This is a genomic window from Pseudomonas sp. TH32, assembly GCF_016650855.1.
Taxonomy (GTDB): Bacteria; Pseudomonadota; Gammaproteobacteria; order Pseudomonadales; family Pseudomonadaceae; genus Aquipseudomonas.
This window is the reverse complement of the sequence record NZ_JAEKFA010000002.1, coordinates 4459469-5370727: the sequence shown is the minus strand read 5'-3', so window position 1 is coordinate 5370727 and position 911259 is coordinate 4459469. Positions and strand designations below refer to the sequence as shown.

General features: G+C 61.2%; 835 protein-coding genes, 12 tRNA genes, 3 rRNA genes, 1 other RNA gene, 16 pseudogenes and 1 riboswitch (2 of these 868 only partly in view). Of the genes and pseudogenes, 488 read left to right on the top strand and 379 right to left on the bottom strand.

From position 1 onward, the window contains the following. From JFV30_RS28415 to tssA, 11 genes are all read right to left on the bottom strand, one after another. Positions 1-1979, bottom strand: partial view of an RHS repeat-associated core domain-containing protein gene (locus JFV30_RS28415; RefSeq protein WP_201125714.1) — the beginning only. Its footprint begins 2392 nt before the window's first position; the window shows 1979 of its 4371 coding nt (coding positions 1-1979); its start codon is at positions 1977-1979; its stop codon lies beyond the left edge, outside the window. A gap of 14 nt (positions 1980-1993) precedes the next feature. Beyond that, the gene (locus JFV30_RS28410; protein ID WP_010168282.1) at positions 1994-2428 is read right to left on the bottom strand and encodes a DcrB-related protein; all 435 of its coding nucleotides are present in this window, start codon (positions 2426-2428) and stop codon (positions 1994-1996) included. Positions 2429-2443: 15 nt separating this feature from the next. Further along, complete coding sequence (locus JFV30_RS28405; protein ID WP_201125713.1) at positions 2444-4390, bottom strand: type VI secretion system Vgr family protein; 1947 nt, start codon at positions 4388-4390, stop codon at positions 2444-2446. Between the two features lie 92 nt (positions 4391-4482). Then, a complete protein-coding gene (gene tssH / locus JFV30_RS28400) occupies positions 4483-7155 on the bottom strand; it encodes a type VI secretion system ATPase TssH (protein ID WP_201125712.1) in 2673 nt (890 codons plus the stop codon). Then, positions 7148-8191 (bottom strand): type VI secretion system baseplate subunit TssG, encoded by a 1044-nt coding sequence (tssG, locus tag JFV30_RS28395; protein WP_201125711.1) that lies wholly within the window; start codon positions 8189-8191, stop codon positions 7148-7150. The genes tssH and tssG overlap by 8 nt, the downstream gene beginning before the upstream one ends. Then, complete coding sequence (gene tssF / locus JFV30_RS28390; protein ID WP_010168274.1) at positions 8155-10014, bottom strand: type VI secretion system baseplate subunit TssF; 1860 nt, start codon at positions 10012-10014, stop codon at positions 8155-8157. Before tssF ends, tssG begins: the two co-directional genes overlap by 37 nt. Then, complete coding sequence (tssE, locus tag JFV30_RS28385; RefSeq protein ID WP_010168272.1) at positions 10011-10526, bottom strand: type VI secretion system baseplate subunit TssE; 516 nt, start codon at positions 10524-10526, stop codon at positions 10011-10013. The genes tssF and tssE overlap by 4 nt, the downstream gene beginning before the upstream one ends. 78 nt (positions 10527-10604) lie before the next feature. Next, positions 10605-11093 (bottom strand): Hcp family type VI secretion system effector, encoded by a 489-nt coding sequence (locus JFV30_RS28380; protein ID WP_003213345.1) that lies wholly within the window; start codon positions 11091-11093, stop codon positions 10605-10607. Positions 11094-11267: 174 nt separating this feature from the next. Further along, positions 11268-12764: a type VI secretion system contractile sheath large subunit gene (gene tssC / locus JFV30_RS28375; protein ID WP_017476732.1), complete on the bottom strand. Its 1497-nt coding sequence runs from the start codon at positions 12762-12764 to the stop codon at positions 11268-11270. Between the two features lie 2 nt (positions 12765-12766). Beyond that, positions 12767-13273: a type VI secretion system contractile sheath small subunit gene (gene tssB / locus JFV30_RS28370; protein ID WP_010168268.1), complete on the bottom strand. Its 507-nt coding sequence runs from the start codon at positions 13271-13273 to the stop codon at positions 12767-12769. A gap of 54 nt (positions 13274-13327) precedes the next feature. Beyond that, the gene (tssA, locus tag JFV30_RS28365; RefSeq protein ID WP_201125710.1) at positions 13328-14347 is read right to left on the bottom strand and encodes a type VI secretion system protein TssA; all 1020 of its coding nucleotides are present in this window, start codon (positions 14345-14347) and stop codon (positions 13328-13330) included. 404 nt (positions 14348-14751) lie between these two features. Here tssA and tagH point away from each other — a divergent pair, with 404 nt between their 5' ends. From tagH to JFV30_RS28300, 13 genes are all read left to right on the top strand, one after another. Then, complete coding sequence (gene tagH, locus JFV30_RS28360; protein WP_201125709.1) at positions 14752-16068, top strand: type VI secretion system-associated FHA domain protein TagH; 1317 nt, start codon at positions 14752-14754, stop codon at positions 16066-16068. A 62-nt stretch (positions 16069-16130) separates the two neighbouring features. After that, positions 16131-16637 carry a type VI secretion system lipoprotein TssJ gene (tssJ, locus tag JFV30_RS28355; protein WP_010168262.1) on the top strand — a complete coding sequence of 169 codons (507 nt, stop codon included), beginning with the start codon at positions 16131-16133 and terminating at the stop codon, positions 16635-16637. Between the two features lie 14 nt (positions 16638-16651). Then, positions 16652-17986, top strand: a complete 1335-nt coding sequence (tssK, locus tag JFV30_RS28350) for a type VI secretion system baseplate subunit TssK (RefSeq protein ID WP_201125708.1) — start codon at positions 16652-16654, stop codon at positions 17984-17986. A gap of 6 nt (positions 17987-17992) precedes the next feature. Continuing rightward, the gene (locus JFV30_RS28345; protein WP_010168244.1) at positions 17993-19282 is read left to right on the top strand and encodes a DotU family type VI secretion system protein; all 1290 of its coding nucleotides are present in this window, start codon (positions 17993-17995) and stop codon (positions 19280-19282) included. After that, positions 19279-22779, top strand: coding sequence for a type VI secretion system membrane subunit TssM (gene tssM, locus JFV30_RS28340; RefSeq protein ID WP_201125707.1), 3501 nt, complete (start codon positions 19279-19281; stop codon positions 22777-22779). Before JFV30_RS28345 ends, tssM begins: the two co-directional genes overlap by 4 nt. Next, entirely contained in the window at positions 22776-23429 is a 654-nt protein-coding gene (gene tagF, locus JFV30_RS28335) for a type VI secretion system-associated protein TagF (RefSeq protein WP_201125706.1), read from the top strand. The genes tssM and tagF overlap by 4 nt, the downstream gene beginning before the upstream one ends. Further along, positions 23430-24149: a PP2C family protein-serine/threonine phosphatase gene (locus JFV30_RS28330; RefSeq protein ID WP_010168239.1), complete on the top strand. Its 720-nt coding sequence runs from the start codon at positions 23430-23432 to the stop codon at positions 24147-24149. Then, positions 24146-27148, top strand: coding sequence for a serine/threonine-protein kinase (locus JFV30_RS28325; protein ID WP_201125705.1), 3003 nt, complete (start codon positions 24146-24148; stop codon positions 27146-27148). Before JFV30_RS28330 ends, JFV30_RS28325 begins: the two co-directional genes overlap by 4 nt. Further along, on the top strand, positions 27148-27852 hold the full coding sequence (locus JFV30_RS28320; RefSeq protein ID WP_201125704.1) for an ABC transporter ATP-binding protein: 705 nt from the start codon (positions 27148-27150) through the stop codon (positions 27850-27852). The genes JFV30_RS28325 and JFV30_RS28320 overlap by 1 nt, the downstream gene beginning before the upstream one ends. Continuing rightward, positions 27852-29036 (top strand): ABC transporter permease, encoded by a 1185-nt coding sequence (locus JFV30_RS28315; RefSeq protein ID WP_201125703.1) that lies wholly within the window; start codon positions 27852-27854, stop codon positions 29034-29036. Before JFV30_RS28320 ends, JFV30_RS28315 begins: the two co-directional genes overlap by 1 nt. After that, entirely contained in the window at positions 29029-30756 is a 1728-nt protein-coding gene (locus tag JFV30_RS28310; protein ID WP_201125702.1) for a formylglycine-generating enzyme family protein, read from the top strand. The genes JFV30_RS28315 and JFV30_RS28310 overlap by 8 nt, the downstream gene beginning before the upstream one ends. Before the next feature lie 84 nt (positions 30757-30840). Continuing rightward, positions 30841-31764 (top strand): type VI secretion system-associated lipoprotein TagQ, encoded by a 924-nt coding sequence (tagQ, locus tag JFV30_RS28305; protein WP_010168230.1) that lies wholly within the window; start codon positions 30841-30843, stop codon positions 31762-31764. Positions 31765-31889: 125 nt separating this feature from the next. Beyond that, complete coding sequence (locus tag JFV30_RS28300) at positions 31890-32270, top strand: hypothetical protein (RefSeq protein ID WP_010168229.1); 381 nt, start codon at positions 31890-31892, stop codon at positions 32268-32270. A gap of 30 nt (positions 32271-32300) precedes the next feature. Here JFV30_RS28300 and JFV30_RS28295 read toward each other — a convergent pair whose 3' ends face one another. The 9 genes from JFV30_RS28295 to exbB all read right to left on the bottom strand — a co-directional run bounded on the left by JFV30_RS28295 (position 32301) and on the right by exbB (position 40939). Next, positions 32301-33701, bottom strand: coding sequence for an aminoacyl-tRNA deacylase and HDOD domain-containing protein (locus JFV30_RS28295; RefSeq protein ID WP_010168226.1), 1401 nt, complete (start codon positions 33699-33701; stop codon positions 32301-32303). Between the two features lie 78 nt (positions 33702-33779). Next, a complete protein-coding gene (recG, locus tag JFV30_RS28290; RefSeq protein WP_010168224.1) occupies positions 33780-35855 on the bottom strand; it encodes an ATP-dependent DNA helicase RecG in 2076 nt (691 codons plus the stop codon). A gap of 8 nt (positions 35856-35863) precedes the next feature. Next, positions 35864-36784 (bottom strand): hydrogen peroxide-inducible genes activator, encoded by a 921-nt coding sequence (locus JFV30_RS28285; protein ID WP_003213305.1) that lies wholly within the window; start codon positions 36782-36784, stop codon positions 35864-35866. Positions 36785-36897: 113 nt separating this feature from the next. Then, complete coding sequence (locus JFV30_RS28280) at positions 36898-37428, bottom strand: iron transporter (RefSeq protein ID WP_024078112.1); 531 nt, start codon at positions 37426-37428, stop codon at positions 36898-36900. A gap of 20 nt (positions 37429-37448) precedes the next feature. After that, the gene (locus JFV30_RS28275) at positions 37449-38267 is read right to left on the bottom strand and encodes an FTR1 family iron permease (RefSeq protein ID WP_102624893.1); all 819 of its coding nucleotides are present in this window, start codon (positions 38265-38267) and stop codon (positions 37449-37451) included. A 3-nt stretch (positions 38268-38270) separates the two neighbouring features. Next, on the bottom strand, positions 38271-38606 hold the full coding sequence (locus JFV30_RS28270; RefSeq protein ID WP_201125701.1) for a cupredoxin domain-containing protein: 336 nt from the start codon (positions 38604-38606) through the stop codon (positions 38271-38273). A 168-nt stretch (positions 38607-38774) separates the two neighbouring features. Beyond that, positions 38775-39524 carry a TonB family protein gene (locus JFV30_RS28265; protein ID WP_003213297.1) on the bottom strand — a complete coding sequence of 250 codons (750 nt, stop codon included), beginning with the start codon at positions 39522-39524 and terminating at the stop codon, positions 38775-38777. Continuing rightward, positions 39521-39946, bottom strand: a complete 426-nt coding sequence (exbD, locus tag JFV30_RS28260; RefSeq protein ID WP_003213296.1) for a TonB system transport protein ExbD — start codon at positions 39944-39946, stop codon at positions 39521-39523. The genes JFV30_RS28265 and exbD overlap by 4 nt, the downstream gene beginning before the upstream one ends. Before the next feature lie 6 nt (positions 39947-39952). Beyond that, positions 39953-40939 carry a tonB-system energizer ExbB gene (gene exbB / locus JFV30_RS28255; protein WP_169386828.1) on the bottom strand — a complete coding sequence of 329 codons (987 nt, stop codon included), beginning with the start codon at positions 40937-40939 and terminating at the stop codon, positions 39953-39955. 189 nt (positions 40940-41128) lie between these two features. Between exbB and JFV30_RS28250 the strand changes: the two genes are divergently transcribed. Further along, positions 41129-41980: an SDR family oxidoreductase gene (locus JFV30_RS28250; protein ID WP_201125700.1), complete on the top strand. Its 852-nt coding sequence runs from the start codon at positions 41129-41131 to the stop codon at positions 41978-41980. Positions 41981-41985: 5 nt separating this feature from the next. On the opposite strand, the gene JFV30_RS28245 is transcribed toward JFV30_RS28250, so the two are convergent. The 7 genes from JFV30_RS28245 to JFV30_RS28215 all read right to left on the bottom strand — a co-directional run bounded on the left by JFV30_RS28245 (position 41986) and on the right by JFV30_RS28215 (position 48101). Beyond that, on the bottom strand, positions 41986-42720 hold the full coding sequence (locus tag JFV30_RS28245) for a hypothetical protein (RefSeq protein WP_201125699.1): 735 nt from the start codon (positions 42718-42720) through the stop codon (positions 41986-41988). Between the two features lie 76 nt (positions 42721-42796). After that, entirely contained in the window at positions 42797-43540 is a 744-nt protein-coding gene (locus tag JFV30_RS28240; protein ID WP_010168209.1) for a hypothetical protein, read from the bottom strand. A 63-nt stretch (positions 43541-43603) separates the two neighbouring features. Beyond that, on the bottom strand, positions 43604-43984 hold the full coding sequence (locus JFV30_RS28235; RefSeq protein WP_003213288.1) for a RidA family protein: 381 nt from the start codon (positions 43982-43984) through the stop codon (positions 43604-43606). 24 nt (positions 43985-44008) lie between these two features. Further along, complete coding sequence (gene spoT / locus JFV30_RS28230; protein ID WP_008439435.1) at positions 44009-46114, bottom strand: bifunctional GTP diphosphokinase/guanosine-3',5'-bis pyrophosphate 3'-pyrophosphohydrolase; 2106 nt, start codon at positions 46112-46114, stop codon at positions 44009-44011. A 60-nt stretch (positions 46115-46174) separates the two neighbouring features. Beyond that, the gene (rpoZ, locus tag JFV30_RS28225; protein ID WP_003176920.1) at positions 46175-46438 is read right to left on the bottom strand and encodes a DNA-directed RNA polymerase subunit omega; all 264 of its coding nucleotides are present in this window, start codon (positions 46436-46438) and stop codon (positions 46175-46177) included. Positions 46439-46605: 167 nt separating this feature from the next. Continuing rightward, positions 46606-47226, bottom strand: a complete 621-nt coding sequence (gene gmk / locus JFV30_RS28220; protein ID WP_201125698.1) for a guanylate kinase — start codon at positions 47224-47226, stop codon at positions 46606-46608. Positions 47227-47237: 11 nt separating this feature from the next. Next, complete coding sequence (locus tag JFV30_RS28215) at positions 47238-48101, bottom strand: YicC/YloC family endoribonuclease (RefSeq protein ID WP_010168202.1); 864 nt, start codon at positions 48099-48101, stop codon at positions 47238-47240. Positions 48102-48318: 217 nt separating this feature from the next. On the opposite strand from JFV30_RS28215, the gene rph reads away from it, so the two are divergent. Beyond that, the gene (gene rph / locus JFV30_RS28210; protein ID WP_003213280.1) at positions 48319-49041 is read left to right on the top strand and encodes a ribonuclease PH; all 723 of its coding nucleotides are present in this window, start codon (positions 48319-48321) and stop codon (positions 49039-49041) included. Positions 49042-49063: 22 nt separating this feature from the next. Then, positions 49064-49432 (top strand): DUF4870 domain-containing protein, encoded by a 369-nt coding sequence (locus JFV30_RS28205; RefSeq protein WP_003213278.1) that lies wholly within the window; start codon positions 49064-49066, stop codon positions 49430-49432. 58 nt (positions 49433-49490) lie between these two features. Here JFV30_RS28205 and JFV30_RS28200 read toward each other — a convergent pair whose 3' ends face one another. After that, on the bottom strand, positions 49491-50270 hold the full coding sequence (locus JFV30_RS28200; protein WP_003195493.1) for an exodeoxyribonuclease III: 780 nt from the start codon (positions 50268-50270) through the stop codon (positions 49491-49493). 82 nt (positions 50271-50352) lie between these two features. Between JFV30_RS28200 and pyrE the strand changes: the two genes are divergently transcribed. Next, the gene (gene pyrE / locus JFV30_RS28195; RefSeq protein WP_010168197.1) at positions 50353-50997 is read left to right on the top strand and encodes an orotate phosphoribosyltransferase; all 645 of its coding nucleotides are present in this window, start codon (positions 50353-50355) and stop codon (positions 50995-50997) included. A gap of 67 nt (positions 50998-51064) precedes the next feature. On the opposite strand, the gene argB is transcribed toward pyrE, so the two are convergent. The 4 genes and pseudogenes from argB to coaBC form a co-directional block, all read right to left on the bottom strand. Then, positions 51065-51970, bottom strand: a complete 906-nt coding sequence (argB, locus tag JFV30_RS28190) for an acetylglutamate kinase (RefSeq protein WP_003213275.1) — start codon at positions 51968-51970, stop codon at positions 51065-51067. Positions 51971-51991: 21 nt separating this feature from the next. After that, positions 51992-53395, bottom strand: a pseudogene (locus JFV30_RS28185) (phosphomannomutase/phosphoglucomutase); the annotation flags it as partial. A 270-nt stretch (positions 53396-53665) separates the two neighbouring features. After that, a complete protein-coding gene (gene dut / locus JFV30_RS28180; protein WP_003213270.1) occupies positions 53666-54121 on the bottom strand; it encodes a dUTP diphosphatase in 456 nt (151 codons plus the stop codon). 5 nt (positions 54122-54126) lie between these two features. Then, positions 54127-55335, bottom strand: a complete 1209-nt coding sequence (coaBC, locus tag JFV30_RS28175) for a bifunctional phosphopantothenoylcysteine decarboxylase/phosphopantothenate--cysteine ligase CoaBC (protein ID WP_010168193.1) — start codon at positions 55333-55335, stop codon at positions 54127-54129. 130 nt (positions 55336-55465) lie between these two features. Between coaBC and radC the strand changes: the two genes are divergently transcribed. After that, positions 55466-56140, top strand: a complete 675-nt coding sequence (radC, locus tag JFV30_RS28170; protein WP_169386834.1) for a RadC family protein — start codon at positions 55466-55468, stop codon at positions 56138-56140. A gap of 115 nt (positions 56141-56255) precedes the next feature. On the opposite strand, the gene JFV30_RS28165 is transcribed toward radC, so the two are convergent. Further along, positions 56256-57848 carry an ABC transporter substrate-binding protein gene (locus JFV30_RS28165; protein WP_201125696.1) on the bottom strand — a complete coding sequence of 531 codons (1593 nt, stop codon included), beginning with the start codon at positions 57846-57848 and terminating at the stop codon, positions 56256-56258. Between the two features lie 458 nt (positions 57849-58306). Here JFV30_RS28165 and rpmB point away from each other — a divergent pair, with 458 nt between their 5' ends. Together rpmB and rpmG are read left to right on the top strand one after the other, a co-directional pair. After that, positions 58307-58540, top strand: coding sequence for a 50S ribosomal protein L28 (gene rpmB / locus JFV30_RS28160; RefSeq protein WP_003213263.1), 234 nt, complete (start codon positions 58307-58309; stop codon positions 58538-58540). Positions 58541-58551: 11 nt separating this feature from the next. After that, complete coding sequence (rpmG, locus tag JFV30_RS28155) at positions 58552-58707, top strand: 50S ribosomal protein L33 (RefSeq protein WP_003176906.1); 156 nt, start codon at positions 58552-58554, stop codon at positions 58705-58707. Between the two features lie 71 nt (positions 58708-58778). Here rpmG and JFV30_RS28150 read toward each other — a convergent pair whose 3' ends face one another. Next, positions 58779-59141 (bottom strand): cupin domain-containing protein, encoded by a 363-nt coding sequence (locus JFV30_RS28150; RefSeq protein WP_003213261.1) that lies wholly within the window; start codon positions 59139-59141, stop codon positions 58779-58781. Positions 59142-59371: 230 nt separating this feature from the next. On the opposite strand from JFV30_RS28150, the gene JFV30_RS28145 reads away from it, so the two are divergent. Continuing rightward, on the top strand, positions 59372-60865 hold the full coding sequence (locus JFV30_RS28145) for an aldehyde dehydrogenase (protein WP_201125695.1): 1494 nt from the start codon (positions 59372-59374) through the stop codon (positions 60863-60865). Between the two features lie 156 nt (positions 60866-61021). Further along, positions 61022-62164 carry an MFS transporter gene (locus tag JFV30_RS28140; RefSeq protein WP_201125694.1) on the top strand — a complete coding sequence of 381 codons (1143 nt, stop codon included), beginning with the start codon at positions 61022-61024 and terminating at the stop codon, positions 62162-62164. Here the strand turns inward: JFV30_RS28140 and JFV30_RS28135 are convergent. Then, positions 62161-63723, bottom strand: coding sequence for a phospholipase D family protein (locus JFV30_RS28135; protein ID WP_201126249.1), 1563 nt, complete (start codon positions 63721-63723; stop codon positions 62161-62163). The genes JFV30_RS28140 and JFV30_RS28135 overlap by 4 nt on opposite strands. 62 nt (positions 63724-63785) lie before the next feature. After that, a complete protein-coding gene (locus JFV30_RS28130; protein WP_010168170.1) occupies positions 63786-65210 on the bottom strand; it encodes an aminotransferase-like domain-containing protein in 1425 nt (474 codons plus the stop codon). Positions 65211-65375: 165 nt separating this feature from the next. On the opposite strand from JFV30_RS28130, the gene JFV30_RS28125 reads away from it, so the two are divergent. Next, the gene (locus tag JFV30_RS28125) at positions 65376-65612 is read left to right on the top strand and encodes a DUF1127 domain-containing protein (RefSeq protein ID WP_201125693.1); all 237 of its coding nucleotides are present in this window, start codon (positions 65376-65378) and stop codon (positions 65610-65612) included. Between the two features lies 1 nt (position 65613). On the opposite strand, the gene JFV30_RS28120 is transcribed toward JFV30_RS28125, so the two are convergent. Further along, positions 65614-66906 carry an NAD(P)/FAD-dependent oxidoreductase gene (locus tag JFV30_RS28120; protein ID WP_201125692.1) on the bottom strand — a complete coding sequence of 431 codons (1293 nt, stop codon included), beginning with the start codon at positions 66904-66906 and terminating at the stop codon, positions 65614-65616. Between the two features lie 115 nt (positions 66907-67021). On the opposite strand from JFV30_RS28120, the gene JFV30_RS28115 reads away from it, so the two are divergent. Then, positions 67022-67375, top strand: a complete 354-nt coding sequence (locus tag JFV30_RS28115; RefSeq protein ID WP_177112377.1) for a YkgJ family cysteine cluster protein — start codon at positions 67022-67024, stop codon at positions 67373-67375. Between the two features lie 3 nt (positions 67376-67378). On the opposite strand, the gene JFV30_RS28110 is transcribed toward JFV30_RS28115, so the two are convergent. Further along, entirely contained in the window at positions 67379-67867 is a 489-nt protein-coding gene (locus tag JFV30_RS28110; RefSeq protein WP_003206849.1) for an Lrp/AsnC ligand binding domain-containing protein, read from the bottom strand. A 156-nt stretch (positions 67868-68023) separates the two neighbouring features. Here JFV30_RS28110 and dadA point away from each other — a divergent pair, with 156 nt between their 5' ends. From dadA to JFV30_RS28080, 6 genes are all read left to right on the top strand, one after another. Continuing rightward, the gene (gene dadA / locus JFV30_RS28105) at positions 68024-69325 is read left to right on the top strand and encodes a D-amino acid dehydrogenase (RefSeq protein ID WP_201125691.1); all 1302 of its coding nucleotides are present in this window, start codon (positions 68024-68026) and stop codon (positions 69323-69325) included. Next, the gene (locus tag JFV30_RS28100; RefSeq protein WP_003208752.1) at positions 69297-69650 is read left to right on the top strand and encodes a RidA family protein; all 354 of its coding nucleotides are present in this window, start codon (positions 69297-69299) and stop codon (positions 69648-69650) included. Before dadA ends, JFV30_RS28100 begins: the two co-directional genes overlap by 29 nt. Before the next feature lie 79 nt (positions 69651-69729). Beyond that, complete coding sequence (alr, locus tag JFV30_RS28095) at positions 69730-70806, top strand: alanine racemase (RefSeq protein ID WP_201125690.1); 1077 nt, start codon at positions 69730-69732, stop codon at positions 70804-70806. 116 nt (positions 70807-70922) lie between these two features. Then, entirely contained in the window at positions 70923-71471 is a 549-nt protein-coding gene (locus JFV30_RS28090) for a cupin domain-containing protein (RefSeq protein ID WP_003208755.1), read from the top strand. A gap of 182 nt (positions 71472-71653) precedes the next feature. Next, positions 71654-72070 carry a c-type cytochrome gene (locus JFV30_RS28085; protein ID WP_003208757.1) on the top strand — a complete coding sequence of 139 codons (417 nt, stop codon included), beginning with the start codon at positions 71654-71656 and terminating at the stop codon, positions 72068-72070. Positions 72071-72205: 135 nt separating this feature from the next. Next, on the top strand, positions 72206-74128 hold the full coding sequence (locus tag JFV30_RS28080) for an acetyl-CoA hydrolase/transferase family protein (RefSeq protein ID WP_201125689.1): 1923 nt from the start codon (positions 72206-72208) through the stop codon (positions 74126-74128). A gap of 83 nt (positions 74129-74211) precedes the next feature. Here the strand turns inward: JFV30_RS28080 and JFV30_RS28075 are convergent, their stop codons facing one another. Continuing rightward, entirely contained in the window at positions 74212-74784 is a 573-nt protein-coding gene (locus JFV30_RS28075) for a xanthine phosphoribosyltransferase (protein ID WP_008439415.1), read from the bottom strand. Positions 74785-74841: 57 nt separating this feature from the next. Then, positions 74842-76851, bottom strand: coding sequence for a DNA helicase Rep (gene rep, locus JFV30_RS28070; RefSeq protein ID WP_008439414.1), 2010 nt, complete (start codon positions 76849-76851; stop codon positions 74842-74844). A 267-nt stretch (positions 76852-77118) separates the two neighbouring features. Between rep and JFV30_RS28065 the strand changes: the two genes are divergently transcribed. Beyond that, positions 77119-78789, top strand: a complete 1671-nt coding sequence (locus JFV30_RS28065; protein WP_010168151.1) for a putative bifunctional diguanylate cyclase/phosphodiesterase — start codon at positions 77119-77121, stop codon at positions 78787-78789. Positions 78790-78852: 63 nt separating this feature from the next. Here the strand turns inward: JFV30_RS28065 and JFV30_RS28060 are convergent, their stop codons facing one another. Beyond that, positions 78853-80256: a NorM family multidrug efflux MATE transporter gene (locus JFV30_RS28060; protein WP_201125688.1), complete on the bottom strand. Its 1404-nt coding sequence runs from the start codon at positions 80254-80256 to the stop codon at positions 78853-78855. A gap of 152 nt (positions 80257-80408) precedes the next feature. Here JFV30_RS28060 and JFV30_RS28055 point away from each other — a divergent pair, with 152 nt between their 5' ends. Together JFV30_RS28055 and JFV30_RS28050 are read left to right on the top strand one after the other, a co-directional pair. Further along, the gene (locus JFV30_RS28055; protein WP_010168147.1) at positions 80409-81329 is read left to right on the top strand and encodes a LysR substrate-binding domain-containing protein; all 921 of its coding nucleotides are present in this window, start codon (positions 80409-80411) and stop codon (positions 81327-81329) included. A 178-nt stretch (positions 81330-81507) separates the two neighbouring features. After that, the gene (locus JFV30_RS28050) at positions 81508-83484 is read left to right on the top strand and encodes a methyl-accepting chemotaxis protein (protein WP_201125687.1); all 1977 of its coding nucleotides are present in this window, start codon (positions 81508-81510) and stop codon (positions 83482-83484) included. A gap of 117 nt (positions 83485-83601) precedes the next feature. On the opposite strand, the gene JFV30_RS28045 is transcribed toward JFV30_RS28050, so the two are convergent. Then, positions 83602-84525: an ABC transporter six-transmembrane domain-containing protein gene (locus JFV30_RS28045; RefSeq protein ID WP_201125686.1), complete on the bottom strand. Its 924-nt coding sequence runs from the start codon at positions 84523-84525 to the stop codon at positions 83602-83604. 114 nt (positions 84526-84639) lie between these two features. Between JFV30_RS28045 and JFV30_RS28040 the strand changes: the two genes are divergently transcribed. Beyond that, complete coding sequence (locus tag JFV30_RS28040) at positions 84640-85224, top strand: TetR/AcrR family transcriptional regulator (RefSeq protein ID WP_201125685.1); 585 nt, start codon at positions 84640-84642, stop codon at positions 85222-85224. Here JFV30_RS28040 and JFV30_RS28035 read toward each other — a convergent pair. Together JFV30_RS28035 and JFV30_RS28030 are read right to left on the bottom strand one after the other, a co-directional pair. After that, positions 85211-86707 (bottom strand): YifB family Mg chelatase-like AAA ATPase, encoded by a 1497-nt coding sequence (locus JFV30_RS28035; RefSeq protein WP_201125684.1) that lies wholly within the window; start codon positions 86705-86707, stop codon positions 85211-85213. The genes JFV30_RS28040 and JFV30_RS28035 overlap by 14 nt on opposite strands. Positions 86708-86804: 97 nt before the next feature. Next, entirely contained in the window at positions 86805-87713 is a 909-nt protein-coding gene (locus JFV30_RS28030; protein WP_010168138.1) for a LysR family transcriptional regulator, read from the bottom strand. A 234-nt stretch (positions 87714-87947) separates the two neighbouring features. Here JFV30_RS28030 and cfa point away from each other — a divergent pair, with 234 nt between their 5' ends. Continuing rightward, positions 87948-89060 (top strand): cyclopropane fatty acyl phospholipid synthase, encoded by a 1113-nt coding sequence (gene cfa / locus JFV30_RS28025; protein ID WP_081480055.1) that lies wholly within the window; start codon positions 87948-87950, stop codon positions 89058-89060. A gap of 52 nt (positions 89061-89112) precedes the next feature. On the opposite strand, the gene JFV30_RS28020 is transcribed toward cfa, so the two are convergent. Further along, entirely contained in the window at positions 89113-89373 is a 261-nt protein-coding gene (locus JFV30_RS28020) for an accessory factor UbiK family protein (RefSeq protein WP_003208783.1), read from the bottom strand. A gap of 422 nt (positions 89374-89795) precedes the next feature. Between JFV30_RS28020 and glnK the strand changes: the two genes are divergently transcribed. The 4 genes and pseudogenes from glnK (at position 89796) to sutA (ending at position 92573) form a co-directional block, all read left to right on the top strand. Further along, positions 89796-90134: a P-II family nitrogen regulator gene (glnK, locus tag JFV30_RS28015; RefSeq protein WP_002555808.1), complete on the top strand. Its 339-nt coding sequence runs from the start codon at positions 89796-89798 to the stop codon at positions 90132-90134. 34 nt (positions 90135-90168) lie between these two features. Then, positions 90169-91508: pseudogene (locus tag JFV30_RS28010) on the top strand (ammonium transporter). A 209-nt stretch (positions 91509-91717) separates the two neighbouring features. Next, positions 91718-92143, top strand: coding sequence for a secondary thiamine-phosphate synthase enzyme YjbQ (locus JFV30_RS28005; RefSeq protein WP_201125683.1), 426 nt, complete (start codon positions 91718-91720; stop codon positions 92141-92143). A gap of 103 nt (positions 92144-92246) precedes the next feature. Continuing rightward, the gene (sutA, locus tag JFV30_RS28000) at positions 92247-92573 is read left to right on the top strand and encodes a transcriptional regulator SutA (protein WP_003208791.1); all 327 of its coding nucleotides are present in this window, start codon (positions 92247-92249) and stop codon (positions 92571-92573) included. Between the two features lie 244 nt (positions 92574-92817). Here the strand turns inward: sutA and JFV30_RS27995 are convergent, their stop codons facing one another. The 6 genes from JFV30_RS27995 to lptM are packed head-to-tail and all read right to left on the bottom strand — an operon-like array spanning position 92818 to position 97398. Continuing rightward, positions 92818-93516, bottom strand: a complete 699-nt coding sequence (locus tag JFV30_RS27995; protein ID WP_201125682.1) for an HAD family hydrolase — start codon at positions 93514-93516, stop codon at positions 92818-92820. Continuing rightward, a complete protein-coding gene (gene xerC, locus JFV30_RS27990) occupies positions 93513-94412 on the bottom strand; it encodes a tyrosine recombinase XerC (RefSeq protein ID WP_010168027.1) in 900 nt (299 codons plus the stop codon). The genes JFV30_RS27995 and xerC overlap by 4 nt, the downstream gene beginning before the upstream one ends. Before the next feature lie 2 nt (positions 94413-94414). Continuing rightward, on the bottom strand, positions 94415-95131 hold the full coding sequence (locus JFV30_RS27985) for a DUF484 family protein (RefSeq protein ID WP_201125681.1): 717 nt from the start codon (positions 95129-95131) through the stop codon (positions 94415-94417). 13 nt (positions 95132-95144) lie between these two features. Then, complete coding sequence (gene dapF, locus JFV30_RS27980) at positions 95145-95975, bottom strand: diaminopimelate epimerase (protein WP_177043743.1); 831 nt, start codon at positions 95973-95975, stop codon at positions 95145-95147. 4 nt (positions 95976-95979) lie between these two features. Beyond that, on the bottom strand, positions 95980-97227 hold the full coding sequence (gene lysA, locus JFV30_RS27975; protein ID WP_201125680.1) for a diaminopimelate decarboxylase: 1248 nt from the start codon (positions 97225-97227) through the stop codon (positions 95980-95982). A 9-nt stretch (positions 97228-97236) separates the two neighbouring features. Beyond that, entirely contained in the window at positions 97237-97398 is a 162-nt protein-coding gene (gene lptM / locus JFV30_RS27970) for an LPS translocon maturation chaperone LptM (RefSeq protein ID WP_003208801.1), read from the bottom strand. Positions 97399-97637: 239 nt separating this feature from the next. Between lptM and cyaY the strand changes: the two genes are divergently transcribed. The 3 genes from cyaY (at position 97638) to rnk (ending at position 98730) form a co-directional block, all read left to right on the top strand. Beyond that, positions 97638-97970, top strand: a complete 333-nt coding sequence (gene cyaY / locus JFV30_RS27965) for an iron donor protein CyaY (protein WP_010168017.1) — start codon at positions 97638-97640, stop codon at positions 97968-97970. Positions 97971-97972: 2 nt separating this feature from the next. After that, positions 97973-98191 carry a DUF1289 domain-containing protein gene (locus JFV30_RS27960; RefSeq protein WP_010168015.1) on the top strand — a complete coding sequence of 73 codons (219 nt, stop codon included), beginning with the start codon at positions 97973-97975 and terminating at the stop codon, positions 98189-98191. 128 nt (positions 98192-98319) lie between these two features. Beyond that, on the top strand, positions 98320-98730 hold the full coding sequence (rnk, locus tag JFV30_RS27955; RefSeq protein WP_010168013.1) for a nucleoside diphosphate kinase regulator: 411 nt from the start codon (positions 98320-98322) through the stop codon (positions 98728-98730). Between the two features lie 11 nt (positions 98731-98741). On the opposite strand, the gene JFV30_RS27950 is transcribed toward rnk, so the two are convergent. The 3 genes from JFV30_RS27950 to JFV30_RS27940 all read right to left on the bottom strand — a co-directional run bounded on the left by JFV30_RS27950 (position 98742) and on the right by JFV30_RS27940 (position 102432). Then, positions 98742-101582 carry a class I adenylate cyclase gene (locus JFV30_RS27950; RefSeq protein ID WP_201125679.1) on the bottom strand — a complete coding sequence of 947 codons (2841 nt, stop codon included), beginning with the start codon at positions 101580-101582 and terminating at the stop codon, positions 98742-98744. Positions 101583-101750: 168 nt separating this feature from the next. After that, complete coding sequence (locus JFV30_RS27945; RefSeq protein ID WP_003208812.1) at positions 101751-101999, bottom strand: TIGR02647 family protein; 249 nt, start codon at positions 101997-101999, stop codon at positions 101751-101753. A 148-nt stretch (positions 102000-102147) separates the two neighbouring features. After that, complete coding sequence (locus JFV30_RS27940; protein WP_003208814.1) at positions 102148-102432, bottom strand: hypothetical protein; 285 nt, start codon at positions 102430-102432, stop codon at positions 102148-102150. A 125-nt stretch (positions 102433-102557) separates the two neighbouring features. On the opposite strand from JFV30_RS27940, the gene JFV30_RS27935 reads away from it, so the two are divergent. After that, positions 102558-103217 carry a glutathione S-transferase family protein gene (locus JFV30_RS27935; protein ID WP_201125678.1) on the top strand — a complete coding sequence of 220 codons (660 nt, stop codon included), beginning with the start codon at positions 102558-102560 and terminating at the stop codon, positions 103215-103217. Between the two features lie 145 nt (positions 103218-103362). On the opposite strand, the gene argH is transcribed toward JFV30_RS27935, so the two are convergent. After that, complete coding sequence (gene argH / locus JFV30_RS27930; RefSeq protein ID WP_201125677.1) at positions 103363-104757, bottom strand: argininosuccinate lyase; 1395 nt, start codon at positions 104755-104757, stop codon at positions 103363-103365. 564 nt (positions 104758-105321) lie between these two features. On the opposite strand from argH, the gene JFV30_RS27925 reads away from it, so the two are divergent. The 7 genes from JFV30_RS27925 (at position 105322) to JFV30_RS27900 (ending at position 111716) form a co-directional block, all read left to right on the top strand. After that, entirely contained in the window at positions 105322-106068 is a 747-nt protein-coding gene (locus JFV30_RS27925) for a LytR/AlgR family response regulator transcription factor (protein ID WP_010168003.1), read from the top strand. Between the two features lie 137 nt (positions 106069-106205). Next, positions 106206-107147 (top strand): hydroxymethylbilane synthase, encoded by a 942-nt coding sequence (hemC, locus tag JFV30_RS27920; RefSeq protein ID WP_010168001.1) that lies wholly within the window; start codon positions 106206-106208, stop codon positions 107145-107147. Next, complete coding sequence (locus JFV30_RS33325) at positions 107144-107911, top strand: uroporphyrinogen-III synthase (RefSeq protein ID WP_275963999.1); 768 nt, start codon at positions 107144-107146, stop codon at positions 107909-107911. The genes hemC and JFV30_RS33325 overlap by 4 nt, the downstream gene beginning before the upstream one ends. 18 nt (positions 107912-107929) lie before the next feature. Continuing rightward, on the top strand, positions 107930-109045 hold the full coding sequence (locus tag JFV30_RS33320) for a uroporphyrinogen-III C-methyltransferase (protein ID WP_275963998.1): 1116 nt from the start codon (positions 107930-107932) through the stop codon (positions 109043-109045). Between the two features lie 5 nt (positions 109046-109050). Next, on the top strand, positions 109051-110292 hold the full coding sequence (locus JFV30_RS27910; RefSeq protein WP_201125676.1) for a heme biosynthesis protein HemY: 1242 nt from the start codon (positions 109051-109053) through the stop codon (positions 110290-110292). Between the two features lie 237 nt (positions 110293-110529). After that, positions 110530-111051, top strand: a complete 522-nt coding sequence (locus tag JFV30_RS27905; RefSeq protein WP_201125675.1) for a disulfide bond formation protein B — start codon at positions 110530-110532, stop codon at positions 111049-111051. A 206-nt stretch (positions 111052-111257) separates the two neighbouring features. Then, positions 111258-111716: an Rsd/AlgQ family anti-sigma factor gene (locus tag JFV30_RS27900; protein WP_008439329.1), complete on the top strand. Its 459-nt coding sequence runs from the start codon at positions 111258-111260 to the stop codon at positions 111714-111716. A gap of 53 nt (positions 111717-111769) precedes the next feature. Here the strand turns inward: JFV30_RS27900 and JFV30_RS27895 are convergent, their stop codons facing one another. Further along, the gene (locus JFV30_RS27895) at positions 111770-112435 is read right to left on the bottom strand and encodes an FKBP-type peptidyl-prolyl cis-trans isomerase (protein WP_010167988.1); all 666 of its coding nucleotides are present in this window, start codon (positions 112433-112435) and stop codon (positions 111770-111772) included. Positions 112436-112627: 192 nt separating this feature from the next. On the opposite strand from JFV30_RS27895, the pseudogene JFV30_RS27890 reads away from it, so the two are divergent. Further along, positions 112628-113620: pseudogene (locus JFV30_RS27890) on the top strand (AlgP family protein); the annotation flags it as partial. A 287-nt stretch (positions 113621-113907) separates the two neighbouring features. Here JFV30_RS27890 and JFV30_RS27885 read toward each other — a convergent pair. Continuing rightward, a pseudogene (locus JFV30_RS27885) lies at positions 113908-114368 on the bottom strand (TIGR02444 family protein). Between the two features lie 50 nt (positions 114369-114418). Here JFV30_RS27885 and JFV30_RS27880 point away from each other — a divergent pair. The 3 genes from JFV30_RS27880 (at position 114419) to JFV30_RS27870 (ending at position 117690) form a co-directional block, all read left to right on the top strand. Further along, positions 114419-116329 (top strand): ATP-binding cassette domain-containing protein, encoded by a 1911-nt coding sequence (locus JFV30_RS27880; protein WP_003208841.1) that lies wholly within the window; start codon positions 114419-114421, stop codon positions 116327-116329. Further along, complete coding sequence (locus tag JFV30_RS27875; protein WP_010167981.1) at positions 116329-116892, top strand: mechanosensitive ion channel family protein; 564 nt, start codon at positions 116329-116331, stop codon at positions 116890-116892. The genes JFV30_RS27880 and JFV30_RS27875 overlap by 1 nt, the downstream gene beginning before the upstream one ends. Positions 116893-117057: 165 nt before the next feature. Then, on the top strand, positions 117058-117690 hold the full coding sequence (locus JFV30_RS27870) for a LysE family transporter (RefSeq protein WP_003208844.1): 633 nt from the start codon (positions 117058-117060) through the stop codon (positions 117688-117690). A gap of 138 nt (positions 117691-117828) precedes the next feature. Here JFV30_RS27870 and JFV30_RS27865 read toward each other — a convergent pair whose 3' ends face one another. From JFV30_RS27865 to JFV30_RS27850, 4 genes are read right to left on the bottom strand one after another with little or no spacing between them, the layout of a single operon-like run. Next, positions 117829-118572 carry a penicillin-binding protein activator LpoB gene (locus JFV30_RS27865; protein WP_201125673.1) on the bottom strand — a complete coding sequence of 248 codons (744 nt, stop codon included), beginning with the start codon at positions 118570-118572 and terminating at the stop codon, positions 117829-117831. A gap of 3 nt (positions 118573-118575) precedes the next feature. Then, on the bottom strand, positions 118576-119163 hold the full coding sequence (lpoB, locus tag JFV30_RS27860) for a penicillin-binding protein activator LpoB (RefSeq protein ID WP_010167979.1): 588 nt from the start codon (positions 119161-119163) through the stop codon (positions 118576-118578). A gap of 29 nt (positions 119164-119192) precedes the next feature. Continuing rightward, the gene (locus JFV30_RS27855; protein ID WP_003214024.1) at positions 119193-119564 is read right to left on the bottom strand and encodes a YcfL family protein; all 372 of its coding nucleotides are present in this window, start codon (positions 119562-119564) and stop codon (positions 119193-119195) included. Between the two features lie 10 nt (positions 119565-119574). After that, on the bottom strand, positions 119575-120972 hold the full coding sequence (locus JFV30_RS27850) for a COG3014 family protein (protein ID WP_201125672.1): 1398 nt from the start codon (positions 120970-120972) through the stop codon (positions 119575-119577). Positions 120973-121278: 306 nt separating this feature from the next. Here JFV30_RS27850 and JFV30_RS27845 point away from each other — a divergent pair, with 306 nt between their 5' ends. Both JFV30_RS27845 and JFV30_RS27840 read left to right on the top strand, forming a co-directional pair. Then, positions 121279-123174 (top strand): FTR1 family protein, encoded by a 1896-nt coding sequence (locus tag JFV30_RS27845; protein ID WP_201125671.1) that lies wholly within the window; start codon positions 121279-121281, stop codon positions 123172-123174. A 2-nt stretch (positions 123175-123176) separates the two neighbouring features. After that, positions 123177-123629, top strand: a complete 453-nt coding sequence (locus JFV30_RS27840; RefSeq protein ID WP_201125670.1) for a YaiI/YqxD family protein — start codon at positions 123177-123179, stop codon at positions 123627-123629. Here JFV30_RS27840 and elbB read toward each other — a convergent pair. Continuing rightward, positions 123626-124291 carry an isoprenoid biosynthesis glyoxalase ElbB gene (gene elbB, locus JFV30_RS27835; RefSeq protein WP_201125669.1) on the bottom strand — a complete coding sequence of 222 codons (666 nt, stop codon included), beginning with the start codon at positions 124289-124291 and terminating at the stop codon, positions 123626-123628. The two genes, JFV30_RS27840 and elbB, sit on opposite strands and share 4 nt — an antisense overlap. Positions 124292-124406: 115 nt before the next feature. On the opposite strand from elbB, the gene JFV30_RS27830 reads away from it, so the two are divergent. Further along, positions 124407-125642 (top strand): sterol desaturase family protein, encoded by a 1236-nt coding sequence (locus tag JFV30_RS27830; RefSeq protein WP_010167970.1) that lies wholly within the window; start codon positions 124407-124409, stop codon positions 125640-125642. Here JFV30_RS27830 and JFV30_RS27825 read toward each other — a convergent pair. Next, positions 125623-126261, bottom strand: a complete 639-nt coding sequence (locus JFV30_RS27825; protein WP_010167968.1) for a DedA family protein — start codon at positions 126259-126261, stop codon at positions 125623-125625. The genes JFV30_RS27830 and JFV30_RS27825 overlap by 20 nt on opposite strands. Before the next feature lie 229 nt (positions 126262-126490). Here JFV30_RS27825 and hemB point away from each other — a divergent pair, with 229 nt between their 5' ends. Further along, on the top strand, positions 126491-127504 hold the full coding sequence (gene hemB / locus JFV30_RS27820; RefSeq protein ID WP_010167966.1) for a porphobilinogen synthase: 1014 nt from the start codon (positions 126491-126493) through the stop codon (positions 127502-127504). Between the two features lie 18 nt (positions 127505-127522). Next, a complete protein-coding gene (gene ppk1 / locus JFV30_RS27815) occupies positions 127523-129751 on the top strand; it encodes a polyphosphate kinase 1 (protein WP_010167964.1) in 2229 nt (742 codons plus the stop codon). Positions 129752-129985: 234 nt separating this feature from the next. Here the strand turns inward: ppk1 and ppx are convergent, their stop codons facing one another. Beyond that, positions 129986-131488, bottom strand: coding sequence for an exopolyphosphatase (gene ppx / locus JFV30_RS27810; RefSeq protein ID WP_063026338.1), 1503 nt, complete (start codon positions 131486-131488; stop codon positions 129986-129988). Between the two features lie 473 nt (positions 131489-131961). Between ppx and JFV30_RS27805 the strand changes: the two genes are divergently transcribed. The 4 genes from JFV30_RS27805 to JFV30_RS27790 all read left to right on the top strand — a co-directional run bounded on the left by JFV30_RS27805 (position 131962) and on the right by JFV30_RS27790 (position 136535). Beyond that, positions 131962-132624 carry a DUF1120 domain-containing protein gene (locus JFV30_RS27805; protein ID WP_201125668.1) on the top strand — a complete coding sequence of 221 codons (663 nt, stop codon included), beginning with the start codon at positions 131962-131964 and terminating at the stop codon, positions 132622-132624. Positions 132625-132747: 123 nt separating this feature from the next. Further along, positions 132748-133464, top strand: a complete 717-nt coding sequence (locus tag JFV30_RS27800; RefSeq protein WP_201125667.1) for a fimbria/pilus chaperone family protein — start codon at positions 132748-132750, stop codon at positions 133462-133464. Between the two features lie 55 nt (positions 133465-133519). After that, the gene (locus JFV30_RS27795; protein WP_201125666.1) at positions 133520-135979 is read left to right on the top strand and encodes a fimbria/pilus outer membrane usher protein; all 2460 of its coding nucleotides are present in this window, start codon (positions 133520-133522) and stop codon (positions 135977-135979) included. Continuing rightward, positions 135945-136535, top strand: a complete 591-nt coding sequence (locus JFV30_RS27790; protein WP_201125665.1) for a hypothetical protein — start codon at positions 135945-135947, stop codon at positions 136533-136535. The genes JFV30_RS27795 and JFV30_RS27790 overlap by 35 nt, the downstream gene beginning before the upstream one ends. Before the next feature lie 4 nt (positions 136536-136539). Here JFV30_RS27790 and JFV30_RS27785 read toward each other — a convergent pair whose 3' ends face one another. The 4 genes from JFV30_RS27785 to JFV30_RS27770 are packed head-to-tail and all read right to left on the bottom strand — an operon-like array spanning position 136540 to position 139386. After that, positions 136540-137277, bottom strand: coding sequence for an amino acid ABC transporter ATP-binding protein (locus tag JFV30_RS27785; RefSeq protein ID WP_201125664.1), 738 nt, complete (start codon positions 137275-137277; stop codon positions 136540-136542). Next, on the bottom strand, positions 137264-137914 hold the full coding sequence (locus tag JFV30_RS27780; RefSeq protein WP_010167949.1) for an amino acid ABC transporter permease: 651 nt from the start codon (positions 137912-137914) through the stop codon (positions 137264-137266). The genes JFV30_RS27785 and JFV30_RS27780 overlap by 14 nt, the downstream gene beginning before the upstream one ends. Further along, positions 137911-138579 (bottom strand): amino acid ABC transporter permease, encoded by a 669-nt coding sequence (locus JFV30_RS27775; RefSeq protein WP_003213995.1) that lies wholly within the window; start codon positions 138577-138579, stop codon positions 137911-137913. The genes JFV30_RS27780 and JFV30_RS27775 overlap by 4 nt, the downstream gene beginning before the upstream one ends. A 21-nt stretch (positions 138580-138600) precedes the next feature. After that, complete coding sequence (locus JFV30_RS27770; RefSeq protein WP_076013092.1) at positions 138601-139386, bottom strand: transporter substrate-binding domain-containing protein; 786 nt, start codon at positions 139384-139386, stop codon at positions 138601-138603. Between the two features lie 254 nt (positions 139387-139640). Here JFV30_RS27770 and JFV30_RS27765 point away from each other — a divergent pair, with 254 nt between their 5' ends. The 6 genes from JFV30_RS27765 to JFV30_RS27740 all read left to right on the top strand — a co-directional run bounded on the left by JFV30_RS27765 (position 139641) and on the right by JFV30_RS27740 (position 146946). Further along, positions 139641-140336, top strand: coding sequence for a FadR/GntR family transcriptional regulator (locus JFV30_RS27765; RefSeq protein ID WP_201125663.1), 696 nt, complete (start codon positions 139641-139643; stop codon positions 140334-140336). Positions 140337-140457: 121 nt separating this feature from the next. Continuing rightward, positions 140458-140787 (top strand): thioredoxin TrxA, encoded by a 330-nt coding sequence (trxA, locus tag JFV30_RS27760; RefSeq protein ID WP_003213989.1) that lies wholly within the window; start codon positions 140458-140460, stop codon positions 140785-140787. A gap of 234 nt (positions 140788-141021) precedes the next feature. Then, complete coding sequence (gene rho / locus JFV30_RS27755; protein ID WP_008438874.1) at positions 141022-142281, top strand: transcription termination factor Rho; 1260 nt, start codon at positions 141022-141024, stop codon at positions 142279-142281. A 155-nt stretch (positions 142282-142436) separates the two neighbouring features. Then, positions 142437-144422 (top strand): acyltransferase family protein, encoded by a 1986-nt coding sequence (locus JFV30_RS27750; RefSeq protein ID WP_201125662.1) that lies wholly within the window; start codon positions 142437-142439, stop codon positions 144420-144422. An 89-nt stretch (positions 144423-144511) separates the two neighbouring features. Further along, positions 144512-145978 (top strand): 4-hydroxy-3-polyprenylbenzoate decarboxylase, encoded by a 1467-nt coding sequence (gene ubiD, locus JFV30_RS27745; protein WP_003213983.1) that lies wholly within the window; start codon positions 144512-144514, stop codon positions 145976-145978. Further along, positions 145978-146946 (top strand): CDP-6-deoxy-delta-3,4-glucoseen reductase, encoded by a 969-nt coding sequence (locus JFV30_RS27740; protein ID WP_201125661.1) that lies wholly within the window; start codon positions 145978-145980, stop codon positions 146944-146946. Before ubiD ends, JFV30_RS27740 begins: the two co-directional genes overlap by 1 nt. Positions 146947-146998: 52 nt before the next feature. Here JFV30_RS27740 and JFV30_RS27735 read toward each other — a convergent pair whose 3' ends face one another. Next, entirely contained in the window at positions 146999-147475 is a 477-nt protein-coding gene (locus tag JFV30_RS27735; protein ID WP_201125660.1) for a sn-glycerol-3-phosphate transporter, read from the bottom strand. Positions 147476-147802: 327 nt separating this feature from the next. On the opposite strand from JFV30_RS27735, the gene JFV30_RS27730 reads away from it, so the two are divergent. Both JFV30_RS27730 and JFV30_RS27725 read left to right on the top strand, forming a co-directional pair. Continuing rightward, a complete protein-coding gene (locus tag JFV30_RS27730; protein WP_010167935.1) occupies positions 147803-150196 on the top strand; it encodes a TonB-dependent receptor plug domain-containing protein in 2394 nt (797 codons plus the stop codon). A 40-nt stretch (positions 150197-150236) separates the two neighbouring features. After that, a complete protein-coding gene (locus tag JFV30_RS27725) occupies positions 150237-150890 on the top strand; it encodes a gamma-glutamylcyclotransferase (RefSeq protein ID WP_010167933.1) in 654 nt (217 codons plus the stop codon). Here JFV30_RS27725 and glpT read toward each other — a convergent pair. The 3 genes from glpT to JFV30_RS27710 all read right to left on the bottom strand — a co-directional run bounded on the left by glpT (position 150887) and on the right by JFV30_RS27710 (position 154177). After that, positions 150887-152224: a glycerol-3-phosphate transporter gene (gene glpT / locus JFV30_RS27720; RefSeq protein WP_010167932.1), complete on the bottom strand. Its 1338-nt coding sequence runs from the start codon at positions 152222-152224 to the stop codon at positions 150887-150889. The two genes, JFV30_RS27725 and glpT, sit on opposite strands and share 4 nt — an antisense overlap. 282 nt (positions 152225-152506) lie before the next feature. Then, positions 152507-153124, bottom strand: a complete 618-nt coding sequence (locus JFV30_RS27715) for a flagellar basal body-associated protein FliL (protein WP_201125659.1) — start codon at positions 153122-153124, stop codon at positions 152507-152509. A gap of 75 nt (positions 153125-153199) precedes the next feature. Next, positions 153200-154177: an NADPH:quinone oxidoreductase family protein gene (locus tag JFV30_RS27710; RefSeq protein ID WP_201125658.1), complete on the bottom strand. Its 978-nt coding sequence runs from the start codon at positions 154175-154177 to the stop codon at positions 153200-153202. 149 nt (positions 154178-154326) lie between these two features. On the opposite strand from JFV30_RS27710, the gene JFV30_RS27705 reads away from it, so the two are divergent. Beyond that, complete coding sequence (locus JFV30_RS27705) at positions 154327-154734, top strand: flagellar basal body-associated protein FliL (RefSeq protein WP_201125657.1); 408 nt, start codon at positions 154327-154329, stop codon at positions 154732-154734. Positions 154735-154893: 159 nt separating this feature from the next. Here the strand turns inward: JFV30_RS27705 and JFV30_RS27700 are convergent, their stop codons facing one another. The 4 genes from JFV30_RS27700 to JFV30_RS27685 all read right to left on the bottom strand — a co-directional run bounded on the left by JFV30_RS27700 (position 154894) and on the right by JFV30_RS27685 (position 160283). Next, a complete protein-coding gene (locus JFV30_RS27700) occupies positions 154894-156012 on the bottom strand; it encodes an ABC transporter permease (RefSeq protein WP_010167928.1) in 1119 nt (372 codons plus the stop codon). Then, a complete protein-coding gene (gene rbbA / locus JFV30_RS27695) occupies positions 156012-158732 on the bottom strand; it encodes a ribosome-associated ATPase/putative transporter RbbA (protein WP_201125656.1) in 2721 nt (906 codons plus the stop codon). The genes JFV30_RS27700 and rbbA overlap by 1 nt, the downstream gene beginning before the upstream one ends. Further along, positions 158729-159694 carry an HlyD family secretion protein gene (locus tag JFV30_RS27690; protein WP_010167926.1) on the bottom strand — a complete coding sequence of 322 codons (966 nt, stop codon included), beginning with the start codon at positions 159692-159694 and terminating at the stop codon, positions 158729-158731. Before JFV30_RS27690 ends, rbbA begins: the two co-directional genes overlap by 4 nt. Before the next feature lie 139 nt (positions 159695-159833). After that, entirely contained in the window at positions 159834-160283 is a 450-nt protein-coding gene (locus JFV30_RS27685) for an EVE domain-containing protein (RefSeq protein WP_201125655.1), read from the bottom strand. A gap of 196 nt (positions 160284-160479) precedes the next feature. Here JFV30_RS27685 and JFV30_RS27680 point away from each other — a divergent pair, with 196 nt between their 5' ends. Next, on the top strand, positions 160480-160629 hold the full coding sequence (locus JFV30_RS27680; protein WP_003213959.1) for a hypothetical protein: 150 nt from the start codon (positions 160480-160482) through the stop codon (positions 160627-160629). A gap of 7 nt (positions 160630-160636) precedes the next feature. Here the strand turns inward: JFV30_RS27680 and JFV30_RS27675 are convergent, their stop codons facing one another. The 4 genes from JFV30_RS27675 to JFV30_RS27660 all read right to left on the bottom strand — a co-directional run bounded on the left by JFV30_RS27675 (position 160637) and on the right by JFV30_RS27660 (position 162055). Next, positions 160637-161266, bottom strand: coding sequence for a 5-formyltetrahydrofolate cyclo-ligase (locus tag JFV30_RS27675; protein ID WP_201125654.1), 630 nt, complete (start codon positions 161264-161266; stop codon positions 160637-160639). A 56-nt stretch (positions 161267-161322) separates the two neighbouring features. Next, positions 161323-161501: non-coding RNA, 6S RNA (gene ssrS / locus JFV30_RS27670), on the bottom strand. Between the two features lie 30 nt (positions 161502-161531). After that, positions 161532-161849 carry a cell division protein ZapA gene (locus tag JFV30_RS27665; RefSeq protein ID WP_003213956.1) on the bottom strand — a complete coding sequence of 106 codons (318 nt, stop codon included), beginning with the start codon at positions 161847-161849 and terminating at the stop codon, positions 161532-161534. Then, positions 161846-162055, bottom strand: a complete 210-nt coding sequence (locus tag JFV30_RS27660) for a TIGR02449 family protein (protein WP_003213954.1) — start codon at positions 162053-162055, stop codon at positions 161846-161848. Before JFV30_RS27660 ends, JFV30_RS27665 begins: the two co-directional genes overlap by 4 nt. Positions 162056-162193: 138 nt before the next feature. Between JFV30_RS27660 and JFV30_RS27655 the strand changes: the two genes are divergently transcribed. From JFV30_RS27655 to gcvH, 9 genes are all read left to right on the top strand, one after another. Further along, the gene (locus JFV30_RS27655; RefSeq protein ID WP_003213952.1) at positions 162194-162751 is read left to right on the top strand and encodes a YecA/YgfB family protein; all 558 of its coding nucleotides are present in this window, start codon (positions 162194-162196) and stop codon (positions 162749-162751) included. Between the two features lie 20 nt (positions 162752-162771). Next, positions 162772-164094 (top strand): Xaa-Pro aminopeptidase, encoded by a 1323-nt coding sequence (pepP, locus tag JFV30_RS27650; protein ID WP_201125653.1) that lies wholly within the window; start codon positions 162772-162774, stop codon positions 164092-164094. Beyond that, entirely contained in the window at positions 164091-165278 is a 1188-nt protein-coding gene (gene ubiH, locus JFV30_RS27645; protein WP_201125652.1) for a 2-octaprenyl-6-methoxyphenyl hydroxylase, read from the top strand. Before pepP ends, ubiH begins: the two co-directional genes overlap by 4 nt. Further along, positions 165271-165756, top strand: coding sequence for a DUF4442 domain-containing protein (locus JFV30_RS27640; protein WP_010167898.1), 486 nt, complete (start codon positions 165271-165273; stop codon positions 165754-165756). The genes ubiH and JFV30_RS27640 overlap by 8 nt, the downstream gene beginning before the upstream one ends. 9 nt (positions 165757-165765) lie before the next feature. Then, on the top strand, positions 165766-166983 hold the full coding sequence (locus JFV30_RS27635) for a 2-octaprenyl-3-methyl-6-methoxy-1,4-benzoquinol hydroxylase (protein WP_169389273.1): 1218 nt from the start codon (positions 165766-165768) through the stop codon (positions 166981-166983). A 95-nt stretch (positions 166984-167078) separates the two neighbouring features. Next, positions 167079-168083, top strand: a complete 1005-nt coding sequence (locus JFV30_RS27630) for an extracellular solute-binding protein (protein WP_169386881.1) — start codon at positions 167079-167081, stop codon at positions 168081-168083. A gap of 178 nt (positions 168084-168261) precedes the next feature. Then, positions 168262-169878, top strand: a complete 1617-nt coding sequence (locus tag JFV30_RS27625) for an ABC transporter permease (protein WP_201125651.1) — start codon at positions 168262-168264, stop codon at positions 169876-169878. A gap of 156 nt (positions 169879-170034) precedes the next feature. Beyond that, complete coding sequence (gene gcvT, locus JFV30_RS27620) at positions 170035-171117, top strand: glycine cleavage system aminomethyltransferase GcvT (protein ID WP_010167890.1); 1083 nt, start codon at positions 170035-170037, stop codon at positions 171115-171117. Between the two features lie 51 nt (positions 171118-171168). Continuing rightward, positions 171169-171552 (top strand): glycine cleavage system protein GcvH, encoded by a 384-nt coding sequence (gcvH, locus tag JFV30_RS27615; RefSeq protein ID WP_010167888.1) that lies wholly within the window; start codon positions 171169-171171, stop codon positions 171550-171552. Between the two features lie 42 nt (positions 171553-171594). Here the strand turns inward: gcvH and JFV30_RS27610 are convergent, their stop codons facing one another. The 7 genes from JFV30_RS27610 to JFV30_RS27580 all read right to left on the bottom strand — a co-directional run bounded on the left by JFV30_RS27610 (position 171595) and on the right by JFV30_RS27580 (position 177677). Next, entirely contained in the window at positions 171595-172734 is a 1140-nt protein-coding gene (locus JFV30_RS27610; protein ID WP_010167886.1) for a DegT/DnrJ/EryC1/StrS family aminotransferase, read from the bottom strand. 160 nt (positions 172735-172894) lie between these two features. Continuing rightward, positions 172895-173566 carry an outer membrane protein gene (locus tag JFV30_RS27605; protein ID WP_201125650.1) on the bottom strand — a complete coding sequence of 224 codons (672 nt, stop codon included), beginning with the start codon at positions 173564-173566 and terminating at the stop codon, positions 172895-172897. A gap of 160 nt (positions 173567-173726) precedes the next feature. Continuing rightward, positions 173727-174044 (bottom strand): DUF2388 domain-containing protein, encoded by a 318-nt coding sequence (locus tag JFV30_RS27600; protein ID WP_010167882.1) that lies wholly within the window; start codon positions 174042-174044, stop codon positions 173727-173729. Between the two features lie 69 nt (positions 174045-174113). Beyond that, the gene (locus JFV30_RS27595; protein ID WP_010167880.1) at positions 174114-174560 is read right to left on the bottom strand and encodes an NfeD family protein; all 447 of its coding nucleotides are present in this window, start codon (positions 174558-174560) and stop codon (positions 174114-174116) included. 10 nt (positions 174561-174570) lie between these two features. Continuing rightward, on the bottom strand, positions 174571-175491 hold the full coding sequence (locus JFV30_RS27590; RefSeq protein ID WP_003213925.1) for an SPFH domain-containing protein: 921 nt from the start codon (positions 175489-175491) through the stop codon (positions 174571-174573). Positions 175492-175550: 59 nt separating this feature from the next. Next, positions 175551-177254: a GspE/PulE family protein gene (locus tag JFV30_RS27585; protein ID WP_201125649.1), complete on the bottom strand. Its 1704-nt coding sequence runs from the start codon at positions 177252-177254 to the stop codon at positions 175551-175553. Between the two features lie 84 nt (positions 177255-177338). Next, positions 177339-177677 carry a hypothetical protein gene (locus JFV30_RS27580; protein WP_201125648.1) on the bottom strand — a complete coding sequence of 113 codons (339 nt, stop codon included), beginning with the start codon at positions 177675-177677 and terminating at the stop codon, positions 177339-177341. A gap of 127 nt (positions 177678-177804) precedes the next feature. On the opposite strand from JFV30_RS27580, the gene JFV30_RS27575 reads away from it, so the two are divergent. After that, positions 177805-178275, top strand: a complete 471-nt coding sequence (locus JFV30_RS27575) for an Lrp/AsnC family transcriptional regulator (RefSeq protein WP_010167872.1) — start codon at positions 177805-177807, stop codon at positions 178273-178275. 35 nt (positions 178276-178310) lie between these two features. On the opposite strand, the gene JFV30_RS27570 is transcribed toward JFV30_RS27575, so the two are convergent. Then, positions 178311-179678: a CYTH domain-containing protein gene (locus JFV30_RS27570; RefSeq protein WP_201125647.1), complete on the bottom strand. Its 1368-nt coding sequence runs from the start codon at positions 179676-179678 to the stop codon at positions 178311-178313. Between the two features lie 158 nt (positions 179679-179836). Between JFV30_RS27570 and argE the strand changes: the two genes are divergently transcribed. The 10 genes from argE to JFV30_RS27520 all read left to right on the top strand — a co-directional run bounded on the left by argE (position 179837) and on the right by JFV30_RS27520 (position 190288). Continuing rightward, entirely contained in the window at positions 179837-180985 is a 1149-nt protein-coding gene (gene argE / locus JFV30_RS27565) for an acetylornithine deacetylase (RefSeq protein ID WP_201125646.1), read from the top strand. Positions 180986-181120: 135 nt separating this feature from the next. Further along, complete coding sequence (gene argA, locus JFV30_RS27560; protein ID WP_201125645.1) at positions 181121-182419, top strand: amino-acid N-acetyltransferase; 1299 nt, start codon at positions 181121-181123, stop codon at positions 182417-182419. A 594-nt stretch (positions 182420-183013) separates the two neighbouring features. Beyond that, on the top strand, positions 183014-184363 hold the full coding sequence (locus tag JFV30_RS27555; protein WP_201125644.1) for an OprD family porin: 1350 nt from the start codon (positions 183014-183016) through the stop codon (positions 184361-184363). Positions 184364-184642: 279 nt separating this feature from the next. Continuing rightward, on the top strand, positions 184643-185281 hold the full coding sequence (locus tag JFV30_RS27550) for a peroxiredoxin (RefSeq protein ID WP_010167863.1): 639 nt from the start codon (positions 184643-184645) through the stop codon (positions 185279-185281). Positions 185282-185598: 317 nt separating this feature from the next. Further along, positions 185599-186192 (top strand): NADPH-dependent FMN reductase, encoded by a 594-nt coding sequence (gene ssuE, locus JFV30_RS27545; protein WP_003213909.1) that lies wholly within the window; start codon positions 185599-185601, stop codon positions 186190-186192. A gap of 107 nt (positions 186193-186299) precedes the next feature. Beyond that, a complete protein-coding gene (locus tag JFV30_RS27540; RefSeq protein WP_010167860.1) occupies positions 186300-187268 on the top strand; it encodes a sulfonate ABC transporter substrate-binding protein in 969 nt (322 codons plus the stop codon). Between the two features lie 25 nt (positions 187269-187293). Then, positions 187294-188442, top strand: a complete 1149-nt coding sequence (gene ssuD / locus JFV30_RS27535; protein WP_010167857.1) for an FMNH2-dependent alkanesulfonate monooxygenase — start codon at positions 187294-187296, stop codon at positions 188440-188442. A gap of 9 nt (positions 188443-188451) precedes the next feature. Continuing rightward, positions 188452-189240 carry an aliphatic sulfonate ABC transporter permease SsuC gene (gene ssuC, locus JFV30_RS27530; RefSeq protein ID WP_010167854.1) on the top strand — a complete coding sequence of 263 codons (789 nt, stop codon included), beginning with the start codon at positions 188452-188454 and terminating at the stop codon, positions 189238-189240. Next, the gene (gene ssuB / locus JFV30_RS27525) at positions 189237-190043 is read left to right on the top strand and encodes an aliphatic sulfonates ABC transporter ATP-binding protein (RefSeq protein ID WP_010167853.1); all 807 of its coding nucleotides are present in this window, start codon (positions 189237-189239) and stop codon (positions 190041-190043) included. The genes ssuC and ssuB overlap by 4 nt, the downstream gene beginning before the upstream one ends. 29 nt (positions 190044-190072) lie before the next feature. Next, a complete protein-coding gene (locus tag JFV30_RS27520; RefSeq protein ID WP_003213899.1) occupies positions 190073-190288 on the top strand; it encodes a TOBE domain-containing protein in 216 nt (71 codons plus the stop codon). Between the two features lie 117 nt (positions 190289-190405). Here the strand turns inward: JFV30_RS27520 and JFV30_RS27515 are convergent, their stop codons facing one another. Together JFV30_RS27515 and JFV30_RS27510 are read right to left on the bottom strand one after the other, a co-directional pair. Then, positions 190406-191044: a TetR/AcrR family transcriptional regulator gene (locus JFV30_RS27515; protein ID WP_010167852.1), complete on the bottom strand. Its 639-nt coding sequence runs from the start codon at positions 191042-191044 to the stop codon at positions 190406-190408. A 252-nt stretch (positions 191045-191296) separates the two neighbouring features. Then, the gene (locus tag JFV30_RS27510; RefSeq protein ID WP_003213894.1) at positions 191297-192673 is read right to left on the bottom strand and encodes a glutamine synthetase family protein; all 1377 of its coding nucleotides are present in this window, start codon (positions 192671-192673) and stop codon (positions 191297-191299) included. A 278-nt stretch (positions 192674-192951) separates the two neighbouring features. On the opposite strand from JFV30_RS27510, the gene JFV30_RS27505 reads away from it, so the two are divergent. From JFV30_RS27505 to JFV30_RS27470, 8 genes are all read left to right on the top strand, one after another. Next, entirely contained in the window at positions 192952-193731 is a 780-nt protein-coding gene (locus JFV30_RS27505; RefSeq protein ID WP_201125643.1) for a gamma-glutamyl-gamma-aminobutyrate hydrolase family protein, read from the top strand. 39 nt (positions 193732-193770) lie between these two features. After that, positions 193771-195129 (top strand): glutamine synthetase family protein, encoded by a 1359-nt coding sequence (locus JFV30_RS27500; RefSeq protein WP_201125642.1) that lies wholly within the window; start codon positions 193771-193773, stop codon positions 195127-195129. A 58-nt stretch (positions 195130-195187) separates the two neighbouring features. Then, the gene (locus tag JFV30_RS27495; RefSeq protein ID WP_010167849.1) at positions 195188-196552 is read left to right on the top strand and encodes an aspartate aminotransferase family protein; all 1365 of its coding nucleotides are present in this window, start codon (positions 195188-195190) and stop codon (positions 196550-196552) included. Positions 196553-196759: 207 nt separating this feature from the next. Further along, the gene (locus tag JFV30_RS27490) at positions 196760-197854 is read left to right on the top strand and encodes a polyamine ABC transporter substrate-binding protein (protein WP_010167848.1); all 1095 of its coding nucleotides are present in this window, start codon (positions 196760-196762) and stop codon (positions 197852-197854) included. A 163-nt stretch (positions 197855-198017) separates the two neighbouring features. After that, positions 198018-199112, top strand: coding sequence for a polyamine ABC transporter substrate-binding protein (locus JFV30_RS27485; RefSeq protein ID WP_201125641.1), 1095 nt, complete (start codon positions 198018-198020; stop codon positions 199110-199112). Between the two features lie 68 nt (positions 199113-199180). After that, complete coding sequence (locus tag JFV30_RS27480) at positions 199181-200323, top strand: ABC transporter ATP-binding protein (protein ID WP_010167845.1); 1143 nt, start codon at positions 199181-199183, stop codon at positions 200321-200323. After that, positions 200320-201240, top strand: a complete 921-nt coding sequence (locus tag JFV30_RS27475) for an ABC transporter permease subunit (protein ID WP_003213882.1) — start codon at positions 200320-200322, stop codon at positions 201238-201240. The genes JFV30_RS27480 and JFV30_RS27475 overlap by 4 nt, the downstream gene beginning before the upstream one ends. Next, positions 201237-202124: an ABC transporter permease subunit gene (locus JFV30_RS27470; RefSeq protein ID WP_010167842.1), complete on the top strand. Its 888-nt coding sequence runs from the start codon at positions 201237-201239 to the stop codon at positions 202122-202124. Before JFV30_RS27475 ends, JFV30_RS27470 begins: the two co-directional genes overlap by 4 nt. Before the next feature lie 142 nt (positions 202125-202266). Here JFV30_RS27470 and JFV30_RS27465 read toward each other — a convergent pair whose 3' ends face one another. Beyond that, on the bottom strand, positions 202267-202908 hold the full coding sequence (locus JFV30_RS27465; RefSeq protein WP_010167840.1) for an HD domain-containing protein: 642 nt from the start codon (positions 202906-202908) through the stop codon (positions 202267-202269). 265 nt (positions 202909-203173) lie between these two features. Here JFV30_RS27465 and JFV30_RS27460 point away from each other — a divergent pair, with 265 nt between their 5' ends. Continuing rightward, positions 203174-204139, top strand: a complete 966-nt coding sequence (locus JFV30_RS27460) for a GlxA family transcriptional regulator (protein WP_010167836.1) — start codon at positions 203174-203176, stop codon at positions 204137-204139. Here JFV30_RS27460 and JFV30_RS27455 read toward each other — a convergent pair. Then, positions 204117-204470, bottom strand: a complete 354-nt coding sequence (locus JFV30_RS27455; RefSeq protein WP_010167834.1) for a carboxymuconolactone decarboxylase family protein — start codon at positions 204468-204470, stop codon at positions 204117-204119. The genes JFV30_RS27460 and JFV30_RS27455 overlap by 23 nt on opposite strands. Before the next feature lie 99 nt (positions 204471-204569). Here JFV30_RS27455 and JFV30_RS27450 point away from each other — a divergent pair, with 99 nt between their 5' ends. After that, positions 204570-205472: an AraC family transcriptional regulator gene (locus tag JFV30_RS27450; RefSeq protein ID WP_010167832.1), complete on the top strand. Its 903-nt coding sequence runs from the start codon at positions 204570-204572 to the stop codon at positions 205470-205472. A 128-nt stretch (positions 205473-205600) separates the two neighbouring features. On the opposite strand, the gene JFV30_RS27445 is transcribed toward JFV30_RS27450, so the two are convergent. Then, complete coding sequence (locus JFV30_RS27445) at positions 205601-207955, bottom strand: penicillin acylase family protein (protein ID WP_201125640.1); 2355 nt, start codon at positions 207953-207955, stop codon at positions 205601-205603. Positions 207956-207967: 12 nt separating this feature from the next. On the opposite strand from JFV30_RS27445, the gene JFV30_RS27440 reads away from it, so the two are divergent. The 3 genes from JFV30_RS27440 to JFV30_RS27430 are packed head-to-tail and all read left to right on the top strand — an operon-like array spanning position 207968 to position 210145. Continuing rightward, positions 207968-208279 (top strand): hypothetical protein, encoded by a 312-nt coding sequence (locus JFV30_RS27440; protein WP_201126273.1) that lies wholly within the window; start codon positions 207968-207970, stop codon positions 208277-208279. Continuing rightward, the gene (locus JFV30_RS27435) at positions 208182-209267 is read left to right on the top strand and encodes a GNAT family N-acetyltransferase (RefSeq protein ID WP_201125639.1); all 1086 of its coding nucleotides are present in this window, start codon (positions 208182-208184) and stop codon (positions 209265-209267) included. The genes JFV30_RS27440 and JFV30_RS27435 overlap by 98 nt, the downstream gene beginning before the upstream one ends. Next, positions 209264-210145, top strand: a complete 882-nt coding sequence (locus tag JFV30_RS27430) for an arginase family protein (protein WP_201125638.1) — start codon at positions 209264-209266, stop codon at positions 210143-210145. The genes JFV30_RS27435 and JFV30_RS27430 overlap by 4 nt, the downstream gene beginning before the upstream one ends. On the opposite strand, the gene JFV30_RS27425 is transcribed toward JFV30_RS27430, so the two are convergent. From JFV30_RS27425 to JFV30_RS27410, 4 genes are all read right to left on the bottom strand, one after another. Continuing rightward, complete coding sequence (locus JFV30_RS27425; protein ID WP_201125637.1) at positions 210135-211361, bottom strand: DegT/DnrJ/EryC1/StrS family aminotransferase; 1227 nt, start codon at positions 211359-211361, stop codon at positions 210135-210137. The two genes, JFV30_RS27430 and JFV30_RS27425, sit on opposite strands and share 11 nt — an antisense overlap. Continuing rightward, positions 211358-211771, bottom strand: coding sequence for a DMT family transporter (locus JFV30_RS27420; protein WP_201125636.1), 414 nt, complete (start codon positions 211769-211771; stop codon positions 211358-211360). Before JFV30_RS27420 ends, JFV30_RS27425 begins: the two co-directional genes overlap by 4 nt. Continuing rightward, positions 211771-212127, bottom strand: a complete 357-nt coding sequence (locus JFV30_RS27415) for an EamA family transporter (RefSeq protein ID WP_010167818.1) — start codon at positions 212125-212127, stop codon at positions 211771-211773. The genes JFV30_RS27420 and JFV30_RS27415 overlap by 1 nt, the downstream gene beginning before the upstream one ends. Positions 212128-212236: 109 nt before the next feature. Next, the gene (locus tag JFV30_RS27410) at positions 212237-212821 is read right to left on the bottom strand and encodes a DUF6436 domain-containing protein (RefSeq protein ID WP_201125635.1); all 585 of its coding nucleotides are present in this window, start codon (positions 212819-212821) and stop codon (positions 212237-212239) included. A 111-nt stretch (positions 212822-212932) separates the two neighbouring features. Between JFV30_RS27410 and JFV30_RS27405 the strand changes: the two genes are divergently transcribed. After that, a complete protein-coding gene (locus JFV30_RS27405) occupies positions 212933-213874 on the top strand; it encodes an alpha/beta hydrolase (protein ID WP_201125634.1) in 942 nt (313 codons plus the stop codon). 42 nt (positions 213875-213916) lie between these two features. Here JFV30_RS27405 and JFV30_RS27400 read toward each other — a convergent pair whose 3' ends face one another. Continuing rightward, positions 213917-214669, bottom strand: a complete 753-nt coding sequence (locus tag JFV30_RS27400; protein ID WP_201125633.1) for a DUF2059 domain-containing protein — start codon at positions 214667-214669, stop codon at positions 213917-213919. 131 nt (positions 214670-214800) lie between these two features. Between JFV30_RS27400 and JFV30_RS27395 the strand changes: the two genes are divergently transcribed. Together JFV30_RS27395 and JFV30_RS27390 are read left to right on the top strand one after the other, a co-directional pair. Further along, complete coding sequence (locus tag JFV30_RS27395) at positions 214801-215433, top strand: 2OG-Fe(II) oxygenase (RefSeq protein WP_010167814.1); 633 nt, start codon at positions 214801-214803, stop codon at positions 215431-215433. Between the two features lie 2 nt (positions 215434-215435). Then, positions 215436-215930: a DUF523 domain-containing protein gene (locus tag JFV30_RS27390; RefSeq protein WP_201126248.1), complete on the top strand. Its 495-nt coding sequence runs from the start codon at positions 215436-215438 to the stop codon at positions 215928-215930. 109 nt (positions 215931-216039) lie between these two features. Here the strand turns inward: JFV30_RS27390 and JFV30_RS27385 are convergent, their stop codons facing one another. Continuing rightward, positions 216040-216819, bottom strand: a complete 780-nt coding sequence (locus tag JFV30_RS27385) for a transporter substrate-binding domain-containing protein (RefSeq protein WP_010167812.1) — start codon at positions 216817-216819, stop codon at positions 216040-216042. 134 nt (positions 216820-216953) lie between these two features. Between JFV30_RS27385 and JFV30_RS27380 the strand changes: the two genes are divergently transcribed. Further along, a complete protein-coding gene (locus tag JFV30_RS27380; protein WP_017139512.1) occupies positions 216954-217394 on the top strand; it encodes a DUF4399 domain-containing protein in 441 nt (146 codons plus the stop codon). A 61-nt stretch (positions 217395-217455) separates the two neighbouring features. On the opposite strand, the gene serA is transcribed toward JFV30_RS27380, so the two are convergent. Continuing rightward, positions 217456-218685 carry a phosphoglycerate dehydrogenase gene (serA, locus tag JFV30_RS27375; protein ID WP_010167810.1) on the bottom strand — a complete coding sequence of 410 codons (1230 nt, stop codon included), beginning with the start codon at positions 218683-218685 and terminating at the stop codon, positions 217456-217458. Between the two features lie 205 nt (positions 218686-218890). Between serA and JFV30_RS27370 the strand changes: the two genes are divergently transcribed. The 4 genes from JFV30_RS27370 (at position 218891) to JFV30_RS27355 (ending at position 223149) form a co-directional block, all read left to right on the top strand. Beyond that, positions 218891-220285: an FAD-binding oxidoreductase gene (locus tag JFV30_RS27370; RefSeq protein WP_010167808.1), complete on the top strand. Its 1395-nt coding sequence runs from the start codon at positions 218891-218893 to the stop codon at positions 220283-220285. Positions 220286-220307: 22 nt separating this feature from the next. Further along, a complete protein-coding gene (locus tag JFV30_RS27365) occupies positions 220308-220973 on the top strand; it encodes a fumarylacetoacetate hydrolase family protein (RefSeq protein ID WP_177086781.1) in 666 nt (221 codons plus the stop codon). Between the two features lie 210 nt (positions 220974-221183). Next, positions 221184-222113: an SdiA-regulated domain-containing protein gene (locus JFV30_RS27360; RefSeq protein ID WP_010167804.1), complete on the top strand. Its 930-nt coding sequence runs from the start codon at positions 221184-221186 to the stop codon at positions 222111-222113. A 118-nt stretch (positions 222114-222231) separates the two neighbouring features. After that, positions 222232-223149, top strand: coding sequence for an SdiA-regulated domain-containing protein (locus tag JFV30_RS27355; RefSeq protein WP_201125632.1), 918 nt, complete (start codon positions 222232-222234; stop codon positions 223147-223149). On the opposite strand, the gene rpiA is transcribed toward JFV30_RS27355, so the two are convergent. Then, positions 223139-223810, bottom strand: a complete 672-nt coding sequence (rpiA, locus tag JFV30_RS27350; protein ID WP_201125631.1) for a ribose-5-phosphate isomerase RpiA — start codon at positions 223808-223810, stop codon at positions 223139-223141. The genes JFV30_RS27355 and rpiA overlap by 11 nt on opposite strands. A gap of 136 nt (positions 223811-223946) precedes the next feature. Between rpiA and ilvA the strand changes: the two genes are divergently transcribed. Both ilvA and JFV30_RS27340 read left to right on the top strand, forming a co-directional pair. Then, a complete protein-coding gene (gene ilvA / locus JFV30_RS27345) occupies positions 223947-225461 on the top strand; it encodes a threonine ammonia-lyase, biosynthetic (protein WP_201125630.1) in 1515 nt (504 codons plus the stop codon). A 40-nt stretch (positions 225462-225501) separates the two neighbouring features. Next, positions 225502-225915: a DUF2269 family protein gene (locus JFV30_RS27340; RefSeq protein WP_010167799.1), complete on the top strand. Its 414-nt coding sequence runs from the start codon at positions 225502-225504 to the stop codon at positions 225913-225915. Between the two features lie 84 nt (positions 225916-225999). Here JFV30_RS27340 and JFV30_RS27335 read toward each other — a convergent pair whose 3' ends face one another. After that, positions 226000-226656 carry a histidinol-phosphatase gene (locus JFV30_RS27335; protein WP_169386893.1) on the bottom strand — a complete coding sequence of 219 codons (657 nt, stop codon included), beginning with the start codon at positions 226654-226656 and terminating at the stop codon, positions 226000-226002. 143 nt (positions 226657-226799) lie between these two features. Between JFV30_RS27335 and JFV30_RS27330 the strand changes: the two genes are divergently transcribed. Beyond that, entirely contained in the window at positions 226800-227279 is a 480-nt protein-coding gene (locus tag JFV30_RS27330; RefSeq protein WP_003176750.1) for an RNA pyrophosphohydrolase, read from the top strand. 22 nt (positions 227280-227301) lie between these two features. Then, positions 227302-229581: a phosphoenolpyruvate--protein phosphotransferase gene (ptsP, locus tag JFV30_RS27325; RefSeq protein WP_010167790.1), complete on the top strand. Its 2280-nt coding sequence runs from the start codon at positions 227302-227304 to the stop codon at positions 229579-229581. A gap of 99 nt (positions 229582-229680) precedes the next feature. Here the strand turns inward: ptsP (JFV30_RS27325) and JFV30_RS27320 are convergent, their stop codons facing one another. Continuing rightward, entirely contained in the window at positions 229681-230427 is a 747-nt protein-coding gene (locus JFV30_RS27320; RefSeq protein WP_201125629.1) for an NRDE family protein, read from the bottom strand. 89 nt (positions 230428-230516) lie between these two features. Between JFV30_RS27320 and JFV30_RS27315 the strand changes: the two genes are divergently transcribed. The 3 genes from JFV30_RS27315 to JFV30_RS27305 all read left to right on the top strand — a co-directional run bounded on the left by JFV30_RS27315 (position 230517) and on the right by JFV30_RS27305 (position 233063). Next, positions 230517-231299, top strand: a complete 783-nt coding sequence (locus tag JFV30_RS27315) for a sulfite exporter TauE/SafE family protein (protein WP_010167787.1) — start codon at positions 230517-230519, stop codon at positions 231297-231299. 66 nt (positions 231300-231365) lie between these two features. Then, entirely contained in the window at positions 231366-232178 is an 813-nt protein-coding gene (gene lgt / locus JFV30_RS27310) for a prolipoprotein diacylglyceryl transferase (protein ID WP_010167785.1), read from the top strand. A gap of 51 nt (positions 232179-232229) precedes the next feature. Beyond that, a complete protein-coding gene (locus tag JFV30_RS27305) occupies positions 232230-233063 on the top strand; it encodes a thymidylate synthase (protein ID WP_010167783.1) in 834 nt (277 codons plus the stop codon). Between the two features lie 110 nt (positions 233064-233173). Here the strand turns inward: JFV30_RS27305 and cadR are convergent, their stop codons facing one another. Continuing rightward, a complete protein-coding gene (gene cadR / locus JFV30_RS27300) occupies positions 233174-233623 on the bottom strand; it encodes a Cd(II)/Pb(II)-responsive transcriptional regulator (RefSeq protein ID WP_201125628.1) in 450 nt (149 codons plus the stop codon). A gap of 85 nt (positions 233624-233708) precedes the next feature. Between cadR and JFV30_RS27295 the strand changes: the two genes are divergently transcribed. The 7 genes from JFV30_RS27295 to JFV30_RS27265 all read left to right on the top strand — a co-directional run bounded on the left by JFV30_RS27295 (position 233709) and on the right by JFV30_RS27265 (position 242751). After that, a complete protein-coding gene (locus JFV30_RS27295; protein WP_201125627.1) occupies positions 233709-235985 on the top strand; it encodes a heavy metal translocating P-type ATPase in 2277 nt (758 codons plus the stop codon). 16 nt (positions 235986-236001) lie between these two features. Beyond that, a complete protein-coding gene (locus JFV30_RS27290) occupies positions 236002-236865 on the top strand; it encodes a LysR family transcriptional regulator (RefSeq protein WP_010167778.1) in 864 nt (287 codons plus the stop codon). Positions 236866-237106: 241 nt separating this feature from the next. After that, positions 237107-238171 (top strand): putative 2-aminoethylphosphonate ABC transporter ATP-binding protein, encoded by a 1065-nt coding sequence (locus tag JFV30_RS27285; protein ID WP_010167776.1) that lies wholly within the window; start codon positions 237107-237109, stop codon positions 238169-238171. A 1-nt stretch (position 238172) separates the two neighbouring features. Further along, positions 238173-239897, top strand: a complete 1725-nt coding sequence (locus JFV30_RS27280) for a putative 2-aminoethylphosphonate ABC transporter permease subunit (RefSeq protein WP_201125626.1) — start codon at positions 238173-238175, stop codon at positions 239895-239897. A 23-nt stretch (positions 239898-239920) separates the two neighbouring features. Continuing rightward, positions 239921-240946 carry a putative 2-aminoethylphosphonate ABC transporter substrate-binding protein gene (locus JFV30_RS27275; RefSeq protein ID WP_010167772.1) on the top strand — a complete coding sequence of 342 codons (1026 nt, stop codon included), beginning with the start codon at positions 239921-239923 and terminating at the stop codon, positions 240944-240946. A gap of 126 nt (positions 240947-241072) precedes the next feature. Continuing rightward, entirely contained in the window at positions 241073-242197 is a 1125-nt protein-coding gene (locus tag JFV30_RS27270) for a TIGR03364 family FAD-dependent oxidoreductase (protein ID WP_201125625.1), read from the top strand. Further along, positions 242197-242751 (top strand): phosphonate degradation HD-domain oxygenase, encoded by a 555-nt coding sequence (locus JFV30_RS27265; protein ID WP_201125624.1) that lies wholly within the window; start codon positions 242197-242199, stop codon positions 242749-242751. Before JFV30_RS27270 ends, JFV30_RS27265 begins: the two co-directional genes overlap by 1 nt. On the opposite strand, the gene JFV30_RS27260 is transcribed toward JFV30_RS27265, so the two are convergent. Together JFV30_RS27260 and JFV30_RS27255 are read right to left on the bottom strand one after the other, a co-directional pair. Beyond that, the gene (locus JFV30_RS27260) at positions 242748-244121 is read right to left on the bottom strand and encodes a DUF3482 domain-containing protein (protein ID WP_201125623.1); all 1374 of its coding nucleotides are present in this window, start codon (positions 244119-244121) and stop codon (positions 242748-242750) included. The genes JFV30_RS27265 and JFV30_RS27260 overlap by 4 nt on opposite strands. Beyond that, positions 244114-245493, bottom strand: coding sequence for a DUF2868 domain-containing protein (locus JFV30_RS27255; protein WP_201125622.1), 1380 nt, complete (start codon positions 245491-245493; stop codon positions 244114-244116). The genes JFV30_RS27260 and JFV30_RS27255 overlap by 8 nt, the downstream gene beginning before the upstream one ends. A 90-nt stretch (positions 245494-245583) precedes the next feature. On the opposite strand from JFV30_RS27255, the gene JFV30_RS27250 reads away from it, so the two are divergent. Beyond that, positions 245584-246096: a dihydrofolate reductase gene (locus JFV30_RS27250; RefSeq protein WP_010167763.1), complete on the top strand. Its 513-nt coding sequence runs from the start codon at positions 245584-245586 to the stop codon at positions 246094-246096. 113 nt (positions 246097-246209) lie between these two features. Here JFV30_RS27250 and JFV30_RS27245 read toward each other — a convergent pair whose 3' ends face one another. Further along, positions 246210-247601 carry an L-cystine transporter gene (locus JFV30_RS27245; protein ID WP_010167761.1) on the bottom strand — a complete coding sequence of 464 codons (1392 nt, stop codon included), beginning with the start codon at positions 247599-247601 and terminating at the stop codon, positions 246210-246212. Positions 247602-247842: 241 nt separating this feature from the next. Between JFV30_RS27245 and JFV30_RS27240 the strand changes: the two genes are divergently transcribed. From JFV30_RS27240 to JFV30_RS27225, 4 genes are all read left to right on the top strand, one after another. After that, the gene (locus JFV30_RS27240; RefSeq protein ID WP_242487119.1) at positions 247843-248901 is read left to right on the top strand and encodes a haloacid dehalogenase-like hydrolase; all 1059 of its coding nucleotides are present in this window, start codon (positions 247843-247845) and stop codon (positions 248899-248901) included. A gap of 212 nt (positions 248902-249113) precedes the next feature. Beyond that, positions 249114-249647 (top strand): RNA polymerase sigma factor, encoded by a 534-nt coding sequence (locus JFV30_RS27235; protein WP_010167759.1) that lies wholly within the window; start codon positions 249114-249116, stop codon positions 249645-249647. Further along, positions 249644-250591 carry a FecR family protein gene (locus tag JFV30_RS27230; protein ID WP_201125621.1) on the top strand — a complete coding sequence of 316 codons (948 nt, stop codon included), beginning with the start codon at positions 249644-249646 and terminating at the stop codon, positions 250589-250591. The genes JFV30_RS27235 and JFV30_RS27230 overlap by 4 nt, the downstream gene beginning before the upstream one ends. A 132-nt stretch (positions 250592-250723) precedes the next feature. Further along, entirely contained in the window at positions 250724-253171 is a 2448-nt protein-coding gene (locus tag JFV30_RS27225; RefSeq protein WP_201125620.1) for a TonB-dependent siderophore receptor, read from the top strand. Between the two features lie 55 nt (positions 253172-253226). Here JFV30_RS27225 and ilvD read toward each other — a convergent pair whose 3' ends face one another. From ilvD to JFV30_RS27210, 3 genes are all read right to left on the bottom strand, one after another. Beyond that, complete coding sequence (ilvD, locus tag JFV30_RS27220) at positions 253227-255068, bottom strand: dihydroxy-acid dehydratase (protein WP_010167756.1); 1842 nt, start codon at positions 255066-255068, stop codon at positions 253227-253229. Positions 255069-255328: 260 nt separating this feature from the next. Then, positions 255329-256522 carry an MFS transporter gene (locus JFV30_RS27215; protein WP_201125619.1) on the bottom strand — a complete coding sequence of 398 codons (1194 nt, stop codon included), beginning with the start codon at positions 256520-256522 and terminating at the stop codon, positions 255329-255331. A 199-nt stretch (positions 256523-256721) separates the two neighbouring features. Further along, a complete protein-coding gene (locus JFV30_RS27210) occupies positions 256722-257918 on the bottom strand; it encodes a class I SAM-dependent rRNA methyltransferase (protein ID WP_010167754.1) in 1197 nt (398 codons plus the stop codon). Positions 257919-258106: 188 nt separating this feature from the next. Here JFV30_RS27210 and JFV30_RS27205 point away from each other — a divergent pair, with 188 nt between their 5' ends. Together JFV30_RS27205 and mutM are read left to right on the top strand one after the other, a co-directional pair. Then, complete coding sequence (locus JFV30_RS27205; protein WP_201126246.1) at positions 258107-258919, top strand: HDOD domain-containing protein; 813 nt, start codon at positions 258107-258109, stop codon at positions 258917-258919. Between the two features lie 21 nt (positions 258920-258940). Then, on the top strand, positions 258941-259753 hold the full coding sequence (gene mutM, locus JFV30_RS27200; protein ID WP_201125618.1) for a bifunctional DNA-formamidopyrimidine glycosylase/DNA-(apurinic or apyrimidinic site) lyase: 813 nt from the start codon (positions 258941-258943) through the stop codon (positions 259751-259753). Here mutM and JFV30_RS27195 read toward each other — a convergent pair. From JFV30_RS27195 to JFV30_RS27175, 5 genes are all read right to left on the bottom strand, one after another. Further along, entirely contained in the window at positions 259750-260001 is a 252-nt protein-coding gene (locus JFV30_RS27195) for a YfhL family 4Fe-4S dicluster ferredoxin (RefSeq protein WP_003213796.1), read from the bottom strand. The genes mutM and JFV30_RS27195 overlap by 4 nt on opposite strands. A 263-nt stretch (positions 260002-260264) precedes the next feature. Beyond that, positions 260265-260744, bottom strand: a complete 480-nt coding sequence (gene coaD / locus JFV30_RS27190; protein WP_003176711.1) for a pantetheine-phosphate adenylyltransferase — start codon at positions 260742-260744, stop codon at positions 260265-260267. Between the two features lie 114 nt (positions 260745-260858). Continuing rightward, positions 260859-262454, bottom strand: coding sequence for a GMC family oxidoreductase (locus tag JFV30_RS27185; protein ID WP_169386904.1), 1596 nt, complete (start codon positions 262452-262454; stop codon positions 260859-260861). A 33-nt stretch (positions 262455-262487) separates the two neighbouring features. Further along, a complete protein-coding gene (locus JFV30_RS27180; protein WP_010167737.1) occupies positions 262488-263033 on the bottom strand; it encodes a hypothetical protein in 546 nt (181 codons plus the stop codon). A 28-nt stretch (positions 263034-263061) separates the two neighbouring features. After that, positions 263062-264489 carry a coniferyl aldehyde dehydrogenase gene (locus JFV30_RS27175; RefSeq protein ID WP_201125617.1) on the bottom strand — a complete coding sequence of 476 codons (1428 nt, stop codon included), beginning with the start codon at positions 264487-264489 and terminating at the stop codon, positions 263062-263064. Between the two features lie 147 nt (positions 264490-264636). Between JFV30_RS27175 and JFV30_RS27170 the strand changes: the two genes are divergently transcribed. Both JFV30_RS27170 and JFV30_RS27165 read left to right on the top strand, forming a co-directional pair. After that, a complete protein-coding gene (locus JFV30_RS27170; RefSeq protein ID WP_010167733.1) occupies positions 264637-265308 on the top strand; it encodes a TetR/AcrR family transcriptional regulator in 672 nt (223 codons plus the stop codon). Positions 265309-265347: 39 nt separating this feature from the next. Further along, positions 265348-266202 carry a sulfurtransferase gene (locus tag JFV30_RS27165; RefSeq protein WP_169386907.1) on the top strand — a complete coding sequence of 285 codons (855 nt, stop codon included), beginning with the start codon at positions 265348-265350 and terminating at the stop codon, positions 266200-266202. A gap of 121 nt (positions 266203-266323) precedes the next feature. Here the strand turns inward: JFV30_RS27165 and JFV30_RS27160 are convergent, their stop codons facing one another. The 4 genes from JFV30_RS27160 to JFV30_RS27145 all read right to left on the bottom strand — a co-directional run bounded on the left by JFV30_RS27160 (position 266324) and on the right by JFV30_RS27145 (position 271059). Next, complete coding sequence (locus tag JFV30_RS27160; protein WP_201125616.1) at positions 266324-267319, bottom strand: hydrolase; 996 nt, start codon at positions 267317-267319, stop codon at positions 266324-266326. 284 nt (positions 267320-267603) lie between these two features. Next, positions 267604-268221: a 16S rRNA (guanine(966)-N(2))-methyltransferase RsmD gene (rsmD, locus tag JFV30_RS27155; RefSeq protein ID WP_201125615.1), complete on the bottom strand. Its 618-nt coding sequence runs from the start codon at positions 268219-268221 to the stop codon at positions 267604-267606. Further along, positions 268221-269711, bottom strand: coding sequence for a M16 family metallopeptidase (locus JFV30_RS27150; protein ID WP_201125614.1), 1491 nt, complete (start codon positions 269709-269711; stop codon positions 268221-268223). Before JFV30_RS27150 ends, rsmD begins: the two co-directional genes overlap by 1 nt. After that, on the bottom strand, positions 269704-271059 hold the full coding sequence (locus JFV30_RS27145) for a M16 family metallopeptidase (RefSeq protein ID WP_010167723.1): 1356 nt from the start codon (positions 271057-271059) through the stop codon (positions 269704-269706). The genes JFV30_RS27150 and JFV30_RS27145 overlap by 8 nt, the downstream gene beginning before the upstream one ends. A 232-nt stretch (positions 271060-271291) precedes the next feature. Here JFV30_RS27145 and ftsY point away from each other — a divergent pair, with 232 nt between their 5' ends. The 4 genes from ftsY (at position 271292) to rpoH (ending at position 275402) form a co-directional block, all read left to right on the top strand. Beyond that, positions 271292-272731 (top strand): signal recognition particle-docking protein FtsY, encoded by a 1440-nt coding sequence (ftsY, locus tag JFV30_RS27140; RefSeq protein WP_201125613.1) that lies wholly within the window; start codon positions 271292-271294, stop codon positions 272729-272731. Beyond that, the gene (ftsE, locus tag JFV30_RS27135) at positions 272728-273399 is read left to right on the top strand and encodes a cell division ATP-binding protein FtsE (RefSeq protein WP_003213784.1); all 672 of its coding nucleotides are present in this window, start codon (positions 272728-272730) and stop codon (positions 273397-273399) included. Before ftsY ends, ftsE begins: the two co-directional genes overlap by 4 nt. Next, positions 273396-274418, top strand: coding sequence for a permease-like cell division protein FtsX (gene ftsX / locus JFV30_RS27130; protein ID WP_010167719.1), 1023 nt, complete (start codon positions 273396-273398; stop codon positions 274416-274418). Before ftsE ends, ftsX begins: the two co-directional genes overlap by 4 nt. A 129-nt stretch (positions 274419-274547) precedes the next feature. Continuing rightward, complete coding sequence (gene rpoH / locus JFV30_RS27125) at positions 274548-275402, top strand: RNA polymerase sigma factor RpoH (protein ID WP_003176698.1); 855 nt, start codon at positions 274548-274550, stop codon at positions 275400-275402. A gap of 195 nt (positions 275403-275597) precedes the next feature. Here rpoH and mtgA read toward each other — a convergent pair whose 3' ends face one another. Next, positions 275598-276320, bottom strand: coding sequence for a monofunctional biosynthetic peptidoglycan transglycosylase (gene mtgA, locus JFV30_RS27120; protein ID WP_201125612.1), 723 nt, complete (start codon positions 276318-276320; stop codon positions 275598-275600). Between the two features lie 74 nt (positions 276321-276394). On the opposite strand from mtgA, the gene JFV30_RS27115 reads away from it, so the two are divergent. The 4 genes from JFV30_RS27115 to trmB all read left to right on the top strand — a co-directional run bounded on the left by JFV30_RS27115 (position 276395) and on the right by trmB (position 278639). Then, positions 276395-276772, top strand: coding sequence for a DUF423 domain-containing protein (locus tag JFV30_RS27115; RefSeq protein WP_169386915.1), 378 nt, complete (start codon positions 276395-276397; stop codon positions 276770-276772). A gap of 71 nt (positions 276773-276843) precedes the next feature. Further along, complete coding sequence (gene thiS, locus JFV30_RS27110) at positions 276844-277044, top strand: sulfur carrier protein ThiS (RefSeq protein WP_010167710.1); 201 nt, start codon at positions 276844-276846, stop codon at positions 277042-277044. 65 nt (positions 277045-277109) lie between these two features. Then, positions 277110-277904 (top strand): thiazole synthase, encoded by a 795-nt coding sequence (locus JFV30_RS27105; RefSeq protein ID WP_010167708.1) that lies wholly within the window; start codon positions 277110-277112, stop codon positions 277902-277904. A 9-nt stretch (positions 277905-277913) separates the two neighbouring features. Continuing rightward, positions 277914-278639 carry a tRNA (guanosine(46)-N7)-methyltransferase TrmB gene (gene trmB / locus JFV30_RS27100; RefSeq protein ID WP_201125611.1) on the top strand — a complete coding sequence of 242 codons (726 nt, stop codon included), beginning with the start codon at positions 277914-277916 and terminating at the stop codon, positions 278637-278639. A 138-nt stretch (positions 278640-278777) separates the two neighbouring features. Here the strand turns inward: trmB and JFV30_RS27095 are convergent, their stop codons facing one another. The 9 genes from JFV30_RS27095 to JFV30_RS27055 all read right to left on the bottom strand — a co-directional run bounded on the left by JFV30_RS27095 (position 278778) and on the right by JFV30_RS27055 (position 285436). Then, complete coding sequence (locus JFV30_RS27095; RefSeq protein ID WP_003213776.1) at positions 278778-279101, bottom strand: DUF3392 domain-containing protein; 324 nt, start codon at positions 279099-279101, stop codon at positions 278778-278780. Positions 279102-279120: 19 nt separating this feature from the next. Continuing rightward, on the bottom strand, positions 279121-280323 hold the full coding sequence (hemW, locus tag JFV30_RS27090) for a radical SAM family heme chaperone HemW (RefSeq protein ID WP_010167704.1): 1203 nt from the start codon (positions 280321-280323) through the stop codon (positions 279121-279123). Beyond that, complete coding sequence (gene rdgB, locus JFV30_RS27085) at positions 280320-280916, bottom strand: RdgB/HAM1 family non-canonical purine NTP pyrophosphatase (RefSeq protein ID WP_010167702.1); 597 nt, start codon at positions 280914-280916, stop codon at positions 280320-280322. Before rdgB ends, hemW begins: the two co-directional genes overlap by 4 nt. Further along, entirely contained in the window at positions 280913-281347 is a 435-nt protein-coding gene (locus JFV30_RS27080) for a DUF4426 domain-containing protein (RefSeq protein ID WP_010167700.1), read from the bottom strand. Before JFV30_RS27080 ends, rdgB begins: the two co-directional genes overlap by 4 nt. Positions 281348-281368: 21 nt before the next feature. Further along, the gene (gene metW / locus JFV30_RS27075) at positions 281369-281989 is read right to left on the bottom strand and encodes a methionine biosynthesis protein MetW (protein WP_010167698.1); all 621 of its coding nucleotides are present in this window, start codon (positions 281987-281989) and stop codon (positions 281369-281371) included. 25 nt (positions 281990-282014) lie between these two features. Next, positions 282015-283157 (bottom strand): homoserine O-succinyltransferase MetX, encoded by a 1143-nt coding sequence (gene metX / locus JFV30_RS27070; RefSeq protein ID WP_201125610.1) that lies wholly within the window; start codon positions 283155-283157, stop codon positions 282015-282017. Between the two features lie 128 nt (positions 283158-283285). Beyond that, on the bottom strand, positions 283286-283873 hold the full coding sequence (locus JFV30_RS27065; protein ID WP_003213764.1) for a YggT family protein: 588 nt from the start codon (positions 283871-283873) through the stop codon (positions 283286-283288). Positions 283874-283897: 24 nt separating this feature from the next. Further along, positions 283898-284716 (bottom strand): pyrroline-5-carboxylate reductase, encoded by an 819-nt coding sequence (gene proC / locus JFV30_RS27060; RefSeq protein ID WP_201125609.1) that lies wholly within the window; start codon positions 284714-284716, stop codon positions 283898-283900. Positions 284717-284749: 33 nt separating this feature from the next. Then, positions 284750-285436: a YggS family pyridoxal phosphate-dependent enzyme gene (locus tag JFV30_RS27055; RefSeq protein WP_010167690.1), complete on the bottom strand. Its 687-nt coding sequence runs from the start codon at positions 285434-285436 to the stop codon at positions 284750-284752. 57 nt (positions 285437-285493) lie between these two features. Here JFV30_RS27055 and JFV30_RS27050 point away from each other — a divergent pair, with 57 nt between their 5' ends. Continuing rightward, positions 285494-286528, top strand: a complete 1035-nt coding sequence (locus JFV30_RS27050; RefSeq protein WP_201125608.1) for a type IV pilus twitching motility protein PilT — start codon at positions 285494-285496, stop codon at positions 286526-286528. A gap of 173 nt (positions 286529-286701) precedes the next feature. On the opposite strand, the gene JFV30_RS27045 is transcribed toward JFV30_RS27050, so the two are convergent. Further along, a complete protein-coding gene (locus JFV30_RS27045) occupies positions 286702-287337 on the bottom strand; it encodes a C40 family peptidase (RefSeq protein ID WP_032881810.1) in 636 nt (211 codons plus the stop codon). A gap of 250 nt (positions 287338-287587) precedes the next feature. Here JFV30_RS27045 and JFV30_RS27040 point away from each other — a divergent pair, with 250 nt between their 5' ends. Beyond that, positions 287588-288016: an NINE protein gene (locus JFV30_RS27040; protein WP_010167684.1), complete on the top strand. Its 429-nt coding sequence runs from the start codon at positions 287588-287590 to the stop codon at positions 288014-288016. A gap of 143 nt (positions 288017-288159) precedes the next feature. Here JFV30_RS27040 and JFV30_RS27035 read toward each other — a convergent pair whose 3' ends face one another. From JFV30_RS27035 to gshB, 7 genes are all read right to left on the bottom strand, one after another. Continuing rightward, positions 288160-289431: a dihydroorotase gene (locus JFV30_RS27035; RefSeq protein ID WP_201125607.1), complete on the bottom strand. Its 1272-nt coding sequence runs from the start codon at positions 289429-289431 to the stop codon at positions 288160-288162. Then, on the bottom strand, positions 289428-290432 hold the full coding sequence (locus JFV30_RS27030; protein ID WP_010167680.1) for an aspartate carbamoyltransferase catalytic subunit: 1005 nt from the start codon (positions 290430-290432) through the stop codon (positions 289428-289430). Before JFV30_RS27030 ends, JFV30_RS27035 begins: the two co-directional genes overlap by 4 nt. 24 nt (positions 290433-290456) lie before the next feature. After that, positions 290457-290963, bottom strand: coding sequence for a bifunctional pyr operon transcriptional regulator/uracil phosphoribosyltransferase PyrR (gene pyrR / locus JFV30_RS27025; RefSeq protein WP_010167678.1), 507 nt, complete (start codon positions 290961-290963; stop codon positions 290457-290459). A gap of 72 nt (positions 290964-291035) precedes the next feature. After that, on the bottom strand, positions 291036-291473 hold the full coding sequence (ruvX, locus tag JFV30_RS27020) for a Holliday junction resolvase RuvX (protein ID WP_003213744.1): 438 nt from the start codon (positions 291471-291473) through the stop codon (positions 291036-291038). Then, positions 291473-292042 carry a YqgE/AlgH family protein gene (locus JFV30_RS27015; protein ID WP_010167675.1) on the bottom strand — a complete coding sequence of 190 codons (570 nt, stop codon included), beginning with the start codon at positions 292040-292042 and terminating at the stop codon, positions 291473-291475. The genes ruvX and JFV30_RS27015 overlap by 1 nt, the downstream gene beginning before the upstream one ends. 67 nt (positions 292043-292109) lie before the next feature. Next, a complete protein-coding gene (locus tag JFV30_RS27010; protein WP_010167674.1) occupies positions 292110-293009 on the bottom strand; it encodes an energy transducer TonB in 900 nt (299 codons plus the stop codon). Positions 293010-293086: 77 nt separating this feature from the next. Then, the gene (gene gshB, locus JFV30_RS27005) at positions 293087-294040 is read right to left on the bottom strand and encodes a glutathione synthase (protein WP_010167673.1); all 954 of its coding nucleotides are present in this window, start codon (positions 294038-294040) and stop codon (positions 293087-293089) included. A gap of 239 nt (positions 294041-294279) precedes the next feature. Here gshB and pilG point away from each other — a divergent pair, with 239 nt between their 5' ends. From pilG to JFV30_RS26975, 6 genes are all read left to right on the top strand, one after another. Then, positions 294280-294687 carry a twitching motility response regulator PilG gene (gene pilG / locus JFV30_RS27000; protein WP_010167670.1) on the top strand — a complete coding sequence of 136 codons (408 nt, stop codon included), beginning with the start codon at positions 294280-294282 and terminating at the stop codon, positions 294685-294687. A gap of 47 nt (positions 294688-294734) precedes the next feature. Further along, positions 294735-295100 (top strand): twitching motility response regulator PilH, encoded by a 366-nt coding sequence (pilH, locus tag JFV30_RS26995; RefSeq protein ID WP_010167668.1) that lies wholly within the window; start codon positions 294735-294737, stop codon positions 295098-295100. 12 nt (positions 295101-295112) lie between these two features. Then, complete coding sequence (locus tag JFV30_RS26990) at positions 295113-295637, top strand: chemotaxis protein CheW (RefSeq protein ID WP_201125606.1); 525 nt, start codon at positions 295113-295115, stop codon at positions 295635-295637. Beyond that, positions 295634-297685: a methyl-accepting chemotaxis protein gene (locus JFV30_RS26985; RefSeq protein ID WP_201125605.1), complete on the top strand. Its 2052-nt coding sequence runs from the start codon at positions 295634-295636 to the stop codon at positions 297683-297685. Before JFV30_RS26990 ends, JFV30_RS26985 begins: the two co-directional genes overlap by 4 nt. Before the next feature lie 219 nt (positions 297686-297904). Then, on the top strand, positions 297905-303745 hold the full coding sequence (locus JFV30_RS26980; protein ID WP_201125604.1) for an Hpt domain-containing protein: 5841 nt from the start codon (positions 297905-297907) through the stop codon (positions 303743-303745). Further along, a complete protein-coding gene (locus JFV30_RS26975; protein ID WP_003213725.1) occupies positions 303738-304193 on the top strand; it encodes a chemotaxis protein CheW in 456 nt (151 codons plus the stop codon). The genes JFV30_RS26980 and JFV30_RS26975 overlap by 8 nt, the downstream gene beginning before the upstream one ends. 122 nt (positions 304194-304315) lie before the next feature. Here JFV30_RS26975 and JFV30_RS26970 read toward each other — a convergent pair whose 3' ends face one another. After that, on the bottom strand, positions 304316-304951 hold the full coding sequence (locus JFV30_RS26970) for a LysE/ArgO family amino acid transporter (RefSeq protein WP_201125603.1): 636 nt from the start codon (positions 304949-304951) through the stop codon (positions 304316-304318). Positions 304952-305159: 208 nt separating this feature from the next. On the opposite strand from JFV30_RS26970, the gene JFV30_RS26965 reads away from it, so the two are divergent. Continuing rightward, positions 305160-305795 (top strand): NBR1-Ig-like domain-containing protein, encoded by a 636-nt coding sequence (locus JFV30_RS26965; RefSeq protein ID WP_242487118.1) that lies wholly within the window; start codon positions 305160-305162, stop codon positions 305793-305795. 19 nt (positions 305796-305814) lie between these two features. On the opposite strand, the gene JFV30_RS26960 is transcribed toward JFV30_RS26965, so the two are convergent. After that, on the bottom strand, positions 305815-306102 hold the full coding sequence (locus JFV30_RS26960) for a HigA family addiction module antitoxin (RefSeq protein ID WP_010167658.1): 288 nt from the start codon (positions 306100-306102) through the stop codon (positions 305815-305817). A 14-nt stretch (positions 306103-306116) separates the two neighbouring features. Next, positions 306117-306395, bottom strand: a complete 279-nt coding sequence (locus tag JFV30_RS26955) for a type II toxin-antitoxin system RelE/ParE family toxin (protein WP_177087144.1) — start codon at positions 306393-306395, stop codon at positions 306117-306119. A gap of 488 nt (positions 306396-306883) precedes the next feature. Between JFV30_RS26955 and JFV30_RS26950 the strand changes: the two genes are divergently transcribed. The 10 genes from JFV30_RS26950 (at position 306884) to madM (ending at position 314685) form a co-directional block, all read left to right on the top strand. Beyond that, the gene (locus JFV30_RS26950) at positions 306884-307207 is read left to right on the top strand and encodes a DUF6124 family protein (RefSeq protein ID WP_201125601.1); all 324 of its coding nucleotides are present in this window, start codon (positions 306884-306886) and stop codon (positions 307205-307207) included. Between the two features lie 312 nt (positions 307208-307519). Then, positions 307520-309190: a malonate decarboxylase subunit alpha gene (gene mdcA / locus JFV30_RS26945; protein WP_201125600.1), complete on the top strand. Its 1671-nt coding sequence runs from the start codon at positions 307520-307522 to the stop codon at positions 309188-309190. Continuing rightward, positions 309191-310039: a triphosphoribosyl-dephospho-CoA synthase gene (locus JFV30_RS26940; protein WP_201125599.1), complete on the top strand. Its 849-nt coding sequence runs from the start codon at positions 309191-309193 to the stop codon at positions 310037-310039. Beyond that, positions 310039-310338, top strand: coding sequence for a malonate decarboxylase subunit delta (locus tag JFV30_RS26935; RefSeq protein ID WP_201125598.1), 300 nt, complete (start codon positions 310039-310041; stop codon positions 310336-310338). The genes JFV30_RS26940 and JFV30_RS26935 overlap by 1 nt, the downstream gene beginning before the upstream one ends. Further along, entirely contained in the window at positions 310331-311173 is an 843-nt protein-coding gene (locus JFV30_RS26930) for a biotin-independent malonate decarboxylase subunit beta (protein ID WP_201125597.1), read from the top strand. The genes JFV30_RS26935 and JFV30_RS26930 overlap by 8 nt, the downstream gene beginning before the upstream one ends. Beyond that, a complete protein-coding gene (gene mdcE / locus JFV30_RS26925; protein WP_201125596.1) occupies positions 311170-311946 on the top strand; it encodes a biotin-independent malonate decarboxylase subunit gamma in 777 nt (258 codons plus the stop codon). The genes JFV30_RS26930 and mdcE overlap by 4 nt, the downstream gene beginning before the upstream one ends. After that, positions 311940-312536, top strand: coding sequence for a malonate decarboxylase holo-ACP synthase (locus JFV30_RS26920; RefSeq protein WP_201125595.1), 597 nt, complete (start codon positions 311940-311942; stop codon positions 312534-312536). Before mdcE ends, JFV30_RS26920 begins: the two co-directional genes overlap by 7 nt. Continuing rightward, on the top strand, positions 312533-313438 hold the full coding sequence (mdcH, locus tag JFV30_RS26915) for a malonate decarboxylase subunit epsilon (protein ID WP_201125594.1): 906 nt from the start codon (positions 312533-312535) through the stop codon (positions 313436-313438). Before JFV30_RS26920 ends, mdcH begins: the two co-directional genes overlap by 4 nt. Positions 313439-313505: 67 nt before the next feature. Beyond that, positions 313506-313919, top strand: coding sequence for a malonate transporter subunit MadL (gene madL, locus JFV30_RS26910; RefSeq protein WP_003216818.1), 414 nt, complete (start codon positions 313506-313508; stop codon positions 313917-313919). A 1-nt stretch (position 313920) separates the two neighbouring features. Continuing rightward, entirely contained in the window at positions 313921-314685 is a 765-nt protein-coding gene (gene madM / locus JFV30_RS26905; protein WP_003216820.1) for a malonate transporter subunit MadM, read from the top strand. A gap of 134 nt (positions 314686-314819) precedes the next feature. Here madM and JFV30_RS26900 read toward each other — a convergent pair whose 3' ends face one another. The 3 genes from JFV30_RS26900 to JFV30_RS26890 are packed head-to-tail and all read right to left on the bottom strand — an operon-like array spanning position 314820 to position 316880. After that, positions 314820-315734: a LysR family transcriptional regulator gene (locus tag JFV30_RS26900; protein ID WP_010167642.1), complete on the bottom strand. Its 915-nt coding sequence runs from the start codon at positions 315732-315734 to the stop codon at positions 314820-314822. A 37-nt stretch (positions 315735-315771) separates the two neighbouring features. Beyond that, positions 315772-316314 carry a chromate transporter gene (locus JFV30_RS26895; RefSeq protein WP_010167641.1) on the bottom strand — a complete coding sequence of 181 codons (543 nt, stop codon included), beginning with the start codon at positions 316312-316314 and terminating at the stop codon, positions 315772-315774. Next, positions 316314-316880: a chromate transporter gene (locus JFV30_RS26890; RefSeq protein ID WP_003216826.1), complete on the bottom strand. Its 567-nt coding sequence runs from the start codon at positions 316878-316880 to the stop codon at positions 316314-316316. The genes JFV30_RS26895 and JFV30_RS26890 overlap by 1 nt, the downstream gene beginning before the upstream one ends. 163 nt (positions 316881-317043) lie before the next feature. On the opposite strand from JFV30_RS26890, the gene trhA reads away from it, so the two are divergent. Continuing rightward, complete coding sequence (gene trhA / locus JFV30_RS26885; protein WP_008434116.1) at positions 317044-317661, top strand: PAQR family membrane homeostasis protein TrhA; 618 nt, start codon at positions 317044-317046, stop codon at positions 317659-317661. Here trhA and JFV30_RS26880 read toward each other — a convergent pair. Beyond that, entirely contained in the window at positions 317656-318558 is a 903-nt protein-coding gene (locus tag JFV30_RS26880; RefSeq protein WP_201125593.1) for a LysR family transcriptional regulator, read from the bottom strand. The two genes, trhA and JFV30_RS26880, sit on opposite strands and share 6 nt — an antisense overlap. Positions 318559-318666: 108 nt before the next feature. Here JFV30_RS26880 and JFV30_RS26875 point away from each other — a divergent pair, with 108 nt between their 5' ends. The 3 genes from JFV30_RS26875 to JFV30_RS26865 are packed head-to-tail and all read left to right on the top strand — an operon-like array spanning position 318667 to position 321198. Continuing rightward, positions 318667-319908, top strand: coding sequence for a D-amino acid dehydrogenase (locus JFV30_RS26875; protein ID WP_201125592.1), 1242 nt, complete (start codon positions 318667-318669; stop codon positions 319906-319908). Between the two features lie 10 nt (positions 319909-319918). Beyond that, positions 319919-320272, top strand: a complete 354-nt coding sequence (locus JFV30_RS26870; RefSeq protein WP_201125591.1) for a RidA family protein — start codon at positions 319919-319921, stop codon at positions 320270-320272. A gap of 47 nt (positions 320273-320319) precedes the next feature. Then, positions 320320-321198: a transporter substrate-binding domain-containing protein gene (locus JFV30_RS26865; RefSeq protein ID WP_446739881.1), complete on the top strand. Its 879-nt coding sequence runs from the start codon at positions 320320-320322 to the stop codon at positions 321196-321198. 18 nt (positions 321199-321216) lie between these two features. Here the strand turns inward: JFV30_RS26865 and JFV30_RS26860 are convergent, their stop codons facing one another. Both JFV30_RS26860 and JFV30_RS26855 read right to left on the bottom strand, forming a co-directional pair. Further along, positions 321217-321936, bottom strand: a complete 720-nt coding sequence (locus tag JFV30_RS26860; protein WP_169386937.1) for a 16S rRNA (uracil(1498)-N(3))-methyltransferase — start codon at positions 321934-321936, stop codon at positions 321217-321219. 91 nt (positions 321937-322027) lie between these two features. Continuing rightward, positions 322028-323434: an adenosylmethionine--8-amino-7-oxononanoate transaminase gene (locus JFV30_RS26855; protein ID WP_201125589.1), complete on the bottom strand. Its 1407-nt coding sequence runs from the start codon at positions 323432-323434 to the stop codon at positions 322028-322030. A 280-nt stretch (positions 323435-323714) separates the two neighbouring features. Between JFV30_RS26855 and JFV30_RS26850 the strand changes: the two genes are divergently transcribed. Next, complete coding sequence (locus tag JFV30_RS26850) at positions 323715-324266, top strand: cytochrome b (RefSeq protein ID WP_010167627.1); 552 nt, start codon at positions 323715-323717, stop codon at positions 324264-324266. A 32-nt stretch (positions 324267-324298) separates the two neighbouring features. After that, entirely contained in the window at positions 324299-324895 is a 597-nt protein-coding gene (locus tag JFV30_RS26845; RefSeq protein ID WP_201125588.1) for a YceI family protein, read from the top strand. 68 nt (positions 324896-324963) lie between these two features. Here JFV30_RS26845 and JFV30_RS26840 read toward each other — a convergent pair whose 3' ends face one another. From JFV30_RS26840 to ahcY, 5 genes are all read right to left on the bottom strand, one after another. Beyond that, positions 324964-326847, bottom strand: coding sequence for a DEAD/DEAH box helicase (locus JFV30_RS26840; protein ID WP_010167623.1), 1884 nt, complete (start codon positions 326845-326847; stop codon positions 324964-324966). Positions 326848-327069: 222 nt separating this feature from the next. Further along, positions 327070-327873 carry a substrate-binding periplasmic protein gene (locus tag JFV30_RS26835; protein ID WP_201125587.1) on the bottom strand — a complete coding sequence of 268 codons (804 nt, stop codon included), beginning with the start codon at positions 327871-327873 and terminating at the stop codon, positions 327070-327072. Between the two features lie 70 nt (positions 327874-327943). Further along, positions 327944-329026, bottom strand: a complete 1083-nt coding sequence (locus JFV30_RS26830) for a hypothetical protein (RefSeq protein ID WP_201125586.1) — start codon at positions 329024-329026, stop codon at positions 327944-327946. Between the two features lie 75 nt (positions 329027-329101). After that, on the bottom strand, positions 329102-329947 hold the full coding sequence (gene metF, locus JFV30_RS26825) for a methylenetetrahydrofolate reductase [NAD(P)H] (RefSeq protein WP_201125585.1): 846 nt from the start codon (positions 329945-329947) through the stop codon (positions 329102-329104). Positions 329948-330019: 72 nt separating this feature from the next. Beyond that, the gene (gene ahcY, locus JFV30_RS26820; protein WP_010167616.1) at positions 330020-331429 is read right to left on the bottom strand and encodes an adenosylhomocysteinase; all 1410 of its coding nucleotides are present in this window, start codon (positions 331427-331429) and stop codon (positions 330020-330022) included. 21 nt (positions 331430-331450) lie between these two features. Then, positions 331451-331556, bottom strand: a riboswitch (S-adenosyl-L-homocysteine riboswitch). Positions 331557-331754: 198 nt separating this feature from the next. On the opposite strand from ahcY, the gene JFV30_RS26815 reads away from it, so the two are divergent. From JFV30_RS26815 to JFV30_RS26805, 3 genes and pseudogenes are all read left to right on the top strand, one after another. After that, positions 331755-332159 carry an acyl-CoA thioesterase gene (locus JFV30_RS26815; RefSeq protein WP_201125584.1) on the top strand — a complete coding sequence of 135 codons (405 nt, stop codon included), beginning with the start codon at positions 331755-331757 and terminating at the stop codon, positions 332157-332159. 98 nt (positions 332160-332257) lie between these two features. Further along, positions 332258-334190, top strand: a pseudogene (locus JFV30_RS26810) (patatin-like phospholipase family protein). A 67-nt stretch (positions 334191-334257) separates the two neighbouring features. After that, positions 334258-335145 (top strand): formate/nitrite transporter family protein, encoded by an 888-nt coding sequence (locus JFV30_RS26805; RefSeq protein WP_201125583.1) that lies wholly within the window; start codon positions 334258-334260, stop codon positions 335143-335145. Here the strand turns inward: JFV30_RS26805 and JFV30_RS26800 are convergent. Then, positions 335139-336404, bottom strand: coding sequence for a cation:proton antiporter (locus JFV30_RS26800; RefSeq protein ID WP_010167608.1), 1266 nt, complete (start codon positions 336402-336404; stop codon positions 335139-335141). The two genes, JFV30_RS26805 and JFV30_RS26800, sit on opposite strands and share 7 nt — an antisense overlap. A 157-nt stretch (positions 336405-336561) precedes the next feature. After that, positions 336562-337731: an MFS transporter gene (locus JFV30_RS26795; protein WP_201125582.1), complete on the bottom strand. Its 1170-nt coding sequence runs from the start codon at positions 337729-337731 to the stop codon at positions 336562-336564. A gap of 199 nt (positions 337732-337930) precedes the next feature. Here JFV30_RS26795 and JFV30_RS26790 point away from each other — a divergent pair, with 199 nt between their 5' ends. After that, on the top strand, positions 337931-338764 hold the full coding sequence (locus tag JFV30_RS26790) for an EamA family transporter (RefSeq protein WP_010167604.1): 834 nt from the start codon (positions 337931-337933) through the stop codon (positions 338762-338764). Between the two features lie 31 nt (positions 338765-338795). After that, positions 338796-339182 carry an MAPEG family protein gene (locus tag JFV30_RS26785; protein WP_201125581.1) on the top strand — a complete coding sequence of 129 codons (387 nt, stop codon included), beginning with the start codon at positions 338796-338798 and terminating at the stop codon, positions 339180-339182. 94 nt (positions 339183-339276) lie between these two features. On the opposite strand, the gene mltA is transcribed toward JFV30_RS26785, so the two are convergent. Further along, positions 339277-340449, bottom strand: coding sequence for a murein transglycosylase A (mltA, locus tag JFV30_RS26780; protein ID WP_201125580.1), 1173 nt, complete (start codon positions 340447-340449; stop codon positions 339277-339279). A 128-nt stretch (positions 340450-340577) separates the two neighbouring features. Between mltA and JFV30_RS26775 the strand changes: the two genes are divergently transcribed. Beyond that, positions 340578-341027 carry a c-type cytochrome gene (locus JFV30_RS26775; protein ID WP_010167598.1) on the top strand — a complete coding sequence of 150 codons (450 nt, stop codon included), beginning with the start codon at positions 340578-340580 and terminating at the stop codon, positions 341025-341027. 6 nt (positions 341028-341033) lie between these two features. On the opposite strand, the gene JFV30_RS26770 is transcribed toward JFV30_RS26775, so the two are convergent. The 5 genes from JFV30_RS26770 to JFV30_RS26750 form a co-directional block, all read right to left on the bottom strand. Then, positions 341034-341429 (bottom strand): DUF1090 domain-containing protein, encoded by a 396-nt coding sequence (locus JFV30_RS26770; protein ID WP_169386944.1) that lies wholly within the window; start codon positions 341427-341429, stop codon positions 341034-341036. 81 nt (positions 341430-341510) lie between these two features. Then, on the bottom strand, positions 341511-343196 hold the full coding sequence (gene ligB, locus JFV30_RS26765; RefSeq protein WP_242487206.1) for an NAD-dependent DNA ligase LigB: 1686 nt from the start codon (positions 343194-343196) through the stop codon (positions 341511-341513). Between the two features lie 98 nt (positions 343197-343294). Further along, positions 343295-343636, bottom strand: coding sequence for a DUF1090 family protein (locus JFV30_RS26760; protein ID WP_201125579.1), 342 nt, complete (start codon positions 343634-343636; stop codon positions 343295-343297). A 223-nt stretch (positions 343637-343859) separates the two neighbouring features. Further along, positions 343860-345050, bottom strand: a complete 1191-nt coding sequence (gene metK, locus JFV30_RS26755; RefSeq protein WP_201125578.1) for a methionine adenosyltransferase — start codon at positions 345048-345050, stop codon at positions 343860-343862. A 19-nt stretch (positions 345051-345069) separates the two neighbouring features. Then, positions 345070-346065, bottom strand: a complete 996-nt coding sequence (locus JFV30_RS26750; RefSeq protein ID WP_201125577.1) for an ArsR/SmtB family transcription factor — start codon at positions 346063-346065, stop codon at positions 345070-345072. A gap of 248 nt (positions 346066-346313) precedes the next feature. Here JFV30_RS26750 and tkt point away from each other — a divergent pair, with 248 nt between their 5' ends. From tkt to fba, 6 genes are all read left to right on the top strand, one after another. Beyond that, positions 346314-348311, top strand: coding sequence for a transketolase (tkt, locus tag JFV30_RS26745; RefSeq protein WP_169386946.1), 1998 nt, complete (start codon positions 346314-346316; stop codon positions 348309-348311). Positions 348312-348448: 137 nt separating this feature from the next. After that, a complete protein-coding gene (epd, locus tag JFV30_RS26740) occupies positions 348449-349498 on the top strand; it encodes an erythrose-4-phosphate dehydrogenase (RefSeq protein ID WP_201125576.1) in 1050 nt (349 codons plus the stop codon). A gap of 19 nt (positions 349499-349517) precedes the next feature. Continuing rightward, on the top strand, positions 349518-350681 hold the full coding sequence (locus tag JFV30_RS26735) for a phosphoglycerate kinase (RefSeq protein WP_102605030.1): 1164 nt from the start codon (positions 349518-349520) through the stop codon (positions 350679-350681). Between the two features lie 29 nt (positions 350682-350710). Beyond that, entirely contained in the window at positions 350711-350938 is a 228-nt protein-coding gene (locus JFV30_RS26730; RefSeq protein ID WP_201125575.1) for a hypothetical protein, read from the top strand. A 60-nt stretch (positions 350939-350998) separates the two neighbouring features. Further along, positions 350999-351334, top strand: coding sequence for an MliC family protein (locus JFV30_RS26725; RefSeq protein ID WP_010167585.1), 336 nt, complete (start codon positions 350999-351001; stop codon positions 351332-351334). Between the two features lie 197 nt (positions 351335-351531). Then, the gene (gene fba / locus JFV30_RS26720) at positions 351532-352596 is read left to right on the top strand and encodes a class II fructose-bisphosphate aldolase (protein ID WP_003177554.1); all 1065 of its coding nucleotides are present in this window, start codon (positions 351532-351534) and stop codon (positions 352594-352596) included. A 56-nt stretch (positions 352597-352652) separates the two neighbouring features. Here the strand turns inward: fba and alr (JFV30_RS26715) are convergent, their stop codons facing one another. Continuing rightward, positions 352653-353882, bottom strand: a complete 1230-nt coding sequence (gene alr / locus JFV30_RS26715; protein ID WP_201125574.1) for an alanine racemase — start codon at positions 353880-353882, stop codon at positions 352653-352655. A gap of 141 nt (positions 353883-354023) precedes the next feature. Beyond that, the gene (locus tag JFV30_RS26710) at positions 354024-354689 is read right to left on the bottom strand and encodes a polysaccharide lyase family 7 protein (protein WP_010167573.1); all 666 of its coding nucleotides are present in this window, start codon (positions 354687-354689) and stop codon (positions 354024-354026) included. A 308-nt stretch (positions 354690-354997) separates the two neighbouring features. Between JFV30_RS26710 and JFV30_RS26705 the strand changes: the two genes are divergently transcribed. Genes JFV30_RS26705 through JFV30_RS26695 form a run of 3 tightly spaced genes read left to right on the top strand, consistent with a single transcriptional unit; the run spans position 354998 to position 357969 of the window. Beyond that, entirely contained in the window at positions 354998-357109 is a 2112-nt protein-coding gene (locus JFV30_RS26705; RefSeq protein WP_201125573.1) for a putative bifunctional diguanylate cyclase/phosphodiesterase, read from the top strand. A 43-nt stretch (positions 357110-357152) separates the two neighbouring features. Continuing rightward, complete coding sequence (locus JFV30_RS26700; protein ID WP_010167569.1) at positions 357153-357653, top strand: M48 metallopeptidase family protein; 501 nt, start codon at positions 357153-357155, stop codon at positions 357651-357653. A gap of 19 nt (positions 357654-357672) precedes the next feature. Next, the gene (locus tag JFV30_RS26695; protein WP_010167567.1) at positions 357673-357969 is read left to right on the top strand and encodes a winged helix-turn-helix domain-containing protein; all 297 of its coding nucleotides are present in this window, start codon (positions 357673-357675) and stop codon (positions 357967-357969) included. A 131-nt stretch (positions 357970-358100) separates the two neighbouring features. On the opposite strand, the gene JFV30_RS26690 is transcribed toward JFV30_RS26695, so the two are convergent. After that, positions 358101-358553: a GNAT family N-acetyltransferase gene (locus tag JFV30_RS26690; RefSeq protein WP_010167565.1), complete on the bottom strand. Its 453-nt coding sequence runs from the start codon at positions 358551-358553 to the stop codon at positions 358101-358103. 221 nt (positions 358554-358774) lie between these two features. Between JFV30_RS26690 and JFV30_RS26685 the strand changes: the two genes are divergently transcribed. Then, a complete protein-coding gene (locus JFV30_RS26685) occupies positions 358775-359512 on the top strand; it encodes a substrate-binding periplasmic protein (protein ID WP_010167563.1) in 738 nt (245 codons plus the stop codon). An 88-nt stretch (positions 359513-359600) separates the two neighbouring features. Here JFV30_RS26685 and yccS read toward each other — a convergent pair whose 3' ends face one another. Then, positions 359601-361784 (bottom strand): YccS family putative transporter, encoded by a 2184-nt coding sequence (gene yccS, locus JFV30_RS26680; RefSeq protein ID WP_010167562.1) that lies wholly within the window; start codon positions 361782-361784, stop codon positions 359601-359603. On the opposite strand from yccS, the gene JFV30_RS26675 reads away from it, so the two are divergent. Beyond that, a complete protein-coding gene (locus JFV30_RS26675; RefSeq protein WP_158000312.1) occupies positions 361783-361923 on the top strand; it encodes a hypothetical protein in 141 nt (46 codons plus the stop codon). The genes yccS and JFV30_RS26675 overlap by 2 nt on opposite strands. Before the next feature lie 17 nt (positions 361924-361940). Here the strand turns inward: JFV30_RS26675 and JFV30_RS26670 are convergent, their stop codons facing one another. The 9 genes from JFV30_RS26670 to betI form a co-directional block, all read right to left on the bottom strand. Beyond that, positions 361941-363119, bottom strand: coding sequence for an aminoacetone oxidase family FAD-binding enzyme (locus JFV30_RS26670; RefSeq protein ID WP_201125572.1), 1179 nt, complete (start codon positions 363117-363119; stop codon positions 361941-361943). Positions 363120-363282: 163 nt separating this feature from the next. Then, positions 363283-364620: an ATP-dependent RNA helicase DbpA gene (gene dbpA, locus JFV30_RS26665; RefSeq protein ID WP_242487205.1), complete on the bottom strand. Its 1338-nt coding sequence runs from the start codon at positions 364618-364620 to the stop codon at positions 363283-363285. A gap of 130 nt (positions 364621-364750) precedes the next feature. Next, the gene (gene mdtD, locus JFV30_RS26660) at positions 364751-366178 is read right to left on the bottom strand and encodes a multidrug transporter subunit MdtD (protein ID WP_003216894.1); all 1428 of its coding nucleotides are present in this window, start codon (positions 366176-366178) and stop codon (positions 364751-364753) included. Between the two features lie 38 nt (positions 366179-366216). Then, positions 366217-367107: an alpha/beta fold hydrolase gene (locus JFV30_RS26655; protein ID WP_201125570.1), complete on the bottom strand. Its 891-nt coding sequence runs from the start codon at positions 367105-367107 to the stop codon at positions 366217-366219. Positions 367108-367435: 328 nt separating this feature from the next. Continuing rightward, complete coding sequence (locus JFV30_RS26650; RefSeq protein ID WP_201125569.1) at positions 367436-368752, bottom strand: TldD/PmbA family protein; 1317 nt, start codon at positions 368750-368752, stop codon at positions 367436-367438. Then, positions 368752-370194: a TldD/PmbA family protein gene (locus JFV30_RS26645; protein ID WP_201125568.1), complete on the bottom strand. Its 1443-nt coding sequence runs from the start codon at positions 370192-370194 to the stop codon at positions 368752-368754. The genes JFV30_RS26650 and JFV30_RS26645 overlap by 1 nt, the downstream gene beginning before the upstream one ends. A gap of 215 nt (positions 370195-370409) precedes the next feature. Beyond that, complete coding sequence (gene betA, locus JFV30_RS26640) at positions 370410-372113, bottom strand: choline dehydrogenase (RefSeq protein ID WP_010167551.1); 1704 nt, start codon at positions 372111-372113, stop codon at positions 370410-370412. Positions 372114-372243: 130 nt separating this feature from the next. Beyond that, entirely contained in the window at positions 372244-373716 is a 1473-nt protein-coding gene (betB, locus tag JFV30_RS26635) for a betaine-aldehyde dehydrogenase (protein WP_201125567.1), read from the bottom strand. A gap of 109 nt (positions 373717-373825) precedes the next feature. Continuing rightward, positions 373826-374419 (bottom strand): transcriptional regulator BetI, encoded by a 594-nt coding sequence (gene betI, locus JFV30_RS26630; protein ID WP_010167549.1) that lies wholly within the window; start codon positions 374417-374419, stop codon positions 373826-373828. Positions 374420-374795: 376 nt separating this feature from the next. On the opposite strand from betI, the gene JFV30_RS26625 reads away from it, so the two are divergent. Next, positions 374796-376730 (top strand): BCCT family transporter, encoded by a 1935-nt coding sequence (locus tag JFV30_RS26625; protein ID WP_238535520.1) that lies wholly within the window; start codon positions 374796-374798, stop codon positions 376728-376730. A 156-nt stretch (positions 376731-376886) separates the two neighbouring features. Here the strand turns inward: JFV30_RS26625 and choV are convergent, their stop codons facing one another. The 3 genes from choV to JFV30_RS26610 form a co-directional block, all read right to left on the bottom strand. After that, on the bottom strand, positions 376887-378065 hold the full coding sequence (gene choV / locus JFV30_RS26620) for a choline ABC transporter ATP-binding protein (protein WP_010167547.1): 1179 nt from the start codon (positions 378063-378065) through the stop codon (positions 376887-376889). Then, positions 378062-378907 carry a choline ABC transporter permease subunit gene (choW, locus tag JFV30_RS26615; RefSeq protein WP_010167546.1) on the bottom strand — a complete coding sequence of 282 codons (846 nt, stop codon included), beginning with the start codon at positions 378905-378907 and terminating at the stop codon, positions 378062-378064. The genes choV and choW overlap by 4 nt, the downstream gene beginning before the upstream one ends. Positions 378908-378975: 68 nt before the next feature. Next, positions 378976-379923, bottom strand: a complete 948-nt coding sequence (locus JFV30_RS26610; protein WP_017476446.1) for a choline ABC transporter substrate-binding protein — start codon at positions 379921-379923, stop codon at positions 378976-378978. Between the two features lie 437 nt (positions 379924-380360). Between JFV30_RS26610 and JFV30_RS26605 the strand changes: the two genes are divergently transcribed. Together JFV30_RS26605 and gbdR are read left to right on the top strand one after the other, a co-directional pair. Continuing rightward, the gene (locus JFV30_RS26605) at positions 380361-381737 is read left to right on the top strand and encodes an L-serine ammonia-lyase (protein WP_201125566.1); all 1377 of its coding nucleotides are present in this window, start codon (positions 380361-380363) and stop codon (positions 381735-381737) included. A gap of 547 nt (positions 381738-382284) precedes the next feature. Further along, on the top strand, positions 382285-383388 hold the full coding sequence (gbdR, locus tag JFV30_RS26600; RefSeq protein ID WP_003216915.1) for a choline metabolism transcriptional regulator GbdR: 1104 nt from the start codon (positions 382285-382287) through the stop codon (positions 383386-383388). A gap of 105 nt (positions 383389-383493) precedes the next feature. Here the strand turns inward: gbdR and JFV30_RS26595 are convergent, their stop codons facing one another. The 6 genes from JFV30_RS26595 to JFV30_RS26570 all read right to left on the bottom strand — a co-directional run bounded on the left by JFV30_RS26595 (position 383494) and on the right by JFV30_RS26570 (position 388810). After that, positions 383494-383757, bottom strand: a complete 264-nt coding sequence (locus JFV30_RS26595; RefSeq protein ID WP_003216918.1) for a hypothetical protein — start codon at positions 383755-383757, stop codon at positions 383494-383496. 358 nt (positions 383758-384115) lie between these two features. After that, positions 384116-385276: a gamma-butyrobetaine dioxygenase gene (locus JFV30_RS26590; protein WP_201125565.1), complete on the bottom strand. Its 1161-nt coding sequence runs from the start codon at positions 385274-385276 to the stop codon at positions 384116-384118. 9 nt (positions 385277-385285) lie between these two features. Then, positions 385286-385762, bottom strand: a complete 477-nt coding sequence (locus JFV30_RS26585) for a thioesterase family protein (protein WP_201125564.1) — start codon at positions 385760-385762, stop codon at positions 385286-385288. Positions 385763-385880: 118 nt separating this feature from the next. Beyond that, a complete protein-coding gene (locus tag JFV30_RS26580; protein WP_017476440.1) occupies positions 385881-386846 on the bottom strand; it encodes an L-carnitine dehydrogenase in 966 nt (321 codons plus the stop codon). A 57-nt stretch (positions 386847-386903) separates the two neighbouring features. Next, complete coding sequence (locus JFV30_RS26575) at positions 386904-387791, bottom strand: 3-keto-5-aminohexanoate cleavage protein (RefSeq protein WP_201125563.1); 888 nt, start codon at positions 387789-387791, stop codon at positions 386904-386906. Between the two features lie 74 nt (positions 387792-387865). Further along, positions 387866-388810, bottom strand: a complete 945-nt coding sequence (locus tag JFV30_RS26570) for a choline ABC transporter substrate-binding protein (protein WP_201125562.1) — start codon at positions 388808-388810, stop codon at positions 387866-387868. A gap of 193 nt (positions 388811-389003) precedes the next feature. Here JFV30_RS26570 and JFV30_RS26565 point away from each other — a divergent pair, with 193 nt between their 5' ends. Next, positions 389004-389948, top strand: a complete 945-nt coding sequence (locus tag JFV30_RS26565; protein ID WP_169386959.1) for a GlxA family transcriptional regulator — start codon at positions 389004-389006, stop codon at positions 389946-389948. A 138-nt stretch (positions 389949-390086) separates the two neighbouring features. Here the strand turns inward: JFV30_RS26565 and JFV30_RS26560 are convergent, their stop codons facing one another. Next, complete coding sequence (locus tag JFV30_RS26560) at positions 390087-390503, bottom strand: DUF3010 family protein (protein ID WP_201125561.1); 417 nt, start codon at positions 390501-390503, stop codon at positions 390087-390089. Positions 390504-390541: 38 nt separating this feature from the next. Further along, positions 390542-391699 (bottom strand): MFS transporter, encoded by a 1158-nt coding sequence (locus JFV30_RS26555; RefSeq protein ID WP_201125560.1) that lies wholly within the window; start codon positions 391697-391699, stop codon positions 390542-390544. Between the two features lie 239 nt (positions 391700-391938). Between JFV30_RS26555 and JFV30_RS26550 the strand changes: the two genes are divergently transcribed. Together JFV30_RS26550 and JFV30_RS26545 are read left to right on the top strand one after the other, a co-directional pair. Further along, positions 391939-392235, top strand: coding sequence for a helix-turn-helix domain-containing protein (locus JFV30_RS26550; protein WP_201125559.1), 297 nt, complete (start codon positions 391939-391941; stop codon positions 392233-392235). Next, positions 392232-393470 carry a type II toxin-antitoxin system HipA family toxin gene (locus JFV30_RS26545; protein ID WP_201125558.1) on the top strand — a complete coding sequence of 413 codons (1239 nt, stop codon included), beginning with the start codon at positions 392232-392234 and terminating at the stop codon, positions 393468-393470. Before JFV30_RS26550 ends, JFV30_RS26545 begins: the two co-directional genes overlap by 4 nt. Before the next feature lie 3 nt (positions 393471-393473). Here JFV30_RS26545 and JFV30_RS26540 read toward each other — a convergent pair whose 3' ends face one another. Beyond that, positions 393474-393875, bottom strand: a complete 402-nt coding sequence (locus tag JFV30_RS26540) for a lysozyme inhibitor LprI family protein (RefSeq protein ID WP_010167522.1) — start codon at positions 393873-393875, stop codon at positions 393474-393476. Positions 393876-394094: 219 nt separating this feature from the next. Here JFV30_RS26540 and JFV30_RS26535 point away from each other — a divergent pair, with 219 nt between their 5' ends. The 6 genes from JFV30_RS26535 to etfB all read left to right on the top strand — a co-directional run bounded on the left by JFV30_RS26535 (position 394095) and on the right by etfB (position 401885). Beyond that, complete coding sequence (locus JFV30_RS26535) at positions 394095-395072, top strand: dipeptidase (protein WP_005792153.1); 978 nt, start codon at positions 394095-394097, stop codon at positions 395070-395072. A 79-nt stretch (positions 395073-395151) separates the two neighbouring features. Further along, positions 395152-395682 carry a DUF5943 domain-containing protein gene (locus tag JFV30_RS26530; protein WP_201125557.1) on the top strand — a complete coding sequence of 177 codons (531 nt, stop codon included), beginning with the start codon at positions 395152-395154 and terminating at the stop codon, positions 395680-395682. A 15-nt stretch (positions 395683-395697) separates the two neighbouring features. Continuing rightward, complete coding sequence (gene dgcA, locus JFV30_RS26525; RefSeq protein ID WP_201125556.1) at positions 395698-397758, top strand: dimethylglycine demethylation protein DgcA; 2061 nt, start codon at positions 395698-395700, stop codon at positions 397756-397758. A 185-nt stretch (positions 397759-397943) separates the two neighbouring features. Continuing rightward, a complete protein-coding gene (gene dgcB / locus JFV30_RS26520; RefSeq protein WP_201125555.1) occupies positions 397944-399887 on the top strand; it encodes a dimethylglycine demethylation protein DgcB in 1944 nt (647 codons plus the stop codon). Next, positions 399884-401104: an electron transfer flavoprotein subunit alpha gene (etfA, locus tag JFV30_RS26515; RefSeq protein WP_201125554.1), complete on the top strand. Its 1221-nt coding sequence runs from the start codon at positions 399884-399886 to the stop codon at positions 401102-401104. The genes dgcB and etfA overlap by 4 nt, the downstream gene beginning before the upstream one ends. A 10-nt stretch (positions 401105-401114) precedes the next feature. Continuing rightward, positions 401115-401885: an electron transfer flavoprotein subunit beta gene (gene etfB / locus JFV30_RS26510; RefSeq protein ID WP_201125553.1), complete on the top strand. Its 771-nt coding sequence runs from the start codon at positions 401115-401117 to the stop codon at positions 401883-401885. 765 nt (positions 401886-402650) lie between these two features. On the opposite strand, the gene gbcA is transcribed toward etfB, so the two are convergent. Then, on the bottom strand, positions 402651-403946 hold the full coding sequence (gbcA, locus tag JFV30_RS26505) for a glycine-betaine demethylase subunit GbcA (protein ID WP_003216945.1): 1296 nt from the start codon (positions 403944-403946) through the stop codon (positions 402651-402653). Positions 403947-404229: 283 nt separating this feature from the next. On the opposite strand from gbcA, the gene gbcB reads away from it, so the two are divergent. Continuing rightward, the gene (gbcB, locus tag JFV30_RS26500) at positions 404230-405330 is read left to right on the top strand and encodes a glycine-betaine demethylase subunit GbcB (protein ID WP_201125552.1); all 1101 of its coding nucleotides are present in this window, start codon (positions 404230-404232) and stop codon (positions 405328-405330) included. A 47-nt stretch (positions 405331-405377) separates the two neighbouring features. On the opposite strand, the gene JFV30_RS26495 is transcribed toward gbcB, so the two are convergent. Together JFV30_RS26495 and JFV30_RS26490 are read right to left on the bottom strand one after the other, a co-directional pair. Continuing rightward, positions 405378-405578: a hypothetical protein gene (locus JFV30_RS26495; RefSeq protein ID WP_201125551.1), complete on the bottom strand. Its 201-nt coding sequence runs from the start codon at positions 405576-405578 to the stop codon at positions 405378-405380. A gap of 194 nt (positions 405579-405772) precedes the next feature. Then, complete coding sequence (locus JFV30_RS26490; RefSeq protein ID WP_010167499.1) at positions 405773-406813, bottom strand: threonine aldolase family protein; 1041 nt, start codon at positions 406811-406813, stop codon at positions 405773-405775. A 90-nt stretch (positions 406814-406903) separates the two neighbouring features. Between JFV30_RS26490 and JFV30_RS26485 the strand changes: the two genes are divergently transcribed. From JFV30_RS26485 to fdhA, 8 genes are all read left to right on the top strand, one after another. Beyond that, positions 406904-407632, top strand: coding sequence for a TraX family protein (locus tag JFV30_RS26485; RefSeq protein WP_201125550.1), 729 nt, complete (start codon positions 406904-406906; stop codon positions 407630-407632). A gap of 256 nt (positions 407633-407888) precedes the next feature. Next, positions 407889-409142: a serine hydroxymethyltransferase gene (glyA, locus tag JFV30_RS26480; RefSeq protein ID WP_201125549.1), complete on the top strand. Its 1254-nt coding sequence runs from the start codon at positions 407889-407891 to the stop codon at positions 409140-409142. Between the two features lie 22 nt (positions 409143-409164). Beyond that, positions 409165-410415 (top strand): sarcosine oxidase subunit beta, encoded by a 1251-nt coding sequence (locus JFV30_RS26475; protein WP_003209185.1) that lies wholly within the window; start codon positions 409165-409167, stop codon positions 410413-410415. A 15-nt stretch (positions 410416-410430) separates the two neighbouring features. Continuing rightward, positions 410431-410733 (top strand): sarcosine oxidase subunit delta, encoded by a 303-nt coding sequence (locus JFV30_RS26470; protein WP_010167494.1) that lies wholly within the window; start codon positions 410431-410433, stop codon positions 410731-410733. Then, positions 410730-413747: a sarcosine oxidase subunit alpha gene (locus JFV30_RS26465; RefSeq protein ID WP_201125548.1), complete on the top strand. Its 3018-nt coding sequence runs from the start codon at positions 410730-410732 to the stop codon at positions 413745-413747. The genes JFV30_RS26470 and JFV30_RS26465 overlap by 4 nt, the downstream gene beginning before the upstream one ends. Positions 413748-413887: 140 nt before the next feature. Next, positions 413888-414520, top strand: coding sequence for a sarcosine oxidase subunit gamma (locus tag JFV30_RS26460; RefSeq protein ID WP_201125547.1), 633 nt, complete (start codon positions 413888-413890; stop codon positions 414518-414520). Between the two features lie 122 nt (positions 414521-414642). After that, positions 414643-415500, top strand: coding sequence for a formyltetrahydrofolate deformylase (gene purU / locus JFV30_RS26455; RefSeq protein ID WP_003209192.1), 858 nt, complete (start codon positions 414643-414645; stop codon positions 415498-415500). Between the two features lie 182 nt (positions 415501-415682). Continuing rightward, entirely contained in the window at positions 415683-416882 is a 1200-nt protein-coding gene (fdhA, locus tag JFV30_RS26450) for a formaldehyde dehydrogenase, glutathione-independent (protein WP_010167488.1), read from the top strand. 50 nt (positions 416883-416932) lie between these two features. On the opposite strand, the gene JFV30_RS26445 is transcribed toward fdhA, so the two are convergent. Further along, complete coding sequence (locus JFV30_RS26445) at positions 416933-417610, bottom strand: anti-sigma factor (RefSeq protein ID WP_201125546.1); 678 nt, start codon at positions 417608-417610, stop codon at positions 416933-416935. Further along, a complete protein-coding gene (locus JFV30_RS26440; RefSeq protein ID WP_201125545.1) occupies positions 417607-418251 on the bottom strand; it encodes an RNA polymerase sigma factor in 645 nt (214 codons plus the stop codon). Before JFV30_RS26440 ends, JFV30_RS26445 begins: the two co-directional genes overlap by 4 nt. 144 nt (positions 418252-418395) lie before the next feature. On the opposite strand from JFV30_RS26440, the gene JFV30_RS26435 reads away from it, so the two are divergent. After that, entirely contained in the window at positions 418396-418965 is a 570-nt protein-coding gene (locus tag JFV30_RS26435; protein WP_010167480.1) for a DUF2780 domain-containing protein, read from the top strand. On the opposite strand, the gene JFV30_RS26430 is transcribed toward JFV30_RS26435, so the two are convergent. Then, positions 418962-419849, bottom strand: a complete 888-nt coding sequence (locus JFV30_RS26430; RefSeq protein ID WP_201125544.1) for an acyltransferase — start codon at positions 419847-419849, stop codon at positions 418962-418964. The two genes, JFV30_RS26435 and JFV30_RS26430, sit on opposite strands and share 4 nt — an antisense overlap. Before the next feature lie 173 nt (positions 419850-420022). Here JFV30_RS26430 and rloA2 point away from each other — a divergent pair, with 173 nt between their 5' ends. Genes rloA2 through creD form a run of 4 tightly spaced genes read left to right on the top strand, consistent with a single transcriptional unit; the run spans position 420023 to position 424024 of the window. Then, the gene (gene rloA2 / locus JFV30_RS26425; RefSeq protein WP_010167475.1) at positions 420023-420523 is read left to right on the top strand and encodes a retropepsin-like aspartic peptidase RloA2; all 501 of its coding nucleotides are present in this window, start codon (positions 420023-420025) and stop codon (positions 420521-420523) included. Positions 420524-420532: 9 nt separating this feature from the next. Next, positions 420533-421201: a two-component system response regulator CreB gene (gene creB, locus JFV30_RS26420; RefSeq protein ID WP_010167473.1), complete on the top strand. Its 669-nt coding sequence runs from the start codon at positions 420533-420535 to the stop codon at positions 421199-421201. Next, positions 421201-422640 carry a two-component system sensor histidine kinase CreC gene (creC, locus tag JFV30_RS26415; protein ID WP_201125543.1) on the top strand — a complete coding sequence of 480 codons (1440 nt, stop codon included), beginning with the start codon at positions 421201-421203 and terminating at the stop codon, positions 422638-422640. The genes creB and creC overlap by 1 nt, the downstream gene beginning before the upstream one ends. Before the next feature lie 52 nt (positions 422641-422692). Further along, entirely contained in the window at positions 422693-424024 is a 1332-nt protein-coding gene (gene creD / locus JFV30_RS26410; protein WP_201125542.1) for a cell envelope integrity protein CreD, read from the top strand. A gap of 223 nt (positions 424025-424247) precedes the next feature. Here the strand turns inward: creD and JFV30_RS26405 are convergent, their stop codons facing one another. From JFV30_RS26405 to JFV30_RS26370, 8 genes are all read right to left on the bottom strand, one after another. Next, on the bottom strand, positions 424248-424877 hold the full coding sequence (locus tag JFV30_RS26405; RefSeq protein ID WP_201125541.1) for a glutathione S-transferase: 630 nt from the start codon (positions 424875-424877) through the stop codon (positions 424248-424250). A gap of 35 nt (positions 424878-424912) precedes the next feature. Further along, on the bottom strand, positions 424913-425089 hold the full coding sequence (locus tag JFV30_RS26400; RefSeq protein WP_010167463.1) for a hypothetical protein: 177 nt from the start codon (positions 425087-425089) through the stop codon (positions 424913-424915). Further along, positions 425086-426189, bottom strand: coding sequence for a PepSY-associated TM helix domain-containing protein (locus tag JFV30_RS26395; protein WP_201125540.1), 1104 nt, complete (start codon positions 426187-426189; stop codon positions 425086-425088). The genes JFV30_RS26400 and JFV30_RS26395 overlap by 4 nt, the downstream gene beginning before the upstream one ends. A gap of 62 nt (positions 426190-426251) precedes the next feature. Next, positions 426252-428660, bottom strand: a complete 2409-nt coding sequence (locus tag JFV30_RS26390; protein WP_201125539.1) for a TonB-dependent siderophore receptor — start codon at positions 428658-428660, stop codon at positions 426252-426254. Between the two features lie 86 nt (positions 428661-428746). After that, positions 428747-429724: a FecR domain-containing protein gene (locus JFV30_RS26385; protein WP_201125538.1), complete on the bottom strand. Its 978-nt coding sequence runs from the start codon at positions 429722-429724 to the stop codon at positions 428747-428749. Next, positions 429721-430239 (bottom strand): RNA polymerase sigma factor, encoded by a 519-nt coding sequence (locus JFV30_RS26380; RefSeq protein WP_010167452.1) that lies wholly within the window; start codon positions 430237-430239, stop codon positions 429721-429723. The genes JFV30_RS26385 and JFV30_RS26380 overlap by 4 nt, the downstream gene beginning before the upstream one ends. A 102-nt stretch (positions 430240-430341) precedes the next feature. After that, complete coding sequence (locus JFV30_RS26375) at positions 430342-431049, bottom strand: 3'-5' exonuclease (protein ID WP_201125537.1); 708 nt, start codon at positions 431047-431049, stop codon at positions 430342-430344. Continuing rightward, positions 431046-432968: a putative nucleotidyltransferase substrate binding domain-containing protein gene (locus JFV30_RS26370; RefSeq protein ID WP_201125536.1), complete on the bottom strand. Its 1923-nt coding sequence runs from the start codon at positions 432966-432968 to the stop codon at positions 431046-431048. Before JFV30_RS26370 ends, JFV30_RS26375 begins: the two co-directional genes overlap by 4 nt. Positions 432969-433214: 246 nt before the next feature. Between JFV30_RS26370 and JFV30_RS26365 the strand changes: the two genes are divergently transcribed. Beyond that, positions 433215-433661 (top strand): response regulator, encoded by a 447-nt coding sequence (locus tag JFV30_RS26365; protein ID WP_169386975.1) that lies wholly within the window; start codon positions 433215-433217, stop codon positions 433659-433661. Positions 433662-433724: 63 nt separating this feature from the next. Here JFV30_RS26365 and JFV30_RS26360 read toward each other — a convergent pair whose 3' ends face one another. Continuing rightward, the gene (locus JFV30_RS26360) at positions 433725-435902 is read right to left on the bottom strand and encodes a malate synthase G (protein ID WP_010167444.1); all 2178 of its coding nucleotides are present in this window, start codon (positions 435900-435902) and stop codon (positions 433725-433727) included. A 420-nt stretch (positions 435903-436322) separates the two neighbouring features. Between JFV30_RS26360 and JFV30_RS26355 the strand changes: the two genes are divergently transcribed. Then, a complete protein-coding gene (locus JFV30_RS26355) occupies positions 436323-436841 on the top strand; it encodes a glycine cleavage system protein R (RefSeq protein ID WP_201125535.1) in 519 nt (172 codons plus the stop codon). A 222-nt stretch (positions 436842-437063) separates the two neighbouring features. On the opposite strand, the gene rarD is transcribed toward JFV30_RS26355, so the two are convergent. From rarD to JFV30_RS26330, 5 genes are all read right to left on the bottom strand, one after another. Beyond that, entirely contained in the window at positions 437064-437948 is an 885-nt protein-coding gene (rarD, locus tag JFV30_RS26350; protein WP_010167440.1) for an EamA family transporter RarD, read from the bottom strand. A gap of 107 nt (positions 437949-438055) precedes the next feature. Beyond that, the gene (locus tag JFV30_RS26345; RefSeq protein WP_177043214.1) at positions 438056-439030 is read right to left on the bottom strand and encodes a serine/threonine protein kinase; all 975 of its coding nucleotides are present in this window, start codon (positions 439028-439030) and stop codon (positions 438056-438058) included. Between the two features lie 162 nt (positions 439031-439192). Continuing rightward, positions 439193-441091 (bottom strand): PhoX family protein, encoded by a 1899-nt coding sequence (locus JFV30_RS26340; protein ID WP_201125534.1) that lies wholly within the window; start codon positions 441089-441091, stop codon positions 439193-439195. 71 nt (positions 441092-441162) lie between these two features. Beyond that, on the bottom strand, positions 441163-441927 hold the full coding sequence (locus JFV30_RS26335; protein WP_201125533.1) for a TOBE domain-containing protein: 765 nt from the start codon (positions 441925-441927) through the stop codon (positions 441163-441165). 57 nt (positions 441928-441984) lie between these two features. Next, positions 441985-442722 carry a ComF family protein gene (locus JFV30_RS26330; protein ID WP_201125532.1) on the bottom strand — a complete coding sequence of 246 codons (738 nt, stop codon included), beginning with the start codon at positions 442720-442722 and terminating at the stop codon, positions 441985-441987. A 90-nt stretch (positions 442723-442812) separates the two neighbouring features. Here JFV30_RS26330 and bioB point away from each other — a divergent pair, with 90 nt between their 5' ends. The 10 genes from bioB (at position 442813) to JFV30_RS26280 (ending at position 455211) form a co-directional block, all read left to right on the top strand. Next, a complete protein-coding gene (gene bioB, locus JFV30_RS26325; protein ID WP_010167432.1) occupies positions 442813-443868 on the top strand; it encodes a biotin synthase BioB in 1056 nt (351 codons plus the stop codon). A gap of 154 nt (positions 443869-444022) precedes the next feature. After that, a complete protein-coding gene (bioF, locus tag JFV30_RS26320; RefSeq protein ID WP_201125531.1) occupies positions 444023-445201 on the top strand; it encodes an 8-amino-7-oxononanoate synthase in 1179 nt (392 codons plus the stop codon). After that, positions 445194-445925, top strand: coding sequence for an alpha/beta fold hydrolase (locus JFV30_RS26315; protein WP_003211068.1), 732 nt, complete (start codon positions 445194-445196; stop codon positions 445923-445925). The genes bioF and JFV30_RS26315 overlap by 8 nt, the downstream gene beginning before the upstream one ends. After that, positions 445918-446730: a malonyl-ACP O-methyltransferase BioC gene (gene bioC / locus JFV30_RS26310; RefSeq protein ID WP_201125530.1), complete on the top strand. Its 813-nt coding sequence runs from the start codon at positions 445918-445920 to the stop codon at positions 446728-446730. Before JFV30_RS26315 ends, bioC begins: the two co-directional genes overlap by 8 nt. Then, positions 446727-447407 carry a dethiobiotin synthase gene (gene bioD / locus JFV30_RS26305; RefSeq protein WP_201125529.1) on the top strand — a complete coding sequence of 227 codons (681 nt, stop codon included), beginning with the start codon at positions 446727-446729 and terminating at the stop codon, positions 447405-447407. Before bioC ends, bioD begins: the two co-directional genes overlap by 4 nt. 107 nt (positions 447408-447514) lie before the next feature. After that, complete coding sequence (locus tag JFV30_RS26300) at positions 447515-447796, top strand: pyrroloquinoline quinone biosynthesis protein PqqE (protein WP_169386981.1); 282 nt, start codon at positions 447515-447517, stop codon at positions 447794-447796. Positions 447797-448133: 337 nt separating this feature from the next. Further along, on the top strand, positions 448134-449939 hold the full coding sequence (locus tag JFV30_RS26295; RefSeq protein ID WP_008434376.1) for a phenylacyl-CoA dehydrogenase: 1806 nt from the start codon (positions 448134-448136) through the stop codon (positions 449937-449939). 206 nt (positions 449940-450145) lie between these two features. Continuing rightward, positions 450146-451435 (top strand): GGDEF domain-containing protein, encoded by a 1290-nt coding sequence (locus tag JFV30_RS26290; RefSeq protein ID WP_201125528.1) that lies wholly within the window; start codon positions 450146-450148, stop codon positions 451433-451435. A gap of 90 nt (positions 451436-451525) precedes the next feature. Further along, complete coding sequence (locus tag JFV30_RS26285) at positions 451526-453310, top strand: acyl-CoA dehydrogenase C-terminal domain-containing protein (RefSeq protein ID WP_010167423.1); 1785 nt, start codon at positions 451526-451528, stop codon at positions 453308-453310. A 122-nt stretch (positions 453311-453432) separates the two neighbouring features. Continuing rightward, positions 453433-455211, top strand: a complete 1779-nt coding sequence (locus tag JFV30_RS26280) for an acyl-CoA dehydrogenase C-terminal domain-containing protein (RefSeq protein WP_201125527.1) — start codon at positions 453433-453435, stop codon at positions 455209-455211. A gap of 226 nt (positions 455212-455437) precedes the next feature. Here the strand turns inward: JFV30_RS26280 and JFV30_RS26275 are convergent, their stop codons facing one another. Then, complete coding sequence (locus JFV30_RS26275; RefSeq protein ID WP_010167419.1) at positions 455438-456328, bottom strand: LysR family transcriptional regulator; 891 nt, start codon at positions 456326-456328, stop codon at positions 455438-455440. A gap of 208 nt (positions 456329-456536) precedes the next feature. Between JFV30_RS26275 and JFV30_RS26270 the strand changes: the two genes are divergently transcribed. The 4 genes from JFV30_RS26270 (at position 456537) to JFV30_RS26255 (ending at position 458979) form a co-directional block, all read left to right on the top strand. Further along, a complete protein-coding gene (locus JFV30_RS26270) occupies positions 456537-457817 on the top strand; it encodes an aspartate aminotransferase family protein (RefSeq protein ID WP_201125526.1) in 1281 nt (426 codons plus the stop codon). Between the two features lie 237 nt (positions 457818-458054). Further along, positions 458055-458420, top strand: a complete 366-nt coding sequence (locus JFV30_RS26265) for a type II toxin-antitoxin system RelE/ParE family toxin (protein ID WP_201125525.1) — start codon at positions 458055-458057, stop codon at positions 458418-458420. Next, positions 458404-458724 carry a helix-turn-helix domain-containing protein gene (locus JFV30_RS26260; protein WP_063026725.1) on the top strand — a complete coding sequence of 107 codons (321 nt, stop codon included), beginning with the start codon at positions 458404-458406 and terminating at the stop codon, positions 458722-458724. Before JFV30_RS26265 ends, JFV30_RS26260 begins: the two co-directional genes overlap by 17 nt. A 96-nt stretch (positions 458725-458820) precedes the next feature. Then, complete coding sequence (locus JFV30_RS26255) at positions 458821-458979, top strand: YqaE/Pmp3 family membrane protein (RefSeq protein WP_003211049.1); 159 nt, start codon at positions 458821-458823, stop codon at positions 458977-458979. Between the two features lie 6 nt (positions 458980-458985). On the opposite strand, the gene pqqE is transcribed toward JFV30_RS26255, so the two are convergent. From pqqE to JFV30_RS26205, 10 genes are all read right to left on the bottom strand, one after another. Beyond that, the gene (gene pqqE / locus JFV30_RS26250; protein ID WP_201126244.1) at positions 458986-460125 is read right to left on the bottom strand and encodes a pyrroloquinoline quinone biosynthesis protein PqqE; all 1140 of its coding nucleotides are present in this window, start codon (positions 460123-460125) and stop codon (positions 458986-458988) included. Further along, positions 460118-460393 (bottom strand): pyrroloquinoline quinone biosynthesis peptide chaperone PqqD, encoded by a 276-nt coding sequence (gene pqqD / locus JFV30_RS26245; RefSeq protein ID WP_177043234.1) that lies wholly within the window; start codon positions 460391-460393, stop codon positions 460118-460120. Before pqqD ends, pqqE begins: the two co-directional genes overlap by 8 nt. After that, complete coding sequence (gene pqqC / locus JFV30_RS26240) at positions 460390-461142, bottom strand: pyrroloquinoline-quinone synthase PqqC (RefSeq protein WP_010167412.1); 753 nt, start codon at positions 461140-461142, stop codon at positions 460390-460392. The genes pqqD and pqqC overlap by 4 nt, the downstream gene beginning before the upstream one ends. An 11-nt stretch (positions 461143-461153) precedes the next feature. After that, the gene (gene pqqB / locus JFV30_RS26235) at positions 461154-462065 is read right to left on the bottom strand and encodes a pyrroloquinoline quinone biosynthesis protein PqqB (protein WP_201125524.1); all 912 of its coding nucleotides are present in this window, start codon (positions 462063-462065) and stop codon (positions 461154-461156) included. Positions 462066-462142: 77 nt separating this feature from the next. Beyond that, positions 462143-462217, bottom strand: coding sequence for a pyrroloquinoline quinone precursor peptide PqqA (pqqA, locus tag JFV30_RS26230; RefSeq protein WP_003194766.1), 75 nt, complete (start codon positions 462215-462217; stop codon positions 462143-462145). Between the two features lie 168 nt (positions 462218-462385). Beyond that, positions 462386-464749: a pyrroloquinoline quinone biosynthesis protein PqqF gene (pqqF, locus tag JFV30_RS26225; protein ID WP_201125523.1), complete on the bottom strand. Its 2364-nt coding sequence runs from the start codon at positions 464747-464749 to the stop codon at positions 462386-462388. Positions 464750-464799: 50 nt separating this feature from the next. Next, on the bottom strand, positions 464800-465594 hold the full coding sequence (locus JFV30_RS26220; protein WP_201125522.1) for a carbon-nitrogen hydrolase family protein: 795 nt from the start codon (positions 465592-465594) through the stop codon (positions 464800-464802). Between the two features lie 10 nt (positions 465595-465604). Beyond that, positions 465605-467287 carry a flavin monoamine oxidase family protein gene (locus JFV30_RS26215; protein WP_201126243.1) on the bottom strand — a complete coding sequence of 561 codons (1683 nt, stop codon included), beginning with the start codon at positions 467285-467287 and terminating at the stop codon, positions 465605-465607. Positions 467288-467454: 167 nt separating this feature from the next. Next, the gene (locus JFV30_RS26210) at positions 467455-467937 is read right to left on the bottom strand and encodes an Lrp/AsnC family transcriptional regulator (protein WP_050543199.1); all 483 of its coding nucleotides are present in this window, start codon (positions 467935-467937) and stop codon (positions 467455-467457) included. Between the two features lie 56 nt (positions 467938-467993). Beyond that, a complete protein-coding gene (locus tag JFV30_RS26205; protein ID WP_201125521.1) occupies positions 467994-468905 on the bottom strand; it encodes a sugar ABC transporter substrate-binding protein in 912 nt (303 codons plus the stop codon). Positions 468906-469098: 193 nt separating this feature from the next. Between JFV30_RS26205 and JFV30_RS26200 the strand changes: the two genes are divergently transcribed. After that, positions 469099-471459, top strand: a complete 2361-nt coding sequence (locus tag JFV30_RS26200; protein WP_201125520.1) for a glucose/quinate/shikimate family membrane-bound PQQ-dependent dehydrogenase — start codon at positions 469099-469101, stop codon at positions 471457-471459. A gap of 42 nt (positions 471460-471501) precedes the next feature. On the opposite strand, the gene JFV30_RS26195 is transcribed toward JFV30_RS26200, so the two are convergent. Further along, positions 471502-472368, bottom strand: a complete 867-nt coding sequence (locus JFV30_RS26195; protein WP_201125519.1) for a LysR family transcriptional regulator — start codon at positions 472366-472368, stop codon at positions 471502-471504. A gap of 113 nt (positions 472369-472481) precedes the next feature. Here JFV30_RS26195 and JFV30_RS26190 point away from each other — a divergent pair, with 113 nt between their 5' ends. From JFV30_RS26190 to JFV30_RS26175, 4 genes and pseudogenes are all read left to right on the top strand, one after another. After that, entirely contained in the window at positions 472482-472907 is a 426-nt protein-coding gene (locus JFV30_RS26190; protein WP_201125518.1) for a VOC family protein, read from the top strand. A gap of 16 nt (positions 472908-472923) precedes the next feature. Further along, positions 472924-473088, top strand: a pseudogene (locus JFV30_RS26185) (amidase); the annotation flags it as partial. Between the two features lie 184 nt (positions 473089-473272). Beyond that, positions 473273-473455, top strand: coding sequence for a type II toxin-antitoxin system HicA family toxin (locus tag JFV30_RS26180; RefSeq protein ID WP_201125517.1), 183 nt, complete (start codon positions 473273-473275; stop codon positions 473453-473455). A 55-nt stretch (positions 473456-473510) separates the two neighbouring features. Further along, on the top strand, positions 473511-473912 hold the full coding sequence (locus tag JFV30_RS26175; protein ID WP_201125516.1) for a type II toxin-antitoxin system HicB family antitoxin: 402 nt from the start codon (positions 473511-473513) through the stop codon (positions 473910-473912). A 90-nt stretch (positions 473913-474002) separates the two neighbouring features. Here the strand turns inward: JFV30_RS26175 and JFV30_RS26170 are convergent, their stop codons facing one another. From JFV30_RS26170 to rpsU, 6 genes and pseudogenes are all read right to left on the bottom strand, one after another. Continuing rightward, positions 474003-474515, bottom strand: a complete 513-nt coding sequence (locus JFV30_RS26170) for a hypothetical protein (protein WP_201125515.1) — start codon at positions 474513-474515, stop codon at positions 474003-474005. 145 nt (positions 474516-474660) lie between these two features. Then, positions 474661-474737: transfer RNA gene (locus JFV30_RS26165), tRNA-Ile, on the bottom strand. A 15-nt stretch (positions 474738-474752) separates the two neighbouring features. Next, complete coding sequence (locus JFV30_RS26160) at positions 474753-478496, bottom strand: bifunctional diguanylate cyclase/phosphodiesterase (RefSeq protein WP_201125514.1); 3744 nt, start codon at positions 478494-478496, stop codon at positions 474753-474755. A 121-nt stretch (positions 478497-478617) separates the two neighbouring features. Next, positions 478618-480468, bottom strand: a complete 1851-nt coding sequence (gene rpoD / locus JFV30_RS26155; protein WP_010167380.1) for an RNA polymerase sigma factor RpoD — start codon at positions 480466-480468, stop codon at positions 478618-478620. A 67-nt stretch (positions 480469-480535) separates the two neighbouring features. Further along, positions 480536-482496: pseudogene (gene dnaG / locus JFV30_RS26150) on the bottom strand (DNA primase). Between the two features lie 445 nt (positions 482497-482941). After that, positions 482942-483157 (bottom strand): 30S ribosomal protein S21, encoded by a 216-nt coding sequence (gene rpsU / locus JFV30_RS26145; protein WP_002551877.1) that lies wholly within the window; start codon positions 483155-483157, stop codon positions 482942-482944. 203 nt (positions 483158-483360) lie between these two features. Between rpsU and tsaD the strand changes: the two genes are divergently transcribed. Then, complete coding sequence (gene tsaD / locus JFV30_RS26140) at positions 483361-484386, top strand: tRNA (adenosine(37)-N6)-threonylcarbamoyltransferase complex transferase subunit TsaD (protein ID WP_010167287.1); 1026 nt, start codon at positions 483361-483363, stop codon at positions 484384-484386. A 32-nt stretch (positions 484387-484418) separates the two neighbouring features. Here the strand turns inward: tsaD and plsY are convergent, their stop codons facing one another. Continuing rightward, entirely contained in the window at positions 484419-484988 is a 570-nt protein-coding gene (gene plsY / locus JFV30_RS26135; RefSeq protein WP_010167285.1) for a glycerol-3-phosphate 1-O-acyltransferase PlsY, read from the bottom strand. A 74-nt stretch (positions 484989-485062) separates the two neighbouring features. On the opposite strand from plsY, the gene folB reads away from it, so the two are divergent. Beyond that, positions 485063-485416: a dihydroneopterin aldolase gene (gene folB, locus JFV30_RS26130; protein WP_003211007.1), complete on the top strand. Its 354-nt coding sequence runs from the start codon at positions 485063-485065 to the stop codon at positions 485414-485416. Next, the gene (folK, locus tag JFV30_RS26125) at positions 485407-485925 is read left to right on the top strand and encodes a 2-amino-4-hydroxy-6-hydroxymethyldihydropteridine diphosphokinase (protein ID WP_201125513.1); all 519 of its coding nucleotides are present in this window, start codon (positions 485407-485409) and stop codon (positions 485923-485925) included. Before folB ends, folK begins: the two co-directional genes overlap by 10 nt. On the opposite strand, the gene JFV30_RS26120 is transcribed toward folK, so the two are convergent. The 11 genes from JFV30_RS26120 to JFV30_RS26070 all read right to left on the bottom strand — a co-directional run bounded on the left by JFV30_RS26120 (position 485895) and on the right by JFV30_RS26070 (position 499987). After that, positions 485895-487130, bottom strand: coding sequence for a multifunctional CCA addition/repair protein (locus tag JFV30_RS26120; protein ID WP_201125512.1), 1236 nt, complete (start codon positions 487128-487130; stop codon positions 485895-485897). The two genes, folK and JFV30_RS26120, sit on opposite strands and share 31 nt — an antisense overlap. Before the next feature lie 63 nt (positions 487131-487193). Continuing rightward, a complete protein-coding gene (locus tag JFV30_RS26115; protein WP_010167279.1) occupies positions 487194-488756 on the bottom strand; it encodes a SpoVR family protein in 1563 nt (520 codons plus the stop codon). Further along, a complete protein-coding gene (locus tag JFV30_RS26110; protein ID WP_003211000.1) occupies positions 488753-490024 on the bottom strand; it encodes a YeaH/YhbH family protein in 1272 nt (423 codons plus the stop codon). Before JFV30_RS26110 ends, JFV30_RS26115 begins: the two co-directional genes overlap by 4 nt. 126 nt (positions 490025-490150) lie before the next feature. Next, entirely contained in the window at positions 490151-492073 is a 1923-nt protein-coding gene (locus tag JFV30_RS26105) for a PrkA family serine protein kinase (protein ID WP_003210999.1), read from the bottom strand. A 284-nt stretch (positions 492074-492357) separates the two neighbouring features. Then, a complete protein-coding gene (glpE, locus tag JFV30_RS26100) occupies positions 492358-492687 on the bottom strand; it encodes a thiosulfate sulfurtransferase GlpE (protein WP_201125511.1) in 330 nt (109 codons plus the stop codon). A gap of 34 nt (positions 492688-492721) precedes the next feature. After that, entirely contained in the window at positions 492722-493573 is an 852-nt protein-coding gene (locus tag JFV30_RS26095; RefSeq protein WP_201125510.1) for a symmetrical bis(5'-nucleosyl)-tetraphosphatase, read from the bottom strand. Continuing rightward, the gene (apaG, locus tag JFV30_RS26090; protein ID WP_003210996.1) at positions 493573-493953 is read right to left on the bottom strand and encodes a Co2+/Mg2+ efflux protein ApaG; all 381 of its coding nucleotides are present in this window, start codon (positions 493951-493953) and stop codon (positions 493573-493575) included. Before apaG ends, JFV30_RS26095 begins: the two co-directional genes overlap by 1 nt. 107 nt (positions 493954-494060) lie before the next feature. Further along, entirely contained in the window at positions 494061-494873 is an 813-nt protein-coding gene (gene rsmA, locus JFV30_RS26085) for a 16S rRNA (adenine(1518)-N(6)/adenine(1519)-N(6))-dimethyltransferase RsmA (RefSeq protein ID WP_169386994.1), read from the bottom strand. Next, positions 494870-495859 carry a 4-hydroxythreonine-4-phosphate dehydrogenase PdxA gene (pdxA, locus tag JFV30_RS26080; protein ID WP_201125509.1) on the bottom strand — a complete coding sequence of 330 codons (990 nt, stop codon included), beginning with the start codon at positions 495857-495859 and terminating at the stop codon, positions 494870-494872. The genes rsmA and pdxA overlap by 4 nt, the downstream gene beginning before the upstream one ends. After that, entirely contained in the window at positions 495856-497193 is a 1338-nt protein-coding gene (locus JFV30_RS26075) for a peptidylprolyl isomerase (RefSeq protein ID WP_442962323.1), read from the bottom strand. Before JFV30_RS26075 ends, pdxA begins: the two co-directional genes overlap by 4 nt. Then, positions 497174-499987, bottom strand: a complete 2814-nt coding sequence (locus JFV30_RS26070; protein WP_201125508.1) for an LPS-assembly protein LptD — start codon at positions 499985-499987, stop codon at positions 497174-497176. The genes JFV30_RS26075 and JFV30_RS26070 overlap by 20 nt, the downstream gene beginning before the upstream one ends. 130 nt (positions 499988-500117) lie before the next feature. Between JFV30_RS26070 and JFV30_RS26065 the strand changes: the two genes are divergently transcribed. The 3 genes from JFV30_RS26065 to JFV30_RS26055 are packed head-to-tail and all read left to right on the top strand — an operon-like array spanning position 500118 to position 502577. Beyond that, complete coding sequence (locus tag JFV30_RS26065; RefSeq protein ID WP_201125507.1) at positions 500118-501137, top strand: aminoglycoside phosphotransferase family protein; 1020 nt, start codon at positions 500118-500120, stop codon at positions 501135-501137. Further along, positions 501134-501808, top strand: a complete 675-nt coding sequence (gene murU / locus JFV30_RS26060; RefSeq protein WP_010167266.1) for an N-acetylmuramate alpha-1-phosphate uridylyltransferase MurU — start codon at positions 501134-501136, stop codon at positions 501806-501808. Before JFV30_RS26065 ends, murU begins: the two co-directional genes overlap by 4 nt. A 1-nt stretch (position 501809) precedes the next feature. After that, positions 501810-502577, top strand: a complete 768-nt coding sequence (locus JFV30_RS26055) for a TerB family tellurite resistance protein (RefSeq protein WP_201125506.1) — start codon at positions 501810-501812, stop codon at positions 502575-502577. Positions 502578-502695: 118 nt separating this feature from the next. On the opposite strand, the gene JFV30_RS26050 is transcribed toward JFV30_RS26055, so the two are convergent. After that, on the bottom strand, positions 502696-503670 hold the full coding sequence (locus tag JFV30_RS26050; RefSeq protein ID WP_010167262.1) for an alpha/beta hydrolase family protein: 975 nt from the start codon (positions 503668-503670) through the stop codon (positions 502696-502698). A gap of 77 nt (positions 503671-503747) precedes the next feature. On the opposite strand from JFV30_RS26050, the gene JFV30_RS26045 reads away from it, so the two are divergent. The 10 genes from JFV30_RS26045 (at position 503748) to trpE (ending at position 515737) form a co-directional block, all read left to right on the top strand. Beyond that, a complete protein-coding gene (locus JFV30_RS26045; RefSeq protein ID WP_201125505.1) occupies positions 503748-506135 on the top strand; it encodes a PAS domain-containing sensor histidine kinase in 2388 nt (795 codons plus the stop codon). 25 nt (positions 506136-506160) lie between these two features. Next, positions 506161-506790 (top strand): response regulator, encoded by a 630-nt coding sequence (locus JFV30_RS26040; protein WP_003210977.1) that lies wholly within the window; start codon positions 506161-506163, stop codon positions 506788-506790. A 214-nt stretch (positions 506791-507004) separates the two neighbouring features. Beyond that, positions 507005-508117 (top strand): ABC transporter ATP-binding protein, encoded by a 1113-nt coding sequence (locus JFV30_RS26035; protein ID WP_010167252.1) that lies wholly within the window; start codon positions 507005-507007, stop codon positions 508115-508117. A 43-nt stretch (positions 508118-508160) separates the two neighbouring features. Then, entirely contained in the window at positions 508161-509201 is a 1041-nt protein-coding gene (locus tag JFV30_RS26030) for an ABC transporter substrate-binding protein (protein WP_201125504.1), read from the top strand. Positions 509202-509309: 108 nt separating this feature from the next. Continuing rightward, positions 509310-510542: an ABC transporter permease gene (locus JFV30_RS26025; protein ID WP_010167250.1), complete on the top strand. Its 1233-nt coding sequence runs from the start codon at positions 509310-509312 to the stop codon at positions 510540-510542. 13 nt (positions 510543-510555) lie between these two features. After that, positions 510556-511383 carry an ABC transporter permease gene (locus JFV30_RS26020; protein ID WP_201125503.1) on the top strand — a complete coding sequence of 276 codons (828 nt, stop codon included), beginning with the start codon at positions 510556-510558 and terminating at the stop codon, positions 511381-511383. Positions 511384-511464: 81 nt separating this feature from the next. Next, positions 511465-512613, top strand: coding sequence for an iron-containing alcohol dehydrogenase (locus JFV30_RS26015; RefSeq protein WP_201125502.1), 1149 nt, complete (start codon positions 511465-511467; stop codon positions 512611-512613). Between the two features lie 84 nt (positions 512614-512697). Then, the gene (gene rpe / locus JFV30_RS26010; RefSeq protein WP_201125501.1) at positions 512698-513372 is read left to right on the top strand and encodes a ribulose-phosphate 3-epimerase; all 675 of its coding nucleotides are present in this window, start codon (positions 512698-512700) and stop codon (positions 513370-513372) included. Then, on the top strand, positions 513369-514187 hold the full coding sequence (locus tag JFV30_RS26005) for a phosphoglycolate phosphatase (RefSeq protein WP_010167246.1): 819 nt from the start codon (positions 513369-513371) through the stop codon (positions 514185-514187). The genes rpe and JFV30_RS26005 overlap by 4 nt, the downstream gene beginning before the upstream one ends. Before the next feature lie 68 nt (positions 514188-514255). Further along, positions 514256-515737 carry an anthranilate synthase component I gene (trpE, locus tag JFV30_RS26000; protein WP_010167244.1) on the top strand — a complete coding sequence of 494 codons (1482 nt, stop codon included), beginning with the start codon at positions 514256-514258 and terminating at the stop codon, positions 515735-515737. 138 nt (positions 515738-515875) lie between these two features. Here the strand turns inward: trpE and estP are convergent, their stop codons facing one another. Then, entirely contained in the window at positions 515876-517798 is a 1923-nt protein-coding gene (gene estP, locus JFV30_RS25995) for an esterase EstP (RefSeq protein ID WP_201125500.1), read from the bottom strand. Positions 517799-518209: 411 nt separating this feature from the next. Between estP and JFV30_RS25990 the strand changes: the two genes are divergently transcribed. The 4 genes from JFV30_RS25990 to JFV30_RS25975 are packed head-to-tail and all read left to right on the top strand — an operon-like array spanning position 518210 to position 521393. Then, positions 518210-518803: an aminodeoxychorismate/anthranilate synthase component II gene (locus JFV30_RS25990; RefSeq protein WP_010167237.1), complete on the top strand. Its 594-nt coding sequence runs from the start codon at positions 518210-518212 to the stop codon at positions 518801-518803. A 9-nt stretch (positions 518804-518812) separates the two neighbouring features. After that, entirely contained in the window at positions 518813-519862 is a 1050-nt protein-coding gene (trpD, locus tag JFV30_RS25985; RefSeq protein WP_201125499.1) for an anthranilate phosphoribosyltransferase, read from the top strand. Then, complete coding sequence (gene trpC / locus JFV30_RS25980) at positions 519859-520695, top strand: indole-3-glycerol phosphate synthase TrpC (RefSeq protein ID WP_201125498.1); 837 nt, start codon at positions 519859-519861, stop codon at positions 520693-520695. Before trpD ends, trpC begins: the two co-directional genes overlap by 4 nt. 2 nt (positions 520696-520697) lie before the next feature. Continuing rightward, entirely contained in the window at positions 520698-521393 is a 696-nt protein-coding gene (locus JFV30_RS25975) for a lipoate--protein ligase family protein (RefSeq protein ID WP_201125497.1), read from the top strand. Here the strand turns inward: JFV30_RS25975 and crp are convergent. Beyond that, the gene (gene crp, locus JFV30_RS25970; RefSeq protein ID WP_010167230.1) at positions 521390-522034 is read right to left on the bottom strand and encodes a cAMP-activated global transcriptional regulator CRP; all 645 of its coding nucleotides are present in this window, start codon (positions 522032-522034) and stop codon (positions 521390-521392) included. The genes JFV30_RS25975 and crp overlap by 4 nt on opposite strands. A gap of 250 nt (positions 522035-522284) precedes the next feature. On the opposite strand from crp, the gene JFV30_RS25965 reads away from it, so the two are divergent. Next, positions 522285-522707: an OsmC family protein gene (locus JFV30_RS25965; RefSeq protein WP_003194686.1), complete on the top strand. Its 423-nt coding sequence runs from the start codon at positions 522285-522287 to the stop codon at positions 522705-522707. Positions 522708-522776: 69 nt separating this feature from the next. On the opposite strand, the gene coq7 is transcribed toward JFV30_RS25965, so the two are convergent. The 6 genes from coq7 to hemJ all read right to left on the bottom strand — a co-directional run bounded on the left by coq7 (position 522777) and on the right by hemJ (position 527291). Further along, positions 522777-523424, bottom strand: a complete 648-nt coding sequence (coq7, locus tag JFV30_RS25960) for a 2-polyprenyl-3-methyl-6-methoxy-1,4-benzoquinone monooxygenase (protein ID WP_010167223.1) — start codon at positions 523422-523424, stop codon at positions 522777-522779. Between the two features lie 180 nt (positions 523425-523604). Further along, positions 523605-523943 (bottom strand): histidine triad nucleotide-binding protein, encoded by a 339-nt coding sequence (locus JFV30_RS25955; protein ID WP_010167221.1) that lies wholly within the window; start codon positions 523941-523943, stop codon positions 523605-523607. Positions 523944-523989: 46 nt separating this feature from the next. After that, entirely contained in the window at positions 523990-524778 is a 789-nt protein-coding gene (locus JFV30_RS25950; RefSeq protein WP_010167219.1) for an SDR family NAD(P)-dependent oxidoreductase, read from the bottom strand. A gap of 62 nt (positions 524779-524840) precedes the next feature. Next, positions 524841-525806 carry a DUF805 domain-containing protein gene (locus JFV30_RS25945; RefSeq protein WP_201125496.1) on the bottom strand — a complete coding sequence of 322 codons (966 nt, stop codon included), beginning with the start codon at positions 525804-525806 and terminating at the stop codon, positions 524841-524843. Between the two features lie 63 nt (positions 525807-525869). Beyond that, entirely contained in the window at positions 525870-526838 is a 969-nt protein-coding gene (locus JFV30_RS25940; RefSeq protein ID WP_010167215.1) for an NAD(P)H-dependent flavin oxidoreductase, read from the bottom strand. A gap of 24 nt (positions 526839-526862) precedes the next feature. Continuing rightward, positions 526863-527291, bottom strand: a complete 429-nt coding sequence (gene hemJ / locus JFV30_RS25935; protein ID WP_169387006.1) for a protoporphyrinogen oxidase HemJ — start codon at positions 527289-527291, stop codon at positions 526863-526865. Positions 527292-527427: 136 nt separating this feature from the next. On the opposite strand from hemJ, the gene argC reads away from it, so the two are divergent. Together argC and erpA are read left to right on the top strand one after the other, a co-directional pair. Beyond that, positions 527428-528462, top strand: coding sequence for an N-acetyl-gamma-glutamyl-phosphate reductase (gene argC, locus JFV30_RS25930; RefSeq protein ID WP_201125495.1), 1035 nt, complete (start codon positions 527428-527430; stop codon positions 528460-528462). 162 nt (positions 528463-528624) lie between these two features. After that, on the top strand, positions 528625-528975 hold the full coding sequence (gene erpA / locus JFV30_RS25925; RefSeq protein WP_003176443.1) for an iron-sulfur cluster insertion protein ErpA: 351 nt from the start codon (positions 528625-528627) through the stop codon (positions 528973-528975). 66 nt (positions 528976-529041) lie between these two features. Here erpA and JFV30_RS25920 read toward each other — a convergent pair whose 3' ends face one another. Next, entirely contained in the window at positions 529042-530133 is a 1092-nt protein-coding gene (locus tag JFV30_RS25920) for an anhydro-N-acetylmuramic acid kinase (RefSeq protein WP_201125494.1), read from the bottom strand. A gap of 3 nt (positions 530134-530136) precedes the next feature. After that, complete coding sequence (locus JFV30_RS25915; RefSeq protein ID WP_010167202.1) at positions 530137-531549, bottom strand: peptidoglycan DD-metalloendopeptidase family protein; 1413 nt, start codon at positions 531547-531549, stop codon at positions 530137-530139. Between the two features lie 211 nt (positions 531550-531760). Here JFV30_RS25915 and tyrS point away from each other — a divergent pair, with 211 nt between their 5' ends. From tyrS to bfr, 55 genes are all read left to right on the top strand, one after another. Beyond that, positions 531761-532960, top strand: coding sequence for a tyrosine--tRNA ligase (tyrS, locus tag JFV30_RS25910; RefSeq protein WP_017739632.1), 1200 nt, complete (start codon positions 531761-531763; stop codon positions 532958-532960). A gap of 552 nt (positions 532961-533512) precedes the next feature. After that, positions 533513-535049: ribosomal RNA gene (locus JFV30_RS25905) — 16S ribosomal RNA — on the top strand. An 83-nt stretch (positions 535050-535132) separates the two neighbouring features. Continuing rightward, positions 535133-535209 (top strand) — tRNA-Ile (locus tag JFV30_RS25900). Positions 535210-535239: 30 nt separating this feature from the next. Further along, positions 535240-535315, top strand: a tRNA-Ala gene (locus tag JFV30_RS25895). 247 nt (positions 535316-535562) lie between these two features. Beyond that, positions 535563-538456 (top strand): 23S ribosomal RNA (locus JFV30_RS25890). Between the two features lie 156 nt (positions 538457-538612). Beyond that, positions 538613-538728, top strand: a 5S ribosomal RNA gene (gene rrf / locus JFV30_RS25885). Together the 16S, 23S and 5S rRNA genes with 2 tRNA genes alongside form the textbook arrangement of a ribosomal RNA operon. Before the next feature lie 167 nt (positions 538729-538895). After that, on the top strand, positions 538896-539855 hold the full coding sequence (gene birA, locus JFV30_RS25880; RefSeq protein ID WP_201125493.1) for a bifunctional biotin--[acetyl-CoA-carboxylase] ligase/biotin operon repressor BirA: 960 nt from the start codon (positions 538896-538898) through the stop codon (positions 539853-539855). Then, positions 539845-540594: a pantothenate kinase gene (locus JFV30_RS25875; protein WP_201125492.1), complete on the top strand. Its 750-nt coding sequence runs from the start codon at positions 539845-539847 to the stop codon at positions 540592-540594. The genes birA and JFV30_RS25875 overlap by 11 nt, the downstream gene beginning before the upstream one ends. A 7-nt stretch (positions 540595-540601) precedes the next feature. After that, positions 540602-541048: a hypothetical protein gene (locus JFV30_RS25870; RefSeq protein ID WP_201125491.1), complete on the top strand. Its 447-nt coding sequence runs from the start codon at positions 540602-540604 to the stop codon at positions 541046-541048. A 143-nt stretch (positions 541049-541191) separates the two neighbouring features. Next, positions 541192-541276 (top strand) — tRNA-Tyr (locus tag JFV30_RS25865). Between the two features lie 23 nt (positions 541277-541299). After that, positions 541300-541373 (top strand) — tRNA-Gly (locus JFV30_RS25860). 26 nt (positions 541374-541399) lie between these two features. Further along, positions 541400-541475 (top strand) — tRNA-Thr (locus tag JFV30_RS25855). Between the two features lie 163 nt (positions 541476-541638). After that, positions 541639-541714 (top strand) — tRNA-Trp (locus JFV30_RS25850). A 45-nt stretch (positions 541715-541759) separates the two neighbouring features. Then, positions 541760-542128, top strand: a complete 369-nt coding sequence (gene secE / locus JFV30_RS25845; RefSeq protein WP_010174463.1) for a preprotein translocase subunit SecE — start codon at positions 541760-541762, stop codon at positions 542126-542128. A 9-nt stretch (positions 542129-542137) separates the two neighbouring features. Next, positions 542138-542671 carry a transcription termination/antitermination protein NusG gene (gene nusG / locus JFV30_RS25840; RefSeq protein ID WP_003176436.1) on the top strand — a complete coding sequence of 178 codons (534 nt, stop codon included), beginning with the start codon at positions 542138-542140 and terminating at the stop codon, positions 542669-542671. Positions 542672-542788: 117 nt separating this feature from the next. Beyond that, positions 542789-543220 (top strand): 50S ribosomal protein L11, encoded by a 432-nt coding sequence (gene rplK, locus JFV30_RS25835; protein ID WP_003210097.1) that lies wholly within the window; start codon positions 542789-542791, stop codon positions 543218-543220. Further along, complete coding sequence (gene rplA, locus JFV30_RS25830) at positions 543220-543915, top strand: 50S ribosomal protein L1 (protein WP_003176434.1); 696 nt, start codon at positions 543220-543222, stop codon at positions 543913-543915. The genes rplK and rplA overlap by 1 nt, the downstream gene beginning before the upstream one ends. Before the next feature lie 198 nt (positions 543916-544113). Continuing rightward, positions 544114-544614, top strand: coding sequence for a 50S ribosomal protein L10 (gene rplJ / locus JFV30_RS25825; protein ID WP_010174464.1), 501 nt, complete (start codon positions 544114-544116; stop codon positions 544612-544614). Positions 544615-544692: 78 nt separating this feature from the next. Continuing rightward, positions 544693-545058 (top strand): 50S ribosomal protein L7/L12, encoded by a 366-nt coding sequence (gene rplL / locus JFV30_RS25820; RefSeq protein WP_003210093.1) that lies wholly within the window; start codon positions 544693-544695, stop codon positions 545056-545058. Positions 545059-545278: 220 nt separating this feature from the next. Continuing rightward, positions 545279-549352, top strand: coding sequence for a DNA-directed RNA polymerase subunit beta (gene rpoB / locus JFV30_RS25815; RefSeq protein WP_017476319.1), 4074 nt, complete (start codon positions 545279-545281; stop codon positions 549350-549352). A gap of 64 nt (positions 549353-549416) precedes the next feature. Then, positions 549417-553616 carry a DNA-directed RNA polymerase subunit beta' gene (gene rpoC, locus JFV30_RS25810; RefSeq protein WP_003210090.1) on the top strand — a complete coding sequence of 1400 codons (4200 nt, stop codon included), beginning with the start codon at positions 549417-549419 and terminating at the stop codon, positions 553614-553616. 216 nt (positions 553617-553832) lie between these two features. Continuing rightward, entirely contained in the window at positions 553833-554204 is a 372-nt protein-coding gene (rpsL, locus tag JFV30_RS25805) for a 30S ribosomal protein S12 (RefSeq protein WP_002555494.1), read from the top strand. A 118-nt stretch (positions 554205-554322) separates the two neighbouring features. Then, entirely contained in the window at positions 554323-554793 is a 471-nt protein-coding gene (rpsG, locus tag JFV30_RS25800) for a 30S ribosomal protein S7 (RefSeq protein WP_002555493.1), read from the top strand. A gap of 30 nt (positions 554794-554823) precedes the next feature. After that, on the top strand, positions 554824-556929 hold the full coding sequence (fusA, locus tag JFV30_RS25795) for an elongation factor G (RefSeq protein WP_010174505.1): 2106 nt from the start codon (positions 554824-554826) through the stop codon (positions 556927-556929). Positions 556930-556959: 30 nt separating this feature from the next. After that, on the top strand, positions 556960-558153 hold the full coding sequence (gene tuf / locus JFV30_RS25790; RefSeq protein WP_003210085.1) for an elongation factor Tu: 1194 nt from the start codon (positions 556960-556962) through the stop codon (positions 558151-558153). A 141-nt stretch (positions 558154-558294) separates the two neighbouring features. Beyond that, positions 558295-558606 (top strand): 30S ribosomal protein S10, encoded by a 312-nt coding sequence (gene rpsJ / locus JFV30_RS25785; protein WP_003210084.1) that lies wholly within the window; start codon positions 558295-558297, stop codon positions 558604-558606. An 81-nt stretch (positions 558607-558687) separates the two neighbouring features. Then, positions 558688-559323 carry a 50S ribosomal protein L3 gene (gene rplC, locus JFV30_RS25780; protein WP_003194649.1) on the top strand — a complete coding sequence of 212 codons (636 nt, stop codon included), beginning with the start codon at positions 558688-558690 and terminating at the stop codon, positions 559321-559323. Positions 559324-559335: 12 nt separating this feature from the next. Continuing rightward, on the top strand, positions 559336-559938 hold the full coding sequence (rplD, locus tag JFV30_RS25775) for a 50S ribosomal protein L4 (RefSeq protein ID WP_003210082.1): 603 nt from the start codon (positions 559336-559338) through the stop codon (positions 559936-559938). Next, positions 559935-560234: a 50S ribosomal protein L23 gene (rplW, locus tag JFV30_RS25770; RefSeq protein ID WP_002555488.1), complete on the top strand. Its 300-nt coding sequence runs from the start codon at positions 559935-559937 to the stop codon at positions 560232-560234. The genes rplD and rplW overlap by 4 nt, the downstream gene beginning before the upstream one ends. A gap of 14 nt (positions 560235-560248) precedes the next feature. Then, entirely contained in the window at positions 560249-561073 is an 825-nt protein-coding gene (rplB, locus tag JFV30_RS25765; protein WP_003210080.1) for a 50S ribosomal protein L2, read from the top strand. Positions 561074-561089: 16 nt separating this feature from the next. Further along, positions 561090-561365, top strand: coding sequence for a 30S ribosomal protein S19 (gene rpsS, locus JFV30_RS25760; protein WP_002555486.1), 276 nt, complete (start codon positions 561090-561092; stop codon positions 561363-561365). Positions 561366-561378: 13 nt separating this feature from the next. Further along, positions 561379-561711 (top strand): 50S ribosomal protein L22, encoded by a 333-nt coding sequence (rplV, locus tag JFV30_RS25755; protein ID WP_003210077.1) that lies wholly within the window; start codon positions 561379-561381, stop codon positions 561709-561711. Between the two features lie 13 nt (positions 561712-561724). Next, positions 561725-562411, top strand: a complete 687-nt coding sequence (rpsC, locus tag JFV30_RS25750) for a 30S ribosomal protein S3 (protein WP_003176422.1) — start codon at positions 561725-561727, stop codon at positions 562409-562411. Positions 562412-562423: 12 nt separating this feature from the next. Next, positions 562424-562837, top strand: a complete 414-nt coding sequence (gene rplP, locus JFV30_RS25745; protein WP_003210075.1) for a 50S ribosomal protein L16 — start codon at positions 562424-562426, stop codon at positions 562835-562837. Further along, positions 562837-563028, top strand: coding sequence for a 50S ribosomal protein L29 (rpmC, locus tag JFV30_RS25740; protein ID WP_002555481.1), 192 nt, complete (start codon positions 562837-562839; stop codon positions 563026-563028). The genes rplP and rpmC overlap by 1 nt, the downstream gene beginning before the upstream one ends. A 2-nt stretch (positions 563029-563030) precedes the next feature. After that, entirely contained in the window at positions 563031-563297 is a 267-nt protein-coding gene (rpsQ, locus tag JFV30_RS25735) for a 30S ribosomal protein S17 (protein WP_003176419.1), read from the top strand. 23 nt (positions 563298-563320) lie between these two features. Continuing rightward, a complete protein-coding gene (gene rplN / locus JFV30_RS25730) occupies positions 563321-563689 on the top strand; it encodes a 50S ribosomal protein L14 (RefSeq protein ID WP_002555479.1) in 369 nt (122 codons plus the stop codon). A gap of 11 nt (positions 563690-563700) precedes the next feature. Beyond that, on the top strand, positions 563701-564015 hold the full coding sequence (rplX, locus tag JFV30_RS25725) for a 50S ribosomal protein L24 (protein WP_007896770.1): 315 nt from the start codon (positions 563701-563703) through the stop codon (positions 564013-564015). 20 nt (positions 564016-564035) lie between these two features. Next, positions 564036-564575 carry a 50S ribosomal protein L5 gene (gene rplE, locus JFV30_RS25720; RefSeq protein ID WP_003210069.1) on the top strand — a complete coding sequence of 180 codons (540 nt, stop codon included), beginning with the start codon at positions 564036-564038 and terminating at the stop codon, positions 564573-564575. Between the two features lie 13 nt (positions 564576-564588). Then, a complete protein-coding gene (gene rpsN / locus JFV30_RS25715) occupies positions 564589-564894 on the top strand; it encodes a 30S ribosomal protein S14 (RefSeq protein WP_003176414.1) in 306 nt (101 codons plus the stop codon). A gap of 208 nt (positions 564895-565102) precedes the next feature. Continuing rightward, a complete protein-coding gene (gene rpsH, locus JFV30_RS25710) occupies positions 565103-565495 on the top strand; it encodes a 30S ribosomal protein S8 (RefSeq protein ID WP_003186040.1) in 393 nt (130 codons plus the stop codon). A gap of 12 nt (positions 565496-565507) precedes the next feature. Continuing rightward, on the top strand, positions 565508-566041 hold the full coding sequence (gene rplF / locus JFV30_RS25705) for a 50S ribosomal protein L6 (RefSeq protein WP_010174584.1): 534 nt from the start codon (positions 565508-565510) through the stop codon (positions 566039-566041). 10 nt (positions 566042-566051) lie between these two features. Then, positions 566052-566402, top strand: coding sequence for a 50S ribosomal protein L18 (rplR, locus tag JFV30_RS25700; RefSeq protein WP_003186037.1), 351 nt, complete (start codon positions 566052-566054; stop codon positions 566400-566402). A 3-nt stretch (positions 566403-566405) separates the two neighbouring features. Then, positions 566406-566906, top strand: a complete 501-nt coding sequence (gene rpsE, locus JFV30_RS25695; RefSeq protein WP_003186035.1) for a 30S ribosomal protein S5 — start codon at positions 566406-566408, stop codon at positions 566904-566906. A gap of 2 nt (positions 566907-566908) precedes the next feature. Continuing rightward, positions 566909-567085: a 50S ribosomal protein L30 gene (gene rpmD / locus JFV30_RS25690; RefSeq protein WP_003186033.1), complete on the top strand. Its 177-nt coding sequence runs from the start codon at positions 566909-566911 to the stop codon at positions 567083-567085. A gap of 3 nt (positions 567086-567088) precedes the next feature. Next, positions 567089-567526, top strand: coding sequence for a 50S ribosomal protein L15 (gene rplO / locus JFV30_RS25685; protein ID WP_003210066.1), 438 nt, complete (start codon positions 567089-567091; stop codon positions 567524-567526). After that, positions 567527-568855 carry a preprotein translocase subunit SecY gene (gene secY / locus JFV30_RS25680; RefSeq protein ID WP_003210064.1) on the top strand — a complete coding sequence of 443 codons (1329 nt, stop codon included), beginning with the start codon at positions 567527-567529 and terminating at the stop codon, positions 568853-568855. It begins immediately after the preceding gene. 27 nt (positions 568856-568882) lie between these two features. Next, positions 568883-568999 carry a 50S ribosomal protein L36 gene (rpmJ, locus tag JFV30_RS25675; protein ID WP_002555468.1) on the top strand — a complete coding sequence of 39 codons (117 nt, stop codon included), beginning with the start codon at positions 568883-568885 and terminating at the stop codon, positions 568997-568999. A 129-nt stretch (positions 569000-569128) separates the two neighbouring features. Further along, the gene (gene rpsM / locus JFV30_RS25670; protein WP_003210063.1) at positions 569129-569485 is read left to right on the top strand and encodes a 30S ribosomal protein S13; all 357 of its coding nucleotides are present in this window, start codon (positions 569129-569131) and stop codon (positions 569483-569485) included. 30 nt (positions 569486-569515) lie between these two features. Next, on the top strand, positions 569516-569905 hold the full coding sequence (gene rpsK, locus JFV30_RS25665) for a 30S ribosomal protein S11 (protein ID WP_002555466.1): 390 nt from the start codon (positions 569516-569518) through the stop codon (positions 569903-569905). 18 nt (positions 569906-569923) lie between these two features. Next, positions 569924-570544, top strand: coding sequence for a 30S ribosomal protein S4 (gene rpsD, locus JFV30_RS25660; protein WP_003210056.1), 621 nt, complete (start codon positions 569924-569926; stop codon positions 570542-570544). Between the two features lie 22 nt (positions 570545-570566). Beyond that, positions 570567-571568, top strand: a complete 1002-nt coding sequence (locus tag JFV30_RS25655; RefSeq protein WP_003176403.1) for a DNA-directed RNA polymerase subunit alpha — start codon at positions 570567-570569, stop codon at positions 571566-571568. A gap of 41 nt (positions 571569-571609) precedes the next feature. After that, positions 571610-571996, top strand: coding sequence for a 50S ribosomal protein L17 (gene rplQ, locus JFV30_RS25650; protein WP_003210053.1), 387 nt, complete (start codon positions 571610-571612; stop codon positions 571994-571996). A gap of 248 nt (positions 571997-572244) precedes the next feature. Then, a complete protein-coding gene (locus JFV30_RS25645) occupies positions 572245-573693 on the top strand; it encodes a catalase (RefSeq protein WP_201125490.1) in 1449 nt (482 codons plus the stop codon). A 155-nt stretch (positions 573694-573848) separates the two neighbouring features. Next, complete coding sequence (bfr, locus tag JFV30_RS25640; RefSeq protein WP_003210048.1) at positions 573849-574313, top strand: bacterioferritin; 465 nt, start codon at positions 573849-573851, stop codon at positions 574311-574313. 68 nt (positions 574314-574381) lie between these two features. On the opposite strand, the gene uvrA is transcribed toward bfr, so the two are convergent. After that, a complete protein-coding gene (gene uvrA / locus JFV30_RS25635; protein ID WP_010174605.1) occupies positions 574382-577216 on the bottom strand; it encodes an excinuclease ABC subunit UvrA in 2835 nt (944 codons plus the stop codon). Between the two features lie 178 nt (positions 577217-577394). On the opposite strand from uvrA, the gene JFV30_RS25630 reads away from it, so the two are divergent. Together JFV30_RS25630 and JFV30_RS25625 are read left to right on the top strand one after the other, a co-directional pair. Further along, positions 577395-578789 (top strand): MFS transporter, encoded by a 1395-nt coding sequence (locus JFV30_RS25630; protein ID WP_010174606.1) that lies wholly within the window; start codon positions 577395-577397, stop codon positions 578787-578789. 9 nt (positions 578790-578798) lie between these two features. Beyond that, the gene (locus JFV30_RS25625; protein WP_003210042.1) at positions 578799-579317 is read left to right on the top strand and encodes a single-stranded DNA-binding protein; all 519 of its coding nucleotides are present in this window, start codon (positions 578799-578801) and stop codon (positions 579315-579317) included. Between the two features lie 90 nt (positions 579318-579407). On the opposite strand, the gene JFV30_RS25620 is transcribed toward JFV30_RS25625, so the two are convergent. Further along, positions 579408-580316 carry a LysR family transcriptional regulator gene (locus JFV30_RS25620; protein ID WP_201125489.1) on the bottom strand — a complete coding sequence of 303 codons (909 nt, stop codon included), beginning with the start codon at positions 580314-580316 and terminating at the stop codon, positions 579408-579410. Positions 580317-580419: 103 nt separating this feature from the next. Here JFV30_RS25620 and tam point away from each other — a divergent pair, with 103 nt between their 5' ends. Continuing rightward, positions 580420-581181 carry a trans-aconitate 2-methyltransferase gene (gene tam / locus JFV30_RS25615; RefSeq protein ID WP_201125488.1) on the top strand — a complete coding sequence of 254 codons (762 nt, stop codon included), beginning with the start codon at positions 580420-580422 and terminating at the stop codon, positions 581179-581181. Here the strand turns inward: tam and JFV30_RS25610 are convergent. Then, entirely contained in the window at positions 581165-582106 is a 942-nt protein-coding gene (locus tag JFV30_RS25610) for a LysR family transcriptional regulator (protein ID WP_010174609.1), read from the bottom strand. The two genes, tam and JFV30_RS25610, sit on opposite strands and share 17 nt — an antisense overlap. A 176-nt stretch (positions 582107-582282) precedes the next feature. Here JFV30_RS25610 and JFV30_RS25605 point away from each other — a divergent pair, with 176 nt between their 5' ends. Genes JFV30_RS25605 through JFV30_RS25575 form a run of 8 tightly spaced genes read left to right on the top strand, consistent with a single transcriptional unit; the run spans position 582283 to position 591854 of the window. After that, the gene (locus JFV30_RS25605; RefSeq protein WP_242487117.1) at positions 582283-583956 is read left to right on the top strand and encodes a DUF1302 domain-containing protein; all 1674 of its coding nucleotides are present in this window, start codon (positions 582283-582285) and stop codon (positions 583954-583956) included. A 38-nt stretch (positions 583957-583994) separates the two neighbouring features. Further along, positions 583995-585344 (top strand): DUF1329 domain-containing protein, encoded by a 1350-nt coding sequence (locus JFV30_RS25600; protein ID WP_169386438.1) that lies wholly within the window; start codon positions 583995-583997, stop codon positions 585342-585344. Further along, a complete protein-coding gene (locus tag JFV30_RS25595; protein WP_201125487.1) occupies positions 585344-586399 on the top strand; it encodes a WD40/YVTN/BNR-like repeat-containing protein in 1056 nt (351 codons plus the stop codon). Before JFV30_RS25600 ends, JFV30_RS25595 begins: the two co-directional genes overlap by 1 nt. After that, positions 586396-588816 carry an efflux RND transporter permease subunit gene (locus JFV30_RS25590; RefSeq protein ID WP_201125486.1) on the top strand — a complete coding sequence of 807 codons (2421 nt, stop codon included), beginning with the start codon at positions 586396-586398 and terminating at the stop codon, positions 588814-588816. The genes JFV30_RS25595 and JFV30_RS25590 overlap by 4 nt, the downstream gene beginning before the upstream one ends. Beyond that, positions 588813-589916 carry an MFS transporter gene (locus JFV30_RS25585; RefSeq protein ID WP_242487116.1) on the top strand — a complete coding sequence of 368 codons (1104 nt, stop codon included), beginning with the start codon at positions 588813-588815 and terminating at the stop codon, positions 589914-589916. Before JFV30_RS25590 ends, JFV30_RS25585 begins: the two co-directional genes overlap by 4 nt. Continuing rightward, positions 589898-590041 carry a hypothetical protein gene (locus JFV30_RS33315; RefSeq protein ID WP_242487115.1) on the top strand — a complete coding sequence of 48 codons (144 nt, stop codon included), beginning with the start codon at positions 589898-589900 and terminating at the stop codon, positions 590039-590041. The genes JFV30_RS25585 and JFV30_RS33315 overlap by 19 nt, the downstream gene beginning before the upstream one ends. A 26-nt stretch (positions 590042-590067) precedes the next feature. Further along, the gene (locus tag JFV30_RS25580) at positions 590068-591066 is read left to right on the top strand and encodes a fumarylacetoacetate hydrolase family protein (RefSeq protein ID WP_201125485.1); all 999 of its coding nucleotides are present in this window, start codon (positions 590068-590070) and stop codon (positions 591064-591066) included. Beyond that, the gene (locus JFV30_RS25575; protein ID WP_177132414.1) at positions 591063-591854 is read left to right on the top strand and encodes a cyclase family protein; all 792 of its coding nucleotides are present in this window, start codon (positions 591063-591065) and stop codon (positions 591852-591854) included. Before JFV30_RS25580 ends, JFV30_RS25575 begins: the two co-directional genes overlap by 4 nt. A 36-nt stretch (positions 591855-591890) precedes the next feature. Here the strand turns inward: JFV30_RS25575 and JFV30_RS25570 are convergent, their stop codons facing one another. Continuing rightward, on the bottom strand, positions 591891-592445 hold the full coding sequence (locus tag JFV30_RS25570; RefSeq protein WP_201125484.1) for a cysteine hydrolase family protein: 555 nt from the start codon (positions 592443-592445) through the stop codon (positions 591891-591893). A 96-nt stretch (positions 592446-592541) separates the two neighbouring features. Between JFV30_RS25570 and JFV30_RS25565 the strand changes: the two genes are divergently transcribed. The 3 genes from JFV30_RS25565 (at position 592542) to JFV30_RS25555 (ending at position 595545) form a co-directional block, all read left to right on the top strand. After that, positions 592542-593522: a GlxA family transcriptional regulator gene (locus JFV30_RS25565; RefSeq protein WP_201125483.1), complete on the top strand. Its 981-nt coding sequence runs from the start codon at positions 592542-592544 to the stop codon at positions 593520-593522. A 171-nt stretch (positions 593523-593693) separates the two neighbouring features. After that, the gene (locus JFV30_RS25560; RefSeq protein WP_201125482.1) at positions 593694-594803 is read left to right on the top strand and encodes a DUF3182 family protein; all 1110 of its coding nucleotides are present in this window, start codon (positions 593694-593696) and stop codon (positions 594801-594803) included. After that, positions 594793-595545 carry an alpha/beta hydrolase family protein gene (locus JFV30_RS25555; protein WP_169386431.1) on the top strand — a complete coding sequence of 251 codons (753 nt, stop codon included), beginning with the start codon at positions 594793-594795 and terminating at the stop codon, positions 595543-595545. Before JFV30_RS25560 ends, JFV30_RS25555 begins: the two co-directional genes overlap by 11 nt. Here the strand turns inward: JFV30_RS25555 and JFV30_RS25550 are convergent. The 4 genes from JFV30_RS25550 to JFV30_RS25535 form a co-directional block, all read right to left on the bottom strand. Then, the gene (locus tag JFV30_RS25550; RefSeq protein WP_201125481.1) at positions 595532-596512 is read right to left on the bottom strand and encodes a lysylphosphatidylglycerol synthase domain-containing protein; all 981 of its coding nucleotides are present in this window, start codon (positions 596510-596512) and stop codon (positions 595532-595534) included. The genes JFV30_RS25555 and JFV30_RS25550 overlap by 14 nt on opposite strands. After that, positions 596490-597788: a cardiolipin synthase ClsB gene (gene clsB / locus JFV30_RS25545; protein ID WP_201125480.1), complete on the bottom strand. Its 1299-nt coding sequence runs from the start codon at positions 597786-597788 to the stop codon at positions 596490-596492. The genes JFV30_RS25550 and clsB overlap by 23 nt, the downstream gene beginning before the upstream one ends. Further along, positions 597785-598561 (bottom strand): endonuclease/exonuclease/phosphatase family protein, encoded by a 777-nt coding sequence (locus tag JFV30_RS25540; RefSeq protein WP_169386428.1) that lies wholly within the window; start codon positions 598559-598561, stop codon positions 597785-597787. Before JFV30_RS25540 ends, clsB begins: the two co-directional genes overlap by 4 nt. 213 nt (positions 598562-598774) lie before the next feature. Continuing rightward, a complete protein-coding gene (locus JFV30_RS25535; protein ID WP_201125479.1) occupies positions 598775-599977 on the bottom strand; it encodes an MFS transporter in 1203 nt (400 codons plus the stop codon). Positions 599978-600154: 177 nt separating this feature from the next. Here JFV30_RS25535 and JFV30_RS25530 point away from each other — a divergent pair, with 177 nt between their 5' ends. Beyond that, entirely contained in the window at positions 600155-602272 is a 2118-nt protein-coding gene (locus JFV30_RS25530; protein ID WP_201125478.1) for a mechanosensitive ion channel family protein, read from the top strand. 116 nt (positions 602273-602388) lie between these two features. Here the strand turns inward: JFV30_RS25530 and JFV30_RS25525 are convergent, their stop codons facing one another. Beyond that, the gene (locus JFV30_RS25525) at positions 602389-606669 is read right to left on the bottom strand and encodes a DEAD/DEAH box helicase (protein ID WP_201125477.1); all 4281 of its coding nucleotides are present in this window, start codon (positions 606667-606669) and stop codon (positions 602389-602391) included. Positions 606670-606869: 200 nt separating this feature from the next. Between JFV30_RS25525 and JFV30_RS25520 the strand changes: the two genes are divergently transcribed. Next, complete coding sequence (locus JFV30_RS25520; protein ID WP_010174642.1) at positions 606870-607754, top strand: sugar nucleotide-binding protein; 885 nt, start codon at positions 606870-606872, stop codon at positions 607752-607754. A gap of 166 nt (positions 607755-607920) precedes the next feature. Here JFV30_RS25520 and JFV30_RS25515 read toward each other — a convergent pair whose 3' ends face one another. From JFV30_RS25515 to JFV30_RS25495, 5 genes are all read right to left on the bottom strand, one after another. Next, the gene (locus tag JFV30_RS25515; RefSeq protein WP_010174644.1) at positions 607921-608619 is read right to left on the bottom strand and encodes an OmpW/AlkL family protein; all 699 of its coding nucleotides are present in this window, start codon (positions 608617-608619) and stop codon (positions 607921-607923) included. 96 nt (positions 608620-608715) lie between these two features. Next, positions 608716-609237 carry a DUF3299 domain-containing protein gene (locus JFV30_RS25510; protein ID WP_010174646.1) on the bottom strand — a complete coding sequence of 174 codons (522 nt, stop codon included), beginning with the start codon at positions 609235-609237 and terminating at the stop codon, positions 608716-608718. Positions 609238-609248: 11 nt separating this feature from the next. Further along, complete coding sequence (locus JFV30_RS25505) at positions 609249-610514, bottom strand: ABC transporter permease (RefSeq protein WP_003210004.1); 1266 nt, start codon at positions 610512-610514, stop codon at positions 609249-609251. A 1-nt stretch (position 610515) separates the two neighbouring features. Then, positions 610516-611226 carry an ABC transporter ATP-binding protein gene (locus JFV30_RS25500; protein ID WP_201125476.1) on the bottom strand — a complete coding sequence of 237 codons (711 nt, stop codon included), beginning with the start codon at positions 611224-611226 and terminating at the stop codon, positions 610516-610518. A gap of 150 nt (positions 611227-611376) precedes the next feature. Beyond that, positions 611377-611988 carry a DUF2796 domain-containing protein gene (locus JFV30_RS25495; protein ID WP_010174651.1) on the bottom strand — a complete coding sequence of 204 codons (612 nt, stop codon included), beginning with the start codon at positions 611986-611988 and terminating at the stop codon, positions 611377-611379. A gap of 135 nt (positions 611989-612123) precedes the next feature. Between JFV30_RS25495 and JFV30_RS25490 the strand changes: the two genes are divergently transcribed. After that, positions 612124-612471, top strand: a complete 348-nt coding sequence (locus tag JFV30_RS25490) for a hypothetical protein (protein WP_201125475.1) — start codon at positions 612124-612126, stop codon at positions 612469-612471. A 3-nt stretch (positions 612472-612474) separates the two neighbouring features. Here the strand turns inward: JFV30_RS25490 and trxA (JFV30_RS25485) are convergent, their stop codons facing one another. The 4 genes from trxA (JFV30_RS25485) to JFV30_RS25470 form a co-directional block, all read right to left on the bottom strand. After that, on the bottom strand, positions 612475-613347 hold the full coding sequence (gene trxA / locus JFV30_RS25485; RefSeq protein WP_010174655.1) for a thioredoxin: 873 nt from the start codon (positions 613345-613347) through the stop codon (positions 612475-612477). Between the two features lie 75 nt (positions 613348-613422). Beyond that, a complete protein-coding gene (locus JFV30_RS25480; protein ID WP_201125474.1) occupies positions 613423-614424 on the bottom strand; it encodes an Abi family protein in 1002 nt (333 codons plus the stop codon). Positions 614425-614693: 269 nt separating this feature from the next. Next, positions 614694-615347 carry a class I SAM-dependent methyltransferase gene (locus tag JFV30_RS25475; protein WP_201125473.1) on the bottom strand — a complete coding sequence of 218 codons (654 nt, stop codon included), beginning with the start codon at positions 615345-615347 and terminating at the stop codon, positions 614694-614696. Beyond that, positions 615344-615802, bottom strand: coding sequence for a YbaY family lipoprotein (locus JFV30_RS25470; RefSeq protein WP_169386420.1), 459 nt, complete (start codon positions 615800-615802; stop codon positions 615344-615346). Before JFV30_RS25470 ends, JFV30_RS25475 begins: the two co-directional genes overlap by 4 nt. 139 nt (positions 615803-615941) lie before the next feature. Between JFV30_RS25470 and nrdR the strand changes: the two genes are divergently transcribed. From nrdR to JFV30_RS25420, 10 genes and pseudogenes are all read left to right on the top strand, one after another. Next, positions 615942-616412: a transcriptional regulator NrdR gene (gene nrdR, locus JFV30_RS25465; RefSeq protein WP_010174661.1), complete on the top strand. Its 471-nt coding sequence runs from the start codon at positions 615942-615944 to the stop codon at positions 616410-616412. After that, positions 616409-617545, top strand: coding sequence for a bifunctional diaminohydroxyphosphoribosylaminopyrimidine deaminase/5-amino-6-(5-phosphoribosylamino)uracil reductase RibD (ribD, locus tag JFV30_RS25460; RefSeq protein ID WP_201125472.1), 1137 nt, complete (start codon positions 616409-616411; stop codon positions 617543-617545). The genes nrdR and ribD overlap by 4 nt, the downstream gene beginning before the upstream one ends. 34 nt (positions 617546-617579) lie before the next feature. Next, the gene (locus JFV30_RS25455) at positions 617580-618242 is read left to right on the top strand and encodes a riboflavin synthase (RefSeq protein ID WP_010174663.1); all 663 of its coding nucleotides are present in this window, start codon (positions 617580-617582) and stop codon (positions 618240-618242) included. A gap of 16 nt (positions 618243-618258) precedes the next feature. Then, on the top strand, positions 618259-619350 hold the full coding sequence (ribBA, locus tag JFV30_RS25450; RefSeq protein WP_003209987.1) for a bifunctional 3,4-dihydroxy-2-butanone-4-phosphate synthase/GTP cyclohydrolase II: 1092 nt from the start codon (positions 618259-618261) through the stop codon (positions 619348-619350). A 90-nt stretch (positions 619351-619440) separates the two neighbouring features. Further along, positions 619441-619917 (top strand): 6,7-dimethyl-8-ribityllumazine synthase, encoded by a 477-nt coding sequence (gene ribH, locus JFV30_RS25445; protein WP_003209986.1) that lies wholly within the window; start codon positions 619441-619443, stop codon positions 619915-619917. Further along, positions 619914-620414 (top strand): transcription antitermination factor NusB, encoded by a 501-nt coding sequence (nusB, locus tag JFV30_RS25440; protein ID WP_010174665.1) that lies wholly within the window; start codon positions 619914-619916, stop codon positions 620412-620414. The genes ribH and nusB overlap by 4 nt, the downstream gene beginning before the upstream one ends. An 18-nt stretch (positions 620415-620432) precedes the next feature. Continuing rightward, a complete protein-coding gene (gene thiL, locus JFV30_RS25435; protein WP_201125471.1) occupies positions 620433-621386 on the top strand; it encodes a thiamine-phosphate kinase in 954 nt (317 codons plus the stop codon). 128 nt (positions 621387-621514) lie between these two features. Next, positions 621515-622131: pseudogene (gene ribA / locus JFV30_RS25430) on the top strand (GTP cyclohydrolase II). Further along, positions 622128-622547 carry a nuclear FMR1 interacting 1 family protein gene (locus JFV30_RS25425; protein ID WP_201125470.1) on the top strand — a complete coding sequence of 140 codons (420 nt, stop codon included), beginning with the start codon at positions 622128-622130 and terminating at the stop codon, positions 622545-622547. The pseudogene ribA and the gene JFV30_RS25425 overlap by 4 nt, the downstream one beginning before the upstream one ends. Further along, complete coding sequence (locus JFV30_RS25420) at positions 622547-623344, top strand: cobalamin-binding protein (RefSeq protein WP_201125469.1); 798 nt, start codon at positions 622547-622549, stop codon at positions 623342-623344. Before JFV30_RS25425 ends, JFV30_RS25420 begins: the two co-directional genes overlap by 1 nt. A 107-nt stretch (positions 623345-623451) precedes the next feature. Here the strand turns inward: JFV30_RS25420 and JFV30_RS25415 are convergent, their stop codons facing one another. From JFV30_RS25415 to JFV30_RS25370, 10 genes are all read right to left on the bottom strand, one after another. After that, entirely contained in the window at positions 623452-625347 is a 1896-nt protein-coding gene (locus tag JFV30_RS25415; protein ID WP_201125468.1) for a TonB-dependent receptor domain-containing protein, read from the bottom strand. A 134-nt stretch (positions 625348-625481) separates the two neighbouring features. After that, a complete protein-coding gene (gene dxs / locus JFV30_RS25410) occupies positions 625482-627380 on the bottom strand; it encodes a 1-deoxy-D-xylulose-5-phosphate synthase (RefSeq protein WP_010174689.1) in 1899 nt (632 codons plus the stop codon). Positions 627381-627490: 110 nt separating this feature from the next. Next, positions 627491-628378: a (2E,6E)-farnesyl diphosphate synthase gene (gene ispA, locus JFV30_RS25405; protein ID WP_201125467.1), complete on the bottom strand. Its 888-nt coding sequence runs from the start codon at positions 628376-628378 to the stop codon at positions 627491-627493. Beyond that, on the bottom strand, positions 628375-628617 hold the full coding sequence (locus tag JFV30_RS25400) for an exodeoxyribonuclease VII small subunit (protein ID WP_010174693.1): 243 nt from the start codon (positions 628615-628617) through the stop codon (positions 628375-628377). Before JFV30_RS25400 ends, ispA begins: the two co-directional genes overlap by 4 nt. Positions 628618-628705: 88 nt before the next feature. Further along, positions 628706-629845 carry a Fic family protein gene (locus JFV30_RS25395; RefSeq protein ID WP_201126241.1) on the bottom strand — a complete coding sequence of 380 codons (1140 nt, stop codon included), beginning with the start codon at positions 629843-629845 and terminating at the stop codon, positions 628706-628708. 89 nt (positions 629846-629934) lie between these two features. Beyond that, positions 629935-630867 carry a FecR family protein gene (locus JFV30_RS25390; protein WP_201125466.1) on the bottom strand — a complete coding sequence of 311 codons (933 nt, stop codon included), beginning with the start codon at positions 630865-630867 and terminating at the stop codon, positions 629935-629937. 343 nt (positions 630868-631210) lie between these two features. Next, positions 631211-631543 (bottom strand): hypothetical protein, encoded by a 333-nt coding sequence (locus JFV30_RS25385; RefSeq protein WP_201125465.1) that lies wholly within the window; start codon positions 631541-631543, stop codon positions 631211-631213. Next, entirely contained in the window at positions 631540-636171 is a 4632-nt protein-coding gene (locus JFV30_RS25380; protein ID WP_201125464.1) for an RHS repeat-associated core domain-containing protein, read from the bottom strand. Before JFV30_RS25380 ends, JFV30_RS25385 begins: the two co-directional genes overlap by 4 nt. Positions 636172-636318: 147 nt before the next feature. Further along, the gene (locus JFV30_RS25375; protein ID WP_201125463.1) at positions 636319-636711 is read right to left on the bottom strand and encodes a MerR family transcriptional regulator; all 393 of its coding nucleotides are present in this window, start codon (positions 636709-636711) and stop codon (positions 636319-636321) included. Then, on the bottom strand, positions 636650-637294 hold the full coding sequence (locus JFV30_RS25370) for an NAD(P)H-dependent oxidoreductase (RefSeq protein WP_201125462.1): 645 nt from the start codon (positions 637292-637294) through the stop codon (positions 636650-636652). Before JFV30_RS25370 ends, JFV30_RS25375 begins: the two co-directional genes overlap by 62 nt. Positions 637295-637696: 402 nt before the next feature. Between JFV30_RS25370 and JFV30_RS25365 the strand changes: the two genes are divergently transcribed. Beyond that, positions 637697-638008, top strand: coding sequence for a DUF6124 family protein (locus JFV30_RS25365; protein WP_201125461.1), 312 nt, complete (start codon positions 637697-637699; stop codon positions 638006-638008). A 123-nt stretch (positions 638009-638131) separates the two neighbouring features. On the opposite strand, the gene fic is transcribed toward JFV30_RS25365, so the two are convergent. The 10 genes from fic to exaC all read right to left on the bottom strand — a co-directional run bounded on the left by fic (position 638132) and on the right by exaC (position 649154). Further along, a complete protein-coding gene (fic, locus tag JFV30_RS25360) occupies positions 638132-639253 on the bottom strand; it encodes a protein adenylyltransferase Fic (RefSeq protein ID WP_201125460.1) in 1122 nt (373 codons plus the stop codon). A 508-nt stretch (positions 639254-639761) separates the two neighbouring features. After that, a complete protein-coding gene (locus JFV30_RS25355; RefSeq protein ID WP_081480122.1) occupies positions 639762-640538 on the bottom strand; it encodes a LexA family transcriptional regulator in 777 nt (258 codons plus the stop codon). A 214-nt stretch (positions 640539-640752) separates the two neighbouring features. Then, positions 640753-641280 carry an inorganic diphosphatase gene (gene ppa, locus JFV30_RS25350; RefSeq protein WP_003219382.1) on the bottom strand — a complete coding sequence of 176 codons (528 nt, stop codon included), beginning with the start codon at positions 641278-641280 and terminating at the stop codon, positions 640753-640755. Between the two features lie 93 nt (positions 641281-641373). After that, a complete protein-coding gene (locus JFV30_RS25345) occupies positions 641374-642204 on the bottom strand; it encodes a M90 family metallopeptidase (RefSeq protein WP_201125459.1) in 831 nt (276 codons plus the stop codon). Between the two features lie 6 nt (positions 642205-642210). Beyond that, positions 642211-642867 carry a DedA family protein gene (locus JFV30_RS25340; protein WP_010174737.1) on the bottom strand — a complete coding sequence of 219 codons (657 nt, stop codon included), beginning with the start codon at positions 642865-642867 and terminating at the stop codon, positions 642211-642213. 240 nt (positions 642868-643107) lie between these two features. Beyond that, a complete protein-coding gene (locus JFV30_RS25335) occupies positions 643108-643566 on the bottom strand; it encodes a GNAT family N-acetyltransferase (protein WP_010174739.1) in 459 nt (152 codons plus the stop codon). A gap of 92 nt (positions 643567-643658) precedes the next feature. Then, the gene (gene eutC / locus JFV30_RS25330; RefSeq protein ID WP_201125458.1) at positions 643659-644507 is read right to left on the bottom strand and encodes an ethanolamine ammonia-lyase subunit EutC; all 849 of its coding nucleotides are present in this window, start codon (positions 644505-644507) and stop codon (positions 643659-643661) included. Beyond that, the gene (locus JFV30_RS25325; protein ID WP_010174743.1) at positions 644504-645898 is read right to left on the bottom strand and encodes an ethanolamine ammonia-lyase subunit EutB; all 1395 of its coding nucleotides are present in this window, start codon (positions 645896-645898) and stop codon (positions 644504-644506) included. Before JFV30_RS25325 ends, eutC begins: the two co-directional genes overlap by 4 nt. A 52-nt stretch (positions 645899-645950) precedes the next feature. Beyond that, on the bottom strand, positions 645951-647399 hold the full coding sequence (eat, locus tag JFV30_RS25320) for an ethanolamine permease (RefSeq protein WP_088426931.1): 1449 nt from the start codon (positions 647397-647399) through the stop codon (positions 645951-645953). A 234-nt stretch (positions 647400-647633) separates the two neighbouring features. Next, positions 647634-649154 (bottom strand): acetaldehyde dehydrogenase ExaC, encoded by a 1521-nt coding sequence (gene exaC / locus JFV30_RS25315; RefSeq protein WP_201125457.1) that lies wholly within the window; start codon positions 649152-649154, stop codon positions 647634-647636. A 288-nt stretch (positions 649155-649442) separates the two neighbouring features. Here exaC and JFV30_RS25310 point away from each other — a divergent pair, with 288 nt between their 5' ends. From JFV30_RS25310 to JFV30_RS25295, 4 genes are all read left to right on the top strand, one after another. Then, positions 649443-651347, top strand: a complete 1905-nt coding sequence (locus tag JFV30_RS25310) for a sigma-54-dependent Fis family transcriptional regulator (RefSeq protein WP_201125456.1) — start codon at positions 649443-649445, stop codon at positions 651345-651347. 61 nt (positions 651348-651408) lie between these two features. Continuing rightward, complete coding sequence (gene mpl / locus JFV30_RS25305; RefSeq protein WP_010174752.1) at positions 651409-652758, top strand: UDP-N-acetylmuramate:L-alanyl-gamma-D-glutamyl-meso-diaminopimelate ligase; 1350 nt, start codon at positions 651409-651411, stop codon at positions 652756-652758. Beyond that, entirely contained in the window at positions 652755-653384 is a 630-nt protein-coding gene (gene ubiX, locus JFV30_RS25300) for a flavin prenyltransferase UbiX (protein WP_003219402.1), read from the top strand. The genes mpl and ubiX overlap by 4 nt, the downstream gene beginning before the upstream one ends. Continuing rightward, on the top strand, positions 653377-653661 hold the full coding sequence (locus tag JFV30_RS25295) for a YceK/YidQ family lipoprotein (RefSeq protein ID WP_201125455.1): 285 nt from the start codon (positions 653377-653379) through the stop codon (positions 653659-653661). The genes ubiX and JFV30_RS25295 overlap by 8 nt, the downstream gene beginning before the upstream one ends. Positions 653662-653750: 89 nt before the next feature. Here JFV30_RS25295 and JFV30_RS25290 read toward each other — a convergent pair whose 3' ends face one another. The 3 genes from JFV30_RS25290 to JFV30_RS25280 all read right to left on the bottom strand — a co-directional run bounded on the left by JFV30_RS25290 (position 653751) and on the right by JFV30_RS25280 (position 656697). Beyond that, complete coding sequence (locus tag JFV30_RS25290) at positions 653751-654392, bottom strand: oxidoreductase (protein WP_169386383.1); 642 nt, start codon at positions 654390-654392, stop codon at positions 653751-653753. A 28-nt stretch (positions 654393-654420) separates the two neighbouring features. Further along, a complete protein-coding gene (locus JFV30_RS25285) occupies positions 654421-656139 on the bottom strand; it encodes a C13 family peptidase (protein WP_010174758.1) in 1719 nt (572 codons plus the stop codon). Positions 656140-656241: 102 nt separating this feature from the next. Next, positions 656242-656697 carry a MaoC family dehydratase gene (locus JFV30_RS25280; protein ID WP_010174760.1) on the bottom strand — a complete coding sequence of 152 codons (456 nt, stop codon included), beginning with the start codon at positions 656695-656697 and terminating at the stop codon, positions 656242-656244. Between the two features lie 171 nt (positions 656698-656868). On the opposite strand from JFV30_RS25280, the gene JFV30_RS25275 reads away from it, so the two are divergent. From JFV30_RS25275 to JFV30_RS25260, 4 genes are all read left to right on the top strand, one after another. Next, positions 656869-657231 carry a CidA/LrgA family protein gene (locus tag JFV30_RS25275; RefSeq protein WP_010174762.1) on the top strand — a complete coding sequence of 121 codons (363 nt, stop codon included), beginning with the start codon at positions 656869-656871 and terminating at the stop codon, positions 657229-657231. Then, on the top strand, positions 657228-657944 hold the full coding sequence (locus JFV30_RS25270; RefSeq protein ID WP_010174764.1) for an LrgB family protein: 717 nt from the start codon (positions 657228-657230) through the stop codon (positions 657942-657944). Before JFV30_RS25275 ends, JFV30_RS25270 begins: the two co-directional genes overlap by 4 nt. A gap of 21 nt (positions 657945-657965) precedes the next feature. Beyond that, positions 657966-658556, top strand: a complete 591-nt coding sequence (locus JFV30_RS25265) for an LON peptidase substrate-binding domain-containing protein (RefSeq protein WP_003215426.1) — start codon at positions 657966-657968, stop codon at positions 658554-658556. A 109-nt stretch (positions 658557-658665) separates the two neighbouring features. Next, positions 658666-658872, top strand: a complete 207-nt coding sequence (locus JFV30_RS25260; RefSeq protein ID WP_201125454.1) for a hypothetical protein — start codon at positions 658666-658668, stop codon at positions 658870-658872. Here JFV30_RS25260 and JFV30_RS25255 read toward each other — a convergent pair. Both JFV30_RS25255 and JFV30_RS25250 read right to left on the bottom strand, forming a co-directional pair. Continuing rightward, a complete protein-coding gene (locus JFV30_RS25255; protein WP_201125453.1) occupies positions 658869-660185 on the bottom strand; it encodes a bifunctional DedA family/phosphatase PAP2 family protein in 1317 nt (438 codons plus the stop codon). The two genes, JFV30_RS25260 and JFV30_RS25255, sit on opposite strands and share 4 nt — an antisense overlap. A 112-nt stretch (positions 660186-660297) precedes the next feature. Continuing rightward, positions 660298-660981, bottom strand: coding sequence for a DNA-3-methyladenine glycosylase (locus tag JFV30_RS25250; RefSeq protein ID WP_201125452.1), 684 nt, complete (start codon positions 660979-660981; stop codon positions 660298-660300). Positions 660982-661157: 176 nt separating this feature from the next. Between JFV30_RS25250 and JFV30_RS25245 the strand changes: the two genes are divergently transcribed. The 13 genes from JFV30_RS25245 (at position 661158) to JFV30_RS25185 (ending at position 673633) form a co-directional block, all read left to right on the top strand. Then, on the top strand, positions 661158-662423 hold the full coding sequence (locus tag JFV30_RS25245) for a glutamate-5-semialdehyde dehydrogenase (RefSeq protein ID WP_201125451.1): 1266 nt from the start codon (positions 661158-661160) through the stop codon (positions 662421-662423). Continuing rightward, positions 662423-663067 (top strand): nicotinate-nucleotide adenylyltransferase, encoded by a 645-nt coding sequence (nadD, locus tag JFV30_RS25240; RefSeq protein WP_003215431.1) that lies wholly within the window; start codon positions 662423-662425, stop codon positions 663065-663067. Before JFV30_RS25245 ends, nadD begins: the two co-directional genes overlap by 1 nt. Positions 663068-663136: 69 nt before the next feature. After that, positions 663137-663631 carry a ribosome silencing factor gene (rsfS, locus tag JFV30_RS25235; RefSeq protein ID WP_003215432.1) on the top strand — a complete coding sequence of 165 codons (495 nt, stop codon included), beginning with the start codon at positions 663137-663139 and terminating at the stop codon, positions 663629-663631. Positions 663632-663640: 9 nt separating this feature from the next. Beyond that, a complete protein-coding gene (rlmH, locus tag JFV30_RS25230; RefSeq protein WP_003185785.1) occupies positions 663641-664108 on the top strand; it encodes a 23S rRNA (pseudouridine(1915)-N(3))-methyltransferase RlmH in 468 nt (155 codons plus the stop codon). Positions 664109-664123: 15 nt separating this feature from the next. Further along, a complete protein-coding gene (mrdA, locus tag JFV30_RS25225) occupies positions 664124-666022 on the top strand; it encodes a penicillin-binding protein 2 (RefSeq protein ID WP_010174783.1) in 1899 nt (632 codons plus the stop codon). Between the two features lie 31 nt (positions 666023-666053). After that, the gene (rodA, locus tag JFV30_RS25220) at positions 666054-667157 is read left to right on the top strand and encodes a rod shape-determining protein RodA (RefSeq protein WP_050543221.1); all 1104 of its coding nucleotides are present in this window, start codon (positions 666054-666056) and stop codon (positions 667155-667157) included. Positions 667158-667174: 17 nt separating this feature from the next. Next, positions 667175-668188 (top strand): lytic murein transglycosylase B, encoded by a 1014-nt coding sequence (gene mltB / locus JFV30_RS25215; RefSeq protein ID WP_010174785.1) that lies wholly within the window; start codon positions 667175-667177, stop codon positions 668186-668188. After that, positions 668188-669186, top strand: a complete 999-nt coding sequence (locus JFV30_RS25210; RefSeq protein WP_201125450.1) for a septal ring lytic transglycosylase RlpA family protein — start codon at positions 668188-668190, stop codon at positions 669184-669186. The genes mltB and JFV30_RS25210 overlap by 1 nt, the downstream gene beginning before the upstream one ends. A gap of 186 nt (positions 669187-669372) precedes the next feature. Then, positions 669373-670530, top strand: coding sequence for a D-alanyl-D-alanine carboxypeptidase family protein (locus tag JFV30_RS25205; protein WP_010174787.1), 1158 nt, complete (start codon positions 669373-669375; stop codon positions 670528-670530). Positions 670531-670614: 84 nt separating this feature from the next. Next, positions 670615-670890, top strand: coding sequence for a DUF493 domain-containing protein (locus JFV30_RS25200; RefSeq protein ID WP_003215438.1), 276 nt, complete (start codon positions 670615-670617; stop codon positions 670888-670890). Continuing rightward, entirely contained in the window at positions 670890-671537 is a 648-nt protein-coding gene (gene lipB / locus JFV30_RS25195; RefSeq protein WP_010174788.1) for a lipoyl(octanoyl) transferase LipB, read from the top strand. The genes JFV30_RS25200 and lipB overlap by 1 nt, the downstream gene beginning before the upstream one ends. A 2-nt stretch (positions 671538-671539) precedes the next feature. After that, the gene (gene lipA / locus JFV30_RS25190) at positions 671540-672559 is read left to right on the top strand and encodes a lipoyl synthase (protein ID WP_029616063.1); all 1020 of its coding nucleotides are present in this window, start codon (positions 671540-671542) and stop codon (positions 672557-672559) included. A gap of 138 nt (positions 672560-672697) precedes the next feature. Continuing rightward, positions 672698-673633, top strand: coding sequence for a S66 peptidase family protein (locus tag JFV30_RS25185; protein ID WP_201125449.1), 936 nt, complete (start codon positions 672698-672700; stop codon positions 673631-673633). Positions 673634-673762: 129 nt separating this feature from the next. Here JFV30_RS25185 and JFV30_RS25180 read toward each other — a convergent pair whose 3' ends face one another. From JFV30_RS25180 to leuS, 5 genes are all read right to left on the bottom strand, one after another. Continuing rightward, positions 673763-675088, bottom strand: a complete 1326-nt coding sequence (locus tag JFV30_RS25180; RefSeq protein WP_029616064.1) for a lytic murein transglycosylase — start codon at positions 675086-675088, stop codon at positions 673763-673765. 61 nt (positions 675089-675149) lie between these two features. Then, complete coding sequence (gene arfA, locus JFV30_RS25175; RefSeq protein ID WP_003176285.1) at positions 675150-675314, bottom strand: alternative ribosome rescue factor ArfA; 165 nt, start codon at positions 675312-675314, stop codon at positions 675150-675152. A gap of 84 nt (positions 675315-675398) precedes the next feature. Continuing rightward, a complete protein-coding gene (gene holA, locus JFV30_RS25170) occupies positions 675399-676436 on the bottom strand; it encodes a DNA polymerase III subunit delta (protein WP_169386375.1) in 1038 nt (345 codons plus the stop codon). Between the two features lie 39 nt (positions 676437-676475). After that, the gene (locus JFV30_RS25165) at positions 676476-677081 is read right to left on the bottom strand and encodes an LPS-assembly lipoprotein LptE (RefSeq protein WP_201125448.1); all 606 of its coding nucleotides are present in this window, start codon (positions 677079-677081) and stop codon (positions 676476-676478) included. A gap of 88 nt (positions 677082-677169) precedes the next feature. Then, the gene (gene leuS / locus JFV30_RS25160; protein ID WP_201125447.1) at positions 677170-679776 is read right to left on the bottom strand and encodes a leucine--tRNA ligase; all 2607 of its coding nucleotides are present in this window, start codon (positions 679774-679776) and stop codon (positions 677170-677172) included. 261 nt (positions 679777-680037) lie between these two features. Between leuS and JFV30_RS25155 the strand changes: the two genes are divergently transcribed. Both JFV30_RS25155 and JFV30_RS25150 read left to right on the top strand, forming a co-directional pair. Continuing rightward, the gene (locus JFV30_RS25155) at positions 680038-680355 is read left to right on the top strand and encodes a hypothetical protein (RefSeq protein ID WP_010174795.1); all 318 of its coding nucleotides are present in this window, start codon (positions 680038-680040) and stop codon (positions 680353-680355) included. A 99-nt stretch (positions 680356-680454) separates the two neighbouring features. Then, a complete protein-coding gene (locus tag JFV30_RS25150) occupies positions 680455-681216 on the top strand; it encodes a YdcF family protein (RefSeq protein WP_201125446.1) in 762 nt (253 codons plus the stop codon). 16 nt (positions 681217-681232) lie between these two features. On the opposite strand, the gene lnt is transcribed toward JFV30_RS25150, so the two are convergent. The 5 genes from lnt to miaB all read right to left on the bottom strand — a co-directional run bounded on the left by lnt (position 681233) and on the right by miaB (position 686928). Next, positions 681233-682756: an apolipoprotein N-acyltransferase gene (gene lnt / locus JFV30_RS25145; protein ID WP_201126240.1), complete on the bottom strand. Its 1524-nt coding sequence runs from the start codon at positions 682754-682756 to the stop codon at positions 681233-681235. A 271-nt stretch (positions 682757-683027) separates the two neighbouring features. Continuing rightward, a complete protein-coding gene (locus JFV30_RS25140) occupies positions 683028-683867 on the bottom strand; it encodes an HlyC/CorC family transporter (protein ID WP_003215451.1) in 840 nt (279 codons plus the stop codon). A 27-nt stretch (positions 683868-683894) separates the two neighbouring features. After that, a complete protein-coding gene (gene ybeY, locus JFV30_RS25135) occupies positions 683895-684368 on the bottom strand; it encodes an rRNA maturation RNase YbeY (RefSeq protein WP_003215452.1) in 474 nt (157 codons plus the stop codon). Continuing rightward, positions 684361-685362: a PhoH family protein gene (locus JFV30_RS25130; protein ID WP_010174798.1), complete on the bottom strand. Its 1002-nt coding sequence runs from the start codon at positions 685360-685362 to the stop codon at positions 684361-684363. Before JFV30_RS25130 ends, ybeY begins: the two co-directional genes overlap by 8 nt. Positions 685363-685599: 237 nt before the next feature. Continuing rightward, entirely contained in the window at positions 685600-686928 is a 1329-nt protein-coding gene (miaB, locus tag JFV30_RS25125) for a tRNA (N6-isopentenyl adenosine(37)-C2)-methylthiotransferase MiaB (RefSeq protein WP_010174799.1), read from the bottom strand. A 133-nt stretch (positions 686929-687061) separates the two neighbouring features. On the opposite strand from miaB, the gene JFV30_RS25120 reads away from it, so the two are divergent. Further along, positions 687062-687388, top strand: coding sequence for a DUF1820 family protein (locus JFV30_RS25120; protein ID WP_003215457.1), 327 nt, complete (start codon positions 687062-687064; stop codon positions 687386-687388). Positions 687389-687427: 39 nt separating this feature from the next. Here JFV30_RS25120 and JFV30_RS25115 read toward each other — a convergent pair whose 3' ends face one another. From JFV30_RS25115 to JFV30_RS25100, 4 genes are all read right to left on the bottom strand, one after another. After that, the gene (locus JFV30_RS25115; protein ID WP_010174800.1) at positions 687428-687994 is read right to left on the bottom strand and encodes a tetratricopeptide repeat protein; all 567 of its coding nucleotides are present in this window, start codon (positions 687992-687994) and stop codon (positions 687428-687430) included. Between the two features lie 225 nt (positions 687995-688219). Next, entirely contained in the window at positions 688220-689503 is a 1284-nt protein-coding gene (gene hemL / locus JFV30_RS25110; protein ID WP_010174801.1) for a glutamate-1-semialdehyde 2,1-aminomutase, read from the bottom strand. A gap of 17 nt (positions 689504-689520) precedes the next feature. Then, positions 689521-690144, bottom strand: a complete 624-nt coding sequence (gene thiE / locus JFV30_RS25105; protein ID WP_201125445.1) for a thiamine phosphate synthase — start codon at positions 690142-690144, stop codon at positions 689521-689523. Positions 690145-690162: 18 nt separating this feature from the next. Further along, positions 690163-690960, bottom strand: a complete 798-nt coding sequence (locus JFV30_RS25100) for a hydroxymethylpyrimidine/phosphomethylpyrimidine kinase (RefSeq protein WP_010174803.1) — start codon at positions 690958-690960, stop codon at positions 690163-690165. 286 nt (positions 690961-691246) lie between these two features. Between JFV30_RS25100 and JFV30_RS25095 the strand changes: the two genes are divergently transcribed. The 4 genes from JFV30_RS25095 to JFV30_RS25080 all read left to right on the top strand — a co-directional run bounded on the left by JFV30_RS25095 (position 691247) and on the right by JFV30_RS25080 (position 697738). Continuing rightward, a complete protein-coding gene (locus JFV30_RS25095; RefSeq protein WP_201125444.1) occupies positions 691247-693625 on the top strand; it encodes a hybrid sensor histidine kinase/response regulator in 2379 nt (792 codons plus the stop codon). 91 nt (positions 693626-693716) lie between these two features. Next, complete coding sequence (locus tag JFV30_RS25090; RefSeq protein ID WP_201125443.1) at positions 693717-695369, top strand: acyl-CoA dehydrogenase family protein; 1653 nt, start codon at positions 693717-693719, stop codon at positions 695367-695369. A 156-nt stretch (positions 695370-695525) separates the two neighbouring features. Further along, a complete protein-coding gene (amn, locus tag JFV30_RS25085) occupies positions 695526-697025 on the top strand; it encodes an AMP nucleosidase (RefSeq protein ID WP_177325013.1) in 1500 nt (499 codons plus the stop codon). A gap of 71 nt (positions 697026-697096) precedes the next feature. After that, on the top strand, positions 697097-697738 hold the full coding sequence (locus tag JFV30_RS25080) for a pseudouridine synthase (protein WP_029616066.1): 642 nt from the start codon (positions 697097-697099) through the stop codon (positions 697736-697738). Here the strand turns inward: JFV30_RS25080 and JFV30_RS25075 are convergent. Both JFV30_RS25075 and JFV30_RS25070 read right to left on the bottom strand, forming a co-directional pair. After that, positions 697733-697942, bottom strand: a complete 210-nt coding sequence (locus tag JFV30_RS25075) for a DUF2788 domain-containing protein (protein ID WP_026077819.1) — start codon at positions 697940-697942, stop codon at positions 697733-697735. The two genes, JFV30_RS25080 and JFV30_RS25075, sit on opposite strands and share 6 nt — an antisense overlap. A gap of 96 nt (positions 697943-698038) precedes the next feature. After that, complete coding sequence (locus JFV30_RS25070) at positions 698039-698518, bottom strand: Lrp/AsnC family transcriptional regulator (protein ID WP_003194418.1); 480 nt, start codon at positions 698516-698518, stop codon at positions 698039-698041. A gap of 414 nt (positions 698519-698932) precedes the next feature. Here JFV30_RS25070 and JFV30_RS25065 point away from each other — a divergent pair, with 414 nt between their 5' ends. Beyond that, positions 698933-700063 (top strand): DUF6515 family protein, encoded by a 1131-nt coding sequence (locus tag JFV30_RS25065; RefSeq protein ID WP_201125442.1) that lies wholly within the window; start codon positions 698933-698935, stop codon positions 700061-700063. Here the strand turns inward: JFV30_RS25065 and JFV30_RS25060 are convergent. Next, positions 700060-700953 (bottom strand): cation diffusion facilitator family transporter, encoded by an 894-nt coding sequence (locus tag JFV30_RS25060; RefSeq protein ID WP_201125441.1) that lies wholly within the window; start codon positions 700951-700953, stop codon positions 700060-700062. The genes JFV30_RS25065 and JFV30_RS25060 overlap by 4 nt on opposite strands. Before the next feature lie 15 nt (positions 700954-700968). Beyond that, positions 700969-701388 (bottom strand): hypothetical protein, encoded by a 420-nt coding sequence (locus tag JFV30_RS25055; protein WP_003215492.1) that lies wholly within the window; start codon positions 701386-701388, stop codon positions 700969-700971. A 250-nt stretch (positions 701389-701638) separates the two neighbouring features. Between JFV30_RS25055 and hrpB the strand changes: the two genes are divergently transcribed. Further along, positions 701639-704146 (top strand): ATP-dependent helicase HrpB, encoded by a 2508-nt coding sequence (gene hrpB, locus JFV30_RS25050; protein ID WP_201125440.1) that lies wholly within the window; start codon positions 701639-701641, stop codon positions 704144-704146. 138 nt (positions 704147-704284) lie between these two features. Here hrpB and JFV30_RS25045 read toward each other — a convergent pair whose 3' ends face one another. Both JFV30_RS25045 and JFV30_RS25040 read right to left on the bottom strand, forming a co-directional pair. After that, a complete protein-coding gene (locus JFV30_RS25045) occupies positions 704285-705373 on the bottom strand; it encodes an endonuclease/exonuclease/phosphatase family protein (RefSeq protein WP_169386367.1) in 1089 nt (362 codons plus the stop codon). Positions 705374-705414: 41 nt separating this feature from the next. Then, positions 705415-706074 carry a YciC family protein gene (locus JFV30_RS25040; protein ID WP_201125439.1) on the bottom strand — a complete coding sequence of 220 codons (660 nt, stop codon included), beginning with the start codon at positions 706072-706074 and terminating at the stop codon, positions 705415-705417. 179 nt (positions 706075-706253) lie between these two features. Here JFV30_RS25040 and JFV30_RS25035 point away from each other — a divergent pair, with 179 nt between their 5' ends. The 3 genes from JFV30_RS25035 to JFV30_RS25025 all read left to right on the top strand — a co-directional run bounded on the left by JFV30_RS25035 (position 706254) and on the right by JFV30_RS25025 (position 708266). Then, positions 706254-707024, top strand: coding sequence for a DUF2076 domain-containing protein (locus tag JFV30_RS25035; protein ID WP_201125438.1), 771 nt, complete (start codon positions 706254-706256; stop codon positions 707022-707024). Positions 707025-707153: 129 nt separating this feature from the next. Next, the gene (locus JFV30_RS25030) at positions 707154-707630 is read left to right on the top strand and encodes an NYN domain-containing protein (protein ID WP_003215502.1); all 477 of its coding nucleotides are present in this window, start codon (positions 707154-707156) and stop codon (positions 707628-707630) included. Positions 707631-707654: 24 nt separating this feature from the next. Continuing rightward, positions 707655-708266 carry a 3'-5' exonuclease gene (locus tag JFV30_RS25025; protein WP_201125437.1) on the top strand — a complete coding sequence of 204 codons (612 nt, stop codon included), beginning with the start codon at positions 707655-707657 and terminating at the stop codon, positions 708264-708266. A gap of 194 nt (positions 708267-708460) precedes the next feature. Here JFV30_RS25025 and JFV30_RS25020 read toward each other — a convergent pair whose 3' ends face one another. Beyond that, entirely contained in the window at positions 708461-708754 is a 294-nt protein-coding gene (locus JFV30_RS25020; protein ID WP_010174819.1) for a DUF6124 family protein, read from the bottom strand. A 197-nt stretch (positions 708755-708951) separates the two neighbouring features. Between JFV30_RS25020 and JFV30_RS25015 the strand changes: the two genes are divergently transcribed. Next, positions 708952-709206 carry an acyl carrier protein gene (locus JFV30_RS25015; RefSeq protein ID WP_201125436.1) on the top strand — a complete coding sequence of 85 codons (255 nt, stop codon included), beginning with the start codon at positions 708952-708954 and terminating at the stop codon, positions 709204-709206. Positions 709207-709311: 105 nt separating this feature from the next. Here JFV30_RS25015 and JFV30_RS25010 read toward each other — a convergent pair whose 3' ends face one another. Continuing rightward, positions 709312-709773 (bottom strand): Lrp/AsnC family transcriptional regulator, encoded by a 462-nt coding sequence (locus JFV30_RS25010; protein ID WP_177043328.1) that lies wholly within the window; start codon positions 709771-709773, stop codon positions 709312-709314. A 160-nt stretch (positions 709774-709933) separates the two neighbouring features. Here JFV30_RS25010 and yedA point away from each other — a divergent pair. After that, positions 709934-710831, top strand: a pseudogene (gene yedA, locus JFV30_RS25005) (drug/metabolite exporter YedA). A 48-nt stretch (positions 710832-710879) separates the two neighbouring features. Further along, positions 710880-712211, top strand: coding sequence for a DEAD/DEAH box helicase (locus JFV30_RS25000; RefSeq protein WP_010174828.1), 1332 nt, complete (start codon positions 710880-710882; stop codon positions 712209-712211). A 106-nt stretch (positions 712212-712317) separates the two neighbouring features. Here JFV30_RS25000 and JFV30_RS24995 read toward each other — a convergent pair whose 3' ends face one another. Further along, entirely contained in the window at positions 712318-713553 is a 1236-nt protein-coding gene (locus JFV30_RS24995; RefSeq protein ID WP_201125435.1) for a TIGR03862 family flavoprotein, read from the bottom strand. A 172-nt stretch (positions 713554-713725) separates the two neighbouring features. Continuing rightward, positions 713726-714646, bottom strand: a complete 921-nt coding sequence (locus JFV30_RS24990; protein ID WP_201125434.1) for a histone deacetylase family protein — start codon at positions 714644-714646, stop codon at positions 713726-713728. Positions 714647-714722: 76 nt separating this feature from the next. Between JFV30_RS24990 and JFV30_RS24985 the strand changes: the two genes are divergently transcribed. From JFV30_RS24985 to JFV30_RS24975, 3 genes are read left to right on the top strand one after another with little or no spacing between them, the layout of a single operon-like run. After that, a complete protein-coding gene (locus JFV30_RS24985; RefSeq protein WP_010174838.1) occupies positions 714723-715292 on the top strand; it encodes a GNAT family N-acetyltransferase in 570 nt (189 codons plus the stop codon). 41 nt (positions 715293-715333) lie between these two features. After that, positions 715334-716203 (top strand): acyl-CoA thioesterase II, encoded by an 870-nt coding sequence (tesB, locus tag JFV30_RS24980; protein ID WP_010174840.1) that lies wholly within the window; start codon positions 715334-715336, stop codon positions 716201-716203. Beyond that, entirely contained in the window at positions 716200-716787 is a 588-nt protein-coding gene (locus tag JFV30_RS24975) for an HAD family hydrolase (RefSeq protein WP_201125433.1), read from the top strand. The genes tesB and JFV30_RS24975 overlap by 4 nt, the downstream gene beginning before the upstream one ends. A 129-nt stretch (positions 716788-716916) precedes the next feature. Here the strand turns inward: JFV30_RS24975 and JFV30_RS24970 are convergent, their stop codons facing one another. From JFV30_RS24970 to JFV30_RS24960, 3 genes are all read right to left on the bottom strand, one after another. Then, on the bottom strand, positions 716917-717897 hold the full coding sequence (locus JFV30_RS24970; protein WP_201125432.1) for an alpha/beta hydrolase: 981 nt from the start codon (positions 717895-717897) through the stop codon (positions 716917-716919). Continuing rightward, positions 717898-718788: a KPN_02809 family neutral zinc metallopeptidase gene (gene ypfJ, locus JFV30_RS24965; RefSeq protein WP_010174845.1), complete on the bottom strand. Its 891-nt coding sequence runs from the start codon at positions 718786-718788 to the stop codon at positions 717898-717900. A 234-nt stretch (positions 718789-719022) separates the two neighbouring features. Further along, positions 719023-719439, bottom strand: coding sequence for a hypothetical protein (locus JFV30_RS24960; RefSeq protein ID WP_010174846.1), 417 nt, complete (start codon positions 719437-719439; stop codon positions 719023-719025). Between the two features lie 186 nt (positions 719440-719625). Here JFV30_RS24960 and JFV30_RS24955 point away from each other — a divergent pair, with 186 nt between their 5' ends. Continuing rightward, positions 719626-720504, top strand: coding sequence for a DMT family transporter (locus JFV30_RS24955; RefSeq protein WP_003215531.1), 879 nt, complete (start codon positions 719626-719628; stop codon positions 720502-720504). Between the two features lie 5 nt (positions 720505-720509). On the opposite strand, the gene JFV30_RS24950 is transcribed toward JFV30_RS24955, so the two are convergent. Continuing rightward, positions 720510-721844, bottom strand: coding sequence for an MFS transporter (locus JFV30_RS24950; RefSeq protein ID WP_201125431.1), 1335 nt, complete (start codon positions 721842-721844; stop codon positions 720510-720512). Between the two features lie 254 nt (positions 721845-722098). On the opposite strand from JFV30_RS24950, the gene quiC reads away from it, so the two are divergent. Beyond that, the gene (gene quiC, locus JFV30_RS24945) at positions 722099-723997 is read left to right on the top strand and encodes a 3-dehydroshikimate dehydratase QuiC (protein WP_201125430.1); all 1899 of its coding nucleotides are present in this window, start codon (positions 722099-722101) and stop codon (positions 723995-723997) included. A 71-nt stretch (positions 723998-724068) separates the two neighbouring features. Next, positions 724069-724734, top strand: coding sequence for a TetR/AcrR family transcriptional regulator (locus tag JFV30_RS24940; protein ID WP_003215538.1), 666 nt, complete (start codon positions 724069-724071; stop codon positions 724732-724734). Between the two features lie 143 nt (positions 724735-724877). On the opposite strand, the gene JFV30_RS24935 is transcribed toward JFV30_RS24940, so the two are convergent. The 3 genes from JFV30_RS24935 to JFV30_RS24925 all read right to left on the bottom strand — a co-directional run bounded on the left by JFV30_RS24935 (position 724878) and on the right by JFV30_RS24925 (position 727262). Continuing rightward, positions 724878-725738: a shikimate dehydrogenase gene (locus JFV30_RS24935; protein ID WP_201125429.1), complete on the bottom strand. Its 861-nt coding sequence runs from the start codon at positions 725736-725738 to the stop codon at positions 724878-724880. After that, the gene (gene aroQ / locus JFV30_RS24930) at positions 725735-726175 is read right to left on the bottom strand and encodes a type II 3-dehydroquinate dehydratase (RefSeq protein WP_087693554.1); all 441 of its coding nucleotides are present in this window, start codon (positions 726173-726175) and stop codon (positions 725735-725737) included. Before aroQ ends, JFV30_RS24935 begins: the two co-directional genes overlap by 4 nt. A 151-nt stretch (positions 726176-726326) precedes the next feature. Continuing rightward, a complete protein-coding gene (locus JFV30_RS24925; RefSeq protein WP_201125428.1) occupies positions 726327-727262 on the bottom strand; it encodes a PD-(D/E)XK nuclease family protein in 936 nt (311 codons plus the stop codon). 194 nt (positions 727263-727456) lie between these two features. Between JFV30_RS24925 and JFV30_RS24920 the strand changes: the two genes are divergently transcribed. From JFV30_RS24920 to JFV30_RS24875, 10 genes are all read left to right on the top strand, one after another. Continuing rightward, a complete protein-coding gene (locus tag JFV30_RS24920; RefSeq protein WP_201125427.1) occupies positions 727457-728902 on the top strand; it encodes a hypothetical protein in 1446 nt (481 codons plus the stop codon). 92 nt (positions 728903-728994) lie between these two features. Next, entirely contained in the window at positions 728995-729516 is a 522-nt protein-coding gene (locus JFV30_RS24915) for an RNA polymerase sigma factor (protein ID WP_201125426.1), read from the top strand. Between the two features lie 63 nt (positions 729517-729579). Continuing rightward, positions 729580-730569 carry a FecR domain-containing protein gene (locus JFV30_RS24910; protein ID WP_201125425.1) on the top strand — a complete coding sequence of 330 codons (990 nt, stop codon included), beginning with the start codon at positions 729580-729582 and terminating at the stop codon, positions 730567-730569. Between the two features lie 134 nt (positions 730570-730703). Then, positions 730704-733454, top strand: a complete 2751-nt coding sequence (locus tag JFV30_RS24905) for a TonB-dependent receptor (protein WP_201125424.1) — start codon at positions 730704-730706, stop codon at positions 733452-733454. A 108-nt stretch (positions 733455-733562) separates the two neighbouring features. Further along, positions 733563-734183 carry a heme acquisition protein HasA gene (locus JFV30_RS24900; RefSeq protein WP_003215551.1) on the top strand — a complete coding sequence of 207 codons (621 nt, stop codon included), beginning with the start codon at positions 733563-733565 and terminating at the stop codon, positions 734181-734183. Between the two features lie 177 nt (positions 734184-734360). After that, positions 734361-736103, top strand: a complete 1743-nt coding sequence (locus JFV30_RS24895; protein ID WP_201125423.1) for a type I secretion system permease/ATPase — start codon at positions 734361-734363, stop codon at positions 736101-736103. Continuing rightward, the gene (locus JFV30_RS24890) at positions 736100-737431 is read left to right on the top strand and encodes an HlyD family type I secretion periplasmic adaptor subunit (protein ID WP_201125422.1); all 1332 of its coding nucleotides are present in this window, start codon (positions 736100-736102) and stop codon (positions 737429-737431) included. Before JFV30_RS24895 ends, JFV30_RS24890 begins: the two co-directional genes overlap by 4 nt. After that, positions 737428-738756, top strand: a complete 1329-nt coding sequence (locus JFV30_RS24885) for a TolC family outer membrane protein (RefSeq protein ID WP_201125421.1) — start codon at positions 737428-737430, stop codon at positions 738754-738756. Before JFV30_RS24890 ends, JFV30_RS24885 begins: the two co-directional genes overlap by 4 nt. Positions 738757-738890: 134 nt before the next feature. Beyond that, entirely contained in the window at positions 738891-739319 is a 429-nt protein-coding gene (locus JFV30_RS24880) for a DUF4160 domain-containing protein (protein WP_201125420.1), read from the top strand. Continuing rightward, positions 739316-739783: a DUF2442 domain-containing protein gene (locus tag JFV30_RS24875; protein ID WP_201125419.1), complete on the top strand. Its 468-nt coding sequence runs from the start codon at positions 739316-739318 to the stop codon at positions 739781-739783. The genes JFV30_RS24880 and JFV30_RS24875 overlap by 4 nt, the downstream gene beginning before the upstream one ends. A gap of 58 nt (positions 739784-739841) precedes the next feature. Here JFV30_RS24875 and trmA read toward each other — a convergent pair whose 3' ends face one another. Beyond that, on the bottom strand, positions 739842-740921 hold the full coding sequence (trmA, locus tag JFV30_RS24870; protein ID WP_010174878.1) for a tRNA (uridine(54)-C5)-methyltransferase TrmA: 1080 nt from the start codon (positions 740919-740921) through the stop codon (positions 739842-739844). Beyond that, complete coding sequence (locus tag JFV30_RS24865) at positions 740918-742213, bottom strand: NCS2 family permease (protein WP_063026981.1); 1296 nt, start codon at positions 742211-742213, stop codon at positions 740918-740920. Before JFV30_RS24865 ends, trmA begins: the two co-directional genes overlap by 4 nt. A gap of 200 nt (positions 742214-742413) precedes the next feature. Here JFV30_RS24865 and JFV30_RS24860 point away from each other — a divergent pair, with 200 nt between their 5' ends. The 4 genes from JFV30_RS24860 (at position 742414) to JFV30_RS24845 (ending at position 746657) form a co-directional block, all read left to right on the top strand. Continuing rightward, positions 742414-742860, top strand: a complete 447-nt coding sequence (locus tag JFV30_RS24860; RefSeq protein WP_201125418.1) for a DUF4879 domain-containing protein — start codon at positions 742414-742416, stop codon at positions 742858-742860. Positions 742861-742966: 106 nt separating this feature from the next. Beyond that, the gene (locus tag JFV30_RS24855; protein WP_010174884.1) at positions 742967-743491 is read left to right on the top strand and encodes a (2Fe-2S)-binding protein; all 525 of its coding nucleotides are present in this window, start codon (positions 742967-742969) and stop codon (positions 743489-743491) included. Further along, entirely contained in the window at positions 743488-744477 is a 990-nt protein-coding gene (locus tag JFV30_RS24850; protein WP_201125417.1) for an FAD binding domain-containing protein, read from the top strand. Before JFV30_RS24855 ends, JFV30_RS24850 begins: the two co-directional genes overlap by 4 nt. Next, positions 744474-746657, top strand: a complete 2184-nt coding sequence (locus tag JFV30_RS24845; protein WP_201125416.1) for a xanthine dehydrogenase family protein molybdopterin-binding subunit — start codon at positions 744474-744476, stop codon at positions 746655-746657. The genes JFV30_RS24850 and JFV30_RS24845 overlap by 4 nt, the downstream gene beginning before the upstream one ends. Here the strand turns inward: JFV30_RS24845 and JFV30_RS24840 are convergent. After that, entirely contained in the window at positions 746654-747892 is a 1239-nt protein-coding gene (locus JFV30_RS24840; protein WP_010174892.1) for an MFS transporter, read from the bottom strand. The two genes, JFV30_RS24845 and JFV30_RS24840, sit on opposite strands and share 4 nt — an antisense overlap. A 1239-nt stretch (positions 747893-749131) precedes the next feature. Here JFV30_RS24840 and JFV30_RS24835 point away from each other — a divergent pair. The 3 genes from JFV30_RS24835 to JFV30_RS24825 are packed head-to-tail and all read left to right on the top strand — an operon-like array spanning position 749132 to position 751762. Then, positions 749132-750571: a cytochrome ubiquinol oxidase subunit I gene (locus tag JFV30_RS24835; RefSeq protein WP_010174899.1), complete on the top strand. Its 1440-nt coding sequence runs from the start codon at positions 749132-749134 to the stop codon at positions 750569-750571. Positions 750572-750574: 3 nt separating this feature from the next. Further along, a complete protein-coding gene (gene cydB / locus JFV30_RS24830; RefSeq protein WP_008432810.1) occupies positions 750575-751582 on the top strand; it encodes a cytochrome d ubiquinol oxidase subunit II in 1008 nt (335 codons plus the stop codon). A 12-nt stretch (positions 751583-751594) separates the two neighbouring features. Further along, a complete protein-coding gene (locus JFV30_RS24825; protein ID WP_010174906.1) occupies positions 751595-751762 on the top strand; it encodes a DUF2474 domain-containing protein in 168 nt (55 codons plus the stop codon). 41 nt (positions 751763-751803) lie between these two features. Here JFV30_RS24825 and JFV30_RS24820 read toward each other — a convergent pair whose 3' ends face one another. Both JFV30_RS24820 and JFV30_RS24815 read right to left on the bottom strand, forming a co-directional pair. After that, entirely contained in the window at positions 751804-752928 is a 1125-nt protein-coding gene (locus tag JFV30_RS24820; RefSeq protein WP_201125415.1) for a methyltransferase, read from the bottom strand. 125 nt (positions 752929-753053) lie between these two features. Further along, positions 753054-753764: a helix-turn-helix transcriptional regulator gene (locus JFV30_RS24815; RefSeq protein ID WP_201125414.1), complete on the bottom strand. Its 711-nt coding sequence runs from the start codon at positions 753762-753764 to the stop codon at positions 753054-753056. Positions 753765-754209: 445 nt separating this feature from the next. On the opposite strand from JFV30_RS24815, the gene JFV30_RS24810 reads away from it, so the two are divergent. After that, positions 754210-754986, top strand: a complete 777-nt coding sequence (locus JFV30_RS24810; RefSeq protein ID WP_201125413.1) for a ferredoxin--NADP reductase — start codon at positions 754210-754212, stop codon at positions 754984-754986. Between the two features lie 42 nt (positions 754987-755028). On the opposite strand, the gene mscL is transcribed toward JFV30_RS24810, so the two are convergent. Beyond that, the gene (mscL, locus tag JFV30_RS24805; protein ID WP_010174913.1) at positions 755029-755445 is read right to left on the bottom strand and encodes a large-conductance mechanosensitive channel protein MscL; all 417 of its coding nucleotides are present in this window, start codon (positions 755443-755445) and stop codon (positions 755029-755031) included. A 286-nt stretch (positions 755446-755731) separates the two neighbouring features. On the opposite strand from mscL, the gene katB reads away from it, so the two are divergent. Genes katB through radA form a run of 3 tightly spaced genes read left to right on the top strand, consistent with a single transcriptional unit; the run spans position 755732 to position 759272 of the window. Then, complete coding sequence (gene katB / locus JFV30_RS24800) at positions 755732-757273, top strand: catalase KatB (RefSeq protein ID WP_201125412.1); 1542 nt, start codon at positions 755732-755734, stop codon at positions 757271-757273. A 56-nt stretch (positions 757274-757329) separates the two neighbouring features. Further along, entirely contained in the window at positions 757330-757869 is a 540-nt protein-coding gene (locus tag JFV30_RS24795) for an ankyrin repeat domain-containing protein (protein WP_201125411.1), read from the top strand. A 35-nt stretch (positions 757870-757904) separates the two neighbouring features. Continuing rightward, positions 757905-759272 (top strand): DNA repair protein RadA, encoded by a 1368-nt coding sequence (radA, locus tag JFV30_RS24790; protein WP_201125410.1) that lies wholly within the window; start codon positions 757905-757907, stop codon positions 759270-759272. A gap of 115 nt (positions 759273-759387) precedes the next feature. Here the strand turns inward: radA and JFV30_RS24785 are convergent, their stop codons facing one another. Beyond that, positions 759388-759756: a PilZ domain-containing protein gene (locus tag JFV30_RS24785; RefSeq protein ID WP_177043363.1), complete on the bottom strand. Its 369-nt coding sequence runs from the start codon at positions 759754-759756 to the stop codon at positions 759388-759390. 173 nt (positions 759757-759929) lie between these two features. Here JFV30_RS24785 and JFV30_RS24780 point away from each other — a divergent pair, with 173 nt between their 5' ends. The 3 genes from JFV30_RS24780 to yjiA all read left to right on the top strand — a co-directional run bounded on the left by JFV30_RS24780 (position 759930) and on the right by yjiA (position 763294). Beyond that, positions 759930-761996 carry a carbon starvation CstA family protein gene (locus JFV30_RS24780; RefSeq protein WP_010174921.1) on the top strand — a complete coding sequence of 689 codons (2067 nt, stop codon included), beginning with the start codon at positions 759930-759932 and terminating at the stop codon, positions 761994-761996. A gap of 15 nt (positions 761997-762011) precedes the next feature. Continuing rightward, positions 762012-762209: a YbdD/YjiX family protein gene (locus tag JFV30_RS24775; protein WP_003176208.1), complete on the top strand. Its 198-nt coding sequence runs from the start codon at positions 762012-762014 to the stop codon at positions 762207-762209. 125 nt (positions 762210-762334) lie between these two features. Then, entirely contained in the window at positions 762335-763294 is a 960-nt protein-coding gene (yjiA, locus tag JFV30_RS24770; protein WP_201125409.1) for a GTPase, read from the top strand. A 135-nt stretch (positions 763295-763429) separates the two neighbouring features. Here the strand turns inward: yjiA and glyA (JFV30_RS24765) are convergent, their stop codons facing one another. After that, the gene (gene glyA, locus JFV30_RS24765; RefSeq protein ID WP_010174925.1) at positions 763430-764683 is read right to left on the bottom strand and encodes a serine hydroxymethyltransferase; all 1254 of its coding nucleotides are present in this window, start codon (positions 764681-764683) and stop codon (positions 763430-763432) included. A gap of 150 nt (positions 764684-764833) precedes the next feature. After that, positions 764834-768685 carry a bifunctional diguanylate cyclase/phosphodiesterase gene (locus JFV30_RS24760; protein WP_169386346.1) on the bottom strand — a complete coding sequence of 1284 codons (3852 nt, stop codon included), beginning with the start codon at positions 768683-768685 and terminating at the stop codon, positions 764834-764836. Between the two features lie 285 nt (positions 768686-768970). Here JFV30_RS24760 and ettA point away from each other — a divergent pair, with 285 nt between their 5' ends. Continuing rightward, complete coding sequence (gene ettA / locus JFV30_RS24755; RefSeq protein WP_003215833.1) at positions 768971-770635, top strand: energy-dependent translational throttle protein EttA; 1665 nt, start codon at positions 768971-768973, stop codon at positions 770633-770635. A 349-nt stretch (positions 770636-770984) separates the two neighbouring features. Next, positions 770985-772322, top strand: a complete 1338-nt coding sequence (gene gdhA / locus JFV30_RS24750; RefSeq protein WP_201125408.1) for an NADP-specific glutamate dehydrogenase — start codon at positions 770985-770987, stop codon at positions 772320-772322. Here gdhA and JFV30_RS24745 read toward each other — a convergent pair. The 4 genes from JFV30_RS24745 to JFV30_RS24730 all read right to left on the bottom strand — a co-directional run bounded on the left by JFV30_RS24745 (position 772319) and on the right by JFV30_RS24730 (position 775917). Further along, positions 772319-772816, bottom strand: coding sequence for a GreA/GreB family elongation factor (locus tag JFV30_RS24745; RefSeq protein ID WP_010174931.1), 498 nt, complete (start codon positions 772814-772816; stop codon positions 772319-772321). The genes gdhA and JFV30_RS24745 overlap by 4 nt on opposite strands. Positions 772817-772886: 70 nt before the next feature. After that, on the bottom strand, positions 772887-773243 hold the full coding sequence (locus JFV30_RS24740; protein WP_169386343.1) for a hypothetical protein: 357 nt from the start codon (positions 773241-773243) through the stop codon (positions 772887-772889). A 238-nt stretch (positions 773244-773481) separates the two neighbouring features. Beyond that, a complete protein-coding gene (locus tag JFV30_RS24735) occupies positions 773482-775335 on the bottom strand; it encodes an Lnb N-terminal periplasmic domain-containing protein (protein ID WP_201125407.1) in 1854 nt (617 codons plus the stop codon). 93 nt (positions 775336-775428) lie between these two features. After that, positions 775429-775917, bottom strand: a complete 489-nt coding sequence (locus JFV30_RS24730; protein WP_010174937.1) for a DUF3015 domain-containing protein — start codon at positions 775915-775917, stop codon at positions 775429-775431. Between the two features lie 268 nt (positions 775918-776185). On the opposite strand from JFV30_RS24730, the gene JFV30_RS24725 reads away from it, so the two are divergent. Both JFV30_RS24725 and JFV30_RS24720 read left to right on the top strand, forming a co-directional pair. Next, positions 776186-778624, top strand: coding sequence for a Lon protease family protein (locus JFV30_RS24725; protein WP_010174939.1), 2439 nt, complete (start codon positions 776186-776188; stop codon positions 778622-778624). Positions 778625-778822: 198 nt separating this feature from the next. Further along, complete coding sequence (locus tag JFV30_RS24720) at positions 778823-779149, top strand: PA4575 family protein (protein WP_076014017.1); 327 nt, start codon at positions 778823-778825, stop codon at positions 779147-779149. Positions 779150-779280: 131 nt separating this feature from the next. Here JFV30_RS24720 and JFV30_RS24715 read toward each other — a convergent pair. Next, positions 779281-781115 (bottom strand): annotated as a pseudogene (locus JFV30_RS24715) (hypothetical protein). A gap of 166 nt (positions 781116-781281) precedes the next feature. On the opposite strand from JFV30_RS24715, the gene JFV30_RS24710 reads away from it, so the two are divergent. The 3 genes from JFV30_RS24710 to JFV30_RS24700 all read left to right on the top strand — a co-directional run bounded on the left by JFV30_RS24710 (position 781282) and on the right by JFV30_RS24700 (position 782892). Then, positions 781282-781770: a TIGR00645 family protein gene (locus JFV30_RS24710; RefSeq protein ID WP_010174946.1), complete on the top strand. Its 489-nt coding sequence runs from the start codon at positions 781282-781284 to the stop codon at positions 781768-781770. 78 nt (positions 781771-781848) lie between these two features. Then, entirely contained in the window at positions 781849-782160 is a 312-nt protein-coding gene (locus JFV30_RS24705) for a DUF6482 family protein (protein WP_201125406.1), read from the top strand. Between the two features lie 114 nt (positions 782161-782274). Next, positions 782275-782892, top strand: coding sequence for an FKBP-type peptidyl-prolyl cis-trans isomerase (locus tag JFV30_RS24700; RefSeq protein WP_003215854.1), 618 nt, complete (start codon positions 782275-782277; stop codon positions 782890-782892). A 54-nt stretch (positions 782893-782946) separates the two neighbouring features. Here the strand turns inward: JFV30_RS24700 and JFV30_RS24695 are convergent, their stop codons facing one another. The 3 genes from JFV30_RS24695 to JFV30_RS24685 all read right to left on the bottom strand — a co-directional run bounded on the left by JFV30_RS24695 (position 782947) and on the right by JFV30_RS24685 (position 784841). Then, a complete protein-coding gene (locus JFV30_RS24695) occupies positions 782947-783204 on the bottom strand; it encodes a PA4570 family protein (protein WP_003215856.1) in 258 nt (85 codons plus the stop codon). A 197-nt stretch (positions 783205-783401) separates the two neighbouring features. Next, positions 783402-783743 carry a zinc ribbon domain-containing protein YjdM gene (locus JFV30_RS24690; RefSeq protein WP_003215858.1) on the bottom strand — a complete coding sequence of 114 codons (342 nt, stop codon included), beginning with the start codon at positions 783741-783743 and terminating at the stop codon, positions 783402-783404. 129 nt (positions 783744-783872) lie between these two features. After that, the gene (locus JFV30_RS24685) at positions 783873-784841 is read right to left on the bottom strand and encodes a polyprenyl synthetase family protein (protein ID WP_003215860.1); all 969 of its coding nucleotides are present in this window, start codon (positions 784839-784841) and stop codon (positions 783873-783875) included. Between the two features lie 239 nt (positions 784842-785080). Between JFV30_RS24685 and rplU the strand changes: the two genes are divergently transcribed. The 5 genes from rplU to JFV30_RS24660 all read left to right on the top strand — a co-directional run bounded on the left by rplU (position 785081) and on the right by JFV30_RS24660 (position 788846). Further along, positions 785081-785395, top strand: a complete 315-nt coding sequence (gene rplU / locus JFV30_RS24680; RefSeq protein WP_003176051.1) for a 50S ribosomal protein L21 — start codon at positions 785081-785083, stop codon at positions 785393-785395. Between the two features lie 34 nt (positions 785396-785429). Further along, positions 785430-785705: a 50S ribosomal protein L27 gene (gene rpmA, locus JFV30_RS24675; protein ID WP_003215862.1), complete on the top strand. Its 276-nt coding sequence runs from the start codon at positions 785430-785432 to the stop codon at positions 785703-785705. Between the two features lie 193 nt (positions 785706-785898). Further along, positions 785899-787122: an Obg family GTPase CgtA gene (gene cgtA, locus JFV30_RS24670; RefSeq protein WP_010174956.1), complete on the top strand. Its 1224-nt coding sequence runs from the start codon at positions 785899-785901 to the stop codon at positions 787120-787122. Positions 787123-787245: 123 nt separating this feature from the next. Then, positions 787246-788364: a glutamate 5-kinase gene (proB, locus tag JFV30_RS24665; protein ID WP_010174957.1), complete on the top strand. Its 1119-nt coding sequence runs from the start codon at positions 787246-787248 to the stop codon at positions 788362-788364. A gap of 17 nt (positions 788365-788381) precedes the next feature. Beyond that, on the top strand, positions 788382-788846 hold the full coding sequence (locus JFV30_RS24660) for a CreA family protein (RefSeq protein ID WP_008432835.1): 465 nt from the start codon (positions 788382-788384) through the stop codon (positions 788844-788846). 100 nt (positions 788847-788946) lie between these two features. On the opposite strand, the gene rpsT is transcribed toward JFV30_RS24660, so the two are convergent. Then, positions 788947-789225 carry a 30S ribosomal protein S20 gene (gene rpsT / locus JFV30_RS24655; protein WP_003215870.1) on the bottom strand — a complete coding sequence of 93 codons (279 nt, stop codon included), beginning with the start codon at positions 789223-789225 and terminating at the stop codon, positions 788947-788949. A gap of 254 nt (positions 789226-789479) precedes the next feature. On the opposite strand from rpsT, the gene murJ reads away from it, so the two are divergent. The 6 genes from murJ to ispH all read left to right on the top strand — a co-directional run bounded on the left by murJ (position 789480) and on the right by ispH (position 796887). Next, positions 789480-791018, top strand: a complete 1539-nt coding sequence (murJ, locus tag JFV30_RS24650; protein ID WP_201125405.1) for a murein biosynthesis integral membrane protein MurJ — start codon at positions 789480-789482, stop codon at positions 791016-791018. A 118-nt stretch (positions 791019-791136) separates the two neighbouring features. Beyond that, complete coding sequence (gene ribF / locus JFV30_RS24645) at positions 791137-792075, top strand: bifunctional riboflavin kinase/FAD synthetase (protein WP_076014011.1); 939 nt, start codon at positions 791137-791139, stop codon at positions 792073-792075. Positions 792076-792088: 13 nt separating this feature from the next. Further along, positions 792089-794920, top strand: coding sequence for an isoleucine--tRNA ligase (gene ileS / locus JFV30_RS24640; RefSeq protein WP_010174961.1), 2832 nt, complete (start codon positions 792089-792091; stop codon positions 794918-794920). Next, entirely contained in the window at positions 794913-795422 is a 510-nt protein-coding gene (gene lspA / locus JFV30_RS24635) for a signal peptidase II (RefSeq protein WP_201125404.1), read from the top strand. Before ileS ends, lspA begins: the two co-directional genes overlap by 8 nt. Before the next feature lie 7 nt (positions 795423-795429). Next, positions 795430-795867, top strand: coding sequence for an FKBP-type peptidyl-prolyl cis-trans isomerase (fkpB, locus tag JFV30_RS24630; protein WP_003215879.1), 438 nt, complete (start codon positions 795430-795432; stop codon positions 795865-795867). 72 nt (positions 795868-795939) lie between these two features. After that, positions 795940-796887 (top strand): 4-hydroxy-3-methylbut-2-enyl diphosphate reductase, encoded by a 948-nt coding sequence (gene ispH, locus JFV30_RS24625; RefSeq protein WP_010174963.1) that lies wholly within the window; start codon positions 795940-795942, stop codon positions 796885-796887. Here ispH and JFV30_RS24620 read toward each other — a convergent pair. Continuing rightward, positions 796841-797422, bottom strand: coding sequence for a GspH/FimT family pseudopilin (locus JFV30_RS24620; protein ID WP_169386339.1), 582 nt, complete (start codon positions 797420-797422; stop codon positions 796841-796843). The two genes, ispH and JFV30_RS24620, sit on opposite strands and share 47 nt — an antisense overlap. 207 nt (positions 797423-797629) lie before the next feature. Between JFV30_RS24620 and pilV the strand changes: the two genes are divergently transcribed. The 5 genes from pilV (at position 797630) to thiO (ending at position 800943) form a co-directional block, all read left to right on the top strand. Then, complete coding sequence (gene pilV, locus JFV30_RS24615) at positions 797630-798118, top strand: type IV pilus modification protein PilV (protein ID WP_446739866.1); 489 nt, start codon at positions 797630-797632, stop codon at positions 798116-798118. Further along, positions 798115-798822 carry a PilW family protein gene (locus JFV30_RS24610; RefSeq protein ID WP_201125402.1) on the top strand — a complete coding sequence of 236 codons (708 nt, stop codon included), beginning with the start codon at positions 798115-798117 and terminating at the stop codon, positions 798820-798822. The genes pilV and JFV30_RS24610 overlap by 4 nt, the downstream gene beginning before the upstream one ends. A 7-nt stretch (positions 798823-798829) precedes the next feature. Further along, the gene (locus JFV30_RS24605) at positions 798830-799357 is read left to right on the top strand and encodes a pilus assembly PilX family protein (RefSeq protein ID WP_010174970.1); all 528 of its coding nucleotides are present in this window, start codon (positions 798830-798832) and stop codon (positions 799355-799357) included. A 12-nt stretch (positions 799358-799369) separates the two neighbouring features. Continuing rightward, on the top strand, positions 799370-799771 hold the full coding sequence (locus tag JFV30_RS24600) for a type IV pilin protein (protein ID WP_201126239.1): 402 nt from the start codon (positions 799370-799372) through the stop codon (positions 799769-799771). A 62-nt stretch (positions 799772-799833) separates the two neighbouring features. Next, entirely contained in the window at positions 799834-800943 is a 1110-nt protein-coding gene (gene thiO / locus JFV30_RS24595; protein ID WP_201125401.1) for a glycine oxidase ThiO, read from the top strand. On the opposite strand, the gene JFV30_RS24590 is transcribed toward thiO, so the two are convergent. Both JFV30_RS24590 and JFV30_RS24585 read right to left on the bottom strand, forming a co-directional pair. After that, positions 800930-801163 carry a PP0621 family protein gene (locus JFV30_RS24590; protein WP_010174976.1) on the bottom strand — a complete coding sequence of 78 codons (234 nt, stop codon included), beginning with the start codon at positions 801161-801163 and terminating at the stop codon, positions 800930-800932. The genes thiO and JFV30_RS24590 overlap by 14 nt on opposite strands. 126 nt (positions 801164-801289) lie before the next feature. Then, positions 801290-802315: an outer membrane protein assembly factor BamD gene (locus JFV30_RS24585; RefSeq protein WP_008432851.1), complete on the bottom strand. Its 1026-nt coding sequence runs from the start codon at positions 802313-802315 to the stop codon at positions 801290-801292. A 149-nt stretch (positions 802316-802464) separates the two neighbouring features. Here JFV30_RS24585 and rluD point away from each other — a divergent pair, with 149 nt between their 5' ends. The 7 genes from rluD to JFV30_RS24550 all read left to right on the top strand — a co-directional run bounded on the left by rluD (position 802465) and on the right by JFV30_RS24550 (position 807579). Continuing rightward, positions 802465-803427 carry a 23S rRNA pseudouridine(1911/1915/1917) synthase RluD gene (gene rluD, locus JFV30_RS24580; RefSeq protein WP_003215899.1) on the top strand — a complete coding sequence of 321 codons (963 nt, stop codon included), beginning with the start codon at positions 802465-802467 and terminating at the stop codon, positions 803425-803427. Continuing rightward, the gene (gene pgeF / locus JFV30_RS24575) at positions 803424-804149 is read left to right on the top strand and encodes a peptidoglycan editing factor PgeF (protein WP_201125400.1); all 726 of its coding nucleotides are present in this window, start codon (positions 803424-803426) and stop codon (positions 804147-804149) included. The genes rluD and pgeF overlap by 4 nt, the downstream gene beginning before the upstream one ends. 151 nt (positions 804150-804300) lie before the next feature. After that, complete coding sequence (clpB, locus tag JFV30_RS24570; protein WP_169386332.1) at positions 804301-806865, top strand: ATP-dependent chaperone ClpB; 2565 nt, start codon at positions 804301-804303, stop codon at positions 806863-806865. A gap of 300 nt (positions 806866-807165) precedes the next feature. Then, a tRNA-Asn gene (locus tag JFV30_RS24565) sits at positions 807166-807241 on the top strand. A 9-nt stretch (positions 807242-807250) separates the two neighbouring features. Further along, positions 807251-807327: transfer RNA gene (locus JFV30_RS24560), tRNA-Pro, on the top strand. A 5-nt stretch (positions 807328-807332) separates the two neighbouring features. Continuing rightward, positions 807333-807408 (top strand) — tRNA-Lys (locus JFV30_RS24555). 94 nt (positions 807409-807502) lie between these two features. Next, positions 807503-807579 (top strand) — tRNA-Pro (locus JFV30_RS24550). 192 nt (positions 807580-807771) lie between these two features. Here the strand turns inward: JFV30_RS24550 and JFV30_RS24545 are convergent. The 3 genes from JFV30_RS24545 to JFV30_RS24535 all read right to left on the bottom strand — a co-directional run bounded on the left by JFV30_RS24545 (position 807772) and on the right by JFV30_RS24535 (position 810023). Next, complete coding sequence (locus JFV30_RS24545) at positions 807772-809070, bottom strand: NAD(P)/FAD-dependent oxidoreductase (RefSeq protein WP_169386331.1); 1299 nt, start codon at positions 809068-809070, stop codon at positions 807772-807774. Between the two features lie 60 nt (positions 809071-809130). After that, positions 809131-809304, bottom strand: a complete 174-nt coding sequence (locus tag JFV30_RS24540; RefSeq protein WP_010174986.1) for a DUF3094 family protein — start codon at positions 809302-809304, stop codon at positions 809131-809133. A gap of 89 nt (positions 809305-809393) precedes the next feature. Further along, positions 809394-810023: a DUF1780 domain-containing protein gene (locus JFV30_RS24535; protein WP_008437312.1), complete on the bottom strand. Its 630-nt coding sequence runs from the start codon at positions 810021-810023 to the stop codon at positions 809394-809396. Between the two features lie 103 nt (positions 810024-810126). On the opposite strand from JFV30_RS24535, the gene JFV30_RS24530 reads away from it, so the two are divergent. The 3 genes from JFV30_RS24530 to JFV30_RS24520 all read left to right on the top strand — a co-directional run bounded on the left by JFV30_RS24530 (position 810127) and on the right by JFV30_RS24520 (position 811561). After that, the gene (locus JFV30_RS24530) at positions 810127-810594 is read left to right on the top strand and encodes an FAD/FMN-containing dehydrogenase (RefSeq protein ID WP_201125399.1); all 468 of its coding nucleotides are present in this window, start codon (positions 810127-810129) and stop codon (positions 810592-810594) included. Next, positions 810591-811280 (top strand): energy-coupling factor ABC transporter permease, encoded by a 690-nt coding sequence (locus JFV30_RS24525; RefSeq protein WP_010174991.1) that lies wholly within the window; start codon positions 810591-810593, stop codon positions 811278-811280. Before JFV30_RS24530 ends, JFV30_RS24525 begins: the two co-directional genes overlap by 4 nt. 65 nt (positions 811281-811345) lie before the next feature. Continuing rightward, complete coding sequence (locus JFV30_RS24520) at positions 811346-811561, top strand: hypothetical protein (protein WP_003215917.1); 216 nt, start codon at positions 811346-811348, stop codon at positions 811559-811561. Here JFV30_RS24520 and yacG read toward each other — a convergent pair. The 4 genes and pseudogenes from yacG to JFV30_RS24500 all read right to left on the bottom strand — a co-directional run bounded on the left by yacG (position 811558) and on the right by JFV30_RS24500 (position 814457). Next, complete coding sequence (gene yacG, locus JFV30_RS24515) at positions 811558-811758, bottom strand: DNA gyrase inhibitor YacG (RefSeq protein WP_010174995.1); 201 nt, start codon at positions 811756-811758, stop codon at positions 811558-811560. The two genes, JFV30_RS24520 and yacG, sit on opposite strands and share 4 nt — an antisense overlap. Continuing rightward, positions 811755-812378, bottom strand: a complete 624-nt coding sequence (coaE, locus tag JFV30_RS24510) for a dephospho-CoA kinase (RefSeq protein WP_010174998.1) — start codon at positions 812376-812378, stop codon at positions 811755-811757. The genes yacG and coaE overlap by 4 nt, the downstream gene beginning before the upstream one ends. Beyond that, positions 812375-813252: pseudogene (locus tag JFV30_RS24505) on the bottom strand (prepilin peptidase). The gene coaE and the pseudogene JFV30_RS24505 overlap by 4 nt, the downstream one beginning before the upstream one ends. Next, positions 813249-814457, bottom strand: coding sequence for a type II secretion system F family protein (locus JFV30_RS24500; RefSeq protein ID WP_201125398.1), 1209 nt, complete (start codon positions 814455-814457; stop codon positions 813249-813251). The pseudogene JFV30_RS24505 and the gene JFV30_RS24500 overlap by 4 nt, the downstream one beginning before the upstream one ends. A gap of 201 nt (positions 814458-814658) precedes the next feature. Here JFV30_RS24500 and JFV30_RS24495 point away from each other — a divergent pair, with 201 nt between their 5' ends. From JFV30_RS24495 to JFV30_RS24480, 4 genes are all read left to right on the top strand, one after another. After that, a complete protein-coding gene (locus JFV30_RS24495) occupies positions 814659-815072 on the top strand; it encodes a pilin (RefSeq protein WP_201126238.1) in 414 nt (137 codons plus the stop codon). Positions 815073-815158: 86 nt separating this feature from the next. Then, the gene (locus JFV30_RS24490; protein WP_201125397.1) at positions 815159-816568 is read left to right on the top strand and encodes an O-antigen ligase family protein; all 1410 of its coding nucleotides are present in this window, start codon (positions 815159-815161) and stop codon (positions 816566-816568) included. A gap of 39 nt (positions 816569-816607) precedes the next feature. Continuing rightward, positions 816608-816680: transfer RNA gene (locus tag JFV30_RS24485), tRNA-Thr, on the top strand. A gap of 136 nt (positions 816681-816816) precedes the next feature. Beyond that, a complete protein-coding gene (locus JFV30_RS24480) occupies positions 816817-817122 on the top strand; it encodes a DUF6388 family protein (RefSeq protein ID WP_010175007.1) in 306 nt (101 codons plus the stop codon). Between the two features lie 175 nt (positions 817123-817297). On the opposite strand, the gene nadC is transcribed toward JFV30_RS24480, so the two are convergent. Continuing rightward, entirely contained in the window at positions 817298-818146 is an 849-nt protein-coding gene (nadC, locus tag JFV30_RS24475; RefSeq protein ID WP_201125396.1) for a carboxylating nicotinate-nucleotide diphosphorylase, read from the bottom strand. 282 nt (positions 818147-818428) lie between these two features. On the opposite strand from nadC, the gene JFV30_RS24470 reads away from it, so the two are divergent. From JFV30_RS24470 to JFV30_RS24450, 6 genes and pseudogenes are all read left to right on the top strand, one after another. Continuing rightward, positions 818429-820588, top strand: a complete 2160-nt coding sequence (locus tag JFV30_RS24470; RefSeq protein WP_201125395.1) for a DUF1631 domain-containing protein — start codon at positions 818429-818431, stop codon at positions 820586-820588. 61 nt (positions 820589-820649) lie between these two features. Continuing rightward, the gene (gene ampD / locus JFV30_RS24465) at positions 820650-821213 is read left to right on the top strand and encodes a 1,6-anhydro-N-acetylmuramyl-L-alanine amidase AmpD (RefSeq protein ID WP_201125394.1); all 564 of its coding nucleotides are present in this window, start codon (positions 820650-820652) and stop codon (positions 821211-821213) included. Then, positions 821210-822046, top strand: coding sequence for a regulatory signaling modulator protein AmpE (gene ampE, locus JFV30_RS24460; RefSeq protein ID WP_010175015.1), 837 nt, complete (start codon positions 821210-821212; stop codon positions 822044-822046). The genes ampD and ampE overlap by 4 nt, the downstream gene beginning before the upstream one ends. 187 nt (positions 822047-822233) lie before the next feature. Continuing rightward, a pseudogene (locus JFV30_RS33760) lies at positions 822234-823325 on the top strand (methyl-accepting chemotaxis protein); the annotation flags it as partial. Then, a complete protein-coding gene (locus JFV30_RS33755) occupies positions 823302-824231 on the top strand; it encodes a methyl-accepting chemotaxis protein (RefSeq protein WP_446739880.1) in 930 nt (309 codons plus the stop codon). The pseudogene JFV30_RS33760 and the gene JFV30_RS33755, both read left to right, overlap by 24 nt. A gap of 120 nt (positions 824232-824351) precedes the next feature. Beyond that, positions 824352-824783: a hypothetical protein gene (locus tag JFV30_RS24450; protein ID WP_201125392.1), complete on the top strand. Its 432-nt coding sequence runs from the start codon at positions 824352-824354 to the stop codon at positions 824781-824783. Here the strand turns inward: JFV30_RS24450 and JFV30_RS24445 are convergent. After that, positions 824730-825506, bottom strand: coding sequence for a TatD family hydrolase (locus JFV30_RS24445; RefSeq protein ID WP_201125391.1), 777 nt, complete (start codon positions 825504-825506; stop codon positions 824730-824732). The two genes, JFV30_RS24450 and JFV30_RS24445, sit on opposite strands and share 54 nt — an antisense overlap. 5 nt (positions 825507-825511) lie before the next feature. Then, the gene (gene cra, locus JFV30_RS24440) at positions 825512-826507 is read right to left on the bottom strand and encodes a catabolite repressor/activator (protein WP_201125390.1); all 996 of its coding nucleotides are present in this window, start codon (positions 826505-826507) and stop codon (positions 825512-825514) included. A gap of 293 nt (positions 826508-826800) precedes the next feature. On the opposite strand from cra, the gene ptsP (JFV30_RS24435) reads away from it, so the two are divergent. The 4 genes from ptsP (JFV30_RS24435) to JFV30_RS24420 are packed head-to-tail and all read left to right on the top strand — an operon-like array spanning position 826801 to position 833898. After that, a complete protein-coding gene (gene ptsP / locus JFV30_RS24435; protein WP_201125389.1) occupies positions 826801-829659 on the top strand; it encodes a phosphoenolpyruvate--protein phosphotransferase in 2859 nt (952 codons plus the stop codon). Then, positions 829660-830580, top strand: a complete 921-nt coding sequence (pfkB, locus tag JFV30_RS24430; protein WP_201125388.1) for a 1-phosphofructokinase — start codon at positions 829660-829662, stop codon at positions 830578-830580. It abuts the gene before it with no gap. Between the two features lie 11 nt (positions 830581-830591). Further along, positions 830592-832301 (top strand): PTS fructose-like transporter subunit IIB, encoded by a 1710-nt coding sequence (locus JFV30_RS24425; protein ID WP_201125387.1) that lies wholly within the window; start codon positions 830592-830594, stop codon positions 832299-832301. A gap of 55 nt (positions 832302-832356) precedes the next feature. Beyond that, positions 832357-833898 carry an alkaline phosphatase D family protein gene (locus JFV30_RS24420; protein ID WP_201125386.1) on the top strand — a complete coding sequence of 514 codons (1542 nt, stop codon included), beginning with the start codon at positions 832357-832359 and terminating at the stop codon, positions 833896-833898. Positions 833899-833959: 61 nt separating this feature from the next. Here JFV30_RS24420 and JFV30_RS24415 read toward each other — a convergent pair. Further along, a pseudogene (locus tag JFV30_RS24415) lies at positions 833960-834238 on the bottom strand (endonuclease domain-containing protein); the annotation flags it as partial. Positions 834239-834588: 350 nt separating this feature from the next. On the opposite strand from JFV30_RS24415, the gene JFV30_RS24410 reads away from it, so the two are divergent. The 3 genes from JFV30_RS24410 to JFV30_RS24400 all read left to right on the top strand — a co-directional run bounded on the left by JFV30_RS24410 (position 834589) and on the right by JFV30_RS24400 (position 838550). Continuing rightward, on the top strand, positions 834589-835107 hold the full coding sequence (locus JFV30_RS24410; protein WP_201125385.1) for a sigma-70 family RNA polymerase sigma factor: 519 nt from the start codon (positions 834589-834591) through the stop codon (positions 835105-835107). Further along, a complete protein-coding gene (locus tag JFV30_RS24405; RefSeq protein ID WP_201125384.1) occupies positions 835104-836057 on the top strand; it encodes a FecR domain-containing protein in 954 nt (317 codons plus the stop codon). The genes JFV30_RS24410 and JFV30_RS24405 overlap by 4 nt, the downstream gene beginning before the upstream one ends. A gap of 78 nt (positions 836058-836135) precedes the next feature. After that, positions 836136-838550 carry a TonB-dependent siderophore receptor gene (locus JFV30_RS24400; protein WP_201125383.1) on the top strand — a complete coding sequence of 805 codons (2415 nt, stop codon included), beginning with the start codon at positions 836136-836138 and terminating at the stop codon, positions 838548-838550. Positions 838551-838732: 182 nt separating this feature from the next. Here the strand turns inward: JFV30_RS24400 and JFV30_RS24395 are convergent, their stop codons facing one another. Both JFV30_RS24395 and JFV30_RS24390 read right to left on the bottom strand, forming a co-directional pair. Further along, the gene (locus tag JFV30_RS24395; RefSeq protein ID WP_201126237.1) at positions 838733-841258 is read right to left on the bottom strand and encodes a PepSY domain-containing protein; all 2526 of its coding nucleotides are present in this window, start codon (positions 841256-841258) and stop codon (positions 838733-838735) included. A gap of 135 nt (positions 841259-841393) precedes the next feature. After that, positions 841394-843688 carry a TonB-dependent receptor gene (locus JFV30_RS24390; RefSeq protein ID WP_201125382.1) on the bottom strand — a complete coding sequence of 765 codons (2295 nt, stop codon included), beginning with the start codon at positions 843686-843688 and terminating at the stop codon, positions 841394-841396. A gap of 219 nt (positions 843689-843907) precedes the next feature. On the opposite strand from JFV30_RS24390, the gene JFV30_RS24385 reads away from it, so the two are divergent. Continuing rightward, positions 843908-844588, top strand: coding sequence for a Fe2+-dependent dioxygenase (locus JFV30_RS24385; protein WP_010175048.1), 681 nt, complete (start codon positions 843908-843910; stop codon positions 844586-844588). Between the two features lie 2 nt (positions 844589-844590). Beyond that, the gene (locus JFV30_RS24380; RefSeq protein WP_201125381.1) at positions 844591-845340 is read left to right on the top strand and encodes a tetratricopeptide repeat protein; all 750 of its coding nucleotides are present in this window, start codon (positions 844591-844593) and stop codon (positions 845338-845340) included. Positions 845341-845390: 50 nt separating this feature from the next. Here JFV30_RS24380 and JFV30_RS24375 read toward each other — a convergent pair whose 3' ends face one another. The 5 genes from JFV30_RS24375 to JFV30_RS24355 form a co-directional block, all read right to left on the bottom strand. Then, positions 845391-846554: a type III PLP-dependent enzyme gene (locus JFV30_RS24375; protein WP_201125380.1), complete on the bottom strand. Its 1164-nt coding sequence runs from the start codon at positions 846552-846554 to the stop codon at positions 845391-845393. A 511-nt stretch (positions 846555-847065) separates the two neighbouring features. After that, positions 847066-848223, bottom strand: coding sequence for an osmoprotectant ABC transporter ATP-binding protein OsmV (locus JFV30_RS24370; protein WP_003215971.1), 1158 nt, complete (start codon positions 848221-848223; stop codon positions 847066-847068). After that, a complete protein-coding gene (locus JFV30_RS24365; protein ID WP_010175055.1) occupies positions 848220-848873 on the bottom strand; it encodes an ABC transporter permease in 654 nt (217 codons plus the stop codon). The genes JFV30_RS24370 and JFV30_RS24365 overlap by 4 nt, the downstream gene beginning before the upstream one ends. A gap of 11 nt (positions 848874-848884) precedes the next feature. Continuing rightward, a complete protein-coding gene (locus tag JFV30_RS24360) occupies positions 848885-849778 on the bottom strand; it encodes a glycine betaine ABC transporter substrate-binding protein (protein WP_010175057.1) in 894 nt (297 codons plus the stop codon). Between the two features lie 21 nt (positions 849779-849799). Next, the gene (locus JFV30_RS24355; protein WP_233092015.1) at positions 849800-850552 is read right to left on the bottom strand and encodes an ABC transporter permease; all 753 of its coding nucleotides are present in this window, start codon (positions 850550-850552) and stop codon (positions 849800-849802) included. A gap of 295 nt (positions 850553-850847) precedes the next feature. Between JFV30_RS24355 and JFV30_RS24350 the strand changes: the two genes are divergently transcribed. Both JFV30_RS24350 and JFV30_RS24345 read left to right on the top strand, forming a co-directional pair. Then, a complete protein-coding gene (locus tag JFV30_RS24350; RefSeq protein WP_010175060.1) occupies positions 850848-852431 on the top strand; it encodes a peptide chain release factor 3 in 1584 nt (527 codons plus the stop codon). Positions 852432-852599: 168 nt separating this feature from the next. Then, complete coding sequence (locus tag JFV30_RS24345; protein ID WP_169386316.1) at positions 852600-852875, top strand: hypothetical protein; 276 nt, start codon at positions 852600-852602, stop codon at positions 852873-852875. A 113-nt stretch (positions 852876-852988) separates the two neighbouring features. On the opposite strand, the gene JFV30_RS24340 is transcribed toward JFV30_RS24345, so the two are convergent. The 11 genes from JFV30_RS24340 to JFV30_RS24290 form a co-directional block, all read right to left on the bottom strand. After that, positions 852989-853960, bottom strand: a complete 972-nt coding sequence (locus tag JFV30_RS24340; protein WP_003215987.1) for a peptide ABC transporter ATP-binding protein — start codon at positions 853958-853960, stop codon at positions 852989-852991. After that, positions 853960-854928: an ABC transporter ATP-binding protein gene (locus tag JFV30_RS24335; RefSeq protein ID WP_008437263.1), complete on the bottom strand. Its 969-nt coding sequence runs from the start codon at positions 854926-854928 to the stop codon at positions 853960-853962. Before JFV30_RS24335 ends, JFV30_RS24340 begins: the two co-directional genes overlap by 1 nt. 10 nt (positions 854929-854938) lie before the next feature. After that, positions 854939-855850 (bottom strand): ABC transporter permease subunit, encoded by a 912-nt coding sequence (locus JFV30_RS24330; protein WP_010175067.1) that lies wholly within the window; start codon positions 855848-855850, stop codon positions 854939-854941. A 10-nt stretch (positions 855851-855860) separates the two neighbouring features. Continuing rightward, entirely contained in the window at positions 855861-856871 is a 1011-nt protein-coding gene (locus JFV30_RS24325) for an ABC transporter permease subunit (RefSeq protein WP_003215992.1), read from the bottom strand. 74 nt (positions 856872-856945) lie between these two features. Further along, positions 856946-858544, bottom strand: a complete 1599-nt coding sequence (locus JFV30_RS24320) for an ABC transporter substrate-binding protein (protein WP_201125379.1) — start codon at positions 858542-858544, stop codon at positions 856946-856948. Positions 858545-858625: 81 nt separating this feature from the next. Next, positions 858626-860023 (bottom strand): OprD family outer membrane porin, encoded by a 1398-nt coding sequence (locus JFV30_RS24315; RefSeq protein WP_177043415.1) that lies wholly within the window; start codon positions 860021-860023, stop codon positions 858626-858628. A 172-nt stretch (positions 860024-860195) separates the two neighbouring features. After that, positions 860196-861740, bottom strand: a complete 1545-nt coding sequence (locus JFV30_RS24310) for an ABC transporter substrate-binding protein (RefSeq protein ID WP_446739879.1) — start codon at positions 861738-861740, stop codon at positions 860196-860198. Between the two features lie 360 nt (positions 861741-862100). Next, the gene (locus JFV30_RS24305) at positions 862101-863729 is read right to left on the bottom strand and encodes an ABC transporter substrate-binding protein (RefSeq protein WP_201125377.1); all 1629 of its coding nucleotides are present in this window, start codon (positions 863727-863729) and stop codon (positions 862101-862103) included. Between the two features lie 258 nt (positions 863730-863987). After that, the gene (locus JFV30_RS24300) at positions 863988-865589 is read right to left on the bottom strand and encodes an ABC transporter substrate-binding protein (RefSeq protein ID WP_201125376.1); all 1602 of its coding nucleotides are present in this window, start codon (positions 865587-865589) and stop codon (positions 863988-863990) included. A gap of 100 nt (positions 865590-865689) precedes the next feature. Next, positions 865690-868404: a hypothetical protein gene (locus tag JFV30_RS24295; RefSeq protein ID WP_201125375.1), complete on the bottom strand. Its 2715-nt coding sequence runs from the start codon at positions 868402-868404 to the stop codon at positions 865690-865692. Positions 868405-868907: 503 nt separating this feature from the next. Beyond that, positions 868908-869618, bottom strand: coding sequence for an SIMPL domain-containing protein (locus JFV30_RS24290; protein ID WP_010175080.1), 711 nt, complete (start codon positions 869616-869618; stop codon positions 868908-868910). A gap of 206 nt (positions 869619-869824) precedes the next feature. On the opposite strand from JFV30_RS24290, the gene JFV30_RS24285 reads away from it, so the two are divergent. The 3 genes and pseudogenes from JFV30_RS24285 (at position 869825) to JFV30_RS24275 (ending at position 873463) form a co-directional block, all read left to right on the top strand. Beyond that, positions 869825-871087 carry an ATP-binding protein gene (locus JFV30_RS24285; protein WP_201125374.1) on the top strand — a complete coding sequence of 421 codons (1263 nt, stop codon included), beginning with the start codon at positions 869825-869827 and terminating at the stop codon, positions 871085-871087. Then, on the top strand, positions 871080-871640 hold the full coding sequence (locus JFV30_RS24280) for a response regulator transcription factor (protein ID WP_003216016.1): 561 nt from the start codon (positions 871080-871082) through the stop codon (positions 871638-871640). The genes JFV30_RS24285 and JFV30_RS24280 overlap by 8 nt, the downstream gene beginning before the upstream one ends. A gap of 99 nt (positions 871641-871739) precedes the next feature. Then, a pseudogene (locus JFV30_RS24275) lies at positions 871740-873463 on the top strand (ABC transporter ATP-binding protein/permease). Between the two features lie 921 nt (positions 873464-874384). Here the strand turns inward: JFV30_RS24275 and JFV30_RS24270 are convergent. Then, positions 874385-874822, bottom strand: a complete 438-nt coding sequence (locus tag JFV30_RS24270) for a YhcB family protein (RefSeq protein ID WP_010170781.1) — start codon at positions 874820-874822, stop codon at positions 874385-874387. 147 nt (positions 874823-874969) lie between these two features. Between JFV30_RS24270 and JFV30_RS24265 the strand changes: the two genes are divergently transcribed. The 3 genes from JFV30_RS24265 to zapE all read left to right on the top strand — a co-directional run bounded on the left by JFV30_RS24265 (position 874970) and on the right by zapE (position 878144). After that, positions 874970-875599, top strand: coding sequence for an alpha/beta hydrolase (locus JFV30_RS24265; RefSeq protein ID WP_201126236.1), 630 nt, complete (start codon positions 874970-874972; stop codon positions 875597-875599). 16 nt (positions 875600-875615) lie between these two features. Continuing rightward, positions 875616-876971 carry a tryptophan--tRNA ligase gene (locus JFV30_RS24260; protein WP_201125373.1) on the top strand — a complete coding sequence of 452 codons (1356 nt, stop codon included), beginning with the start codon at positions 875616-875618 and terminating at the stop codon, positions 876969-876971. A 78-nt stretch (positions 876972-877049) separates the two neighbouring features. Next, the gene (gene zapE / locus JFV30_RS24255) at positions 877050-878144 is read left to right on the top strand and encodes a cell division protein ZapE (protein WP_003216025.1); all 1095 of its coding nucleotides are present in this window, start codon (positions 877050-877052) and stop codon (positions 878142-878144) included. A 46-nt stretch (positions 878145-878190) separates the two neighbouring features. On the opposite strand, the gene JFV30_RS24250 is transcribed toward zapE, so the two are convergent. Then, entirely contained in the window at positions 878191-879111 is a 921-nt protein-coding gene (locus JFV30_RS24250; RefSeq protein WP_172834601.1) for a GlxA family transcriptional regulator, read from the bottom strand. Positions 879112-879331: 220 nt separating this feature from the next. On the opposite strand from JFV30_RS24250, the pseudogene JFV30_RS24245 reads away from it, so the two are divergent. After that, positions 879332-880467: pseudogene (locus tag JFV30_RS24245) on the top strand (acyl-CoA dehydrogenase family protein). A gap of 156 nt (positions 880468-880623) precedes the next feature. On the opposite strand, the gene JFV30_RS24240 reads toward JFV30_RS24245, so the two are convergent. Continuing rightward, positions 880624-881664, bottom strand: coding sequence for an NADP(H)-dependent aldo-keto reductase (locus JFV30_RS24240; RefSeq protein ID WP_201125372.1), 1041 nt, complete (start codon positions 881662-881664; stop codon positions 880624-880626). A gap of 248 nt (positions 881665-881912) precedes the next feature. On the opposite strand from JFV30_RS24240, the gene rplM reads away from it, so the two are divergent. The 8 genes from rplM to JFV30_RS24200 all read left to right on the top strand — a co-directional run bounded on the left by rplM (position 881913) and on the right by JFV30_RS24200 (position 887721). Next, positions 881913-882341 carry a 50S ribosomal protein L13 gene (gene rplM, locus JFV30_RS24235; protein ID WP_003216032.1) on the top strand — a complete coding sequence of 143 codons (429 nt, stop codon included), beginning with the start codon at positions 881913-881915 and terminating at the stop codon, positions 882339-882341. Positions 882342-882355: 14 nt separating this feature from the next. Beyond that, complete coding sequence (gene rpsI, locus JFV30_RS24230; protein WP_003216038.1) at positions 882356-882748, top strand: 30S ribosomal protein S9; 393 nt, start codon at positions 882356-882358, stop codon at positions 882746-882748. Between the two features lie 266 nt (positions 882749-883014). Continuing rightward, positions 883015-883611, top strand: coding sequence for a ubiquinol-cytochrome c reductase iron-sulfur subunit (gene petA / locus JFV30_RS24225; protein ID WP_003216040.1), 597 nt, complete (start codon positions 883015-883017; stop codon positions 883609-883611). Beyond that, positions 883611-884822, top strand: a complete 1212-nt coding sequence (locus JFV30_RS24220; RefSeq protein ID WP_003216042.1) for a cytochrome b — start codon at positions 883611-883613, stop codon at positions 884820-884822. The genes petA and JFV30_RS24220 overlap by 1 nt, the downstream gene beginning before the upstream one ends. Continuing rightward, positions 884822-885601: a cytochrome c1 gene (locus JFV30_RS24215; protein ID WP_010170751.1), complete on the top strand. Its 780-nt coding sequence runs from the start codon at positions 884822-884824 to the stop codon at positions 885599-885601. Before JFV30_RS24220 ends, JFV30_RS24215 begins: the two co-directional genes overlap by 1 nt. A gap of 145 nt (positions 885602-885746) precedes the next feature. Then, positions 885747-886364: a glutathione S-transferase N-terminal domain-containing protein gene (locus tag JFV30_RS24210; protein ID WP_010170749.1), complete on the top strand. Its 618-nt coding sequence runs from the start codon at positions 885747-885749 to the stop codon at positions 886362-886364. A 17-nt stretch (positions 886365-886381) separates the two neighbouring features. Further along, entirely contained in the window at positions 886382-886801 is a 420-nt protein-coding gene (locus JFV30_RS24205; RefSeq protein ID WP_010170747.1) for a ClpXP protease specificity-enhancing factor, read from the top strand. A gap of 170 nt (positions 886802-886971) precedes the next feature. Beyond that, on the top strand, positions 886972-887721 hold the full coding sequence (locus JFV30_RS24200) for a FadR/GntR family transcriptional regulator (RefSeq protein WP_010170744.1): 750 nt from the start codon (positions 886972-886974) through the stop codon (positions 887719-887721). Positions 887722-887912: 191 nt separating this feature from the next. On the opposite strand, the gene JFV30_RS24195 is transcribed toward JFV30_RS24200, so the two are convergent. Beyond that, positions 887913-889067 (bottom strand): phospholipase, encoded by a 1155-nt coding sequence (locus JFV30_RS24195; RefSeq protein ID WP_201125371.1) that lies wholly within the window; start codon positions 889065-889067, stop codon positions 887913-887915. 235 nt (positions 889068-889302) lie between these two features. Here JFV30_RS24195 and kdgD point away from each other — a divergent pair, with 235 nt between their 5' ends. From kdgD to JFV30_RS24170, 5 genes are all read left to right on the top strand, one after another. Continuing rightward, positions 889303-890214 (top strand): 5-dehydro-4-deoxyglucarate dehydratase, encoded by a 912-nt coding sequence (gene kdgD / locus JFV30_RS24190; RefSeq protein WP_003216058.1) that lies wholly within the window; start codon positions 889303-889305, stop codon positions 890212-890214. A gap of 54 nt (positions 890215-890268) precedes the next feature. After that, positions 890269-891714, top strand: a complete 1446-nt coding sequence (locus JFV30_RS24185) for an aldehyde dehydrogenase family protein (RefSeq protein WP_003216060.1) — start codon at positions 890269-890271, stop codon at positions 891712-891714. Between the two features lie 85 nt (positions 891715-891799). After that, positions 891800-893164, top strand: a complete 1365-nt coding sequence (locus tag JFV30_RS24180; protein ID WP_010170736.1) for an MFS transporter — start codon at positions 891800-891802, stop codon at positions 893162-893164. Positions 893165-893177: 13 nt separating this feature from the next. Beyond that, entirely contained in the window at positions 893178-894731 is a 1554-nt protein-coding gene (gene garD, locus JFV30_RS24175) for a galactarate dehydratase (RefSeq protein ID WP_201125370.1), read from the top strand. Between the two features lie 189 nt (positions 894732-894920). Continuing rightward, positions 894921-895862 carry an AEC family transporter gene (locus tag JFV30_RS24170; protein WP_201125369.1) on the top strand — a complete coding sequence of 314 codons (942 nt, stop codon included), beginning with the start codon at positions 894921-894923 and terminating at the stop codon, positions 895860-895862. On the opposite strand, the gene JFV30_RS24165 is transcribed toward JFV30_RS24170, so the two are convergent. From JFV30_RS24165 to gatC, 6 genes are all read right to left on the bottom strand, one after another. Beyond that, entirely contained in the window at positions 895859-896239 is a 381-nt protein-coding gene (locus tag JFV30_RS24165; protein WP_088422719.1) for a carboxymuconolactone decarboxylase family protein, read from the bottom strand. The genes JFV30_RS24170 and JFV30_RS24165 overlap by 4 nt on opposite strands. Then, a complete protein-coding gene (locus JFV30_RS24160) occupies positions 896236-897291 on the bottom strand; it encodes a calcium/sodium antiporter (protein WP_010170727.1) in 1056 nt (351 codons plus the stop codon). Before JFV30_RS24160 ends, JFV30_RS24165 begins: the two co-directional genes overlap by 4 nt. A 50-nt stretch (positions 897292-897341) precedes the next feature. Next, entirely contained in the window at positions 897342-897713 is a 372-nt protein-coding gene (locus JFV30_RS24155) for a septal ring lytic transglycosylase RlpA family protein (RefSeq protein WP_010170725.1), read from the bottom strand. A 156-nt stretch (positions 897714-897869) separates the two neighbouring features. Then, entirely contained in the window at positions 897870-899315 is a 1446-nt protein-coding gene (gatB, locus tag JFV30_RS24150) for an Asp-tRNA(Asn)/Glu-tRNA(Gln) amidotransferase subunit GatB (RefSeq protein ID WP_010170723.1), read from the bottom strand. Positions 899316-899325: 10 nt separating this feature from the next. Further along, the gene (gene gatA, locus JFV30_RS24145) at positions 899326-900777 is read right to left on the bottom strand and encodes an Asp-tRNA(Asn)/Glu-tRNA(Gln) amidotransferase subunit GatA (RefSeq protein WP_169386306.1); all 1452 of its coding nucleotides are present in this window, start codon (positions 900775-900777) and stop codon (positions 899326-899328) included. A gap of 16 nt (positions 900778-900793) precedes the next feature. Then, positions 900794-901081, bottom strand: a complete 288-nt coding sequence (gatC, locus tag JFV30_RS24140; protein WP_003216077.1) for an Asp-tRNA(Asn)/Glu-tRNA(Gln) amidotransferase subunit GatC — start codon at positions 901079-901081, stop codon at positions 900794-900796. Positions 901082-901291: 210 nt separating this feature from the next. Between gatC and mreB the strand changes: the two genes are divergently transcribed. The 8 genes and pseudogenes from mreB to tldD form a co-directional block, all read left to right on the top strand. Next, on the top strand, positions 901292-902329 hold the full coding sequence (gene mreB, locus JFV30_RS24135) for a rod shape-determining protein MreB (protein WP_002555108.1): 1038 nt from the start codon (positions 901292-901294) through the stop codon (positions 902327-902329). 140 nt (positions 902330-902469) lie between these two features. After that, complete coding sequence (gene mreC, locus JFV30_RS24130) at positions 902470-903576, top strand: rod shape-determining protein MreC (protein WP_081480076.1); 1107 nt, start codon at positions 902470-902472, stop codon at positions 903574-903576. Then, a complete protein-coding gene (gene mreD / locus JFV30_RS24125; RefSeq protein ID WP_010170623.1) occupies positions 903576-904064 on the top strand; it encodes a rod shape-determining protein MreD in 489 nt (162 codons plus the stop codon). The genes mreC and mreD overlap by 1 nt, the downstream gene beginning before the upstream one ends. A 50-nt stretch (positions 904065-904114) precedes the next feature. Further along, entirely contained in the window at positions 904115-904711 is a 597-nt protein-coding gene (locus JFV30_RS24120; RefSeq protein ID WP_201125368.1) for a Maf family protein, read from the top strand. A 70-nt stretch (positions 904712-904781) separates the two neighbouring features. Beyond that, complete coding sequence (rng, locus tag JFV30_RS24115) at positions 904782-906239, top strand: ribonuclease G (RefSeq protein WP_003216085.1); 1458 nt, start codon at positions 904782-904784, stop codon at positions 906237-906239. 76 nt (positions 906240-906315) lie between these two features. Next, positions 906316-910128, top strand: a pseudogene (locus JFV30_RS24110) (YhdP family protein). A gap of 63 nt (positions 910129-910191) precedes the next feature. After that, the gene (locus JFV30_RS24105) at positions 910192-911037 is read left to right on the top strand and encodes a carbon-nitrogen hydrolase family protein (protein ID WP_201125367.1); all 846 of its coding nucleotides are present in this window, start codon (positions 910192-910194) and stop codon (positions 911035-911037) included. A 19-nt stretch (positions 911038-911056) separates the two neighbouring features. Then, positions 911057-911259: the beginning of a metalloprotease TldD gene (tldD, locus tag JFV30_RS24100; RefSeq protein WP_201125366.1), read on the top strand. 1240 nt of this gene lie beyond the right edge of the window; only the first 203 of its 1443 coding nucleotides appear in the window; the start codon lies at positions 911057-911059; its stop codon lies off the right edge, out of view.

Here is a 911259-nt window from a genome sequence, read left to right as displayed (position 1 = left end):
GGGTCGGTTTCCACCTGGGGCAATGCCCAATGTGCCAACCACTGTGTGCCGCTGGTTCTGGACAGTGGATCGATCACCGCGCTCAGGTTGCCGGACTCATCGTAATTGAAGCGCCACTGGCCGTTTTGTGGATCAATCGCGCCGAGCAACAGGCGATCTTCGTTCCATTCGAATTGCCAGGTATGGCCCAGGTTGTCGACGTAGCGGGTGATCTGGTACTGAGGGTTCCAATGCCGGGTGCTGACGCGCATCAGGCCGTCGGTCACCCGGGTAATGCCGGCGTCGAGATCGTAGTCGAAGATGTATTCATCGCCAGCATCTGTCCAGTGACGACTGACGCGCCATTCCGCGCCGCCTGGCCCAGGTACTTCAGCCCATTGGTAGAAGCAGCGCAAACCGCTCGGCAATTGGTGCTCGGCCATGCGCCTGCCGCTGTCGTAGGCAAAGCGTCGAAGGGTTGTGAATTGTGCGTCCAAGACCTCGGCAAGATCGCCGTTGCTGTCATAGCGGTAACTGACGAGCACATCGCTGCGCGCGTCGAAATGTTCCTGGCGCAGGTAACGCCGTTCGATGTGGCTCACGCGCCGTGGGTGTTCGGCCGAGTAGTTCAGCTCGACGTGCATCAAGTCATGGGGGTCGCGCAGGCGATGCAGCCGGCCCAGAGTGTCGTAGTCGAGAAAGATCCGCCCTTCATTGCGATCACCCAGCAGCTGCAGACGCATCCGCGCGCTGTTCAGCGGGTCGGGCTCGAACAGTCGATACAGGCCGTCGATGCTCTCGATCAATACCGCGCCGTCGGCACTGCGCCTGACCGCAAGGCCTTGGCCCGGGTCGAACGCTCCGCCGGACAACGGGATGTAGCCGATCTCCAGGCGGCGCCCTTGCTCATCGATGTAGACCAGGTTTTCGTCTGCATCTACCTCGATCGACACTTCATACGCAACGCTCCAGCCCGCACCAAAGAGGCCGTCCTGGCGTGTGTCGAGGCTGCTGTAGAAGCGCTGCCAATCTATCGGGAGCAAGCCCGGCAGCACGAAATCCAGCTCTTCATCCCCGCCCAGAATCTTGGCCCCGGTGGCACTGTGAACCGGATTGGGCGAGCCATTCATGGCGCTCTTGAGCGCCGAAGTGACCTTGCTGGTTGCGTATGAGATGGCGCCACCCACCAGCAAACCACCGACCAGGCACGGCAGCTTGGTCCAGAAGCATTTCAGGTTGCCCCGCAATGCCATCACCACGGCAATTGCCAGGCCTACGCCCGGCGTTTTTCCGCTGCGAATTTCCTGCACCACGATGGTCCCGCCGCCGATGCGCACATCCGGCGAGATCAGGCCCGGGGCTGTACCAATCTTGGCGTCGCACGTACTGCGATCGCCACTGCGCGCCGCAGGCTGGCCGTTGATGAACACCGAGCTGGAACCCTCCGCAATGAATTGCAGGGGCATCGGCGGGTGCTTGTTGCATGCCACGGTATCCAGCGGGCAAGGCTCGGTGCCGGGCGCGGGCGAGGCGACGGTCGGGCGCCACATTTGTGAGAAAAACTCCCCGGCCATGTCCAGGAAGCTGGGCGCCGGTGGCTCGCTGGGCGCGACCGGCACGGCCGTCATCTTGCCGGCGGCGCGGGCGGCCTTTTTGCCATTGATGAAGACGTCGTCCGAGCCGCTGGTGATGAAGGCGTCGATCACCGGCGGGAACACCCAGTTGGCGGCTGACTCGCACCAACTGGATATTTTCAGGTCGGCCCCTGTGAGCCCTGCGGTGATCCCAACGACCGCCCCCACTACCAAGACCAATGCAACGCCGCCTGTGGCGATGGTCGCACCGGTCGCGAGGAAAACCGCCCCTGCAACGGCCAGGCAGCCCACGGTAGTGAGTGCGGCATAGGCTGCCACTTCCAGTACACCGCCGAGAATATCGGCCATCACCGAGGTGTGCAGCAGTGCGTCGCCTTCGCGGGCAGCCCACAGGTCTTCACTCATTGCTCAGACTCGACTCAGGGCGTGGCGACGAAGTTGAGCGTGCTCTTGAGCGTCGCCCAATGTGCCGCCTCGGCAGGCCCCAGGGGCTGCGTCTTGACGTAGCTCAAGGCAATCAGGTTGCGTGTGCCGGGTATCTGCATCGCCAGCTGATATTGGTAAATATTGTCGCTGCCTTTGTTGAAACGGTTCTGAACTTCAAAGGCGTCGATGTCCTGCGCCGGTCCTACTTTGACGGCTTGGGCCGGCGAGTAACGAAGGTCCTTGACCTGCTGTTCGAGCTTTTTCAGCTGGCCTTCGAAATTGTCTTGCAAGGTCTCGCCATCGGCCAACGGGCTGCGGCTCACCACCAGCGTGGTGCCCAGCTTGGCGAACTTGAGAATGTTGATCGAGGTGTCCTGTACCTCTGCATCGGGCAGGGTGAATCGGGCTTCGTTGATCAGGTAATTCATGGTGGATAAATCTCGTTATTGACCAGCGCCGGGCTTGCCGGGGAATTTTGATTCGACGGCGGACTTGATCGTGCTTTGCACGCCCTGGGCGCCCGGCACCGTGCCCTTGTCGCTGCCCACGTTGATGTCCAGTTTGCCCTTCGTCTGGATTTTGCTGCTGCCGGTGGAAAACAGGTTGAACGAGCCACAGGTCAGGTTGATGTCTCCACCGGCCTTGAGCTCAATCACACTGTCGCCGCACACCAGGCGAAGACTGTCGCCAGCCTCGATGGTGTAGGTCGTGGCGGCACTGTCAGACTTGGCCCCGCCCACCAGCACGGTGTCGTTGTTGCGCACGACCCGCAGGCGATTGGAGCCAATGGTCACCGTCTCGTTGTGGCCGATAGTCTTATTGCGGTCATGCCCCACCGAATGGCTTTCATCCACCTCCACCACGATGTCCTGGTTACGCTCGGCATGGATGTACAGCTGCTCCAGCCCCTTCTTGTCCTCCATGCGGATTTCATTGAAGTTGGCCGGCGTACCGCCTTTGCTGGAGCGGCTTTTCATGCCGCTTTGGGTGGCGTTTTCCGGCAAGTCGTAAGGCACGGTCTGCTCGGCGTTGTACACCCTCCCGGTGATGATCGGCCGGTCCGGATCGCCTTCCAGGAAGCTCACTATCACTTCCTGGCCGATCCGTGGAATCTGCATCGAACCCCAGTTTTTCCCGGCCCAGGACTGCGACACGCGAATCCAGCACGAGCTGTTTTCGTTGGACTGGTCGTGGCGGTCCCAATAGAAATGCACCTTCACCCGGCCATATTGGTCGGTCCAGATTTCCTCGCCCTTGGGGCCCACCACCAGTGCCGTTTGCGGGCCTTTGACGATGGGCCGGTAGGTGTTGGCCAGCGGGCGAAAGCTCTGCTGCGCATCGATGCAGGTGAGGGTGCTTTCGAACTGGGCCGAGGCCGCACCCGCGCCGCTTTCGAGGCTTTCCTGGGCGATGTAGTAGCGGGCGCCGACGATCAGGTATTCGCGGTTCTGGTCGCGGCGGCTGAAGCCGGTGAGGCTGAACAGATGGCCGGAACCCAGGCCCCGTGCGTTGCCGCTGAATTCGACTTGTTCGTGCAGGGTTTGCAGGGCTTCGATGCGGGTGCGTGCGTAGTGTTCCCCGTCTTCGCTTTTGACGTAGGTGCCGGGGTAGTCGTACAGCGGGTAGTCGCCGGCGGTGTGAGGTCGCGGCATGGCCGAGCGCACGTCGATGCTCGCGCTGGGGCGCTGGAAGTCGTAGTCGTTGAGCTCAAGGGAACCGGGCTGTACTTCCTGCGCCAGGTGCCAGTTGTGCATATGGTCGCGTTCGCGCTGCTGCTCGTCCTTGGGGTAGTACGGCACCGAGGCGTAGCCGGGCACGTTGGCGTGGGCGCCGTAGGCGTCGGCCAGCACCAGCACGTGGCGGTCCTGCTCGTGGCGGAAGAAGTAGTAGATGCCTTCCTGTTCCATCAGGCGGCTGACGAAATCGAAGCTGGTCTCGCGGTACTGCACGCAGTATTCCCACTCGCGGTACGGCCGGCTCAAGGCGTCTTCGAAGTCGGAAAAACCCAGGTCGCGGAACACCTGCTTGATGATCTGCGGGATACTCAGGTTCTGGAAAATCCGGCAGTCGGACGTGCGGCTCAGCAGCCACAACCACGGGCGCAGGGTCACCTGGTAACTGGCGAACTGGCCCTGGTCGATGTTCTGGCTGCAGCGCGCGACGATACCGTGGAAGTGCCGCTCGCCACCGTCCGCCAGTTGCAGGTTCAGGCTCATCGGCTTGCCCAGCAACTGGTTGAGGTCGATGTTGGCGTCCAGCGAGGTCAGCTGCAATTCGAAGTTGAACAGCCGGCCCAACTCTTCGCCGCCGCCCATTTCATTGAGCAGCAGCACATCCGGCCCCAGTGGGCTGGTGATCTTGGCCAGGCGTGACGATTGGTTGAATAACATCGGTTAACCCGTAAATTGCGTAATGACTGTAGGAACCGGCTCCAAATGTGGGAGCAAGCCCGCTCCCACAGTTTTGATCGCATTCCGTCAGTTCAATCGTTGAAGTCGTAGTGCAATTCGTTATCCCGTGTGCTGATGCGCACGCCTGCCAGTGCCTTGCCTTCGAGCATGCGGGTGAGGAATTCGCGGCTCATGTCCGGCAGCAGGCTGTTGGTCAGGAGGGTGTCGATCATCCGCCCGCCGCTCTCCGTCTCGGTGCAGCGGGACACGATCAGGTCGACCACGTCGTCGTCGTAGTTGAAGTCGACCTTGTGGGTGTTCTCCACGCGCTTTTTGATGCGGTTGAGTTGCAGGCGGGTGATCGCTTTCAGCATCTCGTCGCTCAGTGGGTAGTACGGAATGGTCACCAGGCGGCCGAGCAGCGCCGGCGGGAAGATTTCCAGCAGCGGCTGGCGCAGGGCCTTGGCGATTTCTTCCGGCTCCGGGATGTTCGCCGGGTCCTTGCAGACCCGGGAAATCAGCTCGGTACCGGCGTTGGTGGTCAGCAGGATCAAGGTGTTCTTGAAGTCGATCACCCGGCCTTCGCCGTCTTCCATCACGCCTTTGTCGAACACCTGGAAGAAGATCTCGTGCACGTCCGGGTGGGCTTTTTCCACTTCGTCCAGCAGCACCACGCTGTAGGGTTTGCGCCGCACGGCTTCGGTCAGCACGCCGCCTTCGCCGTAGCCGATGTAACCCGGTGGCGCGCCCTTGAGGGTGGACACGGTGTGGGCTTCCTGGAACTCGCTCATGTTGATGGTGATCACGTTCTGCTCGCCGCCGTACATGGCTTCGGCCAGGGCCAGGGCGGTTTCGGTCTTGCCCACGCCGGAGGTGCCGGCGAGCATGAACACGCCAATCGGCTTGCTCGGGTTGTCGAGGCCGGCGCGGGAGGTCTGGATGCGCTTGGCGATCATCTGCAAGGCATGGTCCTGGCCGATGATGCGTTTCTTCAGGTGCTGGTCGAGGTTGAGCACCGTCTCCAGTTCGTTGCGGGCCATGCGGCCCACCGGGATGCCGGTCCAGTCGGCGACCACCGAGGCCACGGCCTGGTAATCCACGGTCGGCAGGATCAGCGGGGTTTCACCTTGCAGGGTGCTGAGACGCTGTTGCAGGTCGACCAGCTTGGCACGCAGTTCATCGCTTTCGTCGTTACCCGCATCGCTGTCCACAACACCGGCTTTTTCACGCAACGTCGCACGGGTGGCGAGCAGCTCGTCCACCAGGGTTTTCTCTTCGGCCCAGCGGGTTTCCAGGGTGGCCAGCCGCTCGCGTTCGGCGCTGAGCAGCGCTTCGCTGTTGGTCTGGCGCGCACCGATAGCGATGCCGATCGCATGCTCGCGGGCGATGATTTGCAGCTCGGTCTCCAGCGCCTCGATCCGCCGGCGGCTGTCGTCGACCTCCGCCGGCACCGCGTGCAGGCTGATGGCGACGCGGGCGCAGGCAGTGTCCAGCAGGCTGACGGATTTGTCCGGCAACTGGCGTGCCGGGATGTAGCGGTGGGACAGCTTCACCGAGGCTTCCAGGGCTTCATCGAGGATCTGCACCTGATGGTGTTTTTCCATGGTCGACGCCACGCCGCGCATCATCAGCAGCGCCTTGTCTTCCGACGGCTCGGCCACTTGCACCACCTGGAAACGGCGGGTCAGGGCCGGGTCCTTTTCGATGTGCTTCTTGTACTCGGCCCAGGTGGTGGCGGCCACGGTACGCAAGGTGCCGCGGGCCAGTGCAGGCTTGAGCAGGTTGGCCGCGTCGCCGGTGCCGGCGGCGCCACCGGCACCCACCAGGGTGTGGGCTTCGTCGATAAACAGGATGATCGGTTTCGGCGAGGCCTGGACGTCTTCGATGACCTGGCGCAGGCGCTGCTCGAACTCGCCCTTCATGCTGGCGCCGGCTTGTAGCAGGCCCACATCGAGGCTGCGCAGTTCCACATCTTTCAGTGCCGGCGGTACGTCGCCGGCGACGATGCGCAGGGCGAAACCTTCGACCACGGCGGTCTTGCCGACGCCGGCTTCACCGGTCAGGATCGGGTTGTTCTGGCGGCGGCGCATCAGGATATCCACCAGTTGGCGGATCTCTTCGTCACGCCCCACGATCGGGTCGAGCTTGCCGCTGCGGGCCTGTTCGGTCAGGTCGACGGTGAAGCGCTTGAGGGCTTCCTGCTTGCCCATGGCGCTGGGGGCCATGGCACCGCTGGCTTCGCCGGGTACCGCGCCGGCGTTGAAACCGTCGCTGGCACTCAAGGCATTTTCGGGCGAGTCGCCGACGTATTCATCGAAGCGTTCGCTCAGGGCTTCGGCCTTGATCTTGTCGAACTCCCCCGACAACCCCAGCAGCGCGTGGCGCAGGCTCGGCGTCTTGAGAATCCCCAGCACCAGGTAACCGGTGCGCACCTGGCTTTCGCCAAACATCAGGCTGCCGTAGACCCAGCCACGTTCGACGGCTTCTTCCACGTGGGACGACAGGTCGGTGATCGACGTCGAGCCACGGGGCAGGCGGTCCAGCGCTTCGGTCAGGTCGCGGGCGAGGCGTGCCGGCTCGACGTTGAACTGACGAATGATGCGGTGCAGGTCCGAGTCCTGCAGTTGCAGCAACTGGTGAAACCAGTGGGCCAGTTCCACGTACGGGTTGCCCCGCAGCTTGCAGAACACGGTGGCGGCTTCGATGGCCTTGTAGGCCACGCTGTTGAGTTTGCCGAACAGTGCGGCGCGACTGATTTCACCCATGCTCTGGATTCCTTGAGGTGTTGGCGTGTTCGGCGTAATGCCGGGCCAGGATTAGGTCGTTGGCGTCGTGCCCGGGTTGGCCGAGCCAGGTGTTGAAGCCCAGGCGGAACTGGCCATTGAGTTGCAGCGCCGGCACTTCGGGTTGTTGCAAAACCAGGTTCAGGTCCCAGTCCAGTTCATGGCCCAGGTATTCGGCGACCCATGCCACCAGCTCGTTGAACGGCTGGCTGCCGGGCAACATGCCCATGTAGTCATCGAGCTTCAGTGGGCCGAGGCGGATACGGAATTTGTGCTGGCGGTCCCACACATGGCTGCCCAGGCAAAAGTCCACGCCCAGTTGATTGGCACTCACACTCACACGGCTGCGCTCGGGCAGTTCCAGCCATTGGCCGACGTACTCTTCGATCTCCACCGGCAGGCCGAAGTACTCACCGAGAATCGCCTTGAGGCCATCGGGGTAGCGGGTTTGCGCCGACAGATGGCCGCTGTAATGCAGCTTCGCCGTGTCGGGGATCAGGCCCTGGTTGAGCAGGCTCGGTGTACCGCGACCGCTCAAGGCGGCGAGGCGCGCTGACCAGTAATCGTCGTCCGGGCGGTCATGGCTGACGGTGGGTCGCGCCTCGGCCCAGGCCCGATAAAACAGGGTCAGCAGACGGTGGTGGAACACATCCAGGAAGCGCTTGCTGGTGCTGTCGGCGTTGTTGCGCTGGCGCTCGCGCACGTACTCGGTGATGTGCAGCGGCAGCGGGCCGTTGGGGCCACCGAGGCCAAAAAAGAACTGCTCCAGCCGTGCCGGTTTGCCTTCAGCGCCGGGTTCGACCGACGCCAGTGTGGCCGGGGCAAAGGTGCAATCGGCCTGCTGCCCGAGGCGCAACGGATCATCTGCCAGGCGCAGGGAATGCCCAAGGCGCGGCAGGTCTGGCGATTCGCACTCGATACGGCGCAGCGCCTGGAAGAAGTCATATTCCCAGGGCTCCTGATGCATCGCATCCAGGGTACTCACAGGGTCGGACGGCGTCCGGGCTTGGCTTTCCATCGCATGATCTCGCCGCGTTCGGTGGTACGGATCACCGTCTCGGTAAAACTGTTGATCGACACGTAGCGTGCCAGGAACCGTTCAAACACCGCACCGAGCAGGAACACGCCGGTACCGCGGAACGCGTTTTCATCAAATTCCAGGGTGATTTCCAGGCCCCGGCCAAACACGATCGGGCCGGGCATCGGCAGGCGGCGGGTCACCGCTTTGCTGCGGACCTCGCGCAGGCCTTCGATCTGCAGTTGCAGGGCGGCGTCGTTGCTGTCGCCATACAGGCGCAGCAGCTCGCGCAGTGCGGCGGCGCCCTGGCCTTGCTCGCTCAACGACAGGTAGTTCAACGACAACTGGCTGATCAGGCGCCAGGCCTTGGCGTCATGGGCATGGCTGGCGCGCGGGCGGCTCGGCCCGGCGACGCAGCGCACCGCCAATACCGGCGCGCTGTCGGCCAAGGTGAAGTCGGTTTTGCCATTGCCCACGCTCATGAACAGCGGCAAATCGCGGTTGGTGCAGAGCGCAGTCACGCCGAGTTGGCGCAGGTCATGGCGGTATGGCGCTTGCTGGCTGTCCACCAGGCTGACGAAGGTTTCGCTGCCCACGTAGGTGGAGCGCGGCCCGTTACGGCGTTGGTCGCTCGACAACACGCGGGGTTCGCGGCGCACCGTGTAGTAAGCCTGGTCACGACCGTAGCGCGACGGATCGCGCACGGCGTAGAACGGCAAAAATGGCTGCTCTGGTCCGGTGCCGTGGCCCGTGATACCGCTCAGGGAGTGAATCTCGAAATCCATCGGCCGGGTGCGGTCGGCGATCACGTGGTGTTCGTTGACCCGCTCGGACAAGTGAATACGGTCCACCCGCTTGGGAAACAGATTGATCGCCGGCGTGCAGAACGGCACGAATTGCGCCTTGCCGACGCTGCCTTCCAGGCTCGGATCGTGACGGTCGAACAGCACAATCAGTTCCAGCTCCTGGCCGTCGCAGCGTTTTACCGCGCGGCTCAGTTCCGCGAACTCGACGAACAGAAAACGGTGGGGCAGGGCAAAGTATTCCTGAAGCAGGCGATAGCCCTGGAAGGCGCGCGGCACCACCGGCATCGCGGCATCGGCGTCGTCAAAACCCCGGGAGCGCAAGGCATCCGGCGGCAGGCGTTCCACCCAATCACCGCCGGGCTTGCGCGCGAACACCGCACAGGCATTGCCCAGCAGTTGTTCGTAGAGGCGGAACGGTTGTTCGTCGGCACCGCTAAGGTACAGCGGCAAGTTATCCAGGGCGAGGCTGTTGAACGGTAACTCGGCGCCGGTGCGCAGTGTCAGGCGCAGGCCGGCCTTGGCCTTGGGTTCACTGGCGGCCAGGCGCCCCAGCACTGCGGACGGGTTGCCGAAGTACTCGGCCTGGGCGACCTGCAACGGCCACAACGTTACCGGGTGAGCGGTGCGGTATTCGCAGCAGGTCTGGGTTTCGCGGCCCAATGCGGCGCGCAGTACCGTGTCGCGGGGCAGCGGAAAACCGCTGGCCAGGGAGCCTTCATCGGGATCGGCCTGCAACTGCACCACGGTCATCGACGGGGTCGGTGCCAGGTAGTGCGGGTAGGCGATTTCCAGCAGGTTGTGGGTGAAGGTCGGGTACTCGGCGTCGAGCTTGAGCTGTACCCGCGCCGTGAGATAAGCAAAACCTTCGAGCAAGCGTTCGACGTACGGGTCGGCGCAGTCCATGCCGGACAGGGTCAGCCGACTGGCGATCTTCGGGTATTCCTTGGCGAACTCCGCGGCGCTTTCGCGCACGTGGTGCAGTTCCTGGTTGTACAGCTCCAGCAGGCGCGGGTTCATGGGCGCCTCCGCTGGTCGGCGTTCACCACACGCACATGGCCGGACTCCAGGTCCAGGTCGGTTTGCAGCAACAGGCGCAACGGCACCGGCTGCGCCCACAGGTCGCCCTCGATCTCGAAACTCAGGGCGTTATGGTTCATTTCGCCATGGCCGACGCGTGCCTTGACCCGCAGGGTATGGCGCAGGATACGTGGCTCGAAGGTGGCGATCGCCTGTTGGATCAAGGCTTCCAGGGCGCTGACATCCACGCTGGAGACACTGTTGCCCGCCAGCGCTGGCAGCCCGTAATTGACCACCGACGTACCGGCCGGCGTGTGCAGCGTGGCATCGGCGTTGAGCAATGAAGTGGTGTTGAGCAGCCACGTCAGGTCACGCAGCACCGAGGCTTTTAATTGGCTCAGGGACAGCACGCGTTTGTCGGCGCTTTCCTTGGGATTGGTCGGGTCATCGTCGGTCAACCGGTCCAGCAGGGACGGTTGCAGGCGATCGCGGGAAGCAATTTCAGTTACCACCAAAGCAGCTCCACGGACGGGTTGCGAGAGGAACAGGGGGCTTGCAGCCGCCGCCTGGGGCGGCGGCTGCAGGGGCAATCAGCGTTTGGTGTTGGAGCGAATGTTCCAGCCGAACTTGATCGCGCCGCCGTCTTTGGTGCCGTCGGCTTTCTGTGGCTGGTAGTCCACCATCACCTGGGCAAAGTTCAGGGTGACGTTTTCGGTCAGGCGATCATCGCTGCCCGAACCGCCGGTGCTCAGGGAAGTCACCAGCACTTCTTCCAGGTTGATGATCATGTACTCGACCTGGCTTTCACCGCCGGCCTTGCGCACGGTCAGGGTGACCTTGTCGATGTGCTTGCCGCTGGCGCAGTGCATCATCAGGTTCGGCGAGGCCTTGTCGACGTACTTGGTCAGCGACAGGTCCTGGATGTTCACCTTGCCCGCGCCGCCGCCACCGCCCACATGCATGTTGCCGGACTGGGCCATGCCCCAGCTCCAGTTCAATACGTCGATTTCGTCCTTGTGGGCCTTGTCCATGGACTCGCCCTTGATGTCGCCGATCTTGATGAAAATATCAACAGCCATGTTTTCTCCCTGTGTGGTCTCAGCCACGATATTTGGTTAACCCAAGGGCGGTGCTTTTCTGTGGGAGCCGGGCTTGCCCGCGATGGCATCACTGCGGTCTGAATGACAGACCGCGTCGCCCGCATCGCGGGCAAGCCCGGCTCCCACAAAAAGCCCGATCCCGGCGGATCTTTATTACGCGCCTTTCGCCGAAGGCAGTTTCGATACCAGGCGCAGCGACACGGTCAGCCCTTCGAGCTGGTAGTGCGGGCGCAGGTAGAACCTGGAGTTGTAATACCCCGGGTTGCCTTCAACGTCTTCCACGATCACCTCGGCAGCGGCCAATGGATGCTGGGCCTTGGTGGTTTCGGTGGAGTGCGCCGGGTCGCCGTCGACGTAGTTGAGGATCCAGTCCTGCAACCAACGCTGCATCTCGTCCTTCTCTTTGAAGGAGCCGATCTTGTCGCGCACGATGCACTTCAAGTAGTGGGCGAAACGGCAGGTGGCGAACAGGTACGGCAGGCGTGCGGCCAGGTTGGCGTTGGCGGTGGCGTCCGGGTCATCGTATTCGGCCGGTTTTTGCAACGACTGGGCGCCGATGAAGGCAGCGAAGTCGGTGTTTTTCTTGTGCAGCAGCGGCATGAAGCCGTTCTTCGCCAGTTCCGCTTCACGGCGGTCGCTGATGGCGATTTCGGTCGGGCACTTCATGTCCACGCCGCCGTCATCGGTCGGGAAGGTGTGGGCTGGCAGGTTCTCGACTTCACCGCCCGACTCCACGCCACGGATGCGCGAGCACCAGCCGAAGTGTTTGAACGAACGGTTGATGTTCACCGCCATCGCGTAAGCGGCGTTGGCCCAGGTGTACTTGGAGCTGTCGGCGCCGTCGGTGTTTTCTTCGAAGGCGAAGGCTTCCACCGGGTCGGTCTTGGCGCCGTACGGCAGGCGCGCCAGGAAGCGCGGCATGGTCAGGCCGATGTAGCGCGAGTCTTCCGATTCACGCAGGGAGCGCCAGCCGGCGTATTCCGGGGTGGTGAAAATCTTGGTCAGGTCGCGCGGGTTCGACAGTTCTTGCCACGAGCCCATGCCCATGACGGTGGGCGAGGCAGCGGCAATGAACGGCGCATGCATCGCGGCGCAGACTTTCGACAGTTCGCCCAGCAGCTCCACGTCGGGAGGTGACTGGTCGAAGTAGTAATCGCCCACCAGGCAACCGTAAGGTTCGCCGCCGAACTGGCCGTATTCTTCTTCGTACATCTTCTTGAAGATCGGGCTCTGGTCCCACGCGGTGCCCTTGAATTTCTTCAGGGTCTTGTGCAGGTCCGGCTTGGAGATATTGAGCACGCGAATCTTCAGTTGCTCATCGCTCTCGGTGTTGTTCACCAGGTAATGCAGGCCACGCCAGGCGCTTTCCAGTTGCTGGAAATCCTGGTGATGGATGATCTGATTGACCTGGGCGGTGAGCTTGGCGTCGATGGCGGCGATGATCGATTCAATCGACTTGATGGCGTCGTTGGACACCAGGTCCGTCTGGGCCAGCGCCTGCTCGGCCAGGGTGCGCACGGCCGTTTCCACGGCTTCGCGGGCACGCTCGGTCTTGGGTTTGAATTCTTGCAGCAACAGCGAGGCGAACTCGCTGGTTTCTTCGGTAGCGCCCAGGTTCTGGGCGCCTTCGCGGGCGGTATTCTCGGTCATGATTACTGGTCCCCTGCCGGCTTCGGCGCGCTCGCAAGGGCCTGCAGCAATGCCGGGTCCTTGATTGCTTTCATGATGATTTCTTCAGCGCCGGTCTTGCCGTCCATGTAGGTCAGCAGGTTGGCCAGTTGCGTGCGGGCTTCGAGCAGCTTGTTCAGCGAGTCGACCTTGCGCGCCACGGCGGCGGGGCTGAAGTCGTCCATGCTTTCGAAGGTGATGTCCAGGCTCAGGTTGCCTTCGCCGGTCAGCTCGTTGGGCACGTGGAACGCGACGCGTGGCTGCATGGCCTTGAGGCGGGAGTCGAAGTTGTCGACGTCCACTTCAAGGAACTTGCGGTCGGCCACAGGCGCCAGAGGCTCGGCGGGCTTGCCGGCGAGGTCGGCCATCACGCCCATGACGAAGGGCAGCTGGACCTTTTTCTCGGCGCCGTAGAGCTCGACGTCGTACTCGATCTGCACCCGAGGCGCACGGTTGCGCGCGATGAATTTCTGAGAACTTTGCTTCGCCACGTTGCTGCTCCTGGTCGCTTGAGCGACGGTGTTGTAACTGCGCGATCCGTACGCTTACTCGCTGTCCGGCCCACGCAGATTTTCAAATTGGGACATGCCGTCCGGAATCAGGTTGCGCACGATGGCCGCAAAGTCGGCGTGCACCAGATTCTTCGCCCGGTTCAACAACACCGGCAGCGGGCTCGAAGGCTCATGCCGGGTGTAGTACGCAAGGATTTTGTCGAGGCTGCGCAGCACTTCATCGCGGCTGGCGATGTCGCCGCTGGGGCGTGCTGCAACGGGCGCGGCGGCGTATTCAACCGAGGGGGCATTGTCGTCACTGACAACCTCGGGCTCGCTGGCGGCGCCACTGTGCGGGGCGTATTGATTGAGTATCTGCACGGCCTGCTTGAGCAGTTGCTTCAAGGGGCCGAGGTCCACGCCCTGGGCGGAACCGACCTGGTCGCTGACGTGTTGTTCGATGGCTTCGCAGGCCGTACGGGCGGCGTTCAGCGCGTCGCGGGTGGCTTGCAGTTGCTCGGCGTCGCTGTCTAGGAAAGCCCCGTTGAGCTGTTCGGCACCGAGGTTTTCGCCGGGGAAAGGTTGCAGCCCGCTGGCATTCAGCGCGGCGCGCAGGCTGACGGGGCCGAAGGTGCGCGAGCGGGTGAGAATGGCTTCGCGCAGCAGGCGGATGTTCGCGTCGCTGGTCACGCCGCTGAGGGCGTTGATGCGCACGGTGGGGTCGTTGTCGTCATCGGTATCCAGGCGCGGATGCAGGTCGGCCCAGTATTCGCGCAGCAGCGCGTTGATCAGTGTGAGCGCGTCGGCAAGCCCCGCAATACCCTGGAGGGCGAGGGCGCTTTGCAACAGGAAATGGGTGATGCGCAGGTCTTTGCTGCGTTGCAGGAGGTCGAGGCTTTGCTGCTGGATGCTGCGCCATTCCGGAGGTTCGGCAGGCAGGATCGAGTCGCCCATGCTGCGCTCGGGTTGACCCTGTGCGGCACGCTCAAGATGCAAATAATCGGCGTCATATTCCAAGTCTTCGCCACAAGGCGAAGTCGCGGAAACGGCGGCGAGCAGCAGAGGCACATCCACTAAATTCGATCTCCCTATCAGCCCGTTAGATGGCGGGCAATTCATGCATTAGTTGCGCGAGGAACTTTGCATGTTTTCTTGGTCATATTAAGCGCTTTGACATCGTGCTGATTTCAAAGTGCCATCATTGGTGTTCAAGAAGTTGTGCATTTTTGGTGTAGTACTTATGCCTTGTCAAGGTAAGCTATTCGCCCTCTATGACAGATGTGCGGTGCTTAACATCTTGTGCGACTGATCAGTCGAAGCAGGTGCCGGGGCAGGATTTTTGTCATAGAGGCCGGTTAAGATCAGCAATTACGCGGGTTGAAGCAGGCTTTCAAGGTATTGGAAGGATCTGTCGTGGATCTCTCGGGAGCCGTTCTCCCTGGAGATGGCCGCGCGCGAAGTATCAGCAAGGAGGCAAGATGTCGCTGTGCTTGACTATCACTAGTTATCACAAGATTACCCCTGGCCAGTGCCCTGAAAAGTCCATGGAACAGGGAGTGATGGCTATTGGCCGCGGTTCCGAAAATGACTGGATACTGCCTGATCCCGAGCGCCTGGTTTCCACGCAACATTGCGTTATTCAATACAAAGAGGGTCGTTATTATTTAACTGATAACAGCACTAATGGTGTTGAGTTAGTGCATGCCGGTATTCGTTTGCGCCGGGGAAACAGCGAGCCATTACACGACGGCGAACTGATCCGCATCGGTGATTACGAAATCCAGGCGCGCATCGATTTCAACCTGAAAGTGACAGACAGCCCGGCGTTTGCCGGCGACTCATCCAACAGCTTCGAAGCCCTGATGGGCGCCGCCGTGAAGGCCCCGACGCCGCAACCGGTCATCGCGCCGCAGTTCCAGGGCGCCTCGTCGATGGACACCCTGCCGGACCTGTTCGACTTCCTCGCGCCCACCAGCGTCCCGCCGGCCACCGTGCACGATCACGTGCCGGCCGAACAACACGACTTCCGCCCACCGACGCCGCTGCCCGTGGCTGAGCCGCCGGCGCCCGTGGTCTCGGGCTCGGTGATTCCCGAAGACTGGGATCTGTTTGGCGATGCCCCGGCACCCAAGCCCGTTGCACCGCCGCCTCCACCGATCATCGAGCCCCCCGAGGTCGAGCAACCGCTCCCGGTGGCCGACGGCAACCCACCCGATTTACTGCAAGCCTTCCTGCGCGGCGCGGGCCTCGACCAATTGCGCCTGGACAAGGCCCAGGCTGAAGCCCAGATGGAAAGCATCGGCCGCAGCTACCGGCTGATGGTCGAAGGCCTGATTGACGTGTTGCGCGCGCGCGCCAGCCTCAAGGGCGAGTTCCGCATGCAGCAGACGGTGATTCAACCGGTGGAAAACAACCCGCTGAAATTCGCCCCGAATGCCGATGAAGCGTTACTGCTGCTGCTACGCCACAGCAACCAGGCGTTTATGGCGCCGGACTTGGCCGTGCGCGACAGTTTCGACGATCTGCGTGCTCACCAACTGGCCGTCATGGCCGGGGTCGAAGCCGCCATCAAACACCTGCTGACACGCTTCGAACCGGCGCAGCTCGAAGAGCGCATGGGCAAGCCCGGCGGGCTGTCGAGCCTCTTTAACGGTTCGCGCCAGGCCCAGTACTGGCAGCAGTTCACCGAGCTTTACAGCAATATTTCCCGCGAAGCCCAGGAAGATTTCCAGGACCTGTTCGGGCGTGAATTCAGCCGTGCCTACGAAGAGCACAGCACCCGACAGCGACGCTAAAAACACCGCCGCATCGCAACAATGGAATAACGGATAGCTAAGTACGTCATTGAGGACGCAGGATGATTCCCAGGTTTTTACTCGCAGTCGCCACCGCGCTTCTGCTGACGGCGTGTGCCAAGGATGCAGCCAAACCCGAGGCCCCCGAGGCTGAGGCAGACACGGCCGCCGTCGAGCTGCATTTTCACGCCATCTCCGGGCTCAACCCCGGTTCCAATGGCCAGGCAGCCCCGGTGCGGGTGCGGATTTTCGAGCTGAAAAATGCCGCCACCTTCAGCCGTTCTGACTACTTCGCCCTGGCCGATCGCGCCCAGTCGACCCTCGGCCTCGACCTGCTCGACCAGGACGAAGTGGTGATCCAGCCCGGCCAGCAACTGAGCGTCCAGCGCGACCTCGACCCGTCCACCCGCCAGATTGGCCTGCTGGTGGGCTATCGCGAACTGGACCGCGCCGAGTGGCGCACCGTACTCAATGTGCCTGCGCGCCAGTACACCGAATACCAGATCAGCCTCGATGTGCATGCCGTGCGTGCCGACGTCGTGGTTCCCCCATCCAGCCCTGCCCAATAAGAATCGGAGCCCCCATGTCCTGGAACAATCGCGTGGTCTGGTCGGAAGGCATGTTCATCGGAACGCAGCACTTCCAGCAGCATGACCGTTACCTGGAAAACCTGATCGATGCGCGCAGCCGCCCGCTGTCGGCCGGGGCCTGGGGCTTCTCCGAATTGCTGATCGACCAGGGCCTGCTGGCCCAGGGCAAGCTGGCGATCGTCTCGGCGCGCGGTCTGTTGCCTGATGGCACGCCGTTCAATATCCCCCAGGATGACGTGGCGCCGAGCCCGCTGAACATCGACGACAACCTGCGCGATGGCCTGGTGTACCTGGCGTTGCCCCTCAAGCGTGCCGGCGCCCGTGACACCGTCGACGAAGGCGAAGCCCTGGAAGCGGCGCGCTATGTCAGCCAGGTACGGGAAGTGCGCGACGACAATGCCCCCTTCGAAAACCGTGCCCCGGTGGCGGTCGGCGCCCGCGCCTTGCGCCTGTTGACCGCCCAGGATGGCATCAGCGATTACGCCGCCATCGGCCTGGTGCGCATCAAGGAAAAACGCGCCGACCGCGCCCTGGTGCTGGATGACAGCTACATCCCGCCGGTACTCGACGTGGCGGCCAGCAAACCACTGACCGCGTTTCGCAGCGAACTGCTGGGCCTGTTGCACCAGCGTGGCGAAGCGTTGGCCGGACGCGTGGTGGCCTCGGGCGCCGGTGGCGCTTCGGAGATTGCCGATTTCATGCTGCTGCAGCTGGTCAACCGCGCCCAGCCGCTGATCCAGCACCTGAGCCAGTTGAGCCCGCTGCACCCGGAGCGTTTTTTCAGCGAACTGGTGAGCCTGGCCGGCGAGTTCTCGACCTTCTCCACCACGGGCCGCCGCCCCCACGAATACCCGCACTACCAGCACGACGACCTGAGCCTGAGCTTCACCCCGGTGATGCAGGCCCTGCGCGAGGCGCTGTCGATGCTGATCGACAGCAAGGCCACGCCGATCCCGATTGTCGAGAAAGCCTACGGCGTACACGTGGCGATGCTGGCCGACAAAACCCTGATCGACAGCGCCAGTTTCATCCTGGTGGTGCGCGCCGACGTGCCGGGCGAAACCCTGCGCGCGCGCTTCGGCCAGCAAAGCAAAGTCGGCTCGGTGGAACACATCCGCGACCTGGTCAACCTGCAACTGCCGGGCATCGGCCTGCTGCCGCTGCCGGTGGCGCCACGGCAGATTCCGTACCACGCAGGTTCCACCTACTACGAACTGGACCGGGGCAGCGAGCACTGGCAGCAACTGAGTAATTCCGGTGGTTTTGCGTTCCACATCGCCGGCCAGTTCCCGGGGTTGAACCTGGCTTTCTGGGCCATCCGAGGGTAATCCGCGATGCATCCGAATGACGATGACCGCACCCAGTTCATGCCGCGCCCGGGTGGCCGTGCGCCGGAGCCGGTTCGTGCAGAGCCGGCGCCGCTGTCGATGCCGGCTGCGCCGATACTGACGGGCAAGGCCCAAGGCCTGAACCCGCTGGAAAGCGCCGCCGGCCCGCTGCTGTCGCTTCTGACGCGCCTGCGCAACACGATTGCCCACCCGGCGCCGTCGAGCCTGCGCGCGCAGTTACTGGCTTACCTGCGCCAGTTCGAAGAGCGTGCCGAGGCCGCCGGCGTGGCGCGCAATGACGTGCTGTTGGCGCGTTACGCGCTGTGCACTGCCCTTGATGAAGCGGTGCTGAGCACGCCGTGGGGCAGCACCAGTGACTGGGGCAAACAGAGCCTGCTGATCACCGTGCATAACGAAGCCTGGGGCGGCGAAAAGGTTTTCCAGCTGCTGGATCACTGCCTGCAAAGCCCGCGCGAACGCCTGTACCTGCTGGAGCTGTTGTACCTGTGCCTGTGCCTGGGGTTCGAAGGCCGCTACCGCGTGATGAATGACGGCCGCAGCCAGTTGGAAGCCCTGCGTGAGCGCACCGCGGCGGCGATTCGCAGTGCCCGTGGTGAGCATGAGCGCGAGCTGTCGCCCCACTGGCGTGGCGTGACCGTGGCCCGCGATCGCCTGGCGCAATTCATGCCGCCGTGGATCGCCGTGGCCATCGGCGTGGCGCTGCTGCTGGCGTTGCTGTTCGGGTTGCGGATGAAACTGGCGTCGGATGCGGAGCCGGTGTTCAAGAATATTCATGCCTTGGGCGAGATCCCGGTACAGGCCATCGACCGTCCGGTAGCCCAGCCGAAAATCATCGAGCGGCCACGCCTGGCGGGCTTCCTGGTGGAAGACATCAAGGCCGGTCGCGTCGCGGTAGAGGATGCCGTCGACCGTTCGGTGGTGACCATCCGTGGCGATGAGCTGTTCGCCTCGGCCAGCTCCAGCATCGTCGATGACTTCCAGCCGCTGATGCTGCGCATCGCCGACGCCATCCGCAAGGTCAAGGGTCAGGTGCGCGTCACCGGCCACAGCGATAACCGTCCGATTGCCACCCTGCGGTTCCCGTCCAACTGGGCGCTGTCCGAGGCGCGGGCCAAGTCGGTGCTGGAGATTCTCGCGGCCAAGACCGGCCAGCCGGAACGCTTCAGCGCCGAAGGCCGCAGCGACACCGAGCCGGTGGCGACCAACGCCACCGCTGAAGGCCGTGCGCGCAATCGCCGGGTAGAAATCACCGTATTGGCGGAGGGGGTCGAGTGAAGGCGTTTTTCAGTTTCGTGATTCGCTGGGTGATCCCGTTTCTGGGCTTGATCGCCCTGAGCCTGATCATCTGGTTTGTGGGGCCGTTGCTCGATGTGCTGGTGCCGGAAGGGCGCCGCTGGGCGCTGATCATCCTGGTGTTCGCGGTGTGGATTGCCTACCGCGTGTTCCGGATCATCCAGGCCCGCCGTCAGGCTGCTGAAGTGATGCGCAGCCTCGCCGCAGAAACCCCGCCGGACCCTGCCAGCGTCGCCACCGCCGAAGAGCTGGCGACCCTGCGCCAGCGCATGGACGAAGCCCTGGCCCTGTTGAAAAAGGCCAAGCTGGGCGGTGACGAGCGCCGCAACCTGTACGAGCTGCCGTGGTACGTGATCATCGGCCCGCCGGGTTCGGGCAAGACCACCGCGCTGGTCAATTCCGGGCTGCATTTTCCGCTGGCTGCGCAACTGGGTGCCGGTGCGGTGCGTGGCGTGGGCGGTACGCGCAATTGCGATTGGTGGTTTACCGACCAGGCCGTATTGCTCGACACCGCTGGCCGCTACACCACCCAGGACAGCAACTCCACGGTGGACAAAGCCGCCTGGCTGGGCTTCCTCGACCTGCTGAAAAAGCAGCGTTCCCGGCGCCCGATTGACGGTGCGTTTATTGCCATCAGCCTCTCGGACCTGCTGCTGGGCAGCGACGCCGAGCGCGCCGCCCATGCCGCCGCGATCCGCCTGCGTATCCAGGAGCTGTACACCCAACTGGGCGTGCGTTTCCCGATCTACCTGATGCTCACCAAGCTCGACCTGGTGCCGGGCTTCATGGAGTTCTTCGACAACCTGAGCAAGGAAGAGCGCGCCCAGGTGTGGGGCATGACGTTCGCCCTGGACGATGGCAAGAACACCGACAGCCCGCTGGCCCACCTGCAAAGCGAATTCGCCGGCCTGGAACAGCGCCTCAACGAGCGCCTGGTGGAACGCTTGCAACAGGAACGCGACCCGGCGCGGCGCGACCTGATCTACGGCTTCCCGCAGCAGTTCGGTGCGCTGAAGGATTGCCTGCAAGGTTTCCTCGAAGGTGTGTTCAAACCCAACGCCTTCGAAGAGCGCGTATTGCTGCGCGGCGTGTATTTCACCAGCGGCACCCAGGAAGGCAGCCCGATCGATCGCTTGATCGGCGCCATGGCCCAGAGCATGAACCTGGACCGCCAGCACCTGGCGCGCCAGACCGGCACCGGGCGCAGCTACTTCATCGAAAAATTGTTCACCGCCGTGGCCTTTGCCGAGCGAGGCCTGGTGGGCGTCAACCCGAAGGTGGAGCGCCGTCGCAAGTGGATTGCCCGTGGTGTGCTGGCCGCAACCGTAGCGTTGGTGCTGGTGGTGAGCACCCTGTGGTGGGTGAGTTATCGCGCCAACCAGGCCTATATCGCCCAGGTCGACCAGAAGGTCGCGCCGTTGGGCCAGACCGTACAGAACCTCAGCCCGGCACAGCGCGAAGTGCTCGCGGTATTGCCGTTGCTCAACGCCGTGAAGCACCTGGCGGGCGACTCGCCGAGCTGGTCCGAAGGTTTGGGCCTGTATCAGGGCGACATGCTCGAAGCCGAATCCGCGAGTGTCTACCGCAAGCTGTTGATCGCCGTGTTCGCGCCCCGTTTGGTGACGCGCATCGAGGAGCAACTGCACGGCGGCGGCAATTCCGATTTCCTCTACGAAGGCTTGAAGGCCTATCTGATGCTCGCGGATAACGAGCATTACGACCCGGACTTCATCAAGGCCTGGATCGCCCTGGACTGGGACCGCAACCTGCCGCGCGACCTGCCGGCGGATCAGCGCCAGGCCTTGATCGGGCACTTGCAGGCCTTGTTCGAACGGCATCCACCCAGCGCCCGTCTCGACCCGCGCTTGATCGACGACCTGCGCCGGCAACTGCAACAACTGCCGGTGGCCCAACGTGTGTACGACCGAATCAAGCGCCAGAAACTGCCCGAAGGCGTGCCGGATTTTCGCATCAATGAGGCAGCGGGCCGCGATGCGGCGCTGGTGTTCAGTCGCAAAAGCGGCAAGCCGTTGGGCGAGCCCTTGAGCGGCTTCTTCACCGCCAAGGGCTATCGCCAGGGCTTCCTGCTGACCAGCCTGAACCAGGCCGGCACCCTCGCCGAAGAGCAATGGGTACTGGGCCACGAGCAGGCCGATCAACAGAACGTGGTCAGCCTCGCCGCCGACGTGCGTCGCCTGTATTTCCAGGACTATCAGCGCCAGTGGGACGCCTTGCTGGCGGATATCGACTTTGTGCCGATCACCAGCGTGGCCCAGGCGGCCGATGTTTTACGGGTGATCTCGGGGCCGACGTCGCCGCTGAAAAAGCTGCTGGTGGCGGTCTCCAAGGAAACCGATTTGCAGGCGGAAGAGCGTCTGCTGGCGGCCAAGGGCGCGCCGGTGGAAGGCGGCGTGGACAAGCTCAAGGAGCGCCTCGGCAGCCTGTTGGGTCAGGACCAGCCGAGCGCCAATGCACCGGCCGCCAGTGAAGACCCGGTGACGGCGCACTTCGCCGAACTCAACAGCATCGTCAGCAAGAACGAAGGCGAACCCGCGGCCATCGACGGCCTGCTGGCGGACATGAACGCGCTGTATGTGCAGGTCAGCGCGATGGTCGGGGCCAGCGGCGATGCATTGCTCGGCGAAGCGAAAAACCAGGCAGCGGCGGCGGCCACGCGGGTCAGCCTGAATGCCGAACGCCAGCCACCGCTGGTACAGGGCATGGTCAAGTCGGTGGTCAACTCCACCACCAACAGCATGATGGGTGGGGTGCGCAACCAACTGAATGCGGCGTGGGTCAGCGAAGTGGTGAACGTGTATCGCCAGTCCCTGGCCGGGCGTTATCCGATGTCGCCAGGCAGTGCGCGGGACGCGACCCTGGATGACTTCGGCCAGTTCTTTGGGGTGGGCGGGGTGATGGACAACTACTTCCGCAAGTACCTGCAACCTTACGTCGACACCTCCACGCAAACCTGGCGCTGGCAGCCGGGTGCGGCGCAGAAGCTCGGCATCGCGCCGGGTGTGCTGCAAACCTTCCAGCGGGCGGCGACCATTCGCGATGCGTTTTTCCGCGCGGGTGGCACTCAGCCGATCGTGCGCTTTGAACTCAAGCCGGTGGCGATGGACGCGACCATCACTCAGTTCCTGCTGGACCTCGACGGCCAACAATTGAGCTACGACCACGGCCCGAGCCGGCCGGTCGCGATGCAATGGCCCAACCCCGGCAGCATCGGGGTGGTGCGCATTTCCATCATGCCTCCGTCGGCCAGCGGGCGCTCCGGCGTGACGCTGGACGGGCCGTGGGCGTGGTTCCGGCTGCTTGAGCAGTCCGACCTGACGGCCGGCAATTCGCCGGACCGCTTCAACCTGCGGCTGCGGGTCGATGGCGCGAGCATCTCTTATGAACTGCGGGCCAACAGCGCCTTTAACCCGTTCAAGAGTCGCGTGCTTAACGGCTTCAGCCTGCCGGAGCGGCTATGACCACGTTGGGTTTCTACGGCAAGTTGGCCAGCCGCGGCGACTTTGTCAGCCGCGCGCTGCCCCAGAGTTTTATCGGCCCTTGGGACAGTTGGCTGGCGTCCGGATTGCTCGCCAGCCAGAACCACCTTGGGGCTGGCTGGTTGAACGCTTATCTGGTCAGCCCGGTGTGGCGCTTCGTGTTGGCGCCGGGTGTGTGCGGGCCGGACGCGGCGGTGGGTGTGGTGATGCCGAGCATTGACCGGGTGGGGCGCTATTTCCCGCTGACCGTCGCTGCGCTGTTGGATCACGATACCGACCCGGCCTCCCTCGTCGCCGGCCCGGACGCCTGGTTTGAGCAGGTGGAAGAGCTGCTGCTGAGCACGCTGGATGCCGGCGCTACGTTCGAAGGGTTCAGCGAGGGCATCGACAGCCTCGGTGCGCCAGCCTGCCAGCCACGCCTGTCGGGCCGCCGTTTCGCCAGTTTGCAGCGTGTCGATGTCACTGACCCGCAAGCGCGGATGACCGCACTCGCCGAGCTGGCCTGCGAAGGCGCGAGCCTGTGGTGGGGCCGTGGTTCGCAACAGATTTCCCCCGGTTTATTGCGGTGTCAGGGCCTGCCTGCCGCCGGCGATTTTGCGCAATTTTTGCTTGGCCAAGAAGGTGTTGTGTAGATGCGGTCCACGTTCAAATCCGCCAGCAAAAGCCACGTCGGCATGGTTCGCCAAGTCAATGAAGACGCCTGCCTCGACCTGCCGGAAAACGGCCTGTGGGTGGTGGCCGACGGCATGGGCGGGCACGCGGCGGGGGACTACGTCAGCAGCCTGATCGTCGACAGCCTGCGCAGCCTTCCCGTGGGCCGTTCCCTTGAGGAATACACGGCGGCGTTGCGCAGCGACCTGTTGCGGGTCAACGGCGCGGTGCGCGAAGAAACCGCCCACCGTGGCGTGACGCTGATGGGCAGCACCGTGGTGTTGCTCGCCACCCGGGGCTTGCGCGGCGTGTGCCTGTGGGCCGGTGACAGCCGCCTGTATCGCCTGCGGGACGGTGTGCTGGAAAGCATCTCCCGCGACCACAGCTACGTGCAGGATTTGCAGGACAGCGGCCTGCTCAGCGAAGCCGATGCCCGGGTGCATCCACGGGCGAATATCGTCACCCGCGCGATTGGCGTGGAAGCGCAGCTGGCGTTGTCGTCGGTCGACCTGTTGATCGCGCCGGGCGACAGTTACCTGCTGTGCAGCGACGGCCTGAACAAGACCGTCGAAGACCACGAGATTCGCGAAGTGCTGAGCCATGACGAGCCGGATGAAATCGTCCGTAGCCTGGTGCACCTGGGGCTCAATCGCGGCGCGCCGGACAACATCACTGCCATCGTCGTGAAGGTGTCGACATGAACATCCTCATTCCCGGCTACGACATCGAAGGCGAGATTGGCGTTGGCGCCATGGCCAGCGTGTACCTGGCGACCCAGCGCTCGCTGGAGCGCAAGGTGGCGTTGAAGATCATGGCGGCGGCGCTGGCAGCCGACCCGAGCTTCTGCGAGCGCTTCCTGCGTGAAGGCAAGACCCTGGCGCGCTTGTCCCACCCGCACACCGTGACCATCCATGACATCGGCAATGTCGGTGAGCTGTACTACATGGCCATGGAATACCTGCCCAACGGCACGCTCAAGGAGCGCATTGCTGCGGGCCTGACGCCGGAGCAGGGGCTGACGTACATCCGCCAGATCGCTTCGGCGCTGGGGTATGCCCACGCCCAGGGTTTGGTACACCGCGATGTGAAACCGGCGAACATTCTGTTCCGCGCGGATGGCACGGCGGTGTTGTCGGACTTTGGTATCGCCAAGTCGCTGGATGATCGCACCCAGTTCACCCAGGCCGGGTTTGCCGTCGGCACACCGAGCTACATGAGCCCGGAACAGGCGCGGGGCCAGGAGATTGATGGCCGCGCCGACCTGTATGCGTTGGGCGTGGTGCTCTACGAAATCCTGGTGGGCAAGCTGCCGTACAACGGCACCGATGCGCTTTCCACGGCGCTGGCGCACCTGACTGAACCGCTGCCGGAATTGCCGGTGCACCACGGGCGCTATCAGGAGGTGTTGCGCAAGCTGCTGGCCAAGGACCCGGCGGACCGCTTCCCGGATGCGGCGGCGTTGTTGGCGGCACTGGACCAGTTGCCGAAAGAAACGCAGGTAGAGGCGACGTTGATTCGGCCTTTGCCGATTCCGGTCCCCGTCTCGAATGACCTGGCCGGGCTCACGCCGGTTTCCATCGAAATCCCGACCGACAAGCCGCAGCCGCAGCCGGTGCGCCAACCGGTGGTGACGCCGACGCAACACGCCGCCGTGTCCGAACAAAACCGTGGGCCGGTGTTGGCGTTGGCGGCGGTTGCCGTGGCGGTCGCGCTGGCGATTGGCGGTGCGAGTTACTGGTGGTTGAAAGATGACGCGCCAGCCGCCGCGCCGCCGGTTGTCGAGGCCGCCAAAACCGTTACGCCGCCAACCGCGCAACCTGTGGTCGCGGAGGCCGACGGCGGTCAACGCCCGCTGCTGATGGCCGGCAAGAAAACCCTGTTCCAGCGTGTATTGAGCAAGCCTGGCGCCAAGCTTTCCCACGACGCGGGCGGGGCGCCGGGCGAAGGCTTGCCGGCGTTTTCGGTGCTCTACGTGTATCAGCGCAAGGACATCGAAGGCAGCCCGTGGCTGCGTGTTGGCGCCGCCACCGACGGGCGCAGCGACGGCTGGTTGCCGGCGGCGCAAGTCAGCGACTGGAAGCAGAGCCTGGTGCTCAAGTTCACCGAGCGTTCGGGCCGGGCGCCGGTGATGTTCCTGCGCCAATCTGCGCAGGTGGAAAAGCTGCTCGCCGATCCGGCAGCCGCAAAAAACCTGCTGCTCAAGGTGCAGAAAAACAGCGAGGACAACCAGCAGGTGCTGGCGCTGGAACCGACCGCCAGCGCGGTCCCGCAGAACCAGTTCTACCTGCTGCCGATTTTTGATTCCAAAGAGAGCTTCGACGAAAACGGCCAGCCGGTGCAGTTGCTCAACGTCGCCTCCATCGACCCTGGCAGCACGCCGAACACCGTGGCCAAGGCCGTTGCGCGCGCCCCCGTGGCGGATGCCGACGCCTTCCGCACCGCCGTGGTGCTGGTGGTCGACACCACCGTCTCGATGCAGCCCTATATCGACCAGGTGCGCGACGTGGTGCACGAACTGCAAACCCGCATCGCCGAACGTGGCGAGCTGGACAGCGTGAGCTTCGGCCTCGTGGGCTTTCGCAACAGCATCAAGAAAACCCCGGGCCTGGAATACGTGGCCAAGACCCTGATCACCCTCGACCAGGGCCGCGACCCGCAACGCTTCCTCGACATGGCGCGGCAGGTGAAGGCGTCGACCGTGTCCAGTCACTCGTTCAACGAAGACGCGTTCGCGGGTGTGATGCAGGCGGTGGAAGGCATGGACTGGTCCGGCTATGGCGGGCGCCTGATCCTGCTGGTGACCGACGCCGGTGCGCTGCGCAAGAACGACCCGTTCGCGACCACCCAGATGAACGAAGCCGAAGTGCGCCAGGCGGCATTGGGCAAGCAGATCAAGATCTACGCCCTGCACCTGCGCACCGACGCCGGCAAGAAAACCCACAGCGGCGCCGAAACCCAATACCGCACCCTGACCGCCGACGCCAACCCGCAGATCGGCGATTTGTACACGCCGGTGCCTGGTGGCGATGTGCGCAAGTTCGGCGAGCGGGTCGACGAGATCGGCACTGTGTTTGCCAACCTGGTGCATCAAGTGCGCAGCAACACGCCGCAGCCGGTGCCGCTGCTCAGCGCGGCGCCGACCCTGGCAGACAAGTCCGCCGCCGTCGGTTATGCGATGCACATGGATTTCCTCGGGCGCAAAACCGCGAGCCAGGCGCCGCAACTGGTGAGTGCCTGGACCGCCGACCGCGACCTGACCAACACTGCGCTGCCGGCCTTCCAGGTGTGTGTGATGCTGACCAAGTTGCAGCTCAACGACTTGCAGCAGTCCTTGAAACTGATCGTCGACGCCGCGCGCAAAACCCAGACCTCGCCGAAGGATTTCTTCCAGGAAATCGCCAGCGCCTCGGCCTATATGAGCCGCGACCCACAGGCCTTGAAAAAAGGCGGAAACCTGGCGGACGGCGGCATCCTTGGCGAGTACCTGGAAGGCCTGCCGTACCGCAGCAAGTCGCTGAACATGACTCAGGATTTGTGGCTGTCGTTGAGCGTGGCCGAGCAGGAAGACTTTATCGACGAGCTGGATTCGAAGATCCGCCTCTACGAAACCTTTCACAACGATGTGGCCAACTGGGTCCGTTTCGGCGATGCCGAGCCGGGTGATGCGTTGTACCGCGTGCCGTTGTCGACGCTGCCGTAATGCTGAACTTGAGCGCAGTGCACAAGAGCCGGGGCGTCGGCGCCCAGCGCTACAGCCTGGTGATTCCGGGCTTGCAACTGCGTGCGGGTGAACAGTTGGCGGTGGTGGGGCCGAGTGGCTGTGGCAAGAGCACGTTGCTGGATTTGCTCGCGCTGGTGTTGGCGCCGGATCAGGCCGGGCAGTTCGACTTCAACGGTGTCGACGTCGCCGGGCTTTGGCGTGGCGATCAGCAAAGTGAGCTGGCTCGATTGCGCAGCGGGCACCTGGGCTATGTGCTGCAAACCGGTGGCCTGCTGGGTTTTCTCGATGTGCGCGGCAACATTGCGCTGTCGCGGCAACTGTTGGGCTTGAAGGATGACGGCAGCGTGGCGCGGTTGGCTGAGCAGTTGGAGATCACCGATCAGCTGGATAAGAAGCCGGCGGCTTTGTCCGTGGGCCAGCGTCAGCGGGTCAGTTGCGCGAGGGCTCTGGCCCACGGCCCGCAACTGTTGCTGGCGGATGAGCCCACTGCGGCGCTCGACCCGCTGAACGCCGAACGTGTGATGCAGGCTTTGCTGGCCCAGGCGCGGAACAACGGCGCGTGCTGCGTGATCGCCACCCATGACGAGCCCTTGGCCCGGGCCAGCGGCTTGCAGGTACGGCGCATCAGTTGCCGTCGCGACACCGACGGCGGCGTCACTGCGACCCTTGGGGAGGCGTGCTGATGCGTATCGCGCTGGTGGCTTCCCTGGCCTGGCAGGACTACCGCAACGACGCGTGGCTGTCGGTGTGTTCGGTGCTCGCGTTGGTGGCAGTGATCGCGCCGTTGCTGGTGTTGTTTGGCCTGAAATATGGACTGGTTGGCAGTTTGACCGAACGTTTGGAGAACGACCCGGCCACCCGGGAAATTATTCCGTTGGGCGGTGGTCGATTCAGCAGTGAATTTGTCGAGCAGCTGCGCCAGCGCCGCGACGTGGCGTTTGCCTTGCCGCGTACCCGGCAGATCGCGGCGACGGCGCAGTTGGGTGCAGTGACGGTGGAGATGCTGCCGACCGCCGACAACGATCCGTTGCTGGCCGGTCTGCCAATGCCCAAGGGCCTGGATCAAATCGTTTTGAGCCACACCGCCGCCGAGAAACTCGGGGCAAAGGCCGGGGATTGGCTGGAGGCGAGTTTTGGTCGCCAGGTGGCGGGTCGCGTCGAGTCGCAACGCACGCGGGTGCAGGTGCTGCAGGTGTTGCCGCTGGAAGCCTTCGCCCGGGATGGATTGTTTGCGCCCCTGGGGTTGCTGGAAGCGGCGGAAGATTATCGCGATGGCCGCGCCGTGCCGGCGTTTGGCTGGGACGGCGATGCGGTGGGTGTGAGTGAGCAGCGGGTTTACCCGGCGTTCCGTTTGTATGCGCGGCGCTTGGTGGATGTGGAGCCGCTGCGGGTGTATTTCGCCGGGCAGAACGTGTTGGTGTCGACCCAGGCCCAGACCATCGCCCAGGTGCAGTCGTTGAGCCGCAACCTGTCGATCGTGTTCTGGATCATCGCCGGGCTGGCCCTGGCGGGCGCGTTTGCCGCGATCTTTGCCGGTGCGCTGGCGGCGGTTGCACGCAAGCGCCGGGAATTGTCGGTGCTGCGGCTGCTGGGTTTTCCCACGGCTGGGCTGTTGCTGTTCGTGGTGTTGCAGGCGCTGTACAGCGCCGGGTTTGCCGCGGTGTTGAGCGGGCTTTTATACGGGCTGGCAGAGTCAGGCCTGAACCAATTATTCGTGCAGGTGCCGGGCGAGTACGCCAGTCACCTGCTGGCGCGTCATTACGGCCTGGCCCTGGTTGCTGTCCTGGGCGTCAGCGCCGTGGCGGCGGCCTGTGGCGGTTGGCGTGTGGCGCGTATCCAGGCTTCTGAAGGAATCAGAGATGTATAAGTTACTGGGCGCCGCCGTGGCGCTGACCCTGGCTTCGATGGCCTGGGCCGACGAGGGCTCTTCATCAGAAGGGCAGGACAAACTGGACAACCCCAAGCCGCTGCCGGATGACGTCAGCCTGCCACTGCCCTGCGAAGGCAACATGGTGTTCCGCTATGCCTACGTGCTGGCCCAAGGGACCCTGGACGACCGCGAGATCAGCCTCGGCTACCCGTTCAGCGAAGGCGAGGCGGGCTACCAGCAGTCGTTCATTTCCGGCTACCGCCGGGACTTTATCAACGGCCAGTTCACCCTCAAGGACCTGCCCAAGGACTGGAACAAAGTCATCGCGCCGCTGATGCCCAAGACCGACGCCAAGACCCCGCTCAAGCCGATGCTCTACTTCATCGGCAAGTACGAAGTCACCGCCCGGCAGTACGCGCAGGTCATGTCCCAGGCGCAATCCCTGGCCAGCGGCGAGCCGGCCCCGGCGTGCGACGTACCCACCGGCATGGCGGCGCGCCTGCCCAAGGTCAAGCTGTCGCGCTTTGAGGCGGAACGCTTCTCGGCGGTGTACAGCGCGTGGCTGATGAAGTACCACCGCGAGCTATTGCCGGTGAGTGGTCGTGGTGCTTCGGCTGATGACGGCGGCCTGGGTTTTGTGCGCCTGCCTACCGAGGTGGAGTGGGAGTTTGCCGCACGCGGCGGCCAGGCAGTCAGCCGTCAGGACCTGGAAGGCCGGCTGTTCCCACGACGCACCGAGGGCAGCGAAAGCGACGGCGCGCTTGCCGATTATGCGGTGTTCAACCAGGTCGCCGGTGGCACCGGCCAGGCTGCACGGTTGATGCCCATCGGCACCAAATTGCCCAACCCGATCGGCATGTTCGATGTGATCGGCAACGCGGCGGAAATGGTCCAGGAGTCGTTCCAGCTGGTGCACGCCGGGCGTCGCCAGGGCACCTACGGCGGCTTTGTGGTCAAGGGTGGCAACTACCTGGAAGGCGAGGGCACGCTGTTCACCGGCATGCGTCGCGAGTACCCCTTGTTCGCCGCTGATGGCACCGAACAAAGCAACGAGACCACCGGCTTTCGCGTGGCGATTGGTGCGTTGTCGGCACCGCGCTCGCGCTACAAGGAGCTGTTCGCCCAATGGCAGAAAGAAGGCCGACTGGCCTCGCTGACCGACGCCATCGACGACGCCCAGGACCCGACCAAGCGCCTGGACAGCATCATCGCCGCCAGTGTTGACCCGCGCCTGCAAGCCGAACTTGGACTGGTCAACGAAGAGCTCAAGCGCAACGTCTCGCTGATCGCCCAGCAGCGTGAAGAGGCGGCCGGCAACCTGATTCAGTCTGCGGCCCTGGTGGCCGAGACCATCAACAACTACAACATCCGCCTGATCAATTTGCAGAAGAGCCGCCAGCAGGCTATCGACGCGAAGGATGAGGCCAGTGCGCAGTTGTTTGCCACGGCGATCACCAATGGGCGCAGTGCGCTGGACGGCGCGGTGGCGATCTATATCGACAACCTGGCCACCGGTACGCGCTACACCGATGCGGTGATCCAGGCGCAGTTTCAACGGATCAAGGAAGAGTTGGATCGCAAGCCAGTGCTGGGCAAGAGCCTGGTGACGCGCGCGACGTTATTCGTTCGCCATGTGGGCAACTACCGCAAGCAACAGCGGGCCGACCCGGCGACGATTTTGAAGGAATTGCTCGCAGCGAGCGGTCAGCGGTCTTGACCGCTGGTTGTATGGCGAGCTTGGAAGGGACTCAGGCGGCGGTGGGCCGTGCTGGGCAAGTCAAACTTAAAAGAGAACACACCTATGCTTTTTTCCCGTAAGGCGGTTTCCAAGCGTCATCTGCTGTTGATTGCTGCCGGTTTCAGCACCGTGCTGACCGGTTGCGCAACGTCGCCGACCTCCAAGGTCGCCTCGACCACCAAGGTCGAGTACTACCCGAACTGTTATGAGCCGGTACAACACCTGCGCGCCACCGATTCGGACCTGACCAAGTCGGTCGTCACCGGTGCTGCCATCGGCGCGGCCGGTGGTGCACTGCTGGGCGCCTTGACCGGTGACTCCGACAAACGTGGCCGCAATGCCGCAATCGGCGCAGCGGGCGGCGCCCTGGCCGGCGGTGCAGCGGGTTACTACACCGAGCGCCAGAAGCAGATCACCGACGACAACCAGCGCATCGCTTCCTACGCCACTGACGTCAACAAGCGTGCCTCCGACATCGACCGCAGCACCGCATACGCCAAGGCGTCCCAGCAGTGCTACCAGAGCGCGTTCACCAAGCTGGTGGCCGACCGCAAGGCCAAGACCGTCAATGACGTCGAAGGCCGCAAGCGCCTGGCAGAAATTGTCTCCGGCCTGAAAGAGTCCAACGACCTGATCGTCGCGGTCAACGGTAAAGCCAGTGAAGACTTGAACAACTACACCCAGGCGTACGAGCAGGACCTGCAACAAGTCGGCGTACAACGTGCCGACGTGGTGACCGTGGCCACCGCTGACACCACCCCGGTGGTGACGCCCGCCAAAGGCAAGAAGCCGGTAAAAGTGGCGAAAAAGCCGGTGCTGCCAACCGTGCCGAAAGAAGCGGTAGCCACCGAGAAAACCATCCAGACCGCGCAGACCAAGCAAGCTGAAAGCAAGCAGGTCGCCAGCGCCGGTAAAGCGCAGATCGAAGGCACGTGCCGCGATCCAAACCTGGCCGACTGGGCACCGGTTCCTTGCCCTAACGTCTAAGCCAAGTTGTTGCTATAAGCGTTAAACGCCAGCCGATCTCCTGCTAAAACGGGAGATCGGTAGCGTTATTTGCACAAATCGTTAAACTGCTGCGGCCACCCAATAATTACACTGAGGCCGTGTGCATGAAATTTCGTTTTCTTCTCTGGATGCTTGGCCTGTTGATGGGCAAAGCCAGCCGCACCAACCCTGCGTTCCAGCAGCAGTTGGGTGACAAGGACCTGGCGTTCCAGTTGCAGACCCTCGACGGCAAGGTTGCCCGTCACTTCATCGTCAAAGACCAGCGCATCACCAGTCGTTCGGGTGTTCATCCCGCGCCTGCGTTTGCTATTGCCTTCAAGGATGCCGCCTACGGCTTCGCCACGATGCAGGCGAAGAACAAGCAACTGGCGTTCATGACGGGGATTCAGGACAAGTCGATCCAGATCAAGGGCAACCCGGCACTGGTGATCTGGTTCCAGGGGTTGACCAAGTATTTGAAGCCGAAGAAAAAGCCGAAGGCTTAAGACCGAGTTGAATTCATCGCAGGCGCAGATTTATCCCTGGCTGAACTGCGAAGCCAACTCCCGCAGCAACGTTTCCGCATCCAGCACTTTAGCCACCACATCCTCCGCCTTGTCCCGGGTCAGCCCCAGGCGTTCCAGCAGTTCGTCCGGGATGTCTTCATCCGGCCCGGAACCGATGCCGCGGCTGCGCAGCAAGCGCACAGCCAGGCACACCAGGTTCGGGTATTCGGCGTATTGGCCGTCGTAGGTCGGGTCGTGCTGGAAGCGCAGGGCGGTGGACAGTTCGTCCGGCATGTCCCAATAGCGCATCAACCATGCACCAATCTGCTCACGGCTGATGCCCAGCAGGTGCTGCTCGATGTAGCTGTGGCACAGGTGCGGGTTGACCTCCAGGTGCCGGCAGATCAGCGAGAAATGCGGCGGGAAGACGTGGGCCAGCAACAGGTAGCCGAAGTTGTGCAGCAGGCCGGCGAGGTACGTCAGGCCGGCTTCCGGGCGCTGGGCGCGGGGCATGGCACGGGTCAGGCCTTCGATCACGGCGGCGGTGTAGATCGACTGGTGCCAGTACGGCGTGGCCTGTTGCGGCTGGTCCTTGGGCAGGCTCAAGGTCTTGCCCAGGGCCAGGCCCAGCGCGAGGTTGATTACCAAATCAAAGCCCAGTACGCGGACGATGGCGTCTTCCACCGAGCGGATCTTGCCCGGCGAGGCGTAGTAGGGCGACGCCGCCCAGCTCACCACTTGGGCAGCCAGGGCCGGGTCGGTTTCCACCACGCCGGTGATGTCGTCGATGGTGGCGTTGGGGTCGACCCGCAGCTTGATAATTTTTTGTGCCGTGTCGGCCAGCGGTGGAATCTCGATGGTCGCTTCCAGACGCTGCTGGATGCGGCGTGCAGTGAACGCCTGCATCGCCTGGGTGATTTCCTCGCGGTCGTCGTTGGGGCGGTCGAGGTTCGGCCGGATGCTGCTCAATGGCTCGCCGAAATGCGCGGCGCTGGCCTTGGTCAGCATGCTCTTGAAGGCGTCGCTGGAAATCTCCAGCAGCAGCCCGGCCTCGCCCGAGTGAACCAGAACGGTGGGTTCACGCAGCAGGCTTTCTTCGTACAGGCACGGGGAACTGGTCAGCGGCGGCAGGCCGGGCAGCAGGCTCAGGCTGTGCTTGCCGAGCATGCGTTCGAGGCGCTCGGGGGACACGGCCGTGAGGCGCCGGCCGGTCAGTTCGGCCAGGCGATTGAGGTCCAGCAACTGGTTCTGTGGAAACAGCACCATGAGTGCACCCACGGCATCATCGAGCAGTACTGCCTGAACCTTTTGCGCCGGGTTCAGGCCAGGACGTTCGGCAACTTCCGTGTAGCTGATGGCGAGCTTTGCAAGCAGCGTCCGAATCACCGAGGGTGCGGTCGGTGGGGCTGTGGCGAGGGCAACTTCTGACATGGCCTGAATCCAATTTCCTACTGTCATTGGAGTATAACCAGCTTGATACATCTGATGGTCGACTAAGTGAGTCAGCCGTCACACTTGGCCGTATTGCTGCCCGTGTCGAAGCCAGCGGTCCAGCAGTGGGCTGACATGTTCCGGCCAGCGCTCAATCAACGCCTGGGCCGCATCGCGCACGGCAGGCAGCAGGTCGGCGTCGCGCATCAGGTCAGCCACCTTGAATTGCAGCAAGCCGGTCTGACGGGTGCCGAGCATTTCGCCTGGGCCGCGCAGTTCGAGGTCTTTTTCGGCGATCACGAAACCGTCGTTGGTTTCGCGCATGATCCCCAGGCGCTGGCGGCCGATTTGTGACAGCGGTGGGTGGTACAGCAGCACGCAATGACTGGCGGCGCTGCCCCGGCCCACGCGGCCGCGTAACTGGTGCAGTTGCGCCAGGCCCAGGCGCTCGGGGTTTTCGATGATCATCAGGCTGGCGTTCGGTACGTCGACGCCGACTTCGATCACCGTGGTTGCCACCAGCAATTGCAAATTACCGGCCTTGAACTCGGCCATCACCGCGGCCTTTTCCACCGGCTTCATGCGGCCGTGGATTAGCCCGACCTTGAGCTCGCCCAAGGCGCTGGTGAGGTCTTCGTAGGTGGTTTCGGCGGCCTGGCAGGTCAGCTCTTCCGACTCTTCAATCAGCGTGCACACCCAATACGCCTGGCGGCCTTCGGCGCAGGCGCCGCGTACCCGTTCGATCACTTCTACCCTGCGGGTGTCGGTGACCAGCACGGTGTTGACCGGCGTTCGGCCCGGTGGCAGTTCGTCGAGGATCGAGGTGTCGAGGTCGGCGTAGGCACTCATGGCCAGGGTGCGCGGGATCGGCGTGGCGGTCATGATCAACTGGTGCGGGCTCATGCGCCCGCCCACGCCTTTCTGGCGCAGGGCCAGGCGCTGTTGCACACCGAAGCGGTGCTGCTCGTCGATGATCACCAGCGCCAGGTTCTTGAATTTCACTTCGTCCTGGAACAGCGCGTGGGTGCCCACCACCATCGGGGCGCCGGCGGCGATCTGCTCCAGGGCGGCTACGCGATTCTTGCCCTTGAGCTTGCCGGCCAGCCACGCGACTTCCAGGCCCAAGGGTTCGAGCCAGCGCTTGAAGGTGATGAAGTGTTGTTCGGCGAGAATCTCGGTGGGCGCCATCAGCGCCACCTGATAGCCGGCTTCGAGGGCTTGCAGCGCGGCGAGGGCGGCGACCACGGTTTTACCCGCGCCTACGTCGCCCTGGATCAGCCGCAGCATCGGTTCTTTCTGGCTCAGGTCGTAGGCGATCTCATTGCCGACCCTTTGCTGGGCGCCGGTCGGTGCAAACCCCAGGTTGGCCAGGTATTGCGCAGGCAGGTGCTTGGCCTTGGGCATGGCCGGCGCACGCAGCGAACGCATGCTTTCGCGCAGGCGTTGCTGGGACAGTTGGTGGGTCAGCAGTTCTTCGAACGCCAGGCGATGTTGGGCCCAGTGATGACCGAGGGCCAACTCGTCGACGTCGGCGTCGGCCGGTGGGTGATGCAGGTAGCGGATCGCATCATCCAGCGGCGCCAGTTGGTAGTCGCGCGCCAACTCCTGAGGCAGCCAGTCGGGTAGGCTTTTCGGCCCGAGCATCGTCAGGGTTTGCATGCACAGCTGGCGCAGGCGCTGCTGGGTCAGGCCTTCGGTGAGCGGGTAGATCGGTGTGAGGGTGGTGTCGACCGGTGGCGGTTCGTCGCCGGTAATCGCGCGGTATTCCGGGTGGTAGATTTCCAGCCCCGAAGCGCCGGGCCGGGCTTCGCCATAGCAGCGCACGCGTGTGCCTCGCTTGAGGCCTTCCTTCTGAGCGTTGCTGAAATGGTAGAAGCGCAGGCTCAGGCCGCCGGTGCCGTCTTGCAGGCGCACGACCAAGCTGCGGCGCTTGCCCATCACCACGTCGGCGCCGCTGACGGTGCCTTCGACCACCGCGTCCTGCCCGGGGCGCAGCTGGCCGATGGGCACCACGCGGGTGCGGTCCTGATAACGCAGGGGCAGGTGGAACAATACGTCCTGGAGATTTTCCAGGCCGACCTTGGCCAATTTCTCGGCCATGGCCTCCCCGACACCCTTGAGTGCCGTCACCGACACCTGCGACAGCTCAGTCATACCGTTACTTAGCTCGCAGCAGGCGGCTTGGCCACCGAACACAGGCGGATCGAGTCGGCGAGGATTTCAATCGCTTTCGGACGCGGGAAGCTCGCGCGCCAGGCAATCGCCACGGTACGGAACGGCACCGGCGGCGTCAGTGGGCGCACGGCGATCACGCCCGGGGCGTAGTGATGGCTGTCGACCGCCGACAGCGGCAGGATCGAAATGCCCAGGCCGGAAGCGACCATATGGCGAATGGTTTCCAGGGAGCTGGATTCCACGGTGGTGTGCTTGGCGCCGTCGTTGCCCTTGGTCAGGGTCGGGCAGGCTTCCAGCACCTGGTCGCGGAAGCAGTGGCCTTCGCCCAGCAACAGCAGGCTCTTGTCGTTGAGCAGGCCCGCGTCGATGGTGTCTTTCTGGGTCCAGGGGTGGGACGCCGGCATCAGCACGTAGAACGGCTCATCGTAGAGCGGCAGGGTCAGCACGTCGGCCTCGTTGAACGGCAGGGCGATGATGATCGCGTCCAGCTCGCCGTTGCGCAGTTTGTCGCGCAGCACGTGGGTGAAGTTTTCTTCGATATACAGCGGCATCTGCGGCGCGACGCGGTGCAGTTGCGGAATCAAGTGCGGGAACAGGTACGGGCCGACGGTGTAGATGGCGCCGACTTTCAGCGGTGCGGTCAGCTGGTTCTTGCCGGCCTGGGCCAGCTCGCGAATGCTTTGGGCCTGTTCCAGGACCTTCTGGGCCTGGGCGACGATGCCTTCGCCGACGGGCGTGAGGCGCACGGCGCTTTTGCTGCGCTCGAAAATCAGCACACCGAGTTCGTCTTCAAGCTTCTTCACACCCACCGACAGCGTCGGCTGGCTGACGTGGCAACGCTCGGCCGCGTGGCCGAAGTGCTGCTCTTGGGCGAGGGTAACGATGTAGCGTAATTCTGTAAGAGTCATAGCGGGCGTCCATGAGGTTGCGGGCCAAGCATACCGGCTGCAATCGATAGACGCACGTTATCAGACAGCATGGGGTTTACGACACCTGGTAATCAGGTGTCGCGTTCATGCTTTCAGCTTTGCGGGTATTTGAAGGTGAAGGTTTTGGTGAAGGGGCCCCACCATTCCGGTACGCCGGTTTCCTTGTCCACATGGTGAAAGAAGCCTTTGATTTGCGGGCTTTCATAGCGCAGTACCACGGTGTAGGTGCCGGGGCCGTCCATTTTCACGTTGTTGGCGTAGTGGGCGCCGTCTTTGGCCACCATCGGCAGCAGCGTGCCGATTTCCTTGTAGTCGGGCGAACCTTGCTTGACCAGCGAGTAGGTGATGGTCAGGTAGGGCACCCACTCGCCATTGGACAGGCCGTACTTGTTGTCGGCGGTGGCATGCACATCCGTCTCGAGGTGCACCGAATCCTTGCTCATCACCATGCCCGGTGGCATAGGGGCCATTTCGATGCCCACCAGGTAGGAGGAGGCGATTTCCATGTCGTTGACCTGGACGGGCCCGCCAATCGGGTACTCGCGGGCTTGGGTCAGGGTGGAAGCGGCCAGGGCGCTGACAAGTACCAGTGCGGTGGCCAAGGGGTTGCGCAGGTGTTTCATGGTGGGGCTCCTTGGGACAGTTAACGGGATTGCGTCGGGCGTGAATGCAGCAAGCGGTTACCCAGCACCAGGAGCGCAAGGGTGACGGACCAAGCGACCAGTTGGACACCCAGCGGCCGGTCGGTGTAACCCACCAGCGCGGTCAGGGCGCGGCCGGTGAGGCTGGCGTCGGAGACCAGCCAGGAGGTGTCCCAGAGTTGGTAGCCCCACGCGGGGATCAGGTCGATACCGGCGAGGATCGCGGCCGCCCGGCCCGCCATGCCGGCGGCGAGCAAGGCGATCATCCAGCCGGTGATCGAAAACAGGCGCTTGAGGCTGATGGCGACCAGGCCGCGGTACATCAGCCAGGACAGCGCGGCGCCGGCGGCGATGCCAAGCACGCCACCCGCCAGCATCGACAGTGGGTCTGCCTGGCTCGACGCGGCGATGCCATAGAGGAACAGGACGATTTCCGAGCCTTCACGCAGCACCGCCACGGTGATCACCACAGCCAGCGCCCAGAGTGATTTTTCGCCGTTGAGTACCGCATTGCCGGCGCTGCGCAGTTGGGTGGCCAGTTCGCGTCCGTGGCTGGCCATCCACAGGTTGTGCCAGCCCAGCATGACCACGGCGACCACCAGAATGGCCGCGTTGAAAATCTCCTGGCCAAAGCCCTGGAGTGCCTGGGTGATTGCGCCGGTAAAGAGCGCGAGGATTCCGGCACCCAGTACGCCGGCTGCGATCCCGCCGCCGATAAACAGGCCGCGTCGTGCCAGGCCCTGGGTGGCGGCCATCACGATGCCCACCACAATCCCGGCTTCCAGCACTTCTCGAAACACGATCAACAGACAGGCCAGCATGGCTTACTCCTTGGCCGCGACGGCAGTGACCGTGCCTTTGGCCTGGTCGGGGTGGTAGTCATCGAAGAAGGTGTAGGTGCCGGGATGCAGCGGGCCCGCAAACACCGTGACGGTGTTGCCGGGGACGATGATTTTTTCGAATTTCATGTCATAGCTTTCGAACTCATCGACGCTTTCGTCGTGGCTGGTGAGTTGGATGCGAAAGCGCTCACCGGCCGGCACCTCGAAACTTGAGGGGCTGAAGGTGTGGTTTTGAATGACCAGGGTGACCAGCTGATCCGCCTGCGCAACGACGGGAAAGGCCAGCAGGACGAGAGCCAGCCGGGCAAGAGTGGGCATGCCGAATGTCCGCTAATGAGAACGATTCGCGGATGATTGGCTTTGTATTTAAATGTTACAAGTGAAGAAAGAGATAGGTCGCAGGCTGTTCAACCCTGGTTCAGGTTGCGGCAATGCGCGGGGGAGGGGGCAGCAGCCGTGGGCACCCGAGAGTGCCCACGGTGAAGGTTACCGGCGACGTTTTTCGATGTTGTAAACGAACGGCGCAACGATCTCGATGCTGCCGCCTTTCAACATGTCGGCCGGCGGCTTGGGCAGCGGCTGGGCACGACGGATCATGTCGAGGGTGGCGCGGTCCAGGTCGGCGTTGCCGGAGCGGCCCACCAGTTCATAGGACAGCACGTTGCCATCGGCATCCACCACGAAACGCAAGCGGTTCAGGCCTTCCTTGCCACGCGCCTGGGCGCCTGGCGGGTACTTCTTATACTTCTGCAGGTGGCCCAGCAGGGTACTTTCCCAGGTGGCCTTGGCCGCGATCTGCTGCGGTGAAGGGCCCGGCTGTGGCTGGGCGGATTTCTCCGTAGGCGCGTTGTTCTGCGGAGTTTCGCTCGGCGGCTCTTCGGAAGGTTTTTCCTTGGGCGGATCGGGCTTCTTCTCTACAGGCTTGGGCGGCTGTGGTTTTGGCTTGGGCTTGACCGGCTTTGGCACCTGGATCGTCGGCTTGGGTGCCTCAGCCAGTTTCGGCAATGGCAACTCTTCCACCGGCGCTGGCGGCTGTGGCGGCGTGATCACCTTCGGCGGGGCCGGAGGTGGCGGCGCCGGCATCGGTGCCAGGTCGATGACCATGGCGGCCGGTGGCAGTTGGACCATGTGTGGCGCCGACCACTGGAGCGCGATGATGATCGCGACGGCGTGGACGCCCAGCACGACGGCGAGGCTGGTGCCATAACGCGTCAGTTTGTGGCGCGTCGTGATCATTTCTTGGCTGCCGTCTCAAGTCCGACCAGGCCGACCTTGAGGTAGCCGGCTGCCCGCAGGGCATCCATCACGCTCATCAGGTCGCCGTAGTCCACGCCCTTGTCGGCCTGGAAGAAGATCGTCGTGTCTTTCTTGCCCTGGGTCTTGGCGTCGAGCACCGCGCCCAGGGTGTCGGATTTGACTTCTTCTTCGCCCAGGAACAGACGCTGGTCCGCCTTGACGCTGAGGAATATCGGTTTCTCTGGCCGCGGTGCCGGTTTCGCACTGGAAGCGGGCAGGTCGACCTTGATGTCCACAGTGGCCAGGGGTGCAGCCACCATGAAGATGATCAGCAGCACCAGCATCACGTCGATAAACGGCGTGACGTTGATTTCGTGGTTCTCGACGAGCTCGTCGTCGCCTTGATTCAAATGCAGGCCCATGGCCGATTACCCCACTTTCACCATATGCGGTTGCGAGCTGCGCTCGGAAGGCAGGTGATCGAGGTCACGGCTGACCAGCAACAGGACTTCTGCCGAAGCGTCCGACACCTGAGCCTTGTAGCCGGCGATCGAACGGGCGAAGACGTTGTAGATGACCACCGCAGGAATCGCGGCAACCAGGCCCAGTGCGGTCGCCAGCAGGGCTTCGGCGATGCCGGGCGCCACGACGGCGAGGTTGGTGGTCTGGGTTTTGGCGATGCCGATGAAGCTGTTCATGATGCCCCATACGGTACCGAACAGGCCGACGAAGGGCGCGGTGGAACCAATGGTCGCCAGCACGCCGGTGCCGTTGCTCATGTTGCGACCGCAGGCTGCAACCAGGCGCTCAAGACGGAAGCTGACGCGTTCCTTGATGCCTTCTTTTTCACGGCTGTTGGCCGACAGGCGCATTTCTTCAAGGGCGTCGTGGACCAGCAGGTTCGCCAGGGTGCCCTTCTTCGCCGCGCTTTCGCTGGCTTCTTTCAGGGTGGTGGCTTTTTTCAGGTGGACGATTTCAGTGCGCAGGCGACGCTTCGCGCCCAGCAGCTCGAAGCCCTTGGCGATCCAGATGGTCCAGGTGATGATCGAGGCGATGGCCAGGCCGATCATCACGATCTTCACGATGATGTCAGCGTTCTGGTACATGCCCCAGGGCGACAGGTCGTGGGCCATGCCCAGGCTGTTGTCTTCTTCCAGCACCACGCCGGACTCGTCAGCCGGAGCGCCTTCGGCGGCCAGGGCCGGGTCGGTGGCAGCCGGTGCAGCAGCAGGCGCCGCAGCGTTTTGCTCGTGGGCTGGCGCGGTCGCAGCAGGCTGTGTAGCCGGGGCGGTGTTATCGGCGAACGCGGCGGTCGGTGCCAGCAGAACGCTGAACAGCACTGCAGCAATCGCACGCCAGGCGCGGGATGGGCTGTGAGGCTTGGTTGGCGAAGCGGGGGATGTATTGCGTGTCATGCTGGCCGGACCTGAGAGAAAAAAATGAGTGATCGTCCTTCCAGACCGTAACGGGTCGAGGACAAATGGGCGGTTATTATTGCAAGTAATTCTTGTTAACAGAAGTAATACAGTTACTTTATTTGTCGTTTTGCTGGCCGCTGGTCATGTGCGGGGGCTAATCTTGACCTTTAAGAACGGAGTTTTGTGATGTCTGCGCCTTCTGTGGTGATTGCCGGTTGCGGCGATGTCGGTAGCCGTCTGGCCACCCAATTGCTGGCCCAGGGTTGGGAGGTTCATGGCCTGCGCCGGGATATCTCGCGCCTTCCCAAGGGTGTTATCGGGATTGCCGGCGACCTGTTCAATGAAGACTGCCCCGACACCTGGCCGGTGGGCGGGGTGGATTACCTGGTGTATTGCGCGGCGGCCACCGATCACGACGAAGCCGGCTATCGCGCAGCGTACGTGCAAGGGTTGCAGCATGTGCTGGAGTGGTTGAACGACTACGGCCAGGCGCCCAGGCATTTGCTGTTTGTATCCAGCAGCAGTGTGTACGGGCAGCAGAACGGTGAGTGGGTCGACGAAAACTCCGAGACCCAGGCGGGCGGTTATTCCGGACAAGTCATGCTGGAAGCCGAGCAAGTGGCATTGAACAGCGGCATTCCCGCCAGCGTCGTGCGCCTTACCGGCATTTATGGCCCCGGCCGCGAATGGCTGCTGAGCCAGGTGCGCCAGGGCTATCGCGTGGCGATTGACCCACCTTTATATGGCAACCGCATTCACGCGGATGACGCTGCGGGTTTGCTGGCATTTTTGCTGCAGCACGTGGAGCAGGGCGGTGTGCTGGATAAATGCTACATCGGCGTCGATGACGCTCCGGCACCGCTGGCCGACGTGGTGGGCTGGTTGCGCGAATACCTTGGCGTGACCGAATGGGCCGAAAACGCCAGCGTACGCCGGGCGGGCAGCAAACAGTGCAGTAATGCCCGGGCCAAGGCGTTGGGCTGGGTGCCACGTTATCCAAGTTATCGCGAAGGGTATGCGGCCATTCTCGAGGGTTGATGGCGTTACTGTTTTTCCAGCAGCCACTGGCGTGGGCCTGGGGTGAGCTGGGGGATTTCGTCGGGCTGGGACAGGTTGATCGCCTTGAGAATCTCGAGTCGTTTGCCGTAGCGGACGAAAATCCAGCCGCCGCCGACATCGCCCTTGCCCAGGTAGAGGGTGTCATTGCCAGCGCCCTGGGTGGCGCAATCGCCGCCCAGGCACAGCTCGTACCGGTCGTTTTGCGCCAGGCCTGACACGGTGCCATCCGCCGTGAACACTACGATGTTGCCGGTGCCTTGGCCTTCAATGATTTTCCATTGGCCGCCCATATAGGCCGAGTTCAGCGCCTGCCGGAAGGTTGTGCCCCATTTCTCTCCCGAGGGGGGCGGCGGGTCAGGGCGTATAAACACTTGCCCGGCGTAACGTTCTGTGGGGCGCTGGATCAACTGCTTGCCATCCGATCGAAGCTCGTCGGCGCCATGGCCGTTGTAGTCGACGGTCCATGCGCCCGGCGCCTTCGGCAGCAACTGACCTTCGCCCAGCTCGAACGCATTGCTGACTTGTGCCTTGCCGTTGCGGGTGTCGATGTTCCATTCCAGGTTCATGCCGTGAGCATCAAGGGCTCGCAGCAAGGGCCTGCCTTGGGCGGCTGAGTCGATGGCTGCCTGGTTGATCCACAGCCCGCTGATGTCGGGCGTTTGCGGCGGGTGAGTGCAGCCGCCCAGCAGGATCAGGCTAAGGACAAGTAATGTGCGCATGGGGGCAGTCTGCATAAGGTGGAAAGCGAGGCCGCAGACTAAAGAAAAAGGAGCCCGTGGGCTCCTTTGTTCTGTATCACTGTTTTTCCAGCAACCACTGCCGCGGTCCCGGGGTAAACGAGGGCACCTCGTCGGCCTGGGCGGTATTGATCGCCTGGAAGATTTCCAGTTGCTTGCCCTTGCGCGCAAAGATCCACGGGTTGCCCTGGCCGTTCAGTTGCAGCCAGATGCTGTCGTAGCCGCCGCTCATGGAGGCGCAGTCACCTGCCAGGCACAGCGAGTACTGATCGGCACCCGGCAGGCCGGTTACCTGGCCATTGGGCTGGAACTGCACCGTCGCGCCTTCGCCATTGCCGCTGCTGATCTTCCAGGTGCCGCCCATATAGGCGGCGTACAGGGTGCGCTCGAAGTTGGCGCCCAGCGGCGCGCCTTCGGGGGCAGGGTCCTTGGCACGGGCGAACAGTTGCTCGGGCTCGTTATCATTGGCCCCTTGCAGCAGTTGTTTGCCTTTACGCTTGAGTTCGGTGGCGGAGCCGCCGTAGAAATCGACGCTCCAGGCGCCGGATTTTTCACCCAGCAACTTGCCTTCAGCGACTTCAAAACCGTTGTAGTAGCGGGCCTGGGATGCTTTGGTGTTCACCTCCCATTCGAGGTTCGGACCATAGCTCTGCAGGGCTTCACGCAAAGGGCCACCCTTGGCTGCCGCATCGATGGCGGCCTGGTTGATCCAGGTGCCGCTTACATCCAGGTCGGCGGGATTGCTGGCGCAGCCGCCGAGCAGCAGGGCGAGCAACGAAGAGGCAACGAGCGCTTTGCGCATTACGAAATCCTTCCAAGAACCAATTCGGCGCAGCCTTCCCGAGGAAGCGCTGCGCCGGATGTTTTACTCGATGACCAGAATGGCGTCCATCTCAACCTGCGCGCCCTTTGGCAGGGCGGCAACGCCGATGGCGGCGCGGGCTGGGTACGGTTGTTCGAAGTACTTGCCCATGATCTCGTTGACCTTGGCGAAGTGGCTCAGGTCGGTGAGGAAGATGTTCAGTTTGACGATGTCCTTGAACGAACCGCCTGCGGCTTCGGCCACCGACTTCAGGTTTTCGAAGACCTGGATGGTTTGGGCTTCAAAGCCTTCAACCAGCTCCATGGTTTTTGGGTCCAGTGGAATCTGGCCGGACATGTAGACGGTATTGCCCGCCTTGATCGCCTGGGAATAAGTACCGATTGCTGCTGGTGCCTTGTCGCTGGTGATAACAGTCTTGGTCATGAATGACTCCTTGTAATGGATGGGCTAGGCGCGCATGCGGGTGATGCGGATGACCCCGGTCAGGGCGCGCAGTTTCTTGATCACGCGGGCCAGGTGCACGCGGTCGTGCACGCTGACCACCAGTTGGACCACGCTGATGCGGCCATCGCGTTCGTCCATGCTGATTTTCTCGATATTGCCGTCGGCCGCATTGACACTGCTGGCCAGCAGGGCGATCAGGCCGCGCTGGTGTTCCAGCTCGACCCGCAGCTCGACGTTGAATTCGCCGGTGACATCCTTGGCCCACGAAAGCTGGATGCATTTCTCGGGGTTGTGGCGGATTTCACTGATATTGCGGCAGTTGTCCAGGTGCACCACCATGCCCTTGCCCGCAGACAGGTGGCCGACAATCGGGTCGCCGGGGATCGGGGTGCAGCACTTGGCGTAGCTGAGCACCAAACCTTCGGTGCCGCGAATCGCCAGCGGGCCTTCGGGGCTTGGCAATTGTTCGCCTTCGCCCAGCAGGCGGCGGGCGACCACATAGGCCATGCGGTTGCCCAGGCCGATGTCTTCCAGCAAGTCTTCGATCAGTTCCTGGCGGTACTCGTGGAGCATCGCCTGCACGCGTTCGGCCGGGATCTTGTCCAGGGAGCTGTCGAAACCGTTGAGCACCTTGTTCAGCAGGCGTTCGCCCAGGCTGATGGACTCGGAACGGCGTTGCAGCTTCAGGGCGTGGCGGATGTGGGTACGGGCCTTGCCGGTGACCACAAAGTTGAGCCAGGCCGGGTTCGGGCGTGCGCCCGGTGCGCTGACGATCTCCACCGTGGAGCCGCTTTGCAGTGGTTCCGACAGCGGGGCCAGTCGACGATTGATCCTACAGGCTATGCAGCTGTTGCCCACGTCGGTGTGCACCGCGTAGGCAAAGTCGACCGCCGTGGAGCCTTTGGGCAGCTCCATGATCCGACCTTTGGGCGTGAACACGTAAACCTCGTCCGGGAACAGGTCGATCTTCACGCTTTCGATAAATTCGAGGGAGTTGCCGGCACGTTGCTGCATTTCCAGCACGCCCTTGACCCACTGGCGTGCGCGGGCATGGGTGCCTTTTGGCTGCTCGTCGCCGGTGGACTTGTACAGCCAATGGGCGGCGATGCCGTTGTTGGCCATCTCTTCCATTTCGCGGGTGCGGATCTGGATCTCGATCGGCACCCCGTGCATGCCAAACAGCGTGGTATGCAGCGACTGATAGCCGTTGGCCTTGGGAATCGCGATGTAGTCCTTGAAGCGTCCCGGCAGGGGTTTGTACAAATTATGTACAGCGCCCAGCACGCGGTAGCAGGTATCGACCTTATCGACGATGATCCGGAACGCGTACACGTCCATGATTTCGTTGAAGGCCCGACGCTTGCCGCGCATCTTCTTGTAGATGCCGTAGATGTGTTTCTGCCGGCCGCTGACTTCGCCCTCGATCTCATCGATCGCCAGGCAATGGCTCAGGGACTCTTCGATCTTGTTGACGATTTCCTTGCGATTGCCCCGGGCGCGTTTGACCGCCTGGTAGATGCGTGCGGAACGCATCGGGTGCATGGCTTTGAAACCGAGGTCTTCGAACTCGATACGAATGGCGTGCATGCCCAGCCGGTTGGCGATGGGCGCGTAGATTTCCAGGGTTTCCTTGGCAATGCGCCGGCGTTTTTCGCCGGACAGCACTTCCAGCGTGCGCATGTTGTGCAGCCGGTCGGCCAGCTTGACCAGGATCACCCGGATGTCCCGGGCCATGGCCATGGCCATCTTCTGGAAGTTTTCCGCCTGGGCTTCGGCCTTGGTTTCGAAGTTCATCTGGGTCAGTTTGCTGACCCCGTCGACCAGTTCGGCCACGGTTTCGCCAAATTGCGCACTGAGCGCTTCCTTGGCGATGCCGGTGTCTTCGATCACGTCATGCAGCATCGCAGCCATCAGGCTCTGATGGTCCATGTGCATGTCGGCAAGAATATTGGCCACCGCAAGAGGATGGGTGACATACGCCTCGCCACTGCGGCGGCGTTGGCCGTCGTGGGCTTGTTCGGCGTAGAAATACGCTCGGCGGACCAGGTTGACCTGGTCTGGGCCGAGGTAGGTCGATAAGCGATCGGCGAGGGCGTCTATGCTCGGCAAAGTATTAACTCCTGCCGTTGGCTGTGACCCCGCGCCGTGCTACGTCGACCAGGCATAGGCTTAGACGGCCTCGTTGGACTCGTCCTCGAACGCTGCAAACAGCGGTTCGTCTTCAACGATTTCGGCGTTGGCGATGAACTCGTAGCTCATCAGGCCTTCAGCGATTTCACGCAGGGCTACAACGGTAGGCTTGTCGTTTTCCCACTGGACCAGGGGCTCTTTGCCGCCAGTGGCCAGTTGACGGGCACGCTTGGTAGAGAGCATGACCAGCTCAAAGCGGTTATCCACGTGTTCTAGGCAGTCTTCAACGGTTACGCGGGCCATGGTATTCCTCGGAGCGAATGCAATATGCGCGCTGCCCGGTTGGGCGAGCGGACTGAACAGTTTAAAAAATCACCAGCGTTTAGGGAAGCGCTGATTTTTCGCAGGCCATCGCAAACGCGCTACAAGTGCCAATGTAAAGCCCTTGCAGCGGTTTTGGGAAGAGCCAATCAGCCGAGCAGTTCGGCCAATAATTTACCGAAACGCTGCTGCTGACGCTTTTGCTGGAGCTGATTGGTGCGGAAAATCGCTTTCAAATCGTCCAGGGCTTGGGCGAAATCGTCGTTGATGATCAGGTAGTCGTAGTCGACGTAGTGGCTCATTTCACTGACGGCCTCGCGCATGCGGCCTTCGATGATCTCGTCGCTGTCCTGCCCACGGTTGGTCAGGCGCTGGTGCAACGCTTCCAGCGACGGCGGCAGGATGAAGATCGAGCGGGCTTTGGGCATCAGCTGGCGCACTTGCTCGGCGCCCTGCCAGTCGATTTCCAGGATCAGGTCGTGGCCTTCGTCCAGGGTCTGCTGCAGATGGCTTTGGGAAGTGCCGTAGAGGTTGCCGAACACTTCGGCGCGCTCGAGGAAATCACCGTGCTCGATCATCTTCACGAACTCGGTGCGCTCGACGAAGTGGTAGTGCACGCCGTTCACTTCACCCGGGCGCATGGCGCGGGTGGTGTGCGACACCGAGATGCGGATCTGCTCGTCAGCGTCGGTCAGGGCTTTGACCAGGCTGCTTTTGCCCGCGCCCGATGGGGCGGAAATGATGTAGAGGGTGCCGGTGCTGTGGGTCATGTCAGGGTGCCTTACTCGATATTCTGTACTTGTTCGCGCATTTGCTCGATCAACACTTTGAGGTTGACCGCAGCCTGTGTGCTGCGCGGATCAAAGGCTTTGGAGCCCAGTGTATTGGCTTCGCGGTTGAGTTCCTGCATCAGGAAGTCCAGGCGCCGACCAGCGGCACCGGCCGACTTGAGCACGCGGCGCACTTCCAGGATGTGGGTGCTCAGGCGGTCGAGTTCTTCGGCGACGTCGCTCTTTTGGGCCAGCAGGACCATCTCTTGCTCAAGGCGCACCGGATCCAGCTCGGCCTGCATGTCGGTGAAGCGGTCCAGGACCTTCTGGCGCTGGGTGGCAAGCATCTGCGGCACCAGTTCGCGCAGGGTCACCACGTCTTCTTCGATGGACGTCAGGCGGTCGCTGATCAGGCGGGCCAGTTCGGCGCCTTCGCGCTCACGGCCGGCCTTGAGTTCCTTCAGGCCCTGGTTGAACAGCGCCAGGGCTTCGGCATTCAGGGCTTGCGGGTCGGTGGCGTCGGCCACCAGCACGCCGGGCCAGGCCAGCACTTCCAGGGGGTTGATGGCGGCAGGCTGCTTGATCAGGCCGGCGATGGTTTCGGCGGCAGCGACCAGTTGAGCGGCGCGCTCGCGATCGACCTGCAGCGGCTTGCCGGTGGTTTCCTCGGTAAAGCGCAGGGTGCATTCCAGCTTGCCGCGGGAGATACCCTGGCGCAGCGCTTCACGGACCGCGCCTTCAAGGTCGCGAAACGACTCCGGCAGGCGCAGGTGCGGCTCCAGGTAGCGGCTGTTGACCGAGCGCAATTCCCAGCTCAGGGTGCCTTGGACGCCGGCTTTTTCGACGCGGGCGAAGGCGGTCATGCTGTGCACCATGGAGGTACCTCGCGATGCAGTCCCGCAAACGGGCGGGCTGATGGGTAGATTGAAGCCGACAGGCTGCGAAGGCGCAGGATTGTAGCTCAACGGGAAGGGTGGCCCCAAACAGTGGCTTCGCTGCCCGGGTTTGTAACAGGATTTTTTAGCCGTGCCGATCAGGGCTGGCGGCTCTATAATGCTCGGCAGTTTTTCGTCCTCCGTACAGGTATCCCCTATGAAACGTCCAAGTGGTCGCGCTGCCGATCAGCTCCGCTCGATCCGCATCACCCGCAACTACACCAAACACGCCGAGGGATCTGTACTGGTCGAGTTTGGCGATACCAAGGTTATCTGCACCGTCAGCGTCGAAAATGGCGTGCCGCGTTTCCTTAAAGGCCAGGGCCAGGGTTGGTTGACCGCCGAGTACGGCATGCTGCCGCGTGCCACCGGCGAGCGTAACCAGCGTGAAGCCAGCCGTGGCAAGCAAGGCGGCCGCACCCTCGAAATCCAGCGCCTGATCGGCCGTTCCCTGCGCGCTGCGCTGGACATGTCCAAGCTGGGCGACGTGACCCTGTACGTCGACTGCGACGTGATCCAGGCCGACGGCGGCACCCGCACCGCGTCCATCACCGGCGCCATGGTTGCCCTGGTCGATGCGCTCAAGGTCATCAAGAAACGTGGCGGCCTGAAAGGCGGCGATCCGCTCAAGCAGATGATCGCTGCGGTGTCGGTTGGCATGTATCAGGGCGAGCCTGTGCTGGATCTGGACTATCTTGAAGATTCGGCTGCCGAGACCGACCTGAACGTGGTGATGACCAGCACCGGTGGTTTCATCGAAGTGCAGGGCACCGCCGAAGGCGCGCCATTCCAGCCGGCGGACCTGAACGCCATGCTGGCATTGGCCCAGAAAGGCATGACCGAGATCTTCGAACTGCAGAACGCCGCATTGGCCGACTGATTCAACCCCAAGGAGCTACGCCATGAGTGACAGTCAACTTCCACTGCCGACACCGTCCAAGGAAGTTCGCCAGTGGGCGATGCTCTGTCACTTCGCGGCGTTCTTCGGGTTGATGTTCCCGTTCGGCAGCCTGCTGGGGCCTTTGATCCTGTGGCAGGTGAAGAAGGACGCGGACCCGTTCATCGATGACCAGGGCAAGGAAGCGCTGAACTTCCAGATCACCGTGGGCATTGCCTGGGCGGTCTGCTTCCTGCTGGGCTTCATCGTGATCGGCTTCGTGTTGATGACCGTCCTGGTGATCGGCGCGGTGGTGATGACGATCATTGCGGGCATCAAGGCCAACAAAGGCGTGGCTTATCGTTATCCGTGGACGTTGCGGTTGATCAAATAACCACCGCCCACAAAAAAACCGACAGCAATGTCGGTTTTTTTGTGCCTGGAAAAAGACCTTAGATGGTCAGTGTCCAGTCGTAGTCCACGATCAGCGGCGCGTGCTGCGAGAAGCGCGGCTGGCGTGGCAGGCGTGCACTGCGCACAAAGCGGCGCAGGCCCGGGGTCAGCAGCTGGTAGTCAAAACGCCAGCCCAGGTTGAGCATCTCGGCCTGTTCGTTATCCGGCCACCAGCTGTACTGGTCGCCTTCGCGGCTGACTTCCCGCAGGGCATCGACATAGCCCATGTTGCCGACAATCTCGTCCATCCAGGCCCGTTCCGGCGCCAGGAAACCCGGAGATTGCTGGCTGTCGCGCCAGTTCTTGATATCGAGCTTCTGTTGCGCCACGTACAGCGAGCCACAGTAAATGTACTCGCGACGTTTGCGCCGCTGTTTATCCAGATAACGGGCGAAATCGTCCATTAGCTTGAACTTCTGGTTCAAGTCTTCATCGCCATTCTGCCCTGATGGAAGCAGCAAGGTCGCGATGCTGACCTTATCGAAATCGGCTTGCAGGTAGCGCCCGTAGCGGTCGGCTGTCTCGAAGCCGAGGCCGCTGATGACCGCCTTGGGTTGCAACCGCGAATACAAAGCCACGCCACCTTGGGTGGGAACTTCGGCATCACAGGCATAAAGGAAGTAGCCATCCAGTTGGAAGGCTGGGTCGTCCAGTTCAAAGGCGGAGGCGCGGGTGTCCTGCAGGCAGATGACGTCGGCATTCTGGGCTTGCAGCCAACTGAGCAAACCACGCTCGACTGCAGCCTGAATACCATTGACGTTCACACTGATGATCCGCATAAATGGCCCCAAAAATCGCGTGCGTGTATGATACACGCCGTCTACCTAATTAGCTAAATCCGTGGTATCTGAGGCTTTTTTCATGCAGGCGTATCAACGCGATTTCATTCGTTTTGCCATCGATCGCGGCGTATTGCGCTTCGGTGAGTTCACCCTGAAGTCCGGGCGCACCAGCCCTTACTTCTTCAATGCCGGCCTTTTCAACTCGGGTTCCGCCCTGGCGCAGCTGGGTCGTTTCTATGCGGCCGCCATCGTTGAAAGCGGTATTTCCTTCGACGTGCTGTTCGGCCCGGCCTACAAGGGCATTCCCCTGGCCGCCGCGACTGCCGTGGCGTTGGCTGAACATCACGGGCAGGATCTGCCATGGTGTTTCAACCGCAAGGAAGCCAAGGCCCACGGCGAAGGCGGCAGCCTCGTGGGCGCACCGCTCAAGGGCGACGTGCTGATCATCGACGACGTCATCACCGCCGGCACGGCGATTCGCGAAGTGATGCAAATCATCGCTTCCCAGGACGGCGCCAAGGCAGCCGGCGTGTTGATCGCGCTGAACCGTCAGGAGCGCGGCAACGGTGAATTGTCGGCGATCCAGGAAGTGGAACGTGATTTTGGCATTCCTGTCGTGAGCATCGTGTCCCTGAACCAGGTGCTGCAGTTCCTGGAAGATGACCCGCAGCTCAAGCAGCATCTGCCGGCGGTCAAGGCCTATCGCGAGCAGTTCGGCGTTTGATCTGAAAGCCAGGCAATAAAAGCCCCCGCTCAACCAGGTTGAGCGGGGGCTTTTTGTTTTCAGCGCTTTACGGGCGCTTGCGATTGCTGATCAGGGTACCCACACCGGTGTCGGTGAAGATTTCCAGCAGGATCGCATTCGGAACCCGGCCGTCCAGGATCAACGAACTGCCGACGCCGCCTTGTACTGCTTCCAGTGCGCAGCGGATCTTCGGCAGCATGCCGCCGTAGATGGTGCCGTCGGCGATCAGGTCGTCCACTTGCTGGGTCGTCAGGCCGGTCAATACCTTGCCTTCCTTGTCCATCAAGCCGGCGATGTTGGTGAGCAGCATCAGCTTCTCGGCCTTCAGCGCCTCGGCCACCTTGCCGGCCACCAGGTCGGCGTTGATGTTGTAGGACTCACCGTTGGCACCGACGCCGATTGGCGCAATCACCGGAATGAAATCGCCTTTCACCAGCAGGTTCAGCAGATCGGTGTTGATGCCGATCACTTCGCCCACCTGGCCGATGTCGATGATTTCCGGCTGGGTCATCTCCGGGGTCTTGCGGGTTACGGTGAGCTTCTTCGCCCGGATCAGCTCGGCGTCCTTGCCGGTCAGGCCGATGGCGCTGCCGCCGTGGCGGTTGATCAGGTTGACGATGTCTTTGTTCACCTGGCCGCCGAGGACCATCTCCACCACGTCCATGGTCTGGGCGTCGGTCACACGCATGCCGTCGATGAAGTGACTCTCGATGGACAGGCGCTTGAGCAGGTCACCGATTTGCGGGCCGCCACCGTGCACCACCACCGGGTTGATCCCGACGGCTTTCATCAACACGATGTCGCGGGCAAAGCCGGTTTTCAGCTCGTCGCTTTCCATGGCATTGCCGCCGTACTTGATCACCAGCGTCTTGCCGACGTAGCGTCGAATGTAAGGCAACGCTTCGGAAAGGACCTTGGCGGTGTTGGCGGCGGCTTCGCGTTCGAGGGTCATTCAGGGCTCCGGTACAAAAAATCAGAACGGTAATTGGAGATCAGGGGCAACACGTTTCAACTGGGCGTGGAACACGTCCTTGATGCGCTGCAACTCAGCCTCGGAATCCGCCTCGAAACGCAGCACCAGCACCGGTGTGGTGTTGGATGCGCGAACCAGGCCCCAGCCTTTGGCGTAATCGACCCGCACGCCGTCAATGGTGGTCAGGTTGGCGCCTTCGCCCCATTGCGCATCGTGCAGTGCGTCAATGATGCTGAATTTGCTCTCTTCGGTCACATGGATATTGATCTCAGGCGTAGAAATATCATCCGGGAAGGTTGCAAACAGGTCTTCCGCGGTGGATTTTTCCTTGCTGAGGATCTCCAGCAGACGGGCGGCGCTGTAAATGCCGTCGTCAAAACCGAACCAGCGTTCCTTGAAGAACACGTGGCCGCTCATTTCGCCGGCCAACAGCGCGCCGGTTTCCTTCATTTTCTTTTTGATCAACGAGTGACCGGTCTTCCACATTAGCGGGCGACCACCGTATTCCTTGATCAGCGGCGTCAGGCGGCGGGTGCATTTGACGTCGAAGATGATCTCGGCGCCCGGGTTGCGCGCCACGACGTCGCGGGCAAACAGCATCAGCAGGCGGTCAGGGAACACGATATTGCCGGTGTTGGTCACCACGCCGACGCGGTCGCCGTCGCCGTCGAACGCCAGACCCAGGTCGGCGCCGCTTTCCTTGACCTTGGCGATCAGGTCTACCAGGTTTTCAGGCTTGCCCGGGTCCGGGTGGTGGTTGGGGAAGTTGCCGTCGACCTCGCAAAACAGCGGGATCACTTCGCAATTCAGCGCTTCGATCAGTTGCGGGGCGATCACGCCGGCCGCGCCGTTGCCGCAATCCACCACCACTTTCAGGCGGCGGGCGAGTTTGACGTCGCGGGTGATCTCGTCCGAATAACGATCGAGAATTTCAACCTTGGTGATGGTGCCGGCACCGCTGGTCAGGTCGTTGGTCTTCAGGCGCGTGTGCAGGGCCTGGATCTGTTCGTTGGCGAGGGTATCGCCGGCGATGACGATCTTGAAACCGTTGTAGTCCGACGGGTTGTGGCTGCCGGTGAGCATCACGCCCGACTTGCCGGCCAGTACGTTGGCCGCGTAGTACAGCGCAGGCGTCGGCACCAGGCCCACGTCGCTGACATGGCAGCCGCTGTCGGCCAGGCCCTGAATCAGTTGCTCGACCAGCTCGGGGCCGGACAGGCGGCCGTCACGGCCCACGGAAACGTCAGGCTCGCCCTGCGCCAGGCTCTGGGAGCCAATGGCGCGGCCGATCCAGTAGGCGGTCTCGGCGGTCAGGGTCTTGGGGACCACGCCACGGATGTCATAGGCGCGGAAAATGCTGTCGGGAAATGTCGGGGCGACTCGGGCTGCATTGCTCATTGCGGGGGGAACTCCATCTGAAAAGGGCGGGGCTGGCCTCAGGGGTGCTGACCGGCAGGCTCAAACTGAAGGGTAAGACGGCGTTTTTGGCATAGAGTTCGTGGTGCAAAAGTGCCATCGGCGCCGAAGCACCGCTCTTTCGCCCGCTTAATGCCCTGATTTCACTGGGGAAATCTTGCTGATAAGTTCCGCGCATTCTTCATCCTGAAAGGCCATGCGTTGGCGTCAGGCCGGGTGAGGCACCCGGCTTGGTTCTGCTAAGTCAGTTCAGCTTAGTCAGTGGCTGCCGGAATGCCCGAAGCCACCTGCACCGCGCTGGGTTTCGTCGAACTCTTCGACCAGTTCGAAGTGCGCCTGCACCACCGGCACAAGCACCAGTTGGGCAATGCGCTCGCCGACGGCGATGTTGAACGCGGTCTGGCCACGGTTCCAGCACGACACCATCAGCTCGCCCTGGTAGTCCGAGTCGATCAGGCCGACCAGGTTGCCGAGGACGATGCCGTGTTTGTGACCCAGGCCGGAGCGCGGCAGGATCAGCGCCGCCAGGCCAGGGTCGCCCACGTAGATCGACAGGCCGGTGGGAATCAGAATGGTCTGGCCCGGCTCAAGCACGGTGTCCTGCTTGAGCATGGCGCGCAGGTCGAGGCCGGCGGAGCCCGGAGTGGCGTAGGCCGGCAGCGGGAATTCGTTGCCGATGCGTGGGTCGAGGATCTTGGCTTGCAAAGCGTGCATGGAAATTAAACCTGGTTCAGCCGTAGGGCGATAAATGAGATCAGCTGGCGGGCAATCTTGCCCTTGCTGGTCTGGGCGAAAACGGTGGCGTGCAACTCGCGGTCGATCACGCTGATGGCGTTTTCCTCGCTGTTGAAGCCGATGCTCGGGTTGGCGACATCGTTGGCGACAATCAGGTCGAGGTTTTTGTCTTTCAATTTGCGTGCGGCGTAGTCCAGCAAATGCTCGGTTTCAGCGGCGAAACCGACGCTGAACGGACGGTCCTCACGGGTGGCGATGGTGGCCAGAATGTCCGGGTTGCGGACCATTTGCAGGAGCAGGCCGTCACCGCTTGTAGGGTCTTTCTTGAGTTTCTGCGGCGCAACCACTTCGGGGCGGTAGTCCGCTACCGCTGCCGAGGCGATAAACAGGTCGCAGGGAATCGCCGCTTCACAGGCCGCCAGCATGTCGCGGGCGCTGACTACGTCGATTCGGGTGACGCGATCCGGCGTTGGCAGATGCACCGGGCCGGTGATCAGGGTTACCCGGGCGCCTGCCTCGACCGCCGCTTCAGCCAGGGCAAAGCCCATTTTTCCTGAGCTATGGTTGGTGATGTAGCGCACCGGGTCGATGTTTTCCTGGGTCGGGCCGGCGGTGATCAGCACGTGCTTGCCGGTCAGCGCCAGGTGCTGGAAGCAGTCGGCGGCGCATTGGGCGAGGTCGGTGGCTTCGAGCATGCGGCCCATGCCCACGTCGCCGCAGGCCTGGCTGCCGGAGGCCGGGCCGAACACCTTGAGGCCGCGGCTTTGCAGGAGCTGGGTGTTGGCCTGGGTGGCCGGGTCGCGCCACATGGCCTGGTTCATGGCCGGGGCGATGGCGACGGTGGCGTCGGTGGCCAGCACCAGGGTCGTCAGCAGGTCGTCGGCAATGCCTTGGGCCAGGCGGGCGATCAGGTCGGCGGTGGCCGGGGCGATCAGCACCAGGTCGGCCCACTTGGCCAGCTCGATGTGGCCCATGGCGGCTTCGGCCGCAGGGTCCAGCAAGTCGAGGTGGACCGGGTGGCCGGACAGGGCTTGCATGGTCAGCGGGGTAATGAATTCACTGCCGCCACGGGTCATGACCACGCGCACTTCGGCGCCTTGGTCCAGGAGCCTGCGAACCAGCTCTGCGCTCTTGTAGGCGGCAATGCCGCCGCCGACGCCGAGAACGATGCGTTTCCGATACAGACGCTGCATTGGCTTGCCTTTCCAGTTCAGTGATGGCGTTGCGATGCCCCCTCCCCAGGTGAAATCGCACGCAAAAAGATGGCCTAAGATACCACAGCGTCCGCCATGCAACAGCGGCGCACATGCACACGGAGGTGCCATGAGTATTCGTGATTGGCCTGCGGCCGAGCGCCCGCGGGAGAAGCTGTTGGAGCTGGGGGCGGCGAGTCTTTCCGACGCCGAATTGCTGGCGATTTTCCTGCGCACCGGGGTGGCCGGTAAAAGTGCCGTCGACCTGGCGCGGCACCTGCTGGCGCAATTTGGCAGCCTGCGGGCACTGATGGAGGCACGGCAGTTGGTGTTCAGTCAGCACCTGGGGTTGGGGCCGGCGAAGTTCGCCCAGCTCCAGGCTGTGCTGGAAATGGCCCGTCGCCATCTGGCTGAGCGCCTGCGCTGCGATTCGGTGCTGGAAAGCCCGGAGGCGGTGCGCGACTACCTGAAGGCGCTGTTACGCCATGAGCCTCACGAGATATTTGGCTGCCTGTTTCTCGACTCCAAACATCGGGTGCTGGGGTTCGAGAAGTTGTTTCAAGGCACCATCGACACCGCCACGGTCTACCCCCGGCAAGTGGTCAAGCGCGCCCTGGACTACAACGCCGCCGCCCTGATCCTGTGCCACAACCATCCTTCCGGCAGCGCCGAGCCCAGCATCGCTGATCGAAAAATGACCAGGGTGCTGCAAAAGGCTCTGGAGATGGTGGACGTGCGCGTGCTGGACCACATCATCGTGGGGGAGGGTGACCCGCTGTCGATGGCGGAATATGGGTGGATGTAGGGCCTGTAGGAGCGAGCTTGCTCGCGAAAAACCTGAGGTCACCGTTGGGCCTCGGGTTTCCCGCGTTATCGTTGACGACCTTCGCGAGCAAGCTCGCTCCTACAGGGGGCCAGGATTATGGCTTGACGCTGACTTTCGAGTAATCCTGACGCCCGAACGGGCTCACCTGGTACCCCTCGACATTCTTGCGAGTCAGGGCGAACGCGGTCGGATGCGCCAGTGGCAGCCACAGTGCCTGTTGCTGGATCTGCGCCTGGGCCTGCTGATACAGCTTGCTGCGCACGCCCTGTTCGCTGGTGGTCTTGCCGGCGCTGATCAGCTTGTCCAGCGCCGGGTCGCAGTAGCGGGCGAAGTTGGTGCCGGACTTCACTGCCGCGCAGGAGAACTGCGGCGTGAGGAAGTTATCCGGGTCGCCGTTGTCGCCGGCCCAGCCCATGAAAAGCAGGTCGTGCTCACCCGCCTTGGCGCGGCGGATCAGTTCGCCCCACTCGATCACGCGAATTTCAGCCTGGATGCCGACCTTGGCCAGGTCCGCTTGCAGCAACTGCGCGCCGAGGCTCGGGTTGGGGTTCAGCAGGCTGCCCGACGGCCGGGTCCAGATGGTCGTCTTGAAGCCGTCCTTGAGTCCGGCGCGGTCCAGTAGCTGCTTGGCCTTGGCGATGTCTTGCGGGTAGCCCGGCAAGTCCTTGGCGTAGCTCCAGGTGTTGGGCGGGTAGGGGCCGTTGGCGGCTTCGGCGGTGCCTTCAAATACGGCCTTGAGGTAGCTGGCCTTGTCGAAGGCGAGGTTGATCGCCTGGCGAACTTCCGGCTTGTCCAGCGGCGGGTGCTGGCTGTTGATGGCGACAAACGCAGTCATGAAGGCCGCGGTTTTCTCGATCTTCAGGTCAGCGTCTTTCTTGGCGGCGTCGATGTCCAGTGGCTTGGGCGACAAGGCGATCTGGCACTCGTCGCGACGTAATCTCTGCAGGCGCACGTTGGCGTCCGGGGTGATCGCGAAGATCAGGTTATCCACCGCAGGTTTGCCGGCGAAGTAGTCCGGGTTGGCCTTGTAGCGAATCGACGCGTCCTTCTGGAAGCGCCCGAAAATGAACGGTCCGGTGCCGATAGGCTGGCTGTTGAGCTTCTCGGGTGTGCCGGCCTTGAGCAGTTTGTCGGCGTATTCCGCCGGGTAGATCGAGGCAAAGCCCATGCTCAAGGCGGCGAGGAAGGTCGAATCGGCGTGGTCCAGGGTAAAACGCACGGTCAGCGGGTCGAGAGCGTCAATCTTCTTGATCAGCGTCGGCAGTTGCAGGGATTGGGCGTGTGGGAAGCCGCTCTGGGCGACCTTGTGCCACGGGTTGGCCGGGTCGAGCATGCGTTCGAAGCTGAAGCGCACGTCTTCGGCGGTCAGGCTGCGGCTTGGGGTGAAGTAGTCGGTGCGATGGAATTTAACGTCCGGGTGCAGCTTGAAGGTGTACGTCAGGCCGTCCGGCGACACTTCCCAGCTGTCCGCCAGGCTGGGGACCAGCTTGCCACTGGTGGCGTCGAAGTCCACCAGGCGGTTCATCAATACGTCTGCCGAGGCGTTGGTGGTGGTCAGCGAGTTGTATTGCACCACGTCGAAGCCTTCGGGGCTGGCTTCGGTGCAGACGCTCAAGGTGGTAGCCGCCTGGGCGTGTGCAGCAATAAAAAGAGGGGCTAGCAATAGCGGTAGGGCAGCGAGGCGCATATTCGGTTTCCTTTGCAGATCGAAGGCCCATCTGCGAGTGCAGTCTGGAAAAGTCCTACCGTAGTGGGCTGATTGACAAATGACTAGCCCATTTTTGCCTGTGCTTTTGCCTCAAATACTGTTTTGATGGCGCCTCAGGTCGTTTTGCCGGGCACTTTGCAGTGCGCGCGGGCGCTGTAAATCATTCTGTGCGACGAGCGGTTAGCTTCTATAGCGGCCCACCCTGGCAACGGTTCAGGCGTCCATGGCCTGGATTTACGCGTGGAAAAACACACGGCCTGTTGTTGCACTGGGGTCTTTCTGGTATAAAGCAGCGCTCTTTTCTAGGGGCCCGGTTCCTTCGCTAGTAGGTGTAGCCGGTAAGACCCTAAAGAAACGCGGCGCCTGGCGCCAAATGACTGAGAGATTAAGCGGCCAACCCATGCCGGGTTGGGCATGTGGTTTTAGAGGGCTGAGGCATGTCGAGAGTCTGTCAAGTTACCGGTAAGGGTCCGGTGACTGGGAATAACATTTCCCACGCAAACAACAAAACCCGTCGTCGTTTCCTGCCAAACCTGCAGCATCACCGCTTTTGGGTTGAAGAAGAGAAACGTTTTGTCCGTCTGCGCGTATCTGCCAAAGGCATGCGTGTTATCGACAAGCGTGGCATCACTGTCGTGCTGGCCGAACTGCGCCGCGACGGCAAAATCTAAGGAGCTAAATCATGCGTGAATTGATTCGAATGATCTCTAGCGCCGGTACTGGTCACTTCTACACTACCGACAAGAACAAGCGTACTACCCCGGACAAGCTCGAAAAGAAAATGTTCGACCCGCGCGTTCGCAAGCACGTGATCTACAAAGAAGGCAAAATCAAGTAATTGGTTTTCTTTCTTGTGAAAAAAAGCCCGTATCTCACGATGCGGGCTTTTTTTTGTGCCTGAAGAATTGATCAGGCCTTTTCTTCGAACACCACGTAGATCTTGCGGCAGGGTTCCAGCACTTCCCAGGTGCCACTGAAACCGGCCGGGATGACGAAACGGTCGCCGGCCCGCAAGGTCTTGGCGTTGCCGTCGGCGTCACGCAGTACAGAGACGCCCTGCACGATCTCGCAGTATTCATGCTCGGTGTAGTTGACCTTCCACTGCCCGACTTCACCTTCCCAGACTCCGGCGCTCATTTGGCCGCACGGACTGTTGTAGTGGTTGTAGACGGTTTGCTCGGGGTCGCCCTTGAGGATTTTCTCCGCGGCCGGACGGTAGCGGTCAGGTTCGGTCCTGGCCTGGCTGAAGTCGACGATATTCTGGATGTTCATGGGCGTGTCCCGTCTGGCCTGCGGTTGGAGAGCCCAAAGTCTATGTTTATTAAAATGAACATCGCAAGGGCGTTTGCTGGCGTTATGTCAAATATATTGAAACATCCATCGTCGCTGGTTTAGGGTGGCAGGTGCCTTGAGCCGAACAGCTGGCTGGCCGGGCAAGAATTCTTCGAAGGTGCCTGGGTACATCGCCCGGCCCTTGTATTCAATAAGAGGAGGACACTCGCATGACCACCCTGACCCGTGCCGACTGGGAACAACGCGCCAAGGATCTGAAGATCGAAGGCCGTGCCTACATCAATGGCGAATACACCGCCGCCGTTTCCGGCGACACGTTCGAATGCCTCAGCCCGGTCGATGGCCGCCTGCTGACAACCGTTGCCAGCTGTGACGTCGCCGACGCCCAGCGCGCTGTTGAAAACGCCCGCGCCACCTTCAATTCCGGTGCGTGGTCGCGCCTGGCACCAGCCAAGCGCAAAGCCACCATGATCCGTTTTGCCGGCTTGCTCAAGGCCAATGCCGAAGAGCTGGCCCTGCTTGAAACCCTGGACATGGGCAAGCCAATCAGCGATTCCCTGTACATCGACGTTCCCGGCGCGGCGCAAGCCCTGAGCTGGAGCGGCGAGGCCATCGACAAGATCTACGACGAAGTCGCCGCCACCCCCCACGACCAACTGGGCCTGGTGACCCGCGAGCCCGTCGGCGTTGTTGCGGCCATCGTGCCGTGGAACTTCCCGCTGATGATGGCCTGCTGGAAACTCGGGCCGGCGTTGTCCACCGGTAACTCGGTGATCCTCAAGCCGTCTGAAAAATCGCCGCTGACTGCCATCCGCATCGCTGCCCTCGCGGTTGAAGCCGGCATCCCGAAAGGCGTGTTCAACGTGCTGCCGGGTTATGGCCACACCGTGGGCAACGCCCTGGCGCTGCACATGGACGTCGACACCCTCGTGTTCACCGGTTCCACCAAGATCGCCAAGCAACTGCTGATTCGCTCCGGCGAGTCGAACATGAAGCGCGTCTGGCTGGAAGCCGGCGGCAAGAGCCCGAACATCGTGTTCGCCGATGCCCCGGACCTGCAAGCCGCCGCTGAATCCGCCGCCAGCGCCATCGCCTTCAACCAGGGCGAAGTGTGCACCGCCGGTTCGCGCCTGCTGGTAGAGCGCTCCATCAAGGATAAATTCCTGCCGCTGGTGATCGAGGCCCTCAAGGCCTGGAAGCCGGGCAACCCGCTGGACCCGGCCACCACGGTCGGCGCGCTGGTGGATACCCAGCAGATGAACACCGTGCTGTCGTACATCGAGGCCGGGCATGCCGATGGCGCCAAGCTGGTGGCCGGTGGCAAGCGCACGTTGCAGGAAAGCGGCGGCACCTATGTCGAACCGACGATTTTCGACGGCGTGACCAACGCCATGAAGATCGCCCAGGAAGAAATCTTCGGCCCGGTGCTGTCGGTGATTTCCTTCGACAGCGTGGAAGAAGCCATTGCGATCGCCAACGACACCCAATACGGCCTGGCTGCTGCGGTGTGGACGTCGAATATCTCCAAGGCACACCTCACCGCCAAGGCACTGCGTGCCGGCAGCGTGTGGGTCAACCAGTACGATGGCGGCGACATGACCGCACCGTTTGGTGGTTTCAAGCAGTCGGGTAACGGCCGCGACAAGTCGCTGCACGCGTTCGACAAGTACACCGAGCTGAAGGCGACCTGGATCAAGTTGTAAGCTTCCAGAAACACCGCTGTAAAAAATGTGGGAGCGGGCTTGCTCGCGAATGCGGTATCACAGTCGCTGATGTATTGACTGGTACACCGCATTCGCGAGCAAGTCCGCTCCCACACTGTTTTGTGTGATCTCCAAATAATCCACAGGAGCGTGGAAATGCGTTGGGCGACCTATTTCGCCGTGTTGGCGTCGGTCTTGAGCGTGGGCCTGGCACTGGGCGTGAGCATGCCGCTGGTGTCCCTGCGCCTGGAAAGCTGGGGTTACGGCAGCTTCGCCATCGGCGTAATGGCCGCCATGCCGGCCTTCGGTGTACTGCTCGGGGCCAAGGTTTCCAGCGGCCTGGCCTCGCGCCTGGGCACGGCGAACCTGATGCGCCTGTGCCTGTGGGGCGGGGCGATTTCCATCGGATTGCTGGCGGTTCTGCCCAGCTACCCGGTGTGGCTGGTGCTGCGGCTGATGATCGGGGTGATCCTGACCATCGTGTTTATCCTCGGCGAAAGCTGGATCAACCAACTGGTGATCGAGCGCTGGCGCGGCCGGCTCGTGGCGCTGTATGGCTGCAGTTATGCCTTGAGCCAACTGTCGGGCCCGTTGCTGCTGGGCGCGCTGGGTACGGATAACGACATCGGCTTCTGGGTAGGCGTTGGCCTGCTGACGTTCTCGCCGATCCTGCTGCTGGGCCGATCCGGCGCGCCGACTGCCGAGTCCTTCAGCGTGACCTTTGGCGACCTGCTGCGTTTCTGCCGGGGCTTGCCGGCGATTGCCTGGGCGGTGGCGTTATTCGCCGCATTCGAGGCGATGATTCTTACGCTGCTGCCGGTGTATTGCCTGCAGCAGGGCTTCACCGCCGAGATCGCCCTGGCGATGGTCAGCACCGTGGTGGTCGGTGACGCGTTGCTGCAACTGCCGATTGGTGCACTGGCGGACTACCTGCCGCGGCGCACGCTGTTTCTCGGCTGTGCACTGATGCTGCTGGCGACGAGTCTGGCGATCCCGCTGTTGCTGGATACGCTGATGATCTGGCCCGTATGGGTGCTGTTTGGCGCCAGTGCCGGTGGCTTGTTCACCCTGTCGCTGATCCTGATTGGCGAGCGCTACCGTGACGACGCGCTGGTGCGCGCCAATGCGCACATCGCGCAGCTGTGGGGCATTGGCTGCCTGATCGGGCCGTTGGTGGCCGGTGCTGGCAGCCAGTGGATCAGCGGGCATGCCTTGCCGCTGTTGATGGCGGCGGGGGCGTTGGGGTTGGTGGTTCTGCTGCTCCGCCAAGGTGCATTCGGCGCTGCACAGCCGGCCTAGAGCATGCGCTCCAGGCCCACGCTGGTGGCGAACCAGGCATTGAACCGGCGCCACCAACTGCCCGGTTCGCGGGTCAGGGTGTGCAGTTGGCCGTTGTCTTCAGTGACCCAGACCACCTGGCCATCCTGCAGTTTCGCCTGATAGCTCAATGGCGGCGCCATGCCTTCCAGGGCAAGGTTGCGCACGTGCTCTGCCAGCTCCGGGCTGTCTACCAGCACCCCGACTTCGGTGTTCCACAGCACCGAGCGCGGGTCGAAGTTGAAGGAGCCGATGAAGGATTTCTCCCGGTCAAAGATGATCGCCTTGCTGTGCAGGCTGGAATCCGAGCCGTGGAAGGTGCCTTTGCGGAACAGATGAGGGCCGCTGCCGCCGCCATCTCCCGGCTGCCGGCGCAATTCGTACAGCTTTACCCCGTGTTCCAGCAACGCCTTGCGATAGGGCGCATAACCGCCGTGCACCGCTGGCACGTCGGTGGCTTCCAGGGAATTGGTCAGCAGGCTCACCGAGACGCCGGCGTCCGCACGGCCGGTCAGGTACACGAGGCCAGGTTGCCCCGGTACGAAGTACGCCGAAATCATCATCAGCTCATGGCTGACCCCTTCCAGCTCCGGTGCCAGCTGGGTGGTGAGCAGCAGCCGGGGATCCGGATCGGCCTTGGCCAGCACTTTGCTCGGCGCATCCCACAGCGCCTGGTTCCAGGCCCAGATCAGCTCACGGCGCCAGATGTCCATGCGCGGTTGGGTCTTGTAGGTGCGCAGGCGGTTGTACAGGGCATGGTTTTGTTGGCGCGATTCGGCCAGGGAGTCTTCCAGGCGTACGCGGGCGCTGGCCAGGTCGCCTTTGGAGGCGCTGCTGACGAAGTCACCGATGGGTTTGCTCAGGGCACTGTTCCAGTACTGATCGAAACTGTGGCCCAGTTGCTCGGCCACCGGGCCCACGCTGAGCATGTCGATATCGGTGAAGTTGAGGTTGGGTTCGGCGTCGAAATACTCATCCCCCAGGTTGCGCCCGCCAACGATGGCCACGCTGTTGTCTGCCAGCCACAGCTTGTTGTGCATGCGCCGGTGTTGCAGCGAGAGGTCGAACAGCCGTGCCATGGCCCGCGTTACGCCGGTGCTGCGGCCCAGGTGCAGCGGGTTGAACAGGCGGATCTGGATGTGCGGGTGGGCGGCGAGGGTGGCGATGATCTGGTCCAGGCCGTCGCTGGTGGTGTCGTCCAGCAGGATGCGCACGCGCACGCCACGGTCGGCGGCCTTGAGCAGCTCATCCACGAGCATCCGCGTGCTGATGCCGTCGTGGACGATGTAGTACTGCAGGTCGAGGCTGGTCTGGGCGTTGCGGATCAGTTCGGCGCGGGCCATGAAGGCTTCGCTGCTGTTGGGCAGCAGGCGGAACCCGGAGCGGCCTTTGTAGGGCGCGGCCTGGGCCTGGATCGAGCGGCCGAATGACGACTCACTTGCCGGCAGCGCCTCGCTGGGCGTACGCGGCGAGTCGAGGGTGGCGCAGCCGCCCAGGGCCAGGATGCCCAGCAGGAAAAACGGTAATAGCCGTTGGGTCATCAATGACATGGGTTCCGAATCAGGGCGGTTGTCGGCATATGACGGCTATTTCCCGGGAAAGGTCAGTCCGCTGCTTCGGCCAGCAACTTGATGGCGGTGGCGCCGACCTTGCGCACGGCCTCTTCAATCTGCGGCGTTGGTTTGGCAGCGTAGTTCATGCGCAGGCAGTTCCTGTACTTGCCGGAGGCGGAAAAGATACTTCCCACAGCAATCTGTACACCTTCATCCACCAGCAGCCGGTTGAGCTTCAACGTGTCGAAGCCTTCCGGCAGTTCCACCCACAGCATGAAGCTGCCCTGTGGGCGGCTGGCGCGGGTGCCTGCGGGGAAATAACGGCTGACCCAATCGAGCATCAAGTCGCGATTGCGCTGGTATTGGGTACGCATCCGGCGCAAATGCGGTTCGAAATGACCGTTTTTCAGAAATTCGGCAATCGCGATCTGTGGCTGGGTCGCGGTGGCGCCGGTACTGATGTATTTCATGTGCAGCACACGTTCCAGGTAACGGCCGGGTGCAACCCAGCCGATCCGCAGGCCGGGCGCCAGGGTTTTCGAGAAAGAGCTGCACAGTACGACGCGGCCATCTTCGTCGAAGGATTTTATGGTGCGTGGACGCGGGTAGCTGTAGGCCAATTCTCCATACACATCGTCTTCGATGATTGCCACGTCGAAGCGCTGTGCCAGGGTCAGCAGTGCGCGTTTGCGCGATTCCGGCATGATGTAGCCGAGCGGGTTGTTGCAGTTGGGGGTCAGCTGGATGACCTTGATCGGCCACTGTTCCAGCGCCAGCTCCAGCGCTTCCAGGCTGATGCCGGTGAGTGGGTCGGTGGGGATTTCCAGGGCCTTCATGCCCAGGCCCTTCAGGGTTTGCATGGCGCCGTGAAAGCTTGGCGAGTCGACGGCAACGATGTCGCCCGGCTCACAAATGGCGTGGATGCTCGCGGACAGCGCTTCGTGGCAGCCGGTGGTGATCACCAGGTCCTGGGGCGTCAGTTGGCAGCCGGAGTCGAGCATCTGGCGGGCAATCTGTTCGCGCAGGTCCAGGTTGCCGTGGATGGTGTCGTAATACAGCCCCGGCATGTCCTGGCGTCGACTGATCCGCGCCAGGCTGCGCAGCAAGGGTTTCATGGTTGGCGACAATACATCCGGCATGCCCCGGCCCAACTGTATGGTGTCTTTGCGTGGCACCGCGCGGATCAGCTCCAGTACCTGGTCCCACTGGGAAATTTCCACCGGGCGCTGGGCCGGGCGGCCTATGGCGGGCAGCGCCGGCAAGTCGCGGCTCACCGGCACGAAGTAGCCGGATTTTGGCTTGGGCATCGCCAGACCGTTGTCTTCCAGCACGCGATAGGCCTGCTGCACGGTGCTCAGGCTGACCCCATGCTCCACGCTCAAGGCCCGCACTGACGGCAATCGATCGCCCGGGCGGTAGAAGCCCTGCTCGATGCGCGTGCCCAACAGTTCGGCGAGGTTGACGTATAGCGTCATGGCGAGGCTTCCCGATTACCAGTACAGATCAGCCGAAAATACAGGATTCAGCGGCAGATAGGCAGTATCTGTATGGATTTAATACCGGGCGGTTGAATCTGTCATGGTTTCGCGTGCCGGCTCATCCTGTGTACTCATGGCAATACGTAAATGAGGGGCAGGAAAATGAGCGGTCTGAGCGATGTGCGGTTGGCGTTACACAGTCAGGAACTCGAAGCTGGGCAGGAGCGGCGCATGGCGACGCGTACCACGGCCCCGGCACTCAGTGCATGGGCGTTGTTCTGGCACCGTGTGCACACGCGCAAGACCTTGCTGGAGCTGACCCCGGAGCAACTGCGTGACGTGGGCCTGAGCGCCGAGCAGGCGCGCCGGGAAGGCTTGAAACCCTTCTGGCGCGGTTGATTCAGACCAGTTCTTTTAACCGGTGCCAGAGCATTCCCAGCGCCAATAGCGGCGAGCGCAAGTGCTTGCCGCCCGGGAAGGTGATGTGCGGCACCTTGGCAAACAGATCAAATCGCCCGCTTTGCTGGCCGCTGATGGCTTCGCCCAGCAGTTTGCCTGCCAGGTGAGTGGCATTGAGACCGTGACCCGCGTAGGCCTGGGCGAAATACACATTGGGGTGGTCGGCCAGGCGGCCAATCTGCGGCAGGCGGTTGGCGCCGATGCCGATCATGCCGCCCCACTGGTAATCGATGTTCACGTCGGCCAGTTGCGGGAACACCTGCAGCATTTTCGGACGCATATAGGCGCCGATGTCCTTCGGATCCCGTCCGGAATAATGGCAGGCTCCCCCGAACAACAAGCGTCGGTCGGCTGACAGCCGGAAGTAGTCCACGGTCACCCGCTGGTCACACACCGCCATGTTTTGCGGCAGCAGCTCGGCTGCCTGGGCTTCGCTCAAGGGCTCGGTGGCGATGATGTAGCTGCCGGCGGGCAGCACCTTGCCACTCAAATGCGGGTTAAGGCCGTTCAGATAGGCGTTGCAGCCCAGTACCAGGGTCTTGGCGCGCACGTTGCCTTGGGCGGTGTGCACGTTGACCTCCGGGCCGTAGTCGATGCGCACCGCTTCGGAATGCTCGAACAATTGCACGCCCAACTGCTGTGCGGCAGCCGCCTCGCCGAGGGCCAGGTTCAGCGGGTGCAGGTGGCCGGAACCCATGTCGATCATGCCGCCCACATAGCGGTGGGAGCCGATCACGCTGGGCATTTCGCTGGCTTGCAGCAGGCGCACTTCGTGGCGATAACCGAGGCTTCGCAGTTCTTCGGCGTCGGCGGCCAGGTGTTCCAGGTCGCGAGGTTTGTTGGCCAGGTCGCAGTAGCCCCAGGTCAGGTCGCAGGCGATCTGCGAACGTTCGACCCGCTGGCGCACGATTTCCACGGCCTCCAGGCCCATCAGTTTCATCTGGCGCACGCCATCGGCGCCGATGACGTGGGTGAATTGATCCAGGCCATGACCGACGCCGCGAATCAACTGCCCGCCGTTGCGCCCGCTGGCGCCCCAGGCGATTTTGCGGGCCTCCAGCAGGACCACGCTGAAACCACGCTCGGCCAGTTCCAGGGCGGTATTCAGCCCCGAAAAGCCGCCGCCGACCACGCACACATCGGCCACGACTTCACCTGTCAGCACCGGATAATCGGGCTGCGGGAAACTGCTGGCGGCGTAGTAGGAATTGGCGTGCCGGGCGCTGGCGGTCATGGGGGGCCTCCCTGTTTGGAAAATTTGACGCAGGATACAGCGGTCAGGCGAAGCTGTCTCACCGGGGGCTTTTAGGGCAAAATCCACGTCTATTCGCCGTTTGGTCCCTGTGTCGATGAGTTGCAACAGCCAGAAAGTCAACGCGCTGCGCCGGCAGATTCCCTCGTTCGAGTGCGTCCCGGGTTGCCATGACTGCTGTGGGCCGGTGACCACCTCCACCGAGGAAATGTCGCGCCTGCCGCGCAAGACCGCTGCCGAGCAGGAAGCGGCGATGGACGAACTCAATTGCGTGCACCTGGGCCCCAACGGCTGCACGGTGTACGACGAGCGCCCGCTGATTTGCCGCCTGTTCGGCACCACGCCGACCTTGCCATGCCCCAACGGCCGCCGCCCGGTGGAGTTGATCCATCCGCGGGTGGAAAAGCAGATTCACGAGTACATGGCGAGCACGCGGCAGGTGTTGGTCTAGCGCTTAGTCCGGGATGGGCAGGTTCAAACTCTCCTTCACCTCTTCCATCACGATGTAGCTCTTGGACTCCCGTACGTGGGGCAGCTTGAGCAGGATATCGCCGAGTAACTTTCGGTACGACGCCATCTCCGAGATGCGTGCCTTCACCAGGTAGTCGAAATCCCCGGAGACCAAGTGGCACTCCAGCACGTGGGGCAGTTTCAGCACAGCGCGTCGGAATTCTTCAAAGGTGTCGCCGGACTTGTAGTCGAGGCTGATCTCGACAAACACCAGCAAACTGCCCTTCAAATGCTGCGGATTGAGCCGGGCGTTGTAGCCCATGATGATCCCTTCGCGCTCCAGGCGCCGGACCCGCTCGGTGCACGGCGTGGTCGACAGGCCAACCTTTTCCCCCAGCTCAGTAAACGAAATTCGTCCGTCTGCCTGCAGGATGCGCAGGATGTTGCGGTCGATCTTGTCCAGTTCCCGCTTGGTCTGAGTGTTGGTCCGCATAGGGGATGCTCCTCCGTGAAAAGGGTTTTTGCCGAGAATTGTCGCCAAATATAGGCAGTTATATAGTGAAATGCACTGGCGATTGCTTTTTATACTGCCCACATCTTTGTGCTGAACAACAAACGTCAGCGGTCAAGCCGTGATGAGGGAATAAAAATGCGCGTTCTGGTCTTGGGTAGCGGTGTCATTGGCGTGGCCAGTGCCTACTATTTGGCACGAGCTGGTTTTGAAGTGGTCGTGGTCGACCGTCAACCGGCTGTGGCCATGGAGACCAGTTTTGCCAACGCCGGGCAGATCTCGCCGGGCTACGCCTCGCCATGGGCCGCACCGGGTGTGCCGCTCAAGGCTATCAAGTGGCTGCTGGAGCGCCATGCGCCTCTGGCGATCAAGGCCACCGCCGACATCGACCAATACCTGTGGATGGCGCAGATGCTACGCAACTGCACCGCCAGCCGGTATGCGGTGAACAAGGAGCGCATGGTGCGCCTGTCCGAGTACAGCCGCGACTGCATCGACGAACTGCGCTCCGAGACCGGTATTGCCTACGAAGGCCGCACCCTTGGGACTACGCAACTGTTCCGCACCCAGGCCCAGTTGGATGGTGCTGCCAAGGACATCGCGGTATTGAAAGAGTCTGGCGTGCCTTACGAGCTGCTGGATCGCGCCGGCATTGCCCGCGTCGAGCCGGCCCTGGCCAGCGTTACCGATATCCTCGCCGGTGCCCTGCGCCTGCCGAATGACCAGACCGGCGACTGTCAGATGTTTACCACCCGCCTTGCCGACATGTGCAAGCAACTGGGTGTCGAATTCCGCTTTGAGCAAGATATCCAGCGCCTGGACTACGCCGGTGATCGGGTGAACGGCGTGTGGATCGACGGCAAGCTGGAAACCGCCGACCGCTACGTGCTGGCCCTCGGCAGCTACTCGCCGAAACTGCTCAAGCCGCTGGGGATCAAGGCGCCGGTGTACCCGCTCAAGGGCTACTCGATGACCGTGCCGATCACCAACCCGGCGATGGCCCCGACCTCGACCATTCTCGACGAGACCTACAAGGTCGCGATCACCCGTTTCGACAACCGCATTCGCGTCGGTGGCATGGCTGAAATAGCCGGTTTTGACCTGTCGCTGAACCCGCGTCGGCGGGAAACCCTGGAGATGATCGTCAACGACCTTTATCCTCAGGGCGGTGATTTGAGCCAGGCCAGTTTCTGGACCGGCCTGCGTCCGACCACCCCGGACGGCACACCGATTGTCGGTGCTACCCCGTTCAAAAACCTGTTCCTGAACACCGGCCACGGCACCCTCGGCTGGACCATGGCCTGTGGCTCTGGTCGTTTGCTGGCGGACCTGATGGCGAAGAAAACCCCGCAGATCAGTGCCGAAGGCCTCGATATTTCCCGTTACGGCAACCACCAGGAGTCCGCAAAACATGTCAATCCAGCGCCAGCTCACCAATGAGCGCATGAGCCAGATCGTTGTTCACAGCGGTACCGTGTATCTGGCAGGGCAAGTCGGCGACGACATGAGCGCCGGGATTGAACAGCAGACCCGTGAAACCCTCGTCAATATCGAGCGTTTGCTGGACCTGGCCGGCACCGACAAGACCAAGCTGCTGTCGGTGACCATCTACCTGAAAGACATCGACGCGGACTTCGCCGGGATGAACGCGGTATGGGACAAGTGGCTGCCAAAAGGCGTCGCGCCGGCCCGTGCCACGGTTGAAGCGAAGCTCTGTGAACCGGAAATCCTGGTTGAGCTGTCGGTTGTGGCCGCTCTGCCTTAAGCCAAACTCCTCTCCCGGCGCCTGCGTTGTCAGCGGGTGCCGGTTTTTTCTTCTCACTGCCGCCTAGAAGCCTGCCGCCATGCGTCCTGCCCGTGCCCTGATCGACCTCCAAGCCCTGCGCCATAACTACCAACTGGCCCGTGAAGTCACTGCTGGAGCGAAAGCCCTCGCCGTGATCAAGGCGGATGCCTACGGCCACGGTGCCGTGCGCGTAGCCCAGGCGCTGGAAGCCGAGGCGGACGGGTTTGCGGTGGCGTGCGTCGAAGAAGCGCTGGAACTGCGGGCCGCCGGGATTCGCGGGCCGGTGCTGTTGCTCGAAGGGTTTTTCGAGGCCGACGAACTGCCGCTGATCATCGAGCATGACTTGTGGTGCGTGGTGCATTCGCTGTGGCAGCTGGACGCGATTGAACAGGCGCAGCTCAGCAAACCGCTGACCGTCTGGCTCAAGCTCGACTCGGGCATGCACCGTGTTGGCTTGCACCCCAAGGATTATCACGACGCCTACCAGCGCCTGCTGGCCTGCGGCAAGGTCGCGAAGATCGTGCTGATGAGCCACTTCGCCCGTGCCGATGAGCTGGACAGCACCAGCAGCGAAGAGCAAGTGGCGGTGTTTGAAGCAGCGCGCCAGGGCTTGTCGGCCCAGGTCAGCCTGCGCAATTCGCCGTCGGTGCTGGGCTGGCCGAATGTGTCCAGCGACTGGGTGCGCCCGGGCATCATGCTGTACGGCGCCACGCCGTTTGGCGAAGACCAGGCCATCGCCGCGCGTTTGCAGCCGGTGATGACCCTCGAATCGAAAGTCATCTGCGTACGTGAACTGCCGGCCGGCGAGCCGGTGGGTTACGGCGCGAAATTCATCACCCCGAAACCGATGCGCGTCGGCGTGGTGGCCATGGGTTATGCCGACGGTTACCCGCGTCACGCACCCACCGGCACGCCAGTGCTGGTGGCCGGTCAGCGCAGCCAGTTGCTGGGCCGGGTGTCGATGGACATGCTGTGTATCGACTTGACGGACGTGCCACAGGCCGGGCTCGGCTCCACGGTCGAGTTGTGGGGCAAAAACATCCTCGCCAGTGACGTCGCCACCGCTGCCGACACCATCCCCTACCAGATCTTCTGCAACCTGCGCCGGGTGCCACGGCTCTATTCCGGCGCTTGAGCGGCACCCACGAATGGCAGATCCCGGGATTTAGGCCAAAGTGTTGTAAATACTGAACGCTGTCGCCATGATAACGCTCAATTACAACAACGCCTGAATCCTAGGAGGCTCCTGCATTGGACGTCGGCGAACGACTGCAATCCATCCGTAAACTGAAAGGTCTTTCCCAGCGTGAGCTTGCCAAGCGCGCGGGCGTCACCAACAGCACCATTTCGATGATCGAAAAAAACAGTGTCAGCCCCTCCATCAGCTCCTTGCGCAAGGTGCTGGGCGGCATCCCCATGTCGATGGTGGAGTTTTTTTCCGAGGAGATCCTCCAGGAAAAACCGACCCAGATCGTCTATAAAGCCAATGAGCTGATCGACATCTCCGACGGCGCCGTCACCATGAAACTGGTGGGCCGCGCGCACCCGAGCCGGGCGATTGCGTTCCTCAACGAGATCTACCCGCCAGGTGCTGATACCGGCGAAGAGATGCTCACCCATGAGGGCGAGGAAACCGGGATCCTGGTGGAAGGCCGCCTGGAACTGGTAGTGGGCCTTGAAACTTTTGTGCTCGAAGCCGGCGATAGCTACTACTTTGAAAGCACCAAGCCGCATCGTTTTCGCAATCCGTTCGAAGTGCCGGCGCGACTAATCAGCGCAGCCACACCCGCGAACTTTTAAGAAAAGAGGCGTCCTGCCTATGTCGCAGAGACGCCCGTAGCAGTATTCCGCTTTGTTGAATCTCCCCTTGGTTAATAGGGTTGTTTCGGCGGGGCGGGCTAACCGTTATACTTTCGCCGCCTGCGAAACCGTGGCCGCAGGCGTGAATAGCCACCATTGAGGGTGAACGCGTGAACCTAATTATGAAAATGCTGGCTGCACCAGCAACCGTACTGGCCCTATGGGCTGTCAGCGCTCAAGCTGCGACCAATGATGAGATTGCCAAGCGCCTGGAGCCGGTCGGCCAGGTGTGTGTCCAGGGGCAAGAGTGCAAGGGGATGGAAGTCGCCGTGGCTGCGGGCGGCGGCGGTGGCGCGAAATCGCCGGATGACGTGATCGCCAAACACTGCAACGCTTGCCACGGTACCGGCCTGTTGGGCGCACCGAAAATCGGTGACACCGCCGCCTGGAAAGACCGCGCGGATCACCAGGGCGGCCTCGACGGCCTGCTGGCCAAGGCCATCACTGGCCTGAACGCCATGCCGCCAAAAGGCACCTGCGCCGATTGCTCGGATGCCGAGCTTAAAGGTGCGATCGAGAAGATGTCGGGGCTTAAATAAACCGATCTTCGTCAAAAAAGCCGCTGACCAGCGGCTTTTTTGTGCCCGCGATCTACCTTTTGAGGCTGTTCTTTGCAGCAAAGACCCGGCAAGCTCGGTCCAACCCCAATTCATGGAATGTTCGGGAGAAGTCGGATGGTGCAGTTGTGTTCAATCGAGCAAGCGGTCGACGACGTACTGGCACGGTTGCCGGCGCATATTCACATGGGCATGCCCCTGGGCCTGGGCAAACCCAACCTGTTCGTCAATGCGCTGTACCGGCGCATCGCCAAGCTGCCGGACCGGGCGCTGACCATCTATACCGCGCTGGCTTTGGGTCGCCCGACCTTGGGCGATGGTTTGCAGAAGCGCTTTCTGGAACCCTTTATCGAGCGGGTTTTTGGTGATTATCCCGAGCTGGAGTTCCTCGCCGCCTTGCGCAAGGACAACCTGCCATCCAACATTCACGTGCAGCAGTTTTTCATGCAGCCCGGCAGTTTGCTCCACAGCCTTTCGGCCCAGCAGGATTACGTCAGCAGCAACTACAGCCACGCCGCCCGTGATATCAACGCCGCCGGCCTGAACCTTGTGGCGCAACTGGTGGCCAGCAGCGCCGAACACCCGGACCGCCTGAGCCTCAGCTGCAACCCCGACATCACCCTCGACCTGTTGCCGATGATCGCCAAGCGCCGCGAGGCCGGTGAGACCATTTTGGTGGTGGGCCAGGTCCACAGTGATTTGCCCTACATGCCCGGCGACGCCGAATTGGGCATGGACGCATTCGACTTCCTGATCGACGAGAAGGACAGCACTACGCTGTTCTCCACCCCGAATATGCCGGTGGGCTTCCAGGACCACTTTATCGGTTTGCACGCCAGCACCCTGGTGCGCGACGGCGGCACCTTGCAGATCGGCATCGGCTCCATGGGTGACGCCCTGACCGCCGCCTTGCTGGCGCGCCAGGCGGACAACGAGGCGTATCGCCTGTTGCTGACCGACCTGGATGTGTACCAATGGGCGCCGCTGATCAGCCATGAAGGCGGCGTCGCGCCCTTTGCCCGTGGCCTGTACGGTTGCAGTGAAATGTTCGTCAACGGCCTGCTGGTGCTGGCCGATGCAGGGATTGTGCGGCGCAAGGTGTACCCGGATGTCGCGACCCAGGAGCGGGCCAACGCCGGTACCCTGGACGAAGCGGCGCAGACCGACGGGATCTCGGTGCACGGTGGATTCTTCCTCGGGCCGCGCAGTTTCTACGAGCGCCTGCGTGATTTGCCACAGAGCAAGCGCCTGGAATTCAACATGACCCGCATCAGCTACATCAACGAGCTGTACGGGCAAGAAGAACTCAAGCGTTTGCAGCGTGTGGATGCGCGGTTTATCAACAGCGCGTTTACCGTGACCCTGATGGGCGCGGGCGTGGCCGACCAGTTGGAAGACGGTCGGGTGCTCAGCGGTGTTGGCGGGCAATACAACTTCGTTGCCCAGGGCCATGCGCTGGAAGGCGCGCGCTCGATCCTGATCCTGCGCAGCTGGCGCGAATCGGGTGGTGACGTCAGCTCCAATATCGTCTGGGAGTACGGCCACTGCACCATTCCCCGGCACCTGCGGGACATCGTCATCACCGAATACGGCATCGCGGATTTGCGCGGGCAGACCGATGCCAAGGTGATTGAAAGGCTGCTGAACATCACCGACTTGCGCTTCCAGGACGACTTGATCGAACAGGCGCAAAAGGCCGGGAAGTTGCCGAAGGATTTCCAGCTGGATCCGCGTTTTGCCGATAACACGCCGGAGCGTTTGCAGGGGATTCAGGCGCGGCATCCGCGGTTGTTCCCGGAGTATCCGCTGGGGAGTGATTTCACCGAGGAAGAGCGGGATTTGTTGCGGGCGTTGAACTGGCTCAAGAGCAAATTCAAGCTGACGGAGATTCTGGAGCTGGGCAAAGCGGCGCTGGATGCACCGGAACCGGAGGCGTTTCCCGAGCACCTGGTGCGGATGCGGCTGGATAAGCCGGAGGGGTTGAAGGAAGACTTGTATCAGCGATTGTTACTTGCAGGGCTTCAAGAAACCGCCCACTAACGGGTCGGCATCGGCCTTTGTGGTGAGCGGGCTTGCCCCGCGCGAGGCAAGCTCGCTCACCACAAAAAGTCGGCGAGTGCGGGTTACTCGATGAAGGTCACCACGCCACCCGCCAACGACTGCACCCGCGCCAGCGACTCAACCCGGTAACCCTGCGCATCCAGCTCCGCACGGCCGCCCTGGAACGACTTCTCGATCACGATCCCCAAGCCGGCAACGGTCGCGCCGGCCTGTTTGATGATCGAGATCAGCGCCTGGGACGCCTTACCATTGGCCAGGAAGTCATCGATGATCAGCACGCGGTCGCTGCTGGTCAGGTGGCGCGGGGAAATGGCCACGGTGCTTTCGGTTTTCTTGGTGAAGGAATACACCGTCGCCGACAGCAGGTTTTCGGTCAGGGTCAGGGACTGCTGCTTGCGCGCGAAAATCACCGGCACGCCCAGGTTCAGGCCGGTCATGATCGCCGGCGCAATGCCCGAGGCTTCGATGGTGACGATCTTGGTGATCCCCGAATCCTTGAACAACGCAGCGAATTCGTCACCGATCAGTTTCATCAGCGCCGGGTCGATCTGGTGGTTCAGAAAGGCGTCGACCTTGAGTACCTGATCGGAAAGCACGATGCCTTCTTCGCGAATTTTCTTGTGCAGTGCTTCCACGAAAGCTTCCTCTGTTGGCGCAACACGCGCCGAAAGTAGATTAAAAAGTAGTCGATTCTAGCGCTTTAACATCGCGCGTATATCCGCCAGGGCGGTGTTGCCGCGAACGGCTTTGACTTCGGTCGGTGTGTCGTCGTTGCCTTCCCACGCCAGGTCGTCCGGCGGCAGTTCGTCGAGGAACCGGCTCGGGGCACAATCGATGATCTCGCCGTACTGCTTGCGCTTGGCGGCAAAGGTAAAGGCCAGTGTCTGACGCGCGCGGGTAATGCCCACGTAGGCCAGGCGCCGTTCTTCCTCGATGGTGTCGGCTTCGATGCTGGAGCGGTGCGGGAGGATTTCCTCTTCCATGCCCATGATGAACACGTAGGGGAATTCCAGGCCCTTGGACGCGTGCAAGGTCATCATCTGCACGCCCTCGGCACCGTCTTCTTCTTCCTGCTGGCGTTCAAGCATGTCCCGCAGGACCAGCTTGCCGATGGCGTCTTCGACGGTCATCTCGCCTTCTTCGTCCTTCTCCAGGGTGTTTTTCAACGCCTCGATCAGGAACCACACGTTGCCCATGCGGTAATCGGCGGCCTTGTCGCTGGAGCTGTTGGTGCGCAGCCAGTTCTCGTAGTCGATGTCCATGACCATGCTGCGCAGGGCGCTGATCGGGTCTTCGCCGGCGCACTGCTCGCGCACCTTGTCCATGAAGCGCTTGAAGCGCGCCAGGCGATCGGTGAAACGGGTGTCCAGGTGCTCGCCCAGGCCGATTTCGTCGGTGGCGGCGTACATCGAGATCTTACGTTCGGTGGCGTAGTTGCCGAGCTTTTCCAGGGTGGTCGAACCGATTTCCCGGCGTGGGACGTTGATCACCCGCAGGAAGGCGTTGTCGTCGTCCGGGTTCACGATCAGCCGGAAGTAGGCCATCAGGTCTTTCACTTCCTGGCGTCCGAAGAAGCTGTTGCCGCCCGACAGACGATAGGGAATCTGGTGGTGCTGCAGCTTCAGCTCGATCAGCTTGGCCTGGTAGTTGCCGCGGTACAGGATCGCAAAGTCGCTGTAGGGCCGGTCGGTGCGCAGGTGCAGCGTGAGCAGTTCGACGGCCACGCGCTCGGCTTCGGCGTCTTCGTTGCGGCAGCGAATCACGCGGATCTCGTCGCCGTGGCCCATCTCGCTCCACAGTTGTTTTTCAAACTCGTGGGGGTTGTTGGAGATCAGCACGTTGGCACACCGCAGGATGCGGCTGGTGGAGCGGTAGTTCTGCTCCAGCATCACCACTTTCAGGGACGGGTAATCGTCCTTGAGCAGCATCAGGTTTTCCGGGCGGGCGCCGCGCCAGGCGTAGATCGACTGGTCATCGTCGCCGACCACGGTGAACTGGTTGCGCTTGCCGATCAGCAGCTTCACCAGCAGATATTGGCTGGCGTTGGTGTCCTGGTATTCGTCCACCAGCAGGTAGCGGACCTTGTTCTGCCACTTTTCGAGGATGTCGGCGTGTTCCTGGAACAGCTTTACCGGCAGCAGGATCAGGTCGTCGAAGTCCACCGCGTTGAACGCCTTGAGCGTGCGCTGGTAGTGGGTGTAGACGATGGCGGCAGTCTGTTCCTTGGGGTTGCGCGCGGCTTCCAGGGCTTCGGCGGGCAGGATCAGGTCGTTTTTCCACGAGCCGATCATGTTCTTGATCTCGTCGACGCCGTCGTCGCCCGCGTATTCCTTCTGCATGATGTCGGTCATCAGCGCCTTGACGTCAGTTTCGTCAAAGATCGAGAAGCCCGGCTTGTAGCCCAGACGCACATGCTCCTTTCGGATGATGTTTAGCCCCAGGTTGTGGAAGGTACACACGGTGAGGCCACGGCCTTCGCCACCCTTGAGCAGGGTGCCGACGCGCTCTTTCATTTCCCGCGCCGCCTTGTTGGTAAAGGTCATGGCGACGATGTACTGGGCACGGATGCCGCAGCTCTGGATCAGGTGCGCGATCTTGCGGGTGATCACGCTGGTCTTGCCGGAACCGGCACCGGCGAGCACCAATAGAGGGCCGCCGACGTAGTTCACGGCTTCTTGCTGCCGGGGATTGAGTCGGGACATACGAAATTCAGGAGGTCATTGATCAAAAGGGCGGGCATTTTAACAGGCTGGCAAGATTCTGCTGCCTCTGAACGACAGTGTGACGTACCACTCGATCTAAATTTGCCGGTTTTGTTACTTTGCCGCAGGATGTGCAGGGTATTTAGGACTATTGTTCGGTCTAGAGCTGCACAGTGCGCATTTGATAACCCATATCATTGGTCATTATCGGGGCGCACGTCATAATGCCCGCCGCCAACGAAATTTTGCAGAGTCTAGGGAGCTAGCTTGTCTACGCCTGTCGAACCCTTGCGTTTGCTGCTACTGGCCGATGAGCCAGCGTGGGCAGCGTTATTGCGCGAGTGCCTGGCGCCGATGGGCGATGGGGCTGTGCTGATCAGCGCACCAAACTGGGAGTCTGTGAGCAATCTGTTCGACGACGATCACAGTGCAGTGTTACTGACCACGGCCAACCTTCAGCCCGGCCCCGGTCGTTGCAGCTTGCCAACGGTACTGTTGTTGGAAGAGGAACCTCTGGTTTCGCCCCTCGGCGTCAGTGACTGGCTGATCCTGAATGCATTGGATGTCGATACATTGCGCCGTTGCCTGCGGCATGTGCGCGAGCGCGGTGTGCTGGAAAATACCCTGCAACGCCTGGCCGAGCAGGACCCGCTGACCGGCATCGCCAACCGCCAGGGTTTCCAGACCTTGCTGACCGCCCGCCTGGCGGAAAATGAAGGCCGTGGCGTCGCCCTCGGTCACCTCGACCTCGACAACTTTCGCCACGCCAACGACGCCCTCGGCCATCAGGCCGGCGACCGGCTGATCCTGCAAGTGGTCTCGCGGCTCAAGAGCCAGCTGGAGGCCGGCGATCAACTGGCGCGCCTGGGCAGCGATGAATTCGCCCTGCTGATCGACACCCGCCGTGCGCCCCAGCGCGCCGAATGGATGGCCGAGCGCATCATCGAAGCCATGGCCGAGCCGTATTGGGTGGATGGCGAAAGCCTGCTGATCGGCTGCAGCCTCGGTGTGGCCCATGCCCGCGCCAAGGCCGGCGCCGACCCGCTGATGTGGCACGCCCACATCGCCATGCAGCAAGCCAAGAGCACCCAGGGCTGCACCTTTCATATCTTCAACGAACGCATCAACCGCAACGCCCGCAGCCTCGCCGACCTCGAAAGCGAACTGCGCCGGGCGTTGCGCCGTGACGAGCTGGAACTGCATTACCAACCCCGCCTGGACCTCGACGACGGGCATATCGTCGGCCTCGAAGCGCTGGTGCGCTGGCGCCACGGTGAGCGCGGCCTGCTGCCGCCGAGCGAGTTCGTGCCGCTGGCCGAGCAAAGCGGCCTGATCGTGCCGCTGGGTTACTGGGTGATCTCCCGGGCCCTGCGCGACATGCAAGACCTGCGCGAACGCGGGATTGCGCCGTTGCACATGGCGGTCAACCTGTCGTTCCGCCAGTTCCAGGACAGCCAATTGCTCAGCACCCTCAGCCGGCTGATTGCCGAGCGTGGCGTGGAGGCCCAGTGGCTGGAGTTTGAGCTGACGGAAACCGCCGTGATGCGCCGCAGTGACCTGGTCAAGCAGACCATGGACGCCCTCGGCCGGCTGGGCGTGCGCTTTTCCCTGGATGACTTTGGCACTGGTTTTTCGTCGTTCGTGCACCTCAACAGCCTGCCGATTGCCTTGCTCAAGATCGACAAGAGCTTTGTCGGCGGCATGGAAGAGCGCGAAGAGAACCGCAAGCTGGTCCACGCCATGATCAACCTGGCCCACAACCTGAATCTGGAAGTGGTGGCCGAGGGTGTGGAAACGGCAGAACAACTGGCGTTGCTGCGGTTGTTCGGCTGCGACCAGGCCCAGGGTTACCTGATCAGCAAGCCGCTACCGTTGGCGGAACTGGTGGACTACCTGACGTTTGGTGACAGCCAGGAGTTGGTGGGCGGCGTGATCTAATGCTGTGAACCCGATCAAAAATGTGGGAGCGGGCTTGCTCCCACAGTTGACCGAGTACAGTCGTTACTCAGGCTGTGCGGCTTGAAACCCGCGGTGGGTTTCAGGCTCCTGGCGAATCATCCGCTTCATCTTCCGTTCAAACGCCCAGGTCAGGCTCACAGCCGCGCACGCCAGGCCCAAGGCCAGGCCCCACCACACGCCCGTCGGCCCCCAGCCGAGGTTAAATGCCATCAGCCACGCGGCCGGTGCGCCGATCAGCCAGTAGCAACCCAGCCCGACGAGGAACGTGGTCTTGGCATCCTTGAGCCCGCGAATGCAGCCCATGGCGATGGTCTGCACACCGTCGAACAGCTCAAACCACGCGGCCACGGCCAGCAGGCTGACGGCGAGGTTGATCACATCGCGAAAGGCCGGGTCGTTCTGGTCGAGGAACAGGCTGATCAGTTGTTGCGAGAACAGCCACAGCACTGCTGCAAAGCCCAGCATCACCAGCGCGCCAAAGCCGATACCGACCCGCCCGGCGAGCCGCGCTTCCAGCAACTGCCCGGCACCGTAATGCTGGCCGATGCGCATGGTGATTGCGTAGGACATGCCTGCCGGCACCATGAACGCCACCGACACAATCTGCAGGGCAATCTGGTGTGCAGCCAATTGCGTGCTGCCCATGGTGCCCATGCACAGCGCCGCGAAGGCAAACAGCCCGACTTCCACCGCGTAGGTGCCGCCAATCGGCAGGCCCAGGCACCACAGTTCCCGCAGGTAATGCAGGTTGGGCCGCAGCAGGCCCTTGCGCAGCGGATAAGCGTCGTAGGCGCGGTTGTATTTGATGTACCAGATCAGCGCCAGGGCCATGCAGTTGGCAACGATGGCCGTGACCAGGCCAATGCCCACCAGCCCGAGTTTCGGCAGGCCGAACATGCCTTCGATCAAGGCATGGTTGAGCAGGTAGTTGATCACCGTGCCGCCCAGGCTGATGACCATCACCGGCGTGGCCTTGCCGATGGCGCTGGTGAAGCCGCGCAACGCCATGAACGTCAGGTAGCCGGGCAGGGCGAATGGCAGGATGGTCAGGAACTGGCCGGCGGACGCGACGTTGGTTTCGGTCTGGCCGAACATCAGCAGCACTGGCTTGAGGTTCCACAGCAGCAAGCCGGCCACCAGCGCCATCAACCAGGCCAGCCACAATCCGGCCTGGGTCAGCCGGGTGGCGCCTTCAATGTCGCCCGCGCCCTGGCGGATGGCGACCAGCGTGCCCACGGCCGCGATCACGCCGATGCAGAAAATCGACACGAACGAGTAGCTCGCCGCGCCCAGGCCGCCGCCGGCCAGGGCCTCGGGACTCAGGCGGGCCATCATCAGGGTGTCGGTCAGCACCATCAGCATGTGGGCCAACTGTGAGGCAATCAACGGCCCTGACAGCCGCAGAATGGCCCAGAGTTCGGTACGCGCCGGATGCTGCATGATCATCACGCTCAAAAAGTCAGGTAAGAGTGGAAGGGTTGATTCTCGGCGCTCTCAGCGCATTGCACAAAGGGATAAATCCGATGGTTCGCATGATTAAAACTCATGCCTGAATGATTCTGGTAGGGTTTCGATATTGCGCCGTCGGAGCTTTCCCCATGTCTCGTCGTCTCCCTCCTCTTTACGCGTTACGCGCCTTTGAAGCGGCGTCCCGTTACAACTCGTTCACCCGGGCGGCGGAGGAGTTGTCGATCACCCAAAGTGCGGTGAGCCGACACATTCGTACCCTGGAGGAACATTTCGCCTGCCGCCTGTTCCAGCGCAGCGGCCGTACCTTGCAACTCACCGAGGCCGCGCGCCTGCTGCTGCCGGGCGTGCGCGAAGGCTTTGCGGCCCTGGAACGCGCCTGCCATACGTTGAACGCGGAGGACGACATCCTGCGCATGAAGGCACCGTCCACCCTGACCATGCGCTGGCTGCTGGCGCGCCTCAGTCGCTTCCGGCACTTGCAGCCGGGCAATGAAGTGCAACTGACCAGCGCCTGGATGAGCGTCGATGAGGTGGACTTCAACCAGGAGCCGTTTGATTGCGCCGTGTTGCTGAGCAATGGCCATTTCCCGCCGGACTGGGAGGCCAGCTACCTGTTTCCTGAACTGCTGATTCCGGTGGGCGCGCCGAACCTGTTGAGCGACGGGCCCTGGGATGTCACGCGGCTGGCCACTGCCGAATTGCTGCACCCGACGCCCGACCGGCGCGACTGGCGCTACTGGCTGGAGCGCATGGGGCTGTCATCCCAGGTGTCGCTCAAGGGCGGGCAGGTTTTTGACACCCTGGAGTTGGGCATGATCGCCGCCGCCCGGGGTTATGGCGTGTCCATGGGTGACTTGCTGATGGTGGCCGAAGACGTCGCCCAGGGCCGCTTGAGTTTGCCGTGGCCCACCGCCGTGGCCAGCGGGGAAAATTACTATTTGGTGTGGCCGAAAACCCGGCCCGGTGGCGAGCGTTTGCGACGGTTGGCGGACTTTCTGCAAGGCGAGGTCCAAGCGATGGAATTGCCCCGGGTGGAGCGCCTCGATTGAGCTGATTGTGCGCCTGGGAGCAATCGTTTGCGTGATACCCCTGCGAATTGCTCAAGTATTGAGCTTGCCCGCCGAAGTAGGGTTGTTGGAACCACCGTTCTACAACGTTTCCCCTATTAGAATTTTGCCGAGCAGCGCTAAGAGATCAGGATGATCCTGGCCTCGGCCAGGAGCCTTCATGTCTCAACCTCGCGCCCGGATCGCCTCCCAACTGGGTCTTGCACTCGCCGTGATACTGGCTGTCGTCATCAGCGGCAGCACGGTGTTCGCCTTGCGTTCGCTGGACTCCGCCAACCTCGACACCCGCGAGGAACACCTGGCCAGCGAGGCCCGGTTGCTGGCTGACCAACTCAATACGTTCCACAGCACCTTGCGCGAAAGTACCCAGCGTTTGAGCGGGCTGTTTGAAAAGCGCTTCAGCGCGGGCCTGAGTGTGCGTCCAGGGCAACCGGTGACGGTGGCGGGCGTACAGACCCCGGGCCTGTACCTGGGCGAGGAAGTGCTGAACAACAACTTCGCTGAAGTCGACGAGTTCAAGCAGATGTCCGGCGGCGTGGCGACCTTGTTCGTACGCAGTGGCGAGGACTTTATCCGCGTCAGCACCTCCCTGACCAAACAGGACGGCAGCCGCGCCATCGGCACGGCGCTGGATCACCAGCACCCGGCCTATCAACGCTTGCTTGGCGGGCAGGGTTACGTTGGCCGTGCGGTGTTGTTCGATCGCTCCTACATGACCCAATACAGCCCGGTGCGGGACGCCAGCGGCAAAGTGATTGCGGTGCTGTTCGTCGGTTTCGATTACACCGATGCGCAGAACGCCCAGTTCGAGAACCTCAAGCGCTTCCGCATCGGGCAGACCGGTTCCCTGGCGTTGCTGGATGAACAGAAGCACTGGCTGGTGCCGCCGGCGGGCGTGCAGGCGCTGGATCAGGCGATTCCGGTGATGCTCGATTTGGCCGCCAAACCTGGCAAGGGCCGCTTCTGGAGCGACAAGAACGAAGACTTCTACAGCGTCGCAGTGCCGTTTGAAGGCGGCCCGTGGTCGGTGGTGGCGAGCATGCCGAAAGCCGAAATTCGTGCGGTGACCTGGTCGGTGGGTATTCGCCTGGTGATCGGCAGCGTGCTGGCGATGTTGCTGGCGGTAGGCGCGGCGGTCTGGTTGCTGCGCAGCAAGTTGCAGCCATTGGGCGACCTGGTGCGTCAGGCCGAAGCCCTGGGCGCGGGCGATTTGAGTGCGCGGCTGAACGTTTCCAGCCATGACGAGATTGGCCAGTTGGCTCGCAGTTTCAACCAGATGGGCGAAGCGCTGTCGACCATGGTGTCGCACATCCGCAAGGCGGCTGAAGACGTAAACAGTCGTGCCCAGGCGTTGTCGGGGTTGTCTGGCGGTGCCTACGAAGGCATGGAGCAACAGTCCGGAGAAATCACCAGCATGGCCGGCGCGGTGGAAGAGTTCAGCGCCACCTCGCTGAACATCGCCGACAACATGGGCAACACCGAGCGCCTGGCCCAGGACAACGCCCAGCAGACCAAGATCGGCCGCACCTCGATGCAAGAGGCGTCATCGTCCCTGGAACACATCGCCACCGCGCTGAACAGCACGGCCACAGTGATCAACACCCTGGGCCAGCGCTCCCAGGAAATCGGCGGGATTGTCGGGGTGATCACCGCGATTGCCGAACAGACCAACCTGCTGGCGCTCAACGCTGCCATCGAAGCGGCGCGGGCCGGTGAGCAGGGGCGCGGGTTTGCGGTGGTCGCTGATGAAGTGCGCAACCTTGCGTCGCGCACGCGTCAGGCCACGGACGAGATTTCCGGGATGATTCAGAGCATCCAGCAGGAAACCGGCAACGCCATCAGCACCATGGAGCAAGGCAACGTGCTGATGCAGGAAGGCCTGGCGCGCAATGCTGACGTGGCATCGGCGCTGGCGCGGATCGACGAGCAAAGCCGCTCGGCCGGCCAGCAGTTTGCGGCGATCACCACCGCGACCCAGGAGCAGAGCAGCACGGCGACCCTGCTGAGCAGCAACTTGCAAAGCATTGCCCTGGCCAACAGCGAGCAGCGTGAAGTGGTGTCGAACCTGGCGATCACCGCCAAGGAACTGGAGACCCTGGCGGCGGGCTTGCGGCATGAGGTTGACCGGTTTCGTTGATTGACTGTTCGGGCCCTATCGCGGGCAAGCCCGCTCCCACAGTTGACCGTGCTGTTCTGGAGTACGCGGTCCACTGTGGGAGCCGGGCTTGCCCGCGATGACGGCCGACCCGACGCCTCAAACGTCGGATCGGTCGCCCAATCCCGGGTCCACACGCTTGCCAATGTCCTTGAGCCGCGCCAGTTGATCGACCATCCCTGGCGCTTCATCCAGGCTGCTGACAAAGGTCCACAGGTAAGTCATCACCGCATACACGTGGCCGGCCTTGACCGCCGGCGACAGCGCCAATTGGCTGATGGCGACCACAAACAGCAGCGCCGCCAGCGTGCCGATAAACAGGAACGCTGCGGCCTCGCGGTCCGACAGCCAGATGCGCAGGCGTGACAGCACCTGGTAGTGGCGCTGCAAGGTCTGCGCGCCGACCTTTTCCACCAGGCCGATTTCCTTTTCCAGGCGGTCATTCAGGCGCTCATGCAGCGCCTGATTGCGCCGGGCAAAGCGTGGCAGCAGGGTGGTGCACAGCACCAGCGCGGTCAGGCACGCCAGGCCGATCCACGGCTCAATCACCAACAACATCACTGCCGCACCGACGATCGACACCAGCGCCGTCGCGATGATCGGCACGTGCTTTTCGAAGAAGTCGACAAAGTCCCGCGCCAACACCACCCGTGCCGCCGCCCGGGAGGTGCTGTGGTTTTGCAGGCGCTGGTTGAGAATCACCGGCACCGCGAGGTCCGCGTAAATGCGGGTAAACGTGCGCGTATCCAGCGCCCGCCGCGCCGCGCCGACCACCCAGAACGCCAGCACCACGGCGGCGTAGAACAGCGCGCTGCCAGCGTCGCCGCGGATGATCGAGTCCACCGCAAACCCGGCAAACAGTGGGTAGGCCAGCAGCAATGCGTTCTCCAGCGCCACCAGCGACAAGGTGCAGAACAGCTTGCCGGGATAAGCCTTGGCGATCGCCTTGAGCGTTTGGCTGGCAGATTGTTGCCCGATCTTTTTGCTTTCTTCGATCAGGATCTGGGGTGTTACGGATGACATGGGGTGCACCGAGAGTGAGATAAACGCTATTATTGAGCGACTGCTCAAGTATCCTTGAGCGACCGCTCAAAAAGCAAGCGCCGTCGATCTGCCGGTGCCTGAAGGAAAAGCCTCATGTCGCGTATCGACCGTAAAGACCAGATCATCGCCGCCGCCCTGGAGCTGTTTCGCAGCAAGGGCTTCGCCGATGTTTCCACCCGCGACCTGGCGGAGCATGCCGGGCTGTCCCGCAGCCACGTCTATCACTACTTCAGCGACTGGAAAGACCTGCGCCGCGAAGCGTTTGTGCGATTCGCCAACGAGCAACTGGACGAGGTGCGGGCGCCACTGGACGGCCTGCCACCGCTGCAAGCCCTCGAAGGTTTCCTGCGTGACTGCCTGCCCTCCACAGCAGAGGCCGGGTGGGCGTTGTGGCTGGATGCCTGGGACGAAGCCATGCACGACGAGCCACTGGCCCAGGCTTACCTGGTGATCAACGCCCAGTGGCAAGCCATGCTCGCGCAGATCATCGAGCAAGGTGTGGCGGCCAAGGTGTTTCGCTGTGAGTCGCCCAAACGCGCGGCGCGACAGCTTTTCGCCGTGGCCATGGGATATGCCGATGACTTGATGCTCAAGCCCTCCGTTGAGTCGGCTGAAGCGGTGATGGATGAGGTGATGGAAGTGGCGGCCTTGCTCCTGGCGTTGCCTAAGAAACGCTAGCGGGCCGGTATTGCAAGGCTTCCGCCAGATGATGGCGGGCTATGGCCTCCACCTGTTCCAGGTCGGCCAGGGTACGGGCAACCTTGAGCAAGCGATGAGCCGCCCGCAGCGACAGCGTCAGCCGTTCGCACGCGCTCTCCAGCCAGCCTTCATCAGCCTTTTTCAGTTTGCAGTGCTGGCGTAGCCCCGGCAGGTCGAGAAAGGCGTTGGCGCAGCCCTGGCGCCGTTGCTGGCGCTCCCGGGCCTCGGCGACGAGCACGGACGCGCTGGCGGTGTCATCGCCGGACTGTGTGCCCGGGTTCAGCGCGGTGCTTTCCCGGGCGACGGTCACGTGCAAGTCAATCCGGTCCAGCAGCGGCCCCGAGAGTTTGTTGCGATAGCGCTGGATCTGCTCCGGCGTGCAGCGACAACGTCCGCTCGGCTCGCCCACGTAGCCGCAAGGGCAGGGGTTCATCGCCGCTACCAACTGAAAGCGCGCCGGGAAACTCACCCGGTCGCGGGCGCGGGAAATCACGATATGCCCGGATTCCAGTGGTTCACGCAGCACTTCCAAAACCTTGCGATCAAACTCCGGCAGCTCATCCAGAAACAGCACGCCGTGATGAGCCAGGGTGATTTCCCCCGGCTGCGGTTTCGAGCCTCCGCCCACCAGCGCCGGGCCGGATGCCGAATGGTGCGGCTGACGAAACGGCCGGTGCGGCCAATGGCTCAGCGGCGCCAGGCTGACCACCGACTGAATCGCCGCCACCTCCAGCGCTTCCTGTTCGCTCAAGGGCGGCAACAACCCCGGCAGACGGCTGGCGAGCAAGGTCTTGCCGGTGCCCGGCGGCCCGCTGAGCAACAGGTTGTGGGCGCCCGCCGCAGCGATCAACAGCGCACGCTTGGCCGCCAGTTGGCCCTGCACTTCACTCAGGTCGGGGTAGGGTTTGTTCAAATACATCAGGCCACTGGAAACAAAGGGCTCGATCGGCACGTGACCGTTCAGGTGCGCTACCACTTGCAGCAGATGGTCCACGGCAATCACCTTCAACCCCGAGGCAAGGCAGGCTTCCTCGGCATTGGCCCGGGGCACGATCAAGGTGCGCCCGGCCTTGCGCGCCGCCAGGGCTGCCGGCAACACACCTTTCACCGCCCGCACCTCGCCGGACAGCGCCAGCTCGCCCAGGCATTCCACGTTATGGAGGGTCAGCGTCGGCACCTGCACGCTGGCGGCGAGAATCCCCAGGGCAATCGCCAAATCAAAACGCCCGCCGTCCTTGGGCAGGTCGGCGGGCGCGAGGTTGAGGGTGATGCGGCGGGACGGGTATTGCAGCGCAGAATTGAGAATGGCGCTGCGCACGCGGTCCTTGCTTTCCTTGACCGCGGTTTCCGGCAGGCCCACCAGCGTCAGCGATGGCAAGCCGTTGGCCATGTGCACCTCGACAGTGACGGCGGGGGCTTCGACGCCAATCTGGGCGCGGCTGTGGACGATGGCGAGGGACATGCTCGATCCTTGAAATGGGTGGCCGCTTCCTGCGGTTTTTCAAGGGTAGTTCAGCGCTGGCGGAGCGCGGCGGGGAGGTTTTACAGAACGTATCGGGCTACTGGTCCGTCGGCGGCACACACAGAAACTCTTTCGCCAACGTCAGCCACGCCTGCGCCGCAAACGACAGCTTGCACTGCCGACGCCACGCCAGCATCAGCCTCCAGTTCAGGGCCGGCGACTGTATTTCCGCGATGCTGAACTGGCTGGCGTCGAGGGTTTCGCAGAACGCCCGGGGCAGCAGGGTGATGCCCACGCCCAGCCGTACCAGGGAGGCGATAAAGTCCCATTGGCTGCTGCGGCCGCTGATGCGCGGCTCAAAACCGGCCTGGGCACAGGCATCGAGTACAAACTGGTTCAGGGTGAAGGTGTCATCGTAAAAGATGAATTCGCAGGCGTGCAGCTCGCTGAGTTCCACCGAGCTGCGGCCTTGCCAGGGCGAGTCGTGGGGCGCGAGCAGGCACAGCGGTGATTCGAACAAGGGCATGGATTCGAATTCGGACCAGATATCCGCCACGCGCGGTGAGTCCAGAATGGTGCCGAACTCCAGGGTGCCTTGGCGCAGGTCCTGAATGGTGATGTTGCCGCCGCTCTCGAACAGTTTCAGTTCGATCTTCGGGTAGCGGGCGTGGTATTCCGCAAAGATCGGCGCCAGGGCGAGGTGGGTGGAAGGCGAAAGCCCCATGCGCAGGGCGCCGCGCCCGACCTGCTGCAGGTCTTGCAGCTCCACGGTCATCTCATCGTGCAGCGCGATCATTTCCTTGGCGCGCTTGAGCACAATCTCCCCGGCGTCCGTCAGGGTGAAGCGTTTGCCCATACGGTCCAGCAGTTTCAGGCCAAGGCTCGACTCCAGTTGCTGCACCATTTTGCTGACCGTTGGCTGGGTCAGGTGCAGTTTGGTGGCGGCCTTGGTGAAGCTCTGCTGGTCCACGACTTCTACAAAATAACGGAGCGCCCGGATGTCCATCTTGCATTCCAATTTTGCATGGTTTTCATAATATTAATTCATTATATCTTTAAAAATTGGCTGGATAAGATTTGTTACATCTGTTCCCAGCCAGCGTTCCCGGTGAGGCCCGAAGGGCCTTTCCAGACGCTTCCATGGCCAGATTTCTCGCAGTGTATGAATCAAAGGCAACGCTATTTCTGGAGAGCAATTGTGCTTAACAAAACGCGTCATTCTTTTTCCGGTTCTGATGAGATGTCTCAGGGAGCGCGCTTCGTTAAGGAGTTGCTGGCGCAGGCGCAGATCGAGGTCAACGGACCGTCGGCTGCGGATATGCAGCTGCACCACAGTGCCACGTTCGACCTGGCCCTGGCCAAGGGAAACCTGGGTCTTGGCGAAGATTATATGGACGGCGGCTGGGACGCCGAGGCGCTGGATGAGTTTTTCTACCGGCTCATGCGCTCCGGCGTGATTGACCAGGCCAACCCGGCCACCTTGTTGTTTCACGCGTTCAGCTCCCGATGGCTGAACCTGCAAAACAAGAAGCGCGCCTGGCAAGTCGGCGAAGCGCACTACGACCTCGGCAATGACTTTTACGCGCGCATGCTCGACTCGCGCATGACCTACACCTGCGGCTACTGGAAAGACGCCACCACCCTGGAGCAGGCGCAGTTCGCCAAGCTGGACCTGATCTGTAAAAAGCTGGGGCTCAAGCCGGGCATGCGCGTGCTGGATATCGGCTGTGGCTGGGGGAGTTTCATGAGCCATGCCGCCGAGCACTACGGTGTGGAGTGTGTCGGTGTGACCATCTCCAAGGAGCAGGCGGAGTGGGGCCGCGCCAAGTACGCCCATCTGCCGATCGAGTTTCGGCTCCAGGATTATCGGGATATCGACGAGCAATTCGACCATATCGCCAGCGTCGGCATGTTCGAGCACGTGGGTCGCAAGAATCATCGGGCGTATATGGAGGTTGCCAACCGCTGCCTGAAGGACGAGGGGCTGTTCCTGTTGCACACCATCGGCAAAAACCAACGCAACAGCACGCCGGACCCGTGGATCGACAAATACATCTTTCCAAACGGTGATTTGCCCTCGATCGGGCAGATCGGCGACGCCATGGACGGGTTATTTGTTGCCGAGGATTTGCACAACTTTGGCGCCGACTACGACAAGACGCTGATGGCCTGGTGCGAAAACTTCGAACTGGCATGGCCGGATTTCGCCGACACCTTTGGCCAGCGCTTCTACCGGATGTGGCGCTATTACCTGCTGTCGTGTGCAGGAGCGTTTCGCGCGCGGGACATCCAGCTGTGGCAGTGGGTGTTGTCGAAGAAGGGGGTTGTTGGCGGGTATCAGCGGGTGAGCTGATGGTTGCAACGGTTTAACGGGGACAGGCGAAACCTGCCCCGGTTGGGCCGGTTTATTCGGCGGCCGGCGTCAATCGCGCTTCCAGCTCCGCCACCTTGGCCTCAAGGCTTTCCAACCGCGCCCGAGTGCGCGCCAGCACCACCATCTGGCTATCAAACTCTTCCCGGCTTACCAGGTCCAGCTTGCTGAAACCGCTCTGCAGCAGCGCCTTGAACTGGCTTTCAATTTCATTGCGCGGCAGCGGTGTGTCGCTGCTGAACAGGCGGGAGGCGTGGCCGCTCAGGGCGTCGAGGAGGTCTTTGGGCGCGAGCATGGGAAATAGTCCGGAAAATCTGTTGGCCGGCAGTGTATCACGCAGCGTCTATAGTCTTTTTCGCTACCACAGGCGCACGCTTTTCGCGCATGGGGCCGGGCGGTCGCGCACCGTTTTCGTGCGTATCTTCACGGCAATGGCGCCCGGTGGGTGGCCGCAAGCGAACAAAGGACTGATTTCAGTGATTTTTACGGAGCTGGCAAGCTTTCTGCTTAGACGTTCATGACCCATGCACTGATGCAGTCGCTGTGACGATGCAGTGCGCCGACGGACCAGCGGTACATGTTTCGTCACCAGTGGTTAGCGAGCGTCGCAATGGCAAATGCCAAGGCGACGAAGCGTTACAAAGCCAGGCACTGCGCTTAGACTTGAGACGGGTTTGTTTTCCTGGGGCAAGTCCACCAATTCGGGAGAGAGTTTTCATGAAGCTAGTCACTGCCATCATCAAGCCGTTCAAGTTGGACGATGTACGCGAGTCACTGTCCGAGATCGGCGTGCAGGGCATTACCGTCACTGAGGTCAAAGGCTTCGGTCGGCAGAAGGGTCACACCGAGCTGTATCGCGGCGCGGAATACGTGGTCGATTTCCTGCCAAAGGTGAAGATTGATGTCGCCATTGACGACAAGGATCTTGACCGGGTTATCGAGGCGATAACCAAGGCCGCCAACACCGGCAAAATCGGTGACGGCAAGATCTTCGTGGTCAATCTGGAACAGGCTATTCGCATCCGTACCGGCGAAACCGATACCGACGCAATCTAAGCCGCCAAACCCCAACGCCCCAGGAGAAAACAATATGACTCTGCGTAAATTCGCAGGGCTAGGAGCCCTGTTGTCCCTCGTAATGCCGGCCCTGGCCATGGCGGCGGACCCAGCACCTGCTCCAGTCCTCAATTCCGGCGACACCGCGTGGATGCTCACGTCCACCGCGCTGGTGCTGTTCATGACCATTCCAGGCCTCGCGCTGTTCTACGGCGGCATGGTTCGTTCGAAAAATATTCTTTCCGTGATGATGCAGTGCTTCGCCATCACCGGCCTGATCACCATCCTGTGGTTCGTCTACGGCTACAGCATGGCGTTCGACACCACCGGTATGGAAGCAGGCGTCGTCAACCTCAACTCGTTTGTGGGTGGCTTGTCCAAACTGTTCCTTTCGGGTGTAACCCCGGCCAGCATCACCGGCCCGGCGGCGTTGTTCCCTGAGGCGGTGTTCGTGACCTTCCAGATGACCTTCGCGATCATCACTCCGGCGCTGATCGTCGGTGCGTTCGCCGAGCGTATGAAGTTCTCCGCGATGCTGATCTTCATGGGCGTCTGGTTCACCCTGGTCTACGCACCGATTGCCCACATGGTGTGGGGCGGTCCGGGTTCGTTGCTGGGCGACTGGGGCGTACTGGACTTCGCAGGCGGCACCGTGGTGCACATCAACGCCGGTGTGGCCGGCCTGGTAGCGTGCCTGGTACTCGGCAAGCGTAAAGGCTTCCCAACCACTCCAATGGCACCGCACAACCTCGGTTACACCCTGGTGGGCGCGGCCATGCTGTGGGTCGGCTGGTTCGGCTTCAACGCCGGTTCCGCAGCTGCGGCCAACGGCACTGCCGGCATGGCGATGCTGGTGACCCAGATCGCTACCGCTGCGGCGGCGCTGGGCTGGATGTTCGCCGAGTGGGTCACCCACGGTAAGCCAAGCGCTCTGGGCATCGCCTCGGGTGTGGTTGCGGGCCTGGTGGCAATCACTCCAGCCGCTGGCACCGTGGGCCCGATGGGCGCCCTGGTGATCGGCCTGGCTGCCGGTGTGGTGTGCTTCTTCTGCGCCACTACCCTGAAACGCAAACTGGGCTACGACGACTCCTGGACGCCTTCGGCGTGCACGGTATCGGCGGTATCCTCGGCGCGATCCTGACTGGCGTGTTCGCTGCACCGTCGATGGGTGGCTTCAACGCCGCGACCACCGATATCGCTGCACAGGTCTGGGTTCAGGCCAAAGGCGTCGGCTTCACCGTTATCTACACCGCTATCGTGACGTACATCATCCTCAAGGTGCTGGACGTGGTGATGGGCCTGCGGGTGACCGAAGAGGAAGAGGCTGTCGGCCTCGACCTGGCGCAACACAACGAACGCGGCTACAACTTGTAAGTACGCGAAAAAAAGATGCCCGGCTTGCCGGGCATTTTTTTGCCTGGGGTTTGTCTGTGGCTAAAGGTGTATGGGTTTTTTGGCGACTTTGTGATGGGATCCACACCGCACTTTTCAGTGTGCGAATGTCTTACAGGCATGTAGGCGTATTCGGCACTTTGTTTTTTCCCTGAGCGCGCTAGAATGCGCGCCGATGGGCGGAGAACTGTATGTGGCAACAGACCCTGATAACCCTGCGGGCCAAGCCCCGGGGCTTTCATCTGGTAACGGACGAGTTGCTCGCCGGCCTGCCTGAATTGAAGGCCTGTCGGGTGGGCCTGTTGCATTTGTGGCTGCAGCACACCTCGGCCTCGTTGACGGTCAACGAGAATGCCGACCCGGCGGTTCGCCGTGACTTCGAGCGTTTTTTCAATGCGCTGGTGCCGCAAGGCACGGCGGGATATGAACACAACGACGAAGGTCCGGATGATCTGCCGGCGCACTTCAAGGCCAGTCTCCTGGGCTGCCAGCTGAGTTTGCCGGTAAGGGCCGGCCGCTTGGCGATGGGAACCTGGCAAGGTGTTTATCTGGGCGAGCACCGTGATCATGGCGGTGCTCGTAGAGTCCTCGCCACCTTGCACGGTGATGGGGCATAAGCCACTGGTTAACCGGTGGATGTTGATTTTTTTCCGGCCGCCGTCGACAGGTGGCGAAGCTGGGCTATAACTAATCTGCTTTTCGCAAGTCATGAGGTAGAACATGAGCGACGATGATCTGGAAAACGACGACCTCGAAGTAGGCGACGACGACGAAACCGAAGAAGGTCTTGAGGCGGCTGCCGAAGACGTGGCTGACGACGACGGTGGCGACGATGCACCGGTCCCGGCAGCCAAGGGCAAGGCCAAGGCTGCGGTGTCGGTTGACGAACTGCCGAGCGTAGAAGCCAAGAACAAAGAGCGCGATGCGCTGGCCCGTGCGATGGAAGAGTTCCTCGCTAAAGGCGGCAAAGTGCAGGAAGTCGAGGCTAACGTAGTGGCAGATCCACCGAAGAAGCCTGATAACAAGTACGGCAGCCGGCCTATCTAAGGCCTGCTGTTAGCTTGCTGAAAAAGCCCGCCGTCGCTGCGGGCTTTTTCATGGGTGAAACAAAAGCGTTGGGGCTGATACTGAAGAGTGTGTGTGGCGAGGGAGCTTGCTCCCGTTGGGGCGCGAAGCGCCTCCTGGTTGGGTCGACGCGGTCTTTCAGAAAGGCCGTCGTGGCTGGTTCAGGGGCCGCTTCGCAGCCCAACGGGAGCAAGCTCCCTCGCCACAAAAGCCCTTCATCATCAGGTTATGCGTTCCAGCGGGCGAGGAGAGCTGGCAATTCAGTCAGGCTGCGAATCTCGGCATCCGGGCGTTTTTCGGCCTCCCAGGCCTTGCCCGCCGGGTTGAACCACACCGCCCGCAGGCCCGCCTGCTGCGCACCGGCAATGTCATCCCCGGGATGATCCCCGACGTGCACTGCCGCGCCCGGCTCTACGCCACCGCGCTGCAACGCTTCGTGGAACAATCGCGCATCCGGCTTGGCGATACCGATGTCTTCAGCCCGCAGGGCGAAGTGGAAGTAATCCGCCAGCCCCACACGCTGCACATCGGCGTTGCCGTTGGTGATCACGCCCAGCAGATAGTCGCGGCGTAACGCTTGCAACATCGGCTCGGCCTCGGGAAACACCGTGAGCTGGTGGCGCGCGTGGATGAACGCTTCAAAGCATACATCCGCCATCTGCGCCGCTTCCGGCAACGGGTATCCGGCCTCCTCGAAGGCGTGCTGCAGCACCTTGTGGCGCAACACGCTGATGCGGTATTTGAGTTCGGGATGCCGCTCCAGCACCTGCTGGCGAAGGCTGGCGAACTTCTCCAGGGGCAAGTCGCCCACCTTGGTGGCATGGGTCGCCAGCCACTCGCGCATCGACGCCTCGGCGCTGATGATGACCGGTACGTTATCCCAGAGCGTGTCGTCCAGGTCGAAGGTGATCAGCTTGATGCTCATGAGTCGCTGCCCTTAATGCGTTTGGCCCGTGGATGGGCGCTGTCGTACACCGTTGCCAGATGCTGGAAGTCCAGGTGGGTGTAGATCTGAGTGGTCTTGATGTCAGAGTGGCCCAGCAACTCCTGCACCGCGCGCAGGTCCTGGGACGACTCCAGCAAGTGGCTGGCAAAAGAGTGTCGCAGCATGTGCGGGTGCAGGTTTTGCCCCAGTTCGCGCTCGCCGGCGGCCTTGACCCGCACCTGAATGGCCCGTGGCCCGAGGCGGCGGCCTTGCTGGCTGATAAACACGGCGTCATCCGCCGGGTTGGCCAGGGCGCGCAGGGGCAGCCACAGCAGCAGGGCTTCGCGGGCCTTTCTGCCCACCGGTAACACGCGGGTCTTGCTGCCTTTGCCGAGCACCTGCACCAGGCCATCCGCCAGGTCCAGTTGATCGAGGTTAAGCCCGGTCAGCTCCGACAGGCGCAGGCCCGAGGAATAGAACAGTTCGAGGATCGCCTGGTCGCGATGGGCAAGGAAATCATCTTCCACGGCGCCGTCGAGCAATTGCAGGGCGCGATCCGTGTCGAGGGTCTTGGGCAGGCGGCGTTCGCCCTTGGGCGGCGCCAGGCCGTTGGCCGGGTCGTGGTCGCACAGGCCTTCGCGGTTCAGGTAGTGATAGAGGCCGCGCACCGCCGACAGCAGGCGCGCAAGGCTGCGGGAGGATTGGCCTTGCTGGTGCAGTCGGGCGATCAGGCTGCGCAAACCCTGGATGTCCAGGGCCTTCCAGCTGCTGATGTGATGTTTCTCGCAGAACGCCAGGACCTTGTTCAAGTCCCGTCGGTAGGCTTCCAGGGTATGCGGCGACACCTGGCGCTCGCTGCGCAGGTGAGCGCAGTAGGCGTCCAGTTGTCGTTCCATGGCTAGCGCACCGCGCGCAGGGCGGTGGTGAAGCGTGGCAGGACGCGGCCCAGCACTTCGGCGATATAGCTCAGGAACAGCGTGCCCACCGAGCTCTTGTAGTGCTGTGGATCGCGGCTGGCGATGGCCAACACGCCATGCAAGCCTTGATGACTGAGGGCGACCACGGCGGCAGAGCCGATCTGCTGGCGCTGCTCGGCGCCAAACAGGAAGTCCAGCTCGTGCTCACGCAGGGTGCCGCTGATGGTCTTGCCTTCGGACAGCAGCCCGCCAATGGCGGTCTGGGCGTCGCTGCCACTGACCCAGCGACCCACCGGCATCGGGTTGTCGCTGAACAGGATCAGGCTGACAAAGGGGACCTGGAAGTCCTGGCGCAGGCTGTCTTCGACGGCAATCACCGCTTCTTCCAGGCTGGCGGCGTCCATCAGGGTCAGGACCAGGCGGCGGGTCTTGTCGAACAGGCGGTCATTGTCGCGGGCCACGTCCATCAACTGCGAGAGCCGATGGCGCATTTCGATATTGCGCTCGCGCAGGATCTTCATCTGGCGCTCCACCAGCGACACGGTGTCGCCGCGCTGGTGGGGAATGCGCAGGGCCGGCAGCAGTTCTTCGTGTTCGACGAAGAAGTCCGGATTAGCCTCCAGATACGCCGCAACGGCTGCGGCCTCCAGACTTTCGCTTGGGGATGCTTTCGCGGGTACTTGAGGCTTATCAGTCATTAGATTTGCTCACTCATAGACGGACCTGTCCTTCGTAGACGCGGGTGGCCGGGCCGGTCATTTTCACCGGTTGGCCGGGGCCTGCCCATTCGATGGACAAACGTCCGCCGGGCAGGTCGATCAGCAGCGGCGAATCCATCCACCCCTGGCTGATCGCGGCTACGGCAGCGGCGCAAGCACCGGTGCCGCAGGCCTGGGTTTCACCGGCACCGCGTTCCCAGACGCGCAACTGCGCACGGGAACGGTCGATGACCTGCAGGAAACCCACATTAACCCGCGCCGGAAAGCGCGGGTGGTTTTCGATCTTCGGCCCCAGTTCATGAACCGGTGCGCTGTTGATGTCATCCACCCGCAGCACGGCGTGGGGGTTGCCCATGGACACGGCGGCCAGGTTGACGGTCTTGCCGTCCACGTCCACCGGGTAGCTCAGCGCCTGCTCGGTGGCCTGGAACGGAATGTCCGCCGGCACCAGCCGTGGGGCGCCCATGTTGACGCCGATCTGGCCGTCGCTGCGAATATCCAGCTCGATGATGCCGCTTTTGGTCTCGACGCGAATCTGCCGCTTGGCGGTCAGGCGCTTGTCCAGCACAAAGCGGGCGAAACAGCGGGCACCGTTGCCGCACTGTTCCACTTCGGAGCCGTCGGAGTTGAAGATCCGGTAACGGAAGTCCACTTCCGGGTTGCTCGGTGCTTCCACCAGCAGCAACTGGTCGAAGCCGACGCCGGTGTGACGGTCGCCCCACAGCTTGGCGTGCTTGGGCAGGATGTGCGCGTGCTGGCTGACCAGGTCGAGGACCATGAAGTCGTTGCCCAGCCCGTGCATCTTGGTAAAACGCAGCAGCATGGCCTTACTCCGGCAGCAGGCTTTCGCCAGCAAACAACTCGGCTACCGTCTCGCGGCGACGCACTTCAAACGCTTGATCACCGTCCACCAGCACCTCGGCGGTACGCCCGCGGGTGTTGTAGTTGGAACTCATGACAAACCCGTAGGCACCGGCCGAGTGCACGGCCAGCAGGTCGCCTTCTTCCAGGGCCAACTGACGCTCCTTGGCCAGGAAGTCGCCGGTCTCGCAGATCGGGCCGACGACGTCGTACGTGCGGCCTTCACCAGTACGTGGCTTGACGGCCGTCACGTCCATCCAGGCCTGGTACAGCGCCGGGCGGATCAGGTCGTTCATCGCCGCGTCGACGATGGCGAAATCCTTGTGCTCGGTGTGCTTGAGGTACTCGACCTGGGTCAGCAACAGGCCGGCGTTGGCGACGATGTAGCGACCCGGCTCGAACATCAGCGTCAGGTCGCGGCCTTCGGTACGCTCGCGCACGGCCTTGATGTAGTCGCTCACCAGCGGTGGCTCTTCATCGCGATAGCGCACGCCCACGCCGCCACCGAGGTCGATGTGGTGCAGGTAGATGCCGCACTCGCCGAGGCGGTCGATCAGCGCCAGCAGGCGGTCGAGGGCATCGAGGAACGGTGGCAGGCTGGTGAGTTGCGAGCCGATATGGCAGTCGACGCCCAAGACTTCCAGGTTCGGCAACTGGGCGGCGCGGATGTACACGTCCTCGGCGTCGGCAATGGCGATGCCGAACTTGTTCTCTTTGAGACCGGTGGAAATGTACGGGTGAGTGCCGGCGTCCACGTCCGGGTTGACCCGCAGGGAGATCGGCGCGCGAACGCCCATCTCGGCGGCCACCACTTGCAGGCGCTCCAGCTCGTCGGTGGATTCGACGTTGAAGCAGTGCACGCCCACTTCCAGGGCGCGGCGCATGTCTTCGCGGCTCTTGCCGACGCCGGAGAACACGATCTTGTCAGCCTTGCCGCCGGCGGCCAGTACACGCTCCAGCTCGCCCCGGGACACAATGTCGAAACCGGCGCCAAGGCGAGCCAGGACATTGAGCACGCCCAGGTTGGAGTTGGCTTTTACGGCGAAGCACACCAGGCTCGGCGTGCCTTCCAGCGCATCGGCAAAGGAGCGGTACTGCGCTTCGATGTGGGCACGGGAATACACGTAGGTCGGGGTACCAAAGCGCTCGGCAATGGCGGACAGCGCGACACCTTCCGCGAACAGCTCGCCGTCCCGGTAGTTAAAAGCGTCCATGGTGTTCCCTTAGTAAGTGTCGTGCTTGTGCGCTTTGGTCTGCGACGATTGCGCCTGTTCATTCGGGTCTTTGCTGTCATCGGGCAGGTACAGCGGGCCTTTTTGACCACAGGCACTAACGAGGCAAGCGACCGCGACGAGCGCAGCAAGGGAAGAGATCAGGCGCTTCATGGCGAAATCCTTGAATATGCATTAATTGCGCCCGAGTATACCGACGACCCACCAGATTGCCTATGCGCCGCAATACCCGTCCGGCGGGGCTTTGCCGAGTGTGTCGCGATTGCGCTTACATCAATCGAGGATAATTCACACGGCTTCGGGTAATGAAATCGGTATCCTTTGCAATCATGATGGTGCGTCCGTATTGTGCGGCGCTTGAGCGAGACCAGACACTTTTCGAGGTTCCCACAATGAGTTTGACCGAAGCCCGTTTTCACGACCTGGTGGATTCGACCCAGCAAGCGCTGGAGGATATTTTCGACGACAGCGGTCTGGATGTGGACCTGGAGAACTCGGCCGGTGTGCTGACCGTCAAGTTTGAAAATGGCACCCAGCTGATTTTCAGCCGCCAGGAGCCTCTGCGTCAGCTCTGGCTGGCGGCGCGTTCCGGTGGTTTTCACTTCGATTACGATGAAGAAGAAAATCGCTGGACCCACGACACCACCGATGAGCTGCTGAGCGAAATGCTCGCGCGCCTCACCCAGGAACAAGCCGGCGTCGAGCTGGACTTCGACGAGATCTGATCGTGACGCAGCCCGCACCCGTACGCCCGCCCAAGCCGCTGTTCAGCAATGTCAGCCCTGCGGTGCCGTCACCTTGTATCAGTTTATGTCGGCTGGATGAGCACAAAGTCTGCCTCGGTTGCTTCCGCCACGTGGAAGACATCCGTGAATGGCGCTCTGCCGATGATGCGCGGCGCCGCGTGATCGTCGCCCAGGCCGAGCAGCGCAAGGCCTGCGCCTGAGGCCGTCTTGTTTATTTATTGTGCTGTGGTAGTGTCCGGGTACACCTCAACTCATCGAGGTCCGTGAGAACCCCGCCTTTTCCTGGCGGGGTTTTGCTTTTGTGCAGAAAAAGGAGTCTGCCTGAATCATGACCGCACCTTCCATCATCCTCACCCGTCTTGACGTGCAGCGTCTTGAGCAACTGATCGACCGTGTAGGTGAGGCGTCGCCGGGCGTTGAAGCCCTGCAACACGAACTCGATCGCGCCGAAGAAGTGGTTGGCCACGATGAAGTGCCTGCAACTGTCGTGACCATGAACTCCAGCGTGCATTGCCGTGAGCAAGGCAGCGGCAAGGACTACCACCTGACCTTGGTCTACCCCAAGGACGCGAACGCCGACGAAGGCAAAATCTCGATCCTGGCGCCGGTGGGCAGCGCGTTGCTGGGCCTGCAAGTCGGTCAGCACATCGACTGGCCCGCACCAGGTGGCAAGACCCTCAAGCTTGAATTGCTCAGTGTGGAAGGTCAGCCAAAAGACGGCGGCGCGTTTTCTCTTTAAGCCGGGCCGCTTTAAACCTGGTTCAGCGCCTCATTGAGCGCCAGTTCCAGATCAGCCTTGTAGCGCAGGTACAGATTGCTCGGGCTTTGAACATCACCGAGCAGGCCGGACAGGTCCAGATCGGTGATGTAGCAGCGGTAGCGCTCGGCCTCCTGGCGCTGCCCGACGATTTCCTGGGCGACCACCGCAAACAGTTGGTCGCCAAATTCCAGCTCGGAAAACTCCCGTTGATTGCAGTACAAGGTGATGCCCACCTGGCCCGGTGCTGTCTTGCCGATAATCGCCTGCACGTCGTAGAACGGCTTGTTGGCCGGGGTTTGCGGCGCAGGGCGCGGTTCGGCCCGGCGTGCGCGGCCGCTGCCGGACGGCAATAGCTGGTAATACAGGATTTGCACCGCGCCGAGCGGCTGGTGCGGGTCCAGCGGCAGCAGCGCGTCGCGGCGATAAATGATCGATTGCAGGAAACGCTGCAAAGGCACCAACAGGCTTTGCTCGTCGTGAAACGGCAGGCGCTGTTGCCAGAGCGCGTTGAACTCATCCAGCACGTACAGCTCGGCAACCCCGTCGTTGATCCGGTAGAACACCTGCACGCAATCGGGCAGGCCCATGGGCAGCAGCAGCGCCAGGTCATGGTCTTCCAGGGCCATGCTGTCCAGGTGCAGCGGGCTGTAGCTGACCTGTTCTTCGCTGAGGTAGGCGATCAGCGCGTCCTGGGTCGCCAACGACACGTGGTTGGCTTGGCCGGGCGTCAGCTCCATCACGTGGTAGTGCTGTTGCACCTGTACCAGATAGCGGTGGTTCTCCTGGCCCAACAGCAGGTTTTGCGCGGTGTCGAAGATTTCTTCCACGCGCTGGGCAATGAATTGCGCGCGGTTGTGGCAGAAGCAGCGCACCCGCAACCGCGGCAAGTGGTCGACCGGCAATTGATTGAGGTAATCCCGCAGGCAGTCGAGCAGCGCGTGGGGGCCGTCGTAGCGGCTGACCATCACCTCGTTCCAGCTGTTGACGGTGACCTGGTCCAGGGTCAGCACCAGGTTCTCCCGCACGCCCGCGTAACTCAGGGAGTCGGTGCGCTCGGTGGTCATCAGGATGTTCAGGTCGCGGTGGTGCTTGAGCGGGTCGACGCCGACGTTGATCAGCAGCAGCACCTCCTCGGGCACCGCTGAGCGCAGCAGGCGATCTTCATCGACGCTGGCCAGGGGCAGGACGACTGTCTGTTGCAGGCTGCCCAGCAGGTTGAACAGCTCGAACTCGGTCATGTCGCTGGTGCCGGGGTGCAGAGCCAGGCGGGTGCTGCTGTCGATCACGCCGTTGCGGTGGCACCAGGTGAGCATCTCCAGCAGGTCGCGGCTGCGCTTGATCGGCGCAAAGTGCTCCCATTCCAGCGCGGTGAGGCTGCCGTTGTACAGGCCCCAATGGTGCTGGCCGGGCTCTTTGCGGTTGGGCGACTGCACCAGGGTCAGGGTGTCTTCGGCCAGGTCCGGGGCAATGCCGGGGTTGATGAACTCGACCTTGCCGGCCTTGCGCTCGAACGCGGCATAGAGCCGTCGGCCGAGCACATTGAGGTCGCGCTTGTTGATCAGGCTGACGGTCTGTTCGGTGCGCGCAAACTGAGTCAGGAAGCGGTAGCTGTAGTTCAGTTCGTTGACCAGCGCCCGGCGCTCGGAGGCCACCTGGCGGACTTTCCATTGGCTGCGGCTGTCCAGCAGAGCCAGTTGGCGCTGGTCCCAGCCCCACTCATTGGCCAGCCGTTCCAGCAGCAAACGCTGCCAGCGGTCGGTGCGTTGGCCCGCCGTGAGCTTGCGGTTGACCTTCAGGTACAGGGCGCGGCGCACCAGTTCCAGGCGTTCCGGCTCGTTGCGGGCCTTGAGGTATTCCTCGATCCGGCGGTAGACCACGATGTACGGGTCCAGCTCGTCCAGGTCCATCTGGTTGGCAAACACGGCACGCTTGAAGCGCAGGCTCAGGCATTGCACCTTCGGGTGCTCGCTGGCGTAGACCTCGGTCAGCAGGAGTTTGAGTACCGACTTGTAGGGCGATTCGATGCCTTTGAACAATTGCCACAGGCCGGCGCCGATAAATTCACCGGGCGGGATGTGGGCGAGGTGGCCCAGGTCGAGGGTTTCATCGGCGCGGATGAAGCGCTTGGAGATCAGCGCATGGGTGAACTCGGTGTAGCGGGTTTCTTCATACACCGGCACCAGCCACCAGATCGGCGTGCGCCCGGCCAGCCAGATGGCGGTGCGGTAGAACTCGTCCAGCAACAGGTAATGCTGGCTGGTGCCGCAGTCTTCGGAGCTCAGTTGAGTGTCACGCTCGCCCTGCATGAACCGCGTCGGCTCGATCAGGAAGAAGTGCGCCTCGGCGCCCATGCTCAGGGCCCAGGTTTCCAGCAATTGGCATTTTTTGCGCAGCTCGGCCAGCTCGTTTTCGCTGAGGTCGGCGGCGTGGCAGACCCACACGTCCATGTCACTTTGATCGGCCTGGGCCAGCGTACCCAGGCTGCCCATCAGGAACAGGCCGTGAATCGGGCGCGGCGGGTTGCCGTGCCGAGGCTTGTAGGAAAACGTGCGAGTCAGGCGCTGGGCCTCGGCCAGGGCTTGCGCATCGGGTTCAAAATTCGACAGGCCAGCTGGCGTACTACCCGACACATAGCCCGGCAGCAGCGGATGATTGACGTGAAAAAACAGTGGCAGCAGCGTCAATACGCTTTGCTGGCGCGGCGTCAGCCCTTCAACGGCCCGGGCCATGCGGCCTTCGTTCAGGGCCAGAAATCGCGCGCGTAACTGGGCCAGCACCTTGCGGTCGATGCCTTCGTCCAGGTCGGGGCGGATTTCGTGGGTGCGGGTCATGTCGAACTCGGTGGCTCGCAGGGCCCGACGTGGGCGGCCGTTGGGGAGTTTACAGCCAGTAGCGTAGGAGGTTTAGAGGGATTTTGTTTTTGACGCCGGAATTTTATCCCGGGCACGGGACTGCCCGCGGAATCCGTGAAAAGAGGATCCCGTGGGCGATACGAGGTGTCAGGCGGCTTCTTTAGCGGTCGTCAGAATAGTCAGCAGGCTTTGTGCGTGTTCGGCAGCATCCCGGCCGAGGCTGGTGAGGTAACCACCGTCTGGCTGGTCGATCAGGTCTTTATCAAACAGGCGCCGGGCAGCTGCAATGGCAGTGGGAGCGGCAGTCTGATGAACTTTCAGACCTTCCTGGGAGCTGCCCAGGTTGAAGAGTGCAAGGATTTCCAGTTCGGCAACCAACTCAGGGGTATACGACATAAGGACTCCAGACTTTCTAGGAATTTTTAGACGTTAGCAGCCATAAGGTGAACGCACTTTGGCGGCCTGTCCAGTCGGAACTCATGCGGCGTTGATGTAGGGCAGGATTGTGGCCAGCAAGAGTTTGCTGGCCAGCGCGGTGTCGGGCTTATTGCTTCTCGGGCGGCAGCTCGGGCAGTGCACGCAAGGCAGTTTCATACCATTCGGTATTGAAAGCGCGGTCTTCTTCGAGCAGGGCGTCGATTTCGATGGCGAGTACGTGGGCCATCATTTGCAGGATGTCTTCGCGCTCGTAGCCCACCAGGGTCAGCTTGTTGAACGTGGCTTTGGCGGCAGGCGGGTTGTCGCTTTCGATCTGGTTTTCGATCGCTTCAATCAAGGTGGTCTCGGCGAACTCTTCTTCGTCGTTGTCGATATCGGTTGGCTCGCTCATGGCAGGCTCCTGGAGGAAAGGGCGCCAGTCTACCCCCATTCACTCGGGTGATGCTGCTGGTCAGGCGCGGCATCCCGATCTATAACCACTGCTGCCAACCCCGTACACGGCCTGGAGGCTTTGTGATGCTCAAGCTTTATGGATTTTCGGTCAGTAACTACTACAACATGGTCAAACTGGCACTGCTGGAGAAAGGGCTGCCCTTCGAAGAGGTGCCGTTCTATGCAGGCCAGACCCCTGAAGCGCTGGCTGTGAGCCCGCGGGGCAAGGTGCCGGTGCTGGGTGTCGAGCAAGGGTTCATCAACGAAACCAGCGTGATCCTCGAATACCTCGAACAGACCCAGGGCGGCCGTTCGCTGCTGCCGAGCGATGCGTTCCAGCGCGCTCAGGTGCTGGCGTTGTGCAGGGAAATTGAGTTGTACATCGAGCTGCCAGCCCGGGCGTGCTTCGCCGAGGCGTTTTTCGGGATGCCGGTGCCGGAGGCGATCAAGGAAAAGTCCAGGACGGAGTTATTGCTGGGGGTCGCATCGTTGGGGCGACACGGCAAGTTCGCGCCGTATGTGGCGGGGGACAGCTTCACGATTGCGGATTTGTATTTTGTGTACAGCGTCGACCTGGCCTGCGCCGTGGCCGGGAAGCTGTTCGGGCTGGACTTGCTGGCTGAGTTGCCGAAGGCCAAGGACTTGTTGGCGCGCTTGCAGGCGCTGCCGAATGCCCAGCGGGTGGCGGCGGACAAGGAAGCGGCGATGCCGGCGTTTATGGCGATGATTGCTGCCAAGAAATAAAGACTGCTTTTGTGGCGAGGGAGCTTGCTCCCGTTGGGCAGCGAAGCGGCCCCAAAAATGGGACTGCTGCGCAATCCAACGGGAGCAAGCTCCCTCGCCACAGGTTCAGTGTTCGCCCTTATTTGCCGGGGTACTTACCTTGGGGTTAGCGGCTGGCGAGCAATGCCTGGCCGCGAGCAACGGCCGCCTTCACCTGCGCCGGTGCAGTCCCGCCGACATGGTTACGGGCATTCACCGACCCTTCCAGAGTCAGCACAGCAAACACGTCCTGTTCGATCTGGTCGCTGAACTTGCGCAGTTCTTCCAGGCTCATTTCCGCCAGGTCCTTGCCGCTGTCCACACCGTATTTCACGGCATGCCCAACGATTTCGTGGCAGTCGCGGAACGGCAGGCCACGGCGTACCAGGTAGTCCGCCAGGTCGGTGGCGGTGGAGAAACCGCGCAGGGCCGCTTCACGCATGATGGCGTGCTTGGGCTTGATCGCCGGGATCATGTCGGCAAAGGCCCGCAGCGAGTCGCGCAGGGTGTCGGCGGCGTCGAACAGCGGTTCCTTGTCTTCCTGGTTGTCCTTGTTGTAGGCCAGCGGCTGGCCTTTCATCAGGGTCAGCAGGCCCATCAGCGCGCCGAAGACACGGCCGCTTTTGCCGCGTACCAGTTCCGGCACGTCGGGGTTTTTCTTTTGCGGCATGATCGAGCTGCCGGTGCAGAAGCGGTCCGGCAGGTCGATGAACTGGAATTGCGCGCTGGTCCACAGCACCAGTTCTTCGGAGAAACGCGACAGGTGCATCATCGCGATGCTGGCCGCGGCGCAGAATTCGATGGCGAAGTCACGGTCCGAAACACCGTCCAGGGAGTTGCCGCCCACGGCGTCGAAACCCAGCAGTTGCGCAGTGTATTCGCGGTCGATCGGGTAGGTCGTGCCGGCCAGTGCAGCGCTGCCCAGGGGCATGCGGTTGGCGCGCTTGCGGCAGTCCACCAGGCGCTCGTAGTCACGGCTGAGCATTTCGAACCAGGCCAGCAGGTGGTGGCCGAAGGTCACGGGCTGCGCGGTTTGCAGGTGGGTGAAGCCGGGCATGATGGTGCCGGATTCACGCTCTGCCTGTTCCAGCAGGCCTTTTTGCAGGCGGGTGATTTCCGCCAGGATCAGGTCGATCTCGTCCCGCAGCCACAGGCGGATATCGGTGGCCACCTGGTCGTTACGGCTGCGACCGGTGTGCAGTTTCTTGCCGGTCACACCGATGCGGTCGGTGAGGCGGGCCTCGATGTTCATGTGCACGTCTTCCAGGTCGACGCGCCAGTCGAAGGTGCCGGCTTCGATCTCGCCACGGATGGTGGTCAGGCCGTCGATGATGCTGTCGCGCTCGGCGTCGGTCAGCACGCCGACCTTGGCGAGCATCGTGGCGTGGGCGATCGAGCCCATGATGTCGTGGCGGTAGAGGCGCTGGTCGAAGGTGACGGAGGCGGTGAAGCGCGCGACGAAGGCGTCGACGGGTTCACTGAAGCGGCCGCCCCAGGACTGGTTGGTCTTGTCGGTGCTCATGGATTCGCTCGTGATCTGCTGGAAAGAGGGCATGAAAGTGTGGCGCCGATAATAACAGGGTTGCCCCCGGAGGCGATGATGCCGGGGCGCGGCATTTTTATTTGTTTCCAAGATGGCTAAGTGCCTTGCCGCCGGCCTCGCGCAGGACGAGACTGGAGCCAGGACCGAACGGGGGTTTAAAACGTACGGTCCTGGGCCTGACAAAGCGTGTTTATTGAAACGATATTTGACGATTGAGCAATATCGTCTTCGCGAGCGTCTACAGTTGCACTGATAGAGCGTCGCGCTGACAGAAGGTGCACTGCACCAATGCCAGGCGATGAGGTCGAACTCCAGGCTATCCATTAGAGAGGGGGTGTTCGTATTGTGTATCAGCAAACCCTACGACGATGCCCGAAGGCAGCAGGCTTTGGGCGCGATTGAACAGGTCCGGGTAAATATTGGTGCCACTCTCGGGGCACTTTTTGCCGCTCGCGCTAGTCTTAGCGTGGATCGCCGTGACGGAAGTCACCGCACCTGTCTACGCTATCCTTGTGCGAGACTCACGCAGGAATCCAGCGCAATATGAATGTCCTGATCGTTGATGACGAACCCCAAGCCCGCGAGCGACTGAGCCGTTTGGTCAGTGAACTCGAGGGTTACAGTGTCCTTGAGCCGAACGCCACCAGTGGCGAGGAAGCCTTGGCCCTTATTGACAGCCTCAAGCCGGATGTCGTTTTGCTCGACATTCGCATGCCGGGCCTTGATGGCTTGCAGGTGGCTGCCCGCCTGAGCGAGCGAGAATCGCCGCCTTCGGTGGTGCTGTGCGCTTCCCAGGATGAGTTCTCTGCCGAGACTCTGGACGCCAGCGGTGTCAGCTTCCTGGTCAAGCCGATCAATGCCGATGCATTGCTTCGCGCCTTGAAGAAGGCCGAACGCCCCAATCGTGTCCAGCTCGCCGCCCTGACCCAGCCCGCAGCGCAAAGCGGCAACGGGCCGCGCAGCCATATCAGCGCCCGTACCCGCAAGGGCATCGAGCTGATTCCCCTGGACCAGGTGGTCTATTTCATCGCCGATCACAAGTACGTGACCTTGCGTCACGAGGCCGGTGAAGTGCTGCTCGATGAGCCGCTCAAAGCCCTGGAAGATGAATTTGGCGACCGCTTTGTGCGCATCCACCGCAACGCGCTGGTGGCCCGCGAGCGTATCGAGCGCCTGCAGCGCACGCCGCTTGGGCACTTTCAGCTGTTCCTGAAAGGCCTCAATGGCGACGCCTTGATCGTCAGCCGGCGCCATGTCGCCGGTGTGCGCAAGATGATGCAGCAGCTTTAGCCCGAGGGCTGACGCGAGCTTCACCCCCATATCCCGGTGCGACGCGGCCAGGGAGGCCCCGCACTTGCTGATTCAAATCAAAGCGCATTAGCCTGAGCTGTTATTATCTGCCGTATCTATTCAGTACGGATTGATCCATGTCCTCTCGCGAAATCCGCATCGCCACCCGTAAAAGCGCCCTGGCCTTATGGCAGGCCGAGTACGTCAAAGCACGCCTTGAGCAAGCCCATCCCGGCCTCAAGGTGTCCCTGGTGCCCATGGTCAGTCGCGGCGACAAGCTGCTTGATTCGCCACTGTCGAAAATCGGCGGCAAGGGCCTGTTCGTCAAGGAACTGGAAACCGCGCTGCTGGAGAACGAAGCCGACATCGCCGTGCATTCGATGAAAGACGTGCCCATGGACTTCCCTGAAGGCCTGGGCCTGTTTTGCATCTGCGAGCGTGAAGACCCGCGCGATGCCTTCGTTTCCAACACCTACGCCTCTCTGGACGAACTGCCGCTGGGCAGCATCGTCGGCACCTCCAGCCTGCGTCGCCAGGCACAGTTGCTGACCCGTCGTCCGGACCTGCAAATCCGCTTCCTGCGGGGCAACGTCAATACGCGCCTGGCCAAGCTGGATGCCGGTGAATATGACGCGATCATCCTCGCGGCGGCCGGCCTGATTCGCCTGGGCTTTGAAGACCGCATCACCTCGGCCATCAGCGTCGAAGACAGCTTGCCGGCTGGCGGGCAGGGCGCCGTGGGTATCGAATGTCGCACCGCCGACAGCGAAATTCATGCGCTGCTCAAGCCTCTGGACCACCACGACACCGAAATTCGCGTCACCGCCGAACGGGCCCTGAACAAGCACCTCAACGGTGGTTGCCAGGTGCCCATCGCCTGCTACGCCGTGCTTGAGGGCGAGAACCTCTGGCTGCGCGGCCTGGTGGGCGACCCGAGTGGCGGGTTGCTGCTCACTGCCGAAATTCGTGGGCCGCAAAGCGAGGCGACCAGCCTTGGCATCAAAGTCGCCGAAGAACTGCTCGAAAAAGGCGCCGGTGCCATTCTGCAAGCGGTGTACGGCGAGGCCGGTCCGCAGTGACGCAATGGCGTGTGCTGCTGACGCGGCCTGCCGAGGAGTCGGCAGCCCTGGCGGCGACGTTATCCGAGGAAGGTATTTTCAGCAGCAGCCTGCCGTTGCTGGAGATTGAGGCGCTGCCTGTCACGGCTGAACAGCAGGCGGCTTTTCGCGCGCTGGACCGCTATAGCGCAGTGATCGTGGTGAGCAAGCCGGCGGCGCGTCTGGGCTTGCAGTTGTTGGCTCAACACTGGCCACAACCACCCGCGTTGCCGTGGTTTACCGTCGGCGCTGCTACGGCGCAGGTGCTGGCCGACCACGGCCTCGATGTCAGCTATCCCGAGCAGGGCGATGACAGTGAGGCCTTGCTTGAGCTGGCCGCCTTGCGCGAGGCTGTCGCACGGCCCGGGGCGCGGGTGCTGATCCTGCGGGGCGAGGGCGGCAGAGAGCTGCTGGCTGAGCGTTTACGCGAGCAAGGTGCTAGTGTCGACTATCTGGAGTTGTATCGCCGTTTCCTGCCGGATTACGACAGTGCAACCCTGACCCAGTGCATAAACGTGGAACGCTTGAACGGCGTGGTGGTCAGCAGTGGGCAGGGTTTTTTACACCTGCAAGCCCTGGCCGGCGCAGATTGGCCCCTGGTGGCCCGGCTGCCGTTGTTCGTGCCCAGCCCGCGAGTCGCCGAGATGGCGCGTGCCGCTGGCGCGCAAGAAGTTGTGGATTGTCGTGGCGCCAGTGCCGCGGCTTTGTTAGTGGCGTTACGGAGTCATTCCGTTCCCACTCTCTAATACGCAAAGGATGGATACGTGAGCGAAACAGCCTTGCCTAAAGATGAAGCTCAGCCCGCGCTTGAAGCGCCTGTTGAGACCCCGGTCACCGCCCCGCGCCGTGGCAACGGCCTGGCTATCGTGGCCTTGTTGCTCGGTGCTGCTGGCGTTGCCGCCGGTGGGTGGGGGATCTGGCAGGTCCGCGCACTGCAGGCGAGCAGCCAGCAACAGCTGGGCCAAGTGCAAACCCTGGACGATCAATCCCAGAGCCTCAAGCAAAGCCAGCAGCAGCTGTCGGCACGCTTGGGGCAACTGCCAGGCGCTGATGAACTGGAAGAGCGCCGTCGGTTGGTGGCGCAATTGCAGGGTGATCAACAGCGCTTGAGCCAGCGCCTGGAAACCGTGTTGGGGGCCAGCCGCCAGGACTGGCGCCTGGCCGAAGCCGAGCACCTGATTCGCCTGGCCAGCCTGCGGCTTTCCGCCTTGCAGGACATCAACAGCGCTCAGGCGCTGGTCCAGGGCGCTGACGAAATCCTCCGCGAGCAGAGCGACCCGGGCTCCTATGCCGCGCGTGAGCAGTTGGCCAAGAGCCTCGCCGCCCTGCGCAATATCGAACAGCCGGACCGCACCGGGCTGTACCTGCAACTGGCCGCCTTGCGCGACCAGGTCGTGCAACTGGCGGCCATCGCTCCGGAATACCAGCTCCCGGAAGCCGCCAATGAGGGCCGTCCGACCACCGATACGGACAACCGCTGGAGCCAGTGGTGGGAGCAGATCTCGCGGTATTTCCGCATCGACTTCAACCCCGATGACAACATTCGCCCGCTCTTGGCGGGGCAGGGCCTGAACCAGGTCCGCCTGGCCCTGAGCCTGGCGCTGGAGCAGGCCCAGTGGGCAGCGCTCAATGGCGAGCCGGCAGTGTATAGCCGATCCCTGGGCGAGGCCCGCAGCGTGTTGCAGGACAACTTCAATCAAGACAACCCGCAAAGCAAAGCCATGCTGGCGCGTATTGCCGAGCTCGAGCCCAAGGCCGTCTCGGTGGTGACGCCAGACCTGGCCGCGAGCCTGGCTGCCGTGCAGGCTTACCTTGACCGTCGCCACCTGTCTGCCGAAGAAGCCAAGGCTTCCGCTGGCAAGCCGGCGACCCAGGAGTAAGGCCGATGAAGCGTTTCTACGTGATCCTGGTGCTGGCGATTGCGATCGCCCTGGCGCTGGCTGTGGGCATTTCGAAACACACCGGCTACGTGCTGATTACCTATCCCCATGTGCTGCATTACGAGTCCGGGCTGTGGTCGACGCTGGTGGCGTTGTTTGCCATCGGCCTGGCGATCTACCTGGTCAGGGCGCTGTTGGGCCTGGTGCTGACCTCGGGTGGTGTGGTCAACCCGTGGTCGCGGCGCAATCGCAGCCGTCGGGTCCAGGTCGCCATCGAGCAAGGCCAGATGGACCTCGCCGAAGGGCGCTGGGCGAGTGCCGAGCGTCACTTGCACCGTGCCGCCGAAGCCGAACGCCAGCCCTTGCTGTATTACCTCGGCGCTGCCCGCGCGGCCAACGAACAGGGGCGTTATGAAGAGGCAGACGGCCTGCTGGAGCGCGCGCTTGAGCGCCAGCCCCAGGCCGAACTGGCGGTGGCGTTGAGTCATGCGCAGTTGCAGGTGGACCGTGGCGACACCGAGGGTGCGCTGGTCACCTTGCAAGCCATGCATGAGCGTCACCCGCATAACGTCCAGGTACTGCGCCAGTTGCAGCGCCTGTATCAACAGCGCGGTGACTGGTCTTCGGTGATTCGGCTGCTGCCGGAACTGCGCAAGGACAAGGTGCTGCCACCTGCCGAGTTGGCCGACCTCGAGCGTCGCGCCTGGGGCGAGAACCTGTCGTTGGCGGCCCAGCGCGAAGAGCAGGGTGAGGCTGGCCAGCAATCCCTTGAGCGGGCGTGGCAGCAACTGACTTCGGCCCAGCGCCAGGAGCCGCAACTGGTGCTGGCTTACGCCGAACAGCTGCGTCAATTGAGCGCGGACGCCAAGGCCGAAGAAGTGCTGCGCGGTGCGCTCAAGCGCGAGTACGACAGCCACCTGATCAGGCTCTACGGATTGCTGCGTGGCAGCGACCCGGCGAAGCAGTTGAAGTTTGCCGAAGGCTGGCTCAAGGACCATCCGGGCGATGCCAGCCTGCTGCTGACCCTTGGCCGCCTGTGCCTGCAAAACAGCTTGTGGGGTAAGGCGCGGGACTATCTGGAAAGCAGCTTGCAGGTACAACGCAACCCGGAAGCCTGCGCTGAACTGGCACGCTTGCTGGCGCAGTTGGGCGACACCGAGCGCAGCAACCAGTTGTTCCAGGAAGGCCTGGGCTTGCTGGACAAGCGTTTGCTGGCGGCACCGCTGCCGGTGCCGGCGCGGGTTTGACGTAGGAATCAGCGTAAGGGTTGGCTCAGAACTGTCCTGCTGCCAACCCTTCAATATCGCCGAATAGCTGTAGTCAATACGGCTTGTAGTAAACTCCTACGCAGACGAGCGTTTAATCGCTCCACTTCTGACGGGATATCCCTACGCTCTCGCGGAATCGTCTGCTCCGGCGCGTATTGAAAGGGGTAAGGCCTTTCCTCTACCGTAACTACCTATCTCTTGCGTTGCGGATAAACAATGTCTTTGGCCCCCTCACGCTCCCTGTTCCTCCTGGCTTTTTTGGCCGGTGCGCTGACGCTGGGCGCGTCCTTTTACCTGGAATACGCCGCGCTTCTGCGTCCTTGTTTCCTGTGCCAGGTGCAACGCATTCTTGTGGCTGCCTTCACGCTGATCAATCTGGTGGCAGCGATTCACGGGCCCAGGCGGTCCGGGATCTACCTGTATTGGCTGGCGAGCATGGGCTGCGCCGTATTGGGGGCTATTACTGCTGTACGGCAGGTGCTGCTGCAGAATACGCCGCCGGAGCAGTTGCCTGCCTGTTGGCCCGGCCTCGAATACATGATCGAGAACCTGTCGCTTCGGGAGACGGTAGCGCTGATCTTCAAGGGCACCGTCGACTGCGTGGAAATCAACTGGACGCTGTTCGACTTGAGTATTCCCGAGTGGAGCCTGTTGTTCTTCGTCGCCATGTTGATCCTTGGCGTGGCGCAGTTCTCACGGTTGCTGCTGAGCCAGCGTTTTGGTCTTGCTCGGCACTGACAGGTGCCCGCTGGTTGTAGGAAGGGATTAAACACTTGTATGAACTTTCTCTCCTGCGTACCTTGATGCCATAGTCGTGCGGGCATAATCTGGCCCGCACGCGTTATTGAAACAGACTGTTCGATGCACCTTTGCCCGGTGGCCGCTTTAACCTTGAAGTGTTGCGCGGGCAGCGGGCGGCGCCCCTATAGGGAAGAGAGATCATCATGCTGGAAAGTTGTCAGAATGCTCAGGAACGCTGGGGTGGGGTGCACAAACTGATCGATGGTTGGTTGAAAGCGCGTCACGAACTGGTTCGGGCCTTTGATGCTCTCGGTGCCAAGCCCGAAGCGCTAAGCGAGAACCGCAAGCCATTGCAGGAATTCTGCGGCGTACTGGTGGACTACGTCTCTGCGGGGCACTTCGGTGTCTACGAGCAGTTGACCAAAGAGGCCGAGGCCTTCGACGATCAACGTGGCCTGGACCTGGCCGAGACGATTTACCCGCGCATCGACGTTATTACCGAGAAGCTGCTGGCCTTCAATGACCTGTGTGATGCCGGCAAGTGTGTTGCAGAAAAATTCAAAGAGTTGGGCGGTTTGCTTCATGAGCGTTTCGAGCTGGAAGATTGCCTGATCGAAGTGCTGCACAACGCTCACAAGGAAGAGTTGACGGCCAAGGCCTGACTCGCCGCAACACAAAAAAACGGTGCGCATTGCGCACCGTTTTTCGTTGGGGTTCAGGCACCCGCGCCGAGCAATTCGATCTCGAATACCAGCGGCGTATAAGGCGGGATCAACTCGCCAGCGCCGTCAGCGCCATAGGCTTGGCTGGATGGAATCACCAGGCGCCATTTCGCGCCCACCGGCATCTGTTGCAACGCGCTGCGCCAGCCGCTGATCACACTGTCCAGACGAAACCACTGCGGCTGTGTGCTCTTGTCGAAGACGGTCCCGTCGGGTAACCGCCCCACATAATTCACTTGCACGCGATCATCGGCCGCCGGCTTTTTCCCGGTGCCAGGGGCCAGTTCGGTCAGCAGGATGCCGTCTGCCAATTCGCGCACACCACTTTTGGATTTCTCGCTGGCTAAAAATTGTTGCTCGGCCGCGAGTGCCTTTTCACTTTGGGGGGCGCGATTGTCTGGTGCGTTTTGCGCTTCGTGCTGGGCAAGAATCTGTTCGATGCGTGTGTCGTCCAGGGCCAGCGGCTTGCCTTGGTAGGCCTGTTTGAGGCCGTCGATCAACGCCTCCATTTGCAGGCCCGGCATCTCCTGGCGCAGGCGTTCACCCAGGCTCGCGCCCAGGCTGTAGGCCAGGTCGTGGTCATCTTTGGACGGGGATTTCTCGCTCGCGTTGGCCACTGAAAGCGCCACGCTCAACACTAAAAAAAGGTAACGCGACATGGGCGTTCTCCAGCCGAAAGTGCGATGGATTATGCCAGTGTGAATGCTTAAAAAGTGGCGTGGTTTTTCGTTATATCGATAAGAATTTTCGTGCGGTGCAACGCAAGCCAATCGATACTGTCAACATGCCCTAGCGGCGGTAAGAGCAGAGGGCTAGTATGAGCCGCACCCACGTCAGCCAGGAGGTAAACCATGTCGGCCAAACAGAAGCCTGTAAATACCCCGTTGCATTTGCTCCAACAACTTTCGGGCAGCCTGCTCGAACATTTGGAAAGCGCTTGTTCACAAGCCTTGGCTGATGCTGAGAAGTTGCTCGCCAAGCTGGAAAAGCAACGCGGCAAAGCTCAGGAAAAACTGCACAAATCCCGTACCAAACTGCAAGGCGCAGCGACCGCTGGCAAAGCCAAGGCACAAGCCAAAGCCAAGGACGCCGTCAAAGAACTTGAGGACTTGCTCGACGCCCTCAAGGATCGTCAATCCGAAACCCGCACCTACATTTCCCAACTCAAGCGTGATGCTTCCGAGAGCCTGAAACTGGCTCAGGGCGTTGGTCGTGTGAAGGAAGCTGTCGGCAAAGTACTGAGCGCCCGTGCTCCGGCTAAAGCCGTTGCAGCCAGCGCGGCGAAAAAGCCAGCCAGCAAGGCAGTCGCCGCTAAGGCACCTGCAAAAGCTGCGACCAAGCCTGCGGTAAAAGCACCGGCTAAACCGGCTGCCAAAACTGCTGCTGCCAAGCCAGCCGCTAAAACTGCTGCTGCAAAACCGGCGGCCAAGCCAGTTGCTAAAACTGCTGCCGCGAAACCGGCTGCGAAACCGGCTGCGAAGCCAGCCGCTAAAACTGCTGCTGCCAAACCGGCAGCCAAGCCAGCTGCTAAAACTGCTGCTGCGAAACCGGCGGCCAAGCCAGCGGCTAAAACTGCTGCCGCGAAACCGGCTGCCAAGCCAGCCGCTAAAACTGCTGCTGCGAAACCGGCAGCCAAGCCAGCGGCTAAAACTGCTGCTGCGAAACCAGCTGCCAAGCCAGCGGCTAAAACGGCTGCTGCGAAACCAGCTGCCAAGCCAGCGGCTAAAACTGCTGCTGCGAAACCAGCTGCCAAGCCAGCAGCTAAACCTGCTGCTGCGAAACCAGCTGCCAAGCCGGCTGCTAAACCTGCTGCTGCAAAACCAGCCGCCAAGCCAGCGGCTAAAACCGCTGCTGCGAAACCAGCTGCCAAGCCAGCGGCTAAACCTGCCGCCGCAAAACCAGCTGCTAAGCCTGCTGCTGCCAAGCCGGCCGTCAAGCCAGCTGCTGCAAAACCAGCGGTCAAGCCAGCCGCAAAACCAGCAGCCGCCAAGCCTGCACCGGCCAAGCCAGCGACGCCAGCTGCAAAGCCTGCGACCCCGGCCGCACCTGCTGCCAGCACCGCAGCGCCAACCGCTTCGGCCAGCAGCACGCCTGCACCGGCAGCGCCAAGCGTCACCCCAACCAGCGCTTCCTAAGTGCCGGTGACTGCGGCGCGCAGCTGATGCAGCGCGTCGTGGTCAAGGTTGGCGGCTTCGGCCGCCAGTCCTTCAAGCCACGCTTGAGCTCCCCCTCGGCCCTCGGCCAACCCTGCGCCACGTCTTCCAGGCGCGATAAGAGCAGCCGCTCTGCTTCCAGTTCCAAAGCCTTGACCTGTTCCCGCAACGCTCCCAGCTCAGCGTCGTGCTGCGCCATGGCCCGCCATTGCGTGCGTACCTGCCGCAGCGGTTCAACCACCTCGGCCTGCCACGGCCCGGCTATTTGCCGCAGTGCCTGCAAACGCGACGGCTGCGGCGCCACAGCACGTTGCTCCAGCCATAGCCCGCACAACACCAGGCACACATCAGCCCCTTGCGCCTGCAAGCGCAGGCACGCGTCCTCGACGCCCGGGCGGGCGTAAGTCGAGAGGGCAAAGCTCCACAGGTCAGCGCACATATTCACACCCAAGCCAGCGGCCAACGAAGCTGGTAGACTCCGCCGCCATTATGATCCGACTTCAAAGCCTAACATTACAGCGTGGCCCGCAACGTCTTCTTGAAGACGCCGAGCTGACCCTGCACGCCGGTCACAAAGCCGGCCTGATCGGTGCCAACGGCGCCGGCAAATCCACGTTGTTCGCCTTGCTGCTGGGTGAGCTGACGCCCGACTCCGGGGATTGTCTGCTGCCCGCCGACTGGCGCATCGCCCATATGCGCCAGGAGATCGACACCCTCGACCGCATTGCGATCGACTACGTGCTCGATGGCGACCTGCGCCTGCGCCAGGTGCAACACGACCTCGCCGAGGCCGAGAAAGCCCAGGACGGCGCCGCACAGGCCCGCCTGCACTCGGAACTGGACAGCGCCGACGGCTACACCGCCGACGCCCGCGCCCGCAAGATGCTTGCCGGCCTGGGCTTTACCAACGAACAGATGGATCGCCCCGTCGCCGACTTCTCCGGCGGCTGGCGCATGCGCCTGAACCTGGCCCAGGCGCTGATGTGCCCGTCGGACCTGTTGCTGCTCGATGAGCCGACCAACCACCTGGACCTCGATGCGATCCTGTGGCTGGAAGACTTCCTGAAAAGTTACCCGGGCACCTTGCTGCTGATTTCCCACGACCGGGATTTCCTCGACGCCGTGGTGGACAACATTGCCCACGTCGACCAGAAGAAAATCACCCTGTACCGCGGCGGCTACAGCGCCTTCGAGCGCGCCCGTGCCGAACGCCTGGCCCAGCAACAGCAGGCCTACGAGAAGCAGCAGGCGCAACGCGCGCACATGGAAAGCTACATCGCCCGGTTCAAGGCCCAGGCCACCAAGGCCCGTCAGGCCCAGAGCCGCATCAAGGCCCTGGAGCGCATGGAAGAACTGTCGGCGGCCCACGTCGATTCACCGTTCGACTTTGTGTTCCGCGAGTCGGTGAAAATTTCCAGCCCATTGTTGGACCTGTCCGACGCCCGCCTGGGTTATGGCGACAAGACCATCCTTGAAAAGGTCAAGTTGCAGCTCACCCCCGGCGCGCGGATCGGCCTGCTCGGCCCCAACGGTGCGGGCAAGTCGACCCTGATCAAAAACCTCTCGGGCGAATTGCAGCCCCTGGCCGGTCGCCTGGTGCGCGGTGAGAACCTGGTGGTGGGCTACTTCGCCCAGCATCAGCTGGACTCCCTCGACGCCAAGGCCAGCCCGCTGCTGCACCTGCAACGCCTGGCGCCGACCGAACGCGAACAGACCCTGCGGGACTTCCTCGGCGGTTTCGACTTCCGTGGTGCGCGCATCGACGAGCCGGTGCTGAATTTCTCCGGTGGCGAAAAGGCCCGTCTGGCCCTGGCGTTGATCGCCTGGGACCGGCCAAACCTGTTGCTGCTCGATGAACCGACCAACCACCTGGACCTGGAAATGCGCCTCGCGCTGACCATGGCCCTGCAAGAGTTCAGCGGCGCGGTGTTGGTGGTGTCTCACGATCGGCACCTGCTCAAGAGCACGACCGATAACTTCCTGCTGGTGGCTGACGGCAAGGTCGAGGAATTCGACGGCGACCTGGAAGACTACGCCCGTTGGCTGTCGGACTACCGCTTGCGCAACGCGCCGGTCAGCAATACGCCGGTCAACCCGGACAAGACCGACAAGAAGGCCCAGCGCCAGGCTGCCGCTGCATTGCGCCAGCAACTGGCCCCGCACAAGCGCGAAGCCGACAAGCTGGAAGCCGAGTTGGGCAAGATCCACGAGAAGCTGGCGAAGATCGAAACCAGCCTTGGTGACAGCGCCGTGTACGAGCCGGCCCGCAAGGATGAATTGCGCGATTTGCTGGCCGAACAGGCCAAGCTCAAGGTGCGTGAAGCGCAGTTGGAGGAGACCTGGATGGAAGCCCTCGAACTGCTGGAGTCCTTGCAGGCGGAGCTGGAGGCGCTGTCCTGATGGAAGCGCTGCAACTGCCGCTGCCGGCACAATGGGTCGCGCCGATCTGGGTGGCCGTGCAAATTCTGCTGATCCTGCTGGCCGGCTATTTCGCCCAGCGTTTCGTCGCCAAGTGCCTGAACCGGCTGGGGGAACGTTATCCGTTCCCGCCGCAGTTGCTGATGCCCCTGCGCGGCGGCCTGCGCTGGCTGATCATGGGCAGTGCACTGATCTTTGTGCTGGAGCGCCTGGGCGTGTCCGCCACGGTGTTGTGGACGGCGTTGTCAGGGTTTGTGGCGGTGGCGGCGGTGGCGTTCTTCGCCATGTGGTCGGTGTTGTCCAACCTGCTGTGCGCCATCCTGATCTTCACCGTTGGGCCGTTTCGCCTCGGTGATGTGGTCGAGTTGGTGGACACGGTCGACAAGCCCGGCGTCAAAGGCCGGGTGGTCGCGATCAACCTGCTCTACACCACGCTGATCGAAGTCGAAGAGGCCGGCACGGGCAGCGTCATGGTGCAAGTGCCCAATAGCCTGTTCTTCCAGCGCTCGGTGCGCCGTTGGCGCGGCAGTGACGTGCTGCCTTAACCTGTGGCGAGGGAGCTTGCTCCCGGCTTTTTTTGGGGCCGCTGCGCAGCCCAGCGGGAGCAAGCTCCCTCGCCACAAAGGCGCAACCCCAAAATTTTTGTAGCCATTTCTCGGCCGGCAGCGTTAGTTTAGAAACATTCAACAAACTAAGCTCTGAGGTGGGTAATGGCACTCGACACGTGGCTGGCCTTTTTCCTGGCCAGTTGGATCATCAGTCTCTCTCCTGGCGCTGGCGCCATTGCGTCGATGTCCAGCGGCCTGCAATACGGTTTCCTGCGCGGGTACTGGAATGCCCTGGGCCTGCAACTGGGCCTGGCGATGCAAATCGCCGTGGTGGCCGGCGGCCTCGGCGCGATTCTCGCGGCATCCTCCACGGCGTTCTATGCGATCAAATGGTTCGGCGTGGCTTACCTGGTGTATCTCGCCATCAAGCAATGGCGCGCGCTGCCCACCGACCTTAGCGATGACGCGGCGATTCGCCCGATCGGCAAGCCGATGGCGATGATGTTCCGTGGGTTCCTGGTCAACGCCAGCAACCCCAAGGCGCTGGTGTTCATGCTGGCGGTGTTGCCGCAGTTCGTGAACCCGCAGGCGCCGCTGCTGAATCAATACCTGATCCTGGGCGCGACAATGATCTGCGTGGACATGATCGTGATGGCCGGCTACACCGGGCTGGCCTCGAAAGTGTTGCGCCTGTTGCGCACACCGAAGCAGCAGAAACGCATGAACCGCACGTTTGCCGGGTTGTTCGTGGGCGCGGCGGGGTTCCTGGCCAGCTTGCATCGCGCAACGGCGTAACTGACCAAACCGGATCAAACATGTGGGAGCGGGCTTGCCTGCGATAGCGTCACCCTGGTGTAACTGATACACCGAGGCGTCTGCATCGCAGGCAAGCCAGCTCCCACATTGGTTTTGCGTTGCCCGTGCGTTTGGTAATCAGCGCAAGATCTTCGGCGCTTCATCCCGTGGCAGGTTATTGCGCAATGCAGGCTGCCCAGGTGCTTCCTGATAACCACCGCCGAGTTGTTCGGCCAACTGCCGTGCCACATGCTCTCCCAACGCCTTCGACACTTCCCGCACCACACGCGGCCGGTTCAGGCTCACGCGCACGTCACGGTTGTTCACCAGCTTGGTGTCCTGGCCTTCGCCCATGGCGGTAAACGCCGAGGTGATTTCAAAGGTGCGGGTGTTGATCAGGCTGAAATCTGCCACCAGCGTCAGGCCCAGCACCACCGAATAGCTGTTGGTGTGGTCCAGCGCATTCACATCCTGGGTGAAGTCGATGTCCGACAAGGTGCCGAACAGCACGTAGTCCGCGCCCTTGAAGTTGCCGGCCTTGATCCGCTTGATCACGTCGTACACATCGCCCTTGGCGTCAGCCGTGTAAGGCGTGCCCTGCACCAGCTGGAACTGCCGGGACTTGAGGATTTCACCCTTGATGTCGCCGCTGAACTTGCGCAGTTCGGTTTGCTCGATGTAGCTGGTACGGCTTTCGTACTCGCTGTAGCTCGACCCGCCGCTGGCGTTGTAGGCGCTGGCCTGGAAGTTGTTGCTGGCCGCGACCTGGTGGATGTACTCCTCCACCCGGGCCTCGTAGGCCAGGTCGGTTACCGCGATCTTCGGTGCGGCCGAGGCGCCAAAGGCGCACAGCAGGCCGATCATGCCAATCCATGCACGCATTGCTTAGCGCTCCGTGGTCTTGCGGATTTCTTTTTCGTCCATCCATTCGGCCAGGCCACTTTCCACGTCAACCAGTTGCAGGCTGAATTTGTAGAACACGTCCTTGTAGTCCGAGCTGCGCTTGACGATGGAGCTGATGGAGCCTTCCAGGCGGTACTTGGCAGCGACCATGTTGCCGGTCTTGCTGACGGTGGACTTCTTGTACAGGCCGCTCTGGTTCTGCAACTTCAACTGGTCGACCTGGCTTTGCATGTCGGTGTTGTCGCTGGCGAAGCGGGCGGTGCCGGTCTTCATCAGTTGGGTCTTGATCGACGTGGTGATCTCGCGGGTGTCGATGTACTCGCTGGTCTTGTTCTTCACGTCATACACCTGCACCACCGGGCGGCCCTGGAGAATGCCGGACTGTGCCAGGGAGCGGGTCATGCTTTCGGCGATCATCTGCAGGTCGGTGGAACCGAACTCGTTGGTCACCAGTTCCACGGCCTTGGTGTCGCCGTAGCTGATGTTTTTACCGCCCAGTACCGGCGAGGTGTTGGCGCAGCCGCTGGCCAGAACGGCCACCACGGCGAGGAACGAGAAGCGTGCAAACATGGGGAAATCTCTTAAAAAGGGTGGACGGCTCAAGGGGTTTTGACTTCAAGACGGAAGTCCGCCGCCTGGGGCAGGTTGGCGATGGCCGGCAGGAAGGTCGCCTGGTTTGCGTAGAGGTTCAGCACCTTCCAGGTCTCTTCGTCGCCCACCGGGAAGCCGTCGGCGCCCAGCCAGGCAAAGCGGTAATACATCATTTGGTTGCTGCTGGTGATGTTGCTCAGCTGCACCTTGGCGGTCAGGAAACCGTTTTCCCGGGCGACGCGGATAGCGCCCACGGCGATGCCCTTGAACTTGCCCATCACCACGATTTTGCTCGCGGCGCTGCCGGGTTCCGGCGGTGGCGGGGTGGCGCAGCCGGCCAGCAGGATCAGCGCCAGGGCGCCGAGGATGAAATGACGCATAGCGTGCTCCTTAAGGTTGTTTGAGAGTGGCGACTGCTTGCGGCGGATGGCTCTGCACCACGTGGGCCGCAAGACCGCCGGCGAATACCTGGTTGCCGACCACGCGCAGGGTGATCACCTGATAGCGCTGGTCCGCCTTGACCGTCACCAGCGTGCCGCCCAGGGCGTTGGGCAGGCTGACCTGATGCTCGCCGTGCTTGAGGCGCAGGCGTGTCACCTGGGTCATGTCCGGCAAAGTGCGCCAGGTGCGGGTGTCGGCGCCTTCGGTGACGGCCGAGGCGATACCGAGTACCAGGCCGGCCATCGGGTTGGTCTTGTTCAGGTTGTTCTGGGTGATACCGCGAGTGACGGCGCGCACGGTGGTGCGCAGGATGATGCCCGGCATGTCATCCCGCAGGGCGCGGCGGGACATGGCGGTGGTGCTGTTGAGGGCGGTGAGGTTCTGCTGCTGGCCGTCGACACCGATCTGGGCGAAGGTCGCGGTGGAGGTGTCGGGCTTGATCACCGGGAACGACAGCGGGGTGATCACCAGGTGGCCGTCGATGGGGATCGGCAGGGGCAGGCGAATCGAGTCGCGGGCCGGTGCCAGGCCGCTTTGCACCACGATCAGCACGTCGGTCTCATTGGCGCCGACTTTGGATTTATCCAGGTCGAGCAGGGCCTGCTCCAGCAGCGGTGTGTTGGGGCGCAGTTCGGCGGCCTTGCGATAACCCGGTGCGGCCAGGTCCTTTTCGCCCAGCGCTTCGTAGACGAAACCGGCCAGGTAATGGCTGAACGCACTCTGGTAGCTGTTCTTCAGGCCCACCACTTCCGGGGCATTGAGGCTTTCCACCGGGTAGCCGCGCAGGTCCTTGAACTGGGTCGCGATGCCCTGGCGCTCGGCTTCGTTTTCGCTCTTGAGGTATTCCTTGTCCCGCAGGTCTGCAATCACCGCTTCGCGTTCGTGGGTCTTCTTGATTTCGGTGCGGGCGCCGTCGAAGTCATTCAGTGCCAGCAGGTTCAGGGCCATCTGCGTGGTGAGCATGACTTTTTCGTAGTCGTAGCCTTCGTAGCGGCGGACCTTGTCATTGACCAGGAAGGCGCCGAACTGTGCGAGGTACTTGTCGGTGTCGAACTTGACCGATTCTTCCCACTTGTAGACTTGCAGGTCGGCACTGCGCCAGGCGGTCTGACTGCCGGTCAGGTCGCCCTTGGCCCGCAGCAATTCGCCCTTTTCGAAGTAGTAGAGAAGGTCCTTGTCGTCGCCGGTGTTGTTCTTCTCAAGCAGGGTCAGCGCGCCGTCGACATTGCCGGTGGCCAACTGCTGGTTGGTGGCTTGCAGCTCGGTGTCGTAGCTGCGAAACATCGAACAACCGGACAACAACGTGACCGCCGCGAGCGCGAGCGAGGTAAAGGCGCGAGATGCCATCGAAGAGCTTCTTCCCTGAACGTAATCGGCCGAATGTGCTGGTCGGGCCGAATCACCCATGGCAGGAGCGCGTAGCGGTCCTGCCAATTCCTCATAAAAAGAGGAGCCAAAATGCCATTTCGCAATAACGAAGGCGCGGCATTATAAGCCGCATTGCTGGCAAAACAATGGCCTTTTGGGTCCATTTTCCAATGAGATGCCACTACCTCAGTGTTGGAATCCCCCATCCAAAATCACTAACGCCTTGAGTCAAAGCCCTTAAGGTTTGACAATGTGTTACTTCGTATTTCCCTTTGAGATTCATTCATGATTGCCCCCTTCCGTTTTCTCGCCTGGCTGGTGTTGCCGGCGTTGATGTCGTGCAGTTTCAACCTGCTGGCCGCAACTGCCGAGGGTGCCCCCCAGGCCCTGCATTTACTGGACTACATCGGCGCGGACTACCCGCCGACGGTGGAGGCGGGCAAGGTCATCGATGATTCGGAATACCGCGAACAGGTGGAATTTCTTGGGGTTTTGCAGGGGTTGGTGGCTGAGCTACCGGAAAAACCCGAGCGCGCCGAGCTGATAAAAGGCGTGGATGAACTGCTCGCAGCCGTGACGGCCCATCAGGATGGCGCGGCGGTTGCCCACCAGGCCCGGCAATTGGGCGCCAAACTGGCGGTGGCATATGAAGTCAGCCAGGCCCCGGCCATTACCCCCGACCCGACCCGTGGTGCGCCGCTGTATGCCCAGAACTGCTCGGTGTGCCACGGCGCCACCGGCGCGGGTGATGGCCCGGCAAGCGTCGGCATGACCCCGCCGCCCGCCAACCTGCGGGACGCGGCACGCCTCGACCGCTTGAGCCTCTACGCGATCTACAACACCCTTGGGCTGGGCGTGGAAGGCACCGACATGCCGTCTTTCGCCGATCAACTGGACGACCGCCAGCGCTGGGACCTGGCCACCTACATCGCCGGCTTCACCGCCGACCCGGCTGCCGCGAAAAGCGAAAAGTCCTTCAACCTCGCCGACCTTGCGCGCCAGACCCCCAATGAAGTGCTGGCCACCGAAGGCCCGGACGCCGTCGCCACCTTCCGTGCCCAGCGCGCCCAACCGCCACAGGTCAAGCGTGGCCCGGCACAGTTGCTCGATTACACCGCGGCCACCCTCGACAAAAGCCTCGCCGCTTTCCGCAACGGCGAGCATGAACAGGCCTATGACCTCTCGGTAGCGGCTTACCTGGAAGGTTTCGAGTTGGTTGAAAGCTCCCTCGACAACGTCGACGCCAACGTGCGCAAGGACACCGAAAAGGCCCTGATGGCCTACCGGCAGTCGTTGCAGGACGGTTTGCCGATCGAGCAGGTCCAGCAGCGCCTGGACGTGGCCAAGGGCAAGCTCACCGAATCTGCCGGGCTGCTGGGCAGCGATGGCCTGAGTTGGTCCCTGAGTTACATCTCCGGTTTGCTGATCCTGCTGCGCGAAGGCCTGGAAGCGATTCTGGTGCTGGCGGCGATCCTCGCGTTCCTGCGTAACACCGGCCAGCAATCGGCGGTGCGCAGCGTCAACGTCGGCTGGGGCCTGGCGCTGTTGGCCGGTTTGGCCACCTGGGCGTTGGCGGCGTATGTGATTGACGTCAGCGGTGCCCAGCGTGAGTTGCTGGAAGGCTGCACCGCGCTGTTTGCCAGTGTGATGGTGCTGTGGCTGGGGGTGTGGATGCACGACCGCCGTCACGCAGCGGCCTGGCAGGACTACATCAAGAGCAGCCTGGTGGGCGGTGGCGGGCGCTTCGGTTTTGCCATGCTGGCGTTCTTCTCGGTGTACCGCGAGCTGTTCGAAGTGATCCTGTTCTACGAAACCCTGTGGCTGCAGGCCGGCCCGGCCGGGCACAACGCGGTTTTGGCTGGTGGTGCCACGGCGCTGGTGCTGTTGGTGGGCCTGGCCTGGGTGATTCTGCGGGGCTCGGCGAAACTGCCGCTGGCGCTGTTCTTCGGCATCAACGCGGCGTTGCTGTGCGCGCTGTCGGTGGTGTTCGCCGGGCATGGCGTCAAGGCGTTGCAGGAAGCCGGGATCTTCGGTACCCGGCCGGTGGCGTTCTTTGACTTCGACTGGCTGGGAATCCACGCCGATGCGTATTCGTTGGGTGCCCAGGCGGTGGCCATCCTGGCGATTGTGGTGCTGTACGGCCGCAGCCGCCTGGCTGAAAAACGCCGCGTGGTGGCCTAGCCATGCGCGTGTGGATCGATGCCGACGCCTGCCCGCGGGCGGCCAAGGATCAGGTGGTGAAGTTCGCCCTCAAGCGCCAGTTTGAAGTGGTGCTGGTGGCCGGGCAGAGCCAGATCAAGCCGAGCTTCGCGTGTGTGAAGCTGATCGTGGTGCCCAGCGGCTCGGACGCGGCCGATGACTACCTGGTAGAGCACGCGGCGCCCGGCGAGTTGGTGATCTGCAGCGATGTGCCGCTGGCCGACCGCCTGGTGAAGAAGGGCGTGACGGCGCTGGACCCGCGAGGCAAGGAGTTCAGCCCGCAAAACATGAGCGAGCGGCTGGCGGTGCGTAACCTGTTCACCGACCTGCGCGAGCAGGGCCAGATGGGCGGTGGCCCGCCGCCCCATGGGGACAAGGAGAAGCAGGCGTTTGCCAACTCACTGGATCGGATTCTGACCCGGTTGATGAAGGCTTAGTCGTTCTCGTGGGTCAGCTCCAGCACCCGGTCCACCAGCTTGTTGATGCCTGACGCCACTTCGCTGATGCGTTTGCCCAGCATGTAGGCCGGGGTGCTCACCAACTTGCGCGCCTTGTCTTCAACGATGTCGTCCACCGCGCACTCCTGGTGGGTAGCGCCCATCTTGTCCATGGCGGCCGCGGTGTCGGCGTCGTTGCCGATGGTGCAGGTCACGCCCGGGCCATAGATCTTCGCTGCGAGGGCCGGCGAGATGCAGATCAGCCCGACTGGCTTGCCCGCTTCGGCAAACGCCTCAGCCAGTTCCAGCACCTGCGGGTTGACGCTGCAGCCGGCGCCTTCCACGGCAAAGTTCGACAGGTTTTTTGCCGCACCAAACCCGCCGGGCACGATCAGCGCGTCGAAATCCTCGGCGTTGGCGTCACGGATGTCCTTCACGTCGCCTCGGGCAATGCGCGCCGACTCCACGAGCACGTTGCGCGACTCGGGCATTTCCTCGCCCGTCAGGTGGTTGATCACATGCAACTGGGCAATGTTCGGTGCAAAACACTGCACCTCGGCACCGCGCTGGTCCAGGCGCAGCAGGGTGATCACGCTTTCATGAACCTCGGCCCCGTCGTACACGCCACAGCCGGAAAGGATCACTGCAATCTTTTTGCTCATGGGCATTTCTCCTGATTCATGGCGTTAAATGTCTACTCATTTGTCACTCATTGCCAATGGGATATCCAGCCGCTACACCTACTCTAGATGTAACAATAATTGACCGGACTTGCCCATGGACTTCGTCCCTTACGCGGTACCGTTTTTCATTGCCTTGATTGTGGTCGAGCTGCTGGCCGACTACCGGCGCGGCCAGCGCAACTACCGGGTGGCCGACGCCATCAACAGCCTCAGCACCGGCGTGTTGTCCACCACCACAGGGCTGCTGACCAAAGGGGTGGGCATCCTCACCTATGCCTTCGCCCTCAAGCACCTGGCGATCATCGAACTGTCGGCCCAGAGCGTCTGGACCTGGGTGTTCGCCTTCGTGTTCTACGACTTCTGCTACTACTGGCTGCATCGCATGGGCCATGAGCGCAACATCCTCTGGGCCGCCCATTCTGTGCATCACCAGAGCGAGGACTACAACCTCAGCACCGCCTTGCGCCAGACCAGCACCGGCTTCCTGCTGAGCTGGATCTTCTACCTGCCGCTGGCCGTACTCGGCGTGCCGCTGGTGGTGTTTATCAGCGTGGCTTCCCTCAACCTGCTGTATCAATTCTGGGTGCATACGCGTCATGTGCCCAAGCTCGGCTGGTACGAGTGGTTCTTCGTCACGCCATCCAATCATCGGGCCCACCACGCACAGAACGCTCTCTACATGGATCGCAACTACGGCGGGGTGTTCATTATTTGGGACCGCCTGTTCGGCTCCTTCCAGGAAGAAGACGACAACGAGCCGGTGATCTTTGGCGTGACCACGCCGTTGGCCAGCTGGAACCCGCTGTGGGCCAACCTGCAGTTTTATGCACAGCTGTGGAGTGACGCGCGGCGTACTGAAAGCGGGTGGGACAAGCTGCGTATCTGGTTCATGCGCACCGGCTGGCGCCCGGCGGATGTGGCGGCGAAGTACCCGATGGCCAAGCCGGACTTGAGCCAGTTCCGCAAATTCGAGGTGCCGCTGGATGGGCGCCAACAGATATACATCGCCCTGCAGTTTGCCGCGTACGTGGGGTTTGGCAGCTATCTGATGAATTTTGGCGAGGGCTTGCCGACCGCCGCCCTGGTGTTGGGCTGGAGTGCGATGGCGTTGGGGTTGTTCACTCTTGGCGTTGCTTTGGAGAATCGCCCGTGGGCGCTGAAGGCCGAGCTGGTGCGCCTGGCGTTGAATGTGCCATTGGTGTGGTTGGCGCCGCTGGTGGGGCTGTGGCCGGCCAGCTCTTTGGGCTGGCTGGGCCTGGTCAGTTACAGCTTGCTCAGCGGCATCGGCCTCTACTGTTGCAGAGACCGGCTTACTCGACTGGCGTCGTAGGCTTTTCGGCTTTTTCCGGTTCGCCTGCCGCCAGGCGAACCTTTTCAGCGGCGCAGGCTTCACGGGTCAGGCGGGCGTTCTTGATGCGCCGGCGTAGCCACAGGCCCAGGCCCAGCACCAGCAGTGCGCCCAGTACCCACAGCTCATACTTCTTGACGCTGCCCAGCATGCCTTCCAATACCGCGCCGAAATGGTAAGCCGCAGCCCCAAGTGCCGCGGCCCATACGGCGGCGCCGATCCCGTTGAGCAACAGGTAGCGCCCCGGCGGGTAGCCCGACAAGCCAATGGCCACCGGCATCACGGTGCGCAAACCGTAGACAAAGCGGAAGCTCAGCACCCAGATGTCCGGGTGCTTGCGGATATGTTCCAGCGCGCGATCGCCCAGCAATTGCCAGCGCGGTTTGCGTGCCAACAGCTTGCGGCCGTGCTTGCGCCCCAGGAAGTACCACAACTGGTCGCCGGCGTAGCTGCCGAAAAAGGCAACGACCACCACCAGGTTGATATCCATGTATCCACGGAACGCCAGGAAGCCTGCGAGAACCAGAATGGTTTCGCCTTCGAAGAAGGTGCCTAGGAACAGCGCAAAGTAGCCGAAGTCATGCAGAAATTGTTGAAGCATGGTCTGGGTGCTGGCGAAATGAACGCGCAGCCTACGCCTTCGTGAACATTCATGAAAGTATCGAGATGTGTCACGAAGTGAACAATTCCTACATAAACGACGAATGCGACTACAGGTCGCACGGCTGTTGCCTTACGGTGTATGAGCTAACCACAACTGTAATTCCTTCGTCATAATGGCCGCTTATAACTGTCACGCTCGCCCGTCAAGCCGGGCCCAGGAGTCTGCCGTGAGCTTTACCCCCGCCAACCGTTTGTTTCCCGCCACCCGTCTGCGTCGCAACCGTCGTGATGATTTTTCACGTCGTCTGGTGCGTGAAAACGTCCTGACGGTGAATGATCTGATCCTGCCGGTGTTTGTGCTGGACGGTGAAAATCGTCGGGAAGCGGTGGCGTCGATGCCGGGTGTGGAGCGCTTGACCATTGATTTGCTGCTCGAAGAGGCGGCGAACTGGGTCGAACTGGGGATTCCGGCGCTGGCGCTGTTCCCGGTCACGCCGTCCGGGCTCAAGTCCCTGGACGCCGCCGAAGCCTGGAACCCGGACGGTATCGCCCAGCGCGCCACCCGTGCCTTGCGTGAACGCTTTCCGGAACTGGGGGTGATCACCGACGTGGCCCTGGACCCGTTCACCACCCACGGTCAGGATGGCATTCTCGACGAAGAAGGCTATGTTCAGAACGACATCACCGTTGATGCGCTGGTCAAGCAGGCCTTGTCCCATGCGGCGGCGGGTGCCCAGGTGGTGGCGCCGTCAGACATGATGGACGGCCGTATCCAGGCGATTCGCGAAGCGCTCGAGCTGGCCGGCCACGTCAACGTACGAATCATGGCCTACTCGGCCAAATACGCCAGCGCCTACTACGGCCCGTTCCGCGATGCGGTGGGCTCGGCGCTGAACCTGGGCAAGGCCAACAAGGCCTCGTACCAGATGGACCCGGCCAACAGCCACGAAGCCCTGCACGAAGTGGCGGCAGACCTGGCCGAAGGCGCCGACATGGTCATGGTCAAGCCCGGGATGCCGTACCTCGACATCCTTTATCGGGTCAAAGAGGAATTCAAGGTGCCGACCTTTGTCTATCAGGTGAGCGGTGAATACGCCATGCACATGGCCGCGATCCAGAATGGTTGGTTGAGTGAAGGGGTGATTCTTGAATCCCTGACTGCCTTTAAACGCGCGGGTGCTGATGGCATCCTGACTTACTTCGCCGCCCGCGCCGCCCAATTGCTTAGAGAGCAACAATAGCCCTCACAGGAACACTCGATGAATACCGAAGGACTCACAGAAGTTGCCGTAAAAGACGCTCACCCGGTGGTCGAACAAGTCACCGAGACCCCGCCGGAGCTGGAGCCGGCTCCACCCGTTGCGGCAGCCGAAACGCCAGCTGCCGCGCCGGCGCCGGTGGTTGCGATTACCAACCTGGATGACAGCAGCCTGTACATCCATCGCGAGCTGTCACAACTGCAATTCAACATCCGCGTGCTGGAACAGGCACTGGATGAGTCCTACCCCTTGCTGGAACGGCTGAAGTTTTTGCTGATTTTCTCCAGCAACCTGGACGAGTTCTTCGAGATTCGCGTCGCCGGCCTTAAAAAGCAGATCACCTTCGCCCGTGAACAAGCCGGCGCCGACGGCCTGCAACCGCATCAGGCCCTGGCCCGTATCAGCGAGCTGGTGCACGGCCACGTGGACCGCCAATACGCGATCCTCAACGACATCCTGTTGCCGGAACTGGAAAAACATCAGGTCCGCTTCATCCGTCGCCGCTACTGGACCACCAAGCTCAAGACTTGGGTACGCCGCTTCTTCCGCGACGAAATCTCGCCGATCATCACCCCGATCGGCCTCGACCCGACGCACCCGTTCCCGTTGCTGGTGAACAAGAGCCTGAACTTCATCGTCGAGCTGGAAGGTATCGACGCTTTCGGTCGCGACTCGGGCCTTGCGATTATCCCGGCGCCGCGGTTGCTGCCACGGATCATCAAGGTACCGGAAGAGGTGGGGGGGCCTGGCGATAACTATGTATTCCTTTCGTCGATGATCCACGCTCACGCCGACGACCTGTTCCAGGGCATGAAGGTCAAGGGCTGCTACCAGTTCCGCCTGACCCGTAACGCCGACCTCGCGCTGGACTCCGAAGACGTCGAAGACTTGGCCCGTGCCCTGCGCGGCGAGCTGTTCTCCCGTCGCTACGGTGACGCAGTACGTCTTGAAGTGGCGGACACCTGCCCGAAACACCTGTCCGACTACTTGCTCAAGCAGTTCAACCTGAGCGAGAGCGAGCTGTATCAGGTCAACGGTCCGGTGAACCTCACGCGCCTGTTCAGCATCACCGGCCTGGACAGTCACCCGGAGCTGCAATACAAGCCGTTCACCCCGCAGATCCCGAAACTGCTGCAAAACAGCGAGAACATCTTCAGCGTGGTGAGCAAGCAGGACATTCTGCTGCTGCACCCGTTCGAGTCCTTCACCCCGGTGGTCGACCTGCTGCGCCAGGCCGCCAAGGACCCGCATGTGCTGGCCGTGCGCCAGACCCTGTACCGCTCCGGCGCCAACTCGGAAATCGTCGATGCGCTGGTGGATGCCGCGCGTAACGGCAAGGAAGTGACGGCGGTGATCGAACTGCGCGCGCGGTTCGACGAGGAATCCAACCTGCAACTGGCCAGCCGGCTGCAAGCGGCCGGCGCGGTGGTGATCTACGGCGTGGTCGGCTTCAAGACCCACGCCAAGATGATGCTGATCCTGCGCCGTGAAGCCGGTGAGATCGTGCGTTACGCCCACTTGGGGACCGGCAACTACCACGCCGGCAACGCCAAGCTCTACACCGACTACAGCCTGCTGACTTCCGATGACGCCTTGTGTGAAGACGTTGGCAAACTGTTCAGCCAGTTGATCGGCATGGGCAAGACGTTGCGCATGAAGAAGCTGCTGCACGCGCCGTTCACCCTGAAGAAGGGCATGCTCGACATGATTGCCCGCGAGACCCAGTTCGCCCTCGACGGCAAGCCGGCGCACATCATCGCCAAGTTCAACTCGCTGACCGATCCGAAGATCATCCGTGCTCTGTACAAGGCCAGCCAGTCGGGCGTACGTATCGACCTGGTGGTGCGTGGCATGTGCTGCCTGCGTCCGGGCATCGCCGGGGTTTCCCATAACATCCACGTGCGTTCGATCATCGGGCGCTTCCTGGAGCACACGCGGGTGTTCTACTTCCTCAACGGCGGCGAGGAGCAGATGTTCCTCTCCAGCGCCGACTGGATGGAGCGCAACCTCGACAAGCGTGTGGAGACGTGCTTCCCGGTGGAAGGCAAGAAGCTGATCATGCGGGTCAAGAAGGAGCTGGAGAGTTACCTCACCGACAACACCCACAGCTGGAGCCTGCAGTCGGACGGACGCTACGTGCGCAACACCCCGACCGGCAACCAGAACCCGCGCAGCGCCCAGGCGACGTTGCTGGAGAAGCTGGGCAGCCCGATTCTGACGGTGAATTGAGGCTGGATTTGACGGCATAAAAAAACGGCCCTTTCGAGGGCCGTTTTTTTTGGGGGGCGCATAGGCATCAACAGAGCAGGGGATGCTTTTGTGGTGAGGGGGCTTGTCCCCCGTTGGGCTGCGCAGCAGCCCCTGATAACGCTACATCACCCTGTCTGTCAGATTAGTTTTGCAGGTTTTGGGGCTGCTTCGCAGCCCAACGGGGGACAAGCCCCCTCGCCACAGTAGATCGTTTTAGCGAACGTTCAGCGTAAACCCAACCCGCGTTAGCCACTCCGCTTCCTGGGCGAAATCCGCCTGGGTCAGTTGGTTTTCATCCAGCCAGTTCTTCGGGAACACCACGTCGAGGCTGTCGGCATTGGCGCGCAGCACCACTTGCGGCATTTCCTGGGTACCACGGATGTGGTGGAACAGGATCGCAAAGCGCAGCAACGCGCACAGGCGAATCAGCTTGATGCCTTCGTCACCGAACTCGGCAAACTTGTCCTTCGGAATATTGCGACGGTGGCCGCGTACCAGCAGTGCGAGCATCTGCTGGTCTTCCCGGGAGAAGCCCGCCAGGTCCGAGTGTTCGATCAGGTAGGCGCCGTGCTTGTGGTAATGGTAGTGGGCGATGTCCAGCCCCACTTCATGGACCTTCGCGGCCCAGCCCAGCAGTTCACGCCAGACGCCGTCTTCCAGGTCCCAATCCGCTGCTACCTGGTCGAAGGCATGCAGCGCCTTGCGTTCAACCCGCGCCGCCTGTTCCAGGTCGACGTGGTAACGCTCCATCAGCGAGCTGAGGGTGCGTTCACGGACGTCCTCGTGGTGATGGCGGCCCAGCAGGTCGTACAGCACGCCTTCACGCAGGGCGCCGTCACAGTGGTCCATGCGTTGCAGTTCGAGGGCATCGAAAATTGCTTCGAGAATCGCCAGGCCCGCCGGGAAAATGGTGCGGCGGTCAGGCTTGATGCCGTCGAAGTCGATCTTCTCGGCATCCCCCAGCTTGAACAGCTTGCGCTTGAGCCAGGCCAGGCCTTCGGCGTTGACCTCGCCGGTGCCGTGGCCGCCGGCCTTGAGCGCCAGGCCGATGGCGCGAATGGTGCCGGACGAACCGATCGCCTCATCCCACGTCAGGCGGTGCAGGGCGTGCTCGATGCTCATGATCTCCAGCCGCGCGGCCGTGTACGCCTGGGCGTAGCGGGCCGGGGTGATCTTGCCGTCCTTGAAATAGCGTTGGGTGTAGCTCACGCAACCCATCTGCAGGCTTTCGCGCAGCAGCGGCTCAAAACGCTGGCCAATGATGAATTCGGTACTGCCACCGCCGATGTCGGCCACCAGGCGCTTGCCCGGTGTGTCGGCGAGTGTGTGGGACACGCCGAGGTAGATCAGGCGCGCTTCCTCGCGGCCGGAGATGACCTCTACGGGGTGCCCGAGAATCTCCTCGGCGCGGCGGATGAATTCGCCACGGTTGCGGGCTTCCCGCAGGGCGTTGGTGCCGACGATCCGCACGGCGCCCGGGGGCATGCCGTTGATCAGTTGGGCAAAGCGCTTCAGGCAATCGAGCCCGCGCTGCATGGATTCTTCATTGAGCTGACGCTCGTCGTCGATCCCGGCAGCCAGTTGCACTTTCTCGCCGAGCCGCTCAAGGATGCGGATTTCACCGTTCTGGGCCTTGGCCACGACCATGTGAAAGCTGTTGGAGCCCAGGTCGATGGCGGCGATCAGGGACAGATTCTTGGCTTGGGATTGCGGCATGGTTAAGGGGTCTCGGTCGATAACCTCGCCATCGTGCCACGATCAACCGCTGACGCCAACGCGAAGTGCTTGGGGAATTTTCCCATGGGCGTCTTTGAGCAAAATTTGCGGGATGTGTAGGACGATTCTTGATATGGCTGACGATTGGTCTGTAGGGCAAGAGGAATAACGGAAATTTCTAATTTTAATAGGAAAGGCGAATATCCCTACACGCGTGGGTTATTTGTTTAGGCGGATAATTAAGTCAGGACTACTGTCCGGATGACTTAAAGGGGCATTATTTTTTTACGGCTCTTACATTAGATCAGGCGTCGTCTCATTCTTTCTTTCGGCACTAACGAGAGAGACTGTCACTCGGCGATTGTGCCGTGGTGTTATTTATTTGTAGCTCGCTTATCAAGGTCGATAGTTGTTGGGCATGGAGTTGCCCGGTGAGCCAAGTGCACCTGATAACTTTCAGTGACAGGATGAACATGAAAAAACAATTTGGTTTGGCAATAGGTATTGCGTGTCTGGCAGCCAGTATGGGTGCTCAAGCAGATACAAGTGGCTCCGGGAACCTGAGGGTTATCGGCACCATTAAGCCAGCGGCCTGCACGGTAGGTCTTGGCGCCAGCGGCGGCACTGTCGATTACGATACGATCAATGCGTCGAGCATCCCGCCATCCTCTTTTCTTCCCCTGCAAGAAAAGACGCTACCCCTGACCGTCAACTGTGGAACCGCTGCGGCTCAGATGGCACTGTCCGTTACGGACTCGCAGGCAACCAGTACCGTGGCGGGTATCCTGGGAACCGGCTTCCCGGAGAGCCAGAATTTTGGCCTGGGCATGGTCGGGACCAACCGTACCGGTGGCTATTCGGTCAGGCTCTCCAGCTTGACCAGTGCTGGCACTGCGCTGTACCCGCTTAAAAGGACAAGCTCCGCCGGTGCCTGGATGTACAGCAGTGACGGCCGCGTAGACAAGCATCCTTACCAGCACTCCTGGAGCCGTAATACCAGCCCGACTCCAGCCATGGTGACTTCAGTCACCGGCACTCTTGTGGTCAGGGCCGTTATCAATCGTGGCAGTGCGTTGGATCTTAGCAAGGACATTCCGTTGAACGGACTTGCCACGTTGGTCGTCACTCGGATCTAACTATATAAACCCGGCCAGCATTAGGCAGGCGGTCATGCGCCGTGGCTTCGTGCTGGCTGTTTATATGCGTATCTGTATTTTCTGCTGATTAATGGCACTTTATTTGTTTGCGGGTAGAACTCGATGGGTCGTCTTTTAAACGCGGTTATTACCCTGTTGTGGTGTGCGAATCTTTCTTTTTTGCTGGGTGGCTATGTAATGGCGGATGGCATGGAGCCAGAAACATCCGTCGTTATTCTTTATGAAGAGAACGGTGAGGCGACGATCAACGTAAAAAATACCGACGCTGGTCCGGCGTTACTTCACTCGGTCATTCAAAACCTTCCGGAGGATCCCGAGCCACTATTGATCGTTACGCCACCTATCGCCCGTGTCGAGCCGGGTGAGACACAGCTGGTGCGGTTTATCAGCACCTTGAAGGAGCCGCTCAAGACTCAGCGTTTGAAGCGCGTCACCTTTGAAGGTATCCCGCAGGCCCGCGCCGAAGGGCGCGCGACCATCGGCATTACCATTCGACAGGATTTGCCGCTGATCCTGCACCCACAAGGTTTGCCACGCCATCAAGAGCCATGGAAGTTGCTGAAGTGGACGCTGCGGGGCAGTCGGCTGACGGTTCACAACGACAGTGCTTACGTTGTGCGGATGGGACTGGAGGTGCACCTGCTGCCGTCAAGGAGCCCGGCGATATTGCCTCGTACCTATATCCTGCCTGGCGAGGTGTTATCGACCCGCGTCGAAGAGGAGGTGGCTCGGGTCAGCGGTATCGAGATTCAACCGGCGACGGTTTACGGCTATTCGGCGACCGCCTACGAAGCCTCCGTGGTTGTCGAGGCGGGTTGATCGGGCTATGAGAAATGCTACCCATGCAAACCATTGGACCCTGTCTGCACCGCCCATGCGAGCCTCGGTTTCCCGGGCGTGTATCGGCCTGGCAACGCTGTGGAGCCTTCCCGCACACGCACTTGAGTTGGGGGAGGGCTTCGATCTCGCCGTCTTGTCGGCGAACGGAATTGACCCGAAGGTTGCCCATTACTTTCGCAGCGCGGCGCGATTCCGCGAGGGCGCTCATGTGGTGGGGTTGCAGGTCAACGGCAACTCATTGGGCTTGGTTGAGGCGCGCTTCGACTACCAGGGGCAGTTGTGTTTTACCCCGTCTCTGCTGGATAAGGCCGGGTTAAGGGTGCCGTCGGCCGTTATTCGACAGGGCATTGCTCCCGATCAGGCGTGTCATGACTTTCTCGGCGAATATCCCGCGACGATCGTCAAGCTGCGTCCTGGCAGCGATGAGGTATCGCTGGTCGTGCCCACTCCGTCAATGCGCGAGCCCGAGTGGGATGCCGGGAGTTTTTCCCAAGGCGGATCGGCAGCCTTGTTGAATTACGATGTGCAGGGGGCCGAGGAGCGCTACAGCAGTGGCTCTTCCCGCTCCGTTTCCGCCTATACCGAAGTGGGATTCAACATTGGGAACTGGATTGTTCGCAGTCGACAATTCTATGTCTCCGACAACGGCAACAGCAGCAGCGAACATGTGAATGCGTACGCCCAACGCGATTTTGCGCCCCTGAAGTCGACCTTCCAGGTCGGGCAGATTTCCAGCAACAATCCGGTGTTCGGTGGGTTACAGATGTCTGGTTTCCAGCTCTCACCCGATGGTCAGTCGCGCAGCCCGGGTGGCGGCAGCCGCGTGGTGGTTGAAGGCTTGGCCCAAAGCCCATCCCGGGTTGAGGTGCGCCAGGCTGGGGTGCTGATCCATACAACACTGGTACCGGAAGGTCCGTTCACATTGACGGGCTTGCCATTGCTCAATGGCGCCAGCGATCTTGAGGTCAGTGTCGTGGGTACCCGCGGCGGCAGGCACAGTTTCACCGTACCCGCCGCGTCCTTTGCGGGGGCGGTACCGGTAGTGCCTGGTTATTACTTCTCCCTGGGCAAAGTGCGTGGCGCAAAGCTGGATGCAGGGAATTCCCCGGTCGTGGCGATGGGAAGTGGCACTTGGGGGTTGGGGCGGGATTCTTCACTGGGGTTTGGCTTGTTGAGTACCGACGAATACCAGGCGGCGGGTGGCGTATTGAGCAGTATTTTTTTCCAGCGTCTTTCGGTTGGCGTGCGTCAGAACCTGTCCCGCGATGGCCAGGATGACGTCAGCGGGGCCCGCAGCTCCGTTTCCCTGGGAAGCCCATTGTTTGCCGGCATTGAAATGAATGTGAGCGCCACTACCCAGACGCGGGGCTATCGTGAAGTACTGGAAGCGGGGCCGTCGACGCGTCCTGACGAACTGGATGCCCGGTTCAAGAATCAATACACGTTGGGTTTGAGCTGGGCAGATCAATCCCTGGGTGGCTTCTCGGTCAGTTATTCCCGCAGTTCGCAATTTGATGGGCAATCGGCCGAACACGTATTTGCTGCATGGAATCAGCAGTTCAATGGCACTCAGGTGGCAGTGATTGCGGACTCCCGGGTGGGCGGTTCTCGACCGCGCAAGATCAAAAACACCCTTCGAGAGACGCGCGGCGATGTGTCGGACAAGGGGCTTTCGCTTCGGTTGCAGGTCACTGTGCCGTTTGGCGGGGATCGCCGTGTCACCTCGTATGCCAGTCGGCGCGGAGACAGGGTCGATCTTGGGACTGCGTTCAGTGATCGGGTCAACGACTATGTGAACTATGAAGTGGGGGTTGCCCGTGAGCAGGCGAGCCGTACACAGTCTGTTCAAGCGCGTGTGAATGCCATACCGCGTTACACCCAGATAGGGCTGGGCGTACGGCGCGATTCATTGGGCACAGGCTATACCGGCCAATTGCAAGGTGGCGTGGTGGCTCATGAGAGAGGCATGACGTTCTCGCCCTATGCGATCCAGGACACCTTTGGAATTGTCTCCGTGGGCGATGTTGGGGCAGCCAAGGTCTCGACCCCGCAGGGGCCTGTCTGGACTGATTATCGGGGGCAGGCGGTGATCGCAAGCCTGCCTGCCTACCACATCAGCAATGTTGAGGTGCAAACCCAATCCCTGCCCAGGCGCATCGACCTGAAAAACGGTACCAAGGTCGTTGCTGCCGGACGCGGCTCTTTCAACACGATCGATTTTGAGGTCGTGAAGGTTCGCCGTTTACTACTTGAGGTTCGGGACGTTCAGGGACAACCCTTGCCGCAAGGGGCCTCGGTATTCGACAGCAACAATGCATTCCTGACCAGCGTAGTGGGTGAGGGCATGGTTTTCCTGAACAGCCCGGATGAGTCGCGAGCGTTGAGTATTTCCTTGCCAGACTCAACCAACTGCCTGCTGCAACTGAACCTTGAGCCAGAATCCAATGACGACAAATTCTATGAAACAGCTTCAGCGGTCTGCCGCACCCTATGAGCCAGCGGAGCATTTTGAATGTGGACGCTTGCGTTACGGACTGTTCCTCTATCTGCTGCTTTTTGTGGTGATGTTGGCCAACGAGGCTCGGGCGGATAACTGTCGTGTGTCCTTGAGCCAACCTCGGGTTGATTACGGTGTGATTCGCCACGCCGAGCGGGGTCAGCCACATATTCCGTTGGGCACGCGCACGCTTCGCCTGAGCGTTGCCTGTGAAGCGCCGGTGTCCATGGCACTGCGTTTCACGGGTGTACCCGCTGGCGCGCAGGGGTTTCGGTTTGGGCGCCAGGGGCATTTCACCTTGAGTCTGCAATCGGCTCAGGTCGATGGAAAACCCGTTGAGCTGATGAGGCCGCGCTTGTCTGACGAGCCGGCCACCGGACGATTGCTGCCGGGCCATACGCTCGTTGCACAGGTAGCGGGGGTACCGGCGCATGGGCGCCGCTTTACCGCCTTGGTCAACGTCGAGACCTTCCTGCCCATCGCGTTACTGGCCGTAAGGGATGAAACGATATTTGAGGGGCAGGGCGGTTTTGAGTGGGCTCCCGGGGCCTGATGCGTCAGTCCGCCCGCTCCACCGAGCCGATGAAATTGGCCAGCTCGGCGGTCTGCGGGTTGGCAAACAGGATTTTCGGGTCGCCGACTTCGTGCACCTTGCCCTGGTGCATGAACACCAGCTTGTCGCCCACTTCCCGGGCAAAACGCATTTCATGGGTGACCATGATCAGCGTCATCCCATCCTTGGCCAGTTGGCGCACCACGCTGAGCACTTCGTTGACCAGTTCCGGGTCCAGGGCCGAGGTGATTTCATCGCACAGCAACACCTTGGGCGACATCGCCAGCGCCCGGGCGATGGCTACCCGCTGTTGCTGGCCGCCGGACAAGCGATCGGGGAAGGCGTCGAACTTCTCCCCCAGCCCAACCCGTTCGAGCATCTGTCGCGCCAGCTGCGCGGCCTTGGCCTTGGGTACTTTCTGCACCACCTGAGGGGCGAGCATGACGTTTTCCCCCACAGTCAGGTGCGGGAACAGGTTGAACTGCTGGAACACCATGCCGACTTTCTGCCGCAAGCTGCGCAGGTCGGCGCGGGCGGCGTCGAGGTATTCGCCGTCGACTTCGATCACCCCGTCGTTGATTGACTCCAGGCCATTGAGGGTACGCAGCAAGGTGGATTTACCCGAGCCGCTGCGGCCGATGATTGCCACCACCTGGCCTTCTTCGACACTCAGGTCGATGCCCTTGAGTACATGGTGATCGCCGTAATACTTATGCAGGGCGGAAATTCTAAGCAGAGGCATGCAGTCTCCTTTCCAGGTAGCGCGCACTGAGGGACAAGGGGTAGCAGAGCAGGAAGTAACCCAGCGCCACCAGGCCATAGACCATGAAGGGTTCGAAGGTAGCGTTGGCGAGCATGCCGCCGGTTTTGGTCAGCTCGGTAAAGCCGATGATCGAGGTCACGGCCGTGCCTTTGACCACTTGCACCGAGAAACCCACGGTCGGCGCCACGGCAATGCGCAGGGCCTGGGGCAGGATCACGTAGCGCAATTGCTCAAGCGGATTCAGGGCCAGGCTCGCGGACGCCTCCCATTGTCCGTGGGCGATGGAGTCGACGCAGCCCCGCCAGATCTCGGCCAGGTAGGCGCTGGTGAACAGGGTCAAGGCAATCGCCGCTGCCAGCCAGGGCGAAATGTCCACGCCAAGCAAGGCGATGCCGAAGAACACCAGGAACAGCTGCATCAGCAGCGGCGTGCCCTGGAACAGTTCGATGTAGGTGCGGGCGACGTTGCGCGGGAAGGCCTTGTTGCTGATACGCAGGGTCATCACCAGCAAGCCGATCACGCCGCCGCCGATAAACGCCACCAGCGACAACAGCAAGGTCCACTGCAAGCCGGTGGCCAGGTTACGCACGATGTCCCAGAAGGAAAAATCACTCATCGGGCGTTCCTCATCACATAGCGCCGGCCGATCCAGTTGAGCAATTGGCGGATCATCAATGCCATGCACAGGTAGACCAGGGTGGTCAGTGCGTAGGTTTCAAACGCACGGAAGTTGCGCGACTGGATAAAGTTGGCGGCAAAGCTCAGCTCTTCAGTGGCGATCTGCGAGCAGACCGCCGAACCGAGCATCACGATGATGATCTGGCTGCTCAGGGCCGGCCAGACCTTGCCCAACGCCGGCAGCAGCACCACGTGGCGGAACGCTTCGAAGCGCGTCATCGCCAGTGCGGCCGCCGCTTCCAGTTGCCCGCGAGGGATCGCCTGGATCCCGGCGCGGATGATCTCCGTGGAGTACGCCCCGAGGTTGATCACCATCGCCAGCACCGCCGCCTGCCATTCGGTGATTTTCAGGCCCAGGGACGGCAGGCCGAAGAAGATGAAAAACAACTGCACGAGGAACGGCGTGTTGCGGATCAACTCGACATACACCCCGAAGATCCAACTGAACGGCTGGATTTTCCACGCCCGCACCACGGCGCCGACGATTCCCAGCGCCACGCCCAGCACCGCGCCGATGGCGGTCAGCTCAAGGGTGAACAGCGCGCCGCGCAGCAACAGATCGGTATTGGCCAGAACCGGCACAAAGTCGAATTGATAGGCCATAGCTAACCCTCGTTACCGCGATCAGAGATCAGCCGGCAGCGGCTCTTTAAGCCACTGCATTGCGTTCTTTTCCAGGCTGCCGTCGGCCTTGGCCGCCACCAGGATCTGGTTGACCTTGTCCAGCAACGCCGGCTCGTTCTTGTTCACGCCTACGTATACCGGCGAGTCCTTGAGCTTCACTTTCAGTGCCGGCACGCGCTTGGGGTTGCGCTCGCTGATAGCCACCATCACCACGTTGCCGCTGGCGATCAGGTCCACTTGGCCGGCCAGGTAAGCGGCGATGGTCGAGTTGTTGTCTTCAAAGCGCTTGATCGTGGCTTCCTTAGGCGCGACGGCGGTCAGCTCGATGTCCTCGATGGCGCCACGGGTCACGCTGATGGTTTTGCCCTTGAGGTCGTCAACGGTGCTGATCGGCGCATCAGGCGGGCCGAACACGGCGAGGTAGAACGGCGCGTAGGCCTTGGAGAAGTCGATGACCTTCTCCCGCTCGGCGTTCTTGCCCAGGCTTGATATCACCAGGTCGACCTTGCCGGTGGTGAGGAACGGAATGCGGTTGGTGCTGTTGACCGGGGTCAGTTCAAGTTTGACCTTGAGCTGGTCGGCCAGCAGTTTTGCGGTGTCGATGTCCAGGCCACGGGGCTTCATGTCGGGGCCGACCGAGCCGAACGGCGGGAAATCCTGAGGCACGGCCACCTTGAGGGTGCCGCGGGCGACGATATCGTCCAGACCGTTGGCCTGGGCGGGCGCCTGGCTCAGCATCAGGCTGGCAAACAGGGCAGTGAGCAGGGCGCTGCAACGCTTGGTCATGGCAACTCTCCGAAAAGGACGAAAGGATTTTCTGAGTGTTGCCAGTGCACAGCCCATGCCAGTACTGCTCTTATTCGCGCAAAGGCCGGTAGCCGTTGAGTTCTGGCGGTCTTACTGGTCTGAACAGTTGATGCGCTTTCTGCACCCTTTTCGAGCGCCGCCAAAACCGCGCGAGCCCCTTTGGGGCGTGGCTTGCCGGGCGTCGAGAATAGCTTTACAACTAGCCGCTCAGTTGACGGGAAATTTGAGTTTTTATGAATTCCATCGCCCAAGCCGTACCGGAAGTGGCGCTACAGGCCATCCGCAAATTGATCGCCGATGAGGGCTTCGGGCCGGGCGATGCATTGCCCTCCCAGCGTGATTTGGCGCTGCAATTGGGCGTGAGCCGGGCCTCGTTGCGTGAAGCCTTGTCATCGCTCAGTGCCTTGGGCGTGGTCAGTGTGCAGCCGGGCAAAGGCGTATTCGTGCAAGCTGCCGAAGACCTCCCGGGGTTGGCCTGGCCATTTACGGCACAGGCAACGCCGCTGGATATCTTTCAGTTGCGCTACGCCCTGGAAGGCTTTGCGGCGGGGCTGGCGGCAGTGACGTTGACCACTGATGAGCTGGACGTTCTGGAAGACAATGTCGAGGGGATGCGCAAGGAATTAAAGGCCGGCGACTTTGAAGCGGCAGCGCGGCTGGACTTCGAATTCCACCGTCGCATCCTGCTGGCCAGCGGCAATCAGGCGATGGTGAGCATCCTCAGCGCCAGTGCGGAGGTGTTTCTGGAGAGCCAGAAGCTACCGTTCATCCGGCCAGAGCGGGCCATGGAGACCTGGCAGGAACACCGCAAGATCCTCCGTGCACTGGCTCGGCGCGCCAGCGGGGCGGCGCAGAAAAGCATGCAGGAACACGTACGTAACGCGGCGCTGCGTACGGGCATTGCGTTCATCACTCCCGTGACCCCTTGAGTTGGGCTATACCCAAACTCATGCACCACCATAGCAAGAGTCAATCAGCTGCGGCTTCCTGAACGCGGGAAGGGCGGCTATGATGGGCAACGTTTTTTTTGCTTACAACCCGGAGACATCCATGAGCAACGATCTTATCAAGCACGTCACCGACGCGACCTTTGAGGCCGAAGTACTGAAGGCCCAGGGCCCGGTGCTGGTTGACTACTGGGCTGAGTGGTGCGGTCCTTGCAAAATGATCGCTCCGGTCCTGGACGACATTGCTACTACTTACGAAGGCAAACTGACCATTGCCAAGCTGAACATCGACGACAACCAGGAAACCCCGGCCAAGCACGGCGTGCGTGGTATCCCGACCCTGATGCTGTTCAAGAACGGCAATGTCGAGGCCACCAAGGTCGGCGCGCTGTCGAAGTCCCAGCTGCAAGCTTTCCTCGACGCTAACATTTAAGCGTCCTCAAAAAGCCCCGCAAATAGCGGGGCTTTTTCGTGATACAGGGCTAGACGCTCCGAAACTCAGGTGGTACATTCGGCCCCGCACTGGTTTCTCCACTGCCCCCTGCAAGCCGTCGCCGACGCTCTCCTTTTCGATTAGTACGCGATCCTGTCGCCTTCTCTGCGGCGCGGCCTCATTAAGCCAAAAGCTTAATTTCCCCCCCTCCATAAATGATTACGTCATTCCTATATGAATCTGACTGAACTCAAGCAAAAGCCGATTACCGAACTGCTCGAATTGGCCGAACAGATGGGCATAGAAAATATGGCCCGTTCGCGCAAGCAGGACGTGATTTTCTCCCTGCTGAAAAAGCACGCGAAAAGCGGCGAGGAAATCTCCGGTGATGGCGTGCTGGAGATTCTCCAGGACGGCTTCGGCTTCCTCCGCTCTGCAGACGCCTCCTATCTTGCCGGCCCAGACGATATCTACGTCTCGCCGAGCCAGATCCGTCGCTTCAACTTGCGCACCGGTGACACCATCGTTGGCAAGATCCGCCCTCCAAAGGAAGGCGAGCGTTATTTCGCCCTGCTCAAGGTCGACACGATCAACTACGATCGTCCCGAGAACGCGAAAAACAAGATTCTCTTCGAGAACCTGACCCCGCTGTTCCCGACTGTGCGCATGAAGATGGAAGCCGGTAACGGTTCCACCGAAGACTTGACCGGTCGCGTTATCGACCTGTGCGCCCCGATCGGCAAAGGCCAGCGCGGCCTGATCGTCGCTCCGCCGAAAGCCGGTAAGACCATCATGCTGCAGAACATCGCAGCGAACATCGCCCGTAACAATCCTGAAGTTCACCTGATCGTATTGCTGATCGATGAGCGTCCGGAAGAAGTGACCGAAATGCAGCGCACCGTGCGCGGCGAAGTGGTTGCCTCGACGTTCGATGAACCGCCAACCCGCCACGTGCAGGTTGCCGAAATGGTGATCGAGAAGGCCAAGCGCCTGGTCGAACACAAGAAAGACGTGGTGATTCTGCTCGACTCCATCACCCGTCTGGCCCGTGCCTACAACACCGTGATCCCGAGCTCCGGCAAAGTGCTCACCGGTGGTGTCGATGCCCACGCCCTGGAGAAACCGAAACGTTTCTTCGGCGCCGCGCGGAACATCGAAGAAGGCGGCTCGCTGACCATCATCGCCACCGCGCTGGTTGAAACCGGCTCGAAGATGGATGAAGTGATCTACGAAGAGTTTAAAGGTACCGGTAACATGGAACTGCCTTTGGACCGTCGTATCGCAGAGAAGCGTGTGTTCCCGGCCATCAACATCAACCGCTCCGGCACACGCCGCGAAGAGTTGCTGACCGCCGACGACGAACTGCAGCGCATGTGGATCCTGCGCAAGCTGCTGCACCCGATGGATGAAGTTGCCGCCATCGAGTTCCTGATCGACAAGCTGAAAACCACCAAGACCAACGACGAGTTCTTCTTGTCGATGAAGCGCAAGTAACACGACCGCTTCAGGTCCAAAAGAATGGCGCCCCACGGGGCGTCATTTTTTTGTGTCAAAAAAGGGAGGTTTGGCGCAGGCGTGTGTCTGTTTAGAGACAAAAGGCGAGCGTGACTCCGCTTGCTGTCAATCTGACCGGGCTAATAACAAGATTTATGACCACTCTCGCTTATCGCAGGGACATTGACGGCCTGCGTGCCATAGCTGTTATCGCGGTTGTGCTGTTTCATTTTGGTGTACCGGGCTTTACCGGCGGTTTTGTCGGTGTGGACGTCTTTTTCGTGATCTCCGGTTATTTGATCACCTCGATCATTTGGCGGGAACGTGAGGCCGGTCGTTTCAGTTTCATCGGTTTTTGGGCCCGGCGCGCCCGGCGTATCCTGCCGGCACTGTTTGTGATGATGCTCGGCACGCTGGCGGTGGGATGGTTTCTGCTGGCGCCCAAGGATTACAGCGAGTTGGGGCGCTCGGTGCACAATCAGGTGGTGTTTATCTCCAACCTGTTTTTCATGCGCCAGGACGGCTATTTTGACGTGGCGTCCGACCTCAAGCCATTGCTGCATACCTGGTCGTTGTCGGTTGAAGAGCAGTTCTACATTGTTTTCCCGCTGCTGCTGACGTTGTTGTCGAGCCGGCTCAAACACTGGCGTACAGCGCTGTTCGTGTTGTTGCTGGTGTCTTTCGGGATGAGCACCTGGGCGGTCGCCCACGCTCCGGAAAGAGCCTTTTTCCTGCTGCAGATGCGTGCTTGGGAGCTGTTGGCGGGCGCAATGCTGGCCGTGATGCCGGTACGAGAGTACCGCGCAAGCCCGGCGTTGGCGCAGGCCGTCAGCCTTGCCGGCCTTGGCCTGATCTTGTTGGCGGTCTTTGCCTATGATCCGAGCACTCCGTTTCCTGGCGCTGCAGCGTTGTTGCCGGTGCTGGGCGTGGTGTGCCTGATCTGGGCCAACGGCCAACAGGCCACCCTGGCGGGCAAGTTGCTGGGCAGCCGTGTGTTGGTAGGGATTGGCCTGATCTCCTACTCCTGGTACCTGTGGCATTGGCCGGTGTATGTGTTCGGCAAGTACGCCAGTGTCGAAGGCCTGACTCCGTGGGAGCTCGGCGCGCTGTTTGTGTTGAGCCTGCTGTTGGGTTATGGATCCTGGCGGTTCATCGAGGCACCCTTTCGCGAGCGTCGGTTGTTGGCCGGCCGTCGGCAAATCATGGTGGCGGCGGGTATCGCGCTGCTTGGGGTGGGGTTGCTCGGCAAAGGACTGGTCTGGACGCAGGGCTTGCCTTGGCGCCTGTCGCCGGAGGCCTTGCGATTTGCCCAGGCGCGCACGTGGAGCCCGGACCTGATGGCCTGCCTGGTGGATGGGGGGAAAAATCGCCACCATGGATTTTGTCATTTCGGCCCTCAGTCGGGCCCGACACGCGCGTTGGTGTGGGGCGACAGTCATGCCACGTCCCTGGTTCCGGCGTTACAAGACGGCGCGAGCAAGTATGGTGTCGGTGTCACCCAGGCGGGTTATGCCGGTTGCCTGCCGTTTAATCGCAAAGAAAGCGTTCCAGGTTGCTTGAGCTTTAACCAGAAGGTCACCCAACTGCTGGGCCAGGAAACCTTTAGCGACGTGGTGCTGGTGGCGCGCTGGAGCCTCTACGTTTATGGGCAGCGTGATGGCGACACCGAGTTCTCGCTGCTGGACCCGAAGACCGGAACCTATGACCGTGCCTTCGCCGAGCAGCGTTTTGATGAAAGCATGCGTGCCCTTGTGCAGCAATTGCGCGCCGGCGGCCATCGGGTGTGGCTGGTCAAGGAAGTCCCCCTGCAGGAATTCAGTGCGCCCTATCGCCTCAGTCGCCTGGCGATGCTCGGCCGGCCCACCGACAAGGAGGGAATGCCCCTGGCCGACCACCTCCAGCGCCAGGCCTATATCAGCCACGTATTCGAGCAAATCGCGGCTGCTGATCCGGGGGTGAAGGTGCTGGATCCGGCGCCAAAGCTATGCAATGTGAATGATTGGTGCCGTGTGGAATTGGAGGGCCAGTCGCTGTACACCGATGACAATCACCTCTCGGCGGTCGGTTCGCGGTATGTCGAAGGGTTCCTTGAGCCGTTGTTCAAGGCCTTGCGCAATCAAAGCCAGGCGTCGGCTCGTTGAGTCGGTGTCGTCGGCAATACTGCTCAATAAGCTGCCAGCGACCGTAAGAGCAGGTAGGATGTACGCCTATTTTACGGGTGGCATGGTTAATGAAATTCAAGGATCTTCGGGATTTCGTGCAGCAACTTGAGCAGCGCGGAGAGTTGAAACGTATCCAGGTGCCGATTTCCCCGGTGCTGGAAATGACTGAGATTTGCGACCGTACCCTGCGCAACAAGGGCCCGGCGCTGCTGTTCGAAAACCCGGTGGGCTTTGATATCCCGGTACTTGGCAACCTGTTCGGCACCCCCGATCGCGTGGCGTTTGGCATGGGCGCCGAGTCCGTCAGCGAACTGCGCGAGATCGGCAAGCTGCTGGCCTTCCTCAAGGAGCCCGAGCCACCCAAGGGCCTGAAGGATGCCTGGTCCAAGCTGCCGATCTTCCGCAAGATCATTGCCATGGCCCCCAAGGTCGTGAAAGACGCGGTATGCCAGGAGGTGGTCATCGAAGGCGATGACGTCGACCTCGGCATGCTGCCCGTGCAAACCTGCTGGCCCGGCGACGTCGGCCCGCTGATCACCTGGGGCCTGACCGTCACCAAGGGCCCGAACAAGGACCGCCAGAACCTCGGTATCTACCGTCAGCAAGTGATCGGCCGCAACAAGGTCATCATGCGCTGGTTGAGCCACCGTGGCGGCGCGCTGGATTTCCGTGAGTGGTGCGAAAAGCATCCCGGCCAGCCCTTCCCGGTGTCCGTGGCCCTGGGCGCAGACCCGGCGACCATTCTCGGCGCTGTGACGCCGGTGCCCGACAGCCTGTCCGAGTACGCCTTCGCCGGCCTGTTGCGTGGTAACCGCACCGAGCTGGTGAAATGCCGTGGCAACGACCTGCAAGTGCCGGCCACCGCCGAAATCATCCTTGAAGGGGTGATTCACCCGGGCGAGATGGCCGATGAAGGCCCGTACGGCGACCACACTGGCTACTACAACGAAGTGGACAGCTTCCCGGTGTTCACCGTCGAGCGCATCACCCATCGCATCAAACCGATCTACCACAGCACCTACACCGGCCGTCCACCGGATGAGCCGGCGATCCTCGGCGTGGCGTTGAACGAAGTGTTTGTGCCGATCCTGCAAAAACAGTTTCCGGAAATCACCGACTTCTACCTGCCGCCGGAAGGCTGCTCGTACCGCATGGCCATTGTGACGATGAAGAAGTCGTACCCGGGCCACGCCAAGCGGGTAATGCTGGGTGTGTGGTCGTTTTTGCGACAGTTCATGTACACCAAGTTCGTTATTGTCACCGACGACGACATCAACGCCCGGGACTGGAACGACGTGATCTGGGCCATCACCACGCGCATGGACCCCAAGCGCGACACCGTGATGATCGATAACACGCCGATCGACTACCTCGACTTCGCCTCGCCGGTATCGGGCCTCGGCTCGAAAATGGGCCTGGATGCCACCCATAAATGGCCGGGTGAAACCACCCGCGAATGGGGCCGCGTGATCGTCAAGGACGAAGCGGTAACTGCTCGTGTCGATGCGCTCTGGAAAGAATTAGGAATAGATTGATGCGTGTAACCCTGCAGCCTTCCGGTGCGGTACTTGAGTTGACCCCCGGCGAGCGGATCCTCGAGGGCGCGCGACGCCTGGGCTACGATTGCCCTCAGGCGTGCCGCAATGGCGTGTGTCACGTGTGTGCGGCGCTGTTGGTGGAAGGCCGGGTGCAGCAAGCCGGTGAGGTGCGTGACCATGGCGAGTTCTATACCTGCATTGCCGAACCGCTGGAAGATTGCATCGTCTTGTGGGATGGCGTGCTGGCGCCGGGAGAGTTGCCGGTGCGCAAATTGTCTTGCCAATTGAGTGAATGCGTTGAAGTGGGCGGTGACGTATGGCGCGTGCGCCTGCGGGCCCCGGCGGGCAAGCCGGTGCGTTACCACGCCGGGCAATACTTGATGATCGAGCGGGAAAACGGCGAGAAGTCGGCGTTCTCCCTGGCCTCGGCGCCCCACGCCGGGCGCGAGCTGGAATTGCATGTGCTGGCCCGGGAAGACAGCGCCCGCAGCCTGCTGGAGCAGTTGCAGCGCAACCAGATGGCGCGTATCGAGCTGCCGTTTGGCGACACCCACCTGGCGGAACTGCCTGACGGGCCGCTGGTGCTGATCGCCGCCGGTACCGGCATGGCGCAGATGCACAGCCTGATCGAACACTGCCGCGCCAGCGGCTTCAAGCACCCGGTGCATCTGTATTGGGGGGTACGCCGGCCGGAAGATTTCTACGACATCGAGCACTGGGACCAGTGGCTGCAATTGCCCAACCTGTTCCTGCACAAAGTGGTCAGCGACCTGTGCGGCTGGGAAGGGCGCTGCGGGTTGTTGCATGAAGCGGTCTGCGAAGACATCAGCGACCTCAAGGCCGTGCACGTCTACGCCAGCGGTTCACCGGCAATGATCTATGGCACGCTGGATGCGTTGGTCGACGCCGGCATGGATGCGCACCAGATGCGCGCCGATGTATTTGCCTACGCGCCCCGTCCGTAACATGTGGTGAGGGAGCAAGCTCCCTCACCACAGAAGCCCATCAGCGGCCCAATCAGAACCGAACGCCTGTCGTCACCATCGCCGCATTGAACCCGAGCAACACCAACTCGGCGGCGACCGGCCCGTAGTGAGTGCCCACCGACGGGATGATCACCGGCGCTACGCCCAGCCCATTCAGTGGAATCTTGTCGCGGTACTTGCCGCGATAGCCCTGGATCACGCCGCCCGTCAGCTTCAGGTACACCGGATAATCGGTCATGTCGTAGCGCTTGCCGGCGTAGACGTAGTACGAGCGCTGGCTGAACGAGTTGCGAAACGTTGCCCCGCCATACACCAGGCCTGACGCTTCATTGCGCTCCAGGCCGATCAAATCCTGATGATTGTTGTGGTCCTTGTCCGGCGCAAAGTGCCGGGTGTAGACGCTTGTCTGGGCGTACCAGAAGCCTTTTTCGTCCTGGCTTGGTGCTTCGACCGCCAGGGCGGTGGTGGCCTGTGCCAGGAACAGCAGGCTGGAAAGTCGATATTTCATGGTGCGACCTCGATAGTCGGTGATTGGGCGGCTAAGTGGGTCGTGACAGGTGGCCATTTTGAAGGCTCAGGCCCCATAAAGGCTGAACGCGCGCTGAAGGTACCGGGCGTGCACGGCTCAATCCTGATGAGCGGACGGGCGGTGCTTATGCATTCGCTTATTCTTTAAAGGTATTTAATTTGTTACATAAATATCATTAAGCTATATGACAACGGACTACCGACTTTCTGCCAATAACCAATAAATGACCGCCACCGTCCGCCACACGGATCGATCGTACGAGCTCAGAGCATTGACGTTCTGGCCTTTGATTCCAAGGGGAGCGGTATGGGGAGCAACAAGCAGCACCTGCTGTACACGGCGATTTTGTCGGCTAATTTGCTGACCGCTGTGGGATTCAATCCAGTGGCAGCCGCCGAAACGGCCACTGCCGATGTACCCAAACTCGACACAGTCATCGTCACCGGCACCCGCGCCCAAGAGCGCACCGCCAGTGCTTCGCTGTCACCCATCGATGTGATTTCCGGCGACACCCTGCGCAGCACCGGTTCTGACGAACTGGGCGCGGTGTTGGCCCGTTTGATTCCTTCCATCAACTTCCCACGCCCAAGCCTGGTGGACGGCGCCGAACTGGTGCGCCCGGCGCAATTGCGTGGCCTGTCACCGGACCAGGTGTTGGTGCTGGTCAATGGCAAGCGCCGCCACACCAGCGCCTTCGTCAACCTCGGTGGCGCCGTGGGGCGCGGCTCGGCCCCGGCGGATCTGAATGCGATCCCGCTGGCGGCGGTGGACCATATCGAAGTGCTGCGTGACGGCGCCTCCGCCCGCTATGGCTCGGATGCGATTGCCGGGGTGATCAACGTGATCCTCAAGCATGACGACCACGGCGGCTCGATCACCAGCAAGTTCGGCGAATACAAAAAGGGTGACGGTATCCAGCGCAATCTCAGCGGCAACACCGGCGTGGCGCTGGGGGATAACGGTTTTATCAACGTCTCCGCCGAAGGTGCCGACAACGATTACACCAACCGCGCCGGCAAGGATTTCCGGCCGGGCAGCGTCGGTTCGACGACCTATGGCCAGCGCGTATTCCGCCAGGGCGAACCGGCCACCGATCAGGGCAAGCTGTTTCTCAATTCGGAATATTCCTTCAGCGACGCGGCTGAGTTCTACGCGTTTGGCGGCTACAGCAAGACCCGTGGCGAGACCGCAGCGTTCTACCGGGCCAGCAACGCGAGCAACAACATTCCTGCGCTCAACCCCAACGGTTACCTGCCGCTGATTCGCGGTGACGTGGAAGACACGTCCCTGGCGGTGGGCCTGCGCGGGTTGTTGGCCTATGACTGGCACTACGATGTGTCGGTCAACTACGGCAAGAACCAGTACCAGATCGGCACCGAAACCATTAACACCTCGCTGGGCCTGGCCACGCCGCGCAAGTTCGACAACGGGACCCTGGTCAATGACCAGAAGCAACTCAGCCTGGACCTGTCGCGGGAATTCAGCCTGGGCTGGTTGCCGTATCCGGTGTCGGTCGCGTTTGGTGGCGAGTACCTGGACCAGGGTTACCAAATCAAGGCGGGTGATCCTGCGTCCTACTACCAGACCGGCAGTTCGGGCCTGGGCGGCTTCCGTGATTCCGACGCCGGTACCAGCACGCGGCATAACTGGGCGCAGTACCTGGACCTGGAAACCAACTTCACCGAAAAACTCAGCGCCTCGGCTGCCGTGCGTCACGAGGATTACAGTGATTTTGGCTCCAACGTCAGCGGCTCGCTCTCGGCCCGTTACGACTTCACCCCGCAAGTGGCCTTGCGCGGCAGTGTTTCCAACGGCTTCCGTGCGCCATCCCTGGCACAGCAAAACTTCGCTTACACCTCGTCGCAACTGATCGGCAACACCATCCAGGAAGCCGGCACCTTCCCTGCCAACAGCCAGGTGGCGCGCCTGCTCGGCGCTGAAGACCTGAAAGCCGAGAAGTCACGCAACTACAGCCTCGGCCTGGTGCTGGAGCCGACCGACAACCTGACGGTGACCGCCGACGTCTACCGCATCGACATCAGCGACCGCATCAGCCTGTCCTCCAACCTGGACCTGAGCAAGAACCCGGCGGCGCTCGCGTATCTGCAGGCCAACGGCGTCGGCAACATCAATTACACCACCGTGCGCTACTTCACCAACGCCACCGACACCACCACCAATGGCATCGACCTGGTGGCCAACTATCGCTACCAACTGGATAACGGTGTGCGCTGGAACAGCACTGTGGGCTACAACTACAACCACACCAAGGTCACCGACGTAAAAGCCAACCCGGCGGTATTGGATAGCCTGGGGGCGAGCCTGGTGCGGGTGGACCGCCGCGAGCGCATCGGCCTGTTGGGCGACACCACGCCTCAACACAAGCTGAGCCTGGGCAACGACCTGAGTTTCGGCAATTGGGCGCTGCACAGTAATTTGGTGCGCTATGGTTCATTCACCAGCTATCAGGCAGACCCCACCAACGACCAGAGCTTCAAGGCAGCCTGGCTATTGGACCTGTCGGCCGACTACAAGCTGAAAAACTGGACCTTCACCGTCGGCGGCGACAACGTCACCGACAAGTACCCGGAAAAACTCAATGCCTACGCCAGCAGTGGTGGCAATTTGGCCTATAGCACTTTTTCGCCGTACGGTTACAGCGGCGCGTTCTATTACGGTAAAGTTGCTTACAACTGGTAACAGCTTCTCGTAACCACAAAGGAGACCTAAGCGATCCGCCATGACCGCCATTGAATCTGATCTTTTGCAATTGGCTTACCCTCCGCGGCTCGATCTGGGGCCGCAACTCACTCACGAACAGTTGATGAGTTCGATGCAGGCCACCATGGCCCGGCATAAGGGGGGACCGGTCTGGCTGTTCGCTTACGGTTCGCTGATCTGGCGACCTGAATGTTCGTCGACACAACGGATGCGGGCACGGGTCTACGGTTATCACCGGGGCTTGTACCTGTGGTCTCACGAGCATCGGGGCACGCCGGAAATACCGGGGTTGGTGTTTGGCCTGGATCGCGGTGGCTCGTGCAGCGGGTTCGCTTATCGCCTGCCGGAAGATCAACTGGAGGCCTCGCTGTATGCCCTGTGGCAGCGCGAGATGCCTTACCCCTCCTACCGGCCACACTGGCTGACCTGCCGTCTTGAAGATGGCAGCCAGGTGCAGGCATTGGGATTTGTGCTGGAGCGGCACCTGCCCAGTTATGCCGGTAACTTGCCCGACATTGTGCTGAATCACGTGTTGCAAAGCGCTTGCGGGCGTTACGGCACTACGCGCGATTATGTCGAGCAGACCGTCAACGCCCTGCGTAGCCACGCCATGCCAGACAAGAATCTGGAGGCGCGGCTCAAGCGGTGTTCCAAGGGCTGTTCCGACGATTAACGTGCGGTACTGACGCTATTGGTGTGCCACAAGGTGGGGATCAGGAACGCGATCGCCAGCAGGCACGCGCCGATCAGCAGCACAAAGCCACCGTCCCAGCCGAAATGGTCAACGGTGTAGCCCATGGCCGCACTCGCTGCCACTGAACCACCCAGGTACCCGAACAAGCCCGTAAAGCCCGCTGCGGTACCGGCGGCTTTCTTCGGTGCCAGTTCCAGCGCCTGCAGGCCGATCAGCATCACCGGGCCGTAGATCAGGAAGCCGATGGAGAACAGCGCGATCATGTCGATCATCGGGTTGCCCGGCGGGTTGAGCCAGTAAACCAGGGTCGCCACGGTCACCAGGCCCATGAACACAATGCCGGTCAGGCCACGGTTGCCACGGAAAATCTTGTCCGACATCCAGCCGCACAGCAGCGTGCCCGGAATGCCTGCCCACTCGTAGAAGAAGTACGCCCACGAGGTTTTATCCACGTCGAAGTGCTTGGCTTCCTTGAGGTACGTCGGTGCCCAGTCCAGCACGCCGTAGCGCAGCAGGTAGACGAAGACGTTGGCGAAGGCGATGTACCAGAGCATTTTGTTGCGCAGCACGTACTTGACGAAGATTTCCTTGGCGCTGAATTCGTCTTCGTGGCTGGCGTCGTAGCCTTCCGGGTAGTCGTTCTTGTATTGCTCGATAGGCGGCAGGCCCACCGATTGCGGGGTGTCACGCATGGTGATGAAGGCAAACGCCGCCACCAGCAGGGCCACGGTGGCCGGGACGTAGAACGCCGCGTGCCAGTCGTTGAACCAGGCCATGCCCAGCAGGAACAGCGGGCCGATCAAGCCACCGCCCACGTTATGCGCCACGTTCCAGACGGAAACCACGCCGCCGCGTTCCTTCTGCGACCACCAGTGCACCATGGTCCGCCCGCTTGGCGGCCACCCCATGCCCTGGGCCCAGCCGTTGATGAACAGCAAAATGAACATCATGGTCACGCTGGACGTTGCCCAGGGTGCGAAACCGAAAATGAACATCACCCCGGCGGACACCAGCAGGCCGAAGGGCAGGAAGTAGCGCGGGTTGGAGCGGTCGGACACCAGGCCCATGAGGAACTTGGACAGGCCGTAGGCAATCGCAATCGCCGACATCGCCAGGCCCAGCTGGCCACGGGTGTAACCCTCGTCAATCAGGTAGGGCATGGCCAGGGAGAAGTTTTTGCGCAGCAGGTAGTACCCGGCGTAACCGAAGAAAATACCGGCGAAGATCTGCCAGCGCAGGCGTCGATACGTGCTGTCTATTTTTTCTTCAGGCAGGGGCGCCTGATGTGCGGCAGGACGGAAGAAAGCAAACATTCAAGAGCTCCAGATTTCTTGTTTTGACTGCGGATGCGAATGTTACAGTTTCGTTACCGAAAATAGCACCGCCTCTTATCTGCGGGCATAGGAATTGAGTGCAATTGCATGTTCTTTTACGAACATGTCGCTTAGAGGCAAGTGAGGGGCGTTTTCAGGCGGGGTATCACGAACGTGTGGCGAGGGAGATTGCTCCCGCTGGACTGCGCAGCAGGCCCATCTTCTGGGGCCGCTTCGCGACGCAGCGGGAGCAAGCTCCCTCGCCACAGACAGCGATTCGGCTCAGCTGCCGTTAGCGGCTGCGATATCACCCGGAAGCAGGTGCTCCTGGACCTTCTGGCTGCGGGATTCCTCCAGTTGGCCCTGATCGTCGAAGCGCAACACGATCAGCCAGTCATACACATTTTCCGGCCATTTCTTCATGCCGGTCAGCGCCGGGCCGTCGCCGCCGAAAGCTTCGATCAGCTTGTCGATATGCCCGTGATGCCAGGCGATCAGCACGGTTTGCGCCTGGTTGGACTTGCGCAGGGACTTCACCAGTTTGCCGACTTGATCGTCTGAGTAGGGGGTTTCAAGCGGGAGCTGCAGGCGCTGGGCCAAGGGTGTCAGGGTCAGGCGAGGACGGGAGCTCTCCTTACTGTCGCTGGTGGCGATCAGCCGCTGGGGCACCACCGAGATGCCATTCAACAGCAGCGGGTCGAAATAGCTGGCATAGGCCGCCGCCCGTTGTTCGCCCTTGGGGCTCAGCAGCGGGCCCTCATCGGGTTTTTCCGCATGACGCACGATCAGCACCGTCACGTTGTTCAGCCCACGTACATCCTTGTCCTCTTTATGGGCAAGGGCTTGGGCCGACACCACCATCAATACCCCCAGGAACAGCGCGCGCAACCGTGTGACCATTATTCTTCCTGCCAATGAGTAAGTGCCTCGGCCGATCATGGACCCAGGCACCTCGTGGACAAAATGAAACAATCGTCAGCGTAGCTGCACCACGATCTTGCCGACAGCCTTGCGCTGGCCCAGGTCATTGATCGCCTGCGCGGCCTGCTCCAGCGGGTACACCTGAGACACCAGCGGCTTGAGCTTGCCCTCGGCAAACCAGCCGAACAGTTGCTGGAAGTTGGCCGCGTTGTCCTGCGGCTGGCGCTGGGCAAACGAGCCCCAGAACACCCCGACCACCGCCGCTCCCTTGAGCAGCGCCAGGTTGACCGGCAGCTCGGGAATGCGCCCGCTGGCAAAACCCACCACCAGCAGCCGGCCATTCCAGGCGATGCTGCGGACGGCCTGGTCAAACAGGTCGCCGCCTACCGGGTCGTAGATCACATCCACACCGTTGCCGCCGGTGAGGCGTTTGATCTCGTCCTTGAGGCTGGCTTCGCTGTAGTTGATCAACTCATCGGCACCGGCGGCCTTGGCCACCGCCAGCTTGTCGGCGCTGCTGGCTGCGGCGATCACCCGGGCGCCCATGGCCTTGCCGATTTCCACCGCGGCCAGGCCGACGCCGCCGGAAGCACCGAGCACCAGCAGGGTTTCCCCGGGTTGCAGGTTGGCGCGCTGCTTGAGGGCGTGCATCGAGGTGCCGTAGGTCATGCTGAAGGCGGCGGCGGTTTTGAAGTCCATGCTCGGCGGGATCGGCAGCACGTTGTAGCCCGGCACGGCGACCTGCTCGGCGAAGCTGCCCCAGCCGGTCAGCGCCATCACCCGGTCGCCGACTTTCAGGTGGCTGACCTTTTCGCCGATCTCGCTGATCACGCCCGCCGCCTCACCGCCCGGTGAAAACGGGAACGGCGGCTTGAACTGGTACTTGCCCTCGATGATCAGGGTGTCCGGGAAATTGACCCCGGCGGCATGCACGTCCAACAGGATTTCGTTCTTCTTGATCGCCGGGCTTTCGACGTCTTCCAGCACCAGGTTTTCGGCGGGGCCGAAGGCTTTGCACAGCACAGCTTTCATCGGACTATTCCTTTTGGCGTGTTGGCCGATAAGTGTAGGTGGGCAGGGCGACGGGTCAACGAGCATGCCCCGGCCTGATAAGTCGCCATAAGCTTGTGCTCAGGGCTGCTAGCGTTATGCTACTGGGCAACCGAATTGAGGAATGAACTGTGAAAGCGTGGATCCTGTTGATGCTGGCCCTGACACTGCCGACGGCAGTCCTGGCCGAAGAAGCCAAAGAAGGCGACGCGCCGAAGGTCAGCTATATCAGCCTGAGCCCGCCGTTCGTCGGCAATTACGGCCTGGATGGCACCGCGAAGCTGCGGGTATTCAAGGCGGATATCGCCCTGCGCGTGACCGGCCCCGAGGCGGCTGCTGCCGTCAAAGCCAACGATGCGTTGATTCGCAACCAGCTGGTGGCCCTGTTTACCCAGCAAACCAACGACACCATGAGCAGCGTCGACGGCAAGGAAAAACTGCGTCAGGAAGCCCTGAAGCAAACCCAGCAAGTGATGAACGACGAGACCGGCAAACCGCAGGTTGAGGATTTGTTGTTCAACAACCTGATCATCCAGTAATCCCACGCAATTGACGTCTGGTAAAAGGGCGCCCCTGTGGCGAGGGAGCTTGCTCCCGCTGGGCTGCGCAGCGGCCCCAAAATCCAGGGAGCGCTTCGCACTGGAGCGCCAGCCCGGTCCAGCGGGAGCAAGCTCCCTCGCCACGAAAGCGCATCGCTCTCAAGAGGCAAGGCTCTTCCTGAACCGCGCCAACGCCACCGCAAAAAACAGCAACCCAATCGCCGCCAGTGCCAGCAAGTCCGGCCACACCACGCTCACCCCCGCATCCCTGAACAGAATCGCCGCGCTCAGGCTCACAAAGTGCGTCGACGGCGAGCCCTGCATCACCCATTGCAACCACTGCGGCATGCTGTCCAGCGGTGTGCTGCCGCCAGACAACAACAGCATCGGGATAATCACCGGGATCGCCAGCAGGCCGAACTGCGGCGTCGAGCGGGCGAGGGTGGCGAGGAAGATACCCAGGGCGGTACTGGCAAACAGGTACAGCGCGGTGACCAGCAAAAACAAGGTCAGCGACCCGGCCAGCGGCACGCCGAGCAAACCTTTCACCACCACTTCCAGCGACAGCCAGGTGCACAGCACCACCACCAGCATGTTGCTCCAGATTTTCGCCAGCATGATTTCCAGCGCCGTCAGGGGCAGCACCAGCAAATGGTCGAGGGTGCCGTGTTCGCGTTCACGCAGCAGTGCGGTACCGGTCAGCACGATGGCGAGGATGGTGATGTTGTTGACGATCTGAATCACCGCCAAAAACCAGCCGCCTTCCAGGTTGGTATTGAACAGTGCCCGGGTGGTCAGCAGCGCCGGGGCCTTTTGGGCGGCATCAGCCTGGTTGCCATAGGTCAGCAACTCACGCTGGAAAATCCGCCCGATGTACCCGGCGCCCATGAACGCCTGGCTCATGGCCGTGGCGTCGACGTTGACCTGCACCCCCGGCTGGCGCCCGGCCAACAGGTCGGCCTGGAAATTCGCCGGCACGTTGATTACAAAGGTGTACTGGCCGCTGTCCATCACGTTGTCCAGTTGGTCATAGGGCAGCGGTACCGCTGGCTGGAACTCCGGCGGTTGCAGCGCTTCGGCCAGTTGGCGGGACAGCGCGCTGTGGTCTTCATCCACAAAGGCCACGCTGGCGTTGTGCACGCCGATCACCGAGCCGGCCGCGGGCATATAGATGGCGACGGTAAACGCGTAGAACAGGAACAGCAGCAACACGCTGTCATGGCGCAGGCTGGTCAGTTCCTTGATGCCAAGGCGCAGGATATGGGCGAACGTGTGCATCAGGCCTCCTGCTTCTTGAGCATGATCAGGCTAAGCCCGGTGAACCCCAGGAAAAACCCGAACAGCGCCAGGCACTGCGGCCATAACTGGCGCAGGTCCAGGGCCTTGGTAAAGGTGCCCACCGCAATATCGAGGAAGTACCCCGCCGGGAACAGCATGCCCATCAACGCGGCGGCGCCTTCCAGGGACGAGCGCGGTACGATCAGCCCGGAGAACTGGATGGTCGGCAGGCTGGTGATGATCATGGTGCCGAGGATCGCTGCGATCTGGGTGCGGGTGAACGCGGAAATCAACAGGCCCATGCTGGTGGTGGCCAGCACGTACAGCAGGCCGCCAAAGGCCAGGGTCACGCCGCTGCCCTTGAACGGCACGCCGAACAGCCAGCGGTTCATCGCCACCAGCAGCCCCAGGTTGATCAGGCTCACGGCCAGGTACGGCGCCTGCTTGCCCAGCAGGAATTCCAGGCGGGTGAGCGGTGTGGCGTAGAAGTTGGTGATCGAGCCCAGTTCCTTCTCCCGCACGATTCCCAGGGCCGTGAGCATCGCCGGGATAAACGCGAGGATCAGGGCCATCACGCCGGGGCCGATGGCGTTCACGCTGACCACGTCCTGGTTGTAGCGAAAGCGGGTTTCCAGTTTGGCGGCGGCTTGCGGGTTCAGCGGTGTGCTGTTCAGTTCGGCCAGTTGCTGGAGATTGGCTTGGTGCACCGCTTCTACATAGTTGCGGCTGGTTTCCGCACGGAACGGCATGCCACCGTCGAGCCAGGCGGCCACGGCGGGTTGGCGGCCAGCGTAGAGGTCACGGCCGAACCCCGGCGGAATCTCCAGCGCCAGTTTGATTTCCGAGCGTTGCAGGCGTTTGTGCAGTTCGCTGGCGTCGGTGATCGGCGGCTGTTCGGCGAAGTAGCGCGAGCTGCGGAAGGCCTCCAGGTAGGCGCGGCTTTGCGGCGTCTGGTCCTGGTCGTAGACGGCGAAAGCGAGCTTTTCCACGTCCAGGGAAATGCCGTAGCCGAAGATCACCATCATGAAAATCGCACCCAGCAGGGCGAAGGCCATGCGCACCTTGTCCCGCAGCAGTTCCTTGCCTTCGCGGCTGGCGACGGCCAACAGGCGGGCGCCGCTGAATCCGCGTTTGCTGACGGGCGGGGCCATGGGTTCGCTGACGGTTTCGGTGGAGGCGGCTGCGGCTTCAGGTGCGCCTTGGGCTTGCTCCAGGCAGGTGACAAACGCCGCCTCCAGGGTCTCACCGTGGAACTGCTGTTGCAGCGCATCCGGCGTGTCGCAGGCCAGCACCTTGCCCGCGTGCATCAGCGAGATGCGGTCGCAGCGCTGGGCCTCGTTCATGAAGTGGGTGGACAGGAAGATGGTCACGCCCTGTTCCCGGGACAGCTCGATCAGCAACCGCCAGAAATCATCCCGGGCGGCCGGGTCGACGCCCGAGGTCGGCTCATCGAGGATCAGCACTTCCGGGCGGTGCAGCACCGCCACCGCCAGGGACAAGCGCTGGCGCAGGCCCAGGGGCAACTCGCCGGAAGGCTGCTCGGCGACGTCACCCAGGTCAAAACGCTCGATCAACTCGTCGATGCGCTGGCCGCTCTCGGCTTTGGGCAGGTCGAACAACTGTGCGTGAAGCACCAGGTTCTGGCGCACGCTGAGTTCGCCATACAGCGAGAAGCTTTGCGACATGAAGCCCACGCGCTTGCGGGTGGCCAGGTCCTTGGCGTTTACCGGGTTGCCCAGTAGCGTGGCAGTGCCCTCGGTGGCCGGCATCAGGCCGGTGAGGACTTTCATGGTGGTGGTCTTGCCGCAGCCGTTGGAGCCGAGGAAACCAAAGATCTCGCCCCGGCCAATGGCAAAGCTGACCTTGTTCACCGCCGTGAAATCGCCGAAGCGCAGGGTCAGGTCGTGGGCTTCGATGGCGATGTCGGTGTTGTCCCCTTGGCGTGGCGGGATCACCAGCGGCTGGTTGTTGTGGGCGCTGTCGCCCTGGAAATGGGTGAAGGCTTCATCCAGTTTGCCGCTGGGCGTCGCTGTGGCCAGTTCGCTGCTCAGGCCGTCGGCGATCAGCTTGCCGCGGTCGAGCATCAGGCAGTGTTCGAACTGCTCGGCTTCTTCCATGTAGGCCGTGGCCACCAGCAGCGTTAGTTGTGGGCGTTCGCTGCGTACGGTTTCTACCAGTTCCCAGAAGCGTCGACGGGACAGCGGATCGACGCCGGTGGTGGGTTCGTCGAGGATCAACAAATCAGGGTCGTGGATCAATGCGCAGCACAGGCCGAGTTTCTGTTTCATGCCGCCGGAGAGTTTGCCGGCAGGGCGGTCTGCGAAGCGCGCGAGGTCGGTGGCCAGCAGCAGGTTGTGCATGCGCTGGTCGCAGTCGGCTTTCGACAGGCCAAACAGCGTGGCGAAGAACCGGATGTTTTCGCTGATGGACAGTTCGGGGTACAGGTTGCCGCCCAGGCCTTGGGGCATGAAGGCGATTCGCGGGTAAAGGCTGTTGCGGTGACGGCGGTCTTCGATGGAGCCACCGAGCACTACCAGCTCGCCTTGTTGAAGCTTTTTGACCCCGGCGATCAAGCCCAGCAGGCTCGACTTGCCGGCGCCGTCCGGGCCGATCAGCCCGCAGCGGGTGCCGGCGGGCAGGCTGAAGGCGATGTCGATCAGCGCCTGTTGCTTGCCGTAGCGATGGTTGATCCCCGTGGCGTGCAGCGCCAGGCCGTTCATTGCAGGTTGGCCGGCCAGTCCAGGTCAGCGGTGCGCACATAGCCGGCGCCGGGCATGCCCGGTTTGGCTTGTGGCACGGCGCTCGGTTGGGTCAGGCGCAGTTTGACCCGGAACACCAGCTTCTGGCGCTCGTCACGGGTTTCCACTTCCTTGGGGGTGAACTGCGATTTGGCCGCGACAAAGCTGATTTTCGCCGGCAGCGGCTGCTTCGGCAGGGCGTCGAGGAGGATGCGCGCCTCACTGCCGACGGTCAGGCGACCGGTCACCGAGGCGGGCAGGTAGAGGTTCATGTATTGGTCGTTGGGGTCGATCAGCAGCAGCACGCGGCCACCGGCGCCGAGCACTTCGCCGGGTTCGGCCAGGCGTAGCTGGATGATGCCGTCGATGGGCGCCCGCAGGCTGCTGTCTTCGATTTCGCTGGTGAGTTGCGCGACCTGGGCCTGGGCGGCGCCGATGGCGGCTTTTACCGAATTGACCTGAGCTTGGGCGGCGACCACGGCGGCGTTGCCGGTGTTTTGCCGCGCCTGCTGTTGGTCGATCAGTTGGCCGCTGGCGAAACCGCGCTTGTACAGTTCCTGGGTGCGCTTGAGTTCCTGGCTGGCCAGCAGTTGCTCGCTCTGGCGCAGTTGCACATTGGCTTCGGCGGCCGCGAAATTCTCCCTGGCCCGCAGCACTTCGGCTTCAGCCTGGGCGCGCTGGGCTTCCAGGGTGCGGGTGTCCATGCGCGCCAGCAACTGGCCCTTGAGCACCTTGTCGCCTTCGTCCACCCGCACTTCGGCCAGGCGCCCGGGGATCTTGGTGGCGATCTGCACTTCAGTCGATTCCAGCCGGCCATTGCCCATGCTCAAGCCCTCGGGCAGGCGGTCCTGGGTGGATTGCCAATAGCCGAAGCCGCCGGCAGCCAGCAGCAAGACAATCAATGGAATGGCGAAAAGATGGGAGGTGCGGTGGTTCGTCGACATGGGTGCATCCTGCGGCGTTAGCGTCCTAGTTTGACCGATCCTGCCCGAAGGCCCTTGATGCGGGTCAAATGAAGCGCCAGCCTAACCCGGTTGACGCGCAGATGCATGCGCCATGGGCGTGACCGCAGGGTTCTGCCTTTTAGCGCAGGCCGAGCACCGCGGCCCACTGCTCGGCGGTGACGGGCATCACCGAAAGGCGGCTGCCTTTTTGTACCAGGTGCAAGTCGGCGAGGGCGGTTTGCTGTTTCAGATAACCCAGCCCCAGGACCTTCGGGAACGTCTCGACGTGGGCGACATTGATTGCGCTCCACGGGTTCTTTTCGGGTGTCGCCCTGGCGTCGAAATAATGGCTGTCAGCCTCCAGTGCGGTGGGGTCCGGGTAGGCCGCCTCGACGATTTTGCCGATGCCGGCAATCCCCGGTTCCGGGCAACTGGAATGGTAGAAAAAGAAGTGGTCACCCACTGCCATCGCCCTCAGGAAGTTGCGTGCCTGATAGTTGCGAACCCCATCCCACCGGGCCTCTCCGAGCTTTTCCAGGCCGGTGATCGACAGTTCATCGGGCTCGGATTTCATCAGCCAATAGGCCATGTTTTTGCTCCTCAAAAGGCGATTGGGAAAGTTGTCCTGCAATTTTATGACAAACCGACGGTCGGTTGGCGTCAAGGTTTGCGTGTTGGTTCACGTTACCGCAGAATGCCGGGGTTTTGAGCTTGACGCAGCTGGCACGGACTACTAATGGAACGTTGCTGTCATCGTGTGCAAGATGCCTGAAGGGGGGCAATCGATGAAACGCAAACCGGATTTACTATGGATTTTGGTTATTTTGTTCGGCCTGGGCGTTGTGACCACCGGCTATGCGCAGAGCTTGTGGTCGAACAAGACTGACGCACCGATTGAACTCGCACAGCAACAGCCGCAACCGTTCAAGCGCTGACCCGTCTTTAAGGCGCTGCTGATTCCAGTAGCGTCCCTGCCCTATACCAATCCTTATCGGTGACTGTGCCCTCAAGCGGTACATCCCAGCTTGCCTGCGCCAATCGTTCGACCTTCTGACATTCATGAGCCAGGCCCAACAGCGTCGGCTTGCGCCAGGATTTGCGGCGGGCCATGTAGGCCAGGCTGCGGTCATAAAAGCCGCCGCCCATGCCCAGTCGCCCACCCACATCATCGAAGCCCACCAAAGGCAGCAGCACCAGGTCCAGCGCCCAGACCTTGCGTTGACGGCTGACATTCACCTGTGGCTCAAGGATGCGAAAACGGTTGGGGCTCAGCTTCTCGCCAGGGCGCACCCGCTGGAACACCATCTTGGTTCGCGGCCACGCGCTGAGCACCGGCAGGTACGTCGCCTTGCCCCGGCGCTGTGCAGCGCGCAGCAGCAGGCGCGGATCGATTTCGCCGTCCGTCGGCAGGTATAAGGATATGTGTTTGGCCCGGCGAAACAGCGGGTGCTGTGCCAGTTGCCGATACAGGCCAAGGGCGGCCTGGCGTTGCTCGCTGGGCGTGAGGGCGCGGCGGGCTTTGCGCAGCATGCGTCGAAGTTGCGGGCGGGAAAGCGGCGCAGGTTCGGTCATGGTTTTCGGCTCATAAAACAATGCCAGTCCTGAGACTGGCATTGGATTTGGGAATCAGGCTCCCCGACAGAACCGCTGTCGACTTAGCCCTTGAACCCGAAAGTTCAAGGTGGAAGAAACAGTAGGCTTTAAGGCTTTCCGTCTAGCGGACATGCACACCAGCCCAACGTGTAACTTCCAGGGTAGTGCGAATCGGCTCAGGGACATCGCCGACTGGCAAGCACGCCAGGGAGTGGGGCGAGTATACCCGAAACCGACGCCGCAATCAGCCCTTGGGTGGCTCTGGATCGGTAGAAAGTACCAGATCGACCCGCTCCAGCAGGTCGCGTACCTGCTCACGCGTCGAGCCGCTGGCCTGCACGTCAGGCCGTTCCTGCTTATGCAGTAAATCGTGGGTAATGTTCAGCGCGGCCATCACGGCGATGCGATCGGCGCCGATGACTTTGCCGCTGCTGCGGATTTCACGCATCTTGCCGTCCAGGTAGCGGGCAGCGCTCACCAGATTGCTGCGTTCTTCCTGTGGGCAGATGATCGAATATTCTTTGTCGAGAATCTGCACGGTGACGCTATTGCTTGAACTCATGAGTCTTGCTCCAGGGCCTTCAGGCGCGAAATCATCGATTCGACCTTACGCCGGGCGATTTCGTTTTTTTCAATGAGGTGAGCGCGTTCCTCGCGCCAGGTCTTTTCCTGAGCTAATAGGAGTCCGTTTTGGCTCTTAAGTTGCTCGACCCGGTTAATTAGCAGCTCGAGTCTGGCCATCAGCGCTTGCAGGTCGGTGTCTTCCATTGGGTTCCACTGGATTTGTCTGATGAATGGCAACTGCTGGATAAACGATCTGACGCCCTCGATAGTCTTGGTACGTCTGCCGATGCTAGGATACAGCGCTTCATTCTAGACATTGCGCCGTCTGGCGCCTAGCTCACCATGCCCATTCAGAACTCCCCGTACGATGCTTTTTCCAAACTGCTGAGCTCCAGCGGTCATCCTTGCTCGCCTGCCGAGCTGCACGGCGTGCTGCTGGGCCGCAGTTGCACCGGTGTCGGCTTTGATGCCGACAACTGGCTGGCCGACGTCGCCGAGCTGCTGGAAACCGAGCCTACCGAAAACGTGCGCAACGCCCTTATCGGCCTTCAAGAGATGGTCAAAGGCGAGCTGACCGGTGATGACGTCACCGTTGTGTTGCTGCTGCCTACCGATGACGCACCGCTCACCGAGCGCGCTGCGGCACTGGGCCAATGGTGCCAAGGTTTCCTCCACGGCTTTGGCGTGAACGCCGGCGGCCTCGACCTGAGCACCGATGCCCAGGAAGTGCTGCAAGACCTGGCCGCCATCTCCCAGGTGCAAGACGCCCTGGAAGAGTCCGAAGACGGCGAAAGCGACTACATGGAAGTCATGGAATACCTGCGCGTTGCGCCGCTGCTGCTGTTCACCGAGACCCGTAAATCGGCTGAGCCCGCTGCACCCAAGCCGTCGCTGCACTAAGAAAGGAAGCCCATCTGCCCATGATCCATATCCCCAAAGCGGAATACACCCGGCGCCGCAAGGCGCTCATGGCGCAGATGGAACCCAACAGCATCGCCATCCTGCCGGCAGCCGCGGTTGCTATCCGCAACCGTGACGTCGAGCACGTCTACCGTCAGGACAGCGACTTTCAGTACCTGAGCGGCTTCCCGGAACCGGAAGCGGTGATCGTGCTGATGCCCGGCCGCCAGCACGGCGAGTACGTGCTGTTTTGTCGCGAACGCAATGCCGAGCGCGAACTGTGGGACGGCCTGCGGGCCGGCACCGAAGGCGCGATCCGCGAGTTTGGCGCCGACGACGCGTTTCCGATCACCGATATCGACGACATCCTGCCCGGCCTGATCGAAGGTCGCGACCGGGTGTACTCGGCCATGGGCAGCAACGCCGAGTTCGACCGGCACCTGATGGAGTGGATCAACGTGATCCGCTCTAAAGCGCACCTCGGCGCCCAGCCACCGAACGAATTTGTTGCCCTGGATCATCTGCTTCACGACATGCGCCTGTATAAATCGGCGGCAGAAGTGAAGGTGATGCGCGAGGCCGCACGGATTTCCTGCGCGGCCCATGTGCGGGCGATGCAGGCCAGTCGCGCGGGTTTGTATGAGTTCAGCCTGGAAGCGGAGCTTGACTACGAGTTTCGCAAGGGCGGGGCGAAGATGCCGGCCTATGGCTCCATCGTCGCCTCCGGGCGCAACAGCTGCATCCTGCATTACCAGCAGAATGACGCGGTGCTCAGGGACGGCGACCTGGTGTTGATCGATGCCGGTTGTGAGATCGACTGCTATGCCAGCGACATCACCCGCACCTGGCCGGTGAGCGGCAAGTTCTCCGCCGAGCAGAAGGCGATTTACGAAATCGTGCTGGCTTCCCAGGAAGCCGCCTTTGCCGAAATCGCCCCGAACAAGCATTGGAACCAGGCCCATGAGGCGACGGTGCAAGTGATCACCGCCGGGCTGGTCCAGCTGGGATTGTTGCAGGGTGACGTCGACGAGTTGATCGCCAGCGAAGCCTATAAAGCCTTCTACATGCACCGCGCCGGCCACTGGCTGGGGATGGATGTGCACGATGTGGGCGAATACAAAGTGGGCGGCGAGTGGCGAGTGCTGGAAGTCGGCATGGCGCTGACCGTTGAGCCGGGGATTTACATTTCGCCCGACAACCAGAACGTGGCGAAGAAATGGCGTGGCATTGGCGTACGCATCGAGGACGACGTGGTGGTGACCAAGCAAGGCTGTGAAATTCTGACCGGTGGCGTGCCCAAGTCCGTTGCCGAGATCGAAGCATTGATGGCAAGCGCCCGATGAGCCGGGTCAACCTGGCGATTATCGGCGGCGGCCTGGTGGGAGCCAGCCTCGCCTTGGCGTTGCAGGCGGGGGCCAAGGCCCGTGGCTGGAAGATCGTGCTGATCGAGCCGTTCGCCCCCGGCGACAGTTACCAGCCGAGTTATGACGCGCGCTCTTCGGCGCTGTCCTTCGGCGCTCGGCAGATTTATCAACGGTTGGGCGTGTGGCAGGAGATTTCCCGCCGCGCCGAGCCGATCAAGCAGATTCATGTGTCGGACCGTGGCCGCTTCTCCACTGCGCGCCTGTCGGCGATGGAAGAAGGCGTGCCCGCCCTCGGCTACGTGGTGGAAAACGCCTGGCTCGGCCAATGCCTGTGGCAAGGCCTGGACAAGGAGGTGGTCAGCTGGCGCTGCCCGGCGGAAGTCACCCGCATGGAGCCGCTTGCCGATGGCTACCGCCTGACCCTGAATGACGAAACCGAGCTGGAGTGCGACCTTGCGGTGCTGGCCGATGGCGGCCGTTCCGGCCTGCGCGAACAGCTGGGTATCGGCGTTAAAAAACGCCCGTACAACCAGAGCGCGCTGATCGCCAACATCACCCCGAGCGAAGCCCACAACGGCGAGGCCTTCGAGCGTTTCACCGACGAAGGGCCGATGGCCTTGCTGCCGTTGCCGGACAACCGTTGCGCGCTGGTGTGGACCCGCATCGGCATGGACGCCCAGCGTCTGGCCGAGCTGGACGAGCGCAGCTTCCTCAGTGAGTTGCAGGGCGTGTTCGGCTACCGCCTGGGCACCCTGAAACAGGTCGGTGCACGTCACTTGTACCCGTTGACCCTCGTGGAGGCGGAAGAGCAAGTGCGCTCCCATCTGGCCGTGCTCGGCAATGCCGCCCACAGCCTGCACCCGATTGCCGGCCAGGGCTTCAACCTGTCCCTGCGCGATGCCTACGCCCTGGCCGAGGCCTTGTTGGCCGGGCCGGCAGTACCGGGCGACCTGGCGACACTGCAGGCGTACCGTGAGCGCCAGCGCATGGACCAGAAACTCACGGTTGGTTTCTCGGATCAGGTGACCCGATTGTTTGGCAGTGCCCAGCCGTTGGTGGCGCTGGGCCGCAACATGGGCTTGCTGGGCCTGGACTTGCTGCCGCCGGCCAAACGCTGGTTCGCCCGCCAGGCCATGGGCCTGGGCACCCGCCCCGATGCGTGAGTGGCTGACCCAACGCCTGGGCAAGGCGCGACTGCTGCGCTGGTTCCTGACCCTGTACCCGCCGTACCTCGGTGCCGGGGTTAGGGTGCAGCACCTCAGCGCTGATTTCCGTCACGCCAAGGTGCGCATGGGCCTGGGCTGGTACAACCGTAATTACGTGGGCACGCAGTTTGGCGGCAGCCTGTATTCGATGGTCGACCCGTTCTACATGCTGTTGCTGATGGAGAATCTGGGGCGCGACTATATTGTCTGGGACAAGGCCGCGAGCATCGATTTCATCTCGCCGGGCAAGGGCCCGGTGTATGCCGAATTCTCCATCGACGATGCCTTGCTGGACGAGATTCGCCAGCACACCGCCAGCGGCGACAAATACCTGCCGCAGCTCAAGGTGCAGATTCATGACGGCTCCGGCACCCTGGTGGCGCGGGTCGATAAAACCCTTTACGTGCGGCGCAAGCCGCAATCGAGACAGGCTTAAAGCATGGACATGCGCGCAGATGTGCTGATTGTCGGGGCCGGAATGGTCGGAAGCGCCCTGGCGCTGGCGTTGCAGGGCAGTGGCCTGCAGGTGCTGCTGCTCGATGGCAGCCCGCTGAGCGTCAAGCCATTCGACCCGCAAGCCGCGTTCGAGCCGCGGGTGAGCGCCTTGTCGGCGGCCAGCCAGCGCATCCTCGAGCGCCTTGGCGTGTGGGACGGGATCGTCGAGCGACGCGCCAGCCCGTACGGCGAGATGCAGGTGTGGGACGGCAGCGGCACCGGGCAGATCCACTTCTCGGCGGCCAGCGTGCATGCCGAGGTGCTGGGGCATATCGTCGAAAACCGTGTGGTCCAGGATGCCTTGCTCGATCGCCTGCATGACTGCGACCTCGGCCTGCTGGCCAATGCGCGCCTGGAGCAGATGCGTCGCTCCGGTGATGACTGGCTGCTGACCCTGGCCGACGGCCGCACCTTGCGCGCGCCGCTGGTGGTCGCAGCAGACGGTGCCAACTCGGCGGTGCGCCGCCTCACGGGCACCGCCACCCGAGAGTGGGATTATCTGCACAACGCCATCGTCACCAGCGTGCGCAGCAGCCAGGCGCATCAGCGCACGGCCTGGCAGCGTTTTACCGATAACGGCCCGCTGGCCTTCTTGCCGCTGGTGCGGGACGGGCAGGAGGATTGGTGTTCGATCGTCTGGTCGACCACCCCGAGTGAGTCCGAGCGTTTGATGGCGCTGGACGACGAAAGCTTCTGCCGTGAGCTGGAGCTGGCCTTCGAAGGCCGCCTGGGCACGGTGTTAAGCGCCGATCCACGGCTGTGCGTGCCGTTGCGTCAGCGTCATGCCAAGCGTTACGTGGCCGAGGGCCTGGCGTTGATTGGCGATGCGGCCCACGTCATTCATCCGCTGGCGGGGCAGGGCGTGAACCTGGGTTTCCTCGACGCGGCGGTGCTGGCCGAGGTGCTGTTGGCCGCCAACGAACGCGGCGAGCGCCTGGCGGAGGTGAAGGTGCTCAGCCGTTACGAGCGTCGGCGCATGCCGCACAACCTGGCGCTGATGGCTGCGATGGAAGGTTTTGAACGGTTGTTCCAGGCCGATCAACTGCCGTTGCGCTGGTTGCGTAATGCCGGGTTGAAGGTGGTCGAGCAGATGCCCGAGGCCAAGGCGCTGTTCGTGCGCCAGGCATTGGGTTTGACCGGGGATTTGCCGGAGCTGGCCAAGGCCTGAGGGGGCAGTGCAACATCTGGTAACGCCTCCGCCGAGCGCTACCAAATGTGAGTCCTTATCATTTGCCCTCTTTTTGCAAATGAGAGACCGCACCCATGTTGGCACCCAAGCGCCTCCTGACTGCCCTGGCACTCACCCTTATCGGCAGCACCACCGTGCAGGCGGCCGACGAAGTCGTGGTCTACTCCTCGCGTATCGACGAACTGATCAAGCCGGTGTTCGACGCCTACACCAAGAAGACCGGCGTGCAGATCAAGTTCATCACCGACAAGGAAGCGCCGCTGATGCAGCGCATCAAGGCCGAAGGTGAAAACGCCACCGCCGACCTGCTGCTCACCGTCGACGCCGGCAACCTGTGGCAAGCCGAGCAGATGGGCATCCTGCAACCGTTCACCTCCGCGGTGATCGACAAGAATATTCCCCTTCAATATCGCTCTTCGGCCCATGCCTGGACCGGCTTGAGCCTGCGCGCGCGCACCATCGCCTACTCCACTGATCGCGTGAAGCCGGGCGACCTGACCACCTACGAAGCCCTGGCCGACAAGCAGTGGGAAGGCCGCTTGTGCCTGCGTACCGCGAAGAAGGTCTACAACCAGTCGCTGACCGCCACCCTGATCGAAACCCACGGCGCGGCCAAGACCGAGGAGATCGTCAAGGGCTGGGTCAACAACCTGTCCACCGACGTGTTCTCCGATGACATCGCCGTGCTGGAGGCGATCAATGCCGGGCAGTGCGACGTCGGTATCGTCAATACCTACTACTACGGCCGCCTGCACAAGCAGAAGCCGGACCTGGCGGTGAAGCTGTTCTGGCCGAACCAGGGCGACCGTGGGGTGCACGTCAACCTGTCGGGCATCGGCCTGACCAAACATGCGCCACATCCGGAGGCCGCCAAGGCGCTGGTGGAGTGGATGACCACGCCGGAAGCGCAGAAGATCTTTGCGGACGTGAACCAGGAATTCCCGGCCAACCCGGCGGTGCCGCCGTCGGCGGAAGTCGCGACCTGGGGCAAGTTTGTGGCCGATACATTGCCGGTGGAAGTGGCGGGCAAACGTCAGGCTGAGGCCATTCGCTTGATGGATCGGGCTGGCTGGAACTAAGTAGACTCTTCAAGACACCGCAAGACAGTGTGGAAGCTGGCTTGCCTGCGATAGCATCACCACGGTGTGACTGACACACCGTGGTGCCTGCATCGCGGCGGTGCGACGGTTCGACAAGCCCGGCTCCCACACTGTGTTGTGGCGAGTTCAAGATATTATTCCCAGAGATCCGATCCTTTTGGCCCATCCCGCCCAACGCCGCTGGTACCTGCCGGTCTTCACCGTCGCCGCCCTGGTGCTGTTGCCGCTGAGCGTCCTGTTGCTGTCGTGGCAGACCATCGACCAACAGATCTGGTCCCATCTTTGGGAAACCCAGATGCCGCGCCTGTTGGGTAACACCCTGACCCTGGTGCTGGGTGTCGGTGTGGGCGTCACGCTGCTGGGCGTCAGCCTGGCGTGGCTGACCAGCCTCTGCGAATTCCCCGGTCGGCGTTGGCTGGACTGGGCCTTGATGCTGCCTTTCGCGATTCCCGCCTACGTCCTGGCCTTCGTGTTCGTCGGCCTGCTGGACTTCTCCGGCCCGGTACAAACCCTGTTGCGCGACGTGTTCGGCATGGGCTTGCGCCTGCCACGCGTGCGATCAACCAGCGGCGTGATCATCGTGCTGGTGCTGGTGTTCTACCCCTACGTTTATCTGCTGGCGCGCACGGCCTTCCTGGCCCAGGGCAAAGGCCTGATGGAAGCGGCGCGGGTATTGGGCCAGTCGCCATGGCAGGCATTCTGGCGCGTAGCGTTGCCCATGGCGCGCCCCGCCATCGGTGCGGGCGTAGCCCTGGCGCTGATGGAAACCCTGGCGGATTTCGGCGCGGTCTCGGTGTTCAACTTCGACACCTTTACCACCGCCATCTACAAGACCTGGTACGGCTTTTTCAGCCTTTCCAGTGCGGCGCAGTTGGCCAGCCTCTTGTTGCTGGTGGTGATGTTGGTGCTGTACGGCGAACGCCGTGCCCGGGGCGCCAGCCGGCCGAGCAATGAGCGGCCTCGCGGCAAGGCGCTGTACCACCTGCGCGGGGTCAAGGCGGTGGCGGCCAGCGGTTGGTGCGGCTTGGTGTTTGCCTGCGCGTTCGTGATTCCGATGCTGCAACTGGTGGCCTGGTTCTGGCAGCGCGGCCGCTTCGACCTGGACGAGCGCTACGCCGGTCTGATCGTCCATACCCTGTACCTGGGGGGGATGGCGGCCCTGATCACCGTCAGCGTGGCCCTGGTGCTGGCGTTCGCCCATCGCCTGGCACCCACGCGGGCCATCCGCTCCGGCATCAGCCTGGCCAACGTGGGTTACGCGCTGCCGGGCTCGGTGCTGGCGGTGTCGATCATGTTGGCGTTCAGCTACCTGGATCGCGAACTGGTGATCCCGGTCTCAGGCTGGCTGGGTGGCGCCGGCAAACCGCTGTTATTGGGTAGCCTGTCGGCGCTCTTGCTGGCGTATCTGGTGCGTTTCATTGCGGTGGCCTATGGGCCGCTGGAAAACAGCCTGGCGCGAATCCGTCCGTCCTTGCCCGAAGCTGCCCGCAGCCTGGGGGTCAGCGGGCCGCGACTGTTTTGCAAAGTGTATCTGCCACTCTTGCTGCCGGGCACCCTGAGTGCGGCGTTGCTGGTGTTTGTCGATGTGCTCAAGGAAATGCCGGCCACCTTGCTGATGCGCCCGTTCGGCTGGGACACGCTGGCGGTCCGGATTTTCGAGATGACCAGCGAAGGCGAGTGGGCGCGGGCTTCTCTGCCGGCCCTGACCCTGGTGTTGGTGGGCCTGTTACCGGTCATCGGGCTGATCCGACGTTCGGCGAGACAAATCGGCTAGGTGCCAGTCCTACGCCTTGAGGCTACAATGCGCGGCATTCGGTGCGGTCGATCTTCCAGATCGGGTCGCTGAACGCGGCTACAGGCCTTTTATTTCAAGGTTTGTAGCCCGAACGGCAACCGTCCGCACCTTCGCCACGCCCGGAAGGAGAAACCCATGGGACAGCGCACGCCTCTGTATGACCTGCATCTCGCCCTTGGCGCGAAAATGGTCGATTTTGGCGGTTGGGATATGCCTTTGCATTACGGCTCGCAGGTTGAGGAACACCATCAGGTGCGACGCGATTGCGGGGTGTTTGATGTATCCCATATGACCGTGATCGATATCACAGGCCCCCAGGCCAAGGAATGGCTCCAGCATTTGCTGGCCAATGATGTTGACCGATTGCACGGCTGCGGCCGTGCGTTGTACAGCGCCATGCTCAACGAGCAAGGCGGCGTGGTGGATGACATGATTGTCTACCGTACCGAGAGTGGTTACCGGCTGGTGGTCAACGCCGCTACCCGTGACCAGGACATGGCCTGGATGCAGGCCCGGCTCGGCAGCTATCAGGCCCGGCTTCACGAGCGTCCCGAGTTGGCCATGCTTGCCATTCAGGGCCCCCACGCCCGGCAGAAGATCGCTGAGCTGGTGACTCAGTCTCGCGCCACCTTGATCCACCAGCTCAAGCCCTTTGAAGGCCTGGCCGATGGCGACTGGTTTATTGCGCGCACCGGTTATACCGGTGAAGACGGCCTGGAAATTGTCCTGCCGGCCGAGCAGGCCCCGGCGTTTTTCAACGATCTGGTCGGCGCAGGCATTTCCCCCATCGGCCTCGGCGCCCGCGACACGCTGCGCCTTGAGGCCGGCATGAACCTCTACGGTCAGGATATTCACCAGGACGTATCGCCCTTGGCGGCCAACATGGCCTGGAGCATCGCCTGGGAGCCGGCCGGGCGTGATTTCATCGGCCGTGCCGCCCTGGAAGCCGAAAAAGCAGCAGGTGTGAAGTCCAAGTTGGTCGGCCTGGTGCTGGAGGAACGTGGGGTTTTACGCGCACATCAGGTGGTTCGTATCGCCAATGTTGGCGAAGGAGAGATCACCAGTGGTAGTTTCTCTCCTACGCTAAGCAAATCCATTGCCCTGGCACGTGTGCCGTCGGCGACTGCTGACCGGGCCGAGGTGGAAATCCGCGGCAAGTGGTACCCGGTTCGGGTGGTCAAGCCGACGTTCGTGCGCCATGGCAAAACATTGATTTAACTTTTCCGGCGGGCCAATGGCCGCTGACATTTTTTCTTGAGGACACAGACTATGAGCGATATCCCTGCCGACCTGCGTTTTGCCGAAAGTCACGAATGGGCCCGTCTGGAAGCTGACGGCACCGTGACCGTCGGGATCTCGGACCATGCCCAGGAAGCATTGGGGGATGTGGTGTTCGTTGAGTTGACCGAAGTCGGCAACGTGTTCAAGGCGGCTGACCAGGCCGGCGTGGTTGAATCGGTGAAGGCCGCTTCGGATATCTACTCGCCGATTGCTGGCGAAGTGATCGCGGTGAACGACGCCTTGAGCGGTGAGCCAGAGCTGTTGAACTCCGACCCTTACGGCGCCTGGATCTTCAAGCTCAAGCCAAGCAACCCGGCTGACCTGGAAAAACTGCTGGACGCTGCCGGTTACAAGGCTGCCATCGGCGAGTGATCCCGCTGCGGGAGCCGGCAACCGGCTCCCGCAAAGGTTTTGTCAGCGCTTCAACACCGCTTTTACCGCCGCTACCGAACGCTCTACGTCCGCTTTCGTCATCGCCGTGAACATCGGCAGCGACACAATCAAACGCCCCACTTTTTCCGCTACCGGGAACATGCCTTCCTTGAATCCCTGCGCCTTGTACAAGCTCAGCAGGTGGATCGGCGGGTAGTGATAGCCAATGCCGACGCCATGGGCCTGCATCTGCTCCATGAATGTGGCACGGGCCGGCAAACCGTCCTGGCGCTCCGGCAGTACCAGCTGGAACAGGTGCCAGTTGCTGTTTTCGAAATCGGCCGGTGGCAATTGCGCACCGTACTGCGCTTCAAAATCACTGCCGAAACACTCGAAATAGTGCCGCGCCAGTGCCTGGCGGTGGGCGGTGATCTTCTCGATATGGGCAAACTGACCCAGGCCGATGGCCGCTGCAATGTCGGTCATGTTGAACTTGCCGCCGAGCACGTCCACGTCCAGGCCGTCGAAGCCGGTGCGGGTAACGCCTTGCAGGCGATATTTCTCGGCCAGGCGTGCTTCTTCAGGGGTGTTCAACACCAGGCAGCCGCCTTCGGACGACGTGATGTTCTTGTTCGCCTGGAAGCTGAATGACACGAAATCGCCCGTAGAGCCAATACGTTCGCCATCCCAGCTGGAGCCCAGGGCCTGGGCAGCATCTTCGACAATGCGCAGGTTGTACTTGTTGGCCAGTGCGTAGAGCAGCGGCATGTCCACGGGAAGGCCGGCCAGATACACCGGGATGATCGCCTTGGTGCGCGGGGTGATTGCCGCTTCTACCTGGGCCAGGTCGATATTGCGGGTGACCGGGTCGATATCGGCGAACACAGGCGTGGCACCGACCTCCAGAATCACGTTGGCAGTGGCGACCCACGAGATCGGGGTGGTGATGACTTCATCCCCGGGCCCGATGCCGGCGATGCGCAAGGCGATCTCCATGGTGCAGGTGCCCGAGTTGAAGGTGCGTACCGGGCGCCCGCCAAAGTATTCCGACAGCTGCGCTTCGAACGCCTGCACTTTCGGCCCGCTGGTGATCCAGCCGGAGCGCAATACGTCGCCCACCGCCGAGATGGTGGCTTCATCAATGGTGGGCTTGGAAAACGGCAGAAAGGGCAGTTGGCTCATGGCGTTGAAGGCATCCGTTTCAGGTAGACGATGAGAAAAAAGCATATCAATGCCGGGCATGGTTGCACGGCTCGACTGAATATAGCCTGTCGTCTGTGAATGAATCGTCACCCTCTGGTCAAAAAATGCCGCCTTGGCGGCGGCATCCCTGGGGCTTGGCCTAGAAGGCTACGCGGGCCTCCAGAAACACATTTTGCTCCTTGAGCTTGCCCTTCAGCTGCTCGTCGCGGGCGTTGATACGGTTGGCGAAGGTGTTGTAGCCGGTTTCAATCCTGCCCATGTCCACGTAGCGCCAGCCGGTGCCCAGGGTCAGGGTTTCGCTGACCTTGGCGTCCAGCCCCAGGCCTACGCTGTAGGCGAAATTGTGCTGGCGGTTGCTGGCGAAGCGCCGGGTCTTGTTGGTCTGGTAACCCTCGGCGTCAATCTGGGCCAAACCCACTCCCGCTATGCCGTAGAACGACAGCCACTCGTTGATCGGGATGTTTTTATAACCATTGAGCATCAAGCGCTGGCTGTCGGCCTGCAGGCTGTTGACGTTGGCATTGAATGGCGCCCATTGGGATTTGAAGTTCGACTGGCTGGGGGTGGTGTATTCCCCTTCCAGGCGCCAGCCATCGGCAAAGGCATAACCCAAGGCGAATGATCCGGTGAAGGTTTTGCTGCTATCAGGGGCCGACACCCGATCGGTGACGCGGGGGCTGGTCAGCAGGGCGCTGGAGAGATTCTGGCGAGCACTGTTGAGCTTTGCCGACCCGTACCAGCCTTCTGCCTGGGCATGGGGGGTGGCAATCGCGGCGAGCAGAAGCGCGCAGGAGAGTTTTTGCATGGTCATCGATTCACTTGGGCTAAAGGGAATCGACAGCTTGTTGCGTGGCGTGCGGGCAGCTCGACAGGACTTTTCCTGTTCGAATGGGGAATCGCCAGCATTGACCGTAGGAAAATTGGGCAAAAAAATGCCGCTCCCAAAGAGCGGCATTTTTCAGGTGGCGGTGTTACTCGGAAGCAATGGCGTTTTTCGCCAGAATCGCGTTGGCCAGGTCCATGTCCGTGGCTTTCAGGCCAGGGTTATCGGCGCGGACCTTCTGCATCGCAGCTTCCAGGTATGGGCCACGGATGCTGCCGTCGCTGGCGACGAAGCTACCGGCGTCGTCTTGAGCGGCGACCACCATTTTGTGGTCCTTGAAGGTCAGGTACGTCGAGCCGGTGGTGGCACCCGATGAGATGACATTACGCCAGAAGCTGTCGGCCATGGCTGAACCGACAGGAAGGGAAAGCACAGCGAGGGTAGCGACAGCATATTTTAGACGCATGATGGGTGACTCCGACTGGGTTATCTGTACAGTTTGATTGTAGATAGCCCAGCCGAGTTCCATGGCTGACTAAACAGTTTCAACCTTTAGAATCACGCCGTCCTGACCGATGACACGCACGTGTGCTCCCACGGGCGCGTCCGGGCCGGCTGCGATCCATACACCATCGCCGATCTTGATCTTGCCACGGCCCTCGATAATTGCCTGATGCACCACAAAGGTGCGCCCCATCAACTCCGAACCACGCATGTTCAGCCCCGGCTGGTCGCTGACCTTGGCGCTGCTGCGCTGGCGTCGCCACCAGTACACCGCCGTGAGGATCGAGAGCACGGCGAACAGCAGCAGTTGCCACTCAAGGCCCAGGCTGGGGATCAGGAACTTGATCACGCCCACGGCGGCGGCGGCGATGCCCATCCACAACAGATAACCACCGGCACCGAACACTTCAAGGATCAACAGCACGGTGCCCAGTGCCAGCCAGTCCCAAAACGACAGGTGCTGCAGGAATTCCCACATGGCGCGTGCCTCAGGCTTTCTTGTTGTCGAAGGTTGCCTTGACGATCTCGCCGATGCCGCCGACGGCACCAATCACCTGGCTGGCTTCCAGCGGCATCAAAATCACCTTGCTGTTGTTGGCCGAGGCCAGCTTGCCCAGTGCGTCGATGTATTTCTGGGCGACAAAGTAGTTGATCGCCTGCACGTTGCCGGTGGCGATTGCTTCCGAGACCACCTGGGTGGCGCGGGCTTCGGCCTCGGCCTGACGTTCGCGGGCTTCGGACTCAAGGAACGCGGCCTGACGACCGCCTTCAGCTTCAAGAATCTGCGCCTGCTTCTTGCCTTCGGCGGTCAGGATCGCGGAGGCTCGCAGGCCTTCGGCTTCGAGAATCTGCGCACGCTTGATCCGCTCGGCCTTCATCTGGCCGGACATCGCGGCCATCAGGTCGGCTGGCGGGCTGATGTCCTTGATCTCGATCCGGGTGATCTTGATGCCCCACGGTGCGGTGGCTTCGTCGACGGTGCGCAGCAGTTTCTCGTTGATGCCGTCACGCTGGCTGAGCATCGCATCCAGCTCCATGGAGCCGAGCACGGTACGGATGTTGGTTTGCAGCAGGTTGCGGATGGCGTGTTCGAGGTTGTTCACCTCGTAGGCGGCCTGGGCCGTATTGACCACCTGGAAGAAGCACACGGCGTCGATCTGCACCGTGGCGTTGTCGGCGGTGATGACTTCCTGGGGCGGAATATCCAGCACGCTTTCCATCACGTTGATCTTGCGACCGATGCGGTCCATGACCGGGATGATGATATTCAGGCCCGGCTTGAGGGTGTTGGTGTAGCGGCCGAAGCGCTCGACCGTCCACTGGTAGCCCTGTGGGACGACCTTGAAACCCATGAAGAGGATGGCGACGGCCAAGCCTACAAATAGCAGCAGTACGGTTCCGATCTGCATAACGATTCCTTGTCTGGTGTTGGCGGTAACGCGAGGTTTGACCGATTGTAACGGGGTTGTCAGGGATAAGGACGGTTTACCGGCCCATCAATCAAAGGATTTGTTTCTGAATCCCCAGGCGTCACTCGCAGTACCTCTTCCAGCGTCGTCAGCCCTGCCATGACCTTGCGTGTACCGGCAGACCGCAAGCTGCACATTCCCTCGCCAAGGGCCGCGTGGCGCAGGGCCTGGATGTCGGCGCCCGGGGTGATCAGGGCCTTGAGGCGGTCGTTCAGCAGCATGACCTCGTAGATCCCGGCCCGCCCTCGATAACCACTTTCCCGACATTCCCCGCAACCGACGGCCTGATAGACCTGCCCGGCGGGCCGCTTGCAGTGCGGGCATAACACACGCACCAGACGCTGGGCCATCACCCCCAGCAGCGTGGCGTTGATCAGGTAATGGGGAATGCCCAGTTCCAGCAAGCGGCTGATGGCGCCGGGTGCGTCGTTGGTGTGCAGCGTCGACAGCACCAGGTGCCCGGTGAGCGCGGCCTGGATCGCCATTTCTGCGGTTTCCAGGTCGCGAATCTCGCCGATCATGATGATGTCCGGGTCCTGGCGCATCAGGGCGCGGATGCCGCTGGCGAAGGTCAGGTCGATGTTGTGCTGGACCTGCATCTGGTTGAAAGCCGGCACGACCATTTCGATCGGGTCTTCGACGGTGCACAGGTTGACCTCACGGGTCGCCAGTTGCTTGAGCGTGGTGTAGAGGGTGCTGGTCTTGCCCGACCCGGTGGGGCCGGTGACCAGGATGATGCCATTGGCCTGGCCGGTCATGGATTGCCAGCGTTGCAGGTCGTCGCTGGAGAGCCCCAGTTGCGGGAAATCCTTGTGCAGAACCTGCGGATCGAAAATCCGCATCACCAGCTTTTCGCCGAAGGCCGTAGGCAGGGTCGACAGGCGCAGTTCCACTTCGCCGCCCGCGGGGCTTTTGGTCTTTACCCGGCCGTCCTGGGGTTTGCGTTTTTCCGCCACGTTCATCCGGCCAAGGCTTTTCAGGCGGCTGACCACCGCCGTCGTCACCTGGGATGGAAATTGATAGACGTCGTGCAGCAGCCCGTCAATGCGAAACCGCACGCGGCCCTGGTCGCGCCCGGGTTCGATATGGATATCACTGGCCCGCTGGGCAAAGGCGTACTGCAGCAGCCAGTCGACGATATTGACGATGTGCGCGTCATTGGCGTCGGGCTCCTGGTCGCTGGCGCCGAGGGTAAGCAGTTGCTCGATGTTGGGGGTGCCGGATGTCTTTTGATCAACCGCGCCGCTCACCGATTTAGCCAGCCGGTAAAACTCCACGGTGCAGCGCTGAATATCCTGTGGGTTGGCGACCACCCGCCGGATGGAACGCTTCAATACCTGCGCCAGGCCGGCTTCCCAACTGTTTACATACGGCTGGGCGCTGGCGACCGTGACGCTGTGGGTATCCACCGCCACGGCGAGGATCCTGTGCCGCTGTGCAAAGGCGTAGGACATCAGCGGCACTACCGCTGCAACGTCGATTTTCAACGGGTCGATACGCAGGTAGGGCTGGCCGCAGTGGCGGGCGAGCCATTCGGTCAGGGTTTCCAGGGACGGGCCCTGGCTGGCAATGCATTCAAGGGGATGCAGCCCACTGTTCGCCGGTACGGTCAGGTCGGCGGGCACCAGGCCCTGGTCGATCAGGGCAGGCAACAGCTGATGGATTTCCAGCCAGCGATCCTGGGCATTTGGCGCAACGGACATGGTGACGTTCCTGGCTAACGGTTAGGCGTAGTCCTCAGGCTAGTCACCCTTTTCGCGTCGGCCTCCAGGGTTTATTGCAGGCTTTTACTGACCCGCCGCCTGTGCCGCCAGAGGCCGCGCGGCATCAGCCGGATGCAGCTCCAGTGAGCACACGCTGATCAGGTTACGAAGTTTTTCACCGATCACCTGGGCGCGGTGCCAGCTCAGGCCATCCATCACGATCTCGATCGCCAGCAGGTCGTCTTCGCGCTGCACGTTCACGTGGCGAGGCACCAGGAACTGCAGGGCAAAATAGTTGAGCACCCGGCACAACACATCAGGCTCTGCCTCGGCGAGGATTTGATAGTGCGCCTGGCAGTGGGCACTGCTGACGGCCCAGGCATCGACGCGTGGGGCGGGGCTGGCGGCTTCGACGACGTGCATGATGATTCTCCGGATTCGACTGCAGAAATTTTTGCATTCGGCGCGGGAGATTTCTTATCTAAAAAAGCCGATATTGGCTTATAAGAGAATCATGTAATTCCTGAAGTGATGATTAATGGGTATTTCTATGCACAGTGAGTTGGACGTGTACGACCGGCGCATTCTGGCGCTGTTGCAGGAAGACGCTTCGCTTTCCAGCGCACAGATCGCCGAACAGGTCGGCCTGTCGCAGTCGCCGTGCTGGCGGCGGATTCAGCGGCTGAAAGAGGAGGGGGTGATTCGCGGCCAGGTCACCCTGCTGGATCGCAAGAAAATCGGCCTGAACACGCAGATTTTTGCCGAGGTGAAACTCAACGCCCACGGCCGTTCCAACTTCACCGAATTCACCGAGGCGATTCGCGGCTTTCCAGAAGTGCTGGAATGTTATGTGCTGATGGGGGCGGTGGATTTTCTACTGCGGATCGTCACGTCGGACATCGAGGCGTATGAGCGGTTTTTCTTCGAAAAACTGTCGATGGTGCCGGGGATCCAGGAGGTCAACTCGATAGTGGCCTTGTCGGAGATCAAGTCCACCACGAGTTTGCCGGTGTTGCGCTAAGCGCGAGGGAGCAAGCTCCCTCGCCACCAAGGGGGTTACAGGCGCAGCAGGGTTTTCCAGGCGCGATTCTGATAAACCGCGATCGCCTGATGCATCCGCGCATCCAGCGACTCATCGGTAATCGGCTGGTTGGCCAGGTGGGCCAGCTTGTTCAGCTCGCCATACAAACGGTCCAGCTCGGCGATCTCCAGCACCTGGCGTGCATGGTGCAGCCAGGCCAGGATGCGTTCGATGCGCGGCAGTTGCTCAGCCAGGTCTTCCGGCTGTTGCTGGTAACGCGGCAGTTGCAGGGCAACGGCGTCGTCAGCCAGCAGGCGCGGCAGCCAGTTGGCGAGTTGTGCTGCGCCCTGGCGGTTGCCACGCACGTTGCGATCGGCCGCCCAGGTGCGGGCGAGCAGCCAGCGGGAGGTGGTCAGGGAGAACAGGCCCCAGCGTACGTCTTCCAGTTCTTCGGCGAACTGTTCCGGCGCGGCTTTGCGGATGTCTTCATCGTCGTCACCGGCCTGGACCAGCGGACGCCAGTCTTCCAGCAAGGCGTCCAGTGCGGCCCGCAGTTCGCTGGTGGACTGGCGTGGCGCGGCCTGGCCGAGGCTGCCGAGCAGGGCACGCAATTCGCCGAGGTTTTCCACCCAGTCTTGCAGCAGACGCCAGTGGCCATTGAAGCGGTATTGCTCGGCCAGGCGCTGGCTGCTGCCCAACAGGTGCCACATGACGGCGGCGAACGCGTCGTCCAGCGGCATCTCGGCGTGTAGCACCGGTGCCGGCAGGCTCAGGGAGTAGCTGTTGGCGTCGAACAGGCGATAGCCACGCTCGGCTTTGCTGATATCGCATGGCATCAACGCCAGGGTTGCGGCCAGCTCTGCGGCCAGTTCCAGCAGGGCGGCCGGGTCGCCTTCGCGCAGCTCCAGTTCCAGCTCGCAGATTTCTTCTTTCTGCTTGCCGGCGACCACGTGGCCCAGGTCCAGGGCGGCTTCGATCACGACCTTGGCCTTGCCACGGCCCCAGGCAATTTCGGCGCGTTCGCGGACGAAATCGGTGGTGAAGATCGGCTTGAGGGTCTTTTTGTCCAGCTCGGCCAGTTGCTCGGGCCAGCATTCGCCGTCGAGTTTCTTCACGTCGAGCTTGGCTTTGGCCAGGTCCCAGTTGTACTCATTGCGTTCCGACAGACCGGCGACGCTCTGGCCACGGGTCTTGAGGGTCTGGATCACTTCGTCGCCGTCTTTGCGCAGGCGCAGGGCAACCTTGGCCTGGGCCAGGTCGCGTTCCGGGGTGTCGAAGTACTGGTTCATCAACTCACGGCGTTCCCAGCCACTTTTGTTGCGTTTTTTCAGTAACGGGTGCTCACGCAGCGCAGCGAGGGTTTCGCGGCTGACGCGTAGCTTGATTTCGGTTTCTTTCTGCATGGCCGGAAAATCCAGGATCGGGAGCGCAGCCGGGGAAATGTGTGGCTGCCAAGGTCGTGCAGTGTACAGGACTGAGCCCGGCAACGTGCCGCAACGGTTTATTGTGCAACGCAGATAGCTCTATGATGGGGTTCGTCCGGGAAGTTGAGAGACAGCGCATGCCTTTACCGTCCATGAAAGAACAGTTCGCCGCGCTGATTGCCGCGCCTTCGGTCAGTTGTACCCAGGCCTCTCTCGACCAATCCAACCGCCCGGTCATCGATTTGCTCGCCACCTGGCTGGGGGATCTGGGTTTTGCCTGCGACATCCAGCAGGTCAGCCCCGGCAAATTCAATCTGTTGGCGAGCTTCGGCACCGGCCCTGGCGGCCTGGTGTTGGCGGGGCACAGTGATACCGTGCCGTACGACGGCGCGCTGTGGCAGACCGATCCGCTGAAGCTGACGGAAGTCGACGGCCGCTGGGTAGGACTGGGCAGTTGCGACATGAAGGGCTTTTTCGCCCTGGTGATCGAGGCGGTGCAGCCGCTGCTGGACCAATCCTTCAAGCAACCGCTGCTGATCCTCGCCACGTGCGACGAAGAGAGCTCCATGGCCGGCGCCCGTGCGCTGGCCGAGGCGGGTCGTCCTTTAGGTCGCGCGGCGGTGATCGGTGAGCCCACCGGCCTCAAGCCTATCCGTCTGCATAAAGGTGTGATGATGGAGCGCATCGATATCCTCGGGCGCAGTGGCCATTCGTCGGACCCAAGCCTGGGCCACAGCGCCCTCGAAGCCATGCACGATGCCATCGGCGAACTGCGCGGCCTGCGCCTGGCCTGGCAGCGCGAATACCGCAACCCGCAATTCAGCGTGCCGCAACCCACCCTGAACTTCGGCTGCATCCACGGGGGCGACAACCCCAACCGCATCTGCGGCCAATGCTCCCTGGAGTTCGACCTGCGGCCCTTGCCCGGCATGGATCCCCAGGTGTTGCGCGCCGCCATTCGGCAAAAGCTCGAGCCCCTGGCCGAGCGCCATCAGGTGAAGATCGACTACGCGCCACTGTTCCCGGAAGTGCCACCCTTCGAGCAGCCTGAGGATGCCGAGTTGGTGCGGGTTGCTGAACGACTTACAGGTCATCGCGCCGAAGCAGTAGCGTTCGGCACCGAAGCGCCTTATCTTCAGCGCCTTGGTTGCGAGACCCTGGTGCTCGGCCCTGGCGATATCGCCTGTGCCCACCAGCCCGGCGAGTACCTTGAAATGTCACGCTTGACGCCTACAGTGCGTCTATTGCGGGAACTGATTCAACATTACTGCCTGACACCTGCATAAATTAACCCCTGCCCATCCGTACATAGAAGGAGAGCGAGCGTGTCGCCAAGCCTGTTCCGACGATAACCAACAGCCCGCTGTGCGTTTCCATGATTCATCCTTTTTTGGCTGCTTTTTATTACAGGCCCAGGTTCTATGCCCGAATACGTCAATTGGCTTCGTCACGCTTCGCCTTACATCAATGCCCACCGCGACTGCACCTTTGTGGTCATGCTGCCGGGCGATGGTGTGGAACATCCGAACTTCGGCAACATCGTCCATGACCTGGTGCTGCTCCACAGCCTGGGCGTGCGGCTGGTGCTGGTCCACGGCTCACGCCCGCAAATCGAAACCCGCCTCGCTGCCCGCGGCCTGACCCCGGCTTACCACGAAGGCTTGCGCATCACCGATGCCGCGACCCTGGAGTGTGTGATCGATGCGGTCGGCCATCTGCGCATCGCCATCGAAGCGCGGCTGTCGATGGACATGGCCTCGTCGCCGATGCAGGGCTCGCGCCTGCGGGTGGCCAGCGGCAACCTGGTGACGGCGCGCCCGATCGGCGTGCTTGAGGGTGTCGACTATCACCACACCGGCGAAGTGCGCCGGGTCGACCGCAAGGGCATCAACCGCCTGCTGGACGAGCGCTCCATCGTGCTGCTGTCGCCGCTGGGTTACTCGCCCACTGGTGAAATCTTCAACCTCGCCTGCGAAGACGTCGCCACCCGCGCCGCCATCGACCTGGGCGCGGACAAGCTGCTGCTGTTCGGTGCCGACCTTGGCCTGATCGACGAACACGGTCGCCTGGTGCGTGAGCTGCGGCCACAACAGGTGCCCGCGCATCTGCAGCGCCTGGGCAGCAACTACCAGGCCGAACTGCTGGACGCGGCCGCCGAGGCGTGCCGTGGCGGAGTAGGGCGCAGCCATATTGTCAGTTATGCCGAAGACGGCGCCTTGTTGACCGAGCTGTTCACCCGGGACGGCGGCGGTACGCTGGTGGCCCAGGAACAGTTCGAGCTGGTGCGCGAAGCGGCGATTGAAGACGTCGGCGGTTTGCTGGATCTGATCAGTCCGCTGGAAGAGCAGGGGGTTCTGGTGCGTCGTTCCCGGGAAGTGCTGGAGCGGGAAATCGAGCAGTTCAGCGTGGTGGAACGTGAAGGCATGATCATCGCCTGTGCGGCGCTGTACCAGATTGCCGACTCGGACGCGGGCGAGCTGGCGTGCCTGGCGGTGAACCCGGAATACCGTCATGGCGGTCGTGGCGATGAACTGCTGGAGCGCATAGAGACCCGTGCCCGGGCCCAGGGTTTGAAGACGTTGTTCGTCCTCACCACGCGTACCGCCCACTGGTTCCGCGAGCGTGGTTTTGTGCCGAGTACGGTGGATCGCCTGCCCTCGGCGCGGGCGTCGCTGTACAACTATCAGCGGAATTCGAAGATTTTCGAAAAGGCGTTGTAAGCCTGAAGGGGCGAGGGGGCAATCCTCTCGCCTGTCAATTTGGCGAGTCATGCATCCGGGGTGGGTGCATCGGCCCTGAATACAGGGTTTGCCGATTTATCCACAAAACTGACATCAAACTGACATTATCGCCGGGTACGGTGAGGTGGATTGTTGGGACGGCAAAAAAGTTTCATCGGTACAGAAACTGTAACAAATTGACGGAATGATGTGCGTTTGGCCATGATGGCGTCGCATTTTTGATCGTGGGTGACGTATTGACCTTTGGGTCAGCGCGAAACGATCTAAAAAGGCGAAGAGACATGCGCTTCAGGAACACCCTTATGGAGCGGTTCCGCCTTGATGGCCCGACCGTCCCATGGAAAGCGTTATTCCTGAATCGTATGAAAAAGGATGAAACAATTCTTTTTGGGTGTATGAAAAACTCATTACCCTGCAGGGACCAAATTAACTGCGGTTAGACGAAAGTAGTAGACACACAAGGTTACGATTGACTTGTCGGTCACTATCCGGTGCTAATCGCGCATCTGTGGATCAAGGGCGTCAGACCCGAGACCTAAGAAATACAAAAATTAGAAATGAGAGGAGCGGTACATGAAGAAGTCAACATTGGCGTTGGCCGTAGCTTTGGGGGCAATCGCTCAACAAGCAGGCGCCGCAGGTTTCATCGAAGACAGCAAGGCAACACTGGGTCTGCGTAACTTTTACATCAACACTGACAACCGTGATGGCCAGCCATCCTCGGCGTCCAACACCCGTAACAAGAACGCTGAGTGGGGCCAAGGCTTCGATCTGCGTTTCATCTCGGGCTTCACCCAGGGTACTGTCCAGTTCGGCGTTGACGCCATTGGCCTGTACGGGGTACGTCTGGACTCCAGTCGCGCAGAGCACGGTAACTACAACGGTACTGCTTCCGGCGGCACCGTATTCCCAAGCGATGGCAATGAAGCCGTCAATGACTTCGCCAGCCTGGGCGTGACCGGTAAGGTCAAGATCTCCCAGACCGTGCTGAAAATCGGCACCTTGCAGCCGAACAACCCGGTCATCAAGTACAACGATGGTCGTCTGCTGCCACAAACCTTCCAGGGCGGCGAAATCGTTTCGAACGATATCAAGGACCTGACCCTGACTGCTGGTCAGATCGAGCACGCCAAGGGCCGTAACTCCAGCAACAACGAAGGCCTGTCCCTCGCCGGTGCCAACAGCTCCTACGCGAATGGCTTCGTAAATAAGTTCTACTACGCTGGTGCTGATTACAAAATCACCAAGGACCTGACTGCTTCGTACTATTACGGCGAGCTGAAGGACTTTTACGCTCAGAACTTCCTGGGTCTGGTCCACAACTGGGCTATCGGTCCTGGTGTCCTGAAAAGTGACCTGCGTTACTACCGCAGCCGCGACAACGGCGCTAACGGTGATACTTCCGCTTACTACACCAGCGGTTACTACGGCGGCACTACCGTTAAAGGCAAAGTTGACAACGACCTCTACAGCTACCTGGCTCTGTACTCGGTTAACGGTCACACCTTCGGTGGCGGCTACCAGTACACCAAGGGCGACAGTGACTTCCCTTGGCTGAACCAGGGTGACGGTTCGTCGAACAGCACCACTACCGACATGCAGATCCAGAAGTTCGCCCGTGCCGGCGAACGTACCTGGCAAGCTCGTTACGCTTACGATTTCGCCAAGGTCGGCGTGCCTGGCCTGACCGCCGGTATCGTTTACCTGCGCGGTAGCAACATCGACACCGTTGCCAGCAGAGTCGCAGTGTCCGGTCAAACCGAGTGGGAGCGCGATATCACTCTGGCCTACGTTGTCCCACAAGGCCCATTGAAAAACCTGGGTGTTGCCTGGAAAAACGCTATGTGGCGTACCGGCATTCCTGCAGTTCGCGACCAGGACGAAAACCGTCTGATCGTCAGCTACTCGATCCCGCTGTTGTAACAGTCAGAGCGTAAAACCTTGCCCGGCGCAATGCCGGGCAGGGTGCTTTACTGTTCAAGTCGGGCTCAACCCCCGCAAGCCCTTCCTGAATCCCCTCTTTGTACAGCGTCTCAAGGCCTTCTCGAACCTTGAAGAGATGGTGCGCTTCGCCCGTTCGACTTTCCAATGAATAGATTTTTAATATTCCTTTATCGTCTAGATAAATCGATATTTATTCTTTTTAAATAATTCGCAACGCAGGCACAGTGGGTTCCATAAGCACTCATCAGGAGCCACACCATGAGCCTCAGACTGGGCGACATCGCCCCCGACTTTGAACAGGATTCCAGCGCCGGCAAGATTCGCTTCCACGAGTGGCTGGGCGATAGCTGGGGTGTACTGTTTTCCCACCCGGCGGACTTCACCCCGGTGTGCACCACCGAGCTGGGCTTCACCGCCAAGCTCAAGGACGAATTCGCCAAGCGTGGCGTCAAGGCCATTGCCCTGTCGGTGGACCCGGTGGACTCGCACCACAAGTGGATCGAAGACATCAACGAAACCCAGAACACCATCGTCAACTTCCCGATCCTGGCCGACGCAGACCGCAAGGTCTCCGACCTGTATGACCTGATCCACCCGAATGCCAGTGACACCCTCACTGTGCGCTCGCTGTTCGTGATTGATCCGAACAAAAAGATTCGCCTGACCATTACCTATCCGGCCAGCACCGGCCGCAACTTCCACGAAATCCTGCGGGTGATCGACTCGCTGCAGCTGACCGACAGCCATAAAGTCGCCACCCCGGCCAACTGGCAGGACGGTGATGAAGTGGTGATCGTGCCGTCGCTCAAGGACGAGGAAGAGATCAAGAAGCGCTTTCCGAAGGGCTACCGGGCGGTGAAGCCGTATCTGCGGCTGACGCCTCAACCAAACCGCTAACACTGATACCGCCATCGCGGGCAAGCCCGGCTCCCACAGTTGATCGCATTCCCCTGTGGGAGCGGGCTTGCCCGCGATGGCGGCCTGACAGGCAACAAAGAGTTCATGCTGCAAACCGTCTCACAATGCAGGGGTTTTAAGGCCGTTTCGACGGCCTTTTTTTATGCCTGGAGTTTAGTGAGCGGCATATGCATTTAAAGAATAAACAAATGAAAAAATAAGATTTATAGATATATAAATTGGCTGATATGGTCTGTTCCATCTTGGCGCCATCGCCACATAGCGAACCGCCGACACTTTCCAAAGGAATTTCCTACATGCTGGTTGTAACACTTGGTGGTAGCCCCAGCCAACGTTCCCGGTCCGGGGTTTTGCTGGATCACACCCGCAACTGGTTGCAGCAACAAGGCGTGGAAGTGGTGAGTTATCAGATACGGGACTTCCCGGCCGAAGACTTGCTGCACGCGCGGTTCGACAGCCCGAAGATCATCGACCTGCTGCAGCAAGTGGCGAACGCCGATGGCCTGGTGATCGCCACGCCGGTGTACAAGGCTTCGTTCTCCGGCGCCCTGAAAACCATCCTCGACCTGCTGCCTGAACGCGCCCTGGCCCACAAAATCGTACTGCCGATGGCCACCGGCGGCAGCATCGCCCACATGCTGGCGGTGGACTACGCGCTGAAGCCGGTGCTGTCGGCATTGAAAGCCCAGGAATTGCTCCACGGGATTTTTGCCGAAGACAGCCAGATCGCCTACGGCGAAGGCAGCGCCCAGGCGCAACTGGTGCCGGTGCTGGAACAACGTTTGAGCGAGGCCCTGGAGACGTTCTACAGCGCTATGGCCCGCCGCCCGAAACCCCTTGACCCCAATGTGTTGAATGAACGTTTGTTGAGTGCTCGCTGGAGCATTTAAGCCTTACCCAGCTTTACCTGGATTCAACAAGTACTACTCACCTTACTCAGCCGCCAACGGCCAAGCAGGTGCAGCCAACCCCCTAATCGTATTGTGGAGAGAGCGCCATGCGCACTGTCATCTTGCGTCGTGGTCTGGTCGCACTGTTTGCTGCGGCTGTGTCCTTCGGCGCCATTGTTCAAGCTCAAGCGGCCGAGACCCTGCGAATCGGCTATCAGAAATACGGCACCCTGGTGCTGCTCAAGGCCAAGGGCTCGCTGGAGAAGCGCCTGGCCGAGCAGGGCGTCCAGGTGCAATGGACTGAGTTTCCCGGCGGCCCGCAGTTGCTGGAAGGTTTGAACGTCGGCTCCATCGACTTCGGCGTGACGGGCGAAACCCCGCCGGTGTTCGCCCAGGCCGCCGGTGCCGATCTGCTCTACGTCGCCTACGAGCCACCGGCGCCGACCAGTGAAGCGATCCTGGTGCCGAAAGATTCGCCGATCAAATCGGTGCAAGACCTCAAGGGCAAGAAAGTCGTCCTCAACAAAGGCTCCAACGTGCACTACCTGCTGGTGCGTGCCCTGGAAGATGCCGGCCTGAAATACACCGACGTGCAGACCGTCTTCCTGCCGCCTGCCGATGCCCGCGCCGCGTTCGAGCGTGGCAGTGTCGATGCCTGGGTGATCTGGGACCCTTACCAGGCGGCTGCCGAGAAACAGCTGCAAGCCCGCACCCTGCGTGACGGCACCGGCATCGCCGACAACCATCAGTTCTACCTGGCCACCAAGCCTTACGCCGAAAAACACCCTGAGGTGATCAAGGCGCTGGTGGAAGAAGTGCGCGCGGTGGGCGAGTGGTCCAAGGCCAACCCGGAGCAAGTCACCGAACAAGTTGCACCGCTGCTGGGCCTGCCGGCTGACATCACCCTGACCTCGGTGAAACGCCAGGGCTACGGCGCGCTGTTCCTGACCCCGGAAGTGGTTGCCGCGCAGCAGAAAATCGCCGACAGCTTCTACCAACTTAAATTGATCCCCAAACCCTTGAACATCAAGGACGTGATCTGGACGCCACCCGCCGCCGTTGCCAAAGCGCCGTAATCCGACTTCTTCAGGAGACAACTCCATGAGCCTCAATATTTTCTGGTTTCTGCCTACTCACGGCGACGGCCATTACCTTGGCACCGCCGAAGGCGCTCGCGCCGTAGACCACGGTTATCTGCAGCAAGTGGCCCAGGCGGCCGACCGCCTTGGCTTCGGCGGGGTGCTGATCCCTACCGGCCGCTCCTGCGAAGACTCGTGGCTGGTGGCGGCGTCGCTGATTCCGGTGACCCAACGCTTGAAATTCCTTGTCGCGCTGCGCCCCGGGATCATCTCCCCGACGGTGGCTGCGCGTCAGGCCGCGACCCTGGACCGGTTGTCCGGTGGCCGGGCGTTGTTCAACCTGGTGACCGGTGGAGACCCGGATGAATTGGCCGGCGACGGTTTGTTCCTGAGCCATGAAGAGCGTTACCAGGCGTCGGTGGAATTCACCCGCATCTGGCGTCGCGTGCTGGAAGGCGAAACCGTCGACTACGACGGCCAGCACATCAGTGTCAAAGGCGCCAAATTGCTCTACCCGCCGATCCAGCAACCGCGTCCGCCGCTGTATTTCGGTGGCTCCTCCGAAGCGGCCCAGGACCTGGCGGCCGAACAAGTGGAAATGGTGTTGACCTGGGGCGAGCCGCCGGCTGCGGTGGCGGAAAAGATCGCACAGGTTCGCGCCAAGGCCGCCAAGCTCGGGCGTACCGTGCGCTTTGGCATTCGCCTGCATGTGATCGTGCGTGAAACCAACGCCGAAGCCTGGCAGGCCGCCGACAAACTGATCTCCCATGTGGACGATGAAACCATCGCCCGCGCCCAGGCCTCGTTGTCGCGCTTTGACTCCGTGGGCCAGCAACGCATGGCCGCCTTGCACGGCGGCAGCCGCGACAACCTCGAAGTCAGCCCCAACCTGTGGGCCGGCGTCGGCCTGGTGCGTGGCGGTGCCGGCACAGCCCTGGTGGGCGATGGCCCGACCGTGGCTGCACGGGTGAAGGAATACGCTGACCTGGGCATCGACACCTTTATCTTCTCCGGTTATCCACACCTGGAAGAGTCGTATCGCGTTGCGGAGCTGCTGTTCCCGCACCTGGACATCGAACGTCCCGAGTTGCCCAAAGGCGCCGGTTACGTCAGCCCGTTCGGCGAAATGGTCGCCAACGACATCCTTCCCAAAGCTGCGTCCCAGAGCTGAGGCGCCGCCATGAACCTTGAAAAATTAAGTCATCGATTGGCGCCCTGGGCGCTGCCGATCCTGTTGCTGGCGGTATGGCAGTTGTCGGTGTCGGCCGGTTGGTTGTCGACACGTATTCTGCCGGCACCCAGCGCGGTGATCGAAGCCGGTATCAGCCTGGTCCGCAGCGGCGAAATCTGGACGCACCTGGCCATCAGTGGCTGGCGTGCGGGCCTGGGTTTTGTGATCGGCGGCAGCATCGGCCTGGCCCTGGGCTTTATCACCGGCCTGTCGACCTGGGGTGAACGCCTGCTGGACAGCTCGGTGCAGATGATCCGCAACGTGCCGCACCTGGCGCTGATCCCGTTGGTGATCCTGTGGTTCGGCATCGACGAGACGGCGAAGATATTTCTGGTCGCCCTCGGCACGTTGTTCCCGATTTACCTCAACACCTACCACGGCATCCGCAACGTCGACCCGGCGCTGGTGGAAATGGCCCGCAGTTATGGGCTGTCCGGTTTCAGCCTGTTTCGCCAAGTGATTTTGCCGGGCGCCTTGCCTTCGATTCTGGTGGGCGTGCGCTTCGCGCTGGGCTTTATGTGGCTGACGCTGATCGTTGCGGAAACCATCTCCGCCAGTTCCGGCATTGGCTACCTGGCGATGAACGCCCGGGAGTTCCTGCAAACCGACGTGGTGGTACTGGCCATTGTGCTGTACGCCGTACTCGGCAAGCTGGCAGACCTGGCGGCGCGTGGCCTGGAGCGTGTCTGGTTGCGCTGGCACCCGGCCTATCAAGTGAATAAAGGAGGTGCGGCATGACCGCTCAACAACCTCCACGCCTGCTGCGGGGCATTCCCCTGGCAGTGCGCAAGTTGCGCAAGGCCTTCGGCGCGCGGGAAGTGCTGAAGGAAATCGACCTGCACATCCCGGCCGGTCAATTCGTCGCGGTCGTGGGCCGTAGCGGCTGCGGCAAAAGTACCTTGCTGCGCCTGCTGGCGGGCCTGGACAAAGCCAGTGGCGGCGAATTGCTCGCCGGTTCCGCGCCGCTGAGCGATGCGATTGAAGACACGCGGTTGATGTTCCAGGAAGCGCGCCTGCTGCCGTGGAAAAAGATCATCGACAACGTGGGCCTGGGCCTCAAGGGCAACTGGCGCCCGCAGGCGTTGGAAGCGCTGGAAGCGGTCGGCCTGGCCGAGCGCGCCAATGAGTGGCCGGCGGCGTTGTCCGGTGGCCAGAAGCAGCGCGTGGCCCTGGCCCGCGCCTTGATCCACCAACCACGTCTGTTGCTGCTGGACGAACCGCTGGGGGCCCTGGATGCCCTGACCCGGATCGAGATGCAGCAACTGATCGAGAACCTCTGGCAGAAGCACGGCTTCACCGTGCTGCTGGTGACCCACGACGTCAGCGAAGCCGTGGCCATTGCCGACCGGGTGATTTTGATCGAAGACGGCGAAATCGGCCTCGACCTGCACGTGGAACTCCCACGTCCGCGGGTGCGTGGCTCCCACCGCCTGGCGGCGCTGGAAACCGAAGTGCTTAACCGTGTGTTGTCGCTGCCCGGCACCCCGCCGGAACCCGAACCTGTTTCACCGCTGCCTACGCAATTGCGTTGGGCTCAATAACTCACTTGTCTTACACAGGAAGAACGACCATGACTATTAAAGCCATCAACGTACGTAACCAGTTCAAAGGCACCATCAAGGAAATCGTCGAAGGCGACGTGCTGTCGGAAATCGACGTACAGACCGCGTCCGGCATCGTCACTTCCGTGATCACCACGCGCTCGGTGAAAGAGCTGGAACTGGTGATTGGCAGCGAAGTGATTGCCTTCGTTAAGTCCACCGAGGTGTCGATCGCCAAGTTGTGATTGGCGTTCTTGAAACCGCCATCGCAGGCAAGCCAGCTCCCACATTTTGATCTGTGAACGCAGTCAAATGTGGGAGCTGGCTCGCCTGCGATAAGGCCTTTGTGGGCAACACTTTAATCAGGCAGTGACCACCCGCTTGGGCAAGAACGCCGGCAGATAAAGCCCCACATACGCATCAAATACCCGCATGCCTTCCTCGGCCATGCGCGGGGTGATCTGCCCGTGCTGGTGCACCGAGCGCGCATAGACCCGGTCGCTCAGCTCCAGGGCCAGGGCAAACACGTCGACATCGGCGGGCAGGCTCGGCACTTCGAAGTGCCGGTTGAACACCTCATACATCAGGTTTCCCAACTCCAGATCGTGCTGGCGGTCGGCCTGTGTCACTTCGGTCAGCCCGTGCTGGGCCAGGATCAATTGCCGTGCGGCGGCGTCGTTGCTGTAGATGCTGAGCATGCGCTGCTCCACCACGCAGGACAGGTCGCGCCAGTGCTTGAGTGAGTCATGATCGATGGGCGCCTGAATGGCTGCGCGGAAGGCTGCATGGACGTCGGCGGTCAGCGCCTCCAGCAACGCCGGCACGCTGGCGAAGAAGTGGTACACCGATGACGGCGGAATCTGCGCCCGTTCGGCCACGCTGTAGATCGACAGGCTCGCCACGCCTTCGGCGGCCAGCAAGGTGCGGGCGGCGTCGAGGATCGCGTCGATCCGGGCCTGGCTGCGGGCGCGGGGTTTGCGAGGGGCGACGGGGCGATTCATTGAAGTCTCCTACAGGGTAGCGGGCATTGTACGCAGAGCCACTGGATGATCCATACCCTGTGGCGAGGGAGCTTGCTCCCGCTGGACTGCGCAGCAGGCCCAAGACCTGCACCTCGGTTCCGCCTGAAAGAACCCGGTGTTCTTATTGGGGCCGCTTCGCAGCCAAGCGGGAGCAAGCTCCCTCGCCACCACAGGCATAAAAAAACGCCGCAAGCCAAAAGCCTGCGGCGTTCTTTTTAACCCGCCAACCGCTTACACGGTATGCAGGTACCAGTTGTACTCAAGGTCGGAGATGGAGTGTTCGAACTCTTCCAGCTCACTTTCCTTACAGGCGACGAAGATATCGATGTATTTAGGATCGATGTACTTGGCCATCACCTCGCTGTCGTCCAACTCGCGCAGGGCATCGCGCAGGTTGTTCGGCAGGCTCTGTTCGTTCTGCTCGTAGCTGTTGCCTTCCACCGGTGCGCCAGGCTCGATCTTGTTGGTCAGGCCGTGATGCACGCCCGCCAATACCGAAGCCATCAGCAGGTAAGGGTTGGCGTCGGCGCCGGCCACACGGTGTTCGATACGTACGGCGTCGGACGAGCCGGTCGGTACGCGAATCGCCACGGTGCGGTTATCCAGGCCCCAGCACGGCGAGTTCGGCACGTAGAACTGTGCGCCGAAACGACGGTAGGAGTTGACGTTAGGGCACAGGAACGCCATTTGGGCGGGTAGGGTCTCCAGCACACCGCCGATCGCGTGACGCAATGCGGCGTTCTGCTCGGGATCCTCGCTGGCAAAGATGTTCTTGCCGTCCTTGTCCAGGATCGAAATGTGCACGTGTAAACCGTTGCCTGCCTGGCCCGGGTAAGGCTTGGCCATGAAGGTGGTGTCCATCTCATGGTCGTAGGCGATGTTCTTGATCAGGCGCTTGAGCAGTACCGCGTAGTCGCAGGCCTTGATGGGGTCGGCAACGTGGTGCAGGTTCACTTCGAACTGCGCCGGGGCACTTTCCTTGACGATGGCGTCGGCAGGGATGCCTTGCTCTTTTGCACCTTCCAGAATGTCCTGGAGGCAGTCGACGTATTCGTCGAGGTCGTCGATCAGGTAGACCTGTGTCGAGTGCGGGCGTTTGCCGGAGATCGGCGAGCGGGGCGGTTGTGGCCGGCCATTCACGTTCTCCTGGTCAATCAGGTAGAACTCCAGCTCGAATGCGGCGCAGATGGTCAGACCGAGGTCGTCAAATTTGCTTACAACTTGGCGGAGGACTTCGCGAGGATCGGCGAAGAAAGGTTCACCTTCGAGTTCGTGCATGGTCATCAGCAGTTGCGCGGTTGGGCGCTTTTGCCAGGGTTCATTGCACAGGGTGTCGGGGATTGGATAACAGATTCGGTCAGCATCACCGATGTCCAGACCCAGGCCGGTGCTTTCCACCGTTGAGCCGTTGATATCCAGGGCAAATAGAGAGGCAGGCAGGTTAATGCCCTTCTCGTAAACCTTGTGGAGGCTGGTGCGTTCGATGCGCTTGCCGCGCACCACACCATTCATATCCGCAATTAGAAGGTCTACGTACAGAACCTCAGGATGATCCTTAAGGAACGCGTTCGCTTCGTTAAGCTGAACGGCACGCGGGGGTACCGACATGATGCAACACCTTTGTTGTTAAAAATATCAATCATTGATCTCTTCGGGTTTCAGTCAACCCGAACGGCATGCCGAAGTCAAGCGAGGCCTTTTTTGCCCTAAAAAAGCGCCTTGAGGGCTTTTTTGGGGCTTTTTGGGGCAGTTTTTTGGGTTTGGTGCTCTTGGAACCAGCACGTTTGAGCGGGCCGTGTTGTATTTTTTACGGGGGTGTTGTGTAAAAAAATGAACAAGGCTAAGCTCGATTCAAACCCATAACAGCAATAATACCGGGGTGCTTCATGTCTCGCCTGCCGTTAATCGGCGTCACCGCCTGCTCCAAACAGGTCGGTCTGCATGCTTATCACATCAGTGGCGACAAATACGTCCGTGCAGTGGCCACCGCTGCCAAGGGCTTGCCATTGATCATTCCGTCCCTGGCGGACCTGCTCGACCCGGCCAATATTCTTGACGGCCTGGACGGCATTCTTTTTACCGGCTCACCTTCCAATATCGAACCCTTTCACTACGACGGTCCGGCCAGCGAGCCCGGGACTGCTCATGATTCTGCACGGGACCAAACCACCCTGCCGCTGCTGCGTGCCGCTATCGCGGCAGGCGTTCCGGTGCTGGGGATTTGCCGTGGCTTCCAGGAAATGAACGTGGCGTTTGGCGGCAGCCTGCACCAGAAGGTTCACGAAGTGCCGGGCATGATGGATCACCGCGAAGACGACACCCAGCCGCTGGACATCCAGTATGGCCCGGCGCACCCGGTGACGATCTCCCCGAATGGGGTATTGGCAAGCCTGGGCTTGCCGCCGACGATCCAGGTCAACTCGATTCATTCCCAGGGCATCGATCGCCTGGCGCCGGGTTTTCAGGTCGAGGCCACCGCCCCGGATGGCTTGATCGAAGGCTTTTCGATCCCCGCGGGCAAGGCTTTTGCTTTAGGAGTGCAATGGCACCCCGAATGGCAGGTAAGCTCTAACCCGCACTACCTCGCAATCTTCCAGGCATTTGGCAATGCCTGTCGAAAGCGGGTGATGCAACGCGACGCGGATGCTGCGTCAACTTACGCCTGACCTTTAATGGATGTCAGGAAACACAGCCCAGAGGCATTTATGAGTAACAACCTCGACCAGCTCACCGATTGGTTGAAAGACCACAAGATCACAGAAGTCGAATGCATGATTGGCGACCTCACCGGCATCACCCGGGGCAAGATCTCGCCGACCAACAAGTTCATCGCCGAAAAAGGCATGCGCCTGCCCGAAAGCGTTCTGTTGCAGACCGTGACCGGCGACTATGTCGAAGACGACATCTATTACGAATTGCTCGACCCGGCCGACATCGACATGATCTGCCGCCCGGACGAGAACGCGGTGTACCTGGTGCCCTGGGCCATCGAGCCTACCGCCCAGGTGATCCACGACACTTACGACAAGCAAGGCAACCCGATCGAGCTGTCGCCGCGCAACGTACTCAAGAAAGTCCTCAAGCTCTACGCCGACAAAGGCTGGCAGCCCATCGTGGCGCCGGAGATGGAGTTCTACCTGACCAAGCGCTGCGAAGACCCGGACTTCCCGCTGCAACCGCCGATTGGCCGTTCCGGTCGCCCGGAAACCGGTCGCCAGTCCTTCTCTATAGAAGCAGCCAACGAATTCGACCCGTTGTTCGAAGACGTCTACGACTGGTGCGAGCTGCAGGAACTGGACCTCGACACGCTGATCCACGAAGACGGCACGGCGCAGATGGAGATCAACTTCCGTCACGGCGACGCACTGTCCCTGGCCGACCAGATCCTGGTGTTCAAGCGCACCATGCGCGAAGCGGCGCTCAAGCACAACGTGGCGGCCACCTTTATGGCCAAGCCCATGACCGGCGAGCCCGGCAGCGCGATGCACCTGCACCAGAGCATCATCGACATCGCCACCGGCAAGAACGTGTTCTCCAATGAAGACGGGACTAAAAGTGAGCTGTTCCTGCACCACATCGGTGGCCTGCAGAAATTCATCCCCGAGCTGTTGCCGCTGTTCGCGCCTAACGTCAACTCGTTCCGCCGCTTCCTGCCCGACACCTCGGCGCCGGTCAACGTGGAATGGGGCGAAGAAAACCGCACCGTTGGCCTGCGGGTACCGGACGCCGGCCCACAAAACCGCCGGGTGGAAAACCGCCTGCCGGGTGCCGACGCCAACCCGTACCTGGCGATTGCCGCCAGCTTGCTGTGTGGCTACATCGGCATGGTCGAAGGCATCAGCCCAAGCGCGCCGGTGGTTGGCCGGGGTTACGAGCGCCGCAACCTGCGCCTGCCGCTGACCATCGAAGACGCCCTGGAACGCATGGAAAACAGCAAGACCATCGAGAAATACCTGGGTCAAAAATTCATCACAGGCTACGTCGCGGTCAAGCGGGCCGAGCATGAAAACTTCAAGCGCGTGATCAGTTCGTGGGAGCGGGAATTCCTGCTCTTCGCCGTCTGATGCGCCGGGCGCGCCCTTTAAACGGCGCGTCCTCACCTGAAACATCTAGGAGATTGGTATGTCCAGCAACAACCCGCAAACCCGTGAATGGCAAGCCTTGAGCAGCGATCACCACCTGGCGCCGTTCAGCGACTTCAAGCAATTGAAAGAGAAAGGCCCACGGATCATCACCAAAGCCCACGGCGTTTACCTGTGGGACAGCGAAGGCAACAAGATTCTCGACGGCATGGCCGGCCTGTGGTGCGTGGCGATCGGTTACGGTCGTGATGAACTGGCTGATGCGGCCGCCAAGCAGATGAAAGAGCTGCCTTACTACAACCTGTTCTTCCAGACCGCCCACCCGCCGGTGCTGGAACTGGCCAAAGCCATCTCCGATATCGCCCCGCAAGGCATGAACCACGTGTTCTTCACCGGTTCCGGCTCCGAAGGCAACGACACCATGCTGCGTATGGTCCGCCACTACTGGGCGATCAAAGGCCAGCCGAACAAGAAAACCATCATCAGCCGCAAGAATGGCTACCACGGCTCCACCGTGGCCGGCGCCAGCCTGGGCGGCATGACCTATATGCATGAGCAGGGCGACTTGCCGATCCCGGGCATCGTCCACATCGCCCAGCCTTACTGGTTCGGCGAAGGCGGCGACATGAGCCCGGAAGAGTTCGGCGTGTGGGCCGCGAACCAGCTGGAAGAGAAGATTCTGGAGCTGGGCGTGGACAACGTCGGTGCCTTTATTGCCGAGCCGATCCAGGGTGCCGGTGGCGTGATCGTGCCGCCAGACAGCTACTGGCCGCGCATCAAGGAAATCCTCGCCAAGTACGACATCCTGTTCGTGGCCGACGAAGTGATCTGCGGCTTTGGCCGCACCGGTGAGTGGTTCGGTAGCGACTTCTTCGGCCTCAAGCCCGACATGATGACCATCGCCAAGGGCCTGACCTCGGGCTACATCCCGATGGGCGGCCTGATCGTGCGCGACGAAGTGGTCGCGGTGCTGAACGAAGGCGGCGATTTCAACCACGGCTTCACCTATTCCGGTCACCCGGTGGCGGCAGCGGTTGCCCTGGAAAACATCCGCATCATGCGCGATGAACAAATTGTTAAGCGCGTTCATGACGAAACGGCACCCTATTTGCAAAAGCGTCTGAGGGAACTGGCTGATCACCCGTTGGTGGGTGAAGTTCGCGGTGTGGGCATGCTCGGTGCGATTGAGCTGGTTCAGGACAAGGCAACGCGCAAGCGTTACGAAGGCAAGGGCGTTGGCATGATCTGCCGCACGTTCTGCTTCGAGAATGGCCTGATCATGCGCGCCGTGGGCGACACCATGATCATTTCGCCGCCGTTGGTGATCAGCAAGGCCGAGATAGACGAGTTGGTGACCAAGGCGCGGCACTGCCTGGACCTGACTTTGGCGGCATTGCAGGGCTAAATGCTAGGCTCAGAACGCAGCGCCTGCTGGGCGCTGCTTCCGGGATGTTAGAAAAGCGGGGCATTGGTTGAAAGCCGGCCCTTGAACTTGCCAGACTGTCGCCCTGTTTTGTTGCCCTTAGACGGGCTGCGAAACACGTTGTACTTAAAGAACGAACGTGGCCCAAAAAAGAAAAAATTGGAGCATGACCGAATGAAGGCATTAGGTTTGAAGAACGCTGGCAAGACCCTCCTGGCCTTGTCCCTGATGGGGGCCATGGCAGGCGCGGCGCACGCCGACGATAAAGTGCTGCACGTTTATAACTGGTCCGACTACATCGCACCGGACACCATCGCGAACTTTGAAAAAGAGTCCGGGATCAAGGTGGTCTATGACGTGTTCGACTCCAACGAAACCCTGGAAGCCAAGTTGCTGGCAGGCAAGTCCGGTTACGACATTGTCGTGCCGTCGAACAACTTCCTCGCCAAGCAGATCAAGGCCGGTGTTTACCAGGAGCTGGACAAGTCCAAGTTGTCGAACTACGACAACCTGAACAAGTCGCTGCTTAAGGCCGTGTCCGTCAGTGACCCGGACAACAAGCACGCCTTCCCGTACATGTGGGGCTCGATCGGCATCGGCTACAACCCCGAGAAGGTCAAGGCCGCACTGGGCATCGACAAGATCGACTCGTGGGACGTTATCCTCAAGCCGGAAAACCTCGCCAAGCTCAAAGGCTGCGGTGTGAGCTTCCTCGATTCGCCAACCGAAATGCTGCCGGTAGCGCTGCATTACCTGGGCCTGCCGACCGACACCCAGAAGAAAGAAGACCTCAAGCAAGCCGAGGCCCTGTTCCTCAAGCTGCGTCCTTCGATCGGCTACTTCCACTCGTCCAAGTACATCTCCGACCTGGCCAACGGCAACATCTGCGTCGCCGTGGGTTACTCGGGTGACGTGCAACAGGCCAAGTCCCGCGCGGCTGAAGCCGGTGGCAAGGTCAAGGTTGCCTACGATATTCCAAAAGAAGGTGCCGGCAGTTTCTACGACATGGTCGCTATCCCTAAAGATGCCGAAAACGTCGACGCTGCCTACAAGTTCATGAACTACCTGCTCAAGCCGGAAGTCATGGCGGGCATTACCAACAGCGTGCGCTTCCCGAACGGTAACGAGAAAGCCACCGCATTGGTCGACAAAGACATCACCAGCGACCCAGGCATTTATCCGCCAGCGGACGTGCAAGCCAAGCTGTATGCCATTGCTGACTTGCCGGCTGCTACTCAGCGGGAAATGACCCGCAGCTGGACCAAGATCAAATCGGGCAAGTAAGCCGCTTTGATAGCTGTTTTGCTAACTGCCGCGATGCGCGCGGTGGTTAGCGAAACAATTAAATGACAGAAAGTTTTGCCGGATCGGTTTATCGAGGGTAAGTTGCGCGCCGGTTTTGTTGCCGGGCAACAACTTCGGGCCCAACTATTAAGAGGACCTCCACTTGCCAATTTCTTTATTTCGCAAAGCCATGCTGGTGGGTGCAGGTATCACGCTGGCTGCCAGCGTGCAGGCCGCGCCGACGGTGCATATTTATAACTGGTCGGACTACATTGGCCCGGACACCCTGGCCAACTTTGAAAAAGCCACCGGCATCAAGCCGGTCTACGACGTGTTCGACTCCAACGAAACCCTGGAAGGCAAGTTGCTGGCCGGGCGTACCGGGTATGACGTGGTCGTGCCGTCCAACCACTTCCTTGGCAAGCAGATCAAGGCCGGGGCGTTTCAGAAACTTGATAAGTCGCAACTGACCCACTACGCCAACCTCGACCCGGCGCTGCTCAAGCGTCTGGAAAAGAACGACCCGGGCAACCAGTACGCCGTGCCGTACCTGTGGGGCACCAACGGTATTGGTTACAACGTAGATAAAGTCAAAGAAGTGCTGGGCGTCGACAAGATTGACTCCTGGGCCGTGCTGTTCGAGCCGGAAAACATGAAGAAGCTGGCGAGCTGCGGCGTGTCGTTCATGGACTCGGCGGATGAAATGCTGCCGGCGGTGCTCAACTACATGGGCCTGAACCCCAACAGCACCAACCCTGAAGACTACAAGAAGGCCGAAGAGAAACTCCTGAAAGTGCGTCCGTACGTGACCTACTTCCATTCTTCCAAATACATCTCCGACCTGGCCAACGGCAACATCTGCGTGGCGGCAGGCTTCTCCGGTGATGTGTTCCAGGCCAAGGCCCGCGCGGCCGAGGCGGGCAAAGGCGTGAACATCGCCTACGTGATTCCCAAAGAAGGCGGCAACCTGTGGTTCGACGTGCTGGCCATCCCCAAGGATGCCACCAACGTCAAAGAGGCCCTCGCCTTCATCAACTATTTGCTGAAACCTGAGGTGATCGCTCAGGTCAGTGATTACGTCGGTTACGCCAACCCTAACCCAGGGGCGGACAAACTGATGGAGCAATCGATACGCACTGACGAAGCGGTTTACCCACCGCAGGCGGTTCTCGACCGGACTTTTGTCAACTTCGAGCTACCCCCGAAAGTGCAACGTTTGATGACCCGTAGCTGGACCAAGGTCAAGACGGGCAAGTAAGGCTCAAACTATCCAAGGCTGGCCCATTTTGGGCACGCTGCACTCTTTTTTTTCTGGGAGTTTCGTAAATGGCAGTTGCCTCCGGCGCCTATAAGAAAGCCCTCGAGGGCGACCAGTCACCTAAAAAGGTGCTGGTCAAAATCGACCGGGTCACGAAGAAGTTCGACGAGACGATTGCCGTGGACGATGTGTCCCTGGAAATCAAGAAAGGCGAGATCTTCGCCTTGCTCGGCGGATCGGGTTCGGGCAAATCCACTTTGCTGCGCATGCTCGCAGGCTTCGAGCGCCCAACGGAAGGACGCATTTACCTCGACGGTGTGGACATCACCGACATGCCGCCGTACGAGCGGCCGATCAACATGATGTTCCAGTCCTACGCCTTGTTCCCCCACATGACCGTGGCCCAGAACATCGCGTTTGGCCTGCAACAGGACAAGATCCCCAAGGCCGAGGTCGACGCCCGCGTGGCCGAGATGCTCAAGCTGGTGCAGATGAGCCAGTACGCCAAGCGCAAGCCGCACCAGCTGTCTGGCGGCCAGCGTCAGCGGGTGGCCCTGGCGCGTTCCCTGGCCAAGCGTCCGAAACTGCTGCTGCTCGATGAGCCGATGGGCGCACTGGACAAGAAGCTGCGTTCGCAGATGCAACTGGAGCTGGTGGAGATCATCGAGCGCGTGGGCGTGACCTGCGTGATGGTGACCCACGACCAGGAAGAGGCCATGACCATGGCCGAGCGCATCGCGATCATGCACCTGGGCTGGATCGCCCAGATCGGCAGCCCGATCGATATCTATGAAACGCCTACCAGCCGCCTGGTGTGCGAGTTCATCGGCAACGTCAACATCTTCGACACCCAGGTGGTGGACGACGCCGAAGGCCACGCAGTACTCAAGTGCCCGGACCTGGACCGCGACATCTACGTCGGCTACGGCATCGCCACTTCGGTGGAAGACAAGTCGGTGACCTACGCCATCCGCCCTGAAAAGCTGCTGGTGACCACCGAAATGCCGACCTGCGAACACAACTGGTCCAGCGGCAAGGTGCATGACATCGCCTACCTCGGCGGCCACTCGGTGTTCTACGTCGAATTGCCGAGCGGCAAGCTGGTGCAATCGTTCGTGGCCAACGCCGAGCGCCGTGGCCAGCGTCCTACCTGGGGTGACCAGGTGTACGTGTGGTGGGAAGACGACAGCGGCGTGGTACTTCGCTCATGAACATGAAGAAGTTCAAACGCCAGCTGCAACGAATAACGCCCGGTGGCCGGCACGTGGTCATCGGGATCCCTTTCCTCTGGTTGTTCCTGTTCTTCATGCTGCCGTTCTTCATCGTCTTGAAGATCAGCTTTGCCGAAGCCGACGTGGCGATCCCGCCGTACACCGAGATCTACACCTTCGTTGAACAGAAACTGCAGTTGGTTCTGAACCTGGCCAACTACGGGATGCTCGGCGATGACGAGTTGTACATCGCGGCATACCTGGGCTCGCTGAAGATGGCGTTTTTCAGCACCATCCTCTGCCTGTTGATCGGCTACCCGATGGCCTACGCCATTGCCAGCGCGCGCAAGGAAATCCAGACCGTGCTGGTGCTGCTGATCATGATGCCGACCTGGACCGCGATCCTGATCCGGGTGTATGCGTGGATGGGCATCCTCAGCAACAACGGTTTGCTCAACGGCTTTTTGATGTCCATCGGGCTGATCAACGAACCGCTGCAGATCCTCAACACCAACATCGCGGTGTATATCGGCGTGGTCTATTCGTACCTGCCGTTCATGATCCTGCCGCTGTACGCCAACCTGGTGAAGCACGACCAGAGCCTGCTGGAAGCCGCCTCGGACCTGGGCTCGAGCACCTTCAACAGCTTCTGGAAAATCACCGTGCCGCTGTCCAAGAACGGCATCATCGCCGGCTGCATGCTGGTGTTTATCCCGGTGGTGGGCGAGTTCGTGATCCCGGAACTGCTGGGCGGCCCGGAAACCCTGATGATCGGTAAAGTGTTGTGGCAAGAATTCTTCAACAACCGTGACTGGCCGGTGGCGTCTGCCCTGGCGGTGGTGATGCTGGCGATCCTGATCGTGCCGATCATCCTGTTCAACCGCAGCCAAGCCAAAGAGATGGAGGGCAAGATATGAAGCGCGTCAGTTTCTCAAGCTTCATGCTGGTGGCGGGGTTGCTGTTCATCTACCTGCCGATGCTGATCCTGGTGATCTACTCGTTCAACGAATCCAAACTGGTGACGGTGTGGGGCGGTTGGTCGGTGAAGTGGTACGTCGGCCTGTTGGACAACACCCAGTTGATGGGCTCGGTAGGGCGCTCGCTGGAAATTGCCTGCTACACGGCGATTGCGGCAGTGGCACTCGGTACGCTCGCGGCCTTCGTGCTGACGCGTATCAGCCAGTTCAAGGGCCGCACGCTGTTCGGCGGCCTGGTAACGGCACCGCTGGTCATGCCGGAAGTGATCACCGGTCTGTCGCTGTTGCTGCTGTTCGTGGCCATGGCGCAGATGATCGGCTGGCCCCAGGAGCGTGGCCTGGTGACCATCTGGATCGCCCACACCACGTTCTGTTCGGCGTATGTGGCAGTGGTGGTGTCGGCGCGCTTGCGTGAGCTGGACCTGTCGATTGAAGAGGCCGCCATGGATCTGGGGGCGCGGCCGTGGAAGGTGTTCTTCCTGATCACCATCCCGATGATCGCGCCGTCTTTGGCGGCGGGCGGCATGATGTCGTTCGCGCTGTCCCTGGATGACCTGGTGTTGGCGAGCTTCGTGTCGGGGCCGGGTTCGACCACGTTGCCGATGGAAGTGTTCTCGGCGGTGCGCCTGGGGGTTAAACCCGAGATCAACGCCGTGGCCAGCTTGATCCTGTTGGCGGTGTCGATCGTGACCTTCCTGGTGTGGTTCTTCAGCCGCCGTGCCGAAGAGCACCGCAAGAAAGCCATCCAGCAGGCGATTGAAGAAGCGGCTGCGGATGGTTGGGAGAAACCGGCGGACTCGCGTCGCGCCCCGGCACCGGTCTAACTGACGGAACCGGCTTAAAAAATGTGGGAGCTGGCTTGCCTGCGATGGCGGTGTATCAGTCAACAAATTAGTCGACTGTCACACCGCCATCGCAGGCAAGCCAGCTCCCACAGTAGTTTTGTGGTGTTTATAAGATTGTGTTTCAGGCCACCCAAGGCGACTTGCGAATCACCTCGACAAAGTTCATCGGCTTGAACCCAGGCTCCTGATCCACCAGTACATCAGTCTTCACGTTGCCAAACGTGGTCTGCGGACGATGGCGCAAACCATCGGCAAACGCGCAGATGATGCATTCCTTGAACCCTTCACCCCGTGGGTGCGCATGCACCACGGCTTCGCGCTGCACGCTGCTGAACGCCGCGTATTCCATCCCCAGCACGTCCATTTCCACGCCCGCAGTCACCAGCGCCACGGTCGGACGCAGATGCTTGGGCACCCCCGGCGTAGTGTGCAGGGCAATCGACAGCCATACCTGCTCGATGTCGTCATCGCTCAGCCCGTAAGGCTTGAGGAAGTCCGCCGCTGCGTTGGCGCCGTCCACTTCAAAACGTTCGTCGTCACTGCGGTGGCCTTCCACCAGGCCCAGGTCGTGGAACATGGCGCCGACGTACAGCAGCTCCGGGTTGTAGGCCAACTGCTGGCGCTCACCGCTCAGGGCGCCGAACAGAAACACCCGGCGGGAGTGGTGGTACAGCAGGTCGGATTCGATGTCGCGGATGTATTCGGTGGTGGCCTTGGCCAGGGCGCTGTCCGGGATCTTGATGCCGGCGATGGTGGTGCTCATGGTCGTTCTCCTCAAGAAAGCGCCGGGTTGGCGCCGATGAGTCCAGTCTGGTCGCGCGTCCGCGAGGGGGCTACCGCGGCGAGGGTGCGATCCCGGCCAATGTGCCGTCACATCGTGCCAAGGCCATACGCGATCAACTGTAGGAGCTGGCTTGCCTGCGATAGCATCACCTCGGTATACCTGCTACACCGAGGTGTCTGCATCGCCGGCAAGCCAGCTCCTACAAGGGTTGTGTTTATTCAGTTAGAAAAAGGTGTTCCTGCTCATGGGCAAAACCGTCGCCATCCTGATCTTCCCCGGCGTCCAGTCACTGGACGTGACCGGGCCCCTGGATGTGTTCTGCGAAGCCAACCGTTTTCTGCCGCCTGGGGAGCATTACCAGCTTGACGTGATTGGCCTGGGCCACGGCAACATGGCGTGCTCCAACGGCTTGTCGTTGCAGGCGCACCGGCATTTCAGCGAGGCCCTCGAGCCCTACGATTTGCTGTTGATGGCCGGCGGGCCGCAGTTGCCCTTCGAGGATTTCGGCCCGGCCTTCAATCAATGGCTGCGTGACGCCAGCGCCCGAGCCAAACGCTTCGGCTCCATCTGCAACGGTGCCTTCCTGCTCGCCCGCGCCGGTTTGCTGGACGGGCGCACCGTCACCACTCACTGGGGCGACGCCGCCGGTCTGGCCGGTTTGTGCCCGTCGGCCCAGGTGGAAGCCGACCGTCTCTACGTGCAGGACGGCAACCTCTACACCTCCGCCGGGGTGACGGCGGGCATCGACCTGTCGCTGTACCTGCTGGCCCAGGATCACGGCCCGGAAGTGGCCCTCAGCGTGGCCAAGCGTCTGGTGGTATTCACCCAGCGTTCGGGTGGGCAGTCGCAGTTCAGCCCGTTTCTTACGCCCCACGCCGAAGCCACCTCGGCGGTGGCATTGGTGCAGCTGTATGTATTGGCGAACCTGACGGGGGACCTGACCATCGCCGATCTGGCCAAGGCGGCGAACATGAGCGCGCGCAACTTCTCCCGGGTATTTGCCCGGGAAGCGCAGATCACCCCGGCGGAGTTCGTCGAGCGGGCGCGGGTGGACGCGGCGCGGGTGATGCTGGAAAGCACCCACGCGCCGCTCAAGACCGTGGCGTATCAATGCGGCTTTCGCGATGCCCAGCACATGCGCAGTGTGTTCAATCGCCGGCTGGGCGTGACGCCGCAACAATTCCGGCTTAACTTTGCGGCGCCGGTGTGAGCGTGTCGTAGGCTTCCAGGGCGCGCAGCGAGTAGATGTACGCCGCGCCGGCATTCAGCGAGATTGCCGTGGCCAGGGTCGCGGCCACTTCTTCGCGGGTGGCGCCGGCCTTGATCGCCGCGTCGGCATGCACGCCGATGCAACCGTCGCAGCGTGTGGTGATGGCCACGGCGATGGAAATCAGCTCACGGGTCTTGGCATCGAGGACGTTGTTTTCCTCTGCAGCTTCCCCCAGCGCCATGTAGGCTTTGACCATCTTCGGGTTGCTCTTGCCCAGTGCGCCAAAGGCTTTCTTCACGGTAGGCAGCAAGTCGGACCAGTTATTGAACATTGCGTTAACTCCTCAGCGGGTTGGGTGTGAAGCCAGTTTGCGCGGTTCAGGTTTGGCGCTTTTGTTCGATCCACTCACCTTTTTGACCGATGCTCGCAAATGAACTCCATCGACACCCTGATCGCCTTGGCCAACCTGCGGGGCAGCCTGGACCTGCGCTGCCAGTTCCAGGGCGCCTGGGCCATGGACCACGAGCCCGAGCCGCTGGGCGTGGCGCCGTATCACATTGTGCTGGCGGGCACCTGCCGCGCCGAATTGTCCGGCGGCCAGCAGGTGACGCTGGAGGAGGGCGACATCCTGTTGATGCCCGGCGGCGCGACGCACCTGGTGCGCAGTCAGGGCGCGCGGGTGAAGCCGGTGGCGCAGACCGTGATCGAGGGCGGCCTGCTGCCGATCCATCGCCTGGGGAGCGATCAGCCGGACGTGGACATGCTCTGCGGCAGCTTTCGCTACAACCGCCAGTCGTTGTTGTTCAGTGCGTTGCCGGACTACCTGGTGGTGTCCAGCCGGCAGTGGCAGGCCGATGGGCAGTTGGCGGCACTGATCGCCTTGCTGCGCAGCGAGGCGGACGGTCAGCAGTTGGGCGCGCGGTTTTTTATCGATGCGCTGTCATCGGCGTTGTTCACCCTGATTTTGCGGGCCTGGCTCACACAGCAAGCGCCGGCGGCGGGCACCTTTGCCTTGCTGGCCGACAAGCGCCTGGGCAAGGCCTGGCAGGCGATGCTGGCCGAGCCTGGCCATGAGTGGACCATCGACAGCCTGGCCAGCGCCGCGTCGATGTCCCGGGCGACGTTCATGCGGGCGTTTGTCAAAGTGGCGGGTGTGTCGCCGTGGGTGTTGTTGACGCAGTTGCGCATGGAGTTGGCGTTCAACCTGCTGCATCAATCGCGGTTGAGCCTGACGGATATTGCCGCCCAGGCGGGGTATCAGTCCCAGGCGGCGTTCAGCAAGAAATTCAAGGAAACCTACGGTGAGGCGCCGGGGCGCATGCGCGCCCGGTAGACGCAACAACACAGGTAGAAATGTGGGAGCCGGGCTTGCCCGCGATGGCATCACCTCGGTTTAACTGAGGCACCGAGGCGTCTGTATCGCAGGCAAGCCAGCTCCCACACAGTCCGTATTTCAACCACCTACCTGGCCGGCAACAGCTTCAGCGTACTGCGAGTATTCGCCGTCACTTCCTCATCATTGAAATGTGCCTGCTCATACCCGCCTTCGATGTACGTTTCCGCCTGGTCGGCGTAGTGCTTGTCGAACGGCACGCCACTCTGTCCGACCGGGTTGATGGTCAGCGCATGCGCAGCATCGGCGAAGTCGACCAGGCGCCGGGTCGATGGGCCGTAGGTCACTGGCCACGGCGCCGGGCCGATCTGGGCGGATTGGTTGTTGGGCACTTCATGGGTGCCGGGAGCGGCAAACGGGCCGACGTTGACGATCTTGTCCAACGGCTTCTGCGAGCCCAGCGGATGGCCGTGGGTCAGGGTGTGGGCCTTGCCCCATTGCCATTGCGCCGGGTCATCGCCGAAGGTCGCCTTGAGGTGTTGCAGGCTGTTGTCCCAGGCGAGCTTGACGGTGTCGGCGCGGTGGCCGTCCCACCATGGCGAGTCCGGCGACGCGGCCAGGCGCGGCAAGGCGGCGTCCACCACGCGGGTGGTGAGCAATGTCTTGAACATCGCGTCGCCCAGTTTCGGGCGGAACGCCGCATCGGTGAGGTTGAACAGGAACTGGTTGAACAGCGTGGCACTGGTGGAGTCCAGCGGGTAATCGCCTTTCCAGGTTGCCAATTGCTCCACCAGTTTCAACTGCGCCGGGTCCTTGACCACTTCACGCAGCACCGGCAGCAGCGGCGCCAGCAGCCGTGGGCCGTAGGCGGTGGTGGTGCCGAGCTGCAAGGCCTGGCTGTTGTTCACGTCCCATTTCACGCTGTTGTCGCTCAGTTGGGCGTTCAGCTGCTGGCCACGGTCAGCCAGGTTGTAATACCCGGGGATCGGCATGCCGGTAGGCGACGCCGGCTGGGCGTTGGCGGACACCACATAACCCCGTGTCGGGTTTTCTTCCTGGGGGTTGGCGCTGAACGGGTACAACCCGAGCTTGTCCGCCTGGGCGGTGCTGCCGTCGAGGATAAAGCCCGGGTTGACCCCGGCCGGGCGGATCGGCAATTGCGCCGCCGCCCACCAGCCGATATCCCCCTTGGCATTGGCCCACACGATGTTCAAGCCGGGGGCCTGGACCTTGGCGGCTGCGGCCCGGGCCTTGGCCAGCGTGTCGGCACGGTTGAGCTGGTAGAAACCTTCGAGGATCGGGTTCTCGGTATTCAGGAACGCCCACCACATGGCGATCGGCGTCTTGCCGGCATTCTCGCCGAGTACGTCATTGATGATCGGGCCGTGGGGCGAGCTGCGCAGGGTCAAGGTCACCGGGTCCTGGCCCTTGACCGCGATCTGCTGCTCGCTGCTGGTCATGTCCACCCATTTATCGTGGTACCAGACCTGGTTGGGATTGTCCGGGTTGACCTTCTCGGCGATCAGGTCGAGGTCATCGTTCTGGAACATGGTCAGGCTCCAGCCGAAATCCTTGTTGTGGCCCAGGAACGCCACCGGCACCAGCGCGTTGTGATACCCGTAAAGCTCGAAGCCCGGTGCCGACAGCTGCGCCTCGTACCACACCGACGGTACCGAGAAGCGGATGTGCGGGTCGCCCGCCAGCAACGGCTTGCCACTCTTGGTGCGGCTGCCGCTGATAGCCCAGGCGTTGCTGCCTTCGAACTGCGGCAGGCCGTTGTCGGCCAGGGCCTGCTCGCTCAATTGGGCGATGGCGCCGAGGTCTTTCCAGTCACCGGCGGCCAGGTTCAGCGCGCCCTTGGGCTGCCAGTCGAGGTCGAAGACCTTCAGGTAATCGTTGCCCAGTTGATCGCGTACGTACGTCAGCAAGGGTTCGGTGCGAAAGGCGGCGGCAAAGCTGTAGGCCAGGTAGCCGGCGACGCTGATGGTGTCTTCGGCGGTAAACGGGCGCTTGGGGATGCCCAGTACGTCGAACTCCATCGGCCTGGCGTGGCTGTCCTGATACTGGTTGACGCCGTCCAGGTAGGCTTGCAGAGCCTTCCAGGAGGCCGACTCATGGTCCATGTGCTCCACGTAGCTCAGGGCGCGTTCGCGAATGCGCAGGCTGCGGAACAGTTTGTCGGTCTCCAGCAGCTTGGGGCCCAGCACTTCGGCCAGTTCGCCACGGGACAGGCGCCGCATGATCTCCATCTGGAACAGCCGGTCCTGGGCGTGCACATAGCCGAGGGCGCGGTACAGGTCGGTCTCGTTCTCGGCGCGGATATGCGGCACGCCACGGTCGTCGTAACGCACGGTGACCGAGCCTTGCAGGTGGGCCAGCTCCACCGTGCCCTGGCGAGTCGGCTGCTTGCTGTACACGTACCAGCCGGCACCTAGCATAAGGGCGACGAGCAGGATGGCCAGCGCGGTCAGGATGCGTTTCATGGGGTGTCCCTTATGAGTGATCCGGGCAGTTTAGTGGGTTTGGCGAGCGGTGAGGAAGAAGCTGTTGGCTTCGTGTTCCCTGAACCTCACCTGCATGAAGTGGGGGTTCTGAAGTTCGACGCGGATGGGCGGGTTATTATGTTTACTCTGTTACATGAAACCAGCGGCGCCGTGATCAACCAGGCCATCCGGGCGCGCCTTTGCTATCACTTTCGGAATGCAATTTATGACAGATCCCAGCCGTGCACAGGTGCCTTATGCCTGCTGCATGGAAACGCCATCGCTGATCAGCAGCTTTTTGCGATACCCGCCGGTTGGCTTTAACGCCCAGCTGTCAGCACAGGGACTGCCGTACTTTTTCACCCGGTTTGACCTGCAAACCACCGCCGACGATGAGCTGCGTGCCCGCCTGCGCGGTTGGCCGGGGTACCGTTTGTGGCAGTCTTGGCTGCAGGTCGACAGCTGCTTTGTCGGCACCACGGTCAGCGAATATTCGCCGTTCCCGCAGGACGTGCCGCCGCAGGACATGGCGCAGTGGCTGCAACAGGCGTTGGCGCCACAACGCGCACTCACCATCGTCAAAGATGTGCCGCTGGATTCTCCGCTGCTCAGCGTCGAGGACAATCGCTACGCACAGGCGCTGATCGAGGCCTGCACCCAGCGCGGGTTCATCAGTGTCGAGGGCCAGGCGCTGGCCTATGTGCCCATCGACTTCGCCTCGGTTGACGAGTATCTGTCGCGGTTGTCCCATAGCCGCCGGCGCAATATCCGCCGCAAGTTGCGCAGCCGCGAGGCGTTGCGCATCGAGATCCTGGACACTGGCGACGCCCGGTTCAGCGATGAGCAATGGCAGCAGGAACTGTATCGGCTCTACAAGGCAGTGTACGAACAGAGCGAAATCCACTTCGATTTGCTCACGCCCGAATTCTTCATCCAGCTGCTGACCGATGCCGACAGCGGCGGGCATGTGTTCTGCTATTGGGATGGGGATGAGCTGGTGGGCTATAACCTGTGCTACCAGCAAGACGGCAAGTTGCTCGACAAGTACATCGGCCTGAATTACCCGCTGGCGCTGGAGCACAACCTGTACTTCGTCAGCTGGTTTGTGAACCTGGAGTACGCGCTGGAAAAGGGCCTGGAGTTTTATGTGGCGGGCTGGACCGACCCACAGGTCAAGTCCAGCCTCGGCGCCAGGTTCACCTTCACCCGCCATTTGGTCTGGGTGCGCAACCCGCTGTTGCGCAAGGTGTTGAACCGTTTCCGACACCATTTTGAAAGCGACATGCAGTGGCAGCAGGAGCAAACCGCATGAGTCAGGCCCGACCCGCATTGATCCTCGATTTTGATGGCGCCGTGAATAACATTCCCGGCGCCCTTACCCTGCCGCTGCAAGCCTGGCAGGAGAAGATCCGTTTCGGCTGCCGCTGGGCGCAGTTCAAGGAGCTGGAGCGCGCCCTGCACGCGCAGATGCCCAGCGACTACGGCTGTGTGTTTACCGGCAGCGGTGACTATCACCACCTCAGCCAGTTGCTGTTGAACCGCCTGCCCACCCAGCAAAAGATCCAGCTGATCATTTGCGACAACCACCCGGACAACATGCGCTATCCGTTTGGTATCCATTGTGGGTCCTGGGTTTACTGGGCCAGCCGCTTGCCGCAGGTCGAGCATGTTCACGTGCTGGGCATTGGCTCGCCGGATATTTCCCTCAAGCACGCCTGGGAGAATCACTGGTCACCGCTGGTGAAACGCAAGCTGACCTACTGGAACACCAACGTCGATACGCGTTGGTTGAACTGGATCGGCGCAGGCCGCAGCAATCGCGCCTTCAGCAATGCCGACGAGTTGATGAGCGCGTTCCTGGCCCAGCTCGACCGTTCGCTGCCGGTGTATCTCTCCATCGATAAAGACGTGCTGAGCCCGGAGGTGGTGAATACCAACTGGGACCAGGGCGAGTTTCTGGAGAAGCATTTGAATGCGCTGATCGATGCATGCCAGGGCAGCATTATTGGCGCCGACATTACCGGCGACGTGTCGGCCTACCACTACCAGAGCAAGTTCAAGCGTTGGCTGAGTGCGTCGGATGGCCAGGAAGAGTTGCCGGAGAACCAGGTGGTCATCTGGCAACAGCAGCAGAATGAGTTGAACGCGCGCTTGTTGACCCGTATCGATCAGAGCTGGGTCAGCGCTTAAGAATCCGCCGTAGATGGTCCAGCACCTGCTCAAACAGCTCATCGGTCAGCCAGTGGCTGTTGCTGATCGAGAGCGTCTGGGCGGCGAAGCTTTGCGCGCAGGGGATAGCGGCGCCTGGCTGTAACAGTGAAGTGAGTGCCGGGTAGCCCGGCAGCACGTGGATAAACAGGCGGGTGACGCCCAGGCCCGCGGTCCACAGCTGCGCCATGGCGGTATCGCGGGTTTGTGCGCTGGGCATCACCACCATCAGGAACGGCCAGGTGCCCTGCTGGCTTGGGCCGTCGGTCAACACCGACACGCCGGGCAGGCTGTTGAGCTGCGCCACGCGGCGCAAGGCGCGCAGGCGGCCTTGCTGCAAATGCTCGGGCAAACGTGCCAGCGCGGCGGCGCCGACCTTCTGGCGATAGCCGCCCAGCCGGTGCAACGGAATATCGTTGACGGAAAAATCGTCGCCCACCGCCGCCACTTCATCGCCCCGCGCCAACGCCGCCCGCAGTGGCTTGCCATACACGTACTTCAGGCCGCGCGGCTGATACGCCACGGCGTAGCCCCACAGTTCGGCGCTGCGTTGCAGCTCCCAGCGCAGGCTGAAGGGCAAGTCCTGGCGGCATTGCCGGTGCAACGCCTGGTGCAATTCCGGATTGCGGCTGAACAGCACACCGCCTTCCGCCGTGGTCAGGCCTTTGCCCAGTGCCATGCTGAAAAAGCCGATGTCACCTTTTAGCCCGACGCTTTTACCGTCATCCAGCGCACCCATGGCTTGGGCCGCGTCTTCGATCACCGCCACGCCGAACGGCGCGGCAATGCGATTGGCGGCATCCACATCCGCCACGCGCCCGGCCAGGTGAGTGACGACGATCGCCAGGGTGTTTTCGTTGCACAACTGCGCCAGCTGTTGTTCGTCGAGGTCGATGCTGCCCGGCTTTAAATCGCACGGCACTACGCGCAAAGGCGGGCAGTGATGGGCCGCCAGGGCCACCAGCGGGCAGGTATAGGCCGGCACGATCAGTTCGGTGCGCCCGGGCATGCGCAGCTGCAGCACGCGCAGCGCCATGATCAGGGCGGCGGTGCCGGAGCAGGGCAGGGCCGGCGGCGGAATATCGAGTTGGCAGGCCAGGTCGCGGGCCAGGTCGCCCGAGCGGTTGAACAAATCCTGCCAGCGCAGGGGAAGCCCCGCCGTCGGCGGGATCTCCCGTTGGCCGGCAACGCGGGTCATGACGCCAGCGTCTGCGAGGGTTCGGCCTCGACGGCCTTGCTCTCTTTGTCTTCGCTGCGCGCCAGGCACAGGATGCCCGCAATGATCAGCGCGCCACCGACGATTTTCGGCAGGGTCAACGTGTCGTTGAACAGCCAGACAGAGATCAGCGTCACGCTGATCAGCTCAAGGTGTGAGGCCGCAAACGCCGGGCCGACTGGCGCGTATTTGAGCAGGGTCATCCAGGTAAAGAACGCGCCGATGTAGCCAACAAATGCACCGTAGATCCACGGCGCGCCGAACACGCGTACCAGCCAGGCGGCGTCCATCGTCAGTGGCTCGGCATGAATCGAGGCGAATTTGAAACTGACCTGCGCCAACGTATCGAAAATGATCAGCGACAGAAAACCCAGGATATAAAACCGTTTCATTACTCAAACCCCACGACGGTCACGCCACAGGCGATCAGCAGGATGCCGATCAACCGCCACTTGCTCAGGCTTTCCTTGAACAGGAAACGGCCGGCAATCATGATCACCACAATATTGATGGAACCCAGCATCACGCCCACCGACAGCGGTACCAGCGTCAGGAAGGCCAGCCACAGCACGAATTCGAATACATAGCAGATGATGCCGAGCCAGATCCACGGGCGCTTGAGCATATGGCGCCAGTGGGCCATGCCGTCATGCTCGGCGCTGGCGGAGGCTGCGGCTTTGAACGCCAACTGGCCGGACGTATCAACGATAACGTTGAGGATCCAGAGGATGATGGTTAATTGGCTCATGTGTTCCCGTGTCGTCTGCTGGTACGGCTAGTCGCTTACGATACAGGAGCATGCCGATACAGTTGCTCGAGTTTGCCGAACGAACAGCGTCTGTTCAGCTTGCGCCCGGTCAGGGTGGAGAGGTTTCCCCGTTCCACTCGCAATAGCAGCCTACCGCCAGGGTGTGGGTCGCATTGACCTCGCGCCCGCCTTCGAGGGCTTGCAGGATGGGTTCGATAAAGCTGTTGCTCGAATTACACGTCAGCCCTTCGCTGTAGGGCCCGAAATACGCCAGTTTGCCACTGTGGTCCCAGATGCCCACGGCAGGGCTGGCAGGCAGGTGTTGAGCGCCGGGTACGGCCTTGAGGGGCTTCATTGCGCCGAGGGTGGCGGGCAGTTGGCCGTGGCTGCCGGCTTTTTGCAGGGAATAGAACTCCACGCCCTGGGGCGCGTACTGCTCGATCAGCTCGCCGAGGTGCTGCTGGTTGCCGACGTTGCACGGGCAGGCCGGGTCCCAGAAGTGCACCAGGCGGATGGGGCCGGGGCCGGCAAGCTCGGCGGGCAGGCTCAGGCTGTCACCGGAAAACACCGCCGTATGCTCACTGAACGCCCGCAGGTAGCGCCCCTGGAACCAGTCATACGCCGCCCATAACACGCCGGCGCAAATAATCACGATCAGGCTGGCGAAGAGGGTGGTGCGGTAGGGCTGTCGCATCTGGATCAATCCTCGGAGGACGCGTAGCTTGCCATGCTTGCCCTGACAGATGAATATCGCGGCTCGATATTCATCTGTTCAACGCGTTGAAGCCACAGTCTGGAAGTTCTTATGCCCGTTACGTTTGACCCTGATCATCTACGCGAAAGCTTGCAGCCCCTGGTGGACGCGCAGCCGCTTTCTGCCGAGGCTCGGGTCTACCAGCGCTTCTACGGCCTCGACCTGGCGGCCCGCAAGGTGCCGGCAACAAGCCGCCTGGGGCGCTTTGCGGTGGACGGGTTCGAGGTGGTCTGCCAGGTCTGGTGGCCGCCCGTTCCGGTGGCGACGATGTTCCTGTTCCATGGCTTCTACGACCATATGGGCCTGTACCGCAACGCTGTGGATTGGGCGCTGGACCAGGGCTTTGTGGTCATCGCCTGCGACTTGCCGGGCCATGGCCTGTCCAGCGGCGAGCGGGCCAGCATCGATGATTTTGCGGTGTACCAGGACGTGGTGCAGGCGCTGTTTGAACAGGCCAGGGCCCTGCAATTGCCGCAGCCGTGGCATCTGTTCGGGCAAAGCACCGGCGGCGCTATCGTGGTGGATCATCTGCTGAATCACGGCGCCGACAGCCCGGCCCAGGGCAAGACCTTCCTGCTGTCACCCTTGGTGCGGCCTCGCGCCTGGGGTTGGTCGCAGCTCAGTTATTACCTGCTCCGGCCATTCGTCAAAGGCATCGCCCGGCGCTTCAGCGATAACACCAACGACCCGCAGTTCAAGCCGTTCCTGGAGGCCGACCCGTTGCAGCCCCGGCAACTGCCGACCGCCTGGGTGGGCGCCCTGGCGCGCTGGATCAAGCGCATCGAAGCGGCGCCACGCAGTACGCGACGGCCGTTGATCGTGCAGGGCGAGGAAGACATGACGGTGGACTGGCAGCACAACCTGAAGGTGTTGCGTAGCAAATTCGACCAGCCGGAAGTGTTGATGCTGCCGCGCGGCAGGCATCATTTGGCGAATGAGATTCCAGAGATTCGGCAGCAATACTTCAGGTTTCTCACCGACCACCTGAAATAACGCTGTTCCCTGTGGGAGCTGGCAAGCCAGCTCCCACATCGTTTACGGTGCCAGGCTTGAAGTACTTTGCCCTACCGCCAGCCCGGCCCGAATCGCCGCCAGAGCCGCCTTGTAGTAAGCCTTGCCCTCCGGCGACTCCGCGAACGTCGCGAACTCTTCCAGCTCCGGGTCGGACAAATCCCGGTAGACGTACAGCAGCGTGTTGTTCAGGTCATTGCCAATCTGCTGCATCAGCCGCTCGCGCTGACCGTTCAACATGCCTTGGGCCTGACCGCCGCCCAACAGGCCGGGGATCATCTGGCTCAAACTGTCAGCCGCCACACCGGCGATCGCCAGGCTGACTTCAGCCCCGGCTTCCCGCGCGGGCAGGGCCTGGGCCAGGTGGCCGATGATCAGGCTGCGGGTGGCGTCGGCTTCCATATGCGGCAAGCCCTGGGCATTTTTCGCCAGTTGATCGCGACGGGTCGCCAGCAGCTCGGCGGCGACAATCTTGCGGCCAAGGGGCGACTGGAAAAAGGCCAGGGCCGGCTTCGGGTCTGCCAGGTTCTTGCGCAGCTGTGCCTCGGCCCGCTGGTCTACCGACTGGGGCGCAAAGCGTTTATTGCTGTTATCCACCAGCGCCTGATACACGGCGGGCGGCAAGCTGTTGCGGTAGCGTTGCTGGGCGGCACTGAGGGCGTCATTAAAATGCGCGCGCTGGTCTGCCCAGCCGGCGACCTTGTACAACTGGTCATGGCCGTCTGCCCAAGCGGGCAAAACGCAGAACATCAGCAGGGAAAAAAACAAACGACGCATAGGGACTCCTGTCAGTCGGCCACTATTGTCCGTGTCGGGCGTAGGATTTGTCGAGAAATCCTATCGGTCACCTGACTAAAGTGTATTCAGACGCTCGGCGGCTCTGTCGGATTCACAGGCGTATGGATACTATGCGCGCCATGCCCATACCCTCCGATCACCCGCTGCTGTTACGCATTGTCGATGACCTGGCCGCACAAGGCTGGTCGCAGCAGAATATCTTCCTGCCCGAGGCTCTGACCCTCGAACTCGCGGCTGAGTGCCATAAACGCGCCGCTGAAGGTGAATTGGCACCGGCAGCCGTCGGACGCGGGCCGTCCCAGGAGATTCGCGAGGGCATTCGGGGTGACCATATCCAGTGGCTGGAGCCGGGCGAAGTGGTGGCCTGCGACAACTACCTGGAGTTGATGGACAGCCTGCGGGTGGCGATGAACCGGGGTCTGTTCCTGGGCCTGGAAGACTTCGAAAGCCACTTCGCGATGTACCCGCCGGGGGCGTTTTACCTCAGGCATGTGGACCGCTTTCGCGACGACGACCGGCGCATGGTGTCGGCGGTGATCTACTTGAACAACGCCTGGCTGCCGGAGCACGGTGGCCAGTTGCGCATGTACCTCAAGGGCGACGTCGAATACGATGTGGTGCCCACCGGCGGTTGCCTGGTGGTGTTCCTGTCGGGGGAAATCCCCCATGAAGTCCTGCCCGCCACCCGCGAACGCCTGTCCCTCACCGGCTGGTTTCGCCGGCGGGGTAACGAGCCGTTCTGATGATGCAAAAGATTCTGGTCAGCCGCTGCCTGCTGGGGCACCGGGTACGCTACGACGGAGGGGCCAGCGGGCCTTTCGACCAATTGGCCGCGTGGCAGGCCGAAGGCCGAGTGGTTGCCGTGTGCCCGGAAGTGGCGGGTGGCTTGCCGACGCCGCGCCCGTCTGCCGAGATTCCAGGCGGGCAGGGGGTTGATGTCTGGGAGGGCCGCGCCCAGGTGCTGACGGCCCAGGGCGAAGACTTCAGCGAAGCCTTCCTCGAGGGTGCCCGCCAGGCGCTGGCGTTGGTGCAACGCCACGACATCCGTATCGCCGTGCTCAAGGCCAACAGCCCGTCCTGCGGCAACCTGCTGACCTATGACGGCACGTTTACCGGCGTGAAGGTGACCGGCGAAGGCGTGACGGCGGCGCTGCTCAAGCGCCATGGGGTGCTGGTGTTCAGTGAGCTGGAGTTGCCCGAGGCGGCCGCGGCCCTGGCAAAACTCTCAAGCCCGACATAGATCAAAATGTGGGAGCTGGCTTGCCAGCGATAGCAGTGTATCAGCCTACATTTTTGGTGCTGACCCACCGCTATCGCAGGCAAGCCAGCTCCTACACTGACCGAGTCGTTTATTCGGCCTTGGCCACCGGCTTGCTCGCATCCATCCCGAACCATTTCTCCGACAGCGCCGTCAGCCGGCCATCGGCCTTCACCCGTTGCAGGGCCTTGTCCAGGCTGGCCTTGAACGCCGGGTTACCTTTCTGGAACGGAATCGCCAGGCTCAACGTCGGGCCCACATCTGCGCCTCCTTTCACCGGTAACTCGCTGTCGCGAATCGCGTAGGGAATCAGCAACCGGTCACTGATGGCCGCGTCGATCTGTTGGTCGGCGACGTCCTTGATCGGCTGTTTGGCATCGGCATAACTGCGCAAATCAACGCCTTCGGCGGTGCGCGCCTGCTCGACAAACTGACTGCCCTGGGCCACGCCCAATGCCTTGCCCTTGAGCGCCGCAAAGCTGCCCAGCGGGCGTTGTTCCTGCTTGCGCACGATGAGCTGCGCGCTGGAGTAGCTGTAGGGCTCGCTGAAGTCGAAACGATCCGCCAGTTCAGGAGTCATAGCGATATGGTTGATTGCCACGTCGTACTTGGCGCTTTCCACGCCGGGCAGCAAGTCGGCGGCATCGACGGTGATAAAGGAGGGGCGTACGTCCATTTCCTTGGCCAGTAATTCACCCAACTCCACTTCAAAACCGGTGAGTTTGTCGCCTTCCTTGAAGTTGAATGGTGGAGTATTGGCTTCCAGGGCGATGCGCAGCTCCCCACGGTCAAACACATCGTCGATCAGTTCGGCATGGGCCAAGGGGCTCATAAGCGGCAGTAAAAGTAACAGGCCAGGCAGGAAACGCATGGTCTCTCCTAAAGAATTCGAATGAGCGAGGCGTTGTTCAAGCTCGCTTTGCTATGGTGTTGAGTGCCTTGGACAGCAATTTGTCGCGAAGTTGTCATAACCCTACAGATTTCCCGGAAAAACTGGAGAAGTGAATGAAAGCTCTTTTGTCTCGTGCAACCCTGGCCAGCCTGCTATTGGGCGCTTCGATGCTGGCAACCGCCGCCGATGGCATCCCGCGTAGCGCGCCGCCTGAAGGTGCCAAGGTGTTTATCGTGTCGCCGAAAGATGGCGCCACCGTCGACAAGACCTTCACCGTGAAATTCGGCATGGAAGGCCTGAAACTGGCACCGGCCACCAGCCAGGACCCGGGCACTGGCCACCACCACCTGCTGATCGACCAGAAAGAATTGCCTGACGCCAGCGTGCCGATCCCGGCCACCGACACCGTGATCCACTACGGCAAGGCCCAGACCGAAACCGAACTGACCCTCACCCCAGGCAAGCACACGCTGCAACTGGTCGCCGGCGACAAACTGCACATGCAGTTCAACCCGACTGTAGCCTCGAAAGTCATCACGGTTAACGTCAAGTAAGATTTGTTCAGACAAAAAAAGGGAGACCCGAGGGTCTCCCTTTTTTGTGCGCGTTTAACGATTAGAACAACACGCGGCTACGGATAGTGCCGTTGATGTGTTGCAGCTTCTCTTGCGCCAGGTCCGAGTACTCGGCGTCTACGTCGATAACCACGTAGCCGACTTTCTCGTTGGTCTGCAGGAACTGACCGGAAATGTTGATGCCGTTTTCCGCGAAGACCTTGTTGATCTCCATCATCACGCCAGGGATGTTCTGGTGGATGTGCAGCAGACGGTGCTTGCCAGGGTGAGCCGGCAGGGCCACTTCCGGGAAGTTGACCGAGGACACCGACGTACCGTTGTCGCTGTACTTGACCAGTTTCTCCGACACTTCCAGGCCGATGTTGGCTTGGGCTTCAGCGGTGGAACCGCCGATGTGCGGGGTCAGGATCACGTTGTCCAGGCCACGCAGCGGGCTTTCGAAGATGTCGTCGTTAGAGCGTGGCTCTACCGGGAACACGTCGATGGCGGCGCCGATCAGGTGCTTGTCCTTGATCGCGTCGGCCAGGGCGTCCAGCTCGACCACGGTGCCGCGTGCGGCGTTGATCAGGATCCCGCCCTTCTTGATGGCGCGGATTTCCTTCTCGCCGATCATCCACTGGGTCTCAGCGGTTTCCGGTACGTGCAGGGTCACGATGTCGGACATACCCAGCAGCTCGGTCAGGCTCGACACCTGAGTGGCGTTGCCCAGCGGCAGCTTGGTCAGGGTGTCGTAGAAGAACACCTGCATGCCCAGGCCTTCGGCCAATACCGACAGTTGAGTGCCGATCGAGCCGTAACCGACGATACCCAGCTTCTTGCCGCGGATTTCGAAGGAGTTGGCTGCGCTCTTGATCCAGCCGCCACGATGGCAGGAAGCGTTCTTCTCGGGAATGCCGCGCAACAGCAGGATCGCCTCGGCCAACACCAGTTCGGCTACGGAACGGGTGTTGGAGTACGGTGCGTTGAACACCGCGATGCCGCGCTCGCGCGCTGCGTTGAGGTCGACCTGGTTGGTGCCGATGCAGAAACAGCCGACAGCCACCAACTTCTTGGCGTGATCGAAGATCTCTTCGGTCAGCTGAGTACGGGAGCGAATGCCGATAAAGTGCGCGTCGGCGATCTTTTCCTTTAACTGGGCTTCCGGCAGAGAACTGGTGATGTACTCAATGCTGGAGTACCCAGCGGCTTTCAGAACGTCGACAGCCGATGGGTGGACGCCTTCCAGAAGAAGGAACTTGATCTTGCTCTTATCGAGAGAAGTCTTGCTCATCTGCGTAAACCTGTATCCCGGAGAAAAATGGCAGGGAATCGGACAGCGGGGAGCTGACCCGGACGGCAGGAAAGCCGTCACCGCAGAACGCCCTTGGGCACTATCCTGCGGGGGCGGTATGCTAGCATACGTGCCCCGCTAAACACCCATTCCTGCGACGTGAAGCGTTCTCAGGATGACCATGAATTGTTCGAGAGTTCTGTCGATGACCCATCCTGCCCTGATTGATGAGCTGAAGACCCTGGTTGAGCCTGGCAAGGTCCTGACCGATGCTGACTCCCTTGAGGCTTACGGCAAGGACTGGACCAAGCATTTCGCGCCGGCCCCGGTCGCCATCGTCTTCCCGAAGACCACCGAACAGGTGCAGGCCATCGTCCGTTGGGCCAATGAACACAAGGTGGCGCTGGTGCCGTCCGGTGGCCGCACCGGCCTGTCGGCCGCTGCCGTTGCAGCGAATGGCGAAGTGGTTGTGTCCTTCGACTATATGAACCAGATCCTCGACGTGAACCTCACCGACCGCACCGCCGTGTGCCAGCCGGGCGTGGTCACCAAGCAATTGCAGAACGTCGCCGAAGAAAAAGGCCTGTACTACCCGGTGGACTTCGCCTCGTCCGGTTCCAGCCAGATTGGCGGCAATATCGGCACCAATGCCGGCGGGATCAAGGTCATTCGCTACGGAATGACCCGTAACTGGGTAGCCGGCATGAAGGTCGTCACCGGCAAGGGCGATCTGCTGGAACTGAACAAAGACCTGATCAAGAACGCTACCGGCTACGACATGCGCCAGCTGTTCATCGGCGCTGAAGGCACCCTGGGCTTTGTGGTGGAAGCCACCATGCGCCTGGACCGTGCGCCGAAAAACCTCACCGCCATGGTGCTGGGCACCACCGATTTCGACTCGATCATGCCGGTGCTGCACGCCTTCCAGAGCAAGCTGGACCTGACTGCCTTCGAGTTCTTCTCCGACAAGGCCCTGGCCAAAGTCCTCGGCCGTGGCGACGTGCCGGCGCCGTTCGAGTCCGACTGCCCGTTCTACGCGCTGCTGGAGTTTGAAGCGACCACTGAAGAGGTGGCCAACCAGGCCCTGGAAACCTTCGAGCACTGCGTCGAGCAGGGCTGGGTGCTGGACGGCGTGATGAGCCAGAGCGAAACCCAACTGCACAACCTGTGGAAGCTGCGCGAGTACATCTCCGAGACCATTTCCCACTGGACCCCGTACAAGAACGACATTTCGGTAACTGTCTCGAAAGTGCCGGCATTCCTGAAGGAAATCGACGCGATCGTCGGCGAACACTACCCGGACTTCGAAATTGTCTGGTTCGGCCACATCGGTGACGGCAACCTGCACTTGAACATCCTCAAGCCGGAAAACCTGAGCAAGGACGAGTTCTTCGCCAAGTGCGCCACCGTCAACAAGTGGGTGTTCGAGACCGTGCAGAAGTACAACGGCTCGATCTCCGCCGAACACGGCGTGGGCATGACCAAGCGCGATTACCTGACCTACAGCCGTTCGCCGGTTGAAATTGAATACATGAAGGCAGTGAAAGCGGTGTTCGACCCTAACGGGATCATGAACCCGGGCAAGATTTTCGCTGTTTAACAGTCCCTGAAGGAGTCGGTCCATGAGCTACCAGCACAAGTATGTCGACGGCACCAATATTCACTTTCCCCTGGGGAAAGTGGTGTGCATCGGGCGTAACTACGCCGAACACGCCAAGGAACTGGATAACCCGGTGCCGACCGAGCCGCTGTTGTTTATCAAGCCCGGCAGCTGCGTGGTGGCGCTGGAAGGCGGTTTCGCCATCCCTGCCGAGCGCGGTTCGGTGCACTACGAAGCGGAAATCGCGGTGTTGATCGGCAAACCGTTGTCGACCAAGCCCAGCCGTGAGGAAGTGCTGGACGCCATCTCCGGTTTTGCCCCGGCCCTGGACCTGACCCTGCGGGACAAACAGGCCGAGCTGAAAGCCAAGGGCCTGCCGTGGGAAATCGCCAAGTCGTTTGATGGCGCGGCGGTGATTGCCCCGTTCGTCGTCGGTAGCACCTTTCCGGACGTGACCGACATCGGCATTCGCCTGACCATCAATGGCGAAGTGCGCCAGGACGGCAACAGCGCGATCATGCTCAACCCGATCATCCCGATGATCCAGTACATGGCCGGCTGCTTCTCGCTGCAGGCCGGGGACGTGATCCTCACCGGTACACCGGCAGGCGTGGGCCCACTGAATGTGGGGGATGAGCTGGTGCTGGAATTGCCGGGTGTGAGCCGCTTCGAAAGCAGCGTGCGCTAAACATGCCTTTGTAGGAGCCGGCTTGCCGGCGATGGCATCGACTCGGTGTACCTGTTGCACTGCAGTGATCCTATCGCCGGCAAGCCGGCTCCTACGGGTGTTATCGGTTTTTGCATTTTTTTCACACCCCATCCGGATAATCCTCAGCCTCCTGCGCGCGGACCCTCTGATCCTGTGCTATCCCCTAAAGCTGACTTTCTGGAAAGCGTAATGGCCGTGCCTCTCCCATCCGTAAAACCTACGCTGCGTTCCCGCCTCGCCATGCGCTGGTATTCCTGGTTGTTCCTGGCTGGCGCGATCATCTATGGCGTGGCCTGGGCGATGCACTGGGACGATCGCGGCTTGTTGTGGGTGGCGGAGCGCTTCGAAACCCCGACCGAGCGCCTGGAAAGCGTCTGGCTCCCGGACTATCACGCGGTGATCGACGCCAAGCTGTTACCCGGCATGGAGAAAGACGAAGCCTCGGACCTGGCCTATAACCCGCAGACCAAAACCCTGTTTTCGGTGATGGGCAAGAACCCGTTCCTGGTTGAGTTGACCCTGCAAGGCGATGTGCTGCGCAAGATGCCGCTCAACGGCTGGAACAACCCGGAAGGCGTGACCATGATGGAAAACGGCCTGATGGCCGTGGTCGATGAGCGCCAGCACAGTCTGACCATCATCAAGGTCGACCCCCAGACTCAGCAGCTGAACAAAGCCGACTTCCCGTCCTATGACCTCGGCCCGTCGAAAGACCAGAACAAAGCCTTTGAGGCGATCACCTGGGACAAGCGCAACCAACAGCTGATTCTCGGCGAAGAGCGGCCACCGGCGCTGTTCACCTGGAAAAGCGACGGCAGCCAGACGCTCACCGGCGACAAGCAAAAGCTCGCCAACAGTGAGTTGGACATGCGCAACCTCTCGGCGCTGACGGTCGACCCGCGTACCGGCCATCTGCTGGCGCTGTCGGCCGATTCCCACCTGCTGCTGGAGCTGGACGAGAAGGGCGAGCAAGTCAGCTTCATGACCTTGCTCGGCGGCTTCAATGGCTTGAAGAACACCATTCCCCGTGCCGAAGGCGTGACGATGGACGAGAACGGCACGCTGTACATCGTCAGCGAGCCGAATCTGTTCTATCGCTTCGAGAAGCAGGCACAGTAGTTCGATTACGTCAGATTTTTCTCTATCTGCGGCATACGCCAGACACCCGGGGCGTTTAAGTTTAAATTCAGGCGACCGTGATATTCATTCGCCAGTTTTCACTTTGAGCCCCGCCCTGATGCGTCGACTTGCCCGTCCCAAACCTGCTTTTTTCATTCTGATCCTGATCGCCCTGGTGGCTGTCGGCGTGGTCGCTCAGCAATTGCGCCTGTTCGAGCGTGCCTGGTTCAACTGGCAGTCGTGGCGCCATCCCGCCGGTGAGCACTCCATTGGCCTGGGGGATTATCAGGTGAGCCTGGAAGCACAGGTGATCGACGGCCTCAACGATGATGTCTCGGCCCTGACTTTTGATCCGGTGCGCAACAGCCTGTTTACCGTCACCAACAAAAACGCCGAGCTGGTCGAGCTGTCCCTGGACGGCAAAATCCTGCGGCGTATTGCGCTGGTGGGCTTTGGCGATGCCGAGGCTGTGGAGTACATCAGCGACAACACCTACGTCATCAGCGACGAGCGCCAACAGCGGCTGATCAAGGTCCACGTGGATGACGACACCCGGTTCCTCGACGCCGCCGACGCCGAGCAAATGACCCTCGGCGTGCACCTGGGCGGCAACAAGGGTTTCGAAGGCCTGGCCTATGACTCGGTGGGCAAGCGCCTGTTTGTGGCCAAGGAACGCGACCCGATGCTGATCTACGAGGTCCACGGCTTTCCCCATTTCAAACCGGAAAAAACCTACTCGGTGCACGTGATCAACAACCCCAAGCGTGATGCCGGGTTGTTTGTGCGCGACCTGTCGAGCCTGCAATACGATGAGCGCAGCGGCCATCTGCTGGCGCTGTCGGATGAGTCATTCCTGGTGCTGGAACTGGATATCGACGGTCGTCCCCTGAGCAGTCTGTCACTGCTCAAGGGGCGCCATGGCCTGAAGCAGCGCGTGCCTCAGGCCGAAGGGATTGCCATGGACAACGACGGCACGTTGTACATGGTCAGTGAGCCCAACTTGTTCTATGTGTTCAAGAAGCCGCTTACGCCTTGAGGGTTTTCACGCCTTCCGGGGTGCCCAGCAGCAATACGTCAGCCGGGCGGGCTGCGAACAAACCGTTGGTGACCACGCCGACGATGGCATTGATCGAGCGCTCCAGCGTCACCGGATCAGTGATCTGCATGTTGAACACGTCGATGATGATGTTGCCGTTGTCGGTCAGCACGCCTTCGCGGTACACCGGGTCGCCGCCCAGCTTCACCAGCTCGCGGGCCACGTGGCTGCGGGCCATAGGGATCACTTCCACGGGCAGCGGGAACGCGCCGAGTACCGGCACCAGTTTGCTGGCGTCGGCGATGCAGATGAAGGTCTTGGCCACGGCCGCGACGATCTTCTCGCGGGTCAGGGCTGCGCCGCCGCCCTTGATCAGGTTCAGGTGGGCGTCGCTTTCATCGGCGCCGTCGACGTAGAACTCCAGGTCGCTGACGGTGTTCAGCTCATACACCGGAATACCGTGGCCCTTGAGCCGTGCAGCCGTGGCTTCGGAGCTGGCGACCGCGCCGTCGAACGCGCCCTTGTGCAGGGCCAGCGCATCGATAAAGCAATTGGCGGTGGAACCGGTGCCGACACCGACGATGCTTTTATCGTCGAGTTTAGGAAGGATTAAATCGACGGCGGCCTGGGCCACTGCCTGTTTGAGTTGATCCTGGGTCATGCGGGCTCCGGAACGGGCGGGGAGTAAAGAGGGGCGCGAGTATAACCCAACAAAACCTCGGTTTTCGTGTGGTCGCCCGGCCAAACGCTGGGTTAGACTCCTTGGCCCTGCCCAACCCGCCCAGTGATGCTTTCCGATGCTTGAACAGTACGTCAAAAAGATCCTCACCTCGCGCGTTTACGACGTTGCCGTAGAAACCCCGCTGCAGACCGCCCGCCAGCTCTCCGAGCGGCTGGGCAACACGGTCTGGCTCAAGCGCGAAGACTTGCAGCCGGTGTTCTCGTTCAAGATTCGCGGCGCCTACAACAAGTTGACCCAACTGAGCGCCGAAGAGCGTGCACGCGGCGTGGTCACCGCCTCGGCGGGCAACCACGCCCAGGGCCTGGCCCTGGCGGCCAAGGTGCTGGGGGTCAAGGCCACCATCGTGATGCCCAAGACCACCCCCGAGATCAAGGTCGAAGGCGTGCGCTCCCGTGGCGGCAAAGTGGTGCTGCACGGGGATTCTTTCCCGGAAGCCCTGGCGTATTCGCTGAAGCTGGTCGACGAAAAAGGCTACGTCTACATTCACCCCTACGATGATCCGCACACCATTGCCGGGCAGGGCACCGTGGCGATGGAGATCCTGCGCCAGCACCCGGGGCCACTGGACGCGATTTTCGTCCCGGTGGGCGGCGGCGGCCTGATCGCCGGTATTGCGGCGTACGTGAAGTACCTGCGGCCCGAAATCAAGATCATCGGCGTCGAGCCGGACGACTCCAACTGCCTGCAAGCCGCCATGGCCGCGGGCGAACGCGTGGTATTGCCGACCGTGGGCATCTTCGCCGACGGCGTGGCGGTGGCGCAGATCGGCCAGCACACCTTCGACATCTGCAAGGATTACGTGGATGAAGTGATCACCGTCAGCACTGATGAAATCTGCGCGGCGATCAAGGACATCTACGACGACACCCGCTCGATCACAGAACCTGCCGGCGCCCTGGGCGTGGCGGGTATCAAGAAATACGTCGAGACCCGTGGCATCACCGGGCAAACCCTGGTGGCCATCGATTCCGGGGCCAACGTCAACTTCGACCGCCTGCGCCACGTGGCCGAGCGCGCCGAGCTGGGTGAAGGCCGCGAAGCCATCATCGCCGTGACCATCCCCGAGAAGCCGGGCAGCTTCAAGGCTTTCTGCGAAGCCGTGGGCAAGCGCCAGATCACCGAATTCAACTACCGCTACCACTCCGGCCGTGAGGCGCACATTTTTGTCGGCGTGCAGACCCACCCGGAAAACGACCCACGCAGCGCGCTGATCGCCAGCCTCACCAGCCAGGGTTTCCCGGTGCTGGACCTGACGGAAAACGAACTGGCCAAGCTGCACATCCGTCATATGGTCGGCGGCCATGCGGCGCACGTCAGCGATGAAGTGGTGTTCCGCTTCGAATTCCCGGAGCGTCCGGGGGCGCTGTTCAACTTTCTTAACAAATTGGGCGGGCGCTGGAACATCTCGATGTTCCACTATCGCAACCACGGCGCTGCCGACGGGCGTGTAGTGGCGGGCCTGCAAGTGCCGGCGGACGAGCGTCACCTGGTGCCAGCGGCGCTGGAGGCCATTGGCTACCCATACTGGGATGAAAGTGATAACCCGGCCTACCAGCTGTTCCTCGGTTGAGCGACTACGCTGACTGGGCGGCCTTCAAGGAATCGAGAACATGGAAACGCTGACCACCCTTAAAGTTATCCACATCGCGGCCACGGTGTTACTGCTGCTCAGCGGCATTGCGCTGGCGGTGCTGGCCTGGCGCAAGCGCAGCGCAGGGCCTGCCTATACCGTGCAGCGGCCGTGGGTGTTTGTGTGGCTGTTGATGGGCATTTGCGTGGTGAGCATGCCGTTCACCGGCTGGTGGCTGGTGCACTTGATCGGCTGGCCGCTGGGGCAAACGTGGATTCTGGGCTCCAGCGTGATCTACACCGTGGCGGCACTGAGCTGGTTCTGGCTGGTGGCGCGGCTTAATCGACTGCGGTTGGGCGGGGCGGGGAGTGTGAACTTTACCGTGGCGCTGGCGGTGGTCAGTTTGGTGGGGTTTGTGGCGATTGCCGGGTTGATGGGGGCCAAGCCGGTTTAAGGGCTGGTAAAACACTTGTGGTGAGCGGGCGTGCCTCGCGCGGGGCAAGCCCGCTCACCACAAAAAACCGATCAATGCAGGTTATCAGCCGCGCAGGGTGATCACCGGCCAGCCACGCTTTTCGGCTTCAGCGCGCAGATTCGGATCCGGATCCACCGCCACCGCATGCGTCACCTGCTCCAGCAGCGGCAGGTCATTCATCGAGTCGCTATAGAAGTAGCTGTCCTCCAGGTTGTACCCGGTCTCTTCCAGCCAACGATTCAAGCGCGTCACCTTGCCCTCGCGAAAGCACGGGATATCCGTACTGCGCCCGGTGTAACGGCCATCCTGCATCTCGCATTCCGTGGCAATCAGGGTTTCAACCCCCAACCGCTCGGCAATCGGTGCGGTCACAAAGCGGTTGGTCGCGGTGATGATCACCAGCTTGTCGCCCGCCGCCCGGTGCTTGGCCAGCAATTCAACCGCCTGGGGCAGCAGGATCGGCTCGATGCAGTCGCGCATGTAGTCGCGGTGCCATTCATCCAGCTGAGCCATTTCGGTGCGGCCGAGGATTTCCAGGCAGAAGTTCAGGTACTCGGCGTTATCCAGCTTGCCGGCCAGGTAATCCTGGTAGAACTCATCGTTGCGGGCCTTGTAGGCCACTGCGTCGAGAATCCCGCGTTCACAGAGGTAATCGCCCCAGGCGTGATCGCTGTCACCCCCCAAAAGCGTGTTGTCCAAGTCGAATAAAGCCAGGCGCATTGCAGTTACTCGCTGAAAAGTCTGTAAAAAGGCGTCCAGAATACGGTCTTTTCACAAGAGTGCACATAAGGTAAGCAGCCTCGTTGCCGCTGTATCAATCTTTGTGGAACAATGCGGTGACATGCGTTTGCGAGGTTGTTGCCGTGATCGACCCCGATGGTTTCCGTCCTAATGTCGGGATTATTCTTACGAATGATGCCGGACAGGTGCTATGGGCTCGCCGTATCAACCAAGATGCCTGGCAGTTTCCTCAAGGCGGAATCAACCCCGACGAAACCCCTGAAGACGCCTTGTACCGTGAGTTGAACGAAGAAGTAGGCCTGGAACGCGAAGATGTGCAAATTCTGGCCTGCACCCGAGGCTGGTTGCGCTATCGTTTGCCGCAACGTCTGGTCCGCACCCACAGCCAACCGCTGTGCATCGGCCAGAAACAGAAATGGTTTCTCCTGCGCCTGATCTCCAACGAGCAGCGGGTGCGGATGGATTTGACCGGTAAACCGGAGTTCGATGGCTGGCGCTGGGTCAGTTATTGGTATCCGTTGGGCCAGGTGGTGACATTCAAGCGCGAGGTTTATCGTCGCGCTCTTAAAGAGCTTGCCCCGCGCCTTTTAGCGCGCGACTGACGACGGAGTTCGACCCCGAGCCATGCTCAATACGCTGCGCAAGATCGTCCAGGAAGTTAACTCCGCCAAGGATCTCAAGGCGGCGTTGGGGATTATTGTGTTGCGCGTCAAGGAAGCCATGGGCAGCCAGGTCTGCTCGGTTTACCTGCTGGACCCCGAGACCAACCGTTTTGTCCTGATGGCCACCGAGGGCTTGAACAAGCGCTCCATCGGCAAGGTCAGCATGGCGCCCAATGAAGGTCTGGTGGGCCTGGTGGGGACGCGTGAAGAACCCCTGAACCTCGAAAATGCGGCCGATCACCCGCGTTATCGCTACTTTGCCGAAACCGGCGAAGAGCGTTACGCCTCGTTCCTCGGTGCGCCGATCATTCACCACCGCCGCGTTGTCGGCGTGTTGGTCATCCAGCAAAAAGAACGCCGCCAGTTCGACGAAGGTGAAGAAGCCTTCCTCGTGACCATGAGCGCGCAGCTCGCCGGGGTTATCGCCCACGCCGAGGCCACCGGTTCGATTCGCGGCCTGGGGCGCCAGGGCAAAGGCATCCAGGAAGCCAAGTTCGTCGGCGTGCCGGGTTCGCCGGGTGCTGCCGTCGGTACCGCCGTGGTCATGCTGCCGCCGGCAGACCTGGACGTGGTGCCGGACAAGACCGTCACCGACATCGACGCTGAAATCATCCTGTTCAAGACCGCCCTCGAAGGCGTGCGCAATGACATGCGCACCCTGTCGACCAAGCTGGCCACCCAGTTGCGGCCTGAAGAGCGGGCGCTGTTCGACGTGTACCTGATGATGCTCGACGACGCGTCCCTGGGCAGCGAAGTCAAGGACGTGATCAAGACCGGCCAGTGGGCCCAGGGCGCGCTGCGCCAGGTGGTCACCGATCACGTCAACCGTTTCGAATTGATGGACGACGCCTACCTGCGCGAACGCGCCTCCGACGTGAAAGACCTCGGTCGCCGTCTGCTGGCCTACCTGCAGGAAGAGCGCTCGACCACCCTGGTGTACCCCGACAACACCATCCTGATCAGTGAAGAGCTGACCGCCACCATGCTCGGCGAAGTGCCGGAAGGCAAACTGGTGGGCCTGGTCTCGGTACTGGGTTCGGGCAACTCCCACGTCGCGATCCTGGCCCGGGCCATGGGCATTCCGACGGTGATGGGCCTGGTGGACCTGCCGTATTCCAAGGTCGACGGCATCGAAATGATCGTCGACGGCTACCACGGCGAGGTCTACACCAACCCCAGCGAAGTGCTGCGCAAGCAATACGCCGAAGTGGTGGAAGAAGAGCGCCAGCTGTCCCAGGGCCTCGACGCCCTGCGGGAATTGCCGTGCGTGACCCTCGACGGCCACCGTGTACCACTGCTGGTCAACACCGGCCTGCTGGCGGACGTGGCCCGTGCGCAACAGCGTGGCGCCGAAGGGGTGGGCCTGTACCGCACCGAAGTGCCGTTCATGATCAATCAGCGTTTTCCGAGTGAGAAGGAGCAGCTGGCGATTTATCGCGAGCAACTGTCCGCCTTCCATCCGTTACCGGTGACCATGCGCAGCCTGGACATTGGCGGCGACAAGTCACTGTCGTATTTCCCGATCAAGGAAGACAACCCCTTCCTTGGCTGGCGCGGTATCCGCGTTACCCTCGACCACCCTGAAATCTTCCTCGTCCAGACCCGCGCCATGCTCAAGGCCAGCGAAGGCCTGAACAACCTGCGCATTTTGCTGCCGATGATCTCCGGCACCCACGAGCTGGAAGAAGCCCTGCACCTGATCCACCGGGCCTGGGGCGAAGTGCGCGACGAAGGCGCCGACGTGCCGATGCCGCCGATTGGCGTGATGATCGAGATTCCGGCGGCGGTGTACCAGGCTAAAGAGCTGGCGCGGCAGGTGGACTTCCTGTCGGTGGGCTCCAACGACCTGACCCAATACCTGTTGGCCGTGGACCGCAACAACCCGCGGGTGGCCGACCTGTACGACTACCTGCACCCGGCGGTGCTGCAAGCCCTGCAGAACGTGGTGCGTGACGCCCATGCCGAAGGCAAGCAAGTGAGCATCTGCGGCGAGATGGCCGGTGACCCGGCGGCGGCGGTGCTGTTGATGGCGATGGGCTTTGACAGCCTGTCGATGAACGCCACCAACTTGCCGAAGGTGAAATGGATGCTGCGCCAGATCAATCTGAGCCGGGCCAAGGAACTGCTGGCGGAGTTGATGACCATCGACAACCCGCAAGTTATTCACAGCTCGCTGCAATTGGCGCTGAAGAACCTTGGGTTGGCGCGGATGATCAATCCGGCGTCTGCAAAAACCCTCTAAACCGAGGCGCCTTCATCGCAGGCAAGCCAGCTCCCACATTTGGAATGCATTTCCCTGTGGGAGCCGGGCTTGCCCGCGATGAGGTCAGTCCAGTCACTGCTAAAGCTTCAGTTCCACCTCGCCCAGCCTGCCACCATGGGGCCCAAAACTGCGCTCCACGATATGCCGTGTCCCGTCGGCACTCACAATCAGCGCCGTACTCGCCCGCGTCCCGTAACTGGGGCTGGCAATAAACACACTCGACAGCAAGCTCTCCGTCGCCAAGCCCACGCCGGTGTCCGGCAGGTCGGCAAACGGCGCCGTCTGCGGGTCGCTCAAAATCCCCAGCAAGGCCTCAGGCTGAGGATCGTCCAGCACTTCTGCCAGCGCCGCCTTGGCCTTCAACAACTTCGGCCACGGCGTATCCAGCCCAGCATTGGATAACCCATAAACCCCAGCTTCCAGCCGCGTCGGTGCAGATTCATTGGCGTTGTAATGCCACAACGCATCCGGCGTCCCGACCAACAGGTTAAACCCGGCATATTCAATCGATCGGCCGTTAACGTCGGCCAAATAGTCGTCAATCGGCAGCGAACCACTGAGAAACCGCGCCACCAGCTCGCCCCGCGACTTGCGCGCCGGCGGCTGGTGCGGATCCCGAATATTGGTCAGCGCCGCAAAGCGCCCATCCGCCCCAACCCCCAGCCAGGTCCCGCCCGCTTCCTGGTCCCTGCCTGCGTAAACATGGGGTGCATCCAGCCACTGGGCCAACGGCAGGCTGGGCCGGGCATAAAACTCGTCACGGTTGGCCGCGACGATCAGCGGTTGGGCGTGGCCCGGCCGCCAGGCGAAAACAATCAGGCACATAAGGCGATCCCTTTGTGTTTTGCCCACTCTACCCATAGAACCCTGTGCTTTGCATCCGTTAACATGCCGGTCTGTTTTCGGGGGCTCCCATGGAATTTCTCCTGTATTTGCTGCTGGGTTCCTGTGCGGGCATGCTCGCCGGGCTGTTTGGCGTGGGCGGCGGGATCATTATTGTGCCGGTGCTGGTGTTCAGTTTCACCTTGCAGGGCTTCGATCCCTCGGTGCTGACCCATCTCGCTGTGGGCACGTCGCTGGCGTCTATTATCTTCACGTCGGTGAATGCGGTGCGCGAGCATCACCGGCGGGGTGCCGTGCGCTGGCCGATCTTTGTGTGGATGGCCGTGGGCATCCTGCTGGGCGCGGGCCTTGGTGCGCTGACCGCCGAGGCGATTTCCGGGCCGCACTTGCAGAAGATCATCGGTGTATTCGCCTTGGTGATCGCCGTGCAGATGACCCTGGAGCTCAAGCCCAAGGCCAGCCGCCAGGTACCGGGCAAGCTTGGCCTGACCCTGGCGGGCGGCGTGATTGGCTGGTCTTCGGCGATTTTCGGCACCGGCGGCGGTTCGTTGACCGTGCCGTTCCTGACCTGGCGCAGTGTGCCGATGCAGCAGGCGGTGGCCACTTCATCGGCTTGCGGCTTGCCGATTGCCCTGGCCAGTGCGTTAAGTTTCATGATTTTGGGCTGGCATGATCCGCTGCTGCCCGATCATAGTCTCGGCTTTGTGTACTTGCCGGCGCTGCTGGGCATTGCCCTGACCAGCATGGTGGCCGCCCGTTTCGGCGCGCGCCTGGCGCACCGGTTGTCGCCGCGCTTGCTCAAGCGGCTGTTCGCCGGGCTGCTGTTTTGTGTGGGGCTGAATTTTTTGCTGTAACGCAGACTTAATCGCGCACCGGCATGGTCCGATGCGCCAAGACTATTGATTTAACGAGGAGTCGCAATGCTGCCTTACCCGCAGATCAACCCGGTGGCCGTGGCCATCGGTCCGCTGCAAATCCATTGGTACGGGTTGATGTACCTGATCGGCATTGGCGGTGCCTGGTTGCTGGCTTCCCGGCGCCTGAACCGTTTCGACCCGACCTGGACCAAGGAGAAACTCTCCGACATGGTGTTCTGGATGTCGATGGGGGTGATCGTCGGCGGACGCCTGGGGTATGTGCTGTTCTACGACCTGCCAGCCTACATCGCCAACCCGACTTTGATCTTCGAGGTGTGGAAGGGCGGCATGGCGTTCCACGGCGGGTTTGTGGGCGTGATGATCGCGGCGTGGTGGTTTGGCCGGCGTAACGGCAAGTCGTTCTTCCAGCTGATGGACTTCGTCGCCCCGTTTGTGCCGATTGGCCTGGGTGCCGGGCGCATTGGTAACTTCATCAACGCCGAATTGTGGGGCAAGCCGAGCGATGTGCCGTGGGCCATGGTGTTTCCGCCGTTCAGCGATCCGGCGCAACTGCCGCGCCATCCGTCCCAGCTGTACCAGTTCGCCCTGGAGGGGGTGGCGCTGTTCCTGATCCTCTACATCTTCTCGCGCAAGCCACGCCCAACCATGGCCGTGTCGGGCATGTTCGCGTTGTTCTACGGGATCTTCCGCTTTATCGTCGAATTCGTGCGCGTGCCGGATGCGCAGCTGGGCTACCTGGCGTGGGGCTGGGTGACCATGGGTCAGATTCTCAGCCTGCCGATGATCATCGCCGGCCTGGGCCTGCTGTGGTGGGCTTACAATCGCCCGCAAGGCATCAAGAACACCGCGCTTTAAATTCGAACGCCGGGGCCCGAGGGTCCCGGCTTCAACGATACAGGTATACACATGAAGCAATATCTCGAACTACTGAACGATGTCGTGACCAATGGCCTGACCAAGGGCGATCGCACCGGCACCGGCACCAAGGCCGTGTTTGCCCGTCAGTTTCGGCATAGCTTGGCCGACGGCTTCCCGCTGCTGACCACCAAGAAGCTTCACTTCAAAAGCATCGCCAACGAATTGATCTGGATGTTGAGCGGCAACACCAACATCAAGTGGCTGAACGAAAACGGCGTGCGGATCTGGGACGAATGGGCCACCGAAGACGGCGACCTGGGCCCGGTGTACGGCGAGCAGTGGACTGCCTGGCCGACCAAGGATGGCGGCAAGATCAACCAGATCGACTACATGGTCGAGACGTTGAAGACCAACCCCAACAGCCGCCGCATCCTGTTCCACGGCTGGAACGTCGAGTACCTGCCGGACGAGACCAAAAGCCCGCAGCAAAACGCCCGCGACGGCAAGCAGGCCCTGCCGCCTTGCCACCTGCTGTACCAGGCCTTCGTGCATGACGGCCATCTGTCGATGCAGCTGTACATCCGCAGCTCCGACGTATTCCTCGGCCTGCCGTACAACACCGCTGCCCTGGCGCTGCTGACCCATATGCTGGCCCAGCAATGCGACCTGATCCCTCACGAGATCATCGTCACCACGGGCGATACCCACGCCTACAGCAACCATATGGAACAGATCCAGACCCAGCTGGCGCGCACGCCGAAGAAACTGCCGGAGCTGGTGATCAAGCGTAAACCCGAGTCGATCTACGATTACAAATTCGAAGACTTTGAAATCGTGGGCTATGACGCCGACCCAAGCATCAAGGCCGACGTAGCCATCTGATCAATGTGGGAGGGGGCTTGCTCCCAAAGCGGTGTGTCAGTCGCCGGAAATATGACTGATCTACCGCCTTCGCGAGCAAGCCCGCTCCCACATTTGTTTTGTGTACACATTCAATGGCCGTGGCTTCTGCCCACATGCGAGGGCTCAGCCTCGCTGGCCGCGACACTCCCGCTGACTTCCAGCCGCTGCAAAATCCCGCACTGATCCAGGTCCGGCCCGCCGCCACAGCGTTGGCGCAGGTCGAGCAACTGTTCCTGCAACGCCAGCAGCCCGTCGATCCGTGCCTTGACGTGGTGGATGTGCTCGTCGATCAACGCATTCACGCTTTCGCACTGGTCCCGGGGGCTGTCCCGCAAGCCCAGCAGGCTGCGAATTTCCTCAAGGGTCATGTCCAGGCTGCGGCAGTTACGGATAAACACCAGCCGCTCGGTGTGCGCCTGGGTGTACAGGCGGTAATTACCGTCACTGCGCGCAGGCGGCGGCAGCAGGCCTTCCTTCTCGTAATAACGGATGGTTTCCACCTGGCAATCCGTCAATTTTGCCAATTCGCCGATCTTCATCGCAGCAATCTCCAAAAGGGTGCTTGACCCTATAGTGGCTACAGGGTCTTTACTTGGCAACAGGCACCTTTACGGACGCGACAGAATGAGCGATTCCATCCACACCCCACACAAGCACGACCACGACCATGATCATGACCACGCGCACGATCACGGCCCGAAGCTCAAGCCTGTGCAGAAGCACGACCATGGCAGCCATGGCGATTCCTGCTGTTCCAGCAAGGCCGCGCCTGCGCTGGTGAAGTTGACCGAAGCCCCGACAGCGGGCTCGCGGCTGAGCACCTTCCGCATCGAAGCCATGGACTGCCCCACCGAGCAGACGCTGATCCAGAACAAACTGGGCAAGCTCGCCGGCGTGCAGCAGCTGGAATTCAACCTGATCAACCGCATCCTCGGCGTGACCCACGACCTGCCGACGACCGCGCCGATCATCGACGCCATCAAATCCCTGGGCATGCAGGCCGATCCCATCGAAGAAGGCGTAGCCCCGGCCGAGCCGCCTGCGAAGAAACACTGGTGGCCGCTGGCGCTGTCCGGCGTCGGTGCCTTGGGCGCCGAAGTGCTGCACTTCACCAACGCCGCCCCGACGTGGGTGATTGCCCTGGTCGCATTGATCTCGATCTTCAGCGGCGGCCTCACCACCTATAAAAAGGGCTGGATCGCCCTGAAAAACCTCAACCTGAACATCAACGCCCTGATGAGCATCGCCGTGACCGGCGCCATCCTGATCGGCCAGTGGCCAGAAGCCGCGATGGTGATGTTCCTGTTCACCGTGGCCGAACTGATCGAAGCCAAGTCCCTCGACCGCGCCCGCAACGCCATCAGCGGCTTGATGCAGATGACGCCGCAGCAGGCCACGGTGCGTCAGGCTGACGGCAGTTGGGTTGAACAGGACGTCAAAGTCATCGAGTTGGGCGCGATCGTGCGGGTTCGCCCCGGCGAGCGCATTGGCCTGGACGGTGAAGTCACCTCCGGCCAGTCCACCATCGACCAGGCGCCGATTACCGGTGAAAGCCTGCCGATTGAAAAGACCGTGGGCGACAAAGTCTTCGCGGGCACCATCAATCAGGCCGGTTCCCTGGAATACACCGTCACCGCCGCCGCCAACAACTCCACCCTGGCGCGGATTATCCACGCCGTGGAACAGGCCCAGGGCGCCCGCGCGCCAACCCAGCGTTTTGTCGACACCTTCGCCAAGGTCTACACCCCGGCGGTGTTCATCTTTGCCTTGGGCGTGGCCCTGATTCCGCCACTGTTCATGGGCGGCGTGTGGTTTGAATGGGTCTACCGCGCACTGGTATTGCTGGTGGTCGCATGCCCGTGTGCACTGGTGATTTCCACCCCGGTGACCATCGTCAGCGGCCTGGCTGCCGCGGCGCGCAAAGGCATCCTGATCAAGGGCGGCGTGTACCTGGAGGGCGGTTATAAGCTCGACTACCTGGCCCTCGACAAGACCGGCACCATCACCCACGGCAAACCGGTGCAAACCGATTACCTGGCGCTGTTCCCGAACATGGAAGACAGCGCGCCGGCTTTGGCCGCGAGCCTGGCCGGGCGTTCCGATCACCCGGTGTCCCTGGCGATCGCCAATGCGGCTGTGGATAAAAATCTCAGCGTGCACACTGTGGATAACTTCGAGGCCCTGACCGGTCGCGGCGTGAAGGGCGAGATCAATGGTGAGGTCTACTATCTGGGCAACCACCGCCTGGTGGAAGAGCTGAACCTGTGTTCGCCGGCCCTGGAGAAGAAGCTCTTCGCCCTGGAAAAACAAGGCAAGTCCGTGGTCCTGTTGCTGGACAAGTCCGGCCCGCTGGCGCTGTTCGCCGTGGCCGACACCGTGAAGGACACCAGCCGCGAAGCCATCCAGCAACTGCATGACCTGGGCATCAAGACCCTGATGCTCACCGGCGACAACACCCACACCGCCAAGGCGATTGCCGATCAGGTCGGCATCGACCAGGCCCAGGGCGACCTGTTGCCCACCGACAAGCTGCAAGCCATCGAAGCGCTCTACGCCAAGGGCCACCGGGTCGGCATGGTCGGCGACGGCATCAACGACGCCCCGGCGCTGGCCCGTTCCGAGATCGGTTTTGCCATGGCCGCCGCCGGTACCGACACCGCCATCGAGACCGCCGACGTGGCGCTGATGGACGATGACCTGCGCAAGATTCCGGCATTCATTCGGCTGTCGCGGCAAACGTCGAGTATCCTCAAGCAAAACATCGCCCTGGCCCTGGTGATCAAGGCGATCTTCCTGGCGGTGACCTTCCTCGGAATGGCCACCATGTGGATGGCGGTGTTCGCCGACATGGGCGTGAGCCTGCTGGTGGTGTTCAATGGTCTGCGCCTGTTGCGCAAATAGTCGATGAGAGGGTGGTGTGCTGAGTGCCGAGCTGAAGGCGTTTTACATGGTCGCCCGCCTGGGCAGCATTACCCAGGCGGCGAAAAAGCTCGGGCTGAGCCAGCCCACGGTGACCACCCAGATTCGTCACCTGGAAAGCCAGTACTCGGTGGAGTTGTTCTACCGCGGCGGGCGACGCCTGACGGTCAGCGACGAAGGCGCGCGGCTGTTGCCGATGGTCAAGGCGCTGTTGCAGCAGGAAGCGGATATCGAGTTTTTCCTGCGCAACAGTGGCCAGGTGCAGGGCGCGTTGAGGATTGCCGCGACGGCGCCGTATTACATCCTCGACCTGGTCAAAACCTTCCGCGAGCGGCTGCCACAGGTTGAGGTCTCGGTGGAGATCGGCAACTCCCAGCAAGTGCTGGAAGCGCTGGATGATTACCGCGTTGACGTTGCCGCCTCATCCCAGCTGCTTGAAGACCCGCGCCTGATTCGCCGGGTGCTGGGCATGGACCCGCTGGTGCTGGCGGTGCACCGCAACCATCCGCTGGCGGTGCTTGACCATGTACCGCTGACCGCGCTGGCCGGGCACACCCTGCTGATGCGCGAACCGGGCTCCACCACCCGCCGATTGACCGAAGAAATGTTGCAGGGCGCCGGTGTGAGTTACGGGCCGCTGCTGGAGATCGGCAGCCGGGAATCGATCCGTGAGGCGGTGCTGCGCAATATCGGCATCAGCATCATCGCCCGCCAGGAAGTGCCCCACGACCCGCAATTGCGGGTGCTGACCATCGAGAATGCCCCGCAGATTCCCGAGTACCTCTACTGCCTGAAAGAGCGAAAGGGCGCGCGGTTGCCGGCGGCGTTTCTGGGGTTGGCGCAGGAAATGTCACCGATCTGAAGTTTTGTGCTGGCTTTGCCATTCGCGAGCAAGCCCGCTCCCACAGTTGACCGAGTTTGACCTTTGAAATGCGATCAAATGTGGGAGCGGGCTTGCTCGCGAAAGCGGTAGCCCTGTCACCGCCCCTTTCCAGCTGTACCCAAATCCACCAATACCACTATCGCCACGTTTTGCCTTTCTGCCACATGAGGGACGCATTGCCTCCCTAGGATGACCTTCATCAGTTTGATGAGGTGCCTCCATGAACACAGCCATGACCAACCCCGGCGCGCCAATGAAGGTGCGCGGTGTGCAGAAACGCTTCGGCGCCTTTACCGCGCTGGATAACGTGTCTTTGGATGTCGCCGCCGGCGAACTGGTGTGCCTGCTGGGCCCGTCGGGCTGCGGGAAGACCACCTTGCTGCGCTGCATTGCGGGCCTGGAACGCCAGGACAGCGGCGAGTTGTACCTCGGCGAACGCGACGTTTCCTTACTGGCACCGCAGGCGCGGGACTACGGCATTCTGTTCCAGTCCTACGCGCTGTTTCCCAATCTCACTGTCGAAGCGAACATCGGCTACGGCCTCACCGGCAGTGGCCGCGATGAGGTGCGCAAGCGCGTCGGGCAGATGCTGGAACTGGTCGGCCTGGTGGGCAGCGAAAAGAAATACCCCGGCCAACTCTCCGGCGGCCAGCAACAACGTGTAGCCCTGGCCCGCGCCCTGGCACCGGCGCCGTCCTTGCTGCTGCTGGACGAACCGATGTCAGCCCTCGACGCCCGGGTGCGCGAGCATCTGTGCACCGAGCTGCGCCAACTGCAACGCCGCCTGGGCATCACCACGTTGATGGTCACCCACAACCAGGACGAAGCCATGCTGATGGCCGATCGCATCGCCGTGATGAACAACGGCAAGGTCGAGCAGTACGCCACGCCCCAGGAAATCTACGACCGCCCGGCCACACCGTTTGTGGCCGAGTTCGTCGGCCAGGGCAACTGGCTGCCGTTCAGCCGCAACAGCGCCAGCCACGCCCAGGTCGGCGGGATGAATATGCGCCTGGCGGACAACGCAGGCGTTGCCAAATCGGGTCGTCTGTTCTGCCGCCCGGAAGCCATCAGCGTCAACCCGCCGGTGCATGAAGAAAACCTGTTCCCGGCCAAGGTCCGCGAGATCACCTTCCTCGGCAACCGCTGCCGCATGAGCTTCGAACTGGACCAACTGCCCGGCCATCCGCTGCTGGCCGAACTGGCCCCGGAAGCCATGCCGCGCCTTGGCGCCCAGGACATCTGGGTCGCGCTGCCCCCGCGCAGCCTGCAGGTGTTTGCCTGAGATGGCCCGCGATATGACTCTGCCGATACCCGATAACGTGGCTCGTCAGGTTTCCCGTGCCGAGTTTGGCGACCGTATTTTTGTTGTCGGCGGCAAGCTGCTCTGGCTGTGCCTGTTGGGCGTGGCGGTACTGATGCCGCTGCTTGCGATCTTCTGGCGCGGTTTCAGCAGTGAAGCCGGGCAGGGCGGTGGCCTGGTGGCGGCGCGGGAGTTGGTCACCAGCGATAACTTCCACTGGTTGCTCGGTAATAGCCTGAAGGTTTCCGTCAGCGTGGCGGCCATCGTCGTGCCGCTGGCTTACCTGTTTGCCTACGCCCTGCAACGCACGTTGATTCCCGGCAAGGCGATCTGGCGCGGCATGTCGTTGCTGCCGTTGATGGCGCCGTCGATGCTGCCGGGGATTGCACTGGTCTACCTGTTCGGTAACCAGGGCATGCTGCGCGGCCTGCTGTCGGACAACATCTATGGCTTCTGGGGCATCGTGCTCGGTGAAGTGATCTACACCTTTCCCCATGCCTTGATGATTTTGTTGTCGGCGCTTTCCCTGGCGGATGCGCGATTGTTCGATGCGGCATCGAGCATGGGCGCCAGCCCGTCCCGGGCGTTTCGCAGCATCACCTGGCCCGCAACGCGCCAGGCAGTCTTCGCCGCGTTTTGCCTGGTGTTTACCCTGACCATCACCGACTTTGGCGTGCCTGTGGTAGTGGGCGGTGACTACCAAGTGCTGGCGCTGGAAGCCTACAAGGCGGTGGTCGGCCAGCAGCAATTTGGCCGCGGAGCCTTGATTGGTATGGTCCTGCTGCTGCCGGCGCTGTTCAGCTTCGGTGTGGACGCCTGGCTGCGCCGTCGTCATGGCGACTCCATGAGCGGCCGCGCCCAGGTGTTCCAGCCGGCGCCGTCGAAGCTGCGGGATGGCTGCTACCTGGCCATCGTCCTGCTGATCTGCGCGAGCCTGCTGCTGGTGTTCGGCATGGCGGTCTACTCATCGCTGGTGAAGTTCTGGCCCTACAACCTGTCGCTGTCGCTGGCCCACTACCAGTTCGAGGACACGGCCGGCGGCGGTTGGCTGGCCTATCGCAACAGCATCACCATGGCCCTGTGCACTGCATTGATCGGCAGCGTGCTGATCTTCACCGGTGCCTACCTGATGGAAAAAACCAAGGGCCAGAAGGGCCTGAACCTAGCATTGCGCATGCTCAGCTTCGTGCCGATGGCGGTGCCGGGGTTGGTGCTGGGCCTGGGCTACGTGTTCTTTTTCAACCTCAACGGCAACCCGCTGCATGTGTTCTACGGCACCATGACCCTGTTGGTGGTGTGCACCATTGCTCACTATTTGACCACCGCACAAATGACCGCCACCACGGCCCTGCGCCAGCTGGACGCCGAGTTCGAAGCCGCCGCGCTGTCGCTGAAGGCGCCGCTGTACCGCCATTACCTGCGCGTCACCGTGCCGATCTGCCTGCCGGCGCTGCTGGACATCGTGCGCTACCTGTTCGTGTCGGCGATGACCACCGTTTCCGCCGCGATCTTCCTCTACAGCCCCGACACCATCCTCGCCGCCGTCGCCGTGTTGAACATGGACGATGCCGGCAACGTGGGCGGTGCGGCGGCCATGTCGACCCTGATTCTGTTCACCTCGGCGGGCGTGTCCTTGCTGCTGGCGTGGGCCTCACGCGGCTTGTTGCGCCGCTCCCAGGCCTGGCGCCAGACCGCGCCCGGCCAATAACTCACCCATAAAGGAACTGCACCATGTTCAAGCCCCTGGCGTTAGCCGCTGCTGTGCTCACTGCGTTCAGCCTGAATGCCTTTGCCGCCAAGACCGAGTTGACCGTGTACACGGCCCTCGAAGCCGAGCAACTGAAGACCTACAAACAGGCCTTCGAAAAGGCTAACCCGGACATCGATATCAAATGGGTGCGCGATTCCACCGGCATCATCACCGCCAAGCTGCTGGCCGAAAAAGCCCGCCCGCAGGCTGACGTGGTGTGGGGCCTGGCGGCTTCCAGCCTGGCGATTCTCGACCAGCAGGGCATGCTGCAAAACTACGCGCCGAAGGACTTGGGCAAGATCGGCGCGAACTACCGTGACGCCGCCAATCCACCGGCCTGGGTGGGTATGGACGTGTGGGCGGCGACCATCTGCTTCAACACCGTCGAAGCCGAAAAGCAGGGCCTGAGCAAGCCGGTGAGCTGGCAAGACCTGACCAAGCCCGAGTACAAAGGCAAGATCGTGATGCCCAACCCGGCCTCGTCCGGCACCGGTTTCCTAGACGTCAGCGCCTGGTTGCAGACCTTCGGCGAGAAGCAGGGCTGGCAGTACATGGACGACCTGCACCAGAACATCGGCCAGTACGTTCACTCCGGTTCCAAGCCGTGCAAGCTGGCGGCATCGGGTGAATTCCCAATCGGCATTTCCTTCGAATACCCGGCCGTGCAGTTGAAGCGCCAGGGCGCACCGCTGGACATCATCCTGCCGAAAGAAGGCCTGGGCTGGGACATCGAAGCCACCGCCGTGATCAAAGGCACCGCCCACGCGGACGCGGCACAGAAACTCGCCGACTTCTCCGCAAGCCCGGCGGCGATGGAGTTGTACAAGGAAAACTTCGCGGTACTGGCCCAGCCGGGTATTGCCAAGCCGCAGACCGAATTGCCGGCGGATTACGAGCAGCGGTTGATCAAGAACGACTTCGCCTGGGCCTCGAAAAACCGCGACAGCATCCTGACCGAATGGCGCAAGCGCTATGACGGCAAGTCGGAAAAGGTGGCCGGCCAGTAAGCATTTCATTGGGGCTGACGGCCTCATCGCGGGCAAGCCCGGCTCCCACATTTTGGATTGTGAATACCTTCCAATGTGGGAGCGGGCTTGCTCGTGAAGGCGGTCTCAAATTCAGGACATCACTTCATGACACAACTGCTGATCATCGGCGCCGGCATCCTCGGCCTGTCCCATGCCTACGCGGCCGCCAAACGCGGCCTCAAGGTCAAGGTCTTCGAGCGTAGCGCCACGCCACTGGGCGCTTCGGTGCGCAACTTCGGCCAAGCCCTGGTCACCGGCCAGCCGCCTGGGCCGATGCTCGACCTGGCGCGGGAAAGCCACGATATCTGGGGCCAATGGGCACAACTGGCGGGTATTCAGCTCAAGCGCAACGGCTCCTACCTGTTCGCCCGCACCGAAGCCGAAGAGCACCTGCTTGAAGCCTTCTGCGCCGGGCGTGCCCAGGAGCACGGTTATCGTGTCGAGTTGCTGCAAGGCGCCGCCCTGGGCGACCTGTACGGTGGCCAGTTCAAACATCACCGCGCCGCCCTCCATGGCCTGGACGATCAACAACTGTATTCCCGCGAAGCCCTCCCGGCGCTGATCAACTACCTGAGCCGCGAACTCAACGTGGAGTTTCACTTCTCCACCCTGGTGCGCGACATCGAGCCCGGCCAGGTGCACACCACTGCCGGTTCCTTTCGCGGTGAGCAGATCATTGTCTGCTCCGGCCACGACTACCAGACGTTGCTGGCCGAGCAGATCGCTGAACTCAACCCGCAAATCTGCCGCCTGCAAATGCTGCGCGCCCGGCCACAGGTGGAGTTGAACCTGCAACACGCCCTGCTGACCGGGCTCAGTTGCGTGCACTACGGCGCCTTCGCCGACTTGCCGGAAGCCGCGCCGGTGCAGGCCGAAATCCTGCGGGACGTCCCGCACCTGCATGAAAACGGCATCCACCTGCTGATCAGCCCGACGCCTTATGGCGAGCTGATCATCGGTGATTCCCACCATTACGGCAGCGATGCTTCACCGTTCAACGCCGAACAGGTGGACAACTGGATGATCGAACTGGCCGAACACACCCTGGGCTGCAAGATCCAGGTCGTGGAGCGCTGGCAGGGCGTCTATGGTACCCGTGGGCCGGGGCCGTTTTCGTTCCTGCGGGCGGCGCCGGGGGTGAGTGCGGCGTTGATGCACACCGGTGTGGGCATGAGCGTCGGGCCGGCGATGGCCGAGCGCAATATCACAGAGCTGTGGGGGAATGCGTGATGAACGCTGAACAGGCAATCACCGAAGTCTTTGGCTTATACGAACAACATGGCACCGCCGACTACATCGGTGAACCGGTGTCGCAGATCGAGCACATGTCCCAGGCCGCGCAGTTGGCCATGGCTGAAGGCTTCGATGATGAAGTGGTGTTGGCGGCGTTCTTCCACGATATCGGGCACATCTGCGGTCAAGGTGGCGGGAACATGGGCGGTTATGGCGTGGTCAGCCATGAACGGCTGGGCGCCGACTTTCTGCGCCGGGCGGGCTTCAGCGAACGCATGGCCAAACTCGTGGAGTACCACGTGCAGGCCAAGCGTTACCTGACCTTCAGCCAGCCGGATTACTACGCGCGCCTGAGCGAAGCCAGCCGTCGCACCCTGGGTTACCAGGGCGGTGTGATGACGGCCGAAGAAGCCCAGGCGTTTGAGCAGGACCCGCTGTGCGCTGTGAGTTTGCGCATGCGTCACTGGGATGAACAGGCCAAGGAAATGCACGTGCCGCTGCTGGACCTTGAAGTGTTGAAGTCCAAGGCCCGGCAGTTGTTGGCGGCTTAAGTCTCGTCGAGGCGCTGGGCCAGGGCTTCGATCTGTTCCTGGCGCTCGGCCTGGCTCAACTTGGGGTGCGGGTTGAGGGACGACCATTGCGGATGGGCACGGGCCTTGTTCAGGGCTTCCGGTAGCTTGCCTTCGCGCCAGGTCTTGTCTTGAGGCGTGTCGACCTTGATGCTGTGGATTGCCGCATGGCCTCGCAGGTTCAGGGCCTTGAGCAGTTGCCGCTGGCGCAGGGCCAACAGGCGTAGCACTCTGTCGTCAACGGTCAGCTCGCGTTGGCCCTTGATCTTGCCCAGCAGGCGGTTGCCGTAACTGCGGGCGGTTTGCAGGGCGCCACCGGCGATGGCTCCGGCGAGGGCGGCGGCGCCGAGGGTCAGGCCGCCCACGAGCAAGTCCACGCCTGCACCGGCTGCGGCGCCGGCCGCGATGCCGCCGCCGACCCGCACGCCCAGTTGCTTGAGGGTTTCGGGGTTGAACAGGTCATCGCCCCAACGGCCGTCCAGCAGCGGCAAGTCGCTGGCGGCGGCATCTTGCGGGCGGAAGCCGAACAGCTTGAGCAAGGCTTCCACGCAACGCTGTTCGCGCTGGCGCACGGCTTTGCGCAGTTCACTGATGGCGTGTTGTTCCACGTCGGCTTCGCTGACCACGCTGCGGCGGCAGGCGGCGCAGTCGATCAGCAGTTCGGCGATCAGGCGTGCAGCGCTTTGCTGGCGAGCCTGGCGCTGGGCTTCCTGGTCGAGGATCAGCCGCTCCAGTTGCCCACGGGCGTTTTCCAGGAGCAGGGCGAGGCTTTCATACAGGCGGCGCTCGCCGTCTTCCGGTGGCGCGACGCTGTCGAAACGCACCAGTGCGTGCAGGCCGAGGCGGGCCAAGGCTTCGCGCCAGTCCGGCTCGCGGTGGTCGGCGCTGCTGACAAAATTGAGCACCGGCAGCAGCGGTTTCCCGCAACTGGCCAGCACTTGCAGCTCATCGCGGTACTTGGCCAGCACCGGTTCTCTTGCATCAATCACATACAGCCCGGCGTCGGACGCCAGCAGTTGGCGCAGCACCTTGGCTTCCTGTTCGAAACGTTGCCGGGCTTCACTGCCCTCCAGGAAGCGCGCGAGTCGTGCCGGGCCGTCGAGGCGTTCGCCGGGGCGATCCAGGCGTTCCAGGTAGTCGAGCAGGGCGATGGCGTCTTCCAGGCCGGGCGTGTCGTACAGCTCCAGCAACGCTTCGCCGTCCACCGACAGGCGTGCGCCCTCGACATGCCGGGTGGTGCTGGGCCGATGGGAGACCTCACCGAAACCCACGTCGCGTGTCAGGGTGCGCAGCAACGAGGTCTTGCCGACGTTGGTGTGGCCGACCACCGCAAGTTTCAGGGGCTTAGTCATGACCGGTCTCCAGCCACGTGAGCGGCGCGCAATCGGCGAATGGAATCTCCAGCTGTTGCAGTGCTGTGTGCCAATCACCCAGGCGTTCTGCGTCCAGGGCTTGGCCGGCCGGCGCTTGCAGCAGCCAGACCCGGGTAGCCGTGGCGCTGCGGGCCAGTTCGGCGATCAGCGCGAGGCTGCCGCGATCCGGCGAGCGGCGTGGGTCGCAGGCGATGGCCAGGCGTGCGGGCGGGAAGCGAGTGAGCTGTTCCAGCAGCTTGTTGCGGGATTCGCGGCTGTCGAGGATGCCCGCGTCCTTGACGCTGGTCGGGAGCTTCGGCGGCCACGGGCGTTGGTCATCGAGTTCGATGGCTACCAACAGGGCGCCATCGCTTTCCAGTTCACTGACGCCGCCGGTCACGTGGTGCAGCTGTTCGGGCGCCGCATCGTTGACCCCAAGCCGCTCGCTGCTGGGCATCAGCCGTTCACGCAGTTGGCTGTAACCGGGCAGGTTAAGGTCGAGGCTCAAGCCTGCGCGCCCGCGTTTCCAGCGCCACAGGCACAGCAGCGCGAGGACCAGCCGCGGCAGGATGCCGTACACCAGCAGCACGCCCACCAGCCAGGCGGCCCAGGCCTGGCGGGCGCTTTCGATATTCAGGGCGGCATCGCCGCTGGCGCGGATCATCTCGACAGTGGGCACGTTGAAGCCCAGCAAGGCGGGCAGGGCGCCGAGGGTTTGGGTGACGGCGACAAAGGTGTCGGCCTGCAGAATGGTGGTTTCCCAGACGAAGCCGTAGCGCCGGGTGGCCAGCAGCGTCAGCAGGATCACCATGGCGCTGAGCAGGGCCAGCAACCACAAACTGTTGACCAGCACACCCACGGCCCAGCGATTAAGCTTGCGCCGTTGCAGCAACAGCAGCAGGGCCGGCGCCAGTTGCGCGGCCTTGGCGTCGCGGGCAAGTTTTTCGCTGAGCCATAACCACAGGCGGCCAAGGCTGGCGCTGTGTTCACCGGCAAACAGCAGGCCCAGGGCCCAGCTCAACAGCAGGATCAGGTTCAAACCCAGCAGGCTGCCCAGGGCCCAGAACACATTCACCGGCACCAGGCCGTTGCCCAGCGCGGCAAAGGCCAGCCCGGCGCCGCTGAGAATGGCGACCACTGCCAGCAGGATCAGCGCCAGGCGCGCGCCTTGCAGCCAGCGGAGCAGGGCAGCGGTGAGGCCATCGCGCTCGGCCAGCCACAGCGCACGGTTTTGGATGCGCGTGGGCAAGTCACCGCCGGTGCTGCGGGCCAGGCGATTGGCTTCCTGGTCTTCCAGCGCGCCCGCGTGTTCCTCGCGCAGGCGCACGGTTTCGGTCAGCCAGAGTCTTTGCAGGGGGTTCAGAGCTGTCACGCGTCGTCCTGTTGAGCCAGTGAGCCTGGAGCATAACCGCTCAAACGCCGGTTGGGGTATGCCGCGCGCGGCTCTGGTATTCTCGTCGCCATGAAAAAAACTCTCCCTTTAAGCCTGATCGCAGCCCTCGGTGAAAACCGTGTGATCGGCGTCGACAACAGCATGCCCTGGCATTTGCCGGGGGATTTCAAATATTTCAAGGCCACCACCTTGGGCAAGCCGATCATCATGGGGCGCAAGACCTGGGATTCCCTGGGTCGACCGTTGCCGGGCCGGTTGAACATTGTGGTCAGCCGTCAGACCGATCTGGCGCTGGAAGGTGCGGAAGTTTTTCCGTCCCTCGATGCGGCAGTAGAGCGGGCTGAGGAATGGGCCAAGGCGCAGGGCGTGGATGAGCTGATGCTGATCGGCGGCGCGCAGTTGTATGCGCAGGGGCTTGCGCAGGCGGATCGCCTGTATTTGACGCGCGTGGCGTTGAGCCCGGAAGGCGATGCGTGGTTTCCCGAGTTTGATTTGAACCAGTGGAAGCTGGTGTCGAATGTCGAGAATGCGGCTGAGGGTGACAAGCCGGCGTACAACTTTGAGGTTTGGGAAAAAGCCTAAAAATTCATGTGGCGAGGGAGCTTGCTCCCGCTGGGCTGCGCAGCAGCCCCAAGAATCTTGGGAGCGCTTCGCACTCCAGCGGGAGCAAGCTCCCTCGCCACAAAGTTCAGCCGTTAAGCCTGCGCCAACTCCGCATGCTCATCCGCATTCAACAGCTCTTTATCCGTCTGCTGCATGATCTGGCTGGTAATCGCCCCCGCCGTCATCGAACCGTTCACGTTCAGTGCCGTACGGCCCATGTCGATCAGCGGCTCAACGGAAATCAGCAACGCCACCAGTGACACCGGCAAGCCCATCGCCGGCAGCACGATCAGCGCGGCAAACGTCGCACCGCCGCCCACACCCGCCACGCCGGCAGAACTCAAGGTCACAATCGCCACCAGCGTCGCGATCCACAGCGGATCCAGCGGGTTGATGCCCACCGTCGGCGCAACCATCACCGCCAGCATCGCCGGGTAAAGCCCTGCGCAACCGTTCTGGCCAATCGTTGCGCCAAACGAGGCGGCAAAACCGGCGATGGATTGCGGAATCCCCAAACGACGGGTCTGCGCTTCAATGCTCAGCGGGATGCTCGCGGCGCTGGAGCGGCTGGTGAAGGCAAACGTCAGCACCGGCCAGACCTTGCGGAAAAACCGCAGCGGGTTGATCCCGGCCAGGGACAGCAGCAGGCCATGCACCACAAACATCAGCCCCAGGGCCAGGTACGAGACCACGACAAAACTGCCGAGCTTGATGATGTCTTGCAGGTTGGAGCTGGCGACCACCTTGGTCATCAGCGCCAATACGCCGTACGGGGTCAGCTTCATCACCAGGCGCACCAGGCGCATTACCCAGGCTTGCAGGGTGTCGATGGCGTTGAGGACCTTCTGGCCTTTTTCCACGTCATCCTTGAGCAGTTGCAGCGCGGCAACCCCGAGGAATGCAGCAAAGATCACCACACTGATAATCGACGTCGGCTTGGCCCGGGCCAGGTCGGCGAACGGGTTCTGCGGGATGAACGACAGCAGCAGTTGCGGGATATTCAGGTCGGCAACCTTGCCCGCGTAATCACTCTGGATCACTTGCAGGCGCGCCATTTCCTGAGTGCCGGCCACCAGGCCTTCGGCGGTGAGGCCGAACAGGTTGGTCAGGCCGATACCGATCAGCGCGGCGATCGCTGTGGTGAACAGCAGCGTGCCGATGGTCAGGAAGCTGATCTTGCCCAGGGACGAGGCGTTATGCAGGCGAGCCACGGCGCTGAGGATCGAGGCGAACACCAGCGGGATCACGATCATTTGCAGCAACTGCACGTAACCGTTGCCGACCAGGTCGAACCAGCCGATCGAGGCCTTGAGTACCGGGTTGCCGGCACCGTAAATCGCGTGCAGCACCACACCGAAGATCACGCCGAGTACCAACGCAAACAACACCTTCTTGGCGAGGCTCCAGTGGGTTCGGCGGGTTTGTGCCAGGCCCAGCAACAGGGCCACGAACACCAGTAAGTTGAGAATCAGGGGCAGATTCATTGAAGCTCCGTTGAGAAGACAGCCAATCGCGTGAGCCTGCGATTGCGAACCGGCAAGCCTAACAGCTTGAAATATATTGATTTAATAACGTTATCGCATGTCGACTGTCGTTTTTGGAATAAGCGAGTGACGCCCAGGCGTATGGCGTTGGCGCGATCACGACGAAAGCGGTCGCGCTCGGGCGATAACTGTCACACAGATTTGTTAGCGTCGATGTCTTTCACTCAGGGAGAAAACGCACATGAAGCTAGCGCCGAAACTGTTTGCCGCCGCGCTGTGCCTGGGCCTTGCGAGCCAGGCCTTTGCCGCCACCGAGTTGAAACATTGGCCGGCGGCTGCCGCCAAGCAACTGGACACGATGATTGCCGCCAATGCCAACAAGGGCAACTTCGCGGTGTTCGACATGGACAACACCAGTTACCGCTACGACCTTGAAGAATCGTTGCTGCCGTACCTGGAAAACAAGGGCCTGATCACCCGCGACACCATGGACCCTTCCCTGAAGCTGATCCCGTTCAAAGACACCGCCGACCATAAGGAAAGCCTGTTCAGCTACTACTACCGCCTGTGCGAAGTCGACGACATGGTGTGCTACCCATGGGTTGCGCAGATTTTCTCCGGCTTCACCCTCAAGGAACTCAAGGGCTACGTCGACGAGATGATGGCGTCGGGCAAGCCGGTGCCGTTCACCTACTACGAAGGTGACGTGGTCAAGAACATGGAAGTGCAGCCGCCGAAAGTCTTTACCGGCCAGGCTGAACTGTTCAACAAGCTGATGGAAAACGGCATTGAGGTCTACGTGATGACCGCCGCGTCCGAGGAACTGGTACGCATGGTCGCGGCCGATCCGAAGTACGGCTACAACGTCAAACCCGAGAACGTCATCGGCGTGACCACCCTGCTGAAAGACCGCAAGACCGGCGAGCTGACCACCGCCCGCAAACAGATTGCCGCCGGCAAGTATGACGAGAAGGCCAACCTCGGCCTGGAACTGACCCCGTACCTGTGGACCCCGGCCACCTGGATGGCCGGCAAGCACGCGGCGATCCTGACCTATATCGACGAGTGGAAAAAACCGGTGATCGTCGGTGGCGACACGCCAAGCAGCGACGGCTACATGTTGTTCCATGACGTGGACGTGGCCAAGGGCGGCATTCACCTGTGGGTCAACCGCAAGGACAAATACATGACCCAGCTTAACGGCATGATGGCCAAGCACGCTGCGGCCCAGGCCAAGGAAGGGTTGCCGGTGACCGCGGATAAAAACTGGGTGATCGTCAAGCCGGACGAAATTCAGTAATACCGAGGCGTGGCCATCGCAGGCAAGCCAGCTCCCACATCGACCGAGTTCGCTCAGGCAACTCGGTCGATGTGGGAGCCGGGCTTGCCCGCGATGAGGCCATCAGCAGCACAGCAAAACCCCAGCAAAAAATAGATATCAATTGCGAACCAATCTCATCCTCTGCTAGCGTGCGCACTTCCTGAACATCCCGTTCTTCTCAAGGTAGTGCTGTGCTCTCCTGGAATTCTCAGATCGCGCGCCTGTTTGCGGAGCAGAAGAAGGCCCTCGAAGCCTTTGTCACTCGCCGCACCGGCAGCGCCCAGGTGGCCGCCGACCTGACCCAGGAATCGTTCCTGCGCCTGGCCCGGCTGGACTCCGGCGAGAAGATCGACAATCTCCCGGCGTTCCTCTTCACTATCGCCAGCAATCTGGTGCGCGACCATCAGCGCCAGGCCATCCGCCGTGAGCGCCTGGATGCCGGCGAGCCCAGTGAAGAACTGCCCTGCAGCAGCCCAGGTGCCGACGAGCAATTGGCCGCCTATCAACAGGAGCAACTGATGCAGGATGCGATCCTGGCGCTGCCCGAAGCGACTCGGCAGATCTTCCTGCTCTATCATGTCGACGAACTTTCCTACCGCGAGATTGGCGAACGTCTGTCGATCACCCCGCGCAGTGTGGAATACCAATTGCGTCGGGCCTTGATCGAATGCCGTGCCTTTATCAAGGCGCGACTGGCCTGTGATGAACAAGGACGCCGGTCATGATCGCCGCACCCACTGCCGACGAGTTGTTTGCCGAAGCGTCCGGCTGGTATTTCCGGCTCCAGGCCGACGACGTTACGGCGGCCGAAATCGAGGCGTTTTCCGCCTGGCTGGGACAGGGCGCCGCCCAGGATGATGCGTGGCAGGAAGTCCAGGCGATGCTGGGCGGCCTGCGCGAACCGGCGCGGCTGATTCGCCGGGCCGAGCAAGCCGCCTGGCGCAAGCCGGTACGGCGTTGGGCATATGCTGCCGCGATGCTTTTGGCGGTCGGCCTGACGTTGCAAAACACGCCATGGCTGGATCGCCTGCGGGCCGACTATGCCACCGGCACTGGTGAATCGCGCACGGTCGAACTGGCGGACGGCTCGCAACTGCAGCTCAACACTGACAGCGCTGTGCAGGTCCGCATGAGTGCCGGTGAGCGTCAGATTCGTCTGCTGCGAGGCGAAGGTTTTTTCAGCGTGACCAAGGATCCCTCACGGCCCTTCGTGGTGCAATCCGGCGATGGCTGGGTGAAGGTGGTGGGCACGCAATTCAGTGTTGCCCGCCGTGAGGCGCAGACTCAGGTGCAGGTCGCCCAAGGCAAGGTTCAGGTCAGTTCCGGCGTGGGTGAGCCGGTGTACCTGGAGCCGGGTCGTGCGGTGGAATATCAGGATCAACGCCTGACCGCGGTCCACCCATTCGACCCCGCCAGCGGTTTTGCCTGGCGCCAGCGGCAACTGGTGTTTCGCCAGCAGCCACTGTCTGACGTGGTTGCCGAATTGAATCGCTACTGGCCCGGCAAGACGCTGGTGCTCGGCGACGCGTTGCGTGATCGCGTGGTATCCGGCGTGTTCGAGATCGACAAGCCGGACGCCGTCATCAAGGCGCTGGAGTACACGCTTAACCTGCGCGCCGAGCATTACACCCCGTATTTATTGGTGTTGCGTGAAGGCAAGGCGTCCTAGCCGAATCTTTTTCAAAAAACTTTCAGGGTTTCTCCCCAAGCCGTCGTCCTTGATCACTGAGGCGTAAATAATAAGCACTCTCAAATAGTGCGGCGCCCGTTCACTGACTTTTTGCACCGGGGAGCACCATCCATGGCACACCGATTTGCCGCACGGCCCTTGCTGACGCTGGCCATTTCCTTGGCTTGCGGCACCGCGCCGTTGTACCTGCAGGCCGCCGAGAGCACGCAGGCCCAGACCTACCGCTTCGATATCCAGGAGCAAAGCCTGGACGGCGCGTTGGCGGCGTTTTCGGCGGTGACGCGGCTTCAGGTGTTGGTGCCCAGCGAGTTGACGCAGGGGCTGCTGTCGCCCGGGGTGAGTGGCAATCTGGGGCAACGGGATGCCCTGGGGAGGTTGCTTGCGGGGACGGGGTTGAGTGCGGCATTTATCAACGCCGATACCGTGACCCTGGAAAAGCGTGTGTCATCAGGCACAGCCCTTGAAGTGGGTGCCACCACCATCAGCGCCGAGCACCTTGGCGCTACAACCGAAGGCACCGGCTCCTACACCACCGGCGCGGTGACCCTCGGCAAGGGCGAACAGAAACTCAAGGACATCCCGCAATCGGTCAGCGTCATGACCCGCAAGCAGATGGATGACCAGAACACCACCAAGCTCTCCGAAGTGGTCAAGCGCACCCCGGGCCTGACAGCGACCAAATCTCCCGGCCCCGGCATGTTCATCTTCTCCCGAGGGTTCGAGGTAGGCACCCTGCAATACGACGGTGTGGGCATCCCGCGTAACACCTACGCGCTGGGCAGCTACCTCACTGAAAACATGGCGATCTACGACCGGGTAGAGACCCTGCGCGGCCCGGCTGCCTTGCTACAGGGCGCCAACAGCCCCGGCGGCACCATGAACCTGGTGCGCAAGCGCGGGCAGGCGGCGCCGACGGTTACCATCACCGCCAAGGCAGGCTCCTGGGATCACTACGGCACACAGGTTGACGCCGGTGGCCCGCTGAATGCCGAGGGCACCTTGCGCGGCCGGTTTGTGGCGGATTACGACACCACCAATTCCTTCGTCGACTACGCGGGCAGCTGGAACCAGACGGTCTATGCCGCCGTCGACTATGACTTCACCCCTGACACCACCGTCGGCGTGGGCATCAGCAACCAGAAAGGCCACGCCCGCCCGAATTTCATGTCGCTGCCACGCTATGCCAATGGCAGCGATATCGGCTTGCCACGCTCGACGTTTGTGGGGGCCAGCTGGAACCGCAACGTCAATAACCAGACCCAGGTGTTTGCCGATATCGAGCATCGCTTCAACGATGACTGGAAAGTGAAGGCCGCCCTCGTGGCCATGGATGAACACAACGATGCGACCTACCAGGCGACGTGGGACACCATCCCCAACCCCGGTGACATCGGCACCGTGCGTTACGTGGACTGGGTCACTGACTTCAACACCAAGAGTCGCGGTGTGGACGTGTATGTCGACGGCAAGTTCGAAGGCCTGGGTTTGCGCCAGGAGATGGTACTGGGCGCCAACTATTCCAAACTCACCACGGATGATTTCTGGGCGCGCGCGGCAACCCCGGGTGCGGACATCTTCAACATCGACCACAACCGGCCGCAGCGCGACAGGAACCAGTTGTTCCAGGCCGGGAACGCGACGAAGAGCTGGTATGACATTCGCCAGAAGGGGATCTATGGCACCTGGCGCGTCCAAGTAATGGACCCGCTGACGTTGATCCTCGGTGCGCGCACCAGTTGGTATGACTATTCCTACAAGGACGAGAGCGGTGCCAAAGGTGTGTACGGTGACCCGACCAGCAGCACCACGCAAAGCAATGGCCACGTCACGCCCTACGCCGGCCTGGTTTATGCGCTCAACGACCAATGGTCTGCCTATGCCAGCTATACCGACGCCTTTGAGCCCCAAACCAACCTGACCACTTCATTGACTGTGCTCAAGCCCATTGAGGGCCAGAACTACGAACTGGGCCTGAAGGGCGAACTGGCTGACGGCCGGCTCAATACGTCGTTCGCTATCTTTCGCTATGACCAGGAAAATCGTGCGGCTCAAGACCTGCAAGGCGGCAAAGCCTGTGGCGGCTGGTACTGCTCGCTCGCGTCCGGCAAGGTCCGCAGCCAGGGCTTTGAAGCGACCTTGAGCGGTGAAGTGTTGCCTGGCCTGCAACTGGTCTCCAGCTACACCTACAACACCACCAAATTCCTCAAGGACGACACCTACGAAGGCAAGATCTTCAGCACCTGGACCCCTAAACATCTGCTCAAGGTGTGGGGCGATTACCAGTTGCCGGGCGATTGGGAGAAAGTCAGCGTCGGCGCCGGCGTCACCGCGCAAAGCAGCACCGTCGCCTATGACCGCACGTTCAGTGTGCCGGGCAACGCGCTGTGGGATTCGCGGGTGGCCTACAAGATCAACCAGGAATTCACCGTGGCGGCGAACCTGAACAATATGTTCGACAAGAAGTACTACATCCCTGCGTACAACGCGAACTGGGGCAGCAACTACTATGGCGATCCGCGCAACGTCATGTTCACCATGACCTACACGCCGCAATTCTGATTCGAGCAGGCAAAAAAATGCCCCGCACCTGGCGGGGCATTTTTATGGGCGAGGCTTACAGGCCGTCCAGCATCGCCTTGTTACGCACAGCACCCTTGTCGGCGCTGGTGGCCAGCAGGGCGTAAGCCTTCAGCGCGGTGGTGACTTTGCGCGGACGCTTCTCCACCGGCTTCCAGCCTTTCTTGTCCTGCTCAACCCGGCGGGCCGCCAGTTCTTCATCGCTGATCAACAGGTTGATCGAACGGTTCGGAATGTCGATCAGCACTTTGTCGCCATCCTGCACCAGGCCGATGGCACCGCCCGCAGCGGCTTCCGGCGAAGCGTGGCCGATGGACAGGCCCGAAGTACCGCCCGAGAAACGGCCGTCGGTGAGCAAGGCGCAGGCTTTGCCCAGGCCTTTGGATTTCAGGTACGACGTCGGGTAGAGCATCTCTTGCATGCCCGGGCCGCCTTTCGGGCCTTCGTAGCGGATGATGACGATGTCGCCTTCTTTCACTTCGTCCGCGAGGATGCCGCGTACCGAGCTGTCCTGGCTTTCGTAGATCTTGGCGCGGCCTTCGAACACGTGGATCGACTCGTCCACGCCGGCGGTTTTCACCACGCAGCCATCGAGGGCGATGTTGCCGTACAGCACGGCCAGGCCGCCTTCCTGGGAGTAGGCGTGCTCGACGCTGCGGATGCAGCCGTTTTCACGGTCGTCGTCGAGGGTGTCCCAACGGGTCGACTGGCTGAACGCGGTCTGCGTCGGGATGCCGGCAGGGCCTGCCTTGAAGAAGGTATGCACGGCTTCGTCGTCAGTCTGGGTGATGTCCCACTTGGCGATGCCTTCGGCGATGGATTTGCTGTGCACGGTCGGCAGGTCGGTGTGCAACAGGCCGCCGCGGGCCAGAGAGCCAAGGATCGAGAAGATCCCGCCGGCGCGGTGCACGTCTTCCATGTGGTACTTCTGGATGTTCGGCGCGACTTTGCACAGTTGCGGCACGTGACGGGACAGACGGTCGATGTCCCGCAGGTCGAAGTCGATCTCGGCTTCCTGTGCGGCGGCCAGCAAGTGCAGGATGGTGTTGGTGGAACCGCCCATGGCGATGTCCAGGGTCATGGCGTTCTCGAACGCCTTGAAGTTGGCGATGTTGCGCGGCAACACCGACTCATCGTTCTCGGTGTAGTAACGCTTGCACAGCTCGACGATGGTCCGGCCGGCCTGCAGGAACAGTTGCTCGCGGTCGCTGTGGGTGGCCAGTGTCGAGCCGTTGCCCGGCAAGGCCAGCCCTAAGGCTTCTACCAGGCAGTTCATCGAGTTGGCGGTGAACATGCCGGAGCACGAACCGCAGGTCGGGCAGGCGCTGCGCTCGTATTCCGCGACCTTCTCGTCAGAAGCGCTGGAATCGGCGGCGATGACCATGGCGTCGACCAGGTCGAGGCCGTGGGAGGCGAGCTTGGTCTTGCCGGCTTCCATCGGGCCACCGGAGACGAAGATCACCGGGATGTTCAGGCGCAGGGCGGCCATCAGCATGCCGGGGGTGATCTTGTCGCAGTTGGAAATGCACACAATGGCGTCGGCGCAGTGGGCGTTGACCATGTATTCCACGGAGTCGGCGATGATCTCGCGGCTCGGCAGGGAATACAGCATGCCGTCATGGCCCATGGCGATGCCGTCGTCCACGGCGATGGTGTTGAATTCCTTGGCTACACCGCCGGCGCGTTCGATCTCGCGGGCGACCAGTTGGCCCAGGTCCTTGAGGTGGACGTGGCCGGGTACGAACTGGGTGAACGAGTTGGCAATCGCGATGATCGGCTTCTTGAAGTCGTCATCTTTCATCCCCGTGGCGCGCCACAGAGCGCGGGCGCCGGCCATGTTGCGGCCGTGGGTGGATGTTTTCGAGCGGTAATCTGGCATGGAACACTCCGGGCGGCTAATCAGGTGCTAAAGGGGAAGTGAGCTTCTATTGACGTCTGGAACACTCAGAAAATGGCCGTGTGTCCGGAAGTTGCCTCAAACGCTGCGGGATCGCCGTGCGCATTGGCCTTGAGCTCATAAACCCGCCGGGGGATGACTGGCGATGAATAGGTCCGATTCTACACCGCTGGCGGCCGGAGGGAATGGCCGCGAGCGTGTAGATAGCGCTTACGAGACGTGTGGGTGTGCAAGTTTCACGGTCAGCGACCGACTCGGGCGTTCGTCACCACACCCCAGACGCTGAACACGATGAAGCTGATGGCGATGGTCATCGGCAGGTTGCTTCCCGCTTGGGCGAGCGCGGCGCTGCTGACGGCGGCGGTGATGAACATGATGCTGTTGCCGGCCGAGGCTGCGGTGCCGGCGCTGCTGGAGAACAGCAGCATGGCCGCGGAAATCGCGGCTGGGCGGACCAGGGTCACGGCCAGGGCGCTGATCAGCATCGGGATGAGCAGGCTGATGGTGGTCATGGCCTCATAGCGGATGATCAGCGCCAGCAGCACGCCGGCGACGCCGAGCAGGACCAGGCCAATGTTGATTTGCCGCGTGAGGGAGATATGTTTTTGCAAGGCGCTCGCCGCAACGCCACCCAGCAGATAGGCGATGCCATACACCATCAGTACCACCGCGTACTGGTATTCGGACAGCTTCAACTCATCCATGAATATCAGCGGCGTCACGCTGATCAAGGCGAAGTAACAGGCGAACACCAACGCGGCGATCCACCAATAGCGGATGAAGTCCCGATTCCCGGCGATGGATTTCAGCGTGGCGATGATCGAGACGGGTGCTCTTTCAGGGCTGGCGGCCTTGGACGGCAATATCAGCCAGGCGTGGATAAACATGCCCAGCGCCATTACCGCAAACCCGTAGAAGCTGCCCTGCCAATCGAATGTGGTTTGCAGCCACGAACCCAAGAGCGGCGACAGCGCAACAAACGATCCGCTCAAGGTCATGTAATAGATACGGATGCGGGCGCGGTCCTGTTCTTCGAACAGGTCTTCCACCAGTGCATGGCCGAGTACAAAAAAGCCACAACCAATGGCCTGGACGGCGCGAAACAGCAGGAAGCTCGGGTAGCTGGTTGCGAGTGCGCAGCCGATCGAGCCGAGGGTGGAAACAACGATGCATCCCAGCAGGACTTCCTTGCGTCCGAATTTGTCTGAAAGCGGGCCGGCGATCAGTTGGGAAATCGCGAATACCAGGGTGAACAAACTGATGGATAAGGCGACCTCGGCGGTTGAAGTGTCGAACTTCACGGCCAGGGCAGGAAAGGAGGGCAGCAGGATATTGATCGGGAAAAAGCTGATCAGGGAGATGCAAGTGATGAGGACGAAGCGCGAGAACTGTTGGCGTTTTACGTCGCCATTGGGCTGGGCGTAGGACTCAGACATTGTTGTTGTTTTCCGGAGTGAAACCAGAAACCGATACTAGTCTGCGAAAAATGGAATTCAATCAAAACCGTTGCGGGAAGCTATATGGACTTGTGTGGGAGCCGGGCTTGCCCGCGATGCAAGCACCTCGGTATGTCAGATACCCTGCGGTGATGCTATCGCAGGCAAGCCAGCTCCCACATTTGGTCCGCGATGTTACTTAGCTATTCGGCAACAACCGGCAAGTAATGCTCTTGATATACCGGGTCTCGGCAATCGCCGGGTGCACCGGGTGATCCGGGCCCTGGCCGCCGCGTTCCAGCATCTGGATATTGCGGTCCAGGTGACGGGCGCTGGTCAGCAGGATGTTTTGCAGGTCATCTTCCGGCAAGTGCATGGAGCACGAAGCGCTGACCAGAATGCCGTCCTTGCTGAGCAGGCGCATGGCTTGCTCGTTCAGGCGGCGGTAGGCGCCTTCGCCGTTCTTCATGTCTTTCTTGCGCTTGATGAAGGCCGGTGGGTCGGCCACGATCACGTCGAAACGCTCTTCGCTGGCTTTCAGTTCTTTGAGGGCTTCGAACACGTCGCCTTCGATGCAGGTCATCTTCTCGGCAACACCGTTCAGTGCCGCGTTGCGCTCAACACCGTCGAGGGCGAAGGCGGAGGCGTCGACGCAGAACACTTCACTGGCGCCGAAGGCCGCGGCTTGCACGCCCCAGCCGCCGATGTAGCTGTACAGGTCGAGTACGCGCTTGCCTTTGGCATACGGGGCCAGGCGAGCGCGGTTCATGCGGTGGTCGTAGAACCAGCCGGTTTTCTGGCCCTGAATGACCGGGGCTTCGAACTTCACGCCGTTTTCTTCGAGGGCAACCCACTCCGGCACCAGGCCGAATACGGTTTCGACGTAGCGGTTGAGGCCTTCGGCATCACGGGCGGCAGAGTCGTTCTTGAACAGGATGCCGCTTGGCTTGAGCACTTGGGTCAGTGCGGCGATCACGTCTTCTTTATGGGCTTCCATGGTCGCCGAAGCGATCTGCACCACCAGGATGTCGCCGAAACGGTCGACTACCAGGCCCGGCAACAGGTCGGAATCGCCGTACACCAGACGGTAGAACGGCTTGTCGAACAGGCGGTCACGCAGGGACAGGGCCACGTTGATGCGGTGCACCAGCAGCGATTTGTCCAGCGCCAGCTTGATGTCGCGCGACAGCAGACGGGCGCAGATCAGGTTGTTCGGGCTCATGGCCACGATGCCGAGGGTCTTGCCGCCGGCGGCTTCCAGGATCGCCTGGTCGCCTGCCTGGAAGCCGTGAAGAGGTGTGGCGGCCACGTCGATTTCGTTGCTGTAGACCCACAGGTGGCCGTTGCGCAAACGACGATCGGCGTTGGCTTTGAGACGCAGGCTTGGCAGGGACATGACGTCGCTCCGGAAAAAAGAGCGGGAGTATACCGTGTTGCGTAGGAAATGACCGCGCCGCCGGATGTGCGGGGAGGTGTCGGCCAATGCTTTATAAAGGTTAGAATCGCCGCCTAGTCCAGAGTGTGCCCCCTATGTCCCAAGAGCTATCCGCCGAACAGATCCAACAGAGCCTTCAAGGCATCAGTGTGCCGCCTCAACCGCAAATCATGGTGGATTTGCAGATGGAGCAGTACATGCCCGACCCGGACCTGGAAGTGATTGCCCGGTTGATCGGTCAGGACCCGGGCCTCTCCGGCTCGCTGCTGAAAATCGTCAACTCGCCGTATTACGGGCTGAGCAACAAGATTGTCTCGATCCAGCGCGCAGTGAACCTGCTGGGCAGCCGTTCGATCGTCAACCTGATCAACGCCCAGTCGATCAAGGGCGAGATGAGCGACGACACCATCGTCACCCTCAACCGTTTCTGGGACACCGCCCAGGACGTGGCCATGACGTGCCTGGCCCTGGCCAAGCGCACCGGCAGCCAGGCCGTCGATGAAGCCTACGCATTGGGGCTGTTCCACGATTGCGGCGTGCCGTTGATGCTCAAGCGTTTCCCCAATTACATGAGCGTGCTGGAAGAGGCCTATGCCAGCGCCGGCCCTGAATGCCGCGTGGTTGATACCGAGAACCGGGTGTTCAACACCAACCATGCCGTGGTGGGTTACTACACCGCCAAATCCTGGCGCCTGCCGGAGCATGTGACCGACGCCATTGCCAATCACCACAATGCCCTGGCGATTTTCAGCGACGAGTCCAACCAGAAGCCGCAGCTGAAAAACCTGCTGGCGATCCTGAAAATGGCCGAGCACATTTGTGCGTCCTACCGCGTGCTGGGTAATCAGGTGGATGACCATGAGTGGAACGCCATCGGCCCGCTGGTGCTGGACCATATCGGCCTGTCGGACTACGACTTCGAAAGTTTGAAGTTGTCGATCCGCGAGCTGGGTGCGCACTGACCCTTTCCCCAAGAGGTACACATGCCCGAATTACCGGAAGTCGAAACCACCCGGCGCGGTATTGCGCCGCACCTCGAAGGCCAGCGGGTCAGCCGCGTGGTGGTGCGTGAGCGGCGTCTGCGCTGGCCGATCCCGGAAGACCTGGATGTACGGCTGTCCGGGCAGCGTATCGTGCTGGTGGAGCGGCGGGCCAAGTACCTGTTGATCAATGCCGAAGTCGGCACCTTGATCAGCCACTTGGGCATGTCGGGCAACCTGCGGCTGGTGGAAGCCGGCAGCCCGGCGGCCAAGCATGAACACGTGGACATCGAGCTGGAGTCGGGCCTGGCCCTGCGCTACACCGACCCGCGGCGCTTTGGCGCGATGCTCTGGAGCCTCGACCCGCTGAACCATGAGTTGCTGATTCGCCTGGGGCCGGAGCCGTTGACCGACCTGTTTGACGGCGAGCGGCTGTTCCAGCTGTCTCGCGGGCGGTCGATGGCGGTGAAGCCGTTCATCATGGACAACGCGGTGGTGGTGGGCGTGGGCAATATCTACGCGACGGAAGCGCTGTTTGCCGCCGGGATTGATCCGCGTCGGGAAGCCAAGGGCATCTCCCGTGGGCGTTACCTGAAGCTGGCGATCGAGATCAAACGCATCCTGGCCGCGGCGATCGAACGCGGCGGCACCACGCTGCGGGACTTTATCGGCGGCGACGGGCAGCCTGGATATTTCCAGCAGGAGTTGTTCGTTTATGGCCGCGGTGGCGAGGCGTGCAAGGTCTGTGGGACCGAATTACGCAGTGTGATGCTGGGGCAGCGGGCAAGTGTGTTTTGCCCGCGGTGCCAGACTTAGGCCTTCCCGGTAATCAACCGGTACTTCTCCATCAGTTGCTCTTCCGTCTCCGGATGAGCCTCGTCCAGCGGGATGCAATCCACCGGGCAGACCTGCTGGCACTGGGGTTCGTCGTAGTGGCCGACACACTGGGTGCACAGGTTGGGGTCGATCACGTAGATCTCCTCACCCTGGGAAATAGCAGCGTTCGGGCACTCGGGTTCGCAGACGTCGCAGTTGATGCAATCGTCGGTGATGATCAGGGACATGGAAACTCCTGCCAGGGCTGTCAGCCAAGGCATCTGAAAACTAATGCGCGCAATTGTGCCGCATTGGCGCCCCTGTGGCGAGGGGGCTTGTCTGTGGTGAGCGGGCTTGCCCCGCGCTGGGCGCGCAGCGGCCCCAACCCAGGCGACGGGATTTTACCTGAAGCTACGCGGCGTCTTTATTGGGGCCGCTTCGCGGCCCAGCGCGGGGCAAGCCCGCTCACCACAGACAAGCCCCCTCGCCACAATAAGCCAAAAGACCAGAATTATTTCTTGAATCGCAGGGTTAGAGCATCCGCCACAGCCGGGTGCACAAACTTGGTGATATCCCCGCCCAGCGCGGCAATTTCCCGCACCAGCGTCGAAGAAATGAACGAATAACGCTCCGACGGTGTAAGAAACAGGCTTTCTACGTCCGGCGCCAGTTGGCGGTTCATGTTGGCCAGCTGGAATTCGTATTCGAAGTCCGACACCGCCCGCAGGCCACGCAGGAACACATTGGCGTTCTGTTCCTTGGCGAAATGCGCCAGCAGCGTCGAGAAGCCGACCACTTCAACGTTGGGCAGATGCTTGGTGACCTCACGGGCCAGCTCCACACGCTGTTCCAGGGGAAACAGCGGGTTTTTCTTGGGGCTGGCAGCGACCGCGATAATCACATGGTCGAACAAGCGCGAGGCGCGTTCGACCAGATCTCCATGGCCCTTGGTGATTGGGTCGAAGGTACCTGGGTACAACACTCGGTTCATCGCGTCGTCCTGGCGGAGTCCGTTGGGGAACCGGATGGTATCGCAGCATTACCGGTGGGCCAAGTCGACTTATTCAGAAGAAAGCACTATAGACAGGACGAATACCCTATTTTTTCACGCTGTTTTCAGACGTTCGGCCAACGCTGTCGCCAGTTGCGCCGTCAATCCGTACACCGACAACTGCGGGTTTGCCCCAATGCTGGTAGGGAACAGCGAGCCATCGTGAATCGACAGATTGCGCAGTTGGTGATGACGACCCAGGCTGTCCGCCACGGCGTTTTTCGGTTCTTCACCCATGGCACAACCGCCCATCACATGGGCACTGCCGAGCCGCGTGCGGTGCAATTCCAGGTTCAAACCGTCAATCATGCTGCGGGCTTCGGCCAGGGTGTTCACGTAGCGCGCATCGCCGTGCAGCGGCATCACCGACTTGGCGCCACCGGCAAACTGAATCTCCGCCATGCTGTGAAACGCCCGGCGCAGGCCGTCCCAGGCGTAGGGCGAGACTTGATAGTCGAGCACCGGCGTGCCATCGCCGCGTAGTTCAACACTGCCGCCCGGGCTGTCGGGGTGGAAGCCGTCCCGCAACAGGGCAAGCATGGCGTGGGTCTTGGGCAACTGGCCCATGTCCAGCGCGTTCTGCGTGCCGTAGCCGCCGAGCAAGGTGCTGGCCAGGCCCGGGTGCAACGGCGGCACTTCGAGCTTGTAGGACATTTTGCCGGTGGTGCCGTCCTGCCATTGGAAGTGATCGGAGTAGATCGACTGCGGCGCCCCGTAGAACGGGTTGATCACCTCGTCGAACAGCCCGGCGGAAAAATTCACCAGGTGCAAAAAGGTGCGTTTGCCCAGGCGTGAATGGGGATCGGGCGCATCCGAGCGCATCAGCAGCGCCGGGCTGTTGATACCGCCGCCGGCCAGTACGTAGTGTTTGGCTTTGACCGTGATCTTGCGGCCGGTGGGGGCCACGCAGTACTGATCCATGGCCACGCATTCGAGGCTGGTAATGGTGTCACCGCTGAATTTCAGGCGTTCGGCGCGGGCCAGGTACAGCAACTCGCCGCCTTTCTCCAGGGTGGACGGAATGGTCGTCACCAACATCGATTGCTTGGCATTGACCGGGCAGCCCATGCCGCAATACCCCAGGTTGAAACAGCCGCGCACGTTGCGCGGGATCACGTGCCAGCTGTAGCCGAGCTTTTCGCAGCCTTTGCGGATCACGTCGTTGTTGGCATTCGGTGGCATGGCCCAGGGCGCGATGCCCAGGCGCTGTTCCATTTTTTCGAACCAGGGCGCCATCTCGGCGCTGCTGTGGCCCTTCACTGCGTACTCGCTGGCCCAGTGGGCGAGGGTCGGGTCCGGGGTGCGGAAGCTGGAGGTCCAGTTGATCAGCGTGGTACCGCCGACGGCGCGGCCCTGCAGGATGGTGATTGCGCCGTCCTTGCTCATGCGGCCGATGCCTTCCTGGTAGAGGCTGGCGTAGGCCTCGTCCTCCAGCAGCTTGAAGTCGTTGCTGGTTTTCAGCGGGCCTTCTTCGATCAACAGCACCTTGTAGCCGGCGGCGCTGAGGATCTCGGCGGTGGTGCCGCCGCCGGCGCCGCTGCCGATGATCGCGACGTCGGCTTCCAGCGTCAGGTCCTGGTCGAGGGCGGCGCCATTGTGGGTCTTCCAGCCGCGGGCCATGCCATCGCGGAATACGTCAGGTACAGGCATCAGGGTCTTCTCTTGTTTTTATCGGGATGCGAATCAGATTTTCGGTGGGCCGGGGTAACCGCAATGCGCCCAGGACTCGGGGCGGAAATACCAGGCCATGATCACCAGCTTGAGCAACGAGCCCTGGCCCATGCGCAGCAGGTTCAGGTAGCTGTTTTCCCAGCGGTGCAGGAAGGTGCGGATCTGCTCACTGCTGGCGTTTTCCCAACTTCCCCACACGCCGGTCAGCGGCCCGCGGGTGATGGCCATGCCCAACACATCGAACAGTTGCTGGGTGAGCTTGAACATCTCCGGCGACAGGTGTTGCAGGCTGAAATCGAGTTTTTTCAGGGTGTCGTCGATGCCGGCCACCACCACGTCGGCGCTGGCCACGCCTTCCAGCAGCACCGGGATCACCGCCCGCAAAAACGGCAGGTCGCTGCTGCGCAACATCGCAAAGCCGCTGGCCGGGGTGCTGCTGGAGCAGCCGCTGAGGCTGGCGCCCAGCCCGGCGGTGGCCAGGAAGGCGCTGGCGCACAGGCCGATTTTCAGTACGCCGCGCCGTGACAGCGCGGGTGATTCAGTCAGGCTAGGGTTCATTCTTATTGTTATCCCGGTGATGGGTTTGTTAGCGGACGAACAGCTTCTGGATCAGCTTCTGGATGGATTTGCCGTAAGGCGGGTAAATCAGCTTGGCCGCGTTCAGGCGCTGCTTGATCAGCACACCCTTGGCCTTGCTGAAGGTCAGGAAGCCTTCATGGCCGTGGTAGTGGCCCATGCCCGACGGGCCGATGCCGCCGAACGGCATATCGTCCTGGGCCACGTGCAGCAGGGTGTCGTTCAGGCACACGCCGCCGGAATGGGTCTCGTGCAGTACGCGATTCTGTTCGCCCTTGTTGTAGCCGAAGTAATACAGCGCCAGTGGGCGAGGACGCTCATTGATGTAGGCAAAGGCTTGGTCGAGGCCGCGATACGGAACGATCGGCAGCACCGGGCCAAAGATTTCGTCCTGCATCACGGTCATGTCGTCGCTGACATTCAGCAGCAGGCTGTGGGACATGCGCCGGTCCTGGCCCTGGTCGTACAGTGGGATCAGGGTGGCGCCCTTGTCGGTGGCGTCTTTCACGTAGCCGTTGAGCCGGGCCAGTTGTCGTTCGTTGATGATCGCGGTGTAGTCAGGGTTGTCGGCCAGGGTCGGATAAAACCCGCGAACCGCCTTGCTGTAGGCCTCGACGAAACCGTCGACCCGGTCTTCCGGCACCAGCACGTAGTCCGGTGCTACGCAGGTCTGTCCGGCATTCAGCGCCTTGCCGAAAGCGATGCGTTCGGCGGCGTCCTTGAGCGGCACGTCGGCGGAAACAATCGCCGGTGATTTGCCGCCCAGTTCCAGGGTCACTGGCGTCAGGTGTTCAGCCGCCGCGCGCATCACGTGCTTGCCGATGCTGGTGGCGCCGGTGAACAGCAGGTGGTCGAAGCGCAGTTTGGAGAACGCCATGCCCACTTCCGCCTCACCGAGCACCACGCACACCAGGTCTTCCGGGAAGATTTTCGCCAGCAGCGCCTTGAGCAACTGGCCGGTGGCGGGGGTGGATTCGCTGAGCTTGAGCATCACCCGATTACCGGCCGCCAAGGCGCCCACCAGTGGGCCGATGGCCAGGTACAACGGGTAGTTCCAGGGCACGATCACCCCGACCACCCCCAGCGGTTGATAGATGACCTTGGCGGACGCGGGCTGGAAGGCAATGCCTACAGCGCGACGGGAAGGTTTCATCCAGCCCTTGAGGTGTTTGCTGGCGTAGTGAATGCCATGCAGGCTGGGCATCAGCTCGGCGAACAGGGTTTCGTCGGCGCTGCGGTGGCTGAAGTCACTGCTGATGGCGTTGATCAGCGCCTGGCGCTCATCGCTCAGCAGGTCGCGCAAGGCCTTGAGCCATTGCTGGCGCTGGGCCGCCGGCGGCATCGGGTTGGCCGCGTAGGCCCGGCGTTGAGCGTCGAACAGGTCCTGGAGCTGATCCAGCGCCTGGGAATCTTGCAGGTAGGCAACGTTGGCAGACATGGCGAAGTTCCCGATTTTTATTGGAATGCTTCAGTTTTTAGAGTCATTGCTCTAAATTGTCAAATAACATTGCACGAACGTGCCGATTTATCCGGACAAGGATAGTCCGTAAGATGCCGCCATCACGGGTCTAGAAGTTGATTTCCCATGGCACCACGAGTCAAGACCAGCGAGCGCATTGTGCAAACCAGCCTGGAGCTGTTTAACCAGCAGGGCGAGCGCAGTGTCAGCACCAACCATATCGCTGCCCATATGGAGATTTCCCCGGGCAACCTGTACTACCACTTCCCCAACAAGCAGGCGATTATCGCGGTGCTGTTTCGCGAGTACGAAGCGTTGGTGGACAGCTTCCTGCGCCCGCCCCAGGGCCGCGCGGTGACGGTGGAAGACAAGCGCTTCTACCTGCAGGCGGTGCTCGCCGGCATGTGGCGCTACCGTTTTCTGCACCGCGACCTCGAACACCTGCTGGAAAGCGACCCGGAACTGGCCACCGGCTACCGGCGGTTTTCCCAGCGCTGCCTGATCCAGGGCGCGGCCATCTACCAGGGTTTTGTCGATGCGGGCATCCTGAACATGGACCCGGTGCAAACCGAAGCCCTGACCCTCAACGCCTGGATCATCCTCACCTCGTGGGTGCGTTTCCTGTGCACCACCAATGAAAAGTCCACCCACCTGAGCGCCGAGGCCATTAAGCGCGGTGTGTACCAGGTGCTGGTGCTGGAAGCCGGGTTTATCACGCCCAAGGCCAGGGATGCGGTGGATGCGCTGTTCAAAGAGTTTTACGTGCCGTTGAATCAGGCGCTGGAAGAAGTGAAGTAGGATGTTTCCCGAACGCTAACCTAGCCACAGGAGTCAGTCATGCCGCTTGCCCAACTGATCAGCCCCCAGCAACTGGCCGAGCGCCAGAAGGCCGGCGGGCTGGTGATCCTTGATTGCCGCTTTGCCCTGGAAGACCCGGATTACGGCCTGTGCAGCTACGCCGAAGGGCATATCGAAGGGGCGCAGTATGCGGATTTGGAGCGTCACCTCAGCGGGCCGGTCACCAAGGGCGTGACCGGTCGCCATCCGCTGCCGGCGCCGGATGCGTTTATCCAGCAACTGCGGGCATGGGGCGTTAACGCCGACAGCGATATCGTTTTATATGACGACGGCCCCGGTGCCTACGCCGCCCGCGCCTGGTGGCTGCTGGCCTGGCTGGGCAAGCGCGACGGGGTGTTCATCCTCGATGGCGGCCTGAAAGCCTGGCACGCGGCGGGCTTCCCCCTGAGCCTGGACGCGCCGGTGATCGAGCCCGGGACCTTCAGCGGCACGCCGGACAACCACTTGCTACTGGACGCCGAACACCTGCAAAAACGCCTCGGCCAGCCCGGCCTGACCCTGATCGACGCCCGCGCCCAGCCGCGCTTTCGCGGTGAAGTGGAGCCGATTGACCCGGTTGCCGGGCATATCCCGGGCGCCCAATGTGCGGCGTTCAATGAAAACCTCGGCAGCGACGGTCGTTTTCTGCCGGCCGAGCAACTCAAGCAACGCTTCGCCGCCAAGCTGCAGGACCGCTCGCCGGATGACCTGGTGGCGTACTGCGGTTCGGGCGTGACCGCCTGCCATAACCTGTTCGCCCTGTGCCTGGCGGGTTACCCGTTGGGCAAGTTGTACGCGGGGTCGTGGAGCGAGTGGATTACTGATCCAACGCGGGAAGTTGCAACCGGCGACTGAGGTCTACCTGACCCAACCCAATCAAAACTGTGGGAGCGGGCTTGCTCGCGAAGGCGGTGTGTCAGGCACTGGATAAGCTGACTGATCCGCTGCCTTCGCGAGCAAGCTCGCTCCCACAGTTTTATCGGCGTTGTGTCAGTAGCCACTCTGGGATTCGCCGCTCCAGGTAGTAAGTTGGCTGCTTCAACGTGCCATCCACAAACCCGACATGCCCGCCCTTGGCCAGCAATTCGAACTCGGTGCAATCCGACAGTTCGCTCGCCTCGGGCAGGCTGTGGGCGAACACGAACGGATCGTCCGCGGCCTGGATGATCAGGGTTGGCGTGCGAATGGTCCCCAGGTAATAGCGGCTGGAGGCGCGGCGGTAGTAGTCCTCGGCATTCAGGAAACCGTTCAGCGGCGCGGTGACCCGGCCGTCAAAGTCCCAGAATGTACGCATCTTCTCCAGCGAGCCCAGGTCGGCCAGGGCTTTCAGGCCGGCTTCGTGGCCATCCTTCAGAAACCGGCTTTGTTTGACGCGGATATAGGCCAGCATTTCGCGCATGAAATGCTTCTGGTAAACCCGTGAAAAGCCGAGACCAATGCGATCGGCGCACTGGTCCAGACGAAACGGCACCGACACTGCTGCCGCGCCTTGCAGCCCGGAGGCTTCGCCGGTTTCCCCCAAGTGCTTGAGCAGCACATTGCCGCCCAGTGAATAACCCACCGCATACAGCGGCGCCAGCGGGCGCTTGGCCCGCAAGTGAGCGATGGTTTCGGCCAGGTCCTCACTGGCGCCGGAATGGTAGCTGCGGGCGAGCAGGTTGGGCTCGCCGGAACAGCCACGCCAGTTCAGTGCGACGCTGGCCCATCCCTGAGCCGCCAGGGCTTTTTGCAGGCCGGCCACGTAAGGTGAGTTGGAGGAGCCGGTCAGACCATGCAGGACCAGCACCAACGGGGTGGTCGCGTCATGCGGCCCATGCCAGTCGAGGTCGAGAAAGTCGCCATCTGCCAGCCACAGCCGTTCGCGCTGGCGTTCGATGTGCGTGGTTTTGCGCCACAGCGGCCCCCACAACGTTTGCAGGTGCGGGTTGCCGAGGCCGAAGGCGGGGGTGAAGCGGTCGGACGTTTTTGACACGATGGTTCTCGCGGCGGGTACTTCTTTGGGCGGATACTTCTTTGAGGAGCATAGGCCTTGTGGCGAGGCGCCCTGTCTGTGGAGAGGGGGCTTGTCTGTGGCGAGGGGGCTTGTCCCCCGTTGGGCTGCGAAGCGGCCCCAATAAGCACACAGAGTTCTCTCAGACAGGGCGCTGCTGTCAGGTGCAGGGCTGCTGCGCAGCCCAACGGGGGACAAGCCCCCTCGCCACGGACAAGCCTTCACCACCAGACAAGTGCTTCACCACAGAGTAAGCCTTCAGGCGCTTATGCGGCGCCTGCCGTCGTACGTTGCCACAACGCGTAATACACCCGCCCGGATTTCTGCTCCCGGTGCAGGCGCCACGTGCCCGGCAGGCCCAGCGTTGAAGGCGCCGTTTCGCTTTCAGTGTAGATCCAGGCATCCGGCGCCAGCCACTGACGCTCTTCCAGCAGCGCACATACCGTCGGCAGCAGGTTCTGGTTAAACGGCGGATCGAGGAATACCACGTCAAACTCACGGGCTTCCTGGGTTTCCAGGTAGCGCAGGGCGTCGGCCGTCTGCACTTGCCCGGTGGTGCAACGCAGGGTGCCCAAGTGTTCCTTGAGGCTGGCCACCGCAACGTTGCTCGCATCCAGCGCCTGGCCCAATGCGGCACCACGGGACAACGACTCCAGGAACAGCGCGCCGCTGCCCGCGAACGGGTCAAGCACCTTGGCCCCGGCGATGTACGGCGCGAGCCAGTTGAACAGGGTTTCACGCACGCGGTCCGGCGTCGGGCGCAGGCCCACGACGTCGGGGAAGCTCAGTTTGCGGCTGCCCCATTCACCACCAATGATGCGCAGTTGGCCCACACCGTTATGAACGTTGTGGACAGGTTTTTTGGGACGGGATGGACGGGCCATTAATGCTCCGGAACCCCGAGCGGCTGCTCGGCGGGTTTATCAGTGGGGGGCGGTAGTGGCTTTTGCGCAATCGTCGGGCCGGCGGTCACGATGACCATCTTGTCGGCACTCAAATGTTTGTTCAAAGCAGCTTTGACCTGATCAACGGTCAGCGCCTGGGATTGTTTCATGAAATCTTCCAGGTAGCTCAGCGGCAGGTTGTAGAAACCCATGGCGCCCAGCTGCCCGACGATATCGGCGTTGCTCGCGGTGGACAGCGGGAAGCTGCCGGCCAGCTCACGCTTGGCGTCGTCGAGTTCCTTTTGTGTCGGGCCGGTCTTGAGGTAGTCGGCCAGCACGTCCTGCACCAATCGCAGCGTACCGGCGCTCATTTCGGCGCGGGTTTGCAGGTTGATCATGAACGGGCCACGCACTTGCATCGGCGAAAAGCCGGAGTATACGCCGTAGGTCAGGCCGCGTTTCTCGCGGACTTCGCTCATCAAGCGGGTACCGAAGCCACCGCCGCCGAGGATTTGGTTGCCCAGGGACAGCGCGGCGTAGTCCGGGTCGGCACGGTCGATGCCCAGTTGCGCCAGCAGCAGCGTTGTCTGCTTGGACGGGAACTCGATATGCGTCGTGCCAGCCTTTGGTTCCACCGGTTGGGCGATCTTCGCCAGCGCCGGGCCTTTAGGCAGGGACGCGGATACCTTGGCGGTCATGGCTTCGGCTTCGGCGCGGGTCAGGTCGCCGACGACAGAAATCACGGCGTTGCCGGCGGCGTAGGCCTTGGCGTGGAAGTCCTTCAACTGCGCGAGCGTCACCTTCGGCACGCTCTCGGCATTGCCTTCGCTCGGATGGGCGTAAGGGTGCTCGCCATAGAGCTGCTTGAACAGCTCGATGCTCGCCAGTTTGCCGGGGTTTTGCTTCTGGTATTCAAAGCCGGCCAGCAGCTGGTTCTTGATCCGCGCCAGGGAGTCGGCCGGGAAGGTCGGCTTGCCGATCACGTCGTCAAACAGCGACAGGGCCGCATCGCGTTTGTCGCTGGCACTCAGGCTGCGCAGGGAAACCAGCGCCATGTCGCGGTACGCGCCATTGCTGAAATCAGCGCCCAGGCCGTCGAAACCGGCGGCAATCTGGCTGACGTCCTTGCCCGGCACGCCTTCGTTGAGCATGGCGTTGGTCAACAGCGCGAGGCCCGGGGTGTTGCCATCCTGGCTGCTGCCGGCGGCAAACAGGATGCGCATGTCGAACATCGGCAACTCATGGGCTTCGACGAACAGCACCTTGGCCCCTTCGGCGGTGGTCCAGGTTTGCACGTCGAGCTTGCGGTTGGTCGGTGCCTTGTCGTCCAGTTCAGCCAAAGACTGCAGTTTGTTGGCGGACTTGGCCTGTTCCAGCGCCTGGCTGGCGACCGATTCGCTGGGGCGCAGGAAATACACCGCGCACGCGGCAGCCAGGGTGACCACGATCAGGCCGGGCAGCACCAGGCGGTTGTTTTTACGTTCACTCATGAGCGGTCTCCTCAGGCAAAACATGGGCGACGCTGAGACGTTCGCGGGTGAAGTAGGTGCGTGCAGCTTTCTGGATGTCTTCGGCGGTGACGCTCTGCAACTCGGCAAGCTCCGTGTCCATGAGTTTCCAGGACAGGCCGACCGTCTCCAGGGAGCCGATGGCGGTGGCCTGGCTGGTGATCGAGTCGCGTTGGTAAACCACGCCGGCGATGACCTGGGCGCGAATCCGCTCCAGTTCTTCAGCGCTCGGTGGCTTGGCCTTCAGTTCGTCCAGCAGGCGCCACAGGCCGGCTTCAGCCTGGGCAACGGTCTTTTTCTTTTGCAGGTTCGGTGTGGCGGTCAGGGTGAACAGGCTGTCACCGCGGGTGTAGGCGTCGTAGCTCGACGAACCGCCGGACACCAGTTCTTCACCGCGCTCCAGTTGCGTCGAAATGCGCGCGCTGTAGCCGCCGTCCAACAGGGCCGAGATCAGGCGCAGGGCGTTGACCGAGCGTTTGTCTTCAGTGGTGGCGAGGCTGGGCACGTTGAATCCGAGGATCACGCTCGGCAGTTTGGTCTGGACATGCAGGGTCAGCAGGCGTTCGCCGGGCTCGGCCAGCTCCAGGGGGATTTTCGCCGGTGGCACGTCGCGCTTGGGGATCGGGCCGAAGTAACGCTGGGCCAGGGCTTTGACTTCGTCCGGGGTCACGTCGCCGACCACCACCAGGGTGGCGTTGTTCGGCACGTACCAGGATTGGTACCAGTGGCGCAGTTCTTCCACTTTCATGCGGTCCAGGTCGGCCATCCAGCCGATGGTCGGCGTGTGGTAGCCGCTGGCCGGGTAGGCCATGGCCTTGAAGCGCTCGTAGGCCTTGGACATCGGGTTGTCGTCGGTGCGCATGCGGCGCTCTTCCTTGATCACCTCGATCTCGCGGCTGAACTCGTCGGCCGGCAGGCGCAGGCTGGCCATGCGGTCGGCTTCCAGCTCGAAGGCAACGCCCAGGCGGTCGCGGGCGAGTACCTGGTAATAGGCGGTGTAGTCATCGCTGGTGAAGGCGTTTTCCTCGGCGCCCAGGTCCCGCAGGATCAACGAGGCTTCGCCGGGGCCGACTTTGGCGCTGCCCTTGAACATCATGTGCTCCAGGGCGTGGGACAAACCGGTCTGGCCCGGGGTTTCGTAGCTCGAACCAACCTTGTACCAGACCTGGGAAACCACCACCGGGGCGCGATGGTCTTCGCGCACGACGACCTTGAGGCCGTTGTCCAGGGTGAATTCGTGGGTGGGTTGTGGGTCGGCAGCCAAAGCTGAAAGGGGCAGACAAACTGTGCTGAGCAGCAGGCCTGCGGCGCGGCGGGCTAGAGCATTCATTCGTTTTTAAACCTGTTGAGCTGCCCGCTTGGTCTTAGCGTCGGCGGGCGAGGAGGTGCTAGGATACTGATCCGACCTAGGGACGGCCACTACGGCTGTCTTGTTGAGGCCCCATTTAGGCCTTACAAAATGTTGCGCATGAACGAGCTGGCTAAAAAACAGTCTGTTACGCATCGAATTTTATTTACCGACGCGCCCCTTGGCGCGTCGCTACCTTGAGATAGCCGTCTCCATGTTTGGTTCCAACGACGACAAGAAGACCCCAGCTGCGGCTGGCGAGAAAAAAGGCCTGTTCGGATGGCTGCGCAAAAAGCCGCAGGAAACCGTCGTCGAACAGCCGCAGGTTCAAGCAGAACCGATCCCTGAATCCCTGGTAGAAGCCGAACCGGTTGCCGAAACGCCGGCCCCGGTGGTGTTGCCGATGGCCGAGCCGGTGCTGCAGCCGGTGGTTGAGCCAGAGCCAGAGCCAGAGCCAGAGCTGGAACCAGAACCTGCGCCCGAGCCTGAGCACAAACCGTGGCTGGTATTGCCGGTGGCGGAAGAACCCGTGGCATTGGTTGAAGACGAGCAAGCCGAGCACGTGACGCCGCCGATTCCGGCTGTCGTGGAGTCCGTGGCCGTCGTGGTGCAAGCGCCGCCAGTGGTTGAGGTGCCTGCACCGGCAGTTGCCGAGCCGGTTCCGGTCGTAGTCGCAGCACCCGCGGTTATCGAAGCACCTGCTGCCCCCGCCGAAACCGGCAAGACCGGCTTCTTTGCCCGCCTCAAGCAAGGCCTGAGCAAGACCAGCGCCAGCATTGGCGAAGGCATGGCCAGCCTGTTCCTCGGCAAAAAGACCATCGATGACGAGTTGCTGGAAGACATCGAGACCCGTCTGCTGACCGCCGACGTGGGTGTCGAAGCCACCGCCGTGATCATCCAGAGCCTGACCCAGAAGGTCGCGCGCAAGCAACTGACCGACGCCGATGCGCTCTACAAGTCTCTGCAGGCCGAACTGGCCAACATGCTCAAGCCGGTGGAAGCGCCGCTGGTCATCGATACGCAGAAAAAGCCGTTTGTGATCCTGGTGGTGGGTGTCAACGGCGCCGGCAAGACCACCACCATCGGCAAGCTGGCCAAGAAGCTGCAACTGGAAGGCAAGAAAGTCATGCTCGCCGCCGGTGACACCTTCCGTGCCGCCGCCGTGGAGCAACTGCAGGTCTGGGGCGAGCGCAACAAGATCCCGGTCATCGCCCAGCACACCGGCGCCGATTCGGCCTCGGTGATCTTCGATGCGGTGCAGGCCGCCAAGGCGCGCAACATTGATGTGCTGATCGCCGATACCGCCGGTCGCCTGCACACCAAAGACAACCTGATGGAAGAACTGAAGAAAGTTCGCCGTGTGATCGGCAAGCTCGACGCCGACGCGCCCCACGAGGTGTTGCTGGTGCTGGACGCCGGTACCGGCCAGAACGCCATCAGCCAGGCCAAACAATTCCACCAGACGGTCCAGCTGACCGGCCTGGCATTGACTAAGCTCGACGGCACGGCCAAGGGCGGTGTGATTTTCGCCCTGGCCAAGCAGTTCGGGTTGCCGATTCGTTACATCGGCGTCGGTGAAGGCATCGACGACCTGCGCACTTTTGAAGCCGAACCCTTTGTACAGGCACTGTTTGCCGAGCGGGAGCGTTCATGATTCGTTTCGAACAGGTCGGTAAACGCTACGCCAACGGGCATGTCGGCTTGCATGAGCTGAGTTTCCGGGTGCGTCGCGGCGAATTCTTGTTTGTGACCGGCCATTCGGGTGCCGGTAAAAGTACCTTGTTGCGCCTGCTGCTGGCCATGGAACGCCCAACCACCGGCAAACTGCTGCTGGCGGGCCAGGACCTGGCCACCATCAGCAATGCGCAGATTCCGTTTTTGCGCCGCCAGATCGGCGTGGTGTTCCAGAATCACCAGTTGCTGTTCGACCGCACGGTGTTCAACAACATCGCCTTGCCGTTGCAGATTCTCGGGCTGTCCAAGGCCGAAATCGTCAAGCGCGTGGATTCGGCGCTGGAGCGCGTTGCGCTGTCGGACAAGACCGACCTCTACCCCGGCGACCTGTCCACCGGCCAGCAACAGCGCGTCGGCATCGCCCGCGCCATCGTGCACCGCCCGGCCTTGCTGCTGGCGGACGAGCCCACCGGTAACCTCGACCCGCGCCTGGCCGCAGAAATCATGGGCGTGTTCGAAGACATCAACCGCCTGGGCACCAGCGTGCTGATCGCCAGTCACGACCTGGCACTGATCGCCCGCATGCGCCACCGCATGCTCACCCTGCAACGCGGCCGCCTGATCGGTGACGGGGAGGCCGGGGTATGAGTGCGACACGCAGCCCGAAGGTTTCCGAGCGCGTCGCGCCAAAACCGGCCGACCCGCAACCGCAGAAGAAAAAACGCGACGAAGACGACGGCCCGGACTTTGGCACCCTGGTGCACGCCTGGATCGAAAGTCACCGTGCCAGCCTGGTAGACAGCCTGCGCCGCCTGGGCAAGCAGCCGATCGGCAGCTTCTTCACCTGCCTGGTGATGGCCGTGGCCTTGAGCCTGCCGATGGGGTTGTCGTTGCTGCTGAATAACGTCGAGCGCCTGGGTGGCTCTTGGCAGCGGGCGGCGCAGATTTCCCTGTACCTGAACCTGGATGCCAGCACCAAGGACGGCGAAGCCCTGCGGGACGAGATCAAAGGCCTTCCGGGTGTGGCAGAGGCTGAGTACATCAGTCGCGATCAGGCCCTGGAAGAGTTCCAGCAACAGTCCGGCCTGGGCGAGGCACTCAAGGAGCTGCCGCAAAACCCGCTGCCGGGCGTGGTGCTGGTGACGCCGAACGAAGTCGACAAGGCGACCCTGGAAGCCCTGCGACAAAAACTCGCAGAGCTGCCCAAGGTCCAGCAGGCACAACTTGATCTAGTCTGGGTAGAGCGGCTGGCGGCGATTCTCAAGCTGGGCGACCGCTTTGTGTTCGGCCTGACGGTGTTGCTGGTGTCTGCATTACTTTTGGTGATAGGCAATACCATTCGTCTTCATATTGAAAACCGCCGCACCGAGATAGAAGTGATTAAACTCGTCGGCGGCACGGACAGCTATGTGCGTCGGCCTTTTCTGTACATGGGCGCGCTTTATGGCTTCGGTGCGGGGATTTTGTCCTGGGGCGTGCTGGCTTTTGGCCTGAACTGGCTGAACGACGCGGTGGTAGGGCTCGCCGGCTTGTACGGCAGTGATTTTGCCCTGGCCGGCGTGCCGGTAGCCGACGGTCTGTCATTGTTGCTTGGGGCAGTGCTCTTGGGGTATATCGGTGCTTGGATTGCGGTAGCACGGCATTTACGTGAGCTGGCACCGAAGTAGTTAATGTCAAGGTAATGTAGTTTCGTTTGTATTGACCGTATCAGTGGTTTAGGGAACTTGTCCTACGGTTTCCGGTCAATTTTCGCAGTGCTGAACTGCACGAGTTATGTGAGTCGGAGGTTTTTTCGTATGACCACTTCTTTGCAACCTGCTTATGCTCTGGTCCCGGGTGCGAACCTGGAGGCCTATGTGCACACGGTCAACAGCATTCCATTGCTGACGCCCGAGCAGGAGCGTGAACTGGCCGAGAGTCTCTACTATGAGCAGGATTTGGGGGCGGCTCGGCAGATGGTGCTCGCCCACCTGCGTTTTGTCGTACATATCGCCCGTAGCTATTCCGGCTACGGCCTGGCCCAGGCTGACCTGATTCAGGAAGGCAACGTTGGCCTGATGAAAGCTGTAAAGCGCTTCAACCCGGAAATGGGTGTGCGCCTGGTGTCGTTTGCTGTGCACTGGATCAAGGCGGAAATTCACGAGTTCATCCTGCGCAACTGGCGCATCGTGAAAGTCGCGACCACCAAGGCCCAGCGCAAGCTGTTCTTCAACCTGCGCAGCCAGAAGAAACGCCTGGCGTGGCTGAACAACGAAGAAGTGCATCGCGTGGCCGAAAGCCTCGGCGTTGAGCCTCGTGAAGTGCGCGAGATGGAAAGCCGCCTGACCGGCCACGACATGGCCTTCGACCCGGCCGCAGAAGCGGACGACGACAGCGCCTTCCAGTCGCCGGCCAACTACCTGGAAGACCACCGGTATGACCCGGCGCGTCAACTGGAAGACGCCGACTGGAGCGACAACTCCAATCACAACCTGCACGAAGCGCTGGAAGTGCTGGACGACCGCAGCCGTGACATCCTCTACCAACGCTGGTTGGCAGAAGAAAAAGCCACGCTGCACGACCTGGCGCAGAAGTACAACGTGTCGGCTGAGCGGATTCGTCAGCTCGAGAAGAGTGCGATGAACAAGCTGAAACTGTCGATCGCCGCCTAAACAGCTGCGAGGTGACAAAAAAATGCCCCGATCGAGAGAACGGGGCATTTTTGTTTGTGTTCGCACAACTCGAATTCAACTCAGTCCACTGTGGGAGCTGGCTTGCCTGCAATGAGGGGCTGCCAGCCAACACATCTGCAGGCCGACACACCGCTATCGCAGGCAAGCCAGCTCCTACAGTTGTTTTGTGTGGTGTCAGTCGGACCAGGGAGCTTTGCGCGAGTTGTTCAGCTCATTCAGGTAACCGTCGCCACCCAACTGACTCATCTGCTGCCGAATCCACGCGGCCCGCCGCGCGACATACGACGTTGGATGGCTGGCACTCCACACCCGTGGATTAGGCAACACCGCCGCCAGGTAGCTGGCCTGCTGGCGGGTCAGCGCCTTGGCACTCACCCCAAAATGATGCCGCGCCGCCGCTTCAGCGCCGAACACGCCTTCATCCCACTCCACGCTATTGAGGTACACCTCAAGAATTCGCTGCTTCGACCAGAAAATCTCGATCAAACCGGTAAACCAGGCTTCCAGGCCTTTGCGGAAATAGCTGCGGCCGGTCCACAGGAACAGGTTCTTCGACACTTGCTGGCTCAAGGTGCTGGCGCCGCGAATCGAACCGCCGCGCTCGTTATGCAGGAGTGCCGCCTGGATCGCGTCGAAATCAAAACCCCAATGCTGCGGGAAGCGCTGGTCTTCGCCGGCCATCACTGCCACTTTCAAATCGTCGGAGATCTGATCCCACGGCACCCACGTGCGTTGTACGTCAATCGGCTCGCCGTCGACCCAGGACTCGACCTTGCGCTCGACCATCAGCGCAGTCCCCGGTGGCGGCACGAAACGAAACAGCAGCACCAGCAACACACTGCCGATGGCAAACCACTTGAGGGCTTTGAGAAAACGCTTGAAGAGGAGACGCAGCATAGAGATGGCTTGGCCGAACCCGTTGAGCGGGCCATTATACAGACCCTGCCCACTGAGTCTGACTGGAGTTCCTCATGTTGCGTGGCTTTCTGATGCTGGCTGCCTTTTTCGGTTTCACCGGTGTCGCCCTGGGCGCGTTTGCCGCCCACGGCCTGAAAAACCGCCTGAGTGCCGAGTACCTGGCGATTTTCCACACCGGCGTGACTTACCAACTGGTGCACACCCTCGCGCTGTTCGGCGTGGCCCTGCTGGCGGCGCACATTCCGGGGCGCCTGGTGACGTGGGCGGGCGTGTCGTTTGCCGTCGGCATCCTGCTGTTCTCCGGCAGCCTGTATGTGCTGACCATGACCGGCATCAGCAAGCTTGGCATCATCACGCCGTTGGGTGGCTTGGCCTTCCTGTTGGGCTGGTTCTTCCTCGGATTGGCGGCGTGGCGTCTACAGGCTGCCTGACCAAGGGGCTTGGGCCAGCAACGTCAATCACGCTAGAATGCTGGCCCCTAAAAACGATGGCGGCCCGTGGCATGCGCATTCAGTTGAACGGCGAATCCTTTGAACTGCCCGACGGTGAAACCGTTGCGGCCCTGCTGACCCGTCTGGACCTGACCGGACGCCGCGTCGCAGTGGAGCTCAACCAGGATATCGTCCCGCGTAGCCAGCACGCCGAGACCGCGCTCACCGAAGGTGACCAGGTCGAAGTGGTCCACGCCATCGGCGGCGGCTAGCCGTCCGGCGCTCAAGGGCGCCGACCCGCATTCTGCAGAACCTCACCCCATTTCGAGGATTTCCCATGAGCATCGTTCGTAGCGACAAGCCTTTCGTCCTGGCCGGTCGGACCTTCCAGTCCCGTCTACTGGTCGGCACCGGCAAGTACCGCGACATGGAAGAAACCCGCCTGGCCATCGAAGCCTCGGGTGCCGAGATCGTCACCTTCGCCGTGCGCCGCACCAACCTCGGCCAGATCGAAGGCGAGCCGAACCTGCTCGAAGTGCTGTCGCCGGATCGCTACACCTTCTTGCCGAACACTGCCGGTTGCTATGACGCGATCGAGGCCGTGCGCACCTGCCGCCTGGCCCGTGAGCTGCTCGATGGCCACAACCTGGTAAAGCTGGAAGTACTGGCCGACCAGAAAACCCTGTTCCCCAATGTGATCGAAACCCTCAAGGCCGCCGAAACCCTGGTCAAGGAAGGCTTCGACGTGATGGTCTACACCAGTGATGACCCGATCATTGCCCGCCAACTGGCCGAAATCGGCTGCATCGCGGTGATGCCGCTGGCCGGCCTGATCGGTTCCGGTCTGGGCATCTGCAATCCGTACAACCTGCAGATCATCCTCGAAGAAGCCAGGATTCCGGTGCTGGTGGATGCGGGCGTAGGCACTGCCTCCGACGCCACCATCGCCATGGAGCTGGGGTGTGATGCGGTGCTGATGAACTCGGCCATCGCCCACGCGCAGCAACCGATCATGATGGCCGAAGCCATGAACCACGCAATTGTCGCGGGCCGCCTGGCGTACCTTGCCGGGCGCATGCCGAAAAAACTTTATGCCAGCGCCTCCTCGCCGCTGGATGGTCTGATCAAGTAAGAGCCATTGATGACTGAATCAAACGAAACGCCGAACACCCTGGAAGAAGGCGACGAGTCCAAGCACCGCCGCATCAAGAGTTTTGTGATGCGCGCCGGTCGCATGACCGAAGGCCAGCAAAAAGGCCTGGAGCAGGGCGCGCCGCTGTTCGTCCTGCCGCTGGTGGATGCCCCGGTGGATTATGACCAGGTGTTCGGCCGCTCGGCGCAACGCTCCCTGGAGATCGGCTTCGGCATGGGCCATTCCCTGCTGGAAATGGCTGCGGCTTCGCCGGAGCAGGATTTTATCGGGGTTGAAGTACACCGTCCGGGTGTCGGCGCGCTGCTTAATGGCGTGCTGACTCAGGGCCTGACCAACCTGCGGGTCTACGACTGCGACGCGATCGAAGTGCTCAACCGCTGCATCGCCGACAACAGCCTCGACCGCCTGATGCTGTTCTTCCCGGACCCATGGCACAAGAGCCGCCACCACAAGCGCCGCATCGTCCAGGCTTCCTTCGCGGAACTGGTACGCAGCAAGCTGAAAGTGGGCGGTATCCTGCACATGGCCACCGACTGGGAACCGTATGCCGAATACATGCTGGAAGTGATGAACGTCGCCCCTGGCTACCGCAACCTGGCCGAAGACGGCAAATGCGTCCCGCGTCCGGCCGAGCGGCCGATCACCAAGTTCGAACGTCGCGGCGAGCGACTCGGGCATGGGGTTTGGGATTTGAAGTTCGAGAAGCAGGACTGATTAGCTAAAAGCCCATAACGCAATCGACGGTGGGAGCTGGCTTGCCTGCGATAGCATCACCCCGGTATCACTGATACACCGAGGTGTCTGCATCGCAGGCAAGCCAGCTCCCACATTTTGTTTTGTGTTGAGTTGGAGTCAGCGGCGATCCGCCACCACCCCGATCAACACCAGCACCACCAACAACACCGGCGCCAGGCTGTAGTTGTTGAACTGGCTCAACCCGCGAACAATCCACGGCGTGGCGTAGATCAACGCAGCGCCGCTGCCGATCATGCACACCAGCGCCATCAGCGGTACGCGCAGCGCACCCGCGATGCTGCCCAAGCGCGCCTCGACCCAGCCCTTGATGTCGGCGCCAAACAGCACCAGCAGGCAGCCGACGAGCGCCAGGGAGATTTCCGACAGGTTGCTACGGCTCCAGCGGGACACGGTGGCGAGTAGATCGAGTACCAAATCCATTCGATTTCCTTAAGAGCAATCAGCTCAAAAACTTCTGCAGCAGGTCATTGAGAAAGAGTTGCCCGCGGTCGGTGGCCGCCAGGCGTGACGGTTCGACCTGCATTAAGCCACTTTGTTCGGCATCCTTGCGGGCTTCATCGAGGCTGGCCAGGTCGAGGCCGGTACGCTCTGCGTAAAGCTTCGCTTCGACACCGTCGGTGAGGCGCAGGGCGTTCATCAGGAACTCGAACGGTAACTCTTCGTTGGTCAGTTCTTTCGCGCCGGCCTGGTAATTTTTCGCCGGGTTGAGGTAGTCCTTCGGCGCCCGGGTTTTCCAGGTGCGCACGATGCGCCCGTCCGGGTGGCTGAGCTTGCCGTGGGCGCCGGCACCGATGCCGATGAAGTCGCCAAAGCTCCAGTAGTTCAGGTTATGCCGCGCCGGCCGGCCCGGTTGAGCGTAGGCCGAGACTTCGTACTGGGCGTAACCGTGTTCGGCGAGCAATGCCTGGCCGGCTTCCTGGATGTCCCACAGGGTGTCGTCTTCCGGCAGCACAGGTGGCTGATTCCAGAACACCGTGTTGGGCTCCAGGGTCAGTTGGTACCAGGATAAATGCGTGGGCTTGAGGGCGATGGCCTGGCGCAGGTCGCCCAGAGCGTCCTCCAGGGACTGATCGGGCAAGCCGTGCATCAGGTCCAGGTTGAAGTTGTCGAACCCGGCCTGGCGCGCCATGCCGGCGGCCCGCACGGCTTCGTCACCGTTGTGGATGCGGCCCAGGGCTTCGAGTTTTTCCTGCTGGAAACTCTGGATGCCAATCGACAGGCGATTGATCCCCAGCTTGCGATACGCCACGAACTTCTCTTGCTCGAAGGTTCCCGGGTTGGCTTCCAGGGTGATTTCGATGTCGCTGGCAAACGGGATACGCGCTTCCACGCCCTTGAGCAGCCGGCCCAGCGCAGCGGCGCTGAACAGGCTCGGGGTGCCGCCGCCGAAGAAGATCGAACTCAGCTCACGGCCATACACCGCGTGCAGGTCCTGGTCGAGGTCGGCCAGCAACGCGTCGACGTACTCCTCCTCCGGCAGCACCTTGCTGGCGGTGTGGGAGTTGAAGTCGCAATAAGGGCATTTGCGCACGCACCACGGGATGTGGATGTACAGCGCCAGGGGCGGCAGGTGAGGCAGGGCCGCCCGAGGGGTTTGCGCGCCACCGTGAATCAGTGGCTGCGCGGAGGTGTTCTGGGTCATTTCAGGCCCAGACGCTGGCGCAGCAAATCCATTGCGCGGGCGCGGTGGCTGATCTGGTTCTTGTCGGCCGGGCTCAGTTCGGCGCTGGAGACATTGCGCTCCGGCACCCAGAACAACGGGTCATAACCGAAACCGTGTTCACCGCTGGCCGCATGCAGGATGCGCCCGTGCCACAGGCCTTCGCAGAGAATCGGCAATGGATCATCGGCGTGACGCACCAGGGCCAGCACGCAGACGAACTGTGCGCCACGCTCGGCGTCCGGCACGTCCTTGAGGGCGTCCAGCAGCTTGGCGTTGTTGGCCGCGTCGCCTTTGCCATCGGCATAACGCGCCGAATAGATGCCTGGCGCGCCGCCGAGGAAGTCCACCGCCAGCCCCGAATCGTCGGCCAGTGCCGGCAGGCCGGAAATGCGCGCGGCATTGCGGGCCTTGAGAATGGCGTTCTCGACGAACGACAGGCCGGTCTCTTCCGGCTCTACCTGGCTGAACTCGCCAATCGAGCGCAGTTGCACCGACTGGCCGAGCATGGCCTGGAGTTCTTTGAGCTTGCCAGCGTTATGGCTGGCCAGTACGAGTTGTGTGAGGTTCATCATTCGGCCGGAAACAGTTCCTGGTTGAAACTGAAACCGTGGGCTTTGCCGCCGGTTTCAACGTTGATCGTGAAAATTCGTACTTCCTGCTGCGGCACGGAGTACTGGGCGAGGTAGTAAATCGCACCTTTCTCGGTGATTTGCTTGAAGGTCAGCATCTCACTCTTGCCGCTCAGGTCCTTGACGGTACCTGTCACCTGGGCCACCACGGGCGTGACGCCCTTGATCACCGACACATTGATCACACCCTTGTTCTTGCTGCGCACCAGTTCAACGGCCTGGGCCACGTCGGGCTGCAGGAAGCTGGAGGTGAAGGTGTTGTAGTGCACAGTGATGTCGCCGAAATCTTTCTGGCGATTGGGGTCGATAACGTCCGCCGCCATGGCGCTGACGCCCAGGCAGGCAGTGAGTAGAAAAACAGCCAGGCGACTCATGATCGTCCTCCTTGAATATGGTTAGACGGCAATCTGGTGGTCCGTCAGGCCCGGGCTGCTGACCCGGTAGATCCCGATCTCACCCAACAGGTTAGGCCATAGCTTACTCGCCCAGCCGTGACGGTGCTGTTGATCGACGGCAAGGCGGTTGATGACTTTGGCATCACGCTCGCCACACAGCGCTTCGAAGTCTTCGAAGGTGCAGAAGTGGATGTTTGGCGTGTTGTACCAGGTGTACGGCAGGAAGTCCGACACCGGCATGCGGCCCTTGGTGGCCAGGTACCAGCGGCAGCGCCAGTGACCGAAATTGGGGAAGGTGATGATGCACTGGCGGCCGACGCGCAACATTTCGTCGAGGATCCGGTCCGGGTAGTGCACGGCTTGCAGGGCCTGGGTCATGACCACGATGTCGAAACTGTTGCTGGCGAAGTTGCCCAGGCCCTTGTCCAGGTCCTGCTCGATCACGTTGATGCCCTTGGCCACGCACTGGGCGATGTTGTCCGGGTCGTTTTCCAGGCCATAGCCGGTGACTTGCTTGTTGTCGCGCAGCCAGCTCAGCAGTTCGCCATCGCCGCAGCCCAGGTCGAGCACGCGGCTGCCGGCGGGGATCCAGTCTTGGATGATTTCCAGGTCGGCTCTCATGGCGTTCTCCCAAAGCGTAAGCAATTCATATAAGCGCTATTCGGTTCATGTAGTTGCGAAAGGCCTGCAGGTAGCGTGGGATCGGGATCAGGAACGCGTCATGGCCCTGCGGTGCATCGATCTCCAGGTAGCAGACGTCTTTCTTGGCGGCCATCAGTGCATCCACCAGTTCCCGCGAGCGGGCCGGCGAGAAGCGCCAGTCGGTGGTGAACGACATCACGCAGAACTTCGATGTGGCGTTTTCGAAGGTCTTCGCCAGGTCATCGTCAAAGTTCGCCGCCGGGTCGAAGTAGTCCAGGGCCTTGGTCATCAGCAGGTAGGTGTTGGCGTCGAAACGTCCGGAAAACTCCTCGCCCTGATAACGCAGGTAGCTCTCGACCTGGAACTCGACGCTGTGGAAGTCGTAGTTGAGCTTTTCGCTCTTGAGCCCACGGCCGAATTTCTCGCCCATGGAGTCATCCGACAGGTAGGTGATGTGGCCGACCATCCGCGCGAGCATCAGCCCGCGCTTGGGGATCACGCCCGCTTCCTGGAACGAACCGCCGTGGAACTCGGGGTCGGTGAGGATCGCCTGGCGCGCCACTTCGTTGAAGGCGATGTTCTGCGCCGACAATTTTGGGGCCGAGGCGATTGCCAGGCAATGGCGCACGCGGTCCGGGTAAGTGATGGTCCATTGCAGGGCCTGCATGCCTCCCAGGCTGCCGCCGATCACGGCGGCCCATTGGGCGATGCCGAGTACGTCGGCCAGGCGGGCCTGGCTGTGCACCCAGTCTTCCACGGTCAGCACCGGGAAGTCGGCACCAAACGGCTTGCCGGTTTCCGGGTTGAGGCTGCTGGGGCCGGTGGAGCCGTTGCAGCCGCCAAGGTTGTTCAGGCTGACCACGAAGAACGTGTTGGTGTCGATGGGCTTGCCGGGGCCGATGCAGCTGTCCCACCAGCCGGGCTTGCGCTCGTCCACGCTATGGAAACCCGCAGCGTGGTGATGACCGGACAGGGCGTGGCAGATCAGCACGGCATTGCTGCCTGTGGCGTTCAGTTGGCCGTAGGTTTCATAGATCAGGTCGTAGGCGGGCAGCGAACGGCCGCAGGCCAGGGCCAGCGGTTCGCTGAAGTGCGCCACTTGGGGCACGACCAGTCCAACAGAATCGGGGGGAAAGGCAGCTGGCATCGACCCTGCTCTCGTTTAAATGAGGCGTAAGTCTAAAGACCGCTGCACCCAGCGGCAAGCAAAGGCCGGCGGCAGGTGTTTTTAGGGTTTTTTGGGGCAAGGGAGCAAGCTCCCTTGCCATCCAGCTATCAGATCAGACCGAACAGTTCTTTGGGCATGAATGCGTAGAACGCCAAACGTGGAATCACCCAGCTTTGCAGCAACTGAATCGCGATAAACGCGAAGATCGGCGAGATATCCAGGCCACCCAGGTTAGGCACCAGGCGACGGAACGGCGCCAGCACCGGCTCGGTGATCTGGGCCACCAGCTCGGCGCCAGGGCTGCGGCTGCCCGGTGCAACCCAAGACAGGATCACGCTGATGATCATCGACCAGAAAATGATCTTCAAGAACAGCGAGAAAATCCCGATCAAGGCCCACGGCAGCAACAGCAGCGTGGTGGCCTGATAGCCATTGAGCAGCAGGATCACCGCGAACAGCAGGATCTGCAGCAGCAGCGCCAATACCAGCGACGACATGTCCAGGCCGAACAGGCTCGGGATCACCCGGCGCAATGGCTTGAGCAGCGGCTGCGTGGCCTTCACCACGAATTGGCACAGCGGGTTGTAGAAGTTCGCCCGCACCAGTTGCAGGATAAAACGCATCAGCACGATCAGCAGGTACAGGCTGCCCAGGGTCTGGATGATGAAAATGGCAGCGTCATTGATTCCGAGCATGTTTGATTCCTATGTGGGGGACGACTATTTGCCCAGCTGCTCGGCCATTTCGGCCGAACGATGTGCTGCGGCACCCAGTGCTTTTTCCACCAGGGCTTCAAAGCCCCCGGCCTGGAATGATTCGATGGCAGCCTGCGTGGTGCCGCCCGGCGAGGTCACGCGACGACGCAATTCTGCGGCATCCACATCGCTGCCGACCGCCATGTTCGCGGCGCCCAGGGCGGTTTGCTCGGCCAGTTGCTCAGCGATTTCGTGGGGCAAGCCCAGCTTCACGCCGGCGGCGGTCATGGCTTCGATCAGCAGGAAGAAGTAGGCCGGGCCGCTGCCGGACACGGCGGTGACCGCATCCAGTTGCTGCTCTTGCTCCAGCCACAGCGCGATACCCACGGCGGACAACAGCTCTTGTGCCTGATCGCGCTGGGCAGCGGTCACTTCGCGGGTGGCGTACAGACCGCTCACGCCCTTGCGCAGCAGCGCCGGGGTGTTGGGCATGCAGCGCACGATCGGCTGGGTACCGAGCCAGTTATTCATGCTGGCGCAGGTGATGCCGGCGGCGATGGACACCACCAGTTGATGGGGCTTGAGGCTGGGGCGCAGGCTTTCGCACACGGCTTTCATGGCTTGTGGCTTGACCGCCAGCACCACCACATCAACGCCTTCAATCGCTTGTGCGTTGTCGGCGAAGGTTTCGATACCGTGCTCGGCGCTGACGCGGGAGCGGGTGTCGGCGCCCGGGTCGCTGGCGCGAATCTGTTGTGCTTCCAGGCCCTTGGCCCGCAGGCCGCCGATCAGGCTGGCCGCCATGTTACCGGCGCCGATAAAGGCAATACGCGTGTTGCTCATGACAGGTCCTTACTCAGATGGATGTCAGCCATTTCACGGCTGGCCGTAGTCGCGGGCACCAAACAGGGCGGTACCGATCCGCACCCAGGTGGCCCCTTGGGCGATGGCCGACTCAAGGTCATGGCTCATGCCCATGGAAAGTGTGTCGAGCGGCAGGTTCAGGCTCGCCTGCAGGTCTCGCACGGTGGCGAAGGCGGCGTCCTGCTCGGCACGGTCGTCGGTCGGCTCGGGGATCGCCATCAAACCGCGCAGCTTCAGGCGCGGCAGGGCGCTGATGGCTTCGGCCAGGGCGGGCAGGTCGGCGGGTGTACAGCCGGACTTGCTGGCTTCGCCACTGACATTGACCTGGATGCAGATATTCAGCGGTGGCAGGTCAGCCGGGCGTTGCTCGGACAGGCGTTGTGCGATTTTCAGGCGGTCCACGGAATGCACCCAGGCGAAGTTCTCGGCGATCGCACGAGTCTTGTTCGATTGAATGGGGCCGATGAAGTGCCAACTCAAGGGCAGGTCGGTTAATTCGGCCTGTTTGCCCAAGGCTTCCTGCAGATAATTCTCGCCAAAGTCCCGCATCCCGGCGGCATGGGCTTCGCGCACGGCGTGTGCCGGTTTGGTCTTGCTCACGGCCAGCAGGTGCACGCTGCTGGCGTCGCGCTGCGAGGCCTCGGCCGCTGCCCGGATCCGCTCGGAAACCAGGCTGATGTTGTCTGCTATGGTCGACATTCAAGTTGCGCCCGTGGATATGGAGTCCGCGGCATTCTACTGGAAATGGAAAGCCCTATGGATATCACTGAACTGCTGGCCGCCGGCGTGCGCCTGCGGGCCTCGGACCTGCATCTGTCGGCCGGGCTGGCGCCGATGTTGCGAGTGGATGGCGAAGTCTGGCCCCTCGATTGGCCGGTGCTCGAGCCTGCGCAAGTGGCGGATTTACTCAGCCCTTTACTCAACAATCACCAGCAAAAGGATTTCGAAACATCTCTTGAAACGGATTTTGCCTTCGAGTTGCCCGAGGTGGCGCGGTTTCGGGTGAATGTGTTCCAGCAACACCGGGGCATGGGCGCGGTGTTTCGTACCATCCCGTCGGCGGTGCAGAGCCTGGAGGGCCTGGGGTTGGGTGAGGTGTTCCGGCGCATCGCGGATTTGCCCCGCGGGCTGGTCTTGGTCACCGGGCCGACCGGTTCCGGCAAGTCTACGACCCTGGCGGCGATGATTGATTACCTCAACACCCATCGCCGCCAGCACATCCTCACCCTTGAAGACCCGATCGAGTTTATCCATCAACCGAAAAACGCCCTGATCAACCAACGGCAGGTGCATCGCGACACTCACAGTTTCTCGGCCGCCCTGCGTTCGGCATTGCGGGAAGACCCGGATGTGATTCTGGTGGGGGAGTTGCGGGACCTCGAAACTATCCGCCTGGCGCTGACAGCAGCGGAAACCGGGCATCTGGTGTTTGGCACGTTGCACACCACCTCGGCGGCAAAAACCGTGGATCGGGTGGTGGACGTATTTCCGGCCGGTGAAAAGGCCATGGTCCGCTCGATGCTCTCGGAGTCATTGCAGGCGGTGGTGTCCCAGGTGCTGGTGAAGAAAGTCGGCGGCGGGCGGGTGGCGGCTCACGAAATCATGCTGGGTACTCCGGCGATTCGGAACCTGATCCGCGAGGACAAGGTGGCGCAGATGTACTCGGCGATCCAGACCGGCGGGGCGCTGGGGATGACGACGCTGGACATGAGCTTGAAGGCGTTGGTCAGCCAAGGGCTGATCAGCCGGGAACATGCCCGGGAGAAGGCGAGGGTGCCTGGGGATGTTTGAGATCGCTTGGACGATGAACATTTAATGCAGGACTGGCTTATGTGGGAGCCGGGCTTGCCCGCGATGCAGGCACCCCGGTGTATCAGTCACACCGCAGTGATGCTATCGCAGGCAAGCCAGCTCCCACACAAGCCCGCTCACCAAAGCAAGCCCGCTCCCAAGTCAGCCGGGTATCAGCGCTGCACAATCCGCAGATTGTTCTGTTCTTTAGGCAGGACACGTTTGGCAATTACGTAGTTCTTGTCCCAGAACGGCTTCTTCAGCGTATCGATGCTCACGGACTTGCCACGACGCGGTGCGTGGATGAAACGGTCGTTGCCCAGGTAGATGGCAACGTGGTTCACCTGGCGGCTCTTCAGTTTGAAGAACAACAGGTCACCCGGTTTCAAATCCTTGCGCTCAACCTTCAGCCCGTGGCCAGCGGCCATGGCATTGGAAGTGCGCGGCAAATCCACGGCTTTTACGTCGTTAAATGCATATTTCACCAAACCACTGCAGTCGAACCCTTTACTTGGGCTGCTGCCGCCCCAACGATAAGGGGTACCGAGCACGTTAACGGCGCGGCTGAGGACGTTGCTGCTTTGTTTGGTGTTGACGGCCATCAGCCCTGGAGCTGTTTTACCGTGCGCCTTGCTCAGTTGAGTCGGGCGCTTCACGGTCAGCTTTACCGATTTGGCGGAGCTGGTGGCAGCGTGAACTTTAGGGGTGAAACCGTTAACTTCTGGAAGACGTTGCTCACGATTGGTGGCGTGGGCGGCCAGTGGCATTAATAGGCAAATGGTTAGCCATGTCTTGAAAAATGGTCGCATTAGGCGTGGCTCTTTTTGGTTTGCGCGCAACTTTATAACAGCTTTTTGTGTCGTTCTAAGGCCGTTTGTCGACTGAACCCTGGGGTCAAATTCAGGAAAACCGTGACGAATTGCCGCGATTGTCCTACACAAGTCAGGCGGTATAAGGCTTTGAGGGAAGCGAAGATACCATTTGCCGCATGTCGGGCGCCCGTAAAAAAGTCACAAAGAAACCAGAAATATTTATCTATCGAGGCAAAAGGGGTACTCCATGAACACCTATCGACAGGATGTTTCGCAACAAGACACCCACAGCAAGGTGATCGGTTACCTGCTTTGGATTTTCGGTTTTACCGGCGCTCACCGCTTTTATTACGGCAAGCCAGTGACCGGGACGATCTGGTTTTTCACCTTCGGGTTACTCGGGATTGGTTGGCTGATCGACTTGTTCCTGATTCCGGCGATGGACCGGGAAGCGGACCTGCGATTCACCGCCGGGCCCATTGAGTACAACGTGGCCTGGATCCTGTTGGCGTTCCTGGGTGTGTTCGGCTTGCACCGCATGTATCAGGGCAAATGGATCAGCGGGATCATTTACCTGCTGACGGGTGGTTTGTTCCTGATTGGCGTGCTGTACGACTTCTGGACGTTGAATACGCAGATTTCGATCCGTAATGCCGAGCGTAACGGCGGTCGTTAAGCGCTCTAAACCAATGTGGGCGCGGTCAAGTGTAGGAGCTGGCTTGCCTGCGATGCGGGCACCTCGGTGTATCTGATGTACCGAGGTGATGCTATCGCAGGCAAGCCAGCTCCCACATTTACCGTGCCCACTTTGGATCGGGTTTAAGCCTGGTAGCTGATCCGCCCATCCACCAGCGTGTACCGCACAGTCGCCGGCAGGCTATGGCCGATGAACGGGCAGTTCTCGCCCTTGGACAGCCAGTGTTCCCCGGCAATCGTGGAGCTGGCCGGATCAAACAGCACCAGGTCCGCCGCCGAACCCACCGCCAGCTTGCCCGCCGGCAGGCGCAGCGCCTCGGCAGGGCCCGCACTGAGGCGTGCCAGCAGGGTCGGCAGGTCCAGCAAGCCATCCTCCACCAGCGTCATCGCCAGCGGCAGCAACAGCTCGACACTGCTGATGCCCGGCTCTGTCGCACCGAACGGCGCCAGCTTGGCATCCCGCTCGTGAGGCTGGTGATGGCTGGAAATCGCCGAAACCACCCCGGACTTCACCGCCGCGCGCAAACCGTCACGGTCAGCGCGGGTACGCAGGGGCGGCTGCACGTGATACAGACTGGAGAAGTCGATCAGTGCCTCATCCGTCAAAATCAGCTGATACAGCGCCACGTCCGCCGTCACCGGCAAACCGCGGGCTTGCGCCTGAGCGATCAGTGCCACGCCACGAGCGCTGGTCAGCTGGCTGAAGTGCGCGCGTACGCCGCTTTGCTCCACCAGCAGCAGGTCCCGGGCCAGGGCCACGGTTTCAGCGGTTTCCGGGATGCCCGGCAGGCCGAGGAAGCTCGCCGTAGCGCCTTCGTGGGCCAGGCCGCCTTCGGCCAGGTCACGGTCCTGTGAGTGGAAAATCACCGTCAGGTCAAAGGTCGCTGCGTATTCCAGCGCGCGGCACAGGGTACGGGTGCTGCGAAAGCTCTCCAGGCCGTTGCCAAAGGCCACGCAGCCGGCGTCGCGCAAGGCGATCAGCTCGGCCAGCTGTTCGCCGTCCAGGCCTTTGCTCAGGGCGCCGATGGGGAACACTTTGCAGTTACCGGCTTCGCGGGCGCGGTCCAGGATCAGCTCGGTCACGGCCGAGGTGTCCAGCACCGGTTTGGTGTGGGGCGGGCAGCACAGGCTGGTGACGCCACCGGCCGCGGCGGCGCGGGTTTCGCTGGTGATGTTGCCCTTGCGGCTGTAACCCGGCTCGCGCAGGGCGACGTTCAGGTCTACCAGGCCGGGCGCGGCGATCAGGCCTTTGGCGTTAATGGTTTCGCTGGCGCTGAAGCCTGCGGGTGCGGCGCCGATGGCAATGATCTTGCCGGCTTCCAGGTGCAGATCGGTGACTTGATCCAGGCCGCTGGCCGGATCGATGACTCGGGCGCCGAGAATGCTGAGCTTCACTGGGCGTTCTCCTGCTCGAATTGACGTTGCGCGGTTTGCCCGCTCATGGCCATGGACAGCACGGCCATGCGGATGGCGATGCCGTAGGTCACCTGGTTGAGAATCACCGACTGCGGGCCGTCGGCCACCGCCGACTCAATCTCCACGCCACGGTTGATCGGCCCCGGGTGCATCACAATGGCGTCCGGCTTGGCGCCGGCCAGGCGTGCGGTGGTCAGGCCGAACAGGCGATAGAATTCGCCCTCGCTCGGCAGCAGGCCGCCGGCCATGCGCTCGCGTTGCAGGCGCAGCATGATCACCACGTCCACATCCTTCAGGCCCTCGGCCATGTCGGTGTAGACCTTCACGCCGTATTGCTCGATGCCGATCGGCAGCAGGGTTTTTGGCGCGATCACGCGGATGTCCGGGCAACCCAGGGCTTTCAGGGCCAGCATGTTCGAGCGTGCAACCCGCGAGTGCAGGATGTCGCCGACGATGGCCACCGAGAGGTTTTCAAAGCTGCCCTTGTGCCGACGAATCGTCAGCATGTCGAGCATGCCCTGGGTCGGGTGGGCGTGGCGGCCGTCGCCGCCGTTGATGATTGCTACGTTCGGGCACACGTGTTCGGCGATGAAGTGCGCGGCGCCGGAGTCGCCGTGGCGCACCACGAACATGTCGGCGGCCATGGCTTCCAGGTTGCGCAGGGTGTCGAGCAGGGTTTCGCCCTTGCTCGCCGACGAGGTGGACACGTTCAGTGTGATCACGTCAGCCGACAGGCGCTGGGCCGCCAGCTCAAAGGTGGTGCGGGTGCGGGTCGAGTTCTCGAAGAACACGTTGCAGATGGTCTTGCCGCGCAACAACGGGACTTTTTTCACCGCCCGGCCGCCGACTTCGAGAAACGAGTCGGCCGTGTCGAGGATTTCGGTGAGCAGTTCGCGGGGCAAGCCGTCGAGGGACAGGAAGTGTTGCAGCTGGCCCTGAGCATTGAGCTGCAGCGGGCGCTTGGCATCTAGAGGCGTCATCGCGGGGACTCTTTACAAGGCGGTTTAAAGGGCAAGGTCTTGCAGTTCGAGTTCGAGCGGCGTGGGACCGGACAATTTTACCCGCTGGTGGGCTTCGAGGGACAGTGTGGCGCCGACCACGTCCGGGCTGATCGGCAACTCGCCGGCGTCCAGGTCCAGCAGGCAGACCAGGGTCACGCTGGCCGGGCGGCCGTAGTCGAACAGTTCGTTCATGGCGGCGCGAATGGTGCGACCGCTCATCAGTACGTCATCGATCAGCACCAGGTGCTGGCCTTCAATCTCGAACGGCAGGGCCGAAGGGCGCACTTGCGGGTGCAGGCCGTTCTGGCTGAAGTCGTCGCGGTAGAAGGACACGTCCAGGGTGCCGAGGGGCGAGTTGCTGCCCAGTTCTTCCAGCAGCGCCTGGGCCACCCACACGCCACCGGTGCGAATGCCGATAAAGCGCGGTTCGCTGATGGCACGGTGTTCCAGGTGCGCCTTGAGGCGGATCGCCATCTGGCTGATCAGATCGGCGGGATTGGGCAGGCTCATGGGTGCTCCTTCTAGGCCTCGCGCAGGCAAGGTCCGGGCTCAAACGTAAGAAGACGCGGCAAGCCGCGTCAGTCAGGATTCAAATAAAGCGGTGTTTTCATCCAGCCAGCCCTGCAACAGCAAGGCCGCGGCGATGGCATCCACCGGGTTGTCGCGGTAGCTGCCTTTCTGCCCGCCACGGTCGCGGCGCTCGCCCTTGGCTTCGAACGTGGTCAGGCGTTCGTCGTGGGTATAGAAGGGCAGGTTGTAGCGGCCATTCAGGCGGCGGGCGAATTTTTCGGCCCGCAGGCACATCTCGCTCGGGGTGCCGTCCATGTTCAAGGGCAGGCCGACGACTACGGCGTCGGGCTTCCACTCCTTGATCAGGGCCTCGACCTGGTTCCAGTCGGGCACGCCGTTTTGGGCTTTCAGGGTGCACAGCTCGCGGGCCTGGCCGGTGATGACCTGGCCGACAGCGACGCCAATCTGTTTGGTGCCGTAGTCAAAACCGAGGATCAGACGCAAGGCCATCAGGCGTGCCCCGCCTGGCTGGTCAGCAGGCTGAGATTGATCCGCAGCTTGGCCGCGGCGGCTTCCAGGCGCAGTTCGCTGGGGGTATTGAACAGGATGTCGGCATCAAACGGGCAGGTCAGCCAGGCATTGCTCGCCAGCTCCGCCTCCAGTTGCCCGGCTTCCCAGCCGGCGTAACCCAGGGTGATCACACTTTGATCAGGCCCGATGCCGTCCGCAATGGCGAACAACACGTCCTGGGACGTGGACAGGGACAACCCTTCAAGGTCCACGGTCGCCTGGAATTTCGGCCCGGTGGGGTGCAGCACAAAACCCCGGTCCGTCTGCACCGGCCCGCCGATGTAGATCGGTACGTGCTGGCAGCTGGCGGGCGGGTCGATGTCCGGGCGCAGTTGCTCGAGGATATCGGCCAGGTTCAGGTCTTGCGGGCGGTTGACCACCAGCCCCATCGCACCATTGGCGGTGTGCTCGACGATGTAGGTCAAGGTCTGCGCAAAGTTCGGGTCGGCCATATGGGGCATGGCGATCAGGAATTGGTGCTTGAGGTAGGTCGGGCTGACATTTTTCATGTCCGCTAGTGTGGCGTTGGAGGGGCGAACTGACAAGCTGAGGATGCGTACGACATTGGCGCAATCCTCAATTACTGGAAAGCCGATCACCCTTGGCAAAGCGCCAGGTGCGAATGATTTCCAGGCGGTCGATGTCGTTCAAGTCCCCGGTAAACGGTGCAAAGGGCGCCGCCAGGCGCACGATGCGTTGCGCCGCCTGGTCCAGCAGCGGCTGGCCGGAAGACTCCAGCACCTGCACTTCGTACAAGGTGCCATCGCGGTTGATCGATACCAGCAGTCGCAAATTACCGTAGATCTGCTGGCGGCGGGCTTCGTCCGGGTAGTTCAGGTTGCCGATGCGCTCGACCTTCTTGCGCCACTCGTCCTTATACCAGGCGCCTTTGTCGCGCATGGTGGAGGCGGCATTCAGGCGGTAGATGCGCGGGCGCTTGGCGTACAGCTGTTGTTCGTGGGCCAGTTCGGCTTCCAGGCTGGAGATTTCACTGGAGAGTTGCGAGCTGTCAAACGTCGGGGCCGGCGTCGTCGGCGCGGGTTCGGTCTTGGCCTTTTCGCGCTGGGTCGGGGCTTTTTGCGGTTTGGGCGCCACGGTCGTGACGGCGGCCTTGGGTGCAGCCTGTTTCACCTCCGGCTTGGGCGTCGGTGGTGGCGTGACCTTATTGACCTTGTTGTCCTGGAACGGCGCCACTTCGGTGGTCTTGGGCACCGCCTTCTTGTCGAGGGTGCCGCTGCCTTGCTGGTTGTCCTGAGCGAGAAAGTCAGCCTTTTCGGGCTTCTTTTCGCTTTTGAAGGTGGCAAGGGTGATTTCCAGGGTCTTGGTGATCTGCTTGGGTTCGGCAAACGTGAAGCCCAGGCCGAGGATCAATGCCAGGTGAATCAACGCCGCCAGAAACAGGGTAAATCCGAGCCGATCAGCCGGGCGCACGCCGCTGTGGGAGAGTTCGGGGGGCAGATCGGACGGGAGCGTCATGACAAGAAAACCAACATCGCGCATTTCACAGGTGGGGCATGATAGCGCAATGTTGGTTTGTGTCCGGCTGTTCTATGTCACTTGGCTTGTAGCTTGGAGGCAATCGCCGCCATCAGCATTTCGCCGATGTTCGTGCCAAATGCATTGTCGATCTCGCGAATACAGGTCGGGCTGGTGACGTTGATTTCGGTGAGGTTCTCGCCGATAACGTCAAGTCCTACAAATAGCAGGCCTTTTTCGCGCAGGGTTGGGCCGACTTGGGCTGCAATCCAGCGATCCTTGTCTGTCAGCGGTCGGGCTTCACCCCGGCCACCGGCCGCCAGGTTGCCGCGGGTCTCGCCGGCGGCCGGAATACGCGCCAGGCAGTAAGGCACCGGCTCGCCATCGATCATCAGGATGCGCTTGTCGCCGTCCTTGATCGCCGGAATGTAGGCCTGGCCCATGATCTGCTGGGTGCCCAGCGCGGTCAGGGTTTCGAGGATCACCGACAGGTTCGGGTCGCCGGCGCGGTGGCGGAAGATCGACGTGCCGCCCATGCCGTCCAGCGGCTTGAGGATCACGTCACCGTGCTTGGCGGCGAATTCACGCAGCACGTCGGCGCGGCGGCTGACCACGGTCGGCGGTGTGCACTGTGGGAACAGCGTGGCGAACAGCTTTTCATTGCAGTCGCGCAGGCTCTGGGGCTTGTTGACGATCAGCACGCCCGCGCGCTCGGCCTGCTCCAGCAGGTAGGTGGAGTAGACGAACTCCATGTCGAATGGCGGATCCTTGCGCATCAGGATCACGTCGAGGTCGCTCAGGGGGCTGTCGATTTCGTCTTGCAGTTCGAACCACTTCTCGGGGTTGGCAAACACCTGCAGGGGGCGCATCCGTGCCCGCGCTTCACCGTCACCCTGGTAAAGGTCCGGCTGTTCCATATAGAACAGGCTCCAGCCGCGGGCCTGGGCGGCCAGCAGCATGGCCAGCGAGCTATCCTTTTTATAGGAGATGCTGGCGATAGGGTCCATGACAATGCCGACGCGAACGCTCATGGGGGATTTCCTCTAGCAAATAAGGGCGCATAAAAGTGGCGTCAGAGTGGCGCTGCGGCTGTTGTGGGTCAAGGAAAAACCACCGCGCGGGTCGGCCGATAGATTGCGTTCTGAGACTGTGCTAAAAAGGCTGCCATGGCGTATCAGCCCTTGAATTCCAAGGCTTCTGGCGCTCATCCTGTGCAACATCAGGCAGTACACACCGAAAACCTATTCGCTGTGGCGATGGTAGAGCAGATATGGAACAGCATTCCAACGCCTTGAAAGTGATGGTGATCGACGATTCGAAAACGATTCGCCGCACGGCCGAAACACTGTTGAAGAACGTAGGGTGCGACGTCATCACGGCCATCGACGGTTTCGATGCCCTGGCCAAGATTGTTGACCACCACCCGCACATTATCTTTGTCGACATCATGATGCCGCGCCTGGATGGCTATCAGACCTGCGCGCTGGTGAAGAACAACCCGGCGTTCAAGTCGACCCCGGTGATCATGCTGTCGTCCAAGGATGGTCTGTTCGACAAGGCCAAGGGGCGTATCGTCGGCTCTGATCAGTTTTTGACCAAGCCTTTCAGCAAGGAAGAACTGCTGAGCGCGATCAAGGCCTATGTGCCGGGCTTCGCCGCAGTAGAACAAGCACACTGACGGGGGCCCCACGAGGGCTTGCGTCTACTAAAGAAGTGGGGAAAACCATGGCACGTGTTCTGATCGTCGACGATTCGCCGACTGAAATGTACAAACTGACCGAAATGCTCGAAAAGCACGGTCACACTGTCCTCAAGGCCCAGAACGGCGGCGACGGCGTCGCGCTGGCCCGCCAGGAAAAGCCCGACGCGGTCCTGATGGACATCGTCATGCCCGGGCTCAATGGTTTCCAGGCCACCCGCCAGTTGACCAAGGACCCTGACACCGGGCACATCCCGGTGATCATCATCACCACCAAGGACCAGGAAACCGACAAGATCTGGGGCGAGCGCCAGGGCGCCAAGGACTACCTGACCAAGCCCGTGGACGAAGAAACCCTGATCGCCACCCTGAACAAGGTGCTGGCCGGCTGACGGCACGTTCCCATGACCGAGTCGCAAACCGCCTTCGAGCTGCTGCTGGACATCGACCGCCGCTGCCGCTTGCTGGCCGCCGACCTGCCGTCCCAGGAAACCCGGCTGCACAGCTGGAGCGGGATCGGGTTTCGCCTGGGCGAGCACTGGTACGTGGCGCCCATGGGCGAAGTCGCCGAAGTGCTGCACGAACCACGCTGCACCTTGATGCCCGGGGTCAAGCCGTGGGTCAAGGGCGTGGCTAACCTGCGCGGGCGCCTTCTGCCGGTGATGGACCTGGGCGCTTTCCTCGGCCTTGAGCGATCGGTGGCGCGCAAACAACGGCGGGTGCTGGTGGTGGAATATCAGGACGTGTTTGTCGGCCTGTTGGTGGACGAGGTGGTGGGCATGCAGCATTTCGCACAAGACGCATTGTCGACGAGCACCGTGGCCGGCGCGCCGTTTATCCAGGGCCAGTTCGACGGCGATCAGCTGTGGCAGGTCTTCAGCCCCTTCGCCCTGGCCCAGGCTCCAGATTTCATGGATGTTGCCGCATGAGTACCGTTACCCCCGCCAAACCCCTGGAAGCTTCCCGCAGCCGCTCGCAGATCATCGTGCTGTTTATCGCGCTGATCGTGTTCATCATGCTGCTGTTCGCCAACTTCGCGTACCTCAACACCCAGTCCACCTACGATAAACAGTACATCGGCCACGCCGGTGAACTGCGGGTGCTGTCCCAGCGCATCGCCAAGAACGCCACCGAGGCCGCCGCCGGCAAGGCCGCTGCGTTCAAGTTGCTGGGGGATGCGCGCAACGACTTTGCCCAGCGCTGGGGTTACCTGAAAAAAGGCGACCCGGCCACCGGCCTGCCCGCCGCACCCACCGCCGTGCGCGCAGAAATGCGCGCCGTGCAGACCGACTGGGAAGCGCTGCTGAAAAACGCCGATGCGATTCTGGCCAGTGAGCAAACCGTGCTGTCGTTGCATCAAGTGGCCGCGACCCTGGCGGAAACCGTTCCACAGTTGCAGATGGAGTCGGAAAAGGTCGTCGACATCCTCCTGCAACGCGGCGCACCGGCCAGTCAGGTGGCGTTGGCCCAGCGCCAGTCGTTGCTGGCCGAACGTATTCTGGGGGCAGTGAACACCGTGTTGGCGGGCGACGAGACCGCAGTGCAGGCCGCCGATGCCTTTGGTCGCGATGCCAACCGTTTCGGCCTGGTGCTCAACGGCATGCTCCAGGGCAACCCCGGCCTGCGCATCAGCCAGGTCGAAGACCACGACGCCCGTGCCCGATTGGCGGAAATTTCCGAGCTGTTCGAATTCGTCTCCGGCTCGGTGGACGAAATCCTCGAAACCTCGCCGCAGCTGTTCCAGGTGCGCGCCTCGGCGAGCAATATCTTCAACCTGTCGCAAACCCTGCTGGACGAGGCCTCACACCTGGCCACCGGTTTTGAAAACCTGGCCGACGGGCGCACCTTCGACACCATCGGCGGCTACGTGCTGGGCTTGCTGGCGCTGGCCTCGATCATCCTGATCGGCCTGGTGATGGTCCGCGAGACCAACCGTCAACTGCGGGAAACCGCCGAGAAGAATGAGCGCAACCAGAACGCGATCATGCGCCTGCTGGATGAAATCGAAGACCTGGCCGACGGTGACCTGACCGTCACCGCCTCGGTCACCGAAGACTTCACCGGCACCATCGCCGACTCCATCAACTATTCCGTGGACCAACTGCGCGACCTGGTGGCAACCATCAACCTCACCGCCGGCCAGGTCGCGGGCGCAGTGCAGGACACCCAGGCCACCGCCATGCACCTGGCCCAGGCTTCGGAGCATCAGGCGCAGCAGATTGCCGAGGCTTCCACGGCGATCAACCAGATGGCCCAGTCCATCGACCAGGTGTCGGCCAACGCCGCCGAATCTTCGGCCGTGGCCGAGCGCTCGGTGGAGATCGCCAACAAGGGTAACGAGGTGGTGCACAACACCATCCATGGCATGGACAACATCCGCGAACAGATCCAGGACACTGCCAAGCGCATCAAGCGCCTGGGGGAATCGTCCCAGGAGATTGGCGACATCGTCAGCCTGATCGACGACATCGCCGAGCAGACCAACATCCTCGCCCTCAATGCCGCGATCCAGGCAAGCATGGCCGGTGATGCCGGGCGTGGTTTTGCGGTGGTGGCCGATGAGGTGCAGCGGCTGGCGGAGCGTTCTTCGGCGGCGACCCGGCAGATCGAAACCCTGGTGCGGGCGATTCAGACAGACACCAACGAAGCCGTGATTTCCATGGAGCAGACCACCACCGAAGTGGTGCGCGGTGCGCGGCTGGCCCAGGACGCCGGCGTGGCGCTGGAAGAGATCGAAGGCGTGTCGAAAACCCTGGCGGCGTTGATCCAGAGTATTTCCAACGCGGCGCAGCAGCAGACGTCGTCGGCGGGGCAGATTTCGCTGACGATGAACGTGATTCAGCAGATCACCACTCAGACATCGTCGGGCTCCACGGCCACTGCCGAGAGCATCGGCAACCTGGCGAAAATGGCCAGCCAGTTGCGGCGGTCGGTATCGGGCTTCACGTTGCCGGCGGCGAAGCAGGTGGATGAGTGAAATGCTATCTGTCAGGCACCACCGAACTCCTGTGGGAGCTGGCTTGTTGTGGTGAGGGGGCTTGTCCCCCGTCGGGTTCACCACTGATTGATGGGGCTGCTTCGCAGCCCAACGCGGGGCAAGCCCGCTCACCACAACAAGCCCGCTCTCACATTTGACCTCCATTGATTCTGGAATCGGTGGTCACACAGCAACTCATGAATTCAGACGGGAGCGGTTATGGTTGATCGGCACGACTACGTGGCCCTCGAATGGGTCAAGGGCGAAATTGCCGAAACCCTGAAACAGGCCCGTTCGGCGCTGGACGCCTATGTGGAAGACGGCAGCAGCGAGGCCATCGGCCAGTGCCTGGAATGCATCCATCAGGTCCATGGCAGCCTGCTGATGGTCGAGTTCTACGGCGCGGCGCTGTTCGCTGAAGAAATGGAACAACTGGCGCTTGCCCTGCAAGGCGCGCGCGTCAGCCAGCGCGATGAAGGCATTCGCCTGTTGCAACAGGGCCTCGGCCAATTGCCGCTGTACCTCGACCGCGTGCACAGCGCCCGGCGCGATTTGCCCTTGGTGGTACTGCCGCTGCTCAACGACCTGCGCAGCGTGCGCGGCGAAAGCCTGCTCTCGGAAACCAGCCTGTTCAGCCCGCAACTGTTGGTGATCCCGCCACTGCCCGAGGAAGCGCTGGCCCAGCGCACGCCGGAGGATTTCCCCGGGTTGCTGCGCCAGTGGCGGCAGATGCTGCAACAGGCGCTGGTCGGCTTGCTGCGCGAAGACCACGGCCCCAGCAACCTGGAAGACATGGCGCGGGTATTCGCCCGCCTCGAAGCCCTGTGCCATGGTGCGCCGCTGTTACCGTTGTGGCAGGTGACCTCGGCGCTGGTGGAAGGCATGCTCATTGGCGTGGTCGCCAACAGCCCGGCGTTGCGCAGTTTGCTCAAAGCCTGCGACAAGGAACTCAAGCGCCTGCTGATCCAGGGCATCAACGGGATCAACACCCCGGCCCCGGATGAGTTGCTCAAGAGCCTGTTGTTCTACGTCGCCAAAGTCACCCGACCGACTCCACGGATGCAAAGTTTGAAAGAACGTTATGGCCTCGATGAAGCCCTGCCCGACAGCGCCGTGGTGGATGCCGAACGCGCCCGCCTGGCCGGTCCGGACCGCGACGCCATGGGCTCGGTGCTCGGCGCGCTGTGCGAGGAACTGGTGCGGGTCAAGGAACGCCTGGACCTGTTCGTGCGCAGCGACCGTCAACACGCCTCGGACCTTGAGGTCTTGCTGGCGCCCTTGCGGCAGATCGCCGACACCCTGGCCGTACTGGGTTTCGGCCAGCCGCGCAAAGTGATCATCGACCAACTGGCGGTGGTGCTCGGCCTGGCCCAGGGGCAGCGCGAGCCCAACGATGCGGTGCTGATGGACGTCGCCGGTGCATTGCTCTACGTCGAAGCCACGCTGGCCGGGATGGTCGGCACTGTCGAGCCGGAGCGCCGTGAAGAAAGTCGCCTGCCCACCACCGACCTGACGCAGATCCACCACCTGGTGATCCGCGAATCCTGCCAGTGCCTGACCCAGGCCAAAGAGCTGGTGATCGACTGCATCGAGGCCCACTGGGACCGCCAGCGCCTGGAGTCGCTGCCCGAGTTGTTGACCCAGGTACGCGGCGCGCTGGCGATGATTCCGCTGCCCCGCGCGGCGAGCCTGATGCGTGGCTGCAATGATTACGTCAACGAGCAGTTGATGGTCAGTGACGCCGCGCCTTCCGAGGCGCAGCTTGAGCATTTTGCCGATGTGCTCACCAGCCTCGAGTACTACCTGGAACGCATGCTTCAGGACCATGACGCCCCGGGCGAACGTGTGCTGGAAGTCGCCGCCGAAGGCCTCGCAGCGCTCGGCTATTTGCCGGCCGAAAAACCCTGGCGCCAGGCACTGCTCGCTCAGGACGACTCGCCTTCGGAGCAAACCCCGTTTCTCGCGGATGCGCTGGCCAGCCCCACCTCGCGCCTCAACCCGCCGGCTCTCCAGCGTCCCGGCAGCCTGCTGCCGCCGCCTGCCGGCGAAGAAGCCATCGACGATGAATTGCGGGAAGTCTTCCTCGAAGAAACCGCCGAAGTCCTCGACGTGCTGCACCGCTACGTACCTGCCGGCACCGCGAGCCTTGAAGACAAGGCCACCCTGACCGAAATGCGCCGCGCCTTCCACACTTTGAAGGGTAGCGGCCGCATGGTCCGTGCCTTGGTGTTGGCGGAGCTGGCCTGGGCGGTGGAAAACCTGCTCAATCGCGTGCTGGAACGCAGCGTCGCGCCGGGCCCGGATGTGCAAGCGGTGCTGGATGACGTGGTGGAATTGCTGCCTGAGCTGATCACCGATTTCGCCGCCGATGCCCAGCGCCAGCGCGATGACGTAGACGAGCTGGCAGCACGGGCGCATGCCTTGGCCAGCGGTGTCGAACCGTTGGCCACAGACCCGGCCGGCCTGGACCCGCAACTGCTGGAAATCTTCCGCAACGAAGCCCAGAGTCACCTCGACAGCCTCAACCATTTCCTGCAACAGGCCACCGAGCACCTGCCGCTGCAAGTCAGCGATGAACTGCAACGCGCGCTGCACACCCTCAAGGGCAGCGCCTACATGGCCGGCGTGTTGCCCATCGCCGAGCTGGCGCGCCCGCTCGACCACCTGACCCGCGAATACAAGGCCCACCGCCTGCCGTTGGACCTTGATGAAATCGAATTGCTGCTGGAGGCCGAGGCGCTGTTCCAGCGCGGTGTGCGCCAGCTGGACAGCGATCCCCATGCGCCCATCACTGGTGCGGCAGGCTTGATCGAACGCACGCAGAACCTGCTGAACAGCCAGCTTGAAGCCTTGCTGAATGCGCCCAACACCGGCCTGCGGATCAAGCGCGACCCGCAGTTGATTGCCAACTTCCTGGCCCAGGGCATGGACATCCTGCTGGACGCCGAAAGCCTGTTGCGCCGTTGGCAACAGCACCCCGGCGAGCGCCAGGAACTGAGTGCGCTGCTGGACGAACTGACCACCCTCGGCGAAGGCGCGCACCTGGCCGACCTGCACCCGATGGACGAGTTGTGCGAAGCCTTGCTCGACCTCTACGGCGCGGTGGAAGAGAGCAGCCTGGCGGTCAGCGAACGCTTCTTCCACGAGGCCGAACAGGCCCACGAAGCCCTGATCAACATGCTCGACCAACTGGCCGCCGGCCAGGAAATCAGCCCGGCCCCCGCACGGGTGCGAGCCCTGCGCGAGTTGCTGGATGAAGGCCTCGACCCGTCCGCCACCGGCCTGATCAAAAGCGATGGCAGCCGCGCCCTGAGCATCTCCGAGCTGGGCGCCGCCACGGCGAAGCTGGACCAGGGCTTTGCGGTGGATGACGAGATCGTCGAGATCTTCCTTGAGGAAGCGGTAGACATCCTCGACAGCGCCGGCCAGTCCCTCAAACGCTGGCTGCTGGACCCGGATAACGCCGCGCCGCTCTCATCCTTGCAGCGGGATTTGCACACCCTCAAGGGTGGCGCACGCATGGCCGAGATCGGCGCGGTGGGCGACCTGGCACTGGAGTTGGAAAACCTTTACGAAGGTCTGGTAGACCGTCGCTACAGCTATTCCGGCGAGCTGGGGAACGTATTGATGGCCAGTCATGAGCGACTGGCGCTGCTGCTTGAACAGCTGCAACACCAGCAACCGCTGAGCGACTCCAGTGACCTGATCAGCCACTTGCGTGAGTTGCGCCAAAGTACCGGGCAAGCGGCGCCCGTAGCGGCTGCCGAAGTCGAGACGCCGGGCACTGATCCCGAGCTGCTGGATATCTTCCTCGAAGAAGCCGCCGACATCCTCGACAGCTCCGGCGCCGCGCTGTTGCGCTGGCAGGCCGAGCCGAAAAGTCGCCAGGAAGTCGAGACCCTGCTGCGCGACCTGCACACCCTCAAGGGTGGCGCGCGCATGGTCGAGATCGGTCCGATTGGCGACCTGGCCCATGAGCTGGAATTTCTCTACGAAGGCTTGTCGGCAGGTTTGCTGGCGCCCTCGGCGGAGCTGTTTGCGTTGCTGCAAGGTTGCCACGACCGTCTGGCGCAGATGATCGATGCGGTGGCGGCCGGGCTGCCGGTGGGCTCGGTGGACTTGCTGATCGAGCGGATCAAAAGCCTGGTGCATCCGGCTGAAGTGACCGCCGCACCGGTGGCGTTGGCGGCGACCAAAACCGAAGCGGCGCCGGCCAGTGATCCGGCCGCCGACATGGTGAAAATATCCGCCGACTTGCTGGACGATCTGGTCAACCTGGCCGGTGAAACCTCGATCTTCCGTGGGCGCATCGAGCAACAGGTCAACGATGCGAGCATCGCCCTGCATGAAGTGGAAACCACCATCGAGCGCATGCGCGATCAACTGCGCCGGCTCGACACCGAAACCCAGGGCCGCATCCTCAGCCGCCAGCAGGCTGAGGCCGAACGCCTGGGCTACGAGGAATTCGACCCACTGGAAATGGACCGCCATTCCCAGCTGCAACAACTGTCCCGGGCCTTGTTCGAATCGGCCTCCGACCTGCTCGACCTCAAGGAAACCCTCGACCGTCGCAACCAGGACGCCCACAACCTGCTGCAGCAACAGGCACGCATCAACACCGAGTTGCAGGAAGGCCTGATGCGCACGCGCATGGTGCCCTTCGAACGCATGCTGCCGCGCCTTAAACGCATCGTGCGGCAAGTGGCGGGCGAGCTGGGCAAGGACGTGGAATTTATCGTCGGCAACGCCGAAGGCGAGATGGATCGCAACGTGCTGGAGCGCATGGTGGCGCCGCTGGAGCACATGCTGCGCAACGCTGTCGACCATGGCCTGGAGTCCCGCGATGCGCGTCTGCTGGCGGGCAAACCGGAAAAAGGTCGTATCACCCTGGACCTGACCCACGAAGGCGGCGACATCGTTTTCGACATGTGCGACGACGGCGCCGGCGTGCCGCTGGAAGCCGTACGGCGCAAGGCGATCAAGCGCGGCTTGCTCGACCCCAACCTGGAAATCAGCGACCGCGACGTGTTGCAGTTCATCCTGCAACCGGGGTTTTCCACTGCCGAAAAAATCACCCAGATTTCCGGGCGTGGCGTCGGCATGGACGTGGTGCATGAAGAAGTGCGCCAGCTGGGCGGTTCGATGGTCATCGATTCGACGCCGGGGGAGGGCGTGCACTTTCGCATTCGCCTGCCGTTCACCGTGTCGGTCAACCAGGCGTTGATGGTGCAATGTGCGGACGATCAATACGCGATCCCGCTGAACACCATCGAAGGCCTGGTGCGGGTCATGCCCCACGAACTGGAGGGGCACTATCAGCAGGATCCGCCGCGTTACGAATACGCCGGCCAACGCTACGAACTGTTCTACCTCGGCGACCTGCTGCACACCGTCGGCCGCCCGAACCTGCTGGGCCAGTACCAGCCGCTGCCGGTGCTGCTGGTGCAGTGCAACGAGCGGCGCGTGGCGGTGCAAGTGGACGCCATGGCCGGCACCCGCGAGATCGTGGTCAAGGGCCTGGGGCCGCAATTTGCCGGGGTGAAGGGCTTGTCGGGCGCAACCATCCTGGGCGACGGCCGCGTGGTACTGATCATCGACCTGCTGGCGCACATCCGCGCACGGCCACCAGCCTTGCCGGCCCAGGCGGCCGACGCACCGTTGATCCTCAACGACCCCCTGAAAAAGCGCCCGCTGCTGGTGCTGGTGGTGGACGACTCGGTCACCGTGCGCAAAGTCACCAGCCGCCTGCTGGAGCGCAACGGCATGAACGTGCTCACCGCCAAGGACGGCATCGACGCCATGGCCGTGCTGGAAGAACACACCCCGGACCTGATGCTGCTCGACATCGAAATGCCGCGCATGGACGGCTTCGAAGTGGCCATCCAGGTACGCGACGACCCACGGTTGATGCGCATGCCCATCATCATGATCACCTCGCGCACCGGGCAAAAACACCGCGACCGCGCTATGGCGATTGGCGTCAACGACTACCTTGGCAAGCCTTATCAAGAGTCGGTGCTGCTGGAAAGCATCGCTTACTGGAGCAAGTCCCGTGCTTGATCACCGCGCTACCCAACTCACCGGCTTGCTGCTGCCATTGGCTGACCGTCACCTGCTATTGCCCAACGTCGCCGTGGCCGAACTGATCGACTTCCAGCGCGGCGAACCGGCCAGCGACGCGCCGCCGTGGTACCTGCGGCAAGTCACCTGGCGGGATCGGCAGTTGCCGCTGATCAGCTTTGAGGCCGCGTGTGGCGAGTCGGGCGTGGTGGGGGAGCGGGCACGGATTGTGGTGTTGAACACCCTTGGAGGACGGCCGACGTTGAAGTTTATTGCGTTGGTGATCCAGGGGATTCCGCGTTCGTACAAGCTCGATAGCCAGTTGAGTTATGTGGACGTGCCGTTGTGCCCGCTGGAACTGGCGGCGGTGCAGGTGGGGGAGCATGTGGCCAGGGTGCCGGACCTGATGGGGTTGGAAGCGTTGTTGGTCGAGGCCGGATTGGCCTGACCTCCACAGTGTTAAGCCCCATGATTTCCCCCGTGGCGAGGGAGCTTGCTCCCGTTGGGCTGCGAAGCGGCCCCAAAACCGGCAACCTCTTACAACCAGACAATCAAACGGCCCTTTTTCCTTCAGAGAGGATGCAGCACCAGAAAATCAGCAATCAGCATCCCTGCCAGGTACACCATCAAAACCGCCACGCCCGCGTCCAGTAAACGCCAGACCTTTGCCGAACGAAACAACCCCGTCAGCCTTTGACATCCCAATGCCAAAACCACAAACCACACCAGCGACGCGGTCATCGCCCCGCTGGCGAAGGACGCTTGTTGGCCGACGGGCTTTGCCGCACCAATAGAGCCAATCAGCACCACGGTATCCAGCCAGGCATACGGATTGGCAAATCCAAGTATCACTGCCGTGCGCAGTAATCCTCGTTGTGAGGTGAGGTTGCCCTGAGTCTCTGGCATCGACTTGTTACGCACGCACGCCAATAACCTCTGCCCACCAAACCACAATAGATAGGCCGCTCCTGACAGCAGCAAAAAAGCTACCAAACCTGGCTGGCTGCCGAGTAATGAGCCCAAGCCCGTAACGCCAAGAGCGATGAGGATGATATCGGCGAAGACGCATACCGCCACCACGCCCCAGACGGGACCGCGACTGACACCCTGGCGAATGACCAGGGTGTCCTTCGGTCCAGGAGCGGCGAACAATCCGATGCCCAATAGCAGGCCTTCAAGAAAAAGGGCGTTGAAGTCAGGAATCATGAAGTGCTCGGAGAGGTAGGTGTGAAGGGCGTTCAACGAAGCAGGTAGGGGGCGAGTGTGCAGGGTTCAAGACACGTGGCGGCGGGCAGGTTGTCTTTTTTGGCGGACAAAGAAATGATGGTCACCTAAACGTGGGAACCGACAACTCCGTATGAATATAAAAACGCGAGATACCCTCAGGTCACTGGTTGCGCGACGTAGCCGAGAGTTGGGCAAGCCCCTGACGACGTTGGCCAAGGAGGCGGGAATCTCCAGGACCTACCTGTACGCTCTGGCGGGTGGTGCGTCCAAGGACCCGTCGGTACGTACGTTGGTCAAGCTGGCCAAGGCGTTGCAGGTTTCTCCTTTGCTGCTGTTTCGCTACTTCGCTGACCTGACAGGCGCTCCCGCCAATGCGTGCTCAATGGCTGCCACCAATCGCGCTGTAGGTATTGATGATCCGGAAGACGTTGCGGTCTTCAATGCGGATGTCACGACGCCTGATCAGACGGTGGTGTTGCCGGGAGAGGTTTTTCAGAAAACCTGGGAGATTCAGAATCTGGGCACACGGCCGTGGCGTGGGCGGCGACTGGTGCGTGTTGACGGGGAATATGTGATTGCCCGTCGCGCTGACGCACAAGGCCAACTGGAGGTGGTGATGGATACTCACCTGCGTAGCCTGCACAGCGAACTCCCTATTGCCGATACGCTGCCGGGTCAGCCGGTGCATATCAGTGTGGAGTTTGCAGCACCCAGGGAAACCTGCACGGTGGCTTCAATCTGGAGAATTGAGGATGCGCAGGGGAAACCTTGTTATGGGCCTGCGTTCATTTTGCATGTGTTGGTTAATGTCATGGCGCGTTGAGTGCCCGGTCGGATTTTTGTCAGTCAATCCGTGCAAACCGCTCGATTCTCGGTTGCTCCCGATGTTCTGCTTGCCATAGGTCATACGCACTTTGCATCGATAGCCACAACCGAGCTTTGCTGATACCTGCCCGTTCAAGCCTTACGGCAAGATCCGGGCTGATGGGCGCATGTCCGTGGAGGATTCTAGAGAATGTCTCCCTGGCGAAGCCAAGACGCCGTGCCATCTCAGTAATGGTGATGCCCAAGGCCGGGATCACGTCCTCAAGCAGGATTTCGCCAGGGTGGGGAGGGTTATGCATGTCCATATCGATGCCTTTACTCAGTGGTAGTCCAGATAATCAACCAGTTCTACCTGGTCATTGAACATCCGAAAAATAATGCGCCAGTTACCGCTGATACTGACGGACCAGTAGTCGATCAGATCGCCTTTCAATCGGTGAAACCGCCAGCCGGGCAGGTCCAGTTCATCACGGTGTTTGGCTCTATTCAGAACCAGCAACACACGACGCAAGCGTTTTGCATGGTCTGCGTTGATGCCTTTGGTAGAGCCAGTCTCAAAAAAGACCTTGAGGCCTTTATGTTTCCAGCTAACGATCATGGCGAGATTGTGATGTGATACATCACGCTGTGCAATGGCCTTGTATCGGGTTTGGGTATCAGATTCATAACGCCCAGTCGGTGACATGATTCGGACCGAAAAGGCTAGAGAGGCAGGTTCCGAGCAACAACCCGAAAAGCTCGTAGGAACAATCGGCGCGTGTTTGCCTTCGGATTTTTCCTGCAACCTCTCGCGCTGTGCATGAACTTGTCGTGCCCTGCGATCGCGCCTAGTCTTCGTCCGTCATCGCAAAAAACGGTGACACGGACGTGCAAGTCCGGTTACATATCGGCGCACCAACGCCCATAGCCATTCAACGGGCGTTTTTTATGCCTGCTGTATTTCTTATGGCGGCTGTGCGTGGGAGATCCCTTGGGGTCTGCCGGGGTCCGATATGCCCGGTCTTGCACACCTGCGCACAGCTGCCACCTTATTCGCGTGCAAGCGGACGGTGTCAGCTTCCCTACTACATATCGGAGCTGCACATCATGTTCAAACCTACCCCCAATCCGCCACACAACACCGACATCGAACACCGCAAACTCCAGGCCGCCGCCGAGCGGGCCATGGATCATTACTTTCCGACTTCTGCTTCATCCTCACTTTTTGCCGTCTCTCCCTCTCAATCCACTGAAGCCTTGCTTGCCAACGCCTCTGAAACCTTTGCCTCACTCAACGCCCTGACCTCCAACCTGGCCTTTGAATTGGAAGGCTCCCAGCGCGGCGTGGTGCTGGCCATTCAACAAATGAGTGAACTGGGGCAGTTACTGGTTGATCAGGCGTTGGAGCAGGTAAGCCCAGCGGCTATGTGACGAAGCGGGATCAGTCCCAAAAAGGGACTGATCGTTCCCATTTTGGGACTCATGTGTCCATTCTTAAGAACACAGCCGATCAAAATGTGGGAGCTGGCTTGCCTGCGATGCGGGCGACTCAGTGAGTTAGGCTCGCCGCAGCGATGCCATCGCAGGCAAGCCAGCTCCCACATTTGATCTGTGTTGGTCCCAATCCAGTGTTTGCTGGCGAACCATTACTCCAATCGTAACGATCCACCGCCCAGCTTGATTGATGCCCCTCCAATACCCTCCTAAGGTACAGCCCACGACAGCACATCCCGTGGAGCGACCATGACAACAACAACTTCCCCCGACTCGCGCTGGACGCGGCGGCGCGACGAGAAGCAGCGTCGGCTGGCGTTAGTGCGATCTTTCGCCGACGGCGCCGTGCTCCCCAGCGACCGTATCGTCGAAGCCCTGGAAGCCCTGATCCTCCCCGGCGACCGTGTGGTGCTGGAAGGCAACAACCAGAAGCAGGCGGATTTCCTCTCCCGCTCCCTGGCCAAGGCCGATCCCGCCAAGCTTCACGATCTGCATATGATCATGCCCAGCGTCGGGCGCTCCGAGCACCTGGACCTGTTTGAAAAGGGCATCGCCCGCAAGCTGGATTTTTCCTTCGCCGGCACTCAGTCCCTGCGCATCAGCCAGTTGCTGGAAGACGGCCTGCTGGAAATCGGCGCGATTCACACCTACATCGAACTCTACGCGCGGCTGGTGGTGGACCTGATTCCCAACGTGGTGCTCTCCGCCGGTTTCATGGCCGACCGCGCCGGTAATATCTACACCGGCCCCAGCACTGAAGACACGCCCGCGCTGATTGAGCCGGCGGCCTTCAGCGATGGCATTGTTATCGTCCAGGTCAACCAACTGGTGGATGACGTCACCGACCTCCCGCGCGTCGACATTCCCGCGAGCTGGGTCGACTTCGTGGTGGTCGCCGACAAGCCTTTCTACATCGAACCGCTGTTCACCCGCGACCCACGGCATATCAAGCCGGTGCATGTGTTGATGGCGATGATGGCGATCCGTGGCATCTATGAAAAACACAACGTCCAGTCCCTGAACCACGGCATCGGTTTCAACACCGCCGCCATCGAATTGATCCTGCCGACCTACGGCGAATCCCTGGGTTTGAAGGGCAAGATCTGCCGCAACTGGACCCTCAACCCCCACCCAACCCTGATCCCGGCCATCGAAAGCGGCTGGGTCGAAAGCGTGCATTGCTTCGGCACCGAACTGGGCATGGAAAACTACATCGCCGCCCGGCCGGATGTGTTCTTTACCGGCCGCGATGGCTCGCTGCGTTCCAACCGGATGTTCTGCCAACTGGCTGGCCAATACGCGGTGGACTTGTTTATCGGCGCCACTCTGCAAGTCGACGGCGACGGGCATTCCTCCACGGTCACGCGTGGCCGCCTTGCCGGTTTTGGCGGGGCGCCCAACATGGGCCACGACCCGCGCGGTCGCCGCCATGGCACCCCCGCGTGGCTCGACATGCGCCACGACGATGCCCCGGAAGCCTTGCTCGAACGCGGCAAGAAGCTGGTGGTGCAAATGGTCGAGACCTTCCAGGAAGGCGGCAAACCGACCTTCGTCGAAACCCTCGACGCGGTAGAAGTCGCACGCAAAAGCGGCATGCCCCTGGCGCCGATCATGATCTACGGCGACGACGTCACTCATCTGCTCACTGAAGAAGGCATCGCTTACCTGTACAAGGCCCGTTCCCTGGAAGAGCGCCAGGCGATGATCGCCGCCGTCGCCGGGGTGACCGCCATCGGCATGCGCCACAACCCCAAGGACACCGCGCGCATGCGCCGCGAAGGCCTGATCGCACTGCCCGAAGACCTCGGCATCCGCCGCACCGACGCCACCCGTGAGCTGCTGGCCGCCAAGAGCGTGGCCGATCTGGTGGCGTGGTCCGGTGGTTTGTACAACCCGCCCGCCAAGTTCAGGAGCTGGTAAATGCACGCACTCAAACTGCACGACCTGACACTGGCCGAACGCCTGGCCGACATGGCCGTCGACGCCTTGATTGATGAAGCCGACCTGTCGCCAAAACCGGCGCTGGTGGACCGACGCGGCAACGGCGCCCATACCGATTTGCACCTCGGCTTGATGCACGCCTCGGCACTGTCGTTGTGGCCGGCGTTCAAGGAAATGGCCGAAGCGGCTATTGAGTTTGGCGACGTCGGTTTGCCTTTGCGTGAAGCCCTTGGGCGGATCGGTCGCGAAGGCGAAGAGGCGATGCTCGTCACCACCAGCGGCGTAAACACCCATCGCGGCGCGATCTGGGCACTTGGCTTATTAGTGGCCGCCGCCGCCCTGCAACCCGAGTCCACCACCCCCGGCGCAGTGGCTTTGCGCGCGGCCCGCCTGGCGCTGCTCAACGATCGCTACGCGCCGCAACCCCTGAGCCACGGCGCCCAAGTCGCACAACGTTATGGCGCTCGCGGTGCCCGTGAAGAAGCGCAACTGGGCTTCCCCTCGGTGCTGCAACGCGGCCTGCCACAGCTGAAAAAAAGCCGCCTGCACCAACACGGCGAACAGAACGCACGCCTCGACGCCTTGCTGGCGATCATGACCGACCTGGCCGACACCTGTGTGCTTTATCGCGCCGGCCCCGAAGGCTTGCAGGCCATGCAGCAAGGTGCCCAAGCGGTGCTGGACGCCGGTGGCAGCGCAAGCCTCGCCGGCCGCCGCCAACTGCACGAGCTGGACCAGCAACTGCTGACGCTGAATGCGTCCCCCGGTGGCGCCGCCGACCTGTTGGCCGCCTGCCTGTTTATCGACCGCCTCGACGGAGCGCTGTGATGGAAACCTTATCCTTTGAATTCCCCGCCGGGCAGCCCGCCAAGAGCCGTGCGCTGGTGGGTTGCGTCGGCTCCGGCGACCTGGAAGTGCTGCTGGAACCGGGCACTGCCGGCACCCTGACGATTCAGGTGCAGACCTCGGTCAATGGTGCGCAACTGCGTTGGCAGCACCTGTTTGAACGGATCTTCCAGGAGCAGACACCGCCCGCATTGAACATCGATATCCACGACTTCGGCGCCACCCCCGGCGTGGTGCGTTTGCGCCTGGAGCAAGGCTTCGAGGAGATCGGTCATGACTGACTTGCTCAACACACACAGCTTCGTCGAGCTCGGCGCCCGGCAGCGGGCCAAGGCCTTGCTCGATGCGGGTAGCTATCGCGAATTGATCGACCCGTTCCAGCGCGTCATGTCGCCGTGGCTGAGCCGTCAGGGCGTGGTGCCTCAGGCGGATGACGGCGTGGTGATCGCCAAGGGCAGCATCGCCGGTTTGCCGGTGGTCATCGCCGCCATCGAAGGCAATTTCCAGGGCGGCAGCCTCGGTGAAGTCGGCGGCGCAAAGATGGCCGGCGCGCTGGAGTTGGCCGCTGAAGACAACCGCAAGGGCATCCCGACCCGCGCCATCCTGCTGCTGGAAACCGGCGGCGTGCGCTTGCAGGAGGCCAACCTGGGCCTGGCCGCGATTGCCGATATCCACGCGGCGATCGTCGACCTGCGCCAGTACCTGCCGGTGATCGGTGTGGTGGCGGGCAGCGTCGGTTGTTTTGGCGGCATGTCCATCGCGGCCGGCCTGTGCAGTTACCTGCTGGTGACCCGTGAGGCGCGCCTTGGCCTGAACGGCCCGCAGGTGATCGAACAGGAAGCCGGGCTTGAGGAATATGACTCCCGCGACCGGCCCTTCATCTGGAGCCTGACCGGTGGCGAGCAACGCTTTAACAGCGGCTTGGCCGACCGTTATGTGGCCGACGATGTGGCGCAGATTCAGCAGCAAGTCGCCGAACTGCTGCACCAAGGCTTGCCGGAAAAGCAGCGCAGCCGTCAGGTCGAACACTATCTGGAACGCCTGGCCGCACTGAACGCCGAACCGCAAATCGACCCGGCGACGGTTCGCGATCTGTATCAGGGAGAACGCTCATGAGAGGTTTGCAGTGGTTCAACGCATTGAGCGGCGATGCAACGCCGGTGGGCGGTTTGCCGAACTCGCTGAAGGTCGCCGACGGTGTGCTCGGTGATCAGCCGGTGCGCTTTATCGCGGTGGTCACCGACCCACAAAATCGCTTCCCTCGCGCTCGCAACGGTGAAGTCGGTTTGCTCGAAGGCTGGGGCTTGGCCAAGGCGGTGGACGAAGCGATCAACACCGGCGACAAGCGTCCGCTGATTGCGATCGTCGATGTGCCGAGCCAGGCTTATGGCCGTCGCGAAGAAGCCCTTGGCATTCACCAGGCTCTGGCCGCCGCCGCCGACAGCTATGCCCGCGCCCGCTTGGCCGGTCACCCGGTGATCGCGCTGCTGGTCGGCAAGGCGATGTCCGGCGCCTTCCTCGCCCATGGTTACCAGGCCAATCGCCTGATTGCCCTGCGCGACCCCGGCGTGATGGTGCATGCCATGGGCAAGGCCTCGGCCGCGCGGGTGACCCTGCGCAGTGTTGAAGAGCTGGAAGCCCTGGCCGCCAGCGTGCCGCCGATGGCCTATGACATCGACAGCTATGCCAGCCTCGGTTTGCTGTGGGAGACCTTGTCGGTCAGCCAGATTGAGCAGCCCACTCCTGAAGATGTCGCGCGAGTCAGCGATTGCCTGGTGCACGCGATCAAGGATGTGCAGGCGGGCGGCCGTGACCTGAGCGGTCGCCTGGGCGCCACCAATCGCGCCGCCTCCAGCCACGTGCGCCAACTGCTGCGGGAGCAATGGTGAACGCTCACGATTTGCTCTGGGGCATGACCCCGGCGCATGCGCCCGCCGATGCGCCGGCCTGGGTGCTGGAAGCGTTGGCCGCCGGGCATCCGGTGGTGGTGCGCCGTGCGATTGCGCCGCCGGGTCAGGTGGCGGTGGGGGTGCGCGGGCGTTTGCGCGAGCAGCGGTTCGCCGCCGTGATGCCGATGGCAGCCGTGCAAAGATGCGTTGTGCCTGAAGACCTGCGCGGTGTGATTTCGCCACGGGATTTACCGGCGTTGCAGGCCCTCGCTCAGTTGCGCCCGGTGCTGGCGCAGGAAAACTGGGGCGTCACCGGCAGTGCCGGTTTCGAACTGGCCAGCGGCATCGAAGCGCTGCACGCCAAGAGTGATCTGGATTTGATTTTGCGCACGCCCGAGCCGCTTGATCGCGGCGATGCAGAGGACCTGCTGGCGATACTGGACACCGCGGTGTGCGCCGTGGACCTGCAACTGCAAACGCCTTTTGGCGCGGTCGCCTTGCGTGAGTGGGCCGGCAGCTCACGTCGCGTACTGCTGAAAAATGCCAGCGGCGCGCAGTTGGTGATCGACCCTTGGCAGGCCGTGGCATGAGCAGCCTCCTGGCGTTCCCGGGGCAGGGCGCCCAGCGTCCCGGCATGCTCCAGCAACTGCCGCGCGCGGTGCTGGAAGAAGCCAGTGCAGCCTTGAACGAGGACGTTCTGACGCTTGATTCTGCCCAAGCGCTGGCCTCGACCCGCGCCGTGCAGCTGTGCTTGCTGATTGCCGGCGTGGCCAGTGCACGCTGGCTTGAACACACCCCCGATTACGTCGCCGGCCTGTCCATCGGCGCCTATCCGGCCGCCGTGATTGCCGGCTCCCTGGACTTTGCCGATGCGCTGAAACTCGTCAGCCTGCGCGGCGAATTGATGCAGCAGGCGTATCCCCACGGCTACGGCATGACCGCCCTCATCGGCCCGGACCTGTCCACCGTCGAAGCCTTGCTCGCCCAGGTCCACAGCCCGCAAACGCCTGTGTACCTGGCCAATATCAACGCTGATAACCAGACGGTCATCGCCGGCAGCGACGAAGCAATGAACGCAGTCGCCCATCTGGTTCGCGGCAACGGCGTCGCCAAACGCCTCGCCGTCAGCGTGCCGTCCCATTGCGCACTGCTGGAAAAACCCGCCGAGGCGCTGGCTCAAGCCTTCGCTGAAGTGACATTGAAACCGCCGGCCATCACTTACCTGAGCAGCACCCGCGCCCGGCCGATCCACAACACCGAACACCTGCGCGACGACCTGGCCTTCAACATGTGCCGCATCGTCGACTGGCGCGGCACCGTGCAAAGCGCCTATGAGCGTGGCGTGCGCCTGCACATCGAGCTGCCTCCCGGCGTCGTGCTCACGGGCCTCGCGCGCCGGGTGTTCGAGCAAGGCACCGTCATCGCCTTCGAAGGCGCCCGCCTGGACACCTTGCAGGCCTTGCTGCGAGAGGAGGGCCGCCGCCACCGATAAAGCACCACCCAAGGCTTTCGAAGCACAAAAACAACAATTTCGATGAAGCACTTTGAGGACAACCATCATGATTATTTACGGTGTGGCGTTGCTGGCGATCTGCATGTTGGCCGGCGTGATTCTGGGCGACATGCTCGGCGTGCTGCTGGGGGTCAAATCCAACGTGGGCGGGGTGGGGATCGCGATGATCCTGCTGATCTGCGCGCGGTTGTGGATGCACAAGCACGGCGGCATGACCAAGGAATGCGAGATGGGCGTCGGCTTCTGGGGTGCCATGTACATCCCGGTGGTGGTGGCGATGGCGGCGCAACAAAACGTAGTGACCGCACTGCACGGCGGCCCGGTGGCGGTGCTGGCGGCGATTGGTTCGGTGGTGGTGTGTGGTTGCACGATTGCCTTGATCAGCCGTACGCACAAAGGCGAACCGCTGCCCGATGAAGAGCCGTTGATCGCGGCTGCACCTGTCGCGGGAGGTCGCTGATATGTGGGAACTCATCGAGAAAGGCCTGGCCAATAACGGCTTGGTGACTGCCTTTGCGTTTGTCGGCGTGGTGATGTGGATTTCGGTGGTGCTGTCCAAGCGCCTGACGTTCGGACGCATCCACGGCTCGGCCATCGCGATTGTGATCGGGCTGGTGCTGGCCTGGGTGGGCGGCACGCTGACCGGCGGGCAGAAAGGCCTGGCGGACGTGGCGTTGTTTTCCGGGATCGGGTTGATGGGCGGCGCCATGCTGCGGGACTTTGCCATCGTGGCCACGGCGTTTGAAGTGCAGGCCACCGAGGCGCGCAAGGCCGGGTTGATTGGTGCGATTGCCTTGCTGCTGGGCACGGTGTTGCCGTTTATTGTGGGCGCGAGCATCGCCTGGGCGTTTGGTTATCGCGATGCGATCAGCATGACCACCATCGGTGCGGGCGCGGTGACTTACATCGTCGGGCCGGTGACCGGGGCGGCATTGGGTGCAAGCTCGGATGTGGTGGCGCTGTCCATTGCCACCGGCTTGATCAAGGCGATCCTGGTGATGGTCGGTACGCCCATGGCGGCCCGCTGGATGGGCCTGGACAACCCGCGCTCGGCCATGGTGTTCGGTGGCCTGGCCGGTACCGTGAGCGGCGTGACGGCAGGCCTGGCCGCAACGGATCGTCGGCTGGTGCCGTATGGCGCGTTGACCGCCACCTTCCACACCGGGCTTGGCTGCCTGCTGGGGCCGTCGGTGCTCTACTTCATCGTGCGCGGGATTGTCGGTTAGAGAGATGGCCAGGGGCTTTTCTGTGGTGAGCGGGCTTGCCCCGCGCTGGGCTGCGAAGCGGCCCCAAAAACCTGCCCGCTCACCACAGAAACCCACTCATACAGGTTTTGCATCAGTCAGAGAGTGTTGTGGTGTCAGGCTTGCCGGTTGGCATACATCCGGCACTCTGCCAACAGCGCGAGCAAGTTCGGGTCGCGCTCCTTGGCTTTCAGAAACACCACGCCAATGTGCTGCTGCAAGCGGTAGCGCGGTTGCAGGGGAATCAGCTTTACCCGGTTCTCGTACACCGCCGCGATCCGCCCCGGCAGCAGCGCATAGCCCACGCCCGAGCTGACCATGCTCAGCAGGGTGAAGATGTCGTTGACCTGCATCGCCACCTTTGGCTCGAACCCTGCCTGCTTGAACACGCGGTTGCCGTCCTGGTGAGTGGCGAAGCCTTGGGTGAGGGTGATGAAGGTAGCGTCGCGTACATCCGCCAGGTCGATTTCCTGCTCGCGGTCGAAGGGGGAGTCGGCCGGGGTGGCGAGGAAGATGTCGTCGGAAAACAGGGCGATCTGTTCGCAGTCCGGGTCGTTGGCGTGCTCGTCGAGGGAGATCAGGATCGCATCGACTTCCATGTTCTTCAGCTTGTACAGCAAGTCGAAATTGGAGCCGAGGATCAGGTCGATGTTGAGTTCGCTGCGGCGAATCTTCAGGCCCATGATCAGCTGCGGCACGGTCTTCACCGTCAACGAATACAGCGAACCCAGCTTGAAACGCTCGGCGGAGAAACCGGCGGCCTCGCGGGTCACGCGCACGCTGTCGACCACGTCCTGCACCAGCTTTTGCGCGCGCTCTTCCAGCACATAGGCGCTTTCCAGCGGTGTGAGGTTGCGCCCTTCGTGCTTGAACAGCGGGCAGCGCAGGGCGTTTTCCAGGGAGTGGATCGCCCGGTGCACGCTGACGTTGCTGGTCTGCAATTCAGCCGCCGCCCGCGCCAGGTTGCCGGTGCGCATGAACGCCAGGAAGATTTCCAGCTTCTTGAGGGTGAATTCTTCGTCGATCAGCATGGCCGTGACTCTTGTTCGAATGCCGTCGATTGTGCCCCTAAAACCAGTTCACTCCCAGCCATGCACTGCACAGGCCCAAGACCACGCCGAGGATGATCAGCCAGATCGCATTGAGCCGCGTGTAATACACCACGCCGGCGCTGGCCAGGGTCAGCACCAGGCTGGTGGCGTTGTTTTCCAGGCTGTTCATCAGGATGTAGCTGGCGGCCAGGATCAGCCCGATGGAGATCGGCAACAGGCTGCCTTTGACTCGCTGTACCCACGGGGTGTCGGTATGTTTTTCCAGCCAGCCGGCGCCGACGTAGGTCAGTACCGAGCAGGGCACCAGTTTGGCGGTCAGCGCCACCAGTGCGCCCGGCAATCCGGCGGCTTGCTGGCCGATAAATACCAGGAACATGCCATTGGGCCCCGGCAAGGCCTGGGACAGGGCGAAGAACGCGACGAACTGGGCGTCGGTGATCCAGTTCATGTCCGTGACGGTGTAGCGATGGATATCGCTCAGGGCCACGGTGTTGCCGCCAATCGCCATCAGCGACCACAGCGCGCATTGGATCATCAGGTGAAACAGCACGCTTTGCATCAGCCGGCCACCTTCTGTTTGCCCATGAAGCTCAAGGCCAACGAACTGGGAATGCAGATCAGCAAGACCATCCACAACGGCAGCACCAGCACCGCCATCAACACAAACGTCAGGACAAACGCACTGTAGTTGGCCAGGGTCCGCGGCATGGCCTTGAGCAGGCGCAAGGTGGTGCCGAGCATCAGCCCGGTGGCGATCGGCATCACCGCGCCGAAGATCTGCTGCACCACGTCATGGCTCCACCATTTGGCATAGGCGAAGCCCGCCAGCACGGTGATCAGCGAGGGGAACAGATACAACCCGACCACGGTCACAACCGCACCCGGCAAGCCGTGCAGGCGCCGGCCGTAGATGATGCCGACGTTGGCAATGTTCGGCCCGGGGAAGAATTGGCCGGTGGTCAGCAGCTCGTTGAAGCCTTGCTCACTGACCCACTGCCGGCGGTCGACCATCATCTGCCGCGCCCAGGGCATTACGCCGCCGAAGCCAAACAGGCCGACCATGGCGAAGTTGTAAAACAACTGCCACAGACTGGGATGAGGCTGGGCAGGTTCGAGGTCAGGCATGGGGATTACCGATGGGTTCGGGAGCGAGGTGCTTTTATGCGGGATGAAGCGAATCATCTATCGGCGTGTGCATTTGGGCAAATGAAGAAAGGTTGTTACCTGATATTGATCGGGTGACGTCAGAATGGGCTAGGTGATAACGGTTATTCGAGGTGAGTGACACATGTATCACGGGGAACGATTCAACGCCTGGAGCCACTTGCTCGGGGCGGTTGCGGCTTTTGTGGGCGCGGTATGGATGTTGGTGGTGGCCGGTATGGACGGCAGCCCCTGGAAGATTGTCAGCGTGGCGATCTACGGTTTCACGTTGTTGGTGCTGTACAGCGCGTCGACCGTGTACCACAGCGTGCGCGGACGCAAGAAAGCGATCATGCAGAAGGTGGATCACTTTTCGATCTACCTGCTGATTGCTGGCAGCTACACACCGTTTTGCCTGGTGACGCTGCGCGGGCCGTGGGGCTGGACGCTGTTCGGGATTGTGTGGGGGCTGGCGGTGATCGGCATCCTGCAAGAGATCAAGCCGCGCTCCGAGGCGCGGATCCTGTCGATTGTGATCTATGCCGTGATGGGCTGGATCGTGCTGGTGGCGGTCAAGCCGTTGATTGCGGCGCTCGGGCCCACGGGGTTTGCCTGGCTGGCCTCGGGCGGGGTGCTGTACACCGTGGGCATTATTTTCTTTGCCCTCGAGGACCGCCTGCGGCACTCCCACGGCATCTGGCATTTGTTCGTGATCGGCGGCAGCCTGCTGCATTTTGTGGCGATCATGGGGTATGTGTTATAGCCGGTCCAATTGCTCCTGGGCGCGGCTGCCGAAGATCTCCAGCAGGCTCGCCAGCATGTGCGGCGGCGGTTCGTCGGTGCGAGTCAGGGCGTACAGCGTGATGGGCAGCGGCGGTGCCAGTGGGCGAATGCAGGTGGTCGCCGGCGACGCGCCGAGGGCGGTGAACGGGTCGATGACAGCCAGCCCGGCGCCCGACTCGACCATGGCTCTGGCCAGTGAATAGGTCTGCACCGCGATGCTGACCCGGGGCGGCGGATCCACCGCCTCCAGGTAGCTGTCCAGCTTGGCCGACAACGGGTCGGCGCTGGACAAGCCAATCAACGGCGCGCCCGCCAAAGCCATCAATGGCAGCGGTTTGCCCAATTCGTTTTCCTTCCAGTAACCCAGTGGCGCCAGCGCCACCAAGACGCCGTGGGCCAACGCCTGGGCGCTCAGCCCCGGGTGATCGGGCGGCTGCAGGGTCAATGCCACGTCGACTTCGCGCATCAGCAGGTTTTGCACCAGCTCGCGGCTGTGAGCGCTGGACAGCTCACAGGCGATGTCCGGGTAGCGTTGGGTCCATTCGCGGATGGCCGGCGGCAGCAATGACAAGGCCAGCGCTGGTGTCGCGCCGATACGCAGGCTTTGGCCCGGCTCGCGGCGCAGGTTCTGTGCCAGGCGCCGCACGCCTTGCAGGCTCTCGGTCACCTTGTCGACCTCCCGCTCCAGCGCCAACGCTTCCGGCGTCGGTTGCAGCTTGCCGCGGATGCGCAGGAACAGCGGGAAGCCCAGCTGCAACTCGGCGTGTTGCAGCACCTTGCTCACCGCCGGCTGCGAGACGTGCAGCAACTGGGCGGCGGCGCTGATGGAGCCGGTCTGGCGGATGGCCTGGAAGATTTCGATATGACGCAAGCGCATGGGCAGTCCATAACCTTTGTTTAAGGGTGACCCATCTTTATTCATTGTCCCGCCGCTGTCACCTGCCCCTAACCTTCAACCCGGACAACACAGGGTTAAGGAACGGACATGGCTCAGCAGGTTTGCATCATCGGCGGTGGGGTTATCGGCCTGGCGAGTGCCTATGCGCTGGTGCGTGCCGGTATGCAAGTGACGGTGGTCGAGGCCCGGGAAACCCTGGGCAGCGAGACCAGTTTCGCCAACGGCGGGCAGTTGTCCTATCGCTATGTCGCGCCCCTTGCAGATAAAGGCGTGCCGCTGCAAGCCATCGGCTGGATGCTGCGCGGTGACTCGCCGCTGAAGCTGCGCCCGCGCATGGACCCGGCGCAGTGGCGCTGGATGGCTTCATTCCTGGGCGCCTGCCGGGGCTCGGTGAACCAGCGCAATGCGGCCCATCTGCTGCGCCTGGCGTCCCTGAGCCAGAACACCCTGCAACGCTGGCGTGAAGAAGACCAACTGGGCGACTTCCACTGGCGGCGCAACGGCAAGCTGGTGACCTTTCGCACCCTCGACAGCTATGAGCGCGCACTGAATAAAGTCACCGACCCGTTGCAACAGCAAGTGCTCTCGGCGGCGGACTGCGAGCGGCTGGAGCCGACCCTGGACGGCGGCCGTTTCTTTGGCGGCATCTACACGCCCAACGAAGAGGTAGGCGACTGTCATGCCTTCTGCCAACAACTGGCGGCGCGCCTTGAAGCGTCGGGGCGCTGCACATTTCTGCTGGGACGCAAGGTGACACGAATCCATCATCACGCAGGCCGTGTGCATTCGATTGAAATGGGCGACGAGGCGCTGTCTGTCGAGCACCTGGTACTGGCCGCCGGGCACCGCAGCCCCGAGCTGGCCTTGCCCGGCATGTCATTGCCGCTCTATCCCCTCAAGGGCTACAGCCTGAGCGTGCCGATTGGTGCGCAGCATCAGGCGCCGAATATCAGCATCACCGACTACGATCGCAAGATCGTCTACGCGCGCATCGGCGAGCAACTGCGGGTGGCGGCGATGGTGGATATCGTCGGCTTCGACACCCGGCTTGAACCCAAGCGCCTGGCGCTGATTAAACGCCAGGCCCTTGAGACTTTCCCGCTGGCCGGTGACTACACGCATGCGGTCGAATGGGCCGGCATGCGCCCGGCCACACCTACCGGAGTGCCGCTGATTGGTGCCAGCGCCTGCAGCAACCTGTGGCTTAACCTTGGCCACGGAGCCCTCGGGTTTACCCTGGCCTGCGGCAGCGGGCAGGTGCTGGCCGAGCTGATCGGCCAGCACACGACTTCCATTGATATGCAGGGCTTCGCGCCCCGTGCCGCTTGAGGATTTTCCGATGACCATCACCCGAATCAACAGCAACAATCGCCTGTCTGGCGCCGTGGTGTTTCAGGATCTTGTGTTCCTGTCCGGACAGGTGCCGGGGGAAGGCCGGGATGTGACGACACAGACCCAGGAGGTGCTGGCCAAGATTGACGCGTTGTTGGCCGAGGCCGGCAGCGACAAGGATCATCTGCTGAACGCAACGATCTACCTGAACAATATCGAGCAGGGTTTTGCGCCGATGAATGAAGTCTGGTCCGCCTGGTTGTCACCGGGGCAGGCACCGACGCGGACCACGTTGCAGGCGCAGTTGGCGCGACCGGATGTGCTGGTCGAGATCAGTGTCATTGCGGTACGCCGTCCATAAACAACTGGAAAAACCAACGGAGAATAACAATGCAAAAAATCCTGTTGATGAGCTTCACTTTGTTGATGGGCATTCAGGTCCATGCTTCTGAAGCCCCACTGGAAGGCACGCTAAGCAAGATCGCCAACGCCAAGACCATCACGCTCGGCTACCGCGATGCCTCGGTGCCGTTCTCCTACGTCGGTGACCACAGCGGAAAGCCCATGGGTTATTCGGTGGAGCTGGCGAACAAGATCGTCGAACGCATCCAGCAGAAAACCGGGGTGCCGAAGCTCAACGTGAAGTACAACCTGGTGACCTCCCAGACCCGGATTGCCCTGGTGCAGAACGGCACCGTTGACTTGGAATGCGGCTCCACCGGCGTGACCGCCGAGCGGCAGAAGCAGGTGGCGTTTTCCTACGGGTTTATCTACGTGAAGGGCCAGTTGCTGACCGCCAACGACAGCGGCATCAAAAGCTTCGCCGACCTTAAGGGCAAGAACGTGGTGACCACCGCTGGCACCACCAACGAGCGTTTTCTCAAGAGCTACAACGTTGATCACAAACTGAACATGTCAGTGATCAGCGCCAAGGACCATGGCGAAGCGTTCCAGATGCTGCAATCCGGCCGGGCGGCGGCGTTCTACATGGACGATGCGTTGCTCTACGGCGAGCGCGCCAAGGCCAGGGACCCGCACAAGTGGGTGGTGGTCGGGGAAGAACAGTCGCGGGAAATCTACAGCTGCATGGTGCGCAAGGACGATCCGCAGTTTCTCGCGGTGGTCAACGAAACCCTGGCCGGGCTGTATAGCTCGGGGGAGATCAACGGGATTTACCAGCGCTGGTTTGAACAGCCGATCCCGCCCAAGGGCTTGAACCTGGAATTCCCGATGACCAGTGAGTTGAAGGCGATTATTGCCAAGCCGGTGAGCGACCCGGTGGAGTAGTGGAGTGGTAAAGCGAGTTTAGAAATCGCCCCACAATTGCTGGGCCACCGACAGTGCCACGACTGGCGCTGTTTCGGTACGCAGTACCCGTGGGCCCAGGCGGGCGGAGTGAAAACCTGCGCCCTGGGCGGTCTCGACTTCGCCATCGGTCAAGCCACCCTCCGGCCCGATCAGGAAGGCCAGGCTCCCAGGCTTGGCATGGCTCACCAGCGGCTCGGCCACCGGGTGCAGCACCAGCTTCAAATCTGCCTCGACTTGCTTCAACCAATCCGCCAGCAACAGCGGTGGGTGAATTACCGGCACCCGCGAACGGCCGCACTGCTCGCACGCGCTGATCGCCACCTGGCGCCAGTGCTGCAGTCGTTTGTCGGCGCGCTCGTCCTTGAGGCGCACTTCGCAGCGGTCGCTGAAGATCGGGGTGATTTCATTCACCCCAAGCTCGGTGGCTTTCTGGATCGCCCAGTCCATCCGCTCGCCACGGGACAGGCCCTGGCCGAGGTGGATCTGCAACGGCGACTCAATCTGCCCGGCGAAGGTTTCGGTGACCTGCACCACCACGCGTTTTTTACCGACTTCCAGCAAGCTGGCGCGAAACTCCTGGCCGGAGCCGTCGAACAGTTGCACGGCGTCGCCTTCGCTCATGCGCAATACGCGGCTGATGTAGTGCGCCTGGGCTTCCGGCAACTCGTGGTCGCCAAGGCTCAGGGGGGCGTCGACAAAAAAACGGGACAGTCTCATTTCTGTTCTCGGAAGAAATACAAAACCTGTGGGAGCCGAGCTTGCTCGCGATGACGCAAGCCTTGGCACCCGGTTAATCAAGTGAACTCAATCAACCCGGATCACGAAACCCCGGGTGGAAATCCTTGGGCACCGCCACGCTGACCTTGCTGTTGGTGGCGATGTCGATCCCTTCGCTGGCCACTTCCGCCAGGAAGTCGATCTGCTCCGGAGTAATCACGTACGGCGGCAGGAAGTACACCACGCTGCCCAACGGCCGCAGCAACGCGCCGCGTTCCAGGGCATGTTCAAACACCTTGAGGCCACGGCGTTCCTGCCACGGGTAGGCGGTCTTGGTGGCTTTGTCCTGCACCATCTCGATGGCCAGCACCATACCGGTCTGGCGCACCTCAGACACGTGAGGATGGTCCACCAGGTGCGCGGTGGCGGATGCCATGCGCTGGGCCAGGGCCTTGTTGTTTTCGATGACGTTGTCTTCTTCGAAGATATCCAGGGTCGCCAGGGCCGCCGCACACGCCAGTGGGTTGCCGGTGTAGCTGTGGGAGTGCAGGAAGGCGCGCAGGGTCGGGTAGTCGTCGTAGAAGGCGTCGTACACGTCGTCGGTGGTGACCACGGCGGCGAGCGGCAGGTAGCCGCCGGTCAGGGCCTTGGACAGGCACAGGAAGTCCGGGCGGATGCCGGCCTGTTCACAGGCGAACATCGTGCCGGTGCGGCCAAAGCCCACGGCGATTTCGTCGTGGATCAGGTGCACGCCATAGCGGTCACAGGCCTCGCGCAGCAGCTTGAGGTACACCGGGTGGTACATGCGCATGCCGCCGGCGCCCTGGATCAGCGGCTCGACGATCACGGCAGCGACGGTGTCGTGGTTTTCGGCGAGGGTCTGCTCCATGGCCTGGAACATATTGCGTGAATGTTCTTCCCAGCTCATGCCTTCGGGGCGCAGGTAGCAATCCGGGCTCGGCACCTTGATGGTGTCCAGCAGCAGCGCCTTGTAGGTTTCAGTGAACAGCGGCACATCGCCCACCGACATCGCGGCGATGGTTTCGCCGTGGTAGCTGTTGGTCAGGGTGACAAAGCGCTTCTTGTTCGGCAGGCCGCGGTTGAGCCAATAGTGAAAGCTCATCTTCAGCGCGACTTCGATGCACGACGAACCGTTGTCGGCGTAGAAGCAGCGGGTGAGGCCCTCGGGGGTCATCTTCACCAGTCGCTCCGACAGCTCGATCACTGGCTGGTGGCTGAAGCCGGCGAGGATCACGTGCTCCAGCTGATCGACCTGATCCTTGATGCGCTGGTTGATGCGCGGGTTAGCGTGGCCAAACACGTTGACCCACCAGGAGCTGACGGCGTCGAGGTAGCGTTTGCCTTCGAAGTCTTCCAGCCAGATGCCTTCACCGCGCTTGATCGGGATCAGTGGCAGTTGCTGGTGGTCTTTCATCTGGGTGCAGGGATGCCAGAGCACCGCAAGGTCGCGTTGCATCCACTGATTATTCAAACCCATGTTCATTCTCCTCGAAGCGGCTCGCGGCAGGCGCGGGCGAAACAATCGCGCAAGCCTATGCAATGCCGGCCTGTGTCACAACCCATTGCAGGTTTGAAGCGTAAATTGATGGTAAACACAGGACAGTCCGTCACGTTTCTTCTGGATAGTCCTTAATCTCTTGTTAACTTACTCTGCATACGCTCTTGATCGTATTTCTCGATATTTCAAAGCGAAATTTTCCGCTTTAATTCGATAGGTAAATCGATAGTCTTGGCACAGCTCTTACGGGATTTGGGACATGCAACTACGTAATTCATCGGCCCGTTACGGCTGGGTCAGTATTGTTTTGCACTGGGGCGTGGCCCTGGTGGTGTTCGGTCTGTTCGCGTTGGGCCTGTGGATGGTCGGTCTCGACTACTACAGCACCTGGCGCAAAGACGCCCCGGACCTGCACAAGAGCATCGGCATCACGCTGTTCGCCATCATGCTCGTGCGGATCGTCTGGCGTTTGCTCAGCCCGCCGCCGCCACCGCTTGCCAGCTATAGCCGCATGACACGCCTGGGGGCTGCGTTTGGCCACGCATTCCTGTATCTCGGGTTGTTTGCCGTGATGATTGCCGGTTACCTGATTTCCACCGCAGACGGTGTCGGGATCCCGGTGTTTGGCCTGTTTGAGATTCCTGCGCTGGTTTCCGGGCTACCGGACCAGGCAGACACTGCAGGCGTGGTGCATTTGTACCTGGCCTGGGTATTGGTGGTGTTCGCCGGCCTCCATGGTGTGGCTGCGCTGAAACACCATTTCATTGATCGTGATGTGACCCTGGTTCGTATGCTGGGGCGCAAAGCCTGATGTTCAACCTCGACTCACAAGGAATAGAAAGCATGTTGAAAAAGACTCTCGCCGCTCTGGCCATTGGTTCTGCTCTGCTGACTGCCGGTCAGGCGATGGCAGCTGACTACGTTGTCGACAAGGAAGGCCAGCACGCCTTCGTGGACTTCAAGATCAGCCACTTGGGCTACAGCTTCATCACCGGTACCTTCAAGGACCTGGACGGCAAATTCAGCTTCGACGCTGCCAAGCCTGAAGACAGCAAGATTGAGTTCAACGTCCGTACCGCCAGCGTATTCACCAACCACGCCGAACGTGACAAGCACATCGCCAGCAAAGACTTCCTGGACGTTGGCAAGTTTGCCGATGCCAAGTTCGTTTCCACCAGTGTTAAAACCACTGGCAAAGACGCTGCTGGCCACGTGACTGCTGACGTCACCGGCGACCTGACCTTCCATGGCGTGACCAAGCCTATCGTGGTCAAGGCCACCTTCCTGGGTGAAGGCAAGGATCCATGGGGCGGCTACCGTGCCGGCTTTGAAGGCACCGCCACCTTCAACCGCCAGGACTTCGGCAAGCAGATGGACCTGGGCCCAGCGTCCAACACCGTTGAGCTGTATGTGACGTTTGAAGGTGTGAAAGCGAAGTAATTTTCGCCAGCCACACAAAAATGCCCCGGATCTCGCGATCCGGGGCATTTTTTATTGCGCTTTGAAAATCAGCGGTTGCGGGTCAGCAACGCCGGCTTTTCACCACGTGGACGGCCTGGCAGTTGATCCAACTGCTCAGGTGTCAGCGTGCGATCGCTTTTCGACTCTTTGTGGATGATCTTCGGTGCCGGGCCGCCGCGCGGGTTTTGCACCGCAGGCTCAGACAAACGAGGTTGATCATCACGGGCCGGGCGACGGTTGCGCGACTCTTCGCGACGGGCCTGGCCGTCACGCGGTGCGCCGTTACGCGGGCCGCTGCGCTTGGCCGGCGGGGTGCCGGTGGTGGCACCATTGCTGCTGCGCGGACCGTTCTGACGGCCTTGTGGCTGGCCGCCGGTACGCGGAGCACCTGCGCCTGCACCCTGTGCCGGGGCACCTGGACGGCGACCACGACCCTGGGCCGGCTTGGCCTGGGGCACGTAGTCAACGCGGTTACCGAAGTTGTCCACGTCATCGTCCAGGAACTCGTCCGGCGCACGGTCGGCAGCGGCACGTGGCGGCTGGCTCGGCTGGCGCTGTTCGCGGGCCGGGGTACCTTCACGGGGCTTTTGCTCACGGGCCGGGCGTTCGCCACGGCCATTGGTCGCAGCCTTGTCCTTGCCGCCCTTGTCCTTGCCCTTGTCTTTACGACCGCCACCACCGCCGCCGCCGTTCGGGCCATCGCCCTTCGGACCGCGTGGGTTGTTGCGCGGGTTACGCACGTCTGGACGTTCGCGCACTTCAGGCTTCTCAGCCTCAACGGCGCTCGAGTCGAAGCCCATCAGGTCGCCGTCGGCGATTTTCTGCTTGGTCATGCGCTCGATGCTTTTCAGCAGTTTTTCTTCGTCGGGAGCGACCAGGGAAATGGCCTCGCCCGAACGACCGGCCCGGCCAGTACGGCCGATACGGTGCACGTAGTCTTCGTCGACGTTTGGCAGCTCGAAGTTGACCACGTGTGGCAACTGGTCGATGTCCAGGCCGCGAGCGGCGATATCGGTGGCCACCAGGATGCGCACTTCACCGGCCTTGAAGTCGGCCAGGGCTTTGGTGCGGGCGTTCTGGCTCTTGTTGCCGTGGATCGCGACGGCGGTGAGGCCGTGCTTGTCCAGGTACTCGGCCAGACGGTTGGCGCCGTGCTTGGTGCGGGTGAACACCAGCACCTGTTCCCACGCGCCGGCGGTGATCAGGTGGGCCAGCAGGGAACGCTTGTGAGCGGCGGGCAGGCGGAACACGCGCTGCTCGATACGCTCGACTGTGGTGTTCGGCGGCGTGACTTCGATGCGCTCGGGGTTGTGCAACAACTTGCCCGCCAACGCGGTGATGTCGTTGGAGAACGTGGCCGAGAACAGCAGGTTCTGGCGTTTGGCCGGCAGGCGCGCGAGGACCTTTTTCACGTCATGGACAAAGCCCATGTCGAGCATGCGGTCGGCTTCGTCCAGCACGAGGATTTCCACGTGGGACAAATCGACGCTGCCTTGGCCGCACAGGTCGAGCAAACGGCCCGGGCAGGCAACCAGTACGTCGACACCGCGGGACATGGCCTGAACCTGTGGGTTCATGCCGACGCCGCCGAAGATGCAGGCGCTGACGAACTTCAAGTCGCGGGCATACAGCTTGAAGCTGTCATGCACTTGGGCGGCGAGTTCGCGGGTAGGGGTCAGGACCAGTACGCGCGGTTGGCGCGGGCCATGACGCTGGGATTTGTCCGGGTGACCGTTGGGGAACAACCGCTCCAGGATCGGAAGGGCGAAGCCGCCGGTTTTACCAGTACCTGTCTGAGCCGCAACCATCAGGTCGCGGCCTTGCAACACGGCGGGAATGGCCCGCTGTTGCACCGGAGTAGGCTCGGTATAGCCCGCTGCCTCGATGGCGCGGACTAAAGCCTCGGAGAGACCGAGGGAAGCAAAGGACATGAGTAATCCTGTTTTAGTTAGGGCTTGGCCCAGAGGGATAGTCTTGCCTGGCGTGAATGGCGTTTAGATGAACGCAATCCCGTCCGGTCCTGCTGGGGCTGGCGGGCACTCAGACGGCTCGCGCGGGCTTGAAAGCTGCGCTGTAGCGGGGTCGGGTGCCTTTTGCAAGACCGAAGCGTCCGGGCGTAAGCCTGGCGGAAAGGCCGGAGTATAACAGAGCAATCACTCTGCGCTGCTTTCCTGCTGCTCAACGGTGCTCGCGGGCAGGGCCAGCGCGCTGGTTTGAGCACTCGTGCCGGCGTATTTGGCGCTCAAGGCCGCGTAGGCCGGCTCTTGCTTGAAGCGTTTGAGTTCGGCGGCAAAGCGTTGCACCAGTAAATCCATGCCGGCACCACGGCGCACGGCCAGGAATTGTGGCTGGCTGCTGACCACTTGAGGCGCCTGGGTGATCTGGTCCTCAAGCCCGAGGGCCTTGAGCACATGCTGGCCGACCCTGCGGTCGGTAATCACCAGGTCTATCCGCCCGAGGGCCAGTTTGCCGAAGTTGGCCTCATGACTGGCGGCCGGCTCCTGCTTGAACAGGGTGGATTCGTTGAATTCGGCGCCGTAGAGGTAGCCTGGCGAGGTGCCGATGGTCAGGCCGCGCAGGTCGTCGAAGGTCTGGAACGGATGCGGGCGGTCATTGGCGTAGAACAGCACGAACTCGACCCTGGACAGTGGCTCGCTGGGGTACAGCAGCACTGCGTCGCGTTCATGGCTGTGGAAAATATCCAGTGCGCCATCGGCCTGGCCCTGGTCGAGCATCGCCAGGCAGCGTTTCCACGGCAGAAACTGCCAATCCACATCGATGCCCAGGCGCTGGAACACGATCACCGTGGTCTCGTAGTCGAGCCCGCGCATGGTGCCGTTGTCGTCATACACGTAGGGCGCCCAGGGCTCGGTGACAATACGCAGTTTCTCGCCGTGGGCGCCGAGGCTCAGGCAAGCGAAAAGAACAGCAGTCAACAACCGGAAAGTGACAGGCATGCCCTGAGATTACGACTGTATCGGACTAAAGAGAAGCTCTGGCACAGTGATCTGCGGGCGCCCGCAAGGTTTACTTGCCCGGAGATTTGATCAGGTGTTCGTAGATCGCCTCGCGCCGCTCACCCAGAATCACCCGCACCACGGGATTGGCAAACCAGTGCTCCAACAGGTGAGCATCAACCGGCCGGCCCTGGCGCTCTTCCTGATTTTGCCGGGCCTTGTCCCACCAAACCGGGCCACACGCCTGGTCGAACTCGTTTTCATGTTCATAGCAGCCGTAGAGGATTTCCCGGATGAACTGCTGTTGGTGCTTGGGCAATGCCAGGGTGATCAGCTTGTACATCATGCGTTGCAGGCGCGGCGGGCGGGGCAGGTGGGCGGAGACTTGGCGCGTGTCGTCCAGGGCCGCGACGCTGGTGGGGTTCGCCCGATGCTTGGCGATCCATGCCTTGACCTTGGCCCGGAACAACTGCTTGCGGCTCCAGTAGTGATGGATCAGGTCCGGGCATTCACGCACGTTGAGGGTGCGATAGGCGGCGATGGACAGGCAGAACTCTTCCAGGGTGTAGGCGCCCTGGGCATGGGGGAACAGTTCGTCCATCAGTTCGATCGAGCGGTCGAGGATATGCGCGTCCTGCTGCGTGAGGCCCATGACGCCGGAGTTGAGGGTCATCATGTCGTCGTCGGCCACGCCCATGTCCAGCAGGCGCTGATACAAGGCGCTGTACAGGATGCTTTCGTGGTTATCGCCGTACTTGGTGTAGAAGGCGTTGCACAGCAGGGTGCCGGGCTGCACGCGTTCAAACAGCGCGAGGGGCGAATGATGGAAAAACGTGTCGGTGTCGATCAGCAGCGCCACGTCGGATTCTTGCAATACTTGCCGCAGCACCACGTGCTTGGTGCGGAAGTGGTAGCCGTGGGGCTCGCTCCAGCGTTTGCGTGTGGCCTCATCCAGCGGGCGCACCCGTACCGGCAGCAGGCGATACGGCTCGGGGTTGTCGCTGAAGACCTGGATATCGATGCCTGTATCCGGCGCATCGCGCAGGAACGACAGGGCGCTGGCGATGCTGAATACCGCTTCCTGATGGTAAGTCTCTGCGCCGAACACGAGGTAGACCAGTTGCGGGCGGGACGTCGGGGCGGCTGTATTCATGAACTGCAGAATTCCGTGTACGTTTCGAACGACAAAGGCCCTCAATATGAGGGCCTTTGCATTTCGGAACAGACCTTAGCGTGGCAGCTTGAGGTTGTTCCAGATAGCGAGGCTTGGCTCAGCCTGGTTCAGGGTATAGAAGTGCAGCCCTGGTGCGCCACCTTGCAACAATTGTTCACACATTTCGCTGATGACCTGTTCGCCGAACGCCTGGATGCTCTGGACGTCATCGCCGTAGGCTTCCAGTTGTTTGCGAATCCAGCGTGGGATTTCAGCGCCGCAGGCGTCGGAAAAACGCGCCAGTTTGCTGTAGTTGGTGATCGGCATGATGCCCGGCACGACCGGAATGTTCACGCCCATCGCCTGCACACGTTCAACGAAGTAGAAGTAGCTCTCGGCGTTGAAGAAGTACTGGGTGATCGCACTGTTGGCGCCGGCGTTGGCCTTGCGCACGAAGTTCTGCAGATCGTCTTCGAAATTGCGGGCCTGGGGGTGCATCTCCGGATAAGCGGCCACTTCGATGTGGAAGTGATCACCGGTTTCTTCACGGATGAAGCTCACCAGGTCATTGGCGTAGCGCAGTTCGCCGCTGGCCATGCCCATGCCGGATGGCAGGTCACCGCGCAGGGCGACGATGCGCTTGATGCCGGCTTGCTTGTATTGGGTCAGCAGGCCGCGCAGGTCGGCCTTGCTGTCGCCTACGCAGGACAAATGCGGGGCAGCAGGTACTTTGGCTTCGCTTTCCAGCTGTAACACGGTGTTGATCGTGCGATCGCGGGTGGAGCCACCGGCACCGTAGGTGCAGGAGAAAAAGTCGGGGTTGTAGCTGGCCAACTGCTTGGCTGTCGCCATCAGTTTTTCATGCCCAGCATCGGTCTTGGTCGGGAAGAACTCGAAGCTGTAGCGACGGTCTTGGGACATGGTCATACCCTTGGGAACTCGAAAGCCTGTAAGGCAAGCCCGCCCCCGGGAGGGGGCGGGCAGCCAAGCCGATCAGTAGCGGTAAGCGTGCGGCTTGAACGGACCTTCAACGCCAACACCGATGTAGTCGGCCTGGGTCTTGGTCAGTTGAGTCACTACGCCGCCGAAGCCGCGGACCATTTCCAGGGCCACTTCTTCGTCGAGTTTCTTCGGCAGTACTTCCACGGTCAGGCGCTCGGCTTTCTGGGCGGGCGACAGGTCGGCGTATTTCTGGCCGAACAGGAAGATCTGGGCCAGTACCTGGTTGGCGAACGAGCCATCCATGATGCGGCTTGGGTGGCCAGTGGCGTTGCCCAGGTTTACCAGACGGCCTTCGGCCAGCAGGATCAGGTAGTCGTCGTTCTGCGGGTCGAAATCACCAGCACCGGTACGGTGAACCTTGTGTACCTGTGGCTTCACTTCTTCCCATGCCCAGTTCTTGCGCATGAAAGCGGTGTCGATTTCGTTGTCGAAGTGACCGATGTTGCACACCACGGCGCGCTTTTTCAGGGCCTTGAGCATATTCGAATCGCACACATTCACGTTACCGGTGGTGGTCACGATCAGGTCGATCTTGCCCAGCAGGGCCTTGTCGATGCTTGCTTCGGTGCCGTCATTGACGCCATCGATGAACGGCGAAACCACTTCGAAACCGTCCATGCAGGCTTGCATGGCGCAGATCGGGTCAACTTCGGAAACCTTGACGATCATGCCTTCCTGACGCAGGGACTGGGACGAACCCTTGCCCACGTCACCGTAGCCGATCACCAGGGCTTGTTTGCCCGACAGCAGGTGGTCAGTACCGCGCTTGATCGCATCGTTCAGGCTGTGACGGCAGCCGTACTTGTTGTCGTTCTTGCTCTTGGTCACCGAGTCGTTGACGTTGATGGCCGGGATTTTCAGCTCGCCCTTGGCCAGCATGTCCAGCAGGCGGTGTACGCCGGTGGTGGTTTCTTCGGTCACGCCGTGGACGCGGTCGAGGATCTGCGGGTACTTCTTGTGCAGCAGCTCGGTCAGGTCACCGCCGTCGTCGAGGATCATGTTGGCGTCCCATGGCTTGCCATCCTTGAGGATGGTTTGCTCCAGGCACCACTCGTACTCTTCTTCGGTCTCGCCTTTCCAGGCGAACACGGCGATACCGGCAGCAGCGATAGCGGCAGCGGCCTGGTCTTGAGTCGAGAAGATGTTGCAGGACGACCAACGTACTTCGGCGCCCAGGGCAACCAGGGTTTCGATCAGCACGGCAGTCTGAATGGTCATGTGGATGCAGCCGAGAATCTTCGCGCCCTTGAGCGGCTGCTCAGCGGCGTACTTGCGACGCAGGCCCATCAGGGCTGGCATTTCGGATTCGGCGATAAAGGTTTCGCGACGGCCCCAGGCAGCGAGGGACATGTCGGCGACTTTGTAGTCGGTAAAACCTGCAGGCGTGATTACAGCGCTCATGAAGAGCCTCCATTCGTAGTGTGCGAATGGGCGCCGTTGTGCGTTTAGTATCCAGCTGGCTAACCAGGCCGGACAACGCCCCATCCGAGCCTGACAGGTCGAGCCTGCTGCAGCGCCCCTCGGACAGGTGGCGGGAGAACGGTATCAATCGAAGATGACCGTTTTGAAGCGGAGGCGATTATAGCCGTCTGCGCCTGACTTCTAAAGCCTTTCTGTCGGCGGCATGAAGATCGCGCATGGGGCTGATAGGCAATGGCTCATAGAGCTTGGGCCCGGCCTCTGCCATGATGTTGCCCATCATTTCGCATCACGCTTTGGAGTGAACATGAACTTCCACACCCGCAAATGGGTAAAACCCGAAGACCTCAACCCCAACGGCACCCTGTTCGGTGGCAGCCTGCTGCGCTGGATCGACGAAGAAGCGGCCATCTACGCGATTGTCCAGTTGGGCAACCAGCGGGTGGTGACCAAGTACATCTCTGAAATCAACTTCGTCAGCGCCTCGCGCCAGGGCGACATCATCGAGCTGGGTATCACCGCCACCGAGTTTGGCCGCACCTCCATCACCCTGACCTGCGAAGTGCGTAACAAAATCACCCGCAAGAGCATCCTGACCGTGGAAAAAATGGTCTTCGTCAACTTGGGTGAAGACGGCTTGCCGGCGCCCCATGGGCGTACCGAGATCAAATATGTAAAGGATCAGTTCAAGGACGATGAGGCCGGCGAATAAGGTAATGCCGGGTTAATTGTTAACCTGATCTTTCCGGGGCGGATCTTTTCCGAACTCTCTCGTCACTCAGGGCTACATCCTGTTGAGAGGTTTCGTTGATGAATTTGCTCCCTTCCGTTTCACTGAACACCCCGGTAATCCCGAACGCCACACTCGCTGTGGATGCGCCGAAAGGCGTGGAGAAGACGCTCTTGAAGGAGGTCGGTGAGCGCAAGCTGACGCTGACCCGCAACGGTGACGGGACCGTGCAGCTGGCCCTTTCACCGCCGCCGGTCACGCAGATGGTGCTGAGTGGCGGGGGCCAAAGGCATCGCGTTCCCGGGTGTGGTTCAGGCGCTTGAAGATAAAAAGGTCTTGGCGGGAATCAACACTATTTCCGGTTCGTCCGCAGGCGCGATATCCGCTGCGCTGTTGGCTAGCGGTATGAACGCCAAGGACTTCGAGACGCTTTCGAACAGCATCAACCTTCCCGAACTGCTGAACAGCAAAGACCCCGTGACGGCGTGGTTGCAGAATGCCAGTTCCGCCATTGGCAAATTGGCTGGGCGCCTGCCCGGGCCGGCGGGCAGTATCTCGCAAATATTGTTCACCCTGCTGCCGCGCCTGCAAACCGAAGCGCAGCCCCTTGAGGACCTGATCGGCAAGGAGTCACGCGAGGCGCTGCTGGCGCAGATCGCCGAAACCCCCCGGGAAAGCCGGCCTGCGGAGGTCGTGAAAATCGCGGACAAACTGAGTGCTGGCAGCGGGCCGACGTTTGGCGATCTCGCCGTATTGAGCGTTCATATACCTTCGGTCAAGCAGCTCGGCATCACCGGCACGGGCATGTTCGACGGCCGGCCGCAACTGGTGGTATTCAACGCCAGCTTGACCCCCGACCTGGATATTGCCCGGGCAGCCCATATATCCGGTTCATTGCCAGTGTTGTTCAAGAGCCCGACGGAGCAAGGCCACGCCTTTCAGGAGAGCGGCGAGCAAACGGGGTTCCAGGATGGCGGGTTGATGGTCAATACACCGTCCGGTGGTGTGATCGACCCAACGGCCGCGCACGAACCCTTGAGCAAGCCTGAGGCACTGATTGTCATGTTCGAGTCCGAGGTCTCGCCAGCCAAGACGCGTGGCAGTTTAAAGGACAGCATTGCCGATAAAGTTACGGGCACTGCACTGACGGCGGCTGCGGAGTATCAGGCGGCCAAGCTTAAGGATCAGGTCGACCAGACCGTCGTGTTACCACTGAAAACCGAAAAGGGTGATTTTCGCGGGCTGCTCAACGGCACCGTTAACTTCACCATGACTGACGAGCAGAAAAAGCATTTGCAGGTGTTGGCCCGTAGCGCCGTGGAGACGCACATGGGGCAACGTGCAGAGGTGCGTGAGCAGCATCAGTTTCCTTCCTTGGAGGATGCGGTGCTGGCCATGGACGACACACTGTTGGCCCGCGTGGAGGCGGACTTGCAGAAGGACCCGGCCGCTCATGATGTGCTGAGGTTTCGAGGCGGCGCAAAGCAGGCATTACAAGCACTGGACGCCGCCATTGCCGACGCCAATCAGGCCAGTGACACGCTGACGCTGACACCGAAGTTGTCGTCGGCATTGCGTAATCTCGATGCGTTGGCAAGCCGCCCTGAGCAGGTCGAGTGGTTGGGGCGCCAGCTGAATGCTGCGGGTCATCCCAATTTCCAGCAACTCTTGCAAGGGCTGAGTCAGAAGCCCTCTACAGAGAAGGCGCAGCTGTCCAGGGTCATGACGAGCGCGGTGAACGAAATGAAAAAGCGCGATATCGCCGTGATCGCCGAAAACTTCACCCGGGAGGTTATCTACCCGTCCCTGTTCCGACCTGGGCAGCCGGACAGCAATGTCGCGTTATTGCGCCAGGCGGAGTATGAGCTGGCCCAGGTGACGACCCCCGCCGAGTTCAATCAGGTGTTGGACCGCCTCATTGCGAACTACGGGGCCCGCAATAAACCCTGGAGCAAACCCTTCAGTTCAACGACGATCGAAATGGCCAAGGCCTGGCGCCTGCCCATTAAGTGATTCGCCACTGAACAGCCCTGAACGCCGCGTGTCGTAGCTAAAAGCACACAACGGATTCAGGAACGCCATGGCCACTGAAAAAGACGGCAAGACCCCCAACCTGTCGCAGGAAGAGCAACACGACGTCGACAAGAACCAGCCGCCTCGTGCGGCGGTTCTGCACGAAATCATCCGCACCCAGGGCGATCAGGAGCTGGAGCGGAGCGTGGCGGCGTTGTGGTGGTCGGCGCTGGCCGCCGGCCTGACCATGGGCCTTTCATTGATGGGCATGGGCTTGCTCAACTCGCGGCTGCCGGATGGCGAAGAGTTCAAGGTGATTGCCAGTTTTGGCTACTGCGCAGGCTTTCTTGCGGTCATCCTCGCGCGCCAGCAGTTGTTTACTGAAAACACCCTGACGGCAGTGTTGCCGGTAATGAGCAAGCCCACCCTGGGCAATGCCGGCCGGCTGTTGCGCTTATGGACGGTGGTGCTGGTGGGCAACCTGTGCGGCACCTTGCTGGTGGCGTACGTGATGCTGCACCTGCCGATCTTCGACACCAAGACCGACCTGGCCTTCCTGGACATCGGGCGCAAGGTCATGGAGAACGACACCTCCCAGATGTTCGCCAAGGGCATCGTGTCCGGCTGGATGATCGCCACCATGGTCTGGATGATCCCGTCCATGGAAAGCGCCAAGCTCTGGATCATCATCCTGATCACCTACTTGATGGCGCTGGGGGATTTCACCCACATCGTGGTGGGCTCGGCGGAAGTGTCGTACCTGGTGTTTGCCGGCGAACTACCGTGGAAAGACTTCTGGCTGATCTTTGCCGGGCCGACGCTGGCGGGCAATATCATCGGCGGCAGCTTTATCTTTGCGCTGATCAGCCATGCGCAGATTCGCAGCGAAAGCAGTTTGCCGGGGAAAGCCGCTGCGGATCCAAGGCATCCGCAGCAGATCAACAAGGATCAGTGAGTGTCCGGCGTCGCGGCTGGCGCCGGCTCATCCTTGGTCACATGCTTGACCAGCTTACCGATGCTCAAGCCCTGCAACAGGATCGACGACAGCACCACGATGTAGGTGATGCTCAGCAGCAAGTCACGCTCCGGGCCCAGCGGCAAGGCCAGGGCCAATGCCACGGAAACCCCGCCGCGCAGGCCGCCCCACGTGAGGATGCGGATGGTTCCGCGGGGTACTGTGCGCCAGCGTCGCAGCAGCAGGATCGCCGGGGCCACCGTCAGCAGGCGTGACAGCAGGATCGCCACGGCCAGCAAACTGGCGGCCAGCACGTGCAGCCAGTTGAACGGCAACAGCAGAAGCTCCATGCCGATCAGCGCAAACAGCAGGGCGTTGAGCATGTCATCGAGCAGCTCCCAGAAGCCGTCGAGGTAGCGCCGGGTCATGTCGTTCATCGCCAGCTTGCGACCCAGGTTGCCGATGATCAGGCCCGCGACCACCATCGCGATCGGTGCCGAGACGTGCAGTTCGGTGGCCATCGCCGACCCGCCGATCACCAGGGCGAGGGTCAGCATCACTTCGATCTGATACTGCTCGATGCTCTTGATCATCAGGTACACGATGTAGCCGATCAGGCCGCCGAATACCACGCCGCCAATCGCTTCATGGGCGAACAGCATGGCCGTAGCACCGACGGTGGGCGTCTCGCCCAACTGCGCGATGCCCAGCAACACGGTGAACACCACCACGGCTGTGCCGTCGTTGAACAGCGATTCGCCGACGATCGTGGTTTTCAGCGGCTTGGATGCGTTGGCGGTCCGCAGCACCCCGAGCACGGCAATCGGGTCGGTGGGGGAAATCAGCGCACCGAACAGCAGGCAGTACAGAAAGCTCACGTGCCAGCCGAACAGGGCAAAGATGTAGAAGGCCAGGCTGCCGATCACCACCGTGGCGATCAATACGCCGAACGTGGCGAGCAGGCCGATGGGCCAGCGGTAGCTGCGCAAGTCGCTCAGGTTGACGTGCAGGGCGCCGGCGAACAGCAGGAACGAGAGCATCCAGTTCATCAGCAAGTCGCCGAAGTCGATCTGGCCGATCAACTGCTGGATGCGCTCTTCAAGGCCGGGGTAGCCGATAAAGCTCAAGCCTTGCAGCAGCAGGGAAAACATCAGCGCCGTCACCATTACACCGATGGTGGGCGGCAGGCCGATGAAGCGGTAGTTCACATACGTGAGCAGGGTGGTCAGGCAAATAAACGCAGCGACAAGTTCAAGCATCCGGGGTCCTTGGACAGAGGGGGGAGTGAAGATCACCTGTGGGAGCTGTCGAGCCCCGGCGAGGCTGCGATGGCATCACCTCGGTGTGCTTGCAAGACCGCAGCGCCGGTATCGCAGCCTCGCTAAAGCTCGACAGCTCCCACACGGAACACATTTATCAGTTGGGTACGTTGACCGCAGTTGTACTGCGACGTTGCAGGTAAATGAAGAAAAGTGCCGCCAGTATCGTCAGGCAGCCCAGCAGTGCACCGGTCCAGGGCAGGTCCGACAGGTCGGCACCGCTGGCCACTACCAGCCCGCCGATCCAGGCGCCGGCGGCGTTGCCCAGGTTGAAGGCGCTCTGGTTCAGGGTCGAGCCGAGGTTCGGCGCTTCGTGGGCCTGGTCGATGATCAGCAGTTGCAGGATCGGGCACAAAGCGAAGGCGAACACGCCCCACAGCAGTAGGGTAATCGCCGCCGGGATCACCGAATGGCTGGTTTGGCTGAACACCGCCAATATCAGCACCACCGCCAGGGCCATGCCCACCAGCGAGGGCAGCAGGCGGCTGTCGGCCAGGCGCCCGCCGATCATGCTGCCCGCGGTGAGGCCGACGCCGAACAGGAGCAACATCAGCGTAATGCCGTGGGGGCTGACGCCGGTGATGTCCTGCAAAATCGGCGCGATGTAGGTGAAGACGCTGAACAGGCTGATGGAGGCCAGGACGCTCATGCCCAAGGCCAGCAGCACGTTGGGTTTGGTCAGCACCCTGAACTCGCTGGCGAGGTTGGCCTTGTCCATCGCAATGTGCTTGGGCAGCCACAGCCATTGGGCCACGGCGGCAATCACGCCGATGACCGACACCGCCCAGAACGTCGAGCGCCAACCGGCGTATTGGCCCAGCGCAGTGCCCAACGGCACGCCGAGCACGTTGGCCAGGGTCAGGCCGGTGAACATCATCGCAATCGCCTGTGCCCGTTTGTTCGGCGCCACCAGGCCGGCGGCCACTACCGAGCCGATGCCGAAGAACGCACCATGGCACAGCGCGGTGACCACTCGGGCGGCCATCAGCGTCGCGTAGTTCGGCGCCAGGGCGCACAGCACATTGCCGAGGATAAACATCACGGTCATGCCCAGCAGCGTGGCCTTGCGTGGCATGTTGGCGGTGCCGATGGCCAGGATCGGTGCGCCGAACACCACGCCCAGGGCGTAGCCGGTTATCAGCAGGCCGGCGTTTGGAATGCTCACGGACAGGTCACGGGCGACGTCGGGCAGCAAGCCCATGATGACAAATTCGGTGGTGCCGATGCCAAAGGCGGCAACGGCCAGTGCAAGCAAGGCGAGCGGCATGCGAGGATCTCCTGTCGGTAATCGTGACGCTCTGATCAGGCATACGCATACCGGCGCCCGGATCGGGAAGGATCGGGCAGCAGCAAAAATTTATTGGTATAGGTCTTTGCGCAACTGAGTGCGGCGTGGTCGGCTTTAGTATAAACAGCTGATGACATATGGCGAATCAATTCTATGTTTTCTGACTGGGGAGTCACCGGTGATTGCAACGGCTCTGGTACTGGTAGCGGCGCTGTTGCATGCGACGTGGAACACCTTGATCAAATTCAGCGGCGAGCGCCTGTTGGTGATCGCGTGCATGGACAGCGTAGCGTTGCTGTTTGTCTTGCTGGCGGTGGGGTTCGTGTCGCTGCCGCCGCTGGACATCTGGCCGTGGATCATCGCCTCGGCGCTGTTTGAATTGCTCTACCGCTACCTGCTGATCCAGGCCTATCGCGTGGGTGACCTGGGGTTGGTGTACCCCTTGATGCGCGGGCTGTCGCCCCTGGTGGTGCTCGCGCTGACGCTGGTGTTTGCCGGTGAGGTGCTGAGCACCCAGCAGATCCTCGGCATTCTGCTGATTCCGTTCGGCATGTTGTGCCTGTTATGGCAGGGCGGCGGCGGTGACCGGCTGCCCTGGTCAATGCTGCCGGTGGTGGCGCTGATTGGCCTGTGCATCGGTTGCTACACCTTCCTCGACGGCCAGGCGTTGCGCCGTTGGTCGCACCCGCTGGATTACCTGGTGTGGCTGACGCTGATCAGCGCCTGGCCGTTTCCGTTACTGGCGATGGTGCGCAAGCGGGCGGCGTTCGGGTTGTTCTGGCGCACGCAGTGGCGGCTGGGGCTGAGCGTCGGGTTATGCGTGTTGTTGAGCTACGCTCTGGTGCTTTGGGCCATGCAACTGGGCTCGATTGCCGAGGCTGCCGCGCTGCGGGAAGTCAGCGTGATTCTGGTGGTGCTGTTCGGCATGCGTTACCTGAAAGAACCTTTCGGCCGCCCGCGGCTCATAGCCTGTGGGTTGGTGCTGATCGGCATGTTCGTGATGAAACTCTAACCGTCGGATAAAACTAAAAAAGGAATGGGTTATGACAGTCGCTTTCTGGTGTGTGTTGATCGCAATCTTTCTGCCGTACCTGTGCACGGGCGTGGCCAAGTTCAGCGGCGGCAAGTTCGGGCCCCGGCAGAACCACGACCCGCGTGCCTTCCTGGATACTCTGGAGGGGTTCGCCAAGCGTGCCCACAGTGCACAACTCAACAGCTTTGAAGTGACCCCGGCCTTTGCGGCGGCAGTGATCATTGCCCATTTGGCAGGCGGCGCTTCGCTGGTGACCATCAACGTACTGGCGGTACTGTTTATCACCAGCCGGTTGCTCTACATCATCTGCTACCTGGCGGACTGGGCGATGCTGCGGTCGGTGGTGTGGGCGGTGGGGATGGCGTTGATTGCGAGTTTCTTCTTCGTCTCGATCTAAAGCCTGGCACTGTTCAAATGTGGGAGCGAGCAAGTCGAATCATCGCACCGCCGCTCCCACACAAGCCCGCTTCCACATAGGTCAGTGGTGTTATTCAGGTTCCTGTCGGTGCGTCCGGCACTTTCGGCAGCGCCGCGCCTTTGGGCCACAGCATCCAGATCTGGCCCTGCTGCTTCATGTTGCCCGCCAGTTCCCCTGCGGCATCACCCGTTCCCCAGAACAGGTCGGCGCGCACTTCACCGGTAATTGCACCACCGGTGTCCTGCGCGGCCACCGGGCGGGCAATCGGTGCGCCATCCGGTCGCGTAGTCGACAGCCACAACAGGCTGCCCAGCGGAATCACCTTGCGATCCACCGCCACGCTATAACCTGCAGTCAGCGGTACGTTCAGCGAGCCACGCGGGCCTTCGTTGCTGTCGGGGCGGGCACTGAAGAATACGTAGCTGGGGTTGCTCGCCAGCAATTCGGGAATCCGCTGGGGATGAGCCTTGGCCCAGGCGCTGATGGCGCCCATGGTCACGTCTTCTTTTTTCAGCTCGCCTTGCTCCACCAGCCAGCGGCCGATGGGGCGGTACGGGTAGCCGTTCTGATCACCGTAACCGACACGCAATTGGCGGCCGTCGGCCAGTTGGATACGGCCCGAACCCTGGATCTGCAGGAATTGCAGGTCCATCGGGTTGGTCAGCCAGGCGATCGGTTTGGCGGTGGAGCCTTGCTGGTTGATGGCGCTGGCGTCGTCATAAGGTTTGAGCACCCGACCTTCCAGGCGACCGCGCAGGCGCTTGCCCTTGAGTTCCGGGTAGATGCTTTCCAGGTTGACTATGATCAGGTCATCCGGCACGCCGAACACCGGCACATGGGCGGTGGCGGTTTCGGTGAGGCTGCCGGGGTAAACCGGTTCGTAGTAGCCGGTGATCAGGCCGTTGGGGCTGTTGTCTGCCGAACGCAGGCCGTAGACATCGAGGTTGGCCTTGAGGAAATCACGAATCGCCACCGCGGTGGACGGCACGTTGGCCGACGCCGCGCACGTCGCGCCCCACACCGGGTCGGCCTTGAGCCGTTGGCAGGCACTGCGCCAGGACTCGAAGCCGGCCTGCAGGTCGCTGTCCGACACGGCTGGCAGGTTTTCCCAGGTAGCGCCGACGTAGGTCGCGATGGCGTGGGGCTTGGTTTTATCGTCCTTGCCGGTGTCGCAACCGGCCAGCAACGCGATCATTGGCAGAGCCCACGCCAGGCGGCGGCTCCAGGGTTTAAAACGGGTATTCATGCACATAATTCCTGAAGCGATTGCCCGTGCCGGTTGGCGTTCGAGCAACCCTTATTATTAATAGGGGTATTGGTCTTTGCGGGCGGGGCGAGGATACTGGCCGCCGTTTCCCGTGACCTTGAGCCATCATGACTTTTAAAAGACTGACCGTTGTATTGCTGGCTTGCCTGACACTGTCCGCCTGCGGCGGGGTTGATCCGAATTCGCCCCTGGGCCAGCGCAAGGCCATTTTCAAGCAGATGCTTAAGACCGGCGAAGACCTGGGCGGCATGTTGCGTGGGCGCATTCCGTTCGACGGCGCAAAATTTGCCGAAGGCGCGGTCAAGCTCGATACGTTGTCCCATGAACCGTGGAAACATTTCCCGAGCGTGCGTGAAGAAGACCACACCAGCGCCAAGGACGACGTGTGGCAGCAACAGGCACGCTTCCAGGAAATGGCCCGAAACCTTGAAACGGCCACCGGTGAATTGGTGATCGCAAGTCAGGTCCAGCCTTACAAGGCGAGCAATCTCGGGCCTGCGGTGCAGAAAGTCGAAGATGCCTGCACCGCGTGCCACAAACAGTTCCGCGATCACTGAGGCGTCTTACTTGTCCAGTTCGTCCAGGGCGTCCTGCAAGTCCTTGCGTGACTGGGCCAGCTTGTCCTTGCGCTTGTTGATCTTGTCGGAATCACCCTTTTTCATTGCCTTGTCGAGGTCGGCCTGACGGCGGCTGACTTCGTGCTTGGCGTCGAGCACCTTGTTTTCGCGCTCCTTTTTCAAGGAGGCGTCGGTGCAGTTGGCAGTGACTTCACTCAGGGCTTTTTCCAGGCCGGCTTGCTGCTCGCTGTTGCCGTGGGCCTTGGCTTGTTCGATCTGGGTGCTGATGGCCTGGCGCTTGGCGGCGCAGCCGGTGAGTGGCGCGGTTTCTTCGGCTGCCAGCAGCGGCGTGGCCATCAGGGTCGCGACGGTCAACAGGGCAAAAGGTGCAAGAAATTTCATAAACGCTCCAAGGGGAACAAGGTCGCAATCAGGTGGGCAGGATGAATTCTGCCAGCACCGGTTAATGCCGCCGGGCAACGGTTAAAAACCATCTATTCCGGCAGCCCGTAATGTTTCACTCAAGGCCAGCACCTGCGGGTCGCGAAAAAAGGCGCTCAGTTGCGCCGCGCGGCCCGGGCCTATGCCGTCTTCGGCCAGCCAGGCTTGAGTGTCTTTGGCGGCCAGGGTTTGCCAGCCGCCTTGTAGATTGTTGCGGGCGGTGGGCGGTACTCCCAGGGCCATCAGCCATTGTGCGAACGGTCGCTGCCGGGCGCTGCGCAAGCTGTCGAGTAAACGCGCACTGCTGCGTTCACCGAATCCATCAATGTTAGCAAGCTCTGCCTCATCCAGGGTTAACCAATCGAGCAGGTCAACGATCAGACCGGCCTGAATCAAGCTGTTCCAGGTTTCGCGGCCGATGTGTGGCAGGGCCAGCCCCTGGGCGCCACTCAGCCAGGTCAGCCGAGCGAGCAGTTGCTCTTCACAGCCGGGGGCCAGTTGCCAACAACTCAACGGGTGAAAGTCCTTGGCCTGTGGGACCTGCAACTCGACCCGCGGCTGACTGCGCAGGATGACCCGGTCAAGACGCGGGATAACCTGGCCTGCGAGGCTGATGGAAACCTGGTCGCCAGGGCGGATATCCAGTTCCTGCCAGCGTTTCAGCGAGCCAACACTGACCCGGCTGATGTTCCGGTCGTCGAGCAGTACCGGCTCCAACTCCAGGATGGAGGTGATGCGCCCGGTACGGCCAATCTTGAAGTGCACCTTGTGTACATGGGCCAGCGCCTTGACCACCGGGTACTTCCAGGCAACCGCCCAATAGGGCGCGCTGACCCGCCATCGCTCTGCCGGCGCGCGCTGGCTTTGGTGCAGCACCACGCCGTCGCTGGCGAAGGGCAGTGGGTGGCTGTACCAGTAACTGCGCCAGTGCGCGGCTTCAGTGATGTCCTTGATCGGTTGGCTGAAGCGCCCGCTGTCGGTGAAGCCCCATTGCGCAAGCTGGTACAGCGCTTCGGAAAAGTCCCCGGGGCCTTTGGGCCATGCCCACACAAACAGACCGATATTGGCGGCGTCGGCTTCGCTCAACTGCCGGCGGTTCATCAGCCCGGCTACCTTGCTGCGGGCGCCGATGCCGCCTTTGACGGCTTGCACATGATCCGTCAGTCGCCAATAGAGTTCGCCTTGCAACAGCAGGTCTATAGGCTCGGGCAGTTGCTGGACGATTCCGGGGATCCTGCGGGCGGACGCTGACCAGTCCTGGCCCAGTTGGCCATCGCCGCGACTGATGAGCCGGCTCAGTCGGCCCTTGCGATAAACCAGTGTTACGGCGACGCCATCGACCTTGGGCTGAATCCACACGTCCTGACGAGTGCTCAACCAGCTTCGAACGGCGTTATCGTCCAGCAGTTTTTCCAGTCCGGTGTGAGGCGTCGGGTGGGAGATTGTGCCGCGTGCAGTGCCCAGCGGGTTATCCGTGACTGCAGCGCCGGGGGCAAAACAACTGCGCCATTGGGCCAGGCGCTGGCGGGCCTGGTCATAGAGCTCATCGCTGATAGGTGACTGGCCCAGCCGGTGGTAACTGTCATCCCATTGGCGGACCTGCTGCGCCAGGGTGGTGATCTGTGCTTGCGCGTGATCGGTGTCCCAGTCGGGACACTCCCGTGCCCACGCCATGAGCGGCGAGAAACTGAGTAAGAAGAAAAGCAGCAGGCGCATAGGCAGCGTCATCATGAGCATCCTTGCTCTGAAAGGGCGCTCAGCCTATGCCATCCCTGCAGGCATAAAAAAGCCCCGCAATCGCGAGGCTGTTTACCCGATGTTTCTGCTTACTTGAACAGACCGCCCAAGGCTTTCACGGTGTCGTTGCTGTCGGCCTTGGCCTGCTGCTTTTGCTGGCCTGCGTCGAGCTTGTCCTGGGACTCGCCGACTTTTTTGCAACCTTTGTTGACTTGATCCAGAGCGGCCTGCATGGCTTTCACTTTCAGGGCCTCGCCATTGGCCTTGGCGGCGTCGACTTTGGCTTGCAGGTCTTTGCTCTGTTTTTCGCAGTCGCCGGAAGACACACCCAGTTGGGACGTCAGGCCGCTGAGTGCGCTCAGGTCGGCGTGCGCCGGCAGGGCAAGCAGGCTGAGCAGAAGGGCGGCAGGGGCGAGTGTGGAAATGCGCATGAAAAACCTCAATGTTCGATTGCCTGCGCGCTTATGGGGCCCGGGCAGGCGCAGTGCAATATCCAGTAAAAGGTGAAGGCCCGGGAGGGCGCGGATTCTAGTGGGCCATCATTTGGCCTGCAAGCATTGGATCCAAAAAACGTGAACATTGCCCGTAAATCATCCGGCAATAAAAAACCCTGCCGGGAGAACCCGGCAGGGTTTTGGGTACAGCGTAAAGCGATTACAGGCCGGCGGCAGTACGCAGGTCGTTGGCGCGGTCGGTCTTTTCCCAGGTGAACGTGGTGAAGGTGTCGTTGCCGACAGTCTTCTGCTCCGGGGTACGACCGAAGTGGCCGTAGGCCGCGGTTTCCTGGTACATCGGGTGCAGCAGGTCGAGCATAGTGGTGATTGCGTACGGACGCAGGTCGAAGATTTCACGCACCAGTTTGACGATCTTGTCGTCGCTGATCTTGCCGGTACCGAAGGTGTTCAGCGAGATCGACGTAGGCTGGGCCACACCGATGGCGTAGGACACCTGAATCTCGCAACGCTCGGCCAGGCCGGCCGCCACGATGTTCTTGGCCACATAACGACCGGCGTAGGCCGCGGAACGGTCAACCTTGGATGGATCCTTGCCGGAGAACGCACCACCGCCGTGACGGGCCATGCCGCCGTAGCTGTCGACGATGATCTTGCGGCCGGTCAGGCCGCAGTCGCCTACCGGGCCACCGATGATGAACTGGCCGGTCGGGTTGATGTGGAACTGGGTGTCTTTGGTCAGCAGTTCGGCAGGCAGTACGTGCTTGACGATCAGTTCCATGACGCCTTCGCGCAGATCGGCGTAGGAAACGTCCGGATTGTGCTGGGTCGACAATACCACCGCGTCGATGCCGACCACTTTGCCGCCTTCGTAGCGGCAGGTCACCTGGGACTTGGCGTCCGGGCGCAGCCATGGCAGCAGGCCGGATTTACGAGCTTCGGCCTGGCGCTTCACCAACTGGTGGGAGAAGGTGATCGGTGCTGGCATCAGCACGTCGGTTTCGTTACTGGCGTAGCCGAACATCAGGCCCTGGTCGCCGGCGCCCTGATCTTCAGGCTTGGCACGGTCGACACCCTGGTTGATGTCAGGGGACTGCTTGCCGATGATGTTCATCACGCCGCAGGTCGCACCGTCGAAGCCGACGTCGGAGCTGGTGTAGCCAATGTCGGTGATCACGTCACGAACGATCTGCTCCAGGTCGACCCAGGCAGAGGTGGTGACTTCGCCGGCGATGATCGCCACGCCCGTTTTCACCAGAGTCTCGCACGCCACTCGGGCGAACTTGTCTTCAGCAATGATGGCGTCCAGCACCGCATCAGAAATCTGGTCGGCAATTTTGTCCGGATGCCCTTCAGACACGGACTCGGAGGTGAAAAGGGAGTATTCGCTCATCTCGATGTTTTCCTGATATTTACCGATGGTGAGTGTCGCCAGCCGGCCGCTGAAAATGGCGGACCTGAATCTGGAAACCATTACGTAAACCTACATAGAGGCTTTCCCCGGGAACGAGTCCCGCAGCGGTGGCCCAGCGGGCCAAATCGTCCTGTTCAAAACCCAGCCAGAGATCACCGCAGGCCTCCCTGGCCCAACTCTGGTTGTGGCTGCATAAATCCGTAATCAGCAGACTGCCGCCGGGTTGCAGCAAATTCGCCATCTGCTTGAGGGCTTCTGCCGGGGCGGCGAAATGGTGCAGGACCATGTTCAGCACCACGCAGTCGGCCCGCAGGCGGGTGTCATTCAGGGCGTCGGCCAACTGCAGGCTGACATTCCCCAGCGCTTCGCGTTCACACAACTGGCGAGCCAGCTCGAGCATCGCAGGGCTGTTGTCCAGCGCCGTGACCTGATGAAAACGTCGCGCGAGTTCCGGCAGGAAGCCACCGTCTCCGGGGCCCACTTCAACCGCCGTGGCCTCATCACTGAAGCTCAGCTTGTCCAAAAGTGCCAGCACGCTTTCACGGTATTGCGCCAAGCCGGCGATCAAGTCTTGCTGGGCGCGAAACTTCTCGGCTACCCGTGAGAAGAAGTCCTGGCTGGCCGCTGCACGTTGCCGGTGTACCTGGCTGATGCGCGATTGAACGTCCACCGGCAGGCTCAGGTTGTCGACTTCTTCGAGCAGCGCGGCGTGCAGCTTGCCGCCCAATAGTTCGGTGTGCGGCAGGGCGCGACGGTAAAAAATCGCATTGCCTTCACGGCGGGTGGCCACCAGGTCGGCCTGGGCCAGGACCTTTAAGTGATGGCTCATACCGGACTGGCCAATGGCGAAGATCTGCGCCAGCTCCAGCACCCCGAACGAGTCGTTGGTCAGCGCACGCAATACATTCAGACGCAACGGGTCGCCGCCGGCCTTGCACAGGGCTGCCAGCTCGTCGCTGTCGTCGGGGCGAATGGAAGGTGCGCTTACGTTCATAAGGCCAGCAGTCTAGAGACGGTGGGAAAACCCCGCAAGGGCAATATCAAAAAGTTTTGATATTGGTCGATAATCGGTGGTTATAAGCAGTCGCTATAACCTATGGACGAACCGGTAAACGGTTTCTCCAGCCAATCCGCAGGAAAAACACCCTCAAGTGACTATCTGTCATTGCCCCGAGGGCCGTGGCTGAGGGAAAATGCCGATCCTTTTTTCCGTTTCTTTTATTCAACTCCAGGAGATCAGCGATGCCCAGCCGTCGTGAGCGTGCCAACGCCATTCGTGCCCTCAGCATGGATGCCGTGCAAAAAGCCAACAGCGGCCATCCCGGTGCCCCGATGGGCATGGCGGATATCGCCGAGGTACTTTGGCGTGACTACCTGAAACACAACCCGAGCAACCCGTCGTTCGCCGACCGTGACCGCTTCGTGCTGTCCAACGGCCATGGCTCGATGCTGATCTACTCGTTGCTGCACCTGACCGGTTACGACGTCACCATCGACGACCTGAAGAACTTCCGCCAAATCCACAGCCGCACTCCGGGCCACCCGGAATACGGCTACACCCCAGGCGTCGAGACCACCACCGGCCCACTGGGCCAGGGCCTGGCCAACGCCGTGGGTTTTGCCCTGGCTGAAAAAGTCCTGGGCGCGCAGTTCAACCGTCCAAACCACAACGTTGTCGACCACCACACCTACGTGTTCCTGGGTGATGGCTGCATGATGGAAGGCATTTCCCACGAAGTCGCTTCCCTGGCCGGTACCCTGGGCCTGGGCAAGCTGATCGCCTTCTACGATGACAACGGCATCTCCATCGACGGCGAAGTCGAAGGCTGGTTCACCGACGACACGCCAAAGCGTTTCGAAGCCTACAACTGGCAGGTGATCCGCAACGTCGACGGCCACGATCCTGAAGAGATCAAGACTGCCATCGACACCGCCCGCAAGAGCGAGCAGCCGACCCTGATCTGCTGCAAGACCACCATCGGCTTCGGTTCGCCGAACAAGCAAGGTAAAGAAGACTGCCACGGCGCCCCACTGGGTGACGCGGAAATCGCCCTGACCCGCGCTGCGCTGAAATGGAACCACGGCCCGTTCGAAATCCCGGCCGACATCTACGCCGAATGGGACGCCAAGGAAGCAGGCAGGGCTGCCGAAGCCGAGTGGGACCAGCGTTTCGCTGCCTACTCCGCCGAATTCCCGGAACTGGCCAACGAGCTGGTACGTCGCCTCGCCGGTGACCTGCCTGCCGACTTCTCGGAAAAAGCCTCGGCCTACATCGCCGAAGTGGCTGCCAAGGGCGAAACCATCGCCAGCCGTAAAGCCAGCCAGAACACCCTGAACGCATTCGGCCCTCTGCTGCCCGAGTTCCTCGGCGGTTCGGCTGACCTGGCCGGTTCCAACCTGACCCTGTGGAAAGGTTGCAAAGGTGTTTCGGCTGAAGACGCCAGCGGCAACTACATGTACTACGGCGTGCGCGAATTCGGCATGAGCGCCATCATGAACGGCGTCGCCCTGCACGGCGGCCTGGTGCCTTACGGCGCGACCTTCCTGATGTTCATGGAATACGCGCGCAACGCGGTACGCATGGCGTCGCTGATGAAGAAGCGTGTGATCTTCGTCTACACCCACGACTCCATCGGCCTGGGCGAAGACGGCCCGACGCACCAGCCGGTCGAGCAATTGACCAGCCTGCGTACCACGCCGAACCTGGACACCTGGCGCCCATCGGACGCGGTCGAATCGGCTGTGGCCTGGAAGCACGCGATCGAGCGTAAAGACGGCCCTTCGGCGCTGATCTTCTCCCGTCAGAACCTGCAGCACCAAACCCGCGACGCGGCGCAGATCGAAGGCATCAGCCGTGGTGGCTATGTGCTGAAAGACTGCATCGGCGAGCCGGAGCTGATCCTGATCTCCACCGGTTCCGAAGTGGGCCTGGCGGTTCAGGCGTACGACAAGCTGACCGCTGCTGGTCGCAACGTGCGTGTGGTTTCCATGCCGTGCACCAGCGTCTTCGAGGCTCAGGATGCGGACTACAAGCAATCGGTGCTGCCGTTGCAGGTCAGCGCGCGTATCGCCATCGAAGCGGCTCACGCCGACTACTGGTACAAATACGTGGGCCTGGAAGGCCGCGTGATCGGCATGACCACCTACGGTGAGTCGGCGCCAGCGCCAGCGTTGTTCGAAGAGTTCGGTTTCACCCTGGAAAATATCCTGGGTCAGGCTGAAGAGCTGCTGGAAGACTAAGTAAGTCTGCGTTGTCTGTGCTGTTGCTATCGCGGGCAAGCCCGCTCCCACATTTGATCTCGGTCTAATGTGGGAGCGGGCTTGCCCGTGATGGCGATGGAACATTCAACACTGAACGAACATTGATCGAGAACCCCATGCCTCAACCGCGTCCCTACAAAGTTGCACTCAACGGCTACGGCCGGATTGGTCGTTGCGTCTTGCGTGCTCTGGTCGAGCGAGGGGCGGCGGCCGGGTTTGAAATTGTTGCGATCAACGATCTGGCGGACATGGCCAGCATCGAATACCTGACACGCTTTGACTCCACCCACGGCCGGTTCCCCGGCGAAGTGCGGGTCGAGGACGACTGTCTGCATATTAATGGCAACTGCGTGAAGGTATTGCGCAGTGCCACCCCCGAGGGCATCGACTGGGCGGCGCTGGACGTCGACCTGGTGCTGGAATGCTCCGGTGCCTATCACACCCGTGCCGATGGCCAGCGTTTTCTCGACGCCGGTGCGCCACGGGTATTGTTCTCCCAGCCGATGGCCAGCGAGGCGGATGTCGACGCCACCATCGTCTACGGCGTGAACCAGGATTGCCTGACCGGCGCCGAACTGCTGGTGTCCAACGCCTCCTGCACCACCAACTGCGGCGTGCCGCTGTTGCGCCTGCTGGACCAGGCCATTGGCCTGGAATACGTGTCGATCACCACCATTCACTCGGCGATGAACGATCAGCCGGTGATCGATGCCTACCACCATGAAGACCTGCGTCGTACGCGTTCGGCGTTTCAGTCAGTGATTCCGGTGTCCACCGGGCTTGCGCGGGGTATCGAGCGACTGTTGCCGGAACTTGCCGGGCGAATCCAGGCCAAAGCCGTACGGGTACCGACGGTGAATGTGTCTTGCCTGGACATCACCATGCAAACCGTCAGCGACACCGACGCCGGTGAAGTCAACCGGATCCTGCGCGACGCCGCCACCAGTGGCCCGCTCAAAGGCTTGTTGGCGTACACCGAGTTGCCGCACGCCAGCTGTGATTTCAACCACGACCCGCATTCGGCCATCGTCGATGCCAGCCAGACCCGCGTTTCCGGCCCACGGCTGGTGAACATCCTGGCGTGGTTCGACAACGAATGGGGTTTTGCCAACCGTATGCTGGACGTTGCAGAACACTATCTGCAAACAGCCTCTCCACAACTTTAGCTCTCAGGAATTGCCACCCATGACCGTGTTGAAGATGACCGACCTCGATCTGCAAGGTAAGCGCGTACTGATCCGCGAAGACCTCAACGTCCCAGTCAAGGACGGTGTTGTCACCAGCGATGCGCGAATCCTGGCCTCGCTGCCGACCATCAAGCTGGCCCTGGAAAAAGGTGCGGCCGTGATGGTCTGCTCCCACCTGGGTCGCCCGACCGAAGGTGAGTTCTCGGCAGAAAACAGCCTCAAGCCTGTGGCCGAATACCTGAGCAAGGCCCTGGGCCGCGACGTGCCGCTGGTAGCCGACTACCTGAACGGCGTGGACGTGAAGGCCGGCGACATCGTGTTGTTCGAAAACGTGCGCTTCAACAAGGGCGAGAAAAAGAACAGCGACGAACTGGCCCAGCAATACGCCGCCCTGTGCGATGTGTTCGTGATGGACGCCTTCGGCACTGCTCACCGTGCCGAGGGCTCGACCCACGGCGTGGCCAAGTTCGCCAAGGTCGCCGCAGCCGGCCCGTTGCTGGCCGCTGAACTGGACGCCTTGGGCAAGGCACTGGGCGCTCCGGCCCAACCGATGGCGGCCATCGTTGCCGGCTCCAAGGTGTCCACCAAGCTCGACGTGTTGAACAGCCTGAGCCAGATCTGCAATCAACTGATCGTCGGCGGCGGCATTGCCAATACCTTCCTGGCCGCTGCTGGCCACCCGGTGGGCAAGTCGCTGTACGAGCCGGACCTGCTGGACACCGCCCGCGCCATCGCCGCCAAGGTCAGCGTACCGCTGCCGGTGGACGTGGTGGTGGCCAAGGAGTTCGCTGAAAGCGCCGAAGCCACCGTCAAGCTGATCGCTGACGTTGCCGCCGACGACATGATCCTGGATATCGGCCCGCAAACGGCAGCCAACTTCGCTGAACTGCTGAAATCGTCCCAGACCATCCTGTGGAACGGTCCGGTCGGTGTGTTCGAGTTCGATCAGTTCGGCAACGGCACCAAAGTGCTGGCCCACGCCATCGCTGAAAGCTCGGCATTCTCGATTGCCGGTGGTGGCGACACCCTGGCGGCCATCGATAAATATGGCGTTGCTGACCAGATCTCCTACATTTCTACCGGTGGTGGTGCATTCCTCGAATTCGTCGAAGGCAAGGTACTGCCGGCCGTTGAAGTGCTGGAAAGCCGGGCGAAGGGCTGAGGCACTTGCTGAGGAAAAGGAGCATTCCGATGATCAAGTCGTTGGCACTGGTGATCGCAGCGGGCCTGTTGGCCGGCTGCGGGAGCACCCCGAACGCGGAGGCCGAGCCTGAAAAGTCCGGGGCTGCGCCGCGAAAGAGTTGCTACCAGGCCGACTGGCAAGCCGAAACCATGCCGGTGATCAACAAGCGCATCGGGCCTGACGGGTTGGAGAAATACGACTCCCCGCCCAAAGGTCAGGAACAGGGTTGCCCTTGACGGGTCTGATTCAATAACCGACAGCAGCGGTGGCCGCAGGTCGCCGCTTGAGGATTGGCAATGAAAGGCGTTTTCGCCCTGGCAGCACTGGCTTTATTGGCCGGATGCACCAACCTGAACATGTTCGACAAGAAGGCAGAGCCAGTAGACAAGTGGACCACCTGGACGTGTGACAGCCAGGCGCAAGTCAACTGGCGCTTCGCCGACCAGGCCCACACCCAGGTGGATGTACGCCTGGGTGGTTCGGACCAGGTTTACCGCCTCAAGCAGGACGTGGCGGCGTCGGGCGTGCTGTACAGCGACGGCCAGTTGGCGTTTCACACAAAAGGTGAGGAAGGCCTGGTTTACTGGGTTGCCACCGATGATTTGATCGGGCGCGGCTGTAAAGCTCAATAACACGCCGTGATCACCTGTAGGAGCCGGCTTGCCGGCGATAGCGTCAGCCGCCATCGCCGGCAAGCCGGCTCCTACAGACAGGTTTAACGATTAAGCAGGGCAGGCATTGAAAGCCTGACCTTCAATAACTTGAATAGCAGCCGCCGCTACGGCAGGCTTGCACGATTAACGACCCTCGACCGGGAGAGAGACTCACAATGGCACTTATCAGCATGCGCCAGATGTTGGACCACGCAGCCGAATTCGGCTATGGCGTTCCAGCCTTCAACGTCAACAACCTTGAGCAGATGCGCGCCATCATGGAAGCCGCTGACAAGACTGACTCTCCAGTGATCGTCCAGGCTTCGGCCGGTGCGCGTAAATACGCCGGCGCCCCGTTCCTGCGTCACCTGATCCTCGCCGCGATCGAAGAATTCCCGCACATCCCGGTGTGCATGCACCAGGACCACGGCACCAGCCCTGACGTGTGCCAGCGCTCGATCCAGCTGGGCTTCAGCTCGGTGATGATGGACGGTTCCCTGGGTGAAGACGGCAAGACCCCGACCGACTACGAATACAACGTACGCGTTACCCAACAAACCGTCGCCATGGCGCACGCCTGCGGCGTTTCGGTTGAAGGCGAGCTGGGTTGCCTGGGCTCCCTGGAAACCGGCATGGCCGGTGAAGAAGACGGTATCGGCGCCGAAGGCGTACTGGATCACAGCCAAATGCTGACCGACCCGGAAGAAGCTGCCGACTTCGTCAAGAAGACCCAGGTTGATGCCCTGGCCATCGCCATCGGCACCAGCCACGGCGCCTACAAGTTCACCAAGCCGCCTACCGGCGATGTGCTGGCCATCGACCGCATCAAGGAAATCCACAAACGCATCCCCAACACCCACCTGGTGATGCACGGTTCTTCCTCGGTACCGCAAGAGTGGTTGGCGATCATCAACCAGTACGGCGGCGACATCAAAGAAACCTACGGCGTGCCGGTTGAAGAAATCGTTGAAGGCATCAAGTACGGCGTGCGCAAGGTCAACATCGACACCGACCTGCGTTTGGCGTCCACCGGTGCGATGCGTCGCCTGATGGCCACCAACCCGAGCGAATTTGACCCACGTAAATTCTTCGGCGCTACCGTGACTGCCATGCGTGACGTGTGCATCGCGCGTTACGAAGCCTTCGGTACTGCGGGCAACGCTTCGAAGATCAAGCCGATCTCCCTGGAAGCGATGTACCAGCGTTACCTGAAAGGTGAGTTGAACGCCAAGGTTAACTAAGCCCTACGCGTTAATGAAAAAGCCCGCAGCGATGCGGGCTTTTTTGTGGCCGTGATTTACCGGTCCACCAGCACCTTCGGATTCGAGTTACCCCACACCGTATACAGATCCGCCAGCAACGCACCATTGATGTCTTCAACTTCCGCCTGGCTGGTCTCCACCGCGCCCTGCTTGCCGAACAGTACCACCTCGTCGCCGCTCTTCACGGTTGGTACGTCGGTGACATCCACCATCAGGGTGTTCATCGACACCTTGCCCACCACCGGCACGCGATGGCCGTTGATCAGCACCACGCCTTTGTTGGTGAACGCCCGGCGGTAGCCGTCGGAATAGCCGACGGTGATGTTTGCCAGTTTCGAATCCCGCGCCAGGGTGTAGGTGCGGTCGTAGCCCACGGTGTTGCCCTTCGGATAGCTGTTGACCGACGCCACGTGGGATTTGAACTGCATCACCCGCTTGTATTCGGTGAACGCCGGCACGGTATCGCCAAACAGCAGGCCGCCCGGACGAACCATGTCCAGCCGCGACTCGGGCACTTCCAGGGTGGCGAAGGAGTTGGCGGCGTGCAGGGTGATCTTGCTGCGGTCGAGCTGGGCGACGTTGATCAGCCAGTTGGCCTGTTCATTGAACGCCTTGAGCCCGGTGCGCACGTCGGCGGCGTCTTCAACGGCGAAGTGGGTCATGATCGCCGTCACCTGCAGGTTCGGCACCTTGGTAATGGCTACGGCGTCGCGGCGGCCCTGGGCGGTGGTCATTTCCACGCCGTTGCGGCTCATGCCGCTGGAATTCAGGCCCAGGTGCACGACCAGCGGGCGGCCGTGGTTTTCGGCGATCAGGCTGGCGCGCACGGCGAAGTCCAGATTGCCCACCAGCTCTTCGACGTTATACGGCAACGCAGCCTCCAGCTCGCTCAGGGCGGCGGTGCGTACGCGGATCAGTTGGCCCTTGAAGCCGCTTTCACGGACCACACGGGCTTCTTCGTTGCTGGCGATGCCGACGCAGGGCACGCCCAGTTTGATCACCGACGGCATCAGCAAGCCGATGCCGTGGCCGTAGGCATCTGCCTTGAGCACGGCGCAGATTTTCGATTTGTCAGCGAGGCTGGCTTGCAGGGTGCGGATGTTGTTTTCGAAGGCGACCTTGTTGATTTCGACCCAGGCGTTGCTGTCCTGGATATTGACCTGGGCCACCCCGTCGGCCATCGAGAGGGGCGGGGCGGCGAAGGCCGGGTTTTGCAGCAGAGCCATGCCCAGGGAGAGGGCGAGCAGGGTGCGGGAAAAGGGCATTGAGCAGTCTCCATGACTTTCTTATAGGTGGTAGTGCGCGTGCGCGGCGCCATACTCGGATTGTCCTACAAGAAAGTCGAGACCCTGGGTCGCGGTTCTGTCCTAAAGCGTCGTGGGACCGGTCGCTGAAGCGAATCAGCGTCAGTCGTGGTCAATGTCCAGCTTGGCAAAGGTCACCCGGGCGCCCTCCTTGCTGTTGCCACTGTTGTCCTGCACGTAGGCGCCGGCCTTGAAGTACAGCGGTTGTTTGCCCCACGCCGCGCCAATGCGTTCGTTCCACTGCCCGCTGGCCGCGTCGACACTCAACAGGCCGGCTTTATTCAGGTGGATGACGTAGGTGAAGTTGCGGTCCAGCGGCACGTTTTCGGCAACGATGATTACCCGCCCTTCATCTTCATTGGGGCGCATGCGCACCTTGGCGACGATGTTGCCGGTCTGGGTTTTTTCCTTGTACTGGTACTCGACCTTGATCAGCGGCTTCTGGCTGTCGTAGGCGTGGATTTGGCCGATGACGACCTTGCCGGAAGACGGCACCTGGTTGACCGCCAACGTGGCCCGCAGGAAGTTGTCGGCGTCGCCATACAGCCAGTTGCGCAGGCGACCATCGGCGTAGGTTTCCCGCAGTTCGCTGCGGGGGTAAACAGCGTTCTCGGTACGTGTGCCGGTGACCGGGGTCCAGAATTGCACGCTGCTGCCTTCGGCCTGGAAGTACTGGTCCTTGAACCCGCTGAGCAGTTTCGGGGTGTCGATGGTCGAGGGCGGGGAGCCGACGGGGATGCTCAGGTTCCAGGTGGACAGATCAATCATTGAAAGCGCCTTTAACAGGGGGAGAAGGTTGCGGCTCGAGAGCTGGCGCTTTCTTTATAGGTGGCTGGAAATGGATTGTTAATGATTTTGTGGCGGTTTATTGGCGTCAGCTAAATGTCAAAAAGCCATGTTTCCCGTAAACCGGGGGCTGTAGACACAGACCGTTAGTCGGTTGTCTGGACTTTGGCTCAATGATGGCACCGTCATGGCTTCTGCTTTGGGGGATCCAGGTCTAGAGTGAGTCCTTATTGTTTATCCGGGTTTTTCGCAAAAATGACCGGAACGACTCCGACGGAAGAGAAGCAGCAATGGAATGCGCTCCAATCAAGCCCCGCGATGGTTGTTCAGTGCTTTTGGTGGTCGATGACTATCCCGAAAACCTGATCAGCATGCGTGCGCTATTGCAGCGTGACGACTGGTGTGTGGTGACGGCGGCGTCGGGGGTTGAAGCCCTGGGATTGCTGCTCGAACATGACGTCGACCTGGTGCTGCTGGACGTGATGATGCCCGGCATGGACGGGTTCGAGGTGGCCCGGCTGATGCGCGGCAGCCAGCGCACGCAAATGACCCCGATCATCTTTCTCAGCGCCCACGCCCAGTCGCCGGCGGCAATGCTGGAAGGGTACGCCAGTGGCGCCATTGACTATCTGCTCAAACCCTTCGACCCGAATATCCTCAAGCCCAAGGTCCATGCCCTGCTGGAGCATCAGCGCAACCGCCGTGCCTTGCAGCGGCTGAGCCATGACCTGGAATCGGCGCGGGCCTTCAATGCCTCGGTGCTGGACAATGCCGCCGAAGGCATTCTGGTGGTGGGCGAAGACGGGGTGATCAGCTACGCCAACCCGGCGATTTCGCGGTTGCTGAATGCGCCGGTCGCCGAGATCCAGGGCGCCGAGTTCCTCGGTTTTTTGCAGAAGCCCCATGTGCCTGGCTGGTCCGACTCTGCCTTGTATGAAGGCTACAAGCGTGGCGAAACCTGGCGCCTGCACGATGCAATCCTGCGCACCGCGCCGGGCCAGCAACTGCCGGTGGCCATGTCGTGCGCGCCGCTGCCGGCCGAACAGAGAGCCATGGTGGTCACGGTGCTGGACATGTCCGAGGTGCGCCACTTGCATCAGCAACTGGAGTTCCAGGCAGTCACTGACCCGCTGACCGGCCTGCTCAACCGGCGCGGGTTTCACCAGTCGGTGGAGAATGTGCTGTTGCGCAGTGAGCGTAACGAGCAATCGCTGGTGCTGCTGTACCTGGACCTCGACGGCTTCAAGCGGGTGAATGATTCCCTGGGGCACGACGCCGGCGACCGGGTGCTGCGCTGGGTCTCGGAGCAGCTGAAGGCGTGCCTGCGCTCCTACGACATTCTTGGCCGCATGGGCGGTGACGAATTCACCGCGTTGCTGGAGCTGGAATTTCCGGAACAGGCGGCCAAGATTGCGGAAAAACTGATCGAACGGGTGTCGATCTGTCAGCAGGTCGACGGCCTGGACGTGATGCTCGGCGTCAGTATCGGCATCGCGACCTTCCCGGACTGCGGCTCGGACCTTAACGGCCTGCTGCGCGCGGCGGACGTCGCCATGTATGAAGCCAAGCGCGCCGGGCGTCAGCAGTATCGTTATTACGATCAGGAGATGAACGGCCGGGCCCGCTCGCGCCTGATGCTCGAAGACAGCGTGCGCAGCGCCATCGAGAGTAAGGATTTCACCCTGGTGTACCAGCCGCAGGTGTCGCTGCACGACGGCCACCTGCGCGGTGTCGAGGCGTTGCTGCGCTGGCAGCATCCGAGCGTCGGCGATGTGCCGCCGGGGCTGTTCTTGCCGTTGCTGGAAGAGGCACGGCTGATCAGCCAGTTGAGCAGCTGGATCTATCAACAGGTGGCCGCCCAGCGACAGGCCTGGACAGCGGTGCTCAGCGATGAGTTGGTGCTGAGCGTGAGCTTGAGCAGCAGCCAGTTCAATATGCCGAACCTGGCCAGCCAGTTGCAGCAGGTGCTGGAGCGACATGGGCTGCAAGGCCGGCAGCTGGAGGTGGAGATCAGCGAGGAAAGCCTGATGCACAACCTGGAAGAGTCCACCAAGCAACTCAGGCTGTTGCGCGGGGCGGGTGTGCGGATTGCTCTGGATGATTTCGGCGCAGGCAACTGCTCCCTGGCGCGCCTGCGGGACCTGGAATTCGACACCCTCAAGCTCGACCCCAAGCTGGTCGCCCGCGTTCCGGGTTCATCCCGGGATGCGGCGATGGCCCGGAGCATTATCGAGCTGTGCCGGCATTTCGACCTGCTGGTGATCGCCGAGGGCGTCGAAACTCAGGAGCAAGTTGAGTGGCTCAAGGCCAACGGCTGCCAGTTCGCCCAGGGGCCGCAGGTAGCGCCGCCGTTGATCGCCGATGAAATTGCCGACTGGCACCTGCGCGCAGCGCCACGCTGAATTCGCTACACTGGCGGCCATTCAAATACCCGTTGTAGACCCCATGACCGCGCTGAAATACCTCCAGGCCTACCCCGCAGCATTGCAGGAGCAAGTGCGCCAGTTGATCGCCAAGGACCAACTGGGCGACTACCTGACCCAGCGCTATCCCGAGCGCCACGGCGTGCAGAGCGACAAAGCCCTGTACAGCTACGCCCAGGCCCTGAAGCAGGAGCACCTGCGCAACGCGCCGGCCATCGACAAAGTGTTGTTCGATAACCGCCTGGACCTGACCCACCGCGCCCTTGGCCTGCACACCACCATCTCCCGAGTGCAGGGGGGCAACCTCAAGTCGAAGAAAGAAATCCGCATCGCTTCGCTGTTCAAGGAAGCCGCGCCGGAGTTTCTGCGCATGATCGTGGTACACGAACTGGCGCACTTCAAGGAATCGGACCACAACAAGGCGTTCTACAAACTCTGTGAGTACATGCTGCCGGGCTACCATCAGGTGGAATTCGACCTGCGGGTGTACCTGACCTGGCGGGACCTGCAAGGCAAGCCATAACCTTCAAAGGCGATCGAGCATGGATGTGAGCAAGACCAAAAGCAGCTTCTACCGGCGCCTCTACGTGGCGTATCTGATCGACAGCCAACGGGCCAGCAGCGTCCCGGCGCTGACCGAGGTCACGGGCATGCCCCGGCGCACCGCCCAGGACACGATCGCGGCCTTGGCGGACCTGGACATTGTGTGTGAGTTTGAACAGGAAGACGGTGCCCGCAACCATGCCGGGCGCTATCGGATTCGTGATTGGGGCGCAATTGACCGGCGCTGGATCGAGGCGAACCTAAGCCAGATCAAGCGCGTGCTGGATTATCCCTGACCCTGTGGCGAGTGGGCTTGTCCCCCATTGGGCCGCGAAGCGGCCCCAAAAAAGCGGGAGCGCTGCGCACTCCAACGGGGGACAAGCCCCCTCACCACAGGACAAGCCCCCTCACCACAAAAGCCCAGTGCTCAGGCCCGACGCATACCAATGTGTGGAATATCATCCTCAAGGTATTCCTCACCCGCCACCACGAACCCGTACCGCCCGTAATACCCCTGCAAATGCGCCTGGGCCGACAGATAGATCGGCACCTCAGGCCAGTGTTTCTCTGCCTGCCTGAGGGCTTCATCCATCATCTGGTGGCCCAACCCGGTGCCCCGTGCGCCTGGCGCGACGATCACCCGGCCAATCACCACATCGCCGCCCTGTGATTCAGGATCAAGCAGGCGCAGGTAGGCCTGCAATTGACCGTCGTCCCAGGCCATCAGGTGATGGGTATCACCGTCCAGGTCCTGGCCATCGATGTCCTGGTATACGCATTTCTGCTCGACAACGAAGACCTCCGAACGCAGGCGCAAGACGGCGTACAGCTGTTCCTTGCCCAGGTCATTGTGGTGTTTGCAGACCCATTCGACTGTCATGGTGTTCTCTCGGCTAATTGTCTGGTCAGGATAGTAAGCGCGCGGGAGGCGAGTGTCTAAATTGCGGATTTTTTGTGAGTGAGATCAATTTGCCATCATTCTGTGCAGGCGTGGCTGCCGTCTTTGTGTAATCTGCAGTACAGGCTCATTGATGAGCTACTGTTAAACCCTCGGGTTTGCCCCTGAGGTCAGGCCATAGAACGCCCGCCAAGGACTTGAGCATGCCGCGATTTTCTCGTGCCGTTGCTTTGATCGGTTTGTTGTTGCTGGCCCAGACGGCGGCAGCAGAGCGTTTGCGCCTGGTGGCGGATGCCTGGCCGCCGTTTACCGACGCCACCCTGATCAATGGCGGGTTGGCCACCGACATCGTGACCACCGCCCTGGCCCGCGCGGGCTACGCCAGTCAGTTTGAGCAGGTACCCTGGGCCCGGGCGCTGATGGGAGTGGGTGACGGGCGTTATGATGTGCTGGTCAACGCCTGGTACGACGACGCGCGGACCCAGTTGGGGCAGTTTTCCGGTGAATACCTGCTCAATAGGGTGTTGTTTCTAAAGCGGCGTGACGATCCCATCGAGTTCCAGAACCTGCAACAACTTCACGACTATCCCATCGCAGTGGTGCGCGGGTATGCCTATTCGGCCGCGTTCGACGCCGATCCGCAGTTGCAGAAAGTCCCTGTGCATAGCTTTGCCATGGCGGTGCGCATGCTGGCGGCGCAGCGGGTGCGGCTGACGGTGGAGGATGAATTTGTCGCCCGTTACTACCTGGCCCGGGAGTCCGCCACCGTACGCAACGCGGTGGAGTTTTTGCCGGTGCCGCTGAGCGAAAACAGCCTGCACATTCTGGTGAGCCTGAAAAACCCGCAACACGAGCAGATCGTCGCCGGGTTTGATCGGGAGATCGCGAAAATGAAAGCGGATGGCAGTTATGCGCGGTTGATGAAGCAGCACGGGATGTAGTGTTTTGGAGGGCCCCATCGCGGGCAAGCCCGGCTCCCACAGGAGTACTCGGTCAACTGTGGGAGCCGGGCTTGCCCGCGATAGCGGTTTAATCCGCGCCGGTATCTTTGATCAGGTGAGCCGCCAGTGTGCGCAACGGCCCCAATTGCCGGCAGATCAACGCCAGTTGCGTCTGCACCAGCCGCTGCCCCTCGTCGATCTCATCCGGCATCTGCTCCAGGTCCACCGCCAACGCTTCTTCCGCATCACTCTGGATCGCGATCGGCTGCTTGTTGGCCAGCCCCGTGGCGATCTCGTCAATGCTCGCCGCCAGCGTCTTCCCGGCGCCGTCGATCAGGTGCTCGCGTACTTCGGCCGGCAGTTGGGTTTCACGGTGTGCACCGAGGCCCGAGAGGTAGCTGAGCAGCGTGTGGGACAGCACCAGGAACCTGAACCCCACATCCGCTTCCTTACGGAAATGCCCCGGCTCCATCAGCATGTTGGCCAGGGTGGTGGACAGCGCCGCGTCGGCGTTGTGGGCGTTGCGCCGGGCCAGGCGGTAAGCCAGGTCGTCGCTTTTGCCGGCGGCGTATTGCTGCATGATCTGGCGCAGGTAGATGCTGTTGCAGGTCAGGGTGTTGGCCAGCACCTTGTTCAGGCGTCGGCCCTGCCAGTCCGGCAGGAACAGGAACACCGCCAGCCCGGCGATCAGGCTGCCGAGCAACGTATCGAACAAGCGTGGCAGGAACAGCCCGTAGCCGTCGCCCACCTGGTTGAAGCAGAACAGCACCATCAGCGTGATCGCCGCGGTCGCCAGGGTGTAGCGGGTGGTGCGGTTGATAAAGAACACCAGGCCGGCGGCGATGGCGAACATCGACTGGATCAGCGGGTTGGGGAACAGGTCGAACAGCGCCCAGGCGATGGTCAGGCCGATGGCGGTGCCGATGATCCGCTGGCCCAACTTGCGACGGGTGGCGCCGTAGTTCGGCTGGCACACGAACAAGGTGGTGAGGATGATCCAGTAGCCCTGGGACGGGTGAATCAAGTGCACCATCCAGTAGCCGATACTCAGCGCCAGGGGCAGGCGCAGGGCGTGGCGGAACAGCAAGGAGGTCGGCGTCAGCTGTGTGCGCAGGCGTGTCCACATTTCCTTGAGGTTGCGCGGTGCACGGTCCAGCAGGCTGCTGTCGGTGGCATCCGCCAGGCTGTCGGGGTTGGCGGCATCGCCCAGCAGGCGGTCCAGGGTCGACAGGTTGGCCGCCAGGGCGCGCAGGGAGCGCAGCAGGCCGCGCCAGGCCGGGTTGCTCTGGATGCGCAGGTGTTCCAGGGAGGCATTCAGGTCGCCCAGGGCTTCGGCGAAGCTGTCGTCATAGACGAAGGGCTGGCGCATCTGGATCGATTCGGCGAGGGTCTGGCAGGCCTTGCCTTGCTGGCGCAGCAGGCGCTGGCAGCGGAACAGCACGTCGCTGTGGAAGAAGGCTTCGGCGAGGGCGTTGTAAGGGTAATGCGAGGAACTGGCCCGTTCGTGGATGTCCTGGGCCAGGAAGTACAGCTTGAGGTAGCGGCTGACCTTGGAGCCCGGGCGACCGTTGCCGACCCGGTGCAGGATGATTTCCTTGGCGGCGTTCAGCGCCGCCACTACCCGGCCATTTTGCTGCGCCAGTTCCAGGCGCCGCGCTTCCACATCCAGCTGGCGGATCGGCTCGAACAGCGACGACTTGAGCTTGAGGTAGCGCCCCAGCTCGCGAAACAACCGAGCCAGGCTCTGCTGCACCGGCTGGTTGGAAAACAGCAGCTGCCACAACACCGACAGCACGCCATACCACGCGGCACCGGCCACCAGCAGCAAGGGCTCATGCCAGAAGTCAGTGACCGCGCCGCCGCGCTGGTCCACCCCGATCATGGTGTAGACCGAGAGAATCAGGGTGGCCGACGCAATCGCCCCATAGCGCTCGCCCAGCGCACCGAGCATGGTCAGGCCGAAGCTGGAGAGCGCGAGGAAAATCGCGAAGATCCAGGGATAGGGAAACAGGAGTTCGACGGAGAGTGCGGCGGTGCTGAAGCACACCAGTGTCACGGCCAGGGCGTTGAGCCGGCCTTGCCAGTTGTCATCGGTCTCGGCCAGGGCGCTCGCGATAATTCCCAGGAACAACGGGATCAGCAGCGCCATTTCATTTTGGTACCAGCACAGCGCCATGCTGCCGGTCAGGGCGATGAATACCCGTACGCTGTAACTGAACTTGTCCAGTGCCCAAAGGCGCCGCATGGACTGCTTGAAGGAGGTCGATGACATGAAGTCTGGGGTCTTCCGGGACGATGCCGCTAAATTGAGCTATCAAGGACGCCACGGCAAGCGTGGCGATCACATCCAACAGCAAAATTTATTACAGGCATTCTCTCAAGAACACCTCAAGCCAGCTCCCACCGTTTGACCGAGTACATCCCTGAATCAGGCAAATTGAGCGGCTGCATACCCGGAAGCCCACGCCCACTGGAAGTTGAACCCACCCAGGTGACCGGTCACATCCAACACTTCCCCGATGAAGTACAAACCGGGGCTTTTCAGCGACTCCATGGTCTTGGACGAGACTTCCCGCGTGTCTACCCCACCCAGGGTGACCTCGGCGGTGCGATAGCCTTCAGTGCCCGCCGGTACCAGCTGCCAGCTCCCCAGTTTGCCGGCTATGTCGGCAATCTCGGCATGGGTGTACTGCTTCATCGGCTTGGAAACGAACCAGGTTTCGGCCAGCAGGTTGGCCATCTTCTTGGTGAAGATCTCACCCAGCAGGGTTTTCAACTCGCTGTTCGGGCGCTCCACCTGTTGCTCCTGCAGCCAGGCGTGGGCGTCGTGGTCGGGCAGCAGGTTGATTTCCACGGTGTCGCCGGGTTCCCAGTACGAGGAAATCTGCAGGATCGCCGGCCCGCTCAGGCCGCGGTGGGTAAACAGGATGTTCTCGCGAAAGCTCTGGTCGTTGCAGCTCACCAGGCAGTCCACGGAAGTACCGGACAGCTCGCCGCACAACTCCTTGAGCTGGTCGGTGATGGTGAACGGTACCAGCCCGGCGCGGGTTGGCAGCAGTTCATGGCCGAACTGCCTGGCCACCTGGTAACCAAAACCGGTGGCGCCCAGGGTCGGAATCGACAGCCCGCCGGTGGCGATCACCAGCGATTCGCAACGCAGCTCACCGAGGGTGGTTTGCAACTGATAGCCGCTGTCGACCTTGGCAATTTCCTGCACCGAGGTGTCCAGGTGCATGCTCACGCCCACCTGCATGCACTCATCCAGCAGCATCCCGAGGATGTCGCTGGACTTGTTGTCGCAAAACAGTTGGCCGAGTTTTTTCTCGTGGTACGGCACGCCGTGCTTGGCCACCAGCCCGATGAAATCCCACTGGGTGTAGCGGGCCAGGGCGGACTTGCAGAAGTGCGCGTTGTGGGACAGGAAGTTGGCCGGCTCGGTGTACATATTGGTGAAATTGCAGCGGCCACCGCCGGACATCAGGATCTTTTTGCCGGCCTTGTTCGCGTGGTCGATCAACATCACCTTGCGCCCACGCCCGGCGGCGGTCAGCGCACACATCAAGCCTGCGGCGCCGGCGCCAATGATCACAACTTCGGTCGAGCGCACAGCCATGTCCTCACAAAAATATTGATCTGAAATGCAATCAAATGTGGGAGCTGGCTTGCCTGCGATGCAGCCGACTCGGTCTGTCTGTCAGATCGAGTTGATGCTATCGCAGGCAAGCCAGCTCCCACATTGATTCGGTTCCTTCAACAGGAACGCGGTGTTTTTACAGGATGCGCACACGCAACGAACGGCCTTTGATCTTGCCGTCATTCAAGCGCTGCAGCGCCTGCTTGGCGATCCCGCGTTCCACGGCCACGAACGCCTGGAAATCAAAGATCGCGATCTTGCCGACCTGGGCCCCCGGAATCCCGGCTTCACCGGTCAATGCGCCAAGGATGTCACCCGGGCGGACCTTGTCTTTACGGCCGGCGGCAATGCACAGGGTGCTCATCACCGGCAGCAATGGGCCGCCGCTCTGAGGCTTGAGGTTTTCCAGTTGGTCCCAGTTCAGCGGCGACTTCTGCAACTGCTCGATGGCCTGGGCGCGGTGGGCTTCGGACGGTGCAACCAGGCTGATCGCGATACCGGTCTCACCGGCACGGCCGGTACGGCCCACGCGGTGAATGTGGATTTCCGAGTCGCGGGCCAGTTCGACGTTGATCACCATGTCCAGTGCATCAATGTCCAGGCCACGGGCAGCAACGTCGGTGGCGACCAGTACCGAAGTACTGCGGTTGGCGAACATCGCCAGCACCTGGTCACGGTCGCGCTGTTCCAGGTCGCCATGCAGGCCGACGGCGGAAATGCCTTTGGCGGTCAGGTGGTCGACGGTTTCCTGCACTTGCTGCTTGGTAAAGCAGAACGCTACGCAAGACGCCGGACGGAAATGCGCCAGGACCTTGGTCACCGCGTCCATGCGCTCTTCCGGGGAAATCTCGTAGAAACGCTGCTCGATCTGGTCGTCCGAGTGGAACGCTTCGGCCTTGACCTGCTGCGGCGCGCGCATGAATTTCGAGGCCAACTGCTTGATGCTCACCGGGTAGGTGGCCGAGAACAGCAGGGTCTGGCGGCGGGCCGGGGTCTTGCTGATGATGTCTTCGATGGCGTCGTAGAAGCCCATGTCGAGCATGCGGTCGGCTTCATCGAGGATCAGCGTGTTCAAGCCGTCCAGCACCAGCGAACCCTTGCGCAGGTGCTGCTGGATGCGGCCCGGGGTGCCGACGATGACGTGTGCGCCGTGCTCCAGGGAAGCGATCTGTGGGCCGAGGGACACGCCGCCGCAGAGGGTCAGCACCTTGATGTTGTCTTCGGCGCGGGCCAGGCGACGGATTTCCTTGGCAACCTGGTCAGCCAGCTCGCGGGTCGGGCACATCACCAGGGCCTGGCAGCCGAAGTAGCGCGGGTTGATCGGGTTCAGCAGGCCGATGCCGAAGGCCGCGGTCTTGCCGCTGCCGGTCTTGGCCTGGGCGATCAGGTCCAGCCCTTTGAGGATCACCGGCAAGCTTTGCGCCTGGATCTGCGTCATCTCGACATAACCCAGAGAGTCGAGGTTAGCCAGCATGGCGGCGGAGAGCGGCAAAGTATTAAAAGCGGTGGCGATGGTAGTCACGGGACTGGCTCTGCAAAACAAAATGTCGCGCAGTGTACCAGTCCCGAAGGATTTTCCCTGCAAGTTCTAGACGAGAAGCCTGTTAATGCTCGATGTCGTGCTCGCGGCTGACCACGCGTTTGCCGTCTTTTGGCGACAGTTGCAGGAAGATCGCCGCCGCCAGCATCGCCATGATGCCCACGGTAACGAACGTCAGCTGGAACGCGCCGAGCACGGTGTCGACCCCGTCGTTGCCCACTTCTGCGGTGAAACCACCCAGCAGCGCACCGGCGCAGGCCACCCCGAGGCTCAGGGACAACTGCGCCACCACCGAAAGCAAACTGTTGCCGCTGCTGGCCTGGGCGTCGTCGAGGTCGATCAGGGTCACGGTGTTCATCGCGGTGAATTGCAGCGAGTTGATCGCCCCGAGGATCGCCAGCATGCTCAGCAGCAGCGGGTAGGGCGTGTGTTCGCTGACCAGGCCCATGCTCGCCAGCATGATGCCCAGCGCCAGGGTGTTGCCGGTCAGCACCACGCGGTAGCCCAGGCGTTCGATCAGCGGCCGGGCGATGGACTTGGCAAACATCGCCGCCGCCGCCAGGGGCAGCATGCTCATCCCGGCTTCGGACGGTGAGTAACCCAGCGCCACCTGCAACAGCAGCGGCACCAGGAACGGCAACGCACCGCTGCCGAGGCGGGCGAACAGGTTGCCGAGGATGCCCACGGCGAAGGTCCGGGTCTTGAACAGCACCGGCGAGAACAGCGGGTTATCGATATGCCCGGCCCGCAGCCAATAGGCCGCCAGGCACGCGAGGCCGCCGAACAGCAGCAACATCACCCGCAGGTGCGGCAGGTGCAATTCGCCGAGGCCTTCCATGGCGATGGTGATCAGCACCATCGCCGCGCCGAACAGCAGGAAGCCCACGCCGTCGAACCGCGTACGTTCGCTGCCGCGCAGGTCGGGAATGAATTTCCACACGGCGTAGCAGCCGATGATGCCCACCGGCAGGTTGATCAGGAAGATCCAGTGCCAGGTCAGGTATTGCACCATCCAGCCGCCCATTGTCGGGCCGAGCAACGGGCCGAGCAGCCCGGGAATGGTGATGAAGCCCATGATCCGCACCAGCTCCGAACGCGGGTAGGCGCGCAGCACCACCAGCCTGCCCACCGGCAGCATCAAGGCACCGCCGAGGCCCTGAATCACCCGCGCGCCCACCAGCATGGTCAGCGTGCTGGAGAGTGCGCAAAGCAACGAACCGATGCTGAACAGCATGATCGCGCCGAAGAAAATTTTCTTGGTGCCGAAGCGGTCGGCCACCCAACCCGAGGCGGGAATCAGCAAGGCCACCGTGAGCATGTAGGCGATCACTACGCCTTGCATGCGCAAGGGGTTCTCCGCCAGGTCCCGGGCCATGGCCGGCAAGGCGGTGTTGAGAATCGTCCCATCCAGCGACTGCATGAAGAAGGCAATCGCTACCACCCAGGGTAGCCAGCGGGCGGTCTTGGCATCGAGAGGGGCGCGATTCGGCATGAGTTACCTTTTTTTGTTAGCAGCCTATGTGTTGGCGATTATGCGCTATCGGCAGCTCCTTTTCCCACTGGCGCTTCGTCTATATCTGACAACGCCACGTGCTTGCCCACCAGGAAATCGAGCAGCGCCCGGTGCACTGCCAGTGCCGCCTCGCGGGATTCCAGATCGAGCAAATGGCCGGTGTGTTCGGCGGTGGCGAAGCTGCTGCGCCCCACGTATTTTTTGAACAGTTGCGCTTCGTCTGCCGGGGTGTACTCGTCCAGGACGCCGTTGAGGAAGTGCACAGGGGTTTCGATCCGGGTCAATTGCGGCAGGTAGTTGCCGTCACCCAGCGCCAGCACCTGGTGGATATGGAAGCGCGCCTGGCGATACTCGGTGGTGGCCATGGTCGACAGGTGCCGGTGGTTATTGCGCTTGAGCCGCGGCGACAAATATTTGCCCACGGTTTCATTCAGCAGGTGGCCGACGGCGGACTTGTCATCGGCCTCGATCAGCACCCGCACCCGCTCTACGTATTCAAGCATGGCCTGGTTGAGGTTGGGCGCCAGTGCCATCACCACCGAGCTTTCAATGGACGGCGGGTTATGGGCCAGGGTCAGCAGCGTGGAAATCCCGCCCCATGAGGCGGACACCAGATGGTTGACCTGAAAGCGCTCCACCAGTGCCCGCAGGATCTGCACTTCATCGTCCTTGGTCACAAGGTCGAGGTCGGTGTTGTGCGGGCGCGAATAGCCGGAGAACGGCAAGTCGAACATCAGCACATTGAAGTGCTCGGACAGGCACTTGCTGGTGCGGGCAAACGAGCGGGTGGTGGACAGCGCGCCATTGACCAACAGCACGGTTTTTTTCTCTGGGTGGTTACCCAACTGCTCTACGTGAACGTTGTAGTGCTTGAACAGCTTCTCAATGACAAAACTTCCATGGTTCATGTCAACGCTCCAGCTTGCCCTATCCCGGGCAAGGTCGTGCATCACTTGCGTACAAGTGGGTTGAGGACGGCGGGTGTTGTTTGAGTTTTTTTACCGCGCGGACGTGGCTAGGTGCCACCAACCTTTATAACGAGGTTTCTCGCGAGCGACAACTGGCCGGACGACCAGGTGTCTGGAGTGGGGTTTTGAGGCTGAAGCGAATCTAGATGTGGAATGCAATCAAATGTGGGAGCTGGCTTGCCTGCGATAGCGCAGTGTCATTTAGCACATCTGGTACTGATACACCGTTATCGCGGGCAAGCCCGCTCCCACATGGGTTTTGCGTTGTTTACAAGGTCAGGGTCAGCCGTTTTACCAATGCGCCCGGTAATAGGTTGGACGAGGTGTTGCGCTGGCTGTACGTACTCGCCGACAGCAGCAATTCCCGATCAGCGGTCAACGCTTCCAGTTGCGAGCCCAGCAGGCTGTACACGCTGTCATCAAAACGCATGGTGCTGACCGGCGCCTTGATCTCGCCGTCTTCGACCCAGAACGTGGCGAAGCGGGTCATGCCGGTCAGGCGCGCGGCGGGCTGGTCGGAGTAGTTCAGGTACCACAGGTTGCTGATGTACAAGCCGGTGCCCAATTGCTTGAGGATATCGGCCTGGGCCAGGTTGCCGGCCGCCATCTGCAACGCGCTGGGGGACTCATCGCTGCTGGCACCGTTGGTGCTCAGGCCATACTCGGCGGCGCTGCGGGAGTTCACCAGTTGGCCTTCGGCCTTGCCGCCGCTGATCAGCTTCACGTCGCTGCGTGGATAGCCATCGCGGGAAAACGCCGAACTCAGGGAGCCGCTGACCTGTTCGTCCACCGTCACCAGCGGGCTCAAGGCTTGATCGCCGGCATACAGGCGCTGCAACGGGCTGCCCTTGCTGGCGATGGCCTGGGCGGAAAAACCGCCCCAGGTCAGCATGCTGATGATTTCTTCCATGGCCGCCGGAGCCAGGTAGGCGCGGTATTGCCCCGGTGCCAGCGGGTGCAGCGGGCGACCGAGGAACTCCAGTTGCTCGCGGGCCTGCTGGAAGCGTTGGGCGAAGGCCGCGCTGTCCCAATCGTTACCGGCGTAGCTGGCTTTCACCGCTTCACCGTTGGCGTGGAACAGGCTGAAGTCGAAGTTGAAACTGTTGGCCTGGTGCCAGCCGAAGGCGCCTGATGAACTGGCAAAGCCACGGCTGATAGGGCCGGCGGCGTAGAAGCCAACCATGTCCACGCCTTCAGCCGCCACGCTGATTGCTTCCAGCACCTGGGCCAGGTCCGGCAGTGGTCGGTCTTGCTGATCCTTGTTCTGCCAGGCGTTGTGGTTGAGCAGCAGGTACGGGTCCTGCGGCAACAGCGGCAGGGTCTCGCGCAGTTGTTGCAGGCCGTCGGCCAGGCGCTGGCGATCCAGCTCAGGCTCGCCTGCCAGGGTGATGCCGAGGTCAGCGTGGCGCCCGTCATCGATCAGCTTCAGGTTCAGGCTGGCCTGTTGCACCTGGCCGGCCTGGCGCACTTTGCCGTGGTTGAAGCGCACGAACTCGGAAGACTCGTCGGCGTAGCCGAGGTGGAATTGTTCGCTGTCGGTGATGGCCTGTTTGAGCCAGTCCACCAGGGCTTTGAAATTGTTCATCAGGCGTCTCCCCCGAATACATCCACGTTGCTGAACACACAGGCCGGCGACGCATGGCCGACGCGGATCACCTGGTTGGGTTCGCCCTTGCCGCAGTTCGGCGTGCCCAGCACCTTGAAGGTACTGGCGTCGCCAACGGCGCTTAGGTTGCGCCAGAACTGCGCGGAAATCGCCCGGTAGTTGGGGTTCTTCACCACGCCTTTGAGTTCGCCGTTTTCAATCAACTGGCCCCACTCGCAGCCGAACTGGAATTTGTTGCGCGCGTCGTCAATCGACCACGAACGGTTGGTGGACATCAGGATGCCGTTCTCGATACCGCCAATCAGTTGCGCCATGTTCTGGTCGCCGGCCTCGATGTTCAGGTTGGCCATGCGGTCGATGGGCGCGCGGTTCCAGCTGCAAGCGCGGCTGTTGGCGACGCCGCCCATGCCGGAGCGGTATTGCGACAACGCACCGCCCAATGGCTTGAGCAGCAGGCCTTCGCGGATCAGGAATTGTTTGCTGGCGCGGGTGCCGTCGTCGTCGTGCCCGTAGCTGGCGAGTTGCTCGGGAATGTCCGGGTCGAAGGTCACGTTGAGCAGGTTGGAGCCGTATTGCAGGTGGCCGAAGTCGCTGGCCTTGACGAAGCTGGTGCCGGCGTAATTGCGCTCGTCGCCGAGGATGCGGTCCAGTTCCAGCGGGTGGCCGATGGATTCGTGGATCTGCAGGATCATCTGGTCAGGCATCAGCAGCAGGTCACGCGGCCCTTGCGGCGTATTCGGTGCCAGCAACAGTTGCAGCGCCTGATCGGCAATCTGCGGTGCGGCGCCTACCAGGCCAAAGCGGCTGATCACGTCAAACCCGCCTTGCTGGCCAAAGTTGGTGCCGCCCAGGGTACGGGTCTGGCTGTCGTTGCCGTCGTAGGCCGTGACGTTGACGCCGGGGAACACAAAGCACTGGGCCTGGCGCAGCTCGGCACCGGCGCTGTTGAGGTAGATCTGTTCGACATGGGTGGTGCCCAGGCTGACTTCCCAGTTCACCAGGCGCTCGTCCTTGGGCACGGCGGCGGATTCGGCGCCCAGCAATTGGTAGCAGTCGCTCAGGGACGGGAAGGGCTGGTCGAGGTTCGGCGACAGGTAATCGGCGATGTCGCTGGACACCGGCTGGTCGCGCAGGTCGAGCAGGGCGTGGGGCTTGATCAACCGGGCTTGCTGTTCGGCTCGCTCAAGGGCGGCTTGCAGGCCGGGCAGGGAAATGTCGTGGGTGGCGGCGTAGGCTTCGACGCCGTTGAGGCGTACGGTGAGCATCGCGCCTTCGTCCTGGCTCAGGTGCGGCGGCTCGGCGACGTTCTTGCGTACCGAGAGGTACTGGCCAGACTCGCGGACATAGCGCAGGGAGAAGAATTCGGCAGTGGTGCGCAGGGCACTGAACTGCTTTTTGAGTGTGGCGTGGTGGTCGAACATGGGGCCTTCCTTGTGGGCGGCTCGGCGCGGGCAGGCAAACAGAGTAGGCCTGGGCTGGGAGCTGATCAAGGAAAGTGTAGGAGAGGGGTTTTGCAGTGTCTGGTCGGGCCTCATCGCGGGCAAGCCCGGCTCCCACATGTGACCGAGTTGTTCTGGCGAACGAGGTCAAATGTGGGAGCTGGCTTGCCTGCGATGCAGGCACCTCGGTCTATCAGTTACTGCGCAGTCGGACCCACTTCACGCATCGGCTTGCCACGCACTGGCGCATCGCCCGCTACGTAGTAATCCGCAGTGCTGCGCGGCAGTGGCTTACGGCCACGGATCTTGTCGGCGATTTTCTCGGCGATCATGATCGTCGGCGCGTTCAGGTTGCCGGTAGTGATGATCGGCATGATCGACGCATCCACCACACGCAGACCCTGCATGCCATGCACACGGCCTTCAGCGTCAACCACGGCCATCTCGTCGGTGCCCATCTTGCACGAGCAGGACGGGTGGAACGCGGTCTCGGCGTGCTCACGGATAAATTTATCCAGTTGCTCGTCGGTCTGTACGTCGATGCCCGGGCTGATTTCGCGGCCACGGTACTGGTCGAGCGCCGGCTGCTGCATGATTTCACGGGTCAGGCGGATGCCGTCGCGGAATTCCTGCCAGTCCTGCTCGGTGGCCATGTAGTTGAAGAGGATGCTCGGGTAGTCCCGCGGGTTCTTCGACTTCAGCTGGATACGGCCACGGCTCGGCGAACGCATGGAGCCCATGTGCGCCTGGAAACCGTGCTCTTTCACACCGTTGCTGCCGTTGTAGTTAATCGCTACCGGCAGGAAGTGGTACTGGATGTTCGGCCAATCGAATTCTTCACGGGTACGGATGAAACCGCCCGCTTCGAACTGGTTGCTGGCGCCGATCCCGGTACCGTTGAACAGCCACTCGGCACCGATGGCCGGCTGGTTGTACCAGAGCAACGACGGGTACAGCGAGACCGGTTGGGTGCAGGCGTATTGCAGGTACAGCTCAAGGTGGTCCTGCAGGTTTTCGCCGACGCCGGGCAGGTCGTGGACCACCGGGATGTCGAGGCTTTCCAGCAGTTTCGCCGGGCCAACGCCGGAGCGTTGCAGCAGTTGCGGCGAAGCGATTGCACCGCTGCACACCAGGACTTCCTTGCGGGCGCGGGCTTCAACGCGTTCTTCGGCAGCACCGATCAGGTAGCGAACACCGACGGCACGCTTGCCTTCGAACAGTACTTTGTCGGTCAGCGCGTGGGTGACGATGGTCAGCGTCGAGCGCTTCTTGGCCGTGTCCAGGTAACCGCGAGCGGTGCTGGCGCGACGGCCGTTCGGCGTCACGGTACGGTCCATCGGGCCGAAGCCTTCCTGCTGGTAGCCGTTCAAATCTTCGGTGCGCGGGTAACCGGCCTGTACGCCTGCTTCAACCATCGCGTGGAACAGCGGGTTGTTGCCGGCTTTTGGCGTGGTCACGCTGACCGGGCCTTCGCCACCGTGATAGTCGTTCGGGCCGATGTCGCGGGTTTCGGCTTTACGGAAATACGGCAGGCAGTCCAGGTAGGTCCAGTCTTCCAGGCCTGGCAGTTTCGACCAGTTGTCGTAGTCCATCGCGTTGCCGCGGATGTAGCACATGCCGTTGATCAGCGAGGAGCCGCCGAGGCCCTTGCCGCGACCGCATTCCATACGGCGGCCGTCCATGTGTGGCTCTGGATCGGTTTCGTAGGCCCAGTTGTAGCGACGGCCTTGCAGCGGGAACGCCAGGGCGGCTGGCATCTGGGTACGGAAATCGAAACGGTAGTCCGGGCCGCCGGCTTCCAGCAGCAGGACGGTGACGCCTTCGTCTTCGGTCAGACGGGTCGCCAGGGTGTTACCGGCGGAGCCGGCACCCACAATGATGTAGTCGTATTCTTGGGACATTAAATGCACCCTCATTTAGATATGGTCAGGTCAGGCGAGTGCTTCGCACTCGATCGCCGGCAAGCCGGCTCCTACAGGTCATGCGCAGTCCTTGTAGGAGCCCGCTTGCGGGCGATTGGCGGTATCAGCCTTAGAACACCGAGGCGTAGTCGCCCAGCTCAACCTGTACCGATTTGATGCGAGTGAAGTTGTTCAGCGAGCTGATCCCGTTCTCACGGCCCACGCCCGACTGCTTGTAGCCGCCAACCGGCATCTTCGCGTCGGACTCGCCCCAGGCGTTGATCCAGCAGATACCGGCTTCCAGCTGATGAATCACGCGGTGAGCGCGGTTCAGGTCCTTGGTCACCAGGCCAGCAGCCAGGCCGAAGTCGGTGTCGTTGGCGCGGCGGATCACTTCTTCTTCGGTGTCGTAGGTGAGGATGCTCATCACCGGGCCGAAGATTTCTTCACGGACGATGGTCATTTCGTCGGTGCAGTCGGTGAACACGGTCGGTGCAACGTAGGCACCCTTGGCGAATTCGCCGTCGGTCAGACGGTCGCCGCCGCACAGCAGGCGGGCGCCTTCTTCCTTGCCCTTGGCGATGTAGCCGAGCACGCTTTCCATGTGGGCGAAGCTGACCAGCGGGCCGAAGTTGGTGTTTTCATCTTCCGGGTTGCCGACGCGGATGCGCGCAACACGCTCGGCGATCTTGGCTTCGAACGCGCCTTTGAGGGCGGTCGGAACGAACACGCGCGTGCCGTTGGTGCAGACCTGGCCCGAGCTGTAGAAGTTGGCCATCATCGCGATGTCGGCGGCGCGATCGAGGTCGGCGTCGTCGAAAATGATCAGCGGGGATTTGCCGCCCAGTTCCATGGTGACTTCTTTGAGCGAAGAGCTCGAAGCGCTGGCCATGACTTTCTTGCCGGTGTCGGTGCCGCCGGTGAAGGAGACTTTCTCGATGCGCGGGTGCTCGGTCAGCCAGGTGCCGACTTCACGGCCGCTGCCGGTCAGGACGTTGAACACGCCATCCGGAACGCCGGCGGCGGTGTAGATTTCAGCCAGTTTCAGGGTGGTCAGCGAGGTGACTTCGCTTGGCTTGAAGATCATCGCGTTGCCCGCGGCCAGGGCCGGTGCGGATTTCCACAGGGCGATCTGGATCGGGTAGTTCCACGCACCGATACCGGCGACGACGCCCAGCGGCTCGCGACGGGTGTAGACGAACGAAGTCGTGCGCAGTGGGATCTGCTCGCCTTCGATGGCGGGCACCAGGCCTGCGTAGTATTCCAGCACGTCGGCGCCGGTGACGATGTCGACGTATTGGGTTTCGGAGTACGGCTTGCCGGTGTCCAGGGTTTCCAGGGCGGCCAGTTCGTCGTTGCGCTCACGCAGGATTTCAACGGCGCGACGCAGGATGCGCGAACGCTCCATGGCGGTCATGGCGGCCCAGATTTTCTGGCCCTTTTCGGCGCTGACCACAGCGCGCTCAACGTCTTCTTTAGTGGCGCGTTGCACGTTGGCGAGAACTTCACCGTTAGCCGGGTTGATGGCTTCGAAAGTGGCATCGCTGCCAGCGTCGGAGTAGCCGCCGTCAATGTAGAGTTTTTGCAGTTCGAAACGGGCCATAAAGTCCTCGCAAGTGCATAAGTGGTTGGCGTTAACCGCCGAAGGTGGGCCATAAGGTTCTGGCAACACCGGCCGGCAGCCGTTCAGGGGTTGAGCGTTTATGTGTGCTCTAACTCACCTGCTTGGCCAATTGGAAATCCATGTATTCGTAAGCGATCCGTTGCGCCTGCTCCGTGTCGAAAGCGTCTCCCGACAGGGCGCCGCGCAACCACAAACCGTCGATCAGGGCCGCCAGGCCTCGGGCTGCGCTGCGTGCCTCGGACAACGGCAACGCTCGGCGGAACTGGCAGCACAGGTTGGAATACAGACGGTGATCGTTTATCCGCTGCAGCCTGTGCAATGACGGGTGGTGCATGCTGGTGGCCCAGAAGGCCAGCCAGGTTTTCATAGCCGGGCCGTTGACCTGGCTGGCGTCGAAGTTGCCTTCGATGATCACCTGAAGATGAGCCCGCGGGCTGTCATCTTTCAGCGCCAGCCGGCGCTCGGTGACGTTCTCGATCAGGACGTTCATCAGGTACCGCATCGTGGCGGCGATCAGGCCATTCTTGTCCTGAAAATAGTGACTGATGATGCCATTCGAGACACCGGCCAGACGGGCGATCAGCGCAATGCTGGCATCCCCCATTCCGACCTGATCGACCGCAGTCAATGTGGCTTCGATCAACTGCTGGCGGCGTATGGGTTGCATACCGACCTTGGGCATCGTGCACCTCTCCTTAGGCCTACCAACGGGCGATAAACGTCCGTCGGCTTGTGGGCCAGTCTATTTTGTTTTGATTGAACGTTCAATCAACAAAGAATAAGATCTGCGACAAATGGTCGCTGCCTACAGGTATTTCCTACGTGTATGTGGCGCCACCTGACATCGGGAAAACCCATGAAACAGCCCGGCACAGCGGTTCGCCGTGGGTTCATGGTTTTTCGGGGTGTCTTTATACACCCGTCCGTCGACTGCCGAAAAATCGATGGCTCGGGTCATGCGTTGCCTTGTGTTTCTCTGCACTGCCCGGAGCATCTGTGCCATGAGTTCTGCCTCTCTTATAAAGACCCCGCCAGAAAAGGTGCGGGTCAACGGTTGGGTGTTCTACACCTCCACCGCGCTGATTCTGTTGTTGACCGCGATTCTGATCATCGCCCCGCAGGAAGCCGGCAGGATGCTCGGTGTGGCCCAAGCCTGGTTGTCGAAAAGCTTTGGCTGGTACTACATGGTCGTGATCGCCGCCTACCTGGTGTTTGTGGTGGGCCTGGCGTTTTCGTCCTACGGTAAATTGAAACTGGGCAGCAAGGACGACACCCCGGACTTCAGTTACGGCGCGTGGGCCGGCATGCTCTTCTCGTCGGGCATCGGCATCTCGCTGCTGTACTTCGGCGCGTCCGAGCCGCTGGACCACTACTTCAACCCGCCTGAAGGCGCGTCGGCCACCGGCGAAGCCGCGCGCCAGGCGCTGCAACTGACGTTCCTGCACTGGGGCCTGCACGGCTGGGCGATCTACGCACTGGTGGGCCTGGCCGTGGCGTACTTTGCCTACCGTCATAACCAGCCGCTGGCCTTGCGCTCGGCGCTGTACCCGCTGGTGGGCGAACGTTGGGTGAAAGGCGCGGCCGGTCACGCAGTGGACGGCTTCGGCATGTTCGTGACCCTGCTGGGCCTGGTGACGAACCTGGGGATTGGTTCGATGCAGGTGTCGTCCGGGTTGGAAAACCTGTTCGGCATGCAGCACAGCAACACCAACCTGCTGATTGTGATCATCGTGATGAGCACCGTGGCGACCATCGCTGCCGTGTCGGGTGTGGAAAACGGCATTCGCCGCCTGTCCAACCTGAACATCGTGCTGTTCAGCGGCCTGCTGATTTTCGTGCTGCTGTTTGGCCCGACCCTGCACTTGCTCAACGGCTTCGTGCAGAACATCGGCGACTACATGAACGGCATCGTGCTGAAAACCTTCGACCTGTATGTGTACGAAGGCGACGCCGACAAGACCGAGCGCTGGATGGGCCTGTGGACTCTGTTCTACTGGGCCTGGTGGATTTCCTGGGCGCCATTCGTGGGCATGTTCATCGCGCGTATTTCCCGTGGTCGCACGGTGCGTGAACTGGTGGCCGGCGTGCTGCTGATTCCGCTGGGCTTCACCCTGGCGTGGCTGTCGATCTTCGGCAACTCGGCCCTGGACCTGGTGGTCAACCATGGTGCGGTGGAGTTGGGCAAGACGGCGCTGGAACAGCCGTCCATGGCGATCTACCAACTGCTGGAGCATTACCCGGCGTCGAAGATCGTGATCGGTGTGTCGATCTTTGTGGGCTTCGTGCTGTTCCTGACCCCGGCGGATTCCGGCGCGGTGATGATGGCGAACCTTTCCTGCAAGGGCGGCAACGTTGACGAAGATGCGCCGCACTGGCTGCGGATTTTCTGGTCCGCCGTGATCACCCTGGTGACCATCGGCCTGTTGTTCGCCGGTAACTTTGAAGCCATGCAAACCATGGTGGTGCTGGCGGGCCTGCCGTTCTCGGTGGTGCTGATTTTCTTCATGTTCGGCCTGCACAAGGCGATGCGCCAGGACGTGGCCATCGAGCTGGAACAGGCGCAACTGGCCGAACGAGGCCGTCGTGGTTTCAGCGAGCGCCTGACCGCCCTGGACCTGCAACCGAGCCAGGGTACCGTGCAGCGCTTTATGGACAAGCACGTCACGCCGGCGCTGGAAGAAGCGGCGACTGCGTTGCGTGATCAGGGGCTGGAAGTGCAAACCTTGCTGGGCAAATCCAAGCGCTGCATTGGTGTGCGCATCGAGATGGAAGAGGGGAATCCGTTTGTCTACGAGGTGAGCCTGGATGCTTATTCGTCGGCACCGAACGATTTGCCCGAAGAAGAGCGCACGCGCTACTACCGCGCCGAGGTTTACCTGCACAACGGGCCTCAGGAATACGACCTGATGGGCTTCACCCAGGAGCAGATCACCCGGGACGTGCTCGATCAGTTTGAAAGCCATCGGCAGCTCCTTGGCCGTGTCTATAGCTGAGTGTTGAAAGGAGCGGTGCCTTCACTGGCGCCGCTGTTCCAGGGTTGGAATGGGGTCAAATGTGGGAGCTGGCTTGCCTGCGATTGCAGTGGTGAATTCACTGCAGCTATCGCAGGCAAGCCAGCTCCCACATTGACCCCGTTCCTTCAGGAGGATTTACCCCAGGTTTTTGCCCAAGAGAGCGTGGTAGAGCTCGCTGTCACCCAGGATCCCCACCACCTTGTTGTTGTCCTGCAGCACCAGCTTGTTCCCGGTCTGATAGCGAATCTGCAACGCTTCACGCATCCCGATATTGGAATCCACCAGCGTCGGCATCCGGCCCAAACCTTCCACCGATTGCCCTGGTGCCCAGTTCTGCAAGTTCAGCACTGCGCCGTTCTGTCGCGCGCCCTTGATGGTGTTGCCTTCTGCAAGGTCCAGCCACGAGTCGCCACCCGGGTCCAGGCTGATGGAACCGTTGACGTGGGTGCAGTTGTCTACCGTGCGCATCAGGCTGCGGCCACACAACACATTCAGCGGATTGGTGTGGGCCACGAAGGTCCGCACATAGTCGTCCGCCGGGTTCAGCACGATCTCTTCCGGCACGCTGTACTGGATGATCCGGCCGTCTTTCATGATCGCGATACGGCTGCCGAGTTTCAGCGCCTCATCCAGGTCGTGGCTCACAAATACGATGGTCTTGCTCAGCTTGCGTTGCAGTTCCAGCAACTCATCCTGCAAGCCCTGGCGGATCAGCGGGTCGAGTGCGGAGAAGGGTTCGTCCATCAGCAGGATATCGGCGTCCATCGCCAAGGCGCGGGCCAGGCCGACGCGCTGCTGCATGCCGCCGGAAAGCTCGTCGGGCTTCTTGTTGCGCCACTGCGACAGGCCCACCAGTTCCAGCTTGTCGTCCACCAGCTTGCGCCGTTCTTTTTCCGGACGACCCTGCATCTCCAGGCCGAAGCTGATGTTTTCGCGCACCGTCAGCCAGGGCATCAGGGCGAACTTCTGGAACACCATGGCGATGCGCTGGGTGCGCATCATTTTCAGCTCGGCGGGGGTGCAGGAAGCAATGTCGATCTGCCGACCTTCATGCTCCACAAACAGCTTGCCGCGGCTGACGGTGTTCAAGCCGTTGATGCAGCGCAGCAAGCTCGACTTGCCCGAGCCGGACAGGCCCATCAGCACGCAGATCTCGCCTTTCTCTACATCCAGGCTGGCGTTCTCAACGCCGACGATCTGCCCGGTCTTTTTCAGGATCTCGTTGCGCGTCATGCCCTGGTCCAGCAGCTTGAGCGCCTCGCGAGGGTCCTTGGAGAAGATCACATCGACATTTTCGAATCGGATAATGCTCATGCATCACCCCCTACTTTGGCGTCGGGTTGTTTGCAGATGCGGTCGAGCATGATGGCCAGCAATACGATCGCCAGGCCCGCTTCAAAGCCCAGGGCGATGTCGGCGGTGTTCAGCGCGTTGACCACCGGTTTGCCGAGGCCGTCGGCGCCCACCAGGGCCGCGATCACCACCATCGACAACGACAGCATGATGCATTGGGTAATGCCGGCGGCGATGCTCGGCATGGCGTGGGGCAGTTCAATCCGCGAGAGCAACTGACGGCGCGAGCAGCCAAAGGCCTTGCCGGCGTCCATCAACTCTTGCGGCACATCACGGATACCCAGGTAAGTCAGACGGATAGGCGCGGCAATCGCAAACACCACCGTGGAAATCAGCCCGGGCACCACACCCAGCCCGAAGAGGGTCAGGGTAGGGATGAGGTAGACGAAGGTCGGTACGGTCTGCATCAGATCGAGCACCGGCCGCATCAGGGTGTAGAACATCGGTTTGTGCGCGGCAACAATGCCCAGCGGCACACCGATCACCACGCAGACCAGGGTGGCGAAGAGCACTTGCGCCAGGGTCTCCATGGTTTCCTGCCAGTACCCCAGGTTCAGGATCAGCAGGAAGGAGGCGATGACAAAAACGGTCAGGCCCCATTTGCGTTGAATGAAATGAGCGAGCAGCGCAATCAGACCGATCAATGCCAGCGGATTGAACCAGGTCAGCGCGAACGTCACGCCGTGGATCATCGTTTCCAGGGTCGATGCGATTGCGTCGAAGTAGCTGGCCCCGTGTTGGGTCAACCATTCAACGAAGGCAGCGATGTACTGGCCTAGCGGGATTTTATGTTCAGTCAGCATGGTAGTGAATGTCCACATGCGAAGAGGAAAAACATCCCGGGCCAGCGTACCGGCCCGGGGTCAGCGGTTTACTTGGCGAGGTAAGCTTTGACGGCCTCCAGTCCTGGTTTGCCATCGACAGTGGTCACACCGGCCAGCCAGGTGTCGAGCACTTGCGGGTTCTTCTTCAGCCACGCCTTGGCGGCTGCGTCAGGCTTCATCTTGTCGTCCAGGACGTTACCCATCAGGGTGCTTTCCATGTTCAGGGTGAACGACAGGTTTTTCAGCAACTGACCCACGTTGCTGCATTCCTGGGTGTAGCCCTTGCGAACGTTGGTGTAGATGGTGGCCTGGCCGTAGTTGGGGCCGAATGAATCATCACCCCCGGTCAGGTACTTCATCTTGAAGCGGGTGTTCATCGGGTGCGGTTCCCAGCCGAGGAACACGATGGCCTGGTCGCGTTTGGTGGCGCGTTCCACCTGCGAGAGCATCCCGGCTTCGCTGGATTCGACCACTTTGAAGCCTGCGGTTTTCAGGCCGAAGGCGTCTTTGTCGATGAGGGTCTGGATGGTGCGGTTACCGTCGTTGCCCGGCTCGATCCCGTAGATCTTGCCGCCCAGTTCATCCTTGAATTTGACGATGTCGGCGAAGTCTTTCAGGCCCTTGTTGTACAGCGCTTCCGGTACGGCCAGGGTGTACTTGGCGTTTTCCAGGTTGGCGCGCACGGTTTCCACGGTGCCGGCATCACGGTACTGCTTGATGTCGTTTTCCATGGTCGGCATCCAGTTGCCGAGGAAGATGTCCATGTTCTTGCCGTCAGCCAGGGACTTGTAGGTCACCGGAACGGAAATCATCGTGGTGCGGGGTTTGTAGCCGAGGCCCTTGAGGACTTCGCTGGTGGTGGCGGTGGTGACGGTGATGTCGGTCCAGCCGACATCGGAGAAGTTGACGGTCTGGCATTGCGCCGGTTCTGCAGCGTGAGCCAGGACTGGCAGACTCAGCATGGCGGCCAACAACAACGACGGGGAACCTTTCATGGGGGTGGACTCCTGGTGTTTTTCTGGCGGCGATCACACCGCGCTTATAGGTGTTGCGGTTGGGCGTGCGGCACAGCTCTGCCACGCAACTGTGCAAACGAGTCGAGACTGATCATGTACCAGTGAAAATCTGACGCCTACAGGGGGCGTCGTATCCAGTACAGGGATGGTCGTATCCAGTGTCGGTGACGTCGCTTACAGATTTTTTCCACGGCAAAACTGCACTTTTTACCGATCTGCACCGCAAAAAACGGCCAAAACGTCGCCTTCCACAACAGCGGCGCTGATGAGCATGGGTACGTCGGTGTGAGACGCCGTGAGCACCAGCAAAAGCTTGATGATGGCCGCATCTCGGCGGATTGCGACATGAGCGTAGCAGCTCCGTCACCAGGCGCTTTTTCACGCCTGGCCTGTGCTCATCGAGGAGTTTCACGGCAATGGCTATCAGCGTTTTCGACCTGTTCAAGATCGGCATTGGGCCTTCGAGTTCTCACACCGTCGGCCCCATGCGCGCCGCGGCGTTGTTCGTTCAAGGACTACGCGCTCGTGATGTGTTGGAACAAGTGAGGCGCGTCGAAGTTCAGCTGTATGGCTCCTTGTCGGCCACCGGCATCGGGCATGGCAGCGATAACGCGGTGATCATGGGCCTGATGGGCGAGTGGCCGGACGCGATTGATCCGTCGCAAATCGGCATCCGCATCGAAACCCTGCGCGAGACCAACACGCTGCTGCTGGACGCACGTTTGCCGGTGCCTTTCATATGGGCGCGAGACATGCGTCTGATCGACGAGAACCTGCCCTTCCACCCCAATGCCATGACCCTGGTGGTGTTTGGTGATAACGGTGAGTTGCACCGCGACACCTACTACTCCGTAGGCGGTGGATTTGTAGTGGATGCAGCCCAGGCCGCCAGCGGTGTGGCAGACATGGACCGCACCGAGCTGCCCTATGACTTTTCCAGCGCGGTGGAGTTGCTCCAGCTGTGCAAGACCCACAACCTGCGGGTCGCTGAACTGATGTTGGCGAATGAAAAAACCTGGCGCTCGGAAGACGAGATCCGCAGCGGCCTGATGAAGCTTTGGCGCGCCATGCAGGATTGCGTGGAGCAGGGCCTCAAGCACGAAGGCATTCTTCCCGGCGGGCTCAATGTACGGCGGCGTGCCGCCAAGTTGCACCGCAGCTTGCAGGAGTTGGGCAAGCCGAATGTGATCGGCTCAACCTTGAGCGCGATGGAGTGGGTCAACCTGTTTGCCCTGGCGGTGAATGAAGAAAACGCCGCCGGCGGGCGCATGGTCACGGCTCCTACCAATGGCGCGGCGGGGATCATCCCGGCGGTGCTGCACTACTTTATGAAATTCAGCGAAGAGGTGACCGAGGCCAACGTGGTCGACTATTTCCTCGGCGCTGCGGCAGTGGGCATCCTGTGTAAAAAGAACGCGTCGATCTCGGGTGCCGAAGTCGGCTGCCAGGGTGAAGTCGGCTCGGCGTGCGCCATGGCGGCGGCGGGGCTGGCGGAGATCCTCGGGGCGACGCCGGAGCAGTTATGCAACGCGGCGGAGATTGGCCTGGAACACAACCTTGGCCTGACCTGCGACCCGGTAGGCGGGCTGGTGCAGGTGCCGTGCATCGAGCGCAATGCAATTGCCGCAGTGAAGGCGATCAACGCGGCGCAGATGGCGCTGCGGGGTGATGGCCAACACTTTATCTCGCTGGACCGGGTGATCCGCACCATGCGCGATACCGGGGCGGATATGCATGACAAGTACAAGGAAACGTCGCGGGGCGGGTTGGCGGTGAGTGCCGTCGAGTGTTGATCCGGCTTTATGTGGCGAGGGAGCTTGCTGTGGCGAGGGAGCTTGCTCCCGCTGGGTTGCGCAGCAGCCCCAAAATCTTGGGAGCGCTTCGCACTCCAGCGGGAGCAAGCTCCCTCGCCACAGAAGAACGATGCTGCTCATAAAGTGAACACCCGAACCAAAAGCGCCACCTTTTAGCGCGTCGCAATTAGATAAGTAGCTCCCGAACGATTTCCCTCCATGACCATCTGTCACCCGTGCTTGTGGTGACAGACTTTTCCCACGTCGTTTCTCTCCCTTCCCACAAGTGCTACCGATCTGCTCACACACCTTGAGCCTGCGTTCTCTCGCGTCTTTTCTGGGTCATATCCCCCACTCCATGCGCGGGCTTATATAGACACGTCATGAGGTCGTTTTCAGGAGTTATTGAATGTGCATTCAACTTTAGGCATGGCATTTGCTCTATCAATACAAAGCCTCTCGCCACAGGAGTTTCCTTAAGGTGATGAGCGCAATAACAAGAGCCTCGCCTGAGGCCATCACCCGCTTTGTGTGAGGAGATACCGCGATGACGTCGTTCAACTCAGGGGCTCAACCCCAGAACCGTGCGCCTCAATCCATCGGCTTTTTGCTGCTGGACAATTTCACGCTGATTTCCCTGGCCTCCGCAGTCGAACCGCTGCGCATGGCCAACCAACTTTCCGGCCGCGAGCTGTATCGCTGGACGACGTTGAGTGTCGACGGAAACCAGGTGTGGGCCAGCGACGGTCTGCAAATCACTCCCGATGCCTCCATGCACAAAGCCCCGGCCCTGGACACTGTGATTGTCTGCGGCGGCGTGGGTATCCAGCGCACCGTGACCCGTGAACATGTGTCGTGGCTGCAAAGCCAGGCGCGCCAGTCCCGTCGCCTCGGCGCGGTGTGCACCGGCAGTTGGGCCCTGGCTTGCGCCGGCCTGCTGGACGGTTTTGATTGCAGCGTGCACTGGGAATGCCTGGCGTCGATGCAGGAGGCTTTCCCCCGCGTGGCGATGAGCACACGCCTGTTCACCCTCGACCGCAACCGCTTCACCAGTTCGGGCGGCACCGCGCCGTTGGACATGATGCTGCACCTGATCAGCCGCGACCACGGCCGTGAATTGTCGGCGGCGATCTCCGAGATGTTTGTGTACGAGCGCATCCGCAACGAACAGGATCACCAGCGTGTGCCGCTCAAGCACATGCTCGGCACCAACCAGCCGAAACTGCAGGAAATCGTCGCGCTGATGGAGGCCAACCTGGAAGAGCCGATCGACCTCGATGAGCTGGCGGTGTACGTCGCGGTTTCCCGGCGTCAGCTGGAGCGGTTGTTCCAGAAATACCTGCACTGTTCGCCGTCGCGCTACTACCTCAAGTTGCGCTTGATTCGTGCGCGGCAGTTGCTCAAGCAAACGCCGATGTCGATCATCGAAGTGGCGTCGGTGTGCGGGTTTGTCTCCACGCCGCACTTCTCCAAGTGCTATCGCGAATACTTCGGCATTCCGCCGCGCGATGAGCGCGTGGGTTCCAACACCACGCAACAGGTTGCGATGATGCCGATTCCGCAGGCGCTGGTGTTGTCACCGTTGTCCGGGCCGTTGTCGGCGTTGAGCCAGGCGCGCAATGAGTCGACGTTTGCGAGTGTAAGGCTCTAGACCGGGTCGCCTGCATCGCAGGCAAGCCAGCTCCTACATTTGAACGAGTTATTGCTCAAAACACCGATCAATGTGGGAGCCGGGCTTGCCCGCGATAGCGGTCTGTCAGGCGCCAGAGTTCTGCCTGAACTGCACCAACGCCGGCAATAACTGCTTGTCGATCGCTTGCCTCACCGCCGGCAAAATCGTCGCGCTGCCGGTGTACATCTGCTCAACCATACCCTTGAGTGCCTTGGCCCGCGCCGCACTCAAACCGCGTACCGCGCATTCACAAGCCTGCTCGGCGGTCGCGCCGCTGGACACTTCGAAACCCAACGACCGCAGCTGGCCCAGCAGGTCATCCTGGTCAATCAAATCCGCGTGCATCATGACGTTTATCCTGGTTAGGGGAGCGGGGGTTGAGTTCGATTCTGGTAGGCCATCACCGAGTCGGCAAGGCCTGAATGCGCGAATGTCCGGGACACCTATGAACAGGTCGTTTTCGGGCCATTTATAAACGCGCGGAATGTGCACACTGGAACCCAGCAAGCAGCTTGAAGGTTTGGTCACCCTCGGGATGCACCGCTCACACAAAGCACTCTGCCCCGATCCCGTCACGGCTGGATCGGGGCTTTTTTTGGCTGGGATTTGTGGGGTTGCAACTGGCCTAATCGCAGGCAAGCCAGCTCCCACATTTGAAGGTATTCACAAATCAAAATGTGGGAGCTGGCTTGCCTGCGATGGCGGTCTACCTTTGCAACACCAATATCCGGGACAACAACTCATCCCGATCGATATAGCAGCCCTGGAAATGCCGCGCGCCGGACGCCGGATCAAACGCATTGCGCGCATGCAGGGTGCGGCGATTATCAAAGCACCACAGCTCGCCCGGATTCAGACGTTTGACCAACCGAAAACGCTCTTCCCGGGTCATCGCAATAAACCGGCGATAGGCGCGATACAGCAACGGCATCTGCGCGGCTGGCGCTTCAAACGGCCCGCGCAGAAAGTTGGCCATGCGAATCTCGGCGACCTCTCCCAAGGCATCCAGCGCGATGATCGGCGCCAGCCGGCGATAGTCGCTGTGACGGTCCTTGTTGCGAAACTCCACCGGGATCTCGCACAGCGCGCGAAAGGCTTCGGGGTCTTCATCGCGCAAGGCCCGGGCAATGGCAAAACCATCGACAAAAATACTCTCGCCACCGTCGGCGTCGTTGACCAGGCAGTGCAGGAATTGCAGCCCCGGTTGCAGCTCCCGCGTCGGCAAATCACTGTGCAGCGGCAGGTTGAATGCGGTGTAGGCGTTGCTGTCGGCATCGGCCTTGGATTGCACGTTGAACAGCACCCCGAAATTACTCTCGCGGATGAACGAAATGCGCTTGGCGATCAGCGCCAGTGAGCCGGGTTCGGTGGGCACGCCGCGCACTAGGGTCAGGCCGCTGTCTCGCAGGGCCAGCAGCCATTGCAGCAGGGCGTCCGGGTCTTCCATCAGCGCCGCGTAGTCGAATACGGGCAGCTCGAACGTGTGGTCCCACAGTCGCGATTTCGGTTTGGCCGCCCGGCGCTCCGCGCGGGATTCATCGTCATAGGCGTGCGCCCGCAACCACCCGGGATCGTATTGGCTGCGATGCCCGCCGCTCCATTCCACCGTCAGCAAACCCTGGTCGATACGCGCACTGAAGGCTGTGAGGTTTTCGTCCACATCGACGATTTCCAGCACTTGTTCACGGGTCACGCTGTAGACGCAAACAGGGCACGGGCAGTTGTCCCGCAGCCACGGGTGATGGAACGGACTGACCCGCCCATCGGCCCATCGCACACTGAGGTGATCGCCGTGCACCTGCACATCGGCCAGGTCACTGATCAGCGGGTACGTACGGAAGTCGGCAACAGCGGCGGCGGTTTGCATGGCGATTCCTTATTTTTGGGGTGGCAGTCCAATCACGCGGCCGAGCAGGGCGGGCTTCGGCAGGTCGGTTTGTTCGGCGCTGATGCTTGCAAGTTTGCCCAGCACCGCGTCACTGAATGGCGCCGAGTGCGGGCCGGCGAGGTCGACGTGGAGCAGCATTTGCTCGTTGCCGGCCAACTCCTTCTCGTCGCCCACCCGATGCAGGCTGTGATAGAGATGCAGGCGCTTGCGGTCGTGGGCGATGAGCTGGGTGTGCACCTCGACGTCGGCGCCCAGCTTCACTTCGTGCAGGTAGTTGAGGTGCAGTTCCAGGGTGAACAGCGAGTGGCCGCTGGCTTCGCGGTTTTCGCTGTCCAGGCCCAGGGTGTCCATCAGCGCATCGGTGGCGTAGCTGAAGATCAGCAGGTAGAACGCATCGCGCAGGTGGCCGTTGTAGTCGACCCACTCGGGGAGGACTTTGGTGGTGTAGGTGGTGAGTGCGGGCATGTCATGGGTTCCGGGTATGTACTCGGTCAAATGTGGGAGCTGGCTTGCCTGCGATGACGGTGCAAGATTCGCCACCGCCATCGCAGGCAAGCCAGCTCCCACAGGAAATCAACAGCCGTTATTCGGCGAAGGTCATGCCGTGTTTTTCCTTGGTGGTCTTCACCGCCTCCAGCACCGCCAGCAGGCAATCATCACGATAGCGCTCCAGCGCCGAAATGCTGTGTTTGCCCAACTGATCGCTGGTGCCGTCCACGACATCGTCGATCAACTTGTCGGTCAATTCCGGGGCCGGCAAATAGGTCCACGGCAACTGCAAGGCCGGGCCAAACTGCGCCATGAAGTGCCGCATGCCGGCATCGCCGCCTGCCAGCGTATAGGTCAGGAATGTGCCCATGAATGACCAGCGCAGACCGGCGCCAAAGCGAATCGCATCGTCGATCTCGCCAGTGGTTGCCACCCCGTCGTTGACCAGGTGCAACGCCTCACGCCACAAGGCTTCCAGCAAACGATCGGCGATAAAACCGGGCACCTCTTTGCGCACGTGCAAAGGGCGCATGCCGAGGGATTCGTACACCTTGATCGCCGCCTGAATGGCTTCGGGTGCAGTGTTTTTGCCGCCCACCACTTCCACCAGCGGCAACAGGTAAACCGGGTTGAACGGGTGACCCACCACGCAGCGTTCCGGGTGCGTGGAGCCTTCATAAAACTCACTCGGCAACAGCCCCGATGTGCTCGAACCAATCAACGCATTCGGCTTGGCTGCCGCGCTGATCTTGCTGTGCAATTCCAGCTTCAACTCCAGGCGTTCCGGGGCGCTTTCCTGGATGAAGTCGGCGTCTTTCACGCACTCTTCAATTGTGGCCACAAAGCGCAGACGGTCTTGCGATGCGCCGGGTGCCAGGCCTTGTTTTTCCAGGGCGCCCCAGGCATTGGCGACACGTTTGCGCAGGGCCGCTTCGGCGCCGGGCGCCGGGTCCCAGGCCACCACATCCAGGCCGTGGGCCAGGGCGCGGGACACCCAGCCGCTGCCGATAACACCGCTGCCCAGCGCTGCGAAAGTTTTGATTTCAGTGATAAAGCTCATGGCAAATTCCTAAAGAGTTCGGTGATTCGGTTCCTGCAGGGCGTCGTGTGGTGAGCCTTAGCCGCGTTTGGTCAGGCCCATCTTCACGCGGCCTTCGGCAGGGGTCATGACCCGTGCACCGAGGCGGCTGAGGATTTCGCTGGCGCGTTCCACCAGTTGGCCGTTGGTGGCCAGTACGCCCTTGTCCAACCACAGGTTGTCTTCCAGGCCGACCCGTACGTTGCCGCCCAGCAGCACCGCTTGCGCCGCCATTGGCATCTGCATGCGCCCAATCCCGAAGCCGGCCCACACCGCGTCAGCCGGCAGGTTGTCGACCATGGCCTTCATGGTGGTGGTGTCGGCCGGCGCGCCCCATGGGATGCCCAGGCACAGCTGGAACAGCGGGTTGTCGAGCAAGCCTTCCTTGATCATCTGCTTGGCGAACCACAGGTGACCCGTGTCGAAAATTTCCAGCTCGGCTTTAACGCCCAGCTCCTGGATACGCTTGGCGCCCGCCCGCAGCTGGGCCGGGGTGGAGACGTAAATGGTGTCGCCATCGCCGAAGTTCAGGGTGCCGCAATCGAGGGTGCAGATTTCCGGCAACAGTTCTTCCACATGGGCCAGGCGGGTCAACGGGCCGACCAGGTCGGTGTTGGGGCCGAACTCCATGGGGTGCTCGCCGCCACCGATTTCCAGGTCGCCACCCATGCCGGCGGTGAGGTTGACGATGATGTCGACGTCCGCCTCGCGGATGCGCTCCATCACTTCGCGGTACAGCGCCACGTCGCGGCTGAACTTCCCGGTTTCGGGGTCACGTACGTGGCAATGCACCACGGTGGCACCGGCCTTGGCTGCTTCCACCGCAGCGGCAGCGATTTGTTTGGGAGTGACCGGCACGTGGGGGCTTCTGGCGGTCGTGTCGCCAGCACCGGTGAGTGCGCAGGTGATGATGACGTCGTGGTTCATGAGGCAGGTTCCTTACAGGCGTGGTGATGCCGTTCGCAGCCGGGAGCGGCTGCGAAACGGTGATTCAGAAAAGGTTATTTGCTGGTCAATTGCAGGTTGGCGGCGGCCGGATTGCCGTCAAAGGTGGTCACGCCTTCCAGCCAGCGCTGCTGGTCTTGCGGGTGATCCTTGAGCCATTGCTTGGCCGATTCGAGAGCGTCCTTGTGATCCAGCAGCGGCTGCATCATTCGGCTCTCGTCGGCGGCGGTGAAGGTCAGGTTGCTCAGCAACTTGTGCACGTTGGGGCATTGCTCGGCGTAGGTCGGCGAAGTGACCGACCACACGGTGGCCATGCCTTCGTTCGGGCCCAGGGCATCATCGCTGCCGGTGAGGTAAGTCATGGCCACGTTGACGTTCATCGGGTGCGGCGCCCAGCCGAAAAACACCACGGCTTCCTTGCGGCGCACGGCGCGGTCGACGGCGGCGAGCATGCCGGCCTCGCTGGATTCCACCAGCTGGAATTTGCCGAGGCCAAATTGATTCTTGGCGATCATCGCCTTGATCTGGGTGTTGGCTCCCGAGCCCGGTTCGATGCCGTAGATCTTGCCACCCAGTTCCTTTTCAAACCTGGCGATGTCGGCGAAGGTTTTCAGGCCCTTGTCAGCCAGGTAAGTTGGCACCGCCAAGGTCGCGCGGGCGTCTTCCAGCGACGGCTTGTCGAGCACCTTGACCTGCTTGGCGTCGACAAACGGGGTGATGGTCTGGGTCATCAGCGGGTTCCAGTAGCCCAGGAACAGGTCCAGGCGCTGGTCGCGAATCCCGGCAAAGATGATTTGCTGGGAGGCGCTGGTTTGTTTGGTCTTGTAGCCGAGGCCGTCGAGCAACACTTGGGTCATGGCGCTGGTGGCGATTACGTCGGTCCAGTTCACCACGCCCATGCGCACGTTCTGGCAAGAAGCCGCATCGGCTGCCATGACGTTGGTGCTCAAAATGGCGCTGGCGCTGAGTGCGAGCACGCAGCGGCTGATCAGTCGGTTCATGGTGGTTCCCTCGGCAGGTTGTTATTGTGGGTTCCGGCGTCTTTGTGCGCCGTGCAGCCAAGTTACGCAGCTTCAGAGGCGACAAAACGCACGGCGGCGACCAGCTCTTGCACTGCAGCGACCTGCCCCCTTGAATGACCGATTGAACTGGCGTATCACAGTGACCACGCTGTCCGTCCTACGAGAGCGCTCCATGTCCCAGGATTTCTACTTTCTGCTGATGCCGGGTTTCTCCGCCATCGGTTTTATCTCCGCGATCGAACCGCTGCGGGTTGCCAATCGCTTTCGTGGCGAACTGTACCGCTGGCACGTCTTGAGCGCCGACGGCGGCGCGGTGCTGGCGAGCAACGGCATGTCGGTCAACGCCGACGCCGCGCTGGAGCCATTGAAGAAGGGCGCGACGTTGTTGGTGGTGGCCGGCTTCGAACCACTGAAGTTCGCCACGCCGGCCCTGGAACACTGGCTGCGACGCCTTGACCACGATGGGGTGACCCTGGGCGCCATCGACACCGGCGCCTGCGTGCTCGCCGAAGCGGGCCTGCTCGACGGCCACCGCCTGACCCTGCACTGGGAAGCCATCGACGCCTTCAAGGAATCTTATCCACAGCTGACGGTGACCCAGGAGCTGTTCGAGATCGATCGCCGGCGCATCACCTCGGCGGGCGGCACCGCGTCCATCGACCTGATGCTCGACCTGATCAGCCAGGCCCATGGGCCGGAGTTGGCGATCCAGGTGTCCGAACAGTTTGTGCTCGGCCGCATCCGCCCGCGCAAAGACCACCAACGCATGCAGATCGCCACGCGCTACGGCATCAACAACAAGAAGCTGGTGCAGGTGATTGGCGAGATGGAGCAGCACACCGAACCGCCGCTGAGCACACTGGCGCTGGCGGAGACGATCAAGGTGACGCGGCGGCAGTTGGAGCGGCTGTTTCGGCTGCACCTGAACGACACGCCGAGCAATTTCTACCTGGGCTTGCGGCTGGAGAAGGCGCGGCAGTTGCTGCGCCAGAGCGACATGAGTGTGCTGGAGGTGAGCATCGCCTGCGGGTTTGAGTCGCCGTCGTATTTCACCCGCAGTTACCGGGCGAGGTTTGCCAAGTGCCCGAGGGAGGATCGGCGACGGGAAGCGGTGTGAGCACCGCTCTCGAGAACAATGCAGATCAAATGTGGGAGCAGGCTTGCTCGCGAATGCGGTACATCAGGCGACGAATGCGTCGACTGATGTACCGCATTCGCGAGCAAGCCCGCTCCCACAGGGGATGTGTGGTGTGGCTTATTTCTTCACCAGTGCCGAGCATGCAGCTTTGTAAGCTTCATGCTGATACTTGTTCAGCGTCGCCGGCAAGGCAAAGTCGTGTTTCTTGCTCTGCGCGTTGATGGTTTGCGGTGACAACAGCGTCACCTCAACACCGCCCAGCAACTGAAACACACCTTCAATCTTGAACGTGGTCGGGCCACCGGCGAATTCGCCTTTCTTGCTGCGCTTCTTGATGGCGATGCGGGTGATCGCGTTTTCCCGCACAAACGCACTCACCTGAGCAGCGAAGGCCTTGACGTTGGCCGCCTCATCATCGTCTTCAAGGGCTATTTTCTTGGTGGCCAGGGCAACGTGGCTCATTGCCTGGCCGTCCAGCGAGGCGACGGCGATGATGGCTTCACTGCCTTTGATTTCGATGCCGCAGATAGTCATGGGGGCGCCTTGGAAAAGTGGAGAGGGCCCGAATGGTATCAGGCCCGAGCCGGTTGGCGCGCTCCGGCCATCAGGCTCAGGCACGCGGCCCCCAGGGCCAATGCAGTCACCAGTGCACCCACCAGCGGCGTGATTTCCAGGCTGCCCTTGGCGATCACCACACCACCCAGTGCCGCGCCCAAGGCCACGCCCAGGTGCATCGCCGAGGTGTTGATCCCCACATTGGCCTCACCCGATTCGGGTGCGGTGTGCAGCAAATAGTTCTGCACCACCGGCGAGATGGTCCAGCTCAACGCCATCCACAACGCGTACAGCGCCAGGAAACTCGCCAGCGAACCGGTGGCCCATGGCAGCAACGCCATGACTAGGGTGAACAGCGCCGGGATCAACACCAGCGCGCGCTTGAACCCCAGCCGGTCCGACAGCCAGCCGCCGCAATAACCACCGCTGATGGCCGCGATGCCGAAGAACACATAGAGATAACTCAAGGAAGCGCCATGGATGCCCATGGTCTGTTGCACATAAGGCGCCAGGTAGGCGAACAGCACAAAATGCCCGGTCAACAGCAAGATCGACACCAGTTGCGCCAACAGCAGCTTGGGAATCACCAGTTGCCTGCAGTAATCACGCAACGAGGTGGGCGGGCGGCTGGCAAACGTCGGCAGGCTCAAGCGCAACAGGGCGGCGATCACCACCGCCAGCAGTGCCAGCAGCAGGAACGGCGCACGCCAACTGAGCGACTCGCTTACGGCAATCCCCAGCGGAATCCCAAGCACCAGCGAACCGCTGATGCCCATGAACACAATGCCGATCGCCCGCCCACGCAAGCGGGCGTCCACCAGCGATGCCGAGAGGGTCGACGCCAGCACCACCACCAACGCACAACTGGCCGCGCTGATGATGCGACAGACCAGCAGCATCCAGTAATTCACCGCCAGCCCGGAGCCCAGGTTGCCCACCGCAAAGGTCAGCAACGCGGCAATCAGCAGGGAGCGCCGTTCAATGCGCGACGTCAGCGACAGCAGGGGCGCGGCGCACAGGGCAAAGGTCAGGGAAAACACCGCCGTCAGCTGCCCGGCAGCACTCAGGGTGACGCCCAGTTCCCGGGACAACAGCGGCAGAATCCCGCCCACCAGGTTTTCATCGATACCAGCGACGAAGGCGGCGAGGGCGAGGAGGTAGATGCGTGGGTTCATGGGGCGGCATTGGTAGAAATGGGCGCTGATCATGGCGGGCAATGTGATTGACTGGCAAGTCAACAAAATTGCTCGGGGCCGGACCGGAATTTAAAGATGCACAAAAATATTTAATAATAAGGGATAAAATGTTGTCCGTTATGATGATTATTTTGTGATTATAGATAATCTGTTATCCATTACAGTTTCATTATTTTTATCGTTGCTACACTTGCTCACACTCCACCGGAAGTCGAACCATGGCCCTTACTCATATCCTCTACGCCCCCGGTGAGATCGCCCTGCTGATCGCCGGCAACGCCAAAGCGCTTCGGTTGAGTAAAAACCTTTCTCGACGGGCACTGGCGACCAAATCCGGGGTGCCCGAGTCCACGATCAAGCGTTTCGAGACAACCGGTAAGGTTTCCCTGGATGCGCTGTTATTGATTGCAATGAGCCTGGGCGTCGGCGAGCAACTGGCCCAGTTGTTCAGCGCGCCAGCACCGGCCAGCCTTCAAGAACTGAAAAATCACACCAGGCTTCGAGGTCGTCAATGAAACCGGTCACTGCGCTCCACGTCATGTTGCAAGGTTCCCGGGTGGGTGAGTTGGTCGATATCCCCCGTAAAGGCCTGTATTTCTCCTATGACCCGAGCTGGCTGTTGAAGGGGTTCAATCTGGCGCCCCTGCACATGGAGTTTTCATCAAGGCCTCAGCTGGCTGCGGACACCACGCGGTTCAATGGGCTGCAGGGTGCTTTCAGCGACTCCCTGCCCGATGGTTGGGGGTTACTGCTGATGGATCGTTTCTTTCGCCGCTCAATGGCGATTGAGCGGCATGCGTTGGGACCTTTGGACCGATTGGCCTACATGGGCGACCGGAGCATGGGGGCATTGGAATACGTGCCTATGTTCGAAAAGGATCCCGATCAGGCGGCCCTGGATCTGGCCTCTCTCTACCAGGCCTCCCAGGACGTTCTGTCGGGTGAGACCTGTGAAGTGATTGAATCATTGCGTTTCGCCGGTGGTTCGCCCGGCGGTGCCCGTCCCAAGGCGGTCATCGGGCTGTCGCCTGACAAGTCCCGGGCCATTTCTTCATTTGGTGAGATGCCGAATGGATACGAACACTGGCTGATCAAATTCCGCAGCCAGGACGAGCATCGCGACAGCGGCGCGATCGAGCAGGTTTACGCAATCACGGCTCGCAGTGCCGGCGTCGAAATTTCCGCCTCGGACGTGTTAGAGGTCTCGACACCGACGGGTATTGAGCGTTTCTTTGTCACTCGCCGTTTTGACCGTGACGGCGCCATCCGCCGGCACATGCTGACAGCCGCTGCGATTCTGTACGCAGACTTCCGCATGCCCAGCCTGGATTACGGCGACCTGTTGCGCCTCACATTCGCGATTACCCAGGATGCCAGCCAGGTGCAGAAAATGGCGCGGCTGATGGTGTTCAACGCGCTTGCCCACAACCGGGACGATCACGCCAAAAACTTCTCGTTCTTTGGCTCAGCCAATGGCTGGCACATGGCGCCGGCGTACGACCTGACATTTTCCAGCACCAGTGGTCGCGGCAACGAGCACACCACGGCGTTTGCGGGCGCCGGCCACCCGACACGCAAGGTGATCATCGAAGTCTGCAAGCCATTCAGCTTTCTGGAGCCTGAGCTTTACATCGAGCAGACCCTGGACGCGTTATCGCAATGGAATCAGCACTGTGCCGACTTCGAGGTTGATAAGGTCCAGCGGGAAAAAGTGCTGCTGACGCTTAACTCGGTATGGAAAGACTTCTAACGCTTATTCCTGCCCGATCGACTCCAAAAACTCCGACCGCTCATCACTCATCCGCGCCAGGCAGTCATTCTGTTGGATCGCGTACTCCTTGCTGCCCGCCACCGCCGGGAACGTATCCACGGCGCAATCCGCGTCACGTAACTTTTCCCACTTCTGCTGGGCATCCTTCAGACGAGCGGTAATGTCCGCCAGCTGCGTCTTGTTGCTGCCATAGGTCGAACCCATGCGTTCCAGCAGCCCCTGGTAGTTATCCTTGAGCAGTTGCTCGGCGGTGGTTTTGTTGTAGGTGGCGCATTCCAGGGTTTGTTTGTCGTTCTCGATGCCATCGCAAGGCGTGTTGTCGGTGTCTTCAGCCGCGTGCACGCCGGTTGCGATGAGTGCCAAAGCCAGGAAAATCGATTTCATTGCGCCGTCTCATATCAGTTGATGAGCAAATTCTGGCTCAAGCGTAAGACAAAGAACAGATACCCGTCGGAGATGTCATGTTGGCCTTTGTCGCGGATTGACGCTTTCGGCAATTCCCTTGTCGTTTTTGCACCCGGCTCCTTCTGCCCCGGGGCATATGCTGGCCCCAAAGCGCCGGCAGACGATTCGGCGCATGAATCGCCAATAAGGGGACGCCTGATGAGCCCAGCCGAATTGCACGCCGACAGCATCGTTATCGACGGGCTGATCATTGCCAAGTGGAACCGCGACCTGTTCGAAGACATGCGCAAGGGTGGCCTCACCGCTGCCAACTGCACCGTGTCGGTATGGGAAGGGTTCCAGGCCACCATTAACAACATCGTGGCCAGCCAGACCCTGATCCGCGAGAACAGCGACCTGGTGATCCCGGTGAAAACCACCGCCGATATCCGTCGCGCCAAGGAACAGGGCAAGACCGGCATCATTTTCGGCTTCCAGAACGCCCATGCGTTTGAAGACCAGCTCGGCTACGTCGAGATCTTCAAGCAGCTCGGGGTTGGCGTGGTGCAGATGTGCTACAACACCCAGAACCTGGTGGGCACCGGCTGCTACGAGCGCGATGGTGGCCTGTCGGGCTTCGGTCGCGAGATCGTCGCCGAGATGAACCGCGTCGGCATCATGTGCGACCTGTCCCACGTGGGCTCCAAGACCTCCGAAGAAGTCATCCTCGAATCGAAAAAGCCGGTGTGCTACTCCCACTGCCTGCCGTCGGGTCTCAAAGAGCACCCGCGCAACAAGTCCGATGAAGAACTGAAGTTCATCGCCGACCACGGCGGCTTTGTCGGCGTGACCATGTTTGCGCCGTTCCTGGCCAAGGGCATCGATTCGACCATCGACGACTACGCCGAAGCCATCGAATACACCATGAACATCGTGGGCGAAGACGCCATCGGCATCGGCACCGACTTCACCCAGGGCCATGGCCAGGATTTCTTTGAAATGCTGACCCATGACAAGGGCTACGCCCGCCGCCTGACCAGCTTCGGCAAGATCATCAACCCGCTGGGCATCCGCACCGTGGGCGAGTTCCCCAACCTCACCGAGACCCTGCTCAAGCGCGGCCATCCTGAGCGCGTGGTGCGCAAGATCATGGGCGAAAACTGGGTCAACGTCCTGAAGGACGTCTGGGGCGAATAAGCCACCGCATCCTCTGAATCCTTTCCCGCTGCCGTCCGCGCAGCGGGCAATAAACCGAATTGTTTGGAGTTAAGTTTCCATGGCCAAGATCGCCCCTCAATTGCCTATCGAAGTCGACAGCGAAACCGGTGTCTGGACCTCCGACGCCCTGCCGATGCTGTACGTTCCGCGCCATTTCTTCGTCAACAACCACATGGGTATCGAAGAAGTCCTGGGGGCCGACGCCTACGCCGAAATCCTCTACAAGGCCGGCTACAAATCCGCCTGGCACTGGTGTGAAAAAGAAGCTGAATGCCACGGCCTGGAAGGCGTCGCGGTGTTCGAGCACTACATGAAGCGCCTGTCGCAACGCGGCTGGGGCCTGTTCAAGATCCAGGACATCGACCTCGACAAAGGCACCGCCAGCGTCAAGCTCGAACACTCTGCATTCGTCTACGTGTACGGCAAGGTCGGGCGCAAGGTCGACTACATGTTCACCGGCTGGTTTGCCGGCGCGATGGACCAGATTCTCGAAGCCCGCGGCAGCAAGGTCCGCACCGTTGCGGAACAAGTCTACGGCGGCTCCGAAGAGGGCCACGACGACGGCCTGTTCACCGTCAAGCCGTTGTAAGTCGAGGACCCTGCCATGGCTTTCGAAGCAATGTTTGCGCCGATCCAGATCGGCAAACTGACCATCCGCAACCGCGTGCTCAGTACCGCCCACGCCGAGGTGTATGCCACCGACGGCGGCATGACCACCGACCGCTATGTGAAGTACTACGAAGAGAAAGCCAAGGGCGGGATCGGCCTGGCGATCTGTGGCGGTTCTTCCAGTGTGGCCATCGACAGCCCCCAAGGCTGGTGGAAATCGGTGAACCTGGCGGATGACCGGATCATCCCGCACTTCCAGAACCTGGCCGATGCCATGCACAAGCATGGCGCCAAGATCATGATCCAGATTACCCACATGGGCCGTCGTTCGCGCTGGGATGGCGAGCATTGGCCCACGTTGCTGTCGCCGTCGGGCATCCGCGAGCCGGTGCACCGTGCGACCTGCAAAACCATCGAGCCGGAAGAAATCTGGCGCGTGATCGGCAACTACGCCACGGCGGCGGCGCGCGCCAAGGCCGGTGGCCTGGACGGTGTGGAACTGTCGGCGGTGCACCAGCACATGATCGACCAGTTCTGGAGCCCGCGGGTCAACAAGCGTACCGACGAATGGGGCGGCAGCTTTGAAAACCGCATGCGTTTCGGCCTTGAAGTATTGAAGGCGGTACGCAAGGAAGTCGGCCCGGATTTCTGCGTGGGCATCCGTTTGTGCGGCGATGAATTCCACCCGGACGGCTTGTCCCACGAGGACATGAAACAGATCGCCAAGTACTACGACGACACCGGCATGCTGGACTTTATCGGCGTGGTCGGCTCGGGCTGTGATACCCACAACACCCTGGCCAACGTTATCCCGAACATGAGTTATCCACCGGAGCCCTTTCTGCACTTGGCGGCCGGGATCAAGGAAGTGGTCAAGGCCCCGGTGCTGCACGCGCAGAACATCAAGGACCCGAACCAGGCGACCCGTATTCTGGAAGGCGGCTACGTGGACATGGTCGGCATGACCCGCGCCCACATCGCCGACCCGCACCTGATCGCCAAGATCAAGATGGGCCAGATCGACCAGATCAAACAGTGCGTCGGCGCCAACTACTGCATCGACCGGCAGTACCAGGGCCTGGACGTGCTGTGCATCCAGAACGCCGCCACCTCCCGTGAATACATGGGCGTGCCGCACATCATCGAGAAATCCACCGGGCCAAAACGCAAAGTCGTGGTGGTGGGTGCCGGCCCTGCCGGGATGGAAGCGGCACGGGTGGCCGCCGAACGGGGCCACGACGTGACGCTGTTCGAGAAGAAAGAATTTATCGGCGGGCAAATCACCACCGCTTCCAAGGCGCCGCAACGCGACCAGATTGCCGGGATCACCCGCTGGTTCCAGCTGGAACTGGCACGCCTGAACGTCGACCTGCGCCTGGGCGTGGCGGCGGACGCGGCGACCATCCTCGACCTGCGTCCGGACGTGGTGGTGCTGGCGGTAGGCGGTCATCCGTTCCTGGAGCAGAACGAACACTGGGGCGCGGCGGAAGGCCTGGTGGTCAGCAGCTGGGACGTGCTCGACGGCAAGGTTGCGCCGGGCAAGAACGTGCTGGTGTACGACACCATTTGCGAGTTCACCGGCATGTCGGTGGCGGACTTCCTTGCGGACAAGGGCAGCCAGGTCGAGATCGTCACCGACGACATCAAGCCGGGCGTGGCTATCGGCGGTACGTCGTTCCCGACGTACTACCGCAGCATGTACCCCAAGGAAGTGATCATGACCGGCGACATGATGCTGGAAAAGGTCTACCGCGAGGGCGACAAGCTGGTGGCGGTGCTGGAGAACGAATACACCGGGGCCAAAGAGGAACGGGTGGTCGATCAAGTGGTGGTCGAGAACGGCGTGCGTCCTGACGAAGAGATCTATTACGGGCTCAAGGAAGGCTCGCGCAACAAGGGCCAGATGGACATCGAAGCCCTGTTCGCGATCAAGCCGCAACCGTGCCTGAGCGAGCCGGGCGAGGGGTACTTGCTGTTCCGCATTGGTGACTGTGTGGCCCAGCGTAATACCCACGCCGCCATCTACGACGCCCTGCGCCTGTGCAAGGATTTCTGACCCAACACCGAACCAATGTGGAAACCGATCAATGTGGGAGCCGGCTTTTCTGTGGGAGCCGGGCTTGCCCGCGATGCAGGCGGCTCGGTTTCAAGTGAAACCGAGTTGTTGCCATCGCAGGCAAGCCAGCTCCCACATTGAGCCGGTTTCCATACAAGACCTGTGTGGTCTTTGGGAGCTTCACCATGTTGAACACCCTTCTTCCCATCCTGCTCTTTGCTGCCTTGGGCCTTGCGGTCCTCGGCGCCCTGCGCCGGGTGAACATGTGGCGCCGCGGCCGGTCCTCCAAGGTCGACTTGCTCGGCGGCCTTTTGGCCATGCCCAAACGCTACATGGTCGACTTGCACCACGTGGTCGCCCGCGACAAGTACATCGCCAACACCCACGTCGCCACCGCCCTGGGCTTTGTGCTTTCGGCACTGCTGGCGATCCTGGTGCACGGTTTCGGCCTGCATAACCGCATCCTCGGCTACGCCTTGCTGCTGGCCTCGGTATTGATGTTTGTCGGCGCCACCTTCGTCTACCTGCGTCGTCGCAACCCGCCTGCGCGCCTGTCGAAAGGCCCGTGGATGCGCCTGCCGAAAAGCCTGATGGCGTTCTCGGTGAGCTTCTTCCTGGTGACCTTGCCGGTGGCCGGGATTCTGCCTGCCGACTTCGGCGGCTGGCTGCTCGCCGCCTTGCTGAGCCTGGGCGTGCTGTGGGGCGTGTCCGAAATGTTCTTCGGCATGACCTGGGGCGGCCCGATGAAGCATGCCTTCGTGGGTGCCTTGCACCTGGCCTGGCACCGCCGCGCCGAACGCTTCGGTGGTGGCCGTTCCACCGGTTTGAAACCCCTGAACCTCGCCGATAAGACCGCGCCCCTCGGCGTGGAAAAGCCGGTGGATTTCACCTGGAACCAACTGCTCGGTTTCGACGCCTGCGTGCAGTGCGGCAAGTGCGAAGCCGCGTGCCCGGCGTTCGCCGCCGGCCAGCCGCTGAACCCGAAAAAACTGATTCAGGACATGGTCGTCGGCCTGGCCGGTGGCACCGACGCCAAGTTCGCCGGCAGCCCGTATCCAGGCAAACCGGTTGGCGAACATGCCGGTAACCCGCACCAGCCGATCGTCAACGGCCTGGTGGACGCTGAAACCCTGTGGTCGTGCACCACTTGCCGCGCTTGCGTGGAAGAGTGCCCGATGATGATCGAGCATGTGGACGCCATCGTCGACATGCGCCGCTACCTCACCCTGGAAAAAGGCGCCACCCCGAACAAGGGTGCCGAAGTCCTGGAAAACCTGATCGCCACCGACAACCCGGGTGGTTTTGCGCCGGGTGGGCGGATGAACTGGGCGGCGGACTTGAACCTGCCATTGCTCAGCGACAGGAAAACCGTCGACGTAGTGTTCTGGGTCGGCGACGGCGCCTTCGACATGCGTAACCAGCGTACCCTGCGCTCGTTCGTCAAAGTGCTGAAGGCGGCCAAGGTCGACTTTGCGGTGCTGGGCCTTGAAGAGCGCGACAGCGGCGACGTCGCCCGGCGCCTGGGGGATGAAGCCACCTTCCAGCTGCTGGCTGCGCGCAATATCCAGACCCTGGCCAAGTACAGCTTCAAGCGCATCGTCACCTGCGACCCTCATAGTTTCCATGTGCTGAAAAACGAATACGGCGCCTTTGACGGCAACTACCTCGTGCAGCACCACAGCACCTACATGGCCGAACTGATCGACGCCGGCGCCCTGAACCTGGGCCAGCACAAAGGCAGCAGCGTGACCTATCACGACCCGTGCTACCTGGGCCGCTACAACGGCGAATACGAAGCGCCGCGCCACGTGCTGCGGGCGCTGGGGATCGAGGTCAGGGAGATGCAACGTTCCGGCTTCCGCTCGCGCTGCTGCGGCGGCGGTGGCGGGGCGCCGATCACCGACATTCCCGGCAAGCAACGGATTCCCGACATGCGCATGGAAGACATCCGCGAGACCGGCGCCGAGCTGGTGGCCGTGGGGTGCCCACAGTGCACGGCAATGCTTGAAGGCGTGGTCGAGCCGCGTCCGCTGATCAAGGACATCGCCGAGTTGGTGGCCGACGCCTTGCTCGAAGACGCAGCCCCGGCCAAGACCCCGAAACGCGAACCTGCGCAGGTGCATATATGAGCGACATTATCCGCCGCGACCCACGGGCCGAATGGATCGCCCGCAACCGCCTGCACCCGCTGCACGCGGCGATGCAGCCGGTGCAACAGAGTTGGATGGGACCGAACGGTGTCATCCGCAAAAATGTGCATGGCGTCGGTTTTATCGGCCCCAACGGCATCAAGCGTATCGACCGCAGCGGCGCCCAGCAGGGTGGCGCGGCCAAGCGTTCTGCTGCAGTGGAAGTGCAGTTGCCGTTGCATCAGGTGGCGGCGCCGGCGTTCTACATCAACGTGGTGCCGGACATGGTTGGCGGCCGTCTGAGCAGCCACGACCGCGACCTGCTGGGCCTGGCCCGGCAGTTGGCCGGCAACGACGGTGCCGTGCTGGCCGTGGTGTTCGGCGAGCACAAGGAAAACGCCTTTGCCACTGCTGGTGTGGATCGGCTGCTGGTGCTGGACGGCCACGAGTTCGACGGTTATTCACCGGAGCAACGGGTGCATGGCCTGCGGGCTGTGGATAACCAGTTCAACCCGCGCCACTGGTTGCTGCCGGACAGCCGCAGCGGTGGCGGCGAACTGGGCCGGCGCTTTGCCGCCAGCCTCAAGGAACGCCCGGCCACACGGGTCTGGCAGATCAAGGGCCAGGAATGTATTGGCCGCGCAGGTGCTGGCCAGCAGGATTTGGCCCGGCCACTGCCACGAATGATCCTGGCCGCGGCGGAATGCGCCGAGCCCGTCAGTGAAACCCGTCATGAAGTGCTGGCGGTGGAGTTATCCACAAGCCTGGCGCGCAGCTTGCCGCGCATCGAAGATTTGGGCGCGGTGGCCGTGGACCCGGCGGCGATTCCCATGGCCGAAGCGGAGTTTATTTTCTCCGGCGGCAACGGGGTCAAGGACTGGGTACTGTTCCACCAGACTGCCGCCGCGTTGGGCGCAACAGAAGGCGCCTCGCGGGTGGCGGTGGACGATGGCTTTATGGCGCGTGATCGGCAGGTCGGCGCCAGCGGCACCTGGGTCACCGCACGGGTCTATGTGGCGGTGGGGATTTCCGGGGCGATCCAGCACCTGCAAGGCATTGGTGCCTGCGACAAGGTGGTGGCGATCAACCTCGACCCGGGCTGCGACATGATCAAGCGTGCCGACCTGTCGGTGATCGGCGAAAGCGCCGCGATTCTGCAAGCCTTGATCGTTGCGGTCGAGGCCTACCGCAATGGCGCCAAGCGCGATGCGGCTTAAGGAAATGGCCATGACGACGAATGTAATCAGCCTGGTGTCCATCGGCGCCCACCCGACTTCCGGCCGGCCACGCCGCGCCGAGCAAGATGCCCGTGCGGTTGAACTGGGCCTGCAACTGGCTGGGGATAACCTGCAAGTGCTGCACGCCGGCGACATTGCCGAACCGACCCTGCGCGCTTACCTGGGCATGGGTTTGCCGCAGTTGCATGTGCTTGAACAACCGGTCGGGGCGGATGCCTTGCCGGTGCTCAGTGACTATCTGCGGGACGCGGGCGCCCACGTGGTACTCACCGGCAGCCAGGCTGAAACCGGCGAGGGCTCGGGGATGTTGCCGTTCCTGCTGGCCGAGCAGTTGGGCTGGCCGCTGATTGTCGGCCTGGCCCAGGTGGAATCCATCGACGGCGGCGTGGCCCATGTACTCCAAGCGCTGCCACGTGGCCAGCGGCGGCGCTTGAAGGTGCGCTTGCCGTTCCTGGCCACGGTGGATAACGCGGCGCCCAAGCCCCGGCAAAGCGCCTACGGGCCGGCTCATCGCGGCGTGCTGGAAGCCCATGAGGTCGAGGTGTTGGAGGATGAGTTATTCACAGGCGCTGTATTGCAGCCGGCCAAACCACGGCCCAAGCGCCTCAAGGTGATCAAGGCCAAGAGTGGTGCCGACCGTATGAAAGCGGCCACGGCCAAGGCCAGCGGCGGTGGCGGGCAGGTGCTCAAGGGTGTCAGCCCGCAAGACGGTGCCCAGGCCATTCTCAAGTTGCTCATAGAAGAAGGCGTGGTTCGCTGACCTTATCCAGGGATTGTGGCTTTACCCACAATCCCTGTTAGCCCACCTGTGGATAACCTGTTCGCGGCTGTCCACACCCCATGCAAATCAAGCCCTCCAGCCCGCTGTACGAAAAACAGCCAACCTAACTGACGGTTTTTCCTTGGGTTTTTCTGTGGATAAGGAAAATGCCCGGCGCACACTTGCCCCCAAAGTCTGTTGGTGCTTCTGTGGATAAGATGTTCGCTATCCGCTGTAGGCCATGTAAAGCGTGGCTTTCAGTGGTCTGATCAAAATGTGATCAATATCGGCTTTTCGGCGGGTTCCCTCTCGAGGCCGCGATTTCACTCAGTCACAGGCGGTTTTCCACAGACAGGCCAAAGTTGCCCCCAAAGTCTGTTGGCGCTTCTGTGGATAAGGTGTTTGCGTTCCTCTGTAGCCCATACGGAACGGGGGTTTCAGGCTTTAGATCAAAAAACGATCAATGCGGGATAAAACCCGTCTCTTTGAATAAGTCACGGATTTTCTTGATTTTATTTCGATAGGAAAGCGCAGTTGCCCACAATTGCTGTGGGTGGCTTTGTGGATAAGTTGTTGGGCAATGGCTGGAAGCCAGGGCGCCATTGGTCTGTCAGGGTGTTGGATGAATTATGTACAGCCATAAATTATTGTGGGAGCCGGGCTTGCCCGCGTTGACGGAGTAACAGCCAACAGAAGGGTTGAATGTTAAATCGCTATCGCGGGCAAGCCCGGCTCCCACATTTTGATCAGCAGCGTGTCAGCTGGTTACTCATGTACGGCAACGCCTTTCAGATACGGCGCCGGTGCCGCCCCCAGGTTGCTCAGCATCCGCTCGCTGTACCAATCCACGAAGTTGACCACGCCAAACTCATAGGTCTTGGAATACGGCCCCGGCTGGTACGCCGTGGAGTTGATGCCGCGCTGGTTTTCTTCGGCCAGGCGCCGGTCCTGGTCGTTGGTGGCATCCCACACTTTGCGCATGCGCTCGACGTCGTAGTCCACGCCTTCCACGGCGTCCTTGTGCACAATCCACTTGGTGGTGACCATGGTTTCCTGGGCGCTGATCGGCCACACGGTGAACACGATGATGTGGTCGCCCATGCAGTGGTTCCACGAGTGTGGCAGGTGCAGGATGCGCATCGAGCCCAGGTCCGGGTTCTTGATGCGGCCCATCAGCTTGTTGCAGCCTTGCTTGCCGTCGAGGGTCATCGACACGGTGCCCTTGAGCAGCGGCATGCGCACGATGCGGTTACGCAGGCCGAAACTGGCGTGGGCGTAAGGGATCTTCTCGGCGTCCCACGCGGCGGCGGAGGCGGCCACGTGGTCCTTGAAGGCCTGGTCGGCCCGTGGGTCGGTGACGTCGTCCCATTCCAGCAGGGTTTTCAACAGTTCCGGGTGCGACGCGTTGCAGTGGTAGCACTCGCGGTTGTTTTCCAGCACCAGCTTCCAGTTGGCTTTTTCGAACAAGGTGGTCTGGATCGCCACCTTGGTGTTTTCCATGTCGTAGGGTTCCATGTAGTGGCTCAGGGTCGACAGGAAGTCGTCGATGGCCGGCGGGTTCTCCGACAGGCTGATGAATATATAGCCACCGGCGGTCTTCACGTTCACAGGCTTCAAGCCGTACTGCTTCATGTCGAAGTCGGCGCCCATCTCGGTGCCGGCGAACAGCAGGCGGCCGTCCAGCTCGTACGTCCACTGGTGGTAATGGCAGACCAGCTTGGCGACCTTGCCCTTGTCGCTGGTGCACAAGCGCGAACCGCGATGGCGGCACACGTTATGGAACGCATGCACCACGCCGTCGGCGCCGCGGATCACGATGATCGGGTTCTTGCCCACTTGCAGGGTGATGTAGTTGCCCTTGGCGGGGATCTCGCAGGTCATGCCGGCGATCAACCACTCTTTCTGGAAAATCTCCTGCATGTCGATATCGAACAGCCGCTCATCAGAGTAAAACGGCTGCGGCAGCGAAAAGGTGCGCTCGCGTTCTTGCAGCATTTGCGCGGTGGCCTTGCGTGCGGGTTCCAGCGGATCGCCCAAGCTTAAGGTTGCGGTGACGTCCATCGTGTGTGTCCTCATGGCCATTCTGTGTGGCCGGCGAATAGTGGCTGATCAGGTTTTGCAGCAAGGCGTAAAGAAAGCGTCGTTGTTGGGAGCGAGTGTGGGCCCGGCAAAGGCCAGAACCTTATCCATGAGCGACATGGCCCACTCTGTTCCCGACGCGCAACCCCCGTGGTATGGGGGCTGGTCGCGATAAGTATGTGAATGTCGCAGATAGGTAAATGGGTGGTTCTCGCGTTACGCAGAATCGCCACCATAAAGCCGAACTACGGCAGTGGAGAACAGCATGTCCAACAGCTTCCTGAATCCGGTAACTACCCAGACCTGGGCCAATGGTCGGCACATCGTCCGTTGCGTCAAAGTCATCCAGGAAACCTGGGACGTGCGCACTTTCTGCTTCATGGCCGACCAGCCGATCCTGTTCTTTTTCAAGCCCGGGCAGTTCGTCACCCTGGAGCTGGAAATCGAAGGCCAGCCGATCATGCGTTCCTACACCATTTCCAGCTCGCCCTCGGTGCCTTACAGCTTCTCGGTGACGATCAAGCGCGTGCCGGGCGGCAGGGTGTCCAACTGGCTGCATGACACGCTGCACGAAGGCCAGGAGCTGGCGGTGCACGGGCCGGTGGGCCTGTTCAACGCCATCGACTTCCCGAGCCCGAAAGTGCTGTACCTCAGCGGCGGTGTCGGTATCACCCCGGTGATGTCCATGGCGCGCTGGTTCTACGACACCAACGCCAACGTCGACATGACGTTTATCCACAGCGCCCGCTCGCCGAAAGACATCATCTACCACCGCGAACTGGAGCACATGGCGTCGCGGATCGATAACTTCAGCCTGCACCTGATCTGCGAGAAACATGGCCTGGGCGAGCCTTGGGCCGGTTATCGCGGCTACCTGAACCACAAGATGCTCGAACTGATGGTGCCGGACTTCCTTGAGCGGGAAGTCTTCTGCTGCGGCCCCACGCCGTACATGAACGCGGTGAAACGCCTGCTGGAAGCCTCCGGTTTCGACATGGCGCGGTATCACGAGGAGTCCTTCGGCGCCACGCCACCGGAAGCCCGTGCGGATGCGGTGGAACAAGCCGAGCAAGCGGCGGACGCACCGGAAATCGACCTGGCGGATCTGCACCAGGTGGAATTCATTGCATCGGGCAAAAGCATCCGCGTGGCACCGGGCGAGACCGTCCACGCAGCGGCGGCCAAGCTTGGCCTGCTGATTCCGAAAGCCTGCGGCATGGGGATCTGCGGGACGTGCAAGGTGATGAAACTGGGCGGGGACGTCGAGATGGACCACAACGGCGGGATCACCGAGGAAGATGAAGCCGAGGGTTACATCCTGTCGTGCTGCAGCGTGCCGAAGGGGGATGTGCGTATCGAGTTTTAACTCCGGCGATCGTTCCCACGCAGAGCGTGGGAACGATCGGTTAGAGGTTATTGGGCGTAGATATGGATGACGAAATGCTGGCCTGATGCTGTCAATTCATAGACTTTATCAGTGACCCTCAGTGTCCGCGTCTGTTCGCTGATGGTGTCACCGACTTTCACGGTTTTTCTGAACTCGTCCCAGTCGATGACTGTGGTCTGTACCGTGCCGTCGCCTTGCAGTTTGTTGTCGTAGCGATTCACTTCCATGGTGTTGCCCTCTGCTGGATTTCCGTTTCCGGCCGATGGTTCGGCAGGCGGGTGTTCCCGAAAGGTGGCAGATGTATCTGCCGTTTCCTTCCGGGTTCCAAGAGGCTAGTCAATGAAAGTGGGGTGGGTTGCTGTCAGAAATATCAAAAAACAGTCTCGGCATTCCGCCAGTATCTGTTGGCTTTATTCCTACTTCAGGCGCTCATCACTTCCCGAATATCAGCGGCCAGTTCTCTGACGCGCTCTTCCTCGGTGTCCCACGCACACATGAAGCGCGCGCCGCCTTTGCCGATGAAGGTGTAGAACCGCCAGCCCTTGGCCGTCAGCGCGGCAATGGCCGGTTCCGAGAGTTGCAGGAACACACCGTTGGCCTGCACCGGGAACATCAACTCAACCCCCGGAATGTCCGCCACCAAACTGCTGAGCAATTGCGCGCAGTGGTTGGCGTGACGGGCGTGCTTGAGCCACGCGTCGTTTTCCAGCAGGCCTACCCACGGTGCGGACAGGAAGCGCATCTTTGATGCAAGCTGCCCGGCCTGTTTGCAGCGGTAGTCGAAGTCTTCGGCCAGCTTGTGGTTGAAGAACAGGATCGCCTCGCCCACGGCCATGCCGTTCTTGGTGCCGCCAAAGCACAGCACGTCGACCCCGGCTTTCCAGGTCAGGTCGGCAGGCGAGCAGCCGAGGAATGCGCAGGCGTTGGAGAAGCGTGCGCCGTCCATGTGCAGGTTCAGCCCCAGTTCCTTGCAGGTGACGCTGATGGCGCGGATTTCTTCCGGGGTGTACACGCTGCCGACTTCGGTGGCCTGGGTCAGGGTGACCACGCGCGGTTTCGGGTAGTGGATGTCCTGGCGCTTGAGGGCGATCTCGCGGATCGACTCCGGGGTCAGCTTGCCGTTTTCGGTGCGCGCGGTGAGCAGCTTGGAGCCATTGGAGAAAAACTCCGGCGCGCCGCATTCGTCGGTTTCGACGTGGGCAGTTTCCGAGCAAATCACGCTATGGTAGCTCTGGCACAGTGAAGACAGGGCCAGGGAGTTGGCGGCGGTGCCGTTGAAGGCGAAGAACACTTCGCAGTCGGTTTCGAACAGTTTGCGGAAACCGTCGGCGGCGCGGTGGGTCCATTCATCATCGCCATAGGCACGCTGATGGCCCTGGTTGGCGAGTTCCATGGCGGCCCAGGCTTCCGGGCAGATGCCGGAATAGTTGTCGCTGGCGAATTGTTGGCTCTTGTCGGTCATGGCCCAGTCCTGTGGTCGATGTTGGTGCGCACTTTACCGAAGATTGTCGGGCGGGCGCACGCACTGTTAATGCAAAGTCAGTGGGGAATTATGCACGGTTCTGAACGCCTTCCTGTAAGCCGCGTCCGCGATGGCGCCCTGGATCTGCTCAAGTGGCTGGCACTGCTGAGTATGGTGCTGGACCACCTGCGCTATGTCGGTTTGAGCCTGGACGGGCTGTATGTGCCGGGGCGTCTGGCGTTCCCGTGGTTTTGCCTGGCGATTGCGGCAAATCTGCACCGGGTCAAGGATGCGCCCGTTACCGGCCAGTGGCGCTATCTGGGCTGGCTGCTGTTGTTCAGCGTGATCAGTGAAGTGCCGTACCGGATGTTCATTGACGACGCCGACACGCTGAACGTGCTGCCGACCCTGTTGCTGGGTTTGCTGGTTGCCCGGGGATGGCAGCAGAAGGCGGCTATTGATCGAGGATTGGCGTTGATCGCGCTGGTTGTGGCGGGGTTGTTTTCGACGCAGCTGATGTTCGGTTTCTTTGGCGTGCTGCTGCCGCTGGCGATGCTGGTGGTGTTTCGCCGGCCGTGGTATTTCAGCGTGTTACCGGGAGTGGTGTGCCTGGCGGCCAATCAATGGCAGATTCTGCTCAACAGCGGCACCCTCGTGGCCATGCTGGGATTGGCCACATGCCTGATTGCACCACTGGCCGGATTGGTCTTGTTGCGACAGGCCAGACACGTGTCTCCACCGGCCATGCGTCGCTGGGCGTATGCGCTCTATCCGGCGCATTTCCTGCTGCTGCTACTCGTGCGCAAGATCATCGCCTAACCCTTGTGGGAGCTGGCTTGCCTGCGATGCAGACGCCTCGGTGTACCCGTTGCACCGAGGGGATGCTATCGCAGGCAAGCCAGCTCCCACACAAGCCCGCTCCCACATTTGTTCTGTGTTGTTCCGGCCATGTCGTAAACGCACCTTTGCGTGGCGTCCGTAGGCATTTGGTCTATTTGCACCAGCCCTACCATCGCATCAAAGGGCGCTGCCGCGTGCACGTGCCTCAACAAGACGAAATGCTGGGAGAGACGCGATGTTCAGCAAGCAAGACCAGATCCAGGGTTATGACGATGCACTGCTGGCGGCCATGAATGCCGAGGAGCAGCGCCAGGAAGATCATATCGAGCTGATCGCGTCAGAGAACTACACCAGCAAGCGCGTCATGGAAGCCCAGGGCAGCGGCCTCACCAACAAATACGCCGAAGGGTATCCGGGCAAGCGCTACTACGGTGGCTGCGAGCACGTCGATAAGGTGGAAGCGCTGGCCATCGAGCGCGCCAAGCAACTGTTCGGCGCCGACTACGCCAACGTGCAGCCGCACTCCGGTTCGTCCGCCAACAGCGCGGTGTACCTGGCGCTGCTGAACGCCGGCGACACCATCCTCGGCATGAGCCTGGCCCACGGTGGCCACCTGACCCACGGCGCCAAAGTGTCGTCCTCGGGCAAGCTGTACAACGCGGTGCAATACGGCATCGACACCGCTACCGGCATGATCGACTACGACGAAGTCGAGCGCCTGGCCGTGGAGCATAAGCCGAAGATGGTCGTGGCCGGTTTCTCCGCTTACTCCAAGACCCTGGATTTCCCGCGCTTCCGCCAGATTGCCGACAAGGTCGGTGCGCTGTTGTTCGTCGACATGGCCCACGTCGCCGGCCTGGTTGCCGCCGGCCTGTACCCGAACCCGCTGCCCTACGCCGATGTGGTCACCACCACCACCCACAAGACCCTGCGCGGTCCACGTGGCGGCCTGATCCTGGCCCGTGCCAACGAAGAAATTGAAAAGAAACTCAACTCCGCGGTATTCCCCGGTGCCCAGGGCGGCCCGCTGATGCACGTGATCGCCGGCAAGGCGGTGTGCTTCAAGGAAGCCCAGGAACCGGGTTTCAAGGCCTATCAACAGCAAGTGATCGACAACGCCCAGGCCATGGCCGGCGTGTTTATCAAACGCGGCTACGATGTAGTGTCCGGCGGCACCGATAACCACCTGTTCCTGGTCAGCCTGATCCGTCAGGGCCTCACCGGCAAAGACGCGGACGCTGCCCTGGGCCGCGCCCACATCACCGTCAACAAGAACGCCGTGCCCAACGACCCGCAGTCGCCGTTCGTGACTTCGGGCCTGCGTATCGGCACCCCGGCGGTGACCACACGCGGCTTCAAAGTGACCCAATGCCTGGAGTTGGCCGGCTGGATCTGCGACATCCTCGACAACCTCGGCGACGCCGATGTGGAGGCCAACGTCGCCAAGCATGTGGCCGCCCTGTGCGCTGATTTCCCGGTTTATCGCTGAGCGCGGTTTTGGAGTAATGACTATGCAACGCTACTCGGGCTTCGGCCTCTTCAAGCACTCACTCAGCCACCACGAAAACTGGCAGAAGATGTGGCGCACGCCGACCCCCAAAAAGGTCTACGACGTGGTCATCGTCGGCGGCGGCGGGCATGGTCTGGCGACGGCTTACTATTTGGCCAAAGAGCACGGCATCACCAACGTGGCCGTGGTCGAGAAAGGCTGGCTGGGCGGCGGTAACACCGCGCGCAACACCACCATCGTGCGCTCCAACTACCTGTGGGACGAGTCGGCGCACCTGTACGAACACGCGATGAAACTCTGGGAAGGCTTGTCCCAGGACCTGAACTACAACGTGATGTTTTCCCAGCGTGGCGTCTACAACCTGTGCCACACCCTGCAAGACATCCGTGATTCCGAGCGTCGCGTCAGCGCCAACCGCCTCAACGGCGTGGACGGCGAACTGCTCAATGCCAAGCAAGTGGCCGACGAGATCCCGTACCTCGACTGCTCGAAGAACACCCGCTACCCGGTCATGGGCGCCACCGTGCAACGTCGCGGCGGCGTGGCCCGTCACGACGCCGTGGCCTGGGGCTTTGCCCGCGCCGCCGACGCACTGGGCGTGGACCTGATCCAGCAGACCGAAGTCATCGGTTTTCGCAAGGAAAACGGCGTGTGCATCGGCGTCGAAACCAACAAGGGCTTTATCGGCGCCAAGCGCGTCGGTGTGGTCACGGCGGGTAACTCCGGGCACATGGCGTCGCTGGCGGGCTTCCGCCTGCCGATCGAATCCCACCCGTTGCAAGCGCTGGTGTCGGAGCCGATCAAGCCGATCATCGACAGCGTAATCATGTCCAACGCCGTGCACGGCTACATCAGCCAGTCCGACAAGGGCGACCTGGTGATCGGCGCCGGTATCGACGGCTACAACGGCTACGGCCAGCGCGGCTCCTACCCGGTGATTGAACACACCATCCAGGCCATCGTCGAGATGTTCCCGGTGCTGTCCCGGGTGCGTATGAACCGCCAGTGGGGCGGGATCGTCGACACCACGCCGGATGCCTGCCCGATCATCTCCAAGACCCCGGTCCCGAACATGTTCTTCAACTGCGGTTGGGGCACCGGTGGTTTTAAAGCGACTCCAGGCTCAGGCAACGTATTTGCCGCCAGCCTTGCCAAGGGTGAAATGCACCCGTTGGCCGCTCCTTTCTCCATCGACCGTTTCCACAACGGTGCGCTGATCGACGAACACGGCGCTGCGGCCGTCGCCCACTAACAGGAGAAATTTCCTATGTTGCATATCTTCTGTCCTCACTGTGGCGAACTGCGCTCCGAAGAGGAATTCCACGCGTCCGGCCAAGCGCATATCCCGCGCCCGCTGGACCCGAATACCTGCACCGACGAGCAGTGGGGCGACTACATGTTCTTCCGCGACAACCCGCGCGGCCTGCACCACGAACTGTGGATTCACGCCGCCGGTTGCCGCCAGTATTTCAACGCGACCCGCGACACCGTGACCTACGAAATTCTTGAAACTTACAAGATCGGTGAGAAGCCACAATTTACCGCCAAGGCTTCTGGAGAGAAGGTATGAGCCAGATCAATCGCCTGTCCAACGGTGGCCGGATCGACCGCAACAAAGTCCTGAGCTTCAGCTTCAACGGCCAGAGCTACAAAGGCTTTGAAGGCGACACCCTGGCCGCTGCACTGCTGGCCAACGGCGTCGACATCATCGGCCGCAGCTTCAAGTATTCCCGCCCGCGCGGCATCTTCGCCGCCGGTGCCGAAGAGCCGAACGCGGTGCTGCAGATTGGCGCCACTGAAGCCACGCAAATTCCTAACGTGCGCGCCACGCAACAGGCGCTGTACCAGGGTTTGGTCGCCACCAGCACCAACGGCTGGCCGAGCGTGAACAACGACATGATGGGCATTCTCGGCAAGGTCGGCGGCAAGCTGATGCCGCCGGGTTTCTACTACAAAACCTTCATGTACCCGCAATCGTTCTGGATGACGTACGAGAAGTACATCCGCAAGGCTGCAGGGTTAGGCCGCTCGCCGACCGAGAACGACCCGGACACCTACGACTACATGAACCGTCACTGCGACGTGCTGATTGTGGGCGCCGGCCCTGCCGGTCTGTCGGCGGCCCTGGCCGCTGCTCGCAGCGGCGCGCGGGTGATCATCGCGGACGAGCAGGAAGAATTCGGCGGCTCCTTGCTGGACTCCCGTGAAAGCCTCGACGGCAAGCCGGCCGCCGAATGGGTTTCCAGCGTGATCGCGGAACTCAAAGCTCTGCCGGATGTGGTGCTGCTGCCTCGCGCCACCGTCAACGGCTACCACGACCATAACTTCCTGACCATTCACGAGCGCCTTACCGATCACCTCGGTGATCGTGCGCCGATCGGCCAGGTGCGTCAGCGTATCCACCGTGTGCGTGCCAAGCGTGTCGTGTTGGCCACTGGTGCGTGCGAGCGTCCGCTGGTGTACGGCAACAACGACGTGCCGGGCAACATGCTGGCCGGTGCGGTCTCGACTTACGTGCGTCGCTACGGTGTGGCACCGGGCAAGAAGCTGGTGCTGTCGACCAACAACGATCATGCCTACCGCGTTGCGCTGGACTGGTTCGACGCCGGCCTCACCGTTGTCGCCGTAGCCGATGCTCGCCACAACCCACGGGGCGCGCTGGTTGAAGAAGCCCGTGCCAAAGGCATTCGCATCCTCACCGGCAGTGCCGTGATCGAAGCTCGTGGCAGCAAGCACGTCACCGGCGCCCGCGTGGCCGCCATCGACGTCAAAGCCCATAAAGTCACCAGCCCCGGAGAATGGCTGGAGTGCGACCTGGTGGCCAGCTCCGGTGGCTACAGCCCTGTGGTTCACCTGGCCTCGCACCTGGGCGGCAAGCCGACCTGGCGTGAAGACATCCTCGGTTTCGTACCGGGCGAAGCATCGCAGAAACGCGTGTGCGTCGGTGGTATCAACGGCGTCTACGGCCTGGGCGACTCCCTGGCAGACGGTTTTGAAGGTGGCGTGCGCGCGGCCAGCGAAGCCGGTTTTGCACCGGTGGAAGGCACACTGCCCAAAGCTTTGAGCCGTCTGGAAGAGCCGACCCTGGCGCTGTTCCAGGTACCCCACGAAAAAGCCACTGCACGGGCGCCGAAGCAATTTGTCGACCTGCAAAACGACGTCACCGCCGCCGCCATCGAACTCGCCACCCGCGAAGGTTTCGAGTCGGTGGAGCACGTCAAACGCTACACCGCGCTGGGCTTCGGCACCGACCAGGGCAAGCTCGGCAACGTCAACGGCCTGGCCATCGCGGCCCGCTCGCTGAACGTGACCATCCCGCAGATGGGCACCACCATGTTCCGTCCCAACTACACGCCGGTGACCTTCGGCGCGGTAGCGGGCCGCCACTGTGGGCACATCTTCGAGCCGGTGCGCTACACCGCGCTGCACGCCTGGCACGTGAAAAACGGCGCCGAGTTTGAAGACGTCGGCCAGTGGAAACGCCCGTGGTACTTCCCGCGCAACGGTGAAGACCTGCACGCCGCGGTCAAACGCGAATGCCTGGCCGTGCGCGACAGCGTCGGCCTGCTGGATGCGTCCACCCTCGGCAAGATCGACATTCAAGGCCCGGATGCCCGCGAATTCCTCAACCGCATCTACAGTAATGCCTGGACCAAGCTCGACGTGGGCAAGGCCCGCTACGGCCTGATGTGCAAGGAAGACGGCATGGTCTTCGACGACGGCGTCACCGCTTGCCTCGCCGACAACCACTTCCTGATGACCACCACCACCGGCGGCGCGGCGCGCGTACTCCAGTGGCTGGAAATCTACCAGCAGACCGAATGGCCAGACCTCAAGGTGTACTTCACCTCGGTCACCGACCACTGGGCGACCATGACCCTGTCCGGCCCCAACAGCCGCAAACTGCTGAGCGAAGTCACCGACATCGACCTGGACAAGGACGGCTTCCCGTTCATGACCTGGAAAGAAGGTTTGGTGGGTGGCGTACCGGCGCGGGTGTTCCGGATTTCGTTTACCGGTGAGCTGTCGTACGAAGTCAACGTGCAGGCCGACTACGCCATGGGCGTGCTCGAAAAAATCGTCGAGGCCGGCAAAAAGTACAACCTGACCCCGTACGGCACCGAGACCATGCACGTGCTGCGGGCCGAGAAGGGTTTCATCATCGTCGGCCAGGACACCGACGGCTCGATGACCCCGGACGACCTGAACATGGGTTGGTGTGTAGGCCGCACCAAACCGTTCTCGTGGATCGGCTGGCGCGGGATGAATCGCGAAGATTGCGTGCGTGAAGACCGCAAGCAACTGGTGGGCTTGAAGCCGATTGACCCGAACGTGTGGCTGCCGGAAGGCGCGCAGTTGGTGTTCGACGCCAAGCAGACGATCCCGATGAAGATGGTCGGCCACGTCACCTCCAGTTATGCCCACAACTCCCTGGGTTATTCGTTTGCCATGGGCGTGGTGAAGGGCGGCTTGAAGCGCATCGGCGAGCGGGTGTTTGCCCCGCTGGCGGATGGCAGCGTGATCGAGGCGGAGATTGTGTCTTCGGTGTTCTTTGACCCGAAAGGCGAGCGTCAAAATATCTGACAGACCGAGTCGCCTGCATCGCAGGCAAGCCAGCTCCCACATTTGAAGGTGTTCGCAATTCAAAAATGTGGGAGCCGGGCTTGCCCGCGATGAGGCCGGAACAGTCACTGCAAGACCTACAGAATTCAAACAGGTGCTTTATGACAGCAGCCAATGTTTACCAACAACGCCCCACCTCCGGCGCCAAGGCCGAGTCGTCGCTGCACCATGCCGACCTCGCCAGCCTGGTGGGCAAGGGCCGCAAGAACGCCGGCGTGACCGTGTGTGAAAAGAAATTGCTGGGCCACCTGACCCTTCGTGGCGACGGCCACGACGCCGCCTTTGCCGCCGGCGTGCACAAGGCCCTGGGCATCGAGTTGCCCGGCGCGTTGCAAGTCATCGTCAAAGGTGAAACCAGCCTGCAATGGCTCGGCCCGGATGAGTGGTTGCTGGTGGTGCCGAGCGGTGAAGAATTCGCCGCCGAGCAAAGTTTGCGCGAGGCGCTGGGTGAGTTGCATATCCAGGTCGTCAACGTCAGCGGCGGCCAGCAGATCCTCGAACTCAGCGGCCCGAACGTGCGCGACGTGCTGATGAAATCCACCAGCTACGACGTGCACCCCAACAGCTTCCCGGTGGGCAAGGCAGTGGGCACGGTGTTCGCCAAGTCGCAACTGGTGATTCGCCATACCGCTGAAGACACCTGGGAGCTGGTGATCCGTCGCAGCTTCTCGGATTACTGGTGGCTGTGGTTGCAGGACGCGGCGGCTGAGTATGGCCTGGCCGTCGAAGCCTGATATGACGCTTACCCTGTAGGAGCCCGGCTTGCCGGCGATGGCGTTGGTGAGATCGTCATCGCCGGCAAGCCGGGCTCCTACAGAGGGCGCGTTGCCTGAAGTTGTTTGAGGAGTTACCCGCAATGAGCCGCGTACCCGACACATGGATTTTGACCGCCGACTGCCCCAGCGTGCTCGGCACGGTGGACGCGGTGACCCGCTATCTGTTCGAGCAGGGCTGCTACGTCACCGAACACCACTCCTTCGATGATCGGCTCTCGGGTCGGTTCTTCATCCGTGTGGAATTCCGCCAGCCCGACGGTTTTGACGAGCAAGCCTTCCGCGACGGCCTGGCCACTCGCGGCGAGGCGTTCGGCATGATCTTCGAACTGACTGCGCCGAATTACCGGCCAAAAGTGGTGATCATGGTCTCCAAGGCCGATCACTGCCTCAACGATTTGCTCTACCGCCAGCGCATCGGCCAACTGTCGATGGACGTGGTTGCCGTGGTCTCCAACCATCCCGACCTCAAGCCCCTGGCCGACTGGCACCAGATTCCCTATTACCACTTCCCCCTGGACCCCAACGACAAGCCCTCCCAGGAGCGCCAGGTGTGGCAGGTGATCGAAGAGTCGGGCGCCGAACTGGTGATCCTTGCGCGCTACATGCAAGTGCTGTCGCCGGAGCTGTGCCGCAAGCTCGACGGCAAAGCCATCAACATCCATCACTCCCTGTTGCCCGGTTTTAAAGGCGCCAAGCCCTATCACCAGGCCTACAACAAGGGCGTGAAACTGGTGGGCGCCACCGCGCATTACATCAACAACGACCTGGACGAAGGCCCGATCATCGCCCAGGGCGTGGAGGTGGTGGACCACAGTCACTACCCGGAAGATTTGATCGCCAAGGGGCGGGATATTGAGGGTCTGACCCTGGCCCGGGCCGTGGGGTATCACATTGAGCGGCGGGTGTTTTTAAACGCCAATCGTACGGTCGTTCTATAGATCGCTATCGCAGGCGAGCCAGCTCCCACATTTGAATGTGTTCACAAATCAAAATGTGGGAGGGGGCTTGCTCCCGATGAGGCCATCAGCAACAACGCAAAAACAGCATCTGTACCCGAGCACTTTAACGCGCTGCCTGCCTGGGCGACGCGGTTCCATAAAAACAACAGCGAGGTGAAAGCATGTCTGGTAATCGTGGTGTCGTGTATCTCGGCAACGGCAAGGTCGAAGTACAGAAAATCGACTATCCCAAAATGCAGGACCCCCGTGGCAGGAAGATTGAGCACGGCGTCATCCTGCGCGTGGTCTCCACCAACATCTGCGGCTCCGACCAACACATGGTGCGCGGTCGTACCACCGCCCAGACCGGCCTGGTCCTGGGTCACGAAATCACCGGCGAAGTGATCGAGAAAGGCAGCGACGTCGAGAACCTGAAAATCGGCGACCTGGTGTCCGTGCCGTTCAACGTGGCGTGCGGCCGTTGCCGCTCCTGCAAAGAGCAGCACACCGGCGTGTGCCTGACCGTCAACCCGGCCCGTGCCGGTGGCGCCTACGGCTATGTCGACATGGGCGACTGGACCGGCGGCCAGGCCGAATACGTGCTGGTGCCTTACGCCGACTTCAACCTGCTGAAACTGCCGGACCGCGACAAGGCCATGGAGAAAATCCGCGACCTGACCTGCCTCTCCGACATTCTGCCTACCGGCTACCACGGTGCGGTCACGGCGGGCGTTGGCCCGGGCAGCACGGTCTACATTGCCGGTGCCGGCCCGGTGGGCCTGGCGGCTGCCGCCTCCGCTCGCCTGCTGGGTGCTGCGGTGGTGATCATCGGTGACGTCAACCCGATCCGCCTGGCCCACGCCAAGGCCCAGGGTTTTGAAATCGCCGACCTGTCCAAGGACACCCCGCTGCACGAGCAAATCGCCGCGTTGCTGGGCGAGCCTGAGGTTGACTGCGCTGTGGATGCGGTAGGCTTCGAAGCGCGCGGCCATGGCCATGACGGCGTCAAGCACGAGGCGCCAGCCACCGTGCTCAACTCGTTGATGGGTGTGGTGCGGGTGGCCGGAAAAATCGGCATCCCGGGCCTGTACGTGACCGAAGACCCGGGTGCCGTGGACGCCGCTGCAAAAATGGGCAGCCTGAGCATTCGTTTCGGCCTGGGCTGGGCCAAATCCCACAGCTTCCACACCGGGCAAACCCCGGTGATGAAGTACAACCGTCAGCTGATGCAGGCGATCATGTGGGACCGCATCAACATTGCCGACATCGTTGGCGTGGAAGTCATCAGCCTGGATGACGCGCCGCGCGGTTATGGCGAGTTCGATGCGGGTGTGCCGAAGAAGTTTGTGATTGATCCGCACAAGTTGTTCAGCGCGGCTTAAGTCGCGGGCAAATAAAAGGGCGACCCGAGGGTCGCCCTTTTTATTGGTCGTTACAGTGACGCGAGTTGGCCCTGATACAACACCGGCCCCGTCGGTTGTCCGGTTGGCGAGCCGCCCTGAGGCTCAAGACTCACCGCCAGCGTCAACGGTGCCTTGAGCAGTGCCTGGTGTTCTTTACTCAACTGAATCCGGCCTTTACCCGACACCGGCAACAACCCCAGCGAGATCGGTTTGCCGCCCGCCGGGATTGCCCACAGCTCCAACGCGCGGGCCGGCTCCACAGCCGCCAGGGTCAGTGGTTCCACCTGCAGATGATCCGCATACGCCTGGATCTTCAGCGCCGGCTGTTGATCCGCCGCCACCAGCGTAGCGTTGTATTCCACCCCCAGATCGCGCTGGTACAACACACCCACCAACACCGCGATCACCACCCCGCACGCCGCTGCCAGCAACCGCAGGTTCATCCAGAACGGCCTCTTCGCCGGCATATGCAGCACTTGCGGTTCAATACGCGCCTTGATCCCTTCCCACACATGATCCGGCACCGGCCGCTCGGGCAACGGCCCGGTCAGGCTGGCGAGGGCGTCCTGCCAGTGGCCCAGTTCGACGCGCAGGGCTGCATCGTCCAGCAGCAGTGCTTCAAAGCGCCGCCGCGCCGTGGCGGGCATCAGCCCGATGGCGTAATCCGCTGCGAGGGCGCGGCGCAGGGCGGTGGTTTGGTAGTTCATGATTCAAGGCACCTGCGCAAACGCTCCATGCCGCGGCGAATCCAGGATTTGACCGAGCCCAGGGGAGCGGCCAACTGGTCGGCCAACTCCGAGCACGACAAGCCCTGGAAGTAAGCCACGGTGATTGATTGGCGCTGCATGCCTTCGAGGCTGTCGAGGCAGCGGTTCAGGGCGTGGGCTTCACGCTCGCTGTCGAGCAATTCATGGGCGCTGGGGCTTTCGTCGGCCATGGCGTCTTGCTGGCCGTCGCTCAAGGGTTGTTCGCGGTGTTTGCGCAACTGGTCGATGGCCAGGTTGCGGGTGATGTTGATCATCCAGGTCAGCGGCGCCGACAAGTGGGCCTCATACCGCGAGGCGTTGAACCAGATGCGCACGAAACTCTCCTGAAGCACATCTTCGGCCAGGTCCTGGCGGCCCATGAAACGCAGGGCAACACCGTGCAAGCGCGGGGAAACGCTGCGATAGAGCGTTTCGAACGCCTGGCGGTTACCCAGTGAACACTGGGCCAGCAATTGCCGTAGCTGATCGGCATCGTGGGTCGAAATGGGGCTTCTCCAGGCGCTTGCATCAGGGCGACGGGACGGCGCACGGTAAAGAGGGCAGGCTGAGGTTAGTCCAGCTTGGGCGTTCATTCCATCCATCTCCGTGCGGCTCGTGGTGGATATACGCAGCGCAGGGCGGTTCGGATGCAGTGGTTTTCTGAACTAATCTGTGAGGTGGGAACAATCCTTCGCACTGCCCAGTCAAACCCCTGCTTTTAGCGCTTACTTTCAGAGGTTGTCTTGATGAAGATTTCACGCGGTTTTGCCCTGTCCTGCCTGTTGACCGTGGCGGCCAGCCCGGTGTTTGCGGCAGGTTTCAGCCTCGGCGACGTGGCCAATGCCGTTTCGGGCGCACAGGGTGGCGACAAGGCGGCAGCGGCTGCACCGACCTCACAGACCGCCGGTCTGCTCGGCGCCCTGACCTCGCAACTGAACGTGACCCCTGAGCAGGCCGTCGGCGGCACCGGCGCGATGCTGGGCCTGGCCAAGAATAAATTGGGCGGCGGTGATTACTCGCAGTTGACCCAGAGCGTTCCGGGACTGGACAAGCTCTCCGGCAGCAACTCCCTGGGCAGCCTCGGCGCCCTGAGCGGCATGCTTGGCCAGAGCGGCGGCAGCAAGACCTCGGGCCTGGATGGCGTATTGGGTAACGTGAAGAACACCAGCGACCTGAACACTGCATTCAGCGCGCTGGGCATGGACAGTGGGATGGTGGGCCAGTTTGCGCCGGTCATCCTGAAATACCTGGGCGGCCAGGGTGCCAGCGAATCGGTACTGGGCAAGCTGGCTTCGGCCTGGGGCACGGGCGGCTAAGGTCGCTCTGCGCGCAGTTGTTCGATGCGCGCATCTTTCTCCATCCAGAGCTGGTTGACCCAGTTCTGGACGGTCTGGCGAAACGCCGGATCGTTCTCGTAATCCCCCTGCCACAACGCCGGATCCAGTTCTCGGGTGCGGATATCTACGATTACCTTCGGCACCGCGCCGCTGATCAAGTCCCAGAAACCCGGAATGTTCTCTTGTGGATAAACCACAGTGACGTCGAGCACCGCGTCCAGCTGTTCGCCCATCGCCGCCAGCACGAACGCTACACCGCCCGCCTTGGGTTTGAGCAGGCGCTCGTAGGGTGAGTCCTGTTGTTGACGCTTGGCCGGGGTGAATCGGGTGCCTTCCAGGTAATTGACCACCGTGACCGGCTGGCGCTTGAACAGCTCGCAGGCTTCCTGGGTGATCTTCAGGTCCTGGCCCGCCAGCTCCGGGTGTTTGGCCAGGAACGCCTTGGTGTAGCGCTTCATGAACGGGTAATCCAGCGCCCACCAGGCCAGGCCCAGGAACGGTACCCAGATCAGTTCCTTTTTCAGGAAGAACTTGAAGAACGGCGTGCGCCGGTTGAGGGTCTGGATCAGCGCCGGGATGTCGACCCAGGATTGGTGGTTGCTGATCACCAGATAGGAGGTGTCGCCCCGCAGGTCGCCACCGCCGCGAATGTCCCATTGGGTGGGGATGCACAGGGCGAAGATCAGCTTGTCGATCTCGGCCCAGGTTTCAGCGATCCACATGACCGCCCAGGAGGCGTAGTCGCGAAAGCGACCGGGGGCCACCAGCTTGAGCAGGGCAAACACCATCAGTGGCCCGAACAGCACCAGGGTGTTGAGCAACAGCAGGGATGTGACGAAACAGCCGGTGAGCAGGCGGCGCATAAGTAACTCTTGGAATCATTTTTGGCCTGCCATGATAAGCAGCTTGTGTCGAGAGGCCAAATCGCAGATGTGATGATGAATGTTTCACTTAAGGCCCGGTATGCTTAGGCGCCCAACTAAGCAGCGGTTTTGCGGTCTAGAATTCGCCCACTTACTTCAAGGAAACCTCCTACGTGAAATCCATCCTTGCCCTGCTAACTCTCGTGGCCTTGCCTGTCATGGCCGCCGAGCCGACCCTTTACGGTCGCTACGAATACATTCAACTGCCGGAAATCGGCGAGACCTTCAAGGCCAAGATGGACACCGGTGCGCTGACTGCCTCGCTATCGGCCCGGGACATCGAGACCTTCACCCGTGACGGCGACGACTGGGTACGCTTCCGCCTCGGCGGCAAGGAGGCCACCAACAAGGTGTACGAGCACAAGGTCTCGCGCATCAGCAAAATCAAAAGCCGCGCCGACGAAGATGACGACAAGGACGAAGCCACCGTGGCCAAGCGCCCGGTGATCGACCTGGAAATGTGCCTGGGCAACGTCAAGCGCACCGTCGAGGTCAACCTCACCGACCGCAGCAGCTTCAACTACCCGCTGCTGATTGGCGCCAAAGCCTTGCGTGAATTCGGCGCTGCGGTGAACCCTGCTCGCCGTTACACTGCGGACAAACCGGACTGCTGACGGACCACCATGCCGCATATCCTGATTGTCGAAGACGAAGCGGCCATCGCCGACACGCTGATTTTTGCCCTGCAAGGCGAGGGCTTCACCACCACCTGGCTGAGCCTCGGCCAGGCGGCGCTGGCCCATCAGCGGCAAACCCCGGCGGACCTGATCATCCTCGACATTGGCCTGCCGGACATCACCGGCTTTGAAACCTGCAAACAGCTGCGGCGCTTCAGCGAAGTGCCGGTGATGTTCCTCAGCGCCCGGGACGGCGAGATCGACCGCGTGGTGGGCCTGGAGATCGGCGCCGACGACTATGTGGTCAAGCCCTTCAGCCCACGTGAAGTGGCGGCGCGGGTACGGGCGATTCTCAAGCGTGTGGGCCCCGGTGTCGCACCGGCGATGTTCCAGGTGGACCTGGAGCGCATGCAGATCAGTTACCGCGGCCAGCCCCTGAGCCTCACGCGCCATGAATTCCGCCTGCTGCAAAGCCTGTTGGAGCAACCCGAGCGGGTCTTCAGCCGCGAACAACTGCTGGACGCCGTGGGCGTGGCTGCGGATGCCGGCTACGAGCGCAATATCGACAGCCACATCAAGAGCGTTCGCAGCAAATTGCGCACGGTGGCGCCTGACGCCGAACCCATCCAGACCCATCGCGGCCTGGGCTACAGCTACAGCCCGGGCAACAGCTGATGCGCCTGGGGATCCGGTTTTTCCTGGTGTACGCGCTGTTTATCGGCCTGACCGGTTACTTTGTGCTCAGCACCGTGATGAAGGAAATCCGCCCCGGCGTGCGCCAGTCCACCGAAGAAACCCTGGTGGACACCGCCAACCTGCTGGCGGAGATCCTGCGTGACGATGTGAAGAACGGCACCCTCGGCCAGAGCCACTGGCCCGAGCTGCTCAAGGCGTACGGCGAACGTCAGCCGGGCGCGAATATCTGGGGCCTGCCGAAAAACCAGGTCAACCACCGCATCTACGTCACCGACGCCAAGGGCATCGTGTTGCTGGACTCCACCGGCGAGGCCGTGGGCGAGGACTACTCGAAGTGGAACGACGTGTACCTGACCTTGCGCGGCGAATACGGCGCACGTTCCACCCGCAGCGAGCTGGACGACCCGGCCTCATCGGTGATGCACGTTGGCGCGCCGATCCGCGATAACGGGCAGATCATCGGCGTGGTCACCGTGGCCAAGCCCAACAGCTCGTTGCAGCCCTACGTGGATCGTACCGAAGACCGGCTGCTGTGGTACGGCGCCGGGCTGGTGGGCCTGGGCCTGCTGTTCGGCGCGCTGTTGTCGTGGTGGTTGAGTGTCGCGCTGCGCCGGCTCACGGCGTATGCCCAGGCCGTCAGCGAAGGCCGGCGTGCCGAGTTGCCGCACTATCGCGGTGGTGAGCTGGAGCAGTTGTCCACCGCCGTGGAACACATGCGCACCCAGCTGGAAGGCAAGGCGTACGTCGAGCGTTATGTGCACACCCTGACCCACGAATTGAAAAGCCCGCTGGCGGCGATTCGCGGCGCGGCGGAGCTGTTGCAGGGCGACATGTCCCGTGACCAGCAGCAGCGTTTCGTGGGCAATATCGACAGTGAAAGCGCGCGCTTGCAGCAGTTGATCGAGCGCCTGCTGAACCTGGCCCAGGTGGAGCAGCGCCAGGGCCTGGAAGACCAGGCCAGTATGTCGTTGGCGGCGCTGGTGGACGAAGTGCTCAAGGCCCAATGCGCGCGCATCGAAGGCGCCGGGTTGCAGGTCGAACAGGCGATTGCAGTGGATGTGCAGGTGTACGGCGAGCCGTTCCTGCTGCGCCAGGCACTGGGCAATCTGTTGGAAAACGCCCTGGACTTTACCCCGCCCGGTGGCGCATTGCAGTTCAGCGCCCGGGCCGTGAATGACGGCATCGAATTCACCCTGTTCAACCAGGCCGAACCGATCCCCGAATACGCCTTGCCGCGTCTCAGCGAACGCTTCTATTCCCTGCCGCGCCCGGCCAGCGGGCGCAAGAGCACGGGCCTGGGGCTGAACTTTGTCGAGGAAGTGATGAAACTGCACGGCGGGTCATTGCAAATCGGCAACGTGCCCGGCGGCGTGCAGGTCAAACTGCATCTCCACACAGTCTCCACATTCCCTTCATAAATCCCCCTTAAGCGCCGGCCAGACTCTCCCCCATCAAAACAGGGAGAGCTTCATGAACCGCAATCTGCTTTTCAAACTGGGCGCCATCGCGCTGCTGATCGTGCTGTTGTTGATTCCGTTGCTGATGATCCACGGGGTGATTACCGACCGTCAGCAGTTGCGCGACGACGTCTTGCAGGATATCGCCCGCAGTTCCAGCTACAGCCAGCGCCTCAGTGGCCCGGTGCTGGTGGTGCCGTATCGCAAGACCGTCCGGGAGTGGAAGCTCAATGAAAAGCTCAACGAACGCTACGAAGAAACCCGTGAAGTGCGCGGTCGTCTGTATTTCCTGCCGGAGCAATTTGCCCTCGACGGCCAGGTGCAAACCGAAGTGCGCGCCCGGGGCATTTACCAGGCGCGGCTGTTCCACGCTGACAGCCGTATCAGCGGGCGGTTTGTGTTGCCGGAGCAGTGGGGTATCAAGGAAAACTTTGGCGATTACCAGTTTGACCCGGCGTATCTGGCGGTGGGTATCAGCGACATTCGTGGCATCGAAAACGCGCTGAAGCTGGAGCTGGGCAGCCAGCAACTGGCGTTTTCGCCGGGCACTCAAGTGGCGTGGCTGGGGGAGGGCGTTCACGTGATGCTGCCCGAGCAGGACAGCAAGAAGCCGTCACCTTTTGATTTCGCCTTCAACCTGCGCCTGCAAGGTACCGAGCAACTGCAAGTGGTGCCGGTGGGCAAGACCAGCCAGGTCAAGCTGGCGTCGAACTGGCCGCACCCGAGCTTTATCGGCAACTTCCTGCCGACCCAGCGTGAGGTCACCGCTCAAGGCTTTACCGCCAACTGGCAGACCACGTTCTTCTCCACCAACCTGGAAGAAACGATGGGCGGTTGCACCTGGGATCAGGTGTGTGATGACTTCAACAGCCGCAGCTTCGGCGTGAGTTTTATCGACCCGGTGGACCAGTACCTCAAGAGTGACCGGGCGATCAAATATGCGCTGCTGTTTATCGCCCTGACGTTTGCCGGCTTCTTCCTGTTCGAGGTGCTCAAGAGCCTGGCGGTGCACCCGATCCAGTACGCGTTGGTGGGGGTTGCCCTGGCGTTTTTCTACCTGCTGCTGTTGTCGTTGTCGGAGCACATCGGGTTTGGCCCGGCGTACCTGATATCGGCGGCTGCCTGTGTGCTGTTGATTGGGTTTTACGTCTGCCATGTGCTGCGCAGCGTCGCCCATGGCCTGGGGTTTTCGGTGGGGTTGGCGGCGTTGTATGGCTTGTTGTACGGGTTGTTGAGTGCGGAAGATTACGCGTTGTTAATGGGCTCGTTGCTGCTGTTCGGGTTGCTGGGCACGGTGATGGTGCTGACCCGCAAGCTGGATTGGTATGGGGTGGGCAAGCGATGAGTCGGTCGTTGGGGTTGCGGGAGGATCAGCAAGAGGGCGCGCAGTTGGTGGCGAGGATCAACGCGCTATTCCCTGTTGCCCGAGAGCTGTTTGTGTCGAGGGAGCTTGCTGTGGCGAGGGAGCTTGCTCCCGCTGGAGTGCGAAGCGCTCCCAGGATTTTTGGGGCCGCTGCGCAGCCCGGCGGGAGCAAGCTCCCTCGCCACAGAAGAGCCCTTGCAGTCGGTTAGGCCGGTGGCTGGGTCTGCAGCATCGACGGCCGCTGACTCACCTCGGCATACCACGCCGCCAGCTTCGAATGGCTGGACCGCCACTGCATGTCTGGGTGGCGGAAATCCAGGTAAGCCAGCGCACAGGCCACGCTGATCGCCGCCACATCAAACGGCCCGGTCAGTTCGGTGATGGCGTCCTGTTCCAGCATGTCGAGGGCGCGGCGGATCTTGTCGCGCTGGCCTTCCAGCCATAAGTCCCAGTGTTTTTCCACCGGGCGCATGGCGGTTTCGTAACGCACCAGCACGGCAGCATCCATGATCCCGTCGGCGGTCGAGGCCAGCGTCAGGCGTCGCCAGCGGGCCGGGCCGTCTCGGGGGATCAGCGGGGTGCCGGTGTGTTGGTGGTCGAGGTAATCGAGGATCACCCGGCTGTCATGCAGCGCGTTGCCGTCGGCCAGGCGCAGCGCGGGGATCTTGCCCACCGCGTTGTCCAGGATCACATCGGCGTCGGGCGCGATCGGTGTCGGCATGCAGGCGTGCAAGGTCACGCGGTCCAGTTGGCCGGTCTCGTGCAACAGCACCCGTACCTTGCGCACAAACGGCGAGGCGGGGTTGTGGAACAACGTCATGCTGGGGATGGACATGGGCATTCCTCGGAAAAGGGCAGCGCTAATCTATCTCAACGCTTGAGCAACGCCCAGCTGCCAATTACCGCCGGAATACCTAGCCCGACCCAGCTCAACGAATCCCACAACCCGTCCCCCAGCAACGCCGCAAACAACCCGGCCGCGCTCAGCAGCCCGATGGCCAGCGGAATGCCAAACACCTTCCAGAAACTCGACTGCCGCGGCTTCATGACTTGGCCGCCTTGCGCCGTACCTGCCACAGGTACACGCCGCTGCCCAGGACGATGATGGTCAGCACGTCCAGCACCGCCCAGAGGATCTTCATCGGCATGCCGCCGTAGTCACCAAAGTGCAGCGGCTGCGACATGCCCATGGCGTCCATGTACCACGGCCGTTCGGCGATGGCGGTGACGTGCAGGTTGCTCGCGTCGATCAGCACTGGCGTCAGCAGGTGCGACGTCAGGTGGGTGCTGCCTTTCATGAACACCGCGTAGTGATGCTCGCTGGAAAAGCGCGTGCCGGGGAATGCGATAAAATCCGGCTCCATGCCGGGCGCGGCCTTGGCGGCGATTGTCAGCAGGTCGGTGGCGGGCGCGCGCAAGGTCAGTGGCGGGGCGTTCTTGTAGGGTTCGATCATCGCGCTGAGGCTGTCGGTGCGCCAGGCCGCGATGATCAGGTCGGCGCAGGCGCTGATCACGCCGGTCACGCCCACCACCAACGCCCAGGTCAGGGTGACCACGCCGATCAGGTTGTGCAGGTCGAGCCAGCGCAGGCGCGTGGATTTGTCCTGGCGCACGGTGGCGAACTTCAGCCGGCGCATGAAGGGCAGGTACAGCACCGTGCCGGAAATGATCGCCAACACAAACAGGATGCCCATGAACGCCAGCAGCAACTTGCCCGGCAGCCCGGCGAACATATCGACGTGCAGGCGCAGCAGGAACATCGTCAGCCCGCCGTTGGCCGAAGGGGTTTCCACGGCTTCACCGGTGCGAGCGTCGAGCATGAAGGTATGGGAAGAATTGGGTTCGGTGCCGGCAGTGGCGGCCATGATCGCGATCACGCCGTTCTTGTCGTCTTCGTCCCAGGCGAGGTACTGCATGGCTTCGCCGGGGCGATGGGCCTGGGCTTTGGCCACCAGTTGTTCGAGGTTCAACTGCGGGGTGTCGGCGGGCATTTGCGCCAGCTCGGGCTCGTTGCCCAGCAGGTGATCGATCTCGTGGTGGAAGATCAACGGCAGCCCGGTGAGGGCGAGCAGCAGCAGGAACACCGTACAGACGAGGCTGGTCCAGGTGTGGATGAAGGACCAGCGGCGGATGGTTTTGCTTTTCATGGGGCATCCAAATGCAAAGGGGCCACGGTGCGACCGTGACCCCTGGGTACTACTTTAGCGAGTTACCACTTGTAGTTCACAGCGGCGACTACGTTGCGCTCATCACCGTAGTAGCACCAGGCTCCGTCACACGTCGACAGGTAGTCCTTGTTGAAGATGTTTTTGGCGGTGACATCCACCGAAACACCCGCCAGCGCCGGGTTGATGCGGCTCAGGTCGTAATGTACGGCAGCGTCATACACGGTGTACGAGCCGACGTGACCATTGGCCGTATTCGCAGTGTTGCCGTAGGTGTCGCCGACGTAACGCACTCCCGCACCTACGCCGAAACCATCCAGAACACCCGAGTGCCACGTGTAGTCAGACCACAACGAAGCCTGGTTGCGCGGCACCAGCTTCATGCGGTTGCCCTTGTCGTCACCTTTGAGAATTTCAGTGTCAGTGTAGGTGTAGGAGCCGACGAGTTTCAGGTTGTCGGTGACTTCTGAAGTGGCTTCCAGCTCCAGGCCGCGCACGCTGATTTCGCCGATCTGGCTCGTGACGTTGTTCTGGGTGACGGAAACGTTCTGCTGGCGCAGGTCAAATACAGCAGCGGTCAGCAGGGTCTTGCTACCCACGGGCTGATACTTCACGCCCACTTCAGTCTGCTTGCCTTGGGTCGGTTTGAATGACTCGGTGGCACTGGCACTGGCGCCAGCCGTGGGCTGGAAGGACTCGGTATAAGAAATGTACGGGGTAATGCCCGAATCAAACACATAGCTCAGGCCAGCGTTACCGCTGAAGGCTTTGTCGCGCTGGGTGTTGGTGGCGTCATTCATGTTGAAGAACGTGGTGCCGGTGTGGATCCAGTCTTCACGACCGCCCAGGGTCAGGCGCCACTTGTCCAAGGCCATTTGGTCCTGGACGTACACGCCGGTTTGCACCGTCTTTTGGTTGTAGTCGTAGAAGGTGAACGGGGTGCCGGCAGGGCGAGGCTGGTTGTAGATCGGGCGGCTCGGGTTGATGCTCGCGGCGCTGCCTTCGATCCAGTGGTAATCGGTATTGCTGCGCTGGTGATCCAGGCCAAGTAGCAGGGTGTGGCTTAGAGCGCCGGTCTGGAAGTCGGCCTGGAAATTGTTGTCCACGGCCAGTTGCGCGATGTCTTCGTCGACCTTGTCATAGATGCGCGCCAGCATGCCGTCCGGGCCTACAGCGGTGTCGCCGTAGCTGGAGTAGGTGGTGTTGAAGGCCAGTTCGCTCTTGGTGTAGCGCAGGTTTTGCTTGAACTGCCAGACATCGTTGAAGCGATGGTCAAAGGCATAGCCGAGTGCGTAATAGGTGCGATCGTAGTAATCCTGATCAGGCTCGCCGAGGTTCTTGTGGTGGGAAATCTTGCCCGCTGGCGAAGGCAGCTTGGTGCCTTGCAAGGGCAGGAACTGGCCACTGATGCCGGTATCGTCGCGGGTGAACTGCGAGAGGAAGGTCAGGTGGGTGTCGTCGTTAATGTTCCAGGTCAGGCTCGGCGCAATGTTGTAGCGCTTGTCTTCGATGTGGTCGATGGGCGTGCCGCTGTCACGTACCACGCCGTCGACGCGGTAGAGAAACTGGCCTTCGTCGTCAATCTTGCCGGTGCTGTCGAAGCTGATCTGCTTGCGGTTGTTGCTGCCAACTTCGGCACGTACCGCGTGGCTGTCTTCGGCTTGCGGGCGACGGCTGACCATATCGAGCATGCCGCCCGGCGGGGTTTGGCCATAGACCGAGGATGCCGGGCCGCGCAGCAGGGTAATGCGGTCCAGGTTCCAGGTCTCTTGTTTCGGGTTGGCATAGGAGCCTTTTGGCAGTGGCAGACCGTCGAGGAATTGGGTCGGTTCGAAGCCGCGTACGCGCAGCCAGTCGGCCCGGGCGTCGCTGCCGTAGCTGCTGGCGATCACGCCCGGCATGTAACGCACGGCGTCATCAAGGTTCTGTACACCGCGATCTTCCATTTGGGCGCGGGTGATGACGGACATCGAACGTGGGGCTTCGACAATGGCGGTGTCGGTCTTGGTGCCCGCAGCGGTGCGCGTGGCGACATAACCATCAACCGGCCCCCACGCACTTTCCGCATTGGCCTGGCCCGTAATGCTCGTCTCCGGCAACGCCACAACCCCATCGGGAATCGCTACCAGGCTGAAGGTACCCGCACTGCTTTGCTCCAGTTGCAGGCCTGTGCCACGCAGCGCCTCGCGCAACGCGCCCTGCGCATCAAACTGGCCCTTCACCGGTGCAGACGTCTTGCCCGACGCCAACCCTGGATTCAGCGTCAGCGCCAAGCCCGCCTGGCTGGCGATCTGGTTCAGGGTAGTGGCCAGCGGTGCTGCCGGCAGGTTGTAGGCGCGCACACTGGAGGCCTGTTCGGCGGCGATCAGCTGGGTGCTGGCCAGCGGGGCGCTGAGGGCAATGGCCACGGCCAACAGGCTGGGGCGCAACAAGGTGTCTAGCGTGCGGGACATACGGCGGCTCCTGAATGGAAATATTTCTCAATTGCCTATGTGCCGAACGAGATGCAGAAAGTGATAGGGCTGAATGAAAATAATTTCTATTTGGTTGCAGGCTTGCCGGAAACCGTCACCCACCACGGCGTGTGCTGCTCGATTTGCACCGGCAAGGTCGGCAGCAACGCGTTCAGCGCCAGGTTGGTGTCGTGCAGCGGGAAGCTGCCGGTGATCCGCAGGTCGGCCACCTGTTTATCCACACCCAGGTAGCCGGTGCGGTAGCGGCTCAGCTCAGCAACCACATCGCCGAGCCGCGCGTTGTCCACCACCAGCATGCCGCGGGTCCAGGCGTCTGTGCCGGGGCTGACGGCGAGCATTGGGCCAAGGCCGTCGCGGCGCATCAGCACTTGCTGGCCTTCCTTGAAGATCTGCTCCTGAGGCAGCGCCTCGGGCTGCGCGCCAACGGCCGACTGCAACACGCTGAGGCGCGTGCCGTCTTCTTCGCGCTTGACGATAAACCGCGTGCCCAGGGCGCGCAGGCTGCCTTCGCGGGTTTCGACAAAAAACGGGCGGGCGTCGTTGTGGCCGGTTTCGACGAGGATCTCGCCTTCCTGCAACACGATCACCCGGCGTTTCTCGTCGAAGCGCACGTCGATGGCGCTGTGGGTGTTGAGGTTGATCACGGTGCCGTCGGCCAGCTTGAGGGTGCGCTGTTCGCCGGTGGCGGTGCGCTGGTCCGCCAGCCAGTAGTCGAACGGCACGTAGCGCTGGCCGGCGAACACCACCAGGCCGCATACCAGCACCACACTGGCCAGGCCGCTGCCGAGCTTGCGCACGCGGCGGCGAATACCTTCGCGCGACTGCAACAGCGCTGCACGGGCAGGGCCCGAGGCCACGCTGAAACGCTGATCGAGCATGCCCAGCTGGCGCCAGGCGCGGGCGTGTTCTTCATCGCTGGCCAGCCATTTGGCGAACTCTTCCTGTTCTACGGCGCTGCCGTCGCCCGAGTCGAGGGACAACTGCCAGGCAATGGCCGCGTCGAGCACCCGTGCCGACACCGGTTTGGAACCGACCTGGCTCACAGCGGCTCGCCATACAGGGCGATGTAGCACTGGCGAATGCCCTGGGCCAGGTATTGCCGCACACGGGGCACGGAAACCCCCAGGCGCTGGGCGATTTCGGCGTGGCCCATGCCATCGAGGCGGTTATAGAGGAAGGCCGCGCGGGCTTTGCTCGAGAGTTTGCCCAGCAGGCGGTCGATGGCCTTGAGGTCTTCGAGGATCAGTTGCTGTTCTTCCGGGGACGGGTGTTCGCTTTCCGGGATCAGCATCAGTTCGGTGAGGTAGGCCTGTTCCAGCGCTGCGCGACGGAAGTAATCGAACAACAGGCCCTTGGCGATGGCCACCAGAAACGCTCGGGGCTCGCGGGGTTCGCGCAGTTCTTCACGGCCCAGCAGGCGCATGAAGGTGTCCTGGCTCAGGTCTTCGGCACGGCTGGGGCAGGCCACGTTGCGTCGCAGCCACGCCAACAGCCAGCTGCGATGGTCGCGGTACAACGCGCCAACAAGCTCACTGTGGGGACTTTGGATTGACGACAAGGCGACACCGATCGGAAAGTTTAAACTAACGAGAATTATTCGCGATTGTGGCAGAGGCGTCGTACGGGTGCAATTGGCGTTGGTCGGGTGATGGCACTGTGTTTAAAAAGACGGGGCTTGTTTGCGACGTTTCCACTGGCCAAGGCGCTCCTGCAAGGCTTTGGGACTGTCGATCTGCTGCTGCCGGGCCCGGCTGAACAGGATCAGCATCAACTCCGCCGTGGCCAGCGCATCCGCACTCGCATGGTGACGCTCGCCCACCTGCAGCTTGAAATGCCCGATCCAGTCATCCAGCCCGGCTTCGCGGATGTTCGCGTCGGGGCACAGCAGCGGGGCGATGTCGGCCACGTCCAGGAACGGATGGTTCAAGCGATAACCCAGGCTGTCCTTGAGGGCACGGCAGAGCATGTGTTGATCAAAGGGCGCATGGAACGCCAGCAACGGGCTGTCGCCGACAAACGCCATAAAGTCCATCAGCGCTTCAGCCGGATCACTGCCCGCTGCAATGGCGCTGGGCCCCAGGCCGTGGATCAGCACGCTGGGGTTGAGCTTGGTTTCGGCCCGTTGCAGGGTGCGCTCGAACAGTTGGGAGAAGTCCACCGCGCCGTCTTCGATCACCACCGCGCCAATCGACAACACCTGGTCACGATTGAGGTTCAGGCCGCTGGTTTCCAGGTCCACCACCACCCAGCGCTGGTCTCGCAACGAACCGTCCCCCAGCGCCTGGGGTTTTGGCAGTTGCTCGACCCGCCGCTGTTGCGCTGCGTCCAGGCCCGGCTTGGCTTTGCGCAACCAGCCAAACACACTCACAGCTGGTACCGCAGGGTCAGGCTGCTTTGCAGGCGTTGGGCCTGGCGCAGGGACTCACGCAGGATGCGCCGGTCCAGGTGGTTGAGGCTGTCGGGGTCGACGCGGTTGGAGTAGGGCAAATTCTCGCGGGTTTGCAGTTGGTGCTGTTGCATGCGGGTTTGCTGGATAAAGTGATAGGCCTCTTCATAGGCCGCGCCGTCCAGGCGTTCGATGACTTCCTTGGCCACCAGTTGGCGCAAGCGCTCCAGGGTGTTGATAGCACTGATGCCATTGGCCAGGGCCAGCAGCCGGGCACCGTCGACAAAGGGCGTGAGGCCTTGCACCTTGAGGTCGAGTGTCGCCTTGTCGGCGCCTTTGCGTGTCAGCACGAAATCCCGGAAACGCCCCACCGGCGGGCGCTGGCGCAACGCGTTCTCGGCCAGCATGCGCTGGAACAAACGGTTGTCCGCCACCTGATCGAGAATGCCCTGGCGCAATTGCTCGCACCCGTGTTCATCGCCCCACACCACCCGCAAATCAAAATAGATGCTCGAACCCAGCAGGTTCTCCGGCGTTGCCTCGCGAATAAACCCGGCAAACCGCCGCGCCCATTCCGCCCGGGACAGGCACAGCTCCGGGTTGCCGGCCATGATGTTGCCCTTGCACTGGGTAAAACCGCACAGCGCCAGGCTCTGGTTGATCTGTTGCGCCAGGGGCAGCAGGCGGCCACGAATCTCGGCGGCTTCAGCGGCGTCTTTGGCTTCAAACAGAATGCCGTTGTCCTGGTCGGTATACAGCGTCTGCTCGCGGCGGCCCTCGCTGCCGAAACACAGCCAGCTGAACGGCACGCCGGGGTCGCCCTTGTCGGCCAGGGTCAGCTCGATGACGCGGCATACCGTGTGATCGTTGAGCAAGGTGATGATGTGGGTGATCTGCGTGGACGACGCACCATGGGCCAGCATGCGCTCCACCAACTGGCCGATTTCGCCACGGATCGCCACCAGGTTTTCTACCCTTGGCGCGTTGCGGATAGTCCGGGCCAGATGCACCAGGTCGACCCGTTGCAGGGAAAACAGGTCACGTTCGGACACCACGCCACACAGGCGCTGATCCTTGACCAGGCACACGTGGGCAATATGCCGTTCGGTCATGGCGATCGCGGCGTCGAAGGCACTGTGGTCCGGCGTGAGAAAGAACGGCGCCTGGGTCATGTGGCGCTCGATGCCCTGGTTGAAATCGCTGGTGCCGTCGGCCACCACCTGGCGCAGGTCCCGCAGGGTGAAAATCCCCAGGGGCGCCTTGTGCTCATCGACGATCACGATGCTGCCCACTTGCTGCTCGTGCATCTGCGTGACCGCTTCGCGCAGGGGCGTCAGCGGGCTGCAGGTCACCGGGTGGCGCATGGCCAACTCGCCCAGGCGGGTGTTCAGCGAATACTGGGTGCCGAGGGTTTCCACGGCTTTTTGCTGGACTTGCTGATTGACCTGATCCAGCAGGCTGCTCACCCCGCGCAAGGCAAAGTCGCGAAAGGCACTGGAAAGCGCGAACAGCTTGATAAAGGCCGGCTTGTTCAGTTGCAGGCAGAAGGTGTCTTCGGCGGCTTTGTGCTCGGTGCGGGTCGCCCGCTCGCCGAGCAACGCGGCCAGCGGGAAACATTCACCCGTGGTGATTTCAAAGGTGGTTTCTGTGGAATCCGGCCGCTCGCCGACCACGCGCCCCTGCTTGACGATGTAAAAGTGCTCAACCGGCCCGCCCGACGGCTTGAGAATGCTCTCGCCGGGGCCGTAGAAGCGCAATTGGCACTGCTCTACCAGAAATCCCAGGTGGGCGTTTTCCATCTGGTTGAACGGCGGGAAACGTTGCAGGAATTGCAGGGTGCCGTGGATGTTCTGCAACACAGCGGTTTTTCCCGCTTGTGTGAAAGCATCAGCTTTACTCATACCTATGACCGCAGTTTTTTTGTCGTTATCGTGCCTCATGGTCGACTCCTGCGCTGCGGGTGCCCATTGGACGTAAGTCTAGGTAGCGAATTGTCCTCAACGACTAGGGAAAAACCTTACATGAATATCGTCCAAACCCCGTAGAACGCCCACTAGGAAAACTTTCCGACGAAGTGCACATTGTTCGCCCTTCCGGCGATGTCTGAGTTCTGTGCTGGGAGATTGATCAGAACTGCCGAGAAACGTATGTCCGACCACGATATTTTGAGTGACGCCGAGCGCGAGGCCCTGAGCGCTGTTATGCAGGAGCCTGATTTACCGCCACAACGGGTTTTGATCGTGGATGACGACAAGGACTCTCGCGAACTGTTGGCGGAAATTCTTGGCCTGGACGGCATTCGCTGCATGACCGCAGACAGTGGCGAGGCGGCGTGGGACTTGTTGAGCTCCAGCAGTTCCATTGGCTTGCTGATCACCGACCTGCGCATGACCCCGAGCAACGGGCTGCAATTGATTCGCCAGGTGCGCGGGTCTACCCGGGCGGCGCTGCCGATCATCATCATGTCGGGGGACGCTGAAGCGCCGGACGTGATTGATGCCATGCATTTGAGCGTGGTGGACTTCTTGCTCAAGCCCATTGATAGCGCAAAGCTGGCGAAGATGGTGAAGCGTGAGTTGGGGATGGTGCAGTAAAACCCGGCGACCAAAAAAAAGCCCTGATCGGAAGATCAGGGCTTTTTCATTTCCAGCGCTTGATTACAGACCGTTTTTGGCCTTGAACTCCCGGCGCCGACGGTGCAACACCGGCTCGGTGTAGCCGTTTGGCTGCTTGGTCCCTTCAACTACCAACTCCACCGCCGCCTGGAACGCGATGTTGCTGTCAAAATCGGGAGCCAACGGACGGTACAGCGCGTCACCGGCGTTCTGACGGTCCACCACCGGCGCCATGCGCTTGAGGCTTTCCATCACCTGGGCTTCATTGACGATGCCGTGGCGCAGCCAGTTGGCAATGTGCTGGCTGGAGATACGCAGGGTGGCGCGGTCTTCCATCAGGCCGACGTCGTTGATGTCCGGCACTTTCGAGCAACCCACGCCCTGGTCGATCCAGCGCACCACGTAACCGAGGATGCCCTGGGCGTTGTTGTCCAGTTCGTTGCGGATTTCTTCGTCGGACCAATCGGTATTCTGGGCCAGGGGAATGGTCAGGATGTCGTCCACCGAAGCGCGTTCGCGCTTGGCCAGTTCGGCCTGGCGGGCGAATACGTCAACCTTGTGGTAATGCAGCGCGTGCAGCGCGGCCGCCGTTGGCGACGGGACCCATGCCGTGTTGGCGCCGGCCAGCGGGTGAGCAATTTTCTGCTCCAGCATGGCGGCCATCAGGTCGGGCATCGCCCACATGCCTTTACCGATTTGTGCACGGCCTTGCAGGCCGGTGCTCAAGCCGATATCGACGTTCCAGTTCTCGTAGGCGCCGATCCATTTTTCAGCCTTCATGGCAGCCTTGCGCACCATCGCGCCAGCTTCCATGGAGGTGTGGATTTCGTCGCCGGTGCGGTCGAGGAAGCCGGTGTTGATAAACACCACGCGCTCGCTGGCCGCCTTGATGCAGGCCTTGAGGTTGACCGTGGTGCGGCGCTCCTCGTCCATGATCCCGACTTTAAGCGTGTTGCGTGGCAGCTTCAGCACGTCTTCGATGCGGCCGAACAGCTCGTTGGTGAACGCGGCTTCTTCCGGGCCGTGCATTTTCGGTTTAACGATGTAGACCGAACCGGTGCGGCTGTTCTTGCGGCTGGTGTTGCCGTTGAGGCTGTGGATCGCCGACAGGCTGGTGAGCAGGCCGTCGAGAATACCTTCCGGTACTTCGTTGCCGTCTTTGTCGAGGATCGCGTCGATGGTCATCAAATGGCCAACGTTACGCACGAACAGCAGCGAACGACCGTGCAGGGTCACGTCTTTACCGTCTGCGCCGGTGTACACGCGGTCGGCATTCATGGTGCGGGTAAAGGTCTTGCCACCCTTGGCGACTTCTTCCGACAGGTCGCCTTTCATCAGGCCGAGCCAGTTGCGGTAGATCACTACCTTGTCATCGGCATCGACGGCGGCGACGGAGTCTTCGCAGTCCATGATGGTGGTGAGGGCGGCTTCCATCAGCACGTCTTTCACGCCGGCGGCGTCGGTCTGGCCGACCGGGGTGCTGGCGTCGATCTGGATTTCGAAGTGCAGGCCGTTGTGCTTCAGCAGGACTGCGGTCGGCTTGGCGGCATCGCCCTGGTAGCCGATCAACTGGGCATCACTGCGCAGGCCGCTGTTGCTGCCGCCCTTGAGGCTGACCACGAGCTTGCCGTCGACGATCTTGTAGCCGGTGGAGTCCACGTGGCTGCCGGCAGCCAGAGGCGCGGCTTCGTCGAGGAAGGCGCGGGCGAAGGCGATAACCTTGTCGCCACGCACCTTGTTGTAGCCTTTGCCCTTTTCGGCGCCGTCGGCTTCGCTGATGGCGTCGGTGCCATACAGCGCGTCATACAGTGAGCCCCAGCGCGCGTTGGAGGCGTTGAGGGCGAAACGGGCGTTCATCACCGGCACCACCAGCTGCGGGCCGGCCATGTGGGCAATTTCTTCGTCGACGTTTTGGGTCGATGCCTGGAAATCCGCGGCTTCTGGCAGCAGGTATCCGATATCTTGAAGGAAGGCTTTGTAGGCCACCGCGTCGTGGGCCTGGCCGGCGTGCGCCTGGTGCCAGGTGTCGATCCGCACTTGAAAATCGTCGCGTTTGGCGAGTAGGGCTTTGTTCTTCGGCGCCAGGTCGTGGATGACCTTGTCGGCACCGGCCCAGAACTGGTCGGCGGTAATGCCGGTACCAGGAATGGCTTCGTTGTTCACGAAGTCGAACAGGACTTTGGCGACCTGCAGGCCACCGACTTGAACGTGTTCAGTCATTGCTTGCCTCACTCTGCGGAGCTTATGCGCTTTTCAGCTTTTCAATTTACCAATGAAGCCTCTGGCCATGTAACCCGCGAATACGCCGCACCAGTACATGCCGATGAAGGCGGCTGGGCGGGCTGCGTCGCGGTGCGTGGTTGCCTTGGCAGACATCGACCTAACGTTATGTAGTGCGCGATTTGGCATACTACATGATGAGTTGCGGTTGTGAAAATTAGACTAAATACGTCGTTTAGCGACCCACTTTGGTTATACGGTCACAGTGGGGTACGGGATGTTCTCAAAAAACTATTGGATTGTTCCAGATAAATATAAAAATGGTACACGATTTGTTTTCGTGCCTACCTGAGTCCACCTTGATAGGTGCGAGGGGAACGCCTGGTTCCTACCTGATTTTCATAAGAAGAGGACGACACCATGGACCATCTCGTACTAACTGTCATCGCCCCGGACAAACCCGGCGTGGTCGAACGCATCGCCCAATGCATCGCGTCCCACGGTGGCAACTGGCTGGAAAGCCGCATGGCGCACATGGCCGGGCAGTTTGCCGGGATTTTGCGCGTGAGCGTGCCGGCGGAAAACCGTCTGGATTTGATTGGGGCGCTGGAAGACTTGTCCACTCACGGCATTCGCGTGCTGCTGGGGGAAAGCAGTTCGGCCGCTGCCAGTGAGTCGCAACCGATCGCCATGGCGCTGGTGGGCAATGACCGGCCGGGAATTGTTCGCGACATCACCGCGCTGCTCAGCAAGCAGGGCGTCAACCTGGAGCGCTTGATCACGGACGTGCGTCCGGCGCCGATGAGCAGCGACCTGTTGTTTCACGCCGAAGCCTTGCTGGCGGTGCCGTTGACGCTGCCGTTGGAGACGTTGCAGGCCGCGCTGGAAACCCTGGCGGATGACTTGATGGTGGAACTGGAGCTACGCAGCGAGGAATAGTTGCCCACAAGGTTATGCATGGAAATCTTGCATGGGCCTGTGGATAACCTGTAGAGACCCGCGTCCAGCCCACGCGGGCCGTGGCTCTTCGCCGGTTGAGCAAAAAACGAGCAGTTTCAAGGGCTTGTGCACAAACGCCGGGGACCAGGCTGTGGATAACCTTTGGGTGAATGGCTGCAAGCCACGCCGGCTATGGCTTGCAGGGGTTTGTACGTTATTTGATCAGTTTTTCCGCACGGTCAGCCAGGCGTCGAGGCTGTAGACCACCAGGCCGGCCCAGATAAAGCAGAAAGCGATCAGCGTGGCGGGCGCCAGGTGTTCGTTGAACAGCAGCACGGCTTCCAGCAGCACCAGGGTGGGCGCCACGTATTGCAGGAAGCCCAAGGCGGTGTAGGGCAAATGCCGCGCGGCGGCGTTGAAACACACCAGCGGGATCAACGTCACCGGGCCTGCGGCTACCAGCCACCAAGCTTCCGAGGTGCTCCAGAACGCCATCTGCGCGCTGTGGGCGGACGGATTGAACAGCAGCCATGCGATGGCAATCGGCACCAGCATCCAGGTTTCCACCACCAGCCCGGGCAATGCCTTGACCGGCGCCTGCTTGCGGATCAACCCGTAGAAACCAAAGGTCGCGGCCAGCACCAGCGATACCCACGGCAGGCTGCCGACTTGCCACACCTGTTGCGCCACGCCGACCGCCGCCAGGCCCACGGCTACCCATTGCAGGCGGCGCAGGCGCTCGCCCAGGATCACCATGCCCAACAGCACGTTCACCAGCGGGTTGATGTAATAACCCAGGCTGGCCTCGAGCATGCGGCCGCTGTTCACCGACCATACATACGTCAGCCAGTTACCCGCGATCAAGGTGCCGCTCAGGGCCAGGATCGCCAGGCGCTTGGGGTTGTCCCGCAGTTCACGAAGCCAGCCCGGGTGTTTCCAGACCAGCAGCAGCAAACTGCCGAACAGCGCTGACCACAGCACGCGGTTAACGATGATTTCTGCGGCGGGAACGCTGGCGATGGCTTTGAAGTAGATCGGGAACAGGCCCCAGATGACGTAGGCGCTCAGGCCCAATATGTACCCGCGACGGGGGTTGGCGGCTTGCATGCAGAATCCTTGCTTAGGCAGCTAACAAAGCCGCGATTGTAAGGATATTTGTCAGGGGATGTGTGTTGAAAGTGTAGGGCCCAAGGCTTGGGCCCAGACGGTAAGGATCAGAACAGCTTCAGCGGTTCTTCATTGAGCGCCGACAACTGCTCGCGCAACGCCAACACCTGGTCGCCCCAGTAACGCTCGCTGCCAAACCACGGGAAACTGTGGGGGAACGCCGGGTCGTCCCAGCGGCGTGCAAGCCAGGCGCTGTAGTGCATCAGGCGCAGGGCGCGCAGCGGTTCGATCAGGGCCAGTTCGCGCGGGTCGAAGTCATGGAATTCCTGGTAACCGTCCATCAATTCCGAGAGTTGCCCCAGGCATTCCTGGCGGTCGCCGGCGAGCATCATCCACAGGTCTTGTACGGCGGGGCCCATGCGGCAATCGTCGAGGTCGACGATGTGGAACATCTCGTCGCGACACATCATGTTGCCGGGGTGGCAATCGCCGTGCATGCGGATGTTCTTGTGGGGCGTGGCCTTGTAGACCTCTTCCACACGCTTGAGCAGGTCGCGGGCCACGGACTCGTAGGCCGGCAGCAGGCTTTTGGGAATGAAATTTCCTTCCAGCAGGGTGTTCAGGGAATCGTGACCAAAATTCTTCACGCCCAGGGCTTCGCGGTGTTCGAAAGGGCGGGTGGAGCCGACCGCGTGCAGACGGCCGAGCAGCTGGCCGAGGCGATACAGTTGGTCGAGGTTGCCCGGCTCCGGCGCGCGGCCACCACGGCGCGGGAACAGGGTGAAGCGGAAACCGGCGTGTTCGAACAGGCTTTCGCCGTTGTGAATCATCGGCGCCACCACGGGCACTTCGCACTCGGCCAGCTCGAAGGTGAAGCTGTGTTCTTCGAGGATGGCTTCGTTGGTCCAGCGCTGGGGCCGGTAGAACTTGGCGATCAAGGGCTCGGAGTCTTCGATGCCGACCTGATAGACGCGGTTTTCGTAGCTGTTGAGCGCGAGGATGCGGGCGTCGCTGAGGAAACCGATGCTTTCGACAGCGTCGAGCACCAGGTCAGGGGTCAGTGTTTCAAACGGGTGTGCCATGCGAACTCCTGCGCGCAGCAGGGCGCCGCGTCCGGCCGGGTATGGTAACGCACCGGGGTCGAGATAGGTGGTGACTGTTAGTCCGCCATCGCGGGCAAGCCCGGCTCCCACAGGAGTACTCGGTCAACTGTGGGAGCCGGGCTTGCCCGCGATGGCGCCTTATCAGGCGCCGACGATCCCGCCATCATCCCGACGAATCGCCATCACCGAGGACCGTGGCTTGCCATTCGGCAGGTGTTCCGGCCAGGTCGAGCCACCGGTTTCCCCTGGATGCTGAATCCCCACAAACAGGGTTTTCTGGTCTGGCGAGAAGCTGATCCCGGTCACCTCACAGGCCACCGGCCCCACCATGAACCGACGAATTTCCCCGGTCGCAGGGTCAGCGCACAGCATCTGGTTATTGCCCATCCCGGCAAAGTCGCCACCGTTGCTGTAGTCGCCATCGGTGAGGATCCACAACCGCCCGGCCTTGTCGAAGCCCAGGCCGTCCGGGCTGTTGAACATGTTCTGCGGGTTGATGTTGGCCGAGCCGCCCTTTGGCGTCCCGGCATGCACGGTCGGGTTGCCAGCCACCACAAACAAGTCCCAACTGAAATCCGGCGCGCCATGGTCGGAGGCAGAGGCCTTCCAGCGCAGGATCTGCCCGTAGACGTTTTTCTCCCGCGGGTTCGGGCCGCCCACCGGCTGCCCGTCTTCGCCGCGCTTGGCGTTGTTGGTCAGGGTGCAATACACCTGGCCGTCGGTAGGGCTGACCACGATCCATTCCGGGCGGTCCATGCGGGTGGCTTTCACCACGCTGGCGGCCAGGCGTGCGTGGATCAGCACTTCGGCCTGGCTGGCAAAGCCGGTGTTGGCGTCGATGCCGTTCTTGCCGTAGGTCAGTTCGACCCATTGGCCCTGGCCCTTGGGATGGTCGGCATTGCCGTCGCCCGCATCGAAGATCGCCACGTACAAGGTGCCGTGGTCCAGCAGGTCCTTGTTGGCCTTGGGGTTCTTGTGGTTGATCTTGTCGCGGCTGATGAACTTGTAGATGAACTCGCCGCGCTCGTCGTCGCCCATGTACACCACGGCGCGGCCGTCGCGGGTTTCAGCCAGGGCGGCGTTTTCGTGCTTGAAGCGGCCCAGGGCGGTGCGTTTGACAGGGGTGGATTGCGGGTCGAACGGGTCGATTTCTACCACCCAGCCATGACGGTTGAGTTCGTTGGGGTTCTTGGCCATGTCGAAGCGCGAGTCGTGCTGATGCCAGTTGATGTCTTTGCTGGCGGCCACCACGCCGTAGCGTTTCTGCCCGGCGTCGAAGGTTTGTTGCGGGTTGCTGCTGCCGAAGCAGTCGGTGAAGTTTTCTTCGCAGGTGAGATAAGTGCCCCATGGGGTCTTGCCGTTGGCGCAATTCTGGAAAGTGCCGAGGACTTTTTTGCCGGTCTTGTCGGCGCTGGTTTTCAGCCAGGCATGGCCCGCGGCGGGGCCGCCGAAGCGGATCGGCGAGTTGCCGTGGATGCGCCGGTTGTAGCGCGAATCCTGGACGAACTGCCAGGTGTCACCTTTACGCCGTACTTCAATCACTGACACACCTTCGCTGGCCAGCGCCTTGCGCACGTCTTCGGCCGATTGTGGCGCGCCGCCGTGGGCGTAGAGGTAACGGTAGTTGGTGTATTCGTTGTTGATCGCCATCAGCGCGCGGTTGTTGTCCCCGGGGAAGGCGAACAGGCTCATGCCGTCGTTGTTGTCGCCGAACTGCTGTTCCTGGGCCTTGGCGGTGCCGTTGCCGCTGGGGTCGAAGGCTGGCGCATTCTTGTGCAGTGGCTGGCCCCAACTGATCAGCACCGAAGCGCTGTAGCCGGGCGGCAACGTGATGGTGTCGCTGGTGGCCGCGGCGATGCTGGCGAACCCCAGCAACGGGCTGTTCGACGCGGCGTTGACCGCCAGGGCACTGCGGGTCAGCAGGTTGCCGCCGAGGAACATCGCCGCACCGCAGAGGGCGCCGGCGCCGATAAAACGCCGGCGGGTGAGGCCGACCATCTGTTCCAGGTCGGTGGCTTGGTTTTCTTCTAATAGGCTCATTTCAGGCTCCCTGCGGGTTTTTGCAGCCACCTTAGGGAGCGGTCGTGACGAAATTGTTGCAGTTTGAAGCGTTACGCGGGGGTGCCCAGCAGCACATTGCTGGGGGAGAACTGCACCTTCACCTGCAGGCCTTCGGCGGCCTTGAGCTGTACGAGCGCGTCGGGCTGGGCCAGGGCGCATAAAACCTGGCCATTGGGCAGGGTGATACGGACCTCGCTGGGGCCATCATCGGCGTCGAGAATGGCCTCGATTTTTCCTTCCAGGCAATTGTGTCCAGGTGTTGCGGACTGCTCCGCGGCCAGCACTTCAAGCCAGCCGGCCTTGATCAGGGCGACGACTTCGGTGCCGGTCTCCAGTTCCAGGTGCAAGGTGCTGTCGTGGGTGATTTGCGCATCCAGGCTCAGGCCTGCGGCCAGTTCCAGGCGAATCAGGTCGTTGCGACCGTGGCTGTGAATCGCAATGACCTTGCCGTGCAACTGGTTGCGCGCGCTGGTGCGCAGCATCAGGCGGCCCAGCAGGTTGAAGTCGCTGGCGTCTTCGGCGGAATCCAGCACCTGGGCCTGCACCACCTGCAAGCGCTGGTAGAGGCGTAATACCCGTTCACCTTCAGCCGTCAGCCTGGCGCCGCCGCCGCCCTTGCCGCCGACGCTGCGCTCCACCAAGGGCTTTTGCGCCAGGTTGTTCAACTCGTCGATGGCGTCCCACGCGGCCTTGTAGCTCAAGCCCGCGCTCTTCGCCGCGCGGGTGATGGAGCCTTGCTCGGCAATGTGTTGCAGCAGGGCAATACGCTGGGGACGGCGGACGATATGTTGGCTCAGGAGGGTTGGCAGGGACATGGGCACACGCTTTGATGGAATGGGCAGACGTTGCGGGCAGGGCGCCTCGGAGTCAAGTCATGTGCCCGGCTTGGGCGTACGCGCCAGGCAATACACATCAACCTGCCGCGCGCCGGCGTCCATCAAGAGCCGGGCGAGGCTGTTGGCAGTGGCGCCGGTGGTGAGTACGTCGTCGATCAGCGCCAGGTGCCGGCCTTTGACCTGGGCATTGTCCGCCAAGGCAAAGGCCTGGAGCAGGTTGCGCTGGCGGGTCTTGGCGTCCAGGGCCTGTTGCGCCACGGTTTCATGAGGCCGTAACAGCAGGTGCTCATCGTAAGGGATGTTCAGGTCTTTGCTCAGCCAGCGTACGAGCATCGCCGCCTGGTTGTAACCCCGTTCGCGCAGGCGTCTGCGGGCCAAGGGTACGGGCAGCAGGCAGTCGGGGCGCGCGAGGCCGGCATCGTCATACCGGTGTTGCAGGAATTGCCCCAGCAGGTGCGCAAGCAAATGGCCCAGCGGCCAGCGCGCCTGATGCTTGAAGCGGCTGATCAGGCTGTCGACGGGAAAGCTGTAGGCCCAGGGTGCAACCACCTGTTTAAACGCCGGCGGTCGCTTCAGGCATTGGCCGCACACCAGGCCCGCCATGGGTAACGGCAGTGCGCACACGTCGCACTGATCCATCAGCCAGGGCAACTCGGTTTCGCAGACGTTGCAGATGGAATGGGCGGTTTCGCTGTGCTCATCGCAGACTAAACAGGTTTGGTTGCTTTTTAACCAGATGTAAACCTTGTGTTTGTTATCGAGTTGACAGTGCATGAATCTTCCTTAAATATGCCGAGCATCCGTGTCGTGCCTGTGGGTATTACTCCCCGCAGGGCTTGCCAAAGCATAATCAAGGAATCGCCCATGAGCGCCAGCATCACTGCCAACCTGCGTCACGATTGGTCTTTAGCCGAAGTCAAAGCGCTGTTTGTCCAGCCCTTCAATGACCTGTTGTTCCAGGCGCAGACCGTGCACCGCGCGCATTTCGACGCCAACCGCGTCCAGGTTTCCACGCTGCTGTCGATCAAGACCGGTGCCTGCCCGGAAGATTGCAAATATTGTCCGCAGTCGGGCCACTACAACACGGGCCTGGAAAAAGAAAAGCTGATGGAAGTGCAGAAGGTCCTCGAAGAGGCCGCCCGCGCCAAGGCCATCGGTTCGACCCGTTTCTGCATGGGCGCCGCCTGGAAGCATCCGTCGGCCAAAGACATGCCCTACGTGCTGGAAATGGTCAAAGGCGTGAAAGCCATGGGCCTGGAAACCTGCATGACCCTCGGGCGTCTCGACCAGGACCAGACCGAAGCCCTGGCCCAGGCCGGCCTCGACTACTACAACCACAACCTCGACACCTCGCCGGAGTTCTACGGCTCGATCATCACCACCCGCACCTACAGCGAGCGCCTGCAAACCCTGGCGTACGTGCGTGAATCGGGGATGAAGATCTGCTCGGGCGGCATCCTCGGCATGGGCGAGTCGCTGGACGACCGCGCCAACCTGCTGATCCAACTGGCCAACCTGCCGGAGCATCCGGAATCGGTGCCGATCAACATGTTGGTGAAAGTCGCCGGTACCCCGCTGGAAAATGCCGACGACATCGACCCGTTCGACTTCATCCGCATGCTCGCCGTGGCGCGCATCCTGATGCCGCAGTCCCATGTGCGGCTGTCGGCCGGGCGTGAAGCGATGAACGAGCAGATGCAGGCCCTGGCGTTTTTTGCCGGCGCCAACTCGATTTTCTACGGCGATAAACTCCTGACCACCGCCAACCCGCAGGCGGACAAGGACATGCAGCTGTTCTCGCGCCTGGGCATCCTGCCGGAAGCCCGTGAAGAGCATGCCGATGAAGTGCACCAGGCGGCGATCGAGCAGGCGCTGGTGGAGCAAAAGAGCAGCGAGCAGTTCTACAACGCGGCTGTTTAAGCCATTTCTCCTGCCGACGTGCGATCCAGTGTGGGAGCTGGCTTGCCTGCGATAGCGGTCTATCAGACGCATTGATGCTGAATGTGCCGCCGTCATCGCAGCCAAGCCAGCTCCCACAGGGTTGACCGCGTTCGGTTTGCTTAATCGAGGTCTCATGTCTTTCGATCTCGCCGCGCGTCTTGCGGCCCGTCGTGCCGAACACCTGTATCGTCAACGTCCACTGCTGCAGAGCCCGCAAGGCCCTGAAGTGGTGGTCGATGGCCAGCCGTTGCTGGCGTTCTGCAACAACGATTACCTCGGCCTGGCCAATCACCCGCACGTGGTTGAAGCCTGGCGTGCGGGCGCGGCGCGCTGGGGTGTGGGCGGTGGCGCTTCGCACCTGGTGATCGGCCACAGCACGCCGCACCATGAACTGGAAGAAGCCCTGGCCGACCTCACCGGTCGCCCGCGAGCACTGCTGTTCACCACCGGTTACATGGCCAACCTCGGCGCCGTCACGGCGTTGGTGGGGCAGGGCGATACGGTGCTCGAAGACCGCCTTAACCACGCCTCGTTGCTGGATGCCGGTTTGCTCTCCGGGGCGCGCTTCAATCGATACCTGCACAACGACGCCGAAAGCCTGGCCAAGCGTCTGGAGAAAGCCACCGGCAATACGCTGGTGGTGACCGACGGCGTGTTCAGCATGGACGGCGATGTGGCCGACCTGCCGGCGCTGGCCCGTGAAGCCCGGGCCAAGGGCGCATGGCTGATGATGGATGACGCCCATGGCTTCGGGCCTTTGGGCGCCAACGGTGGCGGGATCGTCGAGCATTTCGGCCTGAGCCAGGAGGACGTGCCGGTATTGGTGGGCACCTTGGGCAAGGCCTTTGGTACTGCTGGCGCGTTTGTGGCAGGCAGTGAGGAACTGGTCGAAAGCCTGATCCAGTTTGCCCGCCCGTATATCTACACCACCAGCCAACCGCCGGCGCTGGCCTGCGCCACGCTGAAAAGCCTGGAACTGCTGCGCACCGAGCATTGGCGGCGTGAGCATCTCAACGGGCTGATCCGCCAATTCCGCCTGGGCGCCGAGCAGATCGGCCTGGAGCTGATGGACAGTTTCACGCCGATCCAGCCGATCATGATTGGCGACAGCGCCCGTGCCGTGCGCTTGTCGCAGATGTTGCGCGAGCGTGGACTGATGGTGACTGCGATCCGGCCACCGACTGTGCCCGCTGGCAGCGCGCGACTGCGGGTGACCCTGACAGCGGCCCACAGTGAGGCGCAGGTGCAGCTATTGTTAAGCGCATTGGAAGAGTGTTTCCGCTTGTTAGGCCAGGAGCCCGACCATGCGTGATCGACTGATATTGCTGCCCGGCTGGGGCCTCGGCGTTTCGCCGTTGGAGCCGTTGGCGGCGGCGTTGCAGGGGCTGGATGAACACTTGCAGGTGCAGATCGAACCGTTGCCGGACGTGGAGTCGGACGACCTTCAAGAGTGGCTCGATGAGCTGGATTCGACCTTGCCCCAAGACGTCTGGCTGGGTGGTTGGTCCCTCGGCGGCATGCTTGCTGCCGAGTTGGCCGCCCGGCGCGGTGATCATTGTTGCGGTTTGCTCACCTTTGCCAGCAACGCAAGCTTCGTGGCCTGGTCCCGCTGGGACCATGGCATGCACGAAGAGGATTTTATTGCGTTTCTTAACGGTTGCCGCCTTGATCCGGTTGCGACGTTAAAACGCTTCAGTCTGCTTTGCGCCCGGGGTTCCAGCGATCCCCGATCACTTGCTCGGCTATTGCTGGCGGGTGCCCCTAAAACCTCCGCGCAGACCTTGCTCAGTGGTCTGGAGCTGTTGGGCCGATTGGACACCCGCCAGGCGTTGGTCGACTTTCAAGGGCCGCAGTTGCATCTGTTTGCCGGGCTGGACGGGCTGGTTCCGGCTGAAGTGGCCAGTGAGTTGTTCGCCTTGTTGCCCGATGTTGAAATCGGCCTGATTGAACAGGCCGGTCACGCTTTTCTACTGGAGGACCCCCACGGTGTAGCGGGGGCTATCCAGGCTTTTTTGCATGAGTGCGGTGATGACTGATTTATCCCATCCTGCGCTGCCGGGCGGCTTGCCAGACAAGCGCCAGGTAGCGGCCTCCTTTTCTCGCGCAGCGGCCAGTTACGACAGCGTTGCCGAATTGCAACGCGCGGTGGGCAGCGAGCTGCTGCGGCGTCTGCCGGAAGGTATTTCGCCGCAACGCTGGCTGGACCTGGGCTGCGGCACGGGTTATTTCAGTCGTGTGCTGGGCCAGTCATTTCCGGACAGCCAAGGCGTGGCCCTGGACATTGCCGAAGGCATGCTCAACCACGCCAGGCCCTTGGGCGGCGCGCAGCACTTTATCGCTGGCGATGCCGAGCGCTTGCCCTTGCAGGACGCCAGCTGCGGGCTGATCTACTCCAGTTTGGCGGTGCAGTGGTGCTCGGATTTTGCAGCAGTGCTCAGCGAAGCACATCGTGTGTTGCAGCCCGGCGGTGTGCTGGCGTTTGCCAGCCTGTGCGTGGGTACGCTGGATGAGTTGCGCGAAAGCTGGCGCGCGGCGGATGGCATGGTTCATGTGAACCGCTTCCGGCCGTTCAGTGCTTATGAGCAGTTGTGCGCGGCCAGTGGCTTGCGGGTGCGTAGCCTGGAGCAGCGTCCCCACGTGCTGCATTACCCCGACGTGCGCAGCCTGACCCACGAATTGAAAGCCTTGGGTGCGCACAATCTGAACCCGGGGCGCCCCGGAGGCTTGACGGGCCGGGCGCGGATTGTTGCACTGGTGCAAGCCTACGAGCAGTTCCGCCAGGCCCAAGGCCTGCCGGCGACCTATCAAGTGGTGTACGCCGTCCTGGAGAAACCTCTATGAGTGCCGCTTACTTCATCACGGGGACCGACACCGACGTCGGCAAGACCACCGTCGCCGCCGGCCTGCTACATGCCGCGCGGCAAGCCGGCAAGAGCACCGCGGCGGGCAAGCCGGTGGCCTCGGGCTGCCAGCTGACGCCCAAGGGCCTGCGCAATTCGGATGCCCTGGCGTTGCTGGCTGAGTGTTCGTTGCCCTTGACCTATGCCGAGGTCAACCCGGTGGCGTTCGAGCCGGCCATCGCACCGCATCTGGCGGCCCGCGAAGCCGGAGTGGCGCTGACGGTTCAATCGTTGTTGAAGCCCATGCAGCATATTCTCGCCAAGCAGGCCGACTTCACCCTGATTGAGGGCGCGGGCGGTTGGCGCGTGCCCTTGGCGGATCAGGACAACCTCTCGGACCTGGCCCAGGCATTGAAGCTGCCGGTGATTCTGGTGGTGGGCGTGCGGCTGGGTTGCATCAGCCATGCGTTGCTGACCGCCGAAGCGATCGCCCGGGACGGTCTGCCACTGGCAGGCTGGGTAGCGAATATCATCGACCCCAAGACCTCTCGTCTGGAAGAAAACCTCGCGACCCTGGCCGAGCGGCTGCCTGCGCCATGCCTGGGGAGGGTGCCGAAGCTCAAGCATCCCGGCCCTGAAGCGGTGGCCGAGTACTTGCAACTGGACCTGCTTGACTAGTTTTGCCTATGGCTAAGGCATTATGCCATTAGTGTTTTTAACGGGCGTTTTGCCAGTAGGTCTGCTTCAATAACGGTTCACGATTCTCTTACAGGCAGGTTCACGCCATGGAAATCTCTGGTAGCAGTGCGTTTTACTCGGGGCTGAGCGCGATTCAGACCGGGCAGAACCGTGTCGACCAGGCCGCCGGCAAGATCGCCAGCGCCGCCACTACCCAGCCTTCGGACGCACAAAATGATCGGCTGCGTTCGGTAGACGCCAATCAGGCAACCAATTCGGCCAGCAATATGGTCGAGATGGCCCAAGGCAAGTTCCAGGTCGAGTTGGGCGCCAAAGTCGCGAAGGCTTCCGACGAAATGCTCGGCACGTTGATCGACACTTACGCATAACCCCCTCTTATCGTGCGAGCTGGCTTCTCTGTGGGAGCTGGCTTGCCTGCGATAGCGTCACCTCGATCCTCCTGATACACCGCGGCGCCTGCATCGCAGGCAAGCCAGCTCCCACCTTGATCTTCACCGCTCAATAATCTTTTTTTACCCTGAATCGTCATGCGGCATTTCGCTGCAGGCCTCGCCGTGCCTGACGTTGACCCACGTCATGACAAACGGCATTTGCGCGACGCTTGACAAGGATTGGTCGTAAACGTATGTTTCAAACAACTGTTTGACCGCAATAACACATCCACGCGGTTGTTCATCCCAGATACATCAGCAGAGGTTTATCGCTATGCCTGACTACAAGGCCCCCTTGCGTGATATTCGCTTCGTTCGTGACGAACTGCTTGGCTATGAAGCGCACTATCAGAGCCTGCCGGCTTGCCAGGACGCCACCCCGGACATGGTTGACGCCATTCTGGAAGAAGGCGCCAAGTTCTGTGAGCAGGTACTGGCACCGCTGAACCGCGTGGGTGACATCGAAGGTTGCACCTGGAGCGAGTCAGGCGTTAAGACCCCTACCGGTTTCAAAGAAGCCTACAAACAATTCGTTGAAGGCGGCTGGCCGAGCCTGGCCCACGATGTGGCGCACGGTGGCCAAGGCCTGCCGGAGTCCCTGGGCCTGGCGGTCAGCGAGATGGTCGGTGAAGCCAACTGGTCGTGGGGCATGTACCCAGGCCTGTCCCATGGCGCGATGAACACCATTTCCGAGCACGGCACCCCCGAGCAGCAAGAGGCTTACCTGACCAAACTGGTGTCGGGCGAGTGGACCGGCACCATGTGCCTGACCGAACCGCACTGCGGCACCGACCTGGGCATGCTGCGCACCAAGGCCGAACCTCAGGCTGACGGTTCCTACAAGGTTTCCGGCACCAAGATCTTCATCTCGGCCGGTGAACACGACATGGCCGACAACATCGTCCACATCGTGCTGGCCCGCCTGCCGGATGCACCGGCCGGCACCAAAGGCATTTCGCTGTTCATCGTTCCCAAGTTCGTACCGAACGCAGACGGTTCGATCGGTGAGCGCAACGCGGTGTCCTGCGGTTCCCTGGAACACAAGATGGGCATCCACGGTAACGCCACTTGCGTGATGAACTTCGACGCGGCCACCGGTTTCCTGATCGGCCCGGCGAACAAAGGCCTGAACTGCATGTTCACCTTTATGAACACCGCTCGTTTGGGTACCGCGCTGCAAGGCTTGTCCCACGCTGAAATCGGCTTCCAGGGCGGCCTGAAATATGCCCGCGACCGCCTGCAAATGCGCTCCCTGACTGGCCCGAAAGCGCCGGACAAGGCAGCCGACCCGATCATCGTGCACCCTGACGTGCGCCGCATGCTGCTGACCATGAAAGCCTTCGCCGAAGGCAACCGCGCGATGGTGTACTTCACCGCCAAGCAGGTTGACGTGGTCAAGTACGGCACCGACGACGAAGCCAAGAAACAGGCTGACGCACTGCTGGCCTTCATGACCCCGATTGCCAAGGCGTTCATGACCGAAGTCGGTTTTGAAGCCGCCAACCATGGCGTGCAAATCTATGGCGGCCACGGCTTCATCGCCGAGTGGGGCATGGAGCAGAACGTTCGCGACAGCCGCATTTCGATGCTGTACGAAGGCACCACCGGCATCCAGGCCCTGGACCTGCTGGGCCGTAAAGTGCTGATGACCCAAGGCGAAGCGCTGAAGGGCTTCACCAAGATCGTGCACAAGTTCTGCCAGGCTAACGAAGGCAACGAAGCCGTACAGGAATTCGTTGCGCCGCTGGCGGCACTGAACAAAGAGTGGGGCGAGTTGACCATGAAGGTCGGTATGGCCGCCATGAAAGACCGCGAAGAAGTCGGTGCCGCCTCGGTGGATTACCTGATGTACTCCGGCTACGCGTGCCTGGCTTACTTCTGGGCCGACATGGCCCGCCTGGCTGCCGAGAAACTGGCTGCCGGCACCACCGAAGAAGGCTTCTACACCGCCAAACTGCAGACCGCGCGCTTCTACTTCCAGCGCATCCTGCCGCGTACCCGCACCCACGTAGCAACCATGCTGTCGGGCGCCAACAACCTGATGGACATGAAAGAAGAGAACTTCGACCTGGGCTACTAAGCCTCGGCGGGTTCATTTCAAAAAGCCGCCGCTCCTTCGGGAGCGGCGGTTTTTTTTGCGCGATAAAAAACCACAGCGCAGGACTCAGGGATTGCGCCGTGCGGCCGTTAAAGTGATGGCAATGTGATACGCATCACATCGAATGTGCTTAACTGTGATCAGTGAAGGCAATGTGCCATCTTTTTTAGTGGGTCGGAGCTTTACCCTTGTCGCGCGCGTCCGCTGTACGTTTCAGTCATTTTTTACCTTCACTGCTATTACTGCTGGCGGGGCTCTCGGCTGCGTACGTGAAGGATCTCAATGTGTTCTTCACTTCACTGTTCAACGTGCTGCCGACCCTGGTGTTGCTGCTGGGCGGCTCGTACTGCGCGGTCTACCGTCGCCAGCGCGAGCTGTTCCTGATGATCACGGTGTACGTCATCTATTTCCTGCTGGACACCCAGACCGATTACTACCGTGACAATGGCCGGGTCCGGGAAGACGCGGCGGTGGTCTTCCATCTGTGCTGCCTGTTGCTGCCGCTGCTGTTCGGCATCTATGCGGTCTGGCAGGAAAAAACCCACCTGTTTCGCGACTTCGTCGCACGTTGCGCGGTGTTGTTTGCGGTTGGCAGCGTGGCGCTGGCCCTTGAACAGAGTTTCCCCCACGCCTTGCTGAACTGGCTGGCCGAGATTCGCTGGCCCGCCTTGCATGGCCGCTGGATGAGCCTGATCCAGTTGTCCTACCCGATGTTCCTGATTGGTTTTGTCACCCTGGCCGCGCAGTACTGGTACCAGCCAAGGCCGCTGCACGCCGCGCAACTGGTGGGCTTGATCGGGTTGTTCTGGATGTTGCCGCAGACCTTCATCCTGCCGTTCACGCTGAATATCATGTGCAGCCAGGTGATGCTGATGATTGCCGCCGGGGTGGCGCACGAGGCGTATCAAATGGCCTTCCGTGACGAGCTGACCGGGCTGCCGGGGCGCCGCGCACTCAATGAGCGTATGCAGCGCCTGGGGCGCAACTATGTGCTGGCCATGGGCGACGTCGATCACTTCAAACGCTTCAACGACACCCATGGCCACGACGTGGGTGACCAGGTATTGCGCCTGGTGGCCAGCAAGCTGTCGAAGGTCAACGGCGGCGGCCGCGCCTACCGGTATGGCGGTGAAGAGTTTGCGGTGGTGTTCGCCGGCAAGACCCTCGATGAATGCCTGCCGCACCTGGAAGAGATTCGCGAAATCATCGCCAACTACGACATCAAGCTGCGTAACCCGGACCGTCCCCACGACGACCAACAGGGTCGCCAGCGTCGTGCTGGCAGTGGCGCTTCCAGCGTGTCGGTGACCGTCAGCATCGGCGTGGCCGAGCGCCAGGCTGAGCAGCGTACGCCCGAACAAGTGCTCAAATCCGCCGACCAGGCGCTGTACAGCGCCAAGGGCGCCGGGCGTAATTGCGTGGTGGCCGCAGGGCAAAGCCGCCGGGGCGCGGTGCGCATGGGCGGCGCTGCCGGTTGAGTGATGGTGCTGTATTCAGCGGCCCTACAGTGATTGTCCGGCAGGCCGTGCGGCAGTAGGTTGAAGGTATCTGCTGCCGGAGACATTGCCATGCCTGACTATAAAGCTCCCCTGCGCGACATGCGCTTTCTGATCGATCACGTCTTTGATTTCCACGGCCACTATGCGGCGCTCGGGGCGAACGATGCCAGCCCGGACATGGTGGGCGCGATCCTCGAAGAAGGCGCGAAATTCTGCGAAAACGTGCTGTCGCCGTTGAACCGCTCCGGCGATGAAGAAGGCTGCCATTTCGACAACGGTGTGGTGACCACGCCGAAAGGCTTCAAGGAAGCCTTCGCCCAGTACGTGGAAGGCGGCTGGCACGGTTTGGCGGCAGACCCGGCCTACGGCGGCCAAGGCTTGCCGATGTCCCTCGGGCTGGTGCTTGCCGAGATGATCGCCTCCAGCAACACCTCCTGGGGCATGTACCCCGGCCTGACTCACGGTGCGATGTCGGCGATCCACGCCCACGGTACCGACGAACAGAAAAACACGTACCTGAGCAAACTCACCGCAGGCCAGTGGACCGGCACCATGTGTCTGACCGAAGCCCATTGCGGCACCGACCTGGGGCTGATCAAGACCCGCGCCGTGCCTCAGGCAGACGGCAGCTACGCGGTCACCGGCAGCAAGATTTTCATCTCGGCCGGCGAGCACGACATGAGTGAAAACATCATCCACCTGGTGTTGGCCAAGCTGCCGGACGCACCGGCCGGGACCAAGGGTATCTCGCTGTTTATCGTGCCCAAGTTCCACGCCGATTCGGGTGAGCGCAACGGTGTGAGCTGTGGCTCCATCGAGCACAAGATGGGCATCAAGGCTTCGGCCACCTGCGTGCTGAACTTCGATGGCGCCCGGGGGTTCCTGATTGGTGAGGCGAACAAGGGCCTCAACTGCATGTTCACCATGATGAACCATGCACGCCTGGGTACCGGGATGCAGGGCCTTTGCCTGGGTGAAGCCAGCTTCCAGGGCGCGATCAAGTACGCCAACGATCGCTTGCAGATGCGCTCGCTGACTGGCGCCAAGGCCCCGGAAAAAGCCGCCGACCCGATCATCGTCCACCCGGATGTGCGGCGCATGTTGCTTACAATGAAAGCCTTCAACGAAGGCAACCGGGCGTTGACCTATTTCACCGCACAGTTGCTCGATACCGCGCACCTGAGTGCTGACGAGGGCCAGCGCCAGGAGGCTGAAGACTTGTTGGCGTTTCTCACGCCGATCTGCAAGGCCTTCATGACCGAAACCGGGCTGGAGGTGACCAACCACGGCATGCAAGTGTTCGGCGGCCATGGCTTTATTCGTGAATGGGGCATGGAGCAGTTGGTTCGCGATTGCCGGATTGCGCCGATCTATGAAGGCACCAACGGTATCCAGGCGTTGGATTTGCTCGGGCGCAAGGTGCTCGGCAGCCAGGGCAAGCTGCTGCGGGGCTTTACCAAAGTCGTCCACAAGTTCTGTGCAGCCAATGCGGAGCATCCGCAACTCAAGGCCCATGTGGCGCAGCTCAACCAGTTGAATCAGCAGTGGGGCGAGCTGACGGTCAAGGTGGGCATGGCGGCGATGAAAAACCCCGATGAAGTCGGCGCCGCCGCTCTGGATTACTTGATGTACAGCGGCTACATCATTCTCGCCTACCTGTGGCTGCGCATGGCACTGGTGGCACAAGAGCAGTTGGACAGCAGCAGCGGTGATGCCGATTACCATCGGGGCAAACTGGCCACGTGCGAGTTCTACTTCAAGCGCCTGTTGCCACGCACGGCAGCCCATCGGGCGGCGGTGGAGGCGGGCAGTGAGTGCCTGATGAGTCTGCCGGCGGAGCTGTTTGCACTTTAGTGACCGTAAAATACTTGTTGGTCACAAGCAGACCCTATGTGTCACAAAAGTTGTTCGGTTACACTCGGGGTCTGTAAAACTGACACCACCCGAATCACTTTTAAGTTCTCACGAGGTTTGCCATGGCTGACTACAAAGCGCCGCTGCGCGATATGCGCTTCGTCCTCAACGAAGTTTTCGAGGTCGCCAAACTCTGGGCCCAACTGCCCGCGCTGGCAGAGACCGTCGACGCCGAGACCGTTGAGGCAATCCTCGAAGAAGCCGGCAAAGTCACCTCCAAGACCGTCGCCCCGCTCAGCCGCGGCGGCGACGAAGAAGGCTGCCGCTGGGAGAATGGCGCGGTCTTCACCCCGGCCGGCTTCAAGGACGCCTACACAACCTACGCCGAAGGCGGTTGGGTGGGCGTGGGCGGCGACCCAACCTACGGTGGCATGGGCATGCCCAAGGCGGTGTCGGCCCAGGTTGAAGAGATGATCAACTCCTCAGGCCTGGCCTTCGGCCTGTACCCGATGCTGACCTCCGGCGCCTGCGTGTCGATCAACACCCACGCCAGCGAAGAACTCAAAGCCACTTACCTGCCGAATATGTACTCCGGCGTGTGGGCCGGTTCCATGTGCCTGACCGAGCCGCATGCGGGCACTGACCTGGGGATTATCCGGACCAAGGCCGAGCCTCAGGCCGACGGTTCCTACAAGGTCAGCGGGACCAAGATCTTCATCACCGGTGGCGAGCACGACCTCACCGACAACATCATCCACCTGGTGCTGGCCAAGCTGCCGGACGCCCCGGCGGGCCCCAAGGGCATCTCGCTGTTCCTGGTGCCCAAGTTCATGGTGAATGCCGATGGCAGCCTGGGCGCGAGCAACCCGGTGACCTGTGGCTCCATCGAACACAAGATGGGCATCCAGGCGTCCGCGACCTGCGTGATGAACTTCGACGAAGCCGTGGGCTACCTGGTGGGCGAACCCAACCGTGGCCTGGCGGCGATGTTCACCATGATGAACTATGAGCGTCTGGGCGTTGGCATTCAGGGCCTGGCCTCCGGCGAGCGCTCTTATCAGAACGCTATCGAATATGCCCGCGACCGCCTGCAAAGCCGTTCGCCAACCGGTCCGAAGGCCAAGGACAAGGTCGCCGACCCGATCATCGTCCACCCGGACGTACGTCGCATGCTGCTGACCATGAAAGCCTCGAACGAAGGTGGCCGCGCATTCTCCACCTACGTCGCGATGCAGTTGGATACCGCCAAGTTCAGCGAAGACGCCACCGCCCGCAAACGTGCGGACGACCTGGTGGCCTTGCTGACCCCGGTGGCGAAGGCGTTCCTGACCGACCTGGGCCTGGAAACCACCGTGCACGGCCAGCAGATTTTCGGCGGCCACGGCTACATTCGCGAATGGGGCCAGGAGCAACTGGTACGCGATGTGCGCATCACCCAGATCTACGAAGGCACCAACGGCATTCAGGCCCTGGACCTGGTCGGGCGCAAGGTCGTCGGCAGCGGCGGGGCGTTCTACAAGTTGTTCGCCGACGAGATTCGCCATTTCACCGGCACGGCCGGTGCCGAACTGGCCGAGTTCACCAAACCGCTGAACGCGGCGGTGGATGACCTGGACGAACTGACCGCCTGGTTGCTGGATCGCGCCAAGTCAAACCCGAATGAAATCGGTGCGGCGTCGGTGGAGTACCTGCACGCCTTCGGCTACATGGCGTACGCCTACATGTGGGCGCTGATGGCCAAGGCGGCCTTGGGCAAAGAAGCTCAGGAAGACTTCTACGCCAGCAAACTGGGCACCGCGCGTTTCTACTTTGCCCGCTTGCTGCCGCGGATCGCGTCCCTCAGTGCTTCGGTAAAAGCCGGTAGCGAATCGCTGTTTTTGCTGGATGAAGCCCAGTTCTAAGGGCTTGGAGGGCGTGTAAGCATTCTCTTACATGACGTGCTGCTATTCGTCCTCTATCGCCATATTGGATCCACGGATAATCTACTTCACATGGACGTCGCGCAGGAAGCGCAAAGCAACAACACGGACACGTAGGATTCTGCCAGGAAGGCGGAGTGAAATGGATGTCAGGGAAACAGTCTGCAAAGCCCCGCTTCGGCGGGGTTTTCTTTTGCCTGCGAAAAAGTCAGACAGGCGCGTTCATCACGTCTTCCAGCAGCGTGCGCAACAACTCCAGCGTCGCCTGCTGACGCTGCACATCCCGGCACACCAACCCGACTTTCAACGGCACCCGTGGTTCGCTCAACGGTTTCCACAGCAACCCCTTGCTGTTGTGTTCGTCCTGGGAGCGTCCGGGCAGCACTGTCGCCAGCTTGGTGTGGGGCAGGCTGTCGAGAATCCCCACCATCGTATTCAGCTCTGCCTGCACTTGCGGGCGTCGGCCCAGGTTGGCCAGTTGGCCTTGCCATATCTGCCGCACCTGAAACTCTTCCCCGAGCAGTAACATCGGCAACTCGGCGGCCTGCTTCAAGGAGACTTTCTTGAATTCCCGCAGCGGGTGGTCGGACGGGATGACCACTTTCAGTTCATCTTCATACAACAGCACGCCGTGCAGCCCCGGCTGGCGCGGCGGCAGGTAGCTGATGCCGATATCCAGCGAGCCATTGAGCAGCCGGCGTTCGATTTCCATACCGGTCAATTCGTAGATCTGCACCACCAGGTGCGGCTGCGCCTTGCGCACCCGTTCGAGCATCTGCGGCACCAGGCTGGTGTGCACGGTTTGCAGCACGCCGATCGCCAGGGTGCGCAATGCCTGGCCCTTGAAGTTGCGCAGCGCCTCGACGGCATGCTGCATGCCGTCGAGCAGGGGCAGGGCATGGTTGTACAACGTGTGGGCGGCGAGGGTCGGCAGCAAGCGTTTGCTGCTGCGTTCGAACAGGCTCACATCGAGGTTCTGTTCGAGCTGGCGAATCTGCTGCGACAAAGCCGGCTGGGAGATCGACAGGCGCTCTGCAGCCCGCCCCACGTGGCCTTCTTCATACACCGCGACGAAATAACGCAGTTGCTTGAAATCCATAAGTAACGCTTATCGAAAAAGCTGGAAAATCGAAATGGCCGAGTGCCCCCGAGACGCCTAGTCTAGCGCCTATTCACAGGGCTTACAGGGCCGGAAAGCGCGATGAGTAGTGTTTATGTTGACGGTGTTTGCATAGGCAGGGCAAAAACCTCCACCATGGGTTGATCGGTAATACCGACCAAGGTGCGATTGCCAGCGGGGTTCATCCATGAACCTGTTCAACCTGCGTCGCCCGGTCCCCAGTCTGGATGATCTGATTCTCGACGCGAAAACCCCGACACTGCGCGACGACCTTTCCAGCGACTGCCTGATGCCCAGCGTAGTCCGGCCGCCCCACGTGTTCGTGCGCGGCCAGGGCTCCTGGCTGTGGGACAGCGAAGACCGTGCCTACCTCGACTTCAATCAGGGCGGCGGCGCCAACAGCCTGGGTCACAGCCCGCAAGTATTGACCAAGGCGTTGGCCGATCAGGCCCAGTCGCTGATTAATCCTGGTAACGGCCTGCACAACCGCGCTCAACTGAACCTCGCCGACCGCCTGTGCCATCGTACCGGCAGCGACCAGGCCTACCTGCTCAACAGCGGTGCCGAAGCCTGCGAAGCGGCGATCAAGCTGGCGCGCAAATGGGGTCAGCTCCATCGCGGCGGCGCCTATCGCATCATCACCGCCAGCAACGGTTGCCATGGCCGCAGTTTTGCCGCGATGTCGGCCTCGGCGGCCGCCAGTGAAAACCGCTTCGAGCCGCAGTTGCCGGGCTTCAGTCACGTGCCGTTCAACGACCTGCCGGCGCTGCATGCAGCGGTCGACGCGCAAACCGTGGCAATCATGCTGGAACCGATCCAGAACGATGCCGGCGTGATTCCCGCGACCGAGCATTACCTCAAGGGCGTCGAGCGCCTGTGCCGCGAACTGGGGATACTGCTGATCCTCGATGAAGTGCAAACCGGCACCGGCCGTTGCGGCACCTTACTCGCCGAACAGCACTATGGCGTCCGCGCCGACATCATCACCCTGGGCAAAGGCCTGGGTGGCGGTGTGCCATTGGCGGCGTTGCTGGCGCGGGGCAAGGCGTGTTGTTTTGAACTCGGTGAGCTGGAAGGCACCCACCACGGCAACGCGCTGATGGCATCTGCTGGCGTGGCGGTGCTCGATACGGTGCTGAACCACGGATTTCTTGAGCACCTATGCGACGTTGGTGCCTACCTGGGCGAAGGGCTGGCACGCCTGGCGCATCGTTATGGCCAGGGCGAATTGCGCGGCCAGGGCCTGCTATGGGGACTGACCCTGTCGGAAGAATCGGCAGATGCAGTGGTAAAGGCAGCGCTGAGTGAAGGTCTGATCCTGGGCGCGCCGCAACCCGACTGCCTGCGCTTCACCCCGGCGCTCACGTTGAGCAAAAGCAACGTCGACGAAATGCTCCTGCGCCTGGCCCGGGCCTTTTCCCGAGTGCGCACCGCGCAGCTGCAATGCCGCAAGGGCATTGCCGTTTAACCCCTTATTTCCTGAACCGTCTCGCGGTATACGCGGCGCCTCCAGCCTGATTCTTTTGGCTGGGGGCGTTTTTTTTGTCTCGAAATTTTTGGATTGAAAAGGGTGCTTGAGCATCATTGGGAAAAGTGGCTTTTTAGCGGACGTCGGCAAGGACTGCCGATTGGGCGTGAAGATTTTTACCATGCTCTATTTCTAATCTATACCACTGGGTGGTATGTTTTTGGGAAGGGATGCCTTATGAGGCTCAGGCTGTTCAAAACGCGGAATTTTGCTATCGCAGCCAGCAAGGCCTGGATATGTGATTCGGAATTGAGGGAAGCTTTCACCGAAATGCTTGGCGGCCAAGCCGATAATTTGGGCGGCGGTGTTTGGAAAAAGCGTTTGAATCAGAACCGACATCGTTCAATTGTCTTGGCCAAGGGTAGGCATTACTGGGTTTATCAATTGCTATTTGCCAAGCAGAACCAAAGCAATATCAGTCAAAGCGAACTGGTTTGGTTTCGGTCGCTGGCTAAGACTTATGAAGGTTTCAGCGAAGCGCAGATTCAGCAGATGCTGGATCTCAGGGAGTTTGTGGAGATACATCATGACCAAGAAATATAAAAGTGAGGCGTTTGAGTCCATTCATCAATCCGCCGAAGCGCTTTATGCCATAGGCGCCATTAATAAAACGACTCTTCGTGAGTTCGACGAGGCATGCCTTGCGGATATCCCGGCACAAATCCCGGCCGAGCAAATCAAACAACTGCGCGAGCGCAGCCACGTCAGCCAACCTGTCTTTGCCCGCTACTTGAACACCAGCGCCTCCACGGTGAAGCAATGGGAGTCAGGTGAGAAAAGGCCCAGCGGCATGGCGCTCAAGCTGTTGAGCATCGTGCAGAAGCACGGTTTGGAAATCCTGGCCTGAGGATGGCCCGTTGCCAGATCCCACTGAACCCTCACGAACGCCCAAGGTCGATTAGCTTGTACGGCTCACACGAGCCGATTTTCAGGAGCTAAACCCATGGATATCATTCGCATCATCATCGCCATTCTGCTGCCGCCACTGGGTGTGTTCCTGCAAGTGGGTTTCGCTGGCGCGTTCTGGCTGAATATTCTGCTGACCTTGTGCGGCTACATTCCGGGCATCGTGCACGCCGTGTATATCATCGCCAAACGTTAACAGGCCTCAGCCTTTCGCGATCAGCCGTGAGTTGCGCTCATTGCGAAAGGCCAGTTGCTCGATGGTCTGGGTGGCATGCTCCGCTTCCTCGCGGGCCTGGAGGATCATCCCGTGATGCTCCGATTTGCTGCACACCGGGTCGGCGTTGCTGGCATCTCCGGTCAGCATGAACGCCTGGCAGCGGCAGCCACCGAAGTCCTTTTCCTTCTCGTCGCATGAGCGGCATGGCTCGGGCATCCAATCATAGCCGCGAAAGCGGTTGAAGCCGAACGAGTCGTACCAGATGTGTTGCATGCTGTGGTCGCGAACGTTGGGAAATTGCACCGGCATCTGTCGGGCACCGTGGCACGGTAGGGCAGTGCCGTCCGGGGTCACCGTCAGAAAGATACTGCCCCAGCCATTCATGCAGGCTTTCGGGCGCTCCTCATAGTAATCCGGCGTGACAAAAATCAGCTTGCACGGGTGGTCTTCGGCTTCGAGCTTGGCGCGGTACTCGTTGGTGATGCGTTCGGCGCGCACCAGTTGTTCCTGGGTCGGCAACAGGCCGACCCGGTTGAGCTGGGCCCAGCCGTAGAACTGGCAGGTGGCAAGCTCGACAAAGTCCGCTTCCAACGCAATGCACAGCTCGATGATGCGGTCGATCTTGTCGATATTGTGCCGATGGGTGACGAAGTTCAGCACCATCGGGTAGCCATGGGCTTTCACCGCCCGGGCCATTTCCAGTTTCTGTGCGAAAGCCTTTTTTGACCCCGCCAGCAAGTTGTTCACCTGCTCGTCGCTGGCCTGGAAACTAATCTGGATATGGTCCAGCCCAGCCTTCTTGAAGTCGCTGATCTTCTGCTCGGTCAGGCCGATGCCGGAGGTGATCAGGTTGGTGTAAAAACCGAGTTTGCGCGCCTCAGCGATCAGTTCGGCGAGGTCCTGGCGCACCAGCGGCTCACCGCCGGAAAACCCCAGCTGCGCAGCGCCCATTTCCCGGGCTTCGCGAAATACCTTGATCCACTGTTCAGTGCTCAGCTCCTTGCCCTGCTCGGCGAAATCCAGCGGGTTGGAGCAATACGGGCATTGCAGCGGGCAGCGGTAGGTCAGCTCGGCCAGCAACCAGAGCGGCAGGCCGATTTCCGGCTTGGGTGGCAGGTCAGGCAAGTTCGATCCAGTGCTGAGCACGGGCAACCTCCATGAATTGCTCGATGTCTTCACCGAGTTCGGGCACACCCGGGAATTGCTGGTCCAACTCGGCGATGATCGCGCTGACGTCGCGCTCGCCATCGATCAAACCACCGATCAATGCGGCGCTGTCGTTGAGCTTGATCATGCCTTCCGGGTACAGCAGCACATGGCCTTTTTGGGCCGGTTCGTACTGGAAGCGATAGCCCTGGCGCCAGGTCGGTTTTTTGCTGCGATCGAAGCTCATAGGGTGATCCCCTTATGCCATACACGCTGATCAGTCACGCTGTGGTACGGCGGGCGTTTCAGTTCGTAAGCCATGCTCATGGCATCGAGCATGCTCCAAAGAATGTCCAGTTTGAACTGGAGAATTTCCAGCATGCGCTCCTGGCCTTCGCGGGTGGTGTAGTGCTGCAGGGTGATGGCCAGACCGTGCTCCACATCCCGGCGGGCCTGGCCCAGGCGGGTGCGGAAATACTCATAGCCAGCCGGGTCGATCCATGGGTAATGCTGTGGCCAGCTGTCGAGGCGCGACTGGTGGATCTGCGGCGCGAACAGCTCGGTCAGGGAACTGCTGGCGGCTTCCTGCCAGCTGGCGCGGCGGGCGAAGTTGACGTAGGCGTCTACCGCAAATCGTACGCCGGGCAGTACCAATTCCTGGGAGCGCAGTTGATCCGGGTCCAGGCCGACTGCCTGGCCCAGGCGCAGCCAGGCTTCGATGCCGCCGTCCTCACCGGGGGCACCGTCGTGATCCAGCAGGCGCTGGATCCACTCACGACGGATCTCCCGGTCCGGGCAGTTGGCCAGGATCGCGGCGTCCTTGAGGGGAATGTTCACCTGATAATAAAAGCGGTTGGCGACCCAGCCCTGGATCTGTTCGCGGGTGGCACGGCCTTCATACATCGCCACGTGATACGGGTGATGGATATGGTAGAAGGCGCCCTTGGCCCGCAGGGCCTGTTCGAACTCGGCGGTGGTCAGCGGTATGTCAGTCATTTGGTTCGCTCCTACAATTCAATGCTCATGCCGTCGTACGCCACTTCCACATTGCGCCGCAGCAACTCGGCTCGCTCGGGCGAGTCCTCATCCAGGATCGGGTTGGTGTTGTTGATGTGGATAAGCACCTTGCGCTGCTTGGGCAACTGCTCCAGCACTTCCAGCATGCCGCCGGGGCCGTTTTGTGCCAGGTGGCCCATCTCGCGGCCAGTGCGGGTGCCGACGCCACGGCGCTGCATTTCGTCGTCATCCCACATCGTCCCGTCCACCAGCAGGCAATCGCTGTCGGCCATGATCTCCAGCAACGGCCCGTCGACCTTGCCCAGGCCTGGGGCGTAGAACAGCTTGCCGCCGGTGCGCAGGTCTTCGACGATCAGGCCGATGTTGTCGCCCGGGTGTGGGTCGAATCGGTGAGGCGAGTAGGGCGGTGCTGCGCTGCGCAGGGGCAACGGCGTAAAGCGCAGGTTGGGGCAGGCGGGAATCGTGAAGCTGGCGTCCAGCTCGATGCGGTTCCAGGCCAGCCCGCCGTTCCAGTGGGTCAGCATGGTGAACAGCGGGAAGCCGGTGCTCAGGTCTTCATGAACCATGTCGGTGCACCACACCTGGTGCGGGCAGCCTTCGCGCAGGCTGAGCAGGCCGGTGGTGTGGTCGATCTGGCTGTCCATCAGGATGATTGCGCTGATGCCGGTGTCCCGCAGGGCGCGGCCGGGTTGCATCGGGGCGAACCCTTGAAGCTGGGCGCGAATGTCCGGCGAGGCGTTGCACAAGACCCAGTTCACGCCGTCATCGGAAATCGCGATGGACGACTGGGTGCGCGCCTCGGCCCGCAGGCTACCGTCGCGAAAACCTGCGCAGTTCACGCAGTTGCAGTTCCATTGCGGGAAACCACCGCCCGCGGCGGAACCTAGAATCTGGACAAACATGGCCGCTCCATTACACACAACTCAAAAATAAAAACGCCCCGGGCGAGCCGAGGCGTTGCATTGCGATACAAAGCCAATCAGCGGCTGGCAAAGTACATGGTGACTTCAAAGCCGATACGCAGATCAGTGTAAGCAGGTTTGGACCAAGTCATGTTCTTACTCCTACGAAGGGATGGGACGTTTACTACCAAGTAATACATATAGTCCACCTCCAAGCGGAGATGTTCAGATGTGTGCGTGTGAATGTTACGTACTTCTTTTGAAGATAGCGCTGTCCTGTGGGAAAAAGCCTTTTACCGAAGCGGCAATGATCAGCCTGATCATTGCCGGAGACCGGCGCTGCGCGGGCCATTGGCCACGCAGTGCCAGCCGCCTGCAGCCGCATTGAGTTGCTGTGCGGCGTCCATTAAATCCTTGCGGGTGCGGGTCTGGATGAAATCTTGCAACTGATTGATGTAATCCGACGGGTGGCCCGCCAAATGGGCGTGCCAGAGCAGTTCAGCGGCTTGGGCGGTGGGCAGGGCATCGAGGGCAAATTGCCGGGCCAGATTACCCGGCAGTTCGCTGCTGTTGATCAGGGCGGGCAGCTGTTTCAGGAACGTTTGCAGATGATCGAGAATTTGCGCAAGGGAGGCGCTGGGAGATTGCACCCCGAACAGCAGCCCGGTTTGCCCATTGAACTGTCGGATGCCGCTGAACACCGCGTAGCCCAGTTGCAAATCGACCCGTAGGCGCTGGTAGAACGGCGCCTGCATCAGGTGTGCAAGCAAACGCCAGCATGCTTCGTCGGCCAGGGATTGGGTCGGTGTCGGGCAGAACAGCAGCAACGCGGCGTCGGTGGAATCGGTACTTACCTCGTGCCAAAAGTGCTGGCCGCCGGATGAAGGACGTTCAGTGATGGCCGTTGCCGGTTGGCCGGGCAGTTTCCCGGCAGCAGTTTTAATGGCCTCTTCGCAGCTGGCGGGCAACCCTACTGCAAGCCCTTGCCAGCGGGCCGTTGACCATCGGTCCTGGTGAGGTGGTGGGCTGGCGGGCGTGATGCCTGCGCAACAAGAGGGTAATGCCTTGAGTAACTGCCGGATGGCCATTGCCGGTGCCGCACGGGTGGGTGCTCCAGCTTTTTCATCAAGCTGGGTCAGGCTGCGCGCCACTTCTGCCAATACCGCCGGCATGGGATCGTGGAGCCCGACCATTTTCAGTTGCCAGTGATTGCCATTGGTCTCGAAGGCAAGTTCGACGCCCGCTTGGCTAGCGTTCTCGCGCAGGCGTGGGAAAAGGTCTGTGGGTAGCTGCGAATCCAGCTGCCAGCGCAGGTAAATCGCCCCCTCGTCTGTGTCACCTGGCAACGCCTGGCTGAAGGTCAGCGCCGAAAGATCCTTTCGTCCACGGGAGCGATCCTGGGCGAACGTGCGCAAACCACGATGGGCGCTGGTTTGGCCGCGAATCAGCCCAGGGCGTTCCTCCCGGGCTGCCGGACGCAGGAACGGATTGTCAGGTGGCAGTTGCCAGGCGTGCCGGGACGGCGGCAGTTGCAGCGAGTCCAGCAGTGCCTTGAGGGACGTGGCGCTGTGCTCGGACAGGACCGGCTCGTTGTCTTGCCGGGCCAGTGCCAGGGCGCCGCTGACCTGGCGTTTGCGCGCGAGCAGCAAGGCGTACTCTTCCCGCAGCAGCGTCCAATCACTGTGTGCGAAAAAGCTTAACCAGTCGTGCAACAGTTCTTCGATCACGGTGGTTTGCCGGGCACCGAGCGTGTCCAGGGTGAACTTGATATCCAGCAGCGCCTGGCCGGCGAACTGATACAGCACCGTCGCGCTGAGGGCGCTGACCCACTGTCGCGCCTGCAACTCGGCGAGCAATCCACCCGGGGCCGAAGCGTTCAGCCACAGGCACAGGAAATCCAGCGCTTCAGGGGATGCTTCGCTCACCACCACCTGATGCCAGTGGTGCTCATCGGCGTGTTGAAAGGTCCGTTGAATGCCGGCCAGCAATGCTGGCGCGGGCTCCTGTGGCTTCAGCGGTGCAGTCTTCAACGCAGCGCCAAACTGCTTCGCCAAAGCCTCCAGCTCCGCCAGTGACTGAGGGCCCGCCAGGCTCAAGGTCATCTGCCCGGTCTGATAGAAGCCTTCATAAAAATCCCGCAACGCTTGCTGAAAATCCTCACGCTCCACCGGCAAGCTATCCCGGTTGCCCGCATGAAACGCCCGCAGCGGATGATCCGCCGCAACGCCTTGCAGCAACGCCTGTTGCTGTTGGGCCGTGGCATCTTGCGACCAGGCGATAAATTCCGCGTGCAACACTTCACGCTCACGCAACTGGTCTTCCGGGGCCAGGCGCGGATGGGCGAGCATATCCCCCAGGCGCTCCAGCGCCGCATCAAATGCCGGAACCGGCACCTCAAAGAAAAAGTCGGTAGTGCGTTCGCGAGTGCTGGCGTTGACCTGGCCACCCTGACGCTGCACGTAAGCCATCAGCCCTTCATTTGCAGGAAAACGCTCAGTACCCAGGAACAACAGATGCTCAAGGAAATGCGCCAGTCCCGGCCACGCCAAGGGCACATCGTGGCTGCCCGCTGCAACGCGCAAGGCCGCCGCGCAGCGCTTCAAACGCGGCGCATGATGCAAGGAAACCTGCAGGCCGTTGGCCAGGGTCAATTGAAGGTGATGAGGGTGGGCCGGCGCAGGCATGGGCACTTCCGAAACGTAGGAAGTGCCTATGCTAGCGCAAACCTGCCCGATCAGTGCTTGTGCAACGCACCGTAGAGCTCCGGGCGACGGTCCAGCAGGTAGCGATTGGCCGCGCGGGAGTCGACCATCAGTTGGCGATCCAGAGTGCCGACAATCAACGCTTCATCAAGGCCCGCCTGGGCAATCCGCTGGCCATCCGGTGCGGCGATGCTGCTTTGCCCGCAATACTGGATCTCGCCTTCCTGGCCGCAGTAATTGGCGTAAGCCACATAACACTGGTTTTCAAAGGCCCGCGCCCGCACGGTGACATCGGCGACGAAATCGAAGGGCACCATATTGGCCGTCGGCACCAGGATCAACTCCGCCCCGGCGAGCGCCAGGCGCCGGGTGTTCTCCGGGAATTCCAGGTCATAGCAAATCAGGAACCCCAGCTTCCAGCCGTTCAACTCCACCAGCGGAAACTCATCGTCTCCGGGGCTGAACATCGAGTGGTCGAGGTCGCCAAACAGGTGGGTCTTGCGGTAGTTGCACAGGCGCTGGCCGTTGGCGTCGATCAACTGCACGGCGTTGTAGATCTGCCCGTCAGCCCCGCGTTCCGGATAACCATAGAGAATCGCCACACCCGAGTTTTTCGCCAGCGCAGCGATGGACTGCGCAGACGGGCCGTCCTGAGCTTCCGCCAGGGCGCCGACCGCTTCTACGCCGATGTTATAGCCGGTGAGAAACATCTCCGGCAGCACCAGCAGGTCGGCGTCGGTAGCCTCTTGCGCCAGTTGATGCAGGCGCTTGAGATTGCCGGCCACGTCCAGCGGCAAAGGCGGGCATTGATACAGGGCGACACGCATGGGCAACTCCTTACTCGGGCAGTGCGATCGGCCCGATTTCATCGAACACATCGCCCGGCCCCGGGTTCTGTGGGTGAGTGCTGCCGCCGAAGTGAGTCATGATGCCCCACACCGCGTTCAGCGAGGTTTGCACCGCGCCTTCAACCCACGCAGGCGTCCAGGATACGTCGTCACCGGCAATGAAAATACCGCGTTGCTCTGCCGGCATGTCCTTCTGCATGAAGTGCGCGTACATCCGCTGGTTGTAGCGATAGTGGCCAGGCAGCGCGCCCTTGAAAGCACCGAGGAAATGCGGGTCGGCTTCCCACGACACAGTGATCGGATCGCCGATGATCCGCGCGGCAATGTCGACTTTCGGGTAAATCTTTTTCAGCGCATCGAGGGCCAGTTTTACGCGCTTTTCGATCGGCTGCGGCAGCATTTTCAGCGCATCGCTCATCCACGAGTAGGACAGGCAAATCACCCCAGGCTTGTCGTCGCCATTGTCGAACAGATAGGTGCCACGGGTCAGGCGGTCGGTCAGCGTCATGCTCATCAAATCGCGGCCGGTTTCCGGATCCTTGTCCTTCCAGAATGGCCGGTCGACCATCACGAAGGTCTTCGACGATTGCATGTAGCGGGTGCGGTCGAGGGCCATCCACATCTTTTGCGAAAACAAGGTTTCGTCGCACTCGATCTGGGTGGTCAGCAGCCAGCTCTGGCAGGTGGTCAGCACGGCGGCGTATTCACGGGTGTCGCCGTAGTTGTCGGTGACAGCGAAACGGCCGTCGGGGGCGTGGGCAATGCGCTTGACCCCGGCCCGTGGCGCGCCGTGGTGCAAGGAACTGAGGCTGGTGCCTTCGGGCCAGTGGGCACATCGCTCCGGCACATGGCGCCAGATGCCCATGGGTACCTGGGCGACGCCGCCGACCACCAGGTGCTGGTGGTCGTCGCAGTTGGTCATCACCACGCGGAAGATTTCCAGCATCGAGTTGGGGAAGTCCGAGTCCCAGCCGCCGGTGCCGAAGCCGACCTGGCCGAACACTTCGCGGTGATGGAAGGACAACTTGGCGAACGCCTTGGAGGTGGCGACGAAGTCGTAGAAGGTGCGGTCGTCCCACAACGGAACCAGCGTATTCCACAGCTCTTTCAGGCGCGGTACGTCACGGTCGCGGATGGCTTGCTGGATATCGGCGAACTGCGATCCGGCTTCCAGGGCGTCGGCCCAGGCGTCAGCCACTTCCTGGAACAGTGCAGGAAGGTCGGCGAGTTTCTGTGCGTAGTGAGTCTGGCCCTCGAGGTCGATGACCGTGCTGCCGGAAGCGGGCGTCAGCGGGTTGGGAAACGGTTTGGTCTCCAGCCCGAGTTTGTCCACGTAGTGATAAAACGCGGTGGACGACACCGGGAAGCGCATACCACCCAGCTCGGCAATGATGCCTTCGGCGCCTTCAAACGCCTGGGAACGCAGGCGGCCACCCATTTTCGAGGCTTCGTACACCACCGGTTTCAGGCCCAGCTTCATCAGCTCGTAGGCGGCCACCAAGCCGGCAATCCCGGCGCCGACGATCGCCACTTCGGCGCCATGGTTGGCCGCTGGAATGCTGCCCAGACCGGCCGGGTGCTCGATCCAGTCATCGAAGGCGAACGGGAAGTCCGGGCCAAAGATGGTGATCGGTTTTTTACCGTTGGCAGGGTGGCGATTGGGCTTGCTGATGGTGCTGGAAGGAATGCTCATGGCTGACCTTGCTGGCGACTCGGCGGGGCGCGACCCGCTGAGTATAGGAAAAGATGGCAGCCATTCTAGGGAGCGTAGCGTTCGTTAATAAGACGCAATGTGTCGTCGGATTGAATTGTTTTTAGTCAGAGTGACGAAGGTGCTGGTCAGATTGGTTGCCCGCGATCCAGTTTGTTACTGAGGATGATCGAGGTGGTGGTCTTCTCTACACCGTCGACACTGCCGATCTGGTCCAGCAGTTGATCCAACTGCTCCGGCGAATCGGTGCGCAGCCAGGCCACGTAATCGAACTCGCCGCTGACCGCACACAGTTGCTGAACCTGCGCCATGGCACTGATCCGGCGCAGCACTTCCTTGCCCGAGCGCGGTTGCACGGTAATCCCCACGTAGGCCTGTAAACCGCCATCCACCACCCGCTGGCTCAGGCGTACGCCATAGCCGGTAATCACTTGGGTTTTTTCCAGGCGCGCCAGGCGCGAGGTGACGGTGGTGCGCGCGATGCCCAGTTGCCGGGCGAGCATGGCCACGCTTTCGCGGGCGTTGATCTGCAACGCGGCGATCAACTGGCGATCGATTTCATCGAGGACGGGAGGGTGAGAGGCGGGCAAGGTGTTCTCCGGCGCGGGCATCAATGGGCAAGCATGTTACAGGCTCATTCCCCTTGATGCTCGCGGCGGCGTTTGGCTCAGTTGTGCAGGAACTGCGGGTAGTTGTCCGGGGTGACCAGCTGGGTCGGAACCCATACATCGCCTTGCAGGGCGGCGTGCTTGATCAGCATCAGCGCCGCGTCCACCGAGCCCGCACCGATCGCCACCGGGTCGCGGAATACGGTCACTGCCAGTTGGCCTTTCTTCAGCGCCTGCAAACCGTCCGGCGTGCCGTCGATGCCGCCCACCAGAATGTCCTGGCGCCCGGTCTGGCGCAGGGCCATGGCGGCGCCAATGCCCATCTCGTCATTGTTGGAGGCCACGGCATTGATGGTCTGGCCCTTGGTCAGCCATTCATTCATCAGGTCCATGCCTTTTTCCCGCTGCCAGTCGCCGGACTGTTCTTCAACGACTTTGATCTCGGGGTACTTGGCCAGCACATCCTTGACGCCACTGGTGCGTTTGCCGGTGTCGCTGTGGGCGAGGCGCCCGAGGATGATCGCCAGGTTGCCTTTGCCGCCCATCTTCTCGGCCAGGTATTCCATCTGCATCCGGCCAATCGCGCGCTCGTCGGTGCCGACGAACACGACGCCCGGCGGGAAGGTTTCAACCTCGGGGCGACTGTTCATGTACACCAGCGGGATCCCGGCGGCGTTGGCCTTTTCGGTGATTTTACGGGTGGCGGCGGTGTCGGCCGGGTTGACGATGATCGCGTCGACTTTCTGGCTGATGAAGCTTTCTACTTGGTTCAACTGGCGGACCACGTCGCTGGCGGAATCTTCCACCTGCAGCTTGACTGCATCGGGCGAGGCCTTCGCTCGGTCCTGCATGGCCTGCACCAGGTAGGAAACGTAGTTATCAAACTGTCCGACCGATACCCCAATGCGCAATTCAGCATGGGCAGCGGTGGACAGCAACAGGGCACAGGCACAGCCAAGCAGGCGCTTCATGACAGGTTCCTTTTTATTGTTTTAGTGCGACAAAGATTCTGAAACAAACATTATTGGAAATAAAATTCCACTTCAAGTAAGCCCCAGAATTTATTTTCGCCGCTGATCGAACACTTTAATTTGGGTCAGATTGTTAAAAGTAACTATTTGGTACATTATTTCCCGTTAGGTATACGGGAAGGACGTTTGCGAAATGAATAACTTTGGGGCTGCCACCGGCAGCAGATTTTTGCTGATGGGGCTGGGCCTGCTGATCGCGTTGATCGGCCTGGGTTTGGCGGGCGGTGGCGGTTACCTCGTGGCGCTGGGTGGCAGTTGGTATTTCCTGCTGATGGGCCTGGCGATGCTTGTCTCCGGCGTGCTGATCGCCAAGCGCAAGCCTCAAGGCGCGTGGCTATACGCCGTGGCCTTGGTGCTGACCGCGATCTGGGCAGTGTGGGACACGGGCCTGGAATACTGGCCTTTGGTGTCGCGGGTCCTGACCTTTGCCGTCATCGGCCTGGTGGTCGCACTGATTTATCCACAACTCGCCCGCGCCTCGGGGTCGACTCCCGGGCGTGGTGCTTATGGCGTCGCCGGGCTGCTGGGCCTTGGCGTGGTCGCCACCCTGGCGTACATGTTTGTGCCGACTCACGTGGTCAAGGCCAGCAGTGAGCCTGCGGTGACTGCGGTGACACCGGGCACCGAGCAAAAAGACTGGGCCCACTGGGGCAATACCACCGCCGGCAATCGGTTTGCCGCGCTGGACCAGATCAACAAAGGCAACATCGACAAGTTGCAGGTGGCCTGGACCTTTCACACCGGCGACATCCCTGAAAGCAACGGCGCCGGCGCCGAAGACCAGAACACCCCGCTGCAGATCGGTGACAGCGTTTACGTGTGCACCGCCTACGGCAAAGTCTTCTCCCTGGATGCCGACACCGGCGCCCAGCGCTGGAAATTCGACCCACAGGGCAGCGGTCCCAACTGGCAGCGTTGCCGGGGCCTGGGTTATTTCGACAGCAGCGCCAGCGAGCAACCGGCCAGCGCTAAAGCCTGTGTGAAACGTCTGTTTCTGCCGACCGGCGATGCCCGGTTGATTGCGATCAATGCTGAAACCGGCGCGCCCTGCGAAGACTTCGGCGACCACGGCACCATCGACCTGAAAACCGACATGGGCGAAGTGAAGGCTGGTTATTACCAGCAAACCTCGACGCCACTGGTGGCGGGCAATGTGGTGATCGTCGGCGGCCGCGTGGCAGACAACTTCTCCACCGGCGAACCGCCAGGCGTGGTGCGCGCCTTTGACGTGCACAGCGGCGAACTGGTGTGGGCCTGGGACCCGGGCAACCCGAACACCACCAAACGGCCACCTGCGGGCGAGACCTACACCCGGGGTACGCCGAACGTGTGGTCGGCCATGTCCTACGACGCGAAGCTCGGCCTGGTCTACCTGCCCACCGGTAACGCTACCCCGGACTTCTTTGCCGGTGAGCGTACTGCCTATGACGACAAGTGGAGTTCCTCCATCGTCGCCATCGACGTGAAGACCGGCCAGGTGCGCTGGCACTTCCAGACCACGCACCATGACCTGTGGGATTTCGACCTGCCGGCGCAACCGCTGCTCTACGATATTCCGGATGGAAACGGCGGCGTACAGCCGGCCCTGGCTCAAGTCACCAAGCAAGGTGAAATCTTCCTGCTCAACCGCGAAACCGGCGTGCCCATCGCCCGGGTCGAAGAGCGTCCGGTGCCTCAGGGCAATGTGCCCGGCGAGCGGTATTCGCCGACCCAGCCGTTCTCGGTGGACATGCCGTCGATTGGCAATCAGCAACTGACCGAATCCGATATGTGGGGCGCCACACCGTTTGACCAGTTGATGTGCCGCATCCAGTTCAAAGGCATGCGGCATGAGGGCGTCTATACGCCGCCTGGCCTGGACCGGGCGCTGCAATTCCCGGGTTCGCTGGGCGGTATGAACTGGGGCAGCGTGTCGGTGGACCCGAACACCAATTACATGTTCGTCAACGACATGCGCCTGGGTTTGGCCAACTACATGATCCCGCGCGACAAGATCGCAGCCGGTGCCAGCGGCATCGAGATGGGTGTGGTGCCGCAGGCCGGTACGCCGTTTGGCGCCATGCGTGAGCGCTTCCTCTCGGCAGCGGGCATTCCGTGTCAGAAACCGCCGTTCGGCACGATGTCTGCGATAGACCTGAAAACCCACAAGCTGATGTGGCAAGTGCCGGTGGGCACGGTTGAAGACACCGGGCCGCTGGGCATCCGCATGCACATGCCGATTCCGATTGGCATGCCAACCCTCGGCGCGTCGCTGGCGACCCAGTCTGGCCTGTTGTTCTTCGCCGGTACCCAGGACTTCTACCTGCGCGCGTTCGATACCGGCAACGGCAACGAAATCTGGAAGTCCCGGTTGCCTGTCGGTAGCCAATCCGGGCCGATGACCTACGTGTCGCCCAAGACGGGCACGCAGTACATCGTGCTCACCGCCGGCGGCGCGCGACAGTCGCCTGACCGCGGGGATTATGTGATTGCCTATGCGTTGCCCAAGAAATAGGGCCTGAAAAAGCCGCACGGATGTGCGGCTTTTTTTTGCGGCTTAGCTCACGTCAGCCAGCAGGCACCGGGCAAAGAGTTGCGGCACGGGAAGGTTACGTTGGCTGTAGCGGCTCAGCAGGATGATTTCCCGGTGAAAGGTCAGTTCGCCCAGCGGGATGACCCGCACCTGCGGGGATCGGTCCAGCCAGAGTCCCGCGTGGGGAACCAGTGAAACGCCCAGCCCGCATTCGACCATCTTGACGAGGGCTTCTATCTCGTCCAGCTCCAGCGCAACCTGCACGTCCAACCGCTGTTCCCGCAGAAAACGACTGACCAGCCGCCCGCCAAACGAAGCACGGTCGTAGCGCACATGGGGCTTAGCGGCGAGCAGCTGCAGCGGGTCATCACCCTTGACCGTTTGCGGCACGATCAGCACAAACGGCTCCTTGCGCAGCACCTGCACGTGCAGCTCCTTGGGCAAATCAAAGGGCGGGCGAATGATGATCGCCGAGTCCAGTTCGCCCGCGTCCACCTGGCTGAGCAGCTCCAGGGAAACCCCCGGCACCAACTTGCACTCCACCGTCGGCGCCGCGTGTCGCAGGCGCACCAGGGCTTGGGGTAGCAGGCCGGTCTGGGCGGTGGTGATGGCGCCGACTTTCAACTCGCCACGGTATTCATTGGCGTCCACCGGCACGGCCATGCGGTTAAACGTCTCGAGAATTTCCTTGGCCAGCGGCAGCGCGCGGATGCCCGCCGCATTCAGCGTGGCCTGGCGCCCGGTGCGATCGAACAACTGCACGCCAAGCACCTGCTCCAACTGGCGGATCTGCGCGCTGACCGCCGACTGCGTCAGCCCGATGTGCATGCCCGCTGCGGCGAATGTGCCATGGCGGGTGACGGCAATAAAAGTTTTCAGTTCCCGCAGCATGGGCGTCTCGATTGATCGAAATAATTTGAGCTCGATGCGAAAACTATCGTCTTTCCATCGGTTACGGCAAGGCTAGACTCGGAAGGACTTAATACCCACAGAGGTTAGACCTGATGGCACTGGCTCCTTTTCACCTGGCAATTCCGGTATTCGACCTGGCGGCTGCGCGGCAGTTTTACGGTGAGGTGTTTGGCCTGAAGGAGGGGCGGGCCAGTGATCACTGGGTCGACTTCGACTTCTTCGGCCATCAACTGGTTATTCATGAGCATCCGAAAACTGCTTCTCAAGAGGCGGCGCACACCAATGCAGTGGACGGCCACGATGTGCCGGTGCCGCATTTTGGCGTGGTGCTGAGTTGGGATGATTGGCATGCGCTGGCCGAGCGTCTGCAGGCGCGCAACACCCGGTTTGTGTTGGAGCCGCATATTCGCTTCAAGGGCCAGGTGGGTGAGCAGGCGACGTTGTTTCTGTTCGACCCTTGCGGCAATGCGCTGGAGTTCAAGGCGTTCAAGGATATTGGGCAGTTGTTTGCCAAGTGAGGGGGCGTCGATGAATCAATTCGCCCCGCAGCTCGCGCAGATCTGCCAGCCGTTTGATGCGATGTTGGGTGTTTCATGTGGGATGTTGGCGCCGGTGGGGTTGCAGGTGATTGGGGCATTTAGAGGGGATGCGCCGTTGCTAGGTACGGCGCAAGTCATTGTTGATGCGCTGGTAAGTTGAGAATCAACCGGGGCACAAAAACTGACATTAGTTCGCTGGCGAAGCGGCGATAGACGTAGTCATCATATTTTTCGCATGAGCCCGCTCAGAAATGAGCGGGCTTTTTCATTGGTGTGTCTTGTGTGTATAAAAAGTGCTGCAGGACACCTTCGGTGTGTAAGACACACACTGTGGAGCAGCTGCAATGAGACGCAGAGAGGTGATTGACTCGCTGATGGCGGATGGATGCTTTGAGGTAGCGGTGAAAGGCAGTCACCATCAATTCAAGCACCCAACCAAGCCAGGCAGGGTGACGGTACCTCATCCTAAATCAGAGATAGCCAAGGGTACTTTGCACAGCATTTTGAAATCAGCAGGCGTTAAGTGATGACCGTAGGTTATGTGGTGAATGATCCCGCTGCGGCTCATTCAAAGGAGGAAAAATGAAATTTCCAGTGGTGATACACAAAGACGCTGATTCAGATTACAGCGTGACAGTCCCGGACGTTCCAGGTTGCTTTTCGGCCGGCACTACGTTCTCGGAAGCTCTGGATAACGTCCGTGAAGCCTTGGCGCTGCATCTGGAAGGATTGGTTGCTGATGCGGAGCCGCTTCCCCAGGCGAGAGAAGTCGACTTCCACTTGGAGAATCCCGACTTTGCTGGTGGGGTGTGGGCGGTAATCGACTTTGATCTCACTCCTTACCTCGGCAAGTCTGTGAGGTTCAACGCCTCATTGCCGGAGCAGCTGTTGAATCGTATCGATGAGCGAGTGCAAAAAGACCATCGCTATGCCTCACGCTCAGGGTTCCTCGCGACGGCCGCGCTGCGCGAACTTTCCGTTTGATAACGGGCTGAGAGAAACACACAGTACAAAAAAGGCTTACGCCGCAATGCGTAAGCCTTTCTTTTATCCGAGGTGGTGTGCTCAGCGAGACTACGACCCCTTGCACACCTTCGCAGCAGCAGGATCGTTCGGGATGAACGAGTCCGGCGCGCCAGGCTTCAGCACCACGTACCCGCGTCGCCACGGTTGATCGTCCACCAGATTCCAGCGATGGCCTGTGCCGGTATTGTCTTCGGCAATCAGCACTTCACCCGGGTGCAGCGTGAACTTCTCACCGCCGCGCGTCACGAACGCCAGCGTGCCGGACAGCGTCATCACGTACTGAGGCTCCGGGTCGTTATGCCAGCTGTAGGAAGAGTGCGCCGCAGTTTGCTTGAAGTGAATAGCAGTCACGTCATTGCGCATGCTCTGGTCGATGGTGCCTTCCAGTACGTGGGAGTTGTTGTCGGCGCCCGTGCACAGCTTGAATGCCTTGATGGTGTCAGTGTTGGAGGGGGCGGCTTGTGCGCCGCTCAAGGTGGCGAGGGTGATTGCGACGGTGGCCGCGGCACGCATGCCCAGGCTGTGGATTGGGTTGTGCGGCGAACGTTTCTTCGGATGCATGGAACAAGTTTCCCTCGTGCTGGAGTGGCGTTGACTGGGAATCATGGTCTTAGCCGTAGCCGTGCGGGACAACTAACTAATGTTTCATGGCTGAACGCCTCAGGCGCCAGAAACGACAAAGCCGCGCAATGCGCGGCTTTCAAGATGGTGGGCCCAGTAGGACTCGAACCTACGACCAAGGGATTATGAGTCCCCTGCTCTAACCAACTGAGCTATAGGCCCTCAGTAGGCCGCGGATTATAGCGATGGTTTCTTCGCTGTGCCATCCGAAAAGTCCGAAACACTCATGCGAAGGAACGTCGCGGCGAAAACGTCCGGCGGCAGCGGCAGGCTGACGATGTAGCCTTGCATCTGTTCGCAGCCTTCAGCCGCCAGGAACGCTTGCTGGGCAGGCGTTTCCACGCCTTCGGCGATAATGGTGAATTGCATGCTGTGGCCCAGGGCAATGATGGCGCGCACGATGGCCGCGTCGTGTGGGTCATCGGGCAGGCCGCGGACGAAGGATTGGTCGATCTTCAGGAAGTCCAGCGGCAGGCGCTTCAGGTAGCTGAGGGACGAGTAGCCGGTGCCGAAGTCATCAATGGCCAGTTGCACGCCCAGGCCCTTGAGTTGGTGCAGCACCTCCAGTGCTTCCTCGGCCTGGCTCATGATGAAGTTTTCGGTGATTTCCAGTTGCAGGCAGCCGGGCTCGAGGTGGTTGTCCCGCAGCAGTTGTTCGATGCGTGCGAGCAGGTTGGGGTGGCGCAGTTGCGCGCCGGCGAGGTTGACGGACAGTGGGCCGAAGTCATCAAAGACCTCTCTCCAGTCGTGCATTTGCCGGCAGGCCTGTTCCAGTACCCAGTCGCCAATCTGCAGGATCATGCCGTTCTCTTCGGCCAGTGCGATGAAGTGCTCGGGCGGCACTTCGCCAAAGGTGGGGTGGAGCCAGCGAATCAGCGCTTCGGCGCCGATCAGTTGTTGGGTGTTGAGGCTCAGTTTTGGCTGGTAGTAGAGGAACAGTTCGTCGCGCTCGATCGCCCGGCGCAGTTCGTGCTCCAGCGCCACCCGTTCGTTGGCCTGGGCGGTGAGGTCCTCGGTGTAGCTTTCGACGCGGTTGCGGCCTTTGGCCTTGGAGCGGTACATGGCGGCGTCGGCGTTTTTCACCAGGGTCGCGACGTCGACGCCGTCCCGTGGGTACAGGCTGGTGCCGATGCTGGCGCTGATAAAGAACTCATGCTCGCCCGCCTGGAACGGCGGGGTGAAGCAGGCCAGCAGTTTATTGGCCAGGTGTTCGGCGTCGCTGGCTTGTTGCAGGCCGGGCAACAGGATGATGAATTCGTCGCCGCCCAGGCGCGCAACGGTGTCGACGTCACGCAGTTGGTCCTTGAGGCGCACCGCGATGTCCTTGAGCAGCAGGTCGCCAATCGGGTGGCCGAGGCTGTCGTTGATGTGTTTGAAACGGTCGAGGTCGAGGAACAGCACGGCGCCCTGGCTGCCGGTTTCCTGTTGATGGTTGAGGGCGGCCTGCAGGCGGCTTTCGAACAGGGTGCGGTTGGGCAGGCCGGTCAGCGGGTCGTGGTGGGCCTGGTAATCGAGGCGCGCCTGGGCGTGCTTGAGGCTGGAGATGTCGGCAAACACGGCGACAAAGTGGGTGATCGACTGCTCACGATTGCGCACCGCGCTGATGGTCAGCCAGCTGGGGTACAGCTCGCCGTTCTTGCGTCGGTTGGAGATCTCGCCCTGCCAGTGGCCGTTGGCTGTCAGTTGGTGCCACATGGCCGCGTAGAAGGCGCTGTCGTGCAGGCCGGAGGCAAGCAAACGCGGGGTTTGGCCGAGGGCTTCGGCTTCGCTGTAGCCGGTGATCTCGCTGAAGGCGCGGTTCACGGCGCTGATGTTTTGCCGGGTGTCAGTGATCAGTACGCCTTCAGCCGTGCTCTCGAAGACGGTGGCGGCCTGTTGCAGTTTTTCCTGCATCAGTTGGCGCTCGGTGATGTCCCGGGCGATGGTCAGCATGCAGTCCTCATCGCCGATGGGCAGTGGGCGGCTGGAGACTTCACACAAGCGAATCTCGCCGTCGTTGCGGCGGATGTGGCAGACAAAGTCGCGGACAAACCCATCCCGTTGCAGGCGCTCCAGCATCTCCTTGCGTTCGTTCAGGTCGACCCAGATGCCGAGGTCCAGGGTGGACTGGTCCAGTGACATCACGCTGTTGAAGCCGGTTATGCGGCTGAAGCCTTCGTTGACCTCAATCAGCAGGCCATCGCTTTGGCGCGACAGCAGCAGGCCATCGGGCGAGGCGTGGAAGGCCTTGGCGAACTTCTCTTCAGAGGTTTGCAGGCGCTGCTGGGTTTCTTTCAGTTGGGTGATGTCGCGCACCACCACCACCAGGGCTTCGATGGTGTCGAGTTGAAACGGTTCGGCGGAAATCAGCCCGGTGAAGGCCTGGCCGTTGCTGCGCAGGAACGGCATTTCCAGGTTGCGGATGCTGGTGGTCTGTACCCGTTGCAGCAGGCCGGGGCCTACACCTTGAATGCCCCAGATATTCAGTTCGGTGGCGGTTTTTCCCACGACTTCTTCGGCGCTCAGGCCGATCTGGTCTTCGAAGGCTTTATTGACCTCCATCAGGCAGCCGTCGGACAGCCGGGCGATCACCAGGATGTCCGGGCATTGCTGGAATACCGAGGCAAATTTCTGCTCCGAAAGCTGCAACGCTTCCTCGGTGCGCTTGGCTTCGCTGATGTCGATCATCAGGCCGCGCAGTACCGGCTCGTGGCCGTGTTCGATCAGGCTGACGATATCCCGCACCCACAGGCAGCGGCCATCGGCGGTGATCACCCGGTAGTCGACACTGTGGTCGCGGTTGGCTCGGGTTTCTGCGTAGCAATAGGACTCTGTGCGGGTCAGGTCGGCGGGGTGAATGATGTTGCGCCAGAAGCCCGGGATCAGCCAATGGGCCCGCGGATAACCCAGCAGTTCCTCGGCGTGGGGCGACACGTAGCTGTAGGTGAAATCGCTGATGCTGGCTTCCCAGGCGATCGCGGAAAGGCTCTCCACCAGGCCACGATAATGGTATTCGCTGCTGCGCAATTCCTGTTCGAGGGCGACCCGGCGGGAAATCTCCGAGCTGAGCCGGCGGTTGATCCGGATAACCACGGCCAGCACAGTGCTCAGTAACAGCACTGCGGGCAGCCCGTAGAGCAGCACGTCGGTCCAGAGTGTGCGGTGGTCGATGACATTGCCGACCCAGCGTTGCTGGATAGCCTCGGTCTCGGCCGGGCTGATGTCGGCCAGGACTTTATCGAGGATGCCTACCAGCATCTTGTCGTCCTTGGGTACGCCCATGGCCAATTGATATCGGTAGGGCGTTTCGCCACTGACGTATAAGCCTTCCAGCTTGAGCTGGCGCAGGCTCCATACGCTGGACGCCAGGTCGCCGACTACCGCATCGACCTTGTCGGTGGCCAGGGCCTGCAGCGTTGAGCTGACGTTGGGCATGGCCACCAGGTTGAGGTCCGGGTGGTGAGTGCGCAGCAGTTCGTGAGGGGCGTAGTTTTCCACCACGGCCACCTTCAGCCCATACAGGTCCTTGAGGTTGCGCGGTTGCGGGCCGCCTTCATGGGCGAGGATGACAATGGGGAAGTCGAGATAAGGCCGGGTAAACGACAGAAAGCCCTGGCGTTCCGGCGTGGACATGATGCCCGGAAGCAGGTCGAGTTGGTTGTTGCGGGCCTGCTCCAGCACCGCGCTCCAGTTCACCGGCTCAATCAGCTTCAGCCGGACCCCAAGGCGATCCTGCATCAGTCGCACGTAATCAGCGGCCAGGCCCTGGTAACGACCGTCTTCATCGCGGTATTCAAAGGGTGGCCAAGACGCATCGACGCCCAGGCGCAACTCTTGGTGGTCCGCCAACCAGACACGCTCTTCATCAGTGAGAGTCAACGCGCCAGCCGTTGCGGTCCAGGTCAGCAGCGACAGCAGTAACACGGTCGGCAATCTGGGCATAACGGTCTCGTTATGGCACGGGGAATGTTTCGAGTGTAGACGGGCATTGCGGGGGAGGTGAGGCGGGGAGAATTTAAACTGTAGAAAGCAAAAACCCCGGCCTGGGCCGGGGTTTTTGTGATCACTCGTCGAGGAAGGAGCGCAAATGCTCGCTTCTCGTCGGGTGGCGCAGCTTGCGCAGCGCCTTGGCTTCGATCTGACGAATCCGCTCACGGGTAACGTCGAACTGCTTACCAACCTCCTCAAGGGTGTGGTCGGTATTCATGTCGATGCCGAAGCGCATGCGCAGTACCTTGGCTTCACGGGCAGTGAGGCCGGACAGTACGTCGCGAGTCGCTTCTTTCAGGCTCTCAACGGTAGCCACATCGATTGGCGACTGCATGGTCGAGTCTTCGATGAAGTCACCCAGATGGGAGTCTTCGTCATCACCGATCGGGGTTTCCATGGAGATCGGCTCTTTAGCGATCTTCAATACCTTGCGGATTTTATCCTCAGGCATTTCCATGCGTTCGCCCAGCTCTTCCGGGGTCGGTTCGCGACCCATTTCCTGCAACATCTGCCGGGAAATACGGTTGAGCTTGTTGATCGTCTCGATCATGTGCACCGGAATACGGATGGTGCGGGCCTGGTCGGCGATCGAGCGAGTGATCGCCTGACGGATCCACCAGGTGGCATAAGTCGAGAACTTGTAGCCGCGACGGTATTCGAACTTGTCCACAGCCTTCATCAAGCCGATGTTGCCTTCCTGGATCAGATCGAGGAATTGCAGGCCACGGTTGGTGTACTTCTTGGCGATGGAGATCACCAGACGCAAGTTCGCTTCAACCATCTCTTTCTTCGCGCGGCGGGCCTTGGCCTCACCGATCGACATGCGACGGTTGATGTCCTTGATCTCGGCAATCGTCAGACCGGTTTCGGTCTGCAATGCAGTCAGCTTCTGCTGGCAACGAACGATGTCGGCCTGGAAACGACCAATGGCTTCAGCGTATTTGCTTTTGCCTTTGGCCAGTGCGTCGGTCCAGCTTTCGTCGACTTCGTTGCCCGGGAACTGACGCAGGAAATCGGCACGCGGCATGCGCGCATCACGGACACAGAGCTGCATGATCGCACGCTCTTGTGCACGCAGACGCTCAAGGGCGCTACGAACCCGCTCAACCAGGCCTTCGAATTGCTTCGGTACCAGTTTGATCGGCATGAAGAGTTCAGCCAGGGCCAGCAGTTCAGCAGTTGCCTGCTTGCTGCCGCGACCGTGCTTCTTCAGGGCCTTGCGGGCCAGTTCCATCTGATCGGAGACCGCGCCGAAACGCTGGGCTGCGATGATCGGATCCGGACCGCTTTCGACTTCTTCTTCGTCATCGGTGCTGGCTTCAGCTTCGTCATCATCGGTATCGTCGTCTGCTTTCGCAGCCTTGGCATCGATCGGTGGCGGAACTTCAGCCGCAGGTGGCGCAATGCCGTCGTCCGGGTCGATATAACCGCTCAGGACGTCGGACAGGCGGCCACCTTCGGTGGTGACGCGAGTGTACTCGGAGAGAATGTGGTCAACCGTGCCTGGGAAGTGCGCGATTGCGCCCATCACTTCACGGATGCCCTCTTCGATACGTTTGGCGATTTCGATTTCGCCTTCACGTGTCAGCAGCTCTACCGTACCCATTTCGCGCATATACATGCGCACAGGGTCAGTCGTGCGACCGATGTCGGTCTCGACCGCTGCCAACGCGGCGGCTGCTTCTTCAGCGGCTGCCTCGTCGGTATCGGCGTCGGCCAACATAAGGGCGTCCGCATCCGGAGCACTCTCGTGTACGGGGATCCCCATGTCATTAATCATGCGGATGATGTCTTCCACCTGCTCTGGATCTGAAATATCCTCAGGCAGGTGGTCGTTGACCTCTGCGTAAGTCAGATACTTCTGCTCACGACCAAGGGTGATCAACTCTTTGATACGAGACTGCTGTTGCGCTTTTCCGGACATAACACCCTATCCACTGAAGGTCTTGGCGGGCAAAAAACAAGCCGAGGATTATACCCGAGCTATGACCTCACACGCCAGCTGAGGTCGGGTTTGATGCGGAAACATTGCGACTTAAAAGGTCGCGCAGTTGATTTTTCTCTTCGGCGGTCAATTCACTCTGACGCGCTTTTCGAAGAAGTTGTTCCAGGTTTCGCTCGCGTTGACGAGCTACCAAGCTAGTAATGGTGTCGAAAAACTGTTGTTCAAGGTTATCGCCATCAATCAGCCATTCCTTTTCTGCCAATGCCTTCAGCAAGCGGCCCTGTTCAGTGCCGTGCCAGCGTGCAATCAGCTGGAATGAGTTTAGCTTAGGATTCTTCTGTACGGCTTCGAGCAGGGCCACCAACAGTTGTGTATTGGTGTGGTCTTCGGCCGCAAAGTGCCCCGCGTCTTCGACTTTTTGTGCCAGCTGCGGGTGGTGCAATAACGTACGCAGGGCCGCCATGGTGGGTGGCTCTACTGCTGCTGGGACGCGCGGGCCGCGCGGTTCGTCACGGTCACCGCCACGTTTACCGTTTTTGTCCCAGGGTTTCTTGTCCCATTTCTTGCCGCCGGCGCCGGGTTTCTTCGGTGTCCACTCCTGCTGGGGCGTGTAGGCCTCCTGCGGTTGGTGGAAGTCGGAATAGTCCGGCATGGCGTCGTAATCCATGCCCGGGTCGTAGGCCGGCGGTGCCTCTTGCGGTGCGCTGTGCACCAGCTGGCTGACGGCCTCGCCACTCAAACCGGTAATTTCCAGCAGGCGCTGACGCATCAGCGTCCGCAGGTTGGCCCCCGGAACCTTGTCGATCAGCGGTGCCGCGAGGGTGACCATGTGGGCCTTGCCTTCGAGGGAGCGCGGGTCGGACTCTTCGGTCAGTTGCTGGAAAAAATAATCGGCCAGCGGTTGTGCATGTTGGTTGATGCGCGCGCGGAACGCGTCGGTGCCTTCGGAGCGGACCAGGGTGTCCGGGTCTTCGCCTTCGGGCAGGAACAGGAAGCGCGCGCGCCGCCCGTCCTGCAGGCTCGACAGCGTCGATTCAAGGGCGCGCCATGCCGCATTGCGGCCAGCCTGGTCGCCGTCGAAGCAGAACAATACGTTGGGCACCACGCGAAACAGGCGCTTCAAGTGTTCTTCGCTGGTCGCGGTGCCAAGGGTGGCCACGGCGTTGCGCAAGCCTTGCTGGGCCAGGGCAATCACGTCCATATAGCCTTCAACCACGATGATTTCGTCGAGGTTGCGGTTGTTCTTGCGCGCTTCAAACAGGCCATAGAGTTCCTGGCCTTTGTGAAACACCGGGGTTTCCGGTGAGTTCAGGTATTTGGGCTTGTCGTCCCCCAGCACTCGGCCGCCGAACGCGATGATACGACCGCGACTGTCACGGATCGGGAACATCACCCGGTCGCGGAAACGGTCATAACGCTTGCCGGTCTCGGCGTTTTCCACCAGCAGGCCGGCGTCGATCATGGCCTTTTGCTGCAGGGTGTCGCTGCTCAGGTGCTTGTACAGATTGTCCCAGCCGGGCGGGGCGAAGCCGAGGCCGAAGTCGCGGGCGATTTCACCGGTCAGGCCGCGGCCCTTGAGGTAATCGACGGCGGCTTTGCGCTGCGGGTGGCTTTTCAGCGCCTGGCGGTAAAAGTCGGCGGCGGCGGTGAGCAGCGGGTACAGCGGCGAATCGGTGGGTTGTCGCGGTTTGTGCGGGCGGCCACTTTCTTCGCGGGGATTTCCATGCCGGCGGCTTTCGCCAGTTCCTCGACGGCCTGGGGAAAGTCCAGGTTGTCGTGGTCCATGATGAAGCCGAGGGCGTTGCCGCCGGCGCCGCAGCCGAAGCAGTAGTAGAACTGCTTGTCGGGGCTGACGCTGAACGACGGCGTCTTTTCCTTGTGGAACGGGCAGCAGGCGGTGTAGTTCTTGCCGGCCTTTTTCATTTGCAGGCGCGAGCTGACAACATCGACGATGTCGGTGCGGTTCAGAAGGTCGTCAATAAAGCTCTGGGGAATTAGCCCGGCCATGGCGTTCTCGTCATCACTGCGTGTAAAAGAGGGCCCGCAACGTGCTCAAGGCACGCAGGGTGTGCGGCTCGATCAACTGTCGTCTGCTTGGTCTGTCAGGAAGTGTATCTGCCGAACATTCACTGACGTTAGTTCCGATCAGTGCCCGGCGTAGAAATGTTGCCCGGGAGTCCGGTCTTGGCCATGTGGGGGCCTCGGAAGCTCAACGGTGGGCGCAGCCGACCTGTTGATCGCCTGTTAAAAAATAAGTGTGCTCGTCAGTAGCCTTGTTAGGCTCGTCAGAAGAGACGTGCACCGCTGGCAAAAGAGCCAGTCCTGACGTGTGAAGCAGTTCGTTTCAGTCGCATGTGCGGCGTCAACGGTGAAGCATCAAGCGATATCCGCAAATGCCAACAGCCCGGCTGAGGGCCGGGCTTGGCAGAAGCTTGCTACGAACGTCTGTGTATTAGTACAGACGAACGGCGCGGCGCTGCTCGCGCTGAACTTTCTTGGCGTGACGCTTAACAGCGGCTGCTGCTTTACGCTTACGCTCAGAAGTTGGCTTCTCATAAAATTCGCGGCTACGAACTTCAGCCAGAACACCGGCTTTTTCGCAGGAGCGCTTGAAACGACGCAGAGCTACGTCGAAGGGTTCGTTCTCTTTTACTTTGACGGCTGGCATCCAGAGCTACCTTCTTTCATTACCGGGAATCAACGTTCTCGTCGCAAAAAATTCGCGGCTGAGGTCGTCGGTTTTTAAGGGTTGCGGATGTTAACCCCTCATTGCCCGGAATGCAAAGCCTCTGATCGAAAACCGCTAGTCGGGAGGGGGAGCGACGACTATTATGCGCGCCTTCGAATTCAGCCTCTACAAGGCGCAAACCCATGCTAGTTCTGGGATTAGAAACCTCTTGCGACGAAACCGGTGTCGCACTTTACGACAGTGAACGCGGGCTTTTGGCCGACGCACTGTTCAGTCAGATCGACCTGCATCGTGCCTATGGTGGCGTGGTGCCGGAGCTGGCCAGCCGTGACCATGTCAAACGCATGCTGCCTTTGATTCGCCAGGTGTTGGACGAGGCGGGCTGCGTGCCGACCGAGATCGACGCCATTGCTTATACCGCAGGCCCCGGATTGGTCGGAGCCCTGCTGGTTGGGGCCTCTTGCGCCCAGGCGCTGGCCTTTGCCTGGGGTATTCCGGCCCTCGGCGTGCACCACATGGAAGGCCATTTATTGGCGCCGATGCTGGAAGAAAATCCGCCGCAGTTCCCGTTCGTCGCTTTGTTGGTCTCGGGTGGCCATACGCAGCTGGTTCAGGTGGACGGAATCGGCCAGTACACGCTTTTGGGCGAAAGCCTGGACGATGCCGCCGGTGAAGCATTCGACAAGACTGCGAAGATGATGGGCCTCAATTATCCAGGCGGCCCGGAAATCGCGCGGCTGGCGGAAAAAGGCATCCCGGGGCGCTACACCTTCCCGCGTCCGATGTGTGATCGCCCGGGCCTGATGTTCAGCTTCAGCGGCCTGAAAACCTCTGCCCTGAACACCTGGCAGCAGAGCGTCAGCGCCGGAGACGACAGTGAGCAAGCCCGTTGCGACATCTCTCTGGCGTTCCAGCAGGCCGTGGTGGAGACTTTGACCATCAAGTGCAAGCGGGCCCTGAAGCAGGCGGGTATGAAGCGCCTGGTGATCGCCGGCGGCGTCAGCGCCAACAAGGCATTGCGCAGCTCACTGGAGAAAATGCTCGGGGACATGAAGGGCGATGTGTTTTATGCCCGTCCCGAATTCTGCACCGATAACGGCGCGATGATCGCCTATGCCGGTTGCCAGCGCTTGCAGGCCGGCCAACATGAGAGCCTGGCTATCAGCGTGCAGGCGCGCTGGCCGATGGAGCAGTTGCCGCCGTTGTAATCGGCAACGTGAGCCAGGTTCGGCGGGCGTATTTAAAAATGCCGTTCGCGCCCGGCAAACAGGTCGCGTAAATTGCCCCGGTGGCGCCAGACGATCAGCAGCGTAAGCACGCTCATCGGCACCAGCGCCGCCGGCGCCTGCCAGGCCAGCAATGGCAGGGTCAGGGGCGTGGCGATCAGTGCGGCCAGCGAGCTGGTGCGGGTCAGGTAGAACGTCAGCAGCCAGGCCAGGATGGCCAGCAGCGCTGCCGGTGGGTAGATCCCCAGCAGCATGCCGGCCGCTGTCGCGACGCCCTTGCCGCCGCGAAAGCGGAAGTACAGCGGGAACAGGTGGCCGAGTACGGCGCAGACGCCAATCCAGGCTTGCTGTTGCAGCGAAAGCCCGGCCAGGTCGGCGATCAGCACCGGCAACAGGCCCTTGCAGACGTCGCCGAACAACGTCAGTACGGCGAGTTTCTTGCCGGCCAGGCGCAACATGTTGGTGGCGCCGGCATTGCCTGAGCCACTCATTCGCGGGTCGGGATTTCCCGTCAGGCGGCTGAGCAAAATGGCGAAGGACAGCGAGCCGAGCAGGTAGGCGAGAGTCGCCAGTAACCAAAACATGCTAACTATTCCGGGCGAGGACGCCCTGATTCTAACGGGGCATCGCGCCCTTGTCGTGCAGCGGAGAAGAGTGCTTGGACAGAGTGTTTATCGAAGGCCTGGAAGTCGACACCGTGATCGGGGCCTACGACTGGGAGCGCGGTATCCGGCAATGCCTGCGTCTGGACCTGAGCTTCGCCTGGGATAACCGCCCGGCGGCTGCCGGTGACGACCTGACCCTGGCCCTGGATTACGCCAGCGTGTCCGCCCGCATCCAGGCGTTTGCCGAGCAGGCACAATTCCAGCTGGTGGAAACCTTCGCCGAGCGCCTGGCCGAAGTATTGATGAGTGAATTCCAGATTCCCTGGCTGCACCTCAAACTGACCAAGCCCGGCGCCGTTCCGGCTGCCAAGGGCGTGGGCGTGGAGATCGAGCGCGGATGTCGCTAACTCAGGTTTACCTTGGCCTTGGCAGCAATATCGAGCGTGAGGCGCACTTGTGCGCAGGCCTCGACGCGCTGGCGGGCTTCCTGACGGATATTCGTTGCTCGCCGGTGTTTGAAAGTCAGCCGGTGGGCATCAAGAGCGGGCCATTCTTCAATCTGGTGGTGTCGGCCTTTACCGACCTGCCGTTGATGGAGCTGGACCGTCGACTGAAGTTCATCGAGGCCGACAATGGCCGCTACGCCCCGGACCGCAAGGGTTTGCCGCTGGACATCGACGTGCTGCTGTACGGCGAGCTGGTGGGTAACTTCGATGGCCTGATTCTGCCCCGGGCCGAAATCCTGAAGAACGCGTTTGTGCTGTGGCCGCTGTCGTTGATGGCGCCGGAGCGTGTGCATCCTGAGGCGGGCAAGTCATTTGCCGCGCTTTGGCAGGATGCACAGATCGATCAGGTATTGGCGCCGGTCGCATTCGAGTGGCGGGGTCAGTCGTTGACGCCGGATGCGCTCTTATAGGCTTTCAACGCTTTGAGGCGTTCGCGTTTCAGCGCTTCACCCAGCTCGGGGCCTTTGAAGCCTTGTTCCAGTAGCGGCGCGACCGCCACACCTCTGGCCGCCAGCGCCGCGCCACGTAAATAATCCGCCTGTGGATAACTTCTCTGCTCCAGGCCTTTGCGGCCCCGGGCGTCCATCTCGCACGCCACCACAAACTCTTCAAAACGCTGTGGCCGACGGTAAACGTCAAAGCTTTGCAGCAGCTCCAGCAACGTCGAGGGCCTCAGCTCCAGCGCGCGATGGCCATGGGTGTGATATTCGCCCACCAGCAGCGCCAGTTCCTGGCAATCCCTTGGCACCTTGAAGCGCTCGTTCACCGCCTTGATCAGCTTCAAGCCGTGATGCTCATGGGCAATGTGCTGCGGCAACTTATCCACAGGCGTGATGCCCTTGCCCAGATCGTGCAACAGGCAGGCCCAGCGCACGGTCAGCGGTTGGGCATGGAGGGCAGCCTGTTCCAGCACGCTCAGGGTGTGCACGCCGGTATCAATCTCGGGGTGATGAGCTTCGGGCTGCGGTACGCCAAACAGGGCGTCGATTTCCGGCATCAGGGTTTTCAGGGCGCCGCAATCGCGCAGTACCTGGATAAACACCTGCGGCTGATTTTCCATCAGTGCGCGGGAAATCTCCTTCCAGCTGCGTTCGGGCGTGAGGGCTTCCAGTTCGCCGGAGTCGCTGAGTTCGCGCATCAGCTCCAGGGTTTCTGGTGCGACGGCAAAGCCGAGGCTGGCGTAACGCGCAGCAAAGCGGGCAACGCGCAGGACACGGAGCGGATCTTCGGCAAATGCGGGAGAAACGTGGCGCAGAATGCGTGCTTCCAGATCTTCCTGGCCGTGATACGGATCGGTGAGGTTGCCGTTGTCATCCTCGGCCATGGCGTTGATGGTCAGGTCGCGGCGGATCAGGTCTTCTTCCAGGGTGACTTCGGGGTTGGCGTGAAACACAAACCCGCCATAACCCCGGCCGCTCTTGCGCTCCGTACGGGCGAGGGCGTACTCGTCGCCGTTTTTCGGGTCAAGGAATACGGGGAAGTCAGCGCCCACGGGCTTGTAGCCCAAGGCGAGCATTTCTTCAGTGGTAGCACCGACTACGACGCGGTCGACATCGGTAACGGGGATGCCCAGCAGGCGATCACGTACCGCACCACCGACTTTGTAGATTTGCATGAAAAAGCCTCCATTAGCGGCACAGGATAACGCCTGTGGCGCGCCAATGGAGGCTTTGCGGTTTTACAGATGCACAACGGCCAGGTCGAGGCGCCCGTAGTCGTTATCGCTGTGGTCGTTGCGGGGCGGAACATGGTGGGTTTTCATCACCTGATCGCCTTGCAGCGTTTCGAGGTGGATATCGAACCCCCACAACCGGTGCAGGTGCTTGAGGACCTCCTCAGTTGACTCTCCCAGCGGTTTGCGGTCGTGCTGCTGGTGGCGCAGGGTCAGCGAGCGATCGCCGCGTACGTCGATGCTGTAGATCTGCACGTTGGGTTCGCGGTTGCCCAGGTTGTACTGCGCCGCCAGGGTTTCGCGGATGGTGCGGTAACCCGGTTCGTCATGGATCGCCGGTACCAGCAGATCGTCCTTGAGGTCGTCATCCATGATGCTGAACAACTTGAGGTCACGAATCACCTGGGGAGACAGGTACTGCAGGATGAAGCTCTCATCCTTGAAGCTGCTCATGGCGAATTTGATGGTGGACAGCCAATCGCTGCCGGCGATGTCGGGGAACCAGCGGCGGTCTTCTTCGGTGGGGTGTTCGCACATGCGCCGGATGTCCCGGTACATGGCAAAACCCAGGGCATACGGGTTGATGCCGCTGTAGTAAGGGCTGTCGAAGCCCGGCTGGAACACCACGCTGGTGTGGGAGGTCAGGAACTCCATCATGAAGCCGTCGGTGACCAGGCCTTCGTCGTACAGGTCGTTCATCAGGGTGTAGTGCCAGAACGTGGCCCAGCCCTCGTTCATCACCTGGGTCTGGCGCTGTGGATAGAAGTACTGGGCAATCTTGCGCACGATCCGCACGATTTCCCGCTGCCAGGGCTCCAGCAACGGGGCATGTTTTTCGAGGAAATACAGGATGTTTTCCTGCGGTTCGGCGGGGAAGCGCGCATTGTCCTTGTCGCTGTTCTTGCCGGCGCGTTTGGGAATGGTGCGCCACAGGTCGTTGATCTGCTTTTGCAGGTGCTCTTCCCGGTCCTTCTGGCGCAAGCGTTCTTCTTCGGCGGAGATCGGGTAAGGGCGCTTGTAGCGGTCGACGCCGTAGTTCATCAGGGCGTGGCAGGAATCCAGCAGGTCTTCCACCGCATCGATGCCGTGGCGCTCCTCGCACTGCATGATGTACTGCTTGGCGAACACCAGGTAATCGATGATCGAGCTGGCATCGGTCCAGGTGCGAAACAGGTAGTTGCCCTTGAAAAAGCTGTTATGCCCATAGCACGCGTGGGCTACCACCAGCGCTTGCATGCAGATGGTGTTTTCTTCCATCAGGTAGGCGATGCATGGGTCGGAGTTGATGACGATTTCGTAGGCCAGGCCCATCTGGCCGCGGGTGTAGGACTTTTCAGTGCTGAGGAAGTGTTTGCCGTAGGACCAGTGGTGATAGCCCAAGGGCATGCCCACGGACGCATAGGCGTCCATCATCTGTTCGGCGGTAATCACTTCGATCTGGTTGGGGTAAGTATCCAGGGCGTAACCCGCCGCGATGCGGCTGATTTCCCGGTCATAGGCCTGGATCAGTTCGAAGGTCCATTCGGACCCCGTGGATATGGGTTGGCGCTTATGCTCTTTGGCGGTCATGTCACTAACCTGCGCTGGAAGAGTTCACGGAAGACCGGATAGATATCGCCGGCCGAGACCAATTGTTGCTGGGCGAAGGTGTCAGCGAAGGCTTCGCTGATGCGCTCGTATTCGAACCACAGCGCCTGATGCTCGCGCGGGGTGATTTCGACGTAGGTGTAGTACTGCACGAACGGCATGATCTGGTTGATCAGGATGTCGCGGCAGATCGGCGAGTCGTCGTTCCAGTTGTCGCCGTCGGAAGCCTGGGCGGCGTAGATGTTCCACTCGTTGGCCGGGTAACGCTCGGCCATGATCTCCTGCATCAGCTTCAAGGCGCTGGAAACGATGGTGCCGCCGGTTTCGCGCGAGTAGAAGAACTCCTCTTCGTCGACTTCCCGGGCGCTGGTGTGATGGCGGATGAACACCACGTCGATCTTGTCGTAGTTACGCTTGAGGAACAGGTACAGCAGGATGAAGAAGCGCTTGGCGATGTCCTTGGTCGCCTGGGTCATGGAGCCGGACACGTCCATCAGGCAGAACATTACGGCCTTCGAGCTGGGGTTGGGTTGCTTGACCAGCAGGTTGTACTTCAGGTCGAAGGTGTCGAGAAACGGCACGCGGTGAATCCGTGCGCTGAGTTTGGCGATTTCGGCCTCGATTTCCTGAATATCGCCGAAGTTGTCCGGTTCTTCGCGTTTCAGGCGTTCCAGTTCGGCTTTGGCATCCCGCAGTTTCGCCCGGCTGCTGCCAGACAGGGCGATACGTCGCGCATGGGCCGAGCGCAGGGTGCGGATGATGTTGATCCGTGACGGGTTGCCTTCGTTGCTGATGCCGGCACGTACGGTTTTGAAGGTGTCGGTACCGGTCAGGTTACGTTTGACCAGGTTGGGCAGTTCCAGGTCTTCGAACATGAACTCCAGGAACTCTTCCTGGGTGATCTGGAACACGAATTCATCCATGCCTTCGCCAGAGTTGCCGGCCTTGCCCGGGCCTTTGCCGCCCGCACCGCCTTGGGGGCGCTGGATATGTTCGCCGCTGGTGAATTCCTTGTTGCCGGGGTGCACGACAGTCTGTTTGCCGCCCCGGCCGTGGTGCAGCACCGGTTCATCGATGTCACGTCCGGGAATGCTGATCTGTTCGCCATGCTCCATGTCGGTGATGGAACGGCGGCTGACGGCCTCTTCGACGGCCTTTTTGATGTGGTCACGGTAACGCCGCAGGAAACGCTGGCGGTTTACCGTGCTCTTGTTCTTGCCATTGAGACGTCGGTCGATCACATAGCTCATGTGGGAGCCCTCCGGGCAGCTTCAAGTAACAAGCTTCAAGCGGCAAGCTGGAAGCTTAAAGACAAGCGGTCGATTGCCAGGCTGTCCGGCGTACCGGGAGCCTGGCCTTTCACGCTTGTCGCTGCCTTACTGCGATTTCCGGACTCGCAAGTACCACTCGGAGAGCAGTCGTACCTGTTTGTCGGTGTAGCCACGCTCGACCATTCGAGTGACGAAGTCGTTGTGTTTTTGCTGGTCCTCCTTGCTGGCCTTGGCGTTGAAGCTGATGACCGGCAGCAGATCCTCGGTGTTGGAGAACATTTTCTTCTCGATGACCACCCGCAGCTTCTCGTAGCTGAGCCAGGTAGGGTTCTTGCCGTTGTTGTTGGCCCGGGCGCGCAGCACGAAGTTGACGATTTCGTTGCGGAAATCCTTCGGATTGCTGATGCCGGCGGGTTTTTCGATCTTTTCCAGTTCCTCGTTGAGCGCCACGCGGTTGAGGATTTCGCCGGTTTCCGGGTCGCGGTATTCCTGGTCCTGGATCCAGAAGTCTGCGTACAGCACATAGCGGTCGAAGATGTTCTGGCCGTATTCGCTGTAGGACTCCAGGTACGCGGTCTGGATTTCCTTGCCGATGAACTCGATGTAGCGCGGTGCCAGGTATTCCTTGAGGAAGCGCAGGTAGCGCTCGCGGGTTTCAGCCTGGAACTGTTCCTGTTCGATCTGCTGTTCCAGCACGTAGAGCAGGTGCACCGGGTTGGCGGCGATTTCGTGCGGGTCGAAGTTGAAGACCTTGGACAGGATCTTGAACGCAAAGCGGGTCGACAGGCCGTTCATGCCTTCATCCACACCTGCGGTGTCGCGGTATTCCTGGATCGACTTGGCCTTCGGATCGGTGTCCTTGAGGTTTTCACCGTCATACACCCGCATCTTCGAGTAGATGTTGGAGTTTTCCGGCTCCTTGAGGCGCGACAGTACGGTGAACTGGGCAAGCATCTTCAGGGTGTCAGGCGCGCAATGGGCCTTGGCCAGGGAGCTGTTGAACAGCAGTTTGTCGTAAATCTTGATTTCATCGCTGACCCGCAGGCAGTACGGCACCTTGACGATGTAGATCCGGTCGATGAAGGCTTCGTTGTTCTTGTTGTTGCGGAAGGTGTGCCATTCCGATTCGTTGGAGTGGGCCAGCAGGATCCCGGTAAACGGAATCGCCCCCAGGCCCTCGGTGCTGTTGTAGTTACCTTCCTGGGTGGCGGTGAGCAGTGGGTGCAGCACCTTGATAGGGGCCTTGAACATCTCCACGAATTCCATCAGGCCCTGGTTGGCCCGGCACAGTGCGCCCGAGTAGCTGTACGCGTCGGCGTCGTTCTGCGGGAATTCTTCCAGTTTGCGGATATCGACTTTACCCACCAGCGCCGAGATGTCCTGGTTGTTTTCGTCACCCGGTTCGGTCTTGGCCACGGCAATCTGGTTGAGGATCGATGGATAGAGCTTCACCACCCGGAATTGGCTGATGTCGCCGCCAAACTCGGCCAGGCGCTTGGTCGCCCAGGGCGACATGATGGTGTTGAGGTAGCGTCGCGGAATGCCGAAGTCTTCTTCGAGGATCGCGCCATCTTCCGTGGCGTTGAACAGCCCCAGGGGCGACTCGAACACCGGCGAGCCCTTGATGGCGTAGAACGGCACCTTCTCGATCAGTTGTTTGAGTTTCTCGGCCAGCGACGACTTGCCGCCGCCGACGGGGCCGAGCAGGTAGAGGATCTGTTTCTTCTCTTCCAGGCCTTGGGCGGCATGGCGGAAATACGAGACGATCTGGTCAATGCATTCTTCCATGCCGTGGAAGTCTTCAAAGGCCGGGTAGCGGCGGATCACCTTGTTCGAGAAAATTCGCGACAGGCGCGAATTGGCTGCGGTGTCTACCAGCTCCGGCTCGCCGATCGCCAGTAGCAGGCGTTCAGCGGCAGACGCGTAGGCGCTGCGGTCCTTTTTGCACAGTTCGAGATACTCCTGAAGCGAGAGCTCTTCCTGGCGGGTGGACTCGAAGCGTTGTTGGAAGTGGCTAAAAATACTCATGACGTCGTCACCTCGCTCGATACGTGGAGCCGACGCCGGATCAATCAGTCGATGCTGGCAGTCATTGGTGGACACCAATGGCCGTTTTCCCCCAGAACACCCTGAAACGCTACCGATGACCCGCACGCCGGTGTACCGGCTCTCCCCTGTTTTGGATGGCCTGCGCTTAAGGATAGTTCGGAATCAGGGAGGTCAAGGCGCGATACGAAATTAGTTTGGCCGCGCCGTTCGTCAGAAACGGCGCTAGGCCAAGCATCACGCGGGATAGAGGGGTTTGAAAAAAATTATTGCGCGTCGCCTGCGGCAATTTCTGCAGGATAGGTCGCACGCCATAGCTCAAAGCCACCGTCCAGGCTGTAGACGTCGGAGAAGCCCTGGCTGACCAGATAGGCCGCCGCGCTTTGGCTGGAGTTGCCGTGGTAGCACGCCACAATCACCGGCGCGTCGAGGTCGGCGGCCCGGATGAAGTCGGCGATGTTGTGGTTGTCCAGGTGTTGGGCGCCAATGATGTGGCCGGCGATGTAGGTCGGCTGGTCGCGGATGTCGACCACCACGGCGCCTTGCTCGCGCAGGGCCTGGGCTTGTTCGGGCGGGATACGTTTGAATTCAGTCATGGCGGGCTCCTTTTGGCCTGTATGAAAGCGCGGTTCAGCGCTTTGCCGTGGCCTGCAGTTGTTCGGGGATCGGGGCGTCGCACTGGCAGCTGGAACGCTCGCCGGTGTCGATGTTCATCAGGGTCATGGCGCCGCCCCACACGCAACCGGTGTCGAGGGCGAACACGCCCGGTTCATCACATTTGCCTTCCAGGGCAGCCCAGTGGCCGAAGATGATCTTCGTGTCACGGGTCTTGCGCTCCTTGTGAGCGAACCAGGGCTTGTAGCCGGGCAGGGCGGTGTCGGCGCCTTCCTTGCTCTTGAGGTCCAGCTTGCCTTCGGCGGTGCAGAAGCGCATGCGGGTGAAGTAGTTGGTGATCACCCGCAGGCGGGCGACGCCGGTGAGTTCGTTATCCCACTTCACGGGATCGTTGCCGTACATGCCGTCCAGATAAGCCGTGTACAGGTTGTCGTCGGCCAGGGCAGCTTCGACTTCGCCTGCGCACTTCAGGGCTTTCTTCAGCGTCCACTGTGGCGGAATGCCGGCATGCACCAGTGCCATGTCGCGGCTTTCGTCGTAGTGCATGATTTTTTGCCGGCGCAACCAGTCAAGTAACTCGGCGCGGTCCGGCGCCTCGAGGATTTCCCGCAGGGTGTCGCCCTTTTTCAGGCGCTCGATGTTATTGCCGGCCGCCAGCAGGTGCAGGTCATGGTTGCCCAGCACGCACACCAGGGAATCGCGCATGCCATAAAGGAAGCGCAGGGTCTCCAGGGATTGCGGGCCACGGTTGACCAGGTCGCCCACGAGCCACAGGCGATCCCTGGCCGGGTCGAAGGCCACACGGTCGAGCAGGCATTTGAGCGGTTCCAGACAGCCTTGCAGGTCGCCGACAGCGTACGTCGCCATCAGTGCAGGGCTCCCGGCACTGCCAGGCGGAACGGGGCGATGATGGCGTCGAAGTGTTTACCGTCGTCGGCGAGCATCTGGTAGCTGCCTTGCATATTGCCGACGCGGGAGGTCATGACGGTGCCACTGCTGTAGGTGTGGCTCTTGCCGGGGGCGATCAGCGGTTGTTGGCCGACCACGCCGGCGCCGCGTACTTCCTCGACCTGGCCGTCACCGTCGGTGATGACCCAGTGGCGCGACAGCAGCTTGGCGGGCAGTTCACCGTTGTTTTGCACCGTAATGGTGTACGCGAACGCAAAACGGTTCTGCTCGGGTTGCGATTGTTCCGCCAGAAAGCGGGTGACGACGCTGACGTCGATCTGATAACGAGGATCGGACATGCAAGAGGCCTTAAAAGCAAAAGCGGGGGAACAGCGGATGCCGGTCAGTCTAGGCCAACTGATGGGCACTAGGCCAGACATGCTGTCTGGCCGTGCCCGACTCTGCTTTATTCAGCCGCTGGCGCTGGCTGAATGGCGAGCTGATCAGCCAGGCGCACGAAGGCGGCCAGGTCCAGTTGCTCGGGGCGCAGGCTGCCGTCGACGCCGGCGGCTTCGATTTCGGCGTTGCTGAGCAAGGCCTTGAGCGTATTGCGCAGAGTCTTGCGGCGTTGGTTGAACGCTTCGCGCACCACGCGCTCCAGCAATTTGTGATCTTTGGCCGGGTGCGGCAACACCGCGTGAGGCACCAGGCGCACGATGGCGGAGTCGACCTTCGGCGGCGGGTTGAATGCGCCAGGGCCAACGTTGAATAGATGCTCAACCCGGCAATGGTACTGAACCATGATCGACAGACGACCCCAGTCACCACCGCCAGGGCCCGCAGCCAGACGCTCGACCACTTCCTTTTGCAGCATGAAGTGCATGTCGCGGATGATGCCGGCGTTGTTCAGCAGGTGAAAAATCAGCGGGGTGGAGATGTTGTACGGCAGGTTGCCGACCACACGCAGGCTGTTGGGCGCGGCGTTGAGGCTGTTGAAGTCGAACTTCAGTGCATCGCCCTGATGCAGGTTGAAGTTGGGCATGCCGGCGAATTGCTGGTTGAGGATCGGGATCAGGTCCTTGTCCAGCTCAACCACGTCCAGCTGGCCGCCGCTCTTCAGCAGGCCCTGGGTAAGGGCGCCCTGGCCCGGGCCGATTTCCAGCAGGCGGTCTTCGGGCTTGGCATGAATGGAGCGCAGGATGCGATCAATCACGCCAGCGTCGTGCAGGAAATTTTGCCCGAAGCGCTTGCGCGCCCGGTGTTGGTAATGCTCGGTCATATACGGGTCTCGGCCATCTGATAGGCGGTTTCCAGGGCCACGTGCAGGCTGCCGGTATCGATCTTGCCGCTGCCCGCGAGGTCCAGGGCGGTGCCATGGTCGACGGAGGTGCGGATGATCGGCAGGCCCAGTGTCACGTTGACTGCGGCGCCGAAGCCTTTGTACTTCAGCACGGGCAGCCCCTGGTCATGGTACATCGCCAGCACTGCATCGCAGTGCTCCAGATATTTGGGGGTAAACAGAGTGTCGGCAGGCAATGGGCCGCGCAGGTCCATGCCCTCAAGGCGCAGACGCTCCAGGGTTGGTTCGATGATGTCGATTTCTTCATGGCCCAGGTGGCCACCTTCACCGGCGTGGGGGTTGAGCCCGCAGACCAGGATGCGTGGCTGGGCGATGCCGAATTTCTGCTGCAGGTCGGCGTGCAGGATGCGTGTGACACGCTCCAGGCGCTCGGGGGTAATGGTGTCGGCAATCTCGCGCAGGGGCAGGTGAGTGGTCACCAGGGCCACCCGCAGGTCGCCCGTTGCCAGCATCATCACCACTTGTTCGGTATGGGTCAGTTCGGCGAGGAATTCGGTATGGCCGGAAAAGGTGATGCCCGATTCGTTGATCACGCCCTTGTGCACGGGGGCGGTGATCATCCCGGCGAAATCCCCGTCGATGCAGCCTTGGCCGGCCCGTGTCAGGGTTTCCAGGACAAAGGCAGCATTGGTCTTGTCCAGTTGCCCGGCGACGACCTTGGCTGGCAGCGGGGTATCCCACACGTACAGGCTGTTGGCCGGCGCCGGCAGATCAGGCCAGTTGCCCGGGCCTACCGGTAGCAGATCGACAACCACACCCAACTGCGCGGCCCGCTCAAGGAGCAGGTCGCGGCTGGTAATGGCAATCAGGGGGTGTGGCTGGGGGTGCGAGGCGAGCAGCAGGCACAGGTCAGGACCAATGCCGGCCGGCTCGCCGGGTGTCAATGCGAAACGCTTGGGTTTCACTGGGCTGCCTGGTCGGTGCCTGTTTGGTCGGCACCAGGAAGCTTGTTCTCTACGTAGGCTTCGTCACGGATCTGACGCAACCAGGTCTGCAGCTCTTCATCGTACTTGCGGTTACGCAGTACGGTCAGGGCTTGTTGCTCGCGGGCCTGGGCGGTGTTGTCAGTGGCGCGACGGCCAAGGACTTCCAGCACATGCCAGCCGTATTGGGTCTTGAACGGCTTGGACAATACGCCTTGCGGAGTCTTGGCCATGACGTCCTGGAACTCTGGAACGAGTGCCTTCGGATCGATCCAGTTCAAATCGCCGCCGTTAAGCGCCGAACCCGGGTCTTCGGAATAGCTCTTGGCCAGTTCGCCGAAGTCTTCGCCCGCTTCGATGCGGTCATAGAGCTTCTGCGCCAGTTCCTTGGTTTGTGCTTCGGTACGGATCTCGCTTGGCTTGACCAGGATGTGACGAACGTGAACTTCGTCCTTCATCTGGGCTTCTTCGCCACCGCGCTTGCCGAGCAACTTGAGGATGATGAAACCGCCCGGCGTACGAGCCGGTTGGGTGATGCCACCCACTTCCATGGCGCTCAGCTCACGGTCGAACGGTGGTGGCAGTTGCGCGGCTTTACGCCAGCCCATGTCACCGCCTTCGAGGGCGTTATCGCTGCCGGACTGGGCAATGGCCATCTGGGCAAAGTCAGCACCTTGCTTGAGACGGTCATAGATAGCCTGGGTTTTCGCCGCTGCAGCATTGAGCTGTTCGGCATTGGCGCTGTCTGGCGTAGGAATCAGGATATTGGCCAGGTGCAGTTCTTCGGAAAGCTGCATTTTGCCGAGGTCAGAGGCCAGGAAGTTCTTCACTTCCTGCTCGGACACCTGAACCCGCTCGGCCACACGGCGCTGACGCACACGGCTGATGATCATTTCGCGACGAATCTGGTCACGGGCGTCCTCATAGGACAGGCCGTCATGAGCCAGGGCGGCGCGGAATTGATCAACACTCATGTTGTTGCGCTGGGCGATGGTGCCGACAGCCTGGTTCAATTCTTCATCGCTGATACGGATACCGGAACGATCGCCGATCTGCAGTTGCAGGTTTTCAACGATCAGGCGCTCAAGCACCTGTTGGTCCAGCACGCTGGTAGGGGGGACGCCGCCGCCACGCTTGGCGATGGTTTGCTGAACTTCCTTGACCCGTTGGTCCAGTTGGCTCTGCATGATCACGTCGTTATCGACGATGGCCACTACCTTGTCCAGCGGTTGAACCGCCGCGTGAGCGGCGGCAGTACCCAGGAACAGTGCGCCCAGCATCAGCGGGCGCAGACAATCAGAAAGCTTGGTCTTCACGTTCACGATAACCTTCAATGCCTTTGTCGAGGAAGCTCTCTACCTTGGCGCCGGTCAGGCCGCCGAGTCCTTTAAGGACAACTTGGAAGAAGAGCCCGTGGTCACCCTTTTCGTTCAGCGGGGCGATCTGGCTGTATTCGTCGTTGGAAACCCAGTAACGGTTGATGACGCGCAGTTTCCAGCAGCAGTTGTCGTACTCGAAACCACCGAAGGCTTCCAGGGTACGGTTGCGGGCATAGTCATACTGCCAGCGGGTGATCAGGTTCCACTGGGGAACGATCGGCCACATCATCGAGAAATCGTGTTGCTGGATTTTGTAGTAATCCTTCACGAAGTTCGGTTGACCTTCGGTGCCGTAGTCGCCACCGAACTGCCATTTGCCGGTCAGCTGGTTGTACACGACCTGGTCGTTGCGATAGCGATAGCCAACGTTGATAACCTTGTTCGGGTTGTCTTCCGGCTGGTAGTGGAACATCGCACTGCCGGAGCGTGGGCTGTGGCTTTCGGTGTCCCAGTTGTAGTCGGCAGTGGCGCGCCAGTCACGGTTGAAGCGGAACTCGTAGTCCAGGGCGATTGGCGATACATCCGACTGTGCGTCCGCACGGTCAGCGGCCAGGATGCCAGGCAGTTGAACTTCACGATTCTTGAAGTACACAGCTTGGCCAACGCTGACGCGTTGACGTTCGAAGCCGTTTTCTTCAATCCAGCGGCTGGTCACGCCGAGGGAGAGCTTGTTCTCGTCACCGATCCGGTCGGAGCCGCTGAAGCGGTTGTCACGGAACAGCGACGCGTAGCTGAACGAGTACTCGCTGGTGTCGAATACCGGGATATCGCTCTGGTCCTTGTTCGGTACATACAGGTAGTAGGCACGAGGTTCCAGGGTCTGGCGGTAGTCCTTGCCGAACCAGTTGGTATTGCGGTCGAAGTACAGGCCGCTGTCTACGCTGGCAACCGGAATTGCACGGTCTTGCGAGCTTTTGAAGGTGCCACCGGCATATTGAGTCCCGGCAGCAATAGCGGCAGCTTGTTGCGCGACAATCTGATTTTTGCCGGTGCTGTCCAGATCAAGGTCGTACTTGGTATAGACGTACTTCAACTTCGGCGTAACAAAGCCGTAGGTCCAGTTCATCGGGTAGTCGACGGCTGGCGCTACGTTCAAGCGAGTACCGTTTGCACGGGTCAGGCCAGTCACGTAAGTGTCGAGTCGAGGCGATACCAGCCCGTTCTCATCGGTGAAGTTTCCGTTCTCCAAGTCCCGATCAAAGCGCACGGCTTCGGTCTCGTAAGTGAAGTTTACTCCGCCCGGATGGTACGGCAGCGTGCCGTTGAAGGTGATCTGCGGCAAGCGGTTATAAGGCGTGATCTGGGAGATCGTGGCCAACTGATAGGCTTGCAGGTTCAACCTTGCCTGAAAGTCATCACCACGATAGGTCACGGAACCTTGCTGGTTCACGTAGTCCTGGGTCTTGATCCCTTCCTGATAGGACTTCAAGTCCTGGAAGTAGTAAGGATCGCTGATTGTGGTGTAGTCGACCTGGGTCAGTACGCGGGAATCCAGCCCACCCTTGTGCTGCCAGTTGAGCATGTAGCGGGTTTTTTCGTAGTCGGTCTGGCCTTTACGCTCGTCGTTGTCGTCGTTCAGGTACCCACCGCCGAACTGGCCTTCGCTGGACTTGGTGAGGTAGCGGAACTCGCCTTCCATCAACAGGCCGCGCTTGGTCATGTATTGCGGGTACAACGTGGCGTCGTAGTTCGGCGCCAGGTTGAAGTAGTACGGCGTAACCAGCGTGAAACCAGTCTCGCCGCCGGTGCTGAAGCTCGGCGGCAGGAAGCCGGATTGGCGACGGTTGTCGATCGGGAAATAGATGTACGGGGTGTAAAGGATCGGGATGTCCTTCACGCGCAACGTCACGTTGGTCGCGGTACCGAAACCGGTGGCCGGGTTGAGCGTGATGTTGTTGCCCTTGAGCTGCCAGGCGTTGCTGTTCGGCTCACAGGTGGTGTACGTACCGTCCTTGAGACGGATGATCGCGTTCTCGGCACGCTTGGCGTACAGCGCGTTGCCGCGGATGCGCGATTTGTGCATCACGTATTCGGCGTTGTCGACCTTGGCGGCGCCGGTGTCCAGTTGGACTTCGGCGTGGTCACCCACCAGCAGGGCGCCGTTGTCGCGCAGACGGACGTTGCCGTTCAGCTCGCCACGGTTCTCGGCCTGGTACAGGTTGGCCTCGTCGGCCTCGACCTGCATGCTGCCCTGGCGCATGACGACGTCACCGGCCAGGGAGGCAATCTGTTGTTCCTGCTCGTAACGAGAGGCCTTGGCACCGATGAAGGTCGGCGCGTCGCTCTTGTTCGTCTTGTCGTTCATGCCAGGACGAATCGGCTCGATGTACGCGCCGGAGCAATACGGGCCGGTTTCGGCCAGTTGCGCCGCGGTGAGCTTCTCGCGAGGGACCCAGTCCAGGTGGCTGTAGTCGGCGCTGCGCGAACGCAGGCCCCGGCCCTTGGCTTCGGTGACCAGTGCGGTCTGCGGCACGGCTTCGGCACCACCGGCAGACTCGCCTTGCGGCGTGCCGCTGGCGGAGCTGACGGCACTGCCGTCATGCACCGGGCGTGGTGGCAGCGGGGCTGCGGCCGTCTTAGGCGCGCAATCCCAGGCACCCGAAGCAGAGACTGAGCAGTCATACTGTTCCGCGGCGACCACGAATGAGGTGGCGAAAGGTTGCATGGCCAGCAGACTGCCGGTTACCAGCAACGGAAATTTTCTACGAAACGCGGGGGATTTCAATGCCATCTTATTAGTCCGGGCTTCCTGCGTGCCATCTGCCCGCGGTGTGGGCCGCACGCCTCTCGATGGTCTGAAAAAGATGCGTGATAATAAAGCATGACCCGCTTGACGGCTAGCGCCGTCGGAGACCCTTGTAATGCCCGACCAAGATCTACGTTTGCAACAGCTGCAAGTCTGGCTTGATGAGCAATTGCCTCGCCTTTTTACCGCTCAGGGTTGGGGTGTCGTACCCCCGGCCACGTTGACTGCGGCCAGCAGTGACGCGAGTTTCAGGCGTTACTTCCGATGGGACGGAGGCGGTCGCAGTTTCGTCGTAATGGACGCTCCACCCCCCCAGGAAAACTGCAAACCTTTCGTCGATATCGCTCATTTGCTCGAACAATCGGGAATAAATGTTCCGAAAATTTATGCGCAAGATCTGCTTCGCGGCTTTCTTTTGCTGAACGACCTGGGGAAAAAAACTTATTTAGACGTGATTGAGGCTGAAAATGCCGATCAATTGTTCGCCGATGCCATCGACGCGTTGCTGGCTTTCCAGCAATTGCCGATGGAGGCCCCGTTGCCCAGCTATGACGTTGCGCTGTTACGTCGAGAGCTGGAATTGTTTCCGGAGTGGTACGTTCGCCGTGAGTTGGGCATTGAGTTTGACGCCCGGCAACTTGCGCTGTGGCAGCGCGTGAGCGACCACCTGATCGACAGCGCCCTGGCCCAACCCAAGGTGCTGGTGCACCGCGACTATATGCCGCGCAACCTGATGATCAGCGAGCCAAACCCCGGCGTGCTGGATTTCCAGGATGCGGTCTACGGCCCGGTGACCTACGACATCACCTGCCTGTTCAAGGACGCATTCCTCAGTTGGCCCCAGGCCCGCGTGCGGGAATGGCAGCGCGGGTACTGGGAACGTGCCGGCGCGTTGGGCATCCCGGTGCAGGCGGACTTCGAGGAATTCCTGCGGGCCAGCGACCTGATGGGCGTGCAGCGTCACCTGAAGGTGATCGGGATCTTCGCGCGCATCTGCCATCGCGACGGCAAGCCACGCTACCTGGCGGACGTGCCGCGCTTCTTTGCTTATATAGAGGCGGTGCTGGCGGACCGGCCAGAACTGGGCGAACTGGGTGAGTTGCTGGCGAGCCTGCGCGTCGAGGCGGTCTTATGAAGGCCATGATCCTGGCCGCCGGCAAAGGTGAGCGGATGCGTCCGCTGACCTTGCACACGCCCAAGCCGCTGATCCAGGCCGGCGGCAAGCGCCTGATCGAGTATCACCTTGAGGCGCTGGCGAAAGCGGGCTTTACCGATATCGTCATCAACCATGCCTGGCTCGGCCAGCAGATTGAAGGCTACCTGGGTGACGGTTCCCAGTACGGCGTACGCATCCAGTACTCGGCCGAAGGCGAACCCCTGGAAACCGGTGGCGGGATTTTCAAAGCCTTGCCGCTGCTGGGGGACGAACCGTTCCTGGTGGTCAATGGCGATATCTGGACCGACTATGACTTCGCCAGCCTTGACCGTCCATTGAACGGCCTGGCCCACCTGGTGATGGTCGACAACCCGGCGCATCACCCGTCCGGCGGTGACTTCTACATAAAGGACGGTGCGCTTCATGATGCCGCCCCCGGTGCCGATAACCTGACCTTCAGTGGTATTTCCGTGCTCGACCCGAAGTTGTTCGCGGGGTGCAGTGCGGGTGCCTTCAAGCTGGCGCCGCTGCTGCGTGACGCCATGGCCAAAGGGTTGGTGACGGGGGAGCACATGAGTGGACGCTGGATCGATGTCGGGACGCTGGAGCGCCTGGCGCAAGTTGAAACCCTGCTGACAGCGGGGCACTAGGATGTTGTGGCCAGGGACTCTGATTGGAGCCGGGGCGGGCTTTGCCATCGCCAGCATTCCGGGGGCCATGTTGGGCGCACTGCTGGGCCAGGCGCTGGACCGGCGCCTGGAGCTGCAAAGCTGGGCGCAATTGCGCGAGCGCCTCGGCGGTCGGCCGGCGCTGCGTAACGATGAATTACTGTTCGTGTTGCTTGGCCGCCTGGCCAAGAGCAATGGCCGGGTGGTGGACGGGCATATCCAGCAGGCGCGCCAGGAAATGCGCTCGCTGGACATGGCCGAGCCGGCACAACGCCGCGCCATTGCCGCGTTCAATCGTGGCAAGTCGGGCTCGGACCGGGTGCGCAGCTATTTGGGCGTGCTCAAGGCCCAGCCCCATGCAGCGGAAGGCGTGCTGCGCGCCTGTTGGCGCATGGCCTGGGCCGATGGCAAGGCCAGTACTGCCGAGCGCAAGTTGATTGAACAATGGGGCAAATGGTTGGGGTGGACGGTCCAGCAGATCCAGGCACTGGCGGCTGACTACGAGCCCGAGCGCAAGCCATTGGCCAATCGCGGCGGGGCGTATCAGGAAGCGCTGCGGATTCTGGGGGTGACCGCCACCACCGAGCCGTCAGTGATCAAGCGCGCGTACCGCCGCCTGCTCAGCCGGCACCACCCGGACAAGATTGCCGGCAGTGGCGCCAGCCCGGCCCAAGTGCGCGAGGCGACCGAACGTACCCGGGAGTTGCATAACGCCTATGCGCTGATTCGTGAACGGCGGGACTTTCGCTAAAGGTGGGAGCGGGCTTGCCTGCGATGCGGGCAACTCGGTCTCACTGATGCGCCGAGGTGATGCCATCGCAGGCAAGCCAGCTCCCACAGTTGGTCTTCATCCGTTTCAAAAACTGCGCTCAACTCCCGCTGGCTTGTGGGCTCAACCACCCGCGTACCCGCCGGTACAGTTGTTCTTGTCCGGCCGCGCTGTTATCGGGGAAGGCCTTCAGGGACACCTGCTTGTAGTTGTCATTCTTCAAGCGCTTGCTGGCCTGGGAGCGTTCCAGGGCGGTTTTGCGCGCCTGCTCGCTGTCCTGATAGAACAGGTCCGCCGTCGCCAGCTTCAGTTTGGGTGCCAGTTGTTGCAGGTCCGGTTCACGGCCCACTGGCGTCTGCGCGGCGACCATGACGAATTTCTGCACCTGCGCCGGTTGTTTTTCGCTCAGGTAACGCGCTGCCCACCAGGCGCCGGTGCCGTGGCCGAGCAGCACAATGCTGCGGGCGTTCTGGGTCTGGGCGAAGGCGAGGGCGGCATCAATGCGCGCGAAGATTCGCGAGGCGTCGGTCTTGTCTTGTTCATCGCTGCCGGGAACCACGGCCGGGTCGGTGCCTTCGGCTTCAGCGCTGGCGGCTTGCTCCACGGGTTTGGCAACGGTGCTCGCGTCTTTGCTGCTGGTGTCCACCGCCGCTTTGGGCGATTCGATGACCCGTGGCGGCAGCGTGTCGAGGGTCAGGTCCGGCAGCGACAAGCTCAGGGTGCCCCAGGCGGCGTCCGGCAGTTTCTGGCGCAATGGGCCGATTGCTTGAGGCCAGTCAGCACTTTCGCCGTTGCCCGGGACGATAATCACCACGCCTTCAGGCTCGCCACTGTTGGCCGGCTTCCACAGGGCGAGGAAGGAGTCGCTGCCCGCCTGCAACTGTTGCTGCTCCTGTTGTGGGATTTGTCGCTCCAGGGCGTTGGCTTCTTCCTGGCTGCGTTCCGGCAAAGGCTGGCGCGCCACCGGTTTTTCCGGGGCGGGAGCGGGAGTGTCGGCGGCCTCGACACAAAAGGCGCTGGTAAACAGCAGCGACAGGCACAATGCTGGCAGTGCCGAGCGGTGGAGAAGTGGCATCGTTGATTTCCGGCCAGAAGTGATTCCGGCAGCCTAATGGGTTGGTCAGTGTTTGTCAGTGAGATGAGACGTGGATCATGGGTTTTCGCTACCTGCTGGTTATCGGCTGTTTATGCTTTCCCTTGATTGCGGGCGCGGTGCCTGCGCCTGCCACTCACCAGGCGCAGTTGGATGCCGGCCAGCGTGAATGGCTGGGCCAGCACCCGGACCTGCGGGTCGGCCTGGTGTTGCAGGCGCCTTATGCCCAATACGATCGGCGTTTGCAGCGGCTGTCCGGGGCCAACGTCGAGCTGATGCAATGGCTGGCCAAGGCGCTGAATATCGAGCTGACCTGGCGCAACTTCCCTAATCAGGAGCAACTGGAGGCGGCGGTGCGTGACGGCGAGGTCGACCTCGCCCCCGGCCTGCTGCAAACCCCGGCGGGTCTGCGCCTGTGGTTGTTCTCCGACCCGTATATGCGTGTGCCCCAGCACATCGTCGGGGTTCGCGATGGCGGCACGGCGGTTGACCTGGAGAAACTCGATGACCAGTCCCGCGTCGCCGTGCGCATGCCCAGCGCCGTGGCGGATTACCTGCGCAGCACCTACCCGAGCCTAAACCTGCAAGGCGTGCCCATGGAGCGCCAGGCCCTGCAACTGCTGGTGAGCCAGCAAGCACGGTACGCGGTGGTGGACGAGGCGCAATTGAGCCGTTTGTCTGGCGAAACCGAGTTCGCCGGCCTCGCCGTGGTGGGCGACATCGGCCTGCCGCAGTTGCTGCGAGTGGCAACGCGACGCGACTGGCCGGAACTGGCCGACATCATGCAAAGCGCCTTGCGTGCGATTCCCGCCAGAGACCTCGACCAACTGCACACGCGCTGGCTGCAACCCAAATACCCGCGGGTGACCGAGTCCCCCGGCTTCTGGCAAAACCTCACCCTGTTGCTGGGGCTCTTGTTACTGGCCAGCCTGGCCGTGGTGTTCTGGCAGCGCCGCCAGCAACGCGGGCTGGAACACAACCTGCTGGCCGCCCGGGAAGAAAGCGCCGCCCGCGCCGCCGGTGCGGAAGCCTTGCGCCTGACACAGTTCTCCATCGACCAAAGTACCGTCGGCATCCTGTGGGTCAATTGGGACAGCCATGTGCGCTACGCCAACCTGGCCGCAGAAACCATGCTCGGCTACGCCCCCGGCGCGTTGATCGAGCGGCCGCTGATCGAGTTCGACCCGACGCTGACCATGGATCGCTGGCTCAACTTGTGGAAGCGCGCCCGGGCCAGTGAAGACGGGCCGCAGAGTTTTGCGACCAATTGCCTGCGCGCCGATGGCAGTGTGCTGCCAGCGGATGTGTCCCTGAGTTTCCTGCGCTTTGCCGAAGGCGAGTATTTGGTGGTCTACCTCAACGACGTCACCGAGCGCCGCCGGGCCCTTGCGGCCTTGCAGGAAAGTGAAGCGCGCCTGCAAGGGATCGCCGCCAACGTGCCGGGGCTGGTGTTTCGCCTGGAGCGCTTGCCGCGCAGTGAAGCGATCGAGTTCGCCTATATCAGCCAGGGCAGCGAGGGCCTGGTGGGTTACGCCCCCGAGGTGCTCAGCCACCCGGCCATGGGCATTCGCAGCCTGGTCCATCCCGACGATCGCGCCAGTTATCACCGCACCCAGGACCAGGCCATCGAGACCGAGAGCAACTGGGCCTGGCAGGGCCGCATCCTGACCCGCCTGGGCGAGCAGCGCTGGGCCGACATCAAGGCCGTGACCCGTCGCCTGGAAGACGGCGCCGTGGTGTGGGACGGGATTGTCTGGGACATCAGCGAGAGCAAGCGCATCGAACTGGAGCTGGATGCCTCCCGCGCGCAACTGCGGGAATTGTCTGCCCACCTGGAAACCGTGCGCGAGGAAGAAAAGGCCCGCATCGCCCGGGAAGTGCACGATGAGCTGGGGCAGATGCTCACCGTGCTCAAGCTGGAAACCTCGATGTGTGAGCTGAGCTACGCGCAACTGGACCCCGGCCTGCACGAGCGCCTGAACAGCATGAAGCGCCTGATTGCCCAACTCTTCCAGCTGGTGCGCGATGTGGCGACTGCTTTGCGCCCGCCGATCCTGGATGCCGGGATTGCGTCGGCGATCGAGTGGCAGGCCCGGCGTTTCGAGGCCCGCACCCAGATTCCCTGCCTGGTGCAGGTGCCGGACAACCTGCCGGTGCTGAGCGACGCCAAGGCCATCGGCCTGTTCCGCATCCTGCAGGAGGCGCTGACCAATGTGATGCGCCATGCCCAGGCGCATACTGTCGAGCTGACACTGGTGGTGGAGGGTGCACACCTGCGGCTGACCATCAGCGACGATGGCGCAGGTTTTGTGCAGGTGCCCGGGCGCCCGGTGTCGTTTGGCCTGGTGGGCATGCGCGAGCGGGTGCTGATCATGGGCGGTCACCTGAGCCTGGACAGCGAAGTGGGCGAGGGCACCACCCTGAGCGTGACGGTGCCGCTGGATTGATAACCAAAAGAAGAGGACATCCACTGTGATCCGTGTACTGGTAGCCGAAGACCACACCATCGTTCGCGAAGGCATCAAGCAACTGATCGGCCTGGCCAAGGACCTGTTGGTGGTGGGCGAGGCGAGCAATGGCGAGCAGTTGCTGGAAACCCTGCGCCATGTGCCCTGCGAGGTGGTGTTGCTGGACATCTCGATGCCGGGCGTCAACGGCCTGGAAGCCATCCCGCGGATTCGTGCGCTGAACAATCCACCGGCGATCCTGGTGCTGTCGATGCACGACGAGGCGCAAATGGCCGCCCGCGCGCTGAAGGTCGGCGCTGCCGGTTATGCCACCAAGGACAGCGACCCGGCGCTGCTGTTGACGGCAATCCGCAAGGTCGCGGCGGGTGGGCGGTACATCGACCCGGACCTGGCAGACCGCATGGTCTTCGAAGTCGGCCTCACCGACTCCCGGCCATTGCACTCGCTGCTGTCGGAGCGCGAGTTCTCGGTATTCGAGCGCCTGGCCCAGGGCGCCAACGTCAACGACATCGCCCAGCAGTTGGCGTTGAGCAGCAAGACCATCAGCACCCACAAGGCGCGCCTGATGCAAAAGCTCAACATCACCTCCCTGGCGGAACTGGTGAAGTACGCCATGGAGCATAAGCTTTTATAGGCGCATACCTGTTTGCGACCACCTCGCGTGCACAACAAACCCATTCCTGCGACCTGTGGCTGTCGCACTGTCCCATCCCCGCCATCCGTGTAGGGCAATCCCTACCCCAAACCTTCCATATTGCTGATGCCATTCTCTCCGGGCCCCCGATTTGCGGGGCCTTGCGGTAGGACTACGCTTGTTCCATGGCAGTCCAAAACAAAAAGGTGCGGGTATGAGCGAGGTGGATTCAAATGATGTGCTGGTCAGCTTTCGTGGCGTGCAAAAGAGCTACGACGGCGAGAACCTGATCGTCAAAGACCTCAACCTGGAGATTCGCAAGGGCGAGTTCCTGACCCTGCTCGGGCCGTCCGGGTCGGGCAAGACCACCAGCCTGATGATGCTCGCCGGTTTTGAAACCCCTACCGCCGGCGAGATCCAGCTGGCCGGCCGCTCCATCAACAACGTGCCGCCCCACAAACGCGACATCGGCATGGTGTTCCAGAACTATGCGTTGTTCCCGCACATGACCGTCGCCGAGAACCTGGCGTTTCCGCTCTCGGTGCGCGGCCTGAGCAAGACCGACATCAGCGAGCGGGTCAAGCGCGTGCTGAGCATGGTGCAGCTCGATGCCTTCGCCCAGCGCTACCCGGCGCAACTCTCCGGCGGCCAGCAACAGCGTGTGGCCCTGGCCCGTGCGTTGGTATTTGAACCTCAGCTGGTGCTGATGGACGAACCCCTCGGTGCCCTGGACAAGCAACTGCGCGAACACATGCAGATGGAGATCAAGCACCTGCATCAACGCCTCGGCGTGACGGTGGTGTACGTGACCCACGACCAGGGCGAAGCGCTGACCATGTCCGACCGGGTGGCGGTATTTCACCAGGGCGAGATCCAGCAAATTGCCGCGCCGCGCACCCTGTACGAAGAACCGAAAAACACCTTCGTCGCCAACTTCATCGGTGAGAACAACCGCCTCAATGGCCGCCTGCACAGCCACACCGGCGACCGCTGCGTGGTCGAGCTGGCGCGCGGCGAGAAGGTCGAGGCACTGGCGGTCAACGTCGGCCAGGTCGGCGGCCCGGTGACCCTGTCGGTACGCCCGGAGCGCGTCAGCCTGAATGGCTCCAGCGAGAGCTGCGTCAACCGCTTCTCCGGGCGGGTGGCCGAATTTATCTACCTGGGCGACCACGTGCGGGTGCGCCTGGAAGTCTGCGGCAAGTCCGATTTTTTTGTGAAACAACCGATCGCCGAGCTGGACACAGCCCTGGCGGTCGGCGACGTGGTACCGATTGGCTGGCAAGTCGAGCACGTTCGCGCACTCGACCCACTTCTAGAGGCGAATTGATCGCCCCCTTGCTTCACCAACCTCGCACGTGGAGAGAACAACAATGTTGAGATCCCTGAAATATTCGGCCCTGGCGTTGAGCTTGATGGGCGCGACACAGGCCATGGCAGGCCCTGATTTGACGGTCGTGTCCTTCGGTGGCGCGAACAAGGCGGCGCAGGTCAAGGCCTTCTACGCCCCGTGGGAAAGCGCGGGCAACGGCAAGATCGTCGCCGGCGAGTACAACGGTGAAATGGCCAAGGTCAAGGCCATGGTCGACACCAAGAGCGTGTCCTGGGACCTGGTGGAAGTCGAGTCGCCGGAGCTCTCCCGTGGCTGTGACGAAGACATGTTCGAACCCCTGGACCCGAAACTGTTCGGCAACCCGGGCGACTATGTGAAGGGCGCGATCCAGCCGTGCGGCGTGGGCTTCTTTGTGTGGTCCACCGTGCTGGCCTACAACGCCGACAAACTGAAAGCACCGCCAGGCGGCTGGGCAGATTTCTGGGACACCAAGAAATTCCCGGGCAAACGCGGCCTGCGCAAGGGCGCCAAGTACACCCTGGAATTCGCCTTGATGGCTGACGGCGTGGCACCGAAGGATGTGTACAAAGTACTGGCCGGCAAAGATGGCCAGGACCGTGCGTTCAAGAAACTCGATGAGCTCAAGCCGTACATCCAGTGGTGGGAAGCGGGCGCCCAACCGCCGCAATACCTCGCTTCTGGCGACGTCGTGATGAGTTCTGCCTACAACGGCCGGATCGCTGCCGTGCAGAAGGAAAGCAACCTGAAAGTGGTGTGGAACGGCGGGATCTACGACTTCGACGCCTGGGCGATTCCAAAAGGCCTGGCGAAAGACCGTGCCGACGCGACGAAAAAATTCATCGCCTTCTCGGTGCAGCCGCAGCAGCAGAAGACCTACTCGGAAAACATCGCCTACGGCCCGGCCAATACCCAGGCGGTACCGTTGTTGGCGAAGGACATCTTGAAGGACATGCCGACCACCCCGGAAAACATCGCCAACCAGGTGCAGATCGACGTGAGCTTCTGGGCGGATAACGGTGAGCAACTGGAGCAGCGCTTTAACGCGTGGGCGGCCAAGTAACCACCACACCCAGGGTGAATGGGCTTTTTGTGGCGAGGGGACAAGCCCCCTCGCCACAGGTGTGGGCCCTCACAGGTCTGCATTCTTTTTTACGATCCGGAGTTCGCCATGGCCATCGCCATTCCCAGCCCCACCCTGAAACAGCGCCTGGCGCGTGCCGAGCGGCTCAACCGCTGGAAGGCCCAGGCCTTGATCGCGCCGCTGGTGGTGTTTTTGCTGCTGGTGTTCCTGGTGCCGATTGTGGCGCTGCTGTACAAAAGCGTCGGCAACCCGGAAGTGGTGGGCGGCCTGCCGCGCACGGTGGTGGCGGTGACGGCCTGGGACGGTCGTGGCCTGCCCGGCGAGCCGGTGTACCAGGCCATCAGCGAAGACCTGGGCGAAGCCCGGAAAAACTCGACCCTGGGCGACCTTTCCAAGCGCTTGAACATGGAACTGGCGGGCTATCGCAGCCTGCTGACGAAAACCGCGCGGGCGCTGCCGTTTACCGAAGCGCCTGCCTCGTATAAAGAAGCGCTGGAAAACCTCGACGAACGCTGGGGCGACCCGGCGTACTGGCAGGCGATCCGGCGTAACACCAGCAGCCTCACGCCTTATTACTTGCTGGCCGCCGTCGATCATCGCATCGACGACCTCGGCGAAATCGCCCCGGCCACGCCGGACCAGGCGATCTACCTCGACATCTTCGCCCGTACCTTCTGGATGGGCCTGGTCATCACCGTGTGCTGCCTGCTGCTGGCCTACCCGCTGGCTTACCTGCTGGCCAACCTGCCGGCGCGGCAAAGCAACCTGCTGATGATCCTGGTGCTGTTGCCGTTCTGGACGTCGGTGCTGGTGCGGGTGGCGGCCTGGATTGTGTTGCTGCAGTCCGGCGGCTTGATCAACAGTGCGCTGATGGGCATGGGGCTGATCGACAAACCGGTGGAGCTGGTGTTCAACCGGCTGGGGGTCTACATCTCCATGGTGCACATCCTGCTGCCGTTCATGATTCTGCCGATCTACAGCGTGATGAAAGGCATCTCGCCCACCTATATGCGCGCGGCGATTTCCCTGGGCTGCCACCCGTTCGCCAGCTTCTGGCGCGTGTACTTCCCGCAGACCTACGCGGGCGTCGGCGCCGGCTGCCTGTTGGTGTTCATCTTGGCGATCGGCTACTACATCACCCCGGCCTTGCTGGGCAGCCCGAACGACCAGATGGTCAGCTACTTCGTGGCCTTCTACACCAACACCAGCATCAACTGGGGCATGGCCACGGCCCTGGGCGGCTTGCTGCTGCTGGCTACCGTGGTGCTGTACCTGATCTACAACTGGCTGGTAGGCGCCAGCCGCCTGCGCCTGAGCTGAGGAGACCGTTGCGATGCTGAGCCCTTATATGTCGCCCGTGGAACGGGTCTGGTTCTACAGCTTGCGGATTCTCTGCGGCCTGATCCTGTTGTTCCTGATCTTGCCGGTGCTGGTGATCATTCCGCTGTCGTTCAACAGTGGAAGTTTCATAGTGTACCCACTGCAAGGTTTCTCGTTGCACTGGTACCAGGACTTCTTCGGTTCGGCGGAGTGGATGCGCGCCCTGAAGAACAGCATCATCGTCGCCCCGGCGGCGACGGTGCTGGCAATGGTGTTCGGCACGCTGGCGGCGATTGGCCTGACGCGCGGGAATTTTCCCGGCAAGGCACTGGTAATGGCCCTGGTGATTTCGCCGATGGTGGTGCCGGTGGTGATTATCGGCGTGGCCAGTTACCTGTTCTTCGCGCCGCTGGGCCTGGGCAACAGCTTCTTCTCGCTGATCGTGGTGCACGCGGTGTTGGGCGTGCCGTTTGTGATCATCACTGTGTCGGCAACCTTGCAGGGCTTCAACCATAACCTGGTGCGGGCGGCGGCCAGCCTGGGCGCGTCCCCGCTGACGGCGTTTCGCCGGGTGACCTTGCCGCTGATTGCACCGGGGGTGATCTCCGGTGCGCTGTTTGCCTTTGCCACCTCGTTCGATGAGGTGGTGGTGACGCTGTTCCTCGCCGGGCCCGAGCAGGCGACCTTGCCCCGGCAGATGTTCAGCGGTATCCGCGAAAACCTCAGCCCGACCATTGCTGCGGCGGCGACCTTGCTGATCGCCTTCTCGGTGGTGCTGTTGCTGACCCTGGAATGGCTGCGCGGGCGCAGCGAGAAACTGCGCACCGCCCAGGTTGGCTAACCATTCAGCTGCTGAATGGCTGACAACCTGCAATCTGAAGCTACTCTTGTGCCAGCCCATAACTGATAAGAGGCCGCGCACATGAGTACTTCCTCATTCAAGATCGCCCACAAACTGCTCACCGGCCCAGGTGCCATCGAGCAACTGGCCGCCGAGCTGACGCGGCTGGATGTCGACAACCCGCTGATTGTCACCGACGCGGCGCTGGTCAAATCCGGTACCGTGGGGCTGGCGCTGGAGCACCTGGGCGAACGGACCTATGAGATTTTCGACCGCGTGCTGCCCGACCCGGAAATCGCCATCGTTGAAGATTGCATGCGCGTTTACCGTGAAGGTGGGCATGACGGCCTGATCGGCGTCGGCGGCGGCAGTGCCATCGACATCGCCAAGAGCGTGGCGGCCTATGCCGGTTACCACGGAGCCCTGGCCGACCTGTTCGGCGTGGACCAGGTGCCGCGCAAAGGTCCGCCGCTGATCGCGATTCCCACCACCGCCGGCACCGGTTCGGAGGTGACCAATGTGGCGATTCTGTCGGACAAGGTCGCGCAGCTGAAAAAAGGCATCGTCAGCGATTACCTGCTGCCGGACGTGGCCCTGATCAGCCCGCAAATGACCCTGACCTGCCCCCGCAGTGTCACGGCCGCCAGTGGTGTGGACGCGCTGGTGCATGCCGTTGAGTCCTACCTGTCGCTGAATGCTTCGCCGATTACCGACGCACTGGCCATCGGCGCGATCAAGCTGATCGCCAAGACGCTGCCCAAGGCCTACGCCAACCCCGCCAACCTGCAGGCCCGTGACGACATGGCCACCGCCAGCCTGATGGCAGGCATGGCGTTCGGCAATGCTGGCGTGGGCGCGGTGCATGCGTTGGCGTATCCGCTGGGCGGACGCTTCAATATCGCCCACGGCGTGAGCAATGCCTTGCTGCTGCCCTACGTGATGCACTGGAACAAGCTGGCGTGCGTGGAGCGCATGCAGGAGATTGCCCAGGCCATGGGCGTGAATGTCACGGGGCTGAGTGCGGTGGATGCCGCCGACCGGGCGGTCGATGCGATGACGCGACTGTGTGCCGCAGTCGAGATCCCGTCAGGCCTGCGCAGCTTCGGTGTGCCCGAGGACGCGATCCCTGCCATGGCGGTAGAAGCGGCGGGGATCGAGCGGTTGATGCGCAACAATCCGCGCAAGCTGAGCGCGGCGGATATCGAGAAAATCTACCGGGCAGCGTTCTAACCATTGAGCGAGGTCACGGTGCGCGCGGCAAAGCATGAGGTATACAATGCGCGCCATCGTGATTTAGCTCAAAAAAGGTGCGTCATGCAGCCCTTCGTCATTGCTCCATCGATTCTCTCCGCCGACTTCGCCCGCCTGGGCGAGGAAGTGGACAACGTGTTGGCCGCCGGTGCCGACTTCGTTCACTTCGATGTCATGGACAACCACTATGTGCCGAACCTGACCATTGGTCCGATGGTCTGCGCCGCCCTGCGTAAATACGGCGTGACTGCGCCTATCGACGCCCATTTGATGGTGAGCCCGGTGGACCGCATCATTGGCGACTTCATCGAAGCCGGCGCGACCTACATCACCTTCCACCCGGAAGCCACGCTGCACGTGGACCGCACCCTGCAGTTGATCCGCGAGGGCGGTTGCAAGGCCGGCCTGGTGTTCAACCCGGCCACCCCGCTGAACGTGCTTGAGTACGTGATGGACAAGGTCGACATGGTCCTGTTGATGAGCGTCAACCCGGGCTTTGGCGGGCAGAAGTTCATCCCCGGTACCCTCAACAAGCTGCGTGAAGCGCGGGCGCTGATCGATGCGTCGGGCCGGGATATCCGCCTGGAGATCGACGGTGGCGTCAACGTCAACAACATCCGCGAAATCGCCGCCGCTGGCGCCGACACCTTTGTGGCCGGCTCGGCGATCTTCAACGCGCCGGACTATCAGGAAGTGATCGCCAAGATGCGTGCAGAACTGGCGCTGGCGCGTCCATGAGCGGCTTTGAGCAGCTATTCCCCGGCAAACTGCCACGGCTGGTGATGTTCGATCTGGACGGTACGTTGATCGATTCCGTGCCGGATCTGGCGGCTGCGGTGGACGCCATGCTGCTCAAGCTCGGTCGCAAGCCGGCGGGTGTCGAGTCGGTGCGCGAGTGGGTTGGCAACGGTGTGCAGATGCTGGTGCGCCGGGCCCTGGCCAACAACATCGACGCCGAGGGTGTCGATGAGGTGGAGGCCGAGCATGCCCTTGAGCTGTTCAACGTGGCGTATGAAAACGGCCACGAGCTGACCGTGGTCTATCCCGGCGTGCGCGACACCCTGAAGTGGCTGCACAAACAGGGTGTGGAAATGGCCCTGATCACCAACAAGCCGGAGCGCTTTGTTGCACCGCTGCTGGATCAGATGAAGATCGGCCGGTATTTCCGCTGGATTATCGGTGGCGATACCTTGCCGCAGAAGAAGCCGGACCCGGCGGCGCTGTTCTTCGTGATGAAAATGGCCAATATCCCGGCCTCCCAATCGCTGTTTGTCGGCGATTCGCGCAGCGATGTGCTGGCGGCGAAGGCGGCGGGGGTCAAGTGCGTGGCCTTGAGTTATGGCTACAACCATGGCCGGCCGATCGCCGAAGAATCCCCGGCGCTGGTGATTGATGACCTGCGCCTGTTAATCCCCGGTTGCTTGGGAGCGGGCGCTGAGATAACGTTGCCCGACGCTGTTCCATCCCCTTCTGGAAATCCCATCGTGGTGGTCACTCGCAAACTCTGGATGAAAGTCATCAAGGCCCTGGCCCGCTGGCGTTGGCGCGCCTGACTGATCCTGGCCGCGCTGCGGCACGTTTGCACACCTGACCGTTAGACCCTCACGCCACGAGGCACCTCATGATCCGCGAAGAATTCCTGCGTTTGGCCGCTGCCGGCTACAACCGTATCCCCATGGCCTGCGAAACCCTGGCCGACTTCGACACCCCGCTGTCGATCTACCTGAAGCTGGCCGATGAGCCCAACTCCTATCTGCTGGAGTCGGTGCAGGGCGGCGAGAAATGGGGCCGTTATTCGATCATCGGCCTGCCGTGCCGCACGGTGCTGCGTGTACATGATCACCATGTGAGCATCACCCTGGATGGCGTCGAGATCGAAAGCCACGACGTGGAAGACCCGCTGGCCTTCGTCGAAGATTTCAAGGCGCGCTACAACGTGCCGACCATCGCCGGCCTGCCGCGTTTCAACGGCGGCCTGGTGGGTTACTTCGGCTACGACTGCGTGCGCTACGTGGAAAAACGCCTGGGCAAATGCCCGAACCCCGATCCGTTGGGCGTGCCGGACATTCTGTTGATGGTCTCCGACGCGGTGGTGGTGTTCGACAACCTTGCCGGCAAGATGCACGCGATTGTGTTGGCGGATCCTTCCCAGGCCGATGCCTTCGAGCAAGGCCAGGCCAGCCTCGAAGCGCTGCTGGAGAAGCTGCGCCAGCCGATCACCCCGCGCCGTGGCCTGGACCTCAGCCGTCCGCCGGCGGCGGACCCGGTGTTCCGCTCCAGCTTTACCCAGGATGACTACGAGCGTGCGGTCGATACCATCAAGGAATACATCCTTGCCGGTGACTGCATGCAGGTGGTGCCGTCGCAACGCATGTCCATCGACTTCAAGGCCGCGCCGATTGATTTGTACCGGGCGCTGCGCTGCTTCAACCCGACGCCGTACATGTACTTCTTCAACTTTGGCGACTTCCACGTAGTGGGCAGTTCGCCGGAAGTGCTGGTGCGGGTCGAAGACAACCTGATCACCGTGCGCCCGATTGCCGGTACGCGTCCTCGCGGTGCGACCGAAGAGGCTGACCTGGCGCTGGAGCAGGACCTGTTGAGCGACGACAAGGAAATCGCCGAGCACTTGATGCTCATCGACCTGGGCCGCAACGACACCGGGCGTGTCTCGGAAATCGGTTCGGTGAAGCTCACCGAGAAGATGGTGATCGAGCGTTACTCCAACGTGATGCACATCGTGTCCAACGTCACCGGCGAGCTGAAGGCCGGGTTGACCGCGATGGATGCACTGCGGGCGATCCTGCCGGCGGGCACCTTGTCGGGCGCACCGAAGATTCGCGCGATGGAAATCATCGACGAACTGGAACCGGTCAAGCGTGGTGTGTATGGCGGTGCGGTGGGGTATTTCGCCTGGAACGGCAATATGGACACCGCGATCGCGATCCGTACGGCGGTGATCAAGGACGGCGAGCTGCACGTGCAGGCGGGCGGCGGGATTGTGGCCGACTCGGTGCCGGCCCTGGAATGGGAAGAAACGCTGAACAAGCGCCGGGCGATGTTCCGGGCGGTGGCGCTGGCCGAGCAAACGCCGCAGGGCTAACCGCTGATCTCGATCCAAATGTGGTAGCCGGGCTTGCCCGCGATGGCGGTGTGACAGTCGACAGATTAGTTGACTGATCTACCGTCATCGCATTCAAGCCAGCTCCCACAGTTGTTTTGTGAGGGATTTAAGATCGGATCAGAAATCCAGGCTCACTCCAACGCTGACCCCTTGCTGGGTAAAGTTGTCATCCTTCCTCACGTTATAGGCCGCATTCAACGCCAGGTCCTTGGTCACCTTGTGGCTAATCCCCAGGTTCAAGCGATCCGTATTGCTGCGTGGCGTGTAACCGTCCAGTTTGAAATCAATCCCCGGCACGCTGTTGAGTGACATGCCTACCCGCTGCGTATCGTTTTCAAACTCGTGCTCGTGGGCCACTTCGCCGAACACCAGGGTTTGCGGAGTGACGCGGTAGTTGGCTTGCAGGCCGATCCCCAAACGCTTGGAGTCACGCTGTTGGTCATCAAAGGTCAGCGCCGTAGACCGCACGTCTTTCTCTGAATAACCCTTCACCTCGACCCGCGAATAGTCGGCGCTGATGAACGGCGAGAAGTGCCATTCGCTGTTCGGTTCGGCGATGTCGTAGCCCAGCCGTGCGCTCAAGGCCCATAGCCAGCCGTCAGTGTCGCCTTTCTCGGTGCCTTCGCTGACGCCCAGGGCGAACTTGCGCTTGAGGTTGTCGAAGTCCAGCTTGCCACCGGTCAACGCGGCGTCGGCCCACCAATGATCTTCCTGGTACTGGGCGAACGCGGTGCCCATATAACTGTTGAGCTTGTAGTCCGAATCGCTGGCGCCGGCTTCAAGGCTCTGGCGATAGAAGCCTGCTGCCACACCCACGCGCCACTCGTCATTGAGCCGGTAGCTGCCGCCGATGTTCAGGTTGTAGCCGCTGCCGTCCCCGCTGGCCGAGCTGTTTTGATCATCGAAGTCCAGGTGCTGGCCGCCGGCGGCGACAATCGCGCGCCATTGGCCCACCGCCTGCCAGTTGCCGGAGTCGGCTTGCCATTGGTTGCGCAGTTCATCCTGATGGGCGCGCAAGGTGCCTTGGGCCATTTCCGGCAGCAGGGTGATTTCCCAGGGGGCGGCGAGCAACGAATAGGCGTAGTCGGCGATCAATACCTGGCCGGCTTCGGTGGGGTGGACGGTGTCGTTGTAAATCAGCTTGGTCGGGTCCGGGTTGGTGCCGCCCACGCCGTACACCGGATTCCTGCAGGTGGTGCCGCTGAAGCAGGTCTGGTTGAGGTTCTGGTCGGTAGCAAAGCCAAAGCGCCCGGGGTCGGCAAAGGTTTCCTTGAGCAGCAACGGAATGTTCAGCGGGATAATTTGCGCATCGATCTGCGACAGGCGCTGCACCAGGGTCTGGTTGAAGACCCCGGCCAAGGCGCTGACGGTGCCTTGAAGCGGCGTGCCATTGACCGCAGGTGTCAGGCCCAGGTCCGGCAGCATCCACACCATCACGTAGCGGGCGCCTGCCTGTTGCAGGGCCTGGGCGCTGTTGGCCAGGCGCCCGGCTGCGGCCGAAGCCTGATCGGGGCTGAGGACCAGGCCGTCGAGGAAGTCATTACCGCCGCCGGAGAGAAAGTACAACGCGTTGGGGTCGGCTCGGCCACCCGTTGATGCCAGGTATCCGGGGCGTGTACGCAACACTTGCCCGGTGTCGCTATCGGTGACGGTGGAGTTACCGGTGATGGCATCGTAGATCTGCTGAGTAGTGTAGCCGCCGACCGCCCAGTTATTGCCGTCTGTCTGACCCTGCGCAGCGCGTTCCGGGGAGGTGGAAGCATTCAGGTCGCCCGGGGCAATCCCCAGCTTGCCGCCCAATAACGTCGAGGAAATCAGCGACGTGCTTTCGCCGCTGCCGTCGAAGTATTGCGGGCCGGTGCGGTTGGTGAAGCGATAAGTTGATCCGGGGGCGCCAGGGTCGGCGAATGTCCCGGCATCAGCCAGGCTGTCGCCGAACACGATCATGGTCGAGTAGGGTGACGGTGCGGCAAACGCCTGGGAGCAGGCCAAGGTTAACAGGCAGCCGACGAGTGGGGCGAAGTAGGGCTTTTTGGTCATGAGTCCGTCCATGCTTTTATTTTTTTGTCTGCACTATGACTGTAGCGACCTCGCAAGGGTTCTGAAAAATTGACGCCAATTATCGGTCGGGCAGTTTTCCCCGTATTTGCGGCTCCATATTGCACCGCTGGCGAGGCTACGTTACTGTGCTTGGACGTATGAATGAGACCCTCCCCGTGTTGATCATCAGCAAACTCTTGATGCGAGTAGTCAAGGCACACGCCCGTTGGCGTTGGCGCGCCTAACTTTTCTCTACCGGCCACGCCGGACCTGTACCGATTTGCCTTCTTCACCCTCTGTTCGACGCCCCTTGCCGGCCAACCCCGGCAACCGGAACGTGCGTCTGGCAGCGGGTCACTCCCTTGGAAGGCCGTCATTAGAAGTCAGTGAATTCAAGAGGTTTTAGCCCACATGTTGCTGATGATTGATAACTACGACTCCTTTACCTACAACGTTGTGCAGTACCTGGGCGAGCTCGGCGCCGAGGTCAAGGTGGTGCGCAACGACGAACTGACCGTGGCGCAAATCGCCGCGTTGAACCCGGAACGCATCGTCGTTTCCCCGGGCCCGTGCACGCCGACCGAAGCCGGCATCTCCCTCGAAGCCATCCAGTATTTCGCCGGCAAGCTGCCGATCCTGGGCGTGTGCCTGGGCCACCAGTCCATTGGCCAGGCGTTCGGCGGCGACGTGGTTCGCGCCCGCCAGGTGATGCACGGCAAGACCAGCCCGGTGTTCCACAAGGACCAGGGCGTATTCCACGGCTTGAACCTGCCGGTGACGGTGACCCGTTACCACTCGTTGGTGGTCAAGCGTGAAACCCTGCCCGAGTGCCTTGAGCTGACGGCCTGGACCCAGCTGGAAGACGGCTCCGTCGACGAAATCATGGGCCTGCGTCACAAGACATTGAACGTTGAAGGGGTGCAATTTCACCCGGAATCGATTCTGACCGAGCAGGGCTTCGAGCTGTTCGCTAACTTTCTCAAGCAGAGCGGCGGCACGCGCTAAGGACTTTTTATGGATATCAAGACTGCCCTGAGCCGTATCGTCGGCCACCTGGACCTGAGCACCGCTGAAATGAGCGATGTGATGCGCGAGATCATGACCGGTCAATGCACCGACGCACAGATTGGCGCGTTCATGATGGCCATGCGCATGAAGAGCGAAAGCATCGACGAAATCGTCGGCGCCGTGTCGGTGATGCGTGAGTTGGCGGACAAGGTCGAACTCAAGACCCTCGACGGCGTGGTCGACGTGGTCGGCACCGGCGGCGACGGCGCGAATATCTTCAACGTGTCGACGGCTTCTTCCTTTGTGGTGGCGGCTGCCGGCTGCACCGTGGCCAAACACGGTAACCGTGCGGTCTCGGGCAAAAGCGGCAGTGCCGACTTGCTGGAAGCGGCAGGTATCTACCTGAACCTGACCCCGGTACAAGTGGCGCGCTGCATTGATAACGTCGGCATCGGCTTCATGTTTGCCCAGTCCCATCATGGCGCGATGAAACACGCCGCCGGCCCGCGCAAAGAGTTGGGCTTGCGCACCCTGTTCAACATGCTTGGCCCGCTTACGAATCCGGCCGGCGTGAAACATCAGGTGGTGGGCGTGTTCAGCCAGGCGTTGTGCCGGCCATTGGCCGAAGTGTTGCAACGCCTGGGCAGCAAGCATGTGCTGGTGGTGCATTCCAAAGACGGCCTGGACGAGTTCAGCCTGGCAGCACCGACCTTCGTGGCGGAGCTGAAGAACGATGAAGTCACCGAGTATTGGGTCGAACCTGAAGACCTCGGCATGAGAAGCCAGAGCCTGCACGGCCTGGCGGTGGAAAGCCCGGCGGCCTCCCTTGAATTGATTCGCGATGCCCTGGGGCGTCGCAAGACCGAAAACGGCCAGAAAGCCGCAGAAATGATCGTGCTCAATGCCGGTGCGGCACTGTATGCCGCGGATCACGCCTACAGTCTCAAAGAGGGTGTTGCCCTCGCTCATGATGCATTGCACACCGGGCTGGCGCGCGAAAAGCTCGAAGAACTGGGTGCGTTTACTGCGGTGTTCAAAGTGGAGAATGAAGGATGAGTGTTCCGACCGTTCTGGAAAAAATCCTGGCCCGCAAGGCAGAAGAAGTCGCCGAGCGCCGTGCCCGGGTCAGCCTGGCCGAGCTGGAAGGCCTGGCTAAAAGCGCCGATGCTCCGCGCGGGTTTGCCAATGCGCTGATCAAGCAGGCCAAGGACAAGCAGCCGGCCGTCATCGCTGAAATCAAAAAGGCTTCGCCGAGCAAGGGCGTGATTCGCGAGATCTTCGTCCCTGAAGACATTGCCAAGAGCTATGAGAAGGGCGGCGCGACATGCCTCTCGGTGTTGACCGATATCGACTACTTCCAGGGTTGCGACCTGTACCTGCAGCAAGCGCGTGCCGCGTGCTCGCTGCCGGTGATCCGCAAGGATTTCATGGTTGACCCGTACCAGATCGTCGAAGCCCGTGCGCTGGGCGCCGATTGCGTGCTGCTGATCGTCTCCGCACTGGACGACGTGAAGATGGCCGAACTGGCTGCCGTGGCCAAAAGCGTCGGCCTCGATGTGCTGGTGGAAGTGCACGACGGTGATGAGCTGGAGCGCGCACTGAAAACCCTCGACACACCGTTGGTGGGTGTCAATAACCGCAACCTGCACACCTTTGAAGTCAGCCTGGAAAACACCCTCGACCTGTTGCCGCGTATTCCGCGTGACCGGCTGGTGATTACCGAAAGCGGCATCGTCAATCGCGCCGATGTTGAGCTGATGGAGATCAGCGGCGTGTACTCGTTCCTGGTGGGCGAAACCTTCATGCGTGCCGAGAACCCGGGGGCCGAGTTGCAGCGCCTGTTCTTCCCGGAGCGTGGCGTTGCCGTCAGTGGCTCGACCCTGGATTGATGATGACCCAGCCGGTGGCGATGACGGTGGAGGCAGGCCTTAAGGCCGAGCAGGATTTGCTCGCCGCCGTCTGCGCGGGTGAGCAACCCTTCGGCCTGCTGTTCTGGCAGCCGAGTGACCAAGCGCTGGTGATGCCTCGTCGTCTGAGCCGGCTTCCGGCATTCGAAACCGCCAGTCAGGTCTCGGCTGACGCCGGTTGGCCAGTGCTGTTGCGGGAAACGGGCGGTGAGCCCGTCCCGCAATCGGCCGCCACGGTCAATATCGCGCTGGTCTACGCGCCGCCGCGCAGTGAAGGTGACCAGGGCCGCATCGAAACCGGCTACCAGCGTTTGTGCCAGCCGATTTGCGACCTGCTTGTCGAACTGGGCGGCAATGCGTCGGTGGGTGAGATCGACGGTGCGTTTTGCGACGGTCGCTACAACGTCAACCTTGATGGCCGCAAAATGGTCGGTACCGCCCAGCGCTGGCGCCAGAGTGGCGGGCGTCCGGTGGGCTTGGTGCATGGTGCATTGCTGCTGGATGACGATCGCGTCGAGTTGATCGCGGCGGTCAATCGCTTCAATCAAGCCTGCGGCCTGGAACAACGGGTGCGTGCCGAAAGCCACATCGCCCTGCACGAGGCCTTTGCTGCGCCAGACGCGATCGCCCGGCTCGACACGTTATACCGCCAGATGCTCGCGAGTTTCCTGCCGGATTAACGGGTGCCGTACACCACCATGGTCTTGCCTTTGACATGGACCAGGTTGCGTTCCTCCAGGTCCTTGAGCACACGGCCTACCATTTCCCTTGAGCAACCCACGATACGGCCAATCTCCTGGCGGGTGATCTTGATCTGCATGCCGTCGGGATGGGTCATGGCGTCTGGTTGCTTGCACAGTTCCAGCAGGCAGCGGGCAACCCGGCCGGTGACGTCGAAGAACGCCAGGTCGCCGACTTTACGCGTGGTGTCTCGCAGGCGCTGGGCGATCTGGCCGCTCAGGGCGTACAGAATGTCGGGATCCTGCTGGGCCAGTTCGCGAAATTTCGCATAGCTGATCTCGGCGACTTCGCATTCGACCTTGGCCCGCACCCATGCGCTGCGCTGCTGTTCCTTGCCGGCTTGTTCGAATAGCCCGAGTTCACCGAAGAAATCACCGGTATTGAGGTAGGCGATGATCATTTCGCGACCATCGTCGTCCTCGATCAGGATGGTGACCGAGCCTTTGATAATGAAGAACAGGGATTCCGAGCGCTCGCCCGCGCAGATGATGTTGTGCTTGGCCGGATGACGCCGGCGCTGACAATGCATCAGCAGTTTGTCGAGGTTCTTGATTTTGGGTGTGGGAGTAATAGCAACCATGGTTGTATCCCGAAAAGACTGCACGGTGTTGTTGAGCTTGTTTTTTTGTCCAGCGCGATCAACGGTTAAGCTACATCATCCGGTGGATGGCAATGCGCCATTGATTTGGCGCCAGCTTAACAGACACATTCTGACTCCATTAGGGAATTTACCCAGCAAACGCTGCTGTTGATCGCTTTCATGGGAAACGCTGCCGGCCCAAAGCCCTGTGCTAAGCTGGCGACCCTTTTTTAGCAGTGGAGTCTGGGCGATGAAGGCACGCATCCAATGGGCGGGCGAAGCCATGTTCCTCGGTGAGTCGGGCAGTGGCCACGTGGTGGTCATGGATGGCCCGCCGGAGGCCGGTGGCCGCAACCTGGGCGTACGCCCGATGGAAATGCTCCTGCTCGGTGTAGGCGGTTGCAGCAATTTCGACGTGGTCAGCATCCTGAAGAAGTCCCGCCAGGCGGTGGAAAGCTGCGAAGCGTTCCTGGAAGCCGAGCGTGCGACCGAAGACCCCAAGGTGTTTACCAAGATCCACATGCACTTCGTGGTCAAGGGCCGGGCGTTGAAAGAAGCCCAGGTCAAGCGCGCCATTGAGCTGTCGGCAGAGAAGTACTGCTCGGCCTCGATCATGCTGGGCGCTGCCGGCGTTGTCATCACTCATGACTACGAGATCATTGAGTTGGGCTGATTCTTCAATCGGCAGGCAAAAAGAAAGGGCGCTTAAAAGCGCCCTTTCTTGTTTTTTGTAGGACCTGGCTCAGATGCGGTAAGTGCTCTTTGTCATGACCTTGGCCAGCAGGCTCATGCCAAATTTCACCGGTGCCGGGAAGCGGAAACCGCCCGCGTCCAGCGCGCTTTCGGCGTGATGTTCTTCATCAATGCGCATCTGCTCAAGAATCGCCCGGGATTTTTCGTCCTCGGCCGGCAGTTGCTCAAGGTGCTCATTGAGGTGTTTGCACACCTGATGCTCGGTGGCGGCCACAAAACCCAGGCTGACTTTGTCGCTGATCAGCCCGGCCACTGCGCCAATGCCAAACGATAAACCGTAGAACAGCGGGTTCAGCACGCTCGGGTGGCTGTTCAACTGGCGAATACGTTGTTCGCACCAGGCCAGGTGATCGATTTCTTCTTCAGCAGCATGCTCCATCGCGGCGCGCACTTGCGGCAGCTTGGCGGTCAGGGCCTGGCCCTGGTACAGCGCCTGGGCACAGACTTCGCCGGTATGGTTGATACGCATCAGGCCGGCGACGTGGCGGGTCTCGGTCTCGCTCATCTGCGCTTCTGGCTGCACGATGGCGGGCGATGGGCGGTGCGGCTGGCCGCTGAAGGGCAGCAGCGTGCGCATGGCCGTATCGGCTTGCAGCAACAGGCGATCAATCGGCGAGTAGTGACGTTGGGTAGTCATGCTGACCTCCGGGAAGAATCTCGGCGGCCAGTTTACCGCAAGAGAGGGGGAAGCGTTTGCGCTGGGTCAAATTGCTTGTGTGGCGAGGGACCTTGCTCCCGCTGGAGTGCGCAGCGCTCCCGGTTTTATGGGGGCGCTATGCGGCCCAGCGGGAGCAAGCTCCCTCGCCACAGGTAGTGCTCAGCCCGGCGGCCAGTTCATCTGGCGCTGACCCAGTACATGCATATGGATGTGATAAACGGTCTGCCCGCCGTCTTCGTTGCAGTTCATCACCACGCGGAAGCCCTTTTCGCAGCCTTGTTCAACGGCCAGGCGTTGGGCGGTGAACAGAATATGCCCGGCCAGCGCCTTGTCTTCCTCGGTGAGGTCGTTGAGGGTGCGGATCGGCTTTTTCGGGATCACCAGGAAATGCACGGGTGCCATTGGTGCGATGTCGTGGAAGGCCAGGACCTGGTCATCTTCGTAGATGATCCGCGCGGGTATTTCTCTGTTGATGATCTTGGTGAACAGAGTATCCACAGCTGTTTCTCCATTGTGAAAGTGCAGGATGAGTGTACGCAGGCGATCAGCGCGGGCAATAGGCCTTGTTGATGGCGCCGGCGATCTTGCGCGTCAGCCAGCGCGGGCTCAGCCGCGGGCTGAACGCCAGCCAGCGATTACGCCGGCCAGGGATGATGATGGCTTTGTTCTTGGCCAGGGCGCGCACGGTGTAGAGCGCGACTTCCTCGGGACTCATCAGCTGTTGGCTGCGGTCCAGCTTGGCGGTGTCCATTTGTGCGGTGCCGAAGAACGCGGTGCGGGTCGGGCCGGGGCAGAGTACCGAGACCTTGATCCCGCAGGTCTTCAGTTCCTCGCGCAAGCCTTCGGAGAAGTGCAGCACGTAGGCCTTGCTGGCGTAGTAGGTACTCATCCACGGCCCCGGCTGGAAAGCGGCAACCGACGCGACGTTGAGAATCTGCCCGCCGCCGTGCAGGGCCATGGCATTGCCGAGGGCGTGGCACATGCGGGTCAGGGCCAGGATGTTGACCTCCATCAGGTCCTGCTCGGTCATCCAGTCCTGCGCCAGGAACGGGCCGCTGGTACCGATGCCGGCGCAGTTGACCAGCAGGTCGATCTGCCGTTCGCCTTCCTCAAGTTCCAGCAGGAACCCGGACAGCCGCAAGGGCTCGCCCAGGTCGCAGGCGCGGAACAGCACCTCGACGCCAAAGCGCTGAGTCAATTCGATTGCAATGCTTTCCAACTGATCACGCTGGCGGGCCACCAGAATCAAGCTGCGGCCGCGACGTGCCAGTGCTTCGGCCAAGGCCAGGCCGATACCGCTGGAGGCACCGGTGATCAGAGCGTAACGGGTCATGCGTTTCTCCATCGCAACGCTACCGGGCCTGTGACAGAGGCGTCACAGGCGTCGGGCGTTTTTCACTGTTGCGTAGAGTCTACAGGTTCGGCTGTGTCGTCAGCACTTTGCACATCGACTTCATCGACGGTGGTGGCCTGGTCGCTGTCGTCATCGGAATTGATGGAGCTGCTTTCGTAGCTGCCGCCTACGTCGCTTTCCAGTTGATCCAGGTAGCCGCTCATGCCCACTAACACTGCGCCGGCAAACACCAGCGGAATGAATGCCAGCCACAGGGCGGACAGGATTTTTACCGCGGTAGAGTTGCGCGGCGGTGGTGCGCCGTACTGGTTGGCGCCTGTATTGCCCGGGAGAACCATCAGCAGAATCGGGAAGATGCTGCCTACGAAGGGCACCAGGTGCAGGAACCACAGCCAGCCCGACCAGCCCAGGTCATGCAGGCGCTGCACCGTGATCTGCACGCTGACCCATACCGCGGCCACGAGGAGGGCGATCCCGGCCAGGAAGCCAATGACCATGGCAATCGTCGGGGACACCGCCGCGATCCCCAGCCCGACAGTAAAGAACGCGCCCGAGACGAGCAGCATCACCACGCTTAACACCAGCGTCCATGCCAGGAAGCGCAGGCGCCCGATACGTCCGTTGACGGTGAATACTTTAAGGGTGGAAAACTCCGGCAGGTTCTCGCCGACGGCGGCCCGGGGAGGGGCGTAAGGCGAAGCGGCCGGGCGGGTGTAATCAGTGGCGCTGGCGGAGTCCGTTTCGTGGGTTTCGGCAAGGCTGAAGGCGACGGGTTGCTCTTCTTCAATGCGCGCATCGACCCCGGCGTTTTTCAGCGCTTGCAGGTAGGTCTCGGCATCGGCGCGGGAAAGGTCGCGTTTCAGGGCGACCGGGCGGCCGGTGAAGAGCTTTTCGATGGCTTCCACCTCGCTTTTGAACAGCTCGGCGAGGTTAAGCTTGGCGGTGGTGCTTTCGACACCCGGGAGCAATGCGCCATCAAACACAATCTTGAAACGGTTGTCGCTCATGCGGGCATCCTTGTCACTTGAATGGGAGAGGCCTGCTTCGATCAGCAGGCTTTACATCGCGGATCAGCGTGGCCAGCGTTTAGGCAATTGCGCCGCGTGCTCGAGCGCCTTGCGGTATTCGGCATCCAGGCGGGCCACGAGTTCATCGACGCTGGGCAAATCATCAATTTCACCGACGCCCTGGCCGGCAGACCACACGGTCTTCCAGGCTTTGGCTTCGTCGTTGAGTGGCTTGAGCTTGGAGCCGAAATTGACTTCGCCTTTGCCTTGCAGCGCAGCGAGGTCGAAACCGGCGTTTTCCAGGCTCTGGCGCATGAAACTTGCGGGAACGCCGGAGACGGCTGGAGTGTGCACGATGTCGGCGGCGCGCGATGTGAGCAGCATCTCTTTATAGGCATCCGGGGCATGGCTTTCGGTGGTGCCGATAAAACGGGTACCGAAATAGGCCAGGTCGGCGCCGAGCAGTTGCGCGGCCAGGATCTCGTGGCCGTGGTTGAGGCAGCCCGCGAGCAGCAGGGTCTTGTCGAAGAACTGACGGATTTCTGCAATCAGCGAGAACGGGCTCCAGGTGCCGGCATGGCCGCCGGCGCCCGCTGCCACGGCGATCAAGCCATCCACGCCGGCTTCAGCGGCTTTCTCGGCATGACGCCGGGTGGTGACGTCGTGGAAGACCAGGCCGCCGTAGCTGTGTACGGCGTCCACCAATTCTTTCACCGCACCCAGGCTGGTGATGACGATCGGCACTTTGTGCTCGACGCAGATCGCCAGGTCAGCTTCCACACGCGGGTTGCTGTTGTGCACGATCAGGTTGACCGCATAGGGCGCCGGTTTGTCCAGCAGCGCCAGGCCCGCTTCGATCTCTTCCAGCCACGCCTTGAAGCCGCTGCTTTCCCGCTGGTTGAGCGCCGGGAAGCTGCCGACGATCCCGTTACGGCAGCAAGCCAGGACCAGTTGCGGGTTGGAAATCAGAAACATCGGCGCAGCCACCACGGGCAGGCGCAGGTTTTGTTCGAGCGAAGCGGGCAGCGACATTGGAAGTACCCCGAGTAATAGGAATTAGAACGGTTTGACCACGACCAAAATTACGATAGCCAGCAATATCAGAACCGGCACTTCATTGAACCAGCGATAAAAGACATGGCTGCGGGTGTTTTCGCCACGGGCAAAACGTTTTACCTGCGCGCCGCACATGTGGTGGTAGCCGATGAGCAACACCACCAGGGTCAACTTGGCGTGGATCCATGCGCCGGATTGAAAGATGGCGGGGTTGAGGTAGATCAGCCAGCCACCGAAGATCAGGGTGGCAATCATCGCCGGCCCCATGATGCCGCGGTACAGCTTGCGCTCCATGATGCTGAAGCGTTCCTTGCTGACGGTGTCCTCGCTTTGGGCGTGATAGACGAACAGGCGCGGAAGGTAGAACAGCCCGGCAAACCAGCAGACGATGCTGACGATATGAAAGGCTTTGACCCATAGATAAAGCATTTTTAGTTATTCCCAGGTTCACGGTAGCTGAAGATAGTAGTGGCTCAAGCGTCTACACGTCACGTTGACGGTTGTCGCAGGACGATACGGACCCTATTATCGACGGCTTTCCAGTGGGTTCGTTGAGGGCAGGTTTATGGTCAAGGTCGGTATCGTCGGCGGCACGGGTTACACCGGTGTCGAATTGCTGCGTCTGTTGGCTCAGCATCCGCAAGCTGAGGTGGTGGTGATCACTTCCCGATCCGAGGCCGGCCTGGCGGTGGCCGACATGTATCCGAACCTGCGAGGCCATTACGACGGCCTGGCGTTCAGCGTTCCGGATATCGCGACGCTGGGTGCGTGTGATGTGGTGTTCTTTGCCACACCCCACGGTGTTGCCCATGCCCTGGCGGGCGAGTTGCTGGCCGCTGGCACCAAGGTGATCGACTTGTCGGCAGACTTCCGCCTGCAGGACGCCGATGAGTGGGCCAAGTGGTACGGCCAGCCACACGGCGCGCCGGAGCTGCTGGAAGAGGCGGTGTATGGCCTGCCGGAAGTCAATCGCGAGCAGATCAGGCAAGCGCGCCTGATCGCCGTACCGGGTTGCTATCCGACCGCCACGCAGTTGGGATTCCTGCCCTTGCTGGAGGCCGGGTTGGCGGATGTATCGCGGCTGATTGCTGACTGCAAGTCGGGCGTCAGCGGCGCTGGTCGTGGCGCCGCAGTTGGTTCGCTTTACTCCGAGACGTCGGAAAGCATGAAAGCCTATGCGGTCAAAGGCCACCGTCACTTGCCGGAAATTCGCCAGGGGCTGCGTCGTGCAGCCGGCAAAGAGGTTGGCCTGACGTTTGTGCCGCACCTGACGCCGATGATTCGCGGGATCCACTCCACCCTGTATGCAACCGTCGTCGATCGTTCTGTGGATCTGCAGGCGCTGTTTGAAAAACGGTATGCCAACGAACCGTTCGTCGATGTGATGCCGGCGGGCAGCCACCCGGAAACCCGCAGCGTGCGCGGTGCCAACGTGTGCCGTATCGCGGTGCATCGTCCGCAGGATGGTGATCTGGTGGTGGTGTTGTCGGTGATCGATAACCTGGTCAAGGGCGCGTCTGGCCAGGCCGTGCAGAACATGAACATCCTGTTTGGCCTGGATGAGAAGCTGGGCCTGTCCCATGCGGGCATGCTGCCGTAAGTTTTCTGCTGTTGCGCAAAGGCCCGTTGATCGGGCCTTTCGTGTTTTTAATGGCCGCTGCGCAGATTGATATACCGTAACAATAGTTGACCGCTTTTCTAGGAGAAGCGGATAATGCCCGCCATCACGCATATGGCGGCGCTACGCCGGGAGATTATCAGCATGAGCGTTGAATCCTTCACCCCCACGGCTTTGCAATTCACCCACGGTGCTGCGCACAAGGTGAAGAGCCTGGTCGATGAAGAGGGTAATGATCGCTTGAAGCTGCGCGTATTTGTTACGGGCGGCGGTTGTTCAGGATTTCAGTACGGTTTCACCTTCGATGAAGACGTGGCCGATGACGACACCATCGTTGAGCGCGAGGGCGTAAGCCTGGTCGTCGATCCGATGAGCTTCCAGTACCTGGCAGGAGCCGAGGTGGACTATCAGGAAGGTCTGGAAGGTTCGCGCTTCGTGATCAAGAACCCGAATGCCACCACCACTTGTGGTTGCGGGTCTTCGTTCTCGATCTGATCGACAGCGGAAGTAAAAACGCCGCTTGGCCTGGATAGGGTCAAGCGGCGTTTTGCTGTGTGGAGTTCAGGCGGGGTAGATGGCGCCGAGTACGCGAAGGCCACGGGCGCCTGTGACGCTGGGGCGGTTGGCGGCGATGCCTTCCAGGCAGCAATGGGCCAGCCAGGCGAAGGCCATGGCTTCGACCCAGTCGGGGTCTACGCCGTAGGTGGCGGTGCTGCTCACTTGAGTGGCGGGCAGTAAGGCGCTCAGGCGGTTCATCAAGGTCGTGTTGTGGGCGCCGCCGCCGCAAACCAGCAGGGTCTCGGTTTGAGGTTGTGCGGTTTGCAGGGATTCGACGATCGTCTGGGCGGTCAGCTCAAGCAATGTGGCTTGCACATCCTGAGCTGCGAATGACGGTAACCGGCCCAAGTGATGTTCCAGCCATCCCGGGTTGAAGACTTCGCGCCCAGTGCTTTTTGGCCCTTTGGTCACGAAGAATGGGTCGCTGAGCAACGCCTTGAGTAGCAGCGGTTCAACCTTTCCTGTGGCAGCCCACTGGCCGTCGCGATCAAAGTTCTCGCCGCGTTGCTGGTGAATCCAGGCATCGAGCAGGACATTGCCCGGGCCGCAGTCGAAGCCGGCGACCGGTTTGCCGGTCTCGATCAGGCTGAGGTTGCTGAAGCCGCCGACATTCAGCACGGCGCGGTTGCCGGTACGCTCGCCAAACAATGCCTCATGAAAGGCGGGCACCAGCGGCGCGCCTTGGCCGCCGGCGGCGACATCGCGGCTGCGGAAGTCACTGACGACGGTGATTCCGGTCAGCTCGGTGAGCAGCGCCGGGTTGCCTATCTGCACGGTAAAACCCCGTGCAGGTTCGTGGCGAATGGTCTGCCCGTGGCTGCCAATCGCGCGAATGTCCTGGGGCTTGAGCTTCTGCTGGTCCAGCAGGGCGTGAATGCCCTGGGCGGCGAGTGTCACCCAGTGGTGCTGGGCGATCGCCGAGCGGGCAATCTCGTCCGGGCCGCTGGCGCACAGGCCAAGCAACTCGGAACGCAGGGATTCAGGCATGGGGATGTAGTGGGTGGCGATCAGCTTGATCGCCGGGGCCTGCTCGATCAGCGCAATGTCCAGGCCATCAAGGCTGGTCCCGGACATCACACCTATATAGAGCGACATGGCTTAGCGTTTCGCCGAGGCCAGGAGGGTAGAACGCTCCTGATCCATGCGGGCCATCAGTGGCTGGCTCTGCTGCAGGAAGCGAGCGCGCTCGGCCTTGGCGATGGGATCAGCCATTGGCAGCTTCTGGCCCAGAGGGTCGACGTGCACACCATTGACCTGGAATTCATAGTGCAAGTGCGGGCCGGTGGACAGGCCAGTGGTGCCGATATAGCCGATCACCTGGCCTTGCTTGACGTTGCTGCCCGTCTGTACGCCTTTGGCGAAGCCTTGCATGTGGCCATACAGCGTACGGTAGGTGTTGCCGTGCTGGATGATCACCGTGTTGCCATAGCCGCCACGGCGACCGGCCAGCAATACCTTGCCATCACCGGCGGCCTTGATCGGCGTGCCACGCGGGGCGGCGTAGTCGACGCCTTTGTGAGCGCGAATTTTGTTCAGAATTGGATGCTTGCGACCCATCGAGAAACGCGAGCTAATACGTGCGAAGTCAACCGGAGTACGGATGAAAGCCTTGCGCATGCTGTTGCCGTCGGCGGTGTAGTAGCTGCTGTTGCCTTGTTTGTTGGTGTAGCGCACCGCGGTGTAGGTCTTGCCGCGGTTGGTGAACCGCGCAGAAAGGATGTTGCCGGTGCCGACGACCTTGCCGTTGGCGACCTTCTGTTCGTAGATCACGTCGAATTCGTCACCCTGGCGAATGTCCTGGGCGAAGTCGATGTCATAGCCAAACACGCTGGCCATGTCCATGGTCATGCTGTGGGACAGGCCGGCGCGGGCGGCGGATTGCGACAGCGAACTGTTGATCACGCCGTGTACATAGGCAGAGCGCATGACCGGCTTGGTGGTGATGCGATTGAACGCAAAGCCTTTGGCGCCTTTGGTCAGCGTGATGCTTTCCAGGTCGCTGACGTTGCTGTGCAGGTTGTTCAGCTGGCCGTCGGGGGTGAATTCGAATTCAAGCTTCTGGCCGTGCTTGAGTTGGGTGAACTGCCTGGCCTGCTTGTCGCTGGCCAGCACATCGTTAACTGTCGCGGCAGGGAGGCCGACCTTTTCGAACAGGGTCGAAAGGGTGTCGCCTTTGGCAACAATCACTTCACGGTGTAGCGGGTTCTTGGGTGCTTCTACTGCAGGCTCGGCCTGTGCAGTCTCTTTAGTGTCTTCGGCGCTGTTTTCGATCTGGGCAAACGGCGATTCTGCTGCGCCATTTGTGGCTTGTAGTGCGTCGGAAGCGTCTTGATCTTGTGTCAGTTGCTCAACCGGACTTTCAAGGTCAAGGCTCAGTGTCGTTCGTTTGGCTTCTACATCGCTGGAAGGGAATACCAGGAGTGCCAGGCTCAGAAGGGCGGCGATCCCACTTGCGGCGAGCAGGTGGGTCTTCGGGTAAAGCGGCGGCGCTTTAGACGGTTCTGTGGTCATAAGTAATTTTGACTTTGAAAAGATGAATTGGAAAAGATGAATGACATGATGAAGATGAAATAACTGTATAAAATATAACCAAATCATCTGTGGTGCAAGCTTGCGAACGCTAGGCTTGCTGAACGGTGTCCGTGCGCAGGGCAAAACTTGTAATTAGTCCCTGATCTTGTATGGTTGGTTCCCTTTTGAATCTGAGCCTTGCGGGTCTGTTATGAAGTCGGTTGAAGAGCAGCTAGCGCTGATCAAACGTGGTGCGGAAGAACTGTTGGTCGAAGCCGAGCTGATCGAAAAGCTCAAGCGTGGCCAACCCCTGCGTATTAAGGCTGGCTTTGATCCGACGGCGCCGGATCTGCACCTTGGGCATACGGTGCTTATTAATAAGCTGCGTCAGTTCCAGGAACTGGGGCACCAGGTGATCTTCCTTATAGGGGACTTCACCGGAATGATCGGCGATCCGAGCGGCAAGAGCGCTACGCGTCCGCCGTTGACCCGTGAGCAGGTTCTCGATAATGCCGAGACCTACAAGACCCAGGTCTTCAAGATTCTTGATCCGGCCAAGACCGAGGTGGCGTTCAACTCCACCTGGATGGACCAGATGGGGCCGGCGGACTTCATTCGTCTGACGTCCCAGTACACCGTTGCCCGCATGCTCGAGCGCGATGACTTCGACAAGCGCTACTCCACCAATCAGCCTATCGCAATCCATGAGTTCCTCTACCCGCTGGTTCAGGGGTATGACTCGGTGGCGTTGCGTGCCGATGTAGAACTGGGCGGTACTGATCAGAAGTTCAACCTGCTGATGGGGCGTGAGCTGCAGCGTGCGTATGGGCAAGAGGCTCAATGCATTCTGACCATGCCGTTGCTGGAGGGGTTGGATGGCGTCAAGAAGATGTCCAAGTCCTTGGGTAACTATGTAGGTATCCAGGAAGCGCCGGGTGTGATGTACGGCAAGCTGGTTTCGATTCCGGATGCGTTGATGTGGCGTTACTTCGAGCTGTTGAGCTTCCGCTCGATGGACGAGATCAATGCCTTGCGTGCCGATGTAGAGGCGGGTGCGAACCCGCGTGACGTCAAGATCAAGCTGGCTGAAGAGATCGTTGCGCGCTTCCATGGTGAAGAGGCTGCTGCCAGTGCTCACCGCGCTGCGGGTAACCGCATGAAGGATGGCGAGCTGCCGGATGATCTGCCGGAGGTTGAATTGACTGCTGCCGAGGCAATGCCGATTGCGGCCGTCCTTAATAAGGCGGGCCTGGTGAAGAACTCGGCAGTGGCGCGCGACCTTCTGGGTTCCGGTGGTGTGCGTATAGATGGTGAGGTTGTCGATCGCACCTTTATATACGAACTGGGCGCGACCCATGTTTGTCAGGCCGGCAAGAAGGCATTTGCGCGTATTACGCTTAAATCCGAATAAACCTGAAATTAACTGTTGACGGCGATTTATATCTGTCTATAATTCGCCCCACTTCCGGCGCAGTCGAAACGGAAAACTCCTTGGTAAACAAAGAGTTATGTAGGTTTCGACAGCAAGCTGCTTCAGATCATCGAAGCCTGGAAGGAGTTGATAGAGCGGTGTAATTTGGCTCTGTTAACGGTTCGATCTTCTCGGTCGAAAGCGGAGAAAAAGAGGTGTTGACAGCAGCGTGTAACGCTGTAGAATTCGCCTCCCGCTAACGAGAGATCGGAAGCGCAAGTGGTTGAAGTTACAAAGGAAACTTTGAAAACTTCTGAAAATAATCACTTGACAGCAAATGAGGCTGCTGTAGAATGCGCGCCTCGGTTGAGACGAAAGATCTTAACCAACCGCTCTTTAACAACTGAATCAAGCAATTCGTGTGGGTGCTTGTGGAGTCAGACTGATAGTCAACAAGATTATCAGCATCACAAGTTACTCCGCGAGAAATCAAAGATGTAACCAACGATTGCTGAGCCAAGTTTAGGGTTTCTTAAAAACCCAAAGATGTTTGAACTGAAGAGTTTGATCATGGCTCAGATTGAACGCTGGCGGCAGGCCTAACACATGCAAGTCGAGCGGTAGAGAGAAGCTTGCTTCTCTTGAGAGCGGCGGACGGGTGAGTAATGCCTAGGAATCTGCCTGGTAGTGGGGGATAACGTCCGGAAACGGACGCTAATACCGCATACGTCCTACGGGAGAAAGCAGGGGACCTTCGGGCCTTGCGCTATCAGATGAGCCTAGGTCGGATTAGCTAGTTGGTGGGGTAATGGCTCACCAAGGCGACGATCCGTAACTGGTCTGAGAGGATGATCAGTCACACTGGAACTGAGACACGGTCCAGACTCCTACGGGAGGCAGCAGTGGGGAATATTGGACAATGGGCGAAAGCCTGATCCAGCCATGCCGCGTGTGTGAAGAAGGTCTTCGGATTGTAAAGCACTTTAAGTTGGGAGGAAGGGCAGTAAATTAATACTTTGCTGTTTTGACGTTACCGACAGAATAAGCACCGGCTAACTCTGTGCCAGCAGCCGCGGTAATACAGAGGGTGCAAGCGTTAATCGGAATTACTGGGCGTAAAGCGCGCGTAGGTGGTTCGTTAAGTTGGATGTGAAATCCCCGGGCTCAACCTGGGAACTGCATTCAAAACTGACGAGCTAGAGTATGGTAGAGGGTGGTGGAATTTCCTGTGTAGCGGTGAAATGCGTAGATATAGGAAGGAACACCAGTGGCGAAGGCGACCACCTGGACTGATACTGACACTGAGGTGCGAAAGCGTGGGGAGCAAACAGGATTAGATACCCTGGTAGTCCACGCCGTAAACGATGTCAACTAGCCGTTGGGAGCCTTGAGCTCTTAGTGGCGCAGCTAACGCATTAAGTTGACCGCCTGGGGAGTACGGCCGCAAGGTTAAAACTCAAATGAATTGACGGGGGCCCGCACAAGCGGTGGAGCATGTGGTTTAATTCGAAGCAACGCGAAGAACCTTACCAGGCCTTGACATCCAATGAACTTTCTAGAGATAGATTGGTGCCTTCGGGAACATTGAGACAGGTGCTGCATGGCTGTCGTCAGCTCGTGTCGTGAGATGTTGGGTTAAGTCCCGTAACGAGCGCAACCCTTGTCCTTAGTTACCAGCACGTTATGGTGGGCACTCTAAGGAGACTGCCGGTGACAAACCGGAGGAAGGTGGGGATGACGTCAAGTCATCATGGCCCTTACGGCCTGGGCTACACACGTGCTACAATGGTCGGTACAGAGGGTTGCCAAGCCGCGAGGTGGAGCTAATCCCAGAAAACCGATCGTAGTCCGGATCGCAGTCTGCAACTCGACTGCGTGAAGTCGGAATCGCTAGTAATCGCGAATCAGAATGTCGCGGTGAATACGTTCCCGGGCCTTGTACACACCGCCCGTCACACCATGGGAGTGGGTTGCACCAGAAGTAGCTAGTCTAACCTTCGGGAGGACGGTTACCACGGTGTGATTCATGACTGGGGTGAAGTCGTAACAAGGTAGCCGTAGGGGAACCTGCGGCTGGATCACCTCCTTAATCGACGACATCAGCTGCTCCATAAGTTCCCACACGAATTGCTTGATTCATTGAAGAAGACGATAAAGAAGCAGCCCGAAATTGGGTCTGTAGCTCAGTTGGTTAGAGCGCACCCCTGATAAGGGTGAGGTCGGCAGTTCGAATCTGCCCAGACCCACCAATTTTGTGTGGGAAACGCCTGTAGAAATACGGGGCCATAGCTCAGCTGGGAGAGCGCCTGCCTTGCACGCAGGAGGTCAACGGTTCGATCCCGTTTGGCTCCACCACTACTGCTTCTGAAAGTTGAAAGCTTAGAAATGAGCATTCCATCATTGTGATGGTGAATGTTGATTTCTAGTCTTTGATTAGATCGTTCTTTAAAAATTTGGGTATGTGATAGAAAGATAGACTGAACGTTACTTTCACTGGTAACGGATCAGGCTAAGGTAAAATTTGTGAGTTCTCTTAGTTGAGAAATTCGAATTTTCGGCGAATGTCGTCTTCACAGTATAACCAGATTGCTTGGGGTTATATGGTCAAGTGAAGAAGCGCATACGGTGGATGCCTTGGCAGTCAGAGGCGATGAAAGACGTGGTAGCCTGCGAAAAGCTTCGGGGAGTCGGCAAACAGACTTTGATCCGGAGATGTCTGAATGGGGGAACCCAACCATCATAAGATGGTTACCTTACACTGAATACATAGGTGTATGGAGCGAACCAGGGGAACTGAAACATCTAAGTACCCTGAGGAAAAGAAATCAACCGAGATTCCCTTAGTAGTGGCGAGCGAACGGGGACTAGCCCTTAAGTGGCTTTGAGATTAGCGGAACGCTCTGGAAAGTGCGGCCATAGTGGGTGATAGCCCTGTACGCGAAAATCTCTTAGTCATGAAATCGAGTAGGACGGAGCACGAGAAACTTTGTCTGAATATGGGGGGACCATCCTCCAAGGCTAAATACTACTGACTGACCGATAGTGAACTAGTACCGTGAGGGAAAGGCGAAAAGAACCCCGGAGAGGGGAGTGAAATAGATCCTGAAACCGTATGCGTACAAGCAGTGGGAGCAGACTTTGTTCTGTGACTGCGTACCTTTTGTATAATGGGTCAGCGACTTATTTTCAGTGGCGAGCTTAACCGAATAGGGGAGGCGTAGCGAAAGCGAGTCTTAATAGGGCGTCTAGTCGCTGGGAATAGACCCGAAACCGGGCGATCTATCCATGGGCAGGTTGAAGGTTGGGTAACACTAACTGGAGGACCGAACCGACTACCGTTGAAAAGTTAGCGGATGACCTGTGGATCGGAGTGAAAGGCTAATCAAGCTCGGAGATAGCTGGTTCTCCTCGAAAGCTATTTAGGTAGCGCCTCATGTATCACTGTAGGGGGTAGAGCACTGTTTCGGCTAGGGGGTCATCCCGACTTACCAAACCGATGCAAACTCCGAATACCTACAAGTGCCGAGCATGGGAGACACACGGCGGGTGCTAACGTCCGTCGTGAAAAGGGAAACAACCCAGACCGTCAGCTAAGGTCCCAAAGTTATGGTTAAGTGGGAAACGATGTGGGAAGGCTTAGACAGCTAGGAGGTTGGCTTAGAAGCAGCCACCCTTTAAAGAAAGCGTAATAGCTCACTAGTCGAGTCGGCCTGCGCGGAAGATGTAACGGGGCTCAAACCATACACCGAAGCTACGGGTATCATCTTCGGATGATGCGGTAGAGGAGCGTTCTGTAAGCCTGTGAAGGTGAGTTGAGAAGCTTGCTGGAGGTATCAGAAGTGCGAATGCTGACATGAGTAACGATAATGGGTGTGAAAAACACCCACGCCGAAAGACCAAGGTTTCCTGCGCAACGTTAATCGACGCAGGGTTAGTCGGTCCCTAAGGCGAGGCTGAAAAGCGTAGTCGATGGAAAACAGGTTAATATTCCTGTACTTCTGGTTATTGCGATGGAGGGACGGAGAAGGCTAGGCCAGCTTGGCGTTGGTTGTCCAAGTTTAAGGTGGTAGGCTGGAATCTTAGGTAAATCCGGGATTCTAAGGCCGAGAGCTGATGACGAGCTAACTTTTAGTTAGCGAAGTGGTTGATGCCATGCTTCCAAGAAAAGCTTCTAAGCTTCAGGTAACCAGTAACCGTACCCCAAACCGACACAGGTGGTTGGGTAGAGAATACCAAGGCGCTTGAGAGAACTCGGGTGAAGGAACTAGGCAAAATGGCACCGTAACTTCGGGAGAAGGTGCGCCGGTGAGGGTGAAGGACTTGCTCCGTAAGCTCATGCCGGTCGAAGATACCAGGCCGCTGCGACTGTTTATTAAAAACACAGCACTCTGCAAACACGAAAGTGGACGTATAGGGTGTGACGCCTGCCCGGTGCCGGAAGGTTAATTGATGGGGTTAGCTAACGCGAAGCTCTTGATCGAAGCCCCGGTAAACGGCGGCCGTAACTATAACGGTCCTAAGGTAGCGAAATTCCTTGTCGGGTAAGTTCCGACCTGCACGAATGGCGTAACGATGGCGGCGCTGTCTCCACCCGAGACTCAGTGAAATTGAAATCGCTGTGAAGATGCAGTGTATCCGCGGCTAGACGGAAAGACCCCGTGAACCTTTACTATAGCTTTGCACTGGACTTTGAATTTGCTTGTGTAGGATAGGTGGGAGGCTTTGAAGCGTGGACGCCAGTTCGCGTGGAGCCAACCTTGAAATACCACCCTGGCAACTTTGAGGTTCTAACTCAGGTCCGTTATCCGGATCGAGGACAGTGTATGGTGGGTAGTTTGACTGGGGCGGTCTCCTCCTAAAGAGTAACGGAGGAGTACGAAGGTGCGCTCAGACCGGTCGGAAATCGGTCGTAGAGTATAAAGGCAAAAGCGCGCTTGACTGCGAGACAGACACGTCGAGCAGGTACGAAAGTAGGTCTTAGTGATCCGGTGGTTCTGTATGGAAGGGCCATCGCTCAACGGATAAAAGGTACTCCGGGGATAACAGGCTGATACCGCCCAAGAGTTCATATCGACGGCGGTGTTTGGCACCTCGATGTCGGCTCATCACATCCTGGGGCTGAAGCCGGTCCCAAGGGTATGGCTGTTCGCCATTTAAAGTGGTACGCGAGCTGGGTTTAGAACGTCGTGAGACAGTTCGGTCCCTATCTGCCGTGGACGTTTGAGATTTGAGAGGGGCTGCTCCTAGTACGAGAGGACCGGAGTGGACGAACCTCTGGTGTTCCGGTTGTCACGCCAGTGGCATTGCCGGGTAGCTATGTTCGGAATAGATAACCGCTGAAAGCATCTAAGCGGGAAACTAGCCTCAAGATGAGATCTCACTGGAACCTTGAGTTCCCTGAAGGGCCGTCGAAGACTACGACGTTGATAGGTTGGGTGTGTAAGCGCTGTGAGGCGTTGAGCTAACCAATACTAATTGCCCGTGAGGCTTGACCATATAACACCCAAGCAATTTGCTGACCTGAAAAGGCATCAGATTGCGGTGTGTGAAGACGAAATGAACCGAAAGTTCGATTCTTGCAAACACCGAAAGCTGTCACATACCCAATTTGCTGAAGCGAGGCCAACTGGCCACGACTCAGTACCCGAATTTCTTGACGACCATAGAGCATTGGAACCACCTGATCCCATCCCGAACTCAGCAGTGAAACGATGCATCGCCGATGGTAGTGTGGGGTTTCCCCATGTGAGAGTAGGTCATCGTCAAGATTAAATTCCAGAACCCCTGATTGCTAACGCAATCAGGGGTTTTGTTTTTGGGCGGTTGAAAAGTGTTGCGACCGCCTTCAGGTATCTTCAATGCCAAAGTCTTGCCTTTCTATGCAATGGCCTTATGCATGGCTATTATGCCTGCCTCATTGTGAGGCGAGACTTGCATGCTGACGTTGTTGAAACTTCTAAAAGATGGTCGATTCCACTCCGGGGAAGCGCTTGGTGCTGCCTTGGGTGTCAGTCGCAGTGCTGTGTGGAAGCAGCTTCAGCATCTCGAGGCAGAATTGAATCTACCCATCCATAAAGTCCGCGGTCGGGGGTATCAGTTGGCTTCGCCTCTGGTGTTCTTAAATGCTGAAGAAATTGCTCGGCATGTGCCTGTTCCTGCATGGCCTGTTTATATCTTTGACTCCATTGACTCTACCAATGCCGAGGCATTGCGCCTTATCGAGGCGGGCCGCACCGCGCCGTTTCTCGTGCTTTCAGAGCAGCAAACTGCCGGCAGGGGAAGGCGAGGGCGGAAGTGGGTCAGTCCTTTCGCTCAAAACGTCTACTACAGTCTCGTGCTGCGGATCGAAGGCGGTATGCGCCAGTTGGAGGGCTTAAGCCTGGTAGTCGGATTGGCGGTTATGCAGGCGCTGCGGGATGCGGGGGTTCGCAATGCCGGGTTGAAGTGGCCAAATGACGTTTTGGTGGAGCAGAAAAAGATCGCCGGGATTCTCCTGGAGCTGGTTGGTGATCCTGCTGATGTCTGCCATGTCGTCCTGGGTATCGGCATTAATGTGAATATGCAGAAGGCCGAAGAGGTCGATCAGCAATGGACCTCCGTACAGTTGGAGACCGGCAGTGCTGTTGATCGTAACTACCTGGTAGCGCGTCTTGGCGTGCAACTGCAGGCATATCTTGATCGCCACCAGGCTTCCGGTTTTTCCACCATCCAGAGTGAATGGGAGCAGAGCCATCTGTGGCAGGGTCGATCGGTGTCGCTCATCGCGGGTGTGAATCAGATTGATGGAGTGGTATTGGGGATCGACGGGCAGGGTGCGTTACGGTTAAGCGTGGATGGTGTTGAAAAAGTATATAGCGGTGGTGAGCTAAGCCTGAGGTTGCGTGATGATTCTTGAGCTCGACTGTGGGAATAGCTTTATAAAATGGCGAGTGCTTGAGTCGGATAGGGCGCGCATCTTTGCAGAGGGCGTCGTTGGGTCGGATGCCTCTCTGATCGATAGCCTGTTCGCGCTCACGGGGCTTGCGTTAAAGGATTGTCGTTTAGTGAGTGTTCGTGCCTCGGATGAGACGAATCAACTGGTCGCTACCCTGGTAAAAGCATTTGGCGTCAACGTCCTCTGCGCTGCTTCAGCAAGGCAGATGGGCGGGGTGCGGAATGGGTATGAAGATTTCGAACGCCTGGGCCTGGATCGCTGGCTTGCTATGTTGGGCGGTTTTCAGTTGGCGTCGGGCGCATGCCTGGTGCTCGATTTTGGCACCGCCGCGACTGCGGACTTCATTGCCGCGGACGGCGAGCACCTCGGAGGCTTTATTTGTCCAGGTATGCCGCTTATGCGTAACCAGTTACGAACGCATACCCGCAAAATACGCTATGACGATATTGCCGCTGAGCGTGCCCTTGAGGCCCTGTCTCCGGGCCGCACCACTGTAGAGGCGGTAGAGCGCGGGTGTACGCTTATGCTGAGAGGGTTTGTGCTCACCCAGTTGGAGTTGGCTCGTAGCTATTGGGGGAGCGACTTCACTGTCTTCCTTACCGGTGGAGATGCCGAGCTGGTGGCGGATGCGGTGCCTCACGGAAGGCTCGTCCCTGATCTGGTTTTTGTTGGTCTGGCGATGGCTTGCCCTTTGTCCTGAGGTTTTTATGCGTTGGCTGTTTCTGCTTTTGCTGGTCCTCAATGTCTTCTATTACATCTGGCATCAGCAGGAAGCCCCGTTGAGGGCTAAAGATGTCACGCCTTTGGCACTCTACCGGGGTTCTCAGCAAGACATCCGGCTGCTAAGCGAGTCGGCTGATGCCATGGTGCGGCGAGACAGGGCAAAAACGCCTGAGGCGCCGGCTGCGTGCCTGTACATCGGTGGCCTGGCTGATCAAAAAGAGGTTCAGTCCGTTGAGCAGCGCCTCACAAGCCTGGATATCAAGGTCAAACTGCAATCGCTGAACCTGCCTGATGCGCCGGGATACTGGCTGCGAGTCGCCCCTGAAAGCCGGCGCCTGGCCGATGATCTGCCCTTTGAAAACCTTGCTAATGAATTCAATGAGTTAAAACATAAAATAATGCCGTGCGAAGGCATTGCAACCTTCGAATAGTTTGCATAGAATGGCGCCCGCTTCGCAGTGAAGACCTCCTGGGTCAACAAGGCGAAGCGAAGGTCAACGCAGCTAACCTCATATTTTTTAATGAGAAAATGCTTGACAGAAGGCTGGCATGATGTAGAATGCCGGCTCGCTTAGGAGGGGTTCCCGAGCGGCCAAAGGGATCAGACTGTAAATCTGACGTCTACGACTTCGAAGGTTCGAATCCTTCCCCCTCCACCATTTTAGCGTGAGCTGCAAGCTCCGCGGGTATAGTTTAGTGGTAGAACCTCAGCCTTCCAAGCTGATGATGCGGGTTCGATTCCCGCTACCCGCTCCAAGTTTGCAGGTTGTGCAAGTTGTTTCGCTCTTGTAGCTCAGTTGGTAGAGCACACCCTTGGTAAGGGTGAGGTCAGCGGTTCAAATCCGCTCAAGAGCTCCATATAACAAGGCAGATATGAAAATATCTGCCTTTGTTTTAACAGCTGCCTCTGATTGATTCCGCTCTCTTTCGTTGTCTTGTTTGGGTTGGTTTCGGGTCTGCAGGGGTTTGTTGTTGTAAAGTCTTTTTCAGATCGGCATAATTGTCGGCCTGATTTTGTTTTAGGTCAGTAGCTCAATTGGCAGAGCGACGGTCTCCAAAACCGTAGGTTGGGGGTTCGATTCCCTCCTGACCTGCCAGATTCACTTGGTGTGTCTGGCTTTCTTTTCACAGGATCTTCATAGATGACTCCTAAGGCTGAAGCTCAAGGCTCTCGCTTCGATCTGCTCAAGTGGCTGGTAGTAGTCGCTATTGTGGTCGTGGGCGTTGTTGGCAACCAGTACTACTCTGCGTCGCCGATCCTGTACCGTGTCCTCGCATTGCTCGCCCTTGCTGCTGTCGCTGCCTTTGTTGGCCTGCAGACTGCAAAAGGCAAGTCGTTTGCGGTCCTGGTAAAGGAAGCTCGTACCGAGATCCGTAAAGTCGTTTGGCCGACTCGCCAAGAAACCACGCAGACCACGTTGATTGTGGTGGCTGTTGTTCTGGTTATGGCGTTGCTGTTGTGGGGGCTTGATTCCCTGCTCGGCTGGCTTGTTTCCTTGATTGTTGGCTAAGGGTGTCCCGTGGCTAAGCGTTGGTACGTTGTGCATGCTTACTCGGGTTACGAGAAGCATGTCATGCGCTCTTTGCTAGAGCGCGTAAAGCTGGCAGGCATGGAAGATGGCTTCGGCGAAATTCTGGTTCCCACTGAAGAAGTGGTTGAAATGCGTAATGGCCAGAAACGCAAAAGCGAGCGCAAATTCTTCCCTGGCTATGTGCTGGTTCAAATGGACATGAATGAGGGTACTTGGCACTTGGTCAAGGACACTCCTCGCGTCATGGGTTTCATCGGCGGTACCGCTGATAAGCCTGCTCCGATCACCGACAAAGAAGCAGAAGCGATTCTGCGTCGTGTTGCTGATGGTAGCGACAAACCCAAGCCGAAGACGTTGTTCGAGCCGGGTGAGGTTGTTCGTGTCACTGACGGTCCGTTTGCAGATTTTAACGGTACTGTCGAAGAAGTTAACTACGAAAAGAGCCGGATCCAAGTGGCAGTGCTCATTTTCGGTCGCTCTACTCCGGTAGAGCTAGAGTTCAGCCAGGTCGAAAAAGTCTAGCTGAGCAAGCATCCCAACCCCGCAGCCTTAGGCTGTGGGGTTTTGTCGTCACTGGGATAAACGCGCAAGTAACCGGGGAGCCTTTCGAGGCGTTCGAACCCGTAATTGGAGTGCCTCATGGCCAAGAAGATTACCGCTTACATCAAGCTGCAAGTGAAGGCCGCTCAGGCCAACCCAAGCCCACCTGTTGGTCCAGCTCTGGGTCAGCACGGCGTGAACATCATGGAATTCTGCAAGGCCTTCAACGCCCGTACTCAGGGTATTGAGCCAGGTCTGCCGACTCCAGTGATCATCACTGTATACAGCGACCGTAGCTTCACCTTCGAAACCAAGTCGACCCCGGCTTCGGTTCTGTTGAAGAAAGCTGCTGGTCTGACTAGCGGTTCCGCTCGTCCTAACACCGTTAAGGTTGGCACTGTGACCCGTGCTCAGCTGGAAGAAATCGCGAAAACCAAAAACGCGGATCTGACTGCAGCTGATATGGATGCAGCCGTGCGTACCATCGCCGGTTCTGCTCGTAGCATGGGCCTTAACGTGGAGGGTGTGTAATGGCTAAGCTGACCAAGCGCCAAAAGGCTATCGCCGGCAAAATCGAAGCGGGCAAGTCCTACAACTTTGTAGACGCTGCTGCTTTGCTGACCGAGCTGTCGACTGTCAAGTTCAGCGAGTCTGTTGACGTTGCTGTAAACCTGGGTGTTGACCCACGTAAATCCGACCAGGTCGTTCGTAGCGCTACTGTGCTGCCACACGGTACTGGCAAGACTGTACGTGTAGCTGTCTTCACCCAAGGCCCAGCAGCTGAAGCTGCTCTGGCCGCCGGCGCTGATCGCGTTGGCATGGACGACCTGGCTGCCGAAATGAAAGGCGGCGACCTGAACTATGACGTCGTAATTGCTTCCCCGGATGCAATGCGCGTTGTAGGTCAGTTGGGTCAGATCCTCGGTCCACGTGGTCTGATGCCTAACCCTAAAGTCGGCACCGTAACTCCAGACGTAGCTACCGCGGTTAAAAACGCCAAGGCTGGTCAGGTTCGTTATCGCACCGACAAAAACGGCATCATTCACACCTCCGTTGGCAAAGTCGGCTTTGATGCCGTCAAGCTGAAGGAAAACGTTGAAGCCCTGATCGCTGATCTGAAGCGTATCAAGCCGGCTTCCTCGAAAGGTATCTACGTCAAGCGCGTTACCCTGAGCACCACTATGGGCCCAGGTCTGGTCATCGACCAAGGCTCGCTGGACGTATAAGACACAAATTGGCGCAAGTAATTGTGCCAGTTGAAAAATTGGGGTCCCTGCCTGGCGGGGGCTATCCAAGACCGTAGGCGACGCAAGTCTTAAACCACAAGCCTACGCAGATGGTGCTCCCGGTTCCTTACCGAATCAGACACCAAAACGACATCCGGCCTAGGCCAGATGAAACGGTAACAAGCAGGAGTTAAACCCGTGGCAATTAATCTCGAAGACAAGAAGGCCATCGTCGCTGAAGTCAACGAGGCTGCCAAAGCTGCTCTGTCCGCTGTCGTGGCTGATGCCCGTGGTGTGACAGTAGGCGCTATGACCGGACTCCGTAAAGAGGCTCGTGAAGCTGGCGTATACGTGCGTGTTGTACGTAACACCCTGCTCAAGCGCGCTGTTGCTGACACTGAATACAGTGTCCTCAACGACGTGTTCACCGGCCCGACTCTGATCGCGTTCTCCAAGGAACATCCAGGCGCTGCTGCCCGTTTGTTCAAAGAATTCGCCAAGAGTCAGGATAAGTTCGAGATCAAGGCAGCTGCGTTCGAGGGCAAGTTCCTCGCAGCTAACCAAATCGACGTACTGGCAACACTGCCGACCCGTAACGAAGCTATTTCTCAGCTGATGAGCGTGATTCAAGGCGCTACCAGCAAGTTGGCTCGTACTCTGGCCGCAGTTCGCGAGCAAAAAGAAGCTGCCGCAGCCTAAGGCTGAGCATCTCCTCTCGCGTATTTTTGTTTATTTCGATGGCCGCGTAGGCCGTCCCCCAATTCAGGAATTACAGCAATGTCTATCTCCCAAGACGATATCCTCAACGCCGTAGCTGAAATGTCGGTTCTGCAGGTTGTTGAGCTGATCAAAGCTTTCGAAGAAAAATTCGGTGTTTCCGCTGCCGCTGCTTCGGCTGGCCCAGCTGTTGCTGCTGTTGCTGCTGAAGAGCAAACCGAATTCAACGTCATGCTGCTGGAAGCTGGCGAGAAGAAAGTAAACGTGATCAAGGCAGTACGTGAACTGACCGGTCTGGGCCTGAAAGAAGCCAAGGCAGTAGTTGACGGCGCCCCTGCCCAGGTTCTGGAAGCAGTGTCGAAAGACGCAGCTGACAAAGCTAAAGCAGTGCTGGAAGAAGCAGGCGCTAAAGTCGAGCTGAAGTAAGCATCGACCTTGCGTCTCCAGCCCAAGCGTTAAGCTGAAGGCTGATGGCTGGTGGCTCTTGCCACCGGCCTTTTTCCGTTATTGGCAATCGACTCGGTCGTCGCCTCTAACGCGCTGTAACCACCCGATGCGGTGGCGCAAACCATGGGGTTTGCAAGATTTTCTGGCTGCTCCCGTCGGGAGGGGCCAAACAAGCAGGTGACCAAGCTGGGGAACGCTGATGGCTTACTCATATACTGAGAAAAAACGTATCCGCAAGGACTTTAGCAAGTTGCCGGACGTCATGGATGTCCCGTACCTTCTGGCTATCCAGCTGGATTCGTATCGTGAATTCTTGCAGGCGGGAGCGACCAAAGATCAGTTCCGCGACGTGGGCCTGCATGCGGCCTTCAAATCCGTTTTCCCGATCATCAGCTACTCCGGCAATGCTGCGCTGGAGTACGTCGGTTATCGCCTGGGCGAACCGGCATTTGATGTCAAAGAATGCGTGTTGCGCGGTGTTACGTACGCCGTACCTTTGCGGGTAAAAGTCCGTCTGATCATCTTCGACAAAGAGTCGTCGAACAAAGCGATCAAGGACATCAAAGAGCAAGAAGTCTACATGGGTGAAATTCCCCTGATGACTGAGAACGGTACCTTCGTTATCAACGGTACCGAGCGCGTTATCGTTTCCCAGCTGCACCGTTCCCCGGGCGTGTTCTTCGACCACGACCGCGGCAAGACGCACAGCTCCGGCAAGCTCCTGTACTCCGCGCGGATCATTCCGTACCGTGGTTCGTGGTTGGACTTCGAGTTCGACCCGAAAGACTGCGTGTTCGTGCGTATCGACCGTCGTCGCAAGCTGCCGGCCTCGGTACTGCTGCGCGCGCTCGGCTATACCACTGAGCAAGTGCTGGATGCCTTCTATACCACTAACGTATTCCACCTGAGCGGCGAAACCCTCAGCCTGGAACTGGTGCCTCAGCGCCTGCGTGGTGAGATTGCCGTTCTGGACATCCAGGATGAAAAAGGCAAGGTCATCGTTGAAGCCGGCCGCCGTATTACCGCGCGCCACATCAACCAGATCGAAAAAGCCGGTATCAAGACGTTGGAAGTGCCTCTGGACTACGTCCTGGGTCGCACCACCGCCAAGGTCATCGTGCACCCGGCCACCGGCGAAATCCTGGCTGAATGCAACACCGAGCTGAACACCGAGATCCTGGCGAAAATCGCCAAGTCCCAGGTTGTTCGCATCGAGACCCTGTACACCAACGACATCGACTGCGGTCCGTTCGTCTCCGACACCCTGAAGATCGACTCCACCAGCAACCAATTGGAAGCGCTGGTCGAGATCTATCGCATGATGCGTCCTGGCGAGCCACCAACCAAAGACGCTGCCGAGACCCTGTTCAACAACCTGTTCTTCAGCCCTGAGCGCTATGACCTGTCTGCGGTCGGCCGGATGAAGTTCAACCGTCGTATCGGTCGTACCGAGATCGAAGGTTCGGGCGTGTTGTGCAAGGAAGACATCGTCGCGGTACTGAAGACTCTGGTCGACATCCGCAACGGTAAAGGCATCGTCGATGACATCGACCACCTGGGTAACCGTCGTGTTCGCTGCGTAGGCGAAATGGCCGAGAACCAGTTCCGCGTTGGCCTGGTGCGTGTTGAGCGTGCGGTCAAAGAGCGTCTGTCGATGGCCGAAAGCGAAGGCCTGATGCCACAAGACCTGATCAACGCCAAGCCAGTGGCTGCTGCGGTGAAAGAGTTCTTTGGCTCCAGCCAGCTCTCGCAGTTCATGGACCAGAACAACCCGCTCTCCGAGATCACCCACAAGCGCCGTGTTTCCGCACTGGGCCCGGGCGGTCTGACCCGTGAGCGTGCAGGCTTTGAAGTTCGTGACGTACACCCGACTCACTACGGTCGTGTATGCCCGATTGAAACGCCGGAAGGTCCGAACATCGGCCTGATCAACTCCCTGGCTGCTTATGCGCGCACCAACCAGTACGGCTTCCTCGAGAGCCCGTACCGTGTGGTGAAAGACGCACTGGTCACCGATGAGATCGTGTTCCTGTCCGCCATCGAAGAAGCTGATCACGTGATCGCTCAGGCTTCGGCCACGATGAACGACAAGAAAATGCTGATCGACGAGCTGGTAGCTGTTCGTCACTTGAACGAGTTCACCGTCAAGGCGCCGGAAGACGTCACCTTGATGGACGTATCGCCGAAGCAGGTAGTTTCGGTTGCAGCGTCGCTGATCCCGTTCCTGGAGCACGATGACGCCAACCGTGCGTTGATGGGTTCCAACATGCAGCGTCAAGCTGTACCCACCCTGCGTGCTGACAAGCCGCTGGTAGGTACCGGCATGGAGCGTAACGTAGCCCGTGACTCCGGCGTTTGCGTCGTGGCTCGTCGTGGCGGCGTGATCGACTCCGTTGATGCCAGCCGTATCGTGGTTCGTGTTGCCGATGACGAAGTTGAAACTGGCGAAGCCGGTGTCGACATCTACAACCTGACCAAATACACCCGCTCCAACCAGAACACCTGCATCAACCAGCGTCCGCTGGTGAGCAAGGGTGATCGGGTTCAGCGCAGCGACATCATGGCAGACGGTCCGTCCACCGATATGGGTGAGCTGGCACTGGGTCAGAACATGCGCATCGCGTTCATGGCCTGGAACGGTTACAACTTCGAAGACTCCATCTGCCTGTCCGAGCGTGTGGTTCAGGAAGATCGCTTCACCACGATCCACATTCAGGAACTGACCTGTGTGGCACGTGACACCAAGCTTGGGCCAGAGGAAATCACTGCAGACATCCCGAACGTGGGTGAGGCTGCACTGAACAAGCTGGACGAAGCCGGTATCGTTTACGTAGGTGCTGAAGTTGGCGCAGGCGACATTCTGGTAGGTAAGGTCACTCCGAAAGGCGAGACCCAACTGACTCCGGAAGAGAAGCTGTTGCGTGCCATCTTCGGCGAAAAAGCCAGCGACGTTAAAGACACCTCCCTGCGTGTACCTACCGGTACCAAGGGTACTGTCATCGACGTACAGGTCTTCACCCGTGACGGCGTTGAGCGTGATGCTCGTGCACTGTCCATCGAGAAGACTCAACTCGACGAGATCCGCAAGGACCTGAACGAAGAGTTCCGTATCGTTGAAGGCGCGACCTTCGAACGTCTGCGTTCCGCCCTGGTAGGCCACAAGGCTGAAGGCGGCGCAGGCCTGAAGAAAGGTCAGGACATCACCGACGAAGTACTCGACGGTCTTGAGCACGGCCAGTGGTTCAAACTGCGCATGGCTGAAGATGCTCTGAACGAGCAGCTCGAGAAGGCTCAGGCCTACATCGTTGATCGTCGCCGTCTGCTGGACGACAAGTTCGAAGACAAGAAGCGCAAACTGCAGCAGGGCGATGACCTGGCTCCAGGCGTGCTGAAAATCGTCAAGGTTTACCTGGCAATCCGTCGCCGCATCCAGCCGGGCGACAAGATGGCCGGTCGTCACGGTAACAAAGGTGTGGTCTCCGTGATCATGCCGGTTGAAGACATGCCGCACGATGCCAATGGCACCCCGGTCGACGTCGTCCTCAACCCGTTGGGCGTACCTTCGCGTATGAACGTTGGTCAGATCCTTGAAACCCACCTGGGCCTCGCGGCCAAAGGTCTGGGCGAGAAGATCAACCGTATGATCGAAGAGCAGCGCAAGGTTGCTGACCTGCGCAAGTTCCTGCACGAGATCTACAACGAGATCGGCGGTCGCAACGAAGAGCTGGACACCTTCTCCGACCAGGAAATCCTGGATCTGGCGAAGAACCTGCGCGGCGGCGTTCCAATGGCTACCCCGGTGTTCGACGGTGCCAAGGAAAGCGAAATCAAGGCCATGCTGAAACTGGCAGACCTGCCGGAAAGCGGCCAGATGCAGCTGTTCGACGGCCGTACCGGCAACAAGTTTGAGCGCCCGGTTACTGTTGGCTACATGTACATGCTGAAGCTGAACCACTTGGTAGACGACAAGATGCACGCTCGTTCTACCGGTTCGTACAGCCTGGTTACCCAGCAGCCGCTGGGTGGTAAGGCTCAGTTCGGTGGTCAGCGTTTCGGGGAGATGGAGGTCTGGGCACTGGAAGCATACGGTGCTGCATACACTCTGCAAGAAATGCTCACAGTGAAGTCGGACGATGTGAACGGTCGGACCAAGATGTACAAAAACATCGTGGACGGCGATCACCGTATGGAGCCGGGCATGCCCGAGTCCTTCAACGTGTTGATCAAAGAAATTCGTTCCCTCGGCATCGATATCGATCTGGAAACCGAATAACACGTGACGCGAATCGAGAGCGGGGCTGTTTAGCCCGCTCTCTGCTCCGCCAGGAGGAAAGGCCTTGAAAGACCTACTGAATTTGCTGAAAAACCAGGGTCAAGTCGAAGAGTTCGACGCCATCCGTATTGGATTGGCATCGCCTGAGATGATCCGTTCGTGGTCGTTCGGTGAAGTTAAAAAGCCGGAAACCATCAACTACCGTACGTTCAAACCAGAACGTGACGGCCTGTTCTGCGCCAAGATCTTTGGCCCGGTAAAGGATTACGAGTGCCTGTGCGGTAAGTACAAGCGCTTGAAGCACCGTGGTGTGATCTGCGAGAAGTGCGGCGTTGAAGTTGCACTGGCCAAGGTTCGTCGTGAGCGCATGGCGCACATCGAACTGGCTTCGCCGGTTGCCCACATCTGGTTCCTGAAATCGCTGCCGTCCCGTATCGGCTTGCTGATGGACATGACCCTGCGTGATATCGAGCGCGTTCTCTACTTCGAGAGCTATGTCGTTATCGACCCAGGCATGACCACCCTTGAAAAAGGTCAGCTGCTGAACGACGAGCAGTACTTCGAAGCGCTGGAAGAGTTCGGCGACGATTTCGATGCCCGCATGGGTGCCGAAGCTGTCCGTGAACTGCTGCACGCTATCGACCTGGAGCACGAGATTGGCCGCCTGCGTGAAGAAATTCCGCAAACCAACTCCGAAACCAAGATCAAGAAACTGTCCAAGCGTCTGAAGTTGATGGAAGCCTTCCAGGGTTCCGGCAACTTGCCAGAGTGGATGGTGCTGACCGTTCTGCCGGTTCTGCCGCCAGACCTGCGTCCGCTGGTGCCGTTGGATGGCGGTCGCTTCGCGACTTCCGACCTCAACGACCTGTACCGTCGCGTGATCAACCGTAACAACCGCTTGAAGCGTCTGCTCGATCTGTCTGCTCCGGACATCATCGTGCGCAACGAAAAGCGTATGTTGCAAGAAGCTGTCGATGCTCTGCTCGACAACGGTCGTCGTGGCCGCGCTATCACCGGTTCGAACAAGCGTCCTCTGAAATCCCTGGCTGACATGATCAAGGGTAAGCAAGGTCGTTTTCGTCAGAACTTGCTCGGTAAGCGTGTTGACTACTCCGGTCGTTCGGTAATTACCGTAGGCCCGACCCTGCGTCTGCACCAGTGCGGTCTGCCGAAGAAGATGGCTCTCGAGCTGTTCAAGCCGTTCATTTTCGGCAAGCTGGAAATGCGTGGTCTCGCGACCACCATCAAGGCCGCCAAGAAGATGGTCGAGCGCGAACTGCCAGAGGTTTGGGACGTTCTCGCTGAAGTGATCCGTGAACACCCGGTTCTCCTCAACCGTGCACCGACCCTTCACCGTCTGGGGATCCAGGCGTTTGAACCGGTACTGATCGAAGGTAAGGCTATCCAGCTGCACCCTCTGGTCTGTGCTGCGTACAACGCCGACTTCGACGGCGACCAAATGGCCGTGCACGTACCGCTGACACTGGAAGCCCAGTTGGAAGCGCGTGCGTTGATGATGTCGACCAACAACATTCTGTCGCCAGCCAACGGTGAGCCAATCATCGTTCCGTCGCAGGACGTTGTATTGGGTCTGTACTACATGACTCGTGAAGCGATCAACGCCAAGGGCGAAGGTCGTGTGTTCGCGGATCTGCAGGAAGTTGACCGTGTGTTCCGTGCCGGCGAAGCCGCACTGCACGCCAAGGTTAAAGTCCGCATCCACGAAACCATCAACGATCGTGATGGTGGCAGCGTCAAGAACACCCGTATCGTCGACACCACTGTCGGCCGTGCGCTGTTGTTCCAGGTTGTTCCACCTGGCCTGTCGTACGACGTGGTCAACCAGCCAATGAAGAAAAAGGCGATCTCCAAGCTGATCAACCAGTGCTACCGCGTGGTTGGTTTGAAAGAGACCGTTATCTTCGCTGACCAGTTGATGTACACCGGTTTTGCTTATTCGACCATTTCCGGCGTTTCCATCGGTGTTAACGACTTCGTTATCCCGGACGAGAAAGCCGCCATCATCGGTGCTGCTACCGATGAAGTGAAAGAGATCGAAAGCCAGTACGCCTCCGGCCTGGTAACCCAGGGCGAGAAGTACAACAAAGTGATCGACCTTTGGTCCAAGGCCAACGACGAAGTGTCGAAGGCGATGATGTCGAACCTCTCGAAAGAGCGCGTTATCGACCGTCATGGCGTGGAAGTCGATCAAGAGTCGTTCAACTCGATGTACATGATGGCGGACTCGGGCGCACGGGGTTCTGCTGCGCAGATCCGTCAGCTCGCCGGTATGCGTGGCCTGATGGCCAAGCCGGACGGTTCCATCATCGAAACGCCGATTACTGCGAACTTCCGTGAAGGTTTGAGCGTACTTCAGTACTTCATCTCGACTCACGGTGCTCGTAAAGGTCTGGCGGATACCGCGTTGAAAACCGCTAACTCCGGTTACCTGACTCGTCGTCTGGTAGACGTTGCGCAAGACTTGGTTGTGACTGAAGTTGACTGCGGTACCGAACACGGTCTGCTGATGACTCCGCACATCGAAGGCGGCGACGTTGTAGAGCCGTTGGGTGAGCGCGTACTGGGTCGAGTAATCGCCCGTGACGTATTCAAGCCAGGTACCGAGGAAGTCATTGTTCCTGCCGGCACCCTGGTAGACGAGAAGTGGGTCGAGTTCATCGAACTCAACAGCATCGACGAAGTGATTGTCCGCTCGCCGATCAGCTGCGAAACCCGCTACGGCATTTGCGCCAAGTGCTACGGCCGTGACTTGGCTCGTGGTCACCAGGTGAACATCGGTGAAGCGGTCGGCGTTATCGCTGCCCAGTCCATCGGTGAGCCGGGTACCCAGCTGACCATGCGTACGTTCCACATCGGTGGTGCGGCAAGCCGGACCTCCGCAGCCGACAGCGTTCAGGTGAAGAATGGCGGTACTGTCCGTCTGCACAACCTGAAGCACGTTGAGCGAGTGGATGGCCACCTGGTTGCTGTGTCCCGTTCCGGTGAGCTGGCAATCGCTGATGACTACGGTCGTGAGCGTGAGCGCTACAAGCTGCCGTACGGTGCCGTGATTTCGGTTAAAGAAGGTGACAAGGTCGACGCTGGCGCAATCGTGGCCAAGTGGGATCCGCACACTCACCCAATCGTTACCGAAATGAAAGGTACCGTGACCTACGTGGGCATGGAAGAAGGCATCACGATCAAGCGTCAGACTGACGAATTGACCGGTATGACCAACATTGAAGTACTCGACGCCAAAGACCGTCCAGCTGCAGGCAAAGATATCCGTCCTGCCGTGAAGATGGTTGATGACAACGGCAAGGATCTGTTGCTGCCAGGCACTGACGTTATCGCTCAGTACTTCCTGCCAGCCAACGCCCTGGTCGGTGTTGCGGATGGTGCGAAGATCGCGATCGGTGATGTTATCGCTCGTATCCCGCAAGAAACTTCGAAAACCCGTGACATCACCGGTGGTCTGCCGCGTGTTGCCGACTTGTTCGAAGCTCGTCGTCCGAAAGAAGCGTCGATTCTGGCTGAAGTCAGCGGCACCATCGCGTTCGGTAAAGAGACCAAAGGCAAGCGCCGTCTGGTCATTACGCCGAACGACGGTAGCGATCCGTACGAAGAGCTGATTCCGAAGTGGCGTCACCTGAACGTCTTCGAAGGTGAACAGGTAAACCGCGGCGAAGTTATCTCCGACGGCCCGAGCGATCCACACGACATCCTGCGTCTGCTGGGTGTGAGTGCGCTGGCCAAGTACATCGTTAACGAGATCCAGGACGTTTATCGTCTGCAAGGCGTGAAGATCAACGATAAGCACATCGAGACCATCCTGCGTCAGATGCTGCGTAAAGTTGAAATCGCTGAATCCGGCGATTCGAGTTTCATCAAGGGCGACCAGATGGAACTGACTCACGTGCTGGTAGAGAACGAGCGCCTGGCGAACGACGAGAAATTCGTTTCCAAGTTCACTCGTGTGTTGCTGGGTATCACCAAGGCGTCGTTGTCCACTGAGTCGTTCATCTCGGCGGCCTCCTTCCAGGAGACCACGCGTGTACTGACCGAAGCAGCGGTAACCGGCAAGCGCGATTACCTGCGCGGCCTGAAAGAAAACGTGGTTGTGGGTCGTCTGATCCCGGCCGGTACCGGCTTGGCCTACCACAGCGAGCGTAAGCGTCGCCGTGAACTCGACAAGCCGCTGCGCGTAAGCGCCAGTGAAGTGGAAGCTGCACTGACCGAAGCGCTGAACTCAAGCGGTAACTGAGTTCTGCGGTAAATAAGGCCGGGCCCTGGCAGCCCCGTTCGTCGGATCGAGACAGATTTGTCCCGGTTCGATGGAGGGGGAGGTCGGGGCCTTGCCTTGACTGGGGACAAGATCCTCTTTAGACTCTTGTACCCCTAAATTTGGCGGGAATTCGTTCCTGCCATTTTGCTTTTCTTGCAAGACAATAGCGTCGCAAGACAACAGTGGAGCTAGTAGATGGCAACTATCAACCAGCTGGTACGTCAGCCGCGTAAGCGTATCGTCGAGAAATCCGACGTGCCTGCGCTGCAGAACTGCCCGCAACGTCGTGGCGTATGCACTCGCGTGTATACCACTACGCCGAAAAAACCTAACTCGGCACTGCGTAAAGTATGCCGTGTGCGCCTGACCAACGGTTTCGAGGTTTCCTCGTACATCGGCGGTGAAGGCCACAACCTGCAAGAACACAGCGTGGTACTGATCCGCGGCGGTCGTGTAAAAGACTTGCCAGGTGTTCGTTACCACACCGTACGCGGCTCCTTGGATACTTCCGGCGTTAAAGGTCGTAACCAGGGTCGTTCGAAGTACGGTACCAAGAAGCCTAAGTAGTAGCGGCTTTTTGTAAAACTGAATCATCTTATTTTCTGAGTCGATAAGAGTAAGGTCGGAGGCGTCCCGAAAGGGCACTAATTCCGAGCGAACCTGAAGACCGTTTGAGGGCTTATCCATGCCAAGAAGACGCGTAGCAGCCAAGCGCGAAGTGCTTGACGATCCAAAATACGGAAGCCAAATTCTGGCCAAGTTCATGAACCACGTGATGGAAAGCGGCAAGAAAGCCGTTGCCGAGCGTATCGTTTATGGCGCGCTGGAAAAGGTTAAAGAACGCAAGAACAGCGACCCCCTGGAAATCTTCGAGAAAGCTCTCGACGCCATCGCTCCGCTGGTCGAAGTGAAGTCGCGCCGTGTAGGCGGTGCTACTTACCAGGTTCCGGTTGAAGTTCGCCCGTCCCGTCGTAACGCTTTGGCAATGCGCTGGTTGGTAGACTTCGCCCGCAAGCGCGGCGAGAAGTCTATGGCCCTGCGTTTGGCTGGCGAACTGTTGGACGCTGCTGAAGGTAAAGGTGCTGCTGTTAAGAAGCGTGAAGACGTGCACCGTATGGCTGAAGCTAACAAAGCTTTCTCGCACTACCGCTTCTAATTCTAGCTTCACTAATTTTGCGAGGGCTTTATGGCTCGTACTACTCCGATTAGCCGCTACCGTAACATCGGTATCGTTGCTCACGTGGATGCTGGTAAAACCACCACCACCGAGCGCGTACTGTTTTACACCGGCAAAAGTCACAAGATGGGCGAGGTGCATGACGGCGCCGCGACCACAGACTGGATGGTTCAGGAGCAGGAGCGTGGTATTACCATTACTTCTGCTGCTATTACCGCCTTCTGGAAAGGTTCCGAGAAGCAGTACAAGGATGAGCACCGCTTCAACGTAATCGATACCCCGGGCCACGTAGACTTCACCATTGAAGTTGAACGTTCCCTGCGCGTACTCGACGGCGCTGTCGTTGTGTTCTGCGGTACCTCGGGTGTTGAGCCTCAGTCGGAAACCGTATGGCGTCAAGCCAACAAATACGGCGTTCCACGTCTTGTTTACGTAAACAAGATGGATCGTGCTGGTGCGAACTTCCTGCGCGTGATCGGTCAGATCAAGCAGCGTCTGGGTCACACCCCAGTGCCAATCCAGTTGGCTATCGGTTCCGAAGACAACTTCCAGGGGCAGATCGATCTGCTGACCATGGAAGCTGTTTACTGGAACGATGCTGACAAGGGTATGGTTCCTCGTCGCGAAGCTATCCCTGCTGAACTGCAGGAATTGGCTGACGAGTGGCGCAACAACATGGTTGAAGCTGCGGCCGAAGCCAGCGAAGAGCTGATGAACAAGTACCTCGAAGGTGAAGAACTCACCAACGCGGAAATCAAGGCCGCTCTGCGTCAGCGTACTATCGCTGGTGAGATCGTCTTGGCTGTTTGCGGTTCCTCGTTCAAGAACAAGGGCGTTCCCCTGGTTCTCGATGCTGTGATCGACTACCTGCCAGCACCAGTGGATATTCCTGCCATCAAGGGTACTGACCCGGATGACGAGACTATCGAGCTGGAGCGTCACGCAGACGACGCAGAACCGTTCTCCGCTCTGGCATTTAAAATTGCCACTGACCCATTCGTGGGTACCTTGACCTTCGTCCGCGTTTACTCGGGCGTGTTGAACTCCGGCGACGGCGTGATCAACTCGGTTAAAGGCAAGAAAGAGCGCGTGGGTCGTATGGTGCAAATGCACGCAAACGCCCGCGAAGAGATCAAGGAAGTGCGCGCTGGTGACATCGCGGCCCTGATCGGCATGAAGGACGTCACCACTGGTGAAACCTTGTGCAACGCTGACAAGCCAATCATCCTGGTTCGCATGGACTTCCCGGAGCCGGTTATTTCGGTTGCCGTTGAGCCTAAGACCAAGGATGACCAGGAAAAAATGGGTATCGCTCTGGGCAAGCTTGCTCAGGAAGATCCATCTTTCCGCGTCAAGACTGATGAAGAGACTGGTCAAACGATCATCTCCGGCATGGGCGAGCTTCACCTGGACATCCTGGTTGACCGGATGCGCCGTGAGTTCAACGTCGAAGCCAACATCGGTAAGCCTCAGGTTTCCTATCGTGAGCGCATCACGAAGAACTGCGAAATCGAAGGCAAATTCGTTCGTCAATCCGGCGGTCGTGGCCAGTTCGGCCATTGCTGGATCCGTTTTGCTCCTGCTGATGAAGGTCAGGAAGGTCTGCAATTCGTGAACGAAGTAGTGGGCGGTGTTGTTCCTAAGGAATACATCCCGGCTATCCAGAAGGGTATCGAAGAGCAGATGAAGAACGGTGTTGTTGCCGGCTATCCGCTCATCGGCCTGAAGGCGACCGTTTTTGACGGTTCTTACCACGACGTCGACTCCAACGAGATGGCGTTTAAGGTGGCTGCTTCCATGGCTACCAAGCAACTGGCCCAGAAGGGCGGTGGTGAGTTGCTTGAGCCAATCATGGCAGTAGAAGTCGTTACGCCTGAAGACTACATGGGTGACGTGATGGGCGACCTTAACCGTCGTCGCGGCATGATCTTGGGTATGGAAGATACGGTTTCCGGCAAAGTGATTCGTGCCGAGGTTCCGTTGGGCGAGATGTTCGGTTATGCGACCGACGTTCGTTCCATGTCTCAGGGTCGCGCAAGCTACTCTATGGAATTCAAAAAATACAACACAGCTCCGGCGCACATCGCTGAAACTGTATCCAAAAAACAAGGCTGATTCAGTCCTTTAGGCAAGGAGTTAATTGTCGTGGCTAAAGAAAAATTTGATCGTTCCCTACCGCACGTAAACGTTGGCACTATCGGCCACGTTGACCACGGTAAAACCACTCTGACCGCTGCTCTGACTCGCGTCTGCTCCGAAGTTTTCGGTTCGGCTCGTGTTGACTTCGACAAGATCGACAGCGCACCAGAAGAAAAAGCTCGTGGTATCACCATCAACACCGCGCACGTTGAATACAACTCGCTGATCCGTCACTACGCTCACGTTGACTGCCCAGGTCACGCTGACTACGTGAAGAACATGATCACCGGTGCTGCCCAGATGGACGGCGCGATCCTGGTTTGCTCGGCCGCTGATGGTCCGATGCCACAAACCCGTGAACACATCCTGCTGTCCCGTCAGGTAGGCGTTCCGTACATCGTGGTTTTCCTGAACAAGGCTGACCTGGTAGACGACGCTGAGCTGCTGGAACTGGTTGAGATGGAAGTGCGCGATCTGCTGAGCACTTACGACTTCCCGGGCGACGACACTCCGATCATCATCGGTTCTGCTCGTATGGCTCTGGACGGTCTTGACGACAACGAAATGGGCACCACTGCCGTTCGTAAACTGGTTGAGACTCTGGATAGCTACATCCCAGACCCAGTTCGTGTTATCGACAAGCCGTTCCTGATGCCAATCGAAGACGTATTCTCGATCTCCGGTCGCGGTACTGTTGTGACTGGTCGTATCGAGCGCGGTATCGTTAAGGTTCAAGATCCACTGGAAATCGTTGGTCTGCGTGACACTACCGTCACCACCTGCACCGGTGTTGAAATGTTCCGTAAACTGCTCGACGAAGGTCGTGCAGGCGAGAACTGCGGCGTTCTGCTGCGTGGTACCAAGCGTGACGACGTTGAGCGTGGCCAGGTTCTGGTCAAGCCAGGTTCGGTTAAGCCGCACACTACCTTCGAAGCTGAAGTGTACGTGTTGAGCAAAGAAGAAGGCGGCCGTCACACTCCGTTCTTCAAAGGCTACCGTCCACAGTTCTACTTCCGGACCACTGACGTGACCGGTAACTGCGAACTGCCGGAAGGCGTTGAAATGGTAATGCCAGGCGACAACATCAAAATGGTTGTCACCCTGATCAAAACCATCGCAATGGAAGATGGTCTGCGTTTCGCTATCCGTGAAGGCGGTCGTACCGTCGGCGCTGGCGTCGTAGCCAAAATCATCGCTTAATAAGTGATGACTTGAAAAAGCCCCCGCTCAGCGGGGGCTTTTTTATTGAGTTGACACCCATATGGGGCGTCTATAGAATTGCGCCTCCTTTTAACGGGCGTGTTGCGCTCGCTGGGAATAGCAGCCGGAGTCTGAAATCCAATGGCAAATCAGCAAATTCGTATCAGGTTGAAGGCTTTTGACCACAAACTGATCGACCAATCCACCCAGGAAATCGTGGAAACCGCGAAACGTACTGGTGCTCAAGTGCGTGGTCCAATTCCACTGCCTACCCGTAAAGAGCGGTTCACCGTTCTGGTCTCCCCGCACGTCAACAAAGACGCGCGTGACCAGTACGAGATCCGTACTCATAAGCGCGTGCTGGACATCGTCCTGCCAACGGATAAAACCGTTGATGCACTTATGAAGCTTGATCTGGCGGCCGGTGTGGAAGTACAGATCAGCCTCGGCTAAGACTTGGGTCTTAGTCGTGTAACGCTCTGAAATGGGCGGCCATAGCGGGTGAAAGCCCCGTACACTCATGAGGTTTACAACATGACTATTGGTGTAGTCGGTCGTAAATGCGGTATGACCCGTATTTTCACCGAAGAAGGTGTCTCCATTCCGGTCACGGTCATTGAGATCGAACCGAATCGCGTCACCCAGTTTAAAACTGAAGAAACCGATGGCTATCGTGCAGTGCAAGTCACTGTCGGCGAGCGTCGTGCTTCGCGCGTGACTGCTGCTCAAGCAGGTCACTTCGCTAAAGCAAACGTTGCAGCTGGTCGCACTGTTATGGAGTTCCGTCTTGAAGACGGTGACTACCAGGCTGGCGATCTGATCAACGCTGAAATCTTCGCCGCTGGTCAACTGGTTGATGTAACCGGTCAGTCCAAGGGTAAAGGCTTCCAGGGTACGATCAAGCGTTGGAATTTCCGTGGCCAAGACAACACTCACGGTAACTCCGTTTCCCACCGCGTCCCGGGCTCTATTGGCCAGTGCCAGACTCCTGGTCGTGTATTCAAGGGCAAAAAAATGTCCGGTCATATGGGCGCTGAGCGCGTGACCGTGCAGTCCCTCGAAGTAGTGCGCGTCGACGCTGAACGCAATCTGTTGTTGGTCAAGGGTGCTGTTCCTGGCGCTACTGGCGGCAACCTGGTTGTACGTCCAGCGGCCAAGGCTCGCGGTTAAGGGGAAGCTGACATGCAATTAAATGTAAATGACGCTCAAGCGATCGAAGTTTCCGAACTGACATTTGGCGGCGAATTCAACGAGACGCTGGTTCACCAAGCAGTCGTGGCCTACATGGCCGGCGGCCGTCAAGGTAGCAAGCAGCAAAAGACCCGTTCCGACGTTCGTGGTGGCGGTAAGCGCCCTTGGCGTCAGAAAGGTACTGGCCGCGCTCGTGCCGGTACTATCCGTAGCCCAATCTGGCGTGGCGGCGGTACCACTTTCGCAGCACGTCCACAGGATCACACCCAGAAGCTCAACAAGAAGATGTATCGCGCAGCACTGCGCTCCATCCTTGCTGAACTCGTGCGTACTGATCGTCTGGTCGTGGTTCAGGACTTCGCTGTTGAAGCGCCGAAAACCAAAGATCTGCTGAACAAGCTGAACGGCATGGGCCTGACTGACGTCCTGATCGTGTCTGAAGCTGTTGATCAGAACCTGTACCTGGCTGCTCGCAACCTGCCACACGTTGATGTACGTGACGTGCAAGGTTCCGATCCAGTTAGTCTGATCGCATACGACAAGGTGTTGATCACCGTGTCGGCCGTGAAGAAATTCGAGGAGCTGCTGGGATGAACCAGGAACGCGTATTTAAAGTTCTGCTTGGCCCGCACGTTTCCGAAAAGGCTACGGTTCTGGCTGACAAGAAAGGCCAGTTCGTTTTCAAGGTTGCAACTGACGCAACCAAGCTGGAAATCAAGAAGGCCGTCGAAAGCCTGTTCAGCGTGAAAGTAGAGCGTGTTACTACCCTGAATGTTCTGGGTAAGAGCAAGCGCACTGCTCGCGGTCTGGGCAAGCGTAATGACTGGAAGAAGGCAGTTATCTCCCTTCAGCCAGGCCAAGATCTCGATTTCAGCAGCAGTGCTGAGTAAGGAAGGGGTGCATCATGGCAATCGTTAAATGCAAACCGACTTCCCCTGGCCGCCGTTTTGTGGTCAAGGTGGTCAACCAGGAGCTGCATAAAGGCGCTCCTCACGCACCGCTGCTCGAGAAGAAATCGAAGACTGGTGGTCGTAACAACAATGGTCGTATTACCACTCGTCACATCGGTGGTGGCCATAAGCAGCATTATCGTCTGGTCGACTTCCGTCGCAACGACAAAGATGGCATCGCTGCCACTGTCGAGCGTATCGAATACGATCCAAACCGTACTGCTCACATTGCTCTGCTGCTGTACGCAGATGGCGAGCGTCGCTACATCATCGCCCCTAAAGGCGTGAGTGCTGGTGACCAGCTGATCGCAGGTGCTTTGGCGCCGATCAAGCCGGGCAACGCTCTGCAACTGCGCAACATTCCAGTTGGTAGCACCGTACACGGCATCGAATTGAAGCCGGGTAAAGGCGCGCAAATCGCTCGTTCCGCTGGTGCTTCGGCTCAGCTGATCGCTCGTGAAGGTGTCTACGTGACCCTGCGTCTGCGCTCTGGTGAAATGCGTAAAGTACTGGCTGAGTGCCGTGCGACCCTGGGCGAAGTCTCGAACTCCGAGCACAGCCTGCGTTCGCTGGGTAAAGCTGGTGCCAAACGCTGGCGTGGCGTTCGCCCAACCGTTCGTGGTGTTGCCATGAACCCGGTTGACCACCCACACGGTGGTGGTGAAGGTCGTACCTCTGGTGGTCGTCATCCGGTATCGCCATGGGGCTTCCCGACTAAGGGCGCGAAGACTCGTGGTAATAAGCGTACCGACAAAATGATCGTCCGTCGTCGCAAGTAAATAGAGGGATACGACAGTGCCACGTTCTCTGAAAAAAGGTCCTTTTATTGATCTTCACCTACTGAAGAAGATCGAAGTGGCGGCGGAAAAGAACGATCGCAAACCGGTGAAAACCTGGTCGCGTCGTTCGATGATCCTGCCACAAATGGTCGGTTTGACCATTGCAGTGCATAACGGTCGTCAACATGTTCCAGTTCTCGTGAACGAAGACATGGTCGGCCACAAACTAGGCGAGTTTGCCGGTACCCGCACATATCGTGGGCACGTGGCAGACAAGAAAGCCAAGCGTTAAGGGGTAAGGAACGATGGAAGTAGCCGCTAAGTTGTCGGGCGCTCGAATCTCCGCCCAGAAAGCCCGCTTGGTCGCCGACCAGATCCGCGGGAAGAAGGTGGGCGAAGCGCTCAACCTGTTGGCTTTCAGCAGTAAGAAAGCCGCCGAGATCATCAAGAAAGTGCTGGAGTCGGCCGTAGCCAACGCCGAGCACAACGAAGGCGCAGACGTTGATGACCTGAAGGTCAGCACCGTTTTCGTCAACGAAGGGCGTTCGCTGAAGCGCATCATGCCTCGTGCCAAAGGCCGAGCTGATCGCATCGTCAAGCGGTCTTGCCATATCACTGTCAAGGTTGCTGACAAGTAACGGAGTCGAAGAGATGGGTCAGAAAGTACATCCCATTGGCATTCGCCTGGGAATCGTCAAGGAGCACACCTCCGTCTGGTACGCAGACGGTCGGACTTATGCGGACTACTTGTTCGCTGATCTGAAGGTGCGTGAGTATCTCCAAGACAAACTAAAAAGCGCGTCCGTGAGCCGTATCGATATCCATCGTCCTGCTCAAACTGCACGTATCACCATCCACACCGCTCGTCCAGGTATCGTTATCGGGAAGAAAGGTGAAGATGTTGAGAAACTGCGTCAGGACCTGACCAAGCAAATGGGTGTGCCTGTGCACATCAATATCGAAGAGATCCGCAAGCCGGAGCTCGACGGTATGCTGGTTGCGCAGAGCGTAGCTCAGCAGCTGGAGCGTCGTGTAATGTTCCGTCGCGCTATGAAGCGCGCAGTACAGAACGCCATGCGCATTGGTGCCAAAGGCATCAAAATCCAAGTGAGCGGTCGTCTCGGCGGTGCTGAAATCGCACGTACTGAATGGTATCGCGAAGGTCGTGTGCCACTGCACACCCTGCGTGCCGACATCGACTATGCCAACTACGAAGCTCACACCACTTACGGTGTGATCGGTGTAAAGGTTTGGATCTTCAAAGGCGAAGTAATTGGTGGTCGCCAAGAAGAACTGAAACCACAAGCACCAGCGCCTCGTAAAAAAGCTGCTAAGTAAGGGGTACGCCAAATGTTGCAACCAAAGCGTACGAAGTTCCGCAAGCAGATGACAGGCCACAACCGTGGTCTGGCTCAGCGCGGTAGCAAAGTCAGCTTCGGCGAGTATGCGCTGAAGTCTGTAGCTCGTGGTCGTCTCACCGCTCGTCAGATCGAGTCAGCGCGTCGTGCTCTGACCCGTCACGTTAAACGTGGCGGCAAGATCTGGATCCGTGTATTCCCGGACAAGCCTATCTCCAAAAAGCCCCTCGAAGTTCGGATGGGTAAAGGTAAGGGTAACGTGGAGTATTGGGTTGCCCAGATTCAGCCAGGCAAAGTCCTGTATGAAATCGAGGGTGTTACTGAAGAGCTGGCGCGTGAGGCTTTCGCCCTGGCTGCTGCAAAGCTGCCGCTCGCCACCTCCTTTGTTAAACGGACGGTGATGTGATGAAAGCGAATGAACTTCGTGAAAAATCCGCACAGCAGCTGAACGAGCAACTGCTCGGCCTGCTGCGCGACCAGTTCAATCTGCGTATGCAGAAAGCAACTGGCCAGTTGGGGCAGTCTCATCTGCTCTCGCAAGTTAAGCGTGACATCGCTCGCGTGAAGACTGTGCTCAACCAGCAGGCAGGTAAGTGATCATGGCTGAAGCCGAAAAGACTGTCCGTACGCTGACTGGCCGTGTTGTCAGCGACAAGATGGACAAAACCATCACCGTTTTGATCGAGCGTCGCGTTAAGCACCCGATCTACGGTAAATACGTTAAGCGTTCGACTAAGCTGCACGCGCACGACGAAACCAACCAGTGCCACATCGGCGACAAAGTCACTATTCGTGAAACTCGTCCGTTGGCCAAGACCAAGTCTTGGGCCCTGGTTGATGTTCTCGAACGCGCTGTGGAAGTCTAAGGACTAGGGGTCGGAGAAATTATATGATTCAGACTCAATCCATGCTCGATGTGGCCGATAACAGCGGCGCACGCCGCGTTATGTGCATCAAGGTGCTGGGTGGCTCCCATCGTCGTTACGCTGGTATCGGTGACATCATCAAAGTTACCGTGAAGGAAGCAATTCCTCGCGGTAAAGTGAAAAAAGGCCAAGTGATGACTGCTGTTGTAGTCCGCACTCGTCACGGCGTACGCCGTGCAGATGGCTCCATTATCCGCTTTGATGGCAACGCTGCTGTTCTTCTGAACAACAAGCAAGAGCCGATCGGCACCCGTATCTTTGGGCCAGTGACCCGTGAACTTCGTACTGAGAAGTTCATGAAGATCGTCTCGCTCGCCCCAGAAGTGCTGTAAGGAGATCCGACATGCAAAAGATTCGTCGTGACGACGAGATCATCGTGATCGCCGGCAAAGACAAAGGTAAGCGCGGTAAGGTGCTGAAGGTTCTTGCTGATGACCGTCTGGTCGTTGGTGGTCTGAACCTGGTCAAGCGTCATACCAAGCCTAACCCGATGTCGGGCGTACAAGGCGGTATCGTCGAGAAAGAAGCGCCACTGCACGCTTCTAACGTCGCCATCTTCAACGGCGAAACCAACAAGGCTGACCGCGTTGGTTTCAAAGTAGAAGACGGTAAGAAAATTCGTGTCTTCAAGTCGACCCAAAAAGCGGTTGATGCTTGAACACTGCTAGGTAGAAGACCATGGCACGACTAAAAGAGATTTACCGGAAGGAAATCGCACCGAAACTTAAGGAAGAACTTAAGCTTTCGAACGTGATGGAAGTTCCGCGCGTTACCAAAATCACCCTGAACATGGGTCTGGGCGAAGCGATCGGCGACAAAAAAGTCATCGAGCACGCTGTTGCTGACCTGGAAAAGATCACCGGCCAAAAAGTCGTTGTGACCTACGCTCGCAAATCCATCGCTGGCTTTAAAGTCCGTGAAGGTTGGCCGATCGGCGTCAAAGTGACTCTGCGCCGTGAGCGTATGTACGAATTCCTGGATCGTCTGCTGTCGATCTCCCTGCCTCGGGTTCGCGACTTCCGCGGCCTGAATGCCAAGTCCTTCGATGGTCGTGGTAACTACAGCATGGGCGTTAAAGAGCAGATCATCTTCCCGGAAATCGACTACGACAAGATCGATGCTCTCCGCGGTCTGGACATCACCCTGACCACCACTGCCAAGAACGATGATGAAGGCCGCGCTCTGCTGCGTGCGTTCAAATTCCCGTTCCGCAACTGATTGGAGTAGGACCATGGCCAAGATGAGCATGAAAAACCGCGAGCTGAAGCGTCAGCTCACGGTTGCCAAGTACGCCAAGAAGCGTGCAGCACTGAAAGCAATCATCGTTGATCTGAACGCAAGTCCAGAAGCGCGTTGGGAAGCTACAGTTGCTCTGCAGAAGCAGCCACGTGACGCAAGCGCTTCGCGCATGCGTAACCGCTGCCGCCTGACCGGTCGTCCACACGGCGTTTACCGCAAGTTCGGCCTCGGCCGTAACAAGCTGCGTGAAGCGGCAATGCGTGGTGACGTACCAGGTCTGGTTAAAGCCAGCTGGTAAGTACTTTCGAAGTCGCAGTGGTCAGGATCGCAAGATACTGACCACCGGTGGCCTAGAATCTGGAACAAGCCCCTTTTGGGGCTTGTTTCATTTCCGGAGTGTGTCTAAAATACGCGGCTCGCCTGAGCCCGTGTGTTTTATGCTCGGAGATTCTCGGTGACATATGTAGCCGCAAGGCTAATTTTTTTGTATTAGGAGCGTCTAGCCCATGAGTATGCAGGACCCGTTAGCGGACATGCTAACTCGTATCCGTAATGCCCAGATGGCTGAAAAGTCCGTCGTAAGCATGCCATCTTCCACGTTGAAGGTTGCTGTTGCCAAAGTCCTGAAAGACGAAGGCTACATTGCGGGTTATCAGATCAGCAGCGAAATCAAGCCACTGCTGTCCATCGAGCTGAAGTACTTCGAAGGCCGTCCGGTCATCGAGGAAGTGAAGCGCGTTAGCCGTCCAGGCCTGCGTCAGTACAAGTCCGTCGATGATCTGCCAAAAGTTCGTGGCGGTCTCGGTGTGTCTATCGTCTCCACCAACAAAGGTGTGATGACGGATCGTGCTGCGCGCGCTGCCGGTGTCGGCGGCGAAGTTCTTTGCACAGTGTTCTAAGGGGGGATAAGCATGTCACGCGTCGCTAAGAACCCCGTTAAGCTGCCAGCCGGTGTCGAAGTCAAATTCGCAGGTGGCCAGCTTTCGGTGAAGGGTGCCAAGGGCACTCTGGAACTGAACATCCATTCGTCCGTTGAGGTCGTTGAAGAAGCTGGTGAGCTGCGTTTTGCTGCTCGCAATGGCGATCAACAAACTCGCGCAATGGCCGGTACCACTCGTGCGTTGGTAAACAACATGGTCCAAGGCGTAAGCCAAGGCTTCGAGCGTAAGCTCCAGCTGGTCGGTGTTGGTTACAAAGCGCAAGCAAAAGGCACGGTTCTGAACCTGGCCCTTGGCTTCTCGCACCCAGTGGATTACGAACTGCCGGAAGGCATCACCGCTGAGACCCCTAGCCAAACCGACATCCTGATCAAGGGTATCGATAAGCAGCTGGTAGGTCAGGTGGCCGCTGAGATCCGCGACTTCCGTCCACCAGAGCCGTACAAAGGCAAAGGTGTGCGCTACGCGGACGAAGTCGTCCGTCGTAAAGAAGCCAAGAAGAAGTAGGGCATAGCAAATGACCGACAAAAAAGTTACTCGACTGCGTCGCGCTCGCAAAGCACGCCTGAAAATGCACGAACTCGAAGTCGTGCGTCTCTGCGTGTTCCGCTCGTCGCAGCACATCTACGCCCAGGTCATCTCGGCCGACGGCAACAAAGTCCTGGCAAGCGCCTCGACTTTGGATAAAGAACTGCGTGATGGTGCCACTGGCAACATCGACGCGGCCACTAAGGTTGGCCAGCTGGTCGCTACGCGTGCTAAGGCCGCTGGCGTCTCGCAAGTGGCTTTCGACCGCTCTGGCTTCAAGTACCACGGTCGCGTGAAAGCGCTGGCTGATGCTGCTCGTGAAGCTGGGCTGGAGTTCTAAGTTATGTCAAATAACGACCAAAAGCGCGACGAAGGCTACATTGAGAAGCTGGTTCAAGTTAACCGCGTAGCCAAAACCGTTAAAGGCGGCCGTATCTTCACTTTCACCGCGTTGACCGTGGTGGGTGATGGTAAAGGGCGCGTTGGCTTCGGCCGTGGCAAGTCACGTGAAGTGCCTGCTGCGATCCAGAAGGCAATGGAAGCTGCTCGTCGCAACATGATCCAAGTTGATCTGAACGGCACCACTCTGCAGTACGCAATGAAGTCCGCTCATGGCGCTTCGAAGGTGTACATGCAGCCTGCTTCTGAAGGTACCGGTATCATCGCTGGCGGCGCTATGCGTGCTGTCCTCGAAGTTGCTGGCGTTCAGAACGTTCTGGCCAAGTGCTACGGCTCGACTAACCCGGTAAACGTGGTTCACGCCACTTTCAAGGGTTTGAAAGCAATGCAGTCTCCTGAATCCATTGCCGCCAAGCGTGGCAAAAGCGTCAAGGAGATCTTCTGATCATGGCTACCGTTAAAGTAACGCTGATCAAAAGCATGACCGGCCGCATCCCTAACCACAAATTGTGCGTTAAGGGTTTGGGTCTGCGTCGCATCGGTCACACTGTAGAAGTACTTGATACTCCCGAGAATCGCGGGATGATCAACAAGGCTTACTACATGCTGCGTGTCGAGGGTTAATCGATGAAACTCAATGATCTGAGTCCAGCGCCGGGTTCCCGTCGCGAAAAGCATCGTCCGGGCCGTGGTATCGGTAGTGGTTTGGGCAAGACCGGTGGCCGTGGCCACAAAGGTCAGTCCTCCCGCTCCGGTGGCACCATCGCTCCAGGCTTTGAAGGCGGTCAACAGCCGCTGCATCGTCGCCTGCCGAAGTTCGGTTTCGTTTCCCTGAAAGCCATGGACCGCGCAGAAGTGCGTCTGTCCGAGCTGGCCAAAGTGGAAGGCGACATCGTTACCGTGCAGACCCTGAAAGATGCCAACGTGATCAACGTCAACGTACAGCGTGTGAAAATCATGCTGTCCGGTGAAGTGACTCGCGCTGTCACTATCGGCAAGGGAATCGGCGCCACCAAAGGTGCGCGTTCGGCTATCGAAGCAGCTGGCGGCAAGTTCGAGGAATAAATGGCTAAGCAAGGTGCTCTCTCAGCGCTCGGCAAAGGCGGTATGTCTGAACTTTGGGCTCGTCTGCGTTTTCTGTTCCTGGCGATTATCGTCTACCGAATAGGCGCACACATCCCGGTTCCAGGTATCAACCCGGACCGACTCGCAGACCTGTTTCGACAGAATGAGGGGACCATTCTTAGCTTGTTCAACATGTTTTCCGGCGGCGCGCTGGAACGGATGAGCATCTTTGCACTGGGGATCATGCCGTACATCTCGGCATCGATCATCATGCAACTGATGACCGCCGTTAGCCCGCAGTTGGAGCAGTTGAAGAAGGAAGGTGAAGCTGGCCGTCGCAAGATAAGCCAGTACACCCGCTACGGCACTGTCATCCTCGCCCTGGTCCAGGCTATCGGCATGTCCGTTGGCCTGGCCGGGCAGGGTGTTGCGTTCACTGGTGACTTTGGCTTCCATTTCGTCGCGGTATCCACTTTTGTGGCTGGTGCGATGTTCATGATGTGGCTGGGTGAGCAGATTACTGAGCGTGGTGTTGGTAACGGTATCTCGATGTTGATTTTCGCAGGTATCGTTGCCGGTCTTCCGAGAGCGATTGGGCAGTCTTTCGAGTCTGCACGTCAGGGTGATATCAATATCTTCGCCCTGGTTGCCATCGGTTTGTTGGCAGTAGCGATTATCGGTTTTGTGGTGTTCATTGAGCGTGGCCAGCGTCGTATTGCTGTTCACTACGCCAAGCGTCAGCAGGGCCGCAAGGTCTTTGCCGCGCAGACCAGCCACTTGCCGCTGAAAGTGAACATGGCCGGGGTTATTCCTGCCATTTTCGCGAGCAGCATTTTGCTGTTTCCGGCTTCGTTGGGTGCCTGGTTCGGTCAGTCTGAAGGTATGGGCTGGTTGCAGGACATCTCGCAGTCGATCGCTCCTGGTCAGCCGTTGAATATTCTGCTGTTTAGTGCAGGGATTATTTTCTTCTGCTTCTTCTATACGGCGTTGATGTTCAATCCGAAAGACGTAGCGGAAAACCTGAAGAAGTCCGGTGCCTTTATTCCGGGCATTCGTCCAGGTGAGCAGTCGGCGCGCTACATTGATGGCGTTTTGACTCGCTTGACCATGTTCGGTGCTCTATATATGACGGCCGTGTGCTTGTTGCCCCAGTTCCTGGTGGTTGCAGCAAACGTTCCGTTCTACCTTGGCGGGACCTCGTTGCTGATCGTCGTCGTGGTTGTGATGGACTTCATGTCCCAAGTACAATCGCACCTCGTTTCGCACCAGTACGAATCCCTGATGAAGAAAGCCAACCTGAAGGGTTACGGCAGCGGCATGTTGCGCTGAGTACCCATAAGGTTCGAGGAGTTGGTGATGAAAGTTCGTGCATCGGTGAAAAAGCTGTGCCGTAACTGCAAGATTATTCGCCGCGAAGGTGTTGTTCGAGTAATTTGCAGCGCGGAACCGCGTCACAAACAGCGCCAAGGCTGAGTGTGATCCGCTTGAAGCCCGGCAGCTAGTGCGCTGCCGGGTTGATTATTTGTTATTACAGCGATATTATCTCGCGCCCTATTTCTTGGCTTCCGGGGCGTAGGTAGCTGTCAATTGGAGTCCCACTGAATGGCCCGTATTGCAGGCGTTAACATTCCAGATAACAAGCACACTGTTATCTCGCTGACCTACATCTATGGTGTTGGTCGCACTACTGCGCAGAAAATTTGTGCAGATACTGGGGTAAACCCAGCCGCAAAGATCAAAGATCTGAGCGACGAGCAGATTGAGCTGTTGCGTGGCGAAGTGGCGAAGTTCACCACTGAAGGTGACCTGCGTCGCGAAATCAACATGAAAATCAAGCGTTTGATGGACCTCGGTTGCTACCGTGGTCTGCGTCATCGTCGTGGTCTTCCAGTACGCGGTCAGCGTACCAAGACTAACGCGCGTACCCGTAAAGGTCCGCGTAAGCCGATCCGCAAGTAATCGCCCACGCGAATCGACAGGAAATTAATCATGGCAAAACCTGCTGCTCGTCCTCGTAAAAAAGTTAAAAAGACAGTGGTTGATGGCATCGCCCACATCCATGCATCTTTTAACAACACAATCGTGACCATCACCGACCGTCAAGGTAACGCGCTTTCTTGGGCTACCTCCGGTGGTTCGGGTTTCCGCGGTTCCCGCAAGTCCACCCCGTTTGCTGCTCAAGTAGCTGCTGAACGTGCTGGTCAAGCTGCGCTGGAATATGGCCTGAAAAACCTCGACGTTAACGTCAAAGGTCCAGGTCCAGGTCGTGAGTCTGCTGTCCGTGCATTGAACGGCTGTGGCTATAAGATCGCCAGCATCACCGACGTGACGCCAATCCCGCACAACGGGTGCCGTCCGCCGAAGAAGCGCCGCGTGTAATCCAGGAGATTGTAAAGAATGGCTCGTTACATTGGTCCAAAATGCAAACTCGCTCGTCGTGAAGGCACCGATCTCTTTCTGAAGAGCGGCGTGCGCGCGATCGAATCGAAGTGCAACATTGAAGCAGCACCTGGTATCCACGGCCAACGCCGCGGTCGCCAGTCCGATTACGGCACCCAACTGCGTGAAAAGCAGAAGGTCCGTCGTATCTACGGCGTTCTCGAGCGTCAGTTCAGCGGCTACTACAAAGAAGCTGCTGGCAAGAAAGGTGCAACCGGTGAAAACCTGCTGCAACTGCTCGAATGCCGTCTGGACAACGTTGTATACCGTATGGGCTTTGGTTCGACTCGTGCCGAATCCCGTCAGCTGGTATCGCACAAATCCGTCAGCGTAAACGGCCAAACCGTTAACGTCCCGTCGTACCAGGTTCGTGCTGGTGACGTGGTCGCGATTCGCGAGAAAGCAAAAAATCAACTTCGCATTGTCCAAGCTCTCGATCTGTGTGCCCAACGTGGCCGCGTAGAATGGGTAGAAGTAGACACTGAGAAGAAGTCGGGCGTTTTCAAGAACGTTCCTGCTCGCAGTGATCTGTCCGCCGACATCAACGAAAGCCTGATTGTCGAGCTCTACTCCAAGTAAGGGCTAGAAAATAGGTGCATCCATGCAGATTTCGGTAAATGAGTTCCTGACACCCCGTCACATTGATGTGCAGGTTGTCAGTCCAACCCGCGCCAAGATCACTCTCGAGCCTCTCGAGCGTGGTTTTGGCCACACCCTGGGCAACGCGCTGCGCCGCATCCTGTTGTCCTCAATGCCCGGCTGTGCAGTAGTCGAGGCCGAGATTGACGGTGTGCTCCACGAGTACAGCGCCATCGAAGGTGTACAGGAAGACGTAATTGAAATCCTGTTGAACCTTAAAGGTCTGGCTATCAAGCTGCACGGCCGTGACGAAGTTACGCTGACCTTGTCGAAGAAGGGTTCGGGGGTGGTTACCGCTGCCGATATTCAGCTGGATCATGATGTCGAGATCGTTAATCCCGATCACGTAATCGCTAACCTGGCGTCTAACGGCGCCCTGAACATGAAGCTCACCGTAGCTCGTGGTCGTGGTTATGAACCGGCCGACTCGCGTCAGAGCGATGAAGACGAAAGCCGCAGCATTGGTCGCTTGCAGCTTGACTCTTCGTTCAGCCCGGTTCGCCGTATCGCATACGTGGTGGAAAACGCCCGTGTCGAACAGCGTACTAACCTGGACAAGCTGGTTATTGATCTGGAAACCAACGGTACTCTGGATCCTGAAGAGGCTATCCGCCGCGCTGCAACCATTCTGCAACAGCAGTTGGCTGCGTTCGTCGACCTCAAGGGTGACAGCGAACCAGTGGTAATCGAGCAGGAAGACGAGATCGATCCGATCCTGCTTCGCCCGGTTGACGATCTGGAACTGACTGTACGTTCGGCTAACTGCCTTAAGGCGGAAAACATTTACTACATCGGCGATCTGATTCAGCGCACCGAAGTAGAACTGTTGAAGACTCCGAACCTGGGCAAGAAATCCTTGACTGAAATCAAGGACGTTCTGGCCTCCCGCGGTCTGTCCCTCGGCATGCGCCTCGACAACTGGCCGCCTGCAAGTCTTAAGAAGGACGACAAGGCGACTGCCTGATCGTCGTAATCACCGAACGTGAGTTTGGTAAGGAATGAACCATGCGTCATCGTAAAAGTGGTCGTCACCTGAGCCGTACCAGCTCGCACCGTAAGGCTATGTTCCAGAACATGGCGGTGTCGCTGTTCGAGCACGAGCTGATCAAAACTACACTGCCGAAAGCTAAAGAACTGCGTCGCGTTGCTGAGCCGCTGATTACTTTGGCCAAGACAGACAGCCTGGCTAACCGCCGTCTGGCTTTCGACCGTACTCGTTCGAAAGCTATCGTTGGTAAGCTCTTCAACGACCTGGGCAAGCGTTACGCTACCCGTGAGGGTGGCTACCTGCGCATCCTCAAGTGCGGTTTCCGCGCTGGTGACAACGCGCCTATGGCGTACGTTGAGCTGATCGATCGTCCAGTTGGCGGTGAAGCTGTATCCGCTGAGTAAGACGTCAGTCTGTAACGAAGAACCGGGCCCAGTGCCCGGTTTTTTGTGCGCGCTGTAAAACTGGAAGCACCTCAGCAACAGCGCATTCGACTCATTAAGTCGCTTTTAGCTATCCGCTTGGATAGTTCGTTAGTTAAATTCTATCGAAGCTCATGATTTAATGAATTTGAAGGTGTCACCTTCCTGGTCAATACTCCCTCCAAGCCGATTAGCCGGCAGTTTCGAGTCTGACCTGAGGAAGATTGAGCATGAGCCAGAATAAAACCCTTACTACCGCCAGCGGTGCTCCCGTTGCCGATAACCAGAACTCCCGCTCCGCCGGCCCGCGCGGTCCATTGCTGCTCGACGATTTTCACCTGATCGAGAAGCTCGCCCACTTCAACCGTGAAAACATCCCTGAGCGTCGTGTCCACGCAAAAGGTTCGGGTGCTTACGGTACTTTCACCGTCACCCAAGACATTACTCAGTACACCAGTGCCAAGCTGTTTGAGGCCGTGGGCAAACAAACGCCGACGTTCCTGCGTTTCTCTACCGTAGGTGGCGAGCGCGGCTCGGCTGATACCGAGCGCGACCCGCGTGGTTTCGCCTTGAAGTTTTACACCGAAGAAGGCAACTGGGACATCGTGGGCAACAACACCCCGGTGTTCTTCATCCGTGATCCACTTAAATTCCCGGACTTCATCCACACCCAAAAGCGCCTGCCGCAAAGCAACCTGAAAAGTGCACAGATGATGTGGGACTTCTGGTCGCATTCCCCTGAGGCGCTGCATCAGGTCACTATCCTGTTTTCGGACCGTGGCATCCCCGACGGCTACCGTCACATGCACGGCTTTGGCAGCCACACCTACAGCCTGATCAACGCCCGCGGTGAGCGTCACTGGGTGAAGTGGCACTACAAGACCAAGCAAGGCATCAAAAATCTGGCGCCTGCTGACGCCGCACGCCTGGCGGGTACCGACCCTGATTACGCCCAACGTGACCTGTTTGGGGCAATCGAACGCGGTGATTTCCCGAAATGGCGCGTGTGCATCCAGATCATGACTGAAGCCCAGGCCAACGCTCACTACGAAAACCCGTTCGACGTGACCAAAACCTGGTCGCAGAAAGAGTTCCCGCTGATCGAAGTCGGTGAACTGGAACTGAACCGCAACCCGCAGAACTACTTTGCTGAAGTTGAGCAAGCTGCGTTCGGTCCAAGCAACATGGTCCCAGGTGTTGGCTTGTCGCCAGACCGTATGCTGCAAGGTCGTGTGTTCGCTTACGCGGATGCCCACCGCTACCGTGTAGGCACCAACCACCAGCACCTGCCGGTGAACGCGCCACGCAGCCCGGTTAACAGCTACCAGCGCGATGGTTCGATGGCATTTGGCAGCAATGGCGGCGCGGCTCCCAACTACGAGCCAAACAGCTACGCCGATGCACCGAAGCAGGCTCCGCAGTATGCCGAGCCGGCGTTGGCCCTGAACGGCGCGGCAGACCGTTACGATCACCGCGAAGACACCGACTACTACAGCCACGCGGGTGCGCTGTTCCGCCTGATGAACGATGAGCAGAAAGCCCTGCTGATCAACAACATCGCCGGCGCCATGGCGGGTGTTTCCAGCGACGTGGTTCAGCGCCAGTTGCAGTACTTCTTCAAGGCAGATCCTGCTTATGGAGAAGGGATCGCATCTGCACTGGGTGTATCGCTTAACTAACTCTAAACGATAAGCAGAACCGCCCTCATTTGGGCGGTTTTTGCGTTATTTCAGCTACTTTTCACCGGAAATCTTCACTTTTCTGCCGTTGGTCCCGTGACCTCCGGGTCATCATGGTTCAAACTACAGACTTTCAAGCAGGGAGATGTAGGGCGATGCAAGGTCACCCCGACGTAATCGATTACCTCAACACGTTGCTGACGGGCGAACTGGCTGCTCGTGACCAATATTTCATTCACTCGCGGATGTACGAAGACTGGGGCTTTACTGAGCTCTACGAGCGTATCAACCATGAAATGGAAGAAGAGGCACAGCACGCCGACGCACTGATGCGCCGTATCCTGATGCTCGAAGGCACGCCACGTATGCGTCCCGACGACCTGGACACCGGCACCACGGTGCCTGAGATGCTCGCCAGCGACTTGCGCCTTGAGTACAAGGTCCGTGCCGCGCTCTGCAAGGGCATTGAGCTCTGCGAGCAGCACAACGACTACGTCACGCGGGAAATCCTGCGGGTGCAGTTGAATGACACCGAAGAAGATCACACTTACTGGCTGGAAAAGCAGTTGGGCCTGATCAAGTTGATTGGCCTGGAGAACTACCTGCAATCGCAGTTCTGATTCTCCCGGCTACAAAAAAGCCCCTGTCACTTACACGGTGACAGGGGCTTTTTCGTGGGCCTGAATAATCAGTCCTTGTCGCGGGCCAACAGAGGCTTGAGGTAGAAGCCGGTGTGAGATTGCTTCATCTCAGACACTTGCTCCGGTGTGCCGACCGCAATGATTTGCCCACCTTTGGAGCCGCCTTCCGGCCCAAGGTCCACCAGCCAGTCGGCGGTCTTGATCACGTCCAGGTTGTGCTCGATCACCACCACCGTGTTGCCGTGGTCGCGCAAACGGTGCAGCACGTCCAGCAGTTGCTGAATATCGGCAAAGTGCAGGCCCGTGGTCGGCTCATCGAGGATATACAGGGTTTTGCCGGTATCACGCTTGGACAGCTCGCGAGACAGCTTGACCCGCTGCGCCTCGCCACCCGACAACGTGGTCGCCGACTGACCCAGCTTGATGTACGACAGGCCGACATCCATCAGTGTCTGCAGCTTGCGCGCCAGAGCCGGTACCGCATCAAAGAACACCCGGGCTTCCTCGATCGTCATCTCGAGGGTTTCGTGGATGCTTTTGCCCTTGTACTTGATCTCCAGGGTTTCGCGGTTGTAGCGCTTGCTCTTGCACACGTCGCAGGGCACGTAGATGTCCGGCAGGAAGTGCATCTCCACCTTGATCAAGCCATCGCCCTGGCACGCCTCGCAGCGCCCGCCCTTGACGTTGAACGAGAACCGCCCAGGCCCGTAGCCACGGGAGCGCGACTCCGGCACACCGGCGAACAGCTCGCGAATCGGCGTGAACAGCCCGGTGTAGGTCGCCGGGTTGGAGCGCGGCGTACGCCCAATCGGGCTTTGGTCGATATCGACCACCTTGTCCAGATGCTCAAGGCCTTTGATGCTGTCGTGAGCGGCGGCTTCCAGGGTGGTCGCACCGTTCAGCGCTGTGGCGCTCAATGGAAACAGCGTGTTGTTGATCAGTGTCGACTTGCCCGAACCGGATACACCGGTCACACAGGTCAGCAGACCCAGCGGAATTTCCAGATCAACATTGCGCAAGTTGTTGCCACGCGCGCCCTTGAGGTGCAGTGCCATCTTCTTGTTGCGCGGCGTACGTTTGGCCGGCACGGCGATCTTCACGCGGCCAGACAGGTATTTACCGGTCAACGAATCAGGATGCGCCATCACTTCGGCAGGCGTGCCCTCGGCAACAATATGCCCACCGTGCACACCGGCACCCGGGCCGATATCTACCACGTAGTCCGCAAGACGAATGGCATCTTCATCGTGCTCGACGACGATCACCGTGTTACCGATGTCCCGCAGGTGCTTCAGAGTACCCAGCAGACGATCGTTGTCCCGTTGATGCAGGCCAATTGACGGCTCATCAAGAATGTACAGCACGCCTACCAGGCCGGCGCCAATCTGGCTGGCCAGGCGAATCCGCTGTGCTTCACCACCGGAAAGCGTGTCGGCGCTGCGGTCCAGCGACAGATAGTCCAGGCCTACGTTAACCAGGAACTGCAGCCGTTCGCGGATCTCCTTGAGGATCTTGTCGGCAATCTCACCGCGGCGGCCGGTCAACTTCAGCGTGCCGAAGTATTCGCAGGCATCGCCAATCGGCAGGTTGGTCACCGCCGGCAGGGTTTTCTCACCGACCCATACATGCCGCGCTTCACGGCGCAGGCGGGTGCCACGGCAATCCGGGCACGGCTGGGTGCTCAGGAACTTGGCCAGTTCCTCGCGCACGCTGGCCGACTCGGTCTCGCGGTAACGGCGCTCCAGGTTCGGCACGATGCCTTCGAACGGGTGGGAGCGTTTGACGATATCGCCACGGTCGTTCAGGTACTTGAAGTCGACGTTCTGCGAACCGCTGCCATGCAGGATGAATTTCTGGTGTTCGGCCGTCAGCTCGTTGAAGGGCACTTCGAGGCTGAATTTGTAGTGCGACGCCAGCGAACCCAGCATCTGGAAGTAATAGACGTTACGCCTGTCCCAGCCGCGTATCGCGCCTTCCGCCAGCGTGAGGTCACCGTTGACCAGGCGCTTGATGTCGAAGAATTGCTTGACCCCCAGGCCATCGCAGGTCGGGCAGGCGCCGGCCGGGTTGTTGAAGGAAAACAGTTTCGGTTCCAGCTCGCTGATGGCGTGGCCGCAGATCGGGCAGGCGAAGCGCGCGGAGAAGATGATTTCTTCGCCGGGTTCGTCGTCCATCGGCGCCACCAGGGCAATGCCGTCGGCCAGCTTCAACGCGGTCTCGAACGATTCCGCCAGGCGCTGCTGCAAGTCGGCACGCACCTTGAACCGGTCGACCACCACATCAATCGAGTGCTTCTTCTGTTTGTCCAGCTTCGGCGCTTCGTCCAGCTCGTAGAGCTTGCCGTTGATCCGGGCCCGCACGAAACCTTGCGCACGCAGCTCTTCAAAGACGGAAAGGTGTTCACCCTTGCGCTCGCGAATTACCGGTGCCAGCAGCATCAGCTTGGCGCCTTCCGGCTGGGCCAGCACCAGGTCGACCATCTGGCTGACGGTCTGGGCTTCCAGGGGAATGTCGTGGTCCGGGCAGCGGGGAATACCCACGCGGGCATACAGCAGGCGCAGGTAGTCGTAGATCTCGGTGATGGTGCCCACGGTAGAGCGCGGGTTGTGGGACGTCGATTTCTGTTCGATGGAGATCGCTGGCGACAGGCCTTCAATGGTGTCGACGTCGGGCTTTTCCATCATCGACAGGAACTGGCGGGCATAGGCCGACAGGGATTCCACGTAGCGGCGCTGGCCTTCGGCGTACAGCGTGTCAAACGCCAGGGACGACTTGCCGGACCCGGACAAGCCGGTGATGACGATCAGTTTGTCCCGTGGCAGGGTCAGGTCGATGTTCTTCAGGTTGTGGGTTCGAGCCCCACGAATCAGGATCTTGTCCAAGATGGCCTCGCACGGCGGGCGTAAATAATGCAGGAGTATACGGCTAAAGACTGGATGAATATACACTGTCAAAGTGCCGGGTGCAGCCTTACATGAAAGCTGCGCGGCAAAGCGCCGCATATACCCTCTCAATCGATGGGACTGGTAGAATCGCCGCCGGTTCACACGAGGTTTTTCCATGCACGATCCCCACAGCGAACGCATGAGTGGCAGCGAGACCCGCGCAGCAAGCGGTCTGGCCCTGGTGTTCGCCTTCCGTATGCTTGGCATGTTTATGGTGTTGCCGGTGCTGGCGACCTATGGAATGGATCTCGCAGGAGCGACCCCGGCCCTGATCGGCCTGGCGATTGGCGCCTATGGCCTGACCCAGGCGCTGTTTCAGATTCCGTTCGGGATCATTTCCGACCGCATCGGCCGCCGGCCGGTGATCTACCTGGGGCTGATCGTCTTCGCCCTGGGCAGCGTGCTCGCCGCCAATGCCGACTCGATCTGGGGCGTGATCGCCGGGCGTGTCCTGCAAGGCGCGGGGGCGATTTCCGCCGCCGTCATGGCGCTGCTTTCCGACCTGACCCGCGAACAACACCGCACCAAGGCCATGGCCATGATCGGCATGACCATCGGTCTTTCGTTCGCCGTGGCGATGGTGGTTGGCCCGCTGCTGACCCGCGCGTTCGGCTTGCACGGCCTGTTCCTGGCCACCGGTGGCATGGCGTTGTTCGGCATCGTGATCGTCGCCTTCATGGTGCCGCGTTCCACCGGGCCGTTGCAGCACCGTGAATCCGGCGTGGCGAAACAGGCGCTGCTGCCCACGCTCAAGCACCCGGACCTGCTCCGCCTGGATTTGGGTATCTTCGTATTACACGCGATGCTGATGTGCAGCTTCGTCGCCTTGCCCCTGGCCCTGGTGCAAAAAGCCGGGCTGCCCAAGGAGCAGCACTGGTGGGTCTACCTGACTGCGCTGCTGATTTCATTCTTCGCCATGATCCCGTTCATCATCTACGGCGAGAAGAAACGCAAAATGAAACGAGTTCTGCTGGGCGCCGTCGCGACATTGATGCTCACTGAGCTATTCTTCTGGCAGTTCGGCGACAGCCTGCGGGCGCTGGTGATCGGCACGGTGGTGTTCTTCACCGCGTTCAACCTGCTGGAGGCTTCATTGCCTTCGCTGATCAGCAAGGTTTCACCGGCCGGCGGCAAAGGCACGGCGATGGGCGTGTATTCCACCAGCCAGTTCCTCGGTTCTGCACTGGGCGGGATCATGGGCGGCTGGATGTTCCAGCATGGCGGTTTGTCGGTTGTGTTCCTTGGATGCGCCGGGCTGGCTGCACTTTGGCTGGCCTTTGCTGTTACCATGCGCGAACCCCCATACGTCACAAGCCTGCGTCTGCCGTTATCGCCCGAAGCGATTCGTGAAGCCGGTCTGGTAGAGCGCCTGAAGGCCGTCGTTGGGGTAACAGATGCAGTCGTGGTTGCTGAAGAGGCGGCCATTTACATCAAATTGGACACCGAATTATTGGATCGCGCGACGCTCGAGCAACTGGTCAACCCAGTGCCGACAGCGCGCCCAGCCTAGGAGAACGTTATGGCCCGTGGGGTTAACAAAGTCATATTGGTCGGTACATGCGGCCAGGATCCCGAAGTTCGCTACCTGCCGAACGGTAACGCCGTGACCAACCTGAGTCTGGCGACCAGCGAGCAGTGGACCGACAAGCAAACCGGCCAGAAGGTCGAGAAAACCGAATGGCACCGTGTGTCGATGTTCGGCAAGGTTGCTGAGATCGCCGGTGAATACCTGCGCAAAGGTTCGCAGGTCTATATCGAAGGCAAACTGCAGACCCGCGAGTGGGAAAAAGACGGCATCAAGCGTTACACCACTGAAATCGTGGTCGACATGCAAGGCACCATGCAACTGCTGGGCGGCCGTCCACAGGGCGACCAACAGGGCCAGGGTGGCATGTCCAACTCGGCACCGCGTCCACAGCAGCAGTCGCGTCCGCAGCCAACCCAGCAGCCACAGCGTGAGTCGCGTCCAGCGCCACAGCAGGCAGCGCCTCAGCCGGCAGCCGACTTCGACAGCTTTGATGACGATATTCCGTTCTGAGGTCGCTTGAGACCCGAACTGTCGCGTAACACCTGAAAACCCCCGATGGCCTTGGCCTCGGGGGTTTTTCGTTTCGTGCCCGCCGACCTGCTATACGTCGGTAGACGCGGCGTTCACCACCAGCTCCCGAAACCTTTCCAGTACCGACGACGTATCACCCACCCGGGTCGCCAGGTGCAACGGCGCCACCAGGCTCCGGCATTCCGAAAGCTCGCGATACACAATCCCGTCACCCCGCAAGCGCTGCATGGAGGCGGGCACAATCGAAACCCCAAGCCCCGCAGCTACCAGGCTCAACGTCGCCGTCATGCGCGGCGCCTCCTGCACCACCTGCGGGCTGAACCCCGCCTCACGGCACGCCACCAGAATCGCGTCATACAACCCCAATCCCACCCGACGCCGATACAGTACAAATGCCTCCGTCGCCAATGCCGCCAACGGCAGCGGGGTCGACGGGGCGGTCGCCAACGGATGATCAGTGGGCAGCGCCAGCAACATCGGCTCCACCAGAATCGGCTCATCCTGCAACGCTTGTGTCCCGCTCAGCGGCGAGCGGATGAACGCCGCATCGAGTTTTTCATGCAGCAACGCGTCCAATAGCTCGCCGGTACCGGCTTCTTCCAGGACCACGGAAACGCCGACAAAGGTTTCCCGAAACAGGCGCAACACGCTGGGTACAAACGGATGCAAGGCGGCAGAGCTGGTAAAACCAATGGCCAGCCGCCCGCGTTCACCCCGGGCGGCGCGGCGCACAATGTCGGCCACGCCGTCGACGCTGGCCAGAATATGTCGAGCTTCCTCCAGCAAGGCCAAACCCGCCGTGGTCGGGCGCACGCCCCGTGGCAGGCGCTCCATCAGCACCACGCCCAATTCGGCTTCCAGGCTTTGCAACAGGCGCGTCAGGGGCGGCTGCTGCATGCCCAGTCGTTCTGCCGCGCGGGTGATGTAGCCTTCTTCGGCAATCGCGACGAAGGCCTTGAGCTGCCTGAGTTCCAGCATAGGAATACTTTTGAGGTATGGGAGATGATCAATCCTGGCATTTGTTCTCATGGATCACAAGATTTAGGCTGTCGTCACTCCTCACAGAAGAAGGAATGCCGCAATGACCTGGTCAGCCAAGCAATACTCGATGTTCGAACAACAGCGCACCCGTCCCGTCCGGGATCTGGTGGCGGCTATCCCTGAGGGCGACGTGCGCACTGCCGTCGACCTGGGATGCGGCCCGGGCAATTCCACCGAGGTGCTGGCCGAGCGTTTTCCGAAGGCATTGGTCACCGGCATGGACAGTTCCGATGACATGCTGGTCGATGCCCGCAAGCGCCTGCCCACGTTGAACTTCGAATTGGCTGACATCGGCGCCTGGAACCCGGCGCAGAAATTCGACGTCATCCTCGCCAATGCATCGTTGCAATGGCTGCCTGACCACGCCGCGTTGTATCCGCACTTGGTCAATCAACTGACCGAAGGCGGCACCCTGGCCGTGCAGACGCCCGACAACCTTGATGAGCCGGCCCACAAGCTGGCGCGGGAAATCGCGGCCGACGGCCCGTGGGCCGCAAAAATCGGCGCGGTGAAACACAACGAACGCCATACCGCGAGCTACTACTTTGAGCTGCTGAGCAAACACTGCTCCACCGTGGATGTATGGCGCACCACGTACCACCATCCACTGGCAGGCTCTACCGCAGTGGTGGAGTGGTTCAAGGGGTCGGCATTGCGTCCGTTCCTGGCGCCCCTGACTGACTCAGAGAAGAGCGCCTTCCTCGATGAGTACCTGGCGCGGATCACCCAGGCCTATCCGGCGCTGGCCGATGGCACCGTCCTGCTGCCGTTCCCTCGGCTGTTCATCATCGCGACCCGTTGAACAACCCCGCCACCCGCTCGCTGTATTCCGCCGCCACTTCCTGAAGCAAGTGGCGCATCCAGCGGTGCGCCGGGTCACTGTCGAGCACTTTGTTCCACAAGGTGAATTCGCGCAGCAACGGCAGTTCAAAGGGCGGCGCCAGCGCGCGCAATGACAAAAAATCGCCATACAGGGTCGCCAGGCTTCGCGGGATCACCGCGACCCGTTGGGTGCCCACCAGCAGATGCGGCACCGTGTTGAAGCTGCTGGTGGTCAACTCGACCCGGCGCGCCTGGCCATACCCCTGAAGGATTTTTTCACTGAAGCTGGGTTCGCGGGCACTGCCGAAGTTGACCGCAATGTGCCCCAGGCTCAGGTACTCCTCCAGGCTGAGGTGATCGCCCACCAGGCTGTTCTGCGACCAGACCACGCACTGGTAGTCATCCTCGAACAACAGCTCCTTGGCATGCAGGTCCGACAGGTACTGATCGGGCATGATCACAAAGTCCACTTCGCCCTGGGTCAGCATCTGGTTGTAGTGATCGGAGGCGTGCTGGATATCGAGCGTGATGTGCGGCGCCCGTTGCTGCAGGCGTTGGGTCAGCGGGCCGAGAATGACCGTGGTCACAAAATCGGTGGCGATCAGCTTGAAGTGGCGCTTGCAGGTCAGCGGGTCAAACTCGGGTTTGTTGACGATCGTCGATTGAATATCCAGCAGCACCCGACGCACCGGCTCGGCCAGGCCTTGGGCGAGTGGCGTCGGCAACATCTTGCGCCCCACCTGCACCAGCAACTCATCATCAAAATAATCGCGCAACCGCGCCAGCAAGCCGCTGGCCGCCGACTGGCTGACGTTCAGGCGCTGCGCGGCGCGCGTGATGTTCTGTTCGGTGAGCAGGGTGTCGAGGACCACCAGCAAATTCAAATCCAGGTGATGAAAACGCATGGTCGTGCCTCCAGATGAGCATGGCGCGTTGTATCACTTTTTTTGGATGGATGGCATCCCGATAATCGATTGTTCGGATTGTTTGGCCCTCCCTATTATCGATTCCAGAAGCGGCAGGAGCGCCGGTTCTCAAAAGACCTTTCAAGACAAAAATAACAAGTCAGAGGTTGGTATTGATGAAACGGGAACGTATGAGCAGCGTCCGGCCGCCTTGCCATTGGGCCACTCTCGCCGCGGCGCTTGCCGCAGTGGGCTGGGTCCATCACGCGGGTGCATTTGAAATCGACACCGGCGATTCAGACGTGCGTCTGCGTTGGGACAACACCCTCAAGTACAACGCTGCCTGGCGCGTCAAAGACCGGGACAGCAAGCTTGTCAGCACGGTCAACCAGGACGACAGCGACCGTAACTTCAACAAAGGCCTGATCTCCAACCGGCTGAATATCCTGTCCGAATTTGATGCGCGCTATAACAACTTCGGCGCCCGCGTCAGTGCGGCCGGCTGGTATGACAGCGTGTATGAAGGCAGCAACGACAACGATTCCCCGGCCACCGCCAATCAGCGCTCAGTCAGCTACGACCACTTCACGGACGACACCCGCAAGCTGCACGGCAGCGACGCCGAGATCCTCGATGCGTTTGTCTTCGGCAAGGGCAACCTCGGCGAACTGCCCACCAGTTTCCGCCTGGGCCGGCACACCGTGCTGTGGGGCGAAAGCCTGTTCTTCGGGGCCAACGGCATTGCGGGCGGGCAAGCACCGGTGGACATCATCAAGGCCACCTCTGTACCCAATACGCCGTTCAAGGAATTGATTCGCCCGGTCAACCAATTCTCCGGGCAGGTCCAGTTGCGGCCGAATGTCTCGGTGGCGGCGTACTACCAGTTTGCGTGGGAAGAGAACCGCATCCCCGCCGTGGGCAGTTATTTTTCCACCTCGGATGTGGTGGGCGAGGGCGGTGAGCGCTTGATTGTGGGTGGCCCGATCGGCCCCAACCAACAACCGTTGGCGTTCTTCCACGGCAAGGACATCAAGGCCGATGACAAGGGCCAGTACGGTCTGTCGCTGCGGTTTTCGCCTGAAGACTGGAACACCGATTTTGGCCTCTATGCAATCCGCTACCACGCCAAAGACCCGATGGTTTACACCCGCGCCAATCCCGGCGGGCCCAACCCGTTGACCGGTCAACTGGGCGAATACCAACTGGTGTACGCCGAAGGGATTCGCGCTTTTGGCGCCAGCTTCAGCACCTCGGTGGGCGATGCCAACGTTGCCGGTGAAGTCTCGGTACGGCGCAATACGCCGCTGGTGAGCGTGTCCCAGGCCAACCCGACGGGCTTGGGAGACAACGACAGCCATGCCCTGTATGCCGTGGGCAACTCGCTGCACGCCCAGCTCTCCAGCCTCTACTCGTTCAACAGCAACGGCATTTGGGACTCCGCCAGCCTGGCGGGTGAAGTGGCCTGGCACCGGCGCACCAGCATCACCAAAAACGCTGCCGCGCTCGACCCCAACAGCGAGCGCGATGCCTGGGGCGTGCGCATGAGCTTCACCCCCAACTTCTTCCAGGTGTACCCCGGCGTCGACCTGAGTGTGCCGCTCGGCCTGGGCTACAACCCGAAAGGGCGCTCGTCGGTGATCAGCAAATTCAACAACGGCGTGGGCGACAAAGGCGGTGATGTGAGCATCGGCCTGCAGCTTGAGTACCTGCAAACCTGGAAGGCCGGCCTCAACTACACGCACTACATCGGCGGCAGCGACAACTTCCTCGATAGCCGTAACGCCAACACCTATGGGCAACCGCTCAAGGACCGCGACTTTATCGCCTTTACCGTCCAGCGATCATTTTGACCGTGGCTGCATAACAACAATAAACAGAGGTGTGTTTCATGAAACTCCAACCGTTGATGCTCGCGGGTCTGTTGGTGGCCGTCGCGCCCTCAGGCTGGGCTGCAACCGACGCCCAGGCCCAGCAACTCAAGTCCACGCTCACCCCGTTGGGTGCCGAGCGCGCCGGCAATGCCGATGGCAGTATTCCCGCGTGGGACAAGGGTTTTACCCAGGTGCCGGCTGGCGTCAACCCGGGCCCGCGCCTGCCGGACTACTTTGCCAGTGACAAACCGCTGTACTCGGTCACCCCGCAAAACGTCGCGCAGTACGCCGACAAACTCAGCGACGGGCAAAAAGCGCTGTTCGCCAAATACCCGACCTACCGCATCGACGTGTACCCGAGCCGGCGCACCGCCGCCGCGCCGCAATGGGTCTACGACAACACCCTGAAAAACGCCACGGCCGCGCACCTCACTCATGAGGGCAACACCCTGGAAGGCGCCAGTGGCGGCATTCCGTTCCCTGTCCCGACCACCGGCGCCGAAGTGATCTGGAACCATCACCTGAGCTGGCGCGGCGTGGCCTGGAAGAACGACTACAACGTGTACGTGATCACCGCCAGCGGCCAGCGCATTCTGTCAGCCACGGTACAGGCGCAGCGCGAGATGCCGTATTACTTCCAGGACGGTAAACCCGAATACAAAGGGGTGTACTGGATGACCCGCCTGGTCAACCTCGGCCCGCCGCAACGGGCCGGTGAAGCCTTGCTGGGCCGTGAGCCGCTGGATTACGCCAACGGCGGCCCGCAATCCTGGGTCTACCTGGCCGGCCAGCGCCGTGTGCGCAAACTGCCGGTGTCGTCTTACGACACGCCCACGCCCACCAGTTCCGGTGTGGCCAACTTTGACGAGGTCTCGGTATTCACCGGACCGCTCGACCGCTATGACTGGAAGATCGTCGGCAAGCAGGAAATGCTGATTCCCTACAACAGCAACAAGATCCTGCAACCGGCCAAGGACGACGCGATCCTCGGCGAACGTTTCCTCAACCCCGACCACATGCGCTGGGAACTGCATCGCGTGTGGGTGATTGAAGGCAACCTGGTCGCCGGCAAACGCCACAGCATGCCCAAGCGCCGCTTCTACGTAGACGAAGACACCTGGATGGCCGTACTCGGCGACAGCTGGGACGCCAATCACCAATTGTGGCGCACCTACTTTCAATTGCCGTACCTGATGCCGCAATTGCCCGGGCTGGTGCGCGGTTTATACGGCCAATACGACCTGCAGACCGGTGCCTGGATGGCCCACAACGTGGTCACCGAAAAACGCGTGCACAACGATGTGGTCGCGCCGTTCCCCGACAGTGATTTCAGCCCGGACGGCCTGGCGGCCGATGGTGTGCGTTGATGCGCGGGCAACCCGTATGGCTGGCGCTGGGCGTGCTGGGCATTTGCCTGGCAGCCGCTGCTGCCGAGGCGCCCGTCAGTGATGTCCTGCAGCGCCCGGCGTTGCAGGTGGCGGCGCCCACCCAGGCAGTGCTTATCGATATCGCCCAGGCAGGAGCACGCCTGGTGGCCGTCGGTGAGCAGGGCTTGATCGTGCTTTCGGACGACGGCGGCCAACACTGGCGCCAGGCCCCGGTGCCCACCAGCGCAAGCCTGACCTCGGTCAGCTTTGCCACGGCCGCGCAAGGCTGGGCAGTGGGGCATGCCGGCGTGGTCCTGCACACCGTCGACGGTGGCGAAAGCTGGCAGCTCCAACTGGACGGCAACGCCGCCGCCCAACGCGTACTCGATGTCGTGCGTGCGGCCCCGGACGCCTCCGCACGGCAACTCAAGGCGGCCCAGGGGTTTGTCGCAGACGGTGCCGACAAACCCTGGCTGGCCGTGCATTTCAGCAACGAACGGCAAGGCACTGTGGTGGGTGCTTTCGGCCTGATCCTGCATACCGAAGACGGTGGCGTGAGCTGGCAGTCCTGGGTCGACCGCCTGGACAACCCGGCGGGCAATCACCTGTACGCGATCGCTGTTCAAGGCCTACGGATTTTCGTCGCGGGAGAACAGGGCGCGTTGTGGACATCCGCAGACGGTGGCGCGCATTTCACGCGGTTGCCCAGCCCGTACGACGGCAGCTTTTTTACCCTGAACCTGGCAGCCGATGGCTCGGTCCTGGTGGCGGGATTGCGCGGGAACGTCTGGCGCAGTAGCGATCAGGGCCAGCAATGGCAGGCCGTGAATAACCCGTTCAACAGCAGCGTGGTCGCAGCGCGTTCAACCCGCGCCGGTGTGATGCTCGCTGACCAGAGTGGCCACCTTTTACTCAGCGCCGAGGGCGATGCTTTACGCGAGCAAGGGCTGCCGGCCGTTGGCGCGGTGGCTTCCCTCAGTCAGGCGGGCGACGGCCAGTGGGTCGTGGTGGGCGCGCGCGGCATCAAACGATTGGAACAGGTGAACGGGCAATGACGCATCTTCGTAATCCGCTCGACCTGCAGCGAGGCCCTGAGCACAGTCTCCAGGACTTCGACCGCCATTCCGGCTCGCTGATTGAGCGGGCGCTGTTCAACCATCGCAGCCTCGTGCTGTGGCTGTGCCTGCTGTTGACCCTGGGCCTCGGCGCCGCCAGCACCCGCCTTGGGCTCAACGCCAGCTTTGAAAAAATGATCCCCACGGGGCATCCCTACATTGCCAATTACCTGGCCAACCAAAAGGAACTCACCGGGTTGGGCAACGCGGTTCGCATCGCCGTCGAGGCGCCCGGCACCACCATTTACGACGCGCACTACCTGGAATTGCTGGCCCGTCTTAACGACAAAGTATTTTTGCTGCCGGGTGTCGACCGGCCTTTCATGAAATCCCTGTGGACCCCCAACATGCGCTGGATGGCGGTGACCGAGGAGGGCGTGGAAGGCGGCCGGGTGATCCCCGATGACTACGACGGTTCGGCCAGCAGCCTGGAAACGGTGCGCCGCAATGCCACGCGCTCCGGTGAGATCGGCCAGACCATCGCCCTGGACGGCCGCTCCAGCCTGATCTTCGTGCCCTTGATGGACGTCGACGCGCAAACCGGTAAAGCCCTCGACTACAGCGCGTTGTCCCAACAGCTGGAGCAACTGCGCAGCGAGTTCCAGGCTCAGGGCCTGACGATTCACATCACCGGTTTCATCAAGGTGGTGGGCGACCTGATCGATGGGTTGCGCCAGGTGCTGCTGTTTTTCGCGGCGGCGATTCTGATCGCCACGTTGATGCTCTACGCATTCACCCGCTGCCTGCGCAGCACCTTGCTGGTGATGGCCTGCTCGTTGATTGCGGTGGTCTGGCAACTGGGCCTGGTGGCGTTGCTGGGGTTCGAACTTGACCCCTATTCGGTGCTTGTACCGTTCCTGGTGTTGGCCATCGGCATGAGCCATGGCGCACAGAAAATGAACGGCATCATGCAAGACATCGGGCGCGGCATGCACCGGCAAGTGGCGGCGCGCTTCACCTTTCGGCGGTTGTTTCTCGCCGGCCTTACCGCCTTGCTGTGTGACGCGGTGGGGTTTGGCGTGTTGATGCTGATCGACATCAAGGTCATCCAGGACCTGGCATTGATCGCCAGCATGGGTGTCGCGGTGCTGGTGTTCACCAACCTGATCCTGCTGCCGATTCTCCTCAGCTACTGGGGTGTCAGTGCACGGGCCGCCGCGCGCAGCCTGCGCAGTGAAGAGGCTGACCGGCACGGGCGCAAGCATCCGTTGTGGGCGTTCCTCGACCGGTTTACCCAGCGCCGTTGGGCCACCGGCACGCTGATGATCAGCGCATTGCTGGCCGGCGGCGGCTGGTGGGTCAGCCAGCAGCTGCAAGTCGGCGATCTCGACGCCGGCGCCCCGGAGCTGCGGGCCGACTCGCGCTATAACCGCGACAACGGGTTTATGGTCGCCCACTACGGCGCCAGCAGCGACGTGTTCGCGGTGATCGTGCGTACACCTGACGGCGCCTGCTCCGACTACACCACCTTGATGCGCGTGGATGCCCTGGAGTGGCGCTTGCGCCAACTGCCGGGCGTGGAGTCCACGGCGTCGCTGGCCAGCCTCAACCGCAGCCTGTTGGTGGGCATGAGCGAAGGCAACCCGAAGTGGTACGACCTGACCCGGAACCAGGCGTTGCTCAACTCCATCACCGGGCGGGCACCGCGTGAGCTGTTCAACCAGAGTTGCAACACCCTCACGCTCTACGCCTACTTGCGTGACCACAAAGCCGTGACGTTGACGCGGCTGGTGAATGAAGTCGAGGCCTTCGCCCAGGCCAATGACACCGCCGACGTGAAGTTCCTGCTGGCGGCCGGCAATGCGGGCATCGAAGCCGCGACCAATATCGTGGTCAAGCAGGCCAATCACGACATGTTGTACTGGGTCTACGGCGCGGTGATCGTGCTGTGCCTGCTGACCTTCCGCTCCCTTGCCGCGGTGGTCTGCGTGATCCTGCCGCTGATGCTCACCTCGATCCTGTGCGAGGTGCTGATGGTGTGGCTGGGCATCGGCGTCAAGGTTGCGACCTTGCCGGTGATCGCCTTGGGCGTCGGCATCGGCGTGGACTACGCGCTGTACGTCATGAGCATTTTGCTGGCGCGGCGCAAGGCAGGTGACAGCCTGTCCCAAGCCTATTACCAGGCGCTGCTGTTCACTGGCAAAGTGGTGATGCTGACGGGGGTAACCCTGGCAGTCGGCGTCGCCACCTGGGGTTTTTCACCGATCAAGTTCCAGGCAGACATGGGCATTCTGCTGGCTTTCATGTTCCTGTTGAACATGCTCGGTGCACTGGTGTTGCTGCCGGCCCTGGCGCATTTCCTGCTGCCTGATGCACGTTTTGAACACCCGATAACAACAATAGGAAACCCCGCATGAACCCGTCCTCGCAAGCTGCCCCCGCGCCTCGCCCGCGCGGATCAGGCCCGTTGTTGTTGCTCGGCAGTTGCCTGCCGATTCTCGGTGGGGTGTTGATTGCCCCGGTGTTGCCACGCATCGCCGAACACTTTTCCGGCACAGCCAACGTCGGGCTGATCGTGCCCATCGTGCTGACGTTGCCGGCGCTGATGATCGCGTTGTTTTCGCCGTTCGCCGGCTGGCTCTCCGACCGCATCGGGCGCAAGCGCCTGCTGGTGTTGGCGATGCTGCTGTATGGCATCTGCGGGCCGCTGCCGCTGGTGCTGGATAACCTCGACGCGATCCTGCTCAGCCGCGCCGGCCTGGGCCTGGCGGAGGCGGCGATCATGACCTGCTGCACCGCGCTGATCGGCGACTACTTCGACGGCCGCGACCGAGTGCAATTGCTCTCGTGGCAAACCATCGTCACCTCACTGTCGGCCACCGCGTTTTTCATGCTGGGCGGAATCATCGGCGAGCACGGTTGGCGCCTGCCGTTTGCGGTGTACATCGTGGGCCTGCTGCTTGCGCCGTTGATGCACCTGGCGTTGCGCGAATCGTTGCGGGGCGCCAGCGCGGCCGTTGAGGTGGCGCGGAGCACAGGTTTTCCCTGGCGCTCACTGTCGGTGATTTGCGGCATGACCGTGCTGGCGTCCCTGGGCTTTTTCATTGTTCCGGTACAAACCGGTTTCCTGCTGGAACACATCGGCATTGATTCGCCGCAGCGCATTGGCATGGCCATCGGCCTGGGCCATTCGGCGGTGTTTGTCGGTGCCCTGTGCTTCCGGCGCCTGAGCCGGTTCGGCCCGGGCTTGCTGCTGGCGCTGGCGTTTGTGGTGTCCGGCATCGGCATTTTGCTGCTGGCCAACGCCGTCGACTACCGCACGGCGGTCATCGCCGTGATGGTCAACGGCCTGGGCGGCGGGCTGGCGTTGCCCACGGTCCTCAGTTGGGCACTTTCCACCCTGAGCTTCGAACACCGCGGCAAAGGTACCGGCCTGTTCAACGCGGGTTTTTCGGCGGCCAGTTTGCCAGCCCGTTATTGGTCATGGCGTTGTCCGGTGTGTCCGATGGGCGTGTAGGCGCGGTGGCCATGGTCGGCTGGGGATTGCTGCTGGCGGCCCTGTTTTCGCTGATCGCACCGTGGCTGGCCGGCGTGCGGCTGCTTGATCCGATTCAAGTGTCGGACGACATGGTCCTGCATTAACCGTTTTATTCCCTGAGGAATGCTCGATGAAACTCGCTACGTTGAAAAACGGCCATCGCGACGGCCAACTGGTGGTGGTCTCCCGGGACCTGCGCCACGCGGTCATCGCTCCGCCCTTTGCGACCTTGCAACAGGCGCTGGAGAATTGGGCCGAGGCCGAACCGGTGCTGAGCCGGCACTACCAGTTGCTTAACCTGGGGCAAGCGCCCGACTCGTTTGCGTTTGACCCTACACACGCCGCAGCGCCATTGCCCCGGGCTTATCAGTGGTGCGACGGTTCCGCGTTTCTCAACCACGCGCACCTGCTGCAAAAAGCCTTCAGCCTGCCGCCCATGGCCGACGAGCGCATTCCGTTGATGTACCAGGGCGCCAGCGACGACTTCCTCGGGCCTTGCGACGATGTGCCTTTGCCGGACGTGAATCACGGAATCGATTTCGAGGGCGAATTCGCCGTGATCGTCGATGAGGTGCCGATGGGCTGCCCCGCCGATGAGGCGTTGCAGTACGTGCGGCTGGTGCTGTTGGTCAACGACGTCAGCCTGCGGGGCTTCCTGCTGCATGAAGTCAGCACCGGCTTCGGGTTTTTCCAGGCCAAGCCCTCGTCGAGTTTTTCGCCGGTGGCCGTCACTCCGCAAGCGCTTGGCGCTGCCTGGCACAACGGGCGAGTGTGCCTGCCCCTGAGCGTCACCTGGAACCAGGGCTGGTTTGGCGCGCCCCATGGCGCCGAGATGAGCTTCAGCTTCGCTGACCTGATCGCCCACGCCGCACGCACCCGGCGCTTGCGTGCCGGCACCATCATCGGCTCCGGCACCGTGTCCAACGTCGACCGCGCGGTGGGTTCGGCGTGTATTTCGGAACGCCGGGCCATCGAGATGATTGACCACGGGCAGCCGCTGACCGGGTTCATGCAGTTTGGCGATCGCATTCGCATCGAGGCACTGGACAACGAGGGAGAGTCGGTATTCGGCGCCATCGACCAGCGCCTGGTGGATTCCACCTTACTGACTCAAGAGGCGCTTTCATGACTGAACGCAAACGTCGTCTGGTGGACCTGTCGGTCACCCTTGAAAACAACCCCTACACCGACCCGCCACCGCTGCTGCCGAAGATCGAGTACGTCGACCACCAGGGCGGTATCCAGGAGCTACTCGCGATGTTTCCGGGCCTGTGTATCGACGACATGCCCGGCCAGGAAGCCTGGGCAGCCGAGCGCCTGAACATCACCACCCACAGCGGCACGCACATGGATGCGCCGTGGCATTACGCCTCGACCACCGATGGCGGCAAGCCGGCCTATGGCATTGATGAAATCCCGCTGGACTGGTGCCTGCGCCCGGGCGTGAAGCTCGATTTTCGCCACCTGCCGGACGGGCATGTGGTCAGCGCTGCACAAATCGAGGCTGAGTTGCAGCGTATCGGCCATGTGTTGCAGCCGCTGGACATCGTGCTGGTGAATACCCGTGCGGGAGCCTTGTTCGGCCAGCCGGGCTACCTGGACGCAGGCGTGGGGATCGGCCGCGAGGGCACCTTGTATTTGCTGGAGCGCGGGGTGCGCGTGGTGGGCACCGATGCCTGGAGTTGGGACGCACCGTTCAGCCATACCCGGGCGCGGTTTGCGGCCAGCGGTGACAGCTCGATCATCTGGGAAGGGCACAAGGCGGGACGGGATATCGGCTATGGGCAGATGGAAAAGCTGGCCAACCTGGACGCTTTGCCGGCCCACGGTTTTGAAGTGTCGTGTTTCCCCTACAAGATCAAACACGCCTCTGCCGGTTTTGTCCGGGCGGTAGCGATTTTCGAGGAAACCCTTTGATCGGCGGCCTCCTAGTGAGGCCGCACGGTTTCAGTTTTAGCCCTGTGCGTTCAAATACGCTTCAGCCGACACCACGCTCGCATAAGCAAACCCCAGCGACGACATGAACGCAGCATGCACCTGGGCTGCCGGTATGGTGGTGCCGTTGAATTCCAGGTCCCGCGTGGCGCAGGCATCGTGGATCACGGTCACTGTGTAGCCCAGGTCCGCCGCTGCACGCACCACGCCGTCGATGCACATGTGGCTCATGCTGCCGACCACGACCAACTCGGTGATGCTGCGTTGTTCCAGCAACGCCCGCAGGTTGGTGTCGCGGAACGCATTGACGAAATGCTTGAGCACCACCGGCTCGTCCGCCTGGTTCAGAACCTTGGGGTGCAAATGCGCACCTTCCGAACCCGGGGTGAAGAAGGGCGCATCGTCCGAGGTGAATTCGTGGCGTACATGAATCACCGCATCGCCCGCCTGGCGGAACGCCTGGAGCACTTGCTGCGCCTTGTCTGCTGCTGCGTCCACACCGTCAAGCGGCCACTTGCCCTGGGGGAAGTAGTCGTTCTGGATATCGATTAGGATGAGCGCTTGCTTGGCCATGTTTGGTTTCCTTGTGATGGTTGATGCGTCCAGTATCGTGGCTGGCGTGGCGCCTGGGGATTGGCCGCACCGACAATAACAGAGGGAAAACTGACAATGGCGATCGTCGAACTTGGCGTGCTGATCTACAGCGGCGCGCAAATGGCCGCCGTGCATGGCTTGACCGACCTGTTCGCTGTCGCCAACCGGATCGCGGCCGAGCATCAGTCCGCGCAATTGCCGTCGTTGCGCATCAGCCATTGGCAGGCCGAGGCAGGCCATGCGCCGACCCGGGTGTTCGACAGCCAGCCCGGCAGCGGCCAAGCGCTCACGGCCTTGCTGATTCCGCCCTCGATCGCGGGGTTTTCCGAAGGCCAGGCCTCCGCCGAATTGCTGTATTGGCTACGCCAGCAGCACCGCAGCGGGACCATTCTGGGCGGAGTGTGCGTGGGCTCGATCCTGATGGCGGAAAGTGGCCTGCTGGACGGGCGCAGCGCCACCACGCACTGGACGTCGGCCAAGTCTTTCGCCGCCCGTTACCCGGCGATTCGCCTGGAAGCCGACAAACCCATTGTCGACGACGGCGACCTGATCACCACCGCCGGGCTGATGGCCTGGTCCGAACTCGGCCTGCGCCTGGTTGACCGCCTGCTCGGCCCGAGCATCGCCGCCAGCACCGCGCGCTTCCTGGTGATCGAGCACAGCGACAGCGCCAGTGAGTGCGGCAGTAACTTTGCGCCGATCCTCGCCCATGGCGACGCTGCGATTCTCAAGGTGCAACATTGGCTGCAGGCCGGCGGTGCGGTGGATGTTTCGTTGGCGGCCATGGCTCAGGAGGCGGGACTTGAGGAGCGCACCTTCCTGCGGCGGTTTCGCGCCGCCACCGGTTTGAAACCCACTGAATACTGCCAGCACCTGCGGGTCGGCAAGGCACGGCAGATGCTCGAGTTCACCAACGGCACCATTGATCACATCGCCTGGACCGTGGGCTATCAGGACCCGGGCGCCTTCCGCGCCACCTTCAAGAAAATCACCGGGCTGGCGCCAAGCGACTACCGAAGCCGTTTTGGTGTGACACCGACCAAGACCCAGGGCTGAATCGTGCAGAACGCCGCGACATCAGGAGCCCTTCGTGCAGAATAAAACAGGCCAAGTGCCATCGCTTTTTCCTCAATCGTTTGATTACCCTCGGGTTTAACCAGGCGCCGCCTTGGCTTGATCCCTGCAACCGTTTCCCTACACACATGGCAGCACAGCCAAGGGGGACGCATGACCCCGACAAATCGCAAGAAAATCGTGGTGGCGCATTCAATCCGACCGGACGCGCCGTTGCACGAAGTCGAAACCAACCGCGCCCTGGCCCGCTGGCTGGCGCACATCCTCGGGCTCAAATACGGCGGCAGCTATAACCCAGAGCTGCACAGTGGGCGCGATCTCTATCTGTTACCTACCCAGACCCTGGTCGGCGCGGCCCAGGCGCGGCAGTTGGGCGTCAAAGGCCCCGAGGACTTGTGGGGCGGTTATGTCGACCACGACTTCATTTGCACCAAGGCCATCAGCCACGGCTTGCTGAGTAAAGAGGCGGTGGCGCCTGAAGGCTGGTCGCCGCTGTTTGCCGAGCGCATCCGCAATGTGGTGCTGGATGGCTTGAGCGTGCACGCCCTGGAAGACGCGCGGCCGGCGGCGACCCATTTGCTGTACACCGGGCCGATCCGCCTCAAGCCCGTGCATGCGTGTGCCGGTCGCGGACAGGAAGTGATCCGCAGCCTCGATGAATTCGACGCCATTCTCGCGCGGCCCGAGGCGGCGCAACTGTTCGGCGAGGGCGTGGTGCTGGAGCAGGACCTGCACGATGTGGTCACCCACAGTGTCGGCCAGAGCTTTATCGGCGATCACGTCATCAGCTACTGCGGTGATCAATACCTGACCCGGGACGGGCAGGGCGAAGAGGTCTATGGTGGTTCTAACCTGCTGGTGGTCCAGGGCTACTACGAAGACCTGCTCAGGCTGGACTTGCCCGATGACGTGCGCCTGGCGATCGAACAGGCCCAAGCCTTCGATAACGCGGCAGATGAGGCCTACCCCGGGTTCTATGCCTCGCGGCGCAATTACGACATCGCCCAGGGCCTGGACAGCGACGGCCAGCGCCGCAGCGGCGTGCTGGAGCAATCCTGGCGCATGGGCGGGGCCAGCAGCGCGGAAGTCGCGGCGCTGCAAAGCTTCGTCAACAATCCCGGGCTGAAGGCGATTCATGTGTCGTCGGTAGAGACCTACGTCGACCAGCCACTGCCGGCTGACGCGATCGAGGTGTACCGGGGCCCGGCGGAAAACAGCGACTTTCTTCTCAAGTACGTAACGGTCAAATCTTATGACGGCTAGAAGTGAAACCATTGCCATTGATATCGACGACGAACAGATGAGCGGGACCTTCCTCAGTCCCAAATCGAAAGTGCCGGGGGTGTTGTTTGTGCACGGCTGGGGCGGGAGCCAGGAACGTGATCTGGAACGCGCCAAAGGGATCGCCGGGCTCGGCTGCGTGTGCCTGACCTTCGACCTGCGCGGCCATGCCGGTAACGGTATTCCGCTGTCCCGCGTCACCCGCGAAGACAACCTGCGCGACCTGCTGGCCGCCTACGACCGCCTGCTGTCACACCCGGCCATCGACACCTCGGCGGTGGCCGTGGTCGGTACCAGCTACGGCGGTTACCTGGCGGCCATCCTTACCTCGTTGAGGCCCGTGCGCTGGTTGGCGCTGCGGGTGCCGGCACTGTACCGCGACCAGGAATGGCTCAAGCCCAAACGCGACCTTGATAAAGCCGACCTGATGGATTATCGCGGGACGTTTGTGCACGCCGAAACCAATCGCGCGTTGCATGCCTGCGCAGCGTTTACCGGCGATGTGCTGATCGTTGAATCCGAAACCGATGATCACGTGCCCCACGCCACCATCATGAGTTACCGCGCCGCCTGCCAGCAGACGCACTCGCTGACCCACCGGATCATCGATGGTGCCGATCACTCCCTGAGTGACCCGATCTCCCAGCAGGCCTACACCTCGATCCTGGTGGACTGGATTACCGAGATGGTGGTGGGCGAGCGCTTGAGCATCATCCAGTCGTAGGCGTCTTCTTCACGCGCAACGCCTTGGCCTTGGCTTCCACCGCGAGGTACATCACCAGGGCCACCAGCAGCGGCAGGATGAAGTAGATCGCGCGGTAGGCGATCAATCCCGCGAGCAAACTGCCGCGGGAGGCTTCGTGTTGCAGCAGGGCGATAAACACCGCCTCCAGCACCCCAAGCCCCGCCGGGATGTGTGTAACCACTCCGGCGATGCTGCTGATCAGCAACACCCCGAGCACCACCGGGTAATCCAGTTGCTTCGGCAGCAGGGTAAAAATCACTGCGGCCATCAGCGACCAGTTCAGCGCACCGAGTGCCAGTTGCAGCACGGCCATGCGCAACGAAGGCAGGCTGATTTCGATCCCGCGCACCGACCACGCGCGCTTTTTCGACAGGCGACACGCCAGCAGATAACCCAGGCTCGCCAGTACCAGCAGCACGCCCACCCCTTGCAGCGCGCCACTGCTGAGCTTCCACCCCGGCGGCAATGTCACCAGCCCGCTGCTGAACACCGCGCCGGCAATCGCCATGTAGCCGAACCAATTGGTGGCCAGGCTCAAGCCGAGGATCTTCGCGATATTCCCGCTGCTGACCCCCAGCCGTGAATACAGGCGGTAGCGCATGGCAATGCCACCGACCCAGGCACTCAGGTTGAGGTTGAAGGCATAGCTGATGATGCCCACCGGCAAGATCTGCTTCCAGCGCAAGGGTTGGCGGATGTAGGTGCGGCCGATCAGGTCGAAGCACGAGTACACCAGGAAACTGCACAGGGTCAGCGCGCCTGCAATGAGCAAGGTGCGCAGCTTGAAGTCGCCCAGGGTGTCGAACACTTCGCTCCAGTCGATACGCCGGGCGAGCAGGGTGAACAACACAATCAGCACCAGGAAAAACACCACCGTCAGCGGCTTTTTCCAGCGCTTTAAAAAGCCGGGGTGGGCCCTTTGTTCAGCGGTGCGGGCTTGGGTCATGGTCCGGGCGCTCCTGGTGAACGAAGGGTTTCAACCTCGGTTTATGGGCCGGCAACCAGCCGGTCCACGAGGGAAAATGCCGCAGCACGTGGAACACCACAAAACCCACCGTCACCCGCCAGAACCAGCCGCGGGGCGTGCGGTTTTCCGGCATGGTCTTGCAGTGGTTTTGACTGAGGTATTCCAGGCGTTCGAATAACTGCTGATTGAACCCGCGATCACTGATCAGCACATTGGCCTCAAGGTTCAGCGCCAGGCTCAGCGGGTCGAGATTGCTCGAACCCACGGTGCTCCATTCTTCATCCACCAAGGCAACCTTGCCGTGCAGCGGGCGTTGGCAATATTCGTGGATCACCACGCCTTCCTTGAGCAAATAGTCATAGAGCATGCGCGCCGCGAGCTTGGCCAGCAGCACATCCGGCTGGCCCTGCATGATCAGTTGCACCTGCACACCGCGCCGCGCTGCATTGCGAATCTCCCGCAGCAGGCGATAGCCGGGGAAGAAGTAGGCGTTGGCAATCACCACCCGCCGCTGGGCTTTGCGCAGGGCGTGCAGGTAGGCTTCTTCGATGTCGGAACGGTGTTGCAGGTTGTCGCGGTAAATCAGCCGCACCCGGCCATCACCTTCGCCCGCCGCCCAGGGCGATGGCTGTTGTTCGCGCCGCCAGCCTCGCCGCTTGCGCACGCGCCGGCCACTTTGTGCGAGGGCGAAATGATGCAGGTCGGCCACCGCCGGGCCTTGCACCTGCACGGCATAATCCTGCTTGGCTTCGGGGCCGAAATCTCCCAGGTGATCGGCCGAAAAATTGATCCCGCCGATAAACGCCACGCTGGCATCCACCACCACAATCTTGCGGTGCAGGCGGCGAAACCAGTTGGTGCGAAAACCCAGGGTTTTGCTCGCCGGGTCGAACATCTGCACGGTCACGCCGGCCTGGCTCAGCTCACCGAGAAACCCCGGGCTCAGCTCGCCGCAACCAAATCCGTCGAGGCTGGCGACCACCTTTACGCCGCGCTGCGCCGCCTCGATCAAAATGCGCTGAAGCTCATGGCCGACCTTGTCTTCAAACAGAATAAAAGTCTCCAGCAAGATCTCCCGTTGGGCCTGGCGCATGGCCTCGAACACCTTGGGGAAATAGGCCTCGCCGTTCTCCAGCAGCTCAACCTGGTTGCCGCTTTGCCAGCTGTAATTCAGGTCCCGGGCCGCCGCATCGTCGGGCGGTTGATCGGTCGCGACGTGTTCCACCGCCACCTTCTCCAGCGGCGCGCTGTTCATAACTCGATCTCCACCGACAACGGCGCGTGGTCCGACAAATGCGACCACGGACGGCTGGTCAGGACTTGCGGCTGATGCACCTTGAGGTTGCGCACGTAGATGCGGTCCAGGGGCAGCAACGGCAGGCGCGCCGGGAAGGTGCGGGCCGGCTTGCCCTGGGTTTCGATAAACACTTCGCGCAGCCCGCAGTGGGCAAGATCGGCCCGCTGGCGCCAGTCATTGAAGTCACCGGCGACAATCACCGGCGCGTCGGCCGGAATCTCGGCGATCCGCTGGGCAATCAATCGCAGTTGCTGTTGGCGATGCACCTCCCGCAGCCCCAGGTGCACGCAGATCGCATGCACCTCCTGCACGTTGCCCGGCAGGCGCAGCACGCAATGCAGCAGCCCGCGGCTTTCGTGGCCGCTTTGGGAAATGTCGAGGTTGTCGTAGCGGATGATCTGGAATTTCGACAGCAACGCATTGCCGTGATCGCCATGGGGATACACCGCATTGCGACCGTAGGCGTATTGCGGCCAGATACTGTCGGCGAGGAACTCGTACTGCGGCATGCTCGGCCAATTGCTGTAGCGCTTGGGATGGCGCTCGTGGGTGCCGTGGATTTCCTGGAGGAACACCACGTCGGCGGCCACGCTGCGAATAGCCTCCCGCAGCTCGGGCAGGATGAAGCGCCGGTTGAGCGCGGTGAAGCCCTTGTGGGTGTTGACCGTCAGCACCCTGAAGCGGGTGATGGCTTCGATGGGTGTGGTCGGCATCAGCTCCGGGTGGGTCATGGTTGCTCCCGTCGGTTGGGTGTCGAGTGACCTCCGTTTTTGGATGACTGTGGAATTTGGCAGAAAGTTTCGGCGCCCTTACAGACGGCACACAGCAAAATGTGGGAGCGGGCTTGCTCGCGAAGGCGGTGGATCAGTTGACATCTCTGTTGACTGACACACTGCCTTCGCGAGCAAGCCCGCTCCCACATTGGGTTCTTTATCGTTGCTGGATCAGTGCCCGCCAACCACGCGGCTCGAGCTCTCGGCATACACCGGCCCCAACCGGTCGAGACGCCCGCTCCAGGCCGTCAGCGCCAGGGCCACCAACACCACCGAGCCACCAATCCACGCGGTGTGGATCAAGCCCATGTGGGCGACGATCAAGCCGCCGGCCCACGCGCCACCGGCGATGCCGACATTGAACGCTGCGATGTTCAAACCCGAGGCCACGTCCACCGCGTTCGGCGTGTGGTGTTCCGCCTGGCGCACCACGTACACCTGCAAGCCCGGCACGTTGCCGAAGGCGACCGCGCCCCACACCAGCACAGTGGCCAGGGCCAGCCATGGGTTGCCGGCCGTCAGCGTCAGCATGAACAACACGGCGGCGAGCAGGGCGAAGATGATTTTCAGGGCGCTGATCGGGCCGCGTTTGTCGGCCAGTTTGCCGCCCCAGATGTTACCGATGGCCACCGAGATGCCGTACACCAGCAGCACCAGGCTGACGGTGCCGGCGCTGAAACCGGAGAGGTCCTGAAGGATCGGCGCCAGGTAGGTGAACGCGATGAACGAGCCGCCGTAACCAACCGCTGTCATGGCGTACACCAACAGCAGCCGTGGTTGTTTCAGCACTTGCAGTTGCTGCAACAGCGACGCCGGCTTGCTGTGGGCGATGTTGTTCGGCACATAGAGCAGGCTGCCGATAAACGCGATCAAGCCCAGGGCCGAGACGGCGAGGAAGGTTTCGCGCCAGCCGAAGTGCTGGCCGATAAACGTCCCCAGCGGCACACCGGTCACCAATGCCACTGTCAGGCCGGTAAACATGATGGCAATCGCGCTGGCGGCTTTTTCCTTGGGCACCAGGCTGGTGGCGATGGTGGAACCAATCGAGAAAAACACCCCGTGGGCCAGGCCGGTGACGATCCGCGCCAGCACCAGGGATTCATAACTCGGCGCCTGCCAGGCCAGCAGGTTGCCGAGGGTGAACAGCACCATCAGCGACAACAGCAGCAGTTTACGTGGCACTTTGCCGGTCAGGGCGGTGAGCACCGGCGCGCCGATGGCCACGCCCAGGGCGTAGAGGCTGACCAGCAGGCCGGCGGACGGCAGGCTGACGCCAAGATCGGCGCCGATGGTGGGTAACAGGCCAACGATGACGAACTCGGTCGTCCCGATGGCAAAAGCGCTGAGGGTCAGCGCGAGCAAGGCAATGGGCATGGCTGCAACTCCGGTGGGTTTCAATCAGGAGCGCAGTCTCGGTGGTTGGCTTGTGCGGAAAAAGACAGGTATTGGCATTTGATATTTGCCTGGCACGCACGGATCCACGCGCCGGGGGAACGATCGGGCGCCAAACCCGTCAGTTCCTTACAGACCCTTCTGAAGGAGCCCGGTGTTTTGTTGAATTTAAAGACTGTGCTACTGCTCGCCGCGCTGCTGTTTTGCGGCAATGGCGCGCTGCAAGCGGCGGCCACCACCCCCGCGGCTCCGGCGCCTGCCGCCCCGGCCAAGCCGGAACTGTTGGTGGAAGGCGGCCTCCTCGGCGCCATCAGTTCCAGCATCGATGATGTGCAGGAAAAACTCGACCTCAACCAGAACCTTATCGACGCCTGGCGCCTGCGGGCCGACCGGGCGGCGGACGAGGTAGACAAGCTGGTCAACCAGCCGTCCGAACGTTCCTCATGGAGCGTGGCCGGGGATTTCCTGTTGTTGTCCGGGGTGTGGATCGGCGCCTTCGCTGCGTTGACGCTGCTCGGGCGGTTTATCGTCAGACGCCTGAGCCGGCAGCGGCATATCGCAACGCGCCAGCGCCTTCAGGCGTTGCTGGGTTACCTGATTCCCTACACCGTCCCGGCCTTGATCTGCCTGCCATTGACGCTTTACGTCAGCCACTTCCTGCCCACTTCCGTGGGGCGTGCGCTGGCGCTGTGTTTTGCCTACGCCACCAGCAGTGGTATTTTTTCCACCTCGATGCTGCTGTGCGTCATCGTCATGTTCAACGTCGGCCACAAGCGCCCGGCCGTGCAGATCATTCGTGACTACTGCCCCAAGCCGCTGTTCCTGATCGGCTTCCTCGCCGCCCTCAGCGACGCATTGACCAGCCCGCAGATCGCCCGCCAACTGGGGGGCAATATCACCGCCAGCGTCGCGATCTTCACCGGGCTGTTTGCCTCGGTGATTTTCGGCATGCTGGTGATTCGCCTGCGTCGCCCGGTGGCGCATTTGATCCGCAACCGGCCACTCGCCCAACGCTTGAAACACCCGGCGGTGCAGCAATCCCTGCGGGTGTTTTCCGGCCTGTGGTATTGGCCGATTTTGCTGATGGTGCTGGTCTCGGCGATCAACCTGATCGGTGCCGGCGACGACAGCCAGAAAGCCCTGCGCTGTGCGCTGTTCACCACGATTTTGCTGATCGGCACCGTATTCCTTAGCACCGTGTTGCAGCACCTGTTCCAGTCTCGCAGCACGGTGGCGGTGCAGCGCAGCAGCGCCTACAAGGAGCGGTTTCTCAGCCTGCTGCATGCGCTGTTGCGCATCGTCATGGCCATCGCCTTTATCGAAATCCTCGGGCGTATCTGGGGCGTCTCGCTGTTTGAGTTTGCCCAGCGCAACTCCGTGGGCCGGGCCATCAGCGACTCCCTGAGCAGCATTGGTTTGATCCTGTTGGTGACCTGGTTGTTCTGGGTGGTGCTCGACACGGCGATCCAGGAAGCGTTGAAACCGCCGGTCAACAAACGCTCCAGCCGCCAGCCGAGCACGCGGGTAAAAACCATCCTGCCGCTGCTGCGCAATGCGGTGAAAATCATCCTGGTGGTGATCTGCGCGATCACCACCATGGCGAATCTGGGGATCAACGTTGCACCGCTGCTGGCGGGTGCCGGGGTGGTCGGCCTGGCGATTGGTTTTGGCTCCCAGCAACTGGTGCAGGACGTGATCACCGGGCTGTTCATCATCATCGAAGACACCCTGTCGATTGGTGACTGGGTGGTGCTCGACTCCGGCCACGCCGGCACGGTCGAGGGCCTGACCATCCGTACCCTGCGCCTGCGGGATGGCAAGGGGTTTGTGCATTCGGTGCCATTCGGCCAGATCAAGGCCGTTACCAACCAGTCGCGGCAATTCGCCTATGCGTTCTTCTCGGTGCAGTTCACCTACGACACCGATGTCGACAAGGCGGTGGAGTTGATCCGCGAAGCGGGGCAGTCGATTCGCGATGACGTGTTCCTCAAGTACAACCTGCAAGGGCCGCTGGAGGTGTTTGGCGTCGACAGGATGGACCTCAACGGTGTGGTGCTGACGGCGCAGTTCCGGACGGTGTCGGGCGGGCAATATGCGGTGAGTCGCGCGTTTAACCAGCGGTTGAAAAAGCTTGTGGATAACTGCGCGTTTGTTCACTTCGCGCAAACTTATCCACAGCAGGTGATGCTGCCGCAGCGGGTGGGGCAGCAGGTGGATGAGCCGGAGGACGAGGTGCCTTCGTCGGTGGTGCTGACGGAGCAGCCGCGCACCCAATAGTTTTTATGGTGGCAGTACTGGCCTCATCGCAGGCAAGCCAGCTCCCACAGTTGGAATGCGATCAAATGTGGGAGCCGGGCTCGCCCGCGATGAGGTCGGCACAGGCGCCACACACTTCAGTGCCTGATCAGTTTTTCTCGCACCAACCCGGCCTCCTGCTGATCCAACTCCAATAGCATCAGCTGCTTGCCGGCAATCTCCACCGCAGCCGGAAAACCGTCCCGGTAAACCAGCCGATTACCGCTCAACGCTGGCACCTTGCTACCCGGCAACAATGTGCCCACCAGGTTCAGCGGATCGGCGCCGCACACCGCAATCAAGCTTCCATCATGAGGCCGCCGCCGAACTTCCCGCAGCAGCGGGATCGCTTCCGGCAACGCAAACTGTTCCCCGGCCAGTCCACTGACAAACCGCCCCCCGCGAATCTCGCCCCGGGCTTCCAGCCGATGGAAGGTGCGCAGCAATTCACGCCAGCTGGGCAGCCAATCCGCCTCACGCTCCAGCAAGCGCCAGAACACCACGCCGTAGCGGCGCAGCAAGGTCATTGCCACATGCTCCAGTGTCTCGGCCGAGTGCGACGCCGGTCGGGTGCCGTCCGCCACCGGTGCCCGTCGCACCAGCGCCCAACGCCCGGCATCGTCCATCCCGCCCACAAACGCACCGCGCCCGCGCCGACTGCTGCGGGCCTGGCGTTTGCTCGCGGGTGTGGTCAGGGCGCGCAGGCCGGCGAAGCTGTCAGCGTTCGCCAGCCCGGCACCTACCAGTTCCTGCAAGGCGGTTTCCAGTTCGCTGCGCAGCAGATGGGCTTCGTGGATCAACTCATCGAAAAACAGCGCACCGTTTTCCCGCAGCGCCTGATGGACTTTCTGCGCCTTGGGCGACAGCTCGGCGCTGTCAGGCGCCTCGGTCAGCCCACTCCACAACGGCACCTGGCTGCGGGGCAACAGCACCACCGGCGTGCTGCGCAGGGCCGTCGCGCCGGCCTTGTTGCTCAGGCGTGTCCACACCACCTTGCCGCTGCGGCACAAATCGTCCAACCAATGCGGCGAGTAATCCTTGATCCGTGCGCTGAGCAAATCGCTGTCCCAAGCCGACGTCGCGGCGGCGTAGCCTTCGAACTGCGCGACGACCTGCGGCAACACCGCGCTGCCCTGGCCGCGAGTGCCGTCTGACAGGTGCTGCCAGTCGAACAGGAACCGCATGAAATCCTGCAACGCCACCGGTTCGATTTCCCGGCGCAGGCGCTTGACCGTGTAGCGGTGAATGCGCGCCAGCAGGTGGCGCTCGCACCATTGTTCGTCGCTGGCGCCCGGGCTGAAGCGGCCGCGCAGCACGTAGCCTTCGCTTTCCAGCCGTGCGAGTGCCTGGGACACGTCGGCCACCGGCAAGGCCAGGGGCGCGGCGATCTGGATCAAGGTCAACGGGCCGAAGCCGCTCAGGCGCGCCCGCAGCACTTCCACCAGGGCTTCTTCGAAGGTCCAGGGTTCATCGAAACCCGGCAACAACGGCAGGTCATTCGGATAGATCGCGGTCAAGCAACTCAAGCGTTCCAGGGCCACCCAAATCGCCCGGTCGGTGCCGATTTGCAAGCGGCTGGCCCGCCCACCGTCAGCCAGGGCGTGCAGCCATTCGCCCCACTGCGGCGTGACTTCCGATTCAGCGATGCACGCCAGGCTCATCAACGCCTCATGCATCTCGTCCAGGCCATTGGGTGCCGGCCACGCTTCCTCGCACACACCGGCAATCGCCTCGGCATCCAGCGCGCCGAGGTCGTCGGTGCTTTGCGGGTCGCTCCAGCGTCGGTTGAGCACGGCCTGGGTGCGGCGCTCCTCCAGCGGCGCGTCGTCGAGAAAGGTGTAGGGGCGGGCGCTGAGAATCTCTGCCGCCAGGGGCGAGGGTGACGGCAGATCGCGGCTGATCAGGCGGATGTCACCGCGCTCCATGCGCCGCAGCAGGGCCAGCCAGCCTTCGCTGTCCATGGCCTCGTGCAGGCAGTCGTCGAGGGTTTGCTCCACCAGCGGATGCTCGGGCACTTCGCGCTCGCCGGCGAGGTTTTCCAGGCACGCTATCTGGTCGGGGAACACGCTGGCGATCAGGTCTTCACTCTTCATGCGCTGGATCTGCGGCGCCACTTTGCGCCCGCCGGTATAGCGCGGCAGTGCCAGGGCCACCCCGGCATTCCAGCGCCAGCGCACACCGAACAGCGGCGCATCCAGCACGGCCTGGATCAGGATGTGCTCGGCCGTGTTGCTGTTGAGGTAGCGCCACACTTCGTCCAGCTCAAAGCTGTGGCTGGTGGACAGCGACAACACGATCGCATCCTCGCTGGCGGCGGCTTGCAGTTCGAAGTTGAAGGTGCGGCAAAAACGCTTGCGCAACGCCAGGCCCCAGGCACGGTTGATGCGGCTGCCGAACGGCGTGTGGATGATCAGTTGAGTGCCGCCGGACTCGTCGAAAAACCGCTCCATGATCAACGTGTCCTGGGACGGCAACGCGCTCAATGCCAGCCGCGCCCGCGCCAGGTAATCCACCAGTTGTTCGGCGCTGGCGAGGTTCAGGCCGAGGCTGCCGGTCAGCCAGTCGAGCGCCGGTTGCAGGTTACCCGGGGTGGCGGCGAGCAACTCGTCGAGTTGCCCCTGCAATCGCGCCACGGCAAACGATAACTCCGCACTGCGCCCCGGCGCTTCACCGAGCCAGAACGGAATGGTCGGTGGCTGGCCATGGGCATCTTCGACCCGCACCTTGCCGGTTTCCACCCGCAGGATGCGGTAGGAGGTATTGCCCAGCTGGAAGATATCCCCGGCGATGCTTTCCACCGCGAAGTCTTCGTTGACGCTGCCGATGTTCAGGCTTTGCGGCTCCAGCAGCACGCTGTAGTCGGCGTTGTCGGGGATGGTGCCGCCGCTGGTCACGGCGGTGAGCTTGGCGCCACGCCGGCCGCGCAGGGTGCGGGTGATAGCGTCGCGGTGCAGGTAGGCGCTGCGGATGCCCTGGCGGCCGTTGTAGCCTTCGGCGAGCATTTGCAGCAGCGCCTGGTAGTGGCGTTCATCGAGCCCGGCGTAGGGCGCGGCGCGGCGAATCAGCGTGAGCAGCGCCTGTTCCTGCCATTCCTGGCAGCTGACTTCGGCGATGATCTGCTGGGCCAGCACATCCAGCGGCGCGACCGGGATCAGCAAGGTGTCCAGCTCGCCCCGGCGCACGCAGTCGAGGAGGGCGGCGCACTCGATCAGGTCGTCGCGGGTGGTGGCGAACAACCGGCCCTTGGGCGTGCCGCCGACCTGGTGCCCGGACCGTCCGACGCGTTGCAGGAAACCGTTGATCGAGCCGGGCGAGCCGATCTGGCACACCAAGTCGACGTCACCGATATCAATCCCCAATTCCAGGGACGCGGTGGCGATCAGCACCTGCAGCTCGCCGGCCTTGAGCCGTTGTTCGGCGTCCAGGCGCAGTTCTTTGGCCAGGCTGCCGTGGTGGGCGGCGACGGCGGTTTTGCCCAGGCGCTCGCTCAAGTGCCGGGCCAGGCGTTCGGCCAGGCGTCGGGTGTTGACGAAAATCAGCGTGGTGCGGTGTTGCCTGGCCAGCTCTGCTAGGCGGTCGTAGACCAGATCCCACACGTCGTTGGCCATGACGGCCGACAGCGGCACCGGCGGTACTTCGATATCCAGGTCCCGTGGGCGTGCGTGGCCGATGTCGACGATTTCGCAGGGGCGGTCGGTGCCCACCAGAAAGCGCGACACCGCTTCGATGGGCTTTTGCGTGGCCGACAGGCCGATGCGGGTCAGTGGCTCGCGGCACAAGCCCTGCAAGCGTTCCAGCGTCAGGGCCAGGTGGCTGCCGCGTTTGCTGGCGGCGATGGCGTGGATTTCGTCGACGATCACCGTGCGGATGCTGGCGAGCATCTGTCGGCCGGAGTCCGAGCCCAGCAGCACGTAGAGCGATTCCGGGGTGGTGACCAGGATATGCGGCGGGTGCTTGCGCATCAGGGCGCGGTCTTTCTGCGGGGTGTCGCCGGTACGCACGGCGGTGCGGATCGCCAGCGGCGGCAGGCCCAGGCGCTGCAGGTGCTCGGTGATGCCGGCCAGTGGGTTTTGCAGGTTGATCTGGATGTCGTTGGACAAGGCCTTCAATGGCGAGACGTAAACCACCAGGGTCTGGTCTGGCAGTTGGCCGCCATTGGCCAGGCCTTGATGCACAAGGTCGTCCAGCACGGCGAGAAAGGCCGTGAGGGTCTTGCCGGAGCCGGTGGGCGCGGCGATCAGGGTCGAGCGGCGCTGACGGATCAGCGGCCACGCCTGGGCCTGGGCGGCGGTCACCGACGGGAACGTGCTGCGGAACCAGGCGCTGACGGCGGGGTGGAAACCGTACAAGACCGTGTCCGTTGATTCAGGAAGGTTCATGGGGCAATCCTACCTTATTGGGGCCGCTGCGCAGCCCAGCGCGGGGCAAGCCCGCTCACCACACTGCAACCCCGCACTTTATAAGTGACGGTTGCGCTACAAACCCGCAAAATGCAACGATTCTGGCAAATGCCAACGGCAGGGCTCACAAGCCTGTCGATAATAACCATCGTTCCAAACAGACCGGGCCTGCTCAATCTATGCGAATGCGCCTTATGTTACTGGGCGGCGGGAATGCCCTCGGGCAGGCGCTGATTCGCCTCGGCGCGGAGGAAGACATCGGTTTCCTCGCCCCGCGCCCGCCCCAAGACGGCTGGGATGCCGCGAGTCTCACGCAACTGCTCGACGACACCCGTCCCGATGCCTTGATCAATCTCGCCTATTACTTCGACTGGTTTCAGGCGGAGACGGTCAGCGAGACGCGTCTGGCCGCGCAGGAATACGCCATCGAGCGCCTGGCCGAGTTGTGCCAGCACCACAGCATTACTTTGCTGCAACCGTCCAGCTACCGCGTGTTCGATGGCTCCCGCGCCACGGCCTACAGCGAAAAAGACGAACCCGTACCGTTAGGCCTGCGTGGCCAGGCGTTGTGGCGCATCGAACAGAGCGTACGCGCCACCTGCCCGCAACACGTGCTGTTGCGCTTTGGCTGGCTGCTGGATGACAGCGTCGACGGCACCCTCGGGCGTTTCCTGGCCCGTGCCGAAAAACCAGACGAATTGCTGATGGCCGACGACCGCCGGGGCAACCCGACGCCGGTGGACGATGCCGCGCGGGTGATCATTTCGGTGCTCAAGCAACTCGATTGCGCAGCGCCGTTGTGGGGCACTTACCACTACGCCGGCCACGAAGCGACCACCCCGCTGGCCCTGGGGCAGGCGATCCTCACCGAGGCGCGCAACTTCCACCCGCTGGCCGTGGAAGCGCCAACCGCCCAGGCCCACGCCGCGCGCCCGGATGCGGCCGATGAACCGCAGCACGCGGTGCTGGCCTGCAAGAAAATCCTCCACACCTTCGGCATCAAGCCACGGGCCTGGCGGGCCGGGTTGCCGGCATTGCTCGACCGGTTTTACCGACATAGCTGAAAACAACACAAAGCAAAATGTGGGAGCGGTTTGTGTGGGAGCCGGGCTTGCCCGCGATGCAGTCAACTCGGTTTGTCAGTTACACCGAGGTGATGCTATCGCAGGCAAGCCAGCTCCCACACAAACCCCTCCCACATTTCGTTAGGCGGCGTTGCTTAAAGCGTGTTTAGAACTTGTAGCCAATACCCACCATGTAAACCATCGGGTCCACATCCACGTTGACCTTGGCCCGAGTGCCCTGGCCCAGCGCGTTGTTGTCCACGGTGGCCTTGGTGCTGATGTCGATGTAGCGCGCCTGGGCGTTGATCATCCACTTGTCGTTGATCATGTAGTCCGCACCGATCTGCGCGGCCCAGCCCCAGGAATTTTCAGCCTTGAAGTTGCTGAAGCCGGCCTCTTGGGCGCGACCGCCGACGTGTTCGTCGTAGATCCAGGTGTAGTTGATGCCGGCGCCGACATACGGCTGGAACGCCGACTTGCTGTCCAGCGGGTAGTACACGACGCTCAGGGTCGGCGGCAGGTGTTTGAGCGAACCGAGCTTGCCGTTGGCGGCGCCCAGGGCGGTGTTCTTGATCTTCACATCGTGCTCGAACGGCGTGGCTGCCAGCAGTTCGATACCCCAGTGGCTGGTGAACATGTAGGCGAAGTTCAAGCCCAGTTGGGTGTCGCTGCTCATGGTCGCCTTGCCGCCCAGGTTGGTCCCGGCCAGCGGGCCCTGGTCGACCTTGACACTGCTGCTGTCCGCTTTCGGGTTGACGGTGATGGCACCGGCGCGAATCAGGATGTCGCCTGCTTCGTGAGCGTGGGCAACGGGGGCGACGAGGGCGAGCGCGACAAGCGACGCGCCGAGCAGGGACTTGTTCATGGGAGCTCCAAAGGACGTTATTAATTGCTTGTGTCCAATGGTAAAGATCGTAACGTTCGAGCTTTTGACTCAGCTCAATGAAAGCGCAATCACGGGTTATTCCTGCAACTCGTACACGTAGATCTTGTCGGCATCCATCTGGTAGCCGGCATCCGCCAGTTCGCTGCTGGACGGTTTGACCTGCATCTGGCCTTCGATCCAGTACGGTTGATACAGCTCGTCGAGCTTCACGCCGATCTCGCTTTTCACGTGCACGATCTGGTTCGACGGCGGTGGCGGTACGTGGATGCAGGCGCCGAAATACGGCACCAGCAGAAACTCCGTGGTGCGGCCTTCTTCGCTGACTTCCAGCGGCACGATATAGCCCGGCAGGCGGATGTGCTTACCGTCCAGGCTTTGTACGACTGGCGCGTTGGGCAGGTCTTGCTTGGCGGCCGGCGCAGACTCCACCGACAGCGCATCCGCCATGCCCGACAAGTCGTGCAGCGGTTTCATGTTGGGGATTTCCGGTGGCGCGTCCGGCGGGATCATCTCCTGCCACGACAGGTCCTTGGGTTGGTCTTCAGCCCAGGCGGGCAGGGCCACCAGCAGTAACAGCGCAAGCACGACGCGACGCATCAACAGCTTCCTCATAAACGTATCGACAGGCCGTCGGCCAGCGATTGCCGGTAGGCGCGCCAGGCCGGCACGCTGCCCATCAGCAGGGCGGCGACGAGAATACCGCCGAGCAAGGTCCATTCATATTCGCTGGGCAGCGACAGTGGCAGGTCCAGCCCGTAGTTGGCCTGCAAATACCCGCGCGACGCGGCGATGCACACGTACAACAGCCCGACACCGGCGATCACGCCCGACAACGCCAGGGCGAACGCTTCGAAGATCAGCAAAGTCGCGATGTGCCAGGGCCGCGCGCCCACCGACCGCAGGATCGCCATTTCCCGGCGCCGCTCATTGAGGCTGGTGAGGATCGCGGTGAGCATGCCGATCAAGCCGGTCAGCACCACGAACAGCGAGATCACGAACAGCGCTTTTTCGGCGGTGCCCATCATGCTCCACAGCTCTTGCAGCGCCACGCCCGGCAGGATCGCCAGCATCGGTTCGCCACGGAATTCGTTGATCTCCCGTTGCAGGGCAAAGGTGGAAATCTTGTTGTTCAGGCCGAGCATGAACGCGGTGATGGCTTGCGGCGTCAGGTCCATGTTGCGGGCCTGGTCGGCGCTGATGCGGCCTTTGCCCTGGGCCGGTACGCCGTTGTGCCAGTCGATGTGAATCGCTTCCATGCCGCCGAGGCTGATATGCAGCGTGCGGTCCACCGGGGTGCCGGTGCGCTTGAGAATACCGACCACGGTGAATGGCTTGTCATCGTGCTTGACCAGGCTGACCACCGCCACGCCGTGAGCCAGCACCAGCTTGTCGCCGAGTTTGTAATGCAGCGCATCGGCCACTTCGGCGCCGAGTACCACTTCAAAGGGATCGGTGGCGAAGGCGCGACCGCTGGCGAGTTCGAGGTTTTGCCGGCGGCCGTACTGGTAGTGTTCGAAATAGGATTCGTTGGTGCCCATCACGCGGTAGCCGCGGTGGGAGTCGCCGAGGGAAATCGGGATCGCCCATTTCACCTGCGGGTTGGCGGCGAAGTGCTCGTAGCTGTCCCAGCGAATATTGTTGGTGGCGTTGCCGATGCGGAACACCGAATACAGCAGCAAGTTGACCGAGCCGGAGCGCGCGCCGACGATCAGGTCGGTGCCGCTGATGGTGCTGGCGAAACTGGCCCGGGCTTCGGTGCGTACCCGCTCCACCGCCAGCAACAGGCACACCGACAGGGCGATGGCGAAGGCGGTGAGGATCGCGGTAAAGCGGCGGTTAGCCAGGCTGGCCATGGCTAGACGAAACAAATACATCTCAAACCTCTACGGGCGTGGCGGCGCGATTGAGTTCGGCCAGCGACAGGTTGCGGTCGAACAGCGGCGCCAGGCTCTGGTCATGGCTGACGAACAACAGGCTGGCGCCTGCTTCGCGGCATTCGGCGAACAGCAACTGGATGAAGGCTTCCCGGGCGTCGTAGTCCAGGGCTGAAGTCGGCTCGTCGGCGATCACCAGTTCCGGCTGGCCGATCAGCGCGCGGGCGGCGGCCACTCGTTGTTGCTGGCCGATGGACAGCGAGTCGGCGCGGCGCTCCAGCAGGTTTTTGTCCTTCAGGCCCAGGTGGGCGAGCAGGATCGCGGCGGCCTGGTCGACACTGCCGTGGCGCTGGATCGCTCGCTGCGCGCGCAGCTTGGAGAAGTGGCAGGGCAGCTCGACGTTCTCGCGTACGGAGAGAAACGGCAGCAGGTTGAACTGCTGGAAGATGTAGCCGGTGTGGTCGACGCGAAAGCGGTCGCGGGCGCCGGCCGAGAGTTCGGTCAGCTCCTGGCCGAGCAGGCGAATACTGCCGCGACTGGGCTTTTGCACACCGCCCAACAGGCCCAGCAGGGTGGTCTTGCCGCTGCCGCTGGGGCCCTTGAGGAACAGGGTTTCGCCCGGCTCCAGGCGAAACGCCGGGATGTCCAGCAACTGTGGGTGACCGGGCCAGTTGAAGCCCAGGTCAGACAGTTCGATAAGTGCTTGGGTCATAAGGAATCAGTGATCTGGCTCGATTTAAATGATGACACTGATCAACTGTGGGAGCTGGCTTGCCTGCGATGGCATCGCCGCGGTGTTTCAGAAAAACCGAGGCGTTTGCATCGCAGGCAAGCCAGCTCCCACATTAACCGGGGCATGAACTCAGAATTTCAGGGTAGCTGCCTGCGCCGTCGCTTCCACACCCTGCTGGCCGCTTGGGCCAATGAGTTGTACCTGAATTTTCTGGGTGGCGGGGAAGGTCTTGAACACCTGGGTCAGGTCGAGGTTGCTCAACGCGGTCGGCGTGGCGCAGGTGAACTGGTAGTGAGCGTGGATTTCGCTGTGGTCGTGATGATGTTCGTGGGCGGCGGCGCCTTTGCCATCGGTGGCGTGGTCGTCATCGTCGTCGTCATGGTCGGCTTCAGGTTTGTCGCCAAACAGCGGGCTGTTCAGCTCCTGGGTGCTGATCACACAGCCGGCGGCCTTGGGCAGGCTGAACAGCACCAACGGTTGCTCCAGTTGCTTGCGGGCAGCGGCGACCTTGGCTTTGTCGCCAGCCGTGGTGGCCAGGTGTTCGAAACCCACCAGGTTCATCGCCGGGCTGTCCAGTTCCAGCTCCAGGGCCTGGCCGTCGAGCACTGCGTTGAGGCGGCCCACACCGTGTTCGTGGGCGCCGAGGCTGCCGTGCTCGTGGTCATGGTCGTGCTCGTCGGCAGCCTGGGCGATGGCCAGTGGCAACAGGGCAAACGGCAAAGCGAGCAGCAAACGGCGCATGGTGGAGCTCCCGAACAAAGATGAAAGTTTTGTTATGTGATCTTATAACAATTTTGCGACGAGTTTGACCGCCTGCTTGGCGTAGCGCAAGACGCGTGGGAGCATGCTTGTCAGAAAAGTGCGGGAGTGAGTGCGATGTTGAGAATTCGTGGAACCGTGGGTGACCTGCCGGTGGACTTGACCCTGGAGCTGGACGACGGCGACTGGGCCCGGCTGGGCGCGCAGTTGCAGACCAGCAAAACCCCGAGTGCCGAACCGGTAGTGACGCCGGCGGCGGGTAACCTGGACGAGAGCCTGTGGCAGGCCGCCCAGGATTTGCTGCGCAAGGCCGGGCAACTCAACGGGCTGGAATTGCTCGATCAACTGGAAGGATTGGCCGGCAGCGCCTCGGCGGGCAAGCGCCTGCTGGTGCGCCTGCGCCATAGCGCCAAGGTCAAGGTGGCCAGCGGCGGGGATACGCCGCTGTACAGCTGGATCGAGTAAGGATCAGTACAGCGCGGCGAACAGCTTGCGGCGGTAAACCGTGACAAGCGGGTGATCGTTGCCCAGCAATTCGAACACCTGCAACAGCGTCTTGTGGGGCAGGCCTTCGCTGTAGCTGCGGTTGCGGATGAACAGCTTGAGCAAGCCGTCCAGCGCGGCGTCGTATTGCTGGCGCGCCAGTTGCTGCACGGCCAGTTGATACACCGCCTCGTCATCCTGCGGGTTTTGCGCCAGGCGGGCTTTCAGGTCTGCGGCGTCCGGCAGGTCGGCGGCCTGGCGCAGGAAGGTGATCTGCGCCTTGGCGCCGGCCAGGGCGGCTTTGTGATCATCGCTCTTGACCGCGTCGAGCACGGTTTGCGCTTCATTCAGCTCGCCGCGTTCAGCCAGGCAGCGCGCGTACAGAATCAGCGCGGCGGCGTTGGTGTTGTCTTCACCCAGCAGGGTGACCAGCACGGCCTCGGCGTCGGTGATACGGCCTTCGGCAAACAACGCCTGGGCCTGCTCCAGCGGATCGGCAGCGGCCGGCGGCGGCATTTGCACGTGTGGCTCCAGCATCGCGCGCACGGCAGACTCGGGTTGCGCACCGGCAAACCCGTCGACCGGCTGGCCATCCTTGAACAGCACCACCGTCGGCAGGCTGCGAATGCCAAAGCGCGAGACCACGTCCGGCTCGGCATCGCAATCGACCTTGGCCAGCAGCAACTCACCCTGATAGCTCTCGGCGATCTGCGCGAGCATCGGCATCAACGCCTTGCACGGCGCGCACCACTCGGCCCAGAAATCCACCAGCACGGGTTTTTCGAAAGAGTTCTGGATCACCGCCTGGTCAAACGTGGCGGTGGTGGCGTCGAAGATGTACGGCGTGGGCTCACTCATGGGGTATCTCGAAGAAAGCAGGGGGATGAGGGCAACTATAAAGACTGGAGGAGGTGACCGGAAGCTATGCAGCAATTAAGCGCGTTCAGGATGCCAAAAAGGGTCTTGATACCAGTCGTGGGGAAAACCCATTGCTCTGAGGCTGACATCGGGGAAATCTTCAGTCAGTTGATGTAGGCGCTGGTCCCAGTGAGCGTGTGGACCCACTTTATGCATTAGATGATTAAGAATGCAGAGTGCTGCAAACATACGGGTATGAGTGCCAGGATGAAGAAGGTGCCTGGGCCATGAGAAGTTGGCTTTTTTGGGCAGTTCCGGACGAATGCCCAATTCTCGATTCCACATTCGCGCATGGTGTGCGCAGATGTTGCGAATGGTGGTCAGGGTGTGCAGCCAAGACTGCATCAAGGGGGCCGGGAGTTCCACGCGTCTGGCGATAGCCTTCTTGTCTGAATCCTTGGCCAAGCCTTTGTAGAGGTGGGACAGGTCACCGAGTGTGAGTTCTTCCAACATCGCCCATCCGGGCATGAGTGTCGGTTGGTCGTAGGTGGTGGGGTAGTGGCGGGCGTAACTCTCCTTTGCTCTCTGGCATTTGAGATGCGCTTTGCGACTGTTTTCGGCCTGCAGTCGATCTATTCGCAGGCATTCGCGCTCATAGTCTCGGGTCGCGGCGTGTTGCTTGGACTGCAACGTTGCCAGTAGGCGCTGGTGGTCAAATGTCTGTTGAAACATTCCAGTTTCGGTATACCAATGGCTGCCATAGTGGGGCCCCATATGGTTACTGATCATTGAGCGGGTCGCTATTTCTACGCGCTCAATGGCGTCCATGCTCAACAATCTAAGCCTGCGGTCAAAATCGTAGAGTCGAGTTAGCTGACGAAAGCCGATGCCATCACGAAAACGATGATTGGCATCCCCCGATTGCTGAAAAGGGCGCATGTAGGGGCTCAAGCGGAAAAAGCTGACTGACTGCAAGAAACATTGCGCACGGGCTTCATCTTGAATGAGCAAGCCACGTTGTTTGAGCAGTTCTATCTGGGAGGGGACATCAATGGCGGGTTTGTCGAACGTTCTCATGCCCCAAAAACTCCAGGCATAAAAAACCCGCACAATTTGTGCTTAGTCACTTGCGCGACCAGAGGCATGGCGGGTGTATTACGGCAAAGACTAGGCAGTAGCGGTGACGTTTGCAAGCTTTTTGAGCAAGTGGCGACGGACGCAAATTTGGGGTTTGGCATACAGCTTGGTTGTCCAGGTTGCGTGCGAGAGGCGGTCATTTTCCACGCTACGCTGAAGGCTGTCTTACCCCATCTGTTACTGGAGATTTGCTGGTTTGATATGGGCGACTATCGCCGCGAATGGTACAGGCTCACCTTGCGAAACTCCCAGGGCTCGGCCAGGTCGGGCAGGGTCAGGGCGTCGAGGATTTCCAGGCGCTGGTAGTCCGGGTGCTGGAAGTTCCGAACCCGGGAATCGGCGACCAGCGCTTCGCGGCCCCGGGTGAGGAACTGGTCCAGCAGCGGCAGGTTCGCCCGGTCGTACAGCACATCGGCGACCAGGATCAGGTCAAACCGGTCGGCTTCGGCGAAGAAGTCTGCGGAGTAACCCAGCGTCACGCCATTGAGTTCCGCATTCGCCTGGCAGGCTGCCAGGGCCAGTGGGTCAAGGTCGCATGCCACCACTTCCAGCGCTCCGGCCTTTACCGCAGCAATCCCGGCAACGCCTGAACCTGCGCCAAAATCCAGCACCCGCTTGCCCGCGACCCACTCCGGATTGGCCGCCAGGTATCGCGCCAGCGCCAGACCACTGGCCCAGCAAAAGCTCCAGTACGGCGGCTCATGCAGGATGCGTCGGGTTTCTTCGGGGCTGAAGGCGCGGTCCATGTTGTCGGCGTCCAGCAGCCACAGCGACAACGCGGTGCCCGGCAGCGGGCAGGGCACCAGTTGGGCGTCGCCGATCAGTTCGCTGAGGGCGCGTTGCAGGTCCAGCGGTGGCGTCATGGTGCGGGAACGAGTTGCAGCGGGCCGGTGGTCTGGGTGATCGCTTGGGTGATGCGTACGGGCGGCAGGTGCAGGATCAACTGGCCGGACTGGCTGGCGCGGCCACGCAGCTCAACGCGTCCGCCTGCCGGGAAAGCCTCGGGGTTGAAGCGCAGGCGGAACGCCAACGGCTTGTTGTTGCCGATCAGCACGCTGCTGGCGAGCAGTTGTTGCGGGCGCGAACGGTCGTCGATCACCAGCAGCGCCAATTCGACTTCAGCCCCGGCCGGTACGCCGTTCAATTGGCCGCTGACTTCACGCTGGTAGGCGGGCAGCGGGCCGAGGTCTTCTTCCACACCCGGCAGTTTTTTCTCTTGTTGCGGCGCCGGAGCGGGCGGGGCGGGTTTTGGGGTATGGCTGCTGCAGGCGACCAGGAAACCAAGCAACGTGAGCAAAACAAGTGGTCGTAACTGCATGTACGGCTCCAGAAAGGACAAAATCCGTGGCTTAAAAAATATGAAACATAATAGTCAGCCTATATACCGTAAAGGCTATGGCTTGTCTTGCCACGGGGATGCGCTACCATGGCCCTCCCATTTTTTGTTGCCTGCCACCATGCACTGTCCCTTCTGCGGTGCCAACGACACCAAGGTCATTGACTCACGTCTGGTCGCCGAGGGCGAACAGGTGCGTCGCCGGCGTGAATGCCTGGCTTCTGGCTGCGGTGAACGTTTCACCACCTTCGAAACCGCCGAACTGGTATTGCCACGTCTGATCAAGACCGACGGCAGTCGCCAGCCCTTCGACGAAGAAAAACTGCGCGCCGGAATGCAGCGCGCCCTGGAAAAACGCCCGGTGAGTGTCGAGCGGCTGGAAGCGGCGCTGGTGCATATCAAGCACAAGCTGCGGGCTACCGGCGAGCGCGAAGTCAAATCCCTGGTGGTTGGAGAACTGGTGATGGCCGAGCTGCAAAAGCTCGACGAAGTCGCCTATATCCGTTTCGCCTCGGTGTATCGACGCTTCCAGGACCTCAACGAGTTCCGCGAAGAGATCGACCGCCTGGCCCGTGAGCCGGTAAAAGAATGAACCCACCTTCGGCAGAACAAGCGGTGCTCGACGCCCATTACATGGCCCGTGCCCTGGAATTGGCGCGCAAGGGCCTGTACACCACGCACCCCAACCCACGGGTTGGCTGCGTGATCGTGCGTGACGGGCAAATTGTCGGCGAAGGCTGGCACGTGCGCACCGGCGAGCCTCATGCGGAAGTCCACGCCCTGCGGGCAGCGGGCGATAAAGCCCGTGGCGCCACCGCCTACGTGACCCTTGAACCGTGCAGCCACCACGGGCATACGCCGCCGTGCGCCGATGCGCTGGTGAATGCCGGTTTGGCCCGTGTGGTCGCGGCGATGCAGGACCCGAACCCGGAAGTCGCCGGGCGTGGCATGCGCCGTCTGGCCCAGGCCGGGATCGAGACTCACAGCGGCTTGCTGGAGAATGAGGCGCGTGCGCTTAACCCGGGCTTCCTCAAGCGCATGGAACATGGCCTGCCGTTTGTGCGGGTCAAATTGGCCATGAGCCTGGACGGTCGCACCGCGATGGCCAACGGCGAAAGCCAATGGATCACCGGCCCGGCCGCCCGTGCCGCTGTGCAGCGTTTGCGGGCCCAGGCCAGTGTGGTGCTGACCGGTGCCGACACGGTGCTGGCCGATGGTGCTCGCCTGACCGTGCGCGCCGCCGAGCTCGGCCTGGATGAAGAAACCACTGCCCTGGCGATGTCCCGTCCGCCGCTGCGCGTGCTGATCGACGGCCGCCTGCGGGTGCCGCTGAATGCGCCGTTCTTCAAGGCCGGTCCTGCGCTGGTCATCACTTGCGTGACGCCGGACAACCAGTACCCCACAGGCCCTGAGTGCCTGGTGGTGCCGGGTGTCGACGGCCAGGTCGACCTGCGTTCCGCGCTGGTGGCCCTGGCCGCCCGTGGCGTCAACGAAGTGTTGGTGGAAGCCGGCCCGAGTCTGGCAGGCGCCTTCGCCCAGCAAGGCCTGGTGGACGAGTACGTGATATTCGTCGCCGGCAAGTTCCTCGGCTCCGCTGCCCGGCCTTTGTTGGACTGGCCGCTTGAGAAACTGGCCGACGCCCCCCAACTCAAGATCACTGAAATGCGCGCTGTGGGCGACGACTGGCGAGTCACTGCCATTCCTGTGCCATCAGCGAGCGTATAATTCCCGGCCTGCGCCACGTCTTCAGGAGAACGGCATGTTCACCGGCATTATCGAATCCATCGGCAGCATCCGTGCAATGACCCCAAAAGGCGGCGACGTACGCCTGCTGGTTGAAACCGGCAAGCTCGACCTGAGCGACGTCAAACTGGGCGACAGCATCGCCGTCAGCGGTGTGTGCCTGACCGTCATCGAGTTGCCTGGCAACGGCTTTGCCGCCGATGTCAGCCGGGAAACCCTGGACTGCACCGCGATGAACGACCTCAAGAGCGGCAGCCCGGTGAACCTGGAAAAAGCCCTGACCCCGACCACCCGTCTCGGCGGGCACCTGGTCAGCGGCCACGTTGACGGGGTGGGCGAAGTCGTCGCCCGCAGCGAAAACGCGCGTGCCGTGGAATTCCGTATCCGCGCACCGAAAGAGCTGGCCAAGTACATCGCCCACAAAGGCTCGATCACCGTCGACGGCACCAGCCTGACCGTGAACGCCGTGAACGGCGCCGAATTTGAACTGACCATCATTCCCCATACCCTGAGCGAAACCATCATGGCGTCGTACCAGCCGGGTCGCCGGGTGAACCTGGAAGTGGACTTGCTTGCCCGTTACCTGGAGCGCCTGTTGTTGGGCGATAAGGCCGCAGAGCCGACCGGGAGTAACATCACTGAAAGTTTTTTAGCCGCTAACGGCTACCTTAAATCCTGACCCAAGGGGGTGCCGCGTGGCGCTCAACAGCATCGAAGAACTGGTTGAAGACATCCGCCAAGGCAAGATGGTCATCCTCATGGATGACGAAGACCGCGAGAATGAAGGCGACCTGATCATGGCCGCCGAGTGCTGCCAGCCGGAACACATCAACTTCATGGCCAAGCACGCCCGTGGCCTGATCTGCATGCCGATGAGCCGCGAGCGCTGCGAGCTGTTGAAGCTGCCGCTGATGGCGCCGCGCAATGGTTCGGGGTTTGGCACCAAGTTCACCGTGTCCATCGAAGCCACCACCGGTGTCACCACCGGCATCTCCGCTGCTGACCGCGCCCGCACCGTACAAGCCGCCGCCGCGAAAGACGCCAAGGCTGAAGATATCGTCAGCCCGGGCCACATCTTCCCGCTGATGGCCCAACCGGGTGGCACCCTGGCTCGCGCCGGCCACACTGAAGCGGCCTGCGACCTGGCGCGCATGGCCGGTTTCGAGCCGAGCGGCGTGATCTGCGAAGTGATGAACGACGACGGCACCATGTCCCGTCGCGCCGAACTGGAAGAGTTTGCCGCGCTGCACAACATCAAGATCGGCACCATTGCCGACCTGATTCACTACCGGATGATCCACGAACGTACCGTTCAGCGGATTGCCGAGCAGCCGCTGGACAGCGAACTGGGCCAGTTCAACCTGGTGACCTATCGTGATTCCGTGGAAGGCGACGTGCACATGGCCCTGACCCTGGGCACCATCTGCGCTGAAGAGCCGACCCTGGTGCGGGTGCACAACATGGACCCGCTGCGTGACCTGCTGATGGTCAAGCAACCCGGGCGCTGGAGCCTGCGGGCCGCGATGTCCGCGGTGTCCGAGGCCGGCAGCGGTGTGGTGTTGCTGCTGGGCCATCCGCTGGATGGCGACGTGTTGCTGGCGCATATCCGTGAAACCGCCGACCACGCGCCGGTGAAAAAACCGACCACCTACAGCATCGTCGGAGCCGGTTCGCAGATCCTGCGGGACCTGGGCGTGCGCAAAATGCGCCTGATGAGTGCGCCAATGAAATTTAATGCCATATCCGGTTTCGACCTGGAAGTAGTAGAATACGTGCCCTCCGAATAAAGGCCGGCGTTGTTTGCCCCTTGTTCGCGGTTCAAATATCACTGAGGGGCGCGCACTAAGCGCGTCCCGGCTCTTTAAGAGATTTGTCGAATGACCCTGAAGACCATCGAAGGTACCTTCATCGCCCCCAAAGGCCGCTATGCCCTGGTGGTTGGCCGCTTCAACAGCTTCGTGGTTGAAAGCCTGGTAAGCGGTGCCGTGGATGCCCTGGTTCGCCACGGTGTGAGCGAAAGCGACATCACTATCATCCGCGCTCCTGGCGCCTTCGAAATTCCACTGGTTGCGCAGAAAGTTGCACAGCAGGGTGAATACGCAGCGATCATCGCGCTGGGCGCGGTCATTCGTGGCGGTACTCCGCACTTCGAATACGTGGCTGGCGAATGCACCAAGGGCCTGGCCCAGGTGTCCATGGAGTTCGGCGTGCCGGTGGCCTTTGGCGTGCTGACCGTTGATTCCATCGAGCAAGCCATCGAACGTTCCGGCACCAAGGCCGGTAACAAAGGTGCTGAAGCTGCCCTGTCCGCCCTGGAAATGGTCAGCCTGCTGGCACAGTTGGAGGCCAAGTGATTAGCGACGACAGCGATCAGTTCAACCCCCAGGACCCGCGCCCAGCAGACGCCGGTAAGCCATCGAAAAGCGAAAAGCGTCGTGCGGCCCGCCAGCTCGCGACCCAGGCGCTGTACCAGCGCCACATGGCCAAAACCTCGCTGAACGAAATCGAGGCGCAGTTTCGCGTCGACAACGATTTCAGCATGGCCGATGCCAGCTACTTCCACGACATCCTGCACGGCGTTCCGGCCAACCTGCCAGAGATCGACGCTGCACTGACGCCGTGCCTGGACCTGGCGATCGAAGAGCTGGACCCGGTTGAACTGGCCGTACTGCGCCTGTCCACCTGGGAGTTGCTCAAGCGCGTCGACGTACCGTACCGCGTGGTGATCAACGAAGGGATCGAACTGGCGAAAGTCTACGGTTCCACCGACGGTCACAAGTTCGTCAACGGCGTGCTCGACAAGCTGGCCCCGCGCCTGCGTGAAGCCGAAGTGAAGGCGTACAAGCGCTAACCGGCGCTTGCTGACGCTATGGGCGAGTTTGAGCTGATCCGCAACTACTTCGCCGCCGCGCCCTGTGCGCAGGGCGGCGAAGGTATTGCACTGGGGATTGGCGACGATTGCGCCCTGCTGGCGGTTCCTTCCGGGGAACAGTTGGCGATTTCTACCGATACCCTGGTGGCCGGCGTGCACTTTGCCGACCCCTGCGATCCGTTTCTGCTCGGCCAGCGCTCGCTGGCCGTGGCAGTCAGCGATCTGGCGGCGATGGGCGCCAATCCCCTCGCGTTTACCCTTGCCCTGACCACCCCGACGGTTGATGCCGATTGGCTGCAACGCTATGCCCAGGGTTTGAACGCCATGGCCCAGGGTTGCGGTGTGGTCCTGGTAGGCGGCGACACCACCCGTGGGCCCCTGAGCCTGACCATGACCGTGTTTGGGCGGGTGCCGGCGGGCCAGGCCTTGACCCGCAGCGGCGCGCAGCCTGGCGACGTGCTGTGTGTGGGCGGTGAGCTGGGTAACGCCGCGGGCGCATTGCCGCTGGTACTGGGGCAGCGCACGGCAGAGGCGGCTATCGCCGAGCCGCTGCTGGCCCATTACTGGTCGCCGCAACCGCAGTTGGCGCTGGGCTTGGCGCTGCGGGGCAAGGCCACGTCTGCGATGGATATTTCCGACGGCCTTTTGGCCGATTGCGGGCATATCGCCAAGGCGTCGGCTGTCAGCTTGTTGATCGAACAGCAAAAACTGCCGTTGTCGGCCGCCTTGTTGGCGTTCGTCGGCGAGGCGGATGCCCGGGTGGCCGCGTTGAGCGGGGGGGACGACTACGTACTGGCGTTCACCTTGCCGCCTGCCGAACTGGCGCCGTTGTTGGCTGCCGGTGTGCCAGTGCATGTGATCGGCCGGGTCGAGGCGGGGCAGGGCGTTACCCTGCTGGATGCGTCTGGCCAGGACATCACGCCAGCCATTCGTGGCTATCAACATTTCTGAAAGGCATAGAACCAAGCTGAAGGCCAATCGAACCTATTGATCTTTATCAGCGACAATTCAGCTTAAGCGTCTGTAGGAACCTGCTGTTACAATCTATCCCCTGTGAAATCTGAAATCAGGAGCACACGGTGCCCGTCGTTTTCGTTGCCGCTTCCAAGCTGCCAACCCCTTTTGCCACGTTCACCATGAATGGCTTTCTTGAAGAAGCCACCGGACGCGAACACGTTGTTCTGAGCCTCGGTGATGTGGCCGACGGCGCCCCGGTCCTCGGCCGCGTGCACTCCGAATGCCTGACCGGCGATGCCCTGTTCAGCCAGCGCTGTGACTGCGGTTCGCAACTGGAAGCCGCCTTGCAGGCTATCGCCCGCGAAGGCCGTGGCGTGTTGTTGTACCTGCGTCAGGAAGGCCGTGGCATTGGCCTGCTGAACAAGATCCGCGCTTATGAGCTGCAAGATGGCGGGGCCGACACCGTCGAAGCCAACGAGCGCCTGGGTTTCGCTGCCGACCAGCGCGACTACGCGATCTGCCTGCCGATGCTTCAGCACCTGGGGTCAAATCCCTGCGCCTGATGACCAACAACCCACGCAAGGTCAAAGCCTTGACCGACATGGGTATCACCGTTGCCGAGCGCGTGCCGCTGCATACCGGCCACAACCCGCACAACAAACTCTACCTGGCCACCAAGGCCAGCAAGCTCGACCACATGATGGGCAACGAGCACCAGGGCGAGGCCGACCGGGCGTGACGCGCGGCCAGGTCAAGCGGCGACTGTCGTTTAACTGGTGGCAATACCTGGCGTTGGCGCTGGCGCCGTTGTTTGTGATCAACCTGGTGTTTGGCAAGGCCGAGCCCTTGCTGCCGGTGCTGGCGATGCCGTTTTTTATTGCCGGCGTGGCCTCGATGTTTGTCAGCCTGCGTTACTTCCATGGCTATAAACACGCGCTGATCGCCACCGAAAAAGCCCTCGACACCCCCGAAGAACCGGCTGCCTGGATCACCCTCGCGGCCCGTCGCCGCGTGGCGTTGCTGGTGGCCGCGCTGCCGGCCTGGGTCGGCGCGCTGGCGGTGTTTGTCGGGCTGGAGGCGGTGCCGCTGTTTCTGCTGGCGCTGTCGACCCTGGTGCTGTTCTACCTCTATCGCATCCCGCGTCAGTTGGGTTGATGCGCGCCTGGCTGGCGGTGTGGCTGCTGGTGGTCGCGGCCCAGGCTGTGGCGGTTGAGCGGGTTGTGAGCCTTGCACCGTCGTTGTCTGAAATCGTCGTGGAACTGGGTGCCGCCGATTTGCTGGTGGGCGTACTGGATGGCGGCGAGCGGCCACAGGCGTTGGCGAAGGTGCCGTCGGTTGGGAATTACGGGCAGTTGGACATGGAGCGCCTGCTCAGCCTCAAGCCGGATTTGATCCTGCTGTGGCCCGGCAGCGTCGGCCCGGCCCAGCGTGAACAGCTTCAACGCCTGAACATCCCGGTGTTTGTCGCCGAACCCCACAGCCTCGAACAACTCACTTCACAAGTCGAAACCATTGCCCGGCAACTCGGGCGGGCTGACGCCGGCCGGCAACTGGCCGCGCAGTTGCGTCAGCGCTTGGCCGAGTTGCGCTCGCGCTATCACCGGGCCGAGCCGTTGCGAGTGTTTTATCAGGTGTGGAACCAGCCGCTGTACACCGTGGGCGGCGGGCAGATCATCAGCGATGCGTTGGGTGTGTGCGGGGCGCGCAATGTGTTCGATGATCTCAAGCTGCCGGCGCCGCAGGTCAGCATCGAGTCCGTGTTGCAGCGCAATCCCGAGGTGATTCTGGCGGGCGATCAAGCACAGCTGGATGCCTGGAAGGCCTGGCCCCAAGTGGCAGCAGTGGCTGCCGGGCACTTGCTGCGGGTGCCCGACAAGGGCCTGGAACGGCCCAGCGGGCAGATGCTGGAGGCGGTGGCGCGGTTGTGTCAGGTGATTGCACCGGGGCTGTGAGACCGCTATCGCAGGCAAGCCAGCTCCCACATGTGACCGCGTTCATTCATGCGACGCGGTCAAATGTGGGAGCCGGGCTTGCCCGCGATGAGGCCGGTGCAGACGACTTAGAGTTCTGGCGTCCAGGTCACCCCGAACATCAACGCACGGCCTTCTTCCCGATAGCCATATTGCTGGCCTTGATACTGATACAGCGCCCGGCTGTAGCCCTTGTTCAGCAGGTTGTCGAGCTTCATTTCCAGGGTGATTTCGTGATTCACCGCCCAACTGCTCCGTAGACCGAGCAAGCCATATCCGCCCAGGCGTTGCTGGTTCGCCGGATCGTCGTAGCTGCTGCTCACCGCCTGCCAACTGGCGCCGACGCTGAACCGGTCGAATTGGCGATCCAGGTCCAGGCTCACGGTGCGCCTTGCTCGACGCGCCAATGTGCGCCCGGTGTCGCGGTCCCGTGGGTCGATCAGGGCGATGCCCAGGCTGCTTTGCCAACCGAACAGCTCTTGCCTGAGCGCCGCTTCGAAGCCGTTGATGCGTGCTGAGCTGACGTTTTGCGGGCCGCCGCTGGCGAACACGATCGCGTCCTGAATGTCGGTGCGGTACAGCGAGGCTTCGAGTCGGCTGGTGTCGCTGAGCTGGCTGCGCCACTGCACTTCGTAGCTTTTCGAGGTTTCGGGTTTCAGGTTCGGGTTGCTGTTTATCCCGTAGCTGTCGTCCGGGTAGTAAAGGTCGTTGAACGTCGGGGCCCGGAAGCCCTCGCTGTAGCTCAGCAACAGGTCATTGTCCGGGTTCAGCGGCAGTGTAAACGTGCCGCTCCAACTGTTGTGGCCGCCAAATTGCTGGTTATCGTCGCGGCGCAGGCCCAGTTCGGTGGAGAAGGATTGCGCCTGGAAGCGGTGCTGGATAAACGCAGCGCGGTTCCAGCGACTGTCTTCATTCAGGTGGGCGCTGCTGTTGACCTGGTCCTCGTACCAGTCGCCACCCAGGATCAGGCTGTTCTGGTCGTTCAGCGTCAGGTCGTTCTGCCAGTTCAGCGAATTGCGGTAGGTGTTGAACACGCTGCGTTCGGTGCTGAGCTTGTCCAGGGTCTTTTCGCGGTTTTCGCTGTGGCCTGCTTCCAGCCGAGACTTCCACACGTCATTGATACGGGCGTCGATATAGCTGCTGACGCTGCTCACGGTGAAGTCGGTGTAGGGCTGCTGCTGGAAGCTTTGGTAGGTTGTCGTATCAAAGCGGCCGAACGGGCTATCGAATTCGCTTTTGCCGCGGTTATCCAGCACGTTCACGCCTGCTTCGAGGTCATCGTTGAAGGCATGGCTCAGGCTGAAACTGATGGCCTGATTGCGATAGGCATCATGGTCACGGTCGCTGGGGTAAGAGGTGTGCGTGCGATCGATCCCGGCCGTGTCATCCAGGCTGGCGCCCAGGTTGAAGCGGGTTTGTTCGTCGCCGCCGGACAGGCCGAGGCTGCGTTCCCACGTCTGGTTGCTGCCGAATCCCACATGCAGCCGGGGTTGTACGCCAGGCTCGGTATTGCGCCGGGTGAAGATCTGGATCACCCCGCCAATGGCATCGCTGCCGTAGATCACCGAGCGCGAACCGCGCAGCACTTCCACGCGCTCAACCTGCTGGATATTCAGGTATTGCAGGTTGCTGGTGCCGCTGGTGGAACTGCTGATGCGCTGGCCGTCCACCAGCACCAGACTCTGGGCGGTCGAAGTGCCGCGGATGTAGACGTTCGTCTGGCTGCCGCGCCCTCCGCTTTGCGCCACCTGCACACCGGGCACGCGGCTGAGCAGATCGCTCACGCTGGTGGGTTGCAGGCGGTCGATGTCATCGCGGGTGAAGACGGTGTTTGCGGCACTGCTGTCGTTGCGTGCCTGGACCTGGCGGTTGGCGCTGATCACCACGTCGGGCAGCTTCAGGGCGTCGTCGCGTTCGAAGCTGTCGGCGAGCAGGTCGGTGGCGGGGAGCAGAAGAAGGGGCAGGGCAAAGCGCAGGCGATTCATGGGCTGTCCGTAGCGTTAAGGCAATACAAAACCAATGTGGGAGCTGGCTTGCCTGCGATGCAGGCACCTCGGTTTGTCAGTAACACCGAGGTGATGCTATCGCAGGCAAGCCAGCTCCCACATTTGATTGTTGTTTACAGGTTCAAGAGTGCCATGCGCTGACGAACCGAAGCTTCAATCCCCGCTTCATCCAGCCCGCATTCGGCCAGCATCTGCGCAGGCTTGGCATGCTCGACATACACATCCGGCAAGCCCAGGTGCAGCACCGACTTGAGGATGTTCTCCCGCGCCAGGAACTCACTGACTGCCGCACCGGCACCGCCCATGATGGCGTTTTCTTCGACGGTCACCAGCAGCTCATGACTGCCAGCGATCTCGCGCACCAGGGCTTCGTCCAGCGGTTTGACGAAACGCATGTCCACCACGGTGGCGTCGATCTTCTCGGCCACTTTCAAGGCTTCGGCCAGTTGCACGCCGAACACCAGCAAGGCAACGCCGCTGCCCTGGCGACGGACAATGCCCTTGCCGATTTCGATAGGCTCAAGGTCTTTCTCGATCACCGCATTCGGGCCGTTGCCGCGCGGGTAACGCACAGCCGCCGGGCCGTTGTACAGGTGGCCGGTGCTGAGCATCTTGCGCAGTTCGTTCTCGTCACTCGGGGTCATCACCAGCATGCCGGGGATGCAACGCAAGTACGACAGGTCGAAGCTGCCGGCGTGGGTCGGGCCGTCTTCGCCCACCAGGCCGGCACGGTCGATGGCGAACAACACGTCGAGGTTTTGCACCGCGACGTCATGAATCAATTGGTCATAGCCGCGTTGCAGGAACGTGGAATAGATCGCTACCACCGGCTTGGCGCCTTCACAGGCCATACCGGCGGCGAAGGTCACCGCGTGCTGTTCTGCGATGGCTACGTCGAAATAGCGCAGCGGGAAACGCTCGCTGAACGCCACCAGGTCGGAACCTTCCTTCATCGCCGGGGTGATGCCCACCAGGCGCGGGTCGGCGGCGGCCATGTCGCACAGCCATTCGCCAAACACACCGGAATACTTCGGCCCGCTGGGCTTCTTCGGCGCGGCGGCCGGGGCATTCAGCGGCTCAAGCTTGGTGATCGCGTGGTAACCAATCGGGTCGACTTCCGCCGGGGCGAAGCCTTTGCCTTTCTTGGTGACGATGTGCAGGAACTGCGGGCCCTTGAGGTCACGCATGTTGCGCAGGGTGGCGATCAGGGTCGGCAAGTCGTGGCCGTCGATCGGGCCGATGTAGTTCCAGCCCAGCTCTTCGAACAGGGTGCCGGGAACCAGCATGCCCTTGGCATATTCTTCGGTACGACGGGCAATTTCCCACGCGCCAGGCAGACGCGAGAGCACCTTCTTGCTGCCTTCACGCATGCTGGCGTAAGTGCGGCTGGAGAGGATTTTTGCCAGGTAATTCGACAGGCCACCGACATTGCGCGAGATCGACATGTCGTTGTCGTTGAGGATCACCAGCATGTTGGCGTCCACTTCCGGCGCATGGTTCAGCGCCTCGAAGGCCATGCCGGCGGTCAACGCGCCATCACCGATCACCGCAATCGCCTTGCGATCGCTGTTCTGCAGGCGGGCGGCAATGGCCATGCCCAGCGCTGCGCTGATGGAGGTGCTGGAGTGGCCGACGCCAAAGGTGTCGTACTCGCTCTCGGAGCGACGCGGGAAGGCGGCGATGCCGTCCTTCTGGCGCAGGGTAGCCATGCGCTCGCGGCGTCCGGTGAGGATCTTGTGCGGATAGGCCTGATGACCCACGTCCCACACCAGCCGGTCGTCCGGGGTGTCGAACACGTAATGCAGCGCAATGGTCAGCTCGATGACGCCCAGGCCGGCACCGAAATGCCCACCGGTCTGGCCGACCGTGTAGAGCAATTCCAGGCGCAACTCATCGGCCAGGGTTTCCAGCTCGGCTTCACCCAGGCGGCGCAGGCCGGCTGGCGTGTTGGCACGGTCCAGCAGGGGCGTGGCCGGGCGCTTGCGGGGAATCTCTTGGAACGTCGTGGGCATCAGGCGAATCGTTATAGGTATAGAAGAGGCGGCAGTTTACCTCAAGCATCGCAAACTGCCCACGCAGAGCGCCGAACTTGGCTGATATGCGGTGGAAAAGGCCGGTGCTGTCAGTGGCGACGTTCGACGATATACCGCGCCAGGTCACGCAGTGGCTCGGCAGCCGCGTCGAAAGGTCGCAGGGCGTCGAGTGCCTGGTCCCGCAGCTCCAGGGCGTATGCCTTGGCGGCTTCCAGGCCGAGCAGCGAAGGATAAGTCGGCTTGTCCCGTGCGATATCGGCACCCTGGCGTTTGCCGAGGGTCGCGGTATCGCTTTCAACGTCGAGAATATCGTCCTGCACCTGGAACGCCAGGCCGATGGTCCGCGCGTAGGTCTGCAAGGCCGCCAGTTGCGGCGCTTCGGCACGGCCACTGGCGAGGGCGCCGAGGTGCACGGCGGCCTCGATCAGCGCGCCGGTCTTGTGGCGGTGCATGTATTCCAGGGCTTGCTGATCGAGCTTCAAGCCGACCGAACCCAAGTCAATCGCCTGGCCGCCGACCATCCCGGCCGGGCCTGCCGCCAAGGCGAGCGCGGTGACCATGCGCAGGCGGATCTCGGCGTTGACGCTGCTCAGGCGCGGGTCCAGCAGAGCGCTGAACGCCAGGCTTTGCAGGCCGTCACCGGCGAGAATCGCGCAGGCTTCATCGAAGGCTTTATGAGTGGTGGGCTGGCCGCGACGCAGATCGTCGTCGTCCATCGCCGGCAAATCGTCGTGCACCAGGGAATAAGCGTGAATCAGCTCCACCGCACAGGCGGCGCCGTTGGCTTCCTCCGCCTGGGCGCCGAGTGCTTCGCAGGCCGCGTAAGCGAGCAACGGGCGCACGCGCTTGCCGCCGTTCATTACGCTATAGCGCATGGCCTCATACAGGCGGGCCAACTCAGGGGTAGGCGAAACAAACAGTGGTGCCAGCGCAGCATTGACCCGGGCCTGGCTGCCGGCCTGATAAGCGTCGATCATTCAGGCTGTTCCGCATCGAAAGGTTCTTCGGCCAGCTCCCCGTCGCGTTCCAGCAACACCTGGACCTTCTGCTCCGCCTGCGCCAGGGCGCTCTGGCAGTCGCGGGTCAGGCCGATGCCTTGCTCGAATGCGGTCAACGAGTCTTCCAGCGACAACTCGCCGTTCTCCATACGCTCGACCAGAGCTTGCAGGTCGGCGAGGGATTGTTCGAAATCGAGTGCAACTTTTTTGCGGGCCATGGCGGCTATTCCGGTAGACGGTAAACCGGCGCGACACTAGCAGACATGGGGGATTGGGGCAAATGAGTGGGCGGGATTGCCTTGTAAATCAGTCACCTTGGGTATTGATTTGGTAACGGGTACTACGGCCGCCGCCGGGTAACCGAACCAGGCAGTTTTTTTCCAGAAGATCGGCCAGATGTCGAGTCGCCGTGGCCTTGGACACTTTGGCCACGGCCTGATACTGGGCGGCGCTGATCCCGTGCTCAAAGCCCTGGTCGCCGCCGTCGAGCAGGCGATTCAAGACTTTGGTCTGTTCAGCGCTGAGTGCGTGGTCCCGATGCCGTTGCCAGAAGCGACTTTTGCCCAGCACCCGGTCAATCCGCGCCATTGCCTGCTGCAGGCTACGAAGCAGGGTTTGCAGGAACCACTCAAGCCAACCGGTGACATCCAGCGTGGCTTTTTGACTGGTTTCCAGTGCGCGGTAATAGCCCGCCCGGTCTTCAAGGATGCTCGCCGACATCGCGTAGAAGCGGATCGCCTGGTTCTCCGCCTGGGCGAGCGCGAGGTCAGTAATCGCCCGCGTCAGACGACCGTTACCATCATCGAAGGGATGCAGGGTGACGAACCAGAAATGCGCGAGGCCTGCGCGCAGCAATGGGTCGAGGGCCGCATGATTCCGGCTGGCTTCAAACCATTCGATGAAATCGTCCAGCGACTGCGCCAGACCTTGGCGAGGTGGCGCCTCGAAATGCACAGTGGGTCGGTCCAGTCGTCCCGACACAACCTGCATCGGCTCATCGCCCCTTAGCGCGCCTACGTTCAAGGCGTGCGTGGAAAAGCGGGCTTCCTCGGCGGGAAACAACCATCGATGCCAGTTAAATAGACGGGTTAGGGTAAACGGCTGAGCAAACTGTTGTGTGGCGTCCACCATCAAGTCCGCTAGGCCCTCGCTGCGCCGGCTCACGGAGCCATCCTGCAATTGCTCAAGGCCCAGGCGGCGGGCCAGGGAAGATCGTACCGAGCCAACGTTGAGTTGCTCACCCTCGATTGCCGAGGACGTCAGGATATTTTGCAGCAAGGCATCCAGTTCATTCTCCGAACTCTGCGCCTGGCTGACCGAGCTGAGCATGCCCAGCAACTTTCCTTGCGCCTGCGTGCACTCGCGCAACAATGGTGCGAGGCGCTCCGGTTGCCAGTGAAAGTGCGGCCAGTCAGGTTGTTGCCAGATCCAGTTCGGGTGATCCATGGCGGTGTGCTCGGTGGGTGAGCCGAATAGAAGGCTTATTCGGCTCATTCGGTGAGCCGATTGTGCAAGCTATTCGGCTCATCGTCCAGTCAGCCGCGCACGATCAACACCCGGTGGGTGAGGGCAGTGGTGCGCAGGTTCTGGCTGCTGATCAGGGCGTCCAAGGCGCTGTCGACTTGATTCAGGTTGAAGCTGGCATTGATAGTGCGTTGCCCGACTTTATCGTCGAGCCAGATCACATGGCCGCCTTGATAGCGCACCAACTCCTCAAGCACCTCGCGCAATGGTGCGTCCCGCACACGTAGCTGGCCGTCTCGCCAGGCCAGCAGGCGTTCGGCGTCGACGGCTTGGGGGGCTTGAACATGCCCGCTCACCACGCGCAACTGTTCGCCCGGCTGCAGCAGTTGATGTTGCCCTGCGGCGGCCACCTCAACGCTGCCGCGTAACAGAATAACCTCGTCGGTTGTGTCGTTATGCGCGACGGAAAACTCGGTGCCCAACGCCCGAATCCGAGTGCCGCCGGCTTGCACAATAAAGGGTCGACTGTCGTGGCTGACTTGCAGATACACACGGCCTCTTCGCAGATTTACCCGGCGTTCATCGGAGGTGAGGTCGATATCGAACGCGCTGTCGCTGTCCAGATGCAGATGTGAACCGTCGGCCAGGGTGATGTCCTGTTGTTGCCCGATGCGGGTGGTGTAGTCACTGCCCCAACTGCTGATCGGCGGGGTGCCCAGCCATATCGCGCTGGCGGCGAGTATCAGGCAGGCAGCGGTGGCGTAGGTTCGGCGTCGGGAGATCGGCCGCCGGCGATCTGGTTTGCGTACTGCCCGGTTGGGGCGATCCAGCAACTGCCATAGCGTTTCCGCGTTTTGGTAGGCGTGGGCATTCAGCGGGTCTTCGCGCCACTGCGCAAACGTATTGAGCTCCTGAAACGTCACATTTTCCCCACGCAGGCGGGTAAACCAGTCCAGGGCTTGCTGGTCACGTTCGGACGGCGAAGGGGTTGGCTGATCGTTCATCGGGACTCGGTGGCTTGCGGGGTTGTGGAGCGGTGGGGCGTTGTTTGAATGTTGTTCCATTTGCTTGGAGAGCAATATTCAGACGGGCGGTAATCTCCTTGTAGCTCAATTGCGGGAGCTGGGCCAGTGGAAACACTTTGTGGAGATGCGCGGAGAGATTGTTGGGTTGCCCCTGCGATGGAGGGAAAGCGCCGCCAGTGATGGGGTAAAGGTCGTATTCGTCGTTGATGGGACGGATACGATTGCGTTGGGTGTGGTGGATGCTCGGCTAATGGCGATGTGGTGGGAGAGGCGCGTACGTTGCTGCTCCTGAAAAGCTTGCTGTTCATCAGGGCGGAGGGAGTCAGAAGAAGAAGAATATCCCGGTATTATTTTTCAAAGCCGTATTTGTGAGCTTTATTAACTTTATTAATAACTCAGGATTTTCCGGGATTGTTGAACTCTTTAGGATGGAGAGGGTGTTTTCTATTTCGTTAGTTCCTTGTATTTTCTCGTCCTCATAGTCGTCAATAATTTTTCCAAGCTTTAAGTTTATATTGTCGATGATTCCTGAGTTTGTTAATTGTCGGTATTCGGTTTCGCTCATGTAGAGCTGTTCTAACTTGTTTTTAGGGCATGCATCCACGTCCAAAAGCTCCAATGCTTCTTGGCTCAAGGGTACGGATATTAGCTTCACTTATGCGATTCCTTTTTGAAGTGAGTGACTTCATTATATTCGCTTTGCGTTCTGCCCATCTGTTTACCTGATGACGAGGTTTTGTTATTTGGTATTGTTCCATTCAAACTTAGATATTTTCTGGTTCCGGGCAGCGACGGATCATAGATTCTAAAATAACCACCATTTAAGTCCTCAACCACTTCTATGCCTGTTTGTGGGTTTTTATAGATTTTCTTACCTTTGTCGGTAGTCGTCACTAACGGGTCGTGGCCGCCAAATTTGACAATGGTCTCATTGAGATTTGCGACTGGCCAGTTAGCCGAGTACATAGCCGCTCGCGCCGCCCCCCCTGTCTTTGGTAATTCAGCGTCGCCTTTTGCAACATGTGCTGTTTTGTTCGGCTCTTCAATCTCGGCGGTCGGTTTACACTCATCGCCTCCTGGGCACGAGTTTAACCCCAACGGATCCACCCACCCCGTCGGGTTGGGCGCGTACTGGTAGCTGTTCAGTCCACCCGCCAGTTTCACGGGATCAGGCGTCAGATAGCGGCCAATGTCCGGATTGTAGTAGCGATGGCGGTTGTAGTGCAGTCCGCTTTCCGGGTCGAAGTATTGGCCCTGGAAGCGCAGCGGGTTGGTGACGGTGTTGACGTCCAGCTTCGCGATTTGGCCGTAGGCGCGGTAGTGCGCGGACCACACGATTTCGCCGTCGGGGGCGGTGAGTTCTTGTGGGGTGCCGAGGTGGTCGAGTTGGTAGTGGAAGGGTTTTACGTCTTCCGGGCCGTAGCCTTTCAGCAGCGCTAACGGTCGGAAGCTGTTGGGTTCGTAGAGGTAGCTTTGGTGGTGATCGGCGCTGTGCTCGGCGACCAACATGTCGCCTTGCCAGAAAAACTCGGTGGTCTGGCTGTTGACGACTTTGGCGACGCGTCGTCCAAACGGGTCATAGCGATAGCTGGCCTGGCGGCCGCCGGGTTGGGTGACGCTGATCAGCCGATGCTGGCAGTCATATCGATATTCGGTGACCAACTGCTGGTCGCGGCCCCGGCGCTCGCGCAGGAGATTGCCGAAGGCGTCATAGTCGTAATGACGATCGCCTTGCATCAGCAGGCGGTTGCCTTTGATCACACTCGGCCCGACGCGGTCTTGCATCAGCAGGTTGCCCGCCGGGTCGTGGAAGAAGCGTTCCTGCAGGTCGTGCGAGTGGTTGGCGCGGGTCAGGCGGTCGAGTGGGTCGTAGTGGTAGTCGTGCTGGCCTTTGCGGGTGTCGAGGATGCGGGTGAGGTTGCCGCGTTGGTCGTAGTCGTATTGGCGGCGTTGGTGACGTTGTTCCTGCTGGGTGATGGCATGGGCGTGTAGGCGGCCCTGGTCGTCGTAGTGGTAGTGACTGAGGAGTTGGCCCTGTTGGCGTTGGTGTTCGCGGCCGGATTTGAACAGGTGCGAGGTGAGCGGGTTGCCATTCAGTTCGATGGTGGCGAGGTCGCCGCCTTTGTCGTGGTGGAAGGCGAGGCGGTTGTTGTCGGGCAGTCGCAGGTAGTTGAGTTGGCCGCATTCGTCGTAGCGGTAGCGCAGGGTGCCCCAGCCCTGGTGTTCGGCGGTGAGGCGGTTTTGCAGGTCGTATTCGTAGTGCAGCGGCCAGTGGCCATCATCGACGCTGAGGAGATTGCCGAGGCGGTCGTAGGTGTAATCGACGATGCTGCGGTCTGGCAGGTTTTTTCGTGCAAGGCGACCGGCGCTGTCTCGCTGATAACCCGTAACCAGCTGACTGCCATCGTCGCCGTACTCGGTCTTTTCCAGCAGATGCCCGGCGAGGTCGTAGACATAAGCCGTGCGGCGGCCATCAAAGCCGGTTTCCTGCTGGATCAATCCGTTGGCGTGATAGTCGAGCCGATAGGTTTCCCCGACTTCGTTTTCAATCTCGGTCAGTAACAACCGGGCATTGTCGTAACGGTATTTGAGCTGTGTGCCGTCGGGGTTGATGCGGCGGCTGATCAGGTGCAGGCCGTCCGCATATTCGTAGCGGGTGACGCGGCCCAGTTCGTCGCGCTCGGCGGTGATTTTTCCGTACGGGTTGTAGCTGAATTCGCGAGTGGCACCGCCCGGCTGAATCACCTTCAGCAAACGACCTACGGCGTCCCACTGATACTGGGTCAGCGCACCGTGCTCATCCTCGCAGGCTACCTGCCGCCCAAGGTCGTCATAGCGATAGCGCCGCACACCGCCATTCGCCAATTTCTCTTCGGTGAGCTGGCCACGCTCGTTCCAGATAAATCGCTGACTGCTGTTGTCCGGGTGCCAGACGCCGGAGAGTTTTCCGTGTTGGGTGTAGGTGTATTCGGTGTAGTTGCCGTCCGGATCAGTCTTGCGGGTGATATCGCCTTGATCGTTACGCTGGTATTTCCAGACCGCCTCACCACGGCGCACAACCCGTACGAAACCGTTGTCATGCTCGTAGGATGTGGGTGCATCGTCACCGGGAAACAGCGCAATCAACCGACCGGCTTCGTCGTACTGATACGCCGTCACCGCCCCGAGTGGATCCTGCTCGACGGTCAGCCGGCCTTTTTCATCGTAGGATTTGAAGTGCTCGGCGCCGTCCGGATCAATCCGTTGCACCAGCCGTGCGCGCTGGTCGTGGACGTAGACTTCCTGGCTGCCATCGGCGTTGTGCACAGTGACCGTGCCGTTGTCATCCCACACATACCGCGTGTCCATCTGGGAAAAACTGGCCCAATGCCGGACGCATCGCGCCGCCTTGCCGGACCGTTCCCACTCCCAGAAAAAACTCGCCCCACCGGCCAGTTCCCGCTCCAGAATCACCTGCTGATCGTCGTACCGATAACGCTCGCTTTCGCCGACAGCGTTGGTCGCCTCAACCAACCTCCAAGCGTCGTCATACTTGTAGGAAACAACGTTCTGCTCGGTAACCCAGTCCAGTTCCCGCTGCACCTGATAGTCGACGGCAACGATATGTCCACGGTCATACCGCAGCAGCAATCCCTGGCCGACGTGGTTATCGATCCGCTGAATCCGCCCGGAATAATCGCGGGAAATGCGCAGCCGGTTGTCATACGCGTCGCTGATCGACGTCAGCACACCGTCGCGGAAGTGATAGAAAAGGGAGGTTTGAGCCAGTACCCACTCATCAGGCAAAGCGCCCAGATAAATCGCCGCTTCCGCCAGGCTATTGGTGATGGCTGGCCGCGTAGCAGAGGGCAGGGGAAACGTAGTGCTGCGGTTTTCGTGATCGGTCCAGACCACCGTTTCACCGCTAACCACCAACCGCTGAGCCAGCGAATGACTCCAGCCAAACCCCAACCCGCAATCCACTTCCACCGCACTGCTGCGATACAACCGCGTCCAGGCAAAGGGCAGCACGCCCTCCAACGAGCCGTCGGTGAGGGTCAGCAGTTCCTCACCGGTGACCATCGACACCGGGCAGCCATTGGTTGCGGTCTTGTCTGCGGGAGCGGCTGCATCGCCGCCGGGGTTCTTGGCAGAGGAGGGCGCATCGTCGACATGCGCTTTCTCCCGAACCACGGTGTTCTGACGCGGCCCCCAGCGCATCTGCACACCACCCTTTTTCAACCCCTCAACGGCGCCCCGAACCGCTACTGTCTTGTACCGTCCCACTGCCCCCATAAAGCTCTGAAGAACACTGAATATGCCCTTCACAAACCGAATGGCCGCCTCAACAATCCGGGCGCCATACCTGAGCGCACGCGAACTCAAATAGGCGATGCCCGCCGCCGGCAAAACAACCGTCAGCAAAGCCGCCACCAACAAATCGATCAGCAACGACACCACAAACCCGGCCACCGCCTCGGCGGTACTGCCGGCAACCTCGCTAGGCGGTAACGCCGACAGCCAAATCATCGCCGTGCGCAGCATCAGGTACAGCGCCGCCTCATCACTGGCCAGTAACATGGCCTGTTCCATCACCTTTGGCGCAGTGCGGGCCAGCTCCATCAGCTCGCTGGCTTTGGCTCCCAGGCTTTCAAACAGCTTGCCCGGATCCTTGAAGATCTCCTGCACCTGCTTGATGGCGTCCCACACGCCAGTAATTGCTGCCCAACTTCCTGCCAGCACGCCAGTGCCAATCGCGCTTGAAGTGGACCTTTCCCAATGCGGTCTGAAACCGTCCCATTGCTTGCGAAGCCAGCTTTCCAGGTCAGCGGTCAAGCCGTCGTAAGACGAAAACAGCGCCTCGACCTGCTCCTGTGAAACCCCACCCTGCACCCGCACCCGATAGCGTTTGCCGGCCACACAGGGGTGAGAGCCTTTCCCCTGTTCATCGAGCATGACGACGGTAGAGCTGCCGTCATCCAGCCCAATCACCTCAACCGGAATACCTCCCAGCGGCACGTCATACACCGACTCGAACTTGCTCTCGATCTCCAGTACGCCGCCGACCTCACAGCGCACCACCGTCGAGAAATTGTCATCGGTCATGCTCACCGATTTGCTCGAATCTCCCACCCGAATGATTCGATCCATCCCCAGCAACGACGGCAAATCTGCCCCATGGCTGACCTTGTCCAGTGCCTGCGAATACCAGGCGCCCACCTGCTGGCGATACACCGCCAGGCTCTGATGAAAGCCGTCCAGTTCGTGTTCGATATGGGCAATGTGGGACGAAGAAGCAGTCATCCGTGACGTCTCTGCAAAGGGGAGGCGTCGGAGTCTGCAACAGCAAAATAGGGGCTGGACGAGTGGTCCGGAAAATCAGATTGGGCTTACGAGGAGGGAGATTTTTTCCGTGCCGAGCTGGCGCCCGGCACTACGTAGAACAGCGATTCAGCTCATTGACGGCAGTGGCGTTTTCAGTGGTGCGGTGCATTGGCCCTGAGCATCCTTGAGACTGGCCTCAAACTCGACCAGTCCTCCATGCATCTTCTGCAATGCCTCGATCTGCCGCACCAACTCCTGCTTCTTGTTGGCGATCGCCTTGTCCGCCAGCTCCCAGGGCAGCCCATCATCGTGATGCCCACCCAGAATCGCCTGCAACTCCTTGAGCTTGAAACCCAACTGCTGGGCACACTTGATGAACGTCAGCAGCTCGACACTTTGCGTGGAGTAAATCCGATAACGGCCTTCCCGTTGCGGCAGCGGCAACAGGCCGATCGCCTCATAGTGACGAATCGCCTTGATCGTGGTGCCCGACAACTGCGCGGCTTTGCCGATGTACATGAAAAGTCCTTTTCCCAAAGAGTGCACCGGCCTGTTTCAGCCATTGTTCGCGCTGCGCTGGCGTGGAGCCCAGCACCGGTCCGAACTGCAACGTCTTGATCGGCTGGATGCCACAAAACGCCAGCGTCGTCTTGCGCATCTGATGCAGCGCAGGCATGCGGTAGAACCACCTGTAATACCACGGCGGCGTGTCCAGGGTCACCAGCAAATGCGCGGTTCGGCCCTTCAGGAGTTTCTCGGGGAAGGCCTTGCCCTTGCGGTATTTGAAGGCGAAACCGGACAGGAAAATCCGGTCGATAAAACCCTTCATCAACGCCGGGATACCGCCCCACCAGATGGGGAAAACAAACGTCAGGTGATTGGCCCACAGGATGTCGGATTGGGCGTTGAGCAGGTCGGGCTCCAGAGGTTGGACCTGGCTGTAGCCGTTGTGCAGGATGGGGTCGAACGTCAGGTCGCCCAGGCGCAGAACGCGTACTTCGTGGCCGGCAGTTTTGGCACGGGTGATGTAGGTGTCGGTGAGGGCAGAGCAGAAGCTGGTGCTCGAAGGATGGCCGAGGATGACCAGGGTGCGTTGGCTCATGGTGGTGGGGTCCTGAAAGTTAGGGCTTCAGGGTGAGGTGTGACCTTAGGGGGAGAGTCAAGAAGTGGCAGTGATTGGGAATGGCCAGGAAGACTCATCCCTTTCATTTGCAGGACGTTTCCTAGAGAATTCCAAGCGCTTGCGCCAGCAAAATCCCGCGACTAGTCTGCGTTCCGTCACCGCATATTCGGTGATCGGGTTTAGTCGCCCGGACAACGCTAGGCGCACAGTGCCATCTCAAAGCCAGGTATTTATCGCCTGCACTTTATGGTGGCTGTGCGCAGGGCACCTTCGGGTGCGCCGGTGCCTAGCGGCCGGTCGACTAACCTGCGTACAGCTGCCACCTTCTGATCGTTTAGTCGCGAGAAGTTAGTGGTTCAACTCACTGCTAGGAGTTCTACCATGGTCAAAGTTACCCCCGATCCACCCGCCTTCCACAAAGCCTTACTCCGCGATACTGATGCCTCGCGCCGAGTGATTGATCGCTACCTCAAAGCGCCGGACGCAAAGCCTTCACCCAACCCGTTTACCGTTGATGACGAACTGAGTTTCGAAGATGCTCTGGCTCATGCTGCCGAGCTGTTGCATTGCGCCGTGGCGACCGCCCAGGCGTCGACCGAGCCGCTGAATGGTTCGCAGCGGGCGGTGATGCATTTGGTGGAAATGTCGAAGGTGGTGGTGGATCGAGCGCTTGACTGTCTGCAGCCGAGGTGAGGATCCTCGGCCGACGCTGAGGTAGCGATGCATTTGGTCAGCAACCTACTGACCAAATGCTGATCAATACGGCTCATGGGCGCAAATCCCGGCAGACGATCGCCATGGATTAAAGCGGTCCCCTCAGGCGTATGGCTTGAAGTCATTGCTGTCGCGAGTGAGTAGCTGCATCAGTTTGGGATGAATGAAGAGCTTTTCCTTTCCAACCTGCACCTCTTGTAGAACGTCAATGGCGACTAGCTCTTTGAGGTAGCGGGAGGCCGCTTGACGCTGTGCAATCTGTTTGTCGACTACGTTGCTGATACGGCAGTAGGGCTGTTCGAAAATGACGTCTACCAGCTCGCGGGAATAGGTTTTCGGCAACTGCTCACGAACAAACTGAGAGGTGTGCTCGGACAGGCTGCGGATAGCGGCAATTTTTGCACAGGTCCAGCGTGCTGTTTCCTCCACGGCGCTGAGCATGTACAGCAGCCAGGGCTCCCAGGCTTGTTCGCGAGTGACGTCTAGCAACAAGCGGTAGTAATCGGCCCTATGGGCAATGATGTAACGGCTAAGGTAGAGAATCGGTAGATTCAGCAGGCCTTCCTGGATCAGGTACAGAGTGTTGAGCACTCGCCCGGTACGGCCATTGCCGTCGGTGAAGGGGTGAATGGCTTCGAATTGATAGTGACCTACTGCCATACGTACCAGTGGATCCAGGTCGGTCTCGTTGTGCAGGAAACGCTCCCAGTCGGCGAGCATGTCACGCAAGCGATCTTCGCCTTCCGGTGGTGTATAGATAATCTCTCCGGTTCGGTCATTGGCTAACTGGACACCTGGCACCCGACGTATATCCATGTTCACGCCCTTCAGCGTGCGGCAGATTTCGACTGCAGTACCTGTGGAGAGTGGGCGTTCGGCCAACGATTGATAACCTTTTTGCAGAGCTCTGCGGTAGCGCAGTGCTTCCTTGGTCGCCGGATCGGCATGGCTATCTCCATTTTGAGCATGCTGAAAAAGCAAGTCCGTGGTGGTGACAATACTTTCGATCTCCGAACTGTCCTTGGCTTCCAGCAATGGGATGGTGTTGATCAGCATTGTCTGGTTTGGGATCAACTCCGCCGCCTGCTTCAGCTCGGCCAAGGCTGTGCGGGCCTCAATGCAACGTTTGAGCACTGCACGGGTTTCCAGCTCAGTGGTCGGAGGCAAGGGGGGAAGCTGGTTATAGGGCTTGTCAGCCTGCCAGGGAAGGTGGGATGTGGTCATGGATGGGGGCCTGGTCTTTGAAGTTTCCATCTAAAGGCAAGGAGGGCTCATCAGAGCACCCTTTCGTAGCGTCAGTGTAAACATGCGTGCCTTACGTGTCGCTGGATTTTGATTTCTGCGACACGATATGTTTTTGTGTCGTTGGTGGCGACACGTTCACCCAACGTGTTCTTGAAAAGAGGTTTTAGCGACGTATAGGGCGGAGGTTCTGCGAATGGAAGAGAGTGCTTGAGTACTCGTTGGGGCGGTTGGCAAGTTCCCCAAAGAGTCTGATGCTTGATAAGTGCAGTACTTTTCTCCAGGCATTAAAAAGCCGGCTTGTGGCCGGCTTCTCGGGGACTGGTTCAGCTTATTTTTGGTAAACCTCACCAGCCTTCAAATCGTTCACCCAGACTTGCGCCCAGGTGATAGGGGCATCAGCGGGAACTCCTCCGCATCGCCAGGCAGGGCGGACCGGCTTCACGCCAACCCCCTGCCAAATGTGCGGCGCATGATACCCACATTCGCCTCAATTTCCCAGCTTCGGATCCGATTTAGAGCCTTCGTAGCCCAATAAATGCTCATCCAGCGGCACCGGCGGGCGGCGGTTGTTCAGTGTCGCCCACCAGAACACCCAGCCCAGAATTTCAAAGTTCTGCTCATGCCGCTGTTCGTAGGTCAAAAACTCGTCCGGATGTTCGGCGCTGTTGTGGCTGCGCATCCGCAGGCCGCCACCGGGGCGGTTGTAGAGGTATTTGATGCGCAACATTCCGTCGTGTTCTACCGCATAAATCTCGCCGTCGATAATCTGTTTGCGGCCGCAGTCGATGGCGAGGGTACTTCCGTCCTGGATGATGTCGATCATGCTGTTGCCGACCATGTAGGCACCGAGTGCCCGCTCCGGGTTTACGCCGATGGTTTCAAGGGTGTGCAGGGAGAGGCGGATGTTTTCGGTTGAGGTGAAGGTGGGGTGGAGGGGGATCTCCACGTCGATTTTTGCCGGCGTTGAGACCGGCTGGGCTATGTAGTTGCCGGTCTGTTCACGGGCGATACGGTGTGTGTGGTCTGCATCGGATCCTTCCAGCAGGAAGTTGGCGGGTGGATGTTTGGGGCCTTCGCCTGTGCGCAGCCAGCGGCTGGTGACGCACAGCAGTTCTGCGAACTCGTTGAGACGGCCCATGGGGACGCCGCGCTTGAACCAGTTGTTTACGTGTTGAGGCGTAACATCGCGGTTCTTGGCGAAGTCGGAAGCGGAAAGATGAACTTCCCTTAATAGCGCTCTTAAGCGATCACCTGATGTATTCATAAACGCAGAGTTTACTGGCCGTAAAACCAGATCAAATAAACCATGCGTTGAGTTGCCGTATGTAGGTGTTTCCTTATTGAAGGCTTATTCTGTTAGTTAACTAATCTAGTTAAACATGGGCTGTAAAAGTGTTTATTAAAATAGCCGGGTGTTTATATTTTTCCCACAAAAAAAGCCCCGAATAATCGGGGCTTTTTTAGAGCGAGTAGCGGTATCAGCCTTTGTAGGCAGCGACCGACTTCAGGATCTCGGCACGGGCGGCGTCTGCGTTGCCCCAACCATCGATCTTCACCCATTTGCCTTTTTCGAGGTCTTTGTAGTTCTCGAAGAAGTGTTTGATCTGTTCCAGCAGCAGTGGCGGCAGGTCGGTGTATTCCTTCACGTCGACGTACAGCTGGGACAGCTTGTCGTGGGGTACTGCGATAACTTTGGCATCGCCGCCGCCGTCGTCAGTCATGTTCAGGATGCCGACCGGGCGTGCGCGGATAACCGAGCCTGGGGTGACCGGGTAAGGGGTCACGACCAGCACGTCGAGGGGGTCACCGTCGTCAGCCAGGGTGTTGGGGATGAAACCGTAGTTGGCCGGGTAGAACATCGGGGTGGCCATGAAACGGTCAACGAACAGGCAGTCGCTGTCTTTGTCGATTTCGTATTTGATCGGCGCGTGGTTGGCCGGAATCTCGATGGCGACGTAGATGTCGTTCGGCAGGTCTTTGCCAGCCGGAATCTTGCTGTAGCTCATTGGGCGTTGCCCCCGTAGTTGGCCATGAAACATGGCCGGATTGGCCTAAAAGTGGCGGCGATTATAGGCATATTCTGACGCCGATGCCATGCGTCAGACGTCGTAGGGCGCTTGGCGTTCCGTCTGATACCGCACGTCGCCGGCCTGCAGCTGGTGCAGGCGCGCCAGTGGGTCCTGGCGGTAGAAGTGGCTCAGTTGCTCGTACACCTGTGGATAAGTGCTGGCCAGTAAATCCGGGGCGCTGAAGAAATATTCGCTGGTGACGGCAAAGAACTCGGCCGGGTTTTCCGCGGCGTACGGGTCGATGGCCGTTTCGGCGTCGGGGTTGTGGTCAAGTTGGCGGTTGAGGTCGTCGAAGGCGCTTTGCATGACGCTGGCCCATTCCTGCACGCGCATGTCGTGGTGCAGCGGCGGCAGGCCGTTGGCGTCGCCGTTGAGCATGTCCAGCTTGTGGGCCAGTTCGTGGATCACCAGGTTGTAGCCTTCCCAGTTGCCGCTGGCCAGCACGCCGGGCCACGCAAGGATCACCGGGCCCTGTTGCCAGGCTTCGCCGCTGTGTTCACCGTCCCATTCGTGTTCCACGCCGCTGGCGTCGCGATGGCGCTGGGGGCTGAGGAAGTCGTCGGGGTAGAGCACGATCTCGTGAAAACCCTGGTACCAGTCGAGGTCGCCAAGGTTCATCAATGGCAGCTGCGCCTGGGCGGCGAGCAGCAGGCGTTGTTCCTGGTGCAGTTCGACGCCGGGCAGGGCCGTGAGGTGTTTTTCGGCGAGGAACAGCACGCACGCTTCCCGCAGCCACTGGTCTTCTTCTGCGGTGATGCCGTCGAGAAAGGTCAGGTGGTGGCGCACCCGCTGCCAGGTTTCATCGGCAATCGGGTGCTTGGCCAGCAGGCGCCGGCGACGCCAGGCGCTGAGGGACCACATCGCCGGTTACTGCGGCTTGGCTTCGGTGGAGCTGCGGCCGAAGCGGCTGCGGAACACACCGATGATCATCGGTACCAGCGACAGCAGGATGATGAACACCACCAGCAGCGACAGGTTTTTCTTGATGAACGGTACGTTGCCGAAGAAGTAGCCCAGGGTTACGAGGCCGCCGACCCACAGGATGGTGCCGAATACGCTGAACCCGAAGAAGCGCGGGTACGGCATCTTGGCGATGCCGGCGACGAACGGTGCGAAGGTCCGCAGGATCGGCAGGAAGCGCGCCAGGGTCACGGTTTTGCCGCCGTGCTTGTCGTAGAAGTCGTGGGTTTTCTGCAGGTAGTCGCGGCGGAAGATTTTCGAGTTGGGGTTGCTGAACAAGCGTTCCCCGGCCGTTCGTCCGATCACGTAGTTGGTGCTGTCACCCAGGATAGCCGCGAGCATCAGCAAGCCGCCCAACAATATGGGGTCCATACCGCCGCCTGCTGCGATGGCGCCGGCGATAAACAGCAAGGAGTCACCCGGCAGGAAGGGCATGACCACCAGGCCGGTTTCGCAAAAGATAACCAGGAACAGAATGGCGTAGATCCACACTCCGTAGTTTCTCACCAGCATGTCGAGGTACACGTCGAGATGCAGGATAAGGTCGAGCGGGTTGAAATCCATGGAGGGCACCTGTGTGAATGGCCTGGCTCAGCGGGCCTGTGCGGAGGCTTCGGGTAATAAGGGCTACAAGGTTGTGGCTTGTTTCTTACGACCCTGAAAGGTCCGCATTATACGGATAGAGTCGTGAAAAGCGTGTTGGTTTTGTAGCGGGGAATGTCGCGACATCGATCGTATTGTAGACACAGCGTCCGTGTGGGAGGGGGCTCCCACAACAGATGCATGAGGTTTGGTTAATAGATGTCAGTCATCGCTGATGGGCAGCACGTAGTTTTTGAACTCGGTGTCTTCCCTGAAACCAATGGATTCGTAGGTTTTCTGCGCCACCTCGTTGTCGCTGCTGGTGGAAACACGCAGGCGCACGGCGTGCGTTTCCTTGGCCATCTTCTTCGCAGTGCGCATCAGGTTGTCGGCCACCAACTGCCGGCGTGCGTCTTCGGCCACATAGATGTCGTTGAGGATCCACACGCGCTTGAGGGAGAGCGACGAAAAACTGGGATACAACTGGCAAAAACCGAGCAGTTTTTTGTCGTCATCGTCGGCCAGCGCCAGGTAGATCACCGACTCCTTGCGGCGCAGGCGTTTTTCCAGGAAGGCGCGGCTTGAATCGGGGAAGGGCAGCGCGCCGTAGAACTCGCGGTATTTGACGAAAAGCGGGGTCAACAGGTCCAGGTGTTCCAGGGTCGCTTGAGTTATCCGCATGCCAGGCCTCAACTTCCAAATGGGGTATGACCACACAAGCGGCCGTGTCTCGATGCTGCCTAAAGCGGAGAAAAAGCGCAATCGTGCAGGGATCAGTCCTTAGGTGCGCTGAGCAGGAAGTTGCCTTTCATCAGGTCAGGATCATCCGATTCGAGCGTCTGCAACTGCGCTTCATCCTTGAGATTGACCCCCGACAACTGCCGGCGACAGGCCTCACGCATCAAGTAAAGCAAGCGATGAGCCGCCATGCCGTAGCTCAAACCTTCCAGGCGCACGTTGGAGATGCAGTTGCGGTACGCATCGGTGAGGCCCACCTTGGGGTTGTAGGTGAAATACAGCCCCAGGCTGTCCGGCGAACTGAGTCCCGGTCGCTCGCCGATCAGGATCACCACCATTTTCGCCCCCAGCAACTGGCCGACCTCGTCCGCGACGGCGACGCGGCCCTGTTCCACCAGAATTACCGGTGACAGCGACCAGCCTTCAGCGTGGGTTTGTTCCTCCATGCGTGTAAGAAACGGCAACGTATGTTTATGCACCGCCAGGGCTGACAAGCCGTCGGCCACCACCACCGCCAGGTCGACGCCGCCCGGGTTGGCTTCGGCGTAGTCCCGCAATGCCTGGGCCGACTCATCGCTCAGGCGCCGCCCAAGGTCCGGGCGTTGCAGGTAGCTGTGACGGTCGATGGCAGCGCTGTGCAGCAACAGGCTGTCGCGGCCGCGTTCGGCCAGTTGGCTGCTCAGTCCTGCATGGTCAAACGGCAGGTGCACCGCGTCCCGCGCCTGGGCGTGGGCGAACTGGAAGTCCAACTGCGCGCCGGTAGGAATACTGGTGCCGGTGCGGCCCAAGGCAATCCGCGCCGGAGTCAGGCGCCGCAGTTCCAGCCACGGGTTGTCTACATTGTTTTCCGGGGTGTCGATGTGCACAGGCGGTTCCTTCTTCATCCCAGTTGCGCCAAGGCGTGGCGAAATGCTGGCGGCAGGCTGTTGCCGAAGTGCACCTTGCCGTCGGCTTGCGTGAAGATGCCCATTTTCGCCAACCACTGTTCAAACTCCGGCGCCGGCTTTAAACCCAATGTTTGCCGAGCGTACAGTGCGTCGTGAAATGAAGTGGTCTGGTAGTTGAGCATGATGTCGTCGGAGCCCGGGATGCCCATGATGAAGTTGATCCCGGCCACGCCCAGCAGGGTGAGCAGGGTGTCCATGTCGTCCTGGTCGGCTTCGGCGTGGTTGGTGTAGCAGATGTCGCAGCCCATCGGCACGCCCAGCAACTTGCCGCAGAAGTGGTCTTCGAGGCCGGCGCGGATGATCTGCTTGCCGTTGTACAGGTACTCGGGGCCGATAAAACCGACCACGGTGTTCACCAGAAACGGTTTGAAATGCCGGGCCACCGCATAGGCGCGGGTTTCGCAGGTTTGCTGGTCGACGCCAAAGTGCGCGTTGGCCGACAAGGCGCTGCCCTGGCCGGTTTCGAAATACATCAGGTTTTGCCCGAGGGTGCCGCGGTTCAGGCTCAGGCCCGCGTCGTAGCCTTCCTGCAGCACGCTCAGGCTGATACCGAAACTGGCGTTGGCCGCCTCGGTGCCGGCGATCGACTGGAACACCAGGTCCAGCGGCACGCCACGGTTGATGGCCTCGATGGAGGTGGTGACGTGGGTCAGCACGCAGGCCTGGGTCGGGATTTCGTAGCGCTGGATGATTGCGTCGAGCATTTCCAGCATGGCGCAGATCGACGCGATGCTGTCGGTGGCTGGGTTGATGCCGATCATCGCGTCGCCGTTGCCGTAGAGCAGGCCGTCGAGAATGCTCGCGGCGATGCCCGCCGGTTCATCGGTGGGGTGGTTGGGTTGCAGGCGGGTGGACAGGCGCCCGCGCAGGCCCAGGGTGCCGCGAAACTGTGTGACGACACGGATCTTTTGCGAGACCAGGATCAAGTCCTGCACGCGCATGATCTTCGACACGGCAGCCACCATTTCCGGTGTCAGCCCGGGCGCCAGGGCGCGCAGGCTGTGTTCATCGGCAGCGTCGCTGAGCAGCCAATCGCGCAAACCACCGACGGTCAGGTGGCTGACCACGGAAAACGCCGGTTTATCGTGGGTATCGATAATCAGCCGGGTGACTTCGTCGCTTTCGTACGGGATCAACACTTCTTCAAGAAAGTGTTTCAACGGAATATTCGCCAGTGCCATTTGCGCGGCGACCCGCTCACCGTCGTTCTGTGCCGCAACGCCCGCCAGGAAATCCCCGGAGCGCGCCGGGCTGGCCTTGGCCATTACGTCCTTGAGGCTGTCAAAGCGGTAGGTCAATGCGCCGACCGCGTGGGAAAAGCTTGCCATACAGAGTCTCCTTGTCGGCGCGGGCGGAGGCCCGCACCGAGGTTTACGGCGTTTAGTGCAAGGCGGCCTCTGCGGCCTGGATCGCCGCAAACTCTTCTTCCGGCGTGCCTGCTACCAAGTGATGCCGACTGTAGAAAGCAAAGTAAGCAATTAATACTCCATAGATGATCGCGGCGCCAATCACCACGCGCGGATCCACCAGGAAGCCCGCCACAACAGCGATGCAGGCCAGTACCAGTGCGACGCCCGAGGTGAAGATGCCGCCCGGTGTGCGGTACGGGCGATCCATTTTGGGGCGGCGGATGCGCAAGGTGATGTGCGCGGCCATCATCAGCACGTAGGAAATGGTCGCGCCGAACACGGCCACCAGGATCAGCAAATCACCCTGGCCGGTCAGCGACAGGCCAAAGCCGATGATGCCGGGGATGACCAGTGCCAGGACTGGCGCCTTGCTTTTGTTGGTCTGCGACAGCTTGCGCGGCAGGTAGCCGGCGCGGGACAGGGCGAAGATCTGCCGGGAGTAGGCGTAGATGATCGAGAAGAAACTCGCGATCAGCCCGGCCAGGCCCACCAGGTTGACGAAGTGGCCCATCCACGTGGAGCCGCCGTACGCCTTGGACAAGGCTTCCACCAGCGGATTGCCCGACGCCATCAGCGCGTAGGCGCCGGCACCGCCGGGTGCGATCACCAAAATCAGCAGGGCAAAGCTGGTCAGCACCACAATGGCGCCGATCAGGCCGCGAGGCAGGTCACGCTTGGGGTTTTTGGTTTCTTCGGCGGCCAGCGGCACGCCCTCGACGGCGAGGAAGAACCAGATCGCATAGGGAATCGCCGCCCACACACCGACATAACCGAAGGGCAGGAAAGTGCTGGCGCCCTTGGCCTCGGTCACCGGAATGTCCAGCAGGTTGGCGACACTGAAGTGCGGCACCATCGCCACCAGGAACACACCTAGGGCAATCGCGGCGACGGCAGTAATCACAAACATCAGCTTCAACGCTTCACCCACGCCGAAAATGTGGATGCCGATAAAGATGATGTAGAACGCCAGGTAGATCATCCAGCCGCCAATGCCGAACAGCGACTCGCAATAGGCGCCGATAAACACCGCAATGGCGGCGGGGGCGATCGCATATTCGATCAGGATTGCGGTGCCGGTGAGGAACCCGCCCCAGGGGCCGAAGGCGCTGCGGGCGAAGCCGTAGCCACCGCCGGCGGTAGGAATCATGGAAGAGAGTTCGGCCAGGGAGAAACACATGCACAGGTACATGGTGGCCATCAGCAGTGTGGCGAGGAACATGCCGCCCCAGCCACCCTGGGCCAGGCCGAAGTTCCAGCCGGCGTAGTCGCCGGAGATCACGTAGGCAACGCCGAGACCGACTAATAGCACCCAACCGGCAGCGCCTTTTTTCAGTTCCCGTTGTTGGAAGTATTCGGTGCCGACTTTTTCAAAGTCGACAGAAGACCCGGACGCCGGAGCGCCATTCGGTTCGCTAGGCATAATGGAATCCCTTTCTTATTGTTTTTCCCGGCTTACTTAAGCCGGATGAGTCGCAAGGTCTTGTGAAGATCAAGTGTGGGAGCTGGCTTGCTGTGATGAGGGGGCCTGTCCCCCGTCGGGTTCACCACCGATTGACGGGGCTGCTTCGCAGCCCGGCGCGGGGCAAGCCCGCTCACCACAGCAAGCCCGCTCCCACATTTTTATTGCATTTCAAATGTGGGAGTGGGTTGTCAGTTAGAAGAAGCCCAGCGGATTGATGTCGTAGCTCACCAGCAGGTTTTTGGTCTGCTGGTAGTGATCGAGCATCATTTTGTGAGTCTCACGGCCCACGCCGGACTTCTTGTAACCGCCGAACGCGGCGTGCGCCGGGTACAGGTGATAGCAGTTGGTCCACACGCGCCCGGCCTTGATCGCCCGGCCCATGCGGTACGCGCGGTTGATGTCGCGGGTCCACAGGCCGGCACCCAGGCCGAACTCGGTGTCGTTGGCGATCGCCAGGGCTTCGGCTTCGTCCTTGAAGGTGGTGATGCTCACCACCGGGCCAAAGATTTCTTCCTGGAACACCCGCATTTTGTTGGTGCCCTTGAGCAGGGTCGGCTGGATGTAATAGCCGGTGGACAGGTCACCCGTCAGTTTCTCGACCTTGCCGCCGGTCAACAGCTCGGCGCCTTCGCCTTTGGCGATTTCGAGGTAGGACAGGATCCTGTCGAATTGCTGCTCGGACGCCTGGGCGCCAACCATGGTGTCGGTGTCCAGTGGGTCGCCGCGTTTGATCGACTCGACTTTCTTCATGACGACTTTCATGAAGTCGTCGTAGATCGACTCTTCCACCAGCGCGCGGGACGGGCAGGTGCACACTTCGCCCTGGTTGAAGAACGCCAGCACCAGGCCTTCGGCGGCCTTCTCGATGAATTGCGGCTCGGCTTTCATGATGTCGGCGAAGAAGATGTTCGGCGATTTGCCGCCCAACTCAACGGTGGACGGAATGATGTTCTCGGCGGCCGCATGCATGATGTGCGAGCCCACTGGCGTGGAGCCGGTGAAGGCGATCTTGGCGATGCGCTTGCTGGTGGCCAGGGCTTCGCCGGCTTCTTTGCCGTAGCCGTGTACCACGTTCAGCACGCCCGGCGGCAGCAGGTCGCCGATCAGTTCCATCAGCACGTTGATACCCAACGGGGTTTGCTCGGCGGGCTTGAGCACCACGCAGTTACCGGCGGCCAGGGCGGGCGCGAGTTTCCAGGCGGCCATCAGCAGCGGGAAGTTCCACGGGATGATCTGGCCGACCACACCCAGTGGTTCGTGGAAGTGGTAAGCGGCGGTGTGTTCGTTGATTTCGGCGCTGCTGCCTTCCTGGGCGCGGATGCAGCCGGCGAAGTAACGGAAGTGGTCAGCGGCCAGCGGGATGTCGGCGTTCAGGGTTTCGCGCACGGCCTTGCCGTTGTCCCAGGTTTCGGTGATGGCCAGCAGTTCGAGGTTCTGTTCGATGCGGTCGGCGATTTTCAGCAGCACCAGCGAGCGGTCCTGGGCCGAGGTCTTGCCCCAGGCGTCAGCGGCGGCGTGGGCGGCGTCCAGGGCCTTGTCGATATCCTTGGCAGTGGAACGCGGGAATTCGGCGATGGCCTTGCCGTTGACCGGCGAGGTGTTGGTGAAATAGTTGCCATCGACCGGCGCGACAAACTCACCGCCGATGTAGTTGCCGTACTTGGCCTTGAACGAAACGATAGCGCCTTCAGTACCGGGGTGTGCGTAACGCATGGTGGGTATCTCCTGGCTTTTTGTGTTTATTGGAGGACGCACGGTTGTGCTTGTTAAAGCGTAGAGCAAAGGTTGGGCCAGTGCCTTGCAGTGCCCGTAAATCAAGGACTTGGGGTTTGTTGCAAGCCGTTGCTGTGGCACGACTGATACAGCCCGAGTGACAGTTTGTGCCACAAACGGTACAGCCTGTGACCGGTGGGTCTGCCCGGGATTGCAATGGTCGGGAGGCTGGAGGATGCTGGGCACTCGCGCGCGGTTTGTAGTTCACGCAGGGAGAATAATAAGAACATGCAAAACGATCATTTCAGTCGCCATGCCCAGCAAGTCCTGACCGTTACCCGTGGCCAGGATCCGTTGCACGGCCCCGGCAGCGATCCGTCCATCGCCCGCTCCTGGCTGCGTTGCCTGGAGGACTATCACCTCGACCCCGCGCTGACCATCGCCCCCACGGTGCTCGAACATGGCCGCCTGCTGGAAAGCCGCGAACGCCTGCAACAAGTGCTGACCATCGCTGGCAGCGAAATGAACAGCCTGCATCAACAACTCTCCGGTGCCGGCCATGCGGTGCTGCTCACCGACGCCCGTGGGGTGATCCTCAACTGTGTTACCGCGCCCAGCGAGCGCAAGATTTTCGAGCGCGCCGGGCTGTGGCTGGGTGCCGACTGGAGCGAGGCCTGCGAAGGCACCAACGGCATCGGCACCTGCCTGGTGGAGCGCCAGTCCCTGACGATTCATCGCGATGAGCACTTCCGTGGCCGGCACACCGGCCTGACCTGTTCGGCCAGCCCGGTGTTCGACCCCCATGGCGAACTGCTTGCGGTGCTGGATGTGTCCTCGGCCCGGGAAGCCGTGTCGCGCCAGAGCCAGTTCCACACCATGGCGCTAGTCAATCTCTCGGCGAAGATGATCGAGAGCTGTTACTTCCTGCGGCATTTCGAGAACCACTGGTTGCTGCGCTTTCATTTGCAGGCCGAATCCGTGGGTCTGTTCAGCGAAGGGCTGCTGGCATTCGACGGTGAAGGGCGCATCTGTGCGGTGAACCAGAGTGCATTGAACTTGCTCGGGCAAATTCGTGGCGGGCTCTTGGGGCAGCCGGTGGAGGCGTTTTTCGATTGTTCGCTGGATGAGTTGCTCGGGCGTGCCAGCGCGAATGCCAGCGCCAGTTGGCCCCTGCGTACCCGCGACGGCCGTGGGTTGTTCGCGGTGTTGCGCGGCCAGCCACGCAGTGTGCCGGCGCCGGTTCCTCAGCCGATGCCCGAGCGGGCGCGGCTGCCGGGCATTTGCCTGGGGGACGCGGCGCTGCAAAACGATTTCCGCAAGGCGTTGCGTGTGTTTGAGCGCGACGTGCCGTTGTTGGTCAATGGCGAAACCGGCTCCGGCAAGGAGGCGTTTGCCAAGGCGGTGCACCATGCCAGCCTCAGGGCCGACAAAGCGTTTATTGCGCTGAACTGTGCGGCCATCCCCGAAAGCCTGATCGAGAGCGAGCTGTTCGGCTACCGCGGCGGCAGCTTCACCGGCGCCCGCAAGGAGGGCATGCGTGGCAAGCTGCAGCAGGCGGACGGCGGCACGTTGTTCCTGGATGAAATCGGCGATATGCCCTTGGCGTTGCAAACCCGGCTGTTAAGGGTATTGGAAGACCGGCTGGTAGTGCCTATCGGCGGCGAGCCACAGGCGGTGAACGTCAGAATCATCAGCGCCACCCACCGTAATTTGCTGGAGCGGGTACAGGACGGCAGCTTTCGCGAGGACCTGTACTACCGGCTGAACGGTCTGGAAATCGCCCTGCCACCGCTGCGTGAGCGTAGCGACAAGTCGCAGTTACTGGATTTTCTGCTGGCGGAGGAGGCGGGCGATCAGTCGGTCTTGCTGGACAGTCCCGCGCGCCAGGCACTGTTGGCATTTGCCTGGCCGGGCAATGTGCGGCAGTTGCGCACCGTATTGCGCACGTTGGCGGCGTTGTGTGACGACGGACGTATCGGGCTTGAAGACTTGCCGGCAGTGATTCGCCAGGCGCGCCCGCAGCACGTGAGGGCGGACGAGCTTTCGGACTCGCCCCTGGACGACGCAGAGCGCCTGGCGCTGCTCAATGCCCTGGAGCAACAGCGCTGGCATATGAGCCACACGGCCGAGCAACTGGGTGTCAGCCGTAACACCCTGTATAGAAAGCTGCGCAAACACGGGATTGCCCGTTAGCTAAAGGGTGCGATTTGTTCCTCCCTACGCTAACCTGCCTCGATGTTTTACGAGGTCGACTATGCACATTCATATTCTCGGTATTTGCGGCACGTTCATGGGCTCAATGGCGGTGTTGGCCAAAGAGCTGGGCCATCATGTTACTGGCTCCGATGCCAACGTTTACCCGCCCATGAGCACGCAACTGCAAGCTCAGGGCATTGAGCTGACCCAAGGGTACGACCCGGCGCAATTCGACCCGGTCCCGGACCTGGTGGTGATCGGCAATGCCATGGTGCGTGGCAACCCGGCGGTCGAATATGTACTGAATAAAGGTTTGCCGTACGTGTCTGGCCCGCAATGGCTGGCCGACCATGTGCTGCAAGGCCGTTGGGTGCTCGCCGTTGCCGGTACCCACGGCAAGACCACCACCAGCAGCATGCTGGCCTGGGTGCTGGAGCACGCGGGTATGAGCCCTGGCTTCCTGATCGGTGGTGTGCCGCAGAACTTCTCGGTGTCGGCGCGCCTCGGCGATACACCATTTTTTGTCATCGAAGCCGATGAATACGACAGCGCGTTTTTCGACAAACGCTCCAAGTTCGTCCACTACCGCCCGCGCACAGCGATCCTGAACAACCTGGAGTTCGATCACGCGGACATTTTCCCCGATCTGCCGGCCATCGAGCGGCAGTTCCACCACTTGGTGCGCACGATTCCGAGCGAAGGCCTGGTGATTCACCCCACGACCGAGCCGGCCTTGCAGCGGGTGATCGAGATGGGCTGCTGGACCCCGGTGCAAACCACCGGCGCGGGCGGGCAATGGCAGGTCAAACTGCTGAGCGAAGACGGCTCCAAATTTGAAGTGCTGTTCGAAGGTGTCGCCCAAGGCGTCGTCGAGTGGGACATGACCGGCCAGCACAACGTCGCCAACGCCCTGGTTACTCTGGCGGCCGCACGGCATGTCGGCGTGGTGCCGTCCATGGGCATTGCCGCCTTGAGCGCGTTCAAGAGCGTCAAGCGCCGCATGGAAAAGGTCGCCGACGTGAACGGGATTACCATCTACGACGACTTTGCTCACCACCCGACGGCCATCGCCACCACCCTGGATGGCCTGCGCAAGCGCGTGGGTGACGCCCAGGTGATCGCGATCATCGAGCCACGCTCCAACTCCATGAAGCTCGGCGCCCACCGTGACGGTTTGCCGGAAAGCGTCAACGATGCCGACCAGGTGGTCTGGTATGCACCGGCCAACCTGGGCTGGGACCTGCCCGCCATCGCGGCGCTGTGCACCGTACCGTCGATTTGCTGCGACTCGCTGGAAGGCATCATCGAGCACGTGAAACACCAGGCCAAGCCCGGCACCCACGTGGTGATCATGAGCAACGGCGGCTTCGGCGGCCTGCACGGCAAACTCGCCGAGGCGCTGAAATGAGCGGCCCGGAACGCGTCACCCTGGCGATGACCGGCGCGTCCGGCGCGCCCTATGGCTTGCGCCTGCTGGACTGCCTGGTGCGCGAAGACCGCGAGGTGCACTTCCTGATCTCCAAGGCCGCGCAACTGGTGCTGGCCACCGAGACCGATGTCGCGTTGCCGCCCAAGGTGCAGATGATGCAGGCCTTCCTCACCGAGTACACCGGTGCGGCGGCGGGGCAGATCAAGGTCTATGGCAAGGAAGACTGGATGTCGCCGGTGGCTTCGGGCTCCGGTGCACCGGCCGCGATGGTGGTGGTGCCGTGTTCCACCGGCACCCTGTCGGCGATTGCCACGGGCGCCTGTAATAACCTGATCGAGCGTGCGGCGGACGTGACGCTGAAGGAGCGTCGCCAGTTGATCCTGGTGCCGCGCGAGGCGCCGTATTCGAGTATTCACCTGGAGCACATGCTCAAGTTGTCGAACATGGGCGTGACCATCCTTCCGGCGTCGCCGGGCTTTTATCACCAGCCGCAAACCATCGATGACCTGGTGGACTTTGTGGTGGCGCGGATTCTCAACCTGCTGAATATCCCTCAAGACATGCTGCCGCGCTGGGGCGAACACCATTTGAGCAGTGATGAATAAACTCTTGATGCTGTGCCTGGCGCTGCAACTGACCGGGTGTGCCACGGCGCGCACGCTGGACGCCGCGCAGCCCGGCGCCCCGGTGGTGTATGCCGGGACGCGGCTGGATATGTACGCGATTCAGGGCGGGTGCTGTGCGATGGACCGCTTTGGGGCCGAAGCGCCGAGCTACCCCCATGTCGACCTGCCGGCCAGCGCCTTGCTCGACACGCTGCTGTTGCCGCTGTCGGTGCTGACGGTGTTGGGGGTTGGGTTTAACGCGACGGGCGGGCTGTAGTAGTGAATCTCGGGAGCGCCAACATATTTAATGTGGGAGCGAGCAAGCCCGCTCCCACATTTTGATTGTGTCCTGCCTCGAAATACGGGTTACTTGCCGAGCTTGCGCAGCTCATCCGACTCCACAACCCGCACCCCATCCTGTTCTTCCAGCGCCAGGCGCCACATCGCCCGCGCCAGTTCGCATACTTCAATGCCGTGATACTTGCCCGGAATCAACCGTGACAAGGGCCCGGCCAGTTGCTCGGCCAAACGTGGCTCCAACCGCTCTCCCAGCAACAGCGAAGGCCGGACGATGGTCAGCTGCGGCCAGTCCTGGGCTTTCAGCGCCTGCTCCATCTCGCCCTTGACCCGGTTGTAGAAAATCGAGGATTTCGGGTCGGCGCCAATCGCGCTGATCACGATCAGGTGTCGCGCACCCATTTCCCGAGCGCGCTTGGCGAAGGCCACGACCATGTCCAGGTCGACCGCGCGGAAGGCTTCTTCAGAGCCGGCCTGCTTGATGGTAGTGCCCAGGCAGCAGAAGGCGATGTCCACCTGGCCGCTCAGTTGCGGCAGGAATACGGCCGGGTCGCCCACCGGGTTTTCCAGGTGTGGATGCTCGGCCAACGGCTTGCGGCTAGGCGCCAGCACGCGGGTCACGGTGGGCTCGTTGAGCAGGCGGTCCAGCAGGTGCTCCCCGGTCAGGCCGGAGGCTCCGGCGAGCAAGATATGCTGAGGTGTCAGGTACATGATGTTTCCCCCTTGGTACAGATTCAGCTTAGTTGCTCTTGGCTTCCTTGCTATTCATTGAGACGCTTTCCAGCGCCTTTCGTGCCTGCTGTTTGCGTAATAATTGCCAATGGGCAATCACGCCTTTGGGGGCCCAGATCTGCGGTTCGGAGGCTTCGAAGTTATCCGCCTGTTCGCGCTCGGCCACGTGGGTTTGCGCCAGCTTGAAGGCTTGCTGCAAATCATCGGTCTGGTTGAAGGCCTGGGCGAAGAGGGCGTCGCCGAAGTAGGTGAAGTCGGCCTCTTCGGAGCAGCCGAACGACACGCGGTCGGCGCGTGAGGCGGTCATGATCAGGGTGTGTTCGTCCTTGAGGGCCGGGATGAAACCACCGGAGTAGCAGGCTGAAATCACCACGATCTTGTCGCGGTTTTTCAGCGGCGCCATTACCGCGGCCAGCTCATCGGCGGGCAGGTCGGCCAGTTCCATGCGCGGCTGGTCGAGCACCAGTTCGTGTTCGTGGGTGCCATGGCTGGTCAGGTAGATGAACACCAGGTCTTGCGGGCCGCTGCGTTCGGCGAGGGTCTGGACCGCGCGGCGCAGGCTTTCGCGGGTGGCCATGGGGCGGTCGGCGATGTGGTCGCGGTGGTTGACCAGGCGGATCTGGCCATAGGCCCCGAATCGCGTGGCGAGCATGTTGCTGACGTAGTCGGCTTCACGCAGGAATACGCTTTGTTTGCCGTCGCCGGCCACCACCAGGGTGTACAGCTCCACTCCTGATTTGGAGGCGGGTACCGCGGCGAGGGCGGCATCCAGTAGGCGGCCCTGGGCAAACAGGCCGATCTCCAGCGGGTCAGGCAACAACTTGCCATCGGCATCGCGCACGCGCATGCCGTTGACCCAGGTGCCGGCCTGCACGGTGCCATCGGTGAGCACCAGGGTGCCGCGGCCTTGATAGCTGTCGCTGTCGAAGCCGCCAATATAGAAGCTGCCGTCGGTAAGGTTCAGGCGACCGGGGCCGGTGAAGCGCCAGTCGACGAATTGGCCCACGTAATGGCTGCCGTCCACGCCAATCAGTTCGCCCTTGCCGCTGAGGGCGCCTTCCTTGAATTCGCCGATCCACACGTCGCCGTCGGCGTTTTCATAACGGCCCTTGCCGTTGAGCTGGTTCTGTTTGAAGTGGCCGATGTACATGTCGCCATCGGCGCTGTTGAAGGTGCCATTGCCTTCCAGCTGGCCATCGACGAAGTGGCCGCTGAACTGGTTGCCGCTGTCGTCGTTGCGCTGGCCTTCGCCGTTGGGCTTGCCGTGGGCGAACTGGCCCTGGTACTGGCTGCCGTCGGCCAGCTCGAGGCGGCCGAGACCGGAATACTGGTCGTCCTTGAATTCGCCGCGATAGGTCATCTGCCCTTCTTTGAGGGTGCCTTCGCCGTTGCGCTTGCCTTGCTTGAAACCGCCGACGTAACTGTTGCCCGACGTGGTCAGGCTGCCCTGGCCGTCGAAGAGGCCTTGCTGGAACTGGCCCTTGTAGACCTCGCCGTTGCTGCCATGCCATTCGCCCTGGCCGTGCCACTGGCCTTTATCGAACTGGCCGGCGTACCAACTGCCATTGGGGTAATCCACCCGGCCCTGGCCCTGCAGCAAGCCATTGACCACATCGCCACGGTAACGACCGCCATCGGGCAGCCGCGCATCGGGCGGCAACAGCGATTCGCCGTCGCCGCACGCGGTGAGCAACAGGACAAGAGCAAGGGGAGCGAGTGGGCGCATAGCGGGATCCGGATAATTGAGCGCCGAGTATGCCGCAGCTGCGAGATCTATACATAAATTTACATGAATTGTGGTGAGCAGGCGGGCTCACCACAGCCGGGTTCAGACGAAGCAGAGTGACAGCGACTCCGCAATGTAGGCAGGTTTTTCCTGGCCATCGATTTCCAGGGTGCAGGTGGCTTTAAGCAACCATTGCCCGGGCTTTTTCTCGGTGGCGTCGGTCAGGGTCACGGCCAGGCGTACCCGGGAGTCGACCTTCACCGGCTGGATGAAACGCACGCTGTCCAGGCCATAGTTGACCGCCATCTTCAGGCCCTCGGGCATGATCAGGATGTCTTCGATCAGCTTGGGTATCAGCGACAGCGACAGGAAACCGTGGGCGATGGTGCCGCCGAACGGCGTCTGGGCGGCTTTTACCGGGTCGACGTGGATGAACTGAAAATCGCCGGTGGCCTCCGCGAACAGGTTGATGCGCTCCTGGTCGATGGTGAGCCATGCAGAACGTCCCAGTTCCTTGCCGACATAATCCTTGAGTTGCGCTACGGGTACTGAGGGCATTGCGACTCTCCTTAGGTTCATCATTTTTGTATTTTTTGGACAGGTCCAGAGAACCAATGTAGATCATCATGGGCACTTGGCCCGGTCAACCCACCATGCTTTTGGCGAATGCCGTTCCATAGAGGCGGCGTGCTTATAATGCCGACACGCTTTAAGGGGGGGAGAGAACGGATGCTGTTACGCGGTCTGACATGGCTGGTGCTGTTTCAATTGCTCGGCACGGCGATCAATCATTTGTTTGTCCCGGTGTTGCCGGGGCCGATTATTGGCCTGCTGCTGATGCTGGCCTTCCTGATATGGCGCGGCGAAGTCGGTGAGCCCCTGAGCCTGGCGGCCGGCAGTCTGCTGCGTTATCTGCCCTTGCTGCTGGTGCCGCCCGCGGTGGGTGTGATGGTGTATGCCAAGGACATCGCCGCTGACTTCTGGGCCATTGTCGGCGCGTTGGTGTTGTCGCTGGTGGTCGCCATGGGCTTTGTCGGCGTGCTGATGCAAAAACTGGTCAAGCGCCAGGCGCAGCGGGAGGAGGGCCAATGACCGTGGATTGGCAGGGTGCCTGGGCCGCCGTGATTCATCACCCCTTGTTCGGCATCGGCATCACCCTCGGTGCCTATCAGTTGGTGCTGGCCGGTTTCGAGAAAACCCGCTGGATCTTCCTGCAGCCGGTGCTGGTGTCGATGCTGCTGGTAATCGGCGTGCTGCTGGGGTGTGGCCTGACGTACGCCGAGTACCGCAAGAGCACCGAGATCATGAGCATCCTGCTCGGCCCGGCGACGGTGGCCCTGGCGGTGCCGCTTTACCTGAATCTGCGACGGATTCGCCAATTGTTCTGGCCGATTTTTACTACGCTGGTGATAGGCGGCGTATTGGCCACTGGCCTGTGCGTGCTGTTGGGCTGGTGGTTTGGCGCCGAACACATGATGCTGATGACCATGGCGCCCAAGTCCGTGACCTCGCCGATTGCGATGCTGGTGGCCGAGCAGATTGGTGGCGTAGCGGCATTGGCGGCGGTGTTTGTGCTGATCACCGGGGTGATCGGCGCGATGATCGGGCCGGCGTATTTGTCACGCCTGGGCGTGCACAGCCCCGAGGCGCGCGGGATGGCCCTTGGCATGACCGCCCACGCCGTGGGAACGTCGGTGGCCTTGCAGGAAAGCGAAGAGACCGGCGCCTTTGCGGCGCTGGCCATGAGTTTGATGGGCGTGGCCACGGCAGTGTTCCTGCCGTTGGCCGTGTCGCTGGTTAGTTAAGTCGGGTTTAAGGAAACCTTTATGAGTCTGGCGCTTTTCCCGCTCAATACCGTGCTGTTCCCCGGATGCACCCTCGACCTGCAACTGTTCGAGGCGCGTTACCTGGACATGATCAGCCGCTGCATGAAAAAGGGCGAAAGCTTTGGCGTGGTGTGCATCCTCGACGGCAAGGAAGTCGGGCTGGCGCCGGATGGCTACGCATTGATTGGCTGCGAAGCGCTGATTCGCGACTTCAAGCAGCAGGACAATGGCCTGTTGGGGATTCGCGTCGAGGGCGGCCGGCGTTTCCGCGTGCGTGATGCCGGCGTGCAGAAAGATCAACTGCTGGTGGCCGAGGTGCAGTGGCTTCACGAGCATCCCGAACAACCGCTGGAGGAGGAAGACGCCGACTTGCTGGCGCTGCTCCACGCCCTGGCCGAGCACCCGATGGTCGCGTCCCTGGACATGGGCACCCACGCCGATGGCCAGCAAGCCTTGGGCAATCAGCTGGCGTACCTGCTGCCCTTCACCGAGGCCGACAAGATCGACCTCCTGCAGCTCGACGACCCGCAGCAACGGCTGGATGCGATTCAGCTGTTGCTGGATGAGTTGCAGGGCGAGTTGTTTACCTGATCCGGGATCGCTCGGAATTATCCTTCACGTTCTTCAGGAATGTCGTCGTTGCCCTGATCTCGTTGCCTGAAATAGTTGGTAATCACGTAACGATGATCAGGGGAAAAGGATGATTCGGCTTTCGCAATCTGAGCAGGTCGTGTGGGATGCGTTTTTTATGGCCATCACCACGCAAATACTTCATCTGAACGACAGTCGCGGCGCGGAGTACATCGCCGAACGCGCCGCGGATGTTGCTGACGAAATGCTTCTGGAGCGGCGCGAGCGCAGTGTGGAGCGCCGCGCTGCCCCCTCGGATTGGCTGGGCCCTGCTTAGTAGGCATACCTGAGCAACGCGTGGGACGTGCCGGTAAACGCAATGAAGCCCAGCACCGCCCCACATACTGGCAAGATCAACCACCAGACTTTCGGCGGCATCGGCGGCAACAGGCTGCGGTGCTGGCTGAAGTGCAGGCTGAAGGCGCAGACCGTCATCGCCAGCAAGGTGCCCGCGAGGATGTCCGTGGGCCAGTGGGCGCCCAGGTACACCCGGGACACGGCGATGGTGGCAGCCGGGATGCAACCCAACACCAGCCAGGTCAGGCGCAGGCGGGTCGGTTGACCGCGACCGGCCAGCACCGCCAACGCCAGGAAGAACGCAAACGAGCCGGACGCATGGCCGCTGGGCATGCTGAAGCTGGTGAGTGGGTCGGTCAGCACTTCCGGGCGCATCCGCGCAAAAAACAGCTTGGTGCCGGTATTGATCAACGCGGCGCCCAGCAGGGTGGCGCCGACAAAGATTGCCTGGCGCCATTGCCGTGCCACTACCAGCAGGCCGGTCAGCACCGCGCTGGCGACGAACATCTTCTTGAACTCACCCAGCTGGGTCACCATCACCATCGCCCGGTCGATCGCCGGGCCGCGGTGTTCCTGCACCAGGGCCATCAAGCCTTGGTCAAAGTCGTTCAGGTAGCGATAGCCGATAAACAACGCGATCAGCAGTGTGCCGCCGATGCAGCCGATCCACAGGGTGGCGCGCCGGTGGCCGCGCAGGCTGCTGTTGAGGCTCACGCCGATCAATACGGCGAGGCACGCGGCGACAATTCCGGCCTCCGGCCAGAATCCCTCGGGCAGCGGCAGGCGGAATGCGGCGCCGGTGGCCCAGCCCGGCAGCAGATACGCCACCGACCAACCCGCGGCGGCCAATAGGCTGACGGCGGCGAAGCGCGGGAAGGGCATGTCGCACATGCCGGCGACCATCGGCAACATTGGCCGCAGCGGGCCAATGAAGCGTCCTACCAGCAGGCTGGCGATGCCGTACTTCTGGAAGTAAGTCTCGGCGCCACTCATCCATTCAGGGTGATGCCGCAGGCCCGGAAGGCGCCGGATGTTCTGGTGGAAATGGCGACCAAGGAAGTAGGAAACAACATCACCCAATATGCCGCCGAGGAAGCCCAGCAACAGGGTCTCCCCCAGGGACAGTGCGCCACTGCCGGCCAGTGCGGCGATGGCGAACAGCAATACCGTGCCCGGTACGATCAGGCCGGCAATGGCCAGGCACTCCACGCACGCCACGATAAACACCGCCACGGCCAGCCATTGCGGATTCAGGGTCAGCCAGCCGGTAATGCCATCGAGCCATGGGCCCATACAATCAACTCCCTTTTGTAGATCGTCCTTGTAGGCGTCCGGCTTGCCGGCGATGGCGTCCTTGAGTCCGCTATCGCCGGCAAGCCGGACGCCTACAGGTTTATGTATGTTTTCAAATCAAAAAATAGTCGCGGCCTTCGACCTGGCCCCGGCGTAGCGGGTTCCGTGTGCAATACGGCGCATAGCCGGCATCGACGAAGCGGTACATCAGGTGTTCATCGCGACCGCCGGGAATGCCCAGGCGGGTGGTCTGGATCACTTGGCCGGGCGCCAGGCCCACGTCTTCGACATAGAGCAACTCCTGGTCAAAACGCTTGGCGTCCCACATCGGCACTTTCAAACCCAGGGCCTTGCACAGCAGGGTCTGGCCGGCACACAGCTTTTGCGAAGGGCGCGGCCTGCCGCTGGCATCCGGGTTATTCAACAGCATCTGTGCGAGGCTCGCCGGGCCGGACACTTCGTCAACCCACGGATAGGCCGATTTGATCAGCACCGCATTGCCCGGACCGTGGGCGCTGAAGTTCAGCGAATCACCGCCGCGGGCGTAGTACATATAGATGTGGCCGCCATCCAGAAACAAAGCCTTACGCTTTTCTGTGTAGCCCAGGGACGCGTGGCTGCCTTTTTCGGCGAGGTAATAGGCTTCGGTTTCAATAATTCGCGCCGACAACCACAAATCGCCGACGCGATGGCGAATGACTTTTCCCAGCAATTCCCGCGCGAGCAGTTGCGCGTCACGGTCGAAAAAGCCGTCGGGCAGGGCGTTGGCGGGGATCATTGGGGTAAAACTGGACATGGCGATCAAAGGTAATGCGGCTAAATGTGACAGGATGATAACAACTCCAGCCTTAATTCCCGCTGAACGTCGGGTTTTTACAGTTCATTTCGACCATCCGCCCCTCACCGCTGTCCGTAGGACGGCGTCACAGCTATAATCTGCCGCTTTCCTCTTTGCCAAGACCCCACCAGACCATGACTGAGTCCGTTCTTGACTACATGACCCGCCTGGGTCGCGCTGCCCGTCAGGCCTCGCGGTTGATCGCCCGTGCGAGCACTGCGCAGAAGAACCGCGCCTTGCTGGCGGCCGCCGACGCTCTGGATGCTTCGCGCTCCGAGCTGAGCGCTGCCAATGAACAGGATTTGGCCAACGGTCGCGCCAATGGCCTGGAGCCAGCCTTGCTGGATCGCCTGGCGCTGACGCCGGCACGCATCGACGACATGATCGAAGGTTTGCGTCAGGTGGCCAAGCTGCCTGACCCCATCGGTGAAATCCGCGACATGCGCTACCTGCCGTCCGGCATTCAGGTCGGCAAGATGCGCGTGCCCCTGGGCGTGATCGGCATCATCTATGAGTCGCGCCCGAACGTGACCATCGACGCCGCGAGCCTGTGCCTCAAGTCCGGCAACGCCACCATCCTGCGGGGCGGTTCCGAGGCGATCAATTCCAACCGCGCCATTGCCGCGTGCATTCAGCAGGGCCTGGCCGTGGCCGAATTGCCGGCCGAAGTGGTGCAAGTGGTCGAAACCACCGATCGCGCCGCCGTTGGTGCGCTGATCACCATGCCTGAATTTGTTGATGTGATCGTGCCGCGCGGTGGCAAGAGCCTGATCGAGCGCGTGAGCCGCGATGCCAAGGTGCCGGTTATCAAGCACCTGGATGGCGTCTGCCACGTGTTCATCGACGTCGCCGCCGACCTCGACAAGGCGATCCGCATTGCCGACAACGCCAAGACTCATCGCTACGCCCCGTGCAACACCATGGAAACCCTGCTGGTGCACGCCGGCATTGCCGAGCGCGTACTGCCGCCGCTGGCTGCCATCTACCGCGACAAGGGCGTCGAACTGCGTGGTTGCGAACGTACCCGGGCGATCCTCGGCAGCGACGTGATCGAAGCCACCGAGCAGGACTGGTACACCGAATACACGGCGCCGATCCTGTCGATCCGCATCGTTGACGACCTGGACCAGGCCATCGACCACATCAATCAATACGGCTCCAAGCACACCGACGCTATTGTCACCGAGCATTTCAGCGATGCCCGGCGTTTCCTCAACGAAGTGGATTCCGCTTCGGTGATGGTCAACGCCTCGACGCGCTTTGCCGACGGCTTCGAATATGGCCTGGGGGCGGAGATCGGTATCTCCACCGACAAGCTCCACGCACGCGGCCCGGTTGGCCTGGAAGGGCTGACCAGCGAGAAGTACGTGGTGTTCGGTGACGGTCATGTGCGCACTTGATGGGTAAACGCATCGGGCTGCTCGGTGGCACCTTCGACCCCGTGCACATTGGCCATTTGCGCAGTGCGCTGGAAGTCGCGGACGCTCTCGGGCTGGATGAGTTGCGTCTGGCACCGAATGCCAGGCCGCCCCATCGCGACACGCCGCAGGTGTCTGCGCAGCAGCGCCTGGAGATGGTCCGCCTCGCTGTGGCCGGCATTGCACCGCTGGTGGTGGACGACCGCGAACTCAAACGCGACAAACCGTCCTACACTGTCGACACCCTGGAACTGATGCGGGCCGAGTTGGCCGCGGATGACCAGTTATTTCTACTTTTGGGCTGGGACGCGTTTTGCGGCCTGCCCACTTGGCACCGCTGGGAAGAGTTGCTCCAGCATTGCCACATCCTGGTGCTGCAACGCCCGGATGCCGACGCAGAATCGCCGGATGCCTTGCGCAACCTGCTGGCAGCGCGGTCGGTAAGTGACCCATTGGCCCTGACCGGGCCGAGCGGGAATATTGCATTCGTCTGGCAAACCCCGCTTGCGGTGTCTGCCACCCAGATCCGTCAACTGCTGGCCAGCGGGAAGTCGGTACGTTTCCTGGTGCCTGACGCGGTCCTGGCCTACATCGATGCGCACGGACTTTACCGTGCGTCGAACTGAAAAGGCGCGCTTGAACGCACGAACAGTCGTGCAGCGAGCGCCCGAACATACGAGCAAAACGAGTTTTATATGACGAACAAAGACGTAAGCAAAGTTAAGCGCAAAGGCACGTTCAAGAGCGCTCCTCTGCCAGTAGAAGCCCACACCGGCCCTGAGCTGGCCGGCGAAGAGCTGGTCAAGGTGGCCGTGGCTGCCCTCGAAGACGTGAAGGCCCAGGACATCCAGGTCCTGGACGTGCGCGACAAGCAGAGCATCACCGACTTCATGATCATCGCCACCGGTACCTCCAACCGCCAGATCGGCGCGATGCTGGACAAGGTTCGCGAAGCGGTCAAAGCCCAGGGCGTCAAGCCGTTGGGTGAAGAAGGCAAGGGCGACAGCGACTGGGTACTGTTGGACATGGACGACGTGATCGTTCACATGATGACCAGCAATGCCCGCCAGTTCTACGACCTGGAGCGTCTGTGGAAAGGCGCCGAGCAGAGCCGTGCCGCCGATGGCAAGCACCACAGCCCTGAAGTTGGCCACGCGCACTTCGACAAGCTCAACAAAGACCAGGAATAAGGAACGGCTGTGCGCCTGCGTCTGATCGCTGTCGGTTCACGCATGCCCAAGTGGGTGGAAGAAGGCTGGCATGAATATGCCAAGCGCCTGCCATCCGAATTGGCGCTGGAACTGGTGGAAATACCGCTCAATACCCGGGGCAAGAATGCCGACGTGGCCCGCTTTATCCGTCAGGAAGGCGAAGCCATGTTGGCCAAGGTCGGGCCCAACGAGCGGATCGTGACCCTCGAAGTGCACGGCAAGCCCTGGAGCACCGAGCAGTTGGCGGTGGAACTGGATCGCTGGCGCCTGGATTCGCGCACGGTCAACTTCATGGTCGGCGGCCCCGAAGGGCTGGCGCCGGAAGTGTGCGCGCGGGCGGACCAGCGCTGGTCGCTGTCGCCCCTGACACTGCCGCACCCGTTGGTAAGAATCCTGATCGGTGAACAGCTGTATCGCGCCTGGACAGTTCTGTCCGGGCACCCTTACCACAAATAATCTGCGCCCTGCCTGATGACCCAGCCGATCCGCATCAAGGACCACGAGAAAGACGCACGTCTTGTACGCGCGCGGGTGGTGTTCGGCGCGATTTTGGTGGTGGTACTGCTGGGGGTGTTGATTGCCCGCCTGTATTTCCTGCAGGTGATCCAGTACGACTATCACTCCACGCTGTCGGAGAACAACCGGGTGCACGTGCAGCCGATTCCACCGACCCGTGGGCTGATTTTCGACCGCAATGGCGTGGTGGTAGCGGATAACCGGCCGAGCTTCAGCCTGAGCATGACCCGCGAGCGTTCCGGCGACTGGCAGCAAATCCTCGATGTGATCGTCGAAGTGCTGCAACTGACGCCGGAAGACCGGGTGATCTTCGAAAAACGCATGAAGCAGGGGCGCCGACCGTTTGAACCGGTGCCGATCCTGTTCGAGCTGACCGAAGAGCAGATCGCCCGGATCGCGGTGAACCAGTTCCGGCTGCCGGGTGTGGAAGTGGTGGCGCAGTTGGTGCGGCACTACCCGCAAGGGGCACACTTCGCGCATTCGGTCGGCTACATGGGCCGGATCAACGAGAAAGAGCTGAAGACCCTCGACCCGGTCAACTACAGCGGCACCCACCATATCGGCAAGACCGGCATCGAGCGTTTCTACGAGCCGGAACTGCACGGCCAGGTGGGTTACGAGGAAGTCGAGACCAACGCCCGTGGCCGGGTGCTGCGGGTGCTCAAGCGCACCGACCCGGTTCCCGGCAAGGACATCGTGCTGAGCCTGGACATCAAGTTGCAGGAAGCGGCGGAGATGGCTTTGGGCGGTCGCCGGGGTGCCGTGGTAGCGCTGGACCCGAGCACTGGCGAAGTGCTGGCAATGGTCAGCCAGCCCAGCTTTGACCCGAACCTGTTTGTCACCGGGATCAGCTTCAAGGCCTACGCCGAGCTGCGTGATTCCATCGACCGGCCGCTGTTCAACCGCGTGCTGCGCGGCCTGTATCCGCCGGGCTCGACCATCAAGCCGGCGGTGGCGATTGCCGGCCTCGACTCGGGTGTGGTGACCGCATCGAGCCGTGTGTTCGACCCTGGCTATTACATGCTGCCCAACTACGACCACAAATACCGTAACTGGAACCGCACCGGCGACGGCTATGTGGACCTGGACACGGCGATCATGCGTTCCAACGACACCTACTTCTATGACCTGGCCCACAAGCTGGGGATTGATCGGCTGTCGGCCTACATGGGCAAGTTCGGCCTCGGTCAGAAAGTCTCCCTGGACATGTTCGAAGAATCCCCCGGCCTGATGCCGTCCCGCGAGTGGAAGCGTGCGACTCGTCGCCAGGCGTGGTTCCCGGGCGAAACCCTGATCCTGGGGATCGGCCAGGGCTATATGCAGGCCACGCCGCTGCAACTGGCCCAGGCCACCGCGCTGGTGGCCAACAAAGGGGTGTGGAACCGTCCGCACCTGGCCAAGACCATCGAGGGCGAACGCCCGCTGGATGAAAACCCGATTCCGGACATTGTGCTGCGTGACCCGTCCGACTGGACCAAGGTCAATCACGGCATGCAGCAAGTGATGCACGGCGCCCGGGGTACCGCACGTAAAGCGGCGGTGGGCGCGCAGTACCGGATTGCCGGCAAGAGCGGTACCGCCCAGGTGGTCGCGATCAAGCAGGGCGAGAAATACGACCGCTCCAAAGTTCAGGAGCGTCATCGCGACCACGCCTTGTTCGTCGGCTTTGCCCCGGCCGACAACCCGAAAATCGTCGTGGCGGTGATGGTCGAGAACGGCGAGTCCGGTTCTGGCGTGGCCGCGCCCGTGGTGCGCCAGGTGATGGACGCCTGGCTGTTGGCCGACGACGGCAGGCTCAAGCCCGAATATGGCGGCCCCCCTTCAAGCACCGAGGTTACGGCCAGTGAAGAGTAATTTTGATCGCATCCTCTCCAGCGAGGATGTGATGCGCCGACGCGCCACCTTGCTGCAGCGCATGCACATTGATGGCCCGCTGCTGATCCTGCTGCTGACCCTGGCGGCCGGCAGCCTGTTCGTCCTGTATTCGGCCAGTGGCAAGAACTGGGACCTGCTGATCAAGCAAGCGTCCTCGTTTGGCCTGGGCCTGTTGTCGATGGTGGTGATCGCCCAGCTCGAGCCGCGCTTCATGGCGCGCTGGGTGCCGCTGGGTTATGTCGCCGGCGTGTTGCTGCTGGTGGTGGTGGACGTCATGGGCCACAACGCCATGGGCGCGACCCGCTGGATCAATATCCCGGGGGTGATCCGCTTCCAGCCGTCGGAATTCATGAAGATTTTGATGCCGGCGACCATCGCCTGGTACCTGTCAAAACGCACATTGCCGCCCCAACTCAAGCACGTGGGCATCAGCCTGATATTGATTGGCGTGCCGTTTATCCTGATCGTGCGCCAGCCCGACCTCGGCACCTCGCTGCTGATCCTCGCGGGCGGTGCGTTCGTGCTGTTCATGGGTGGGCTGCGCTGGCGCTGGATCCTCAGCGTGCTGGCCGCCGCCGTGCCGGTGGCCGTGGCGATGTGGTTCTTTTTCATGCACGACTATCAGAAGCAGCGAATCCTTACCTTCCTTGATCCGGAGAGCGACCCGCTGGGCACCGGCTGGAACATCATCCAGTCCAAGGCGGCCATTGGTTCCGGCGGTGTATTCGGCAAGGGCTGGCTGCTGGGCACCCAGTCGCACCTGGACTTTTTGCCGGAAAGCCACACCGATTTTATTATCGCGGTGATGGGGGAGGAGTTCGGCCTGGTGGGCATCTGCGCACTGTTGCTGATTTACTTGCTGCTGATCGGTCGTGGCCTGGTGATTACCGCCCAGGCGCAGACGCTGTTCGGCAAATTGCTCGCCGGCAGCCTCACCATGACGTTTTTTGTTTACGTTTTCGTCAACATCGGTATGGTCAGTGGCCTGTTGCCGGTGGTTGGGGTGCCGTTGCCGTTCATTAGCTACGGCGGAACTTCGCTGGTGACATTGATGTCAGCGTTTGGGGTTTTGATGTCGATCCATACCCATCGTAAGTGGATCGCACAGGTTTGAATAAGGTGAAGATGTCAATGCAAGTAATGCGCGGCTGGGCGGCTCGGCACGTGTCCTGGATGGGCCTGCTGGGCCTGCTGGGAGCCGCTGTGCAGGAAGCGCAGGCCGGCGACTATGACGGTTCGCCCCAGGTCGCCGAGTTTGTCGGTGAGATGACCCGTGACTATGGTTTCGCCGGTGAACAACTGATGGGCGTGTTTCGTGAAGCCCAGCGCAAGCAGGCGATCCTCGACGCCATCTCCCGGCCCGCCGAACGCGTAAAACAGTGGAAGGAATATCGCCCGATGTTCCTGACCGACGCCCGCGTGGCACGTGGCGTGGACTTCTGGCGCCAGCACGAAGCCGTGCTGGCCCGTGCCGAGCAGGAGTACGGCGTACCGGCTCAAGTGATCGTGGCAATCATCGGCATCGAAACCTTCTACGGACGCAATACCGGCAGCTACCGGGTGATCGACGCGCTGTCGACCCTGGGCTTCGATTACCCGCCGCGCGCCGAATTCTTCCGCAAGGAGCTGCGCGAGTTCCTGTTGCTGGCCCGCGAAGAACAGGTCGACCCGCTGACCCTCAAGGGCTCCTATGCCGGGGCGATGGGTTTGCCGCAGTTCATGCCCAGCAGCTTTCGCGCGTACGCCGTGGACTTCGACGGTGACGGCCATATCAATATCTGGAGCAACCCCGATGACGCCATCGGCAGTGTTGCCAGCTACTTCAAGCGTCATGGCTGGGTAGCCGGCGAGCCGGTGGTGATCCGCGCCGAGGTGACGGGTGACCGCGCCGACGAAGGCCTGACCCAGGGTATCGAGCCGGCCAGGACGGTCGGGGAGTTGCGGGCGCTGGGGTGGTCGAGTCAGAATGCGCCACGCGATGATATGCCGGTGACGGCGTTCCGCCTCGAAGGCGAGAACGGCCCGGAATATTGGATGGGCCTGAAGAATTTCTACGCAATCACGCGTTATAACCGCAGTGTGATGTACGCCATGGCCGTGCATCAGCTGTCAGACATGCTGGTCCAAGCACGGGGCGTCAAGTAATGCCGGTATCACCGATGTACAAACCCCTGAAGCTGGTGGCATACGCCGCATTGTCGTTGTTGGTGGTCAGTTGCTCCACCAGTCGTGCACCGGTGCAAAAAGCCGGTGGCACCGCCATCCGCTCCCAGCCGGGGCTGGACATCAACCGCGCCCACAAAGACGGCGCGCCGTGGTGGGATGTGGATGTTTCGAAAATCCCGGACGCCACGCCGACCCTGCACACCGGCCCTTACAAGGCCAACCCCTATACCGTGCTGGGCAAAAACTACTTCCCGCTGCAAGACTCCAAGACCTACGTGCAATCGGGCACGGCGTCCTGGTACGGGACCAAGTTCCATGGCCAGAACACCGCCAACGGCGAAGTGTATGACCTGTACGGCATGAGCGCGGCCCACAAGACCCTGCCGCTGCCCAGCTACGTACGCGTGACCAACCTGGACAACAACCGCACGGTGATCCTGCGGGTCAATGACCGTGGGCCGTTCTATTCGGACCGGATCATCGACTTGTCCTACGCCGCCGCGAAGAAACTCGGGTACGCCGAGATCGGCACGGCGCGGGTGAAGGTGGAAGGTATCGACCCGGCCCAGTACTGGGCCCAGCGTGGCAAGCCGGCGCCGTTGATGCTCAACGAGCCGCAGACCCCACAACCGCAAGTGACCGCATCCGCCGGCAAGATCGAGCAGTGGACACCGCCACCGGCGCAGCACGCCCCCGACACTGTCGTCGTACCGCATGCCGCACCGGGGGCTTCCACCGTGGGCGGGCAGTACCTGCAAGTGGGCGCTTTCGCCAACCCGGACGCGGCAGAACTGTTAAGGTCCAAGCTCAGCGGGATGGTCAGCGCGCCGGTCTTCATCAGCTCTATTGTGCGTAACCAGCAGACCCTGCACCGTGTGCGCATGGGCCCGATCGGTTCGCCGAGTGAAGTGGCGCAAGTACAGAACAGTGTGCGCATGGCCAACCTGGGGCAACCCAGCGTGGTCACCGCCGAATAAGCAAGACAAAGGATTGATGGCTCAGGCTCGCACGCGGGTTTGAGCCCTGGTTGTTGGCTCGTTGAACAATAAAAAACCCAGGGGCAAGGGGTGGGCGTACAACCGAACACGCGACAGTCTGGCGACGGGCTGTCTGAATAGTTTTGCCCGCGAGGGCAAGTTTCCATAAGCAATTTCGAGAGACGGATGAACATCACCACCTTAGCCAAACGCACGTGCCTGCTTCTTTCGCTGATCATCACCCCTGCCGCCTGGGCGGTGGAAATGGTGCCGGCTTCACCGCAACTGGCCGCCAAGGCCTGGGTGCTCATGGATGCCGCCAGCGGTAACGTGCTGGTGGAGAACAACGGTGACCAGCGCCTGCCCCCAGCCAGCCTCACCAAGCTGATGACTGCCTACATCGCGACCCTGGAAATCCGTCGCGGCCAGATCGGTGAAAACGATCCGGTCACCGTCAGCGAAAACGCCTGGCGTACCGGCGGTTCGCGGATGTTCATCAAGGTGGGCTCGCAGGTAACGGTCAGCGACCTGCTGCACGGCATCATCATCCAGTCCGGCAACGACGCCAGCGTGGCTCTGTCCGAGCACATCGCCGGCAGCGAAGACGCGTTCGCCGACATGATGAACAAAACCGTGGCCGACCTGGGCATGACCAACAGCCACTTCATGAACCCGACCGGCCTGCCGAACCCGGAGCACTACTCGTCGGCTCACGACATGGCGATCCTGGCCCGCGCGATCATTCGTGTCGACCCGGTGCACTACGCGATCTACTCCCAGAAAGAGTTCTTCTGGAACAACATCAAGCAGCCTAACCGCAACCTGTTGCTGTGGCGTGACAAGACCGTCGATGGTCTGAAAACCGGCCACACCGAAGAAGCCGGCTACTGCATGGTGTCGTCTGCTGTCCGTGACGGCCAGCGTCTGATTGCCGTGGTGTTCGGTACCAACAGCGAGCAGGCCCGTGCGGCCGAGACGCAGAAGCTGCTGACCTATGGCTTCCGTTTCTTCGAAACCCAGACCTTCTACCAGAAAGGCACCGAGCTGGCTCAAGCCCCTGTGTGGAAAGGCGCGACTCATCAAGTCAAGGCCGGCCTGGCTGAAGACCTGACCCTGACCATGCCAAAAGGCCAGCTCAAGAAGCTCGCTGCCAGCATGACCATGAACCCGCAATTGGTCGCACCGATCGCCAAGGGCGATGTTATCGGTAAGGTCGAAGTGAAACTGGACGACAAAGTGATCCACAGCGCCGACCTGATCGCTCTGGACGCCGTCGACGAAGGTGGTATCTTCCGACGCGTGTGGGATAGCATCCGTCTATTCTTCTACAGCTTGTTCAACTGATAGTGTGCACCTGCATGACCTCGCGCTGATCCGGCGCGGGGTTATGCCCGTCGCCACGGCTTACGCTTACGAGGCCGTTACGCCATGACCGATACCGAAGTAAAGGCGCCAAAGATCGAATTCCCAAACGTGGACTATCCCGTCAAGGTGATCAGCGATACGGGTGTGGGCAACAAAGACAAGATCATCGAGATCGTCAAGAAACACGCAACGATCAACCATGACCGTGTGGATGAGCGTCAAAGCACCAACGGCAAGTACACCACCATTCAGTTGCACATCGTGGCGACTGACCAGGACCAGCTCTACAACATCAATAGCGAACTGCGGGCTACCGGCTTCGTGCACATGGTGTTGTGATGTCACAGACCCTGGGCTTTCGCGAGCTCGGCCAAATGGCATACGAACCGGTGTGGCACGCCATGCAGCGGTTCACCAACGAGCGTGGCACCGAAGCCCCGGATGAGATCTGGCTGGTGGAGCACCCGCCTGTTTTCACCCAGGGCCAGGCCGGCAAGGCCGAGCATTTGCTGCTGCCGGGAGAAATCCCGGTGGTGCAGGTCGACCGCGGCGGGCAGGTGACTTACCATGGCCCAGGCCAATTGGTGGCTTATCTGTTGCTGGACGTGCGCAGGCTGGGTTTTGGCGTGCGTGAGCTGGTGAGTCGCATGGAGTCATGCCTGATCGAGCTGCTGGGCAGCTACGGCGTGACCGCAGCCGCCAAGCCGGATGCACCGGGGGTTTACGTAGATGGTGCGAAAATCGCCTCCCTGGGCCTGCGGATTCGCCACGGTTGTTCCTTTCATGGCCTGGCCCTGAACGTGGACATGGACCTGGCGCCGTTTCGCCGGATCAATCCCTGTGGCTACGCCGGTTTGGCGATGACCCAGTTGAGCGATCACGCAACACCACTAGAATTTGCCGAGGTAAGTGCCCGGCTGCGCGCGCAGCTCGTCAAACACCTCGACTATGCTGAGCAGACGACCCTAACGGGCGGAATCGACTGATTATGACTACTGATGCAGTGCAAACCATGATCCCGACGCTGGATATCACCGAGCGTCCGGCCCCGCGTGCCAAGGTGGAAGCCGGCGTCAAGCTGCGCGGCGCCGAGAAGGTTGCACGCATCCCGGTGAAGATCATTCCGACCACCGAACTGCCGAAGAAACCTGACTGGATTCGCGTGCGCATCCCGGTTTCGCCGGAAGTCGACCGCATCAAGTCCCTGCTGCGCAAACACAAGCTGCACAGCGTGTGCGAGGAAGCGTCCTGCCCGAACCTGGGCGAGTGCTTCTCCGGTGGCACCGCCACCTTCATGATCATGGGTGACATCTGCACCCGTCGTTGCCCGTTCTGCGACGTCGGCCACGGCCGGCCGAAGCCACTGGACGTCAACGAGCCGGAAAGCCTGGCCATCGCCATCGCCGACCTGAAACTCAAGTACGTGGTGATCACCTCGGTTGACCGAGACGACCTGCGCGACGGCGGTGCCCAGCACTTTGCCGACTGCATCCGCGAGATCCGCAAGCTGTCGCCGAACGTGATGCTCGAAACCCTGGTCCCGGACTACCGTGGCCGCATGGACGTAGCACTGGAAATCACCGCTGCCGAGCCGCCGGATGTGTTCAACCACAACCTGGAAACCGTACCGCGCCTGTACAAGGCCGCGCGCCCGGGTTCGGACTACCAGTGGTCGCTGACCCTGCTGCAGAAATTCAAGCAGATGATGCCGCACATTCCGACCAAATCCGGCCTGATGCTGGGCCTGGGCGAAACCGACGAAGAAGTCATCGAAGTCATGAAGCGGATGCGCGAACACGACATCGACATGCTGACCCTCGGCCAGTACCTGCAGCCGTCCCGCAGCCACTTGCCGGTACAGCGCTTCGTGCACCCCGACGTGTTCGCCTGGTTTGCCGAAGAAGGCTACAAGATGGGCTTCAAGAACGTCGCTTCCGGCCCGCTGGTACGTTCCTCGTACCACGCCGACGAGCAGGCGAAACTGGTCAAGGCCAGCCTGGTGTCCTGATGCCGACTGTGGGGGCGGGGTTTCCCGCTCCCACTGCTACACCCTCTTTTTCCGCATCCGGCGGCTGATTCCTCCTCTTCTGTTTGCAACCATTGCTGTTTAGAGTGCCTTGGGCAATCCACACGAGGAGAACCATGGATGACGACTCAATTGACCACTTGTGCGGTACCTGCGCTGCGCGCCGAAGGCGTGATCGGGCTGATTGCCCCTGCCGGGCCGGCCGAGCTGGATATCGACAAGGCCACGCAATGGATGCGTGCCCGGGGCTACACACTGCGGGTTTTCCCGGGTGTGGGGCAGCGTGATGGCTACCTGGCCGGCAGTGATGACGTACGCCTGAATGACCTGCACGCCGCATTCGCCGACCCGGCCATCGACGCGATTTTCTGCCTGCGGGGCGGCTACGGCACGCCGCGCCTGCTGGACCGCCTGGACTTTGAACTGCTGCGGGCCAACCCCAAGCCATTTGTAGGCTACAGCGATATCACCGCGTTGCACCTAGCGATCAATCGTTATGCCGGTTTCGTCACCTTTCACGGGCCGATGTTCAACGCCGACCTGTTGGGTGAAAAGCAACAGCCGACCGAATCTTCACTGTTCAGCATGCTGCGTGGCCAGGTGAAGGCGGGCAGCCAGCTGACCCACCCGGTGGCCTACCCATTGACCACCGTCGAGCCAGGCATCGCCTGCGGGCTGTTGCTGGGCGGCAATCTATCGATGATCGCAGCCGTGATGGGCACGGCGTTCGAGATTGATGCCGAGGGCATCATTCTGTTTATCGAAGACATCAACGAGCCGCTGTACCGAATCGACCGGTTGCTCACCCATTTGCGCCTTGCGGGCAAGTTGGCTCAGGTCGCGGGTGTGGTGGTGGGGGATGTGGCCGGGGTTGATAGCGTTGCGCTTGAACGACTGCTTAAGGAGACCTTCGAGCCACTGTGCATTCCTGTGCTGGCCGGCTGGCGCAGCGGGCATTGCAACCCGAACCTCACGTTGCCGATGGGCGCGAGGGTGCGGCTGGATGCGGGGGAGAAGCGGTTGGTGTTGGAGCAGGATGTGGTGTTTAAAGCCTGAGCCTTCTGTTGCTTCTGAAGGCCTCATCGCAGGCAAGCCAGCTCCCACCTTTGATCGCGTTGTTAGTGATATACGCGGTCAAGGTGGGAGCTGGCTTGCCTGCGATGGCGGTAGCGGCCGTACAGTAATCTAGCGGCTCTGCAACGACTCGAGCAGCTTCACCGTCGGATACCCATCCGCCGGCCAGCCCAGGGACTGCTGCGCAGCACGAATCGCCTTGCGGGTATTGGCGCCGATGATGCCGTCCGGGTTGCCTGCGTCGTAACCATTGGCGCTGAGCACCGTCTGCAAGTCAATCCGCTGTGAACGCGTCAATGGCAGCTCGTCTTTCGGCCAGCTTCCACGAATCACGCCTCCGCCCCCGAACCTTTCCGACAACAAGCCCACCGCCAGCGCGTAGGACGATGAGTTGTTGTACTTGAGGATCGCGCGGAAGTTATCCAGCACCAGGAACGCCGGGCCACGATAGCCGGCCGGCAGCAGCAGGGCTGCGGAAAGCTGGTTTACGTTGGCCGGGACGCTGGCGCCAGGTGGCACCTGGATCCCCAGTGTCAACCACTCGCCAACGGTTTTGCGCACGCTGCCATCGGCCAGGGCGTAATCAAAATTCAACGGCAGTTGCTGCACCTCAAAGCCCCACGGCTGGCCTTTCTGCCAGCCGGAGCTTTGCAGGTAGTGCGCGGTGGAGGCGAGGGCGTCGGCCGGGCTGTTCCAGATATCGCGGCGGCCGTCACCGTCGAAGTCCACCGCGTGGGTGTTATAGGTGGTCGGGATGAACTGGGTCTGGCCCATGGCCCCGGCCCAGGAACCTTTCATCTGGTCGGCGGCGATATCACCGTGCTGGATGATTTGCAGCGCCGCCAGCAGTTGCGCTTGAGCGAACGCCGGGCGACGGCCCTCATAGGCCAGGGTCGCCAGGGAGCGGATCACCGAGTTGTTGCCCTGGAACTGGCCGAAGTTACTCTCCATGCCCCACACCGAGACCAGTGCCTGGCGGTCGACGCCATAACGGTCCTCAATGCGCTGCAGAATGTCGGCGTATTTCACCAGCAGCGCCTGGCCATTGCGCACGCGCAGCGGCGACAGCGCGCCGTCGAGGTATTCCCACACCGGGCGGGAGAACTCAGGCTGGCTGCGGTCGGCGCGGATCACCGCCATGTCGGGTACGACATTGGCAAACGCAGTGTCGAACACCTGTGGCGTGATACCGGCCTTCAAGGCTTCCACGCGAAAGCCCGCCTGCCATTCGGCAAAGGTCTGGGTTGGCTGGATATCAAGATTGTCCACCGCCAGTGGTGCAACGACGGCAGGCGCAGCTACCGGTGCAGTCTGGAGCGGGGGCAGGGGTTGGGCATCGGCGGCGGTAGGTTTTTCTGCGCAGGCGACTAACAGAATGAGGCTGGAGGCAGCGATCAGTTGGCGAAGGTGCCAACGACGGGAAAGACTAGAGGGCATGCACAGGTCCAGGGAATACGAATCAGGTACAGACCTTATCATGCCAGAGGGGCGCTTGCCTTCAGGCAGCCAGAAAGTAAGAAGCCTCCCAGCTATTAGACTGGAAGGCTTCGCGGCGGTAGCTGCCTTTGCCCTTGCCGGCGCGTTCCTGGCGACTGCGGAACAACGGCTGGGCGATGATGGATTTGGCCTTGTTGGGGCCATGCTTGGATGGCTTTTTGCTCATGATGGTTACTCTTTGACGGGTTGATGATGCGGTGCGAATCATCTGCCGAAGTTTGGATTCTGTCCAGCCCAGCGACGCGTAGGACTATTCAGCAGGCAACGCCAGGCGCTGTCCTGACATCAAAAGTGACAAACGACTCAGGCTCATCCATGGCGATCCGGCGGCCTGGCCTTTGATCTGCGCGTCAATGCGCTGGGCTTCCAGCAGCAATTGCGCCCAGCGTTGCGCCGAGTGCCGTTGCAGGGCTTTGCTGATCAGCGGTTTGCGCTTGTCCCACACCGGTGGTCGCGCCTGGCTGAAGGCCTTGTCCAACGGGATGCCCTGGCTGTATTGCAGGGCAATATTGGCCAGCAGGCGCAATTCCCGGGCCAGGGCCCAGAGAATGACCGGTGGCTCGACGCCTTCACCGCGCAACCCCTCGAGCATGCGCAGGGCGTGGGCAGGTTCGCCGTTCAGGATCGCGTCCACCAGGCCAAACACGTCAAAGCGTGCGCTGTCAGCCACGGCGCCTTGTACGGTTTCGACAGTGATCTGGCCACCTTCGGCCATCAGCTTGAGCTTTTCGATTTCCTGGGCGGCGGCCAACAGGTTGCCTTCCACTCGCGCCGCGATCAGCTCTACCGCGTCATGACTGGCGGTCAGCCCGGATTGGGACAGGCGCTGGCGAATCCACTGTGGCAATTGCCCGCTGTCCACCGGCCAGATCTGCATGAACTGGGTCTGAGCCCCTTCAACCAGCGCCTTGCCCCACTTGGTTTTCTGCGCGCTGCCATCGAGCTTGGGCAGGCTGATGAGCAACAGTGTGTCTTCAGCCGGGCGCGCACAGTATTCCATCAGTGCCGCCGCGCCCTTGTCACCCGGCTTGCCCGAAGGCAGCCGCAGTTCCAGCAGGCGTTTCTCGGCGAACAGCGACATGCTCGCCCCGGCCTGCAGCAGCGTACCCCAGTCGAAACTGGCGTCGGCGCTGAACACCTGGCGCTCATCGAAGCCCTGTTGGCGGGCGGCCGTGCGAATCGCGTCCGCAGCCTCCTGGCACAGCAGCGGGTCATCACCGCTGACGATGTAGACGGGCGCAAGGCTGCCTTGCAGGTGCTTGGCGAGTTGGGCGGGGGCAAGTTTCATAGGCAGGGCGAACGGGGCGCTTGGGGCGCCCCGTCTGGCTTACTCGGCTGGGACTTCGACAGGCGATTGTTTCGGCTGGCTGTTTTCATACTCTTGCGCCGCTTTCAGCGCATCGGCATCCGCCTTGGCCTTGGCATCTGCCGTTTGCTGCAGCTTATCCAATTGCTCCGGGGTGATCAGTTGCAGGCGCAGAACCATGCGCTGCACCAGTTCACGACGCATTTCCTTGCGCACCTGGGTGACTTCGGAGTCCGAACCCACCAGGTTGTTGCCGTCGTGGCTCACGACTTTCTGCACCACGATCTTGTCGCCCATCAGCGGCAGGTGGTCGTGGCCCTGGATTTCGAAGTAGAGCGTGGTGCTCAGTTCGACGTCCGAAGAGCGCCCGGCACTGGCGTAGCTGAGGTTACGCTGGTCTTCTTTTTCGTCCGCCAGGTTCAGTTTGTAAGCCGCGCCTGAATAGACTTTGACGCCACTGCTTTCCAGGACCTGGCGCAGCTGTTTTACCGTCTCGCCGTAGGAGTTGCGGGCGGTGACGTCGAGTTCCTTGAGCGTCAGTTCGGTGTGGTTGGTGCCGCGCAGCTGGAAGCCACAAGCGCTCAGTAGCACGGCAAGGCCCATAACCAGCAGATTGCGTTTGATCATTTTGATGCTCCCCTTGAAACCATGTGGGCCTTATCGAGGCCCTGGAGGTTTTGTTCGGCGCCAGGGTATGCCCTGGCGCCCGATCCGATTAGCTAGCGACGATATTGACCAGTTTGCCGGGCACCACGATCACTTTGCGGATCGTCAGGCCTTCGGTGAAGCGCAGCACGTTTTCGTTGGTACGGGCGGCGGCTTCGACGTCTTCACGGCTGGCGCTGGCCGGCATGTCGATCTGGCCGCGCAGCTTGCCGTTGACCTGAATCACCAGTTGCAGCGTGTCCTGTACCAGGGCGCTGTCATCCTGTACCGGCCAGCCGGCATCGATGACTGCACCGCTGTGGCCCAAACGGCTCCACAGTTCGTGGCTGATGTGCGGCGTGATCGGCGCCAGCAGCAGGGTGACCGTTTCCAGGCCTTCCTGTACCAGTGCGCGGTCCTGTTCGGTGGCCTGCGGCGCTTTTTCCAGCACGTTCATCAGCGTCATCACCTGGGCGATGGCCGTGTTGAATTTGTGGTGCTGGCCCACGTCCTGGCTGGCCTGGCGGATGGCCAGGTGGGTGCTGCGGCGAATGGTTTTTTGCTCATCGCTCAAGGCGGCAACGTCCAGTTTGCCCGGCAAGCCCTGGCTGACATGGGCGTGCGCCAGGCGCCAGACGCGCTTGAGGAAACGGTGCGAACCCTCGACACCGGAGTCGGACCATTCGGCGCTCATGTCTGGCGGCGAGGCGAACATCATGAACAGGCGGCAGGTGTCTGCGCCGAACTGATCGATCATCGACTGTGGATCGACGCCGTTGTTCTTCGACTTGGCCATCTTCTCGGTGCCGCCGATTTCCACCGGCAGGCCGTCGGAGATCAGTTTTGCGCTGATGACCTTGGCCTTGCTGTCACGCACCAGTTCGACATCGGCCGGGTTGAACCAGGTGTAGGCGCCATTGGCTTCGCGACGGTAATAAGTCTCGGCAATCACCATGCCTTGGGTCAGCAGGTTCTTGAACGGCTCGTCGGAGCTCACCAGGCCTTCGTCGCGCATCAGCTTGTGGAAGAAGCGCGCGTACAGCAGGTGAAGGATGGCGTGTTCGATACCGCCGATGTACTGGTCCACCGGCAGCCAGTGGTCGGCCGCGGATTTTTCCACCAGGCCGCCTTCATAGTGTGGCGAGGCGTAGCGGGCGTAGTACCACGAGGACTCCACGAAGGTGTCCATGGTGTCGGTTTCACGCTTGGCCGGGGCACCGCATTTCGGGCAGGTGCATTCGTAGAACTCAGGCATGCGCGCCAGGGGCGAGCCGGCACCGTCCGGCACCACGTCTTCCGGCAGCACGACCGGCAGTTGGTCTTCCGGCACCGGCACGTCACCGCAGGTTTCGCAGTGGATGATCGGGATCGGGCAGCCCCAGTAGCGCTGGCGGCTGATGCCCCAGTCACGCAGGCGGAACTGGGTGCGCGAGGCACCGAGGTTTTTCTTGATCAGGGCTACTTCGATGGCGTCGAACGCGCCTTCGAAATCCAGGCCGTCGAACTCGCCGGAATTGATCAGGGTGCCGTGTTCGTTGTACGCGTCCTGCCACGGAGCCGGGTTGGTGTCGCCCGAGCTGGTGCGCACGACGGACTTGATCGGCAGGTTGTATTTCACGGCGAATTCGAAGTCGCGCTCGTCATGCGCCGGCACAGCCATTACTGCGCCATCGCCGTAGTGCATCAGCACATAGTTGGCGACCCACACCGGCAGTTTCTCACCGGTGAGCGGGTGCTCGACGAACAGCGAGGTCGGCAGGCCTTTTTTCTCTTGGGTGGCGACGTCGGCTTCGGCGACGCTGCCGCCTTTGCATTCGGCGATGAACGCCTGCAGCTCAGGGTTGTTCTGTGCGGCCTGGGTGGCCAGCGGGTGTTCGGCGGCCACGGCGACGTAGGTCGCGCCCATCAGGGTGTCCGGACGGGTGGTGAAGACTTTCAGTACGCCTTCTGCGCCGATGGAATCGACGTTGTAGGGGAACTGCACTTCCATGCCACGGGACTTGCCGATCCAGTTGCGCTGCATGGTCTTGACCTGCTCGGGCCAGCCCGGCAAATCGTCGAGGCTCGACAAGAGTTCATCCGCGTAGGCGGTGATCTTGAAGTAGTACATCGGGATTTCGCGCTTTTCGATCAGCGCGCCGGAACGCCAGCCGCGGCCGTCGATCACTTGTTCGTTGGCCAGCACGGTCTGGTCCACCGGGTCCCAGTTGACGGTGCCGCTCTTTTTGTAGATCACGCCTTTTTCGAACAGGCGAGTGAACAGCCATTGTTCCCAGCGGTAGTAATCAGGCTTGCAGGTGGTCACCTCGCGGGACCAGTCCACCGCCAGGCCCAGGCTGCGCAGCTGGGTCTTCATATAGGCGATGTTTTCGTAGGTCCACTTGGCGGGCGCTACGTTGTTCTTCATCGCGGCGTTTTCCGCCGGCATGCCGAAGGCGTCCCAACCCATGGGTTGCAGGACGTTCTTGCCCAGCATGCGCTGGTAGCGGGAGATTACGTCGCCGATGGTGTAGTTGCGCACATGCCCCATGTGTAGCTTGCCGCTGGGGTAAGGGAACATCGATAGGCAATAGAAAGTTTCCTTGCCTGGCTGTTCACTGACTTCAAAGGACTTTTGCTCATCCCAGAACGACTGGGCGGCATTTTCTATTTCACGGGGCTGATATTGTTCGTGCATGGCTACTTTTGAACTGAATAGGGGTGGCCTAATCCTCTTCGGTGCAACGTTCAGGTTGATCGACACCAAAAAGCGGCGCGTCCGTGCCCAAACCCTGCGGGAAGTGGAGTTACAGGAAGCGCCGTAGCATACATGACCCCACTCTATCGAGGGAAACCCTGATTGCGCCGCCAAGGCCGTTGGTCGCGGCGTCAGGCAGGCAGGGCCAGCAGGACTACGCTGTTTAGTGGGGAGTGAGTCTTATCTTCAATGAGGTGAGGGATGGTTGATTCGCAGCGAACTTTGACGAAACCGCAGGTGTACGAAGGACTGATCGACCGTTTGGGTCGAGCACTGGATGCAGCAAAAACCTCTGGCCGATTGTGTGATGAACGGCCTCTGGAGTTGGAACTGCGTGGCTTGAGCCAGGCAGAGCTGGAAGTGATCAGGGCGTATCTGGCGTTAAATGAGCATCGCGCGCCCCATGGCATGGCCTCCCCGCCAGCCCAGGAGTTTTCGCAGTCGGCCAAGGTGGTATGGCTCAAGGATTTATCGGCCGGTCGCAGCCCGGAAAAACTCCGGTCCGTGCGTTTCAAGTGAAGCACCGCGTTATCTGTAGCCTTCTCAGCGTGTGTTCTTGTAAAGATTGTCGCTAAACCCCGTTACACCTTAGGCTTCGGGCATCTTTGGAGATGCCCGATGCCTATTCGTTATTTCATTAAACAATTGCTGTTGCCGCCCGGCATTCTTTTGCTGTTGCTGGCCCTTGCCTGGTGGTTTCGTCGCAGCCGTCCGCGCCTCGCGGCGGTGTGCTTTGCGCTGGGGTTCGGCGGGATGTGGTTGATGAGCCTGCCGGTGGTGGTGGAGTGGGGGGCAAAAGCACTTTCGACCGAACCGCCGTTGCCGCGTGACGAATGGGCGACCCTGGCGCAGCGGGCTGATGCCATCGTGGTATTGGGTTCCGGGCGTGAGCGCGGGGATCTGGCATGGGGTGCTGATCAGCCGACCGGTATCGGCCTTGAGCGTCAGCGCTATGCCGCGCGACTGGCAAAAGCTTCAGGCTTGCCGGTGCTGACCACCGGTGGCTTGCACTACGGCACGCCGCCCAGCGAGGCGGAACTGATGGCGGTGTCGATGCAGGATGACTTCGGCGTGAGCGTGCGCTGGAAGGAAGAACGCAGTCGTACCACGTGGGAAAACGCACAGATGAGTGCCGAGATACTGTTGCCGCAGGGCATCAAGCGGGTGGTGGTGGTCACTCACGCTGCGCACATGCCGCGCTCGCGCTGGAGCTTCGAAAAGGCCGGGTTCACGGTGGTTCCGGCGCCGGTGGGCTTTATGGGGGTAGACAATGCCCGGCCATTGGGTGGCTGGATGCCGGAATTCAAGGCGATATGGCAAAGCGGGCAGTTGCTGAATGAAGCGGTGGGGCAGGTGGGTTACCGGTTGTTTTACCGATAACCCACAGGCGCCATTCCTACACGGTCTTGGACATCCGCCCGGCCAGCAAGGCCCAGCCGAACAGGCCAAGGCACAGGATGATCAACGGCCACGACCGCCATTGCAGGTACGGCGTGAGGTTGTGCATCGGCACCACCTCGCCGTAGAGAATCCCCCGCTCAAACTGCGGGATCTGCACGGTGATCTGCCCGTACGGGTTGATCAGGCCGGTGACCCCGTTGTTGGTGGCGCGGATCATCCAGCGGCCGGCTTCCAGGGCGCGCATCTGGGCCATCTGCAAATGCTGCAGCGGGCCGATGGAGCGGCCGAACCAGGTGTCATTGCTGATGGTCAGCAACAAATCGCTGCGGGCTGACAGGCCGGCGGCGAATTCCGGGTACACCACTTCGTAGCAAATGAACGGCGCAATCTGATAGCCCTTGGCCTGCAACAGTGCCTGGTCGGCCGGGCCGCGGGCAAAGTCCGACATCGGCAGGTCAAAGAACGCGATCAAACCGCGCAACATGTCCTGCAACGGTACGTACTCGCCAAACGGCACCAGCTTTTGCTTCAGGTAGGTGCCGTCGCCTTCACCCACCACAGTGATGCCATTGAAGAAGCGCTTGTGGTGGTGCACTTCCTGGCGGATCGGCACGCCGGTGATCAGCGCGGTGTGCCGGTCAGCGGCGAACTTGCCCATCATGCCCAGGTAGCCTTCGACGGACTCCTTGAGTACGGGCACGGCGGTTTCCGGCCACACCAGCAGGTCGACGGGCTTGGAGGTAAAACTCATGTCACGGTACAGCGCGAGCTGGGCATTGAGCTGCTCGGGGTCCCATTTCATGCTTTGTTCGACGTTGCCCTGGACGGCCGCCACCGTCAGCGGTGCGCCAGCCGGGGTCGTCCAGGCGTGATGCTTGAGTGCCAGGCCGATGGCCCATGGCGCCACCAACAGCAGCAAGCCGGCACCGATGAACAGGTTGCGCTTGCCTGCCAGCAAGCGTGGCAGGTTGAAGATCAATGCGGCAGTCAGCGCCAGGGCAAAGGAAATCAGCCACATGCCACCCAGTGGTGCGAGACCGGTGAGGGGGCCGTCGAGCTGGCTGTAGCCGGAATAAAGCCATGGAAAGCCGGTGAGGAACCAGCCGCGAAACGCTTCCTGGCCCACCCACAAGGCCGCGAAGGCCAGGGCATCGGCCAATGGCGCTTCGTTGCGGCGCAGCCAGCGCGCCCAGAGCCAGGCGGGCAGGGCAAAGAACCAGGCAATTGCCGCGGTAAACGCCAGCATCAACATGCCCGCCAGCAGCACCGAAGCGCCGCCGAAATGATGGATGCTGTAGTAGATCCAGCTGGTGCCGGCGCCAAACAGGCCGAAGCCGAAACACCAGCCGCGCCATAAGGCCTGGCGCGGTGTCAGCTCACGCAGTCCCGCATAAAAGAAACCGGCCGCCACCAGCGCAAACGGCCAGAGATCGAACGGCGCCAGCGCCAGGGTGGTGATGGCACCGGCCACCACGGCCAGCAGGTTACCGGGCCAGCCGGGTGCAATGATACGGCGCATGTAGGGGTGGGTCATCAGCTATTTCCTGTGTCGCGCCGGCCTGCTGTGGCGCAGGGCAAGGCGCGAGGAGTGTGGTTTGGTTTTTCCAAATGAACGACGAGTAACGCAGCCCTGCACCACAGCAGGCCGGCCCTTCGGGTTGCCCCTGAGAGCCGGCCATGCTGCGTTGCAGGCCTTGGAAAGGGAGCGCCATTCCCTGCGGCCTGCGCCTTGCCTGGCCGGCTCTCAGGGGCAACGCGACACAGGAAATAGCTGATGACCCACCCCTTCCTTAGCGGGCAATAGGTGTCAGGCGAATCAGGTGGATCCGGCGGCTGTCGGCATTCAGGATGCGGAAGCGATAGGCACCGATCTCGGTGGTCTCGTTACGTTTTGGCAGATGCCCGAACGCACTCATCACCAGGCCGCCGACGGTGTCGAATTCATCGTCGGAGAATTCGCTGTCGAAGAACTCGTTGAAGTTCTCGATCGGCGTCAGGGCCTTGACCAGGAAGTCACCGCTGGGCAGCGGCTTGATATAGCTGTCTTCTTCGACATCGTGTTCGTCCTCGATGTCGCCGACGATTTGTTCCAGCACGTCTTCGATGGTCACCAGGCCGGCAACGCCGCCGTATTCGTCAATCACGATGGCCATGTGATTGTGGTTCGCACGAAATTCGCGCAGCAGCACATTCAGGCGCTTGGATTCGGGAACGAAGGTGGCAGGACGCAGCAGGTCCTTGATGTTGAAGCTGTCGCCGTTCTCCTTGAGGATCAGCGGCAGCAGGTCCTTGGCCAGCAGGACGCCCATGACGTCGTCATGGCTTTCGCCGATCACCGGGTAGCGCGAGTGCGCGGAGTCGATGACGGCCGGGAGGAACTCCCGAGGGGTCTGGGTCGCCTTGATGCTGACCATCTGCGAGCGCGGAACCATGATGTCCCGTACTTGCAGGTCAGCCACCTGGATGGCGCCTTCGACGATGGCCAGCGCTTCGCTGTCCAGCAACTTGTTCTGATGTGCCTCGCGCAGCAGCTCCAGCAGCTCCTGGCGATTTTTCGGCTCGTGGGCAAAGGCCTGGGTGAGTTTCCCCAGCCATGACTTTTGCCCGTTGCTCGATCGGTCTTCGCTCATAGCGATTACTCTAAATCCTTTATTGTTTCAGTTAGGTGTAGTTGCAATTTCGTCGTCTGCATACGGGTCGCGATGACCCAGTTCTGCAAGCAACGTTCGTTCCAGTGCTTCCATTTCTTCGGCTTCGTCATCGTCTATATGGTCGTAACCCAAGAGATGCAAGCAGCCGTGGATGACCAGATGGGCCCAGTGGGCTTCAAGTTCCTTGCCTTGTTCCTTTGCTTCACGCTCGACCACTTCGACGCAGATAACAAGATCCCCCAGCAACGGGATATCCAGCAGCTCATCGGGTACGTCGGCGGGAAACGACAGCACGTTGGTTGCGTAGTCTTTTTGTCGCCAGGTGTGATTCAGTTCACGGCCTTCGGGCTCGTCCACCAGGCGAATGGTCAGTTCCGAGTCGGCGGTGCGCTGGCGCAGGGCCAGGGTGCACCACTGGCGGAACTGTTCTTCGCTGGGGGCGGGCGCTTCAGTGGCCAGTTGCAGGTCAAGCTCAAGCATCGCGGCGAGTGTCCTTGGCCGGTTGGTCGTCGCGGTGGTCGAAGCGCTCGTAGGCTTCGACAATGCGCTGCACCAACGGGTGACGTACCACGTCTTTGGGCATGAAGTGGGTGAAGCTGATCCCCGGCACGTCCTTGAGCACCTCGATCACCTGGGCCAGGCCCGATTTGGTGCCTTTGGGCAGGTCGACCTGGGTGACGTCGCCGGTGATCACGGCCGTGGAGCCGAAGCCGATCCGGGTGAGGAACATTTTCATCTGCTCGACGGTGGTGTTCTGGCTTTCGTCGAGGATGATGAAGCTGTTGTTCAGCGTACGACCGCGCATGTAGGCCAGCGGGGCGATTTCGATCACCTGGCGCTCGATCAGCTTGGCCACGTATTCGAAGCCGAGCATCTCGTAGAGGGCGTCGTAGAGCGGGCGCAGGTACGGGTCGATCTTCTGGGCCAGGTCGCCGGGCAGAAAGCCCAGTTTCTCGCCAGCTTCCACCGCCGGGCGCACCAGCAGGATGCGTCGCACCTGCTCGCGCTCCAGGGCGTCGACTGCGCAAGCCACGGCCAGGTAGGTCTTGCCGGTACCGGCCGGACCGATGCCGAAGTTGATGTCGTTGCCCAGAATCTCTTTGACGTAGCGCTGCTGATTCAAGCCGCGAGGGCGAATCATGCCTTTCTTGGTGCGCAGGGCCACGCTGGCTTCGGCCACCGGGTTATTGGCCAGGTCTTGCACCGCGGATTCCTGCAGGTACAGGTGCACCGTTTCCGGCGACAGCTCGCTACCTTTGGTTTCCCGGTAGAGGCGGCGCAGAAGGTTTTCTGCCGAGGTGGTGTGTTGGGGTTCACCAATAAGCTCGAATTGATTGCCGCGGTTGCGGATCTCGATGCTCAGGCGTTGTTCGATCAGGCGCAGGTGCTCGTCGAACTGTCCGCACAGATTGGCGAAACGGCGAGCCTCAAAGGGCTCGAGGAGAAAACGATGTGGTTCTATGGGTGCGTTCAAGGTCGCTTTTAGCCGCCCTGGGGCAATTAAGATGAAATCAAGGATAACGCCAGCAGGCTGCGTGCGAAAGCACTTATATATCCCGGACCCGCTCTCAAGAACAAAGGCGATCCAGTGTGGGAGCTGGCTTGCCTGCGATGAGGCCGGCACGTCCAAAAGAGAGGCTGCCTGTTATATCGCTATCGCAGGCAAGCCAGCTCCCACATTTGATCTTCATTTGCCTTGAAAACCGGGCTCTCAGTTAACCAGCGAGCCGCGCAGCGAGTGCGGTTGCGCCGCGTCGATGTGCACGTCGGCGAACTGCCCGATCAGCGTCGGATTATCGCAACGGAAGTTGACGATCCGGTTGTTCTCGGTCCGGCCCTGCAATTCGCCAGGGTCCTTTTTCGAGTAGTCGGTGACCAGGATGCGCTGGGTCGAACCCACCATCTGTCGGCTGATCTCGAAACCCTGCTGGTTGAGGCGGTGTTGCAGGGCGTTCAAACGCTCCTTCTTCAACGCTTCCGGGGTTTCGTCGAGCAGGTCGGCCGCCGGGGTGCCCGGGCGCTGGCTGTAGACGAAGGAGTAGGAGAAGTCGAAACCGACGTCTTCGATCAGCTTCATGGTCTGCTGGAAATCTTTCTCGGTCTCGCCCGGGAAGCCGACGATAAAGTCCGAACTGATGCAAATCCCCGGGACTGCCGCACGCAATTTTCGCAGTTTGGATTTGTATTCCAGGGCGGTGTGGTTGCGCTTCATGGCCGACAGAATGCGGTCCGAGCCCGATTGCACCGGCAGATGCAGGTGTTTGACCAGCTCCGGCACTTCGGCGTGGGCCTGGATCAGGCTGTCGGAGAACTCCAGCGGGTGCGAGGTGGTGTAGCGGATCCGCTCGATCCCGTCGACGGCAGCCACCACGCGGATCAGCTCCGCGAGGTCAGCCAGGCGCCCATCGTGGGTCTGGCCGCGATAACCGTTGACGTTCTGCCCCAGCAGGGTCACTTCGCGCACGCCGTTCTCGGCCAGGTGGATGATCTCTGCCAGCACGTCGTCGAACGGGCGGCTGACTTCTTCGCCGCGGGTGTACGGCACCACGCAGAAGGTGCAGTACTTGCTGCAACCTTCCATCACCGACACATACGCGCTCGGGCCGTCGATGCGCGGCTCGGGCAGGTGGTCGAATTTTTCGATTTCCGGGAACGAGACGTCGACTTGCGGCAGCTTGGTGATGCGGGCGGCGTCGATCATTTCCGGCAGGCGGTGCAGGGTTTGCGGGCCGAAGACCACGTCGACATACGGTGCACGGTCGCGGATGGCGGCGCCTTCCTGGCTGGCCACGCAACCGCCGACGGCGATCACCATGTCCGGGTTGGCCAGTTTCAGCTCGCGCCAGCGGCCCAGCTGCGAGTAGACCCGGTCCTGGGCCCGCTCGCGGATCGAGCAGGTATTGAGCAGGATCACGTCGGCATCTTCGGCGCGGGCGGTGACTTCCAGGGCCTGATGTTCACCCAGCAGATCGACCATGCGCGAGCTGTCGTACTCGTTCATCTGGCAACCGTGGGTTTCGATGTAAAGCTTCTTGGCCATGGGGGATCGTCAACTGGTGGTAAAGAACCGCGCATTATAGGGGGCATGCCGATAGGTTCCTAGCACTGTGCATCGGACGCCATGCTATAGTTCGCGCCCTCTTTTATATCCCCCGATGTGTTACCCGCCCACCATGACCAAACGTGAAGCTCCAATCTACAAGGTGATTTTCCTTAACCAGGGCCAGGTGTTCGAAATGTACGCCAAGCAGATCTATCAAAGTGATCTGTGGGGCTTCCTGGAAGTGGAAGAGTTCGTCTTTGGCGAGCGCACACAGCTGGTCGTCGACCCGGGCGAGGAAAAACTCAAGGCTCAGTTCGAAGGCGTGGTGCGCAGTTTTGTGCCGATGCATTCGATTGTGCGCATCGATGAAGTCGAGCGCCTGGGGACGCCGAAAATCAGCGAGGCCCGGGGCATGAGCAACGTCATGCCGTTTCCGATGCCGATGCCAGAGAAGTAAGACCGTGAATGTTCCCATGCCATGCATGGGAGCAATTCCTCAGCGTGAAGGATCCGGCAGTGGCGAGAATGGCGAGCTGCCATCTGCACTCTGCAGTTCCTGCAGGTAGTTGCGGAAAATCTGCCCCAGTACCTGGGTCGCCACTTCCAGTTCGTCGCGCTGCATGTGCTCGGCCACTTCGTCGGCCGTGTCCAGCGCATCTTCGGCGCCATTGACCGCCGCCATTTTCAGCACGATATACGCCTGAACGTTATTGGCTGGTACGCCTTCGCCGTGGAAGAACATGGTGCCCAGCTGGAATTGCGCCTGGGCGTGGCCCTGCAACGAGGCTTTCTCGAAGTAGTTCAAGGCTTTGTTGAGGTCGCGTGCGGGGTTTTTACTGTCGTAGAAGTACTCGCCCAACTCGTATTGCGCCTGCGCATCCCCGCCATCGGCCTGTTTCTGGCACGCGCTCAGGGCTTCGGCCTGGCTTTCTGGCTGGGTATTGAGGGTGCAACGACCCATCGCTGGGATTAACAACGAGTTGCCGCCTGCCTGGGCAAACGCCAGCAGCGGCTGAAGGAGCAACAGGCAGCCCAGAACCAGGGTGCGGCCGGTGCGTTTCATGGGAATCGACTTACCTCTGACGGGGCGCGGGACCCACGGGGGGATCCAATAAGCGCGCATTATGAAATAAGCAGGCACCTGCTTACAAAGTCTTTACTCGTTTTTCTGCTGCGTGGGCAAGTTATCTGCCGGATTGCAGGTGAATTCTCGGAAAAAGACGGAAATATCTGTAAGCAAAGTAGCAAATCTGACGCCGCCAGGGGCGACGTCAGGTTTTTGAGGCGCTTATTTCAAGGCGGCGAAGGCGCGTTCAGCGGCGTCGAGGGTCAGTTTCAGCTCGGCATCACCATGGGCAATCGAGGTGAAACCGGCTTCAAAGGCGCTCGGTGCCAGGTACACGCCACCTTCCAGCATCAGGTGGAAGAAGCGCTTGAACAGATCGGCATCGCTGCCCATCACGTCGTCGAAGGTGACGATGTCGTCGGCGCCGCTGAAGTACAGGCCGAACATGCCGCCCGCCTGGGTGGTCACGAACGGAATGCCAGCCGCGTCGGCGCGCTGTTGCAGGCCGTCCAGCAGGCGGGTGGTGTAGTCGGTCAGCTCGGCGTGGAAGCCCGGGCGGCTGATCAGGCGCAGGGTGGTCAGGCCGGCGGCCATGGCCAGCGGGTTACCCGAGAGCGTGCCCGCCTGGTACACCGGGCCCAGTGGCGCGATGTGTTGCATGATTTCTCGCTTGCCGCCGAAGCAGCCCACCGGCATGCCGCCACCGATGATCTTGCCGAAGGTGCTCAGGTCCGGCGTCACGCCGTAGTGCGCCTGGGCGCCGCCGAGGGCAACGCGGAAACCGGTCATCACTTCGTCAAAAATCAGCACCACGCCGTGCTTGTCGCACTGTTCGCGCAGGCCTTCCAGAAAGCCCGGTGCCGGCGGTACGCAGTTCATGTTGCCGGCTACTGGCTCGACGATGATGCAGGCTACTTCCTGGCCGACTTCGCTGAGCATCTGCTCGACGGCGGCGATGTCGTTGAACGGCAGGGTCAGGGTGTGTTTGGCAAACGCGGCCGGCACCCCGGCGGAGCTCGGTACGCCCTGGGTCAGTGCGCCGGAACCGGCCTTGACCAGCAGGCTGTCGGAGTGGCCGTGGTAGCAGCCTTCGAACTTGATGATGCTGTCGCGGCCGGTGAAACCACGGGCCAGGCGAATCGCACTCATGGTGGCTTCGGTGCCGGAGCTGACCATCCGCACCATCTCCATGGACGGCACGATGGAGCAGACCAGGTCTGCCATCTCGGTTTCCATGGCGGTGGGTGCGCCATAGGACAGGCCGTGTTGCAGTTGCTGGCGTACTGCATCCAGCACGTCCGGGTGGCTGTGGCCGAGGATCATCGGGCCCCACGAACCCACGTAGTCGACGTAACGCTTGTCATCTTCGTCAGTGACGTAGGCGCCTTCGGCATGCTTGAAGAACAACGGGGTGCCGCCAACGCTCTTGAACGCTCGCACGGGGGAGTTCACACCGCCGGGGATGTGTTTCTGGGCATTGGCAAACAGGGTTTCGGAACGGGACATGATCGTGTTCTCTGAATTCAAGATTTTAGAAGATCGTTAAAGGCGCGGGCGCGGCGGGTGACTTCCTGGGTGCTGTCGGCACCAAACAGGCCGTGCACCACCGCCAGCAGGTCGGCACCGTGGGCCACCAGTGGTTCGGCGTTTTCCAGGGTGACGCCGCCGATCACGCAGATCGGCAGGTGCAACCGCGCGCGGGCCTGGGCCAGCAGTTCAACGGTGGCCGCCGGGGCGCCGGGCTTGGTGTTGGAGTTGAAGAAGCGGCCGAAGGCGACGTAACTGGCGCCCTCTTTGGCGGCCTGCTCGGCCAGCTCGATCTGGCTGTGGCAGGTGGAACCGATGATCGCCTTGGAGCCCAGCAGTGCACGAGCCGGGGTCAACGGGCCGTCGGTCTGGCCCAGGTGTACGCCGACGCCGAGGCGCGCGGCCAGTTCGGCGTCATCGTTGATGATCAGTTGTGTCTTGTAGCGCGAGCACAGCTCACGCAGCTTTTCGGCTTCCCGCAGGCGGCGCGCTTCGTCGCTGCTTTTATCGCGGTATTGCAACAGGGTCACGCCACCGTCCAACGCCGCTTCGACGTAGGCGAGGAACTTGCCGGCCAACAGTTGGCTGTCGGTAATGGCATAAAGGCCACGTAGTTTCATCGGACAGGCCTCTTGGTGTTACGAGCAGAAATCCAACGGCAGACGACGAGGCACGAATTGCCCCTGGCCGAGTTGTTCAGCGTCACGCAGGGTGCGCCAAGTGTAGTTGAGGGCTGATTGCACCGCGCTCACCAAACCTTCGCCCTGTGCCAGCCGACCGGCCAGCGCGCTGGCCAGGGTGCAGCCGGAACCGTGATAACTGCCGGGCAGGCGCTGGCAGGTAAAGGTCTGGTGCGTGCCGTCGCGGCTGTAGAGGCGGTTGTGCACTTCGTGCTCGTCGCCATGGCCGCCGGTGATCAGCAGGTGCTTGATGAACGGCAGCAGCCTGGCGGCGCATTCGTCCGCCGTGCCTTCGGGCAGTTCAGCGAGGATGCGCGCTTCGGGCAGGTTTGGCGTGGCGATCAGCGACAGCGGCAACAGCCGTTCGCGCATGGCATAGCCGACTTCGTCCTTGCCCAGGCTACCGCCGCCACCGGCACGCAGCACCGGGTCGCAGACCACCGGCAGATGCGGGTGCGCCTGGAGCAGTTCGACCACAGTGTCGACCATCTCCAGGGAACCGAGCATGCCCAGTTTCACCGCCGCGACGTCGGAGTCGCCGAGCACGGCGTTGGCCTGGGCCAGCACCCACTCGCGGTCCAGCACGCGGAAATCGCTGACGTTGACGGTGTTCTGCACGGTCAGCGCGGTAACGGCCGGGGCCGCATGACAACCCTGGGCGAGCAGGGCTTCGATATCTGCCTGCAAGCCGGCGCCACCACTGGGATCATGGCCGGAGAGACAGAGGACAACGGGGCGAGAGCTGTAGATATTCATGGTGCGCGAGCTTACCACCAAACGCTTTTTGGGTGGCTGTCGGACGATGGTTGAATTTTTAGCGGAGGAGTCGGACGAAATGGCTGTTTGCTATCATGCGCAAATACAGGTCAAATACTCTGTAATGCCCGTTCTAGAGCCTTTCAAAAAATTATTTCAATGGTGTCTTTTGGCCTGTAATGGCTATGCTAGAGTGGATCCAAACCAATAACTGTATCGCCGGTATACGTCTGCTCAAAAGGAATGGAGGCTTTTGACATAACCGGACAGGTCACGCTGGGGCTCTATGCGCTATTTGCTGATGTTACTGTTGAGCGGGCTGCCGATGCTGGCCGGCGCAGTCGAGTTCAACGAGACCACCACGCGGTTGCCCCTGGGCCAAGTGATGCAAGTGCTTGAAGACCCAAGTGGCGCCCTGACCATTGGCGATATCAGCTCGCCGGTCCTCGCCAGTCGCTTCAAGACCCATGACAAAGCCACCCTGAATGCCGGCTATTCGCGCTCGGTGTTCTGGCTCAAGCTCGACCTGCATTACCGTCCGACAATTCTGGATGTCTCGCGCCACTGGCTGCTGGAACTGGCGTATCCGCCGCTCAACCAACTGGAGCTGTACGAGCCCGACAGCGTCGGCAACTATCGACTGGTCTCGCGCACCGGCAGTAGCCTGCCGTTTTCCAGCCGTGAAATTCGCCAGAGTAACTACCTGTTCAAGCTCGACTTCGCACCGGACCAACGGGAAATCCTGTACCTGCGCCTGCAAAGCCAGGGCTCGATCCAGGCACCGCTGACCCTCTGGTCCACCACCGCGTACCTCGAAGAACAGCCGCTGCGCCTGTACGTGCTGGGCGTGATCTACGGCGTGCTGCTCGGCATGCTGGTCTACAACCTGTTCATCTACCTGAGCGTGCGCGACACCAGCTACCTCTATTACATCCTCTATATTGCTTCGTTCGGCCTGTATCAACTGTCGGTCAATGGCGTGGCCGTGCAGTACTTCTGGCCTGATAACCCGTGGTGGGCGAATGCGGCGGTGCCGTTCCTGATCGGTTCGGCGGCGCTGTTCGGCAGCCTGTTTGCCCGCAGCTTCCTGCACACCGCGCTTTACAGTCGCTGGATCAACCGGCTGTTACTGGCGCTGGCGGTCAGCGGTGCGGCGGTGATGGTGCTGGCGCTGTTCACCAGTTATGCATTGGCCCTGCGCCTGGCCACCGGTTTGGCGCTGGTGTTCACCGTGACCATCTTCGTCGCGGCCATCAAGGCCTGGTACTGCGGCCAGCGGATGGCGCGTTACTTCATCATTGCCTGGACTGCGTTCCTGCTGGGCGGGGTGGTCAATACGATGATGGTGCTGGGCTACCTGCCCAATGTGTTCCTCACGATGTACGCCAGCCAGATCGGCTCGGCACTCGAAGTGGCCTTGCTGTCCCTGGCCCTGGCCGACCGCATCAATGCGATGCGTGAGCAGCAGGCGCAAATCCTGTTTGATGCCAGCCAGAAACTCGAAGTGCTCAACACCCAACTGGCCCACAGCAACCAGCTCAAGGATGAATTCCTCGCCACCTTGACCCACGAACTGCGCACGCCGATGAACGGCGTGATCGGCTCCCTGGAGTTGATGCAGACCGAGCCGCTGCAAGGCGACCTCGCCCAGTATCACCAAACTGCCGCCGGCTCGGCCCGCGAGATGATGCGCATGGTCAACGGCATTCTGACCCTCACCGAACTGCAGGCCGGGCGCCTCAGCCCGCAACCCGAGGTGTTCAGCCTGCGTGGCGTGCTCGACACCTTGCGCCAGCAGTTCGCGACCAGCGCCCAGAGTAAGGGCCTGGAGTTTTCGATCGACCTGGCGGATGAGCTGCCGGACCGCATCAACGCTGATCCCGGCAAGTTGGCGCAATGCCTGGATTGCCTGCTGGACAACGCCTTCAAGTTCACCCACGAAGGTTCGGTGCGTGTTCGGGTAGTCGGCGTGCCCCAGGCTGACGGGACGTTGCGCCTGACCTTTATCGTGACCGACACCGGCATCGGATTCGCCTACCTCGATGAAGCAACCCTGTACCAGCGCTTCTTCCAGCTTGATGGCTCGACCACGCGTCGGTACGGCGGCATGGGCATCGGCCTGGCAATCTGCCGGCAATTGATCGAATTGCTCGGTGGGCGCCTCACCCATAATTCCGAGCCGCGGCGTGGCAGCCGCTTCCAACTGGAGCTTGCGGTCAGCCCGCTCCCGCCGGAGCCCGCGCCCGTGCGGCGAGCACCCCAGGCACAACGTACACCGCAGGAGTGCGCGGTATTGCTGGTAGACGACAACGGTGTGGCGCAATTGGTGGTGCGCGGCATGTTGCTCAAGCTCGGTTACCGCGTGAAAACCGTCGACAACGGGCCGGCGGCCCTGGCGCTGTTGCAAAGTAACACCTTCGATGCGGTGCTGCTGGACGTGCCGGAGGGCGGGTTTTCGCTGTGCTGCCAGATTCGTGCATTGCCGGGTTGTGGAGAGCTGCCGGTGATTGCCCTGAGCAGCTCGGCGCAAACCCCCGAGCGAGACCATTGCCACGGTGTTGGCGTGACGGATCGATTGGCAAAACCGATTCGATTTGATGCCTTGCAGGCGATGTTGCATATTCGGTTGCTGTCGACGGAAAAGGGCGAAAGTGCCGACATTTAGGCATTTATCCCCTTTTTCTTTCTGTTGTGGTGGTGCTTAACTCAGAAACAGGCCTTTGAATCAGCAGGCCAACTTTTTCGAGGAGGCTGCCATGAACCTGCACCAGTTCGCCGAAACCCACGACGTCACCAATCAGCCACCGTCCCTGGACGGCACCAACCTGTACCGTATCGATTTGCCCCTGCAAGACTGGTCCCGGCGTTTTGGCGCCGGCTGGGCAGAGCAGCGCATCGATACCTATGGTGCGCTGGCGGGCGGGCCGCTGATGGAGGCCGGTTTTTTGGCCAACCAGAACAAGCCGGTGTTCAACAGCCACGACCGGTTTGGCCATCGCATCGACCTGGTGGAGTTTCATCCGGCGTACCACGAACTGATGCGCGCCGCCGTCGAACATGGCCTGCCGTCGTTGCCGTGGGCTCATCCGCAATCCGGCGCCCACGTGGCCCGCGCCGCGATGACCTACCTGCACAGCCAGGCCGAAGCCGGCACCGGCTGCCCGCTGACCATGACCTTCGCCTGCGTCCCGGCCCTGCGCTTGCAGCCGGACCTGGCTGACACCTGGCTGCCGAAAATCCTCGCCACCGAATACGACCCACGCAACGTCGGCATCGCCCACAAGGCCGGCGCGACCATCGGCATGGCCATGACCGAGAAACAGGGCGGCACCGACGTGCGCGCCAATACCACCCGCGCTTACCCGGTGGGCGCCGGCGGCCCGGGCCAGGCGTATGAGCTGGTGGGGCACAAGTGGTTCTGCTCGGCGCCGATGTGCGACGCCTTTCTCACCCTGGCGCAGACTGACAAGGGCCTGACCTGTTTCCTGCTGCCCCGGCACCGCCCGGACGACACCCGCAATGAGTTCTACATCCAGCGCCTGAAAAACAAACTCGGCAATTGCTCAAACGCCTCCAGCGAAGTGGAGTTTCGCGGTGCGCTGGCCTGGATGATTGGCGAGGAAGGGCGCGGCGTACCGACCATTATCGAGATGGTGGCCATGACCCGTTTCGATTGCATGGTCGGCTCCAGCGCCCTGATGCGCCAGGCGCTGACCCAGGCCAGCCATCATTGCGCCCATCGCCTGGTGGGTGGCCGGGTTCTCAGCGAGCAACCGCTGATGCAAAACGTGCTGGCCGACCTGGCCCTGGAAAGCGAGGCGTCCCTGGCCTTGAGCATGCGCATGGGGCGCGCGCTGGACCATCTGGATAACGAGCAGGAGGCCAAATTCGCCCGGCTGGTAACGGCGGTGGGCAAATATTGGATCTGCAAACGTGCCCCGGCGATGATCAACGAAGCCGCCGAGTGCATGGGCGGTGCCGGGTATGTGGAGGACAGCATTTTGCCGCGTCTGTACCGTGAGGCGCCGGTCAACTCGACGTGGGAAGGTTCCGGCAACGTGCAGTGCCTGGATGTGCTGCGGGCCTTGTCGAAAGAGCCGGGCGTGTTGGAGGCATTGTTTGTCGAGCTGGGGGATGGCCATGGTTACCAGCACCTGGCACGGCATATCGAACAACTGAAGTCGGCGTTCATGGACACCCAGGACATCCAGTACCGTGCCCGGCAACTCACCGAAGACATTGCGGTGGCGTTGCAGGCCAAGCTGTTGCTGGAGGCAGGCAATGCCTGTGTGAGTGATGGCTTTATCGCCAGCCGGCTGGGTGAGTCGTCGGGCCGGGTGTATGGCACCTTGCCGCGGGGTGTGGATGTGGAGGCCATTGTCGCCCGGTCGACACCTCTGTTTTCCTGAATAAACACGGTCAAAATGTGGGAGCGGGCTTGCTCGCGAAGGCGGTGGGTCAGCTAATACAGGTGCTGGCTGACCCACCGCCTTCGCGAGCAAGCCCGCTCCCACATTGATCGCATTCCAATTCCGGTGTTCCAGTGCGCCAGGGATACAGGCAAGATGAAGGCCTGCAAGTCAGAACACAGGATGCTTACCGTGACCGAAGCTTTTGTTGTCGTTCAAACCGCCGAAGAAGCCGTGGATCGGCTGGCGGCTCTCCATGAGCGTGCTACCGGCGCGCTCAATCAAGCCCTCAAGCGCTACCTCAAAGACCGCGTCGAACCCGATGCCGAACAACGTGCGCTGTTTCGCTACCCGGAACTTCGCCTGACCTACCTGGTGCAGGGCGAAGTCCCTCAGACCACCCGGGCATATGCCAAGGTCCAGTTGCCGGGGACCTACAGCGTCACCGTCACCCATCCGTCAGCCTTCCGCAAATACCTGCTGGAGCAACTGGTGCCATTGATGCACGACTTCACCGTGACGGTAGAAGTGGGCGTCAGCCAGCAGAACATTCCCTACCCGTACGTGGTGGAGCAGGGCGACGAACTTGCCGGCTCCGGCGTGACCGCTGCCACGCTGGCGCGGGTGTTCCCGAGTACCGACCTGTCCGCTGCCACCGATGGCATTGCCGATGGACTCTACGACTGGGAAAACACCGACCCACTGCCATTGGCGTTGTTCGACGCCGCCCGCGTCGACTTCTCCCTGCGCCGCCTGGTGCACTACACCGGCAGCGACTGGCGCCATGTGCAGCCATGGATTTTGCTGACCAACTACCACCGCTACGTTGACCAGTTCATCGTGCACGGCCTGGAACAACTGCGCAGTGACCCGCGTTTTATCCGCATGGTGCTGCCGGGCAATGTGATCATCGACAAGAGCATGGACCACGGCGAAGCGTCTGCCATTGCTGCGGGCGTGGTCTGGCACCGTTACCAGATGCCGGCCTACCACTTGCAGGCCAGCGATGGCCACGGTGTGACCCTGGTGAACATCGGCGTCGGCCCGTCCAACGCCAAGAACATCACCGATCACCTGGCGGTGCTGCGCCCGCATTGCTGGCTGATGATTGGCCACTGCGGCGGCCTGCGCCAGTCCCAGACCATCGGCGACTACGTGCTGGCTCACGCCTACATGCGCCGCGACGGGATTCTCGACCGGGTAGTGCCGCCGAACATCCCGATCCCGGCCCTGGCCGAAGTGCAGATGGCCTTGCAGCAGGCGGCCGCCAACGTCACCGGCGAAAAGGGCGAAGAGCTGAAAAAGCGCCTGCGTACCGGCACCGTGCTGACCTACGACGACCGCAACTGGGAGCTGCGCTGGGCCCAGGAACGGCCGCTGATCAACCTGTCCCGCGCCGTGGCCGTGGACATGGAAAGCGGCACCATCGCCGCTCAGGGCTACCGCCTGCGGGTGCCGTACGGCACGTTGCTGTGTGTGTCGGATAAACCGCTGCACAGTGAGATCAAGCTGCCGGGTTCGGCCAACGCGTTCTATGAGCGTGCGGTCAGCCAGCACTTGAAGATCGGCATCGAGGCGGTGGACCTGTTGCGCACTGAACTCAACTCGCTGCACTCGCGCAAACTGCGCAGCTTCGACGAGCCGCCGTTCCGCTAAACGGTTGGGATGGTTATTTAACGGTCAGGCCACTAGCATTGTCGGTCCTGACCGTTAGATGTTCCTTTGCCATGTCCCGTCCTGCCCGTCCCGTTTCCCGCCGCCCCGGTGTGAAAAGTCCGCAAACTTCGTCAGCCCCGCGTCGTGTCGCCAAGGCGCCACCGGCTGAGCCCAAGTTGATCCTGTTCAATAAACCCTTCGATGTGCTGACCCAGTTCAGCGACGAAGGCGGGCGGGCGACCCTCAAGGATTTCATCGACATCCCCGGCATCTACCCGGCCGGGCGCCTGGACCGTGACAGCGAAGGCCTGTTGCTGCTGACCAACGACGGCCAGTTGCAGGCGCGCATCGCCGACCCCAAGCACAAGCTGGCGAAAACCTACTGGGTGCAAGTGGAAGGCGAGCCGACCGAGGAACAGTTGCAACGCCTGCGCGACGGCGTGGAACTCAACGACGGCATGACCCTGCCCGCTGAAGCGCGGCAACTGGACGAGCCGCAACTGTGGCCGCGCAACCCGCCGGTGCGGTTTCGCAAAAGCGTACCGACCCATTGGCTGGAATTGGTGATTCGTGAGGGGCGTAACCGCCAGGTACGACGCATGACGGCGGCGGTGGGCTTGCCGACGTTGCGGCTGGTGCGGGTGCGGATTGGTGACTGGTCGATCGACGGCCTGGATCAAGGCCAATGGAAGGAAGTGCCGGCGCGCTTATAAGGCGCCGGACTCGATCAGGCCGATCACCACGCTCTTGATGATGAACGCGGCAACGCCCAGGCCCAGCACGAAGAACAGGATCATCGAGCCAAAGCGTCCGGCCTTGGATTTCTTCGCCAGGTCCCAGACGATAAAGCCCATGAAAATGATCAGGATGCTGACCAGGCCGGTCATCATCCATTCTTCAAACACGGCGGGATCAATCGAGTTCATCGGGTCGTTTCCGGCGGGGTAGGGCCAGAAGTATACGCCAGCATCATAGGCTCAACATTGACCTGCGTCGGTCTGTGGGAGCTGGTCTTAAGTGCGCAGGTGGGTCAGCGGCAATTCGGTGCTGTTGAGCACCTGGTTCAGCACAAAGCTTGAGCGCACGCTGGTGACGCCTTCGATGCGGGTCAGGTGGCCCAGCAGCAGTTTCTGATAGTGATCCATGTCCGGCACCACCACCTTCAGTTGGTAGTCGGCGTCCATCCCGGTTACCAGGCTGCACTCCAGCACTTGCGGCAAGGTGCGGATGGCCGCCTCGAAATTCTCGAAACGCTCCGGGGTGTGTCGGTCCATGCCGATCAGCACGTAGGCTGTCAGGCTCAGGCCGAGCATCTTGCGGTCGAGCAAGGCGACCTGGCGGGCGATGTAGCCGTCGTCCTCCAATTGCTTGACCCGGCGTGAGCACGGCGAAGGCGACAGGCCGATCCGCTCGGCCAACTCCTGGTTGGAGATCCTCGCGTCGCGCTGCAATTCCGCCAAAATACTCAGGTCGTATCGGTCAAGTTTGCTCATGGGGCTGGCCTTTGTCGTAACTATTGCGGCGAATTATCTATCCAGGGTTAAAAATTGCGCAAGCACTGTTTATTGACGCAATCTTCGCAATCATCTGCCCGAGGCCCAGGCGTAGAGTTATCAACAGAATCACTGCCCGGACATACAGTCCACTGCAGCCCGCCAATAAGGCCGGCTGCGGCCGCCAACCCCACAGGGTTGCCCCGGCCCCCGGGCTGCACACTGTCCACAAGACGGCGTGAGGTGAGCCAACGTCAAAAGCGTTGAGCCAGGACGAAGTTCTCAAGGGGCGACCGACGGGTCGCCCCTTTTTATTGCCTGCGAAAATACTTCTCGTGACTGATAACCTGTCGCAGAACCGGGCCCCGGTTTTCCAGTCTTACGTGTAGGCCCTAATCCGCAGTGAGGAATAGCATGAAGCGCATCTGGCGTTTGGCAGGTGTTGGTTTGCTGATGATGAGCGTTGGTGCGCAAGTGATGGCCGACGACCCGCCACGCCAGGAGGGCGGTGGTCAGCATGAAAGAGGCCCGGAAGGGCACCCGGGCAATAACCAGCCGCGGCCGCAGAATAACCAGCCTCGACCGCAAAACAATCAACCGCGTCCTGAAGCTCCCCGCCCCGAGAACAATCAGCCACGTCCGCAGAATCAGCATTTCGAAAATAATCAGCCCCGGCCACAGAACCAGAATTTCGAGCGCCCCAATGGTGGCGGCCAGTGGCAAGGTCGCCCGCAGGGCAATCAACAGCAACCTGCGCACCAGGCGCCCCAGCCCGCCAATAACCTGCCGATCCAGGGTCGCCCGGATACCGTGCGCCAGACCCAGGAGCCGCGCCCCGGCAACTATCAGGACATTCCGCGTCGCAACGACGGCAACCCGCATTGGCAAGCCGGCAACGGTGGCCAGGGTGGCCCGGGCCGGCCCGGCTTCAATGGTGGTAACGGCGGTGGCAACAACTACCATCCCAACGATCACCGCTGGCCAGGCCGCCCCGACGGGCACGGCAATGGCTGGGGCCCAGGCCCGCAATACCGCCCGGGTTACATCGTGGACCGCTTCCCCGACCGCAATTACCGCGTGCCGTATCGCGGCCAGGACTACTTCTTTTCGGGTGGCTACTGGTATCGCCCGCAAGGCCCGCGCTACGTCGTCGTGACGCCGCCGTACGGGATTCGCGTGCAATACCTGCCCGACTACGCGCGGGAAGTGTGGGTGGGCAGCGCGCTGTTCTTCCTCGCCGCTGGTGCCTATTACACCTACGAAGAAAGCAGCCAGCAGTACGTAGTGGTGCAGCCGCCACCGGCCGCGCCAGCGCCGCAACCCGTGCCCCAGGGCAATGGTTATGACGTGGTGGCTTACCCGGCCAACGGCCAGTCACCGGCACAAGTCCAGCAGGACGGTTACGACTGCTATCGCTGGGCCGTGCAACAAAGTGGTTTTGACCCAAGGACCGTCACCTACGCTCCAGACCCGGCGGTGGTGCAAACCTACCGCCAGGCCCAGGGCAACTGCCTGACCAGTCGCGGGTATCAGGTGCAGTACTAGGCCTTCGCGCCCTTGACCACTTCCTGCGGGTCGGCGTGCACCAGCACTTCGGCCCGCGGGTAGGCGTTGTGAATGGCATCGGCGGCCTGGTCGCTGATGCCATGGGCCACAGACAGACTCAACTCCCCCGGCAATTCCAGGTGCAACTGCACAAACCAGTGGCTGCCGGAAATCCGTGTGCGCAAGTCATGGGCGCCCAGTACGCCGGGCACGCTGCACGCCAGTTCCAGCATGTGCTGGCTGACGTCCGGCGGCAGTTCCTCGTCCATCAACACCGAAAAACTTTCCCGGGCGATCTGGATCGCGCTCCACAAAATGTAGGCCGCGATGCCCAGGCCGAACCAGGCGTCCACCTGATGGAAACCAAACGCCGCCAGCACCAGCGCCACCAGGATGCTGCCGTTGAGCATCATGTCGGAGCGGTAGTGCAGCGAGTCGGCACGGATGGCGTTGGAGCCGGTTTCACGGATCACCCGGTATTGCAGGACCAACAGCGCCGCCGTCAGCGCCAGGGACAGAATGATCACGCCGATACTCAGCCACGGTGCGCCCACCGGCTCCGGATGCTGCAAGCGCTGGAACGCCTGGAAGGCGATCAGCACCGCACTGCCGGCGATAAACAGCGCCTGGGCCATGCCCGACAGGGACTCCGCCTTGCCGTGGCCATAACGGTGGTCGTCATCGGCCGGGCGCAGCGCGTAATGCACGGCCAGCAAGTTGAGCAGCGAGGTGACGCCGTCGAGCAGCGAGTCGGTCAACCCGGCGAGCATGCTCACCGAGCCGCTGAGCCACCAGGCGATGGCCTTGGTCACAATCAGCACACAGGCCACGCCGACGGAAGCGCGGGTGGCCAGGCGCAACAGCCGGGCGTGTTCTGGACTGCTGGTCATGGGGCGGGTCAGTCCTTAAGCGGCGGGTTGCAGGCCCAGGGTGGCGAGTTGTTGCACGCTGCCCTTGAACTGGATCATGCGCGGGTCGTCCAGCGGCAGGTTACGCCCGGTTTCTTTCTGAATGATGGTTTGCAGCTTGGCGTTATCGACCTTGCCGTCGGCGCCGATGGCTTGCTGGAGTTTTTCCGGAGCGACCTGGGCGGTCTTGCCTGGCTCGAAGTAAATCGCGCCGGTGGCGAAGTCGACACCAAAGGCGATCAGGCCCGGGATCACGTAGAACAGCAGGCCGACCGCATCGAGCACGGCAATTGCCGGGTCGATCTTGCCGTCGATCTGGCCACGGCGGTCGGGGTAGAAAATCGAGCCGCAAGCTGTCAGTTGGCTCAGCAGGGTGACGGCCAGAACACCGCCGATGACACGGGAAGCAACACGCATGGAACTCTCCTTGAACATAATGAAAGTGACTATAAGCCAGTCTACAAGGCGACGATGATCAAATGTGGGAGCTGGCTTGCCTGCGATGGCGGTGGTTCAGTGTCAGGTGTGTTGGCTGACACACCGCTATCGCAGGCAAGCCAGCTCCCACCTTTGACCGCATTCCAGGCAGGACGGGGCCGTGTCGTTGAGACCACCACCGACACCCGGCAGTTCGCCGTTATACTCGCCGCTCTGCTTTGGAGCCAGTATGAATTCGTTGCCAATCGATGATGTTTTACCCGCCCTGCGTGACGCCCTGGCGACGCGCCATGAAGCCGTGCTCGAAGCACCGCCCGGCGCCGGTAAAACCACACGGGTGCCATTGGCGCTGTTGAATGAACCCTGGCTGGCCGGGCAAACCATCCTGATGCTTGAGCCCCGGCGCCTGGCTGCCCGCGCTGCCGCCGAGCGCCTGGCCAGCGAGCTGGGTGAAAAGGTCGGCGAAACCGTCGGCTACCGCATCCGGCTGGACAGTAAAGTCGGCCCCAACACCCGGATCGAAGTGGTCACCGAAGGCATCCTCACCCGCCGTTTGCAGGATGATCCGGCGCTGGACGGCGTGGGTTTGCTGATCTTCGATGAATTCCACGAACGCAGCCTGGACGCCGACCTGGCGCTGGCCCTGAGCCTGAATGGCCGGGACCTGTTTCGCGACGAGCAGCCGCTGAAAATCCTGCTGATGTCGGCCACCCTCGAAGGTGAGCGCCTCGCCGGCCTGCTGGACGATGCGCCGATCCTGCGCAGTGAAGGGCGCCTGTACCCGGTGCAGATGCGTTGGGGGCGGCCATTCCAGCCCGGCGAATTTATCGAGCCACGGTTGGTGCAGACCCTCCTGGAAGCCCTGCATGACGAGACCGGCAGCGTGCTGGTTTTCCTGCCGGGGCAGGCCGAGATTCGTCGGGTCCATCAGCAATTGGCTGACGCGCTGGGCGATAACACAGAGGTGCTGCTATGCCCGCTGCACGGCGAACTGGACCTGGCTGCCCAACGCGCCGCTATCGACCCGGCGCCCGCCGGCAAGCGCAAAGTGGTGCTGGCCACCAACATTGCCGAGACCAGCCTGACTATCAACGGCGTGCGTGTGGTGATCGATGCCGGGCTGGCGCGGGTCCCGCGATTCGACCCGGGCAGCGGCATGACCCGCCTCGACACCCAGCGCATCTCCCGCGCCAGCGCCACCCAACGTGCCGGCCGGGCAGGGCGCCTGGAGCCGGGGGTGTGTTACCGGTTGTGGTCCGAGGATCAACATGAAGGGCTGGCGGCGTATTCCAGCGCGGAAATTCTCTCGGCCGATCTTTCCGGCCTGGCCCTGCAACTGGGTCGCTGGGGCGTGGCGCCGACTCAGTTGGTGTGGCTCGACGTTCCGCCCACCGCAGCTTATGCACAGGCTCAGGATTTGCTCGAACGATTGGGGGCGCTGAGCGACGCCAAGCTGACCGCCCACGGCCAGAAAATGGCCGGGTTGCCGGCGCACCCGCGCATTGCCCATCTGCTGTTGCGTGGTCAGGATTTGGGCTTGGCGCACATGGCGTGTGACGTGGCAGCGCTGTTGGGTGAGCGCGATATCTTGCGCGGCGCCGGTGCGGATTTGCACAGCCGGCTGGCGTTGTTGTCCGGCGAAGAAAAGGCCCGTGGCACCCAAGGTGGCGTGCAGCGCGCCCGGCAACTGGCCCGGCAATACCGTGGTTATTTAAGAGGCAAGGCCGAGCAGCCGGTCGCTGATCCCGATCACCCGCGCTGGCTGGGCGCCTTGCTGGCGCTGGCCTACCCGGACCGCGTCGCCCAGCAGCGGCGTGCCGGCGGGGCTGAATACCGCCTGGCCAACGGCCGTGCTGCACTGTTCGCCGAAGCCGACAGCCTGATGAAACAACCCTGGCTGGTGATCGCCGACTTGGGCAGCCGCCAGGGCCAGCGCGAAGAACGGATTTACCTCGCGGCAGATTTTGACCCGGCGCTGTTTGACTCGGTGCTGGCCGAGCAGGTGCGCAATGTCGACCAACTCGACTGGGACGAACGCGAAGGCGTGCTGCGCGCCGAACGCCAGCGCAAGGTCGGCGAACTGGTGCTGAGCCGCGAGCCGCTGACCGGCCTCGACGAGTCTGCCCGCAGCCAGGCGCTGGTCAACCTGGTGCGACGCAAAGGCCTGGAACTGCTGCCCTGGACCCCGGAGCTGCGCCAATGGCAGGCGCGGGTGATGCTGCTGCGTCATCTGGACACCGGCAAGGCCAGCGAATGGCCGGATGTCAGCGACAGCGCCTTGCTCGCCAGCCTGGAACATTGGTTGATGCCGTACCTGGGCAAGGTGTCGCGCCTGAGCCATTTTTCCAATCTGGATATTTCCAGCTTCCTGCATAACCTGCTGCCGTGGCCGTTGCCTGCGCGGTTGGACGAGTTGGCGCCGCACCATCTGAAGGTGCCATCGGGCTCGTCGGTGCGTCTGGACTACAGCGAGCAGCCGCCGATTCTGGCGGTGCGCCTGCAGGAATTGTTCGGGCTGGCAGACACGCCGCGGATTGCCGGCGGACGGCAGGTGGTCAAGCTGCACCTGTTGTCGCCAGCAAGGCGCCCGGTGCAGGTAACGCAGGATCTGGCGAACTTCTGGCGCAGTACGTACGCCGAGGTGAAGAAGGATTTGAAGGGGCGGTATCCGAAGCATTACTGGCCGGATGATCCGTTGATTGCTGAACCTACGGCTCGGATCAAACCAAGAAAGTAAGCGCGATGAAGATCAACTGTGGGAGCTGGCTTGCCTGCGATGGCATCACCTCGGTGTGTCGGACAGACCAAGGTGCCTGCATCGCGGGCAAGCCCGGCTCCCACACAAGCCAGCTCCCACATTGTTTTGCCGCGTGGCTTACTGCGCAGCCGGCAACAGGAACCGCGCAATCACTGGCAAGTGAGTGGAGATACGCACCGTATCGCTCTGCCGCACCTTGGCCTCGACCTTCTTGATCCGCGAGCTGTAGAACAGATAATCCAGCGTACGATCCGGGCCCTCTACAGTCGGGTCGTTCGGGAAATACGTCAGCCACTGGTTCCGATCAATCCCGCTGGATTCGCTGTTACTCGGAATCATCGGATACTTTTCCCACAGCAGATGCAGTTCACTGTCCGGCGAATATTGCCCGCGTTTGCCGGCGTCCAGGCGCAGGAACTGCCCCAGCGGCAACAGGTTGAAATCCCCACCCATCAGCCATGGCGTGCCACGGCTCTCGAATTTATCCACCAGCTTGACGGTTGCCTGCACCTGTTCCTGCACCGCGTTGTGCCCCGGGGCCGTGCCGTCCAGGCGGGTATTGAGTACGGCCAACTGGCCGCCATCGCTCAGCGGCAGGTAGGTCAGCAACAACGCGGGTTTGGGCTGGAATTGACGGCTGATCAGGTTGGCGTGGGCTACCGGAAGTTGCAGGCGCTCGGCGTGTTCGATCTGGTAGCGGCTCATGGTCACGAGCTTGCGGCCGACGCTGCCGAAGATGTGCAGGTCGGGCACGAAGTCGGCTTTCCAGTCGAAGGCCTGGGCGCTGCACGGGTAGAGATCGGCCAGGCGCTCCTGGAGCAGGGCCAGTTGGTCCTGGTAGCTGGAAGGCTTGGCGCCTTCGTCGACTTCCTGCAACAGCAGGATGTCGGGCTGTTCGTCGCGGATCACTCGCGCCACTTCGTCGAGGCTGGCGGCCATGTCTTCAACGGTGGGGCGGTCGTCCGGGCCGCTGCCGTCCGGGGTGTCGTACCAGAACACGTAGTTCTTGCCCGCCAGGTACTGCACGTTCCAGGTCATCACCTTGAGCGCCTGGCCCGGCAACAGGGTGGGTGCGCGGGGCGCGACGCAGCGGATGGGCAGGGTTTCCTTGTCGGCAGGGCGCCAGGTCAGGCTGTAGATCAAGCCGGTCAGCAGGGCCGCGAGAATCAGCAGGCCCAGCAAGGTAATGCGCAGTAGTCGGGTCATCGGCTCGGCTTATGGCGTTGCAGGACAAGGCCCGGAGCATATCACCGCGCGTCGGCGTCGCCACCAATCAACATGAACAGGCGGAACAACACCACGCTGGTGAACAGCTGCAGGAAGCTTTGTGCGCTGTCGATCAGCAAGCCCAGCAGCGGGTTCGGGTCCGGGTAAACCGCCACGCTGGCGCCCTTGAGCAACCACAGCGGGGTCATCACGCACAGCAGGCACACCAGGATGCGCCAGAAATGCCCACGGGTCAGGCGCAGGCTTTCCTTCATGGCCGACAACGCCGACATGCCCCGCAGCACCAGCAGGTATTCAGCGAAGGCCAGCACCACCATCAACCACAGGCCGGGCAGAAAATACAGCGACAAGCCCAGCAGGATCAGCAGCGTGCTGACGGCCGTCAGCAAGGCAAAACGCGGCCACAGGGTCAGGGCCATGGCCAGCACGTCCAGGGTCCGTGGCGATTCGCCCCGGGTGCGGGCGTCGAGGAACAGGATCAGTGCGCCAGTGTACAGCGGATACACCAGCAGGCCGACGATCACGCTGTAGCCGGGAAACGCATCCGGGCCGAGGGTGTGGTCGAGCACTTGTTGCAGCAGGGCTTCGAAGATTACCAACGGCAGGCACAACTGCACGATGGCGCCCAGGTTGCGCTTGAAAAAGAAGAAGGAGTCGCGCAGTACGTCTAACGGATTCATCAGGGTCTTCACAGGCCGAAAAGCAAGGGCGTTACTTTAACCGATCATGACCAGATGCAAGCAAACGTAAACCTTGCGTAAAGACCATTGAAACAATCAGTAACAGCCCCATAACTGGGTTGTACCTTGCACATAGTGGGCAAGGCGAAGATTTCTACCGGCAATCTAACGAGGTCGCCATGAACAGCGAAGAGCAAACCCTGATCGATGGACTGTTTTCACGGTTGCAGCAAGCCGAAACGGACTCAGCCCCCCGCGACGCCCAGGCCGAAGCGCGGATCAAGGAACACGTCACTCGCCAACCGGCCGCTGCGTACTACATGACCCAGTCGATCCTGGTGCAAGAGCATGCGATCAAGAGCCTTGATGCGCAGAACAAGCAGCAGGCCGAGCAGATCCGGCAATTGCAGGACCAACTGCAACAGGCCAAATCCCAGGCGGCGCAGCCTGCCCCGAGCAGTGGCGGTTTCCTGTCGAGCATCTTTGGCGGTGGCTCCCGCGACTCGCAGCCGGCCCAGAGCGCCCCTGCGTCTTCCGGCGGTGGCTGGCGTGAACCGGCGCGTCCGTCGTTTGGCGGGCAACCTGCACCGCAGCAGAACTACGGCGCGCCCCAGCAGAATTACCAACAGCCGCAACAGGCACCCGCAGCGCCGATTGGCAGCGGCTTCCTCGGCGGCGCACTGAAAACCGCAGCCGGCGTGGCCGGTGGTGTGATGCTGGCAGAAGGCATCAGCAGCCTGTTCAGCCACAACTCGCAACAACCTCAAGTGGTTGAAGAGATCATCCGCGAAGAGCCGGCGCCTGCCAGCGACAACAGCAACTGGGGCAACGACGACCAGAAATTTGCCGGCAACGACAGTTGGGGCAGCGACAACTCATCCGACAGCTTCGCCGACAACGACTATTCCGACGACTCCTCCTCCTTTGGCGACGACGATTCCTTCGTCTGACCCACACTCAACCGGGGCGCTTCGTCGCCCCGGGCTGATTTTTCTCGGAAACTTCCGTGTGGCTGGCATACTGGCAACCTTTCCGGGCCTTTGAGTCCGGGGTCCATGCGCGTGTCATGAGGATTTGCGGTGAAAAAGATAGCCGTGTTCGCCGATGTACAAAACCTCTACTACACCGTGCGCCAGGCGTACGGCTGTCACTTCAACTACGCCGCCCTGTGGGCTGATATCAGCCAGCGCGGGCAGATTGTCGAGGCGTACGCCTATGCCATCGACCGTGGCGACAGCAAGCAGCAGCAATTCCAGCAGATCCTGCGCAACCTCGGGTTTACCGTGAAGCTCAAGCCCTACATCCAGCGCAGCGACGGCTCGGCCAAGGGCGACTGGGACGTGGGCATCACCATCGACATCATGGACGCCGCCGCCCATGTCGACGAAGTGGTGCTGGCCTCCGGCGACGGTGATTTCGACATGCTGCTGGACCGCATCATCAGCAAGCACGGCGTCGAAGCCGTGGCCTACGGCGTGCCGGGGCTGACGGCCAACTCATTGATACGCGCCGCCAGCCGCTACGTGCCGATCGAAGGCGCGTTGCTGCTTAAATAGATTTTTGACGGAGTTGGAACAGGTTTGGAACGTATAGCGGTCATCGACTTTGAAACCACCGGCATCCAGCCGAGCAGCAACTGCCGGGCCACGGAAATCGCCGTGGTCATCCTGGAGCAGGGCCAGATCGTGGACCGCTACCAGAGCCTGATGAATGCGGGTGTGCGCGTGCCGGGGTTTATCGAGCAACTGACCGGCATCAGCAACGCCATGCTGCGCACGGCGCCGTCGGCGGAGCGGGTGATGAACGAGGTGAACGAGTTTGTCGGCACCACGCCGCTGCTGGCGCACAACGCCGCGTTTGACCAGAAGTTCTGGGACTTCGAGCTGGGGTTGATCCGCCGTACGCGTTTGCAGAAGTTCGCCTGTTCGCTGTTACTGGCGCGGCGCTTGATGCCGGCGGCGCCGAATCACAAGCTGGGCACCCTGACCTCGTTTGCCCAACTGCCCCACACCGGCAAGGCTCACCGGGCGATGGCGGATGCGGAGATGGCGGCCAACCTCACCGCACACCTGGCCGAGGAACTGCGCCGCACCCACGGGTTGCGGGAGTTGTCACACGAATTGCTGTGCAGCTTGCAGAAGGTTCCGGCGGCGAAGATCAATGATCATCTGAAGAAGCATCGCGGGTTCTAAGCAGCGCACCAATCCCGATGGTTGGAGACCTTCTGTGGAGAGATGCTCCCTGTGGTGAGGGGGCTTGTCCCCCGTTGGGCTGCGAAGCAGCCCCTCCCAAAAACTCCACTATCTAACTGAAAGACTTCGGTGAGCCTGCTGGGGCTGCTGCGCAGCCCAACGGGGGACAAGCCCCCTCGCCACAGAAAGCACGTTTACCGAGGCTGTAAACAGTCCAGCGACCGATCCACCACCACCTTCGCCATCTCCACCAAATGCATCACCGCCCGCTGCTGCCCGTTCATGGGCTCGCCGGGTATCTGTGCGGTTGCCACGGCGCAATGCAGCAAGTCGGCCGCCCGTGCCAGGGCGTCTTCGAAGCTCATGTTGTCGTTCAGCACGAAGGGGGCGCCGTCCGGGGCGGAGGCTTTGAGGTAGTAATCGATGGCGCGGCGGGTGAGGGTGTTGTCGCTGAGGATTTCTTCGTGGGAACTGGTTGTTTTGATCATGGGGGAAACTCCTGAAACTGAAGCTATTACCTCCCGCAAATCGGACTTGCACATCCGGTCACCGAATGGTCGATGACCGGGCGAGACTAGCGATATGATCCAGCGTGGGCAAGGCTTGAAAGCGCGCTAGGAAAGGTCCTGCAAATGAAAGGGATCAGTCTTGCTGGCCCTTAAAAAGTAGGTGTATGAGGAAGGAAATGGAAAGTAACCTCACGCGAATTGAGATCAGCGAAAAAGTCATTCAACTTTTTGTTGATATCGTCGGCTTCATAGATCGAAGCCAGGTGACAGAGCAGACAGACTTTATTCATGACTTTGAGATCATTGATGACGACCTGACTTGCTTCGTCATGCAGATCAAGTGGCAGTTCGATTTGCGCGCTACCCAGGAAGACTGGAACGGAATTACTACCATCAAGCAAATCGTCGACTTGATTGTTCAGCATCAGTGAGTCGACTGACGTCATCGCAGGCAAGCCAGCTCCTACAGTCGATCGCGTGTATTTCGGGCAACTCGGTCAACTGTGGGAGCCGGGCTTGCCCGCGATGGCGATAGATCACCCACCATTCTTCCCATTCCCTTCCAACTGCCCCAGCGGCACCCGCCGTTCTATCGCACTCGACAAGATGATCGAGGTCTTGCTGAACCCGAACTTCGCCACCCGATTGATCAAACTCTCCAGCTCCGGCATCGAGCCCACCGCTGCCTGCATGATCACGCATGGATCCCCGGTCACCCGATGGCATTCAGTCAACTCGGGAATTTCCGACAGCGCGTCGTACACCTTCTGGCTCCCATGATTGGTCAGCCGCAATTCGATCACGCACTGGATCGGCAACCCCACCTTCGACAGGTCGACCTTGGCCTGATACCCGGTAATCACCCCACTGGCTTCCAGCTTCGCCACTCGTTCGGCCACGGCGGGCGCCGAGAGGTTTACCGTGCGCGCCAATTGCGCGTAGGACGCGCGGCCGTCTTCCAGCAGGGCGCTGAGAAGCATGCGGTCGTATTTGTCCATGATAAGGCTCCGGGAATGCGTGGCTTTCGAAAGCACGGTTTATAGCCTTGATAACCGTGTTTTGAAAAGTGTACTGGCGCTTTAAACAGGTTTTGTAACTTATGTTTACAGTCGGGGATTTCTAAAATAACGCTCCCTTGTCCTGCCGCAGAGCTGCCCAATGCCTGGCCCACGTCGCTTTCCCTTACCGTTGATCGCCGCCTTTTTTGCGTTGTACGTGATCTGGGGGTCTACCTACCTTGGTGATTCGCATTGGTGTGGAGTACTGGCCGCCGCTGTTGCTGGCGGGGATTCGCTTCATGACGGCAGGCGCGCTGATGTATGCCTTCCTGCGCTGGCGTGGGGCCCCGGCACCGACCTGGGTGCAGTGGAAGGCCGCCGGCAAGATCGGCATTTTGCTGCTGACCTTCGGTAACGGCGCGGTCAGTGTGGCCGAGCACACGGGCGTTGCGTCCGGCGTGGCCGCGTTGGCGGTGGCGACCGTGCCGCTGTTCACCCTGCTCTGCGGTTATTTCTGGGGTGCGCGTAATACCCGTCTGGAATGGGCCGGGGTGGTGCTGGGGATTATCGGCATCGCCATGCTCAATATGGGTTCCAACCTGCAATCGAGCCCCACCGGTGCGGCCCTGCTGATTTTTGCGGCGGCGGCCTGGGCCTTCGGTTCGGTGTGGAGCAAGCATTTGCCGCTGCCTCAAGGCGCCATGGCCAGTGCGGCAGAGATGCTGATTGCAGGTGCCGTGTTGCTGGTGCTCAGCGCCGTCAGCGGCGAACACCTGCAAGCCATGCCGCCGCTGGAAGGCTGGCTGGCCCTGGCGTACTTGACCGTGTTCGGTTCGATCATCGCCTTCAACGCCTATATGTACCTGCTCAAGCACGTGCGCCCGGCAGCCGCTACCAGCTATGCCTACGTCAACCCGGCGGTGGCGGTCGTGCTGGGGATTGTGTTTGTCGGCGAGACCATCGGCATGGAAGAAGCCCTGGCGATGTTGGTGATCATCAGCGCGGTGCTGCTGATCAGCCTGCCACAGTGGCGAAAGCCGAAACCGGAAATAAGGTAAACTGCCGCGCATTGCGACCTTGCGCTGACTTTTTCCTACGGTACTTCCATGACTTTCGCCACACTTGGCCTGATCGAACCCTTGCTGCGCGCCCTTGAGACGCTTGGCTACCAGACCCCGACGCCGGTGCAGGCGCAAGCCATTCCGGCGGTGCTGGCCGGTCGCGACCTGATGGCTGCGGCCCAGACCGGCACCGGCAAAACCGCCGGTTTCGCCGTGCCGCTGCTGCAACTGCTGACCATGGAAGGGCCGAAAGTCAGCGCCAACTCGGTACGCGCGCTGATCCTGTGCCCGACCCGCGAACTCGCCGAACAGGTTCACGCCAGCGTCGCCGAGTACGCGCAAAACCTGCCGCTGACCACTTACGCCGTGTACGGCGGCGTGAGCATCAACCCGCAGATGATGAAGCTGCGCAAAGGCGTCGATGTGTTGGTGGCCACGCCTGGCCGCCTGATCGACCTGTTCCGCCAGAACGCGCTGAAACTCAATCAGCTGCAAACCCTGGTGCTGGACGAAGCCGACCGCATGCTCGACCTGGGCTTTTCCGAAGAACTGGCGAACATCTACCGCATGTTGCCGAAAAAGCGCCAGACCCTGCTGTTCTCCGCGACCTTCTCCGACGAGATCCGCCAGTTGGCCGGGCAGATGCTCAACGACCCGCTGACCGTCGAAGTCAGCCCGCGCAACGTCGCCGCCAACACCGTCAAGCAATGGGTGGTGCCGGTGGACAAGAAGCGCAAGGCCGAGCTGTTTGTGCACCTGATGCGCAAGGGCCGCTGGAAGCAGGTGCTGGTGTTCGCCAAGACCCGTAACGGTGTGGACGCGCTGGTGGAAAAACTCCAGGGCCTGGGCATCAATGCCGACGGGATTCACGGCGACAAGCCACAAGCCACGCGCCAGCGTGCGCTGGATCGCTTCAAGAGCAGCGACGTGCAGATTCTGGTGGCTACCGACGTGGCGGCCCGTGGCCTGGACATCGAAGACTTGCCGCTGGTGGTCAACTTTGACCTGCCGATCGTGGCCGAGGACTACATCCACCGCATCGGCCGTACCGGTCGTGCGGGCAACACCGGTGAGGCTATTTCCCTGGTGTGTGCCGATGAAGTGAACATGCTGTCGGCCATTGAGATGCTGACCCGTCAGACGTTGACCCGCAAGATGGAGCAGGACTTCGAGCCTGAGCATCGCGTGCCGGACACTGATGCCAGCGGCCAGGTGGTGAAGAAGCCGAAAAAGCCGAAGAAACCCAAGGCGTCCGGTGGCGGCAAGCGCAACCTGGGCAAGTGGGTGGAGAGTGGCGAAGTGTCGGTGGCGGAGCCGTCGATCAAGCCAGTGCGCAAGGTGCCTGCGTTTAATACGGGGCCGCGTAAGAAGAAGTAAGGTCACTGTGGCGAGGGAGCTTGCTCCCGCTGGAGTGCGCAGCGCTCCCGCTTTTTTTGGGGCCGCTACGCAGCCCAGCGGGAGCAAGCTCCCTCGCCACAGGTAATCAGCTAGCGTTCAACCATTCCAGTACGCCACGCCCGGCAACCTGCCCGCTGGCAAAACACCCCGTCAGCAAATACCCGCCCGTCGGTGCTTCCCAATCGAGCATCTCGCCCGCGCAAAACACGCCCGGCAATTGCTTGATCATCAAGCGTTCATCCAGTGCCTCAAACGGCACACCGCCCGCAGTACTGATGGCCTCGTCCATCGGCCGGGTTTTCACCAGCGTCAACGGGAGTGCCTTGATATCCACCGCCAGCTGCGCCGGATCATTAAAGTGCTCAGCCGGCGTCAATTCCCGCAGCAGCGCCGCCTTCACCCCATCCAACCCCAACTGACTGTGCAAATGCTTGCTCATCGAGCGGGATCCGCGTGGCTTGCTTAATGCCGTAATCACCTTGTCCAGCGGCTTACCTGGCAGCAGGTCGATATGCACCGTGGCCGATCCATCCCGGTTGATCGCCTCACGAATCGGCGCCGACAATGCATAGATCAGGCTGCCTTCGATGCCCGTGGCGGTGATCACGCATTCACCCAGCCGAGGCTTGTCGTCTGCCAACCCGATGGCGACGTTTTTCAACGGTGCCCCGGCGAATTTGCTGACCATCAATTCGCTCCAGGCCGACACCTCGAAGCCACAATTGCTCGGTTGCAACGCCGCGTACGGCACCCCTTTGTCTTCCAGCAACTTCAGCCAGGCACCGTCCGAGCCCAACCGCGACCAACTGCCGCCACCCAATGCCAGCAGCACCGCATCACCGCGCACGCTTTTATCGCCCTCGGGGCTGTGGATAAGCAGGCTGCCGTCGGCATGCCAGCCCTGCCAGCGATGGCGGGTGTGGATAACTACGCCCTGGTCCCGTAGGCGCTTGAGCCAGGCGCGCAGCAGCGGGGCGGCTTTCATGTCGGTCGGAAACACCCGGCCGGAACTGCCGACAAACGTTTCTATCCCCAACCCGTGTATCCATTCGCACAACGCCTCGGCGCCAAACTGACGCAGCAACGGCGCCATAAACGGCGCCCGCTCGGCGTAGCGCGACAGAAACGCCGGATAGGCTTCGGAATGGGTGATGTTCATGCCGCCCACGCCCGCCAGCAGGAACTTGCGGCCCACCGACGGCATGCCGTCGTACAGGTCGACGCGCACGCAGGCCCGGCTCAACACTTCGGCGGCCATCAGCCCGGCCGGGCCGCCGCCGATGATGATGACGTGTTGAGCTGAGGTGTGAGTCTGGGGCATGGGGATAACTGCGGTTCGGCAAAGTAGGCCGAGCATTCTACCCGAGGATGCTCATGCTGCCTGATCAAAAAACGTACAGCGTTCTGCAGGCCATGCGGCGTATGGCTTGCAGAGGTTTCCACTCAGGTTATCCACAGGCAGTTCCACAGCGATTGTGGGTAACGTGCATAACTCAATGACAGCCTGATGACGTCCAGACGCGCTGCGCACTGTGGTGCAGAATCCCGTGGCGACGGGCCAGGGCAGGGCGGTCCTTGCTGTAGCCGCCGCCGATCACCCCGACCACCGGGATATCGCGGCCCAGGCAGTGGCGCATCACGCTTTCATCGCGGGCAGCGACGCCTTCGTCTGTCAGCTTCAGGTAGCCGAGGGCGTCGTCCTTGTGCACATCCACGCCGGCGTCGTACAGCACCAGGTCTGGCTGATACAGCGGCAGCAGGTAGTTGAGGGCATCGTCGACGACCTTGAGGTAATCCTCGTCGCCCATGCCCATCGGCAGCGGGATGTCCCAGTCGCTTTCGGCCTTGCGCGCGGGGAAGTTCTTTTCGCAGTGCAGGGACACGGTGATCGCGTCCGGGGTGTCGTGCAGGATGCGCGCGGTGCCGTCGCCCTGGTGCACGTCGCAGTCGAAGATCAGCACCCGGTTGACCCGCCCGCTGGCCAGCAGGTAATGGCTGATCACCGCCAGGTCGTTGAAGATGCAGAACCCCGCCGGGTAATCGTAGTGAGCGTGATGGGTGCCGCCGGCCAGGTGACAGGCCAGGCCGTGTTCCAGTGCCTGCTCGGCGGCCAGCAACGAGCCGCCCACTGCGCGCACGGTGCGCCGGGCCAGCGCTTCGCTCCAGGGCAGGCCGAGGCGCCGCTGGTCTTCGCGGGACAACTCGCCGCTCATGTAGCGTTCGATATACCCAGGTTCATGGGCCAGGGCCAGAATCTCGGCTGGGCACAGTTCCGGGCGCAGCAGCTGGCTGTCCCGGGTCAGGCCGCTCTCCACCAGGTGGTCACGCAGCAGGCGGAATTTATCCATGGGAAAGCGGTGGTCCGGCGGGAACTCGGGGCTGTAGTCGTCGTGGTAGATCAATGGCAAAGGCATGGCGATTTCTGACGGGAACCAGCGAAGGATCTTAACAGCGCGTTACACTCACGCACATGGCAAGGGAGGGGGACCAATGGAGCCGATACTGGAATTGGAGAGCGCACGCCTGGTGCTGCGCCAATGGAGCGATGCCGATTTGCCGGAGTTTGCGCGCATGTGCGCCGACCCGCAGGTGATGCGGTATTTCCCGGCCACCTTGAGTCGCCTGGAAAGCGCCGCGCTGATCGGGCGCATTCGCGGCCATTTCGCCGAGTACGGGTTTGGCCTGTGGGCCTTGCAGCGCAAGGACAGCGGCGAATTCATCGGCCTCACCGGGTTGTTGAATGTGAGCTTCGACGCCCCGTTCACCCCGGCGGTGGAAATTGGCTGGCGCCTGGCCAGGGAGCATTGGGGCCTGGGCTATGCCAGTGAAGCCGCCTGGACCGCCCTGCGTTGTGGTTTCGACCGGCTGAAGCTGGACGAAATTGTCTCGTTTACCACTGAAGCCAATCTGCCATCACAAAAAGTCATGCAGGCCATCGGTATGCATTACGATCCCCTGGCAGATTTTGAGCACCCCAAGGTCGCAGCGGATGACCCGGTGCGGCATCATGTGTTGTATCGCATCACCCGCGCCCAATGGTTGGACACGCTGCACGGATAAGCAGCCCGGAATGCCCAATAGATTGTTGTAGGAGATGCTCTATGAGCCAAGTGTTGGAAGATCTGGTGGACCTGCTGACCCTGGAGCCGATCGAGGAAAACCTGTTTCGCGGCCGCAGCCAGGACCTGGGCTTTCGCCAGCTGTTCGGCGGCCAGGTATTGGGCCAGTCGCTGTCGGCGGCCAGCCAGACCGTTGAGGAGACGCGGCATGTGCATTCGTTGCACGGTTACTTCCTGCGCCCCGGCGATGCGGCGTTGCCGGTGGTTTACTCGGTGGACCGGGTGCGCGATGGCGGCAGTTTCAGCACGCGCCGGGTGACGGCGATCCAGAAGGGCAATCCGATCTTCACCTGCAGCGCCTCGTTCCAGTACGACGAAGAAGGTTTCGAGCACCAGACCACCATGCCCGTGGTGGTCGGCCCGGAAAACCTGCCGTCGGAGCTGGAGCTGACCCAACAGCGTGCGCACCTGATCCCTGAGCACATGCGCGAAAAGCTGCTGTGCCCCAAGCCGATCGAAGTGCGCCCGGTCACCGAGAAAGACCCGTACAACCCGCAGCCGTCCGACCCGGTCAAGTACGTGTGGTTTCGCGCGGACGGCGCCCTGGCCGACTCGCCGGCACTGCACAAATACCTGCTGGCCTACGCCTCGGACTTCGGCTTGCTGACCACCTCGCTGCTGCCCCATGGCAAGACCGTGTGGCAGAAAGACATGCAAGTCGCCAGCCTCGACCACGCGCTGTGGTTCCACGCCGACCTGCGTGCCGATGACTGGTTGCTCTACGCCATGGACAGCCCGTGGGCCGGCAATTCCCGTGGGTTCTCCCGGGGCAGCGTGTACAACCGCGCCGGGCAATTGGTGGCGTCGGTGACTCAGGAAGGCTTGATTCGTCATCGCAAGGACTGGGCATGAGCCTGGCGGAAGTGAAGCACTGGGTGTTCGACATGGACGGCACCCTGACGGTGGCCGTGCATGACTTTGCGGCGATTCGCGTGGCGCTGGGTATTCCGGCGACCGACGATATTCTGACCCACCTGGCGGCGTTGCCTGCCGATGAAGCCGCGGCCAAGCACGCGTGGTTGCTGGAGCACGAGCGTGAGTTGGCGCTGGGTTCGGTGGCGGCGACCGGTGCGGTGGAGTTGGTGCGGGAGTTGGCCGGGCGGGGTTATCGCCTGGGCATCCTGACGCGCAATGCGCGGGAGCTGGCCCATGTGACATTGCAGGCGATTGGTTTGGCGGACTGCTTTGCGGTCGAGGATGTGTTGGGGCGTGATGATGCGCCGCCAAAGCCTGATCCGGGTGGTTTGTTGAAGCTGGCGCAAGCGTGGGAAGTGGCGCCGCAAAAGATGGTGATGGTCGGTGATTACCGGTTTGACCTGGATTGCGGGCGGGCGGCGGGCACGAAGACTGTGCTGGTCAATCTGCCGGAAAACCCGTGGCCGGAGCTGGCGGATTGGCATGCTGAAGATTGCGCGGTATTGCGCCGGATGCTCTAACCCCAGGCAATGAAGATCAAATGTGGGAGCTGGCTTGCCTGCGATGCAGACACTGCGGTGTATCAGTAACACCCAGCGGATGCCATCGCAGGCAAGCCAGCTCCCACATTTTTGATCCGGTTTCGTCAGTTATTGGGAGAACAACACCTTCTGCCCTTCAGGCGAGGTAAACATCTTGTCCCCGTTATGCCCAACGCCCGGTACTTCAACCAACTTGTGGCCCAACTGCGGGTGCCGCTGCTTGAGGTAGTCAAAATAGTTGTGCCCGCGAATCAGGCGATACGCGCCCTGGGTTTCAGCCCCGCAGCTCTTGTCGAGCGCAGGGTGATTCGGGCCGGTGTCCTGCTGGCCCAGCAGGTAGGTGACATTGCGCGACACATACGCTTGCTCCAGCTGCTCGGCACTTTGCCCCTTGGCGTAGGCCGGCAGGTTTTGCATGCCGTATTTCCAGTCATTGAAATCAGGGCAACTGGAAACGTCGAACTTCACCGGACGCTGCGGGCTGAAGTAGGCGTAGGACGACGGGTTCGCCACCACGTAGCGCAAGCTGATGCCTTCGGTTTGCAGCAGCGGGTGATCATGCCCGGTCAGGGCAAAACGCTGCACCACCTGGCCGCCGCCGGAATGGCCGGCCACCACGATTTCTTTCAGGTTCGGAAACAGCTTGCGGTTGCCCAGGTGCTTGATGATCTGGTCCAGCGCGCCATAGGAGCTGATCTGGCCCGGGCCGGTGGACGGCTCGCCGGCCATCCAGTCATTGCTGTTCCAGCGCAGGGTCTGGCTGTCGATCTGGTTGCGCTTGAGGTCGGTCTGGTTGAGGAACTGCGGTGCAATTACCAGGGTGTTGGCGTTTTGTCCTGCGGCTTCGGCGGCTTTTTCGCCGCTGTCCAGGTAGGTCATCGCGTTGCGCAAACGGCCATGCACGATGATCAGCGCGCGGGTGACTTGAGGCAGTGGCTGGCGCCAGTCCTGGCTCAAGCCGACGCTGAGGTCGCCGGCATCCAGGTGGAAACGATCGGGACTGACCTCCTTGACGCCATGCTCGGCGGCCCAGGAGGAGGAAGAACAGGTGATCAACAAACCTAACAGCAGACCCAGTCGTTTATTCATTTAAAGGCTCTTGGCGGTAAAGGTATCGCATTGAGTGATCTGGCCCTGGGCGAAGCCGGTCTTGAACCAGCGAACCCGCTGTGCCGAGGTGCCGTGGGTAAACGAGTCAGGCACTACACGGCCCTGGCCCTGTTGCTGCAAGCGGTCATCGCCAATGGCGTTGGCCGCATTCAGTGCTTCTTCAATGTCGCCGGGCTCCAGCCAGTTCAGGCGCTTTTGTGCGCGGTTGGCCCACACCCCGGCGAAGCAGTCGGCTTGCAGTTCCTGGCGCACCAGCAGGCCGCCGTCGCCTTGCATCTGCCGGCCTTGCTGGCGGGCTGCCTGAATCTTCGCGGAGATGCCCAGCAGCGTCTGAACGTGGTGTCCGACTTCATGCGCGATCACGTAGGCCTGGGCGAAATCACCAGCGGCCTTGAAGCGCTGGGACATTTCCCGGAAGAAATCCAGGTCCAGGTACACCTGCTGGTCTGCCGGGCAATAGAACGGCCCGCTGGCGGACGTGGCGCCACCGCAGGCAGAGTTCACCCGGCCACGGAACAGGATCAACTTGGGGTTCTTGTAGGTCAGGCCGTTTTCCTGGAACACCTGGGCCCAGGTGTCTTCGGTGTCACCGAGCACGGCGCGCACAAAGTCAGCCTGTTCATCATTGGCCGGCGGCGCCTGGCGGGTTTGCGGGCTGACGGAGGGCGCTTGCTCGGTGAGCTGGCCGCTGAGTTGCCCGAGGATCTGCATCGGGTCCTGGCCGGTCAGCCAGCCGATGCCGACGATCAGCACGATCGCCGTCAGGCTCAGGCCCTTGCCGCCACCAAAGCGCATGCCTGCGCCACCGCCGCCACTGTCATCGCGGGCGTCCACCACGTTGTCGCTGCGTCGGCCTTTTTTCCATAGCATGTGGCAATCCTCTTGTTGAACCTGCAGCTCAGTGTTGTTGGTGTGTAGGGTTGGCGCCAGTCCGGCTGTCGGTGGCGAGGGGCTTGTCCCCGTGGGGCTGCGCAGCAGCCCCAATAAGAACACCGAATTCCTCCAAAAAGAACACCCTGGCCTGTTATGGGGCTGCTGCGCAGCCCAACGCGGGGCAAGCCCGCTCGCCACAGGTGATAGGTGTCCGGCGGGAAGTTGTTGGTGTCAGTCGCGGCAATAACCTTCGCCGGTGTCGACGATCAGGCAGTCCTTCTTGTCGGCCAGCCATTTGAGGCCCGTGGCTTCGCCGTCACCGGCGCTCAGGATCTGCGGGCCGTCCGGGCGTTCAAAGGTGATGCCGTCTTCAGACGCCTGGCCCTTGAAGGTGCCGGAGTCATCGTCATCCAGGCCGTATTTCATGGTCAGTACATAGTGGCCACGGCCGATGCTGTCGTCCTTGGCGATGGTCAGGTTGAGGCCTTCGACGCCCATCCACTTGCCGACCCATTTGTCGGTGGGCAGCACTTCCGGCACCAGCGTCGCTTGAACCGACGGCGGAGCAGGCGCTTTAGCCGTCTCGGCTTGTTTATCGCAGGCGCTGAGCAGCGCCAGGGTCGAAAGCATCAACAGGGTTTTTTTCATGGTGAGAAGGCCTTGGTTAAAAAACGCGCAATGGGCGGGTGGGCGTGGAGCGTTGGACTGGAAAAGCGCAATTTAGTGCGCTGTTCGAACAGTGTTTGGTTATGCTCTTGAGCGAGGCGCGTCACCCGTTCTAGATTATGCCGCGGCATGCGGCGGTCATTTCAGCCTGCCACTCAAGAGAATGCAATGACCCTCAGTACCCCACTTTCCGGCGTCAACCACCCGCTCAAAGGCATTTTGCTGATTGTGGTGGCGACTTTTCTGTTTTCCAGCCACGACGCGCTGTCCAAATACCTGGCCGGGTTTTACCCGATCGTGATGGTGGTGTGGGCCCGTTACCTGGTGCACACGCTGTTGATGGCCGGGATCTTCCTGCCGCAATCGGGCCTGCGGGTGCTGCGCAGCAAGCGACCGTTGCTGCAGGTGGCGCGGGCCTTGTGCCTGCTGGGCACCAGCCTGTTCTTTACGGCGGCGCTGCACTTTATCCCGTTGGCCGAGGCTACGGCGGTCAACTTTCTTGCGCCGATTCTGGTCACCGCGTTGTCGGTGCCGCTGCTGGGCGAGCACGTGACCCGCGGCCAATGGCTGGCGGTGATTTGCGGGTTTATCGGGGTGCTGATCATCGTGCATCCGGGCGGTGAGCTGTTTACGCCGGCGGTGTTGTTGCCGCTGACCTCCGCACTGTTCTTCTGCTTCTACCAGCTGCTCACGCGCATCCTCAGCAAGTACGACACACCCACCACCAGCAACTTCTTCGCCGGGCTGTGCAACACCCTGGTGATGAGTGCACTGGTGCCGTTCTTCTGGCAGGTGCCGAGCCTGTGGCACGGGGTGTTGATGCTGGCGCTGGGCACCTGCGGCATGACCGCACACTTGATGCTGACCCAGGCTTTCCGCTTTGCGGCGCCGGCCCTGCTGGCACCGTTCGGCTATTGCCAGATCGTGTTTGCGGGGTTGTTGGGCTGGCTGGTGTTCAACCACACCCCGGACCTGACCACCGTGGTCGGGATCGGGGTGATTTGCCTGAGCGGGTTGGCCGCTGCCTGGCAGCAGCGGCGCAGGTAGGAAACTCAGACCTCGACGGTCGAAATCTTGCGTGGCGCCATGAAGTACATCCAGACCAGCGCGATGAAGTACATCGCCGGAATCAGGGTGAACAGCACGGTGTAGTTGTTGTTGGTCACGGTCAGGATATGGCCGACGATCTGGGTCATGAACATCCCGCCGATGGCCGCGCACATGCCGCCAAAACCAAACACCGTACTCATCATGTGCTTGGGCGTGTAGTCCATCACCAGGCTCCAGATGTTGGCGGTCCAGGCCTGGTGCGCGCCGATGGCCAGGGAGATGGCAAACACCGCGACCCACAGTTGGCTGGAACCGGCGGCCATGATGACGCCGACGATGCAGCAGGCGAACAGCAGCATCGACAACAGCCGCGCCTTGATCGGATTCATCCCGCGGCCAATCAGGAACGAAGACAGAATCCCGCCGCCAATGCTGCCGAAGTCCGCCGTCAGGTAAATGATGATCAGCGGGATGCCCATCTGGGTCACGTTGATGCCCAGGTTGTATTGCTGATTCAGGAACGGCGGCAGCCAGTACAGGTAGAACCAGAACACCGGCGCGGTCATCGAGTAGGCGAGGGCGAAGGCCCAGGTACCGCGCATGCGCAGGATTCGGCTGAACGGCACGCGGGGTTGTTCCGGCTCCACTTCCTGCTGCACGTAGTCCAGTTCCGATTGCTTCACGCTCGGATGGTCTTCGGGGTTGTAGTACTTCAAACCCCAGAACACCAGCCAGATGCCGCCCAGTGCCGACATGCACAGGAACGCGGCCTGCCAGCCCCACACGTGGAGGATCAGCGGCAGCAGCATCGGCGTCATCATTGCGCCGACGTTGGTGCCGGCGTTGAAGATCCCGGTCGCCACCGCACGCTCGCCGGCGGGGAACCACAGGCGGGTGGTCTTGACGCAGGCCGGGTAGTTGGCGGCCTCGGTGAGCCCGAGGATGAACCGGCACACCATGAAGCCCACCGCCGAGGTGGCCAGGCCGTGGGCGCCGGTGGCCAGGCTCCACAGCAGCACCGCGCAGAAGAACACGCGCTTGACGCCGACCCGGTCGATTAACCGGCCTTGCAACACAAAGCCGATGGCGTAGCCGACCTGGAACCAGAAGTTGATGTTGGCGTAGTCCATCGCCGTCCAGCTCATTTCCTTGGCCAGGATCGGCTGCATCACGCCGAGTGCGGCGCGGTCGATGTAGTTCAGGGTGGTGGCGAAAAACACCAGGGCCAGCATGCCCCAGCGGGTTTTACCGACAGCCATGGCGCCACGGATTTTGTCGCCGATGCCGCTATGGGGATTGCTGTGGCGCACGGCCACGGCGGGAGTTTGCGAAGGCATGAGGAAGTACCCGTTTTTTTGAAATTTTTATGGTGTGTTCAGGGTCTTGGTTAACCGAGGCCGCTCAACAGGAGCGGGACTCAATGTGCTGTCGATGGTGCGCAGTGGCTAAAAAATCGTCAATTCGCTGATTGCCATTCTGTTCGATAATCGCCCATAAAACTAACCGGTTCGTACATTTCAATTGCTGTGAGGAGTTCAGCGGCCAATAATTTGCCGTAAACAAGACATGCCTCAATGCCGGGAGTCGCCCCATGCAACGCTCCATCGCCACCGTTTCCTTGAGCGGAACCCTGCCGGAAAAACTCGAAGCCATCGCGGCGGCCGGGTTTGATGGCGTGGAAATCTTTGAAAACGATCTGCTGTATTACGACGGCAGCCCGCGTGAAGTTAGGCAAATGTGCGCCGACCTCGGCATTGCCATCACCCTGTTCCAGCCGTTCCGGGATTTTGAAGGCTGCCGCCGCGACCGCCTGGCGCGCAACCTGGAGCGGGCCGAGCGCAAATTCGACTTGATGCAGGAGTTGGGCACCGACCTGGTGTTGGTGTGCAGTAACGCGTCAGCCGATGCCGTCGGCGATGAAAGCATTCTGCTGGATGACTTGAGCCTGCTGGCCGAACACGCCGGCCGCCGTGGCCTGCGCATTGGCTACGAAGCGCTGGCGTGGGGGCGGCATTTGAACACCTGGCAACAGGTGTGGAACCTGGTGCGCAAGATCGATCACCCAAGCCTCGGCGTGTTGCTCGACAGCTTCCACACGCTGTCCCTCAAGGGCGACCCGAGTGCCATCGCCGAGATCCCCGGCGACAAGATTTTCTTTGTGCAGATGGCCGACGCGCCGATCCTGGCGATGGACGTACTGGAGTGGAGCCGGCATTTCCGCTGCTTCCCCGGCCAGGGCGAATTCGACCTGGCAGGCTTCCTGGCCCCGATCATCAAGAGCGGCTACACCGGGCCGTTGTCGTTGGAAATCTTCAACGACGGCTTCCGCGCCGCACCGACCCGGGCGAATGCCGCCGACGGCCTGCGCTCGCTGCTGTATCTCGAAGAGAAGACCCGCCAGCGGCTGGCCGAGGAAGCCAGACCGGTCCCCGAGATTTTGTTTCAAACCCCCGCCGCCAGCGAATACGACGGCATTGAATTCCTCGAATTCGCTGTGGATGAAAACCTCGGCGCCAAGCTCACCTCATGGCTGGAGCGCCTGGGCTTCGTCAAGGCCGGGCAGCATCGCTCCAAGAGCGTCAGCCTGCTGCGCCAGGGCGATATCAACCTGATCCTCAACTGTGAACCCTATTCCTTCGCCCATAACTTCTTCGAGGCCCATGGCCCGTCGTTGTGCGCCACGGCGATCCGCGTGAAAGACAGCGCCAAGGCCCTGGAGCGGGCGGTGGCCTACAAGGGCCAGCCGTATCGCGGCCTGGTCGGCCCCAATGAGCTGGAACTGGCGGCGGTGCGTGCACCGGATGGCAGCCTGATCTACTTGGTGGACCAGAACGAAGGTGGCCTCTACGACACCGATTTCAACCTGCAACCGGCGCACGCTGCCAGTGGCGGCCTGTTGCGCATCGACCACATGGCCATGGCCTTGCCCGCCGACAGCCTCGACAGTTGGGTGCTGTTCTACAAGAGCCTGCTGGATTTCGAAGCCGATGACGAAGTGGTACTGCCCGACCCGTACGGCCTGGTGAAAAGCCGCGCACTGCGCAGCCGTTGCAGCTCGATTCGCCTGCCGCTGAATATTTCAGAGAACCGCAACACTGCGATTTCCCACGCGCTGTCGAGCTATCGCGGCTCGGGTGTGCACCACATTGCCTTCGACTGCGCGGACATTTTCGCCGAGGTCAGCCGGGCCAAGGATGCCGGCGTGCCGCTGCTGGATATCCCGCTGAACTACTACGATGACCTGGCGGCGCGGTTTGACTTCGATGACGAGTTCCTCAGCCAGCTCGCGTACTACAACGTGCTGTACGACCGCGACGCCCAGGGCGGTGAGCTGTTTCACGTGTACACCGAGCCGTTCGAAGGCCGGTTTTTCTTCGAGATCATCCAGCGCAAGAACGGTTATGCCGGTTACGGCGCGGCCAACGTGGCGGTGCGCCTGGCGGCCATGGCCAAGTCCCGCAGCGGTGCGGCGCGCCAGGCCAGGCTGTAAGGTGCCGGCGCTTCCTTCGGCGTGCGCGGCAGCCCATAATCACCGCCTGCACCTAAGGCCGTGAGCGCACCATGACCCTGACTTCCGAGCTTCCCGCCGCGGCCACCGCGCCGCGCAAGAGTCGCAAGAACAACCCGGAAAAGACCCGCGAGAACATCCTTCAGGAAGCCATCGTCGAGTTTGTCACCCAGGGCCTTTCCGGCGCCCGGGTGGACGCGATCGCGGAGCGTATCCAGACCTCCAAGCGCATGATCTATTACTACTTCGGCAGCAAGGAGCAGCTCTACGTCGAGGTGCTGGAGAAGCTCTACGGCGACATTCGCAACACCGAAACCCGGATGAACCTGACGGCCCTGGAGCCTCGGGAAGCGATCCGTCGGCTGGTGGAATTCACCTTTGATCACCATGATCAGAATGTGGATTTTGTGCGGATTGTGAGCATCGAGAACATCCACAACGCCGAGTATGTAAAGCAGTCGACATCGATCAAGGCGATGAACAGCAACATCCTCGAAGCCCTCGGCACCACATTGCGCCGGGGCGCCGAACTGGGGCTGTTCCGTGAAGGGCTGGAGCCGCTGGACGTGCACTTGCTGATCAACTCGTTCAGCTTTTACCGGGTGTCCAACCGCCACACCTTCAGCGAGATCTTTCAGATCGAGTTGTCGGACGAGGCGGTCAAGCAGCGGCATCGGGCGATGATCTGCGAGTCGGTGTTGCGCTACCTGCAGGCCTGAATTTAACACTGAACAAATGTGGGAGCGGGCTTTTGTGGGAGCCGGGCTTGCCCGCGATAGGATCAACTCGGTTTGTCTGAAGTACCGAGTTGTTTGCATCGCAGGCAAGCCAGCTCCCACATTTTTTGATCCGGTTTCTACAGTTAGATGTTCATGCTCTGGAAGTGCGCGAGCATGCGCTCTGCATCCGCCACCTCCCCACTGAACAACTCAAACGCCTTCACCGCCTGAAACACCGCCATGTTGCCGCCATCCAGCGTGCGGCAACCCAGGGCGCGGGCGTTGCGCAGCAGTTCGGTTTCCAGCGGGAAATACACAATCTCGGCCACCCACAAATCAGCGCGCAAAGTGTGCAGCGGCACCGGCATGCCGGGCAGCTTGGCCATGCCCATCGGTGTGCTGTTCACCAGGCCGTCGGCCTCGGCCATGGCGCTTTCCAGGTCATTGCCCGCCTGGGCCCGGCCGGCACCGAAATGCTGGTTGAGGTTGTCCGCCAGGCTCCGGGCGCGCTCGGCGTCCATGTCGAAAATACTCAAGCGTTCCACGCCTTCGCCCAGCAGCGCATGGGCCACTGCCGCACCGGCACCGCCCGCGCCCATCTGCACCACGTGCCTGCGTGCCACGTCATTCAAGCCGCGGCGAAAGCCTTCGGCAAAACCCAGGCAGTCGGTGTTGTGGCCGATGCGTTCACCGTTGCGAAACACCACGGTGTTCACCGCGCCGATGCCCCGTGCTTCGGGTGACAGGTCATCCAGCAACGGCAGGATCGCCTGCTTGCACGGGTAGGTGATGTTCAAGCCAGTGAAGTTCATCTGCTCGGCCGCCATCAACAGGTCGGGCAGGGCGCGGGTATCCACCTGCAATTGTTCGAGGTCGATCAGGCGATACAGGTACCGCAAGCCTTGGGCATCGCCCTCGTGCTCATGCAGGGCCGGCGTGCGGGAGGCCTGGATGCCGGCGCCGATCAGGCCGGCGAGAATTCGACGTCTGGACACCGGGTTCATCCCTTCAAGGTCTTGCTGAAGTGTTCGAGGGCCAGGTGATAACCATGGCTGCCAAAGCCGGCGAGTACCGCCTTGGCGATCGGCGACACAAAGGAGTGATGACGGAACGCTTCCCGGGCATGCACGTTGGACAAATGCACTTCGATCACCGGCACTTCACTGGCCACCAGCGCGTCGCGGATCGCTACCGAGGTGTGGGTCCAGGCTGCCGGGTTGATCACAATCCCGGCGCAACGGGCGCGGGCGCCGTGGATCCAGTCCAGCAATTCGCCTTCGTGGTTGGTCTGGCGGAATTCGACTTTCAGGCCCAGTTGCTCGGCGCTGCGGCCACACAGGGCGGCAAGGTCGGCCAGGGTTTCATGGCCATAAGTGGCGGGCTCGCGGGTGCCGAGCAGGTTGAGATTGGGGCCGTTGAGCACCAGCACGATCGGGGGCATGAGGGATTCTCCACAGTTTTTATTAGTCGGCATGAAGGTGCCTTTGGTCTGCGGGTAGAAAATGTACTAATTGGTTAATTTGGTCAATCGCCGGCACAGCAAAAACGGCAAGGACGGTTCGATAATCGAACAGTCCTTGCCGGCGACACCATCAACGCGCGGGGCGGCGCTTGTGCAGGTCTCTCAAGGCATAGAGCAATTCAAAATGCTCGACGGCGTGCAGGACCGCCTTGACCTGCTCGTCTTCGGCGTTGCTTTTGGCGAGCGCCGGCAGCAGGTGTTTGACTGCCCATTGCGCGTCGATACCGACCAGCGGCACCTCGGGAGCAGTCAGCTTCAGGCTTAGCAACTCGTCAATGAGCCCGGAATGTGTGGCGGCGAACTCAGCCAGTTTGGGTTTCAGGGCGACGAAGACCGGGTCGTTTTCCCATGACTCGATCAAACCCAGGCGCGAACGAATATTGAGCAGTTGGTCCTGCACATGGGGTTGCGCCCGGCTCACGGCTTGATCAAGGGCTGTGATCAGCCATTGATCGTCGATATGCAGCCAATTGCTGTCAGTGAACGGCTGTTGGCGAAGTTGGTGGCGGCTGTCGCAAACCACCCCGAGCCAGTAGTAGTGCTGCCCGTAATGTTCCTCGATCCAGTCGGTGTGGCGTTTCAGTTGGTCTTTGGTCAGGACATGCTGGTCCTTGCGTTCAATGGCAATCACGAAGCGGTTGACGGGGTCGACCAGAACCAGATCGATACGTCCGGCTTCGGTCGCCACGCACAGGCTGTGCAGGTTCATGGCTTGCAACGTCTCGGGGGCGATCCAGCTTTCCTCCTCAATCCAGCCTTCCAGGGCGGTTTTGTTCGCCGGGCTAAACGCTGGTAGCGCGTCCAGCAAGGCTCGGACGAAAAAGTCGCCCAACTGGTGGCCTTCTCGTGGGTTGAGCAACCAGAACAACATGTTCTGGAAGTTGTGTTCGTGCAGGCGCTGGTAGTCGAGCCAGTGACGGTATTGGTTGTAGGGTAAAAGGTCCTGGAAGTCCTTTTGTTGCCGCCAGGTTTCGATGATCTGGTTGAAGCGTACTGCATCGCTCATGACGCTATCTCTTCTTGAGAATCCTGTGGTGCCCTGTCAGTAGGGCGTAATGACCTGTCAGTTTTACCGGTGTACGACGCGGCAGATTGCGGCATTTTCCGAGGGGTGTCGATATGCCATCATGCGCACTGCGCTTTCCCACAGTGGGCCCATTGATAGTGTTGGCTCACTCCTCGACTTACCCGGTGGTATCCATGTTGCGTTCCCGGTTTCTCGCTCAACCTGATGTGAAGGCCTTTATTGATTGGCTCTGCCTGGAATTGCCCCGGTTGACGGTGCAATTGAATTTTTCCCGGAGCCGCTATGTACCCATGGGTTTGAAGCAGCGTGTGGTCGGCATCGAGTCGTTGCTGCCTCACTACTGCTGGAAAACCCGCTGGCAGGATCCGGTCACCGGGCACTGGGTCACCTCACAGAACTGGAGTCAGACCCAGGCGTCATTGGCCCTGCTGCACCAACGTCTGCAAGCTGGCCTGTTGGCCAGGAATGACCAGCAAGTCTTCAAGGCGTGCGTGGCAGTCCTGCAATGGGGCGGCGTACGGGGAGCGCTGGTGTTCTTGCGTCAGTTGATGCTCAAACATGACTTGGTGGCGTACTTGACGGCCTGCCAGCCGCTGTTCGACCTTGCTGGCTCGCAAAGGCTCAGTGCCCTTGATTCGCGCACAATCCGACGCTTCGATGCCGGCCTGACCAAGATCCATGCGCTGGTCGACGTCAGCGGTTCACCGATCTACGACAGCCGTGTCGGCGCGGCCATCGCCATGCTTTATGCCCTGTATCGGCAAACGGCCACGTGCCCGGCAGTGTTGGATTTCCCCTCCGGCGCGGCACGTGGAAAGCAAATCCGTAACCCCGGCGAACTGGGTTATGCCAATGCCCCGCAGTTTTTCAGCCCTCAGGTTCCGCGCGAGAAATGGGCCCGCGCCCAGGTGCAACTGGGCTGGATCATCCGGGAGGTGCTGACGCGTACGTCGCTGTTCCAGGCAACGCCGCCGCAGCCACCGCTGTCGATACGCGAGCGCTGCCATGCCTTCGAAGCGTCGTTGTTCATGCTCGGTTATGACTTGCGCTGCTTTTTGCGCTCCGCCTCCGCGGCTTCACCCGCCCCAACGCTGCCGAAAAAACGCGGCTGGGTGCCCACCGGCCATCCCTTCGCCGCGGTGCTTAAAGCATATCGGGCGTTCCGCCAACAAAATCCAGGCATCACTTTTCTCGATTGGCTGATCACCCAAGGGCGGCCTGCAAGTACTGCGCGTGCCTACGGTTTTCCGCTGCGGGCCGAAGAGTTCGATCTGCCTGCGTGCTCACTGGACAGCCTGAAAACCATCGTTGACGGAGGGGAGGCGGGTTTGCTTGAAGCCAACGGCGGTGTGGCCACCTATTTTCATGGCGAGGAGCGTGAGCAGGTCTGCCTGGTGAATGCCTGGCTCGCAGGCCGGGCGCCTGCGTTGGCGCGGGCACAAGGACTATCGACGCAACAGTGGTTGATTGGCCATGGTTATGCCGGCACGCCGGCGTCGGCCAATACACTGTTGTCGGTTGGGCGTGGGGTGGGGCGGCATTTCGACTTGTTGACGGAGGACAATCAGCCGACCGAGTTTTTCGAGCGTTTCTTTGGCCCTGAACTGCTGGATCTCTGACGTCTCCACCCGCACCTGTTTATTCAATTGAAAATCATTCTCGATAACGCTTAAGATGCCCGCCTGTTTCCTTTACATTCCAGGGAGTCGGTTTGTCGGACGTGGATCTCAAAGGCCTGTTTCTCAAGCACGCGGATACCCTGCGCGGGTATCTCGCACGCAAGGTACGGGACCCGCAGTTGGCCGCAGACCTGGTGCAGGAGAGTTTCCTGCGCCTGGCGCAAAAGCCGGCCAGCGAGCGCATCGACAACTCCCAGGGCTATCTCTATCGCACGGCCGGCAATCTGCTGATCGACCATATCCGCCAGGAGGCGCGGCGCAAGACCGACTCCGTGCCCCATGAGGCGCTGGCCGAGATTGAAGATGAAATGGCCGGGTTGGAGGCTCAGGCGATGGCGCAGCAACAGCGGCAGGCATTGAAGCAGGCACTGGCGGAATTGCCGGAGCGTACCCGGCAGATTTTCCGCCTCAACCGGATCGAGGGCATGACCCATGCCCAGGTCGCGCGCCACCTGGGCATTTCCGACAGTTCAGTGCAAAAGCACCTGGCCAAGGCGCTGGCGTATGTCATGCAGCGTTTGCAGGAAGGTGAGGCGGGGCCGTCCGACGAATGAATTACCGACAAACCTGGGGTCAGACGTCACAGCGTTATATAACGAAAAATTCGAGATTCACACGTGAATAGCCCGGGTCCGCAACAGCACAGCATTACCGAGGCGGCTGCCGATTGGGCGGTGCGCCTGCACGCCGGCGCCCTGACCGATCAGGAGCAGGCCGAGTTGCGCCAATGGATCGCCAGGGACAGCCGCCATGAAGCGGCGCTGCGGTTTGCCGAGCAGACGTGGGCGGCGCTGGGCGAGGTGCATCGCGATGAGACGGTGCATCGCCAGCGGCCGCCCGCCACCGCGGCGCCGGTGCGCGGCTCTCGTCGCCGCAGGCCGTGGCGCATGGCGGCGAGTGTTGCGCTGTTGCTGGTGGTGGCCGGCGTCGGCTGGGTGCGCGGGCCTGAGGCGCTGCTGCAGACGCAGGCCGATTACCTCACCCAAAAAGGCGAGGTGCGCACCGTGCACCTGGCGGACGGCAGCAGCGTGCAACTGGATTCTGCGAGTGCGATCAAGCTGGATTTTGACGGTGTGCAGCGGCGCATCAGCCTGATCAAAGGCTCGGCGATCTTTGATGTGGCGCCCATGGCCGGTGAGGAGAAAAGGCCGTTCGTGGTGCAGAGCGCCAGCGGGCAAACCCGCGCCCTGGGCACGCGGTTTGTGGTCGAGCGTGAGGACGACCGGCAGGCCTGGGTCGGAGTGTTGCAACACAGTGTGGCCGTCACGCTGCAAGCGGCGCCGCAGAAAGAAACCGTGCTCAAGGAGGGCCAGGCTGCGCGCTACAGCCCCGAGAACGGCGTGGTCGCCCTCGACGACCTCGACCTGGAGCGCGCCACCAGTTGGCGTCGCGGTGTGTTGATCTTCGACCGCTTGCCGCTGGCCAAGGTCATCGAGCAGCTCAACCGCTACCGGCCGGGCAAGGTGGTGCTGACCAATGCCGACCTCGGCACCCGTGAAGTCAGCGGCGTGTTCCGCCTCGATATGCTCGACACGGCCCTCGGCACCCTGACCGAAGAATTACAGGTGCAGCGCTTTGATCTGGCGGGGCTGAGCCTGATCTATTGATGGGGTCGCCGGGCCCCATTTACGCCCTTCGGAAAAACTTTCAAAAAAACCTTACTGAGTTCCGACGCCTGACACGTCCTGTTAAGTGAGAAGTATTCGCATAAACAAGAATGGTCAGCGAAGGGATAACGTCGATGTCTGCAATCACCAAGGGGCGCAACACCGGTAGCCGGTTGGCCCTTGCCATCCACCTGGGGCTGTTCGCCTCCGCCTGCCAGGTGCAGGCCGCCGAGGCGCCGGCCGGTGAGTCACAGCCCGTCACGTTGACGTTTGATATTGCGGCGCAACCCTTGGGCCTTGCCGTACTGACGTTCGCCGACCAGGCCGGCTTGCAAGTGTTGTTCGACAGCGCGCGCCTGCAAGGCCTCACCAGCACCGCGCTCAAGGGCCGTTACAGCGCCCAGGAAGGCCTCGGCCGATTGGTGGGCAGTGCACCGGTGGAATACCGCTTTACCGGGGACCGGCAGGTGACGCTGACTCGCGTCAGCGCCGACCATGACGGTGCGCTGACCGTGGGCACCACCACCATCACCGGCAACACCAACGGCAAGCCAAGCGACTGGGTATACGACACACCGCGCTCGGTGGCCGTGATCAGTCGCGAGCAGATCGACAAACGCCCACCACGCCACGCCGCCGACATGCTCGAAGAAACCGCCGGCGTGTACACCGCCGTCAACCAGCGTGACCCGGGCCTGTCGGTGAACATCCGCGGCGTGCAGGACTACGGCCGGGTCAACATGAACATCGACGGCATGCGCCAGAACTTCAACGTCAACGGCCACCAGCAGCGCAACGGCACGATGTTGATCGACCCGGAATTCATCTCCAGCATCGAAATCGACAAGGGCAGCCAGTCCGGGCAGGGCGGTGCTGCCGTGTTGGGCGGGATTGCATCCTTCAAGACCCTGGAGGCCAGTGAGTTCCTGGCCGATGGCAAGGATTATGGCGGGCGTCTGCGTGCCGGTAGCGGGATTGGTGAACTGGGTAACGGCACCTATTTCAACGGCAGCGGTGTGTTTGCCTTTGGTGACGAGCGCGGCGACGTGCTGCTGGGGTACAGCGAACGGTATTTTGGCGACTACCGCGCCGGTACCCACAACGACCAGAAACTGGGCACTCATTTGCGCGCTCGCGACTCCCAGCCTGCGGCCTTCGACGATTGGCTGAACAGTGAGGTCGGTGACACCGGCAGCGTCACCCGCTCCCAAATCGTCAAGTTCGGCCTGAACCTGCCCAATGACCAACGGGTGCAACTGAGCTACCTGGAAAGTGACAGCGACAGCAATGACGCATGGGCCTACACCGCACCGGATAACCAGAGCGTGTACTACCAGCGCGTCAGCAAGAACAACCTCAATGCCAAGAACGTCGGGCTGGATTATCGCTACACGCCGGATAACCCGCTGATCGATTTCAAAGCCAAGGTCTACTACGTCACCACACAGATGGACCGGGACAATGCGCCCAACGCCGCGACACTGACCTCCGGCAACTATGTGGCGGGCTACACGGATCATTTTCAGACCGATACCTGGGGTGTACAGGGCGACAACACGTCGCGGTTCGACTTCGATGCGTTGGGTCATGTGAGCTGGAACTACGGCGTGGAGGTGTATCAAGACAAGTTCAAGCCCAGTACCAACAAGGTCGAGGCCACCAACCTTTCCGGCCTGTTGCCTTACGTTGAAGGCGGGACGCCCGGTGGCAAGCGCACCATCGCCAGCCTGTTCAACAACCTGCAGTACGAATATGGCGACTGGCTGACGCTGGAGGCGGGCTTGCGGTACGACCGCTATCGGCTGGAAGGGGTCACCGGGATGACGCTGTACCGGCGCGATCGGTTCTACAGCAGCACGGTAGGTGCCAAGCGTGTCGAGGAGGTTTTCGACATTGATAGAGAAGAGGGCCAGTTCTCTCCCACGTTCGGTATCGGCATAAAACCGGGGCTGGACTGGATGCAACTCTACGCCCGCTGGGGCAAGGGCTGGCGCCCGCCGGCGGTGACGGAAACCTTCATGACCGGGCGTCCTCACGGTGGCAGCTCATCAGAGCGGGTGTTTCCCAACCCGTTCCTGAAACCCGAAGAGTCGCGGGACTGGGAAGTGGGCGTGAACGTATTCAAAGAGGGGCTGCTGTTCGGTGACGACCGCCTGGGCATGAAGGTGGCTTACTTCGATACCCGGATCGAGAACTTCTCTTTCCTCAATCACAGCGTCAGTTTGCCGGAGACCTCCGCCGGCGGTTTTCTCGGCACGATGGCGTACGTCAATAACACCAACCCCACGCGCTTCCGGGGGGTGGAGTACCAACTCAACTACGACATGGGGCGGGCCTACGCCAACCTTAGTTACACCCACATGATCGGCAGCAACGAGTTCTGCTCGAAGAACTATTACATGGGCGGGGCGAAGAAGAACGGGCCGTCCACCACACGCTATGAACGCTACACCCGGCCGAACGGCACGATCGGCCTGCGCCCGGTGACCACGTATGAAGTGCTGGACGACGATGTCGCCAACAACAAGGAAAGCTGTGGCCGGATCATGGGCAACGCCACCTATATGCCGGCTGATCGCGGCTCGCTGACCCTGGGCGCGCGCTTCCTGGAAAAGCGACTCGATATGGGCGTCCGCGTGCGCTACAGCTCAGGCAATGGCGAGAACCTCGACTCACAAGGTTATGACTTCATCGACCAGGCGCTCTGGCCCCAGTACACCCTCTATGACCTGTACGCCAGCTACTGGATGACCGACCAATTGAACATCGCCCTGGCGCTGGAAAACGCCACCGATGAGGCCTACTTCGTCGCCATGGGGGATGCCAATAACCTGAGCCTGGCGCGCGGGCGAACGTTGAGCGGGATGCTCGAATACAAGTTCTGATCAAGGTGCCACGGCACTTTATCAACCAACGGTTTTGCCCAAGGGTGGGCAAAAAGTGCGCTGCATGAGCGTGCTGATCAATCGTGTTGTTTATAACGAGGTTAAGTGATGACTATTTCTGTTAGTTACGAAGCTGCGCTCGGTGCTTACTCCGTCTCGGACTACCTGACCGACTGGGCACTGGGGTTCAACACTGCGGGTCACGGCAGCAGCAACACCGGCGGCTTCAGCAACGGCTCCCTGAGCGGCGACCAGTATTCGACCCACGGCGCCAACAATTCCGACTACGCCTTCATTGCCGACAGCAACACCAGCAACGGCCTGCACTACGTATTCAACCCGGCGCTGCCAGCCAGCCACAACGAAAACCACTACCTGTGGGGCAACCTGGATAACGTTCAACTGGGCACCGGCCTGGGCGGCGGCAATGGCAGCGACTTCACCCTCGATGCGTTCAAAGTGGCTTTCAACGGCCTCGACCTGAGCGCGGCACAAGGTGCAGGCCGCGTCGGCAACGACGTTCAGAACGTGATCTACAGCCTGATGCAAGGCAACACCTCGGCACTGGAAACCGTGCTCAACAACCTGCTGGACGACTTCGGCCTGTCCACCGCCAACACCTTCGACGAGATCTCGGCCGGCCTGGCAGCACACGCTACGGCAACCACCACCGACGTCGCCCTGGTAGGCGTGCAGGACGTTGCACAGGACTGGGCACTCGCTGCCTGATTTTTGCTGCGCAATGAAAAAAGCGAATGGAAGATCGCTCTCCCATTCGCTGCGTAAACCCCGTCGTCGCCGTGAGTTTCGAAGGCCAGGGCGACGGCGGTGACAAATTCTGCGGAGCGGCGCGCGGCGTGTCAAACGCGGGCGGCGCTTCCCGATTTCCCCCATGAGACTCCCTCGATGCGCCATGCCGGCAACGAAACCCTGGCCGCTCTCACGGCCTATAAAAGTGGCTTCCTCAACATTGGCCTGTTTTCGGCAGTGATCAACCTGTTGATGCTGGCCCCGGCGCTGTACATGTTGCAGGTCTACGACCGGGTGCTGGCCTCCGGCAACCCGATGACCCTGTTGATGCTGACGCTGATGATCCTTGGCTTGTTCGGCTTGATGGGCGCGCTGGAGTGGGTGCGCAGCCAGGTGGTGATCCGCCTTGGCACACAGATGGACATGCGCCTGAACCAGCGGGTGTACGACGCCGCGTTCGAGGCGCAACTCAAGGGCGGTACCCAGGCGGCAGGGCAGGCGTTGAGCGACCTGACGACCTTGCGCCAGTTCGCCACCGGCCAGGCGCTGTTCGCGTTTTTTGATGCGCCGTGGTTTCCGGTGTACTTGCTGGTGATCTTCCTGTTCCACCCCTGGCTCGGCGTCCTGGCGCTGACCGGTGCGCTGATGCTGATGGCGCTGGCGTGGGCCAACCAGCACATCTGCCAGGCACCGTTGACCCAGGCCAATCAGCTGTCGATCAGCGCCAGCCAGCAGGCCACGGCCAACCTGCGCAATGCCGAAGCCATCGAAGCCATGGGCATGCTGGCAACCCTGCGTGCGCGCTGGTTTGCCCAGCACCAGGCCTTTCTGGCGGCGCAGAACCTGGCCAGTGAAAAGACCGCCGCCATCAGTGCCTGGTCCAAGGGCGTGCGCCTGGCGTTGCAGTCATTGGTCCTCGGTTTGGGCGCATTGCTGGCGGTGCAGGGGGCGATTACGCCGGGCATGATGATCGCCGGCTCGATCCTGATGGGGCGGGTACTGAGCCCTATCGACCAACTGATCGGCGTGTGGAAACAGTGGAGTTCGGCGCGCCTGGCCTATGAGCGTTTGACCCTGATGCTGGCGGCCAACCCGGCGCGCACCGAGCGCATGAGCTTGCCGGCGCCCAGCGGCCAGTTGACGGTCGAGCAGGTAAGCGCGTGTGCGCCCGGCAGTCGACGGCCCGCGTTGGCCAACCTCGGGTTCAGCCTGCCTGCCGGTGACGTGCTGGGCGTGATCGGTCCTTCCGGTTGCGGCAAGTCGACCCTGGCGCGGTTGCTGGTGGGGGCCTGGTCGCCGATGGCCGGCAAGGTGCGGCTGGACGGCGCGGACCTGGCGCAATGGGACAAGCAACAACTCGGCCCGCACATTGGGTATCTGCCCCAGGACATCCAGCTGTTCGCCGGCAGCATTGCCGACAACATCGCGCGTTTCGACTCCGTGGATTCGGACAAGGTGCTCGCTGCCGCGCAAATGGCCGGCGTGCATCAACTGATCCTGCAATTACCCCAAGGCTACGACACCCAGCTGGGGGAGGGCGGCGCCGGGTTGTCCGGCGGGCAGAAGCAACGTGTCGCGCTGGCGCGGGCGCTGTACGGCTTGCCTGCGCTGATCGTACTGGATGAGCCCAATTCCAATCTCGATGAGGCCGGCGAGCAGGCCTTGCTCCATGCCATCACCTTGCTCAAGGCGCAGCGTCGCACGCTGGTGCTGATCACCCACAAGACCCCTGTGCTGGCGTTGACGGACCAACTGCTGATCCTGCGGGACGGCCAGTTGCAGGCGTTCGGGCCCACGGCGCGGGTGTTGGAGGCCACGCAGAAACCGGCGGCCGCGCCACCCAAACCGGTGTCGGCGATGAGCATGAGCTACCGCCTCGGTGAAGGAAAAAAAGCATGAGCCGACCTGTGCTTGTGACGGACAACAGCGTGCCGCCGGTGAACAACGTGCTGGCGCTGGACGATAAAAAATACGCCCGCCTGGGCTGGTTGCTGGTGCTCGGCGGGTTTGCCGGGTTCCTCGGCTGGGCCGCGCTGGCGCCGTTGGACAAGGGCGTGGCGGTGTCCGGCAAGGTCATGGTATCGGGGCACCGCAAGACGGTGCAGCACCCGGCGGGCGGGATCGTCGAGCGGATCGAGGTGCGCGATGGCGAGGTGGTGAGCGCCGGTCAGGTATTGATCCGCCTGAAGGAAACCCCGTTGCGCGGGCAGATGCAGTCTTTGCGCAGCCAGTTCATTGCGTCCCAGGCCAGCGAAGCGCGCTTGAGTGCCGAGAGCGAAGGCTTGTCGGCCATCGTCTTCGGCCCCGAACTGCTGAACGAGCCTGAGGCCGCCGCCACCTTGAGCCTGCAACGGCAACTGTTCAGCAGTCGGGCCCAGGCCCTGGCCACGGAGCAGCAAGGCCTGCGGGAAACCATCGCCGGGGCCGAGGCACAATTGCGCGGCACCCGCGAATCCCAGGCCAGCAAAGTGCTGCAACGCACCGCGATGAATGAACAACTGCAAGGCCTGCGCGAGCTGGCGCGGGACGGCTACATCCCGCGCAATCGGCTGCTGGAAAATGAACGGCTGTATGCCCAGCTCGACGGTGCGATTGCCGAGGATTTCGGCCGCATCGGCCAGTTGCAACGGCAAGTCCTTGAACTGCGCCTGCGCATCCGCCAGCTCGGCGAAGACTTCCAGAAAGACCTGCGCGGCCAACTGGCCGAAACCCGCACCCGCAGCGACGACTTGCGCAACCGGCTGGCCTCGGCCGAATTCGAACTGGCCAACAGCCTGGTGCGCGCGCCGGCGGCTGGCGTGGTGGTGGGGCTGGACGTGTACACCGAAGGCGGCGTGATCAAGCCCGGCCAGGCGCTGATGGACATCGTGCCCCAGGGCGAACCACTGCTGGTGGAAGCGCGGGTGCCGGTGCAGATGGTCGACAAGGTGCACCCGGGCTTGCCGGTGGAGTTGCTGTTCTCGGCGTTCAACCAGAGCACCACCCCACGCATTGCCGGTGAAGTGACGCTGGTGTCGGCCGACCGCCAGGTCGACGAGCGCACCGATGAGCCGTATTACACCTTGCGCGCCCAGGTCAGCGCAGCCGGCATGCGCCAGCTCGACGGCTTGCAGATTCGCCCGGGCATGCCGGTGGAAGCGTTCGTCAAAACCGGTGAGCGCTCGATGCTCAACTACCTGTTCAAACCCTTGCTGGATCGGACTCACATGGCGTTGGTGGAAGAATGAAGGCGCTGTTATTCGGTCTGTGTTGTGCCTGCAGTGGATCGGTCCAGGCGCTGGGATTGCTCGACGCCTATGACTTGGCCCTGCGCAACGACCCGACGTTTCAGGCGGCAATCCAGGAGCGCGAGGCCGGCGAGGAAAACCGCATCATCGGACGCGCCGGGCTGTTGCCGAACCTGTCCTGGAGTTACAACAACTCGCGCAATGAATCCGAAGTCACCCAGTCGACGGCGGTGGGCAACGTCACCAGCGACCGCGATTACCGCAGCTATGCCTCGACCCTGACCCTGCAACAACCGCTGCTTGATTACGAAGCCTATGCGCGCTATCGCCAGGGTGCGGCGCAGGCGCTGTTTGCCGATGAACGCTTTCGCAGCAAGAGCCAGGAACTGGCCGTGCGGGTGTTGAGCGCCTACAGCCAGGCGTTGCTGGCCCAGGAGCGGATCGAGCTGAGCCGCGCCCAGAAACGCGCGTACGCCGAGCGCCTGCAACTCAATGAACGGCTGCTCAAGGGCGGCGAGGGCACCCGCACCGATGTGCTGGAAACCCAGGCACGCCTGAGCCTGGCCCAGGCCGAAGAGATCGAATCCCAGGACACCCAGGACGCAGCCTTGCGCGAGCTGGAAGCGATTGTTGGCCAGCCGTTGCAGATAGACGAGTTGGCGCCGCTGACTCGCCAGTTCGAGATCCCGCCGCTGGAGCCCAACCGTTTCGAGACCTGGCGGGAAATGGCGATGGCCAACAACCCGGAGCTCAAATCCCAGCACCACGCGCTGGACGTCGCCGAATACGAAGTGGAGCGCAAGCGCGCCGGGCACATGCCCAAGGTCAGCCTGTATGCGAGCAGCCGCCAGACCAGCTCGGATTCGGAAAGCAGCTACAACCAGAAATACGACACCAACAGCGTCGGCATCCAGGTCAGCCTGCCGCTGTTCGCCGGTGGCTCGGTGTCGGCGTCGACGCGCCAGGCCGCCAATCAACTGTCCCAGGCCCAATACGAGCTGGACGCGCAAACCGCCAGAACGTTGATCGAACTGCGCAAGCAATTCAACCTCAACACCAGCGGCGCGGCCAAAGTGCGGGCGTATGAAATGGCGGTCAGCTCGGCCACGGCCTTGGTGACGGCGACCAAAAAAAGTGTGGCCGGCGGTGAGCGCGTCAACCTCGACGTGCTGGACGCTGAGCAGCAACTGTTCACGGCCCGCCGCGACCTGGCGGATGCACGGCATGCGTACCTGCTGGCGCGGATACAGCTGAAGTATTTCGCCGGGTTGCTGAACGAGCAGGACCTGCGAGCGTTGGCGGGGTATTTCCAGCCATCGGCATGAGTGGTTACAACCCGGCATTCGACGGGTTGTTCGTGGTTACTAATCTGTGAAACAGCTTCGGGGCATGGAGCCGGTTGTCGGGTGCATGAGGAAAAGTGTTACCTGACGGAAAATAACCTAACGGATGGGTTACGATGAAAGTAGGCACTTACAAAGGATGTGTGATTGCGGTGTTTCTCAGGGATGAGCATTGCCCGCCTCATGTGCATGTGGCGGGCAAGGAATGGGATGCGCGGTTTCGTTTCAGCTTTCTGGATGGGCATGTGGCGTTGTGGGACGTAGGCCCCGAACGGCGCCGGCCATCGATGTCGATTCTTGAAGGAATTCGCTACACCTTGATGCAACCGCATTACCTGGCGCGGGCACGCCGGATCTGGTGGGAAAAACTGCAAACGGTTTGTCTGGAGAATCACTCCTGGGATTGGGAAGCCAGCGAGGTGTTGCCTGGGTTGATCATTCAGCGCGGTGTCTATGTGATCGCACGTGCCCGGCACGAAGTCGTGGGGCAGAAAACAATTTTGAATCTGGTCAGGGCACCGGGTTTTGTGGAGATCGATTTATGAAAAAAATCGTAAAGGCCAAGGTTTTACCGTATGTACCGATTACCGAGGCCGATATCGATAAGGCCATCGACCGGGGACGCAGGTCGAAGCGTTTGTACGCCAACGCCAGCAATGTGCGGTATGAGAATGACAGCATTTCCATTGGCTTCAGCGACGGCAGTCGGATCCTGTTGCCGGTGGCGGGGCTGCCGGAGTTCAAAGGGTTTACCTTGCAGGATTTCCAGCAGTTGGAGGTGGGTTTTGGCGGAAAGGCGCTTTGCTGTGAGGGTCAGGACCTGGATGTCTCCATCACGGGCCTTATCGCCACCAGCCAGCCGTTAATGGCCCTGGCTACAAGCCTGGTCGCCTCCAGCAACGGTCGCAAGAGCAGCGCCGCCAAATCCGCGGCCGCCCGAGCCAATGGCAAGAAGGGCGGCCGGCCACGCAAGGAGGTGCCGGAGGACGGTGATTCCACTGATACATGAGGATCCCATGTGAGAGCCGGCCAGCTCCCACATGGGATATTTTCGGTGTCCTGGGGACTTACCGCCGAGTCAGCAACACACCCGATTCCATGTGGTGCGTCCACGGGAACTGGTCAAACATCGCGCACTGGGTAATCCGGTGTGTGTCATGCAGTTGCGCAATGTTCGCCGCCAACGTCTCCGGGTTGCAGGAGATGTACAGGATGTTCTCGAAGCGTCGGGTCAGCTCGCAGGTGTCCGGGTCCATGCCGGCACGCGGCGGGTCGACGAACACGCTGCCGAACTCGTAGCTCTTGAGGTCGATGCCGTGCAGGCGCCGGAAAGGCCGCACTTCGTTCAAGGCTTCGGTCAGTTCCTCGGCAGACAAGCGCACCAGGGTGACGTTATCCACCGCGTTTTCATCGAGGTTGCTCAGGGCCGCGTTCACCGAAGTCTTGCTGATTTCGGTAGCGAGCACTTTGCGTACGCGGGTGGCCAGGGGCAGGGTGAAGTTGCCGTTGCCGCAGTACAGCTCCAGCAGGTCATCACTGCGATCGCCCAGGGCTTCGAATGCCCAGTTGAGCATCTTCTGGTTCACCGTGCCGTTGGGCTGGGTGAACGCGCCTTCCGGCTGGCGATAGCTGAAGGTGCGACCGCCGACGTCGAGTTTCTCGACCACGTAATCGCGGCCGATCACGTCACGCTTGCCCTTGGAGCGGCCGATAATGCTCACGTTCAAATCAGCCGCCAGCTTGTTCGCGGCGGTGTGCCAATGCTCGTCCAGCGGGCGGTGATAGCACAGGGTGATCATCGCGTCGCCGGCCAGGGTGGTGAGGAACTCCACCTGGAACAGCTTGTGGCTCAGGGCGGCGCTGGCTTGCCAGGCGGCCTTGAGCTGCGGCATCAACTGGTTGATGCGCAGGCTGGCAATCGGGAATTCTTCAATGAGGATCGGCGTGCGCTTGTCGTCCTGGGAAAACATCGCGTAGTGACGTTCACCCCCTTCACGCCACAGGCGGAACTCCGCCCGCAGGCGGAAGTTCTGCAAGGGCGAGTCGAAAACCTGCGGCTCTGGCGCGTCGAACGGCGCCAGCAGGTCACGCAAGCGCGTGACCTTGTCTTGCAGTTGAGCGGTGTAGCTTGCGGCGTCAAAAGTCATGCGTTGAACCAGCCCAGCTTGATCACAAACAGAATCGACAGGATCACCAGCGCCGGGTTCAGCTCACGGTAGCGGCCCGAAAGCAGCTTGATGGCGGTCCAGGCGATGAAACCGAAGGCAATGCCGTTGGCGATGGAATAAGTGAATGGCATCGCCAGGGCGGTTATCACCACCGGCGCGGCGACAGTGATGTCGTCCCAGTCGATTTCGGCCAGGCCCGAGGTCATCAATACGGCGACGAACAGCAGAGCCGGCGCGGTGGCGAAGGCCGGTACGCTGGCCGCCAGTGGCGAGAAGAACAGCGCCAGCAGGAACAGGATGGCGACTACCACAGCGGTCAAACCGGTACGGCCACCGGCGCTCACGCCCGCCGCCGATTCGATGTAGCTGGTGGTGGTCGAGGTGCCCAGCAGAGAGCCGGCCATGGCCGCAGTACTGTCGGCGATCAGCGCACGGCCCATTTTCGGCATGTGGCCGTCCTTGCCCATCAGGCCTGCGCGCTTGGCGACGCCGATCAGGGTGCCGGAGTTGTCGAACAGGTCGACGAACAGGAAGGCGAAAATCACGCTCACCAGACCGATGTCCAGGGCGCCCTTGATGTCCAGTTGCAGGAAAGTCGGGGCCAGCGAAGGCGGCATCGACATCACGCCGCCGAACGGGGTAAAGCCCAGTGCGATGGAGGCGATGGTCACCACCAGGATGCCGATCAACACCGCGCCGCGCACTTTCAGGGCTTCCAGCGCAACGATCAGCGCGAAACCGAGGGTGGCGAGGATCGGTGCCGGTTGTTTCAGGTCGCCCAGGCCCACCATGGTGGCCGGGTTGCTGACCACGATGCCGGCGTTGTGCAGGGCGATCAGCGCCAGGAACAGGCCGATACCCGCCGCAATCGCCGAGCGCAGTGGCAACGGGATGCTGTTGATGATCCATTCACGGATGCGGAAGATCGACAGCAGGAAGAACAGCACCGCCGAGATGAACACCGCACCCAGCGCCACTTGCCAGGTATGGCCCATGTGCAGGACGACGGTGTAGGTGAAGAACGCGTTGAGGCCCATGCCTGGTGCCAGGGCAATCGGGTAGTTGGCGATCAGGCCCATCACGGTGGAGCCGATGGCGGCCGCCAGGCAAGTCGCGACAAAGACCGCACCCTTGTCCATGCCGGTCTCGCCGAGAATACTCGGGTTGACGAACAGGATGTAGGCCATGGCCAGGAAGGTGGTGACGCCCGCGAGAATCTCGGTGCGCACATTCGTATTGTGTGCCTTGAGTTGAAACAGCTTTTCCAGCATGCCTGCTCCCTGTGACGCTATTTTGCGTCGTTATTTGTTGACCTCTAAGTCAAAGCACAAACTGCGCCAAGCGCCTGTGGTTCCAGAGAGGATCGGAAAAAGCGGCGCATCATACCAGCAGCCGAGGGCCAGTGGCGCATAGGCTTGATCATGGCCTTGAGGCATACTGCGCCGACGTTTATTACAGGGTCATCGACAGCATGAAAAAAGCCAGCGCCTGGAGTCTAGCTCTGTTCGGTTGTATCGGCCTGTGGCTCGGCGCAGCACCGGCGTGGGGCGCGCCTGCACCGGCGTTGAGCGAGGTGCGGGTGTTCAAGGTGCAGTCGGCCACTTGCACTGAAACCATCCCTGAGCGGGCGGCCAGCACCCAGATGTGCACGCACCGCGGGCAAACCTTCGTGTATGTGATGGAAGTCGGCCTGGGCAACAGCTCCCAGGCGTTTTTCGATGGCGCGCCGGTGTCCGGCAGCAGCACCGCCATCTGCCAGGTCGGCGCCATCAGCCAGGCGTGCAGCGGCGCCGGCACGTTGATGGGCTACATCTATACGTTCCAGCTGGATATCGAAGCCGGCGGCACGTTCCAGTACAGCAACACGTCGATCAACCCGCCGCGCAACCAACTGGTCACCACCCTCAGCATTCGCTGATCACCACCCATCAATTGCCTTGAACGCTCATAACCCCGGGAAGTCGTACCGCTAAGACGGCGACTTCCCTGAACGCCGCGATTGCACACCAATCCGTGAGGTGTTTATGAGCGCGACCCCCAACGGCGCGGCGGCCAAGCCGTTCGTCAGCCATCCGATACGCCTGACCCTCAATCGCCAAGACCTTCAGTTGGACGTATTGCCCTGGACCACCCTGTTGGACCTGCTGCGCGAGCAACTGGACCTGACCGGCACCAAGAAGGGCTGCGACCACGGCCAGTGCGGCGCCTGCACGGTGTTGCTCAACGGTAAGCGGGTGAACGCCTGCCTGACCCTGGCGGTGATGTGCGACGGCGCCGAGTTGACCACCATTGAAGGCCTGGCCTCGGGCGAAGACCTGCACCCGATGCAGCAGGCGTTTATCAAGCACGACGCTTTCCAGTGCGGCTACTGCACCCCAGGGCAGATTTGCTCGGCGGTGGGCCTGGCCCGCGAAGGCCGCGCCCACGACACCGCGCAAATCCAGGAACTGATGAGCGGCAACCTGTGCCGGTGCGGCGCCTACAACAACATCCGCGACGCCATTGAAGAAGCCTTGCCCGCGTGCCGCACGCAGGGAGGTGAGCAATGAATCCCTTCCACTACAGCAAGCCGGCCGACGTGCAGGAGGCGGTGCACCTGGTCAGCCCGGCGTCGCGTTTTATCGCCGGTGGTACCAACCTGCTGGACCTGATGAAAGAAAACATCAGCCGCCCCGAACACCTGATCGATATCACCGGCCTGCCGCTTCGCGACGTTGAAGAAACCACTGAGGGCGGCTTGATGATCGGCGCCCTGGTGAGCAACGCCGACCTGGCCTGGCACCCCTTGATCGAGGAGCGCTACCCGCTGCTGTCCCAGGCCATCCTTGCCGGTGCCTCACCGCAATTGCGCAACATGGCCAGCACCGGCGGCAACCTGTTGCAGCGCACCCGTTGCTACTACTTCTATGACGCCGCCGTGCCCTGCAACAAGCGCGAGCCCGGCAGTGGTTGCCCGGCGCGGGTCGGTTTGAACCGCATCCACGCGATCCTCGGGGCCAGCGACCAGTGCGTCGCCACCCATCCCTCGGACATGTGCGTGGCCCTGGCTGCCCTGGATGCCCGGGTGCATGTGCAAGGTCGTGGCGGTGCACGGGTCATCGAGTTTGCCGATTTCCACCGCTTGCCGGGCGACGCGCCCGAGCGGGATAACCAGTTGGCCGACGACGAACTGATCATCGCGATCGAGTTACCGGCCGACCACCTGGCTGCCCACAGCCACTACCTGAAAATCCGCGACCGGGCGTCCTATGCGTTCGCGCTGGTGTCGGTTGCGGCTGCGCTGGAATTGGACGGCGATGTGATCGTCGACGCCCGGCTGGCCCTGGGCGGCGTCGCCCACAAACCCTGGCGCGACCGCGCGGTTGAAGCGGCGCTGATCGGCCAGGCCGTCAGCCGCGAAACCTTCAGCGCCGCCGCCGAAGCCCTGCTGCTGGACGCCGAGCCCTTGGAGCACAACGGCTTCAAGATCAAACTGGCCCGCCGCGCGATCATTCGCGCCCTGAGCGATGCCGCTGTTGCAGGAGCCACGTCATGAGCGCGATCGGCAAACCGTTGGACCGGGTGGACGGTCTGCTCAAGGTCACCGGGCACGCGCGTTATGCCGGTGAGTTTCCCGAAGTTGGCCTGCTGCACGGCAGCGTGGTGTCGAGCACCATCGCCAAGGGGCGCGTCATTCGCATTGATGCGTCCAAAGCCCTGGCGCTGCCCGGTGTGTTGATGGTGCTCGATCACCTCAACCGCCCGAAACTGGCGAGCTACGATGACAGCTACGCCGACGCCGATGCCGCCGACGGCTCGCCGTTTCGCCCGCTGTATAACGACCGTGTGCTCTACAGCGGCCAGCCGCTGGCGTTGGTGATCGCCGATAACCTGGAACTGGCGCGCCACGCCGGCTCCCTGGTGGAGATCGAATACGCCGTCGAACCCTCCGAGACCGACCTGCTGGCCTTGCAGGACCAGGCGCACCCGTCGCCGCAAACACCGCCCAAGCCGCGCGGCAACTTCCAGGCCGAATGGACCGGTGCCGCCACCTGCCTGGATCTGCACTACAGCACGCCCATCGAACACCATAACCCGATGGAGCCCCACGCCAGTACCGTGCTGTATCAGCCGGACGGCACCCTGCATATCCACGACAAAACCCAGGGCCCGCAGAACTGCCAGGCCTACGTGCAGAAAGTCTTCGGCCTGGACAAAAGCCAGGTACGGATCTTTGCCGCGTTCGTCGGCGGCGCGTTTGGTTCCGGCTTGCGTCCGCAGTACCAACTGCCATTGGCAGTGATGGCGTCCCTGGCGTTGAAGCGCTCAGTACGCGTCACCCTCACGCGCCAACAGATGTTCACCTTCGGCTACCGTCCGCGCACCTTGCAGCGCCTGCAACTGGGCGCTGCCGCCAATGGTCGCTTGCTCGCGCTGGGGCACACCGCCATCGGCCAGACCTCGCGCTTCGAAGACTTCAGCGAACACGTGGTGGAATGGAGCGGCATGCTCTATCACTGCGACAACGTGCTGTTGACCTACAAGCTGGTGCCGCTGGATGTGTTCACACCGTTGGACATGCGCGCCCCCGGCGCGGCGCTTGGGGTGATCGGCCTGGAGTGCGCCATGGACGAACTGGCCTGCGCCCTGGGCATCGACCCGGTGCAGTTGCGGCTGATCAACTATGCCGAGCGCAATCAGAATGAAGACAAGCCCTGGTCCAGCAAGGCCTTGCGCGAATGCTACAGCGAAGGTGCCGAACGGTTCGGTTGGAGCCAGCGCAACCCGGAACCGCGAAGCATGCGTGATGGTCGCCAGTTGATCGGTTGGGGCATGGCCGGTGGCGTGTGGGAAGCCCTGCAAATGAAGGCCAGCGCCAAGGCGCGCATCGACCACCTCGGCAAACTCACGGTCAGCAGTGCCACCACCGATATCGGCACCGGCACCTACACGGTCATGGCTCAAATTGCCGCCCAGGCCAGTGGTGTTTCGGTAGGCGACGTCACATTCCTGCTGGGGGATTCGTCACTGCCGACGGCGCCGTTGCAAGGTGGCTCGTTTACCGTGTCGTCGGTGGGCAGCGCGGTGCAGCAGGCGTGTGAGGCGTTGAATGCCAAGCTGTTGGACATTGCGCGCAAGACGTATCCGGCTTTTAAGGACTCCGAGTCGGCGCGGTTCGAAAATGGCCAGTTGCATGCCGGTGACCAGCGCATCTCCCTGGCGCAACTGGTGCAGGACAGCGGCGAGCAGGCGCTGGAAGTGCAGGTGGATTGCGAGCCCGACAAGAAACGCGAAGGCTATGCCTCAGCCACGCATTCGGCGGTGTTTGTCGAAGTGCGGGTGGATGAGGACCTGGGCACCATCAAGGTCAGCCGGGTGGTCAGTGCGATTGCGGCGGGGAGGGTGGTCAATCCGAAAATGGCCCGCAGCCAGATCCTCGGCGGGGTGGTCTGGGGGATTGGCATGGCGTTGCATGAAGAAACCCAGATTGATCATCAATTGGGCCGCTACATGAACCACAGCCTGGCCGAGTACCACATTCCGGTAAACGCGGACATCGGCGAGATTGACGTGCTGTTTGTCGAAGAACACGACGAAATCGTCAACGCCCTGGGTTCCAAGGGCGTTGGCGAGATCGGGATAGTCGGGGTGGCGGCGGCGGTGGCCAACGCGGTGTATCACGCCACCGGCAAGCGGGTGCGGGACTTTCCCGTCACCCTCGACAAGGTGTTCTAAACCTTGGTGTCTTGCGCCGGCACATGCATGCGGTCGCGGTTGGCCAGGGTCGGGAACAGTTTGATCCAGACCCCGGTCACCACCAGCGTACCAATCCCGCCCATGACCACGGCGGGTACGGTGCCGAACCAGTGGGCGGTGATCCCGGACTCGAACTCGCCCAGCTGATTCGACGCGCCGATAAACAGCCCGTTCACCGCACTCACCCGGCCGCGCATTTCATCGGGGGTTTCCAGCTGTACGAACGAAGCACGGATCACCATGCTGATCATGTCGGCTGCGCCCAATACCACCAGCACCGCCAGGGAGAACCAGAACGAGGTCGACAGGCCGAACGCAATGGTCGCCACGCCAAACACCCCAACCGCCGTAAACATGATCCGCCCCACATGCCGGTCTACCGCAAACCGCGCGAGCCACAAGGACATGACCAGCGCCCCGACCGCCGGTGCCGAACGCAGCAGCCCGAGCCCCCACGGCCCGGTCAGCAGAATGTCCTTGGCAAACACCGGCAGCAGGGCCGTGGCACCGCCCAGCAGCACGGCAAACAGGTCCAGGGAAATCGCCCCGAGGATGTCGGGCCGGCTGCGAATAAAGCGAATCCCGGCCAGCAACGAGTCCATGGTCGCCTTGGCCTTGTTCAACGGCGTCTGCCGTGCCGGCAGGTTCAGGGTCAGCACGCAGGCGATCAGGTACAGCGCCACGGTCGGGCCATACACCCAGACACTGCCAAAGGCATAGAGCAAACCGCCCAGGGCCGGCGCCACGATGGTTGCCAATTGCTGGGCCGATTGCGACGACGCCACGGCGCGAGGAAACAGTGCGGTCGGCACGATGCTCGGCAGCATGGCCTGGGTGGTGGGCATTTCAAACGAGCGCGCAGCGCCCAGCAGGAACGCCAGGATAAAAATCATCTCGCGGGTGACGTTGCCGGTCAGTCCGCCGATCGCCAGGGACAGTGCGATCAAGGCCTGTACGGTCTGGCAGATGGCCGCGACCTTGCGCCGTTCGTAGCGGTCGGCCACATGGCCGGTGTGCAGCATGAACAGCACCCGCGGCACGAACTCCACCAGGCCGACCAGACCCAGGTCCAGCACGTTGCCGGTCAGTTGATAGAGGTTCCAGCCGATGGCCACGGTGAGCATCTGGAAGCCGCTGGCGGTGAAGATCCGCGCCAGCCAGAACGCGATGAAAGGGCGGTGGTGACGTAACAGCAGCGCGGGTTCACTGGGCATCGGGGAGACAGGTCTGGGTGGGGGGAAAGTGAGGTTATCACCAACTTGTAACCAATAGTTGCGTAGGTGGGGTGGGGGAGGAGATATGTACAGCTGACGGGGTACATATCCGTTTCTTTGGTAACGGCTACTTATGGTTCCGCTCTTACAGCGGGTCACTTTGCAAAAGCGGCAAAGTAACCAAAGCGCTCTGCCCCGCCTGTCGGCACCTCGCCTAGGCTCGGTGTTCCCTCACTCCGGCGATGCTCCGCGGGCCGCCGCGATGGGCCATCCTTGGCCCAGCGCGGCTAAACCGGCGTCCTGCCGGTTTACCCGCTCCGCACCACCTGCGTTCGGCCTCGGGCTTATTGGGGCAGTCAGAGCCAGATCAAAATCAAAAGCAAGAGCACAGCGGCCTACAGGCCGGCTTGAGTGGTAGAAGCCAGAGCAAAAGCAAAAGCAAAAGCAGAGCCGCTTTTCTGTAGGAGCCGGCTTGCCGGCGAAAATCCTGAGAGCGCCGCGTTCATTCAGGACGCCAACGTCATCGTTAACGACCATCGCCGGCAAGCCAGCTCCTACATTTGGACCGTGCCCGCTCTGGCTTTAGATTTTGATTTTGCCTTTGCTTCACACCACTCAAGCCGGCCTGTAGGCCGCTGTGCTCTTGATCTGCTTTTGATCTTGATCTTAGGCGCCCCGTTAAACCACGCTGGCCGAACGCAGGTGGTGCGGAGCGGGTAAACCGGCAGGACGCCGGTTTAGCCGCGACGGGGCAGGGACGCCCCGTCGCGGCGGCCCGCGGAGTAGTACCGGAGTGCGGGCACACCGAGCCTAGGCGAGGTGCCGAGTGGTGGGGCAAGAGCGTTTTGCTTACTTTTGCGCTGTTCAAAAGTGAGCCGCTGTAAGAGCGGAACCATAGGCGGCCATCACCCAAATAACGGATATGCCCCCAACACCCGCCCAATCCCGCCTCAAAAGATGGGCAGCTACAGATATTACGCAGGCCCCCTCACCACTGAGGCAACCTGTCACGCGGCAAAAGACCACGCCTTGCTCTCGCGAAAATGGGACTACTCTTTCAGCAATGCTTGATCCAGATCAAAACCTTCGCCGGGATTGCTCTGGCGGCCGCAAGGCCAGAATCCCTGCGTGGCTGGTTAAAAAAAGAAACGAATTTAAATTCGCCACACTCCATATCCGTGGGGGCAGTGGGTGCAGGCCTCCAGCCAGCATTCGGTATTACCTGACAGAGGAAGACTTATGTTCGGTTTGGAGGCGCTAGATCTCGCCCGAATTCAATTCGCGTTCACCATCTCATTCCATATCCTGTTCCCGGCCATCACCATCGGTCTGGCCAGTTACCTTGCGGTGCTGGAAGGCCTGTGGCTCAAGACCCACAACGACACTTACCGTGACCTCTACCATTTCTGGTCGAAGATCTTTGCCGTCAACTTCGGCATGGGCGTGGTCTCCGGTTTGGTCATGGCTTATCAGTTCGGCACCAACTGGAGCCGCTTCTCGGACTTCGCCGGCGCCGTCACCGGGCCGTTGCTCACCTATGAAGTGCTCACGGCGTTCTTCCTCGAAGCCGGGTTCCTTGGGGTGATGTTGTTCGGCTGGAACAAGGTCGGACGCAAGCTGCACTTCTTTGCCACGGTGATGGTGGCCGTCGGTACGCTGATCTCGACCTTCTGGATTCTCGCCTCCAACAGCTGGATGCAGACGCCACAGGGCTTTGAAATCATTGATGGCCGGGTGATTCCTACCGACTGGCTGGCCGTGATTTTCAACCCGTCGTTCCCCTACCGCCTGATGCACATGGCCACGGCAGCGTTTGTCGCGACCGCGTTCTTTGTCGGCTCCTCGGCGGCCTGGCACTTGCTGCGCGGCAAGGACAATCCGGCGATCCGCACCATGCTCTCGATGGCGATGTGGATGGCACTGATTGTCGCGCCAATCCAGGCCGTGATCGGTGACTTCCATGGCCTCAATACCCTGAAGCATCAACCGGCGAAGATCGCTGCGATTGAAGGCCACTGGGAAAATATCGGCAACGAGCCCACGCCGCTGATCCTGTTCGGCTGGCCGGACATGAAGGCCGAGAAAACCAGATTCGCCGTGGAAATCCCGTACCTGGGCAGCCTGATCCTGACCCACTCCCTGGACAAGCAGGTGCCGGCCCTCAAGGAGTTCCCGCCTGAGGACCGTCCCAACTCGACCATCGTGTTCTGGTCGTTCCGGGTCATGGTGGGCCTGGGCTTCCTGATGATTTTCACCGGCCTGTTCAGCCTCTGGCTGCGCAAGGGCGACAAGATGTACACGTCCAAGCCGTTCCTGTACCTGGCGTTGTGGATGGGCCCGTCCGGCCTGATCGCGATTCTCGCCGGTTGGTTCACCACGGAAATCGGTCGTCAGCCGTGGGTGGTCTACGGGCTGATGCGCACGGCGGACGCCTCGTCCAACCACAGCTTTGCGCAGATGAGCATTACGTTGGTGTTGTTTGTGGTGGTGTATTTCGCGCTGTTCGGCGCGGGCCTGGGCTACATGATGCGCCTGGTGCGCAAAGGGCCTGTGACCCATGAAAGCACCGAGCCCACCCACGGTGGCCCCGGGCAGAAACGCACACCGGCCCGTCCGTTGTCGGCGGCCGATGACAGCGCCGACGCCGATCACGGCGACACCTTGAACAAGGGGAACTGAGCCATGGGTATTGATCTTCCGCTGATCTGGGCCGTGATCATCATCTTCGGCATCATGATGTACGTGGTCATGGACGGCTTCGACCTGGGGATCGGCATTCTCTTCCCGTTTATCCCGGGCAAGACCGACCGTGACGTGATGATGAACACCGTCGCCCCCGTGTGGGACGGCAACGAAACCTGGCTGGTACTGGGGGGCGCGGCGCTGTTTGGCGCGTTCCCGCTGGCCTACTCGGTGGTGCTCTCGGCGCTCTATCTGCCACTGATGCTGATGCTGATCGGGCTGATCTTTCGCGGTGTGGCGTTTGAGTTCCGCTTCAAGGCCAAGGACGACAAGCGTCACCTGTGGGACAAGGCTTTCATCGGCGGCTCGCTGGCCGCGACGTTCTTCCAGGGCGTGGCACTGGGGGCGTTCATTGATGGGATTCCGGTGGTCGACCGCCAGTTTGCCGGCGGCTCACTGGACTGGCTGACGCCGTTCACGATGTTCTGTGGCGTGGCCCTGATCGTGGCGTACGCGCTGCTGGGTTGCACCTGGCTGATCATGAAGACCGAAGGCAGCCTGCAGGAGAAGATGCACAACCTGGCACGGCCCCTGGCATTCGTGGTGCTGGCGGTGATCGGTATCGTCAGCCTCTGGACGCCGCTGGCCCACCCGGAAATCGCCTCGCGCTGGTTCACCCTGCCGAACCTGTTCTGGTTCCTGCCGGTGCCGATCCTGGTGCTGGTGACCATGTACGGGCTGATTCGCGCCGTGGCCCGCAATGCGCACTACACGCCGTTCCTGCTGACGCTGGTGCTGATCTTCCTCGGTTACAGCGGCTTGGGTATCAGCCTGTGGCCGAACATCATCCCGCCATCGGTATCGATCTGGGACGCTGCCGCTCCGCCGCAAAGCCAGGGCTTCATGCTGGTGGGCACACTGTTCATCATCCCGTTCATCCTGGGCTATACCTTCTGGAGCTACTACGTGTTCCGCGGCAAGGTCACCCACGAAGACGGTTACCACTAGGAGGATTGACTCATGTCCGGCAAACCTTCGTTGCACGACATCGAACAGGCCGAGAAAAAGCCGCTCTGGCAGCGGCTGGGCTGGCTGGCGATGATCTGGACCGGCAGTGTCGTTGCCCTGTTCGTGGTGGCCAGCCTGATGCGCATGTTCATGAATGCCGCGGGCCTGACCACCCACTGACATCCCGTTGTACGTATTGCCCTCCTTTATGGAGGGCTTTTTTATTTACGCGCCTTGAGCACCACGAACTTCGGCGTGGTGGCCACTTGCTCGACGCCGCGGAACAAGCGCGCCAATTTGGTGTGATAACCCAAGTGACGGTTGCCGACGATATACAGCGCGCCGCCGACCACCAGGGCTTCCCGCGCCTGCTGGAACATGCGCCAGGCGAGGAAGTCGCCCACCACCTGCTGCTGGTGGAACGGCGGGTTGCACAGCACCACGTCCAACGATTGCGGCGCTTGATCGGCCAGGCCATCGCCGGGGCGGATCAGCACGTCACGTTCGCCCAGCGCTGCGCGCCAGTTCTCGGCCGCCGATTGCACGGCCATATAAGACTCGTCCACCAGCGTGTATTGCGCCTCGGGGTTTTGCAGCGCGCTGGCAATCGCCAATACGCCGTTGCCACAGCCCAGGTCCGCAACCCGGGCGCCGCCCAGGTTGCTCGGCAGGTGTGGCAGAAAGGCGCGAGTGCCGATGTCCAGGCCTTCGCGGCAGAACACGTTGGCGTGGTTGAGCAGTTCGATGGCCGGGGTTTCCAGGCTATAGCGCGTAGGGTAGGGCGACACGGCGTGTGGCCGGTCGGCCAGGGTGGCGATCAGCAGGCGGGCTTTTTTCACCGCCAGTGAAGCGTGCATCGGGCCGATGTAGCGCTCCAGCAATTCACCGGCGGCGCGGGGCAGGTGCTTGACCATCGCCCCGGCAATCACCTCGGCACCTGGGGCCAGTTGGCCCTGCAGGCGAATCAGTTGTTCTTCCAGCAGGGCCAGGGTCTTGGGTACGCGGATCAGTACTCGGTCGAACGGCCCGACCGGCGTCTGGCTGGCGGGCAGGAACGTTACCGCGTCGAAGGCCTTGCCGTTGCGCGCCAGGTTTTTTTCCAGGCCCAGGGCACCCAGGAACGAGTCGCCGCTGGAGGTGACCTGCACATGCCCTTCGAGGCTGGCCGCCAGGGCGCCGAAACTGTCGTTGAGCACCAGCACGCGAGTGGCTGGGGTCGGCTGCTGTTCCGCCAGGTGGCTGAGCAAATACTCGTCGGCCGCATCAAAGGCTTGCAACGGGTCGTTGTGCTGTTCGGGCTGGCGGATCAGGTCGAGTTGGGCGAAGGCGCTGTCGAGCAGGGGCATGGCGGGGGAGACTCTGGGTAAACGGACCATCTGGGTGAACGGCGACGCGGCCCTTGGAGCTTGCGTCATCACCCGGAACTGGCTGCAAATGTTACGTTTTTTTTGAGGGGATTACATTCGGTGTTTTAAAACAGACCCGCTTTGACAGCGGTCATCACGGCGGCAATCTTGTTCGAGACGCCCAGCTTTTTCATGGCACTGCTGATATGAAAGCCGACCGTGCGTTCTGACAGGCAGAGAATAGTCGCAATGTCCGAGGCGGTTTTACCCATGGCCGACCATTGCAGGATTTCGGTCTCGCGCGGGGTCAATTTGCTGGGCGCTTGCACGCCGGGCTTGTCGGCATACTTCTGTGCCACCACCGCGTGCAGGGCGTGACAAAGCCATAGGGCTTGCCCGGCTTTCTCGTAAAGTTCTTCAGGGCTTACAGGGCCGGTATCGCGTCCCAGGCTCAGCATGCTGAAAACCCCCTGAAAGTCATGGACTGACTGGGTCCATCCGAAATTCAAGCCTTGGGATTGGGCGTGAACCCATAAGTCCGGTACCGAGGAAAAGGTTTTTTCGTCCCATACGATCGGCAGCACCGAGCGCTTGCAATGGGCCACAACGGGGTCCAGGTCAAAGTAGTCTTGTTGTTTGTAGAGGGTGTTCCATTCATTTGAATAGTTGTTGATGCGGACGGTCTTCGTTGGGTTGTTTGGCAGGTGAGAACTGAGTGTGAATCCGCAGTACTGAAAGTCGAGTTCGTAGGTAAGATTCAGGGCCGCTTCATACATACTGGTGATTTCGTTCTCGCCTTCCAGTTTGGGTAAGCGAGTATTGCGCCAGTTGACCATTTCTACATCTCCATGAGTTTTCCCTTTCTATCTGTGACTTGGGACTGCTCGCCTCTCAGGGTCGACCCGAAAATCAGTGTAGGACACGAGCCGGGTGTAAAAATGAAAAATTAGTTATCCCCGACGGGCTTTTAGAAGGCCAGGCGCTCTACAGAATTAAACGCTTTGTATAAGTTGTCTGTGTTTAATGCGGAATGTTTAGTGTTATTAATGGCTTGTCCTTAATGTCACTTTGATGGTGTTTATATGCCTTACACCATCTAATCGCTGATTGGGTGTGAGCTAATAGCTAAATAGTTAGTACAAATTGAAGGGTTGCTATTTTAGCTTTTCAGAAAAAACCTGCATCCCTAGCCCCTCGTGGCAGCAATGCCAGTACAAACCAGCGGTGTTTCCAGGCGCGGCTTTGAGGGACACTAGGGGTCTGTGCAAAACGGAGTTCCCCATGACGGCCAGTGCTGAAAAATTCACCCGCCAGACGTTGCTTGACGTGCAATCCCTGACCCCCAGCCTGTTTACCCTTCGTACGACCCGGGACCCGGGCTTTCGATTTCGCGCCGGCCAATTCGTGCGCCTGGGCGTCACCAAGACCGATGGCAGCATTGTGTGGCGTGCCTATTCGGTGGTGTCCTCGCCGTTTGATGAGCACCTGGATTTCTTCTCCATCGTGGTGCCGGGCGGTGAGTTCACCAGTGAACTGAGCCGCCTGCGTGCGGGCGATACCTTGTTGGTGGAGCGCCAGGCTACGGGCTTCCTCACCCTTGACCGGTTTGTGGATGGCCGCGATCTCTGGCTGTTGGGCACCGGGACTGGCATTGCGCCGTTTCTGTCGATCCTGCAGGACTTCGAGGTGTGGGAAAAATTCGAGCGCATCATCCTGGTCTACAGCGCGCGGGAGGCCCGGGAGTTGGCCTATCAGTCACTGATCCATGAACTGGGTGAACGCGAGTACCTGGCGGAACACGCCCACAAGCTCACTTACGTTCCCATCGTCACCCGTGAGCAACATCCGGGCGCACTGAATGGACGGATTACCACGCTGATCGAAAATGGCGAACTGGAGCGCGCTGCCGGCGTCGGGCTGACCCCCGAGCATTCCAGGGTGATGATTTGCGGCAACCCGCAGATGATCGATGACACCCGCCAGTTGCTCAAACAACGCGACATGCAACTGAGCCTGACCCGTCGCCCCGGCCAGGTGGCCGTGGAAAACTACTGGTAAAACAAAGGCGCCCCGAAGGCGCCTTTGCTTTATTTGCCGAGCTTACTCGGGCTTGCTGTTCTGTGCCTTGAGCAGATCGCGGATCTCCCCCAGCAGCTCTTCTTCCTTGGTAGGAACCGGCGGCAAGGTAGGCGCCACGGCCTCTTCGCGCTTCAGGCGGTTGATGGCCTTCACACCCATGAAGATTGCAAACGCGACGATCACGAAGTCGATCACGCTCTGGATGAACTTGCCATACGCCAGCACCACTGCAGGCGCATCGCCCTGGGCGGCCTTGAGTGTGACGGCCAGGTCGCCGAAGTCCACACCACCGATCAACAGACCGATAGGGGGCATCACTACGTCGCCTACAAACGAGGAAACAATTTTCCCGAAGGCGGCGCCGATGATAATACCGACGGCCATGTCGACCACATTACCTTTGACCGCGAAGGCCTTGAACTCACTTAACACGCCCATAGGTTATTCCTTGTTACAGATGAGGAGGTAGAAGCCAGTGTAAGACAGTGTGGCGAGGCTTGCTCGACACAACTGCTAACAGTGTCCGTTTTTATCGACACATTAAAACGCAAATAGTTTGCAAAGTGCCACCAATCGCGCGCGGAATACCCGCTATTTCAGGGGGTTACCACACTATTTTCTTTATCGGGGTGGTACGGCTTTTCTATTTATCTTCTGACTCGCGGGTCACTAGCCTCTGGCAAGCACAACTCAATGTGCACTAAAAAAACCAGAGGATACCTCGATGAAAAACCCTATTAGCCGCGGGCCTGTTTCTGCGCGACGGGTGCTGCTTGTAATGGGCGCCAGTCTTCTTTCGCTGTCCGTACACGCCGCCAACCTCACCCGCGATAATGGCGCGGCGGTCGGTGACAATCAGAACTCGCAAACTGCCGGGGCCAATGGCCCGGTGCTGTTGCAAGACGTGCAACTGATCCAGAAGTTGCAGCGCTTTGACCGCGAACGCATTCCGGAGCGTGTGGTGCATGCCCGTGGCACCGGCGCCCACGGTACATTCACCGTCACCGACAACCTCAGCGACCTGACCAAGGCCAAGGTATTTGCCGCCGGTGAAGCCACGCCGGTGTTTGTGCGCTTCTCTGCGGTCGTTCACGGCAACCATTCGCCGGAAACCCTGCGTGACCCGCGCGGCTTTGCCACCAAGTTCTACACTGCCGAAGGCAACTGGGACCTGGTAGGCAACAACTTCCCGACGTTCTTTATTCGTGACGCCATCAAGTTTCCGGACATGGTTCATGCCTTTAAACCTGACCCGCGCACTAACCTGGATGACGATTCCCGTCGTTTTGACTTCTTCTCCCATGTTCCAGAGTCCACGCGCACATTGACCGAGTTGTATTCGGACTCCGGTACACCGGCCAGTTATCGCGAGATGGATGGCAACGGTGTACATGCCTATAAGTTGATTAACGCCAAGGGCGAAGTGCACTACGTCAAGTTTCACTGGAAGAGCCTGCAAGGCATCAAGAACCTCGATCCCAAACAAGTGGTTGAAGTCCAGGGCCGCGATTACAGCCATATGACCAATGACTTGGTCACGCACATTAACAAGGGCGATTTCCCCAAGTGGGACTTGTATGTGCAAGTGCTGAAACCTGAGGACTTGGCCAAGTTTGATTTCGACCCGCTGGACGCCACCAAGATCTGGCCAGACGTGCCGGAGCGTAAAGTCGGGCAAATGGTGCTGAACCGCAACCCGGCCAACGTTTTCCAGGAAACCGAGCAAGTGGCCATGGCCCCGGCGAACCTGGTGCCGGGCATCGAGCCGTCGGAAGACCGCCTGCTGCAAGGCCGGGTGTTCTCCTATGCCGACACGCAAATGTACCGCCTGGGGCCAAACGCCCTGCAACTGCCGATCAACGCATCCCGGGTAACCGTCAATAACGGTAACCAGGACGGCGCGATGAACTTCGGCAAAACCACCACCGGCGTGAACTACCAGCCTAGCCGCCTGCTGCCACGGGAAGAGCCGCAAACCGCCCGTTACAGCCAGTCGGCCCTGTCGGGCAGCACCCAGCAGGCGAAGATCCAGCGTGAGCAGAACTTCAAGCAGGCCGGTGATTTGTACCGCTCGTTCAACAAGAAAGAGCGTCAGGACTTGATCGACAACTTTGGCGGCTCCCTGGCCACCACCGATGACGAGAGCAAGCACATCATCCTGTCGTTCCTCTACAAGGCTGATCCGGAGTACGGCACCGGCGTGACCAAAGTCGCCAAGGGTGACCTGGCCCGCGTCAAGGCGCTGGCTGAAAAACTGACGGACTGATGGGTTAGCCCCTGTCGGCGCCCGAGGGGGCGTCGACACCAGGCAGGAGAAACGCCATGCGTATCTACATCGCTTTATTCACCGCCTTGCTGGCTTTTACCGCTCATGCCGAGTCGTCCGACCCGGAAGCGGTGAAAACACAGCTCCAGGATTACTACTTCGACGCGGCCCGCCGTGGCGACGTGGACATGCTCAATACCTTCATCGAATCCGGCTATTCGCTGAACACCCAGGACGAAAAAGGCTACACCGCGCTGATTCTCGCGGCCTACCACGGCGAGGGTGCCTACGTGGACCGATTGCTCGCCGCCGGCGCCGATGCCTGCGTGCAGGACAAGCGCGGCAACACCGCGTTGATGGGGGCGATCTTCAAGGGAGAGCTGAAAATCGCCCAGCGTCTGCTTGCCACCGACTGCAACCCCGACCAGCGCAACGGCGCCGGACAAACGGCGGCCATGTATGCCGGGCTGTTCAAACGTGTGGAACTGCTGGACGAACTGAAAGCCAGGGGCGCCGATCTCAACGCCGAAGACCCGATCGGTAACAGCGCTTCACGTTTGGCCAGCGGTGAAATCCGTACCCCGGCGCCGCGCTGAGCTATCATCGCGGTTTTTCGGTTGGAGGTTCTCAAATGGCAAAGGCCAAGCGCATGTATGGCTGCACGGGGTGCGGCGCGACCTTTCCCAAGTGGGCCGGCCAGTGCACTGAGTGCGGTGCGTGGAACACCCTGACCGAAACCATGATTGAAAGTGGCGGCGCCGTGGCCCCCAGCGGCCGCTCCGGCTGGACCGGGCAACAAACCCAGATCAAGACCCTGGCTGAAGTCAGCGTCGAAGAAATCCCGCGTTTCTCCACAGCCTCCGGCGAATTGGACCGGGTGTTGGGCGGCGGCCTGGTGGACGGCTCGGTGGTGCTGATCGGCGGTGACCCGGGCATCGGCAAATCCACGATCCTGCTGCAAACCCTGTGCAGCATCGCCAGCCGTATGCCGGCGCTGTATGTCACCGGCGAAGAATCCCAGCAACAGGTGGCCATGCGCGCCCGCCGCCTGGGGTTGCCCCAGGACCAGCTGCGGGTGATGACCGAAACCTGCATTGAAAGCATCATCGCCACCGCGCGCCTGGAAAAGCCCAAGGTGATGGTGATCGACTCGATCCAGACGATTTTCACCGAACAACTGCAATCGGCGCCGGGTGGCGTGTCCCAGGTGCGGGAAAGTGCCGCATTGCTGGTGCGTTACGCGAAACAGAGTGGCACGGCGATTTTCCTGGTCGGCCATGTGACTAAAGAAGGCGCGCTGGCCGGGCCACGGGTGCTGGAACACATGGTCGACACCGTGCTGTATTTCGAAGGCGAGTCCGACGGCCGATTGCGATTGTTGCGGGCGGTGAAGAACCGTTTTGGCGCGGTCAACGAATTGGGTGTGTTTGCCATGACCGACCGGGGCTTGAAGGAAGTCTCCAACCCGTCGGCGATTTTTCTGACCCGCGCACAGGAAGAAGTCCCAGGCAGCGTGGTGATGGCAACGTGGGAAGGCACCCGGCCGATGCTGGTGGAAGTCCAGGCGCTGGTGGATGACAGCCACCTGGCCAACCCACGTCGGGTCACGTTGGGCCTGGATCAGAACCGTCTGGCGATGTTGCTGGCGGTGCTGCACCGCCACGGCGGCATTCCCACCCATGACCAGGACGTGTTCCTCAACGTGGTGGGCGGGGTCAAGGTGCTGGAGACCGCGTCCGACCTGGCGTTGATGGCGGCGGTGATGTCCAGCCTGCGCAACCGGCCGTTGCCCCATGACTTGCTGGTATTTGGCGAGGTGGGCCTGTCGGGTGAAGTGCGCCCGGTGCCGAGCGGGCAGGAGCGCCTTAAAGAAGCGGCCAAGCACGGCTTCAAGCGCGCCATCGTGCCCAAGGGCAATGCCCCGAAAGAAATGCCGCCGGGGCTGCAGGTGATCGGAGTGACCCGCCTGGAGCAGGCGCTGGATGCCCTGTTCGAATAATCGCCAGCCACACATCACCCCTGTGGGAGCCGGGCTTGCCCGCGATGGCGGTGTATCAGCTAATTGATATGCAAACTGACACACCGCCATCGCAGGCAAGCCAGCTCCCACATTTTCAGATCTCCAGCAAGGCGGCGAATTCCCGCTCCAACTCTGCCTGGTCGCCCAGATTCAACTCGATTATCCGCCGCAGGTGGCTGATCGAGTCGAGGTCGATGTGCTCGCACACAAAGCCCAACTGCCCGTGATCGTCATGGGTCAGCCGCACTTGCATCTTCACGTCGGTCTCGGCGTCCAGATGAATATCCACGTCGAACGACTCGTAGCGATGGCCCTGCCAGCCTTCGGGCCGTTGCACGAGCAATCCCTTGAGCGACAAATCCACCAGTTGCACCGGCCAGACATGGCCGTCTTGCGTGAGCTCGGTCTTGGCATCGAAGGCAATCCGTCGGAAACGGCGTCGGTCTGAAGGCTGTTCGCTCATGGTGAAACCCTCTGTGGATAAGAGAATTGTAGCCCTGCGCCATCATGGGGCGATTATTTCTGCTTTTTTCGCCCCGGCAAGGCTCTAGACCAACGTAGGGGGGTGGCCTTTAAGGCCAGTAGCGCTAAACTCGGGATGGCTGTCTTTCTGTCCACCCTGGCTGGAATATAAAAATGAAAAATAATAATAGCCTGCTACGCCATCTACCCTGGCTGCTGCTGGCAATCGTAGGAGCGTGCGCCCTGGGCGTAGTGGCCTTGCGCCGCGGCGAGGCGATCAACGCCTTGTGGATTGTGGTCGCAGCAGTGGCCATTTATCTGGTTGCTTACCGTTACTACAGTCTGTTCATCGCTAACCATGTGATGCAGCTCGATCCACTGCGGGCTACCCCCGCTGTGCTCAACAACGACGGTCTGGACTATGTGCCGACCAACAAACACATCCTTTTCGGTCACCACTTCGCGGCAATCGCCGGCGCTGGGCCTTTGGTCGGTCCGGTACTGGCGGCGCAGATGGGCTACCTGCCCGGTACGTTATGGCTGATCGCCGGCGTGGTGCTGGCGGGCGCGGTGCAGGACTTCATGGTCCTGTTCCTGTCCACCCGTCGCAACGGCCGTTCCCTGGGGGACATGGTCCGCGAAGAGATGGGCCGCGTGCCCGGGACCATCGCGCTGTTTGGCTGCTTCCTGATCATGATCATCATCCTCGCGGTGCTGGCGCTGATCGTGGTCAAGGCCCTGGCCGAAAGCCCGTGGGGCATCTTCACGGTGATGGCAACCATCCCGATCGCGATGTTCATGGGCATTTACATGCGCTACATCCGCCCGGGCCGCATCGGCGAGATCTCGATCATCGGCGTGCTGTTGCTGCTGGGCTCGATCTGGCTGGGCGGGCAGATTGCCGCTGACCCGGTATGGGGCAAGGCCTTTACCTTCACCGGCATCCAGATTACCTGGATGTTGATCGGCTACGGTTTCGTGGCGGCGGTGCTGCCGGTGTGGCTGATTCTCGCGCCACGCGACTACCTGTCTACCTTCCTGAAAATCGGCACTATCATCGCCCTGGCGATCGGCATTCTGGTGACCATGCCAGAGCTGAAAATGCCGGCGCTGACCCAGTTTATCGATGGCACCGGTCCGGTGTGGAAGGGCGGCCTGTTTCCGTTCCTGTTCATCACCATTGCCTGTGGCGCGGTGTCGGGCTTCCACGCGCTGATCTCCTCGGGCACTACGCCCAAGTTGCTGGCCAGTGAAGGGCACGCCCGTTACATCGGTTATGGCGGCATGTTGATGGAGTCGTTCGTGGCCATCATGGCAATGGTTGCCGCTTCGGTGATCGAGCCTGGCGTGTACTTCGCCATGAACAGCCCGGCCGCAATTGTGGGCGGTGACGTGGTGACCGTTGCGCAAACCGTCAGCAGCTGGGGTTTTGCGATTACCCCGGAAGCGTTGCAGGCAGTGGCGCATGACATCGGCGAGTCCACCATCCTGGCCCGTGCCGGCGGTGCGCCGACCCTGGCGGTCGGTATCGCGCAGATCCTGCACAGCGTACTGCCGGGTGAAAACACCATGGCGTTCTGGTACCACTTTGCGATCCTGTTCGAAGCGCTGTTCATCCTGACCGCAGTGGACGCCGGTACCCGTGCCGGTCGCTTCATGCTTCAGGACCTGCTCGGCTCCTTCGTACCGGCGCTCAAGCGTACCGAGTCCTGGACGGCCAACCTGATTGCCACCGCAGGTTGCGTGGCCATGTGGGGTTACCTGCTGTATCAAGGCGTGATCGACCCACTGGGCGGCATCAACACCTTGTGGCCGCTGTTCGGTATCTCCAACCAGATGCTGGCCGGTATCGCGCTGATGCTCGCCACCGTTGTGCTGATCAAAATGAAACGCCAGCGCTACATCTGGGTGACCATGCTGCCGGCAGTCTGGCTGCTGATCTGCACCGTGACCGCAGGCTTCATCAAGCTGTTCGACGCCAACCCGGCGATCGGCTTCCTGTCGCTGGCCAAGAAATACAGCGATGCCCTGGCCGGCGGCCAGATCCTCGCACCGGCCAAGAGCATCGACCAGATGCAGCACGTGATCTGGAACGCCTACACCAACGCAACGCTGACGGCGCTGTTCCTGTTCGTGGTCTTCAGCATCCTGTTCTATGCGCTCAAGGTCGGCATTGCCGCCTGGGGCAAAAAGGAACGTACGGATAAAGAAGCGCCATACCAGGCCATCCCGGACGCTTGATAGAGGATTGCAATCATGTTCAATGACATCAGTCGCCTCGGTAAATACCTCGGTCAGGCCGCGCGCCTGATGGTCGGCATGCCCGACTACGACACCTACGTCGAGCATATGCAAACCAAACACCCGGACAAGCCGATGATGGACTACAAGGCGTTCTTCCGGGAACGCCAGGAAGCCCGTTACGGCGGCAAGGGCGGGCCCAAGTGCTGTTGAAGCACCGCATTTGAGCCCAACACCCTACTGTAGGAGCCCGGCTTGCCGGCGATAGCGATCTTCAGACCGCCATCGCCGGCAAGCCGGGCTCCTACATTTCTTTTAGCGCATGGGAGATCGTTGTTTTGTTAACCCCCATCCCCGTCACCGTCCTCAGCGGCTTTCTTGGCGCTGGCAAGACCACCTTGTTGCGGCACCTGCTCAAGGCCGAGCACGGCTTGAAAATCGCCGTGATCGAGAACGAATTCAGCGACGCCGGTATCGACACCCAATTGCTGGGCAGCGAGCCGGTGCAAGTCATGACCCTGTCCAACGGCTGCGTTTGCTGCACCATCCACACCGACCTGACCAAGGCCCTGTACCTGCTGCTGGAACGCCTGGACAGCGGCGAGATCGCTTTCGACCGCCTGGTGATCGAGTGCACCGGCCTGGCCGACCCGGCCCCGGTAGCCCAGACCTTTTTCATCGATGAAGAACTGCGCGAGCGCTACATCCTCGACGGTATCATCACCCTGGTGGACGCGGCCCACGCCGAGCACCACCTGACCCAGACCATCGCCCAGGCGCAGATCGGGTTTGCCGACCGCCTGCTGGTGAGCAAGCGTGACCTGGTGGACGACGCCACCTTCGACGCCCTGAGCGAGCGCCTGACCCGCATCAACCGCCGGGCACCGATTCGTGTGGTGGAGCACGGCAAGATCGACCTCGCCGAACTGCTGGATGTGCGCGGCTTTAACCTGAACGCCGGGATGAGCCTGCGCCCGGTAAGCCAGGCGCCGTCCATCGACCGTATTTCCAGCCTGGTGCTGCGCACCGACCAGCCGCTGGATATCGACAAGCTCAGCGAGTTCATGAACGAACTGCTGGAAGACCACGGCAAGCAACTGCTGCGCTACAAGGGCGTGCTGAACATTGCCGGGGAAGACCGGCGCATGGTGTTCCAGGGCGTGCTGAAGCTTTACGGGTTCGATTGGGACACCGAATGGGCCGAAGGCGAGTTGCGGGAAAGTGTGATTGTGTTTATTGCCGACGAGTTGCCGGAAGAGAAGATTCGCGAAGGCTTTGCACGGGTTTACCAACCCTGAGTTGAAACGCAGTCAAAATGTGGGAGCGGGCAAGCCCGCTCCCACATTTGATTGCATTTCAGGCTGAGAAAGCAGGGTTTCCAGGCACAAAAAAGCCCGGCGCAAAGGCCGGGCTTTTCATTCAACCCACTGCAATCAAGCGCCGTATACCGGCAGCTTCTTGCAGATGGCCTTGACCTTCTCACGCACAGCGTCGATCACTGCTTCGTTGTTCAGGTCAGCCAGGATGTCGCAGATCCAGCCAGCCAGTTCCTTGCACTCTGCTTCCTTGAAGCCACGAGTAGTCACAGCCGGGGTGCCGAAGCGCAGGCCGGAGGTGACGAACGGCGAACGTGGGTCGTTCGGTACCGAGTTCTTGTTCACGGTGATGAAGGCTTTGCCCAGTGCGGCGTCAGCGTCTTTACCGGAGATGTCCTGCTTGATCAGCGACAGCAGGAACAGGTGGTTTTCAGTACCGCCGGACACCACGTCAAAACCGCGCTCGATGAACACACCGGCCATGGCCTTGGCGTTTTTCACCACTTGCTGCTGGTAGGTCTTGAACTCAGGCTGCAGGGCTTCCTTGAAGCAGATCGCTTTGGCGGCGATCACGTGCTCCAGCGGGCCACCTTGGCCGCCCGGGAAAACGGCGGAGTTCAGCTTCTTCTCGATCTCGGCGTTGGCGCGCGCCAGGATCAGGCCGCCACGTGGACCGCGCAGGGTCTTGTGGGTCGTGGTGGTCACTACGTCAGCGAATGGCACCGGGTTCGGGTAGACGCCAGCGGCGACCAGACCGGCCACGTGGGCCATGTCGACGAACAGGTAGGCGCCGACTTTGTCAGCGATTGCGCGGAAGCGTGGGAAATCCAGGATCTGCGAGTAGGCAGAGAAACCGGCCACGATCATTTTTGGCTTGTGCTCAACCGCCAGGCGCTCGACTTCGTCGTAGTCGATCAGGCCGTTGCCGTCGATGCCGTACTGAACGGCGTTGTACAGCTTGCCGGAGGAGGAAACGCTGGCGCCGTGGGTCAGGTGACCGCCGTGGGCCAGGCTCATGCCCAGGATGGTGTCGCCCGCTTGCAGCAGGGCCAGGTAAACGGCGCTGTTGGCTTGGGAGCCGGCGTGTGGCTGGACGTTGGCGTAATCGGCGCCGAACAGTTCCTTGGCGCGGTCGATTGCCAGCTGCTCAACGATGTCGACGTACTCGCAACCACCGTAGTAACGCTTGCCTGGGTAGCCTTCGGCGTACTTGTTGGTCAGAACCGAACCTTGAGCCTCCATAACCGCAGGGCTGGTGTAGTTTTCCGAAGCGATCAGCTCAATGTGCTCTTCCTGGCGCACGGCTTCTTGCTCCATGGCGGCAAAGAGATCGGCGTCGTACTTGGCAATAGTCAAATCACGGCTGAACATGGCGGTCCTCAAGGATCGGGGGCAGAAAAGAAGCGCATTCTAACCCAATGGGTTTTAGATGGCATATGAAAGGACATCATGTCGCGGACAAGCGGGATTCACTTGGGGATGAGTGGTGCCCCCTCGCCACAAAAGCCGCATCACACGCTCTTAGTCGAACATGAACAGCGCATCGTTGCTGAACTGCGCCTCAAACCGGTTCGCCGGCATCGGCCGCCCGAACAGGTAGCCCTGCACCTCGTCACAACCGTGCTCCCGCAGGAAGTCCAGTTGCTCATGGGTTTCCACGCCCTCGGCGATTACCGCCAGGTTCAGGCTGTGGGCCATGGCGATAATCGCCCGGGCAATCTGCGCATCCTGCTCACCCGACGGCAGGCCGTCGACAAAGGTGCGATCGATCTTCAGCACGTCGATGGGGAATTGCTTGAGGTAGTTCAGCGACGAATAACCCGTGCCGAAGTCGTCTACCGCAATGCTCAGGCCGAGGTTTTTCAGGCTGGCGAGGATCTGCATCGCTTCATTGACCTCGCGCATCAGGATACTTTCGGTCAGCTCCAGCTCCAGGCACGCCGGCGGCAGGCCGGTGTCCTTGAGGATAGTGGCGATGCGCTCCCCCAGTTGCCCGTCGGAGAACTGCCGGGCCGAGATGTTGACCGAGACCTTGGGCACCCGCACCTTGTTCTGGTGCCAGGTCTTGAGTTGACGGCAGGCTTCGCTGATCACCCAGTCGCCTACGTCCACCACCAGTCCCAACTCTTCCAGCACCGGGATGAAATCCCCCGGCGGCACCAGCCCGCGACGTGGATGGCGCCAGCGCAGCAGGGCTTCGGCGCCGGTCAGGCGTTTACCGTCGCCGCTGAACTGCGGCTGGTAATAGAGCACGAATTCGTTCTGTTCCAGGGCGTGGCGCAGGTCGCTTTCCAGCTCCAACCGCTCCAGGGCGCTGGCGTTCATGTCGGCCTGGTAGAACTGGAAGTTGTTCTTGCCGCGCTCCTTGGCGTGGTACATCGCCGTGTCGGCGTTCTTCATCAACTGGCTCAGCTCGTTGCCGTCCTGCGGGCTCAAGGCGATGCCGATACTGGCGGTCACGAAGAACTCGCGGCCCTCCAGCACAAACGGCTTCACCAGGCTGGCCAGGATCTGCTCGGCCACGTGAATCGCGCGGTTCAGCGCCATTTCACGGTTGACCCGTGGCTGCAGCAGCAAGGTGAACTCGTCGCCGCCCATGCGCGCCACGGTGTCGTCTTCGGCCACGCAACCCAGCAGGCGGGTGGCCATTTCCTTGAGCATGCGGTCGCCGGCGGCGTGGCCGAGGGAGTCGTTGATCGGCTTGAAGCGGTCGAGGTCGAGGAACATCAGCACCACCCACGACTTCTGCCGTTCCGCCGACTGCAACGCGGTGTGCAGGCGGTCCTGGAACAGCGTGCGGTTGGGCAGGTGGGTCAGGGCGTCGTAGTAGGCCAGGCGGTGGATCCGCTGTTCGCTGGCCTTGCGCTCGCTGATGTCACTGAAGAAGCACACGTAGCTGGCCAGGTCGCCTTCGTCATCGAACACGGCAGTAATCCCGACCCAGGCCGGGTAATGCTCGCCGTTGCGGCGCTTGAGCCACACTTCGCCTTCCCAGGTGCTGTGCTGGTGCAATTGCTTGAGCACGTAGCGCAGGTGAGCTTCCTGCTGTTCGTCGACGGTGAGCATGTTCGGCAACTGGTCGAGCACGTCCGCCACCGCATAACCGCTGACCCGGCTGAAGGCCTCGTTGGCCTGCACGATATAGCCGGCCGGGTCGGTGATCAGGATCGCCGAGGTGGAGTGTTCGAATACCGTGGCCGCCATGCGCAGGTCTTTTTCCGCGCGGCGTTGCTGGCTGATATCGCGCCCCACGCCGAGGATGCCTTCGAACGCGCCGTGCTCGTCCCACACCAGCACCAGGCGCAGCTCGATGGGGATCTTGCGCCCGTCGGCGCGCAGGCAGTCGAACAGGAACAACTGGGTCTGCACGTCGTTGCGCAAGGCCGCCAGGGATTCGGGTTGGTCCAGGGCGCGGCTGACTTGCTCCACCAGGGAGTAGATGCCGGTCAGTTGCTGCGGGTTGGCGATGGTCGATTGCCAGCCGTTTTCAAAGATCCAGTCAACGTCATAACCCAGCACCGCGTTCACCGAAGGGCTGACGTAGTTGAGGGCCAGCTTGCTGTCGGTGGAAAAGATCACGTCGCTGATGCTTTCGGCCAGCATGCGGTAGCGCTGTTCGCTGTCCCGCAGGGATTCGCTGGCCTCGATCTGGTCGGTGATGTCCTTGGCCACGCCGATAATGCGCGTCACCTGGTCGGTCTTGTCCCGGGCCAGGGCCTGTTCGCGGATATCGAAGCGCCGCCATTGGTTGTTGCGGTGACGAAAGCGCAGCTGGCACTGCAACTGGCTGAGGTAGCCGGCCTGGCGCTGTTGCTGACGCAGGTCGTGGTAGCGCTCGGCGTCTTCGGGGTGCAGCAGGATTTCCCAGAAATACTCGCCCATTTGCTGCAGTTCGGGCTTGTTGTAGCCCAGGGTGTGGCCAAGGTGGTGGTTGCTGAAAATCATCCGTTGGCTGATCACGTCCTGCACATACAGGTGATCGGGCACGGTGCGCACCACGTCCGACCAGAAACCCTCGCGCTCCACCAGCGACAGCTCGATCAGCTTGCGGCTGGTGATGTCGCTGATGCTCAGGATCACCGCCTTGAAGTCGTCCTGTTGCTCTGGCAGGCGCATCACCAGCCACAGGTATTGGTCGTTGCCTGCGACGTCGCTGAGCTGGATTTCCAGTTCGAGCTGTTTCTGTTGGGTCAGTACCGCGTCGATCACCTGGTGGCCGATGGCGGTAGGGCTCGACGGGCAGGCGTCGATCAGGCGTTCCCAGGCTTGCTCGCAAGAGGCGACATTCAGCAGGCGCACCGCCACCTGATTGACCTCGGTAATGCGCAGTTCCTTGAGCAATTGCTGGCGTTGCTCCGGGCTGTCTTGCAGTAACTGTTGCAACTGTTCGCGGGTTTGCAGTCGGGCTCTATCGAAGAAGGCACGCAGGCCAGACAGGTCCAGCACGCACAGCGCCACCCCGGTACCTTCGAAAATATCCTGGTAGCGGCGCCGCCCCTCGTGCACCTGGCGCTGGCGGCGGCGCATGTTCAGCAGCACGATCACCGGGATCAGCGAGAAGGCCAGGCCCAGCAGGCATTTGCCAATAAAGGCCGGCAGCAGTTGTTCCAGCACGGCAGCGCGGTCGAACAGGCCGCGCAGTTGCCAGTCGCTCTTGCTCAGGGGCGTGACCAGTACACTTTTGTTCAATTCGTCCGGGGTCAGCGACGAGGCCCATTGGGCCGGCATGCCGCTGTCACGGCTGACCACGCGGTGGTTGAGGCGGTTTTCGATGACCCACATGGGGCGCTGGCCCTGGCCGTCCTGGCGGGTCAGGTTGGCCAGGTAATTGGGCGCCAGGCGCAGGGCCCAGTACATCTTGGTGCCGCCGCTGGGCTGGTGCAGCAGCAGGTAGATGACGGTGCCGTCGTTGTTGTTGCTCAGGTAATAGGACTGGGCGTGGCTGCGCTTGACCAGTTCTTCAAGCCACGCGCTGTCCTGGCTGTCGCTGGCGCTGTCACTGATCATCGCGCCGCTGGGGGCGAGCAGGGCGACGCTGCGCAACTCCGGCAGGGAGCGTTGCAGGGTGCGCATCAGGATTTGTTGCTGTTCGGTGTCCCGGGGCGGCTCGACGATCGGTAGCAGGTTCAGGGCGATTTGCGCGCTGAGGGCCATGTTCAGGCTGATCTGTTCGGCCAGGTCGGCGCTGTAGTCGATGGTGTATTGCTGCTGGTTTTTCTGGTTTTGCTGCAACTGGTCCAGCAGTTGCCAGAACAATAACGCGAGCAGCAGCAGGACAAGCGTCGCCAATGCGCCCTTCAGGGTTCCGTGCAGGGGCGCTCCCGGCGCTATATGAGCGGCGCGCAGGGGAGTGGGCGGCGTGACGTTGGACAAACTGTGATCCTGCGGTTTGGCTGGACTGGCGCGCGACGTGCACTATAAGCCGGACGCCCGGAGGGCGGCTAGCATGCCTTGTGTTGTGGCAAAGTGCCAGCCCCGCCTGGCTGGACTGCCCACCCGCATTCAGGTAGCTTTGCCGGTTACGCGAGGGCGTTCCAGCCCCAGACAATCAGGCATCTACCGCACGCAGGCATTGATAGACATCAACGGCCCGCGCGGCGCATGGCCTGGCACGGGTTTCGCCCGCTTAATTCATCAGTCACTGACGCTAGGTTCACCATGGCTCAATACGTCTTCACCATGCATCGGCTGGGAAAAGTTGTTCCGCCGAAGCGGGAAATCCTGAAAAACATTTCTCTGTCCTTCTTCCCGGGCGCCAAGATCGGCGTGCTCGGTCTCAACGGTTCGGGTAAATCCACCCTGTTGAAAATCATGGCCGGCGTCGACACCGAATTCGACGGCGAAGCCCGCCCGATGCCCGACCTGAACATCGGCTACCTGCCGCAAGAGCCGATCCTGGACCCGACCAAGACCGTGCGTGAAGTGGTCGAGGAAGCCGTCAGCGTGATCAAGAACGCCCAGGCGCGCCTGGACGAGGTCTACGCGGCCTACGCTGAAGAAGATGCCGACTTCGACAAACTGGCGGCAGAACAGGCCAAGCTCGAAGCCATCCTGCAAGCCGCAGACGGTCACAACCTGGACCGCCAGCTGGAAGTCGCCGCCGACGCGCTGCGCCTGCCGGCGTGGGACGCCAAGGTTGAACACCTGTCCGGTGGTGAAAAGCGTCGTGTGGCCCTGTGCCGCCTGCTGCTGTCCGCCCCTGACATGCTGTTGCTCGACGAACCCACCAACCACCTGGACGCCGATTCCGTCGCCTGGCTGGAGCATTTCCTCCACGACTTCCCGGGCACCGTGGTTGCGATCACGCACGACCGGTACTTCCTGGACAACGTGGCCGGCTGGATTCTGGAACTCGACCGCGGTGCCGGCATCCCTTACGAGGGTAACTACTCCGGTTGGCTGGAAGCCAAGTCCGACCGTCTGGCGGCCGAATCCAAGCAGCAGTCGGCCCATGAAAAGGCCATGAAAGACGAGCTGGAATGGGTGCGTAAAGGCGCCAAGGCGCGTCAGTCGAAATCCAAGGCCCGTCTCGCGCGTTTCGAAGAGATGCAATCCCAGGAATTCCAGAAGCGTTCCGAGACCAACGAGATCTACATCCCGGCCGGTCCGCGCCTGGGTGACAAGGTCATTGAGTTCAAGAACGTCTGCAAAGGCTACGGCGATCGCGTGTTGATCGACAACCTGTCGTTCTCCATGCCCAAAGGCGCCATCGTTGGTGTGATCGGCGGTAACGGTGCGGGTAAATCCACGCTGTTCCGCATGCTGATGGGCAAGGAACAACCGGACTCGGGCACCATCGAAGTCGGCGAAACCGTGCAGTTGGCGTGCGTGGACCAGAGCCGCGACGACCTCGACGGCAGCAAGACGGTGTTCCAGCAGATTTCCGACGGTTCCGACCAGATCCGTATCGGCAACTATGAAATCCCGTCGCGCACCTATGTGGGTCGCTTCAACTTCAAGGGCGGCGACCAGCAGAAGTTCGTCAAGGACCTGTCCGGTGGTGAGCGCGGTCGCTTGCACCTGGCCCTGACCTTGAAAGAGGGCGGCAACGTCCTGCTGCTCGACGAACCGTCAAACGACCTCGACGTTGAAACCCTGCGTTCCCTGGAAGAAGCCCTGCTGGACTTCCCGGGCGCCGCCATTGTGATCTCTCACGATCGGTGGTTCCTTGACCGTGTGGCCACTCACATCCTGGCCTACGAAGACGACTCCCAGGCGGTGTTCTTCGAAGGCAACTACACCGAATACGAAGCCGATCGCAAGAAACGCCTCGGCGAAGCCGCTGCCCAGCCGCATCGTGTACGGCACAAGAAACTGGCCTGATTCGGGTTGGTGGTTTGAAAAAGCGGAGCCTTCGGGCTCCGTTTTTTTTTGCGTGTTTTCAGGTGGACCGCGTCGTCTGCATCGCAGGCAAGCCAGCTCCGACATTCGACCGCGTTGTCTTGAATGTACGCGGCCAGATGTGGGAGCTGGCTTGCCTGCGATAGCGGTTCATTTGTTGGTGCGAAACTTGGATTGAAATCCTCATTAAGGTGCAAAAACTGCCTTAATTTATATCAAATGCACCATTTAAATTCACAAAGGCGACATTTTGCCCTGTCGCGGTGCGGCATGAGTTGATAAAGTCCGGGACAAATCTCCTTTAACGACAATAAATTTGCCGAGACTTTTCATGATCGAATCCGTTGAATCCTTCCTTGCCCGCCTCAAAAAACGCGACCCCGACCAGCCCGAATTCCACCAGGCCGTGGAAGAAGTCCTGCGCAGTTTGTGGCCGTTTCTTGAGGCCAATCCTCACTACCTGAACTCGGGCATCCTGGAGCGCATCTGCGAGCCGGAGCGTGCGATTGTGTTCCGGGTGTCGTGGGAAGATGACCAGGGCAAAGTGCGGGTCAACCGCGGGTTCCGGATCCAGATGAACAGCGCCATCGGCCCTTACAAAGGCGGCCTGCGTTTCCACCCGTCGGTCAACCTGGGCGTGCTGAAATTCCTCGCCTTCGAGCAAACCTTCAAGAATTCCCTGACCTCGCTGCCCATGGGCGGCGGCAAGGGCGGTTCGGACTTCGATCCCAAGGGCAAGAGCGACGCCGAGGTGATGCGCTTTTGCCAGGCGTTCATGAGCGAGTTGTATCGCCATATCGGCTCGGACGTGGATGTGCCCGCCGGTGATATCGGCGTGGGCGCCCGCGAGATCGGCTTCCTGTTCGGCCAATACAAACGCCTGAGCAACCAGTTCACCTCGGTGCTGACCGGCAAGGGCATGAGCTACGGCGGCAGCCTGATCCGCCCGGAAGCCACCGGTTTTGGCTGTGTGTACTTCGCCGAGGAAATGCTCAAGCGCAATGGCGAGCGGGTCGAAGGCAAGCGCGTGGCCATCTCCGGTTCCGGCAACGTCGCCCAATACGCGGCGCGCAAGGTCATGGACCTGGGGGGCAAGGTGATTTCCCTGTCGGACTCCGAAGGCACCCTGTACTGCGAAAGCGGTTTGACCGAAGAACAATGGACCGCGCTGCTGGAGCTGAAAAACGTACAGCGCGGGCGCATCAGCGAACTGGCGGCGCGTTTTGGCCTGGAATTCCGTGCCGGCAAGGCGCCGTGGGAGCTGGCCTGCGATATCGCGCTGCCCTGTGCGACCCAGAACGAACTGGACGCCGAAGCGGCGCGCACCCTGTTGCGCAATGGCTGCGTGTGCGTGGCCGAAGGCGCCAACATGCCCACCACCCTGGAGGCGGTGGATATCTTTATCGAGGCCGGCATCCTGTTCGCGCCGGGCAAGGCATCCAACGCGGGCGGCGTGGCGGTGAGCGGGCTGGAAATGTCGCAGAACGCCATGCGCCTGCTGTGGACCGCCGGCGAAGTGGACAGCAAGCTGCACAACATCATGCAGTCGATCCACCATGCGTGCGTGCATTACGGCGAAGAGAACGGTCGGGTCAACTACGTGAAGGGTGCCAACATCGCCGGCTTTGTGAAAGTTGCGGATGCGATGCTGGCCCAAGGCATCGTTTAAGCCTCGGGCTCGATGCGCAGGATTTCGATCAACTGGTCACCGACGGGGCGCTTCCACAGCACCTCGTCACCCACCTGCGCACCCAGCAGCGCCCGGCCCAGGGGCGAGCCCCAGTTGATCAGGCCCACCGTGGCATCGGCCTGGTCTTCGCCGACCAACTGAATGCGCTGCTCTTCGTCCTGTTCATTGGCAAAGGTCACCCAACTGCCGATCTGCACCTTGTCGGTGGAGGTCGCCGGCGCCACCACCTGCGCGCTTTGCAGGCGTTGGTTGAAGTAACGCAAATCCCGCTCAAGGTCAGCCTGGCGCTGTTTATCGGCCTGCTCGCCCTTGGCGGACTCTTCGCTGTGCTCGTTCTGCAACTGCGCCACCTTGGCCTGCAACTGCGCAAGCCCGCGGGCGGTGAGGTGATTGGGTTGCGCGCTGACCTGGCGTTCTACCGGTTGGCTGGCCTGGGCAGCGGCGCTGTCTTCATTGACGAACGCTCGACTCATGGGATTCTCCTGCTATGGAGTTTGGGCCATGGTCGCAGGGGTTTAGTTTCGCTGGATGTCTGAAAGCGACCTATGGCGAGCGAAAGGCCCGGGCGGCGTCGCGGTCCTTTTCCTGTTGCCAGGCACGTTCGCGGTCGTCCCAGTGGCGGTTCTTATAGTCATTCAGGTCTTCGTTCTCGCGCATGGCCTTGCACTGGCGGAAGCCGTCATCCCAGCCTTCGGCGTAGGTGCGGTCCTTCAGATAACGGGGGACGTTCTTGCGAAACTCCCCGGTGATCACCCCGGCGGCCTGGCGGCCGCTGCTGCAACCGTCGTCATAGCCGTCGGCGAAGGCGGGTGGGTAACCCTTGGCCAGCAAATCCTCATGGGTTGATTGGCAACCCGAGAGCAGGGCCAACACGCCCAGCATTACAGCGTACCGCCACATCGCTTGCTCCCTGGCCGTTGAGCGGCTGATGAGGGGAGTTTAGAAGGCGATTCGTTGGGGGGATGTGAAAGGGCTGTGATTAATCTGTTGGCACTGCTGCCTCTGAAGTAACGCGGTCAAAATGTGGGAGCTGGCTTGCCTGCGATGCAGGCGACGCGGTATCTCAGGCGTAAACCAGCGATGCCATCGCAGGCAAGCCTGCTCCCACATTTGATAGGTGTTTTCCTGGAGAGTGGGGTCAGTAGTGATACCACTTCACTTCCAGCATCACTTCATTCACCGGTGTCGCCAAGTGGCTGTATTCACGCTGGGCACTCAGTCTCAACCCCAGGTTGCGGGACAATTCCCACTGTTGATTCAGGCTGATACTGCGCCGTACTTCGCCATTGGTGAAGAAATCACCCTTGGCTTCCAGGCTCAGGTTGCCCAGCGGATTGCGCCACAGCACGCCGGTGTTGAAGCCGGCCGCCGGGGAGATGGCTTCGCCAAAGTCGCTGTTGTGTTCCACGCGCACGGTGCCGAGGGCGAAGCCCAGCATGTCGTCGCGCAGCTGCCAGGTGCCGCCGGCGCCGCCGTTGACGTGGCTGACCAGGGTTTCATCGTCATGTTTGCCCGGCACGCGCTCAAGGCCGCCGGTCACTTGCCACGACCAGGGTTGCAGCAGCGCGTTGCGCGGGGTCAGTGAGCGGATGGTCGCCAGGTCCAGTTGCTGCAATTGCCAGTGGTTGCCTTCGTACTGGCGCAGTTTCATTTGCAGGATTTCGATCTGCGCGCCCAGCGGGAAGCCTTCGGCGTTGTCGTTCAGGTCGTGATAGGCCATGCGCAGGCCATATTCGCCGAAGGCCTTGTCGCCCCGGGTGCCGATGCCGGCTTGCCAGGTGCGGGATTCGTGGCCGTCTTCGGGCAGGCCGGGGCGTTCGATCTTCAGGTCCGGTGCCGGGTTCTGGTTGATCGCCCGCAGCAGTTCGAAGCTGCGCTGGGAGCGTTCGGTGTCGCGCTCCAGGCCGTTGGCGCGGTAGCGGCCGAGGCGGTAGGCGGCGTCGATGATCAGGGCCTGGCGGTCTTTGGCGATGGCCTTGAAGGCCGGCTCCTGCAGTTGTTTCTGGTCGTCGCTGATCTTCAGCACCCATTGCTGCTCATCACTGCTCAGCGGCTTGGCACGTTCCAGCAGTTCGCGTTCACGGGACGGGCGATAGTCGATTTTCTCCACCAGGCCGGCTTCTTTCACGGCTTTCACAGTGTCGGTAGGAATCGCGGTCAGCGGGAATTGTTCGGTCAGCCGCAGCGTTGGGCGGGCCACTTGCAGCAGTTCCAGCAGGCGATAGGAGCAGTTTTCGTCGAAGAAGAAGTAGTCGAACTGGATCTGTTTGAGTTCCCACACGTGCTCGACCATGCGCTCGGTCTCGACCTGGGTCAGGTTCAGGCGGTATTCCCACAGGTCGCGGTTCTCCAGGCTACGGTATTCCGAGAGCTTTTCCTGGTAGGGCACCAGCGCAAACAGGCCGGGATAACCGCCCATCAGGCCTTTCCAGGCGTAGAGGATGCTGTTGTCCGAGCCTTCGATATAGGCGCCAAAGTTGATCGCGTAGCTGAGCAGGGCGGTGTTGTTGCTCTGCACGTCAGCCTGGTCGATGCGCAGCAGGGTGTGGCCGAACATTGACGACGGGCTGTTGAGGTAAGCCGCCGGGAAGATCATCACCGCGCTGTGGGGGGCGACGTCCTTGAACCATTGCTTGAATTCCTTGCAGTCCAGCGCCGGCAGGTCAGTCAGGTGCAACTGGTCCTTGAGCCAACGGGTACGTGCGGGGTAAACGCATTGGGCGTGCTTTTCACCGAGGCTGGCCGGAGCATAGAGTGCTTCTACGGTGGCCTTCAGCTCCTGGTCCGGATGGTGGGCGCCATCGGGGGCGAGGAAGAATTTCTTGTCGCTGACATAACTGCGCCAGCCTTCGAACTTGCCGGATTCGTAATGCCCCAGCGAGAGCCAGAACGGCTCGTTGGCCAGTTGCTGCAAACGTTGATCATCAAGGTGCGGTGCCGCATACAGCGGGGCGCAGGCGAAGAGTGCCAGGTAGGCAAGGCGTTTGAGCATGTGGGCAACTTAAGTCGAGATAAAAAGACCCAAAGGGGAGGCAGGTCCAAAAATAATAAAACCCGTGCCTCGAAAGGCACGGGCGGGTCGAGCTTAAGCCTGGGTAGCGTATTTCGCCAGGCGGGTGTCGCCTTTCAGTACGGCCAGGGTGTTGTTGTGCACGTCATCAGCGGTTACGTCAGCTTTGCTGAAGATTTGCTGGAAGTGCTCGTGAGTCACCGCGGCAAAGTGCTCGCGGTCTTCAGGAGCAACGCCCAGTACCACGGCGTAGGTAGTCAGCGCTTCGCCGTTACCTTTGGCCATGTCTTCGGACAGCTCGTTCATCATGCCATTCATGGCAATCCACGATTTGCCACCGTAGGTCAGTGCGCTGTTGGTGTTACAGCCGTTGGTGCCCGAGGTCATGCCGAAGGTGGCGTTCCCCGAGGTACCGTTGGTGGTGGAAGCCAGGAAGTGAGCGGGAGTGCCGCGTTGGCCTTCGAACAACATGTTGCCCCAACCGCAGTTCGGGCCACCTGGCGCTTCAGCCATTGCATTGAGGGAGACTACGGTGAAGAGAGTACCGAGAAGGATCCGTTTCATAGCTTTGTTCTCTTTGTGTGCAAACCAATGGACAAGGGTTCAGGTGCCTGACAGCACCCTAGGGGTCGGTTATTAGTCCAACCCGCAGCAGGTTGGAGTTTAGGCACGATCCAAGGGTTCCGTTACTTTTTGTGAAACAAGCCGGAAACACTCGGTTTTTTTACAGCCTCAAAGCCGGGTCTATGCTTTCCCTAAGCCGTGCCTTGCCAGCCGGCCCAACCCGGCGCCAGAATGCCGTCATCTGCCCCGCCTGATGTAAGGAAGCCCGATGCCTGATCCTGTTGCTGCCAGCTTGCGTCTAGCGCCTGAAGCGCTGACTCGTCCTTTTTCCGCTGAACAGTTCAGCTTCTCGACCACCAATGATTTGGAGCCCTTTCGCGGTGTGCTTGGCCAGGAACGTGCGGTCGAAGCCTTGCAGTTCGGTGTGGCCATGCCACGCCCCGGTTACAACGTATTTGTGATGGGCGAGCCCGGTACCGGCCGCTTTTCGTTCGTCAAACGCTACCTCAAGGCCGAAGGCAAACGCCTGCAGACCCCGGCCGACTGGGTCTACGTCAATAATTTCGATGAGCCTCGCGAGCCCCGTGCGCTGGAGCTGCCTGCGGGCGGTGCTGCCGCGTTCATCAGCGATATCAACGGCCTGATCGACAACCTGGTCGCGACCTTTCCGGCGGTGTTCGAACACCCGACGTATCAACAGCGCAAAAGTGCCATCGATCGTGCCTTCAACCAGCGTTACGACCGCGCCCTGGATGTGATCGAGCGCCTGGCCCTGGAAAAGGACGTGGCGCTGTACCGTGACAGCAGCAACATCGCCTTTACCCCGATGCTCGACGGCAAGGCGCTGGACGAGGCCGAGTTTTCGCAACTGCCGGAAGCCGACCGTGAGCGTTTCCACACCGACATCTCGGAACTGGAAGAACGCCTCAACGAAGAACTCGCCAGCCTGCCCCAGTGGAAGCGCGAGTCCAATAACCAGATGCGCCAGTTCAACGAAGAAACCATCACCCTGGCCTTGCAGCCATTGTTGGCGCCGTTGTCCGAGAAGTACGCGGAGAACGCGGCCGTCTGCGGTTACTTGCAGGCCATGCAGGTGTACCTGCTGAAAACCGTGGTCGAGCAGTTGGTGGATGACGCGAAAACCGACGCCCAGGCCCGCAAGTTGCTGGAAGAGCAGTACTGCCCGAGCCTGGTGGTGGGCCATCCGGTCAACGGTGGCGCGCCGGTGGTATTCGAGCCGCACCCGACCTACGACAACCTGTTCGGCCGCATTGAATACAGCACCGACCAGGGCGCGCTCTACACCACCTATCGGCAGTTGCGGCCGGGCGCGCTGCACCGGGCCAACGGCGGTTTCCTGATCCTCGAAGCCGAGAAAATGCTCAGCGAGCCGTTTGTGTGGGACGCCCTCAAGCGTGCCCTGCAGTCGCGCAAGCTGAAGATGGAATCACCGTTGGGCGAACTGGGCCGCCTGGCCACCGTGACCCTCAACCCGCAAGTGATCCCGTTGCAGCTCAAGGTCATCATCATCGGCTCCCGCCAGCTGTACTACGCGTTGCAAGACGCGGATCCGGACTTCCAGGAGATGTTCCGCGTGCTGGTGGATTTTGACGAAGACATTCCGATGGTGGATGAAAGCCTGGAGCAGTTTGCCCAGCTGCTGAAAACCCGCACCTCGGAAGAAGGCATGGCGCCGTTGACCTCGGACGCCGTGGCGCGGCTGGCGACCTACAGCGCGCGGCTGGCGGAGAACCAGGGGCGCCTGTCGGCGCGTATTGGCGATTTGTTCCAGTTGGTCAGCGAGGCGGATTTCATTCGCCACCTGGCGGGCGATGAACGCACGGATGCCGGGCACATCGAGCGTGCGTTAAAGGCCAAGGCCACACGCACCGGGCGGGTGTCGGCGCGGATTCTCGACGACATGCTCGCCGGGGTGATCCTGATCGACACCGCCGGTGCAGCGGTGGGCAAGTGCAACGGGCTGACAGTGCTGGAGGTCGGTGACTCGGCATTCGGTGTGCCGGCGCGGATTTCTGCCACGGTGTACCCGGGCGGCAGCGGCATCGTCGATATCGAGCGCGAAGTAAACCTCGGCCAGCCGATTCACTCCAAGGGCGTGATGATCCTCACCGGTTACCTGGGCAGCCGTTATGCCCAGGAATTCCCGCTGGCGATCTCGGCAAGTATCGCCCTGGAGCAGTCCTACGGTTACGTCGACGGCGACAGTGCGTCCCTGGGCGAGGCCTGCACCTTGATCTCGGCCCTGTCGAAGACGCCTCTCAAGCAGTGCTTTGCCATCACCGGTTCCATCAACCAGTTTGGTGAAGTGCAGGCGGTGGGTGGGGTCAACGAGAAGATCGAAGGTTTCTTCCGCCTCTGTGAAGCCCGCGGGCTGACCGGCGAGCAGGGCGCGATCATTCCCCAGGCCAACGTCGCGACGCTGATGCTTGATGAGAAGGTGTTGCAGGCCGTGCGGGACGGGCAATTCCACGTCTACGCCGTGCGCCAGGCTGACGAAGCCCTGAGCCTGCTGGTGGGCGAGCCGGCGGGGTCGCCGGACGAGGAGGGGCAATTCCCTGAAGGCAGCGTCAACGCGCGGGTGGTGGAGCGCCTGCGGGCGATCGCCGAGATGATCAGCGAGGATGATCTGAAGGAAGCCGAGAAGGAGTTGGCGCAGGAGGCGTTGGCTGAGACCAAGCCCGTGTGATGTTGATCGGATGAGGGGCACGCCTTGTGGCGAGGGGGACAAGCCCCCTCACCACAGGGCAGTCGTCCGTTGGTCCCCCAGCCTTGGTTTGTACCGGGTTTCTTCTATTCTCAGCTCAAGGGATATCCACAGGAGTCGCTGGATAGAAACAGTCTTGCCCTGCGAGGCTGAATACCGGATCTACCGAGGGTCGCCGCCATGTCGCGCAACCTCTGCCTCACCCGCCAGTGCCTGGGCCTGGTCACCCGTATCGAATGTTCCATTCGCCCTCTCGCGGGGGATACCGGGATGTGGACCTTGTTGTTTGCCGCCGGAATGACTGGCGAACAGCCCTCCACCATCAAGTCTCAAGGCCCGTTTCACGGACCTTTCGTGGCACAAACCATCCTCGATTCGATTGTCGAAAGCCTGACCCTGCACGGGTACGAACTGGCCGACGACCCGCAGATCTGGTGCCTGCACCTCCAGGCGCACTTGCGACAGCTCAATGGCGGGCGGCAAACGGCGTTGAGTGATATCCGCTAAACATCGAAAACCCAATGTGTGGGTTTGTGTGGGAGCTGGCTTGCCTGCGATGCAGGCAACTCGGTCTTTCAACTGGACCGAGGTGATGCTATCGCGGGCAAGCCCGGCTCCCACACCAGCCCGCTTGGCGCTTACGGCTTGGGGGCAGGTGCCGACTCGGGCTTGTCCAGCTTGACCTCAAACCCATACTGCACCGTGTTCAACCCTGTGCGCTGGTAGGTCTCCAATGCGCTCGGCTGGCCGTAGAAGTAATGCACGTCGAACAACGCCGTGCCGTACTCCTCGGCGCGGTGGCTGACGCCGAGAATTTCCTTCAGGTAGTTGCCGCTGGCGTCCTTGGCATAGAACCGCCAGCTGTCGGCGGGGAACAGCTTCTGATCGACAATCAGCGCGTTGTCTTTCAGTTCCAGGCCCTTGGGCAGTTGCCCCGCCGTGAGGTTGCCTTTTTCGATGGTGGCCAGGAACAGCGGCATTGAACCTACGGCAAACCCTGGGTTCTCGGGGAACAGGTTCAGGTCATAGGTAATGGTGGCGCGCCCCGGGTCGACCTCGTAGGCCTCGGCGGGCAGCTCGATCGGCTCGCCGAGCTTGCCTTCGTCGTTGGCCGTGAGAAAGGTCACGGGGGCATCGCCGCCGCCGCGGTCGTCGCCCAGCAGGTCGTCGTTGAAGGTGTAGGGGTGATCGAACTCGATGTGCGCCGCGCTGGCGTCATCCACCGACTGATTGATGGTGACGCTTTTCTTGAGTTGGTCTTCGGACAGTGTGGCGTCCTTCAGCCAGTCGGAGGCCTGGTCGTCATACACGGTGACGGGCATTGGCAGGGGCTGTACGGTTTTCTCCAGGCTGTTCTTGTCGAAGCGCCGCACGGGCAGGTCCAGGTCCTTGCGGGTTACGGTGGCTTGGGAAAAGTCGAGGACGCTGACTTGCACGTTGTCGATCAAGCCATTGAAGTACACCTTGGTGTAATGGCTGTCCTGCTTGTGTTCGAAGGCTTTCTGCTCGTCTTCCAGCTGTTTCTCGAAGGCATCGGACCAGGCCGTCTGCTTTTGCATTTCCGCCAGTTGCTTCTCGTAGAACGCCAGTTGGGCGGCGTTCTCGTTGATCGAGCCCGAGCGCGAGAGAAATTTCCCGGTGGTATCGCGCGCCTGCACCAGCAGCGGGTTAGGCGATTCGTCGGCGACTTCCGGCGCGAGGGGGCGCTGTTGGTCAGTTCGACCTCGGCGTAGTTCTTTTCCAGGGTCAGCAGGGTGACCGTGACGTTTTCTTCGGTGCGTTTGCGGCCCACGTCCTTCTTCGACAAGTCGAAGGTGAAGACTTTGCGCGGGGCGATCACTTCGACCTTGCCCTTGAGGGTGACAGGCTGCGGCTGGCTCTTGTTGTCAGTCTCGATGCCTTCGACGAACGGGTAGGTCACCGTGAGGTCATCGGGGTTGGTCAGGTTGGAACTGGTGGGGCTCAACTGGATGCCCGGGTCGGTTTCCGACCATTCCGGCTGGAAGGGGATGACCTTGTTGTTGCTCAAAGTGACCGACTGCCATTCCAGTCCGTGGGGGAACGGGAACTGGTCGGGCATGTTGAAGTTGAACGGGAAGATCGGCTGCAGGTCCGTCAGGTAGTCCGAATGGGACGCCTTGCGCAGCACAAACAGGCCATTGATGTAGGTATCAACCAGGGCCTGGGGCGTCGGGTAATGCTTGAGCAGCGCCAGGGCGTCTTCGCTGTACTCGGCCTCTATGGGCTTGGTGGCGAGCTTGACCCGCGCCCGCTCCAGCAACAGCAACGAACCACCGAGCTCGGACACGGCGTCCTTGAGCTTGGGGTCCTGGATGGCGTCCAGGGACTGTTCGAACTTGGCGGTTTTCTCTTCGAGGCTGGCTTGCTTGTGTTCATCGCTGGGGGAACAACCGCTGCCCATCAGCAACGCCGCACACAGGCCAATGCTGGCCAAAGGGGATCGCACATCCATTATCTGAGTTTTCCTGTCCGACATCATCGAGCCGAGTTGATGAGCTCGACACTAGCAGAAAAATTCTTTTACAGATGCCGTACAGATCAGTTTTCTCGACGGTTTCTGGCGTTTGGGAACGGCTGGTATACTCGGCGCCATTTTTAGCCACGCTGTGTGAGATTCAATGGAACGCTTTATCGAAAATGCAATGTATGCCTCACGCTGGCTGTTGGCGCCGATCTATTTCGGTTTGTCCCTGGGCCTGCTGGCGCTGGGTCTGAAGTTCTTCCAGGAAGTGTTCCATGTGATTCCCATGGTGTTCTCCATGAGCGAATCGGATGTGATCCTGGTGCTGCTGTCGTTGATCGACATGGCGCTGGTGGGCGGCCTGCTGGTGATGGTGATGATCAGTGGCTACGAGAACTTCGTCTCCCAGCTGGACATCGACGAAAGCAAGGAAAAGCTCAACTGGCTGGGGACCATGGACTCCTCGTCGCTGAAGATGAAGGTCGCGGCGTCCATCGTGGCGATTTCGTCGATCCACTTGCTGCGGGTCTTCATGGACGCCAAGAACGTCGACCCCGAGCACCTGAAGTGGTACGTGATCATTCACATGACCTTCGTGGTGTCGGCGTTTGCCATGGGCTACCTGGACAAAGTCACCAAGCACTAATGGACGGATGGCCGGTTTTCGCCTTGTGGTTCGAGGCGTTCCGGCCTATCTCTATAGCTCTGTCCTGGAGGTGCCGTCATGAACCTGCAAGAGCTGTATGCCTACGCCACGGTAGGCCGTATTGACCAATTGAGCCTGATCTCCCTCGAAGGCGGTATCTACGTGCTGGAAGCCCGCATGCAGGGCAGGGCGTACCCGTTGGGCGATGACCAGGGCAAAACCCTGCACCTGCGTTCGGTGGAGCACGCGCGCCAACTGCTGCACAAGCACGCGATGCCGAAAATGCCGTTTGAGCTGGTGCACACCTCGGTGCACGACGAAATGTGCGGCATGCCGCCCGGCGCCGAGGAAAGCCTGCGCTTGCCGATCGCCATCCACTCCGCCTGGTAAGGGCGGGGGCTCATCATCGGTCGTTCTTGTGTGCTAGTCTGCTCGCCCTTTTAGTTCTGGGCGGTTCGGGAAATGTTGCAGTTTTCCGGCGCTGTCCTACAGCGGAGCAGTTCCATGTCCGAAGTTAACTTGTCCACCGACGAAACCCGCGTGAGCTACGGCATTGGCCGTCAGTTGGGCGACCAACTGCGCGACAACCCGCCACCGGGTGTGAGCCTGGACGCGATCCTGGCTGGCCTGACCGACGCTTTCGCCGGTAAGCCAAGCCGTGTGGACCAAGAGCAAATGGCCGCCAGCTTCAAGGTCATCCGCGAAATCATGCAAGCCGAAGCGGCTGCAAAGGCTGAAGCCGCTGCTGGCGAAGGCCTGGCTTTCCTGGCTGAAAACGCCAAGCGTGACGGCATCACCACCCTGGCTTCCGGCCTGCAATTTGAAGTGCTGACCGCAGGTTCTGGCGCCAAGCCAACCCGTGAAGACCAAGTGCGCACTCATTACCACGGCACCCTGATCGACGGCACTGTGTTCGACAGTTCCTACGAGCGCGGCCAGCCTGCAGAATTCCCGGTTGGCGGCGTGATCGCCGGCTGGACCGAAGCCCTGCAACTGATGAATGCCGGCAGCAAATGGCGTCTGTACGTGCCGAGCGAACTGGCTTACGGCGCTCAAGGCGTTGGCAGCATCCCGCCGCACAGCGTTCTGGTGTTCGACGTCGAGCTGCTCGACGTTCTGTAAGACCTTACCTGTAGGAGCGAGCCTGCTCGCTCCTACAGCGTTTTGCGCGGTTACTCATGGATGAAACTTGCCATTGAGATCCGTCACCGGGCGCAACGCCCGGGCATAGCAGAACAGAAACAGATTTCTCACCACCTCCTTCAACACTCCAGGTTCGCTGGAGCTCAGGCCATTGACGTCCAGGTCGCCCTGATCCTGCAGTTCACTCAGCGCTTCTTCTTCCAGCACCGCGCAGACTTCCCCGGTTTCCCGATGAAGGATCCGCAGGTAAGGGTGTGGGCGGTCCAGCCAGGCATCAATCAAATAAGTCATGGGTCGCATCTCCTTGATGGGTTTCAATGAGAATAATTCTTATTCAAGGAATAGCAAGTCCCTATTGGCGATTTCCGGACTTTTCTGTGTGGATATTGTTTTTGATCAAAAGGCCTGGCCTTTTGCCGGCAGTGCGGGAGTGACGCGGGGAGGGCGAAGCGCCATCCCGTGCAGGGCACGGGATGGAGGCAGCAGATTCAGACTTTGCGTACGAACTCGGACTTGAGTTTCATCGGGCCGATACCGTCGATCTTGCAGTCGATATCGTGGTCGCCGTCGCACAGGCGGATGTTTTTCACCTTGGTGCCGACCTTGACCACCAGAGAGGTGCCCTTGACCTTGAGGTCCTTGATCACGGTGATGGTGTCGCCGTCCTGCAGGACGTTGCCCACAGAGTCTTTTTTCACGGATTCATCGCTGGCAGCCTCGGCTTCGCCTCCGACGGCCCACTCATGGGCGCATTCCGGGCAAATCAGCTGGGCGCCGTCTTCGTAGGTGTATTCGGAATTGCATTTTGGGCAGGGTGGCAACGTGCTCACTAAAGCTCCTTTAGTTTCAGGATGGCTAAAAAGCGCACATTATATAGGGTTTTAGCCGGGCAGGGTGCAGCAACGCCAGAGAACGCTGTGGGAGCTGGCAAGCCAGCTCCCACATGAAGCAGAGCAGAATCAGTGGGTGCGGGCGACCGCAAACTCACTCAGCTCAACCAGGGCGTCCCGGTATTCGCTGGCTGGAAGGGCTTCCAGGCATTGGATGGCGCGAGCGACGTAGTCACGGGCCAGTTGCGCGGTGTATTCGAGGGAACCCGAGGCTTCCACGGCTTCACGGATGCTTTCCAGGTCTTCGATCCCGCCTTTCTGGATCGCCTTGCGCACCAGGGCGGCCTGTTCCGGCGTGCCTTCGCGCATGGTGTAGATCAGCGGCAAGGTCGGCTTGCCCTCGGCCAGGTCGTCACCGACGTTCTTGCCCAGGGTTTCGGCATCGCCGCGATAATCCAGCAGGTCGTCCACGAGCTGGAAGGCTACGCCCAGGTGATCGCCGAAGGTGCGCAGGGCTTCGCTCTGCTCGGGCGTCGCTTCGCACAGGGCCGCGGCACTGTGGGTCGAGGCTTCGAAGAGCATCGCGGTTTTGCCGCGAATCACTTCCATGTAGGTTTCTTCGGTGGTGCTGGCGTCGCGAACCTTCGACAGCTGCAACACTTCGCCTTCGGCGATGATGCGCGTGGCCTGTGAAAGAATCTTCATCACCGGCATCGAGCCCAGTTCGACCATCATTTCGAAGGAGCGCGAGTACAGGAAGTCGCCCACCAGCACGCTTGGCGCATTGCCCCACATCGCGTTGGCCGTCTCGCGACCGCGGCGCATGCCGGACATGTCGACCACGTCGTCGTGCAGCAGGGTGGCGGTGTGCAGGAACTCGATGGTCGCGGCCAGCAGGCGCAGGTCATCGCCTTCGCGGCCGAGCGCCTTGCCACACAGCAACACTAATAAAGGACGCAGGCGTTTACCGCCGGCCGACGTAATGTAGTCGCCAATTTTGGAGACCAGCGGCACTTTAGAAGTCAGCTGCTTCTTGATGATGCCGTCGACGGCGCTAAAATCGTCCGCCACCGCGCGGTAGAAAGCTTGGGGTTGCATCAGCGACAGTCGCTCCAGAAGGGTTGCGCGGCATGCTAGGACCCACGTCCCGTAGTGTCAAGGCGCGATAGACGGCTACTTGCAACACCTCCATAGCTTGCGTACAATCGCGCACCCTGAACTTCCTGGGCAGCACCTGCCTTACGCAATTGCATTCGGGACGTCCATCCCATGCAGCCATGCCAGCCAATACCTCTTCTTATAAAGCGCTGGGTGAGCAGGATTATCGGAGAAATACCATGTCGTACGCAGTAATTGTTACTGGTGGCAAGCAATACAAGGTCGCCCCAGGTGAATACCTGAAGATCGAGAAGCTGGAAATCGCTACTGGCGAATCCGTTACCTTTGATCGCGTTCTGTTGGTCGCCAATGGCGATGACGTGAACATCGGCGCTCCAGTTGTTGCAGGCGCTACCGTTGTGGCTGAAGTGATCTCCCAAGGTCGTCACGATAAAGTCCGCATCATCAAGTTCCGTCGTCGTAAGCACCACATGAAGCGTATGGGCCACCGCCAGTGGTACACCGAGATCAAAATCACCGGTATTCAGGCTTAATTTCAGCCTAATTCCTCACTAGGAGAATTGACTCATGGCACACAAAAAAGCTGGTGGTAGTACCCGTAACGGTCGCGACTCAGAAGCCAAACGCCTTGGCGTGAAGATGTATGGCGGCCAGGTTATCATTCCGGGCAACATCATCGTGCGTCAGCGCGGCACCCAATTCCACGCCGGTTACGGTGTTGGCATGGGTAAAGATCACACTCTGTTCGCTAAAATCGACGGCGTGATCAAGTTTGAAGTAAAAGGCGCTTTCAACCGCCGTTACGTGAGCATTGTCCCGAAGACTGAAGTCGTCGCGGCATAATTACGTAGTTGCTGGAAAAGCCCTGTCTCGCGACGGGGCTTTTTCGTTTGTGGGGTGAGTCTCTTGCAAAGCTGTTTGTGATGGGTGAAAGCAGTGGATTTGCGGTCGTTGCTTGAGGTCGCTGCGCTCATTTTTGCAAGAGTCTTATGTCTTGGTTTCTTAAGCTCGTCCATGCGACGAGAGGCGTTTTGTTATGAAGTTCGTTGATGAAGTTTCGATCCGAGTAAAAGCTGGCGACGGCGGTAACGGTTGCATGAGTTTCCGTCGGGAAAAATTCATCGAAAACGGTGGTCCCAACGGTGGTGATGGTGGCGATGGCGGCTCGGTCTACATGGTCGCCGACGAAAACCTCAACACCCTGGTGGATTACCGTTACACCCGGCACTTTGATGCCGAGCGTGGCTCCAACGGCGGCAGCACCGACTGCACCGGTAAAAAAGGCGAAGAGCTGGTCCTGCGGGTTCCGGTCGGCACTACCGTGATCGACTCCGCTACCCAGGAAATCATCGGCGACCTGACCAAAGCCGGTCAGCGCTTGCTGGTGGCTCATGGCGGCTGGCACGGTCTGGGTAACACCCGTTTCAAATCCAGTACCAACCGTGCGCCACGCCAGACCACGCCGGGCAAGCCGGGCGAGCAGCGTGACCTCAAGCTGGAAATGAAGGTGTTGGCTGACGTGGGTCTGCTGGGCCTGCCGAACGCTGGCAAAAGTACGTTCATCCGCTCGGTGTCTGCTGCCAAGCCGAAAGTTGCCGATTACCCGTTCACTACCCTGGTGCCAAACCTGGGTGTGGTCAGTGTCGATCGCTGGAAAAGCTTCGTGGTCGCAGACATCCCGGGCCTGATCGAAGGTGCTTCCGATGGCGCGGGCCTGGGGATTCGTTTCCTCAAGCACTTGTCCCGTACCCGTTTGCTGCTGCACCTCGTCGACATGGCGCCGCTGGATGACACCAGTGCGCCGGACGCTGCAGAAGTGATCGTCAGCGAGCTGACCAAGTTCAGCCCGTCTCTGGCTGAGCGCGATCGTTGGTTGGTACTGAACAAGTGCGACCAGATCCTCGAGGAAGAGCACGAAGAGCGCGTCAAGGAAATCGTCGATCGCCTGGAATGGACCGGTCCGGTCTACGTGATCTCGGCCATTGCCAAAGAAGGCACTGAGCGCCTGACTCGCGACATCATGCGCTACCTCGAAGACCGTGCCGATCGCCTGGCGGCCGACCCTGTCTACAAGGCAGAGCTGGCCGAGCTGGATCAGCGCATCGAAGACGAAGCCCGTGCCCAGTTGCAAGCGCTGGATGACCAGCGTGCGCTGCGTCGCAGTGGCGTCAAGTCGGTCCATGACATCGGTGACGACGATTGGGACGAAGAAGACGTGGATGATGAAGATGGCCCGGAAATCATTTACGTGCGCGACTGATTCGTTGCAGTAAACTTAAGCGCCGCTCAATCGAGCGGCGTTTTGGTATCTGGAAATCGGTAGTCACGAATAACGTTATGGGCGGCGCTGGGTCGCGCGGCCCTCTATCTAAGGTTGAAGATGATGCGGAGCAAGGTGACAGGTGCGCAGCGTTGGGTCGTTAAGATCGGTAGCGCGCTGCTGACGGCGGATGGCAAGGGGCTGGATCGTGCGGCCATGAGCGTCTGGGTGGACCAGATGGTGGCGTTGCATGAGGCTGGCGTCGAGTTGGTGCTGGTGTCGTCCGGGGCAGTTGCCGCGGGCATGAGCCGTCTCGGCTGGACCGCGCGACCCAGCGCGATGCACGAGCTGCAGGCCGCTGCCGCCATCGGTCAGATGGGCCTGGTGCAGGCCTGGGAGTCCAGCTTTGCCGAGCACGGTCGCCACACGGCGCAGATTCTGCTGACCCATGACGACTTGTCTGACCGCAAGCGCTACCTGAATGCCCGCAGCACCTTGCGCGCCCTGGTTGAACTCAAGGTGATCCCGGTGATCAACGAGAATGACACCGTGGTGACCGACGAAATTCGTTTCGGCGACAACGACACCCTGGCCGCCCTGGTAGCTAACCTGGTTGAGGCTGACTTGCTGGTGATCCTCACGGATCGCGATGGCATGTTCGACGCTGACCCGCGCAATAACCCGGATGCCCAGCTGATTTACGAAGCCCGTGCAGATGACCCGGCGCTGGATGCGGTGGCCGGCAGTGTCGGTGGTGCCCTGGGGCGTGGCGGTATGCAGACCAAGCTGCGTGCGGCGCGGCTGGCGGCGCGTTCCGGCGCGCATACCATCATCGTCGGTGGCCGGATTGAGCGTGTACTGGATCGCCTGAAGGCGGGTGAGCGCATCGGTACGCTGCTGTCGCCCGAGCGCGGCATGCTGGCGGCGCGCAAGCAGTGGCTGGCGGGGCATCTTCAGACGCGCGGTACCCTGGTGCTGGATGCGGGTGCGGTGTCTGCGTTGTCTCAAGGCAACAAAAGCCTCCTGCCGGTGGGCGTAAAATTGGTCCAGGGCAGTTTCCGTCGTGGCGAGATGGTGGTGTGTGTGGCGCCGGACGGTCGCGAGATTGCTCGTGGCCTGGCCAATTACAGCGCCCTTGAGGCGCAGAAAATCATTGGGCAGTCGTCTGAAGCGATTGTCGGTCTGTTGGGTTACATGGCTGAGCCGGAGCTGGTTCACCGGGATAACCTGATTCTGGTTTAAGTAAAAAGGAAGTCTCGATGCGCGTAATGAAGGGATTGCTCGGTTTGCTGTTGGCGATGCCGCTGCTGGCGTCGGCCGAAGAGATTGGCCAGGTGTCGACGGTGTTCAAGTTCGTCGGTCCCAATGACCGGATCGTGGTCGAGGCTTTTGATGATCCGAAGGTGGATGGCGTGACCTGCTACCTGTCTCGCGCCAAGACTGGCGGGGTGAAGGGTGGCCTGGGCCTGGCGGAAGATCGTGCCGAGGCGTCGATTGCTTGTCGTCAGGTGGGCGCGATTCGCTTCAAGGGCGAGCTGAAGGATGGGGATGAGGTGTTCAAGGAACGCACGTCCCTGGTGTTCAAGACCATGCAGGTGGTGCGTTTCCTCGACAAGAAGCGCAATACCCTGGTGTATCTGGTCTACAGCGACCGCTTGATCGAAGGCAGCCCGCAGAATGCGGTGACGGCGATTCCGATCCTGCCGTGGCCGACGGCGCAGTAAATCTCTAGAAGAGCCGGCATGCCGGCTCTTTTTTTGGCTTGCCCAAATTACAGGCAATAAAAAACCGACCCTGGGGTCGGTTTTTTAACAAGCTTATCGCTTAGGCTGCAGCAGCAAGGTTCAGAGCCTTGATGTGGCCATTCAGACGACCTTTATGGCGAGCAGCTTTGTTCTTGTGGATGATGCCTTTATCGGCCATACGGTCGATAACTGGCACGGCCAGAACGTAAGCAGCTTGAGCTTTTTCAGCGTCTTTTGCGTCAATGGCTTTAACTACATTCTTGATGTAGGTACGAACCATGGAACGCAGGCTGGCGTTGTGGCTGCGACGCTTCTCAGCCTGTTTTGCACGTTTTTTGGCGGAAGGTGTGTTGGCCACCGTCGAGCTCCTCGAAAGACTTTTTAGGAAATAGCAAACAAAATAGGCCGCGAATCATGCCGATGAGTTGAAGTCTTGTCAAGGGCGTGTGATGCGAACTGCTGAGTGGTCGATCTTAAGAGGCGGGTGATTTATTTCCGGCGCTTGACCTGTAAACTCGCGAGCTTTGGCTCTGTGCTTGTTGCAGGCGCGGAGTATCGCATATGTGGGCCGTTTGTTCGCCTGCTCTTTATCTATAGGCAAAAACTCTTTCAATGAACCTGCTCAAATCGTTGGCCGCCGTCAGCTCTATCACCATGATTTCCCGGGTTCTGGGGTTTGTGCGTGACACGCTGCTGGCACGTATTTTTGGCGCCAGCATGGCCACGGATGCCTTCTTTATTGCCTTTAAACTGCCCAACCTGCTGCGGCGGATCTTCGCCGAAGGGGCTTTTTCCCAGGCCTTCGTGCCGATTCTGGCGGAATACAAGGCCCAGCAAGGCGAGGAGGCGACCCGCACCTTTATTGCTTATGTTTCGGGTTTGCTGACGCTGGTGCTGACGCTGGTGACGATCGCGGGCATGCTCGCCGCGCCCTGGGTGATCTGGGCCACGGCCCCCGGATTTGCCAATACGCCGGAAAAATTCGCCCTGACCACTGACCTGTTGCGGGTGACCTTTCCTTATATATTGCTGATTTCCCTGTCGTCCCTGGCCGGGGCGATCCTCAATACCTGGAACCGCTTCTCGGTGCCGGCGTTCGTGCCAACCCTGCTTAACGTCAGCATGATTGTTTTTGCGCTGTTCCTGACGCCGTACTTCGATCCGCCCGTGATGGCTCTGGGCTGGGCGGTCCTGGCCGGTGGCCTGGCACAACTGCTGTATCAGCTGCCGCACCTGAAGAAGATCGGCATGCTGGTGCTGCCGCGCCTGAACCTCAAGGACACCGGCGTCTGGCGGGTGATGCGCAATATGCTGCCGGCAATCCTCGGGGTTTCCGTCAGCCAGATCTCACTGATCATCAACACCGCCTTCGCCTCGTTGCTGGTCTCGGGCTCGGTGTCGTGGATGTACTACGCCGACCGTCTGATGGAGTTGCCGTCCGGTGTGCTGGGTGTGGCGCTCGGCACCATCCTGCTGCCAACGTTGTCCCGTACCTACGCCAGCAAGGACCGTCACGAGTATTCGCGGATCCTCGATTGGGGCCTGCGCTTGTGCTTCGTGCTGGTGCTGCCGTGCGCCGTGGCCTTGGGGTTGCTCGCCGAGCCGCTGACGGTTGCGCTGTTCCAGTACGGCCAGTTCACCGCGTTTGACGCCTCGATGACCCAGCGTGCGCTGATTGCCTACTCCGTCGGGCTGTTGGGCATCATCGTGATCAAAGTGCTGGCCCCTGGCTTTTATGCTCAACAAAACATCCGCACCCCGGTAAAAATCGCGATCTTCACCCTTGTCGTGACGCAACTGCTCAACCTGGCGTTCATTGGCCCGTTGAAACATGCCGGGCTGGCGCTGGCGATCAGTGTGGGTGCCTGCATCAATGCCGGGCTGCTGTTTTATCAGCTGCGCAAACAGAAAATGTTCCAGCCGCAGGCAGGCTGGGGCTCGTTTGCGCTCAAGCTGGTGGTGGCCGTGGGCGCGATGGCGGCGGTGCTGCTGGGCCTTATGCACTTCATGCCCGCCTGGGATCAGGGCCATATGCTGGAGCGCTTCATGCGCCTCGGTGTGTTGGTGGTGGCTGGCGTAGCGGTGTACTTCGGCATGTTGCTGCTGATGGGCTTCCGCTTGCGGGATTTCAATCGCAAGTCGCTGAGCTAGAGACTTTTCGTCGATAAAGCGGTTGTTTTATCGATTCGCACAAATGGCCTGCGCTGTTGCCTGTCGTCCGGGGCCGGGTGTGGTTATAATCGACCACTTTATGAGCAAGAAGCGCGTTATGCAGCTGGTTCGAGGTCTCCACAACCTGCGCCCCCAGCATCGGGGCTGCGTCGCCACTATTGGCAACTTTGACGGTGTTCACCGTGGCCACCAGGCTATCCTGGCCCGCCTGCGTGAGCGTGCGGTTGAGTTGGGCGTGCCCAGCTGTGTGGTGATTTTTGAACCACAGCCCCGCGAATTCTTTACCCCGGAAACGGCGCCGGCACGTCTGGCCCGCCTGCGGGACAAGCTGCAACTGCTGGCGGAAGAGGGCGTGGACCGTGTCCTCTGCCTGGCTTTCAACCAGCGCTTGCGCAGCCTCAGTGCCGCCGAGTTCGTCGACCGTATCCTGGTGGACGGCCTGGGCGTGCAGCACCTGGAGGTCGGCGACGACTTCCGTTTCGGTTGCGACCGGGTAGGGGATTTCGATTTCCTGCAGCAGGCCGGCGTCACCCAGGGTTTTACCGTCGAAGCCGCGCAAACCGTCGAACTGGACGGCCTGCGCGTGAGCAGTACCCAGGTGCGTAACGCCCTGGCCGCTGCCGACTTCGCCTTGGCCGAGCGTTTGCTCGGTCGCCCGTTCCGGATTGCCGGGCGGGTCCTGCACGGCCAGAAGCTGGCGCGCCAACTGGGCACGCCAACCGCCAACGTGCAACTCAAGCGCCGTCGTGTGCCGCTGACCGGGGTTTACCTGGTGAGTGTCGACATCGACGGCCAATCGTGGCCCGGAGTCGCCAACATAGGCGTCAGGCCCACGGTTGCAGGTGATGGCAAAGCCCACCTGGAAGTTCACCTTTTGGATTTTGCCGGTGATCTGTATGACCGGCGTTTGACGGTGGCTTTCCACCAAAAGCTGCGTGAAGAGCAGCGTTTCGCCTCCCTGGAGGCGTTGAAAACGGCGATCAATGCGGATGTCGCCGCCGCCCGTGCACTAGCCGCACCTAGCGCCCATCGCTAATGAAGAGCCTTAAATGACCGACTATAAAGCCACGCTAAACCTTCCGGACACCGCCTTCCCAATGAAGGCCGGCCTGCCACAGCGCGAACCGCAGATCCTGCAGCGCTGGGACAGTATTGGCCTGTACGGAAAGTTGCGCGAGATTGGCAAGGATCGTCCGAAATTCGTCCTGCACGACGGCCCTCCTTATGCCAACGGCACGATTCACATCGGTCATGCGCTGAACAAGATTCTCAAGGACATGATCGTCCGCTCGAAAACCCTTTCGGGTTTTGACGCGCCTTATGTTCCGGGTTGGGACTGCCACGGCCTGCCGATCGAACACAAAGTCGAAGTGACCTACGGCAAGAACCTGGGCGCGGATAAAACCCGCGAACTGTGCCGTGCCTACGCTACCGAGCAGATCGAAGGGCAGAAGTCCGAATTCATCCGTCTGGGTGTGTTGGGCGACTGGGCCAACCCGTACAAGACCATGGACTTCAAGAACGAGGCCGGTGAAATCCGTGCCTTGGCCGAAATCGTCAAGGGCGGTTTCGTGTTCAAGGGCCTCAAGCCCGTGAACTGGTGTTTCGACTGCGGCTCGGCCCTGGCCGAAGCAGAAGTGGAATACGAAGACAAAAAGTCCTCGACCATCGACGTGGCCTTCCCGATCGCCGACGAGGCCAAGCTGGCCGAAGCGTTCGGCCTGGCGAGCCTGGCAAAGCCTGCCTCCATCGTGATCTGGACCACCACCCCGTGGACCATCCCGGCCAACCAGGCGCTGAACGTGCACCCGGAATTCACCTACGCCCTGGTAGACGTCGGTGACAAGCTGCTGGTGCTGGCTGAAGAGCTGGTTGAGTCGTGCCTGACCCGCTACAACCTGCAGGGCTCGGTGATCGCGACCACTACCGGCTCCGCGCTGGAGCTGATCAACTTCCGTCACCCGTTCTACGACCGTCTGTCGCCAATCTACCTGGCCGAGTATGTTGAACTGGGCGCCGGCACCGGTGTGGTTCACTGCTCGCCTGCCTATGGCGTAGACGACTTCGTGATCTGCAAGCAGTACGGACTGGTCAACGACGACATCATCAATCCAGTGCAAAGCAACGGCGTGTATGCGCCGTCCCTGGAATTCTTCGGTGGCCAGTTCATCTTCAAGGCGAACCCTGCGATCGTCGACAAGCTGGCTGAAGTCGGTGCGCTGCTGCACACCGAAACCATCACCCACAGCTACATGCACTGCTGGCGCCACAAGACCCCTCTGATCTACCGCGCCACCGCGCAGTGGTTTATCGGCATGGACAAAGAGCCGACCAGCGGCGAAACCCTGCGCAAGCGTGCGATCAAGGCGATCGAAGACACCAAGTTCGTCCCGGCCTGGGGTCAGGCGCGCCTGCACTCGATGATCGCCAACCGTCCGGACTGGTGCATCTCCCGCCAGCGCAACTGGGGCGTGCCGATCCCGTTCTTCCTGAACAAGGAAAGCGGCGAGCTGCACCCACGTACCGTCGAGCTGATGGAAGTGGTTGCCCAGCGCGTTGAGCAAGAGGGTATCGAAGCCTGGTTCAAGCTGGATGCCGCCGAGCTGTTGGGCGACGAAGCGCCGCTGTACGACAAGATCAGCGACACCCTCGACGTGTGGTTCGACTCGGGTACCACCCACTGGCACGTATTGCGTGGCTCGCACCCTATGGGTCACGAGACCGGCCCGCGCGCCGATCTGTACCTGGAAGGCTCCGACCAACACCGTGGCTGGTTCCACTCCTCGTTGCTGACCGGTTGTGCGATCGACGATCACGCCCCGTACCGCGAGTTGCTGACCCATGGTTTTACCGTCGACGAGAACGGTCGCAAGATGTCCAAGTCTTTGGGCAACGTGATCGCGCCGCAAAAGGTCAACGACACCCTGGGCGCCGACATCATGCGCCTGTGGGTGGCCTCTACCGATTATTCGGGCGAGATGGCCGTGTCCGAGCAGATCCTGCAGCGCAGCGCCGATGCCTACCGCCGGATCCGTAACACCGCACGCTTCATGTTGTCGAACCTGACCGGTTTCAACCCGGCCACCGACATCCTGCCGGCCGAGGACATGCTCGCCCTGGACCGTTGGGCCGTGGACCGTACCCTGTTGCTGCAGCGCGAGTTGCAAGAGCACTACGGCGAATACCGCTTCTGGAACGTCTACTCGAAGATCCACAATTTCTGCGTGCAGGAGTTGGGTGGTTTCTACCTCGACATCATCAAGGACCGCCAGTACACCACCGGTGCCAACAGCAAGGCCCGCCGTTCGGCGCAGACCGCGCTGTACCATATCTCTGAAGCGCTGGTGCGCTGGATCGCGCCGATCCTGGCCTTCACCGCCGACGAGCTGTGGGAATACCTGCCGGGCGAGCGTAACGAGTCCGTGATGCTCAACACCTGGTACGAAGGCCTGACCGAACTGCCGGCCGACTTCGAGCTGGGCCGCGAGTACTGGGAAGGCGTGATGGCGGTCAAGGTTGCGGTGAACAAGGAGCTGGAAGTGCAGCGCGCGGCGAAGGCCGTTGGCGGCAACTTGCAGGCCGAAGTCACGCTGTTTGCCGAGGAAGGCCTGACCGCCGACCTGGCCAAGCTGAGCAACGAACTGCGCTTTGTCTTGATCACGTCCACCGCCAGCCTGGCGCCGTTTGCTCAAGCCCCTGCGGATGCCGTTGCGACTGAAGTCCCGGGCCTCAAGCTCAAAGTGGTCAAGTCGTCCTTCGCCAAGTGCGCCCGTTGCTGGCACTGCCGTGAAGATGTCGGTGTGAACCCGGAGCACCCGGAAATCTGCGGTCGCTGCGTCGACAACATCTCTGGTGCTGGCGAGGTTCGTCACTATGCCTAAAGCCTGTCGTTTTGGACGCCTGGGCTTGCTCGTACTGAGCGTGCTGGTGCTGGTCATTGACCAGCTCAGCAAGGCTCATTTCGAAGGCGCCTTGCAGATGTACCAGCAGATCGTGGTGATTCCCGACTACTTCAGCTGGACCCTGGCCTACAACACCGGCGCTGCGTTCAGCTTCCTGGCTGACAGCTCCGGCTGGCAGCGCTGGCTGTTTGCCTTGATCGCCGTGGTGGTCAGTGCGGTGCTGGTGGTCTGGCTCAAGCGCCTGGGGCGCGATGACACCTGGCTTGCCGTCGCGTTGGCGCTGGTGCTGGGTGGCGCATTGGGCAACCTGTACGACCGCATCGCCCTGGGCCATGTGATCGACTTCATTCTGGTGCATTGGCAGAACCGCTGGTACTTCCCGGCGTTCAACTTTGCTGACAGCGCCATCACCGTCGGTGCAATCATGCTGGCGTTGGATATGTTCAAAAGTAAGAAAACCGGAGAGACCGTTCATGACTGAACAGGTATTGGCTGAGCAACGCATCGGCCAGAACACGGAAGTCACCTTGCATTTCGCATTGCGCCTGGAGAATGGCGACACGGTCGACAGCACGTTCGACAAGGCCCCGGCGACCTTCAAGGTCGGTGACGGCAACCTGCTGCCGGGCTTCGAAGCGGCCCTGTTCGGTTTCAAGGCCGGCGACAAGCGCAACCTGCAGATCCTGCCGGAAAACGCCTTTGGCCAGCCCAACCCGCAAAACGTGCAGATCATCCCGCGTTCGCAGTTCCAGGACATGGAGCTGTCGGAAGGCTTGCTGGTGATCTTCAATGATGCGGCGAATACCGAGCTGCCAGGTGTGGTGAAAGCCTTTGATGACGCGCAAGTGACCATCGACTTCAACCACCCGTTGGCCGGGAAAACCTTGACCTTTGATGTTGAAATCATCGACGTTAAAGCGCTCTGACTGACGAAGCCGGCGCTGGTAAACGGCGCCGCAATGTTCCAATTTCTTGCGTTGCAAGACACGAGGCACAGCATGCAAATCAAACTCGCCAACCCCCGTGGCTTCTGCGCCGGCGTGGACCGGGCGATTGAAATCGTCAACCGCGCCCTGGAAGTCTTCGGGCCGCCGATTTATGTGCGTCATGAAGTCGTCCACAACAAATTCGTGGTCGAAGACCTGCGCAGTCGCGGCGCCATCTTCGTTGAAGAACTGGACCAGGTGCCGGACGACGTTATCGTCATCTTCAGCGCCCACGGTGTTTCCCAGGCGGTGCGTACTGAAGCTGCAGGCCGTGGCCTGAAAGTGTTCGACGCTACCTGCCCGCTGGTGACCAAGGTGCACATCGAAGTTGCGCGCTACAGCCGTGATGGTCGTGAATGCATCCTGATCGGCCACGCCGGTCACCCGGAAGTCGAAGGCACCATGGGCCAGTACGACGCCAGCAATGGCGGCGCGATCTACCTGGTAGAGGATGAAAAAGACGTCGCCGCCTTGCAGGTGCACAACCCTGAAAAGCTGGCCTTCGTCACCCAGACCACCTTGTCCATGGATGACACAAGCCGCGTCATCGATGCCTTGCGCTCGCGTTTCCCGGCCATCGGCGGGCCACGCAAGGATGACATCTGCTACGCCACGCAAAACCGCCAGGATGCGGTCAAGCAATTGGCTGACGAATGCGACGTAGTATTGGTGGTGGGCAGTCCGAACAGCTCCAACTCCAATCGGCTGCGTGAGCTGGCCGAGCGCATGGCGACTCCGGCCTACCTGATCGATGGTGCCGAAGACATGCAGCGCAGCTGGTTCGACGGTGTCGAGCGCATTGGTATCACTGCGGGTGCCTCGGCCCCGGAAGTGCTGGTGCGTGGCGTGATTCAACAATTGCAGGCCTGGGGCGCAACCGGTGCCGATGAGCTGGCTGGTCGTGAAGAGAACATCACTTTCTCCATGCCCAAGGAGCTGCGGGTTCGTTCGCTGCTCTGAGTCCCAGGGTGCCGGCATAGCCTCGGCACAACGCCTGCTCGGTCTTGTTACTGCGCAGGCTGATGCGCCCGCTGGCTGCCAGCACTATCTGATACAGGCTCAATTGCTGGTCCGTGGCACACACGTGAACCGTGCCAGCACTGAACGCCCCTGCTGACAGCAGCGGTTCACCCAGGCCGCTGAAGCGTATCTGGGTTCTCACCGGGGTATTCCCCACAATCGGTATCTGCCCACTGTCCTGGCGCTCCAGCAGCACCGGGTTGTCGTCGTCCAGATGGCCGCGACCGTTCAGGTCCAGTATCACCCTCCATCCCCGGCTCCAGTCATCGTCCAATGCATGGATAACCACTGTGCGATTGCGTGCGATGGCTTCCGTGCGCGCATAACGCACTCCGCTGGCGAGGGATTCGGCGGCGCCCTGGCGTCGTTGCGACTCAAGCAGCCCCTTGAGGCTCGGCACTGCCAGATTGGCCAGGATACCGCTGAGGAACAGGCCCAGTATCAGCTCGATCAGCGAGAAACCTCGTTGTTTCATGTGCCGTTCCTCCGTGGACGCGGTGCGCTTTTCAGTCGGTGCCGGATGGCAGACATAGTTATAGCCTCCGGGTCGGGGCGTCGAATGGTGGCCATGTAGTCCAAAGTATTTCGCTTTGTTCCGGGGTGCAGCGCTTGGACAAGACCGGCGCTAGTCTTGCGTCGCACTGCGGATTTCCCGCTGCTTTTTTGACGACCTTCGACATGGATGGCGACGGTAATGAATACGTGCCCTGCAATATTTCACCCTCGACCGACCCAAGTCGGGATGACCCTGATCGAGGTTTTGGTGTCTGTACTGATCCTGGCCATTGGCCTGCTGGGGGCGGCGGTGATTCAGCTCAATTCGTTGAAGTACACCGACAGTTCCAGGATGACCAGTCAGGCCAGTTTCATTGCGTACGACATGCTTGACCGGATCCGTGCCAACTCCGGCGCCGATTATTCGTGGGCACAGAGCGAGCGCGCGCCCGCGAGTACTTCGGTCGCGAGTGTCCGTGATCTGGATCTACACGATTTCGAAGCCAACATCGCAGGATTTGCCGGGGAGAGCGCCAAGGGTTCGGTGGTGGTCAATCAACGCGAGGTGACGATCAGCATCAGTTGGGACGACTCCCGTGGCGCGAAGGCTCAAGGGGCCCGGGAAACATTTACCCTGACCAGTCGGGTTGCCGTCGACCCGAGGGTGCGGCCATGAGAGGCCCTGATCGCGGTTTCAGCCTGGTGGAGATGCTGCTGGCATTCGCCCTCGGCCTGGTGCTGATCCTGGGGGTGACGCAGATTGCGCTCAGCTCCCGAATCACTCATGCCAGTCAGCGTGCAGCTTCGCTGCTGCAGGATGATGCACGGTTCGTCCTCGGCAAGCTGATTCAGGAGATACGCCAGGCGGGCATGTTCGGTTGCCTGTCCACGGCCTCGATCAGCAACGTGCCTGCAGGTTTCGATCGGCCCATCGGATGGAGTACCACCGGCAGCTCCCGGTCTCTGACGCTGGTGACCGCTGACGTCGGAGAGGGCGGCAGCAAGCCCGATTGGACAGTGCTCTCCGACTGTACCGCTTTTGCCCAAGCCTATGCGGGGAGCGCGCCGGCACCCGCGCCTGGGCAGATCCGCTTTCCACTGCGCAGGCTGACGTACACCTTCGAGGGCGGGCAATTGAAGTTCAGCACGCTGGCGGCCCCGAGCAAGGCGGTGCTTGTGGATAACGTGAGGGCGTTCGATATCAGTTTCGGGGTGGCCGGGAAGGCGGGCTCAGCGGTTGTCACCCGATATGACCCCAACCCCGGCGATGAGTCGCTGATACGTAGCGTGCGGATTTTACTGACCCTTCAGGATCCGGCGGGGTTGGTGAAAGACCAGACCTATAGCGTTGTAGCAGCGCTGCGTAATCGTCTGGAGTAGCGGGCTCATGGTTTATGACTTCTCCCGTTCAAGGCAGGCAGGCATGGTGTTGCTGATCAGCCTGGTCTTTCTGCTGCTGTTGGCGCTGCTGGGGTTGTCTTCGATGGAGGGGGCAATCTCGCAAGAAAAAATGACCGGCGGTGTTCGCCAGCGCAACCAGTCGTTTCAACTGGCCGAAAGCGGCCTCAGGCTTGGCGAGTCTGTGGTGCAGGCGCCCGGGTTTGCCCTGCACCCTTGTCGCTCGATTGCCGCGTGCGCGCCACCTGCCGAGTCGGTTTCGGTCGCGGGGCCCGGTACGAACCCCGTGTCGACGGTCACTTGGATCGGGATGAAGGATGGCATCTACGGTATTCAAAACCTGGGGCCGGGGACGGGCTTGGCCCATCTCCCGGCAGACATTCAGGCCACTCTCTATCGCGTGACGTCGGTGGGTGTCAGTGGTCACTCGCGATCGGTCCTGGAATCTGTGTATGCGCGCGTCGGCAGCGGCCCCGATGAGCGTTTTCGAAGAATCATGTGGCGGCAACTTCAATAGGTGAACAGCATGATGAGCAAGGATTGCACAGGCTTCACCCTGATCGAATTATTGATCGCCGTGGCGATCATCGGCCTCCTGGCCGGGGTTGCCTATCCCGGGTATGCCAGCCATATGAAAAAGGTCTATCGTGCGGAAATTGCCGGGTTGCTGACTGAACAGGCCCAGCTCCTTGAGCGCTATTACGCGAGGAACGGCACTTTTATTGATGCGACCGGCGTCATCGCCGGCAACGATCGCTATAGAATCACCCCTGCATTGAACCCTCAGGATTTCGTTCTGCTTGCCACGCCGGCGATTGACTCGGTGATGGCGGGTGATCCCTGTGCCGCCTTCAGCCTGAGCAGTACCGGTGCGCGAAGCAATCCGGGAGCCGCGCCTGATATGAGCCGCAAGGCGTGCTGGGGGCAATGATGAGGAAGCTGGACGATTGGGCGCCGGGCGTGCCTTTTTCTTTTTATCGGCTGGATCGAACAATGGCTAAGCAACAGCAAGTAGTGGTTGTGGGTGGTGGGGTAATCGGGTTGTTGACGGCGTTCAACCTGGCGACCCAGGGGCAGGCGGTGGTGCTGCTGGATCGTTCGGCGGTCGGGCAGGAGTCTTCGTGGGCAGGCGGCGGCATTGTTTCCCCACTGTACCCGTGGCGCTACAGCCCGGCGGTAACTGCCCTGGCGCATTGGTCCCAGGACTTTTACCCGCAACTTGCGGAGCGTCTGTTTGCCGCGACTGGCGTTGATCCGGAAGTTCACACCACGGGCCTGTATTGGTTGGATCTGGACGATGAAGCCGAGGCGCTTGCCTGGGCCGCCCGCGAAGGCCGTCCGTTGAGCAAGGTGGATGTTTCAGCTGCCCATGATGCTGTGCCGGTGTTGGGCGCCGGGTTTTCCCAGGCGATCTATATGGCGGATGTGGCCAATGTGCGTAATCCGCGGTTGGTCAAATCCCTCAAGGCGGCCTTGTTGGCCCTGCCTGGCGTGACGATTCACGAGCAGTGCGCGGTTGATGGGTTTATTCAGGAAGGCGGGAAGATTGTTGGCGTGAACACGGCGCTTGGGCCGATCCGTGGTGATCAGGTAGTGCTCGCCGCCGGGGCCTGGAGCGGTGAGTTACTGGGCAGCCTGGGGTTGGCGTTGCCGGTGGAGCCGGTCAAGGGCCAGATGATCCTGTACAAATGCGCATCGGACTTTTTGTCGTGCATGGTCCTGGCCAAGGGTCGTTATGCGATTCCCCGGCGCGACGGGCACATTCTGATCGGCAGCACGCTGGAGCATGAAGGCTTCGACAAGACCCCCACCGATTCCGCGCTGGAAAGCCTGAAGGCCTCTGCCGTCGAGTTGATCCCGGCCCTGGCCGATGCTCAAGTGGTGGGACATTGGGCCGGCTTGCGGCCCGGCTCGCCGGAAGGCATTCCCTATATTGGCAAGGTGCCCGGGTTTGAAGGGCTGTGGCTCAACTGCGGGCATTACCGCAATGGCCTGGTGCTGGCGCCGGCGTCCTGCCAGTTGTTCGCCGATTTATTGCTGGAGCGTCAGCCGATCATTGATCCGACACCGTACGCGCCGGCAGGCCGAATCAGCGCTGGATAGCCTTCGGCCCTTGCTCCAGATGCGCCTGGGTGCAATACCATTCCTGGCGCAGGCTCAAGGCTCGGTCCTGTGGCAGGTGAAGACCGCAGTGGGCGCAACGCACCATCTGGATCGTGCCGGGTTCGCTGGGCCGCTGCTGTTTGGCGGCCGGGCTCTTGAATTTGCGCCAAAACCATACCGCGGCAGCAATAACGGCAATCCAGAACAGTAGACGAACCATGGTGGGCAGCTTCTCGACAAGGAATTCGGCAGTTTAGCCAAGGACGTGACAGGCGCACAGCGGAATTAAATTGCAGGCAAAAAAAGGGAGACCCGAGGGTCTCCCTTTTTGCATCGCAGCGAACAATCAGTCAAAGATACCGAAAGTCATGTAGCTGAACCACGAGCGGTCTTCGTTGTTGCCCAGGGCTTGAGGCCCTTGCTCTTCGATAATGTCGCCGTTTTCGTCACGAGGCTTGAGGTCCGATGGAATCGAATCCTTGGCGTCCTGGTATTGCTTGATGATGTCCTGGTTGGCGCGGGTTTCGCCCGGCGGCAGCGGTGGACGGGACTCGATCAGGCCCAGGGTGTATTTGCTCAACCACGAGCGGTTGTCCGCTTCGGCTACCTGCGGTACGAACTGGCCGTCCTTCAGGCTTGGGTGGTCCGGGTAGTTGAGTTTCAGGGTTTCCAGGCTGGTAGCGGCCAGGGCGTCCAGGTGCAGGCGCTGGTAAGCCTCGGTCATCACGGCCAGGCCGTCACCCACGGACGGGGTTTCCTGGAAGTTTTCCACTACATAGCGGCCACGGTTCGCGGCAGCGACATACGCCTGACGGGTCAGGTAGTAGTGGGCTACGTGGATCTCGTAGGAAGCCAGCAGGTTGCGCAGGTAGATCATGCGCTGCTTGGCGTCAGGCGCGTAGCGGCTGTTGGGGTAGCGGCTGGTCAGTTGGGCGAACTCGTTGTAGGAGTCGCGGGCAGCGCCCGGGTCACGCTTGGTCATGTCCAGCGGCAGGAAGCGCGCCAGCAGGCCAACGTCCTGGTCAAACGAGGTCAGGCCCTTGAGGTAGTAGGCGTAGTCCACGTTCGGGTGTTGCGGGTGCAGGCGGATAAAACGCTCGGCGGCGGACTTGGCAGCTTCCGGCTCGGCGTTCTTGTAGTTGGCGTAGATCAGCTCGAGCTGGGCCTGGTCGGCGTAGCGCCCGAACGGATACCGCGACTCCAGTGCCTTCAGCTTTGCCGTGGCGCTGGTGTAGCTGTGGTTGTTCAGGTCGGTCTGAGCTTGTTGGTACAGCTCGACCTCGCTCAGGTTTTCGTCGACGACTTCCTTTGTTGACGAGCAAGCAGCAGTCATGGCGAGGATGGCGATCAGCAGCAGGTGTTTCACTTGCATGGCGGCTTGCGTCCCTATGACGGCCGCTGTCTTGGGCGGGGCCGTCCTGTTATGATGAGCGCCCCTTGGAAAGCCTCGGGGCAAAAGACGCCGTATTTAACCACAAGCGCGCAGCCGAAACCAAAGGCTGTGCCACGCCTAGTCTGAGCATGTCCGATAAAATTGAACTTCGCGCAGAGGTGCCGTCCGAATTGGGCGGCCAACGCCTCGATCAAGTCGCCGCACAATTATTCGCTGAGCACTCGCGCTCGCGCCTTTCCGCCTGGATCAAAGACGGCCGCCTGACTGTGGATGGAGCGGTTATCCGCCCGCGAGACATAGTCCATGGTGGTGCGATTCTTGAGCTGACTGCCGAGCAGGAAGCCCAGGGAGAATGGATCGCCCAGGACATTGAACTGGACATCGTCTACGAAGACGACGACATCCTGGTGATCAATAAACCCGCAGGCCTCGTGGTTCACCCGGCCGCCGGGCACGCTGATGGCACCCTGCTCAATGCGTTGCTGCACCACGTGCCGGACATCATCAATGTCCCGCGCTGCGGCATCGTGCACCGTCTGGACAAGGACACCACCGGCCTTATGGTGGTGGCCAAGACCATTCAGGCGCAGACGCAGCTGGTCACACAACTGCAGAGCCGCAGCGTCAGCCGGATCTACGAGTGCATCGTGATCGGCGTGGTAACGGCGGGAGGCAAAATCAATGCCCCGATCGGTCGCCACGGCCAGCAGCGCCAGCGCATGGCGGTGATGGAAGGCGGCAAGCAGGCCGTCAGCCACTACCGTGTGCTTGAGCGTTTCCGCTCCCACACCCACGTGCGGGTGAAGCTGGAAACCGGTCGTACCCACCAGATTCGGGTGCACATGGCGCACATCAACTTCCCGTTGGTCGGAGATCCGGCCTACGGTGGCCGCTTCCGTATTCCGCCTGCGGCCAGTGCAACCATGGTTGATTCGCTGAAGACCTTCCCGCGCCAGGCGCTGCACGCCCGCTTCCTGGAGCTGGATCATCCGACGAGCGGTAAGCGGATGAGCTGGGAATCGCCACTTCCAGACGATTTTGTCTGGTTGTTGTCGCTGCTCAAGCAGGATCGCGAGGCGTTTATCGGATGAGTGACTGGCTGATTCCTGACTGGCCCGCGCCGGCCGGGGTGAAAGCCTGTGTTACCACCCGTGCGGGCGGCGTTAGTGTGGCGCCGTTCGACAGCCTCAACCTTGGCGATCATGTCGAGGACAGTCTCGACGCCGTCCTTGAAAATCGCCGTCGCCTTACCGAAGCCTTCAATATTCAGCCGGCCTGGTTGCGACAGGTTCATGGTGTCGTTGTGGTTGAGGCGGACCCTGGCCGGACTGCCGAAGCAGATGGCAGTTGGACCAGCACTCCTGGCATCGCCTGCACATCAATGACGGCAGATTGCCTGCCTGCCTTGTTTTGCAATCGCGCCGGCACCCGCGTCGCCGCAGCTCATGCCGGTTGGCGTGGCCTGGCCGCTGGCGTATTGGAAGCGACCGTTGAAAGCCTGGATACCGAGCCTGCCGACGTACTGGTCTGGCTGGGCCCGGCGATTGGCCCGCAAGCCTTTGAAGTCGGTCCGGAAGTGCGTGAAGCCTTTATGCAGCAACTTCCGGAAACGATTGCGGCTTTCGTCCCCAGTCAGAATCCGGGCAAGTTCATGGCTGACATTTATCAGTTGGCCCGCCTGCGTCTCGCAGTCCGTGGCGTTACTGCTGTCTACGGTGGCGGCTTGTGCACCGTGACCGATTCCCGCTTCTATTCCTACCGCCGCAGCCCGCGCACGGGGCGGTTTGCCTCCCTTATCTGGCTTGAACGCTAGACTCCCTTGACTTGGGTCAATCCTGACGCAAGTCAGCAATAGCCCGCTTGAATCTTCCAGAATCCACCCCATCTATAAGGGTATCTGGCAGGTTTCTTCATTCAGGATGTGTTTGTTCATAGCTCCGGCCTGCTCAAAAGGAAGGTGACTAATGCGTATTGATCGTTTAACCAGCAAATTGCAGTTGGCTTTATCTGACGCCCAATCTCTGGCGGTTGGCCTGGACCATCCGGCCATCGAGCCTGCGCACTTGATGCAAGCGCTTCTGGAGCAGCAAGGCGGTTCCATCAAACCCTTGCTGATGCAGGTGGGCTTTGACGTTAACAGCCTGCGCAAAGAGTTGAGCAAAGAGCTCGACCAACTGCCGAAAATCCAAAATCCGACTGGCGACGTGAACATGTCCCAGGACCTGGCGCGCCTGTTGAACCAGGCCGACCGTCTGGCCCAGCAGAAGGGTGACCAGTTCATCTCCAGTGAAGTGGTGTTGCTCGCCGCGATGGACGACAACAGCAAACTCGGCAAACTGTTGCTGGGCCAGGGCGTGAGCAAGAAAGCCCTGGAAAATGCCATCAACAACCTGCGCGGTGGCGAGGCGGTCAATGACCCTAACCACGAGGAGTCTCGCCAGGCCCTGGACAAATACACCGTCGACCTGACCAAGCGCGCCGAAGAAGGCAAGCTCGATCCGGTGATCGGCCGTGACGATGAAATTCGTCGCACCATCCAGGTCCTGCAGCGTCGCACCAAGAACAACCCGGTGCTGATCGGCGAACCTGGCGTGGGTAAAACCGCGATTGCCGAAGGCCTGGCCCAGCGCATCATTAATGGTGAAGTGCCGGATGGTCTTAAAGGCAAGCGCCTGCTGTCCCTGGACATGGGGTCGCTGATTGCCGGTGCCAAGTTCCGTGGCGAGTTCGAAGAGCGCCTGAAATCCCTGCTGAACGAACTGTCGAAGCAGGAAGGGCAGATCATTCTGTTTATCGACGAACTGCACACCATGGTCGGCGCCGGCAAAGGCGAAGGCTCGATGGACGCGGGCAACATGCTCAAGCCGGCACTGGCCCGAGGCGAGTTGCATTGCGTCGGTGCGACCACACTGAACGAATATCGCCAGTACATCGAGAAAGATGCGGCCCTTGAGCGCCGCTTCCAGAAAGTACTGGTGGAAGAACCGAGCGAAGAAGACACCATCGCGATCCTGCGTGGCCTGAAAGAGCGGTATGAGGTCCACCATAAAGTGGCGATCACCGACGGGGCGATCATTGCGGCGGCGAAACTGAGCCATCGCTACATTACTGACCGTCAGTTGCCGGACAAGGCCATCGACTTGATCGACGAGGCTGCCAGCCGCATTCGGATGGAGATCGATTCGAAACCCGAAGTGCTGGACCGTCTGGATCGGCGCCTGATTCAACTGAAGGTTGAGTCCCAGGCCCTGAAGAAAGAAGAGGACGAGCCGGCGAAGAAACGCCTGGAAAAACTCCAGGAAGAAATTGTTCGTCTGGAGCGCGAGTATTCGGACCTCGAAGAAATCTGGACCTCGGAAAAAGCTGAAGTACAGGGTTCTGCACAGATCCAGCAAAAGATTGAGCAGTCCCGTCAGGAACTGGAAGCAGCCCGCCGTAAAGGCGACCTGAACCGCATGGCCGAGTTGCAGTACGGGGTGATCCCGGACCTGGAGCGCAGCCTGCAGATGGTCGACCAGCACGGCAAGCCTGAGAACCAGTTGCTGCGCAGCAAGGTGACCGAGGAAGAAATCGCCGAAGTCGTCTCGAAGTGGACCGGTATCCCTGTGTCGAAAATGCTCGAAGGCGAGCGCGACAAGCTGCTGAAAATGGAAAGCCTGTTGCACCAGCGCGTCATCGGCCAGGAAGAGGCGGTGGTTGCGGTGTCGAATGCGGTACGGCGTTCCCGGGCCGGGTTGTCCGACCCGAACCGTCCGAGCGGCTCGTTCATGTTCCTCGGCCCGACCGGCGTGGGTAAGACTGAACTGTGCAAGGCCTTGGCCGAGTTCCTCTTTGATACCGAAGAGGCCATGGTGCGGATCGATATGTCCGAGTTCATGGAGAAACATTCCGTGGCTCGCCTGATCGGGGCGCCACCAGGCTATGTCGGGTACGAGGAGGGCGGTTACCTGACCGAAGCGGTACGGCGCAAGCCTTACTCGGTGATCCTCCTGGACGAGGTCGAGAAGGCCCACCCGGATGTGTTCAACGTGTTGCTGCAAGTGTTGGAAGATGGCCGGCTGACGGACAGCCACGGGCGTACCGTGGATTTCCGTAATACGGTGATCGTGATGACCTCCAACCTGGGCTCGGTACAGATCCAGGAACTGGTGGGTGATCGTGAAGCCCAGCGTGCAGCCGTGATGGACGCGCTGACCAGCCACTTCCGGCCGGAGTTCATCAACCGGGTCGATGAAGTGGTGATCTTCGAGCCTTTGGCGCGGGATCAGATCGCGGGCATCACCGAGATCCAGTTGGGCCGCCTGCGCAGCCGCCTGGCGGAGCGCGAGTTGTCTCTGGAGCTGAGTCGCGAGGCGTTGGACAAGCTGATCGCCGTCGGTTACGACCCGGTGTATGGCGCACGGCCGTTGAAGCGTGCTATCCAGCGCTGGATCGAGAACCCGCTGGCACAGCTGATCCTGTCGGGCAGCTTTATGCCGGGCACCAGCGTCGAGGCGACGGTGGAGAACGACGAAATCGTCTTCCACTGAGTTCAGGCTGTAGCGCTGTAACAAGAGGCCCCGCATTGCGGGGCCTTTTTTTTCGATAGGGCGTTGAACTGTAAGGCAAAGGCTTGTAAAGTGCGCCCCGCAGCAACGTCAGCCCAACGGTTTCTTCTCCCCAAGGAGAAATCAGAAAGAAGCGCAAATCCTTGTCTTAAAAGCAATTTAAAGGGTTGACAGAGGTTTTTAAGATTGTAGAATAGCGCGCCTCAGAGGCACTAACGTAGCGATACGGAAGCGTCGAAGAGAAGGTAACAAGCAACAACGTAACACTTTGAAATATGTAGTTCCGTGATAGCTCAGTCGGTAGAGCAAATGACTGTTAATCATTGGGTCCCAGGTTCGAGTCCTGGTCACGGAGCCAATTTCAAACCGGGGTATAGCGCAGTCCGGTAGCGCGCCTGCTTTGGGAGCAGGATGTCAGGAGTTCGAATCCCCTTACCCCGACCATATTTGGGTCGTTAGCTCAGTTGGTAGAGCAGTTGGCTTTTAACCAATTGGTCGTAGGTTCGAATCCCACACGACCCACCATTTTTGAGACCAGTTAACGCTGGAATCGAATCTTAAGATCAGAGGCCAAAAGCGCTGATCGAAGAAGGCGACTGAGAGGTCGCCTTTTTTTTACCGGGGTATAGCGCAGTCCGGTAGCGCGCCTGCTTTGGGAGCAGGATGTCAGGAGTTCGAATCCCCTTACCCCGACCATATTAAAAATCCTCGTATCGAAAGATACGGGGATTTTTTTTGCCCGCGCAATCCCGGCCGCACCACAAAACAAATGTGGGAGCGGGCTTGCTCGCGAAAGCGGTGTGTCAGTCAGTACATCTGGCACTGAACCACCGCTTTCGCGAGCAAGCCCGCTCCCACACTAACCGAGTCCTATCCCGGAACGTGCTGTCAGTGCAGTTTCAGGCGCGGCTCGGTCCCGCGTCCAATCTTGCTTCCCAGCATCAGCATCGCCGTGCGGAAGAAGCCATACAGCGCCATCTGGTGCATGCGGTACAGCGACACATAAAACATCCGTGCCAGCCAGCCTTCCAGCATCACGCTGCCGGTCAGGTTGCCCATCAAGTTACCCACAGCCGAAAAACGCGAAAGCGAGATCAGCGAGCCGTAGTCGGTGTACTTGTACGACGGCAGGTCCTTGCCCTCAATCCGCAGTTTCAGCGACTTGGCCAGCAACGATGCCTGCTGGTGAGCCGCCTGGGCGCGCGGTGGCACATTGCGGTCGGTGCCGGCTTGTGGGCAGGCCGCGCAATCACCAAAGGCGAAGATATTCTCGTCGCGGGTGGTTTGCAGGGTCGGCAGCACTTGCAGCTGGTTGATACGGTTGGTTTCCAGGCCATCGATGTCCTTGAGGAACCCTGGCGCACGAATCCCGGCAGCCCAGACCTTGAGGCTGGCCGGAATGACCTGGCCGCTGCTGGTGATCAGGGCGTCGGCAGTCACCTCGCTCACGGCGGAGTTGGTCAGTACAGTCACCCCGAGTTTCTCCAGGGTTTTATGCACAGGCCCGCCAATTCGCTCCGGCAGGGCGGGCAACACCCGTGGACCGGCTTCTATCAGGGTGATGTGCATGTTTTCCGGCTTGATCTTGTCCAGGCCGTAGGCCGCCAGTTCATGGGCAGCGTTATGCAGCTCGGCGGCCAACTCGACCCCGGTGGCACCGGCACCGACGATGGCGACGCTGATCTGCTCCACCACATCCGTCTGCCCGGCATGGGCCCGCAGATAGTGGTTGAGCAATTGCTGGTGGAAACGCTCGGCCTGTTTGCGGGTGTCGAGGAACAGGCAGTGCTGCGCCGCGCCCTCGGTGCCGAAGTCATTGGTGGTGCTGCCGACCGCGATCACCAGGCTGTCATAGCCCAGCACGCGTGCAGGCACCAGTTCTCGGCCTTCTTCGTCGAGGGTGGCGGCCAGCTGGATTTTTTTCTGCTCACGATCGAGCCCGCTCATGCGCCCCAGCTGGAACTCGAAGTGGTTCCATTTGGCCTGGGCAACATAGTTGAGTTCGTCTTCCGAAGAGTTCAGCGAACCGGCCGCCACTTCGTGGAGCAAGGGTTTCCAGATATGGGTCAGGTTGGCGTCCACCAGCGTGATGCTGGCGGTGCCGCGCTTGCCCAGAGTCTTACCCAGGCGGGTAGCCAACTCCAGGCCGCCGGCGCCGCCGCCGACGATAATAATACGATGGGTCATGGGGATATCTCGCAAGGCTAAAAGAAATCGGTGCGGTTACCCGAGCGAGCGCAAGGCAGCTCATAGCGTCAGGTAACTCAAAAGGCGGCTCAGCAAACCCAGGCCGATCACTGCGACCAGCACCACGGCAAGGAGCAGCCAGGGCCGGAAAGGCTTGCGCTCGACTTGGTTCTGGGACAGTTGCAGGTACTCTTCGACATGCTGTTGGTCGTCGGGGTTCAGGCGGCTGGTCATAAAGGCCTCGTCAGGTAGACGTTGCTGAAGGGCGCCACGTTACAGTCGTGTGATTGGCGGCATTGCCAGAAGCATAGTCGCCAACCTGATCACAGGCTGATGCCCACATCAAACACTATGCTGCGCCCCAGATTGTTGCGCAAGAAGTCCGGAGCGTCCGGATGAGCAAACAATACGCGCGCAAACGTCGGGCCCACGAGGGACAGTGAGCGCCAGCCCTGGCGCAGGTACTCGGTGGGTGGCGGAAAATGGCTGTTGAGGTCCAGTACTTCGCGCTTGAGGCTGGCGAAGGCGATGAGGTCCAGCTCCCCCAGGTCCATCCCGCGCTCTTTATAGTTGTGCGCCTTCTTGCGCAGTGTGGGGGCCAGGCGCAGCAGGAATTCGTGGGCGGGAATGCGCCGGGGTTTGGCTTCTCGTCGAACCAGTTGGCTCAGGGAAAACGCGCTGCGCCGACGCAGCAGTTCGTCGCGCCACTCGTCGTTCAGGCGCCGGCCCTCATCGAGTACGAAAAACACCTCGAAACTGGCATCGCGAAACAGCACATCCGGCGGCTCTTGCCCGGCGGCGTGGAATTCTTCGGCGCGGTAGGGCACGTTCAAACCTTGCAACAGGCGCTGGCAGACCCAACGCTCACGCTCCCATTTGCGGGCATTGGACAGGAACGCATTGGCTTGTTCGGCCGCTACGGTGAGCAGGCGCAAATAATCTGAGTCATCCATGTCACCAGCTTAGCGTCCAAATGATGACCGCAGGAAGTCCCGCGTCAAAAGGTCGGTGTAGACTGGCTATTCGACAGTTTCCCCCTGGCATGAGGAGTGTGCAGTGAAGTTTTTTGTGGTGCTGTTCTTGAGTCTTTTACCCGTGTGGGCCCAGGCCGTCGAGGTGGGTGAGCGTGTTGCACCCTGGACGTTGCTTGACCAGTTCGACCAGGCCTACACCCTGGATGACCAGGTGCAAACCTTGTTGGTGGCGCGCAGCATGGACGGCGCCAAAATCGTCGACGCAGCGCTGCAAGGCCAGCCCAAGGGCTATCTGGAGGCGCGACATACGGTGTTTCTCGCGGATATCCAGCGCATGCCGCGGCTGATTGCGAAGATGTTCGCGGTGCCGGCCATGCAGGCCTACAACTATCGGGTCATGCTCGATCGCGATGCGCGTATAAGCCCGCGCTATCCGGCGGCTGTGGATAAAGTACTGTGGCTGCAACTGGATCACGGCAAGTTGGTGGCACAGCATGAATACGACTCCGCCGCTGAGTTGCGCCAGGCCCTGGAGCAGGTGCAGCCGTGATCAGCGCCGCGGTGCTGGCGCCGGAAACCCTCAGCATCGGGTGGCTGCTGTACGCGCCGGTGGTGATGTGGGCGCTCCTGCGTTCGCCATGGGTCGAGCTGTTTGCTGACCGACGGCGCCAGCATTTGCTGTTTGGCACGGTGTTCGCGCTGTTTATGTTGTGGCTGGTACGCCGGGATTTCGACACGGGGGTGTCCTACCACTTCATCGGCATGACCGCCGTGACCTTGCTGCTTGATTGGCCCCTGGCGATCGTCGGTGGCTTGGCCGCACAGCTCGGCCTGGTGTTGCTCGGCCGCCAGGACCTGGCCGCCGTAGGTGTCAATGGCATGCTGCTGATCCTGTTGCCGGTACTGGTCACCGAAGGCTGTGCGCTGCTGGTGGAGCGGGCGAAGCCGCGCAATCCCTTTGTGTATATCTTCTGCTCGGGATTTTTCGCGGCCGCGCTGTCGGCCTTGTTGTGCCTGCTGGTGGGCCTGGGGTTGTTGTGGTTCGACGGCCGTTTTGCGATGCCGGAGTGGATCGAGGATTTTGTCGGCTATTTGTGGCTGATCATTTTTCCCGAGGCCTTTATCAACGGCATGGTGATCAGCGCCCTGGTGGTGTTCTGCCCGGAGTGGCTGGAGACATTCAACCGCACCCGCTACCTCTCGGCGCCCTGGAAGGATGACGATCCACGGCCTTGATCCAGGTCAAATCCTGCACGCGCAAGTGGTCGCATGCTCTGCAAAATTTCCAGGAGCACGGAATCATGAGTGTGTACGAGTGGGCGCGGCAGGAGTTACGCAGAAGCCAGGACGCGGCGCAGGAAATCGGCTTTGACCCGGGCTTGACCCTGCGGGCCATGCTCAGTGCGGTGGTGCAGCAGAGCAAGGGCGTGCGCAGTTTTGAAGACCTGGCCGACGAGCTGCAATACCTTGCAGAGAATCTCGACGACCAGCAGGACTATGGCTTTATGCGGCCTTAGTGTTTGGGCTGAAAGTCTTCGGAGAACAGTTCGTCTTCGGCGTCCGGGCTGACCGGGATCTTGTGTTCTTCCGACGCCCAGGCGCCCAGATCGATCAGTTTGCAGCGGTCCGAGCAAAACGGGCGGTTGGGGTTGGTCGCTTTCCATTCCACGGGTGCACCGCAGGTTGGGCATTCGACGGTCAAGGGTTGGCTCATGATCGGCCTCCACGCAAAGTAAGGTAAAAGTGGTGCAGTCGCTCGACCTCGGCATGCAGCCGGGCCAGGTCCTGGTCATTGACCAGCACGTCATCGGCGTGGCGCAGGCGGTCTTCACGGGTGGCCTGGGCCTTGAGAATCGCCTGCACCTGCTCTTCGCTGATGCCGTCGCGCTGCAGGGTACGCTGAATCTGCAACGATTGCGGCACGTCGATCACCAGCACGCGCTGGGTCATGGTGTACTGGCCGGACTCGATCAGCAACGGTGACACCAGGATCGCGTACGGCGATTGGGCGCGCGCCAGGTGGCTGCGAATCTCCTCGGTGATCAGCGGGTGCAGCAACGCCTCCAGCCAACGGCGCTCGTCAGGCACTTCGAAGATCAGCTTGCGCAACGCCCCACGGTTCAGTTGCCCGTCAGGCTGCAGCACGCTCGCACCGAAATGTTCGGCAATCTGCGCCAGGGCAGGGCGCCCGGGCTCGACTACCCAGCGCGCTGCGTGGTCGGCGTCAATCAGGTCCACGCCAAGCCGTACGAAGTGTTCGGCTGCCGCGCTTTTGCCACTGCCGATACCGCCAGTGAGGCCGAGAATCCAGGGTGTTGCAACAGAAGTGGTCATCTGAAACCGACAGACTGCAAATAGAAGTCGGTTATTTGACCACCCCAGAGCAATGCAATCCAGCCGGCAATTGCCAGATACGGACCAAAAGGCATTGGAGTGGAGGCTTGGGCTTTGCGCAGGCGCAATAGAACCAGGCCACCCATCACGCCCACCAGGGATGACAGCAACAGCGTCATCGGCAGGATTTGCCAGCCGCCCCAGGCGCCGAGCATTGCCAGCAGCTTGAAATCGCCGTAACCCATACCGTCCTTGCCGGTGATCAGCTTGAACAGCCAGAACACCGACCACAGGCTCATGTAACCGGCTACCGCCCCCAGAGCGCATCGGGCAATGACACAAAAACGCCAACACTGTTGAGGATCAGCCCCAGCCACAGCAGCGGCAGCACCAGCGCGTCCGGCAGCAGTTGGTGATCGGCATCGATCAGGCTCATCGCCAGCAGTCCCCAGCTCAACACCATCACCGCACCGGCTGCCCAGCCAAAACCGAAATGCCAGGCGACAACCGCAGAGATCAACCCGCACGCCAATTCGGTGAAGGGGTACCGCGCGCCGATAGGGTGATCGCAACTTGAGCAGCGCCCTTTGAGCAGTAAATAGCTGACCAGCGGAATATTCTCCCGGGGACGAATCGGGTGGCTGCAGTTCGGGCAGCAGGAGTTGGGCCGCATCAGGTTATAGGGGGCGGCAGCGGGCTCGGCGGGAAGGCCAAGGACTTCATGGGCCTGGGCTCGCCATTCACGCTCCAGCATCTTTGGCAGGCGCCACACCAGCACGTTGATAAAGCTGCCGACAATAAGCCCCAGCACCAGTGCGCCTGATACAAACACCCAGGGCTGATAAACAAGGATTTCAGTCAGTGGCGTGCTCAAAAGGCCGTACCGAGCTGGAAGATCGGCAGGTACATGGCGAGCACCAAGGCCCCGACGATGCCCCCCAGTACCACCATGATCAGCGGCTCCATCAGGCTGGTGAGGTTGTCCACCAGGTGATCGACGTCTGCCTCGTAATGGCTGGCGACTTTTTCCAGCATATGGTCGAGCGTGCCCGACTCCTCGCCGATGGCGGTCATCTGGATCGCCATGCCGGGAAACAGGCCGCTGACAGCCATGGATTCATTCAGTTCGGTTCCGGTTGATACGTCGTGGCGCATGCGATTGATTGCCTGTTTGAACAGCCCATTCCCCGTGGCGCCTGCCACTGAATCCAGTGCTTGCACCAGCGGTACGCCCGCAGCAAAGGTCGTCGAGAGCGTGCGGGCGTAGCGGGCGACCGCCGATTTTTTCAGCAGTGTGCCTGCCACGGGTGCTTTCAACAAACTGGCATCGAGCCAGTGACGAAAGCCTGTCGATGAGCGATAGGCTTTGCGCAGGCCCGCAAAACTGGTGCCCGCGACCAGGATCAGCACCCAGCCGTTATGCCGCATGAACTCCGACAGGCTGATGACCCCGAGGGTAAAGCCCGGCAACTCGGCATCGACGCCGGCAAACAGCCCCTGGAACTGCGGCACGACGTGAATCAGCAAGATCGCACTGACCAGGGTGGCGACTGCCAGAACGGTCGTGGGATAGGTCATGGCCTTTTTGATTTTTGCTTTCAACTGTTGGCTTTTTTCCAGGTGAATGGCGACCCGTTCAAGCAGTGCTTCGAGTGCGCCCGCCTGTTCACCCGCTGCAATCAGGTTGCAGTACAGCTCATCGAAGTAACGTGGCTGTTTCTGCAAGGCGGCGGTCAGGCTGCTGCCGGCGGCGATCTCCTGTTTCAAGCCCTGAACCATGGCACGCAGGTGCGGGTTGTCGACGCCTTCGGTGATGATGTCCAGTGCCTGCAAAAGCGCGATGCCGGCCTTTAACAGCGTTGCCAGTTGGCGGGTGAAGAGGGCGATCTCTGGCGGCTTGATTGGCGCAGCAAGGCTCGGCCAGCCGGTGAATTTTTTCCGTATACGCCCGGGGCTGATCCCTTGTTGGCGCAACAGGGCCTTGATCAACGCAGGATTATGGCCGCTGGTTTCCCCAGACACTTTGCGCCCTTTGCGGTTGACGCCTTCCCAGGCATAGATCGCTGAAACATCATTCATTTCGCAGTTCCGCACACAGACAGTGGAAGATTTATAGCTTAGTCAGGTGACGGATTCGGGCAGGGGCGTCTTGAGCGAAAAAATGTCAGTTTGTGCGTCTTGTACAGGATTGGTTGCGCGGGGGTGAGTACACTGGCGCGGTTACCGAGACGGGGTGCAGGATGCGCCTTGCGACAGGTTTTATTCTGGAGAGTGAATGTGATGCGTCAGAAAGGCTTTACCTTGATCGAGTTGTTGATCGTCGTGGCGATCATCGGCATTTTGGCCACCATCGGCCTGCCCATGTACACCAAGCACCAGGCCAAGGCCAAGTTCACCGCAGGGCTGGCTGAAATCTCCGCGCTGAAGGCGGGTTTCGAAGACACGCTGAACCAAGGCACGCCGCCAACCCTGGCGTTGATTGGCGGGACCAGTCCCACGGCCAACTGCAAGATTGACGTGACCGGCGACGTGGCCACTGGCACGGGTACGATTGCCTGCGAAATCCTCGATGCGCCCGCGCCGGTCCTGGGCAAGACCATCACCTTGACCCGTAGCGCCACGACCGGCTGGAAGTGCACCACCACGGCAGAAGACCCATTCGCTGCCAAGGGTTGTGCCTCCGGCGGCGCCTGATAGCAAGGTCGTCTACTGTTTACGCAACAATGGAGAGCGTATGCGTAAATCGCTCCCTATCCGCCACAAGGACGTAGAGGTTGCCGATGACGTTGTCCGTTCAGCAGCGGGGAAGCACGTTCCTTGTGGTGGTTATGTGTTTGCTGACGCTGGCGATTTGCGCGCCCTTCAGCAGCCACGACTGGCAACGTGTGGTGCAGATATCGGTGGCGCTGTGTGCCGTGGTGTATGGGCTTAGCTCACCACGGGCAAAGCAATGCGTCGATAGGCCGACAGCGCTCGGGGTGGCGCTGGTTGGGGTGATGGGCCTGGCTTCCGCCGTGTTGGCTCATCAGCCACTCTGGGCGTTTATCGAACTGGCGCTGCTCATCAGTTGCGGCACCATTGCCGTTGTTTTCAGCCGGGTCAGGCGCAGCGGTGATGAGTCGCTGGACCGTGTCCTGATTCTGTTCGTGTTGCTGCTGTGCCTGATCAAAAGTGTTCAATATCTTCACGTTGTCATTCTCGCCTTTACCAGCGGTGACGCGTTGGTAAACACCGATTTGCTGTTTTCCGGGTTTTCCAACAAACGCTTCTATGGTCAGTTCCAGACCTTTACCCTGCCGCTGCTGGCACTTCCCTTGCTGCTTTCAACGACTTCGCGTACTGCGCGGGCGATGGTGTTTGTGCTGCTCTGTGTCTGGTGGTTGATCGCGATCAGTAGTGGTACTCGCGGCACCTGGCTGGGTATCGGCGTTGCTGGCTCCGTTCTGGCGTTCCTGGGGCCGCAGGGGCGCCGCTGGCTGGCCTGGCAATTGGCAGCGCTGGCGTGCGGCTTGTTACTGTACTGGCTGGTGTTCACCGTGCTGGCAGGGCATTTGGGGATTGAGATTTATAACGATGCCGTAGACCGCCTGACGACCAGCTTGTCTGGGCGTGGGCCCATCTGGTGGCAGGCCTGGAACATGATTCTTGAGCGTCCCTGGCTGGGCTTCGGGCCGATGCATTTCGCCGATATTGCCAACGACATTGCCGCTCACCCTCACCAGGCCATTCTGCAGTGGGCCAGTGAATGGGGGGTTCCGTCCACGCTGTGTGTGATCGCGCTGGTTGCGTGGGCGGGTTGGGCAACCGTGGGCGTACTGCGTGAACGTGCGTTGTCGTTGGCGCCCGTGGATCTGCTGCGGCTGTGCCTGTTTGCCTCGCTGATTGGTGCGCTGACCCAGGCCCAGGTGGATGGGGTGATCGTGATGCCGGTTTCGCAACTCTGGCTGGCGCTGGTGGCCGGATGGCTGATGGCGTTGCATGTGTGGCGAGCTCCACCGGTCGCCCCGGCGCCGATCTTGTACAAGACCTGGATCGCGGCGAGTATCGTGGCCGTCGGCTTGCTGGTGTTTGTCGCGATTCGTGATGTGCCCCGCCTCACGGAGCGTAGCGAGCACTACATGACCCTGAGCAACGGTCACCTGCAGCCACGCTTCTGGGTGCAGGGTGTGATTGCCCTCGAAAAGCAGTGAGTTGCCGGACGTCCAAGGCAGTGCTAGCTTTAGCCCACCGCCCGTGTAGCTCAGCCGGTAGAGCAGCGCACTCGTAACGCGAAGGTCGCAGGTTCGATTCCTGTCTCGGGCAAAAAGGCAACACAGTTTTCAGATGATCCCAGAATGGTTCTGAAGGCCAGACGAACCGGTATTCATGCCTGTTCTTTTGTATCTGCGCGACCTTGATGACCCAGATGCATCCCCATTCCTCGATCTAAGAGAACGACATGACCACACAAGAAATGACCCAGGAAGCGCGGCACGAAGCAGCCCTCAAAAAGTACGTCGCGGAGTCGCCGGAACTGCTGGATGAGATCAAGGACCTGAGCGCCGATGATCAAAGGGACCAGATCCAATGGTCATTTGAGGATGAGGCCGAGGCCCAGGGCTTGCAGCCATGGGAACTGACCCTGAAGTACACCTCCACCCCCGAAGAGTTCGAGGCTGCGCGCCTGGCGTTGCACAAGGAGGCCGCCGAGGTGCTGGGTGTCGACTGGAATGAGTATTGCGGGATGAATAACCTCGCGATCTGACACGTAACCGAGCGAGCTTTTGTGGTGAGGGGGCTTGTCCCCCGTTGGGCTGCGAAGCAGCCCTTAAACCTGCTCCCCAGTTCTTGCTGGCAGAATGCGGCGATCTCTTGGGGCTGCTGCGCAGCCCAGCGGGGACAAGCCCCCTCGCCACATAGGTGTGCTCCTGCGGGTTACTTTACAGACTCAGCCGCATCGACAAATCCACCGCCTTCACATCCTTGGTCATCGCTCCGATGGAGATGTAGTCCACACCGGTTTCAGCGATGGGCAGCAGGGTGCTTTCGTTAATCCCCCCACTGGCTTCCAGCTTGGCTGTGCCGCCGTTCAGGCGCACTGCTTCGCGCATGTCATCCAGGCTCAGTTCATCCAGCATGATGATGTCGGCGCCCGCCGCCAATGCTTCGCGCAATTCCTCCAGGCTTTCCACTTCAATTTCCACCGGCTTGCCCGGGGCGATCTTGTGGGCGGCAGTGATGGCCTGGGCAATGCCACCGCAGGCCGCGATGTGGTTTTCCTTGATCAGGAACGCGTCATACAGGCCGATGCGATGGTTGTGGCAACCGCCGCAGGTCACCGCGTACTTCTGCGCCAGGCGCAGGCCGGGCAGGGTCTTGCGGGTGTCCAGCAGCTTGACCTGGGTAGACGCGACAAAGTCCGCCAAATACTGGGCGCGGGTGGCAACGCCTGACAGCAGTTGCAGAAAATTCAGCGCGCAACGTTCGCCACTGAGCAGCGATCGGGCCGGGCCTTCCAGGTGAAACAGCACCTGGTTCGGGCTGACGCGCTCGCCGTCGCGCACCTGCCAATGCACGGCAACGCGCGGGTCCAGCTGGCGAAACACCGCTTCCACCCAGGCTGTGCCGCTGATAACGGCGGCATCGCGGGTGATGATCGTGGCCTTGGCCAGGCGTTCGGCCGGGATCAGTTGTGCGGTGATATCCCCACTGCCGATGTCTTCCAGCAATGCGCGACGCACGTTGGCTTCGATTTCGGCGGTCAGGTCGGCTAGACGAAGATTGGGCATAACAGGCTCCACAAACAAAGTGCCTGGATTATAGGGGCAGGGCGGGCGTTAACCCAAGGCAGCAGGTGCCACTGACGCGGCTTGCGGTGCTCATTTACACGGCAGTCACAGAGTTTGCTGGCGCAACAACCCCCATTTGCAAGATAATCTCGCGCCTTGCAATTGGCGTCATAGCTTTGACGTCACAGTGATAGTCCGATTTTCGCAGTGCTCCGGGGCGTTTTGCTCCGTGACTGCACCGATCTTTCACAACATCGAATACCGCCGTTTCAGGAGGCCAGGATGCACAATGACGGGAAGGTGGTGCCGATCAATAAGGCACGGGCGACGCCGTCGCCGCTTGCCCGCCTGCCGGTGGTGTTGCTCCAGGTCCGTGACAAGGCGGCACAGCAGCTCAAACAGGGGTTGCAGGAGCTGTTTGATAACGCTGACGACACCCTGTTCGAAATGGCCGACAAGACCCGCAGCAACGTCGACCACGGTATTTTCTTTGAAGCCATGCGCGATCTGCGCCTCAAGCGCAAGAATTTCGAGCGCGGTTTCATGGAGCAGCTCTACGAGGCGTTTGCCAACCTTGGCAATGTGGAGCGCGGCGAGCTGCAACTGATTCCGGTGGTGTCCTACACGGCGGTGCCCGGTGTCTCGGGTGACGAACTGGAAAAAGCCGTCGCTCTGGAGGCCATGCTGGGCAAGGTGCTGCGCCGGGACGGCCTGGCCCTGGGGCAGTTGACGGCCCGACTGGGCGCGTTGCTCGACAAACGCCTGGATGATCGGGATAACCCCCTGGGCCCGGCGATGTTGTGCGCGTTCTTTCTGCAGGCAGGGCGCAGCCTTGGCGTGGAAATCCGGGTCAAGCTGATCATTCTCAAGCTGTTTGAAAAGTACGTGCTCAGTGACGCCGATCTGTTATACGGCGAAGCCAATCAATTATTGATCGCCACCGGCGTATTGCCTGAACTCAAGGCCGTGCCGTCACGCCGCGCCATTGCCACCGTGGATTTGCCCGAAGACGCCCCGCCCATCGCCAGCCATCCCGCCGACGACAGCGGGCAGGAAGTCTTCGCGGCCTTGCAGGAGTTGCTGTCTGCGGTGCGCGGCAGTGTGGCGCCCACCCTTGAGGCCAGCGCCGAGACCCAGCCCATTTCCACCCGTGACCTGCTGCGCCTGCTCTCCCATTTGCAGCAATATGTGCCTGCGCCCGAGGTCGAGGATGATTTCGACCTGCGCAACCAGCTTGAACAACTGCTCACCCGGGTCAGCGTCAAGAGTGGCAAGTCGCGGGTGGTGGAGGACGCTGACGAGGATGTGATCAACCTGATCGCCATGCTCTTCGAGTTCATCCTCAATGACGGCACGGTGCCCGAGTCCCTCAAGGCGTTGATCGCCCGGCTGCAGATTCCGATGCTGAAGGTGGCGGTGCTGGACAAGAGCTTCTTCAGTCGCGCCAATCACCCGGCGCGACGCCTGCTCAATGAAATCGCCGCAGCAGCCATGGGCTGGAGCCGGCGCGATGACTATCAGCGCGACAGCCTGTACCTGCACATCGAGCAAGTGGTGCAGCGGTTGTTGAACGATTTTGTCGATGACCCGGCGATTTTTTCCCAACTACTGACGGAGTTCACCGCGTTTACCCATGACGAGCGGCGCCGCAGCGAGTTGCTGGAGCAACGCACCCGTGATGCGGAAGAAGGGCGCGCCCGTACCGAAATCGCCCGTCAGCGAGTGGCCGAGGCGCTCAATCAGCGGCTGCTGGGCAAAGTGCTGCCCGAGGTCGTGGTGCAGTTCCTGCAGCAGGCCTGGAGCCAGGTGCTGTTGCTGGCCTGCCTGAAGCATGGCGAACACTCGCCGCAATGGGCGGCCGGGCTGCGCACCATGGACGAGTTGATCTGGAGTGTCGGCCTGAGCGAAGACACCGAAGCCGGCCGGCACTTGCTGGAGCAGTTGCCAGGCCTGCTCAAGGCCTTGCGCGACGGCTTGAGCGGCGCGGCGTTTGACCCCTTCATCACCCGGGAATTTTTCACCCGGTTGCAAACCCTGCATGTCCAGTCATTCCGGGGCAATGCCGACGACCCGCCGTCGGTGTCGCAGATCGAGGTGCGCGAGGCGTTCGTCCTCAGCCCTGCAGCACCTGCTATTACGGTGAGCCTGCCGGAAGATGATCCCGACCTGCTCAAGGCCCGTCAATTGCGCGTCGGTTGCTGGGTCGAGTTCCAGGAAGACCCTGAAAACACTCTGCGCTGCAAGCTGACGGCGATTATTGCGCCGGGCGATACCTGCATTTTTGTCAATCGAACCGGCCTCAAGGTTCTGGAAAAAAGCCCGGTCGAACTGGCGTTGGAGTTCAAGCGCGGCGCGGTGCGAACCCTGGATGATGCACTGCTGTTCGACCGGGCCCTGGCCTCGGTGATTGGCAACCTGCGTCAACTTCATCGCGCCAAGTGATCGCAACCGGGCAGTGGAACGCGGCATACTGAGTCACCCCAGCCTCGTTCAAGGAACCTGTATGCAGTTGGACCCCGCCAGCGGTTGGTGCCAGGGCATTCGTCATTGCCCCTCGCCCAACTTCAACGAGCGCCCCGGTGGCGAGATTTCCCTGTTGGTGGTGCACAACATCAGCCTGCCGCCTGCGCAATTCGCCACCGGCAAGGTGCACGAGTTTTTCCAGAATCGTCTGGATGTCACGGAACATCCCTACTTTGAAGGCATTGCTGACCTACGGGTTTCTGCGCATTTTCTGATTGAGCGTGATGGCGCGGTGACGCAGTTTGTCTCGTGCCGGGACCGGGCCTGGCATGCCGGTGTATCAAGCTTCGAGGGGCGTGAGACGTGTAACGACTTTTCCCTGGGGATCGAGCTGGAAGGCACTGACGACCTGCCTTTCACCGATGCCCAGTATCAATCCCTGATCACCCTGACGCGCCAGTTGCTGGCGGCGTACCCGGGCATTACCCGCCAGCGCATTTGTGGCCATAGCGATATCGCCCCGGGACGCAAGACCGACCCCGGACCCGCTTTTGATTGGGCGCGCTTTCGCAGCGCCTTGCAGGATGGAGGACACGCACGATGAGTTTTCTGGTGTTGGTGCTGGCGGTATGGATCGAGAAATTCTCGGCCCTGCGCCAGCGTATTCAACGTGATGGCGGTTGGCTGCGGGAACTGGCCAAGCTGGAATCGAGCGCCAGCCTCGGCAAACAGCCCTGGCTGATCCTCGCGCTGCTGGTGCTGTTGCCGGTGGCCTTGCTCGCGCTGTTACTGCTGGTGCTGGAGCCAGTGGCGTATGGGCTGTTGGCGCTGCCGGTGCACTTGCTGGTGGTGATCTACAGCCTGGGCCGTGGCGATCTATTGGCCGGGTTGGGACCGTTTCGGGATGCCTGGCGCCGGGGTGACCTGCAAGCGGCCGAACATGTGGCCGAGCGCGACTTGAGCATCAGCGCCGACAGCGGGGAGCAGCTGCTGGAAAGGGTCCAGGGCCATCTGCTGTGGCAGGCCTACCAAAGTTTCTTCGCGGTGATTTTCTGGTATTTCCTCCTCGGCCCGGTGGCGGCCCTGGCCTACCGGCTGCTGGCGCTGGCGACCGAGAACAGCCAGAACCCGCTGGTGGCCGAGCGCGCCGGGCAATTGCGCCACGCGTTCGACTGGTTGCCGGTACGCCTGCTGGCGGCGAGCTTTGCCCTGGTGGGCAACTTTGTGGCGGTCGGCCGGGTGATGCTGCATGAGCTGCTGAGCTGGGACATCACAGCGGCGCAACTGGTGGACAAGGTCGGCCTGGTGGCCGCTGAAATCCCGCCGCCGGTGGTGGGGCCCGAGGGTATCAACAGCCTGGATCGAATCTGGGAATTGCTGCTGCGCGCCGCCGTACTGTGGTACGCCGGCTTCGCCATCTGGACCGTCCTGCCCTGATCGGCATCGGCAGGCGCGAGCCACTCGCGCCTGCCGTTAACCTTAAGTTACAAACCTCCTTTTCGAATTGAGCTATACAGACAGAGCGCCAAATAGTGGCTATCTGCCGCCGCCCTGCGCCCTCAATAAAAATAAAAGAAAAGGGAGTTCACCTGTGAAGAGCTTGCTCTATCCCGCCGTCGCGTTCATGAACCGCCTGACCTTCGGCATGAAGTTCAGCCTTATCAGCGTGCTGTTCCTGTTGCCCATGCTGGCCACCAACTATTACCTGGTGCGCGACTCCTGGCGTGAATTCCAGGGCACCCGCGTCGAGTTGCAAAGCCTCGACCTGCTGACCAGCAGCCTGGCCCTGCGCCGCGACCTGGAGACCCTGAACAACCAGGTGCAGATCAACGCAACCCTCGGTCAGTCAGGCAAGGCCGGCGATATCGAAAGCAAGATCGGCGCCCTCGAACAGAGCCTGCTGCAGCGCCTGCAAAGCTTTCACGCCCTGTCCACCGACCCCGAGCAGGCCGCCGCCTTCGACGCCAAGCGCGATGAAATGGTCGCCGCCTTCAAGGCCCAACAACAGGAAGCCTCGCTGCTCAGCAAAAGCGCGCTGATCGGCAAACTGCTCAACAAGGCGCAGATGCTCAGCCAGATCATCGCCAGCCAGTCGGGCTTGAGCCGCGACCCCCAGGGCGATCTGCGTCAACTCAGCGAACTGATCACCAGCGTCACCCCGCAAGTCACTCAAACCCTGGGCGAAGGCCGGGCGATGGGCGCGTATTCGTTGGGCCAGGGCTTTCTCAACTCATCTTCCAGCACCCGCTTTGATGAATTGCTGCAGCAATTGGAAAAGCTCCAGGCCGAATACGGCCTGAAACTGCAAGACGCCCTCGGCGCCAGTCAGCCCGCCCACGCAGCACTGGCGAGCCTGGCGGACGCGAGCCGGGCCAGCCTCAAGCAAGGCAGCGAGGTGTTCGAAGAACAGGTGGTGATGGCCGAAACCCTCGACGCCCCATGGCAAGGTTTCTACGACGAAGTCAGTGCATTGATGGCCAAGACCTATCAGCTAGACGAAGCCACCCTGACGTTTCTCGAACAACAACTGGAGCAGCGCCTGTCAGAAAACCGCACGCACATGATCGGATTGGTCGCGGCCCTGGCGTCGGTGTTTTTGCTGATCTTCTACCTGTACGCCGGCTTCTACGCGTCCACCCGCACCACCCTGCGCCGTCTCGGAGCGATGATGGACAAGGTGGCAGCGGGCGACATGACCGTGACGTTCGTCGCCCACAGCCGCGACGAACTGGGGGACTTGGGCCAGGTGTTCAACGGCACCGTGGCCAAAATCCATGATTTGATCGAGCGGGTAGGGCACACCGTCAACCAGGTCGAACACCAGGCCGGGCAAGTGGAGTCGGTCTCGGCCAGCAGCAACCAGGCCGTGTCCGGCCAGCGCAGCCAGATCGAACAAGTGGCGACCGCCATGAACCAGATGTCGTCCACCGCCCAGGAAGTGGCGCGCAGCGCGGCGGCGGCGGTCAGCAGCGCTCACAGCGTCAACGATGAAACCGTCAGCGGCCGCAGCCTGGTGCAATCCCAGCAAGGCAGCATTGCGGCATTGGCTTCGGAGATCGATCAATCGGTGCGAGTGATCAACCAGTTGGCCCTCGACAGCCAGTCCATCAGCCGCGTGCTGGAAGTGATCAAGAGCATCGCCGAACAAACCAATCTGTTGGCGTTGAATGCCGCCATTGAAGCTGCGCGCGCCGGCGAGCAAGGGCGCGGTTTCGCCGTGGTGGCCGATGAGGTGCGCACCCTGGCCCGGCGCACCCAGCACTCCACCGAAGAAATCGAGCAGATGATCGCCAAGCTTCACAGCGGCGTCGGCGCAGCCGTGAAGGCCATGGGCACCAGCCACGAGATGGCCAATGGCACGGTGGGGCAGTCGGAAAAAGTCCAGCAGGCCCTGGAGAATATCCTCGGTGCCGTGGGCATGATCGTTGATCAGAACCAGCAGATTGCCGCCGCTGTCGAGCAGCAGACCGCCGTGGCCCACGACATCGACCAGAACATCGTCGAAATCAACCGTGCCGGTGAACACGCAGCGCAGGGCGCACACCAGACCGAAGAGGCCAGCCGGCAATTGTCGTTGCAAGTGATCGAGCTGAAGCAGTTGATCGGTGCGTTTCGGGTGTGAGGTTTGGCTGTAGGATTTCTTCGTAGGTGGCGTGGCACTTGTCTTGTTTTTGGCGTTGATCTTTTCCGGCTGCCAAAATGGGCGAGAATTTGTGCCATCCATTTTCGCGGAGGTTCGGTTATGACCGCTGCCATTGTCGGCGTCAGAGGGCATTGCGTTCTGTGCAAGGTGTCCTTTGAGCTCAAGCCCTGGCAACTCAACGCCATTGCCATCAACGAACCCTTTGAATGCCCGTACTGCCACAAAGGTGTGGAGCCGAGTTGCCCCAAACAGTTGAAGCAGTTCAAGTCCCTGGACAATCTTGGCCTGCTGCGTCCGAGCATGATCGTGCTGACCAGCGCGGCGCTGCTGGTGGCGCTGGTCGCCGAGTGGATAGGGCTGATCAGTGTGGCCGGGCAGCTCAACGTCTCGCTGATGGCGGTACTGATTTACTTCATGACGTTGCGCTATGCCCGTCACCGGCAGCGCATGACCCTGACACTGCGTGAGGTAAAACGCCTACCAATTGAACAGCTCGCAGGCATTGCGAGTGCTCGCCTCAGCCAACACTGAAGGGCTGATGCCCATGCGCTCCGCCAGTGCGGCACAGATGTCCGGCAGGTGTTCGGGGCTGTTGCGCTGGCCGGGGTACATCACGGGCGCCATGTCCGGTGAGTCGGTTTCCAGCACCACGGCTTCCAGCGGCAAGCGTGCAATCACCTTGTGCATGCGCAGGGCCTGGGGCCAGGTCGCCGCGCCGCCCAGGCCCAGTTTGAAACCGAGCTTGATGTACTCGCGGGCCTCTTCATGGCTGCCGGCAAACGCGTGAATGATGCCGCCCCGAGGCAGGCGAATGCGCTTGAGCGTGGCGATCACGGCGGCGTGGCTGCGGCGTACATGCAGCAGCGCCGGTAGCTGGAAATCCACCGCCAGCTTCAGCTGTGCTTCAAACAGCACTTGCTGACGTTCGCGGTCCAGCTGTTCGAGGAAATAATCCAGGCCGATTTCGCCCACCGCACACAGCTGCCGGTGGCCGTTCAGACGGGTCAGCCAGTCGCCCAGTTCCGTCAGGTCGGCGGGGCGATGGTCATCGAGGTACACCGGGTGCAGGCCGAACGCGGCGAACAGACCCGCGTCTGTTTGCACCAGGTCCCACAGCCGTTGCCAATTCTGCTGATAGACCCCAAGCACCACCAGCCTGCGCACGCCCAACTCGCGGCTGCGGCTCAGGACTTCACCGCGGTCGGCGTCGAAGTCCGGAAAATCCAGGTGGGTGTGGCTGTCGATCAGCTCCACACCGCTTACTCCGAGTGAATCCGCTGCTTGAACGTGCGGCCGATGGCATGTACGCCAGGCTGGTAGTGCTGCTCTTCAATGGCCGCCAGTGCCAGGCGCAGCGCGGTGTCGGCGATCAATTGATGCTGCTGGGCCATGGCATTCACCGGCAGCGGCAGGAAATCCAGCAACTGGGTGTCGCCAAATGTACCCAGGCGCAGAGGGCGGGATTTGAGCGGGAAGTCATGCAGTGCGTCAAACACCCCTTGCAGCAGGACGTAGGACGTCGTCACCAGTGCGTCAGGCAAATGCCCCAGGCTTTGCAGCAATTGCTCCATCAACTGTCGGCCACAGTCGCGACTGAAGGCCTCGCCCTGTTCGATCAGCACTTCACCGCTGAAGTCTTTCAGCGCTTCCTTGAAGCCGGCGGCACGTTCCTGGCTGATGCTCAGCTCTGGCCGCGCACCGATCAACACGATCTGCTTGGGCAGCGGTTGCAGCAGGCTGCTGGTCAACTGTTGGCAGGCCTGGCGATCATCACTGACCACCGAGCAAAACTGCGTAGACTCCATGACCCGGTCGATGGCGATGACCGGCAGGCCCTTGGCTTGCAGCTCGCGGTAGCTGTCGTCGCTGGCCGGCAGGCAACTGGCAACAAACAGCGCATCGCAACGGCGGGCGCGGAACAGTTGCAGCAATTGCCGTTCGCTGTCGGCGTCGTCGTCGGAGCTGGCGATCAGCAGTTGATAGCCGCGCGCCCGGGCGCCTTGCTCCAGCAGCTTGGCAATACGAGCGTAACTGGGGTTTTCCAGGTCCGGCAGGATAAAACCCAGGGTACGGGTGTGCCGGCTGCGCAGCCCGGCGGCCTGGGGATTGGGCGTAAAGCCATGTTCTTCAACCACGGCGCGCACCCGTTCGACGGTTGCGCTGCTGATCCGTTGCTGTTCGGCCTTGCCATTGATGACGTAGCTGGCGGTGGTCACAGACACACCGGCAATGCGCGCGATATCACTGAGTTTCAAACCGGGATTTCCTTGTTTTTTAGAGCTTGCCCCGACATTTTGTCCAATCGTAACCGATTACTGCAGCCGACCATTGTCGCAACTCAACAGCCGAGTGGCTCTTCAATCATGCGTAATTAACGCGTAACCTGCCATAAATTCTAGATTAAACGTTTCAGCAAGCGTATTTTTACGATTATCGCGACGAACGTGGTCCTGCCAACTGACCACTCAGTCAATTTATTCGAACGCCTTTGCACTGATTTATTCAAAATAATACCTAGTGCGCCCGCCGCACTAACTAGGAGAACGGCATGCTTGAGCTCACCTACGAGCAGATATCCATGGGCCAGACGGCTGTGGATAAGTCTGCTGCCTTGCAACTGCTCGCTGAAAAACTGGTGGCCGATGGCCTGGTCGCCGAGGGTTACCTCAGTGGCTTGCAAGCGCGTGAAGCCCAAGGCTCGACCTTTCTCGGCCAAGGCATCGCCATCCCCCATGGCACCCCCGAAACACGCGACCAAGTGTTTGCCACCGGCGTGCGCCTGCTGCAATTTCCCGAAGGTGTGGATTGGGGCGATGGCCAGATCGTCTACCTGGCGATCGGCATTGCCGCCAAATCCGACGAACACCTGCGCCTGCTGCAACTGCTGACCCGCGCCCTCGGCGAGACCGACCTGGGCCAGGCCCTGCGCCGCGCCAGCTCCGCCGAAGCCCTGCTGAAACTGCTGCAAGGTGCGCCGCAGGAGCTGGCGCTGGACGCACAGATGATCGGCCTGGGTGTGTCGGCAGACGATTTCGAAGAGCTTGTCTGGAGAGGCGCACGCCTGCTGCGCCAGGCCGATTGCGTGAGCAATGGCTTTGCCGCCGTGCTGCAACAAGTCGACGCGCTGCCCCTGGGCGATGGCCTCTGGTGGCTGCACAGCGAGCAGACGGTCAAGCGCCCCGGCCTGGCCTTCGTCACCCCGGACAAACCCATGCGTTACCTGGGCCAGCCCTTGAGCGGCCTGTTCTGCCTGGCCAGCCTCGGTGAGGCCCACCAGACCCTGCTCGAACGCCTGTGCGCCTTGCTGATCGAAGGCCGTGGCCAGGAGCTCGGGCGCGCCACCAGCAGCCGCGCCGTGCTGGAAGTGCTCGGCGGTGAGTTGCCGGCCGACTGGCCAAGCGTGCGCATCGCCCTGGCCAACGCCCATGGCCTGCACGCACGCCCCGCGAAGATCCTCGCGCAGTTGGCAAAAAGCTTTGACGGTGAAATTCGTGTGCGCATCGTTGATGGCGACGTCAGCGCGGTGTCGGTAAAAAGCCTGAGCAAGCTGCTGAGCCTCGGCGCCCGTCGTGGTCAGGTGCTGGAGTTTGTCGCGGAACCGGGCATTGCCGGTGACGCCTTGCCGGCCTTGTTGGCGGCGGTGGAAGAAGGCCTGGGCGAAGAAATCGAGCCACTGCCGGCGGTCAGCGCTCAACAGGCTGTGGTCGACATCGAACCGGTGATCAGCGCGCCAGTGTCCGGCAGCCTGATCCAGGCCATCGCCGCCGCCCCCGGCATTGCGATTGGCCCGGCGCATATCCAGGTGCTGCAACCGTTCGAGTACCCGCTGCGCGGCGAGTCGCCGGTGATCGAGCGCCAACGCCTGCACGCCGCGTTGACCGACGTGCGTCAGGATATCCAGGGCCTGATCGAACGCAGCAAATCCAAGGCCATCCGCGAGATTTTCATCACCCACCAGGAGATGCTCGACGACCCGGAACTGACCGACGAAGTCGAGACCCGTCTCAGGCAAGGCGAAAGCGCCGAAGCGGCCTGGATGAGTGTGATCGAAGCCGCCGCCAAACAGCAGGAATCGCTGCAGGACGCCTTGCTCGCCGAGCGCGCTGCCGATCTGCGTGACATTGGCCGCCGCGTCCTGGCTCAACTGTGCGGCGTCGAAACTGCCCAGGAGCCCGATGAACCCTACATTTTGGTGATGGACGAAGTCGGCCCATCGGATGTGGCGCGCCTGGACCCGGTGCGCGTCGCCGGCATCCTCACTGCCCGTGGCGGCGCCACCGCCCATAGCGCCATCGTCGCCCGTGCCCTGGGGATTCCCGCGCTGGTGGGCGCAGGCGCTGCCGTCTTGCTACTGGCGTCCGGCACGCCGCTATTGCTCGATGGCCAGCGTGGCCGCCTGCATGTCGACGCCGACGCTGCCACCTTGCAGCGCGCCACCGTCGAACGCGACACCCGCGAACAAAGCCTGCAAGCCGCTGCCGCGCAACGTCATGAACCGGCCCTGACCCGCGACGGCCACGCCGTCGAAGTGTTTGCCAATATCGGCGAAAGCGCCGGGGTGGCCAGCGCGGTGGAGCAGGGCGCCGAAGGCATCGGCCTGCTGCGCACCGAGCTGATTTTCATGGCCCACAAACAGGCGCCCGACGAAGCCACCCAGGAAGCCGAATACCGCCGCGTGCTCGACGGCCTCGGCGGTCGGCCACTGGTGGTACGTACCCTTGATGTGGGCGGCGACAAACCGCTGCCTTACTGGCCGATCGCCAAGGAAGAAAACCCGTTCCTCGGCGTGCGCGGCATTCGCCTGACCCTGCAACGCCCGCAGATCATGGAAGCGCAGTTGCGCGCGCTGCTGCGCTCGGCGGACAACCGCCCGCTGCGCATCATGTTCCCCATGGTCGGCAGCGTTGACGAGTGGCGCCAGGCCCGTGAGATGACCGAGCGCCTGCGCCTGGAAATCCCGGTGGCTGACCTGCAACTGGGGATCATGATCGAAGTGCCGTCGGCCGCCTTGCTCGCGCCGGTGCTGGCCAGGGAAGTGGACTTCTTCAGCGTCGGCACCAACGACCTGACCCAGTACACCCTGGCCATCGACCGTGGCCACCCGACGCTGTCGGCCCAGGCGGATGGCCTGCACCCGGCGGTGTTGCAACTGATTGACATCACCGTGCGCGCCGCCCATGCCCATGGCAAATGGGTCGGCGTGTGCGGCGAGTTGGCGGCCGATCCGTTGGCGGTTCCGGTGCTGATCGGCCTGGGTGTGGATGAGCTGAGCGTCTCGGCGCGCAGCATTCCCGAAGTGAAGGCGCGTGTGCGTGAATTCAGTCTGAGCGAGGCCCGCGGCCTGGCGCAAAAAGCACTGGCGGTGGGTTCCCCCGCCGAAGTGCGAGCCCTTGTGGAGGCCGTGTAAATGGCAAGGATTTTAAGCCTGACGCTGAACCCGGCGTTGGACCTGACGGTGCGCCTGGCGCGCCTGGAACCGGGCGAGGTCAACCGCAGCGAAGCGATGATCACCCATGCCGCCGGCAAGGGCGTGAACGTCGCCCAGGTGCTGGCCGACCTTGGCCATCAGGTGACCGTGGGCGGCTTTCTTGGCGAGGACAATCCCCAAGCGTTTGAGATGCTGATCGCGCGGCGCGGTTTTACCGATGCGTTTATTCGTGTGCCGGGAGAAACCCGCAGCAATATCAAGATCGCCGAACAGGATGGCCGGGTGACGGACGTCAATGCACCGGGCCCGGTGGTCAGCGAGCAGGCGCAACAGGCACTGCTTGAGCAACTGGCGCGGATCGCTCCGGGGTATGACGCCGTCGTCGTGGCTGGCAGCCTGCCTCGTGGCATCACCCCGCAGTGGTTCCAGGGCTTGCTGCAGCAACTGAAAAACCTTGGTTTGAAAGTCGCCCTGGACACCAGCGGTGAAGCCTTGCGCGCCGGGCTGAATGCCGGCCCTTGGTTGATCAAGCCCAACACTGAAGAATTGGCCGATGCCCTGGGTCATTCCACGGATGCAATCTGCGAGCTGCACCAGCTGGGTGTGGAACATGTGGTGGTCTCCGACGGTGCCGCAGGTGTGAGCTGGTATAGCCCCGGCACGGCGTTGCACGCCACGCCGCCCAAGGTCAGCGTCGCCAGCACCGTCGGTGCCGGGGATTCATTGCTGGCCGGGATGCTCCACGGTTTGCTGACCTTCGATGTGCCCGAAACCACCCTGCGTCGCGCCACCGCAATCGCCGCGATGGCGGTCACGCAAATCGGCTTTGGCATCACCGACGACGCACAGCTTGAGTCTTTGCAGAGCGGCGTCCACGTGCGCCCGCTGACAGAACAATAAGAGGGTTGGTCATGAAGTTAGCCATTGTTACTGCCTGCCCGAATGGCATGGTCACCAGCGTGCTGTGCGCCCGCTTGCTGGACGCCGCCGCACAACGTCAGGGCTGGAGCACCAGCGTCGAAGTGGTCGACGTGCAACACCCGGAACGCCAGTTGTCGGCGGCCACCCTTGAAGCCGCCGAGTGGGTGTTGCTGGTCACCAGCACCCCGGTGGATATGCAGCGTTTTGTCGGCAAGCGCGTATTCCGCAGCACGCCGGCCCAGGCGTTGCAGGATGTGGAAGCGGTGTTGCGTCGCGGGGCCGAAGAGGCTCAGGTGCAGGTGGCTGAAGCGGCTCCGGCTAAAAGCACGCCGCGTATCGTTGCGATCACCGCGTGCCCGACCGGCGTCGCCCACACCTTCATGGCTGCCGAAGCTTTGCAGCAAACCGCCAAGCGCCTGGGGTATGACCTGCAGGTGGAAACCCAGGGTTCGGTAGGCGCCCGAACGCCGCTGAGCCCGGAGGCGATTCGTGACGCTGACGTGGTGCTGCTGGCGGCGGATATCGAAGTCGCCACCGAGCGATTTGCCGGCAAGAAAATCTATCGCTGTGGCACCGGGATTGCGCTCAAGCAATCGGAGGCGACTCTCAACAAGGCGCTGGCCGAAGCCAAGCAGGAGTCCGCCGCCAGCGGTGGCGCTGCCAAGCCGGAAAAGACTGGTGTCTACAAACACCTGCTTACCGGCGTGTCGTTCATGCTGCCGATGGTAGTGGCGGGCGGTCTGCTGATCGCCCTGTCGTACGTGTTCGGCATTCATGCCTTTGAAGAAAAAGGCACCCTGGCCGCCGCGCTGAGAACTGTCGGTGACCAGGCCTTCATGCTGATGGTTCCGCTGTTGGCAGGCTACATCGCCTATTCGATTGCCGACCGTCCGGGCCTGGCGCCCGGCATGATCGGCGGCCTGCTGGCCAGCACCTTGGGTGCAGGGTTTATCGGCGGGATCTTCGCCGGTTTCCTGGCTGGCTACTGCGTCAAATTCATCAGCCGCGCGATCCGCTTGCCACAGAGCCTGGAAGCCCTCAAACCGATCCTGATCATCCCGTTGCTGGCGAGCCTGTTCACGGGCCTGGCGATGATTTACCTGGTGGGACCGCCGGTGGCGCAGATGCTCACCGGCCTCACGGATTTCCTCAGCACCATGGGCACCACCAACGCCGTGCTGCTGGGCATCTTGCTGGGCGGCATGATGTGCGTCGACCTGGGTGGGCCGATCAACAAGGCGGCCTACGCGTTTTCCGTCGGCCTGCTGGCGGCCCAGAGCGGCGCGCCGATGGCCGCGACCATGGCCGCCGGTATGGTGCCGCCGATTGGCATGGGCATCGCCACCTTGCTGGCACGACGCAAGTTCGCCCAGACCGAGCGCGAAGCCGGCAAGGCGGCGCTGATCCTCGGCATGTGCTTTATCTCTGAAGGCGCGATTCCGTTTGCCGCCAAGGACCCGCTGCGGGTAATCCCGGCCAGCATCGCCGGTGGCGCGCTGACCGGTGCGCTGTCGATGTATTTCGGCTGCAAGCTGATGGCGCCCCATGGCGGGCTGTTTGTGATGCTGATCCCGAATGCGATCAACCATGCGCTGCTGTACCTGTTCGCGATTGTGGCGGGGAGTTTGTTGACGGCGGTGGTGTATGCCTTGATCAAGCGTCCCGAAGTGGTCGAGCTGACGGTCGCGCCGGTGTCATAACCCGTTCATCCCTTCATGCTTAAGTTTCCCTTTTGCTGCTCAAGAGGGAACCTGCATGAGCCACTTCAACCTCGGCCGTCGCCGCGTGATGCAAGCCGTCGGCGCCGGCCTGTTGCTACCGGGCCTCGCGCCGGCGGTGATCGCCTCGGTCAAGGACCGCCCGCAGCTCACCGACGGCGTGCAGTCCGGCGACCTGCTGGGCGACCGCGCGATGATCTGGAGCCGCAGCGACCGCCCGGCACGGATGGTGGTGGAGTGGGACACCCGCAGCGTGTTCAGCAACCCGCGCAAATTCGTCTCGCCCCTGGCCGACAGCCGTACCGACTTCACCGCCCGTGTCGAACTCACCGGCCTGCCCGTCGACCAGGCGATTTTCTACCGTGTGCACTTCGAAGACGCCCAGACCGGTGTGGCCAGCGAACCCTGGTTCGGCCACCTGCGCAGCGTGCCGCAACAGCGCCGGGACATCCGCTTCGTGTGGAGCGGCGACACCGTCGGCCAGGGCTTCGGTATCAACCCGGACATCGGCGGCATGCGCATCTACGAAGCCATGCGCCTGCGCCTGCCGGACTTTTTTATCCACAGCGGCGACACCATATACGCCGACGGCCCGGTGCCCGCCCAATTGACCACCGAAGACGGGCGTATCTGGCGCAACATCACCACCGAAGCCAAAAGCAAAGTCGCCGAAACCCTGAATGAATACCGTGGCAACTACCGCTACAACCTGATGGATGAAAACGTGCGCCGCTTCAACGCCGAAGTGCCGCAGATCTGGCAGTGGGACGATCACGAAGTGATCAACAACTGGTCGCCGAGCAAGCAGCTGGATGAGCGCTACAAGACCCGGGACATCAACACCCTGGTGGGCCACGCACGCCAGGCCTGGCTGGAATATTCCCCGATGCGCCGGCAAAGCGCCGACCAGGGCGGGCGCATCTATCGCAAGCTCAGCTACGGCCCGCTGCTGGATGTGTTTGTGCTGGACATGCGCAGTTATCGCGGGCCGAACGACGACAACCTGGGTGGCGAAAAAACCTTCCTGGGGCGTGAGCAACTGGACTGGCTCAAGCGCGAATTGAAGGCCTCCCAGGCCCAGTGGAAAGTCATCGCTGCCGACATGCCGATCGGCCTCGGGGTGCCCGACGGCGAGGTGAGCCCCGGCGTGCCGCGCTGGGAGGCAATCGCCAACGGTGTCCCGGGCCCGGCCCAGGGGCGCGAGTTGGAAATCGCCGAATTGCTCGGGTTTTTGCGGGCGCAGCAGGTGCGTAACCACGTGTGGCTGACGGCGGATGTGCACTACTGCGCCGCCCATCATTACCACCCGGACCGGGCGGCGTTTCAGGACTTTGAGCCGTTCTGGGAGTTTGTCGCCGGGCCGCTGAATGCCGGGAGCTTCGGGCCTAATCCGCTGGATAAAACCTTTGGCCCGGAAGTGGTGTTCGAGAAGGCACCGACGGTGCAGAACAGCTCGCCGTTTGCCGGGTTCCAGTTTTTCGGCGAGGTGCAGATTGATGGGCAGACGGCGGAGCTGACGGTGATTTTGCGGGACCTGGATGGGGTGTCGGTGTTTGAGCAGAAGCTGCAGCCGGTATGAGCAGGATGTGTTCGAGGACGCCTGCCAGGTTGTGCAGGATGTCTAGGTTGCTGAAGCGCAGGACGTGGATGCCTTGTTGGTTGAGGTAGCGGGTGCGGCGTTGGTCGTAGGCGGTTTGGGTAGCGTCGTAGTGGTGGCCGCCGTCGAGTTCTATTGCCAGTTTTTGTTCGATGCAGAAGAAGTCGAGGATATAGGGCGGGTAGGGATATTGGCGGCGGAATTTGAGGTTGGCGAGTTGGCGGGAGCGTAGTTTTTGCCAGAGGATAAGTTCGCAGTCGGTTTGGTTGAGGCGTAGGTGCCGGGCGAATTGGCGTAGGGCGGGAGAAGGGCGGATGGGCATGGTTCACGTCCAGTGTGAGTTTAAGAGCCACCCCTCACCCTAGCCCTCTCCCGGAGGGGAGAGGGGACCGGACCGGGAATATTCGAGACATTTTGCGACGTGAACGCTCTGCTCTGAATCCCTAATCGCCTCAATCTTTCAGGTCGAACATTATCTGCGCACACTTCGGCCGGTCCCCTCACCCCTTGGGGAGAGGGTTAGGGTGAGGGGAGGCGATCTAAAACCGTGCATCGCCAGCGGAGCCACCTTAGTGACTCTTGTTACCAAATGAAATATATTCGCATTCATGTAGGTTCGCCCCCTCCAGGATGCCCCCATGCCCGCCAACTTTCAGCAGCCCCACCCCTGAGATGCCGTTGCTCGAATCCCCACGTAACCGCCTGCTCGGCCTGCTCTACAGCGACCATCACGGCTGGCTGCACAATTGGCTGCGTAAGAAACTCGGTTGTTCCCAGCGCGCGGCGGACCTGGCCCAGGACACTTTCATCCGCCTGCTGACCCTGGCCGAACCCGAGCGCTTGCAAGAACCCCGGGCCTTCCTCACCACCACGGCCATCCGCCTGCTGATCGACAGCGAGCGCCGGCGCAAGCTGGAACGCGCCTACCTGGCAGTGCTCGCCCACGAAAGCGCCGACGCCGCCGCCATCAGCCCCGAAGAACTGCATCAGCTCCTCGAGCTGCTGGAGTCAGTGGCGCGCCTGCTGGAAGGCCTGGCCGAAAAACCCCGCCGCGCCTTTTTGCTCAACCGCCTCGACGGCTGGACCCACGCCGAAATCGCCGAGCACCTGGGTGTGTCGAAAAGCATGATCAAGCAGTACATCGCCCAGGTCATGGTGCATTGCTACACCCTGATGTACGCAACGCCATGAACGCCGGCGAACCCACACCCGAACATGTCGCCGCCGCTGCGCAGTGGCTGTCGTTGCTGCACTCCGGTGAAGCCAGTGAGGACCAACGCCAGGCCTGCGATGCCTGGCGCGACGCCGACCCCGGCCATGCCCTGGCCTTGTCGCGGCTGGAGATCCTGTGGGGGCGTTTCGAGGGTCTGCCGGCGTCCCGTTCACGCAGGACCCTGGAACGGGTGCTGGCGCCCAGTCGTCATGCGCGCGTGGCCACCGCGCTGGTGCTGTTGATCGCTGCGAGTGTCGCCTGGCAAGGCGTGCGCCAGGCGCCGCTGTGGCTGGCCGACCAGCGTACCGCCGTGGGTGAACGCCGCAACATGATGCTGGAAGACCATAGCCAGTTGCAGCTCAACAGCGATTCGGCGGTAGACATCGAGTTCGACGGCCAGCGCCGCCTGATCGACCTGCGCCGCGGAGAGCTGTGGGTCGAGGTGGCCAAGGACCCGCAACGACCGTTTGTGGTGCGCACCGAGCAGGGCACGGTCACTGCCTTGGGCACGCGCTTCCTGGTGCGCCGTGAAGACGGCCAGACCCGCGTCACCGTGCTTGAGTCGGCCATCGCCGCCCAGCCGGCATCACCGTCGAGCACCCCGGCGCGGGTGGCCGCCGGGCAGCAGGCGACGTTGTACGCCGATCACGTCGAAGGCCTGCAAACCATCGGCAATGCCGACCCGGCCAGTTGGACCCGTGGCGTACTCAAAGTCGACGACCGGCCCCTGCTGGAAGTGCTGGATGAACTGGCCCGCTATCGCCGTGGCGTGCTGCATTACGACCGCCAGGCGTTGGTCGGTTTGCGGGTCTCCGGTTCGTTCCCGCTGGACAACACCGACGCTGCGCTCAACGCGTTGCAGACCAGCCTGCCGATTCGCCTGCAACGCTTTACCGACTGGCTGGTGCTGGTCAAGGCAGAAAAATAAATTCAGCGCTCACTGTCCCTCCAGCGTTTTCACCCGTCATGGCCTGGGAAAACCCAACAACTTCCAGGAATTGCCTCCATGACCCGCCCTGTTGTCTGGCTGCATCCGCTTGCGGCTGCGCTGTTTCCGATCTTCCTCGCCGGCAGTGTGCTGCCGGCTGCGGCTGCCCCCTCATCGAGCGCGCAAAGTCGTGTGCAAGCCTTCCACATCCCGGCCGGCGAGCTGGGCGTGGCCCTGGGCACGCTGGCTGAGCAAGCCGGCGTGGCCCAGGCGTTCGACCCGGCGCTGACCCGTGGCAAGCAGACCCAAGGCCTGGACGGCAGCTACAGCCTGGACATCGCCCTCGCGCGTTTATTGGCCGGCAGCGGACTGGAAGCCGTGCAGGCCGGTGCGACCTATCGCTTGCAGGTGATCCCCCAAGGCGACGGCAAATTGCAACTCGACAGCCTGTCGATCACCGCGCCGGAGGCCGATCAAACAACCTTCGGCGAAGTCGACGGCTATGTCGCCCAACGCAGCATCAGCGCCACCAAGACCGGCACGCCGATCCATGAAACCCCGCAGTCGATCTCGGTGATCACCCGCGAACGTCTGGAGGCTCAGGGCGTGCAGTCGGTGAACGAGGCGCTGCGTTATACGCCGGGGGTTTCCAGCTACGGTGCCAACAACCGCTCCGACTGGTACACAGTGATTCGTGGGTTCTCGCCGACCACCTACCTGGACAGCCTGCAACTGCCGACCACCACCAACCTCGCCAGTTGGATGGTCGACCCTTACATGCTCGAGCGCGTTGAAGTGCTGCGCGGGCCCGCCGGTGTGCTTTACGGCCAGGGCGATCCGGGTGGCGTGATCAACCAGGTGTCCAAGCGCCCGAGCACCGTGGCCGCCAATGAAGTGCAAGTGCAATACGGCACCGATGCGCGCAAGCAAATCAGCTTCGACAGCACCGGGCCGCTGGACGAGCAGGGCGTGTGGTCGTACCGCATGGTGGGCGTGCTGCGTGACCAGAACATTCAGGACACGCCGTGGCAGGACAAGCGCCAGTCCCTGGCACCGTCCCTGACCTTCCAGCCGGACGACGACACGCGCCTGACCCTGTTGGCGTCCTGGCTGTATGACGACAGCAACTCCGGCGACGGTTTCTACCCGGCCGCCGGGACCATCAATTTCAACCCCAACGGGCATATCCGTCGCGACGTGTTCCCCGCCGACAAGGCCTTTCAGAAGTACGAGAAGAAGCAGTTTTCCCTGGGCTACGAATTCTCCAAGCGCCTGAACGACACCTGGCAAGTGCGGCAGAACCTGCGCTATTCGCGCCTGGATCTGGACGACAATATGATCTACGGCACCGGTTTTGAACCCGGTTCCCTGACCACCATTTCCCGCGCCGCCGAGATCGACGATTTCACCTACAAGCGCTGGACGGTCGACAACCAGGCCCAGGCTGATTTCACTGCCGCAGGCATCGATCAGACGCTGTTGATCGGCCTGGATTACCAGCATCAGAACAGCAGCGGGCGTGACGTGGCCGCCGCCGCACCCTCGTTGAACCTCTACAACCCGGTGTTCGTGCCGTTCGATCCTTCGGTGTTCAACGACCCGCAGCAAAGCTCGCGTTACCGTCCGAATTCGACGCTGAGCCAGACCGGCCTCTATGTGCAGGACCAGCTCAAGCTGGATGATCACTGGCGCCTGACCCTGAGCGGTCGCTATGACTGGGCCAGCTCTGAAACCAGCGAGCATGTGTCCGGTACTCACGTCGAGCAAAAGGACGAGGCCCTCAGTGGCCGGGTAGGCGTGGTGTATGTGGCGGACAATGGCCTGGCGCCGTATGCCAGTTATTCCACCGGCTTTACGCCGAACTCGGGGATCGATGCCAACGGCAAACCCTTCGACCCCACCGAAGCCGAGCAGTACGAAGCCGGGATCAAGTTCAGCCCCAGGAACAGCAACGCCTCGGTCACTGCGGCGGTGTTCCAGATCACCCAAAGCAATGTGACCACGCCGAGCCCGCTGAACCCTAACTTCAACGTGCAGACCGGCGAGATCCGTTCTCGTGGGTTTGAGCTGGAAGGTACGGCCAGCCTGAGCCGTGAGCTGGACCTGATCGCCAGCTACACCTATCAGGATGTGAAGATCACCAAGGCCAACGACGTCAGCGAGGGCAAGACGCCAACCTTCATTCCGATCCCGCGCAACATGGCGTCGCTGTGGGCGGACTACACCTTGCGTGATGGGGTGTTGAAGAACTTCGGGGTGGGCGCGGGTGTGCGCTATGTCGGGGCCAACCCGGGGGCGGCGGACAACTCGTTGGAGGTGCCGTCGTATACGGTGTTTGATGCATCGGCGCACTACCAGACCGGGCCGTGGAAGCTGGTGCTCAATGTCACCAACCTGACCAACGACCAGTACATCTCCGGTTGCTACGACGCTACCCGGTGCCTGTTCGGCAACCCGCGTACGGCGGTGGCCTCAGCGACGTATCGCTGGTAACCGAATACCCAAGGCGAGCGGGCTTCCTGTGGTGAGGGAGCTTGCTCCCGATGGGCTGCGCAGCAGCCCCAACAAGGCCATCTCTGTACTTCCCGCAAGACCTCGGTTGCTTGGTTTTGGGGTTGCTTCGCAACCCAGCGGGAGCAAGCTCCCTCGCCACAACTAGAGCGTTCGCCGTTAGCTCAGTAAACATCCCGGCGATAGCGGCCCTGCTCGATCAACCGCTCAACCGCCTCGCTGCCCAGCACATCGTGCAGCACCTGATCCACACCCGCCGCCATGCCCTGCAGACTGCCGCAGACATATATCGCTGCGCCCTCGGCGATCCATTTACGCAGCACATCCGCCGACTCACGCAGGCGGTCCTGAACGTAGATTTTTTCGGCCTGGTCCCGGGAAAACGCCAGGTCCAGCATCGCCAGGTCGCCGCTGGCCAACCAGCCTTGCAGCTCGTCCTGGCAATGGTAGTCGTGGGCGATATTGCGTTCGCCAAACAGCAGCCAGTTGCGCTGCTGGCCGTCGGCAATCCGGGCCTTGAGCAGGCTGCGCAGCCCGGCCAGGCCGGTGCCGTTGCCCAGCAGAATCATCGGTACCGGCGCGGTCGGCAGGTGGAAGCCACTGTTGCGTCGCAGGCGCAGGCTGATCGCCGAACCTATCGGCGCATGTTCCGTCAGCCAGCCGGACGCCACGCCCAGGCCGCCGTCGGCGTGACGTTCCTGGCGCACGATCAGTTCCAGCACGCCGTCGCTGGCGATCGAGGCGATGGAGTATTCGCGCATGCTCAACGGCACCAGCGCATTGACCAGCGCCTGGGCATGCAGGCCCACCAGATGCGCGCGATTGTCCGGCAGTTGGCGGCTGGCCAACGCCTGGTCGAGGGTCTGTGCCAGGCCGTCGATGACGACACCTTCGCTGCCGGCCAGCCCCAGGCCTTCGAGGAAATGCTCGATGGCCCACGGGCAATTGCGCGGCAGCACTTCCACCAGGTCACCGGCCAGCCAATCCCGGGGGGCGGGCGGGGCGAGCCCAAGCAGATAGACGCCGGAGCCACTGCTGTCGGGATTGAGCAGGGTGCGCTGGTTCAGCGTCCAGTTTTCATAGGTCGCGGTGGCCCAGGCTGCGGCGGGTGCATGGCCGGTCAGTTGGCCCAGTTGTTGTTGCCAGTGCAGCAGCGCATCGGTGTCGCCGCTGTCGACTTCCACCGGGGCGAACAGCGGGTTGCCGCCCTGGTTGGTCAACCAGAAATGCAGGCGCCGGGCGAAGCCGCAGAAGTGTTGATACTGACGGTCTCCCAGGGCCAGCACCGAGTAGTTCAAGCCCTTGAGGGACAGGTCCTGGCCGAGCACGCTGCGCTCGAAACCACGGGCGCTGTCGGGGGCTTCGCCGTCGCCGAAGGTGCTGACCACGAACAGCGCATGGCTCGACTGGCGCAAGTCTTCTTCGCTGACGCTGCCCAGTGACTGCACATTCACCGGCAAGCCGGCGGCCTGCAATTGCCCGGCGGTCTGCCAGGCCAGTTGCTCGGCAAAGCCGCTCTGGCTGGCAAAACCGATCAGCCAGGCCGGCGCGTCGCTGTGGTTGTCGGTCAGGCCTTTGCGTGCCTCACGCACCTGGCGCTTCTTGCGGCGACGGTCCAGGTACAACAGCCAGCCGGTGATGAAGAACAGCGGCATCAGCAGCGCGGTGAAGGTCAGGATGATCCGCCCGGGCAGGCCGAAGTAGCTGCCGGTGTGCAGCGCATAGATGCTGGTCAGGATCTGTGCCTTGAAGCTTTTGCCGGCGTAGGTCTCATGGGACTTGACCTCGCCGGTGGCCGGGTCGAGGTTGATCTGGTTCAGTGCGCGGTCGTGGGGCGAGGTCTTCAGCAAGTAGTAGACGGTAGCCGGTTGGCCGGCGACCGCTGGCATGCGGATGTTATAGCCGCTCAGGCCAGGCCCGGCGTTGCTGTAGATGCTGCTCCAGATCGCGTCGTAATTGGCCACAGGCGCGGGGCCTCCCGGCGCCGGGCCGCGTTTGCGTACCCGTTCGTTCTGCGGGGCGTCGGACAGCAGTTTGGTCATGCCGTCGCTGTACCACTCGTAAGACCAGAACAGCCCGGTCAGCGCCGCCAACAGATAGAACAGCAGGCACCAGGTGCCGAACACCGAGTGCAGGTCCCAGTTGAAGCTGCGGCCTTTTTTACGCCAGTCCAGGGTCAGCCACGCGCGCCAGCTTGCCACCTGGCGCGGCCAGCGCAGGTACAGGCCCGAGAGGCAGAAGAACACCAGGATCAGCGTGCAGGCGCCGGTGATTTGCCGGCCGGTGTCGCCGATGGCGAGGAAGCGGTGCAGTTGCAGCACGAAGCCGAAGAAGTCCTGGCCGACCGGGTCGCCCAGGTAATCGCCGGTGTACGGGTCGAAGTAGCGCATCTGGCCGCGGCGTTCACCGGGCGGCGGGGTGAACCAGACCTTGGCGGCGTTGGTGCTGTCGGGTTGCACCGTGAGCATCGACACCACTTTGCCTTCCCGGGCTTCCAGCAGGCGCACCAGTTCAACGGGCGGCAGTACGCCGGCCGGACGCTTTTCCACCGTCAACACGGTCGGGTTCAGCGCCTCGATGATTTCGTCCTGGAACGACACCGTCGCGCCGGTGATCCCCATCAAGGCCAACACCAGCCCGGCGGTAATGCCGAAGAACCAATGCAACTGGAACAGGGTTTTCTTCAACACGTCGTACGGCCTCGTCATCAGGTTAGGTGGCTCACGGCGCGCATTATGCCGCGAGTATTCGAGAAAGATTCTTTTTTACATGCAAAAACCCCACGCATCCGATGCGTGGGGTTTTGTGCGGTGATTTGTATCGGTTTAGAAATGGAAACTGGTGGTCAGCATCGCCGTGCGGCCGGCGGCCTGGTTGGCGAAGTGTGCCGCGTAGGCCTTGTCGTAGTAGGTCTTGTCGGTGAGGTTCTGCACGTTCAATTGCAGGTCCACGTTCTTGGTCAGCTTGTAGCTGGCCATGGCGTCGTAGCGGGTGTACGACGGCACGTAAACGGTGTTGCCGGCATCGCCATAGACTTCGTCGACATAGAATGCGCCGCCGCCGACGGTCAGTTTTGGGGTCACGTCATAGGTTGTCCACAGGCTGAAGGTGTTCTTCGGCGTGTTGGGCATTTGGTTGCCTTTGTTGGAGCCCGCGCTGATGACGCCGTTCCGGCCGTTCAAGCCCGGGTCCACCAGTTCGCTTTTCAGGTAGCTGTAGCCGGCGAACACTTGCCATTGATCGGTGAGCTTGCCGCTGGCGGACAATTCCAGGCCGTCCACACGGGATTCGCCGCCGTTTTCATAGGTCAGCGCGTCTACCAGGATCCGCGTGTTTTTCTTCTCGGTGCGGAACACCGCGGCGGTCAGGGACAGGCGATCGTGGAACAGGTCCCACTTGGTGCCCAGTTCGTAATTGACGGTTTCTTCGGGTTTCAGGTCGCTGGTGGCGGCACCGGCAGACAGCGGGTTGCCATCTGCGCCTTCGCCTACCAGGCCGCCGGCAGGCGAGGCCGAGGTCGCGTAGGAGGCATAGATGCTGCCGTTATCCAATGGCTTCCAGACCAGGCCGGCCTGCCAGTTGAAGAATTGGCTGTCGTTCTTGATTTTGCTGCGGGCCTTGACGGTGGCGGTCGGCACCGCATTGGTGTTGGCCACGGTGTCGAAGGTGTCGTAGCGCAGGCCAACGTTCAGCAGCCATTGCGGGTCCAGTTCGATGGTGTCGAATACATAGGCGGCGCGGCTGGTGGCCTTGGTGTTGGTGCCGTTGTAGTTGCGCGCAATGCTGCCGGTCCAGGCATCGTCCGGGTTCGGATTACCCAGCGAGGTGCACTGGCCACCTTTGCCGGGCGCCGGGCAACCGGGGTTGCTGTTCGGGCTGACGGTGTAGCCGCTGTAGCGGGTTTCTTCGCCGGTGAATTCCAGGCCGGTGGAGTAGGTGTTCTTGAAGCCGAAGGCCTGGAAGCTGCCAAACAGGTCGGTCTGGTTGGTGGTGGTTTCGGTGGTGGATACGCGAGTGTTCGCGCGCCGCCACACGGTGCCGAACTGATTGACGTTGTGCTGGCTGTCGTCCGGTTGGGTGACGATGTAGTCCTGGCCGGTGTTGCCATGGCGCAGGGTGTTTTTCAGCGTCATGTTGTCGTTCAGGTCGTGCTCGATGGAGAACGTACTGATGTCGGCGCGGGTCTTGCGGAAGTCGCGATCCTTGAGGCCGTAGAAGTTGTTGCTGTCGCCGCCGTCGGTGGGTTTGTCATGCACATGGGCAGCTCTGGCGCCGCTGTTGCTGTAGCCATACGGAATGCCCGAATCCGACAGGTCGTTGCTTTCCATGTGGTAGTAGCTGAGGTTGACGCGGGTCGGGGTGCCCAGGCCGAAGGTCAGCGACGGGGCCACACCCCAACGGTCGTAGTTGACGGCGTCACGCCCGGCGACGTTCTGTTCGTGGCTCATCAGGTTCAGGCGGAACGCGGCACTGTCCAGGAACTGACGGTTGACGTCGAGCACGTAGCGACGGGTCTGGTCGGAGCCGTAGGTGAAACCACCGTTGGTGAAGTCCCGCGCCTGTGGCGTCTTGCTGACCAGGTTGAGGCTGCCGCCGGCCGACCCGCGACCACCGAAGGACGAGTTGGGGCCTTTGCTGACTTCGATCGACTCGATGTCGAAGATCTCGCGGCTCTGGCCGCCGGTGTCACGCACGCCGTCGAGGTAGGTGTCGCCCTGTGCGTCAAAGCCGCGAATGAACGGCCGGTCGCCCTGGGGGTTACCGCCTTCACCGGCGCCGAAGGTAATCCCCGGCACGGTGCGCAAGGCATCCTGCAACGAGGTGGCAGCGGTGTCCTTGAGTACTTGCTGTGGCACCACGGTGACCGAGCGCGGGGTGTCGACCAGCGGCGCGGTGTACTTCTGCGAAGAGGCTTTTTCGACCTGGTAGGACGTGTTGTCCTGTTCCTGGCCGGTGATGCTGGTGGCCCCCAGGGAAATGCTGTTGCGCTCGCCTTTCTGCTCGGTGTCTTCAGCTGCTTGCGCCATTTGGGCGGCAGCGCTGGCGCTGATGGCAACGCCGATGGCCGAGGCCAGCAAGCGTGGTGAACTGGCAGGTGTTTTTATCGAAGTGCGCGGCATGAGTGTGTCCTTTCCCCAAGGAGGTGAGGCCGCGGAATATAGGGAGAACAAGACTTCATATCAATTGCGATACATTACTATTCGCACTGAATTTACGTTCTTTACACTTTTTGCTTACGGTTTTTACGATCTCGTTCGTCGTTTGGCTGGGAGTGGGGTTGTGCACAGTCAATAAGAATCACTACCATTGGCGCCTCACTGTTTTCAGGTAACGCCCCCATGCTGCTGCACATTCCCGGCCTGTTCTCTCGCGAGGAAGTGCTGCGCATCCGCGAAGCCCTGGCGGAGGCCGATTGGGCAGACGGCAAAATCACTGCCGGTCATCAGTCGGCCAAGGCCAAACACAACCTGCAACTGCCGGAAGGCCACCCGCTGGCAAAGGAAATCGGCGCGGCGATCCTCGATCGACTGTGGAAAAATCCTTTGTTTATGTCGGCGGCGTTACCGCACAAGGTCATCCCTCCGTTGCTCAACTGTTACACGGCGGGTGGCAGTTTCGACTTCCATATCGACAACGCTGTGCGCCAGTCCAAAGGCAGTCACGAGCGCGTGCGCACTGACCTGTCCTCCACCGTGTTTTTCAGCGACCCCGACGACTACGACGGCGGCGAGCTGGAAATCCAGGACACCTTCGGCTTGCAACGGGTCAAGTTGCCGGCGGGCGATATGGTGCTGTACCCCGGCTCCAGCCTGCACAAGGTCAACGCCGTGACCCGTGGCGCGCGCTACGCCTCGTTTTTCTGGACCCAAAGCCTGGTGCGCGAAGACAGCCAGCGCACCTTGCTGTTCGAGATGGACGGGGCGATCCAGCAACTGAGCCGGGACGTGCCCGACCACCCGGCGCTGATCCAGCTCACCGGCACCTATCACAACCTGCTGCGCCGCTGGGTTGAGGTCTGACCGTGGGCTTTTTATTGCGTCGTGAAGAAATCCTCAACGTTGAGCAATTGCAGAGCATGCTCGACGACTCCCCGGTGCGGGCCGCCCAGGCGATTTTGATCGCGGCGAAGGAGGGCGTGGTGGATGCCCAGGCGCTGCTTGGGCAAATCCTGCTGGAAGGGCGTGGCATCGAGCGCGATGAAGCGCTGGCGGTGCGCTGGTTCCGCATCGCGGCCCAAGGCGGGCACTGGATGGCGCGCAACATGCTCGGGCGTTGCCTGGAGCATGGCTGGGGTTGCACGGCGGATGCGGTGGCGGCGGCACGGGAATATCGTCTGGCGGCAGAAGGCGGCTTGGATTGGGGGTTGTATAACTATGCCAACCTGCTGGCGACCGGGCGCGGGGTTGCCGAAGACCAAGGCCTGGCGCTGGCGTGTTATCGACAGGCAGCGGAACTGGGCCATGCCAAGTCAATGAACCTGCTGGGGCGTTATCTGGAAGAAGGGCAGTTTTGCCCCAGGGATCTGGAGGCGGCGGTGGCGTGGTATCGCCGGTCGGCGCAAGGCGGGGATTTTCGCGGGCAGTTCAGTTATGCGGCGGTGTTGGCGGATCGCGGCCAGGTCGACGCGGCGCTGGAGTGGCTGCGCAAGGCGCTGGCGGGCGGGAATCTGAAGTTCTTGCGTGTGGCGCACAAGGCGTTGTCTGCCGCCAACGACCCGCAGATTCGGGCGATGGCTGTGGCCTACCAGCGACGCACCGCCGAGCTTTCCTGAACCCACAAAAAAACCCATGACGCGTCATGGGTTTTTTGTTTGCCGCCGGCTTACAGGTAGAACGATTTCAGCGGCGGGAAGCCATTGAATTCAATCGCGCTGTAGCTGGTGGTGTACGCACCGGTGGACAACCAGTACATCCGGTCACCAATCGCCAGGTTCAGCGGCAGGCCGTACTTGTAGTTCTCGTACATGATGTCGGCGCTGTCACAGGTCGGGCCGGCGATGACCACTTCTTCCATCTCGCCTTTCTTCTCGGTCCAGATCGGGAACTTGATGGCTTCGTCCATGGTTTCGATCAGGCCGGAGAATTTGCCCACGTCGGTGTATACCCAACGCTCGACGGCGGTGCGGGATTTACGCGCAACCAATACCACCTCACTGACCAGGATCCCGGCGTTGGCGATCAACGAACGGCCCGGTTCCAGGATGATTTCCGGCAGGTCGTCACCGAAGTCTTCCTTGAGGAAGCGGATGATTTCCTCGGCGTAGGTTTCCAGGCTGTTGGTGCGGGTGATGTAGTTGGCCGGGAAGCCACCGCCCATGTTGATCAGCTTCAGGTGGATGCCGTCTTCTTCCTTCAGGCGCTCGAAGATCACTTTGACCTTGGCGATCGCCGCGTCCCACACGCTGATGTCACGCTGCTGCGAACCCACGTGGAAGGAGATGCCGTAAGGCACCAGGCCCAGGTCGCGGGCGAGGATCAGCAGGTCCATGGCCATGTCGGTCTGGCAGCCGAATTTGCGCGACAGCGGCCAGTCGGCCGTGGTCGAGCCTTCGGTCAGGATGCGCACATAGACTTTCGAGCCCGGGGCAGCCTTGGCGATGTTGCGCAGGTCGGCTTCGGAGTCGGTGGAGAACAGGCGCACGCCCTTCTCGTAGAAGTAGCGGATGTCCTTGGATTTCTTGATGGTGTTGCCGTAGCTGATACGGTCCGGGCTGACGCCGCGGTCCATGACCTTGTCCAGCTCGTAGATCGACGCGATGTCGAAGCTCGAACCTTTGTCTTTGAGCACGTCGATGATCTCGACGGCCGGGTTGGCCTTGACGGCGTAGTACACCTTGGCGAATTCGAAACCGGCGCGCAGGTCATCGTAGGCCTGGCTGATCATCGCGGTGTCAATCACCACGAACGGGGTTTCCTGGGTATCGGCGAACGCCTTCATTTTGTCAAAAGTGGCGCGCGCGAAATAGTCTTCGACCTGGATCGACATGCTGGGAACTCCTACTGGCAAACTAAATTGATCAATGGGTGCAAATGAACGTCCTCCGTATCCCCACTTTGGTTCGCCTACTTCCCAAGGCATGTCGCCGAAAGCAAAAAGGCCATGGGATCAACCGCTTCCCTTGGCCTTGCTGTCTCGTCGTCAGTACTTGAGCCGGATGGATCGTTTCCAGCATGGACGTTCGGCGCGAACTTTAGGACGTGAGGGGCTATAGATCAACTAAAAATGTCGCGTTTTTGCACGCGTTCGTCGTGAGGCCGCGTGCAGCTACTTATGTAACCGACCGGTATGACGGATTGATGTTCCCCCGATGGGGCAATTTGAATGGGAAACTGCTGGTTAGCGAGGGCTTTTGTGGCGAGGGGGCTTGTCCCCCGTTGGGCTGCGTAGCGGCCCCCAAAACCTGCCACCGCTTTTTGTCTGAAAAAACGCGGGGAGTTAATGGGGCTGCTGCGCAGCCCAACGGGGGACAAGCCCCCTCGCCACAGAAGCAGATTTATCAGGCCAGTGCTGTCTCGGCCGGCGAAACAATACTGGTCTTGCCCCCGCGGGACTTACCGGAGCTCAAGTACTCGGCAATCGACTCCTGGGTCACTTCCCCGAGGAACACCCGCTCCGCGTCCATCACCGGCAACCACGAGCGGTTGAACTCGTACATGCGCGACAACAGGATGCGCAAATGCTCGTCATACGCCGCCGTGGCGTTGAATTCACGCAGGTACTGGCCGCAGGTACCGGTCTGACGATGCAGGTCGCGACGTCGCACATAACCCAGCGCCTTGTTCTCGGCATCGGTGACCACCACGTAGCGACGGTCCAGTTCGTCCATCTGCTCCAGGGCCTCCGCCACCGGCGTCTCCGGGCTGACCGACGGCGCGTTGTCCGCCGCATCTTCGGCTTTCACCAGCAACAGGCGCTTGAGGGTGCTGTCCTGGCCTACGAAGTTGCTGACGAATTCGTCGGCAGGGTGGGCCAGCAGGGTGTCCGGGTGATCGATCTGCAGCAGCTTGCCGGCGCGGAAGATCGCGATCTTGTCGCCCAGCTTGATGGCTTCGTCGATGTCGTGGCTGACCATGATCACGGTCTTGTTCAGCGCGCGTTGCATCTCGAAGAACTCGTTCTGGATCATCTCGCGGTTGATCGGGTCGACCGCGCCGAACGGCTCATCCATCAGCAGCAGCGGGGCATCCGCCGCCAGGGCGCGGATCACGCCGATCCGCTGTTGCTGGCCACCCGACAGCTCACGCGGGTAGCGGTGCAGGTACTGCTTGGGCTCCAGCTTGATCATGCTCATCAACTCGCGGGCGCGGTCGTGGCATTTCTGCTTGTCCCAGCCCAGCAGCTTGGGCACCACCACGATGTTTTCTTCGATGGTCATGTTCGGGAACAGGCCGATCTGCTGGATCACATAGCCGATGTTGCGACGCAGGGTCACTTCGTCGAGGTCGGTGGTGTCTTCGCCATTGATCAGGATCTTGCCGGAGGTCGGCTTGATCAGGCGGTTGATCATCTTCAGCGTGGTGCTCTTGCCGCAACCCGACGGGCCGAGGAATACGCAAATCTCGCCTTCGTTGACGGTCAGGCTTACGGAATCAACGGCGGTGATGGTCTTGCCGTTGCTTTGGAAGGTCTTGGTCAGGTTTTGAAGTTCGATCATTTGAGCAGTCCTTTTGGAGTCAGCGTGCGTTGCAGCCATTGCAGAAGCAGGTCGGCGAAGATGGCCAGGAGACTGACCAGTACGGCGCCAACGATCAGCATCGACATGTCGCTGCGGCTGATGGAAGCCAGAATAAGTACACCCAGGCCACCGGCGCCGATGGTGGCGGCGATAGTCATCACACCAATGTTCATGACGACGGCGGTGCGCACACCGGCGAGGATCACCGGCACGGCAATCGGCAGTTCGACCATGCGCAGGCGCTGGCCGAAGGTCATGCCGATGCCTTTGGCGGCTTCGCGGATGCCCGGTTCCACGCCGGTGAGGGCGAGGTAGGTGTTACGCATGATGGGCAGCAGGGAGTAGAGGAACACGGCGGTGATCGCCGGCATCGGCCCCAGGCCCTGGCCGAACTTGGAGTAGAACGGCAGCAGCAGGCCGAACAAGGCAATCGACGGCACGGTCAGCAGCACCGTGGCACTGGCTTGCAACGGGCCGGCGAGGGTCGGGAAGCGGGTCATCAGCACGCCCAGGGGCACGCCCACGACGATGGCCAGGATGACTGCGATGCCGACCAGGGTGATGTGCTGCCAGGTCAGTTGCAGGACGAGTGCCCAATCAAGATGGGAAAAGGCGTTCAGGAATTCCATGTCTTCTCCTCTTAGTTGATCGGATGCTGGCGCAGGAAATCTGCGGCCACAGCGGACGGGCTTTCATGGTCGACATCGACCCGCGCATTCAGCTGGCGCATGGTTTCGTCATCGAACAGCGCAGCCAGTGGCTTGAGGTCGGCGGCCAGTTGCGGGTGAGCGTCGAGGTAAACCTGACGCACCACGGGGGCTGCGGTGTAGTCCGGGAAGTAATGCTTGTCGTCATCCAGCAGCTTCAATTTGAAGGCGTTCAGGCGACCGTCGGTGGTGTAGACCAAACCGGCAAACACCTGGCCATTACGCAGCGCGGTGTACACCAGGCCGGCGTCCATCTGCCGGGTGTTCTTGCGGGTCAGGTTCATGTCGTACAGCTTGACCATGCCGGCCATGCCGTCGGAACGGTTGGCGAACTCAGTGTCGAGGGCCACCAAGCGTGTGCCCTTGGTTTTCTCGGCCAGGGCGCTGGTCAGGTCGCTGATGCTGTTGATCTGCGGGAATTCCTTGGCCACGTTCTCTGGCAGCGCCAGGGCGTAGGTGTTGCTGAATTTCGACGGGGAGAGCCAGACAAGGCCTTTTTTCGCGTCGAGTTCTTTCACCCGGGCGTAGGACTGTTCGCTGTCGAGCTTCTCGTCGACGTGGTTGTAGGCCACCAGCGACACGCCGGTGTATTCCCAGATCAGGTCCAGTTGCCCGCTTTCCTGGGCACTGCGCGCCAGGTTGCTGCCCAGGCCGCCGGTCACACGGGTGTCGTAACCCTTGGTGCGCAGGTACTGGGAGGTGATTTCGGCCAGCAGGGTCTGTTCGGTGAACACCCGGGCGCCGATGCGAATGACCGGTTTTTCAGCGGCTTGCGCAAACCCTGCGAACAGCAGGACGCAGCTCAATATCAATGTCAGTTTTTTCATGTGAATTCCTTTGCCAAAGCCTTAAGACGGACGCAACCCGCGTTCCAGCCAAAGGCGGCTGGCCATGGTCACCAGGCCGTCGAGCAGCAAGGCCAGCAGCGCGGTGCACGCGGCGCCGAGCAACAGTTGCGGCTGATTGTTCAGGGCGATGCCGGGGAAGATCAGGCTGCCCAGGCTGTTGGCGCCAATCAGGAACGCCAGGGGCGCGGTACCGACGTTGATCGCCAGGGCCACGCGCACACCGCCGATGATGATCGGCACGGCGTTGGGCAGCTCGACGCGAAACAGCACCTGGCGCGGCGTCATGCCGATGCCGACGGCGGCTTCCTTGAGGGAACCTTGAACGTTTTTCAGGCCTTCATAGGTGTTGCGCACGATGGGCAGCAACGAGGCGAGGAACAGCGCGAAGATCGCGGGGCCGCTGCCGATGCCAAGGACACCGAGGGCGATGGCCAGTACGGCCAGGGGAGGGACGGTATTGCCGATGTTGAAGATCTGCATGAAGCGTTCTGCGCGCCCGACCATATTCGGTCGGCTAAGCAGAATACCGGCGGGAATCCCTACGATCAGGGCGGCCAGCATCGAAACAAGGACGAGGATCAAGTGAGCTTGCAGGTAAAACAACAAATCGTCGCGGTACAGTTCGATCGTGTTGATGCCGATCCAGTGGACCAGCAGGGCCAGGAGAGCGACGACAACCGCTCCTCCTATCAGCCCTTTGCCATAGCGAATAGCCACAGGCGGACTCCTTTTTTCTTTTGTCGGCGAACACATTTCCGAGCGGCAATGCCATTCCTGGCTGTCGGCGAATGTGGTCGCGAATAGCAGCTCGCCCCTACCGGCAACGCGGTATGCGGTCGAGCCATGAGCGCAGCCTCGTCAGGCTAACTTGCTGATTTTTCAGCCCCTGTTACGAGTGCGGTAGCAGGGGAGTGGACGTCTCTACCTTTTAAAAGGTTCCATACTTGGCAGCAATTAGCCACCCCCAATGGGGTGAACGGTGGTCCGTCACCCCGGGTTTGCGCTATACTCGCCGCCCTTTTTTGACTCACCTGCCAGGCGATTTCCCATGACCCACCAGGCCGCCGAAGTCGCGAAACGCCGCACTTTCGCCATTATTTCCCACCCCGATGCCGGTAAAACCACCATCACCGAGAAGCTGTTGCTGATGGGCAAGGCGATCGCGGTAGCCGGCACGGTGAAATCCCGCAAATCCGACCGCCATGCCACCTCTGACTGGATGGAAATGGAAAAGCAGCGTGGTATTTCCATTACCACGTCGGTCATGCAGTTCCCGTATCGCGACCACATGATCAACCTGCTCGACACCCCGGGCCACGAAGACTTCTCCGAAGACACCTACCGCACCCTGACGGCAGTGGACTCGGCATTGATGGTCCTCGATGGCGGTAAAGGCGTTGAGCCACGGACCATCGCGCTGATGGACGTCTGCCGCTTGCGGGACACGCCGATTGTCAGCTTTATCAACAAACTCGACCGTGACATCCGCGACCCGATCGAACTGCTGGACGAAATCGAAGCCGTCCTGAAGATCAAGGCCGCGCCGATCACCTGGCCGATTGGTTGCTACCGCGACTTCAAGGGCGTGTACCACCTGGCTGACGACTACATCATCGTGTACACCGCCGGCCATGGCCACGAACGTACCGATGTGAAAATCATCGAGAAGCTCGACTCCGACGAAGCCCGCGCCCACCTGGGTGACGAGTACGACCGGTTTGTCGACCAGCTGGAACTGGTGCAGGGCGCCTGCCACGAGTTCAACCAGCAGGAATTCCTCGACGGCCAGCTGACGCCGGTGTTCTTCGGTACCGCCCTGGGCAACTTCGGTGTCGATCACGTGCTGGACGCCGTGGTCAATTGGGCACCCAAGCCGCTGGCCCGTGTTGCCAACGAGCGTACCGTGGAGCCGGTGGAAGAGAAGTTTGCCGGCTTCGTGTTCAAGATCCAGGCGAACATGGACCCCAAGCACCGCGACCGTATTGCCTTTATGCGCATCTGCTCCGGCAAATACGAAAAAGGCATGAAGATGCGCCACGTGCGTACCGGCAAGGACGTGCGCATCGGCGACGCCCTGACCTTCTTCTCCTCCGAGCGTGAGCAACTGGAAGAGGCGTTTGCCGGCGACATCATCGGCTTGCACAACCACGGCACCATCCAGATCGGTGACACGTTCACCGAAGGCGAAGTACTGGGCTTCACCGGTATCCCGCACTTCGCCCCGGAACTGTTCCGCCGCGTACGCCTGCGTGACCCGCTGAAATCCAAGCAACTGCGCCAGGGTTTGCAGCAGTTGGCAGAAGAGGGCGCGACCCAGGTGTTCTTCCCGGAACGCAGCAACGACATCATCCTCGGCGCCGTCGGTGTGCTGCAGTTCGATGTGGTGGCCAGTCGCCTGAAAGAGGAATACAAGGTCGAATGCTCCTACGAGCCGATCACCGTGTACTCCGCGCGCTGGATCGATTGCAGCGATAAGAAGAAGCTGGAAGAGTTCAAGATCAAGGCCGTGGAAAACCTCGCGATCGACGGCGGTGGTCACCTGACCTACCTGGCCCCGACCCGGGTCAACCTGGCGTTGATGGAAGAGCGCTGGCCGGATGTGAAATTCCGCGCGACCCGCGAGCATCACTAAGGGTTGGCAATATAAGAGAGGGCGAAGCGGTGATGGCTTCGCCTTTTTCTTTGGCTGCTATCCGGCTTGTTTCATTGGCGAAAACTTCAGTTCGGGACTAGCTTGAAGCAAGGCGACGGCGGACAGCCGTCGTACGCAATTCAACTCCTGACTGGGCGGAATTCGACCATGAGTATCTTTCAACGTGTGGTGCTGTTGCTCAAAGTGCTGGTGATGTTGTCGTTGGGTATGTCTTCCGCGTGGGCCACAACGGCTGTGCAAAGCCATGGCACCGGGTTTGTGGCGGCGAAGACGGTGCAGGCGGGTGGCTTGCTGCTGGCCAAGAGTGAATCCGAGCCTGGTGACGAGAACCAGGGCGGTTCCAAGGACGATGACGACGCCGAGAACCCGGACAATGACGGCGAAGACAGCGACACCTACAACGATGGCGACAGCGATACGTAAGTAACGCAGGCAAAAGAAAGCCCCGCTTACCGGACAGATGCGCTATCCGACAAGCAGGGCTGTAGAACACTGGAATGCTCTGGACTCACCCTCCAGAGCATTTTTTTTGCACGTCAGACCACAAATTGCTCCGCGTAGTGGCAAGCCACCTGGCGGTTGTCGAGTGGTCGCAGCACCGGTTCATCGGTGCTGCACAGCTGGGTCGCGTACGGGCAGCGCTTGTGGAACGCGCAGCCGGATGGCGGGTTCAACGGGTTGGGCAACTCGCCGACGATTTTGATCTTCGGTTTGTTCGGGTCCGGATGAATGGTCGGGGTCGCCGACAGCAGCGCCTGGGTGTACGGGTGCAGCGGGCGTGCGTAGATGTCTTCCTTCGGACCGACCTCCACCGGGCGGCCGAGGTACATCACCATCACGTCATCGGCGACGTGTTGCACCACCGCCAGGTTGTGGGAGATGAACACGTAGGCGGTGTTGAATTCCTGCTGCAGGTCCATGAACAGGTTCAGCACCTGGGCCTGGATCGACACGTCCAGCGCCGAGGTCGGTTCGTCCGCTACCAGCACCTTGGGTTGCAGCATCATCGCCCGGGCCAGTGCGATCCGCTGGCGCTGGCCACCGGAGAACATGTGCGGGTAGCGCTGATAATGCTCAGGGCGCAGGCCCACTTGCTTCATCATCGCCTGGACCTTTTCCCGACGTTCGGCGGCAGACAGGTTGGTGTTGATCAGCAGCGGCTCGCCCAGTTGGTCACCGACCTTCTGGCGCGGGTTCAACGAGGCGTACGGGCTCTGGAACACCATCTGCACGTCTTTGCGCAATTGCTTGCGCTGGGCCTTGTCGGCCCCGGCAACTTCTTGCCCTGCGATTTTCAGCGAGCCGGAAGACGGTTCTTCAATCAGCGTCAGGGCACGGGCCAGGGTGGATTTGCCGCAACCGGACTCGCCCACGACCGCGAGGGTCTTGCCGGCTTCCAGTTCGAACGACACACCATTGAGCGCACGCACCAGCGCGTGGCCCTTGAACAGGCCACGGGACACTTCGTAATGACGGGTCAGGTCGCGGGCGGTAAGTACGACGGCCATTACGCCACCTCCTGATTCAGCGGGTAGAAGCAGCGGGCGAGGCTGTTGCTTTTTGGGTCAAGGCCAGGACGCTGGGCGCGGCAGGATTCCTGCACATACGGGCAGCGTGGCGACAGCAGGCAACCTTGCGGGCGGTCATAACGGCCGGGAACAATACCCGGCAGCGTGGCCAGGCGCGTGGCGCCCAGGCTGTGCTCGGGAATCGCCTTGAGCAGCGCTTCGCTGTACGGGTGCGCCGGGATGTCGAACAACTGTGGCACCTGGCCAACTTCCACGGCCTGGCCGGCGTACATCACGCACACGCGCTGGGCGGTTTCAGCCACCACCGCGAGGTCGTGAGTGATCAGCACCAGGCCCATGTTCTGCTCTTTCTGCAAGGCCAGCAGCAGGTCCATGATCTGGGCCTGGATGGTCACGTCGAGTGCGGTGGTGGGTTCATCGGCGATCAGCAGTTTCGGCTCGCCGGCGATTGCCATGGCGATGGCCACACGTTGGCTCATACCACCGGACAGTTGGTGCGGGTAGGCATCCATACGGCTGGCTGCGCCCGGGATTTCCACCTTTTCGAGCAGTTCGATGGCACGCTTGCGCGCTTGCTTGCCGGACATTTTCAGGTGCAGGCGCAGCACTTCTTCGATCTGGAAACCCACGGTGTAGCTGGGGTTCAGTGCAGTCATCGGGTCCTGGAACACCATCGCCAGGTCTTTGCCGACGATCTGCCGACGCTGACGGTTGCTCAGCTTGAGCATGTCCTTGCCGTCGAAGTTCAGGGCGTCGGCGGTGACGATGCCGGGGTGCTCGATCAGGCCCATCAGCGCCATCATGGTCACGGATTTACCCGAACCCGACTCGCCCACGATCGCCAGTACTTCGCCTTTGTCGACGGAGATGTCGAGGCCATCGACCACCGGCACGGCGGTCTTGTCGCCGAAGCGGACATTGAGATTCTTGATTTCTAGCAGTGACATGGGAATCTCCTCAGGCGGCGTTCTTGAGTTTCGGGTCCAGCGCATCGCGCAGGCCGTCGCCCATCAGGTTGATTGCCAGCACGCTGAGCAAAATGGTCAAGCCAGGCAGACTCACGACCCACCAGGCGCGTTCGATGTAGTCGCGGGCCGAGGCCAGCATGGTGCCCCACTCAGGGGTTGGCGGTTGTACGCCAAGGCCCAGGAAGCCCAGGGCCGCGGCATCGAGAATCGCCGAGGAGAAACTCAAGGTGGCCTGAACGATCAGCGGTGCCATGCAGTTTGGCAGCACGGTGACGAACATCAGGCGCGGCAGGCCGGCGCCGGCGAGGCGGGCGGCGGTCACGTAGTCACGGTTCAGTTCGCCCATCACCGCCGCGCGGGTCAGACGGACATAGGACGGCAGCGACACGATCGCAATCGCGATCACGGTGTTGATCAGGCCAGGGCCGAGGATCGCGACAATGGCCACAGCCAGCAGCAGCGATGGCAGGGCCAGCATGATGTCCATCAGACGCATGATGGTTGGGCCGAGCAGGCGCGGGAAGAAACCGGCGAACAGACCCAGCAGGATCCCCGGGATCAACGACATCACCACCGACGACAAACCGATCAGCAAGGACAGGCGCGAGCCCTGGATCAGGCGCGACAGCAGGTCACGGCCCAGTTCGTCGGTGCCCAGCAGGAACTGGATCTGCCCGCCTTCCAGCCAGGCCGGAGGCGTCAGCAGGAAGTCACGGTATTGCTCGCTCGGGTTATGCGGAGCCACCCAGGGGGCGAAGATGGCGCAAAACACCACCAGTAACATGAACAGCAGGCCGGCAACGGCGCCCTTGTTCTTGGAAAAGGCTTGCCAGAATTCTTTGTACGGGGACGGGTACAGCAGGCTTTGATCGACTGCTACCGCGGGAGTAGGTGTGGTCATGGTCATGATCTCAGCGCTGGTGACGGATGCGTGGGTTGGCGAAGCCGTAGAGGATGTCCACCACGAAGTTCACCAGAATCACCAGGCAGGCGATTAACAGGATGCCGTTTTGCACCACGGGATAGTCCCGTGCGCCAATGGCTTCGATCAGCCATTTGCCGATGCCGGGCCACGAGAAGATGGTTTCAGTCAGGACCGCACCGGCCAGCAGCGTGCCGACTTGCAGGCCGACCACGGTGAGTACCGGGATCAAGGCGTTACGCAGGCCGTGGACGAACACCACGCGCGCCGGCGACAGGCCCTTGGCCTTGGCGGTGCGGATGTAATCTTCGCGCAGCACTTCGAGCATCGACGAACGGGTCATCCGCGCGATCACGGCCAGCGGGATGGTGCCGAGCACGATGGCCGGCAGGATCAGGTGGTGCAACGCATCCCAGAACGCGTCCGGCTCGTCAGCCAGCAGGGTGTCGATCAGCATGAAGCCGGTGCGCGGCTCGATGTCGTAGAGCAGGTCGATCCGCCCGGACACGGGCGTCCAGCCCAGGCTCACGGAGAAGAACATGATCAGGATCAGGCCCCACCAGAAGATCGGCATCGAATATCCCGCCAGGGAGATGCCCATCACCCCATGGTCGAACAGGGATCCTCGCTTCAAGGCCGCGATCACCCCGGCTAACAGCCCCAGGATGCCGGCGAACAACAGGGCGGCCATGGACAGTTCCAGGGTCGCCGGGAAAAGGGCGGTGAATTCAGTCCACACGCTGGTACGGGTGCGCAGGGATTCGCCGAGGTCGCCGTGGGCGAGCTTGCCGACATAATCCAGGTATTGCGCGTAAAGCGGTTTATTCAGACCAAGGCGTTCCATTGCCTGAGCGTGCATCTCGGGGTCGACTCGTCGTTCGCCCATCATGACTTCGACGGGGTCGCCAGGGATCATGCGAATCAACGCGAACGTCAGCAAGGTGATGCCGAAAAACGTGGGGATCAATAACCCCAATCGGCGGGCAATAAAACTAAACATCTTGTTGTGTACCTCAATCAGCCGGTTAGGCAGGTTCGGCACCGTCAATGTCGACGGTGCCGAGCGTTTCTTATCTACTTCACCTGGGTGGTGGCGAAGTTATTTGTAGTCAGAGGGCTTTGGGTATAACCCTCGACGTTTTTACGCATGGCGGTAAACATTTTCGGGTAAGCCATGGGAATCCATGGTTGGTCCTTGTCGAAAACGTCCATGGCTTGTTCATAGAGTGCAGCGCGCTGTGCGGGTTCAGCGATAGCGCGTGCCTTGTCGATCAAGTCTTGAAACTCTTTGTTACACCAGCGGGCGTAGTTTTCGCCGTTTTTCGCTGCATCGCAACTCAAGTTCGGGGTGAGGAAGTTATCCGGGTCCCCGTTATCCCCCGCCCAGCCGGCGGAGACCATGTCATGTTCGCCATTCTTGGCGCGCTTGAGCATTTCGCCCCATTCCATGACCTTGATGTTCACTTTCAGGCCGATTTGCGCCAGGTCCGCCTGCATGCGCTGGGCGCCGAGCATCGGGTTGGGGTTGGTCGGGCCGCCACCATTGCGGGTGAACAGGGTGATTTCGGTGCCTTCCGGTACACCGGCTTCCTTGAGCAGGGCGCGGGCCTTGTCCAGGTCACGTGGCGGGTTCTTCAGCTTGTCGCTGAAGCCCAGCAAGGTGGGCGGGTAAGGCCCGGTGGCGTCGACTGCGTTGCCTTTGCCGTACAGGGACTCGTTGTAGCCTTTCTTGTCGAACGCGATGTTGATCGCGTGACGCACCCGCGCGTCGCTCATGTACTTGTGGGTGGTGTTCATGGCGGTGTAGGCGGTGGTCATCGCCGCCAGTTCCGCGACCTTCAGGTTCGGGTCGGCCTTCATGCTCGGCACGTCATCCGGTTTTGGGTACAGCGCGATCTGGCATTCGTTGGCCTTGAGCTTTTGCAGGCGCACGTTGTTGTCAGTGGTGATGGCCAGGATCAGCGGGTCTGCCGGCGGCTTGCCACGGAAGTAGTCCGGGTTGGCCTTGAAGCGCACTTGGGCGTCTTTGGCGTAGCGGGTGAAGATGAACGGGCCGGTGCCGATGGGCTTGGCGTTCAGGTCATCGGTCTTGCCGGACTTGAGCAACTGGTCGGCGTATTCGGCGGAGTGGATCGAGGAAAACGCCATGGCCAGGTCGGCCAGGAACGGTGCTTCAGGGCGGGTCAGGGTGAAGACCACGGTGTGATCGTCGGTCTTCGTCACGCTCTTGAGCAGCTCTTTGAAGCCCATGCTTTCAAAGTACGGGTAGCCCACGTTGGACTTGTTGTGCCACGGGTGATTCGGGTCCAGCTGGCGCTGGAAGCTCCAGAGCACGTCGTCGGCATTCATGTTGCGCGTGGGTTTGAAGTAGTCGGTGGTGTGGAACTTGATGTCGTCGCGCAGGTGAAAGGTGTAGGTCAGGCCATCGGCACTGATTTCCGGCAGGTCCTTGGCGAGTGCCGGGATCACTTCGGTGGTGCCGGGCTTGAAGTCCACCAGGCGGTTGAACATGGTTTCAGCCGCGGCGTCAGCGGTGACAGCCGTGGTGTACAGGACCGGATCGAAACCTTCCGGGCTGGCTTCGGTGCAGACGACCAACGGTTTGGCCGAGATGCCGACCGCGACGCTCAACAGCGCAGCGGCAATGGCAGCTTGTAACGGGAGCATTTTCATCTAAGAGCCCTCTGCAATCGATTGGACCAGACAAGCGTAGGCGGCAGGCTCGTCCTGAGCCCGCCGCCTACCTGGCGCTGATTAAAGAATGTTGAACGGAATGGTGGTGACCAGGCGGAACTCACGGATGTTGCCGTCAGCCTGGTTGGCGCTGGCGCGGTGAGTCACGTAGGTACCACGGATGGTCGTGGCCTTGAGCGAGCCGCTCTGGATCGCGTAAGCCGCGCCCACGCCGTATTCCTGGTGAGTCTCGCCGTCCATCAGACGCAGGTCGCTACGCGCCACGCCGGATTCGCCGTAGGCAGTGCCGGTGTAGTGAGTACCGTCGATGCCCCAGCCGCGCGCCGAGTAGACGTTGAATTTCAGGCCTGGCACGCCGTATTCGGCCATGTTGATGCCGTAGGCGATCTGGAAGGATTTCTCGTTCGGTCCGTTAAAGTCGGAGGTCAAGGAGTTGGCTAGGTAGATGCCGTTGGTTTCGTGCAGGTAGTCGAAGTACTCGTTACCGTTGATGGCCTGGTAGGAGAAGGTCAGGCTGTGGGCTTGGTGAGTCAGTCCCAGGGACAGGGAGTAGGTATCGTTGTCGATATTCCCCATCAGCTTTTTACCGGTATCGGTAGTTTTGTAGTAGTTCAGGCCGGTGGTCAGGGACAGGGTCTGGCTGTCGCCCAGCTCGTGGGTAGCGCCGAAGTAGTACTGGTTCCAGAAGTCTTCGACGTTGGCGGCGAACAGGCTGGTCTTCAGGCTCTTGAACGGCTGGTAGTTAACGCCCAGGGTCTTGACCTTGTCGGTTTCCTGGCCATTGCCGTATTCGGAACGGAATTTCGACAGGCTCTGCTCGGTCCGTGGCGAAACGCGGTCAAACACGCCGCCCTGGAACGACAGGTTGCTGAACTCTTCACTGTTGAAGCTCACACCTTCAAAGCTTGAAGGCAGTGCACGGTTGCCGATGGTGTCGACGATGCCGCTGCTGAAGTTCTGGCGACCGGCGGTCAACGTGGTGTTCGAGACACGGAACTTGACGTTGGCCAGGCCCAGTTTGCTCCACTGGCCTACAGCATCGCCATCGGAGTCGGCCAGGGTACGGTTGGAGCCACCCTTGATGTCGCGCTTGCTGCGGTCCAGGACCAGAGCGTTGTAGACCGCTACCTCAGTGCTCACGCCCACGGTGCCTTGGGTGAAGCCCGAGGTGCCGTTGAGGATGGTGCCCTGTACCCAGTTGGTACGGTTGGCGTCGGTTTGTGTCACGTTGTGCTTCTCGTACGAGAAACGCTGACCACGGAATTTGTTCTCGCTGGAGAACCAGTTACGGGTTGTACCGCCCAGGCTGAATCCATCGATAAAGCCTTTGGCCTCGCTTTGGGCGCTGGTGCCGGCCAGTGTGGTTGGAACGAAGTCCTGGCTTGCAGGTTCAGCGTAAGCGGTGGCCGTGATGCTGCTGATGGCCAGGGCCAGTAGCGCGGTGCTGCTCAGTTTCATGGGTGAAGCTCCTTTGGTTCTCTTTTTTAATGCCGGTCTTTTTAGGTGAACCGGCTATTGGGTGTGTAACTCTTTCAAGCCTTTGCAAACGTTTGCCCTGGGGTAAAACCCGAAATAAGGCTGCACGTTTGCAGCAAGGTGAATGCTCACCCTGCGCAATCCGGTTATATTTTTATGGGGTGATACTGACGCCCGAGAACAAGTTGCGGCCGAAGGGGCTGACTTTGAAACCTTCGACTTTGGCGCTTAACGGCTGGTTGACCGTCGAGTGGGCGACTGGCGTGATCGGCACCTGTGCTTTAAGCAGTTGCTGCGCCTGTTTGTACAGAACAGTCCTTTGTTCGCGGTCGGTCACGACCTTGGCTTGCTTGATCAGCTTGTCGTACGCCGGGTCACACCACATGGAGTAGTTGTTCCCGCCGATGGCGTCGCAGCTGTAGAGGGTGCCCAGCCAGTTGTCCGGGTCACCGTTGTCGCCGGTCCAGCCAATCAGGCTGACATCGTGCTCGCCATTCTTGGTGCGCTTGATGTACTCGCCCCATTCATAGCTGACGATCTTGACCTTGAGGCCAATCCTGGCCCAATCGCTTTGCAGCATTTCAGCCATCAGCTTGGCGTTGGGGTTGTACGGCCGTTGCACCGGCATCGCCCACAGGGTTATTTCGGTACCTTCCTTCACGCCGGCGGCCTTGAGCAGTTCCTTGGCCTTTTCCGGGTTGTAGGCGGCGTCCTTGATGGTGTCGTCGTAAGACCACTGGGTCGGCGGCATGGCGTTGACCGCCAGTTGCCCCGCGCCCTGGTACACGGCGTTGAGAATGCTTTGCTTGTTCACCGCCATGTCCAGGGCCTGGCGCACTTCGAGCTGGTCGAAAGGCTTGTGCCGCACGTTATAGGCGATGTAGCCCAGGTTGAAACCCGGCTTGGTCAGCAGTTGCAGGTTCGGGTCGGCCTTCAGGGCTTCGACGTCGGCCGGGCGCGGGTGCAGGGTGATCTGGCATTCGCCGGCCTTGAGCTTTTGCACCCGCACCGACGCGTCGGTGTTGATCGCAAAAATCAGCTGGTCGAGCTTCACGCGGCTCGGGTCCCAGTACTGTTTGTTGCCGGTGTAGCGGATCTGCGAATCTTTCTGATAACGCTGGAACACGAACGGCCCGGTGCCGATCGGCTTCTGGTTGATGTCGCTGGGCTTGCCGGTCTTGAGCAAATGGTCGGCGTATTCAGCCGACAGGATCGAGGCGAAGCTCATGGCGATGTTCTGGATAAACGCGGCGTCGACCGTGTTCAGGGTCATCACCACGGTGTGCGGGTCGGTTTTCTCGACCTTGGCGATATTCTTGTTCAGGCTCATCCCGTTGAAGTACGGAAACTCGGTGGGGTAGGCCTTGCGGAACGGATGTTCGGGGTCAAGCATGCGATTGAAGGTGAACAGCACGTCGTCGGCGTTGAAATCACGCGTCGGCTTGAAGTCCTTGTTGCTGTGGAATTTCACCCCTTCGCGCAGGTGGAAGGTGTAGGTCAGGCCGTCTTCGGAAATATCCCAACGGGTTGCAAGGCCCGGTACGACATTGGTCGCGCCTTTTTCAAACTCGGCCAAGCGGTTGTAGATAGGCTCGGCGGCGTCGTTATCGGTGGCCGTCGTGTATTGCGCGGTGTCGAAGCCAGCCGGGCTGCCTTCGGAGCAAAACACCAGGCTCTTTTTCTCGGCAGCCTGGCCCATCGAGGCCACAGCCAACAGGCTGGTGCCAAATATCGCGGATAGAACGGTGGTATGGCGCATGACAATCCCGATCCTTGTTTGTTGTTTTCGTCAGTGAGCAATCGCAAGGCCTTGGCCCAGCGACAACACTGATCCCACAACGGCAGTTGCCTCACAGAGACGAAGCGTCTGCCGTGCCACGACGTTATGGGTCGGGAGCCGGGCAGTAAATGCAACGAATCTGACAGACCTTGTAGGCAACGGAGCCGCGATTCGCAGTTCGCTGCCGTAGGACGGCAGCGTGTGCGGAGGTGGTCTGTTTCCTACGGTCTTGGCGGATGCAATAACGGCGACGTTATGAAACGTCGCCGCCAGAGACCCTTACTTGCCGCTTACGCTCACACCGTAGAAGGAGTTCAAGCCAAACGGGCTGATCTTGAAGTCCTGCACGTTGTTGCGCATGGGTTGATACACCGTCGAGTGCGCGATAGGTGTCATCGGGACTGCATCTTTGAGGATATGTTGCGCCTGCTTGTACAGCTCGGTGCGTTTGGCTACGTCGGAAGTCGCCTTGGCTTCTTTCACGATGCCGTCGAATTTCTTGTCGCACCACTTGGAGAAGTTGTTGCCGGCCAGGGAATCGCAGCCGAACAGCACGTTCAGCCAGTTGTCCGGGTCACCATTGTCGCCGCTCCAGCCAATGATCATGGCCTGGTTCTCGCCGCCTTTGGAACGCTTGATGTACTCGCCCCACTCGTAGCTGACGATGTTCACTTTCAGGCCGATCTGTTTCCAGTCGTTCTGCAGCATCTCAGCCATCAGCTTGGCGTTCGGGTTGTACGGACGCTGGACCGGCATCGCCCACAGGGTGATCTCGGTACCTTCCTTGACGCCGGCTTCCTTGAGCAAGGCCTTGGCCTTGCTCACATCAAACGGGGCGTCCTTGATGGTGGTGTCGTAGGACCATTGGGTAGGCGGCATGGCGTTGACGGCCAGTTGGCCTGCGCCCTGGTAAACCGAGTCGATGATCTGCTGCTTGTTCACCGACATGTCCAGAGCCTCACGCACGCGCAGGTCGGACAGCGGGTTCGGTGCGGTCTGGCCCTTGAGGACCGGCATGACGTTGTAGGCGATGTAGCCCAGGTTGAAACCGGCCTGGTGCGGCAGTTTCAGGTCCTTGTCTTCACCCAGCGCCTTGAGGTCGGCCGGACGCGGGAACAGGGTTACCTGGCATTCGTTTTTCTTCAGCTTCTGGATGCGCACCGACGGGTCGGTGGTGATGGCGAAGATCAGGTTGTCGATCTTCACGTCTTCAGGCTTCCAGTAATCCTTGTTGCCGGTGTAACGGATGTTGGAGTCTTTCTGGTAGCTCTTGAACACGAACGGACCAGTGCCGATTGGCTTCTGGTTGATGTCCTGTGCCTTGCCTTCCTTCAACAGCTGGGCGGCGTATTCAGCCGACTGGATGGAGGCGAAGCTCATTGCCAGGTTCTGGATAAAGGCGGCGTCCACGGTGCCTAGGGTGAACTTGACGGTGTGGGCATCGACTTTCTCGATGTTCTTGATGTTGGTGTCCATACCCATGTCCGTGAAGTACGGGAACTCGGTTGGGTAGGCTTTGCGGAACGGATCATCTTTGTTGATCATCCGGTTGAACGTGAACAGTACGTCGTCAGCCGAAAATTCACGAGTTGGCTTGAAGTACGGGGTGGTGTGGAACTTGACGCCTTCACGAAGGTGGAAGGTGTAGGTCAGGCCATCCGGGGAAACGTCCCAGGTGGTGGCCAGCCCAGGAACAACAGCGGTGCCGCCGCGCTCAAACTGGGTCAGACGGTTGAACATGGTCTCGGCCGAAGCATCGAAGTCTGTTCCGGTGGTGTACTGGCCTGGATCAAAACCGGCCGGGCTCCCTTCGGAGCAGAACACCAGGTTGCTCGCCGCTTGGGCGAAAGGTGCAGCAGCCATTAAACCGGCGCTGACTAATAACGGAATGACTGCGTGTTTAAGCATGTTGGCCTCATGATTTGTTGTCATTTTTGGTAGTGAGGGCGACCTCGTGAGTCGACCTGCGGATACTTATGCAGGGCCCATACCCAATGCAAGATGTTGAGAGCCTACAACGGCTAAACAGTGGTACGAACGTACACGAATGTCGCATATGTGTAAGTTCAGACACATTTACGCACTTTTGAGGGTTTTTTTCGGTGCGATACGCGCACCAGGAATGCCCAACCGAGGCGTCTGGCGCACTCGGTTGGGGCGTGCCTGTTACTTATTCAGACTGACGCCATAGAACGGTGTGAGTCCAAATGGACTGATTTTGAAATCCTGCACTTCCTTTCGAAGGGGCTGGAAAACCGTCGAGTTTGCAATAGGCGTTATAGGTACTTGTTCCTTAAGGATTTTTTGCGCCTGTTGATACCACTTGATGCGCTGCTCGCGGTCGCTGCTGACCTTGGCCTGCTGCACCAGCTTGTCGTAGGCGGGGTTACACCATTTTGCATAGTTGCTGCCCTTCACCGCAGCACAACTGTAGAGCACGCCGAGCCAGTTATCCGGGTCACCGTTGTCGCCGGTCCAGCCGTAGATCATCACGTCGTGCTCGCCGGCTTTGGCGCGTTTGATGTATTCGCCCCACTCATAGCTGACGATATTGGCCTTGATGCCGATCTTTTCCCAATCCTGCTGGATCATCTGCGCCGACATTCGGGCATTGGGATTGGAAGCGCGTTGTACGGTCATCGCCCACAGGTTGATGGTGGTTCCTGGTGCAACCCCTGCTTCTTTTAGTAGCGCCCGCGCCTTGGCCGGATCGTAGGGCGCGTCCTTGATGTTGGGGTCATAAGACCACTGCGCCGGAGGCAGGGCGTTCTGCGCCAATTGTCCGGCGCTCTGGTACACCGCCTTGATGATGGCCGGCTTGTCGATGGCCATGTCCAGGGCCTGGCGTACCTTGAGCTGGTCCAGGGGCGGGTGGGTCACGTTGTAGGCGAGAAAACCCAGGTTGAAGCCGGCTTGCTGAAGAACCCGCAGGTTGGGATCCTGCTTCATCACTTCAATGTCGGAAGGGCGCGGGTAACCGCTGACCTGGCACTCGCCGGCCTTGAGCTTTTGCAGGCGCACCGCAGCGTCCGGGGTGATCGAGAACACCAGGTTGTCGAGCTTCACATCCTCGGGCTTCCAATACTGTTTATTGGCGCTGTAGCGAATCTGCGAATCCTTCTGGTAACGCTTGAACACAAATGGCCCGGTGCCGACAGGCTTCTGGTTGATGTCGGCGGCCTTGCCTTCCTTGAGCAGCTGCGCGGCGTATTCGGCGGACTGCACCGAAGCGAAGCTCATGGCCAGGTTCTGCACGAAGGAGGCATCGACGTTGTTCAGGTTGAAGCGCACGGTGTGCTCGTCGAGTTTTTCGACGTTCTTGATCGTGGTGTTCAAGCCCATGTCGGTGAAGTAGGGCGACTCCGACGGGTAGGCCTTGCGGAACGCATTCTCGGGGTCGAGCAGGCGCTGGAAGGTGAACAACACGTCATCGGCGTTGAAGTCGCGGGTCGGGGTGAAATAGTCGGTGGTGTGGAACTTCACGCCATCGCGCAGGTGGAAGGTGTAGGTCAGGCCGTCTTTGGACACGTCCCAACTGGTTGCCAGGCCCGGTTCGACTTCGGTGCCGCCGCGCTTGAACTGGGTCAGGCGGTTGAACACGGTTTCGGCGGAGGCATCAAAATCGGTGCCGCTGGTGTACTGGCTGGGGTCGAAGCCGGCGGGGCTGGCTTCGGAGCAGTAGACCAGGGTGCTGGCCGCCTGGGCCATCGGCATAAATGCCAGCAGGCCGGCAGCGAGGAGAAGCGGTTTAAAGGCGATTCTTTCCATGGAGACCCCTGAGATGGCAGCTGAACACTGCCCAAACGAAAACGGCGGTTACCGAGGTTACCGCCGTTCAGGCAGCAGCAGATAGAGGGGCGAGTGCTTGTCAGTCCAGGTTTGGTGTGATTTCGATACGAGTAGGCGCAGAAGGATCTATCTCATAACCGTCGCTATCAATTTCATTGCTGCTTCGTAGGGTGATTGTTCTTGACGCTTTTACATTCAGGTCGGTAATAGGATCAAGTTCACCATTGTTTTCGTCGAGTTTGGTCAGTAGGAAATCGGATTTTGCGGTGACAGTGGTTACATCATCTGCAGGGTCATAATTGATGTAGTAGTGCGGATCACGTCCGCTGGCAAAAATGGGGCCTTTGAATCGGGATGTTTGAAATTCATCCGGGGCTGCGCCCAGCAACCATTGATTGGCAACTTCAGAAATTTTTGCCCTGAGCGCAGGATCAGGAATGACCTTTTCAAACTTCTCGATGTTTTGTTGTATGACGGCATCCAGCTCGGCGTTTGACAGTTTTTTGCCTTGTTCAAGTTCCAGAGCCTGTACCTGTTTGCCGATGTCAATTTCCAGCTGGATACCGTCCGGTGTTTGTAGGGTGAACTTGCTGCGATTGATATCTTTAATAAACTGCTCACTGTAATCACTCGTACCGAACGTCGAGGCAGTGGCGGTTGGGTGCGGCGTGGCCTTGGCCGGATCCTCCTCGGCTGTCCAGGAAATCTGCGGGATGCTCTGACCTTTGTCGTCCACCGCAATGCCGTATTTGTACTCGTTTGCGTCAAGGTTCAAATACGGGTCAAATTTTTCAGCCCCCTTCATTTTTGAGCCATTTACCTCTAGAAACTGATCGGCAATCGTCAGTTGAGGTGTGGGTTCCGGGCTTGGCGGAGAATCTTTGCGTTGCCATGGCCATCCGCCTTCCATCCCTCTTCTTTTCCATAACCCATTTTTATCCGGTGCTGCCAATATACCGGTACTCACCAGCTTTGACGGGTCATTCGGGTCTTGTACGTGCAACAGGTAACTTAACCCGTCCGCATCGTCAGGCTTATCAGCGACGAAGTATTTTTCGCCCCTGAATTCTATCTCGCGCATTCCCGGAAAGGAGGGCTTGGCCGTGGGTTCTACTGGAGGCACTTTTCCTGTTGTAACGGGGGCGGGTTCAACTTTCTCCGAAGTCTCAGGTCTTCGCACCAAGTCAAATCCTTTTGCCTCCTCGTTATATCTCCAGTTGTAATGTGGGGGTGTGGGAGACTCAAACGGTATGCGTTCTACCATCGAGGGGGCCAGTTCGTGCGCCAGCTGCAGGCCTGATATCACCGCCGCCGCGTTACCGCCAACGCGATCATCGGCTGTCATGCCATAAATAGAGTCATGGACGCCGAAGTAAATATTGCCCGCGTTGCCGAGGATGGGGAAGTAACCGAAGGTGCGCCCCCACAATTCTTTCGCGGCTTTCCAGGTTTGCTGCGATGAACCAAACACTTCGGTCTGGTCGGACCATACCGCGTTGCTGGCGTTAATCTCGTGGTATTTGGCGGCAAGAGTGGTGTCCAGGTCTCCGTATTTCAACCGATAAGCACCCCCGCGTGCTTCCGTATAGTTAAATGTTTCCTGCACGGGCACCCCTTTGTCTTTGAGGAGGTTTTGATAGCCCGGGTAGGAGGCAAAGTTTCCGGCAATAAGGTTGTCGAGCACATCCCCCGCTTTTGGCCAGTGAGCATCTTTTCCGCCCTGCCTGTCGCGGGCATTAAAACTTTGCAGTAAGTCACTTCGGTTGTTTTTAGCCCAGTCGGAAAAATCCTTATCACCCTTTATTTCACGGACTGTGCCGTTCTTCAAATCGATCATCAATCCCTTATCGGGCCTGTGCTTATAGTGACCGTCAAAAGGGGTGTAAGGAATGAAGGCATACCCGGCCAGTGGGTAGCCATAGATGTTGGGGATAATAACTTGTCCATTCTTATCCAGGGTACGCCTGGTGGCCTCTTGATCTTCATTGCTTAGTTTTTCGAAAGTATCTTTATCACTCACCAGGCTTTGCAAGGTTCCCCGTACAACATACGCGTCTGCCTTCCCCGAGCGTTTCGCCAATGGGCCCGACTCGTCCCGCATGGGTTTGGCTATCTCATCTTTCCAATGACCCTGAAGTTGCGCGCCTAATGACTCCAGAATGTTGATCTTGGTCCGGTCTTCAGGCTCGATTTCCATCTCTTGGAAGTTGAGCAGGCCGCCTCCCGGTGGCCTGTCGTGCTTAAGGGCTCCGGCTGCAATTTCCCATGCAAAATAGGTGCGTTTTTCCGTATTGGTCTGTACTTCCGGCTTCCATTTTCCTACATAGGTATTGAACGTCACCGTGATTTTTTCATGGGGGTCGTATCCGGCAGCCAACAGCCCACCACTAAAGTAACCGGCAGGATCAAAGAACTGGCGAGCTTGCAGGAACCTGCTAGTGCTTGTGCTTTCGTTACTGCCTTCTATGTTCTTGATCTGCGTTACTACGCGATTCGCGTAGTCATCAATGCGTTGCTTTCGCTCTTGCTGCGTAAGATTCTGCGAGGGCGGAGGAACGGTGAACGAGCCATAAATGACGCTCTTGGCGATGTCTAATTCATGATTCGGTGCAAGGTGTGCAATGGGGTTTTGTTCGGGAGCATTTTTTTTGCTCACCTCTCCAGGAAGTCCATTTTTGGGAGAGGGCGAATAGTCAATGTTTTGTAGATGACGACTGTGCTCCTGGTGCGGCTGAATATTCAATTCGGAAGGATAGGTTGTTACTAAAGGCAGGCTCGGGGAAGACGAACGCATACTCATTATCACCTCGCGTTATGGGTGTAGCTCATCAGGTTGATTATTTGATGTGACGCAATAGTATTCCGTCCGCGCGCTGTTCTATTACGCCATCTCAGTCGTTCTGCTTTCAGCGGGTTAACGTTTAAAAAATGGAATTTTTATTATCGGGTATGCACCGCTCATCTGCCTGGCCGGGCCATAACAAACGTTATGGCGGACTTCTCTGGGACAGTGTGGCTGCCTAGTTGCAGCAAGGTCATGGATGAATTATTTATAATTGGGTGGTTATAGGCAGGCGCGCGGTTCCTTTCTGTGCCTATTCCATTCGCGAGAATTAGTTTCATAAGCGGCCGTCTGCCGTTTTTGAGAAAAGGCTGATGCTCAGACACACGGAAACGACGCGTAGGACAGCAGGCTGAAGTGAGAATCGGGTGTTGGAGATGATGTGATGGTGACGCCGCGTAAAAAAAACGGCGCTGGCCTTGGAAGGCAGCGCCGTTTTTACAGGACTACAAGGCTTACTGAAGGACTTCAATCACCCCATCGGCGCTCATGCTCACTTGACTGGTGCCGGCTTCGACTTCCGGCGTCGGCGCCGAATCCATCGCTGCGGCCTTCATCATCATCCCACCGCGGGCGTAGGGCTGTGGATAACCGTTGGTGTTGAAGTTCAGGTTGACGATTTTGTAGCCCTTGCCGCCCAGCGCGTCGGTGGCCAGTTGTGCACGGGCCTTGAACGCGGTGACCGCTTCTTTAAGCAAGGCATCTTCGCTGGCCTTGCGGGTCGGGTTGGCGATGGCGAAATCCATGCTGTCCATTTTCAGGTTGGTCAGCATGTCGCCGGTGAGCTTGGACAGTGCGGCGAAGTCGGCACTTTCCATGCGCAGTTCGGCGCGCTCACGCCAGCCGGTGATCTTCTGGTTCTTGTTGTCGTAGATCGGGTAGCTGTTGCGGCTGCCCTGGCGCAGGGTCACGCCTTTGACTTCGCGGGCCTGGGCCAGCGCCTTGTTCATGGTGGTGGTGATTTCGGCGGCCAGCTTGGCCGGGTCGGTGTTCTGCGACTCGGTGTAGAGGGTGACGATCATCTGGTCGCGCGCCACTTCCTGGCTGACTTCGGCACGCAGGGAAATCTGGTTGTAATGCAGTTCATCGGCAGCCATCGCCGGCAGGCTGGCGAGGGTAGCGGCGCCGAGGGTGAGGGTGGCTGCACTGCGAATGAAACGTGACATGGAAGCTCCTTGAGATGTTCGTGTTCGGTAAGACTGTAGACGCAAGGTTTCAGTTCTTCGGGTTTACACATTCGCTACAAGTTACCGGATGCCGACGAACGGTCATGTTCCTGACCCCTGCGTCAAAGAGCCACACACGCCGTGCCAGCGCTGTCGCTTCGTTTATACTCCGTGCGATCCGCCTGCAGCGCTCATCGGGAGAGCTCATGCTCGCCGCCGTAAAACTGACTTCCGCCACCCGCCAGAACCTTTGGCGCCTGACGTTCATCCGCACCCTGGTGCTGGCCGCACAGGCCGGCTCGGTGGGGCTTGCCTATTGGTTCAACCTGCTGCCGCTGCCGTGGTTGCAACTGGCGGTCACCCTCGGGTTTTCCACGGTACTGTGCGCGTTTACTGCCATCCGCCTGCGCACCACGTGGCCGGTGACTGAACTGGAATACGCGCTGCAACTGGCCTGCGACCTGTTTATCCACAGTGTGTTGCTGTACTTCTCCGGTGGTTCCACCAACCCCTTCGTTTCCTATTATTTGGTGCCATTGACCATCGCTGCGGTGACCTTGCCGTGGCGCTATTCGGTGGTGCTGTCGGGCATCGCCCTGGCCCTGTACACCCTGCTGCTGGCGCAGTTCTACCCGCTGCAAACTTTCCCCATCGCCCGGGAAAACCTGCAGATCTACGGCATGTGGTTGAGCTTCGCCCTGTCGGCGGCGGTCATCACGTTCTTTGCCGCGCGCATGGCGGAAGAGCTGCGCCGCCAGGAAGAGCTGCGCGCCATTCGCCGTGAAGAAGGCCTGCGCGATCAGCAGTTGCTGGCCGTCGCGACCCAGGCCGCCGGTGCGGCCCACGAGTTGGGCACGCCGCTGGCGACCATGAGCGTGCTGCTCAAGGAAATGACCCAGGACCATCACGACCCGGCCCTGCAAGATGACCTCGGCGTGCTGCAGGAGCAGGTCAAGCAGTGCAAGTTGACGTTGCAGCAACTGGTGCGCGCCGCCGAAGCCAATCGCCGCCTGGCGGTGGAGATGCAGGACGTCACCCAGTGGCTGGACGAAGCCCTGAACCGCTGGCACCTGATGCGTCCCGAAGCCAGTTACCGTTTCCACCTGCTGGGCCAGGGCGCAGTGCCGCGCATGGCGCCGCCGCCGGACCTGACCCAGGCGCTGCTGAACCTGCTGAACAACGCCGCCGATGCGTGCCCGGAAGGGTTGGAAGTGACCCTGAACTGGGACGCGGAAGACCTCACCATCAGTATTCGCGACCACGGCGCCGGTGTGCCGCTGGCGATTGCCGAGCAGATCGGCAAGCCATTCTTTACCACCAAGGGCAAAGGCTTCGGCCTGGGCCTGTTTTTGAGCAAGGCCAGCGTGACCCGCGCGGGCGGCTCAGTGAAACTCTATAGTCATGAGGAAGGCGGCACGCTCACCGAGCTGCGCCTGCCCCGTGTCGCACGAGGAGACATCGATGAGTGACGAGATCCAAGTCGAAGGCGAAGAACTGCCGCACCTGCTGCTGGTAGATGACGACGCCACCTTTACCCGCGTGATGGCCCGCGCCATGAGCCGTCGTGGCTTTCGTGTCAGCACCGCAGGTTCCGCCGAGGAAGGCCTGGCCATCGCCACCGCCGACCTGCCGGAATACGCCGCCCTGGACCTGAAAATGGACGGTGACTCCGGCCTGGTGCTGCTGCCCAAGCTGCTGGAGCTGGACCCGGAAATGCGCGTGGTGATCCTCACCGGCTATTCCAGCATTGCCACCGCGGTGGAGGCCATCAAGCGCGGCGCCTGCAACTACCTGTGCAAGCCGGCAGACGCCGACGACGTGCTGGCCGCCTTGCTCTCCGAGCACGCCGACCTCGACACCCTGGTGCCGGAAAACCCGATGTCGGTGGACCGCCTGCAGTGGGAGCATATCCAGCGGGTGTTGACCGAGCACGAAGGCAATATCTCCGCCACCGCCCGTGCTCTGGGCATGCATCGCCGGACGTTGCAGCGCAAGCTGCAGAAGCGCCCGGTACGACGTTGAACGGCGACTGAACAATCTGCTTCAGGCTGCACGGAGCCCCGGATCGATCGGCTATGATCGGTCCGACGCCTGTTCTTTATTTCCTACCGAGCCTGAACAATGAATCAGAACGCTGAGTATTCCGCGGTCAATGACGCGGTGCGTGGGCAATTTTTAAGGAAAGTCTGGGCGCTGATCACCCCTTACTGGCGCAGTGAGGAGAAGGGCAAGGCCTGGCTGTTGTTGCTGGTGGTGCTGGGGCTGTCGCTGTTCAGTGTGGCGGTGTCGGTGTGGTTCAACAGCTGGAACCGTGACTTCTACAACGCCCTGGAAAAAAGGACTACGACGCCTTCACCCATTTGCTGATGTACTTCAGCGTGATCGCCGTGGTGGCGATCGTCACCGGGGTGTTCACGTCTTATTTGCAGCAAATGCTCACCATCCGCTGGCGGCGCTGGCTGACCGAAACCTACTTCGCCAAGTGGCTGAGCCAGAAGAACTACTACCACCTGGAATACGGCGGCTACACCGATAACCCCGACCAGCGTATCTCCGAAGACCTCAACGCCTTCACCAGCAGCACCCTGAGCCTGGGCCTGGGTTTTATCAGTAACCTGGTCAGCCTGGTGTCGTTCTCGGTGATTTTGTGGGGCGTGTCCGGCAGCATTGAAGTGTGGGGCATTACGATTCCCGGCTACATGTTCTGGGCGGCGCTGGTGTATGCCGTGCTGGGCAGTTGGTTGACCCACTTGATTGGTCGAAAACTGATCGGCTTGAGCAACCGCCAACAACGGTTTGAGGCCGACTTGCGTTTCAGCCTGGTGCGGGTGCGCGAGAACGCCGAAAGCATCGCGCTGTTCAATGGCGAGCCGAATGAACACCAACAGCTGAGTGCACGTTTCGGGCGGGTGTGGAGCAACTTCTGGAGCATCATGCAGCTCAAGAAGCGCCTGAATTTCTTCACCAGCGGTTACTCGCAGATTGCGATCATCTTTCCGTTTGTGGTGGCCGCGCCGCGCTACTTTTCCGGGCAGATAGAGCTGGGTGTGCTGATGCAGGTGGCCAGTGCCTTTGGCAGCGTGCAGGGCAGCCTGAGCTGGTTTGTCGACGCATATACCGTGTTGGCCAGCTGGCGCGCGACCTGTGATCGTCTGCTGAGTTTTGGCGAGGCGATGGAAGAAAACGAAGGCCGCAACATGGGCATTGAGTTGCAGCGTCAGGGCGGCAATTTGCAGATGAACAACCTCAGCCTGGACCTGGCCGATGGTCGTCACCTGCTCGACGGCGCCAACCTGACCGTCGCCGAGGGGGAGCGCCTGATGCTCAGCGGTCGCTCCGGCAGCGGTAAATCTACCTTGCTGCGGGCCATGGGTAATCTGTGGCCAAACGGTCACGGCAACATTCGCTTGCCGGCCGAGCGTTACCTGTTCCTGCCGCAGAAGCCGTATCTGCCGATTGGCACCTTGCGCGGCGTGTTGAGTTATCCACAGGAGGAGGGCGCCTACCCGGCGGAACGTTATGCACAGGTGCTGGAAACCTGCCGCCTGGCGCATCTGATTCCGCGGTTGGATGAAGCCAATCACTGGCAGCGCATGTTGTCACCGGGTGAGCAGCAGCGTCTGGCGTTTGCTCGCGCATTGCTGTTTGAGCCGCAATGGCTGTACATGGATGAAGCTACGTCGGCGATGGACGAGGAGGACGAGGCGGCGCTGTATCAAGCGTTGATCGATGAGTTGCCGGGGTTGAGCATCGTCAGCGTCGGGCACCGCAGCAGCCTCAAGCGCTTCCATGGGCGGCATGTGCGGATCGAGAACGGGCAGTTGGCGGAGCAGGTGCTGGTTTGAGACTTTGGGGCATATCCGTTTCTTCGGTAACGGCTGCTTATGGTTTCGCTCTTACAGCGACTCACTTTGGAAAAGCCGGAATGCCGGCCCAGCCCAAAGTAAGCAAAGGGCTCTGCCCCGCCTGTCGGCACCTCGCTGTGGCTCGGTGTTCCCTCACTCCGGCATTGCTCCGCGGGCCGCCGCGACGGGGCGTCCCTGCCCCGTCGCGGCTAAACCGGCGTCCTGCCGGTTTACCCGCTCCTCAATCCCTGCGTTCGGCCTCGGGCTTATTGGGGCAGTCAGATCAAGATCAAAAGCAAGAGCACAGCGGCCTACAGGCCGGCTTGAGTGGTAGAAGCCAGATCAAAAGCGAAAACCAAATCTGAAACTGATGCAGCTCTGCTTTTCTGTGGGAGCTGGCTTGCCTGCGATGCAGACACCTCGGTTTTTCAGGTACACCCAGTTGATGCCATCGCAGGCAAGCCAGCTCCTACAGTTGGACCGTGCCCGCTTTTGATTTTGATTTTGCCTTTGCTTCACACCACTCAAGCCGGCCTGTAGGCCGCTGTGCTGTTGATCTGCTTTTGATCTTGATCTTAGGCGCCCCGTTAAACCACGCTGGCCGAACGCAGGTAGTACGGAGCGGGTAAACCGGCAGGACGCCGGTTTAGCCGCGACGGGGCAGGGACGCCCCGTCGCGGCGGCCCGCGTAGTAATGCCGGAGTGCGGGCACACCGAGCCTGAGCGAGGTGCCGAGTGGTGGGGCAAGAGCCTTTTGGTTACTTTTGGGCTCCTTTCAAAAGTGACCCGCCGTAAGGGCGGAACCCATAGCAGCCCCGACCGCAGCAACGGATATGTACTCACTCCATCCAACGAAGCCAAACAAAAAAAGCCCGGCTGATCATCGATCAGCCGGGCTTTTTCATGTCGCTTGAAAACGTATTACTTCTTCAAGCCGTAATGCTCATCCAGCATCCCCGGGGCGTTTGGCGTTTTTGGCGCGTAGTCCCGTGGCGGTTCCTGGTTTTCCCGGGGTGGGGTCAGGCGTTCCCGTGGCGCTTGCGGTGCATCGGAATGCAGCGCGGCCAGCAGACGCTGGCGGGTGATGTCGTCCAGGGCCAGGCGGTTGGCACCCTCGGCGAGATGATCCTGTACTTCCTGGTAGCTCTGAGTGAGCTTTTTCACCAGGGTCGCGGTGCTGTTGAAGTGGGTAACAACCTCGTTCTGATAACTGTCAAAACGTTCCTGAATGTCATCCAGCTGACGCTGCGTGCGGTTAGGCGCGGCATTCGGCAGCAGGCGGGCAACCAGGAATCCAATGGCGACACCGGCAACCAAGGCGAGAGTCGGCAACAACCAAACTAAGAGCGAGTGTTCCACGAGTCCTTCCTCTATAAACGGCTTTGCTTTACGTTAACGGCTCGGACCTGCGCTGTATACCGCGATTAAGCTCGCAATGATGCCATGCACAGACTTTTAGCTAGACGAGTCGACCCCTTGAGAGGTCACGGAGTTCCTTCCTTGCTGATGCGTGAAACCCCTGTTTTGATCGATGGCCCGGTAGGCCAACTGGAAGCCCTGTATCTGGATCACCCCGAGCCACGTGGCCTGGCGCTGATCTGCCACCCTAATCCGGTGCAGGGCGGCACCATGCTCAACAAAGTCGTATCGACCCTGCAACGCACTGCGCGCGATGCCGGCTTGATCACATTGCGATTCAATTATCGCGGTGTCGGCGCCAGCGCCGGTACGCACGATATGGGCACCGGTGAAGTCGACGACGCCGAAGCCGCCGCCATCTGGCTGCGTGAAAAACATCCCGACCTGCCGATCACCTTGCTGGGGTTTTCCTTCGGCGGGTTTGTGGCGGCCACCCTCGGCGGCCGTCTGGAAGCCAAGGGCGAAAAACTCGCCCACCTGTTCATGGTGGCCGCGGCCGTGATGCGCCTGCGGGATAACGACGTGTTGCCACAAGGCTGCCCATTGACCGTGATCCAGCCGGAAACCGACGAAGTGGTCGACCCGCAGCTGGTCTACGACTGGTCCGCCGCCCTGAATCGCCCCCATACGCTTCTGAAAGTGGCAGAATGCGGACACTTTTTTCATGGCAAGCTGACCGATCTCAAGGATCTTGTGCTGCCACGTCTTTCGAATTGATGACAAGCGATCACCCATGACGACCCGTACCCGCATCCTCACTGGCATCACCACTACCGGCACGCCGCACCTGGGCAACTACGCCGGCGCGATTCGCCCGGCGATCCTTGCCAGCCAGGACGCCAATGCCGACTCCTTCTACTTCCTGGCCGACTACCACGCCCTGATCAAGTGCGATGACCCGCAGCGCATCCAGCGCTCGCGCATGGAAATCGCTGCGACCTGGCTGGCCGGTGGCCTGGATGTGAACCGCGTGACGTTCTATCGCCAGTCCGACATCCCGGAAATCCCCGAGCTGACCTGGTTGCTGACCTGCGTGGCGGCCAAGGGCCTGCTCAACCGTGCGCACGCCTACAAGGCCTCGGTGGACAAGAACCTGGAAAACGGCGAAGACCCGGATGCGGGCATCACCATGGGCCTGTACAGCTACCCGGTGCTGATGGCGGCGGACATCCTGATGTTCAACGCCCATAAGGTGCCGGTCGGTCGTGACCAGATCCAGCACGTGGAAATGGCCCGGGACATCGGCCAGCGCTTCAACCACCTGTTCGGCAATGGCAAGGAATTCTTCACCATGCCCGAGGCGCTGATCGAAGAAAGCGTCGCCACCTTGCCGGGCCTGGATGGCCGCAAGATGTCGAAGAGCTACGACAACACCATCCCGTTGTTCACCAGCGCCAAGGACATGAAGGACGCGATCTCGCGCATCGTCACCGACTCCCGCGCGCCGGGCGAAGCGAAAGATCCGGACAACTCCCACCTGTTCACCCTGTACCAGGCATTTGCCACCAAGGCCCAGGAAGAAGAATTCCGCGGCGAACTGCTGCAAGGCCTGGGCTGGGGCGAGGCGAAGAACCGTCTGTTCCAATTGCTGGACGGCCAACTGGGTGAGGCGCGTGAGCGTTACCACCACCTGATGTCGCGCCCGTCGGACATGGAAGACCTGCTGCTGATCGGCGCCCACAAGGCCCGCGCTGTGGCGGCACCGTTCCTGGCCGAGCTGCGTGAAGCGGTGGGCCTGCGTTCGTTCGTCAACCCGGTCGCCGTTGCCGCCACCACCAGGAAGAAAGCTGCGAAAGCCGCACGTTTTGTCAGCTTCCGCGAAGACGACGGCAGCTTCCGCTTCCGTTTGCTGGCGGCCGAAGGCGAGCAACTGCTGTTGTCGCGCAACTTTGCCGACGGTAAAGCCGCCGGCGCGGTGACCAAGCAGCTGCAATCGGGTCAGGCGCTGGATGTACGCAGTGAAGCCTCGAGCTTCAGCGTGTGGCTGGACGGTGAAGTCGTCGCCGATAGCCCGGCGTTCGCCGACAGCGTCTCGCGGGATGCGGCGATCGAAGCCTTGCGCGTTGCGTTGACCCCACTCGAGGATTGACCCGACCAAGGGTTGATTGCCATTCTTCAGGGCCGTCGTTACAGTGGCGGCCCGTTTTTGTTGCCTTGCTAACGAATTATGACGCCCCTAGAACGATATCAAGCTGATCTGAAACGCCCGGAATTCTTCCATGACGCTGCCCAGGAAACTGCGGTGCGCCATTTGCAACGCCTGTACGACGATCTGGTCCAGGCCTCGCAGAACAAGCCGGGCATGTTCAGCAAGTTGTTTGGCAAGAAAGACCACACGCCGGTCAAGGGCCTGTACTTCTGGGGTGGTGTTGGCCGGGGCAAGACTTACCTGGTCGATACCTTCTTTGAAGCGCTGCCGTTCAAGGAAAAAGTCCGTACTCACTTCCACCGCTTCATGAAGCGCGTACACGAAGAGATGAAGACCCTGCCGGGCGAGAAGAACCCGCTGACCATCATCGCCAAGCGCTTCTCGGAAGAAGCCCGGGTGATCTGTTTCGATGAGTTCTTCGTGTCCGACATCACCGACGCGATGATCCTCGGCACCCTGATGGAAGAGCTGTTCAAGAACGGCGTGACCCTGGTCGCCACCTCGAACATCGTGCCCGATGGCCTGTACAAGGACGGCCTGCAACGCGCGCGCTTCCTGCCGGCCATTGCCCTGATCAAGCAGAACACCGACATCGTCAACGTCGACAGCGGCGTCGACTACCGCCTGCGTCACCTTGAGCAAGCCGAACTGTTCCACTACCCGCTCAACGAAGTGGCCCAGGAAAGCCTGCGCAAAAGCTTCCGCGCGCTGACGCCGGAATGCACCCAGGCGATCGAAAACGACAAGTTGATCATCGAAAACCGCGAAATCATTGCGTTGCGCACCTGCGATGACGTGGCCTGGTTCGAATTCCGCGAACTGTGCGACGGCCCCCGCAGCCAGAACGACTACATCGAATTGGGCAAGATCTTCCACGCGGTGATTCTGAGCGGCGTCGAGCAGATGAGCGTCACCACCGACGACATCGCGCGGCGCTTTATCAACATGGTCGACGAATTCTACGACCGTAACGTCAAGCTGATCATCTCGGCGGAAGTCGAACTCAAGGACCTCTACACCGGCGGTCGCTTGAACTTCGAATTCCAACGGACCTTGAGCCGCTTGCTGGAAATGCAGTCCCACGAGTTCCTGTCGCGGGCGCACAAGCCGTAAGCGATGTGCTCGAAATGAAAAAGGCCCGCAGCGATGCGGGCCTTTTTTACGCGGCTTGCTGGAATTGCTGGCGGTACTGGTTGGGCGACAACTCGGTGTGTTGCCGGAACAGCCGCGCAAAGAAGCTCGCGTCGTCGTAACCCACCTCGTAGCTGATGGTCTTGATGCTTTTGCGACTGCCGGACAGCAAGCCCTTGGCCGTCTCGATGCGCAGGCGTTGCAGGTAGTGCAGCGGCTTGTCGCCGGTGGCGGTCTGGAAGCGGCGCATGAAGTTGCGGATGCTCATGCCGTGCTCCCGGGCCACGTCTTCGAAGCGGAACTTGTCGGCGAAGTGTTCTTCGAGCCAATGCTGGATCTGCAGGATGATCACGTCCTGGTGCAGCTTCTGGCCGCCAAAACCGATACGCCCCGGGGCATAGCTGCGTTGCACTTCATAAAGGATGTCGCGGGCGACCGCCTGGGCGATGTTGGCGCCACAGAAGCGCTCGATCAGGTAGATGTAGAGGTCGCAGGCCGAGGTGGTGCCGCCGGCGCAGTAGAGGTTGTCGGCGTCGGTCAGGTGCTTGTCCTGGTTCAGTTGCACCTTGGGGAAGCGTTCGCTGAAGGCGTTGAAGAAGCGCCAGTAGGTGGTCGCCTCCTTACCGTCCAGCAAGCCGGCTTCGGCGAGCCAGAACACCCCGGTGGCTTCGCCGCAGAGCACGGCGCCACGGGCATGTTGCTCGCGCAGCCAGGGCAGTACTTGGGGGTAGCGTTGGCACAGTGAGTCGAAGTCGTCCCAGAAGGCCGGGAGCACGATGATGTCGGCGTTTTCGAGGCCTCCGTCCACCGGCATGATCACGTCGCTGAAGCTGCGCACCGATTGCCCGTCAGGGCTGACCAGGCGGGTTTCAAACGCAGGTGTGAGGCCCTGGCCCAGCTGTTTGCCGTAGCGCAGGCTGGCGAGGTGGAAAAAATCCTTGGCTTGCATGAGGGTTGAAGCGAATACCCGATCAATGGCCAAAATGCTGACGCGCCGCAAGGGCGTGGAGATTTGGTTAGACATAATTTCATTTATTCTTATAGGGGAAAGTGGTCACCAGACGGCTGGATCGTCTTATTTTTTGTCGCATGTGTCCAGTGTCCCGTGACGCCTTCGCGGCTTAGGCTCTGTGATCCCGGTCTTGTCCGACAATTCACGCAGGTGACCCATGATTCCCAGAACCTTGTTCAGCTCGGAGCACGAACTCTTCCGCCAGAGCGTGCGCACCTTCCTCGAAAAAGACGCGGCGCCGTTCCACGGGCAATGGGAAAAGCAGGGCTACATTGACCGCAACCTGTGGAACAAGGCGGGGGAGGCGGGGATGCTGTGCTCGCACCTGCCGGAAGAGTACGGCGGCCTCGGGGCGGACTTTCTCTACAGCGCGGTGGTGATCGAAGAGATCAGCCGGCTGGGGCTGACCGGGATTGGTTTCTCCCTGCATTCGGACATCGTCGCGCCTTACATCCTGCATTACGGCAGCGAGGCGCTGAAGCACAAATACCTGCCCAAGCTGATCTCCGGGGAGATGGTCACGGCCATCGCCATGACCGAGCCGGGTGCCGGGTCGGACCTGCAAGGGGTCAAGACCACGGCGGTGCTGGACGGTGATGAATACGTGATCAACGGCTCCAAGACGTTCATCACCAACGGCTACCTGGCGGACCTGGTGATTGTCGTCGCCAAGACCGACCCCAAGGCCGGCGCCAAGGGCACCAGCCTGTTCCTGGTGGAAGCCGACACGCCGGGCTTCGACAAGGGCAAGCGCCTGGAGAAGGTCGGGATGAAGGCCCAGGACACCTCGGAGCTGTTCTTCCAGGATGTGCGTGTCCCCAAGGAAAACCTGCTGGGGCAGGCCGGGATGGGCTTTGCCTATCTGATGCAGGAGTTGCCCCAGGAGCGCCTGACGGTGGCGATTGGCGCGCTGTCTTCAGCCGAGGCGGCGTTGCAATGGACGCTGGAGTACACCCGCGACCGCAAGGCGTTCGGCAAGGCGATCATCGACTTCCAGAACACCCGTTTCAAGCTCGCGGAAATCGCCACGGAAACCCAGATTGGCCGAGTGTTTGTCGACAAGTGCATGGAGCTGCACCTGGAAGGCAAGCTCGATGTGCCCACGGCGGCGATGGCCAAATACTGGGCCACGGACTTGCAGTGCAAGGTGCTGGATGAGTGCGTGCAGTTGCACGGGGGTACGGCTTTATGTGGGAATACCCGATTGCCCGGGCGTGGGCGGATGCGCGGGTGCAGCGGATTTATGCGGGGACGAACGAGATCATGAAGGAGATTATTGCGCGGGCGCTTTGACGGCGCAGAGAGATTCATGTGGCGAGGGGGCTTGTCCCCGTTGGGCTGCGCAGCAGCCCCAATAAGCCACCTCATTCTTTCAGGCCAGCCGAGGTGGCAGGTTTCAGGGCCGCTTCGCAGCCCAACGGGGGACAAGCCCCCTCACCACAGGGTCAATCACGGCGCAGGATTCGGATGATCCTTCTGGATCGCCTCAATCCCCGCCAGCACGTCATCCGACAGTTTCAGGTCGGCGCTGGCGATGTTGCTGTCCAGCTGCTCCAGGGTCGTTGCGCCAATGATGTTGCTGGTCACGAACGGCTGTTGTGTCACAAACGCCAATGCCATCTGCGCCGGGTCCAGGCCGTGCTCGCGGGCCAATGCCACATAGCGGCTGCAGGCTGCTTCCGACTGGGCGTTGAAGTAGCGGCTGAAGCGGCTGTAGAGGCTCAGGCGGCCCTTGGCCGGGCGTGCGCCACCTTCGTATTTGCCGCTGAGCATGCCGAAGGCCAGGGGCGAATAGGCCAGCAACCCACATTGTTCACGGATGGCGATTTCCGCCAGGCCCACTTCAAAGCTGCGGTTGAGCAGGTTGTAGGGGTTCTGGATCGACACCGCGCGGGTCCAGCCGCGGGCTTCGGCCAGGGCCAGGAACTTCATGGTGCCCCACGGGGTTTCGTTGGACAGGCCGATGTGGCGGATCTTGCCGGCCTTGACCTGCTCATCCAGGGCTTCGAGGGTTTCTTCCAGCGGGGTCAGGTCCTCTTCAGCTTTGTGCTTGTAGCCCAGTTGGCCGAAAAAGTTGGTGCTGCGCTCGGGCCAGTGCAGTTGGTAGAGGTCGATCCAGTCGGTTTGCAGGCGCTTGAGGCTCGCGTCCAGGGCTTCGGCGATGTGCTTGCGGTTGTGCTTGAGGCTGCCATCGCGGATGTAGTCGATGGTGTTGCCGGGGCCGGCGATCTTGCTGGCGAGGATCCAGTCGGCACGGTCGCCACGGCTTTTGAAGTAATTACCGATGTAGCGCTCGGTGGTGGCGTAGGTGTCGGCCTTGGGCGGTACCGGGTACATTTCTGCGGTGTCGAGGAAGTTGATTCCCGCGGCCTTGGCCCGTTCGATCTGTGCGAAGGCCTCTGCCTCGCTGTTCTGCTCGCCCCAGGTCATGGTGCCCAAGGCTATCGCGCTCACGTTCAGATCGGTTCGGCCCAGCTGTCGATAGTCCATCGAGTACTCCTTCGGGGAAAACAATCATAAAAGCAGGTTGAAATTTTTTTGGCAATCTGCATAATTGCCCACCTCTTTCTGCAGTGGAAGTGATGCGCCGCCTGCCGAAGAATCTTGCCGTTGAACGGACGCGCCGACCCGAGCCCCCGATAGCGTCTGTATCCGGCTGCCTTTGACTTGTCAAAGTACGCACTATTCAGTAAGATCCGCCGTCTAATTTACAGGGCGGCCCCTGAGGCTATTAAAGAATGACAACTTTTACTGCAAAACCAGAAACAGTTCAGCGCGACTGGTTTGTCGTCGACGCCGCTGGTCAGACCCTGGGTCGTCTGGCCACTGAAGTCGCCAGCCGTCTGCGTGGCAAGCACAAGCCTGAGTACACCCCTCACGTTGATACCGGTGACTACATTGTCATCATCAACGCTGAGCAGGTACGTGTTACCGGCAACAAAGCGCAAGACAAAATGTACTACCGTCACTCCGGTTTCCCAGGCGGTATCAAGTCTTCGAACTTCGAAGGCCTGATCTCCAAAAAGCCTGAAGCCCCGATTGAAATCGCGGTCAAAGGTATGCTGCCGAAGGGCCCACTGGGTCGCGACATGTATCGCAAGCTGAAAGTCTATGCGGGCGCTGCTCACCCTCATGCTGCTCAGCAGCCCCAAGAACTGAAGTTTTAACGGAATAGTTCATTATGTCGGCGACTCAAAATTACGGCACTGGCCGTCGCAAAACCGCTACCGCTCGCGTTTTCCTGCGTCCGGGTACTGGTAACATCTCGATCAACAACCGCACTCTGGAAAATTTCTTCGGTCGCGAAACTGCCCGCATGGTAGTTCGTCAGCCGCTGGAATTGACCGAGACCGTTGAAAAGTTCGACATCTACGTCACCGTTATCGGTGGCGGTGTAAGTGGTCAAGCTGGCGCAATCCGCCACGGTATCACTCGCGCTCTGATGCAGTACGACGAAACCCTGCGTGGCGCTCTGCGCAAAGCTGGCTTCGTTACTCGCGATGCTCGTGAAGTTGAACGTAAGAAAGTTGGTCTGCGTAAAGCGCGTAAGCGTCCGCAGTACTCGAAGCGTTAATTCGCTTTTACGTTCCAGAAAACGCCCAGCCTCCTCACGGAGCTGGGCGTTTTTTATTGCCTGCTATTTATGTAAAAAAATCTCTGTGACAACTTGCCACATCCGTAGAGCCCCTATACTCAAAGGCTTGGAGCCAGTGCCGGGGGTAATTACCTTGTCAGACGTGGGGCTTTTCATTACCATTCGGCAAAATTTTTATAAGTTCAGATTTAACACTTAGTAGACGCCTGATTTAACAGGCCACAAAGCTGATGGGAGAGGACTGAATGAGCAATGACGGCGTGAATGCAGGCCGGCGTCGCTTCTTGGTAGCAGCCACATCCGTGGTGGGTGCTGCAGGAGCGGTGGGGGCTGCGGTCCCGTTCGTGGGGTCATGGTTTCCCAGTGCCAAGGCGAAAGCCGCAGGTGCACCGGTGAAGGTGAATGTCAGCAAGATCGATCCAGGCCAGCAAATGATTGCTGAGTGGCGCGGTCAGCCAGTGTTCATCGTTCGTCGTACCGAGGAAATCCTGGGAAATCTGAAGAAGATCGAGGGCCAACTGTCTGACCCCGACTCGAAGAATTCCGACCAACCCGCTTACGTCGATAAGGAAATTCGCTCGATCAAGCCGGAGATTCTGCTGCTGATCGGTATCTGCACCCACTTGGGTTGCTCTCCCACCTTCCGCCCGGAAGTGGCGCCCGCGGACCTGGGCAAGGACTGGGTCGGGGGCTATTTCTGCCCGTGCCACGGTTCTCACTACGACCTCGCCGGCCGCGTCTACAAGTCACAACCCGCACCACTGAACCTGCCAGTTCCGCCACATCACTACGAGACTGACAGTGTCATTGTCATTGGCGTCGACGAGGGGGAGAAAGCCTGATGAGCAAGTTCATGGATTGGGTGGATGCGCGTTTCCCCGCGACCAAAATGTGGGAAGACCACCTCAGCAAGTACTACGCACCGAAGAACTTCAACTTCTTCTATTTCTTTGGCTCCCTGGCACTTCTGGTACTGGTCAACCAGATCGTTACCGGTGTCTGGCTGACAATGAGCTACACCCCGTCGGCCGAAGAAGCCTTCGCCTCCGTCGAATACATCATGCGCGACGTCGAGTACGGCTCGATCCTGCGTCTGCTGCACTCTACCGGCGCCTCGGCGTTCTTCATCGTCGTCTACATGCACATGTTCCGTGGCCTGCTCTACGGTTCGTACCAGAAGCCCCGCGAGCTGGTGTGGGTGTTCGGCATGCTGATCTACCTGGCGCTGATGGCCGAGGCCTTCATGGGCTACCTGCTGCCGTGGGGCCAGATGTCCTACTGGGGTGCCCAGGTGATCATCTCGCTGTTCGGCGCGATCCCGGTCATCGGCAACGACCTGACCCAGTGGATTCGTGGTGACTACCTGATCTCCGGGATCACCCTGAACCGCTTCTTCGCCTTGCACGTGGTGGCCTTGCCGATCGTGATCCTGGGCCTGGTGGTGCTGCACATCCTGGCGTTGCACGAAGTGGGTTCGAACAACCCCGACGGCGTGGACATCAAGAAGCACAAGGACGAAAACGGCGTACCGCTGGACGGCATTCCGTTCCACCCGTACTACACCGTGAAAGATATCGTCGGCGTGGTGGTGTTCCTGTTCATCTTCTGCTCGATCGTGTTCTTTTTCCCGGAGATGGGCGGTTATTTCCTCGAGAAACCGAACTTCGAACAGGCGAACGCCTTCAAGACCCCCGAACACATTGCCCCGGTCTGGTACTTCACCCCGTTCTACGCGATCTTGCGTGCAATTCCCGACAAACTCATGGGCGTTATCGCCATGGGCGCGGCGATTGCGGTGCTGTTCGTGCTGCCCTGGCTCGACCGTAGCCCGGTCAAGTCCATGCGCTACAAGGGCTGGCTGAGCAAGATCTGGCTGTGGGTGTTCTGCATTGCGTTCGTGATCCTGGGTGTACTGGGCGTGTTGGCGCCGACCCCGGAGCGTACGTTGCTGTCGCAGGTCTGCACCTTCCTGTACTTCGCCTACTTCATTCTGATGCCGTTCTACACCCGGCTCGAGAAGACCAAACCGGTACCGGAAAGGGTGACTGGCTGATGAAAAAATTATTCGTTGCATTCATTCTTGCGGCCTTGCCGCTGCTGTCTTTCGCCGCTGAACACGGCCCAGAGCTGGAAAAAGTCGACATCGATGTGTCGGACAAGGCTGCGATGCAGGACGGGCTGCGCACGTTCACCAACTACTGCATGGGCTGCCACAGTGCCAAGTTCCAGCGTTACGAGCGCGTAGCCGATGACCTGGGCATCCCCCATGACGTGATGCTCAGCCACTCGGTGTTCACCGGTGCGAAGATCGGCGACCACATGACCATCGGCATGCAACCGGCCGACGCCAAGACCTGGTTCGGGGCTGCACCGCCCGACCTGACCCTGGTGGCCCGTGTGCGTGGTACCGATTGGCTCTACGGCTACCTGAAGTCCTTCTACGAAGACCCGACGCGTCCCTACGGCGTGAACAACAAGGTGTTCCCGAACGTCGGTATGCCTAACGTTCTGGTCGGCCTGCAAGGCCGCCAGGTGGTAGGATGCAAGCAAGTACAAATCGTCGAAGACGGCAAGAAGCAGTATGATCCGCTCACCGGTACGCCTTTGACTCATGAAGCGTGCGATCAGCTGACCATAGTGCCGAAGACCGGCGCGCTGAACGAAGAGCAGTTCGACGAGAAGGTCAAGAATCTGGTGACCTTCCTGGCCTACTCGGCCAACCCAGTGAAGCTGCAGCATCAGCGCATTGGTACCTATGTGTTGCTGTACCTGGCCTTCTTCTTCGTGTTCGCCTATCTGCTGAAACGCGAATACTGGAAGGATGTGCATTGATCCAACCGTAAGTAATTGCTGTTAATCTTGCGCGCCCAGCGGCATCTCTGAAGGTAAGTCTGGTTTATCCAGGCGTCACGGAGATGCTCACTGGGCGCGCTCGTTTTTGAGCTTCCGATAATTTCAACAAGCGAGGAGGACCGCCATGGGCGTGACCAATCGGTTGGCCTGTTACTCCGACCCCGCCGACCACTATTCCCACCGAGTACGCATCGTGCTCGCAGAGAAGGGTGTCAGCGCAGAGATCATTACTGTGGAGGCGGGGCGTCATCCGCCGAAGCTGATCGAAGTGAACCCTTACGGCAGCTTGCCCACCCTGGTCGATCGTGACCTGGCGTTGTGGGAGTCAACCGTGGTGATGGAATACCTGGATGAGCGTTATCCCCATCCGCCGTTGTTGCCGGTGTATCCGGTGGCGCGTGCCAACAGCCGCCTGCTGATCCATCGGATCCAGCGTGACTGGTGTGGCCTGGTGGACCTGATTCTGGATTCACGCAGTAAAGAAGCGGCCCGGGTTCAGGCGCGCAAGGAATTGCGCGAGAGCCTGACCGGTGTTTCGCCGTTATTTGCCGACAAACCTTTTTTCCTCAGCGAGGAACAAAGTCTGGTGGATTGCTGCCTATTACCCATACTCTGGCGCTTGCCGATTTTGGGCATTGAATTGCCGCGGCCTGCCAAGCCGCTGCTTGACTACATGGAGCGCCAGTTTGCGCGTGAGGCTTTCCAGGCGAGTCTGTCTGGTGTCGAACGCGATATGCGCTAAGGCTTAAGGAGCCGTTGATGAACTCCAGTCGACCTTACCTGGTCCGCGCGCTCTATGAGTGGATAGTGGACAACGATTGCACCCCGCACATGCTGGTCAATTCCGAGTTTCCTGCGGTTCAGGTACCGCAAGGTTTTGCCAGTGACGGACAAATCGTCCTGAACGTTTCACCCAGTGCCGTGCGACACCTGCACATGGACAATGAAGCGGTCAGCTTTGAAGGGCGTTTCGGCGGTGTGCCGCATACGCTGTTCGTGCCTATTGGCGCCATCCTCGGGATTTACGCCCGGGAAAACGGCCAGGGCATGGTGTTTGATCTGGAGTCGTCCCTTGAGGAAGACGAAGCGATCGAGCTCGAAGGCGAAGATGATGTACCGCCGCCGGATTCCGAGCCACCGCGTCCAAGCGGTCGGCCGAGTCTGAAAGTGGTGAAGTAACAAAACGCCGGTCCTCGGGCCAGTGTTAAAAATGCCTCGGCAATGCCGGGGCATTTTTTTGCCCGATGAAAACCCCGGCGGTTATAGATGAAAGTCATGACGTAACGGTGATCGTACAACCGCCATGGGCTATCATGCGTACTTCTGATCGCCGAGATAGATGATTCATCATGGAAAACGCCAGCGCCGCCCCTCGTCTTCCCCGCAAGCGCCGCAGCCTTGCCCAGGAATTGGTCACGGTGTTGTCCGAGCAGATCCGCGACGGCCAACTCAAACGTGGCGACAAACTGCCCACCGAGTCGGCGATCATGGACGCCCATGGGGTCAGCCGCACCGTAGTGCGTGAAGCCATCTCGCGGTTGCAGGCGGCGGGGCAGGTGGAAACCCGCCACGGTATTGGCACCTTTGTGCTGGACACGCCAAGCCCCAGCGGTTTCCGCATCGACCCGGCCACCGTGGTGACGCTGCGGGATGTGCTGGCCATCCTTGAGCTGCGGATCAGCCTGGAAGTGGAGTCTGCCGGGCTCGCCGCCCAGCGTCGCAGCGAGGAGCAATTGGCCGGTATGCGCGCCGCCCTCGATGCCCTGAACGAAAGCGCGGCCCACGCCGGTGATGCGGTGGCGTCGGATTTCCAGTTCCATCTGCAGATTGCCCTGTCCACCGGCAACCGCTACTTCACGGACATCATGACCCACCTGGGCACCAGCATCATTCCGCGCACGCGGCTGAACTCGGCCCGCCTGGCCCATGATGACCAGCAGCACTACATGAGTCGCCTGAGCCGTGAACACGAAGAGATCTATGAGGCGATCGCTCGCCAGGACTCGGACGCGGCACGGGCGGCCATGCGGTTGCACCTGACCAACAGCCGTGAGCGGCTGCGCCATGCCCATGAAGAGGCAGAAGCGCAGCGCGGTTAATTCCAGCCTGGAAGGCTTGAAAGCTCATTTTGGCGAGGGAGCTTGCTCCCGTTGGGCCGCGCAGCGGCCCCAAAACCATTCCCCCGAGTTCTGTCTGAAAGAACCCCGTGTTCCCGCTGGGGCTGCTTCGCAGCCCAACGGGAGCAAGCTCCCTCGCCACAGGTTAATGCACAAAACTTAACTCATGTCGTTCAGGCCGGCTGATTCGGCTTGTAGTCCTTCAGCAGCAGATACGTGCTCCACCCCCACCAGTCATTGGTCCACTGCTTGTCGTTCAGGTTGTTGACGTCCTTGCGCCGCAGCACCTTGTCGCCTTCAGCCTTGAACAGCGGTGAAAAGTTGTTCGCCGGGTTTTGCGCGGCGTTCAGGTCCGGCACGTACAACGGCGCCTTGAAGTTGGCCGGGGAGGGTGCCACGCCGCTGATAAACGTTTCGAAGATTTCGTCGGCCGAAGCCTGCACGGAACGTTTGACCATGGCCCGGTTGGCCGCGTCGTTACTGTCGAAATAACGTTTATCGCCGTAGGCGTGCCACTGATCGCCCAAAGCGTTGCGCACATTGAGCCCGAACTTGCTGTCTTCATCGTGCATGAAGCGGCTGATCAGCGAGCCCAGTTCACCCGGTGTCACCACCGCCGCCAGTTGTTTGCGCGGAACCCGCAGGTGGCCGGCAGAAAACAGGTCGGTCAAAAAATGATCAGCAAAGCTGTTCATCGCGTAGGCCAGTTCCAGCGCCTGGTCGGTGCCGGTCTGATGGGCCACGACTGCTTGTTGCAGCGCCGCTGTATGGCCCGCGAGGTAGGCCGCCAACGCCCACTCGCCGAAGTGGTCGGCATTGTCTGCCGCCAGTTTCAGGTAACGCCCCAGGGGAACCAACGCCGACACGGCACTGCCGCCGCCGGTGATGCGGTTCCATTCTTCCGACAACGTGTCACCCAACGCGTCATAGGCCTCGTGGGGTTGCTTGCCGTCCTTGATCGCCTGGTTGACCGCGTTGATCTCCTTTTGCATCACGGCCAGGATTTTGCCCGCTTCCTCCCGTGATGCCGGGAGTACCGCCAGCGAGTTGAACGCATCGGTAAAGCGCTGCACGCGATCGGCGGGCGATGTGCCTTCGTTGATGGGGCGCCCGGGAATGCCATAGAAATCGCCGCCCAGGGCGATGATTTGGCCATAGCGCAGGGCAAGGCCGTTGGGCAGGTGCAATTCGACCTGCCGGGCGGGAATCGCCGGGGCATCCTTGACGAAGCGCAACAGGGTGTCGTCGCCGATGGCGGTGTGTTCACCGCCTTCAAAACGCAGGGTGGGCGGGGTTTTTTCAGGTGCAGCGAGATCAAGACCTGACATGTTAGCTCCTTGCTATGTCGTAGGAATCTTCCTTAATAGCTGTATGTATATACAGCTAAAGCGAGCATAGAGGAGAAATTTCCTACGTCAAGGCAGGCGTGTACAAATCCCGAACCGGTAGAAGGTCGATGAATTGCAGTTGACGAATATTTTTATAGTTGTACGATGACGTACGACATCAAGATAACCATCCGTAATCTCACAACAGAAAGTCTTCGCCCAGGGTGTTCGAATAATGAATCCACAAGAACTGAAGTCCATCCTCTCTCACGGTCTGCTGTCTTTCCCGGTGACCGATTTCAACGCCCAGGGTGATTTCCACCAGGCGGGCTACATCAAGCGTCTGGAATGGCTGGCCCCTTACGGCGCGACTGCCTTGTTCGCCGCTGGCGGCACCGGTGAGTTTTTCTCCCTGGCGGCCAGCGAATATTCGCAAGTGGTGAAAACCGCGGTGGATACCTGCGCCACCAGCGTGCCGATTCTTGCCGGTGTCGGCGGTGCCACTCGCCAAGCCATCGAGTACGCCCAGGAAGCCGAGCGTCTGGGCGCCAAAGGCCTGCTGCTGCTGCCGCACTACCTGACCGAAGCCAGCCAGGACGGGGTTGCCGCCCACGTTGAAGCGGTGTGCAAGTCGGTCAAGATCGGCGTCGTGGTCTACAACCGCAACGTCTGCCGCCTGACCGCGCCGCTGCTGGAACGCCTGGCCGAGCGCTGCCCGAACCTGATCGGCTACAAGGACGGCCTGGGTGACATCGAATTGATGGTGTCGATCCGCCGCCGCCTTGGTGACCGTTTCAGCTACCTGGGCGGCTTGCCGACTGCAGAGGTTTACGCCGCTGCCTACAAGGCCCTGGGCGTGCCGGTGTACTCCTCGGCGGTGTTTAACTTCATTCCGAAAACCGCGATGGATTTCTACCACGCCATTGCCCGGGAAGATCACGCCACCGTCGGCAAGATCATCGACGACTTCTTCCTGCCGTACCTCGACATCCGTAACCGCAAGGCCGGTTACGCCGTGAGCATCGTCAAGGCCGGGGCGAAAATCGTCGGCTATGACGCAGGCCCCGTGCGTACGCCGCTGACCGATCTGCTGCCGGAAGAATACGAAGCCCTGGCCGCGCTGATCGACAAGCAAGGCGCGCAATAACCCATCACCAAGGCCGCTGAGTAATCAGCGGCTTTTTGCGTCAGGAGAGAATTCGTGTCCCAAGCCAAGCGTTTTGAAAACTACATCGGTGGCCAGTGGGTTGCCGGCGCCGACTACTCGGCCAACATCAACCCGTCTGAGTTGTCTGATGTCATTGGCGAATACGCCAAGGCTGACCTCGCCCAGGTGCATGCCGCTATCGACGCTGCGCGCGCGGCATTCCCGGCGTGGTCCACGTCCGGCATCCAGGCGCGTCATGACTCCCTGGATAAAGTCGGCACTGAAATCCTTGCCCGTCGCGAAGAGCTCGGCACCCTGTTGGCCCGGGAAGAGGGCAAGACCCTGCCCGAAGCCATCGGCGAAGTGACCCGCGCCGGCAACATCTTCAAATTCTTCGCCGGTGAATGCCTGCGCCTGTCCGGCGACTACCTGCCGTCGGTGCGCCCGGGCGTCAACGTCGAAGTGACCCGTGAGGCCTTGGGCGTGGTTGGCCTGATCACGCCGTGGAACTTCCCGATCGCGATTCCTGCCTGGAAGATCGCCCCGGCCCTGGCCTACGGCAACTGCGTGGTGCTCAAGCCGGCTGAACTGGTGCCGGGTTGCGCCTGGGCCCTGGCCGAAATCATCTCCCGTGCAGGCTTCCCCGCCGGTGTGTTCAACCTGGTGATGGGCAGCGGCCGTGTGGTCGGCGATGCCATGGTCAACAGCCCGAAAGTCGACGGCATCAGCTTCACCGGCTCGGTGGGTGTGGGGCGTCAGATCGCTGTCAGCTGCGTGTCGCGCCAGGCCAAGGTGCAGTTGGAAATGGGCGGCAAGAACCCGCAGATCATTCTCGACGACGCCGACCTCAAGCAAGCCGTCGAGCTGTCGGTACAGAGCGCGTTCTACTCCACCGGTCAGCGTTGCACCGCTTCCAGCCGCTTTATCGTCACCGCCGGGATTCACGACCAGTTCGTCGCGGCCATGGCTGAGCGCATGAAGTCGATCAAGGTCGGCCACGCGCTGAAAACCGGTACCGACATTGGTCCGGTGGTTTCCCAGGCTCAGCTGGACCAGGACTTGAAATACATCGACATCGGCCAGAGCGAAGGTGCCCGGCTGGTCAGCGGTGGTGAGCTGGTGACGTGTGACACCGAAGGCTACTTCCTCGCGCCGACTCTGTTTGCCGACAGCGAAGCCGCGATGCGCATCAGCCGTGAAGAGATCTTCGGCCCGGTGGCCAACGTAGTGCGCGTGGCGGATTACGAGGCGGCGCTGGCGATGGCCAACGACACCGAGTTCGGCCTGTCGGCCGGTATCGCCACCACATCGCTGAAGTACGCCAACCACTTCAAGCGTCATTCCCAGGCCGGGATGGTGATGGTCAATCTGCCGACTGCCGGTGTGGATTACCACGTTCCATTCGGGGGCCGTAAGGGTTCATCCTACGGTTCGCGTGAGCAGGGTCGCTATGCGCAAGAGTTCTACACCGTGGTGAAAACCAGCTACATCGGTTCGTAACGCCAGCACTGTGGCGGGTCCGTGCCCGCCACAGGCTTACAATTTGATTACCCGCAAAAAAAATAATTAGTGGGAGTACATCTTCATGCAAGCGACCAAGCCGACTCACGTCCGCTATTTGATCCTGCTCATGCTGTTTCTGGTGACCACGATCAACTACGCCGACCGTGCCACCATTGCTATTGCCGGCTCCAGCCTGCAAAAAGACCTCGGCATTGACGCCGTCACCCTCGGCTATATCTTCTCCGCATTCGGTTGGGCCTACGTGGCCGGGCAAATTCCCGGCGGCTGGCTGCTGGACCGGTTCGGTTCGAAAAAGGTCTACGCCCTGAGCATTTTCACCTGGTCACTGTTCACCGTGCTGCAAGGCTATGTCGGTGAGTTCGGTGTCTCCACGGCCATCGTTGCGCTGTTCATGCTGCGGTTCCTGGTGGGCCTGGCTGAAGCGCCATCCTTCCCCGGAAATGCCCGCATTGTGGCGGCGTGGTTTCCTACCGCTGAACGCGGCACTGCCTCGGCGATCTTCAACTCGGCGCAGTACTTCGCCACCGTGTTGTTCGCACCGCTGATGGGCTGGATCGTCTACACCTTCGGCTGGCAGCACGTGTTTGTGGTGATGGGCGGCATCGGCATCGTGTTCTCGCTGATCTGGCTGAAAGTTATCCACAGCCCGCGCCAGCACCCGATGATCAACGAAGCCGAGTTCCAGCACATCGCAGCCAACGGCGCGATGGTCGACATGGATCAGGACAAGGGCAAAGGCAAGAAAACCGACGGGCCGAAGTGGGATTACATCCGTCAGTTGCTGACCAACCGCATGATGCTCGGCGTCTACCTGGGCCAGTACTGCATCAACGGCATCACCTATTTCTTCCTGACCTGGTTCCCGGTGTACCTGGTCCAGGAGCGCGGCATGACCATCCTCAAGGCCGGCTTTATCGCCTCGTTGCCAGCGATCTGCGGTTTTATCGGCGGCGTATTGGGCGGGGTGATTTCCGACTACCTGCTGCGTAAAGGCCATTCCCTGACCTTCGCCCGCAAGGCGCCGATCATTGGCGGCTTGCTGATTTCCAGCAGCATCGTCGCGTGCAACTACGTGGACATTGAATGGATGGTGGTGGGCTTCATGGCCCTGGCCTTCTTCGGTAAAGGCGTTGGCGCACTGGGTTGGGCGGTGGTGTCCGACACCTCGCCGAAACAAATCGCTGGCCTGAGTGGCGGTTTGTTCAATATGTTCGGCAACCTGGCGTCCATCAGCACACCGATCGTGATCGGCTACATCATCAGCACCACCGGTTCCTTCAAATGGGCCTTGGTGTTTGTGGGTGCCAACGCGTTGCTGGCGGTGTTCAGCTACCTGGTGATTGTCGGCCCGATCAAGCGTGTGGTGCTCAAAGAGCCGCCGGCCAACGGCCCTGAGCTGACTAAACTTTCTCAAGCGCATTCCTGAAGGGGCCCGCGTCATGCAGTTGATTGAACATGCCGATTCGCCACGCTCCATCCGTTTGCACGCGCTGGATAACGTGGTGATTGTGGTCAACGACCAGGGCGTACCGGCGGGGACCGAGTTTCCCGACGGCCTGGTGACGGTGGATTTCATTCCCCAAAGCCACAAGGTGACCCTGGAAGACATCCCCGAAGGCGGTCGGATCATTCGCTACGGCCAGACCATCGGGTATGCCTTGCGCCCGATTCCCCGCGGCAGTTGGGTTCAGGAAGATCAACTGCGCATGCCCACGGCGCCGCCCCTGGACAGCTTGCCGTTGTCCACCGAGGTGCCCGAGGCGCAGGCGGCGCTGGAAGGGTTTACCTTCGAAGGTTATCGCAACGCTGACGGTACGGTCGGCACGCGCAATATCCTTGGCATCACCACCACGGTGCAGTGCGTCACGGGCGTGCTGGACCACGCGGTGAAGCGCATCAAGGACGAGCTGCTGCCCAAGTATCCGAACGTCGATGACGTGGTCGCGCTGACCCACAGCTACGGCTGCGGCGTGGCGATTACCGCCACCGACGCCTACATCCCGATTCGCACCGTGCGTAACCTGGCGCGCAACCCGAACCTGGGCGGTGAGGCCCTGGTGATCAGCCTCGGTTGCGAGAAATTGCAGGCCGGGCAGGTGATGCACGACAACGACCGCTCGGTAGACCTGAGTGAGCCTTGGCTGTATCGGTTGCAGGACTCCAGCCACGGCTTTACCGAAATGATCGAACAGATCATGGAATTGGCCGAAACCCGTCTGAAGAAACTCGACCTGCGCCGGCGGGAAACCGTACCGGCGTCGGAGTTGATCCTCGGCATGCAGTGCGGTGGCAGCGATGCATTCTCAGGGATTACCGCCAACCCGGCGCTGGGTTATGCCTCGGATTTGCTGCTGCGGGCGGGCGCGACGGTGATGTTCTCCGAAGTGACCGAAGTGCGCGATGCGATCTACCTGCTGACGTCCCGTGCACAGAACCAGGACGTGGCCCGGGAGCTGGTGCGGGAAATGGACCGGTACGATCGCTACCTGGCCAAGGGCGAGGCGGATCGCAGCGCCAACACCACGCCGGGCAACAAGAAGGGCGGGTTGTCGAATATTGTCGAGAAGTCGCTGGGCTCTATCGTCAAGTCGGGCAGCAGTGCGATCAATGGCGTGCTTGGCCCGGGTGAACGGTTCAATCGCAAGGGCCTGATTTTTTGCGCGACGCCGGCCAGTGATTTTGTGTGCGGTACGTTGCAGTTGGCGGCGGGGATGAACCTGCATGTGTTCACCACCGGGCGTGGTACGCCGTATGGGCTGGCGATGGCGCCGGTGGTGAAGGTCTCGACGCGCACCGAGCTGGCGCAGCGCTGGCCGGACCTGATTGATATCGATGCCGGGCGGATAGCCACCGGGCGCGCGACGATCGAGGAGCTGGGTTGGGAGTTGTTCCACTTCTATCTGGACGTGGCCAGCGGCAAGAAGCAGACCTGGGCGGAGCAGCACAAGCTGCACAATGACATCACGTTGTTCAACCCGGCGCCGATCACCTGAGACAGATGTGCACTGTGTGGGAGCTGGCTTGCCTGCGATAGCGGTAGGCCAGTCAACAATGATGTTTGCTGTACCGACGCCATCGCAGGCAAGCCAGCTCCCACATTTGATCGGTGTGCTCCAGACGAACCTGTGCCAGGTGGCTTATCATTAGCCACCTACCGACGCCCACCCAAGGTTCTCCCCGGCATGCTGGCAATTTTCCTACAAACCCTGAATATCACCGCGCCGGTGTTTGCCATGCTGTTCCTGGGCGTCCTGCTCAAGCGCATCAATTGGATCAACGACAACTTTATCCACATCGCCTCGGCCCTGGTGTTCAACGTCACCATGCCGGCCTTGCTGTTCCTCGGGATTCTCCACGCCGACCTGCATTCAGCCCTCAAACCCGGGCTGTTGATCTACTTCGCCGTGGCCACGTTGCTGAGCTTCGCCCTGGCCTGGGGCTGGGCGATCTTTCGTTGCCCCCGGGAAGATCGCGGCATTTACGCCCAGGGTGCGTTTCGCGGCAACAACGGCGTGATCGGCCTGGCCCTGGCGGCCAGCATGTATGGCGACTACGGGATTTCCCTCGGCGCGGTGCTCGCGGCGCTGGTGATCCTGTTCTACAACACCCTGTCGACCATTGTGCTGGCGGTGTACAGCCCGGTGATCAAGTCCGACCCGTGGAGCATCTTCAAGAGCGTGCTGGCCAACCCGTTGATCATCAGCGTGATCGCGGCGGCGCCTTTCGCGTATTTCCAGATTGGCCTGCCCGGCTGGCTGGAATCTTCCGGGCAGTACCTGGCGGACATGACCTTGCCACTGGCGCTGATCTGTATCGGCGGTACCCTGTCGTTGGCGGCGCTGCGCAAAAGCGGTGACATGGCCCTGAGTGCCAGCCTGATGAAAATGGTCTGGCTGCCAGTGCTGGCCACCCTGGGGGCGTGGCTGATGGGGTTCCGTGGGCCGGAGTTGGGGATTCTGTTCCTGTACTTCGGCGCGCCCACGGCGGCGGCCAGTTTTGTGATGGCGCGGGCGGCGGAGGGCAATCATGAGCTGGCGGCCGCGATTATCGTGATCACCACCTTGATGGCGGCGGTGACCACGAATATCGGGATTTTCGTGTTGCAGGCAGGCGGCTGGATTTAAACGTCTTTCTGGTAACTGTCGATCACTTCCTGCGCGGCACGGAAGGCATCAATCGCTGCCGGCACACCGGCATACACCGCGCAATGCAGCAGCGCCTCGCGAATCTCCTCCACGGTGCACCCATTGTTCAGCGCGCCGCGCACATGGCCCTTGAGTTCCTGCGGGCACTTGAGGGCGGTCAAGGCGGCGAGGGTGATCAGGCTGCGGGTTTTCAGCGGCAACCCTTCACGATTCCACACGCTGCCCCAGGCATGCTCGTTGACGAAATCCTGCAGCGGCTGGCTGAACTCGGTGGCGTTGCCCAGCGCCCGATCGACAAACACATCACCCATTACCTGGCGGCGCATTTCAACGCCGGGCTTTTTCTGTTCGGTCATTGCGATTCCCTCTTGTGTTGGCGGCGCCAGGCTCGCAGCGAGGTGAACAACAGGAAAGCCACCAGCGCTGGCAGGACGTAATACAGCATCAGTTGTTCAAGCTTGTTGGCCAGCGGCATGCCGAAGGTGAACGACACCACATGCAGCCCATACACCAGGTACAGGCCCAGGAACACCAGGCCTTCGGCCCGAGTGACGCGGTAGCCCGAATAGAACACCGGCAGGCACAACGCGACCACGCCAAGCATCACCGGCAGGTCAAAATCCAGCGCGTTGGGCGACACCGACAGCGGCGAAGGTGCCACCAGGGCGGTAAAGCCCAGCACCCCGAGCAGGTTGAACAGGTTGCTGCCGATCACGTTGCCCACGGCAATTTCCCGCTGGCCGCGCAGGGCGGCGATCAACGAGGTGGCGAGGCACGGCAGCGAGGTGCCGACGCCAATCAGCGTCAGGCCGATGATGCGCTCCGACAGCCCGAGGTCCTCGGCCACGTCCACCGCGGCGCCCAGCAGCAGGTGCCCGGCGAGGACCAGGATCAGCAGCCCGCCGAGCATCAGCAGCACGCTGCTCAGCCACGGCGCCTGCACCACAATGTCCCGGGTACGGGGGCGGCGGGAGTGGCGGGTCTGGTAGAGCAGCACGCCGAGGTAGGCCACCAGGGCCACCAGCAGCAACAGGCCGTCGACGGGCGTCAGCTCTTCATTGGCGGCGAGCACAAACACCAGCAGGCTGGCGAGAATCATCACCGGGATGTCCAGGCGCACCAGTTGCCGCGAGACCCGCAGCGGGATGATCAGGGCCGACAGGCCAAGGGTCACCAGGGTATTGAAGATACTGCTGCCGATCACGCTGCCCACGGCGATGTCGGTATTATCGGCCAGGGTGGCTTGCAGGCTGATCGCCATTTGCGGCGCGCTGCTGCCGAAGGCGACGATGCTCAGGCCGATGATCAGCGGGCGTACCTTGAGGCTGGCCGCCAGGCGCACGGCGGCGCGCACCAGGACTTCGGCGCCGACGATCAACAGCAGCAGGCCGCTGATCAGTTCGATCATGCTAAAGAGCGAGAGGGCGGTTAATCCGAAAATGGCCTGGGCTCCGTGGGTCAGTTGCTGAGGGCTTGCACGCGAACACGCGCGGTGCCGTTGCTGATCATACCGAGCTGTTCGGCGGCTTTGCGTGAAAGGTCGATCAGGCGCCCACGGGTATGCGGGCCGCGGTCGTTGATGCGGACAACGACGCTTTTGTTGTTGTCGAGGTTGGTGACCTTCACCTGCGTGCCGAAGGGCAGGCGACGATGGGCGGCGGTCAGGGCATTCTGGTTGAACGGTTCACCGCTGGCAGTTCGGTTGCCGTGGTGTTTGGCGCCGTAGTAGGAGGCGGTGCCGGTTTCGTCGTAGCCGTTGGGGTCGATGAGGCCGCTGGCGCAGCCGGTGAGCAGTGAGAACAGGGCCAACAGGCCGAGTAGACGCTTCATTCAAGGTGTCCCCGAAAGTGATGTGGAAACCGGCTTATGTGGGAGCCGGGCTTGCCCGCGATGCAAACGCCTCGGTCTTTCAGGTGCACCGAGGTGATGCTATCGCAGGCAAGCCAGCTCCCACACAAGCCGGCTCCCGCAGTGAGGCGACCGCGATCAGCCTTCGAGCTTGCTTTTCAGCAGTTCGTTGACCTGTTGCGGGTTGGCCTTGCCTTTGGAGGCTTTCATTGCCTGGCCGACAAAGAAGCCGAACATTTTGCCGCGTTTGGCCTCATCTGCTGCACGGTATTGTTCAACCTGTTCGGCGTTGGCTGCCAACATCTCGTCGAGCACGGCCGAAATCGCGCCGCTGTCGGTGACTTGCTTCAGGCCGCGCTTCTCGATGATCTCGTCAGCGTTGCCTTCGCCTGCGGCCATGGCTTCAAACACGGTCTTGGCGATTTTGCCGGAGATGGTGTTGTCCTTGATCCGCAGCAACATGCCGCCCAACTGCTCGGCGGACACCGGTGCTTCGTCGATTTCCAGGCCCTGTTTGTTCAACAGGCTGCCCAGCTCAACCATCACCCAGTTGGCCGCCAGTTTGGCGTCGCCGGCAATGCTCACGACTTTTTCGAAGTAGTTGGCTTGCTCGCGGCTCGAAGCCAGGACGCTGGCGTCATACACCGAAAGACCGAACTGCTCCTGGAAGCGCTCGCGCTTTTGCGGCGGCAATTCCGGCAGGGTGGCGCGCACGTCAGCCAGGAACGAGTCCTCGATGACCACCGGCAACAGGTCCGGGTCGGGGAAGTAACGGTAGTCGTTGGCTTCCTCTTTGCTGCGCATGGCGCGGGTTTCGTCTTTGTTCGGGTCGTACAGGCGCGTCTGCTGGATCACCTTGCCGCCGTCTTCGATCAGTTCGATCTGGCGACGCACTTCGGTGTTGATCGCCTTCTCGATGAAACGGAACGAGTTGACGTTCTTGATCTCGCAGCGAGTGCCGTACTCGGCCTGGCCTTTTGGTCGCACCGACACGTTGCAGTCGCAACGCAGCGAACCTTCGGCCATGTTGCCGTCGCAAATGCCCAGGTAACGCACCAGCGCGTGGATCGTCTTGACGTAGGCCACGGCTTCCTTGGCGCTGCGCATGTCCGGCTCGGACACGATCTCCAGCAACGGCGTGCCGGCGCGGTTCAGGTCGATGCCGGTGGCGCCGTTGAATTCTTCGTGCAGGCTCTTGCCGGCATCTTCTTCCAGGTGCGCACGGGTCACGCCGACACGTTTGATGGTGCCGTCTTCCAGCGGGATGTCCAGGTAGCCCTTGCCGACGATCGGCAGTTCCATCTGGCTGATCTGGTAGCCCTTGGGCAGGTCCGGGTAGAAGTAGTTTTTACGGGCGAACACGTTGTGCTGGCCGATCTCGGCATCGATTGCGAGGCCGAACATCACCGCCATGCGCACCGCTTCCTGGTTCAGCACCGGCAGCACGCCGGGCATGCCCAGGTCTACGAGGCTGGCCTGGGTGTTGGGCTCGGAGCCGAACGTGGTGGCGCTACCGGAGAAAATCTTCGATTGGGTGGCGAGCTGGGTATGAATCTCCAGCCCGATCACGACTTCCCATTGCATAGTGTTCTCCTCAGAAGCCGGTAGGGGTGCGAGTGTGCCAGTCAGTGTTCAACTGGTACTGGTGCGCCACATTGAGCAGGCGGCCTTCCTGGAAATACGGGGCGAGCAGTTGCACGCCTACCGGCAAACCGTCGACGAAACCAGCAGGCATGGACAAGCCCGGCAGCCCCGCGAGGTTGGCGGTGATGGTGTACAGGTCTTCCAGGTACTCGGCGATCGGGTCGCCGGTCTTGGCGCCGATCTTCCAGGCCGGGTTCGGCGTGGTTGGGCCGAGGATCACGTCGACTTCATTAAAGGCAGCCATGAAGTCGTTCTTGATCAGGCGACGGATCTTTTGCGCCTTGAGGTAGTACGCGTCGTAGTAACCGGCCGACAGGGCGTAGGCACCGACCATGATCCGGCGCTGTACTTCCACACCGAAACCTTCGCCACGGGAGCGCTTGTAAAGGTCGGTGAGGTCTTTCGGGTTTTCGCAGCGGTAGCCGAAACGCACGCCGTCGAAACGCGACAGGTTGGAGGACGCTTCTGCCGGGGCGATCACGTAGTAGGCAGGAATCGCGTGCTGGTTGTTCGGCAGGCTGATTTCCTTGATCACGGCGCCGAGCTTTTCCAGCGCCTTGACGCTGTTGTGCACCAGTTCGGCAATGCGCGGATCGAGACCGGCGCTGAAATACTCTTTTGGCACGCCAATGCGCAGGCCTTTGATCGAGGTATTCAGGCTGGCGCTGTAGTCCGGCACGGGCTCGTCAATGCTGGTGGAGTCCTGCGGATCGAAGCCTGCCATGCCTTGTAACAATATTGCGCAGTCTTCAGCCGTGCGTGCCAGAGGGCCGCCCTGATCAAGACTGGAGGCATAGGCAATCATGCCCCAGCGGGAAACGCGACCGTAGGTCGGTTTCAAACCGGTGAGGTTGGTGAACGCGGCCGGTTGGCGGATCGAACCGCCGGTGTCGGTGGCCGTGGCGGCAGGTAACAGACGAGCGGCAACCGCGGCAGCCGAGCCGCCGGACGAACCGCCGGGCACGTGCTCAAGGTTCCACGGGTTTTTCACCGGGCCGTAGTGGCTCGACTCGTTGGCCGAGCCCATGGCGAATTCGTCCATGTTGGTCTTGCCCAGGGTCACAGCCCCGGCGGCAGCCAGCTTGGCGACCACGGTGGCGTCGTAGGGCGCCTTGAAATTGTCGAGCATCTTCGAGCCGCAACTGGTGCGAATGCCCTGGGTGCAGAACAGGTCTTTGTGGGCAATCGGCGCACCCAACAGGGCGCCGTTTTCACCGTTGGCGCGACGGGCGTCGGCGGCCTTGGCCTGGCTCAGGGCCAGTTCTTCGGTGATGCTGATGAAGCTGTTGACCGCAGGGTCCAGCTCGGCGATACGCGCCAGCAGGGTCTTGGTCAGCTCTTCGGAAGAAAACTTTTTGTCGGCGAGACCGCGGGCGATCTCGGCCAGAGTCAATTGATGCATTGCAGGCTCTTTCCCTTTAGTCGATGACTTTCGGAACCAGGTACAGGCCGTTTTCGACCGCTGGCGCGATGGACTGGTAAGCCTCGCGGTTATTGCGCTCGGTCACGACGTCGGCGCGCAGGCGCTGGCTGGCTTCCAGCGGGTGAGCCAGGGGCTCGATGCCGTCGGTATTCACGGCTTGCATTTGGTCGACCAGCCCGAGAATGCTGTTCAGGGCTGCGGTGGTCTGTGGAAGATCGGCTTCATTGAGGCCCAGGCAGGCCAAATGAGCGATTTTTTCCACGTCGGAGCGTTCAAGCGCCATGGGATTCTCCAGTGGAAAACAGAACGGAAGCTATCCGTGTGTTAGATTGTAGGAACACTACCGCATTTCTACGGTCATATGGCCGCGATTGTGGGGGTTGGTGCACAGAAAGTCGGCCAATTTAGCACATTGGCGCCTTGCCCAAAATCCCTGTCGTTGTTAGAGTTTGCCGCACTTTTTTACCCACGCGTTGCCTAGGGTCCCTTTCCCATGTTCAAGAAACTGCGTGGCATGTTTTCCAGCGATCTTTCCATCGACCTGGGCACTGCCAACACCCTTATTTACGTGCGCGAGCGCGGTATCGTCCTGAATGAGCCATCGGTTGTGGCCATTCGGACCCATGGTAATCAGAAAAGTGTCGTTGCCGTTGGCACCGAGGCCAAGCGCATGTTGGGCCGAACACCGGGCAACATTGCTGCCATTCGTCCGATGAAGGATGGCGTGATTGCCGACTTCAGCGTCTGCGAAAAGATGCTGCAGTACTTTATTAACAAGGTTCACGAAAACAGCTTCCTGCAGCCCAGCCCTCGTGTGCTGATCTGCGTTCCGTGCAAGTCCACCCAGGTGGAGCGTCGTGCCATCCGTGAATCGGCCCTTGGTGCCGGTGCCCGTGAAGTGTTCCTGATCGAAGAGCCAATGGCGGCTGCGATCGGTGCCGGCCTGCCGGTTGAAGAGGCGCGCGGCTCGATGGTGGTGGATATCGGTGGTGGTACCACTGAAATCGCCCTGATTTCCCTCAATGGTGTGGTGTATGCCGAATCCGTGCGGGTTGGCGGCGACCGCTTCGACGAAGCGATCATCACCTACGTGCGTCGTAACTACGGCAGCCTGATCGGCGAGTCCACCGCCGAGCGCATCAAGCAGGAAATCGGTACCGCTTACCCGGGCGGCGAAGTGCGCGAAGTGGATGTTCGCGGTCGCAACCTGGCCGAAGGCGTTCCACGTGCCTTTACCCTGAACTCCAATGAAGTGCTGGAAGCTCTGCAAGAGTCCCTGGCCACCATCGTTCAGGCTGTGAAGAGCGCCCTGGAGCAATCGCCTCCGGAACTGGCTTCCGATATCGCCGAGCGTGGCCTGGTGCTGACCGGTGGTGGCGCCTTGCTGCGCGACCTCGACAAGTTGCTGGCCCAGGAAACCGGTCTGCCAGTGATCGTCGCTGAAGACCCGCTGACCTGCGTTGCCCGTGGCGGTGGTCGTGCACTGGAAATGATGGATAAACACACCATGGACCTGCTCTCCAGCGAATAAGCGTTTGCTGGTTGGCCCATGCTTCGCCAACAGGCAGCACTTTGCAGTGCTGCCTGTTGGCGTTTATCTTCTTCAATCTGCATCCAGGCCGGTTTGATGCCGTATGAATAAAGAAAACATTTGCCCGGGAGGAGCGGCTTATTAAACCGCTTTTCTCCAAAGGCCCCTCATTGGGCGTGCGCCTGTTGGTGCTGGTCGTGCTATCGGTTGCGCTGATGGTGGTCGATGCCCGCTTCACACTGCTCAAGCCAGTGCGTAGCCAGATGTCGCTGGTCCTGATGCAGACTTACTGGATCACTGACCTGCCGCAGCGTCTTTACCAGGGCGTGGCCAGCCAATTTGGCAGCCGCACCGAACTGGTGGCCGAAAACGAAAAACTCAAGACCGAAAACCTGCTGTTGCAGGGGCGCATGCAAAAGCTGGCGGCCCTCACCGAGCAGAACGTTCGGCTGCGCGAGTTGCTCAATTCCTCTGCGCTGGTCAACGAAAAGGTCGAAGTGGCCGAGTTGATCGGCATGGACCCGAACCCCTTCACCCACCGCATCATCATCAACAAGGGTGAGCGCGACGGCGTGGTCCTTGGCCAGCCGGTGCTCGATGCCCGTGGCTTGATGGGCCAGGTGGTGGAGTTGATGCCTTATACCTCCCGCGTCCTGTTGCTGACTGACACCACCCACAGTATCCCGGTGCAAGTTAACCGCAACGGTCTGCGGGCGATTGCCAGCGGTACGGGTAACCCGGAGCGCCTGGAATTGCGCCACGTGGCTGATACTGCCGACATCAAGGAAGGCGACCTGCTGGTCAGTTCCGGCCTGGGTCAGCGGTTCCCGGCAGGCTACCCGGTCGCGACGGTCAAGGAAGTGATCCACGATTCCGGCCAGCCGTTCGCCATCGTGCGCGCCGTGCCGACCGCCGCGTTGAACCGCAGCCGTTACCTGTTGCTGGTGTTCAGTGACAACCGCACCCCGGAAGAGCGCGCCAACGAAGCCGCCCAGGCCCAGGAAGCGGAAGACAAGCAAAACGGCACTGCGCCGATCATTCCGGCCACCGTGCCAAAGCCGGCTGCACCTGCCGCCCCGGCTGCTGCTCCGGCAACCCCAGTCGCGCCTGTCGCAACCCCGGCCAAGCCGGTGGCCCATAGCGCGCGTCCGGCCAAGCCTGCGGCTGCTGCACCTGCCGCTGCCAAACCGCCCGCCGCCAAGCCACCGGCAGCGGCCCCGGCAACCACTCGGCAGAGGGAAGAATAATGGCCGGTACTCATTCGCGTAACGGCTGGATCGTCTGGCTGACCTTCGCCATCGGCTTGCTGCTCAGCGTTTCGCCGTTGCCGCAATTCATGGAAATCCTGCGTCCGCTATGGCTCGCCTTGCTGCTGGCGTTCTGGGCCCTGGCGTTGCCGCACAAGGTCGGGATGGTCACGGCCATGTGCCTCGGGCTGATGGAAGACGTGCTCTACGGCACGTTGCTCGGCCAGAACGCGCTGATCCTGACCCTGATTACCTTCCTGGTGCTGTCGTTGCAGCAGCGCCTTCGCATGTTCCCGATGTGGCAGCAGTGCCTGGTGATCCTGGTGATCTTCGGCCTGGCGCAGCTGGTACAGCTGTGGCTCAGTGCCTTGACCGGCAACCGCCAACCGACCCTGGCGCTGGTGTTGCCCGCCCTGGTCAGTGCGTTGTTGTGGCCCTGGATCAGTTTCGGCCTGCGTGGATTGCGTCGTCGCTATAAAATCAATTGAATGGATCGCGAGGCTCTGCCTGGTTATCGAACCCCACAGGGAGAGTCTGCATGAATTCGCTTTACCTGGCCTCGGGCTCCCCGAGGCGGCGTGAACTGCTGACCCAGATCGGTGTGCCGTTCACTGTCGTCAGCGCCGCCATTGATGAAACTCCCCTTACCAATGAATCGCCAGCGTCCTACGTAGAGCGCCTGGCGCGCGGCAAGGCGGCGGCCGGCCGTGCGGCCCTGGCCGATGCGGCTGGCGCTTGCGTGCTGGGCGCCGACACCGCCGTCATCCTCGACGGCCAGATCCTCGGTAAACCCGTGGATCAGGCCGATGCCCAGGCCATGTTGCTGGCCCTTTCTGATCGTGAACACGAAGTCCTGACGGCCATTGCCCTGATTGATGATCAGCGTTGCGAAACGCGGCTGGTCAGTAGTCGCGTGCGCTTTCGCAAGATTTCAGCGGATGAAGCCACCACTTATTGGCACAGCGGCGAGCCCCACGACAAAGCGGGCGGCTATGCTATCCAAGGCTTGGCGGCGGTGTTCGTCGCCGGACTCAATGGCAGCTACTCTGCCGTCGTTGGCCTGCCGGTCTGCGAAACCGCAGAACTGCTGGGCCAATTCGGCATACCCTGTTGGCAAAACCTTACCGTGCGCTAAACGCCGTATTCCAGCGCCAAGCCTTAAGCGATCGGTCACTATTGTGAAAACGCCTGAACGAGACCCAGCCATGAGTGAAGAGATTCTGATCAATATCACGCCGATGGAATCGCGCGTGGCGGTGGTAGAGAACGGTGTTCTGCAAGAAGTGCATGTCGAGCGCACCCAAAAGCGCGGGATCGTCGGCAATATCTATAAAGGCAAGGTCGTGCGTGTGTTGCCCGGGATGCAGGCGGCTTTCGTCGACATCGGCCTGGACCGCGCCGCGTTTATCCATGCTTCGGAAATCTCCCTGCGTGAAGGCCCGGCGGTTGAAAGCATCAGCGCCCTGGTGCACGAAGGGCAAAGCCTGGTGGTGCAAGTCACCAAGGACCCGATTGGCTCCAAAGGCGCGCGGTTGACCACCCAACTGTCGATTCCTTCGCGCTACCTGGTGTACATGCCGCGCACAGCTCACGTTGGCATCTCCCTGAAAATCGAAGACGAAGCCGAGCGCGAGCGCCTGAAAAAGGTGGTCAGCGACTGCGTGGCGCTGGAAGGCATCAAGGAAGCCGGCGGTTTCATCCTGCGTACCGCCGCTGAAGGCGCCGGCGCCGATGAAATCCTCATGGACATCCGCTACCTGCGTCGCCTCTGGGACCAGATCGGCGCGCAGATCAAGACCATTGGCGCACCGAGTGTGATCTATGAAGACCTCGGCCTGGCCCTGCGCACGCTGCGTGATCTGGTCAGCCCGAAGATTGAGAAAATTCGCATCGACTCGCGAGAAACCTTCCAGCGCACCACGCAATTTGTTGCCGAGCTGATGCCGGAAATTGCCGATCGTCTGGAGCATTACCCGGGCGAGCGGCCGATCTTCGACTTGTACGGTGTCGAAGACGAAATTCAGAAAGCCCTCGAGCGCAAAGTGCCGCTCAAGTCCGGCGGCTACCTGGTGGTGGACCCGGCTGAGGCCATGAGCACCATCGACGTCAACACCGGCGCCTTTGTGGGCCATCGCAACCTCGAAGAAACCATCTTCAAGACCAACCTCGAAGCCGCTACCGCAATTGCCCGCCAACTGCGCCTGCGCAACCTGGGCGGGATCATCATCATCGACTTCATCGACATGGAGGATGAAGAGCACCAGCGCCAGGTACTGCGTACCCTGGAGAAGCAGCTGGAGCGCGATCACGCCAAGACCAACATCATCGGTATCACCGAATTGGGCCTGGTGCAGATGACCCGCAAGCGCACCCGCGAAAGCCTGGAACAAGTGCTGTGCGAGCCGTGCAGCAGTTGCCAGGGGCGCGGCAAGTTGAAGACCCCGGAAACGGTTTGCTACGAGATTTTCCGGGAAATCTTACGGGAGGCACGCGCCTACCAGGCCGAGGGCTATAGAGTCCTGGCTAACCAGAAGGTGGTCGACCGGCTGCTGGATGAAGAGTCCGGCAACGTGGCAGAGCTGGAAGGTTTTATCGGACGCACTATTCGCTTCCAGGTCGAAACTATGTATTCCCAGGAACAATATGACGTGGTGCTGCTCTGATTCGCGTTAGCTCTTATCAACGAGACCGGCAGACCTTGATCTGCCGTCCGACTATTGCCTTTGAGGGTCGCCTGACATGGAGCGTCTGATACGCTTTTTTGCCGCATTGACCCGCTGGGGCCTTGGCCTGTGCGCCTTGTTGCTGGTATTGGCAGCGGTGTACGTGAGCCTTGGCCGTGAATTGACACCGCTGGTGGCGGAATACCGGGGCGAAATCGAAGCCAAAGCCCGTACTGCGCTGGACATGCCCTTGAGCATCGGCAGCCTGGAAGGGCGCTGGAGCGGTTTCACCCCGGTGTTGATGGCTCACGATGTGATGGTCGGCGAGGGCAACAGCGCCCTGCGTCTGGATCAGGTGCAAGTCGTACCGGATATCTGGGCCAGCGTGCTGGCGCGCGAAGTGCGGATCGCCCATCTGGAAGTCAGTGGCCTGCAAGTCAGCGTGAAGGAAGACAAGGACGGCCACTGGGCGCTGCAAGGCCTGCCGGTGCAGGATGACCAGCCGCTGGATCCCGAGCAACTGCTGACGCGCATGCAAATGGTCGGGCAAGTCTCATTGCTCGACAGCCAGGTGACGCTGCAGCCGTTCGAGCAGGCGCCGCTGACCTTGACCTATGTCGGTGTAAGCCTGCAGACCGGCGCCAACCGCCAGCGCCTGGACGCGCGCCTGACCCTGCCCGATGGCCAGCCGCTGGCGCTGAACCTGCGTACCCGGATCCGCGCCAGCCAGTGGAAAGACGGTGAAGCCGAGGCTTACCTGAGCTTGCCCCAGAGTGACTGGGCAAAATGGATCCCGGCAAAGCTGACCCGGCAATGGAAACTCACCGAACTCAAGGCCGGCGGCGAATTCTGGCTGACCTGGGGCAAGGGCACCGTGCAAAGCGCCGCCGTGCGCCTCAACGCTGCGCAACTCAAGGGCAGCTACGCCGACCGCAAGCCGACCCATATCGAGAACCTGGCCCTCACCGCGTACCTGCAACGCAGTGACAGCGGCCTCAAGGTGCTGTTCGACTCGCTGGCGATGAACCTCGGTGACACGCGCTGGGAGTCGCGCCTGCAACTGCAGCAAACCCTGGCGACCGACAAGGCCCAGGAAGTCTGGAACCTGCAGGCCGATCGTCTCGACCTGACCCCGATCACGCCGTTGCTGCATGCCCTGGCACCGTTGCCGGAGGCCCTGGCTACCACCCTGGATCACCTCAAGGCGACGGGTACGCTGCGCAACGTGTTGCTGGATTACCGTCCTGAAGACACCACTGACCAGCGCGTGAGCTTCGCGGCCAACCTCGACCGCATCGGTTTTGATGCCTACTTCGGCGCCCCGGCGGCCCGTAATGTCAGCGGCAGCATCAGCGGTGACCTGGGCAAGGGCGAGTTGCGCATGGACAGCAAGGACTTCTCCTTGCACCTGTTTCCGATCTTCGCCAAGCCCTGGCAGTACATCCAGGCCAACGCTCGCCTGACGTGGAAGCTGGATAAAGAAGGCTTCACCCTGATTGCGCCGTACATCAAGGTGCTGGGGGAAGAGGGCAAAGTGGCGGCGGACTTCCTGATTCGCCTGCATTTCGACCATAGCCAGGAAGACTACATGGACCTGCGGGTCGGCATGGTCGACGGCGATGGCCGCTTCACCCCCAAATACCTGCCCGCCGTCTTGAGCCCGGCACTCGATGAATGGCTGCGCACCGCGATCCTCAAGGGCGCGGTGGACGAGGGTTTCTTCCAGTACCAGGGCTCGCTGAACCACGATGCGCTGCCTGCTTCGCGCAATATCAGCCTGTTCTTCAAGGTGCATGACGCCGAGCTGGCATTCCAGCCGGGCTGGCCGCATGTCAGCAAGGTCAAGGGCGAAGTGTTTGTCGAGGAAAGCGGCGTGCGCATCCTGGCCAGCAAGGGCCAGTTGCTCGACACCAAGGTCAACGACATCTACGTCAACATTCCCCATGCCCCTGAAGGCAAGGACAGTCATCTGCTGCTGACCGGCAATTTTGCCGGCGGTTTGGGCGATGGCCTGAAGATCCTTCAGGAGGCGCCGATTGGCACCGCCTCGACCTTCGCCGGCTGGAAAGGCGACGGCGACCTGCAAGGCAAGCTCGACCTGGATATTCCCCTGGCCAAGGGTGCAGATCCCAAGATTGTGGTGGATTTCAAGACTGACAAGGCGCGCCTGCAATTGGCCGAGCCCACGCTGGACCTGAGCCAACTCAAGGGTGATTTCCGTTTCGACAGCGCCAAGGGCCTGAGTGGCCAGAACATCAGCGCCCAGGCCTTTGACCGGCCGATCACCGCGCAGATTTTTGCCGATGGCCGGCAGGGCAATCTCAATACCCGCGTGACCGCCAAGGGGCAGGTGACCGTCAAGCGGCTGACTGACTGGCTGAAAGTCAGCCAGCCGTTGCCGGTGTCCGGCGATATCCCCTACCAATTGCAGCTCAACCTCGACGGCGCCGACAGCCAGTTGATGGTCAGTTCCAACCTCAAGGGCGTGGCCGTGGACCTGCCGGCACCGTTCGGCATGCCGGCGAGCCAGGGCCGTGACAGCGTGTTCCGCATGACGCTGCAGGGTAAGGAGCGCCGCTACTGGTTCGATTATGGCGAGTTGGGCAGCTTCACCTTCGCCGCCCCGGCGGACAATTTTGCCGATGGCCGTGGTGAGCTGTTCCTGGGGAGGGCGATGCCGTGTTGCCGGCCGGCAAGGGCTTGCGTATTCGCGGGGTGTTGTCGGAGCTGGATGTCGATCCCTGGAAAAACTGGTAGACCGCTATGCTGGCAACGACCCGGGTGGCAGTGCCAAGCAACTGTTGAGCGGGGCTGACTTCAAGATTGGCAAGCTGACCGGCTTCGGCACGCAGTTTGACCAGGTCAACCTGCAACTGGATCGCAAGCCCGCGGCCTGGGGCTTGCAGTTCGACAGCCAGCAAGCCAAAGGCACCGTGGGGCTACCGGATGCCAAGGGCGCGCCGATCGCGGTCAACTTGCAGTACGTGAAATTGCCGGCAGTGGATCCGACGGTGCAGGCGGATGAAAATGCGCCGGACCCGCTGGCTGATGTCGATCCCAAGGATATTCCGGCACTGGATATCTCGATTGCCCAGTTGTTCCAGGGCCCGGACCTGGTAGGTGCCTGGTCGTTGAAAGTCCGGCCGACCACCAAGGGCATGGCGTTCAACAGCCTCAACCTGGGCCTCAAGGGCATGCTGCTCCAGGGCGCCGGCGGTTGGGAGGGGGCCCCGGAGCCAGCAGCAGTTGGTACAAGGGCCGCCTGGATGGCAAGAACATTGGGGACGTGCTCAAGGGCTGGGGTTTTGCGCCGAGCGTGACCAGTGAAGAGTTTCATGTGGACGTGGACGGCCGCTGGCCGGGTTCGCCGGCCTGGGTCGGTCCCAAGCGTTTCTCCGGCAGCCTGGATGCCAGCTTCCGCAAAGGGCAGTTTGTTGAAGTGGAAGGCGGCGCCCAGGCCCTGCGGGTGTTTGGTTTGCTGAACTTCAACTCTATCGGTCGCCGGCTGCGGCTGGACTTCTCGGACTTGCTCGGTAAAGGCTTGAGTTATGACCGGGTCAAGGGCTTGCTGGCCGCCAGTAATGGCGTGTTTGTGACCCGTGAGCCGATCACCATGACGGGCCCGTCAAGCAACCTGGAGATCAACGGCACCCTGGACCTGGTGGCGGATCGCGTCGATGCGAAGTTGCTGGTAACGCTGCCGGTGACCAATAACCTGCCGATTGCCGCGCTGATCGTCGGCGCGCCGGCCATTGGCGGCGCATTGTTCCTGATCGACAAGCTGATTGGCGACCGCGTCTCGCGTTTCGCCAGCGTCCAGTACAAGGTCGAAGGCCCATGGAAAGACCCGAAAATCACCTTCGACAAGCCATTTGAAAAACCAAACTGAGTGCCTGCGGAGTAGCATGGCACTATCCCTTTTTGGTGCATGCCTTTTCTGGAGTGTGGGCCCATGTCCTTCGCGGTAATTCAAATGGTCAGCCAAAGCGATGTGCTGGCCAATCTGGCCCAGGCCCGGCGCCTGCTGGAACAAGCGGCGGCGGGCGGTGCCAGGCTCGCCGTACTCCCGGAAAACTTCGCCGCCATGGGCCGTCGTGACGTGGCCGATATCGGTCGCGCCGAGGCCTTGGGCGAAGGTCCCATCCTGCCATGGTTGAAACAGGCCGCTCGCGACCTCACCTTATGGATAGTGGCCGGCACTTTGCCGTTGCCTCCAAAGGATCAACCGAACGCCAAGTCCAACGCCTGCTCGTTGCTGATCGATGATCAGGGCGAAATCGTCGCCCGCTACGACAAGCTGCACCTGTTCGATGTCGACGTAGCCGATGCCCGGGGCCGTTATCGCGAATCCGATGACTATGCTCATGGTAGCCAGGTGGTGGTGGCGGATACGCCGGTCGGCCGCCTGGGGCTGACGGTGTGCTACGACTTGCGCTTCCCGGAGCTGTACAGCGAATTGCGCGCTGCGGGTGCCGAGTTGATCACTGCGCCTTCCGCCTTTACAGCGGTGACGGGCGCTGCGCACTGGGACGTGCTGATTCGCGCGCGGGCTATCGAAACCCAGTGTTACCTGCTGGCGGCTGCCCAGGGCGGCGTGCACCCGGGGCCACGGGAAACCTTCGGGCATGCAGCGATTATCGACCCTTGGGGCCGAGTGCTGGCACAACAGGATCAAGGCGAGGCGGTGTTGCTGGCCGAACGCGACAGCAGTGAACAGGCGTCGATACGGACGCGCATGCCGGTGGCAGGCCACCGGCGCTTTTCTCGCAGGGCGCGCAGCGACCTGCTTCAGAACTGATGAATTTAAGGCCAAACCTATGAGCGAGTTGTTGTCCTCAGTCAGTGAACACCTCCTGGCGCCCGGTGGCGTGACCATCGAAAGCTTGCAAACGGTCCTCGGCGATCTGGCCGGGCCGGGCATTGATGCTGCCGACCTGTATTTCCAGGGGCAGATTTCCGAGTCCTGGGCCCTGGAAGACGGGATCGTCAAGGAAGGCAGCTTCAACCTCGACCAAGGCGT

What these genes read in the sequence shown, in the direction of transcription:
- JFV30_RS26565 (WP_169386959.1), top strand. Translation starts at nt 389,004, where the DNA reads ATGTCCCAGGATTTCTACTTTCTGCTGATGCCGGGTTTCTCCGCCATC.
- JFV30_RS27175 (WP_201125617.1), bottom strand. Translation starts at nt 264,489, where the DNA reads ATGTCTGCCAACGTTGCCTACCTGCAAGATTCCCAGGCGCTGGATCAG.
- ettA (WP_003215833.1), top strand. Translation starts at nt 768,971, where the DNA reads ATGGCTCAATACGTCTTCACCATGCATCGGCTGGGAAAAGTTGTTCCG.
- betI (WP_010167549.1), bottom strand. Translation starts at nt 374,419, where the DNA reads ATGCCCAAGGTCGGTATGCAACCCATACGCCGCCAGCAGTTGATCGAA.
- JFV30_RS26370 (WP_201125536.1), bottom strand. Translation starts at nt 432,968, where the DNA reads ATGAGTAAAGCTGATGCTTTCACACAAGCGGGAAAAACCGCTGTGTTG.
- rpiA (WP_201125631.1), bottom strand. Translation starts at nt 223,810, where the DNA reads ATGACCCAGGATCAACTCAAACAGGCAGTGGCCCAGGCCGCCGTCGAT.
- JFV30_RS27265 (WP_201125624.1), top strand. Translation starts at nt 242,197, where the DNA reads ATGAACGCTGAACAGGCAATCACCGAAGTCTTTGGCTTATACGAACAA.
- JFV30_RS27510 (WP_003213894.1), bottom strand. Translation starts at nt 192,673, where the DNA reads ATGTCGGTACCCCCGCGTGCCGTTCAGCTTAACGAAGCGAACGCGTTC.
- birA (WP_201125493.1), top strand. Translation starts at nt 538,896, where the DNA reads ATGCTGACGTTGTTGAAACTTCTAAAAGATGGTCGATTCCACTCCGGG.
- JFV30_RS26115 (WP_010167279.1), bottom strand. Translation starts at nt 488,756, where the DNA reads ATGACCGCCAAAGAGCATAAGCGCCAACCCATATCCACGGGGTCCGAA.
- JFV30_RS26980 (WP_201125604.1), top strand. Translation starts at nt 297,905, where the DNA reads ATGGTTGATCGGCACGACTACGTGGCCCTCGAATGGGTCAAGGGCGAA.
- dxs (WP_010174689.1), bottom strand. Translation starts at nt 627,380, where the DNA reads ATGCCCACGACGTTCCAAGAGATTCCCCGCAAGCGCCCGGCCACGCCC.
- gshB (WP_010167673.1), bottom strand. Translation starts at nt 294,040, where the DNA reads ATGAGCGTTCGCGTCGGCATTGTCATGGACCCTATCGCCAGCATCTCC.
- rplU (WP_003176051.1), top strand. Translation starts at nt 785,081, where the DNA reads ATGTCGTACGCAGTAATTGTTACTGGTGGCAAGCAATACAAGGTCGCC.
- JFV30_RS27555 (WP_201125644.1), top strand. Translation starts at nt 183,014, where the DNA reads ATGAAGAAGTCAACATTGGCGTTGGCCGTAGCTTTGGGGGCAATCGCT.
- JFV30_RS27725 (WP_010167933.1), top strand. Translation starts at nt 150,237, where the DNA reads ATGACCGCCATTGAATCTGATCTTTTGCAATTGGCTTACCCTCCGCGG.
- JFV30_RS27600 (WP_010167882.1), bottom strand. Translation starts at nt 174,044, where the DNA reads ATGCGTCTAAAATATGCTGTCGCTACCCTCGCTGTGCTTTCCCTTCCT.
- JFV30_RS25415 (WP_201125468.1), bottom strand. Translation starts at nt 625,347, where the DNA reads ATGAATCGCCTGCGCTTTGCCCTGCCCCTTCTTCTGCTCCCCGCCACC.
- JFV30_RS24880 (WP_201125420.1), top strand. Translation starts at nt 738,891, where the DNA reads ATGAAAGTAGGCACTTACAAAGGATGTGTGATTGCGGTGTTTCTCAGG.
- JFV30_RS25920 (WP_201125494.1), bottom strand. Translation starts at nt 530,133, where the DNA reads ATGTCGCTCTATATAGGTGTGATGTCCGGGACCAGCCTTGATGGCCTG.
- JFV30_RS24825 (WP_010174906.1), top strand. Translation starts at nt 751,595, where the DNA reads ATGTCCGGCAAACCTTCGTTGCACGACATCGAACAGGCCGAGAAAAAG.
- JFV30_RS27405 (WP_201125634.1), top strand. Translation starts at nt 212,933, where the DNA reads ATGCCCGTTACGTTTGACCCTGATCATCTACGCGAAAGCTTGCAGCCC.
- tssH (WP_201125712.1), bottom strand. Translation starts at nt 7,155, where the DNA reads ATGGGTGAAATCAGTCGCGCCGCACTGTTCGGCAAACTCAACAGCGTG.
- JFV30_RS27770 (WP_076013092.1), bottom strand. Translation starts at nt 139,386, where the DNA reads ATGACCAAGCGTTGCAGCGCCCTGCTCACTGCCCTGTTTGCCAGCCTG.
- JFV30_RS27735 (WP_201125660.1), bottom strand. Translation starts at nt 147,475, where the DNA reads ATGAAATATCGACTTTCCAGCCTGCTGTTCCTGGCACAGGCCACCACC.
- JFV30_RS25870 (WP_201125491.1), top strand. Translation starts at nt 540,602, where the DNA reads ATGCGTTGGCTGTTTCTGCTTTTGCTGGTCCTCAATGTCTTCTATTAC.
- JFV30_RS24170 (WP_201125369.1), top strand. Translation starts at nt 894,921, where the DNA reads ATGCTGGCAATTTTCCTACAAACCCTGAATATCACCGCGCCGGTGTTT.
- JFV30_RS26900 (WP_010167642.1), bottom strand. Translation starts at nt 315,734, where the DNA reads ATGCTGATCGACGAAGAATTCACCCTCAAGAAGCTGGAAATCTTCCTG.
- JFV30_RS26435 (WP_010167480.1), top strand. Translation starts at nt 418,396, where the DNA reads ATGAAGATTTCACGCGGTTTTGCCCTGTCCTGCCTGTTGACCGTGGCG.
- mltA (WP_201125580.1), bottom strand. Translation starts at nt 340,449, where the DNA reads ATGAATACCCGTTTTAAACCCTGGAGCCGCCGCCTGGCGTGGGCTCTG.
- JFV30_RS28115 (WP_177112377.1), top strand. Translation starts at nt 67,022, where the DNA reads ATGAGTTGCAACAGCCAGAAAGTCAACGCGCTGCGCCGGCAGATTCCC.
- JFV30_RS25010 (WP_177043328.1), bottom strand. Translation starts at nt 709,773, where the DNA reads ATGGACAAATACGACCGCATGCTTCTCAGCGCCCTGCTGGAAGACGGC.
- thiE (WP_201125445.1), bottom strand. Translation starts at nt 690,144, where the DNA reads ATGAAACTACGTGGCCTTTATGCCATTACCGACAGCCAACTGTTGGCC.
- mdtD (WP_003216894.1), bottom strand. Translation starts at nt 366,178, where the DNA reads ATGCCGAATCGCGCCCCTCTCGATGCCAAGACCGCCCGCTGGCTACCC.
- trhA (WP_008434116.1), top strand. Translation starts at nt 317,044, where the DNA reads ATGTATCACGGGGAACGATTCAACGCCTGGAGCCACTTGCTCGGGGCG.
- JFV30_RS26295 (WP_008434376.1), top strand. Translation starts at nt 448,134, where the DNA reads ATGCCTGACTACAAGGCCCCCTTGCGTGATATTCGCTTCGTTCGTGAC.
- JFV30_RS27400 (WP_201125633.1), bottom strand. Translation starts at nt 214,669, where the DNA reads ATGCGTCGTTTGTTTTTTTCCCTGCTGATGTTCTGCGTTTTGCCCGCT.
- katB (WP_201125412.1), top strand. Translation starts at nt 755,732, where the DNA reads ATGAAAAACCCTATTAGCCGCGGGCCTGTTTCTGCGCGACGGGTGCTG.
- JFV30_RS27795 (WP_201125666.1), top strand. Translation starts at nt 133,520, where the DNA reads ATGCGAGCCTCGGTTTCCCGGGCGTGTATCGGCCTGGCAACGCTGTGG.
- JFV30_RS26035 (WP_010167252.1), top strand. Translation starts at nt 507,005, where the DNA reads ATGAGCGAGGTGGATTCAAATGATGTGCTGGTCAGCTTTCGTGGCGTG.
- JFV30_RS24935 (WP_201125429.1), bottom strand. Translation starts at nt 725,738, where the DNA reads ATGAACCCGGTGTCCAGACGTCGAATTCTCGCCGGCCTGATCGGCGCC.
- JFV30_RS25555 (WP_169386431.1), top strand. Translation starts at nt 594,793, where the DNA reads ATGACGGCTAGAAGTGAAACCATTGCCATTGATATCGACGACGAACAG.
- rpsI (WP_003216038.1), top strand. Translation starts at nt 882,356, where the DNA reads ATGTCGGCGACTCAAAATTACGGCACTGGCCGTCGCAAAACCGCTACC.
- JFV30_RS27040 (WP_010167684.1), top strand. Translation starts at nt 287,588, where the DNA reads ATGAACACCTATCGACAGGATGTTTCGCAACAAGACACCCACAGCAAG.
- JFV30_RS25965 (WP_003194686.1), top strand. Translation starts at nt 522,285, where the DNA reads ATGAAGGCACGCATCCAATGGGCGGGCGAAGCCATGTTCCTCGGTGAG.
- exaC (WP_201125457.1), bottom strand. Translation starts at nt 649,154, where the DNA reads ATGCGTTACGCACACCCCGGTACTGAAGGCGCTATCGTTTCGTTCAAG.
- rplP (WP_003210075.1), top strand. Translation starts at nt 562,424, where the DNA reads ATGTTGCAACCAAAGCGTACGAAGTTCCGCAAGCAGATGACAGGCCAC.
- ispA (WP_201125467.1), bottom strand. Translation starts at nt 628,378, where the DNA reads ATGATCGACGCTTATCAGGCCGGCAGCCAGGCCCGGGTCAATGCTGCG.
- JFV30_RS26805 (WP_201125583.1), top strand. Translation starts at nt 334,258, where the DNA reads ATGGCCACTGAAAAAGACGGCAAGACCCCCAACCTGTCGCAGGAAGAG.
- JFV30_RS26540 (WP_010167522.1), bottom strand. Translation starts at nt 393,875, where the DNA reads ATGAAATCGATTTTCCTGGCTTTGGCACTCATCGCAACCGGCGTGCAC.
- creB (WP_010167473.1), top strand. Translation starts at nt 420,533, where the DNA reads ATGCCGCATATCCTGATTGTCGAAGACGAAGCGGCCATCGCCGACACG.
- rho (WP_008438874.1), top strand. Translation starts at nt 141,022, where the DNA reads ATGAATCTGACTGAACTCAAGCAAAAGCCGATTACCGAACTGCTCGAA.
- JFV30_RS26570 (WP_201125562.1), bottom strand. Translation starts at nt 388,810, where the DNA reads ATGAACCGACTGATCAGCCGCTGCGTGCTCGCACTCAGCGCCAGCGCC.
- JFV30_RS27165 (WP_169386907.1), top strand. Translation starts at nt 265,348, where the DNA reads ATGCCGCTTGCCCAACTGATCAGCCCCCAGCAACTGGCCGAGCGCCAG.
- JFV30_RS28240 (WP_010168209.1), bottom strand. Translation starts at nt 43,540, where the DNA reads ATGCGCAAAGCGCTCGTTGCCTCTTCGTTGCTCGCCCTGCTGCTCGGC.
- JFV30_RS25560 (WP_201125482.1), top strand. Translation starts at nt 593,694, where the DNA reads ATGACCCCGACAAATCGCAAGAAAATCGTGGTGGCGCATTCAATCCGA.
- JFV30_RS26700 (WP_010167569.1), top strand. Translation starts at nt 357,153, where the DNA reads ATGACCGCGCTGAAATACCTCCAGGCCTACCCCGCAGCATTGCAGGAG.
- argC (WP_201125495.1), top strand. Translation starts at nt 527,428, where the DNA reads ATGGTCAAGGTCGGTATCGTCGGCGGCACGGGTTACACCGGTGTCGAA.
- JFV30_RS26560 (WP_201125561.1), bottom strand. Translation starts at nt 390,503, where the DNA reads ATGACTATCTGCGGCATCGAAATCAAAGGCAGTGAAGCCATCATCGCC.
- JFV30_RS26705 (WP_201125573.1), top strand. Translation starts at nt 354,998, where the DNA reads ATGGAATGCGCTCCAATCAAGCCCCGCGATGGTTGTTCAGTGCTTTTG.
- JFV30_RS27765 (WP_201125663.1), top strand. Translation starts at nt 139,641, where the DNA reads ATGAATTCCATCGCCCAAGCCGTACCGGAAGTGGCGCTACAGGCCATC.
- JFV30_RS28320 (WP_201125704.1), top strand. Translation starts at nt 27,148, where the DNA reads ATGCTGAACTTGAGCGCAGTGCACAAGAGCCGGGGCGTCGGCGCCCAG.
- JFV30_RS27210 (WP_010167754.1), bottom strand. Translation starts at nt 257,918, where the DNA reads ATGTCCCTGCCAAGCCTGCGTCTCAAAGCCAACGCCGATCGTCGTTTG.
- rpmD (WP_003186033.1), top strand. Translation starts at nt 566,909, where the DNA reads ATGGCTACCGTTAAAGTAACGCTGATCAAAAGCATGACCGGCCGCATC.
- rplQ (WP_003210053.1), top strand. Translation starts at nt 571,610, where the DNA reads ATGCGTCATCGTAAAAGTGGTCGTCACCTGAGCCGTACCAGCTCGCAC.
- JFV30_RS26460 (WP_201125547.1), top strand. Translation starts at nt 413,888, where the DNA reads ATGACAGCAGCCAATGTTTACCAACAACGCCCCACCTCCGGCGCCAAG.
- rpsM (WP_003210063.1), top strand. Translation starts at nt 569,129, where the DNA reads ATGGCCCGTATTGCAGGCGTTAACATTCCAGATAACAAGCACACTGTT.
- JFV30_RS26970 (WP_201125603.1), bottom strand. Translation starts at nt 304,951, where the DNA reads ATGATTCCTGACTTCAACGCCCTTTTTCTTGAAGGCCTGCTATTGGGC.
- JFV30_RS26490 (WP_010167499.1), bottom strand. Translation starts at nt 406,813, where the DNA reads ATGACCGACAAGAGCCAACAATTCGCCAGCGACAACTATTCCGGCATC.
- JFV30_RS28145 (WP_201125695.1), top strand. Translation starts at nt 59,372, where the DNA reads ATGACCACCCTGACCCGTGCCGACTGGGAACAACGCGCCAAGGATCTG.
- JFV30_RS24195 (WP_201125371.1), bottom strand. Translation starts at nt 889,067, where the DNA reads ATGTCAGGTCTTGATCTCGCTGCACCTGAAAAAACCCCGCCCACCCTG.
- JFV30_RS26065 (WP_201125507.1), top strand. Translation starts at nt 500,118, where the DNA reads ATGCCCGACCAAGATCTACGTTTGCAACAGCTGCAAGTCTGGCTTGAT.
- cydB (WP_008432810.1), top strand. Translation starts at nt 750,575, where the DNA reads ATGGGTATTGATCTTCCGCTGATCTGGGCCGTGATCATCATCTTCGGC.
- JFV30_RS24785 (WP_177043363.1), bottom strand. Translation starts at nt 759,756, where the DNA reads ATGAGCGAACAGCCTTCAGACCGACGCCGTTTCCGACGGATTGCCTTC.
- JFV30_RS28135 (WP_201126249.1), bottom strand. Translation starts at nt 63,723, where the DNA reads ATGACCCAACGGCTATTACCGTTTTTCCTGCTGGGCATCCTGGCCCTG.
- pgeF (WP_201125400.1), top strand. Translation starts at nt 803,424, where the DNA reads ATGAGTGACTGGCTGATTCCTGACTGGCCCGCGCCGGCCGGGGTGAAA.
- JFV30_RS25275 (WP_010174762.1), top strand. Translation starts at nt 656,869, where the DNA reads ATGCTGTTACGCGGTCTGACATGGCTGGTGCTGTTTCAATTGCTCGGC.
- mrdA (WP_010174783.1), top strand. Translation starts at nt 664,124, where the DNA reads ATGACCCAGCCGATCCGCATCAAGGACCACGAGAAAGACGCACGTCTT.
- JFV30_RS27280 (WP_201125626.1), top strand. Translation starts at nt 238,173, where the DNA reads ATGGCCCGCGATATGACTCTGCCGATACCCGATAACGTGGCTCGTCAG.
- JFV30_RS27500 (WP_201125642.1), top strand. Translation starts at nt 193,771, where the DNA reads ATGAGTAACAACCTCGACCAGCTCACCGATTGGTTGAAAGACCACAAG.
- dbpA (WP_242487205.1), bottom strand. Translation starts at nt 364,620, where the DNA reads ATGCTGGCTAACCTCGACTCTCTGGGTTATGTCGAGATGACGCAGATC.
- JFV30_RS28060 (WP_201125688.1), bottom strand. Translation starts at nt 80,256, where the DNA reads ATGATCATGCAGCATCCGGCGCGTACCGAACTCTGGGCCATTCTGCGG.
- JFV30_RS26890 (WP_003216826.1), bottom strand. Translation starts at nt 316,880, where the DNA reads ATGCCTGACCTCGAACCTGCCCAGCCTCATCCCAGTCTGTGGCAGTTG.
- JFV30_RS26645 (WP_201125568.1), bottom strand. Translation starts at nt 370,194, where the DNA reads ATGTTCGACCACCACGCCACACTCAAAAAGCAGTTCAGTGCCCTGCGC.
- JFV30_RS25080 (WP_029616066.1), top strand. Translation starts at nt 697,097, where the DNA reads ATGTCCCGTCCTGCCCGTCCCGTTTCCCGCCGCCCCGGTGTGAAAAGT.
- JFV30_RS27895 (WP_010167988.1), bottom strand. Translation starts at nt 112,435, where the DNA reads ATGTCGCGTTACCTTTTTTTAGTGTTGAGCGTGGCGCTTTCAGTGGCC.
- lpoB (WP_010167979.1), bottom strand. Translation starts at nt 119,163, where the DNA reads ATGTTTGCACGCTTCTCGTTCCTCGCCGTGGTGGCCGTTCTGGCCAGC.
- JFV30_RS24540 (WP_010174986.1), bottom strand. Translation starts at nt 809,304, where the DNA reads ATGACCAGCCGCCTGAACCCCGACGACCAACAGCATGTCGAAGAGTAC.
- JFV30_RS25645 (WP_201125490.1), top strand. Translation starts at nt 572,245, where the DNA reads ATGAGCCAGAATAAAACCCTTACTACCGCCAGCGGTGCTCCCGTTGCC.
- JFV30_RS25495 (WP_010174651.1), bottom strand. Translation starts at nt 611,988, where the DNA reads ATGCGCCGTTTGCTGCTCGCTTTGCCGTTTGCCCTGTTGCCACTGGCC.
- JFV30_RS27640 (WP_010167898.1), top strand. Translation starts at nt 165,271, where the DNA reads ATGCGTGAGTGGCTGACCCAACGCCTGGGCAAGGCGCGACTGCTGCGC.
- JFV30_RS25055 (WP_003215492.1), bottom strand. Translation starts at nt 701,388, where the DNA reads ATGCGTGTTGCTTCCCGTGTCATCGGCGGTGTTCTGGCCGTCACCCTG.
- rpsD (WP_003210056.1), top strand. Translation starts at nt 569,924, where the DNA reads ATGGCTCGTTACATTGGTCCAAAATGCAAACTCGCTCGTCGTGAAGGC.
- JFV30_RS26920 (WP_201125595.1), top strand. Translation starts at nt 311,940, where the DNA reads ATGGTGAACGCTCACGATTTGCTCTGGGGCATGACCCCGGCGCATGCG.
- dapF (WP_177043743.1), bottom strand. Translation starts at nt 95,975, where the DNA reads ATGCTGCTGCGTTTTACCAAGATGCACGGGCTGGGCAACGACTTCATG.
- JFV30_RS27250 (WP_010167763.1), top strand. Translation starts at nt 245,584, where the DNA reads ATGAAAAAAACTCTCCCTTTAAGCCTGATCGCAGCCCTCGGTGAAAAC.
- JFV30_RS27750 (WP_201125662.1), top strand. Translation starts at nt 142,437, where the DNA reads ATGACCACTCTCGCTTATCGCAGGGACATTGACGGCCTGCGTGCCATA.
- zapE (WP_003216025.1), top strand. Translation starts at nt 877,050, where the DNA reads ATGACGCCCCTAGAACGATATCAAGCTGATCTGAAACGCCCGGAATTC.
- JFV30_RS24720 (WP_076014017.1), top strand. Translation starts at nt 778,823, where the DNA reads ATGTCGCGCAACCTCTGCCTCACCCGCCAGTGCCTGGGCCTGGTCACC.
- JFV30_RS24900 (WP_003215551.1), top strand. Translation starts at nt 733,563, where the DNA reads ATGACTATTTCTGTTAGTTACGAAGCTGCGCTCGGTGCTTACTCCGTC.
- JFV30_RS28100 (WP_003208752.1), top strand. Translation starts at nt 69,297, where the DNA reads ATGTCAATCCAGCGCCAGCTCACCAATGAGCGCATGAGCCAGATCGTT.
- JFV30_RS27585 (WP_201125649.1), bottom strand. Translation starts at nt 177,254, where the DNA reads ATGTCCGTTGCGCCAAATGCCCAGGATCGCTGGCTGGAAATCCATCAG.
- mdcH (WP_201125594.1), top strand. Translation starts at nt 312,533, where the DNA reads ATGAGCAGCCTCCTGGCGTTCCCGGGGCAGGGCGCCCAGCGTCCCGGC.
- glpE (WP_201125511.1), bottom strand. Translation starts at nt 492,687, where the DNA reads ATGACTGAATTCAAACGTATCCCGCCCGAACAAGCCCAGGCCCTGCGC.
- clsB (WP_201125480.1), bottom strand. Translation starts at nt 597,788, where the DNA reads ATGAACAGCGCGCCGCTGGAGAAGGTGGCGGTGGAACACGTCGCGACC.
- elbB (WP_201125669.1), bottom strand. Translation starts at nt 124,291, where the DNA reads ATGAGCAAAAAGATTGCAGTGATCCTTTCCGGCTGTGGCGTGTACGAC.
- JFV30_RS26855 (WP_201125589.1), bottom strand. Translation starts at nt 323,434, where the DNA reads ATGGGTTTGAATAATCAGTGGATGCAACGCGACCTTGCGGTGCTCTGG.
- JFV30_RS28110 (WP_003206849.1), bottom strand. Translation starts at nt 67,867, where the DNA reads ATGCGGACCAACACTCAGACCAAGCGGGAACTGGACAAGATCGACCGC.
- JFV30_RS27825 (WP_010167968.1), bottom strand. Translation starts at nt 126,261, where the DNA reads ATGCTTCAACAATTTCTGCATGACTTCGGCTACTTTGCGCTGTTCCTA.
- JFV30_RS27440 (WP_201126273.1), top strand. Translation starts at nt 207,968, where the DNA reads ATGAGTGATCCGGGCAGTTTAGTGGGTTTGGCGAGCGGTGAGGAAGAA.
- JFV30_RS24450 (WP_201125392.1), top strand. Translation starts at nt 824,352, where the DNA reads ATGACCGCTGCCATTGTCGGCGTCAGAGGGCATTGCGTTCTGTGCAAG.
- JFV30_RS27710 (WP_201125658.1), bottom strand. Translation starts at nt 154,177, where the DNA reads ATGAAAGCTGTGCTGTGCAAAGCCTTCGGCCCCGCCGAAAACCTGGTG.
- JFV30_RS27445 (WP_201125640.1), bottom strand. Translation starts at nt 207,955, where the DNA reads ATGAAACGCATCCTGACCGCGCTGGCCATCCTGCTCGTCGCCCTTATG.
- JFV30_RS26895 (WP_010167641.1), bottom strand. Translation starts at nt 316,314, where the DNA reads ATGCAAAGCGTGCTGTTTCACCTGATGATCCAATGCGCGCTGTGGTCG.
- JFV30_RS27420 (WP_201125636.1), bottom strand. Translation starts at nt 211,771, where the DNA reads ATGAAACGGTTTTATATCCTGGGTTTTCTGTCGCTGATCATTTTCGAT.
- thiO (WP_201125401.1), top strand. Translation starts at nt 799,834, where the DNA reads ATGGCTAAGCAACAGCAAGTAGTGGTTGTGGGTGGTGGGGTAATCGGG.
- JFV30_RS24955 (WP_003215531.1), top strand. Translation starts at nt 719,626, where the DNA reads ATGACCCTCAGTACCCCACTTTCCGGCGTCAACCACCCGCTCAAAGGC.
- rplO (WP_003210066.1), top strand. Translation starts at nt 567,089, where the DNA reads ATGAAACTCAATGATCTGAGTCCAGCGCCGGGTTCCCGTCGCGAAAAG.
- JFV30_RS24155 (WP_010170725.1), bottom strand. Translation starts at nt 897,713, where the DNA reads ATGAAGCGTCTACTCGGCCTGTTGGCCCTGTTCTCACTGCTCACCGGC.
- JFV30_RS26485 (WP_201125550.1), top strand. Translation starts at nt 406,904, where the DNA reads ATGCACGGTTCTGAACGCCTTCCTGTAAGCCGCGTCCGCGATGGCGCC.
- rdgB (WP_010167702.1), bottom strand. Translation starts at nt 280,916, where the DNA reads ATGATGAACCTCACACAACTCGTACTGGCCAGCCATAACGCTGGCAAG.
- JFV30_RS26845 (WP_201125588.1), top strand. Translation starts at nt 324,299, where the DNA reads ATGTTGAAAAAGACTCTCGCCGCTCTGGCCATTGGTTCTGCTCTGCTG.
- JFV30_RS24695 (WP_003215856.1), bottom strand. Translation starts at nt 783,204, where the DNA reads ATGACTTATTTGATTGATGCCTGGCTGGACCGCCCACACCCTTACCTG.
- JFV30_RS24500 (WP_201125398.1), bottom strand. Translation starts at nt 814,457, where the DNA reads ATGAATGATGTTTCAGCGATCTATGCCTGGGAAGGCGTCAACCGCAAA.
- proB (WP_010174957.1), top strand. Translation starts at nt 787,246, where the DNA reads ATGCGGAGCAAGGTGACAGGTGCGCAGCGTTGGGTCGTTAAGATCGGT.
- lnt (WP_201126240.1), bottom strand. Translation starts at nt 682,756, where the DNA reads ATGCGCCGTATCATTGCACCCGGCTGGCCCGGTAACCTGCTGGCCGTG.
- madL (WP_003216818.1), top strand. Translation starts at nt 313,506, where the DNA reads ATGATTATTTACGGTGTGGCGTTGCTGGCGATCTGCATGTTGGCCGGC.
- JFV30_RS25270 (WP_010174764.1), top strand. Translation starts at nt 657,228, where the DNA reads ATGACCGTGGATTGGCAGGGTGCCTGGGCCGCCGTGATTCATCACCCC.
- rbbA (WP_201125656.1), bottom strand. Translation starts at nt 158,732, where the DNA reads ATGAACGGCCTGGCGCTGCACGCCACGGGGATCAACCATCGCTACGGC.
- JFV30_RS27985 (WP_201125681.1), bottom strand. Translation starts at nt 95,131, where the DNA reads ATGACTGATAAGCCTCAAGTACCCGCGAAAGCATCCCCAAGCGAAAGT.
- JFV30_RS27740 (WP_201125661.1), top strand. Translation starts at nt 145,978, where the DNA reads ATGCGTGTAACCCTGCAGCCTTCCGGTGCGGTACTTGAGTTGACCCCC.
- rpsQ (WP_003176419.1), top strand. Translation starts at nt 563,031, where the DNA reads ATGGCTGAAGCCGAAAAGACTGTCCGTACGCTGACTGGCCGTGTTGTC.
- JFV30_RS25335 (WP_010174739.1), bottom strand. Translation starts at nt 643,566, where the DNA reads ATGCGGATAACTCAAGCGACCCTGGAACACCTGGACCTGTTGACCCCG.
- JFV30_RS24160 (WP_010170727.1), bottom strand. Translation starts at nt 897,291, where the DNA reads ATGATCGAACTGATCAGCGGCCTGCTGCTGTTGATCGTCGGCGCCGAA.
- JFV30_RS26280 (WP_201125527.1), top strand. Translation starts at nt 453,433, where the DNA reads ATGGCTGACTACAAAGCGCCGCTGCGCGATATGCGCTTCGTCCTCAAC.
- JFV30_RS27015 (WP_010167675.1), bottom strand. Translation starts at nt 292,042, where the DNA reads ATGAAAAATGTCAGCCCGACCTACCTCAAGCACCAATTCCTGATCGCC.
- exbD (WP_003213296.1), bottom strand. Translation starts at nt 39,946, where the DNA reads ATGGGCCTGCATTTGAATCAAGGCGACGACGAGCTCGTCGAGAACCAC.
- JFV30_RS25580 (WP_201125485.1), top strand. Translation starts at nt 590,068, where the DNA reads ATGAAACTCGCTACGTTGAAAAACGGCCATCGCGACGGCCAACTGGTG.
- JFV30_RS27995 (WP_201125682.1), bottom strand. Translation starts at nt 93,516, where the DNA reads ATGAGCATCAAGCTGATCACCTTCGACCTGGACGACACGCTCTGGGAT.
- trmA (WP_010174878.1), bottom strand. Translation starts at nt 740,921, where the DNA reads ATGACTTTTGACGCCGCAAGCTACACCGCTCAACTGCAAGACAAGGTC.
- JFV30_RS25475 (WP_201125473.1), bottom strand. Translation starts at nt 615,347, where the DNA reads ATGACGCCACCGCTGGACCTGCAACGCGCCCTCAGCGAACTGATCGGC.
- gbcA (WP_003216945.1), bottom strand. Translation starts at nt 403,946, where the DNA reads ATGGACGTCACCGCAACCTTAAGCTTGGGCGATCCGCTGGAACCCGCA.
- JFV30_RS24850 (WP_201125417.1), top strand. Translation starts at nt 743,488, where the DNA reads ATGAATCCCTTCCACTACAGCAAGCCGGCCGACGTGCAGGAGGCGGTG.
- JFV30_RS26760 (WP_201125579.1), bottom strand. Translation starts at nt 343,636, where the DNA reads ATGCGCATTTCCACACTCGCCCCTGCCGCCCTTCTGCTCAGCCTGCTT.
- apaG (WP_003210996.1), bottom strand. Translation starts at nt 493,953, where the DNA reads ATGTCCGATCCTCGTTATCAGATCGACGTCAGCGTCGTCACCCGCTTT.
- JFV30_RS26270 (WP_201125526.1), top strand. Translation starts at nt 456,537, where the DNA reads ATGAACCTGTTCAACCTGCGTCGCCCGGTCCCCAGTCTGGATGATCTG.
- JFV30_RS26575 (WP_201125563.1), bottom strand. Translation starts at nt 387,791, where the DNA reads ATGAACCACGACGTCATCATCACCTGCGCACTCACCGGTGCTGGCGAC.
- JFV30_RS27065 (WP_003213764.1), bottom strand. Translation starts at nt 283,873, where the DNA reads ATGCTCGGAATCAATGACGCTGCCATTTTCATCATCCAGACCCTGGGC.
- ubiX (WP_003219402.1), top strand. Translation starts at nt 652,755, where the DNA reads ATGAGCGGCCCGGAACGCGTCACCCTGGCGATGACCGGCGCGTCCGGC.
- rng (WP_003216085.1), top strand. Translation starts at nt 904,782, where the DNA reads ATGAGTGAAGAGATTCTGATCAATATCACGCCGATGGAATCGCGCGTG.
- JFV30_RS28245 (WP_201125699.1), bottom strand. Translation starts at nt 42,720, where the DNA reads ATGCGCACATTACTTGTCCTTAGCCTGATCCTGCTGGGCGGCTGCACT.
- JFV30_RS27470 (WP_010167842.1), top strand. Translation starts at nt 201,237, where the DNA reads ATGAAGCGCGTCAGTTTCTCAAGCTTCATGCTGGTGGCGGGGTTGCTG.
- JFV30_RS27270 (WP_201125625.1), top strand. Translation starts at nt 241,073, where the DNA reads ATGACACAACTGCTGATCATCGGCGCCGGCATCCTCGGCCTGTCCCAT.
- tssF (WP_010168274.1), bottom strand. Translation starts at nt 10,014, where the DNA reads ATGAACCCGCGCCTGCTGGAGCTGTACAACCAGGAACTGCACCACGTG.
- JFV30_RS24590 (WP_010174976.1), bottom strand. Translation starts at nt 801,163, where the DNA reads ATGGTTCGTCTACTGTTCTGGATTGCCGTTATTGCTGCCGCGGTATGG.
- JFV30_RS24745 (WP_010174931.1), bottom strand. Translation starts at nt 772,816, where the DNA reads ATGAGTCGAGCGTTCGTCAATGAAGACAGCGCCGCTGCCCAGGCCAGC.
- mdcA (WP_201125600.1), top strand. Translation starts at nt 307,520, where the DNA reads ATGACAACAACAACTTCCCCCGACTCGCGCTGGACGCGGCGGCGCGAC.
- JFV30_RS27905 (WP_201125675.1), top strand. Translation starts at nt 110,530, where the DNA reads ATGTCTTTGGCCCCCTCACGCTCCCTGTTCCTCCTGGCTTTTTTGGCC.
- JFV30_RS24360 (WP_010175057.1), bottom strand. Translation starts at nt 849,778, where the DNA reads ATGAAAAAACTGACATTGATATTGAGCTGCGTCCTGCTGTTCGCAGGG.
- JFV30_RS24895 (WP_201125423.1), top strand. Translation starts at nt 734,361, where the DNA reads ATGCGCCATGCCGGCAACGAAACCCTGGCCGCTCTCACGGCCTATAAA.
- gatC (WP_003216077.1), bottom strand. Translation starts at nt 901,081, where the DNA reads ATGGCGCTTGAACGCTCCGACGTGGAAAAAATCGCTCATTTGGCCTGC.
- JFV30_RS26030 (WP_201125504.1), top strand. Translation starts at nt 508,161, where the DNA reads ATGTTGAGATCCCTGAAATATTCGGCCCTGGCGTTGAGCTTGATGGGC.
- choV (WP_010167547.1), bottom strand. Translation starts at nt 378,065, where the DNA reads ATGAGCATTATCCGATTCGAAAATGTCGATGTGATCTTCTCCAAGGAC.
- JFV30_RS26470 (WP_010167494.1), top strand. Translation starts at nt 410,431, where the DNA reads ATGTTGCATATCTTCTGTCCTCACTGTGGCGAACTGCGCTCCGAAGAG.
- JFV30_RS25950 (WP_010167219.1), bottom strand. Translation starts at nt 524,778, where the DNA reads ATGACCCGTTACGCTCTGATCACCGGTGCCTCCAGCGGTATCGGCCTG.
- JFV30_RS24710 (WP_010174946.1), top strand. Translation starts at nt 781,282, where the DNA reads ATGGAACGCTTTATCGAAAATGCAATGTATGCCTCACGCTGGCTGTTG.
- JFV30_RS25500 (WP_201125476.1), bottom strand. Translation starts at nt 611,226, where the DNA reads ATGACCCAAGCACTTATCGAACTGTCTGACCTGGGCTTCAACTGGCCC.
- JFV30_RS27170 (WP_010167733.1), top strand. Translation starts at nt 264,637, where the DNA reads ATGGCACCACGAGTCAAGACCAGCGAGCGCATTGTGCAAACCAGCCTG.
- JFV30_RS24815 (WP_201125414.1), bottom strand. Translation starts at nt 753,764, where the DNA reads ATGGTCAACTGGCGCAATACTCGCTTACCCAAACTGGAAGGCGAGAAC.
- pqqD (WP_177043234.1), bottom strand. Translation starts at nt 460,393, where the DNA reads ATGAGCTTCGATCGCAGCAAAAAACCGACCTGGCGCCAGGGCTATCGC.
- JFV30_RS27800 (WP_201125667.1), top strand. Translation starts at nt 132,748, where the DNA reads ATGGGTCGTCTTTTAAACGCGGTTATTACCCTGTTGTGGTGTGCGAAT.
- JFV30_RS28275 (WP_102624893.1), bottom strand. Translation starts at nt 38,267, where the DNA reads ATGCTGGCCTGTCTGTTGATCGTGTTTCGAGAAGTGCTGGAAGCCGGG.
- JFV30_RS27910 (WP_201125676.1), top strand. Translation starts at nt 109,051, where the DNA reads ATGAAGCGTTTCTACGTGATCCTGGTGCTGGCGATTGCGATCGCCCTG.
- JFV30_RS28410 (WP_010168282.1), bottom strand. Translation starts at nt 2,428, where the DNA reads ATGAATTACCTGATCAACGAAGCCCGATTCACCCTGCCCGATGCAGAG.
- JFV30_RS24345 (WP_169386316.1), top strand. Translation starts at nt 852,600, where the DNA reads ATGAGTATCTTTCAACGTGTGGTGCTGTTGCTCAAAGTGCTGGTGATG.
- rpe (WP_201125501.1), top strand. Translation starts at nt 512,698, where the DNA reads ATGCAGCCCTTCGTCATTGCTCCATCGATTCTCTCCGCCGACTTCGCC.
- JFV30_RS28330 (WP_010168239.1), top strand. Translation starts at nt 23,430, where the DNA reads ATGCGGTCCACGTTCAAATCCGCCAGCAAAAGCCACGTCGGCATGGTT.
- JFV30_RS25370 (WP_201125462.1), bottom strand. Translation starts at nt 637,294, where the DNA reads ATGAGCCAACGCACCCTGGTCATCCTCGGCCATCCTTCGAGCACCAGC.
- JFV30_RS27580 (WP_201125648.1), bottom strand. Translation starts at nt 177,677, where the DNA reads ATGCACGTCGTCGAAGCCGCCAGCCCCGCCCCACGCGTCGATGCCTGG.
- JFV30_RS24545 (WP_169386331.1), bottom strand. Translation starts at nt 809,070, where the DNA reads ATGACCCATCGTATTATTATCGTCGGCGGCGGCGCCGGCGGCCTGGAG.
- ftsX (WP_010167719.1), top strand. Translation starts at nt 273,396, where the DNA reads ATGAGTGCGACACGCAGCCCGAAGGTTTCCGAGCGCGTCGCGCCAAAA.
- JFV30_RS24660 (WP_008432835.1), top strand. Translation starts at nt 788,382, where the DNA reads ATGCGCGTAATGAAGGGATTGCTCGGTTTGCTGTTGGCGATGCCGCTG.
- recG (WP_010168224.1), bottom strand. Translation starts at nt 35,855, where the DNA reads ATGACTGAGCTGTCGCAGGTGTCGGTGACGGCACTCAAGGGTGTCGGG.
- JFV30_RS27780 (WP_010167949.1), bottom strand. Translation starts at nt 137,914, where the DNA reads ATGAGTGATTTTTCCTTCTGGGACATCGTGCGTAACCTGGCCACCGGC.
- JFV30_RS24215 (WP_010170751.1), top strand. Translation starts at nt 884,822, where the DNA reads ATGAAAAAATTATTCGTTGCATTCATTCTTGCGGCCTTGCCGCTGCTG.
- JFV30_RS27880 (WP_003208841.1), top strand. Translation starts at nt 114,419, where the DNA reads ATGATCCGACTTCAAAGCCTAACATTACAGCGTGGCCCGCAACGTCTT.
- JFV30_RS24740 (WP_169386343.1), bottom strand. Translation starts at nt 773,243, where the DNA reads ATGTGGCGGTACGCTGTAATGCTGGGCGTGTTGGCCCTGCTCTCGGGT.
- JFV30_RS25060 (WP_201125441.1), bottom strand. Translation starts at nt 700,953, where the DNA reads ATGACCAGCAGTCCAGAACACGCCCGGCTGTTGCGCCTGGCCACCCGC.
- JFV30_RS27230 (WP_201125621.1), top strand. Translation starts at nt 249,644, where the DNA reads ATGATCGCCGCACCCACTGCCGACGAGTTGTTTGCCGAAGCGTCCGGC.
- JFV30_RS27370 (WP_010167808.1), top strand. Translation starts at nt 218,891, where the DNA reads ATGACCCATCCTGCCCTGATTGATGAGCTGAAGACCCTGGTTGAGCCT.
- lipB (WP_010174788.1), top strand. Translation starts at nt 670,890, where the DNA reads ATGTCACAGACCCTGGGCTTTCGCGAGCTCGGCCAAATGGCATACGAA.
- JFV30_RS28325 (WP_201125705.1), top strand. Translation starts at nt 24,146, where the DNA reads ATGAACATCCTCATTCCCGGCTACGACATCGAAGGCGAGATTGGCGTT.
- JFV30_RS27495 (WP_010167849.1), top strand. Translation starts at nt 195,188, where the DNA reads ATGTCCAGCAACAACCCGCAAACCCGTGAATGGCAAGCCTTGAGCAGC.
- JFV30_RS25140 (WP_003215451.1), bottom strand. Translation starts at nt 683,867, where the DNA reads ATGAGCGAAGACCGATCGAGCAACGGGCAAAAGTCATGGCTGGGGAAA.
- rpsJ (WP_003210084.1), top strand. Translation starts at nt 558,295, where the DNA reads ATGGCAAATCAGCAAATTCGTATCAGGTTGAAGGCTTTTGACCACAAA.
- JFV30_RS24995 (WP_201125435.1), bottom strand. Translation starts at nt 713,553, where the DNA reads ATGCCCCAGACTCACACCTCAGCTCAACACGTCATCATCATCGGCGGC.
- glnK (WP_002555808.1), top strand. Translation starts at nt 89,796, where the DNA reads ATGAAGCTAGTCACTGCCATCATCAAGCCGTTCAAGTTGGACGATGTA.
- JFV30_RS26695 (WP_010167567.1), top strand. Translation starts at nt 357,673, where the DNA reads ATGGATGTGAGCAAGACCAAAAGCAGCTTCTACCGGCGCCTCTACGTG.
- JFV30_RS27595 (WP_010167880.1), bottom strand. Translation starts at nt 174,560, where the DNA reads ATGTGGGAATTCCTGCAGCACCTGTCGTTTTGGGACTGGCTGGCACTG.
- JFV30_RS25095 (WP_201125444.1), top strand. Translation starts at nt 691,247, where the DNA reads ATGCGCTATTTGCTGATGTTACTGTTGAGCGGGCTGCCGATGCTGGCC.
- JFV30_RS28020 (WP_003208783.1), bottom strand. Translation starts at nt 89,373, where the DNA reads ATGCTCGCGCCCAAAGACCTCCTCGACGCCCTGAGCGGCCACGCCTCC.
- JFV30_RS24950 (WP_201125431.1), bottom strand. Translation starts at nt 721,844, where the DNA reads ATGCCTTCGCAAACTCCCGCCGTGGCCGTGCGCCACAGCAATCCCCAT.
- bioD (WP_201125529.1), top strand. Translation starts at nt 446,727, where the DNA reads ATGAGTGCCGCTTACTTCATCACGGGGACCGACACCGACGTCGGCAAG.
- JFV30_RS26190 (WP_201125518.1), top strand. Translation starts at nt 472,482, where the DNA reads ATGGCACTGGCTCCTTTTCACCTGGCAATTCCGGTATTCGACCTGGCG.
- JFV30_RS28205 (WP_003213278.1), top strand. Translation starts at nt 49,064, where the DNA reads ATGAGTGACAGTCAACTTCCACTGCCGACACCGTCCAAGGAAGTTCGC.
- rnk (WP_010168013.1), top strand. Translation starts at nt 98,320, where the DNA reads ATGACCGCACCTTCCATCATCCTCACCCGTCTTGACGTGCAGCGTCTT.
- JFV30_RS27390 (WP_201126248.1), top strand. Translation starts at nt 215,436, where the DNA reads ATGCAAAAGATTCTGGTCAGCCGCTGCCTGCTGGGGCACCGGGTACGC.
- ssuE (WP_003213909.1), top strand. Translation starts at nt 185,599, where the DNA reads ATGCTGGTTGTAACACTTGGTGGTAGCCCCAGCCAACGTTCCCGGTCC.
- JFV30_RS24865 (WP_063026981.1), bottom strand. Translation starts at nt 742,213, where the DNA reads ATGCTGGAAAAGCTGTTTCAACTCAAGGCACACAATACGAATGTGCGC.
- JFV30_RS27830 (WP_010167970.1), top strand. Translation starts at nt 124,407, where the DNA reads ATGGACTTCGTCCCTTACGCGGTACCGTTTTTCATTGCCTTGATTGTG.
- JFV30_RS26335 (WP_201125533.1), bottom strand. Translation starts at nt 441,927, where the DNA reads ATGTCCCTGCCAACCCTCCTGAGCCAACATATCGTCCGCCGTCCCCAG.
- JFV30_RS27570 (WP_201125647.1), bottom strand. Translation starts at nt 179,678, where the DNA reads ATGCAGAAAGAAACCGAAATCAAGCTACGCGTCAGCCGCGAAACCCTC.
- JFV30_RS26775 (WP_010167598.1), top strand. Translation starts at nt 340,578, where the DNA reads ATGACTTTTAAAAGACTGACCGTTGTATTGCTGGCTTGCCTGACACTG.
- JFV30_RS27215 (WP_201125619.1), bottom strand. Translation starts at nt 256,522, where the DNA reads ATGTCTGAGTCCTACGCCCAGCCCAATGGCGACGTAAAACGCCAACAG.
- secE (WP_010174463.1), top strand. Translation starts at nt 541,760, where the DNA reads ATGACTCCTAAGGCTGAAGCTCAAGGCTCTCGCTTCGATCTGCTCAAG.
- JFV30_RS24975 (WP_201125433.1), top strand. Translation starts at nt 716,200, where the DNA reads ATGAGCCTGGCGGAAGTGAAGCACTGGGTGTTCGACATGGACGGCACC.
- cgtA (WP_010174956.1), top strand. Translation starts at nt 785,899, where the DNA reads ATGAAGTTCGTTGATGAAGTTTCGATCCGAGTAAAAGCTGGCGACGGC.
- lipA (WP_029616063.1), top strand. Translation starts at nt 671,540, where the DNA reads ATGACTACTGATGCAGTGCAAACCATGATCCCGACGCTGGATATCACC.
- gcvH (WP_010167888.1), top strand. Translation starts at nt 171,169, where the DNA reads ATGAGCGATATCCCTGCCGACCTGCGTTTTGCCGAAAGTCACGAATGG.
- fusA (WP_010174505.1), top strand. Translation starts at nt 554,824, where the DNA reads ATGGCTCGTACTACTCCGATTAGCCGCTACCGTAACATCGGTATCGTT.
- JFV30_RS27295 (WP_201125627.1), top strand. Translation starts at nt 233,709, where the DNA reads ATGAGCGATTCCATCCACACCCCACACAAGCACGACCACGACCATGAT.
- JFV30_RS27380 (WP_017139512.1), top strand. Translation starts at nt 216,954, where the DNA reads ATGAAAGCTCTTTTGTCTCGTGCAACCCTGGCCAGCCTGCTATTGGGC.
- ruvX (WP_003213744.1), bottom strand. Translation starts at nt 291,473, where the DNA reads ATGGCCTTGCGTCTGATCCTCGGTTTTGACTACGGCACCAAACAGATT.
- tssK (WP_201125708.1), top strand. Translation starts at nt 16,652, where the DNA reads ATGTCCTGGAACAATCGCGTGGTCTGGTCGGAAGGCATGTTCATCGGA.
- JFV30_RS26555 (WP_201125560.1), bottom strand. Translation starts at nt 391,699, where the DNA reads ATGAACCCACGCATCTACCTCCTCGCCCTCGCCGCCTTCGTCGCTGGT.
- mpl (WP_010174752.1), top strand. Translation starts at nt 651,409, where the DNA reads ATGCACATTCATATTCTCGGTATTTGCGGCACGTTCATGGGCTCAATG.
- JFV30_RS28140 (WP_201125694.1), top strand. Translation starts at nt 61,022, where the DNA reads ATGCGTTGGGCGACCTATTTCGCCGTGTTGGCGTCGGTCTTGAGCGTG.
- argH (WP_201125677.1), bottom strand. Translation starts at nt 104,757, where the DNA reads ATGAGCACCGACAAGACCAACCAGTCCTGGGGCGGCCGCTTCAGTGAA.
- yacG (WP_010174995.1), bottom strand. Translation starts at nt 811,758, where the DNA reads ATGAGCCAACCCTTGACCGTCGAATGCCCAACCTGCGGTGCACCCGTG.
- JFV30_RS25260 (WP_201125454.1), top strand. Translation starts at nt 658,666, where the DNA reads ATGATTCGGCTTTCGCAATCTGAGCAGGTCGTGTGGGATGCGTTTTTT.
- JFV30_RS25600 (WP_169386438.1), top strand. Translation starts at nt 583,995, where the DNA reads ATGAAACTCCAACCGTTGATGCTCGCGGGTCTGTTGGTGGCCGTCGCG.
- mtgA (WP_201125612.1), bottom strand. Translation starts at nt 276,320, where the DNA reads ATGCTGCGTCTCCTCTTCAAGCGTTTTCTCAAAGCCCTCAAGTGGTTT.
- gbcB (WP_201125552.1), top strand. Translation starts at nt 404,230, where the DNA reads ATGTCCAACAGCTTCCTGAATCCGGTAACTACCCAGACCTGGGCCAAT.
- JFV30_RS27675 (WP_201125654.1), bottom strand. Translation starts at nt 161,266, where the DNA reads ATGACCGAACCTGCGCCGCTTTCCCGCCCGCAACTTCGACGCATGCTG.
- JFV30_RS25520 (WP_010174642.1), top strand. Translation starts at nt 606,870, where the DNA reads ATGCGAATGCGCCTTATGTTACTGGGCGGCGGGAATGCCCTCGGGCAG.
- JFV30_RS27045 (WP_032881810.1), bottom strand. Translation starts at nt 287,337, where the DNA reads ATGCGACCATTTTTCAAGACATGGCTAACCATTTGCCTATTAATGCCA.
- JFV30_RS24985 (WP_010174838.1), top strand. Translation starts at nt 714,723, where the DNA reads ATGGAGCCGATACTGGAATTGGAGAGCGCACGCCTGGTGCTGCGCCAA.
- JFV30_RS28005 (WP_201125683.1), top strand. Translation starts at nt 91,718, where the DNA reads ATGTGGCAACAGACCCTGATAACCCTGCGGGCCAAGCCCCGGGGCTTT.
- miaB (WP_010174799.1), bottom strand. Translation starts at nt 686,928, where the DNA reads ATGGCCAAGAAGCTTTACATCGAAACCCACGGTTGCCAGATGAACGAG.
- pyrR (WP_010167678.1), bottom strand. Translation starts at nt 290,963, where the DNA reads ATGAGCCTGCCCAATCCCGCCGATCTGATCAGCCAGATGGCGATCCGC.
- JFV30_RS26940 (WP_201125599.1), top strand. Translation starts at nt 309,191, where the DNA reads ATGCACGCACTCAAACTGCACGACCTGACACTGGCCGAACGCCTGGCC.
- JFV30_RS28265 (WP_003213297.1), bottom strand. Translation starts at nt 39,524, where the DNA reads ATGATCACGACGCGCCACAAACTGACGCGTTATGGCACCAGCCTCGCC.
- JFV30_RS26020 (WP_201125503.1), top strand. Translation starts at nt 510,556, where the DNA reads ATGCTGAGCCCTTATATGTCGCCCGTGGAACGGGTCTGGTTCTACAGC.
- JFV30_RS27575 (WP_010167872.1), top strand. Translation starts at nt 177,805, where the DNA reads ATGCACAGTGAGTTGGACGTGTACGACCGGCGCATTCTGGCGCTGTTG.
- JFV30_RS24310 (WP_446739879.1), bottom strand. Translation starts at nt 861,740, where the DNA reads ATGGGCCAGGCTGCCGAGAAAAAGAGCCTGGTGTTTTGCTCCGAAGGC.
- JFV30_RS28120 (WP_201125692.1), bottom strand. Translation starts at nt 66,906, where the DNA reads ATGACCGCCAGCGCCCGGCACGCCAATTCCTACTACGCCGCCAGCAGT.
- gmk (WP_201125698.1), bottom strand. Translation starts at nt 47,226, where the DNA reads ATGACCCACAGCACCGGCACCCTCTACATCATTTCCGCCCCATCGGGC.
- JFV30_RS27460 (WP_010167836.1), top strand. Translation starts at nt 203,174, where the DNA reads ATGGGCAAAACCGTCGCCATCCTGATCTTCCCCGGCGTCCAGTCACTG.
- tagQ (WP_010168230.1), top strand. Translation starts at nt 30,841, where the DNA reads ATGCTTTTTTCCCGTAAGGCGGTTTCCAAGCGTCATCTGCTGTTGATT.
- metK (WP_201125578.1), bottom strand. Translation starts at nt 345,050, where the DNA reads ATGAGCGAATACTCCCTTTTCACCTCCGAGTCCGTGTCTGAAGGGCAT.
- JFV30_RS27185 (WP_169386904.1), bottom strand. Translation starts at nt 262,454, where the DNA reads ATGCCTGTACCTGACGTATTCCGCGATGGCATGGCCCGCGGCTGGAAG.
- JFV30_RS24735 (WP_201125407.1), bottom strand. Translation starts at nt 775,335, where the DNA reads ATGCTCAAACGCCTTGCCTACCTGGCACTCTTCGCCTGCGCCCCGCTG.
- gdhA (WP_201125408.1), top strand. Translation starts at nt 770,985, where the DNA reads ATGATCGAATCCGTTGAATCCTTCCTTGCCCGCCTCAAAAAACGCGAC.
- JFV30_RS27410 (WP_201125635.1), bottom strand. Translation starts at nt 212,821, where the DNA reads ATGCGACAGCCCTACCGCACCACCCTCTTCGCCAGCCTGATCGTGATT.
- JFV30_RS24810 (WP_201125413.1), top strand. Translation starts at nt 754,210, where the DNA reads ATGACGGCCAGTGCTGAAAAATTCACCCGCCAGACGTTGCTTGACGTG.
- JFV30_RS27360 (WP_010167804.1), top strand. Translation starts at nt 221,184, where the DNA reads ATGGCCGTGCCTCTCCCATCCGTAAAACCTACGCTGCGTTCCCGCCTC.
- cyaY (WP_010168017.1), top strand. Translation starts at nt 97,638, where the DNA reads ATGAGTTTGACCGAAGCCCGTTTTCACGACCTGGTGGATTCGACCCAG.
- JFV30_RS27730 (WP_010167935.1), top strand. Translation starts at nt 147,803, where the DNA reads ATGGGGAGCAACAAGCAGCACCTGCTGTACACGGCGATTTTGTCGGCT.
- ybeY (WP_003215452.1), bottom strand. Translation starts at nt 684,368, where the DNA reads ATGCTTGAGCTTGACCTGCAACTGGCCACTGAAGCGCCCGCCCCCAGC.
- JFV30_RS28045 (WP_201125686.1), bottom strand. Translation starts at nt 84,525, where the DNA reads ATGTCATCCGTAACACCCCAGATCCTGATCGAAGAAAGCAAAAAGATC.
- JFV30_RS28085 (WP_003208757.1), top strand. Translation starts at nt 71,654, where the DNA reads ATGAAAATGCTGGCTGCACCAGCAACCGTACTGGCCCTATGGGCTGTC.
- rsmD (WP_201125615.1), bottom strand. Translation starts at nt 268,221, where the DNA reads ATGGCCCGTCCATCCCGTCCCAAAAAACCTGTCCACAACGTTCATAAC.
- JFV30_RS25070 (WP_003194418.1), bottom strand. Translation starts at nt 698,518, where the DNA reads ATGAGCAAACTTGACCGATACGACCTGAGTATTTTGGCGGAATTGCAG.
- JFV30_RS26430 (WP_201125544.1), bottom strand. Translation starts at nt 419,849, where the DNA reads ATGCGCCGCCTGCTCACCGGCTGTTTCGTCACATCCCTGCTGTTGCTC.
- JFV30_RS27805 (WP_201125668.1), top strand. Translation starts at nt 131,962, where the DNA reads ATGAAAAAACAATTTGGTTTGGCAATAGGTATTGCGTGTCTGGCAGCC.
- JFV30_RS24925 (WP_201125428.1), bottom strand. Translation starts at nt 727,262, where the DNA reads ATGAGCGATGCAGTACGCTTCAACCAGATCATCGAAACCTGGCGGCAA.
- JFV30_RS27320 (WP_201125629.1), bottom strand. Translation starts at nt 230,427, where the DNA reads ATGTGCCTGATTGTTTTCGCCTGGCGGCCGGGCCACGCCCAACCGCTG.
- JFV30_RS25250 (WP_201125452.1), bottom strand. Translation starts at nt 660,981, where the DNA reads ATGTCCAGTTTTACCCCAATGATCCCCGCCAACGCCCTGCCCGACGGC.
- rsfS (WP_003215432.1), top strand. Translation starts at nt 663,137, where the DNA reads ATGACGAACAAAGACGTAAGCAAAGTTAAGCGCAAAGGCACGTTCAAG.
- JFV30_RS25990 (WP_010167237.1), top strand. Translation starts at nt 518,210, where the DNA reads ATGTTGCTGATGATTGATAACTACGACTCCTTTACCTACAACGTTGTG.
- JFV30_RS26650 (WP_201125569.1), bottom strand. Translation starts at nt 368,752, where the DNA reads ATGAACAATTTCAAAGCCCTGGTGGACTGGCTCAAACAGGCCATCACC.
- erpA (WP_003176443.1), top strand. Translation starts at nt 528,625, where the DNA reads ATGAGCGTTGAATCCTTCACCCCCACGGCTTTGCAATTCACCCACGGT.
- JFV30_RS26440 (WP_201125545.1), bottom strand. Translation starts at nt 418,251, where the DNA reads ATGGATGGAATGAACGCCCAAGCTGGACTAACCTCAGCCTGCCCTCTT.
- JFV30_RS24605 (WP_010174970.1), top strand. Translation starts at nt 798,830, where the DNA reads ATGGTTTATGACTTCTCCCGTTCAAGGCAGGCAGGCATGGTGTTGCTG.
- pilG (WP_010167670.1), top strand. Translation starts at nt 294,280, where the DNA reads ATGGAACAGCATTCCAACGCCTTGAAAGTGATGGTGATCGACGATTCG.
- JFV30_RS26210 (WP_050543199.1), bottom strand. Translation starts at nt 467,937, where the DNA reads ATGCCCGCGCCGGAGAACACCTTGCCCGCCTCTCACCCTCCCGTCCTC.
- lptM (WP_003208801.1), bottom strand. Translation starts at nt 97,398, where the DNA reads ATGAAGCGCCTGATCTCTTCCCTTGCTGCGCTCGTCGCGGTCGCTTGC.
- JFV30_RS27240 (WP_242487119.1), top strand. Translation starts at nt 247,843, where the DNA reads ATGAAGCTAGCGCCGAAACTGTTTGCCGCCGCGCTGTGCCTGGGCCTT.
- ubiH (WP_201125652.1), top strand. Translation starts at nt 164,091, where the DNA reads ATGAGCCGGGTCAACCTGGCGATTATCGGCGGCGGCCTGGTGGGAGCC.
- choW (WP_010167546.1), bottom strand. Translation starts at nt 378,907, where the DNA reads ATGCTGACTGAACATAAAATCCCGCTAGGCCAGTACATCGCTGCCTTC.
- rpoH (WP_003176698.1), top strand. Translation starts at nt 274,548, where the DNA reads ATGACCACTTCTTTGCAACCTGCTTATGCTCTGGTCCCGGGTGCGAAC.
- JFV30_RS26990 (WP_201125606.1), top strand. Translation starts at nt 295,113, where the DNA reads ATGACCGAGTCGCAAACCGCCTTCGAGCTGCTGCTGGACATCGACCGC.
- rplB (WP_003210080.1), top strand. Translation starts at nt 560,249, where the DNA reads ATGGCAATCGTTAAATGCAAACCGACTTCCCCTGGCCGCCGTTTTGTG.
- JFV30_RS27385 (WP_010167812.1), bottom strand. Translation starts at nt 216,819, where the DNA reads ATGCGTTTCCTGCCTGGCCTGTTACTTTTACTGCCGCTTATGAGCCCC.
- coaD (WP_003176711.1), bottom strand. Translation starts at nt 260,744, where the DNA reads ATGAACCGAGTGTTGTACCCAGGTACCTTCGACCCAATCACCAAGGGC.
- ilvA (WP_201125630.1), top strand. Translation starts at nt 223,947, where the DNA reads ATGCTTGAACAGTACGTCAAAAAGATCCTCACCTCGCGCGTTTACGAC.
- rpmJ (WP_002555468.1), top strand. Translation starts at nt 568,883, where the DNA reads ATGAAAGTTCGTGCATCGGTGAAAAAGCTGTGCCGTAACTGCAAGATT.
- JFV30_RS25120 (WP_003215457.1), top strand. Translation starts at nt 687,062, where the DNA reads ATGACCAAACGTGAAGCTCCAATCTACAAGGTGATTTTCCTTAACCAG.
- JFV30_RS25115 (WP_010174800.1), bottom strand. Translation starts at nt 687,994, where the DNA reads ATGAAACGCACCGGCCGCACCCTGGTTCTGGGCTGCCTGTTGCTCCTT.
- JFV30_RS25255 (WP_201125453.1), bottom strand. Translation starts at nt 660,185, where the DNA reads ATGGGCCCATGGCTCGATGGCATTACCGGCTGGCTGACCCTGAATCCG.
- JFV30_RS28030 (WP_010168138.1), bottom strand. Translation starts at nt 87,713, where the DNA reads ATGGACATCCGGGCGCTCCGTTATTTTGTAGAAGTCGTGGACCAGCAG.
- ppk1 (WP_010167964.1), top strand. Translation starts at nt 127,523, where the DNA reads ATGAATACCGAAGGACTCACAGAAGTTGCCGTAAAAGACGCTCACCCG.
- JFV30_RS26050 (WP_010167262.1), bottom strand. Translation starts at nt 503,670, where the DNA reads ATGCCACTTCTCCACCGCTCGGCACTGCCAGCATTGTGCCTGTCGCTG.
- JFV30_RS26735 (WP_102605030.1), top strand. Translation starts at nt 349,518, where the DNA reads ATGACCGTGTTGAAGATGACCGACCTCGATCTGCAAGGTAAGCGCGTA.
- JFV30_RS27655 (WP_003213952.1), top strand. Translation starts at nt 162,194, where the DNA reads ATGCCCATTCAGAACTCCCCGTACGATGCTTTTTCCAAACTGCTGAGC.
- ftsY (WP_201125613.1), top strand. Translation starts at nt 271,292, where the DNA reads ATGTTTGGTTCCAACGACGACAAGAAGACCCCAGCTGCGGCTGGCGAG.
- hemW (WP_010167704.1), bottom strand. Translation starts at nt 280,323, where the DNA reads ATGACCCAGAACACCTCCGCGCAGCCACTGATTCACGGTGGCGCGCAA.
- JFV30_RS27415 (WP_010167818.1), bottom strand. Translation starts at nt 212,127, where the DNA reads ATGAGCCAATTAACCATCATCCTCTGGATCCTCAACGTTATCGTTGAT.
- JFV30_RS24375 (WP_201125380.1), bottom strand. Translation starts at nt 846,554, where the DNA reads ATGTCGATCCAGGTCGAAGACTATTTCGCGCGCGCCACTTTTGACAAA.
- JFV30_RS24875 (WP_201125419.1), top strand. Translation starts at nt 739,316, where the DNA reads ATGAAAAAAATCGTAAAGGCCAAGGTTTTACCGTATGTACCGATTACC.
- JFV30_RS24425 (WP_201125387.1), top strand. Translation starts at nt 830,592, where the DNA reads ATGAAGTTAGCCATTGTTACTGCCTGCCCGAATGGCATGGTCACCAGC.
- JFV30_RS26110 (WP_003211000.1), bottom strand. Translation starts at nt 490,024, where the DNA reads ATGAGCTATGTGATCGACCGACGTCTCAATGGCAAGAACAAGAGCACG.
- petA (WP_003216040.1), top strand. Translation starts at nt 883,015, where the DNA reads ATGAGCAATGACGGCGTGAATGCAGGCCGGCGTCGCTTCTTGGTAGCA.
- madM (WP_003216820.1), top strand. Translation starts at nt 313,921, where the DNA reads ATGTGGGAACTCATCGAGAAAGGCCTGGCCAATAACGGCTTGGTGACT.
- JFV30_RS27115 (WP_169386915.1), top strand. Translation starts at nt 276,395, where the DNA reads ATGTTGCGTGGCTTTCTGATGCTGGCTGCCTTTTTCGGTTTCACCGGT.
- JFV30_RS26055 (WP_201125506.1), top strand. Translation starts at nt 501,810, where the DNA reads ATGTTGTGGCCAGGGACTCTGATTGGAGCCGGGGCGGGCTTTGCCATC.
- JFV30_RS25040 (WP_201125439.1), bottom strand. Translation starts at nt 706,074, where the DNA reads ATGAATCCGTTAGACGTACTGCGCGACTCCTTCTTCTTTTTCAAGCGC.
- rpmG (WP_003176906.1), top strand. Translation starts at nt 58,552, where the DNA reads ATGCGTGAATTGATTCGAATGATCTCTAGCGCCGGTACTGGTCACTTC.
- kdgD (WP_003216058.1), top strand. Translation starts at nt 889,303, where the DNA reads ATGAATCCACAAGAACTGAAGTCCATCCTCTCTCACGGTCTGCTGTCT.
- murU (WP_010167266.1), top strand. Translation starts at nt 501,134, where the DNA reads ATGAAGGCCATGATCCTGGCCGCCGGCAAAGGTGAGCGGATGCGTCCG.
- holA (WP_169386375.1), bottom strand. Translation starts at nt 676,436, where the DNA reads ATGAAACTTGCCCCCGCCCAACTCGCCAAGCACCTGCAAGGCAGCCTT.
- JFV30_RS24390 (WP_201125382.1), bottom strand. Translation starts at nt 843,688, where the DNA reads ATGCCGCGCACTTCGATAAAAACACCTGCCAGTTCACCACGCTTGCTG.
- aroQ (WP_087693554.1), bottom strand. Translation starts at nt 726,175, where the DNA reads ATGCCCCCGATCGTGCTGGTGCTCAACGGCCCCAATCTCAACCTGCTC.
- JFV30_RS27635 (WP_169389273.1), top strand. Translation starts at nt 165,766, where the DNA reads ATGCGCGCAGATGTGCTGATTGTCGGGGCCGGAATGGTCGGAAGCGCC.
- ppa (WP_003219382.1), bottom strand. Translation starts at nt 641,280, where the DNA reads ATGAGCTACAGCAAGATTCCGGCTGGCAAAGACCTGCCGAACGACATC.
- rph (WP_003213280.1), top strand. Translation starts at nt 48,319, where the DNA reads ATGAAACGTCCAAGTGGTCGCGCTGCCGATCAGCTCCGCTCGATCCGC.
- JFV30_RS27515 (WP_010167852.1), bottom strand. Translation starts at nt 191,044, where the DNA reads ATGAATCGCCCCGTCGCCCCTCGCAAACCCCGCGCCCGCAGCCAGGCC.
- ribF (WP_076014011.1), top strand. Translation starts at nt 791,137, where the DNA reads ATGCAGCTGGTTCGAGGTCTCCACAACCTGCGCCCCCAGCATCGGGGC.
- JFV30_RS24600 (WP_201126239.1), top strand. Translation starts at nt 799,370, where the DNA reads ATGAGCAAGGATTGCACAGGCTTCACCCTGATCGAATTATTGATCGCC.
- mreB (WP_002555108.1), top strand. Translation starts at nt 901,292, where the DNA reads ATGTTCAAGAAACTGCGTGGCATGTTTTCCAGCGATCTTTCCATCGAC.
- JFV30_RS25625 (WP_003210042.1), top strand. Translation starts at nt 578,799, where the DNA reads ATGGCCCGTGGGGTTAACAAAGTCATATTGGTCGGTACATGCGGCCAG.
- ampE (WP_010175015.1), top strand. Translation starts at nt 821,210, where the DNA reads ATGAGTTTTCTGGTGTTGGTGCTGGCGGTATGGATCGAGAAATTCTCG.
- JFV30_RS26395 (WP_201125540.1), bottom strand. Translation starts at nt 426,189, where the DNA reads ATGAAAAGCAAAACCATCCGCCGCTGGTCCTTCATCCACACCTGGACC.
- tagF (WP_201125706.1), top strand. Translation starts at nt 22,776, where the DNA reads ATGACCACGTTGGGTTTCTACGGCAAGTTGGCCAGCCGCGGCGACTTT.
- JFV30_RS24120 (WP_201125368.1), top strand. Translation starts at nt 904,115, where the DNA reads ATGAATTCGCTTTACCTGGCCTCGGGCTCCCCGAGGCGGCGTGAACTG.
- JFV30_RS25550 (WP_201125481.1), bottom strand. Translation starts at nt 596,512, where the DNA reads ATGACCCAAGCCCGCACCGCTGAACAAAGGGCCCACCCCGGCTTTTTA.
- JFV30_RS28310 (WP_201125702.1), top strand. Translation starts at nt 29,029, where the DNA reads ATGTATAAGTTACTGGGCGCCGCCGTGGCGCTGACCCTGGCTTCGATG.
- JFV30_RS24370 (WP_003215971.1), bottom strand. Translation starts at nt 848,223, where the DNA reads ATGATCGAACTTCAAAACCTGACCAAGACCTTCCAAAGCAACGGCAAG.
- JFV30_RS27610 (WP_010167886.1), bottom strand. Translation starts at nt 172,734, where the DNA reads ATGAGCCAACTGCCCTTTCTGCCGTTTTCCAAGCCCACCATTGATGAA.
- JFV30_RS24820 (WP_201125415.1), bottom strand. Translation starts at nt 752,928, where the DNA reads ATGCCCCTGCTCGACAGCGCCTTCGCCCAACTCGACCTGATCCGCCAG.
- JFV30_RS26875 (WP_201125592.1), top strand. Translation starts at nt 318,667, where the DNA reads ATGGCTCAGCAGGTTTGCATCATCGGCGGTGGGGTTATCGGCCTGGCG.
- trxA (WP_010174655.1), bottom strand. Translation starts at nt 613,347, where the DNA reads ATGAGTGAGCCCACGCCGTACATCTTCGACGCCACCACCGCCACGTTT.
- thiS (WP_010167710.1), top strand. Translation starts at nt 276,844, where the DNA reads ATGCGCATTCAGTTGAACGGCGAATCCTTTGAACTGCCCGACGGTGAA.
- JFV30_RS27010 (WP_010167674.1), bottom strand. Translation starts at nt 293,009, where the DNA reads ATGACGCTCCCGTCCGATCTGCCCCCCGAACTCTCCCACAGCGGCGTG.
- lysA (WP_201125680.1), bottom strand. Translation starts at nt 97,227, where the DNA reads ATGGACGCTTTTAACTACCGGGACGGCGAGCTGTTCGCGGAAGGTGTC.
- JFV30_RS26795 (WP_201125582.1), bottom strand. Translation starts at nt 337,731, where the DNA reads ATGCCGCTCGCCTTGCTTGCACTGGCCGTTGCCGCCTTTGGCATCGGC.
- JFV30_RS28050 (WP_201125687.1), top strand. Translation starts at nt 81,508, where the DNA reads ATGTCTCAACCTCGCGCCCGGATCGCCTCCCAACTGGGTCTTGCACTC.
- JFV30_RS25595 (WP_201125487.1), top strand. Translation starts at nt 585,344, where the DNA reads ATGCGCGGGCAACCCGTATGGCTGGCGCTGGGCGTGCTGGGCATTTGC.
- fba (WP_003177554.1), top strand. Translation starts at nt 351,532, where the DNA reads ATGGCACTTATCAGCATGCGCCAGATGTTGGACCACGCAGCCGAATTC.
- argB (WP_003213275.1), bottom strand. Translation starts at nt 51,970, where the DNA reads ATGACCCTCGAACGCGAAGCCGCCGCCAACACCGCCAAGGTCCTTTCC.
- JFV30_RS26590 (WP_201125565.1), bottom strand. Translation starts at nt 385,276, where the DNA reads ATGCAAACCGCCGCCGCTGTTGCCGACTTCCGTACGTACCCGCTGATC.
- JFV30_RS26580 (WP_017476440.1), bottom strand. Translation starts at nt 386,846, where the DNA reads ATGAGCTTTATCACTGAAATCAAAACTTTCGCAGCGCTGGGCAGCGGT.
- JFV30_RS28165 (WP_201125696.1), bottom strand. Translation starts at nt 57,848, where the DNA reads ATGCGCCTCGCTGCCCTACCGCTATTGCTAGCCCCTCTTTTTATTGCT.
- JFV30_RS25265 (WP_003215426.1), top strand. Translation starts at nt 657,966, where the DNA reads ATGAGTCTGGCGCTTTTCCCGCTCAATACCGTGCTGTTCCCCGGATGC.
- rpsE (WP_003186035.1), top strand. Translation starts at nt 566,406, where the DNA reads ATGTCAAATAACGACCAAAAGCGCGACGAAGGCTACATTGAGAAGCTG.
- JFV30_RS25280 (WP_010174760.1), bottom strand. Translation starts at nt 656,697, where the DNA reads ATGCCCTCAGTACCCGTAGCGCAACTCAAGGATTATGTCGGCAAGGAA.
- rsmA (WP_169386994.1), bottom strand. Translation starts at nt 494,873, where the DNA reads ATGACCGAGCATTACCAACACCGGGCGCGCAAGCGCTTCGGGCAAAAT.
- ssuC (WP_010167854.1), top strand. Translation starts at nt 188,452, where the DNA reads ATGAACCTTGAAAAATTAAGTCATCGATTGGCGCCCTGGGCGCTGCCG.
- JFV30_RS26300 (WP_169386981.1), top strand. Translation starts at nt 447,515, where the DNA reads ATGGAAATCTCTGGTAGCAGTGCGTTTTACTCGGGGCTGAGCGCGATT.
- JFV30_RS26750 (WP_201125577.1), bottom strand. Translation starts at nt 346,065, where the DNA reads ATGAACGTAAGCGCACCTTCCATTCGCCCCGACGACAGCGACGAGCTG.
- yccS (WP_010167562.1), bottom strand. Translation starts at nt 361,784, where the DNA reads ATGTCATCGACCTCCTTCAAGCAGTCCATGCGGCGCCTTTGGGCACTG.
- JFV30_RS25345 (WP_201125459.1), bottom strand. Translation starts at nt 642,204, where the DNA reads ATGTGGTCCCTCAGCGCCTGGCGTCGCCGGCGCCTGCTGGCCAAGCAC.
- JFV30_RS26025 (WP_010167250.1), top strand. Translation starts at nt 509,310, where the DNA reads ATGGCCATCGCCATTCCCAGCCCCACCCTGAAACAGCGCCTGGCGCGT.
- JFV30_RS24420 (WP_201125386.1), top strand. Translation starts at nt 832,357, where the DNA reads ATGAGCCACTTCAACCTCGGCCGTCGCCGCGTGATGCAAGCCGTCGGC.
- eat (WP_088426931.1), bottom strand. Translation starts at nt 647,399, where the DNA reads ATGCCTAGCGAACCGAATGGCGCTCCGGCGTCCGGGTCTTCTGTCGAC.
- pqqF (WP_201125523.1), bottom strand. Translation starts at nt 464,749, where the DNA reads ATGCCTGCGCCGGCCCACCCTCATCACCTTCAATTGACCCTGGCCAAC.
- tagH (WP_201125709.1), top strand. Translation starts at nt 14,752, where the DNA reads ATGTCGCTGTGCTTGACTATCACTAGTTATCACAAGATTACCCCTGGC.
- pqqB (WP_201125524.1), bottom strand. Translation starts at nt 462,065, where the DNA reads ATGTTTGTCCAGATTCTAGGTTCCGCCGCGGGCGGTGGTTTCCCGCAA.
- JFV30_RS24835 (WP_010174899.1), top strand. Translation starts at nt 749,132, where the DNA reads ATGTTCGGTTTGGAGGCGCTAGATCTCGCCCGAATTCAATTCGCGTTC.
- JFV30_RS27505 (WP_201125643.1), top strand. Translation starts at nt 192,952, where the DNA reads ATGTCTCGCCTGCCGTTAATCGGCGTCACCGCCTGCTCCAAACAGGTC.
- JFV30_RS26175 (WP_201125516.1), top strand. Translation starts at nt 473,511, where the DNA reads ATGAAATTTCCAGTGGTGATACACAAAGACGCTGATTCAGATTACAGC.
- JFV30_RS24280 (WP_003216016.1), top strand. Translation starts at nt 871,080, where the DNA reads ATGAGTGACGAGATCCAAGTCGAAGGCGAAGAACTGCCGCACCTGCTG.
- rplR (WP_003186037.1), top strand. Translation starts at nt 566,052, where the DNA reads ATGACCGACAAAAAAGTTACTCGACTGCGTCGCGCTCGCAAAGCACGC.
- coaBC (WP_010168193.1), bottom strand. Translation starts at nt 55,335, where the DNA reads ATGCAGCGTCTGTATCGGAAACGCATCGTTCTCGGCGTCGGCGGCGGC.
- rep (WP_008439414.1), bottom strand. Translation starts at nt 76,851, where the DNA reads ATGTCCCGACTCAATCCCCGGCAGCAAGAAGCCGTGAACTACGTCGGC.
- etfB (WP_201125553.1), top strand. Translation starts at nt 401,115, where the DNA reads ATGACGACGAATGTAATCAGCCTGGTGTCCATCGGCGCCCACCCGACT.
- JFV30_RS26070 (WP_201125508.1), bottom strand. Translation starts at nt 499,987, where the DNA reads ATGGCATTGAAATCCCCCGCGTTTCGTAGAAAATTTCCGTTGCTGGTA.
- JFV30_RS24350 (WP_010175060.1), top strand. Translation starts at nt 850,848, where the DNA reads ATGACCCACCAGGCCGCCGAAGTCGCGAAACGCCGCACTTTCGCCATT.
- JFV30_RS26850 (WP_010167627.1), top strand. Translation starts at nt 323,715, where the DNA reads ATGCAACTACGTAATTCATCGGCCCGTTACGGCTGGGTCAGTATTGTT.
- JFV30_RS24520 (WP_003215917.1), top strand. Translation starts at nt 811,346, where the DNA reads ATGAGTGTGTACGAGTGGGCGCGGCAGGAGTTACGCAGAAGCCAGGAC.
- secY (WP_003210064.1), top strand. Translation starts at nt 567,527, where the DNA reads ATGGCTAAGCAAGGTGCTCTCTCAGCGCTCGGCAAAGGCGGTATGTCT.
- JFV30_RS27690 (WP_010167926.1), bottom strand. Translation starts at nt 159,694, where the DNA reads ATGTCGACGAACCACCGCACCTCCCATCTTTTCGCCATTCCATTGATT.
- JFV30_RS25020 (WP_010174819.1), bottom strand. Translation starts at nt 708,754, where the DNA reads ATGATCAAAACAACCAGTTCCCACGAAGAAATCCTCAGCGACAACACC.
- JFV30_RS28405 (WP_201125713.1), bottom strand. Translation starts at nt 4,390, where the DNA reads ATGTTATTCAACCAATCGTCACGCCTGGCCAAGATCACCAGCCCACTG.
- JFV30_RS28270 (WP_201125701.1), bottom strand. Translation starts at nt 38,606, where the DNA reads ATGCCCACTCTTGCCCGGCTGGCTCTCGTCCTGCTGGCCTTTCCCGTC.
- JFV30_RS26930 (WP_201125597.1), top strand. Translation starts at nt 310,331, where the DNA reads ATGACTGACTTGCTCAACACACACAGCTTCGTCGAGCTCGGCGCCCGG.
- JFV30_RS27430 (WP_201125638.1), top strand. Translation starts at nt 209,264, where the DNA reads ATGAGTCAGGCCCGACCCGCATTGATCCTCGATTTTGATGGCGCCGTG.
- cfa (WP_081480055.1), top strand. Translation starts at nt 87,948, where the DNA reads ATGTCTCAGGGAGCGCGCTTCGTTAAGGAGTTGCTGGCGCAGGCGCAG.
- tssG (WP_201125711.1), bottom strand. Translation starts at nt 8,191, where the DNA reads ATGGAAAGCCAAGCCCGGACGCCGTCCGACCCTGTGAGTACCCTGGAT.
- dgcA (WP_201125556.1), top strand. Translation starts at nt 395,698, where the DNA reads ATGGCTTTCGAAGCAATGTTTGCGCCGATCCAGATCGGCAAACTGACC.
- rpsG (WP_002555493.1), top strand. Translation starts at nt 554,323, where the DNA reads ATGCCAAGAAGACGCGTAGCAGCCAAGCGCGAAGTGCTTGACGATCCA.
- JFV30_RS24970 (WP_201125432.1), bottom strand. Translation starts at nt 717,897, where the DNA reads ATGAATAAACGACTGGGTCTGCTGTTAGGTTTGTTGATCACCTGTTCT.
- rpoD (WP_010167380.1), bottom strand. Translation starts at nt 480,468, where the DNA reads ATGTCCGGAAAAGCGCAACAGCAGTCTCGTATCAAAGAGTTGATCACC.
- creC (WP_201125543.1), top strand. Translation starts at nt 421,201, where the DNA reads ATGCGCCTGGGGATCCGGTTTTTCCTGGTGTACGCGCTGTTTATCGGC.
- JFV30_RS28125 (WP_201125693.1), top strand. Translation starts at nt 65,376, where the DNA reads ATGAGCGGTCTGAGCGATGTGCGGTTGGCGTTACACAGTCAGGAACTC.
- JFV30_RS25535 (WP_201125479.1), bottom strand. Translation starts at nt 599,977, where the DNA reads ATGCCCATTGCCTTGCTCGCGCTGACCCTCAGCGCTTTTGCCATCGGG.
- gatB (WP_010170723.1), bottom strand. Translation starts at nt 899,315, where the DNA reads ATGCAATGGGAAGTCGTGATCGGGCTGGAGATTCATACCCAGCTCGCC.
- JFV30_RS25585 (WP_242487116.1), top strand. Translation starts at nt 588,813, where the DNA reads ATGAACCCGTCCTCGCAAGCTGCCCCCGCGCCTCGCCCGCGCGGATCA.
- bioF (WP_201125531.1), top strand. Translation starts at nt 444,023, where the DNA reads ATGTCTTTCGATCTCGCCGCGCGTCTTGCGGCCCGTCGTGCCGAACAC.
- JFV30_RS25325 (WP_010174743.1), bottom strand. Translation starts at nt 645,898, where the DNA reads ATGGCAAGCTTTTCCCACGCGGTCGGCGCATTGACCTACCGCTTTGAC.
- rplW (WP_002555488.1), top strand. Translation starts at nt 559,935, where the DNA reads ATGAACCAGGAACGCGTATTTAAAGTTCTGCTTGGCCCGCACGTTTCC.
- JFV30_RS27685 (WP_201125655.1), bottom strand. Translation starts at nt 160,283, where the DNA reads ATGGCCTATTGGCTGATGAAATCCGAGCCCGATGAACTGTCGATCACC.
- JFV30_RS27875 (WP_010167981.1), top strand. Translation starts at nt 116,329, where the DNA reads ATGGAAGCGCTGCAACTGCCGCTGCCGGCACAATGGGTCGCGCCGATC.
- gbdR (WP_003216915.1), top strand. Translation starts at nt 382,285, where the DNA reads ATGACGTCGTTCAACTCAGGGGCTCAACCCCAGAACCGTGCGCCTCAA.
- JFV30_RS25570 (WP_201125484.1), bottom strand. Translation starts at nt 592,445, where the DNA reads ATGGCCAAGCAAGCGCTCATCCTAATCGATATCCAGAACGACTACTTC.
- JFV30_RS27950 (WP_201125679.1), bottom strand. Translation starts at nt 101,582, where the DNA reads ATGACCCGCACCCACGAAATCCGCCCCGACCTGGACGAAGGCATCGAC.
- JFV30_RS24860 (WP_201125418.1), top strand. Translation starts at nt 742,414, where the DNA reads ATGAAAAAAGCCAGCGCCTGGAGTCTAGCTCTGTTCGGTTGTATCGGC.
- JFV30_RS28040 (WP_201125685.1), top strand. Translation starts at nt 84,640, where the DNA reads ATGTCGCGTATCGACCGTAAAGACCAGATCATCGCCGCCGCCCTGGAG.
- radA (WP_201125410.1), top strand. Translation starts at nt 757,905, where the DNA reads ATGGCAAAGGCCAAGCGCATGTATGGCTGCACGGGGTGCGGCGCGACC.
- JFV30_RS26725 (WP_010167585.1), top strand. Translation starts at nt 350,999, where the DNA reads ATGAAAGGCGTTTTCGCCCTGGCAGCACTGGCTTTATTGGCCGGATGC.
- JFV30_RS26785 (WP_201125581.1), top strand. Translation starts at nt 338,796, where the DNA reads ATGACAGTCGCTTTCTGGTGTGTGTTGATCGCAATCTTTCTGCCGTAC.
- bfr (WP_003210048.1), top strand. Translation starts at nt 573,849, where the DNA reads ATGCAAGGTCACCCCGACGTAATCGATTACCTCAACACGTTGCTGACG.
- JFV30_RS24325 (WP_003215992.1), bottom strand. Translation starts at nt 856,871, where the DNA reads ATGTTTAGTTTTATTGCCCGCCGATTGGGGTTATTGATCCCCACGTTT.
- gcvT (WP_010167890.1), top strand. Translation starts at nt 170,035, where the DNA reads ATGGGACAGCGCACGCCTCTGTATGACCTGCATCTCGCCCTTGGCGCG.
- tyrS (WP_017739632.1), top strand. Translation starts at nt 531,761, where the DNA reads ATGAAGTCGGTTGAAGAGCAGCTAGCGCTGATCAAACGTGGTGCGGAA.
- JFV30_RS24795 (WP_201125411.1), top strand. Translation starts at nt 757,330, where the DNA reads ATGCGTATCTACATCGCTTTATTCACCGCCTTGCTGGCTTTTACCGCT.
- JFV30_RS25565 (WP_201125483.1), top strand. Translation starts at nt 592,542, where the DNA reads ATGGCGATCGTCGAACTTGGCGTGCTGATCTACAGCGGCGCGCAAATG.
- JFV30_RS27900 (WP_008439329.1), top strand. Translation starts at nt 111,258, where the DNA reads ATGCTGGAAAGTTGTCAGAATGCTCAGGAACGCTGGGGTGGGGTGCAC.
- mdcE (WP_201125596.1), top strand. Translation starts at nt 311,170, where the DNA reads ATGAGAGGTTTGCAGTGGTTCAACGCATTGAGCGGCGATGCAACGCCG.
- JFV30_RS24535 (WP_008437312.1), bottom strand. Translation starts at nt 810,023, where the DNA reads ATGGATGACTCAGATTATTTGCGCCTGCTCACCGTAGCGGCCGAACAA.
- JFV30_RS24330 (WP_010175067.1), bottom strand. Translation starts at nt 855,850, where the DNA reads ATGACCACACCTACTCCCGCGGTAGCAGTCGATCAAAGCCTGCTGTAC.
- JFV30_RS25205 (WP_010174787.1), top strand. Translation starts at nt 669,373, where the DNA reads ATGAACATCACCACCTTAGCCAAACGCACGTGCCTGCTTCTTTCGCTG.
- coaE (WP_010174998.1), bottom strand. Translation starts at nt 812,378, where the DNA reads ATGACCACTTCTGTTGCAACACCCTGGATTCTCGGCCTCACTGGCGGT.
- JFV30_RS28055 (WP_010168147.1), top strand. Translation starts at nt 80,409, where the DNA reads ATGTCTCGTCGTCTCCCTCCTCTTTACGCGTTACGCGCCTTTGAAGCG.
- trxA (WP_003213989.1), top strand. Translation starts at nt 140,458, where the DNA reads ATGAGCAACGATCTTATCAAGCACGTCACCGACGCGACCTTTGAGGCC.
- JFV30_RS25380 (WP_201125464.1), bottom strand. Translation starts at nt 636,171, where the DNA reads ATGACTGCTTCTTCGTCCCACATTGCCCATATCGAACACGAACTGGAC.
- JFV30_RS27925 (WP_010168003.1), top strand. Translation starts at nt 105,322, where the DNA reads ATGAATGTCCTGATCGTTGATGACGAACCCCAAGCCCGCGAGCGACTG.
- JFV30_RS28285 (WP_003213305.1), bottom strand. Translation starts at nt 36,784, where the DNA reads ATGACTCTTACAGAATTACGCTACATCGTTACCCTCGCCCAAGAGCAG.
- JFV30_RS25915 (WP_010167202.1), bottom strand. Translation starts at nt 531,549, where the DNA reads ATGACCACAGAACCGTCTAAAGCGCCGCCGCTTTACCCGAAGACCCAC.
- JFV30_RS24725 (WP_010174939.1), top strand. Translation starts at nt 776,186, where the DNA reads ATGCCTGATCCTGTTGCTGCCAGCTTGCGTCTAGCGCCTGAAGCGCTG.
- ribH (WP_003209986.1), top strand. Translation starts at nt 619,441, where the DNA reads ATGACCCTGAAGACCATCGAAGGTACCTTCATCGCCCCCAAAGGCCGC.
- mscL (WP_010174913.1), bottom strand. Translation starts at nt 755,445, where the DNA reads ATGGGCGTGTTAAGTGAGTTCAAGGCCTTCGCGGTCAAAGGTAATGTG.
- JFV30_RS24490 (WP_201125397.1), top strand. Translation starts at nt 815,159, where the DNA reads ATGACGTTGTCCGTTCAGCAGCGGGGAAGCACGTTCCTTGTGGTGGTT.
- JFV30_RS26265 (WP_201125525.1), top strand. Translation starts at nt 458,055, where the DNA reads ATGAGGCTCAGGCTGTTCAAAACGCGGAATTTTGCTATCGCAGCCAGC.
- JFV30_RS26045 (WP_201125505.1), top strand. Translation starts at nt 503,748, where the DNA reads ATGGGTTTTCGCTACCTGCTGGTTATCGGCTGTTTATGCTTTCCCTTG.
- trpC (WP_201125498.1), top strand. Translation starts at nt 519,859, where the DNA reads ATGAGTGTTCCGACCGTTCTGGAAAAAATCCTGGCCCGCAAGGCAGAA.
- glyA (WP_201125549.1), top strand. Translation starts at nt 407,889, where the DNA reads ATGTTCAGCAAGCAAGACCAGATCCAGGGTTATGACGATGCACTGCTG.
- hemC (WP_010168001.1), top strand. Translation starts at nt 106,206, where the DNA reads ATGTCCTCTCGCGAAATCCGCATCGCCACCCGTAAAAGCGCCCTGGCC.
- JFV30_RS25575 (WP_177132414.1), top strand. Translation starts at nt 591,063, where the DNA reads ATGACTGAACGCAAACGTCGTCTGGTGGACCTGTCGGTCACCCTTGAA.
- JFV30_RS26710 (WP_010167573.1), bottom strand. Translation starts at nt 354,689, where the DNA reads ATGATTGATCTGTCCACCTGGAACCTGAGCATCCCCGTCGGCTCCCCG.
- JFV30_RS27590 (WP_003213925.1), bottom strand. Translation starts at nt 175,491, where the DNA reads ATGCAGATCGGAACCGTACTGCTGCTATTTGTAGGCTTGGCCGTCGCC.
- JFV30_RS26355 (WP_201125535.1), top strand. Translation starts at nt 436,323, where the DNA reads ATGGACCATCTCGTACTAACTGTCATCGCCCCGGACAAACCCGGCGTG.
- JFV30_RS25400 (WP_010174693.1), bottom strand. Translation starts at nt 628,617, where the DNA reads ATGGCCCGCAAAAAAGTTGCACTCGATTTCGAACAATCCCTCGCCGAC.
- pilH (WP_010167668.1), top strand. Translation starts at nt 294,735, where the DNA reads ATGGCACGTGTTCTGATCGTCGACGATTCGCCGACTGAAATGTACAAA.
- JFV30_RS26200 (WP_201125520.1), top strand. Translation starts at nt 469,099, where the DNA reads ATGAATAACTTTGGGGCTGCCACCGGCAGCAGATTTTTGCTGATGGGG.
- JFV30_RS26405 (WP_201125541.1), bottom strand. Translation starts at nt 424,877, where the DNA reads ATGTCCATCCCCAGCATGACGTTGTTCCACAACCCCGCCTCGCCGTTT.
- JFV30_RS27550 (WP_010167863.1), top strand. Translation starts at nt 184,643, where the DNA reads ATGAGCCTCAGACTGGGCGACATCGCCCCCGACTTTGAACAGGATTCC.
- JFV30_RS25470 (WP_169386420.1), bottom strand. Translation starts at nt 615,802, where the DNA reads ATGCAGTTACGACCACTTGTTTTGCTCACGTTGCTTGGTTTCCTGGTC.
- pfkB (WP_201125388.1), top strand. Translation starts at nt 829,660, where the DNA reads ATGGCAAGGATTTTAAGCCTGACGCTGAACCCGGCGTTGGACCTGACG.
- JFV30_RS24340 (WP_003215987.1), bottom strand. Translation starts at nt 853,960, where the DNA reads ATGGCCGTCGTACTTACCGCCCGCGACCTGACCCGTCATTACGAAGTG.
- JFV30_RS24410 (WP_201125385.1), top strand. Translation starts at nt 834,589, where the DNA reads ATGCCGTTGCTCGAATCCCCACGTAACCGCCTGCTCGGCCTGCTCTAC.
- JFV30_RS25510 (WP_010174646.1), bottom strand. Translation starts at nt 609,237, where the DNA reads ATGCGTCGCGTCGTGCTTGCGCTGTTACTGCTGGTGGCCCTGCCCGCC.
- JFV30_RS24295 (WP_201125375.1), bottom strand. Translation starts at nt 868,404, where the DNA reads ATGCGTTCGTCTTCCCCGAGCCTGCCTTTAGTAACAACCTATCCTTCC.
- JFV30_RS25590 (WP_201125486.1), top strand. Translation starts at nt 586,396, where the DNA reads ATGACGCATCTTCGTAATCCGCTCGACCTGCAGCGAGGCCCTGAGCAC.
- rpmA (WP_003215862.1), top strand. Translation starts at nt 785,430, where the DNA reads ATGGCACACAAAAAAGCTGGTGGTAGTACCCGTAACGGTCGCGACTCA.
- JFV30_RS24495 (WP_201126238.1), top strand. Translation starts at nt 814,659, where the DNA reads ATGCGTCAGAAAGGCTTTACCTTGATCGAGTTGTTGATCGTCGTGGCG.
- rpoZ (WP_003176920.1), bottom strand. Translation starts at nt 46,438, where the DNA reads ATGGCCCGCGTAACCGTTGAAGACTGCCTAGAACACGTGGATAACCGC.
- JFV30_RS26495 (WP_201125551.1), bottom strand. Translation starts at nt 405,578, where the DNA reads ATGGAAGTGAATCGCTACGACAACAAACTGCAAGGCGACGGCACGGTA.
- JFV30_RS26285 (WP_010167423.1), top strand. Translation starts at nt 451,526, where the DNA reads ATGCCTGACTATAAAGCTCCCCTGCGCGACATGCGCTTTCTGATCGAT.
- JFV30_RS25090 (WP_201125443.1), top strand. Translation starts at nt 693,717, where the DNA reads ATGAACCTGCACCAGTTCGCCGAAACCCACGACGTCACCAATCAGCCA.
- JFV30_RS26195 (WP_201125519.1), bottom strand. Translation starts at nt 472,368, where the DNA reads ATGCTGCGGGAACTGAAAACTTTTATTGCCGTCACCCGCCATGGCACA.
- JFV30_RS24620 (WP_169386339.1), bottom strand. Translation starts at nt 797,422, where the DNA reads ATGAAACAACGAGGTTTCTCGCTGATCGAGCTGATACTGGGCCTGTTC.
- quiC (WP_201125430.1), top strand. Translation starts at nt 722,099, where the DNA reads ATGCAACGCTCCATCGCCACCGTTTCCTTGAGCGGAACCCTGCCGGAA.
- folK (WP_201125513.1), top strand. Translation starts at nt 485,407, where the DNA reads ATGTCGCTAACTCAGGTTTACCTTGGCCTTGGCAGCAATATCGAGCGT.
- rpoB (WP_017476319.1), top strand. Translation starts at nt 545,279, where the DNA reads ATGGCTTACTCATATACTGAGAAAAAACGTATCCGCAAGGACTTTAGC.
- JFV30_RS27840 (WP_201125670.1), top strand. Translation starts at nt 123,177, where the DNA reads ATGCGCGTGTGGATCGATGCCGACGCCTGCCCGCGGGCGGCCAAGGAT.
- JFV30_RS25975 (WP_201125497.1), top strand. Translation starts at nt 520,698, where the DNA reads ATGACCCAGCCGGTGGCGATGACGGTGGAGGCAGGCCTTAAGGCCGAG.
- rpsL (WP_002555494.1), top strand. Translation starts at nt 553,833, where the DNA reads ATGGCAACTATCAACCAGCTGGTACGTCAGCCGCGTAAGCGTATCGTC.
- hrpB (WP_201125440.1), top strand. Translation starts at nt 701,639, where the DNA reads ATGAATTCGTTGCCAATCGATGATGTTTTACCCGCCCTGCGTGACGCC.
- mltB (WP_010174785.1), top strand. Translation starts at nt 667,175, where the DNA reads ATGCAAGTAATGCGCGGCTGGGCGGCTCGGCACGTGTCCTGGATGGGC.
- JFV30_RS27680 (WP_003213959.1), top strand. Translation starts at nt 160,480, where the DNA reads ATGAAACGCAAACCGGATTTACTATGGATTTTGGTTATTTTGTTCGGC.
- JFV30_RS27260 (WP_201125623.1), bottom strand. Translation starts at nt 244,121, where the DNA reads ATGACTAAGCCCCTGAAACTTGCGGTGGTCGGCCACACCAACGTCGGC.
- JFV30_RS26345 (WP_177043214.1), bottom strand. Translation starts at nt 439,030, where the DNA reads ATGGCACACCCGTTTGAAACACTGACCCCTGACCTGGTGCTCGACGCT.
- arfA (WP_003176285.1), bottom strand. Translation starts at nt 675,314, where the DNA reads ATGAGCAAAAAGCCATCCAAGCATGGCCCCAACAAGGCCAAATCCATC.
- JFV30_RS26865 (WP_446739881.1), top strand. Translation starts at nt 320,320, where the DNA reads ATGAGCTTCACTTTGTTGATGGGCATTCAGGTCCATGCTTCTGAAGCC.
- tssC (WP_017476732.1), bottom strand. Translation starts at nt 12,764, where the DNA reads ATGACCGAGAATACCGCCCGCGAAGGCGCCCAGAACCTGGGCGCTACC.
- JFV30_RS26340 (WP_201125534.1), bottom strand. Translation starts at nt 441,091, where the DNA reads ATGAGCCTATTAGAAGAAAACCAAGCCACCGACCTGGAACAGATGGTC.
- rplA (WP_003176434.1), top strand. Translation starts at nt 543,220, where the DNA reads ATGGCTAAGCTGACCAAGCGCCAAAAGGCTATCGCCGGCAAAATCGAA.
- JFV30_RS25375 (WP_201125463.1), bottom strand. Translation starts at nt 636,711, where the DNA reads ATGTACATCGGCAAAGCCGCGCAGTTGTCGGGCACCACGATCAAGGCG.
- JFV30_RS24290 (WP_010175080.1), bottom strand. Translation starts at nt 869,618, where the DNA reads ATGTCACGTTTCATTCGCAGTGCAGCCACCCTCACCCTCGGCGCCGCT.
- JFV30_RS28235 (WP_003213288.1), bottom strand. Translation starts at nt 43,984, where the DNA reads ATGACCAAGACTGTTATCACCAGCGACAAGGCACCAGCAGCAATCGGT.
- JFV30_RS24890 (WP_201125422.1), top strand. Translation starts at nt 736,100, where the DNA reads ATGAGCCGACCTGTGCTTGTGACGGACAACAGCGTGCCGCCGGTGAAC.
- epd (WP_201125576.1), top strand. Translation starts at nt 348,449, where the DNA reads ATGCCTCAACCGCGTCCCTACAAAGTTGCACTCAACGGCTACGGCCGG.
- alr (WP_201125574.1), bottom strand. Translation starts at nt 353,882, where the DNA reads ATGCCCTTTTCCCGCACCCTGCTCGCCCTCTCCCTGGGCATGGCTCTG.
- JFV30_RS25100 (WP_010174803.1), bottom strand. Translation starts at nt 690,960, where the DNA reads ATGAATATCTACAGCTCTCGCCCCGTTGTCCTCTGTCTCTCCGGCCAT.
- JFV30_RS24385 (WP_010175048.1), top strand. Translation starts at nt 843,908, where the DNA reads ATGCTGCTGCACATTCCCGGCCTGTTCTCTCGCGAGGAAGTGCTGCGC.
- JFV30_RS27520 (WP_003213899.1), top strand. Translation starts at nt 190,073, where the DNA reads ATGACTATTAAAGCCATCAACGTACGTAACCAGTTCAAAGGCACCATC.
- JFV30_RS24285 (WP_201125374.1), top strand. Translation starts at nt 869,825, where the DNA reads ATGCTCGCCGCCGTAAAACTGACTTCCGCCACCCGCCAGAACCTTTGG.
- tesB (WP_010174840.1), top strand. Translation starts at nt 715,334, where the DNA reads ATGAGCCAAGTGTTGGAAGATCTGGTGGACCTGCTGACCCTGGAGCCG.
- JFV30_RS26275 (WP_010167419.1), bottom strand. Translation starts at nt 456,328, where the DNA reads ATGGATTTCAAGCAACTGCGTTATTTCGTCGCGGTGTATGAAGAAGGC.
- JFV30_RS24730 (WP_010174937.1), bottom strand. Translation starts at nt 775,917, where the DNA reads ATGAAACGGATCCTTCTCGGTACTCTCTTCACCGTAGTCTCCCTCAAT.
- JFV30_RS27945 (WP_003208812.1), bottom strand. Translation starts at nt 101,999, where the DNA reads ATGTCGTATACCCCTGAGTTGGTTGCCGAACTGGAAATCCTTGCACTC.
- JFV30_RS26005 (WP_010167246.1), top strand. Translation starts at nt 513,369, where the DNA reads ATGAGCGGCTTTGAGCAGCTATTCCCCGGCAAACTGCCACGGCTGGTG.
- rplL (WP_003210093.1), top strand. Translation starts at nt 544,693, where the DNA reads ATGTCTATCTCCCAAGACGATATCCTCAACGCCGTAGCTGAAATGTCG.
- JFV30_RS28200 (WP_003195493.1), bottom strand. Translation starts at nt 50,270, where the DNA reads ATGCGGATCATCAGTGTGAACGTCAATGGTATTCAGGCTGCAGTCGAG.
- JFV30_RS25540 (WP_169386428.1), bottom strand. Translation starts at nt 598,561, where the DNA reads ATGACCCACCCGGAGCTGATGCCGACCACACCCATCGAAGCCATCACC.
- JFV30_RS27700 (WP_010167928.1), bottom strand. Translation starts at nt 156,012, where the DNA reads ATGCACACGTTCGCCCATATCCTGCGCCTTGGCATCAAGGAACTGACC.
- JFV30_RS27425 (WP_201125637.1), bottom strand. Translation starts at nt 211,361, where the DNA reads ATGACCCGCGTTGCCGGCCAACGGGAGATCCCGCCGACGGCGGGGCTT.
- JFV30_RS25155 (WP_010174795.1), top strand. Translation starts at nt 680,038, where the DNA reads ATGGTTGATTCGCAGCGAACTTTGACGAAACCGCAGGTGTACGAAGGA.
- JFV30_RS25340 (WP_010174737.1), bottom strand. Translation starts at nt 642,867, where the DNA reads ATGGATTTCAACCCGCTCGACCTTATCCTGCATCTCGACGTGTACCTC.
- ssuB (WP_010167853.1), top strand. Translation starts at nt 189,237, where the DNA reads ATGACCGCTCAACAACCTCCACGCCTGCTGCGGGGCATTCCCCTGGCA.
- JFV30_RS26535 (WP_005792153.1), top strand. Translation starts at nt 394,095, where the DNA reads ATGAGCCCAGCCGAATTGCACGCCGACAGCATCGTTATCGACGGGCTG.
- ligB (WP_242487206.1), bottom strand. Translation starts at nt 343,196, where the DNA reads ATGACGCTGCCTATGCGCCTGCTGCTTTTCTTCTTACTCAGTTTCTCG.
- purU (WP_003209192.1), top strand. Translation starts at nt 414,643, where the DNA reads ATGAGCCGCGTACCCGACACATGGATTTTGACCGCCGACTGCCCCAGC.
- JFV30_RS25290 (WP_169386383.1), bottom strand. Translation starts at nt 654,392, where the DNA reads ATGTACCTGACACCTCAGCATATCTTGCTCGCCGGAGCCTCCGGCCTG.
- ileS (WP_010174961.1), top strand. Translation starts at nt 792,089, where the DNA reads ATGACCGACTATAAAGCCACGCTAAACCTTCCGGACACCGCCTTCCCA.
- JFV30_RS27540 (WP_010167860.1), top strand. Translation starts at nt 186,300, where the DNA reads ATGCGCACTGTCATCTTGCGTCGTGGTCTGGTCGCACTGTTTGCTGCG.
- JFV30_RS24320 (WP_201125379.1), bottom strand. Translation starts at nt 858,544, where the DNA reads ATGAAAATGCTCCCGTTACAAGCTGCCATTGCCGCTGCGCTGTTGAGC.
- JFV30_RS25180 (WP_029616064.1), bottom strand. Translation starts at nt 675,088, where the DNA reads ATGCCCTCTAGTCTTTCCCGTCGTTGGCACCTTCGCCAACTGATCGCT.
- JFV30_RS27055 (WP_010167690.1), bottom strand. Translation starts at nt 285,436, where the DNA reads ATGTCGACCATAGCAGACAACATCAGCCTGGTTTCCGAGCGGATCCGG.
- JFV30_RS28345 (WP_010168244.1), top strand. Translation starts at nt 17,993, where the DNA reads ATGCATCCGAATGACGATGACCGCACCCAGTTCATGCCGCGCCCGGGT.
- betA (WP_010167551.1), bottom strand. Translation starts at nt 372,113, where the DNA reads ATGTCCCAAGAATACGACTACATCATTGTGGGTGCCGGCTCCGCCGGT.
- exbB (WP_169386828.1), bottom strand. Translation starts at nt 40,939, where the DNA reads ATGACACGCAATACATCCCCCGCTTCGCCAACCAAGCCTCACAGCCCA.
- JFV30_RS25655 (WP_003176403.1), top strand. Translation starts at nt 570,567, where the DNA reads ATGCAGATTTCGGTAAATGAGTTCCTGACACCCCGTCACATTGATGTG.
- JFV30_RS27355 (WP_201125632.1), top strand. Translation starts at nt 222,232, where the DNA reads ATGCGTCGACTTGCCCGTCCCAAACCTGCTTTTTTCATTCTGATCCTG.
- JFV30_RS26545 (WP_201125558.1), top strand. Translation starts at nt 392,232, where the DNA reads ATGAAACCGGTCACTGCGCTCCACGTCATGTTGCAAGGTTCCCGGGTG.
- JFV30_RS26220 (WP_201125522.1), bottom strand. Translation starts at nt 465,594, where the DNA reads ATGCGTGTCGCCCTGTATCAATGCCCGCCTTTGCCGCTGGACGTGGCC.
- JFV30_RS26400 (WP_010167463.1), bottom strand. Translation starts at nt 425,089, where the DNA reads ATGAAGCCGCGGCAGTCGAGTTTCTGGAAGGTGTTTGGCATTCCGCTG.
- trpE (WP_010167244.1), top strand. Translation starts at nt 514,256, where the DNA reads ATGATCCGCGAAGAATTCCTGCGTTTGGCCGCTGCCGGCTACAACCGT.
- JFV30_RS26445 (WP_201125546.1), bottom strand. Translation starts at nt 417,610, where the DNA reads ATGAACTACCAAACCACCGCCCTGCGCCGCGCCCTCGCAGCGGATTAC.
- JFV30_RS25310 (WP_201125456.1), top strand. Translation starts at nt 649,443, where the DNA reads ATGCAAAACGATCATTTCAGTCGCCATGCCCAGCAAGTCCTGACCGTT.
- JFV30_RS25065 (WP_201125442.1), top strand. Translation starts at nt 698,933, where the DNA reads ATGAAGCGCATCTGGCGTTTGGCAGGTGTTGGTTTGCTGATGATGAGC.
- JFV30_RS27150 (WP_201125614.1), bottom strand. Translation starts at nt 269,711, where the DNA reads ATGAGTGAACGTAAAAACAACCGCCTGGTGCTGCCCGGCCTGATCGTG.
- JFV30_RS25875 (WP_201125492.1), top strand. Translation starts at nt 539,845, where the DNA reads ATGATTCTTGAGCTCGACTGTGGGAATAGCTTTATAAAATGGCGAGTG.
- JFV30_RS26475 (WP_003209185.1), top strand. Translation starts at nt 409,165, where the DNA reads ATGCAACGCTACTCGGGCTTCGGCCTCTTCAAGCACTCACTCAGCCAC.
- JFV30_RS26365 (WP_169386975.1), top strand. Translation starts at nt 433,215, where the DNA reads ATGTCCGACCACGATATTTTGAGTGACGCCGAGCGCGAGGCCCTGAGC.
- JFV30_RS24165 (WP_088422719.1), bottom strand. Translation starts at nt 896,239, where the DNA reads ATGACCGAACAGAAAAAGCCCGGCGTTGAAATGCGCCGCCAGGTAATG.
- rplN (WP_002555479.1), top strand. Translation starts at nt 563,321, where the DNA reads ATGATTCAGACTCAATCCATGCTCGATGTGGCCGATAACAGCGGCGCA.
- JFV30_RS26330 (WP_201125532.1), bottom strand. Translation starts at nt 442,722, where the DNA reads ATGCACTGTCAACTCGATAACAAACACAAGGTTTACATCTGGTTAAAA.
- rplF (WP_010174584.1), top strand. Translation starts at nt 565,508, where the DNA reads ATGTCACGCGTCGCTAAGAACCCCGTTAAGCTGCCAGCCGGTGTCGAA.
- JFV30_RS28035 (WP_201125684.1), bottom strand. Translation starts at nt 86,707, where the DNA reads ATGTCCCTCGCCATCGTCCACAGCCGCGCCCAGATTGGCGTCGAAGCC.
- JFV30_RS26390 (WP_201125539.1), bottom strand. Translation starts at nt 428,660, where the DNA reads ATGTCCCGCACGCTAGACACCTTGTTGCGCCCCAGCCTGTTGGCCGTG.
- JFV30_RS24845 (WP_201125416.1), top strand. Translation starts at nt 744,474, where the DNA reads ATGAGCGCGATCGGCAAACCGTTGGACCGGGTGGACGGTCTGCTCAAG.
- fdhA (WP_010167488.1), top strand. Translation starts at nt 415,683, where the DNA reads ATGTCTGGTAATCGTGGTGTCGTGTATCTCGGCAACGGCAAGGTCGAA.
- JFV30_RS27275 (WP_010167772.1), top strand. Translation starts at nt 239,921, where the DNA reads ATGTTCAAGCCCCTGGCGTTAGCCGCTGCTGTGCTCACTGCGTTCAGC.
- leuS (WP_201125447.1), bottom strand. Translation starts at nt 679,776, where the DNA reads ATGCACGAACAATATCAGCCCCGTGAAATAGAAAATGCCGCCCAGTCG.
- JFV30_RS26605 (WP_201125566.1), top strand. Translation starts at nt 380,361, where the DNA reads ATGGCTATCAGCGTTTTCGACCTGTTCAAGATCGGCATTGGGCCTTCG.
- JFV30_RS24780 (WP_010174921.1), top strand. Translation starts at nt 759,930, where the DNA reads ATGAAAAATAATAATAGCCTGCTACGCCATCTACCCTGGCTGCTGCTG.
- clpB (WP_169386332.1), top strand. Translation starts at nt 804,301, where the DNA reads ATGCGTATTGATCGTTTAACCAGCAAATTGCAGTTGGCTTTATCTGAC.
- JFV30_RS25940 (WP_010167215.1), bottom strand. Translation starts at nt 526,838, where the DNA reads ATGTCGCTGCCCGCTTCGCTCGAACAAAACCTGCGCCTGCCCGTGGTG.
- JFV30_RS24840 (WP_010174892.1), bottom strand. Translation starts at nt 747,892, where the DNA reads ATGCCCAGTGAACCCGCGCTGCTGTTACGTCACCACCGCCCTTTCATC.
- JFV30_RS26800 (WP_010167608.1), bottom strand. Translation starts at nt 336,404, where the DNA reads ATGCTTGAACTTGTCGCTGCGTTTATTTGCCTGACCACCCTGCTCACG.
- JFV30_RS24960 (WP_010174846.1), bottom strand. Translation starts at nt 719,439, where the DNA reads ATGAAAAAAACCCTGTTGATGCTTTCGACCCTGGCGCTGCTCAGCGCC.
- rplK (WP_003210097.1), top strand. Translation starts at nt 542,789, where the DNA reads ATGGCCAAGAAGATTACCGCTTACATCAAGCTGCAAGTGAAGGCCGCT.
- JFV30_RS25150 (WP_201125446.1), top strand. Translation starts at nt 680,455, where the DNA reads ATGCCTATTCGTTATTTCATTAAACAATTGCTGTTGCCGCCCGGCATT.
- JFV30_RS26880 (WP_201125593.1), bottom strand. Translation starts at nt 318,558, where the DNA reads ATGCGCTTGCGTCATATCGAAATCTTCCAGGCCATCCGCCAGACCGGC.
- ptsP (WP_201125389.1), top strand. Translation starts at nt 826,801, where the DNA reads ATGCTTGAGCTCACCTACGAGCAGATATCCATGGGCCAGACGGCTGTG.
- JFV30_RS27845 (WP_201125671.1), top strand. Translation starts at nt 121,279, where the DNA reads ATGATTGCCCCCTTCCGTTTTCTCGCCTGGCTGGTGTTGCCGGCGTTG.
- JFV30_RS24300 (WP_201125376.1), bottom strand. Translation starts at nt 865,589, where the DNA reads ATGGAAAGAATCGCCTTTAAACCGCTTCTCCTCGCTGCCGGCCTGCTG.
- JFV30_RS26860 (WP_169386937.1), bottom strand. Translation starts at nt 321,936, where the DNA reads ATGAGACTGTCCCGTTTTTTTGTCGACGCCCCCCTGAGCCTTGGCGAC.
- rpmB (WP_003213263.1), top strand. Translation starts at nt 58,307, where the DNA reads ATGTCGAGAGTCTGTCAAGTTACCGGTAAGGGTCCGGTGACTGGGAAT.
- pyrE (WP_010168197.1), top strand. Translation starts at nt 50,353, where the DNA reads ATGCAGGCGTATCAACGCGATTTCATTCGTTTTGCCATCGATCGCGGC.
- JFV30_RS26610 (WP_017476446.1), bottom strand. Translation starts at nt 379,923, where the DNA reads ATGAAAGGTTCCCCGTCGTTGTTGTTGGCCGCCATGCTGAGTCTGCCA.
- JFV30_RS24240 (WP_201125372.1), bottom strand. Translation starts at nt 881,664, where the DNA reads ATGGACTATCGACAGCTGGGCCGAACCGATCTGAACGTGAGCGCGATA.
- JFV30_RS27095 (WP_003213776.1), bottom strand. Translation starts at nt 279,101, where the DNA reads ATGGATTTGGTACTCGATCTACTCGCCACCGTGTCCCGCTGGAGCCGT.
- sutA (WP_003208791.1), top strand. Translation starts at nt 92,247, where the DNA reads ATGAGCGACGATGATCTGGAAAACGACGACCTCGAAGTAGGCGACGAC.
- xerC (WP_010168027.1), bottom strand. Translation starts at nt 94,412, where the DNA reads ATGGAACGACAACTGGACGCCTACTGCGCTCACCTGCGCAGCGAGCGC.
- pilV (WP_446739866.1), top strand. Translation starts at nt 797,630, where the DNA reads ATGGCGACGGTAATGAATACGTGCCCTGCAATATTTCACCCTCGACCG.
- JFV30_RS25455 (WP_010174663.1), top strand. Translation starts at nt 617,580, where the DNA reads ATGTTCACCGGCATTATCGAATCCATCGGCAGCATCCGTGCAATGACC.
- JFV30_RS24265 (WP_201126236.1), top strand. Translation starts at nt 874,970, where the DNA reads ATGCGTGAAACCCCTGTTTTGATCGATGGCCCGGTAGGCCAACTGGAA.
- JFV30_RS27050 (WP_201125608.1), top strand. Translation starts at nt 285,494, where the DNA reads ATGGATATCACTGAACTGCTGGCCGCCGGCGTGCGCCTGCGGGCCTCG.
- JFV30_RS26935 (WP_201125598.1), top strand. Translation starts at nt 310,039, where the DNA reads ATGGAAACCTTATCCTTTGAATTCCCCGCCGGGCAGCCCGCCAAGAGC.
- JFV30_RS26015 (WP_201125502.1), top strand. Translation starts at nt 511,465, where the DNA reads ATGAGTACTTCCTCATTCAAGATCGCCCACAAACTGCTCACCGGCCCA.
- JFV30_RS26170 (WP_201125515.1), bottom strand. Translation starts at nt 474,515, where the DNA reads ATGCATCCGAAGAAACGTTCGCCGCACAACCCAATCCACAGCCTGGGC.
- JFV30_RS27305 (WP_010167783.1), top strand. Translation starts at nt 232,230, where the DNA reads ATGAAGCAATATCTCGAACTACTGAACGATGTCGTGACCAATGGCCTG.
- JFV30_RS25420 (WP_201125469.1), top strand. Translation starts at nt 622,547, where the DNA reads ATGCGCGCCTGGCTGGCGGTGTGGCTGCTGGTGGTCGCGGCCCAGGCT.
- JFV30_RS27080 (WP_010167700.1), bottom strand. Translation starts at nt 281,347, where the DNA reads ATGAGTCGCCTGGCTGTTTTTCTACTCACTGCCTGCCTGGGCGTCAGC.
- JFV30_RS28250 (WP_201125700.1), top strand. Translation starts at nt 41,129, where the DNA reads ATGTCTGCGCCTTCTGTGGTGATTGCCGGTTGCGGCGATGTCGGTAGC.
- JFV30_RS26105 (WP_003210999.1), bottom strand. Translation starts at nt 492,073, where the DNA reads ATGAGTATTTTTAGCCACTTCCAACAACGCTTCGAGTCCACCCGCCAG.
- fic (WP_201125460.1), bottom strand. Translation starts at nt 639,253, where the DNA reads ATGACCACATCCCACCTTCCCTGGCAGGCTGACAAGCCCTATAACCAG.
- bioB (WP_010167432.1), top strand. Translation starts at nt 442,813, where the DNA reads ATGAGCGCCAGCATCACTGCCAACCTGCGTCACGATTGGTCTTTAGCC.
- JFV30_RS24205 (WP_010170747.1), top strand. Translation starts at nt 886,382, where the DNA reads ATGAACTCCAGTCGACCTTACCTGGTCCGCGCGCTCTATGAGTGGATA.
- JFV30_RS26730 (WP_201125575.1), top strand. Translation starts at nt 350,711, where the DNA reads ATGATCAAGTCGTTGGCACTGGTGATCGCAGCGGGCCTGTTGGCCGGC.
- JFV30_RS27335 (WP_169386893.1), bottom strand. Translation starts at nt 226,656, where the DNA reads ATGCGCCTGGCTTTATTCGACTTGGACAACACGCTTTTGGGGGGTGAC.
- JFV30_RS26950 (WP_201125601.1), top strand. Translation starts at nt 306,884, where the DNA reads ATGTTCAAACCTACCCCCAATCCGCCACACAACACCGACATCGAACAC.
- JFV30_RS27480 (WP_010167845.1), top strand. Translation starts at nt 199,181, where the DNA reads ATGGCAGTTGCCTCCGGCGCCTATAAGAAAGCCCTCGAGGGCGACCAG.
- JFV30_RS27340 (WP_010167799.1), top strand. Translation starts at nt 225,502, where the DNA reads ATGGAAACGCTGACCACCCTTAAAGTTATCCACATCGCGGCCACGGTG.
- ampD (WP_201125394.1), top strand. Translation starts at nt 820,650, where the DNA reads ATGCAGTTGGACCCCGCCAGCGGTTGGTGCCAGGGCATTCGTCATTGC.
- ftsE (WP_003213784.1), top strand. Translation starts at nt 272,728, where the DNA reads ATGATTCGTTTCGAACAGGTCGGTAAACGCTACGCCAACGGGCATGTC.
- JFV30_RS25605 (WP_242487117.1), top strand. Translation starts at nt 582,283, where the DNA reads ATGAAACGGGAACGTATGAGCAGCGTCCGGCCGCCTTGCCATTGGGCC.
- JFV30_RS26870 (WP_201125591.1), top strand. Translation starts at nt 319,919, where the DNA reads ATGACCATCACCCGAATCAACAGCAACAATCGCCTGTCTGGCGCCGTG.
- rpsK (WP_002555466.1), top strand. Translation starts at nt 569,516, where the DNA reads ATGGCAAAACCTGCTGCTCGTCCTCGTAAAAAAGTTAAAAAGACAGTG.
- radC (WP_169386834.1), top strand. Translation starts at nt 55,466, where the DNA reads ATGAGTATTCGTGATTGGCCTGCGGCCGAGCGCCCGCGGGAGAAGCTG.
- tkt (WP_169386946.1), top strand. Translation starts at nt 346,314, where the DNA reads ATGCCCAGCCGTCGTGAGCGTGCCAACGCCATTCGTGCCCTCAGCATG.
- JFV30_RS28150 (WP_003213261.1), bottom strand. Translation starts at nt 59,141, where the DNA reads ATGAACATCCAGAATATCGTCGACTTCAGCCAGGCCAGGACCGAACCT.
- JFV30_RS24920 (WP_201125427.1), top strand. Translation starts at nt 727,457, where the DNA reads ATGTTGCGTTCCCGGTTTCTCGCTCAACCTGATGTGAAGGCCTTTATT.
- JFV30_RS27225 (WP_201125620.1), top strand. Translation starts at nt 250,724, where the DNA reads ATGGCACACCGATTTGCCGCACGGCCCTTGCTGACGCTGGCCATTTCC.
- JFV30_RS25390 (WP_201125466.1), bottom strand. Translation starts at nt 630,867, where the DNA reads ATGAACGATCAGCCAACCCCTTCGCCGTCCGAACGTGACCAGCAAGCC.
- JFV30_RS26675 (WP_158000312.1), top strand. Translation starts at nt 361,783, where the DNA reads ATGAAGTCTGGGGTCTTCCGGGACGATGCCGCTAAATTGAGCTATCAA.
- trmB (WP_201125611.1), top strand. Translation starts at nt 277,914, where the DNA reads ATGACTGAATCAAACGAAACGCCGAACACCCTGGAAGAAGGCGACGAG.
- lgt (WP_010167785.1), top strand. Translation starts at nt 231,366, where the DNA reads ATGCTGCCTTACCCGCAGATCAACCCGGTGGCCGTGGCCATCGGTCCG.
- JFV30_RS26690 (WP_010167565.1), bottom strand. Translation starts at nt 358,553, where the DNA reads ATGACAGTCGAATGGGTCTGCAAACACCACAATGACCTGGGCAAGGAA.
- betB (WP_201125567.1), bottom strand. Translation starts at nt 373,716, where the DNA reads ATGGCCCGTTTCGAACTGCAAAAACTCTACATTGACGGCGGCTACTCC.
- JFV30_RS25200 (WP_003215438.1), top strand. Translation starts at nt 670,615, where the DNA reads ATGACCGATACCGAAGTAAAGGCGCCAAAGATCGAATTCCCAAACGTG.
- JFV30_RS24685 (WP_003215860.1), bottom strand. Translation starts at nt 784,841, where the DNA reads ATGCAACCCCAAGCTTTCTACCGCGCGGTGGCGGACGATTTTAGCGCC.
- JFV30_RS27605 (WP_201125650.1), bottom strand. Translation starts at nt 173,566, where the DNA reads ATGACCATGCAAAAACTCTCCTGCGCGCTTCTGCTCGCCGCGATTGCC.
- JFV30_RS24305 (WP_201125377.1), bottom strand. Translation starts at nt 863,729, where the DNA reads ATGCTTAAACACGCAGTCATTCCGTTATTAGTCAGCGCCGGTTTAATG.
- JFV30_RS24315 (WP_177043415.1), bottom strand. Translation starts at nt 860,023, where the DNA reads ATGAAACTGAGCAGCACCGCGCTACTGGCCCTGGCCATCAGCAGCATC.
- JFV30_RS27715 (WP_201125659.1), bottom strand. Translation starts at nt 153,124, where the DNA reads ATGGTCACACGGTTGCGCGCGCTGTTCCTGGGGGTATTGATGGTGGTG.
- JFV30_RS24365 (WP_010175055.1), bottom strand. Translation starts at nt 848,873, where the DNA reads ATGGAATTCCTGAACGCCTTTTCCCATCTTGATTGGGCACTCGTCCTG.
- JFV30_RS27285 (WP_010167776.1), top strand. Translation starts at nt 237,107, where the DNA reads ATGAACACAGCCATGACCAACCCCGGCGCGCCAATGAAGGTGCGCGGT.
- JFV30_RS27315 (WP_010167787.1), top strand. Translation starts at nt 230,517, where the DNA reads ATGGAATTTCTCCTGTATTTGCTGCTGGGTTCCTGTGCGGGCATGCTC.
- serA (WP_010167810.1), bottom strand. Translation starts at nt 218,685, where the DNA reads ATGAGCAAGACTTCTCTCGATAAGAGCAAGATCAAGTTCCTTCTTCTG.
- JFV30_RS27855 (WP_003214024.1), bottom strand. Translation starts at nt 119,564, where the DNA reads ATGCGTCATTTCATCCTCGGCGCCCTGGCGCTGATCCTGCTGGCCGGC.
- cadR (WP_201125628.1), bottom strand. Translation starts at nt 233,623, where the DNA reads ATGAAGATCGGCGAATTGGCAAAATTGACGGATTGCCAGGTGGAAACC.
- metW (WP_010167698.1), bottom strand. Translation starts at nt 281,989, where the DNA reads ATGAGAGCCGACCTGGAAATCATCCAAGACTGGATCCCCGCCGGCAGC.
- ispH (WP_010174963.1), top strand. Translation starts at nt 795,940, where the DNA reads ATGCAAATCAAACTCGCCAACCCCCGTGGCTTCTGCGCCGGCGTGGAC.
- JFV30_RS24940 (WP_003215538.1), top strand. Translation starts at nt 724,069, where the DNA reads ATGACCCTGACTTCCGAGCTTCCCGCCGCGGCCACCGCGCCGCGCAAG.
- hemL (WP_010174801.1), bottom strand. Translation starts at nt 689,503, where the DNA reads ATGTCCCGTTCCGAAACCCTGTTTGCCAATGCCCAGAAACACATCCCC.
- JFV30_RS24990 (WP_201125434.1), bottom strand. Translation starts at nt 714,646, where the DNA reads ATGCCTTTGCCATTGATCTACCACGACGACTACAGCCCCGAGTTCCCG.
- JFV30_RS24210 (WP_010170749.1), top strand. Translation starts at nt 885,747, where the DNA reads ATGGGCGTGACCAATCGGTTGGCCTGTTACTCCGACCCCGCCGACCAC.
- JFV30_RS25490 (WP_201125475.1), top strand. Translation starts at nt 612,124, where the DNA reads ATGTTGAGAATTCGTGGAACCGTGGGTGACCTGCCGGTGGACTTGACC.
- JFV30_RS25285 (WP_010174758.1), bottom strand. Translation starts at nt 656,139, where the DNA reads ATGCGCCCACTCGCTCCCCTTGCTCTTGTCCTGTTGCTCACCGCGTGC.
- creD (WP_201125542.1), top strand. Translation starts at nt 422,693, where the DNA reads ATGAACCGCAATCTGCTTTTCAAACTGGGCGCCATCGCGCTGCTGATC.
- JFV30_RS26835 (WP_201125587.1), bottom strand. Translation starts at nt 327,873, where the DNA reads ATGCCTGTCACTTTCCGGTTGTTGACTGCTGTTCTTTTCGCTTGCCTG.
- JFV30_RS27450 (WP_010167832.1), top strand. Translation starts at nt 204,570, where the DNA reads ATGAACTCCATCGACACCCTGATCGCCTTGGCCAACCTGCGGGGCAGC.
- rplD (WP_003210082.1), top strand. Translation starts at nt 559,336, where the DNA reads ATGCAATTAAATGTAAATGACGCTCAAGCGATCGAAGTTTCCGAACTG.
- estP (WP_201125500.1), bottom strand. Translation starts at nt 517,798, where the DNA reads ATGACCAAAAAGCCCTACTTCGCCCCACTCGTCGGCTGCCTGTTAACC.
- hemJ (WP_169387006.1), bottom strand. Translation starts at nt 527,291, where the DNA reads ATGCTTTATCTATGGGTCAAAGCCTTTCATATCGTCAGCATCGTCTGC.
- JFV30_RS26585 (WP_201125564.1), bottom strand. Translation starts at nt 385,762, where the DNA reads ATGCCCGCACTCACCACCTACACCACCAAAGTCCTCCCCGAGTGGGTC.
- JFV30_RS25295 (WP_201125455.1), top strand. Translation starts at nt 653,377, where the DNA reads ATGAATAAACTCTTGATGCTGTGCCTGGCGCTGCAACTGACCGGGTGT.
- JFV30_RS24180 (WP_010170736.1), top strand. Translation starts at nt 891,800, where the DNA reads ATGCAAGCGACCAAGCCGACTCACGTCCGCTATTTGATCCTGCTCATG.
- JFV30_RS25610 (WP_010174609.1), bottom strand. Translation starts at nt 582,106, where the DNA reads ATGCGTTTTCATCACCTGGATTTGAATTTGCTGGTGGTCCTCGACACC.
- metF (WP_201125585.1), bottom strand. Translation starts at nt 329,947, where the DNA reads ATGTCCCAAGACCGTCGCTACAGCTTCGAGTTCTTCCCGACCAAGACC.
- JFV30_RS24260 (WP_201125373.1), top strand. Translation starts at nt 875,616, where the DNA reads ATGACGACCCGTACCCGCATCCTCACTGGCATCACCACTACCGGCACG.
- JFV30_RS27245 (WP_010167761.1), bottom strand. Translation starts at nt 247,601, where the DNA reads ATGAATCTGCCCCTGATTCTCAACTTACTGGTGTTCGTGGCCCTGTTG.
- dadA (WP_201125691.1), top strand. Translation starts at nt 68,024, where the DNA reads ATGCGCGTTCTGGTCTTGGGTAGCGGTGTCATTGGCGTGGCCAGTGCC.
- JFV30_RS26120 (WP_201125512.1), bottom strand. Translation starts at nt 487,130, where the DNA reads ATGCAAATCTACAAAGTCGGTGGTGCGGTACGTGATCGCCTGCTGGGC.
- glpT (WP_010167932.1), bottom strand. Translation starts at nt 152,224, where the DNA reads ATGTTTGCTTTCTTCCGTCCTGCCGCACATCAGGCGCCCCTGCCTGAA.
- JFV30_RS27785 (WP_201125664.1), bottom strand. Translation starts at nt 137,277, where the DNA reads ATGCCTCTGCTTAGAATTTCCGCCCTGCATAAGTATTACGGCGATCAC.
- JFV30_RS26830 (WP_201125586.1), bottom strand. Translation starts at nt 329,026, where the DNA reads ATGAATACAGCCGCCCCGACGTCCCGCCCGCAACTGGTCTACCTCGTG.
- plsY (WP_010167285.1), bottom strand. Translation starts at nt 484,988, where the DNA reads ATGTTTTGGTTACTGGCGACTCTCGCCTACCTGCTCGGCTCGCTGTCC.
- rplM (WP_003216032.1), top strand. Translation starts at nt 881,913, where the DNA reads ATGACAACTTTTACTGCAAAACCAGAAACAGTTCAGCGCGACTGGTTT.
- ssuD (WP_010167857.1), top strand. Translation starts at nt 187,294, where the DNA reads ATGAGCCTCAATATTTTCTGGTTTCTGCCTACTCACGGCGACGGCCAT.
- JFV30_RS28215 (WP_010168202.1), bottom strand. Translation starts at nt 48,101, where the DNA reads ATGGTGCACAGCATGACCGCCTTCGCCCGCGTCGAAAAAGCCGGCGTC.
- rplC (WP_003194649.1), top strand. Translation starts at nt 558,688, where the DNA reads ATGACTATTGGTGTAGTCGGTCGTAAATGCGGTATGACCCGTATTTTC.
- JFV30_RS26840 (WP_010167623.1), bottom strand. Translation starts at nt 326,847, where the DNA reads ATGTCCTTTGCTTCCCTCGGTCTCTCCGAGGCTTTAGTCCGCGCCATC.
- JFV30_RS27195 (WP_003213796.1), bottom strand. Translation starts at nt 260,001, where the DNA reads ATGTCCCTGATCATCACCGACGATTGCATCAACTGCGACGTCTGCGAA.
- alr (WP_201125690.1), top strand. Translation starts at nt 69,730, where the DNA reads ATGCGTCCTGCCCGTGCCCTGATCGACCTCCAAGCCCTGCGCCATAAC.
- JFV30_RS26205 (WP_201125521.1), bottom strand. Translation starts at nt 468,905, where the DNA reads ATGAAGCGCCTGCTTGGCTGTGCCTGTGCCCTGTTGCTGTCCACCGCT.
- dgcB (WP_201125555.1), top strand. Translation starts at nt 397,944, where the DNA reads ATGTTGAACACCCTTCTTCCCATCCTGCTCTTTGCTGCCTTGGGCCTT.
- tssJ (WP_010168262.1), top strand. Translation starts at nt 16,131, where the DNA reads ATGATTCCCAGGTTTTTACTCGCAGTCGCCACCGCGCTTCTGCTGACG.
- mutM (WP_201125618.1), top strand. Translation starts at nt 258,941, where the DNA reads ATGCCCGAATTACCGGAAGTCGAAACCACCCGGCGCGGTATTGCGCCG.
- murJ (WP_201125405.1), top strand. Translation starts at nt 789,480, where the DNA reads ATGAACCTGCTCAAATCGTTGGCCGCCGTCAGCTCTATCACCATGATT.
- glyA (WP_010174925.1), bottom strand. Translation starts at nt 764,683, where the DNA reads ATGTTCAGCCGTGATTTGACTATTGCCAAGTACGACGCCGATCTCTTT.
- tam (WP_201125488.1), top strand. Translation starts at nt 580,420, where the DNA reads ATGACCTGGTCAGCCAAGCAATACTCGATGTTCGAACAACAGCGCACC.
- JFV30_RS26985 (WP_201125605.1), top strand. Translation starts at nt 295,634, where the DNA reads ATGAGTACCGTTACCCCCGCCAAACCCCTGGAAGCTTCCCGCAGCCGC.
- JFV30_RS24855 (WP_010174884.1), top strand. Translation starts at nt 742,967, where the DNA reads ATGAGCGCGACCCCCAACGGCGCGGCGGCCAAGCCGTTCGTCAGCCAT.
- JFV30_RS27850 (WP_201125672.1), bottom strand. Translation starts at nt 120,972, where the DNA reads ATGGCATCTCGCGCCTTTACCTCGCTCGCGCTCGCGGCGGTCACGTTG.
- JFV30_RS27435 (WP_201125639.1), top strand. Translation starts at nt 208,182, where the DNA reads ATGACAGATCCCAGCCGTGCACAGGTGCCTTATGCCTGCTGCATGGAA.
- JFV30_RS24480 (WP_010175007.1), top strand. Translation starts at nt 816,817, where the DNA reads ATGACCACACAAGAAATGACCCAGGAAGCGCGGCACGAAGCAGCCCTC.
- JFV30_RS26160 (WP_201125514.1), bottom strand. Translation starts at nt 478,496, where the DNA reads ATGCCCAGATTGCCGACCGTGTTACTGCTGTCGCTGCTGACCTGGACC.
- ubiD (WP_003213983.1), top strand. Translation starts at nt 144,512, where the DNA reads ATGAAATTCAAGGATCTTCGGGATTTCGTGCAGCAACTTGAGCAGCGC.
- JFV30_RS27660 (WP_003213954.1), bottom strand. Translation starts at nt 162,055, where the DNA reads ATGGAAGACACCGACCTGCAAGCGCTGATGGCCAGACTCGAGCTGCTA.
- JFV30_RS25185 (WP_201125449.1), top strand. Translation starts at nt 672,698, where the DNA reads ATGACGACTCAATTGACCACTTGTGCGGTACCTGCGCTGCGCGCCGAA.
- dut (WP_003213270.1), bottom strand. Translation starts at nt 54,121, where the DNA reads ATGCACGCTTTGCAAGCCAAGATCCTCGACCCACGCATCGGCAACGAA.
- JFV30_RS26095 (WP_201125510.1), bottom strand. Translation starts at nt 493,573, where the DNA reads ATGGCGACGTACGCTGTCGGCGACCTGCAAGGCTGTCTGGAACCGCTC.
- JFV30_RS28315 (WP_201125703.1), top strand. Translation starts at nt 27,852, where the DNA reads ATGCGTATCGCGCTGGTGGCTTCCCTGGCCTGGCAGGACTACCGCAAC.
- JFV30_RS25355 (WP_081480122.1), bottom strand. Translation starts at nt 640,538, where the DNA reads ATGAATACATCAGGTGATCGCTTAAGAGCGCTATTAAGGGAAGTTCAT.
- tsaD (WP_010167287.1), top strand. Translation starts at nt 483,361, where the DNA reads ATGCTAGTTCTGGGATTAGAAACCTCTTGCGACGAAACCGGTGTCGCA.
- JFV30_RS24105 (WP_201125367.1), top strand. Translation starts at nt 910,192, where the DNA reads ATGTCCTTCGCGGTAATTCAAATGGTCAGCCAAAGCGATGTGCTGGCC.
- etfA (WP_201125554.1), top strand. Translation starts at nt 399,884, where the DNA reads ATGAGCGACATTATCCGCCGCGACCCACGGGCCGAATGGATCGCCCGC.
- JFV30_RS26530 (WP_201125557.1), top strand. Translation starts at nt 395,152, where the DNA reads ATGGCCAAGATCGCCCCTCAATTGCCTATCGAAGTCGACAGCGAAACC.
- JFV30_RS27105 (WP_010167708.1), top strand. Translation starts at nt 277,110, where the DNA reads ATGAGCATCGTTCGTAGCGACAAGCCTTTCGTCCTGGCCGGTCGGACC.
- JFV30_RS26770 (WP_169386944.1), bottom strand. Translation starts at nt 341,429, where the DNA reads ATGAAATTTCTTGCACCTTTTGCCCTGTTGACCGTCGCGACCCTGATG.
- nadC (WP_201125396.1), bottom strand. Translation starts at nt 818,146, where the DNA reads ATGCCCAATCTTCGTCTAGCCGACCTGACCGCCGAAATCGAAGCCAAC.
- JFV30_RS25245 (WP_201125451.1), top strand. Translation starts at nt 661,158, where the DNA reads ATGACTGAGTCCGTTCTTGACTACATGACCCGCCTGGGTCGCGCTGCC.
- rpsH (WP_003186040.1), top strand. Translation starts at nt 565,103, where the DNA reads ATGAGTATGCAGGACCCGTTAGCGGACATGCTAACTCGTATCCGTAAT.
- JFV30_RS28380 (WP_003213345.1), bottom strand. Translation starts at nt 11,093, where the DNA reads ATGGCTGTTGATATTTTCATCAAGATCGGCGACATCAAGGGCGAGTCC.
- rplX (WP_007896770.1), top strand. Translation starts at nt 563,701, where the DNA reads ATGCAAAAGATTCGTCGTGACGACGAGATCATCGTGATCGCCGGCAAA.
- JFV30_RS24400 (WP_201125383.1), top strand. Translation starts at nt 836,136, where the DNA reads ATGACCCGCCCTGTTGTCTGGCTGCATCCGCTTGCGGCTGCGCTGTTT.
- proC (WP_201125609.1), bottom strand. Translation starts at nt 284,716, where the DNA reads ATGAGCAACACGCGTATTGCCTTTATCGGCGCCGGTAACATGGCGGCC.
- JFV30_RS27145 (WP_010167723.1), bottom strand. Translation starts at nt 271,059, where the DNA reads ATGAATGCTCTAGCCCGCCGCGCCGCAGGCCTGCTGCTCAGCACAGTT.
- JFV30_RS24585 (WP_008432851.1), bottom strand. Translation starts at nt 802,315, where the DNA reads ATGCAAGTGAAACACCTGCTGCTGATCGCCATCCTCGCCATGACTGCT.
- ypfJ (WP_010174845.1), bottom strand. Translation starts at nt 718,788, where the DNA reads ATGCTATGGAAAAAAGGCCGACGCAGCGACAACGTGGTGGACGCCCGC.
- JFV30_RS27665 (WP_003213956.1), bottom strand. Translation starts at nt 161,849, where the DNA reads ATGAGTTCAAGCAATAGCGTCACCGTGCAGATTCTCGACAAAGAATAT.
- JFV30_RS24335 (WP_008437263.1), bottom strand. Translation starts at nt 854,928, where the DNA reads ATGTCACTGCTAGAAATCAAGAATCTCAATGTCCGCTTCGGCGACAAG.
- crp (WP_010167230.1), bottom strand. Translation starts at nt 522,034, where the DNA reads ATGGTTGCTATTACTCCCACACCCAAAATCAAGAACCTCGACAAACTG.
- ribD (WP_201125472.1), top strand. Translation starts at nt 616,409, where the DNA reads ATGAACCCACCTTCGGCAGAACAAGCGGTGCTCGACGCCCATTACATG.
- rpsN (WP_003176414.1), top strand. Translation starts at nt 564,589, where the DNA reads ATGGCCAAGATGAGCATGAAAAACCGCGAGCTGAAGCGTCAGCTCACG.
- JFV30_RS25945 (WP_201125496.1), bottom strand. Translation starts at nt 525,806, where the DNA reads ATGAGCGACAACCGTTTCAAGATTGTGTTTGATGGCGCATTGCTCCCG.
- JFV30_RS24220 (WP_003216042.1), top strand. Translation starts at nt 883,611, where the DNA reads ATGAGCAAGTTCATGGATTGGGTGGATGCGCGTTTCCCCGCGACCAAA.
- ahcY (WP_010167616.1), bottom strand. Translation starts at nt 331,429, where the DNA reads ATGAGCGCTGTAATCACGCCTGCAGGTTTTACCGACTACAAAGTCGCC.
- JFV30_RS27465 (WP_010167840.1), bottom strand. Translation starts at nt 202,908, where the DNA reads ATGAGCACCACCATCGCCGGCATCAAGATCCCGGACAGCGCCCTGGCC.
- JFV30_RS25015 (WP_201125436.1), top strand. Translation starts at nt 708,952, where the DNA reads ATGGAAAGTAACCTCACGCGAATTGAGATCAGCGAAAAAGTCATTCAA.
- JFV30_RS26955 (WP_177087144.1), bottom strand. Translation starts at nt 306,395, where the DNA reads ATGATCGTTAGCTGGAAACATAAAGGCCTCAAGGTCTTTTTTGAGACT.
- JFV30_RS27630 (WP_169386881.1), top strand. Translation starts at nt 167,079, where the DNA reads ATGTTGGCACCCAAGCGCCTCCTGACTGCCCTGGCACTCACCCTTATC.
- JFV30_RS26465 (WP_201125548.1), top strand. Translation starts at nt 410,730, where the DNA reads ATGAGCCAGATCAATCGCCTGTCCAACGGTGGCCGGATCGACCGCAAC.
- JFV30_RS24705 (WP_201125406.1), top strand. Translation starts at nt 781,849, where the DNA reads ATGAACCTGCAAGAGCTGTATGCCTACGCCACGGTAGGCCGTATTGAC.
- metX (WP_201125610.1), bottom strand. Translation starts at nt 283,157, where the DNA reads ATGCCAGCTGCCTTTCCCCCCGATTCTGTTGGACTGGTCGTGCCCCAA.
- ptsP (WP_010167790.1), top strand. Translation starts at nt 227,302, where the DNA reads ATGCTCAATACGCTGCGCAAGATCGTCCAGGAAGTTAACTCCGCCAAG.
- rarD (WP_010167440.1), bottom strand. Translation starts at nt 437,948, where the DNA reads ATGCAAGCCGCCAACCCCCGTCGCGGGTACATATTGGGCCTGAGCGCC.
- JFV30_RS27775 (WP_003213995.1), bottom strand. Translation starts at nt 138,579, where the DNA reads ATGGCCTATCAATTCGACTTTGTGCCGGTTCTGGCCAATACCGATCTG.
- JFV30_RS26595 (WP_003216918.1), bottom strand. Translation starts at nt 383,757, where the DNA reads ATGATGCACGCGGATTTGATTGACCAGGATGACCTGCTGGGCCAGCTG.
- amn (WP_177325013.1), top strand. Translation starts at nt 695,526, where the DNA reads ATGAAGGCCTGCAAGTCAGAACACAGGATGCTTACCGTGACCGAAGCT.
- JFV30_RS25630 (WP_010174606.1), top strand. Translation starts at nt 577,395, where the DNA reads ATGCACGATCCCCACAGCGAACGCATGAGTGGCAGCGAGACCCGCGCA.
- rodA (WP_050543221.1), top strand. Translation starts at nt 666,054, where the DNA reads ATGCGCCGACGCGCCACCTTGCTGCAGCGCATGCACATTGATGGCCCG.
- JFV30_RS27475 (WP_003213882.1), top strand. Translation starts at nt 200,320, where the DNA reads ATGAACATGAAGAAGTTCAAACGCCAGCTGCAACGAATAACGCCCGGT.
- JFV30_RS28280 (WP_024078112.1), bottom strand. Translation starts at nt 37,428, where the DNA reads ATGAAACACCTGCGCAACCCCTTGGCCACCGCACTGGTACTTGTCAGC.
- JFV30_RS24905 (WP_201125424.1), top strand. Translation starts at nt 730,704, where the DNA reads ATGTCTGCAATCACCAAGGGGCGCAACACCGGTAGCCGGTTGGCCCTT.
- JFV30_RS27455 (WP_010167834.1), bottom strand. Translation starts at nt 204,470, where the DNA reads ATGTTCAATAACTGGTCCGACTTGCTGCCTACCGTGAAGAAAGCCTTT.
- JFV30_RS25525 (WP_201125477.1), bottom strand. Translation starts at nt 606,669, where the DNA reads ATGAACCTTCCTGAATCAACGGACACGGTCTTGTACGGTTTCCACCCC.
- rplV (WP_003210077.1), top strand. Translation starts at nt 561,379, where the DNA reads ATGGAAGTAGCCGCTAAGTTGTCGGGCGCTCGAATCTCCGCCCAGAAA.
- JFV30_RS24775 (WP_003176208.1), top strand. Translation starts at nt 762,012, where the DNA reads ATGTTCAATGACATCAGTCGCCTCGGTAAATACCTCGGTCAGGCCGCG.
- thiL (WP_201125471.1), top strand. Translation starts at nt 620,433, where the DNA reads ATGGGCGAGTTTGAGCTGATCCGCAACTACTTCGCCGCCGCGCCCTGT.
- JFV30_RS27395 (WP_010167814.1), top strand. Translation starts at nt 214,801, where the DNA reads ATGCGCGCCATGCCCATACCCTCCGATCACCCGCTGCTGTTACGCATT.
- JFV30_RS26260 (WP_063026725.1), top strand. Translation starts at nt 458,404, where the DNA reads ATGACCAAGAAATATAAAAGTGAGGCGTTTGAGTCCATTCATCAATCC.
- JFV30_RS24200 (WP_010170744.1), top strand. Translation starts at nt 886,972, where the DNA reads ATGGAAAACGCCAGCGCCGCCCCTCGTCTTCCCCGCAAGCGCCGCAGC.
- JFV30_RS26180 (WP_201125517.1), top strand. Translation starts at nt 473,273, where the DNA reads ATGAGACGCAGAGAGGTGATTGACTCGCTGATGGCGGATGGATGCTTT.
- JFV30_RS27940 (WP_003208814.1), bottom strand. Translation starts at nt 102,432, where the DNA reads ATGAGCGAGCCAACCGATATCGACAACGACGAAGAAGAGTTCGCCGAG.
- trpD (WP_201125499.1), top strand. Translation starts at nt 518,813, where the DNA reads ATGGATATCAAGACTGCCCTGAGCCGTATCGTCGGCCACCTGGACCTG.
- ppx (WP_063026338.1), bottom strand. Translation starts at nt 131,488, where the DNA reads ATGCCGCAATCCCAAGCCAAGAATCTGTCCCTGATCGCCGCCATCGAC.
- JFV30_RS27030 (WP_010167680.1), bottom strand. Translation starts at nt 290,432, where the DNA reads ATGACGCCTCTAGATGCCAAGCGCCCGCTGCAGCTCAATGCTCAGGGC.
- mreD (WP_010170623.1), top strand. Translation starts at nt 903,576, where the DNA reads ATGGCCGGTACTCATTCGCGTAACGGCTGGATCGTCTGGCTGACCTTC.
- rpsU (WP_002551877.1), bottom strand. Translation starts at nt 483,157, where the DNA reads ATGCCAGCCGTCAAAGTAAAAGAGAACGAACCCTTCGACGTAGCTCTG.
- JFV30_RS25505 (WP_003210004.1), bottom strand. Translation starts at nt 610,514, where the DNA reads ATGTATTTGTTTCGTCTAGCCATGGCCAGCCTGGCTAACCGCCGCTTT.
- JFV30_RS25045 (WP_169386367.1), bottom strand. Translation starts at nt 705,373, where the DNA reads ATGACCCGACTACTGCGCATTACCTTGCTGGGCCTGCTGATTCTCGCG.
- JFV30_RS25210 (WP_201125450.1), top strand. Translation starts at nt 668,188, where the DNA reads ATGCCGGTATCACCGATGTACAAACCCCTGAAGCTGGTGGCATACGCC.
- JFV30_RS26550 (WP_201125559.1), top strand. Translation starts at nt 391,939, where the DNA reads ATGGCCCTTACTCATATCCTCTACGCCCCCGGTGAGATCGCCCTGCTG.
- JFV30_RS26960 (WP_010167658.1), bottom strand. Translation starts at nt 306,102, where the DNA reads ATGGACATGCATAACCCTCCCCACCCTGGCGAAATCCTGCTTGAGGAC.
- JFV30_RS25165 (WP_201125448.1), bottom strand. Translation starts at nt 677,081, where the DNA reads ATGATCAAACGCAATCTGCTGGTTATGGGCCTTGCCGTGCTACTGAGC.
- JFV30_RS25620 (WP_201125489.1), bottom strand. Translation starts at nt 580,316, where the DNA reads ATGCTGGAACTCAGGCAGCTCAAGGCCTTCGTCGCGATTGCCGAAGAA.
- bioC (WP_201125530.1), top strand. Translation starts at nt 445,918, where the DNA reads ATGACTGATTTATCCCATCCTGCGCTGCCGGGCGGCTTGCCAGACAAG.
- JFV30_RS26655 (WP_201125570.1), bottom strand. Translation starts at nt 367,107, where the DNA reads ATGAACCATGGAAGTTTTGTCATTGAGAAGCTGTTCAAGCACTACAAC.
- rpsC (WP_003176422.1), top strand. Translation starts at nt 561,725, where the DNA reads ATGGGTCAGAAAGTACATCCCATTGGCATTCGCCTGGGAATCGTCAAG.
- pepP (WP_201125653.1), top strand. Translation starts at nt 162,772, where the DNA reads ATGATCCATATCCCCAAAGCGGAATACACCCGGCGCCGCAAGGCGCTC.
- JFV30_RS25035 (WP_201125438.1), top strand. Translation starts at nt 706,254, where the DNA reads ATGAACAGCGAAGAGCAAACCCTGATCGATGGACTGTTTTCACGGTTG.
- JFV30_RS26360 (WP_010167444.1), bottom strand. Translation starts at nt 435,902, where the DNA reads ATGACTGAACACGTTCAAGTCGGTGGCCTGCAGGTCGCCAAAGTCCTG.
- JFV30_RS25480 (WP_201125474.1), bottom strand. Translation starts at nt 614,424, where the DNA reads ATGAGAACGTTCGACAAACCCGCCATTGATGTCCCCTCCCAGATAGAA.
- JFV30_RS27870 (WP_003208844.1), top strand. Translation starts at nt 117,058, where the DNA reads ATGGCACTCGACACGTGGCTGGCCTTTTTCCTGGCCAGTTGGATCATC.
- JFV30_RS33755 (WP_446739880.1), top strand. Translation starts at nt 823,302, where the DNA reads ATGACCGTGACGTTCGTCGCCCACAGCCGCGACGAACTGGGGGACTTG.
- JFV30_RS24355 (WP_233092015.1), bottom strand. Translation starts at nt 850,552, where the DNA reads ATGTGTTCGCCGACAAAAGAAAAAAGGAGTCCGCCTGTGGCTATTCGC.
- JFV30_RS28080 (WP_201125689.1), top strand. Translation starts at nt 72,206, where the DNA reads ATGGTGCAGTTGTGTTCAATCGAGCAAGCGGTCGACGACGTACTGGCA.
- JFV30_RS27365 (WP_177086781.1), top strand. Translation starts at nt 220,308, where the DNA reads ATGAGCTACCAGCACAAGTATGTCGACGGCACCAATATTCACTTTCCC.
- gatA (WP_169386306.1), bottom strand. Translation starts at nt 900,777, where the DNA reads ATGCATCAATTGACTCTGGCCGAGATCGCCCGCGGTCTCGCCGACAAA.
- JFV30_RS25515 (WP_010174644.1), bottom strand. Translation starts at nt 608,619, where the DNA reads ATGAACAAGTCCCTGCTCGGCGCGTCGCTTGTCGCGCTCGCCCTCGTC.
- JFV30_RS27790 (WP_201125665.1), top strand. Translation starts at nt 135,945, where the DNA reads ATGAAACAGCTTCAGCGGTCTGCCGCACCCTATGAGCCAGCGGAGCAT.
- JFV30_RS24700 (WP_003215854.1), top strand. Translation starts at nt 782,275, where the DNA reads ATGTCCGAAGTTAACTTGTCCACCGACGAAACCCGCGTGAGCTACGGC.
- argE (WP_201125646.1), top strand. Translation starts at nt 179,837, where the DNA reads ATGCCTTTACCGTCCATGAAAGAACAGTTCGCCGCGCTGATTGCCGCG.
- nadD (WP_003215431.1), top strand. Translation starts at nt 662,423, where the DNA reads ATGGGTAAACGCATCGGGCTGCTCGGTGGCACCTTCGACCCCGTGCAC.
- JFV30_RS25365 (WP_201125461.1), top strand. Translation starts at nt 637,697, where the DNA reads ATGGTCAAAGTTACCCCCGATCCACCCGCCTTCCACAAAGCCTTACTC.
- JFV30_RS24885 (WP_201125421.1), top strand. Translation starts at nt 737,428, where the DNA reads ATGAAGGCGCTGTTATTCGGTCTGTGTTGTGCCTGCAGTGGATCGGTC.
- JFV30_RS24405 (WP_201125384.1), top strand. Translation starts at nt 835,104, where the DNA reads ATGAACGCCGGCGAACCCACACCCGAACATGTCGCCGCCGCTGCGCAG.
- coq7 (WP_010167223.1), bottom strand. Translation starts at nt 523,424, where the DNA reads ATGACTACCCAACGTCACTACTCGCCGATTGATCGCCTGTTGCTGCAA.
- rluD (WP_003215899.1), top strand. Translation starts at nt 802,465, where the DNA reads ATGTCCGATAAAATTGAACTTCGCGCAGAGGTGCCGTCCGAATTGGGC.
- JFV30_RS24250 (WP_172834601.1), bottom strand. Translation starts at nt 879,111, where the DNA reads ATGCAAGCCAAGGATTTTTTCCACCTCGCCAGCCTGCGCTACGGCAAA.
- JFV30_RS25395 (WP_201126241.1), bottom strand. Translation starts at nt 629,845, where the DNA reads ATGGATCACCCGAACTGGATCTGGCAACAACCTGACTGGCCGCACTTT.
- JFV30_RS26255 (WP_003211049.1), top strand. Translation starts at nt 458,821, where the DNA reads ATGGATATCATTCGCATCATCATCGCCATTCTGCTGCCGCCACTGGGT.
- JFV30_RS28295 (WP_010168226.1), bottom strand. Translation starts at nt 33,701, where the DNA reads ATGTCAGAAGTTGCCCTCGCCACAGCCCCACCGACCGCACCCTCGGTG.
- JFV30_RS24610 (WP_201125402.1), top strand. Translation starts at nt 798,115, where the DNA reads ATGAGAGGCCCTGATCGCGGTTTCAGCCTGGTGGAGATGCTGCTGGCA.
- JFV30_RS24470 (WP_201125395.1), top strand. Translation starts at nt 818,429, where the DNA reads ATGCACAATGACGGGAAGGTGGTGCCGATCAATAAGGCACGGGCGACG.
- rplE (WP_003210069.1), top strand. Translation starts at nt 564,036, where the DNA reads ATGGCACGACTAAAAGAGATTTACCGGAAGGAAATCGCACCGAAACTT.
- JFV30_RS27180 (WP_010167737.1), bottom strand. Translation starts at nt 263,033, where the DNA reads ATGAACCCTAGCCTGACTGAATCACCCGCGCTGTCACGGCGCGGCGTA.
- pqqC (WP_010167412.1), bottom strand. Translation starts at nt 461,142, where the DNA reads ATGACTGACATACCGCTGACCACCGCCGAGTTCGAACAGGCCCTGCGG.
- JFV30_RS28130 (WP_010168170.1), bottom strand. Translation starts at nt 65,210, where the DNA reads ATGACGCTATACGTCAACCTCGCCGAACTGTTGGGCACGCGCATCGAG.
- argA (WP_201125645.1), top strand. Translation starts at nt 181,121, where the DNA reads ATGCCCGAATACGTCAATTGGCTTCGTCACGCTTCGCCTTACATCAAT.
- ilvD (WP_010167756.1), bottom strand. Translation starts at nt 255,068, where the DNA reads ATGCCAGATTACCGCTCGAAAACATCCACCCACGGCCGCAACATGGCC.
- JFV30_RS26815 (WP_201125584.1), top strand. Translation starts at nt 331,755, where the DNA reads ATGAACTTCCACACCCGCAAATGGGTAAAACCCGAAGACCTCAACCCC.
- garD (WP_201125370.1), top strand. Translation starts at nt 893,178, where the DNA reads ATGCAGTTGATTGAACATGCCGATTCGCCACGCTCCATCCGTTTGCAC.
- JFV30_RS28300 (WP_010168229.1), top strand. Translation starts at nt 31,890, where the DNA reads ATGAAATTTCGTTTTCTTCTCTGGATGCTTGGCCTGTTGATGGGCAAA.
- JFV30_RS25000 (WP_010174828.1), top strand. Translation starts at nt 710,880, where the DNA reads ATGACTTTCGCCACACTTGGCCTGATCGAACCCTTGCTGCGCGCCCTT.
- JFV30_RS26315 (WP_003211068.1), top strand. Translation starts at nt 445,194, where the DNA reads ATGCGTGATCGACTGATATTGCTGCCCGGCTGGGGCCTCGGCGTTTCG.
- lspA (WP_201125404.1), top strand. Translation starts at nt 794,913, where the DNA reads ATGCCTAAAGCCTGTCGTTTTGGACGCCTGGGCTTGCTCGTACTGAGC.
- JFV30_RS26685 (WP_010167563.1), top strand. Translation starts at nt 358,775, where the DNA reads ATGCCGCGATTTTCTCGTGCCGTTGCTTTGATCGGTTTGTTGTTGCTG.
- JFV30_RS27865 (WP_201125673.1), bottom strand. Translation starts at nt 118,572, where the DNA reads ATGCGTGCATGGATTGGCATGATCGGCCTGCTGTGCGCCTTTGGCGCC.
- JFV30_RS27935 (WP_201125678.1), top strand. Translation starts at nt 102,558, where the DNA reads ATGCTCAAGCTTTATGGATTTTCGGTCAGTAACTACTACAACATGGTC.
- eutC (WP_201125458.1), bottom strand. Translation starts at nt 644,507, where the DNA reads ATGAAGAAGGAACCGCCTGTGCACATCGACACCCCGGAAAACAATGTA.
- nrdR (WP_010174661.1), top strand. Translation starts at nt 615,942, where the DNA reads ATGCACTGTCCCTTCTGCGGTGCCAACGACACCAAGGTCATTGACTCA.
- rpmC (WP_002555481.1), top strand. Translation starts at nt 562,837, where the DNA reads ATGAAAGCGAATGAACTTCGTGAAAAATCCGCACAGCAGCTGAACGAG.